This is a genomic window from Limibacillus sp. MBR-115, from assembly GCF_040549425.1.
Lineage (GTDB): Bacteria > Pseudomonadota > Alphaproteobacteria > Kiloniellales > CECT-8803 > Limibacillus > Limibacillus halophilus.
The window spans coordinates 1-775,805 of record NZ_JBEPTJ010000001.1 but is presented as its reverse complement, the minus strand read 5'-3'; the positions used below and the strand labels follow the sequence as shown (position 1 = coordinate 775,805).

The window sequence follows — 775,805 nt, the reverse complement described above, 5'->3', positions numbered from 1 at the left end:
GAACAAACACTTGACGCGGGGTGGAGCAGCCCGGTAGCTCGTCAGGCTCATAACCTGAAGGTCGTAGGTTCAAATCCTACCCCCGCAACCAAATATATCAAGAGCTTAGGCCGGTTCAGAAATGAGCCGGCTTTTCTCTTGTGGGCATGGTGTAGCCATTTGCCGGTGGCCCAGCAGGTCTGCGACCTGGCTCTGTGTTAGTCCAGCCCTATGCGCCAGGCTGCTAACGGTGTGCCGTAGGTCGTGCAATCTAACATCGCTCAGGCCAAGCGGCGTCACGGATCCTCCTCAATATCTTCTGGATCCTTCCAATCGGGCCGCCAGTGGTACCGGGAAATTGAGCTTGCACACGGGGGCGGCACAGGTCCTGTCAACCGAAGTTTTTTTGACAATACCGCTTTGTCCGCTTCAATGCGATTTGCTCTGACACTGCCTTTTTGGCTGTTCCGGTAACTTTGAGTGCGCGGTACTCCGAAGCTGCAGAATTTGCATACCGGCTGCCATTGCTGGTCCAATACCCAAGGCAAAGAAAACCGTGCCCAAGCCAAGCGTGCCACCCAAAGCCCAGCCGATCGCAACGACCGTCAACTCAAGACAGGTGCGCACGAGTGCGATGGGTTGATGTGTGACAGACTGAAGCCCGGTCATAAGGCCGTCTCTGGGGCCTGGACCCAAGTTCGCGATCAGGTAGATGGCCCCGCCGAATCCGGTCACCAGCACCCCCGCCAGAGCCAGCACCGCGTTTGCGGCGTAGGATTCAAATGTTGGCAGAAAGGGCAGCACAAATTCCAACACCAACGCTATGATGATTGCGTTGAGGACCGTTCCAATCCCGGGTGTCTGTTTGAGCGGAATCCATGAAATTAAAACGCATACGCTGGTGACAAAGGTCGCTAATCCCAGGCTCCAACCTGTTACATGGGTCACGCCTTGGGCGAACACGGTCCAGGGGCTCACGCCGACACCCGCGGCGACCAGTAATGCTTCTCCCAGACCAAATACCAACAAGCCAACGATGAGGAACGCGAGCGATATCAATGGCGGCCTCATGGTGAAAGCCTTTGGCGAACTCCATCGGAGAATTGGGACTGATTTGACCGAAAGAAATTTCAAAGCCAGATCCACGAAAAAGCATTAGCGATTGGGGGTTGTGACCGTGTGGATGGTACACAGAAAGCTTGGCACTTACACGGCATTTACAGAGCACGCGCGCGAACGATGACGATCTCCAATTAGCTCCGCTCCCATCGTCGAAAGGGCAGGTGTGAGCTTTCTACTTGGTTGTTCAGCCAGCGGCCGCATTCCTTGTAATCAGCAGCCCTTACTTCCCTGAGTGCGGCGCCATACAATCGGAATCTGTCCGTGACAATGAGTGTGCGCGGGCTAGGCGATGGCACAAGTTCTCTCAACCAAAAATCTTCTGACAATACCGGGTAAACGGTCGGTGGTTTCAGGCCCCCGAAACCAATAATATCAAGGGCTTAGCCAAACAAGGCTAAGCCCTTTTTCTATGCTGGGAAGCAAAGTGGAAGCAGGCGGAGAGGCGGATAATTCACCGAAAAATCGAAGAGTTCAAATTCCGCCCACGAAACTAACGACAGTCCATCTTTGTGAGAGAACCCTTTAGAGTTCTCTGCAGAATGGGCGCACAGAATCGGTGTATATGATGATTCCCACTATCTGTACACTTTTAGAAACTGGCCAGTTTCAGAGCCAGACCTTCCGCTGCCTTGTGGGCGTTTGTGACAGAATCTCTGTGCCGGTCGTCGTTAAACTCTTGATACTCCGCGTTAATCTCGTGGAATGTTTCAACGCCCAAATAGTGGCTCAATGTCTGTATATGAGGGCCTAAGTGGTTCATTTTTTCGCGGATACCACCAATTCCGAAACCAAACTCACCGCTGGAAGTTATCAATACCAGTATTTTACCTGACATAATGGGTTCTAGCGGAAAGTCCCCACGAGCCAAGTCAAAGGAGAATGTCTTGTGGATGCGGATCACTTGATCAAACCAGGCCTTCAAGGTGGCAGGCATGCCGTAATTGTACATGGATGATGACATGACAATGATGTCAGCCTGCTCTACCTCACTGATCAATGTATCTGACAATGAAAGCAAGGCCTTTTGATTGTCAGTTTTGGCGTTATCTGGCGTAAAAACAGCGGCAATCCAGTCTTGACTGATAAAGTCAGGTGGGTTGTCGCCCACATCCCTATAGATGATTTTATCTTCATTATTAAATGTACGCCATGTCTCTATAAATGTGGCCGCAATTGATTTTGATATCGAGTTGTATGCTGGTACTGGATTGTCTGTTTTTCTTGCACTGGCATCTATATGAAGCAGAGTTTTCATCTGGTGTCCTTTCATGGGGCCTATTGACTGTTGAAAGAAATGTGGCCCTTGAAAGGGTATTTGACGAATGACGAATTCTTAGTTATGGATGAAAAAAATTCATCTAGACTGAGGTGTTTAATGTACTCGAAGCTGCCATCCCTTAATGTTCTTAGAACTTTTGATGCTGCTGCAAGACTGAAAAGCTTCAAAAAAGCAGCTGACGAGTTACATGTGACGCCAACGGCGGTCTCTCACCAAATCAAGACATTGGAGGAGGGGCTTGGGACTCGTTTGTTTGAGCGCCAGATCCGCGCTGTCAAGCTAACCAGAGACGGGGAATTACTTTCAGATACTACATTCAACGTCTTTCGGCAGATCAACGAGACCGTCAACGATATCGTCGGCTCAAAAGAGATGCTGACTATTAGTACAACATCTTCATTTGCCTCCATGTGGCTGGTGCCAAACCTAGAAAAATTTTACGAGGCAAATCCTGGTATTGATGTTTCCATTCAAACAGGAGAGCAAAAAATTGATGTCATGCGTGACCGTCGCATTGATCTTGCGATCAGCTATGGGCAGTACGATCCCGCGCAGCCTCACGCATCAAAACTAGTTACTGAAAAATTTGGAATGTACGCTACTCCAGCATACCTTGATAAATTCACTAACCTAAATGACGCTCAACTTCTGGAAACTGAGTGGGTGAACAAATCATTGCCGCCTATTGCCTGGGAAGCGCTTATCAATCAACAAGGACGCGAGGAAAGTCAAACTAACTACACTGTAAGGCGGTTTGACCAGGAACATCACGTCATTCAGGCCGCTTTGGCGGGTCAGGGAATTGCCCTTGTAAGCTCGATACTGGTCCGAAACGCCGTGAAAGAACAATGGCTTGTTCCTTTTTCTAACAATACCTTACAGGGTGAATTTACAGGTTTGACATATTACCTTGTCGTGCCCCCCCATAATCAACGCAACAAAAACGTCGTGGCCTTTACTGAGTGGTTGTTTCCAGAAATCCAGAAGAGCCTCTTCTGACTGATATTGCTTTAGATTGTCGTTGCTTGCGTGCCCCCGCAACCAATCATAAAAGCCCCCGGGAAGAACCCCGGGGGCTTTTATGATTCCAGCAGGATGTCTGTCAGGCGGCTCGAGTAGCACACCTTTTCACCTAGTCATGGTGGGAGTCGCCTGCGGCGCAGAAATCTATGGCCTTGCTCCCGGCCCACAAGAAGGTCTTGCGGACCATCAACAGCGCATCGCCATCCTTGTAGTGAAGCGTCGGGTGTGGAACGAGAGGGCGGCGATCCACGACAGTGAAGCCGCGTCTGGCATAGAATGCGCGTGCCGTGTCGTTCCGCTCGAAGCAGATGAGCGAGATCCTGGGCAGGGCCCTTGTAATAGCGAGCGCCTCCGCGCAGTCCATCAACGCATCGCCAACGCCCTGCTGCCTGTGGCGTGGATAGACGGCAAGCCCCGAGATGTAGAGCGATCCCGGATCTTCGAGTTCCGAGTAGGGGCGCAGCACCGGATCGGGGTCCGCTTCGCCCCCCGCACGATCGGGCATTGGAAAGGCGTGGAGCATGCCGATGACCTCCGGCCCGGAGGTTGCGATCAGGCAGTTCTGATATGAAAAGAGGACACCCTCTCGCGCGTAGCGGGCTGCGCCGGTCTCTTCCATTGACTGGCCGGGAGAGGTATTGCCTCCCCAGATGTAGGCGGCAAGCCCGTCGGAGGCGATCAGGAACAACCGGGCGATTTCAGTTGCGTCCCCGCTATGTGCCCAGCGGATATCAAAACCGGCGCCTGCCATAGGGGCTATGCGCGCCATTTTCCAACCTCGGTGCGTTTGAGTTTGCCATGCACCGCGGGCTCGATCTGGTGGCGCAACAGCCCGATGTCGCGCAGCAAGTGGTCGTTCAAGTCCGTGACATGCGCGATGGTACGCCGGTCGTGATACCTGCGCGATGCATCGCGACACGCTTTGAATAACCAGTTGGCTGCGCGCAGCCTTCTCCCAACGGACTTCCCTACGCCGGGTGCAATGATTTCCGTCATGTCCTTCGTCTCCGTTCAATGTGATCGCCAGACCATGGGCAGTCCGGCCAAGCGGTGGCGATGGCCCGCGCCAGCGAGACTGGCGCGGGCTCTGACCGGCCCTGCCGGTCTGGCTGCCCCGGATGGGCTCGCCACCTGTCTCTACGCGGCCACCTTGCAGGCGAGGCAGACTTGCTCGATGTGCCGGTGATCGGTGCCACAGCATCCGCCCATGACCCGAAGCTGCGGCAACTTCCGGAAGAGCGCGCCGTAAAGATGGCCGAATTCTTCGGGATTGCCGGCATCCAGTTCCTCGGCCTCATTCAGTTCGGCATGACTCATGCGACTGGCGTTGGCACGGATGCCGCCGATGCGCGACACCCAACCACCGGCCAACACACCCGCAAAGTGATCGGGATGCGCGCAGTTGATCATGTAGAAAACCGGCGCGCCGCCGGTCGCGGCATCGGTTTCGGCGATGGCGTCGGCAACAGACTGGCCATTCGGCAGGCGGCCGTCGGTTTCGGTCGTGAAGCTGACCACGACGGGCAGGCCGTTTCCCTGGGCCGAGCGAACGATCCCGATGGCCTCGCCGGGGTGGGTCATTGTAACGGCTGAAACCATCTCGATACCCTCATCGGCCATCCAACCGATCTGGTGCGCATGGACCGCCTCGGCAGCGTCGGGTGTGTAGAGTCGGTCGGGAGCATAGCCGTCACCCGCCGGACCAACCGCACCGTTGATTACCATCGGAACGTCGCTATGCCGCGCGCGGGTCGCATGAGCAAAGCGCACCGCCTCGCGGGTCGCCGCCTCGATACCAGCAAGAGACCGGCCGACGATGTCAGGCCAGTACGCCCCAGAGCGCCAGGTCGCCGTATCCAGGACGAAGCCGGTGCCCGCGCGACGGGCAATGTCGATGTAGCGATCATAGTATCGCGCCAGGGTCGCACGACCTTCCGTGGTGTCGAAGACGTGGAACGAGGCGAAGTGGGGCAGGTCGAGCCCGTAAGAAAAAATCAGGTCGGTTTCGAGTCCGCCGTCCGCCACCCAGGGCTGATCGGATGCGATAAAGGTTCTGAAATTAGCTGCGTAGTTCATTGCTGTCCTCCATTACTACTGGCGCGGCAGTTGTACTGGCGCGGTACTATCCTTGAACAGAGAACGCGTGGTATACTTACATGATAATGCTATTTATTGTTTAATATCATTATGTTGGATAGGAGATGCTTGTACCGCATGCTCCACGATGCGACGGAAACCTGACCAAGGGTTCAGTTTGAAATGCCCAGGCCGAGCCAACGAGAGCAGATCATGGACATCGCGCAGGAGTCGATCCTAGCAAAGGGGTTCGACGCGACGTCCATTGAGGAGATCGTGGCGGCAGCGGATGTGACGCGTAGCGGGTTCTTCTATCATTTTGCCGACAAGAACGCCCTGGCACTGGCGCTGATCGAGCGGCACATCGAAATCGAGGACCAGATATTCGACAATCTCTGGGCCCGCGCGTGGGAGCTGTCGGATGACCCGCTCCAACGCGTGCTGATCGGTTTCAAGCTTTTGGCTGAGCTTCTGGAAGACATGCAGACCGGGCATCCAGGCTGTCTCGTGGCCACGGCGGCATACCAGGATCGCCTGTTCAACCAGGCGGTCCGCGACGCCAATCGGCGTGCTGTCCTGGGTTGGCGCCAACGGTTCCGGGAGATGTTCGAGCAGATCGCGGAAAAGTATCCGCCCCAGGACGAGGTGGGTTTCGACGCGCTCGCCGATTTCGTCAGCACAGTCGTCGAAGGCGGTATCGTCATGGCCAAGGCGCTGGGCGAGCCAAGAATGACCGCAGGGCAGATCCTTTTGCTGCGTCAGTATGTCAAGCTGCTGTTCACGCCAAGGGACTGAAACCTGGTGCGAACAGCTTTAACCGCTGCCGGTGGATTCACGCCCCGCGACCAGCGACAAAAGCCTCCCGGATGCCGAAGCCGCCATCCCTGCCGTACAGGCGCTAGTCCCGCGCTACGTTCCTGAAGGCAGCGGAGAGGGCGGCGAGCGCAGCGCGGGATCGGTCATTCCTATCCCTCGTGTGCAGCAGGATCGGCAGGCGCGGTAGATCCGGAAGGCCCAGTCTCTGCCCGACCTCGACCGCGTTGGGCGGCAGCATGCGCCGCGCCATTGCGGCAATACCGAGCCCGGCCATGACGGCCGCCGACACAGCGGCGACGCCGCCGCCGACAAAGACCTCTGTCCAGGCCACGCCGGCCGTATCGAGGTGCTCGCACGCCATGTTGCGAACCCCGCAAGGCGGCGGCATGGTGGCAAGCGGCAGCGGTTCGTCCGCTCGGGGTTGCCAATTCGGCGCTGCAAACCAGCCGATTTTCTCCTCGGCGACAACCTCCCCGTCGCTCCGCCCAGCGTGCAGGCGTGCGATCACCGCGTCCAGCTCACGCCGGTCGAAAGCCTGCAACAGGTCGCTCGAAGATCCGATCCGGATCTCGATCAGCAGCTGGGAGTCCTGCAGGTTCATGCGTGCGATCAGCTCGGGCAGTTCCGGTCCCGCGACGTGATCGCTGATACCGATGGTCAGGCGTTGCCGGGCGGCGGCGAAGGCGGCGAAGGCGCGGTCGTGAGCCTCCAGGAGCTCTCGGGCGTGCTGGAGGAAGGTAGCGCCCTGCGCCGACAGCTCGACGTGCCGCGGCGTCCGTTCGATGAGCCGGCAGCCGAGCCTCTCTTCCAACCGCTTCAGTTTCAGGCTGACCGCAGCCTGCGTCGTCATCATGGTCTCGGCGGTGCGCGTGAAGCTGCCGAGCTCGGCGATGTGCACGAAGGTCCGGACCGCGTCCAGGTCGAGGGGACGTTCAGTCATAATCAGACATTATCATTGATATCACAAGAAATAGCATTTCAAAATAATGAGTCGAAAGCTATCTAAACGCAAGTGAAACTGGAAAGGATACTTCCCATGCCGTTCTGTCAGATCTCATTGCGCGCCGGAAAGCCGGAGGCCTACCGGCAGGCGATCCTCGACAACCTCTACAAGGCCTTTCGCGAAACGCTTGGCGTGCCGGAAGGCGACCAATTCATGACCATGACGGAGCATGATGCGGCCAACTTCCGCTATGGCAACGCTTTCGGTGTCACCCGCGGCGACGATCTCGTCTACATCGCGATCACCGTCTTCGACACGCGTACCCCGGAGCAGAAGAAAGCGCTTTACAAGCGGATTGCCGAGCTGCTTGGCGAGAACCCCGGCATCCGGCCGGAAGACCTCTTCATCGTGCTGACCGGCTCGGCAAAGGAGAACTGGTCGTTCGGCCACGGTGTCGCGCAATTCGCGTGAGGCGAGGGGATGGATTCCTGAAGGGGCACTGCGTCGATACCGGCACCGGTGGTTCCTGGTCCGGGGTCTCTGGCGGCTTCTGGGCGGAGCCATCCTCCGCTCTCGGAGAAACCCCGCCCTCGTTTAGGCTGACGCGACTTCGTCAAGGGGCTGGTCTAGACTCGGGGCTGGTCCAGACTCTTTGGGTCTGCGACTATGGTGAACTAACCACGAGGGCAAATGTCCGACGGGCGCTCGCACCATCGGCTGCGCGGCCAACTTCCGGGACAATTGGAGCAAAAGGCGGCGGGATGGGATTACTCAACGACAACAGCGTCGCTTTGGTGCGTCTGTCATGACCCAACCCTTTCCGACCACCTTGGAGGAGATTCGCGAGGCCGGTCTCAGGCTCGAAGGTGTGGCCCTTCGCACACCGGTTATCGAAAACCCAGAGGTGAACGAGGCATTGGGCGGCAGGCTTCTGCTGAAGGCGGAAAACTTGCAACGAACCGGGGCTTTCAAGATCAGGGGCGCCTATCACCGGATGGTGCGGATGACCGCGGAGGAGAGGAAGCGGGGTGCGGTCAGCTATTCGTCGGGCAACCATGCCCTGGGATTGGCGCGCGCCGCGCAGATTGTCGGCTCGTCGGCGGTGATCGTCATGCCCTCGGACGTGCCTCCTGCGAAAAGGGATGCAGTGCGGAGAATGGGTGCCCGGATCGTCACCTATGAGCGGGACAGCGAAGCGTCGGCGGATGTCATCGCGAGAATCGAGCGCGAGACGGGACGGATCGAGGTGCCGCCCAGCGCCCATCCCCAGGTGTTGGCTGGGTCCGGGACAGCAGCCCTTGAGCTTCTTGAACAGGCACGGGATCTTGGCATCACGCCCGACGATGTACTCGTGCCCTGCGGCGGCGGCGGTCTGACCGCCTCTACGGCAATCGTTATGGCCGAGGCGGCTCCTGGCACGCGTGTTTTCGCCGTCGAGCCGGAACTGTTCGACGACACCTGCCGCTCCCTTGCTGCAGGCCACCGCATCGCCAATCCGGTTGGACGGCGAACGATCTGCGATGCGATCATGACGCCGATCCCGAACGATGTGACCTTTCCGGTCAATCTCTCACTTCTAGCAGGCGGCCTGATCGTAACCGACGACGAGGTGCGATCTGCGATGCGATTTGCCTTCGATCACTTCAAGCTCGTAGCTGAACCCGGTGCTGTCGTCGGGCTGGCCGCGGTGCTTAGCGGCCGAATCGATATTCGCGGCCGGACCGTCGCAACCTTTATCACCGGCGGCAATGTTGATGCTTCCCGCTTTCAAGCTTTGATCGCATGAATAGAGGAAGGGCCTGCCAGCGCCGGGTGAGGAGCGCGTGATAGCACACAACCTCGCGGACTTCCTTCCTATCGGAAAGCCCGTGTGTTTCGCCCCTCTTGCAGGTCAAGGCCCTCGATCTTCGCTTCGGCGGCGAGCAGGCTGATGTACTGCCCGACCGCCTGGGTCCAAGACGCGATCTGCAAATATTCGGCAATCTGTTCCCGGACCATCTCGAAAGGCATCTGGCGGCCGGGAATCTTGCGCTCCAGCAACACGACGTGGGCGCCGAAGCTCGTTCGGACGGGAACGGGACAGAGCTGACCCTCCTCCAGGTTGAAGAGGAAGGTTTCGAACTCGGGAACGGTTTGTCCCTTCGTGATCTGCCCAAGGCTACCGCCGGTCGCCGCCGAAGGGCAGGCGGAGAACTCGCGGGCCAGATCGGCGAAGCGCTCGGGGCGGGCCTGCAGTTCGGCAATTAAATTCTCGGCCTGTCCGACGGCTGCGTTATAGGCGTCCTGTTCGGCAGGGCGGGCCGGAAGCAGTATATGGCTGGCTTCATAGAGGTCCTCGGAACGGAACTTCGCCTGATTGTTCTCGTAGTAACGCTGCAGATGGCTTTCCTCGATCTCCGGCGTTGATATCTCTTTCTCCAGCAACGCGGTTACCTGGCTGTCCTCCGTTGTTTCTATGCGCCCCTTTTCGTCTCGCTCGGGGCTTGCTTCCACACCCAGGCGCTGCGCTTCTTTAATCAAGAGTTCGCGAACCACCAGCGCTCGAGCGGCGGCCTCCAGGGCCAGCTTGGCGTCCGGTGCGGGATGGTTGGCGGCCTCGCGACGGATCGCCGCCGGGTCGATCACTACGCCGTTGACCGTAATCGCCGGCATGGCTTGCTCTTCCGGCGTCATCGGCTGTGGCGCTTTTATGGATGTCTCACTCATCGCTGGAGCCTTTCCATTAGGTGCTTTGTGTTACCGGATTGGCTTGCGGCATTTCTCCCACGCACAACTTGGTAGCCGGGGCGCCATAGATAGCGGAGCGGAGCGCTGAGCATGTGGACCAGACGGGTAAAGGGAAATACCAAGAAGATCGTCAGGCCCAGGAAGAGATGCAGCTTGAAGATCGGATGCACAGTAAGGATGGCATCGGCTGCCCCCGTGCGGAAGGTAAAAATTCCCTGCGCCCAGGTCATGAAGCGCACCATTTCTCCACCATCCAGATGTTGCATCGAGATGGGGATGGTAAGCAGGCCCAGCAGGAGCTGTAGGTATAGCAGTGCCAGGATCGCGATATCGCCAAAGCTCGACGTTCGGCGAATACGGGGGTCGAACAGCCGGCGGTGCAGAAGGAGCGATGCGCCCGCCAGGGCCATGAGTCCTGCAACGCCGCCTACGACAATCGCCAAGATCTGTTTCGCGCCGTGCGATATGCCCAGCGCATCGAATATCTGAATCGGCGTGAGGAGACCAACCAAGTGCCCAAAGAACACGATCAGGACGCCGACATGAAACAGTACGGAGCCCCAGATCAATTGCTTTCGCCGCAATAACTGGCTGGAGCCGGAACGCCAAGTGTAGGGTTCTCGCTCATATCTCACGATCGAGCCGACGGCCAGAACCGACAGGGCGATGTAGGGGTAGATACCGAAAACCAAGGTATTCAGATACTCATGCATCGACCGACCCTCCGGTTCCTGTGCCGCGCATCGTGGTGACCGCCGCTTCCTCACGCGTCGCCGCCCGAAGGCGATCGCCGATGCGTTCGGCCGGACAAGCCTGTTTGCCGCTGCCGCCGCCAAAGCGCACGGCCTCCTCTTCCCATATCCGATCCAGGGCTTCGAAGTCGTTTGGGTCATCTTCCTCCAGGGTCAACAGGGCCTCGACGACCGTCGGGTCAAGTTTTGCGGCGGCTAGCGCCCGGATCGCGTCGAACAGGTCGGCATAGACGCTGTCGCGCCGTTTCAGCCGCTGGCCAAGCGCGGCGATGATCTGCAGTGGCTGGGCCAGAAAGTCCTGCGCTTCTGTCGCGGGAAGGGTCGACAGAAACTCCAGGAACAAGGGCAGGTGGTCCGGTAGTTCTTTTGTCCCCATCGCCAATCCGCGATCTTCGTAGACCTTGAGGAGATCGACCATCGCCTGACCGCGATCCCGGCTTTCGCCATGGACGTGTTCGAAAAGATGGAGCGAGAGCGAGCGGGTCTGATCGAACAGAAAGACGTAGCGCTCCTGCGAGTCCCAAAGGTCGCGTTCGGCGAGGTCATCCATGAAGCGATGGAGAAGTTGCCGTCCCTTCGCAGGCAGCAGATTTTCCTGCTCTACCACCGAACGCATATCCGCGAGTGCGGACAGAATCTCCGCCGTGGGGTAGGAGAGCAGAAGCGATAGCACCTTATAGGTCCTGGTCATCAGAACACCTCCGTCGGCGTCGAAACGCTCTTTTTGCGTTTCGGGGAAAAGAGATCGGCGTCCGAAGACCCACCCGAGCAGCCGTTGCCAAAGGAGAACCCGCAACCACCGCGCAAGTCGTAAGCGTCTTCACTCACCTCACGATGGCTGGTCGGTATAACGAAGCGGTCCTCATAGTTGGCAATGGCCATGATCTCGTACATTTCATCGATCTGCCCGGGCGTCAGGCCGACCCGGTTGGCAACGGCGGTATCGATCACGCCGTCGATGGTTTTGGCGCGCATGTAGGCCCGCATCGCCAGCATGCGCTCCAGCGCCAGGATGACCGGCTCGTCCTTTCCGGCAGTCAAAAGATTGGAGAGATAGCGGACGGGAATGCGCAGGTTGCGCACGTCCGGCATTTCTCCATCCAGGCCGATCTTGCCGCCTTCCGCCGCCGCCTGGATGGGTGACAGGGGTGGCACGTACCAGACCATCGGCAGCGTTCGGTACTCCGGATGCAGCGGAAAGGCGACCTTCCAGTCCATGGCCATCTTGTAAACGGGTGAGCGTTTGGCCGCTTCGAGCCAGGCATCGGGAACGCCATCGGCGCGGGCCCTGGCTTGTATTTCGGGGTCGTTGGGGTCGAGGAATATGGCAAGCTGAGTCTCGTAAAGGTCCTGGGGGTCCTCCGCCGATGCGGCTTCCTCGATCCGGTCGGCGTCATAGAGCAGGACGCCCAGATAGCGGATGCGTCCAACACAGGTCTCCGAGCAGACCGTGGGTTGCCCGACCTCGATTCGCGGGTAGCAGAAGATGCACTTCTCCGACTTGCCGCTCGACCAATTGTAATAGATTTTCTTATAGGGACAGCCGGAGACGCACATCCGCCAGCCCCGGCATTTTTCCTGATCGATCAGGACAATACCGTCCTCCTCGCGTTTGTAGATTGCGCCCGACGGGCAGGCCGCTACACAGGTTGGATTGAGGCAATGCTCACAAAGCCGGGGCAGGTACATCATGAAGGTGTTTTCAAACTCGCCGTAGATCTCCTTCTCGATCCCTTCGAAGTTCACGTCCTCGGAACGCTTGCTGAACTCGCCGCCCAGAATCTCCTCCCAGTTCGGACCCCACTCAATCTTCTCCATGCGCTCGCCGGATAAGAGGGAGCGTGGACGCGCCGTCGGTGTCGCCTTGCTCTCCGGTGCTTTCTGGAGATGCTCGTAATCGAAAGTGAAAGGTTCGTAGTAGTCGTCGATTTCCGGCAGGTCGGGATTGGCGAAGATTTTGGCGAGGACACGCCATTTGGCGCCCATCTTCGGGCGAATCTTGCCATTGCGGCCACGTTCCCATCCACCATTCCAGCGTTTCTGGTTCTCCCAATCCTTGGGATACCCGATGCCGGGTTTCGTCTCGACGTTGTTGAACCAGGCGTATTCTACGCCTTCGCGGCTGGTCCAAACGTTCTTGCAGGTAACCGAACAGGTATGGCACCCGATGCACTTGTCGAGGTTCAGCACCATGCCGATCTGTGCGCGGATTTTCATTTTTGGACCTCCTGAGCGCCGCCAGCCGGTGAGTCCAGCCAATCGACTTTGTTCATTTTTCTGACGATGACGAACTCATCCCGATTGGAACCGACGGTGCCGTAATAGTTGAAGCCATAGGAAAGCTGGGCATAGCCGCCGATCATGTGTGTCGGCTTGAGCACAGCTCGGGTGACGGAATTGTGGATGCCGCCGCGATTCCCGGTGATCTCGGAGCCCGGCACGTTCACGATCTTCTCCTGTGCGTGATACATGAAGAGCGTGCCCTCCTTGATCCGCTGAGACACCACCGCTCTGGCGACCAAGGCGCCGTTGGCGTTGTAGGCCTCGACCCAGTCGTTATCGACGATGTCGGCGCGTTTTGCGTCGATTTCCGATAGCCAAACGATCGGTCCTCCTCGGGACAGGGTCAGCATCAGCAAGTTGTCCGTGTAGGTGGAATGGATGCCCCATTTCTGGTGCGGCGTTATGAAATTGAGGACTACCTGCGGATTGCCGTTTAGCTTGCTGTCGATGATCGGCTTGACCGACTTTGTGTCGATCGGCGGCCGATAGACGCAAAAACCCTCCCCGAAGGCGCGCATCCAGAGGTGATCCTGGTAGAGTTGCTGGCGTCCGGTTAGGGTCCGCCAAGGGATCAGTTCGTGGACATTGGTGTAGCCAGCGTTGTAGCAGACCTTTTCTGATTCCAAACCAGACCAGGTTGGCGACGAGATGATCTTGCGGGGTTGCGCCACCACGTCGCGGAAGCGAATTTTCTCATCTTCCTTCGGGATCGCCAGGTGAGCGTGTTCCCTACCTGTGGTCTTGGAGAGCGCTTCCCAGGCTTTGACAGCGACTTCACCATTGGTTTCCGGGGCCAGCATCAGAATGACTTCCGCCGCATCGATATCGGTTTCTATCCGCGGCAAGCCCTTGGATACACCTTCCTCGGTCACGGTGCCGTTGAGACTGCGAAGATTGCCGATCTCATGCTTGGTATCCCAAGCGATGCCCTTACCGCCGTTACCAATCTTTTCCATCAAGGGCCCAACAGCGGTGAACTGCTTGTAAAGGTTCGGATAATCGCGTGTCACCGTCGCGATCTGCGGCATCGTTTTGCCTGGAATCGGATCGGTCTCACCGCTTGCCCAGTCTTGAACATCAAACGGTTGGGCCATTTCGGCGGGGGTATCGTGCTGGATCGGCACCAGAACCACATCGTCTTCGACACCCAGGACCTCCGGCGCAACCTCGGAGAAGGCCTTGGCGATGCCTTTATAGATTTCCCAGTCGCTGCGGGCTTCCCAGGCAGGGTCGGCCGCGGCCGTGAGCGGGTGAATGAAGGGATGCATGTCGGAGGTGTTGAGATCGTTCTTTTCGTACCAGGTGGCCGTCGGCAGCACGATGTCGGAGTACATGCATGTCGTGGACATGCGGAAATCCAATGTGACCAGAAGGTCGAGCTTTCCTTCGGGCGCTTCCTCGTGCCACACCGCTTCTTGAGGCTTTTCAACACCGCTCTCGCCAAGATCCTTGCCCTGGACCCCGTGGGTGGTGCCGATAAGGTGTTTCAGGAAATACTCGTGCCCCTTTCCGGAGGATCCCAAAAGGTTTGATCGCCAAACGAATAGATTGCGCGGCCAATTCGCCGGATGATCCGGGTCCTCGCAGGACATCTTGAGGGTGCCGTCCTTGAGGCCCTGGACAACCAGTTCTTTTGCCGGCACACCGCTGCTCTTGGCCGATCGGCCGATGTCCAGCGGATTCGTGCGGAGTTGTGGCGCGGAGGGCAGCCAGCCCATGCGCTCGGCTCGGATGTTGTAGTCGATCAGCGCGCCGTCCCATGGCCCTTCCGGCGCAAGTGGTGAGAGAATCTCCTTCACGCCCAGGGTCTCGTAACGCCACTGGTCGCTATGCGCATAGAAAAAGGATGTCGAGTTCATCTGTCGTGGCGGGCGGCTCCAGTCGAGAGCGAAGGCTAGTGGCAGCCAACCCGTTTGCGGACGCAGTTTTTCCTGTCCGACATAGTGGGACCAACCGCCGCCGGATTGCCCCACGCAACCACACATCACAAGCATGTTGATGATGCCGCGGTAGTTCATGTCCATGTGGTACCAGTGGTTCAAACCGGCACCCAGGATAATCATGGACTTGCCTCGGGTCTTTTCGGCGTTGGTCGCGAACTCTCTCGCCACCGTTATGATTTGATCCGCCGGAACGCCCGTGATTCGTTCCGCCCAAGCCGGCGTATAAGGCTCGTTTTGGGCATAGTTTGTCGCTGTGTTTTCACCACCCAGGCCACGATCCAGTCCGTAGTTGGCGACGAAGAGATCGAAAACGGTTGCCGCAAGCACGCGCCCGTCCTTGGTTTCTACCTTCTTTACAGGCACGTTTCTGTGCAGGACTTCCGGATGGTCGCTGCCTTCGAAGTGATCGTGGTCCCGGCCCCCGAAATAGGGGAACGCGACCGTGGCGATTGTGTCGCGGCTATCGTCCAGGATGAAGGTCGTTTCCAATTCTACATCACGATCCTGGCCGTCTTTTTGCTCCAGATTCCACTTGCCCTCACCGCTCCAGCGATGGCCGACGGCACCGCGCGGCACCACGATTTCACCGGATACCTTATCGAAGGCGACGGTCTTCCACTCCTGGTTCTCCACCTCGCCCAGGTTGTCCGGGAAATCCGAAGCGCGCAGAAAGCGTTCAGGAACGTAAGCGCCGTTCTTTTCGACGAGCCGAACGAGCATCGGCATGTCGGTGTACTGACGGCAGTAGTTCTCGAAATACTCGGCTTGTCGGTCGAGATGGAATTCACGCAGGATGACGTGTCCCATAGCCATGGCCAAGGCGGCATCGGTCCCTGCCGTTGGATGGAGCCATAGGTCCGAGAACTTCGCGGCCTCGCTGTAATCGGGAGAGACAACGACCGACTTTGCGCCCTTGTAGCGCGCTTCGGTGTAGAAGTGCGCGTCGGGTGTACGTGTCTGGGGTACGTTGGAGCCCCAAAGGATGAGGAACCCGGAATTGTACCAATCTGCCGATTCCGGGACGTCGGTCTGTTCGCCCCAAGTTTGCGGCGATGCGGGCGGTAGATCGCAGTACCAGTCGTAAAAAGACATGCACACGCCGCCTAGCAGGGACAGATACCGGGAACCGGCGGCGTAGGAGACCATCGACATCGCGGGTATCGGAGAAAAACCTATCACGCGGTCGGGCCCGTAGGTGTTCACGGTGTAGGCGTTCGAAGCGGCGATGATCTCGTTGACTTCCGGCCAGCGCGCGCGGACGAAGCCGCCAAGACCGCGCTGCTTCACATAGGATTCGCGGGTGATAGGGTCTTCGACCAACGACGCCCAGGCCGCCACCGGCGCCATGGTTTTCCTGGCGGCGCGCCAGGCCTTGAGGAGGCGCGAGCGAATCAGCGGATACTTCACCCTGTTACCGGAGTAAAGATACCAACTGTAGCTGGCGCCGCGCGAGCATCCGCGCGGCTCGTGATTGGGCAGGTCCGGTCTTGTACGGGGATAGTCGGTTTGCTGGGTTTCCCAGGTGACGATCCCGCCCTTGACGTAAATCTTCCACGAGCAGGAACCGGTGCAGTTAACACCATGGGTCGACCGCACGATCTTGTCGTGCTGCCAGCGCTTGCGGTAGCTGTCTTCCCACCCACGGTCTTCCGAGGTCTTGGTGCCGTGTCCGTTCGAGAAGGCTTCGTTGCCGTTGGCTTTGAAGAACTGCAGTCTGTCCAGCAGATGGCTCATCGTGAAATTCCTATCGTGTAGTCGGGGAAGGGGAAGTATCGGCGGTGGCCCCGTTTCGCTCGATGTCGTGCAGCAGCCCGCCACGGCGCGTGTAAACGAACCAGGTGATGACCACGCAAGTGACGTAAAAGGCCATGAAACCCCAAAGCGCGAGGGATGGTCCGCCCGTAAGGGCGATGGAGCTGCCGTAAGCCTTGGGGATGAAGAATGCGCCGTAGGCGGCGATGGCCGAGGTGAAGCCTATGATCGCGGCAGACTCCTTCTCCGCCTGCCGGATGCGCTCCTGGGTCGACAGGCTCGGCATCAGGCGGCCCATCTCGCTCCTCATGATGACAGGGATCATCTGGAAGGTGGAAGCATTGCCGATGCCGGTTGCCAGGAAGAGCACCATGAACATCGCGAAGAACCCCCAGAACGCGCCTGGTTGATCCTTGATGCCCAAGAAGTAGAGCACGCCCGCTACCGCGGCGATCATCAGCAGGAAAACCCAAAGCGTGACCCGCGCACCGCCGAAACGGTCCGCGATCCAGCCGGTTGCAGCCCGTGAAAGTGCGCCGATCAGGGGGCCGAGGAACACGTATTGCAGGGAATCGACTTCCGGAAACTGCGTCCTGGCCAGCAAGGGAAATCCCGCTGAATAACCGATGAATGAACCGAAGGTTCCAGTGTAGAGCCAGCACATGATCCAGTTATGCCTGCGCGAAAAGATCACGGATTGCTCTTTGAAGGACGCCATGGCCGAGGCGATATCGTTCATACCCAACCACGCAGCGACGGTGGCGACGATCAGGAAAGGCACCCAGATGAAGCCGGCGTTTTGCAGCCAAAGCCTTTCGGCATCGCTGGTCATCTGCGGCTCGCCGCCGATAACGCCGAACACGCCGGCCGTGATGACGATGGGCACGAGAAACTGCATGACACTGACACCGGCGTTCCCGAGCCCGGCGTTCAAAGCCAGCGCGTTGCCCTTCTGGCTTTTCGGGAAGAAGAAACTGATGTTCGCCATGGAGGAGGCGAAGTTTCCGCCGCCGAAGCCGCAAAGCAGAGCCAGGATCAGGAAAATCAGATAGGGCGTATCCGGGTTGCGCACGGCGTAGCCGATACCGAATGCCGGGATCAGGAGCGAGGCGGTGGTGAGTGTGGTCCAGAGCCTGCCGCCAAAAATTGGCACCATGAAGGAGTAGAAAATCCGCAGCGTGGCGCCGGAAACACCCGGTAGTGCCGCCAGCCAGAACAGCTGGTCCGTGGTATAGGTGAAACCGACGGCGGGCAGTTTCGCGACGACGACGCTCCAGACCATCCAGATCGCAAACGACAGCAAGAGGCAGGGTATGGAAATCCACAGATTCCGTTGAGCGATGCGCCGTCCGGTGCTTTCCCAGAATGCCGCGTCGTCAGGCCGCCAGTCCTCGATGAGTGCGCTTGGTCCTTTCGCGTGCTCTGGTTTGTGTATGGGTTGCATTTCGGGAAGCTCTGGGAGCGAACCAAGCTCTTGCTCAAGGGCTGCCCGTTCCATGCGGCGAACTGCGAAGTGCATCCACAGCAAGGACACTGCGGCGACCGCGAAGAGCAGCATGAAACAGCTCGTCCAGATGCCCGTGAGGTCATTGACCACGCCGAAGGTTATGGGCAGCACGAAGCCGCCAAGACCGCCGATCATGCCGACGAGTCCCCCCACCGAACCGACGTGTTTGGGATAGTAGACCGGAATGTGCTTGTAGACGGCGGCCTTGCCCAGGGACATAAAGAAACCGAGGACGAAAATCGTGATGACGAAGGGGATCAGTCCCATCTCGGTGGAAAAGCTGATCGGCCCTTCGATGCCGTGGATGGTGTAGTCCGTCTTCGGATAGGACAGCATGAAGGTGCAGAGAATCGATATGCCGAAGGTCCAGTACATGACCTTGCGCGCGCCGTACCTGTCGGAAAGGTGCCCGCCGTAAGCGCGAAAAAGGCTGGCCGGCACCGAGTAGAAGGCTGCCAGGATACCCGCCGTCTTGATATCCAGGTCATAAACACCGACCAAATAACGCGGAAGCCATAACGCCAGCGCTACAAAAGCCCCGAAAACGAAGAAGTAATAAAGCGCGAAGCGCCAGACCTGCAGGTTTTTCAAAGGCTCCAGCGCCAGGAGGGTGCTCGGTGGCCGCTCATGCCTGGCGCGCCGCGCCGCCGTGACGGGGTCCTCCTTGGTGAAGAAGTAGAAAAGCGCGGCGGCAACCAAGAGCGCTACGGAATAGACCTGCGCCGTCGTCTCCCAGCCGAAAGCCACCAACAGAAATGGCGCGCCGAAATTGGTGATCGCCGCGCCCACGTTGCCGACACCGAATATACCCAGCGCGGTCCCTTGCTTTTCTTGAGGGTACCATTTGGTGACGTAGGCAACGCCGACGGCGAAGGCCCCGCCAGCCAATCCCACACCCAACGCCGCCAGCAGGAACATCGGATAGGTTTCGACCGATGACAGCAGCCAGGCCGCGGCGGCCGAACAGACCATGACCAAGACAAAGACAAGCCGCCCGCCATACTGGTCGGTCCAGATGCCAAGGAAAATGCGGCTCAAAGACCCTGTGAGTATCGGGGTGGCAACCAGCAGCCCAAACTCTGTCTCGGAAAGTCCGAGGTCTTGTTTGATACGCACACCGATGATGGAAAAGAGCGTCCAAACTGCAAAGCAGACCGCAAAGGCAAAGGTGCTCATGCCGAGCGCGGTGACCTCCGGTCCAGTAGATCTTTTCGTGTGAACGTCTGACACTGCGCAGCCTCCTGCCGAGCCTCATAAGCGGGATGAGCCTTCGTGGCTCGCTGTGCAGATTGCGTCGATTATTGGAAGGGCGCTTTGACGTATATCAAAAACCAAAAACTTATTTTTGGGGGTGCATGCAAGCAACTTAGCGCCAATTGTGCTGCGGTCCGCTAGGCCAGGAACCGGGCCGGTTCCTGGCCGCTCAAGGACTGGCGGTAGGTCGAGAGTAGATGCAGGGCCGGCAACAAACAAAGCCCACCAGAATGATAATCTGGCGGGCATCTTGCGGTCTGGAGGTCTTGCCTCGAGAGTTCCTGCTTGGCCAGGGAGAATGCGGCCCGGTCTTTGATCTAGGATAAGCCTGCAAGGCTCCGGGCCGCTCTAGTGTCTCTTACCGCTCACACCTAAGATAGCTCCCCGCTTAGTTTGAAAGCGCTTTATGCCGTTGCAGGGTCAGGTTGGACGCCGCTGATACGAACTCAGAACTCGTCGGAAAGCTTTTCCAGACAAGCCGTCGCAACGTATCGGTTGGCTTCACTCGAGCCCGGCATGGTGGCCCAACCTGCCTCCATCAAGATGCCCCGACGCTGATAGCTACTGGCTTCCTTGAGCTTCAAGAAAGTTTGGCTCGCGAGGGGGTCCATCTTGGACAGTTGAACGCAAACCGGCACCAAGGCGGTGACGACTTCTGCTTGTGCCATGTCCGAGGCCATTTTGTTGGCGGAACCTTCAGTCAACCAACCGCCCCAGGAAAATCCAACGATGGCGAGCGCAGTGGCGCCCGCGGCGGCGCCTACTAAACCTGGCTTAAGCCATTCAGGCATGTCCATTTTTCTATTCCTTATGATGTGCAATAATTGAAAAGCATTGAGATCTTGATATGGTAGTAAAAATGTAAAAAACAACCAGTTTCATCATAATATTTGTAATAAAATTATTTGTCGAAATAATGTAATAGAAAAACGTTATGGCGATACAAATATATATAATATGATCCTTTGAAATAATTATAAGATTTTTTATTGGACTAATGTTGGGCAGCTAATCAGACTGTAAAGGAAATTGCTTTGAAACTGCCGCGGTAGCAAAGGCGGGCTTGTCCTTCCAGTTCGTGTTTTTCGCTAGCGAAGCGGTGATGCATTTGGGGTACAGAAGAAAGGCGTGACGCATGAAATTGCGGTGCGGAATACACTATGCTCATCCGGTACGGATACGACATCACGGTTAATTGCCAGCAGGCCACCCCGATGGTCTGCCTGATGGCTGTGCATGATGAGCGCGCCAGCGACATTCGGTCACCTGAAGTGGTCGTCACCAATCCGCACGTTCAGACTCGCACTTACCGAGATCTGTTTGGAAATATTTGTCGCCGATTCCTGGCGCCGGCAGGCGATTTTTCGATCTGGAGCGATGGCACGATAGAAGATGACGGTATCTGTGACCCGATCCGGTCAGAGGCGAAGGAAATACCGGTTGCAGATCTGCCTGACGGATGCCTGCTCTATTTGATGGGCAGTCGCTATTGTGAAACCGATAGATTAAGCCAAATCGCTTGGGATTTGTTTCAAAACGTCAGCCCGGGATGGGCTCGTGTTCAGGCGATTTGTGATTTTGTGCATCAGCATATCGCGTTTGGATACCAGGACGCGCGCGCTACAAGAACCGCCCTCGACGCTTATCAAGAGCGGGTTGGTGTATGCCGAGATTATGCACACCTGGCGATCGCGCTCTGTAGATGCATGAACATTCCTGCGCGATATGTGAATGGATACCTCGGAGATATCGGCGTTCCCATAGTTGACCCGGCGGACTTCAGTGCGTGGATTGAAGTGTTTTTGGACGGCCGCTGGATGGTCTTCGATCCTCGCAACAATGTGCCGCGCATCGGCAGGATCGTTGTCGCGCGTGGGCGCGATGCTGCCGACATCCCCCTGATCAACTCGTTCGGCCCGCATGTCATGAAATCATTCCGTGTTTGGACTTATGACGTCACTGAGCTGACAGTTGAGGCGTGAGCCTTTAACGATAAGAGAAGCATCGAGAGAGTTCCAACTCCTGCTCAGCTTCCCGGGCTGGTGGAAATTGAGAGAATGCCTGCGGCGGCATGCCGCGTTACCCTATCTCCAGCTAAATACTGCAAGTCATTTCACGATTCTGGACGGCGAACGTCGACGCTCTAATAATAAAGACAGACTAAACACAAACTATTTATTTACATTAAGAATCTGCTTATTAATAAACAGCGCTCATTGAAAAAATAAAAATAACCACCATATAAATATTTAGCAAGATATCATGCTTGCGTTTACCAGGAGACTTTTCACATGTCATTCAAGAACTTCTCAATGGCGCAAGATCACACGAAGAAACCGCAGGCAGATGGTCAATCCAAGGCCCCATCAAAGACCGAACAGTCGGCTAAGGCTTCGGACGCGGGCACCTCGACTGAGCCCGCCCCGGCTTCCAAATCATAACGGGCAGCCAGACAACTTTTTGTTTCCGCATTCTTCTAAGACCCCCTGTTTCGTGGGTGAGGTGAATGCGGAAACGGCGGTCTTTCTCGGCGGGCTGTTGACGTTCGATATTGATTGGTGGGGTGCAGGCGGTGGCTTGTAAGTTTACGGGAGCACAAGATGATGAAATCACAGCAGAATCTGGCGTTTGACAAAACGCCTCTTCGCAGCGAGCGGAGAAACCGAAAATGCCTGAGGTGTCGCACAGAATTTAACAGCGAATGGGTTGGCGAAAGAATTTGTACCCGCTGTAAGTCGTCCAATGCTTGGCGTTCGGGCGTTCCGGTAACTTTCCGGCCGTCTGGGAAGTGATGGCTTCGTCGTGAAGGACCAATGCCATTTATTTACCGGCGCCTCTTTGATGTTCAAGATTCTACAAGAGTCCGGGAAAGTGCAATCTCGGCCTGTAGCTCTTCCTGCCCTCTGGTTACCAGTGGGACTGATCGCTCGGTAACAAAGGCTGCAGATTCTAGTGTTCTCCCGATTCTTCGGCTGATACAAAGCGGCTCCGTGGTTAGGCCTCGTAGCCGGCGGTGTGGATAGCGTCGAGGGCGCAAGTATCAGGAAGCGAAGGATGCAGGTATGATTAGCAAGCGCGAGTTCTTCATTGATGGAAGGTGGGTCACTCCCGCCAAGCCCCACGACTTGGAGGTCATCAACCCCTCGAATGAGGAACCCTGCGCGGTGATCTCGTTGGGCGGACAGTCGGATACGGACGCGGCAGTGGCCGCCGCCCGGCGCGCCTTTGCGAGCTGGTCCATGACCGCGAAGGAAGAGCGCTTGGCCTTGGTCGAGCGGATTCTTGAACTCTACAATGCGCGGGCCGAAGAGATGGCACAGGCCATAAGTTTGGAGATGGGGGCGCCGATTGAACTTGCGCGAACCCAACAGGCGCCGGCGGGAAGCTGGCACATAAAGAACTTTCTGCGTGCCGCTAAGACCTTTTCGTTTGAGCGGATGCTGGGCGACCATGCCCCCAATGATCGCATCCTTTATGAGCCGGTTGGCGTGTGTGGCTTGATCACTCCCTGGAACTGGCCAATGAACCAAGTCACGCTAAAGGTCATTCCTGCGCTGTTGACGGGCTGCACGATGGTCTTGAAGCCTTCCGAAATCGCGCCGTTGTCGTCATTGCTTTTTGCCGAGATCGTGGCGCAGGCGGGCACTCCGGCGGGTGTATTCAACCTCGTGAACGGCGACGGTCCGGGCGTTGGCACCCAGCTCTCGACCCACCCGGACGTCGACATGATATCCTTCACCGGGTCGGCGCGCGCCGGCACGGCAATATCCAAGAATGCGGCCGATACGCTCAAGCGTGTACATCTGGAACTAGGTGGCAAGGGCGCGAATATAGTCTTCCCCGATGCCGACGAAAAAGCGGTCAAGCGCGGGGCGCTGCATTGCTTCAATAACAGCGGTCAATCCTGCAATGCGCCGACCCGGATGCTCGTCCAGCGTGATCACTACGACCAAGCAGTGGAGATCGCGCGTGCCGTTGCCGACGCCATGCCTGTCGGCCCGTCCAATGAGCAAGGTCGGCACATGGGCCCTGTGGTCAGCCAGATGCAATTCGACAAGATTCAAGGCCTAATTCAGAAGGGCATCGACGAAGGGGCGCGGCTCGTGGCCGGAGGGCCCGGCCGACCGGAAGGTTTCAACCGCGGTTACTTCGTCCGTCCAACGGTGTTCGCCGACGTGTCCAACGATATGACCATTGCTCGTGAGGAAATCTTTGGCCCGGTGCTGTCGATCCTGCCGTTCGAGACCGAGGAGGAGGCGATCGCCATCGCCAACGACACGACCTATGGCCTGACCAACTACGTGCAGAGCCAGAACAGCGAAACGCGGCAGCGGGTCGCCAGACGTTTGCGCTCGGGCATGGTCGAGATGAACGGTCAGCCACGCGGCGCGGGAAGCCCCTTTGGCGGTATGAAGGCATCGGGCAATGGACGTGAAGGCGGCGTTTGGGGGCTCGAAGACTTCCTTGAGGTAAAGGCTGTTAGCGGCTGGTGAGTTGGTCGCCGACCTGGGTGAGAGCAGCGCTGCCCCGTTCGTCTAGGGGGCGACGAAGCAGTCGACCCCTTGTGCCCGAAGCGTATCGCAGCGTTCGCCCGCCAAGGCCGCACTCATGAAAGGCCCGGCACGAAGTCGATGGAAGACGCCACGACCTTCGATATCCCTGGTGTCGATGATAATCTCCAGATCACCAAACAGGCCCGGAAATGTTTCGGCTAGGCGTTTACCCTCGGCCTGGGCGACATTTTGATCGCGATAGGCACCTAGCTGAAACCAGTAGCCGGAACGCGCCGCCTGCGTGTTGGGGATAGGAGCAGGCGAGGGGTCGCTAGTGCTCGCAGCCTCGTTGTTTGGTGTTTGCTTTGCGGGCGCGGTCGTTGCCACCGGGGGCGCGGCTTTGGGTGCTTTCGCGGACAGTTGGTCAGCGATCTGGTTAGCCGTTGCAGCCCGATCGGGTTGTCCGGCGGCCATGTAAGCCTCGGCCAGCGCGCGCATTGCCTCTGCGGATTGAGGCGCTTTGCGAACAGCTGATTCGCAGAACACTACGGCGAGTTGTGCCTCGTTCCGATCCAAGGCTTGTCTGCATTGTTCCAGCACCAGTTGTTCATAGCTGGTCTGTGCGGCCAGCGGTGGGGCGATGGCAATAAAAAGCAGGCAAATCCAGGATACTTTTATCAGCCGTTGTATCCTGGATTGCATCCTTGCCTCAGCCCTGATTCCAAATACTTACGATTAGTTGCGCCGCCTACCGCGCACCCTTTGGATTCTAACACCGGACCACCGATCTCGGTAGGCCTTGGTTGGCGTCAGAAGCCTAACTCGACCCCGAACGTCAAGCGGGTAGCGTCTTGAAATTGACCGAACAGGCCGGAACGGTCGCCATAAAAGAGGTCCGCGCCTAACTTGAGAATCACATCAGAGCGCCATTCGTAGTTTAGGTCTGCCTGTAAGACGCCGTCGCCATCATTGAGGCTTTGAATAATCAACAAGCTGGCGCGGCCGCGATCGTTCAGAAACTGCTGGTCTAAGCGTATTGTTGCCTGACTTTCAACACGGTCTCGAAGAAATCCCGTATCGTATTCCGTCAGTAAGCTTTGAAAGAACTGAGTACTGATGAGTAAATCGGCATCCACGCTGTAATCGAGGGCAGCGACATATCCCAGTTCCCCGGACCGGGCGATTCCGTCGCTGTCATCCGGATCATTCGACAGGAAGAATCTGTCGGTTGAATAGCCGAGTTCGCCCCGCAATGTGAAATCACCAAAGGCATTGGCGAATGTTCCGCCGACCAGATGGGTTCGTTCGTATCGCGGTGTGATCGTGATACCTCCTGCGTCTCGCGTCTGATAGAGGACCGCTTGGTCGTGATAGTGGTAAAGATAATTGAGGGTCAGGTCCCATCCGCCCAGGAAGGCGGACACCCGACCTCCGATATCCGAATCGGCGACTGTGCGGTTTGGTCGGTTTGGCGGTTCAACAGTTACCGGAACACCCGGTGGTGCTGCTGGAACGACCAGTGGCGAGGTGAAGGCGAATGTCCCGTTTGCTTGGGGCGGTTGGTCGTACGTTTGGTCGGGAATCCAGATAAACTGACTCGCGATAGGACCAACAGGCGCTTCGATACTCAGGGTCCACAACGGTATGCGCCGGTCTTCGAAATCCGGCAGGATGAACTCTCGAAAGTCAAAAGGATTGACGATGTCGAGGACGCGCAAACCATCGGCTTGCCCCCAGACCGTTTGCTGCTTTCCAACCCGGAGCAAGCTGTTTCCGATACTGGTGTCGAGATATAGCTCCCGCAGCTCCAGGTCGTCGTAATCGCTCGTGAAGTAACGGCGCGACAGGGACGAGCGATTGTCGTTGAGCGACGTTGGTCGGCCTGGTTCGAGTTTGTCGATTGGGTCGAACCGCAGGTGACCCAGCGCGGTCAGGCGAAGATTATCGTTGAAGTCGACTGTTAGCTCGGGTTTCAAGATAAAGTCCCACTTCTGCAACTTCCCGTCGCTAAGGTCCACGGCGGCGGCGCTCTCAAAAAGCCCGCGTAGCTCGATCTGTTTCACGCCGGTCTCCTGGGCTAGCAGGGTTGTGGCCGAAACGGTCGTCATAACGCAGACCATCAGCAAGAGAACGTGCCGCGGATACGGAGCGGATGCCTGCAATCCCGGCATGTTGCTAGAACCCTCTCTTGAGCAGGCTTTGCTCAAATCGTTGGTCGGCAACGGGGGAGCTGTAGTCGACGTTGGAGAAGGCGAAGTTCGTGCGATGGCCGGTTTTATGATTCACGGCCTGTATTCTCAAGGCTGTCCAAATGCCATCAATCTGTTCGACCTGCGGCAAGGTGATCGTTTTCAGATGATTGCCGTTGGTATCCCAAAACTCCGTCTTGCGTGACATCCAGATCGTCGGATCCACCCTCCAGAGCACGCGGCTGTAGCCCAGCTCTTTTGCCACGTCTTCATCGACAGGCAAACCTTCGACAACAATGGTCGGGTTGCCTGCGACATCCTCCCAGCCAACGCTGCTGAAGGCGTAGTCGGAGAGTTCCAGCTTGTTTTCCTTCTTGATCTCCTCGTATGTGAAGTCGGTGCCCAGGAAGTAGTCACCGCGATTGGAAGCGGATATGCGCCGAACCTTTCTGAGCGCCGGCAGGTAAAGCCACTGATCGTCGTCCACCTCCGCGTCAGGGTAGTCGTAGGTCAGAAAGGCCGTTCCTTTGATGTTGGTTGGGTTGACGTAGAAAATGACCGTCCGCTTTTCGGCCCCGTAGTACTTTCGGAAGGCTTTGGTCTCCTGCACACGCGTCGTGCCGGAGCGATCCGTGAGTTCCATTCTCAGGTCACGCGTAACCCAAGGGCCTTCGTTTCGAGCGACGACCTGCTCCATGACTTTCGTTCCGTCGGGCAGTTCCTCGGCGGCGGCATGAAGTGCGAGCACGCTGGCGAGGCTGCCGACCAGAAGCAGCAATCCGGTGCGCGCTGTCTTACGGCGTACCCAAGCCGCCTGGTCGCTCAAGGTCGGTTGCCTTCCGAGGAACGACGGCCTGGCAAGCTTTACGATTGCGGGAAGCAGAGTCATCGAGGCCAGGAAGGCTGTCGAAACCGCCACTGCGACGAGAGAGCCAAAGCGCACCAGGGGGGGTACGTCACTTGTGATCAGAATGGCAAACCCGAGGGCGACCGCGGCAAAGTTGTAGAACAGCGCACGGCCCGTTTCCGGGTATAGCTTCAGCAACGTCTGATCGGTCAACCCCTCCGCCTGCACAAGGGTTTTCAAGCGGTCCAGCGAGTGAATGGCGAAGTCGATGCCAAGGCCAATGGCGATAGAGGCGAACATGGATGTGCCTACACCCAACCAGACGCCGCCGAAACCCATCACGGCATAGACGATCAGGACCGCAAGGCCTATCGGCAGTATGCAAATTACCGCGGCTACGGGAGATCGGAACACAATGGCTGCCATGGCGGTCACCGCCAGCAGCGCCAGGAGGACGCTGCTGGCGTGGTTGTCGGCGATGTTCTTGATCCAGTGGTAATTGACGTTGATGCGCCCTGTCACCGTACCGACGATGCCGGGTGAATTGAACGAGTCGGTTAGGTATGCCTCGACCGCGTTTACCAGCAAGCGGTTGCTCGAGTGGACGCCAGTGCTCACATTCGCGCGGACAAGGGCGTTCTGATAGTTGGAATCCACTTCCTCCTCGAAGTCGGTGGGATCGGCGGAGGCGGAATAAAGTAGGAAGAGTTGGGAAATGAGGAGGGGGTCGTCCGGAACCACATAGAATTCTTTGCGGTTTTCGTTCACCGCCCGATTCATCTGCTTGATGTAATCGACAAGCGATGTCGTACCGCCGACCTGTGGCAGGGTTTCCAGGAATCGCTGCAGCTGCTCAATTTTCCTTAGATTTTCGGGACGATGCAGGCCCTCCGGATTGGGTGTTTCAACGACGATATCAAGGTAATAGGTGCCGTCCATCGACCGGTTGATGGCCTTGTCCGCCTGATAGATCGGTTCCGAGGGATGGAAGTTTTCGATCTGCTGGTCTTCAACAATGACCCGTGCTGCCCCCAGGGCGCCAGCGACGGCGACTAAAACGCCGAGTGCGACAACTCTTTTTGGATTAGCCAGGACCAAGCGACCGAAGGCCAACATGAGACGGCTGGCGAAATCGCCCTGCCGTTGGGCTGATCTTGGGCGGAAGGGCCGGCTTATGCGCTGGCTGGGCCAGAGCGTCAGCGCGGCCGGAAGAAACGTCATCGAATAGGCCCAGGCCACCGCGACACCCAAGGCGCCGAATAAACCGAAGGCGCGCATGGGCGGCATGTCCGATGCCGCCGCCAGGGCGAGGAATCCCGCAATGGTCGTCAAGGTCGTCAGGGTCACCGGGCGCCACATTGCCGCCATGGCTCGGGTGACGATCTCGCGTTTGGGCGCTGTCGGCCGCGCCCGCTGTTCCTCGTAGTACTGGCTCAGGATGTGGATCGAATCTGCAACGGCGATGCCAATCAGATTGACGATCAAGGCGTTGGTGATCACATAGAAGCGCACGCCGAAGGCGGCCATCGTGCCGAAGGTAAAGGCCGCCGTCGCCAGTACGATAATGTTTGGCAGCAGCGCGCCTCTCACGCTCAGGAAGGTCACCACGAGGACAAGAGTGATGATTAGGCCGGCGAGTGGATTCAGGCGCTGCGCGTCACGGTCTATGTAGGTCGCCAAGTAGCCCGCGACGGCTCCTTCGCCTGCTACATAGACCTGATCCAAACCGCCGAGAGGAGCGTCATCAAGAAGGTTAAGGATGACATCATAGGTTTCCTGGGCCTGCTCCTCATCGACCAATTCCACGACAATGAGCGTGGCCGTGCCATCTCGGGCGACAAGGTTTCCCCGATACAACGGGAAATCGTCAATGGCCGCACGAATCTCATCGGCGCGCGCTTGTGTTCCAAGGGGAGCGGCGAATCCTTCCGCATCTTCCTCGAAAAAATCCTCGACCAGCATCCCGTCGTCGGTGCCGACGATGTTACTCTCAGTCGCGATGCTAAACACCCTCTCGGGATCGACATTCGCGGTGCCTTCGATTTTCTCGGTGAGCCATGCCACCAGTTCAAGACTGGTGGGGTTGAAAACCCCGGTTTCTCCACGGTTGACCACCGCCAGCACGATAGGATCGCGCAAGCCGAAGGTTTCCTTGACTTTGTTTCGATAGATTAGCGCCGGGTTCTGTGGGTCAATGAAAGCATCGGCCCCGGTATCCTTGATGATCTTGGGAACGAACGCGCCCGCGGCAGCGATCGCCAAGAAGCTGAAAACAAGGATCGGCCACCGGAACCCAGTGAGATGCCAGAATATTCTTTGCAGGGTGTTTATCCGGGTCATTCGATCGTTCCTGATTTGTATCTACACATATTAAAATGTAACTACACATGTAGACTCACAGCAGAACTGGCTTATGCAGTCGAGATAATCTCCGACAACAGCGCCTTTGCCTCGATCCAGCGGCCCTTGCCCAATTTGCGTACAAGTTGATCCTGGGCTTGTCGCCAAACAGGCAGGGCGGCGGCCAGTTTCTCCTCACCCAACGGTGTCAATTGCATGCTACGGGCCCGGCGATAGCCTTCAGGCCCAATGGTCGCCAGCCCCTGCTTCTCCAGCAGTTGCAGATTGCGTGTCAGCGTCGTGCGTTCCATGGCAAGCGATTCGGCGAGTTCGGATATCGAATCAGGGATACCGTGTTTGATCGCGACCAACAGCGTGAACTGCGTGACCTTAAGGCCCAGAGGCCGTAGGGCTTCATCGTAGGTGCGGGTCACCTTGCGGGCGGCCATACGGGTCCGAAACACGGCGCATTCCTGCTCGACCACCGCCACGGTCACTTCTTTCTTGGTCATTCGCTCATCCTCTTTTATAAATAATGTATCTACACATGTTATCTGAATTGTCAAGGAACCGCCACGTTGCTGCTTCCCACTTTGGGAGCTATGCGTCCAACGGATTGGCAGCGTTCTAGAGTTGAAGGTTTGCCTGATCGGTAAGATATGCCAGACGCTTGCGGGCCCTTTCGACGGCATCCCTTTCCAAGTCGGCGAAAATGAGAGCAGGGCTATGTTTCGCGGTTGCGAGCTCCAACCCGTCGGGCCCGACAATCCGGCTGCCTCCAAAGTAGCGAAGTTCTTTCTCTATGCCTGCGAAATTGGCATAGGCCAGATAGATGCCGTTCTCGAAGGCGCGGGCCGGTATGACTTTCTCGGCGACCACCGACCATTCCTCTGCAAGTGCGGTGGGCGCCAGGATAAGCTCTGCGCCGGCCAGCGCTGCGGCGCGCGCGGTTTCGGGAAACTCAACGTCGTAACAGATCAACATAGCCACACGCCAACCCGCGAAAGTGCAAAGCGTCAAGCCGTGGTGGCTGTCGAAATAGAGCTTTTCATAAGCGCTCGGGAGGGCAAGCTTGCGGTGATTGGCAAGCAGATTGCCCTCGGCATCGACCAAGGCGACTGCATTGTAGAGCCTATCTCCGGCGGCTTCGGGATACCCGTAGGCGACCGCGACGCCCCAGCGCCGGGTTAGCTCTTGGACGCCTCGAAAAAAGGGACCGTCGCTGGGCTCCGCGCGGTCGCGTATCGCCGCGCCCGCATTATAGCCGCACAAATAGAGTTCCGGACAAAGCAGGAGTTGCGTTTCCGTTTGAGCAGCCTGCTCGATTGCCGATTCGAGTCGTTCCAACTTTCGGGCCGGCGCATCGTAAGCCGCATCGGGTTGTAATACTGCGATCCGAAGGTTGTGCATGATCATTGGGCCTCAGACAACCAATAGGCGGCGAGGGTAGTCGGTCAGGTAATCGCAGCCCGTTTCCGTCACGACCACGGAATCGCCAATGCGGCCCCCGCAGGAACCATCGACGGAAATGCCGCCATCGACGGCGAAGGTCATGCCCGGTTGAAGGATTGTCTTGTCGCCTTCCTTCAACTCCGGGGCTTCCAGATAAGCCACCCCGATCGATCGCCCTGTGCGGTAACCGGTTTTATAGCCCCGCTCCCGGTAGACCTCGTTGGCTGCGAAAGCGATCTCCTCGGCAAGGACGCCGGGGCGGATTGCGGCGATGGCGGCCTGCTGTGCATCGATTGCGGCCTGTTGGACCCGTGCGGCCTCATCGCCCACCTCGCCAATGTGGAACATGCGGTCGAAGCCCAGCTTGTATTGTTTGAACTGGGCCATGTTGCAAAAACAGAAGTAGACCGGGTCGCCGCGGCGGTAGGTCTTTACGCTGGCGCGACGATGAACCATAGAGGTATCGCTACCGCTCTGCAGTATCTGCAGATTGTGGATCATCGGCGACACAAAGGCCTCCCAGCCCTTGGCAGTCAAAAACCCTGCGGCTGCGCGTGTCCCGGCGTTGATGACCGCCAGCGCGGACTCATACTCGGGCAAGCCTTCCTTCAGGGACCCTTCCGCCGCACGCATCATGTCTCCGGCGATACGGCCCGCCTGTCGCATGACGTCGATTTCCTCCGGTGCCTTGATCATGCGCTGTGCGCCCAGAATCTGAGAGATATCGTGCAAGGGCACACTGGGATAACGTTCGTCAAGGAAGGCGCGCGCGACTGCTGGCAGGCTCATGCTCTCGACCCAGATTTTCTCCGGTGCGCTACCAAGGGTCTCGTTGAGCACCCGGGTCCAGTTGTTTTGGCCAAAATCCTCCCATGGCCGGATGTCGCTCACCCAAGTCATGGCCGAGACCATTTCGCTTTCCATCAGTGGCGTGATCACCGTGGGTTCGCCTTCGGGACGCAGGATCAGGAAAGTCGGACGGCCAAACTCGATACCCAAGTACCCCCAGAACCCCGCCAGATAGGCTATGGAGCTTTCATCGGTGAAAAGGGCGAGATTGATACCTGCTTCCTTCATGCGGCTTTGCAGTTCAACCGTCCGGCGTTTCGCGTGGTCAAGCATCCGCTATCCCTCCTGTTTCGCGCGGGGGCGGGATCGCAGTCACATTACGCGCTGCGTTTCCGCAGGTGATAGGATTTAGGCCGGGTTAGGTTGTGGTAGCCAATCTCCGACAAGGCCCCGCCACGGCCGGTGTTTTTGCAACCTGTCCAGCAGAGCGCAGGGTCCAGATAGTCTGCCCGGTTCATCATCACGGTGCCGGTTTCGATCCTTGCCCCGATGCGCGCGGCGCGAACCGGGTCACTGGTCCAGAGCGACGCCGTAAGACCGAACTCACAGTCGTTCATCAGGGCTATGGCTTCCTCATCGTCTTTGACCCTCATGATCCCAACAACCGGGCCGAAGCTCTCGTCACGCATCACGCGCATGTCATGGGTGACGTTGACCAGGACTTGAGGCATCAGATAGGTGCCGCCATCGTCCTCCGGAAAAAGCGTCGGGTCGACCAATGGCGTTGCTCCGGCCGCTATGGCCTCCGCCGTCTGCGCGCGAACCTCGGATGCGAAGCGCGCGTTGGCCATCGGCCCCAGGGTGGTTTCCTGCACCAGGGGATTGCCGAGTTTCAACTTCCTGGCCCAGGCCGCGGCCTTTTCGACGAAGGCATCATAAAGTGTATCGGTTACGTAGATGCGTTCGATACCACAGCAGCACTGCCCTGCATTGTAGAGCGCGCCATCCATCAAGACGTCGACGGCCCAGTCGAGGTTTGCGTCTTCCATGACATAGCCTGGATCCTTGCCGCCAAGTTCCAACCCCAGACCGGTGAAAGTACCCGCAGCAGCGCGCTCGATCGCGCGGCCGCCGCCGACGGAGCCGGTGAAGTTGATAAAATTGAAGCTCCCCGCGGCAATCAGTGCTTCGGTTCCTTCGTGGTCAAGGAAAAGGTTGATGAAGAGGTCGTCCGGGAACCCGGATTCGGCAAAGGCACAGACGATCCGCTCTCCCACCAGCAACGTCTGGGTCGCATGCTTCAAGACGACGGCGTTTCCAGCGATCAGTGCGGGGACAATAGTATTGATGGCGGTTAGGTAGGGATAATTCCAAGGCGCGATGACCAATACGACCCCTTGCGGCTCCCGCTCAATCCTCCGTTCGAAGGTCTCGGATTCCTCGACGACCATGGGCGCCAGCGCGCGGGCCGCGATCTTCGCCATGTAGTCGGCTCGCTCGTTCACGCCACCGAACTCACCGCCATAACGCACCGGACGCCCCATCATATGGGCCAGTTCCGGGACGACCTCGTCGGACATGCTGTTCAATTGGCGAACCCCTGCCTGCACCAAGGCGATACGTTCCTCAAGCGGCCGTCCGGCCCAAGCTTTCTGGGCGGCGCGCGCGCGGGCAACGGACGCGGCGGCCTCTGCCGGTGAGGCGACGGGACGCTCCGCAAAAACCGAACCGTCGATCGGCGAGATGCATTTCAGGGTCTTGCTCATTGTCTTATGATTCCCGCTGTTGATGCTGTAATCCCGGGCGCTGGACGTGGAAGAAGGTCCGCGCACTTCTCCGCAGCCTATGCCGGATTGCGGGCTGGCGGCAAGGTAGGCTGCGGTGGCGCGCTGCGGTTAATTAGGCCGTCTCCTCATCGTCCAGCAGGAAGGCTTCGAACTGAAAAGGCTTGGTGGCGATAGCGCGCCAGTTCTGCACGACCTCCGGGTCGAAAACGGTCAGGAAGTGCCACCACCACTCAATCTCTTCGGTAACATCATCGAGCCATTGCGCATCGAGGTCTTCGTTATGGTGCCGCATTTCCTTGGTGCAGCGCTTCGCCAGCACCCGTGCCGTGTGCTTGAAGGCAGCGCATTTGTCGAAGAAGACCTTCGTGGTTCGCGCAAATTCCGCCCGCTCTTCCGGCGGCAGAGGGCGCCCTTTCCGGATTGAGGATATCAAGCGGGTGATTTGCTCTTTGGTAAAACGTTCATCCATTCGCTTTTCCAGCTACCAGAGTGGATCGGAAAATAGAGTAACGTTTCAAATGTTTCGCCAATGTAATGATTTGTCGTGCAGTGAGGACATGCCAGCCGTCAGATTTAGATCCTTCATGGTGCCAGGTTGGCGGGTTATCCTCGGGGTCAGATAGTGTGGGAAAGCGCAATTGCAGGGAGTATCGGTGGCAATGGCTCTGAGTGATTCTGAGATGGAGACTTACAACAGGGATGGACTCGTAATTCCGAACTTCCGGTTATCCGAAGAAGCTCTTTTGCGCATCGGCGGGGCCTACGACCGCCTCTTGGAATCCCATAAGGATGATCCGAAATTTTCGCCCGATTTTATTCTGGGTCCTCACTTGCAGTCCGGTGGGTACGGCGTCAAAGGCGACCCCGAGTGGCTGCGCATCGCCACGCGGCCGGAGATACTGGACATGGTCGAACAGGTCATGGGCCCGGATATCATCCTTTGGGGCGTTACGATCTTTGGTAAACCGGCGGGGCAGGGTAAAGCCACGCCCTGGCATCAAGACGGCGACTACTACCCCATCGAGCCGCTGGAGACCTGCACGGTTTGGATATCCTTGGACGGGTCTTATCCGGAAAACGGCTGTATGCGCTTCATTCCCGGATCGCATCGGGAACGGAAGGTCTTCAAGCATCACTGGGAAGAACGACCGGACTACACACTGGCGCAGGTCATTGACGAGGATCAGGTGGACCTAGCTTCTGCCCGCGACATCGTCTTGGAGCCGGGGCAGGTTTCCCTGCACGATGTCTATCTGGTGCACGGCTCCAATGCGAACACCTCCGATCGTCGTCGCATGGGCCTGGTCCTACGTTTCATGCCGGGCAGTTCCTATTACAATCACGCCGGGGGCCAGTCGACCGAGCAGGCGGGATCGGCGCACGGCTACTCCAAGCGCGCTCTCTTTCTGGTGCGCGGCGAGGACCGCACGGGCCGCAACGACTTCACGCTTGGGCATTGAGCTGTCCGGTGCTTGATCCAGTCACCAACCCTCTGTTCGGCGACGGCTTACCCTCCGGCAAGGTAGCGCTGGAGTCAGGCCGAAAGCGCAGCCGGGAAGTTCAAGTGGGCGCCAGTGCCTTCCTCGATCACTACGGCGTCGATTGCGAGATAACCTACAAGCGCCAGGCAATTGCCGAGGGGCGCATCATGCAACATGCGCAGATCGGCTTCCGTGACCCGGCATTGAGCCGAGAGGCTTGGACCGCGATTGCGCGTGCGGTCGAAGCCGAAGGAGGACGGGTTGATCGGTATGGCATTTGTCTCGATTGGTCGATGGGTTACCCGCTTGCCGAGCGCGCGCATCGCGGCAAGGGCACAGGGCTGATACTGGAGGGTGCCGAAGCCTTTCGCGCCTTGACGGCGGCTGGTCCCGTTGCACCCCACTTCGGTGATTTCGTGATTGGGCTTCCCGCTGCGCTGGAGAACACCACGTTCGCGTTGCAGGCCGGGGCGACGGCTATCGGTAACTTGGGTCAGTATTTTACCTTCCGCATGCCAGGTTGGGCTGAGGATGTAGCGACCACCCAGGCGACCGTCGAAGCTTTGGCGCTCTGCGCCGCTCAACCTGTCCCAATCCTGATTCATTCCAATCTGGACGACGGCTTTGCCGCGCTCTTCACGGACCTGGCCTGCGCCTTCGGGGCGGTACTGCTGGAACGCTACATTGTCGAGGACCTGATCGGCGGTGTTATCGGTCACTGTTACGGCCATACTTTTTCCGATCCCCTGGCGCGTCTGGCCTTTCAAAGGGCGCTGGCGTGGGATCGCGACATTCCCGGCACGATGGTCTACGGCAACACGACGCTTTACCGCGAGGCCGTACCCGCTGCGATCAATCAGGCGAAGCTGGGCAGTTACCTGACGATTGATATGGTGGCTCAGGTCTTGCTGCCCAGCGGGCACGCGGTGACGCCCATACCCGTAACCGAAGCCGATCGCATTCCCGACATCGGCGAGGTGATCGACGCGCAACTTCATGCCGTCGGATTGGCGCCGCGCGCTGCCGCCCTCGCCGATCTATTCGATATTGCCGCCGCCGAGGCGCAAACGGCTTTACTGCTGGAGGCGGGCGGTCGATTCAAGCAGCGTGTTCTCGACGGGCTTCAAACCGCCGGTGTTGCCATCGACGATCCTTTGCACCTGTTGTTGGCACTCCGCCGGATTGGTGCGCGTCGCTTGGAGGAACTTTACGGCCCGGGTGAGGCGGATCCGGCGGTGTTGCGCGGCAGGCGGCCGGTGATCGAGGCTTCCCCGGTGCGTGAGTTGCGCGATCAGGCGGAGGCCGTGACGGCCTGTCTCAGCGATACCGAGCGGGACGCGCTTTCAGCGGCGAATCTGTGTGTCTGCATCGCCTCCAGCGATGTGCATGAGTACGGCAAGATGCTGTTGGCTGAGACGCTCCGGCGCAGCGGAATTCGGACCTTGGACGCCGGTGTGCATGCCGAGCCGGAGGCACTGGCCGCGCTTGCGGCGAAGGAAGGCGCGAGTGCGTTGGCCATCAGCACCTACAATGGTGTGGCGCTTGATTATCTGCGCAGCGTGAAGGCGGCATTTGAGGCCGCCGGGCTCTCGATTCCCATCTTTATCGGCGGCAAGCTGAATCAGATTCCCAAGGATAGCAATTCGGCCTTGCCGCAGGATGTGAGCGGCCAGCTCCGGACCCTGGGCGCCGTCCCCTGCCGACGGGTGGAGGACATGCTACGGACGTTGGCCAAGGGACTCTGATAGCGGATTGGGACCGCCTGCTGCCAACCTTGTTGGCGAGCCGGAAATCAGCCAGCGTGGTTCCTGGAGAAGAAAAAAGACAGGCTGCAAGGTTGGGTCGGTGATCTGGAAGGTGAATTGAGCGGCCGCGCCGGAATCGACACCGCCGTCGATAAAGCTGATCCGGTCAAGCGGTTCGTCGAGTTGGTGCCAGATATTGAAGCTGTCGGATTCAAGCTTGCGCTCCGAACCTGCCATTTGCCCAAATGAGAGACCGTCGCCATAGGGGCTGGGTGTGTTCTCCTCCTCACGCAGTTCCATATCGAATGCCGACCATGCGCGCTCCGTCCGGTTGATGACGACCTTGATCACTGACAGGTTCAAAGTTGAAGTCATACCGGATTTGCCCCTGTGCAAATCCAGCGTGTCACTGTCTGCGCGAATCACCAGGAGTACCGGTCCAAAGTCGGTTATCTCCTCGACAATCACCAGGGGATCCAGCTTGTGTCCGCTTCCCGACACGGACAGCAAATTGAAGCCGCCGCGTTCGTCGCTGAAGGTGAAGCCGGCGGCGCGAAAGCTTTCGCCTGCTGCACCCCTACCCGACGAGAGGAGGCCGCAAAACAGGAGCGTCATGACGGCAAGGCTTCTCATGGAATGCCCCCCGGTTTGGTTGCGCCATGCGGGCGCCTTTCTGTCCACCGGTTACTATGCACCGCGATGCCGCCTGCTGCCAGAGGCGTCGGTTCAAGGATCGATCATGTTTCTGTTGAGGAGTGTTTGGACGAAGTGCCATTCGTCGAGGCCGGGAGTGATGGCCGGGTGGTAAAGCAGCTTGAGGGCGGCTAGGGCCTTGGCCTGTTCCTCCGGGGTTACGGGGCCCTCCTTAAAGAAGAATGCCTCGGTCGGGTGCAGCCCCAGCGTCACCATCAGCGCGCGAAAGAGGCAGTGTTCCACCGTCGGCTCCCCCAGGCGATGAAAGATGCCTATGCGGCCCTGATGCACCCGGTATTTTTCGGCGGGCGGCATTTCACCCTCTCCAGTCCAGGCATTCTCCGTGGCATGGAACGCTGGATGGGCGCTGCAGCCCTGCGCAACCATGCGCTCGCCGATCTTGCCCGACAGGAACGGATTCCAGGCGCCGCCGCGATGTTTTGGCTTCCACTCCTTCAAGGCGGAATAGACGCTGATCTCCGCATTGGTTTCGGGGTCCCCAGGCGGCGTATCGTCACCGATTGCCAGATAAGCTTCGGGCAGTGCAGGTACCGCTTCGCGGATATGGCTGTAGAAGTCCAGCACATAGGTGTTGCCAAATTCACCACTACCGGCTCCCCAAATCCCTACCGGTCGCCCATCGAAGCGCCGAGTGACGAGGCCAAACCGCTCCGGGTCGGTGAGGGGAATGTCGTCTTCTGTTCCCTCTTGAAAGAAGAAGCGCTTGAGATCGGCGCGGGTCAGGCGGGGCAGTGTCTGCACCCTGCCTGACCCGCTAGAGGTCTCTGCCCCAGAACCCTCAGGTCCCAAAACCTCAGGTCCCAGTATCGCGGGCCAGGGTGCAACCGGGGCCGGGGCCGGGTCGATCTCATCGGGCGGCAGGTAGCTGCCGTAACCATCGTCGGTGAAGTGCCTCCAGAAAAAGGGGATGTCATCGATGGTCACAAGGAACATGATGAAGAGCGTGCGGTAGATTCCCTTGCGGGTGGGGCGAAATATCTCCCAGAACAGGTGCATTCTAGCATTCCTACAAAAATACTATTTTCTTTGCAACTGGAAAGAGATAAGAACTTACTTCTTATTGATGATGATCTCCACCAGATCAGGAGAGACGCTGAGGATCTGTCCCAAGAGCTCCAGGTCCTCTAGATTACCCACGACGTCGATCGCCTTTTGTGGGTCCTCGCGCAGCAAACGCGGCAGGTCGTCCAGGCTGCCATCCGCCAGCATCTGCTGCAGGCCAGCGACCGTCCCATCGGTCAGCCCGCCGAAAACAGCCCCCTTTGCAAAACCGCCAGCGGCTCTCGTCACCATCCGTGGAACATTGGGAAAGGCCTTCGCACCCTCTAGCGCCCCGGTTGCTACACCGCCGATCAAACTCCCCTCTTTTATCGCCTCGCCGACCTGGAAGACCTGATCCAATACCTCCCGGCCATTGCGGGCCTCCACCAAGGCCGCCAAGCCGTGGCCGACTTCCAGTTGGATCAAGGTCTTGGACTTCTCCGTCAGGGTCTCCTGCGCTGTTGCGGCTTCTTTTGCAGCATCGCTTTGCTGGTCTTTCAGTTCGCGCAGTTCCTGACGTTCGCCCGCAGTCAGGGTCCCGTCAAACTTCTTCTGTTCCAAGGCGGCGATGGGTGCGGCCAGAGTATCTAGCGCCGCATTCTTCTCCTCCAGCGTTTTGGCCAGCTTGGGAAGGTCTGAGGCATCCTCACTTCGCTTGTTATAAAAGCCCTTTGCCGCGTCATTCAATTCTCCCCTGGTTTCGGCCTGCTGGCGTAATTCGCCCAGCCGCCCGGCGGCTTCTCCAGCCTTTGCCGGATCGCCGAAGGACGATTGTTCCAGGGTCCGCGCACCGGCGGCCACAAGCCCCTTGTTGAACTGCTCGTGGATCGGATCCTCTGCACCAAAAGCCGTTCTGGCCTGGGCCTGAGCCTCCTTCACGGAAGTATCACCCGTTTCAAACTGTTTCAGAATGTCGTCCCGAGCCATTACCCGGGCCTTACCCAGGTTGCGTTGAGCCTCCTCAATGTCCTTCGCTACGGCCTGTTGACGTTGGGGTCGCATCGCAGGGTCGTCACGCTCCTCAGCCGACTGTTCCAGGATCGCGCGTTGGCGCTGGCGTTGGCGCTCCAAATCAGCCTGCGCCCGCTCTACGTCTTCGAGGTTACGGCGGGTTGCATCGTTGAAAGGTTGCAGGTTGCTCTCGCGTTCTCGCGCATCGGCCTGGGCTGGTGCCTCGTTGCGTGTGGCATCAAAGTCAGGGGACGATGACCGCGACGGCACGGAGGTTTCACGGATTTGCTTCTCGCGGGCGAAGTCGGTTTCCATCTCGCCCAGGTCTTCCTCCATGATGGCCAGACCCTTGCGCTCCAGTCCGTCGTTGGAGGCCGCCCTGCGGCCGCGCAAGGCCGTCATGCCTTCGTCCAGGAGCTTGCCGGTGGCCGCGAACTCCGCCTCGTCGGTCTGGCTCAGCCCCTGCCGGAAGGCGGTCTTGCGGGCCAGGCGTTCGCGGCTGTTCGGGGTAAAGCGCGCACCGGCGTCCTTGGCCAGGCCCGAGAGGATGCCGGGCTGCGCGCCGCCCTCCCGCAGGCCCCGGCCCGGCGTCAGGTTAAGCGGGTTGCTGGAGCGCTCCTGACCCTCACCCTGAGGAGAGGCCGGATCGAAAAGCAAAGCCCCGCGGGGCCCGAAGGCAAAGCCGTCACGGGCCAGCGCCCGGCGCTGCTCTTCGCCGATGCGGTCCTGGGGCGCGCGGGCCTTGTCCAGCAACTGGCGGTTCATCTTGAGGGACAGATCGGCAGGGCTACCCTGTTCCGCACCCAGAGCGTCGCCGCGCTCGAGCGCCTGCATGACCTCGGGCGTGCGGCCCCGCGTGCCATCCGCCCGCTTGGGCTGCGCCAGCGCCTGGCCCAGGGTCTTCTCAGCCCGCTGCCGGCGCGTCTCCTCCTCCGCCATGAAGGCGGCCAGAAACTCTTTCATAGTCATACGATCCTTGTCGCTTGTCGGGGAAAGGCCGCAGTTTCAGCAGCCCGCATGGTATTACGGCCGACAAACTACAAGAAAAGACGACAACAAAACCACAAGAAAAGTGTATTAACTTGTCACATCAACAACCACCCGCCCGAAATCAGGGCAGAGAGGACGGGTCGACAGTGTTGCTGCTGGAAAGGCTAGAGGCTCTGTAGGTTACCAGCGCAGCCAGTCCTGGGCGTAGGTCGGATACAAGCCTTGCGAGGCACAAAAATCAGACAGCGCAGTGGGGGAGGGCGCCGTATCAGGCGTCAGGTTGAGCGCCTGCGCATGGATGCCCGATAGAATCCAGAGCGAGTCGAGTCCCGCGACCTGGGCTCCGGCGACATCCGTGCGCAGCGTATCACCGATGCAAAGAATGGGGTCGCCAGGTGCAAGGCCGAGCAAGCCCAGCGCGCGTTCATAGATGTCGGGGTGCGGCTTGCCGTGGTAACGAACGTCACCACCCAAGGTTTCGTAGTAGGCGGCCACCGCGCCGGCGCAGATTTCCCGCGTTGAACCGCGCAGGACCTCCAGGTCCGGGTTGGCGCAGATCATCGGCAAATTTAATGCGGCGCATCGCTGGGTGACCGCGGCGAACCGCTCTAGGGAATCCTCTGGCATGTGCGCGCCGGTGTGCAACACAAAGTCCGCTTCCTCAGGCGCTTCGACGAAACTGAGGTCCAGGCCCGCGCGCATTCCCGGATCCTGATCGGGCCCCATGTGAAAGCAGCGATTACCCAGGTTCGCATACCAGGAATCCGGCCTCTCTTTCAGGTGCCGCCAGGTTTCCTCGCCCGAAGACAGGAGTTCATCGTACACACTGCCATCAATGCCCATGGCCGCGCAGCTTTCCCGCACGGCGCAATTGCGGCGCGGGGCGTTGGAGAGGATCAAGAGTTTCCCGCCACCAGCGCGGTAGCGCCGCGCCGCCTCGACGGCTCCTGGAAGCGCCGCAACACCATTGTGCAGCACACCGAACAGATCGACGATCAGGCCCTTGTAACGCTTGGCCAAGGGCTCAAAGCCGCTCATCAGTGGAATGTTGCTGTTCATACAGGGATCCCGATACTCGGATGGCGAGGCAAGGTGGAGAGGAATTAGCCCGGAAGCGCCTAGGCCTCAAGTGCGCAGTTGCCAAAAGCACCTTGGTTGCCGGATTTTTTGCTAGGAACGGCTCCTGGATTTCTTGGAGCGCCGGGCTGCGGCCAAGGCGCTTTCGGCCCAGGCCGTGAAACGGTCAAAATCCTTCATGACCGTCGCTGGCGGACGCCAATAGGACATGGCGACGGCCTTGCCTTTGGCGTTATAGGTGAATTGCTTGGCCTTTGCCTGTCGGAAGGTTGCTTCGTTTTCAGCGTCGGCTTTCAGATAGAGGTCGCCGTCCGCAACCAGAGCGAACATGATACCGTCGAGAAAAATGCCCCAACCGCCGAACATCCGCCGCGGCGCCACGGGACCCAATGGCATCAGCATGGCCTGATAGCTGGCAATGTATGGCGGTTCTTTACGGCGCGTATCGTTCATCATTGGCAGCATAGTGTGGGTGCCGGAATATGAAAGCCTGAATGGCGCCCCTGCGATCGGCAATCTACCTGCAAAGCAGGACCGACCTCAGGACTCTTCGATTTCCTGCCGCAGAATTTCAAGCTCCAGCCAGCGTTCCTCGGCCTGCTCGAGAGCGCCGCGTTTTGCTTCCAGTGCTTTTGCGATTTTCTCGAAAGCTTCCGGGTCGCGCTGAAACAGCTGAGGATCGGCAAGTTTTTTCTCGAGTGCCGCACTTTCAGCCAGCAGGTTTTCAATGTTGCCGGGCAGGGTTTCAAGCGCGTGCTTTTCCTTGAAGGATAATTTCCGCTTTGCGGTCAGGCGCGCTTTGGGTGTCGCTTCCGGCGCTTCCTTTGCGGGTTTGGTCGCTGTTGCCACCAAACCTAGGCGTCCCGGAAGCGCTGTACCGCGCTGGTTCAGCATATCCGAATAGCCACCGGCGTACTCGGTCCATAACCCTTTGCCTTCGGCAGCTATGACGGAGGTGGCGACACGGTCCAGGAAGTCGCGATCATGACTGACCAGGATAACCGTACCCTCGTAGTCGGCCAGAAGCTCTTGCAGTAGATCCAACGTTTCCAAATCCAAGTCGTTGGTCGGCTCGTCAAGCACCAGAAGATTGGCCGGCTGAGCGAAGGCGCGGGCGAGCATCAACCGTCCGCGTTCGCCGCCCGACAGACGCGATATAGGGGTGCGTGCCTGCTCCGGCGAAAAGAGAAAATCTTTCATGTAGCTCATGACATGCCGTGATTGGCCGCCGACCCACACGCTATCGCCGCGACCACCAGTCAACGCCTCGGTCAGGGTCCAGTTCGGGTCCAGGCTTTCCCGCTTTTGGTCAAGCGTCACCATTTGCAGGGTCACGCCCAGTTTCACGCGGCCGGCGTCCGGCACCAGGGAGCCGGTCAAGAGGCGGAGCAGTGTGGTTTTCCCCGCACCGTTCGGCCCGACGATTCCGATCCGGTCGCCGCGCAGAATCCGTGTTGAGAAGTTTTCGATAAGAGGGCGCTTACTATAGGCCTTCGACAGGCCTTCCGCTTCGATCACCAGCTTGCTGGATCCACCCGCCTTCTCCAGGGTAACCCGCATTTTGCCGGGTGCCTTGCGCTGCTCCTTGCGTTGCCGCCGCAGATCTTGCAGGGCGCGCAGGCGGCCTTGGTTGCGCTTACGTCTTGCGGTCACGCCGTAACGCAGCCAATCGGCCTCGGCGACCAGCTTTCGATCCAGCTTGTGCCGCTCCGCCGCTTCTTGCTCAAGCACGTCGTCGCGCCAGGACTCAAAGTCGCCAAAACCCTTATTCAGCAACCGCGCTTGGCCTCTGTCTATCCAAACAGTGCTGCGCGACAACGCTTCGAGGAAACGTCGGTCGTGGCTGATCAGCACGAGCGCCGAGCTGCTGCTCTGCAGCTCGCTTTCCAACCACTCGATGGTTGGCAAATCCAGATGATTAGTCGGCTCGTCGAGCAGCAGAATATCGGGAGCCGGCGCCAGCACCTTTGCAAGGGCCGCACGGCGTGCTTCCCCGCCGGAAAGCGTCGCGGGGTCTTCGTCTCCGGTGAGCCCAAGGTGTTCCAGCAAGTAGCGCGCCCGGTAAGGGTCGGCGACCTCGTCGAGTCCGTCTTCCACGTAGGCCAGGGTCGTCTTGAAGCCTGATAACTCCGGCTCTTGAGGCAGGTACCGGAGTGTCACGCCTTTTTGCAGGACCCGGTCGCCGCGATCCGCTTCGATCATTCCGGCTGCGATCTTCAGCAACGTCGACTTGCCGCTGCCGTTACGGCCAACCAGGCACAGCCGGTCACCCATACCGACGGTCAAGTCGGCGCCCTCCAGCAGTGCCGGACCGCCGAAGCTTAGATGAATATTCTGCAGGGTGAGTAATGGAACCGCCATGACGTGCGAAGGTGTAGAGTGCCGACGCCGCTGCCGCAAGGGGTCAAGTGCCGACCTCCAGCCAGGTTCCCATTCCGGCAGCGTGGTGTTCGAGCATGTGACAGTGGAACAGCCACTTGCCCGGGTTGTCCGCCACAAAGCCGATCTTGAGACGCTCGCCCGGGAACATCAGCACCGTATCCATCCAGTCCTGATGACGCGCTGGTTCGCGATCGATTTCCAGCACTTGGAAGTGGTGGCCATGAAGATGCATCGCATGGGGAAAGCGCGTGTCGTTGAACATGTCGATTGCAACGCTCCGGCCTCGCTCGACACGCAGCAGCGGGTCGTGCATGTCGCTCATGTCGCCTGCAACCCCGTTGAATGTCCAAATCTTACCAAAAGACATTAACTCTCTTGGCGTCATTTCCTGGCCTTGGAACCGTCCGCTTTCCATTCTGCCCATAGCGCCGCCTTCCATCAGCAGACCCTGTTCGACCATGTTGGCATGATCCAAAGGCGGTCGTTGCGGCGCCTCGAGCGCACCTTCGGGACGGCCCGCGATGCGGTCGCGCCCTTCGGTTTGGTCATACTCGAAAACCGCAGCCTCAACGGGATCTCCACCGCTCACGGCGTTCAGCACCAACCTGCTTCCGGGCTCGCCCGTCAGATCGATGATGAGGTCGGCGCGTTGACCCGGCGCCAGCTTGAGCGGCCCGTCCAAACGCCGCGGCGTGACGGGCTGTCCGTCCAGCGCAATCAAGGTCGATTCGGCGGGCGATAAGTCGAGGTCGAAAATGCGCGCATTCGCGGCGTTGAGGAGACGCAGCCGTAAGCGGTCGCCGGCGCTTACGTTGAACTTGGCGAGCGATTTCCCGTTGACGGTGAGCCAATTGCCCATGCGCCCGGCATGCGACAAGTCCATCATCGAGCCGAATGAATCCTCGTGGATTTGCCCGTCGTCGGCTATGCGCCAATCGTCGATTGCCAAGGTCAGATCATGATCGACTGCCGGAGGGTTCTCTTCCTCAACCACCAACGTGCCGTAAAGACCGCGCGCGACCTGTTCCCAGGAGCGGTTGTGGCTGTGATACCAATAGGTGCCGCTGTCCGGCACGACAAACTCATAATCGAAGGTTTCGCCGGGCTCGACCGCGGCCTGTGTCAATCCTGCGACGCCGTCCATGGCATTGGGGACACGCAGGCCGTGCCAGTGAATGCTCGTCGGCTGTTCCAGTCCGTTCTGCAGGCGGATTCTTGCGCGCTCCCCCCGGCGAAACCGCAAAGGGAGACCGGGAACCGTCCCTTCATAAGCCCAAACGGCTGTCATTGGGTCATCAGGCTTGCCGTCCAGCAGCATCGCCGCTGCGGGAGCCGCTCGCAGCCGTGTCCAACCGCCTTCGTCGCTTCGGGCAACGCCGGGCAACAACAGTCCGCCGGTGGTAAGCGCCGCAGTCTGTAAAAATTGCCGCCGGGTGATAGTCATAGTCACTCCCAGATCGCTAGATTGCGTGTTCCATCATATAGCGGTTTTCGGTTTGAGTATCGATAGTTGGCTGCTTGGCTGCGACAAAGCGGCCACTGGTAAGACGGCTTGTTGGCAATTAGATGGGCAGGTGATGCTCAACCGCCGAATGTCTGGTAATCTACACGAACCAAGAGGGAGGTTCCCAGTATGGACGGCTTGATGGACAGCTTGTTCGATCCCGTGATGTTGGCACGGATACAGTTCGCCTTCACGATTTCCTTTCACATCATATTCCCGGCGTTCACGATCGGTTTGGCAAGCTACCTGGCGGTTCTTGAAGGTCTCTGGTTGTGGAAAAAGGACAGCGTCTATCTGGACCTGTTTGATTTTTGGAAAAAGGTCTTCGCGATCGTGTTTGGAATGGGCGTCGTCTCTGGGATCGTGATGAGCTACGAGTTCGGTACCAACTGGAGCGTCTTCTCTGATAAAGCAGGTCCCGTTATTGGCCCGTTGATGGGGTATGAGGTTCTTTCCGCCTTTTTCTTGGAAGCGGGGTTCCTGGGTGTGATGCTCTTCGGGAAGGAACGTGTCGGGCCCGGATTACACTTTTTCGCCACTCTGATGGTTGCAGTCGGCACCTTGTTCTCGGCTTTCTGGATTCTCTCGGTCAATAGTTGGATGCAGACGCCGGCAGGATACGGGATGAACGATGTCGGACAGTTCATTCCAGTTGATTGGTGGGCCGTGGTGTTCAATCCCTCCTTCCCCTATCGGCTGGTGCATATGGTTCTGGCCGCTTATCTGACCACCGCATTTGCCGTGGGGGCCGTGGGGGCGTGGCATCTTCTGCGCGACAGGGATAATCGTCCCGCACTGATCATGTTCTCCATGGCCATGTGGATGGCGGCCTTGGTGGCGCCCTTGCAGATCGTCGCCGGCGACCTCCATGGTCTCAACACGTTGGAGCACCAACCAGCCAAGATCGCGGCGATGGAAGGCCATTACGAAACGCGGCAAGGCGCACCCTTGATCTTGTTCGGCCTGCCGGACGACGAGGCCGAAGTTACGCGCTACGCGGTCGAGATTCCAAAGCTTGGAAGCTACATCCTGACCCATGACTGGGACGGTGAATTGAAGGGCCTCAAGTCCTGGCCCAAGGAGGATCGGCCTCCGGCTGCGCTCATATTCTGGAGCTTCCGGATCATGGTCGGCTTGGGCTTCGCGATGGTGCTGATTGGCTTCTGGAGCCTGATACACCGTCGCTGGGGCGGCGGCTTGGCCAATGCGCGGCTGCTGCTGCGGGCGAGCGTCCTAATGGGGCCGGCCGGTTTCGTGGCCATCCTCGCGGGCTGGATCACGACGGAAGTCGGGCGTCAGCCTTTCACCATTTATGGGTTGCTGCGTACGGCTGAGTCGGTTTCACCGCTGGAAGCGCCAGCGCTGCTGGGATCCTTGCTGCTGTTCTTCGTGGTTTATACGACGGTGTTCGGAGCCGGCATTTACTACGTCCTGAAAGTCATGGCCAAAGGGCCCAGCCGCGAGAGCGAAGACGAGATGCAGGTACCGACACGGGCGGCAGGTATCATGCCAGGGGCGTGGCAGGCCTCTAAATCACACGGTCACCCGGGCCAAGGGTGAGGGAGGAAGCAAGATGGAAGTCGATCTCGCATTCATCTGGGCCGGACTGATTGCTTTTGCCGTTCTGGCCTACGTGATCCTGGATGGGTTTGATCTAGGCGTCGGTATTTTGTTTCCCTTCATCAAGGGCGAGGGCAGCCGAGACCTGATGATGAACAGTGTGGCGCCGGTGTGGGACGGGAATGAAACTTGGCTGGTACTGGGCGGCGGCGGGTTGCTGGCTGTTTTTCCCTTGGCCTACTCCGTGGTTCTTCCTGCGCTCTACGCCCCAATCATTGCAATGCTGGCGGGGTTGATTTTCCGGGGCGTCGCGTTCGAGTTTCGCTGGCGTGCCTCAAAAAGCCGTTGGCTGTGGGATGCGGCCTTCTTCGGGGGCTCACTGTTGGCAACGTTCGCACAAGGCGTTGCCTTGGGCGCTCTGGTGCAGGGAATCGAGATCGAGGGCCGGGCTTATGCAGGGGGTTGGTGGGATTGGCTGACACCCTTCAGTATCTTGACTGGCATAGCGCTTGTGGTCGGTTACATCCTCTTGGGTTCAACTTGGCTGGTCATGAAAACCGAGGGCTTCGTTCGTTCTACAGCGCGGCGCTATGCCTATTGGTCGGCGTATGGAACGCTGGGCTTGATCGGGGCGGTCAGTCTTTGGACGCCATTCCTGAATCCGACTTATCTCGATCGCTGGTTCAGCGGACCCACGACGGCCTTCACGGTTATCGTGCCGTCTCTGGTCCTGGCTTCCGCATTCTTCCTTTTCCGTGGGCTTCGCGAGGGCCAGGACGCCTTACCGTTCCTCTCGGCGCTTGCCTTTTTCATTCTATGCTTTGCGGGCATAGGGATTAGCTTCTATCCCTACATGGTGCCGCCAAGCCTGACGATCTGGCAGGCTGCGGCGCCTGACGACAGCCTGAGTTTCCTGCTGGTGGGATCGGTCGTGCTCTTGCCATTGATTCTGCTCTACAGCGGCTACAGTTACTGGGTCTTCCGCGGCAAAGTCGATCCGTCGGAAGGTTACCATTGAGTGGCACCAAATCCAGCTTGGTGAAGAAGCTGCTGTGGTTTGCCGCCTACTGGATTATCGGGGTGCTTGCGGTTGGTGCACTCGCCTATGGACTGCGCGCCGTCATCAACGCCTGAAATAATATCCTGACATCGTAAACGGTCAGGGTTTTTGCGCCATGAGGGCGCTATAGGCACCATAAGTCGTGACCAGGAAGGGCACGCAAAAGGTCAGGCAAAGCTTGACCCAGTCGATGGGCTGTGAGGTGAACAGACTGTCGCCTTGGTTGATAACATTCAGAAGCGATCCGACAATGAATGTGACGATCAGGGAGCGTCGCAGGATGGCGCCTGTGAGAACCTGTCCGAGAATTGATTTTGGTTTGTCCGGCATAGCGTTTTCTTGCCTAGCTTTCCTAGATCATGCCAAAACAAACGAAAGATCGGCAAGAATCAAGCGCCACAATGGACGCTTGCATGCTGGGGGGCATAACAGTGATGCAATCCGAATCAAGCAAGGTCGTGGCTAATAGCCAGCCCATCTGCGGGTGGAGCGAATATCTCATCGGTCACCACAGAGACGGCCTGTTGGTCGTCATTCTGCTCTGTCTGATCGCCTATGGCTTCGTCATGTTCAACATGACCCTGGCGGGAGATGACTGGTCCGCCGTCTGGAAAGAAGGCAACCAGTACGATGTCGTCGTTTCGCTCGGACGATGGTTGCAACGCTACATCTGGATGGTGTTCGCCGACAAACTCTTCGCGCCGGCCTTCACGTTGAGTTTTATGGTCGCATTGTGGCTGGTGGGCGGGTTGTTGGCGCTGCGTTTTCTGGCGGTGGATGATCGCTTCGCGGGGTTTGCTTTCCTGGGTTTGTTCGTCTTGACGCCTTTTTGGGCCGAGATGGTCAATTTCAAGAACAATCATCCCAACGCGGGCCTTGCAACCTTGCTGGCATTGGCGAGCGGTCTGCTCGCCTGGCGGATGGTGCAAGGTCAACCCCTAGGCCTGCTGAAAGCCCTGTCCATGGGCCTAGCGTCAAGTTTATGCCTGGCGCTTTCGGCCTCCGGGTACCAGGCGATGGCGCCAATGGCGCCAATGATTTTTCTCCTTGGCTGGATGCGTGCGTTGCTGCGCAACGGTTTCGACGAGGTCGCACCCACTATCTTCGTCAAGCGTTTGGCCCTTATGGTCGTGATCTTCGGGTGCGGGATATTCCTCTACGGTCTGTCCGTCTACGTGACGCAGACGGCCTACGGTCTCGGACAAATGGCCAAGGGCTATGCACTATCCGGGTCTTTGGTGAGTTCGACGGGCGAATTGCAAATGACCCTGGCGCGCTTCCTGGCCTATTTCGAGCAGTTTTTGTTCTCGCCACAACACTTAGTCCCCCAGTTCGCCAAGTGGCTCTTTCTCGGCCTGCTGGCGGTCTATCCCTTGGCGCTCATCCATCGCGGTTCGAAACAAAACCCGTTGAATGCGGTCTGGTACATCGGGGTCGGATTATTGTTGGCCTGCGGATTTTTGGTCCTGCCTTGGCTGCTGGGGATCATGCGTACGCCCAACAGCTACCGCTACAACGGGATCGTGTCCTTAGCGCTGGTTTATGCGGGCTTCGCCTTGCTTGCGCTGGAAGGTGCGCCACGGCTGCTGACCGGGAGGTTGGTGAAGGGCCTTGCTCTGACGCTGATACTGATCTTCGTGTTTCAGCACAATGCGGCGAGTTTCGTCACCTACAACCTGAACCGCCGGGACTGGTCGATCGCCACGCGCATGATAGAGCGGATCGAAGCGATGAGCGACCTGGAGGCGGTTACGGAGAACGGCGCCAAGCCCCTGATTGTTTACCCTGTCGGGCGCCTTCCGACTGCTAGTGAACGACCCTACGCAATGCCCGCCCACGCGGGACCCATGGACAGTAGCATCGTTGAATGCGGTGTTTTGAATTGCCACCCCACTCGCCTGTACAATCTGCTGCAACTCAGTGCATCCAACACGATCCGCTATGACCGGCCTACCGGTCGGCTGCGAGACAAGGAAGTGCGCCGATTGTTCCGAGAACCTCTCTCGACCATGCAACCCTGGCCACACCCGACCAGCATCAAGCTGTTACCGGAAGGAATACTGATCGTCCTGCTGGGGGACGATGTCCCTTAGAGCGCTGTGGACTCACGGTCCGTCAAGCGCAGACAGCTTGTGACCCAGTCACGATCCAGGTAACAACCTTCCAGGTGACGGCGGCCGGCATTCGCGTCGTAGGCTTCCCGACCGTGCAGGACGCGGACATTGTCGAAGATCACCATCTCGCCGGGTGCCAGCATCGGGCGCAGTTGATAGCGGCGATCCCGGATCAGGCTCCAGAGCTTTGCATAGGCACGGTACCAGGCCGCCATGCTCTCCACCGGTGCACAAGTTTGATTGCGCAGCCAGTTGTTGAAGCGTAAGCGCCGTATTCGTCCCTGGCGGTCCAGTTCGACGACCGGCGCCAGATGGCGCAGATCACAGGTTTCATCCTGGAAGCGAAACTCGACAGGAACTTCGGAGAGCAATGCGAAGGCGTCCGGGTCCTGGAGCCTCAGGGCCTCGGTTACGGTCATGGCGTTGACGAAAATGGAACGACCGCCGCCCGTGCTATTCTCGATGCAGAAAAGCGCCTGAAAATCCGGCGGGCAGGCCCAGTTAACCAGATCCGCGTGCGGTTCCAGGCCCAAGGACGTGTAAGCGCTTGAATTGGGCTTTGGCTTCGAAAACACCTCGAACAGCGTGCCGAAGTTGGTCTCCTTGGGGTTTTGAACACGGTTGACGATTTCGAAAAGTCGTCCAGGTTCCGCCGGGGCTTCCGTGACGATGGCTATACCGGTTTCCAGCAAACCCTTTAGCCAACGGGCAAGCCCTTCCGAACCCATCATCACCTCGGCGAAAGGAAACCTTGGTATCTCCATGTCGGCAGCCCACTCGACCGGTGGCTGGTCGCGTTCGGCCAAGGCCCAGGCATCGTAAGCCTTGGCTCGGAGCCAGCCCGCATCGAAGCTTGAGGTGTGTCCGTCTGCAAAGGTCGCTTCGAGGTGCCCACCGGGCAGTATCGTCGCGGCTCTCAAGCTTGGCTGTTCAGCGTCCAGAAGCAAAAAGGTCCGCTCCTGGGTCGCGGGGTGGCGGCAGGTAGCGCAGGCGCAGTTATCGCGCAGCCAGACAGCGTGGAACTGGCTTTCCCGGTCGTCATTCCACAGCGCTTTGACGGCATCGTCGGTGGTCTCAAGGCCAACTAGCCTCGAAACCAATGGATAGGGCGCCGGATCGGCCATGTTCGGGCGCGGAGCGTTGCGCGCTTGGAGGCTCGAACCGGCTTGGCTTGCTGTAGCGATCATCGTTTCCGAGGTCCTTGTGGGTTGGGGCGCAAAGCTAGCCATGAAAATGCGGTGATTGGCCTAGCGCAAGCAAATGACTAATCTTTGGCCTAAGAATAAGTTTAACTAAGGCTAGGCTTTGTCATGAGTATTACCTTGCCCCCCTTGATCTGGTTACGGGCCTTCGACGCGGCCGCGCGCAATGGCAGCTTTGTCGGTGCGGCGCAGGAGCTGGGCGTGACACCTTCCGCGGTCAGTCAGCAGGTGCGCTTGCTTGAGGAGCGCTTGGGACGGCCGCTTTTCAAGCGGCTGCCGCGCGGTATCAATCTGACCGAGGCGGGCGAGGCCTATAGGCCGGTCGTCCAGCAGGCCTTCGAGAGCTTGCTACGCGGCACGGATGCGCTCTTCGGTCGGCGGGAAAAAGAGGGCGTGCAGTTGCGCGCTACGGCGTCTTTTCAAGCCCACTGGTTGCTGCCAAGGATTACGAACTTCTTGGATCGGCATCCGGCCGTGCCGCTCCGCATTCTGACCACCTTATGGGCCTCTGACTTTGATCAGGCCGCTATCGATCTTGAGATTCGCTATGGCGATGGCCGATGGCCCGGTAACGAAGTGTTTCGCCTCACCGAGGACTATCTTGAGCCTTTTGCGAACCCGGCTTTGGCAATGGCGGCCAAAGAACGGGACAAAGGCGAATGGCTATCCCAACAACGGCTCATTGAAGTCATCGGATACCGGGAGGGTTGGCAGGAGTGGTCGGCAGCCCAATCCAAGATGGAGCTCTCTTCGGCGAATGCGGCGCCGGCTGTATTGGAAGTCGATACCGTGGCTACCGCTTTCGCATTGTGCGAGGCGGGGCAGGGTGTTGCTCTGCTACGGCGCTGGATGGCCGCGGCGGCCGTCCAGTCCGGCCGCCTGGAAGCTTTGGGCATTGGAAAGGCAATCCTGGCCAGCGATTCCTTTTATCTGCTTGTTCCGCAAGGTCGGCGACTCTCGGCTTCGGCGCGGATACTGCGCGATTGGATCCTGGAGGAGACCGCCGGGCATGCGTAGTCGCATCAGTATGGTGAAAATTCTTGCATCGACAGAAATTTTCATGAAAAAATCTAAAAAAATTTCATGTGGCAGGGAGCCGCGCTTTGGACAAAGCGACCTTCGAGGCGGAAAAGGGTGGCGTCGGCGCGGATTTGCGCGCCTTGCGGCGGGCCCGCGGCCTCACGCTCCAGGATATTGCCTCAAAGCTAGGGCGCTCGGTTGGCTGGGTTAGCCAGGTCGAACGGGGCTTGTCGGAACCTTCGATCGCCGACCTCCGGCACATTGCGGCCCTTTTTGGACTACCGCTCGGTTTCTTTTTCCAGAACGACGCGGCGCCGCAGGAAGAACGCGGTTACATCGTGCGCGCCCAGTCGCGCCGTGTTCTGGGCGACCGCAAGGATGGGTTGCTAGAGGAATTGCTGTCGCCTGACCTGGGGGGCAGCTTCGAGATTTTCCGGAGCGTGTTCGAACCTGGATCCGCATTGCCGGAACCGGCGCTGCGTCCCACCGAGGAAGCCGGCTATTTGGTTGCTGGCCGGCTCGATTTGTGGATCGGCGAACGCTCATTCCACCTCAATCCCGGCGACAGTTTCCGATTCAAGGGGGAAACGCATCGCTGGGCAAATCCCCATGATGAACCGGCGGTGGTGATCTGGGTGATCGCTCCGCCGGTGTACTGATCAAAGAAGAGGAAAAAGCGACCATGGCCCAACTTCCATCCCATGCCCGTGTCGTGATCATCGGTGGCGGTGTCGTTGGCTGCTCCAGCCTATACCACATAGCCAAGATGGGTTGGAGTGACTGCGTGCTGCTGGAGAAGAACGAGTTGACCTCCGGTTCGACCTGGCACGCTGCCGGCAACTGTCCAAGCTTCTCCGGTTCCTGGTCTATCATGAAGATGCAGCGCTATTCGACCGCGCTCTACACCCGTCTCGCCGACGAGGTGGACTATCCGATGAACTACCACAATACAGGTTCGATCCGGCTGGCCCACAGCAAGGACCGCATGGAGGAGTTTCAACACGTGGTCGGCATGGCGCGCCACCAGGGCATCGACTTCGATATGATGACGACCGAAGAGATGCGCGCCGCCCACCCTTTTCTTGAAACCCACGATATTCTCGGTGGCGTCTGGGATCCGACCGATGGCGATATCGACCCGGCCCAGCTTACCCAGGCCTTTGCCAAGGGCGCGCGCGATCTGGGTGCCAAGATTATCCGTTTTGCGCCGGTTACGGATGTGCGCCGCCTCGCTTCGGGCGAATGGGAAGTGATCACGGCGCAGGGCAGCATTCGCTGCGAGAAGGTTGTGAACGCAGCAGGTTACAGGGCCGCAGAGGTCGGTCGTTTCTTTGGGCGCGACGTTCCCAGCGTCGCGATGGCGCATCAGTATCTTGTCACAGAGTCGGTGCCGAAACTGGCTGCGCTCAATGGGAAAGTGCCATTGCTGCGCGATCCCGATATTTCCTATTACCTGCGTCAGGAGCGCGACGGCTTGATCCTGGGTCCCTACGAGTGGCAGGCGACGCCGCATTGGGTCAACAAGAACGATCCGATGCCCGAGGATTTTTCCTTTCAACTCTATCCGGACGACTTGGAGCGATTGGAATTCTACATCGAGGATGCCTGCCGCCGCGTGCCGATCCTGGGCAAGGCAGGCATACAGAAAGTCATCAACGGACCGATACCTTACACACCGGACGGCAATCCGCTGGTCGGACCCATGCCCGGCGTGCCCAACGCCTTCGAAGCTTGCGTCTTCTCCTTTGGCATCACTCAGGGCGGTGGCGCGGGCAAGGTCCTGGCGGAGTGGGTCGTCGAGGGCGAGACCGAATGGGATATGTGGTCGATCGACCCAAGACGGTTCACCGGCTACGTTACCAAAGAATATACCCGCGCCAAGGCCGTAGAGCTTTATCAACGTGAATATGCCATCGGTTATCCCAACGAGGAACGGCCCGCGGGACGCCCCGCCAAGACCTCACCCCTCTATGAAACGCTCCGGGCCAAGGGTGCCGTCTTCGGTGCGCGGGCCGGATGGGAACGCGCCTGCTGGTTCCCGAGAGCCGGTAAGGACGAAGCCGAAAACCAACTCTCCTTTCACCGTACTAATTGGTTCGATGCCGTCGGCGAGGAATGCAAGGCCGTGCAGGAGGCGGTTGGCATCCTCGATCTTCCCGGCTTCGCACGCTTCGAGGTCTCCGGCGACGGTGCCGCGGCCTGGTTGGAAGATCTGATCACCGGCACGTTGCCTAAACCGGGGCGGATCGGGCTGGTCTACTTTGCAACCAAGTCTGGCCGCATCCTGACCGAAATGACGGTAACGCGTTTTGCCGAGGATCACTTCTGGCTGATGACGGCGTCAGGGGCTGAATGGCATGACCGGGACTGGCTGCTGGCGCACTTGCCGGCTGATTCCGGCATCAAGATCGATAACGTGACGGCAGCTTGGGGCACTCTGGTTTTGACGGGTCCCAAGAGCCGCACCGTGCTGGCCCAGGTTTGCGAGAACGACCTTTCCAGCGAGTCCTTCCCTTGGCTAAGCCACCAGCCGATCGTGATCGGGATGGCTCGTGGGCGCGCGATCCGGGTCAGTTACGCCGGCGAGTTGGGCTGGGAAATTCACCTGCCGAACGAGTACATGGTCGGCGTTTACCAGGCACTGTGGACGGCAGGTGAGGCCGAAGGCATCCGTGACTTTGGCATCTATGCTCTGAACGCAATGCGATTGGAGAAGTGTTACCGATCCTGGAAGGAAGACCTTTCCACGGACTTCTCTCCGCTGGCGGGTGCGCTGGACCGTTTCGTCAAGCTCGACAAGGCAGCGTTCGTCGGGCGCGACGCCCTGTTCCAGGAAAAGCAGGAGGGGCCAAGCGAGCGTTTCGTGCCGCTGATCGTCGATGCTGGGACTGCGGATGCGCCCTATCTGGCGACGATCTGGAAGGACGGCGAGCGGGTCGGGCTCGTTACTTCGGGCGGCTACGGGCACCGTATCGGCAAGTCGATTGCGCTTTCCTATGTGCGCCGCGATTTGGCGGTCGAAGGCACCGCCCTGGAAGTCGATATTTTTGGCGAGCGTTTTTCAGCCGTGGTCGGGAGCGAACCGCTCTACGACCCGAGCAATAGTCGATTGAAGAGTTAGGAGAGATTTCGAATGAACGATTTTCCCGGGTCAGCGCGAGCGGTCATTATCGGTGGCGGCGTGATTGGCTGTTCCGTTGCCTATCACCTGGCCAAGCTCGGTTGGCGGGACGTCATACTGTTGGAACGCAAACAACTCACCAGTGGGACCACCTGGCACGCGGCGGGGCTGATCGGGCAGCTTCGCGCATCCTACAACATGACCCAGCTAGCCAAGTATACCGCCGAATTGTATGCCACCTTGGAAGAGGAAACAGAGGTTGCGACCGGGCTTCGCCAGCGCGGCTCGCTAGCCCTGGCTTTGAGCGATGATCGTTTCGAGGAGCTAAAGCGCGGCGCATCAATGGCGGCGACCTTTGGTTTGCGGGCGGACGTCCTGTCACCGGAGCAATGTCTTGAAAAGCACCCATACATAAATCTCGATGGGGTGAAGGGCGGTGTCTTCCTGCCGACCGACGGGCAGGGCGATCCGGCCAACATCGCGCTGGCACTGGCCAAGGGTGCGCGCAACCGGGGGGTCAGGATTTTCGAGAATACCAAAGTGACCGCCATCCACCAGGAGGCCGGGCGCGTTACCGGCGTTTCGACCGACAAGGGCGAGGTCCGTGCTGAGTATGTCGTGAACTGCGCCGGCATGTGGGGCCGCGAAGTTGGCCGCATGGCGGGGGTGAATGTGCCGTTGCAGGCGTGCGAGCACTTCTACATCGTCACCGAACCGGTGCCCGGCCTGCCATCGACATTGCCGGTTCTGCGGGTCCCGGACGAATGCGCCTATTACAAAGAAGACGCGGGCAAGATTTTGCTGGGTGCGTTCGAGCCTGTCTCAAAGCCTTGGGCGCTGGACGGCATCCCCGAAGATTTCTGCTTCGATCAGCTGCCCGAGGATTTCGAACACTTCGAGCCGATTCTCGAAAAGGCGGTGAACCGCTTTCCGGTTCTGGAATCGACCGGTATCCATACGTTCTTCAATGGCCCGGAAAGTTTCACGCCGGATGACCGTTATCTGTTGGGCGAAGCGCCGGAGTTGAACAATTTCTTCGTGGCGGCGGGGTTCAATTCCATCGGGATTCAATCGGCGGGCGGCGCGGGAAAAGCACTGGCCGAGTGGATGAATGCAGGCGAGCCTCCCTTTGACCTCTGGGATGTCGATATCCGCCGAATGCAGCCCTTCCAGGGCAACAGGCGGTATCTCAAGGAGCGGGTCAAGGAGACGCTGGGGTTGCTTTATGCCGATCACTATCCTTACCGCCAGTATGCCTCTGCGCGGGGCGTGCGCACCTCGCCCTTGCATGAGCGTTTAGCTGCGCGCGGCGCCTGTTTCGGCGAAGCAAGCGGCTGGGAGCGGGCCAACTGGTTCCTGCCGCCCGACGAGATCGAGAAGGGCCGCAAAGCCGAATACACTTACAGCTGGAAACGGCAAAACTGGTTTGCTTATGCCGCAGAGGAGCACAAGGCCGTCCGCAGCGCAGTTGGGCTGTTCGATATGTCTTCCTTTGGCAAGATACGGGTCGAAGGCCGCGACGCAGAGGCGGTTTTGCAGCGTCTTTCCGGCAACGACGTAGCGGTTGAGCCCGGCGGCATCGTTTATACGCAGTGGCTCAACCGGCATGGCGGTATTGAGGCGGACGTGACCATTACGCGCCTGGATGAAACCAGCTTCCTAGTGGTCACGCCGGGCGCGACATTGCAGCGCGATATGGCTTGGTTGAAGCGCAATATCCCGGACGAGGCGCATTGCGTGGCGGTCGATGTTACGGCGGGGGAGGCGGTAATCTGCGTTATGGGTCCCAAGGCCAGGGACTTGTTGCAACCCCTGACACCGCAATCCCTTTCCAACGAAGATTTCCCATTTGGGACCATGCAGCAGATCGAGATCGGGCTCGGGATCGCACGCGCTCACCGAATTTCCTATGTCGGTGAGTTGGGGTGGGAGCTTTACGTCTCCAGTGAGATGGCCGGTCATGTGTTCGACAGCATAGCTCAGGCAGGGCCGTCGCAAGGACTTCGGCTCTGCGGTCTCCATGTGCTGGACTCCTGCCGTATCGAAAAGGCTTTCCGTCACTTCGGCCACGACATAACCGACGAGGATCATGTGCTGGAAGCGGGCCTGGGATTCGCGGTCAAAACAGACAAGCCGACGTCCTGCTTCGGCGACTTCCTAGGGCGTGAGGCGGTGCTTGCGAAAAAGCAGACAGGGGTTGGCCGCCGGATGCTGCAGTTCAAGCTAACCGACCCCGAGCCCTTGCTATTCCATAACGAGCCGATCCTGCGTGACGGCAAGATCGTAGGCCGCTTGACCTCCGGCAACTATGGGCACTGGCTGGGTGGGGCCATCGGGCTGGGCTATGTGCCTTGTGTGGAGGGCGAAAGTGCAGCCGATCAACTGGCCTCGCACTACGAGATCGAGGTCGCCGGCGTTCGGTACCCGGCTGAAGCCTCGCTCAAACCACTCTACGATCCCAAGGCGGATCGTACCCGACTATGAACAGGAAGCATTGAAAACCTCAGCAAGAAGGAAATCGGGCCATGACGGAAGAAACAGCAGTCCGCGAAGGCCGAAGGAAAGGTGGTCGAGAGGCCCGGAGGGCGGCACGCGCTGCACCTCTTCCCGACGATTTGAAGCCGATCCGAGCCGGGCTCGAAGGCGGTGTGTATCGCCCGCTGTCCGATGACCAGGTACGGCGCGTCCATGAGGCGGCCCTGGATGCGTTGGAGCAGATCGGTCTAGCCGATGCAATTCCCTCTTGTATCGAGTACTGCACCGCCGCGGGTGCGATTCTGGGTGACGACGGGCGGTTGAGATTTCCCAGAGCCATGGTTGAGGACATGGTTGCGAAGGCATGGCGCAATAGACCGCTGTACGGTCGCGACCCGCTGTACGACCTCCATCCGCAGGGCAAGAAAGTGCATTTCGGAACCGCAGGTGCGGCGACGATGATGGTGGATGTCGAGCAGCGTATCTACCGCAACGCCACGGTTCAGGACCTTTATGATGCCGCGCGGTTGGTCCAGCAGCTGGACAACATCCACTTCTTTCAGCGCCCGCTCACGCCCTGCGACGTGAATACCCTGGAAGAGCTGGACATCAACACGCTTTATGCCTCCATCGCCGGAACCACCAAGCACGTCGGTTGTAGCTTCACGCTCGGCGAGAACATGCCCAAGGTGTTCGACCTTCTGCATGCGGTTGCCGGCGGCGAAGCGGCTTGGAGAGACCGGCCTTTCGTATCCAACTCGAACTGCTTTGTCGTTCCGCCGATGAAGTTTGCCGAGGATGCTTGCCGCGTTCTCGAAGCTTGTGTTCACGGCGGCATGCCCGTTCTGTTGCTGTCGGCAGGCCAAGCGGGTGCGACGGCGCCGCCTGCCCTGGCCGGCGCGGTAATGCAGGCCACCGCGGAAGTCCTGGCTGGCATTTGCTACGTCAATGCGATTCAGCCCGGGGCTCCGGCGATTTTCGGAACCTGGCCTTTCGTATCCGACTTGCGAACTGGCGCGATGTCCGGTGGCTCGGGCGAGCAGGCATTATTGTCAGCCGCCTGTGCGCAGATGGCGCAGTTCTATGATTTGCCGGGCGGGGCGGCGGCGGGCATGGCCGATTCGAAGCTTCCCGACCTTCAGGCGGGTTATGAAAAGGCGATCTCGAACGTGATGGCCGGGCTGGCCGGGCTCAATATGGTTTATGAGTCGGCGGGCATGCACGCATCGCTTCTCGGTTTCTGCCTGGAGAGTTTGTTGTTGGATAATGACATGCTGGGACAGTGCCTGCGTTGCGTGCGTGGAATCGAGGTGACCGAGGATTCCCTGTCGCTTGAAGTGATGCGGCAGGTCTGCACCGAAGGGCCGGGTCATTACCTGGGGCATTCCTCGACGCTGGAGTTGATGCAGCGAGATTACGTCTATCCGGAGCTCGGCGATCGCACCAGCCCCAAGGAATGGGTGGAGAAAGGTCGTCCCGACGTGGTCGAGACCGCGACTGCAGTCAAGAAGGAGCGCCTTGCCAGCTTTTTCCCGCGGCATGTCTCCAGCGAACTGGATAAAGAGTTACGCCAGCGCTTGCCAATCCTATTGGCTCGGCAGGGGATGGGTTTGGACTAGCGGAGTGTTTTCTTCATGTGAACGCAGACGCCCCCCGTGATGGTGTCCTCGCGTCTGACCTATTTCCGCCTTGCCAGCGAGGATCACCATCGTGCTGTTTTGCTATACCAGTGCCGCCGACTTTGGCACTGAGATACCTCAGTGATCGGAGATCGGCGCGTCGCTGAACAGGCGTTCTTTCATCTCTCTGTCGAAGGTCTCGTTGTTCCGCCGAATCCATTCCAGCACCATCATCGCGTGCTCGATTTCTTCGTTAGCATTGTGGATCAGGATGGCCTTGAGCTCCGGATCATCGCAGGCATCGGCACGCTGCTGATACCAATCGACCGCTTCCAACTCCTCCATCAGGGAGACGATGGCACGGTGCATGTTGATGGTTTTCTTGCTGAGCTTCTCAATCGGCTCGTGAAGGCCTTCACTGGACATTTAGTAATCCTCTCCAAATCTTTCTCAAAGGGTGTCACAACAAAAGCTATCAAATAGATTTGCTGGTTCAAGGGGTATGGTGATTACCGAGAATGGAAGGCTGGCAAATTTCTGGGGCCTATAGTTTCGTAAGGACAGTGCGATAGGGTTGAGGGCATGACATCTTCCAACAGCAAAGCGCGGCTTTGGATCAAGATTACGCTGCCGGGCGGTGGTCAGCTTGGCCCCGGCAAGATTGCGCTATTGAAGGCGCTCGATGAGCATTTCTCGATTGCCGCGGCAGCCCGCGCGCTGAATATGTCTTATAGCCGTGCCTGGCGGCTGGTCGACGAGTTGAACAGTTGCTTCGCGTTTTCGGTCGTGGAAACGCATGTGGGCGGAAAGCAGCGCGGCGGCGCGCGCCTGACGACGGAAGGGCATGACCTCGTTCGTCGGTTCGAAAGTCTTGTGGCTGCCGCCCAGGCGGCGACGGCAGAAGAGCTAAACGCCTTTGGCTCCGCCTCGACGCTGGCTGGAAAGAAGGAATAAAAGAAGTGGAAAAGGCCCTTCATTGGACCGAAAGGTTATTCCATGCCGCCGTTGGTGAGGAGGATGGGCGGCTCTGCAAGGATATTAGCGAGGCAGCCTGCCACGACCAGCCGCGTAGTTTCGTTATCCAGACGGCGGCCATGGGCCTCAGCAAAATCGGCGACGGCCTTGCCGATTCCAAGGTGGTGTTACCCTGGTTGCTCGGCGCGCTGGGTGCTCCGGCCTTTTTCGTAGGGCTTCTGGTGCCGATCCGCGAGTCTCTGTCTCTCTTGCCGCAGTTGCTGGTCGGCGGGTTGATTCGCAGCTTTCCACGGCGCAAGCACTTTTGGGCCTTTGCCAGTGCCGTGGAGGGTCTCTGCATCCTCGCCATGGCAATGGCCGGCATGGCGGGGCTTGAGGGTTTTTCCGCCGGTGTCGCGGTCATTGCTTTGCTTGCGGTCTTCAGCCTGGCGCGTGGCGTGGCGTCCGTTGCAGCCAAGGACGTGCTCGGCAAGACGGTGGCTAAGGCGAAACGAGGCCGCTTGTCGGGCTATGCAGAGTCCATCGCCGGTGCGGTCACGGGACTGGTGGGCATCTATTTGACGCTCGTGCCTGAGGATCAACGCAGCGATGGCCTGCTGTTCGCTATTATTGCCGCCGCCGGGGTTTCTTGGCTGTTGGGGGCGGTCACCTTCTTGATGCTGGACGAAGAGGAGGGCGCTACCGAAGGTGGGCGCGACTTGAAGTCGGTGTTGACGGGACAGATCGATCTGTTGTTTGCGGATGCCGAGTTGCGGCGCTTCCTGTGGGCGCGCTCGCTCCTTTTGAGTACTGCGTTTGCAGGCCCAATATATGTCGCTTTCGCGCAGCAGGGTACTGACGGATCGCTCGCCACTCTTGGATTGCTAGTCGTTGCGACTGGCCTTGCGGGAACTCTCAGTTCGGCGGTTTGGGGCGGCTTATCCGATCGATCAAGCCGCCGAACCATGACCTATGCAGCCGTCGGTGCCGGGCTTCTTGGCGCGGTCGTTCTAGCCATCCATATCGCCTTGCCGCAGGTTCTGGGCAGCCTCTGGTTTCATGGCGCGGTACTGTTTGTGCTCGGCGTGTCGCATTCCGGTGTCAGGATCGGTCGCAAGACACAGTTGATCGATATGACGACCGCCGAAACCCGGGCCCAGTATGTTGCTCTCAGCAACAGCCTTATCGGCGTGGTCCTGCTTGGCAGTGGCGTTGTGATCGGGCTGGTAATGTCTTGGAGTCTCTTGATGGCGCTCGCGATTTTAACCCTGGGAGCCTTTGCGGCAGCATTCGCCTGCTGGAGGCTTGAAGAAGCTCAGCAGGACTGAATGCGCCGCATTTGTTGCTGTTTACCACGTGCCGGTGTTGGGCATTGAAGTCCAGGGTTCGCGCAGTTCCAGCGCTTCACCGGCCTGCAACAGTTCAATCGAGATGCCATCAGGTGAGCGGATGAAAGCCATGCGACCGTCGCGGGGCGGGCGATTGATGGTAACGCCGCTATCCATCAGCTTCTGGCAGGTGGCATAGATATCATCGACCTCGTAGGCCAAGTGGCCGAAGTTGCGGCCGCCGTCGTAAGCCTCGGGGTCCCAGTTGTAGGTCAGTTCCACGACCGGGGCGGAACGGGCTTTTGCATTTTCCCTGTCTTGGGAAGCGGCAAGGAACACCAGCGTGAAACGTCCCTTGTCGTTGTCGTAGCGCCGAACTTCGGTCATGCCGAGTTTAGTGCAATAAAAGTCGAGCGACTTTTCGAGGTCGGTCACGCGGACCATGGTGTGCAGATACCTCATTGTTTGGAAAATTCCTTCTCGTCGATGCCGGAATGGCGGTTGCTTCAAGCTAAAGTGGCGAGTGCTATTGAGTTTGGCAACCGGGTATCCGGCAATTGGGTGGAAGGGGGCTGGCATCCGGCGCCGGGAGGCGATAGCCTCCCGATATCATGAAACAAAAACCTGACCCCAACGGATTCTACCAGCTTTGGCCTACCTTGCTTTTGCGTCGGGAAATTCCCCAAGCGGAGATGGCGAATAAGGTGCTCGCTGCGGAAATCCAGAGTCTGGAAAGCGCACGCAAAGATCTGACGACGGATTATTTGGCGGAGAACTTCCTCGATCGCGACCACCCGGCGATTGGCTGGTTGCGCGAGTGCATAAACAAGAGCGCCATCGACTATCTGCGCCAAGCGGGAATCGACTACCGAGTGGACTGGGCGATGCAGGGTTGGGCAAACGTTAACCGCTTCGGGGATTATCACGATCTCCACAATCACCCGCATGCATGGTTGAGCGGCACCTACTATGTTGCGATCCCAGAGAAGTACGAAGATCTGCCGGGGCGCAAGGACCGCCGGCCCGGTGCCATTTCATTCTATGATCCGAGACCGCAAGCGAACATGACGGCAATCCGAAACGATCCGCAGATCGAGGCCGAATTCACGGTCCAGCCAAAAGCCGGAACGATCATGATTTGGCCCGCTTTCCTGCATCATTTCGTACACCCGAACCTGTCTCGTGAGCAGCGAATTTCTGTGTCGTTCAACCTCGTGTTGAAATGGTCGGACAGCTATTTGCCCGCACAAAATTGATCGGCGCGACAGCTTTGGTTGCTTAGAGGGGTCGCTACGTCTTATTCTGTCTGCAATTGCATATTGTGGATTGAGTGGAGCATTCTATGAGGCCACTGAGAAAAATTTGGATCGGCGTTGCCTTGGCGCTGCCGCTTCTCGCGGCTCATCTTGCCTCGGCGCAAGGTCATCCTTGTGATCGGCGTGATGAGGGCTTGACGCTGATCGGATGGGTCGCTGGCAACAGCTATGACAGCTACCTTTGGCCGCAGGTAAGGCAGTATGCCGGTGTAACCGGGCACGATTACTTGAGCCTTGCTTCAGCGGGTTGCAGCGGTGGCGATCAGGAAGCCGAGGCGAAAGCAAGCTACAGACTTTATCAGAAAGCTTTTGCAAGCGGTCGGGCAGATCCATTCGATCAGGCGGAATCGCTCAGCCGTTTGCGCCAGGCGCAGGATATTACCCAGGAGTTGCGGCAGATGAACCGGTAATCACCGGATTCTTGCCGGCATCCCAATCGGGGGCCGATTGCCACGACTTCTCATCGGCTTCAACAAGCGTAAGAACAGGGAGAAAGCGACATGCGTTTATTCTTTGCGGTTCTGGGCCTGGCTGCCCTGTTGCCTTTAGGGGCCGCGGATGCGCAGGTGGGACAAGTCCTCCAGTGCAACGAGGAAACCACCGGCGGTATCGAGTTCAAGGACGGCTCCAGTTCAGTTCTGCCGTTTCAGGGCGATGGCTTTGCGATGGAGTTTATTTCCGAGGTGGAGATGGTCATGACCCATCCCAAGCGTCCCGGCTCTCAAACGCTTGGCAAGCAGGAAAGCTTTGTTTGCGCCAAACCTTACAAGGATCTGCAGCCAATGCTTTATGTCTGCACCTTGGGCGCTGAAATGGTCGCATACGATAGTATGAAAAAGACCTTCACCTGGGGTTACCTCTTTTCAGAGAACATTTCGACATACGGCGCGCCAAATAGCTTTGTCGCCGTCGGCCGTTGCAGCGCTTCCTAAGTTACTCGGCGTTTTAACGAGAGGGCGTGGTCAGCAACAGGCAGTCCTGACCACGCTCGCGGAGTGCCAGGCAGAGCGTTTGTGCACGATCACGACTGTCGAAAGCGCCGACCTTCACACGATAGAGGGTTGGAGCGGCGTCCCGACGAACCACCTCGATAAAGACAGGAGCATCCTGGAACAGATCGCTGTAGCGCGAGATGAGCTGCTCTTTGCGCAACTCCGCATCGTTGCGATCTCCAGTCGCCAGGAGTTGCAGCCTATATAGGCCGGATCGCCGCCCGGGTAACGGAAGCGATACTGTCTGGAAGGCCGCTGTGGAGGCCTGGGGCGCCGCGGGTTTTGCAAGCGGTAGAGATACCGACGACCCCGGCCCTGGTCCTAGTACGGCGGAGGTCTGGGGTGATGGGTCGCCCGAATCGCTTTTGGGGTCGGCGAGGCGCAGTGAGCTTCTCTCTGACAAATGGGGATCGGGGTTTGGGCTGAAGGCTTCCTCCGGCGCGGCATCGTCGGGGGATTGCCGGGTCAAGGGAACGGCATCCGGCAGAAAGTCTGAATTGATCCGTGAAGGCGCCGTGCTGCTGCCCGTCGGTTCGGAGCCAGCCAACCGCGGCGACGTACTTTCCGATTCAACATTTTCGCCAGCGCCCGGAAGCGCTTGCTGTGTGGTTGGTGTCGATTGTTGAGGTTCCGGGGCCTGGTCTTGTGGGGCTTCCAAAGCGGCGGTCTCCGGAACGTCGGCGGGAGCGGAGTTGGTTGTGCCATCGCTGTTCGTTGACGACGAAACCGCTCGGATTGGCGCGGTCGGGGCCGCAGGCGGAACGATCCGCTCGATAATCTGGCGCGAAGCAGGGTCGAAGGGTATCACTAGCGTTTCGGCCGAAAAACGGGAGTTTTTCGTACCTGCAAATCCTTTTTTGCTCGTCGTGTTTCCCGGGAGTTCAACGGTCGGGGACGGTTCCGCTGTCTCTGTTTCCGGAGTTTCTGTCACCGCAGGATGCTGGGCGGACGGCGCTGTGATAAATGGCGTAGTCGCGGTCAGGTTATCATCGCTCTGAGCGTCCTTGCCTGGGAGGCTGGTAGGCGGTTCAGTGGAGGTCTCAGCAACGGGCTCCATGGGAGAGATTTTTTCCGGTGCCAGAATGGCAATTTGCGGACCGTCGCGGTTGAGATTCAGGAGAAACAGGAAGATCAGAACAACCGAAATCGCTGTTACCACTGCGGAAAGGACTAAAAGCCGCAAAGTGCGCCGACTGGTTATCGACTCGCGCCCATCAGGCTGCGTGCGCAAATCAAGAAGGGCATCGGGCAGGGTGTCATCGAAGCGCTTGTTCTTCAGGACCATGCCGTCTGCGGGAAGCGGCCGGACGTCCGCTCCACCGGGTCTGAATCTGCCGGAGCCGATGGTTTCCGCGGCCGTTGGTCTGGGGCTAAAGCGTGCGGTCGGCGCATCGATCGGCGGCAAGCGGTCGCGTTCTTCCAAATCTTCCCGTCGCCGGTCATCAGGTTCGCTCGACGCCAGTTCAAGCCGCTCGTCAAGCGTATCTGTGTGACCGCGTAGCGCTATATCCCATGCGTCCAAATCCGAATCTTCGTCGTCCCAAACTTCGGAATCTGGATCGTCGGAATCCTGGCTGCTTAACATGTCAGAACGCGGGCTATCGGGGTGGCGGCTGCCGGGTCGAAGATCCTCGCCAACGTCGAAAATGGTGTTATGTCGGGCAGAGGCCGATTCATCGGCGTGGGGCATTGGCTCCGGCGCAAAAATATCGCCGGTTTCCGTGATGCCCAAATCGTGTTCAGCCGGTGACGCCTGCTCGGCGGGTGGCTCGTTCCAGGATTCCGGCACCCAGTTTGCCGAAGTCCACTGCTCTTCGGCTGGATCGTCTCGGACCCAATCGACCAAATCCGTTTCATCCAATGAAGAACCGGGTTCCGTCTTGGATGAAATGCTCTCAGATGGTTCAAGCTGTGTGTCCGAGGAGTCCGCTGAGGGGGCGCCTTGCGGGATCGGTGCGCTCAAAAATCTACGGCCAAGGGGGGTCAGCTTACAGATACCCAAAGCCGCAACGCCGGGCGTCCAGGGCTCTACTAATCCATACTCAAGAGAAACCTGAATCAACGCCTTGGGAATGCGCTCCCCGTTTGCGTCGTACAGCGGCAGCTTTCCACCAGGCTGTTTCTCGCCCGCCTGCAACCAATCCAGCAATCGTGCTGAAAGATCATCATGTTGCGCTGGTTCATCGGTCATCAATTAGCCGCCCGGCCTTCCTGGTTCGGAGGTATGTGTAAATTATTCTGCATTTTAATACAAAAGCTGCGAGTCGTTCTGCCTGTGGATGATGGGAATTGGGGGGATAAACGGAAAATAGACCTCCGGATCACGTATTTCACAAGATCGTGTGGCGCGGTGGACGGGTCCGTGGTTACAGTGGTTATCTAACTAGAGCTACAAAAGCGGAGAGGATCAAAAACTCTTGTTTGGGGCAGATGGGGCTGCACTGCAAAACGCAGGTGGCGACGCGATTCTTTCGGTCAACGGCCTGCAGAAAGCCTTTGGCGGCGTGCAAGCACTTTCCGGTATGGATTTAGAGGTGCGACGCGGCACAGTGACAGGTTTGATCGGCCCCAACGGGGCTGGCAAGTCAACGCTGTTCAACTGCATGTCGGGCGTAATCCCGCCGGATTTCGGCGAGGTCCATGCGTTCGGGCGGAACATCACCGGATGGCCATCGCATCGTTTGGCGCCCTTGGGTGTCGTTCGCACCTTCCAGCTTAGCCGGGAACTCGGCCGTTTAACCTGCCTGGAAAATCTGATGCTGGCGCCCCTCGCGCAACTTGGCGAGCGTTTGCTCCCGATTTTTCTGCAACCGGGTGCAGTGGCGCGGGAGGAAAGGGCGCTTTATGCAAAGGCGTGCGAGGTTCTCGAGTTTGCGCGCCTTGCGGACCTCCGCGACGAGTATGCGGAGAACCTCTCGGGTGGCCAGAAGAAGCTCTTGGAACTTGCGCGGGCCTTGATGCTGGATTGCGAGCTGATCCTGCTGGACGAACCCGGAGCGGGAGTAAACCCGGCACTGATGAAAACCCTGGAGGAGATCATCATCACCCTTAACCGGGACCAGGGCCGGACTTTCCTGATCGTCGAACATGACATGGATATCATCGCCCGCCTATGCGACCCGGTCATCGTCATGACCGAAGGGCGCAAGCTGACCGAGGGCCCCTTTGACCTGGTGCGCCGAGATCCAACGGTGATCGAAGCTTATCTTGGGGGAGTGGCATGACCGGGCCTCTGTTGGCGGTAGAGGGGCTCTGCGCCGGCTATGGAAAAGGCGACATCATCAAGGATGTCACTTTCGAGCTATCGGCCGGGGGTATCACAACAATTATCGGGCCGAACGGCGCGGGGAAATCGACACTGATTAAGACACTGGCAGGTGTTGTACGTCCTCGCATGGGAAGTGTACGCGTCGATGGTGATGATCTGACGGGGATGGTTGCGAACAGAATGGCCGCGCACGGCGTCGCTTATGTGCCGCAGGAGGCCAACGTCTTTCGTAGCCTCACAGTGCAAGAAAACCTGGAGATGGGTGCTTGGACCGCGACGGATACGCGTCACGAACGAATGGCGCGCGTCTTTGAGCTATTCCCGGTGTTGCAGGAGCGATCTGCCGTACGTGCGGGCAATCTCTCCGGCGGACAGCGGCAAATGGCGGCCTTCGGCATGGCTATGATGGTCGCGCCAAGACTCTTGCTTCTGGATGAGCCTTCCGCGGGGCTCAGTCCGAAGATGGTTGGCCAGATGTTTGAAACGGTCCGGCGTGTCAACGAGACCGGCGTAGGTGTGCTGATGGTCGAACAAAATGCAATCCAGGGTCTTGGTATTGCTGATCGTGGCATCGTCATGGCCGCCGGCGAAATCAAGCTGAACCTTCCGGCAAGCGAGTTGCTGGACAATGCCGAGGTGGGAGAACTCTACCTCGGTACCCGGCAATAGAGGGGACGGGCCGATGGGGCAGGTTTTGATCAACGCGTTGGTGAATGCCGCATTGATAGGTCCGCCGGCGGTGGCCTTCAGCATGCTTTTTGGCATCTTGCGGTTTCCAAACTTCGCGATCGGCGGATATATCACCGTCGGTGCGTTCGCGGTTTTCGCCTTCAATGTGACACTGGGCTTGCCGCTCGTGCTGGCGACCTTGCTGGGTATGGCGGTGACCGGAGCATTAGTGTGGTTGAGCGATGAGATCGTGTTCAAGCCGATGCGCGAGCATTCGCCGATTACCCTGTTGATCGTCTCCATTGCGCTGACATTGATTCTGGAACAGGGCGTGCGGTTGTTCTGGGGTGCGGATGTGCGCGGTTTCGATCTGCCGCTTACGCGTCCGATGAAATTCGCGGGGATGCGCATCACCGTCGAACAGGTTTGGATCATCGGTCTGGCTTTGGCTGTAGCTAGTCTGACCCACGCAATCCTTCGCTACACGCGTATAGGCAAAGCCATGCGGGCGACATCCGATAACTTCATGCTCGCGCAGGTGCGCGGTATCAACACCGGCCGCGTCATCGCTTTCACCTGGCTGTATTGCGGCGCGCTTTTCGGGTTGACCGGCACTCTGGGGGGACTCGATCTGGTGATCGAGCCTCTATTGGGCTGGAACCTTACAATTCCGATCTTTGCGGCAGCGATCCTCGGCGGCATCGGCTCTGCCTACGGCGCGATGCTGGGAGCGTTGTTGGTAGGAATTGCCGAAGAACTGACCGTTCTGGTTCTGCCCAGTACCTACAAGGTCGGTGTCGGTTTTATCATCATTGCATTGCTCTTGCTGTTGCGGCCTCAGGGGCTGTTCGGCGAGGCGCAGATCAAGAAATGAGGGAGAGGCAGCCGTCATGACCTTCTACTTCGTTTCCATCGCCACCTATGTCGGTTTCTTTATGATCATGGCCCTTGCCCTGAACCTGCAGTGGGGCATGACCGGCATGGTGAATTTCGGTGTCGCCGGATTCTACGCCATCGGCGCTTACACCAGCGGGCTTCTTAGCGTGAAGGCAGGGTGGCCGGTTGAATGGGCCATGCTTGCAGCGCCCGTCATGGGCTTGATCTGGGGCGCGGCCGTCGCGCTGTTGTCGATCCGACTGCGTGAGGATTTCCTGGCGATAGTAACGCTGGGGTTTGGCGAGATCGTCCGCTTGTTCGTTCTCAACGAGGATTGGCTGACGGAGGGACCGCGCGGCCTGCGTATCGATGCCCGCCCGTTGGGCGGAATGCTTAATCGTGACCAATACGCTTATTTCTACCTCGCTCTGGTTGCCGTCACCGTACTGATCATATTCCTGATTAGCGAACGCATCCGCCGCAGCCCTTATGGACGGGTCCTGCGCGCCATTCGCGAGGATGATGTGGTTGCCGGGGTTTTGGGAAAGGTAGTGCTGCGATACCGGATCCAGGTATTCGCCCTGGGTGGCGCCTTTATGGGCCTGGGCGGGGCGCTTTATGCCCATTACGTCCAGAACATCAGCCCGGATGTATTCATGCCCATGGTCGCTATTTTCATATGGATGTCGGTGATCGTTGGTGGGGCCGGTAACAACAAGGGGCTGCTGATCGGCGCGGGCGTGGTCATGGCCTTGCTTGAGGGCACGCGATTTCTCGGCGATTTCATGACCTGGTTGGACGCGGAGAAGCTATCAGCGCTGCGAATCATTCTGATCGGCGTTCTGTTGATTGTCGTACTCCGCTTGCGCCCCCGTGGTCTCATGCCAGAGGAGAAATTTCAATATAACCCTTGAAAAAACCGTAATTAACAAAAAAAGAAACATGGCATAGTGTGAAAATCCTAGCGACACGAGAACGAGGAAACCGGTGGGCTACCCGCCAGGAAATGGGGACAGAGGAGAACGAAAATGAACAAGCTGATCACGCGCCGCAGGGCGCTTCAAGGAACGGCGGCGGCCTTTGCCGCAACGGCAATTGCGCCAAAGTTGGTCCTTGGCGCGGACCCAATAAATGTCGGAAGCCTGACACCCAATACCGGTGGCGGCGGCCCCTTCGGCCCTAATATCGCGGCGGCGCACCGCCGGGTGGTTGAAGAGGTGAATGCAGCGGGCGGGGTCTTGGGGCGCGAGGTGCAGCTGACCCAGGAGAATTCGGAGACGAACCCTGAAACCGCGGTCCGGGCGGCCGACAAGCTGATCAACGTCAACCAGGTTATCGGAATTCTGGGAACCTGGTCGTCTTCGGTGACACTGGGCATCATGCCGAAGTGCCAGGAAGCTGGTGTAATTCAGATGTGCACGTCGTCCTCGGCAGACATTCCGACCAAGGACGAGAAGGGTCTGGTGTTCAATTTCCAGGCGCTTTCGCCGGTCTGGGGCGATGCCATTGCCGACCTGGCGCTGCGGCGCGGCTTCAAGACCTTTTCCCTAATGGCGCTGAACAACGACTTCACCGGGTCGATGATCGATGCCTTCGCCGCCAAGGTAAAGGCGAAGGGCGCCCAGGTAATCAACGAGCCTTTCTTCTACAACGGTGGGCAATCGTCTTACCGTACGGAGGTGGAGCAATTGATCGCCGGCGATCCGGAAGCCGTCTTCATCCCTGCCTACGTCACCGACTTTACGGCGGTCTATAAGGAAATCTTCCGTTCCGGGTACGAGGGTCAGGTGATCTCCGTGTCGATTGCGACGGGCGACAAGTTCAAGGAGGCCGTGGGCGAGGCCGCCAACGGCCTGTTGCATGGCGTGCCGGTTCCCCCGATCGGCAGCAAGGCCTATGCGATGTACCTTCAGGAAGCGGGCCTGGAAGATACCGGCGAAGTGCAACACCCCTTCGGCACCGCCGGGCGCGACCAGATGTCATCGTTGCTGTTGGCCGTCGAAAAGGCCGGTTCCACGGATACGGCAAAGGTCGCCAAGGCAATCTGGGAGGTGACGACCGGGCCCGGCAAGAAGGAAGTCTTCAGCGTTCTGGAAGGCTTGGAGGCCATTCGCGCCGGTGAAGAGATTAACTATTCCGGTGCCAGCTCGTCGGTCGAGTTCGACAACGAGGGCATGGTGCTGGGTAGGGACTTCCAGCTTACCGAGGTTCAGGACGGCAAGGATGTCGTCGTGGAGCGCTTGGAGTTTAAAGGCTGAGATAGCGGCGATCGGGTTGGGGGCGGTGACTTGTTCGCCGCCTCCGCCGTTGCCATAGTAATATGAAGGTTTGAATCAAGGAGAGTTGAGATCATGGCGAGGGTACGCGATATTGAAATTCATGAGGTTCCCGAGGACGTTCGCGGAATCTACAAGCGCTTCTCGGAGGAGTATGGCCCCTTCCTCAATCAAGTGAAGGTGTTTGCGCACCGGGCTCCGGTCCTCAAGCACATTCAGGGTCTTCTGCTCGACCTTAAGGATGAGCAGATCCTCGACAAGCGATACCTGGAGATTGCGCTGGTGGTGGTCTCCAAAATCAACGAGTGCACCTACTGCGTGGCCCACCATGCCCCCCGGCTTGTCGAGCAGGGTCTGGGCGCTGAGACGGTCGCGAACATCTTGGAGCCGGACTGCCCCGGGTTGAATGACGTAGATCGTCTGGTACGTGACTTTGCGGTTCAGGTGACCGAAAAGCCCCAGTACATGCGCGATGCGATCTTCGATGAGATGAAGAAGCATTTCACCGAAGAGCAGATCGTCGAATTGACGGTGCGGACCGCGCTCTGCGGCTTCTTTAACCGGGTGAACGACGCGCTGCAGATCGGCATGGAAGAAGGTGTGATCGAGGATTACCTGTCGCATGGTTCCTCGACGGAAGCCCTGCCGCAGCACGACGCGGCGGAGTAAGCGCCGGAAAACCCGGCCAGGAGGCAGCAATGTACGGTTGGCGTGGACGGATCGGCCTGATGGTGCCGACCGGTAACACGGTCATGGAGCCAGAGTTCGCGAGACTGGCGCCGGAGGGCGTCTCGGTTCATGCCAACCGCGTTTATCTCAAGGAAGTTTCGCCCGAGGCGCTTTTGGGAATGGAGGCCGACGCCGCCCGTTCGGCGGAGCAACTTACACAGTGCCGACTGGACGTGATGTGCTTTGGCTGCACCTCCGGTAGTTTCGTCGGCGGCCTGGGTTATGACGCCCGCTTGATAGACGTCATCGAAAACGCCAGTGGTCTACCATCGACGACCACCTCGACCGCAGTGCTCAGGGCGCTGCGTCTTTTGGGGATTAGCAGAGTTGCCTTGGCTACGCCCTATACGGACGAAGTGACCGAGATCGAGAAACGCTGGCTCGAGGATAACGGGATCGAAGTCACGGCCTGGCAGGGGGGTGGCTTGGTCCAGACGGCCGACATTCAGGAATGCGCACCGGAAGTTTCCTATCGCCGTGCCAGGGCGGTCGACAATGATCGCGCTGAGGCGGTTTTCATCTCTTGTACTGGATTTCGCACGATCGAGAACCTTGCGAAACTGGAGGCGGATCTGGGGAAGCCGGTAATCTCCTCCAATCAGGCGAGTTTCGCCGACTGCCTGCGCCTGATGGGCGTGGGCCAGGTGCAGCCCGGGTTTGGCAGCTTGTTCGAGCGGGTATTCGCCGAAAGGAGTGACCACGGCGGCGAAACCCCGTCAAAACAGGGAATCGCCGCCCAGTAACTTCCGCTTCCCTTAGCTGGCGAATTTCCGCTTTGCTTCGATCCGGCGACGATGAAGCACCGGCTCGGTGTAGCCGTTGGGTTGCGCCGTTCCCTTGAAGACGAGATCACAGGCTGCCTGAAAGGCGACGCTGCCGGCGAAGTCCTTGGCCATCGGCCGGTAGCTCGGGTCGCCCGCGTTCTGACCGTCGACGACGGCAGCCATGCGTCGTAGGGTTTCCATCACCTGATCCTCGCTGCAGATTCCGTGGTGCAGCCAGTTGGCGATGTGCTGGCTGGAAATTCGTAGCGTCGCGCGGTCCTCCATCAGGCCCACATTGTTGATGTCGGGAACCTTCGAACAGCCAACGCCGGCATCAACCCAACGCACGACGTACCCCAGGATTCCCTGGGCGTTGTTGTCCAACTCCTGTTGTATCTCTTCGCTCGACCAGTTTGGGCGGTCGGCCAGGGGGATGGTGAGGATGTCGGCCAGTTTGGCCCGTTGACGTGATTTCAGCTTTTCCTGGCGTTCGGCAACGGAAACCTCGTGGTAATGGAGCGCATGGAGCGTGGCCGCCGTGGGCGACGGGACCCAGGCGGTGTTGGCGCCGGCTTTCGGGTGGCCGATCTTCTGAACCAGCATGTCAGCCATACGATCCGGCATGGCCCACATGCCCTTGCCGATCTGTGCGCGACCCTGCAGGCCGCAGGCCAGACCGATATCCACATTCCAGTCCTCATAGGCCGAAATCCAGGCCGCTGATTTCATGTCGCCCTTTCGGATGACGGGACCGGCTTCCATCGACGTGTGGATTTCGTCGCCCGTCCGGTCGAGGAACCCGGTATTGATGAAGACGACACGGGTTTTCGCGGCGCGGATGCACTCCTTGAGGTTGACGGTTGTGCGCCGTTCCTCGTCCATGATGCCCATCTTTAATGTCGACGGCGCCATGCCGAGCGCCTGTTCGACGCGTCCGAACAGTTCGTTGGCGAAGGCGACTTCCTCGGGGCCGTGCATCTTCGGCTTTACGATGTAAACCGAACCGGCGCGGCTGTTGGCGCGACGCTCCCTGATATCATGCAAGGCGATTAGAGACGTCATCATGCTGTCCAGGATGCCTTCCGGGACCTCATTGCCGTCCTTGTCAAAAATAGCGCCGATGGTCATCAGATGCCCCACGTTGCGAACCAGCATCAGGCTTCGGCCAGGCAGCCGCAGTTCGCCGCCGCTAGCGGACTTGTACAACCGGTCTTCGTTCAGGCGCCGCTCGATGGTCTTGCCGTTCTTCTCCAAGGTTTCCGTCAGGTCGCCCTTCATCAGCCCTAGCCAGTTGCGATAAACCGCGACCTTGTCCGCCGCATCGACGGCTGCGATCGAGTCCTCGCAGTCCATGATCGTGGTGAGGGCCGATTCCATGATCAGGTCCGCAACGCCCGCCGGGTCGGTCTTGCCGATAAAATGCGAGCGGTCGATAACAATTTCCACGTGCAGACCGTGGTTAACCAGCAAGATAGCGGTCGGTGCGTCGGCCTCGCCGCGGAATCCGGCGAACTGGTTCGGGTCCTTGAGGCCGCTGTTGCCGCCGCCGGCAAGACTGACTGTCAGCTTGCCGTCAGTGATGCGGTAAGCAGTGGCGTCTTTGTGCGATCCGTTGGCCAGCGGCATGCGTTGGTCCAAGAAATCACGTGCGAATGCAATAACTTTTTGGCCGCGCTTCGGATTGAACGCGCTGCCGCGCACCGCGCCATCAGTGTCGGGGATAGCGTCCGTGCCGTATAGCGCATCGTAGAGACTGCCCCAGCGGGCGTTGGCCGCGTTGAGTGCGTAGCGGGCGTTCATCACCGGTACGACGAGCTGCGGCCCGGCAATCTTGGCAATCTCGTCATCCACGTTGTCGGTCTCTACCGAGAAGTTATCGCCTTCAGGCAGCAGGTAGCCGATTTCCGAGAGAAAAGCCTTGTAGGCCTCGGCATCGTGGGGCTGGCCTTTGCGCTCCCGGTGCCATTGGTCGATGGCGGCTTGCAGGCTGTCACGCTTGTTCAATAGTTCACGATTGCGAGGCGCGAGATCATGGACAATCCCATCCAGCGCGCTCCAGAAGGCGGCTTGTTCCACGCCTGTGCCCGGAAGAGCTTCCTGGTTGATGAAGTGGTAGAGTTCGTTGTCGACCTGTAAATCGCCGACGGGGAGGCGTTCGACCATAGAAGGGTCACTCCTGCTAACTAGAGAAAAACATCGGGTGTTCGTTTTGTTTGCGGCAGAATTTAGTGTTTTGTGCGCGAATTGAAAGCGGCAATGCTGTTGGTCTTCTCACCAAACCCATTAGGCGTTTGCCTTGAAAGCGCTTCTTTGGCACAAGAATAGAAGGGTTGGGAGCGTCAAGTCGAGCAGTGCAGCAGGTACGGCGCTGACCGGAATAAGGCGGCGAGGGAAGGAAGCTTCGTGCGAGGAACTGCGCTGATTACCGGGATCACGGGCCAGGATGGAGCCTATCTGGCCGCACACCTTCTGGGCTGTGGGTACAAGGTTTTCGGCACGCACCGGCGCACCAGTTCCACGAATTTCTGGCGTTTGAAGGAACTTGGGATTGACTGCCATCCGAATCTCAGCCTTGTCGAGCACGATGTTACCGACCCCGGGTCCAGCATCCGTTTAATCGAGCGCAGCGAACCCGATGAGGTCTACAACCTTGCTGCCCAGAGCTTTGTGGCGGTTTCCTTCGACCAACCCATTACGACGGCGCAGATCAACGCCTTGGGCGCACTTCATTTGCTGGAGGCGATTCGCAGCGTCAATCCGGGTATCCGCTTTTATCAGGCTTCATCCTCGGAACTGTTTGGCAAGGTGCAGGAAGTTCCTCAAAGTGAAACGACGCCATTTCATCCCCGCAGCCCTTATGCGGTATCTAAGCTTTTTGCCCATTGGGCCACGGTCAACTATCGCGAGTCCTACGGCTTGTTTGCGGCAAGCGGTATCCTTTTCAACCACGAGTCGCCATTGCGCGGCGAAGAGTTCGTCACGCGCAAAATCACGCAAGGCTTGGCACGTATTCGGCTGGGCCAGCAGGAATGCCTGGAGTTGGGCAACCTTGATGCGAAACGCGATTGGGGCTTTGCGGGAGAGTTTGTCGAGGGGATGCGCCTGATGCTCACTGCCGCCGAGCCGGACAGCTTTGTGTTGGCGACCGGGCGTTCGGAGACGGTCCGCAATTTCGTACGTCTGGCGAGCGAGGCGTTAGGAATGTCCCTGGAGTTTCGCGGTAGCGGATTGCAGGAAGTCGGTATCGATACCGCCACGGGCAATCGTGTCGTGCGCGTGGCCGAGAAGTTTTACCGCCCGGCGGAGGTCGATCTCTTGATCGGCGATCCTTCAAAGGCCAAGCGGGTTCTTGGGTGGGAGGCCAAGACGCCGTTAGAGGAATTGGCCCGAATGATGGTGACTCGCGATCTGGAGCGCTGCCAGGGACGCACACAGTAATGTCACCGATCTTTCCGGTCATTCTGAGCGGTGGTGCGGGTACGCGCTTGTGGCCGCAGTCGCGTCAGGCCTACCCAAAGCAGTTCCTTTCGCTGACGTCCGGGCAAACCCTGTTGCAGCAAACCGCGGAGCGTTTGTTTGCGGTCGCGTCTACACCACCGCTTGTGATTTGCAATGAGGTGCATCGCTTCATCGTTGCCGAGCAGCTTCGGACGCTGCCGGCGGGGTCTGCAAAGATAATTCTGGAGCCGGTTGGTCGAAACACTGCGCCGGCGATCACCCTGGCTGCCTTGGCGGCTACAAAGGATGGCGCCGACCCGATTGTGGTCATTTCACCGGCCGATCATGTGGTGATGAATTCGCAGGCCTTTGAAGTGGCAACCGGCCAGGCGGTTAGCTTGGCGGAAGACGGCTTTGTTGTTACTTTCGGGGTAACTCCCGATCGCCCTGAAACCGGCTATGGTTACATCAAGCCCGGTGAGCAGATCAATGGGAGCCCAGGTCATCGCATCGCCCATTTTGTGGAAAAGCCGAACGCAGACCGGGCTGCCGTCATGCTGTCCCAAGGCGGGTTTCTGTGGAACAGCGGTCTGTTCGTCTTTAAGGCTTCGGTCTTACTTTCGGAACTCGAGCACCTGGCGCCCGAGATACTGGCCGCCTGCCGGTTTGCTTTGGACGGCGCCGAGCGCGACCTCGATTTTTTGCGGCTGGCGTCCGAGCCTTTCACGGCCTGTCCTGCCGGCTCCTTCGATGTCCTAGTGATGGAACGAACCGACAAGGGAGCGGTGGTCGAACTTGATGCGGGCTGGACTGACATAGGTTCGTGGGATGCACTCTGGCAATTGCTGGACAAGGATGCGGACGGGAACGCCGGGCGGGGCGACGTGATTGCGTTGGAAAGCAAAAATTCCCTGGTTTGGTCGGAGAAAAGCCTGCTGGCGGTCTTCGGCGTCGAGAACCTGATAGTCGTCGAATCAGATGATTCGATTCTGGTCGCCGACCGTGGGCGGGCGCAGGAAATTCGCAAGGTCGTGGCCAGACTGGATGCCGAGGGCAGCACGCGGCATCAGGTTCATCGGCGGGTCTATCGCCCTTGGGGTAGTTTTGATGCTCTGGATTCCGGAGAGCGATTTCAGGTTAAGAGCATTGTCATCAAGCCAGGGCAGGGAACCTCGATGCAGCTGCACCATCACAGGGCCGAGCACTGGATCGTTGTGCGGGGCTGCGCCAAGGTGACCTGTGAGGATCGAGAGATTATCCTGGAGGAAAACCAATCGACCTATATTCCACGCGGCGCGAAACACCGGCTGGAGAATCCGGGAAAGGGAGATCTGGAGTTGATCGAAGTTCAAAGTGGCAGCTATCTGGGTGAAGACGACATCGTTCGATTCGATGATGTCTATGGGCGGGAGTAGGTACCGGCTCCTCGCCAGATGGTACAATGATTGCTTGCACTGTGATCAGGCGGGCAGGACGCGTCAGTGTTCTCCGCCCATCCAGTCTTCGTCCTTGATGACAGCCGTGACACGCAGGCTACCATAAGCAACAAGTCCGATCAGGATGGCGACGGGCGTACCGATCAAGGCATACCAATACCCTTTTAGGAGTAGCAGCAGAATGGTCCCCGCCGTCAAACAAGCTGCCAACAGGCAGGCATAGGGGTGTGACCCGGCAAAGGATTCTTTCTTCTGTAATGCCTGCGGCATTCGCTTGATGCTCCGTATGTTCGCTGTTGCCGCCTTGTTGCGACCTGTTGATCTTTGCCGACTAAAGTAAAAAAAACTTTAATTCTAGGCGATTGCCGCAGATCGGATCGTACTGCGTCATAATTTTACGTGCACCGGCGGGAGAATCCGGTAGAAACCTGCTATAGACTACGACAGGAGGTGCTTTGTCATGCTGCAAAAATTGTTGGAGAACAATAAGGTTTGGGCCGCTCGCAAAATCGAGCGCGATCCGGATTTCTTTCGCCGCCTGTCCCGACAACAAACCCCCAGGTACTTATGGATCGGATGCAGTGACAGCCGCGTACCTGCCAACGAGATTGTGGGCATGGACCCAGGTGAGATTTTCGTTCACCGCAATGTCGCCAACCAAGTGCACCCGGTTGACCTCAACTGCAGCTCCGTCTTGCAGTTCGCCATTCACGGCTTGAAAACCAGCGAGATTATTCTTTGTGGCCACTACGGCTGTTCCGGGGTACGCGCGGCCCTGGAGGGGAATGCGACCGGTTTGTCGGAACATTGGCTGGCGCCGATCCAATCAATCATCGACAGCAACAAAAGCGACCTGGATTCCTGTCAGGAAGAGGAAGAGCGGCGCGACCGTCTTTGTGAATTGAATGTCGCCCAGCAAGTGCTCAATCTGGCCGAATCGCCGGTTATCAGGGCAGCCTGGCGCGCCGGGCAGAAGGTGAACATTCATGGTTGGATCTATGGTCTGAAGGACGGGTTGATTCGCGACCTGGATATCAGCCTCTTCGGACCGAACCGCTAGGCGGCTTGCGATCTTCGCCGCGCAGGACAGAAGGCGCGCTATCGAATCTTGTGCGAAAGGCGCGGGAGAATGCGGAGCGATCCTCGAATCCGCAGGCTGCGGCGACATCCGTCATGGGCAGGTCGGTTTGCAAAAGCAGGCGGCGAGCGGCGTTGAGTCTGATCCACTGGTAGAAGCGGGCAGGCGAGGTCCCCATGACCCGATGAAAATCGCGCTGCAATGTCCGTTCGCTGACGCCGATGCGGGATGCCAGCTTCATCAACGACAATGGTTGTTCCAGATTTTGCTCCATCAGGTCGATGGCGGCTGCCAAATGCGGCTCGGCCCATTTCAGACGGCCCAGCGATAGCATGCGTTGCGCGTCGCGCGGCGACGATTCCTGCTCGTAGATGAAGGTGCTTGCGACTTCCAATGCCAGGGCAAAGCCCTGTTGTTGGCGAAGCAGATGGATTGCGAAATCCAAGGTAGGAATAGCGCCGCTTGTGGAGGCTCTGTTGCGGTCGACCACATAACGGTCACCGACTGTCGCGACCCGTGGAAACTCGGTTGCGAAATGGTCCAGATCCTCCCAGTGAGCCGTTGCGCGATACCCGTCGAGCAGACCGGCGCGCGCCAGAACGAAGACACCGGATTCCATGCCGCCGATAGGCAGGCCGCTGGCCGCGATGCGACGAAGGTCACGCAGGACCGCTGGCTTGCAGAACTTATCCACCTCATAGCTTGAAACCACGAACAATTGATCCAGTTCCAGGCGCTCGCCAAGGCTCGCGTCGACGGCGATCTCAAAGCCACTTGTGCTCCTTACCGGCTTGCCATCCGTGGAGATCAGACAGGTCTCGTATAGCGCTCGGCCTGCCTGCCTGTTGGCTGCGCGCAATGGATCCATGATTCCCGCCAGTGTCATGTGCGAGAATGACGGCACCAGCAATAGGCCCACACGCTGGCGCTGGTCGGCGGCGAGCGGTCGGAAGAAATGCGTATGTGGCGGTTTTTGCATTAATCTTGTCCGAATCTGCAAAACAAGCTTCTTCATCTCAGGTTTTGATTGCGGCCACAAGCGCCTCGTCCAGCAAGCCTGCGGGAAAACGGCAAGGCAGATCTACGAAGGGAGATAGTGATGAACCGGGAAGTTTTCATAACCTGCGCGGTCACCGGCGCCGGAGATACGGTCGGCAAGAGTGACAAGGTGCCTGTGACACCCAAGGAAATCGCCGACAGTGCAATCGAGGCTGCCAAGGCGGGCGCCGCCATAGTGCACATTCATGTGCGCGATCCGGAAACCGGGCGTGGGTCTCGTGACCCGAAGCTCTTCAAGGAAGTCGTGGATCGCATCCGCTCCAGCGATGTCGATGTTGTGTTGAATCTGACGGCTGGCATGGGCGGCGACTTGGTTTTCGGCGAGGGGGAGCAACCTCTGCCGCTGGATGAAAGCGGCACCGATATCGCTGGACCGTTGGAGCGCTTGGCTCATGTGGAACAGCTATTGCCGGAGATCTGTACGCTGGATTGCGGATCCATGAATTTTGCCGCGGGTGGCAATTACATCATGTGCAATCCGCCCGCCGCCTTGAATGCTATGGCGCGCCGGGTCCAAGAGCTGGGCGTGCGGCCGGAACTGGAGGTCTTTGATTTCGGCCACTTGGTCATGGTCCACGATATGATCAAGGACGGCGTACTCGACGACCCCATCATGGTTCAACTCTGCATGGGTATTCCTTACGGCGCGCCGGACGATCCAGGGACGTTGATGGCACTGGTTAATCGCCTGCCGAGGGATGCGGTTTTCTCGGCCTTTTCCATCGGCCGCAATCAACTTCCTTACGTTGCCATGGCGATGTTGGCCGGTGGCAATGTTCGGGTTGGATTGGAGGACAACATTTACCTTGATCGAGGCGTGTTGGCGACCAACGCACAGCTTGTCGAGCGTGCGGTTCATATCCTTGACGGCATGAACGTCAAGCTTCTCGGGCCGGACGCCGTGCGCGAGAAACTCAAGCTCAAGAAACGCGGGTAAGGGAAGGAACCGAGATCATGTCAGTGATTGGCAAGGCAGCCCTCCTTGGCGGCGGCGTTATCGGCGGCGGCTGGGCGGCGCGCCTGCTGTTGAACGGGATCGATGTTGTTCTCTTCGATCCGGACCCACAGGCCGCACGCAAAGTGGGCGAAGTCATGACGAACGCACGACGCGCCTTCGCCGACCTGATTCCGGAAGGGCGGCCCGATGAAGGGCGTCTGACGATCACCGCCGATCTCGCCGAGGCGGTCAGCGGCGCCGCCTTCATTCAGGAGTCCGCACCGGAGCGCCTTGAATTGAAGCAGAACCTCTTTGCCGAGGTGGACGCTCTCGCGCCGGAGGATGCGTTGATCTGTTCATCCACCTCCGGCCTCTTGCCGACGGAACTCCAGGCAAAGATGAAGCACCCCGAACGTCTGCTGGTCGCACATCCATTCAATCCGGTTTACCTCTTGCCGTTGGTTGAGCTTGTCGGCGGTGAAAAGACCGCCCCGGAAGCGATCGAGCGCGCCAAGACCCTCTATGTGTCTTTGGGGATGAAACCGCTGCATGTACGGCGTGAGATCGAGGCCTTTATCGCTGACCGCTTGATGGAGGCGCTGTGGCGTGAGGCCCTGTGGTTGGTCAAGGACGGCATAGCCTCTGCCGAGGAGATCGATGACGCCATCCGGTATGGATGCGGCCTGCGCTGGGCGCAGATGGGTACCTTCCAAGTCTTCAATATCGCGGGCGGCGAGGCTGGCATGCGCCATTTCATGGCGCAGTTCGGACCGGCCCTGAAATGGCCCTGGACAAAGTTGATGGACGTGCCTGAGATGACGGAGGAGCTTATCGAACGCATCGCCGAGCAAACCGACGCACAAGCCGGCGGTCGATCCTTTCGAGAACTCGAGCGCATCCGCGACGAAAATTTGGTGGCGATCATGCAGGCACTGGAGCCCAAGGACTGGGGCGCGGGCGCGGTTCTGAGGCAGTACCGGGCGCAGCTTCGTGGCGACAAGACATAACGATCCGGGGGTTAAGACGATGCGCAAGGTCATCATCACGGCAGGCGCCGGCGGAATCGGGAAGGTTTTGGCTGAAAGCTTCCTGGGCGAAGGTGATTCGGTGGCGGTCTGCGACGCGTCGCCAGAGACCTTGACGCGCTTCAAAGCCGATCACCCGGACGTCCCTGCTTATCGGGCGGACGTTACGGATGAACCTCAGGTCACGGCCTTCATGGCCCAGGCGCAGGAGACGCTGGGTGGGGTCGACATTCTGGTCAACACCGCCGGAATCGCCGGACCGACCGGTCGTCTTGAAGAGCTATCGCTAGCGGATTGGCGTGCCTGTCTTGCGGTGACCTTGGACGGCAGTTTCCTTTGCAGTCGCGCGGTCATTCCGGCGATGAAGGCGCAGGGCAGCGGTTTGATTGTAAACTTTTCCTCAACGGCCGGGCTCTTTGGTTTTGCGCGGCGCAGCCCCTACGCCACGGCTAAATGGGGCGTGATCGGCCTGACCAAGACCATGGCCAGCGAACTGGGCCCGCATGGCATTCGGGTTAATGCCATCTGCCCCGGTTCGGTTGAAGGAGAACGTATGGACCGCGTGATCGCCGCCGAGGCAAAGGCGACCGGCGACAGCGAGGAGACGGTGCGCGCCCGCTACACCAAGGACTCGTCGCTGCGGCGGTTCATTCGCCCGGAGGAGGTGGCTGGTATGGTGTTGTATCTGGCATCTCCCCTGGGTAGCGCTGTGTCGGGACAAGCCCTGGCGGTGGACGGTAACACGGAATCCAAGTAGTCCCCATCGGGACGGGAAGGAGCCAAGCGATGCATTTCGGTTTGACCCAGGAACAGGAGATGGTGGTCGACACCGTTCGCAGCTTCGTCGAGAAAGAGCTTTATCCTCTGGAAGCGGAAGTGGAGCGCAGCGGCATCTGCGCACCGGAGATTGGCCGTGAGATCCAGCGCAAGGTGATGGAGATGGGGTTCTATGCGCCCAACATCCCGGAGGCCTACGGCGGCGGCGGGTTGGATCATCTGACTTTTGCCTTGCTTGAGCGTGAATTGGGCCGCGCCTCCATGGCGCTTTCGGTTTGGTGGGGCCGCCCGTCGAACATCCTGTGCGCCTGCAACGACGAACAACGCGAGCGCTATTTATTACCCAGCGTGCGCGGCGAACGGATCGACGCCCTGGCGATGACCGAGCCGGACGCGGGGTCTGATGTACGCGGCATGAAATGCTTTGCGCGGGCCGACGGCGATGACTTCGTAATCAACGGAACCAAACATTTTATCAGCCACGCGGATATCGCTGATTTTGTGATCGTTTTCGTGGCGACCGGCGAGGAGGAAACCGCACGCGGCCCGAAAAAGAAAATCACCTGCTTCCTGGTCGACCGAGGTACGCCGGGCTTCGAAATCCGCAAGGGATACAACTCGGTCTCGCATCGGGGCTATCATAACAGCATTCTCTCGTTCGATGATTGCCGGCTTCCTGCCAGTCAAATTCTTGGTGAACTGGACGGCGGCTTTGCCGTCATGAATTCGTGGCTCTATGCGACGCGGATCACCGTTGCCGCGATGTCGGTCGGGCGGGCGCGGCGATGTTTCGATATGGCGGTCGATTGGGCTGCCGAGCGCAAGCAGTTCGGCCAGCCAATCGGCAAGTTCCAGGGCGTGTCCTTCAAGTTGGCCGACATGGTTACGTCGATCGATGCGGCGGACTGGTTGACACTGGCTGCCGCCTGGCGGCTGGACCAGGGGTTGGATGCCAATCGCGAGATTGCTCAGGCCAAGGTCTTTGCATCGGAAACCTTGGCGAAAGTGACCGATGAGACGCTACAGATTTTCGGCGGCATGGGCTTGATGGATGAACTGCCCATCGAGCGCTTCTGGCGGGATGCCAGGGTCGAACGTATCTGGGACGGCACCAGCGAGATTCAACGCCATATCATTAGCCGGGAATTGCTGCGGCCCAAGGGGGCTTGAGGAGTCGCCATGGACGAACGGCCCGCCGATACTAAGTTGAGCGGTTTTCAACGCCTTTTGCACCCTCGCTCCATTGCCGTGATCGGCGGGCGTGAAGCCGCCGAAGTCATACGTCAGTGCCGCCGCATGGGCTATAGCGGACTGATTTATCCGGTGCATCCACGCCACGAGAAAGTCGAGGGTGTGCCTTGCTTCAGAACTTTGGCCGATCTGCCCGAAGTTCCCGATGCTGCCTTCGTGGCGGTCAGGCGGGAGCTTTCCATCGACGTGGTGCGTGAACTAGCCGCCATGGGCGCAGGGGGAGCCATCTGCTACGCCTCCGGATTTCGCGAAACCGGCGGGGCGGGCGAAGACCTTCAGGCCGCACTGGTCGAGGCGTCCGGCGACATGCCGATCCTGGGCCCCAACTGCTATGGCCTGATAAACTACCTGGAGGGGGCTTTACTCTGGCCTGATCAGCATGGCGGCCAGCGCCGGGAGCGGGGCGTGGCCATTCTGACTCAAAGCGGCAACATGGCCATCAACTTGACCATGAACCAGCGCGGCCTGCCGATAGCCTTCCTCGTCGCCATGGGCAATCAGGCAAAGGTTGGTTTGGCGGCGATGGCTGATGCCCTGCTGGAGGACCCCCGCGTCAGCGCCATCGGCCTGCATATAGAAGGACTGGGTGATGCCGCCGCTTTCGTGACGCTTGCCGCAAAAGCACGTGCCAGGGGAGTGCCCCTGGTTGCGCTGAAAGTAGGGCGCTCGGAGGCGGCCGCGGCGCTGACCTTCAGCCATACGGCTTCGCTGGCGGGGGCTGATGCCGTCGCTGACGCCTTTCTTCGCCGTTTGGGTATCGGCCGTGTCCACAACGTGCCCGCGTTCCTGGAAACCTTGAAGCTGTTGCATCAGGGCGGTCCCTTGACGGGCCGCGACCTCGCTTCGATGAGTTGTTCAGGCGGCGAGGCTTCGCTCATTGCCGATGCCATTGATAGCCGCAAATTGCGGTTTCGAAGCTTGGACCTGGCGCAGCGCCAACGGGTCAAAGATACCCTGAGCGATCTGGTGCACGTCTCCAATCCGCTGGATTACCACACCTTCATCTGGGCCGATGAGACGCGCATGACCGAAACCTTCGCAGCCATGCTGGGCTGCGGTTTCGATCTCAGTTTCTTGATCCTGGACTTTCCGCGGGCCGATCGTTGCGAGACCCACGATTGGGATATCACGCTAAGAGCACTGGAGGCTGCATCGCGACGGACGGGCGGGCGTTGCGCTGTTGTCGCCTCCCTTCCCGAAAATTTACCGGAAGCCAGGGCCGAGGATATCTTGGCTCGCGGGATGATCCCCTTCGGGGGTATCGAGGAGGCCTTGACCGCCGCCGAGGTCGCCGCTGCCATCGGCGATGCCTGGCGTCGGGATTGGCCTGAACCTGTTACCATCCCGCCTCTGATGAAAGGTGAGGCCGTGTCCATGAGCGAATGGGCGGCCAAGCAGCGCCTGCGAGCAGCCGGGCTCACTCTACCGCGAGGCGGTCTTGCGGCGAACGCCGCCGAAGCCATGGTGATCGCTGAGTCGCTGGGTTTTCCGGTGGTGTTGAAGGCGGTGGGCGAGGGGTTGGCGCACAAGAGCGAACTAGGGGCGGTGCGTTTGGGCCTGGCGGATGCCGATAGCGTGGCCCACGCGGCCGAGGAGTTGCTGCCCATGGGCAGTGGACTGTTGGTAGAGGAAATGATCGGCGACGGCTTGGCCGAAGTCATCGTTGGCTGCCAGCGCGATCCTGTGATTGGTCCTTATTTGCTGTTGGGGTCCGGTGGTGTTCTGGTGGAGTTGATCGCGGATTCGGTGCTGCTGCCCCTGCCTGCCAGCCGGGCCGAGATTGAAGAAGGCCTGTCTCGCTTGAAGGTGGCGCAGCTATTGGCGGGTTATCGCGGCAAGCCTCCGGGGGACCGGGCGGCGCTGATCGCTGCTGTTGAGGCGATCCAGCGGTTTGCCTTGTCCGAGGCGGGACGCTTGATCGAACTGGACGTCAATCCCGTCATCGTCCGGCCGCAGGGCAAGGGCGTGGTCGCGGTGGATGCATTCATGCGGATTGTGAAGGGAGAGAAGAATGGGTAAGGAAGCCATCAAGGTGGACCGCCGGGGCGCGGTGTTCGAGGTTACGTTGGACCGGCCAAAGGCCAACGCCATCGACAACGAGACCAGCCGTGCCATGGGGGATATCTTTGCTGGGTTTCGCGATGACCCGTCACTGCATGTCGCCATCGTAACGGGCGGCACCGGGCGTTTCTTCAGTGCGGGCTGGGATCTGAAGGCGGCGGCCGAGGGCGTGCGGCCCGACAGCGATTATGGGGTTGGAGGCTTTGGCGGGCTGCAGGAGCTGCCAGGCCTCAACAAGCCGGTTATCGCCGCGGTCAACGGCATGGCGGTCGGTGGCGGCTTCGAGCTGGCCTTGTCCTGCGATATTATCCTGGCGTCCGATCAGGCCCGTTTTGCGCTGCCGGAGATTAAGGCTGGAACCTTGGCCGATGCAGCGACCGTTAAACTTCCCAAACGCATGCCCTACCACGTGGCCATGGAATTGCTCTTGGTGGGCCGTTGGATGGAGGTCGAGGAAGCCAAGCACTGGGGCGTGGTGAACGAAATTGTACCGCATGACCAACTGATGCCGCGCGCAAGAGAAGTCGCCGATTTACTGGCCGCGGGGCCGCAGCTTGTTTTTGCGGCCATCAAGGAGGTGGCCCGCACAGCGGAGAATCGCACCTTCCAGGAGACCATGGACTTGATAAACGGCGGTAAGCTTGCCACCGTCCAGAGGCTCTACAACAGTGCTGATCAGTTGGAGGGCGCCAAGGCCTTCGCTGCCAAGCGGGGGCCCGAATGGAAGGGGCAATAGAGCTGGCGTCTTTGTGGGTAGGCCGGTAAGGGAGAGGCAGGAGCATGAAAGCGGCTTTTTACGATAGCCAGGGTTCGGCAGCCAGCGTATTGACGGTCGCTGAACTTGAGACGCCGAAGCCCAGGGATGGCGAGGTTCTGGTGCGCCTTAGGGCCTCCGGCGTCAATCCTTCCGACGTTAAGCTGCGCTCGGGCGCGCGACCCGGTGGTATGCCTTTTCCGCGCATAGTGCCGCATAGCGACGGCGCCGGCGTCATAGAGGCGGTCGGGCGCGGAGTCGATGGCGCCAGGATCGGACAACGGGTGTGGATTTGGAACGGCCAGTGGCAGCGCCCCTTCGGCACGGCGGCCGAATATATCGCGCTGCCTGCGATCCAGGCTGTTCCGCTGCCGGACAATACAGCGTTCGAGGCGGGCGCCTGCTTCGGCATTCCTGCCTTGACCGCCCAACGTACGGTGTTTGCCGATGGGCCGGTCGAAGGTCAAACGGTATTGGTCACGGGTGGCGCGGGCAGCGTGGCGCGCTATGCCATCCAAATGGCCAAGCTGGGTGGTGCCCAGGTCATCACGACGGTCAGCGGACCGGAGAAGGCGGCTCACGCCCGCAGCGCCGGGGCCGACCATATCCTCAACTACCGGGACGAGGACGTCGCCACCGCCGTCATGGATATCACCAATGGTCGCGGCGTGGAGCGCATCGTCGAGTTGGAGTTCGGGGCGAACCTGGAGACGACGGCAAAGGTCATCGCTCCCAACGGTGTGATCGCGGCCTATGGCTCGGCCGCCAATATGAACCCGACCTTCCCCTTCGCCGACTTCCTGTTCAAGGACGTGACCTTGCGGATCGTGCTTGTCTACCGCCTGACACCAGCCGCCCGCCGCCAGGGGATCGAGGACCTGACCCGATGGTTGTTGGACGGTCGCTTGACCCACGCGGTCGCTCGTACCTTCACGTTGGATGATTGCGCTAAAGCCCACGAACTGGTTGAGAGTGCCGGCAAGCTCGGCAGCGTCGTCGTGACGCTATAGATCGTTAGACAGCGCCTTTGAGCTGTAGCACGCGCAGGCGGCTCTCAACGTCTTCCTTGTTGATGTAAGCACCAGCCAGCCGGCGTTTGCCCTGGTAGGCCTTGCGGCCGTGCAGCGTGCGCCAATTGTCGAAAATCAACATGCGGCCGGGGGCCAGGCGCTCGATCATCTGGAAAGCCGGGTCGTTGGCTAGGCGATGGAACAGGCGGAGCCCTTCGTAAAAGGCTTCCAGTCGCTCCCGGTCCGGCAGGAAAGCGGCACGGTCGTGATTGTTATAGCTGACTTGGATTAGCGCGCCGTCCGAATCGTGGCGCAACACCGGTCGTTTGGCCAGCAGATGGACGCCGCGCTCGTGATCCAGGTATTGGCCCGGTACGGCAATTTCGCCGAGGACCCGATAGAGGTCGGGCGCGCGCTCCTGGATTTCCCGGGCGACGCGGAAGCCATCGACCAGCAGGCTTTCGCCGCCGGTTCCCTCAAATGCGAGGCAATGGAACATCTGATAGCCGGGACCGTCGAAGCTGTAGGTTCCGTCCGTGTGCGGCCCGATCTCCAGGGTCGTGTACGCTGTGTCCTTGTGTTCCATATTGGCGGTGAAATCCCAAAAGCCGCCAAAAATCGTTTCCCGAATGTAGGAGATGCGACGGGCCACGGCCTGAGTTGCCTCGGGCGTTGGATCGAGACCTTCCACGAACAGAAAGCCGCGCCGGTCCAGCTTGGTCAGCGCCTCGGCCAACAGGTCATCGTCGGATAAAAAGCCTTCCGCCGGTACTTCACCAAGGCCTTCCTCGGCAAGCGTCGCGGCGTCCCAAAGGGTCTTTGCCACGGGATCGGTCGGTTCTTTGCCATCAGCCAGACGCCGCAACAGGTCCGCCTCGTACCGACTGCTGTGGCGCTCCGGCGACCAAGTTAGGATCAAGGCCCGTCCATTGTCCGCCACCTGCGGATCCTGGGGCATCAGATCGTCCGGTAGCGAGAAGGTATCCACTAACCGCTGATGCGTTTCCGGATGCAGGCAATCTGGGCAGCCACAATGGTCGCGCAACCAGAGGGCCGGGAAGGCGGTCGTATGACCGTCGCTCCAGGTGACATTGCAGAGGGACGCATCTAGTGCTGCTGAACGGATAAGGCTTCCCATGTCGGGCTCCTCACGGGATAGTGACGCGCTGATTGATATCCTTGTTGTACGAGTGTACAATAAATAAAGCAAGAGGAATAGGGGCTCTGGTGCAAAGACAACCGAAATACAGCCGCGATTTGCCGGAAGAGCGTCGCCGCAAGTTGATCGAGGCAACTGCGAGATGCCTTGCGGAGTTGGGCGTGGCGGGCACGTCGGTGCGAGAAATCTCGCTGCGTGCGGAGGTTTCTCCCGGCCTCGTCAATCATCATTTCGCGGGCAAGGAAGACCTGATAGCGCAGACCTACTGGCAGATTGGAGAAACTGTCGACAGGACACTGGACGCCGCGTTGGTCGCCGCAGGCCCGGATCCGGACGCGCGTCTGACGGCATTCGTGAAGGCGAGTTTCGAACCGCCCATTCTGGACAGCGACCTGTTGGCGGTCTGGATCGGTTTTTGGAGCCTCGTCAGGACGGATACGCGGGTTTTCGGTATGCATCGGGAGGTTTATGCAGCCTATCGCGAGCGGTTGGAGGGGCTGCTCGGCGCGGCGGCGGAAAAGCGCGGCGTTACACTCGACACCCGGCTGACGGCGATCAGTCTTTCTGCAATGCTCGACGGCCTTTGGCTGGAATGGTGTCTTGACCCCGAGGTGTTTTCCGCCGACGAAGGCTGCCAGACGGTGCTTAATTGGATCGGGCGGCTGTGGGGGTTCCCCGATACGGGAACCCGTTCAGGCTAACTTTCCAGTATAGCGGGCCAACCGTGCCACGGCATCATCGATGGTATCGGTATCGACCGACAGGCTGACCCGAAGGTGACCTTTGCCCATGTCGCCAAATCCTTCTCCTGGCATCAGGGCCAATCCTTCTGTATCCAAAAGGCCCCAGGCGAAATCTTTCGCTGAAACACCGGTTTGGCGAACGTCCAGCATCACGAACATGCCAGCCGCAGGCCGTTGAAAGGACAGTTGGGGAATCTTCGCCACCTGATCGCAAAACCGGTCCCGGCGCTCCCTATAGAGGTCGCGTATCCACACGGCGGTATCAGCGCTGCTTTCGATGGCCTCTAGCGCGCCGTCTTGGGCAAAGGGCGGTTGGCCGAAGAACATGCAGCTTGAAAGCTGAATCATGTGTTCGATCAGGTCTGCCGGACCCGCCCCCCAGCCAATACGCCAACCGGGCATGGCGTGGGATTTGGAAAGCGAACCCAGAACCAACGTGCGGTCCGACATGCCAGGCAAAGTTGCAATCGACCGGTGCGCACCCTCGTAGACCATCGCCGCGTAAACCTCGTCACTTATGATCCAGAGGTTATGATCACGCGCGAGTTGAGCGATGGCATCAAGGCTTTCCGCGTCGATCAGCGCGCCGGTTGGGTTGTGGGGCGACGTCAGAACGATCCCGCGAACACTGTTGTCGATCGCGTGCGCAACATCTTGCGGATCCAACCGCCACCCGTTCTCAGGGTGTAGCGGGACGCGCCGCACCTCGGCGCCGCTCGCGCGGAGCGTTGCTTCATAAGTGGCGTACATTGGGTCGGGAACGATGATGCTGTCACCCGCTTGGAACAGGCAGCGCGCGCCCGTGTAAAGTGCCGATTGGGCGCCGGGCAGAACAACGACGTTTTCCTGTGACAGGCGTTGGCCATTCAATTTGGACTGCCACTGTGCGACAGCATCACGCAAGGGTAACTCGCCGCCCGCACGGGTATAGTGGTGGCGACCGGACCGAAGCGCAGCCACGGTTGCCTCAATCGCTGCCGTTGGAGCGTCGAAATCGTGATCACCAATCGTCAAACGCAAGATGTCCTGCCCGGCCGCGAAGCGCTGTGAGGCTACAAAATGAATCTCCCAGGCACGCGCGCCCTCGCCGGATATCTGTTCAACGACGGACGAGAATCGGCTTTGGTCCGTACCTTGCCGGGCGCTCTTTGCAAGTGACATGGTCTACCGTTTTCTTGTTGTACGAATGATCAAGAAGTTTAATCTAACGGCTGCTTGGGAAAAAAGCTCGCGCGATCTTCGCGAACTTACTCCATGATTAGGGCAACTGTGGAGCTGAATTTCGCCACAAGCGATTGTGTTCAGTCTTACCATCGAAAAGAGACAACGATAGGGAGATGAAGTAATGAAAGTTACAGGATTCATATCAGCGAGTCTGTTTGCAGCAGGGATTGTTTTGACACCAATTGTGGCTTTTGCCGGCGCTACGCTGGACCGGGTAATGGCCGAAAAGCAACTTGTCATGTCTTCCGATCCGGCCTATCCGCCGCAATCTTTCCTGAACGATAATAACGAAATGGATGGCTTTGACGTCGACGTGGGCCGCGAGATCGCAAAGCGGTTGGGCGTGGAGCTGAAGATCATCACGCCTGCCTGGGAGGTGATCACTGCCGGAAACTGGCAGGGCCGCTGGGACATGTCGGTCGGCTCGATGACGCCAACGACCCAGCGCGCCGAGGTGCTCGACTTCCCTGCGATCTACTACTACGTACCGGCGGCATTCGCCGTGCATAAAGACAGCAGCGCGCAATCGCTGGCCGATCTCAATGGCAAGACGATCGGTGTATGCGGCGGTTGCACCTACGAGGCTTATTTGAACAAGAACCTGGTTATTGATGCCGTCGGCACACCAGAGTTCACCTATGATGTAGATGCTGGAGAAATCCGGTCGTATGAGACCGATACCAATGCCTTCGACGATCTCCGTCTTGGTGACGGCACTCGTTTGGACGCAGTGATGTCGGCTCTGCCGACGATCATGGAAGCCATCAAGAACAACTATCCCCTGCGGGTCGTCGGTGAACCGGGCTTCTACGAGCCGTTGGCCGTCGCGACCGATAAAGGCGACGACGAATTCAACGCCAAGATCGCAGAGGCCGTTCAAGCGATGCATGACGATGGCACGTTGGCGGCTCTTTCCGAGAAGTGGTACGGCGTCGACTACACCACCGTAAAGTGACAGGTGGTGTGATCAAGAACCGAACGCAGGGTGCAGCGTCCTTGCCGGGCTATGGGGCTCGGCAAGGCGTTGCCGCCTGCCCAGCGTTGGCGGCCGTATCATGATGGATTCCGTCTTTACTTTATTCGAGAGGCCGCTGGCGCGCCGTTGGATCGGCTATTGGTTCGGTGTCAGTCTCTTTGCGCTGGTCGATCTCCGCGACACCATGATCGGCGAATTCCTCCGCCCGGCCATTGGCGAGCCGGGCGATAGTGGTTTATGGGGGCGCTTTGCCTGTGGGCTGGTGGTCACGGCCTTAATCTGGCTCGATGCTATCATTGTCGGTTTGCTGCCAAAGCGCGTGCGCTTACCGCTCGTTTGGGGGCAACTGTTTGTCCTCTTCATGGCCTTTTTCTATTCCTTCGACCTTAGCTACAGTTTTATCGGCAAAAAGGTCGGCTTCCTGATCACGCAGGGCGCCTTCACGACGATCTATATCTCGCTTGTCTCAATCGCCATTGCCTGCGTCATTGCGTTGGTTGCGGCGCTGGCCAAGCTGTCGAAAAATCCAATCGCCTACGGCATATCGTCCTTCTACATCTCCTTTTTTCGCGGCCTGCCGTTACTGATGCAGATCTACCTGATCTATATCGGGCTGCCGCAGATGGGTTTTGTCGTGGATCCCGTACCGGCGGGAATCGCGGCGCTCTCGCTTTGCTACGGCGCCTACATGGCGGAGATATTCAGGGCCGGAATCATCGGCGTCGCCCAGGGCCAATACGAGGCTGCCTCGGCACTGGGGCTGAAGCATGTGGTGATCATGCGTAAGATCGTGCTGCCTCAAGCCATGAAGTTGATAGTGCCGCCGACGGGCAATCAGTTCATCGCCATGCTGAAGGATTCCTCCTTGGTTTCGGTTGTCGGCGTTTGGGAGCTGACGTTTCTTGCCAAAACGCAAGGCCGGGCAGAGTTCAAGCACCTGGAAATGCTCATCACCGCATCGCTCGTATACTGGGCCATGTCGATCTGCTTTGAAATGGTTCAAGCACGGATCGAAGCTCATTACGGTAAGGGCGACCGGCGCTGAGAAGGTTCCGATAGTTCGAAACAAAAAAAGGGCCGATACGCGAGCCAGCGCATCGGCCCTTTGCCGTTGGTTAGCTTACCGGTGCTCAGCCATGGCCGCCCAGGACCGTTTCAGTGTCACCGCCCAGATGCCGGTCAGGCAGCAGCGCATGCAGCGCCACGCCCACGATAGCGGCAAGCGCCATCGAAGAGATTGTGAACTGATCGCTGATCTGCAAGGTCGCGCCACCAATTCCGATGACCAGAATGACGGATGCAACGAGCAGGTTGCGGCGCTCTCCGAAATCGACCTTGCCCTCGATCAAGGTACGGATACCCGAGGAGGCGATGACGCCGAACAGGGCAATGGAAACGCCGCCCATGACCGCCGTCGGAATCGATCCGAGGAAGGCCGCCACCGTGCCGAGGAAACCCAGGAGAATGGCCAGGACCGCGGCGCCACCGATAACCCAGACGGAATAGACGCGGGTGATCGCCAAAACGCCGATATTCTCGCCGTAAGTGGTGTTTGGAGGACCGCCGATCACGGCCGCTGCCATGGTTGCCAGGCCGTCGCCCAACAGGGTCCGGTGAAGACCCGGTGTCTTGAGATAGTTACGCCCGACGACACGGCTAAGCACGACCGTGTCTCCGATGTGCTCGGCAATGGTGACGAGCGCGACCGGCACCAGGATGGGCAGGACACCCCAGGGAATCCCGCCTTCGCCGAACCCGCCGAGGAAGCTGACGAAGCCGGGAACGCGGAACAAGGGAGCTTCGGCAACCGGCGTGAAATCCACGAGGCCCGCGATCAAGGCAACGATATAGCCAATGCCGATACCCAGAATAATGGGGATGACGCTGAAAAAGCCCTTCAGCACCAGAGAGAAAAACAGGATCGCGCCCAGGGTGACCAAAGCCACGAGAAAATTGGTCAGGTTGTAAGGTCCCCCGGCGATGGTGCCCTGAGCCATGCCCACAGCGATCGACGCCAGCCCTAAGCCAATGACCATGATGATCGGCCCAACGACGACCGGCGGCAGGAGCCGCATCAACCAGCCCACCCCAAATCCGCGCACCAGGGCGGCAACGAGCAGATAAACGCCACCGGCACAAAACGCGCCAAACAGCGCGCCGCTGGTTCCCGCAAGCGCCGCACCGGCGACGATGGGACCGATAAAGGCGAAGGAGGAGCCCAGATAACCCGGCACCAGCCCACCGGTGCAAAGGAGATAAATCAAGGTTCCAAGACCACTGCTGACAAGAGCCACCTCAGGCGGCAGCCCGGTTAGAATGGGAACCAAAACGGTTGCGCCGAACATCGCAAAGAGATGCTGCAGGCTCAGAATTGCCCAAAGGCCGCCGGTTGGCCGTTGGCCTACATCGATAGACTGGATATCTGACATGACGGATTACTCCCCTGTATCGGCCGCCCATCGTTTTTGACACCGGGTCACGCTTGGTGCTGGGTCGTATTGGGTTCAGGCAAGATGAAAAGCAGTCCCCCGGATTGCTCGTCTGACCCAGACTCCAAAAAGGCAGGCAGCCTTCAATGACAGGTCTTAATAGAACGCCTTATCGATTCTGAGAAGTAAAAGGAGTCTTTGCCGGGCGTTCTCGTTGGAACGGGCAGACGCTACGACTCAGACTTGCCGCAATAAAGGCTGTGGAGGAGGGTCAGAAGCTGCCGTGCTTCCTCGCTGGCGATAGAGTAATAGATGGCCTTGCCATCGCGCCTAGCCCGCACCAGATTGTCGCTGCGCAGGCGAGCCAGCTGCTGCGAGACTGCGGGCTGACGCATGCCGAGCGTCCGTTCAAGCTCCGTCACCGCTTTTTCGCCTTCGGCCAGCAAGCAGAGTATCAACAAGCGGTTTTCGTGGCTGACGGCCTTAAGGAATCGACTCGCCATGCGCGCATTGGACCGCATCTGCTCATGCAGGGTCGCGGGTTGATCCTCGGCGCCAATCTCGCGCTTGCTATTTATTGTGATGCTGTCCATAGCCGATGGTTACTAGGTCCCTGACAAATGAGCAAGGGGGCTGGAGGACATGTCTGGTATACTTGACCACTCTTAAGTCATTGCGTAAGCTGAACTTATGGAATTGATGCCGAAACAACGAAGCGGGCTGCGAATTAGCGACCCGGCGCCCTGCGGGCGACCGGGATTTAGCTGTTTGTCTGCCTGGAACCATGCTTCGGAGTTTCAACGTCATGTTGGGTACAGAACTACATGCGGTCGCCGAGACCGCTAATAAACCCAAGCCGGGATTTCCCCCGGCTCTTCGACCTTCAACCTTTTGCTTCTCGTTGCTTGCTCACGCCGACCCGGGTGTGATGCCGCGTGTTTTGGAACTGTTTGCCAAGCGCAATATCGTACCGGACCGCTGGCACAGCGACCGCGCCGGGCCACGCGGGGAGAAACTGACCATTGACCTGCAGGTCCAAGGACTGGAACCTGACAAAGGAGATTATATCGCGCGGTGCCTGCGCCAGATTTGGGGTGTGGAGACGGTGCTGACTGCGGTTAAATCCTGAAGAAATGACCAAGGCGCAGCGACTTGCGGCGCGTGATCGAGGTTGGTGTTCGCCCGCATGGAAATCGTTTTCAATATCGCTGCGCCGGTTTTCGGCCTCGCTTTACTGGGATATATCGCCGCACATTTCGGCTGGTTGAAGGAAGGTGCCGCTCAGACGCTGGCGACATTCGTGTTCAACTTCGCCGCACCCGCACTTTTGTTTCGCGCCATGGCTCGCTCGCCGCTGCCCGGCGACCTACCCTTCGATTTTCTGGTCGCTTACTACGGGAGCAGTCTGGCGGTGGCGCTGTTGACTTGGTTTGTGGGGAAAGCGGTGTTCCGGCAAGGCGCGATGGAATCCGTCATCGCCGGTATGACCGGCTGCTTCTCAAACTCGGTCATGTTCGGGATTCCGCTGGTGCTGACAGCCTTCGGCGATGCCGCGGCACAGCCTTTCTTCCTGCTTCTGGCGTTCCATGGAATTCTCTATTTCTCGACAGTGACCGTCGCCCTTGAGTTGGTCCGCGCAGGTGGCGGCGGACTTCTGTCCACGCTGATCCAGAGCTTGAAGGGTATTCTTGGAAATCCGCTCATCCTAGCGCTGGTCATCGGTATTTTCTGGGGTGAGACGGGCTGGGGGCTGCCTGCCGCCGCCGACCGTTTCCTGGACTTGCTTGCGCAGGCGGTGATTCCTTGCGCGCTCTTTAGCACCGGGGCGGCGCTCCGGCAGTATCGCTTGGCCGGTAATCTGATGGACTCGATCACGGTCAGCTTCATCAAATTGATCATCCACCCGTTGATCGTCTGGGTAGCGGCGGCTTGGATCTTTGAGCTACCGCCTCTTTGGACCGCTGTTGCGGTCTTGCTGGCAGCCATGCCGACCGGCGTGAACGCCTATATCTTTGCCGAGCGCTACGGCGCATGGCATCGCCGTGCCGGCAGCGTCGTGCTGCTGACCAGCACGGCTGCTATCATAACCGTCACACTGGTTTTGCTGTTACTTGGCAAGCCGACGTGAGGATCCTTTGCCGTAACAGGGACCGACGCATTTCACATGTCTTTCCTCCACCACATTCAGATCTGCAACAGATGGCCCGCCGAGCGGTTTATGCCGCTTTTCATCGCCGGACAGCGGTTTGGCTGGGTGACACAGGCTTTTGCGGCTGTCCTGGAAGGATTCGGACCACCCTTTGCCTTGACGCAGGGCGCTGTTGTTTTTGGTGCGGAGCTACCAACGGCGGTTGAGCGTACGAAGGCTTTCGATGAATCCTTGGACGCCTTGGTTGAAAAAGCGGGTGCGCAGGCCGGGCACAACTTCCGCCGTCGCGGGGAACTCTATCCCGTTGTTCGCCGCTGGGGAGACGCGCCCGTGATGTTAATGGATCGCGGGGCCGTGGCTTCTTTTGGTATTCGCTCGTTCGGCGTCCACTTGAACGGTTTCGTGCGGGACAAATCGCGGCTATCCCTTTGGGTTGGCAAACGCGCTCTGGATAAAGCCGTGGCGCCCGGCAAGCTCGATCACTTGGTCGCCGGAGGTCAGCCCTACGACCTATCGTTGCGGGAAAACCTGATCAAGGAAGCCGGGGAAGAGGCCTCCTTGAGCCCGGAGATTGCGGGTCGGGCCAAACCTGTAGGCGCGCTGAACTACCTTACCTATTGGGAGAACCAGATTCGTGACGACGTGCTTTTTGTCTACGACCTGGAATTGTCGGCGGGCATGGAGCCACACCCGCGCGACGGCGAGATGCAGTACTTTGAGCTCTGGCCATTGGCGAAAGTTATGCGTTGTGTGGAGGAAACCGACGCCTTCAAATTCAACGTCAACTTGGTTCTGATCGACTTCTTCATCCGGCACGGTGCGCTTGATCCGGAGCGGCCTGACTACCTGGACATTCTGAGTGGGCTGCACAGCCCTCTCGACTAGCGCCCAATCTTTGCCTCGCGTTCAATGGCTCGCCAGCCGATGTCGCGGCGGCAGAAGCCTTCGGTCCAATCAATGCGATCGACCGCATCATAAGCGCGCTTTTGCGCCGCGCCGATACTGGAACCCAATGCGGTGACATTCAGCACTCGCCCGCCGTTCGCGAGGACTGCGCCATTGGTCCCGGCTTTGGTGCCCGCATGGAAAACCACTAGATCGGGGTCATCCTGAAGCGCATCGAGCCCGGATATGACGCTGCCTTTCTCATAACCGCCGGGATAGCCTTTTGCGGCCATGACCACAGTCAAGGCTGCGTTGTCGTGCCATCGCAGATCGACGTTTCGCAGTAGGCCGTCGCTACAGGCCATCAAGGCGGGAAGCAAGTCGCTTTTCAGGCGCAGCATCAACACCTGGCATTCCGGATCACCGAATCGAACGTTGTATTCCACCAGCTTCGGTCCTTCGTCCGTCAGCATCAGGCCCGCATAGAGCACACCCTTGTAAGGGCAGCCGCGGGCTTTCATGCCGTCAATCGTGGGGCGAATAATCTCGCGCATCACTTGGTCGGCGAGGGCCGGCGTCAGGGCCGGTGCTGGGGAGTAGGCCCCCATGCCGCCGGTGTTGGGCCCTTCGTCGCCATCGAACGCGCGCTTGTGGTCCTGGGCGGAGGCAAGTGGTAGCGCCGCTTCACCGTCCACAAGGACAAAGAAGCTGACCTCCTCACCTTCCATGAACGCCTCGATCACGACTTCTGCACCCGCTTTACCGAAGGCCTCCTCGCTGAGGATTGCACGGGTCGCGGTTTCGGCTTCTTCGAGTGTTTGGGCAACGACAACGCCCTTACCGGCCGCCAATCCGTCGGCCTTGATCACGATCGGCGCCCCCTGCGCGCGCACGAAGGCCAGAGCTTTCTCAAGATCGCTGAAACGGCCGTACTTTGCCGTGGGTATCCCGAATTCACGGCAGATATCCTTCATGAAGCCCTTGGACCCCTCGAGTTGCGCCGCAGCCGCGCTGGGTCCAAAGGACTTGATGCCTGCGGCTTTCAGGCTATCGGTCAGGCCTTTGCACAAGGCAACCTCCGGGCCAACCACGACGAAATCGACCTTGCGGTCGCGGGCAAGCGCAGTCAGGGCTTCCACGTCTTCGGCGTTGACGGGAACGCATTCGGCATGGCGAGCAATACCTGCATTGCCGGGCGCGCAGATCAATTCTTGCACCAGTGGCGAGTTTTCAAGCGCCCAGCAAAGTGCATGTTCGCGTCCACCGCCGCCGACGACCAGAATTCTCATTGCTTGCTTCCTCGCTCTTACGTTTCGTATCTCATTGTCTCGCGACTGGCATCCGCTGCGCCGCTCTTGTAGCATGGCTGCGAAACCATGAGTGACTTATCCGACCAGGCGTCTCCTTTGTCCAGTAACCTCCCGGAATTTTCCGTATCGGAGTTGTCCCAGGCCGTAAAAAAGGTCGTCGAGGGCACCTTTGAGCATGTCCGCGTCCGTGGCGAGATTTCACGCCCGAGTTTTCCGGCTTCCGGGCATTGCTATTTTCGCCTGAAAGACGAGAACGCGGTGCTGGATGCCGTTTGTTGGCGCGGCGTTCTTGGGCGCTTGTCCGTACGTCCGGAGGATGGTTTGGAGGTCGTGGCGACGGGCCGCATGACCACCTATCCCGGCAAGTCCTCCTATCAGTTGGTCATAGATCAAATTGAGGTTGCCGGTGAAGGCGCGCTTTTAAAGCTGCTGGAAGAGCGCAAGCGCAAACTCGCCGCCGAAGGGCTTTTCGCCGAGGAGCGCAAGCGACGGCTGCCTTATCTGCCCAATGTTATCGGCGTCGTTACCTCGCCCAGCGGTGCCGTCATTCGCGATATTCTCCACCGATTGCATGACCGCTTTCCCAGCCATGTCCTGGTCTGGCCGGTTCCGGTTCAGGGGGAAACGGCGGCGCCTTTGATTGCCGCGGCGATCGAGGGTTTCAACAAACTGCGGCCCGGCGGCGCGCTGCCACGACCCGATTTGCTGATTGTGGCCCGGGGCGGCGGGTCCCTGGAGGACCTCTGGGCCTTCAACGAGGAAATCGTTGTGCGGGCCGCCGCCGAGTCGGCGATCCCGTTGATCTCTGCGGTTGGGCATGAAACCGACACCACGCTGATCGACCATGCGGCCGACCGGCGAGCGCCAACACCGACGGCGGCTGCGGAGATGGCGGTACCGGTGCGCAGCGACCTGATCGAGCAGGTGGCAGCCCTGGAGTCCCGGATGCTGGCGGCCGGGAGCCGCGGGTTGCGCCAAAGGCGGGAATTCCTGGATGGCCTGGGGCGTGGCTTGGTGCACCCGGGCCGGATGTTGGAGGAGCGCAGCCAGCGGCTCGATGATATGGGCGAGCGCCTGGGCCGCGCCCTGCTTGGTTCCCTGGAACGCCGTGCCGGCGTTTTGCGGGAATGGAGCGCACGCCTACCGCATCCCCGCCAGCAATTGAGCCAGGCGGCGCGCGAGGTTGCGGACTGGCACAAGCGCCTGGCCCGCTTGCAGTATAGGCTGACGGAACCGCATGAGCGCGCGCTTGCGCAGCTCGATCCAGGACGGCGGATCAACCGAGCCTGGAGTCTGCGCGTTCAGGATACCAGGCAAAAGCTCGACAGTTTCGGGCGGTTACTTGAAAGCTACTCCTATCGCAACGTACTGCAGCGCGGCTTCGCGGTGCTGCGCGCCGGGGGTAAGGTCGTGACCGATGCGGCAAGTGTTGGCAGCGGCATGGCATTGGACATAGAAATGCGCGACGGGCGTTTGCAAGCCATGACGGTCGGTAGCGGCAGTGGTGGAACGCCGGACAAGACGCCGACCAAAAGTAGCCGGAAGAAGCCGAGGAACGAAGACGATCAGGGAACCTTGCTATGAAGCTCACCAGCTTGCTGATCGGGTTTGGTTTGCTGGCGTCCGCGGCCCTGGCACAGGCCCTGGAGCCGCCGATCCTTCAGGGCGAGGCCACCCAGGGCGGTTTGATACGGGGCCGGACCGCACCGGGCAACGAGGTGTTTCTCGATGACCGCAAACTCAGAGTTTCTTCGGACGGACGGTTTGTTTTCGGTTTTCATCGGGACGCCCCTGGTCAGGCAATTCTAACGCTGCGTGAACCGGGCGGCGCTGGATTGATGGTGCCTATCACGGTTGCTCAGCGCACCTACGACATACAACGCATCGACGGTCTCCCCAACAACATGGTGACACCGCCACAGGACCTGCTGGATCGGTTGGAGCGCGAACGCGCCGAGGTTTATGAGGCGCGTAGCCGGGATCGGGACCTGCCCTTCGCGCTGGGTGATTTCATTTGGCCTGCCACGGGGCCCATCAGCGGCGTCTACGGCTCGCAGCGGATTCTCAACGGCCAACCAAAGCAGCCACACTACGGCGTCGATGTCGCGCGGCCGGAAGGCACGCCGGTGGTGGCGCCCGCCGGAGGTGTCGTGACCTTGGCGGTAACCGATCACTACTATACCGGCGGTACAATCATCATCGATCACGGTTTTGGTCTGACCTCGGCTTTTTTGCACCTGAGCGAGGTCGTGGTCGAAAAGGGGCAGGAAGTCTCTCAAGGTGATCTGATCGGCCGCATCGGGGCAACCGGACGTGTCACCGGTGCGCATCTGGATTGGCGGATGAACTGGTTCGAGGAGCGGGTCGACCCGATGCTCGTCGTCGGGCCCATGCCACAGCAGTAAATGGCCTGAGATTCGACGAGGGTTCTGCGTTAAAGCCCGGCTTGGGCATATACCTCTTCGCTCCAACGTCGATGCAACCAGAACCAGTTTTCGGGCCGGCGTCGGATTTCCGTACCCAGTCGTTGATTGATCTCTCCCACCAATCGGGCGATTTCCTGATGCCGGTCGGCGGTCTGCTCGCTCCAGATCAAATCGGATAGGGTCATTATGAAATGCGCCCCTCGCTTGCGTTCCATGGTGGCAACGACCAGCGGGCAGTCAAACCGCAGTGCCAGTTGTGCGGCGGCTGTCGGCGTTTGCGCGGGGTGCCCCAGGAAATCGGCGGTGATGCCGCGATTCATCCGCTGGTCTACCAGCATGGTGAGGCAGAAATTCCGCTCCAGATAAGCAATCAGGCTGCGCGCGCCTTGGTGTCCTTTCCCGACGCGCTCGCCGCCACCGACCTTGCGGAAATGCTCGAGCGCATCGCGGATCATCGGGTTGTTGGGGTCGCGTACCACAGTGGCGGTTCGGACAAGTTCCCGCGCGCCGCGAACGTGCATGGCTTCGAAGTTGGCGAAATGCCCGGAAACGACAATCGCCGGTCGCCCGCTTTTGACGTGATTCGTAACGGGGCCGCTGTTGCGTAATTCAAGGCGTCCGCTTCGTGGGTCCGTAATCTCTGCAAGATGCGGGTATTCAGCTCCCAGACGACCAAGATTGTCCCACACCGCGCGCGTGATGCGCCGACGCTCGCTGTCCGGCATGTCGGGAAAGACCAGCCGCAGATTGCGGGCGGCGCGCTCACTGGCGCTGCTGTAGGGACCGAGTGTGCGTCCTAGGAACCCTCCTAGGGCAGAAGCGGCATCGAGCGGCAAGAGGCGCATCAACCCCATCGAAAGCCGGAAAGCGGTTACCTCTAAGGCATGCTGCAACAGACGTAAGGCTCCCCGTCGTCCGGACACAGGCGACTTCGAGAGTTTTGACCCCGTCGGATTTACTTTTGTTGGCGTCATTGCCCGTCCAGAATTCTGTCGAGGAGCGCGTCGATCTCAGCCTCTTGCTGCCAGATGAAAGCGGCCGGAACGGCCAGTACCCTCTCGGCTAGTTCCGGGTCGAGGCGTTGCCGGTCTTTTTCGGTGGTAACCGCCAATGCGTCAAGGTCAGCGGCCTTGGACAGGATCAGTGCAAGGTCGGCCGCCCGGTAGGGATGATGATCTGGAAAAGCGACGGCGCTTACCAACTCGGCCCCGATCCGGCGAAGCCCATCGAAGAATTTTTTAGGTCGACCGATTCCGGCGAAAGCGATGACCCTGCGACCCTTGAGATCAAGCGGCTTGTTCAAGGTTCGAATCGCAGCCTTGAAGAGTGGGAGTGAGGTGCCGCTCAGTTCATCCGGCAGACCGCCGCTGTCGCCGACCAGGATAACAGCATCACAGCGGGCAAGGGCGGTGTCAGGTGCCTCGCGTAAAGGTCCAGCGGGGAACAAGCGGCCGTTTCCCAGCCCATAATCGGCGTCGATGACCAGAAGTGACGCAGTTTTCTTGAGACCTGGATTTTGGAAGCCGTCGTCCATGACGATGATATCAGCTTCCTGTTGCCTTGCGAGTAACGCGCCGGCCACCCGGTCGCCCGAGACGATGGTGGGCGCGTGGCTCGCCAGGAGCCGCGCCTCGTCGCCGACTTGCCGCCAATCATGCCGCGCAGGATCGACGAGCAATGGACCGGATCGCTTGCCGCCGTAACCGCGCGTCAATGCAAAAGGCTTCAAGCCGCGTGCTTGCAGCCTGACCAGGAGGTCGATAGCGAGCGGGGTCTTCCCCGCGCCGCCGACCTCCAGATTCCCGATGCAGATAACCGGTAGGCCACAGTCGATGGGTTCTGTCCTTCTCCAGCGAGAGGTGGCGATGGCGCCGTATGCCCAGGCAACGGGCAGCAACGCGCTGGAGATCGCACCCCTGGACTGCCAAAACCGTGGTGCACGCAGGGACATCAGGCCTCCGGCTGTGAAGGGGTTGCCTGCGCCAGCGGTCTGAGCAATGGCTCCAATTCAGTGAGGAGACGACCAAGCACTTTTGCCTCCTCCCTGGCCAGAGCGCTGGCTGCATCGGCCATCTTGGCGCTTTCACTTTCGTCCTGCAGCAGCACTTTCAAGCGCGCGCTTAACTCGCCAGCGTCGCGAACCTCAAGCGCGCCGCCGCAGGCGTCGAGAGCCCTGGCAATCATTGCGAAGTTCCAGCAGTTCGGACCATGGAGCAGGGCGGAGTCCAGTCGGGCGGGCTCAAGCATGTTCTGCCCACCTCTGGGGATCAAGCTGCCGCCGACGAATACAATCCTGCAGAGGCGATAGAATAGGCCCAGTTCGCCAATGGTATCTGCGAGGTAAATGGCAGTTTCGGTTGTCGGAACCTCGCCACGACTGCGTCGTGCTACCGCCAAGTTCTGGCGGTCGAGCGCTTCGGCGATACTGTCGGCGCGCGACGGGTGGCGCGGCACAATGATCGTCATAAGCCTGGGGAGGTCCCGCAGCAGCGTCTGGTGCACTTGAGCCACGATCTCCTCCTCACCCTGGTGGGTCGAGGCGGCAAGCCAGATGGGTCGATCGCCGATGGCGGCTTTCAATCCTGCCAGTTCAGCCGGGTCGAAGGGCAGCGGGTCTGCCGCGTACTTTACATTGCCGACGACCTTGACGCGTGCTGCGCCAAGTGACTTGAGACGGTCGCCTTGGGCCTCGTCTTGGGCCAGACAAAGTTGAAAACCCTCGAGTACTGGTCGCAACGCCCCCGGCAGAAGTCGCCACAACCTCGCAGAGCGCTCCGAAACACGGGCATTCAACATCATCATCGGCATGCCTGCATGGCGACATTCGATGAGGATATTCGGCCAAAGGTCCGATTCGATCCAAAGCGCGGCGTCAGGTCGCCAATGCGCAAGAAAGTTCCGCACCCACGGCAAGCGGTCGATAGGCGCGTACTGATGTATGACTTCCGCAGGCAAACGGTCGGCCATGATGCGGGCCGAACTGACGGTGCCGGTGGTCATGATCATCCCCAGATTGGGATACAACACACGGATAGAACGGATCAGCGTCAGGACGGATTGCGCTTCGCCGATGCTCACGGCATGAAGCCAAAGAAGCGGTCCCGCAGGGCGCGGTAAACTTGGCTTCCCCTTGCGTTCGGAGAATCGCAAGGGATCTTCGCGACCCCTGGCAAGGCGCCGGCGAAGGATGCCGCGGATAATGGGCGCGCCGAGTTCAGTCAGAATGCGGTAAAGCGACGTCCAGTCCATCAGTGCGGGTCAACTCCTTGAGAAGGGGTCGCCGGTTCATGGCCGAGCGCGGCATCCGCTTCTGCGGTCAGCATGTTCAAGTTTGTTTCCAAATCAAGACGATATCTCTCAAGGTCTGCGTCGCTCGCGTTTCGCGGCACCTCGATCGGCGCCCCCCAGGCAATATAGGCTCGTGCAAAGGGCAGCGGTAACAAGAAGCGGTCCCACGAGGTGAAACGATGGCCGAAGCGGGCGCTGGCCGACAGAGGTACGATGGGTGCGCCGGTAAGCTGTGCCAGCTTGATGGCGCCGATCTTGGCTTGCTGGATCGGCCCTCTTGGGCCATCGGGCGTAATTGCGACGATCCGCCCTTCGCCGCCGACTGCCTGCAATAGTGCCCGCAGACCCTTGACGCCGTCCCGGTTGCTCGATCCGTAATGCGGTTTGCACCCGAGGCGCACCAGGGCGCGCGATAGCAGCAGACCATCGCGGTGCGGCGATACCAGAAAATCGACAGCTTCCGGCGGAACTTGTCTCTGTCCAACGAGGGAGAGCAGGCGCCCGTGCCAGAAACACCCGATTACGGGCCCCGGCCTAGTCAGAACTTTACGGGTTTCCTCAGGCACATGCTCTTCGCTTCGCAGGGAGGCTCGCAGCAAGCGCACGAGCATTCCGGCGCACCAGCCTGCCGCGGTTTGCATTTGCCGATTGTCGAGCAAGACCTTCATGAGCGATCACTGTTTCCGCTCGCTTCGGCGAACTGTGCTCGGTAGAGCTGTGCATAGCTTCCGCCTTTCGCGAGCAGCGCTTCGTGATGACCGCGCTCCACGACCCGGCCGGCGTCCAGCACGACGATTTGGTCGGCGCCGATGACGGTTGAAAGACGATGGGCGATCACCAGGGTTGTGCGGCCTTTCATCAAACTCTCAAGCGCTTCCTGCACGGCACGTTCGGTTTCGCTATCCAAAGCCGAGGTCGCTTCGTCCAACAACAGGATCGGTGCGTTCTTCAATAACGCTCGGGCGATGGCAATCCGTTGCCTTTGACCGCCCGACAGCTTGGCCCCGCGTGGGCCGATCAACGTATCGTAACCATCGGGCAAGGCTTCAATGAAATCCGTGGCGCCCGCCGCTGCCGCCGCCGCTGTGATCTGTTCGGGGGTGGCGTCGGGACTGCCATAGGCAATGTTCATGCCGACGGTGTCGTCAAACAGCACGATCTCTTGACTGACCAAGGCGATGTTCTTGCGTAGGGAGGCAAGCTGAACGTCTCGAATGTTCTGTCCGTCGATCAGAACCTGCCCGGAATCGGGATCGTAGAACCTCGGTATTAAGTTGAGGATCGTTGATTTCCCGGCCCCCGAGGATCCGACAAGTGCGACGCGCGAGCCCCCTGGTATCTCAAGAGACAGATCGGCCAGAGCCGATTGGCCGGGGTGGTATCCGAAGCTTACATCCCGGAAGGCGATGGCGCCCTGATCCAACCGCAGCGGCTCGGCCTCATTGCGGTCGCGGATTTCCGGCTGGCGGTCGAGGATATCGAAAATACGTTCCGCCGCGGCGAGCCCCTCCTGCAGCTTGGAGTTCAGGCGGGCAAGGCGCTTGACCGGCTCGTAGGCCAGCAGCAGGGCAAATATGAAGGCAAAGAAGCTACCAGGCGTGCGGTCGCCGTCGATGACCGTATAGCCGCCGTAGAGCAAGACCGCGACGATGGCCAGACCGCCCAGCATCTCCATGATTGGATGCAACAGGTTTCGCGTTTGCTCGGCCTTGAGATTGAGGCGGTAGACCTCGTCGATGGCGGCGCCGGCGCGGGCCTCCTCGTAACGTTCCATGCCGTAAGCCTTGACGTGCCGGATGCCTTGGAAGGTTTCGTCCAACAGACTGGAAAGACGACCCACTTCGGTTTGCGACCGCCTGGAAACCTTCCGCATCCGCCTGCCGATCCGCACGATAGGGAAGATCGCCAAGGGGAAAGCGAAAAAAGCGATACTGGCGAGAAGCCAGTCCTCGTAAAACATGACGGCGACCAAGGCAGCAGCGGTCAGAAGGTCCTTGCCGACGCCGGTGACCGATTGCGTGACGGCCGTGCGCAACAAGGTCACATCATTGATGAATCGCGAGATCAGGCTGCCCGGTGCGGTTTCGTTGTAAAACGCCAGATCCGCGCCGACCAAGCGGCCATAAAGCTGCTTTTGCAGGGCCGCGACGATGCTGAGGCCAACCTTGTTCATCAAGACCGCTTCGCCGTAGCTGGCCAAACCTTTGATGGCGAAGACGGCCAGCGTGAACCCCGCAATTGGAAGCAGCAGATCCGAGTCCTGGTGTAGGAAGATTTCGTCAACAATGGGTTTGATGAGCTGCGTGAAAGCAGCGGTAGTAACGGCGACCAATCCCATGCAAACGAAACCGACAGCCAGGCGCCCGATCTGGTCATGCAGATAGCCGCGCAGCAGCCGTGCAATCAAACGTTTGCTATGTTCCGGTCGCGCCCCCCGCAGTCTACCTTGGGGACACGCCGTACTATCCGATTGTTCTGTCACTCGTAACCCCGCGCCAAGCTCCCCTCAGCAAGGCGGACAATAGCACGGGCTCGGATGATTCCCTAGGCCGTGGCTTGGGGTTTCAGATTACTGATGAATTGTTCGGTGCAGGTCTGCCAGGAGAAGCCCTTGGCGTGGTTGAGGCAGTCTTCTTTCGAAACATCGAGCGCTTTGATGCAGGCAGTGCGCAAGTCCTCATCCAGTATTCCGGCAGGGCTGTCCCCGACGACATCCAATGGGCCGGGGACCGGATAAGCGGCGATCGGCAGACCGCACGCGAGCGCTTCGAGGAGAACCAAGCCGAAAGTATCGGTTCGACTGGGAAAAACAAACACATCGCCGAGCGCATAGTGGCGGGCAAGGTCCTCGCCTTCCTTAGCGCCGAGGAAATGAGCTCCGGGAAAACGTCGCTCAAGAGTCGCCCGGTGAGGGCCGTCGCCGATGACAACCTTGCTGCCGGGGAGGTCAAGGCGGAGGAAGGCCTCCAGATTCTTTTCCACCGAGACACGGCCCACCGAGAGAAAGACGGGCCTTGGAAATTCGATATCGGGTGGCGGAAGCGGCCGGAAAAGCGAGATGTCGGCGCCGCGAGTCCAGGGCTGAACCCGTGTGAAACCGCGCTCGGTCAGTTCCTGTCTCAGGCTCGCGGTAGCGACCATGGTTCCGACGCCGCTGTTGTGAAACTTGCGTACGAAGCCGTAGACCCAGTCGAGCGGTACAGGAAGGCGCTCGGCGAAATATTCGGGAAACCGCGTGTGATATGAGGTGGTGAAAGGTAGCTTGTTTCTCAGACAGTAGCGCCGTGCCGCCAAGCCCAAAGGCCCCTCGGTCGCGATATGAATCGCCTCCGGCGCGAACCGGGCAATATGACGTCCGACCTGGCGGCGAGGGAAGATCGCAAGCCGTATCTCCGGGTAAGTAGGACAAGGCAAGGTTCTGAACTGGCCTGGATGAATTAACTCCACATCGTGCCCCAGTTCCAGCAACTCCTTATGCAGGCGCTGTAATGTTCGGACGACGCCATTGATCTGCGGATACCAGGCATCGCTGATAATGAGGAGGCGCATCAGGCGGCAAGCTCCGTGTCGTCGTCCGGTGTTGACGGATCGACCCGACGTTCAAGCATCGAAAAGTTACGCTGTTCGGCCCAGGCTATGATCTCCAAGCGACCGTCATGGTGTTCCACAAGTGCCGTGCAGCTTTCGACCCAGTCTCCATCGTTGATGTAGAGGATATCACCGATAGTCCGCATCTCGGCCTTGTGGATGTGGCCGCAAACAACGCCATCGACGCCGCGCCTCTGCGCTTCTTGCGCGACGGCACGCTCGAAGCTATCGACGAACTTCACGGCGTTTTTTACCTTGTTCTTCAGATAAGCCGACAGCGACCAATATCCGAGGCCCAGTTTCCGGCGTGCGAAGTTGAACCAGGTGTTGATGGTCAGGGCCAGCGTGTATGCGCTGTCACCCAGTAGCGCCAACCAGCGCGCGTAGCGTACCACACCGTCGAAGGCATCGCCGTGCATTACGAGTAGGCGCTTGCCGTCGGCGGTGGTGTGGATCATGTCCTGCGCCACGACGACTCCGCCAAAATGGACACCGATATACTGTCGCAGCGCCTCGTCGTGATTGCCCGGCACATATACGAGCTTTGCCCCTTTTCGTGCCTTGCGTAGTAACTTCTGCACCACATCGTTATGGCTTTGCGGCCAGTACCAAGAGCGTTTCAGCCGCCAGCCATCGATGATATCGCCGGCTAGATAAATAATTTCCGCATCATTGTACTTCAGGAAGTCGAGCAGATATTCCGCTTGGCAACCACGCGTGCCGAGGTGAATATCAGAAAGGAAAATGGCGCGATATTGACGTGACTTGGTTGGATTGTCAGGTTCGCTGCGGGTTGCAACCATGCCTCTTTCGGACCCTTTCCTCTTGTTCAGTCGAATGGCCATGCCCTTCCTGCCGCTTATCAGGAAAGTATTGTCAGACGTCAATTTTATTGAGCTGAAATCGAGGAAACTTCACCCCGTTGACTTTGAAATGAAACAGAAATGACATGAAGGATTTATTAGTAATCAGCAGGCTTTTTAAAGGAATCTATATTGTCGAAAAGCTTCAAGGCGAGCACTACTCGTGTCCTGCCCGTTATCTACAATCCCTCTGCCGGCCAGCGCCACGGTCGGCGACTTTCGTCGGTCCTCGCCGCACTTGAACAGCTTGGTTGGCGGGTCGAACTGCGAACGACTGCAGGTCCTGGGGATGCAGAACGCCTGGCGCTCGAAGCGCTTGCCAGCGGTGTCGTTCGCCTTGCGGTCGCCGGTGGTGACGGCACCGTGCATGAGGTGGTGAACGGTCTGGCGGCATCAGGCATAACCAACACCGGGCCGCAGATAGGTATCATTCCGCTTGGAACGGCAAACGTTCTGGCGGCTGAAATCGGTCTGCCGCGAACCGCCGCCGGTATCGCCGCTTGTCTTGTGGAAGGTGGCATTCGCGAGGTGCGTTTGGGCGAAGTTCGATTTGGGAGCAGCGGACAGCGTTATTTCATTCTGATGGCGGGCGTAGGGTTCGATGCCGAGGTTGTAGCGCGGGTTTCCAGCGATTTGAAGCGCAGGTTGGGAAAGGGTGCCTATGTGTGGGAATCGCTGCGGCTTGCTTTTCGATATGCTTACCCAGCTTTCTCCGTTGTCCGTGACGGGAAGGTGGAAACGGCACATGCCATCATCGCGGCCCGGTCTTCAAGATACGGCGGTCATTATTTGCTCACCCCCGCAGCGGGTCTCTCGGCACCGAAACTTCAAGCGTGCCTCTTTACCCGCCGTGGCCCCATGGCGGTGCTAAGCTATGGGGCGGCTTTGTTGGCGGGTAAGCTATTCCGGCGTCGCGATCTCAAGGTCATCGCGTTCGATGAATTACGTGTAATCAGCCCGATCGGTCAACCGGTACAGGCTGACGGCGACAGTATCGGCATGACACCGGTCAGCGTCAGCCTTTCAGAGCACAGAGTGCGCCTTACGGTGCCGGCCTGACGGTGACGCCAAGGTCACGCGCCGCCGCCGGCAACCGTTGCTCCGTCGATCCGTAGCGTTGGGGTATTGGCTCCATAGCGAAACACGAGATCGTCGGCGGGAGTCAGCTTCGCAAACATGTCCTTCAGGTTACCGGCAACCGTGGCTTCGCTGACCGGGTAGGCAATCTCACCGTTTTCAATCCAAAAGCCGGCTGCGCCTCGGCTGTAATCGCCGGTCACGCCGTTGACGCCCGTTCCCATCATCTCGGTGACGTAGAAACCCTGCTTTATCTCACCGATCAAACTGTCGCGGGTAATCTTGCCGGGCGCCAAATAGAGGTTTGTGGAGGAGGGGTGTGGCGGCCCTCCGGTCCCGCGCGAAGCGTGGCCGCTGCTTTCAAGGCCCAGTTGCCGTGCGGTGGAAAGGTCGAGCAACCAAGTCGTCAGGCGACCGTTCTCGATGAGGTTATGTTTGCGATTGGCTAGCCCTTCGGCGTCGAAAGGCTTGGACGCAAGGCCGCGCGGGCGGTGCGGGTCATCAATGATGTTGATCCCGTCGGCGAAAACCATCTCGCCAAGCTTGTCCTTGAGAAAGGAGGTGCCGCGGGCGATTGCCGCGCCGTTGATGGCGCCCGCGAAATGGCGCAACAGGCTGTTGCCGACCCGTGGATCGAATACCACCGGGTAGCGACCGGTTTTAGGGCGTCGTGCGCCCAGACGCCGCACTGCCTGCTCGCCGGCCTCGCGCCCAACCTCGGCAGGGTCGCGCAGGTCGCCGCCGTACACGGCCTGACTGAAAGCATAGTCCCGCTCCATCGATACACCTTCGCCTGCCAGGACCGACACGCCGTAGGAATGGGAGGAACGCTCGTAGGCTCCGGAAAAGCCGTTGGAACCGGCGAGGACGACGAAACTTTGTCCCCATCCGGCTTCCGCGCCCTCGGAGTTCGTGACGCCCTTGACCGCGCGGGCCGCTTCCTCCGCGGCGCGTGCCAACTCGATCAGCCGTTCAGGCGCCGGCTCCTGGGGATCGAGGGAATCGATATCAGGGCGCTGGGTGACCAACTGCATCGGTTCAGCTAAACCGCAATAGGGATCGTCGGGCACCACCTTGGCCATCGCAACCGCACGTTCCACAAGTTGATCGAGCGTTGCCGAGTCGAAGTCGTTTGACGAAACGACCGCCTGCTTCTTGCCGATCAGAACGCGCAATCCCAGGTCCTGTTCCTCGGATCGCTCCAGCTTTTCAACCTCACCCAGTCGCTGGGCGTGAGACAGGCTGGTCGATTGCGCGAGCAGGGCATCCACCTGCTCCGCGCCGGCTTTCTTGGCCTTGGCAATAACGCTGTCAAGCAACGCCAGTGCGTCGTCTTTGCTGATCGGCATAATTCATCCCTAAGATTCTGTACCTCAGGGATATAGCGGCCCGGGCCCGTCAGTGAAAGGGGGCTTTCTATTCTCTGCCGGTCAGGGCCGTCGCATCGGCCTCGCCAAGGTCCCACCAGAGGCCCGCCATGATGCCCAACGCCTCACGCAGGACCGGTGCAAGTACGTGCTCGTTTGGCGCGTGCTGGGAGCAGGCTGCATAGGAATGCGGAACCCAGACGGTGGGCAATCCCAAAGCCTCCATGAAACAGTCGTTGGGAATTGAGCCGCCAAGGTTTGGCAATACCGCCGGGGGCCGTCCGGTCGTCGACCTAAGCGAGGATGCCGCCCAACGCATCAGGGGATGATCCGGGTCCATGCGGGTAGCGGGCATCACGGTTTCGGGGGCGGCGTCGACTTTCACACGCTCGAAACCCTCCCGGTTCAGGTGCCGCTCTATCGCGGGCAGTGCACCCCGCCAATCGCAGTCCGCGACAAAACGGAGTTGGCAGGCCGCCGATGCTTTGCCGGGTATTGCATTGACGGGGTGGTGCGGCGTTCCGGTTTCATAAGCCAAGACCTCCAGGGCGTTATAGGCAATGACGCGCTCAATCGGCGTAGTCCCCGGTTCGCCCCAATTGGTATCCGGCTCTAAGCCACCCTCGACTCCGGGAAGCGGCAGGCCCCAGAGGGCTCCACGGATCGCTTCGCCAGGCTCGATACGCAGCTCCGGAACGCGAATCTCACCCTGGGGGCCGATCAAACTGGCGATCGCGTTGGCAAGGATGGTGCCGGGATTGGCCAGCAGACCGCCCCAGTTGCCGCTATGGTGCGCGCCTTCGCGCAGATCGCAGTGCAGGAAGAAGTTAAGGGCGCCGCGCGAGCCGCCGAAGAGGGTCGGCAGGTCCGGGCGCACGCGCGGGCCATCGGACGCTATGAAGATGTCGGAAGCCAACTGATCGGCTTCGGCCTCGCAAAAGGCCCTGAGCCCGGGCGAACCAACCTCCTCGCCGGTTTCCAGCAAGACTTTGACGTTGAAGCCGAGATGGCCGCCGCGCAATTCGAGCACGGCCTTCAGTGCTGCCAGATTGAGGCTGTGCTGTGCCTTGTTGTCCGCCGTGCCACGACCATACAGCCGCTCACCCTCGCAGGTCAGTGTCCAGGGGTCACGCCCGCCCGCCCATCGTCCTTCCATGCCCCGCACGGTATCGCAGTGCCCATAGGTCAGCACCGTCGGCAGCGCCGGATCCTCGACCCGTTCGGCGGTCAGAAAAGGAACCTCAGCCATCGCCGGGTTCTCGTGTATGCGCCAGGTAAATCCCATCGCCTCCAGGTAAGGACCTATCTCCTCGCGCACATAGGCCGCCAAGGCCCAACGCTTGTCTTCCTCCTGGCTGGTCGAGGGAATGGCGATACGCTTGGCGAGCAGGGCTGTGAACTCTCCACTGTCGAAGAGCGGATGGCTTGCGTCGATGGCATCTTTGCGCGTCACTTTGAATGCCCTTTAGCTGACTGAATCGCGGGCTTATTTCCAGATGGGTTTTCCAGACCCGGGTAGACCCAGGTCGTCCCACATGGCCGATACCCGGTCGACCACGTCGTCGTCCATACGGATGACATGACCCCATTCGCGTTTGGTTTCCGGATACCATTTGTCGGTGGCGTCCAGGCCGATCTTCGACCCGAGGCCGCTTTCCGGGCTGGCGAAATCCAGGTAGTCGATGGGTGTGTGCTCCAGCATCGTGATGTCGCGGGCAGGGTCCATCTTCGTGGAGACCGCCCACCAGACGTCCTTCCAGTCGCGTGCGTTCACCGTATCGTCCACCACGATGACCCACTTCGTGTACATGAACTGGCGTAGGTAGGACCAAGCGCCCATCATCACCCGCTTGGCATGGCCGGGATAGGCCTTCTTCATCGAGATGACGGCGATACGGTATGAGCAGCCTTCCGGCGGCAACCAGAAATCCGTGATTTCCGGGAATTGCTGTTGGAGCAGAGGTATGAAGACCTCGTTCAAGGCCTCACCCAGCACGCTGGGTTCATCCGGCGGTCGACCGGTGTAGGTCGAGAGGTAGATGGGTTTCTCACGCCGGGTGAGGGCGGTAATGGTGAAGACCGGGAAGGGTTCGACCGAGTTGTAGTAGCCCGTGTGGTCGCCGTAAGGACCCTCGTCGCCGTAGTCCTCCAGGCTGACGTAACCCTCCAGCACGATCTCCGCAGTCGCCGGAACCTTCAGGGGGACTGTCTTGCAATCGACGAGTTCAACCCGCTTGCCGCGTAGCAGACCGGCAAATTGATACTCCGACAAGGTATCGGGAACCGGCGTGACCGCAGCCAGAATAGTGCCGGGATCGGCGCCCAGGACAACGGCGGCCGGTAGCGGCTCTCGTTTACCACTGGCCTTCCAGCGGGCGTGGTGCTGCGCGCCGCCGCGATGTTTAAGCCAGCGCATCAGGGTTTTGTTCCGGCCCAGCTTCTGCATGCGATAGATTCCGAGGTTGAAATCGTCTTCCCTGCGCTTGCCGGGACCTTTCGTGACGACGAGCGGCCAGGTGATGAGCGGTGCTGGTTCGCCCGGCCAACAGGTCTGGATCGGCAGGTCGTCCAGGTTGACGTCGTCACCTTCAAGCACGACCTCCTGCACGGGACCCTTGGCAACTGTCTTGGGGCGCATGGCCATAATGGTTTTCAAAAGGGGCAGCTTGCTCAAGGCATCGCGCAGGCCGCCGGGCGGTTCCGGCTGGCGAAGAAAAGCCAGGGTTTCGCCCACCTCTCGCAACTGCTGCGGTTCGCGGTCCATGCCCCAGGCGACTCGCTCGACCGTGCCGAACAAATTTACCAGAACCGGCATGTCATAGGTGCCGCCATCGGGTCGTTGCACGTTCTCGAAAAGCACGGCCGGGCCTTGCTCTGCCAGCAGGCGTGTTTGTATCTCGGTCATCTCCAGAATGGGAGACACGGGATGAGAAACCCGGCGCAGCTTGTCGGCAGCTTCCAGGCGGGCGATGAAATCTCTCAAGGACTCGTATGGCATGGCGGACTCAATCTAGCGCAGAAGCGGCGCGGCGCCAGTCCCGTCTGCCGGACCGGGTCAGTTTTTCCCCCCTGCTGCGGGCTCCCCTGCTTCCGCCGACTGTGCTTCGACCCGGAGCGTCGCGCCTTCCGCCGCGATGACCCGAACGACGGTGCCAAGCGGCAGGTCCGGCCCCAGCACCTTCCAGCGGCTATCGTCCAGGCGCACCATGCCCACACCGTTGACGATCGGCTGATCCAATGTCGCAGTGCGCCCAACGTACTGATTTGCGCGGCGATTAAGACTGGGTTGGTCGCTGTCTTCGCCGCTGCCGCGGACGAAGCGCCACCAGATTAAGACCGACACGACCGAGAAGAGTCCGAAAAGCAGCAGCTGCAGCTCCCAGCTCATGTTCGGGGCAAGCAGCAGGACAAGCCCGACAGCACCAGCCGCCAAGCCCAGCCAAATGAAAATGAAGCCAGGGGCGAAAATCTCGATGCCACCCAGGACAAGCGCCAGCACCCACCAGTGCCAGAATTCGATACTACTCAGGAATTCCATTGACCGCTCCCCGCCTCAATCTTTGGATGCCCAGGGGCTTTTGCCTTCTGGGTCGCGGCCCAAAGCCTCCTTGGTGATTTCGGCAATGCCGCCCAGCGCACCGATGATGTTGGAGGCTTCGACAGGCAACATGAAAACCTTCTGGTTGGGCGAATCGGCAAATTTGCCGAAGGCCTCCAGATAGCGCTGGCCGAGGAAGTAGTTGATGGCCTGAGCATTGCCGCCGGCGATGGCTTGCGACACGACCTCGGTCGCCTTGGCTTCGGCTTGGGCTTCGCGCTCCCGTGCCTCGGCGTCGCGATAGGCCGCTTCCCGGCGACCCTCGGCGGCCAGGATCGCCGCTTGTTTCTCACCTTCGGCACGAAGGATCGCCGACTGACGCTTTCCTTCCGCTTCAAGAATCTCCGCACGTTTCTCGCGTTCTGCCTTCATCTGCCTGGCCATGGCCGTAACAAGGTCGACCGGCGGCGAGATGTCCTTGATCTCGATTCGTGTGACCTTGATGCCCCACGGCGCGGTCGCCTCATCGACGATTGCCAGCAATCGAGCGTTGATTTGGTCGCGTTCCGATAGAAGCTCATCCAGATCCATCGAACCCATGACGGTACGAATATTGGTCATGGATAAGTTCAGAATCGCCCGCTCGAGATCGTTCACTTCATAGGCGGCCTTCGGCGCGTCGATGATTTGGAAAAAGACCACGCCATCCACGCCAACAACCGCGTTGTCACGGGAAATGACGTCCTGGGAAGGCACGTCGAGAACGGTCTCGCGCATGCTCATACGTGACCCAATCCGGTCCACGAAGGGGACGATAAGGGCCAAGCCGGGTCTTAGGGTGTTCGTGTACCGACCGAAGCGTTCGACGGTGAACTCCATCCCCTGCGGGACGGCCTTCACGCCCATGAACACGATGATGACGGCGAGCGCCACAAAGGCAATTACGAAAAGTGCAAAACCAGTCAAAGGTATTTCTCCTCTCTCACGCGGATAGAGCGGTCTTGGCGACCGCAGAGTCCGCTTGACGGCGGTTATATGCCGCATTATTCCCTGCCAGGAATTAGGGTATCTAAAGGCCGGATTTGCAAACAAAACCGTCGGATTGGGGGCAACCTCTCCGAGGATAGCTTAGTAGATTGATACGGTGGGGCAGATATCAAAAGGTAAAAAATCCTTTTCGTTGCGGCTCTTACGTGGTCAAATTAAGATACTCATGCAGACCTTTGGCGTAACGAAGCCGAAGAGGCAAAGGCGACGATGCAGAAGTACTGGGTTGTAGGCGGCGAATACAAGGACACGCGCTTCGACTGCGCGATAGCGGGCGGCGAAGACTGGGCGGGACCCTTCGAGACGTACGAAGAAGCAGAAAAAGAATGGGCCCGGCTGGCTTGGATGACGGTCGATGACTGTCACAAACGCTATCGGATCGAGCGCATGGATCCTGAAGTGCCGCCGCGTTGCACGGATTGATCGGGCGGCCGGCGGAACCACACCTGGCGGTTTTATCCCGAAAGATCGCCGGCCGATGGCCGCAACAGGAAGGCCTGCCCGTTCCCCGCTCTTTCGCTCGATCTGTCGCCCGATCTTTCGTATGAGCCGTTGATATCATGCCCTGGAAACTCCCGGAGTTGGATGCAGACCTTTTGGCGTTGGCCAAAGGATACCCCTATGAAGCACCGACGGAATCCTACCTTTACCGCGATGGGCGTACCTTTCCGATAAGCCAGGCCGATTTTGCCGGGCGGACGCCGGTGATCGGTCACGGCTCCAACCGAGCGCCGTCGCAGCTGCGACGGAAGTACGGGAACCTGTCAGGCCGTCAATCCGAAATTCCGGTAACGCTGGCATGGTTGCACGGTTACGACATCGTCTATTCGGCCCACGTGACGCGCTACGGCGCGATTGCCTCAACCCTCTGTCCGGCTCCTGGCTGTCGGGTCGTGGTCGCCATCAATTGGCTCGATTCCGAACAATTGGCTTTCATGCACCGGACCGAGGGCTTCTATAGCTACGGCAGCCTGCGCGGTGTCGATTTACGACAGTTTGACGGGCAGGGGCCGGATTTGTCGGAAGCCTTTGTATACCGTGGAGATCACGGTTGTCTCTTAAAGGACGGAGCTCCTGTGGGATTGGCGGCGTCATGGGGCGAAAACCGGCCACACAGAGAAATGAGCCAGGCCGAGGCGTTGGCTCTGGTTCACGCGCGTCATGGTCTTGTCGATGATCTCGACGGCCACATTCTAGCGACCATTCGTGATGAGCAGGCGAGGCTCAAAATTTTGGAAGCACTGGGGGCAGAGGCGTTGCACCAGGACTGGCCGCACTTCCATCTGACCTCCCTCTAAGCACCGCCGCCGATCAAGGATCGATCATGTTTCTGTTGAGGAGTGTTTGGACGAAGTGCCATTCGTCGAGGCCGGGAGTGATGGCCGGGTGGTAAAGCAGCTTGAGGGCGGCTAGAGCCTTGGCCTGTTCCTCCGGGGGTACGGGGCCCTCTTTAAAGAAGAATGCCTCGGTCGGGTGCAGCCCCAGCGTCACCATCAGCGCGCGAAACAGGCAGTGTTCCACCGTCGGCTCCCCCAGACGATGGAAGATGCCGATGCGGCCTCGATGCACCCGGTATTTCTGAGCGGGCGACATAGCGCCCTTTCCGGTCCAGGCCAGCTCTGTAAAGTAGAAATCCGGATAGGCGCCGCAGCCCTGGGCGATCATGCGTTTGCCGATCTCGCCATCGGGCCTCCAGACGCCAACGCGATGTTTCGGCTTCCACTGCTTCAAGGCGGAATAGACGCTGATCTCCGCATTGGTTTCGGGGTTTCCGGGCGGTGTGGCGTCTCCAAGGGCCAAGTAAGCTTCGGGCAGCGCTGGCACCGCTTCGCGGATGCGGTTGTAGAAATTCAGCACATCGAGGTCCGCATCGCTATCGCTACTCGCGTCCCAAATCCCCACCGGCCGTCGATCGAATCGCCGGGTGACGAGGCCAATGCGCTCCGGGTAGTAGAGGGTGATGTCGTCTTCAAAGCCCTTGGGAAAGAAGAAGCGCTTGAGATCGCTGCGGGTCAGGCGGGGCAGTGTCTGCACCCCGCCTGCCACGGTAGAAGTCTCCGTCACTCCGAAAACCTCGGGCCCCAAGATTGGCGGCCAGGACGCGACCGGGGCCGGATCGATCTCGTCGGGCGGCAGGTAGCTTCCATAACCATCGTCGGTGAGATGGTACCAGATGATGAGGAGTTTCCCGAAGCCATCGGTGGCAAGCATGCCTGCTAGAAGCCCGGCAAGGGATGATCTGATCAGCGCCCGTTTATGTTTCTTCAGGTAGGCCCGCAGCTTCTTCGGGTAGCGTCGCCATTTCATCATGCCGCAAGACTAGCCGTCCGTCAGCGCACCGCATAGGTGGTATTCTGTATCATTTCTTCTCGTATACAAAATGGCGACGCGCCTTATTCCAGGACCTTGCCGACCCCGCGCTCAATGCCCTCCTCGGTGAAGGCTTCAACGGCACCCCGAACCCCCTCCTTCACGCCCCGGGCGATGATCTCCGACTGCTGGAATATTTCCGAACCTTGATTCTAAGGTTCGTCCGAAGGCGACGGCGTCATAAAACTGGCAGCCCTCAGAATCAACCCGGGATTCTGAGGGAGAGTTGGACTAGGACGGGCAGCCGCGACCGGCTCATCTGTCTTCAGCGTTGCGGGAAAGCCGGGAATCCATCCACAGTCGGTAGAGCAAGAGCGCTGCGGGAAGGAAAAAGAAGTAGAATATGGCCGCATGGACCAGGCTGAAGAACGCGAAGGCTACCCATTTCAACTGGCAATAGAATCCCGATATGGGGTTATCGCCCGGGATGGAGAGGTCGTAGGGTTCTCCGTAGTAGACGATTGTACACATGTCCGCCACCAACTCGCCATTCGTGGCGTAGAACAAGAACAAGGTGAAGGCGCAACCGAGAAGGTAGCAAAAAATGAACCCCCCTCCGAAGAGGTAGGCCCGGTCCACCGGCTTTCGCCAGATCATTCGCGCCCGCCCGTCACAAGCATTCGAAAGTCAGGGCCCGAAAATCAGGGGGTTCAATATCAGGGGCTGTCAGGTTCGAGCTCGCTTCGAGCCCAAGGTTTTTCTTCATAAATCCTCCGCACACGCGCACCAAACGCGCTGACCTCTTCTTTCGCCATAGAGTTCCATAAAGTAGCAGCCTTTGCAACCGACGCGTCAGGAATGCGAGCGGCAATACCCTTCAACAGTCGCGCGCCAGCGCGGATATTGGCTTCGGGATCGCTGGCCTTTGAAGGGTCGCTGTCAAAGTATTTTGACCACTTCTTCGGGTTGATGTTCATTGGGAGAATTGTATCGGAGACATTTAACGCTTCCCCAAGATGTCCGTACCAACCACGCGCATTCTCGGTATAGATGATTGCGGTAAGAAGGGTGGGGTCAACTCCCACCTCTTTCGCGATCTTTCCGATGGTCAACCCATGTCGGTTCACAGCATCAATTCCCTGCAGATCGAATTCGTAAATGGCTGGCCCCGATTCGGCGGCGGGATTCTCAGCAACTGGAAATTCAGCGGGCAAGCCGTCCCGCATGGCGCGCTCGCGCGGTCCGCTGTTATAGAGCGCAATCGTGCCATTTCGTTGTCCCGCCGCGGCTTGATCGAGGATGGCGTGCTCCACGAGGGTTCGCTCGTCGTTGTCCGATTCGCTATCGATATTATCGGCACGCAACTTGTCAATATGCTTGGTCAATTCTTGGTGTTGAGTATCGAGCTTGTCTGGCGACAGCGTGGCCAGACTGGCTTGGCGCTCAGCAAATTCACCGGTCGGCGTCGGCGTCTGCGGACCGGCCGCGCCTGTCGCGTTTACCGCTTCCCGGCGTGCTTTATCTGCGATCTCTGGACCAATTCTTTCGAGATCGGCTAGAAGCTTCTGTCTGCCTTCCAAGGCAGTTTCTTGTGAACCAGCACGAGAATCCTTGTCTAGTGAGGCTTGAGCCAGGAGCCTCTCGACTGGGCCCCTTTCCTTTTCGACGCCAAGTTGGATTGCCCCCTCGACCGACGAGGGGGATGCATCTGGCTGAGTACCGGTGTCCGCGCTCGCAATCTGGATGCCGCCCGCAGCCGCGCTGGTGGTACCGTCGCTACTGCTCCCACTGTCGCTGGAGAATGGCGTGGGTGTGTCCTTGGGGCGCTCGCCGGGTTTGTGCCGCGCCTCGGTGGTCTGGATGATTGGGCCACTGCCTTCGTTCTCCTTGAGATGAGGTCGCGTCTTTACATCCAGACCGCCGAGGGCGAAGGAGGGCGACGGCACGGAGGTTTCGCGGATTTGCTTCTCGCGGGCGGAGTCGGTTTCCATCTCGCCCAGGTCTTCCTCCATGATGGCCAGACCCTTGCGCTCCAGTCCGTCGTTGGAGGCCGCCCTGCGGCGGCGCAAGGCCGTCATGCCTTCGTCCAGGAGCTTGCCGGTGGCCGCGAACTCCGCCTCGTCGGTCTGGCTCAGCCCCTGCCGGAAGGCGGTCTTGCGGGCCAGGCGTTCGCGGCTGTTCGGGGTAAAGCGCGCACCGGCGTCCTTGGCCAGGCCCGAGAGGATACCGGGCTGCGCGCCGCCCTCCCGCAGGCCCCGGCCCGGCGTCAGGTTAAGTGGGTTGCTGGAGCGCTCCTGACCCTCACCCTGAGGAGAGGCCGGATCGAAAAGCAAAGCCCCGCGGGGCCCGAAGGCAAAGCCGTCACGGGCCAGCGCCCGGCGCTGCTCTTCGCCGATGCGGTCCTGGGGCGCGCGGGCCTTGTCCAGCAACTGGCGGTTCATCTTGAGGGACAGATCGGCAGGGCTACCCTGTTCCGCACCCAGAGCGTCGCCGCGCTCGAGCGCCTGCATGACCTCGGGCGCGCGGCCCCGCGTGCCATCCGCCCGCTTGGGCTGCGCCAGCGCCTGGCCCAGGGTCTTCTCAGCCCGCTGCCTGCGCGTCTCCTCCTCCGCCATGAAGGCGGCCAGAAACTCTTTCATAGTCATACGATCCTTGTCGCTTGTCGGGGAAAGGCCGCAGTTTCAGCAGCCCGCATGGTATTACGGCCGACAAACTACAAGAAAAGACGACAACAAAACCACAAGAAAAGTGTATTAACTTGTCACATCAACAACCACCCGCCCGAAATCAGGGCAGGGAGATCGGTGAAACAATATCGTCGCTGGGGATTAGAGGTCTGGCCAGCGCGGGTCGTCGCGCAACAGGGCATAGAGCAGGTGGTCGTGCCAGGAGCCGTTGATCCTCAGGTAGGCGCGGGCGCAGCCTTCACGTTGAAAGCCCAGTTTTTCGAGTAGGCCGCTGCTGGCTCGGTTCTCCGGCAGGCAAGCCGCCTCGATGCGATGCAGGCCGCAGTGATCGAAGGCGAAGTCACTGGCGGCACGCAACCCCTCGGTCATGTAGCCCCGGCGGGCATGGCGCGCGCCGATCCAGTAGCCGAGATTGACCGATTGTGCGACGCCGCGCTGAAGGTGGCGCAACGTAACGCCGCCGAGCAAGGCGTCGTCGTCACGTCGAAACAGGAAAAAGGCATAACCCAGGTCATGCTTTGCTTCGGAGTTGCTATGCCGCAAGCGCTGCCGGAAGGCGCTGCGCGATAGGGCATCGCGAGCCCAGGTCGGCTCCCAGGGTGCCAGAAAGTCGCGGCTCTCGGCCCTGAGCGCCGTCCAGGCCTGATAGTCCCGCGCCCTTGGCGCCCTGAGGTAGACACGGCCGTAACCCAGTTTTAGGCCCAGGGCATCTTTGCGGAAGAAACCAAGGCTCATGGGCTTGCGGTCCCTTAGGCGGCGAGGCGCGACCTCAGGCTGTCGAAGCTTTCGAGCTTGGACAGCGGGCCGATGCTGGCGAGGGTGGGCGGTAGACCTGCCAGACGGGCGGCGAGGCGCTTGATCTGTGCCGCATCGACTGCGGCAAGCTTGGCTTCGATCTCCTCGATGGTGAGTACGCGACCGAATGCCAATAGTTGCTTGGCCTGGTTCTCGCAGCGGCTGGCAGAACTCTCCAGCCCCATGAGTATTGAGGCGCGAAGCTGAGCCCTGGCACGATCCACCTCCTCTTCACTCAAGGTGACGGAGACTTCGGAGAGCTGATCGCAGATGACAGGCAGCAGTGCTGCTGTTTCTTCCTCGCCGGTGCCGGCATAGATGCCGAAAAGCCCCTTGTCGCTATAGGCCGAATGGAAGGCAAAGATCGAATAAACAAGGCCGCGCTTTTCACGCACCTCCTGAAACAGTCGTGACGACATCCCGCCACCCAGCAGTGTCGCCAAAAGATTGACGGCGTAATAATCGTCATCCAGCCGCGAGAGGCCCGGAAAACCCAATACCAGGTGGGCTTGCTCCAGGCTCTTGTTTTCCCTGAACTCGCCGCCGTGATAGCTGGCGTTATCCAAGGGCTCCGTGGCGCCAACCTGCGGCAACGAGTCGAAAGCGGCTGCCACGCGCTCTACGAAGTCATCGTGTGTCAGTTGGCCCGCCGCGCTGACGACCATGTTGCCGGCGTGATAGTGCTGTTGCATGTAGCCCCGCAGGTCATCGGCGGTGACGGCGCGAATGACCTCCGGGCGGCCTAGAACCGGGCGGCCCAGCGGCTGATTCGGAAAAGCGGTTTCCTGGAAATGATCGAAGATGATGTCGTCGGGCGTGTCGGCGGCCTGACCCAGCTCCTGCAGGATCACGCCGCGTTCGCGCTCCAGTTCCTCTCCGACGAAAGTGGAGTGCTGCAGGATGTCTGCAAGCATATCGAGTGCCAGCGGCATGTCGGCGGCCAGTACCTGGGCATGATAGGCGGTCGATTCCCGGCTGGTATAGGCGTTGAGGCTGCCGCCCACGTCTTCGATCTCGCGGGCGATATCAAAGGCGCTGCGCCGCTCGGTGCCCTTGAAGGCCATATGCTCGAGCATGTGGGCGATGCCGTTCAACCTTGTGGGTTCCTGCCGCGTGCCGACGTTGACCCAAACACCCATGGCGACGCTGGCAACATCGGGGCGGGCGTCGGAAACCACCGTGAGCCCATTATCCAACCGCGTGACTTCAACCTTTTGCATTTATGCTTTGTACCTAAATTGTGGGCGCGCCTTGCTGCGCGACTTTATCGCCGTCGTCGATGAGTCCCTCCAGGTGGGCCAGATCCGCAGGAACATCAAGAGCATATTCGGGCCGATCCAGAAGATCGGCAAGGCGGGTTGGTAGGGCAGGGCGCAGTCCCGTGGCTTTCTCCACCGCATCCGGGAACTTCGCCGGATGGGCTGTCGCCAGGGCAACGAGTGGGCAAAATGATCCTTCCGCCGTCGAGCGCGCCGCCGCGATTGCGATGGCGCTGTGCGGGTCTGTCAGTTCGCCGTCCCGGGTGTGGCGACGAGCGATTTCCGCGAGCGTTCCCTCGTCGTCGAAGCGGACGCCCTGGAACAACGCGGTCGCCTGCGCCAGAGAGGCCGGGTCCAGCGTAAAACGGCCTTCCTCTCGGAATTGGCGCATTGTTGCGGTAACGGCCGCGCCATCGCGCCCCAGCAAATCAAACAGCAAACGCTCGAAGTTGCTGGACACCTGAATGTCCATCGAGGGTGAATAGCTGGGCGAAACGCCCTCCATGGCCATGGTGCCGCTGTCCAGGAAGCGGGTGAGAATATCGTTGTGGTTCGAGCCCACTACCAGTCGCTCGATCGGCAGCCCCATCTGGCGCGCAGCATAGCCTGCGTAGACGTTGCCGAAGTTGCCGGTTGGAACCGCAAAGGCGACGGGGCGGTGCGGCGCGCCCAAAGCGAGGCCAGCCCAGAAATAGTAAACGATCTGCGCCATCACGCGGGCCCAGTTGATCGAATTGACGGCAGCCAGATTGTGGCGGTCGCGAAAGGCCTGATCATTGAACATGGCCTTCACCAAGTCCTGGCAATCGTCGAAGGTGCCCGCCACCGCCAAGTTATGGATGTTCGCGGCGTCCACCGTCGTCATTTGGCGGCGCTGAACCTCGCTGACGCGACCTTTTGGGTGCAGCATGTAGAGCGTTGCGCGCGCTTTGCCCATAACCGCTTCAATGGCGGCCGACCCGGTGTCGCCGGAGGTTGCACCCACGATGGTCACACGCTGGTCTCGGGCTTCCAGCACCACCTCGAACAACTGGCCCAGAAGCTGCAAGGCCACATCCTTGAAGGCCAGGGTCGGCCCATGGAAAAGCTCTAGGAGCCAGAGATTGCCTTCTAACTGGCGCAAGGGGGTGACGGCCGGATGGCCAAAGCCGGCATAGGCGGCCTCGATTAGCTGCGGCAGCTTGTTCAGTGCCGCGCTGCCGGTCATGAAGGGCGCTATAATCTCGACGGCCAGGTCGCAGTAACTCATGCCGGACATACGGACGAGGTCTTCTTGGCTGAATGTCGGCCAGCTTTCGGGTATGTAAAGGCCACCGTCGCGCGCCAGACCGCTCAACAGTACGTCGTCGAATTCCAAGGTCGGGGCGGTTCCCCGGGTCGAAATATAACGCAAAGGTCGATCCACTCCTTGAGAGTGCGGAAAATTAGGCTCCAGGCCGGCGCATACCTTAAAGGTGCGCCATGAGGCCGACAACAGAGGAATCCGCGGTCATCCCAACTGTGCTCACAGCGATTACCAGGGGTGTCTAGGCTGCTTCAAACATCTTCCAGATAGCGCTGACGCAGGTGGAATTTGAAGGCGTCGGGGTCGAGTGGGCGCCCAGTGGCCTCGGCCAAAAGTTCGTCGGCGCTCAACAACGAGCCGCGGCCGTGTACTTTGCGCCGCAGCCAGTCGAGCAACAGGGTGAAGTCGCCGCGACCCAGCGCCTCCGGAATGTCGGGATGTTCCGCGACGGCAGTCTGGAACAACTGCGCTGCGGTCATCGCGCCAAGCGTATAGGTCGGGAAGTAACCGTATGCGCCATCGTACCAATGGATATCCTGCAGCACGCCAACGCGGTCCTCGGGTGGTCTGACTCCCAGCAACTCTTCCATACCGTCGGTCCAGGCACCGGGCAGGTCATCCAGCGACAAATCGCCGCCGATCAGGGCGCGCTCAAGACGATAGCGAAGAATCACGTGGGCGGGATAGGTCACCTCGTCGGCATCGACCCGTATGAAGCCCCTTTCGACACGGCGGTAATGCTTCACCAGGTTATCGATGTTCCAGGCCGGCCCCTTGCCGCCCAGACACTCCATGGCCAACGGCCGCATGAATGAAACAAAGCTGCGGCTACGGCAGGCTTGCATCTCCATCAAGAGAGATTGGCTTTCGTGAAGCGCCATGCCGCGGGCCTCGCCGACGGGTTGGCGACGCCACTTGGAAGGCAGTCCACGCTCATATAGCGCGTGCCCGGTTTCATGCAGCACGCCCATCATAGCGCTGAGGAAGTTGTCTTCGTCATAGCGGGTCGTAATTCTCACATCCTCCGGGACGCCGCCGCAGAATGGGTGTAGGGAGACATCAAGTCGTCCATGCGCGAAGTCGAAGCCGACCGCTTGCATCAATTTGCGGGCGAGAGCTTGCTGATTGGCGGTGGGGAAGGGGCCTTCCAGGGGCAACGGCGCGTCGGCGGCAGCCTGTTTTTCCAGCACCTCATTGAGGAACGGCGGTAGGAAATCCGCCAGATCGGCAAAAACCGGATCGATGCGATTGGCCCGATTACCCGGATCGAATTGATCCAACAAGGCATCGTAAGGGCTGAGACCCAAGGCCTCCGCTTTGATGGCTGCTACCTCACGGACAATGCTCAGCAGTGTTTGCATGGTGGGTTTGACCAATGAGAAATCCGACTTCGCGCGTGCCTCGCGCCAAATCATCTCACAGCGTCTTGCAGCCTTGGTTTCTTCTTCCACCAAGCGCGACGGTACGGCGTTGGCATGCAGCCAGCGTCGCTTCATCTCTCGCAGGTTGGCCCGTTGCCAAAGGTCCAGATAACCGGATTCTTCCGCCTCTGTCCGCTCAAGACCCTCACCGAGGCCGGGGTCGGTCAGAAGTTCGTGGATCGTGACATTGAGCGCAGACAGTTGTTCGCTGCGCGCCTCGGAGCCACCGTCGGGCATCAAGGTGGCGGCGTCCCAGTGCAACATTCCTGCAGCCTCGCCAAGGGCCGCGATTCTGCCAAAACGGGATTCCAGATCCAGGTAAAGGGGTGTTTGCTCGGTCATGACTTTCCATTGTCCTTGGCGTCGTCGGGTTCCTTGGGCCTTATGCCTCGCAGGAAATAGATCACCACAAGCCCCAAGGCCAGCGTGAACCAGGTGATGGCGTAAACCAGATGGTTGTTGGTTAGCGCGACCTCGACGCCAACCGGTATCGGCAGGTCTCTCTCGCTGCCGCTGGAACGCACCGCGACAAGGTAGAAGCCCTGAACGAGGGGCGCTTCCTTGACGTTTGCCGCCATGGCACGCGTGTCGTAATAGAACCAGTTGTTGCCTGCGGCATCATTATCCGGACGGAATTGGCTGCTGCCGGTCCAGCCGTCGCGCCGCACGATGCCTTCGATGCGGATGGTGTCCGTGGGCAGGCTGAAGGTCCGATCATCGGGCAAAGCCTGACTCTGCGGCACCCACCCGCGATTGACAATAATTGCGCGGCCATCGGGCAAAAGGAATGGCAGGGCGATGTGCAGGCCCTGCACGCCCTGGTGGCTTCGGCCGGGAAATCGAAACTCGGGCTGGGTCGCAAAGCGGCCGGTAACCGAAATTCGGCGAAATTCGAGCGCCGGCGTGAGCGCGGCGGTATCAGGCAATCCGATCAGCGCGTCGGCCGACTGGCGGGCCTGAAGGTCAGCGATCAGCGCCTCCTTCCATGCGAGACGCTGAAGTTGCCAGAAGCCGAGTGCAATGAGAGCTGCAAACAAAAGGACACTGAAAACAGTCAGCCACAGCCCAGGCCGAAACCGTGGCTTGTGATGCGCGTCAGTCATAGCTCTGTGTACCGGAATCGCTTGCCTTGTTTCGAAACTGAATTGCTATCGTGAAGGCCTTCAGCGGGCGCAGTAACAGCAGTGCGCCGCCCAACACCAAGGCAGCGCCAATAATGGCATGCACCCAGATCGCCGGTTGGTAGAGGACTTCCACTGCGATCACGATGGGAACTACCGAAAAGCCGAGAATGAAGATGAGGAAGATTGCCGGGCCATCGCCGGAATCGGCGCCGCGGTAATCCAACCCGCAAAGGCTGCATCGGTCCCGCAAGGATAAAAAGCCCTGGTACAGCGGCCCCTTTCCACAGCGTGGACAACGACAACGCAGGCCCGCCGTGAAGGGCGAGACCTGCGTTGTGTTTCCGTTCGCGTCATCGGTCATAGCGGCGCCCCATGTAACGTTGAGGGGCTGCGTCAGGTTGGATCAAGCCGGTGCGGCCCACCAGTAGACGAAGATGAACAGGAACAGCCAGACCACGTCCACGAAGTGCCAGTACCAAGCTGCGGCCTCGAAGCCAAAGTGATGGTCCGGCTTGAAATGACCGGAAAGGCCGCGGAAGAAACAGACGATCAGGAAGATCGTGCCGATCAACACATGCGCGCCGTGGAACCCGGTCGCCAAATAGAAAGTGGACGCGTAAATGCCATCGCTAAAGCCAAAGGTGGCATGCCCGTATTCATAGGCCTGCAGGCCGCTGAAGGTGATGCCGAGCAGGATGGTAATGCCCAGACCCTGCATGAACTGATCGCGATGACCTTCCCGCATGGCATGGTGCGCCCAGGTGATGCTGCAACCGGAAAGGAGTAGTATCAGCGTGTTGAGGAAAGGAATGTCGAAGGGATCAAACCCTTCGATGCCAACAGGCGGCCAGACGCCGCCGGTTGCTTCGAGCCGCGAATACTGCTGCGCCTCGCCGACAAAGAGGCTGGCGTCGAAGAACGCCCAGAAAAAGGCGGAAAAGAACATAACCTCGGAGGCGATGAACAGAATCATGCCGTAGCGCAGGCCGATTTGAACCACCGGCGTATGGTGACCCTTGTGTTCACCCTCGCTTACAACGTCGCGCCACCATCCGAACATGGTGATTAGCACCAGCACAATGCCAACCGGCAAAAGCCAGCCAAGGATATCGTGCATGAAAAGCACCATACCGGTGGCCAAGACACCTCCGGAAAAGGCGCCAATGATCGGCCACGGGCTAGGATCCACCAGATGGTACGGGTGGTTCTGATGATGACCGGCTTCGCTCATCCGTCGTCCCCCAATAAATTCCGGGTCACTACCTTGTCCCGGGGTTTAGTTGACTTCAAGGGCGATAGCGGCGTCTGAAACGCCGTCGCCCCGGTGTGAAAGCTGCTGTGTCTCTTCCTGCCGTTCCAGATCGTCGGGGTCACGGAAGAAGGTGTAGGACAGCGTAATGGTCTGGACGTCGTCCAGATTCGGATCCTCGGCAATGGCCGGATCGACGAAGAAATTGACGCCCATATCGACCTTCTCGCCTGCCGCCAAGGTCTGCTCGTCGAAACAGAAACAGTGAATCTTGGTGAAATACATACCGGCCTTTAGTGGCGTCACGTTGAAGGTCGCGCGCCCGGTGATCGGGGTCTTGGCCAGATTCTCGGCCTCGTAGTACACCAAACCCTGTTCGCCGACTTGCAGCGATACTTCCTTCGTCTTCGGCTTGAAGCGCCAGGGGAGCGCCGGATCGACGTTGGCGCTGAAGCGCACCGCGATCTTTCTGGCGATCGGCGCATCGGGGAGGGTCTCTGCGACTTGTGTCGTACCGCCGATTCCCGTCACCTGACAGAAAATGCGGTAAAGCGGCACGGATGCAAAGGCCAGGCCGACCATACCCAACACAACGCCGCTGAGCACCATCGCCAAACGAATGTTGCCGCCCTTGCTCTTGTCTTTCAGGCTCATACCCATGTGCTCAGCTTCCTCCCATGCGGACGATCGCGACCACATAGATCAACAGAATGAACGCCAGCAAGGCTGCCAGCATCGCCCGATTTTTTCCGCGCTGGCGGCGATGAACGTCGCTGTCCCCGGGTTTGCGGTTGGCTTCTTGCGCGTTCATCGCACGACTACCAATTCAGCCAATTGCTGTTCGCGCTATCGACGATCAGCAATGCAAAGAGTACGAAGAGATAGAGAATGGAGTAGGCGAACATCTGCTTGGGAGCCCGTTCACCTTCTTCTCGAAGGACACGCAGACAAAGTCCAACGAAGCCAAGTCCCATGACCGCAGCAACGGCACCATAAAGATAACCGGCAGTGCCCAGCAACGTGGGCAGGATCGACAGCGGCAGCAAAAGCACCGTGTAGAGCAGCATCTGGCGCTTTGTCGCCGCGGCGCCGGCGACCACCGGCAACATGGGAATACCAGCCTTCTGGTAATCGCCTGCCCGGTAAAGCGACAGCGCCCAGAAATGCGGTGGCGTCCACATGAAGATCAACGAGAAAAGCACGATGGATTCCAAGCTGACGCTGCCTGTTACCGCTGCCCAGCCAATCATGGGCGGGAAGGCGCCGGCCGCGCCGCCGATCACGATGTTCTGCGGCGTGCGGCGCTTAAGCCAAATCGTATAGACGAAGACGTAAAAGAGATTCGCAATCGCCAGCAGGGTGGCAGCGGCCCAGTTCACCGCCAAACCCATCAGCATGACTGCGAAGATCGATAGTGTGATACCGAAAGCCAATGCGTCGTCGGGCGCGACCAACCCTTGGGGGATGGGGCGCCCTTGCGTACGTTTCATAACGGCGTCTATGTCGCGGTCGTACCACATGTTGATGGCACCGGCGGCTCCTGCGCCAACCGCGATGCAAAGCACCGCCACTGCGGCAAGCACGGGGTGCAGGCTGCCGGGTGCCACCAGAAGCCCGGCAAAGCCCGTAAAGACAACCAACGACATGACACGCGGCTTTAGCAGGGCGATGAAATCGCCAACTGCTGCCTGCCGCTGGCTGACGTCCTCCGAAGGGAGGCCACCAGCCTTAGCCATGTCGATGCTCGTTTCGCTCACGTTAAAGCTCCTCGCTCCACATCACTACTTGATGCGGGGCAGATCTTCAAAAGTGTGGAACGGCGGCGGCGAGGACACGGTCCACTCCAGCGTCGTTGCCCCTTCGCCCCAATAGTTGTCGCCAACCTTGCGGCCGGCCAACAGCGTCTTCGCCGCGATCACCACGAAGAACAACGTTGAAGCAAAAGCGATGTAGGTTCCGTAGGACGCGATTGCGTGCCAGCCGGAGTAGGCGTCCGGATAGTCGACGTAGCGCCGTGGCATACCCTGCATACCCAGGAAGTGCATCGGGAAGAAGGCCAGGTTGACGCCTATGAAGGAGGTCCAGAAATGCAGTTTACCTGCCCACTCCGGATACTGACGGCCGCTCATCTTGCCGACCCAGTAATAGAACCCCGCGAAGATGGCGAAGACGGCACCCAAGCTTAGCACATAGTGGAAGTGCGCAACCACGTAGTAGGTGTCATGCAAAGACGCATCGATGCCGGCGTTCGCCAGAACCACGCCTGTCACACCACCGACGGTGAAGAGGAAAATGAAACCGATGGCCCAGAGCATGGGCGTATCGAACTTAAGTGAACCGCCCCACATGGTCGCGATCCAACTGAAGATCTTAACACCGGTCGGCACCGCGATGATCATTGTCGCCAGAGTGAAGTAAGCCTTGGTGTCCACATCCAGGCCGACGGTGAACATGTGGTGAGCCCAAACGATGAATCCGACCACGCCGATCGAGACCATGGCATACGCCATTCCGAGGTAACCGAAGATTGGCTTGCGGCTGAAGGTCGACACGATATGGCTGATGATGCCAAAGGCCGGCAGGATCATGATGTAGACTTCCGGATGTCCGAAGAACCAGAAAAGGTGTTGGAACAGGATCGGGTCACCGCCGCCCGCCGGGTCGAAGAAATGAGTGCCGAAGTTACGATCGGTCAGCAACATGGTGATGGCACCGCCCAACACCGGCACGGCGAGCAGCAGCAAGAACGCGGTCACCAGCATCGACCAGACGAACAAGGGCATCTTGTGCAGCGTCATGCCCGGCGCACGCATGTTAAAGATGGTCGTGATGAAGTTGATGGCGCCCAGAATGGAACTGGCACCTGCCAAGTGAAGGGCAAAGATTGCCATATCCACGCTGGGTCCTGGGTGCCCCAGAGGGCCGGAAAGCGGTGGATAGATGGTCCAACCCGTGCCGGCGCCCTGGCCGACGAACGCCGAGCCAAGAAGCAGCAGGAAGGCGGGGACCAGCAACCAGAAGGAGATGTTGTTCATGCGCGGGAAGGCCATGTCCGGCGCCCCGATCATCAAGGGCACGAACCAGTTTCCGAACCCGCCAATGAGGGCCGGCATCACCACGAAGAAGATCATGATCAGGCCATGTGCCGTAATCAGGACATTCCAGAAATTGCCCGGATCGTCGGAGAAGACATTCATGATCTGGATGCCCGGCTCCTGAAGCTCCATGCGCATCAGCACCGAGAAGGCTGCGCCGATTAGGCCGGCAACAATCGCGAAAAGCAGATAGAGCGTTCCGATGTCTTTGTGGTTCGTCGAATAGAGCCAACGCGCCACAAAACCGGGCTTGTGGTCGTGATGTTCATGCCCGTGATCGGCTTGCCCGTGGGTTGCAGCTTTGCCTTCAGCCATGATCTTTCTCTACCTCCTGAACGTATTACTGAGCGCGAGCCGAAGCGTCGGCCAGCAGCGTATCGCTATTTCTCTCGACCGGAAGGGCATCGCTGCCGTCGGCAAATTCCACCTTGGCCTGTTCAACCCAAGCTGCGAACTCGGCCTTCGTCACGGCCTTGATCGCGATGGGCATGAAGGAGTGGCCGGTTCCGCAAATCTCGGAGCACTGGCCGTAGAAGGTCGTACCAGCGTATTCAGGCTCGATACGAAGCCAAGTCTCGTTCATGCGGCCCGGAACGGCGTCCTTCTTGATACCGAAGGCGGGGACCGCAAAGCTGTGCAACACGTCGCTTGCGGTGATGAGGACGCGAACGGTCGTATCGACAGGCAGGACGACAACATTATCGGTTTCCAACAGTCGCTTCTGACCGGGCTTAAGGTCTGCGTCCGGAATCATTGTGGCGTCGAAAGTGAAGTCGCCATGATCAGGATAGTCGTAGCTCCAATACCACTGACGGCCGGTGGCCTTGATGGTCATTTCTGCGTTTTCGACTTGTTCGGAATAGTAGAGCAGCCGAAAGGAAGGAACGGCGATGACAACCAGGATCAACACAGGAACGACGGTCCAGATGACTTCGATCAGCGTGTGGTGGGTCGTGCGCGATGGATTTGCATTCCGCTTTTCGGAGAACCGCCACATCACGTAGCCCAGAAGAACCATGACGAATATCGTGATCGCCGTGATCACGACCATCAGCAGATCATGAAAATCCTGGACGCGCTCCATGACGGGCGTCGCAGCGGGCTGGAAATCCATATGCCACTGCTGTGGCTCTGCCGCCAGCGCTTGACCGGAGAGTCCGAAATCTCCAAAACCTAATCCTGCGAGCCCTAATACAGCCGCGACCAAACCAAAGAGAACGCCGAAGCGCGTCCGCATAGTCATACCTTCCAGCCTTTCCTTCTCAAAGCCTGAAGAGCAGCGCCCGACAACAGGCAGGCGACGCCCATAAATTCCGCCGGAAATTGCGCCGGGATGCAACCCCTCAGCCGGTGTCCGTAACCGGAGCCCCGCCCGGTACTCACCCGGCACCCCCGATGCGTGGCGGACCCTACAGCAACTCGCCGCGCCGGACAAGAAGGCGCGCGCAGCTTTTAAGAGGGTCGCTGGCGCGCTATTCCCGGCCGCCAAAGAAGCGACGACGCTGTCTCTGGAATCCAGTTAGAAATATGCATGTTTCGACCGGAATTCCGCTGGCGCGACCTTCTGTCGCAAAATCTGTCGCGGTAAGAATCGACGGTTCAGGAGCCCTTGGCCACCATGCGGCGAATTCGCCTTACGATGACCCAGGTGAGCCCGGCCACCACCGGAACCGCTATGCCTTGAGTAATCTCTACAGGCAAAGGTACGCCGGCCTCTTTCAAACCTTTGGCGACATAGGCGATAAGGCCGACGCCGTAGTAGGTGACGGCTGCGATCGACAGGCCCTCGACGGTCTCCTGCAAGCGTAGCTGCATCTGCGCGCGCCGGTCCATGGAACGCAGGAGATCCCGGTTTTGTGCTTCGAGTTGTATGTCAACACGGGTCCGCAGCATCTGCCCGGCGCGTGCGATACGCTTGGACAGCACGTCCAGGCGCTCCGACACGGACATGCAGGTCCGCATCGCCGGCGCCAGACGCCGATCCATGAACTCCCCAAACTGCTGGTAACCCTCCAAACGGCTTTCGCGTAGCTCTGAAATGCGCCGCTCGACCAGCGCATAGTAAGCCTTGGCTGCCCCGAACCGATAGCTGGTGGCCATGGCCACGCGCTCAAGTTCGGCTGTGAGCCGTGTCAACTCGCGCAGCAGACGACGCTCGTCCTCCAAGTCCTGCAGGTCGGCCATCGATTCCATGATATGCGACAGACCAACCCCGATGCGGTCAAGCTGCTGGCTGGCTTCCTTTGCGATCGGGAAGGCAAGCAGCGCCATGGTGCGATAGGTTTCGATTTCCACAAGACGCTGAAGCAGGCGCCCGGCCCGTCTTGGCTCCAGCCCGCGATCTCGCACAAGCAAATGCCCGAAACCATCGCCATTGATCCAGAAATCCATCCAGGCCATGGCCGCGCCGCTGGCCACGACCGCACCGGCAAAGGATTCCGAACCGAAGTAACGGGCCAGGGCCTCGCCGTTTCTCTCCGGCTCTCCATCAGACTCGAGCGCGGCGTGGATGCCGACCATCAGTTGGCCTGGAATGCCTTCCAGCCAATCGTGTGGCACTGCTTGCAATACGGGATCGCTAAAGGGGTCTTGGCCCACCGGTTCCTGACGGAAGAATGTGTAGGTCGAGAATTCGGTATGACGCTCCCACTTCAGGCGGAAAGGTCCAAAGTCGGCCATGAAATGGTTTTGATCGGACTGCGGCCCGGGGAGCTTGTAGCGCTTGCAAAGGGCGTTGAGGTGCTCGCGGTCCGCATCGGCGCCGTCGCCGCCGGTAAGAAGCGCCAGATGGCTAAGGCGCTCCGGTGCGCTCAATCGCGCATAGGGGCGGGCATGGACCTCAGCGGTCAGATTCTGTCTTTCCGGATGGTCGCTCAGTCCATATCGCTTCGTCGGCATGCGCTTTTCCTGCTTGCTGGCGTCCGTGTGGGGTTTCTTCCTTCCCCTTCCTTTCCATATAAAGGATGTTGAAGTCGCTTACGACCAAAGATCGGAGAGCCGGATACCATGAGTCATATCGCCGCAACGGACGACCTGTTTTTTACCCGCGCCGGATTGGACCGCAGTCGGCTGGAGCGGATTGTGGAAGAGTCCCTCCGGGGCGGTGACGATGGTGAGTTGTTTTTGGAGTATCGGCAGTCGGAGAGCCTTTCCTTCGACGATGGTCGTCTGAAAAACGCCAGTTTCGATACACTCCAGGGATTCGGTTTGCGTTCGATTGTCGGAGAGGCTGCGGGGTTTGCCCATGCCAGTGAGTTGTCCGAGGCCGCGATTCAGCGCGCTGCCGAAACTGTCAAGGCGGTCCAAAGCGGCCACAGCGGTCAATGGGCGGCCGGACCACAAGGTACGAACCGCTTGCTTTACAGCGACGCCAACCCTTTGGAGGCGGTATCCTTCGACACCAAGGTTCGTTTGATGGGCGAGATCGACGCCTATGCCCGTGCCAAGGATAGCCGGGTCAAGCAGGTCAGCGTCTCATTGGCGGGCGAGTGGCAGGCGGTGCAGATTATGCGTGTTGGCGGCGAGCGCATGGCCGATATCCGGCCCCTGGTCAGGCTTAATGTCTCGCTTGTGGTGGGTGACGGCGACCGCATGGAAAGCGGCAGTCATGGGACCGGCGGGCGTATCGCCTACGAAAGCTTGATTGAGGCGGCGAACTGGAAGGCCGGGGTGGACGAGGCGCTGCGCCAGGCGTTGGTTAATCTTGAATCCGTCGATGCACCGGCGGGCGAAATGCCGGTGGTGTTGGGAGCCGGATGGCCTGGAATCCTGCTGCACGAGGCGATCGGTCATGGCCTGGAAGGCGACTTCAATCGAAAGAAAACGTCTGCTTTTGCCGGCTTGATGGGCGAGCGGGTCGCGGCGCCCGGCGTAACCGTGGTCGACGACGGCACGATTCCTGACCGCCGCGGGTCGCTCACCATCGACGATGAGGGAACACCCAGTCAGAAGACGGTTCTGATCGAGGATGGTCGCCTCGTCGGATACATGCAGGACCGTCAAAACGCGCGGTTGATGGGGATGGAGGCGACCGGCAACGGCCGTCGTCAGAGCTATGCGCACATTCCCATGCCGCGTATGACCAACACCTACATGCTGGGCGGTGACCGGGATCCGGCCGAGATCATCGCTTCGGTGGACAAAGGCCTCTATGCGGTTAATTTCGGCGGCGGCCAGGTCGATATCACCTCGGGTAAGTTCGTCTTTTCCTGCACCGAGGCTTACAAGATCGAAGGCGGCAAGATCGGCGCGCCGGTTAAAGGTGCGACTTTGATCGGCAATGGGCCTGACGTGCTCACGCGCGTGGAGATGGTCGGTGACGATATGAAGCTCGATCCAGGGATCGGAACCTGCGGCAAGGACGGGCAGGGCGTGCCGGTCGGTGTCGGGCAGCCAACGATGCTGATCGGAGGCTTGACGGTTGGTGGCACGGCGGCTTGATCTGAAGTATGAATTGCAATGAAAAAGCACAACATGGCGGTTGGATATGGCAGTAAAACGTGTATGGCGTGGCTGGACGACGCCGGAGAATGCACCGCACTACGAGGCACTTCTGAAGAGTGAGGTTTTTCCGGGCATAGAAGCCAAGAAGATACCTGGTTATCTGGCGATCGAACTGTTGCGTCGCCCGGCCGGCGACGAGGTTGAGTTCATGACCGTCATGACCTTCGAAAGTCTGGACAACGTCATCGCTTTTCAGGGGGAAGATTACGAGCGGGCTTATGTGCCCGACGCCGCACAGAAGGTCTTGAAGCGCTGGGATCAATCCTCGGCGCATTTCGAGATTCTGGAAAAACGAAACTATGGCTGATCTGCGGCTAGGTTCGTGGTGATGCGACTGTCCGAGGTGAACACGACGTGCCCTGGCTGATCATGAGTGACGACGATCCCGCTGCCACCCATAAGCGAGCCGACAAGGACTTGATGGCCTTGCATATGGCTTATGAGGAAGCGCACAAGGATATCATACTGGCGGCGGGTAGCCTGCGAAACGACGACGGATCAACACCCGATGGCGGTTTGCTTCTGCTTGATGTCGAGACGCGCGCAGAGGCCGAAGCCTATTATCGCAAGGATCCTCTGACCCAGGCAGGTGTCAGGGGTCGGATCACGATTAGGCGTTGGCACCGCTCAATCCTGGACGGCAAAATTCACTGGTAGCCAACGGCGCTAGGGCCACTTCACCTCGGGTGGGAGCGACATCAAGATGGCTTCAGTGTTTCCGCCGGTCATAAGCCCGAATTTCGTACCTCGATCATAGAGCAGGTTGAACTCGACGTAGCGCCCGCGCCGGATCAGTTGATGTTCGCGTTGCTCCGGGGTCCAGGGTCGGCCGTAATGCCGTTCTACAAGCCTCGGATAGATATCAAGGAATGTGCGTCCGACATCTTGGGTGAAAGCGAATCCGGCGCTCCACTGTTCCTCCGAGTCAGCTTCCAGATAGTCGTAGAAGATGCCACCGATGCCGCGAGGCTCGTCGCGGTGCTTCAAATGGAAATACTCGTCGCACCAAGCCTTGAAGCGGGCGTGGTAATCTTTACCATGCCGGTCGCAAGCGCCCTTGAGCGCGGCATGGAAATCGTCGCTGTCCCTTTGGTCCGGCACCATCGGCGTCAGGTCAGCGCCGCCGCCGAACCAAGCCTTGGTGGTGACGATATGCCGCGTGTTCATATGGACCGCGGGAACCATCGGATTTTGCGGATGGGCAACGAGGCTGATACCGCTGGCCCAGAAACGCGAATCTTCTTCCGCCCCCGGTATTTGCTTGGCGAACTCGGGAGAGAAGGTGCCTTCAACCGTCGAGACGTTGACGCCAACCTTCTCGAAAACCCGGCCGCGCATGACCGCCATCACGCCGCCCCCGCCCTCGGGACGTTTCCAGGTCTGACGCTCGAAACGGCCGGCCGTCTGGCAAGTTGCAAGAGTTGCGGTTTCCGCGGGTATGCTGTCCTCCAATGCTTCGAAAGATGCGCAGATCGAGTCCCTGAGTGATTCGAACCAATGTCGGGCTACCTGTTTACGCCCCCTGATCTCGCCAGTGCTTTCAGTCGCGCCAGTCATTGTGATTCCTCGTTTTTTGTCGTCTGCTCTGTTACAGCAAAGCCGTTCGTCTGACGCAAGGCCTCTCCCAGCACCATGGCGCCGGCGATCGCGACGTTTATTGATCTGCGTCCAGCCTGCATAGGGATGACCAAACGCGCATCGGCCGCTGCGTGGACTTCCTGAGGCACACCGGCGCTCTCGCGTCCCAACATGACATGGTCGTCTGGGTGGAATCGGAAATCGCAGTAGGCAGTGTTCCCGGTGGTGGTCAGCAGTATCAATCGCCCGTTGCGGCTGTTGTTGTAGGTTTCCCAATCCAGGTGTCGCTGTACCGAGGCCAGATCGAGGTAATCCATGCCGGCACGCTTGAGTGAACGGTCGGTCAGCAAGAATCCGCAAGGCTCGATGATGTTCATCGGTACGCCGAGACAGGCGGCCAGGCGCAGCAGGGTTCCCGTGTTCTGGGGTATATCGGGTTGATAGAGTGTCAGTTCGATGCTCATGAGTCTTTTCCTGCCGTTTCGGCCGTTTGTATCCGCGTGCTTTTATCCGGTTCACCAGCGCTGCGCCAATATGCCATGATGCCAAAGCTATTGCTGTCGCCTTAGGTGAGATCATCGTCGAACGCTTGCGATCTGGCTTTGCGTTCAGGCATTTTTTCCTCTATATGCCTGCCTCGACGCGAAGGTTCTCGCCTGGGGTTGGTTCCCGGGCTCGTTCCGGGGTCCGTGACTGTACCGCGAATGCCGGTTCCGAGGTATCTGACTGCAGGTTTTCTCGGGGTATTGTGCGGCGGCGTGTCGCAGTTGGGGCAGCGTCGGGGAATTGGTTGGAAGCACGGGGGCGACCCCCCGTGATTTTTTACTTGGTTTTTCGCCTGCAATGGGCGGAAGGCCGGGGGCTGGATGACCGCGTGGGCGGAGGCAGTCGTTCCAGGGGAGCTTTCGGTAAATCCCAGGGAACTTCCTGGAACTGTCTATGAGGGGCTAGTCCTGGACCTAGTCTCGGGGGTAGTCTTTGGCCTCGCTATAGGCACGCGGGTCGATGGAAGGATGAAGCATGGCTGATACGGCAGACAGCGGACACAAGGAAGGCGGCACGCGCCGCGACTTCCTGTTTCTCGCAACCGGTGCGGTCGGTGCGGTTGGAACGGCTTCGGTCGTTTGGCCGCTGATCGACTCGATGAACCCCTCACGCGATGTGCTCGCATTGGCTTCGACGGATGTCGATCTGTCGCCAATCGAGGTTGGCCAGCGGGTGACCGTCACCTGGCGCGGCAAACCGGTCTTCATCGACCGCCGTCCCGAGGATGCGATCGAGCAGGCGCGCAAGGTCGATGTCGCGGAGCTTCGCGATCCGCAGTCGGATGAAGAGCGTGTGCAAAAGCCTGAATGGCTGATCCTGGTTGGTGTTTGCACCCACTTGGGCTGTGTGCCGCTCGGACAGGGAAGCGGCGACAACCGCGGCGAATGGGGTGGTTGGTTCTGCCCCTGCCATGGCTCTCACTACGACACTTCAGGCCGTATCCGGAAGGGACCGGCGCCCCGTAATCTCGAGGTGCCTACCTACAGTTTCCTGGATGACGCCACTGTGCGGATCGGCTGAGGAGGAAAGACCCAATGTCCGACGGGAATATGAACCGCGTTGTGAAATGGATCGACTATCGCCTGCCGATCTTCAGCTTTATGAACCATGAGCTGCACGAATATCCGACTCCCAGGAACCTGAACTATTGGTGGAACTTCGGTTCGCTGGCGGGTATCGCGCTGGTCATCATGATTGTGACCGGCATCGTCCTGGCGATGCAGTACACCCCGCATGTGGATTACGCGTTCCAATCGGTTGAGCGGATCATGCGCGATGTCAATTACGGCTGGCTCATTCGCTACATCCATATGAACGGCGCCAGCTTCTTCTTCATCGTTGTCTATATCCATATTTTCAGAGGGCTCTACTTCGGTTCCTACAAGGCGCCGCGAGAGATTCTCTGGATGCTGGGCGTGATCATCCTTCTGCTGATGATGGCGACCGCATTCATGGGGTACGTTCTGCCCTGGGGCCAGATGTCCTTCTGGGGCGCCACGGTCATCACCAATCTCTTCTCGGCGATCCCGTTCGTCGGCGAGTCGATCGTGACGTGGTTGTGGGGCGGTTTTTCGGTGGACAATGCGACGTTGAACCGTTTCTTTTCGCTCCACTATCTGCTGCCCTTCGTCATCGTCGGTGTCGTGGTTCTGCACTTGATCGCGCTGCACCGTTTCGGTTCCAACAACCCACTGGGGATCGATACCAAGGGGCCGCAGGACAGCATTCCCTTCCACCCCTATTACACGGTGAAGGACATGTTCGGGTTGGGCGTGTTCCTGATTTTCTTCGCGGGCTTCATCTTTTTCGCCCCGAACTACATGGGGCACCCGGATAACTATATTCCGGCCAATCCACTGGTCACCCCGCCGCACATCGTGCCGGAGTGGTACTTCCTGCCCTTCTATGCGATCTTGCGCGCCGTGCCCGATATCGGTCTGTTCGGCTTCACTCTGATCGAGGCGAAGCTTGCCGGTGTGCTGGCCATGTTCGGCTCGATAGCGTTGCTTTTCGTGCTCCCCTGGCTGGATAACAGCCCGGTGCGCAGCGGAAAGTTCCGGCCTATCTTCCGGCAGTTTTTCTGGATCCTGCTGATTGACTGCATCGCGCTCGGGTTCGCGGGCGCGAATCCGCCGGACGGCATCTGGCTGATTATCGGCCGCGTTGCGACGGCTTACTACTTCCTGCACTTCCTGGTCATTCTGCCGTTGCTGGGCCGCTTCGAACGCCCCCGGCCGCTGCCATCCTCGATCAGTGAGCCGGTGCTAAAAGGAGGCAGCGCTGCTGCCGGTGCGACCGCAAAGCCGATGGAGAAGGCGTAACCATGAAAAAGCTCGTTTCAAAAGCAATCGCCCTTTCGGTTCTGGTTCTCACCGGTTTCGCAACGCCGTCAACAGCAGTACAGGCGGCCGAAGTCGAGACCCCACTGCCGGAAACCAACTTTAGCTTCGATGGTATTTTCGGTACCTGGGACAAGGCTGAACTACAGCGTGGTTTCCAGGTGTACAACGAGGTTTGCGCAGCTTGCCATTCGCTCAAGCTCCTGTCGTTCCGCAACCTTGAGCAGATCGGTTTCTCCGAGGAAGAGGTCAAGGCGATCGCGGAGCAATACACCGTGTTCAATGGCCCCAACGCCTTTGGCGAGGTCGAAGAGGTAACGGCCAAGCCATCGGACCGCATTCGCGGTAAGGGCGTCTATGAAACGGCACCAGACCTGTCCTTGATGTCCAAGGCACGCGCTGGCGGCGCTGAGTACGTTAACGCCCTAATGATCGGCTACCACGAAGCGCCCGCTGACGAGGAGCCTGCTCCCGGTACATACTACAACATCTATTTTCCGGGTAAGCAGATCGCCATGCCGCAGCCGTTGTTCGGCGACGATGTGAGCTATGCCGACGGCACGGAAACCACCGTAGAGCAGCTTTCCAAGGACGTGTCTGCCTTTCTCGCCTGGGCGGCGGAGCCGCACATGGAAACGCGAAAGCGCATGGGCGTGAAGGTGCTGCTGTTCTTGATCGTCTTCACCGGCATGCTTTATGCGGTTAAGCGGAAAATCTGGGCAGACCTGCACTAAGATGAGCCCGACATAACGACCGGAAAAGGGATGCAACTTCTCAGTTGCATCCCTTTTTTTGCGCCTAGTTCATCATCATGCCCATGTTCATGGACCCGATAACCGCCATGAACAGTGCGCCGAGAATGGTCACGATGATCATTGCCGGAATGGAGGCGAGCACACCTTTAACCATCAAGGCGACCATGGAAAGAAAAGGTATCTGAATATCGGTAACGACTACTTGCTGCTTCTCGCTCATTTTTTTCTCCCGTTAAGCGTGAAAAATATTTTGCAAATGTTAGTGTAGCCTTACCGCCGATGTAGTGGATAGGCTAAGGTTCACGTCATATGAGCCAGTGCTGGTTTCAATAGTCGATGGGCTTTGTGCTGGGCGGATAAACCTGCCGAATTCGGCAAGCGAAAAGAGAACGGAAACCTATGCCAAAGGCCCGTGCGCAGAACGATCAAGTCGAACCGGTCATCGGGGTTATCGGCGGTAGCGGCGTATATGAAATCGAGGGGCTGACTCATAAAGCCTGGAAGCGAATCGATAGTCCCTTTGGCGACCCGTCCGACGCGTTGCTCTTTGGTCGACTCAAGGGGAAACGCGTGGTTTTCCTGCCGCGTCACGGTCGCGGGCATAGAATACCGCCCAGCCAGCTTAACTATCGCGCCAACATAGATGCTTTGAAGCGGGCCGGCGTTACTGAAATTCTGTCGCTTTCGGCTGTCGGATCGTTGCGCGAGGAACTGGCGCCTGGTGATTTTGTTCTGGTGGATCAGTTTATCGACCGTACTTTCGCACGCGAGAAATCCTTCTTCGATACAGGGCTCGTGGCTCATGTCTCTATGGCTAATCCGGTTTGTGGGCGCTTGGGTCATTGCCTGCAGCAGGCCGGCGATACGCTCGGTCTGACGATGCACCGTGGTGGAACGTACCTGGCGATGGAGGGGCCACAGTTCTCGACCCGGGCCGAATCGGAGCTTTACCGGAGCTGGAATTGCTCGGTGATCGGCATGACGAACATGCCCGAGGCCAAGTTGGCGCGCGAAGCGGAACTCTGCTATGCGACCATAGCTATGGTCACGGACTATGATTGCTGGCACCCAGAGCATGAGCATGTCACGGTTGACGGTGTGATCGCCACGATGCTGCAGAATGCCAGCAAGGCGCGGCACTTGATCGAAACCGTGATCCCCTTGTTGGCGGAAAAGCGCGCCCTTTGCCCGCAAGGCTGTCAGCGCGCTTTGGACCACGCGGTGGTGACACAGCCGCCGGAGCGGGCGCCGGAAGTGGTATCGCGTCTGGACGCGGTCGCTGGACGGGTGTTGAGGGGCGAAGCCTGATGAAGGTCGCTGGCCGACAGTACCGTACGATCTGGCTGGAAGACGACGGGTGGTCGGTCGGAATCATCGACCAGACCCTGCTGCCTCATTCATTTGAGGTATGTCGCCTGACGACCGTTGAGGACGCTGCCCGGGCGATCGCCACCATGCAGGTGCGCGGTGCGCCTCTTATCGGCGCCACGGCGGCCTATGGCCTTTGCCTAGCACTTCGTGCCGATCCCAGCGGTAGCAGTCTTGAACGCGCGGGGCAGCAGTTGATCGCCACGCGCCCGACAGCGGTCAATCTCCGTTGGGCGGTGGCCTACATGATCGAAGCGCTGCGCGATCCGAAAGTAACGTCATTGGGCGACGGCGAACGTGTCGCGGCTGCCTATGACCTCGCGGCAAAGCTTTGCGATGAAGACGTGGCGATCAACCAGGCGATCGGAACCAACGGAATGCGTTTGATCGAGATGGCCCGGTCAGCGAAAAGCGATAACGCCCAGCCGGTGCAAATTCTCACCCACTGCAATGCCGGATGGTTGGCGACGGTCGATTGCGGGACGGCGTTGGCGCCGATCTATCAGGCCCACGATGCGGGCATCGCGGTGCATGTCTGGGTCGATGAAACCCGGCCCCGCAATCAGGGCTTTAGCCTGACCGCCTGGGAGCTTCAGCAGCATGGCGTTCCCTTTACGGTGATTACGGACAATGCGGGCGGCTTGCTGATGCAGCGCGGCGCGGTCGATCTTTGCATCACCGGCACCGATCGAACCACGGCTGGCGGCGACGTCTGTAACAAGATCGGGACCTACCTCAAGGCACTCGCGGCACATGATAACGGGATACCGTTTTATGTGGCGCTGCCCAGCCCAACGATCGACTGGACGCTGCATGATGGCGGGGCCATTCCCATCGAGGAACGCGATCCCGGCGAGGTCACCCATGTCAGTGGGCGTGACGAAGCCGGGCAACTGCGACGGGTTGCGCTGGTATCTGAGGGCAGCCCGGCAGCCAACCACGCTTTCGACATTACACCAGCGCGCCTGGTAACGGCGCTGGTAACCGAGCGAGGTGTGTGTGCAGCCTCGCGGGAGGGGTTGCTCGGGCTTTTCCCCGAGCGGCGCGATGACGTGTTGGAGGCTTGAGTCGTGGACGAAAAAGCTGGGATGAATGAAGCGCAGGATCAGGTCAGGCTTTCGCTGGTCGAGGCGGCAATCCGACTTGAAGACGCCGGGCTCAACAGAGGCAGCACCGGTAATATCGGAACTCGGTTTGGAGATGAGATTTTAGTCACACCCTCCGGCGTAGCGGTCCGTGATCTTACGCCTGAATCAATGGTGCTCTTGGGGTGGGACGGCGGCAAGATCGACGAGGATCAGCCCGAACAACCGACCAGCGAGTGGCGCTTCCACCGGGATATCCTGGCAACGCGCGCCGAGTTTGGCGCGGTCGTGCATTGCCACGCACCCCACACCACGGCGCTGGCCTGTTTGGGCCGTGATTTGCCCGCATTTCATTACATGGTAGCGGTCGCAGGCGGCATTGATATCCGCTGCACGCCGTATGCGTTGTTCGGCTCTCAGGAGCTTTCCGATCTCGTTCTGGAGGCCCTTGAGGGCCGTAAAGCCTGTCTGATGGCGAACCACGGCATGATCGCCTGTGATACGACCCTTGAGCGTGCAATCGCCCTGGCGATTGAGGTTGAGGCGCTGGCCGGAATTTACCTCGCCGCCCTGCAGGTCGGCACGCCGAACATCTTATCGGCTGACGAAATGGCGGAAGTTCTAGCTAGGTTCCGAGATAGCGGTTACGGACGCCAGGCCCGCTAAGTCGTGGGGTACCACCCGGCCTAGGCCACTAGGGCTCAACAAAACCCAGCGCCGTTCCGAAGAGATCCTGGCTTGCGACCTGCAGCATCCGGCCCTCGCGGCGGTGCGGTAGCCCGCTGGCTTCCAAACAGCGCCCGGCGGTATCGAGTGATTCGACCCCCAGCACATAGGCGGCCAAGTGCGGTTCGTCGGTTTCTTCAGCGCCGACGTCACTCGGAAAACGGGCCGAGAAACCGGCGGGCGTCAGAACAGTGATCTTTCCTCGGCTTGTCTGCACGGTCAGTCGGTCCGCCTGTGCGGCAACCCTGTCGTGCCCTTGCAAACCGGAGAAAAGGTCGACCAGCGCGCGAGGATCAGCCGCGACCATGACGACCTCTTCCACCGTGCGGCTGCTGTTGGCGTGCTTTTGGTAGTCGGGTTTCCAGAAGTACTGCGGGGCGTGCTGCTGACAGGTGAAGAAAACGGCGTCTGGCATGCGCGGGTCCGTCACGAAAGCGAGCGAGAAGCCGACAGTTACCTCTTCGCCGCTCGGCTGTTTGGCTTTGCGTTGAAAATCGAAGGTCGGGTAGGTTCTCAGGCCCGCATTTCCGAACTCTGCCTGATCGCGTCCGGCATCCTTGCTTTCGAAGACCAACATGGAAAAGCCTTCTCGCTTCTCCAGGAAGGCGCGGTTGTAGTCGGCGAAGGAGAAATGACCAGCTGCGGCTGCCGTAATCAGTTCCGGTCGAGTGACCGATAGGATCTCCAAAAACGACCCCTGCAACTGAACCAAGGAATTGCCGGTACCAAAGGGGTGCTCGGCGCGGGGCGTCATGGTGAAGCCCAGGGATTGATAGCGCTCACGCGCCTTCGCTAAGTCGCGCGCGCAAAGCACGAGATGGTCTATACCTCTATCGATCATTCGCCGTTTACCTCTTCGACCAGGGATATTTTGTGTGCGTCGAGTTTGTCGCGGTAGAACGCGACCAGTGATGCGAGCGGCTCCATGCCGGGAATGGGAACCGGGTAATTCCAGGCCGCATCTTTGATGGTTGCGTTTTCGAGCCGCAGATCGAAATAACGGGCATCGCCCTTGTGAGGGCAATGGGTTCTGGTATCGCTGGGCGCCAAAAGCCCGTCGGGAATATCCGTCATTGGCAGGTATAGAACGGGTTGGTAGCCATCTTCGTGCAGTAACACCGCTTTGTCGCTCGAAGCCAATGGGCGCGCAGCGACTTTCAGGGTCACGCGCTTATTCAAGGGATGAAGTGATACTCTCTTCTGGGGCATGTGATCGGCCCTGTTGGCTTAGTGTAGGTGTCGGCGCAAAAACTCGAGACTCCGCTCGAAAGCCAGGTCGGCGCTCGCCTGATGGTAACTTGCGCGCTGGTCGCAGTTGAAGCCGTGACCCGCTGGGTAAAGATGCAACGGCACTTTCGGGACCGCCTCGGCTATTTTGCCGACGCTCTCCAAAGGGATAGCCTGGTCGGTTTCGCCGAAATGCAACATCAGCGGTGCGTGCGGTTTGCGATCCAGCAGATTGACGATCCCGCCGCCGTAGTAGGCGACGGCGGCGGCAATGGGCAACTCGGAGGCCGCCAGCCAAGCCAAATCTCCACCCCAGCAATAGCCGACGACCGCGACCTTATGGGTCTCGCTGATCAAACGCGCGACCGCGGCGCCCGTATCGAGCATCGCTTGCTCGTAGCCGACCTCTGCTTTGAGGGATCGCCCACGCGCAACACCCTCCGGGTCGTAGTCCAGTTCGACGCGGGGTTCGATTCTATCGAAATAGGCCGGTGCCAATGCCGTATAGCCTGCGGCTGCGAAGCGGTCCGTGACGCTGCGTATGTGGCTGTTGACGCCAAAAATTTCCTGCACCACCACGATGGCACCGAGGCTCTCTTGTGGCGGCGTGCTGCGATAGGCCTCGAATCCGTGCCCATCGGCCGCGGTCAAGTGTACCCATTCACCCATCGTTTCGACCTCTCGCTTTATCTTCTACTGCCAGCGGACGCAGTCTTGCACAAAGTGGTCTTACCTGTCTTGCCCGCAGGTACATAAAACGACGTAGGTTACAGAGGTTTAACGGAAAAAAGGGCCGCAGCAAGCCACGACCCTCTTAGTTCCACACCAGATAATAGGTGAAGGCGCCTCAGCAGTGATTACTTCTTGGATTTGCTGGTGCCTTTCGATGCGGGCTGGCCCGCGGACATTTCCTGAAGGGTCGCACCCAACTCGTCGAGGTTCGCGGCGATGCGCTGGTTGATCTTCTCTGCTGCTTCGCTGGTCGACTTGCTGTTGATTTCACTAAGCTCGCGCAGATTGGCGAGCATCTTCTCGTAGCTCTGCTTGACCATTTCAATCTGCAGGGCGGCGCGTTTCTCCGGAGCACCTTGCTCAGCAAGCGCACTGACGGCCTCAACGGCCTCCTCGAGCGACCGACGAATGATCTCGGCCTGGCGCTGCCCGGCGGCCTGCAGGCCTTCGAAACAGATGCGGTTGGCTTCGGCGATCGTCTCGAGATTCTTACGATGAATTTCGGTCCAGGCATTGGCATTGAACCCTGCGCCCTGGAAGGAAGCGGCAATTTTCTGTGGGTCCATGAAGTCGCTGAAGTCGGTGTTGAAGAAGGGGTTGTTGCTGCTGGTCATGACTGTCTCCTGTAACGCTTACTGGAAAAGGTTTCCAATTGGCCCGCGACGCAACATCACCGCTGCGCGGCGTGACGATTATGTTGCACTGCAACAAATCTAACCTCTATATGAGGCAAAAAATCGCAAACGTCAAGTATTTCTGCGGAAAACAGCAATCTCGCAAGTGCGTAATAATACTTATGTGCCGACCGCTTGTGTTTCGCCTTGTCGCTGCGGCCCGCGGCATCGCCGGGCCCAGCCATCCAGTCGCAAAAGCTGGCGGTCCAGCGTTGCCATTGTCGCCGCCAGATCGTTGCTGTCGTCCTTGAGCCAGGTTCTAAGCGTCACCAAGTAGGCGGCCGACAGGCCTTTTATTCGAATGACGCCCCGCAGACCGTGGCTATCCAGACCAGCGGCCTCCAGCATCCACGCCATAGAGCATGCCAGTCTCGGCAGGCTAGTGGCGAGGCTGAGCGGGTCACGCCTGCAGTCATACAGGATTTCACCCAAGGCGACGCGATAGGGTTGCATGGCGTCGAAGCGGCGCATCAATACATCGAACAAGCGATCACGCGCAGATCCTTGATCCTCACTCAGGCGTCCTTCCGCCAGGACCTGCCGATCGATTCGACGAATCAGGAGGTTCAGAATAGCCGACTTGCTTGGTGCGATTGCGTGCAGTTCCGCTAAACCGAGACCTGCGGCCTCACCGATTTCCGCCAGTGAGAGATTGCGCCAGCCACGGTCGACAACAAGTTTCATCGTGGCATCGATCAGGCGGTCTTCCGCCGAGCGGTCGCCGCTTTGTGATTTGGCCCGGCTACTTTTGCCCTTTGCCGCCTTGTTTACAGTGGGTTTTTTCGCGGTAGCCATGGTGCTGATAACCTCCAGTCAGGTGGCTCTCTATGAGTCAGCTAAGTCCGAAGATATCAGGAAACAAGACTTGAGACTGCAATCGTGACCAACAAACTCAGGTTTTCTGCAGGTCGCCGCGCAAACCCTCCGTCATGGCAGCAAGATCGTCGGGCGTCGTTTCAAAGACGCTGTTGGGTGTGCCGGCGGCCGCCCAAATGCGCTCAAAACGCCAAAGTCCCTCATCCAACAGCGTGATGGAGGGGCTGCTATGGCCGACCGGCGGAACCCCGCCGATGGCAAAGCCGGTCGCTTCACGGACAAACTCGGGGTCGGCACGGCCGACTTTCTCGCCGATCAGTGCCGCAAGTTTTTTCTCATCGACACGGCGGTCGCCGCAGGCAATGGCCAAAACAGCCTTTCCGCTTTGCTTGCCGCGAAAGATCAGGGACTTGGCGATTTGACCGACCGTGCAACCGATTGCCGCGGCGGCCTCTTCGGAGGTCCTGGTACTTTCGGAAAAGCTCGTGACGCGGCAGTCGTAGCCAAGCCCGGTCAAGTGATCCTGGACGCGTTGAGCGCTCGGCTTGAGCGGTTGCTCAGTCATTTTCCGCAAGCTCACGGCTGCGCCGCGTGGCCGCGGCGATCGCGCGCGTCATAAGCGGCTGCAGCCCGTCATCGGCCATCAACACATTCAAGGCTTCAAGAGTAGTGCCGCGTGGGCTGGTCACGTTCCGCCGCAAAGTGGCGGCGTCCTCCGCAGACAGGCGTGCCAGTTCGCCGGCGCCGCTGACGGTCACGCTTGCCAACTGCATTGCCAGCGCCTCCGGCAATCCGGCCTCCACCCCCGCTCTGGCCAGGCACTCGATCAGCAGGAAAACGTAGGCTGGACCACCGCCGGAAACGGCGGTTACGGCGTCCAGTAAACCTTCATCCTCCAGTTCGGCGACTTCACCGACGGCCTCGAGCAATTCGCTCGCAATCCGGCGTTGTGCCTCTGTGGCATTGGCGTCGGGTGTGAATACCGTGATACCGCGCCCGACTGCGGCAGGGGTGTTCGGCATGGCTCGGATAACCACGGCGTTCGGCCCCAGCAGTTGCTTCATCGCGGCGATGGTTTTCCCTGCCGCAACAGAGAGGTAACAGCAATCGGGTCGGGCGAATCGCGCGTAGGCTGGCAGAGCCTCGGAGAATTGCTGCGGCTTGGTAGCCAGGAGAATGACGGCAGGCCGAAGGTCTTTGGGCAGACCGCTTTCGTCTGCGCAAACGTTCACGCCTTTGGCCGCCAGCGTCTCACGCATAGCCTGGAAAGGCTCAACGATGAAGACATCTTTCGGCGGCAATCCACGCGCCAACCAACCATCGAGGAGCGCACCCCCCATCTTGCCGCAGCCAACCAACAACAACGACCCCGGCAGATTCAATATTTCAGGCATTCTTAAAGTCAGGCCTCTCCTACGGTCTCCATCATGGCCGTTGCCAGGGCATCGGGGACGGAATGGCCCGCCCAGATGACCATCTGCATGGCCGGATAGAAGCGTTCACATTCTAAAATCGCGGTGTCCATCAGGTCTTCCAACTGTTCGACACTGGGACCAGCGGTGCCGCGATAGGGTATCGTATGGCGAAATACCACCTGACCCTCTTCCGCGCCAAGCTCAAAATGACCCATCCAGAGCTGTTCGTTCATGCCGCCGATGAGGGCGTGAACGGCATTGTATCTGACACGCGGTACTTTCAAATCGAAATGGCAGGAGAAATACATGCCGCCCACCTGCTCGTGCCAGACGAACCAAAGATGATAGGCACACCATCGACCGGAAAGTTCGACCGCCAGTTCGCATTCGCTTGACCTGTCGAAAGGCCAGTCGTTTGCGCTCACCAACTCTTCAAGAAGATCGATGGGATTGACGACCGAACTCGGGTGCGGGGCGAGACTTTCCATGATGATTGGAACCCTCCCGTGATCGTTGATGCCAAAGGCCGGCACCTCCCGAGGGCCGCCTCAGCTCCGCGATATATGGAGAAGATTTCGATGCGACCCACAAGATTTAGCGTGCCACGCTGTATTTAGCGGTGCAAGACTGTATTGGCGAAAACTGTGGAAAAATAACGAAAACGGAGGGTTTTAGGGGCTTTCAGCCGGAGTTTTCCTGCTTCCCGACCCCACTTAATCGGACTATGGGGCCTTGGTCTTGGGCTTCGAAGCCCTGCGGGCGGTGCCCGACTTCGCTTTCGCGGTGCTATTGGCCTTTGCCGTTTTTCCCAGCTCGGCTTCCAGTTTTGCCAGCCGATCTGCAAGCGCCTCTTGCTCCTCTCGGGCTTTGACGGCCATGGCGCGAACGACCTCGAATTCTTCCCGGGTAACCAAATCCATGTTCGCCAGGATTCGCTCAAACTGCTGGCGCAGCCGTCCCTCGGCTTCTTGGCGTAACCCTCCTGCCACACCCAGGGCACCGGTTGCCACGCGGGCAAGGTCATCAAGCAGTCGATTGCGGGTTTGCATCTTTTGCGGTCTCCATGAAGTTGGCCTAGCGGTGAGCGCCTTGTCGATCTTAGGGTTTTCCTCCCTCGGCGACCAGGAAATGTGTGCGTGTCTCGCCAATCGGGCGTTGGCGATTACGGCTCCAGGCGACGACACGAACACTGGCGACGCGACGGCCGAGTTTGGTGACCTCGCCCGCTGCGAAGATATCCTCGCGCCGGGACGAACGCAGGTAATCGACGGTCACGGTGACGGTTTTGGGTAATAGCGGGCTCTTGAGCTTCCAAAGGAGACTCATCATCGCCGTCGTTTCCAAGAAAGCGCCGATGACACCGCCGTGCAGGGCGCTCAAGGTTGGGTTCCCGACCAGATCCTCGCGAAAGGGCATACGCAGGCGCATTTCGTCATGGCTGTCGTCGACAACCAAGCCGAGATAGGCGGCGTAGGGAATTGAATCGACAAGCGCCTGCCAGGCATCCTCCGCATAGGCCTTTTCCAAACGATCCAGAAAGGCGGTCGGCATCATCTCAACCCCCTCCACCAGGCAGGTCACTCAGCATGAAACTGCCCATTGCCGCCGCTATGGGCGAGGCTTCCTCACCCGGATGGAAGGCCTCGGCGCGGGCGAATGCTATGCGGCTGGTGATGCGGTAGCAGAGTGCGCGACAGAGCAAGTCCCGCTCGGCAGCGCCGGGCTTCAGATAGTCGATCCGCAGGTCCAGCGTCGCTACCGGTCTGGGCGGGTCGAGCGCGGCCACTACGCCAAGGCCACAAGCGGTATCGATCAAAGTCGTCACCACGCCGCCGTGCAGCAGGCGCCGATCCGGGTCGGCTAGGAAGATGTCGCGGTAAGGCAGCCGCATCAGCACTTCTTCCCCGGAGAAATGCTCAACGGTGATGCCCAAGGCTTGGACATGCGGCACGGCGCTACCAAATACCTGCTGCATGATGGCCTGAAAGGCCTCTGGACCGAATTTATCGCTGATTGCGGTGCTCATGGCGTTTGCTTACCCCAAGCGTACCCTGGGCACAACTGAAGCCGACATTCGATCGAGCGCTTCCCTTGCCCCCTTCAGGGAGGGGGGACTATAAGGGCGGCGGGTGTCCTGGATGGCGGCCGCCAGGTCGTTGAAGCAAGAGAAAGCCGATTGCTCATGATGTTTGCCTTAGCCTTCCCGCAGATAGATCCCATTGCCATCGAGATCGGACCTATCGCGATCCGCTGGTACGCCTTGGCCTACATCGCCGGGCTTATCCTTGGTTGGCGCGTGTGTTTGCGCATGACCAAGCTTTCCCCCAGCAAGGCGCTAACAACGCAGGTCTTCGACGATTTTGTGTTCTGGGCAACTCTGGGTGTGCTGCTGGGCGGCCGTCTCGGTTACGTATTGTTCTACAATCCCGTTTTCTTTTTTGAGAACCCAGGGAAGATCTTCATGGTCTGGCAGGGGGGGATGTCTTTCCATGGCGGTATGCTCGGCGTGGTTATGGCAATTATCCTGTTTGCCTGGAAACGCGGCCTGCCGCTCTTTGCGCTTTCCGACCTGATCGCTTTCGTAGCGCCTATCGGCCTTTTCTTCGGCCGGATTGCGAACTTCATCAACGGCGAGCTGTACGGACGTCCGACCGATGTTGCCTGGGGGGTCGTTTTTCCCGGCGGCGGACCGCTGCCCCGCCATCCAAGCCAGCTCTACGAAGCCGGTATGGAAGGTTTGATTCTTTTCATCCTTCTGCTGCTATTGGTCCGGAGCGGATCGCTGGCCAAGCCCGGCGTCATTTCAGGCATCTTTCTCGCGGGTTATGGCCTGGGGCGCTTGATTGCCGAGTTCTTCCGTGAGCCCGATGCGCATATCGGTTTCCTGGCCGGGGGGCTGACGATGGGGCAAATCCTATCCTTGCCGATGCTGGTTTGCGGCCTGGGGTTGGCGGTTTGGAGCCTACGTCAACAGAGCGCGTCGGCGCCGACGAGTGCGCATGAGCGGTAAGCGCAATCACAACCTTACCCATCGGCTCAAGCGGCGGATTGCCCTGGAGGGACCGATAAGCCTGGCCGATTACATGGCCGCCGTGCTGACCGATCCCAGTGGCGGCTATTACATGACCGACGATCCCTTCGGCGTATCCGGGGATTTCATTACGGCGCCCGAGGTCAGCCAAATGTTTGGCGAGATGGTTGGGCTCTGGTGCGCCGATCTGTGGCAACGCGTGCTAGACGGGCCCAAGCGTTTCATCCTGGCGGAAGTTGGACCGGGACGCGGCACGCTGATGTCCGATCTGTTGCGGGCGGCGTCGGTGTTGCCGGGGTTTGCCGAAGCCGCTGAAGTTCACCTTGTCGAAGTCAGTCCGGCGCTCCGCAAGGCGCAAAAGAAAACCCTGAAGAACTGGAACGTAACCTGGCATGGCGAGCTTTCCTCGCTCCCGGAAGATGCGCCGCTCGTGATCATCGGAAACGAGTTTCTCGATGCATTGCCGGTGCGGCATTACGAGAAGTGCGAGGATGGCTGGCGTGAACGGTTGATCGGGCTGGATGATAGCGGCGAAAGGTTCGTTTTTCTTCTCGGTCCGTTGAGCCCATCGGCGCCCGCGTTCATTCCTCCGGCGCTTCATGACGCGCCCTTGGGTGTGCTGGCGGAGGTTTCACCGATTGCAGTGTCGCTTGTTCGCAGCTTGGCGCAGCGTCTGGTCCTGCAAGGCGGCGCGGCCCTCTTCATCGATTATGGCCGCCAGCATCCGTCATACGGCGCGACGCTCCAAGCGGTGCGCGGGCATCGCCCGCACGATCCTCTTGTGGAGCCGGGCAGTGCCGATCTCACGGCGCATGTGGATTTCGCCAGCCTCATCGATGCCGCCGAAACCGCGGGTGCTGCTGCCTTTGGCCCAGTAACGCAAGGCGCATTCCTGCAGGCCATGGGCTTGGAGATTCGGGCTGAGGCCCTGCGTCGTCACGCCGATGAGCGGCAACGGCTGGATATCGATTCCGCCTTGACCCGCCTCATGAGTCCTGAGGAGATGGGTGAGCTATTCAAGGTGCTTGCTATAACGCAGGCCGGACACGCAGCACCGGCACCCTTTGCGTCCTAGCTCAGGGAGTAGCGTGTGGTCGACAGCGGGCTGGCGTTTGGTGTAAAGCCGTGAAGGGTATTGCAAGCGCTTGTTGAGAGAGGACGGCGACGATGCTGACGATGGGCAAACTGAACGATCTGCCTGGTGTTCGCCACGCTTTCTTTGGACGCGAAGGCGGTGTCAGCGAAGGCCTTTATGATTCGCTCAACTGCGGCTATGGCTCAGGTGATGCCGCGGACAATGTGTTCGAAAATCGGCGCCGGGCCATGGCGGCGCTGGACCTAAAGCCGGAAAACCTTGTGACGGCCTATCAGACGCATTCCGCCGATGCCATCGCAGTAGATGCGCCTTGGTCACGCGACGCCGCGCCGCGCTGCGATGCGATGGTTACGAAGAAGCGTGGGATCGCCCTGGGAATTCTAACCGCCGACTGTGCACCGGTCGTCATGGTCGATCCCGAGGCGCAGGTGGTGGGTGCCGCACACGCCGGATGGCGCGGTGCCTTTGCCGGTATCTTGGAGGCAACCCTGGAAGCCATGACGCGATTGGGTGCCCGGCGTGAAGCCATTGCGGCCGCTATCGGTCCTTGCATAGCCCAACGATCCTATGAGGTGGGACCGGAGTTCCCGGAGCCTTTCCTGACCCAGGAAAATGCCAATATCGATTTCTTTTGCCCGGCGCGTCGCAGCGGGCATTTTCTGTTCGATCTAAAGGGATACGCGGCGCGACGCCTCTGCAAGGCGGGATTGCGGCGGATCGAAGTTTGCCCCGCCGACACTTTCGCTGAGTCCGACCGATTCTTCAGTTATCGCCGCGCCTGCAAAGCGGGCGAGAAGGATTACGGTCGCGGTCTTTCGGTTATTCTGCTGGAGCCCTGAAAATGCACTTGCACTTTAGTGAAGAAGAGCTTGCGGGACGGCGTGCCCGAACCATCGAAGCCATGTCTGACGAAGGTCTTCACGGCTTGCTGATCTTCCGTCAGGAAACCATGTTCTACCTGACCGGTTACGACACCTTCGGGTATGTCTTTTTCCAATGCCTCTATCTGGGCGCGGACGGCCGCATGGTTCTGCTGACGCGGGCGCCCGATTTGCGGCAGGCCCAGCAAACATCGGTCATAAAGGATGTGCGTGTCTGGGTTGATGTCCCTGACGCGCGTCCGGCTGAGGCGTTGAAGGGAATCCTTCAGGAGCTTGGCCTTTCGGGTAAAACCCTGGGTGTTGAATACGAGGCCTATGGCCTGACCGCGCGTAACGGAAAGCGGCTTGAGGCTGCGCTGGACGGCTTTTGCAAACTGGTCGACGCGTCGGATCTGGTGAACCGGCAGAGGGTCGTGAAAAGCGCCCGCGAGATCGACTATGTACGACGTGCCGGCGAGCTTGCCGATGCGGCCGTGGAAGCGGCGATTCCCCTTATACGGCCCGGTGGTGACGAAAGCGATATCCTGGCAGCCATGCAGGGCGAGGTCTTCCGTGGAGGCGGCGATTACCCGGGCAACGAGTTCATTATCGGATCGGCCGGGCAGGCCTTGCTGTGCCGTTACTATTCCGGCCGGCGCGTGCTTTCTCAGCAGGACCAACTGACCCTCGAATGGGCGGGTGCCTATCGTCACTATCACGCTGCGATGATGCATACGGCGGTTGTTGGGAAGGTGCCGGCGCGCCAGCGTGAAATGCATGCCGTGGCGCGCGATGCCCTGCTGGCCGTCGAGGCGAAGCTGGTGCCGGGCAACACCGTCGGCGAAGCATTCGACGCCCATGCCGCTGTGCTGGACAAGGCAGGTTTCCAAGCGCACCGCATGAACGCTTGCGGATATTCCCTGGGCACCACCTTCAGTCCGAACTGGATGGACTGGCCAATGCTTTATCACGGCAATCCGGTGGTTTTGCGGGCGGGCATGGTGTTTTTTGTTCACATCATCATCTTCGACGACGATGCAGGGCTGGCGATGACGCTGGGCAGAACCTCGTTGATCGGCGATGCTGGATCTCAGTCGTTGTCGCATCGTCCGCTAGACTTGATCGTCGGCGGCTGAACAGACGCCTTGGGAGGCTGCAGGCATGCCTCATCTGATTTTCTTTTGCGGTTTGCTGCTGCTCGGCGGACTGGCGACCTGCGTTCTCCTATGATGCCGAGATTTTTTCCTGTGGTTCTGGTCTTGAGCCTTGCCCTGCTGCAAGCATGCGGTCCGCTACCCAAGCCGTTCCAACCGCAGATAAAGCAAGAGGACCAAGCCTTGATCGGCCCACCGGTCAGCCCGACGATCGTCGTGCGGCCGGTTGCCAACCTGCCACCCGAGGTTGCCATCCAAACGCGTGATGTCCTGGCTGCGATTCTGATCGATCAGGGCCTGACGGTCGACACCGGAGCCGGCAACATCGAAAGCCGTATCGTCGAAGGTCGTTTTCGCGGCAATGCAATCGTTTGGAAGGTTTCCGACGCGCAAACCGGCCCGTTACGGGCAGAACCGCAGATGATGGACGGCAGAGGCGCCGATTTGATCGCGGGCGATCCCGACGTGGTGGATTCTATAGCCCAGCAGGCAGCGCATCTGCTGATGCCGATCATTGCCCCGGTGCAAACGGGTGGCGGATTACCCGGCCGCCCGGGCGGCCGTCTGGTGGTCGCGCCGATAGCGCGGGCTCCCGGCAACGCGGGCGAACTGTTGCCCTTGGCCTTGACCGTTGCGCTCCAGCAGGCGTCTCTTCCGGTGGCGTCGGTCGAGGATATGCGGCCCGACGATCTGAAGGTTGTCGGTACCGTGCGGTTGGGCACGCCATCGGCGGGCCTTCAGCAGGTCGTCGTTACCTGGGACGTACAAGACCCACAAGGGCGGTCTTTGGGCAAGATCGAGCAAGGCGATCAGGTTCGGGCCGGCAGCCTGGATGGGCCCTGGACGCAAGTGGCGCCGCTCATCGCGGAAGCCGCAGTGGCGGGCTTGGTCGACCTACTTTATCAGATTCCGTCGGGACAGTGAGGCACCGTGCGGTGCGGTCGCCCGGCTCGGCAAGGACCGCCTTTCCAGGTAACATATGACAGAACGTTTACAGGGCCGGGGTAGGTTGCTAAAGTCCGCCGCGCTCGACCGGCGTGCCACTCATTGGGTGACCTTATTGGGGCGGGCGGTACAGGCGGGGATTTCAGCAAGAGAGAGGCATTCGGCGGCGGCATGAGCGATGGCAGCAGCGCGGCAACCCGACCCTACAAGATTCTGACGGGTAATTCGAACCGGCCTTTGGCAGAGGCAATTTCGGCCTATTTGAACCTTCCGCTGACCAAGGCCAGTGTGAAGCGCTTTTCCGACCAGGAGGTTTTCGTTGAAATCAACGAGAATGTTCGTGGCGAGGACGTGTTCTTCGTACAGTCGACCTGCCACCCGGCAAACGACAACCTGATGGAATTGCTGGTAGCACTGGACGCGCTCAAGCGCGGATCGGCCCGGCGCATCACGGCGGTGTTGCCTTACTACGGCTACGCCAGGCAGGACCGAAAATCGGGCCCCAGAACGCCGATCTCAGCAAAACTCGTTGCGAACCTGATCACCAGCGCCGGGGCACATCGCGTGCTGACACTCGATCTTCATGCCGGTCAGATTCAGGGTTTTTTCGACATTCCGACTGACAACCTCTACGCCGCTCCGGTCTTTACCAAAGACATCACCGACAATTACGGAACCGACAATCTGATGATCGTTTCACCAGACGTCGGCGGCGTCGTCCGCGCGCGCGATATTGCAAGACGTCTTGACGTAGAGCTTGCAATCATCGATAAGCGCCGCGAACGGGCCGGGGTGTCCGAGGTCATGAACATCATCGGCGACGTAAAAGGACGCCGTTGCCTGCTGGTGGACGATATTGTTGATTCCGCCGGGACACTGTGCAACGCGGCCGTGGCGCTGATGGAGGCCGGTGCAGAATCCGTTTCCGCCTATGTTACCCACGGGGTGCTATCCGGCGGTGCGGTTGCACGTGTTTCCTCCTCTCCGATGAAGGAGTTGGTGACGACCGACAGCATCCAGGCGACCGAGGCCGTGCGCTTGGCGCACAATGTTCGTCAGATCACCATCGCTCCGTTGTTGGGCGATGCGATCGATCGGATCAGCCACGAACGCTCGGTCTCCAGTCTGTTTCGTTGAAAAGAGGCAGCCTCCGGGCGCCTCGTGAAGAAATTTCGCCGCCCATGGTGGGCGGCAACCGCTTGTAGCACCCCTGGAGGCTACTCGCGGCTATGGAGCGGGATTGGTGCTGCGGCGCGTTAGTGTGCCGGCCATCCCGGGTCAGGTGACCGAAAAGGAGTATCGGCTATGTCCGATGAGGTCATTCTGAACGCGGAAGTTAGAGAACGGGTCGGAAAGGGGGCCGCCCGTGCAACCCGCCGCGAAGGTAAGGTACCCGCCGTGATTTACGGTGGTAAGCAGGCTCCCCTGAGCATCTCGCTGGAGGAGAAGGAGATTACCCGGCAGATTCACAAGCCGGGCTTCTTCTCGCATCTGATCACTGTCAAGGTGGGCAAGGACAAGCACACCGTACTGGCGCGTGACTTGCAGTTGCATCCTCTGAAGGACAGCCCGACGCACCTCGATTTCCTGCGCGTCGCGAAGGACGCGAAAATCGAAGTCGCCGTTCCGGTGGTCTTCATCAACGAGGAAAAGAGTCCGGGTCTGACCCGTGGCGGCATGCTCAACATCGTGCGCCATGAAGTCGAATTGCTTTGTACGGCGAATGCGATCCCCGAGGAGCTGGAAGGCGATCTGACCGGTCTCGACATCGGCGATTCCCTGCACATCTCCGCCTTCGCGTTGCCGGAAGGCGTAACGCCGACCATTACCGATCGCGACTTCACGGTTGCCACCATCGCGGCGCCTAGCGCCGTGAAGGCGGAGGCCGCCGAAGCAGCCGAAGCGGCCGAGGCCGAAGCTGAGGATGCCGAGGACGAGGTCGAGGGCGATGAGGACGGCGAGGACGAGAGCGAGGAGTAAGCATCCTTTCGGGGATGACCTCGCGGTCTTGACCGCAAGCGTTGAGCGGGCTCGCCAAGGGATCATTGGACCCCCTGGCGGGCCCGTATTGCGCTTATAGGGAGATTGGGCGTCATGAAGCTTCTCGTGGGCCTCGGCAACCCCGGACCGCGATACGCTGGAAACCGTCATAACATCGGTTTCATGGCGCTGGAGGAGATTGCGCGCAGTGTCGCTGCAGGGCCGTGGCGCAAGCGTTTTCAGGCCCGCACTGCCGACGCGATGGTCGGGGGCGAGAAGGTGCTGCTGATCTGTCCCGAGACCTTCATGAATAACAGCGGCCAGTCGGTCGGCGAGGCGCTGCGCTTCTTCAAACTGGAGCCTGCCGATGTGATCGTCTTTTACGACGAACTCGACCTGCGGCCGGGTAAGGTAAAGGTTAAGCGCGGCGGCGGTGCGGCGGGCCATAACGGTATCCGCTCCTTGATCGCCCATATCGGAGACGACTTCTGGCGCGTCCGGTTGGGCATTGGGCATCCGGGCGTTAAGGAAATGGTGCTGGGTTGGGTTCTGGGGGACTTCTCCAAGGCCGATCACGATTGGCTGCAGCCCTTTCTGGAGGCTGTGGCCGGAGAAGCCGGGTTTCTGGTCAAGGGAGACGAGGGGAGCTATATGAGCCGCGTCGCCCACCTGACCACGCCGCCCAAGAGCAAGGAAGCAGCCCCCACCAAGGGCGGACAAGAAAGCAAGGACGACTGAATCATGGGTTTCAATTGCGGTATCGTGGGTTTGCCGAATGTCGGCAAGTCGACTCTTTTCAATGCGTTGACCCAGACGGCGCAGGCCGAGGCTGCGAATTACCCCTTCTGCACCATCGAGCCCAATACCGGTCGCGTGGGCGTGCCGGACGAGCGGCTGGACATCATCGCCGCTATCGCCAAGCCCCAGAAGGTCATCCCGACCGCGCTGGAGTTCGTGGACATCGCCGGGCTGGTGCGCGGTGCCTCGAAGGGCGAGGGGCTGGGCAACCAGTTCCTGGCCAATATTCGCGAGGTCGACGCCATCGTCCACGTGTTGCGGTGCTTCGAGGGTGAGGTGACCCATGTTGACGGCACGGTTGATCCGGTCCGCGACGCAGAAACGGTCGAAACAGAGCTGATGCTGGCCGATCTGGAAAGCCTGGAGCGCCAGCATGCCGCCGCCGTCAAGAAGGCGCGTGGCGCGGATAAGGAGGCCAAGGAACGCATCGCTGTCATGGAACCGCTGCTCGCGGCGCTTCAAGATGGCCGCCCGGCTTCATCGGTGTCCTTTTCTGCAACGGAGGCGCTGGTCGCCAAGCAACTCAATTTATTGACGGCCAAGCCGATCCTTTATGTTGCCAACGTCGAAGAAGAGAACGCCGCTTCCGGCAATGACCACGCCCGGCGCGTCGCCGAGATGGCCGTCGCCAAGGGGGCTGCTTGTGTGGTGATTTCCGCCGCTATCGAGGCCGAGGTCGCGATGCTGGAGGAAGCCGAGGAGAAGGCCGCTTTCCTGGCCGAGTTGGGTTTGACGGAAACCGGGCTTGCGCGGGTCATCCGGGCGGGATACGGCCTCTTGGGCCTCATCACCTTCTTCACCGTTGGGCCTAAGGAAGTGCGGGCCTGGACGGTGCGCAAGGGCGCGAAGGCCCCCGAAGCTGCCGGGGCCATCCACAGCGATTTCGAACGCGGCTTCATCCGCGCCGAGACCATTGCCTACAGCGACTTTGTCGCCTGCAAGGGCGAGGCCGGCGCCCGCGACGCCGGTAAACTGCGCATGGAAGGCAAGGAGTACGTCGCCCTGGATGGCGACATCTTCCACTTCCGCTTCAACGTGTAACTCCCTAACGCCGCTGTTCAGACCCTCCCCGTATCGGTAGGGATCGCTCACTCCATTTTGGCGATTGCCAGCGCGCGCCGCCAGCGAATGGCGTTCGCTTGCTTGTGGAAACAATAATAATTGACAATATAAATATATTACGCTATTTATATGGTCAATCATACAAGAAGATTGGCGATGAACCACAAAGAGGGTGCCGACCTTCGGGGCGCCATCCGTTGTTAGTCCTCCCCCGGGGCCACAAACGGATAGGCGCTCTTTCCTTTGGGGGGTGATGAGGTAGATCCATGCAGTTTCCCTTCGGGCCGGACAGCGACGACGAGAATGACAAGAAAAACAAGAACGGTGGTGATCGGGAGAGAGGGAAGCGCGTAAACCCCCTGGGCAATCCCTTCCTGGTACGCGCGATGGAACAGCGGGCGGAGGTCAAGGGCGCGGCCCTGGAGGCGGAACCCATGGGGGCGATGGACCTTTCCATGAAGATGGGCCGTCGGTTGCTGGACCAGGCGCGCAGGAAGGAAGGCGCTTTGGGTGCGCGTCTGCGGGCTGAGATGGAGACGGCGGGCTTTTCCTTCGGGTCCCGTGGGGCCATCGGCTTCAAGGATCCCAAGGAGCAAACAAGAGGCGGGGACGGGCGTGAGCCCGGACAGGGAACGCAAACAAGAGGCGGGGACGGGCGTGAGCCCGGACAGGGAACGCAAACAAGAGGCGGGGACGGGCGTGAGCCCGGACAGGGAACGCAAGCAAGAGGCGGGGACAAGTCCACCTCCACCTCCATCGCCTTGACGCCGGGGCGGGGCGCCAAGCGCCAGGAGGGTCAGCCGATGCAAACGACCGAGATGGTCCGCAGCGCCTTGAACCGTCCCTTTGGGGGCGAGGGCGCGCGCAACCAGGGTGATCCCCTGGCGTTCCTGAATGCCCGGCTGCCCGATACCGACGAGGATGACCTGCTGGAGGCCGAAGGCCTGATCTCGGCGGCCGAGACCACGCTGGCCGAGCAGAGCGCCAACGCCGATGACCCCTTGACCGCCAAGCTGATTGCCACCCGCGCCGAGGAGGCCAAGGCCATGATGGCCGCCCTGGCGGGCGAGAAAGCCATTCGCGAGACAAGCGTGCCCTCGCCACCCTTCGAGACGCCCTCTGCGAGGGCTCCTCAGGATGAAGGTGACAGCGGAACACCAAACCCTCACCCTGAGGGGTCTTCGACCCGTCGCAACAATCCTCACCCTGAGGAGGGGTCGAACGACCCCGTCTCGAAGGGTGAGGCGCAGGATACCCCAGCGACCGAAGCCCTGCTGGAAGGGGCCGACCGCGCCCGACAGGCTGGCCCGGCAGACGGTATCCAGATCGCCAGCGCAGATAGCGGCATCCAAAGCGATGCGGCGGCGCCTTTGGGACAGCAGGCGCAGAGCGGGGGCGCTGAACCGGAAAACAGTCCGCAGGTGGCGCAAGCGATTCCACCGGGTGCTGCGCCGTCAAACCAGCCGATGCCAACCTTCCGCACCCGCTTGAGGGACAGCCAGGGCAATGTCGTTGGGGTGGGGGAGCGGCCGCGGGCGGACGACCCTCAGGCCTGGCAGGCCCATCAGGATGCGCTGGACAAGGCCGGGGTCGGCGCAGGCCAGCACCGCGCCTTTCGTGAAGTCTGGGCGGCGGAAGGCGGCCTTAAGAGCGACGGCGACACCGTTGCAGGCATCACGCCGGATACCTTGAAGGAGCTGCATGAGCATGACGACAAGCGCGCCAAGGCCGATTTCCGGGCGCTGGGCATCGATCCCAAGAGCGACCCCGCCTCGCTGACCCCGGAACAGCGGGTGCAGGTTTATCAGGTCTTCTTCGATGGCCATTGGAACCCGGCGGCGGAGGCGATCGGTCAGCGCATCGGCCAGCCGGACATGCGCGGTCGCGACGTCCTTGATTACATCGGCGACCCCGAGGCCGCCGCAGCCCTGGCCGATACCTTCTTCCGCGGCAGCGTCAAGGGCAAAGCCGAGATCGGCAGGGTGGTGCAGATCGCGATCAACGCCACGCGCGCTAAGGTCGGCCAAGCCCCCATCAACGCTGATGGTGTCTTCGGGAGTGGCAGCATCGATGCCTACAAGGACCTGGCGGCTGATCCCAAGAGCCGCAAGCTGCTGCTGGATCACCTAGCCGACGAGCGGCGTAAGCTGCGTCCTAGTTCCTTCGGCGAGGCGGCCCGGGCCGATCACTTCCGGATCGAGCGGTAGAAGTCCTCCAGAAGGGGCCAGGGGTTTCGTTCGCGTACTGTTCGCGTTGTCACCGCCCACCAGCGACCTTCGGTCCAGCGCAGCACCACCGAGGCGGGACCAAAGGGCACGTAACAGTCATCTTCCGGCAGGCGCGCGCGCAAGGTCGTGAAGTCGGGGTCGTCGGCCAAAGCCTCCTCCCAGAAGGTGCCGTAGGACACCGGCCCCCGGCAGATGAAGCCAAGCCGCAGGACGATTAAGTCTCCCCGTCGGATCTGATAGGGGTTCTGCGGCGCGTCGTCATAGCGGATGTCGGGAAAGACAAAGCCATGGGCTCGGTAGATCACCAGGCCAATCCCCGGCTCCAAAAGACGCATGAAGGCGTTGGAGAAGGTCCGGGGTTCGGCAAAGGGGGCATGGTGGGGGGTATAACGCAGTGGCTGACAGAGCGGGTGATAGTAATCCTTCCAGTCCGGGCCGTAGGGGTAGCCGGGCGCGCCCTGTCCGAACTTATGCGGCTGCCAGGCGCTGCAGGCATGCATGGTATCCACCACGCAGTCGAGGCCTGCGGTCATGTCGCCCAGACAAGGGCTGTTGTGCCGCCCGTCACCATGAATGTAGCGCCAGCCCGTCGGCAGACCGAGCGCATGGATTTCCGGCTCCGGCGGCTCCTCGGGCCAAGGCTGCGCCAGGACACCCGACGGCGGCGCGGCCCCGACCACGACAAGGGCGCATAACAGCAGTAAAGGCATCCGGGGCCATAGCATAACGTCAAGCCTCCCTTATAGGCGTATTGCTGCCCCCTATATTCTAGCATTGATATGGCAATAAAAAGGCGTGAAGGCGCGGGGTGGCCGGATGTTGCAACAGGCGATCAACGCCACGCGCGCTAAGGTCGGCCAAGCCCCCATCAACGCTGATGGTGTCTTCGGGAGTGGCAGCATCGAGGCCTACAAGGACCTCGCCGCCGATCCCAAGAGCCGCAAGCTGCTGCTGGATCACCTAGCCGACGAACGGCGTAAGCTGCGCCCTAATTCCTTCGGGGAGGCGGCCCGGGCCGATCACTTCCGGATCGAGCGGTAGAAGTCCTCCAGAAGGGGCCAGGGGTTGAGGTAATCGGCGGTCCAGGTCTTCACCACCCACCAGCGTCCTTCGCTCCAGCGCAGCACCACCGAGGCGGCGCCGAAGGGCACGTAGCAGTCATCTTCCGGCAGGCGCGCACGCAAGGTCGTGAAGTCAGGGTCGTCGGCCAAAGCCTCCTCCCAGAGGGTGCCGTAGGACACCGGCCCCCGGCAGATGAAGCCAAGCCGCAGGACGATTAAGTCTCCCCGCCGGATCTGATAGGGGTTCTGCGGCGCGCCGTCATAGCGGATGTCGGGAAAGACAAAGCCATGGGCGCGGTAGACCACCAGGCCAATTCCCGGCTCCAGAAGGTGCATGAAGGTGTCGGAGAAGGTCCAAGGCTGCGTTTCTCTGTAAGCAGGGTCGTAAATACCATCATCATCATGAGGCACGCTTTTCAGTGACTGGCAGAGCGGGTGATAGTAATCCTTCCAGTCCGGGCCGTAGGGGTAGCCGGGCGCACCCTGTCCGAACTTATGTGGCTGCCAGGCACTGCAGGCATGCATGGTATCCACCACGCAATCGAGCCCTGCGGTCATGTCGCCCAGACAAGGGCTGTTGTGCCGCCCGTCACCATGAATGTAGCGCCAGCCCGTCGGCAGACCGAGCGCATGGATTTCCGGCTCCGGCGGCTCCTCGGGCCAAGGCTGCGCCAGGACACCCGACGGCGGCTCGGCCCCAACCACGACAAGGGCGCATAACAGCAGTAAAGGCATCCGGGGCCATAGCATAACGTCAAGCCTCCCTTATAGGCGTATTGCTGCTCCCCATATTCTAGCATTGATATGGCAATAAAAAGGCGTGAAGGCGCGGGGTGGCCGGATGTTGCAACAGGCGATCAACGAGACTATCCGCAGCCATGGCCTAACACTGGCCAGCCTGCCAGTGGACGGCAAGCCGGGTCTTGGCACCCTGGAGGCCTACAAGGACCTGGCCGCCGATCCCAAGAGCCGCAAGCTGCTGCTGGATCACCTAGCCGACGAAAGGCGCAAGCTGCGCCCTAATTCCTTCGGCGAGGCGGCCCGGGCCGATCACTTCCGGATCGAGCGGTAGAAGTCCTCCAGAAGGGGCCAGGGGTTGAGGTAATCGGCGGTCCAGGTCGTCACCACCCACCAGCGTCCTTCGGTCCAGCGCAACACTGCCGAGGCGGCGCCGAAGGGCACGTAACAGTCTTCCTCCGGCAGGCGCGCACGCAAGGTCGTGAAGTCAGGGTCGTCGGCCAAAGCCTCCTCCCAGAGGGTGCCGTAGGACACCGGCCCCCGGCAGATGAAGCCAAGCCGCAGGACGATTAAGTCTCCCCGTCGGATCTGATAGGGGTTCTGCGGCGCGCCGTCATAGCGGATGTCGGGAAAGACAAAGCCATGGGCGCGGTAGACCACCAAGCCAATCCCCGGCTCCAGAAGGTGCATGAAGGTGTCGGAGAAGGTCCGGGGTTCGGCAAAGGGGGCATGGTGGGGGGTATAACGCAGTGGCTGGCAGAGCGGGTGATAGTAATCCTTCCAGTCCGGGCCGTAGCGGTAGCCGGGCGCGCCCTCGGTCAGATTGGCGTTGTGGGGCTGCCAGGCACTGCAGGCATGCATGGTATCCACCACGCAGTCGAGGCCTGCGGTCATGTCGCCCAGACAAGGGCTGTTGTGCCGCCCGTCACCATGAATGTAGCGCCAGCCCGTCGGCAGACCGAGCGCATGGATTTCCGGCTCCGGCGGCTCCTCGGGCCAAGGCTGCGCCAGGACACCCGACGGCGGCGCGGCCCCAACCACAACAAGGGCGCATAACAGCAGTAAAGACATCCGGGGCCATAGCATAACGTCAAGCCTCCCTTATAGGCGTATTGCTGCCCCCTATATTCTATCAATGATATGGCAAGAAAAAGGCGTGAAGGCGCGGGGTGGCCGGATGTTGCAACATCCTTCGAGACGGTGACTGCGTCACCTCCTCAGGATGAAGGTGAGACGGAGAACAGCAAAGGGTTGAAGACCCCTCACCCTGAGGGGTCTTCAACCCCGCGCCATAACGCTCACCCTGAGGAGGGGTCGAACGACCCCGTCTCGAAGGGTGAGGAAGGCCAACAAGAGGCGCGGAGGGGCGAAGCCCCGACAGGGACAAGACAAAACCCCGTCTCGAAGGGTGGCGACGCTGGCAGCAGCGGCGCCGGTAGCCCCAGCCAAGCCGCAGCCAAACCGCAGGATGATCCAGTAATAGCCGATCCGCCTCAGTCCGATCCACCGGCTGCCTTTAAAGTGCTTAATCGCGTTCCTCGATCGGTGGCGGCGCGAAGGCGGTGATCGGCGGCAGCGGACCCTCGAACTTCTCGACCTCGACCAGGGTGCTATGGGCAGAGGGGCCTTGGCCCAAGCGAGAGGTGCCCTTGTCCCGGGTCAGGACATTTGGGTTGCCGTGCTTGCAAAGGCTGCCGACGACTCCTGGCTCCAGAGGGTCGTACCAGGCGCCGGTCGAAAGCTGTACAACGCCCGGCATCACTGTATCCGAGAGGATGATTCCAGCCAGGCAGGCGCCACGGTTGTTGAACACGCGCACGACATCGCCTTCGGACAGCCCGCGTGCCGCGGCGTCTGCTGGATTCATGGTCATGGGTTCGCGGCCCTGTATTTTGCTCGCCCGGCTGACCGAGCCGGGGTCGAACTGACTGTGCAGCCGGGTCCTCGGCTGGTTGGAGACAAGATGCAGGGGATAGTGTTCTGCATCCGGCCCGCCCAGCCACTCGTATGGCTCCATCCAGGCGGGATGTCCGGGGCAATCGTCATAGTCGAAGCCGGCGATCCGTTCCGAGAATATCTCAATTTTTCCGCTCGGGGTCTCCAAGGGATTGCCCTCGGGGTCGTTGCGGAATGACTCAAGCAATACCGGATGACGATCGGGATCGGGCAGCGTGATCATTTCGCGTGCGCGAAGCTCCTCCAAGCTGGGCAGTTCGAAATTCGCTTCGGCGGCACGTTGGCGCGCCTGGTCCCAAAGGTGACGCAGCCAGTCTTCGGGGCTGCGACCCTCAGTGAAGGTCTCACCCACGCCCAGCTTGTGGGCAAGCCCCGAGAAAATTTCGTAGTCGTGGCGCGCCTCGCCGACCGGCTCCACCGCCTGGCGCATAGCGACGATCAAGGGCTCCCAATGGGTCATGGCGATGTCTTCGCGTTCCAACACCGTCGTAACCGGCAATACGATATCGGCGTGGCGGGCCATCGGCGTCCACCAGATTTCGTTGACGATAATGGTCTCCGGGCGCTGGAAGGCCGCCACCAGCTTGTTGATATCCTGATGATGGTGGAAGGGGTTTCCGCCAACCCAGTAGACCAATCGCAGGTCCGGATAGGTCGTGCGCCGGCCGTTGAAATCGTACGGCTCGCCCGGATGCAAAAGGGCGTCGGAAATGCGGGCAACGGGAATGCCTTCGGCAATCGGGTTTTGACCTTGCGGAACGGCGGGAAACTTGAAGGGGAGAACCGGGTTTCCGATGCCGTTCTCGCTGCCGTAACCGATGCCGAAACCGCCGCCGGGCAGACCTATCTGACCCAACATCGCCGCCAGCACGATGGCCATCCAACCGGGCTGTTCGCCGTGATCGGCACGCTGCATCGACCAGGAAACCGTGATCATGGTGCGCTTGCCCGCCATGCGCCGGGCTAGGCTGCGGATCATCTCAGCCTCCAAGGCACAAATTCCGGCGGCCCAGTCCGCGTCCTTGGGTTGGCCATCGCTCTGGCCTGTCAAATAGGGCAGGAAGCGGTCGAAGCCGGTACAATAGCGATCAAGGAAGGCCTGATCGTGTAATCCCTCGCTGTGAATCGTGTGCGCAAGCGCCAGCATCAATGCGGTGTCGCTATTTGGCCGCGCAGCGACCCAATCGGCGTCCAACAGGTCGATGGCATCGCTGCGCAGCGGCGAAACGGAGACAAATTGCGTGCCGTTTTGCTTGGCTGCCAACAGTGCCTCGCGGGTCGTGTGCCGACCAACGCCGCCCGAGGTTACCTGGGCATTCTTGATGGCCATGCCACCGAACATCACCATCAGCTCGCAATTCTCGACGATATGCGGCCAAGCCGTCGCCTGATTCAAGACGAGGCGGGCAAAGTGGCCGACCACGTGGGGCGAAATGGCACTGACCGCCGCATAACTGTAAGTGTCGATGGAGGGTGTATAGCCACCGATGCAGTTCAGGAAACGGTGTACCTGGCTCTGTGCGTGATGAAAACGGCCGGCACTGCCCCAGCCATAAGATCCGCCGAATATCGCTTGGTTGCCGTGGGCCTTACGGACCCGGTCCAGCTCGCCCGAGGCGATTTCCAGAGCCTCATCCCAGGGAACGGCGACGAAGGGTTCGCGGCCGCGGCCACTGCGGTCGGAATCCTTACCCTTTTCCAAGAAGCCCTTGCGGATCATCGGCCGACCGACCCGCGTCGGATGTTCGACCATATCGACGATACCAGGGCCGATGACCGCAGGATCGGGATCGTCGGCATAGTCCCTGACGCCAACCACCTTGCCGCCGCGAACCTCCGCGTGATAGGTGCCCCAGTGGGTCGCGAAGGGTGTAACGCGAAGCTGACTGTCGTTGTCCATGGCCTTGATCCTGGTGGTTTAATAGATCTCCTATCTACTTAAAGTGCAACGCGCCCGCAATCCAGCGCTAAGCCGTCGCAGCGTGGTTCGGAATTCTTATTCCCCGGTATCAGTCTCACAACAATTTTCGGCTTGCTCCGACGGCAGACTTCCGTTCGTAATAAAAACATCATAAAACGTTAGCCAAGTGAGCTTCTTATAACGCTCCGTAAAACAGACCAGGGAGATACCCGATGAAGTTGCTTTTAATGGCGCTTGCCGCGCTGACCTTTCTTGTGAGCCCCGCGCGTGCCGAGTTCACGTTGGATAGCCGTTTCACGGACAGCGACGGTGACTTGATCGCCGATATTCCGAGCGATGCCTCTCAGCAGATCGATCCGGACACCTTGATCTTCGCTTACACACCGGTCGAGGATCCTGCCGTCTACGCCAAGGCTTGGTCGGACTTCTTGGCCCACATGGAAAGCGTAACCGGCAAGAAGGTGCAGTTCTTCCCGGTGCAGTCCAATGCCGCCCAGATCGAGGCGATGCGCGCCGGTCGCCTGCATATTGCGGGCTTCAACACCGGCTCGAATCCGCTGGCTGTCGCCTGTGCGGGCTTCCGGCCCTTCACCATGATGGCGAGCGCCGACGGCTCCTTCGGTTATGAGATGGAGATCATCACCTATCCCGGCTCCGGCATCACCAAGGTCGAGGACATCAAGGGCAAGAAGATGGCCTTTACGTCTGAGACTTCGAACTCTGGCTTTAAGGCGCCCTCGGCGATCCTGAAAGCCGACTACCAGTTCGTTGCCGGCACGGATTTCGAGCCTGTCTTCTCCGGCAAACACGATAACTCGATCCTGGGCGTCGCTAACAAAGACTATCCAGCGGCTGCCATCGCCAATTCGGTTCTGGCGCGCATGCTGGACCGTGATGTCGTCAAGGCCGAGCAGATCGTTTCGATCTACAAATCCCAAACCTTCCCGACGACCGGTTACGGCATAGCCTACAACCTGAAGCCGGAACTGCAGGAGAAGATCCAAGAGGCTTTCTTCTCCTTCAAGTGGGAGGGATCATCTCTTGAAGAAGAGTTCGGCAAATCCGGCGAAGCCCAGTTCGTGCCGATCACCTTCAAGGACCATTGGGCCGTCATTCGCAAGATCGACGAAGCCAACGGTGTTTCTTACGCTTGTCAGTAAGACGCTTGATTTAGCTTTTTCGTCGTCTTTCCCGTGTTGGGAAAATCGGAACTTTAACGTATAGCGGTTCGCCGGACATTTGGTTATCCAAGTGTCCGGCGGCACGCGACGTTCATCCGGTTCCGTTTTTGGTACTTGCTTATCTGGAGATGCCCGGTGCTTAAGGTCACCAATCTCTCAAAAACCTATAAGACCGGAGATAAAGCGCTCAGCGATGTTTCCTTCGAGGTCCCGTCCGGCGAAGTGGTCGGGTTGATTGGCCCCTCCGGCGCCGGCAAGTCTACCTTGATTCGCTGCGTAAACCGCTTGGTGGAGCCGACCGCAGGCAAGGTCTTCCTGGGCGATTTGGATATCACCTCGTTGCCGCGCAAGGAACTGCGCCGCGCCCGGCGCCGGATCGGTATGATCTTCCAGGAATACGCGTTGGTCGAGCGGCTGACCGTTATGGAGAACGTGCTTTCTGGCCGATTGGGCTATGTTCCTTTCTGGCGGTCGTTCACGCGACGTTTCAATCAATCCGACCTGGATAAGGCCTTCAAGCTCTTGGATCGTGTTGGCCTGTCCGATCAGGCCGAAAAGCGTGCCGATGCGCTGTCAGGCGGCCAGCGTCAGCGTGTTGGTATCGCACGGGCGTTGGAGCAAGACCCCGAACTCCTGCTGGTGGATGAACCCACGGCATCGCTGGACCCCAAGACCTCGCGACAGATCATGCGGCTGATCGGCGAGATCTGCGCAGAGCGGGACTTGCCGGCCATCATCAACATTCACGACGTGATCCTGGCGCAGAACTTCACGCGCAGGATCATCGGCCTGCGGGCCGGGCAAGTGGTCTTCGACGGCCCGCCGGATGCGCTTGACGATAAGGTGCTGACCGAAATCTACGGCGAGGAGGACTGGACGGCGATGCGTAAGGCTGCGCACTCGGATGACCATGATGACGCTGCGCTGGTGAAGGAAGAACGTTTGGCGGGACTGACTTGAGATGACAGACGCCGCCGTCAAACCGCGCCGTTGGAAGCGTCCGCCCGTACTGATCCGGGACGCTCGATGGCGCTTGGGAATATACAGTGGTGCGGTCATCTATCTTATCCTGGCGATCAGGTCCGTCGAGGTGAACTGGGTCCGTGTCTATGACGGACTGGAGCGAGGCTGGCGCTTCGTGCAGGGTTTCTTGGTTCCCGATTTCACGAGTCGTTGGTCGGATATCTCACAAGGGTTGGTCGAAAGCTTGACCATGACCGTAACGGCAACGGTCGTCGGCATTCTGATATCCGTTCCCATCGGCGTCGGGGCTGCGCGCAATCTGGCGCCGCGTCCCGTTTACTACGTTTGCCGCTCGATCATTGCGCTGTCGCGGGCCCTGCAAGAAATCATCATCGCCATTCTTTTTGTTGCAATGTTCGGTTTTGGCCCCTTCGCGGGATTCTTGACCTTGTCGTTTGCCACCATTGGTTTTCTCGCCAAATTGCTGGCGGAGGATATCGAAGACATTGACGAGAGCCAGGCGGAAGCGGTTCGCTCGACCGGTGCAAGCTGGCTTCAGCTCGTGAATTACGCCATTCAACCGCAGGTCATGCCGCGATTGATAGGCTTGTCGCTTTATCGTCTGGATATCAACTTCCGAGAGTCGGCGGTGATTGGAATCGTCGGGGCGGGCGGTATCGGCGCCACCTTGAACACGGCGATTGATCGTTACGAGTATGACTCGGCCGGCGCAATTTTGCTGATGATCATCGCTATCGTCATGGTGGCGGAATATTCCTCCGGCTTCGTTCGCAAGTGGGTGCAGTAATGCCGATTACAAAAACTTCCGATTCGGCTGTCTGGCGCAAGCGCACAACCTTGCAACAGTGGGTGTTGTGGGGCGGTTGGTTCCTTCTCGTGGTCTTCTTTATCTTCTGTTGGCAGGTGATGACGAAGGATACGATCTGGTATTTCGTGGCCGATGCGCCGACCCAGGCCGCCGATTTGGGCGGACGGATGTTTCCGCCTCGCTGGTCTTACATCGAAGTCCTTTGGGCCCCTCTTTGGGACACGCTGAACATCGCAACCCTGGGGACGCTCCTAGGCATCGCCATTGCTATACCGGTGGCCTTTCTGGCCGCCCGAAACACGACACCCAGCGTCCTTTTCGTACGACCGATAGCGCTTTTCATCATTGTGTCGTCGCGTTCGATCAACTCGCTGATATGGGCTCTGTTGCTGGTGGCGATCATAGGTCCGGGGATTCTGGCGGGAATCGTCGCCATCGGCCTTAGGTCGATCGGCTTTGTCGCTAAGCTCCTTTATGAGGCGATTGAGGAGATTGACGAAACTCAGGTCGAGGCGATCTCTGCGACCGGCGCATCTGCCGCACAGGTCGTGGACTACGCTATTGTGCCGCAGGTGTTGCCAGCGTTCTTCGGCATTTCGGTGTTTCGGTGGGATATCAACATCCGAGAGTCGACGATTCTGGGCTTGGTCGGCGCCGGAGGCATTGGCCTCCAACTTCAGGCATCGCTGAATGTACTGGCCTGGCCGCAAGTAACCATGATTTTCATCGTTATCCTTGGAACCGTGGTGTTGAGCGAATGGGTGTCCGCGAAGGTTCGCCACGCGATCATTTAGGCCCCCGGCATCTTTCTTCGTTGTTGATCGCACCATTAGTTCGGCAAGATCGTTCTCTTGTCCGCACTTGGGAGGGTGTACCTCATGTCCGGTAATGCTGTGGCGAGCCATGATGTGTTGGAAAACGTCTGGATAGAGATGGACGACGGCTGCCGGCTCGCGGCGCGCATTTGGCTCCCGCGCGGCGCCGATGTGGTACCCGTTCCGGCAATTCTTGAGTTCCTCCCTTACCGCAAGCGCGATGGCACCGCGCAGCGTGACGAAACCAATTATCCGACCTTTGCCCAAGCCGGATATGCCGGTGTGCGTGTTGATATGCGTGGCAACGGCGAATCGGACGGCCTGATGACCGACGAGTACACGCAGCAGGAATGGGATGATGCTGTCGCGGTCATCCACTGGATTGCGGCGCAACCTTGGTGCAGCGGCAAGGTCGGCATGATGGGAATCTCGTGGGGCGGCTTCAACGCCCTGCAGGTAGCGGCGTTGGCGCCCGAGCCCTTAAAGGCCGTGATAGCGCTCTCCACGACAGTGGATCGTTACAACGATGATATCCATTACAAGAACGGCTGCCTTCTAAACAGCAACCTCAGCTGGGCTGCTTCGATGCTGTCGCGCAGCTCCCGCCCGCCCGATCCTTTGTTGGTTGGGGAGCGTTGGCGCGAGATGTGGCGCGAAAGGTTGGAGAACCTACCGCCGTTGGTCGCGATTTGGTTCGGTCATCCGCACCGTGATGCCTACTGGAAGCACGGCTCCATCTGTGAGGACTATGGTGCCTTGAAAGCCGCAGCCTTGGTGATAGGTGGGTGGGCCGACGGTTACAAGAATGCGCCGCCGGCTGCTGTGGCGGGCCTTGGAGGCGTTGCCAAGGCCATCAACGGCCCATGGATTCACAAGTATCCCCATTTCGCCTATCCCCACCCGCGCATCGATTTCTTCGCTGAGGCGCTGCGTTGGTGGGACCGCTGGCTCAAGGAGGAAGACAACGGCGCGGAAAACCTGCCCGCCTATCGTGCCTATATCACGCAAGCCGTTCGACCGACACGCTGGCGCGAAAGAGACCCTGGACGTTGGGTCGGAGAGCAGACCTGGCCCTCCGATAACATTGAACCATTTAGCCTGTTCCTTATCCGGGATGGCAGCCTGTCGGATGAAGGTGGCACCCAGGTTTCGGTGTCATTGAAGTCACCGCAGGATCTGGGGCTGGAATGCGGGGAGTACTTCTCAGTCGCACCTGATGGTCAGTTGCCCGGCGACCAGCGGATCGATGGCGGCGGGTCTCTTCTGTTCCAGTCTGATGTTTTGGTTGCGCCCTTGGAAATTCTGGGGCGACCGTTTCTCACCTTGAAGGTCGCAATCGACGCCGCAGTCGGTCATCTGATCATTCGACTGATCGATTTGGCGCCGGACGGTGCGGCACACCGCGTTTCATGGGGCGTCCTCAATCTCACGCACCGGCGCGGCAATGAAACGCCGGAGCCAATGGTCCCCGGTCAAGTCGAAGACCTACAGATCGTGCTTGATGAATGCGGGCATCGCTTTTTGGCGGGGCATCGTTTGCAACTGGCAATTTCCACCGCCTACTGGCCTCTCATTCAACCGCCGCCGACGGCGGTAACCGCAACGCTGGAGTTGGGTGCGGCGGCGCGTCTGACCTTGCCCTGCCGTACCGTTTGCGATGATCGCTATGACTTCGAAGAGCCCGAACTTCCGCCTGTTCCAACTTACAAAATTTGTGAGCCCAAGCAGAACCGGCGCTGGATTGAACGCGACCTCAATAGCAACGTGACCCGATACTGTATCCTGGAGGACAGCGGCGTGGAGGAGTTGCCGGACCACGGGTTGCTGCAGCAGGAGGTGCGTCGGGAAACCTGGTCGATTTCTCCGGAGGATCCGACAACGGCTACTGCGGATCTGCATTTCACGAGTTGGCGCAAGCGCGGCGACTGGGAGGTCCGTACCGAGATTCAAGTTGAGGCGACGACCGACGGTGAGCTTTTCGTCTTCGATACAACCTTGGAGGCCTACGAAGGCGATCGCGAAGTCTTGGTGCGGCGTTGGCGCGATACGATACCTCGCTTGCTTCTTTAGGTATCCGAATTGAGTCGGGCCGTCTCGCCCAGAAGAAGATTGTTACGATACGTGACGGCGGTGTAATATTTCTGTAATAATTTTGCCGCGAAACCGATAGAGTTCGGATTCTAAAAAGGCAAATCAACGAAATTCACCACAGGGAAGAGGTCTTCTGACATGAAATTATCTCAACGTAGTTTGCTGGGGGGAGCATTCACCGCCCTGGCCATGTCCATGATGCTCAGCACCGCCGCCAAAGCGGAGGCGTTGACCGTCTATACGGCCATCGAAGCCGAGGACTTGCAGAAATATGCCGAGCGCTTCAATGCGGCCCATCCGGATATCGAAGTTAAGTGGGTGCGCGATTCGACGGGCATCATCACGGCCAAGCTTTTGGCTGAGAAGGACAACGCCCAAGCCGATGTAATCTGGGGCTTGGCCGCTACGTCGCTGCTTCTGATGAAGAGTGAGGGCATGCTTGAGCCTTACGCGCCCAAGGGTGTGGAAAAGCTCGATCCAAAATTCCGGGATAAAGCCGATCCGCCAGCTTGGGTGGGCATGGACGCCTGGGTCGCGGCCATCTGCTTCAACACCGTCGAAGGCGAGAAGAACGGCCTGCCGGTTCCCACATCTTGGGAAGATCTGACCAAGCCGGTCTATCAGGGTCACGTTTCCATGCCGAACCCGAACTCTTCGGGCACGGGCTTCCTGGACGTTTCCAGCTGGCTCCAGATGTTCGGCGAAGATGGTGGCTGGGCCTATATGGACAAGCTCCATGAAAACATCCGCTACTACACGCACTCCGGCTCCAAGCCCTGCAAGGACGCTGCTCGCGGCGAAATCGCCATCGGCGTGTCCTTCGCCTTCCGTGGCGCGAAGTCCAAAGCCGAGGGCGCCCCGCTTGAGGTTGTGATTCCTTCCGAGGGTATCGGTTGGGACATGGAAGCGGCGGCAATCGTTAAGGGTACGGATCACATGGATGCCGCCAAGACGCTCATGGACTGGCTCATTACCGAAGACGCGATGAAGATGTACAACGAAGGCTATGCCGTCGTCGGCATCCCCTCGCTGGCCAAGCCGGTCGAGCATTTCCCGGACGGTATCCTGGAAGCCATGATCGACAACGACTTCGAGTTCGCTGCTCGTAATCGCGAGCGGATTCTGAAGGAATGGCAGACGCGCTACGACAGCAAGTCGGAGCCCAAGAGCTGAGTAAAGCGAAAGGGGACCGTCGGTTCTCAACGTGACAGCCAGGGGGCGCCTGTTCGCAGGCGTCCCCGCCATTCATTTCTTAACGCCGGAACCTCAGGAGCGGAATACATGGCCGTAGCCGAAACCGCAGGTATGGGTAAAGCAAAGCTCTCCACACAAGAACCCTTCCTGCGCATCGAAAATGTCATAAAGCGCTTCGGAGAGTTTGTTGCACTTAAAGAAATCTCGCTGGAGATATACCCTGGCGAATTCGTTTGTTTTCTCGGCCCTTCCGGTTGTGGAAAGACGACCCTTCTGCGGGCGATAGCCGGGCTCGACATTCAAAGCGAAGGGCGCATCTATCAAAATGGCGAGGATATTTCCGCGTTGCCGCCCAGCGAGCGGGATTTCGGCATCGTGTTCCAGTCTTATGCTCTGTTCCCCAACCTGACGGTCTCGAAGAATGTGGCCTATGGGTTGGAGAATCGCCGCATGCCGCGCCAGCAAGTGCAGCGGCGTGTTACCGAACTTTTGGAGTTGGTCGGGCTGCCCGATCAAGGAGACAAATACCCAGCACAGCTCTCCGGCGGCCAGCAACAGCGCGTCGCCTTGGCGCGGGCCCTGGCTCCTTCGCCGAATCTGCTGCTGCTCGACGAGCCGCTTTCGGCACTCGATGCGAAGGTTCGCACGCACCTGCGCCACGAAATCAAGCTATTGCAGCGCGAACTTGGCGTGACCACGGCGATGGTGACACACGATCAGGAAGAAGCTCTGACCATGGCAGACCGCATCGTCGTGATGAACCACGGCGTCATTGAGCAGGTCGGGACGCCTGAGCAGATTTATCGGGAGCCTGAATCCGCTTTTGTAGCCGATTTCATCGGCGCCATGAATTTCCTGACCGGAGAAGTCACCGGCCAAGATAGCATCACGATCGAAGGTCGCCAGTTGCGCTGCGAGACAGGCGAATTAGCGGTTGGTAAGGCCGTAACCTTGGCGCTGCGCCCGGAAGAGGTTGAAGTCCAAACCGACACCGGCGCGCAGGACAACAGCCTTGATCTGAAGATTGTCTACCATGAGTTCCTGGGGCCGGTGGTGCGCCTGCACCTGGGGTGGGAAGTCGGGCAAGCGCCGCTGTTGCGCCTTGAATTGCCTGCAGAACAAACGCGGGCGGATTCCCTGAAGAACGGCGCGCCTTTGACCGTTCGCTTGCCGGCGCGTGGCCTGAGGATATTCGGACGAGGCGAGCGATGACTGCGCCGAACCCAGCAGTAGCCTTGCAGCCTGCGCGCCCGTCGAGCGGTCCGATCAAGGCGAAAGTCAGTCGCGACGACTGGATGATGCGCGGGCTGATAATGGTCATTGGCCTCTATCTTCTGATAACCCTGGCCTTTCCCCTCTATGCGATGATGTCGCGCTCGGTCGAGGTTTACGATTTCCGCTTCGATGCGGTGATGATCGAATTTGAGGAAGATGGTCAGTGGATTGACAAGGGCTCGGCGGCGGACTGGGTGGAACGCCTGAGCCAGCCAATCAATAACGGACTGCTGCCGACCGCACGTACACGCATCGCCGCGTCTGAATTTCTTTTGAAATCGGAGCGCCAGGGCATTGACGCTTTTCGTTTCACCGACACGACCGAAGAGGGAGGGACGCTTCTCTACGACGGCAACCTGACGGAATCCGGACAGACATTGGAAGTCGGGCGCGGCGATCTTTCCCGTGTTTTCTTGCGCCCCATGCCGCAACTCGGCGCGCGGAACTACCAGATCTATTTCCAGACACCGACGTTGCGTCTGTCGATCGTCAACAGCCTTTTCATTGCCAGCCTGACAACCATCATTACGGTGTCGCTGGCATTCTTTTTTGCTTACGCGCTAACGCGAAGCTGCATGCCCTTCAAGGGGCTGTTCCGCGTGATTGCCCTTGTTCCCATTCTGGTTCCTTCGCTGCTTCCCGGCATTGGGCTTGTCTACCTGTTTGGTAATCAGGGGATGATCAAGGAAATGCTGATGGGGGAGTCGATCTACGGCCCCATTGGCATCGTCATAGCATCGGTCTTTTATACCTTTCCGCATGCCTTGATCATCATCCTGGTAGCCTTGTCGATCGCCGATGCCAGGCTCTATGAAGCTGCGATCGCCCTTCGGGCCTCCAAACTGAAGACGTTTTTCACCGTAACTCTGCCCGGTGCGCGCTACGGTTTGGTTTCTGCAGCTTTTGTGGTTTTCAACCTGGTGATCACCGACTTCGGCGTGCCCAAGGTTATCGGTGGCCAGTACAACGTGCTGGCGCTGGACATCTACAAACAGGTTGTCGGCCAGCAGAACTTCGAAATGGGCGCCGTGGTCTCGGTCGTTCTGCTGTTCCCCGCGGTCTTGGCTTTTGCCATTGATCGCTCCATGCAGCGTCGCCAGGTGGCGCTGCTCTCGGCACGCGCCGTTCCCTATTCGCCCAAGAAAAGCAGGCTCTTCGATTTATCCATGTTCGGTTACTGCACGTTGGTCGGACTCTTCATCATGGGTCTTCTGGCGGTCTGTCAGTATGCCGCGTTGGTGAAGTTCTATCCCTATAACCTGGAATTGGGCCTGAAGAATTATCAGTTTGGACGCATGGATGGCGGCGGTTGGGGTTCCTACCTGAACTCAATTCGTCTTGCGCTTTACACCAGTATTTTTGGAACCGCGGTGGTTTTTATCGGTGCTTATGTCGTTGAAAAAGGCCGCGGGTTCCAGTTCGGTCGCTCCAGTTTTCAATTCCTCGCAATGATGCCGATGGCGGTGCCGGGTATGGTTTTGGGACTGGCCTATGTGTTCTTTTTCAATGATCCAGACAATCCGCTAAACGCGCTCTATGGCAGCATGACCATCCTGGTGATCTGTACGATCACCCACTTTTATACCGTGTCGCACCTGACGGCCGTCACCGCGCTCAAACAGATGGATGCCGAGTTCGAGTCCGTTTCGGCTTCATTGAAGCAGCCGTTTTACCGAACGTTTGCGCGTGTGACGGTACCGGTTTGCTTGCCCGCGATTCTCGATATTTCGATCTATCTGTTTGTCAACGCCATGACCACTGTGTCTGCTGTCGTCTTCCTCTATTCGCCCGATACCACGCTGGCATCCATCGCCATGTTGAACATGGATGACGCCGGTGATATCGCACCGGCGGCGGCCATGGGGATGATGATTTTCTACACCAACGCCTGCGTTCGATTGATGCACGCGGGTTTGACGCATGGCTTGATTGGCAAGACGCAAGCTTGGCGGCGCGCCTAGCGTGCCCAAGCCCATGTTTCGTATCGGCGGGTCTTGCTTCCCGACGGTCTCTTTGGCTTGCCGAAAGGAGTGAACGATGACGCTGAGCAGGACAGTTGCGGGGTGCGGCAGGATCACCGACCGTGCGGCGACCTCACCCTCGACGGGCTCCTTTCCGGCGGAATTAGAGGCCGTTCTTTCCTCCACGATGACCGCAGCCGCTCAGCGTGAAATCACGACTTGGCCGGGCTATGAGCCAACACCCTTGCGGTCGCTGAACCACCTGGCGGAAGAGCTGCAGCTGGCCGAGGTGCTCTACAAGGACGAAAGCCCTCGATTTGGATTGGGGAGCTTCAAGGCCTTGGGTGGGTCCTACGCCGTGGTTTGTCTGATGGCCGACTTGCTGGAAGCGCAAAAGGGTGAACGTCCGCCTTTGGCCGCGTTGCGTAGCGGCGCGCTGGCGCGTGCGGTGGAGAATATTACGGTGGTGACGGCCACGGACGGCAACCACGGGCGCTCGGTGGCCTGGGGCGCGCAGATGGTCGGCTGCGCTTGCCGAATTTATATTCATGCCGAAGTTAGCAAAGGGCGGCAGGAAGCCATGGAAGCGCTGGGCGCTGAAGTTGTCCGCATCGATGGCGATTACGATGCCTCTTTGCGGCGTTGCGCGGAGGAAGCGGCGGCTAACGGATGGTATGTGGTCTCCGACACCTCCTACGAAGGTTATATGGACCTGCCCCGCAATGTCATGGCTGGGTACAGCGTCATGGCCGCCGAGGTGCTGGACCAAATCGAGGGTCCACCACCGAGCCATGTTTTCATACAGGCCGGCGTTGGCGGCGTGGCGGCTGCGGTCTGCGCGACCTTCTGGCAGCGCTTGGGGGCCGCCCGCCCGCGCTTTGTGATCGTTGAGCCCGCAACGGCGGCATGCATCCTGGCAAGCGCGCGCGCCGGTCGCCCCGCGACGGTGCCGATCGAAGCGGAGACCATCATGGCCGGGCTTTCTTGCGGCGAAGCTTCGCTGCTGGCCTGGGATATTCTATCCCGCGGCGCTCAAGACTTCCTGGCCATCGAAGAGCAGGGTGTCGAATCGATGATGCGGCTGCTGGCATCGGGTGAAGCCGGAGGCGGTACAATCGAAGCGGGCGAGTCGGCCGTACCAGGATTGGTGGCTCTTGTCGCTGCGTGCCGCGACCGGGATCTCCGCCGTTCTCTCGGACTGGACGACACCTCACGTGTCTTGGTTTTTGGCTGCGAAGGCGCAACCGATCCGGCCATCTATCAGCAGATTCTGGCAGGGAACGATGCCTGACGCCGGGAACGACAAGCAATCGAGCGCACCGCGACGTGGATTTCCAGACCAGGAGTTCGTGAATCGGACCACGCGGGCCCAAGCGCTGATGGAAGCCCAGGGTCTGGATGCCTTGCTGCTGACGACCGAGCCGGAAGTCCGTTACTTTTCCGGCTTCCTGACACAGTTCTGGCAAAGCCCGACGCGACCTTGGTTCCTGATCCTCCCCAAGCAAGGAAAGCCGGTCGCCGTCATTCCCGCCATCGGTAAGGAATGCATGGCGCGTACCTGGGTCGAGGATATCCGCACCTGGTCTTCGCCTGCTCCCGACGACGAAGGCGTATCGTTGCTTGCCGCGACCTTGTTGGAGCTTGTTGGACCAAACGGCGCGGTAGGTTTGCCCGAAGGGCCAGAGACGCACCTGCGGATGCCGCTTGGCGATTACCGGATTTTGCTGGAGTGGCTGCCGGGGATCGCCATCCAGGATGCCTCAGCGATATTGCGAAGCCTTCGTCAGGTTAAATCAGAAGCCGAAATCGAGAAAATCGCCTACATCTGTGACTTGGTTTCAGGAGTCTTCGAAGACCTGCCCGGCTTGCTGCACCAGGGTATGAGCGAAATCGAGATATTTCGCCGATTCAAGATCGAATGCCTGAAGCGCGGCGCCGATGACGTTGCCTACCTCGTGGGAGGTGCCGGTCCCGGCGGATATGGCGATATTATATCCCCACCATCGAACCGGCCCGTCGCCGCCGGTGACATTTTGATCTTGGATACAGGCTCGATTTTCGACGGTTACTTCTGCGACTTCGATCGCAACTATGCGTTTGGTCATGCGTCCGATGCCGTGAAGCGAGCCTACGCCGCGGTTTACGAGGCAACGGAAGCGGGGCTGGCAGCAGCGAAGCCGGGCGCAAGTTGCTCTGAAGTTTTTGCCGCTATGCAGGACGTGATGGACCGGGCAGGGGCAATGGGTAATGACGTGGGGCGCCTTGGGCATGGCCTGGGAATGCAGTTGACCGAATGGCCATCGAACCGACCAGGTGACGAGACACGATTGGAACCCGGCATGATATTGACTCTGGAACCAGGTATGACCTTCGAGCCGGGGCATGTGATGGTACATGAGGAAAACATCGTGATTCGCCCGGACGGCGCGCATCTCCTGACGCGGCGCGCCGCGGCCGAGATTCCGATTATTCGATAGTTCCAGCATGAGGCGGGCCGGTCAGAGAGGGGATCGATAATGCAGTTACCTTACCGACTGAATGAAGGCAGCGATGCGCGCCGGAAACTCGGGCTGATCGTGCTAAAGACCGATGAAACCATTGAGCGGGATTTCCGTGCGCTTAGGTTGCCCGACGATCTTTGGCTTTATCACAGCCGGATTCCCAGCGCTCTGGAAGTCACGGTAGAGACATTGAGTGAAATGGAGCAGGCGCTGCCGACGGCTGCGGGGCTTTTTCCAACTGCCTCAACGTTCGATGTCATTGGCTATGCCTGCACCTCTGGCGCCACGGTCTTGGGCGAGTCACGCGTAGAGGCCATGGTGCAACAGGCACATCCGGAGGCCCGGGTTACCAATCCCATGACCGCCCTCAAGGCAGCATGCCGGGCCTTGGGGATAACGCGCCTGGGAATGGTCAGTCCCTATGTGGAGAAGGTTTCCGATGCCTTACGGCAGCGGTTGGAACAAGCCAATGTCCAAGTCACTTCGTTTGGCGAGTTCGGTGAAAAGGAAGAGTGGAAGGTCGCCCGCATCGACCGCCATTCGATCATTCGGGCGATGGTAGAGGTCGGAAGCAGTGACACATGTGATGCGGTTTTTGCTTCCTGCACCAATCTACGCGCCTTCGAAGCCATCGAGGAGGTCGAGTCGCTGATCGACAAACCCGCGCTTTGCAGCAATCAGGTGCTGGCTTGGCACATGCTGCGCGTGACCGGCGTCGCTGATCCCATCGCGGGGGCGGGTCGTCTTTTTAGTTTGGCTTAGCGGTGCCAAGGGACCGTCAGAGGGCAAAACGGATTGCTGCGCTTATGCCCCAAAGGATCATCCCGATGATGCCGGCACGCAGGGCGTATTTGTAGTAAACGCGCTGCAGTATCAAGCCCAGAACCGCCTGTACGCGCTCTCGCGGTACGCCACCGAAATCTCCACCCAACATGATCCAGGCATGGGTTGATCGACTGTCGCGTCGCGGGGCCGTTAAACCGCGGAGAACCAGGATTGCAGCCAACAAGATGGATAAATTAGCGCCGATCAGAAAGGCCAATGCGGCATCGTAGCTAAGGCCCATCATTAATATGGTAATGCCAAAGCCGATAAATGCCAGGGCTCGCAGCACGGAAAGCTCCGCCGTTCGCTCGATCCGCTCCATAACGCTAGCTCAAAAAGTGGATCTTCACCGTAAAGCATGCCTTAAAAGGCCAACATTTGTGAACCTCCATTCACCCAAATGACTGAAACAGGAAGTTCAAAAAATGATGAGCGCTCACCCAAAAGGCCCTGCACCGGCGCGCCCGTCAGATGTGCTTAAAGCTGTATTGTGAAGGAGGTCTGCTATAATATATAATCATATTCGGATAGGCGAAGGAGTTGTTCTATCCGATATGCCCCGGGTAATTGATGCGTTTGCAGCGGTTATCCGGGTTCATCTGCAGGGGGAATAGGTCGGGGAATGACTTGTATTTTTCCCTCTAGTTGCAATGCTCTGAAATAAGAGCGCCCGATTTGGCCGAGGGTTCTCGGTTGGTAGCCGTCTACAAATAAATAATAAAGAGTCGGGTACAGTAAAACGGTGAACTGTTTAGCGGGAGGCACGCGCAACTTAGTTCCGAACCTACCAAAATGTTTGTGTATTCCTGCTTTGCATTCGACGAAGTCCTAACACCGCGATTTGAACGGGAGGAAACTCGGTGAATACGGATACAACACAACGTCGCGAAGAACACTGGAAGCGAACCAAGTCGCTGATGATCAAGCACTTGATCGTATGGTTTTTCTTCGCTTATTTGGTGCATTTGTTCGCGTCCAGCCTCAACAGCATTAACTTCTTCGGCTGGCCGCTTGGCTTTTACATGGCTGCCCAGGGTTCCCTGATCGCTTTCGTTGTCCAGCTCTTCTTGTTTGCGAAGCAGCAGGACAGGATTGATCAGGACTGTGGCGTCGCTGAAGAAAGCTGAGGGGGGACACGATCATGTCAAACGCAAACGATCCATTCGGTGGCCTCTTCAGGATGAAGGGGAACTTCATCGACAATCTGCCCAAGATCTACGGATTCTACACGGGTGGTTTTCTACTATTCTTCGCTCTAATGGCGGTTCTTGAAACGATGGGAGTGAGTGCTGATGTCATCGGCATCCTGTTCCTGTCCTTCACGATTTTCATCTACGCCCTCATCGGGTGGCTTTCCCGCACCATGCAGGTCGACGCCTACTATGTTGCCGGGCGGCAAGTGCCTGCGGTGTTCAACGGCATGGCAACAGCGGCAGACTGGATGTCTGGTGCATCGTTCGTGGCGATGGCCGGCGGTATCTACTTCGGCGGTCACGGTTACCTTGCCTTCGTGGTTGGCTGGACCGGCGGTTACGTGCTGGTGTCGGTCTTGATGGCACCCTATCTGCGCAAGTTCGGTTGTTATACGGTGCCGGACTTCATCGGTACGCGCTACGGCGGAAACCTGACACGTTTCCTCGCTGTTCTGGTTTTGGTGATCGCTTCCTTCACCTACGTGACGGCGCAGATCAACGCGACGGGTACCATTGCATCGCGTGCCTTGCAGATCCCGTTTGAAGTCGGTGTCTGGTTTGGACTTATCTCCATTCTGCTGTGCTCCATGCTTGGCGGAATGCGGGCCGTTACCTGGACGCAGGTCGCTCAGTATATCGTGCTGATCATTGCCTACCTGTTGCCGGTGTTCTGGATGTCCAACAAGCAGGGCTTCGGCGTCATTCCTCAGTTCGTCTACGGCGATGCCGTCGCACGAATTCAGGAACTCGAGGGTATGTTGCAGGTCGGTATGGCGCCCGTCGAGGGAGCTGCTTCGACCTTCCCGGGTTTGAAAGCCCTGACAACCCTTCACGCGGACACCGGTGGTGGTCTTGCCGCGTGGAAGTTCGTGACTCTTGCAGCGGCTATGATGCTCGGTACGGCATCGCTGCCGCACATTCTGATGCGCTACTTCACCACGCCGTCCGTCAAGGCGGCGCGTAACTCGGTGACGTGGTCATTGGTTTTCATCTTCCTGCTCTACTTCACGGCCCCTGCGCTTGCGACTTTCACCAAGCTGCAGATCATGGATCCCAATCTCGCGACGAGCATCATTGGTAAAGCCATTGCCGATGTGAACGCTATCGAGTGGATTCAACGGTGGAGCGAGGTCGGTATGCTTGCTGTCGCCGATGGTAACGGCGACGGAATCTTGCAGATCAACGAACTGTTCATCCGCGGCGACATCGTCGTGTTGGCCACACCGGAAATCGCCGGTTTGCCTTATGTGATCTCTGGCCTCGTGGCCGCGGGTGGCATGGCAGCTGCGATGTCCACGGCCGACGGACTGTTGCTCGCCATCGCCAACGCCTTGTCGCATGATCTTTACTACAAGATCATCGATCCCAAGGCTGAGACGAGGAAGCGTCTGGTCGTTGCACGCGTCCTGCTGATCGTCATCGGGGCCGCCGGCGCCGCTGTCGCCAGTCTGAAGCTCACGGGTATTCTCGGGGCGGTGGCCTGGGCCTTCTGCTTTGCCATGTCGGGTCTGTTCTTCCCGCTTGTGCTTGGCGTTTGGTGGAAGCGGGCCAACCGACCAGGTGCAATTGCCGGTATGGCGGTCGGACTGGGTGTTGGTTCCTGGTACCTCTACATGGTGAAGTTCGCCGGTATGGCGCCATGGATTGGGCTTGATGATTTGCGCTTCGGCATCGTCGGTGCCGCGGCAAGCCTGATCGCCATGGTGGTGGTCACCTTGATGACCAAGGAACCGGATGCTGAGACTCAAGCAATGGTGGATGAAGTCCGCGTTCCAAGCGGCGATACCATTCTCGGTTCACAGCACTAGTCGCTATGTTGCATTTGAAGCCGGGGCGAGAGTTTCTCGTCCCGGCTTTTTTTCTTCTTTTCTGATCTTTATCACGGCAGCATAGCGCCGGAGGATTTCTATGCTTAGTGCGATTCCCTTATGGGCAATTATAATCGATTACCTTCTCGGCATGATCATGTGGACCTTGATCGGGCGATTTGGGATGGGGCTGTTTCTGCCGGAGAAAAGCCAATTCTTCTTTATGCAGTTTTTCGTGAAGGTTACCGACCCGATCCTTCGCGTTTTCAAGCCAGTGACACCAGGTTTTTTGATTCCACCAATGGTACCGCTGTTTGTGGCTTGGTTCTTTTTTATGACGCGATTTTATCTTATGCCGTGGCTGCTCGGATACTCGGTCATGGGAATGCTTTCCTTTCCGCTGGAAAGCGAGATTGGCCAGGGTGTTGCTTATCTGATCGGTAAGATCGTCAATTAACCTGAGGAGAGCTTGGGCATGCCAGGCAAATTGCCACCTGCTGGTCACACGCCGCTGGTGGCTTTGCCTGTTCTGGTGCTGGACCTGGAGACCACCGGACTCAACGTGAAGGAGGACAGGCTCGTTCAGATCGCCGGTATTGCCATGGCAGGCGCCCGCGTGCTCCCGGAACCACAATTGAACCAACTGGTAAATCCCGGGGTGTCCATCCCACCGGCAGCCACGCGCGTTCACGGCATAGATGACCAACAGGTTGCCGATGCGTCCCGGTTTTCCGATCTGTACGGGTCCATCGCCGATCTGATTTCCGATCGGGTCGTGGTCGGCCACCATATCGCTTTTGATTTGGCGATACTCAAGCATGAGGCTGCGCGAATAGGGGTGGCTTGGCGTGATCCGCAGCAATTGGATGTCGGTCAATTGCTGGGCGCCTTACAACCAGCGCTGCCTGATCTTGCCTTGGAAACAGTGGCGGCGTTTCTGGATGTAACGATCACCAGGCGGCACGACGCAATGGGCGATTGCGAGGCGACAGCGCAAGCATGGTCGCGTCTTTTGGACCTGCTTCGGGAGCGTGATATCAGGACGCTTGCGGAGGCGCAGGCCTTTGCGGCCGGGCGCGACGATATCCAGCGCCGGGAGGTACAAGCAGGCTGGCACACGGCACCCGGAAATCACATGGATCCGGGCGAAACGAGCGGTGAGTTCCGGATCGATAGCCATGCCTTCCAGGCACGGTTGGCCGATCATATGCGGCGTCCGCCGATCATGGTTCCCGGTGCTACGCCCCTCCGCAAGGCGGTGCAGCGGATGGTCGAGTGCAAGGTGGGGGCTTTGCTGATCGGCGAACCTGCTTCGCCGCCAATCGGAATCTTTACCGAACGTGATCTGCTGCGCCTGTTGGCGGAAGGTACGGTCGATATCGATGATGCGCCGGTATCATCTGTGATGTCTGCACCGGTGGAAACCCTGGGTGCCGAAGATATGCTTTACCGGGCGCTTGGCCGAATGGACCGGCTAGGGATCCGGCACATTTGCGTGGCGGGAAACGACGGTTCGGCGCTCGGCATGATTTCCCAGCGGGACCTGCTGGATCATCGTGCGCGCGGCGCTGTGATGCTTGATGACGCTCTGGTGACGGCGAAAGACCTGCAAGGCTTGGCTGCAGCCTTCGCGCGGGTTCCGGAGGTGGCGGGCGGACTGTTAACGGAAGACCTTGACGGGCTGGAGATCGCGCGCTTCGTGTCGCAGGAATTGCAGTCCTTGACCGCGCGGGCGGCCGAGCTAGCGGCACAGGCAGTGGAAGCGCAGGGATTGGGACCGGCGCCGGCGCCTTGGTGCGTCATTGTGCTGGGGTCGGGAGGTCGCGGAGAGAGCCTTCTGGGCGCCGATCAGGACAATGCCCTGATCCACGAGGGTGGTGAGGCGGACGATCCCTGGTTTGCAGCCCTGGGGGAGCGCATGGCCGATCTTCTGGATGCCGCAGGAGTGCCGCGCTGTAAAGGCGGTATCATGGTCAAGAATGCGCTATGGCGCGGCAATGTCGCCGACTGGCGTGGCCGCGTCGACGGCTGGCTGCGCAAGGCAAGCCCCGAGGATCTATTGAATGTCGATATTTTCTTCGATCTCGCCCCGGTCGTGGGGCCCGCCGAAATTGCGCGCGCAATCAAGAACGACGCTATCCAACAGGCATCGGAGTCCATCGGGTTTTTGACCTATCTGGCAGACTCCGTTTCCGCCGTTGCGCCGCGTTTTAGCCTTTTCAATCGCTTGCCGTTGGAGGAGGGAAGGGTAGACCTGAAACGCGATGGGCTGTTGCCTCTCGTTAGTTTGGCCAGAACGCTGGGACTGAGGGCCGCATCAAAGTCCCGGGCAACGCCTGAACGCCTGCGTGACGCAGTGGTCTTCGGCAATCTTGCCGAAGCGGATGCGGAGATTCTGCTCACCCTGCAAAGCCAACTTATGACAGCAATACTGCGCCAGCAGCTCTCGGACCTCGCAGAAGGGATTCGTCCTTCCAGTCGCGTTGCCCTGAAAGATATGCGTCGATCGGACAAGAAGGACCTTTTGTCTGGTCTGGGGCATCTGAGGGAAATCGTCGATGATCTGCGTAACGCGGTGTCCCGATAGAACGAAGCGTACAGGCTTCAAATTGTAGGCGGCAATCTCTGGACTAGGGATTCGGCATCCAAGAGATCACGATACTCGCGGCGGATCTCCTGCCATCGATAGCGCACGGAATTGCGGACGATGGATGCATCCAATTGCTTTAGCTCATCGATGATAGGGGTCCAGGTAACAAGGGAGTCCGGACTTCGCGAAAAAGCATCTTCGCCGTCTTCTATGGTGCTCCAAGTGCAATGCCGAATGCGCGTCAGAACACCTTCGGCGTGTTCCGGGAAGGCCATCCCGGCTTCGTGGGGCCACCCGGCATCGGCAATAATGGATTCAACCAGAGACTCCATGAACAGCGCGAGGCGATCCTCTTCAATGTCGCTGCGCTGAATGACCAATGCTCCGGTGTAGATTGACAGATCGCTCAGACAATCCAGCCAGATCTGCCACTTGGCGATGTTGATGGACACAACGAAATTGTCATCGTCGAAGAGGTCAGGATAGCGTGACCCGGCACGGGTCCGCAGATAACCGTACAGTGAGGTTTGCGCGACCAAGCTGGCGCGTGTTTCCAGAAACGTGCGTAAGCTTTCCGGGTCGTTGAGCGGTTCGCGTTTCCTACTGCCCGACAACCCCACATATTGACGAAGCGTTCCCAGGAACGCTGATATCCGCTGCCCGATACCTTCGGAATTCGGTTGGCCGCCCATCACGCCGGAGTCTCCCCGTCAGTGCTAAACCCGGTTTTGGCTGACTGCATCGATTGATGGCTCCCAAACGGTGTTTCGGCAGAACGAAATGGCTCGATCAATCACTGTCATACAAACCTATAGTTCCTCGCTTATGTCCGGACCGCAAGTGCGGCGTGGTGCTTGGCGATACCTTCCGGCGGCAAGCGTGAGGGGAGCGCTGCGATCACATTGCACGGCTGCCTGGGATAGGGTAAAACCCGCGCCGACTCCTTCATCACGCGGTGCGATATAAGAAGCGACCCGATAGCAATCGGGCGCGTCCTGCCAAAACCCAAGGGATACCCATGGCTTCCTATCAATACATCTACCACATGGACGGCGTGTCCAAGACTTTCCCTGGCGGTCGTCAGATCCTCAAGGATATCAGGCTGTTTTTCCTACCCGGCGCGAAGATCGGCGTTCTCGGTCTGAACGGCTCGGGTAAGTCGACCCTGATGAAGATCATGGCGGGCCTGGACACCGATATCAGCGGCGAAGCCAAGGCGGCCAACGGTGTGCGCGTCGGTTATCTGGAACAGGAGCCGACGCTGAACCCGGAGAAGGACGTCCAGGGTAACATCCTGGAGGGCGTCAAGGAGATCAAACAGTTGATGGACCGGTTCGAGGAGGTGAGCGCAAAGTTTGCCGAGCCGGACGCCGACTTCGACGCTTTGATTGCCGAGCAGGCCGAACTGCAGGAAAAGATCGACGCCGCAGACGGTTGGGACTTGGACCGTAAGGTCGATATCGCCATGGATGCCTTGCGCTGCCCACCGGGCGATGCAGATGTTGCCAAACTTTCAGGTGGTGAGCGTCGCCGTGTTGCGCTGTGCCGCTTGCTGTTGAGCGAGCCGGACATGCTGCTGCTCGACGAACCGACCAACCATCTGGATGCGGAATCCGTGGCTTGGCTGGAGCGCTTCCTGGAGAACTACGCCGGTACCGTCGTGGCCGTCACCCACGATCGCTACTTCCTGGACAATGTTGCCGGCTGGATTCTGGAACTGGACCGCGGCCGCGGCATCCCTTTCGAAGGGAACTATTCCGCTTGGCTGGAGAACAAGCAGAAGCGCTTGGCTCAGGAGGAGAAGGAAGAAAGTTCCCGGCAGACGGCTCTTAAGCATGAACTGGAATGGGTCCGGCAAACGCCGCGTGCTCGCCAAGCCAAATCAAAGGCGCGCTTGCAGGCCTATGAACAACTACTCAACCAGCAGCGCGACAAAGCGCCGGACCCTGGCCGCATCGTCATTCCAGTCGGCCCGCGTTTGGGTGATTTGGTGATTGCGGCCGAGGGTTTGCGGAAAGGCTTTGGTGATCGCCTGTTGATCGAGGACCTGGATTTCAAAGTGCCGCCGGGTGCAATTGTCGGAATTATCGGCCCTAACGGCGCGGGTAAGACCACATTGTTCCGTATGATTGTCGGTCAGGACAAACCTGATGGCGGCAGTCTGCGTGTCGGCGACACGGTTCAGTTGGGCTATGTCGATCAATCCCGCGATGCCCTTTCGCCTGGCAAGACGGTGTGGGAAGAGATTTCCGGCGGCACCGATGTCATTGAGGTCGGCAAGCACACTGTTCCTTCGCGGGCCTATGTCGGTGCGTTTAATTTCAAGGGGCCTGATCAGCAGAAAAAGGTTGGGGCATTGTCCGGCGGTGAGCGCAATCGTGTCCACCTCGCCAAGATGCTCAAATCGGGCGCCAACGTTCTTATGCTTGACGAGCCCACCAACGATCTTGATGTCGACACCTTGCGTTCATTGGAAGAAGCCGTGTTGGAGTTTGCTGGTTGCGTGCTGGTCACGAGCCACGATCGTTGGTTCCTCGACCGAGTCGCGACTCATATCCTGGCATTTGAAGGCGATAGCCGGGTGGTTTGGTTCGAAGGTAATTATGAAGACTACGAAGCCGACCGTAAGCGCCGACTAGGCGCCGAGGCCGACCAGCCGCACCGCATCAAGTACAAGCCATTGAAACGCTGAACGGGATTCGGATCGGCAATAGAGGCGGGGAGCCTTTCGGTTTCCCGCCTATCCGCCTAACGACACTTCCCGAGAAAATTACTGAGCGTTGGTGATAGCCGGATCGCCGACGTCACCGGCGGCAACGCGGCGACGCAGTTCCTTCGCCAGCGCGGCCATGTCGCCGTTGTGACGCTGCAAGAGCGAGGTGTACTCAGAGCGAAGCGTGATCGCCATGCTGAGGTTCTCGACCCGAACATCGACGATTTGGTAGACGCTGTCGGTTTCCAGAATGCGCCAAGCGATGCTGACCGGTTCACCAACCGGGCGCACCAGCGTTGAGAAGACATCGATCACCCGAGGGCTGTCCTTGTCGTTCACTACGCGATTGACTTCCAGTTCCATGCCTTCCTCAAAGTGATCGAAGATAGGCAGGAAACGCAGGGTTATGACATCCTGGAACACATCCAGAAAATCCTGTTGAGCCGCAGCATCTGCGCGCCGCCAATATTTGGCGGTGACAAAGCTGCCAATGGCAGGGATGTCGAAACCTTCGGCCAGTAACTGGCGGAAGCGCTGTTTACGCTGTTCGTGCGGAACGGATTTGTCGGTCAGTTCCTTGACCGCGGAATCACGCAGTTGCCCGATAAAGGCTTCCGGCGTTCCAGATGCTCGCAATTCGACAGGTACCAAAAGCATGAATGCAGCTAGCGCGAAACCAGCCAAGACGGAAACGACAGTCCGGCGCCCGGTCATGATATCGTTCAGTTTATCCATGGCAGCAAAACCCGTTCGCGAAATCGGCTCCAGATTTGTGATGTAGTAACAAGTCACTGGGAATCTAGGCCTGGTGTTGGGAACGAGCCCTGGTCGGCCTCGCCGTTGACGATCTCACTTCGGCGCTTTTGTGTGTATAGCGAGCGGAGGCGAGCGTAGTAGTCAACCGAGTCTTCCCGCAATTCGTCCAGCGCCTCCACGTTTCGCGCTCGCGCGTCCAGGCCGCCTGAAGCGCCTATATATCCAGCAGTAATACTGGACGTAGCCCAAGTGATCGGGTCAATCAGGATGTCCACGACCATGCCGACGGTATCACGCGTATTGGACGGCCCAATGATTGGCAGGACTAAGTAAGGCCCTTCCACAACACCGCCAACCCCCATCGTCTGGCCGAAATCCTCATTGCGGAACGGATAGCCCTCCAGTGCCGCAACGTCCACAAGACCGCCGGTTGAGGCGGTGTTGATGAAGAAGCGCTGTGTGGTCACCAATGCCTGATCCCAGTCACCCTGCAAGATGTTATTCACGAGCTGTACAGGGGTTGTCAGATTTCGAATGAAATCGCGCACGACATCCCTGGCGCCCGGCGCCAGCACATAGCGGTAGCCGTCTGCAACAGGGCGTATCAGGAAATCGTCAAGGAACAGGTTGATATCAAAGATGACGCGGTTCACATCCTCGAAGGGATCTTCCACGGCACCGGGCTGTTGCGCTTCCTGTTCTTCCGCCGGTGTGCCTGCACAGGCAGACACAAAGAGCATCATGGCAACAGCCATTGCCCGGGTCAGGCCCGTCAGCGTTCGATCAAAGGCTCCGACAGTCATGGCGGCCTTTCCATTCTCAAAATCGGTTCGCACGGAACCCGTGCTTATTTCACCATGCACGTTGTTCTGCGCATCTTCACGTCTTACTCGATCCATACTAGATTGCCCCCCGGCGCGTCGCTAGCCGTCATACCCTAGATTAATACCCCATAGTTCTTTCGAAAAGTATAACCCAGGTTTATCTGCAAGCGTCATCTCTTTGAAAAAAACAGCAAAAAATATCCTGTGTTATTAATGCAACAGTGATTAAAACCTAGCATCACGTTCTGGCAATCCGCTGGTACAGGCGTTTTTGCAGTGCCGGCAGAGTGTACATCGGTATCTGAGCGACGGCAAAAAAGAGCGCGACTCCAGGATCGGCGCCCGCGGGTAGCGCCGCCAGCAGCAAGCCCATGTTGCGGTTACCCATCATCAGACCGACGGTCAATCCACGGTTGCGACCCAGGAAACGCGTTCCTGCGTAGCCTAGGACCTGTAACAGAGGATTGGCGGCAAGACCGGCCAGGGTCCAAAGCGCGACACGTTGGGGATCGACCATCGCCGTGTCTGTCACGCCTTCCATGATGGCGACGGCAAATCCGACCATGCAAAGGACCACTAGACCGTCCAGCAGTTCATGATTCTGTGCCAGAACAACGCTGCCCAGCTTGCGCCGCACCGCAACGGCAAGAAGCAGGGACACACCGACCAGTATTCCAAGGCGCCCCATGAAGGAAAGGAGGCTGATGTCGAGGTCGAGGCCAAGCAGTATGAGTGCGACCGGCGGCACCGTTATCGGCGTCAGCAAGGTGCAGCAAAGACAGACAACCAAGGTCACGGCGCCATCAAGACGCAACAAGAATGCGATTGCCGTCGCGCCTAGAATCGGCGGTCCGGCAGCCATCAGCACGATGCCCGTGCGCAGCCCTTCGGGAATTGGCAGGGGCAATAACAGAACCCAGGTTAAGACGGGGGCTGCAATCATCAAACCCACGACCAAACCACTTATCAAGAATGGCCGCCGCAGCACTTGGCCCAGCGCGCTCCAATCCACACGCAACAAAGAGATGAAGAGCAACAGAAAAACGAAAGCGGGCAGCGTCGGTCTTAAAAAGCTGGCTGCCGATGGCAAAAGCAAACCCAGGAAAATCGAACCGAACAGCACTGTCGTACCATGCCGTCCCAAGGCCGCCATCCATCTTACTGCCGCCATGTTGGTTGCCTCTTCCTTGCCCGCGGCTCACGCTCGCCCGTTGACCCTTCCAGCCTTTGCTTTATCGTCGTCGAGACATTGGAGCAAGGCGCATTACGGAGGAGAACTGAATGTCGGCAGCAGGACCGTTGAGATTGTACCGTACGACCGTCTCGCCGGATTGGATCGATTACAACGGTCACATGAATGTTGCGTACTATGTCTTAGTTTTCGATCAAGCCACGGATGTATTCCTGGAGAGGATCGGCCTTGGTCCTGAGGAACGCAAGACCTTGCAGGGTTCCATTTTCAGTGTTGAAGGACATATTACCTATCAGCGAGAGGTCAATCTCGGCGATCCGCTGGTCTGTGATGTGCAACTGCTTGGTTTTGATGAGAAGCGTATTCGTTTTATCACGATCATGCGGCATGAGACCGAAGGATTCGTTGCAGCCACCATGGAGTGGGTCCATCTCTACATGGATATGAATCTGCGCAAGGTCGCGCCTATGCCCAAACAAGTACGCGAGGAACTTCAGTCCATCATGAATAACCATGACCTTCTTGAATTGCCGACTGAAGCTGGTCGCGCCATTGCCAAGCCACCGCTTCCAGGGACAAGACCCTGATGCGAAATCGGTGGTTGTTGAACCTGTGTTTATCTTTGGGGTTTGCAGCGCTTGCCTTGGGTTTGGACGCGCGGGATGCTTCAGCGGCCTGCACGGACCCGCCACAGCCTTTGGTTAATTGGCAGCGCTGCTCGTTGGATGGTTTGGACCTTAGCGGGCTTGACGTCACCGGCGGTAGAGTACGAGAGGCCTCTTTTGTGCGGGCGAATCTCAGCAACAGTGTCTTTGCTGAGGTGGAGGGGTATCGGGCCAAGTTCGTCAACTCGGTGATGATCGGGACGATGCTCGACGGTGCCAAGTTGTCGGATGCTGACCTGACGAAAGCGGATCTGACGGACGCATCGTTGGTTGGGACTGATTTGCGGAATGCAATGTTGTTTCGGGCGAACCTTCGTGGTGCCAACTTGACTGATGCGCGCCTGGAAGGTGCAAACTTGACCTTTGCCGATCTGTCGGGTGCTACCTGGACGGACGGCAAAACGGTTTGTGCGGAAGGCTCCAAAGGTCGCTGTAACTGGCGCTAGGTTCTGTCGGAATCGGCCAGGGTTTTGAGACCGTTCCCTGAAAGGCGATAGGCGCACCACTCGTTCATGTGAGTCATTTCCAATGACTCGTAAAAGGCGCGTGCGGGATTCCAATGCAGCACTGACAGATCCAAGCGGCGGCAGTCACGCTCGATCGCAAGTTTGGCGATACGCGCCAATAACGCTTTACCCGCGCCTAAACCTCGGGCCTCCGGCTTGACGAAAATGTCTTCCAGGTAAATTCCCGGCCGCCCTTCGAACGTCGAGTAATTGTGGAAAAAGAGAGCAAATCCAACAGCTTTTCCCTGCCATTCGGCCAAGAGGCATTCAAAGTACGGATGGCTGGAAAACCCGGTGTCGAGAAAATCCTGCTCGGTGGCCCGCACGTCGTCGAGAAGGTCTTCGAAGGCAGCCAAGTCTCGAACGAGGCCCATAATAACGCCTGTATCGCCGGGCTCCGCTTTGCGGATCGAGAGGGTCATTGGTCACACTCCTCTGCCAGCGTCGCTAACGCCGCGTCCTCGCTTCGCATCACGGATTCACCGGGCGCGAAAAGCCCCAGGCCTTGATAAAACGCAATAGTCTTTGGGTTGTCCCCGCGCACGTTCAGCTCCAAGCGGATGTAGCCTCGACGCCTGCCTTCGGCGGCGGCGGCGGCGAGCAATTTGCGCCCTAACCGCTGGCCGCGGAGCGCCTCGCGAACATAAACATTTTCGATCAGGAGAACCGGGCCGCCTTTGAACAGCGAGAAAGCGCGATAAAAGGCCAAGTAGCCGACCACACCGGAGTCTGTTTCCGCTACCAATAACTCGAAAGCAGGCGCGGAACCAAAAGCCCAGCGTTCGATAAATTCAGGTGTGCAGGCACCGACCTTGCCTTCGAAGCGCGCCAGTTCAGTGACCAAGTCAGCGATGACCGCTGCATCTTCCCTACGTGCGAATCGGATCTTCGGTGATGAGGTCATGGGCTCTTTGCTTTCAGGCTGGATTTGGAAAACGCAGACGCTAGCATTGCATTGGTTTATCCGACAACGGGTGATGCGCCGCGCGTTCCAGGGGGTTTCATACCATCGCCGGAAAGCGTTTAATCCGATGGACGAACCAGAGGACGCGGGGATGATTTCAATAGCCGACTTTGATCTTGGGCGTCGCCTGCGGCGTCAACGCCGTATATTGGCGCTGCGGTGGTATCGGACCCGCCGTGCCCTGCAGTCGCCCCATCTAAAGCTGTTCTTGTTATCGATCCTAGTCGGACTGGCGGGGGGCTTGGCCGGAATCGGCTTTCGTCTTGGAATTGATTTCTTCCAGTGGTTAGCGCTTTCGGTTCGCGGCGAGAACCTCCTGGCCGCTATCGATGCTGTGCCCTGGTGGCGGATACTGCTGTCGCCGATGCTCGGCGGCTTGATCATCGGGCTGTTTGTTTATCATTTCATGCCCGGCCGCCAGCAACCGCAGGCTGTGTCGCAGGTCATCGAAGCCAGCGCTTTTCGCGGCGGCCGCATGTCGTCGATCGTCGGTTTGAAGGCTGCGGTAGTCAATGCCCTGTCCATTGGGTGCGGAGGCTCTGTGGGCCGTGAAGGCCCGGTTGTGCATCTTGGAGCCAGCATCGGTTCGTTCTTCGCCAACCGCCTCCATCTGGGACGCGCCATGAGCCGGACATTGCTCGGCTGCGGTGTCGCCGCTGCGGTCGCGGCGTCCTTCAATGCACCTATCGCCGGCGTGTTCTTCGCGCTGGAGGTTGTTGTTGGCCATTATGCGTTGTCGGCTTTCGCGCCGGTCGTCGTTGCCAGCGTCTTGGGTACGATGGTCAGCCGCATGTACTTCGGCGATTTTCCGGCCTTTGTGCTGCCGGCGACGCGGGAGATCACTTCCTTCTTCGAGTTTCCGGCGTTTGCGTTGCTAGGCATCATCAGCGCCATTGCCGCGATCTTATTCATGCGTTCCATCATGGCGGTCGAGGATACTTGGTTGCGGTTCCCAAAAGTGCCGTCGTGGGCGCGTCCGGCGATCGGCGGCCTGGCCGTGGGCTGTATCGCATTGGTCTTTCCCCAAGTCTTGGGGGTCGGATATGGCGCGACCGATGCCGCGCTGTCGGAAACCCTGCCGTTATGGCTGCTCTTTGCGCTTATTCTGATGAAGACCCTGGCCACCGCGCTTTCGTTGGGTTCTGGCTTCGGCGGGGGAATTTTCTCGCCGTCGCTGTTCTTGGGCGCGATGGTGGGAGGTGCGTTCGGTGTGCTGGCGACCAGCGTCTTTCCCGATCTATCGTCCGGTCATGGGGCCTACACGATAGTTGGAATGGGCGCTGTTTCCGGCGCAGTGCTTGGCGCGCCGATCTCGACGGTCTTGATCATTTTTGAGATGACCAACGACTACGCGTTGACCATCGCCGTGATGATTGCCACGGCGATCGCCTCGATCATCACGCAGCAGCTATTCGGCAAGAGTTTCTTCCAATGGCAGCTGGAGCGGCGCGGCATCAGCCTCGCAGGCGGTCGCGAGGTCGGTTTGCTGCGCGCCCTGGAGGTCTCGGGCTTCACCGACAAAGCGGTCGAGAGCGTGGATCCTGGCACACCGTTGGCCGAGGTGCGGCGCAAGCTGGCGGCGGCCCCCTGGAGTTTGCTGGCCGTTGTCGATGACGATGAACGTCTGGTTGGTCTGATTTCCTTTCCGGATTTGGCGGAGTTAGCCTTCGATTCCTCCAGTGACGAAATCATGGTGGCCCAGGATACGATGCATAAGGCGGGGTACCTCTTGACGGCCCGCGACGATCTGCAAACCGCTGTGCAGGCCTTCGGCGCCAGCGGCGAAGTGCATCTTCCCGTCGTCTTCGATCGCGAGGAACAGCGCTTCCTGGGTTTTGTCCACGAACACGAGGTGATGGTTGCCTACCACCGCACGTTGCAGCAGGCCCGTCGCGAGGAGCGCGGCGAGGTCTGAGAGCCGGTCAGCGATTTTCCAGCAAGACACCGACCCGATCCTCGAGGATTTCCTCACCAACAATCTTCGCAATCGAAAAACCCGGAACGGCCCACTTGTGCTGGCGTTTAGACAAAAGAACGCCGTTTGTCCCGGCGTGTAGCGGCACCCTCGCTCGTCCCAAGGTATCGGCCGCCGGATCGACGATCTCAGCGATCAGATCGCCAGCTTTGATCTGCTGGCCAAGCGCTGCTTTATAGGACACAACCCCCGCCATTGGCGCGCGCAGAATTTCGGTTGCGCGCAAATCGGTGGCGTCGCAGATGGGCTTGGCGGGTGGTGGCGCTTCACCGTCGATAATTCCGCGGCGCTGTAGCGCCTTGAATATTGCCAAGGCGTCTTTTTCGGCGGTGGCGTCGTCCACATCGGGCCTGCCGCGAAGCTCGACGGTTGCCGATAGCGGTGGCGCTGGAATGTTCGCATCCGGGAAGGCACGCGCCAGTTTGGTCCAAGGAGCAGAGAAACATTCGTCAAACGAACCGCCGCCCGAATCTTCTGCCGTCATGACCGCCGCACAGCCAAGATCCGCCGCAAGGTCGGCGGCATCCGGCCAGGATTGTGGAGCGATAAAGAGGTGCATCAAGGCGTCGTCGTCGCAATGAAGGTCGAGTACGATATCGGCATCATAGGCCAGACCGAGCAGCGTCTTGCGCCAAGTCTCCATCTCGCTATTCGGTTTCCAGTCGTTGAGCCATGTGACCACTGCCGTGCGAAAAACCTTCTGGTTAGTGACGGGGTCCTCACCGATCAAGCCGTCGAGCCGCTTTTCCACAACCGCGAAGAGGTCCGGCCAGTTGCGATTGAAATTGCCCTTGCCGCCTACTTCATAGCGTCCTGACAGTTCGTCATTGACGATCTGTGAAAGGCCGATCGGGTTGGCGAAGGGCACCAAGACGACTTGTCCCAGAATCCGGCCTTTGCCCGCGGCTTGATCGAGAAGCCGGCGCAGGTGATGAGCAACCAGCAGCGCAGGTGTTTCGTCTGCGTGGATGGCAGCCTGAATATAGGCCTTTTTTCGCGCGTTCCTCTTCCCGTAGAAAAGGGCGAATAACTCCCGGCTGCTACCTGGTCCAGCAGGTGCAAGAGTGAATTTTTGGACCTCTGCTGCCATCAAATCTATCCCTTTCGGTCTTGGTCTTCGTCTGGTCGGGCCTTCACCATGAAGGCCGACGGCATTCTTGCGTGCACTTGGTCTCGGAGGTCAAGGGGGTGGGAAGTAAACAAGCGGTGTGTTACTTCGCGACCTGGCGGCTCCGCCGCCGATACGCTCCCGGCGCTATCTTGAAACGCGTTTGAAAAGCGCGCGTGAAGTAGCTTCGGCTTTGATAGCCGACTTTCTGCGCGATCCGGTCAATGGGCAGGCTGCTGCCGCTCAGAAGTTGGGCTGCATGCTTCAGACGCAGCTCAATCAGTAGGTCGATCGCGCCGCGGCCGAAAGCGTCCGAGAAGCGCTGGGCAAAACTGGACCGGCTCATACCCGCGAGAGCCGCCAAGCTCTCCAGATCATGCGGCGCGGTGGGATCGTTGGTCATCGCCAGGAGCGATCTCGCCAAACGCTCGTCCTCCAGCGCTGCCAACCAGGGGAGGCGGCAGTCCTCCTCCTTGCAGTGCCCGCGTAGCAGCAGGATCAGACTCTCCTTCAGCAGGACACGGGCACTAGCTAGGCTGCCAGGCCGGGGGGTCGCCAGTTCTTCCAGCAGCCGGTTCAGCGTCCAGCCGAGGGGATCGTTCGGCAGCGCACGTGCGATTATTGGCTCGTCGAGATAATCAAACAGTCCTGTCCCGGCGCAAAAGCTTGCGCGCAGCAGGCTGCAGGCCATGACCGTGCGGGGTTGACCGGTGGCTTCCTGGCCAAGCGGGTCATGCGTTTCGCGAAGCACCAGATGGTGCCGCCAACTTGGGTCGAGGTCACGACAACAGTTGCTGTTTACGCCCGAGGCAATCGGCTCGCCGGTCAACGTTAGCGCTTCGTCGGTCCAGCGCGCGGTCATGTGCTGGTGCCAGTGCGCGGGGATGATAGCGACCGTGCCGGGATGCAGCAGCAAACGACGATCCTGCGTAAAGCTAATCTCGGCCGAACCTTGCAGCAGATAATGGATCGTCGGCACCGCGTGCGCGCCAAGGTCTAGCGCCGCACCCGTCTCGACCTCGCAGATCGCGAAGGGCTCCACGGTTACCTCGGTCGCATCAAGCAGGTTGTTCAGCAGCATCAAAAGGCCTTCAAGGATTCTAAAGCTCCCAAGGATGCATACACCCGCATGGCAGTTGCGCCAACACCAAACTGGACGATAAGGCACAAATGAACGACCTAAGGGCTCGCCGTTACCCCGAAGCTGCGTTGCAGAAGCGTGGTGCAATGACGCATCCGGCCTGTTGATGAATTGGAGGGATTAGAAATGAAATGTTGCGATCATCACAATGAAGGGTCTGCGCCTGATAGCGAGGAGATTCATGAAAGCCGCAGGAAGCTGTTGATGGGAGGTGGCGCCGCTGCCGCGGTCGCAGCCGGTGTCGGCCTTTCCGGCGGCATTGGAATCGCCGAGGCGGCGGGTGAGGGGCCCTATGCCGACCCTGCCGAACCAGCGCTGCCGCAGACCGATGTCGACGTAAATCTGGCAAACACCGCTCTGGTCATCACCGACCCCCAAATCGATTTTTTGAGCCCGGATGGTGTGACCTGGGGCGTAGTGGGCGCCAGTGTTGAATCCAACGGTACGGTCGAGAACATCGGCAAGCTGTTGAAAGCCGCCAAGTCGGTTGGCATGACGGTGGCGATCTCGCCCCATTACTACTACCCCACCGATCATGGCTGGAAGTTCGGCGGTCCGCTTGAGAAATTGATGCATGCGATTGGCATGTTCGATCGCAAGGGTCCGCTGTCGACAGACGGCTTTGAAGGGTCGGGCGCAGACTTCATGCCGGAATACAAACCTTACATCGAAGACGGCAAGACCATCATCGCCTCGCTGCACAAGGTGTATGGTCCGGAAGCCAACGATCTTAGTCTGCAGCTTCGCAAGGCGGGAATCGACAAGGTGATCCTGGCGGGCATGTCGGCGAACCTTTGCGTTCAGGCGCACCTGCATGAACTGCTGGAACAAGGCTACGAGGTCGCGGTGGTACGTGACGCAACAGCCGCAGCCATGTTGCCGGAGGGTGACGGATATATGGCAGCACTCATAAACTTCCGCTACATCGCCAATGCGCTCTGGACGACCGAAGAAGCGACGAAGCGCATAACCGAAGCTGCCTGATATCGAGACGCCGTTCCAAGGGGCGTTCTTCTCAGGCGACTTTCAAGGAAGTGGGCTGCTTTCGGGCGGTCCACTTTTTTTGTAAAACAGGACGGGCGACGGCGTGCAGGCGCGTCCCGGCTGCGCTATATTGCCCGCCATGGCCGATTCGATTTCAGCCGCTGCGGCGGCCACACCACCTTATTTTGCAAAGCTCAACCCCACCCAGCGGGAGGCGGTCGAGGCCCTGGACGGGCCCGTCCTGGTCCTGGCAGGGGCGGGTACCGGTAAGACGCGGGTGTTGACCACCCGTCTTGCGCATCTGCTCTACACCCGCCGTTGCCTGCCCGGGGAGCTTCTGGCCGTGACCTTCACCAACAAGGCGGCGCGGGAGATGAAAGACCGTGTCAGCTCTCTGCTGGGTGTTGATCATGTTGAGAGTTGGTGGTTGGGCACGTTCCACGCCTTGGCTGCGCGCATACTGCGCAAACATGCAGAGCGCCTTGGCCTCGCCTCGAACTTCACTATCATCGATACCGATGATCAGATCCGGCTGGTCAAGCAGCTTCTGAGAGCCGAGCAGATCGACGACAAGAAATGGCCCGCTCGGGCCGTGCTCTCGGCCATCGAGCGCTGGAAGGACAAGGGGCTGACGCCCGACCGCCTGAAGACGACCGACGGCGGCGAGATGGCGGCGGGCCGCGCCGTGGAAATCTTCCGCCAGTATCAGGAACGACTGATTACGTTGAACGCCTGCGATTTTGGCGACCTGTTGCTGCACTGTCTGACGTTGTTTCAGAAGCATCCGGACGTGCTGGAGGAATATCATCGCCGCTTCAAATACATTCTGGTCGATGAGTACCAGGACACCAACGTGGCGCAGTACCTTTGGTTGCGACTGCTTGCTCAGGCCAATCACAACATTTGTTGCGTGGGAGACGACGATCAGTCGATCTATGGCTGGCGTGGTGCGGAAGTCGGCAACATCCTGCGTTTCGAGCAAGATTTCACTGGCGCAAAACTGGTTCGTCTGGAACGTAACTATCGCTCGACCGGAAACATTCTGGGTGCGGCCAGCGGTCTGATAAAGCAGAACGCCGGGCGTCTCGGGAAAACGCTCTGGACTGAAGGCGGCGAAGGCGAGAAAGTGCGGGTTCGCGGTCTTTGGGACGGCGAGGCGGAAGCCCGCTACGTGGGCGACGAAATCGAAACCCTACAGCGCAAGGGGCATTCGCTCGACGAGATCGCGATCCTGGTGCGCACGACCGCGCAAACCCGCGAGTTTGAAGAGCGCTTCATCACCTTGGGACTGCCCTACCGTGTCGTCGGTGGCCCGCGTTTCTATGAGCGCGCGGAAATACGCGACGCGCTGGCTTACCTTCGGCTCTTGCAATCGCCGAGCGATGATCTGGCCTTTGAGCGCATCGTCAACAAACCTAAACGCGGGCTGGGCGACGCAACCATCCGGTCGCTGCATGGCTTGGCACGTCCCGCTGAGATTCCCCTGACCGAGGCTGCCCGGCAAATCGTTGAAACCGATGAACTGCGGCCGCAGGCAAGGCGCTCCCTAGGCGGTCTCCTTGCCGATCTCGACCGCTGGACCGGTATGGTCGGCGATACACCCCACCCGGAGTTGGCCGAGATTGTCCTCGACGAGTCCGGCTACACCGAGATGTGGCAGCTGGACAAATCGGTTGATGCGCCGGGGCGGCTCGAGAACCTCAAGGAATTGGTCAACGCCATGGCCGAGTTCGACAGCTTGATGCAGTTCCTCGAGCACGTCAGTCTGGTAATGGAGAACACCCAGACCCTGGACCAAGAGCAAGTTACGCTTATGACCTTGCATGGCGCAAAAGGGCTGGAGTTCGATAGCGTCTTCCTGCCGGGCTGGGAGGAAGGGCTGTTTCCCAATCAGCGAGCCCTGGACGAAACGGGACTGCGCGGCTTGGAAGAGGAGCGGCGCCTGGCCTACGTGGGCCTGACCAGAGCGCGCAAGCGGGTGGTCATATCCTTCGTTGCGAACCGGCGTCTGCATGGCTCTTGGGCGGCGGCCTTGCCTTCACGGTTCCTGGACGAGTTACCCAAGGACCACGTGGAGGTCGAGAGCGATGCCGGCCTCTATGGCAGCAGAGGCGGCGGCTACGGGGGCTTCTCGGGCTTCGCAGGCTTCTCAGACTGGGGGCAGGGGCGCACGACACCCGGTTATCGCCGGGCCCAGAGCCACGCGAGGGGTGCTGCGCCGAAGCGGTTTATCGACGGCGTGGCCGAAGAAGTCGGGCAGCTTTCCAAGTCCGGATTCAAGATTGGTCAGCGCGTTTTCCACCAGAAATTCGGCTATGGTGTGGTGATCGAGCGGGAAGGCGACCGCCTTTCCATTTCCTTCGATAAGGCGGGCGACAAGAAGGTCATGGCCTCCTTCGTCGTCCCCGAAGATCAGGCGGGCTAATGACAAAATCGGACGATGGCGGCAACGGCTGGCGTGTGGACCTGGAATTTCCGGCCGACGGGCTGGCAGTTCTGGAAGAGGCATTGATGCCGCTAGGCGGCGCATTGGTTACGGGTGGCCCCGACGATAAAGGTGTGGTGCCGGTGGTACTTTATCTAGGGCAAGAGCCGGATCGCGCGGCCTTGACGGCGGCGGTGTCATTGGCGGCGTTGGCCAGCGGTCTCGGCCAGAATGCGCCAGCTTACAAGGCAGAACCCCTGCCCCCGACCGATTGGGTGTCGGAGAGTCAGAAATCTTTGCCGCCGATTACCGCCGGACGGGTCTACATTCATGGTTCGCATGTAACGGAAACACCGCCCGAGGGTAGCATTTCGCTGTTGATCGATGCCAATCAGGCCTTTGGGACCGGTCGGCACGAGACCACGCGCGGCTGTCTGTTGGCCTTGCAGGACCTGCATGAACAGGGGGTCGTCTACGAGCGGGCGCTCGATATGGGCTGCGGTTCCGGCGTGTTGGCCATGGCCATGACGCGGCTTTGGTCCAGGCCGGTGCTGGCAGTAGACAACGATAGGGATTCCGTTCTGGTCGCCCAGGAAAACTTGCGCCTCAACGGCCTATCATCTGCAGTGCGGGCGGAGCTGTCTGATGGCTACAACAGCGACGTCGTGCGCGACTCGGCACCCTACCATTTGATCGTTGCCAATATTCTAGCCGGGCCGCTCTGCGAGATGGCCGATGATCTGGCGGCCAATCTGGCATCGGGCGGCTATGCTGTCTTGTCCGGGCTGCTCGATCACCAGGAACGCGAAGTCGGAGACCGCCACCTTGAGGTAGGGCTGGAGTTGGTGGCGCGCTACCCGCTGGATGAGTGGATGACGCTGGTCCTTCGCCGCCCGTTGTAAAGGTCCGGGGACCGACCAACCCTGAAACGCGAAAAGGACGGCTGCCCCTCAACGGAGCGCCGTCCCTTTCGTTCAGTACAGGTCTGCCGGAAAGCAGGGTATGCTTTACGCAGCTTTCTTCTGGCGGTTGCTGTTGGCAACCCGCTTGGCAGCGAATCCGTCGGCCTGATTCATGGCCTGAGCCGGCGTCAGGAAGGTCGGCTTGGAAACGCCACGCATCTCCTGATCGTAGGCAAAATCGGCAGCACTGATCGCAGCGCGACGGATCATGCCCGGAGCCAAGCCGATATCGGCCAGCGTGCGTTCGTCCAGACGCTCAAGCGCGATCATGGTGCGGCGGCGCTGGTAAGCGCGACGCAGACGCTCAGGAATGCCCTTGAACAACTTGTTGCCCAAGGAAGCGAAAAACGCCCGAAACAACTCGGACTGCTCACGGCGCGCCTGTGCCAGGATCGCGTCGTTGATTAGGGTTTTCTCGTAGTACATCTCAGTCACCTCAACTTGACACTATGCAAGCCTTTATTGCGAGCTTATCTCTAAGCGACGTTAGCTCCATGCCGACGTTGCCTTCATGGACTGGAAGATGGCGCTGGGATGCATGGCTGAGAAGTGGCCGTTTTGCACTGCAGCATTGCAGCCGCAGCATGACTAGAAACGCGGTAGAACGTACCGGAATAAAACGATTTTTAAGTTCCTGGTTTGGATTTGAAGGGTTGTGGAATGACTGCTGGTGAAGGAAGCCCCGCGTCTGATGCAGAGCTTGTCGAGCTGCTGAGACAGAACGGTATCGTGCTCGAACTGGACGATTTGGAGGCCTTGTTGGACGGCGTTCTGGCGGCGCCGGAGGGTGAGGATTCCCTCGCCTGGACCGCGTTGGTGAGCGAAAGTCCATCACCGGAACTGGTTCGCGTCTTCCAGGATCTCAAGGCGCGGCGTCGATCCGCCGGTCCAAAGAAGCGGCCATCGATTGCCGAGCGGCTCGCCGGCGTGCGTGCGGCGATGGCCGAGCGCGAACTGGATGGCTTTTTTGTGCCGCGCGCAGACGAACATCAGGGCGAGTATGTGCCAAAGCGCGCCGACAGGCTGGCATGGTTGACCGGCTTCACCGGCTCCGCGGGCATTGCATTGGTTCTAGAGGAAGCAGCGGCGATCTTTTCTGATGGGCGCTATACCTTGCAGCTTGAGCAGCAAGTTGATGGCGCGCATTTTGAGCGTCTGCACGTCACAGAGCAGCCGCCTGCCGAATGGCTGCTGGAAAAGCTGCCGAATGGCGGCCGCGTGGGCTACGACACTATGCTGCACACACCGACTCAGGTCGAGGCCCTGATTCAGGCTCTGGCGCCGGGCGGTATCGAACTGGTGCCGCTTGACGACAACCTGGTTGATCATGCCTGGGGGGCGCAGCCACCCGCACCCCTATCGCCTGCGATCCCGCATCCCTTGGAGTTCGCGGGGCGCAGCAGCGAGGATAAGCGCGCCGCTTTGGCGGATGATCTCGCCAAGCGGGGAGCCGAGGCGGCGGTCTTGACCTTGCCTGATTCCATCGCCTGGCTTTTGAACCTGCGGGGCGCGGATGTGCCGCGCACACCCTTTTGCCTGTCCTTTGCGGTGCTGCATGCCGATGGGGCGCTCGACTGGTTCGTCGATAAACGCAAGGTGACGCCGGCTCTGGCGCGAACACTTGGGAATTCCGTGCGACTACAAGACCCGGACGCTTTGGGTGCGGCGCTTGATGGCCTGGGTGCGCGCGGCGCCAAGGTTCTCGCCGACCCTGGTTCGGCGGGTATTTGGTTCTTCCGACGGTTGGCGGCGGCTGGCGCCAAGCTGCTTTATGCGCCCGACCCCTGCCAGCTTGCCAAGGCCTGCAAGAATCCGGTCGAGGTTGCCGGAACCAAGCGCACGCACGAACGCGACGCCGTGCCGCTGATCCGGTTCCTGGCCTGGCTGGATCGAGAGGCTTGCGCGCGGGCCGATAGCGGCAATCCGATCACCGAGATGGAGGCGGCGGACAAGCTCCATGGCTTGCGGCGCGAGACCGGGAAGCTGCGGGACCTCTCCTTCGATACCATTTCAAGCGTCGGTCCGAACGGTGCGCTGAACCACTACAGGGTAACAGAAGAGACCAACCGGCCGCTGACGCGCGGTGAATTCTATCTGGTGGATAGCGGCGGACAGTATTCCGACGGCACGACCGACGTCACCCGCACGCTGCCGATCGGCGAGGTCAACGTGGAAATGGCCGAACGCTATACCTTGGTTCTGAAGGGGCATCTGGCGCTGGGTCGCCAGCGCTTCCCGAAGGGCACCACCGGCAGTCAGATCGATGCTCTTGCGCGACAGTATCTTTGGCAGGCGGGCCTCGATTTCGATCACGGCACGGGCCATGGCGTCGGCAGCTTCCTGTCGGTGCACGAGGGGCCGCAGCGTATCTCCAAGGTTCCCAACAGCATCGCCTTGCAGCCGGGCATGATCGTTTCCAACGAGCCGGGGTACTACAAGCCGGGCGCCTACGGCATCCGCATCGAGAACCTGGAGGTGGTGGAGGAGATCGATCTGCCGGGACGCGAGCGTCCTCTGCTGGGGTTCCATACCCTGACGCTCGCACCCTACGACCGGCGTGTCATCCGCCTCGATCTTCTGACTGGAGAGGAGCAGGCGCAGATCGACGCTTATCACGCCCGCGTCTTTGCCACCGTGGGCCAGCACCTGGACGAAGCCGACCGCACTTGGTTGGCGGCAGCTACGCAACCGCTGGCTTGATCCAGACGGTGGCCCAGCGTACATAGAACCCAGCCAGATGGCCGGATGGCTGCCTTTGGCGTTTCGGGTGCAAGCCCGGGGCGCCGGGGGAGGAAAGTCCGGGCTCCACGGAAACACGGTGCCGGGTAACGCCCGGCGGGGGCGACCCTAGGGAAAGTGCCACAGAAAGCAAACCGCCACCCGGAACGTTCCGCAAGGGACGCCGGAGGTAAGGGTGAAAGGGTGCGGTAAGAGCGCACCGCGCGACCGGCAACGGAAGCGGCAGGGCAAACCCCACCGGGAGCAAGACCAAGTAGGGACGGCAGGGCTCCTTGAGAGTTCAGGCGGGTTTTCGCGCCGCCGTCCGGGTCGGTCGCGCGAGGCGTCCGGTAACGGGCGTCCCAGATGAATGGCCATCTCGGGAGGCTTCGGCCTTTCGGACAGAACCCGGCTTACAGGCCATCTGGCTCTTTATTTTTTCTACAAGTCCCACGGGGCGGGAAGGGTGACGCACATGTCCCAAGAACCAAACAGCGAGACGACGCCCCTGATGATCCGTCCGGCCCGCGAAGCCGACCTGCCCAGCGTTGTCGCGCTCCTGGCCGCTGATAGTCTGGGCGCCGGTCGTGAAGTCCCGCCGGGACCAAACGGCAAAGTGCTAGATCCAGCCTATGGAAAAGCCTTCGCCGCGATGTCCATGCAAGGCGGCAATGAGCTTTTGGTGGCCGAGATCGACGGTGCGGTTGTCGGCTGTTTGCAGTTTACGGTCATTCACGGTGTCAGCAGACGCGGCATGTCCCGCGCACAGATCGAAGGCGTGCGCGTCGCCTCTTCCCAACGTGGCCAGCAGGTCGGTCAACGTTTGATGGCCTTCGCCATTGAGCGCGCGCGCTCTTTAGGGTGTGGCCTCGTACAGCTCACCACCGATCAGACGCGCCCGGACGCCCACCGCTTTTATGAACGCCTCGGTTTCAAGGCCAGTCATATCGGCATGAAACTGCCGCTGGACTGAAAGCACTTCAACTGGGGGTATCGCCGACCGCCCGACCTCCGATTTGAAGATCGGGCGATAGCGTCTCGCAGTGTTCGCGGACCGATGGCCCAAACTCCGGTCAGAAGGATTCGACGACCACCTTGCCCTTCGCTTGCCCGGTTTCAATAAGGGCATGAGCGGCCCGAATGTTTTGGGCGTTGATCGGCGTCAGCACCTTGTCGAGGGTCGTGCGAATACGTCCTGCGTCAATTTCCGCAGCAACATAGTTCAACAGATTGTGCTGCTCGATCATATCCGGCGTTTCAAACATAGAGCGGGTGAACATGAACTCCCAATGAAGGCTGGCCGCCTTCAACTTCATGCCTTCCATCGGCATCGGCAGATCGGTATCGTCGATGGTCACGATCCCACCCTGCGGCCGGATAAGCTCGACCGCCGTTTCCCAGTGGCGCATGTCATTGAAAATCGCGATGTGATCGACATGCTGGAATCCCAGAGCGCGAACCTGCTCTACCATGGGTTCACGGTGGTTTACCACGTGATCTGCACCAAGCTCTTTTACCCAGCTTGAAGTTTCCGGACGCGAGGCAGTGGCGATCACCACAAGCCCGGCAGCCTTGGCGAGCTGAATGCCAATCGAACCGACGCCACCGCCGGCACCGATGATAAGGACGGTTTGACCCTTGTCGGCGCCATCGCGATCAATGCCGAGACGGTCGAAGAAGGCCTCGTAGGCGGTGATCGTCGTCAGCGGAAGCGCCGCTGCCTCGGCGAAGCTAAGGGACTGCGGCTTTGAGCCGACGATACGCTCGTCGACGAGCTGGTACTCGGCATTGGTTCCGGATCGGGTGACATCGCCCGCGTAGTAGACCGCGTCGCCCACCTTGAAGAGCGTAGCGTCAGGACCAACAGCCTCGACGATACCGCTGGCATCCCAACCGAGTATGCGGGGCGTATCTTCAACCTTGTCCTTCGGTGCGCGGAGCTTGGTGTCGACCGGGTTGATTGAGACGGCCTTTACGGCCACCAAGATATCCCGGCCCGACGGCGTCGGCTTGGGCAAATTTATGTCGAGAAACGCATTCGGGTCCTCGACGGGCAGATAGTGTGTCAGAGCGACGGCCTTCATTGGATGTTCTCCTGTATCCGGGAAGCGGTTAGTCGTGGGTTGGTGTTTTCGCCAGGAGGCGCTCGATCACGCCGATGATCTCTTCGGTTTTGCCGGGATCGAGCGCGTCGGGGTGAGGGGCTGAAAACTGGCCTTTATCGTTGTCGAAATATTGCCCGGAGGCCTTGGCGAAAGACGCATCCAAGGCAGCGCGTTTGAGAATGTCCGCACCTATGCGAATATCGCCGCCGGCTATGCCGAAAGCTTCTTTCACCATCTTGCTGCCGAGCAGGGATCCGGGATTGACAGCGATGACTGCCGGGCCACCTTCTTTGAGCACCGAGGCCAAATGGAAAGACCACATGGTGACCGCCAGTTTGCTTTGCGCATAGGCGGCGCCGTCGGACAGGCGGACCTGTCCGGCAAGAGCCTTGGGATCGACTGGGGATTGTGCGGCGGAGGATAGATTGATTATCCGCCCCGAAGCGTCCAGCAGAGGTAACAGCCGCTGTGTCAGCAGATAGGGTGCAATGATGTTGACTGCGAAACGCACGTCGCGCCCGTCGGGTGTTATGGGGCTCGCCGACTTGTAGACGCCGGCGTTGTTGATCAGCACGTCTAGCGTCTCATGCTTTGCGGCAACCGCGGTCGCAAGCGCCTCGACGTCGGCAATGCGCGACAGGTCGGCCAAGTAGGTTTCAATACGCCCACCGCCGGCTAGCGCCGCCAGCATTCGGCCTGCGTCGTCCAGCTTTTTCGCATTGCGACCATGCAGCAGCAGGTTATGGCCGTCCGTCGCCATCATCTTGGCAGCTTCCAACCCGATGCCGTCAGTCGACCCGGTAATGAGAATGGTTTTTTGCATGATCCGTTCCTTGTTTCAAAATGAGAACCGGCGATCGCGGCGGCAAAACGCGTGGGCTTGGTTGGCAACCAACCTGGGGCGGTCAGGCGATGACGGTCATCTCATTGAGCGTGAATTCCGCGACGGCGCCGTTCGTGGCTTCCATAAAGGCGGTGAGGTGCGGGGCATTCATATGAGTTTGCCACAGCGCGCGGGTTTCCCAGGTTTCGTAGAACATGAAGTGCGCTGGGTCATCGTCGTCGCGGTGCAGGTCATACTGAATGCACCCCGCTTCCGCGCGCGTGGTTGGCACCAACTTCACAAGCTCGGCTTTGACCAAGTCGATCTGGTCGGGGGTGGCATGAATGTTTGCGACAATGGTCAACTTGGTCATATTCGAGAATCCCCGGCAAATGATCAGAGATATATAGCTGCTTGCCAAAACCGGAAAAACAGGCAGAATACGAAAAGATAATCCGGAAAATCCGTATAATGCTTTTGAACAACATCGCTCTTTTTCTGCAAATCGTTGAGCGTGGCAGCCTGACGGCGGCCGGTCGCGAGGCGGGCCTGTCCTCGACGACCGTATCGGAACGGTTGGCCGCTCTGGAGGCGCATTTCGGCGTTGTCTTGTTGAATCGCACGACGCGGGCGATCAGCCTGACGGAGGAGGGGCGAACTCTGGTGGAGGGCGCCAAGCAGGTGCTGGGTGAGATCGAGGACCTGGAAACCCGCATCCGTTTCGGCGCGCAGACGCTATCCGGCCCTATTCGCATCAGCGCTCCCAGCGATCTTGGGCAGGCCGTCGTTTCAGCGGAGATCAACGCCTTCCTGGCGGAACACCCAGCTATCTCCGTCGAGCTTTTTCTATCGGACGGCTATGTGGATATCGTGGGTGAAGGTTTTGACATCGCCTTGCGGTTTGGCACGGTGACCGACAGTACATTGCGCGTCAGAAGCCTGGGCCGACATCGGCGCATCGTCTGCGCGGCGCCGATCTATCTGGAAAAGCACGGTACGCCGAACAAGCCGGTCGATCTCAAAAACCACAATTGCCTGAACATGCGGTTTGGGATGAACCTGGATAATGTTTGGCGCTTTGGCCCAGGGACGGTGCAGCAGATTGTTACCGTGCGCGGCGACAGGGTGTCCAACGATGGGGCGCAAGTGCGCCGTTGGTGTCTCGAAGGGCATGGGATCGCCCTGAAGTCGGAACTGGATGTTGGCTCGGATATCGAGGCCGGGCGGCTGATCGAAGTGCTTGCCGACTATCCTTCGCCGCTAACGCCCTTGCAGATGTTGTTTCCGCCCGGCAGAGCGCAGCCAAGGCGTGTACGGGCGCTGGCCGAACGACTGACGGCGCGGTTTCAAGATGCCGCGCAATCTGCCCAGCAGTCCGACTAAGCGTCTTCTTTTAAATAGAACAAAAGAAGAACTTAGATTCACGCTGCGTGACAGCGCCTTGTTTTCCCGTGGTTTTGTCGTTGTGGGAACACAACCGGAACAAAAACTCGCCACATTCCACTGCTTGATTGCTTGCTGCAGCAATTAATGACGATTTTAGGCTTATTCGATGCATTGCGAGGGTCGAGTAAAGCCTTGTGAGACTGCGCTTTTTACTGCGCTTTTCATTGACGCCCATGAATTCCCATGATATCCCATTTATTCCCATAAGCGAGTGTGCGGCAGTGCGTTTGTCCATACCGCTCGTGGGACAACAGGGCGCCGGGGGAAAAGCGCCAGGGGAATAACACCCGAATAAATCGCCAGGCAGTCCCTGGCTAAGGCGTTGAACTGGGCAACGAACGGGAGCAACAGGTGGCCACCTTTCTAGGCACCTACGAGAACCGGTTAGATAGCAAGGGTCGGATTTCCGTGCCCGCGCTGTTCCGTGCCCAGCTTCCCGAGCCCCACAATCAAACGGTCGTTCTGTTTCCGTCTTACCGCGCTGCGGCCATCGAGGGCTGCGCGATGGACTTCATCGAACAACTGGGTGAGAGCATCAGCGAGATCGACCTCTTCTCGGATGATCAGGACGATCTGGCGACCTCGCTCTTTTCAGATTCACAGCCGTTGGGCATGGACAAGGAAGGGCGCATCGTGTTGCCCGCCGAGTTGATGGCCCATGCGGGCATCACCGATCGGGGCTGTTTCGTGGGCAAGGGTCCGCTGTTCCAGATCTGGCAGCCCGATGCCCTGGCAGCACACAAGGCAGAGGCTCGTCAGCGCGCCCGCACCAAGGGCCTGACCTTGCCGATCCGGCCGCGTCGGGACGGGGGGGCGTGATGACGAACCTGACCCAAGACCGCCACGCTCCGGTCATGCTTCGAGAAGTCCTTGAGACGTTGGTTCCGCATGACGGCGGACGCTATCTCGACGGCACTTTCGGCGCCGGCGGCTATACCCGGGGTATCCTGGAGGCGGCAAATTGCCGCGTCTGGGCCATCGACCGCGATCCGACCGCCCTGGCGGCGGGGGCTGCCTTGGTAAAGGCTTTCGACGGACGTTTGACCCTCTTGGCCGGTTGCTTTGGCGAAATGGACCGTCTGCTGCACGCCGACGGCGTCGAGGCGGTCGAGGGCGTGGCGCTGGACATCGGCGTCTCCTCCATGCAGATCGACGAAGCCGAGCGCGGCTTCTCCTTCCGCCATGACGGCCCACTGGACATGCGCATGGGCGGCGAGGGGGCGACGGCGGCCGATGTGGTGAACGATCAGGAAGAGGCCGCGCTGGCCGATATCATCTACCGTTACGGAGAGGAGCGGCAGTCGCGCCGCATCGCCCGCGCCATCGTGGCGGCTCGCCAGGAAGCGCCGATCACCCGCACGCTGCAGCTTGCCGAAGTGGTGCGTGGCGCAATTCGCGGTGGCGGCGCGCAGGCCATCGACCCGGCGACCCGCACCTTCCAGGCGCTGCGCATTTATGTGAATGACGAGCTCGGTGAGTTGGAGCGTGGTCTTGCCGCAGCCGAATCCTTACTGGCGCCGAACGGCCGCCTGGTGGTGGTTTCTTTCCATTCGCTGGAAGACCGCATCGTCAAAAGCTTCCTGCGCGCCCGCAGTGGCGGCGAAGGGGGCTCGCGTCATCTTCCACAAGTCCAATCACGTGAGGCCGCGACCCTGGAGTTGCTGTTCAAGGGTGCGCTCAAGCCAAGCGACGAAGAAATCCGGATCAATCCTCGAGCCCGCTCCGCCCGGCTGCGCGCCGCGCGCAAGCGGGATGGCTCGTTCATTGAGGGAGGCCGCGCATGATCCGCTGGTCCGCATTCCTCTGGAGCGTCGTGGGGATCGTCATGGCGATCGTCGTGTTCCAGGTCAAATACAAGGTACAGGAGCTTGAAGGTGAGCTTGCCGCCGCGAACGCTCGAATCCTGCACGAGCAGGAAACGATCCAGGTGTTGCGCGCGGAGTGGAGCTACCTGAACCGTCCGGCCCGTATCTCCGAACTGGCTCAGCGTTACCTTGAAGTTGGGTCCGATGGCCAGCCGGTGACCTTCGCCGCCGCTCAATTGGATGAATTGCCGCTTCGGCTGGAAGGCGTTGTGCTTCGCGCCGCCGATGCCGGGCCGCTTCTCCCGCAACCGAAGCCTTCTTTGTCTGGACCTATCTTCGTAGCTGCGCCCTCTCAAGCTTCTCCTGATGGGACTGCGCCAAGCGGGGTCGGACCTGCGTTCTCCTCTCCAGCGCAGGCCGACCTCCACGTTCATAAAGATCAAGCGACGACTTATGCGGCGACGCACGTACCAACCATAGGGGCGACCCTCGCCAGCTTCGGAGGGACGCAATGATCCCTCGCTTGTTCCGACGGAGCGCCAGCATCACAGTTTCTCCCTGCCCGCCGCTCGGTCTCGACATGCAGACCGGGCGGCAGCCAAATGTGGTGCTCGGTAGTCGGCGCAAGCAAAGCATCGACGTGGGCCGCACGCGTTTAATCGTGGCCGCCTCCATTTTCGCTTTCGCCTTTGTTATCGTCTCCGTCCGTTTGGTCGAACTGGCGGTCTTCAAGCCAGGTCAAGAGCCGCATGTGGCTTCAACCAGTGATGCGGAACGCCTGGAAACCGGGCGCGCCGACATCGTCGATCGGAACGGCATCGTTCTTGCGACTACATTGCCTGCCGCATCGCTTTATGCAAACGCCCGGCAGATCGACAATCCCAAGCGCGTGGCGGCGCAACTCTCCGCCGTGCTGGTGGATGTCAGCGAGCCGCGGTTGGAGCGTTTGCTGTCCAGCGACCGTGCCTTTGTTTATCTGAAACGTGACCTGTCTCCGCGTGAACAGTTCGAAGTCAATGCGCTGGGCGTGCCCGGCTTGTACTTCCAGAAAGAGAACAAGCGGGTTTATCCGCAAGGGGCCCTGACCGCGCAGATCGTCGGCTTTACCGACATCGACAATCGAGGTTTGGCGGGCATGGAACAGGCCTTCGACGAGGTATTGCGCGGCCGTACCGAACCCCTGCCGCTTTCCGTCGATCTCCGGGTCCAGCATGTGCTGGCCGAAGAGCTGGGCATTGCCATGAATGAGTTCAGCGCCATTGGCGCTGCCGGCGTGGTGCTGGATGTCGAAACCGGTGAAGTGGTGGCCATGGCCTCCCTGCCGACCTTCGAGCCCAGCGAGGTCGGAACCGCCAGCAACGATGCGCGTTTCAACCGGGCGACGTTGGGCACCTACGAGATGGGGTCGGTCTTCAAGGTCTTCACCGCCGCCATGGCGTTGGACAGCGGTCGCGTCTCCATCACTGACAGCTTCGATGTTTCCAAGCCGATCCGCATCGCGCGCTTCACCATCAATGACTACAAGCCCAAGGGGCGGGCGCTGAGCGTGCCGGAAATCTTGATTTATTCCAGCAACATCGGCACGGTGCACATGGTCGAGCAGATCGGCTCCGAGATGCAGCAACAGTATCTGGGAGCGCTTGGTCTGCTGGAGCCGATTTCCATTGAGTTGCCCGAGGTCGGGTCACCCCTGGTGCCGCTGCCGTGGCGCGAAATCAACATGATGACCGTGTCGTACGGGCATGGTCTTTCCGTATCGCCGCTGCAACTCGCCGGTGCCATGGCGACGGTGGTCAACGGCGGAATCCAGAAGCCGATGACCTTGCTACGCCGTCCGCCCAACAAGCCTGTCGGTGGCGAGCGGGTTCTGAAGGCCGAGACCTCTGAGAAAGTCCGTTGGCTAATGCGCCAGGTGGTCGTCGAGGGAACCGGCAAGTTTGCCAATGCGAAGGGCTACAGGGTCGGCGGCAAGACAGGCACATCCGACAAGCTGCGCGGAGGGCGCTATTCAGACAACGCACGCATAGCCTCCTTCGTCGGCGCCTTCCCGATGGATAACCCGCGCTATGTCGTTTTCGCCATGGTCGATGAGCCCAAGGGCCTCAAGCGGACCTATGGCTACGCCACCGGCGGCTGGGTCGCAGCACCCGTCGTCGGCAACGTCGTCGAGCGGATCGCGCCGCTGCTGGGGGTCGCGCGTCGTGATCTGGAACTGCCGGCGCCGAGGGAACTCGGACCGCTCCTGGAGGCGAAGGCGGATGCCGGGCAGACAACTCACTGAATTATTGACAGGGCTGGAAGAAGTTAAGGTGCAAACCGCGATGGAGCAGAAAGAGATGATGATCGGAGGATTGACGGCAGATAGCCGGGAAGTCCGTCCGGGCGATCTCTTTGCGGCTCTACCGGGGGCCCGTGTGGACGGACGTGACTTCATCGATCAGGCCGTGGGCCGAGGCGCCGATGCGGTGCTGGCCCCGGTGGGCACCAGCCTGAAAGATTACGGAAGGCCGGTTTCGCTGGTGACGTCCGACGAGCCGCGTCGCACGCTGGCGCAGATGGCCGCTCGCTTCCATGGCCGCCAACCCCGCACCATTGCCGCGGTTACCGGTACCAGCGGCAAGACATCGGTTGCCGATTTCCTGCGCCAAATCTGGACTTTGGCGGACCGCAAGGCGGCCAGCCTTGGCACGCTCGGGTTGATCCCGGCCACGGCCGCCAGCAAGGCTCCGCCATACCTGACGACGCCCGATCCGGTCGCTCTTCATGCCTGCCTGAAGGAGGTCGCAGAAGCCGGATACGAGCACTTGGCCTTGGAGGCCTCCAGTCATGGTCTTGACCAGTATCGGCTGGATGGGCTCACGTTCAGCGCGGCTGCTTTCACCAACCTTTCCCAGGATCACCTGGATTACCACCCGGACATGGAAAGCTACCTCAACGCCAAGGCACGCCTGTTTGGGGATCTGTTGCCGACGGGCGCAACAGCCGTTCTTAATGCCGATGCGCCGGAGTTCGACAGGCTTGCGGCGCTTTGTGAAAAGCGGGGCATAGAGGTTCTGTCTTATGGCTTGGCCGGGGATGACCTGCGCATCGTCGAAGCCCGCGCTTTGCCCGACGGAATCGCGCTTTCGCTGCGGATGAAGGGCCAGGACTGGCAGGGCAAGCTTGATCTGATAGGGACTTTCCAGGGGCACAATGTCCTTGCCGCACTCGGCTTGGCATTGGCGACAGGGCTGGAACCCTCGGTCGCCCTTGAGGCCTTGCCGAAACTAGTTGGCGTTCCCGGACGGCTGCAGCGGGTCGCCCAGACCGTTAGTGGCGCGCAGGTCTTCGTCGACTATGCCCACAAGCCCGGCGCGCTGGAAGCCGCGCTCACAGCCTTGCGCCCCCATGCGGAAGGTCGTCTGATCGTGGTATTCGGCGCAGGTGGTGACCGCGACCGTGGCAAGCGTCCCCTGATGGGAGAGATTGCGACGCGCTTGGCCGATGTCGTGCTGGTGACCGACGACAATCCACGCAGTGAGGACCCCGTTGCCATCCGCGCCGAGATTCTGGCTGCAGCGCCAGGAGCGCGGGAAGTCAGCGACCGCGGCGGCGCCATCGCGGCGGCCTTGGCTGAAGCCGATCCGGGCGATCTGGTTCTGATCGCCGGCAAGGGACATGAAACCGGGCAGATCGTCGGCGACAAGGTGTTGCCGTTCGACGATAGCGAAATAGCGCGGCGTCTTGCGCGGGGAGGGCAGGTATGACCCAGACCCCGCTATGGACACGCGACGAGGTGCTGGACGCTGTAGGCGGATTGGCCAAAGGGGCGGATTGGACCGCAGGCGGTGTTGCGATCGACAGCCGTAACCTGCAACCGGGAGACCTCTTCGTCGCACTCCAGGGGCCCAATCACGATGCGCATGATTTCGTGGCCGCCGCTCTAGCTAACGGAGCGACGGCGGCGCTGGTGCACCGGATGCCGGAAGACGCACCGGAAGGCGCGCCTTTGATCCTGGTCGAGGACACTCTCAAAGCCTTGACGGCTCTGGGTCGGGCTGCGCGCAAACGTTCATCGGCCCGTATCGTGGCGGTGACCGGCAGCGCCGGGAAAACTGGAACGAAGGAGGCTTTGCGCCTGGTGCTCTCGCCATTCGGCAAGGTGAGCGCCAGCGTATCCAGCTTCAATAATCACTGGGGCGTCCCGTTGTCGCTCGCACGCATGCCGCGTGACGCTGAATTCGGTGTGTTCGAATTGGGCATGAACCATCCGGGCGAGATTCGCGATCTGGTGGCTCTGGTGCAGCCGGAAGTGGCGGTTATCACGACCATCGCCCGCGCTCATCTCGCTTTCTTCAAGACAGGCGCCGCAATCGCCGAGGCCAAGGCCGAAATCTTTGAGGGCGTGCAGCCTGGAGGCGCCGCTATTCTGAATGCCTCCAGCGAGTACTACGGTCTATTGCGGGCCCGCGCCGAAGCGTGCGGCGTGACCCGGTTTCAGACCTTCGGCAAGTCGGCCGAAGCCCAGCTTCGTCTTGTAAACGCAGAGCTTTATGCCCGTTGCAGCGCAGTTTCCGCGTTGATCGGCGGCAAGCCCTTTGACTATAGCCTGGCGGTGCCCGGTGAACATTGGGTCATGAACTCGCTTGCGGTCTTGGCGGTGGTGCGGGCGTTGGGTCTGGACCTGACGACGGCAGCCGCACAATTCACGCGCCTGAAGATTCTGAAGGGCCGCGGCTCCAGCGAGTTGGTCTCCATGCCCGAAGGCGCATTCGAGTTGATCGACGACAGCTACAACGCCAATCCGGAATCCATGCGCGCGGCGCTCTCGGTCCTGGGGCGCTCCAAGCCGCGTGAGGGAAGCCGCCGGATCGCGATCCTGGGTGACATGCTGGAGTTGGGGTCGGAAAGCCGCAGCCTGCATGCCGGCCTGGCCAAGCCGCTTTTGGAAGCAGATGTCGATCTGCTCTTTGCCTGCGGTGCGGACATGACGGCGTTGTTCGAGGCGCTGCCCGCTGACCGTCGCGGCGCCCATGCGCGTGATTCAGTAGCCCTGCTCCCCATCGTTCAGGCCGCGGTCAAGCCCGGCGACGTAGTGATGGTCAAGGGCTCTCTCGGCAGCCGCATGGCGGTCATCGTCGAGGGTTTAAGGACCCTCGACCGGAAACACTCCGATAACCAGCCGCTTCGCGCGGCCAACGGACGTTAGGAGGAGACATCATGCTTTACAATCTCCTGACCCCGCTGGCTGAGGACTTCATCTTCTTCAACCTCTTCCGCTATCTGACATTCCGTGGCGGCGGCGCCGTTATCACTGCGCTGATCCTGTCCTTCGTGCTTGGGCCATGGGTAATCAACTGGCTGAAGGCCAAGCAGAAGGAAGGCCAGCCGATTCGTGAGGACGGGCCGGAGACGCACCTGCTGACCAAAAAGGGGACGCCGACCATGGGCGGTGTTCTCATCTTGCTCGCGGTCGCCATCTCCACCTTGTTGTGGGCTGACCTCTCGAACCAGTACGTTTGGATCGTGCTGCTGGTGACAGGCGGCTACGGTGCGATCGGCTTCGTCGACGATTACAAGAAACTGACCAGCCGGTCTCACAAAGGTTTGCCCGGAAAGCTCCGGTTGGTTCTGGAAATCGGTATCGCCGTGGCCGCTGCTTACTGGATCACGGTCATCAGTCCCGAGCATCTGCAGTTCCGTTTCGCCTTGCCGTTCTTCAAGGATGCGCTGCTCAATCTGAGTTGGCTGTTCCTGGCGGTCGCCGCCGTTGTCATGGTGGGTTCGGCCAATGCGGTGAACCTGACGGACGGGCTGGACGGGTTGGCTATCGTTCCCGTGATGATCGCCACCGGCGTCTTCGCCCTGATCGCCTACCTCGTCGGCAATGCAGTCTTTGCGAACTATCTGGGGTTGCACGGTGTGCCGGGGTCGGGTGAACTGGCGGTTTTCTGCGCCGCGCTGGTTGGCGCCAGTCTCGGGTTCCTCTGGTTCAACGCGCCGCCGGCCATGGTCTTCATGGGCGATACCGGCTCGCTATCCTGCGGCGCGGCGCTGGGCACCATAGCGGTGATTACGCGGCACGAACTGGTCCTTGCCATCGTCGGCGGGCTCTTCGTTTTGGAAACGGTATCGGTGATCGTGCAGGTCGCATCCTTCAAGATGACCGGCAAGCGCGTATTCCGTATGGCGCCGCTGCACCATCACTTCGAGAAGAAGGGGTGGGCGGAGCCGACCATCGTTATCCGCTTCTGGATCATCGCGTCCATCCTGGCCCTGATCGGCCTTTCAACCTTGAAGATTAGGTGACGGCCAGATGATCGACCTCTTCTACATGAGTGGGTTCCCGGTGGCGGTGATGGGTCTGGGTAAGTCCGGCATCGCGACTGCCCGCTCGCTCATCGCTTCCGGAGCCGAAGTGCGGGCCTGGGATGACAACGAGGATACCCGCGCCGCGGCTCGCGCCGCCGATATTCCGCTGGTCGACCTCTATAAGATGAACTGGGACGAGGTGCCGACGCTGGTGCTCTCGCCGGGCATCCCCGATCGGTACCCAGAGCCCCATCCCGTTGCCGCAGCCGCGCGTGCGGCCAATGTCGAGATCGTCTGCGATATCGAGTTGCTGGTGCGGGCACAGCGCGAGGCGCGCTACCTTGGTGTCACCGGAACCAATGGTAAATCGACCACCACGGCGTTGATCGGCCATATAATGAGCCTGAGTGGTGCGGCGGTTGAAACGGGCGGTAATCTCGGCACACCTGCTTTGCAACTGGACGCTCTTTATCAGGACGGAACCTATGTCCTGGAGCTATCGAGCTACCAGCTTGAGCGCATTTTCTCGATCACCTTCGATACTGCGGTTCTGCTCAACATTTCGCCCGATCATCTGGATCGCCACGGCGGTTTGGAGGGCTACATCGCGGCAAAGAAGCAGATCTTCCGTCGTCAGACCAAGCCGCGCACCGCCGTTATTGGGATCGACGACGATTATTGCCGTGCAATCCACAAAGCGCTCGTAAAGGCGGACGATCAGCGGGTTGTCCCGATTTCAGCGTCGGGCGAAGCCGTTCCGGGTGGGGTCTATGTGCTGGACCGTGTGCTCTACGACGACATGGATGGCGAGGGCTTCCCGGTTCTCAATCTCGATGAGGTGCCGAATCTGCCCGGCCGGCATAACTGGCAGAATGCCGCCGCCGCCTACGCGGCTTGCAAGGCGCACGGCGTGCCTGCACCGGTTGCGATTGCCTGTATCCGCTCTTTCCCGGGTCTGGCGCATCGTCAGCAACTGGTGAGTGAGATCGACGGCATCCGCTACATCAACGATTCCAAGGCGACGAACGCCGACGCAGCCGCAAAGGCGCTGGCCTGTTACGACGATATCTATTGGATCCTGGGGGGACGGGCCAAAGAGGGCGGCCTTGCCGGTCTCGAAGCCTACTACCCGAAGATTGCCCATGCCTTCCTAATCGGCGAATCCGCCGAAACCTTCGCCAAGGAGTTGGAAGGCAAGGTGGCGACGCATTCCTGCGGCGACCTCGCCTCCGCCGTCGTCAAGGCGCAAGCCCTGGCGGCGGCGGAGCGGCGGTCGGCTCCCGTGGTGCTGCTGTCGCCTGCCTGCGCGTCGTTTGACCAGTTCGCGAACTTCGAAGCCCGCGGCAAGGCTTTTATTGATGCGGTCAGGGAGTTGGAGAAAGCAGCCTCAACTGTCGGCGCAGGCCAGGCGGGAGGTGGTCAATGAGCAGCTTCGCCCGCACCGATACGAGCATCCTGGGTCGTTGGTGGTGGACCGTCGACCGTTGGACTTTGCTCGCGCTGGGCGTGCTGATGATCTTCGGCGTGGTGCTGACGCTGGCCGCATCTCCCGCTGCTGGCGGTCGCATCGGGCTGGATGGATTCCATCTAGCCAAGCGCCAACTCGTACTGGTGCCGCTGGCGGCAGCCATCCTGGTAGGAACCTCGCTCCTCAGCGTGAAGTGGGTGCGGCGCGTTGCCGTCCTTGGGTTCCTGGGGACCATTGCCGTGCTTGTTGTCACCTTGCTCGTTGGGACCGAGATCAAGGGCGCGGTGCGTTGGATTTCAATCGCAGGCTTCTCCTTGCAGCCTTCCGAGTTCATTAAGCCGACCTTCGCGGTTACAGCAGCTTGGATGTTCGCGGCAGCCAAGGATGAGGAAAACTCGATCCCGGGCACTTGGATATCGGCCTTTCTCTACACCGTGGTCGTGGCTTTGCTACTGGCGCAGCCGGATCTCGGCCAGACCGTCGTGGTGACCGCAGTTTGGGCCGGGCAGTTCTTCCTGGCCGGATTGCCCTTGATCCTGGTGGCCGGCCTCATTGTTCTGGGGATAGTCGGTCTGATCGGCGCCTACTTCATGCTGCCGCACGTGACCGCGCGCATCGATGCATTCTTTGATCCGCAGGCGGGTGATCGCTTTCAGATTAACCGGTCCCTCGAAGCCTTCATGAACGGTGGATTGCTGGGGCGCGGGCCGGGCGAGGGAACAATCAAGAATTCGCTCCCGGATTCTCATTCCGACTTCATCTTTGCCGTTGCTGGCGAGGAATTCGGGGCATTGGTTTGCCTGTTCATTGTGGCGCTGTTCGCTGTGGTCGTGCTTCGCGGTATGTCGCGCATCTGGAGTGAAAACAGCCTTTTCGTGATGCTGGCAGCAGCCGGTTTGGTCTTCCAGTTCGGGCTTCAGGCACTGATCAATATGGGGTCGACTTTGCACCTCATGCCCACGAAGGGCATGACCCTGCCCTTTATCTCTTATGGGGGGTCATCGCTCCTCGCACTGGCTTTTGGCATGGGCATGCTGTTGGCGCTGACACGCCGACGCTCCTCTTTGGAGGAGAACCTATGAGCGCCCAACGCCAAAAACTCGCGGTTCTCGCGGCTGGCGGCACGGGCGGCCACATGTTCCCGGCCCGCGCGCTGGCCGAGCAACTACTGGGACACGGCTGGCGGGTCGCCCTGTTGACCGATCAGCGCGGCGGCGGTTTCGGTGCCGGGTTCGAGGATACCGTGGAGACGCGCCATCTGCGTTCCGGCGCGCTTGCAGGGGGCGACTTCCTGGCCAAGGCAAAGGGTGCCTTCAATCTGGCAATTGGCACGCTTCAGGCCTTTCTTTATCTAGTAAGGCGCCGGCCCGATGCGGTCGTGGGCTTCGGCGGCTATGCATCTGTACCTCCTGTGCTGGTGGGCGGATATCTACGCTGCCCGATTGTCCTCCATGAACAGAATGCGGTGGCCGGGCGCGCCAATCGCTTCCTGGCGGCAAAAGCACGCGCCATAGCAACCTGCTTCGAACAAGTTAAGGGCTTCGACGAGCGCGAAAGCGGCAAAACCGTGTTGACCGGCAATCCCGTGCGTCCCGCGATTGCCGCGCTGCGTGCGGCGCCCTATCGCGCACCAGGCGCGGATGGGCCGTTGCATCTGCTGGTCATCGGCGGCAGCCAGGGAGCGACCATCTTGAACGAGGCCGTCCCGGACGCGATCGAACGCCTGCCGGAATCCCAACGGCATCGGCTTCACATCGCCCAGCAGGTTCGCGGCAATGGTCTTGAAGAGATTGCGGCACGCTATGCCGCCTGCGGGGTGACCGCTGATCTGCGCTCCTTCTTTGACGATATGCCCGAGCAGTTGGCCAAGGCACACCTGGTAATCGCGCGGGCCGGCGCGTCGACCATCGCTGAGTTGTCGATTGCCGGTCGACCGGCAATCCTGGTGCCCTATCCTTTTGCCGCCGACGATCACCAAGCGGCAAATGCACGCAGCCTATCGATGGCGGGGGGCGCTTGGTTGCTAGCGCAATCCAATCTCTCCGGCCCGCATTTGGCGGAGCGCCTGGAAACCCTGCTGTCGGCGCCCGAAACATTGACTAACGCCGCGTCGGCGGCGAGGTCCTTCGGTCAGGAACGAGCGGCCGAGCGTCTCGCTGCAGTGGTGTTTAGCGCGACCGGCCTGTTGCCGGATCAGAACGATTCCGCTCCACAGATTCGAGAGGAGGACGCCGCATGAGGGCCATGCCTCTCGATATCGGAACGGTGCACTTCGTCGGGATCGGCGGAATCGGCATGAGTGGAATAGCCGAGATCCTCCATAATCTTGGCTATCAGGTTCGGGGATCCGATATCGCCGAGAACGCAAACGTCGCCCGCCTTCGCAAGCTGGGCATTGAGGTGGTCATCGGCCATCGTGCCGAGAACGTCGAAGACATCCAGGTTCTGGTTGTTTCTTCCGCGATCAAGGCTGACAACCCAGAGCTCAAAGCGGCGCGCGCGCGCTTCGTACCTGTTGTGCGCCGGGCCGAGATGCTTGGTGAATTGATGCGGCTGAAGTGGTCGATTGCGGTTGGCGGAACTCACGGCAAGACGACGACGACCTCGCTGGTCGCAGGATTGTTGGACGGCGCCGAGTTCGATCCGACCGTCATTAACGGGGGCATCATCAACGCCTATGGCACCAACGCGCGCTTGGGACAGGGCGAATGGCTGGTTGCCGAGGCCGATGAGAGCGACGGCAGTTTCGTGAAGCTGCCTGCCACCATCGCCGTGGTCACCAATATCGATCCGGAACACCTGGACTACTACGGCTCGGTGGAGTCGTTGCACGAGGCATTCGAGAGCTTTGTCTCCAACGTGCCCTTCTACGGTTTCGCGGTCGTCTGCATCGACCATCCACAGGTGCAGGCTTTGATCGGTCAGGTCACCGACCGCCGCCTAATTACCTATGGATTTTCGCCGCAAGCGGAAGTTCGTGGTGAGAATCTGCGCAGCGACAGCAACGGCCAGATTTTCGATGTTACCGTCAGCGACCGCGTGACCGGACAGGAAACCAAGATCAGCAGTCTGCATCTGCCGATGTTTGGGAAGCACAATGTTTCAAACGCCTTGGCTGCGATCGCCGTGGCCTTGGAGATGGGCATTGATTCCGAGGTGGTGCGCAAGAGCCTTGCTGTCTTTAGCGGCGTAAAACGGCGCTTCACCAAAACCGGCGAGTCCGGTGGCATCACGGTGATCGACGACTACGGGCATCATCCGGTTGAGATCGCCGCGGTTCTCCAAGCCGCGCGCGCCGCTACCAAGGGGCGCGTCATCGCGGTGGTGCAGCCGCATCGCTACAGCCGCCTTGCCAACCTCTTCGCTGATTTCTGCACCTGCTTTAACGATGCGGATCATGTCGTCGTGGCCGACGTCTATGCCGCTGGCGAAGAACCCATCGAAGGGGCGAGTAAGGATGCGCTCGTCGAAGGACTGCATGACCGCGGGCACCGGCACGTAACGGCGCTTTCAGGTCCCGAGGCATTGCCGGAGACGATCAAAGCCATTGCCCGTCCCGGCGACCTGGTGGTTTGCCTGGGTGCCGGCAACATTACTGCCTGGGCCCAGAGCTTGCCGCAACAACTGGAGGCTTTTCAAAGCCGGGAGGCGGTCCGATGAACGCCGCTCTCCGCAGTCCGCAGCCACCCTTGATCGAGCGCTTGCCTGAAGTGCGCGGCCGTGTCACCGCGGACGCCCCTTTGGACCGCATTACGTGGTTCCGTGTCGGAGGCTGTGCCGAAGTGATGTTCAAGCCCGCCGACATGGAAGATCTGGCGATGTTCTTGAAGGGGCTGCCGATCGATGTGCCGGTGACGGTAATGGGCGTTGGGTCCAACCTTTTGGTTCGTGACGGCGGTGTGCCCGGTGTTCTGATTCGCCTGGGCGCCGCTTTCGCCAAGATGCGGGCCTTGGATGATTACGTCCTGGAGGCGGGGGCTGCCGCGCTCGATCTGACGGTGGCCAAGGCCGCCCACGCCGCATCGATTGCGGGACTGGAATTTTTCTGCGGTGTGCCCGGAACTTTGGGTGGGGCGCTGCGCATGAATGCCGGGGCCTACAACAGCGAGACCAAGGATGTCCTGATTGAAGCCGAGGCGATTGATCGTCGCGGCAGGATTCACCGGGTAACGCCTTGCGACCTGGGCATGTCCTACCGTCACAGCGATGCGCCTGCGGATTGGATTTTTACCCGCGCTTGGTTGCAGGGACGCCCGGGAGATCCCCAGGTTATCGGCGGCATGATGGCGACTATCCAGGCCCAACGCGAAGAGAGTCAGCCGGTCAAAACCAGGACCGGTGGCTCCACCTTCAAGAATCCGGTCGGGCACAAGGCATGGCAGCTTATCGATGCCGCGGGTTGTCGCGGACTTCGCATGGGCGCTGCCCAGGTGTCGGAGATGCACTGCAACTTCCTGATCAACACCGGCGGCGCGACGGCGGCCGAGTTGGAAGGCCTCGGCGAAGAGGTGAGACGGCGGGTAAAGGAATCAAGCGGCGTCGATCTGGAATGGGAAATTCGCCGGATCGGCGTGGCGGCGAAAGGAGGTGCGCGATGAACGTGCATCGCGTCGCCGTCCTGTTGGGAGGCCGCTCCGCAGAGCGTGAGGTTTCCCTTGTCAGCGGTAAGGCCTGTGCCAAGGCACTGCGTGAACGCGGCCATGATGTTCTGGAAATCGATCCGCGTGATGGCGTGGCGGAAATGGTGTCGGCTCTCCAGCCAAAGCCCGATGTCGTCTTCAATGCGCTGCACGGCCATTGGGGTGAGGATGGCTGCGTGCAGGGGCTGCTTGAACTGCTCGACATTCCCTATACCCATTCCGGTGTCCTTGCCTCGGCGTTGGCGATGGATAAGGGCGTCGCGAAGAAGTCTTTCGTCGCAGCGGGATTGCCGGTCGCCGAAAGCATCATCGCCAGCCGCGCGGAGGTTCTGGCGGGCGATGTCATGCCGCGTCCCTATGTGGTCAAGCCGGTCGCAGAAGGGTCGAGCGTGGGTGTGGAGATCATCATGCCCGGCGCCAACAGCCTGGTTCTTGATGAAGAGCGTTGGCCTTATGGCGACAAAGTGATGGTGGAGCGCTTTGTTCCGGGTCGGGAGTTGACCGTTGCCGTGATGGGGGAGCGTCCCTTGTCGGTGACTGAAATTCGGCCCCGTCAGGGTTTCTATGACTACACCGCCAAGTACACCGATGGAAAAGCCGACCATCTTTTGCCGGCGCCTCTCGAGAACGGATTGACGGAAAAGGTCATGGAGATGGCGCTGGCGGCGCATCGCGCATTGGGTTGCCGTGGCGTCAGCCGCGCTGATTTCCGTTTCGACGAAGATCTTGGCGAGGACGGACTCATCATTCTCGAAGTCAATACCCAGCCAGGCATGACCCCGTTGAGTTTGGTGCCGGAGCAGGCGGCTCACGTGGGGATTCCTTTTGGCGAATTGGTCGAGTGGATCGTGGAGGAGGCACTATGTCGAGCATGAACCCCCCGGCCCGTAGCAAGAAACGCGCCTCTGCCAAAACAGGAACGCAGCGGCGCACGGCTGGTTGGCGGTCCCTTTTGACACGCAAGGTTCTGCGGCGCGGCGGAGCCGGGCTCGGTACTGCTTCGTTGCTGCTGGGCGGCGTGCTGCTTTGGGAATCCGGGGTGCCTCAGCGCGGTTGGGACGAGCTTCGTGTCGAGGTGATGGAGCAGACGGCTGAGGCGGGGATGGCTCTGCAGGACTTGCTGGTCGTAGGCCGGAACCGGACTTCGCAAGCAGAACTGCTGGCCGCTCTCGATGTGCGGCAGGGACAACCGATCCTGGCCTACGATCTGGCAGACCTCCGCGACAGGCTGGCGGCCTTGCCCTGGGTTGCGGAGGCCTCAGTCGGTCGCCGCTTGCCCGGCAGCCTGGTCATTGAGCTTCGTGAGCGCGAGCCGCTCGCGTTGTGGCAGAACCGCGGCAAAGTCACGCTGATCGACCGCAACGGCGAAGCCGTTCCTGTGCGGGATCTCCGACAGTTCGCTGCCTTACCTCTGATCGTCGGCCCGGATGCGCCGGGTCACGCGGGTCAACTCGTGCGCCTGCTCGACAGCGAGCCGGACCTGGGGCGTCTCGTCACCGCCGCGGTGCGTGTCGGCGGACGGCGGTGGAACCTCCGCTTACTGGGCGATATCGACGTGCAGCTTCCCGAAAGCGGCGAGAAGGCGGCTTACAGCCAACTCGCGCGTTTGGCGCGTGAACATGGGTTGTTGGAGCGCGACGTCCGCATCATCGACCTCAGATTGCCTGACCGGATGATCTTGCACGGCATTCCGGGTGGCATCGAAGGCGAGCAAGACAGCAAACCCGGTCAAGCGACATGACCGAGATCATACCAAGAGAAAGAAGCAAGCAATGAAGAAGGGCCCAGGCAGCAACCGGAACGGACTTATCGCAGCACTCGATGTCGGTTCGAGCAAGGTTTGTTGTTTCATCGCGCAGACCGGCAGCGGCGGCCAGAGCGCCGCTCCCCGCGTGCTGGGGATTGGCCAGCAGGCCAGTCGTGGCATCAAGAATGGCGCGATTGTCGACATGGAGGCCGCGGAGGTTGCTATCCGCAATGCCGTCCATGCCGCCGAACAGATGGCGGGCGACACTATCGAGCGCGTCGTGCTGGGGCTTTCCAGCGGCAAGCCGCTGTCGCGACAGATCGCCGTCGAAGTGGCCCTGGATGGGTCACATGTGGGAGATCGGGATCTGCGCCGCGCCCTGAGCCTGGGACATGAACCCAGCTATCTGAACGGGCACATTGGCGAAGGGCGCGAATTGGTTCATTCAATCCCTCTGGCTTATTCGGTCGACGGAAGCCGCGGTATCCGCGATCCGCGCGGCATGGTGGGTGAGCGACTGGGGGTAGATCTTCATTTGGTGACCGCCGGGAGCGGCCCGGTACGAAACCTCGTGAACTGCGTGGAGCGCTGCCATCTGGAAGTCGGTGGCTTTGTGGTCGCGCCCTATGCGTCCGGCCTTTCCGTTCTGGTTGAGGACGAGCGGGATCTTGGCGTTACGCTCATCGACATGGGCGGCGGGACAACCTCCATCGCCGTGTTCTTCGAGGGCAAGGTCATCCATACCGATGTGCTGCCGGTCGGCGGCCTGCACGTCACGACCGACATTGCGCGCGGGCTTTCGACTCCGGTGGCGCATGCCGAGAGAATCAAGACACTCTATGGCCACGCGATCGCCGCCAGTGCCGATGATCGCGAACTGATCGACGTGCCCCAGGTTGGCGAGTACGACGAGGGATCGGTGCATCAGGTGCCTCGCTCGCTCCTGAACGGAATCATACAACCGCGTCTGGAAGAAACCTTCGAACTGGTGCGCTCGCGCCTGGAGCAAAGCGGCATGTACCGCTTAGGCGGGCGCCGCGTGGTGTTAACCGGCGGGGCCTGCCAACTGCCGGGGGTCAACGATATGGCCGCCCTGATCCTCGATAGGAAGATTCGCATCGGCCGCCCCAGCGGAATCGTTGGTTTGGCGGAGGCAACGGCGGGTCCGGCCCATGCAGTCACTGCCGGGCTTGTGCTCTACGCCATCGAGGCGGAGCGCATTCTGGAGGTGATGCCCCGCGTGCAGGCGCAGGCGGCAGCAGTACAGGACGGCGGAATGACACAACAAGCCGACTTGCCCTTCTTGGGGCGTGTCGGCGGCTGGTTGCGCGAACATTTTTGAGGGTGCGAGCGCGAAATGGCGATCATTGAGGTCCCGATCAAAGCGCCACGGGACGAACGGCAGCCGGAGGACCCGGCTTCAACGAGGAGGCCCCACTTGACGGGGGATTGGAGGAGAAAATGTCTTTGAACCTCAGCGTACCGAAAGATGAACAGGATCATCTGAAGCCGCGCATCACCGTGGTGGGTGTTGGTGGCGCCGGCGGCAATGCCGTTAACAACATGATATCCAGCAAGCTGGAGGGCGTGGAGTTCGTGATTGCGAACACGGACGCTCAGGCCTTGGAGCAGTCAATCTGCGAGCGCCGCATTCAGCTTGGGCGGCATATCACCTCAGGGCTTGGCGCTGGCTCCCGGCCGGACGTCGGTCGTGCGGCTGCCGAGGAAGCCATGGACGAGATTCTTGAGAACCTCGAGGGCTCGAACATGGTGTTCATCACTGCCGGCATGGGCGGCGGCACAGGAACCGGCGCCGCGCCGGTTATTGCCAGAGCCGCTCGCGAAAATGGCATTTTAACTGTCGGTGTGGTGACCAAGCCTTTCCAATTCGAGGGCATTCACCGTATGCGCATGGCCGAGAGTGGGCTCGAGGAACTACAGCAGTTCGTCGACACCCTCATCATCATTCCCAACCAAAACCTGTTCCGGGTTTGCGATGAACGCACGACGTTCGCCGATGCTTTCAAGATGGCCGACGACGTGCTGCACTCAGGCGTGCGCGGCGTGACCGACCTGATGATCATGCCGGGTCTCATCAACCTCGACTTTGCAGATATCCGCACAGTCATGTCCGAGATGGGCAAGGCCATGATGGGGACGGGTGAGTCCGAAGGCGACGGCCGTGCTATTGCCGCGTCGGAAGCGGCGATCTCCAATCCGCTGTTGGACGATGTTTCGATGCGCGGGGCAAGAGGCGTGTTGATCAACATCACCGGCGGTATGGACATGACGCTGTTCGAAGTCGATGAAGCGGCCAACCGTATCCGCGAGGAGGTTGATCCCGACGCCAACATCATCTTCGGCTCGACATTCGATGAATCGATGAACGGCATCATGCGCGTGTCCATCGTCGCCACCGGCATCGATGCGGACGAGGCTCAACGCCCCGTGCCGATCAGTGCGCCGGTTGCAAAAGCGAAGCCGCGCGTAGCGCCCTTGGTCGCGGAGGAAGAGCGGGCTCGTCCCGCCGCTGCGGCATTTGCCCAAGAGCAGGAAGCTGCCGATGCGAACCTGATCGCTGCTGTTGCCGCAATCGAAGAGCCGCAAGAGCGGTTTGACGAACAGGGCACCGAACTGCCCGAACCGGTGGTTGCAGAAGTTGAATCGCAAGAGCCGGTCGATGAGCGTATCCCGGAGCTTGCTGTGGCTGAGGCGGGTCCGGAGTTGGCCGCTGCCGGGCAGCACCAGGACGCGTTCATACCGCCCAAGCCGATGGAGGCGCCGCGGAGGCCGCGTATTCAAGAGCAAGCGCGGCGCACTGCCGAACCTTTCGCCGAAGCAGCGATGGCCAATGGAAGCAACGAGGCTGCTGCAACAAGCGGCGCGGCTGCGTCCCAGCGTCGCAGTAACATCTTTAACAAGATGACGAAGGCGGCGTTGGCTTTTACTGGTGTAGAGCGCAAGGAAGAAGCGGCAACGCTGCGCGAAGTGCCAACGGCAGGACGGCAGGAAGCGGAGCCAAAACTTGCCTCAAGCAGGCGTGAGCCGCAGGTTCACAGGACCGAAGCCAAACCGGAAGCAGCTGCTGGACAGCAGGCAAATCTGTCTGGGTTGGACAGCCGCGCCCAACCGGCCGAATCGGAGTTCGAGGATGATCTCTTCGAAATTCCAACCTTCCTGCGGCGCCAGGCTAACTGACGTCCTGATCCGTAAAGTTTGAGGGGGCCTAGTGACCCGCCTGCCGTTAGGTTTATAATCCAAGCGGCAGGCGGGTCGTTTTATTCAATGAAGTGAATATCTTGACCTTTTTCAAGCTGTGGTCTTTGAGGCCGCGCAACAACTTGCAACAAAGATTGATTTCCCTTTGAAGTTGAGAACTCTTAGTTATCTCTTAAGCAACAACGGGCAATTATAGGCTCGATGCTATAAAAGTTTGGGGGGTGCGGTTCTGAAAAACCCGCAGAAAAGGAATGCTTGATAGGGTGACAGTTTCTCAATGCACATTAAAGAGTCCCGTTCATTGCTCAGGCGTTGGTGTGCACAGCGGACAATCCGTTGCCATGACTTTGCGCCCTGCGGCGCCCGATTCGGGAATTATCTTTCGACGCACTAAATTGAGCCAAGGAAGCGCTGACGTTCCGGCGCTTTGGAGCAATGCGGTCATCACGCCCCTTTGCACCACCATCGAGGCTTATGGCGTTCGAATTGCAACGATCGAACATCTGATGGCCGCGCTCTATGCGAGCGGTATCGACAATGTCCTGATCGAGCTTGATGCCGACGAAGTGCCGATCATGGATGGAAGCTCCGCGCCATTTCTCTCGCTTATCGCCAGCGCTGGCCGCGTGCGCCAGGCGCTGACCCGTAAAGCAATTCGAATTCTCAAGGAAGTGCGCGTCGAGGACCTTGATCGATGGGCATCCTTGTCGCCATCGGACAAAGGTCTGACGATCAACCTGGAGATCGACTTCGAGAGCCGCGCAATCGGCAATCAGGTCTGGTCCGGTGCGATCACAGAGGAATGTTTCAGGCACGAACTTGCTCAGGCGCGAACCTTCGGCTTCCTTCAGGAGGTCGAAATGCTTCGCCGTATGGGCTTTGCCCGAGGTGGCTCGCTTGAAAACGCCATCGTCATCGATGATGACAGAATCCTGAATGAGGGCGGTTTACGGTACAGCGACGAGTTCGTCCGTCATAAGGTACTCGATTCGATTGGCGATCTTTACCTGATGGGCGCTCCGGTCATCGGGCATTTCACGGGTGTGCGGACGGGACATGCGCTGAATCTGCGTTTACTGGATGAAGTTCTCAGCGACTCCGAAGCGTGGGAGTGGGTAGAACTCGTGACCCCGACCCTGGTTGACGCGCCGATGGGCGCCAGCGGGCAGGTGCTTTCCAGAGCCGTAGCCGGCGCTGCATAAGACTTTTTGCCAATTCAGAGGCAATGAACTGCCATTCATGTCGCGGAGTGGCTTGAGGCACTCCCGGCTTGCTCCTATAGTCTTGCTCCACAGTCTAATCGCCCGAACCTCTGTGGGCTGATGGAGAACCATGACGAAGCGCTACACGACGCCAAAAGCCACTGCCCTGAAGTTGCTGCTCGCAGTTTTGTTGATGGGACCTCTGCTCGCCGCTTGCGGAAGCGATGACGTCGCCGTGCCTTATGTAGAGCGCCCGGTGGAAGAGCTCTACAATGACGCGATAGCCACCTTGGCCGAAGGCGACGATTACACCATCGCCGCCCAGAAGTTTGAAGAAGTCGAGCGCCAACATCCTTATTCGGTCTGGGCGACCAAAGCGCAGCTGATGGCCGCTTACAGTTACTACCTCAACAATAGTTACGACGAGGCGATCGATGCATTGGATCGGTTCATCGCGCTTCACCCCGGCAGCCCGGACATTGCCTATGCGCATTACCTGAAAGCGCTGTCCTATTACGAGCAGATTTCCGACGTGGAGCGCGATCAGAAGATGACGCGTCTGGCTCTTGAGTCGCTGGAGGAAATCGTTCGCCGCTTCCCGGAGACGGAGTATGCGCGCGATGCAGGGTTGAAGATCGATCTGACCCGTGACCATCTGGCTGGAAAGCACATGGCCATCGGTCGTTACTACCTGCGGCGGAACCAGTATCTGGCGGCAATCAATCGGTTCCGTTTGGTGATCAAGGATTACCAGACCACGACGCACGTTCCAGAAGCCTTGCACAGGTTAGTCGAAGCCAATCTTGCATTGGGGCTGGCCTCCGAAGCGCAATCGACCGCAGCAGTGCTGGGTTACAACTTCCCTGGCAATGATTGGTACCTCGATAGTTATGCCCTGTTGACGGGTCAGGATTTGCGACCCGAAGAGGACAAGGGCTCCTGGATATCCCGGACTTGGAAATCCATTTTCTGATCGACGAGGGGGTGTACAACCCGTTCCATGCTGGCAGGGCTCTCCATCCGCGACGTGGTTCTGATCGACAGACTGGATTTGCAGTTTGATTCAGGATTAGTTGTCCTGACCGGCGAGACCGGGGCGGGAAAATCTATTCTCCTCGATTCTTTGGGATTGGCGCTCGGCGAGCGCTCTGATAGCGGGCTCCTCAGACCCGGCGCCGATAAGGCGACGGTGATCGCGTCCTTCGAGGCACCTTTGGACCATCCCTTGTGGCTTTTGTTGGACGAGGGCGGCGTCGAGATCGAACCTGGCGAACCCTTGCTGCTGCGCCGTCAAGTCTCGGCGGATGGGCGCAGCCGTGCGTTCGTCAACGATCAACCGGTGTCGGTCACGCTTTTACGGCAACTGGGCGAATCCCTTGTAGAAGTTCAGGGGCATTTCGAGCAGCGCGGACTTCTGGACCCTAAAACGCATCGCAAGACCCTGGATCTTTTTGGCGGACTGCGGGTCGAGCAAACGGCGGTCGAGCAGGCCTGGGCCCGATGGCAGAACCTCAGAACAACATTCGAAGCCGCGCAAGAGAAACTGGCGACCGCCCGTCGAGACGAGGATTTCCTGCGCCACGCGATTGAGGAACTGGCGCGCATCGATCCACAGGAAGGCGAGGAGGAAGCACTCGCCGAGCGTCGAGCGCTGCTGCTCAATGCAGGGCAGCTTCTAGAGGCCATGCAAGATGCCCTAACCCAACTTGACAGCGCCGAGCGGCCGCTGGCGGCTGCACAGCGTCGTCTTGAGCAAATGTCGGACAAGGCCGCCGGTCGGCTGGACGGCGCGGTCTCGGCTTTGGGGAGAGCTTTGGCGGAGACCGAGGAGGCTCGCGAGACCTTGCAGGCTCTTGCCAGCGATGGCGATTTCGACGGCGAGGGGCTGCAACAGATCGAGGACCGCTATTTTGCTCTAAAGGACCTCGCTCGCAAGCACAGGGTCGAGGTTTCCGGGCTGTCCGATCTGCACCGCGACATGTCGGAGCAACTGGCGGCTATCGACAGTGGAGATGCGGAGTTGCAACGGCTGGAGAAGGAATGCGGTTCGGCCGAGGCGCTCTACTGGCAGGCTGCGGATGCTTTGTCGAAACGGCGCAAGACGTCGGCGGAAGCTCTGGATGTTGCCGTGAACGCCGAGTTGCCCCCGCTCAAACTCGATAAGGCGCGTTTTCGAACAGCGGTGGAAAAACTCGATCCCGACCAAGCCGGACCGTCGGGTTGTGATCGCGTTGTTTTTGAAGTGGCGACCAATCCAGGCAGTCCGCCGGGCGCTTTGGGCCGTATCGCCTCGGCAGGCGAATTATCCCGTTTTCTATTGGCCCTCAAACTGGTGCTGGCCGAGGCCAGTCCGGTGACGACCCTGGTATTTGACGAGGTGGACAGCGGGGTTGGAGGGGCGACGGCGGCGGCGGTTGGAGATCGCTTGAGCCGTTTGGCGGAGAAGCGGCAGATTCTGGTTGTGACCCACAGCCCCCAAGTCGCATCCCGGGGACGGCAGCACTGGCATGTGGAGAAGCAGGCGGATCAGGCGCAAACCGTGACCAATGTTAGGGTGCTGGATTCGAGAGCGCGTCGTGAGGAGATTGCCCGCATGTTATCCGGCGCCAGCATTACCGAGGAAGCTCGTGCCGCTGCCGCGAAGCTGATCGGAGTGCCGGAATGATCCCCGATGAGAGTGTAAAGGCGATCAAGGACCTGACAGAGCAGGAAGCCCAGCAAGAGCTTGCCCGTTTGGCGGCACTAATCGCGCATCACGACCGTCTGTACTATCAGTCCGACGCACCGGAAATCAGTGATGCAGCCTATGACGAACTGCGAAAACGCAGCGACGCCATCGAGGCGCGTTTTCCGGCACTCGTTCACGCCGACAGTCCGTCGCAAAAAGTCGGCGCTGCGCCATCGCGCGAGTTTGGATCGGTCACGCACGCGGTTCCCATGTTGTCTTTGGCAAACGCTTTCAGCGACGAGGACGTCGCCGATTTTTTGGCGCGGATCCGGCGTTTCCTTGGATTGTCGGCAGACCGGCCGGTTGCCATCCTCGCTGAACCGAAGATCGATGGACTGTCCTGCTCACTGCGTTACGAAGATGGGCGTTTGGTGAAGGCCGCAACGCGCGGCGATGGAGCCACCGGAGAAGATATCACGGCTAATGTGCGTACTATCGACACTGTTCCTGAACGCCTGTCTGGTGAGGGTTGGCCGCGGGTGCTGGAAGTCCGGGGCGAGGTTTTCATGCGGCGCCAGGATTTCCAAAGCCTGAATGAGCGGCAGGAGGCCCAGGGCAAGGCAAGCTTTAAGAATCCGCGCAATGCGGCTGCGGGATCGTTGCGTCAACTCGATGCGCAGGTTACCGCGCAGCGGCCTCTGGCTTTCCTGGCCTATGCTTGGGGCGAGGTTTCCGCCCCTCTGGGCGCGACCATGAGTGAGGCGCGGCAGCATATGGCGGATTGGGGTTTTTCCGTTAACGGGCCAGCCGAGCTCTGTAGCGATGCAGAAGCGCTCATCGCCTATCACCGCACAATCTTGGCCGCGCGGCCAGATATGCCGCATGACATCGACGGTGTTGTCTACAAGGTCAATGACCTTTCCCTGCAAGAGCGGTTGGGCTTCGTCAGCCGCGCACCGCGCTGGGCCATCGCGCACAAGTTTCCGGCCGAACGCGCGGAAACTATTTTGCATAAGATTACGATTCAAGTCGGTCGCACCGGCGCCTTGACCCCGGTGGCCAATTTGGAGCCGATAACCGTTGGCGGGGTCGTCGTGTCCCGGGCCACACTTCACAACGAGGACGAGATTGCCCGCAAGGACGTCCGCGAGGGCGATCGGGTCGTTGTTCAGCGCGCCGGTGACGTTATTCCGCAAGTCGTGGAGGTCGTGCAAGACGCGGCCCATGAAGCCCGTCCACCCTATGCATTTCCCGACCACTGCCCCGAATGCGGCAGCCAGGCGATGCGGGAGGAGGACGAGGCGGTCCGGCGCTGTCAGGGCGGGTTGATTTGTCCGGCGCAGGCAAAGGAACGGTTGAAGCATTTCGTCAGCCGCGATGCCTTCGACATAGAAGGGTTGGGCGGCAAGCATATCGAGGCCTTCTGGGAGGAAGGCCTGATCCGCGAGCCTGCGGACATTTTCCGGCTTGCCGAGCATCAGGGTCGCTTACGTGGACGTGAAGGTTGGGGCGAGAGGTCGGTGGTCAATCTTTTGAACGCCATTGAACAACGCAGCCGGATTACCCTGGACCGCTTCATTTTCGCCCTTGGTATTAGACAGGTAGGGCAGGCGACCGCAAAGCTCCTCGCACGCCACTATGGCGACCTCGAGACCTGGCGTCGGGAAATGGCCAAGGCGGCGGAAGGCGATCAGGAGGCCTATGAAGGACTATTGTCGATTGACAGTATCGGTCCGGTCGTTGCCAAGGACCTGATCGGCTTCATTACCGAAGACCATAACAGCAACGCCCTGGACAAGCTGGCCGAGGTTCTGACTATCGATTCTGTCGCCGCGCCATCGCTCGGCGATTCGCCGCTCGCCGGTAAGACGGTGGTCTTTACCGGCACTCTTGAAACGGTGACGCGCAGCGAGGCGAAGGCCCGCGCGGAGGCTCTGGGTGCGAAGGTCGCAGGCTCGGTCTCCAAGAAAACCGATTACGTGGTGGTCGGGCAAGATGCGGGTTCGAAGGCGCGCAAGGCGGTCGAACTGGGGCTGACGGTATTGAGCGAGGAGGAATGGTTGGAACTGACGGGACAGCGGGCATGACCGTAGGTGTTGGGTTGGAGGATATTCAGGCCGCGGCGCGGCGACTAAAGGGCCGTGTGCGCCGCACACCCATTTTGCCGGCAACATTTCAGAAGCAGCTTGTTGGCGTCGGCGATCTGTTTTTGAAGTTGGAGCATCTCCAAGTATCGGGTTCCTTCAAGGCCCGCGGCGCCGTCAACACGCTTCTCAGCCTATCCGATGAGGAAATCAAACGCGGTATTTGCACCGCATCGGGCGGCAATCACGGCCTGGCGGTGGCCTATGCAGGTTGGGTGGCGGGGACTAGAGCCGTTGTCTACCTGCCAAGCTCAACGCCTGGAGCAAAGGCCGACAAAGTGCGCGCCTGGGGCGCTGAAGTGATCATTGAAGGAGCGGTTTGGGACGAAGCCGACGCAGCCGCGCGCCTGCGCGCGGACGAGGAAGGCATGACATACGTTCCCGCCTTTTCCGATCCTCGTGTCATTGCGGGGCAAGGCACGCTGGGCCTGGAAATACTGGAGGACATAGCCGAGTTGGACACGGTGGTGGTCGCGATCGGTGGCGGTGGACTCATCTCCGGTGTGGCGACCGCCATTAAGGCTTTGCGCCCAGAGATCAGGGTGATCGGGGTCGAGCCAACCGGCGCGCCGACCCTTAAGCGCAGCGTCGAGCAGGGTGCGTTGGTCACGTTGGAGCGTATCGAGACGGCTGCTGGAACGCTGGCACCGCGCACTTCGGCACAGATCAATCTCGATATCATCAAGGAACGGGTCGATAGCTTTGTTTTGGTCAGCGATGCGGAGATGCGTGAAGCGGCCCGCTGGCTTTGGTTCGAATATGCGATCGGCAGTGAGTTGGCCGGGGCCGCCTCGATCGCCGCCATCATGAAGGGCGCGGTCGACATGGGTGAAGGCCGACGCGTTGCGGCCATCATTTGCGGTGCGGGCGAGGACGGGATTGTCCGATGAGCGATACTTCGACCGGGCAGGTTGAGAGCGGGACGGTCTTGGCATTGGAGCCCGGCGGCAGTCGGGTCGTGGTGCATCAAGATCAAGGCGGTGAGTACGAACTGATCCATATCCACGAATTTTTCCAGCTAGGCGAGCCCGAGAGGGATGCGTCGGGGCGCGACGTCTTGACCTTCGATTCATCCAGCTTGATGAAGCTAAAAGCCTTAGCCGATGCCTACTCCTTCGATTATGAGGAGGGCTTGATCCTCCTTTGCCTCGACCTGCACCGTTATGCATTGGCAAATCCACGCGAATCCTACAGTTTTCTTGACGACCTCTGAGGTCTCCGAGACAGGTCCAGGCGGTATGCATGCCGGCGGGATATGCCGCAGGCGCGCAGAGGGCATGCGCGATTCTAACTCGACAAAATTGTCGCTTGTCGTCACATTCCCGCCCCATGTCAGCGGTCATTGAAGTTGTCCTTCCGGTCTTCGGTATCATTCTCGCGGGGTTCCTCTGTGGTTGGAGGCGCTTGCTCGGCGAAGACAGCAGTCGCGCCTTGAACGGCTTTGTCTTTTACGTGGCTTTACCGGCGTTGTTTTTCCTCGCCATGGCGCGTCTCGAACTCGACGATCCCTCTCTGGTTCCCTTCACGTTGACATTGACCGGAGCGATGGTCATTCCCTTCGCCTTCATCGTTGTGTTGGCGCGTCAGTTCCTTGGCTATCGCCTGGGCGAGGTCAGTATGCATGGCCTGTCGGGAGTCTTCGCCAATACCGGCTACATGGGAATCCCGCTGCTGCTCACGGCTTACGGTGAGCCTGGGGTGCTGCCGGGTGTCGTGGCGACGGTCTTTAACGGAGCGGTGGTCATCGGTCTTGGAACCGCGGTTATGGAAATCCACCGCAGCGAGAAAAGCGGCTTTTTACCTTTGTTCAAAACCGCCGGCGGCGGTTTGGCCCGCAATCCGCTGGTTCTTTCGGCCGTTGCCGGACTGGTCGTGGGTCAGTTGAAAATTCCCCTACCTGCGGCGCTGGTCACCTTCTGCGAAATTCTGGGGGGTGCGGTTGGTCCTTGCGCTCTTTTCGCCATGGGGCTGTTTTTAGTCGGCCGCTCGGTGACACGTGGTGCATTGGAAGTGGCTTGGCTGACGATCGTGAAGCTGCTGATCTCACCTTTGATTGCGTGGGTTCTGGCATTTCACGTTTTTGATATGGATCCACTGTGGGCGGCGTCCTCGGTGATTCTCTCGGCGCTTCCCTTGGGAGCCCTGGTTTTCATTCTGGCCCAGCAGTACGAAATTTATGTTCAGCGGGCGACCGCCGTCATCCTGGTCTCAACGCTTTGCTCCGTCGTGACCCTTTCCATTGTCATGAATTATCTAGGCGTCGATTAAGACTGATCCGGCGGGTTGGCGAGAAACTCCTGGGTAACCGAAACGGCTTCGGCCAGTCCGACACGCGCCACCGACACGTCCTTGGGGAAGGCGCCCAGTAAGCGTGAGGGCATCATCGGATCGAGCAGCACGAAAACCCCATGATCCCCTGCGCGCCGAATCAAACGTCCAAAGGCTTGCTTGAGCCTTAAACGCGTCAGCATGTCCTCATATCGACGCTTGCCGAAATACTCTCGACGGGCCTTATGCACCAATGAGGGCCGAGGCCAGGGAACGCGGTCGAATACGATGAGGCGAAGAGCACGGCCGGGGACATCGACACCGTCCCGCACGGCATCGGTGCCCAACAAGCAGGAATCCGTTTCGGCGCGGAAGATCTCCACCAATGTCGAGGTATCCAGTCGATCGACGTGCTGTGCATAGAGCGGCAAGCCGCTTTGTTCCAGCGGCCCTGCGATGCGCTCATGGACCGCGCGCAAACGACTGATCGCCGTGAAGAGGCCCAGCGCGCCACCTTGCGAGGCCTGGAACAAAGCCCGGTAAGCGGCGGCGACCTGCGCCATATCATCCTTGCGGACGTCATTGACGATCAGGACCTTGGTTTGCGCGGGATAGTCGAAGGGCGAGGGCATCTGCGCCCGCCACGCCGGCACCTCAAGATGCTGCGTGCCGCTCCTGGCCTCGGCCGCGCGCCAATCATCTTCCACGTCCTCGCTACCGTCCGTCAGCGTGGCCGACGTGATCAGAAGGCCATGCGCCCGGCGATAAACTGCCTCGGCAAGGGGTTTGGTCGGATCTATGAAATGCCGGTGCGCGCCTATATCGAGATCGCGGCCCTCGATTCGCTCGACCAGGAAGCTATCGACGAACTCCTTGGGCGTCACCCCTTCGCGCAGGGCGTCGAGTAGCGCGTTCCAAGCGGCCAGCGGCATGAGGCAGCGGCGCTCCAAACTGCGCACCAGAGCGTCGATGCGCCGTCTCGTTTCGCTTTCGAGGTCTTCGCTATGTTCATCGGAAAGCCGTTTTGCGAGGCTTTTCATAATGCGGCTTAGTGGCTGCGCCAGTTGTGCGAGTGCGGCCTGCAGGCGTTCGGCGGCCGGAATGAGATCGGGATCAAGCGGATGCGGGCTGCACTCGATGCTATAGGGGTCGCTGACCCGCTCGCTGCGTGCCAGAACCTGGCGGCGAAGCTGCGCCAGGAACCCTTCTACCGGCCCCTGAGGCTCGGCCTCGACGATACGCTTGAGCCACCCTACGGCGGGCAAGGCGCGCGCCGCACGCAGGGCGTCATCCAACCATTCGAGCGCTGCTTGATCGTCGACGATCAGGTCCTCGACCCGCCGCTTCAGACCGCGCAGTCGTCCGGCGCTGCGTCCGCTGGCATCGGCGCCCAGCAGCCAACGCCGTAGTTCGCGTGTTTCCTGGCCGGAGAGGTGAGCGGAAAAAGCGTTATCGGCAGCATCGAAAAGATGATGACCCTCGTCAAAGACGTAACGGGTCGGCAGGCGCTCCTCGTCATTCCCGCCGAGTGCCGCCTGGATCATCACCAGGGCATGATTGGCAATGACAATGCGTGCCCGCTTCGCTCGCCGTACCGACTTCTCGATAAAACAGCGGTTGTAGTGCGGGCAGGCGGAATAGATGCATTCGCCGCGCTGGTCCGTCAGGCCGAGCGTTCTTTGTCTGCCGACGATGTCGGGTAGCCAGCCGGGAAAGTCGCCGCCGACCATATCGCCGTCGCGGCTGTGCGCGACCCAACGCGCCATCAATCCGACCGCCACGATCTCCTGGGGGCGGTTGGCCAACTGGTTCACCGCCTCTTCGAAATTCAGCAGGCAGAGGTAGTTCTCGCGCCCTTTGCGGACGACAACCCGGCGCGACTTCGTCGTCAGGTCCGGATAAAGGCGGCCAAGCTCAGAGTCGATCTGCTGCTGCAGGTTTCGTGTGAAGGTCGATACCCAAACAGTGCCGTCGTTCTTCTCCGCCCAGACGCTTGCGGGCGCCAGGTATCCCAGGGTCTTTCCCACACCTGTTCCGGCCTCCGCCAGAAGCACGTTGGGTTGATCGGCTTCGGCACGCGGCTGGAACACCTCGGCGGCGGCGGCGGCGTAGTCGGCCTGCGCGCTGCGTTGTTCTGCGCCGTCGCCCAGGATATCCCGCAGGCGCTCGCGCGCTTCCTGCGGGCTGACGGCCTGCTGGCCGGGCGGTTGCTCCGGAGCATGCTCGGACCAAGGCGCCAGCCGGTGCCAGCTTTCCAGCGCCCGCTGCACGGCCCTGTCGCCTGTCAGATCGCGATCCTGTCCATACCCCAATGCGGCCAGCACGTAAGGGCCCCAGAGCCACCCTCCACGCGCCATGGTCCAGGCAACTGCTGCTGCCTCCCGGCGATCCTTGGTCTCCATGCCGGCCGCCTCGTTAAGCAGCAAGGCGGCGGCGCGTGGCAGCGATAGAGCCTGTTCAGCCAGATTGGTCGGCAAGTCCTGGCCTAGAGCAATCGCGAGGCCGCGCGGTGTCGGTGCACAGCTTCTGGCCGGGCGGACGAAGGCGAAGAGCTCCAACACGTCATAGGCCGCCAAGCTTTCGAGTCCCAATCGACGTGCGGTGGCTGGCGCATGGCATAGAATTGGTGGTGCTTTGTCGCAACGCCTGCGCGCCTTCAGGCGATCCAGTTCTTCGATCTCGCCGTCGGGCGTCAACCAGATCGCACGCCGAAATCCGGCCACCAGCGCCGCCGTGGGGGGTAGTCCCATGGCGCTGGATCCGGTGTTGGGGGAAACTCCGCTGGAGTCGCTGCGAATCATGGGTTAGAGACTAGCTCGGGCCGGGGGCTACGTCATCCAGACAAAGTCCCCCGAGGACGACCGGCTGCAGCATCCCGTCGACAGTTTACGACCTTGCTCCTTATAGTGACCATGGAATGACGCAGTATCCCGATTGGACGGCCAGCGACATAGAGAAGCTCTTCGGCAGCAATAAGGGTGCCTGGGATCGTTTCGTGCGTGACCACGCACCGCTGGTCTTTGCCGCCGTGCGCCGCAAACTCGTCCCTGCGGGTAAGGGTCATGAAGCCGAGGACGTGGCCCAGGATGTCTTTTTGAAGCTGGTGCGCGGCGATTTCAAACTCTTGCGCGGTTTCGATCCGAAGCGGGCAAAATTGTCCACGTGGTTGACGGTCATCGCGACCACGACCGCCATCGACCACTTGCGACGCCATGCGAGGCCTACCCAGGATATCGATGCCTTGCCGGAAGGGCTGCTGTCGGTGGAGGCGAAGGAGTATGTCTGGATCAACATTCCCGATGGGTTGCTTTCACCGCGTCAGGCGCTGGTTCTAGAGCTTTTGTATAAGCAGGAGTTGGAAGTACAGGAGGCGGCGGCCTTTCTGAAAGTCGATCCGCAGACGGTCAGATCGACGCACCACAAAGCGCTGCTGAAGTTGCGGCAGTATTTTGCAACCCAAGAGGAATCTTCTGGGGGATGAGTCTCACGGCAATGCCGTATAATTGATTGGAAGCGAACGAGGTTCTGCCATGACAAGCGATGATAGAAAAGATCTGAAGGAGGGCGCCGCACTTTGGTTGGCGGCCAAAGAGGCTTGGCGGGAACCCAAACAAGACGGTTCACAAGAGCAAGTGGAGAGTTTGGATCCTCTGACGGTAGCGGCTTACCTCGACGGCGCTCTGGAGGGCGACGAGCTGGAGGCGGTGGAAGGGGTCCTGGCGCGCAATCCGGCACTTCTCGAGGAAGTCTTGGCTTTATCCGCACTGGAACCTGAAGAAGCAGCGCCGGTATCCTTGACGCTGCGCGCCCAAGGCTTGGTACGCGCGCCTTCCATCGACGAAGCACCTGTGAAGGGCGGTATGGCCCGACGGTTCATGGGGTGGTTTGATCCGTCACGCTGGACGCAAACGGCTGCTTGGGCCAGTGTGGCCGCAGCCATGCTGTTGGCTTGGGGCTTGGCTTTCGAATTGGGTTTCAGCGGTCTGGAGGCCGTCGCAGCCGTGGATGAGTTGGCCGCGCGGGACTTCCTGATTGCCCCGGCTTCGGACGAGACATTGTTATGAGGGGCTTGATGGCATGAACAAAAGTCGTTTCTTGTGGCTGTTGCTGATCGGGTCCCTAGCGCTCAACGTATTCTTCGTCGGCGGTGCGCTTTACTACCGTTCGATGGCCGGCCATCTGCGCGGAAACCCGGAAGCGCGGATAGAATATTTGAGAGACCGCCTGAATCTCACGGATATGCAAGTCGAAGAACTTGGCAATTTGCGCCGCACCATGCAGGAGCTCCGGGAGGGGCGCGAGGAGAGCCGCGCCGAGCGCCGTCGCGATCTCTGGGCACTGATGGTCAAACCCGAACTGGACCGCGACGCCCTGCGGGCCATTATGCTGAAGGCTCAGGATGAGCGCGTGGAGCGCTGGATGGAGATGGCGGAAATCATGCACCGCTATCTCGCCGATCTGTCACCCGAGCAGCGGGCGGCTTTCGTGGAAATGGCACAGGATCGCGATTTCTTCCGCCGTTTCATGGGACGGGATCACCGCGGACATTGACGCATGTCCTGCAGCCCCCTAATTTCTGCGCCGCACAATTTTTTGGCTAACGGAAAAAAGGAACGGCGTCATGTCCAACGAGCGCGAACTGGCCCAGGAGGCCCGCGCATGGCCCTTCGAGGAAGCGCGTAAGTTAGTCGAGCGCATCGGAGGAAAAACGCCGGAGAAAGGCTACGTTCTCTTCGAGACCGGCTATGGACCGTCTGGATTGCCTCATATCGGCACCTTCGGCGAAGTCGTGCGCACCACCATGGTGCGCCAGGCGTTTCAGCGCCTATCGGATGTTCCCACGCGTCTGTTCTGCTTTTCCGATGATATGGACGGCCTGCGAAAGGTGCCCGACAACGTTCCCAACAAGGAAATGCTGCGCGAGCATCTGAACAAGCCCCTGACCCGGATACCCGATCCCTTCGGCACGCACGAGAGTTTTGGCCATCACAACAATGCCAGACTGCGCGCCTTCCTGGACTCCTTCGGTTTCGAGTATGAGTTCCAATCCTCGACGGATTGGTACTTTGCGGGAAAGTTCGACAAGGCCCTGTTAGACGTGCTGCGTCATTATGACGAGATCATGGAGATCATGCTGCCCAGTCTGCGCGAGGAGCGGCAGCAGACCTACAGTCCTTTCCTGCCGATATGCCCCAAGACCGGGCATGTGCTGCAGGTTCCGATCCTGGAGCGCAACGTCGATGCCGGAACCATCGTTTTCGAGGATGAAAGCGGCCGGAAGGTCGAATTGCCGGTCACCGGCGGCAACTGCAAGCTGCAGTGGAAGCCCGACTGGGGTATGCGCTGGTATGCGCTGGGTGTCGATTACGAGATGTCCGGCAAGGACCTGATCGATTCGGTGAAGTTGGCAGGCCGCATTTGCGATGCTATGGGTGGGCGCAAGCCCGACGGCTTCAACTACGAACTGTTCCTGGATGAAAAGGGCCAGAAGATTTCCAAATCGAAGGGCAACGGTCTTTCGGTGGACGAGTGGCTGACTTATGCACCGCCCGAGAGCCTGGCGCTCTTCATGTATCACAAGCCGCGCGCCGCCAAGAAGCTGTTCTTCGATGTCATCCCGAAGACCGTGGACGAGTATCTGACCTTCCTGGAAAAGTTTCCCGACGAAACCCCGGAGCGCCAGATTGAAAACCCAATCTGGCATATTCACAACGGTGAGGCGCCCGGAACGACCTGTCCCTTGTCGTTCGGCTTGTTGCTGAATCTAGCCAGTGTGGCCAACACCGAGGACCGGACGGTGATCTGGGGCTTTATCGAGCGTTACTTCCCCGGCACAACGCCGGTGAATACGCCATTGTTGGACCGCTTGGTTTCCTACGCGCTGGTTTATTACCGGGATTTCGTATTGCCGCATAAGGCCTACCGCGCAGTCAACGATGTCGACCGGGCGGCCTTAACCGACCTTGTATCGGTCCTGGAAGCCTTGCCCGCCGACGCGAGCGCCGAGGATATCCAGACACAGGTCTATGAAGTCGGCAAACGCCATCCCTTCGAATCCCTGCGGCATTGGTTCAAGGCGCTTTACGAAGTGCTGTTGGGGCAGGAGCAGGGGCCGCGCATGGGTTCCTTCATAGCCCTCTACGGTCGCGAGAATTTCCGCTCGTTGGTCAAACGGGCTCTGGCGGGTGAGGACCTCAGCAAGTAGACTCTCGGCACGTGCAGGCAGGGGTGCGGCTTTTAGGGCCGCCATAACCAAGACGGAGGATTATCCGCGATGCCCACTGCAATAGAGCCGTTGAATTTTCTTGCCGTCGCCGTTGGAACCATCGTTGCGTTCCTGTTTGGTTGGCTGGTCTATAGCCCAAAGGCTTTCGGCAAGGGTTGGGCCGAGGGGTCGGGCGTAGCGCTTGGCCAAGCTTCGGAGATGCCGTACTTCGCCATGGCCAGTCAATTGGTGGCGCTTGCGCTGCTATCGCTGGTGATCGGCCTCCTGGCGGCGCAGGCTGCGTTCTGGACAGCGATCCTGGCAATCCTGGCCGCGATGATGTTCGTCGTCTCCGCAGGCGCATTCCTCAAGAAATCCACTTATGCGATGCTCGTCGACGGCGGCTATATCCTTGGCTCCGGCGTCCTGATGATCCTGATCCAGGCAGCGCTCTGAAAAGCCAAGATAGCGTTTGGCGGAGACTCTTTACTTAAACCTTCCGGGAAATGATGTTCCCTCAGGCGTCGCCGTGGGCGTAGGACCAGTAAAGATCGCGGGCGCGGGCATAGACCGGACCGGGTTGCAGCTCGCGTTTCTCGATGCGGGTGATCGGCATGACTTTGCCGTAGTTACCGGTGGTGAAAAGCTCGTCCGCATCGCAGAGCTCAGGGTAGGCGATGCTGCGCTCATGGACCTTGATTCCGGCTTTGCTGAGCAGGCCAGCGACCCGTTGACGCGTCACGCCGTTCAGGAAGGTGCCGTTGGGAATGGGAGTGTGTGCGGCGCCGTCCTTCACCATCCAGATATTTGCGGTCGCCAGCTCCGCCACATTGCCGATGGCGTCCAGAACCACGGCGTTGTCAAAACCCTTCGCAGAGGCTTCCCTGAGCGCCATGCCGGATGCGGGATAAAGACAGGACGCCTTGGCCAGGGTCGGCGCCATGTTCGGTGACGGGCGGCGGAACGAAGAGAGGGTGACGGACATGCCTTTCGGTTTGGGCAGCGGTGCCTCATAAACCGACAGACAAAAGCGTGTTGATTCCGGGTCGGGGGACACGAAGCCGGACTCGGCAAAGAACATTGGGCGGATGTATAGCTCCGAGCCCTTCTTGAAGCGGCTGACGCCATCCAGGCAGAGCTCCTGAATCTCCGGTGCGGTGAGGATTGCTTTCAGTCCAAAGTTGTTTGCCGAGTTCACAAGCCGTTGGCAGTGCTGATCCAGGTCCGGGACCAGATTGTCAAAGGCCCGGGCGCCGTCAAAGACCGTCGAGGCCATCCACATTACGTGATCCATCGGTCCAATGATCGCCGGATTGCCCGACTTCCAGCCGCCGTTCACAAAATGTATGGGCTTCATGACGCTCCGCTCCGCTTGCCAGAATTGATGGCATTAGCATACCCCAGACACGATCCGCGGCAAGCGCCTGCAATCACTGTTCATGCGGACTGCCTTGGGCTAGTCTGCGCCGCCATGGAGAACAAACGCATCTATCATATCTGTCGCGCTGACGAATGGGCGGCCGCTGAAGCGGAAGGCCGCTATCTCGGCTCATCGCAAGATCGGGCCGATGGCTTCATCCATTTTTCCGGCGCTGAACAGGTTGAGGCGAGTGCGGCGAAGCACCGCGCCGGACAGGATAATCTGGTGTTGATCGCCGTCGATCCGGCGCGGCTTGGTGATGCCTTGAAATGGGAGCCGTCGCGCGGTGGTCATTTGTTCCCGCACCTTTATGGCCCGCTACCCTTGACGGCGGTTATCCGAACCTGGCCATTGCATCTGGATGCCGAAGGGCGACACCTGTTTCCGGAGGCTTACTGAGCGCGCGTGACTAGGCTCTATTCCCTTGCGGCTCCCCTGCTGGCATCGCTCGATCCCGAGCGGGCGCACCGGCTGACGATCCGGGCATTGCAAGCCGGTTTGGCCTCTGCTGGCGGGTACACGGACGATCCGATCCTACAACTGGACGTCTGGGGGCTCACCTTCCGCAATCCGGTCGGTATCGCGGCGGGCTTTGATAAACATGCCGAGGCGGTGCGGCCAATGATCGGCCTGGGTTTGGGACTGGTGGAGATCGGTTCCGTCACCCCCCAGCCTCAACCCGGCAATCCGCGGCCGCGGGTCTTCCGGCTTCGGCAAGACGAGGCGGTCATAAATCGTTACGGATTTAACAGCGAGGGCATGACCCGGGTGGCCGCGCGTCTGGCGCGCCTGCGCAATTCAGGACAACCCGCTCTTACTGCACCGTTGGGTGTCAATCTCGGCAAGAACAAGACCAGCGACGACGCTGCTGCCGACTATTGCATGGGCGTTGAAACATTGGGGCCTTACGCGGACTATCTCGTCATCAATGTATCCTCGCCCAATACGCCAGGCCTGCGTGCATTGCAGAGCCGGGAAAGCCTGCAAAAGTTGATAGAAGCGGTGCAGGCTGCGCGCCGCCGATTGGCAAGCCAACCACCGCTGCTGCTTAAGGTCGCACCGGACCTGACCGAACAGGACAAGGCCGACATCGCCGAGGTTGCGCTTGCGACCGAATTGTCCGGTTTGATCGTTTCCAATACCACCATCGAACGCCCACCCGGCCTGCGGAGTGAAAATAAAGACCAAACCGGCGGTCTATCCGGACGGCCGCTCTTTGCGCCTTCGACAAAGGTTCTGGCCGATTTCTACCATTTGACCGCAGGGAAGTTGCCGCTGGTAGGCGTCGGGGGCATTTTCAGCGCCGCGGACGCCTATGCGAAGATACGCGCCGGGGCCAGCCTGGTTCAGTTATACACCGGCCTTGTTTATCAGGGGCCAAAATTGATCGCGGAGATAAAGGAGGGCTTGGCGGACTTCTTACGCCGGGATGGGTACGCAAGCCTCTCGGAGGCCATCGGCGCGGATCATCGGCGCTAACCGGTAACAGCGGTGCGAATCCCTGACATATGGACGCGGACCGCGGCACGGCCTTATAGTGGCAAAATTATTGCACTGCGACATAGGCGGGCCTGAGCTGAAAAGCTAAGGGTCCTGCCCGAGGGATGATGGCAAGGACGGTGGCATGGCCGGTTTCGACAAGAAGACGCTTTCCGATTGGGAGGCGGTGGCGCAAAAGGAATTGAAGGGAAAGAGCCCTTCAGACCTTACTTGGCAAACACCAGAAGGCATTGCGGTCAAACCGCTTTACACCGAAGCTGATCTGGCCGAATTGGAAACGCTGGGATCGCTACCCGGTTTTGCGCCCTATCTTCGTGGCCCCAAGGCGACCATGTATGCCGGTCGACCCTGGACTATCCGCCAGTATGCCGGCTTCTCAACCGCCGAGGATTCCAATGCCTTTTACCGGGCCAATCTGAAAGCAGGTCAGAAAGGCCTATCGGTCGCCTTCGATCTGGCGACACACCGGGGCTATGACAGCGATCACCCCCGTGTTGTCGGCGATGTTGGCAAGGCCGGCGTCGCTATCGACTCGGTTGAGGACATGAAGATCCTATTCGATGGCATTCCGTTGGATCAGATGACCGTTTCCATGACCATGAACGGCGCTGTGTTGCCGGTTTTGGCGGGTTACATCGTGGCTGGAGAAGAGCAGGGAGTCCCCCATGCACAACTTGCCGGAACGATCCAGAACGACATCCTCAAGGAGTTCATGGTTCGCAACACCTATATCTACCCGCCGCGGCCCTCTATGCGGATCGTTGCCGATATCATCGCCTTTACCGCCGAGCATATGCCACGTTTCAACTCAATCTCGATCTCCGGCTATCACATGCAAGAAGCCGGAGCGACGGCGGTCCAGGAACTTGCTTTTACCTTGGCCGACGGACTGGAGTATGTGCGGGTCGCTCGCTCACGCGGGCTGGACGTCGATCGCTTTGCTCCACGTCTTTCCTTCTTCTTTGCCATTGGCATGAACTTTTTCATGGAAGTCGCCAAGCTGCGGGCGGCGCGCTACCTCTGGTCCAAGATGATGCGGCAGTTCGATCCAAAGGACGAGCGTTCCCTGGCGCTCAGGACACATTGTCAGACATCGGGGGTCAGCCTGACCGAGCAGGACCCGTACAACAACATCATCCGCACCGCCTATGAGGCGATGGCGGCTGCTCTGGGCGGCACGCAGTCGCTGCATACCAATTCCTTCGACGAGGCCATTGGCCTGCCGACCAAGTTCTCCGCGCGAATCGCCCGCAACACACAGCTCATCCTGGCCGAGGAAACCGGCGTTACCAAGGTCGTCGATCCGCTGGCCGGCAGTTACTACGTCGAAAGCCTGACCGCCAGTTTAGTCCAGCACGCCGAGGCGCTGATTGCCGAGGTCGAGGAGATGGGCGGTATGACCAAGGCGGTCGAGAGCGGCATGCCCAAGCTGCGCATCGAGGAGTCGGCGGCCCGCTGGCAAGCGCGCGTCGACCGGGGCGAGGAAACCATCGTCGGCGTCAATCGTTATCAGCCGGAGGAGGATGTCGCGGTTCCGGCCCTGGATATCGATAACACAAAGGTCTTGCAGGGCCAGGTTGAACGCTTGAAGCGCATCCGCGCCGAGCGTGATGAGCAGGCTTGTCAGCAGGCGCTCCAGGCTTTGGCCAAGGCCGCGGAGACCGACGACGGTAACTTGCTTGAACTGGCGGTCGTCGCCACCCGCGCCCGAGCGACGGTCGGTGAGATATCCAGCACCCTGGAAAAGGTCTACGGGCGCTATCAGGCGACGACCCAATCGATCTCAGGCGTATATGGCTCGGCCTATGATCAAGACGAGGATTTCCAGGCCATTCGCCGGGATGTGGAGGCCTTTGCAAACGAAGAGGGTCGTAGGCCGCGCATGCTGGTCGTCAAGCTGGGCCAGGACGGCCATGATCGCGGGGCGAAGATTATCGCCACCGCGTTTGCCGACTTGGGATTCGATGTCGACATCGGCCCGCTGTTCCAAACGCCTGCAGAGGCGGCCCGCCAGGCCTTGGAGAACGATGTCCATATTATCGGCGCCTCCAGCCAGGCAGCCGGGCACAAAACATTGGTGCCGCAACTTATCCAGGCTCTGCGCGATCAGGGCGCGGAGGACATCGTCGTGATTTGCGGCGGCGTGATACCGCAACAGGATTACAGCTTCCTGAAGGATGCCGGAGTAGCCGCCATCTATGGGCCCGGGACCAACATTCCCACTGCTGCCCAGGAAGTCCTGGGGCTGGTTCGCAGGCTGCGCAAAGCAGCTTGATCGAACATCAAGAGGCTGCGGTATCCAGGTCCCCGCTGGTTTGAAACTGCAGCGACGCCAGCCGCTCGTATAGCCCGCTTCTGGCTGTCAGTTCTTCGTGAGTTCCCCGATCGACGATGCTGCCATTGTCAATCACCTCAATACGGTCCGCCTTCTTAACGGTCGCCAAGCGGTGGGCAATGATCAAGGTGGTTCTGCCCTTCATCAGGCGCTCCAAGGCCTGCTGCACCATCCGCTCGCTCTCAGCGTCAAGAGAACTGGTTGCTTCATCCAGCAAAAGAAGGGCCGGGTCACGAAGGATGGCGCGGGCAATGGCGACACGCTGGCGCTGGCCGCCGGACAGACGCACACCGCGCTCGCCGACAAAGGTTTCGAATTTCTCGGGCAGCGTGTCGATGAACTCCGTTGCATAGGCGGCGGTGGCAGCGGCTTCGACTTCCTCGTCGCTGGCGTCGGGACGGCCATAGCGGATGTTCTCGGCGATCGTGGCCGAGAAGATCGTAGGTTCTTGAGGCACCAGCCCAATGCGCGCGCGCAGGTGGCCGGGATCAGCGGCTCGCAGATCGACGCCGTCAAACAGAATCTCGCCCTCTTGTGGGTCGTAGAATCGCAGCAACAATTGGAAAACCGTCGATTTTCCCGCGCCGGAGGGACCCACGAGAGCGACTTTCTCGCCAGAACCCACGGTCAGATCGAACCTATCGAGTGCGGCATCCCTCGGTCTGGAGGGGTAGCGAAAGGTCACATTCCGGAAATGAACCTCGCCCCGCGGTGGCACCGGCAAAGGTACGATCTGCGTGGGAGCGATGATATCCGGCTCCACTTCCAGCAATTCATAGATGCGTTCGGTTGCGCCGGCGGCGCGTTGCAGATCTCCGACAACTTCGGACAACGCGCCCATAGAGCCTGAAACGATGATCGAGTAAAACACAAACGCAGAGAGGTCGCCGGGCGAGAGTCTGCCTTCGATCACATCGTAACCGCCAACCCACAGCACGGAAGCGACCGCCGAGAACGCCAGTAGAATGACAATGGCAGTGAGCCCGGCTCTGGCCCTGGTGCGGCGTACAGCCGACTGGAAGGCTTCCTCCGCCTCACTGGCAAAGCGGTTGCGTTCGCGGGCTTCATGCCCAAAGGCCTGCACGACGCGAATACCGTACAGCGTTTCATTCAGACGGCTTCCCACATCCGCAACCCGGTCCTGGGATTCGCGGCTGAGGCGGCGCACCTTCTTGCCCAGGATGATGATGGGCGGAATGACCAGCGGCAGCACCAGGAAGACCATAAGCGTGAGTTTCGGACTGGTGACGAACAAAGCGATGCTGCCGCCGATGAACAGCAGCACATTGCGTACGGCGATAGGTAGGGAGGTGCCGACGACGACTTGAAGAAGTGTGGTGTCGGTGGTGACCCGCGAGAGTACTTCGCCGGTTCTGGTAATCTCGTAAAACGCCGGCGATAACTTCACCACATGATCAAAAACCGCACGCCGCATGTCCGCCACGACCCGTTCGCCGAGCCACGTGACGCTATAGAAGCGGAAGTAAACCGAGATGGCCAATAGGAGGACGAGGAAGAACAGACCGATCACGGCCTTGTTGAGGAGTGCGATACTGCCCTCGGAAAGACCGGTATCGACCAGAAAGCGGATGCCCCAGCCAACAGTCAGCACGATGGATACGGAGAACAGCACCGCGAGAAGGGCGTAGATGATGTTCTTCTTGTAAGGCAAGAGGAACGGCCAGAGCCGCGCCAGCGGCCGCAAGTCCTTTTTTCGCGGCTTATCTTCGTGTGATGGGTCGTCGGCGGATGAGGGTTCGCGCATCATTGTCCGGCGTGTCCTGCTTTTCCTGGTTTCGTCGTTTTGGGTCCGGGAATCGGCCAACCTGACAATGGCGGCACGGTTTATTGCTATCTCATTGCCTGGCTTGGCTCAAGTTCCAGGGAAAAATTGGATCGCGGGCCTTGCCTTGGCTTCGTACCTCGGCTATAGAAACCGCCACTTCAGGAGCAGAACCGATGAAGACAGACATTCACCCAGACTACCACACGATTAAAGTCATCATGACGGACGGCACCGAGTTCGAGACGCGCTCAACCATGGGCAAAGAGGGCGATACCCTCCGTCTGGACATCGATCCCAAGACGCATCCGGCTTGGACGGGCGTGCACCGCCTCATGGATAGCGGCGGCCAGCTTGCCAAGTTCAACAAGCGTTTCCAGGGTCTCGGCCTTAAGTCCTAAGTTCGACGCCTTACCGTCGGTAAGTCAAAAGCCTTTCGGGGCGCCGTATCAGCGGCGACCCGAGGGCTTTTTTGCGTCGGCTGAGTACGCCGCGCACCCTCTCGAAAAATTCCCTCTTGACGCTGATTTTTTCCGACCCCAAATAGGTTTCGGACGGGACGCCGAATAGTCGGGTTCCGCCCTTTGACGGCCCCAGAGCCGCGGATGACCAATTCGGTATCCGTTGCGCCAGAGGGTCAGTAAGTCGCTTCGACGTTAAGGAGGACTATTGTCATGCGAAGCTATGATCTCACGCCACTATTGCGTTCAACGGTTGGTTTCGACCGGATGGCCCGTCTTTTGGACGGGATGACCCGCCTCGATGAGCAGGCCGTTGGCTACCCACCCTACAACATCGAAAAGCTTGGCGAAGACGACTACCGCATCACCATGGCGGTGGCCGGTTTCGGCGAGGATGAACTAGAGATCACCGTTTCCGACGGGAATCTCGTCGTTCGTGGCGAAACGAAGGAGAAAGCTGAACCGCAAGAGGTGACCTATCTTCATCGCGGCATCGCCAGCCGTACCTTCGAGCGCCGCTTCGACCTGGCGGAGTTTATCAAGGTAACCGGCGCCAAGCTTGAGAACGGACTGCTGCATATCGCGCTGGCGCGTGAAGTGCCGGAGGCGAAGAAGCCCCGCACCGTCCAGATCGAGAGCGCGGCGACCAAAACCAAGGCGATTGAGCAGAAAGCCGCCTGACGGCTGATCGCCTAAACAACACCGCAAGACTGAAGGGCCGACTTCCCCGAACGGGAGGCCGGCCCTTTTTTCGTTTGGATCCGCCATCACGCTCCTCCTTCCGAGGAGGTGACGCAGCCTTTGTTTCGAAGGATGGAACTGCCGCTAACCCTTCAGATTGCGGGCGAGGAACGTCAGCGTTCTGGTCCAAGCCAGCGCCGCATCTTCCTCGTCATAGCGGCTGCCTGTTGGATTGGCGAAGGCGTGGTCGGCGACATACCAGTGGACCTCCAGGGACTTCTTCGCTTCGGCCATCATCTTTTCGAATTCGCCAACCATATCGCTGTTGATGAAACCGTCGCGCGTCGCGAAATGTCCCAGCACTGGTCCCTTCAAGTTGACCAAATCCTCCGACGCACGATTGACGCGGCCGTAATAGATAACCGTAGCATCGACAGGTGTGGCGATGGAGGCATTGAGCGACCAGCCGCCGCCAAAGCACCATCCCACCATTCCAAGCTTGCCTGTGCTGGACTCATGGGTCCGCAGCCATTCGGCCCAGGCGGTCAGGGTTTCTGTCGCCACGCTGCCGTCGACAGAGCTCATCAGCGCCTTGGCTGCGTCGCGGTCATCCGCCATGGCCACTTTGCCACCGTACAGATCGACCGCCAGCGCGACATATCCCTGCTTGGCGAATTCAACGGCCATTGTCTTGATTTGGTCATTGAGACCCCACCATTCATGAATTAGCAGAACGGTGGGCGCCGGCTTGGCCTCCGGCAGTGCAAGAGCCCCGGAAACCTTATGGCCGCTGGGCGTCGTGATAGTGACTGTTTGCGTTTCCTCCGCTGCTGCCCGCGCCAGCCGTGGATCGGCTAGGACTGTGGCGAGCGGCAAACTTGCGATACCGGCGAGCAGTGAACGGCGTTGTAGTGGGACCATGAAACTCTCCATACACTATGCGGCAACAACCCAAAGGGGCGATTATGGCAGCTTATGCGAGAGAAGGCTTCAAAGGTAAGGACTTCACGAATTTGTGAGCAAGGCTACAAACCCGCAAAATAAAAGAGAGCCCGCAACTCAGGTGAGTAGCGGGCCCGTCTGATCGGCTATATAGCAGTCGCGGCCTCAGGCGGCGGCGGTTGCCTCGCGCTTGGCGCTCGCCTTGGCGATGGCCCGCTTCAGCACGAGTGCATCCTGACCAAGCTTGGAATTCGGGGTCGACAGCAGGAATGCGTCGATACCGCCATTATGCTCGATCGTACGAATCGCCCTGGTCGTCAGGCGCACGCGGACAGCCTTGCGGAGGACCTCGCTATAGAGCGCGGCGTCCTGCATGTTCGGCAGGAACCGGCGACGGGTCCTGTTGTTTGCGTGACTGACATTGTTGCCGGTCTGCACACCCTTGCCGGTGAAGGCGCAACGTCGTGCCATGATTCTAAATCCCGTTATCTGGTCGTTTGAAGTCGTCGAATTTCCTAAAACTCTACGAGCGCTTCGCTAGGGAAGCGCCCGATTGAGGCCGCTTTTTACGGTCTTGGCACTTGTGCGTCAAGCTGAAAGCGGTCCCAAGGTCAGGATCTGCGCAAAAATCGAGCAAGCAGATCCTCGGCAGCCAGCGTCGGCGTTGTGGTTCCGTCACGCACCGCACCTTCCAATGCGGGAAGGGCCGCTTTGACGGCAGGATCGTCCTTGAGAGTCTGCAACAATCCTTCTTCGAGTGTTTGCCAGAACCAAGCCTGTGCTTGCGCGGCGCGTCTATCCTTAAGCGCACCGCTCGGCGCCAATGATTCATGAAATGCGGTGACCGTTTCCCAAACTTTGCTGATGCCCGCGCCTGTAAGGGCCGAGCATAGCTGAACCTTCGGCTGCCAATCCTTGTAGCTGGGCTTTAGGAGTCCCAAGGCGTGACGATATTCCGCAGCTGCGCGCTGGGCAGCCTTCTCCAGATCGCCGTCTGCTTTGTTGATGAGGAAGAGATCGGCCAGTTCAACCACGCCCTTCTTGATGCCCTGGAGCTCGTCTCCGCCAGCAGGGGAGAGCAACAGCAGGAACATGTCGACCATTTCAGCCACGGCTGTCTCGGATTGACCGACGCCTACGGTCTCGACGATGACCACGTCGTAACCCACCGACTCCAGCAGCAACATCGTTTCGCGGGTACGGCGTGCAACGCCGCCCAGCGTACCAGCGGTGGGGGAGGGACGGATGAAGGCATCAAGGCTCCGCGACAACTCGGGCATGCGTGTCTTGTCGCCCAGGATCGAGCCGCCGCCCCGCTTGGAGGAGGGGTCGACCGCGACCACAGCAACACGGCGCCCGGCTTCCAGGAGATGAAGGCCGAAGGTCTCGATGAAGGTCGACTTCCCAACGCCGGGCGTGCCGGTGATACCAAGGCGGATCGCCTTGCCACTCTCCGGTAGGGCGGCTTCCAACAAGCGCCGCGCCTGCTCCCGGTGATCGCGCCGTGTAGACTCGACCAGGGTGATGGCGCGGCCCAATGCGCGACGATCACCGTTCCTGGCTTGATTCAATAGGGATTCCGGGGCGTTCATAGGCGTTGCTCCGCGACCGGCTGCGGCAAGAAGATGTCTATCCGATTCGTCTGTGCCATGGCGGGAGCAAGGTTAACCTGTGCTTTCCGGCTTCGCCATCATCTCGGAAGCCTTGCGAATGGAAAGTCCGCGATCCTCTTCCTCGCCACTTTGCTGACGAGCCCACATCTCGGCGTAAACACCGCGCTGCGACAGCAATTCGGCATGGCGGCCCCGCTCTGCGATTTCGCCATCTCGCAGGACGATGATTTCGTCCGCATCTATCACCGTCGACAAACGGTGGGCAATGACCAGCGTCGTGCGGTCGCGTGATACATCGGAGAGTGATCGTTGGATGTCACGTTCGGTTGCGGTATCCAGCGAAGAGGTGGCCTCGTCGAACAGGAAGATCGCCGGACGCTTCAACAGAGCCCGTGCGATGGCGACACGTTGCTTCTCTCCACCGGAGAGCTTTAGCCCGCGCTCGCCCACGGCGGTGTCATAGCCGTCGGGGAGTTGCGAGACGAAATCGTGGATGCGCGCTAACTTGGCTGCCTCCTCGACATCCTCGCTGGGTGCGCTGGGGCGGCCATAGGAAATGTTATAGTATATCGTATCATTAAACAGGACGGTATCCTGGGGTACGATGCCGATAGCGGCGCGCAGGCTGCTTTGGGTGACGGTGCCAATATCCTGGCCGTCGATGAGAATCCGGCCGCTGTCGGGCTCATAAAAGCGGAACAGCAGCCGAGAGATCGTGGACTTTCCTGCGCCGCTCGGCCCCACGATGGCGGTTCGTTTGCCGGCAGGGACGGTAAAGGAGATGCCCTTCAAGACTTTGCGGCGCTGGTCGTAGTTGAAACGCACGTCCTCGAAAATCACGGTGCCGCCCTGAACGACCAGTTCCTCGGCGCCTGGGCGATCCTTGATCTCGGCTTCCTCCGCGCCAAGGCGAAAGAGCATCTCCAGATCGACCAGGGACTGCTTGATTTCGCGATAAACGGTGCCCAAGAAATTGAGCGGCATCGCCAATTGCAAGAGGTATGCGTTGACCATGACGAAGTCGCCCAACGAGAGTGACCCGTCCGCGACGCCCACGGCGGCCAGGATCATCATGAGGGTGATGCCAAGCGAAATGATGAGGCTTTGCCCGACGTTGAGGAGCGACAAACTGGTGCGGCTGCGGATCGCAGCTTTCTCGTAAGCCAGTAGCCCTTTATCGAAGCGCCGGGCTTCGTGCTCCTCATTGCCGAAGTACTTGACCGTCTCATAGTTCAGAAGGCTGTCGACAGCGCGTGTATTGGCAACGTTGTCGGCGTCGTTCATGGCACGGCGCAGGCCAATGCGCCATTCCGTGATCTTGAAGGTTAGAACGACGTATCCAACGATGGTGAGCAACGTCACGGCCGCGAAGCGCCAGTCGAGAAGCCACCATAGCAAGCCCGCTACAAGGCCGACCTCCAACAGTGTCGGCAGAACGTTGAACAGGACGAAGAAGAGCAGGAACTCGATACCTTTGACGCCACGATCAATGGCGCGTGTCAGGCCGCCGGTCTGGCGTTCAAGGTGAAACCGCAGTGACAAGGCATGTAAGTGCCTGAAGGTTTTTAGGGCGACTTGGCGGATTGCGTTCTGTGCTACGCGGGCAAAAAGCGCGTCGCGCAACTCGCCGAACGCCAATGCGCCGACCCGCGCGCCTCCGTAGGCGAGAAGTAAACCGACCGGCGCTACGATTAGGCTGGCGTCCGGTGCAGAGAGGCTGTCGACCGCATTCCTGAGGATCAGCGGCACGTAAATGTTCGTCAGCTTGGCAGCGACAAGCAAGCTAAGCGCCATTACCACGCGCAGCTTTAAACCGCGGGAATCTGCTTGCCAGAGATAAGGCAATAACTGCCGCAGGGTTTTCCAGTGACCGTCGGAGGAGGTCGAGGAGTCTATGGTTGTCGGGCGCATCCGCCCTAGTTAGGCATATCCACAATAAAGGCAAGCTCAATCACGACATGGCAGCTCATCTCGTGCCGCAAAAAGGGCCTTAGCGCTCAGTCAGCTTGAACTCGATCCGCCGGTTCCGGCTGAGTGCGAGTTCGTTATCGCCGGTTGCGAGTGGCTGGTAGGGTCCAAATCCGGTGGCCGCGAGGCGCTCGGGCGCAATGCCCTCGGCAACCAGGAATTTGACGACCGACAGGGCACGCGCCGTTGATAGTTCCCAATTCGAGGGGAACTCCGGTGTGGCAATCGGTCGGCGGTCGGTGTGCCCGTCAACCCGCAGAATCCATTCAAGATCGGCGGGAATCTGAGCTGCGATCTCCTTTAATGTCTCGGCGAGTTGATGCAGTTGCGCGCGACCGTCTTCGCCGATCTCGGCCTCGGCGGTATTGAAGAGCACCTCTGATTGCAACACAAAACGATCGCCGACGATCCTGATATCCGGTCGATCACCCAGCGCTTCACGCAGACGGCCGAAGAACTCCGATCGATAGCGGGCGAGTTCTTGAACCTTGGTAGCAAGCGCTGCATTGAGGCGTTGCCCCAGATCGACGATCTGCACCTCCTGTTCGCGGTTGAGGGCTTCGGAAGCCTCCAAGGCCGCATTCAGGCTGGCAAGTTGACGGCGCAGGGCAGCCAGCTGCTGGTTCATCAGGCGAATTTGCGCCTTGGCTTCCTCGGTCATTTCCACCTGCCGCCCCAAAGCGCTGGTCGTGGAGACAAGCTGGTCACGCAAGGTTTCCAAATCACGGTCGGCATCTTCCTGGGCAGTGCGGGCGGCCTCGATCTTGGCGTCGAGAGCGGCGACCTCGCGTTGAAGCTGGTCACGCAGGTCACGCAGAATGGCAAGTTCTTCGACCTGTAGCGAAACCTTGCGTTCGCTCGCATCGATGGCCGCGTAGGCCTGTTCCAGCTCCTGGCGCAGTTCCTCTGTTGCCGCCTGACGCGATTCCAGCGTTGCTTGCAGTCCGGCAACTTCCTGGCGCAGGGAATCGCGCAATTCCCGGAGCGTCGCCAGCTCGGTGATCTGAACCTCAATCTTTTCCCTGTCGGCCTCAATCGTCTTGTAGGCGTCTTCGAGCTTTTGCGAGAGCTCGGCGGAAATGGCGATTCGGGCGTCGATGTCAGCCTGCAGGTCGCGATTCTGGTCCTGTAGTTTGGCGGTTTCGGCGTCCAGGATCACAATGCGTTGCTCGGACGCTTGGAGCTTGCCGCGCAATTCGTCGCGTTCTCCTGCAAGCGCCGCTAGCTGGTTAGTCAGGCTGTCGCGTGCTTTCAGGGAGCTTTGCAGTTCCGAGGATAGCTGCGCCACATTGACCCGAAGGTCCGCGTTGGCCGAGCGTTCCAGCGACAGCATCTCGGTTAGTTCCAATATCTCCGACTGTAGCCGTTTGAGCGCTTGTTCACGTCCCGACAGGGCCGTCGAGAGATAAAATTGAGCGACCACGAAGACCAACAGCACAAATATGATAACGAGCAGCAGTGTCGCCAGGGCATCCACGAAACCGGGCCAGATGTTGACCGCGCGTCGACCGCCGCCACGTCGAAGATTATACATGGGCCTAGCGCTCTGGATCCTCGGCCAGGGCCGCTATCGTGCGGGCCAAAAGCCGAATCTCGTTGCGCATCTCTTGAACGATCTCGCCGCGTCCCTTGCCGATTTCCCCGGCAATACGTTCCAAGCGGTAATCCATGGAGCGTATGTGGTCGCGTGTGGCGTCATCCATGCCACCGCCCGCCAGATCGGCTTCGGCCAGACGTTGCAAAACCGGGCGCAGTTGATGTTGGGTTTCCAGCAGCGACTTAAGCACCTGTTGCTCGCCGCGCATTTGATCGGTGATCTGTTGCATGCGCTCGGCCAACAACGCCAAGTCCCGATCCAGTGAGACACGGTTTTCTTCACCGCGTGCCATGATGCGTTGCAGATTGTCCAGGGAATCGGCGGTCTGCTCCAGCAAGGCCTGGATGTAAGCGGGAACGGAATGCTCGCCGTCGCCGATCGGGCCGCCGCCGCCAAGTTTGGTCAATCCGGACAGCCATTCTTCCAGGTCATTGACGAAGCGGTTGTGAGCTTGGCTTGCCTGTAGCTCTAGGAAGCCCAGAACCAGGGAACCGGCGAGGCCAAAAAGGGAGGAACTGAACGCCGTACCCATACCTGACAGCGGCGTTGCAAGTCCGCTTTTCAAATCCTGGAACAGGCCAGCTGCATCGCCGCCCTCGACGCTCAAGTTCTGGATTGTTTCTCCGACGGCGCCGACCGTTTCAAGCAAACCCCAGAAAGTCCCCAGCAAGCCCAAAAAGACCAGCAAGCCGATCAGGTAGCGGGAAATTTCGTGGACTTCCTCTATGCGGCTGGCAATGCCATCCAGTAGCGTGCGCAACGTCATGGCCGACAGGGTCAGGCGCCCCTTGCGCTCGCCCATCATTGTAACCATCGGTCCAAGCAAATGCGGTGCGCGTTCGGAGGTTACGCTACCCGGCATCACGAGATTCGGGCCATCGCGGCCTTCCTGCTGAAGCTTTTCAACGAAGCTGATCTCGGGAAAGAGCATCAAAACATTGCGGAAGATAAAGATGATGCCAAGCGCCAACACGAAAAGGATCAGGCCATTGAGCACAACGTTGGCTCCGAATGCGCCTGATAGCCTGGGATAGAGGGCCGCACCGGCGCCACCGACCAAAAGCAAGAAGATAACCATGCGGACGAGAAAACGGGTGGGGCGGTTCATTTCCGACTCTCTTGATGTTTGTTGTTCGCAATGCAGCTCATCGGTTCACGCGTCAGACAATTGCATGTTCGTGTGGCCCGGACAAAAAACCGATCCTAAGAAACGGCTCAGATCATGAGACCGTAGTAGGGCGAAATCGTGGCAACTTGCACTTGTCCCCTTAAGTCCGGCGACTTGTTCAATGCTACACGCCATTCAATTCGTCACCGGAACTATGTCTACACGGTCTACGGGACCCGACTCGAGGTTTGCGCCGAGCGGACGTATCTCCATACGTGTTGAACGTATGCCTTGCGCCACCAGAAACGAACGGACCGTCAATCCACGCGCCAAGGACAAACGCCTTGCGCGGTTGTCGTCTTCGCCGCCCTCGGAGGAAGCATAGGCAAGAACCTGAATTCGAAGCGAAGGGTCGGCGTTCATGCGATCGGCAACCTGGGCCAACAGAGCTTGGCCCGCATCGTCCAACTCGGATGACCCCTCTGCAAAGATCACCGAGGGTTCTGATGCCGGGGACGACTGTGCAATGGGCTCGACAACGGGCTCGGCAACGGGCTCGGCAATTGATTCGGGGACGGGTTCTGGCAGGGGCTCCTCGGCTGCGGCAGTTCCAGGTTCGGTGACAGGCTGGGCTTCAGCTGCGGTCTCGGGTTCAACCACAGGCTCGGGCTCAACCGCTGGCTCGGGTTGAACCGTTGGTTCGGCCTCCGCTGCGGTCTCAATCACAGGCTCGGCAACGGGTTCCACGGCGCTTTCCACGGCGGGCTCAGTTTTCGGCTCGACCGTCGGCTCGGCGATGGTTTGGAACTCTGGCTCTGCGGGCGGCGCGACATTTGGCGCCGGTTCAGCGACAGGTGTGGGCTCAACGGCCGGTACCGTCACTGGCGCCGTCACGGACTCAGCCACTGGGCTCGCGGCAGGCTCATTCGCGGGCGCAGGCTCCGCGACTGGTGCTGGCATAGGTACGGTAAGATGACTGCGCGGCGGTTCGGCAGGTGGCGGCTTCAAGGTTGCCGTCTGCGCCGCGAGGTCCGTTGTCATGAGAACCAGGAATGCAAAAAGCAACGCAAATGCCGGCGTTGCGGCGGCGGGCCTGGAACAGGATGCCGAAACTAGGGTGGTCGCTGTGGTCTTGCTTCTCGCCATGCCGGTCCGTCGTCCCCCAATTCATACTGCCGGGAAAGACTACGGCGACAGATCGCGCCGAACAACCGTTAAGCGCGGCTCTTCTTCCGTCCGATCAGCTTCTGTAGGTCGCGGTGCAGATGCGGGTTTGCCGCGAGGATGCTGGGACCGTCCAAGGCAAAGGTGCGGCCGTCCATCTGCGATACATAGCCGCCCGCTTCCCTGACGATCAGCACACCGGCGGCCCAATCCCAGGCCGCCAGGTCGCGTTCCCAATAGCCGTCATAACGTCCGGCGGCCACATAGGCGAGATCGAGCGATGCCACTCCCCAACGCCTGACGCCCGCGGTTTCGGCCATAACGGCTTCAAGCTCGGCCAGGAAGAGGCCGTGGTCGCGAACGCCCTTGAAGGGGATGCCGGTCGCCACAAGGGATTCGTCGAGACGCTTGCGCCCGGACACGCGTAGGCGGCGGTCATTGAGGTAGGCGCCCTTACCACGCTCGGCGACGAAAAGTTCTTCTTTGATCGGGTCATAAACGACGCCGGCAGTGACCTCGCCGCGCTCGACCAGCGCCAGAGATACTGCGAAATGCGGCAAACCATGCAGGAAGTTGGCCGTACCGTCCAAGGGGTCCACGACCCAGGTTGGCTCGTCGCCGGGCTTGGTGACGCCGCCCGCGGATTCCTCCATCAAAAAAGCGAACTCGGGTCGTGCAACACTGAGTTCCTGGCGGATGATCTCTTCCGCTTTCAGGTCCGACTGCGAAACGAAATCGGCTGGTCCCTTACGCGAGACCTGAAGGTTTTCCACTTCGCCGAAATCACGTCGCAAGCGACGGGCGGCCTTTGTGGCTGCCTTGACCATGACGTTGATGAGAGGAGAGCGCATAGGTAAATTGCTTTCTTGTCGCTATTGCCAGGATACCGCTGCCAATCAGCGCAGTGGTTGGTGCCTACCAGGCGTCTTTCGCCATCAATCCTTGGCGCGTTCCACATAGGCGGCATCGATCGTGTTGACCACGACTCGCGTGCCTACGCCGATATGTGGCGGCACCATGATCCTGACGCCGTTGTCGAGCACTGCGGGCTTGTAGGAGGAAGAGGCAGTCTGACCTTTGACCACCGCGTCCGCTTCTACGATTTCATGCACCACCGTTTCCGGCAGGGTGACACTAATCGGATCGTCCTCATAGCTTTCGATGGCAACCACCATACCCTCGCTGAGGAAAGGCAGAGGGTCGCCCACCAGTTCCGCATTGATCGATATCTGTTCGTAGGTTTCCTGGTCCATGAAGGTCAGGTGATCGCCGTCGGCGAAGAGAAACTGATAATCCTTTTGGTCAAGGCGCACGCGCTCGACCGACTCAGCCGAACGAAATCTCTCGTTGAGCTTGGTTCCGTCGCGCAGATCCTTCAACTCGACCTGTGCATAGGCGCCGCCTTTGCCGGGCTTCACATGCTGCACCTTCACCGCGCGCCAGATGCGTCCGTTATGCTCGATAACATTACCAGGACGGATTTCATTGCCGTCGATTTTCATCCGTGTACCTTCCGGGTTCAAACAGTCTTAGAAATGTAAAAGCGCGCGGAAGCTACCAGAAGGTCCACGCGCCCGCAATCCGCCTTGCGGTCAGGGGCAATGATCAAGCCAGTGGATCAAGCCAGTGTATCGAGTTCGGGAGCATTCTCCGCTATTCGCCGAGTTGTCGCTCAAACCAGGCAACCACGGAAGCCGGGCCATCGGGATCGTCCCAGACCACTTCTCCCAGTAGGATGAAATCCGCACCAGCTTGTGCCAGCCGTTCGGCATCCTGCAGGTTGTGCGCTCCAGCGGCGACACTCGGCAGAAGCATTGTTTCCTGCCACCAGGCAAGGGTTTCTGCCTCGGCGGTCTGACCATCCGCGGAAAGATCGCCGAACACCACATAATCGGCGCCACTTTCGCCAGCAACCATGGCGTCATGGCGAGAGCCGCCACATGCCGCTCCTACGATTGCGCCATCATCCAAAAAATCGCGAGCCTTTTGAACGGCCTTTCCGTCGCCGGAAACCTGCACGCCGTCGCAACCCGCCGCCTGTGCTTCCTCCAGGAAGCCCTCCACCAGGAACGCGCCATCGTGCTTTTGAACCAGAGGGCAAAACAGCGCGATCAGATCGCTGACAAGCGGCTTGGTAGCCTTGGGGCTGTCACAACGCAAAAGCACTGCCGCAATGTCGCCGCCCGCGAGCGCCGCCTCCAGTTGCGGCAGGAAGTCGGCCGCCGACAGGGTCCCCTCGACCAACGCCAGAGGCGTGGCGAGATAAAGGCGGCTACTCACCGGTGCGGTCTCCTATCCTACAGTTTGCCCTGATAGATCTTGATCACCGAATCGAGCAGGGCAAGCGCCTCGCTGCGGGGCCGCTGGAATGTGTTGCGTCCAATGATCGACCCATTCGCCCCACCGTCGCGCAGCGAACGGATTTCGTCCAGAAGACCCGCGGTATCCTTAGCGGCGCCGCCGGAGAAGACCACCACGCGGCGACCGTTAAAGGCAGATTGCATGACATGCTCAATGCGTTTCGATAGGGTCGATACGTCGATCTTCTGCTGCTCGTAAACCTTCTTGGCTTCGGCTTGCTCGATATGGTCCGTTGGCGGCTTGACCTTGATGATGGTGGCGCCAAGTAGGGCGGCCATATGTGCCGCGTATGCGGTCACGTCAACCGCCGTCTCGCCAGCCTTGGAAAGGTCCCCGCCGCGTGGGTAGGACCAAATGACGACGGCAAGGCCGCAGGACTTGGCTTCCTCGCTGAGTTCGCGAATCTCTTCCATCATCTCGAACTGGTAGTCGGACGCAGGATAGATGGTGAAGCCGATGGCCGAGCAGCCGAGGCGCAGGGCATCGCTGACCGAGGCGGTGATGGCCTGGTCTTTGGAAACTGCCCAGGAGTTCGAGCTGTTCATCTTCAGAATGGTCGGGATTGCCCCGGCAAAGCTGTCTGCACCTGCTTCAAGCATACCTAGTGGCGCTGCATAGGCGTTCAGCCCGGCGTCAACCGCCAACTGATAATGATAGGTGGGATCATAGGCCGCCGGATTGGGCGCGAAACTGCGCGCGGGCCCGTGCTCAAAGCCTTGGTCGACCGGCAGAATAACCAAGCGGCCAGTGCCACCGAGCTTGCCGTTCATGAGGATACGCGCGAGATTTCCCTTGGTGCCCGGGTTTTCACCCTCGTAGCTGGCTAGAATACGTTTGACACGCTGTGTAACGCGCATGGTTTCCCTCCTTGGTTATGTGCAGGCGGCGGTCCAGTTTCCGCGCTTTCAATAGCTGAGCCTCAGACCGAATTCAACGGCCAGAGAAATCCGTTTCCAAATCTGATCTTTGCAGGACACGCGCGCCAAGCTGGGCCGCAATCTCCTGCAGTTTGTGCAAAACTTCCTCCGGCCCCGAAAAGCAGATCGCTTTACAGCCCTCGTTCAGCGCCGCAAGAACGTAGCCTGCATCGTCCGCACAATCGAGCCAGGCATCGACTTCAATCTGCGGAAACGCCGTGCGCAACTGCTCCAGGAGCTTGAGCCACACCAAAGGCCCAATCTGACCCGCGGCGCCCGGTAGGGAGCGGACCCTGGCAACCGAGGACCCTTCCGCTTGCAGACTCCTTAGCAGCGCCTCTCCATCCTGGTAGCAGCTAATCTCCCGCATCTTCGTATACTGGTCCGTTGCTACGTACCTTCAAACGCTAATTGCTTGGAGGTGACGGTGGTCCCTTGAGTTCGACTGTGTTGCCTTCGGGGTCCTGGATGTAGATCGAGGGGCCGTAGCCGAGTGCGCCGTATCGTTTGGCAATCTCGCTCGGTTCGACACCCAAGCTGCGAAGGTGGGTCAAGATAGCGTCCGCGTCAAAGGGAACGACCTGCAAGCATACGTGGTCCAGATTGCGCCCCTCATCCCCCGGTGCGGCGCCACCTGGGCGACCCAACTCGCCGTCGACCTCAACCAGATCGATCAAGCATTCTCCGGCGCGCAGCTGATAAAGTCCAATAGCAGTCTGCTGACGCTCAAGGCGGCAACCGAGAACGTCCTGGTAGAACCCAATCATGCGATCCAGGTCGCTAACCCGAAGGACGATGTGATCGATGGCCTTGAGATTAATTGGGTTGGCTTTCCTACCCATCGCTTTCCCGCCGGTCATCGACCCATCTCCCACAAAGCCCGGGCTGCTCTAGAGCAAGCCGCCCATCACCACCGCGGTATCGCTCATGCGGTTGGAGAAGCCCCATTCGTTGTCGTACCAGGACATGACACGCACGAAGGTCTTATCCAAAACCTGTGTTTCATGCAGATCGACGGTCGAACTCGCCTTGTTGTGATTGAAGTCGACGGAAACCAGCGGCAGATTGTTGGTTTCCAACACGCCCTTGAGCGGGCCGGCCGCCGCTGCGGCGATCGCCTCATTGATCTCCTCGACGCTGGTACCCCGATTGGCTTCGAAGGTGAGGTCGATCAGGCTGACATTGGGCGTCGGGACGCGGATTGACGTACCGTCTAGCTTGCCTTTCAGCTCAGGCAGAACCAGGCCGACCGCGCGGGCAGCGCCGGTCGAGGTCGGAATCATGGAGACCGCCGCCGCGCGGGCGCGGGCCGGGTCCTTATGCAAGGTGTCGACGGTCTGCTGATCGCCGGTATAGGAGTGAACGGTCGTCATGAAACCGTGCTTGATGCCCACGGTCTGGTTAAGGACGTGAGCGACCGGCACAAGGCAGTTTGTGGTGCAAGAAGCGTTGGAGACGACAGTATGCCCGCGCTCCAGCTTCTGGTGGTTAACACCGTAAACGACGGTGAGATCTGCTTCGGTGGCCGGAGCGGAAACCAGAACCTTCTTTGCGCCGCCCTTCAGGTGGGCGCTGGCTTTTTCCTTGCTTGCGAAAATGCCCGTGCACTCCAGCACGATATCAACGCCGAGGTCGCCCCACGGCAAGCTGGCGGGATCGCGCTCGGACAGCACTTTGACTTCGTGACCATCGACCGTGATGCTTTGGTCGGTCGAGGAAACGGTTCCGGGATAACGGCCGTGCACGCTGTCGAAGGCCAGTAAGTGGGCGTTGTCCTTGGCGGAACCGAGGTCGTTGATGGCAACGAACTCGATATCGTTGCGCTTGGATTCCATGGCGGCGCGCATCACCAGACGGCCAATGCGCCCGAAACCGTTGATACCTACCCGAAGTGCCATTTTCTGCTTTCTCTCCTTCGCTACGCGCACAGTCTGCTACATCAGAGTGCGGCTTTTACTCGACGCACCACCTCATCAGCGGTGATCCTGAACTCCTTGTAGAGGGCATCGGCAGGTGCCGAAGCGCCAAAACCGGTCATGCCGACGAAACTGCCTTCCAATCCTATCCAGCGGTTCCAACCGAAACCGGAAGCCGCTTCCAGGGCGATGTGAAGTGTTCCCGGCCCCAGTACCTCGTCGCGGTAGTGCGCGGGTTGCTCCAGGAACAGTTCCCAGCAGGGCATGGACACGACGGCTGCGGAAATACCCATTTCCTGAAGTTTCCCCCGCGCCTCGCAGGCGATCGCGACCTCTGAGCCAGACGCGATGAGCGTGACCGCGCGCTGCCCATCTTCCGCCGTTTGAAGAATATAGGCGCCGTGGGCGCAGTAATTCTCGCCGGAATCGACGCGAAGGGTCGGCAGGCCCTGGCGTGTCAGCGCCAGCACCGACGGCCGATCCTGTTGCTCCAGCGCAAGCTGCCAACATTCAGCCGTTTCAATCGCGTCACACGGCCGCATCACCAAGAGATTGGGAATGGCCCGCAGGCTTGCAAGGTGCTCGACCGGCTGATGGGTCGGGCCGTCTTCGCCAAGGCCGATCGAATCGTGGGTCATGACATAGACGACGCGTTGCTTCATCAAGGCCGAGAGACGAATGGACGGTCGGCAATAATCGGTAAAGACCAGGAAAGTGCCGCCATAGGGGATAATGCCGCCATGCAGCGCCAAGCCATTCATTGCGGCCGCCATACCATGTTCGCGCACGCCGTAATGAATATAGCCACCAGAGAAGTCTTCGGCGGTCACGGGTTGCTGGCTTTTGGCGCGGGTGTTGTTCGATCCCGTCAAGTCGGCGGACCCGCCGACGAGACCCGGCAGGGCATCGGCAATGCAGTCGAGCACCTGTTGTGAAGAAACGCGCGTGGCCGCTTTGGGCTTGTTGGCGACGACCTCCTCCTTGAATTTTTCCAGTGCAGCCGTCCAGCCTTCGGGTAGCTTGCCGGCCATCTGGTCGGAGAAGCGCTTGCGTTGCTCCGGATCGCGGGCCGCCAGCCGCGCGTCCCAGGCCGTTGCTTCGGCTGCGCCGCGTGCACCAGCGGCGCGCCAGGCGTCAAGCACATCCGCGGGAATTACAAAGGGCTCGTGCGGCCAGCCCAGTTTTTCCCGCGCACCGGCAATTTCCTCGTCACCGAGCGGCGCACCGTGGGTTTTCTCCGAGCCTGCTTTGGTCGGGGCGCCGAAACCGATGGTGGTGCGGCAGGCAATCATCGTCGGCAGGTCGCTGCCCTTTGCCTGTTCGATGGCCTGAGCAACCGCTTTGGGGTCGTGGCCGTCTACCGAAAGAGTGTTCCAGCCTGCCGCCTCGAACCGCTTCGGTTGGTCCACCGTATCAGTCAGCGTGACCGGGCCGTCGATTGAAATGCCATTGTCGTCGAAGAGGACGATCAGCTTGTTGAGCTTTAGATGCCCGGCCAGTGCGATGGCTTCGTGACTGATGCCCTCCATCAGGCAGCCGTCGCCGACCAAGCAGTAGGTATAATGATCTACCAGGTCCGCGCCGAATCGACTCGCCAATAGGCGCTCGGCCATGGCCATGCCGACAGCGTTCCCCAACCCCTGACCAAGTGGCCCGGTGGTGGTTTCGATACCGGCCGCATGGCCATACTCCGGATGGCCCGCAGTCCGGCTTCCTAGCTGGCGGAAGTTTTTCAAGTCCTCCAGCGTCATATCCTTGTATCCGGTCAGGTGGAGCAGGCTGTAAAGCAACATCGACCCGTGACCAGCCGATAGCACGAAGCGATCTCTATCTGGCCAATCAGGGCGTTGCGAGTCGTACTTAAGAAATTGCCTAAAAAGAACGGTCGCGACATCGGCCATACCCATGGGCATTCCGGGGTGGCCGGAATTGGCGCGTTGGACGGCATCCATGGAGAGAAATCTTATGGCGTTTGCCATGTCCTGGTGGGACACCTTTTGGGAAACCATTTGGCTATAAGTCCGTTGTTCGTGGGGCCGTCAATCGTGTGGGCAAGCCGACAAGCGTGGGCCCAAGCCCGCCAACGCCCAGTGGTCCTACTGCCTTCGCGAATAGGGGGGAAGATGCCGATGCCATGGCCAAGCGTCAACCGGCAACTTGTCCCTATATGTTGCTCCTTGTTGCGATTGGTTGACCAATTGGCTCAACACAAACTATCCTGTGTGCGGCTTTTGGTGTTCAAAGCCTATAGTTAGGGGAAGTTCCTCACGCGCCATGTCACAGTTGAACGACAAGTTAAATCGCCTTGATGGCGTTATCGGTCGGCTTGAAGAGATCATCGGTTCCGCCGGGTCGGCGGGAGGGTCGGTGAGTCGGCTCGTGGCTGAGGCTGGAGCGGTGCCCGCGGCCGTCAGTGCAAGCGATGCCGAATCGGAGGCTTTACGCGAGAGTATGGAGGGGATCGTGGATCGCCTCGACGACACCATTCAGCGCTTGCGCACAATCCTGGAGAACTGAAGGCGATGGCTCAGGTAACCTTGACGGTCAACGGCCGTAATTACGAAGTGGCCTGTGGCGACGGTGAGGAAGAGCGCATCCGCAGCCTGTCCCGTGAGATCGATGCCAGGGTGCGGGCGATGGCCGAAGCGGTCGGGCAGGTGGGCGAGGCGCGATTGCTTTTGATGACAAGCTTGATCCTGGCCGACGAGATGAAGGAATTGAGTGCCGGAGGTGGTGGTAATGGCACTGCGAACGGCACAACGGTGAACGAGGAAAAGTTGAACGAGCGCGAAAACGCCATCGCGGCCGAGGAAAAGAGACTCTCGGAAATGGTTGTTCAGCTCGATTCTTATGCCGAACGACTGGAAACTATTGCCGAAAGGCTCGTACAAGCCTAACTATGCCCATGGAAGCGGCGTGCTGCGTGGTGCGTTAGGCCATTCGATCCCTGGGGCCAATATCGAAACTCTAGGGAGCTGTCCCTGCCGGAGCCGTGGTTCCGGTATATGGCGCCCACCTGCTTAGGCAGGCCACAGAGGATGATGCAAGCCGACGGCCGACGTGGCACCCGCTTTCAATTTCCAGTGTCTATCCGACCAGGACTGCTGCCAGGGCGGATTGGACTTCACGAAGCGAAAAACCTTTCCACCGAATTGTGATCGGGCGACGAGGAAACGGCGATGGGCCACGCATTGGATGACGAAAAGGCGCTCCTTCGCCGTGAACTTTTCCAACGTCGCAAGGAAGCCGCGGCCAATGCGCCAGAGGCTGGACGATATGTCGCGGAGCGCATAGCGCGTGATATCCCTTTGCCAATCGAGGCGCCGATTTCCGGGTTTTGGCCCATGGGGAGCGAGATAGATATTCGGCCCTTACTGGAGCAACTGAACGGAAAGGGTCATCCCGTCGGGCTGCCGGTTGTGGCACACAAGTCGGCACCCCTCATCTTCCGTCGCTGGCAAACGGGAGACAACCTGGTCTCCGGAGGTTTCGGCACCAGCATACCCGATCCCAATCAGCCGGAGATCGAACCTCGGGTGCTTTTTGTTCCACTGCTGGCCTTCGACCGGCAGGGCTACCGCCTGGGATACGGCGGCGGGTTTTATGACCGCACGCTTGAACGCCTCAGGCGCATCGGCCCGCGCCTTGCGGTGGGTGTTGCCTTTGCTGCCCAGGAGGTTGCGGAGGTCCCGCGCGACCGATATGACCAGAAGCTGGACGTCATCGTGACCGAGCAGGAAGTCATCTCTATCGACATGAAGAAAGTCGGACGAACATGAGAATTCTTTTCCTGGGAGATATTGTCGGACGTCCCGGCCGGGACGCCGTTGCCAAACACCTCCCCGATCTTCGCCGTGAACTCAAAACCGATGTCGTGATTGCCAACGGCGAGAACGCGGCGGCTGGATTTGGAATTACCGAAAAGATCTGCAACGAACTTTATGCAGTCGGCGTCGATATCATCACCGGAGGGAACCATTCCTGGGACCAACGCGAGGCGCTGGCCTTTATCCAGGACCAGCCCAAGCTCCTGCGCCCCCATAACTACCCGCAAGGAACGCCTGGGCGTGGCGTGGCGAACTATGAGATAGGACGTGGGCGCAAGTTGCTGGTGATCAATGTCATGGGCCGCCTGTTCATGGACCCTCTCGATGATCCATTTGCCTCGGTGGAGGCGGTGCTTTCCAGCGTGCGCCTGGGCGCGACGACAAACGCTATCCTGCTGGACTTTCACGCCGAAGCGACTTCGGAAAAAATGGCCATGGGTCACTTCGTTGACGGCAAGGTTTCGCTGTGTGTCGGAACCCACACTCACGTACCCACCGCGGACACGATGATCCTCCCCGGCGGTACGGCCTACCAAACCGACGCGGGGATGTGTGGAGATTATGATTCCGTCATCGGCATGGATAAGGGCGTGCCGGTGCAGCGGTTCCGGCGCAAGCTGCCAACAGACCGTTTATCGGTTGCCAGTGGCGAAGGCACGCTATGCGGCCTGTTCGTCGAGACCGACGACAGCAGCGGGCACGCCATCTCCGCCCAGCCGATACGCCGCGGCGGAAAGCTCCAGGCCACACCGCCGCTGGATTGACCGGAAAAGCTACGACAAGGCCAGTTTAGATCTGCAACATAGCCAGTTCATGGTCCCGGTCATGTTGAATGGTAGGTCCGTGACGGGCTTTCGAGCAGAACCAAAAGCTGATAGAAGGCGCGCTGCGCCGGAGGTCATCTGTTCACAACCTGTTCTCAGCGTGATATTCCAGGCGTCGAAATGCACGACAAACTACGAAATATGGTATAAGCGGCGAGCGACAGCCGCATGATATTGATGGAATCCCGATTCTGAACGCTTGGCGTCGGCATCGGCCAGATGGGACGAAGGGGACCATGGCAGGTCATTCACAATTCAAGAACATCATGCATCGCAAGGGTGCGCAGGATAAAAAGCGCGCCAAAATATTTGCGCGGCTGGCGAAGGAAATTCTCGTGGCGGCGAAGTCCGGTTTGCCGGAAGCCGACAAGAACCCCCGGTTGCGCCTAGCGATCCAAAACGCCCGTGCGCAGAACATGCCCAAAGACAACATCGATCGGGCTATTGCCAAGGCAGTCGGCGGTACGGACGATTCAAACTACGAGGAGATTCGTTACGAGGGTTACGGCCCCGGCGGCGTTGCCGTCATCGTGGAAGCGCTGACTGACAACCGTAATCGCACCGCGTCCGAGGTGCGGACGATCTTCGCAAAGAACGGCGGCAGTTTGGGTGAGACTGGCAGCGTCGCCTTCAACTTTGAACGTGTCGGGCAGATCATTTATCCGCTTGCCGCCGGCGATGCGGAGAGTGTCTTCGAGGCTGCCGTGGAAGCGGGCGCGCTCAATGCCGAAAGCAGCGACGGCGGCCATGAGATTACCTGTGCGCCGGAGGACTTCGCCGAAGTGCGTGATGCGTTGGCGGAGTCTTTGGGAGAGCCGGAGGAAGGTGGCTTGGCCTGGAAGCCGACAAACACCATTCCCGTCGAAGAAGAGCAGGCGCAAACCCTGTTCAAGCTCCTAGATGCTCTGGACGACAACGATGATGTGCAGAGCGTCGCCGCCAACTTCGACATTGCAGACGATGTGATACAGCGCCTGACGGCCTGACGGCCAAATCGCGCCTTGAAAGACGGAAGGACAACATGCGCGTCCTCGGATTGGATCCCGGCCTTCGCCGTACCGGCTGGGGCGTCATAGACGCCGAGGGCACGCGCTTGGTTCATGTCGCCAATGGTGTGATCACCTCGGATGATAAGGCCGAACTCGCTGATCGCCTGGTGCAGCTTCACCGGGGAATCGAGGCGGTGATCGCGGCGCAGGAACCCGACGAGGCGGCGGTCGAGGTGTCGCTCGCCAACAAGAACCCGGCCTCGACCTTGAAGCTTGGGATGGCACGGGGGATCGCACTCCTGACGCCGGCTCTTGCGGGCCTGCTTGTGGGTGAGTACCTGCCGATGATCGTCAAGAAGTCGGTCGTGGGGACGGGCCATGCCACCAAGGAGCAGGTGCAGATGATGGTCCAGCGATTGCTGCCGGGTTGCGAGATTAAGAATGCGGATTCAGCGGATGCGCTGGCGTTGGCCATCTGCCATGCGCATAACCGTGAAACCGATCGCAAGTGGACGCGCGGCGGTGAAGATCCCCTGCAGATGGCCCTAGCCGGGAGGCGACGCCGATGATTGGCAAGCTAACGGGCTTGGTTGAGGGTTTCGACGGCGATGCGGTGATCCTTGATGTGAACGGCGTCGGCTATCTGGTCTTTGCTTCTGCGCGCACCTCCGGCGCTTTGCCGCGTGGCGAGTTGCGTAGTTTGTTGATCGAGACCCACGTCAGAGAGGACCATATCCATCTCTACGGTTTCCTTGATGTCGCCGAACGCGACTGGTTCCGCTTGCTGCTGGGCGTGCAGGGTGTCGGCACCCGGCACGCGCTCTCGATCCTCTCGGTGCTGTCTCCCGAACAGTTGACACAAGCAGTGGCGGCACAGGACAAGGCATCTCTCACCCGGGCCAGCGGCGTGGGTCCGAAACTGGCGGGGCGGCTTGTCCTGGAGTTGAAGGACAAAGTCACCAACATGGCGTTGGGTGCGGCAGCGCAAATCGGCGATTCTGCGGCAGCCTTGCCAGCGGGCGGGCTTTCCGGCGCAGCGGAGGACGCGATTTCGGCCTTGGTCAACCTGGGGTATCGCCGGGCGGAGGCTTTCACGGCGGTGGCTAAGGCGATGAAGGCCCAGGGCAAGGATAGCAGCGTCGAATCCCTGATACGTGACGGTCTCAAGGATCTATCGGCATGAGCGAAGATCGGTTGGTTTCACGCGAAGAGCAAGGGGACGACACCCTCGACAATGGGATGCGGCCTCTGCGCATGGCCGATTTCATCGGTCAGAAGCAGTTGCGCGAGAACCTACAGATTTTCATCGAGGCGGCCCGCAAACGTGGTGACGCGCTGGATCACGTGCTGCTGTTCGGCCCTCCGGGACTTGGCAAAACGACGCTTGCTCAGATCGTCGCCCGTGAAATGGGCGTCGGCTTCCGCGCCACCTCGGGGCCGGTCGTCGCGCGGGCGGGTGACCTGGCGGCCATTCTGACGAACCTGCAGCCGCATGATGTGCTTTTTATCGACGAGATTCATCGACTCAATCCGGCGGTGGAAGAAATTCTCTATCCGGCGATGGAGGATTTCGTGCTGGATCTCATCATCGGTGAAGGTCCGGCGGCCCGCTCGGTTCGGATCGACCTGCCACCCTTTACACTGGTGGGGGCGACAACCCGCTCTGGTTTGATCACCACGCCCTTGCGCGAACGGTTTGGCATTCCTCTGCGGCTCAACTTCTACCAACCCGAGGAACTACGGCTGATCGTCGAGCGCGGCACCAGGGTATTGGGTATCGAAATGGATGAGGAGGGCGCGCTTGAAGTTGCGCGGCGATCACGGGGAACACCGCGCGTTGCCGGGCGATTGCTCCGCCGTGTCCGAGATTTTGCGGCGGTGGCCGGTGACGGACGGATAGACCGAAAGATTGCCGATGCGGCCCTGTTGCGGCTGGGCGTCGACCCCCGCGGCTTGGACGCCATGGACCGGCGCTACCTACACTGCATTGCCGATGTTTACAGCGGCGGTCCAGTGGGCGTGGAAACATTGGCCGCAGCCCTTTCCGAGCAGCGCGACGTGCTGGAGGAAGTGATCGAACCCTATTTGATTCAACAGGGTCTGCTACAGCGAACGCCGCGAGGCCGCATGCTGACGCGGGGCGGTTATGAATACCTGGGGTTGACGCCGCCCAAGGCGTTGGAGCGCGATCAATACGATCTGTTGGACGCTGATGAGACGGCCACCAGTGAAGATGGGGAGGGTCTATGACCTCCGAATCCGAAGCTGCTGGATTTAGGCAAGACGATTGGTATTGCCTGCCATTGCGCATCTATTACGAGGATACCGATGCCGGAGGCATCGTCTATTACGCGAACTATCTGCGCTTCGCCGAGCGCGCGCGGACCGAGATGCTGCGCCATGCAGGGATAGAACAACAAGCTTTTAGGGCACAAAACGGCCTCATTTTTGCCGTATCAAGCTGTCAGATTCATTATCGCCAACCTGCGCGCCTCGATGACCGGATCATTGTTAAGGTGCGGGTCGAGGCGATGACGGCGGCGAGGATAAAGATGCAGCAGGAAATCTGGCGCGATGGCGACAGGCTGGCCGATCTTGAGGTGTGGATCGTCTGCTTGCGGGAGGACGGCCGCCCGGCGCGGGTGCCATCCATGGTAAAGGCGAGTTTGGAGCTGTTCACGAGAGAAGGGAAGGCAGACTAGACGTCATGGAACAACAAGTGATTGACAGCGTGACCCTCGGTGGGTCGGTAGTGCCCCACGACTTCTCGGTCTGGGCGCTTTTTTTACAGGCCGATACGATCGTCAAGCTGGTGATTCTCCTGTTGCTGGCCGCATCGGTTTGGTGCTGGGCCATCATCATCGATAAGTCGATGAAGCTGCGGCGCCTGAAGGCACGCGCCAACCAGTTCGAGGAAACCTTCTGGTCCGGCGGCTCCCTGGAAGACCTCTATGACAGGATGAGTGACCGTCCCAGCGATCCCATGTCGGCGGTCTTCGTCTCGGCCATGCGTGAGTGGCGACGCAGTATCGGGCGCTCGCTCGACAGCGAGAGTGCGCGCGCGGGCCTGCGTTTGCGCCTGGAGCGGGTAATGGACATTGCCTTGGGCCGGGAAATGGAGCGCCTGGAACGTCATATGATCTTTTTGGCCTCTACCGGTTCGGCGGCGCCGTTCATCGGGCTTTTCGGCACGGTTTGGGGCATCATGAACGCCTTCACCTCCATCGCCGCCTCGAAGAACACGAGTCTTGCTGTCGTGGCGCCTGGCATCGCCGAGGCGCTTTTTGCCACCGCACTCGGTCTGGTTGCCGCAATTCCAGCGGTTATCGCCTACAACAAGCTGTCGAACGACATGGGACGCTATGCCCAGAGGCTGGAGAACTTTGCCGGCGAATTCAGTTCGATCCTGTCCCGTCAACTTGAAGATGAGGACTGAGTCATGGCCGGAGGCGTCATCCATGGTAGTGGCAGAGGGCGGCGCAGTCAGCGTTATCGCCCGCTATCCGAAATAAACGTCACGCCCTTTGTGGACGTGATGCTGGTGCTGCTGATCGTCTTCATGGTGACGGCACCCTTGCTAACCGTTGGCGTGCCTGTCGATTTGCCTGAAACCGAAGCGCAGATGATCTCTGATCCACAGGAGCCGTTGGTTATTTCCGTGGATCGCGAGGGCAGCGTTTATCTACAGGACACCAACATTGATCTGGAAAAGCTGGTGCCGCGCCTGATTGCCATTACCGGCAGCAATCCAGACGCCAAGATTTTTGTGCGTGGCGACCGAGCTATCGCCTATGGCCGTATTATGGAAGTCATGGGGCTGGTCAACGCCGCCGGATTCAAGAAGGTCGCCTTGATCGCAGAGATGCCGCGCGACAAGGGGTCTTCCAAACAGGGAAGCGGTGGCTGATCCATGCGCCGCGCGGTCATCCTTTCTGCAACCTTCCACGTCAGCGTGATTGCGCTGATGGCAATAGGATTACCGTTGTTCAAGCAGGACCCGCTTGAGATCGCGCCCGCTGTCCCGATCGAGGTCGTGACCATCGACGATGTGACGACAGCAAAGCCGGCCAAGGAAGCGCCACCGGAAAAGCCGACGCCACGCCCCGAGCCGACACAATCGGCAAAGGCGCCGCCACCGCCGCCGCCGCAGAAATCGGAGCCGCCGACACCGCCGCCCTTACCGAAGAATGAGCCGGAGCCGATTCCGGAACCCAAGCAACCTGAACCGGTCAAGGAGCCGACGCCCATTCCTCAGCCTGAGCCACCGCCCCAGGTTGCGGAAGCGCCTCCCAAGCCGGAACCGGAGCCAACTCCGCTGCCCGATCCCGTGCCTGCACCGAAGGAAGAGCGCGTCGATGAAACACCGTCGCCGGCGCCTCCCGTGCCGTTGGAAAAACCGAAGCCGCCTCAGTTGGCCGAAAAGCCGCAGGAAAAGGAACCGGTCAAGAAAGCCGACAGCTCATTGGATTCCATCCTCAACAACGTGCTGAAGGACTTGAAGCCGGCGGCCAAGGAGCAGGATCAGCCGAAGAAAGATCCGCAGCCGCAACCGACGGAGACGGCGCAGCTTTCCAGCAAGCCAATGACGATTAGCGAGATCGACGCCATCCGCCGTAAAATCGAAGGCTGCTGGAACGTGCCTGCCGGCGCCCGCAATGCAGAGAATTTGATCGTTGAAATCAGGCTCTTCATGAATCCGGACGGTACGGTGAGCCAGGCAGAAGTCGTGGATCGGGCGCGCATGGGCGGTGATCCTTTCTATCGCGCCGCTGCCGAAAGCGCGCTGCGTGCGGTTTTCCGCTGCCAACCCTTGCCCGTGCCCTTGAAGAAGTATGACACCTGGCGTCAGATCACGATGCGATTCGACCCCTCGAAAATGCTATAAGGCCCCAAGGAGGAAAAGAGTAACCATGAGACGCACCCTGAGCCTTGTGAGCTTTTTGCTGCTCGTCTTTGTCGCGCTGTCACCGTTGCATGCGCGTGCTGAGTTGCGCATCGACATCACGCGCGGCACCATCGAGCCCCTGCCGATCGCCATTTCCGCCTTTTACTCGGATAATCCCGAGGCGGCGCGCATGGGGCAGGATATCGCCAACGTAGTAAGCGCCGATCTGGAGCGTTCCGGCCTGTTCGTGCCGCTCGACCCGCTGTCGTTCATTCAGGATGCGAAGTCGACCGCGCTAACACCGCGCTTTGGCGAGTGGAGCGTTCTCAAGACTCAAGCCTTGGTGGCCGGCACCGCCGAATTGCAGGGCGACGGTCGCCTCCGGATTGAATTCCGCCTTTGGGACGTTTTCGCCCAGCAGCAGATGCTTGGCCTGGCTTACGCGACGACCCCGGCAAACTGGCGGCGCGTCGCCCACATCATCGCTGATTCGGTCTACAAGCGGCTGACGGGCGAGGAAGGGTACTTCGACACCCGTATTGTCTACATTGCGGAAAGCGGCGCGCAGAACCGCCGTGTTAAGCGGCTGGCCATCATGGATCAGGACGGCGCCAACCACCGCTTCCTGACAGACGGAAGCGACCTGGTTCTGACCCCCCGGTTCTCGCCGACAAACCAGGAAATTACCTACGTTTCTTACGTTAATGGGACTCCCAGGGTCTATCTCTTCAATCTCAATACCGGCCAGCAGGAAGTACTGGGCGATTTTCCGGGCATGTCCTTTGCGCCCCGTTTTTCGCCGAATGGGAACAGCGTTATCATGAGTTTGGCGCGGGACGGAAATTCGGATGTGTTCACGCTTGACCTGCGGACGCGCGAATTACGCCGCCTGACCTCGGACCCTTCCATTGATATTTCGCCATCCTATTCGCCCGATGGCAGCCAGGTGGTCTTCAATTCGGACCGCGGCGGCAGCCAGCAACTCTACGTGATGAATGTCGACGGCTCGAACGTGCGTCGTATCACGTTTGGCGAAGGACGCTATGCAACACCGGTCTGGTCGCCGCGCGGCGACTTGATCGCCTTTACCAGGTTGTTCAAGGGTGAGTTCTACATCGGCGTCATGCGGCCGGACGGCAGCGGTGAGCGAATGTTGGTGCGCGATTTCCGTGTCGAGGCGCCGACATGGGCGCCAAATGGGCGCGTGCTTGCCTACTACCGTCAGGGGCGGGCGAACAGCCGTGGAGAGGTGTCGAGCAAGATTTACACGATCGACCTGACGGGCTTCAATGACCGCCAGTTGCTCACGCCCATCGACGCCTCGGATCCGGCTTGGTCGCCCTTGATTCCGTAATATCCGACCAGTATAGTCTGGCAAACGAGCGGCCCAGGGATCGATGGGGGGAGCCGCAGTTGAAACAGGGGACAGGTTGCCACGCGGCACAAACGCACTTTCCCAAGCGAAACACACAACCTTGGCCATGACCCATAATGGGAAGCAATGCGGTCAAGGGTACTGAAGGGATCGATACTATGCGCTTCAAATTCCTTTCTATTTTCGCGGCCCTCATCCTCCTGACGGCGTGTGAATCAACGCCCAAGGACGGTGGCGACAGCATGAGCAGCGGCCAGCAGGCCGCACCGGTCGCAGGCCCTACGCCGGGCACTCAAGAGGACCTCGTTGTCAATGTTGGCGACCGAGTCTTCTTTGGTCTCGACCAGTATGATCTGCAGAGCGATGCTCGCGCCACTCTCGACCGAGTTGCAGCATGGCTGAATACCAACCCGTCGGTGACCTTGACCATCGAAGGTCACGCCGACGAGCGCGGTACGCGCGAGTACAACTTGGCGCTCGGTGATCGCCGTGCCACCTCTGCTCGCGACTACCTCACGGCGCTCGGTGTGAGCTCCGGCCGCTTGCGGACGGTGTCCTACGGCGAGGAACGGCCTGCTGTGTTAGGGTCCAACGAAGCATCCTGGGCACAGAATCGTCGCGCGGTCTTCTTGGTTAACTAAGCCCGCCAGCGATATTTTGATACCGGAGGGCGCTTGCTGGCGACGGCAAGCGCCCTTTGCTTTGGGCCATCGATCCATGATCGCCATAATTCTGCCAACAAACCGCGTAAAGCTCGGTTAGACTTCGGACATCCTTTGGAGTGCGCTGCGGTTTAGCCATTCCGTGCGACAATGGTTAATGTCTAATGGCCGAAATCCTGTGAGAGTGTCTTACATGCCTGAACTGAATGCCTTTTCTCGAATGTTGCAAAGCAATCGCGCCTACCTTGGCGCCCTGGCTTTGTTAGTGCTTCTGGCCCTACAGCCGCAAGCCCACGCGCAGGACGTACAGGCACTGCAGAATCAGGTGGATCGTCTGCAGCGCGAACTGACCGATCTGCAGCGGACAGTTTATCAGGGTGGGACTGCGACCGGCAGTAGTGCAGCGTCTGAACTGCCTGCCGGTAGTGCCGCGCGCCTGGAGGTACGTATGGGTGAATTGGAGCAAAGCTTGCGTCAGCTTCGTGGCCAAATCGAAGAGATGAGCTTTCGAATCACCCAGAACCAGGAACGCTTGGATAAACTTTCCGCCGACGTGGATTATCGCTTAACGGTGCTTGAAGGTGGTAACCCCGCCGGCGCCGCTGCGCTCGGCAGTGCGAGTTCCGAAGGTACGGATGCAGGTAGCGCAGCTTCCGGCGCCAGCTCGGCAACAACGGACACTGGCACCGGCGGCACCGCTACGGCATTACCGCAGGGAAGCGCCCCGCAGCCTGGCGTGCTTGGGCAAGTCAGTGAGAATGAACTGGCCCGCGTGCAACAAAACAAACCTGCGGATGCCACGGCAGGGACGAGCGCTGCCGCTGGGCAGCAAACCGCTTCCGCACCGGTCAAGGTGACCTTGCCGGAAGGTTCGGTCGAAGCGCAGTATGAGTTCGCTCTGAGCCTTTTACGTCAAACCCGCTTTGACGAGGCAGAAGTGGCGCTGGGTTCGTTCCTTGAGAAGCATCCCGATCATATTCTTTCATCCAACGCCAAGTACTGGCTGGGAGAAACCTATTACGTGCGTGGCGACTACCAGAATGCGGCGGTGACCTTCGCTGAAGGCTTCCAGGAGTTTCCTAACAGCGCAAAGGCACCGGATAACCTTCTGAAGCTGGGTATGGCTTTGGGTCAGCTTGGTGACAATGAAAATGCCTGCGCCACGTTTGCGCAGTTGCAGCAGCGGTTTCCGACCGCCCCGGCCAATATACAGCAGAAGGTTCAGTTGGAACGCCAACGCTTCGGCTGTTCTTAATGCAGGAACGCGCGCTGTCAGGCGGTGCTCAACGTACTGTCGCGGCTTTCAAGTTCGCGATGGAACGCTTTGGCCCCTACGAGAATAGCCCCCATTTCGCGGTAGCCTGTTCAGGTGGCGCTGATTCTCTCGCGCTGACGGTTCTTCTTCACGAGCAAGTTGTCTCTTTGGGCGGGATGGTAACGGCTTTGACCGTGGATCATGGTTTGCGGGAAAACGCGCGAGCCGAAGCCGAGGCGACCGGCAAAGTGCTGGACGGATTGGGTATCAGGCAGGAAATCCTAACCTGGAGCGGCCCCCGCCCGGCCAGCGGGATTCAGGCTGCAGCGCGGGACGCTCGCTACCGGTTGATGTTTGAATGGTGCCGCGAAAATACGGTTTTGCACCTTTTTCTGGGCCATCACGCGTTGGACCAAGCCGAAACGCTGATTCTGCGGCAGCGCAAAGGCAGTGGGGAGAGCGGCCTGAGTGCTATGCCTGCAATCCGTGATCTGCCGGATTTGCGATTGGTCAGGCCCTTGCTGGCGGTCAATCCACAAGATTTGAGGTGCTTCTTGTCTGATCGGGAGCTGGCCTGGATCGAAGATCCCAGTAATAGGGATCGCCGCTTCACCCGCGTGCGCCTGCGCGAGGAATTGCAGACAGACGCTGCCGGCAGGGTCGGTGAGTTGGCGGACAGTGCGCGCGGACATGGCTTTGTGAGAGACCAGACTGAAAGGCGGTTGGCCAACTGGTTCGCGCGCCATGCGCGACTGGACCCCTTTGGCTGCTTGCTGCTTGAGCGCGGCGCATTAAAGCAAGGTTCTGATACCGATGCGAAGGCACTGCTGGCACGGGCCTTGATGACGGTCGGCGGCGCCGTCTACCCGCCGCGTGGGCGCGCCCTTGAGGGATTGCTGTCCGAGATTGCTGCTGGAAAGTCATTTCGTCGCACCTTGGGCGGTTGTTTGATCGAAGGCCGTCTTGACGATTTGTTGATCTTTCGCGAGTTAGCTCTTACGACATCCCAGCCCATGGTTGAGGCTCAATTTCTATGGGACGGCAGATTTCTCCTCTCGGTTTCCGTCGAGGCCGGTTATGGCGAACGGCTGGGAGATCGGGGATTTCGCGCGGCAGCCCTTGGAAACAAAGGCTGGAAGGGGCTTTGCGCTGCTAATGCCGAAAGTAGCCTGCGAGCCAAACCACATCCGGCCCGCCTGGCAATTCCGGCGATTTGGCAGGGTGACAAATTGGTTGCCGTACCGCTCACAGGCTGGTACTGCCCCGATTGGCCGAAAGATTTAGCGGTAAAATGCCGCTTTAGGCCAATTTTTCCACTTTCTGCTGGAGGCTTTACAGTTGTCCAGAACGAAAGGCACATTATCTAGCTTAGGACGGATTAATTGAAAGCGGCGCGCCATGTCCATCCGTGATAGACTTGGCAACGTACCGCAGAGGACGGAAAAGACGTGAACTTCAGCCGCAACGCAGCGCTATGGATTGTCGTTATCTTACTTCTCTTCGCGCTGTTCAGCGTGTTTCAGGGAAGTGGGCCTCGTGGAGTACAGCAACAACTCGCCTACTCCGACTTCGTTGAACGTGTGACATCGAGTGGTGTCCGCGATGTCGTGATCCAAGGCGAAAAGATATCTGGCCATCTTTCTGATGGGACAAGTTTCCAAACTTACTCGCCGCCCAACGACGCGCAGATCATCGATCAGTTGATGCAGGCAGGTGTCCGGGTTCAAGCAGCGCCGGAAGAAGAACCCAATGCACTGCTTTCGATCCTGGTCTCTTGGTTCCCGATGCTGCTTTTGATCGGCGTTTGGATATTCTTCATGCGGCAGATGCAGTCCGGCAGTGGCAAAGCCATGGGTTTTGGCAAGTCACGCGCGCGCCTGCTGACCGAGAAAACCGGCCGTGTCACGTTCGAGGATGTGGCGGGTATCGAGGAGGCCAAGCAGGAGCTGGAGGAGATCGTCGAGTTTTTGCGCGATCCGCACAAGTTCCAGCGGTTGGGCGGGCGCATCCCCAAGGGTGTGCTGCTTGTTGGCCCGCCGGGGACTGGCAAGACGCTTCTGGCCCGCGCCATCGCAGGTGAGGCGAATGTGCCTTTCTTCACCATTTCGGGCTCCGATTTCGTTGAGATGTTTGTGGGTGTTGGCGCAAGCCGCGTCCGCGACATGTTCGAGCAGGGTAAGAAAAATGCACCCTGCATCATCTTCATCGACGAGATCGATGCGGTTGGCCGTCATCGCGGCGCCGGCCTTGGCGGCGGCAATGACGAGCGCGAACAGACCCTCAACCAGCTGCTGGTCGAAATGGACGGTTTTGAGTCCAATGAGGGCGTTATTCTGATCGCTGCGACCAACCGCCCCGATGTTCTCGACCCGGCCTTGCTGCGCCCGGGCCGCTTTGACCGTCAGGTGGTGGTTCCCAACCCCGATGTTTTAGGCCGCGAGCAGATTTTGCGGGTGCACATGCGCAAGGTCCCGCTTGCACCAGATGTCGAGGCCAGGGTTCTGGCCCGGGGTACACCGGGCTTCTCCGGCGCCGACCTCGCTAACCTGGTAAACGAGGCGGCTTTGATCGCCGCCCGTTCCGGTAAGCGCGTGGTGACGCAGTCGGATTTCGAATCCGCTAAAGACAAGGTTCTGATGGGGGCCGAGCGGCGCTCGATGGTGATGACCGAGGACGAAAAGGAACTGACCGCCTACCACGAGGCGGGCCATGCGTTGGTCGGGCTCTTCGTGCCGGGCAACGATCCTCTGCATAAGGTAACCATCATACCGCGCGGACGGGCGCTGGGCGTGACCATGAATCTGCCTGAGCGTGATCGCTACGGCTTCAAGAAGAACGAGATCATGGCCAAGCTCGCGATGATGTTCGGCGGTCGTGTCGCAGAAGAACTGATCTACGGCAATGCAAACATTACCACGGGCGCGGGCAACGATATTCAGCAAGCAACCAATCTCGCGCGGCGCATGGTAACGGAATGGGGTATGAGCGAGAAGCTCGGTCCGTTGCGTTACGAGGACAATCAAGAGGAAGTCTTCCTTGGTCATTCGGTGGCGCGCGCGCAACACATTTCAGAGGCGACAGCCAAGCTGATCGACGAAGAAATACGCCGTATCATCGACACCTCAGAAGTCAAGGCGACGGAAGTCTTGAAGGAGCACATCGACGATCTGCACAAGATCGCCAAGGGATTGCTGGAGTTCGAAACGCTTTCCGGGGCGGATGTCCAGGCTCTCCTGCGGGGCGAGACCATCGATCGGTCGGACCCAGGTGCCGGCGATGCTGCCGCGGGTGGCAGTGCGGGGCGACGCGCCTCGGTTCCCAGCAGCGGCCATCCCAAGGGTAGCGACAAGGGCGCCCCCGGGGGGCTTTCGCCTGAGCCGCAGCCCGGTAGCTGACGTACAAGGCCACCGGTTTCGAGCGTGTTGAAGAGCATTGTTTTGTGAAAGAAGCGACTGATTGTGTGTCAGTCGCTTCTTTGCTTTCGGGGAGGCCTGTTAGGTGGGGGAGATGACTGAACGATCGGGGGGCGCAACGCTTGCGCGAACAGTTCTACTGCTGCCGCTTGGTCTGGCCAGGGGCGACCACCAACGCGCCGGCGCCCTACCGCTGGTCGGTGGTCCGATGGCGTTTACCCATTGCGAGGTCACGGTGCGCCAGGGCAAAGCAGAGATTGCGCGCGCCATCCTGCCAACGGATGAATTGCTTGCTTGGGCCACGCTGCAGTGTCCGTTGGAGAAGGATACCATCGCGGCGTTGCTGCGGAACCTGACCCAACCGCGTGCAGCTTTTGCGGATCTCGACCTCGGTCGCCCGAAGATCATGGGTATCATCAATGTGACGCCGGATAGCTTTTCCGATGGCGGTGATCGCTATGATGGCGGCGTGGCGATCGAGGCTGGCTTGGCGATGCTGGAGGCCGGCGCGGATATACTGGATATCGGCGGTGAGTCGACGCGGCCCGGTGCGGCCCCGGTTTCCGTCGAGGAAGAGTTGCGTCGGGTACTGCCTGTCGTACGCGGCTTAGCTGAACGGGGGGCAGCGGTGTCCATCGACACCCGCCGGGCTATGGTCATGCGCGAGGCGGCTGCGGCTGGGGCAAGTATTATCAACGACGTTACTGCATTGAGCTACGACCCGGACAGTCTTTCTGTTGCGGCGGAGCTGGCTCTGCCGGTCATTCTGATGCACATTCAGGGTAAGCCTGAAACCATGCAGAAAGATCCGCGGTACGACGATGTAACGGCCGAGGTCTTCGATTATCTCTGCCAGCGGGTGGCGGCCTGCGAGGCAGCCGGAATCAGCAAGGATAAAATCGCCGTAGACCCGGGTATCGGTTTTGGCAAGACGGTGGGCCATAACTTGACGTTACTTGACCGGCTGGCGGCTTTTCACGGCACAGGTTGTGCCGTGCTGTTGGGTGCTAGTCGGAAGCGCTTCATCGGCGGTTTGAGTCGTGACGAAGCACCCAAGGACCGCTTGGCCGGGTCGCTGGCCTGTGCTCTTGCTGGGGTGGAGCGCGCCGTGCAGATGGTTCGGGTGCATGATGTGGCTCAAACCCGCCAGGCTTTGACCCTTCAGCAAGCCATTGCATCTGCGCCTAGCTCTTAATCGCGATCCGGGCTTGCCTTGCAGTGGCCTTATTGCTGCTATAGGGCTTCATTCAATCTCTTGTCGATTGAGCTTTTCCGGATGACGGGTCCATAGGGCGGACGATGACCAAGACGCGAAATCTTTTTGGAACCGACGGAGTGCGAGGGCGCGCCAACAGCGAGCCGGTGACCGCCGAGATGGCGCTTTCCCTTGCCATGGCAACAGGCTCGCGGTTTCGGCGTGAAAGACACGCGCTAGCGGTGATCGGCAAGGATACGCGTCTATCCGGCTACATGCTCGAACCAGCGCTGACCGCGGGGTTCATCTCTGTGGGTATGGACGTTGTGCTGTTGGGTCCAGTGCCGACGCCAGCGGTGGGTATGCTGACACGCACGCTGCGCGCGGACCTGGGCGTTGTGATCTCTGCCTCCCACAACCCCTTCGCCGATAACGGGATCAAGTTCTTCGGTCCCGATGGCTTCAAGTTGTCCGATGCCGAGGAGAGCGCCATAGAAAACCGCATCGCGCAGGGCACAGCCGACCTGCGCGTTCCGGCGGAAGACCTAGGGCGTGCCCGTCGGTTGGATGACGCCAGAGGCCGTTACATCGAGTTCGTCAAACAATCCTTTCCGCGTCAGATGACTCTCCAGGGCCTCAAGGTCGTCGTCGATTGCGCTCATGGTGCCGCTTACGCCGTAGCGCCGCGCGTCTTCTACGAATTGGGCGCAGAAGTGGTGGCAATCGGTGTGACACCGGATGGCATCAACATCAATGCCGGATGTGGTGCGACTGCGCCGCAAGCCCTGGCAGAACGGGTGGTTGCCGAAAAGGCCGACCTTGGCGTCGCGTTGGATGGCGATGCGGACCGGGTGATTCTGGTGGACGAACGCGGTCAGGTGATCGATGGCGATCAGGTGATGGGCTTGATCGCAGCCCTATGGCAGCGCCAGCAGCGATTGCGTGGCAGTGCCGTTGTGGCGACGGTAATGTCCAATCTGGGTCTTGAGCGCTTCCTGGCAACGGAAGGTATCGCGCTGGAGCGCACGCCCGTGGGTGATCGCTATGTCGTGGAGCGTATGCGCGGCGGCGGTTTTAATCTGGGCGGCGAGCAGTCGGGCCATATCGTTATGACCGACTACACGACGACCGGCGACGGTCTGATCGCGGCGCTGCAAGTTCTGGCTGCCCTGGTCGAACGGCAACGACCGGCCAGCGAGGTTGTGCATGTTTTCGAGCCTTTGCCTCAACTCCTTCGTTCGGTCAGAGTCGTGGACCGTTCCGTCTTGAATGCCCCGTCAGTGAAGGCTGCGATTGCAGAGGCCGAGGCGAGCTTGGGAAAAACCGGACGTTTGGTGATCCGTCCCTCGGGCACCGAACCGGTGATCCGCGTCATGGCCGAAGGCGATGACATGATTAGTGTGGAAAAGGTTGTGATCGGGCTTTCCGAGATGATTGCCGCTGCAGGCGTTAGCAAGGGATAAAGAGATAACATGCACTGTAATGGACGCGTCCTGATCGTAGCAGGGTCGGACTCGGGCGGTGGCGCGGGCATACAGGCCGATATCAAGACTGTGACGGCGCTGGGTGGATTTGCGGCGACAGCCATAACGGCTTTGACGGCTCAGAATACCCAGGGTGTTTTCGGTGTTGAAGCTATCTCGCCGACCTTCATCCAGCAGCAGATGCAGGTTGTACTGGAAGATATCGGCGCCGATGTCATCAAGACCGGCATGCTGCATGATGTGGCGACCATAGAAGCGGTCGCTGAAGTCCTGGAGACGGCAGGCGCCGGTATTCCGCTCGTTGTCGATCCGGTGATGATTGCCCAAAGCGGTGCCTCATTGCTGGCGGATTCCGCGGTTGCGACCCTGGCAGCACGGATGCTGCCGCTGGCGGCGCTCATCACACCGAACATTCCAGAAGCCGAAGCATTGACCGGGCTTTCCATCGGTGATCCGGATGCAATGGAGCGCGCCGGTCTGCAGTTGCATGCCATGGGCGCGGCGGCGGTACTGGTCAAAGGCGGTCACATGAAAGGCGACGTTCTGACCGACGTACTTGTAACCCGATCAGGTGTGGAACGCTTTACGGACAGCCGGATCGACACGCAGGAGAATCATGGAACCGGCTGTACCTTGGCCTCGGCGATAGCAACGGGTCTGGCGCAGGGTATGACCCTGTCCGACGCGGTGGCCCGCGGACGGCGATATCTGCGTGCAGCCCTGGCCAGTGCGCCTGGGCTGGGACGTGGCAGCGGGCCGGTCAATCATTGTGTCACCGTTAGACCGGATGATCTCTAGGGAGCAGTGTCATGGCGGAAAGGCAGCTTGATCTCTACCAGATAGACGCTTTCGCCGAGCGCAGTTTTTCAGGTAATCCAGCCGCTGTCGTGCCTTTGAAACATTGGTTGAGCGACGAGCAGATGCTGGCGATCGCGGCAGAGAACAACCTCTCCGAAACGGCTTATTTCGTGCGCCAGGAAACCGGCCGGTATGCCCTGCGTTGGTTTACGCCAGCCCACGAGGTGGATCTTTGCGGCCACGCAACCCTTGCCAGCGCCTATGTCATCGGCCGTTTCCTCGATCGTGACGCTAAGCGGATAGCATTCGATACGCTTGCCGGTGAATTGCTTGTCACATTGGAGGGTGACAACCTGACGCTCGACTTTCCAAGTCGGCCACCGTTGCCCGCGAGCGCTGAACGGCGTCAGCAGGTGGAGCAGGCCCTGGGCAGCGCCCCGCTGGCCGTCTTACAGGCGCTGAACGGCACGGGTAAGTTGATGGCTGTTCTTGCCGACCCCGCTGCGGTGGCGGCGGTGGCCCCTGATTTCCGCCAGGTCGCTGGCTTTGCAAGTGACGGCTTGATCGTGACCGCGTCGGGCGTTGATCCGTCGAGCGCGGTGCACTGCGATTTCGTATCGCGATATTTCGCGCCGCATGCGGGCATCGACGAAGATCCGGTTACGGGCTCCGCGCACTGTGTGCTTGTGCCTTACTGGGCGCAAGAGTTGGGTAAATCCCGTTTGGTGGCGCGACAGATATCGAAGCGCGGCGGCACGCTTGCTTGTGTCCTGTCGGGTGACCGTGTGCTGCTGACCGGCAAAGCCGCGCTCTACATGACCGGCAAGATCCATTTGTCGGACTGATGACAGGCTCGGAGGACGTAAAATCGATGACCGCACTCTACTTCGAAGATTTCACGCCGGGGCGCAGTTTCACAGCGCCGCGTTGCAGCCTGAGCGAGGCTCAGATTCTGGATTTTGCCTTCACCTACGACCCGCAACCTTTCCACATCGATACGACGTGCCTGGATAACCCCTATGGCGGCCTGATCGCCAGTGGGTTTCAGACCCTGCTGGTCGCCTTTCGGATGTTTTACCAGGCCAATGTGATCAACCACTGCTCAATGGGTTCACCCGGCATGGACGAACTGCGTTGGCTGAGGCCGGTTCGGCCCGGCGATACACTCGGTCTCACCGCGGAGGTCGTTGAACAGCGTGCGAGCCGGAGCAAACCCGACCGCGGCATCGTGGTCATGAAGTATAGGGTCGATAATCAGCATGGCGAGACGGTGATGACCTATAACATCACGCACATGTTTCGCTGCCGTACGGTCTAAGCCGGGCGCTGGTGCTACAGCGGCCAGACCAGCAGGATCAAGGGCACTGAGACCACCAGAATCAGCAAGTCAAGCAACAGACCCATGCGCCAGTAGTCGCTGAAGCGATAGCCGCCCGGGCCCATGACAAGCAGATTGGATTGGTGCCCGATTGGCGTCAGGTAGGTTGAAGAGGCACCAACGGCCACGGTCATTAGAAGGGGGTCGGCGCTGACCCCTAGGCCGCTCGCCAAAGTGATTGCGATGGGGGCCATCAGAACGGCAGTGGCGGCATTGTTCATGATGTCGGTCATCAACATCGTGACTGCCATCAGCAACATCAGGATCAACCAAATTGGCGCACTATCCTGTAGGGCAAGAATGGGCGCGGTGATGCTGGCTGCGGCACCACTGGTCTCCATGGCTAGCCCAACGGGGATCATTGCTCCCAGCAAGACGACGATCGGCCAGTCGATCGCTTCGTAAACTTCACGCAAAGTGATGTCGCCGAGCAGCACCAAGGCGACGACCGCCAGGACGAAGGCAACTTGTGGCGGCAGCAATCCTGTCAGAAGCAAGACAATCGAGGCCGCGAACACCGCCAGGCTTCGCCAAGCGAGTCCATCCGGCCGCCGTACCGGCAGCTCGCGCTGTGCGAGAGGCAAGACACCCAGCAATGCAAAGGTTGCCGACAGGGCCTCGATCTCGCCTTGGAGCAGGAGCACGTCACCGGCGTGAAAGCGTACTTGTCCCAAACGGTCGGTGATGCGCTCGCCGCGCCTCGAGACGCCGAGCAGGTTGAGCCCGTAGCTGGTATGCAGACGCAAGTTGCGGACGGTACGGCCCTCGAAACGCGATCCTGGCGTGACCACGACTTCCACCAGCCCGACACGGTCGCTGCGGAGCGATTTGGCAGTCGACTCCGGCGCACCCATCAATTCCAGGCCCGCCGATTCCATTGTGCGTTTCAATGTGGCGGGGTCGGTCTCCAGCACCAAAACATCACCGACTTGCAGACGTAGATAGGGCGAGGGGGCAAGCATCCGGTCCTTACGGCGTTCCAGCGCCACCACCGCCAAGTCGGATTGCGCCATCGTTTCCAAGTCCACAAGTCGACGCCCGGCCAGGGTCGAACCTTCGGTAATCCGTACTTCCGTGATGTAGTCTTCTATTTCAAAACGCTCCGCTGCCGGGGCGCTTTCGTTCTCCCGGCCCGGCAGCAATCGCCACCCAAGGAACGCGATGTAAAGCAAGCCCAACCCGGCAATTCCCAAGCCGACCGGTGAAAAGTCAAACAATCCGAAGGCCACGCCGGTTTCGCGCTCCCGGTACGCCGCTATGATGATATTGGGTGGTGTGCCGATCAGCGTTAGCGTGCCACCCAGAAGTGACCCGAAGGATATGGGCATCAGGAGCTGGCTGGGCGGGCGTCCGCTGATATGTGCCGCGTTGATAGCGACCGGCAACATCAAAGCCAGAGCGCCGACATTGTTCATGAAGGCCGAAAGCAGCATCGTTGTCCCGGTCAAGACAAAGACCTGACCGACAGGGTAGCGCCCCGCTGGATTTAGAATGCGGCCGATGCCGGCAACCACGCCTGAGTTCTGGAGGCTGTGGGAGATCACCAAAATGGCGGCTACCGTTATTACCGCCGGGTGGCCAAAGCCGGAAAAGGCGTCTTCTCCTGGCACCAATCCAAGCGTGACACTGGCCATGAGTGCTACGACCGCAACAAGATCATATCGCCAGCGGCCCCAGGCGAAGAGGAGCAGAGTCGCAGCTATGATGCCTAGCAGCAGTATCTGTTGCGTCATGTATGGATTCTTCCCTGTTCCAACCTAGTGTCCCCTAGTCCGATACCTCTTAGGAAGGTAAATTTATTTTGCAACGCAGCAAAATTATGAGATTGCTCCGCTGCTGCCCAAGATAAAATTTGGTTCGGCTGCGTTGACGCGCCGCAACATGGCTCCTAAACTCCGCGCCGAAACTGTCAGATAGCGACCATCTAATGCAAGGGAACGACAGATGAATCCGACGGCACGACCCCTGACATCCGTGCAACCGCCCGCGGTTAAGCCGCAGAACCCGAACTTCTCCTCGGGTCCCTGTGCAAAGCGGCCGGGCTGGTCGACGGAGGTGCTGTCCAATGCCTTTCTGGGACGGTCGCACCGCGCCAGGGAAGGGAAGGCCAGATTGGCCGAGGTAATCGAGCTATCCAAGCGGTTGCTCGGGTTGCCCGAAGGCTGGCGTTTGGCAATCGTTCCAGCCTCCGACACCGGCGCTATCGAGATGGCCTTGTGGAACCTGCTGGGCCCAAGAGGGGTGGATATGCTCGCTTGGGAATCCTTCGGCAGCGCCTGGGTGACGGATGTGGTCAAGCAACTCAAGCTTTCCGATGTTCGCGTATTGAAGGCCGATTACGGGTCCTTGCCGGATCTCTCTGCCGTTGATGGTGAGCGTGATCTTGTCTTCACCTGGAATGGCACGACATCCGGTGTCCGATTGCCCGACGGCGATTGGATTCCCGAAGGACCGGGCCTCAAGATTTGCGATGCGACCTCAGCGGTCTTCGCGATGGATTTGCCGTATGATCGCTTGGATGTCGTGACCTGGTCCTGGCAGAAGGTTATGGGGGGCGAAGCGGCGCACGGCATGCTGGCCTTGAGTCCACGCGCGGTCGAGCGCATGGAGAGCTATCAGCCCGAGTGGCCGATGCCCAAGATTTTTCGGCTCACCAAAGGCGGTAAATTGGATGAGGCGGTGTTCGAGGGCGCCACGATAAACACCCCCTCGATGCTTTGCGTCGAGGATCAGTTGGATAGCCTGCGTTGGGGGGTGGAGATCGGCGGCCTCCCGGCTTTGAAAGCGCGCGCGGAGGCCAACCTGTCTGCGGTCGCCCGTTGGGTATCGACAAGCGACTGGGCCGATTTCCTGGCAACCGAGCCCTCTCAGCGCTCCTGCACGTCGATTTGCATCAAAATCGTATCGCCCTGGTTTACGGCGCTGTCGGAAAAGGAACAGGCATCCGTTCCCAAGAAGATTGCGGCCCTGCTGGAGGCCGAAGGCGTCGCATACGACATCAACGGCTACCGCGACGCACCTCCAGGGCTGCGGCTGTGGGGTGGTGCTACGGTCGATAGCGGCGATATGACACGGCTCCTTCCCTGGTTGGATTGGGCTTATGCCGCCGTTCAGGGTGAGATGTCCGCCTGAACGCACCCACATGTAGGACACAAGGCGCCTGAGTCCCGCTTAATTCATAGCTTGGAGAGGATTGAACAAGCACAATGCCTAAGGTTCTGATCAGCGATAAAATGAGCCCCCTTGCGGCCGAGATTTTTGAAGCGCGCGGCATCGAGACGGTGGTGGCCACCGATCTGACGCCAGCAGCGCTCAAGGAGAAAATCGCGGCGTTTGATGGGCTGGCCGTGCGCTCGGCGACCAAGGCGACCGCCGAGATTATTGCCGCTGGGACGAACCTGAAGGTGATCGGGCGCGCTGGTATTGGTGTCGATAACGTCGATATTGCCGCCGCCACCGGACGCGGCATTGTCGTGATGAACACGCCGGACGGAAACTCCATCACCACCGCCGAGCATGCATTGGCGCTTCTCTTCACGCTGGCGCGCCAGATTGCTGAAGCCAACAGCTCGACGAAGGCGGGAAAGTGGGAAAAATCCCGCTTCATGGGCGTCGAGTTAACCGGCAAAACGATCGGCATCGTGGGGTGCGGAAATATCGGCTCCATCGTTGCCGAGCGGGCACTGGGCCTGCGAATGAAGGTGGTTGCCTATGACCCCTTCTTGAGTAACGAGCGCGCCGACGACCTGGGGGTCAGGAAGGTTGAGCTGGACGAACTTCTAAGGGCGGCGGATTTCATCACCCTTCATGTTCCCTTGACCGAACAGACGCGCGGTATCTTGAACGAGGAATCACTCGCCAAGACCAAACCTGGTGTTCGCATCATTAACTGCGCGCGCGGTGGGTTGATCGACGAAGCCGCGCTCTACAACGCCATCCAGTCGGGACAGGTGGCGGGCGCTGCCCTTGATGTATTCGAGACGGAGCCGGCGCGCGAAAGCCCGTTGTTTAAATTGGAACAGGTGGTGTGCACGCCGCATCTGGGCGCCTCGACCAGCGAAGCACAGGAAAAGGTGGCCTTGCAAATCGCCGAACAGATGGCGGATTTTCTGCTTACCGGCGCGGTACGCAACGCTCTCAATACGCCATCGTTGAGCGCGGAGGATGCCAAACGCCTGAAGCCCTACATGCAGCTCGCCGAACAGATGGGTTCCTTTGCCGGGCAATTGACCAGAACCGGCCTGACTTCAGTCAACATCGAGTACGAAGGCCACGTGGCTGAACTCAATTGCCGCCCCCTGACCCAAACCGTCCTAACGGGCTTGCTACGTCCCATGTTGGACAGTGTCAACATGGTCAACGCACCGGTCCTTGCGCGCGAGCGCGACATCGCTTTGTCGGAAACCAAGCGTGACGGTGATTGCGACTATCAGACGCTAATCCGTGTGACGGTCAAGACTGATCGTGGGCAACGGTCGGTCGCGGGAACCCTGTTCGGTGGAACCAAGCCCCGGGTCGTGGAAATCAAAGGCATTCAGGTCGAGGCCGAGTTGGGCCCGCATATGCTCTACATCACCAACAAGGATAAGCCCGGTCTGATCGGGCGCCTGGGCACCATCCTATCGGACGCGGGTGTCAACATCGCCACGTTCCATCTGGGACGCAGCAGTCCCGGCGGTGACGCCATCGCACTTCTCGAGTTGGATCAAAGTCTAAGCGCTGAGACCTTGAAGAAAGTGCGGGCATTGGATTTGGTGGAACGGGCGGAACCCTTGAGCTTTCAACCCTTGCTTTGAGTCCTGTCCAAACGTTGGGCGAGGGTTTCCATGCGGCGTAGTGCCAGCATCGATAGCAGGATTGCGGCGGTGAAGACGTAGAGTCCGGCGTGCAGTGCGACATCGTCGATCAGCGATATCTGGATGGCGACTACGATCAATGCCACCACGAAGACATCCAGCATCGACCAGCGTCCTAGCATTTCCAGACCGGCGAGCCAGCGGCGCCTGCGAATGGCGTGTCGCGAGCGATACCAAAGGAGCAAGCCTATACCGACCTTCAACGCGGGAAAGACCACAGAGAAGGTTGCAATGATCAGGAAGAGAAATATCTCATCGGCATCCCAAAGCTGGCCGATGGCACGGAGAATTGAGACCTCTTCCGATAGGAAAACGAAGCGGGATACCGTCATCATTGGCAGAGTCCAGCCGAACGCGAGCAGAACCCCGGATAACAGCAGCACCGGGCCTAGAAGTTTGTCCAAACCCGCGGCACAGCTAGCCAGGGAGGGCGGATCATCAGGGGGACTAACCTTGTCGGTCATGATCTCTCCGGTTGGTTTCGCGCCCGAAGCTAGCGGGTTTTCCTGGCTGGCTCCATCGTGGAAAGGCATTTTCCCTTTCAGCCGCCCAACAAAAAGGCTAGTACAACGCGGGTTTGTGGCTACGCCCGCTAGGGGCCTAGTACCGTTTAATTGGATAATGCCGATAGCATGACGGAAAAAGGCGAAAAAGCTCTGTTGCCAGCAGGCATGGTGGATTTGTTGCCGCCGGAAGCCGCGCAGGAGTCGGCGGCCATTTCGCGTATCCTCGATCTCTTTTCAGCCTGTGGCTACCAGCGCGTCAAACCGCCGATGCTTGAGTTCGAGGAAACACTGTTCGACGGTGCGGGCGCGGCTTTATCGCAGCAGACCTTCAGATTGATGGACCCGCTCAGCCAGCGAATGATGGGTCTGCGCGCCGACATGACCACCCAGGTCGTACGCATCGCCGCCACGCGGCTTTCCGGTGAGCCGAGGCCGTTGCGTCTCTGTTACGCCGGTCAGGTACTGCGGGTGAAGGGTAATCAGCTCCGCAACGACCGTCAGATTGCTCAGGTCGGAGCCGAATTAATCGGTAGCGAAAGCAGCGGCGCCGACGCCGAGATAATCGCACTGGCGGCCTCGGCATTGGAAAAGGTCGGCGTCACGCGGCTTAGCGTCGACATAGCGCTGCCGACGCTGGTTCCTGCCATTGCGCGCACGCTAGGATTGTCGCCATCGGAAAGCGCCGACTTGCGTGAAGCGTTGGACCGCAAGGATGCTGCGGCCGTCAAGGCCATTTCGAAAGAGCACGGAAAGCTTCTGAGTGCGCTTTTGCGCGCTGCTGGACCGGTAGAACGGGCGGTTGCGGCGCTGTCGCGCCTGACAGTGCCGGAAGATGCGCAGGAAGAGCTTGAACGGCTGCTGGCGGTTGTCGAGCGGCTGCGGGAATTGAAGCCGGATTTGCGCATCACCGTCGACCCGACCGAACATCGCGGATTCGAGTATCAGACGGGTGTGTCGTTTGCGTTCTTCGCGCGCGGTGTGCGCGGCGAATTGGGACGCGGCGGCCGCTACGCGGCGCGCGCGGCGGGCGGCTGCTTTGAGCCTGCGACGGGTGTCACTCTGTATATGGATAGTCTGCTCAGGGCCTTGCCAGAACCGGATGCGCCATCACGCGTTTACCTGCCGGCGGGTCATGACCCTAAAATTGCGGCTGCGCTGCGTGAAAAAGGCTTTGTGACCCTGGCCGGACACGATCCGGTAGGGGAAGATCGCAAGGAGGCCCGCAGGATGGCCTGCGACTACTGGCTGTCCGGCGAAACGCTCCGAAAAGTGGAGGAAAACTGAAATCATGGCCAATGTCGTCGTCGTCGGCTCCCAATGGGGCGATGAAGGGAAGGGCAAGATTGTCGACTGGTTGTCGGAGCGCGCCGACGTGGTGGTACGTTTCCAGGGAGGCCACAATGCGGGCCATACCCTGGTAATCGGTGGCCAGACCTACAAATTGTCGCTGCTCCCTTCCGGCGTGGTGCGCCCGAACAAGCTGGCGATCATCGGCAATGGTGTCGTGGTCGATCCCTGGGCCCTGATGGATGAGATTGAACGGATCAAGAAGCAGGGTGTCGATATCTCCCCCGACAATCTCAAGATTTCCGATACCTGCGCCTTGATTTTACCGATGCACGGGGCTGTGGACCGGGCTCGCGAAGCTGCGCGCGGCAAAGAGAAGATCGGCACGACCGGCCGGGGTATCGGGCCCGCCTACGAGGACAAGGTCGGACGCCGGGCCATTCGCATCTGCGATATCGCCGACAAAGAGAATCTGCTGCGCCGGATCGAAGGCATGCTGCTGCATCACAATGCCTTGCTGCGGGGCCTGGGCGAACCTGAGGTGGACGGCGACCAACTGGTAAAGGACCTGCTGGAGCTGGCACCGCGTATCCTGCCTTATGCCCAGCCGGTCTGGCGGACGCTTGATACGGCCGTGCGTCAGGGTAAACGCATCCTTTTCGAAGGCGCACAGGGCGCCATGTTGGATGTCGACCATGGGACCTATCCTTATGTGACTTCCTCCAACACCGTTTCCGGCCAGGCAGCCGCCGGTTCGGGCGTCGGACCGAAAGCCATCGGTACCGTGTTGGGAATCACCAAGGCTTACACGACGCGGGTCGGTTCGGGACCTTTCCCGACCGAGCTGAGCGACGAGATCGGTCGCACGCTTGGTGAGCGCGGTCGCGAGTTCGGAACCGTAACCGGGCGCCAGCGCCGCTGCGGCTGGTTCGATGCCGTGATGGTGAAGCAGGCCGTGAAGGTTGGCGGTATCGACGGGATTGCCTTTACAAAGCTGGACGTATTGGACGGCTTGAAGGAATTGAAGGTCTGTGTTGCCTATGAGTTGGACGGCAAGCGGATCGACTATTTACCGGCCATGACCGAGTATCAGGCAAAGGTGACGCCGGTCTACGAAACGATGGAAGGCTGGCAGGAGAGTACCTACGGCGCGCGAAGCTGGGCCGATCTGCCCGCAACCGCAATCAAGTATGTTCGCCGGGTCGAGGAGTTGATCAAGGCGCCGGTTTCCTTGCTTTCCACCAGCCCTGAGCGTGACGATACAATCCTCATGAAGGATCCTTTCGCCGGATAAGAAAGAGGCGGCGCGGCGTGTACAGCAGGCCGCCTCTCGCTCGACTCGGATTTTTGCGTCGCTTACCGGGATCAGGAGTCCGCTTCGGCCAATTGTTGTTCGCTGGCGAGCCGTTCCTCAATCGCAGCATTACGGATCGATTTCTGCAGCTTTTCGAAAGCGCGCACCTCGATCTGGCGCACACGTTCGCGGCTGATACCGTAAACCTGACTCAGGTCTTCCAGCGTCGTGGGTTCGTCCTGTAAGCGTCGCTCCGTCAGGATATGCCTTTCGCGTTCATTCAGCGTGGCCATGGCGTGCTTGAGCAGCGCACGTCGCTTGCCAAGTTCCTCGCTTTCGGCGAGCTGGGATTCCTGGCTCTCGCTTTCGTCCTCCAGCCAATCCATCCACTCTCCGTCGCCGTCCTGGCGCAGCGGCGCGTTCAGCGAATGGTCCGGGGCAGCGAGGCGGCGGTTCATCGAGACCACGTCAGCCTCGGGAACGCCTAGCTCGGTCGCGATATAGGTTACCTGTTCAGGATGCAGGTCGCCCTCGTCAATGGCCTGGATCTTGCCCTTCATCTTGCGCAGATTGAAGAACAGCTTCTTCTGCGCGGCGGTCGTACCCATCTTCACCAAGGACCAGGAATGCAGGATGTATTCCTGGATGGCGGCGCGGATCCACCACATCGCATAGGTTGCCAAGCGGAACCCGCGCTCCGGGTCGAAGCGCTTGACCGCCTGCATCATGCCGACATTTCCCTCCGAGATCAGTTCGGAGACCGGCAAGCCATAGCCGCGATAACCCATGGCGATCTTGGCCACCAACCGAAGGTGGCTGGTCACCAGCTTGTGGGCAGCCTCGACGTCGTCATGCTCACGCCAGCTTTTGGCGAGCATGTACTCCTCGTTCTGCTCCAGCATCGGAAATTTACGGATTTCCTGCAGGTAGCGGGTCAGGTTGCTCTCGGATACCGACGGCATTCTGGGCGCGGCCATGATGTCGCTGCTCCCCTTTCGAACAGAAGTTTCTTGTACTAGGAACCTGAATCCAAGAGCTACCTTGCCATCTTGGCGTCAGTCCCTCCGTATCAAGTTCCTACTATATTAAAGTGCTTCTAAACTATCTTTCAAGACTTGGATATCGGATGGCAATTCTGTGACAAATTCAAGGCATTCGCAGCTTGCCGGATGTCGAAATCCAAGGCTGGCTGCATGCAGGGCCTGACGCGGAAATGCTTTGACGGCGCTCTGAGCCGCCGCGGTGAGCGCCCGCATCCGGGCTTGCGATGTGCGTCCATATAGCGGATCGCCGATCAGGGGGTAACCCGCTTCGGTCATGTGCACGCGAATTTGATGCGTTCTCCCGGTCTCTAGCTTGCACTCCACCAGCGCCGCCGTCCCTTGAGCGAGGCTCTCCAGGACCCGGTAGCGCGTGGCGGCTTCGCGCCCGCCACTGGTCACGACGGCCATTTTCTTGCGATTGCGCGGGCTGCGGCCGATGTTGCCTTCGATGCGCCCGCTGGAGGGGGCAGGCAAGCCCCAGACCAAAGCGAGATAGCGCCGCTCCAGGTCGCGCTTGGCGAAGGCGTCGACCAGCGCCTTGTGGACCGCTTCGGTCTTGGCGACCACCATGACGCCGCTGGTGTCCTTGTCCAGACGATGAACAATCCCGGGCCGTTTGATTCCGCCGATTCCCTTCAGGCTGTCGCCGCAATGAGCGATCAGCGCGTTGACCAGGGTGCCCGTCATGTTGCCGGGCGCAGGGTGGACGACCAGCCCGGCGGGCTTGTTTAGCACCAGCAGGTGTTCGTCCTCGAAAAGGATATCCAGGGGGATGGCCTCGCCCTCGGGCAGAGCCGGTGCGGCCTCGGGAACGTGGAGTTCCAGACGCTGACCCTGTTTGACCCTGGCGGAGGGCTGCATTATCGTCGCGCCGTCCACCTGCAGGTGGCCGTCTTCGATCAGCGCCTTCAGGCGCGAGCGGCTGAGGTCAGGGAGATGGGCGGTCAGAAATCGGTCCAGACGTTGGCCGGCTTCCTCGGCGCTCACTTCCAGTTTCTGCCGTGTGTCGTCTACGGTCATGCTGGCCAGGTTCCAGTTGATTGTCGAGCGTAATGGATAGCATAGCGTGAAGGCTCTGAAAGTCCTTGTTATTGGAATGGCTGTGCTGATCGTGGTCGGCTTTGCCGTAATCGTGTTCACCATCGCAGGCCGTGTAAGCACACCCAAGGACGGTGACGGGACCGCAGTCATCGCCACGCCGGGGCCGGATACCGCTTCATGGCAAACCGATTTGCCACTGCCCAAGGGTTGCCGCCTTGGCGATGTTCAACTCGACGGAGGCCTCTTGCTGGTGCGCCTGGAGGGGCCGTCAAGCCTGGGCTGCGACGACCTGTTGCTGGTCAGTCCGGATAATGGCCGGATAGTCGGCCGCATCAGCCCGCAGTTACAGGAGCCCTGAGCGATGAACCAGAACTTCGCGTCGGACAACACAGCCGGGGCCGCCCCGGAAATCCTGGAGGCTCTGGCCGAGGCCGCGACCGGTCGCGCCATGCCTTATGGCGGCGATGATTGGACGGCTCGTGTCGAGCGGCGACTGGCCGAGGTGTTCGAGGCCGACTGTGCCGTCTTTCCGGTGGCGACCGGGACGGCTGCCAACACCCTGGGGCTGTCGATCATCACGCCGCCCTGGGGGGCGATCTACTGTCACGAGCATGCACATATCATTCTGGACGAAAGCAGTGCGCCCGAACTGTTCACCGGTGGCGCGCGTCAGATCGGCTTGCCCGGGGCTGTCGGCAAGCTTGATCCGGAGACGCTGGCCCGTAAGCTCGCCAATTCAGGTCAGGGCGATGTACACCACGTGCAGCCCGCCGTACTGGCACTGACGCAGCTCACAGAGTGGGGCACGGCCTATAGTCCTTCCGAGATCGCCGCCCTTACCGAGGTGGCCCGGCGTGCCGGAATGCGGGTGCAGATGGACGGTGCTCGCTTCGCCAATGCCTTGGTCGGCCTGGGCTGCAGCCCCGCGGAGATGACCTGGAAGGCGGGAGTCGATGTGCTTTCTTTCGGCGCCACCAAGAATGGCTGTCTTGCCGCCGAGGCTGTGGTGGTTTTTGATCGCGGCCTGGCGGAAAGTCTGCCTTTCCGTCGCAAGCGAGCGGCGCAGCTTTACTCCAAGATGCGTTTCATATCCGCTCAACTCGAAGCCTATCTGGCCGACGATCTGTGGCTCCGTTTGGCTGCCCGCGCCAACGATACCGCCAGTCTGCTGGCTGACGGCTTACAGGCCCTGGAGGGGATCGAACTGGTAGCCCCAGTGCAGGGTAACGAGATATTCCTGCGCCTGTCCGATGCCGTTGCTGCCGGCCTGGCCGAGCGCGGCTTCATTTTCTACCCCTGGACCTTTGGCGGGGCCGGGGTCTATCGTTTGGTGACAGCCTTCGACAGCGAGGTCTCCGAGATCGAGGCCTTCGTCGCGGCGGCGCGGGACCTGACCGGGAAACGGAGCCAGGCATCCTAGCGCCCATGCGTTGGTGAGAGGAGCGGAGCAGCATGCATCTCCAAGAAAGAGCCTTTTCTGTAGGCGCTCTGGCGTCGGCGGTTCTCCTGGCCTTGCTTATTGCGTTGCCGGGGGGCGGGGGCGGCGCACGCGCCGATTTGGGCGGCGACAGCGGGACGAACGATCCCTTCAAGGAAGTTCGGGCCCTGATCGTCAAGGAGCAGTACGAAGCGGCGCTGGTCAAGCTGGATGGCCTGCAGCAGAGTCAGGCCAAGAACGCCGATCTTTATAGTTTGAAGGGTTTTGCCACCCGCAAGCTCGGACGGTACCAGGAGGCGGAGGGTTACTACGATCAGGCTTTGGCGATCGACGACGAGCATATCTACGCCCTGGAGTATCTGGGTGAGCTTTATCTGGAGACCAACCGTCTGGCGGAAGCCGAGAAGGTTCTTGAACGCCTGGACGACGCCTGTGGCTTCTTCGGTTGCGAGGAAGAAGAGGAACTCAAGCAGGCCATTGCCGCCTACAAGGCCAAAAACGGCGGGTAAGAGCGCACGGCGGGGCTCAACAGTCGCGCCGCCGCGTTATGGCCGTCGCGCAATATTCGTCGGCGCGGTGGATTGCCCTTGTCAGGGCCGCGGTCTTTGGTTATATCACCGCCCTGCACCGGCCACGTCCCCTTCGTCTAGTGGCCCAGGACGCCGCCCTCTCACGGCGGAAACAGGGGTTCGACTCCCCTAGGGGACGCCATCCGCCCATAGAAGTGGGCACTCCCTCGCAAAAAGAAGGATAGTCGCCATCGTTGGCGGCCACGGCCTGTGCCAGGATGGCTTTTGAGCCGATGATGCGCACTTCCTTGCCTTGTACCTCAATCCGATCAATGAGGAGCCGCAGATAGCTCTTGCGGAGCGGTGAGTTATCGTTTGCGAACTTGCGCCTGAGAGCGCTTGCAAAGGCTTTGACGCGCTTAGGCGTAATCTTCTGGTCAATGGTTTCCTGAGCGCGGCTCTGGATCGAGAGTTGCCGGATAATCTCCTCACGCTCGCTCTTGAGTGCGCGGATTCGATTAGCCAGGAATTCATCGTTGTCCAGATGGCCGGTTTCGACAGCCTTATAGAGGTTATCCAGCGCTTGGTCGCACCTCCGCAGCTCGCGCTGGAGGTGCGCTACTGCCTCGCGCCTTGTATCGCTCTTATCAGAAGATCGCTGCGTCAATTCCTTGAGGATCACAGTCAAGCGCTCTGGTTCCAAGATGCGCTCCAGGAGGCTATCGACCACTAGCCGGTCCAGGTCCTGCATGGGAATAGGATGGCCTTTGCAGGCGCTGCTGCCGTGGCGAATCTTGTTGGCGCAGTCGTAGTAGCGATAGCGACCGCCCTTGCCGGTACGGATCGTAATCCCTGCACCGCAGCGACCACATTTCAAAAGGCCTGTGAGCAGGGTCGGGCCATTGGTAATGCGCGCCGGGGTCTTACGAGGGCTGCGCGCTTTGAGGTTGCTCTGGACCGTCTCAAAAGCCTCCGGCTCTATGATCACAGGGACGGGAAGGGCGATCCATTCCTCACGTGGTTTTTCCTTTTTGCTGCGACTGTCGAACCTGTTGAAGAGGTGCTCGCCCTTATAGGCGGTGCGCCGTAGGATTTCATGCACGGTCTTTATGCTGAAACGCGCACCCTTGCGTGCCCTGAGACCCCTGGCGCTCAAATGATTGACGATGGCCTTGATACCGAGCGGACCGCTCTTGCCGTCGCCGTTCCTGTAGAGGTCAAAGATCAGCTTAACGGTCTGTGCCTCGTTAGGGTCGATCTCCAGGCGCTTCTTTTCCTTTGCGCCGCGTAGTTCTGCTGTGTAGGTGCGGTAGCCATAGGGTGGCGGTGCGCCGTTCCAAAAGCCCTGCCGCGCGTTCTCCTTCATAGCGCGCAGGGTGTGCTTGGCGTTCTCCGCACTCTGTTGTTCATCGAAGGCTGCGACAACGGTATAGAGAAAATTGCTTGTCGTTTCGTCGCCATAATCCTGGGTGATAGCCACGAGGCGGATATCGTTCTTTTCCAGCATTCTGCGGTAGATGCAGGAATCGGCAACCGAGCGCGCGAAACGTGAAAGGCTATGAACGAGCACCACATCGAAGGGCCGTGGCGTCTGCCGGGCGTCGGCTATCATTTCCTGGAAGGCTGGCCGCCTGTCGTCGGTGCCCGACGCGCCAGGCTCTATATAGACATTGGTGACCTGATAGCCGTTGGCTTTGGCATAGGCCTCGCATTGGCTTTGCTGGTCGGGAAGCGAGAGGTCCTGCTCTGCTTGCCTCGTCGTTGAAACCCTCAGATAGAGAGCCGCCCGCATTCCCGTTCCAGCCATTATGGTCTCCTAATTTTCCAGACTGCTAACCAGCAAACTATCGAAGAAACCGGAAAGCATTTCGATTTCCTCGCCTGTCACCGGCAGGGCTTCGGGTAGATTGTGACTGACCCGGAGCCCGGTTTCGCTATTATACCCGCCGCTATTATACCTGCCCTTGCTCGTGGCTTTTGCGACGGGCCGCCTTGTCTTTTTGGACGAGGCCGCTTTGCTTTGGCCGTCGCTATTAGGCTCGGGCGTATGATGGCTGTCGCTCAACCATGAAAACCTCCTTTCCTGCCTGGATCAATTCCGGCCCTTGCCATGCCATACCCACCCTTTAACGCTCTGCCCGGAAGAGGGCGCGCAAATCGGCTATCAGGCCGCGCTCGCCAAACTCCTCCAAGGTGATCTTTCTGAAAGCCTGGAACTGCTCCGGCGGCAGGGCGGCCTGCGCCAGGTCGATGATCCGGGTCTTGCGATGGTTGATGAGAGAGAGGATTGGTTTAAACATTACCAGAGCCCATAGCTGTGTTTGGTGATCCGTGCGGCCACGTCTTGCTCCCAGGTGAAGGGGTCGTGGTGCAATTTGAGGTGGCTCAGAAGCTCTGCGTGGACCTCCTCAATCGTCAGGGGTGCAGTTGCACCCTTGAGAAGGCCAAGAACTGCTGCGAGGCCTTTTAAGCCGCCGTGGAGGGACTTCGTCTGCTGAAAGAGCCGCCAATTCAGGGGCGCTTGCCGGTCGATCTCCCGGATCAGGCCTGTTTGATCGAGGGCGCTAATATCTTGCAGAAGTCCCTGCCAGAGAGGATGGAGCGGCCAGCGAGAGCGGTTGCTGTCGCCCGAAGGCTTGCGCAGGGTCGTGTGACTGTTCGCCAGCTCACGCAGGATATCGCCTTGATGGATGCCGATCTCGGTCGGATTGGTGATGCCGCCGGGCGCCAGGCGCTCGCGGCGCACCTGAAACTCGACCCGCCAGACATTGTCTTTCTGACCCCAAAGCTGATGGAAGAAAACTTTGCCGCTTTCCTGTTCGATCTCCGCCGATTTGTCATAGAGACGCACCACCACCTCGCCGCGCCCGAAGGTGAGGGTCTGCACCAGGCCATTCTCCCGATGGGTGGCGTCCTTATTGGCGCGTGAGACGATGTGATCGGCCGCAAAATCAGCTAGTGGCAAGTCATAGTCAAAGCTCCAATCAATACGGGATACGGAGCTGGGCCTGTATAGCTTGCCATTGATGGCTTCCAGCCAGGCATTTAGGCGCGCCAGGAGTGCCACATAGCCATGGCTCCAGAGACCCTTGCTAAAGAACTGCACATGGCAACTTGGCTGCATCTTCTCAGTCAGGCGGATTTCAAAGTCCTCATTCACCAGTATGTAACGGTAGGGGTGGCGGCCATAGGGCATGAGGGCGAAGCTCTCGCCACCAATCGTTATCTCGGCGATCTCATCGCGGCGGCTCTCTTTGAGGCGCTGCTGCTGATAGGCCAGATCATCGAAGTCCAGCCAGCTTTCGCCCATGGAGACGAAGTAGGAGACATAGAGACTGTCGATGCCGCTCAGGAGCAGGCGCGGGCGCTCACTGGTCATGGTTGCCGCCATCCGCATGGGCTTTAGCGCCATAGAGCTTATCCATGACCTGGGTGAGATTGATCAGGATCGAGCTGACAGGCGCGCTTTCCAGGACTGTCTCATCGCCATCGAAGGCTTCTATGCCGTGGAAGAAGTGAATGCCGGCCTTAGTGAACCGCCCGCTATCGGGATCGACTTGCCAGGAGACCTGGGCAAAGGCCGGTCCTTCCTGAGTCTCCGAGGCCATCACCAGGTCGTTGTCATCCTCCCAGGCGTCATAGAGAGCCTGGGCGGCAGGCTTCAAGACTTCCAGGGTCGCGCCGTAGCGCGCCAGCTCCAGAAGGATCGCTGCGATCCAGGGTGTCGGCTCGGTCTCATAGAGGCGCGGGATGCCGGTGCCGGTTTCCTTGCCGCCGACCGTCTCTAGAAGATCGTTCTGCGTCCAGTGACGAAGCTGTCGCATGGTCTTGGCGATGTTCGCCGCGCTCAAGGAAGGGGCGATCATCTGCGCCAGCGCCTTGACGGTGAGATAGTGCTTTTCTGTAACCATGTCCTACAAATCCTAAAGTGATAATCCCTTATAAGACAAACAATGTCTTCCGATCAAGCTTAAAAGACAATCGGTGTCTTTCATCATCCATTGGAGCAAACAGGGCAGGGCTCAGTCATAAACGCCAGGAGAACGTGCGGCTGCCGTCTCCCTCAAGGCCAGGCCGTGCTGCGCACGGTCGCTGGCGCGAGCCTTGACCGAGCCGGAGCCTGCACGTTACGGGCTTGGCATGACTAAGCCAGACTCTACCCCCATGGGGTGAGAGTTCTGGACAGAACAGTCCTATCGGTAGCAATGTAATGTGATGTATTTTAAGCCCCCCGTGTTACTGATCACGGGGGCTGAGAAGATAATGGAGTTCTCTCAAATATCTTCTGCTCAGGTGCAAATTGGCGCGACCAACAGAACAGGAACAACAGGAACTCGTACGATTTATCGCGGTGGGTAAGCCACTGCCTGAAAAGCATTGATTCCGCAAAGAAACCGCCTTGGTGCGCGGCTTGCATCGGGTTACGCTGTGGCGGGTAATGGTAATCGGACTCGAGAATGCGTTTTGAGCCAACGTGACGGTGCTGATGCGCATGCAGAATGATTTCGACTTTAAGCGCGCCCGTGGATGCGCCGGCGAAATCAGGGTCGAGCGATAATTTCGATGGTCACGGTCATCCAACAACCGAACTGATTTGAGACGCTATGAATTTGATCAAGTCCAAGAAGCGTGTTGCAGATCACGGGGAGGTGTTTACGCCTTCCTGGCTAGTCGAGAAGATGCTTGATCTTGTCAACGACGAAACCGATCGCATTGATTCTCGCTTTTTGGAGCCAGCCTGCGGCAGCGGAAATTTCCTTGTCCCGGTCCTGCAACGCAAGCTCGCCGCAGTAGAGAAAAAATTCGGCAAATCCGACTTTGAGAAGCGGCACTACGCGCTGCTCGCGCTGATGTGCTGCTACGGAATCGAATTGCTGCCGGACAATATTGCGGAATGCCGAGCGAACATGCTGGAAGTGTTCGCCGACTACCTGATTCTGGATGAGGCGGTTGAGTTGTACCGCGCCGCTTCCAACGTCCTGTCGATGAATCTCGTCCACGGCGATGCCATGACCATGCGCGACACGGATGGAAAGCCGATCAACGTGGTGGAATGGGGATACCTCGGAAAAGGTAAGTTTCAGCGCCGCGATTTCCGGCTCGACGTGCTGACCGGCATGGCGAGCTTCAGCGCCCAAGATTCATTGTTTTCCCAACTCGGCAGGCACGAAATTTTTACGCCCACCAATGTTTATCCACCGATGACTCCTCATGATCTGGCCGGATTTCCCGCCGGTCAGAAGGGAGATGCAGCATGAACGAAATGGCGGTATTCACGCTGCGGGGACGAAACCCGGATGTATTGACCTGCATCGCTAATCTGTCCAACGACGAGGTGTTCACGCCGCCGGAGTTAGCCAACAGGATGTTGGACACGCTGGCGGAATCATGGGCGGCGCGGAACGACGGAGCGAAAATTTGGGCCGATGGCACGGTCAGATTCCTCGACCCGTTCGCCAAATCTGGCGTGTTCCTTCGAGAAATTACCAAGCGGCTCATCGCCGGCCTCGCTACAGAAATTCCCGACCTGCAAACGCGGGTGGATCACGTCTTGACGCGCCAGGTGTTCGGCATCGGCATCACCAGGCTAACCAGTCTGCTGGCACGGCGTAGCCTCTATTGCTCGAAACACGCCAACGGCGAACATTCGGTGGCGAAAAGCTTTGCCACCGATGGCGGCAATATCTGGTTCGAGCGTATCGAGCACAATTGGGATAACGCAAAATGCTCTTTCTGTGGAGCGCCCCGTGCGATTTTCGACCGCGAGCCGGAACTCGAGAACCACGCTTACGCCTTCATCCATACCAACGACATTAAGGCTCGCGTTGGCGAGCTGTTCGGAGCCAACATGCAATTCGATGTGATTATCGGGAACCCGCCCTATCAGATGACTGGTGGCGCGGGGGGGACCAGTGACTCGTCCATTTACCATCTGTTCGTCGAGCAGGCGGTGGCGCTGGAGCCAAATTACATCTCCATGGTGATTCCGTCCCGCTGGATGGCGGGAGGAAGGGGCATGGACGAATTTCGCCAAACATTTCTCGGCGGCGGTCACCTCAAAGAACTCGTAGATTTTCCCGCGTCGGCGGAGGTTTTTCCTGGCGTCGAAATCAAGGCAGGCATCTGCTACTTTATATGGGATAAGCAACATAACGGTCTATGCAATGTCACGACGAGCCGTGGAGGCGAAATTATTGGACCTATCCTACGCAAACTAGACGAGTACGATATTTTTGTGCGCGACAGCCGGGCTATTTCAATTCTGCATAAAGTTCTTAGCCGCGAGGAGGCTTCCGTAAACAGCATATTGAGCCGAGACACGGCATTTGGATTTGCATCGAACTTTGACGGATTCAGAAGTAAACAGCGTGATGGAGACGCCTCTCTGTATTTTATTCGACGGATGAAGAGAGGCGTGGGATTCATCGACAGGAACATCATCAAGAAAAGCGTTCACCTGATCGATAAATGGAAACTTCTTGTCCCTGAGGCTTATAATGGTGGTGACGGGGTACCGCACCAAATATTGGGTAAGCCGATCATTGCGGCTCCGAACTCCGCTTGTACTCAGTCATACCTCGTTTTCCAGTTAGATTCCAAGTCTGAAGCAGAGAGCCTGCAATCGTACTATTTGACGAGGTTTTTTAGGTTCCTTGTTTCTCAACGAAAAATAACTCAACACGCGCTGAACTCGACCTACTCTTGGGTCCCGATGCAAAGTTGGGACAAAATATGGACGGATGAGCTGTTGTACCAAAAATACGACATCACCGCCGAGGAGCAGGCCTACATCGAGTCGCAGGTGCGGGTTATGAACGGGGACGACGGTGAATAAGCCTACCATCGAGGAAATCCTTACACCTAAGCCGGAAGCGCGTCCACGCATCTACGCCTATTCCATTGGCGACAAGGCGCACGAAGGACTTCTCAAAGTTGGGCAAACAACTCGCGATGTGAAGCAGCGTGTGGGCGAACAACTAAAGACAGCCGCGATCACAAACTATGTTATCGAGCTTGACGAATGCGCCGAGCGGGATGATGGCAGCATTATCACCGATCATGCCGTGCGCGACGCACTCCGCCGCAAGGGTTTTGCCAATCCGCAGCTCGAATGGATGCAGTGCACGGTCGCTGACGTGAAAACCGTCCTGGCTGAGCTGCGCACAGGCCAGCAGTTCACCGGCACGCATCACGAGGGCTTCCCACAGCGCGACGAACAGGCGAGGGCCGTAGAACAGACCTATGCCTATTATCATTCACGTTGGCAGGAGGATGCCGCCGCCGTTCCGCGCTTCCTCTGGAACGCGAAGATGCGCTTCGGCAAAACCTTCACCGCCTACCAGCTTGCGAAGAAGTTGGCCGCAAAGCGGGTGTTGGTGCTGACCTTCAAGCCCGCCGTCGAGGATGCTTGGCAGACCGACCTTGAAACCCATGTGGATTTTGATGGATGGCAATATCTGTCGCGCAATTCAGGGCGCGATCCCAGCCAGATCGACCGCGACAAGCCGGTCGTCTATTTTGGCTCTTTCCAAGACCTGCTCGGGCGCGACAAAGCAGGAAACATCAAGGCCAAGAACGAGTGGCTTCACGCGATCCATTGGGATCTGGTTGTGTTCGACGAATACCATTTCGGCGCATGGCGAGACACGGCGAAGGAACTCTTCGAGGGCGAGGACGCGGCGGAGGCCAAGAAGGAAACCAGCCTCGAATATGCTGCTGATCTTGAGGACGTGAACGAAGACTTGAATATGCTTTCGGTGAGCGAGGCCGAATTTCTACCCATCACCACACAGGCCTATCTCTATCTCTCCGGAACACCGTTCAAGGCGCTCGCCACAGGCGAGTTTATTGAGGAACAGATATTCAACTGGACCTATACCGACGAGCAGCGCGCCAAGGCCGAGTTTGCAGCAAAGAATCCGGGCAAACGAAATCCCTATGGCGCGCTACCGCAAATGCGGCTTCTGACGTATCAGATGCCTGATGAGCTGCTGGCGATCGCCAGCGCCGGGGAGTTTGACGAGTTCGACTTGAATGCCTTTTTCGCGGCCACCGGCACAGGGGACACGGCAGAATTCAAGTACAAGACCGATGTGCAGAAGTGGCTGGACATCATTCGGGGCAGCTATGCGCCGCAAGCAGTCGAAAGCTTGAAAACCGGCAGAAGGCCCCCGTTTCCCTATTCGGATGTTCGGCTGCTCCCCTACCTGCAACATTCATTCTGGTTCCTGCCCAATGTAGCCGCTTGTCATGCCATGGCGAAACTGCTGTCGGAGAAGCACAATGTGTTTTGGCACGATTACAAAGTCATAGTGTCGGCAGGCGCATCGGCAGGGATCGGGCTTGATGCCTTGCCACCCGTCAGGCAGGCGGTCGGCAGCGGCTTCGATACCAAGACCATAACGTTATCGTGCGGCAAGCTGACAACCGGGGTAACAGTGGCACAATGGTCCTCGATTCTGATGCTGCGAAACCTCAAATCGCCAGAAACCTATTTCCAGGCTGCATTTCGGGTGCAATCGCCGTGGTCGATCAAGAATCCCAACGGCAATAATCCAAATGAAGAAGAAGTGCTGAAGCCCATCTGCTTCGTGTTTGACTTCGCACCGACGCGGGCGCTGCGGCAGTTGTCGGAGTATGGCATCGGCCTTTCACCGGGCGAAGCAAATCCCGAGAATGCCGTGCGGGACCTTGTCTCCTTCCTGCCTGTGCTCGCCTATGACGGCGCAAACATGACGCAGATTGACGCGGGCGGTATTCTCGACATTGCCATGGCAGGAACATCGGCGACGTTGCTCGCCAGAAAATGGGAATCTGCATTGCTGGTCAATGTGGACAATTTCACCTTGCGCCGTGTCCTCGACAATGCTGAGGCAATGGCTGCCGTCGAGCGGATCGAGGGATGGAGAGCACTGGGCGACAACATCATCGAGACGATCATCAATAAAAGTGACAAGGTAAAAGAACTTAAGAACAAGGCAAAAGACGGCGACCTAACACCGGGCGAGAAGAAGGAATTGAGCGCCGAGGAAAAGGAGTACAAGTCCAAGCGCAAACTCGTTCAGGAAAAGCTTATTAAGTTCGCGACGCGCATTCCGGCCTTCATGTATCTGACGGATTTCCGCGAAAATACGCTTCAGGACGTAATTACCAAGCTTGAACCAGATCTGTTCCTCTCCGTGACTGGATTGCCGGTCGCAGATTTCCATCTTTTGGTGCGTCTCAAGGTTTTCAACACAGAACGTATGAACGAAGCTGTCTTTGCGTTCCGTCGATACGAGGATGCTTCTCTGCGCTACACGGGCATCGATAGCCACGACGACCTGACCCAATACGGCCTATACGACACCGTTGTGGCGAAGGAAGCGGTTTAAAGGTTTTGACTGCTTCTGCTGCTGCGCTGAACCGGTATATTCGCGTCTGCCGCCCACGATCCAAACCTGCTTTAACCTTTCCCATCCTTTTGTCTTAGTGCCTGTCAATCCATGTGCTCCTTCGGGCGGCGCGACGTACAAGCCCTTCTAGGGGCTTGTCGCGTTTCACGCGCTCAAACCAGCAGAAATGTATCCAGCGATACGAATCGTTGTTGCGTCACATGTCACGGCTTGTAGCTCTGTCAAACTCGGCTCGCCTGAGCCACGATGTGCCAGTCGTCGGTGTCATCGATTGGCCATCTTGCCTAAAGGATCTCGATAAGCTCCCAGTGCCCACATTCATCCCCTAGGGGACGCCAATCTTTTCAATAGGTTGGATAAATTCTGAGCCGCGTTTATCCAATATTTCTCCAATATCGAACGCCAGAATCAGATTTTGTGGACACGCAAATCCGCTTGGGGATGCGGTTCCCACCTCAAGGACTATAGAGATTTGGGCCGCCCCCCAGCCGACCGTTTGGCGAACCCCTGGCCCTGGCCGTCTTCCTGCTGTTGCATCGCTTAGCAGGTGCCGCAGAATGGCAAAGGGTTGGGGTACTTCCGATTAAAAATCAACCACGGGGACCTTGTTCGGCCTCATCGCAATCTGGTTAGGTATCTGGCTAGGCTCTTTTGTGGTAGGCAGACTTTTCAATCAGACTCAAACTGTAGACGTAATGCCTATAGTAAGGCGTCATCGCTACTAAGGCGATGCCTGGGAGAGATGCCAAAAGATCGGCTTCAAAAGTCTGGTCGATACGGCATCTGCAGAGTTGGCGCTGATCCAAAAGCACGGACGACGGGCAGTTCTTCGTTGTGGTGGTTGAGGAATATGAGCAGTTGATGCATGCCACTCCAAAGCAAACGGTTAATTCAACACATGCGATAGAAATACATAAGACAGATAGTAAAGACCGCTTGCCGGGTCCCAATCAGATGATCGAGCTTTGAAGCCCTGAACGCACCTCGGAGTGTCCTTGTGATCCGCACCCGACTTTCCTGAATACGGCCCCATAAGGCCGAGTTCGATCGGTCACGATAACCTCGGTCCGCCTGTGTTTACGCATTGTTTGCCGTAGGAACTTCAACGCAGCTATCTTGTTCCGCCTCTTCGTCACGAAGCTTTCGAGAACCTCGCCCTCGTGATCCACGGCGCATAGGCAATGTATCGCCATTGATTTTCACGAACATCTCATCCAGGCACGTGAATCCGCGCTCGTGAAGGAGTCCTTCCACATTCCGTAACGAAAAGGGGAGCCGAATTACATCACAACGGTGAGGCGGGTGTCCTCGGGGCTCGTCTTGGAGGAGCAGAAGGGGCTGTGTTTGATCATGGCCGGACGCTATTTGACCACCTTGACCGCTTCAATACATTTTGCTCTGACAGCCCCGCTCTATTCATTAATGCTCCAGCGCTTCCCTTATCTTATCTGCCAATGTTTTTCTTCTGTATGGCTTCTGAAGAAAATGCACATCGTGACTAAGAAGCCCGTTATGCAACACTGCCGAGCGCGTATAACCGGAAGTGAAGATGATTGGTACTTCAGGGCGGGTTTTTCTGAGCGTGATTGCCAGCGCATGTCCATCGATCTCGCCTGGCATGACCAAGTCTGTCAGAAGCAGGTCGAACTCCAGGCCTGCCTCAATCAAATTCCAAGCTTCCTCTCCATTCGTGCAGGTTGTAACCTGATGGCCGAGCCGTCCGAGTTGGGATTCGACATAGCTCCGGACCGCCGGATCATCTTCGACCACGAGAATTTTGACGGGGCGATCTGGTTGTCGCGCCGCTCGAATTGATGGTTCCATTGAGGGATCGGGCGTAGGTTCACTGAGTGTGTCATTGTCGGCAAGCGGCAGATAGAGCTTGATCGCCGTGCCGTGACCAACCTCAGAGTAGATCTTAATGTGACCTCCCGACTGCTTTATGAAACCGTAAACCATGCTGAGCCCAAGTCCACTGCCCTTACCAACTTCCTTTGTCGTGAAGAAGGGGTCGAACGCGCGCTCAATGATGTCCTGCGGCATGCCTTCGCCGCTATCGGAGATTGCGAGCATGACATAGTCGCCGGGAGTGACTTCCAAATGCGCCTGGGCATAGTCTTCATCGAGGTGCGTCTCTGCCGTTTCTATCGTGAGCTTGCCGCCGTTTGGCATCGCGTCGCGCGCGTTAATGCAGAGGTTAAGGACCGCACTCTCCAGAAGGTGGGGGTCGATGGATGCCTTGCATGGTCCATCTGCCAGCCCCATCTGCACTTTGATCCGCTCACCTAAGGTTCGAGCCAACAACCGGGACATGCTTGAAACGAGCTCATTGATATCCACGTCACTGGGCGACAGCGGTTGTTTGCGGGAAAAGGATAGCAGACGACTGGTCAGTTCAGCCCCATGTTCCGCTGACCGCAGTGTCTCGATCGCTAGTTTGTGGTTCATCGGATCTTTTTTGAGTTCTTCCGAGAGCGTTTCCAGATTGCCAATGACGACTGTCAGGATGTTGTTGAAGTCATGGGCAATTCCGCCGGTGAGCTGACCAACCGCCTCCATCTTCTGGGACTGGCGCAACTGCTCTTCGACGGCCTTCTGCTCACTCAGGTCCTTGATTGCGGCAATAACGAGGGTTTTGTCACCCAGAGTCACGCGGTTATAGCCAACGGAAAGCGGGAAGCTTGTACCGTCCTTGCGATGCCCTGACATTTCCCTTGCCGCATCGGAACAGTCCCCGATCGCGCTCGGGGCATCTGGAACCAGAGCATCGATAGACATGGAGACAATTTCACCTGCCTGGTACCCAAACATCGCTTCAGCGGCCGGATTTGCTGATTCAATCTGACCATCTTCTCCGAAGGTTATGACGCCATCTGAAATTCCTTCGACGATGGCACGGTAGCGTTCCTCTGACGAGCGGACTCGGTGTTCAAGTTGCTGAGCGTATTCTTGAAGCTTCGCTTGCGCCTCAGCGAGTTGGTTCCGGCTCCTCTCGAGATCGTGGTTCAGGTGGAGTGTTTCTTCGAATGAAGAAATCAAGAGATCCAGTATCTGCTGCTTATCGGAGTTAATCGTGATTACCTTGCCGAAAAACGCGATTTCCAGGCCGACTCGCAGCTTGCCCTCCGCTTGGAGCGATCGATTATAGAGAATGTGCTTAATCCGCTGAAGCAGTCGCTCCGTGTCATAAGGTTTCGTGACGAAGTTGTCGGCACCACATTCCAGGCCCATGAAAACGTCCATGGGATTCTTGCGATCGGTCAGCAGGATGACAGGCACGTTGCGCGAGGCCGCGGTGCCCTTGATCTTCTTGCAGAGGTCGTACCCCGAAATCCCTGGCATCACGATGTCGGAAATCACGATATCCGGGACCGATCTTTCCAAGGCTTCCAGCGCTTCCTCTGCCGAAGCAGCCACCTCGACCTCGTATCCGTCCGCCGCCAGGATCATTTCGATCTTTGCGGCCTGCGTGGCGCTGTCCTCCACGATGAGGATATGTGTCATGGTCGTTGCCTTTCCTTCTTCGAATTTTCCTTCATGCGGGACGCTATTTCACCCAAAGGAAGCACCTCGTCGGCCAGTCCGGCCTTGATCGCCACGCCCGGCATTCCGAAAACGACGCTGGTCGCTTCGTCCTGGGCGATCACATAGCCGCCCAGGGCCTTGAGCGTGCGAAGCCCTTCCGTCCCGTCATCGCCCATGCCGGTCAGGACAACTGCCAATGCCTTGTCAGCGAAAACCTCCGCCGCTTTTTGAAATAGATAACTGGCAGCAGGCCTGTGCTGTCGAATCGGTGGTCCATCGTCCAGCTTGATCCTGCGACGATGGCATACGCCCAGATGATGGTCGTCGGGCGCGATGTAGACCCACCCCCCCTGAAGTGGTGCATCATGGCTTGCAACCGTCACGGTAAGCAGGCTTTCGTGGTTCAGCCACGATGCAAGACCGTGGCTGAATCCTTTGGTTATATGCTGGACGACAAGTACTGGTGCCGGAAAGTCGGCGGGCAGGCTGGAGAGAATTTTACATAGCGCCTGAGGACCACCGGTCGAGGCAGCGATGGCAACAATCTCGCACCCTCTGGAGCCTGAGATTCTGGAGCGGTGTTGCATCGCTCGCGGCGAAGGCCGTGCTTCCCTGTGCCTCACCACCTTGACAGCTGACATTGCCTTGACCGTCTTTTGTAGCCTGCGTGCCTCCTCTCCAGTAGCAGCACCCTGCAATAATCTTGGCGTGGGCAGAACACTCAGGGCACCTGCCTGGAGTGCGGCCATGGATTGCTCGAGATCGTCCTTGGATATGCTGCTCGAGATGATGACGACAGGCGTAGGGCATCTCGTCATGATCTCCTTGGTCGCCTGGAATCCGTCCATTAAGGGCATGTTGATATCCATCGTCACGATATCCGGGCGCAATTCCTGTGTAAGCCTTACGGCTTCCTTTCCATTCCGGGCCCTGCCAATCACCCGGATATCCGGGTCCGCTGTGAGGATCTCCTCCAGGAGGCCCAGCACAGTCGGTGAATCTTCGGCAATCAGCACCTTGACCATGACCATTCACAAAAGCCGGTTGATTGTTTCTATCAGTTCGCTCTGGTCGAAAGAGCGCTTCACGAGATAGGCATCCGCGCCGGCTTCGAGCCCGCGCGACCTGTCCTCATCCCGGCTCATCGCCGTGACCAGGATGACCGGGGTGTCTCTGAACTCCCTGGAGGCGCGCATCGTTTCCACGAACGTGAAGCCATCCATCCGCGGCATCTGTATATCGCTGACCACAAGGTCGGCGCCTCTGTGCTTCAGGACCTGCCAGCCCTCGAACCCATCGGATGCGGTCAGTACCTCGTAGCCCGCGGTTTCAAGGATGCTCTGCACCAGGGCCCGTGTCGTCACCGAATCATCCACGACCAGCAATCGAGGACGCACTTCTTCGGGAGCCGTGTCGGAAGCTTGCACGAGTCTCTTGGCTGTTCCGGCGGACCTAGCAGCCTTCAGAAGGCTGGCACTGTTGATTATGAGTGCTGTTTCTCCTGTTGGCAGAGTACTGGTGCCATCGATCTGAATGCGGCTGTTCCATCGCCCCGGAAGGGACCTGACCGACAGGGACTGTGTTGCGACTACATCGTCCACGATGAATCCCGCCCGCTCGGCTTCAGTCTGAATGAGAATTACATGCAACTGGTCGTCGTCGCGGACCGATTCCGCGCCTTTGTGGCCAAGCTGGTCCTCGAGGAGGAACAACGGGATGAGATCGTCTCCCAGACGGAAGACATTCCCGGCGTCCACCAGCTTAACCTCTGCGCGTTCGATGCGGAGAACTTTCTCGATGGTCTCCGCATCGAACGCGTAATAGTGATCGCCCGAGGCAACGATCAGCGACTGGAGCGTACTCTGGTCCTGAGGCAGTTCAATGACAAAAGTGGTACCTTTGCGCTGACTGGACCTGACCTGAATGGAGCCTCGCAGGCGCTTGATGGAGGATTTAACGATATCGAGTCCAACACCCCGTCCTGAAACCTCGCTAACTTCCGAAACGGTCGAGAAACCGGGTTCGAATATGAGGGCTGCGAGTTCAGTGGCAGAGGCAGGGGGGACGGTGCCGTGGCTCGAGGCGCGGAGCCTTATGGCTTCCTCATCGATCCCGCGGCCATCGTCTGCCACAAGAACCTGAAGCGTGCCTGAACTCAGCGTCGCCGAAACCGCGACGGTCCCTACGGGTGACTTGGCGGCTGTCCTGCGTGAATCTGAAGGTTCGATACCATGGTAGAGAGCATTACGAACCAGCTGAATGAGAGGCACGCGCAATGCTTCGGCAAGTGAACGGTCGATGTCGGTATCGCCGCCCTCGATCTTCAATGTTGCTTCCTTGCCCAGCGACCGGGAAAGGTCGCGGACGATGCGGTCGAGTCCAAGGCACGCCCATGAAAAGGGAACCATGCAGCATTCCCGAACCTCGGCTTCCAGCGGAATGATCGTCTGTTCCAAATAGCGCCCAATGGACCGCAGCTTCGTCAGGGCAACACTCAGGTCCTTCCGCAGGGCTGTTTTCCTGTCCGAGGCTTCCAACAGCCCTGCTACATGGTCCGGCGGATTCCGGGGCGCCGGATTGACTCTGGGTTCCGGCTTGCCACGGTCATCGACGATGGCCTGCAATTCACTAAGTTCCAGATCGAGCCGCCTGTGGGCGACCAGCAGTTCGCTGGAAAGTGTGCGTAGGCGATCGAGTCGCGAGACACTGACCCGTATTGAGGAAGAGCCGGAGGTCGCCGCCTCTTCGGCAGGAGGGGCGGCGGACGGTTGCTTCCGAAGTACGTTTGCCAAGTCGCCCGCCATCTTGTCCCCAGCGTGAGGCTGCCTGTTTCGGCGCCCGGCATCTGCCTGCTCTTTGTGGTCTGGTGCGGTTTGCTGGGCCTCAGGCGTAGAGAAAGAGGTCAACTCGCCGATTGCCCTTGGCAGGGATGTCTGCTCGATCATCCTTCCAGCTTCCAGGGCGTCCCTTGCCTCACGGATGGCATCAACCGTCCTGAACAGCACCTGGAAGAGCTCTTTTCCGTCTTCCAGGTCGCCGCGTCTCAGGCCATCGAAAATGGTTTCCATCGCGTGCGCTGCGTTGGCAAGAAGGTCGATGTCGATGGACCGGGCAGAACCCTTCAGACTGTGTGCCACCCGAAAGAGGTCCTGGATCGTGTCCAGCCTGTTCGTGTTCTTGTCGGCCCGTTCGAGGGCCAGCAGGTTCTTTTCGAGCGATTCGATGTACTCCCCGAGTTCGACCAGGAAGGTCTTCATGAGCCGACGGATGATTTCGTCCCGGTCCATGATCGATCCACCTAGGTGCCCAGCAGCGCCTTCAGCCGCTGTCCAAGATCGTTCAGATCTTGGGCCGCCCTCTCGGTTTGGGACGTTGCCGCCGTAGTCTGGTTGGTTGCTTCGTCGATATCACGCATAGCCTGCTGAATTTGTGTGATTCCTGTTGCCTGCTGAGCGGAAGAGGCCGCGATCTGCTGGGCAGCAATCATGGTCTCATCGATGTTCTCCTTGAGAGAGCGGATTGTATCGCCTGCATTTCGGATGGCTTCGATCGTTGCGTCGGCGGATTTGGCCCCTTCTTCAGTCACCATCACGGTGCTGTTCGTGGCTCGCTGGATCTCCATGAGGATGTTCCGCACTTCGCCGGTCGCCTTCTTGGCCTGACCTGCGAGATCCTTGATCTCCCGAGCGACGACCGAGAACCCGCCACCATGCTCGCCCGCACGGGCCGCTTCTATGCCGGCATTGAGGGCCAACAGGTTCGTCTGTTCCGCGATTTCGTTGACGCTGGCAATGATTTCCCCGATCGCCTGGGCCCTCTGAGACAGGTCGAGGATGTTCTCGGCAATGCGGTTCGTCTGTTTCTGCATCTCCTCCATGCGAGCGATCGAGGCGTCGATGGCTGATTGCCCTTCTGCTCCGACTTCGGATGCCCGTTCGGATGCGTCCGAGACCTCCTTTGCCCGACCGGCAGCTTGCTCCGACGTTTGCTGAATCTCCTCGACCGTTGATACGGTTTCGCTGACTGAGGCTGCCTGCTCCTTAACTGTGGAGGCCTGTTGCTGGGTCACCGCCAGAAGTTCGGAGGAGGCCGACGCCAGCGCAGTCGTGGTTGTCTCGACGGTGCGGATGATGCCGGCAATCAGCCAGTAGCCACCGGCAAGCACCACCAGAATCAACGCGAAACCCAGAATCTGGATCAGGCCGGCGGTATCGACTGCGTCGTTGAGGATCTCCTGCTGGGCGTTGACATTCCTCCTGACATTGCTGGCCAAGCGCTCGAGGGATGACAGCAAGGAGTCGGCTCTTGCTTTGGCGCTTTCCCGCGAGCCAAGATTGAGAAACACATCGATGTCGGGCTTGATCTCGTCGTCCCAGAGGTTCTCGCTGTTCTGGAGGCTCGCCAGGGTCTCCTTGTCGGAAATCGGTGTTATCCCAAGAGCCTGATTGCCCCGCAAGAGGGTGTCGAAACGCTCCTCGACCTGCTCCATGCTCCGCCGCAACCGGTGGCGGGTCTGATTCTCAAGGCCGAAATCGACATGAACAAGGTTTGTGATGTCTGCCACCATCTGGGCAACAAGGGTCTCGCCTTCGACCAGCTTGGTCATGCGCGCCGGTGCTTCGCGCGCCGTGGACAGGGTGTGTCCGTTTGTGACCTGCATTACCAGAGCTGCAAGGATGATCAGTATGGCAATTCCGGTAACCTTTCCCCGGAAAGACTTCAGCCATCCGCCAATGTGCTTCATGTGTTCCCCTCCCTTGTTTCCTTGCCTTGATTCAAGGCTGGTTCGCCTGGTCGGGCTGCCTTGAGCAATCTCTCGCCATCCAGAAGCATGACTGCTTCCGGGGTGATGCCGGTGATGAAGGCATATCCGTCTGTCCGTCTGTCACGATCGGCGCGCTGCGAGAGGGCAGCCCGGTCCAGTTCGGTCAGCGCACAGTCGTTGCCGGTGAGGATGGCCAGTTCAGGCTCTTCCCGACCGGCAACGAGCAGGGAGGAAAGGTCCGACAATCCCGGCGCCGGAGCGCCCATCAACGCCCGGAGGTCGATGACTGGCAGGTGGATGCCGCGCAGGTTCGTGAGCCCGAGAAGGAAAGCGGGGCCGCCCGGAACAGGCGTCAGCCGCCGCAATGCCGCGAACTCCCTCACCAGGCGGGTCTCGAGAGCGAAGTGCTCGCCTTGCATCGAGAACTGAATGACATTGACGGGATCGGCAGCGGTTCTGGCCTCCTTCACAGTTTCGGCGAGTTTTCTCGCGCGCTCCTCCATGATCGCCCGCGATCGCTTGGCGTCGGGCTTCAGGACGGTTTCCACCCGGCGCCTCGTTTCCTCGAGGTTCTGCCGGATGGCTTCCCAGTCAGGCCTGCTGCCTGCATGTGGCTCACCATGACTCATTCACCCGCTCCCTTTCCTTCCAGGAGGCCCGTCAACTGGCGTTGGGCCGCTTTGGCAAGTTCGCCTGCAGTCTCTTCACGAATCAGCGCGAGCGGCCGGTCTTCGGCTTCGCGCTCCGTCAGTTCCAGCGCATTCCGGAAGGAGCGCGCAGCTTCCTTGCGTCTGCCCAGACGCAGAAGCGCCGTTCCGCGTGCGAAATGAGCGACAGCGAGGCTCTGGTCCATGTACAACAGCTTTCTAAAGAACCTCTCCGACTGCTCGGTCTGCCCCTTTTCCAGCAGGCTCATGGCATGGTGGAAGAGCGCGTCTAGCGGGGTGATATCCTCTTGCTTTCCATGACCATCATGGACGGAGTGGGCAATGCGGGCCTCGTCCACTTGCCGGCTTCCCTGTGCCCTGCCGGAGGTTCGGGATGCGGATAAAGGCGGCTTTGCCGATGGGGCCGTCTTCCCATTGCGGCGCGGCGTTTCATCCGCTGTCCGCTGAACCACCCTGACCGGTGCAGGCCTGCCTCCGAAGGTTCGGGTCAGAGGCTTGTATGGCCTGCGATAGATTATGCCTGACTTGCTGAGTTCGGTTTCCAGGGGCACAAATTCGCGCAGGGGTGGGTCGGAGGCGCCGGTGATCAGGTAGCCGCCGGGTGCGAGCAAGTCATACAGCAGCCTCGCCGCCCTCGCGATGGCCTCGGGGGTGAAATAGATCAGGACGTTGCGACAGAGGACGACATCCTGGTTTCCGGGAACTCCTCCCGGTTCCGCGATCCCGGGGTTCAGCAGATTGAGGCGGCGGAAACCGACCTTTCCTGTGATGCGGTCTTCAAGCCTGAAGCGGTTGTGTCCCGCGCTGCGGAGGAAGGGGCGCGTCATTTCGGCACCCTCTCCCCTGAACGACCGGGTGCCGTAGACCGCGGTTCTGGCCTGCTCCAGGGCGGCCGTGTTTATGTCCGCGCCGATGATCTCGAAGGGGCCGTTTCTTGTGTCCAGACCGGCGATGATCGCGAGGCTGTAGGCCTCCTCTCCGGTGGAGCAGCCAGCGCTCAGGAGGCGCAGGGGTGTGCCGCTTGTCCGTTCCGCGCGGCGCCGGGGAATCGCCTCATCTCGAATGAAGGCGAACTGTTGGGGGTCCCGAAAGAAATAGGTTTCGGGGATCAGCAGATGCTCAAGCAATTCCTTGTAGAGTGGGGGGTCCTCGGCAAGGCGTTTCCTCACCGCCTCGCCATCCGGGATCTCGACCTTGCCAAACAGCTTCCTAAGAGCGGAAACGAGATGGTGCCTGCGTGATGGCAGAAGCTTCATGCCGCAGTGCTGCATGACGAGGTCTGCGACTGGCGCAAGCGGGTCCGTCCGGTCTTGCTGTGACACGGCCATCTTCATCTGTCCTTCCCTTCGCCGTCCGACAGTGCCCTGTCGAGCGCGTCTTCCTCGGAGCTCTCCAGGAAGTCGGCCAGGTCATGGATGAGGACCATGTTCCCTTCCAGCGCCACGACACCGCGCAGCCGACGAAGGCTGCGGGACAGCTTTTCGGGGGGGGTGATCCCCGACTCGTCGATGCTTTCAATTCCGATCACCTGATCGACCCGCAGGGCCGCTCGCCGGGTGCCGGCCAGAGCCAGAAGAAGGAACTGTGAGGCATGTGGTTTTGCGTTTGGCAAACCACATCGCGCGGCCAGATTGAAGACAGGGACAGCCTCACCTCTAATATTCACGACGCCTTCGATAATATTCGGAGCACCAGGGAGGGGGCTGATCGCAGGGAGCCGGAAACACTCGAGTGTGTCCGAAAGCGGAATTCCGAACACCTGACTCCGGATGGAGAACATGCTGCAGTCTAGCATCCTTGGCCCTGCCTCCATTCATCTCCCGGGGTGAGGTTGCGCCTGGCCCCCTATTTCATTTTTTAAGTCAAAGGTTGTGTAATAAAATGTTTATGCGGTGAGAGTGCCACACATTATCAGCTTACAGCAAATGTAATTGTTCATGCCAACTGACCAAAAATAAAAAGTTAACAAGGAGTACGAAGCCGTTTTTCATTGACTTTCTTGGCTGGCGGAGTCGGTGTGCGGCCAGCCATCTGCGAAAGCAGGAAATGCCTGAAAGATTAAATATCACCCCTAAGGTGAAGTGCGGGCCGTCCCTAAACGGACCCTGGTCTCGGAACCATGGTGGATTATAAAGCGCACGGGGGTCGCCCGGCTGAATCAAATTTGTGACAAATTTGTGCCCGGGCTTGAAGTTTCGGAGTCTGCATACCAAAATTGTGGCATTTAAATAAGTTATTATAAATATTGTCATATATCTCAAGAACCAAGTCAGTCAATTATGATTGGCCGTTTGATTCAAATACGGCCAATATATATCAAATTGTATTTAATACGTTTTATTGCGTTTTATTATCAGTTTGTACGAGGATGTATCTGAATAACGAGGTGTGAGGGAGATTGGAATGACGGAGAGCAGCTACTCCATCGGTGGAGTGGCCGCAAGGCTGACGCCGAGGTCCTTGCGGGGGCGGCTCCGCGGACTTCTGGGAGGTGCTTGTGCGGTCATGTTGCTGCTTCTGGCCCTCGTGACAATCAACGCGGAACGCGTCCAGCGGCAGAATTTTGAGGCAGAGCTTGATCGGCTGACAGAACTGAGCGCGGAGCATCTTGACACGACCTTTGATACGGCCAGGGTGCTCATGGCTTCCCTGTCGGCGAATCAATCCATCACCTCTCTCGATGCAATGGGCTGCAGGCAGGCGTTGAGCGATCTGGAGGCACAGCCGGATTTTGCCGACTACTTCACAAGACTGGCCATCCTGGACTGGAACGGACTGATTCTCTGCTCTAGCAAAATGTCGGAAAACGGTCAGAACGTCCAGATTGACCGCGATATCGCCCGGGCTCTTGAGGAAGAACGCTTCGTAATCGGCGACTACCAGATCGGTCCCATCAGCGGCGAACCTGTCCTGCCGGCCCTTTACCCGCTCACCATGCAGCACGATGTGGTACACAATCTGATCGGCGTCGGAATCAGGCTGTCGGCCTTCGACGTGGTGCTGCGCACGTTGAACCTTCCCCCGCGCTCCGGTGTGTTCCTGGTGGATGACAAAGGTACCGTGGTGACAGCCTTGCACCCTGCCGGTCGCAACTACTGGCAGGGGCGCAGCGTCGCGGGCACGCCTTTCTTCGAGAGTTTGCAGGGCCGGCAGGAAGGAGTGGTCGAAGGCCCGGGCGCGGACGAACAACACCGTGTCTACAAGTTCACCAGACTGGAGGCGCCTGCTGACCACCTGACCCTCGTCCTGACCCTGCACCGGCAGCAGATGCTGGAGGAGTTTGTCTTCCGTTTCCTGCAAACAAGTGGTCCCGCGCTTGCGGTCGTGGCCATCATCCTGTTGCTGATCTTTCACGCCAACCAGCGGCTTGTGGTCGCCCATGTACAGGCACTGGTCGATTATTGCGGCCGCCTGGTGAAGGAAGGTACCAGGGGCGGGAGGCCCGATGTGTCGGATTCCGCGCCTGCGGAAGTGATCCGGATTTCCGAAACGCTCGGCCGCATGGTCATGCACCTTGCCGAACGGAACCGTCAGCTTGGCGACACGCAGCAGATCGCCAGGATCGTGCCCCTGGTCTGGGACCGCCGTTTCGACAGCGTGAAGGTGACACAGGAGTTCTGGGAGCGTCTGGGCGAGGCCCGGACGGACGACAGAATTTCGGTCCGCACCCTGTTCGAGCGCATCCGCGCAGATCATCGCTTCAAGGCCTACGCGGACTTCGCGAGTGCGCTGCGCAACGGCTTCTCGGTGGATCGCGTCGTGCCGATGCGGACGGCGGAGGGCTATTGCCAGTTCCGCTTCCGCGTCGAACCGGTCGAGGACCCGAGCACCGGGCGCGTCGTCAGCCTGCGCGGTTTCCTGCAGGACATTGACGAAATCGAACGGCTTCGCGAACTGGCGGCACAGCACGAACAGGACTATCGCCTCATCTTCAATTCCGTTAGCGACGGCCTCATCGTGCTCGACCATGAAGGACGCATCACGGAAGCGAACCCTGTGGCCGCCGAGATGCACGGACTGTCACCCGGGGACCTTGCGGGCAAGGACAGCCGGAGCCTGGTCCATCGGGAGGCCGAGGCCGAATACAATCGCTTCCTGCAGACTGTTGGCGAAGGTGAAATATTCAATGCCGAGACCAAGGGCAAGCGCAAGGACGGAAGCAGTTTCGTCATGCAGGTCATAGGCGCGCCCGTCAGCCTGGCAGGCAAGCCGCACTACCTTGTCACCCTGCGGGATGTCTCCGAGCGGAAGCAGACAGAGACGCAGTTGATGCGCGCCCAGCGCATGGAGGCTGTGGGGCAGCTGACGGGTGGCGTCGCCCACGACTTCAACAACCTCCTGCAGGCGCTGTTCGGGGCTCTGGACGCTCTTGAGGACGATACACTTCCGGAAGAAGAGCACAAGAAGGCGCTGGAGCAGGCTTTCGGCACCGTCGAGCGTGGTGCGCAGCTCACTCAGCACCTGCTGGCTTTCTCACGCCAGCAGCCACTCGACCCGCAACCGACGGAGCTGGTTTCCTTCGTTGACAGTATGGTGCCGCTCCTTAAACGCACGCTTGGCGAGCAGGTCGCCGTGCATTTCAGCCCGGACGTCGAGAAGGCGCAGGTCCTGGTCGATCCGTCCCAGCTCGACAGCAGCCTGATGAACCTGGCCGTCAACGCCCGCGATGCCATGCCCGAGGGCGGCATCCTGCGCTTTGGCATCCACGTGGCAACGATCGACGAGCAGAAGCTGGCGGGCGAAAGCCTGGTGGAGATCGACGGCCCGCTCCAGCCAGGCGAATACGTGATCCTGGAAGTGTCAGACACCGGTGTGGGAATGGACAGCGAGACGCGTCACCGGGCATTCGAGCCTTTCTTCACGACGAAAGAACAGGGCAAGGGCACCGGGCTTGGACTGTCGATGGTCTTCGGCTTCATGAAACAATCCGGCGGGCACATCACGATCTACAGCGAGAAGGATATCGGAACCACGTTCCGCCTGTATTTCCCGGTTATCGAATTGGCCGCCTGCGAGCCCCTGCTAGTTCATGAGTCGGGCGACATCGAAGGCGGCCACGGCGAGCGGATCCTGCTTGTCGAGGATAACGAAAACGTCCGGCGTTCACTGATACAGCAATTGACAGGGCTCGGGTACAGCGTCACCGATGCCGCAAGCGCGCACGAGGCCCTGGAGAAGCTCGAGGCATCCGGAACCGAACCTTCTTTCGACCTGCTCTTCTCCGATGTCGTGATTCCGGGGGGCAAGAGCGGATATCAACTTGTGAACGAGGTCCGCGAACGCTGGCCGAACATTCATTGTCTGCTGACCTCGGGCTTCCCGCTCGTCGATCACCAGGAGCGCCTGCCGGAAGACGTTGCCCTTCTGTCGAAACCCTACAGGCGGCGCGAACTGGCCCGCGCGATCAGGTCCGCCCTGGATGGCGTTCGCCGACGGGGAGCCGAGGTGACCAAATGACACGGAAGGAAGAACCCTTGCAGGACCGGTTGCTCGTCATCGACGATGATGCTGATATCCGAGAGTCGTTCGCCCGTATTGCCCGCACGGTCGGCTACGAGAGCTGGGCCGCGGCAGACTTCACAGCGTTTAAGGAACTGCTGGAAGCCGTGAAGCCCACGCACATCATGGTCGATCTGCAGATGCCCGACGTTGACGGCGTGCAGGTACTGCGGTTCCTTGCCGAACGCCATTCGAAAGCCCGGATCGTCATTGCCAGCGGCTTCGATCCGCGGGTAGTCGATGTTGCACGCCGGCTGGCCAGGGAGCGCGGCCTGGAGATGGCAGGTACGCTTTCCAAACCTGTACGCGCCAATACGCTGCGCGAACTTCTGAGGGACATAAAGGTCAGCCTGGATCTTCGTAAAGAGGCGCTCGTCTCGGCGCTCGCCGCCGGACAGTTCGAGGCTCTGTTCCAGCCAAAACACTGTGTTGCCAGCGGGCAGCTGCGCGGTTTCGAGGCGCTTGCCCGGTGGAATCATCCCGAACGCGGCATTATCGGTCCGGACACTTTCATTCCGCCCCTGGAGGCCAGTGATCTGATCCACGATTTTACCGTTCATATCACCCGGCAGGCCTGTGAGGGCCTGGTTGCGTTTCAGGGTGGCTACGGCGAATCACCGCTCGAGGTATCGGTCAACCTGTCGGCATCCAATCTTGAGCAGGCTGATCTCGCCGATCGCCTCAACGGAGTCACGCGGGAGGCAGGTCTGGTGCCGGAATGTCTAGTGCTGGAGGTGACGGAGACGGTAGCCATGGAAGACCCCGTGGCTGCGACAGAGAATCTGGTGCGTCTGAGGCTGGCCGGGTTCTCGCTCTCCATGGATGACTTCGGCACCGGCTTCTCTTCGCTCAGTTACCTGCGCCGGATGCCGTTCAACGAGATCAAGATCGACAAGAGTTTCGTCATGGGGGCTGCGACCTCGGAGGAAGACCAAGCCATCATCCGGGCTGCGGTCTTGCTCGGCAAGACATTCGGCATGAAGATCGTTGCGGAAGGCTGCGAGGATGCGGCGACGCTGGAGCTGCTGCGTGCCTGCAAATGTGACCGGGTTCAGGGCTATCACTTTGCGAAGCCCCTGGGGCTTGAGGATGCCCGGGCCTACGCACAGGCCCAGGCGGCACTCAGAGGCGCCTAGTCTCAGGGAAGGGGTATAAGCATGATGCCTTCACACAGCTTGCTAGCTGCAAAGATCACGAAGACGGCGAATCCGGTCACCAAGGCGATTATGCCCAGGTATTCGGTCATAGGGTTCTTGTATCCGCTATCCCACATGGTTCTTCCTCCAAGAAAGCTGCCTTCAATCTGAGGCTAGGGCAGCGGCGGATCAATTTTGTAAAGGTTTGTAAGAATTCGTTTAGGACGTTGAGTTTCGTGGGGAGAAGGGAGTTTGAACGACAATATTGCGGTCTGGCTGGTTGAGGACGACGAGGCAGTGGGCGAACAGGCCCTTGGCGCGCTGAGCCGGCGGGGTTTCGAGGTCACTTGGTTCCGCGACGGCTCCGCAATGCACAAGCAGGGAGGAACCAACTTTCCGGACATCTTCCTGATAGACATAAACCTGCCGGGGCAGAGCGGTATTGACCTGACCCGGTCTCTGCGCCGCATGACCGCCAAGCCGATCATCCTGATCACCGGCCGTGCCGACGTCAGGGACCGCGTTGAAGGGCTGGAATCCGGAGCCGACGACTACATCATCAAGCCGGTCCACTATGACGAGGTTGTCGCCCGCATCCACAGCAACCTCAGGCGAAGCGGCCGTACCGCCGCTGCACTTCCGGGGGGGCGGCTTGAGTTCGGCAATCTTTGTCTGGACAGTGCAGCGGCAACGGTGACCAGCAACGACGGGCACAAGGCAAAACTGTCGCCCGGCGAGGCGCGCCTGCTCGCCTACCTTTTGCGGCACGCAAACACCACTCTCTCGCGTGCCGAGATCTTCGAGTTCGTCCACGGACGCCCTCTGGAGACAGACGACAAGTCGGTCGACGTCTACATTCATAGACTGCGCAAGGTGCTGAGCACCCTGGAGCCAGACTGGCAGCACATCAAGAACGAGCGTGGCAAGGGGTTCCGTATGGAACCGTCACCTAAACGCTGAATCGTAGGAGGGAGTGATTTCGATCAATTGCGGACGGGTCTATGATGTGACAGTCGCGCTGTCCTTTAAGCCGGGCCGCAGACACGACTCGAAAGACGTAGCTTCATCACCATGGAGTCCGCGTGCCTTTTCCAGATGCACCTCAAACCGTGCCCCCTGATCAGGGCTGTAGTCTTCCGGATGGCAAGGCCCGGCAATACCATGTCACCGGCGATCCCAAGCTCTATCCCATACCGTTCCCACGCCCGATTGAGGGCCGCCTCTAGTGCCTGTGTGAAGTCTAAGACCGACTTGCGGTTCGCATTCTCGAAGTCGTCAGCAATGCCAAGGTGCTTGGTTTCGTACTTACCGCTCCCGCTATAGCGGCGGTCGATCCACACGCCACGCCAAGGGTTCCGCCGGCCGGCGATTTCAGATTGTCCATGACGACCGAGCCGCCCCTTGGGTGGCTTTTTGGTCTCCGCCCTGTCGTGCGGTACGCGGACCGTGCACCACTATTACGAGAGGGGGCGTCCATAGCTTCTGAAAGATGCCCGCAAAAATAGTAAAAAATATAGGTGACTATCGTTTTTCTTGACCCCCACGGAAAAAATTTGTCCCATGCGCAATGATAAGTGGCAGGACGCCGCGCTCAATGTAGGGAAAAGGTACGGTACAGATTTCTAACGGCTGTCTCCTTCTGTACGACCGAGGCGGCACTAGGGCTGGAACTTTTCATCTGCATAGAGGCCTTGCGTAGGCCTGCGAGTTAGTAATGGAACGGCACTAAAAGGCGTGTGATGAGACTTGTACAGGCACTGTTGATCCTTCTATCTGTTGCACTGATTTCAGAGAGCGCGGGCGCAGAGCAGATTCGCATATCCGCCGACTGCTATGCCTTTTTCAAGCAGTACAAAAATGACCCCCAGGCCACTTACTTTGCCCTGTCGGAAGACGGCCGATCCTGTGGTTATTCCTATTGCCCAAAAACACCTTGTGCATCGAGCGGCATGAGCGCTGTGGCAATCAAAGCCTGTCAGAAGGAGTCCAATGGTTCAACGTGTCACGCGATCAGTAATGGCGTCACCGAGACCGACTTTGCCGTGGTCCCAAACTAGATACGTTTAACTAGCTTGGGCTCGGCGAGTTCCACACTTAATAGGCAAATAGTTTAGGTCGGCGACTAAGAGGTGCGCGTTGGAGATAGAAACCGACCGATCCTTGGCATTATGTACCCGCGGGCATCAGGGTTTCTCATCTTCCAGATGCGCGCATCTGGCGGATGAAAAACCCGGAGTCGCGGACCTACGTGATGTCGCGGTTGGGAAAGTTCCTCAAACCATCTTGATTCAGAGGTTTTTTCATTGCCGGAATCGGCAGGAATTCGGATCTTTCTGACCGGGATACATCTAATTTTATTTAATCAACATGCAGTGTGGTGGAAGCCTCTATTCGCAATATGCATATCAGTCAGCGAATATTTTATGAGAGGGTCGCCCTACCGCAGAATCAATAATAAAAGGTCGACAGGGTGCATCTGGAAGCGCTTTCAATTTTTTCTATTTCCGCCGCAACTGCTTTGAATATTTACGTTGCCGTCAGCAAGAAACGATCCTCCGCCGATCATCCTACCTGCCGGGAGGCGTTGGAAGCGCTCAAGGAAGAAACCACCGCGAGCGTCTATCTCAATGTAACCGCCTCCGTCTTTGCGGGAGGCGCCGCCGTGCTACTGCTGATGGATGCCTTCCTCGGCGCCAGTCACTGAGCCCCATTGAGCCGGACACAGGCATGACAGGTCAGGCCGGGATACCGGCCTCCGCCAGTGCCTTGAGGTGTTCGTCGCGTTCCTCTTGGCTGGCGTAATGAAGCTGGGCGGCGCAAGTTTCCAGGGTCATTTTAGGGTCACATTTCAGCGCCTCCGCGGCGTGCGCCCTGGCGGCCACGGTTTCGCCCATGCGCGCGTAGGCGGCGGCATAGAGGGCATGGGCCGGGGCATCGCAGCCGGTGATGTGCTTCAAGGAAGCGATGGCGTCGCCGTAGCGCTCTGCGGCGAACTGTGCCCGTGCCAGATGACCCCAGAATCGCTCGGGGTGATAGGGGCTGATGCGCATGGCCTTGAGAATCCACTCGATGCCGTCCTCGGGTTTTCCCGCCCAGGTCAGCAACTCGCCCTGTTGAACGACGACGAGATCGTAGTTGGGGTTGAGGCTGAGCGCCCTGTCCTGGTGAAACCGGGCTTTTTCCAGGTCGTCGGAAGCAACGGCGACCGCCGCCAGGATCCGATGAACGTCGCCGTCGTTGTCGTCCAGTGACAAGGCGGTCCTTAGCTCGTCCTGAACGGCATTCCAGGTCGCATCACGGTCCTCGCACCAATCATGGACCCAGGACTGTCCCAGAATGCAGGCACGCCAGGAATGCGCGTGGGCGTAGCGGGGGTCCAGTCCGATGGCGCGGTTTATCATTTCCTGCGCCGCCAGGTTATCCGCTCGCGTCGAACGGTGGTGCAGCACCTTTGCGCTCAGGACGCACTCGTAGGCTTGCATATTTTCCGTTGGTTTGACCTTCGCGCGCCGCTGGGTGGCGTCTTCGACCCGCCGGAAAAGCGTGGAGACGATGGCGGTGGTAATTTCGTCCTGGATCGCGAACACGTCCTCCAGCTTGCGGTCGTAGCGCTCCGCCCAAATATGCCGGTCCTCGTCTGCTTCGATCAGCTGCACGGTCACGCGGATCCGGTCGCCTGCCTTGCGCACGCTCCCTTCCAGGATGTAGTCGACGTTCAGTTCCTTAGCCACGGTCTTCAAGTTTGAAGCCTTGCCTTTATAGGTGAAGGTCGAGTTGCGCGAGATCACCAGAAGCTCGTGGAACCGGGCCAGTTCAGTGATGATGTCTTCGGTCAGGCCATCGGTGAAGAATTCCTGCTCCGGGTCGCCGCTCATGTTCTCCAGCGGCAGCACGGCGATGGAGGGCTTGCTGACGGAGGTGTCTTCACCCCGAGGTTTCTCAGGCTTGCCGGGGCTGCTGCTGGCGGGGGCATCCAGCACCACACGATACATGCGGAGCGGCCGGGAGATATTCTTGACGGTGCGCTCGCCCATGTCCTCGAAAGCAACTTCGATCCGCCCTTGCACCTGGTCGTAGACAACCTGGCTGACGCAGATGCCGCCCGGATCGGCGCACTGCTCCAGGCGGGCGGCGAGGTTCACGCCGTCGCCGAAGATGTCGTCCTCGTCAACGATCACATCACCGAGGTTAATGCCTATTCGGAACTCAATTCGCGAGGGCTCCGGCAGGTCGCTGTTGCGCCGTGCCATGCGGGTCTGGATCTCCACGGTACAGGCCAGAGCGTCGACGACGCTGGGGAACTCAATCAGCATCCCGTCGCCGGTGGTCTTGATGATAGTGCCGCCGGTTCTTTCGATGACGGGGTTGATCAGCTCTATGCGATGCGCCTTCAGGCGCGCATGCGTTCCCGCCTCATCGTGCTCCATGAGTTTGCTGTAGCCCACCATGTCAGCGGCGACGATAGCGGCCAACCTTCGCTTTTGCATAGGTGACTTCATTTTCGAGAGTCCTGGTTGAGCGCTTGGAACTCTCTCCTGCGGCCTCGGCATTGGCCGGGCCTATCGCGCTGGCCGATAGCATGCCTCGGGCGAGGCGGAGCGCCAAGCACTTCCGTATCGTGCCAGAATACTTCCATGGGGGACTTGACTGCAAATTGAAAAGCGTGCATATACACTCGTATGCAGAAGCGAGACGGCAAATCGACGGGAAGCAAGGGCGAAACACCCGCGGAAATCATGGCTTGCACCTGTGCCAATTTTCGCCGTGTGGCCCGGGTGGTTACCCAGTCCTATGATGCGGCGCTGCGGCCGGTGAAGCTGAAAGCGACACAGTTCACGCTGTTGGGGACCCTGAGCCTCGCGGGAGAGGTGCCGATCACGCGTTTGGCCGCCTTGATGGTCATGGATCGCACGACCTTGACCCGCAATCTGCAGCCATTGGTGCGGCGCGGTTTGGTTGAAGTCGAACAAGGCCAGGGTAGCGATCAGCGCGTGCACAAGGTGCGCCTAACCGATGACGGAAGGGCGCTGTTCGAAGAAGCAAAGCCGCTGTGGCGGACGGTGCAGAATCGCTTCTCGGAGGGATTCGGGCCAGAACGTTGGAACGGACTGCTTGGTGATCTCAAAGACGTAATCTCGATGGCGAAACAACCCTGAATCTGAACACCGACAGGAAATTGACGGGCGCGTTAGGCTAACAAAAAGCGTGTAGATACACTGTAAAAGGCAAGTTGATGACCGACGGAAGCGACAACACGGCCGATTCATACAAAGTGACCGGAGGCGACGGCCGTTGGTGCGCCAAAAGAGCGGCATTGGGGCTGGCTGTCGTGGCGTTCTTCTTTCTTCTGGCCTACTTGGTCGGTTCCGAGGGCTGGTTGGCCAGCGCAGAGCCAAGCTTGATGTCACCGATTGCGCTGACAGTCGTCGGACCGATTCTATTGTTTCTGCTCGCATTTGCGTTCTTGGCCCGGTTCCGCCGCTTCATGCTTGCTCAGGATCTTCGGATGCTGACGGCGCTGCAGCTTTGGCGGGTCATAGGATTTGCGTTTCTGCTGGTGCTCGCCCTGGATGGGTTGCCGCCAATCTTTGCGTGGCCGGCGGGGTTGGGCGATTTGGCGATCGGCTTTGCAGCTGCGGTCGTGTTGAGCAGGCTTTTGGCAAACCCAAGGTTTGCGGGGCATGGTGGATTTCTCGCGTTTCATCTCCTCGGGTTGATGGATTTCGTCGTAGCCATCGTCGCCGCCAACTTGACCAGTGGCGTGCTGCCTGGGCTGGTTTCAGGCGGGATCACCAGTGCGCCGCTGGAGGTTTGGCCCTTGAACGTTTTCCCGAGCTTTCTGGTGCCGTTCTTCGTCATCGCGCATCTGATCGCTCTGTTTCAGTTCATAGAAATTAGACGTTCTACGATCCGGCATCAGGCAACGGCGTAGAAGTTTCGAAGGGGGCCGGGGCTACTGTCCGGGTACGGTTTGCCCCATAAATAAAAAGAAGGACGACAGGGGGTGTGATACCCGGATTAGGCGCCCCCTGATCGTCCCGAAAGAAATAGATGTCCTTTTTGCGACTTATGGAAAACTCAAGAAATAATTGAAAATAAACATTTTTCAGACAGACCCTTGATGTAGAAGGTCGCGATTGTTACATTCTGCTCGTTCACCCGCCCTGGGAACAACGCAGAAGAAGGAGACAATGACCCTCCAACGTGACAAGAAGGCACCCGAGCTTTCGGATGCCCGCCCATCCCTAGACTCCTCAAACCAGACTGCCCTCCATAGATCGCTTCAAAGCCAGATAGTCTTGAGATCGCCAACGGCCGGCGATGGCGCTGCTGTCAACGACTTGATCGAGCGCTGCGCGCCATTGGACGAGAACTCCGTCTACTGCAATCTTCTGCAGTGCTCTCACTTCAATGAAACCTGCGTGCTTGCCGAAGCGGAGGACAAGGTGCTGGGCTTCGTGTCCGGCTATCTCCTGCCTCGCGATGACGAAACCTTGTTTATCTGGCAGGTGGCGGTGGATAAGCGCGCACGTGGCCGCAAACTGGCACAGTCCATGATTCTGGAGCTATTGCACCGTCCGGCCTGTTTGAACGTTTCCGGTTTGCAGACCACCATCACGCCCACGAACAAAGCGTCGCAGGCGCTATTCTCCACGCTCGCCGAGCAGCTTGATGCTCCAGTTGAGCAACGGATTCTTTTTGATCGCGAGCGGCATTTCGGTGGCGATCAGCCGAGTGAGGTCTTGTGGGATATCGGACCTTTCGATCCAGAGGCTGTCGTGTTGCCATCTGACACCTTGGGCGCTCAGTCAGTCGGGCGTGCTGCCTGAACGCAGGCCTTCGCCGCTTCAATCCATTGAACTCATTCATAGCGACCTGCCCGGGTTTACCGGGTGGCAGGTTGCCGTCCTTTATTCTCGAAGGGAGACATTCCATGTCCACACTCGAAGAAACCTCGATCCAGAACTCGAAATCGATCTTCAAGCGACGCGAGTCGGAGGTCCAATCCTATGCACGGTCCTTTCCGACGGTGTTTGATAAAGCACAAGGCGCTTGGCTGACAGATACCGACGGCAAACGTTACCTGGATTTCCTCTGCGGTGCCGGCAGCTTGAACTATGGCCACAATGACCCTGATATGACCGAGGCGCTGGTCCACTATATCCAGGCTAATGGCATCACGCAGGGGCTGGATATGCATACCCGCGCCAAGCGTCGGTTTCTGGAAAGCTTTGAGCAGCTGATCCTCCAGCCGCGTGGTTTGGATTACGTGGTGCAGTTCACCGGCCCGACCGGTGCGAACGCCGTGGAGGCGGCCTTGAAACTGGCGCGCCGGATCAAGGGGCGCGAAGGCGTCATTAGTTTTACGAACGGTTTCCACGGCGTAACGCTCGGCGCGCTCGCAGTGACCGGGAACGAGCATCATCGGGCAGCCGCGGGCGTGCCGCTTGGAAATTCCCCAACCGTGCCGTTTGACGGGTACTTAGGGGAGGGCGTCGATACGACCGAATACCTCGACCAGGTTCTGAGCGATGGCTCCAGCGGCGTGACATTGCCTGCCGCCGTGATCGTCGAGTGCCTGCAAGGCGAAGGCGGGTTGAATGTTGCTGGTAGCGAATGGTTGCGCAACCTGGAACGGGTTTGCCGCAAGCACGACATGCTGCTGATCGTCGATGACATCCAGGCCGGATGTGGCAGGACGGGCAATTTCTTCAGCTTCGAGGAAGCTCGGATCGAGCCGGACATTATAACGCTATCCAAATCGTTGTCGGGCATGGGTTTGCCGATGGCGGTCACGCTGATCCGTCGCGCGCTCGATGTATGGGAGCCTGGCGAGCACAATGGCACTTTCCGGGGCAACAACCATGCCTTCGTAACCGGCGCGGCGGCTTTGGAAAAATTCTGGGGCGGCAATAGCTTCGCACCGGAGGTGCGCCGCAAGGGCGCGCTCGTCCGGGATCGCTTCACCGCCATAGCGGATGCTTGGCCGCAAGCCTGTGTGGAAGTGCGCGGTCGGGGCATGATGCAGGGCGTCGCGATGACGTCCGGCAGCCAGGCAGCCGACATTTGCTCGGCTGCATTCCGCAATGGCTTGGTGATCGAAACCAGCGGTGCAGACGGCGAAGTGGTCAAGTGTCTGGCGGCTCTGACGACATCGGAGGACGAGCTGAATCAGGGCTTCGACATTCTGGAAGCGGCCTTCACCGAGGTGCTGGGCCAAAGAGAATGTCACCGGGAAACGACGGCGGCGGCTTGACCGCCTACCAACCGCGCGCCTGGAAATCACACAATTAGGAAGGAACAGAAAAATGATCGTACGTACCCTCAAGGAAGCCGAAGCCAGCGATCGCCGGGTCACCACCGAGACTTGGGAATCCACTCGGTTGCTTTTGGCCAACGATAAGATGGGGTTCTCATTTCATGTGACGACGATCTTCGCGGGCACCGAGACGCCTATCTGGTACAAGAACCACCTGGAAGCCGTTTACTGCATCGAAGGCGAAGGGGAGATCGAAACGACTTCCGATGGTCAAATCTATCCGATCCAACCGGGCACCATCTACGCGCTCGACAAAAACGACAAGCACCTCCTGAGGGCGACCAGCGAGTTGAAGCTGGCTTGTGTGTTTAACCCGCCCATCAACGGCCGGGAAGTGCACGACGCCGATGGCGCTTACGCACTAGGTGCCGAACCGCTTGCCGAGAATGCCTGAGGTTTGGTCAATGCACCGGCGCCTGTAACCCCAAAACAAATTGAAGGACAGACGATGCACTCCGATAACGCGTCACCCGGACGCGGGTACCACAGTGTTCACAAAATTGGCGGCACCTCGATGGCCGATACGAAAGCGGTGCTTGAGAACATCTTTCTCGGGAAGCGCTCTCGGCAGCAGATTTATGGGCGAATCTTCGTGGTTTCAGCTTACAGCGGCTTCACCGACTTGCTGCTTGAAAACAAAAAGACCGGCGAGGCGGGTGTCTTTCACCTCTACGCCGGATCCGACTCGGATTGGGCGTGGGGTGATGCGCTCACAGCCGTTGCCGATCAGATGTATCGCCGTAACCGAGAAATTTTTGGGCCGAGCCCGGAACAGAAAATTGCGGACGCTTTTATCCGGGAGCGCATCGAGGGTACGCGTTCCTGTTTGATGGACCTTCACCGGCTTTGTGCTTTTGGTCACTTCAAGTTGCAGGAGCACTTGGACACCGTGCGGGAAATGTTGAGTGCTCTGGGCGAGCTTCATAGCGCACACAATACGGTGCTGCTGCTGAAGAAGGAGGGCGTCAATGCCGTGCTGGTCGATCTCTCGGGATGGCGTGACCCCGACTCCTTGAACCTGGATGAACGAATTACACAGGCACTGGCGGGGCGCGATCTTGCACGCGAACTTCCTATCGTGACCGGGTACGCGCAGGCCCAAGATGGGATGATGCGCCGCTATGGCCGGGGCTACAGCGAGGTGACGTTCTCGCGGATTGCTTATGTCACCAAGGCACGAGAAGCGGTCATTCACAAAGAATATCACCTAAGTAGCGGCGACCCGAAAATCATTGGCGCCGACCGTGTCCGACCCATCGGGCGCACCAACTACGACGTAGCCGACCAACTCTCCAACATGGGAATGGAAGCGATTCATCCGCGTGCCGCCAAGGCCTTGCGCCAACGTGGTATCCCGTTGCGTGTGGTCAACACCTTCGAGCCGGATCACCCCGGCACCGCTATCGAGGACGGCTGGTTACCCGATACCACCGGCCCGGAGATCATCACCGGAATATCTTCCGCAATGGAAATTGAGGTCTTCGACCAGGATCATGTCGGACAACCGGGGTCAGAAGAACCGATCGTGATGGCGCTCAGTCGATTCAAAATTCCTACCGTTACCAAGTCCATCAACGCAAACTGCGTCACTCACTACGTAACAGCACCGTTGAAGCAGGTGCGTCGCGCGATTGCTGTCATTGAGGCCGCACGGCCGGAGGCGAAGATAAGAACCCAGAAGGTTGCAATCGTCTCGGTCATAGGCGCCAGACTCGATGCGGCTCCGTTGTTCAGTGAAGCCGTCGCCGCCCTTCAGAAAGGCGGCGTGCTGCCACTAGCCAGCATCTGTCCCAGCCGAGCCGTCGATCTACAGTTCGTGTTGTCGGAAGAAGACTATGAAAAAGCCATACGCCTTTTGCACCATGCGCTCATGGAAGAGCGGGCCGTGCGAAGCGCGTCCACGCTCGCAGCCTGAACAAGAGTGGTTCAAGGGGTGCCTACGTGAAACAGGCAATCGCCGCGCAGGCATCTGGCGGGCACACGTTTGGCCAGAACGATTCCCGCCTCTTCGAAGGCCAGTTCAATCGGATCGCGCCCGGGTGTCTCGGTTTGGTGGAGACGGGCAGCGGGTTGTCCCGCCGTCACCTTATCACCCGGTTCGACCAGCAGTTCGACCAGTCCCGCTTCGTTCGCAAAGACATAGGAATCACTCTGGAAGATCTGCGGCGTTTCTCGAAAATCCCGGTCGGGTTGGGGGCCGTGGTACAGGCCCATCTCCTCTAGGACGCGCAATAGGCCCGCACGTCCCAAACGAAGTGCTTCCTGCCCAACGAAACCGCCGCCGCCGAGTTCGGTCGTGAGCGAGAGCGTGTCCTGGCGTAGCGCCGCAGAGGAGGAATACCAACCTTCAGAATTGCGGCGGAGCAACAAAGTCTGAGGCAAGCCGAAGGCTTCAATGAGTGCTTTCTTCCTGTTGTTGATCTCGTCGCCCTCGTTCCAGGGAAGGAGCAACGACGGGCGATAGAGCAGGGAGCTACCGCCCGAATGCAGGTCGACCATGAAATCGGCGCGTGCAATCAGTTCGGATTCGATGAAGTGGGCAATGATCTCTGTAACCGTACCGCGTGGGTTACCGGGAAAACTACGGTTTAGGTTTCCGTCATCGATCGGCGAGGTGCGTAGTCCGGCGGCCGCCGCGGGGAAGTTTGCCATGGGCAGGAGCAGCAACTGACCGGTGATGTCCTCCAGGTCGAGGGTGCGGATCAACTCCGAAATCAGAACCTGACCTTCGTATTCATCACCATGGTTGCCAGCCATCAAAAGCACGGTCGGGCCCGGTCCGTTCTTCAGCGAGGCGATGGGGATCGGAATATAACCGTAAGCCGAGCGGTGGACCGAATGTGTCAAAGCCAGATAGCCCGACTGCCGCCCGTTACCGTCAAGGTCAATTTCGCTGAAGATGGGGTTCTTTGGCATGCGACGGAAACCTTGGAATCTAGGAGTACAACAACACCGACGTTGCCCCTTTCAGGGCCGGTCCGCGAAGAAGCCGTCAGTGTTGTCCCGGCACTATCGACCGTGCAAGCGGATTCACTTTCCCCGCCCGTGATGAAACACCAAATTTACGATCACAGTTTTATCACAATCTTGATGCCCCCATGACATCTGGCTCGATCCATATTGTGCTGGACAAGCCGACCTGACCCATGGCGGCCAGACAGGAACAGGAGAAAAAGAAGATGAAACGCATCGCGACGGTAGGATTGATGGTTGCGGCCCTCGGCCTTAGCGCCTGTTCTGGGCTAAACACCAAGGAGCAGCGGATGCTAAGCGGTGGTGCTATCGGTGCCGGCACAGGTGCTGCGGCTACAGTAATTACCGGCGGCTGTGTGGCTTGCGGCGCGGTTGTTGGTGGCGCCATCGGTACGGCGGCGGGCTACCTCTACCACGAAGGAAAATCCAACTAGGGAATGCCAGACAGCATTGCCTTTTACCTTCAACACATGAGGAGCAGAAAAGAATGTCTGAGGCTGGAATGCATAGTAAACGCACCGCGACGCGCCGGGTTTGCGCAGCGGTGGCGGTGCTTGTCATCGGCTTCACAACTGTCCCGCCGACGCTGGCCGACCCGCCCCCCTGGGCGCCGGCACACGGTTGGCGTGCCAAACACGACAAGCACCATCACGATGTGGCCTATATCGACCGGGTCGACGGCAAATTTTTCCGCTGCAACAGCGATGCCGTTGGCGCTGCCATAGGCGCGGTCGCAGGCGGTGCGATTGGCTCGACGGTCAAGGGTTCCGGGCGAACGGCTGCGATCATCGGCGGTGCCGTGCTAGGCGCCATAATCGGTGGGCATCTCGGTCGCGAAGTGGATAAGGTTGACCGTGCCTGCACGGCACAGGGTCTGACCCGCCTCAAGGACGGCGAGATGATCCGCTGGGAGAATACGCAAACGCGACGCAGTTACGCGCTTCGGCCAATTTCAACCTACTCGGCCGACGATGGGCGAGTCTGCCGACGTTACGTCATCCAGGCGGGTGGCGACGACGAGCGATACGAGCGCCTGGCTTGCCGGGGTGATGACGACGTTTGGCATGTCCCGGGGTGATAAACGGCGCTCGCTGAAGCACTCGGGGTGAAAGAGTTGACCTAAAAGCCTTTCTCGGCGCCACAGGACTGAAGTAGCATTGCAGCTTCTGATCCTTGTGGTGCCGAGGTATGACCGTAGCCAGATCTGGTATTGTGAAACTTTTGCCGTGCCTAGGCCTGATAGCGGTCCTGGCAGGGTGTGACAAAAGCCGTATCGATGATCTGGTGTCGCGTCTGCCGTCGGGCAGCAGCAAGGCACAGTCAACGGCCGGTACGGGGTCCGCGGGTGCCAAGGTAACGACGCCGCCACCTGAAAAGCCAACCAAGAGTGAGCAGGCCACGGGTCAGACACAAACTGTCAATGAGGCAAGCCTTATCGGTCTTTCCGAGGCGCAGACCGAAAAGCTCTTCGGCAAGCCGGCGTCAGTATCCCAAGACCCGCCAGCAGTCATCTGGCGTTATGCGGGTCGCGACTGTGGGTTGGCTCTGTTCTTTTATATGGACGTCAACGCGAACGCCTATCGGGTGTTGACCTACGAGGCCGAGCCGAAAGAGCGTGATGTTTCAAGTTGTGCGGGAGCGCTCCATGAAGAGAAAATCGCCAGATCTGGATGACAACGACCAAAGTCGCAGGTCATGCATAGCGATCGTTGACGATGATCCTCTGTTCAGAGAGTCCATCGCTCAAAACCTGATCGAATCCGGTTATGAAGTAACGGACTATGATGCCGGGAAGGCTTTTCTTTCTGCTCTTTCGGACGGCGCCTCGGCCGATTTGGTTCTCCTGGATTGGAAGATGCCGGAGATGAATGGCATCGAGGTGCTGCGTCAACTGCGGACGCAGCGACCTGAACTGCCGGTCATTTTTCTGACAGTGCTGAGTGACCAAATCTATGAGGAAGCGGCTCTGTTGGGAGGGGCGGTCGATTTCGTCGAAAAATCACGAAGTTTCTCCATAATTCTAAGACGGGTTGAAAATATACTGGATCGGCGTGAAGCCGCAGCCGGTGCCGACGCGCCTAAAAAGACCAACGTCGCTAGCGAGTTTAATCTCGGTGCCTTGCGGCTCGACAGCGCCTCGCGCCGGGGGTATTGGCGTGATCAGGAACTGGAACTGACGCTGACCGAGTTTGCCATCATCGAAGTCCTCGCCGGCCGTCGCGGCAAGGATGTTTCATACCGTGAGATCTATGATGTGGTGCGTGGCCGAGGCTTTCAAGCTGGCTTCGGCGGCGAAGGATACCGTGCCAACGTGCGGTCGGCGATCAAGCGCGTGCGCCAGAAATTCCGCGACCTGGATCCGGATTTTGACTGTATCGAGAATTACCCCGGATTTGGCTACCGTTGGAACACCGTGGACAATACCTAATGCAGACAGTCAGGCAGCTAGGCGGCGGTTGGTGGTCTCATGTCAGACGCTCTTTTGCCAGCAAGATGATTGTCACGCTTGTCATCTTCGCCACGGTCCCCTTGCTGATTTTCAGCCTGTTGCGGTCGGTGGATGACGAGCGCAACGCACTGTTGCTGCAGTCCGTGCAAGATAAAGGCCGTTTGATCGCCGAGGCCCTGTTTCCGCTTCTCACGGACTTCTCCCCAAAGAAAGCAGAGCAGATCAATGCGCTGTTACCGCGTTTGGCTGCCGAAGGGGCCAAGATCAAATTGTTGTTTCGCCCAGCGCCCAAGGAGGATGCGCCAGACGCTGGCTTTTTCTTGGTGGCGATGCATCCGCCTGTTGCCGGTGCGGCCTTCGAGGAGGAGCGCGCGGAGATTGTCGGTACTGGCTTGCTGGCTGAGTTTGCACGCTCTTGCGGTGGCGAACAGTCCTTGGCGGTACGGTACGTAAATGCAGCCGGCGGCAATGAAGTGCTGACTTTCGTTCGTTCGAGGCTGGTTGAAAACGGTTGTTGGGTTGTCCTGACTTCGCAGGCGCCAAACCAGGTTTTGGATGCGTCGATCGAGGAAAGCTACTGGGGCCGTACCGAGATCAAGCTGGCCTTGGCGATCTACCTGTTGATGGCCGTGATCGTGCTGGTCACGTTGGCCGATGTCTGGCGCAATCTGCATCGTTTCCGGCGAACCGCACGCGCCATTCGGGCCGGTAGGGGGCAGAACCTGTCCTTTGCCGAACGTAACCAAATCCCAGAACTGCAGAGCGTGGTACAGGAGTTCGATGACCTGGTTGCCACTTTGCGACGATCCGAAGATCTGATCCGGCAGGCAGCGGAGGAAAATGCACATGCGTTCAAAGGCCCGCTGGCCGTGATCTCGCAGGCCAATGAGCGCGTCAGGCGCGCAGTGGCCGAAGATAATGAAAGCGGCCAAAGGGCGGTGCGCTTGATCGAGCAGTCTGTCGACCGGCTCGATTCTCTCATCAGCGCGGCACGAAAGATTGAGGAGGCGACCGCCGAGATCATGGATCGCTCGCTGCAGCCCATTGACGTAGCGCCCTTGCTGGTCAATCTGGCTGACGATTTCCGCGAGGTGCTGGGAGCACGCGGCATCAAGCTGGAAACCAAGATTGCGAACTCACTTCGCATCAAGGCCAACAGCGATCTGCTGGAAGTCTGCATGGAAAATTTATTAGAGAATGCTGGCGATTTCACAGCCGAAGGAGGTGGGGTTCTTCTCTCGGCGAAAACAGTCGGCGGTGAAGCCGTTGTAGCCGTGATTGACGAAGGTCCAGGCGTGCCTCCAGAAGACTTGGACCGTATTTTCGAGCGATACTACAGCAGCCGGGAGGAGCGAACCTCCACGCATGGAAACTTCGGTATCGGGCTGTGGGTGGTGCGGCGGAACGTCGAGGTTATGGGCGGGCGGGTTGTCGCGCGCAACCGCCCGGAAGGGGGCTTTGCCGTCGAGCTGCGTTTTCCTTTGGTCCGCCGGGGCTAACCGGTCGGACTACAGCGCGGGTGCCGGATTACTGTTCAACAGCTTTAGAGGTTTTAGCGGTTTCCGACGTGGCGCTGGTTTCGGCATCCCAGTTTTTCTCGAACGACGACCAAGCATCATCCATCTTTTTTTGCGCTTCCTGCCAGTTCTCTTCGGTAGCCTCAATAAGATTGCCCCAGTCCCGCTGGACGGCCCCCCAGGCATTCGCGAGGTCCGACGAGAAACTGCGGCCACTTGATGCAGCGCGATACTGCTCAAGCTGGCGGCTCATGCGTTGTTCGTACGCGTCGCGCGACACTTTATCTGCTTCATGATCGCTGGCGGACGCGCTTTGCGACGTTAAAGCGGTAAGCATGACCGAGAGCGCGAGAGCCTTCAGGTGTCTGCGGTACATTCTTTAGACTCCGGGTAAATGCGGCGAGCTTTTGGTTCCCTTAATTGTTCCAGGTGACGAGGCGTGTGAAGGTTTTGCGCCGCCACTTCACATTTGCTGCGACGTCAGCCAGGGTTAGGCCGTCAATGGCTCTGGCGTTTCGCGCCGTCGGCAACACGGCAACAGATGTGCTGGTTTCCTGTGCCGCGTCCTCGTCTGCTTGCGCTGCTTTGATCGGCAAGGATGAATCAGTGTGGCTTGCCTCGGCTAAGCCCACCCCCGCCAGGGTTATGAATGCCGTGAGCGCCAGGGTTCTGTACATTGTGCTTCTCCATCGTTTCTTCTCGGCGCCTAGTGGGCGCCTCCGTAGCTTCAATGTGGCAGTTCCGCCGTGACAGCGGGGAAGGATCGCTGTGACCATTCTGTGGCCCGACACATGAATTGACGGGTTGTTAGAAACCGGATTTCGCCAGCGACGGGCTTTGCGTCCAAGCAGCGTTGGTGTGGGTGACGTGGACATCCCGTTGTGCCACAGGCCAGGGAACCTGATGGCTGTTGAAGGCGCAGATGATGCGCTTGCGAATATCGCTCTCGACCATCGTTTTGCGGGTTACTTCAGCCGTATCGATGTAAGCCCATAGCTCGAACTCCAACGCGTTCTCACCGAAGTTGAACAGCACGGCACGCGGGGGAGGCTCGCTTAAGGTGTCGGGGTGACTGCCCGCACAATCGAGCAGGAGGCGCTCGACCAGTTCCACATCGCAGTCAAAGGAAACACCGATGCGGATTTCGATTCGAGTCGTGCGGTCCTTCAAGGTCCAGTTGGTGACAGTGCCGGATACAAGATCCGAATTGGGAACCAGAACGGAGGCTTTTTGGAATGTTTGGATCTCCGTGGCACGCACACTAATACGGCGGACCATGCCTTCCTGGCCGTTGACGACGACCCAATCACCGACATTGACCGGGCGCTCGATCAGCATGATGAGGCCGGAAATGAAATTGTTCGCTACGTGCTGTAAGCCAAAGCCGATACCCACCGACAGGGCCCCGGCAACAACCACGATCTTGCTGAAATCGATCTGTAAGGTAGCCAAACCGGCAACGAGCGCCAGCCCAACGCCCAGATATCCCGTCATGCTGACCATAGCGCTGCTCGGCCCTTCCGACACATCCAGTGAAGGTAGAATCCGCTGCTCCAGGACTTTCTGCACAACTTTGGTGATCAGCAGGAGAATAACGGCTAACGCCAATGCCCAGGCAACGTCTTGCAACGTCAGTACCATGCTGCCGATGCGGATCTCCTCGCCCAAGGCCTGCAGCCACTCGACGGGCCTATACAGATCAAAACCCCAGATCATCGCTAGCAACGCGATCGCCGCGGGTAGCATCAGGAGGTCAAGCATGGTGATCGTCCAGAACCGCAAGAGGCGGCTTCGCTTAAAGCCGAGACGACGCCCCATGTGCGTCAGCATGAAAGGGCGTAGGACGCGCATGACGAAGCGATCACAAGCGAGGCGGTAGGCAAGAGCGAGGTACAGGCAGGTAATGACGGCAAGCAAGGTTCCGCTGGTGCCGAACAACAGCCAGTCGGACAGATTCCTGTAGCCGAGCGCGAACAAAACGGGGTAGGCGATCCAGACCGTTAAGACAACCCAGGTGGCAAGGCGTAGCAGGGTGAGCCAAGGCCGCGCCCGGCTATGCCTGGCGGCAGCCAGCAGGCTGGTGCCGCTGCGGGAACTTTGCTGTCCGGATTCCAAAAGGCGGCGCTGTGCCACTGCCAGCGCCAACAGCGATATCAGACACCCAAGCAGAAACTGCCCTGCGGGGAACAGACCTGGCGCGTGGAGAACCGCCCCATTCATTCGGCTGAGGAAAAAGATCAGGCCGATGGTCGAGGCGATGGCGACGAACAGGCGCCAGCTCCGGCGAGACGGATTTAATGTAAAGGATTCGGCAGCACCTTGCGCCAGGGCGGTCGCGAACATTACAAGGCCGAGACTGGTCGCGCCAATCACCAGAATATCGCCAAGCGTAACCGAGATCACGGCGGCTTGGCGCAAACCATCAATTACGATAGCCAGCAGAACGGCCGGCAGCGCCGCGGCAATTGCCCGCAGGAATCTCCTGGCTTCGCTACTTGAATCGCTCGCGAATCCCGAGCGTGATACAGCCCTTGCAATGGCGCAGGCCAACAATAAACCGACCAGAATCAAAGCAAAAACCCTGGGAGAGAACTCCGGGAGACTGCGACTGGGTCGTTCGTCGGTCGCCGCGTGATCGGACAGTTTGCGCAGCGATTCCCCCGTATCGAGCCAGAAACTAGGCTCGAGTATGTTTCGCTCGCGATCCAGCAAGCTGCGGGCTCGGGCTTGGGCGATCATATCATCTATGGTGTCACGAAGTTCGCCAGCGCGAGCCTTAAGCAGGCGCCCGCGTTTAGTATCCGCCTCATGCAGCGACAGCTTTTCTTCGATCATGGAACGCCGGTTGACGATATCCTCGGCTTCCTTTGCTCCTTCCTCCGGCTTTGGACCCAAAGCCTCAAGGAGTTGCTTTTGAGTTACGGCCAGTTCTTGCGCTGCCAGTTGCAAGCGATCAGCCTCTGTGATGATTGCGGTGACCTCTTTGCGGACATTAGGAAGAGCGCCACGCCATGCCCAGGGGCGCTCGATACGGGTCTGCGCCTCTTGGAGAGATTGCTCAAGCTGATCTAGTTGGGGAGCTAACGCATCGGGAGTTTGTGCCAGTGTGATGCTCGCCAAAAGGGGCAGTTGAATGGCCAACACCAGAACCGCCAGCAATGAAGTCGCTTTCGTTTTGAACATTCCAACCTCTGATCAAGGGCCGTGGGGATTTGGGAGAAACTAACGGCGTGATCCGAGGCTGTGTGCGTCAAGATTGTAGTTTTGCGGTGTCCATCCTGTGTCTGAGTATTCGACGGAAGGCTGTAAATTGAAGAGCAGGTGGAATATTGAATGAACGAGAGTGCATCAAGAAAACAAGATGCGGATATTGCCCAATTATACTCACAAAAAGTCTAAATTTCCTTCAGTGCGTTTGGTTCCCTTGTTACCTACATTACATTCAGTCTTTCTATAAACTAGCTTATGCGGTTTTCGTAATTCATTAAAAGTATCGGTGGTTTTGATGTCCAATCTCTCGCTCCACGGCCATTCGAAAGAGTCGCTTCGCAAAAGCGGGCGTTGCCTGCCTACACCCCCGGACTATACGCCCTAGGCCGCGCAGTAGAAGCTTTTGGAAGCGGTCGATACCAGTTCAAGCAAATGATGGAGGGTTTAAGATGCTGACCATTTCGGTGCTAAAGAGAACACTTTCTGGCGCGTTGGCGTCGGGTGTGACCATTGCTGTCTCGCCAAAGACGTTGTTGATCGAATAGCCTTCTGACTTTGCAGCAGGGAAATCGGATGGTTGGAGATCACATGGTCATCGACGGCACCCGTCTCGAATACCACTGGGTCGGTGAGGCGGAGGCCGAGGGACCGGTGCTGGTGTTTTTGCACGAGGGTTTGGGTTGCGTTGCGCTGTGGCGGGGCTTTCCCGAGGCACTGTGCCAGGCGCTTGGGGTGCGTGGCATCGTCTACAGTCGGGCGGGTTATGGCCGCTCCGACGCCTGCGCTTTACCGCGACCTCCGACTTATCTACACGCCGAGGCGCTGGAGGTGCTGCCCAGGGTATTGGACAGAGCGGGTGTCCAAGAGGCCGTTCTTATCGGGCATAGCGACGGCGGTTCCATTGCACTCATTCATGCGAGCGCCGATGCCGCCGGGCGCGTCAAAGCGATCGTTACCTTGGCGGCGCATGTTTTCAACGAAGAGCTGAGCATCCAAGGCATTCGGGAAGCCCGCGAAGCCTTTGAAACCGGCGATTTGCGCGATCGTCTGGAAAAGTATCATGGCGCTAATGTGGACTGTGCCTTTTACGGCTGGAACGATACTTGGCTCAGTGCGGGCTTCCGCGACTGGAACCTGGAGGCCTTCTTGCCGGATATCGAGGTTCCCGCGCTTATCCTTCAGGGTGCGGAAGACCAGTATGGGACGCCGTTTCAGGTCGCCGCCATCGTTGCGGGTATCGGTTGTTCCGCCAATAGCGCCTTGATACCTGATTGCGGCCACGCTCCCCATCTCGAACAACCAGAGGTCACCGTCGCATTGATCCGGGAGTTCCTGCAGCCGCTCATCTGAAACAAGGCTAGACCGACGGCGGAAAGCTCACCGTTTATTGATGCCTTTACATTTTACCGTGATCCTACATTGGAACCGTGAAACCCTCATAGATACACCTGAGCTCCTGAAGCGCGCGTGTTCCAAGTCGATTGTCGGGATATCATCGCCATGGCTGAGTTTTTGGAAGGTTCCTTGTTGCACATTGGCTTTGCCGTTGCCGGGCTTGCCTATCTGTTTCGCGACATTCTCTGGCTGCGGCTTGTCGCTGTCGGCTCCTATCTTATCTTCAGCGTCGTAGCAATCAGTCGTGGGCCCGAAGTGATGTGGGAGTTCCTGCCCTGGTACCTGGGCTTTACCGTCATCAACCTGGGACACGCGCTTTTATTGATCTATCAGCGGCGGTTGTGGAAGTTCACGCCGGAAGAAGCGGCACTCCATGCCTGCGCCTTTCCGGCCCTGTCGCGCCAGCCCGCAAAGCGGCTCATGCGTCAGGGGCGATGGAAAACACTCGAACCGGGCTTTCGGCTGACCCGTGAGGATCATTTCGCTGGGTGCGTTTATGTCGTGGCGGACGGATGTGTCCAGGTCACGTTGAAGAACCAACCGATTGCCCAACTGGGGTGCGGCCAGTTCGTGGGAGAGATTGGATTCATCGCTGGTCGTCCCGCCAGCGCCACCACGATTGCCCTTTCAAACGAGGACAGCGCCGGACCCCGCGTGCTGTGTTGGAGCGTCAAGAAATTGCGGAAGCTTTTCGAGAAGGATTCCGATTTCCGATTGGCCATGGAAAGTGCCCTCGGTTCCGATCTGGCGCGAAAGATCGGCGACAACAACATTGCAATTCAGCGCAGGTCCGAGTTTGCAACCCCCCTGTGAGACAGTGACGTTTCCCATCATCTCTTGAAAAAAAGAACGATCGTCACAAAATGGCACGGACAGTTGGGCGCCGGGAGTGGCGCTTGTAGGAAACTTAATAGATTGGAGAGAGATATGGTTGATTTCACGCTACACACAAAAGAGACGGCGCCAGCCGAAGCAAAGCGTTTGTTGGAAGCATCGGAGAAGAGCTTCGGACGAATTCCAAACCTTCATGCCGTGATGGCGGAATCGCCGGAGCATCTGGAGGCCTACCAGCAGCTGCATGGGCTGTTTCAGAAAACCAGCCTGAGCACGGCCGAGCGCAACGTCGTGTGGCTTGCAATCAATGTAGAGCATGAATGCACCTACTGTGTCCCTGCGCACAGCGCGATCGCCAAGATGCAGGGTGTTGACGACGAGACCGTGAAAGCCTTGCGTGACAACACGCCGCTGGCCGATCCAAAGCTTGAAGCCCTGCGGACCTTCACTCTCCAAGTCGTTCGTGAACGCGGCCATGTCGGTCAACAGGATGTACAGGCCTTCCTGGACGCGGGATACACCCAGCGTCATGTGCTGGATGTAGTCCTCGGTCTGGCTCAGAAGGTCATGTCGAACTACGTCAACCATATTGCCAACACGCCGACCGACGCAGCATTCGCCGCTTTCGGCTGGACTCCGCCCAGCCGCGCCGCAGCGGAATAAAAGCCTGCAATAGCCAACCAGGAGCCGCAGCCCCGGATCCCGCAACAAACCCCTCCGGGTGTTGCAGTCCGGGCTGGCGGCTCCGATGGGGGTGTTGACGAAAAAACATCCGGCAGGCGCTCGGCCAAAATGCTTTGGCTGCATCGAATTGAATACCGAAAGCGCACTGAAGAACGGGGAGTAAATTTACCCTTCTGGAATTGGTGCCTGAGTCGCTTGGAGTCTTCCAAACAGGTACGCCAAGCAAGCGCGAGACGAGCGCGTCCTAGCTGCGCGGCTCTAGGTAGGCAAGATTTCAAGGAATGAATAAAGGCCTAGAGTCTGCAAGTCCGTGCAATTTTCTCGCTCGAAAAATCCATAGACCTCGCTTTCAAAACGCACTTCTCCGCTGACCAAAGACTGTCATCTGGTAACCATAACTCAGAGTACTTACCTGATATCTGAAAATTAAGGGCCACGCCGTAAAGAGTGAATAAGCAACAGAGCGCCAAGACGATTCTGCGGCGCTTTTCTTTCTGTGCGCTTAACCATTCAATGATCCCTGGCAGTCGTATGGCAGCGAGAACAAAGAAAACCGGCCAGAGGTCGACCCTGTAGCGAAAGGATACCGCGGGGAAGCTGAGTAACAGCACTGCCCCGATGCCAGCTGCCAGCAACGCGAAGAATTGTTGTTTAGTTCCACTCAAATGCGAACGTCTGCTATAGGTCGGGCAAAGAATCACTGCGGACCAGGTTATCCAGAGACCGATAATTCCGAAGGAAGGGCTTTCCTTCATGATGTATCCAGATTTGAACAGTTCCCCCAGAATCTCGGTAACCGAGATAAACGCCTCGCCGCCAAAGTATTCGACAAAGTTTGGTAAAGCTCTTCGCAGATTGAATGTCCCCATTTCCTCGAAAGGCGCCATACTGAATTCTGCTATATCTTCCACGTGCCAATAAATAACTCCATAGATGGAATCGCCGGTCGATCCGCCCTGGGATGCGAAAGCGTTGCCGAATCTTGCAGCGTTCAGGAACAACAAAAGAAACCCAAAACAGCTCAAAACCAGCAATGCCGGGCCAATGGTTCGAGCCACTTGCGAGCGGTTATCCGCTGCCACTGCCTTTTTCAGGCCCCCAGCGAGGACGTAGTGCTGATACAGGTGGTTGATGACGACAAGAACCAGCGTCGCATACATCCCAATAGCTAAGTGTGGTCGCGCGTGGAGTGTAACTCCGGCTATCAGCGACAATACGATCAACGTGTGGGGACGAAGGCCCTTCAAAGATAAATCCGCACGAAAGATGACGGCGATGAAGAGCGCCATCATTGCATAGGCAATCGAGATCGGTTCTTGGTAAATCGAACTGTTGGTTGCAACGATCAATCCGCCACCTACGAACCATACCGAAAGGGAAAGCATGGCTGTAAGTGTCAGGCGCAAGCTCGACGAAAGGTTTGAAACGGATTCCAGCAACCGTATCGTGATGTAGCTGTAGGTGGCCGAGCCGAGAATTGCCATCGATCCCACCGTGTAGGAACCCAACGGCGTACTCTTCAAATCCACAAACGGATAGGCAAGCAGCCTGACCACCAGCGGCGCGATGCCGTGATACATAAAGGCGCGGCCTTCCGCGTCATAGTGCCCTTCATGCCCAATCGTTCGAACAGGAACATAAAGGTGACCATCCAAAAGCGAAAGAAAGAGGTAGTTGTAGGCAAAATCACCCATGTGGCTTATGGGGCCAGGAAATCCCCAGCCATCCATTAACCAGAGGTAGTAGAAAGCCGCAAAGACACCAATTGTCACTGCAATAATGCGATCAAGGAGGCGCGCTCCTGACTTGATGCCAGGAGAAGCAATATAAACCATTGAAAAGAACCTTGTGTCACATTGAAATATATAAATAATTCAATTAGTTATAGAAAAGTCTGCAGCAATCTTCTGTTGACTCAAGCACCACTATTAATTTAAAAATAATTTTTAATAAGAATCAAATAATATATTATAATTTTGTAATCAATCTTTTGATGTTTTTCATGTGTTTATTCTTCTTTTACGGGTATAAAAAACCGACGAATCACAGACCATGAGGATCGTTTTTTATGAAGAAAGCTTGGATAAAGTTGATTTTTTTGGCCCACCATCGCCATCAAATTGGAGTTTGAGGTTGGCGTGGTTGCGGGATAGCCGCATGGACGCAGGGTTGTGAAATCCGCCACCGACAAGAACTTCAGCATGTTGAAAAGTAATCGCCCGAGCATGTCAGACGATAAAAATGCGGAAATCTTTGATGGGTTTCGTTTCCTTGGAGCGCTGATCCTTTTTACAGCAACATCAGCAATGTTTTTCGCGCTTAGTCCGGCAATGCTCAATCATCATGACGAGGGCATTATTCTTACCAGAGCCTTGCGCGTGGCAGCAGGAGAGGTTCCCTCCAGGGATTTTTATACAAGCTATGGTCCCGCTCAATTTTACATTCTCCATTGGGTTACAGCGCTTTTCGGCCAGAACGCAAACGTCGCGCGCGCCTATGACGCGATCGTGGCGTCCGGGATTATCTTTGCTGGTTTGGCGCTCCTACGGGACCACCCCTATCGGTCGACCAAGGTAATCCTGTACTTCACATTTGCCACCCTCCTTATCACCTATCGCTTCGCGCTTTACCCACTCAATCTTTCGACGCTTTTTCTCGTCCTCATTTGCCACCAGCAAAACCTCTTTATGCGGCAGACCGGTGATTTACGCAGGGGCATCGAAGTAGGTCTTCTTGTCGTCCTGGGCTTCTTGACTCGCTATGATGTTGGCATAGCTTCCTTCGTCTTGGTTCTAGGAAGCCACTGCCTACTGTTCCTCAACAACCGGCTTTCTTGGGGTAGTTTCATATCTGTGCCTGGGGAGGAGCTGCTAAAGGCGCTGTCGATTCAGGTGAGTTTCCTGCTTCTGTCCTGTTTGGGACTTTATCAGGTCGGAATCCTGGCACCTGCGTTGCAGGACATCCTGGTTTATAATGCGACGATTTACACGGAAATGCGCGCACTTCCCTTTCCGCGTTTCTTTGGGCCAGAGGCTCAGCCGCTCGCAGCCATCTTGGTGGTGTTGCCGCCACTCACTCTTCTCTTCTCTTCGACCTACCTGCTATCGGCATTCTTCCGAGGACGGTTGGGTGAGCATCGAGATGCCTTTCTCATCGTTTTGTTAACGGCATCCGTGTTGCTGTTTTTCGGCAAGGCCTGGGTTCGGACTTCCGAGGTCCACGCTTTGCCAGCAATTTTACTGTCGGTCGTGCTGCTTCTTTTAATAATCGTTCCGTCTCAACGGTCTAGTGCACTTGGATGGCTCCGGTGGCGCTGGTACAGCCTGACGGCCAGCTCAATTATGGCATTACTGCTGCTGGCCTTGTCGACCTGGAAGCTGCCAATGCGCCCGCCGATAGCAATCTACCTCGGCGCGCCGGATACTGCGGTGAGGATAAGCTCAATAGGGCTTTTCAAAAGGCCTTTGCAAGACCTTGAAGCAGCCGCTTACGTCGCCAGACATACACGCGATAGCGATCGCATTTTTTCCGCCGTTGGGCGTCACGATAAGATTTTTGTCAACAATGTAGCTTTCTATTACTTGGCTCAGCGCTTGCCCGCCACGCGCTGGTATTATTTCGACCCTGGCGTCCTGACCAGCGCAGAGGTTCAAACACAGATAATCGCCGAATTGCTTAAGGAGAGGCCGCCGATCGTGGTGCGCGACAGCCGTTGGGATGACGCGCAGGAACCTAACCCCAGCGCGGTGAGTAGCGGTGTAGTTCTGTTGGATGAATTCATAGATCAAAATTACCGGGAGGTTAAAAGGTTCGGTACAATCACCGTTCTCAAACCCATCGATCATTGATTGCCCCAAGCAACTTGCAATTCTCTGACGGGATTTAGAGTATTTTCAGGATGCAGAAAGTGAAATTGGTTATTCACCCAGAAGGTAGAATTCCTGTGCCGCGGAGGATTTTAGAACGGACACAGCGGAAAACGCCTCGTGTCAACGAAGCGCTGTATTAGTAAACTATTGTATTTGCTGATTTAATTGGTGGGCGCACAAGGACTCGAACCTTGGACCCGCTGATTAAGAGTCAGCTGCTCTACCAACTGAGCTATGCGCCCACCGAGGTGTCGTCCGCGACGGTGTCGGGAACAACGGGCGCTTAGATAGCAATTCGCGGGCGCTTTGCAAAGGGTTTCTGTACGCGGCGCCGATAAAAGCCCGGAAGCGTCTTTCCGCTACGTCAGAATGCCATTGCTTCGGCCCAGGGATGATAGGGGTCGGCGGCGGCCTTGGCGCCTTGGTCGCTGCTCTCGGCGCAGCCTAGGATCGCGAAATTGTTGGGCGCTGGCCCCCAGCGGAGTACCTGCGTGGAAATGCCAGCGTTGTTCAGTGCCTCAATTGTATCCTGACCGATACGAGGGTCGAGCCCGACGCTCTCCGGGCTGCTTACATCCAGGCGTGGCTGTGCCATGGCCGTGTCGAGCTCCAAGCCGTAGCCCAATCGCCAGGCGGCTAGCTGCGCGACGGCCGGGATAATTTTCCGCCCTCCCGAACCGCCGACCGCGAAGCGCCCATCAACATCCTCGCCGATCAATGGCACATAGTTGCAAAGTGGCCGTTTGCCGGGCGCCAGCGCGTTGGGGCGCGGGCCGTTGCCTTCGCTGGGACGTGGATCGAACCAGTTGATGGCGTTGTTCATGAGCAGGCCGCTGCCGGGAAGCAAGACCCTGGAGCCGAACACCGATAGCAGTGTTTGCGTCATCGCGACCATGTTGCCCTCGCCATCGACGGTCGAGAGGTGTGTGGTGCAACTCTCGACGCCCCTGCGGCCCTCCTGGTCGCCAAGCTCACCCAGACGGTAGCGAAAGGACTCCTGCATTGCCTTGGCAAAGGCTACGAAGAACGCCGGGTCAGGCGCCGCGCCCTTGAAGGGGTCCTCCTTTGATTGCAGTGACTGCAGGGCGCGCAGGATCGTCGGGCCGCCGTTCAACTCCGGAAGCACCCAGACCCGGCCGCGGCCAAGGGGCGCTTGCGCCGGTTGATAAGTATGCGGTTTCGTATCCGCCAGGTCCTGCAGAGTCATGCGGCTGCCCAATGCCTGAAGGTCGGCGATGACGGACTGGGCAAGCGGACCCTCGTGCAGAGCGGCGGCCCCTTGATCCGCCAACGTCCGCAGGGTTGCCGCCAGCGCCTCGTTACGGCAGCGCGGACGCTCGGCGACCGGGGCGGGGGGCAGACCTTCCGGTGTCAGGAAGATGGCTCGGCATCCCGGGTCGCGAACCAGGCCGCTCGCATTGTTCGCGATGTGGTGCTGTGCAAACCAATCGACCAGCAATCCTTCGTCGGCAAGCGCGATAGCGCTCTCGAACAGGCTGGCCCAGGAGCGGCTGCCAAAGCGTTCGTGCAGCAGTCCCAAGCCCGCTGTCATGCCCGGCACGGCAACTGCTGTTGCGCCATGCAAGTTGCGGTCCTCAACCACCTTTGGCCAACCGAAGAGATCACCAGCCATGCCGCCGTCGGGGTCCAGTGGGTAATCGGCAGGGTCGAGGGCCCGCGGCGCGCGCATGCCGAAGTCAAAGCCGAATATCTTCTGATCGCGTGCGCGGTAGATCAGGCAGAGGCCGCCGCCGCCCAGACCGCTCATCCAAGGCTCTGCGACGCCCACGGCCAAACTGGTAGCAATCGCCGCGTCCACGGCATTGCCTCCTGCGCGCAAGACCTTGAGTCCAGCTTCTGTCGCCACCCGGCTTTGCGACACAACGGCACCGTTGCGGCCTTGGACGCTGGATTTCCGGACGGCTTGGTTGTTGGAGAAGCGGTCGTTGTAATGGGCGGTTGTTTGGGTCAGTTCAGGCACGTCGTTCAATCCATACTACCGGGGCCCTGGCGCGGTATACGGATGTCCCTGTGAACAAATACCGAAAGCATCAGACCAAAGCCTGCCATTACGGTAATCATTGCCGTGCCACCATAGGAAATGAGTGGCAGGGGGACACCGACCACAGGGATCAATCCCATGACCATGGCCGTGTTGATAAAGACATAGAGGAACAAATTCAGGGTCAGGCCCATCGCGAGGATGCGTCCGAAGTGGTTATGGGACCGAAGGGCGATGGCGAAGCCGTAAATGATCAAAGCCAGATAGACGCTCAACAACAACAGGCTTCCAACCATGCCGAATTCTTCGGCGAGCATGGTGAAGATGAAGTCAGTTTGCTTCTCGGGGAGGAAATTGAGGTGGCTCTGCGTGCCTTGGAGAAAGCCTTTGCCGACCACGCCCCCCGATCCGAGGGCGATCTTGGACTGGGTAATATGATACCCGGCACCTAAGGGATCGGTCTCCGGGTTCAAGAAGGTGAGGACGCGGTTCTTTTGATAAGTGTGCAGGAACTGCCACGCCACGGGGATAGCCGCCAGCGCGCCCGCTACAACCAGTGCGAACTTCCAAAGACGCACTCCGACAATGAAGAAAACCCCGCCGCCGATCGCCAGCAAGGTCAGGGCGGTTCCCAGGTCGGGTTGCTTGAGTACGAGAGCGACCGGCGCCAGAACCATTACCAAGGGAACAAGCAGGCGCGTTGGGCGGCCGATATCCTCCAGGTTGAGGCCATGAAAGTACCGCGCCAGCGCCATGACCAGGGCGACCTTCATCATTTCAGAGGGCTGAAGTTGGATAACCTTCAAGTCGATCCAACGCTGCGCGCCCATGCCGATCTCGCCGAATAGTTCCACCGAGATCAGCAGTGCCACCACGCCGAAGTATCCCAGGTAACTGATCGCGTACCACTTGCGCACATCGATCAAGGCAATGACGATCATCAGCAGGAAGGCGCCACCGAAGCGCAATGCCTGGCGCGAGGCCCAGGGATCAAAGCTCCCATTGGCTGCGGAATAGAGCATTCCGCCACCGATCACCGCCAGCAAAAGGATCAGGAGCACCAAGCCCCAGCTTATGTTCCAGACCTTTTGAACCAGTGTCAGGCGCGGGTTCGGGCGCAGGGAGGTAAAACTGAGCGACATGGCTTCAACCTTCCTCCTTCGAGGCGCGGGCCAGTTGTTCGGCAGTGCTCTTACCGAGTGGGTCGCGGCGTTGCGCCTCAATCAGGATGTCACGGGCGATGGGCGCCGCCGTCGTCGAACCGCCGCCGCCGTGCTCCACCACCACCGAGCAGCAATAGCGGGGCTTCTCGACTGGGGCGTAAGCGACGAAAAGTGCGTGATCGCGCCGGCGCCAGGGCAGGTCCTCATTCTTGACCACACCGGCCTCGCGTTCGGCCATGGAAATTCGTCGAACCTGGCTGGTGCCGGTCTTTCCGGCCATTTCCTGTCCTTCAATGGCAATGCGGGCGCGGTAAGCAGTACCGCGCTGGTCGTTGGTCACGGCGTCCATCGCTTGACGCACGATCTCCAGATGGCGTTCCGGGATGTTTAGGCTGGCTGATGCCGGTGGCGCGTCGCCCTCAAAATCCTGGTTGGCTGGCTCTTGCAGCAGCTTTGGCTTGATCTCCAGCCCGCTGGCGAGCCGCGCGGTCATGACGGCAAGCTGCAAGGGTGTCGCCGTCACGAAACCCTGTCCGATTGCGGTGATCAGCGTTTCGCCCATCTGCCAGGGTTCGCCGATCGTGCTGACTTTCCATCCGCGCGTGGGAATCAGGCCGCTTTTCTCGCCGGGCAGATCAATGCCTGTTTCGAGGCCGAGCCCAAGACGCTTGGCCATTTCGGAAATGCGATCAATGCCGACTTTCTTCGAGAGCTCGTAAAAATAAACGTCACAGGAATGGCGGATGGCGCGATGCATGTCCATCTTGCCGTGGCCCCAACGCTTCCAGCAGTGAAATCGCGCATTTCCAAGCGTAACATAGCCGGGGCAAAAGGCTTCCTGCTTGGCGTCGATTCCCATTTCCAAGGCGGCAAGCGCGACGATCATCTTGAAGGTTGAGCCGGGGGCGTAGGCGCCGCGGGTCGCCTTGTTCGAAAGTGGATTGCTGGGGTCCTTGACGAGGTTGTCCCACTCTAGCTGGGTCAAGCCGCGGGTGAAGGGCGTGGGATCGAAGGAAGGATAGTTCGCGAGGGCTAGAACGTCGCCGGTTTCGACGTCGAGCACCACGGAAGACGCGCTGCGCTCACCGCTGAGGCGGCCATAGGCATAGGCCTGTAATCCGGCGTCGATCGTCAGCCGGGTCGCTTTTCCGGCAACGCCCTCTTGGCGAGAGAGCTCCCGAATGACCCGACCGACGGCATTGACCTCGACCTGCCGATTGCCTGGACTGCCACGGAGCACGGTGTCGTAGCTTTTCTCGATACCGCTTTTGCCGATCCGAAAGCCGGGGAGTTCCAGTAGGGGGTCGCCGGTCAGTTCTTCCTCGGAAACCGCCGAGACATAACCGACGATATGCGACATGGGAACACCGTAAGGATAGCTTCGCGTTTCCCCGGCCTCGATGGTGACACCGGGTAGATCGGGTGCGTTGACCTCGATGCGGCTGACTTCTTCCCAGGTCAGGTTCTCTTTCACCGTAATCGGGAGGAATGATCTCTTTCGGTGGGCTTCGCGCAACACCCGATCACGTTCCGCCTCGGATATCTCCAAATAGCGGCTCATCTCGTCCAACAAAGCGTTCAGATCGTTGGTTTGCTCTGGAACGACAATGGCCCGGTAGGTAGGTTCGTTACTGGCAAGTTCGCGACCGAAGCGATCTAGGATAAGGCCGCGTGGCGGGGCGAGCAGGCGTACGTTGATCCGGTTGTCTTCGGCCAACATCACATAGCGGTCGGATTCGACGACCTGCAGGTAATAGAGACGCCCTGCGAGTAACGAGAACAACCCGAGCTGCCCCATCCCCAACATCGCCGCCCGGCGGGTGAAGCTACGGTATCTGTCCTGGTCGTTGCTGTTTCTGGCCATGGCAAACAGTCTATCGGATCAAGCTCTGTTGTGTACGCGCTAAGATCCAGGCGAACAAGGGGTAGACGGCGACCGACATGGAAAACTGAAAGATCTGTTGGCTGGGGCTTAAAAGGCGCCACATCAATATGATTGAAGCGAGCCAGGCTATCGTCATCACGATGAAGGCGGTAACCGCGAAGGACAGCCATAGAAGCGGCACGCCGAAGCTGACGAGGAAACGGCGCTGGGAAACGATGATCCCGTAACCGAACAGCAGGGTAAAACTACCCACGCCCAGAGGGCCGCCGGTCAAGAGGTCCTGGAAAAGGCCCAGCAAGAACACCCCCCAAGCAGGCATCAGGTCGGGCCGGTGAACCGCCCAGTAGAAAACACAAATCAACGCCAGATGCGGTGCCAGCACGGCACCGCCGCTCATGCCGAAGGGGACCTGCCCGACCAGCACGAGAAAGAAGCTGAATCCCAAAGGGACGGCACTACGAAGCGCTAGGTCGACTCGTTGGAGAAAAGGTCCCTTCACCTCTCGCCCCGCGGGGATCACGGGTGCGAGAGTACGGCCCCGCCCGCTGAAGCTTTTTCAAACCCCCGGGTGCCGTCGTCAGGCCCATTGACGATGGCCTGCATGCTGGCCGCAAAACCAAGCGGTAGCAGGCTGTCGTCCGGGCGGTAGCTGATCAGCTTGAGGTACTCGAGGTGTCCCCAATCAACGAAAGGCTCGACGGCGATCTGCTCGCCTTCGATCTTTGCGACCCGACCGATGGGGATGCCCGGTGGAAAAATCCCGCCGTTGCCCGAGGTCACGATCCTCTCGCCGATAAGCAGAGGTTTGCTGGGATCGAGATAAAGCAACTTCAGGCGGTCGCCGTTGGTGCCCGAAAGCACGGCTCGGTCGCCGCCGCTCTGGCGCATTACCGGAATGCGGCTGTTGATGTCCGTGATCAGCAATAGGCGCGCGGAGCGACGTCCGACTTCCACGACCCGTCCGACGAGACCGGCCTCGGTGACTGCTGCTTGGTTCTTCTCCACACCCTGCTGATATCCGGCATCTACCAGCAAGGTGCGTGCGAAGGCGCCGCGGTTGTCGGCGATGATTCGGGCGGTCATGCTGTTCATGAACGGCCGCGGCGCGACATTCAACAACGTGCGGAGCTTTTCGTTCTCGCTCGTCAGATGCCGCGCGACACCCTGCCATTCCATGAGTTGCCGGTTCTGCGCGATGAGGCGCGCATTTTCCTGCTGTAAGCTGCGATAGGAATCAATCTGGGAGATCGTGTCGCGCACCGTGGAGATAGGTTCGGCGATCAAGCTGAGAACGGGTGCCGACAGATCGGCAACAGTGCTTCGCAAGCGCTCGACCGCAACTGTGTCGGCTTTGCCGAGTAGCATCAGTGAAAAAGATAATGCGATGAATGCGCCGAAGGCGAAGCGGTTCGTCCAACCCTTGAAGGGAGAACTAGCTTTGGAAATAGGGCTTTCTCGCCGTTTCACGGACATCCCCTCGGTTAGGCGCTTAACCCTGCAATCTTCCCACTACACCACCATCATCTGGTAGTATCAGTGTCATAAAAGCAGCCTATATAGTATTTTATAAACCAAATGCCTTAACAAAGGCAAAAGATTATCGCGATTTCTTAGTACATTTGGATAAGAACGTTCTTCAGAGTCTTCATCTCTTCCAAACAACGTCCCGTGCCCAGCGCCACGCAAGAGAGCGGATCATCGGCGATAGAGACCGGTAGACCGGTCGAGGCGCGGAGTACGAAATCGAGATTATGAAGCATTGCGCCGCCGCCGGTCAGCACAATGCCCTTGTCGACGATATCGGCCGCCAGTTCCGGGGCGGTGTGTTCAAGTGCCACTTTAACGGCCTCGATGATCGCGCTGATCGGCTCAGCGAGACTCTCGGCGATTTGGCGTTCGGAAATGATGAGTTCCTTGGGAACACCATTCATCAAATCGCGTCCCTTGATCTCCATCGTCTGGCCTTCGCCATCCTCGGGCGGGCAGGCGGAGCCGATAACCTTCTTGATCCGCTCGGCTGAGCTTTCGCCGACCAGCAAATTATTGTTGCGACGGATATAGGCAATGATGGCCTCGTCCATCTTGTCACCACCGACACGCACCGAACGGGCGTAGACGATGCCGCCCAGCGACAGGACGGCGACTTCGGTGGTGCCACCGCCGATGTCTACGACCATGGAACCGGTAGGCTCCGTCACGGGAAGTCCCGCGCCGATGGCCGCCGCCATAGGCTCCTCGATCAAGAAGACCCGGCGCGCGCCTGCCGCCTCGGCCGATTCCTGAATGGCCCGCCGTTCCACGGCAGTGGAGCCGGACGGCACGCACACGATAATCTGCGGGCTGGCGAAACTGCGGCGATTGTGCACCTTGCGAATGAAATGCTTGATCATTTCTTCGGCGACTTCGAAGTCGGCGATGACGCCGTCGCGCAAGGGACGAATGGCCTGAATGTTGCCGGGCGTACGACCCAGCATCAGCTTGGCTTCGTCGCCGACGGCAAGCACGTGTTTCTTACCTTTGACCTCAGCGATTGCTACGACTGAGGGTTCATTGAGTACGATCCCGCGACCCTTCACGTAAACGAGGGTGTTAGCCGTACCAAGGTCTATGGCCATGTCGGCCGACAGCATGCCAAGGATTCGAGAAAGCATTTAGACTAAATACCCTATGAAAGGTTGCGTCACGGCGGTGCGTTGACGCTTAACGCTCCGCCGTGACGATTTCAAGGCAGTCTTTCGTTTTTTTGTCTTTTACCAATCGTAACGAAATCCTCCACAGCGACTATTTCACGCTGTCATGGCTTCCGGCAGTCCCTTTTCGCGCTTAACCAACAGCTTGTTCAATGCATTGACATAGGCACGCGCAGAGGCGACCAGCGTGTCATGGTCGGCCCCTTGGCCGATGACGGTTTTGCCGTCTTCTTCCAACCGAACCGTAACCTGAGCTTGCGCGTCGGTGCCGCCGGTCACGGCATGCACTTGATAGAGTTGCAACTTGGCCTCATGCGGGACAATGCTGCGAATTGCAGCGAAAGTCGCGTCGACGGGGCCGTTTCCTTCCGCCTTGTTGACCTTGCTCTCACCTTCTACGGTCAAAGCCAACTCGGCGGTTTGCGGACCGGTCGAACCGCAGACGACCTGAAGGGAGACAAACCGGATGTGATCGTTGGTGCGCACCACCGCATCATCGACCAAGGCAACGATATCCTCGTCGTAGATGTCTTTCTTGTGGTCCGCCAAATCCTTGAAGCGGACGAAAGCATCCTGGAACTCGTTCTCCGCCAACTCGAAACCCAACTCCTCTAGCTTCGCCTTGAAGGCATGGCGTCCCGAATGCTTGCCCATCACCAAGTTCGAGCGGGTCAACCCGACCGACTCCGGAGTCATGATCTCGTATGTTTGGGCGTTCTTGAGCATGCCGTCCTGATGGATGCCGCTTTCATGGGCGAAGGCATTGGCGCCGACGATGGCCTTGTTGGGCTGGACGGAAAAGCCAGTGACCGTCGATACCAGGCGGGACGCACGCATAATCTGGGTTGTGTCGACGCCGCTCTCGTAGGGCATCGCATCGCTACGGGTGCGCAAGGCCATGACAACTTCTTCCATGGCGCAGTTACCGGCCCGTTCGCCAATACCGTTGATCGTGCATTCGATCTGCCGGGCACCAGCTTTCAAGGCTGCCAGGGAGTTGGCGACCGCCAGGCCCAGATCGTTGTGGCAGTGTACCGATATGATCGCCTTGTCGATGTTGGGTACCCGATTCATCAGCATCTCGATCAGGGCATGGAATTCCTCAGGCACCGTGTATCCGACCGTGTCTGGAATGTTGATCGTGCTGGCGCCGGCCTTGATGGCGGTCTCGACACATCGACACAGGAAATCATGCTCGGTTCGGGTGCCGTCTTCGGGTGACCACTCGACGTTGTCGCAGAGGTTGCGGGCGTAGGAAATGCTGTCGGCCACCGCTTGATGTACGGCTTCCGGCTCCATTTGCAGCTTGTACTTCATGTGCAGAGGCGACGTGGACAGAAAGCTGTGAATGCGTGGGTTAACAGCAGGCTGCAAAGCTTCCCACGCACGGTCTATATCCTTGCGCGTGGCGCGGGCCAAACCGGCCACTTGAGCATTCTTGACCCGCTTCGAGACTTCCTGAACCGACTGGAAATCGCCGTTGGAGGCGATGGGGAAGCCAGCTTCGATTACGTCCACACCCATTTCGTCGAGCACCTGGGCGACCTGAATTTTTTCTTCCAGGTTCATCGAACAGCCCGGTGCCTGCTCGCCGTCGCGCAAGGTGGTGTCGAAAATGATGACGCGATTGGATTTGTCTGTCTTGGTACTCATGATCTCGTTCCTCGTGATAAGCGGTCGGTAAGACCCTACGTTGCTCGCCGTTTCAATCCCCTGACCACTTGCAGCCGCTAACGGGCCGCTCGGGCGATCAGGGGCGAATAAGGAGCAGGGCCTCTAGGCCGAGGCCGAGGTCGCAAGCTGAAAGGAGGGTCGAGCGGGCAGCAGTACGCGCGGCCGCCTGGGCCGAGATCGTCGTGCTGTCGTGGTGACGCGTCGTTTGCATCATTCGCTCGCTCTTCGAGAGTGCGGGTATGTCCCGCACGATCCTGTCTTATTTACCCTTACCGGCGCCTGCGCACAACCCACAATTACAAAGAGCTGAGTTGAGGCCACCAATCCTTTCCCCCGGCGTTTGCTTGCATTAGCGTCTTCGCCATGTTCAGTGGACGCGAGCCGGATAATCAGTTTCACCAGATCGGATACAATGTCCGACGAACCCTGACGCTTTCGATTCCAGTGACTTTATCGCGTGCGGGAACGGTGGCCTTCATCACCGTCGATACGGTCATGGTCGGCCAGACCGGTTCGGAGGAGTTGGCATTTTACGGCCTGGCTTTCGCTCCGCACATGCCGCTCTTCGTTATCAGCCTGGGATTGCTAAGCGGGGTCCCTGTGCTGATAGCCCAAGCGGACGGCGCAGGGCGTTTTGCGCGCTGCGGGCCGATTTGGCGCACGGGTCTGATCTTGGCGACGATTCTGGGATTGATCACCGGAATCATGACTCTGTTCGGCCAAAGCTTCTTCACGGCAATCGGACAGTCCGCGCATTTGTCTGCCGGCGGTGCGCGCGTGTTGGAGATGTTTGGTTACGGCATGCCGGGGTTGCTTATCTTCATAACCACAAGCTTCATGTTAGAGACCATCGGTCGAGAGCGCTTCGTGACCTTGGTCACTTTTCTAGCCAATTTCCTCAATTTTGGCCTCAACTGGCTCCTGATCGAGGGCAATCTCGGCGCGCCGGCGATGGGAGCGGCTGGCGCCGCGCTGGGAACCTCGATTACCCGTTGGGCAATGGCGGCGGCCTTATTGCTGTTCGCCTTCAATCTTCCCGAGGTCGGTAAGTATGCTCTTCGACCGGGGCGCGGCGACCCTGGCGGTGCGCGCTTTGCCGATCTCCTTAGGATTGGCGTCCCCTATAGCTTGGCGATCGGCTCAGAGACTCTGGCTTTTTCGACCGTTGCAATGTTCGCGGGCCTCATGGGCGAGACGAGCCTGGCCGGTTATCAAGCGGCGATGAACGTGAATGCACTGATCTTCATGGTCGGCTTGGGCCTGATGGTCGCCGCCTCCGTGCGGGTCGGAAACGCGGTCGGCAGAGGGGATCGCATCGGCTTAGCCCTGGCCGGCTGGACAGGCATGGGGCTGGTGCTGTTCTGTATGTTAGTGATCTCGATCTTGCTCAATCTCGACCTCGAATGGGTCGCGGGACTCTACACGGATGATGCCGCCGTTATGGCGGTCGCTGCTTCAGCCTTGAGTATCATCGCTCTCTACATCCTGATCGATGGCGCACAGGCCGTGATGTTGGGGGCCTTGCGGGGGGCGGGAGATGTGCTCTTTCCGACGTTGTTCCATTTCACGTCCTTCTGGATCGTGGCGGTGCCGCTGGCTTGGTTCCTGGGCTTGCATCAGGAAATGGGTGTGAAGGGCCTGTTCCTGGGTATGTCCGCCGGACTCATGACTGCGGCCATCTTGCTTTCACTCCGCTTCCATTTAGTCTCCCGTCGGGAGATAAGAGCCTTTGTGGACCGTTGAACGAAGCCTCAGCGAGGTAGAATCATGACGAAGCGTGCGCGGGAGTGGGGTTTGCCGCTCCCCGGAACTCCCGGTTCCTTTAACGCCATCACCGACGTGCCCGGCGTGGCGGTCGGCTATAGCACGTTGATCCAGGGCGACGGGCCGCTGGTGATTGGACAGGGGCCGGTGCGCAGCGGCGTCACCGCCATCCTGCCGCGCGGTCTGAAGGCTGTTGGGACGCCCGTCTTCGCAGCCTACCATTCGCTGAACGGCAACGGTGAGTTAAGCGGCTGCCACTGGATTGCTGAAGGCGGGCTGTTGGAAGGGCCGATCGCCATCACCAATACGCATTCCGTGGGTGCCGTCCACGAAGGGGTGCTGCGCTGGGGATTGCAGCAGGGACACAAACGCCTGACCGCTTGGGGTCTACCGGTAGTGGGCGAGACTTATGATGGCGAGTTGAATGATATCAACGGTTTTCATGTCCGCCCGGAGCATGCGATGGCGGCTCTGGACGCAGCTTCCTCAGGCGTCTTGCCGATGGGCAGCCTAGGGGGCGGCACAGGCATGATTTGTTACGGCTATAAGGGCGGTAGCGGCAGTGCATCGCGCCGGGTGCGGGTTTGTGGCGCCGACTACAACCTGGGCGTCTTCGTGCAAGCGAACTTCGGTCGTCGTCGTGAGCTTGTGGTTTGTGGGGTGCCGATCGGTTTGGAACTGGATTGCAGCGACGAGCTCCGAGGAAAGCCCGCGGGTTCTATCATCGGCGTCGTCGCGACGGACGCGCCTTTGTTACCCCATCAGTTGCGCCGTCTGGCTCAGCGCGTCGGGCTTGGTATGGCGCGCTCGGGCAGTATTTCGCACAACGGTTCTGGTGATATTTTCCTGGCGTTTTCGACCGCCAATGCCCAAGCGGCCGCGGTTAGAGACGGCTTTGCGACGGCAACCTATTTGGCAAACGACAGCCTTGACCCGTTGTTTGAAGCAGTAGTCGAGGCTAGCGACGAGGCGATCCTCGACAGTATCTTCGTCAACGAGGACATGACTGGACGAGACAGCAACTTCGTCCCTGCATTGCCGGATTCCGTCGTGCAAAGGATTCTGGCTCGTGTGGCCCGCTAGACACTGCTGGTGCGGCCGTGTTTAGGATTGAAGAAAGAGTTGTGATGCAAGATCCCCTGGGCGCCTTTATGCCGGACGGCTTGTTCAGTCTGCAGGAAACCGAAGTCGGGCCGCTTGCCGGTTTGACTTTTGCCGTCAAGGACCTGTTTGACGTCGCCGGGCAGGCGACCAGTGCAGGAAATCCGGCTTTTCGTCGTGATCATCCGGAGGCATCCGCACACGCCGCGTCTGTTGCACGTCTCCTGTCGGCCGGCGCGCGATTAATCGGCAAAACCATCACCGATGAATTCGCTTATGGCATGAATGGGATCAATGGCCATTACGGTGCGCCTACTAATTCGGAAGCGCCGGGCCGAGTGACTGGCGGTTCCTCCAGCGGATCGGCAGCGGCTGTCGCCGGTGGCCTCTGCGATTTTGCCTTGGGCAGCGATACAGGCGGCTCAGTCAGAGTGCCGGCCAGCTATTGCGGTCTTTTTGGTCTGCGCCCGACGCATGGCCGCGTGCCTCTAGTAGGCGTTGTACCGCTGGCTCCCAGTTTCGATACGGTAGGCTGGTTCGCCCGTGATGCCGCCCTGCTGGCGCGTGTCGCCGCTTTGCTCTTGATTCGCGAGGCAGTCGCGTCCTTTGAACCACGCCGCCTGCTGTTGGCCGAAGATGCCTTTGCCTTGTTGGACCCGGCGGTACGGACCGCGCTCGACCCGCAGGTAAAACGCCTGAAGGATCGCTTCGGGAGTGTGACGGCGATAAATCTCGCGGGACCAATGGGCAACCTGGAGAACCTTCGGGAGGTCTTCCGCCTTGTTCAGGCGCGCGAGGCCTGGACGGCGCAGGGAGGTTGGGTCACCCGGCACTGGGAGGATATCAGCCCCGACGTCGCCGAACGTTTCCGCCAAGCCGCCGCGGTAACCGATGTGCAAGTCCAGGCGGCTGAAAAGCAACGTGTCGTTTATACCGAATGGTTGAGCGAGTTGCTTCACGAGGGTGCGTTGCTTTGCCTACCCAGCGCCCTGGGTCCGGCTCCGCGCTTGAATCAACCGATAGACTCACTGGGCGAATGGCGATTGAACACCTTGCGCATCTCTTGCGCGTCTCCCTTGGCCCGTACACCGCAGATCAGCCTGCCGGTGGCGCAAGTTGGCGGTTTGCCGATGGGGCTCTCGCTGATGGCACAACAGGGAGGCGACGAGACACTGCTGGCATTTGCCGGGCGCTTCACCCAAACGCCCGAGCCAGGCAGCCAGCTTGACGTTTTCTGATCGGGGCCTCTGTTAATCCCGAATATCCGACGCCTTGTAGCCTTGATAATAGAGAAGCCCGGTCAAATCGAAATGGTCGAGTTTGAATCTTGCGGCTTCGCGCAAAATCGCCTTGCCGCGGTAGGCAACGCCCATGCCCGCTGAGGTTACCATCGCCAGATCGTTCGCGCCGTCACCGACCGCAACCGCCTCGGAAAGTTGCAGATGATGTTCGCTACAGGCTTCACGCATTGCGGTTAACTTCGCGTTGCGATCCAAAACGGGGTCGCGCACGCTGCCGGTCAGAAGCGCGCCGCTGTGCAGCAAATCGTTGGCGCGCGATTCGTGAAAACCCAAAGCCTCGTGGACTCGATCGGTGAATACTTTGAACCCGCCGGAGACCAACATTGTGTAAGCACCGTGCTGACGCATGGTTTGCACGAGTCGACGGCCACCCGGATTAACCGTCATCAGCTCTGCCGCCTCTTCCAACAGCGATAGCGGCAAACCTTCCAGCAGCGCAACACGCTGCTTCAATGATTGCTCGAAATCCAACTCTCCGCTCATGGACCGCGCCGTGATTTCGGCGATGGCATCGCCAAGCCCCGCCATCTCCGCGAGTTCGTCGAGCATTTCCTCTTCGATGATGGTCGATTCCATATCGGCAACCAGCAGCCGCTTCCGGCGTCCCGGCACCGGTTGGGCAGCCATATCAACCTCGGAATCCTCCAGTATTCTTCGGGCGTCGGCCTCCGCCTCTTCGGGCTCGATGTGCTCGAAGAACAGATCGGCCGCTTGCCCTTCGGCCAGCCAGACGATTTGATCGTCGTTGATTTCAAGCGCCTCGGCCACGGCGGAGACTTGCCATTCGGCCAGTGGCGTTCCAAGAAGGGTCAGTACATTGTCCATGGCCGCGCTAGATAGCCGCTGCCGGGTTCTGGAGCAAGTGAGAGATGACGGCTAAGCAGCCGAAAAAGCCAACGCAGGATCGCCGCCCGCCCGCGGTCATTGTGGCCGGCCCGACCGCAAGCGGTAAGTCGGCGCTCGCGCTTGATCTGGCGGAAGCCCTCGACGGGACGGTCATCAACGCGGATGCCTTGCAGCTTTACCGTGACCTGCGCGTGCTATCAGCGCGACCGGATGCCGCCGATGAATCGCGCGCGCCGCATCGGCTTTATGGTGTGCTGGAAGCGCGACAAGCCGCTTCGGCGGGCCTGTGGCGCGGTTTGGCGCTTGAGCAGATGGCGGAGGCCAGGGCGCAGGGCCGCCTGCCGATCCTCTGCGGCGGCAGCGGCCTTTACATCAAGGCTCTAGTGGAAGGGCTCGCCCCTGTTCCGACGGTGCCTATCGCGGTTCGGGAGGCGGCGGCCGAGGAACTGACGCGGCTCGGCAACGCGGCCTTTCACGCAGCCCTGACTGAGAGGGATCCGGAAATGGGCGCGCGCCTTCGTGCTAGCGACCCGCAACGTATGCTGCGTGCCTGGTCCGTGCTGGAGGCTACAGGGCGCTCCCTGGCAGCGTGGCAAGCTCTGCCATCTGGCGATCCGGCACCCTACCGATTCATGATCGTGGTGCTCATGCCGCCGCGCGAAGCCCTTCGGACGCGCTGCGATGAGCGCTTTGAGATGATGCTCGCCCACGGCGCACTTGAAGAGGTCGATGCACTATTGGCGCGGAACTTGCCGGCCAATCTGCCGGTCATGAAAGCCATCGGGGTCCGCGAACTCGGTGCGTACCTGGGCGGGGCATTGTCGCTAAGTGATGCGACGACGCAAGCACAGGCGGCAACAAGGCGCTACGCAAAGCGTCAGGCGACCTGGTTGCGGACCCAGGTGGGCCTGGAGGGTGAGGGGCGCCTTTTGCTAACTGAGCAATATTCAGAAAGCCACACGCAAAAAATCTTTACGAAAATTCGCGAGTCCCTATTGACCGAATAAACATCTTGGGACTAGTTTGGCGGCTCCCCGCAGGATCGGGGTCGATGACTCAATCTTTGCTTGAGGTTAGCGCCCGGCCACGTGGCCGGGTTCACTTTGTCACATAGGGAACGGAACGATGGCGCAGGAACGAATGACGGGAGCAGCAATGGTGCTGAAAGCCTTGGCGGATCAAGGCGTTGAGCACGTATTTGGCTACCCTGGCGGCGCTGTCCTGCCGATCTATGACGAGTTCTTCAAGCAAAATGCCGTGCGCCATATCCTCTGCCGTCACGAGCAAGGCTGCGTCCATGCGGCCGAAGGGTATGCACGCTCGAGCGACAAAGTCGGTGTTGTCTTGGTGACCTCAGGCCCCGGTGCAACCAATGCAGTGACCGGCTTGACCGATGCATTGATGGATTCCGTGCCGCTGGTTTGTTTGACGGGGCAGGTGCCGACGCACCTGATTGGCAATGACGCGTTCCAGGAGGCCGATACCACCGGCATCACGCGCCCCTGCACCAAACACAATTACTTGGTGAAAACGATCGAGGATCTGCCGCGCGTTCTGCACGAGGCCTTTTATGTGGCACAAGCCGGTCGTCCCGGCCCGGTGGTCGTCGATCTGCCGAAAGATATCCTTCAGACTCTCGGCAATTACATCGGCCCGGAGAATGTTGAGCGCCGTAGTTATCGCCCGCAGATGGAACCCGATGCCGCACGAGTGGCAGCGGCCATTGAGGCCATTTCAAAGGCAAAACGCCCGATCGTCTATGCAGGCGGCGGCGTCATTAATTCCGGGCCGCGCGCCTGTGAACTGCTGGCTCGCTTCGTCAAGATGACCGGCATGCCGATTACCAATACCTTAATGGGCCTTGGTTCTTTCCCGGGCAACGACGAGCAGTTCCTGGGCATGCTGGGCATGCACGGCACATATGAAGCCAATCTGGCAATGCATTCCTGTGACGTCATGATCGCCGTCGGTGCGCGTTTCGATGACCGGGTGACGGGACGACTGGACGAGTTCTCGCCCAACTCCATCAAGATTCACATTGATATCGATCCAAGCTCCATCAACAAGAACGTGATGGTGGATATTCCGGTGGTGGGTGATGTGGGCCGCACCCTGGAAGCAATGCTGACCGCTTGGAATGCCGGCAATCACAAACTCGATGCGAAGGCGTCTAAGGTTTGGTGGAAACAGATTGCGGAGTGGCGCGCCCGGGACTGCCTGCGCTATGAGCAGAAGGGGCCGATTATCAAGCCGCAGTACGCCATCCAGCGTCTGCATGAGCTGACGAAAGACCGTGACGTCTACATCACCACCGAGGTCGGACAACACCAGATGTGGGCGGCGCAGTTCTTCCGTTTCGACGAGCCGAACCGTTGGATGACATCCGGCGGTTTGGGTACGATGGGTTACGGCTTCCCCGCCGCCATTGGCGTGCAGGTGGCCCATCCGGAATCCCTGGTGATCGATGTGGCTGGCGAGGCGTCGTTCCTGATGAATATTCAGGAGCTGTCCACCGTCATGCAGTACGGTCTGCCCGTGAAGGTCTTTGTCGTCAACAACCAGTACATGGGCATGGTGCGCCAGTGGCAGGAATTGCTGCACGGCGAGCGCTATTCGGAAAGCTATATGGAATCGCTGCCCGATTTCGTGAAGTTGGCTGAAGCCTTTGGAGCCGTCGGCATCCGTTGCGAGAAACCGGAGGAACTGGACGGTAAAATCTTGGAAATGCTCGCCTGTGATAAGCCGGTCATTTTCGATTGCTTGGTGGCGCGCGACGAGAACTGCTTCCCGATGATCCCCTCCGGCGCCGCGCATTACGAGATGCTGCTGGGGCCGGACGATAAGGCGAGCAAGCCTATTTCCGAGGAAGGTATGGTTCTGGTCTAAGCCTCGTTCGGGCCTACAGATTTTCGGAACGGCGTAATAAGCGAGTACAAGAAGGAACCTACAGGCGATGGCGCCGAAGGAAACGACGATTGAATATCGCATAATGGCTGTCCTGGTGGATAACGAGCCAGGCGTTCTTGCGCGGGTGATCGGCCTGTTCTCAGGTCGCGGCTATAATATTGAAAGTCTGACGGTGACCGTCGTCGATCGTGACAAGGGCTTGTCACGCATCAACGTCGTCACGTCGGGAACGCCCATGGTGTTGGCGCAAATCAAAGCGCAGCTTGATCGGTTGGTTCCGGTCCACGAGGTTCGCGACCTTACCAAGGAAGGCCCCTACATTGAGCGGGAATTGGCGCTGGTCAAGGTTCGCTCTACAGGCGAAAAGCGTGTCGAATGCCTGCGGATCGCGGATATTTTCAAAGCCGAGGTCGTGGACGCTGGTTTGGATCACTTCGTCTTTCAGGTGCATCACAGGAGCGATAAGATCGACCGCTTTATCGACCTGATGACCTCGTTGGGTAGCATTGAGATCGCCCGGACCGGTGTGGTCGCCATGGCGCGGGGCCCTGAAATCCTGCACGGCAGGCAAGGGCCGCAGAGCTAGTTCCAGGTCTTGCTGTCGATATCTGGTTCAGGCACTTTGGAAATGCCCCCAGAGCGTCCAGGCGCCGATCACCATGAAGCCGACACCAGCGATCAGCTTGAGGGGTAGTGCGCTTAAATGCCGCTCCGCCATGCTACCGAGAAGGACCGCCAATCCGGTGGATGCGACCAGCGCCAGGGCGGCGGCGGCGAACACCAACCAGGGCGATCGGTTTTCTTCTGTTGCAAACAGGAGGGTCGCAAGCTGGGTCTTGTCGCCAAGTTCGGCCAGGAATACCGTTAGAAAAATCGTGAGAAAAGCGGGCAGCATGGGACAGATTTCTCCTTGGTGTTTTGCTAATTCGTGAGGGACTTGAATACAATCTTAAAGCCGCTGGCAAGGCACCTTTCTTTCGCGAATGGCAGCTATCGCATAACTTCTGTTGCCTTAGGGGCCCGCATTCCTTAGAACAACAGCGCTTTTCGTGAAGGCATCGGGCCTCACGTTCATATTCCGGGAGGGAAAGGAAAGGGTCATGCGCGTTTTCTACGACCGCGACGCCGATGTGAATTTGATCAAAGACAAGAAGGTCGCCGTTGTAGGTTACGGCAGCCAGGGGCACGCTCATGCCATGAACCTGCGCGATAGCGGCGTTAAGGATGTCCGGGTTTCCTTGCGCGCCGGCTCGGCGACTGCCAAGAAGGCTGAAGCCGCTGGTTTCAAGGTCATGCCGCCCGCTGAGGCTGCAGCCTGGGCCGACGTCATGATGATTCTGACGCCGGATGAGATGCAGGCCGATCTCTACCGCGACGACCTGGAAGCCAATATGAAGAAGGGTGCCGCGCTGCTTTTCGCGCACGGCCTCAACATTCATTTCAAGCTGATTGAGGCGCGCAGCGACCTTGATGTGCTTATGATCGCACCCAAGGGCCCCGGCCACACGGTTCGTTCCGAGTATCTGCGCGGCGGCGGCGTACCTTGCCTGATCGCAGTCGATCAGGACTCCAGCGGCAATGCCCATGATCTGGGTCTGTCCTACGCCTCTGCTATCGGCGGTGGCCGCGCAGGCATCATCGAAACGAGCTTCCGCGAAGAATGCGAAACCGACCTGTTCGGCGAGCAGGTTGTGCTCTGCGGTGGCCTTTCGGCGCTGATCACGGCTGGTTATGAGACGCTTGTGGACGCCGGTTACGCGCCCGAGATGGCTTATTTCGAGTGTCTCCACGAAGTGAAGCTGATCGTCGACCTGATGTATGAGGGCGGCCTCGCCAACATGCGTTATTCGATCTCCAATACGGCCGAGTACGGTGACTACAAGACCGGGCCTCGCATCATCACTGACGAGACCAAGGCTGAAATGAAGCGCGTTCTGAATGATATTCAGGAAGGCCGCTTCACCCGTGACTGGGTGCAGGAATGCAAAGCCGGTCAGCCTTCCTTCAAGGCGATTCGCCGTCGCAATGCCGAGCATTCGGTAGAGCAGGTGGGTGCCAAGCTGCGTGCGATGATGCCTTGGATTGCGGCCAACAAGCTGGTGGACAAGGAAAAGAACTAAAAGCGAGCCAAGTGCGTGCGGGCCGGTTGACAAGGCCGGGCCGCACGCCTATTTTCCCGGCTCGCTACAGAGGCCTTGGATTCAAGCGTAGGTCCCCGACAGTGGGGCCTTGCATATTTGATTGAGGATCGGACGATGAAGATTCGTAACTCGCTCCGGACCGCGAAGCTGCGGGAAAAGGGCTGCCGTACCGTTCGGCGCCGTGGACGCATCTACGTGATCAACAAGAAGCACCCGCGCTTCAAAGCCCGCCAGGGCTGAGGCGAGAGTTACCGCGCCTCCGGGTTCGCCCCGGATGTGTGGGAGAGTTTTGAAAACCGCGCTGCCCCTAAACGGGCGGCGCGGTTTTCGTTTGTCTGGCCCAACTTGCCCGATTCTTGCCGGTTTCCCGGTGGCTCAAGGATTGACCTAAGCCTTTCCTTCGCACATAGTTATATCAAGTGGTAATACCAATTTGTCGGCCATCAAGAGTCCGCAGGTTGTGACTAGCGAGGAGACGCGCGATGCAGATGCCAGAGGCAGATCAGGCCGTTATTGCCCGTCGGCGGGAGATCATTTCTGCCTTGCAGAAAATTTTGCCGAGCGAGTGCGTCATCACGGCGGAAGAAGAGTTGCGCGCTTACGAGTGCGACGGCTTAACGGCTTATCGGCAACTACCCTTGATCGTCGCGTTGCCGGAGACCACGGAGCAGGTCAGCAAAGTGATGGCCTATTGCCACCGGGAGGGCATCAAGATTGTGCCGCGCGGTGCCGGCACGGGGTTGTCCGGCGGCGCTTTGCCGTTGGCTGACGCCATCACCCTGGGTCTGGGTAAGTTCAATCGGATACTGGAGATCGATACCGACAATCGAGCGGTGCGGGCGCAACCGGGAGTCACTAACCTCGGCATCACCAAAGCGGTCGAACATGCGGGCTTCTACTATGCGCCAGACCCGTCGAGCCAGATCGCCTGCACGATTGGCGGCAACGTCGCGGAAAACTCCGGCGGTGTTCACTGCCTCAAGTACGGGGTCACGACGAACAACCTGCTGGGCCTTGAAGTGGTGTTGATCGATGGCACCGTGCTTCGCCTCGGTGGCAAGCATCTGGATTCTGACGGTTATGATCTTTTGGGCTTGCTAACCGGGTCAGAGGGCCTGCTCTGCGTCATCACCGAAGTGACCGTGCGAATCCTGAAGAAGCCGGAGACGGCGCGCGCCGTGCTGCTCGGGTTCCAGAGTAACGATGCCGCCGGTGACTGCGTCGGTCGGGTCATCGCCGACGGTATCATACCCGGCGGCATGGAGATGATGGATAAGCCCGCTATTCATGCGGTCGAAGCTTTCGTCAAGGCTGGCTACCCCCTGGATGTCGAAGCTTTAGTGTTGATCGAACTCGACGGCCCTGAAACCGAGGTCGATGAGTTGATCGGCCGGGTGTCCGCCATTGCCCAAGCCGCGGGATCGGTCACTATGCGGGTCTCCGAGAGTGAGGCGGAACGCTTGCTGCTTTGGGCCGGGCGCAAGAATGCTTTTCCCGCCGTGGGGCGTATCTCGCCGGACTATTATTGTATGGATGGCACCATTCCCCGGCACCGCTTGCCGGTCGTATTGAACCGCATGGGTGAACTCAGCAAGGAGTACGGCCTGGCCGTGGCTAATGTTTTCCACGCCGGGGATGGCAACCTCCATCCGCTTATTCTCTATGATGCCAACAAGCCGGGAGAGCTCGAACGCTGCGAGGAGATGGGCGCTGAGATTCTGAAGCTCTGCGTCGAGGTTGGCGGCGTGCTGACGGGCGAGCACGGAGTTGGCGTCGAGAAGCGTGACTTGATGGGCACGATGTTCAGCGAAGAGGATCTCAAACAGCAGCAGCGGGTCAAATGCGCCTTTGATCCGGATTCGTTGCTCAATCCCGGAAAGGTATTTCCCCAGTTGCACCGCTGTGCGGAGCTTGGCCGTGTACACATTAGCAGAGGTCAGGTTCGATTCCCCGACCTGCCGCGTTTCTAGGAGAACGGCGGTATGACCGAAACCTTTCGTCCCGAAAGCGATACACAGGTCGCGGAGCTTTTGTCCTGGGCCTTGGCCGAGGAACAGCCGGTTGAGGTTATCGGGCGGGGTAGCAAGCGCAAGCTCGGTCGCGTCACGCAGGCCGCCCACAGCCTTGATCTTTCCGCGTTGTCGGGCATCACGCTGTACGAGCCAGAGGAGTTGGTCTTACAAGCGAGGGCCGGGACTTCACTGGCGGAAATCCAAGCTGCGATTGCTGAGAAGAAGCAGGAGCTGGCTTTCGAGCCTTGTGATCTTGGGCCTCTTTTGGGTGGTGAAGAGGGACAGGCCAGCATAGGTGGCGTTCTAGCCTGCAACCTGTCTGGCCCCCGTCGCATTAAGGCTGGAGCCGCTCGTGATCACTTCCTGGGCGCCAGCGCCTATTCCGGGCGGGGAACTCTCTTTAAGACTGGCGGACGCGTGGTCAAGAACGTCACCGGTTACGATCTCTGTAAGGTTTTGGCAGGGTCTTACGGGACCCTCGCCGTCATGACCGATGTCACGGTGAAGGTCCTCCCAGTCCCCGAGAAGACAAGAACAGTGCTGGTCCGGGGCCTTGACGATGCCGCGGGGTTGCTGGCGATGACACGGGCCTTGACCTCGTCGCATGAGGTCTCCGCCGCTGCCCATCTGCCGCAGGTTATCGCGGCTTGCTCCGGCGTGGGCTATGTTCGTGACAGCGACGGCGGCGTGGCGGCGATTCGCGTGGAAGGGCCTGCGGGTTCGGTCGCGCACCGCTGCCAGGCGCTGCGAGACCTCTTGGCCGACCTTGGTTCGACCGAAGAGCTGCACAGTCATAACAGCAATAGCTTTTGGCGCGAGGTAAGAGATATCAAGCCCTTCGTCGGTGACGAGCGGGCAGTTTGGCGCATTTCCGTCGCGCCGCAAGCCGGTCCGGCAGTAGCCGCGGCAATAACTGCGCAAGTCGCTGCCGAGCATTTCTTCGATTGGGGTGGCGGCTTGCTGTTGCTGGCAACGCCTGCCGAAGGCGACTGTGCGGCCGCGGTGATTCGTTCGGCGATTGCGGCAGCCGGAGGCGGTCACGCAACGTTGTTGCGCGCACCCGATAACTTGCGTGCCGGGATAGAGGTCTTCCAGCCTCAGGATCCGGCGATGGCGGCGCTGTCCCACCGGGTCAAGGAAGCCTTTGATCCAGTGGGTATTCTCAATCCTGGCCGTATGCGCGCCGGAAGCTGAACGACAGGCGTCCAAGGAGAAGCCGCCATGCAAACGAACTTTACTCTGGCACAGCTAGCCGACCCGGATATCGCCGAGGCGAACAGCATTCTGCGATCCTGCGTACATTGCGGTTTCTGCACGGCAACCTGTCCGACCTACGTGCTGCTGGGGGATGAACTGGACAGTCCGCGCGGCCGCATTTACCTGATCAAGGACATGCTGGAAAAGGACCGGCCCGCCGACGAAAAGACCGTCAAACACATCGATCGCTGCCTCTCCTGTTTGTCCTGCATGACCACCTGTCCCTCGGGTGTGCATTACATGCACCTTGTCGATCAAGCCCGCGGTCATATTCAGGAAACCTATCGGCGGCCTCTGATGGATCGTTTGTTGCGTGACCTGTTGGCCAAGCTTCTGCCTTACCCCAGTCGTTTTCGGTTGGCGCTGAAAGCGGCGTCGCTAGCCCGGCCGCTTGCGCGTCCCTTGGCAAAGCTCCTACCTCAGCGTCTCGGCGCGATGCTGGCGCTTGCGCCGGCCCGTGTTCCTGCGGCTTCTCCGGTTGACCGGCCTCAGGTCTTCCTGGCCGAGGGGACGCGCCGGGCGCGTGTGGCGATGCTGAGCGGATGCGCCCAGCAGGTGTTGGCCCCGGGGATCAATGAGGCGACGGTTCGTCTTTTGCGCCGTCATGGAGTCGAGGTGGTGATCGCCAACGGCGCCGGTTGCTGCGGCGCGCTGACCCATCATATGGGCAAGGAAGAGCAAGCTTTCGCTTCGGTGAAAGCGAACGTCGCCGCCTGGTCTCGGGAAATGGCGGGCGACGGGCTGGATGCGATTATCATCAATGCGTCAGGTTGTGGCACCACCGTCAAAGACTACGGCTTCATGTTGCGCTCCGATCCCGCGTGGGCAGAGCGGGGGGCAAAAGTCTCGGCGATCACGAAGGATATCACCGAGTTTCTTCATGAGTTCGGCTTGATGGCGCCGGTGATCGATACCGGGTCTTTGACACTGGCCTATCACTCAGCTTGTTCCATGCAACACGGCCAGCAACTAAGCGAACCGCCACGAGCGTTGCTCAGGTCGGCCGGCTTTGCCGTCAAGGAAGTACCGGAAAGCCATCTGTGCTGTGGGTCCGCGGGAACCTACAACATATTGCAGCCCGAACTTGCCGGGAAGCTCAAGGAGCGCAAGATCGCGAATATCGAAAGTACCGGCGCCCACTTAGTGGCTGCCGGAAACATCGGATGCATGACTCAGATCGCCAGCGGATCGGTCCTGCCCATCGTTCATACCGCTGTTCTTCTTGATTGGGCGACCGGCGGACCGCTCCCGGAGGAATTGCGAAACAACCTTTCTGGCAAGATTGAACCTGCTGCCCCTTTACACGCTGCGGAGTAAGGGTTCTAAGATGAGCGCAGGAAGCCGGACCCGTCGGTCCGCCGTGCTCAAAGGTGGCTGGTTTGGAGCCTACGGTTAGACCTCTCGGTGTATTGAGCCGAGCGTGGAATTTCGCACCGCTTCTGTTCTCTGCCGGCATACTTTTGGGCGGCAACGGGCTCTTTGGCACCCTTGTGGCCGTGCGCGCGAACCTGGAGGGTTTCGGCCCCTCTTTTGTTGGCTATGTGGGCACCGCCTATTTCATCGGCTTTGGCGCCGGCTGCCTCTTTGTTCCCTGGCTGATACGCCGTGCAGGGCATATCAGAGTTTTCGCGGCCTTCTGCGCCCTTTGCGCCATCGGCGCATTGCTGATGGTATTGGTCATTCACCCCGTTGTCTGGCTCGTGGTTCGCATGATCATGGGCATCTGTTTTTCCGGCCTGCTATCGATCGTGGAGTCCTGGTTGAACGCACAATCCGAAAGAGGTGATCGGGGTCGGATCCTGAGCATATACCGGATTGTCGATTTGCTGTTCGTGACCAGCGGGCAGTTTGTTTTGCCGTGGGTTGGCGCCGTTGGATTCGATATCTTCGCCGTGGTGGCAATGATCTACTGCCTCTCGCTTTTGCCGCTTACGTTGTCGCGGCAGAAAACGCCACCGGTACCAACCTCTGCGACGCTCAATATCCGCCGCAGCTATATGATTTCGCCGCTCGCCTCGATCGGCTGCGTGACGATTGGCCTGACCAATTCGGCCTTTCGCATGGTGGGCCCGCTTTATGCCCAGGAGATGGGGCTAGCCGTAGCCCAGGTCGCGACTTTCATGAGTCTTGGGATCGTCGGGGGCGCTGTTACTCAGTATCCTTTGGGTTGGCTGTCAGACCGCATGAACCGACGCGGCGTGCTGATGCTGACCACGGGCTTGGCAGCGTTGTCCGGGCTTTACATGACGGTCTTTGCGGATAGCAGCGAAATGGCGCTGATGGTCGGCGCATTCATGTTCGGTGCTTTTTCCAGTCCGCTCTATTCCTTGTCCGTAGCCCATGCCAACGATTTCGCGGAGCCCGAAGACTTTATCGATCTCTCGGCGACCTTAATGCTGTTCTATTCAGCCGGGGCAATTGTCGGGCCAACCCTGGCGGCCTGGGTGCTGGAGGTGGCGGCACCTTCCTATTTCTTCCTGTACATGACGGTCCTGCATGGCTCGCTCATTCTGTTCATCATCTACCGCATGGGCCGCCGTGCGACGGTACCGATGTCTGCAAAGAAACGTTTTGTCGGTTTGCTGCGTACCTCGCCCATGCTGATGCGCTGGGCGACCGGGCACACCGCGTCAGGTGCCGCTCAAACAGAAAGCGTCAGCTCTTCGCAGGCGAGCGGGCGGTAGAAGCGTGAATGTCGGCTAAGCAGCACAAAAAAACCGTCAAGACCAAAGGCCTTTGAGGGCCATGCGTTGTGTTTCCACCCCACGTTCCCAGATCATGGTTTTCCAGTCATCGGCGTCTTGATAGAAGGCCGCTCGGATGTCTTCCTTGATGGCCTGGCCCTTCTTGCTATCGATCTCTCCATGGAGATGCAGCCAGTTGTCGGCGCGCAGGGCATGCTTGACCTCAAGAGTCGGTCGCGTGCCGTACTCCAAGGCGACCGCGGTTAACTCAGCGTGCGGAAGGGCCGCTTCGATCCCCAGCAAGTTAACGCCATGCAAGGGAACCGACGATGAACTGCCCAGGTAGGGTGAGGTGATATCGCTGTCATAGAAGGCTTCGGCGCGCTGAATTCCGGGCGACCCGGGCTTATGAACGCAGATGCGTTCGCCGTAGCCGCGCGGCCCCAGACCGGTATGGTAATCGATCAAGGCCACGCGTTTGGCTTTGCCGAGATAGCGATCCAGAATTCTGTTCAGGGTGACCTTCGACCAGGTGTCATGCCGCCCGCCGTAAAAAATGCCGTCCGCATGATTATACTGACCGCCGGAGATCGCGCTTTGCAGGGCGGTTGCGCCATGCTCTTCGGCATAGGCCAGCAACACGGCATTGGCGCTGGCAATAGTGGCGTCGTCCCATTCCTTTGGGCAGATGACTTCTGCCAGTTCATTGTACCCTGGGTTTTCCGGCCAGTTTCCGGCGGCATGATCCAAAAAGTTTCGATTGAGATCGACGTTGTCTTCCGTCACCCGGCGAATCCATGAAAAGCCGTAAGGGTTGATGGCATGAATCTGCAGCAATGCCGTATCCGCCGGCATCTCTTCAATCAGCCCGCTTTCAAGCCAGCCAATCTGAACACCGGACCCGCAGAAGCCCTCCGCGCCATGCGTTCCCGAGATAGTCACAAGCACCGCTTCGGCATCTTTAGGTCCATGCCAAGCAACATCGGTCGAAAGCTCTTCGCCCTTCAGACCCCGCTCGGCCTCGTTCAAAAAGCGCTCCAGCGTGCCGCCCGCCGCCTTGGTTGCATCCTTGAACTTGGCTCGGGCCTCATCGTAATCCTGCGAGAAATAGGGAGTGGCCTTCGGCATATGCTGTCCTCTTGTCACGGAGTTATGATCTCTTGAAGGTAGCGATGGCGCGCTCGAACTTGAAGCGGCCTTTTACCTTTTTTCAAAGCTGCGCCATACTTGACGCCATGCGAAAGGTGCTTTTGCTGCTTGCATTCGTGATGCTTTGGACGACCGGGCCGCTTCATGCGGACCAGACAGACTCGCGTCTTGTCGGCTTGTTCGAGGAACTGCAGGCGAAGCTGGACGCGAATCAAGCCAAACAGATCGAGTTTGAAATCTGGCGTATCTGGTCCGACAGCAATAATGGTGCCGTCTCTATCCTCATGCGAACCGGGAGCCAAGCCATTGCACGTGAAGACTATGCGGGCGCGCTTATAGCGTTCCAGAAGATCGTAGAACTTGAGCCCGGTTTCGCGGAGGGATGGAACAAGCGTGCAACCGTGCTTTACCTGTTGGGCGATTACGAAGGCTCATTGTCGGATATCCGGCGAACCCTGGCGCTGGAGCCCCGGCATTTCGGAGCTTTGTCCGGCCAGGGGCTAGTTTACCTGCAGCTCGACAGGCCCGACCTGGCGCTTGAGGCTTTCAAGGCGGCACTGGCGGTGAACCCGCACATGGAAGGCGTGAAGTACAATATTGAAACGCTCGCCAAGCAGCTCGACAAGAACCGTATCTAGCGAGGCATAAGCTTGCTTAGCCCTGTTCTTCCTGCAGCCCCCCTATGCTGATGAAACAGGTGGCGCGCATGCATTTGCATTCTAGAATGCGGCGATGAGCACAGTAGATAGCAGCAAGTCTTCCTGGCGGACACCACTTGTCGTGATTCTTTGCGCAGGCGTTGTCCTGAGCCTCAACATGGGTATCCGCCAGACATTCGGTTTGTTCATCGCACCGATGAACGAGTCGATTGGTATTTCCGTTGGCAGTTTCTCCCTGGCGGTGGCGATCCAGAATCTTCTTTGGGGCCTGGCAACACCGGTCATGGCGGCAATGTCGGATCGCTTCGGCACCGCGCGCATGCTGGTTGGCGGCGGTCTGCTATATGCTGTCGGTTTGGCGACGATGGCCTTCATGGGTAACGAAGCCGGCGTACATTTCGGTGGCGGCGTCCTCGTCGGAATGGCTGTCGCCGCCTGCGGGTTCCCAATGGTGCTGGGTGCCGTGGCACGTTTGACGCCGCCGGAAACGCGCGCGAGAGCACTGGGATTTGCCTCTGCCGGCGGATCGGCCGGTCAGTTTGTGCTGCTGCCATTTACCCAGCAGTTGATCGGCAGCCTGGAATGGTTCGGGGCGCTTCTGGTGCTTGCTGCATTGGCGCTATTGATCGTGCCGATGGCTGCGGCTTTGAAGGGGCGCGCGGGAAGCCACCAGGCTGAGCACGGCCCATCCTCATTGAAGGCTGCGATCAGCGAGGCCGGACGGCATAGAGGCTATCAGCTTCTCACCATTGGCTTCTTTGTGTGCGGTTTTCACGTTGCCTTCGTCGCCACTCATCTACCGGGATATCTGTTGACTTGTAATCTGACCGGCATGATCGGTGCGACTGCGTTGGGGTTGATTGGCTTCTTTAATATCATCGGCGGGCTGCTGGCGGGTGTCCTGGGGGGTAAGTATCGGAAAAAGAACCTTTTATCGGGTATCTATCTCGCTCGGGCCGTCGTGATAGCCCTCTTCATACTGGGACCCAAGACCGAGATCGCAGTTTGGCTGTTCTCCGCCAGTTTCGGTCTGCTGTGGTTGTCCACCGTGCCGCTGACAGGGGGAGTAGTAAGTGACATTTTTGGGTCGCGCTACATGAGCACGTTGTTCGGGCTAGTGATGTTGAGTCACCAGATCGGCGCTTTCCTTGGTGCGTGGCTGGGCGGCATCTCTTTTGATTTTTACGGCAGTTACGAACCGGTCTGGTGGATTTCAGTCGGCTTGGGTGTTTTTGCGGCCCTGATTCACTTCCCGATTTCCGACAAGGCACTGCAACGACAGCCTGCACCTGCAATCGGAATCTAAGTGATGGAAAGCGAAGGTAAGACCGGCGTGGCGTTCGCCCTTTGCGCCTTCCTGTTTTGGGGGCTGGTGACACCGCTTTACTTCAAATGGGCATCGGCAATACCGCCGTTGGAGATATTGGCGCACCGGATCGTATGGTCGCTGGCGCTGGTCGGCATTCTGCTTTACTTCTGGCGGCGATACGCGGGTTTGCGGCGATCTCTCGGGCAGCGCCGTACGCTCCTTGTACTGCTTGCAGCAGCGATCTTTGTATCGTTGAACTGGATCACGTACATCTGGGCGATTTCCAGCGGGCAGGCAGTTGAGGCCGCGCTCGGATACTATATCAATCCTTTGGTCAACGTGGTGCTGGGGTTTGTCGTCCTAAGGGAGCGCCTGAACCGTGCCCAAATGGTCGCGGTCGCCATCGCGGCAACAGGGGTGATCAACTTGACCCTTCAGCTTGGCAGCGTACCCTGGTTGGCGCTCACACTCGCTTGCACTTTTGGCATCTACGGATTGATTAGAAAGACTGCGCCCTTGGCGTCGATGGAGGGGCTGTTTATGGAAACCGTCCTGCTTACGCCCTTTGCGTTGGGGTATATTTTCTTTCTCGAAATCGGCGGCCAGGGCACGGTCGGCGAGACCGGCTGGTCCGGTTTGTTCCTGTTGATTCTATCGGGCCCGGTAACCGCCTTGCCGCTGATTTGGTACGCATCGGGCGCCCGGCGGTTGCGGTTCAGCACGATTGGACTGTTTCAGTATCTGGCACCGACCTGCATCGTACTTGTCGCGGTTTTCCTGTTTGGCGAGCCATTCACCACCGCACATCTGATCACCTTTGCATGCATCTGGACCGCCCTGGCGATCTACAGTTTCGACAGTCTGCGGGCGTCGCGCACAAGGCGTGCCGCCGCGATTGCCGCAGCGGCCAATCAGGCCGGGTGACACTTTAGCCTTCGACCCAGGCGATGCGTAGGATGTTTGTGGCGCCTGGAGTTCCAAAGGGGACACCCGCAGTGATAACCAACTTGTCGCCCTTTCGGGCAAAGCCTTCGGAAACCGCAAGCCGTGTAGCTTTTTGCACCATCTCCGAGAAGCTGCGTGCGTCGGCTGTGTGAACGCAATGCAGGCCCCAGGCAACCGCCAGGCGTCTGGCGGTTTCCAGGCTGGCTGTGACGGTCAGGATAGGGACCCGCGGGCGTTCGCGACCGGCACGCAGCGATGTCGAGCCGGATGTCGTGTAGCAGACGATAGCCGATGCTCCCAATGTCGCAGCAACCTGGGCAGCCGCATGAGAGATCGCGTCGGGTGCCGTTGGTTCCGGTTGAGGGTGCAACGCATCGATGATCTTGCGGTAATAGCTGGAATGCTCGGTGCGCTTGATGATGCGATCCATCATCTCCACAGCCAGCTTCGGATAGTTGCCTGCTGCAGACTCCGCCGACAGCATCACGGCGTCGGCGCCGTCATAGACCGCGGTCGCCACGTCAGAGGCTTCGGCGCGTGTGGGGGCGGGCGATTCCACCATCGAATCGAGCATCTGTGTCGCGACCACCACCGGTTTTCCTGCTAGGCGGCAGGCCTCGATGATCTCCTTCTGACGATCAGGCACGTCTTCGGGCGGCAACTCGACGCCAAGATCGCCGCGCGCCACCATGACGGCGTCTGCGACCTCAACCAGTTCTTCAAGGCGTTCGACAGCCTGCGGCTTTTCGATCTTGATCATGATGGCGGCGCGCCCGGCAATCAGGCGCCGCGCTTCCGCAACATCTTCGGGGCGCTGGACAAACGAGAGCGCAATCCAATCGACACCGATTTGCAGCGCGAACCGCAAATCCTTGCGGTCTTTCGTCGTGATAGGGCTGATCGGCATAACGACACCGGGGACATTGACACCCTTGTGGTTCGACAGGGGGCCACCCGTTATCACCTTTGCCATCGCATGGGTGTTGTCGCAGGAAATGACCTCCAGCCGTAGGTTGCCGTCGTCCATCAAGACCGGTGCCTTAGGTGCTAGGGCTGCGAAAATTTCCTTGTGGGGGAGGGGAATTACACCGTCCTCGCCAAGCTTTGCCTTCAGGTCGAGACGAACCTTGTCGCCGCGCTTCAAGGTCATGGAACCATCCTTGATCTTGCCGACGCGGAGTTTCGGGCCCTGTAGGTCAGCCAGGATCGCAATGGGCCGACCGGTCTCCTTCTCAAGGCTTCGAATGATGTCAAAGCGTGCCTTGTGTTCTTCGTGACTGCCATGGCTGAAGTTCAGCCGAAAGACATCGACGCCAGCCATGAAGAGTTTCCGGATCATGGCCTCATCGGACGAGGCTGGTCCAAGGGTCGCGACAATTTTGGCTTTGCGGTTTCGACGCATGGTCTGTGCAGCCTCTTTCTCAGTTTCGCGACACCAGGACGTCAATCGCGGTGGTGATTCGACATCCCTGCGAACGCTTGCGGTGAATAACCCTACTTTAGCCTATTATTCTGGCAGAATAAGGACAGCGCGAAAATCGTTCACATTCGTAAGAGTTGGCCCGGTCACTATCAGGTCGCCGAGCGTCTCGAAAAAACCGTAACCATCGTTGTTGGCCAATAGGGCTTTGGCGCTAAGCCCCATTGCGTCGGCACGGGACAAACTGTCGGGGCCAAAGACCGCACCTGCGTTGTCCTCGGTCCCATCAATGCCGTCCGTATCGCCCGCGAAGCCATAGATGCCAGGCGTTGATTGGGTTGCAACCGCCAAGGCCAGCAGGAATTCCGCATTGCGGCCGCCACGACCGCTGCCGCGCAGGGTCACAGTCGTTTCTCCCCCTGAAAGCAGGACGCTGGGGGCTGCGGCTGGCTGACCGTGTTTGCGTACCTGCATCGCAATGCCTGCCATGACCTTTGCAACCTCGCGCGCCTCCCCTTCGATAGAGTCACCGAGGATGACGGGGGTTACGCCCATTTTGCGCGCAAAGGCAGCCGCCGCTTCGAGGGAAGCCTGCGGCGCCGCGATCATGCGAACTTCAGAGCCGGCAAGCCGCGGGTCGCCCGGCTTTGGCGTCTCGTCTTGTCCTGATGCCATGTGTTCGGCCACGGCGGTTGGCGGCGTGATGCCGTATTTTTCCAGAACTATGCGGGCGTCGGAAAAACTCGTCGGATCCGCGACGGTTGGGCCGCTGGCGATGGTTGCGGGGTCGTCACCGGGCACATCCGAGATGATCAGGGAGACGACTTTTGCCGGATGCGCGGCAGCGGCCAGACGCCCGCCCTTGATCGCGGAGAGGTGCTTGCGCAGACAGTTCATTTCGGAAATATCCGCGCCGCAGCGAAGGAGCGCCTTGTTGACCGCCTGTTTATCTTCCAGCGTCAAACCCTCGGCAGGCAGTGAGAGTAGGGCGGAGCCACCGCCGGATATGAGACAGAGCAAAAGGTCATCGGCGCCCAGGCCTTGCGCAAGATCTAGAATGCGCCGTGCGGCCTCGCGCCCAGCGGCATCGGGTACGGGGTGCGAGGCTTCGACGACCTCAATGTGGCGACAGGGGACGGCATGACCATAGCGCGTTACAACAAGACCCTCGAGCGGGCCTGGCCAAGCATCCTCAACCGCTTTCCCCATTGCCGCGGCGGCCTTGCCCGCGCCCACGACGACGGTGCGTCCCTTGGGTTTAGACGGCAGGTGTGCGGGGACGACCTTCCCCGGATCGGCCGCCGCCAATGCTTCGGCGAACAGCTGTCGCAGAAACGTCCTGGGTTCGGATAGGTCAGGATTCATCGATCCGATCCTCCTTGATCCACAGGGTAGCAAGCAATCCCATGAGCAAGAAGGCAGGTAACACCGAAAACCCGAGCGTGTAGCCCGTGGCATCATAAATCCGAACGCCTTCGTGCATCACCCCATCCCAGCTGAGATCAAGCAACCAGCCAATCAACGGCAGGAATAACGCACCGGTCGCGGTGACCGCCATGTTTACAAAGGCGTAAGCTGCGCCGGTCACCGAGACAGGATTGCTGTACCGCGCCATCGCAAAGCCCGTAACCATGCCACCCAGGGTAAAGCCGGAGATTGCCAGCAGAACCAGTATGGCCGCCGTCGGTATCGGCAGATAGAGCATGGCCGAAAGACTGACGAGCGCTATCCCGATGAAGCACTGCATGATGATCTTGGGCCGCCCAAAGCGGTCGGAAAGCCAGCCAGCGGTCGGTGAACCAAAGCCCCAACCGATAAACATCATGGAACTGACGGCGGAGGCTTCCGCCCGTGTGAGGTCGTGTATCTGCATCAACCAAGCAACACCCCAGAATCCAGCCAGCGCCAGCAATGGCGCCGTCATGGCAGCCGACGTCAGAGCGAGCAGCCAGTTCTGGCGTTTGGATAGAATAATTCCGAGACCTTTGAGAGGGCTGGGGCCCGGTTCGGTTGAAGCGCTGTACTCGCGTATCGGGTTGTCGCGTACCACTAACCAGAAGATCACGGCGAGTATTGCAGCGATGATGCCCAGGATAAGCATGCTTTGCCGCCAACTCGTGAACTCGACCAAAGCGGCCACCGGGCTTTGTCCGAGAATGCCGCCAAGCATGCCAAAGGCCATTGTGAGACCGGATAACAAAGCAAACCGCCTGGGCGGAAACCAGTTCGTCGCGAGCTTGAGCGACCCGACGTAGCCAAAAGCAACACCGATGCCGACCAAGAGTCGGCCCAGGTATGCAGCCTCCACGGTCGTCGCTTGACTGAAGATCACGCTGCCGCCCGCAGCCAGCAACAAGGCTGCGGCGATCATGCGCCTTGGCCCAAAACGGTCGAGCATCATGCCGACGGGCACCTGCAATCCCGCATAGGCATAGAAGTAGAATGCCGTGAGGTTGCCCAGGACGGCGCCGCTTACCATCAGGTCGGCCATCAATTGGTCGATCATCACGCTAGGGCTGACCCTCTGCACGAAGGCGTAGGTGAAGGTGAGGGCGCCCATCCCCCAGACGATCCAAGCTCGCGTGCTACCCAACGCGCCGCGCTGCGGCGGCCTCGAAGTTTCGATGTTCATGTTCTATCAGCCTGCCAGGCGCCGGGAGGAGGGTTTGCCGTCTTTCTGCTCTTCCTGTGCGTAGCAACTAATGATGTGATCCAAGTGTTCGGCCATCGCGGCGGCGGCGGCCTGCGGATCGCCTTGCTCTATCGAGGTGCAGATTTTGCGGTGCTGCTCCAAGAGAAGGTTATCCTCTTCGTCAGTACCCAAGAGAGTGAAGCGGTGAAACTCCAGCATCGATTCCATTACGTCGCCCAAGACTGTCATCAGATGCAGATAGACCGCGCTTCCTGCTGCCTTGGCGATGGACAAGTGAAACTGATAGTCGTCTTCCGCCTTGTGATGAGGTTCCCGGGTAGGGTCACACATGATTTCCAGCGCATCGTGCATGCGTGCCAGATCCTCGGGATCGGCACGCTCTGCCGCTTTGGCGGCGGCCCAGACCTCCAGATGACTGCGGATTTCCATCAGATCTCGCAGATTGGATAGATCGGCCTGGACAAGGTGGGTGAGAGCACTATCCAACTCTTCGGCGGAGGCGATGATCCGTGTGCCACCGCCTTGCACGGCAAAGACAAGGCCCTGTGTTTTTAATTGCTGCAAGGCCGCGCGGACAGAGACCCGAGACACGCCCATCATATCAGCTAGCTGACGTTCTCCAGGCAGGCGCTCACCCGGGGCAAGCTTGCCTCCTGTGATCAGGCGTTTGAGCTCCTCGGCAACGCGATCGGCGACGCGCTCGCGCTCGATCGTGGTGAAGCGTGGGTCTGGTCTTATCGTCATGGTCTTTGTCGTTCCTGCCGTTGTCTTGGATAGGTTGCCGAGCCCGCAGGTCCAGTGAGGCGCTAGGCTCCGCTTATCCTGCTGTCTCAGCAGGGGTTTTTCAATTGGTATGACCAGCTTAGCAAGAAGCCCCACTGCTTTCATAGAGCTTGCATCACGTGATGAATGACAGGCTCGCCGGAAAAATTCGGGATTGGCGGAAAACCATCATCTTCCGGGAGGATGTTTCATGAGCGGTATCGATGGGGAGGGGGTGCGCCAAATATCAATGCGCTAGGTGGTTTGCTGGAGGTAAGTACAAAAAAGTACAAATAACCCGTTCTTGATCATCCACCGATTATAATAAAATAATAAAATATAGATAAAAAAAGTAATAACGGGGGGCCATGATGAGACGTTTGTTGGCACTAATTGCAATTCCCGTGATTTCTCTGTTCGCAGGGCAAGCAACGGCTTTTCACACTGGGGCACCAGATGACGATTACAGCGTCCAAGTCGACGCAGGTGCCGGGTTCGGTTGGGTCTGGCGCCCGAGTTCCCAATTTTTGCGCTTGGAGCTGGGCGGTACGGTCACGGATCGCAGTTTTGGCGTACCCGACATCGACGATGAGTACAGCAAGTTCCACTTTGGGCTGGCTGCATGGCTGAATCTTTGGGGTATTCACACCCTGGGGCATTTCGGAATCATAACGAGCGATCATAAGTATAATTTCGAGGCGCAGAGTATCTCGGCAATGGGATACCAGCTTGGGATCATTAGCCCCATCGGGAATGGATTTATCACGGCGCCGGGCTTCGGTGATCTTTACAACGTAAATTACATGTCCGAAATGGATTATTACGATTTTACGTTGGGATTATCGACTTACTTGGGGTTCGACTTCATGCCGTCGGCCCATGGATCGCCAGATGGACTCGTCAAGCCTTCGATAAATCTGAGCTATGGAAACATCAAAGTGCAGGAGATGTTTTCCGCCTATACGAACGGTATGACCTTCCCGTTCCAATACGATAGCAAGCTGGACACTATGAGTTGGGGCGTTGATTTGGGCGTGCAGGTCTTGAGTCCCGACATCGTTCCCGGGTTGAAGGTATTCGCCGACGCCAATACCCAGTTTAATTATGACGAGACAGACGGCTTCGCCCGTCTTACCCCCGGTACGATGGGCCCTTACGATCAAGTTAAGTTCGATGACAGCAAATTAAATGTTGGCTTCACATTGGGCGCCGGGATCCATTACGAGGTTGGATCCTTCACAACCGAATTTGGCTACTCGTACAGCAACTTCGGAATGCCGGACATTAAGCTGTCGGGAACAGGGCCTGCCGAGCTTGACACGCAGCGAGCGCAATCTCATGCCATAATGGTGGAAGGGCGGGTGCGCTTCTAAAGCTATCAGGTGCATCTTGTCGCTTAAGGTCGCAGCGCTTAGCCGCACACCGATGAAGGCCTCGTTGCAACTGCGGAGTAGCGGGGTGTTACAAATCTATACAAAGATTCCGAGTATCTTGGCAGCTACCCGCGTTACAATAACCGCTGGTCGTTGATGCCGTGATCTGAAGGTATTCCCCCGGAAACGGATTCCATCGAAAAGCATCTGGCTCAATGACCAGCATTGGGATTCTCACGTTCACCAAAAACTAAGGGCCGGCTCCTATCAGGGGTCGGCCCTTTTTGCTTTCTCTGGTCAATAAGAAACCACGAAGCGATCAGGCGAAAGCCTCTTCCCAGCTCCCTTGCGTTGCGGCCTTGGAGTATTCGGTGGCGCGATTCTCGAAGAAGTTGGTGTGTTCAACGCCGTTGAGAATTGCGTCCAGCCAGGGGAGGGGATTTTTCTCTGCATGAAAAAGCGGCTGCAGGCCGAGCTGACCTAGGCGCCGGTCGGCAATATGGCGAATGTAGCGTTTAACTTCTTCGCCGGTCAGCCCTTCGATGGCGCCCTGTTCGAAGGCGAGATCGATAAAGGCGTCCTCGTGGGTCACGATGGTCTCGCAGCATTTGTAAAGATCGCTTTCGAGGGTTTCGCTCCAGACCTCCGGATTCTCGCTCATGAAGGTGCGGAAAAGTCGGATGATGGAGTGGGTGTGCAGTGTCTCGTCACGCACCGACCAGGAGATGATTTGACCCATGCCCTTCATTTTGTTGAAGCGTGGGAAGTTCATCAGGATGGCAAAGGAAGCGAAGAGCTGAAGCCCCTCGGTGAAAGCACCGAACACAGCCAATGTCTTGGCGATGTCTTCCTTGGTTTCTACACCGAACTGCTGGAAGTAGTCGTACTTATCCTTCATTTCTTTGTATTTCAGGAAGGAAGAGTACTCCGTTTCCGGCATCCCGATGGTGTCGAGAAGGTGGGAGTAGGCCGCGATGTGAACCGTTTCCATGTTGGAGAAAGCCGCTAGCATCATTTGCACTTCGGTGGGTTTGAAGACCCGCGCGTAATGCTTCATGTAGCAGTTGTTCACCTCGACATCGGACTGGGTGAAGAAACGAAAAATCTGGCTGAGCAGATTGCGTTCCGCATCATTCAGCGTGTATTGCCAGTCCTTTACGTCGTCGGCCAGCGGCACTTCCTCGGGCAGCCAGTGAATGCGCTGTTGCTGGAGCCAGGCCTCGTAGGCCCAGGGATAGTTGAAAGGCTTATAAATCGGATCGGCGTCAAGCAGCGACATTGTCGGTCTTCTCTTCAAATTGGTGATCTAAGGTCCGCGCCGTGGCGCGCGCGATCTTCACTGACAGCTCAGGCATTCCTCGTAATCGGTACTGGCGGCGACGGTCTCAACAACCGGCCGGTCGGCGCTGTTGACCTTGCCCAAGAAAGGCAGCGCGGTCTTGTCGCCCGCCTTGTCGCCCATAGAGCTTTCCGCCCGCTGCAACGACTTGGAGCGGCAGTAGTAGAGCGACTTCACACCCTTCTTCCAGGCCTGGAAGTGGATCTGGTGCAGATCGCGCTTATGCACGTCGGCAGGAAGGAACACGTTCAGGGACTGCGCCTGGCATACGAAGGGTGCCCGGTCCGCAGCCAATTCAATGAGCCAGCGCTGATCCAACTCGAAGGCGGTCTTGAAGCAGTCCTTCTCGTCTTGCGTCAAGAAATCGAGGTGCTGCACGGACCCTTCGTTGATGGTGATCGAGCTCCAGGTCTGGTCGTCGTTAAGACCTTTTTCCTCCAGCAACTCTTCGAGGTGCTTGTTCCGCACGGCGAATGACCCGGACAGGGTTTTGTGTGTAAAGGCATTGGCGGCAAAAGGCTCTATACCTGGAGACGCCCCTCCGCAAATGATCGAGATCGAAGCGGTGGGTGCAATCGCCATTTTGTTGGAGAAGCGTTCCTTGATGCCAAACTCCGCAGCGTCGGGGCAAGCGCCGCGCTCATCTGCGAGCTTTATGCTGGCGGCATCGGCTTCCTTGCGAACTTTCTCGAAAACCTTCTTGTTCCAGACCTTTGCCATCACGCCTTCCAGAGGAATCCTACGTGCCTGCAGGAAGGAGTGGAAGCCCATCACGCCTAGCCCGACGGAGCGTTCGCGCATCGCTGAATAGCGGGCGCGGGCCATCGATTCGGGCGCGCGGGCGATGAAGTCCGAAAGCACATTGTCGAGGAACCGCATGACATCCTCGATCAAGCCTTCTTCGTTTTCCCACTCATCATAAGTCTCCAGATTGAGCGACGACAGGCAGCAAACCGCCGTGCGCTGCTCACCCCTGTGGTCGAGGCCGGTGGGTAGCGTGATCTCGCTACAGAGGTTCGACATTTTGACGGACAGGCCAGCCAGCTTCTGATGTTCGGGAATGGCCCGATTCACGTGGTCGCCGTAAAGAATGTAGGGCTCGCCGGTTTCAATACGGGCTGTCAGCAACCGAACCCATAAAGCGCGGGCCTTGACCTTGCGAACAACGTGGCTGTCGGCGGGGCTGGTTAGCGCCCATTCCTCGTCGTTCTCGACCGCGCGCATGAAGGCGTCGGAAATGACAATTCCATGGTGCAGGTTCAACGCCTTACGATTGGGGTCACCGCCGGTCGGACGGCGCATCTCGATGAACTCCTCAATCTCAGGATGCGAGATGGGGATGTAACAAGCCGCGGAGCCGCGCCGTAGCGATCCCTGAGAAATGGCCAGTGTCAACGAATCCATGACCCGGATGAAAGGAATCACGCCGGAGGTTTTCCCGTTGCGTCCGACCTTTTCGCCGATGGAGCGCAGATTGCCCCAATAGCTGCCGATGCCGCCGCCGCGCGCTGCTAACCAAACGTTCTCGTTCCAAAGACCGACGATACCTTCCAACGAATCGTTCGCCTCATTGAGGAAACAGGAGATCGGCAGGCCCCGGTTCGTGCCGCCGTTAGACAGCACCGGCGTTGCAGGCATGAACCAAAGATTCGACATGTAGTCGTAGACACGTTGCGCATGCGCGCTGTCGTCTGCGAAGTGAGCGGAGACTCGTGCAAAAAGATCCTGATAGGATTCGCCGGGCATAAGATAACGGTCGGTCAGCGTCGCCTTTCCAAAGGCCGTCAACTTGGCATCACGGCTTCGGTCCATGCGCACGACGATGCCGCGCTCGTTCTGGAATACGTCCCGGATTCGGGTTTCATGGAATAGGTCGCCTTCCGGCGCAACAAATCCGTTTTGCAACTCCTCAGAAGCATCGACCGGGGATTCGGCACGGGATTCGACAGGCGCTTTGGAGGGGGATTCGGTTCCAGGCAGACCGCCGGATTTGTGGTTTTCCACAGGCGCATCTGCGCCTTCAAAGCCGTCGTTTTGCCGGTAAACTGCCGAATTCTCCATCGCTCGTCTCCCCTCGTCCACAGCTGTGGAATGGATGGATTGTGCACAATATATTGCGATCACAAAACCGTATGACCCTAAATGTAGCGGATATGACCGTTTTTTGTCGATGCGAACATATCATGAACATTGAACTTTGATTGGCAGCCGGCGTCAAGGGCTTGCGGATTACCGCAGTTTCTCTAGCCTTCAGACTTATGTGCGGTCGTTTTCTTCTTACTTCGCCGGTCGAAAGCCTGGGTCGTCTGTTCGGGTTTCCCGAGCGCCCTAATCTTGCACCTCGATACAACATCGCGCCAACCCAGTCAGTTGCGGTCGTCCGATCCGATCCGGAGCTTGCGGGACATCACCTGGCTTTGTTGCGTTGGGGGTTGGTACCGTTTTGGGCGAAGAGCCGTGATATAGGCGCGCGCATGATCAATGCCCGCGCTGAAACCTTGGCAGAGAAGCCTGCATTCCGTGCGGCTTTTCGGTATCGCCGTTGCCTCATTCTTGCAGATGGCTTTTATGAATGGCAGAAGCGCGAAGACGGCACGAAACAACCCTACGTCATCCAGCGCCGCGATCTAGCACCCTTCGCCTTCGCTGGACTTTGGGAAAGCTGGGAAGAAAAAGAGCAAGCGGCTACTTTGGAAACCTGCAGCATCGTGACCACCGGGGCTAACGACGTCCTGCGTCCGGTCCATCATCGGATGCCGGTGATTTTGGAAGGGCAGGAAGCTTGTGATCAGTGGTTGCGGCCGACCAGCGGTTCTGCTGATCTGCAACAACTCCTTCGTCCGGCGGCCGAGGAGGCTTGGGTCGCACGCCCTGTTTCCAGCCGCGTGAACAAAGTGACGAACGACGGGGCAGGGCTGTTGGATGCACCCGAAGATGCCACTGCCGAAATGAGCGATGAGGACCCGGATGGAGGCGAGGGGTCGCCGCACAAAGCAATAGGCAGATCAACCGACGATCCCGACCAAGGGTCTCTTTTCTGATATTCGTGCCCTGTGATTTGCAGTTTGCCGAGCCACGCCATTGAAGGGCTCGACCATGCGATTTGGCTTTTTACGGTAATTAATTGCAAAATTAGGATTCTTACGCTGTTGCTGGCTTGTCGGTACATCGCGACCTGCTATAGTACCGCTATTGTTAAATGATATTAAAATGGGGAAAACATGCGAGATAACGGAGAGTCCGAGAATACCGAGGTTTCAGATGATGTAATATATAGAAGCCCCGATGACGCCCAGCGACTCTTGCTTTCTCGACTTTGGCTGCGGACCCGCGCGCTCTTCGAAGAACAGTTCGGCGATCTTGAGACCACCTATGTTTTGATGGCTGTCGGGCTCGGCCGCATGAACAATGCGCCGGTAGATATTTCAACCATCGCGGCTATCACCGGAATCTCCCGCCCTACCGTGCGCCGCAAGGTTTTGGCATTGCAAGAGCAAGGTACTGTAGTCGTGGAGCGGGTCGGCAATCGCACGTCGGTCTGCTCTTCGGCGACAGGCGTGCGTGATACCGTTGCTATGACAGATCGCTGGGCGCGCATGGTCATGCAGACGGCCAGGGAGTTGGCCGAAGTCCGCAACAGCAGTTGCGATTGACTCGTTGAGATTTCTTACCTTTCCAAACAGTTTTCCCTGGATTTTGCCATAGGAAAAGTGGTTTATTTTTCAGGCCAGTTTGCTTTCCTATCCTCCCGATTGAGAAAGCAAGTAGTCGATCTTGGGTCGTGCGTTACCTGGCACGCGATTCCAGTACTCTGGGTCCGTTTTGACGGAAAGAGGGCTGATCGTGAGAAGAGCATCGGAACTTCAGCGGCTGCCTTAAACGGCAGCCGCTTTTTTTGCCCTTCTCCGAACAGGGTACATTTGCTCTATTGTGCATTCCTGTTTCAGCCCGTTAAGAGGCCCCATTGACTATGACTCGCAGCAATAGAAAAACCGCACCCGGGACCAAGCTTGAGCCTGGAGACTTGATGCCGCGCTGGCGTCTACAGCGTGGCGACGGCAGCTCTTTCGACCCGCATGGCGATGCGGATGCGGGCAGATTTTACCTGTTGGTTTTAAGCGGCGACCCTTCCCGGCCAAAGGTACAGCCGGTCCTCGCCGAGTTGGCAGCGTTGCGAGATCGGCTTCTCGCTTTGTCGGTGCTGTCCTTCAACGTTGTTCCCGGCTCAAAGGCACACGCGGATTTGCCGTTCGAACGTCTGCACGATCCGGAGAGTAAGGTTTTTCAGGCGGCGGGCTTCGACTTAGCAGGGGACAAGATCAAGGGAGACAGTGTCTTGGTGCTGGTGATAGGTCCCAACCAACGGATACTTGCATCCTGGTGGGCCGGGCATGCGACCGACACGCTGTCTGATGTCATGGCGGAAATCGAAGGCCGCGTGGAGCTGCGGCGCTCAAGCGTGGCATTGCCGATCCACCCCCCCGCGTTGATTGTTCCAGATGTTCTCAGCAGGGCTGACTGTCGGAAACTGATTGGCATCTACGAGAACGATGGGCATGAGTATGTGGAGCCAGGGCACAACCGGCTGCAGGGCAGAACAACCGACTGTAAGATGAAAGTACCCGATTATGGGCGTTCGGATCGGACGGATCACTGGATCTGTTCACCCAAGAGCAATGCTTTCATCGACGAGCGTATCGCTCGCCGATTGCTGCCGGAAATCAAAAAGGCCTACCACTACAAAGTTACCGGGCACGAGCGCTATCGCATCGCTTGTTATGAAGGGCCAGGTCAGGCGTCGCGTCATGGACACCGGGACAATACATTGCCCATGGTGGCCCATAGGCGCTTTGCCGTAACGATCAATCTGAACGCGGAAGATTATGAAGGGGCGGAGCTTCGTTTCGCCGAGTTTGGGGAGGCGACCTACAAGACACCTACAGGGGCGGCGATCGTGTTCTCCTGCTCGCTACTGCATGAAGTGATGGCCATGCGCAAAGGTCGCCGCTTTGCTCTCTTGGCCTTTCTCTTTGGGGAAGCTTAGCCCCGCAAAGGCGCAAGTTCCGTGACCGGAGGGCCTTCCTCCTGCTAAACTCATCGGATGATGAACCTTGGACCGACAACGTTGCTCAGGACATTGGGCGCCGGTTGCGCATTGATGGTTTTGGCGTTTTCCGCCGGGTTGGCAAGCGAACGGATCGAAATCGAGAGCTTGGAAGCGGATCGCCTGTCGGTGAGTGCGGAAGCGGCAACGCCGCTAGAGGTTCTCCGCGCTTTATCGGAACAGGTCGGATTCGACGTAAGCTTACCGGAGTCACCGCCAGTCGAAGAGCCGGTCAATCTGCGCATGACGGGTCGTATCGGCGACCTACTGCCGAGACTTTTGCCAAGCTACAATCTGATGCTGAGAAGCCGCCGGGACGACAGTGGGCAATCCCGGCTCTATAAGGTTATCGTGTTGAATGGCGGCGTTGGCGCCGGTCAGGACCCCTTGCCCGCGGTCAACGATTCGGCGCCAGTGACAGCCAGTGTTCGTGAGGCTGGGGCAAGATCGCAGATCATTGGCGGCCCGACGGACAGCCGCGGCGGTCCGACGAATGTACGGGGTGGTCCAGCAACGCCGTTGACGCCCGAAATGCTTCAGCGCGCCGAGCAGCAGCGTGAAGACATTCTTCGCCGTTTGGGACGAAGCAATAACTGACCTCGTATCTCATTTTTCCGGCACTTTGTCGCAGCGCCCCGATGCGACACATACCTGGTGCATCCGATCGGCAATCCGGTTGACTTGCTCTCGCGCTTGTTGGACGAGAGCTTGTGCCTGTTCTTCTTCCGAGGCGTAAGAGTTTGTGCGGTTGGGATCGCCTGCGTTCTCCGGACTTAATCCCATTTCGAAAGCGTGCTGCAGGTCGCCGCTTGGGGCCGAGGGGCGATCCTTGCTTGCCGTTTCCGCTCCGCTAGTGGCTGTCGCCGTTTGTGCTGGTACCAGATGGTTGAGACTTCGCACTGCGTCACCGGGTCGTTGTGCTTGCGACGTTCGAGAAATCAATCCGGCATTGTTACCCTTTGCCGACTTCAACAGCACGATGCGCTCTATGCCATCTGACCCGGGTAAACCCTGCTGACCGCGCACGAGCAGGTAATCATGGCCGCGCAGGATACGAGGCAACAACTCGGACAAGCGGCCATTGAAGGCGCCGTTCAAATTGCCCGCCGAGAGCGCGCTCCTAATTTGAACATCGATCCCGAATCGCTCGGTTAGGCTGGTTAGGAACTCATCCAGCTTGACGTCCTTGAGTTTGATTGCGATGGCTGTGTTACGCGCCTCCGGGACGGCGAACCGAACTTCGCCGCGCACCTCGGCAACCTGGGCTAGCGTGAAGAACACTGCGCCACAGGCAAGGAGTCGCCAACAGCCCACTGATCGTGTGAAGTCACCCATTCCGGCCCCCAAAAAGCGACAAGGTTGCAAGGTCCTGGGACGGTTGCCCTTGTTCGTTGTTTTGTTTGTGTCTCGCGTATGTAAACAGAGCCTAACCCAGAATCGGCAAAATCTCCAGGTTTAGGCCTGTGCGACGCTGGTATCAGCCTGACTCGTCCTCCTGAAACAGGACGATGACCTCCTGCAAGCCGCCCTTGCTCAGGTGCACTCTGTCGCTTTCCAGGGAATCCAGTGACCAGCCGTCGAAGATATCGCCTTCACGCAATCGCAATAGCTCGCCGGTTGCTTTGTGGCGCAGCAGCGCCAGTCGCTCGCTATCGCCTTTGACAACGCCCATCAAAACGAACTGACCGGCTTTGGCCGCTTCCTCCGGGTCCGGCGTTTGCTTGGTTTCAGGGCCGGCAGGCTGGGTTGACGATGACGCCGAATTGTTGGCATTGGCGTTCGTGGCGGGACGAGGGGCCCGGCGGGAAGGCGTAAAAAGAGGTCTATTTCGGGTGGCTTGCAAATCCGACAGCTTGAGCCCGGCCAAGGGGTTTCCCGTGAGCGGTGGCAATAGGGCATCGTCGACCGCTAGGCCAGGCAAGGTTTTGGTTGTCGGGGCGCTGTCCTCCGTTATCGAGATGGTATCCGACGATAGTCGGTCGGAGTGAACGGCGCGGATTATCTCGTCGTCACGGGTTTGGATGTCCCAGTAGTAGAGAAGGGCCAAAACGGAAGCCACGGCGCCAAGAAGCAACAGACGGCGATTACCCATCACTAGCCTCCACCGTGCTGATAAAAGCGTGAACCGTCAGCGAGACCTGTAGATTGGGGCGCTGGTTGCGGGCTTGTTGATCACGCCGGGTCTTCGTCGGCTGGATTGCCATTTCCTCGACAAAGAGCAGCGGTTCGCCGCTTTCGATCTCCCATAAAACGCCTTGTAGTTGGGCGACATCCAAGGCTGCGTTGACGCGCACGGTAATTCGCTGGAACCGACCGTCATCGTTCTGGGCAAGGACGAGCGAAGTATCGACGCGTCCGCCCCTGTTCTCGATGATCGTGTTGAGACGCTGCTGCAGTTCGGCGCCAGCGAGGTTCGGGCTGCGTGCCAACAGTAGACTGGCCTTATCGCTACCGTCCGTTTCCAGTGTCTGGCGCAGGTCCTCCAGCGCTTGGCGCGAGTCGATAAATAGCTCGACCTTGGGGATCGATCGGCCTGTGGCATCCGCCTTGGCTCGCAAGTCCCTTGTGGTATCGCGCAGTTCAAGAAAGGCCGCGGCAAAACCGGCAAGCAACATACCAAGTAACAGCAGCGCTAACAGGTCTTGCTGCCAACCGGGCAAGCGGCCGAGGCTGCTCATGGCTTGCTCCCCATGCGCTCGTCGAATCCCGCTTCGATCTGGAAACGCTCCTTGCCGCTTTTTGCATCTCTACGAGTTGAGGCGGTGAATCCCGCGCGTGTGAATGAGGGTGAGCTTTCGATCAGTGCGATCAGGTCCGAGGCCCGGTCGGCATTGCCGACCAGATATACCTTTTCACCTTCAACCCGCATCTGTTCGAGCCAAACATCCTTGGGCAACAACGCGCTCAGGCGTTCAAGCAACAAGGTCGAGGAGGGCGCTTGGAGCTTTCGATTGTAGAGAAACGATCGCTGTTCACGCAGCTTGATGACTTGATCCGCAACATCGCGGGTTGCGATGCGCTGTGGTTCAAGCGCTTCCAACCGAGCCTGTATTGTGTCGAGGTGCTCTTGTTGTTCGTAGAGCAGATAAGCTTGGAACCCCAGCAAACCCACGCCGGTTAGCAGCGCAAGCAGGCCAAGGGTGTTCAGAAGTCGTCGGGGATGCTGAAAGGCTTCCAGATCATGGGGCAGGAGATTGATCTGGTGACCGCCGTTGGAAACGAGCCCTTCAGCGTCTATTGCGTTCGGGCGCAATCCCCATGATGTCAGCTTTTGATGGAGCGTTGTCACCGCTGGTTTAGAGGCTGCGGTAAGGCGTAGGCGGAGGCTTCGGCCGTCCTCGCTGTAGCCGAGCGATTCGACATCAAAGCTACAGTGATTGGCAGGCCAGGGCGTCAGGCGGTCGATCTGGTGGAGCAAAACCGCGCGGGGATTCGCCTCAGCGGCGCGCGGCAATTCCACGATCCGCTGTATCGCGTGGTCAGCACTGAGCCGCCCGACGATAACCGACTGCGAAGCACGTAGCGCCTTTAGATGCTGGCGCAACTCGGAAGCAATGGCCTGCGGCTGTTGGCGAAGTGATATCTGTTTCGGATCGCCGGTCTTGCCGCCTTCGGCAACGATCACCAGTTGGTCGTCTGCTTCCTGCAGGATCACGCGCTGTTGGCGGCGGCCCGGCAGAGCCCTTTGCAGCAGGCCCGCAAGCCTGTCCCACCACCAGGCAGCCAACCCGGAAGATGAACCATCCCGTCGACTTGCATTACGTTCCATGTGGCTGCTTGCGGTCATGTTCATCCGCTTTCCTTGGTGCCCCCAGTGGATTCTGCGGTCGGGCTTAAATCCCGCGCCCGTTCTTCGCGGAGTGTCGCCCAGTCCTCCAGCAGCGAGGCTGGAATCTGCGGCTCCCTCCATTCCACTATACGATAGGCGGCCTTGTCGTCAGGTTGAAGCCAAATCACGGCTTCACGGCTGAAGTTAAGTCCACTCTCCAACTCGCCCATGATCGTCACGGTGAAGATCGGTCCGCTGTTGAAATCCAGCAGGGCGGTATCACCTGCGAGCGTGGCGCGTACCGCCGCAACGTCAACCGGCACCTCTGCGCGGAGGGCAAAGAGCGTTTCCAGAACTCCCGCATCGACTCCAGGCAGAAGGTTCAGGGTGTCGCGTGTGGCGGTAATGGGGTTCAATCGACCGCTTCGACTGTTGATCGTGATTACCGGCAGCATTGCGTCATAAACATCTTCAGTCACACCCAGGACGTTGCGGAGCTGGCTAACATGGACGAAAGGAGCGTCACCGGCGCCGTGTGGCGCGCCCTCGCGTTTGTAATCGCGGTCTTCCGCGCCAAGCACCAGCTTCGCATCATCGCTGTCCCGCCAATCAAGGATAGCGGCCAGAAGGGCGTCGCGTTCCTCCTGTTCGATGTCAACTCGGGCAATCAAGCTTTGCAGCAGCGGTTCGTTGGCCTTGTTAAGGTCGATGCGTCCGTTTTCGTCGAGGATGGATATAGTTACTTCGAGACCGTCGACCGTGAAGTCGTATTGGCGACCATCGGCAACCCAGCGATCCTCCTCCAGGTTCTCCAGCAGACCCAGGGACGCGCGGGCCACGCCCGCTTCGGCCAACGCCTGAACGCGAACAAGATCGGCGCGATTGGCGACTTCTCTGGCGTCTCCCAGGACCGCGGAGGTGAAGCCCGCTACCAGCAATGCCAGCAAGGTCGTGATCCAGAGGACGGCGATCAGAATGACACCCGACTGCGCATTGTTTGTGGAACTTCGGGTCATCTTTCGCCCCCCTCGACGATGCCACCGCCATCGGGGGCACGGTCCGGGTCGCTGGCAGGACTGGTTTCCGTGACTTCAGGTCCTTTGCAAACGCCCGCCGCTGCTTCCGCTAATTCACAACCACCGGCGATTTCGGCGGCGGGGCGCAGCCAAAGCGGTGGCCAGAAAAGGTCGTCCCCAGCGCTGGCACCGGGTGCCAGAGAAACAAGCCTGGGAAGCCTTTCGCCGTCAGACCACTGGCCGCGCCAAGTCGTGCCGTTGTTTTCCGGAGCGAAGGCGAATTGCAGACCGAGCGCATCTTCCAGAAGAACCACGTCGTCCGTGAACTCCAGGTCGTCGAAGTCACGTTCTTCGGGATGGAAGCGCGCCCGTCTGCGAAGCAGACGCTCGCCGCCGCCCGGCGCCCTTACCAAAGCCAACTCAATGGCATACAGACCCGGCAGGTCGGGATAGGGCGGCTCGGCAACGATGTAACGCAAACGTCGTCGCTCACCTTCGAAGGCCAAGCGTCGCTCATCACCGGCGCCCCAGTATAGCCACTGCAAACGGCTGAATTCGCGACGCAGAAAATCCTGCGTCATACCGATAGTTTCGTGCCGCTCCGTGAGGGCTGCGCCGCGATCCCAGGAGCTGCTAACAATACGCAAGCCCGCCCCCAAACCAGCCAAAATCAAACCGGAAAGCGTCAAGGCGATTAGCAGCTCAAGCAGTGTAAAACCGGCGCTTCTGTCATTGCTCTGCGCCAATTGCCGTACCGAATTTTGCTTCCTCCTGTCGTTCATCGCGCCACTCCCAGACGCAATGTCTCCAGGCGCACAGGCGGCCGGTCATCCTTCGTAACGGTAATGATCACGCTGAAAGGCTGCCAATCGGTTTCTGCTCTGGAAAACCATCCTTCCGGGGTTACCTCCGCGACCTCGCGCTCCCAGGCATAACCCATGATTTTTCCGCTTTCTTGCCCGGGCTTCAGTTCGATGGTCGCGGATTCGTCCAGCAGGGAAGCCGCTATCAATGCAGCGGTTTGACGGTAGTCGGCTCCGCTCAGCGTTCTGAGGCCGGAGGCATAGGCCTGCATCAGGCTGGCGAGAACCAATCCCGTCACGGCCAATGCTACCAGCACCTCGACGAGCGTGAAGCCGCCCTCGTGTCGTTTTGCCGGTTTGTGCAGGGGCATTGGCTTACTCGGGGCCATGGATAGCCACCCTGCCAGTCAGCCAATCGACAGTAACGGAAAGACTTCTATCGGCCTGCTTGACGAGAATGCTGCCGCCGGTCGAAGCCCCAGTGGGAAAAAACCGAATACCCATTAAGGATTCTTCCAACTGCTCGCTGCCTGCGGCCTCCACCGTTATATCGCTATTTGCGGGAAAGTCCCGTTGCAGACTACCGGAATCCGTCCGATAGGTGCCGCTTGATAGGTCCATTAACAGTACGCGTTCGGAAACGGTGGTAACGGCCTCACGCCGCGTTTGCCGTAGGGCCGACGCCAGCTCCAGCCCGCCGCGCTCCAAACCCAGGCCCCGGCTGCCAGCACCCAACATCGGGCTGAGCACGGCCAATGAAAGGCCCAAAATCGTCAGAACCAAAAGCAGTTCGAGCAGCGTGAAGCCGCGTTGTCCGTCCCTGTGACGCCGGGGTTTACTGCTGCAGCGTGATATCCGCGTTCTCGCCATCGCCGCCTTCCTGATTGTCGGCGCCCAGCGAATAGAGGTCGAAAGGTGCATTCTCCCCCGGTTGGTTGTACTGGAATGGGTTCTTCCAGGGATCCAAGGGAACCTCAGCCTTACTCAGGTAAGGGCCGTTCCAGCCGTCCACGCCGCCGGGCGCGCGAACCAATGCCTCCAGGCCTTGGTCCGTCGTGGGGTAGCTGCCGATATCCAAACGATAGAGGTCGAGGGCCGTTGCAAAATTCTCGATCTGGACCTTCGCGGTTTTTGATTTCGCGCCGCCGAGCTGTGCCAGGATACGGGGGCCGACAAGACCGGCGAGCAAACCGAGAATGACCAGCACCACGAGCAGTTCGATCAGGGTAAAACCTGCTTGGAGGCCGAGTTTGCGGCGGTGTGCCGTGTGGTCGTTTTGGTTTCTTCTTCTTCTAAACACCTTCATGGCCCCTCTGCCAGTTCGAATCAGAATGCGAGGTCGTTGACGCTTACGACGGCTAGCAAGATTGAAACGATAATGCCAGCAATGAGCAATCCAACACCAATGATCAGTGCCGGTTCCAGGATGGTGAACAAGCGCCGGAGAGATTGCTCCACTTTTCGTTCGTAGACGTCGGCAACGTGCAATGCAGTGGGTGCGAGGTTACCGGTCTCCTCGCCTACGCGAAGCATCTGTACAGCCATCCCCGGTAATATGTCCGCTTCATGCATCGGTTGCGCCAAGCCCTGGCCCTGGCGCACCGCGAGAATTACCTCGTCGATGACCTCCACTGCATGGCGGTTGCTGGCAACGTCGCGTGACAACTCCAAGGCCAGCGGCAGATCGACGCCGTTCGCCAGCAACGTGCCGAAGGTTCTGCAAAAGCGCGCCGCCAGCAACTGGCGTAAGAGCGCGCCCAGAAGCGGCAGACGTAGCAGGTTCTGATCCCACCACAGGTGAAAACCGGGAAGCCGCAGTGCTTGATTCAACGCCAGCAAGGCGCCGAGCAACACGAGCAGCATCACCAAGCCTTGGGATTCCAGTGTGCGGGCAATACCGATGACGACGCGCGTCGCCAGCGGGAGTGCCGCGCCTGCATTCTCGAAGATCTGCTCGAATTGAGGCACCACCAGAACCAACAACAAAATCAAGGACACTATCGAGGCGGTAATCAAAATTGCCGGGTAAAGCATCGCGCCGATCACGGTCTCACGGAGCCGTTCGGCCCGTTCCCGGTAGTCCGCCAGACGGTCCAGCACCAGTTCCAGGGTCCCGGAAGCCTCGGCCGCAGTCACCATGTTCACGAAGATCGGTGGGAAGCTCCGCGGATTGTTGGCAAGCGCTTCGCTAAAGGAATCGCCTTCGGTAATGTCTCTACGCAAACCTTGTACGAGGCGTCCCAAGCTTGCGCCGCCAACGTCTTGGGAAAGGATCGCCAGGGCACGTTCCAGCGCAACGCCGGCTTTGAGAAGCATGGCCAACTCGCGAGTGAACAGGGTCACATCTTGACGCTTCACCCGGCCGCGCCGGAAGGGAAGGGACAGCCCAAGGCCGCCGGAGCGCGGGCTGTCCGGCTGAAGCACCTGTTCCGCCTCGACCGGCATGTGGCCCTGGTCTTGGAGCCGCTGGATCACCGTGCCGCCGTCACGTGCCTCCATCTCACCCTTTATGAGGGCGCCCGTGGGGTCGATGGCTTGATAACGGAACAGCGGCACGTCTCGGTTTCTCCCAAAATTCTGTACTTGCTTATCCGGCCTTTCCGGCGGCTACATGTCTTCCGTGACGCGCCGGACTTCTTCAATCGTCGTGACACCCTGGCGGCATTTTTCCAGGCCGTCCTGCAGCATCGTCGTCATGCCATTGTCGCGGGCGGCACGCTGCAAAGCGTTGGTGGTGACGCCCGGCGTGATCAGGCGCTGAATGGTTTCATCAACCTCCAGAAGTTCAAAAATGGCTTTGCGCCCGATGAAGCCGTTACCTTGACAGCTATCGCAACCGACCGGCTCGAAAATGGCAAAGCCGTCCGGAGCGACCGTCAGCCCGGCACGACGAAACTCTTCCAATATTTGCGGCCCCGCTTTGACGGATCTGCTGCACTCCGGGCATAGGACTCGCACCAACCGCTGACCGATCAACAGGCGGAGCGTCGAGGCAATGAGGAAGGAATCGACACCCATGTCCACCAGTCGGGTGATCGCGCCCGCTGCGTTGTTGGTATGAAGCGTGGTCAGCAGAAGGTGACCGGTCAGTGCCGCGTGAACGGCCATCTCCGCCGTTTCGCCGTCGCGCATCTCACCGACCATGATCACGTCGGGGTCCTGGCGTACGAAGGCTCGAAGGGCATTTGCGAAGGTCATTCCGATCGCCGGTTTTACCTGAACCTGATTGATGCCGGGTATCTGATACTCGATGGGGTCTTCGGCGGTCAGAATCTTGCGGTGTGGCTCGTTGAGCAGCCGCAATGCCGCACCGAGCGTCGTGGTTTTGCCGCTTCCCGTCGGGCCGGTCACGATGATCATGCCATAAGGCGCTTTCAGGTTCCGGCGGAAGATGCCTTCATCGTGAGGCAAGAGGCCAAGGCTGGGGAGCTCCTGGGTCGCACTGCTGTCGTCCAACAGGCGGATGACGACGCTTTCGCCATGAGTCGTCGGCAGGCTGGATACGCGTAGATCGAGCTGGCGGCCGGACACCCGTAGCCTGACACGACCATCCTGCGGTAAGCGCCGCTCCGCGATGTTCAACCCCGCAAGGATCTTGATTCTGGAGATGATAACCCGCGCCAGACGCAGGGGCGGCGGTGAAATTTCCTGCAACAAGCCATCGATGCGGTAACGCACCTTCAAGCTGTCGCGGAAAGGCTCGATATGAATATCCGATGCGCGTTGTTGTACCGCGTCACTGATAATCTGGTTGACCAGACGGATGACGGGCGCTTCGAGCGCGGCATCCTTGAGATGTTCGATGTCGTCTTCGGCGGCGCTTCCGTTGTCTGGTTCAGCGCCCCCGATATCCTCAACGATGCGTTCGAGCGCCGACTTTCCCGGGCCGTACAGGCGTTCCAGTCCGGTTTCAATATCCTCCAGGGCTGAAACGGCGAGGGCTACAGGGAGGCCGCTGGCAATGCGCACGGCCTCAACCACGAACCTGTCACCCGGGTCCGCAACGGCCAATCGCAGCCCGTCCTTACCTTCAGACAACGGCAGTACGCTGTTTTCCTTAAGGAAGTTAGCGGAAAGCCGGTCCGGCAAGACCGGTAGATTAGGTTGGTCGTCAAGACTGGCTAGCGGCAGGTCGAAAGCACGCGATACGGCGGCGGCAATCCTAGAACCTCCAACGCCCGCACGGCGCAGTGCTAAGATTAGAGACGTTCCAGAACGCCTTGTTTTATTGCCATTTTCACAGGCCTTTTCGAGCACCTCTAGAGGCACGACCTTGTCGTCGGCAAGAATCTGTTCAAGTGGTTTCATAGCCGCAAGCCCCCTGCACGCAATCGGCCGCCCGATACCGGGTAACCCTAGCGTATCCGACCCCTCCTTTATAACCAAACGCTTATGAATTCTTGATATTGTAGGCGTCGGAAGGCACTCATATTGCCCAATTCTTTTCGGATAAGAAATCAAAAAGGCTGGTTAAGCCTTAGTGAAGAATGTAGTTTCTTTCTAATGGGACCTGGTATGAAGCCCGAAACAACGGGCGGTCTGGGGTAAGTAATTGGGGGGTAGGGCTCACGCAATGAAAAGTGACTGTCATATGCAGGGGACGTCGCTTGCGATGGAGGCTCTGATAGGTCGGCGTTGGATCGCCGCGCTGTTCGCGGCCTTGTTTTTGGTATCGGCCTGTGCGGATGGTTCTTCTGGAGGCACCCAGCAGAGCGATATACTGGACCCGTTACGCACGGCTGATTTTTCGCCGCCGCCCCAGGAGCAAGCCTCACTGAAACCGGAATCTGTTAGTGAAGATCCTGCAACGGTCAGCGGCCCGCAGCGGCAAGTTTTCCTCGGGAATGACAATTACTTACAAGACGCTTCTATGACGATGGGTCAAGGGGCGCAACGAACCGAGGCCGGCGTCCAGGTAAATTTCGATAAGGCTGATCTGCGCGAAGTTGTACGTGCCATCATGGGCGACATTTTGGGGTTGGATTTTGTGTTGGACCCCAGAGTGCAGGGCAGTGTCACCATCACGACAGGTGGTCCCATTGCCGAGGACGATCTGCTTGCCACGCTTGAGATGCTGCTGCGCATGAACAATGCCGCGTTGCTTCTCGATCAGGGTCTATATCGCGTCATTCCTGCCGCGGAAGCGGTGGCCGAGCCCTCGGTGCGGCAGTTGGGTGATAGGGACGAACCGCCGCTCGCCGGATATGGCTTGACCATAGTGCCTTTGCGTTTCGTATCCGCCGGTACCATGGTCCAGTTGCTCGACAACGTTGTGGCGCGCCAGGGCGCGTTGCGCGCTGATCTGCTGCGAAACATCATGATTATTTCCGGCACAGGGCGTGAGCGGCAATCAATTCTGAGTGCGGTACGGTCATTCGATGTGGATTGGCTTGCTGGACAATCGGCAGGGATTTTCCCCCTGACCAACAGCACGCCGGACGTGGTGATACCGGAACTCGAACAGGTTTTCCAAGCATCCGGCGATGGGCTGGGTGCGGGGCTCATAGCCTTCCAGCCGGTCGAGCGGCTGAACGCCGTGCTGGTTGTTTCAAAGCGGTCGGCGATGCTCCGTGACGCCGAGAAGTGGATCGACCGTTTGGACCAGGCCAACGCGCTGGGCACCAATCTGTTCGTCTATTATGTGGAGAACGGTAAAGCCGAAGACCTTGCGAACATTCTCAACGATGCCTTTTCCGACATCAGCGCCGATAGCGAGCAGCAGCGCCGCGTGGCACCCAGCCTCGATCCGGTGGTTGCGTCGGCTTCGCAGAGTGCATCGGTCGCCGGAAGCGACGCACAGGCGGCGCCTCTGGCGCCCGCGCGCAATGTGACCGTGACCACGACGCAGGCAACGGTTCGCCGCGGTGCGCGTAGTGAGTCACGTTACGACGGCCGGGTCGGCGGCGGTTCGTTGTCGGGCGTCGGACCTATTCGGGTCATCGCCGACCCAGTCAACAACGCACTGCTGATCTTGGCGACGCGAGGCGGTTATGATCTGGTACGCGCCGCCCTGCGGCAAATCGATGTGCGGCCGTTGCAGGTGCTGATCGACGCCACCATCGCAGAGGTAACCCTGAACGACCAGTTGCGGTTTGGGGTGCAATGGTTCCTTGAGAGTGGGAATTTCAGCGGTGGATTCTCGAGTGGATCGGCGTTGAGTCCGGCGGCGACTCTGCCGGGGTTCAACTTCATTTTTGATAACAGCAACGCGCGTGTCGTCATCGACGCACTGTCCAGCGTCAGCGACGTCAAGGTGCTATCGGCGCCCTCCGTCGTCGTTTTGGATAATCAATCGGCAACCCTTGAAGTCGGTGACGAAGTGCCAGTCACGACCCGGCAACAGCAAGGAACCGATTCCGATTCCAATATCATCAACAGCATCGAGTTTCGAAACACGGGCGTCATCCTGAATGTCATGCCGCGCATCAATTCCAGCGGTTTGGTAACCATGGAAATCGAACAGGAGGTCTCCAGCGTTGCCAATCAAGTCGAGGAAGGAACCCTCACACCGACAATTTCTCAGCGCCGGGTGCAGAGTTCTATAGCGGTGCGCAGCGGCCAGACGGTTGTCCTTGGCGGCCTGATCAACGAGCGCCAATCGAAGTCCGATAGCGGCATACCGGTGCTTCGCGAGATACCGCTGGTCGGTAATCTCTTCGGTACCAAGGATGATGAGATTTCCCGTACCGAGCTGATTATTTTTATCACGCCGCGGGTAATCCGGGACGAAGACGATGCACAGGCTATTGCCGAAGAGCTACGCCGCCGCATGCGATCCTTGTCGCCGGTCGACGGCAGCGACGATCCGGCGGTGCCTGACGAGGTGCTTCCGCAAAAGACATCGGAGCTTTCCGGAACCAGTCCCAAGCTTGTGGCGCAGTAGGCCAATGACCGGCAAACGGGCGTAAGCGACGAGGTCGAAGCGTGGCGCCGGGAATCAATATCATAGCGATACTTCTGGTTGGAGCGGTTATCGGCTCCTTCATATCCGCATTGGTCGAACGCTTGCCGGACTGTAAGGGCTTGGTAGCGGGGCGGTCGCGTTGTCCCGATTGCGGAGAAACCTTGAAGGTGCGCGATTTGATTCCGCTGGTGTCCTATCTATTGCTGGGAGGTGCCTGCCGGGCCTGTGGTAAAGCCATTGCTTGGGTTTATCCCGTCGCCGAGTTGGGCGCTCTCTTCCTCGCATTAACCGTGATCGTGGTATTTCGTGATCCGGCGACAGCGCCTGGAACGCTCTGGCTTGCAGCTGGTTTGGGTTGGTGTCTGCTGGCGTTGATCCTGGCTGACGTTCGCCGATTCCTGCTCCCCGACATGCTCGTGCTGCCGCTCATGGCTGCGGGGATCGCCAGCGTGTTTCTCGAGCCACAGGCGCAATGGCAGTCGATTGGCATGGCGAGAATATTTGGTGCCGCTCTTGGCTTTGTTTTGATGGAAGCCGTGCGCCGCCTTTATTTTTGGATACGCGGTCGCGATGGTCTGGGCTTTGGCGATGTGAAGCTGATGGCAGCGGGCGGCGCTTGGCTCGGTTGGCCGTTGTTACCTCACAGTTTGGCTTTGGCGGGCATTTTGGGACTCGTCACGGTGTTCATTCTCAGGCTTACCGGGCGCGTACTGGGGCCGAGCGACGCCCTGCCATTCGGTGCATTTCTCGCGCCTGCCATCTGGATTCTCTGGATTCTGGGGAAAACCGCCCCGGATTTCATCGGCATTCTGGTTGGTTTCTAACTTCCCCACCGTCAATTGCAGATGAGGCCTTCTGAGAAAGCTTGGGTTACCGCATGGGCGGCAGGAAGAGGATCGACTTCGGGGTGATTGTCGAGATAGTCGAGGACAACCTCTTGCAGGGTGCTGGAGGTAAATCCGTCCACCGGACACCAGGGAGGTTCCTGGTCATTACGCCAATAAACCATTTCCGCCGAATCATGTACGCCGGCGATGTAAAAACGGCAGACCGCCTGTTCTTCGTCATTGCCGACGCAAAGGTCATAGAGTGAGGCAGCGGTAACGAAGCGCCGCACGGAGGTCAAAGTGCTAGGCGCGATCAAACCCTGCAGTTCATCTTGCTGACAGGTGTCCAGCAGTTCGCATGGAACCACCGGTTCCTGCGCATTGACCGGGTCATGCCATGCTAGGAATCCACCCAGCAAGGCTATCGTCAGAACAGTCTTTTGGGCCATATGGCCGTTTCCCCCAGGTTTTAACACACAAATTTTTATGTAGCGGTTGAGCCATCATACTGCAAATCTAGGGAGCAGATAAGAAAAGATGGACAGAGATGGCATCTCGGCGCTGCGGTGATCGGGTTTGTCATGAAACTGGGGGGGCCCATCCAGTTCCTGTTTCGGGGGAGCGGGAGTGGGTTGAAACGGTGACGCAGCAGCAACAGAACAACCCGCCGCCGCCGGATTGGAATGCGGAGGTTCGCTGGACACTCGGCGAGGATCGTAGCTTTGCCTGTCCGGTTTGCAGGACGACTGCAAAGCAAGCTTTCCATCTCAGCTTAGAGGTGTGGCCCGGTCGCTATTGGGATCTCTTCCGTTGCCGAAGCTGCGCATCGCTTTCCTTCCCCGACGGGTGCGCTGGCGACTATGAAGCCGAGTGGGTCAGCCCGTCGTTCCAGGCCTTTCGCGAGCGGCGGTACATCGAAGTCGGTGCCGCACTGGATGTGATCCTCCAGCCGCTCTACCGGGTAGCACACACGGCGGTCGGACGCTATCTGGAGGTGGGGGCGGGCTACGGGTTCTCGGTAGATTTTGCACGGGCACAATTGGGATGGGATGCCTACGGTATCGATCCGGCGCCGGAAGCTAAACGAGGGGCCGAAGCATTGGGTTGGCGCTTGCTTCCGGCGTACTTGGGTCCCGATCTTGAGTTGCCGGGAGGCTGTTTCGATCTGGTGTTGGCTTCGGAGGTGATCGAACACCTCGCTGATCCCCATCGTTTTTTGGAAGATATCAAACCGGCCGTGGCATCAAATGGCGTGCTGATTATCACGACGCCCGATGCCGGTGCTGTTACGCCGGATGCGGCGCATCCCGACTTGACGGGACTGTTGGCGCCCGGTTGGCACCTCGTTCTTTTCAACCAGGACAGCCTTACCGATCTGCTAGCCGAGCATGGTTTCGAACACAGGGAAGTTCACCGCGATGGCCAAAGCTTAATAGCCGTTGCATCCATGACCAAACAGGATCAGCCACCAGCAGGTGGTTTGGATCGCCACGCCTATCAAGCTTACCTTGATCGTCGGCGGGTCGATCTTAAGGATCATGCATCCTTGAGCGTCAGCTTGAACTACCGACTCTACAAGGACCTGGTGAACCAAGGGCGTTTCGACGAGGCCGGGACAATTCTTGTTGACCTGAACGATGCTTTTAGAAGGCATTTTTCTATCGATTTCGATATTCCCGATAGCGTCGAACCGGCTTACCCATCGCCCACCGACAACGCAGCGTTGTCGCGTTTAAGTCCCATGAATCTTCCTGGCGCGGCTTATTTCCGCGGTATTCATGCATTCTTGGGTGAACGCGATAATGCCGCGGCGCTGGCTTACTATCGCCTGGCGGTTCGCGGCTTCGTGCAGCTTCACCGCCTGTTCGACTCAGCGGCCTTGCCGGACGCAGAAGCAGGCCAGTTGCTGGAGCGTCTCGGTCACAATATCGCAATGGTATGCAGTCCGGGGGATGCTTCGGAGGTATTCAATGCCTTGACGGCCGTTGAGCAATGCCACCGAAATTTGGAGGCAGCGCAGCGTCAGGCTCTCGAAGTTTTATTGAATCGAGGAATGCTGGACGCTGCCGATCTATTGCTGAGCCGTTTTCATAGCGGCTTGGGTACTGGCCTCTATGCGGATTTGAAGCGCTATCATCGCAAGGTCGAAACTTTTGTGGCGGCCGTTAATGGCGGCGATATGAAAGCTGCAAGCGGCGCCGTTGATCAGCTTCGAGCCGACGCCGCAACCCTTGATCTCGCCAAGGGTTTTGCTGGGGTTTTGCTGCAATATCACACCGCCATCCTTGCAAGCCTTGAGGGTAGGCCAAATCCGGCATTGTTCCGTCAAAGCGCCGCCGCCGCCGCCGAGCTTGCAGGTCGTTTACGAGATCGAGGTGTCGCCGCCGATTGGGCGGAAGATTACTATGTCGCCGCGGTCTTTCAGGAGCTGAAGGCGGGTGGTCAAGACGCTGAACAGCACGTGACCGGTACTCTGGCGAATCGCATCCAGGAAGCCAAGGCCCGCATGGGAGAGCAAGTAGCAACGAAACTGCAGCAGAAAATGAAAGTAAGCAAAATGTGACTGGCCATGTAAGGCCGTGGCGAAGATAACATGTACAAACTAGGACGAAAGAAAGCGCCGACAAAGGCGCCTTGTCCGGTGAACCAAGGGGGGCAGATCACATGGGTATTTACAATGCTTATCGCTACGTGGCGCATAGATTGTACAAGGTCTATAAACGCGCCAACATATTCCTTTCGATCCTCAGAGGTTATCTGAGGTTCAAGCAGAGCTTCATCCGCCGCGACATTGAGGGGACCGGCGCTCTCGCACAGCAACATTCCGTTGCTGTCTTCATACACTGGGAAGCGAAAGGTTTCGTGCATCCCTACGTCGTGCATTATCTGGAAGCGTTGCGCGAGGCAGGATTCTCCATCCTTTTCGTAACCAACGCGCCAAAGCTTCCGGAGCGATCTATTGAAATTCTCAAGCCGCTTTGCATGCGAATCCTCTGGCGTAAGAATGTCGGATATGATTTCGGCGCATACAAGGAAGCGGTGCTCTATCTAGAGGACCGGCTGCCGCACTTGGATCGCTTGATGCTTGTCAACGATAGCGTCTATGGGCCGCTGATACCTTTGAACCGCTCGTTGCAACGCGCGGATCCGGCCTTGGCTGACGTCTGGTCGATGACCGACAGCTGGGAACGCCGCTATCATCTGCAATCCTATTTTCTGCTGCTTTATCCCAGGGCTTTGAAGTCACGAGAATTTCTGAGTTTTTGGAAGCAGATTCGCTATGTGAACAACAAGGCTTTCGTTATCTCCAAGTATGAATTGGGTTTCACGCGGGCGATGCTAAGAGGCGGCCTGAATGTGCATGCGCTTTATCCTTATGAGGAGATCGTTGCAAAGGTGGTGGAGGCTTGGGGAAGCGGCGCTCGGAACACGCGGGAACTCCGCAGACTTCATGAGCGCACGCGTGCTTTCATCGACCAAATTCTGGACTTCATCATTACCGGAATGCCGGTCAATCCCACGCACTTCCTTTGGGACCAACTCGTTTTGAGGATGGGCTTTCCCTTCGTGAAGCGAGAACTGCTCACGCAGAACCCCGGCAATGTGCCCTGGTTGACGTTATGGGAAGGTATTATACGGCAAGCGAGCGAGTACGACACGCGGATGATACGCGACCACCTCAAGGCTCACTCGCAACAGCGATAAGTCGTGTAAAGCCGCGTATCACAGCGCCCCGATGATTGTTGCCAACCGGTCCGCGGCAAGGCTGCGATCATAGGTCGCTCGGGCTTTGGTTCTGGCGGCGCGGCCCATGGCTAGGCGCCACTCAGCCGATTGCGCAAGCGCTGCAAGGGCGGTTTTCCATTCAGCGGGGCTGGAAGCGAGAATACCAAGCGACGGGTCGGCAAGAATCGAGCGATTCTCCCCGACCGGCGAGGCTATCGCCGCGCGGCCCGCAGCCATGTACTGTACCAGTTTAAAGCCAGATTTGCCGCGCTCCCAGGGGCTGTCGGGGAGTGGCATGATGCCGATATCGAAGCGCCCGATAGAGGCGATTTCGGTAGTCTCGTTCCAGGGTTCGAAATCGAAATCCAACCCTCCCAGGTCTGGCTTGCTCGCGCTCACCACACGCAAACGCAGGCCCTCTTTGGCCTGGAGCGTTTTTAGTGCCGGTACGAGGGGTGTCAGATAGGCGCAATTCTGAGGCGCACCGATCCAACCGACGGTTGCCGGTGTGCGGTCTGGCGGCGGTAGATTGTCATAGGCTCCGACATCCAGCGTCGTGGGCAAGATTTCAACGGAAGCCGCACCGCTGGCTCTGGCGCGCTCGGCAACGTAGTGATTGCCGGCGAGAACACAGGCGGAGCCTGCCATGAGACGATCGATCTTGCGTCCCAGCAGTCCGCGTACCAGTGGGTTGTGATGTTGGTCGTAGCGGTGAAACCAAGCATCGTCGCAGTCCAGTAGATAAGGGCGACCGTCAAGCAGCCGCCGCTCAACCGTATAGGGTAAAAATGGTAATGCCTCGACCTGTAACAACACGGGGGCCTTCGCAGGCAATTGCCGGAGCGCTTGCCAACGGTCGGCGTAATGGCCCGTCACCTTTGCTGCACCATAACGCCGTCCTTGATAGAGCGCCTCCACGTAAGAATCAGGGAACAAAACCTGCGTCCGGCACGCTACACCCCTGCTTTCTAGCAGCGGAACGAGATCATGGCAGCGTAGACGGCTGCTGGCGCCCAGGCGGCCATAGCGGGCAAGGAGCGTGATCTTCATGACGTTCCGATCTTATCCGGCGCGGGAACGTCACGCCCACGGTTGCTGGCGAAGAAAATCCAGTAACCTTCGAACACTGAAATCAGCCGATCGGCAGAGCCTTTGCGAAGAGCCCAAACCAACCGCGCCGGGGGCTCGGCCAGAAATAAGGCCGCCCAGGTTACGGCGCGCCCTGCAAGGTTAAAGTGTTTGCGAGCGTAAGTCAGGCGTGCGTCGAGCCAGAATGCGAGCCGGTGGCCTTGCGACAAGCGTCGGGTCGTTCCGCCGCCTATGTGTTGCGCGCTGGTGGTGGCGATGAAACGACTTGCGAGACCGGCGGCCCGGGCGCGATAGCTGAAATCCACATCCTCCAAGTACATAAAGAAGGTCTCGTCGAAACCGCCCAACCTTTCGAAGTCGGCGCGCCGCATGAGCCAGAAAGCGCCCATCACATGGTCTACTTCACGGTTTTCAGAATGTTCCCACTCCGTCATGAAAAGCGACTTGAACCGGCTTGGCCATAGCTTTGGCAAACCCAAGGCTTCTGCGAGCAAGCCACCTGGCGTGGGAAAGCGTGCGCAACTGCGGGTAATGTCCCCCTTACCATCTTTGAGCGCGATACCGACGATACCACAACGATGATCGCTATCCTGTCGGAGGACATCCAGGGCGGCAGTCAGATTTTGCGCGGTCAAGTAAACATCGGGATTGAGGAAAAGAAGATAGTCGGCCGATCCGGCACGCGCGCCTTTATTGGCGCCTGCGCCATAGCCGGGATTACTGTGATCCGTCAGCACCGTCAGCGGAAGCTGTAGCGCGGCCTCGGCATTGACTGCCCGGTCGAGCGGGCCGTCTTCAGAGCCGTGATCGACGATGATCACCCGACTTAAGGAAACGCCGCCGCTACTCGCACGCTTCAAGGAAGTCAGGCACTGCGTCAGCAGCGGTCCTGCGAACCAGTTGACGACAATGACATCCAGCTCTTGGGTCAAACTTTCCCCCGCGGTTCAATCCGACCGGCTGACCGGCCGCTTCCCGCACTTAACAGACGTAAAGATGGAAAGCCACCAGAGTTCCAGGTTGGTTCGGCCAGGCCCTATCAGCTTATAGCCTTTGCGGTCGTGGGGCGGAACCTTCTATAAGGGGGGCGGCTATCGGCAAAAGCGAAGGAAAACATTTCGCATGAAAACAATAAAAACGGAACTGGAGGGCGTGGTTATCGTCGAACCACAACGGTTCGGCGACCACCGGGGTTTTTTCTCTGAAACCTACAACAAGGCGCGGTTCGAAGCGGCTGGGCTTACCCTGGATTTCGTTCAGGACAATCACTCCTTGTCGCAGGAAGTTCATACGGTCAGGGGGTTGCATTATCAGTCGCCACCCTTTGCTCAGGACAAATTGGTTCGGGTAATCCGTGGCAGCATACTCGATGTCGCGGTGGATATTCGTCGTGGCTCTCCCACTTACGGGCGGCATGTAGCGGTTGAACTGAGCGCCGATAACTGGCGCCAGCTTCTCGTACCCGTTGGTTTTGCTCACGGATTTTGCACGCTGGAGCAAGATTGTGAGGTGATATACAAGGTAACGAATTATTATGCGCCTGAATGCGATGCTGGCATTCATTGGTGCGATCCGGACATTGGCATTGCTTGGCCGGTGACCACGGGGCAGGCAATCGTCTCACAGAAAGATGCCGGACTGCCTCTGTTTGGAGATATCGTCAGTCCATTCGACTACGACGAATAAAATGCCGGAAGGGGGGCAGTATGCGATTTTTGGTTACAGGTGGGGCTGGGTTTATTGGCTCGGCGTTGGTGCGTGATCTGATTGCTAACGGTGAAGAGGTCGTCACGCTCGACAGCCTCACTTATGCCGGTCATGTAGAATCGCTGGTCGATGCGCTGCAGTCATCAAAGCATTGTTTCGAACGCGCTGATATCCGCGACCGAGCGACGGTAGAAGAGGTGTTCCAGCGGCACCAGCCTGATATCGTCTTGCATCTGGCCGCCGAATCTCATGTCGACCGTTCCATTGACAGTCCAATGGACTTCGTCACAACGAATGTGGTGGGAACGGTCAACATGCTGGACGCCGCGACGCACCATTGGCGCGGATTATCCGGCGCCAAGAAAGCCGCGTTTCGGTTTCTTCACGTTTCCACCGACGAGGTCTATGGCTCACTTGGTCCTACGGGCGTCTTTACGGAAGACACTCCCTACCAGCCGAATTCGCCCTATTCGGCAAGCAAAGCGTCTTCGGATCACTTTGCGCGTGCCTGGAATCGGACGTTTGGTCTGCCGGTTCTTATTAGCCATTGCTCGAATAACTATGGGCCGTTTCAGATGCCCGAGAAGCTGATTCCCGTGATTGTCCTGGCGGCAATGGAAGGGCGGCCGATCCCGATCTACGGCACCGGCACGAACGTTCGTGACTGGCTGTTCGTGGATGATCATGTCAGCGCGCTGATCGCCATTGCGACGAAAGGGCAGCCGGGGGGAGTCTATAATGTGGGTGCGGACCAGGAGATAACGAACATCGATATGGCGCGTCGCATCTGTGCCTGGATGGACCGCTTGTTGCCGGATTCGCCGCATGCCCCCCATGCCAATCTCATTGAGTTCGTGGCTGACCGGCCCGGACATGACCTGCGCTATGCGATTGATTCAACGCGGGTGCGCAACGAGCTGGGGTGGGCGCCACGGCAAGGCTTGGAGGAGGGTCTGGGCCGAACCGTGCGTTGGTATGTCGAGAACGATTGGTGGTGGCGAGGAATTCGTGACGGGGGTTTTGAGGATTCCGCGCGTCAAGGGTTGTCCGGCGGTGTCTGAGCGCCCGAAAATTCTTGTCCTTGGGGTGCAGGGACAACTGGCCAGTGCTTTGCGGCCGCTTTTGGCCGGTCAATCTGACAGGCGGGCTATCTTCCTGGGGCGCCCTGAACTGGATGTCGCAGATAGCGTTCGTCTGCGGGCGGAGATACTGGCGCATTCTCCGGCGGTTATCGTCAACGCGACGGCCTATACGGCGGTCGACCGGGCGGAAAGCGAACCTGCGGCCGCATACGCTGTTAACCGCGACGCCGTGGCGGTCATGGGTGAAACGGCAGGGCGTCTTGGCGCAGCCGTTGTTCATGTCTCGACGGACTATGTTTTCGACGGTCGAGCGACACGGCCCTACCGCGAGTCCGATATCACCAATCCGCAAGGCGTTTATGGCGCCAGCAAGCTGGCGGGCGAGGAAGCGCTAGCGGCGAGCTGCGCGCGCCATGTCATCCTCCGCACAGCTTGGCTCTATGGCTCCAGCGGGTCTAATTTTTTGCGCACGATGCTGCGATTGGCAAATGAACGCGATAGCCTAGCGGTCGTGGACGACCAGCAGGGCTGTCCGACCGCGGTTCGGGAACTGGCGGCGGCCATCGGCATCATAATTGAACGTATTTTCGGCCAGGACGCCGCGTTCGGACTCTATCACTTCTGCGGGGCAGGGGGCCCTGTGACTTGGTTTGACTTTGCGTCTGAGATTTTCTGTCAGGCGGCAGGCTATGGTTTGCCGATACCTAGATTGGAACGCACAACGACGGCGGCCTTTGGCGCGCCTGCACCCAGACCTGCTTACTCATTGCTGGATTGCAGGCGGATAGAGAGTGTGTTCGGTGTCACTCGAAACGATTGGCGCGAAGCGCTGGCCACCGTGCTGGCCGAGCTTGCCGCTGCGCAGGCTGGGCCTGCGGCGGGTTTGGATATATCCAAGGAGACATTGGGATGAAGGGCATCATTCTGGCAGGCGGCGCAGGGACGCGGCTACATCCGTTAACTCAGGTTGTCAGCAAACAGCTCCTACCGGTTTACGACAAGCCGATGATCTATTATCCGCTGTCGACACTAATGCTGGCTGGGGTGCGCGATATTCTGATTATTACGACACCGCACGAACAGCACGCCTTTCAACATCTCCTGGGGGACGGTAGCCAGTTTGGCATTGCGCTTAGCTATGCGGTTCAGCCGGAGCCCAAAGGTCTTGCACAGGCTTATCATATCGGCGCCGACTTTGTTGGGAGCGATAGCAGCATCCTTATTCTGGGCGACAACATCTTTTTCGGGCATGGGCTATCGGCAATGCTGGAGAACGCCGCCCAGGGGCGACGGGGCGCAACGGTATTCGCCTACCGGGTCAGTGATCCAGAGCGATACGGTGTCGTTGCTTTCGACAAGGAGGGATGTGCGACCTCGATTGAGGAGAAACCGGCGCGTCCTAAATCCCATTGGGCCGTTACTGGGCTCTACCTTTATGATGAGCAGGTGATTGATTTCGCACGTGATGTCCGCCCATCGGCGCGCGGGGAATTAGAGATCACCGATATCAATAGGCGCTATCTTGAAAGGGGAGAGTTGCAGGTTGAACGCATGGGACGGGGCTTTGCCTGGCTGGATGCCGGCACCCACGATTCTCTGCTGGATGCCGGGAGTTTCATACGGTCGCTGGAAGAACGTCAGGGTTTGAAGATTGCCTGTCTTGAGGAGATCGCTCTCGACCGAAAATACATTACCGAAGAGGATGTCGAGCGCATTGCGGAAAGCTACGGTAAAAGCTCCTATGGGCGTTATCTCATCGAGATTCTGGAGGAGCGCAGGGGAGACTGGGCACTAGGGTCCGGTACCGGGCGCTGACGGACCCATGCCAGGAACGTCCAAGCAGCCTGATTTTTCGGTCGTTATTTCACTCTACAATGAGATCGATAACCTTGCTCCGGTTGTGGAAGAGATTCACGCAGTCCTGGCTGGCAATCCTGGTTTCAAGGGAATCCTTCTCGTAGATGACGGTTCCACCGATGGCAGTTCGGCGAGGCTTCAGGCCTTGATGCAGCGTTTCGACGGGTTGACCTGTTTGCGGCACGAGCGATGCTGCGGAAAGAGTCGAGGTGTTTTGACAGGTGCGAAGGCGGCCGACACGCCTTGGCTGCTCCTCATGGATGGTGATGGCCAGAATGACCCCCGGGACGCGGCCTTGCTGTTCCAGGCATTAGAAGAGGGCGGGTCCGAAAAGGCTATTGGGATGGTGGCCGGGCTTCGCCGCAATCGCCGGGATAATCTTTGGAAGCGTTTCGGTTCACGTATCGGAAACGGCGTTCGGCGGCTGTTGCTGAAAGACGGTTGCCCCGATACCGGTTGCGGTTTGAAACTTGTGCGCAGGGACGCATTCCTCGCGCTGCCCTTCTTCGACGGTCAACATCGGTACATGGGCGCCCTTATGAATGCTCAAGGGTGGTCGACGCTCTATCGCTGGGTTGGCGACCGCCCTCGCTTGCACGGGGCATCAAAAGTTACCAACCTTGGCCGCGCCTTTCGCGGAATGCGAGATCTGTTGGGTGTTCTCTGGTTGCTGCAGCGTTCTCGAAATCCGAAGATAGAGCGACTGTCGGACGGCAAAGACGCCTGATAGAAACATCAAGGGAGCCTAATCGTTGCTTTCCGGCTTCGCAGAATGGTGGAACGACTTGACGGCGGTAGAGCTTGGCTGGGTCCTCATTGGCTTTGCCGGGCAGGCGCTTTTCATGATGCGTTTCGTCTTTCAGTGGCTGCATTCTGAACGGGCGCGCCGCTCGATCGTACCGGAAATATTCTGGTACTTTTCGCTGGGCGGAGGCCTGACGTTGCTGGCATACGCGATACATCGCGCCGATCCGGTGTTCATTGCCGGACAGGCCACCGGATTGTTCATCTACAGCCGGAACATCTACTTCATCTGGCGTGAAAAGCGGCAGTCGAAACCCCGCCAGGATCGGGAGCCTTAAGCGTTCGTGGAGCAAGTTCAGACGAACTCGGAACTTCGTGACCATCGACTGAATGCCAGGTCGTACCTGCTGCTGGCCATGTTGGCATTGGCTGTTTTCCTGCCCGGGCTTTTCGATCTGCCGCCCATCGATCGCGATGAGGCCCGTTTCGTGCAGGCATCGCGTCAGATGATGGAAAGCGGTGATTACGTCGATATCCGCTTTCAAGAAGAGTCCCGCTACAAAAAGCCGGTTGGTATCTACTGGTTACAAGTCGCCGTTGCTCAGGTTCACGGCGGTGGCGCGGATGCGCCTATTTGGGTGTTCCGATTGGTGTCCCTTACAGGTGCTGTCGCGGCAGTATTGCTGACAGCCTGGGCGGCAGCCGGTCTGTTCGGTGCTCGTGCCGGGTTTTTGGCCGCGCTCCTGCTGCTTGGTTGCCTGTTGCTGGGGGTTGAGGCGCGGCTGGCTAAAACGGATGCGGTCCTATTGGCTTGTGTCGTTCTGGCCCAGGGATCGCTTGCACGGCTTTACCTGGCTGCCAGAAGTGGAGCCGGCATTGGCTATGGAAATGCACTGCTGTTCTGGCTGGCCATGGGTGTCGCTCTTCTTGTAAAGGGACCGATAGCGCCGCTGATTTGTGGATTGACCCTCGTCACCCTGGGGTTGTGGGAGCGTCGCTGGCGATGGATGCTGGCTTTGCGTCCGTTGATTGGAGGGCTGCTCGCATCGGTTATCGTGCTCCCTTGGATGTTGGTGATCTCCCTACAAAGCAGCGGTGCCTTTCTGGAAGAATCGTTGGGCGGCGACCTGCTGGCAAAGCTGTTTCAAGGACAAGAATCCCACGGTGCGCCGCCCGGGTATTACCTGCTCACCTTTTGGATTGCAGCTTGGCCTTTCGGATTTCTGGCACTTGTCGGCCTTCTTGCCGCTTGGCAAAGGCGCAGCGATCCCGCCGTTCGATTTTGCCTCTCATGGCTTTTACCTAGTTGGGTCGTGTTCGAACTGGTGATGACAAAGCTGCCGCATTACACCCTGCCCCTGTACCCAGCGATATTCTTGTTGTTAGCCGGCTATCTCAGAGGAACCATAGCCGCACCGGAAAAAACACGATGGCAGCCGGCCGTGAAGGTTGGGTGGATTCTCCAAGCGGTTTTAAGTTTGTTGCTAATAGCGGCGGTCATTGTCGTGCCGCCGATCGCCGGCGGTGGCTTCAACGGTTGGTCCTTAATGGCCGCAGCTGCCGTAGCGGTGGCCGGGATTCTGAGTTGCGGGCCATTCACGGACCAAGCAAAACTACGTACCCGACCGGAGCGCCGCGTGGGTATTTTATTGGCGGCGGGGTTTCTTTTCTATCTTGGCGCCTATCAGGGAATGCTGCCCAGGATGTCCGCGCTCTGGCTATCTCCGCAGATTGCGCGGGCTGTCGAGTCCTTGCGACCCTGCCCGGACTCTCGCCTCGCGGCGGCGGGCTACACGGAACCGAGCCTGGCAATACTCGTTGGGACGAACACGCTGCTGGGCAGCGCCGAGGCCGCGGCGGCCTATCTGATCGAATCACCGAAATGCGGTATCGCTGTGGTGGAGAGCCGCGCCGAGGCATCCTTCATGGCGGCGCTGGCAAAGAATGGCGCTAACGTCGACGCGCTCACGAGCTTATCGGGCATTAACTATTCCCGTGGGCAGCAAGTTACGCTCACGTTCTACAGGATTCGGCAATGAATTGGCTCGCAATGCAAAAAGGCTTCCGGGTGGCGGGCGGGCGGCAGATGCCTTGGCTGTGGCTTTTAGTCGCGGCTTTTATGATTCTTGTATCTATGGCCTTCCTGGACGCTCCACTAGCCAAATGGCTTTATAATAGGCCGGAGTGGCTGCGCGCAGCGTTTAGCATAGTCAACGGCCTTGGGAAGGCGGATTGGTACCTGTGGCCGGGCGCCTTGGTCGCATTGGCGGCAGGGGCCGCTTGTCTTCGGCAAAGGAAGACGTCTTCACGCCGCTTACTTCGTTGGTTATCAACTGCAGGCGCTTATCTGTTCTTGGCGGTTGCCATCCCAGGTTTGCTGGTCAATTTGATCAAAATCACAGCCGGACGGGCACGGCCAAAACTCTTGACGACGGAAGGGCTTTACGGGTTTGAGCCGTTCAACATTCTGCCCGATTTTCATTCTTTTCCCTCGGGGCACAGCCAGACGGCTTTTTGCGCTGCCCTAGCGTTGGCGGCTTTTTGGCCCAGCGGGCGTCGTGCGTTGCTAATCCTCGCGGGATTCGTGGCGGCTGCGAGGATGGTGTTGGGTGCGCATTTCTTGTCGGATGTCGTAACATCTGCGTTACTCTCCTTCATCATCATTGGCTGGTTGGAAAGACTTTGCCGGGATCAAAAGCTTATCTTCACCACGGGTCGAGAGGGCGAATTGCGCTTGAGAGCTGAGGGTCGTTGGTGGCGCCGCCGGATCAGGAAGGCACTTTGCAAGCAACGATGAGGGGCTTACATCTAGTTCGTAAGAAAAAGCGATCCGCAAAAAGATGGATTCATAGCTAGGGTAGGGACACGGTCGGGAATGAAGCAGAATGACGAACGCCTTCCACTGGGTATAGTTGTCGAGAAACGTAAGGTTGATAACCCCTGGATCGACCACGCCTGGAAACCCGTGGCCGTGGTGGCAGGCGCCGCCGAACAGGATCCGCGCGGACACTGGAAGGAAATGGGTCACGGCGATGGTTGGACTCAATACTTGGCCGGTACGTTGCAAATGGGACTGTTCCGCAAAGAGACTGAGGCCTACAAAGTCAATCTCTCGCAACATCCGCCGAGCGTATTTGTTGTTTTACGGCGGCGTGACGACCCAGCCATGGCGCATGAGTTCTTTCCTTTCTTCGTTACGGCAAGTCCATACGAGGCACAGGATTTCCTTGATGCCGGAGAGGATATTGTCGAACGTGTGCCGATGCCCGATTCCGTCATCGCGTTTGTGGAGACCTTCATTTCCGAATTCCATGTCGAGGAAGAGTTTCATAAGCGCAAGCGAAAGCGTTATGAAGTCGACAAACTGGGTTTCGGCAAGAAGGGGCCAGAAACAATCAATTGATAATAGGGGAACCAGGGTCGCCATATGAGCAAGGATAGCGAAAACGGTTTTCTGCAACGCTGGTCCCGGCGCAAACAGTCCGAGGGGCAATCTGGTTCCGCTGATCAGGAGGCCACGCCTGCGCCGGAAACGCCGTTGCTAACCCCGGAAGAGGAAGAAGCGCGGCGGTTGGAACTGGAAGAGTATGTGAACAATCTTCCCGACCCGGATACCCTGGATTACGAAGCGGACTACACACCTTTTCTGAAGGATGGCGTACCTGAGGAACTGAAAGGCCGTGCTTTGCAGCGCCTGTGGCGCAGTCACCCGACCCTGGCGAACCTTGATGGTTTGATCGAGTACGGTGAGGACTACACGGATGCCGCTATGGTCGGTAAGGCAATTCGGACGATCTACAAAGTAGGCATCGGGATGATATCCGACGAGGATCTGGCGCTAGAAAACCTAGCTAAGCAGCGGAAGGCCGAGGCAGAGATGGCCGCTGCAGGTCCCGCCAGCGAAGATGAGGGGCAGGGGGAAACCGAGCAGCAACCCATGGACTCCGGCGACGAAGATTCCACCACCGCGGAAGATTTGACGGGGGCCGAGGTTGACGGCGATGTTCATGACGACTCCGGCCCTGCGACAAAAGAACCCAAGACCGAGGAGACGAGATCACAAGTTGGCGAGCCAATGAGTGTTCCGGATCAATCGCCTAAAGCCGAAGTAAAGGCGGAAAACAAGCCAGGAACGGCACACTCCCGGCGATGGGGCTTGGGTTAAAGGGGCGATGCTAAAAGCCTAAAATTCCTAAGGACTTTCGCGGGTGCAGCAACGCTTTCGTTTGACATCGTTCGCACCATGACCGTCTAATTAAATCTGCCATTGACCGGACTTAACCCACAGATTTCTTCAGGCGTTAAATCGGTTGAAAGGCCAAAGCGACGAAAGATCGCAAATCACGATGCTTATAGGGGAGGTGCTTCATTTGACGGAGCCATCGTCGACTATCGACATAGCGGAAGAGGATGAGTTGCGAGCTAACCTCTATGTGTTGCTCGGACGAATGCTTGCCTGTGCGCCAGGTTCCGAAACGCTGGAGATGGTCGCTGGGTTGAAGGGCGACGATAGCGAGTTGGGCCAGGCGATTTCGGTCCTGGCGTCGACTGCACGGAACTGCAATCCCAAAATGCTGGAACGAGAGCATTTCGACCTTTTCATAGGGATCGGACACGGCGAACTGACTCCCTACGGTTCCTATTACCTCACGGGCTTCTTGAATGAGAAGCCGCTCGCCAATCTGCGTGAAGACATGGGACGGTTGGGTATTGCGCGCGTCAAGGGCGTGCATGAGCCAGAGGATCATATTGCCGCGCTTTGCGAGATGATGGCCGGTTTGATCAGTGGCGCTTTTGGGGAGCCCCTTCCGCTCGACGAGCAGAGGGCGTTTTTTGATCGGCATATCGGCTGTTGGGCGCCGCGGTTCTTCCAGGACCTGCAGGCAGCCCGTGCGGCTTCCTTCTATATGCCGGTGGGCAAGATTGGACAGATATTCATGGAGATCGAGAGCGAGGCGTTTGCCATGGCGGCTTGAAGCCGGACCCATGGCGGCCTTGGATTGAGGAATTGCGAAGAACCTTTCGGGATATGGGCGTGCCCGAGCGTTGAGACTGAACCACAACTCGCCCTTGGTTCACCAATTTAGAAAGGTGAGCGTATGACCAAGAAAGACGAAAAGGCGATGGATCGCCGCGATTTCTTTCGCAAGGCGGGGCTTGGTGCCGGCGTAGCCGGTGTTGCAGCAGCTAGCCTTACGAAGGGCGCGACGGCCGCCGTTCCGGAGACGCGAAGTGCATCTTCGGTCGGTTATCGTGAAACGGACCACGTAAAGAAGTTTTACGAATTGGCCCGCTTTTAAGAATTAGAACAACCAGACTCTTTAGGAGAGGACGATGCTCACAAGAAAGACGAATGGGGTTGCGACTGGCCCCCGTTTGTCAAAGGCGTTGGCGGCGACCGTCGGCAGTGCCATTGACCGTCGTACCTTCCTGAAGCGATCGGGGCTGACCGTCGGTGGTATCGCCGCGGCCTCGTCCATGTCGTTCGGGATGGTAAAGAAAGCCGAGGCTGCGGAAGCAGGCTCCGGTGAAATCAAGCTGGTGAAATCGGTTTGCACCCACTGCTCTGTGGGCTGCTCTGTGATCGCTGAAGTCAAAGGCGGTGTCTGGATCGGGCAGGAACCCGGTTGGGACAGCCCCTTTAACCTGGGTGCCCATTGCGCAAAAGGCGCTTCAGTGCGCGAGCACGCTCACGGCGAGCGGCGCCTGAAATATCCGGTCAAACTTGTCGATGGCAAGTGGGAACGGCAGTCTTGGGATCAGGCGATCGACGAGATCGGCGGCAAGATTCTGGATATTTGGGGCTCCAGCGGGCCGGACTCGGTCTATTGGCTCGGATCGGCGAAGCACAGCAACGAACAGGCCTACCTGTTCCGTAAGCTCGCCGCCTTTGCTGGAACGAACAACGTCGATCACCAGGCGCGTATCTGCCACTCGACGACGGTGGCCGGTGTCGCGAACACCTGGGGCTACGGCGCCATGTCGAACAGTGTTAACGACATGCACAATTCGCGTGCGATCTTCTTCATCGGCAGCAATCCTGCCGAGGCGCACCCGGTCGCGTTGCAGCACATTTTGAAGACCAAGGAGCAAAATAACGCCCCCTTGATCGTCTGCGATCCACGCTTCACGCGTACCGCAGCGCACGCAGATGAGTTCGTCCGTTTCCGTCCAGGTACGGACGTGGCTTTGATTTGGGGTATTCTCTGGCACGTCTTCCAGAATGGTTGGGAAGACAAGGAGTTCATCCGCCAGCGTGTTTACGGTATGGATGAAATCCGTGCCGAAGTCGCGAAGTGGACCCCAGAGGAAACCGAAAGAGTGACCGGCGTTCCCGGTTCGCAGTTGAAGCGCGTCGCACGGACGCTGGCGAACAACCGGCCGTTCCCGATCGTCTGGTGCATGGGTGGTACCCAGCACTCCAATGGCAACAACAACACACGCGCTTACTGCGTGTTGGGTCTAGCCATGGGAACGATCGGCACCAGTGGTGGTGGCGCCAACATCTTCCGCGGCCACGACAACGTGCAGGGAGCCACCGACCTTGGTGTTCTTTGCAACACCCTGCCGGGATACTACGGCCTAGCAGCCGGGTCCTGGAAGCACTGGGCACGGGTGTGGGAGGTCGATTTCGACTGGTTGTCGGCCAAGTTTGCCTCCAAGGATCTTATGGAAGCCTCCGGCGTTCCAGTGTCACGTTGGTTCGATTTGGCACTCGAAGCCAAGGAGAACATCGAGCAGCCTGATACGCTGAAGGCCATGATCTTCTGGGGCCACGCGCCGAACTCGCAGACTCGTATGCCGGACATGCGCCGGGCGATGAGCAAGCTCGACATGTTGGTGGTGGTCGATCCTTATCCGACCATGACGGCGGTCATGCATGAACGTACGGATGGCGTCTATTTGCTTCCGGCGGCCACGCAGTTCGAGACTTACGGTTCGGTCACGGCCACCAATCGTGCTCTACAGTGGCGTGACAAAATCGTGGAGCCTCTGTTCGAATCGCTTCCCGACCAGACGATCATGTACAAGCTGGCTAAGAAGCTCGGCCTCGCTGACGAGATGTTCAAGAACATCCAAGTCAACGATGACGAGCCGTTGGTCGAAGACCTCACCCGTGAGTTCAACCGCGGTATGTGGACTGTCGGCTACACTGGCCAGTCGCCTGAGCGGCTGAAAATGCACATGGCCAACCAACACACCTTCGATAAGACCAGCCTGCAAGCCAGGGGTGGACCTGCCGATGGTGACTTCTATGGCTTGCCATGGCCGTGCTGGGGTACGCCAGAAATGGGGCATCCGGGCACACCGGTGCTTTACGACACCTCCAAGCCGGTTGCTGAAGGCGGCCTTTGCTTCCGTGCCCGTTTCGGCGTGGAACGCGATGGCGTCAATCTGCTGGCCGAGGGTTCGTATCCCGTGGGATCGGAAATCAAGGACGGCTATCCCGAATTCACCATGGCCATGCTGAAGAAGCTTGGCTGGGATGGCGACTTGACCGCTGATGAAGTCTCGGCGATCGAGGCGGTGGCCGGTGACGACACGAACTGGAAGACCGACCTTTCCGGCGGTATCCAGCGCGTGGCGATCAAGCATGGCTGCGCGCCATACGGTAATGCCAAAGCGCGAACGATCGTGTGGAACTTCCCGGATCCGGTACCGACACACCGCGAACCGCTCTACACGTCGCGTCGTGATCTTGTGGCTGACTATCCGACCTATGAGGACCGCAGGATGTATCGCCTGCCGATCCTTTACAAATCGATCCAGGATCAGGATTTCTCCAAAGATTTCCCGATGATCCTGACATCGGGTCGATTGGTCGAATACGAGGGTGGTGGTGAGGAAACTCGCTCCAATCCGTGGTTGGCAGAACTCCAGCAGGACATGTTCGTGGAGATCAACCCCGTCGACGCCAATAACCTGGGTATCCGGGACGGTGCGATGGTTTGGCTCCATGGTCCTGAAGGCGGCAAGCTGCTGATCAAGGCCCTCGTCACGGATCGTGTCGGTCTCAATACAGCCTTCATGCCCTTCCACTTCGGTGGGCATTGGCAGGGTGAATCCCTCAGGGACAAGTATCCCGCAGGGGCGGATCCCTATGTGTTGGGTGAGGCCAGCAACGCCGCACAGACTTACGGGTATGACTCGGTCACCAATATGCAGGAGACCAAGGCCACCCTCTGTCGGATCGAGCCAGCTTAAGGAGACCTAATCGATGGCACGTATGAAGTTCCTTTGCGACGCTGAGCGCTGTATCGAGTGCAACGCCTGCGTCACCGCGTGCAAGAACGAGCACGAGGTCCCTTGGGGCGTTAACCGTCGGCGGGTGGTCACCATCAATGATGGTAAGCCCGGCGAGCGCTCCATATCGGTCGCCTGCATGCACTGCTCAGACGCACCCTGCATGGCAGTTTGTCCGGTGGACTGCTTCTATCAGTCCGATGAGGGTGTCGTTCTGCACTCCAAAGACCTTTGCATCGGCTGTGGTTACTGCTTCTACGCCTGTCCTTTTGGCGCGCCGCAGTATCCCCAGGCGGGCAACTTCGGAAGCCGAGGCAAGATGGATAAGTGTACCTTCTGCTCCGGCGGTCCTGAGGAGGATAACTCCCAGGCCGAATTCCAGAAGTACGGTCGTAACCGTCTTGCCGAAGGCAAGCTGCCGCTTTGCGCGGAAATGTGCTCCACAAAAGCACTCCTCGCGGGCGACGGCGACCTGGTATCCGACATCTACCGCGAGCGTGTTGTCGCGCGCGGTTTTGGATCGGGTGCTTGGGGCTGGGGCACGGCCTATCAACAGAAGGCCGGCTCCTAGGCGCTTTCCTACTTGGTTTCGCGGCCTCAGCAATGGGGCCGTGGAGCCGGGATAGGGCTAGAGCTAGCGGGGGGTGGCGTGCATTCGCCACCCCCTGTTTGGCCTCGCACTTGCGGGTCTTTGGGAGACGAAATCGCATGTTTAAAGCAAACAGAATACTGCTTGCCCTCAGTTTGATGCTTGTGGGCGGCCTGTTAGGGGCCTGCCGAGAAGAAGAGCAGGACCGCGTGCTCCTCCTTAAACCTGGCGAGTACCAGGGCAAGATGGACGCGCCTCTGACGGCGGAGCAGATGGAAGAGTTGAGAATTCGCCAACGCCAGCAGGGCGCGCTCTGACTGAAGCGAAACTTTAATGGCGGAGCTGCGCTCCGAATTCAATGATCGATGAAGCTGGCTGTAACGGGTGCTTCGAGTGAAGGACTACCCGGAACGCCAAGGATCGAGGGATAACAAAGCCATGACCTTCGTTGCCCAATACAAGCAATTCGCGTCGATGCGCATTTTTGCGCTCGGCCTGTTTTTTCTATTGTCGATGATTTTGCTGCTGGCTGCGGGACCGACACGCGCGCAATCGGATGTGAATCCACCTACCAGCGGCATAGCCAGTAGCCCTGAATTGGTTGAAAAGCCGGTCGGGGGCAATGTGCCTGGCGATGTCTTGGGATCGTCGAGTGACGCGGAGCTTTGGCGTGCCGTTCGCCGGGGCGTGCAGGGAAACGTCTCTATCCCCAACGAACAAGCGGGCGTCCTGATCCAGGCAAACGGCGAGAACTGGCGCAACTTCAGAAACGGCCCTCTTTCGACCTATGGCATATGGGGCCTCATAGGAATCATCGGATTCCTGGCATTGTTCTTTCTGTTGCGCGGTCGCGTCAAAATTCAATCGGGTGAGTCGGGTCAGCTTATCGAGCGCTTCAACGGAATAGAGCGCTTCACGCACTGGATGACAGCGGTTTCATTCATCATCCTAGCCATCACCGGACTAAACGTCCTCTATGGGCGTTATGTGATTCTGCCGGCGCTTGGACCCGATGTGTTTTCGGCGCTGACGATTGCCGGCAAGTACGCCCATAACTTCCTCGCGTTCCCCTTTATGTTGGGCGTGGCAATGATGTTCCTGCTCTGGATCGGGCATAATATCCCGAATCGGCATGATCTGGTCTGGTTGGCCAAGGGCGGCGGTTTCTTCTCGAAGCACAGCCACCCGCCGGCTCGCAAGTTCAACGCAGGGCAGAAGATCATATTCTGGCTTGTGGTGCTGACCGGTTTGACCCTGAGCGTGTCAGGCGTCGCCTTGATGTTCCCGTTCGAGATTTCGCCATGGGGCAAGACTTTTGCGGTTATCAACATGGTTGGTTTTGATTTGCCGACCAATTTGACCGCCATGCAGGAGATGCAGCTTTCGCAGCTTTGGCACTCGGTTGTGGCGCTGTTCATCATCGCTGTAATTTTGGCCCACATTTATATCGGCACGATCGGTATGCAGGGCGCCTTCGATGCGATGGGCAGCGGTAAGGTCGATATCAACTGGGCGAGGGAGCACCATAACCTGTGGGTAGAAGAGCAGCAGCAGAAAGCCAGCTCAGATGCTCATGCACAACCGGCCGAGTGAATAGAACGGCCACTTTGTAGAAGAGGAACGCCGAAGATGCGTCATGTCTTACTTGCCGGTGTGGCGGCTGTTGCTTTCGTGGCAGCCGTAACGCCGGTCCGGGCACAGGTATCTGCGGATCAGGTCCGCCAACAGGTCGCGCAAAATTATGAAGTCGATGTTCTGCGCATCAACGAGGGCGAGCTCGATGGAAAGGCCGTTTGGTTGGTGACCGTCATGAATAGCGGTGGCAACTTCAATGACGCTTTCCAAGTCAATACGCTGGCTATCGATAAAGCCAGCGGCGAATTGGTGCCGTCATATCGAAATTCCGGCAATGAGCAGCGTCTACCGCCAGTCATTGCCGGTGCGGCCAACAGCACCGAAAGTGGCGCACCGCTCAACAAGCCTGCCCGTAGGTAAGCTTGTTCGATAGGGGCATAAGGAGAATCCGGGGGGCAACGAGGGACAATCGCAACCAAGCAGGTGGTTAACCATGGCACAGGCAGTGGATCGACAAATCTACCGTGACTTTGGCACGTGGCTGATTGCGCCTCCTGTTCCTTGTACAGAAGCAGAACTGCATTATGAGGGCACGAAAGCCCGGGGAACGTCAGCCCGGTAGCTAAGAAGCAAGAGCAGTCAAACCAATGATCCACACCTTGAGACCCAGCCTGTTTCTTGCGTCTGTCCTTGCGGTTTTCCTCCTGACAACACCTGAACTGGCCGTTCAAGAATCAAAAGCCGCTTATCTTGAGCATGCTGGCTACGTTCGGTCCGTGGCAGTGTCCGCGGACGGCAAGCGGGTGTTGACCGGCGGTTTCGACTACAGCGCTATTCTTTGGGATCGTAAAACCCAAAAGCCGATCAAGCGGTTTGATGATCACGACGGCGCGGTCAACGCGGTGGCTTTCCTTCCCGACAATCGGACGGCATTGACGGCAGGTGATGACGGTATCATCAGACTCTGGGACTTGGTGAGCGGCGAGGAACTGCGCCGTTATGAGGGGCACGAAGGCAAGATTGCCGATCTGGCCGTTTCTCCGGATGGTGAGCGTTTTGCCTCCGCCGGGTGGGATCGCAGTTTGCGGGTGTGGGCGGTATCGGGCACCGCCGATCCGTTGGTGATCGAAGGCAATAAAAACAACGTCAACAGTGTCGTCTTCTCCGACGATGGCCGTCATATCCTTTCCGGTAGCTACGATGCCAGAGTAAGGTTATGGGATAGCGAGACAGGCGCACTGATCGAAACGTTCGAAGGGCATGAGGTTGGTGTGAACGTCGTGGCCTTCCTGCCGGATGGTCTGCGCGGCATATCGGCTAGCGGAGACGAAACGCTGCGCATCTGGAATTTGGAAACCGGCGCGGAATTGGAAAACTACCATGCTCACGAAGGGCCGGTTTTCGCGCTGGCTGTTTCCCCTTCCGGCCGTCAGGCAGCAACCGCCAGCGTCGATGGGTTGATCCGCATCTGGGATTTAGCGAAAGGCGGAGAAACGCTCTTGCTGGCCGGGCATGATGGTCCGATCTGGGATCTCGCATTCGGCCCGGATGGCGCCTACCTGTTCTCAGTCGGATCTGACGGCAGCTTGCGCGAGTGGGACCTCTATAGCGGCGGCGAAGTGGGGGAAGAGCCAACACGTGAGGCTGACGCCGACCGCTTGCCGCTTCCGGAGCACCCCGGCGCAAAGCAGTTCGGTAAATGTGCTATATGCCACACCCTTGGACCGGACGGGGGCAAACGCGCAGGCCCGACGCTGTACAAAGTCTTTGGCCGTAAAGCAGGTACGGTCGAGGGTTACAACTACTCGCCCGCGCTCGAAAACAGCAGCATTGTCTGGAATGAAGAGACCATCACACAGCTTTTCGCGGATGGCCCTCAGGTTGTAACACCTGGCAGCAAGATGCCGTTGCAAAGACTTAACAGCCCCGAGGAGCTCAATCTTCTCGTGCAGTACCTAAAAGAGGTCACGCAGCCGCAATAGCGGTGGCCCTTTGAGTGATGTTGAGCAAAATCTGATCGCTGTTGCCGACTTGCTCCAAGGCTTCCACGACCTGCTGCCCCCAAAGGGAGGCTAGGTTCATGTAGTCCCGGGCTGCTTTTTGATCGCTATTCGTCGCTTGCAATAACCGACTCTGTGCAAACAGCAGAAGGGGTAGGGGCAGCGGCACGTTTGTCAGGTAGCGGTCGCCCTCTGTTCTTGCCAAGCGGGCCCTGATCGCGGGTCGATCCTCCAGATCAATCCCCCAATGTGCTTTGAGCATCTGATCTGCTCCAGCCAGCGTCTTCCGCAAGTCCGGCCAGTCGCCGCCCGCCAAATGGGCAACGGTCAATTTTGTCAGGAACCCGGCCGAGAAATGCGCATCGTGCGCCATCTCCACGCTTCGCTCCCGGCAATAGGTCAGCAGGCTGTCTTCTGGTGGCTGCAACGATGGCGGTTCTGACGCATCGCGCAGCGATAAGGCAAAGAAATGGCCACGCTTGTCCTGCAATAGGCACGTGGCCGGGAAGCCTGCTCGGGTCAAGAGCGCGGATAGCCCACGCGGACTGAAGACGATCCGGTGCTCGCCGGGTGACAGCGCGCTGAGAAGGACCGACGGAGCAGTATCTCGATTGATCGTGTCTGCGTTGGGCGTGCTTAGGGCCAGTAGGCCTCCTTCTATCAGGCTCTCTCTGGCAGCCTCCAGGAAATCCATGGGCGCGTCGATGTGCTCGATTACCTCCCAGCCCTCGATGCAATCGAAGGGCGCGCCGAGACCTGCGTCCACGTGCGGGAAATAGCCGCGGATCAATGGAAACCCCAAAGCCTCGGCGCTGCGCAGGGCCAACAAACCAGGATCAATTCCTGCGACTTCGCAGGAGAAGGCATGGCTTGCATAGTCCAGGCCAATTCCAAGGCCGCAGCCGATATCGAGCAAACGTTTTGGCGGGGGTCTGCAAACTTGGGTGGAGGCAAAGGTTTGCACAGTAAAGTTTGTGCCGAGTTCGATCATGTGTCGTTGCCCCAGCAATGCGCTTGGGCTCAAAGTCTCGGCCGTTACAGTCCCGGTGGCAGCGCTGTTTTGTTGCGGGGATTTACTGCCTGGAATGTCAGAAATCACCGCTATGGAGCTACAGGTCGTGCAATGGTGGTAATCACGGATCGTGCCATATTGCGGGCTGATCAATCGGACAAAGAAGGGCATCGAACTTCGCTCGCCGCAGGCGAGACAGCGCAAAAAAGTGTTTGGTCGATGGTCCCAATCAATCGTGAACATTGGACGTCACACTTCGCCAGAATGCGCTATCTGGCACAGTGGCAATCCGGTTCCGGGCAATCCTGTGGTGTTCATCCCGAGCCCCCCGTAATCCTTGTGGATTTTTTCTTTTCGCGGCATATCTATAACATAATGCGCAACCCGAGGGGGAATTGACGTGAAAGCATTTATTGCAGGTACGACCGTAGCGATACTGCTGGCTATCGGCTCAGCCTTCGTATTGGACTCGCTGCAGCTTAGCAGCGGCAATGTTTACACGACCGAGAACGTCCGCAGATAGTTTCAAACCCTCGACGCGTTGTTGAGCACTAGCGGGATTCCTCCAACAAGGCGACGATATCGTCTGCCCCAATCATCTCGGCGGCCTCGATAGCCGTCCAGCCGTCCTTGGCTTCGGTGTCAATTTTTGCGCCGCTGGCAAGCAAACGTTGAACAATATCTATCGCGCCAACATTCGCGGCTAGCATGAGCGCCGTGTTGCCGGTGCTACCATCCGCTAGGTTGGGGTCAGCATTTGCCTGCAGCAGCAGTTCCAGGGCCTCCAGCTGCCTTGCACGCGCCGCCTCCAATAAAGCCGGGCGCCCCTCACGGGCCAGAAGGTTGGGGTCAGCGCCCAGGATCAAAAGAGTCGCCACAGCCGATGTTGCGCCCCAATAGGCTGCTTCGCCCAAAGGCGAAGCTCCATCGACCGCCGTGGCATCCAGATCTAAACCCTTCGCCGCCATCCGCTCGAGCAAGGCCGTACTGTTGGCCAGGGCGGCCAGATGCACGGCGCTGTAACCATCCTTGCGTCGCACGGATAGGTTCGCTCCAGCCTCAACCAGAATATCGAATGCCGGAACATTTCCACGAGAAGCTGCGGCCAGGATTGCCGTCGTGCCGTCGCTTGCCTTCGCCTCCAGATCAGCGCCGCGGGCCAAGAGTTCTGGAATGATGGCCAGCGAAAGCGGATCAAAAGCAGCATCGATGAGGGGTGTGTTGTCGTTCCGCCGGTCTCGAATATGCAGGTTGGCGCCGGCATTCAAAAGCGCAACGACCGCGCGTTTGTTTCCTCTCTGCGACGCCAGATGCAGAGGGGCCCTCCCGAAATCGCGGTCCAGCGCCTCAAGATCGGCGCCCGCCGCTGCCAGTACGCGAATCACATCGGCGGCACCTTGTGTTGCAGCGATATGGATCGGCCTCCGTCCGCTCGCGTCCTCGGCTTCTATCTCAGCACCATTCTCGATGGCAAAGTCCGCAAGCTCGGCGTTGTTTTCCACGGCTGCGACAAAAAGCCCCTCGGTCGCCGGCGAAAGTGTCTGGCCCTGCACAGGCCAAGGTAACAACAAAATAAAAGCAAAAAGGGGCCCCGTCAGATGACGAAGCCCCCTGTGGTGAACATCCCGGGTCGAAACTCTATTGTGCAGCAACACTTTGCCTCGCGGGTTCAACTCTGGCGGCGCAGAACTTGAACTCGGGGATTTTACCGTACGGATCAAGCTGCGGGTTTGTCAGAATGTTAGCCGCCGCTTCGGTGAAGCAGAAGGGGATAAATACCATCCCGTCTGGCACATCCCGATCAGTACGCAGGATCAACTCGATCTCGCCACGCCGCGTGGCCACCTTCACACGGTCGCCCGGCTGAAGGCCGATGCGGGCGATTTCCCTGGGGTTGACGGCAGCAATCGCCTCCGGCTCCAGGTTATTGAGTTTGCTCGCCCGGCGGGTCATGGCGCCGGTATGCCAATGCTCCAACAATCGCCCTGTCGTAAGGACCCAAGGATAGGTCTCGTCGGGTAACTCGTCCGGCGGCAAGACCTGTGCGGCGACCAGCTTGCCGCGCCCGTTGGCGGTCGGGAAGCCGTCGCCGAAGATAATCTCGTTGCCCGGCTTATCCTCGGCGTCGCAGGGGTAGGTTACGCAGTCCTCGCGCTCCAACCGTTCCCAGGTGATGTTGTCGAGAGAACGCATAATCTTCTTCATCTCGGCGAAGATATCGGCCGGGCCGCCGTAAGACCAATCCAGTCCTATGCGTTTGCCGATCTCGGCGGTGATCCACCAATCCTGTCGTGTCTCTCCCGGCAAAGGGACAGCAGGGCGTGCCATTTGAATCTGCCGATTGGTGTTCGTGAAGGTTCCCTGCTTCTCCGCATGAGCGGAGGCGGGCAGGACGACATCCGCGTACCAGGCGGTTTCGGTAAGGAAGATGTCCTGGACCACAAGATGCTCAAGTTTCGCAAGAGCTTGTCTTGCGTGCTGTTGGTCCGGGTCGGACATGGCGGGGTTTTCGCCCATGATGTACATGGCCGCGATTTCATTATCATGAATGGCATCGATGATCTCGACGACGGTCAGACCTTTGTTCGGGTCCAGTTCGCGCCCCCAGAATTCCTCATAGAGTTTGCGGACCTCGGCGTCTGCAACGGACTTGTAGTCCGGGTAGACCAAGGGAATAAGCCCCGCATCGGAAGCGCCTTGAACGTTGTTCTGTCCGCGCAGCGGATGCAGGCCAGTCCCTGGACGACCGATCTGGCCGGTCGTCAGAGCCAAGGCGATCAGGCAACGCGCATTGTCGGTGCCGTGGGTGTGTTGGGATACGCCCATGCCCCAGAAAATAAGCGAGCTCTCTGACCGTGCATAAGTTCGCGCGACCTCGCGGATCATATTGGCGGGGATACCGCAAACCTCTTCCATCTTGTCCGGGTCAAACTGCAGCACGCTCCGCTTAAGCTCTTCGAAGCCCTCGGTATGGGCTTGAACGTACTGCTGGTCATAGAGCTCTTCCGTAACAATGACGTGCAGCATTGCATTGAGCAGGGCCACGTCGGTTCCCGGCTTGAACTGGAGCATGTGCGTTGCGTAGCGCGACAGGTTCTGCTTGCGGGGATCCATGACGATCAGCTTCGCGCCGCGCTTGGCCGCTTGCTTCAGATAAGTGGCTGCAACCGGATGATTCTGCGCTGGGCGCGCGCCAATCACGATGATGCATTCAGCATCGGCGGCGGCGGCGAAAGGCGCTGTGACCGCGCCGGAACCGATGCCTTCCATCAAGGCAGCAACCGACGAGGCATGGCAGAGCCGCGTGCAGTGATCGACGTTGTTCGTTCCAAAACCCTGGCGGATCAGTTTTTGGAAGAGGTAGGCCTCTTCGTTCGATCCCTTTGCCGAGCCGAAACCGGCGATGCCCTTGGGTCCGCGCGCATCATGAACCTTTTTCAATCCCGCCGCGGCATGGTCCAATGCTTCCTCCCATGTGGCTTCCCGGAAGTGAGTCCAGGGGTTGGCGGGATCAAGCGGTGCATCCCAAATCTTGGGCGCGTCATCGCGGCGAATCATCGGTTTGGTAAGCCGGTGCGGATGGTAAATATAATCGAACCCGAAGCGGCCCTTTACGCAAAGACGCTGCTCGTTCGCGGGGCCATCGCGGCCGTCGATTTGGACGATCTTGTCATCCTTCACATGGACCGTGGTCTGGCAGCCGACACCACAATAAGGGCAAAGGGTATCGACGGTGCGGTCGGCGAAGACGTCGCGAACGCCTGCGTCGTTCAGCAAGCTGGATTCCATCAGGGCGCCGGTCGGACAGGCCTGTACGCACTCGCCGCAGGCAACACAGGTCGAATCGCCCATGGGGTCGTCGAAATCAAAGACGATCTTCGCCTCAGCGCCGCGATAAGCCATTCCGATCACGTCGTTAACCTGTACTTCCCGGCAGGCACGTACACAAAGATTGCAGTGGATACAGGCATCCAGATTAACCGTCATCGCCGTATGGCTGCGATCCGTCGCCAGCTTTTCCCGGGAGGGATAACGGCTGGTGTCGAGGTCTATCTTGTCGACCCAATTCCAGAACTTGCTGTCAGGGTCGTGGGCTTCTTCACGGACGGGTTGGTCAGCCAGCAACAACTCGAAAACGGCCTTGCGGGCCGACTTTGCGCGTTCACTGGCGGTCATAACCTTCATGCCGGGCGCAGGCTTGCGGATACAGGAGGCCGCCAAAACGCGCTCGCCGTCGATTTCAACCATGCAGGCTCGGCAGTTGCCATCGGCGCGATATCCGGGCTCGGGCGCGTAGCAGAGATGAGGAATTTCCTCACCCTGGCGTTGGGCAACCTGCCAGATGGTTTCGTCGGGCGAAGCCGTGACCTCGGCGCCGTTCATTTCGAACGTGATTGATTGGTCGGCCATGATCTCAGACCTCCTCGGGGAAATATTTCAGGGCGCAGGCGAGTGGGTTCGGCGCTGCCTGTCCCAGCCCACAGATCGATGCGTCGCGCATCGCTCGGTTCAGATCTTCAAGCAGCGGCTTGTCCCAGACCGTTTCCTCCATCAAGGCGACAGCCTTTTCCGTTCCAACACGGCAGGGCGTGCATTGGCCGCAGGATTCCTCCTTGAAGAACCGCATGAGGTTGAGCACGGCTTCGCGAATGGAATCCTTGTCAGAAAGGACAACGACGGCCGCGGAGCCGATGAAGCAACCGTGCTCCTCCAAGGTTCCGAAATCGAGTGGGATATCGGACATACTGGCCGGAAGAATACCGCCGGATGCACCACCCGGCAGATAAGCCTTAAAGCTATGTCCGTCGGCCATGCCGCCGCAGTACTCGTCGATCAACTCTTTGATGGTGATCCCGGCGGGGGCTAGCTTGACCCCGGGTTCTGCGACTCGGCCCGATACCGAGAACGAGCGCAATCCCTTCCTGCCATGGCGGCCTTGGCCGGAGAACCAATCGGCTCCCTTTTCGACGATCTCGCGCACCCAGTACACCGTTTCCACATTGTGGTTGAGGGTCGGGCGGTCGAAAAGGCCAACCTGGGCGATATAAGGGGGGCGGTGGCGGGGTAGTCCGCGCTTTCCTTCTATAGACTCAATCATCGCGGATTCTTCGCCGCAGATGTAGGCACCTGCGCCGCGCCGAATTTCCAGAGGGCAATGGACGCTCAGGCCCTCGGCTTCCAGCTTGGCGATCTCGCGCTTGAGGATGGCAATGGCGCCTGGATACTCATCGCGCATGTAAATGTAAGCCTTCTCGCACCCTACCGCCCAGGCGGCTATCAAGGTGCCTTCCAGGAAACGGTGCGGATCCTGCTCCAGATAAACGCGGTCCTTAAAAGTGCCTGGCTCACCTTCATCACCATTGATGGTCATCAAACGCGGGCCGGGTTGATCGCGTACGATCGACCACTTGCGACCCGCCGGGAAGCCGGCGCCCCCCAAGCCGCGCAAATTGGAATCGCTCAGAATCGTAATAATCTCGTCGGCACTGCGCTCGCCTTTAAGGCAGGCGCGCAGCAGATCGTAGCCGCCCTCAGCTTGGTAGGCGGCTAGCTCCTTGTAGTCTGCGATCACCGGGTGGGTGTCCTTGGTCGCGACCGCCGCGGCGATGGTCTCTGTTGTCGCTGCGTCGATATGGCGGTGCCCGACTTCCGCTGTCGGCGCACAGGCGCAACGCCCCATGCAAGGGGCCGGCAGCACACGCACCCCAGGTCCAAGAATCTCAGGCAGTTCCTGAAGGAGCGCCTTTGCGCCCATCATCTCGCAGGTAATGCTGTCGCATACACGAACCGTGATAGGGGGTGGCGCTTCTTCGCCGTCCAGGACGATATCGAAGTGGGCGTAGAACGATGCGACTTCGTACACCTCCGCCATCGGTATTCCCATGGCCTGGCCGAGCGCCTGCAGATGACCGGCTGAAAGGCTGCCATAGGAATCCTGAATCAGATGCAGATACTCAATCAGTCGGTCCCGGCGCAAGGCTTCCCCATCAAGCAGGGCCTGCACGTCCTGCAAGGCTTTATCATCAAGCTGGCGTCCCTTCGTGAACGCCGGCGAGCGCCTGCGTCCCGAGGCCGGGGGAATGCTGCGGTCGATACCGCCTCCAAGTGTCGCGTCATCCATGGGTTTTCTTCTCTTCTTTAACTCGTGCGTAGGGTAGCAGCCCCGTTGTCGGATTAGAAATCTTCCGGGTCCACAAGGATCAATGCCACTTGCTGGCAATCTATCAACAATTTACCCGCATTCTCGAAATTCACCGTTACCCGGCTGCCTATGACTGATTGCACTTGCCCAATACCCCAATCCGGTTGCTCCGGGTGTGTGACAAGGCTGCCGGGTGTCAAATCCATCTCAAAATATCCTGGGCATGGCGTCAGCTCCTGTTAGTCTATAATTAGGAGACGGCGCGATAACATGCCCTCATGCGACAGCAGCGGCTTGCGAAGCGACAAGCGGTTGCCGGGCGGTATGTTTACGTCTGAGTTTGGAGAGGGGGAAAGCTAAGAAATGATTGCATCCTTACGGGTTGCCGAATTGCTTTGTGCGCGGTTATGCCATGAATTGGTCAATCCGATAGGGGCATGCAACAACGGATTGGAAATGCTTGGTGGCGCTTCGCCGGACCTTATGGAAGAGGCGGCGCAACTGGCCATCGACAGTGCCGATTCGGCAGCCCGGATTTTGCAATTTTTTCGTCTGGCCTATGGGACCGCTGTTGAGCGTGCGGGCCCGGGTGGCACAGACCTGAAAAGCCATGTGGAGAACTACTTCAAGGGGCACCGCATCAGTTTGAACTGGTCCGACGAGACCTACAACGACCCGATGTCCTCCAATTCAACCAAGCTCCTGCTCAACTTGTTGGTCGTAGCTGAGGAAAGTTTGCCGCGTGGCGGTTCACTGACCGTGGAGGTTCTGGCCGCCGAGAGTCGCCATCAGGTCGCGATCCTGGCAATTGGTGAAGGCGCCAGGGTCCGACCGGAAGCGCGTGACGGTTTGAATCGGGACCTGCCGGATTCGGAGCTTACGACTCGCAATATCCAAAGCGTGTTTTGTCGTCTTCTTGCCGCGGAATGCGGCGCCGATGTTTCGGTGGATGATCAGGAAGAGGGCTGTGTCGTCTTTTCGCTCGATGTCGGCAAGGACGTGTTTTCGCAGCCCTGATCGGACCCTGTCGGCGTTTCTCCAATCACCTATCACATTCGCGCGAATCGATCGCAGCATAACGGGCCTCTCATTCCTGATTGGCTTGACGAATGATAATCATTCGCATAAAACATCAACGGCGGATGATAATCATTCGCAATAATTTGCCTGACCGCGGCAAAAGACCGTCGTCGACATCAAGGAAGGACAGCATGACCTATTCTCGCTTTTATAGTCTCGGATCGAACGATAGATTTTTGAGGAATCTCCACCGATCCAAGGTGCGGCGCGCAACCACCGGCGCCGTGGCCGCTTTGGCAGTTGCCGCCGGTTCGATCCTCGCGGGTTGGACCTTGGGTGCGAGCGAGGCCAGGGCTTCCGAGGAGCAGGTCGTAAACCTTTATAGTTCCCGCCACTACCAGACCGATGAGGCGCTCTATGCGGAATTCACGGCGGCAACGGGTATCAAGGTCAATCGGATTGAGGCCGATGGCGATGCGCTGATCGAGCGGATGAAAAGCGAAGGCGTCAATAGCCCGGCTGATGTTGTCATGACCGTGGACGCTGGGCGCCTATGGCGCGCGGAGGAAGCGGGGCTGTTCCAGTCGGCCGAAAGCACGTTGTTGGACCAGAAGATCCCGGCCAACCTACGCCATCCTGACGGTCTGTGGTTCGGGTTTTCCTCGCGCGCGCGCCTCATTGTCTACAACAAGGATCTCGTAGACCCCACGGGTTTGGATAGCTACGAGGACCTAGCTGATCCCAAATGGAAGGGTCTGGTCTGCATTCGTTCCAGTTCGAACATCTACAATCTCTCACTGCTTGGTTCGATCATTGCGGCTGACGGTGAAGAAAAGGCTGAAGCCTGGGCCAAAGGCGTCGTCGCTAATTTTGCCCGCGATCCACAGGGCGGCGACACAGACCAGCTCCGTGCTGCGGCCTCGGGCGAGTGTGGAATCGCGGTCGCCAATAGCTATTACCTCGTACGCTTGTTGCGTTCTGATAAAAGCGAGGATCAGGAGGTCGGTGCGGCACTCGGTGTGATTTTCCCCAATCAGGACGGTCGTGGCACCCACGTCAACGTATCCGGGGCGGGGGTTGCAAAGCATGCGCCGCATAAGGAAGCTGCGATCAAATTCCTGGAGTATCTGGCAAGCGACAGCGCTCAGCAGTACTTCGCTGACGGAAACAACGAGTATCCGGTTGTCGATGGCGTCGCCGCCAATGCGGCGGTAGCCGCACTAGGGTCGTTCAAGATCGATACCGTCAACGTGTCGGTCCTCGGCAAGAATCAGCCGCTTGCGCAGATGATCTTCGACCGCGCAGGGTGGAAATAGGTATTGCCTGTCGGATCCGTGTTGAAAGTCTGATCTTCCGGATCCCATGACTAACCCCGCTTCTGATGCCAGGAGCGGGGTTTTTTCGTTCAACAAGAACCGATAGCCCGGTTAGGCGCCATTGTGTCCGGGGCGAGAGCGCGCTATGGCGCGGGTCAACAAGATAACCGGCAGCGTTCCAACGGCGACAATGGTCAAGGCCGACGTCGATGCTTCGGTAAGACGCTCGTCGGATGCGAGATTATAGGCCTGGACCGCAAGCGTGTCGAAATTGAAAGGCCGCATGACCAGAGTGGCCGGCAACTCCTTCATGACATCGACAAATACGACCAAGGCCGCGCTGAGCAGCCCCCCTCGTATGATAGGAGCATGGATACGGCGCAGCGTGCCTAGCGGTCCTTCACCTAGGCTGCGGGCCGCATCGTCCATGCTGGGCCGGACTTTTAGCAAACTGGCCTCTACGCTGTTCATGGATACCGCCATGAAGCGCACAAGATAGGCAAATACCAGCGCAGCGAGGGTTCCGGTCAACAGGAGACCACTACCGAACCCGAAATAGCGGGTCAAGAGAGCGTCCAGCCAGTTGTCAAAGCGTGCAAAGGGGATGAGGACGCCGACGGCGATGATGGTTCCGGGAATGGCATAGCCCAGGCTGGCAAGTCGAGCCGCAGCGCGGGTAACAGCTGTCGGCGCCAAGCGCACGGCATAAGCCATGAGCAGCGCCAATCCGACGGCAAGCAGCGCGGTCAGACCGGCCAGAGTGAAGGAATTGCCGACGAGCTCGAAGAACCGTGGACCAAACTGTTGGTCGCCCGCTTCGACGCTCATTTTTATGAGTATGACGGCAGGGAGCAGGAAGCCCAAAAACAGCGGCAGGAAGCAGGCGGTAAAGGCAGCGACGCGGCGCCAGCCCTTCAGACGATATCCCGGAAGTTCTTGATAGCGCGTCGTGGCTTGGTGGTATCGCCGCTTGCCGCGGCTGGTCTGCTCCAGCAGCAGGACCATGAACACCAACCCCAGAAGCACCGCCGACAGCTGTGCCGCTGCAGTTCTGTCGCCCAAAGAAAACCAAGCGCGCACGACGCCCGTCGTAAAGGTCTGGACGCCAAAAAAGGCGACGGTGCCGAAGTCGGCTAAGGTCTCCATCAGTGCCAGGGCAAGGCCGCCGACAATCGCCGGGCGCGCCAATGGTAGCGCCACGCGCCTGAAGCTGCTCCAGGGACCGCACCCCAAAGTGCGGCTGACCTCCAGAGCGCAAACCGACTGCTCCATGAATGCGCTTCTCGCCATGATGTAAACGTATGGATATAGGACCAATGACAACATCGCGATGGCACCCCCCAGGGAGCGGACCTGCGGAAACCAATAGTCCCTGGCGGTCCAGCCCGTGAATTCCCTCAGGATTTCCTGGACCGGGCCGGAGTATTGCAGGAAGTCCGTATAGGTGTAGGCCATGACATATGCCGGGACGGCCATCGGCAGAACCAGTGCCCATTCGAAAATCTTTCGGCCGGGAAATCGGCAGAGTGTGACGAGCCAAGCCGTGGAAACGCCCATCAACAGGGTTCCGCATCCCACGCCAAGCACGAGCCACAGGCTGTTGAGAAGGTAGGTAGTCAACACCGTGGAAGCGAGGTGATGCCAAACATCGCCGGCAGGCTCTAAAACCGACCGAAGGATGCTGAATGTCGGGATCAAAAACAGCAGCGCAATGAGCCCGGCAGTAAGAATCAGCCAACGTCCGCCCCTGCCGTGGACGGTCAGGTGCAGCCAGCCACGCGGGGGACGAGAGCTTGATTGCTGTGCATCGATTGAAGCCAAAGCGCTATCGGTGTCCTTGCCGGGGTGCGGGATGTCCGCAGGAACGATGCCTGCGTAAACCGTTTCCTTAACTAGCCACGATTGCGAAGCTTTCGCAACTCCCGCTTTTAGGTGTGCCTGCGACAAAAAAAAGCGCTCCCCGAAGAGAGCGCGATTTCCTGCTACATCGTCCTATTGGCGCCAGCTCGGTCCAGGTCTCGAGCAAGCGGCCAAAATCGACGATAAATCAGGCGTTGACAGCCTTTTTCGTCTGCTGGGCTGCCGCGTCCGGTTCAGGATCTCGCAACCGGTAGCCGCGCCCCCAGACCGTCTCAATGTAGTTGTCGCCGCCGGTCGCTTCGCTGAGCTTCTTGCGTAGCTTGCAGACAAAGACGTCAATAATCTTGAGATCCGGCTCGTCCATGCCGCCGTAGAGATGATTAAGGAAATTCTCCTTGGTCAGCGTCGTTCCCTTGCGGAGGGAGAGCAATTCAAGGATTGCGTACTCCTTTCCAGTCAGGCGTAACGAACGACCGCTCACTTCGGCTACCTTCTGTTCCAGATGGACATCCAGCTTACCGGTCTTGATTACCGAATCAGGGTGTCCCCGGGTGCGGCGTACAATGGCCTGCAAGCGTGCAATCAACTCAAGCTTGTGGAACGGCTTGGTTAAATAATCATCGGCACCGAATCCCAAGCACTTGACCTTGTCATCCAAGCCCGAAAGACCCGATAGGACCAAAATAGGCGTACCGATCTTCGAATCACGCAACCGGCGCAGAACGTCGTAGCCGTCCATGTCCGGAAGCATGAGATCCAGAATGATGACATCGTAATCATAGAGTTTGGCGATTTCGAAGCCGTCTTCGCCTAGGTCGGTTGAATCGCAAACATAGCCCTCTGAGCGCAACATCATCTCGATGCTACGGGCTGTCGCCGAATCATCCTCTACCAATAGAACACGCATAGCTTCCCAGCCCCTGTTGTTCAGACTAGTTAATATATTAAATGCGACGCATTCAATTGAAAAGTCTTTTCTCGTCAAATGTATATTGAGCTTTTTTCGATTCAAACGCGAAGCATTCGGCTGCAATTGAGGCGTTTTTGCGGTTGTATCAGTGACGCAGCGCCTCTATCGGCAGGCTATAACTTCGCTAACATTTATTACGAAATCGTTAACAACTGCTTAACGATGAATCTGAGGGCTTGTTCGGCGAACGGATTTTTATATACTCCGCGCGATCTTATAGACCTCAGGAGTTAGGCGCCGGATGTCATCTATTACTGCTTCACCCGACTACCGACCTTCCGATGACGAGGACTTCATGAATCCAGTCATGCGGGAGTATTTTCGCCGTAAACTGTTGGCTTGGCGCGGCGAACTATTACGAGAATCTGAAGAAACGCTTCAACATCTTCAATCCGAAAGCCTGCAGGAAGCGGACATAGCTGATCGCGCGTCGCTTGAAACCGATCGATCGCTAGAACTTCGGACTCGCGACCGCGAGCGTAAGTTAATAGCAAAGATAGACATGGCTTTGCAGCGGATCGAGGACGGCACTTACGGTTATTGCGAAGAAACCGATGAGCCGATCAGCCTACGCCGATTGGAAGCCAGGCCAATTGCTACGCTTTCGATAGAAGCGCAGGAACGGCACGAGCGTATGGAACGCACGCAGCGAGACGACTGATACGGACAAACGGCTGAATCAGAAATTGAAATCCGAAAGGGCCGGTCTTGAGATCGGCCTTTTTCTTGTCCGCATTTGCAATCATTTACCTCTTTTCAATGTTTGACCGGCATCTTTGGAGGCACAAGCAGGCCGCCAAGGAGATATGCGCCATGTCAGGTTTCAAGGAAACAGACCAAGCCCCCCATGTAGTGGCCGAACCTCAATGGGAGCATCGAGCCGCCTTTACAAAGCTCGCCGATGAACTCGCGCATGACTTCAACAATGTACTTACGTCCATCATGGGCTCGACAGAGATTCTGCGTGGCAGAATGCAGTGTGACATGGATGACGAGCAGGAATTGGATACGATTCGCAAGGAGGCCGAGCGGGCGGCTCACATTCTCAGGCGCCTAACGGCCAGCAGCGATCGTGCCCTGCTGACCGAAGCGGTTCAGCAAAACGGAGCCCTGGACGAAGAGCAAGAAAAGGAAATGAATGATGCGGCGCAGAGCGGGGCCATCCGTGTTCTCCTTGCCGAGGACGACGATTCGGTTCGCAGTTGTGCATCTTTGGCGCTGCGCCGGGCGGGCTATCACGTGACGGCCTGCGCATCCGGCGTCGATGCCTGGGACGTGTTTCAGATGCGCCCGGCATCGTTTCACCTGCTTGTAACGGATTTATCCATGCCGGTCCTAGACGGCGCCAGCCTTATCCAACGGGCACGACTCTTGCGCCCTCGTCTGCGGGTCCTGCTCATCTCGGGTTATTGTGATGACAGGATCGCCTTTGACCTGATAAGCCGAGGCGAGGCGGGTTTCCTGCCAAAGCCTTTTGCGTTGAAACAACTGCTGGATCATGTGCGCGGGCAGCTTAGCATCGCCGCTTGATCACTCGGTTTGCTCCCGGTCGCAGATTTCAAGTTGCTGGCAGGCATAGCGATGGCCAATCTCTACAGCGCGGTGAAATGCACCCCATTGCAGCACGCCGATCTCTTCCAACGGCGGCGCGAGCCAAAGATCTACTTTTTCCAGCACCTCCTTACGCTGGCGGCTGCTGTTTATGGTTCCCGCGCGTAGGAGAATATCGAAGATTCCCGGAAGCCGGCCGCGACGCACGCGTGGCCACAGACGCCAGAATGGCGCTTCCAGTTCCTCCGCTAGAAAATCGCATCTAAGGGCGGCATCCTGCGCGACATCGACTGCAATGATGTGGCCTTGCGGCGGATCGAGTAGGAACCCGACTGGTAAATTATCGACGACACCGCCGTCGGCCAGCAAGTGCTGTTCCGTGGGGACCGGCGGTAGCAGGCCGGGAATAGCCACGCTGGCACGCAAGTTCCGCCATAACGACCCTTTGGTTTGCATGATCGGTTCACCGCTGCGTAGGTCGGTTGCCACGCTATAGCAAGGGCGCCAAAGGTCTTGCATCTCCAAGTCCGCAAAATGCGATTTCAGATAGTGCGAAACCCGCCGGCCTCGCAGAAGGGCGACGATGGGAAAGGTCAAATCGCTGGTCGGGCGCCCTTCGACGAAGACCTTGGCAAGGCGCGACTCAAGATCGTTGCTGTCCCACTCCAGGGCAATACCCGCGGCCACGATTGCACCCATGCTGGAACCACCCAGAAGATCGAGCGAGCGACCTGCTTCTTGCAACGCGCGCTGCACGCCGACATGGGCAAACCCGCGTGCGCCGCCTCCGGAGAGGACGAGGCACTGGCCTTGATTCTTCATTAACCGAACCAGACGGCTATAGTCCTGGTCATTGTTCTCTCTAAGGCGATGAACCCATCGTGCAGCGGCCAGGGCGACAGGCCAATTACGGGATGGTGTCGGAAGCTCTAAATCGGCTGCCTCGCAAATAGCCATGTCCACGGGTCTGCGATCGCCGATTAAGCGGTTGTCAGGCGGGCGGGCGCTTCGACCCTTGTCCGTGCCGCTGGCAAGCAGCAACAGGCGGTCGGCTTGGCGTTTGCAGAGTCTGCGCCAGGTATCGTCGGCCTTGGTTGCCAGATAAAGGCAAAGATCGAAGTTTTCTTCCATTTCGGCGAACTGATTGCTGTCGCGAGACCCATCAGCCTCGGTAAAGATGTGGCACTTCAAACCGATAGTCTGAGCGCTCCTTTGCAGACGCATGGCGATGTCGGGCCAGGAACTTGCGTCATCCAGGGGTAGCAGCGCCAGGTTGCGAACCATACGCTGCACCGGCTTGCCCCGGGTCAGGCGGAGTAGGCGCTGGGCAAGCGTTTGTAAGAGCCCGTCAAAGGCGGCCGGATCGCTTGCAATCAGCGGTTTCAGTACATCGCCGGGAATACGAAGCAACTCACTGTCCCGTAGCGCGAGGACACTTGCTGAACGACGGGTCGAGGCAATTACTCCCAACTCGCCCACGCTATCGCCGGCGCTGATTTCCGTTACCAAGCGTTCCTCGGAGGTTCCAAACCCGGTGATCACGGCAAGGCGACCGGAAAGCAACACGAAAACGGCCTCAGCTTGCTCGCCTTGTTCTATCAGCAACCGACCGCCGGGAACCGAAAGCCATTGAGATCGCTCTGCAATGCCCTGAAGCGTGGCTTCATCGCAGTTAGCAAAGATACCAAGGAGACGCAGTTTTTTTGCCAGACGGTCTCGCACGGATGACATCGACTCACTCCAGATCTGCAGCACGAATCGACTCTAGCAGGGACTGTATAAAAGGCCGCAGTCGACATGGCGAAATGTTATCGACTAACGCCAAATTGAACGTTTGTTCTCATAATGGTCCTATATTTAGATTGAAAAATGAGAACAAAACGAGCACAATACTTCGCATTGCGCCTTTGGAGGCGCTTGTGGGATAAGGGAGGCCGTTCGTCATGCAGAATAATTTGCGCGTCGTTGAAGGAGGAACCGTGGATAAAAACAAAGCCCTGGATGCCGCGCTGAGCCAGATTGAGCGCGCCTTCGGTAAGGGATCGATTATGCGTCTCGGTCAACAGGAGGCCGTTGAGATAGAGGCGATCTCGACCGGTTCGCTGGGTCTGGATATAGCATTGGGCATCGGCGGTCTGCCTCGGGGCAGGGTCGTTGAAATCTTTGGGCCGGAAAGCTCCGGTAAAACAACCCTCGCATTGCAGGCGATCGCAGAGGCCCAGAAGAAGGGGGGCACTTGCGCATTTGTCGATGCGGAGCATGCGCTGGACCCGGCCTATGCGGCAAAACTCGGAGTCAATATCGAAGAACTGCTGATCTCGCAGCCCGATGCCGGCGAACAGGCATTGGAGATTACCGATACGCTTGTGCGCTCGGGCGCTGTTGACGTGTTGGTGGTCGATTCGGTTGCGGCCCTCGTGCCCCGGGTGGAACTGGAAGGCGATATGGGTGATCAGCAACCCGGCCTTCAGGCACGGCTCATGAGCCAGGCGCTGCGTAAATTGACAGCGTCTATAGCGCGGTCCAACACGCTGGTGATCTTCATCAACCAACTGCGTATGAAGATCGGTGTCATGTTTGGTAGCCCCGAGACGACGTCCGGCGGCAATGCCTTGAAATTCTACGCCTCGGTTCGCCTTGATATCCGCCGTATTGGTGCCGTGAAGGACAAGGGTGATATTGTCGGCAACCAAACCCGGGTTAAGGTGGTGAAGAACAAAGTGGCGCCGCCCTTCCGGGTGGTGGAATTCGACATCATGTACGGTCAGGGCATCTCAAAGACGGGTGAGTTGATTGATTTGGGCGTACAGGCCAACATCATCGAGAAGTCGGGCTCTTGGTTCTCTTACGACGGCCAACGCATCGGTCAGGGCCGGGAGAACGCCAAACAGTTCATGCAAGACAATCCCGAAATAGCGAGAACGATCGAACAGCGCATCCGGGAGAATGCCGGGATCGTTGCGATTGCCATGCTGGAAGGCCCCGGCGGTGGTGAGGGAGATGCGGACGACAGTAGTTCGGATGTTGCTGGCTGACGGACTGCCGCCCGGGATCGACAAACGGTAAAAGATGGGTCGCCCGGTTGGGCGGCCCTTTTTACTTTTTACTGATTGCGTTTGTTGCGTCGGTAAAGCCGAGGAGCGAAAGCGGTATCGCCAGCTCCTTTCCGTTGCCGTGCGTGATCGTTACCTGGCCCTTGGTGCCGGAACGCCATGCTTTGAACTGTTCAGGCGTGAAGATGAACTGTCCCAGGCAACCTTTGGCTCCGCAACGTTGATAGGGAAGTTTGCCAAGGGGCTTTTCGTCGATTGAGACCGCGATCCCGGCCGGCAGTAGGACGCCAAGCGGAACAATGATCGCGCCGACGGCATTCTCCTGGCTGGGCGGGAAGGCGATGACGACTTCGAGAACCGGCTGTTGCTGATCTTCACGCAACACAACTTGGTAAGCTTCACAGATTACCGGTTGATCCTGCCCTTCGGCGTTCTGTGCAGGGCTGCAGCGAATGCGCCAGTCCTTAAAAATGGCTCCGTCGGCGTCCGCGCCTTGGGCCGCCGCGGTGCGTGGTAGCGAAAGGATCGCCGTCAGCACCAAGCAAGCGGTTAGGAATCGCGTCACGCCGTTCGGGCGGGAGGGAGTAATCTTGTGCATCATAGATCGTCTCAATCAATTTTTGGCTCTTCTGAGGGGCCGAGTTGTAGCGCGTCGTCCCCCCGCTTGGCCAGGATAATTCGGAACCACCGGGCGAGGCGAGATGCCTTTGCGATGCGTGATCGCTGGACAGGTGACCGCCTGAAGGCTAAAACCGCGCGGGTCCCGGATTACCGACGCGGCTCCATCGTTGAAAGGCTCCAGCTTGTTTGAGAACCGACATCTGTTTCGCAAAAATTTGATGCTTAAGTGAAAGCCATGACTTCAGCCAACGAAATCAGAAACCAATTCCTTGGTTACTTTGAAAAGCACGGTCACGAGCCTGTCGCTTCCTCGGCGCTGGTGCCGCGCAACGATCCGACATTGCTTTTCACCAACGCCGGAATGGTTCAGTTCAAGAATGTTTTCACCGGCGCGGAACAACGGCCCTACAAGCGCGCCGCAACGTCGCAGAAATGTGTGCGTGCGGGGGGCAAGCACAACGATCTCGAGAATGTTGGCTATACCGCACGCCACCACACTTTCTTTGAGATGCTGGGGAATTTTTCCTTCGGCGATTACTTCAAGGATACGGCGATCGAGTTGGCCTGGAATCTGGTCACAAAGGAGTATGGCTTACCGGCCGATCGCCTGCTTGTGACGGTTTACTCCGAAGATGACGAAGCCTTCGATTTGTGGCGTAAGATTGCCGGTCTGCCGGAATCAAAGATCATTCGGATACCCACTTCTGACAATTTTTGGCAGATGGGCGACACCGGCCCTTGCGGCCCCTGTTCGGAGATCTTCTTCGATCACGGCGATCATATTCCGGGCGGCCCTCCGGGCAGTCCGGATGAAGATGGTGACCGCTTCATCGAAATCTGGAACCTCGTGTTCATGCAGTACGAGCAGATTGCGCCGGGCAACCGTATCGATCTGCCAAAGCCGTCGATCGATACGGGCATGGGCCTCGAGCGCATTTCCGCGGTCATGCAGGGCAAGCACGACAACTACGATATCGACTTGATGAGGGGCTTGATAGAAGCCTCGGCGGAGGCGTCCGGCACACCGCCGGATGGTCCGGGTGCGGTGTCGCACCGGGTGATCGCGGATCACTTGCGCGCGTCGTCTTTTTTGATCGCAGACGGTGTTCTGCCATCCAAGGACGGGCGCGGTTATGTTCTGCGACGCATCATGCGCCGTGCCATGCGCCACGCGCACATCCTGGGGTGCCAGGAACCTTTGATGCATCGGCTGGTGCCAGCCTTGATCACGGAAATGGGGCAGCACTACCCGGAGCTGCAACGCGCAAAATCGTTGATCACGGAAACGCTCAAGTTAGAGGAGACGCGCTTTAAGGATACGCTTGGACGCGGTCTGAAGTTGCTGGAGGACGAGGTTTCCCGGTTAGGCGACCAGGAGCCGCTATCGGGCGATGTAGCCTTCAAACTGTACGATACCTTCGGCTTCCCGCTTGACCTGACGCAAGATATCTTGCGCGGCCAAGGGCGGGGCGTGGATACGCAAGGCTTCGAGGCGTCGATGGACCAACAGCGTGCGACGGCCCGCAAGGCCTGGTCTGGTTCAGGCGAAGCCGCCACGGAAGCGCTCTGGTTTACACTGGAAGATGAGTTGGGCAGCACGGAGTTCCTCGGCTACGAGGCGGAAGAAGCCGAGGGCCAGGTTGTGGCGCTTGTGGTGGACGGCAAGCCCGTGGAACGGATCGAGGCCGGCCAGGAGGCAGCCGTTCTTACTAACCAAACCCCTTTCTACGGTGAGTCTGGCGGTCAGATGGGCGATAGCGGTGCGCTCTTCTCGGCGGAAGGGGCGAGCTTCAGTGTTGCCGATACGCAAAAGAAGCTGGGGTCGCTGCACGTACACCTAGGGAAGCTGGAACGCGGCAGCCTGGAAGTCGGAGAGGCGGTGGAACTGCGGGTGGACGCCGTGCGCCGCGCGCGTCTGCGGGCCAACCATTCGGCGACGCACCTGCTGCACGAGGCCCTACGCCGACGCTTGGGCGACCATGTCACGCAGAAAGGCTCGTTGGTCGCGCCGGATCGCCTGCGCTTCGATATCAGCCATCCCAAGCCATTGACGCGCGAGGATATCGTCGCCGTCGAGAAACTGGTCAACGAAACCATCGTCAAGAACGCCGAGGTCACGACCCGTTACATGACGCCGGAGGAAGCCATCGAAGAGGGTGCGTTGGCGCTTTTCGGCGAGAAGTACGGAGACGAGGTGCGGGTTGTCTCAATGGGCGGCGCAGACCGCGCCAGGGACGACAAGGCCTACTCGACCGAACTTTGCGGTGGTACGCATGTTCGGCGTGTCGGTGACATCGGTTTTTTCAAGATTATCCGCGAGGAAGCGCTGGCGTCGGGCGTCCGGAGACTGGAAGCCGTGACCGGTGTCGATGCCCTAGCTTATGTTGAGGCGCAAGAAGAGGTTTTGGCCGATACGGCGGCAACGTTGCGTAGCGCCGCCTCGGACCTTCCTCAGCGCGTCGCGGCCCTGATGGAGGAACGCAAGCGCCTGGAGCGTGAGGTTGGCGACTTGCGGCGCAAGTTAGCGACCGGCGGTGGCAGCGGTCAATCAGGCCCCAAGGTCAAGGATATCGGTGGCATAAAGTTCATTGGGCAGGTGCTTGAAGGAGTATCGGCAAGGGATCTGAAGCCCATGGCGGACACGCTCAAGCAGCAGGTGGGCTCCGGCGTCGTGGCTCTGATCGCTGTCAGTGACGGCAAGGCCTCGCTGGTTGCCGGCGTCACAGACGATCTGACGGCAACACTCTCGGCCGTCGATCTGGTGCGTGCCGGTTCACAAGCCATAGGCGGCAAGGGCGGCGGTGGCCGTCCAGACATGGCCCAGGCTGGCGGCCCCGACAGCGGCAATGCCGCCGCCGCGATCCAGGCGATCGAGGCGGCCTTGGCGGGATAGATCGGGCTGCGCGGAAGAATTAAAAAAAGGGCCGACGCTTGTCGGCCCTTTTTCGTTGGATAAGCGCAGCGTTCTTACTGAACGTCCGCCAAAACCTTCATGGAAACGATTTTATCGGGATCGTCCACGGCGCCGGACTGGCGGCCGGCGGGTGCTTTCTTGATGTTGTCCACGTATTCCATTCCGTCGACCACACGGCCCCAAACGGTGTATTGACCGTTCAGGAAGGAGGCGTCGGCGAAGGTGATGAAAAACTGGCTGTCGGCGCTGTCGGGATGTTGCGCACGCGCCATGCCAGCGGTGCCGCGGCTAAATGGCTCATTGGAGAACTCGGCCCCAATGTTGACACCGGAACCGCCGGTGCCGGTGCCCGTCGGATCACCGCTCTGTGCCATGAAGCCTTCCATGACGCGGTGAAACACGATGCCGTCATAGAATCCCTCACGGGTCAGTTCCTTGATGCGGGCAACGTGGTTGGGAGCTACCTCCGGCAGCATTTCGATAAGCACCTTGCCGTCCTTCAGTTCCAGGACGAGGGTGTTCTCGGGATCAGTCTGGGCATTGGCGCCCTCCAGGCTCGCGGCCATCAGTCCTCCAATCATCAAAAAGAGTGTCAGTAGTCGTCTCATTGTTAGCGTCCCCTTCCTTGCCGACTTAACCCGTCACTTCCAATTGGCCATGGCCTTCTGCAAGTTCTGGTCGACCTTATCGAAGAACTTCTGCGAGGTCAGCCAGGGTTGATTCGGGGAAACCAGCAAAGCGAGGTCCTTGGTCATGTCGCCGGCTTCAACTGTGTCGATGCAGACTTTCTCCAGCGTTTCGGCAAAACGGACTACGTCCGGGGTGCCGTCGAAGGCGCCACGGTAGGATAGTCCACGCGTCCAGGCAAAGATTGAGGCGATCGGGTTGGTCGAGGTCTCCTTGCCCTGCTGGTGCATGCGGTAGTGCCGCGTGACCGTGCCGTGCGCGGCCTCCGCTTCGACGGTCTTGCCGTCCGGCGTCATCAGGACGGAAGTCATCAGGCCCAATGAGCCAAAGCCCTGGGCAACAGTATCGGACTGTACATCGCCGTCGTAGTTCTTGCAGGCCCAGACGAACCCCCCGGACCACTTGAGGGCGGAAGCAACCATGTCGTCGATCAGACGATGCTCGTAGGTGATACCCTTCGCCGAGAATTTGTCGGCGAATTCGGCTTCGTAAACCTCTTGGAAAAGATCCTTGAATCGTCCGTCATAGGCTTTGAGGATCGTATTCTTGGTGGAGAGGTAGACCGGCCAGCCCAGGGTCAAACCGTAGTTCATGCAGGCCCTGGCAAAACCGCGGATCGATTCGTCGTGGTTGTACATTCCCATAGCAACACCGGCATCGGGGAAATCATGCACGTCATAGGTGACCGCCTCGCCGCCGTCGGCAGGTGTGAAGGTCATGGTCAGCTTTCCGGGGCCAGGAACCAAGAAGTCGGTGGCGCGGTATTGATCGCCGAAGGCGTGACGACCGATCACGATCGGTTGGGTCCAGCCGGGCACCAGGCGCGGCACGTTCTCACAGATGATCGGTTGACGGAATACCGTGCCGCCCAGAATGTTTCGGATCGTGCCGTTTGGCGAGCGCCACATCTTTTTCAGGTTGAATTCCGTGACCCGATCCTCGTCGGGCGTGATGGTCGCGCATTTAACGCCGACGCCGTGCTGTTTGATGGCGTTGGCTGCGTCCACCGTGATCTGGTCGTTGGTCTCGTCGCGCTTCTCGACACCCAGATCGAAGTACTTGAGGTCAACATCGAGATAGGGCTGGATCAGACGTTCGCGGATCATCTTCCAGATGATGCGGGTCATCTCATCGCCGTCGAGCTCGACGACAGGGTTCTTAACCTGAATCTTGGGCATACTGCGCCTCCGTTAATGGCCGACGATATCCGGCGGGAGGGGCCAATTACAAAAGAGGCCGGGTCCGCCGGTGTTGAAAGTCGCGGGCAAGATAGTCGGCCTTACGCCGCAGCGCAACATGGGGTAGCCCCGACCGCCTAAAAGCGCTCACTTTCTCCTTCGATCCGGGAACGGGGTTCGGCCTCCAGCGTCTCGAACAGCGTCTCCAGATCGCTGACGTATGTCAGCATCTCGGCATGCTCGGGCTTCACGAAACCGACCTTGACCTGATGCTCGATCAAAGCTTTGAGAGGTTGCCAGTAGTTCAGGGTGTCCAGCACAACCACCGGCTTGTCATGAAGTCCAAGTTGCCGCCAAGTCAGTATCTCGAAGGTTTCGTCCAGGGTGCCAAGTCCGCCGGGCAGGATGCAGAAGGCATCGGAAAGTTCGAACATGCGCATCTTGCGGACATGCATTGAAGGAACCACTTCCAAACGCGTTACGCCTTGATGGCCGACCTCCACGCTTTCCAGGTGCTCAGGGATGATGCCCACAACACTCCCGCCTTCCGCGATCGCGCCGTCGGCGACCGCACCCATCATGCCAACGCGTCCACCACCAAAGATCAGTTCGATTCCGCGCAAGGCGGCTTCGCGGCCCAAAGCTTTGGCGGTATCCAGGTAAAGGGGATCAACGCGTTGAGATGCTCCGCAATAGGCACAAAGACTTCGAATTTTAGGCATGACGTTGGTGGCTTCCTTCTTTTGCTTTTCTTTCAGATCACTGTAACCTGTGCCGAGTGTGGATGTCATGGCGGCTTCGTGACAATGCAAGGGCGCACGCCCAAAGAGCATGCACCCGGCAAACGCGGAACGGAGCTGGATAGGAGTCGTAAAGTGGGGGGCGTTGTACGGTGAAACAATACGGCGTGCTGATCGTTGTTGCCCTGGCGTTGGGTGTGGCGGCGCTGTTCTTCTATTTTAATGATCCCGAAGCGCCGCCCAAACCGGCCGTGACGTCTGAAGCACCCCTGCAAAGTGGCGCTGAGAACACCGCAGAATCAACGGCGGAGCAACCCACGAGCGGCGCGCAGTCGACGGCATCGGTTTCTTCCGACGCCACAACTGCAGGCAACACCTCGGCCGGTGCATCCGATATGGCCTCCGCTTCCCAAGGCACAAGTGAGGCAGCGACCAGCGGATCCCCCGCCATTGCCTTGCCACCGGTCAAACCCTCTTTCGATATCGTCAGGGTAGAGCGTGACGGTGCCACGGTGATCGCCGGACGCGGCGACCTGGGCGCCGATATTGAAGTGGTGGACGAAGAGGGAAACATTGTCGCCCGCGCCACCACGAATGAACGCGGCGAATTTGTGGCGTTGCCCGAGCAGCCGTTGGGGCCGGGAGAACATCGTTTGACGCTTCGCTCACGCGCTTCCGAGGCGTCACCCTGGACGGAATCCGAGCAATCGGTCGTTATTGTCGTGCCTGGGTCGAACCAGGTGGCAGGCGCCGACGGCAACACGTTACCCGCAGGCGGCGGCGATCAGACCGCGACGTTGGCGCAGCCATTGGCGGTCCTGGTGCCCGGCACCGAAGGCTCGGTTCCCCGCGTGCTACAAGGCAATGTCGGAGAGGGGATTTCAGCGGGTGATCTGGCGTTGGAGATTATCGATTACGACGCCGACGGAAATCTGGTGGTTGGTGGGCAGGCGCCGGCGGACGCCCGGCTTCTGATCTATCTGGACAACAAAGCTGTCGGCGACACCCGGGCGGGGCAGGATCGCCGGTGGCAATTCTCGCCGGCGGAGCGTGTTGCTACCGGCACGCATCAGCTTCGGGTCGATCAAATCGACGGCGCTGGCAAAGTGGTGGCAAGGGTGGAAACGCCTTTCTATCGTGCCGGCGGCCAGGGGCCGCTAACCGGAGACGGTATTGCGGTCGTCCAACCTGGAAACAGCCTCTGGCGCTTGGCGCGCCGCGCCTATGGGGAGGGCATGCGCTACACCCTTATCCTGGAGGCGAACAAAGATCAGATACGCAACCCCGATCTGATCTATCCAGGGCAGGTTTTCATGATCCCAGAGGGGCAGGGCGTTCAGTAGTTCCGGACCCGCGGAGCCATTGCGATCAAAACGATCATTCGGCAGGCGAGGGGTTGGCCGCACCGCGTTTGGTTTGGCGTCTTTCTTTGCGAGCGGACCGCCATGCCTTGAACTTCGCACGGGCCATCAAGGCCGACGGCGTGACGAAAAGCGTTAGCAGTGTCGCAAAAGCCAGGCCAAAGGCAATGGCGGTTGATAGTTGCCGCCACCATTGAGTGGAGGGCGCGCCGATCTGCAGGTCGCGCGCCACAAAATCAATGTTCAGAGCGAGCACCATCGGCATGAGGCCGAGAATTGTCGTGACACTGGTCAGCAGAACAGGGCGAAGTCGCTGCGCGCCGGTGCGCAGTATGGCATCGAAGTCGCTGCGCGCCGTTTCCTTCAGACGATCATAGGTATCGATCAGCACAATGTTGTTGTTAACGACGATGCCTGCCAAGGCTATGACCCCTATCCCGGACATGACGATCCCAAAAGGTTGTCCGGTCAACAACAGCCCCAACATGACGCCGACCGTCGACATCACCACGGCGGTCAGGATCAGGAATGCACTGTAAAAGGAGTTGAACTGGGTCACTAGGATGATGGCCATCAAGAACAACGCCACCACGAATGCCTTACCAAGGAAAGCCTGGGCCTTCTGCTGTTCTTCATCTTCGCCCTTGAAGCGAATATTGACCAATGGGTCAGGTTCTTGTTCCAGCATCCAATTTTGAATCTCCGCCACCTTTTCGGAAGCCAAGACGCCGGGCGCGACATCGGCGCGCAGCGTCACTACGCGCTGGCCATCGACGCGCCTTAGCTGATTGATCTTGGGTTGCGCCGATCGGGTGACGAAGTTGCTGATGGGGATCGAACCCTGCTTGGTTTGAATGCGCAGATCGTCGAGGTAGGAAACTGTTCGTTCTCGCTCGGTCAGTCGCACCACGATATCGATCTCATCGTCACTGTCGTCGGGGCGATAACCGCCAATGATCATGCCGTTGGTGACCATGCGGACGTAACTTCCGATGAGGCTGATGTCCGCGCCGAACTTCGCGGCTTGCGCCCGATCTACCGTCAAATTCCATTCGATGCCGGGCAGGCTGCCGCCGTCTTCGATGTTGAGCAATCCGTCCATCGATTCCAGCTTTGCTGCAATGCGCTCGGCGGTCGCTGCAATGCGTTCAGGTGAATCCGAGCCGACCTCGATCTGGATTGGCTTCCCAACTGGCGGGCCGGCCTCTTCCTTGCGGGTTTCCAGATGAATACCTGCCAGATCGGCAGTACGGTCCCGAATATCGGCCAGGATTACATCTGCTTTGCGCCGGGCGAACCAATCGGTGAATTCAAGCTGGACGACCCCGATGATGTCTTCCGGTTCGTCACGCTGTTGGCCGGAGCGCGCCATGGAAAAGGCGTAAATGCTGTGGAACTCGCCGCGTTCTTCTTGGAGATCGAGAATTCGGTTTTCCACCTGTTGCAACAAGGTGTCGCGTTCTTGAATCGAGAAGTTGCCCTGCGCTCTGATTTGCAGCGCCGCGTTATCCGGCTCGATCTTGGGAAAGAACTCGATACCCTTGCCAAAGGCGCCATAAGCGAACTGGGCGGCGATCAGCACAGCCAGCGCAGTCACGAGCACCGTTCCTGGCCGTTTGAGTGCGCTCCGCAAAAGACGAACGTAGTAACCGGTAATTCCCGATAGATTGGCCAAATCCTCGTCGTCCGTCGCATCCGGTGACAGCGGTGCGGGACCGCTGTGGCTCGCGCGGCCGATGAGAGCACCAAGCGTTGGCACGAAGATGAGCGCCATGGCAAGGGACGCCGACAAGGTCGCAACCAGCGTAATCGGCAGGTACTTCATGAACTCGCCGACGATCCCTGGCCAGAAAACCAGCGGCAGGAAAGCCGCCAGCGTGGTCGCGGTCGCTGCGATGATTGGCCAGGACATGCGCTGTGCGGCTAGGCCATAAGCGCGGCCGCGCGGCTCGCCTTCATTCATCTTTCGGTCGGCGTATTCGGTTACGACGATAGCACCATCGACCAACATACCGACGGAGAGAATCAGACTGAACAGCACCACCACGTTGACCGTCAGGCCCATCGACCAAATAACCAGGATGCCGGTCAGGAAGGATCCAGGTATTGCCACGCCCACCAGACCGGCCGACCGCAGTCCCAGGGCTGCCACGACGACGACCATGACGAGTAGGATAGCGCTCAATACGTTGTTCTGCAGGTCGGACAGCATTGTGCGAATGTTGGTTGAGGCATCCTGGCTGTAGTTTACCTGGACCGATTCCGGCCAGTACTTCCGGGTCTGCTCCACCTTCTCGCGGACGAGTTCGATGGTCTCGATTATGTTCTCACCCGTGCGCTTTTGAATTTCCAGTGCCAGGGCAGGTTGGCCATTCACACGCACGAATCCTTCGGAATCCTTGAAGGTGCGCCGCAGCTCGGCCAGATCGCCAAACCGCACGACCTGATCGCCGTCGGTCAAGACCGGTAAATCCAGTACGTCTTTGTAATCTTCGAATAGACCGGGAACCTTGACCGGGAAACGTCCGGTGCCGTTGTCCAGTTCACCTGCAGCGACCAGCAGGTTGGAGCGGTTCACATAGGTAACCAGCTCTTCGGTATCGATTCCGTAGCTTTCAAGCATCAGTGGGTCGACGACGATCTCCAACCTCTCCTCGCGGTCACCATTGAGGTTTGCGCTCAACACCTGGGGGATGGTTTCCAGGCGATCCTGCAAGTCGCGCGCCAGACGTAGCAGCGTGCGTTCGGGAACCTGACCGGAAAGTGTCACGGTCAGAACTGGGAAGAGGCTGAGATTGACTTCGCTAACGACAGGCTCATCGGCTTCGTCGGGCAGGTCGGGCTTGGCAAGGTCGACCTTCTCGCGAACATCGATCAAGGCGCGATTGGAATCGAAGCCGGCGTCGAACTCCAGCAACACATTGGCGCCGCCAAGGAAGGCGGTCGAGCGCATTTCCTTGACGCCTTCTATGCCCCGCATTTCCGTTTCCAAAGGCTTGATGAGAAGGCGTTCGGCATCCTCCGGCGAGATGCCGTCGTGCGAGACGTTGACATAGAGGATCGGTATGTTGACGTCCGGCGAATCTTCCTTCGGGATCACGGCGTAGGCATAGGCGCCTGCGATCAACAGCAAAACCAGTGTGCTGATGACACTACGTTTATGGGATAAGCAGGCGGCTATCAGTGCCTTCATTGTGCGGTTCCCAAGGCCAGCGGCTCCAGGGTTTCGGCATCGATAGCCTTCACGTTCTCGCCTTCTTGGACGAACTCTTGCCCCACCACGATGACGGTGGCGTGTTCAGGCAGACCGGTGACCCACATGACATCCCGCGATTCATCGATGATCGATATCTCCCGAAAGGCCACCACGCCCTGGTCGTCGACAATGCGAACCCCCACCTTTCCATTGTCAGCCAGCGTCAGGATCGCCGGGCTGATACGGTGAGCAACGACTGAAACGCGAGGCAGAATCATCTCGGCGGTGATACCGGCAGGAACCGCGGCGTCAGGATTCGGCATGGTCATTTCCACCCGAAAGGTGCGGGTGCTGGATTCGGCAGAAGCGGCGATGAAAGAGACGACCGCCTCTCCACGGCCGCCGCCGACGAATCGCACTTGACCCTTCGTTCCAAGTTCGATTTGACGGATATCCTGCTCATTCGCGAAACCCACGATCAGGAGTGGGTCGAGGTCGACGATCCGGGCCACCATCTGGCCAATCTCCAGGTAACTTCCCAGCTCTGTCGGACGGCTTTCCAGGCGTCCTGCAAAAGGCGCCGATATGACCAGGTTCTCAAGCTCTATCTCGGCTTTCTTGACGGCGGCGTCGGCCGCCTCCAGTCCGGCTTTCGCACCTGCAAGCTGTGTCTGCGCGCGAAAGCCCTTGTCCGCCAGCTTTACATTGGCCTCATGTTCAATGCGGCGTTGTTCGCGGAGTGCCTTGGCTTCGGCGAGTTGCGCCAGACGATCCTCGGGAGAAAGGCGTGCAATGACGTCACCAGCAGCGACATCGTTTCCTTTCTCCACGAGCAGCTCAATGATGATCCCTTTGGTTTCGGCCTTCAGATCGACGGCGCGTTCCGGTTCCGTTGAGCCGCGCAATACAAGCTGTCGCTCGTGTGCCTCGGCCACGATCTGGCGGACGCGCACAGATTGGCGCTCGCTTAACGCAGAGAGATTGGCCGGTTCCTTTTGCGGTTGCGGCCCGGAGCCGTTGCCCAGGCTGCCTGAAGCGATCCAGGCAACGGCGGCGACAGCGATAAGAGAGGCAATGATTATCGATCGGTTCATCTCAATTTCCTAATTGTCCCGATTCTTTATACGGACTAGCAGCCGGTTTCATGCCGCTTGCAGGTCTGATTGATTGAGTTTTTTTGTGGGCAAGGTCGCTTAGCGCCGCCAAGAGTTCGGCGCGTTGCTGCCTGAGATAGGTCAAGGCGCCCTGATAAACCGCATGCCCAAAACCATGCACGAAACGCCCTCCTGGTGTGGCGCTTGTCAGATCGCACCCTTCCATTTCCTGGATCCTGGTTTCGTAAAACGCGATGCGATCATCGATTAACCGTCGGACCAGCGAGGGCTCCAGAAAGTGCGCAAAGCTCAAGGTGAAGAGGAAATCGGAGCGAAACCGATCAGGCGCTGGTTCCTGCTCCAGACGTTCTATCAACCTGGTCATCCCAAGGTCCGTCAACGCGTAGACTTTCTTGTCCGGGCGCTTTGTTTGGGTCTCCTGGCGACAGACTACGCTTTCTTCTTCAGTCAGCTTGTTGAGTGCAGGATAGATCGACCCGAAAGAAACCTCTTGCAAGGCACTGATGGGAATACTCTCAAGTGACTTCTTGATTTCATATCCACTGGCCTCGCCGCGACTGAGCACGGCCAAGCATAGGGCTTTGGTGTCCATTGCTTTTACAACTCGCTTGTTCTGTCGATAATATGGCGGTTTGATATATATCGAAATGATATAGATCAAGCTGTAAGAGAGACTTCGAATCAATTTCGTACATTTTTCACCATTCGCGGCACGACAAAGTCGTAGGCGATCGTCGGTGATTGACCTAATCAAGGATGGCCTATGATCATCCCGGTCCGGTCGCTAATAAGGGGATCGGAACGGCGGGGCGGCAAGAACGGCCATTTCGTTTTGCGGCTGAGAATGTTACAGTTTTATTACGGCGCGGCGGTGATTCGTAAGTTTCTCCGTGCTGCCCTTCGATTTTTCTGGATCGTGCCCGGGTTCCTGGTTGGGAACTGTCCGGGCATGGTGGTTCTTTAACCCTTGTCCGATCGGAAGTCGCGATGGACCTCAGTGGCACTGAAGTGATCATCAACCTTGTCGGCGGCGTGGCGCTCCTGCTGTGGGGCGTTCGCATGGTGCGGACCGGCATCACGCGCGCGTTCGGCGCATGGTTGCGGCGCGTGGTTGCCGCTGGCACTTCAAGCCGATTGCGCGCTTTCTTCTTCGGGATTTTGGTTACAGGGCTGTTGCAGAGTTCAACGGCGACGGCATTGGTCGTCGCGGGTTTCGCAAGCCGCGCCATGATGACCACGGCTGCCGCCTTGGCGATCATGCTAGGCGCCGATGTTGGCTCGACGCTTGTCGCCCAGGTTTTTTCGTTCGATTTGAAGAGCCTTTCGCCGTTGTTGATCGTGGCGGGTGTTACGGCGTTCCTCAGCAGTGAGCGGGCGCTCATTCGCCAGCTCGGGAGGGCCGGGGTCGGGCTCGGACTTATGCTTCTATCGTTGAAGCTGATTGTGGGATCGTCGGCCGCGCTTCGAGGGTCGGAGATTCTTCCTCTGCTCATGGAACGCCTGGGCGACGAGCCCTTGATCGCTTTCCTGGTAGCTGCGGTATTGACTTGGCTCGCGCACTCCAGCCTGGCCATGGTGCTGTTGTTTATGTCGTTGGCGACGGCGGGAATTATCGAACCGCTGCTGGGTCTGGCGCTGGTCTTGGGTGCCAATGTTGGCGGCGCCATCGCTCCGGTCGCAATGACCGCCGGGTCAGGCGCGCTGGCCAGGCGTCCTCCGGTCGGCAATTTGATGATGCGGTTTATAGGTGCGGCGCTGCTGCTGGGCTTCCTGCCGGAGTGCCTTGCGTTGTTGGAGCGTCTAGAAGGGGACTCGCCGCGTCTTATCGTCAATGCCCATACCGGATTCAACTTGGCTGTTGCGTTGGTATTCCTGCCGCTAACCGGCATTGTGGCCAAGCTGTTGGAGCGCCTGTTGCCGGATGTCGAGCAGGAGGAGGACGACAGCCGCCCGCGCTATCTCGACCCTGATGCCGTCGACACGCCGTCCGTGGCACTTGCCAGTGCCGCGCGCGAAACGTTGCGTCTCGGCGACATGGTGGAGCAGATGTTGCGGCAGTCGATGGAGGTCTTCTGCAAGGACGATCAGAAGTTGCTTCGTGAAATATCCACACGCGATGACGACGTGGATAAGCTCTATGAGGCCATAAAGATCTATCTGACACGCCTGTCCCGAGAGGAAATGGATCGCGAGGAAAGTCAGCGGCATACGGCCATCCTAACCTTCACGACCAATCTGGAGCACATCGGCGATATCATCGACAAGAACTTGATGGAGTTAGCCGCCAAGAAGATTAAGAACCGTCTGCTGTTTTCCTCCAGTGGGCTGAAGGAAATCGAGAAACTCCACGCCGTCGTCATGGATAACCTTGGCTTGGCGCTGAACGTGTTTGTTTCCGAAGACGCCGGGCTTGCGCGTCAGTTGCTCGACCAGAAAGTCACCATTCGCGCGCTTGAGCAGAAACTGGCCGAATTGCACTTCGAGCGGGTAAGCGCCGGGCGCCAGGAATCCATTGAAACCTCGGCGCTCCATCTTGACGTAATTCGTGATCTGAAGCGCATCAATGGCCACCTGACGTCAGTTGCCTATCCGATATTGGAGAGCCGCGGAGAACTTGCGCAGAGTCGCCTGCGTAAACGTGATGCGGCCAGCGGATCCGACAAACCGGCCAAAAAGCGCCAGAATCTGCCGGAAGAAGCGAGTAATCTGGAAGCAAGCGGGAATTGCCGCCCAGCCAAAACCTGAAGGGCGGCCGGTTGGGCAAAACGATTCCGCCGGCGGGAATCTTTCTGTCATCGTGGCTGGACGGAGGATGGCAAATCGGGCCATTCTCGCGTGGCTTCTTTGGGCCAACGCGAGCAGGTAGGTTAACCGTGTGATTGACGACAGGAACAAAACCGTCCTGGTGACAGGCGGCGCAGGCTACATTGGAAGCCACTGCTGCAAGGCTCTTGCCCGAGCCGGGTTTGAACCCGTTGTTTACGACAACTTGTCCGGCGGCCATCGAGAGTTTGTGAAATGGGGCCCTTTGATAGAGGGGGATGTGCGCGACGGCGCAGGTCTGCAGGCGGCGATTGAACAGACGCAACCGATCGCGGTTCTCCATTTTGCCGGATTGATCGTCGTATCGGAGTCCGTGCGAGACCCGGGCGCTTGCTGGGATATCAATCTGAACGGTACCCTGCGGCTGCTCGAAGCGATGCAGCGCGGGGGTGTCGGGCATTTGGTCTTTTCCTCGACCGCGGCGGTTTATGGTGAACCCAACGTGGACCTGATTGACGAGCGGCAACCAAAAGAGCCTGTCAATCCCTACGGAGCCAGCAAGTTGGCGGCAGAGAAAATCATGGAAGCTTACGACGTAGCTCATGATTTGCGGTCGGTACGTTTGCGCTACTTCAACGCTGCCGGTGCCGATCCCGACGTTGAGATCGGTGAAGCTCACCAGCCCGAAACACACTTGATCCCTTTGGTATTGGATGCCGCGCTCGGCCGTCGCGAGCGTATCTCGGTTTATGGCGACGACTATCCGACAGAAGACGGTACCGCCATACGGGACTACATCCACGTATGCGATTTGGCTGCTGCGCACGTTGCAGCGCTGGAGCACCTTTTGGGCGGCGGCGCATCGGCGGCGATCAATCTGGGAACCGGGTCCGGGGCCTCGGTCGCCGAGGTCATAGCCCGGTGCCGCGCCGTCACGGGAAAAGTGATATCAGCCGAGCCGTTCCCGAGACGTGCAGGCGATCCGCCGCGCCTGGTCGCGGATCCAAGGCTGGCGCAGAGCCTTTTGAGATGGACGCCCGAACGTTCCGATTTGGATACCATCATCGGAGATGCCTGGGCTTGGCATAAGCGGAGGTTTTTCACGCCCACGGCAATGCCCGGTGCGCAAAACGGGTTGGCGTCATGACCTACCTCGTCACCGGCGCCGCCGGGTTCATCGGTTATCACACGGCACGAGCGCTGCTCGATCGTGGGGAATCCGTGGTGGGGATCGACAATCTCAACACTTACTATTCACCGCAACTAAAGGCGGACCGCCTGGCCAGGCTACTGGCGATGCCTGGGTTCGGTTTTCATCAGGTTGATATAGCCGATGCCGACGCCTTGAAGGCGGCGCTGGCGGGACAGCGTTTGCGCCGTGTGGTGCATCTGGCCGCACAGGCCGGTGTTCGGCATTCGATCGAGAACCCGCATGCCTATGTCCAGGCCAATCTCGTCGGACACCTAAACATGCTCGAGCTCTGTCGGCAAATGGATGGGTTCGAGCATATGGTTTATGCATCGTCCAGCTCGGTTTACGGCGGCAACACCAAGGTGCCTTTCTCGGAAGCCGACAGGGTAGATGCGCCGGTATCGCTTTATGCGGCGACCAAGAAGGCCGACGAACTGATGAGCCATTGCTATGCTCATCTTTATCGCATGCCTTTGACCGGTCTGCGCTTCTTTACCGTCTATGGTCCTTGGGGGCGGCCGGACATGGCCATGTGGTTGTTCACCGAGGCTATCTTGGCGGGGCGGGCGATCAAGGTCTTCAACCACGGCCGGATGAAGCGCGATTTCACATTCATCGATGATATTGTTCAAGGCGTCTTGGCGACGCTCGATGCACCGCCTCGCGACGACGGGCAGTCTGCGCCGCAACGCCTGTACAACATCGGCAACAACCATCCGGAATCCCTGCTGGATATGATTGCCGTCCTGGAAGACGCCTTGGGGCAGACTGCAAGCAAGGAGTTCTTGCCCCTGCAACCGGGCGATGTTCCGCAAACCAGTGCCGACATTACCGCTATTCAGCGAGACCACGGCTTTCAACCCCGAACCACGATTGCCGAAGGGATACCCAGGTTCGTGGATTGGTACAAATCGTACCGAGGTCTTTGAGAAGATTCCTGTCTTGTGCCTGAACCGCTTTGTCTGATTGGCGGCGACCGATGGTAAGCGGTTTGCAGTAATTTCCAATTTTAGATTGTTTTTTCTATGGATTTTGCCGTGACCGGGTATGATTTTTCCTTTAGGCAAACCTATACGGCGGAGAGGGGGCGGGTTTGTGATTGATTTGCAGTCGGGTGGCCTGCCAAGACGGGCGCTGTTTATTCTTATAGTTGTAAGCCTTCTGCTCCTGTGTTGGTGGGTTGTTTTCCTGTCTGGCGGATCGGCTCTGCCGCATGTCCATCTGGTCTATGTGCCGATCATAATCAGCGCATTTGTGTTTGGTCCTCCTGGCGGCGTTGCTGCAGGCGTCGCAGGTGCTATCTTGATGGGCCCCCTAATGCCATTAGATGTTGCGACCGGCCAAGAGCAGTCATTCGTCAATTGGAGCTTACGGGGAGCATACTTTACCGGGTTCGGCATTCTTGTGGGGGGCTTTCGCTCGGCCCTGAACGCGCGCAACGAAAAGATTGTCGAGGCGTTGAACTATGACAGTGAAACCAAACTCTACCGAACCTCCGCATTCCTCCATAATATATCGGATTGCTTTGTAAATCGCCCTGAAAACCAGCGCGACGCGATGATCCAGTTTGCGGTTAAGAATTATGACGAACTGATCGTGGCGTTTGGTCTGGAAGCCTATGAAGCGGCAATTCAAAGTGCCTCGGCCCGGCTTAGCAGCGCGGTCCCTGAGGCGTCGGTTTTGGGCCGCTCAGGCCGTGATCGCCTCAATGTTTTCCTCCCGGATTGCAACCGTTCTGATGCTATGCAAATTACGGCGCAGATTTTGGAGATTCTCGAGAATAGTGAAGACGCCACTGGTGTCGCATTGGTGCTATCGCTCGAAGCGGGCGTTGCCATATCGCCCGACGATGCGAGTGAATCCGAGGAACTGCTTCGCGCCGCCGCTGCGGCCATTGCCGACGGCGCGCTGACCAGTGCTCAAGTTCACTCCTTCGACAGGCGCACGAACGACCTCCGGAAGGAGAACCTCGAACTGCTTGCCGAACTCCGGCGGGCTTTGATGAATGAAGGCTTGGCCTTTTACGCCCAGCCCAAGGCGCGCTGCCGGGATCTCTCCTTTTGTGGCGCAGAACTTCTGGTCCGCTGGAACCATCCGGAACGGGGATTCATCCCCCCAGACCAGTTCATTCCCTTGGCCGAACGCTCACATCTGCGCGGTGCCATTACGACTCACGCGCTCAGAAGCGCATTTGCCTACATCGGTAGTCTGAATATCGAAGATCAATCGGCGGACAGCAGAATTTCAGTCAACCTGTCGGGGGAAGACGTCACGGACGAGCGCTTTCCAGAACGTCTATCCGGCCTCTTTCGTAGCAATCCCAACTTTCTCAGGCGGCTGGAGCTTGAGGTAACGGAAACCGCTTTGGTGCGCGATTGGGCGGTCGCTGTCCCCGTGCTCGAAGCCCTTCGAGAAATGGGCATCACGATAGCCATCGATGATTTCGGAACAGGCTATTCGTCGCTCGCTTACTTGCGGGATATTCCAGCCGACACGATCAAGCTGGATCGGGCTTTTATCAAGGACGTCGTGGTCTCGTCGCAGAATCAGTGCATCGTGCGCCATGCGATCGATATGGCAATGGAGTTTGGGCTTACAAGTGTTGCTGAAGGTGTTGAAGACGAAGCGACCATGCATTGGCTTTGCGATAACGACTGCGACATGTTCCAGGGCTATTGGTTTGCACGACCGATGCCCCAGGCGGATATGCTTAGCTGGTTGGATACCAAGTCAAGCCGATGAATGAACTGTCAGTCCCGGTCTGAATCTCGATTGGTTCCCGCGATCCATTTTTCGACCGTGGTAGCGGCTTTCGATCCAAAAAATACAGGCTCCAGGCAGTCGCCGTTATAGGGGACCCACCAATCGCCCTGCAATATCATTCATTTGAATCAATCCACTAGTACTGCTGTAAATCGCAATTCGGCCACGCGAAGGGCAGGTTTTGCACTATGAGGCGGCAATTCGCTTCACGGTCGATGATCAAGCTATCGCCAAAGCCGAACAAGGGTGCAACACCGATATCATCGGGCCCAACAGTTTGTTGACCACGTCCACGGTTGTCCCTTAGCTGCCCGCCTCTGCGTGAGTCCACATTTTGTACTGTCACGCCAAAAACATCCAATGGGTAGAGGATTAGAAGGTCGGTGGCGAATTGATCCAAATTACTTTCGCCGTGACGTTTCCAGGGTTTCGATAGCTGTGCGGCAGGTCAGAGCGGAAGAAGAAAGAATCGCCTTGATTAAGAAGGTATTTTTCGGCGCCCACTTGCAGTTCAAAGGTCCCTTCCAGCACGAAGCCGACTTCCTGGCCCAGATGATTGATCTCGCCACCATTGTAGGCACCAGGGCCAATGATGTGCACATTGCCATCGATAATCTGGTCGTCAATCCGAGGAACCAATCGCTCCAGGCGAATTAAATTCTGGGCGTTCTCATCGTCGATGATCACCACAGGCCGTTGGCCACTGCGATAGATATGGGCGTCGCCGCCGCTTTCTTCTGAAAACAAGACACTGATGCTCGTATCCAACACCGATACTATCCGGTGCAGCATCCGCAAAGACGGCACCGTCTTTTCGCATTCGATCTTCGACAGCATGCTTTCGGAGCAGCCTACACGTTCGGCCACTATCTTCAGAGTGAGGCGCTTTGTACGACGCGCTTGCCTGAGTTTTGTTCCTAGATTCTTGAACTCTGTGCCGTGAGGCATCCGTAATCCTGTTTTCAACCTTCAAAAATATCTGAGGCGGTTCCTTACACTCAGCCAAAGCTTTGCGCAATCACACACACTCTCTAAATCTATTGATCCAGATGATTGATTGAAATTCAAGTGACGTGACCATAGATAAAATCAATGGAAACATGACTAGCGAAGATCATTAACGTAAGGGAGGCATTCAAAGAATGGCTGACAAGAAGGGTCGCCGCGAGGCCATTGTGAAGATCGCGTGCATCCAGATGGAACCCATCGTAGGCGACAAGAAAAGGAATATCCGACGCAGCGTCGAACTAATTGAGGAAGCTGCTGCGAATGGAGCAGAACTCGTGGTTTTGCCCGAACTCTGCAACTCTGGATACGTCTTCAATGATCGCGATGAAGCCTTTGCGCTTTCAGAGGAAGTGCCAGGTGGCGAAACCTGCGACGCCTGGTGTGCAGTCGCAAACAAACACGGTTTGCATATTGTCGCAGGGATCAACGAGCGTGAAGGAGATAGCCTTTACAATAGCGCCGTCGTCATAGGCCCGGAAGGTTACGTTGGCACCTTCCGCAAGGTGCACCTCTGGAACGAAGAGAACCTGTTTTTCGAACCGGGTGATCTTGGTTTTCCGGTCTTCAGAACGCCACTCGGTCGGATCGGCTGCAATATTTGCTACGATAGCTGGTTCCCCGAAAGCTTCCGCCTTGCCGCCCTGCAGGGCGCGGATATTGTCTGCGTGCCTACTAACTGGGTCCCCATCCCAGGGCAGGCCAAAGGCGAACGCGCTATGGCCAATACGCTGGTCATGGCCGCCTCTCACTGCAACTCAGTATTCATTGCCGCCGCTGATCGGATTGGCACAGAGCGTGGCCAGCCCTTCGAAGGGCAGAGTTTGATCACCAGTCATACTGGCTGGCCGATCGCTGGACCTGCGAGTGCCGACAAGGAGGAGATCCTCTATGCAGAGGCAAACCTTGCCGACGCGCGCCGTAAACGTAACTGGAACGAATACAACCAGCCCCTCCGGGATCGGCGTACCGATCTCTACGAGGAAATGCTCGGAAGCCCGCACGAACCTGGCTGGTATTAGAAACCACAAACGGGCTCACCCCAACCAGAAGCCATTTCAGATTGGATAGGAGAGGTCAATCATGAGAGACACGATTTTAACCAAGAAGCCGGTTTCACGCCGACGCGCATTACAGACGTTGGGCGTAACGGCCGCAGCGTTCGCCGCACCAGCCATTATCCGCTCGGCCCGTGCCGCCGAAGCGATCAAAGTTGGTATCATCTCGCCGCTCACAGGTGCATGGACCGTGTACGGAAAGGCGCACATCGCAGGTTTCGAACTCGCAGCGGAAGAAATCAACGCTGCTGGTGGCGTTCTTGGTCGGCCGCTGGAGCTGGTTGTCGGCGATTCAAAAACTGAACCGCGCATCGTGGTGGAGCAGGCAAACCGTCTGATTCGGCAGGAGCGTGTGGATTTCCTGGCGGGGACCTTTTCCAGTGCCGAGCGAAATGCTGCGGGACCGGTCGTTAAAGGCGCCGACAAAGTGCTGCTTTACCCGACCTTCTACGAGGGTCAGGAGAAGGAATACTATCCCGGTGTGTGCAATCCCAACATCTTCATGTTCGGGCCGGAGCCAACGCAGCAAGTCTGGCCGCACATGGAATACATGATGAACAAGTTTGGTAAAAAGTTCTTCATGATTGGCTCGGATTACGCCTGGCCGCGCGTAACCAACCAGGTAACCAAGCAGAAGCTTGCAGATCTGGGCGGTGAGGTTGTCGGCGAGGTCTATATCCCCTTCAACACACCGCAATATGAATCCGTGCTTCGCGATATTCGCAGTTCCGGCGCAGACATCATCTTCCACAGCCTGACCGGCAGCGATACCGTCAACTTCCGCCAGCAATTTGCGGCAGCCGGAATGAAGGAAGATTTTGCTCTGTGGACAGTGGACGACGAAGAAGTCGTTACTTCCGGTCTTGGGCCGGAGGTATCAGCCAACGATTATGTGAGCTTCGACTATTTCATGTCGATCAAACACCCGAACAATGCAGGTTTTCTCAAGCGTTTCAAAGCCAAGTATGGCGAGAACGCGCTGATGAACACCGTCGGCGTCTCCATGTACAATGCCGCCCATATGGCTGCACGGGCCATTGAAAAGGCCGGCGAGGTCAGCACAGAATCACTGCGCGCCAACCTGAAGGGCATCGAGTTTGACGGTGCGCCCCAGGGACCGGTACGTATGCGCGAAATCGACAATCAAATTGTGTTGCCATCTTATCTGATGCAGGTTCGACCGAACTGGACCGATGTGAACGATATGTTCACCGAAGTGCAGTCGTTTGAAGGTGTTGAACCCTTGGATGCCCGCTGCGACCTGCCGCTCTAGCCGGGAGCGTGCACGGGTGCCCCCGCCGGAGTTTTCTCCGACTACGGGGGCACCCGTTACTTTCTAATCAGGTGTCGGTGTTTCATTGGAGGGAGAAATTGTATGAACTTGGCGTTGAGCATCGCCGTTGACGCCACTCTCATTACGCTGGTCTTGGCCCTGGCCGCCTTTGGACTGGCAATTATTTACGGGTTGGTTGGCGTTATCAATATGGGGCACGGCGCGATGTTGACCCTAGGCGCCTATTTTGCCTGGGCGACGACAACCGCTGGCATTCCCTTTGGATTAGCAGTCTTGCTTTCCGCTCTCGGCGTATGTGTCGTAGGGCTGCTTTTCGAACACCTTGTGATCCGATTTTTCTACGACCGGCCATTTGAAACCTTACTTCTTACCTGGGCATTCTTCCTGATTGCCACCGAGGTCATAAAAATCGTTTTTGGCACGGACTTCAGGAATGTCGAAAGTCCTTTGCCCGGCGCTTACGAGTTGGCTGGCTTAAAGATACCGGCCTACCGCAGCGCCGTTGCTGGCTTCACCCTGTTACTGATCGGTGCATCAGCTTTCGTGTTTTTCCGCACGTCGATCGGAATCAAGATCCGGGCGTTGATCCAGAATCGCGAAGTCGCCAGTCTGCTTGGCCTGAACATCGCGCTTACTTACAAACTGGTCTTCGGCTTCGGCGCCTTCATGGCCGGTCTCGCCGGGGCGCTGATCGCGCCGATGCTAAGCATCGATCCCTACATCGGGAATGTCTTTCTGGTTCGCTCATTCTTCGTGGTGATCGTCGGTGGCGTCGGGCAACTGCTAAGCGGCACATTGCTGGGTAGCTTCTTCATCGGCGGCTCCGAAACCCTTTTTGCGCTCTTCACCAATCAGGTGGTGGCGCAGGCGGCCGTCTTCTTTATCGCCATCATGATTCTGCGCTTCCGACCGCAGGGTCTGATCAAAGGACGTTGATCCAAGCCATGCCCGAGACTCTTTCCAAGCAAGAAAAGTCAGTCCGGCGAAGCCGTTGGGGCGGTGAGACCGGCGTCGCGATGGTGGTTTTTGCGCTTCTGGCGCTGTTGCCAACCGTCTTCTCCGGCTATGTGATCTACATCCTGCCGCAGTACATGCTGTTCGGCCTTCTGGCCATGTCACTCGGCCTGCTTTGGGGTTTTGGCGGCATTCTCAGCTTTGGCCAAGCCGCGTTCTTCGCTGTTGGCGGCTATGCGATGGGCCTGATGATGCAGCAGGCATTACCAGTCAATGCGGCTTATCTAGGCATAATCGTCGCCGTCCTGGCTGGCGGTGGCCTGGCAGCGATTGCCGGCTACTTTCTCTTTAGCGCTGGAGTGCGGGCGACATACTTCGTACTGATCACTTTAGCGCTCTCAATCATCGCCGAGCAGATCGCTGTCAGCCAGTCGCAAATCACCGGTGGGTGGAATGGACTTTTTGTCGACCGGATGTCGCTGACCTTTGGACCGCTTGGCGAGGTATCGCTCTATGGAGACGTGGCGTTCTACTATTTCGTCCTACCGCTGATCGTTCTCTGCTATCTGGGCTTTCGTTGGCTGACCCTCTCGAAAGTCGGCAAGGTGCTGGTAGGGATACGCGAGAACGAGGACCGGGTGATCGCCCTTGGTTTTAATGTTTCCGCATACAAAACACTGGTTTTCGCTTTGTCCGGGGGCCTTGCCGGCTTTGCGGGTGCCCTCTATGCGAGTCAGGCAAACTTCGTCTCGCCGTCATTGGCGGGCGTTCTCTTTTCGACCGAGGTTGTTGTCTGGGTAGCCATCGGCGGGCGGGCATCGCTTCTTGGTGCTCTGCTTGGCGGTATCCTGGTTTCATCGCTCTCGAACTATCTGAGCGCAATCACGCCTGAGTACTGGCAGCTTTTGTTGGGGATCATTTTCATCCTGGTAATCGCCTTCTTCAAATCCGGACTTTCCGGTGCCGTCGTGCAGCTTTTTCAGTTTCTGCAAAGGAGGCGTGGCTAACATGGCAGTACTTTTGAGAACCACTGGATTGTCGAAGAACTTTCGCGGCCTGATCGCCAACAAGGATATTGATTTTCAGTTGGAGGCTGGGCAGGTCCGTAGTGTCATTGGGCCGAATGGTGCAGGAAAAACAACCTTCATCAGCATGATCTCCGGGCATCTGGCTCCGTCCTCTGGAAAAATCTACTACAAAGAACAAGACATCACTGGCTTACCGGTGCCAAAGCGCGCCAGGGTCGGCATAGCGCGCAAGTTCCAAACGCCTTCGGTCTTCGACAATCTTACCGCTTACGAAAACATAGAACTCGCTGTGCTGGGAACTTCAACCCCGCGCGAGCGCCGTGAAAACCGCGTGCTCGAGGTCCTGGATATCGTTCGGTTGCGGGAACAGCGGCACACTCCGGTACAGTTTCTCTCCCACGGTCAACGCCAGTGGCTTGAGATCGGCATGCTTTTGGGAATCGAAGCGGAATTGCTGCTTTTGGATGAGCCAACTGCTGGCATGACGGCTGCAGAAACTGCGGCCACCGGGGACTTGGTCAAAAGCTTGGCGCGGGACCGTAATCTGTCGATTGTCATTATCGAGCACGACATCAACTTTATTCGCGACCTCCAGGCACCGATCACGGTGCTGCATCTTGGGCAGGTCCTCAAGGAAGGTTCATTCGAGGAGTTGTCCAACGATCCGCAGGTGCGCGAAGTCTACTTGGGAGCTTGATGATGTCTTTGGAAGTTGAAGCGCTCGATTCTGGATATGGCGCGATCAAAGTGCTCCGGGGGGTGTCCTTTTCCATCGCGGAGGGCGAGGTCCTTGGTGTGCTCGGCCGCAATGGCATGGGCAAGACGACTTTGATACGGGCGCTCTCCGGCCTCATTAAAACGACCAGTGGCGCGATCAGGCTCGACGGAGAGGACATCAGTGGGCTGCAAGCCTACGAGCGCGCGCGCCGTGGCATAACAACTGTTGTCCAGGGGCGAGGAATTTTCCCTCAACTGACGGTGCGCGAGAATTTGGAGATTGGGCGGATCGCCGCCGGCAAGCGGCCACGTGATCGTAGTGAGGAAGTCCTCAGCTATTTTCCCAGGCTTGGCGAACGCATGTCCCAGCAGGCCGGCACCATGAGCGGCGGCGAGCAGCAAATGTTAGCCATCGGCCGCGGGCTCATGACCGACCCGAAGGTGATGCTACTGGACGAGCCTTCGGACGGCATCATGCCGACACTCGTTCACCAGATTGGCGTGACCCTGAAGGAAATTAACAAGAACGAAGGAATGACCATCGTCATTGTTGAACAGAACGTGCCGATGATCTTCAACATGGCCGATCACTGCATCATTCTCGAAAAAGGCGCTCTGGTTGCGAAGGGAACCACTCAGGAGGTCTCCCAATCTGACGTCGTTCAGCAGTATCTCGCAATCTGATGCCGGGTCGGCCATCAGGGAGGAACCTGCTTATGACCATACCCGATGCCGTCAGCCTGACTCAGGCTCTAATTCGCTTTGACACTGTCAATCCACCGGGGTTCGAGAGGGACTGCGCCCACCATCTTGGCGTAATGCTTGAAGAAGCGGGTTTTGCGAACAGCTACTACGAGTTTGCGGACGGCCGCACGACCCTGGTGTCATGTCTGCCCGGCCGTGATGAAAGTTTGTTGCCATTGGCGATGACTGGGCATCTGGATACCGTGCCCTTTGGGCATCAGCCCTGGACAAGGGCGCCGCTAGCCGGGGAGATTGCTGACGGAAAGCTTTATGGACGGGGCGCCAGTGACATGAAAAGCGGCGTTGCGGTCGCTGTTGCCAGCGCAGTTGCAGCCGCCCAGCAACCGGAGAGTTTGCGCCGTGGCCTCATGTTGATTCTGACGGCAGGAGAGGAGACCGGATGCGAGGGATCGAGGTACGTAGCCGAAATCGAGGGCGCTCTCGGCAAGGCAAGTGCGCTTCTGGTTGCAGAGCCCACTTCGAATTTGCCTGCCATCGGTCACCGCGGGGCCCTATGGTTGCGTGGTGAGACTGCTGGCGTCACTGCCCATGGGTCCATGCCTGAAAAGGGTGTCAACGCCGTCTATAAGGCGTCACGCGCGATTGCAAAACTCGAGCAATTCGGATTCAACGAGAAGCGCGATGAGCTTTTGGGGTCGCCAAGCCTCAATGTTGGAACGGTTCGGGGCGGCCTCAATATCAATTCGGTGCCAGATTATGCGGAGTTCACAATCGACATTCGCTCGATCGAGCGTAAGTCTCACGAAAAGATTTTGAGCCAGCTTAAATCTTACCTCAATGACGAAGGAGTAGGGCTGAACGCGGAGGTGGACCTTGATCCTGTCAAAACGGATTTCAATCACCCCTTCGTTCAATGTGTAAACGCAGTCGTCGCGCAGGAAATTCAGATTGTTCCGCGTCCCATGACCTTACCGTTTTTCACCGATGCTTCGATTTTAGCCGCTGCGCTATGCGCACCTACAGTAATTTTGGGACCGGGCGAGACCGCGCTTGCGCATCAAACGGACGAATACTGCTTTGTCGACAAGATTCCCGAAGCCGTCATGCTCTACGAAAAAATTATAGATTCTTGGTGCCGTTGACGGGTTGTGCGCTGTGAAATGATTCAAACCTTCGGGCCCAAGTTCAGCAATTTTCAGCTATTGCTCAGCCGAAAGAATCTGCGTGGGGGATGAAAATCCTGATTGTTCAGACTCCCGCAGGAAAACCAATATCAAGCTTGTGCCGACGCGAAGATTGCGCTTTGGCGCCGTGTTCGTGTGTGGCGTAACCTATATGAAAATCCAGTTTGAGGTCGAGGTCGCGAAACGGCAGCGGGAAGTCTTTGCTTAGTTTCCCACCAAATCTCTGGCCGGCTCCAAGAAGCGCTCCGCAGAGGTTCAAAAATTTCTCTGTAGACCGCTGTTGTGGACTCAAGGCCACAAACCGGGATCACGGCCGGATGGACTGGCTGAGAATACAAGGAATTACTGGAGAGACTGGCTGGGGGACCTGGATTCGAACCAGGGCTGTCCGGGTCAGAGCCGGAAGTTCTACCGCTAAACTATCCCCCAGCAGGGTTTGCTGGTTAGTCAACGCGCAGGTATTCCGCGTTGGGCGCATCATATAGTCCGGTAGATGATAGCATTTCAACCCCCTTCGTGTGCTCTTCGTTGCCTGGCGGCAATCAAAAAGGACGCCGCCGGGGGAAAGTAAGTCGCGTGTCGACCCTTGGACTGGGCGCTGCTTTGTCTATGATAGGCGCATTATGTAGGAACACAGCGCCCTGGTTCGGATCATCGAGAAGTCGGCGAGCAAGGTCTTACCTTGCGGCGCTTCCGATCAAGGTCCCACTGGGCGCGCCAGGAGGAACGAGTGAAAGGCCAGAATGCCTGGGACGACCGCGGCAAGCCGTGTCGTCAGCGGGCGCCGGGTGCCTTGGCGGATACTTTTGCCGCCATCGACCTCGGCACGAACAACTGTAGATTGCTGGTCGCACGCCCGACTCGTGATGGTTTTCGCGTGGTCGATGCCTTTTCGCGGATCGTGCGATTGGGGGAAGGGCTTTCGCGGAGCGGAACGCTATCGGAAGCCGCGATGGACCGCACGCTTGATGCGCTTAAAATCTGTGCTGAGAAGATCGCCCGCCGCGACGTATCTTTCAGCCGCTGCGTGGCGACGGAGGCGTGCCGCAGGGCTGGCAACCACGAAGCTTTCATAGACAAGGTGAGGGTGGAAACAGGCATCCGCCTGGAGATTATTTCCTGTGATGAGGAAGCGCGCTTGGCGGTACAAGGCTGTAAGCCGCTTTTTGATCGCAACCGTCGCTATGCCCTGCTGTTCGATATCGGCGGCGGGAGCACTGAAATCAGCTGGGTCGATGTAACGGGTGGCGGTGACGGCACGGGCCGACATGCCCCGAAAATCCTAACCTGGCATTCACTCCCATTCGGTGTGGTCAATCTTGCCGAGCGTTATTGTGATGGTGCGGTAAACCGCAGCGACCACAACGCAATGGCCGCAGAGGTCGCGGAGGCATTGGTAGCATTTGAGGCGCGAGATGAGATTGCGCACCGCGTCCGCGAGGGCGAAGTTCAAATGGTCGGCACTTCGGGAACCGTAACGACGCTGGCCGGGGTTCATAAAGAACTTCCGCGATATCAGCGGGCGCTGATTGACGGCGCGTACATGGATTTCAATTGCCTGGAAAGTGCGATTGATCGAATAGCGGAGATGAACGTCAGTGAACGGGCCGCCCATCCGTGCATCGGACCGGAACGTGCGGACCTCATGCTGGCCGGTTGCGCAATCCTGCAAGGTATCTGTCGTACCTGGCCGGTTGGCCGACTGCGGGTGGCCGATCGTGGTCTGCGCGAAGGAATCCTTCTCGGCTTGATGGATGAAGCGCAGACGCGAAGGGGATCCAGAAAATCCCGCCGCCGGTCTGGCGATGGTGAGCGGGCTTCCGCTCAAAGCAAGGTGCCGTCATGAGCAGTCGGGGACGTTCAGGTGGCGGAAAATCCAGTGGCCGCACGACGGGCCGCCAGACGACGGTGCGCGTGCGCACGGCAAAAAGTCGATCCAATTCTTCGGCCCGCTGGCTGCAACGCCAGTTGAACGATCCCTATGTGGCCGAGGCGCAAAAGCGTGGTTATCGCTCGCGCGCGGCGTTCAAGCTTTTGCAGTTGGATGAGAAGTTTCATTTTTTCAAGAAAGGCATGCGCGTCGTAGATCTTGGCGCGGCACCCGGCGGGTGGATCCAAGTGGCGTTGGAGCGAATCGGCAAGGAGGGGCGGGTTGTTGGGATCGACCTTCTGCCTGTCGACCCGGTGCCGGGTTCACAGATCATCGTCGGTGATTTCCTGGACACCGATGCTCCGCAACGTTTGGTCGATCTCCTAGGCGGCCCAGCCAACGCGGTACTTTCGGATATGGCGGCGTCCTCGACTGGCCATGCCAATACGGATCACCTCCGCATCATGACCTTAGCCGAAGTGGCTTTGGATTTTGCGGAGGATGTGCTGGCACCCGACGGCTTTTTCCTTTGCAAGGTATTGCAGGGAGGAAGCGAAAAAGAGTTGCTGGACCGTCTTCGCAAGTCTTTTGCCAAGGTGCGGCACGTGAAGCCGCCGGCAAGCCGATCGGATTCGGCGGAGCTTTACGTCCTGGCGACGGGGTTTCGCGGAAAGCCGACGACATCTGGGTCGGAAGGTTAGTTCTACCGCGGCCAAAAGCGGTATTTTTCCGCCTATGCAGTGCGCTTGTGGCTGCACTGCGCCCTTTGGGCTTGCGTTTGGTGCGGATTCGGATCAAAAGAACGCGCCAACTCACATGGTGTCGAGACGCCGGAGTTCGAAGCGTCGGAGTCGTCTCCGCCGCGTCCGTCCAGAGATTGGAGAAGTTGGCCCTCATGGAAATCCGAGAAGCTCTTACTTTCGATGATGTCTTGCTGCAGCCGGCCGCCTCTGCGGTGCTGCCTGCAGACGTCGATACCTCCACGCGCCTGACGCGCAGCATAACGCTCGGTATCCCGCTAATTTCCGCGGCAATGGACACCGTGACGGAATATCAGTTGGCCATAGCCATGGCGCAGGCCGGAGGTCTGGGTGTCATCCACAAAAACATGCAGCCCAACGAGCAGGCCGACGAAGTCCGCAAGGTCAAGAAGTTCGAAAGCGGTATGGTGGTCAATCCGGTAACCATCCATCCGGACGAGCCGCTGGCCAATGCGCTGGCGCTGATGGAGCTGCACTCAATTTCCGGCATTCCGGTGGTCGAGCGCGGCTCGAAGAAGCTGGTCGGCATTCTGACAAACCGTGACGTGCGTTTTGCAGAGAACCCAAAACAGCCTATTGCCGAGCTTATGACCTGGGAGAATCTGATCACGGTTCGCGAAGGCGTTGGCAGAAACGACGCCCGCAAGTTGCTGCACCAGCACCGCATCGAAAAACTGCTGGTGGTGGATGAGGTTTACAGCTGCGTTGGGCTCATCACAGTCAAAGACATCGAGAAAGCGCAAGCCTTTCCCCACGCCTGCAAGGATGAGAAGGGGCGGCTGAGAGTCGCCGCCGCCACCGGTGTCGGCGCACAGGGCGTCGCCCGTGCCGAAGCGCTGTTGGACGCTGAAGTCGATCTTGTGGTCGTTGATACGGCCCACGGACACTCGCAAGGCGTGATCGACACGGTTTCACAAGTAAAACGCTTGTCGAATTCGGCCCAAGTTATCGCCGGAAATATTGCGACGGTCGAAGGCGCCAAGGCATTGATCGGCGCGGGCGCGGATGCGGTGAAGGTCGGTATCGGTCCAGGCTCCATCTGCACAACCCGGATCGTTGCTGGTGTCGGCGTACCGCAATTGACGGCAATCCTGGACGTCGTCAGCGCCTGCAAGGATGCCGATGTGCCGGCAATAGCAGACGGCGGCATCAAGTTCTCGGGTGATTTGGCCAAGGCGATCGCCGCAGGTGCCAGCTGCGCCATGATCGGTTCGCTGTTGGCTGGGACCGAGGAGAGCCCGGGCGAGGTCTTCCTTTACCAAGGCCGGTCCTACAAATCCTATCGTGGTATGGGGTCGGTCGGTGCCATGGCACGCGGTTCCGCGGACCGTTATTTTCAGCAGGAAGTTGCCGATAAACTGAAACTGGTACCCGAAGGCGTCGAGGGCCGCGTTGCCTACAAGGGAGCGGTGGCCGGTGTTATCCACCAGCTCGTCGGTGGCCTTAGAGCCGCAATGGGCTATACCGGCAACAGCACGATCGAGGAGATGCGCAACGGTTGCCGGTTCGTGAAGATCACCGGCGCGGGTCTCAGGGAGAGCCACGTCCATGATGTGGCCATCACACGCGAATCGCCGAACTATCGGACGGAAAATTGATCAAGCCACAGGTGGTAGCAACTTCATGACCCCAGCCGCACGCATCCAGGCCGCCGTCGACCTGACGGAGGCGCTTTTGCCGTTGGAACGTCCGGCGGACCAGATCGTGGCGGCGTTCCTGCGTCAGCGCCGTTACATCGGCGGTGGTGACCGCCGGCGCATACTGGAGTTGTCTTACGGCGTTCTACGCGCCCGCGCCAAACTCACTTGGTGGCTGAACTCTGTTGGGGTTGATGCATCTGCACGGGCCATGGTGACGGCTTATCTGGTACTAGCCGAGGGTTGGTCGGCGGATCAGGTGGCCGGGAGCTTTGACGGTCAGGGGTTCAATCCGACTCGGCTCGAGGCGGGGAAGAGGCAAATGTTGCAGGCGCTTTCAGGTAAGAGTCTGATCGATCCTGCGCAGTCCGACGCCGTGCGGCTGGAAGTGCCTGACTGGCTGTGGACACACTTTGCGGCACTCTATGGGGACAGCGCCGAAACCGAGCTTTCCGCGCTGCTGGCCGAGGCTCCGACGGACCTCCGTGTCAATTTGATGAAGGGTGATAGGGCGGCGGCCTTGGCGGCGTTGGCCAAGGAGGAAATTCTCTGCGACGAAGGCAGCCTGTCGCCCTTGGCACTCAAGATTCGCGACGGTAGAGCACCGATAGCGGCGACCAAGGCTTTCCGAAACGGCTTGGTCGAGGTTCAGGACGAGGGATCGCAGCTCATCGCTTTGCTGGTCGATGCCAAACCTGGCTTGCGGGTCTGTGACTTTTGCGCCGGAGCGGGCGGCAAGACTTTGGCGTTGGGAGCGGTTATGCAGAACAAGGGCCAGTTGCTGGCCCTGGATGTTATGAAGGGCCGTTTGGACCGGGCGCAAGTGCGCATTCGCCGTGCCGATCTCCACAATATCGAGCGCCATCTGCTCCGCGACCACCGGGATCCCTGGCTCAAGCGCCGGAAAGCCAAGTTCGATCGTGTGCTAGTCGACGCGCCTTGCAGCGGCAGTGGTGCGTGGCGGCGCAATCCCGATGCGCGCTGGCGTCTGGGAGAAGAGGAACTTCGTCGGCTGGTTGGACTGCAGGCGGAAATTCTTGAAAGCGCCCAACGGCTCGTGAAGCCCGGCGGAAGGCTTATCTATGCGACTTGTTCGCTTTTGGCCGAAGAGAATGGCCGGCAGGTCGAAGCCTTCCTGGCAAACCATCCGGAGTTTGCCCCACTGCCGGCCGTGAACCTCTGGAGCGATATCTCAGGTGCGCCTTATCCGGGCGATCCGGCGGAGGCGGCGTTGACGCTGACCCCGGCGCGCCATGGGACGGATGGTTTCTTCATGGCTGTTCTCGAACGCGCTGGCGAAAGCGACGCCCGCGACGACGCCGAGGATTCCGATAAGCAGGACAGGAGGGGAAAAGAGGTATGACCGACCGCGTGCTGATCTTGGATTTCGGCTCCCAGGTAACACAGCTTATAGCCCGCCGTGTCCGTGAAGCCGGAGTCTACTGCGAAATACTGCCATACAATTGTGGTCCCGAACGGGTAGGGGCTTTCGAACCCAATGCGATCATTCTGTCTGGCAGTCCCCACTCGGTCACGGTAGACGACGGTCCGCGTGCACCGCAGATCGTATTCGATCTTGGCGTGCCGGTTCTGGGCATCTGTTACGGTGAGCAGACGATTTGCGCGCAACTAGGCGGTAAAGTCGAGGGCTCGGACCATCAGGAGTTCGGCCGCGCGCTCCTGTCGATAGAGGACGACTGTGCGCTCTTCGATGGCGTTTGGCGTAAAGGCGAGCAGCACCAGGTCTGGATGAGCCACGGCGACCGTGTGGTTGATCTGCCCGACGGCTTTCGCGCGGTGGGTACCTCCGATGGCGCTCCTTTTGCCGCCATCGCCGATGACACGCGCAAGATTTACGCCGTCCAGTTCCACCCTGAGGTGGTCCATACCCCGGACGGGGCCAAGCTACTGGCGAATTTCGTGCATCGGGTGGCGGGTCTCAAGGGCGATTGGACGATGGCCGCGTTTCGCGACCAGGCAATCGCTCAGATACGTGCCCAGGTCGGTGAAAAGGGCCGGGTTATCTGCGGTCTGTCCGGCGGCGTCGATTCAAGTGTGGCGGCCGTTTTGATCCATGAGGCGATCGGCGAGCGCTTGACCTGCATCTTTGTTGACCATGGTTTGTTACGGCAGGGCGAGGCGGATCAGGTCGAGGAAATCTTCCGCAATCACTACAACATTCCACTGGTGGCACGTGACGCCAGCGATCTGTTCCTGGGCAAGCTGGCAGGAGTCAGCGACCCGGAGCAGAAGCGCAAGATCATTGGCGCGACCTTCATCGACGTCTTCGAGGAGGAGGCCGAGAAGGTCGGTGGCGCAGACTTCCTGGCGCAAGGCACGCTTTATCCGGACGTAATCGAGTCCGTCTCCTTCACCGGGGGGCCGAGCGTCACCATCAAGAGCCACCACAACGTCGGCGGCTTACCCGAACGCATGAAGATGAAATTGGTCGAGCCCTTGCGCGAACTTTTCAAGGACGAGGTTAGGGTGCTGGGCCGCGAGTTGGGGCTGCCCGCCAGCATGGTGGGCCGTCACCCCTTCCCGGGGCCAGGTCTTGCCATTCGTATTCCTGGCGAAGTGACCCGCGAATCTTGCGATATCCTGCGCAAGGCCGATGCGGTCTATCTCGACGAGATTCGAAAAGCCGGTCTCTACGACGAAATCTGGCAGGCCTTTGCCGTATTGCTGCCGGTGCGTACCGTTGGTGTTATGGGCGATGCCCGTTCCTATGACCGGGTCTGCGGCCTGCGCGCGGTCACCTCGACCGACGGCATGACCGCGGACTCCTATCCCTTCGAGCATGCTTTTCTGAGCCGCGTGGCGACCCGCATCATTAACGAGGTGCGCGGCATCAATCGCGTCGTTTATGATGTGACCTCCAAGCCTCCCGGGACCATTGAGTGGGAATAAGATCGCGGTCGAGAAATGGTCGAAATACTAAAATCGACGTGTCATTGCGGCGCCGTGGAACTAGCTTTAACGGTGCCGGACGGGCTCAAGAATCCACGGCGTTGCAATTGCTCGATTTGCAGCAGAAAAGGCGCGGTAGTCGCTTCGGTCAAGCTTGAGAACCTGGAGGTAGTGAAAGGCCGCGAGTTCTTGACCGAGTACAGCTTCAACACACACACGGCCAAGCACTACTTCTGCAAGGTCTGCGGGATCTATACCCATCATAGACGCCGTTCCGATCCCTCGGCGTATGGGGTGAATATCGCCTGTATAGATGGCGTGTTGATCGAAGACTACTTGGATGTCGAATGTTCAGATGGCAGGAACGCGCACCCAAGCGATATCTAGAGGGGCGGGTGTTATTCCAGCACGAATAAAGCCCATTCAATTGCTGGGCCGAATATCCTCCAGAATCTTGTACATATAAGTCGTCGCTTCCCAGCGGTCCTCCATCGGGTGGCGGGCAAAGGCGGGGATACTGCCAGCGACCGTGAATCCCAAAGCGCGGTATATACGCTCGGCAGTCGCATCGGCGGTATCCAAGGTCAACAACCAACGTTCAGCCCCGATTGCCTGGCGTTCCACTTCGCGCATCAGGGCCTGTCCGATGCCCCGGCGGCGGAAGCGTGGATGAACCAACAACTTCGAGACCTCACCTCGATGCGCCTGGTTTGGCGTCATTTCCAGGTTCAGTTGCACTGTCCCGGCCATCACACCATCGACTTCCGCGACCAGCAAGCGGCGTTTGCCATCCGCCACCGACGGGGCGACCTTCTCGCGCCAGAAAGCCTGAGCTTCGAAATCGCCGAACGGCAAGACAAAACTGACATTGGCGCCATCATGGACACAGGCCTTTAAGATTTCGGCTAGCGGTTCCAGGTACGATGCAATTTCGGTGGCCTCTAGGACGTTGATTCGATAATCCGCTGCTGCCAATTCAACCTCGCCTACCTAGCCAATTGCTTGGCCGTTCTCGATCTTCACAGACGATGATGATATAGCGGGGCATTGGTGACGCAAGACTGCTTGCCTGCCTTTGGGGATTCCTATTGGACTGCTATGTCAGCTTGCCATGCCGGGTGACCTGACCGAGGCCCCGCCAGGCAGGGCGTGCCTCGACGTCTTGGCTGCCGCAGGCCTCACAGCGCAGTTTGCTAGAAAGGTGAGGGACCGGATGGTGAGGTCCGAAGCGGGGAATTAGCCCCGCTGTCTCCAGAATCGCGTTGTGGAAGCAGCGGTTGCACCAGCAAAAGACGTCCAAGTCCATCGCACGCAGGTCGCCAAGTGATGTCGGCGTCGGCGACGCATCTTCCGGCATGCCCAAGTTCCTTTCACGCAATGAGACTGGATTGCAGTCTAATACAAAAAAGAACAAATAAGGAACATAGGGGAATGACGGAACGGCAAAGGCCTGGGAGAACCGGAGGATCGGCATGCGGAAGAGGTGGGACCGGAACCCGTTGCCTGGCAGGCAGGCGAAGGAGTTTCAGCCTATGACGACCAGCTCTTTATCGAAGATACGCAGTGCGTCCGACAGGTTGCTTGAGCGGCTCAACCGACGTTTCCCCGCGAAGACTGCGTACTCCTGCTTCTTACCGCCTTGGCTTACTGCTTTGACGATGGAAAAGCGCGGCGACTCCATGGTGTGGCGGAAAACCGAGAAAATGGCTTGGCCTTGCTGGTGGTCCAGGGCGTAATCGCGCCATTCTCCGCGCGCCACCCGCGTGGAGTAGAGCGAAAGCAACTGACTTAGTTCATGACGGTTGAAGAAGGTCGCACGTTGGGATTTCGGCCTCCCGGCCGAGGGGCTCGGATCGAAGGTCACCACGATTGCCATCGTTGCCCTTGAATCTCCCTCATTTCCCAAAACTGCAATAATAGTGTTCCTCAAAATCACCGTGACGTCTAGGAAGGAATCAAGAATCGGCACGAAGCCGACCACGACGCGCAATGCGCCTCTTTGCCCGGCATGTCATAATGGCTATAGTCGCGGCGCAATGTGACTGACGCTCAGCCACGGGAGAAGCAGCTTGAGCGATATTTTTGAAGAAGTCGAAGAAGCCGTAAGGCACGAACAGTACATGAAGCTCTGGAAGCGTTACCGCTTTGTCGTCATCGGCGCGGCGGTTGCGCTGGTGCTGGGGGTGGCTGGATACCAGGGCTGGACCTATTGGAAACAGCAACAGAGCATCAAGAATTCCGAACGCTTCGCTGCGGCGCTTGCCATCGTCGATGAGCAGGGGACGGCGGAAGCTGTCGCGGCTCTAGAAGAGGTGGCCAAGGAGAACCCCTCGGGCTATGGGGTCCTTGCGCGCTTCAGGATTGCCGGAGAGCATCAGAAGGCCGGCGACAAGGCTGCGGCGGTCGGTGCACTGGATGCGCTGTCGAACGACACTGCGGTGCCGAAGGCTCTGCGCGATCTTGCGCGCTTGCAGTCGGTGATGCTGGAGTTGGATGACGCCGCTCCGGATGCCTTGGAAGGCCGCCTCGCGCCCTTGTTGAATGAGGCCAATCCCTTCTATGCCAGCGCGACGGAATTGATGGGGTATATCGCCATGAAAAAGGGCGATGACGAAAAAGCGCGTACGCTGTTTCAGACTTTGGTCGATGGCACCGAGGCGCCTGGCGGCGTTCGTAGCCGCGCGCAGCGTATGCTGACAGTCCTGGGGGCCGAGTAATGCTGGGTTTCTTAGGGGAAAAAATCTGATGAAGTTTCGATCGGCCGTTCATTCCCTGAAGCTATCTTGCTTGGTGCTTGTGGGGTTGCTCTTCCTTGGTGGCTGTAGTCTTTATGACGACTATATCGGTGATGCGGAGTCCGACCCGCCGCTGCCCGGCACCCGCGAACCGGTCTACAACCTTGATCAGGCCCTGCGCGCCGACCCCAGTGTCGCTGACCTGCCCGTGACATTGCCTGCTCCACAGGCCAACGCGGAGTGGGCGCAGGCGGGCGGTAGGCCCGACCATGCCATGTACCATCTGGATCTGGGTACGGGATTGCGCTTGGCTTGGACCGCCGACGTCGGCGAGGGTTCCGGCTCGAACGTGCGTATTCTGGCGCAGCCTGTCGTAGCGGAAGGGCGGATTTTTACACTGGACGCCACCTCCAAGGTTTCCGCGTTTGATGCGAATAGCGGCCGCCGTTTCTGGCAGCGCGATATTGCGCCCGAAGACGAGGATGACGGCTTCTTTGGCGGCGGTCTCGCCTATCAGTCGGGCCGGCTTTACGTCACGACGGGTTTCGCCCAGGTTCTGGCGCTCGACAGCTCCAGCGGCGAGGTTATCTGGCGTCAACAATTTGCGACGCCTTTGCGCGCAGCGCCGACCGTTGTAGGCAATCAAGTTTATGTCGTGACCATCGATAACCAGACCTACGCTCTTTCCGCTGGTGACGGGTCGCAGGTTTGGGTTCACCGCGGCATCCAGGAGGCCGCCGGTCTTTTGGGCGCAGCAAGCCCGGCCGTGACGAATGATTTGGTCGTAACGCCTTACTCCTCGGGTGAGCTCTATGCACTGCGGCCCGACAACGGCCACGTCCTTTGGAGCGATTCCCTTTCCGGCTTCAAGCGTAGCGACCCCATCCTCGATCTCGCCGATATCAGAGGGCATCCCGTTATCGATCGAGACTTTGTGCTGGTGATGGGCAACAGCAATCGCTCCGTGGCTATTGCAGCCCTTCAGGGGCAACGCGCCTGGGATATCGAGGCCGGCGGGATCAGCACGCCTTGGACAGTGGGCGATTTCGTCTTTCTTGTGACCAACGAGCAGACGGTAATGGCGGTTGTGCGCAGCAGCGGTCGCGTTCGCTGGGTCACGCAGTTGCCGAGGTTCGAGGATCCGGAAGACCGTGATGGCCCTATTGCTTGGTACGGACCGATTGTCGCAGGTAACCAGGTGATCGTTGCGGGTTCCAATGGAGAGGTCCGAATTTTGGCCCCCTCCGATGGCACGGAAACCGGCGTAATAGAGCTTCGCGGCAAGGTGACGATCGCACCTTTGGTGGCGAACCGGACGCTGTATCTATTGACCGAGGACGGCGACTTGCTCGCCTACCGCTAGGCGGTAGGAGCGGAACCGCAGATGAGTTTTACCCTCGCCATCATCGGAAGGCCGAACGTCGGCAAGTCGACGCTGTTCAACCGTCTGGTCGGCAAGCGCTTGGCGTTGGTTGACGATCAACCGGGCGTGACGCGTGATCGCCGCGAAGGGGAGGGGCGTCTTTACGATCTAACCTTCAAGGTGATTGATACCGCCGGTCTTGAAGAGGCCGACGGCGGAACCCTAGAGGGCAGGATGCGGCAGCAGACCGAACGGGCGCTCGCCGAGGCGGACCTGGCTGTCTTCATTGTCGATGCAAGAGCGGGGGTGACACCCCTGGATGCGCATTTCGCAGAGGTGCTGCGGCGCAGTCCGACGCCTGTGATCCTGATTGCGAACAAGTGCGAAGGACGGGCGGCTGAAGCCGGCTTGGCCGAAGCTTGGCGGTTGGGAATGGGCGAACCGGTACCGTTTTCTGCCGAGCACGGCCTTGGAATTTCCGACCTGCACGACGCCATTCTGGAGCGATTGACCGTTTTGCGAGAAGACCAGGCGGTTTCGCAAGCGCCACGAGTGAGCAAGGGGAAGAAGGCTAAGAAGGAGCCGTCGACGCCCGAGCACGCCGAGGACGGCACGGAAGGCGAGGAGCCGCCCAGCGGGCCACTACAGCTTGCGATCGTAGGACGGCCCAACGTCGGTAAATCGACTCTCGTCAATCGCATGATTGGTGAAGACCGGTTATTGACAGGGCCGGAAGCGGGCATAACGCGTGACGCCATTTCCCTCGATTGGGAGTTTCGCGGCGTGCACTTCCGGCTTGTGGATACCGCAGGATTGCGCCGTCGCGCCAAGGTGACGGATCGGGTCGAGCGGTTGTCTGCCTATGATACCAAGCGCGCCATCGACTATGCCCAGGTCGTTGTCTTGTTGTTGGACGGCCAGGAGGGGCTCCACAAGCAGGACCTTTGGATCGCGCGCACGGTTATCGAGGAAGGCCGCGCGCTGGTCATTGGCCTCAATAAGTGGGACGCCCTCAAGGATTCCAAGGCTGCCATCAGCGAGGTGCAGGACCGCATGATCCGCTCGCTGCCCCAGGTCAAGGGTATCCCCTTGGTGCCGATTTCCGGCCTGACCGGGCGAGGTCTTGATCGACTGATGGATGCAGTGCTGGAGGTTTACGAAACCTGGCAGAGCCGCATCTCCACAGCGCGCTTGAACCGCTGGCTGAGCGCGATGCTGGAGGCTCATCCGCCGCCAATGGTGTCAGGCCGTCGCCTCAAGATTCGCTATGTGACGCAGGTCAAATCACGCCCGCCTACGTTTGCGCTCTGGGTATCACGGCCCAAAGAGTTGCCGGACAGCTATGTTCGCTATCTGGAAAATGGCATGCGCGAGGATTTCGACATGCCAGCCGTACCTATACGCTTTCTTCTTCGCAAGGGCGACAACCCCTACGCCTGATCCTAGGTTACTTCAGCGATATTGTTTCGCCATGCCGCGAGCAATCCGCCATGGCCAACGGCACGAAATGCTCGGCAATGTCCTCAGGTGTCTTCAGGAGCGCCGGGTCTTCTGTCGGGTAGGCCAGGGCCCGCATAGCCGTTCTCGTGCCACCAGGATCGACCATATTGATCTTGAGGTTCGTTTTAGTGACCTCACCGGCCCAGTTACGGACCAGGGCCTCCAGACCTGCTTTGCTGACCGCATAGGGCCCCCAATAGGGCCGGACGCCCTGCGCGGCGCCAGATGTCACGAAAACCGCCCGTCCGGCCTCTGATTGCCGCAACAAGGGTTCCAAGCTGCGTATCAGCCGATAGTTGGCAGTCAGATTGATATCTATTACGCGCTGCCAGACCTTCGGGTCGATATGACCCGTCGGAGAAAGGGCGCCCAAAATCCCGGCGTTGGCGATCAGCACGTCCAGTTTGCCAAAGCGCTCGAACAGGGAGGCGCCAAGTTGATCGATTGCTTCGAAGCTCTGCAGATCAAGGGGAACAAGTGTCGCCGGCGGCGCGCCGAGTGCCTGTACTTCATCGTCGATTTCCTCCAGACCGCCCACGGTGCGGGAGACGAGGACCAGTTGCGCGCCCTCTCGGGCGAAGGCCTTGGCAACGGCTGCGCCGATGCCACGCGAGGCCCCTGTGATCAGGGCAATACGGCCGCGGAGACGGCCGTTGCGGCTACCGTTGCTGGTTTCGGCTTCGGTCATGCAGGGTTCCTTACTTTCGTCGATCTCAATTGGGCTACGGCCTTCTTCGAGCCATACAAAACTCCGAGCCCTAATAGCAGTCCAAGCCCTGTATAGGCAAAGCCTTCCAGTGTGATCGGAAAAGCCGGTTGAAACCGTTCGGCGGTGCCCTGGCCGATGGCGAGCTCGAAATTACGGGCAAAAACCAAAGGGCGCTCCCAAAACGCCGCTTCGGAAAGCTGGCGGAAAGCTTGGGTCAGACGCGCTTCATCTTTCAGGATCTCAGCGTGGAGCCGACCGGAAAACTGGATGGCGGCGTCACTGTTTGTCAGTAGGCGCTGGAGGTAGAGCTCCAGTGGCAGATCAAGGGAAGCTGCCACATCTCGTAGTCTTTCCGCCTGTAAGCGTGCCTGATCGAGACGCCCGCCGAGGCTTTGTAGGTACTGTCCGTAGAATGCCGGAAACTGTGACGTTAGCAAGGCCCCCGCGGCACCGGTTAGAAAATCTGCCAACCGGGTCCCGAGACGCTGCATATCACGCTTATCCCTATCTGCCGTCGTCGAGCAGTGAGAGTTGAGATGTGCGATCAGAACTGTCCTGATCGGTCAGACGCGTTGGATAATCGCCGGTGAAACAGGCATCGCAGAACTGCGGCTTCTTCATGTCGCGCGCATCATAACCCATGGCACGATAAAGGCCGTCTATGGAAATGAAGGCAAGGCTATCCACGCCGATAAAATCAGCCATGCCTTTTTCATCGAAGCGTCCGGCGAGCAGTTCATCGCGCTCGGGCGTGTCAACTCCGTAGAAGCATGAATGACGGGTTGGAGGAGCGGCGACGCGCATATGCACTTCCGTGGCGCCGGCTGAACGGACCATCTCGACGATCTTGGTTGAGGTTGTGCCGCGAACGATGGAATCGTCGACCAAGATCACCCGGCGGCCTTCCAGATGGGCGCGGTTGGCGTTGTGCTTCAGCTTCACACCCAAATGTCGAATCTGGTCGGTCGGCTCAATGAAAGTCCGGCCCACGTAGTGATTGCGAATGATACCGAACTGGAAAGGAATTTCGGATTGCTCGGCGTAGCCAAGTGCTGCGGGAACACCGGAGTCCGGCACCGGTACCACGACGTCGGCGGGGACGTGGCTCTCTCGCGCCAACTCCGCGCCGATACGTTTCCGCGCATCGTAAACCGAGCGGTTTTCCATGATGGAATCGGGGCGAGCGAAATAGATGTACTCGAAGATACAGAAGCGGCGCTCCTTGACCGCGAAGGGCTTCAGGGTTTTTACCCCTTCGCTCGACAGCACGACCATCTCGCCAGCGTCCAACTCGCGTACCAGATCGGCGCCGATGATATCCAGAGCACAGGTTTCCGACGCCAGGATGTGGGCGTCGCCCAACTTGCCGAGCACCAACGGACGCACACCCAATGGATCGCGGACGCCAATCACGGCATCCTTGAAGACTGCGACCAGGGAATAAGCGCCTTCGACTTGATGGAGGGCGGCTATCAGCCGCTCGATCACCGAATCTCCAGTTGTGGTCGCCATCAGATGGATGATGGTCTCGGTATCCGATGTCGATTGGAAAAGCGAGCCGCGTTGCACCAGTGCGCGCCGTAGATTGATGGCGTTTGTCAGGTTCCCGTTGTGCGCCAAGGCGAATCCGCCTGAGGCGAAATCGGCGAACAACGGTTGGACATTGCGCAGAATCGTATCGCCGGTCGTTGCGTAGCGGGTGTGACCGATAGCGGCTTGGCCGGCGATCTTCTCCATGATCGTCGGCTTGCCGAAGATGTCGCCGACGTGTCCCATATCCTTATGGCTGTGGAACTGCTTGCCGTCGTAGCTGACGATACCCGCAGCTTCCTGGCCCCTGTGCTGCAAGGCGTGCAGCCCCAGCGCGGTCAGGCTTGCCGCATCCTTGTGCCCGAAGACTCCGAAAACGCCACACTCCTCGTGCAGTTTGTCGTCATCGGTTCTATCGAAGGGATTGGTCGTCAGCATAAATTTCGCTCCATTGGGAAAGCTCTATTGTTGGTTCTCTATCAAACCATTCAACGAGTCGCGTTGGTCTTGTGAATAGCCCTGATCGCCACTCGAGGGTTGCTCCCCCTGAGGTTCGCTCCGCGGTGCCATGACCTCGTCCATCTGCCGGTCGACTTCCTTGCGCACCTGGTCGCGAAGCGTTTCTTGCGCCTTATCCTGAGCGCTGGTTATTGCATCTGCGCCGTCCTCTTTGGCGCTTTCCGGAACAAGGTCGACCAAAAGCTCGGCGCCGAGCTTTACAACGGGGACGACCTTGGCCTGGGTAATCCATTCAGGCCTTTCATCTGGTTGCACCATCCAGGCAAACACCAACCATGTGAGGCAAACGAGGAAAGCGCCACGCAGCAATCCGAAAATGAACCCGAGCGAGCGGTCGAGGGCGCCTAACGCCGATTCCCTCACCCGGCGCGACAGGCCGTGGGATATCAAGGATATCACAATCAAGACGGCAATGAAGACTCCCACGCCTGCAATGACCTGCGCGATCAGCTCGCTCGCTATGAACTCCATCACATAGGGTGTGAGGTAGGGGTAGCCGTAAAGTGTGGCAAATCCTGCGCCAATCCAGGCAGAAACGGAAAGAACCTCGTGCACCAGACCGCGCATGAAAGCGATCAGGCCCGAGATTATCAGGACGCCTGCAACGGCTAGGTCGACAGTGTTGATCGGCAGTGAGTCCATCTTGACTCTTTTCGCACCCTCATCGTGGGGTCAGGCAGTCTGCGTGGGTCTTTTAGGCGTTTATGACCCGCTTTGTCACGCCCCGGTTTCACTCATGTTACAATTCGCTGTCACTATCAGCCAAATCTCTAGGCCCGCCCGCAACGATCGCCACCAGGTCGCGCAGGTGCTCGCAAGGCTTTCTTTGCAGTCCGGGCGCGACGTTCCGGCCGCCGCGCCGCTGCCGTTGGTCCGGTAAAATGGCTGATGCGAAACCAAGTTTCTCGGCTTCCTTGAGGCGGGCCTCGCTCTGCCCCACCACGCGAATCTCGCCGGAAAGCCCAATCTCGCCGAAAACAACACAATCCATTGGCACGGGTCTGTCGCTTAGAGCTGAAACCAAAGCCGCTGCAACGGCCAGATCCGCGGCCGGTTCATTAACCTTTAAACCACCTGCGACGTTCAGATAAACATCCTTGCCCGCGAAGGAAAGCCCACAACGCGTCTCCAGCACCGCCAGGACCATGGAGAGGCGGTTTCCGTCCCACCCCACCACGGCACGCCGAGGCGTTCCCAGCGGTGAGTTAGAAACCAATGCCTGAAGTTCAACCAGGAGCGGCCGCGTTCCCTCCATGCCGGCAAAAACCGCGGCACCGGAAACCGCGTGCTGTCTATCCGCGAGGAACAGGGCGCTTGGGTTGGCGACCTCTTCGAGGCCCCTATCCGTCATCTCGAAGACGCCGATCTCGTCGGTGGCGCCAAAGCGGTTCTTGGTGGCGCGCAGGATTCGGAACTGATGCCCGCGCTCGCCTTCGAATGTCAAAACCGCATCGACCATGTGCTCCAGTACCTTGGGTCCCGCGATCACGCCTTCCTTGGTGACGTGGCCAACCAGCAACAGGGTGAACCCGCGTTCTTTGGCCAAGCGGATCAAAGCCTGGGCGCTCGCCCTGACCTGGGAGACCGTGCCCGGAGCGGAGTCCAGGTTCTCGACGAACATCGTCTGGATGGAATCGATCACGACGATGACCGGGGCATCGGCGCTGTCGAGGCTGTCGGCGATATCGCCGACTGACGTCGCCGAGGCAAGATCAACAGGGCTGTCAGCCAGGCCAAGGCGGCTCGCCCGCAGGCGTATCTGATCAATGGCTTCTTCGCCGGATACGTAGGCCGCCGACGTTCCCGAGCGCGCCAGGGCCGCCACCACCTGCAATAACAGCGTCGATTTTCCGATGCCGGGGTCGCCGCCGATCAACACTGCCGAGCCAGGGACGAGACCGCCGCCACAGACACGGTCGAACTCGGCGATGCCGCTAGTGCGACGGGGCAGGGGCTCGCTGCTGCCTTGCAACGGTTGGAACTGGACGCGGCGGGCGCGGTTGCCGCTGCTACGTTTCAGACCACCGGGGACGGAATCGCGCGGCGCTTCCTCCACAACGCTGTTCCACTCCTCGCAGGCATCACAGCGTCCGGTCCACTTTGAGTAGCTGGCGCCACAGGACTGACAGACGTAGCGGGTCTGGAGCTTAGCCATTCTGGCGCTCTCCTCCTGTCTTCCGCTAAGGGGCACGCACCTGCATGCGGATCGGTCCTTCGGCACGGCCGTTGATGAACTGATCCACATGATCGTTTCCGGAGTGATCTATTTCTTCTACCGGGCCGGTCCAGATAATGCGGCCTTCAAAGAGCATGGCGACACGGTGGCCGATTTTCCGGGCGCTGGCCATGTCGTGGGTGATCGAGAGCGCCGTTGCGCCCAGCTTGGTGACCGTTTCGACGATCAGCTCGTTGATGACGTCTGCCATGATCGGGTCCAGGCCGGTTGTCGGCTCATCAAAAAAGATGATCGCCGGTTCCGTGGCGATCGCGCGCGCCAGGCCGACGCGTTTTTTCATGCCGCCGGACAGTTCCGCCGGCGATAGCTCACCAACCTCGGCACTGAGGCCGACCGCCGCGAGCTTGTCGTAGGCGATATCTTTGGCTTGCTTGCTGCCCATACCTTCGCCCTGGATGAGGCCAAAGGCGACGTTCTGCCAAACGTTGAGGGAATCAAAGAGCGCTGCGTTCTGGAACAGCATGCCAATCTTGCGATTGACCGTGTCACGCGCCTGGCCACTGAGCCCGGTCACTTCCGTTCCTTCAACCTCGATCACTCCCGCATCGGGTTCCACAAGGCCCAGGATGCACTTCAACATAACGGATTTGCCGCTGCCCGACCCGCCAATGATGACCAGCGACCCGCCGCGGGCAAGGTCCAGGTCCACACCACGCAGAACCTTCTTGGGGCCGAAGGACTTAGCAACCCCTTGCATGCGGATCATGGGAACAGTGCTGTTATCCGTCATCGTGAGAAAAAGAGCTCCGTTATGACGTAGTTGAAGGACAGGATCAGGATAGAAGCGGAGACCACGGCATTGGTCGTTGCGGTCCCTACACCCTGCGCACCTCCGCGCGAATGGTAGCCGTGATAGCAGCCCATCAAACTGACCAGGAACCCGAAGACCGCAGCCTTCACCAGACCGGAAATCACATCGGTTGGCTGAAGGAAATCTACGGTATTCTTCAGGTAGTTGCTCGGATTGAAGCCAAGTTTGTAGACGGACACGAGATAACCGCCGAACACGCCAATGATGTCTGCCACCAAGACCAGCAAGGGCAACATCGCGATTCCGGCTATGATGCGTGGCGCAATCAGGTACTTGAAGGGATTGGTGGCAAGCGTCGTCAACGCATCGATTTGCTCTGTCACGCGCATCGTGCCGATTTCCGCTGCAAGCGCTGCGCCGACACGGCCCGCGACCATCAGGCCCGCCAGAACCGGCCCCAATTCGCGCGTAATAGAAACGACCACGACGTTGGGAATGGCGCTCTCGGCGGAAAATCGCGCAAAGCCGGTGTAGCTTTGCAAAGCGAGCACCATGCCCGTGAAAATCGCGGTCAATCCTACGACCGGCAGCGAGTAGAATCCGATATCGAGCATCTGGCGCAGAATGAGGCGCGGATAAAACGGCGGGCGCAGGCAATGAGACACTGCCAGGCCTGCAAAGAGTACGAGCCGTCCGATCTTTTCCAGGAGGCGGAGGACTAGCTGACCGATAGGCTGCAAAATCGGCATGTGGGCGGCTCTTATCCCCTAAAAATTCAGGCGTCTTCGTAGACGCGGTGATAGCGACGACCCAGGTCCGTCAGTATCTCGTATCCTATCGTTCCGGCGGTATGGCCAACCTCATCGAGGGTAACGTTCTCGCCAATTAGTTCCACCCAGTCGCCGGGCTTGAGGCTGCCTTCTGCAAGCGCGCTGATGTCAAAGGTGGTCAAATCCATTGACACCCGCCCTACCAGTGGCAAGGCGACACCTTGCGCGAATGCTCTGCCCTTATTGGAAAGGCTACGAAGATATCCGTCCGCATAGCCCACTCCTACCGTGGCGATGCGCCCCGGACCCGTAACTCGGTAGGTCGCACCATAGCCAACGCTCTGAGGAGCGTCAATTCCGCGAACCTGAAGGATTTTTCCTTCAAGCGTAACCACTTGATGCATTGGGTTGGGTTTGCCGGGCGTTGGGTTGCAGCCATAAAGTGCGATCCCCGGGCGCGCCAGGTCGAAATGAAAGCGTTGGCCCAGAAAAATGCCGGACGAATTGGCCAAACTCGCCGCTGATTTAGGCAGGCGGGAAAGCGCCCTGGAGAACAGTGTGTGTTGCTCGTCATTCAGTGAGTTGTCGGGCTCATCGGCGCTACAAAGGTGGCTCATGATCACCCGAAGATCCAAGGCCGCGAGCAACTGCGGCTGTGACAGCAGACGCTCAAGCTCCTCCGAATCGAGTCCCAACCGGTTCATGCCGCTGTCGATATGCAGTGCACAGGGCAGGGGCGTCCCGTTTCGCTCCGTCGAGAGTCTGGCCCAGTTTTCCACCTGAGCGAGATCGTTCAGGACGGGAATGACACCCTCATCCAAATAGAGCGCCGCTGTGCCGGGTACCAGGCCGGCAAGAACATAGACATCGGCGCTCGCACCCATGGCATCGAGAAGGCGGCGAACTTTTCGCCCTTCTTCGGGAAGTGCGGCGAAGAACAGGCGTGCACCGGCTTGAACTAGAACCGGAACCACTTTCTCGATTCCCAAGCCATAGGCATCGGCCTTCACAACCGCCGCACAGGCCGCGGGCGCAACCTTGGCGGCTAGAAGCCGGTAGTTTTCCGCCAGCGCCGAAAGATTGATCGTCAGACGCCCGCAGGCAATGGAAGAGACGTCCACCTTGGAACCCGGCACGTGGTCGGCCATAGCTCAGTAACGCTCCGGCAAATGATCATCGGCTGTATAGTCGGAGAAGCGCGTTGCCGAGCCCTCGAAATGAAGCGTGACCTTGCCGGTTGGACCGTGGCGTTGCTTACCTATGATCACCTCGGCCAGGCCGTATGCTTTTTCGCAGCGCTCCTTCCAGAGGTCGTGCCGTTCGTTGAAGCGGTCCTCCGCCTCGTCAGCCTTGCGCACGGGCTCTGCTTTCTCGAGATAGTACTGCTCGCGGAAGACGAACATGACCACGTCCGCATCCTGCTCGATGGAGCCGGACTCACGCAGATCGGATAGCTGCGGGCGCTTGTCCTCGCGCTGTTCGACGGCGCGCGAAAGCTGGGATAAAGCCAGGACCGGGACATTGAGTTCCTTGGCGATGGCTTTCAGGCCACGCGAAATATCCGAGATTTCCTGAACCCGGTTCTCGCTGCGCGCACCTTGCGTGGGGCGCATCAGTTGCAGGTAGTCAACGACAATCAGGCCGAGATCGTTGCGCCGCTTGAGGCGTCGGGCACGTGTGCGCAGTTGACTGACTGAAATAGCGGGTGTGTCATCGATGTAAACCGGTAGGCGCTCAAGGTCAGCCTGCACCTTCACCAGCTTGTTGAAGTCCTGTTCGGAAAGGTCGCCGCGGCGAATCTTTTCAGAGGAGATATCGCTCTGCTCGGCCATGATGCGGGTGGCTAACTGCTCCGCCGACATCTCTAAAGAGAAGAAACCGACGACAGCCCCGTCGATGACCTTTTTGTTTCCTTGGGAATCGGTCTCGTACTTCAGGCGTTTCGCCGCGTTGAAGGCGATATTGGTGGCCAACGCCGTCTTGCCCATCGCGGGCCGTCCGGCCAGGATCAGCAAGTCCGAACTGTGCAGGCCGCCCAAGAGTTGATCGAGGTCGCGCAGGCCTGTCGCCACGCCGGCAAGCTGACCGTCTCTTTTAAATGCAAGCTCTGCTTGGATGACGGCTTCTTCCACGGCCTTGGAAAAATGCCTGAGATCGGCTTCGCTTTGGCCTTCCTCGGCGAGCCGGTAGAGTTTTTCCTCTGCCAGTTCAATCTGGGTGACGGCCGGCATCTCCAGATCATAGTTGAAGGCTTCGTTGACGACATCCTCACCCAACCCAATGAGCTGGCGCCGCAAATGCAGATCATAAATCGTTTGCGCATAGTCCGATGCGTTAATGATCGAAACCACCGAGCCCGCGAGTTTGGCCAGATACTGCGCGCCGCCGACCTCGCTCAGTTCTTCGGCCTGTTCGAAGTAATTCTTCAGGGTAACCGGCGTTGCCAGTTGGCCGCGTTCGATCAACCGCTTGCAGGCCGCGAATATACGATTGTGTCCTGGGTCCGCGAAATGCTCGGCCGCCAGATAGTCGGATATTCGTTCCATGACGTCATTGTTGGACAGCAAAGCCCCCAGCAAGGCTTGCTCGGCCTCGAAGTTGACCGGGATCTCGCGGCTGGGGGACTCTCGATCTGTGTCGCGCAGCGAATGAATGTTGGCGGTTCCTGTTTCCATGGCTCGACAATAGCAAGACCTACGCAATCCGCGGCCTGTGGATTGCTCATTAATTACGAGGAAGATGGGGATAGAATCACCCAGCCGCAGTTATTGAGCCTAAACCCTACAGACGAGTCGATCCTAATGAGACTCTATTCCGCTGCGGCTTGGTCTTTGCTTTGAGGCTTTTGCGCGTCGCCAGCGGCACGTTCCCATTCAAACATGTAATCGCGGGTGAGGGGGACGGTGTCGATCTGTTTGGCGAGTTGTATTTGGTAAACCACCAGGTGCTGATGTCTAAAGCCCATTTCACAGCCGACGAGGTACATTTCCCACATGCGGCAGAAGCGCTCGTCATAAAGCGCTTTGACCTTCTCGCGGTTGGCCTGGAAAGCCTCGAACCAAAGCCTGAGCGTTTCGGCATAATGCAGGCGAAGAATCTCGATATCGGTTATCAAAAGTCCTGACTCTTCGATGATCGGCGTCAATTCCGATAGTGTCGGGACGTCGGCGCCTGGGAAGATGTACTTACGGATAAAGGGGTTGATGGGGCCGGGCTCGTTCAGACGCCCGATGGTATGCAGCAGAAACACGCCATCATCCGCCAGCAGGTCATGGGTCTTGCGGAAGAATTCACGATAATTGGCCTTGCCGACGTGCTCGAACATGCCGACCGACACAATGCGGTCATACCGGTCCTGTTCCTCGCGATAGTCCTGGAGATCGAAACGGATTTTCGATTCAAGGCCTTCTCTTCGGATTCTCTCGTTGGAGAGCTTGTGTTGCTCAATCGATAGCGTGACGCCCTTAACCGTACAGTCGGCTGCCTTTGTCAGGCTGATGCCGAGCCCACCCCAGCCCGAGCCGATATCCATGATCTTCAGCCCCGGCCTGTCGAGCAGAAGCTTTGCGGCTATGTGGCGTTTTTTCTGCGTCTGCGCGGTTTCGATGTCATCGCGCGGGTCCAAGAAGTAAGCGCAGGAATACTGGCGGTCACTGTCAAGGAACAGGTCATAGAGCTCGCTGGAAAGGTCGTAATGGTGGGCCACGTTCTTGCGGGCTCTAGGTTTGGGATTGAACTGCTTCAAACGGCGACCTCTGCGAAGCAGTGCGTCGGCCAGTTTGGTTAGGGGGTGGGTCTCCAAATAGTGATAGTTCCGCGCCGCTAGATCGAGAAAGGTGCGCACATCGCCATCCTCAATCATCCAGTCGCCGTCCATGTAACCTTCGGTGATCCCAAGGACCGGGCTCTTAAGCAGTCTTGCCATGCGCTGCGGCCGAACGAGTCTAAGCGTGCAACAAGGTGGAGTGCCGTCGCCGATTACCTCGACCTGTCCGTTGTGGTCTATGAGGCGAAGTGCTCCTTCGCGGATAGTATAGTGGAGCAGTTTTTTAAACAGCATGGCTCGCTCTCCCTTGCCCCCAGTTGTCCTGAGTTGCATGTGGTAAGCAGGTGACCCACTGATATCCAAAGCTTTTGGATTGTGCCTCTCCGGATTTGACGATTCAACCCCCCCTGGTCACCCCCCCTGGTCAACCCCCTCTCGGTCAACCCCCGCCAGCCATGTTCGTCAGGATGGAACCTCTTTCTCCCAGATACGAAGAACGCACCTCCCAGGAAAAGGAGGCGCGTTGCAACGCAGAGACGGTTTGTCTGCTTGAATGGTCAGCCGGGTGACATGCCCCGCAGGCGCTCCGACCGTCGACGTAGGAGTTCCAGCGTCGTCAAAAGCATGATCGACAAGAGAACCAGCAACGTGGCGACGGCAAGGATCGTCGGGCTGATCTGTTCGCGGATTCCGGAGAACATCGCCCAGGGGATCGTACGCTGTTCGACCGAACCGACGAACAGGACCACCACGACCTCGTCGAATGACGTGATGAATGCGAAGAGCCCACCAGAAATGACGCCAGGCAGAATCAGCGGAACAATCACCTTGAAGAAAGTCCTGGTCGGGGTCGCGCCGAGATTGTTCGCGGCGCGTATCAGCGATCGGTCAAAGCCGACAAGCGTGGCGGTAACGGTGATTACCACAAAAGGCGTTCCCAATGCTGCGTGGGCGAGGATGACGCCAATATGAGTGGAGGCTAGGCCGATGCGTGAATAGAAGAAGTACATCCCCGCAGCGGAGATGATCAGCGGCACGATCATTGGCGATATCAGCAGCGCCATGAAGGCCGACTTGTAGGGCATCGTCGACTGGCTGAGTCCCAACGCTGCCAGCGTTCCTAGGGACGTCGAAATTAGCGTCGCGAAAATACCAATTATGACGCTGTTTCTAATAGCAAGTTGCCAGTTGATGTCGGTCCAGAAATCCTCGTACCAGCGCAGACTGTATCCCGCCGGATCGAAGGACAGCATCTCCGGCGTGAAGGTAAAGTAAGGCGCCGCATTGAAGCTTAGCGGCACGATGATGAAGATCGGGCCGATCAAGAACACGAAGATTGCCGCGCAAATGATACGATAGGTGTAGTACCAGATGCGCTCTCCGGTGCCGGCGTGGGCTGGAAGTGCCATGTGTCGCTTCTCCTTAACCGAGCTTCATGTTGTCGATGCCGACGATCCGGTCGTAGATCACGTACAGCAGCATCACCAATCCTAGCAGAATGACCCCCAAGGCGGCCGCAAGACCCCAGTTCAGCGTCACGCTGATGTGGTTGGCGATGAAGTTAGAAATCAGGGTTCCCGACTGGCCGCCAACCAAGGCTGGCGTGATGTAGTAACCAATCGCCAGAATGAAGCAAAGAATGCTTCCCGCGCCGACTCCGGCCACGGTGTTGGGCATGTAGACCCGCACAAAGGCCGTAAAGGGATTGGCGCCCATGGAGCGGGCAGCGCGCATGTAGGACGGCGGTATTGTCTTCATCACCGAATAGAGCGGCAGGATCATGAAGGGCAACAGAATATGGGTCATTGCTACGATCGTGCCTGTCTGGTTGTAGATCATGCGGATGCGGCCATCGTCACTGATCACGCCAACTGCTACCAAAAGGTCGTTGAGCACGCCCTGGGTTTGCAGCAGCGCGATCCATGCGGTCGTGCGGACCAGCAACGAGGTCCAGAACGGCAGCAACACCAAGATCATCAACAGATTGCTGGAGCGCAGGGGCAGGGTGGCCATCAAATAAGCAACCGGATAGCCAAGCAGGATACATAGCCCAGTGATGACGGCGCTTATGACCAAGGTGCGCCAGAACAGCTTCAAGTAAATCTGTTGATAGTCTGGCTGCATGGCGATGTCGCCCTGCTCATCGTACCGCATGTCAACGGCGGACAGAAAATAGGAGGCCGTCAAGGAATCGCTTTCGCGCTTAATAAGGTTCCAAATCGCGGGATCGCCCCAATCCTCGTCGACTTCGATCAGTTGTTCTTTGTAGGGGGCCCCTTCGATTTTCGACGCGCGCCGCCCTGATTTGCGGAACAGGCTTGCCGAGCCGGTCAAGTCATAGTTTAGGCGGCGGGCAAGCGAACCCAGGGTTTTTTCCTCGAAGCCGATCTGAATGTCCTTGACCATGGCCTCGTAGACGGCTTCGCTCGGCAGTTCCGAGGCTTTGGGATCCCAGTCTTCAATCGCTTTCACGACACTCGGAAGATTCTGCGGGACAATGGTGTTGTCGACCGAACGGAACAGCATGTCGAAAATGGGTAAGACGAAGCTGATTGTCAGGAACGCCAGCAATGGAAGAACCAAAAAGAAGGCGCGACGTCGGCTGCGACGCAGGGCCCGCTGAAGGCTTACCTTGAGCGGTATGCCATCGGATGTGGTCATTACAGCCGCTGAGCTTCCTGTATCAGCCATCGCTTGTTCCCCGTTCTTCGGTCAAGGGCTTGAAAATTGACTAACTAAATGTGCGGGAGGCGCGGTGCGGTCAAAAAATTGACCGCACCGCATGTCCCTATGCCCTTACTGGGCGAGCCAAGCGTTGAAGCGCTCGTCCATGTCGGCGCGGTTATCCGCCCACCAGACATAGTCGAACTGCAACACGTTCTTGGCGTTTGCCGGGTCGGTCGGCATGTGCGGCTTCATGTCGATGCCGAGATCAGCATGTTTGCCCACCAACGGCGCCGAAGATTTGCGGGCCGGTCCATAGGATATGAACTTGGCCTGGTCAGCCAGACGCTGCGTGTCAGTGGCGTAGTACAGGTAATCCGTCACCGCGTTGAGGTTCTTGGCACCGGCCGGAATAACCCAGCCGTCGAGGTCGAACGCCTGCCAATCCCACATCATGGCGATGGGCTGACTCTCAACCGCAATCGCGTTGAAGAGACGGCCGTTGTAAGCTGAAGCGATCACGACCTCACCGTCGGCTAGAAGCTGCGGCGGGACGGCGCCTTTGCTCCACCAGATGACCTGGTCCTTGATGGTGTCGAGCTTGGCGAAGGCGCGTTCCACACCCTCGGGCGTGTCGAGCACTTCATAGACCTTGTCGCCTGGTACGCCGTCGGCGATCAGAGCCCACTCGAGATTATTGATGGGCTTCTTTTCCAGGGCGCGCTTGCCCGGGAACTTCTCCAGGTCGAACACGTCGGCGATCGTCGTCGGGACTTTGTCGCCCACCTTGTCGGTACGATAACCGAATGTGGTGGAGTACACGATCTGCGGAATGAAGCAGTTGGTGCCGCCGACCGTCAAGGTGCCGTCAAAGAAGTCCTGGGATGCCGGCGTACCATCCGGAGCCGGAGCCAGAACCTTATCGGGATCAATCTCCATGGCCAGGCCTTCATCGCACGCTGTGATGGCGTCGGAGGCAACCATGTCCACCAGATCCCAGGTAACATTGCCTGCTTCAACCTGAGCGCGAAGCTTGGCAAGGCCTTCGGCGGCGGAATCATCATTGATGATGGTAACGCCCGGGTTTGCTGCCATATAGGGCTCGTGATAGGCCTTCTGTTGGCTGGCGGTGTAAGCACCGCCCCATGAAACGATGGTCAGGTCGACGGCGTTAGCCGCGCCGGTGGTCAGAAGGGCTGCACCAGCCGCTAATGACACACTATGAAAAAGTCTTCTCATACTTGAATCTCCTAGTTCTCATTTGTTAGTTGCGCAGAAACCCTGCCTCGCGTGGGCAGCGGTTTCATTCTCACGCTGGATCACCGCCTCCAGCGGGGGCGTCGAGTGCGCGGCAGTCTTCAGCCGCCCATCCCAGTTTCACGGTATCGCCGACATGCAATATGGGATGACCGTGAGCGTTCGGAATTTTGACAATAAATTGGTCGTTGCCCGCGACCGTCATGCGGGTCCTGACGTGATCGCCGAGGTAAATCAGCTCCTCGACCTTGCCTTGCATCACGTTGTCGGCTGAATCACTTTCAGAAAGAATCTTCACACGTTCAGGCCGCAAGGAAAGCGTGGTGCGGCTACCGGTTCCATCGATGTTGACCGCCAAGGCCTTGATATCGCCGCCCGCGTTGTCCAGTTCGACACGGCACATCTTGGAGTCTTCATCCTTCACGGTGCCGTAGAGTCGATTGTTCTCACCAATGAAGTAGGCGACGAACGCATTGACCGGCTCTTCGTAGAGGACATCGGGCGCCGCAAGTTGCTGGATGACGCCGTCATCAAACACGGCAACGCGATTTGACATGGTTAAGGCTTCGGACTGGTCGTGTGTTACGTAGACCACACTCACGCCGAGTTGGTCGTGGATGTGCTTGATCTCGTACTGCATTTCTTCGCGCAGATTCTTATCGAGTGCGCCGAGCGGTTCATCCATCAACACCAGATCAGGCTCGAAAACCAGCGCGCGGGCAACAGCAACACGTTGTTGCTGGCCACCGGACAACTGCGCCGGACGCCGACCGCCGAACTGGTCCAGGCGGACCATTTCCAAGGCACGGGTTACCTTCTGCTCGATCGTCGCCTTGTCTAACTTGCGAACTTCGAGAGGGAAGGCGAGGTTCTCCGCAACCGTCATATGCGGAAAGAGTGCATAATTCTGGAAAACCATCCCGATACCGCGTTTGTGTGGCGGTACATTGTTGATGGGCTGCTCGTTCAGATAGATCTCGCCGTGCGTGGCGGGTTCGAAACCGGCCAGCATCATAAGACAGGTGGTCTTACCCGAGCCGGAAGGCCCAAGCATTGTGAGGAATTCACCTCGTTCGATGTCAAGATTGAGGTCCTTCACCACGAGGATTTCTCCGTCGTAGCTCTTTTGAACCCCGTCGAATTTCACGATGATGTCTTTGTTTTCCCCCATGTCTCCCCTGCCGTATCCAACAGACCTCCAATCACAGGACGCGGTATGCGCACGTGACCGAGATCAGGGTTTTTTGGAAAACCCCACCCACTCCGGCAAAGCAAACTCAATTGCCTTGCCTCAAGGTGCCTGTTACGCCCTATCCCTGTTCAACGTTTTTTATCTTTTTAACAGGGGAAGCATAGAGGTTCATTGACCGGCGGGTCAAGGAAAGCAAAGAAAAGTTATGTTAACTGTCTGAAATATCTAAATAATTAAGCGAGAATTTTGGGCTTAAGCAACCAACTCCAAGCCAACGCGGTGCCATGATTCCTGCAATGCTTCCACCAGAGCGGCCATGGCGGCGTCATCATGAAGCGGTGAAGGCGTGAGCCTCAAACGCTCGGTTCCGCGAGGAACAGTCGGGTAGTTGATGGGCTGCACATAAAGCCTGTAGTCCTGAAGCAGAATGTCCGACAACGCCTTGCAAAGCTTGGCTTCTCCGACCAGCACCGGAACGATGTGGCTTTCCGAAGGCAGCACAGGCAAACCTGCGTCGTTTAACAGTGTCTTCAAGGTCGCCGCACGCTCTTGATGACGGGCGCGGATCTCGGGGTGTGTCCTGAGAAATCGCACACTGGCCGTCGCACCCGCTGCTATCGCCGGCGGCAGGGCCGTGGTGAAAATAAAGCCGGAACCGTAGGAGCGCACAAAATCAACAAGTGCCGACGAGCCGGCGATGTACCCGCCAATGCATCCAACAGCTTTGCCCAGCGTGCCCTGGATCAAATCCACCTTTGAAATCACGCCTTGCTCTTCCGCGACACCGCTCCCGGCAATTCCGTAGAGTCCGACGGCGTGCACCTCGTCGAGATAGGTCAAGGCACCATAGGCGTGTGCGATATCGCACAGCGGTCCGATAGGGGCTTTATCGCCATCCATCGAATAAACGGACTCGAAGGCGACGATCTTAGCTGAATCGGCAGGGGCCGCTGCTAGCGCGCGTTTCAGATCTTCCGGATCGTTGTGCTTGAAAATACGCTTCTCCGCCCGCGAATGACGAATGCCTTCGATCATCGAGGCATGATTGAGCGAATCGGAAAAGACAATACAATTGGGTAGGCGCGCGGCAAGTGTGGACAGGGCCGTCCAATTGGCGACGTATCCCGAAGTAAAGAGTAGAGCCGCTTCTTTCTCATGCCAGGATGAAAGCTCTCGCTCCAGAACCACGTGATAGTGATTGGTGCCGGAGATGTTTCGGGTCCCACCGGCCCCCGCGCCGCAACGTTCTAGCGCTTGATGCATGGCAGCAAGTACCTCTGGGTGCTGACCCATGCCGAGATAGTCATTCGAACACCAAACGACTACGTCACGTTCTCCGGATGCATCGTGTTGAACCGCTGTCGGGAATTGACCTGCACGCCGCTCCAGATCGGCGAAGGTTCGATATCGCCCTTCAGCCTTCAAAGAATTAATATGTTGTTTGAAAAAACCGTTGTAATCCATTTATTTTCTTCTTCAAACACAGAATTCATAACTAGGACACCATCGGGTGAACTAATTATGACGAGCAACGACAGTGGCATTCTAGGGGAAAGCGGCTAAGTCTCGTCAAGTGCGGCGGACTGTCTCGCATAGAAGTGATCGACCTGCGTCGGCGACGTCACGTGCCGTGGGCGCAGGTCGATCATCATAAATTCAGGAATCCGGCGTCACGACCTCAAACAGCGAGGCCTTCTGCCTTGATCCATGCTTCCGTTTCGTCAAGCGCTTTGCCAAAGCGATCAAAGAGTTCCTTGATCTGCTTATCCGTGATGATGAGCGGAGGGCAAAAGGCAAGGGAGTCGACGATATTACGCAGGATAACGCCGTTGGCTATCGCGCGCTTATCCAATTGGACACCGACCGGTCCGGCCGGGTCGAAGCTAGCCTTCGTGGACTTGTCGGCCACCAGTTCGATTGCGCCGACCAAGCCGACGCCGCGCACTTCACCGACGTGGGGGTGATCCGCAAACTTTCGAAGCCCTTCCTGGAACAGCGGTGCAACGGCCTTCACATGGGAAAGAATGTCCCGCTCTTCGTATATCTTCAGCGTTTCGACAGCGACCGCGGCAGCCACCGGATGACCGCTATAGGTGTATCCATGTCCGAATGTGCCGATCTTCGCGCTGTTGTCCGCCAACGCATCATAGACCTTGTCGCTGATGATCACGGCGGAAATAGGCAGGTAGGCAGACGAGAGTTGCTTGGCCACAACCATGATATCGGGTTGGATTTCGAAAGTTTGGCTGCCGAACATCTCGCCGGTTCGGCCAAAGCCGCAAATGACTTCGTCGGCAATGACGAGAATGTCGTACTTGCGGCAAACCGCCTGTATTTTTTTCCAGTAGGTTCTAGGCGGCACGATGACGCCGCCTGCGCCCATGACCGGCTCGCCAATGAAGGCCGCGACCGTTTCCGGGCCCTCTTCAAGAATCTTGGCTTCCAACGCGTCGGCCATGCGCGTCGCGAAAGCGTCCTCGGTCTCGCCTGCCTGGCCGAATCGATAGTAGTGCGGGCATTCGGTGTGCAGAATGTTGGCAATCGGCAGGTCGAAGTCGCGGTGATTGTTCGGCAATCCGGTCATGCTGGCCGAAGCGACCGTAACCCCGTGATAGCCCTTGATCCGGCTGATGATCTTCTTCTTTTCCGGGCGACCGAGGGCGTTATTGAAATACCAGACGAACTTCACCACCGTGTCGTTTGCCTCGGAGCCCGAGTTTGCGAAAAACACATGATTCAGGTCTCCGGGCGTCATATCCGCTAGGCGCTCGGCAAGATCAATGCCGGGATTGTGGCTCTTGTGCGCGAACGCATGATAGTAGGGCAGCTTGCGCATCTGCTCGGCGGCGGCCTGGACCAGTCGCTCTTCGCCAAACCCGAGCGAGGTACACCAGAGGCCGGCCATGCCTTCGATGTACTCCTTGCCCTGATCGTCCTGAACATAAATACCCTTACCGCTGTTTATGATCAGCGGACCATCGGCTTCGTGCTTACGCCAATTGGTGTAGGGGTGAAGATGATGGGCGATATCGCGCGCCGCTGGAGAGTTAGGCCTGACGTTCATGGGGTGATTCCTCCGCACCGCCTGAGGTTTGAAAGCGCACAGAAAACTGGCGCATTGCTGCAAATCCGTCGCCCACATCTGGGCTATCGTCTCTATACTCTTGCTGCCAGATTGGGGAAAGCCCTCTTGAGCGCGTGGCGCCAGTTGCCGACCCCCGACGGGAAAGCAACTGCGCAAGGGGCTTCTAACGACAATGAAAGCGTTGACAGCAGCATTATCGAGCTTAGGCTCGGCAACTCGGTTGGATCTGTTGAGCATTGTTGATCCAGCCGTTGGAATAAATAGAAATGGCTTTGTAATGAACAGGGAGCCTCGACAATGCGAATCAAACAAGTAGCAATGGCCGCTGCGATAGCCTTAACGATAGGGGTGGCTGGCGCCGGGACGCCGACCAAGGCGGAAACCCTCAAATGGGCGTTCCAGGGGGACGCGCAATCGCTCGATCCCTATTCTTTGAATGAGACCTTCACCTTGGGCTTCCTTGGTAATGTGTACGAGGGACTGATTCAACGTGGCCCGAATCTCGAAATTTCACCGGGCTTGGCTGAAAGCTGGGAATTGCTTTCACCGACGCACTGGCGGTTTCACTTGCGTAAGGGCGTAAAGTTCCACAACGGCAACGACTTCAACGCGGATGACGTGGTCTTCAGCGCCGAACGTGTTCGCAAGGATGGGTCTGACATGAAGACCCGCCTGACGCCAGATACCAAAGTCGTCAAAGTGGATGACTACACGGTTGATTTCGTGACGGAGCAGCCGAACCCCATCATCTATTACGAATGGTCGACGTGGTACATCATGGACAAGGAGTGGTCCGAGGCGAACAACGCGACGGAGCCCACCTCGGTGACCGAAGGCAAGGAAAATTATGCCGCCTTCAACACGAACGGCACCGGTGCGTTCAAAATCACGAGCCGCGAAACCGATGTGAAGACCATTTTCGTGCCGAACGAGGATTGGTGGGACGAGCGTCGGCATAATCTGACGGAGGTTATCTTCACGCCGATCTCCTCTGATGCGACACGCGTTGCGGCGCTTTTGTCGGGCGAAGTCGACATGATGTATCCGGTTCCGGTTCAGGATATGGACCGTATCAACAGCAATGCCGGAACTTCGGTGCTGGCAGGCCCCGAGCTGCGCACAATCTTCCTGGGCATGGACCAGTTTCGCGACGAACTGCTCTACTCGAACGTGAAGGGCAAGAACCCCTTCAAGGACGTGCGTGTGCGTGAGGCGTTCTTCCGCGCCATCGATATCGAGGCCATCAAGCAGAAGGTGATGCGCAACCTTGCCACACCGTCCGCGATCATGGTCTCGCCGTTCCTTTTCTCACGGTCGGATGAGTTCGAGCGCCCGGCCCATGATCCGGCACGCGCCAAGGCACTGCTGGCAGAGGCAGGATATCCGGATGGCTTCGAGGTCACGATGGACTGCCCGAACAACCGCTACGTCAACGACGAGCGTATCTGTCAGGCGGTCGTTTCGATGCTCGCCAAGGTCGGTGTGAAGGTGGATTTGCTGGCGCAACCGAAGGCGCAGTATTTCGCCAAGACGCTGGGTCCGAAGTACGATACCTCGTTCTATCTCTTGGGATGGACGCCGGGCAGCTTCGACAGCTGGAACGTGCTCTACAACCTGATCATCTGCCGCGACGAGACCGGCAGTGACGGTCGGGGTAAGTTCAACAACGGCGGTTACTGTAACGCGCGGGTCGATGAGCTAACGGACATGATCCTGAGCGAGACCGATCCGACCAAACGCGATGCCATGATCCATGAGGCCTACAAGATCGTGCAGGACGAGTGGGGCATGATCCCGCTGCATCAGCAGGGTCTGGCTTGGGGTAAGGCGGACAACATCGATCTTGCCCAGCGTGCGGACAATCAGTTCATGCTCTATTACGTGACGAAGAACTGATCTCGGCTTGGAAAGGCCGTATCTGCAAGAGTACGGGCTGCGCGCAGCGGAAAGCTGCGCGTAGTCCGGAACTCTGCCTCTCCAGCGTTTCGTCCGTTCCCACAATCCAGGCCATGTGAGCTAGATGTTCGCTTTTATCGTCCGAAGGTTGCTCCAGTCCCTCATCGTCATGATGGCGGTAGCCCTGCTGTCCTTCACAATGTTCCGCTATGTCGGCGATCCGGTGAACCAGATGGTCGGCATCGAAACGACATTGGCCGAACGCGCCGCCTTGCGCGAGCGCCTAGGGCTCGATGATCCTGCCTATCTTCAGTTTGGCCGCTTCCTCTTCAATGCCGTGCAGTTCGAGTTCGGTATCAGCTATCAGCATAAAAAGGATGTTTCCAAGCTGATCCTCGAACGCGCGCCGGCCACTCTGGAGTTGTCCTTCATTTCCGCGCTTTTTGCGCTGCTGGTCGGGATTCCGATGGGGGTCTACACCGGCTTGCACCGGGAATCGCCGATCTCGAAATTCCTGCTGACGATCTCGTTGATTGGCATTTCCTTGCCAACCTTCCTGATAGGCATCCTGCTGATCTTCATCTTCTCGGTTAACCTTCATCTGTTGCCGTCCTTCGGGCGGGGGGAGGTGATCCGACTGGGCTTCTGGACGACCGGACTTTTGACCCCCAGCGGACTGGCGGCCATCATCATGCCGGGAATCACCCTGGGTCTTTTTCAGATGACCCTGATCATGCGCCTCGTTCGCGCGGAGATGCTGGAAGTGATGCGCACCGACTATATCAAGTTCGCTCGCGCCAGAGGTCTTACGGACCGGGCGATCAACTACGGTCATGCCTTGAAAAACACATTGGTGCCGGTCATCACCATTACAGGACTGCAGGTGGGCTCCATCATTGCTTTTGCCATCATCACGGAAACGGTTTTCCAGTGGCCCGGCATGGGACTGATGTTCCTGCAGGCGGTGCAGAACGTCGATATTCCCATCATGGCGGCCTACCTGATGCTGATCGCGTTCCTTTTCGTCACGATTAACCTGATTGTTGACATGCTCTACTACGTGGTTGATCCGCGGTTGCGGGTTGATCGTGCGACGACGGGGGGGCACTAGGTCATGACGGCTGATCGCACCACAGACTACGCACTTGTCAGGCGTGGGTTGATGGCCCGTTTCGCCGATAGCGCCAGGCGGGCCGCCAAAAGCGATATCGCGCACTCATTCTTCCGTTCCAAGGTAACGGTCCTGGCGGCGTTGGTCACCGCAGTCATAATGCTTTCCGCGTTGTTTGCGCCTTGGATCGCGCCGCACAATCCCTTCGACCCAGCCACCCTTGATCTTTTGAACTCGGAGCTTCCCGGTTTCTGGTCGACCGAGGGAGATCCGCAGTTCCTGCTCGGCACGGACGACCAGGGCCGCGATGTTCTCTCGACGATCCTTTATGGGTCACGCATATCGCTGAGCGTCGGTTTTGCCAGCGTGATCTTCGCGGCGGTCCTGGGAATTTCCCTGGGGCTATTGAGCGGATACCTGGGCGGCACGGTTGATGCGGTCATCATGCGCATTGCGGAAGTGCAATTGACCTTCCCTGCGATCCTGATTGCCCTGTTGATCGATGGTGTGTTTCGCGGCCTTCTGGGCGGCGCCAAGCACGACGAGTTGGCGTTTTACGTCCTTGTGCTGTCCATCGGTCTTTCGTTTTGGGTTCAGTACGCCCGTACGGTGCGCGGATCGACCCTGGTAGAGAAGAACAAGGAGTATGTTCAGGCGGCCCGCGTCATCGGCATTCCACCGCTTCTGATCATGATCCGCCATGTTCTGCCGAATGTGATGGGGCCGGTTCTCGTGATCGCGACGATCAATCTCGCGCTGGCGGTGATCTTGGAGGCGACCCTATCGTTCCTGGGTGTAGGCGTGCCGACAACCCAGCCGTCGTTGGGTACCCTGATCCGGATCGGTAACGATTTCCTTTTCTCCGGGCTCTGGTGGATCACCATCTTCCCGGGCGCGATGCTCGCGATTCTCGTGCTTGCGGTGAACTTACTCGGGGATTGGCTGCGCGATGCGCTCAATCCCAAGCTGAGGTGACGTGATGAGCGATACGTCAGCAGTGATGGAAGCCGCCCGCGAAGACCGCGTTGGAAGCGACGCCTTATTGGAGGTGCGCAATCTACGGATCGAATTTCCGACCCGCAACGGCACGCTTGTCGCCGTTGACGATGTCTCTTTCGACATCAAGCCGGGAGAGGTTCTGGGCGTCGTCGGCGAGTCTGGAGCCGGTAAGTCGCTAACCGGCTCTGCAATAATCGGTTTGTTGGAGCCGCCCGGGCGTATTGCCGACGGACAGGTACTGTTCCAGGGCAAGCGCATCGATAACCTGCCCTACGAGAAGTTGCGCCGCCTGCGCGGCGCGGAAATCGGGATGGTTTTTCAGGATCCGCTCACCAGCCTCAATCCGCTCTACAGAGTCGGCGAGCAGTTGATTGAGACAATCCGCACCCATACGGACATGAGCGAGCGGGCGGCCCGCAAGCGTGCCATTGAACTTTTGGCTGAGGTCGGCATCCCGTCGCCGGAGCGGCGCGTCGATCAATATCCTCATCAGTTTTCCGGCGGCATGCGCCAACGGGTGGTGATAGCGTTGGCGCTTTGCGTCAATCCCAAGCTGGTTATTGCCGACGAGCCGACGACTGCGCTGGACGTGTCAATTCAGGCGCAGATCATCTCGCTTCTCAAGCGTCTCTGCCGCGACCATGGGGCCGCCGTGATGCTGGTGACACACGACATGGGAGTTATCGCCGAAACCGCTGACCGGGTGGCCGTGATGTATGCCGGAAGAATTGCGGAGATCGGCCCTGTGCAGGAAGTCATCAAGCGCCCCAGCCATCCCTATACGGTCGGTTTGATGGGGTCTATTCCCCTCGTCGGCCAAGACCGCGAAGAGTTGATGCAGATCGAAGGTTCCATGCCGCGCCTGAACAAAATTCCTCGCGGCTGCGCATTTAACCCGCGTTGCCCACAGGCTTTTGACCGCTGCCGGCAGGACCGTCCCAGTCTGATGCCCGCAGGTAAGACACTGGCGTCTTGCTGGTTGATCGAAGAGGAGGGCGGCGCATGAGCGATACTTTGGCGCCGAAGCCGGATACGAGTGCCACCGCCGGCCCGACCTTGCGGATCAAGGGGTTGCGCAAGACCTTCGATGTCTCGCCGCCGTTCCTTAACCGGGTCCTGCAGGGTCAGCCGAAAGTTCACCTGACCGCAGTCGACGACCTATCGCTGGAAATTCCCAAGGGAAAGACGTTCTCATTGGTCGGCGAGTCGGGTTGCGGTAAGTCGACCGTAGCGCGTTTGGTGGTTGGATTGTATCGACCCTCGGCGGGTTCGGTGGAGATCGAAGGCCTGGATCTGGCAACCCTCAATTCGCGCAAGGCAATGGCGCCGGTACGCCGCCGCCTGCAGATGATTTTCCAGGACCCTTTCGCCAGCCTCAATCCACGTTGGCGGGTCGGCAACATCATCGCCGAACCTATTCGCTTCCACAGGCTCGTCAGCGGCGAAAAGGCTATCTTGGAGCGCGTCGCCGACCTTCTGACACTGGTCGGCCTGTCGCCGGAAGATAGCATCAAGTTCCCGCATGAATTCTCGGGCGGCCAGCGCCAACGCATCTCGATCGCCCGCGCATTGGCCAGCGAACCGGAGTTCCTGATCTGCGATGAGCCAACCTCGGCCTTGGATGTATCGGTGCAGGCGCAGATTTTGAATCTGATGAAGAAACTGCAGCGAGAGTTCAATCTCACGTATCTCTTCATCAGCCACGATCTGGCGGTGGTCTATCATATCTCCGACGATATCGGGGTGATGTATCTCGGCCGTCTTGTCGAATGGGGCCCCGCCCGCGAAGTCTTTGCCCAGCCGCGCCATCCCTATACGCGGATGTTGCTTGATGCGATCCCGGACTTGGAGATGTCCGGGCGGGCCAGGACCCCGATCGCAGGCGAAGTGCCGTCACCAATCACACCGCCGGGCGGCTGCCATTTCCATCCCCGTTGCCCCTTTGCCAATGATCGCTGCCGCAGTGAAGCCCCCAAACCCTTGCGTGTCGGTACCGGGGAGGTGCGTTGCCACGGCGTCGAGGAGGGACGTTTGCCCGCGTCGCTGCGACCCGAGGGCGGCCGCTAGAAACAATCGGCGTCATCGATTGATTCAGGTCAATGAGGCTTTATTCAAAGACTGCTCTGCTTATCTGTAAGAGGTGGTTCACCTCTTCATAAGGAGAGAGAGTCATGGCCTTTAGAAATCTTTTGGTACAGGTCGATGGCGGCAAGGCCGCCAAGAATCGCGTGCAAGCGGCCGTCGATCTGGCGAATAGCTCGGGCGCGCACCTAACGGGACTGGTCGCGCTGGGCGAGCCGGCTATGCCAACCTATTTGCGCAGCCAAATACCGAAATCCGCACTGCAGGCACAAGCCGCCTATCTAACCGAGGTCGAAGGACGGGCGGTCGAGCTGTTTAAAGCTGCGGCCGACGCGGGCGGTGTTAGCTACGAAATTCGGCGTCTGCGCAAGGCCGAAGCAGAGTTGGCGTCGGGAATTTCGTTGCACGCCCGCTACAGTGATCTTGTCATACTGGGGCAGCAGGACGATGACGACGCGGCGTCGCTCGACAACAGTGTAGCAGAGGAGGTGCTTGTCACCTGCGGCAGGCCCGTGCTGATGATTCCCTACATTGGCGCGCCCAAGGGTTTCGGGAAGCGTGTAATGATCGCCTGGAACGGCGGGCGCGAGGCCACGCGCGCCGTCAACGACGCCCTGCCAATGCTGAAGATGGCCGAGCAGGTTGTCGTTGTGGCGGTCAACCCTGGCCGCGGTGTGCATGGTGATGAACCGGGCGCGGATATCGGGCTCCACCTTGCACGCCATGGCGTGAAGGTCGAGGTCCAGCATTTGGAGGCCGCGGAGCTTGGGGTTTCTTCGGCCATCCTCTCGCGCTTGAGCGATCGCGGCAGCGATCTGCTGGTCATGGGCGGCTATGGCCATTCGCGGTTGCGCGAACTGGTGCTGGGCGGCGTCACTCGCGAAGTTCTGAAGCACATGACGGTGCCGGTGCTGATGTCGCACTGAGCGTTGCATCAAGGCTTGCGCGCAGGTTGCGGATCCGGTTGCGGTGGGGCTAGGCTTTGGTCCACTCTTTATCAGCCGAACCGGAAAGAGACAGCACCATGCCCATCAAGCCAGAGATTGCCGCGCTAAAAGACGATATGAAGACCTGGCGGCGCGACCTGCACCGCCACCCGGAGACCGCATTCGAGGAATTCCGCACTGCGGATATCGTCGCGGAGAAGCTGGAATCTTGGGGCATTGAAGTGGATCGGGGTATGGCGACGACCGGCGTTGTCGGAACCCTGAGGGGCAAGGGCGGCGGCAATCGGGCCATCGGCTTGCGCGCCGATATGGATGCGTTGGACATGACCGAGAAGAACGACTTCGATCATCGCTCCACCATTCCCGGCAAGATGCACGGCTGCGGTCACGACGGTCATACGGCGATGTTGCTGGGCGCTGCCAGTTATCTATCTAAATCCCGTGAATTCGATGGCCTCGTTCATTTCATCTTCCAGCCAGCCGAAGAGAACGAGGGTGGCGGTCGCGTCATGGTGGAGGAGGGACTGTTCCATAAATTCCCGGTCGAGGGGGTCTATGGGCTGCACAACACGCCGGGCATTCCCGTCGGGCAGGTGGGATTGCGCAGCGGCCCGGCCATGGCCGCATTCGATGTATTCGAGATCACCATCAACGCCAAGGGCGCACACGGCGCCATGCCGCACACGGGCAACGACGCCATCGTGATCGCCAGTCAGATTGTGACGGCTTTGCAAAGCATCGTCAGCCGCCGCACCAACCCGCTCGATTCCGCCGTGGTCAGCGTGACTCAGATCCATGCGGGCGATACCTGGAACGTGCTGCCGGAGAACGCGGTCATCCGGGGCACGGCGCGCTCCTTCAGGCCAGAGGTCCACGACATGCTGGAACGCGAGATCGAGACCATCGGGCGCGGCATCTGCACGGCATTCGGCGCGACGCTGGATTTCCGCTATGAACGCCGTTACCCGGCGCTCGTCAACAGCGAGCAGGAAAGCCTGCTGGCCGCAGCCGTGGCCGCCAAGGTGGTGGGCAAGGAAAACGTCAATGCGAATGCCGCACCCAAGATGGGCTCCGAGGATTTTGCCTACATGCTTCAGGAAAGCCCGGGCTGTTACATCTGGCTCGGTAACGGCGCGGAAGGCGAGCTTGGCGGCTGCGCCATCCACAACCCCTATTACGATTTCAACGACGAGATCGCCGTCCTTGGCGCCAGCTATTGGGCCGAACTGGTCGAAACCGCCCTACCGATGAAGGGGTGAGGCTCGACTATTTCTTGAGCGCTCGCGGGTCCAGGGCGTCTTGGAGACCGTCGCCTAGGAAGTTGAAGGCAATCACGGTGACGAAGATCAGGAGTCCGGGCCAGATCGCCAGCCAGGGCGCGCTGTAGATCAGGTCCTGTGCATTGGTCAGCATGTTGCCCCACGAGGGAGTTGGCGGCTGGATGCCAAGCCCCAGGAAGCTGAGGACACTTTCGAGCAGAATGATATTTCCGACCGACAAGGTAGTTGCGACCAGGATCGGCGAAAAACTGTTCGGCAGAATGTGACGCAGCATGATGCGCGGACCGCTCGCTCCCAGGGCGCTGGCGGCCAGGACGAACTCGCGGGTGCGCAGCGACAGCGTGGCGCCGCGCACCAATCGCGCAACCGTGGTCCAGCCTACCAGCACGATCAGGATTACGATGCGGTAGAAGCTGGCCGACTCGCTGTTCAACCAAGCGTCGGGCAGCCCTAGTTTCGAGGGGTCGAGAGCGGCCAGGACGATCAGTAGCGGCAGGATCGGCAGGGCAATCACGCCGTCGGTGAAGCGCATCAGAACGCCGTCGACCCAGCCGCCGTAAAAGCCTGCCAGGAGGCCGATGAGGCTTCCCAGGATCATCGCACCCAGGGCTGCGGCCACGCCGACGCCGAGCGATACCCGGCCGCCATAGAGCAAGCGCAGCAGCAGGTCGCGACCCAGTTCATCCGTGCCCAGCGGATGGGCGGCGGAAGGTCCGGCGCTGCGGTTGAAGAGGTCGACATCCTCCGCGGTGATACCCATCCAGGTTTCCACGAGTGGTGCGGCAAGGGCAGCCGACGCCAGACCGATCAAAAGGAAAAGGCTGACCACCGCCATTCGGTGCGCCAGGAAGCGCCGCAACAAGAGGTTGCCTTGGGACAGCCCTTGCGCTGCGCCGCGTGCTTCTGCTGCAAGGAGCGGGGCGCTCATCGGTAGGTGATCCTTGGGTCGAGCCAGGCATAGGCGAGATCGGCCAGCAGGTTCGCCAACAAGGTCACGGCGGTCGCGAAAAGAAGGCCGACCAGCGCCAGGTTGTAATCGTTGCCCATGATCGAATCGAAGATCGTTTTCCCCATGCCGAGCCAGCCGAAGATGGTCTCGGTTATTAACGCTCCTGAGAAGAGAGAGCCAAAGGAGAGTGCCACGACCGTGGCGACCGGGATCATGGCATTACGCAACGCGTGCCCCGCCAGCAGTTGCCATTCGGATAGCCCCTTGGCGCGGGCGGTGCGGATATAGTCCTGGCGCAGCGCCTCGATCATGGCTGCTCGCGTGAAGCGCAGGAATGTACCGACACTGGCCAGGGTGAGTGCCAGTGTCGGTAGGATCAAATAGCGGGCGCGCTGCCACCAGGGGTCCCCGGTCTCGCCCATGCCGCTGGCGGGCAGCCAGTCCAGGGTCACCGCAAAGAGCAGCATCAGAAGGATGGCAAGCCAGAAGGGTGGTACCGAAATGCCGGCAAAGGCCAAAAGGTTGACTCCCTGATCGAAAAGGCTGCGCGGGCGCGCCGCCGCCAGCATGCCGAGGGGAATGGCGATGGCCAGTGTCAGTACGAAGGAAAGCCCCATCAGCAGGACCGTGTTGCCAAGGCGCGGCAGGAGGACCTCAAGCGCCGGCGCGGCGAAGAGGCGTGAGAAGCCGAAATCGCCCTGGACCGCATCCCCCAGCCAAGCCAGATAGCGGCTGGCAAGGGGCTGATCGAGGCCATAGAGATTGCGCAGACGGGCCGCGTCCGCTGAGGTCAGGTTGGGATCGGCGCTGATCATCAGATCGATGGGGTCGCCAGGCATCAGGCCGATCAGGCTGTAGATGACGAAGGACATGATCAGCAGCACGACCAGGATCTCGCCCATACGTCTGATCAGAAAGGTGGTCATGCCCAGGCGTTTCCTGTCGGTTTGTCGTAACTTCGGGCCTTGTGAATTCAGCAGGCGATTTCCATCAGCCTAGCGGATTAACCCGACCTCTTGCCAGCCTGTGGCGCGTCGTTGCGGTTTTGATCTCTTGACCTCCTGCCGGTCCGGTGCACCATGACGGCCATGCTGACCGTGATGCTTGCCGCCCTGCCAGTTTTCCTGCTGATCTTTTTTGGTCTGTTCCTGCGTCGGAGCGGGCTGTTCAGCGCTGATTTCTGGGCAACGGCGGAAAAGCTGATCTATTACGTTTTCTTCCCCTGCTTACTGGTGGCAACCCTGGCCAGGGCCGATTTGGAGCTTGGCAAGGTTCTGCCGCTGATCCTCTCAATCGATGGCGCTATTCTAACGATGGTGCTGCTGTGCTTTGGTCTGCGGACAGCGTTAGCCTTGCCTGGCCCTCGTTTCGCGGCATTCGTTCAGGCAGCGGTGCGATACAATACCTATCTCGCGTTAGCCTTGGCTTTCGGGCTTTATGGCGAGGAGGGGCTGGAACTGGCGGCCGTGGGTGTGATCGCCATCGTTCCGCTGGCAAACCTCATCTCCGTCGCCGTCTTGGTCCGCTTTGGTGAGCGCGATACAGGGATTGAGCCGTCCTTTATCAAGACGCTGGCCAGCAATCCGCTGATCGTTGCCTGTGTCCTTGGGCTTCTGCTCAATGTCAGCGGTATTGGGTTGCCGCCGGTGATTGGTCCGATGTTGGACATTCTGGGCCGCGCAGCTTTGGCGTTGGGTTTGCTTTCGGTCGGCGCGACGCTGGACTTCTCCACCCTGAGGGTGAGCGGTCCGCAGATTGCGCTGACGTCCGGTTTAAAGCTGTTGCTGCTGCCGGGGTTTACGGCGGCAGGGTGCTGGTTCCTGGGCGTCGAAGGGACGGCCTTGGCGGTGGCGGTCCTATTCAACGCACAGCCGACGGCGATCTCCTCCTATATCATGACCCGGCATTTGGGCGGCGATCATAACTTTATGGCGACGAGTATCACGGCGCAGACCGCCCTTTCGATAGCTACCATACCCCTGGTCCTGGCGGTTTTATTGTGAAGGAATAGAAAATCGGACCTTAGACCTCAATAGGGGTGACATCTTGAAGGCAGATCGGAAAGCGACGGAGAGACAACGATGACGGCACCCCTCGACGGGCTAAAAATCCTCGACTTGACCCGTATTCTTGCCGGGCCCACGGCAACCCAGCTGCTGGGCGATCTGGGCGGCGAGGTAATCAAGATCGAACGCCCGGGTGAAGGCGACGATACAAGACGGTGGGGGCCGCCCTTCGTGGAAACCAAGGACGGTGTGAAGACTGCCGCTTACTTTCATTCGGCCAATCGCAACAAGCGTTCTGTGACGGTGGACATCAGCACCGCCGAAGGGCAGCAGCTGCTCCGCGACCTGGCTTCGCATTGCGATATTCTGGTCGAGAACTTCAAGGTCGGAGGACTGGCTAAGTACGGGCTCGATTATCCGTCGCTGCGCGCGCTGAACGAGGGATTGATCTACTGCTCCATCACGGGATTTGGGCAGACCGGGCCCTATGCGCCCAGAGCGGGATATGATTATCTGGCGCAGGGGATGGGCGGGATCATGAGCCTGACGGGCGAACCCGACGGCGATCCGATGAAGGTTGGGATCGGCATCGCCGATATCATGTGCGGAATGTATGCTGTCAGCGCGGTTCTGGCGGCGCTCTTTCACCGTACCCGCACGGGTCGGGGTCAATACATCGATCTGGCGCTTCTGGACACGCAAGTTGCCTGGCTGACCTATGAAGGTCTGAACTACCTGACCTCGGGCAAGGAGCCGGTGCGGCAAGGTAGCGAACATCCCAACATCGTACCCTACCGGGTTATGCCCAGCAGTGACGGGCACTTTATCCTGGCGGTCGGAAATGACGGTCAGTTCCGCAAATTCTGCGAGTACGCAGGCTGCCCTGAACTGCCTGACGATCCTCGCTATCTCACCAATAGCGATCGTGTGCTCAATCGCCGGAGCCTCTACGACCGCCTTTTCGAGATTACCGTCACCAAGCCCCTGGATCACTGGGTCCAGGGTCTGGCGGCACTCGGCGTGCCTTGCGGTCCGGTCAACACCCTGGACCGTGTGTTCGCCGATCCTCAGGTGCTTGAGCGCGGCATGCGCCTTTCGATGCCCTATGAAGCAGTCGCGAAGGGAAGCATTGAGATGATCGGCAACCCAATCAAGTTCTCGGAAACCGAAGTTACTTACCGGAATGCCGCACCGTCCGTGGGCGCGGATACGGATAAAGTCCTGACCGATATCCTCGGCCTTGACGAAACGGCGATCGCTGCGTTGCGGGAAAAGGGTGCGATCTAAAGGCGCTATCCAGAGTGTGATTGGCCTTATGCTGGAAATCGGGTCACCATACCGCCAAGTCATTCTGTGGGAGCTTTTGCAACTGGGAGGTAATGATGATCAGGAGGCGATCGTTACTGGCCGTTCTGGCGGCCTTGGGCGTGGGTTTAACCATTGGCATTGCAAAGCCGGTGGCGGCTGCGGGAAGCGCCGCTCATGCGCACATGGGGCATGTTATGGAAGCCTGGAAGGATACACCTGAGGGTAAAGGACTATTGCCAACTGCCTTTGGCGAGGCGGACGTGGCGCAAAAGCATGTCGGCCTTGCATTGAAAACACCGGACGATCTGGCGTCATTGCAAGTGCATCTGCGCCATGTCCTCCATGCCTTGGATCCAGCGATGGAGAAGTCCGGTCCAGGACTGGGCTATGGCCTCATCAATGCGGCCGAGGGCGCCAGTAAACATGCGGGCTTTGCCGGGGGAAGCGGAGATGCTTCCGATAACGTGAAGGTCCATTCGGAACATGTAACCACGGCTCTGAATAACGCCGTTGCGGCAGCCAAGGCCGCCGAGGCTGAAGTGGAGAAGGGTCTTGCAGCTAGCAGCGCTGCGGATGCGAAGGCCGCAGCGGAGGCCGTGCAGGCGCTTCTGGTTCAAGTTGTTGACGGCAAGGATGCCAACGGCGATGGGTCAGTCAGTTGGCAGGAGGGTGGTCTGCAGCAGGCGCGCCAGCACATGGGCTTCATGTACAAGGGCGAAGGGATGGAAATGCCCGCCGAGTAGCCGAGGTTAAGGTTTTGTGCGGCGGCGTGTTTTGGAGAACCCAATCGCGCCGCCGTTGACGCGGCTCTGTGTAATCCATTGCAAGCGGTGCACACACGAACCGGGCGAAATTGTTGCTTGAGTCGCTTGCACGACTCGCCCGGGGGTGAGATAACCACCCCTCAGTATGAGCGAAGAAGCCAACTCTCTCGATTTCTCGCGCTATCCGCAGCGTCACCTCCTCGGTATTGCCGAGCGGACCTCGGATGAAATCTCGTTTCTTTTGGATCTGGCGGACCGTTACGTCGTGCAGAATCGCCTGCCGGGCAAGAAGCTCGACTTGCTATCCGGCCGCACCGTGATCAACCTTTTTTTCGAATCTTCCACCAGAACCCGAACGTCCTTCGAACTGGCGGCAAAACGCTTGGGCGCGGATGTCATCAACATGTCGGTCTCAACCTCTTCGATCAAGAAGGGGGAAACGCTGATCGACACGGCCATGACGCTCAATGCCATGCGCCCTGACGTGCTGGTGGTGCGCCATCCCGATTCGGGGGCGGTTCAACTGCTCTCGGAGAAAGTGAACTGTGCGGTCATAAACGGCGGTGATGGCTCCCATGAGCATCCAACCCAGGCCTTGCTTGACGCTCTGACGATCCGTCGCCGGGTGGGGCGCTTGGAAGGTCTCACAGTCGCGATTTGCGGCGACATTCTGCACAGCAGGGTGGCGCGCTCGAACATACATCTCCTGACCGTGATGGGAGCCCACGTGCGCCTTATCGCGCCGCCGACACTGATGCCGTCCTCGGTTGAACGTCTGGGGGTCGAGGCCTTCACGGACATGCGGGCGGGCCTGCAAGGTGTGGATATCGTCATGATGCTGCGGCTGCAGACAGAACGCATGCAGGGCAACTATGTCCCGTCGATCCGTGAGTATTTCCGCTTCTACGGACTGGACCAGGAGAAACTAAGCCTCGCTAAACCCGACGCTCTGGTGATGCACCCGGGACCCATGAACCGCGGTGTGGAGATCGATAGCGAGTTGGCCGACGATCTCGACCGCTCATTGATCCGGGATCAGGTTGAGATGGGTGTCGCCGTTCGCATGGCCTGTCTGGATGTTTTGACCCGCGTGCTGCGCCGCGATGCGGAGACGGAAGCGGGGGTTGGAACATGACCGGCGCGCGGGATAATGGCCGCAAGGCCTTGATCAATGCGCGCTTGCTCGACCCCGCCAGCGGTCTTGATCAAACGGGTGCGATCTTGATTGATCAGGGTGTCATTCAGGATTTTGGACCACAGTTGTTCAATGACGGGCTGCCCGAGGGAATTGAGGTTTTCGACTGCAAGGGACATTGCTTGGCGCCGGGTCTGGTCGACATGCGTGTGCAGTTGGGCGAACCGGGAGAGGAACACAAGGAAACAATCCATACGGCCGGTTTGGCGGCGGCGGCGGGCGGCGTGACGTCGTTGGTCGTGCTACCGAACACCGAGCCAGTAATGGACGATGTATCGGGGATTGAGTTCGTTGCACGGCGCGCCCGCGAGGAAAAGCTGGTCAAGGTCTTTACTTATGCGGCGCTGACGCGCCGCCTGGAGGGCCGGGAGATCACCGAGATCGGTCTTTTGGACGAGTATGGCGCCAGGGGTTTTACCGATGGCACGAAGGCCGTGGCCGATGCCCAGGTGATGCGGCGCGCCTTGGCCTATGCGAAAGCGTTTGATCAGTTGATCATCCAGCACCCGGCCGAGCCGTCACTGTCAGCCAGCGGTCAAATGAACAGCGGAGAACTGGCGACGCGTTTGGGCCTTTCCGGGCAGCATCCACTGGCCGAAGTCATGATGATCGAGCGTGATCTGCGTTTGGTTGAGATGACCGGTAGCCGCTATCACGTGGCGCATGTTTCGACTGCGGAATCCGTTGCGGTTATCCGTCGGGCCAAAGCGCGCGGTCTGCCGGTGACCTGTGATACGGCCCCGCATTACTTTACACTCAACGAGCATGGGGTGGGTGACTACAGGACCTTTGCGAAGGTCTCTCCACCCTTGCGCGCCGAGAGTGATCGGGCCGCCATCGCCGAGGCCGTAGCCGACGGCACGATCGATGCTATCGCCAGCGACCATTGTCCACAGGATCAGGATTCCAAACGGCTGCCCTTTGCCGCCGCGGAGGCGGGAATTGTGGGGCTGGAGACCTTGTTGGCTTTGTCGTTGGCACCAGTCCATCGCGGCGATGCCACACTGTTGGGTGTCCTGGCGCAGTTGACTCATCGTCCGGCCGACATACTGCGTTTGCCGGTGGGGCGTCTGAAAGCGGGGCTGCCGGCTGATTTGTTGCTCTTCGATCTGGAAGAGGCCTGGCGGATCGACTCGAGCCGCTTCCGCAGCAAGTCAAAGAACACACCCTTCGACAACCACCCGGTCCAGGGGCGCGTGCTGCGCACCATCGTCGACGGCCGGGTCATTTTTCGGGCCGAATAGATGCCCGATCCAATTTCATGGGAGTTCGCCTGGCCGTACCTCTTTTCCGCGGCCCTGGGCGGTTATCTGCTGGGATCCATTCCCTTCGGCGTGTTGCTTACAAGGCTGTTTGGGGCGGGTGATCTGCGTAAGATCGGTTCAGGAAACATCGGGGCTACCAATGTCTTGCGGACGGGCCGAAAGGATTTAGCCTTTCTGACGCTGTTGCTGGATGGCGGTAAGGGGGGGGTGGCTGCTTTGATTGCCGCCGTTTGGGGTCCCGATACAATGCTGGTGGCCGGATTCTTTGCCGTTCTGGGGCACAACTTTCCCGTTTGGTTGCGGTTCAAGGGGGGCAAAGGGGTTGCCACGACCCTGGGAACGCTGTTTGTCGTTTCCTGGCCAGTAGGTCTGATTTTTGCAGCCGTGTGGTTGGCCACCGCAGCGCTTTTCCGGATTTCCTCGCTGTCCGCACTGCTTGGAATGGCAGCCAGCCCTATCGCGATGTGGTTTGTAACTGGCGATTTGCAGCGTGTGGAGTTTGCCGCCGCGCTGGCGGTTCTCGCATTTTTGCGTCATCACGAGAACATTCGAAGGCTGTTGCGTGGTGAAGAGCCGCGTATCGGCTCAAAGAAGTAAAGAAGCCTTATCAATACTCTTAAAGGTTGACTGTATTTTCTTGCCGGGCAAAGCTTCTGGTCATGACAGGACGCCGCAGCCTGAGCCAGCAAGAACGCCTCGAATGGTTGCGTTTGATTCGCAGCGAGAATGTCGGACCGGTCACCTTTAAGCAACTCTTGCAGAAATTCGGTAGTGCAAACCGTGCGTTGGAGCGGTTGCCTGAACTGGCGCGCAGGGGCGGTCGTCGCAAGCCGATTCGGGTGCCGACCGGCGGTGAGATCGCGAAAGAGGCCGACAGGCTGGTTAAACTCGGAGGGTGCCTCTTGTGTAGCTGCGAGCCGGACTACCCGGCGCCCTTGGTTGCCATAGATGATGCGCCGCCTGTTCTATCCCTTCTTGGGCATCCACATTTGCTTGCCCGTCCAGCGGTTGCTGTCGTCGGCGCCCGCAACGCCTCCATCAATGGCCGCAGGCTTGCCCGCGACGTGAGCGCGGGCTTGGCGGAAGCCGGCTACCTGGTTGTTTCGGGAATGGCGCGTGGAATAGATACCGCGGCCCATGAAGCGGCTTTGCCCATTGGGACCGCTGCCGTCGTTGCTGGCGGGGTCGATATCGTCTACCCGGAGGAGAACAGACCACTTTATGAAAATATTTGTCAGAACGGCGTTGTCCTGGCCGAGCAGCCTTTCGGCACCGAACCTCAGGCGCGGCACTTTCCGCGTCGAAACCGTATAGTTTCCGGACTTTCTCTTGGCGTTCTAATCGTCGAGGCGGCGCCCCGTTCGGGTTCACTGATTACCGCCCGTTTTGCTCTTGAGCAAGGGCGCGAGGTTTTCGCAGTGCCAGGGTCTCCGCTGGATCCGAGGGCCAGAGGGGCGAACGCTCTACTGAAGCAAGGAGCCGTTGTCACCGAGAACGCCGAGGATATTCTGGTGGTGCTTTCGAAAATTTCCGACGTACCCTTGGCCGAGCCGACCGGCAGCGATTTCCAGCCGGGAATACCGTCAGAACCCGACGAGCCTTTGCTCGAAAATGCCCGCTCCGAGCTTCTTCTCCTGCTTTCACCTACTCCGGTGGCGGTTGACGAACTGCTCCGCGAATGCCAATTCTCTCCGTCGGTTGTTGCCACGGTGCTACTGGAGTTGGAATTGGCGGGACGTCTGGAACGACATCCCGGCAATCGCATCAGTCTGATTGCCTAGCGCCGGATAACACCGAATGGCGGCTTTTTTGTCGCTGTCGAAATTCGGGGATCCCAGGACGTAAGAAATTTAATGACTGCTTCCAAACACGTCGTTGTTGTCGAATCGCCGGCCAAAGCCAAAACCATCAACCGCTATCTCGGTAGCGATTTCGATGTGGTGGCCAGCTATGGGCATGTGCGCGATCTTCCGGCCAAGGATGGATCGGTCGATCCCGCCCAGGATTTTTCGATGGTTTGGCAGGTCGATGGGCGTGGCGAGAAGCGTCTCAAAGACATTGCGGCCCGTGTTCGTGGCGCCGATACGCTGTATCTGGCAACTGACCCGGACAGGGAAGGGGAGGCTATTTCCTGGCACATCGCCGAGGAGTTAAAACGTCGACGGGTGCTCAAGGACGTGAAGATTCAGCGCGTCGTGTTCAACGAGATCACGAAAAAAGCAGTGCAGGCTGCCTTTGAGAATCCTCGTGATCTCGATCACCACCTCGTCGATGCCTATCTTGCCCGGCGCGCGCTGGATTACCTCGTTGGTTTCACGCTTTCGCCGGTCCTGTGGCGCAAGTTGCCCGGCAGTCGATCGGCAGGCCGGGTGCAATCCGTCGCTCTGCGGCTCATCTCTGAGCGAGAGGCGGAGATTGAGGTTTTCCGAGCCCAGGAATACTGGAGCCTAGCTGCATCGTTGAAGAGCGCCGAGGGCGAAACCTTCAAGGCGCGCTTGACTCACCTCGACGGACAAAAGCTCGATCGCTTGGACATTGCCAACAAGGTTGCAGCAGATGCCGCGCTGGCGGTTCTGCGTGCCGCACCTACGGTCGAGGTCACCACTCTCGAGCAAAAGCAGGTGCGCCGTCACCCACAGCCGCCCTTCACGACATCGACGCTTCAGCAGGAAGCGTCCCGTAAACTGGGTCTTAGCGCATCCAATACCATGCGCATTGCTCAGAAGCTCTACGAAGGCATAACGCTGGACGGTGAGACCGTGGGTTTGATTACCTACATGAGAACCGACGGTGTGCAGCTTTCCGGAGACGCTATCGCCGCAGCGCGCTCGGTGGTCGCTGCGGATTTTGGCGATGCCTACCTGCCTTCCAGCCCGAGGGTCTACAAGACAAAAGCGAAGAACGCCCAGGAAGCGCACGAAGCGATCCGTCCGACCGATCTGCGCCGTAATTCCAAGTTCCTGTCCCGCTACCTGGATCGCGATGAATTACGCCTGTATGACCTAATCTGGAAGCGCACCCTAGCAAGTCAGATGGAGAGCGCCCGATTGAATCAGACGGCTGTCGATCTGGCTGTACCCGGTGGGCGCGCACTCTTGCGCGCCAACGGCACCGTGGTTCAGTTCGATGGATTCTTGAAGCTGTACGAAGAGGGCCGGGACGACGCGCAGGATGACGAGGGATCGGCGCGCTTGCCCGCATTGGCGCAAGGCGAAACCTGCCAAATGGTCGAAGCCGAGGCCGAGCAGCATTTCACACAGCCGCCGCCACGCTATTCGGAAGCCAGTTTGATCAAGAAGCTTGAGGAGTTGGGGATCGGTCGTCCTTCCACCTACACTTCGATCCTGCAGGTGCTTCAGGACCGCAACTATGTCCGCCTGGAGAAACGACGTTTCCTGCCGGAAGACCGGGGCCGCTTGGTAACCGCCTTTTTAAGTAGCTTCTTCAAACGCTATGTCGAGTACGACTTTACCGCGAACCTTGAAAACCAGCTTGATGATATTTCTGGCGGACGGATCGACTGGAAAGCGGTTTTGCGGGAGTTTTGGGAGGCTTTCGATACCGCAATCGGCGGAACGAAGGATCTAAAAATTTCCGACGTGATCGATGCTTTGGACGAAGATCTAGGGCCGCACTTCTTTCCAATTGATGCGGAAAGTCCGGACCGCGATCCGCGCCTCTGCCCGTCGTGCAACGAGGGCCGATTGGGGCTCAGGCTCGGCAAGACCGGCGGCTTCATAGGTTGTTCAAAGTACCCGGATTGCCGTTACACCCGCCCCCTGGCCGTACCGGGGAGCGAATCCGAGAATGGCAACGGCGATGCGACAGGTCAGCCGCGCACATTGGGCGAGGACCCGAATAGTGGGTTGCCCGTAAGCCTGCGCCAGGGGCCGTTTGGGCTCTACGTCCAGCTTGGCGAAGGCGGGAAGGCCGAGAAGCCCAAGCGCTCGTCTCTACCAAAGGGCATGGACGTCAACGCGCTTGATCTCGAAAAAGCGCTAGCGCTTTTGTCGCTGCCCAGGGAGATCGGCAAACACCCTGAGGATGGCGAGATGGTGACGGCAGGACTCGGACGCTTCGGACCTTACATCAAGCACGGTCCCCGCTTCGTGTCGCTGCCGGTCGGCGATGATATTCTGAGTGTCGGTTTGAATCGCGCCGTTACGATCCTGGCGGAGGCTCCGCAGAAGGGAAAATCGGCTGCCGGTCCCTTGAAGACTTTGGGCACGCACCCCGATGGCGGCGAAGTAACCTTGCATAGCGGGCGTTACGGGCCTTATGTCAAGCACGGCAAGGTGAACGCCACTTTGCCGCGTGGTGAAGACAAGGATACCGTAACACTCGACCGCGCAATTGAACTCGTAGCGAAGCAAGCCGCGAAAAAGCCGTCGAAAAGCGCTCCCGCGAAGTCCAAGGCCGCTAAGGCCAAGACCACCAAGGCAAAATCCACCAAAGCCAGGCCCAAAAAGGGCTGATTGTACGGGACTTGGTCGGTCGGCTAGGGTGTGAGGGAAACCGGAGTTGCGCCCGGCCGGAGTTGCGCCCGGAATGTGCGTTTGTTCAAGTGCCGGCGGTTGGAAAGACGATCTTTTGACGAAAAAACAGAAAGTGCAGCCCCCTTTTCCGACGAAGGACGAGTTGCGGCGCTACATCGTTGAGAGCCCGCGACCCATTGGGAAGCGGGAGATCGCACGCGCTTTCCATATCAAGGGCGAGGATCGGCCCCGTCTCAAGGCATTGCTGCGCGAGTTGGAGGCCGACGGCGTCGTTGAAAAGGGCGACGGGCGACGCCTCACCCGTCCGGAAGGGCTTCCAGAGATTACCGTCATTGAGATTATCGGAACCGACAGCGATGGAGAGCTGTTGGCTGAGCCGCACCGCTGGCGTGGTGACGGCCCGGTGCCGAAAATTTTTGTGGTGCCGGAAAAGCGCAGCCGTGCTGCGCTGGGTCGAGGGGATCGGGCGCTCGCCCGCCTCAAGCTTGTTGAGCCGAATACCTACGAAGCCCGAATCATGCGGGTCGTTGGGAGCGGCAAGCAGGATCAGATACTGGGCATCTACGACCCCACCGGTCGCGAAGGAAAGCTCAATCCAACCAGCAAACGCGCCAAAGGCGATTACCGGTTGAAGCCGGAAGATGCGGCTGGTGCAGTGGCGGGTGAGCTTGTCTTGGCTGAAATCAAGCCAAGGCGCCGACCGATGGGCGCGCAGGAAGTGCGCGTGATCGAACGGCTGGGCGATGTGACCGGACCGCAGGCGGTCAGCCTGATCTCGATTCACGAGCATGAGATTCCCGTCGCGTTTCCCGATGAGGCCATCGCAGATGCCGAAGCCGCTGGGCCTGTGACCGTGAAAGGCCGCACGGATTTGCGATCTGTACCCCTGGTTACCATCGACGGTGCCGATGCACGTGATTTCGACGACGCAGTCTGGGCGGAAGCTGACGCGGACCCGAAAAATCCCGGCGGTTGGCATATCCTCGTCGCTATCGCCGACGTCGCCCACTACGTCCGTGCCGGAAAGGCGTTGGACCGTACTGCTGAGGAGCGGGGGAACTCGGTTTATTTTCCCGACCGTGTGGTGCCGATGCTGCCGGAGGCGCTCTCCAATGGCTGGTGTTCGTTGCGCCCGGATGAGGAACGGGGCTGCTTGGTCTGCGAGATGTGGCTCGACAAGGACGGCAGGCGACTTCGCCATCGCTTCTTGCGGGGCATCATGCGTTCGGCCGCACGCCTAACCTATGAGCAGGTGCAAGCGGCGGTTGATGGTGCGCCTGACGAGGTCACGGCCCCTTTGCTGGAGCCGGTCATAAAGCCGCTATACGGCGCCTTTTCCTCTTTGCTGGCTGAACGTGAAAGCAGAGGAACCCTTGACCTCGACCTTCCAGAGCGCCGCGTCCTGCTGGACGAGGCCGGCAAGGTTAAAGCCATTGAGCCGCGCGCTCGATTGGACAGTCATCGTTTGATCGAAGAGTTCATGATTTCGGCCAATGTTGCCGCCGCGATTACGCTCGAAGAGAAGCGGCAACCCTGTATGTACCGGGTTCACGAAGGGCCCGACCCCGCCAAGGTAGAGGCCTTGCGGGAGTTTCTCGACAGTATTGGCTTGCGCCTTGCCAAGGGGCAGGTGATACGTCCGGCCACTTTCAACCGCCTGCTCGGTGACGTTCAAGGAACGGCCTATGACCAGATGGTCAACGAGTTGGTACTGCGTTGCCAAAGCCAAGCTTACTACGGGGCGACGAATTTGGGCCACTTTGGGCTTTCACTGACCCGCTACGCCCATTTCACCTCGCCGATCCGACGCTATTCCGATCTATTGGTTCACCGCGCCCTGATACGCGGATTGAAGCTTGGGGAGGATGGATTGGATCAGGATCAAGAGGCGCGCTTCGATGACATCGCCGATCATATTTCCCGTACCGAACGCCGCGCCGCAGCAGCAGAGCGCGAAGCGATCGATCGGTTTACGGCGGCCTTCCTGTCGGAACGGGTCGGCGAAATTTTCGAGGGTCGTATCAATGGCGTGACGCGGTTTGGACTGTTTGTGACACTGCGGGACAGTGGTGCGGACGGCCTGGTTCCGATTTCCAGTTTACCGCAGGACTATTATGACCATGTCGAGACGGCGCATGCGTTGATCGGCCGGCGCTGGGGCAGGGAGTTCCGGCTCGGCGAAACGGTGTCCGTCAGGCTGGTCGAGGTCAATCCTATCACCGGCGGGATCGTCATGCAGATGATCGAGGGCGAGGAGCCAAAGGAATCGGATTTTCGCCCACTGCCGGACCGAAATGTACGCCAGCAGCGCCCCACGCGCCCTTCCTCCAAAGGTGGGCGCTCTGCATCTGAAAAGAAACGCAGTGGGACAAGGAAAAAGAGCCGCGATGCCAAAAAGACGGGCAAAAGGCGAACTTGAAGGTCGCGTTTCAAGTTGTAATAGTAGAATTGGGCTGGAAGCCCTTGGCTGGAGCCACTAAAGTTGACGATCTCCAGTAAGGACCGGATCATCCTGTCCGGAAGGGGTCAGAATCGAATGATAGGTGCAGGGATCGTGAGGCAGGTAACGGCCACGCCGCGTAAATCGGGGCTCCGGTCTTTCCTGTTGATGCCTGCGGCAATCTTCCTCATGGCCTGCGCCGGTGCGGTACCCAGCGCCTATGACACCTATGAAGAATCCTCCGCCACACAGTTGTTTCGAACGGGTCTCCAAGACATTCACGACATTTATATCGAACCCAAGGACGCCCAGGGCCTGACGATGGCGGGCCTTGAGAATCTCGAAAAGATTGATGCAGCTGTGCGCGTGGAACTGCGCGAACACCAGGTCGCATTGCTATTGGGCAGCAGTGATGCCGCTCTTTTCGATAGACCGCCCCAGGATGATGTCGACGGTTGGGCGGCTTTGACGGCTTTGGCGCTGGCCGATGGGCGCAGGCGTTCTCCCAAACTTCAAGAAGCGACCGCAGAGCAGCTTTACGAAGCGGTGTTCGATGGCATGGCCGGACAACTCGATCGATTCTCGCGTTATTCCAGTCGCGATGAGGCCCGCGACAATCAAGCCTCGCGCGACGGTTTCGGCGGTATTGGCGTTCGTATCCGCATGATCGAAACGGGCGTTGAGATCTTGCAGGTTATGGAACAAACACCTGCAGAGCGCGCGGGGTTGCTGGATAACGATATCATTACGCATATCGGCAGCGTGCCGGCCAGCACTCTGGATCAGCAAGAGGTCGTCGAGCGCCTGCGCGGGCCAATTGGCAGCGAAGTGGTTGTCACTATCGACCGCAAGGGTTTCCGGCCGTTTCCAATAAAGGTAATCCGCGCCCATGTCGTGCCGCAGACCGTTACAGCCCATACCGAGGACGGTATCGCGATTGTGCGTGTGACCGGCTTCAATCAGAGCACGACCCGTAGCCTGGAGACCAAAGTGGAGGATACCTTGGCGCGGGCTGAGGGATCGGTTCGGGGGTTGGTCCTCGATCTGCGCGGAAATCCCGGGGGTCTGTTGGATCAGGCAGTCAACGTTAGCGACCTGTTCGTTGGCGAGGGACGCATTGTTTCGACACACGGCCGGCATCCCGACAGCCACCAACTCTTCCAGGGTTATGAAGACGACGTGGCGGAAGGCTTGCCGATCGTTGTTTTGATTAATGGCGGCTCGGCTTCGGCCTCGGAGATCGTTGCCGCTGCTCTGCAGGACAGTGGCCGTGCCGTTGTCGTCGGCAGCAGCTCTTACGGAAAGGGGTCTGTGCAGACCGTCTTGCGCCTGCCAAACGGCGGGGAAATCACCCTGACTTGGGCGCGGTTCCATGCACCCTCTGGATACGCCCTGCACCTACGTGGCGTCCAGCCGGACGTCTGTACCAGTTTGCCGGAAGTGTCGCTTGATGAGCTACGCAAAAGCCAAGCGGTTACCTTGCCCAGGGTCATTCCTTCGATCGCCGAGGTGATTGACCAACCGCCGGTTACCGAAGCCGAAGCGGAACGCTTGCAAAGCCGTTGCCCAAAATCTGAAGCCGAACTGGACCGGGATGTCGAACTGGCCCAAGAACTGTTACGCAATCCCGACCTCTATACCCGTGCGTTGGGCCGCAATGTGAACACGCTGGCAAGGTTTGAGGAATCTCGGACCCTCTCGGCTCATACTCAGACACAGTGATTACCGAAATGGCGCCTACCCCATCCATCCCGCAACACGCAGCCGGGTTGATCCTGCTGCGCGAGACTATCGAAGGGCCGGAGGTGCTTCTTGGCAGGCGGCATCGTCGGATGGTCTTCATGCCCGGGGTCTATGTCTTTCCCGGAGGGCGTCTGGAGGAAGAGGACCACTTGGACGACAGTCTAGCGTCCGTTGTCCAAGCGCCTGCCGAAGTGGACGCCGCCACGAGTGCGATTCTACCCGCATTGGCACGTGCAGCCCTGCGCGAGTTGTCCGAGGAGACCGGGTTGGTCATGCAAAGGGCCAAGGCGAGATCGCTGCGGCTTATTGCACGGGCGATTACGCCGCCCGGAAATCCGCGTCGGTACGACACACGATTTTTTCTGGGCGATGGCGCGCACTTTTCCGGCAAACTTGCGGGTGATGGCGAACTCGAAGATTTGCGCTGGCACTCCTTGACGGCGTTGCGGCACCTTCCCTTACCGCGAGTCACCGAAGTGGTCATGAAACAGGCGCTGGCCGTTTGGCACGATCCCGATACCGCATACTATGAGATCACCCGTAAAGAAGAACTCGGCTGATACGACGCTCGGGCGTTGACTTTGCCGCGCCAAACGTTATCTTCCGGGCCTTCGGGATATCAGGACACCGCTTTCAGGCGAAGGACGTTAATTATGGCGAAGTCGAATATTCAGCTGATCAAGATGGTCAGCACCGCCGATACTGGGTACTTCTACGTCAAGAAGAAGAACCCCCGGAACTCGACCGAGAAGTTCGAGATGCGCAAGTACGATCCGCGTGTGCGCAAGCATGTCGTCTTCAAGGAATCAAAGATGAAGTGATTTGGCGCGGCCTCGCTTCCGTTTGGGAGCCGTGGCCGCAGACGAACCAGCCGCCGAAACCTCTCGGGTCCGGCGGCTTTTTCGTGCCTATTTTCCGTTAAAGACCGGTCGCCGTTTTTCGATGAAGGCGGCGACGCCTTCCCGGTAATCGTCGCTGTCACAGGCCGAAAAAGCTTCATCGATATCGGCTTGCGTGATGGGTGTTGGGGAAAGCACACGTGCCGCCATCTTCTTGTGGAGTCGGGCGGCAATGGGTGCGCCCGCGGCAATACGATCGATCATTTTTGACGCCTCATCCTCGATAGCGTCGTCCGGCACGACCCGGTTCACGAGGCCCATGGCTTTGGCCTCCTCGGCCCCGAACACACGCCCCTCCAAAAGAATCTCCAAAGTGTTCGAACGGCCGATCAACTCGACCAAGGCGGCTGTCGCGGGGTAGGGAAGAACATGGCCAATGCGATTGATGGGGATGCCGAAACGGGCGCTCTCATTACAGATTCTCAGATCGCAAAGCGCAGCAAGCTCCAGGCCGCCGCCAACGCAAACACCTTCGATCACCGACAGCGTCGGTAGGGGACAATGGTGGAGATGATCCAGCGCGGGCTTCATGTTCTCTGCGTAGGACTTGGCCTGATCGGCGTTGGCCCGAACATTTGGAAACTCCGAGATGTCCGCGCCGGATGCGAAGGCCTTGCCGCCTGTCCCCCGTAGTACGATGCATCGAAGGTCCGGGTCGGTGGACAAAGCGCCAAGCTGGCTTCCCAACTGCCGCCACATTTCAAGCGACAGGGCATTCATCCGCCCGGGATTGTTGAAATAGATAGTGGCGCTATGGAGATTTCGCCGAACTAAAATGCCGTTCTCGCTGTCGTGTGCCATGTTCCAAGGATATTCCCTTATTTTAACGATTACTGCTGCAACGCAGCAAAAGGCTTGCTCTTGGCGCTTATCTTAGGAAAATGCCGAGCCGACGACCAACACAAAGGAATCAGGATGACTGGTAATACTGCTGCTGCCTGCTCACTGGGCCGCCAAGACGTTTGGCCCCAGGGTCCGCAGGTCAAGACCGTCAACCTGGCGCTCCAGGGCGGCGGCGCCCATGGCGCCTTTACCTGGGGCGTGTTGGACCGCCTGCTGGAAGATGACCGAATTGCCATCGATGCCGTTACCGGGACCAGCGCAGGCGCCGTCAATGGCGCCGCCATGGCTTACGGTCTTGCGGTGGGCGGCCGCGAGAAAGCCCGGGAGGTATTGTCCAGTGTTTGGCGGCAGGCCTCCGTTCTTTCTGCCCTGTCACCGCTGCAGCCGACGATGCTCGATCGCATGATGGGATTGGGACGGATGGACTATTCGCCCGGTTACCGGGCTCTTGAGTACATGAGCCGCCTTTTTTCTCCTTATGAATTCAATAGCTTGGATATCAATCCCTTGCGTGCCGTCCTTTCGTCGGAAATCGACTTCGACGTGCTGAAGGAATGCGCGGCGGTCAAGCTCTTCGTGAGCGCCACCAATGTGCGCCGTGGACGGATTAAGATCTTCGACCTGGCGGAGATGTCGGTGGATGCGATCCTGGCTTCTGCCTGCCTACCCTATATACACCGCGCCGTTGAAATCGATGGCGAAGCCTATTGGGATGGCGGGTACATGGGTAACCCGGCTATCTATCCGCTAATCTATGGCAGCGACTGCCGTGACGTTTTATTGGTGCAGATCAATCCCATAAACATCGAGGAGACGCCGACCACGGCCCAGGCGATCATCGACCGTTTGAACACAATTACATTCAATGCGGGGTTGATGCGTGAGATGCGCGCCGTTCAGTTCGTCAGCGAACTGGTGGACAAGGGTTTCGATGATGGCGGTAAACTCAAGCGGATGCTGATGCATGTCATCGACGCCGAGGACTTCATGCGTGAATTGGGGACCTCCTCAAAGCTGAACGCAGACTGGGGTTTCCTGCACCGTCTGTTTGAACTTGGTAGGGCACGGACCGATGATTGGTTGGCGCAAAATTTCGAAGCCCTGGGTATGCGCGATACCGTGGACCTGGAAACTTCCTACCTTTGAGTGCTAGAGGCTGAGCGCGATGGCCTTGCGTAGGTCTCGCGCCGCCTGTTTGGGGTCATGGGCGCTGGCGATGGCCGACACGACAGCAACGCCACTTGCCCCGCAACCGTGTAGCTGTGCCAGGCGATCAACCGTAATGCCGCCGATCCCAACGACCGGCAGCGTCACCTTGCCAGCAACGCTTGCCAAGCCCATTGGTCCGATTGCAGATCCGGCATCGTCCTTTGTCGTCGTTCCGTAAACCGGCCCGCAACCGACATAATCGACACCGGTCAGGTCAGTCCGTGCAAGTTCTTCCAGGTTTCCAATAGAGACTCCCAATATGGCCTCCGGTCCCATGTGAGCGCGCACTTGGGCGGGTGAAAGGTCCGACTGTCCGACATGCAAGCCGTCGGCGTCGACGGCCAAGGCGACTTTTAACGAATCGTTGATGATCAAGGGAACGCCACGCGGCCGCAATAGCGCCTTAACTTCACGCGCCCGCTGGATGAACGCCTCTTCATCAAGCCCCTTTTCGCGGAGCTGAACCAGGGTTACACCGCCTTCGACCGCGGCTGAAAGAACCGTTCCAAGCGGACGGCCACCACAATCCGCAAGCCCGATGACAAGATAAAGACGGGGGTCGAATAGCTTCATCCGATGCGCACTGCCTTGACCAGTGTTGCTTCGTCGAGCAGGTAGATGGCGTCCACCAACGCGCTTCGGAAACTGCCTGGAGCCACCGCCCGTTCGGCGGCAAACTCACCTGCTACTCCCATAATGACAAGCGCATGTACCGTGGCCCGCATGGGATCTTCTTGAACAGCGAGGCAAGCTGCGGTCAGGGCGGAGAGCGCGCAGCCGACGGCGGTGACGCGCCCCATCATTTCGCTGCCATTGGCGATCGCGGTCATATCGTGACCATTGGTCACGTAATCGATCGACCCGGTGACGGCGACGACGGTTCCGCATTTGCGTGCAAGATCCTGGGCGGCATCCAAAGCATCCCAGGATTCGATGGTTGCATCGACACCGTGGCCGCCGCCGGATTCCTGGCTGAGGGCGGTGATCTCCGAGGCATTGCCGCGAATGACGCTAGGTTGCAGATGAGATAAGCGCTCTGCAATCTCCCGCCGAAAGGATGTGGCGCCCACACCAACCGGATCTAATAGCCATGGAACACCGGATTCGACGGCCGCCTTGGCGGCTAGATACATGGCTTCGGCACTCGGCCCGTCCAGCGTGCCAATATTAATGCACAGGGCAGCGGCGGCGCTGGCAACTTCTTCCACTTCTTCCTTGGCGTGCGCCATGACTGGGGAGGCGCCGGCCGCGAGCAGTAAATTCGCCGTCAGGTCCATTGCGACCGCATTCGTCACGCAGTGCACGAGCGGTCGCGTGCTGCGCAAGCGGCTAAGCGTTTGCCAAACCGCCAGAGCTTCGGTTTCCTGGTTATCATCAATCATCGAATCGTCAGCCATACCCAAGAGAGTGGCGGCGGTGCTGTGCCCTGTAAAGGCTCCCCGGTTGTTGCTCTCACGGCTATCTCTCATTAATCATGTTCGATGACAGTAATAGTGGCCGATAATACTATTTCCGAAGGACGCAACAGTAAGCTCATGAGCCAGATCGATTCAGCAGCCCGCACCACCGCCCGAATATTGATGGAGATTGAAGCCGTTCTGTTTCGGCCTGACGATCCTTTCACCTTCACCTCAGGCCGCAAAAGCCCGGTATATGTCGATTGCCGGAAGATCATCGCTTTCCCAAGAGCCCGGGCGCGGTTGATGGACCTGCTGCTTGAAAAGGTGCAGGACAGAGCCGGGCATGAGCGCTTCGACGTGGTGGCAGGCGGCGAGACCGCGGGCATTCCCTTTGCCGCCTGGATCGCAGAGCGGGCGGGGTTGCCCATGATCTATGTGCGTAAGAAACCCAAGGGATTTGGCCGCAACGCCCAGATTGAGGGCTCTTTCAAGGATGGCGATCGCGTATTGCTGATCGAGGACCTTGCGACCGACGGCGGTTCCAAGATGATTTTCGTTGATGCCTTGCGGGCTGCTGGGGCTGAATGCGCCCATACCGCGGTCATTTTTCACTATGGCATCTTTCCTGAAGGCCTGCAGAAGCTGACGGATGCGGGAGTGGCGTTACACGCCCTTTGCACTTGGTGGGATGCTTTGGCCGTGGCCGAGGAAGCGGGTTACTTGACGTCTGAGGGCATCAAATCTGTACGAGCCTTTCTGGAAGACCCGGATGGCTGGTCGAAAAAGAATAGCGGCGAGGGGGCGTGAGTTTGCACAACCGCCAGCGCCTTGGATGGCTTGGACTTTTACCGCTATTGGCGGTTATGGGGATCGTTCTCCTGGCCGCGAGCCCGGCGGCCCAGGCGCGCACCCTGCGTATTGGCATCTCGCAGTTTCCTTCGACGTTGCATCCTTTGATCGATTCCATGTTGGCCAAGAGCTACGTGTTGGGTTTGGCACGCCGGCCTTTGACCAGCTACGACGAGAATTGGGAATTAGCCTGCCTGGTCTGTACCGAGGTGCCGACGCTGGAGAATGGATTGGCAGTCCGCGAAACCACGGCATCCGGTGAAGAGGGAATTGCCGTTACCTATGAGATTGTCGAGGGAGCGGCGTGGGGGGACGGTACGCCGGTAACCAGCGAGGACGTTGTTTTCACCTGGCAGGTTGGCAGGAATCCGCAAAGCGGTGTGGCAAGCCTGGAGGGGTTTCGTCGAATTCTGGATGTTGAGGTGTTGAGCGCCCGCCGTTTCGTGCTGCACGTTGACCGCGTGACGTTTGACTACAACGCGGCGAACGGGCTTGAACTTCTCCCGGCTCACATCGAGCGGCCGCTGTTTGAAGCGAATCCGGCGGAGTATCGGAACCGAACTGCCTATGACAGCGATTCGACCAATCCGGGACTCTATTTCGGGCCTTACCGTATTTCCGAGGTGGTCAAGGGCTCCCACGTTGTTCTGGTGCTTAACGAAACCTGGTGGGGTGAAAAGCCGGCATTCGAGCGGATCATCGTGCGGACCATCGAGAACACCGCCGCTCTGGAAGCCAATCTCCTGTCCGGCGAGATCGATATGATCGCGGGCGAGCTTGGCTTGACGATTGATCAAGGGCTTGCCTTCGCAGAGCGCCATGGCGACACGTTTCAGGTCTTCTTTAAGCCCGGTTTAATCTATGAGCACATCGATCTGATGCTGGAGAACCCGATCCTGGCAGACCGCAAGGTCCGTAAAGCGCTCATCCTCTCAGCCGACCGGCAGGCGATCAGCGAGCAGTTATTCCAGGGTCGTCAACCGGTCGCCCTCACTAACGTTTCGCCGCTGGACTGGGTCTTCAGCGACCAAGTAGCGCGCTACCCCTATGATCCGAAAGCGGCGGCGGCACTGCTCGACGAAGCCGGTTGGGACCGGATGCAAGGCGGTGTAAGGCACAATGCCAAAGGCGAGCCTCTTCGGTTGGAACTGATGACCACCGCAGGCGACCGGACACGCGAACTCGTGGAGCAGGTGCTGCAAGCCGGTTGGCGGCAAGTAGGAATTGACCTGCGCATTCGTAACGAACCGGCACGAGTGTTCTTCGGCGAGACGGTTTCAAAGCGTAAGTTCACCGGACTGGCACTCTTTGCTTGGTTATCGGCACCTGAAAGCGTGCCGCGCACGACGTTGCATAGCGAGGAAGTGCCCAGCGAAACCAATAACTGGTCGGGGCAGAATTACACCGGCTACAACAATCCTGAAGTCGATCAGTTGCTCGATGCGATTGAGCGGGAGCTGGACAGGGAGCGGCGCGCGGATTTATGGCTCAAGCTACAGCAAATTTACGCCGAGGATCTGCCGGTTTTACCGCTTTACTGGCGGGCGGCAACCTATGTTCTGCCCAAGGAGATGCAAGGTGTCGTCCCAACAGGGCATCTCTCGCCCACGACCTACTGGGTCGAAAACTGGCAGTGGAACGATTAGCATCGGGAGGAAATTATGAGCTGGCAACCGGCGGATAAAGCAGACTGCGATAGCTGCGAGGGCTGCGTAGGATTGGAGATCAAGCCCAGGTCACGTGATCTGGGTGGATTCTCGGTTCGGCGGATTCTGCCGGTCGCGGAATGTCGCGCCGTTGGCCCTTTCGTGTTTTTCGATGAGATGGGCCCTGCGGATTTCGCACCAGGGACGGGGATCGACGTGCGGCCACACCCGCATATCGGTCTGTCCACCATTACCTATTTGTTCCAGGGCGAAATTCTGCACCGCGACAGTTTGGGGTATGTTCAGCCCATTCGGCCCGGCGCCGTCAACTGGATGACAGCGGGCCGAGGGATCGTGCATTCCGAGCGCACCGCCCCGGAGGTTCGTGCGGCCGATGCCACACTGCACGGCATCCAGGCTTGGATCGCTTTGCCGACGGATAAAGAGGAAGTCGAGCCCTCGTTTCAGCATTGCAGCGAGGCTGAACTGCCGACTATAGAGCTGGACGGCGTCCGTTTGCGACTGTTGGCCGGTAGGGCCTATGGTCAGACCGCACCAGTCGCCGTTCAATCGTCGCTTTTTTATCTCGATGCCAACCTGGATGCCGGTGCGCGCCTTGCGCTTCCAAGCGCATACGAGGCACGGGCGATTTATCCAATTTCGGGTGAGGGGAATCTTGACGGCCGGCCGCTGGCGCCGGGAGTCATGTCCGTCCTGCGTCCCGGCGGCGCGCCGGTGCTTCAGGCTGAGAGCCCGATGCGCGTCATGCTTCTGGGCGGCGAGCCTTTTCCGGAGGAACGTTTCATCTGGTGGAATTTTGTTTCCTCCCGAAAGGACCGGATTGAGCGGGCGAAGGCTGATTGGAAGGAGGGGCGTTTCGACGCGGTGCCCGATGACGATGAATTTATTCCTCTGCCAGAATAAGTAAAATTTCGAAAATACCCTCTCCGCAACCGGGTTTTTCCAGACTAGTATGCACGCGCCGGGCCGGCTGAGCCGAAGGCGGCCGGTCGCGCACGCGTGTTTCGGCTAAGCGTATGTTTCTCGAGGATCAAAGAGATGTGGCGTTTGGTAATTGCGCGGGCGTTCCCCGCATTCATTCTCAGTTTCATTTCATTGGCTACGGTTGTTCAAGCACAAACCCCTTTTGAGCGAGGGCGCTATCTTGTCGAAGGAGTGGTGGCCTGCGGGAACTGCCACACGCAGCAAGGCCCTGCCGGACCTGTTGAAGGGATGGCTTTGGCTGGGGGGTTGGACGTTTCGGGACCTTGGGGAAAGGTGATCAGCCCGAACATTACGCCGGACCCGGAGACCGGCATTGGCACCTGGAGCGCGGACGAAATCAAACGAGCGATTCGTGATGGCCTGAGGCCCGATGGGTCGCTGATCGGCCCGCCGATGCCCTTTCATTTTTACCGTAGCATTGCCGATGAAGATCTGGACGCAATCGTGACCTACCTTCAGAGCGTTCCGGCGATCCGCAACGAAACGCCGGCGCCGGAGTTCGCCATGCCACTGCCGGCCAACTATGGCCCACCGGTCGTCTCGGTCGCGAAAGTCAGCCGGGATGATCTGGTTGCTTACGGCGAGTATCTTGCCGGACCTTTGGGACACTGCATGGAATGCCATTCTTCATTGGATGCGAACGGCATGCCGGATCCGGAAAATGGCCTTGGTGGAGGCGGCATACCTTTCGAGGGGCCTTGGGGCATCAGTTATGCCGCCAACCTGACGCCAACAGGTTTGTCGGGCTATAGCGATACGGAGATCAAGACAATCATAAGGACAGGCGTGCGTCCTGATGGATCCCGCTTGTTGCCGCCGATGGGCGTCTACTACTACAACAGCGTCTCGGAGGAAGATATGAACGCCATTGTCGCTTACCTCAGGAGCCTGCCGCCCAAATAAACGGTCAGACGGGATTAGATAAGCGGTCCAGCGCGCCCTGGAGAATGTATGCGGCGGCCATCTTGTCCACCACCTCGCCACGGCGCTGGCGCGTCATGTCGGCCTCGTCGATCAGGAAGCGCTGGACCGCCGAGGTCGACAACCGCTCGTCCCAAAAGGCTGCGGGCAGCAAGACATTTGCGATGGAGGCAAGGTTCTCCGCAAAGGTGCGGACAGACTGACAGCGCGGGCCCTCGCTGCCGTCCATGTTGACGGGCAGGCCGATAACGAGGGCGCCGACATTACGTTCTTGAATGAGCGCGCCAAGCGCCGCAGCATCCTTGGTGAACTTGCTGCGGCGGATGGTTTCCAGCGGCGAGGCAAGCGATAAGCCGGAGTCGGAAATTGCCAGCCCGATGGTTTTTTCACCCAGGTCCAATCCCAGGACTCTCTGGCGCGGTTTCAGGCGCTTAGGCAGTTCGTGCAGGTCAAGAATGTCGGCTTTCATGCCCCATCTATGCGCCGTGGGGCGGTTTGGTTGCAACCCTTATCCGACACGTTGATCCATCGACTTGCAGGGGCCGTTACAGGGGTGTTAGTTTCCGCCGCGACTTTCCTTTTGGCGCACCTTTGGAGCGCGCCTCGATTGATAGTGGGAGAAGAGGCCATGACGGTCGACAAAGACACCGTCACGCAGATCGCGAGATTGGCTCGTATCCGCGTGGATGAGACGGGAAGAGAAGCTTTGGCAAGCGAACTCAACCAGATTTTGGATTGGGTGGAGCAGCTGGGTGCTTTGAACACCGAGGGGGTTGCTCCCATGACCTCCGTTGTCGAGACCCGGCCGCCGCTCCGCGATGACGTTATCAGCGATGGCGGACTGGGTGACAAAGTCATAGCCAACGCCCCTGAGGCTACCGGCAACTTCTTTGCCGTTCCCAAGGTCGTGGAGTAAGCAGCGATGACTGAACTGACGCATCTGACGCTGGCCGAAGCCCGCGATCTTCTGGCCAAGGGCGAAACGAGCGCGCGCGAACTGACCGCGGCTCACGTAAAGGCAATCGAGGGGGCAGGAGAGCTCAACGCCTTAATCACCCAGACGCCCGAGAAAGCGCTGACGATGGCTGACGCTTCCGACGAACGCCGCCGCAAGGGTGAAGTGGGCGCAATGGAAGGCCTGCCCATCGCTATCAAGGACCTTTTCTGCACGGAAGGCGTCCTGACGACGGCGGGGTCCCATATCCTCGACGGCTTCAAACCGAACTATGAATCCAGCGTCACCGCCAACCTTTGGGACGCCGGGGCCGTGATGCTGGGCAAGCTGAACATGGACGAGTTCGCCATGGGTTCGGCCAATATCACCAGCTATTACGGCAATGTCCGCAATCCTTGGACGCCAGAAGGGGCTGACAAGCCCCTGGTGCCGGGCGGTTCCTCCGGTGGCTCCGCCGCCGTCGTGGCGGCCCGTGTCGCCATGGCAGCGACGGGAACAGACACCGGCGGGTCGATCCGTCAGCCCGCGTCTTTCTGCGGTATCGTCGGCTTGAAACCCACCTATGGGCGTTGCTCGCGCTGGGGCATTGTGGCCTTTGCCTCCTCGCTGGATCAGGCTGGCCCCATGACCCGCAGTGTTCGCGACGCGGCCATCATGCTGGGGGCCATGGCAGGGCATGATCCCAAGGATTCAACTTCGGTCAATGTGCCCGTTCCGGACTATGAGGCGGCCTTGACCGGTGATATCCGGGGCTTGCGAATTGGTGTCCCCGCCGAGTATCGCATGGAGGGAATGCCGGAAGAAATCGAGCGGCTCTGGCAGGAAGGCATTACTTGGTTGAAGGCTGCCGGTGCCGAGATCGTCGATATCAGCCTGCCACACACAAAGTATGCATTACCGACCTATTACATTGTTGCGCCCGCTGAGGCTTCTTCAAATCTGGCGCGTTATGACGGTGTGCGATACGGCTTGAGGGTCGAAGGCGAAAGCCTGGATGAGATGTACGAGAACACGCGCGGCGAAGGCTTTGGTGCCGAGGTCAAGCGGCGGGTGCTTATCGGCACCTACGTACTGTCGGCGGGCTACTACGATGCCTATTACAACAAAGCGCGGCAGGTGCGCACGCTGATCCTTCAGGATTTCCAGGACGCCTATCAGAAAGTCGATGCAATTCTTACACCGACCGCGCCCAGCGCTGCCTTCGCCGTCGGTGAGAATATGGATGATCCCGTGCAAATGTACTTGAACGACATTTTCACGGTTCCGGTGAACCTGGCGGGGTTGCCGGGAATCTCGGTCCCCGCGGGCTTGTCGGCGGGCGGCTTGCCGCTTGGCCTGCAGATAATCGGCCGGGCATTCGATGAAGAGACACTGCTGCGCGTAGCAGGCGTGTTGGAAGAGGCGGCGGGCTTCGATGCGCTGCCACCGTTCTGCGGGAAGGGAGCGTAAGTCATGGCGACGATCGAAGGCCGCACCGGCCCCTGGGAGATGGTGATCGGGCTGGAAGTTCATGCTCAGGTCATCTCCAACTCGAAGCTTTTCTCCGGCGCGCCAACCAGCTTCGGTGCTGATCCCAACAGCCAGGTATCCATGGTCGATGCGGCTATGCCCGGTATGCTGCCCGTGCTGAACCGCATGTGCGTCGAGCAAGCGGTACGCACCGGTTTGGGACTAAAGGCGCAGATCAATTTAGTCAGCATTTTCGAACGTAAGAATTACTTCTACGCCGACCTGCCGCAGGGCTATCAGATTTCCCAGTACCTGCAGCCCATTGTGGGCGAGGGTACGATCCTTCTCGACCTTGCCGATGGCTCCACGAAGGAAGTCGGCATTGAGCGTTTGCATCTGGAACAGGACGCGGGCAAGTCGCTCCATGATCAGCATCCCCGCAAGACCTATGTGGATTTGAACCGCTCAGGTGTGGCGCTAATGGAGATTGTCTCCAAACCCGACATGCGCTCGCCGGAGGAAGTTGGCGCATATCTGCACAAACTGCGGTCAATACTGCGGTATCTGGGGACCTGTGACGGCAATATGGACGAAGGTTCTATGCGCTGCGATGTCAACGTATCGATGCGGCGTCCAGGAGAGCCCTACGGGACGCGCTGCGAGATCAAAAACGTCAACTCGATCCGCTATGTCCAGCAGGCCATCGACTACGAGGCTCGCCGCCAGGTCGAAATTCTCGAAGACGGCGGTGAGATTAGGCAGGAAACCCGCCTGTTTGATGCTCGAAAGGGCGAAACGCGTTCCATGCGCTCCAAAGAGGAAGCGCATGATTATCGCTATTTCCCAGATCCCGATCTTCTGCCCCTGGTGCTGGAAGAAGACTGGATCGCTGAGATCAAAGCGACCCTGCCCGAATTGCCGGACGAGAAGAAGGCACGCTTCATGGCGGATTATGGCCTATCGTCCTATGACGCGGGCGTTCTCGTCGTCGAGCGGGCGACCGCTGATTTCTTTGAGGCTGTGGCCAAAGGCCGTGATGCCAAGCTGGCGGCAAACTGGGTCATGGGCGAGTTCTTCGGGGCGTTGAACCGCACCAGCGGCGCAACGCTAGCCAGTGCTCCGGTCGGCGCAGAGGGACTTGGCAATCTGCTCGACCTGATCGCCGATGGTACGGTTTCCGGCCGTATCGCCAAGGAGGTCTTCGAGGAGATGTGGGACAGCGGCAAGAGTGCGGCGGACATTGTCGAGGAAAAGGGCCTCAAGCAGATTTCCGACACCGGTGCATTGGAAGCCATCGTCGAAGGATTAATCGCTGAGAACCCGGAACAGGTTCAGCAAATCAGGGACGGTAATCCCAAGGTGGTCGGTTGGTTCGTCGGCCAGGTCATGAAAGCAACGCAAGGCAAAGCTAATCCCGGTCTCGTAAATCAGATTCTGCGCCAGAAACTGGAATTATAGGCCATGGCCGCGGAGGTCGCGCCGACAGGGGCGGTCGAGCCAGGACCGCAGGTGGGGCGTGAAAACCCCTGGTCCGCCGTCCTTTGGATGGTGGGTGCGTTGCTGTCTTTTTCGGCTATGGCCATTGCTGGTCGGGAGATATCCAAGGAGCTGACCACGAGCCAGCTCATGTTTTATCGCTCGATCATCGGCTTTGCGATGATTCTGATTGTCGCTCTGGGCACCCGGCGCGGGCTTGCGCAGTTCAGGACGCGTCATCTAAAGACTCACCTTCTGCGCAACCTACTGCACTTTGTCGGGCAGTACGGCTGGTTTTTCGCGATTGTTTATATTCCGCTCGCGGAAGTCTTCGCCATCGAGTTCACATCTCCACTGTGGGTCGCAATTTTGGCGCCCTTTGTGTTGGGGGAGCGGTTTTCGGCGCTCCGCGGGGTTGGAATTGTTGTGGGATTCGCGGGCATCCTGGTTATCACTCGACCAGGGTTGGAATCCGTCAATCAGGGAACAATTGCCATGGTGATCGGCGCCATAGGCTTTGCCGCCTCGACCCTCGCCACCAAGAAGCTCTCTGGGTCCGAGACAGCACTGACGATCCTGTTCTATATGGCTTTGATCCAGGCGCCCATTGGCCTGGTGTTGTCGCTGGATGGTTTTGCGTTCCCGAGCACGCTGGTTTGGGCTTGGTTGGTCGTCGTGACTTTCTTTGGCCTTTCAGCCCATTTTTGCCTCACCCGCGCCTATCGACTTGCGGAAGTCACCTTCGTGGCGCCCATGGATTATCTGCGCCTGCCGTTAATCGCTCTGGTGGGAATGCTGCTGTACGGTGAGCCGGTCGAAATCTGGCTGCTGATCGGCGGCGTATTGATCCTGGCGGGCAATTATCTCAACCTCCGGGCACGGCGGAACGGGCGATAGGATAGTTTGGTGATGTCGGACCATACCAAGGGATACTTGCTGGGTGTTCTGGCGGTGATTGCCTTTAGCATCACGTTGCCGGTCACGCGCCACGCCGTGCAGTGGATGGATCCTTTTTTCATCGGCCCTGGCCGGGCGACCCTGGCGGCACTTCCGGCAGGCTTGCTTTTGCTGTTGACCCGGCAACGGTGGCCACGCGGGCGGCAGTGGCCCTTGCTTGTCGTGACGTCGCTCGGCGTCGTCGTTGGGTTTCCTTACCTAAGCGCTTGGGCCATGGAGCGCGTACCCTCCGCTCATGGTGGAGTGGTGCTGGGCATCCTACCGCTGGCGACAGCGGTATTCGGCGCGCTTTTCGCGCGTGAGCGACCGTCTTTTGGCTTCTGGTTCTTCGCGTTGCTGGGCAGCATCCTGGTGGTGTTCTTTTCGCTCAAAGAGGGCGGTTGGAATTTCCAGTGGGCAGACCTAGCTCTGTTGGGTTGTGTGGTTTCCGCCAGCGTCGGCTATACGCTTGGTGCCCAGTTGTCCCGTACCATGGGCGGATGGCAGGTCATTTCCTGGTCGCTGGTCATTGCTCTGCCGGTGATGGCGCCCCTGGTCGGCATTCAGAGTGGCTGGCGCTTACCGCAAGCGCCTTTGAGTGCCTGGGCCAGCTTCTTCTACGTGACATTTATCAGCCAGTTCCTGACGTTCTTCATTTGGTATCGGGCGCTGGCCTTGGGTGGGATTGGCCGCGTCGGCCAGATTCAACTGTTGCAGGCGTTCTTCACGTTATTCTTTGCCTGGCTGTTCCTGGGCGAGCGAATTGGCCTCGATGTCATTGGTTTTGCCCTTGCCGTTGTCGTCTGTGTTTATGCCGGCAAGAAAATGCCGGTGCGCGAAGAAAAGGCCGTCTCGCACGATCTTTTAGAAGTTTCAGGTGGGCACGACGCAAAAGAGAAGGCGTGAGAGTCCTGAGACCCCCACACCCTCTGTCTTGAAACAGCGGACTACTGCGGTGGTCGCGCCTTTACCATCAGCAGGCTGCCCAGCAAATGAACGCTGCCGATCTGCTTGGAGAAGGGATTTTTGATCGTCAGCGTCTCCAATCCCGGAACCGCATCCTCCAAGCGCTCGAAGTTAAGCGCCAGAACATTCATGGCACGGGTTTGCTGATTGCTTTCCAATCCAACGCCTTCGGCGATACCGCCGCTGGGAACCAGGACGATACCTGCTTTAGCGCCGGCGCCGTCCGATTGGGCGTTAAGCCAGGGCTTTAATTTCAACCGATCGCCATTGCTCTTGGCGCCTCTTGGCTCGCTGTCCCTGATATCAAGAATGATGGTTTCATCGTTCAGATAGGCGGTACCCACCTCGTTTTCCGCCGTAGCCGCGGACATATCGACAGGCCATGCGATCAGGCCCGCGTCCTGGAACAAAACTCCATAGAGCACATCCTGGCCGATTATGACGATACCGGCTGCGCCAAGAAATGCGTCTTGCTCAGCCGCTGCGGAGGCATCGGATCCGCTGCTGCTGCCGTCGGTGCCGTTCGATCCGCTGCTACCCGAACCCTTCCCGGAGCCTCCGCCATCAGGCGGTGGTGGTGGCGGCGGCGGTGGTGGCGGCGGCGGATTCCCTGGTGGCGCCGGTGGCGTACCCGGTGGTTGACTAGGCGGCGTACCCGGTGGTTGACCGGGCGCTTCGGGCGGTGTCGAGGTGGTCGGCGTACCGCCATTGGACTCCGGCGTGCTCTCGCCATCCTCGGTTTTGCGCAGAGATTCAAAAGGGTTCGTTGTATCTCCACCACCGCCGCCGCCATCGCCCCATGCCAAGGGCGGCAAGCTCAGTGATAAAGCAAGCAAAAGAAATGGCACAAGTAGCCACGTTCGTTTCATAGGAATGACCCCCCAATACAGGTTAGAAATGACCGCTTTTTGCGGCTCTTCACCTTTTGGTAGGGGCAGTATAGCCCAATTTTCCGCTTGCACAGAATCCGTGCCCCCTCACAAGCGGTGAGCCAATCACGCTCATGTCAGACAAAGAGGTTCTTTGATCTCTCGGATAGTGACCCTATATGCCACCGTGACGTTGGAAACAAAATGATCCGGAAGGGACGAAGAATGATCGATCTCTACACTTGGCCGACTCCCAACGGCCATAAAGTGCACATAATGCTCGAGGAAACGGGGCTGCCCTATAAGGTCCACCCGATCGACATCGGCGCGGGCGCCCAGTTCGATCCCGAGTTCTTAAAAATTAGCCCGAACAACAAGATGCCGGCGATGGTGGATCCGCAAGGGCCCGATGGCCTTCCGATCAGCCTGTTTGAATCGGGAGCCATGCTCATTTATCTAGCCGATAAGTCTGGGCAGTTTCTCTCCCATGAGCCCCGTAAGCGCTATGAAGCACTTAGCTGGTTGATGTTCCAAATGGGTGGTGTTGGTCCGATGTTGGGCCAAGCGCACCACTTCCTCCAATATGCCCCGGAAGACTTGCCGTACGCCAAGCAGCGCTATGCCAACGAGGCCAATCGTCTCTACGGCGTGATGGATCGTCGTTTGGCTGAAACCCCCTACATAGCGGGTGCCGAATACAGCATAGCCGATATCGCGATTTGGCCCTGGACGCGGTTCCCTGAGCGCCAGAACGTCGATCGCAATGATTACCCGAATTTCCGTCGTTGGTTCGACGAGATTGCCGAACGGCCCGCCGTACAGCGCGGCGTGCAAGTGCTGTCCGAAAGCCGTCGGGAAGGGTTTGACGACAAGGCACGTCAAAACCTGTTTGGGGCTGCACAGTACCAACGCCGTTAGGTGTCTTGAAGGGGCGTCACGACAAGGCGTGTCGATTGCCCGGCGCGATCAGGCCTGAAATCGCTTGGCGTTGTGCCATGCTTATGGGGCGCCCCAAAAAGACCTGCAGGTCGTCGATAAAAATTTCGCGGTTGCGCGTCGCCTTCTCGTAGCTCACCCAGTATTGCGGATGAGGCACGTCAACCAGAAGGTTGATCATACGCTGCTGATAGGCGAGCACCTTGCCCAGCACGGTGTCCATTGACGGCATGTCGCGCCTGGAGCCGCCACCCAGTCCGGTTCTTGATAGTTTGTAACGGCTTACCGTCGTTGCCACTACGTCGCGAAAGAGGGCAATAATCAGCGGGTTCCCAATTTCTGGCAAAACCGCATCAAGGTAAAAGGCGGACATGGGATCTTTCCATCCCCAGTGTTCGTGCTCGCGGTCACGTCGCCGAACAAGCTGGCGTATCGTCTCCAGCCTTTGGGCCCGCTCGGGATGGGCCTTCTTACGTAAAGCGGATATGGGTCGCGAAGCCTCCAGGAAATCCTGGTCCTCGTGGTTCGCCGGATCGAGGCGGCGGCCCATATTGTAACCGAGTTGACCGAGGATCGCGGACATCATCGACGTGCCGCTGCGTCCAGGACCTAGCACGATCACGCACTGCTGTGTCGTTTGCCGGTCCGGCTGGTTGTGCCGGATGCCGACGTCTGAAATGCAGGCTTCCCCAGTCGCGCCCATGGCGCCCCCCACGGATTACTTGACGGGATTGTTGCTTCTTTATGTCGCTGAAAAGCCTAGCGGTCCTGTCTTGGCTTCGTCAATGTGCGGAGGCAAACTGCAAGCTGCGCCGATCCTCCAAGAAAAGGCTTCTAGTAAAAGAGCACCGGTCGTGACGCGGCCTTGTGGTCATCCTCGCCCTATCAGAAAATAGGCCGCCGATTTTGAATGAAAGCGAGTCCCATGCCCGGATCCAAGTCCTATGACACTGAAACCCTCATCGTCCACGCCTTGAACAGTGTTGATCCGGCAACCCGGTCGGTCGTGCCAGCCTGGCAACCGAGCACGACTTTCGCCAGGGACGAGGCCTACGAACCGCTGAATAATCGCGTTTACGGACGTGATCAGGGCGTAACGCTGCAACAGGCCGAAGCCGTCCTAGCTCGTTTGGAAGAGGGGGCGGACGCTATGCTCTTCGCTTCAGGAATGGGCGCTGCGACGGCGGTGCTGCAGACCTTGCAACGCGGGGACCGGCTTTTGGTGCAACGAGTCATGTACTGGACACTGCGTGACTGGCTATTGGACCTGGGCGAGCAGTGGGGTTTCGAAGTCGATTTCTTTGACGCAGCGGGTGGACTAAACGCTTTGGAAGCCGCGCTGCGTCCCGGCGAGACCAAGCTCGTATGGCTTGAGGTGCCCGCCAACCCGACCTGGGATATTGTCGATATCGCCGGAGCGGCAAGGCTCGCACACGAAGCTGGAGCGAGGCTGGCGGTTGATTCAACCATTGCGACACCGGTTCTGACACGTCCGCTCGGCCTCGGCGCGGATATCGTCATGCACTCGGCGACAAAGTACCTGGGAGGGCACAGCGATATCCTGGCGGGTTTGTTGGTAACGGCGAAGAAGGATGACCAGTGGAGCCGCATGTGCAGATTGCGTCTGCTCGGTGGCTCGCAACTGGGAAGTTTTGATTCCTGGCTGCTGATCCGCAGCCTGCGCACCCTTTTCGTGCGCGTGCGCCAAAGTAGTGCAAACGCTTTGGCCGTGGCGCGGCACTTCGATGGCGACCCGCGTTTGGAGGATGTGCTCTATCCAGGCCTGCAAAGGCACCCGCAGCACGAAATTGCCAAGCGCCAGATGGATGGCGGGTTTGGTGGAATGCTGTCACTGCGCGTCCGCGGCGGGTTCGAAGGCGCACAGCGCGTCGCGGCGAACTGCAAGTTGATATTACGTGCAACCTCGCTTGGTGGCGTTGAAAGCCTGATCGAGCACCGGGCCGCGGTCGAAGGACCTGATAGCCCGATCCCGCAGGACCTGTTGCGCATCTCTATCGGTATCGAGCGGGTCGAGGATCTTATTTCGGACCTGGATCAAGCATTGTAGGACTTGAACCGTAATTGCTTGATCGTCTTTGTAGTCACTCGATAGGGTGCTTTGGGAACTTTGCAGTCTTGAGGGCCTTATGGCGTTGTTGTCCGTTTCGGACCTGGCTTTCTTGGGTCATGGCCTCCAGCGGCCCGAGTGCGTATTGGCGCATAGTTCAGGCCTTTTGGTCGCGCCCGACTGGACGGACGGCGGGGGTGTCACGCTGTTGACTCCCGATGGGCGCCAAGCCCGCCTTTTGGCGAGGGACCGCGCGGACAACCCTTTGCGGCCCAATGGCATCGCTTTGGAGGCTGGCGGCGACATCCTGATTGCTCATTTGGGGCAGGAAGAGGGAGGTGTGTACCGCTTGCGGCCCGATGGTTGCAGCGAGCCAGTTCTAGTGGAACTAGACGGAAAGGTGCTGCCGCCGACCAACTTCGTGACCCGCGATCGCCTAGGAAGGCTTTGGGTCACCGTCAGCACACGTGTAACACCGCGCGCCGCCGACTACCGCGCGACGGCGGCAACGGGCTTCATTGTGCTGCTGGATGACAGGGGGGCCAGGATCGTCGCAGATGGTTTGGGGTACGCCAACGAATGCTTGTTGTCGCCGGATGGAACGCGGCTATATGTGAACGAGACCTTCGGTCGCCGCTTGACAGCTTTCGATGTCACCGAGGACGGCGTCTTAACCAATCGTCGTTGCCTAGTTGAGTTTGGAGATGGCACCTTCCCCGACGGTCTGGCCTTGGACGAGGCAGGCGGCATCTGGATTGTGAGTATCGTATCCAACCGGGTGATGCGCCTGACGCCCGACGGAAAGCTGGAGACCATCCTGGAGGATAGCGACCCAGATCATTTGAACTGGGTAGAGGCGGCCTATCGATCGGCAAGCATGGATCGACCGCATCTGGATGGCGTTGTCAGCAAGCGGCTGCGCAACATTTCCAACCTCGCATTTGGTGGCAGGGATCGCCGGCATGCCTACCTCGGTTGCCTGCTGGGTCAGTCGATAGCCTGTTTTCGCTCGCCTTTTGCCGGCATCGCGCCGCCGCACTGGGACCTGCCGCTAGGGCAGCTTGCGAGTTTGCTGCCGGCCACGGGAGCCGCCGATGGGTAGTCCGACTAAAGTTGCTGTCATCGGCGCGGGCTATTTTGCCCGGTTTCACTACGAGGCTTGGAGCCGCATGGCGGATGTCGAGCTCGTCGGTCTTTGCGAGAAGGACGCCCAAAAGGGCGCGGAAGTTGCGGCGGCCTATGGCGTTTCAGGCAGCTACGGCGACCTGGACGTTCTCCTGTCGCAAACGCGACCGGATCTCGTCGATATCGTCGTGCCGCCGTCGGCTCATCTCGAGCTGATAGCGAGGTTGGTCGAGGAAGACTTGGCCATCTCGTGCCAGAAACCCTTTTGCGGTGGCCTTGAAGGAGGACGGAAGGCCGTGGCGCTGGCCCGGAACAGGGGGAGAGTGCTTGCGGTGCACGAAAACTTCCGCTTTCAGCCCTGGTACCGGGAGATCAAGCGTCTCTTGGATGACGGGTTGCTTGGTGACGTCTATCAGGTGAGCTTTCGTCTGCGTCCAGGGGACGGGCAGGGACCGGAAGCCTACTTGGACAGGCAACCTTATTTCCAGCGGATGAAGCGCTTTTTAATCCATGAGACAGCCATCCATCTGATTGATTGCTTTCGCTTCTTGCTGGGTGAGCCAAGCGGCCTCTTTGCGCGTTTGGCACAGCTCAATCCCGCTATTGCTGGGGAAGATGCCGGGTTCATCGTCTTTGAATTCGGGGACCGCGTTCGGGGCTTGTTCGATGGCAATCGACTGGCCGACCACATTGCCGAAAATCGCCGCCGGACAATGGGGGACCTTTCGATCGAAGGCGCAAAGGCCAGTCTGCGTCTGGACGGCGACGGCCGTATATGGCTCCGCAGCTTCGGAAGCAATCGAGAACAAGAGCACGGTTACGCTTGGGATGATCGCGGCTTCGCTGGAGATTGCGTTTATGCCTACCACCGTCACTTGCTAAACCACATACGCGAGGGCGCACCCTTGGAAACGGCGGCCGAGCATTACCTTATCAACCAGGCGATCGAGGAAGCCGTCTACCGCTCCCACGAGGAAGGGCGCTGGATCAAGGCGCGGGAGTGGCAGAGCATCAGATAGCGGTAGTCAGGATTAAGGGGTCGATGCAGAATTGCCAACCTCCCCGGTGCTCCCCGGAAATCGCTATCGCTGGTATCTGTTTCTCCGCAGATACACGAGGCTGCAATCGCCGGATGAAATGCAAGACGACCGGTTCGGTGAACCGCAAATGTGGCTGATGGATCTGATTAGGTTTACGGATTAAACCGTGAAGGCTAGGATTCGGCTGATATGGGCAAAGGGGCGCTGGCTCTGGGCGCGCCAAGTGTTGAAGGCCTCCTGCGCTGCGTGCCGCTCCCGTTTGGACGTGCCTTTTCCGGTAATCACCCGCTCCCTTTGGAGGGCGGTCAGGACGTCCTTGGACAGAATGAAGCCATCCTTGCCGATATCGCGCAGGAATATCTGCAGCGTGACGCCGCCGAGCCGCGAACCGTTCTTCTCGAAGTAATCGAGCAGTGCGATGTACTCCTCGTCCGGCGTGGCCGCTATGAAGCGAGCGGCACTGCCGTGCTCCCTGGCAAGGGCGACCAGCAGATTCGCATTGTCGCGAACCGACTGTATCTTTTTGAAATGACGGACGACACGTGGGTCTCGGGTCAGTGCGTCCAGGTCCTCATCGGATAGAAATGCGCAGTGATTGATGTTGAAATCGTTGAAAGCTGCTTCGTGGTCGGGCCATTTCTTATCGACCACGGCCCAGTTGAAGCCGGCCTGGAATACGCGGCGGCTCATGGCGGACAGCAACCGTGAATCCGGTGTTTCCTCCAATGCGTCACGTGGCGTTGGCGGCGGTAATAGCGCCTCTAGCGCTTCGGCGCCGCCCTTGCGGTTGGCAGCGGTGTCCCAAAGGTCGTTAAATGACTGCATGGTCTCGTTCCCCTGGCCCCGATTCACAGTCGGTTGATGCATTTGCTGCATACTTTAAGTGCCGCCTGTCTCGCGGCAATATAATAAGGGGCGTATCAGGGGGAAGGAACTATGTTCGTCAAACTTGCTTTAACTTGGCGGGCAAGAACTCGTTCGCGGTACCAGACATAAACACCGCTGGAAACCACGACGCCGGCGCCTACGAAAACCCAAATGTCGGGTCGATCATTGAAGAACAGGTAGCCCGCCAGCGTCATGGGAATGAGCTGAAGGTAAGTGAGCGGCGCGATAGTTGAAGCGGGCGCCAGTCGGTAGGCGATCGTCAGCAACTGATGGCCAAGCCAGCCCCAAAATCCGATGGAAATGAATAGCGCCCAGTCGAGGTTGGTCTGCGGCCATTCCCACTGCAGCAGGGCGAAGGGGGCTATCATGACCGTTGCCAGCATGGCGGCATAAAACTGCTGCGTTGCTGTTGCGTCGACCCCCGCCAAGCGCCGCGTCTCGATCATATAGAGCCCCGCGCACACAGCCGTGCCGAGTGATAGGAAAGCGGCCCAGTGAAAGCTCTCAAAACCCGGGCGAACGACGATTAAAACGCCGCCAAACCCAACGATTATGGCTACCCATCGACGCAGGCCGACCTTCTCGCCGAGTAGGGGAATGGAAAGCGCGCAAACCCAAAGCGGTAATGTGAATGCGATGGATGCTGTGGTTGCCAGCGGAAGGTACTGAACAGCGGTAAAGTTAAAAAGCGTACTGCCAAGCAGCATGGCTGCTCGCCAAAATTCACGCTTAGGCGCTTTGCTTTTCCAGAGTGCCGAGCCGTAGACAGGCAAAAACAAAACGACCACGATGACGAAGTGCCCGAGGTAGCGCACGAAGGCGACCTCGATAGGTGGCAATGTTTGCACCAGCCATTTGGCCGAGGAATCGATCCCTGTGAAGCAGGTGATGGCGGCAACGAGAAGAAGCATTCCGAGGAAGCGTTTCTCTTCGCGTGGTGCAATGGTGAGCGCGCGCATCCGTTAGCTCGGAAAGACGCGATTTAACTCGCCGATCTGCGCGGCGGTCAACAGGCGGGTTGGCCGGCCTTCCAGCAGGAAATGCAATTTGGCCGTTTCCTCAAGTTCCTCCAGGGCCCAGATGGCGTCCTCAAGTGAGCGTCCTGCGACAACCGGACCATGGTTTGCAAGTAAGACGGCACTGTGATCAGTAGCGGTTTCCTGGACGGCTGCAGCCAGTGCCGGATCACCGGGACGGTAGTAGGGAACCAGCGGTAGCTTGCCAATTTTCATCACGCCGTAGGCCGTGATGGGCGGCAAAAGGTCGGTTGGATCGGCTGCCTGGAGGCATGACAGGGCAACCGAATGCGTCGAGTGACTATGCACGACTGCTTGGGAGTTGGACCGGGCCTGGTAAACGCTGACGTGCAGGAACGCCTCCTTGGAGGGCTTGTCCCCGGACAAATGCCGACCACTCAGGTCGAGCTTTGCTATGGCGCCGGGGTCCAGGAAGCCCAGGCAGGAGTTGGTCGGTGTGACGAGGAAACCATCCTCCAGGCGCACGGAAAGGTTCCCTGAGCTGCCATGCAGATACCCGCGGTCGTAAAGCGACTTTCCGAAGATCGCCATTCTTTCGCGCAGCAAGGACTCAGTCATGGCATGACCTCAAAGGCTTTCTCGAAGAAATTCGGTCCGCCAAAATTGCCGGACTTGAGCGCAACAGCCAAAGGTGGGTCCGTCAAGCTGACCGTGGCAGGTACGCCAGGCGCTATCTCCGGTCCGATACGCAGGGCTTTCAATCCCAGTGCGCTGACGACCGCGCCGGAGGTCTCGCCGCCAGCCACGACAAGCCTGCGTAGTCCGCGTTCGACGAGACCTTGCGCAATCTTACCCAGAGCTTTCTCTACTAACTCTCCCGCCTCCATACGCCCAAGCTTTTCCTGTGCCGCCTTGACGGTCGCCGGTTCGGCGCTCGCAGCAAAGACGATGGGGACATCTCCCAGCTTGTCTTCTGCCCAGGTCAGCGCCCGCCCGACCAGACCTTGGCCTCTGGCCAAAGCGAGAGGGTCGATGCGGAAAACCGGATAGCGCCCGCTAACATACTGCAGTTGGCCCAAGGTTGCCTCGGAACAGCTTCCCGAAAGGATTGCCTGAGGTCCAGAAACGGCCGGGAGAGACGAAGTGGAGTCCGGAAGGTTCAATCCCGCTGCCCGGAAGTTGTCGGCCAAGCCCATAGCAATCCCCGATCCGCCCGTCAGCAACCGACAGCCCGCTTGAGCGTGACCCAAGGTTATCAGGTCCTCATCGGTGAGGGCGTCGCAAATGATAAACTCGATGCCTTGCTGTCTGAGCTCTCGGAGTGTATCCCTAACGGCCTTGCTGCCCGCGCGGACAGTCTGGTGCGCTAATAGCCCAACCTTGCGCTTGGTCTGCAGCTGCAAGAATCGCACGAGATTTGCGTCGGTCATCGGTGTCAGCGGGTGGTTCCGCATTGAGGATTCCGACAACAGGGTATCCCAGATGAAGAGGTGTCCTTGGTAGAGGGTGCGTCCGGCGCCGGGGAAGACCGGGCAAAATGTCGTGAAGTCGGCATCCAACCGATCCATCAGAGCTTCGGCGACCGGGCCGATGTTGCCGAGCGGCGTGGAATCAAAAGTGGAGCAATACTTGAAAAGGATCTGGCGCGCGCCGCCGGTCGTCAACCAAGTCTGTGCGGCGAGGCTGTCAGCCACAGCTTGTTCCGCCGGCTGAGTGCGCGACTTTAGCGCTACCACGATTGCTTCCGCATCAGCGGGGGCCGCACTGTCAGGGCCGGGCAGGCCGTTGATCTGGACGGTTCTCATGCCGCTTTTGACGAGCGTATTGGCCAGATCCGTCGCGCCGGTGAAATCATCCGCGATGCAGCCTAGTAGGAGCGGCATAACTATTGAGCTCCAACTTGTTGCAGCCAGCTTAATCCGGTCAGCGTATCGGTTCTGGGTTTATACTCGCAGCCGATCCAACCGTCGTATCCAAGGCGATCGATCAAGGCGAAAAGGTAACCATAGTTGATTTCGCCAACGGTCGGCTCATGACGTTCCGGCACCCCGGCAATCTGTATATGCCGGATTAGATCAAGGTTGGCTTCAAAACTCCTGGAGAGATCTCCGCCCATGATCTGGACGTGGTAAAAATCGAACTGCAAGCCTAAGTTCCCGGCTCCTGCCGCATTGATTACCTGTCTGGCGTCGGCCGGGCGTGGAATTAGATAGTTCGGTACATCCCGGCTGTTCAGGGACTCCACCACGACGGTTATGCCCTCCTTGCCCAACATCTCGGCGGCAAAACGCAGATTGCCGGCATAGGTCTCCAAGTAATGCGCCCGGTCGGCGTCCGGTGGGCAAATCCCCGACATGACATGCAGCGTCTTGCAATTAAGCGCTTTTGCGTAATCCAGAGCCAGGCCGACGCTATCTTGAAATTCCTGTTCGCGGCCCGGAAGCCCCGCAATCCCGCGCTCACCGGCAGCCCAATCGCCCGGTGGCAGATTGAAGAGCGCCTGGGTCAGCCCGCATCCATGAAGCATATCTGCGACCTGCTGGGGCGAGTGGTCGTAGGGAAAGAGAAATTCCACTGCTTCAAAACCCGCATCCGCTGCCGCAGTGAAGCGGTCGAGAAAAGGACGCTCATTGAACAGCATTGTTAGGTTTGCGGCGAAGCGGGGCATGGCCTCTCCTCAGTATTTAAACGATTTAAATGCAGCTTTGGAGGATAACCTGTAAGCCCTCCAAAGCAGAGTTTCTTTTTCAGGAACCTGCCTTGTGCAGTTTGCGTATCAACGTATCCAACGCGCCAAGAAATCGCGAGCGGTCGGCCTTGGTGAAACTACGCCCGCTCCCCATGGCCGCGAGTGGGTTTGCGGCGCGGAGGTCGGCCATCAGGTCGCGCATTGCCATCGCATTGCCGATGTTGTTCTGGGTAAAAGGCTCACCGTTGGCACGCAGCGCGCTACCGCCTTTGCCTATGCAGACCGCCGCAAGCGGTGTGTCCTGCGTGACGCAAATATCTCCCGGTTCAATCCGCTCGGCGATCCAACGATCTGCTGCATCCGGATCTGCTGGAACGATGATCGTCTCGACCAGCGGCGAGGGGTCGGGCCGGATACCGCCATTGGATACCATGAACACCTGCAGTCCATGGCGTTCGGCGATACGCAGCGCTTCGCGTTTTACCGGACAGGCGTCGGCGTCGATGAAGAGTCTGGTCATCAGTCAGTTGGATCCTTTCGGCGTGTTGCAGGCTTCCTGTAGTGCTTTGTTTTCTATGTTCTCGCAGAGCGCCTTGTCCATGCCTTGTTCGAGTACCAGAAACGAATAGCAGGTGTCCTTGACCAAGGGCTGTTCCACCGTCGCACAGAGCGCCGGGCTTCTGTTGGCTATTGCCACACCCGACACACAGGCTGCGCGCAGATGGGGCCGCTGCGCTTCTTCAGCCTCGATCAGGCTGCAGGCTGCCGGTGCCCCATTGTGCTCGGCGTACAGACTGATGCAGTTGAATCGGATTGAAGGCTCAGGACTTTCCAGGCAGACCGCGGGGTTGCCTGCCGCTTCCGCTGCCTGAATATAACAGGAAAGCTGTTGCGTCAGCATGGCGCCGCTTTCGCACTGGGTCTTGCCTCTGCCGGACATCGGGAGAAGCAGACTGGCAAGGGCAAAGATAACGACCCATGTCCTCAAGATACGCATGCCGTCAATACTAGCAGGGCATCTCAATGCCTCAACTTCGGATCATGCCTTTGTGATCTTACGACGCCTTTTGAATTCCCGACTTTATTGCATAGGATGGATGATGATTTGCGACGATGATTTTATCCGCGGCCTACCGAAAGCCGAGTTGCATCTGCACCTGGAAGGCAGCCTTGAACCAGACCTCTTGTTTCAACTCGCTGCGCGCAATGGCGTGGAGATCGGCTATGACACTGTTGAGTCCCTGCGGGCTGCATATAGTTTTGAAAGCCTGCAGGACTTCCTGGACCTCTATTATCAGGGTATGTCGGTTCTGCTGACACAAGAGGACTTTCACGATCTGACCCTTGCCTACATGACGCGTGCCGCTGAGGACGGCGTCCGGCATGTTGAAGTTTTTTTTGACCCGCAGGCACACCTTGACCGAGGTGTAGCGTTGAAAACAGTCCTTGATGGGATCGAGTCCGGTTTGGCTGAGGGGAAGCGTGCTTTTGGAATTTCCAGCGGCTTGATCCTCTGTTTTTTGCGGCACTTGGACGAGGCAAGCGCTCTGGCGGTTCTGGAGCAGGCCGCGCCCTATAGCCATCGTCTGTTAGGGGTCGGGCTTGATTCTTCGGAGAACGGGCATCCGCCGAGCAAGTTCAGCCGTGTTTTCGCGCGCGCAGGGGCTATGGGACTTAAGCGAGTTGCCCATGCCGGAGAGGAGGGGCCTCCGGACTATGTTTGGCAAGCTCTGGATCAGCTGGGGATCGACCGGGTCGACCACGGCAATCGGGCGCTTGAGGATCCTCTGTTGGTGGAGCGTCTGCGCCGAGACCAGATGGCACTGACGGTTTGCCCGCTGTCCAACCTGAAGCTCAAGGTGGTGCGCGATATGGCGGAGCACCCCTTGCGGCGGATGCTCGATCTTGGCCTTCAGGCAACCGTAAATTCCGACGATCCGGCTTATTTTGGCGGGTATGTCGCCGACAACTACCGAGCGGTCCAGCAGGCGCTCGATCTAAGCCGGGAGCATCTGGCCCAGTTGGCCAGGAACTCCTTTACCGCGTCATTCTTGGACAGAGCGGAAAAAGCCTCGGCAATCGCGTCGTTGGAAGCCTATTGCCAGGCACATGGTGTCCGGTAGTGCCCTAGACCAACGCTTGCAGCGCATCATCGTCACCAAAAGAAGCGTCCATCCGGGACAAAGAAGCCGGGGGGGTGTAACTCGCCAGGGCAATGCTGTTACTGCCTTGATAGTCCGAAGCGGCCACGGTCGTATCGTTGAACTGCAGGAGCTCGACCCATACCAACGTGTCGGTACCGTCACTGCCATCCAATACATCGGTGACCGTGAGCGTATTTCCGCTACCGGCGATTGAGTACTCCGCGATGTTGCCTTCGAAGATGGCTGTATCGATGCCGGAGCCACCGTCAATAAAGTCGTTTCCACCGCCGCCCATGATCAGATCATCGCCGGAGTAGGCATAGAGGTTATCATTGCCGTCGCCGCCGGACAGCAGATCGTTGCCGGAGTCCGAATGAATGGTATCGAGCCCAATGCCGCCATAGAGATCGTCGTTGCCCGTCAAGCCGAAGAGCATGTCATTGCCGTTGTTGCCGACAAGCAGATTGTCTGCGCCGTTGCCTACGAGGCTGTCCGCACCGGAGCCGCCTTCGGCGCCCTCTATCAAAACGTTTGCAGCGATTGTGAAGCCGCCGACGATTCCTTGCGCCGCGGAAACGTAACCGCCTGCGTTTTCTCCGCTCAAGGGTGCCGGGCGCAAATCAATCACGACATTGAGGTTTGTGCCGTTGGCGGTAATCGTATCAAAGCCGCCGGTATCCCAGATTGCAGCCCAGAAGGTGCCGGACGCATTGACGGTTGGCAGCGTGTAGATATCGGAGCCGGAGGCGTAGGTGGTGTTGGCACCATAGATCGCCTGAACAGCGGCGATGTCGAGCGCCATGGGCGTGCCCTCGTAGCCGTAGTTCAGGTTTGAATGGAACGGGAAGCGCGTCTCGAAGCCGGTGTTATAGGACATCGTCGTGAAGATGCCCTGGTTCAGGTCGTAGAGCCCATAATCCCCAAAGGGTGACGAAACGCCCGGGAACACCGTGCCGTCAGCCGCGGGGCCGCCGTCATGAGGGTGTGCCAGGCCTAGCCCGTGGCCAATCTCATGGATGTAGGTCACAAAACCATAGCCGCCCTGTGCGAGGCCTAATTCGGTCCAACCGGTGCCCTGATAATTGAAAACACCATAAAGCGGTTCGCCCACATCAAATCCGGGAAGCTCATGCCAGCCCAGGGTTCCGCTCGCTCCTTGGTTGTCTGTGACCCAGTACCAGATATCGGAATTGGCCGAACCTCCATTTTCAACAAAATCGATATTTGCGACGGCTTCCCAAAGCGAGAAGGCAAGTTCGATGCCGGCGATCTCGTAACTTTCCCAGACCTTGCCGGTGCTTGGGAACACGTTAAACGGATCGTTACCGCTTTGCAGGTAGTAGGTGATGCTCACAGTGCCGCCATCGCCGTCGCTCCAGGCGCCACCAGCGATCAAACTATCCAGCCAGGGGTTCCCCGTGGGCGCGCCGTCGATGTTGCCGGTAAAAGCCATTCTGATCCAACTCCATCAATATCTATTCCGAATTGTGCATTTATCGGCATCTATTTTTGGGTATTTTGCCACGTATTCAGCGGCGCGTGGCAGAAAGAAAATTTAAAATCGGAATTTTCCTTATTGTTCAATGCTTAGAGAGCGATTAACTGGCAGTTGCCATGAAACTCGGGCTGTCAGTATCCCAAGGTTTGGGTAGGGACAAAAATCTCATGTTCGCCTGGAAGGCGACGCAGTGGGAAAGATCCGGCTGAACAGGCGTTAGGGCTGTTCCGAGCCTGGGGCCTTGGTTGCCCAAATCGCACCGATGAAGAGTGCCTTTGCGCGCGGTAGGACCAACAGTGCGAGGACAAGCGCAAAAGCGGGCCAAAGTGCCATCGAGACCCAGTCGGGCCACGTTCTGTCGCTTTCAAATGCTAGAATGACCGGCCCAGCGATATGGCCCACGATCAGAATCGTCAGCCATGGTGCTGCATCGTCCGACCTGATATGCCCGAAGGCCTCGTGACATACCGAACAGGATTCCACGGGTTTCAAGTAGGTCGCGAGCAGCCTTCCCTGCCCGCAGTTGGGGCAACGGCCGATTAGGGAACGCCAAAGTGCGGGAAACAATCTTGGCCGATGGCGATCATGGGTCTGTCGTAACAAGGCGACGGTCTTTCAACAGAAGTAAGTGAGAGCGGCATTATAGGCTCCAGGCGCGCTGGCGCTATCGCTATTGCCGTGATTTGCTCGTTGCTTCTAGGTGCATGGTCTTTCCAGGCATTGCTGGTTATTCTCCTGCTGGGAGGAGATCCATGGGGCGTCGGCTTGCAGCCATCTTTGCTGGTGATGTGGTGGGATTTTCGCGCCTGATGGGCCTGGACGAAACCGGGACGCTTGCGCGTCTCAAGCAGGTACGCAAGACAGTCGTGCAGCCAAAAATCGATCAACATCACGGGCGGGTTGTCAAGTTGATGGGCGATGGATTGCTGGTCGAGTTTGGCAGCGTTGTTGATGCGGTTACCTGCGCAATCGAAATCCAGCAGACTCTTACAACCCAGGAGCAATCGCAGCCGGATGAACGGCAGATTCGCCTGCGTATCGGCGTTAACCTGGGGGATATCATCCTGGAAGGGTCCGATATCTATGGCGACGGCGTGAACATCGCCGCACGCCTCGAAACGCTCTCCAACCCCGGTGGCGTTTGCATTTCAGGTGCGGTTTACGAGCAGGTCCAGCGTCAACTGCCCTTTGGCTTTGAGGACGGTGGTGAACAGGCACTGAAGAATATTGACCGGCCTATCCGGATTTGGCGGTGGCTTCCCGATGCAGCTTCGATTGCAGCTGCGCTTCCCCTATCGGCTGGGCTTGCAAAGCGGCCAGATAAACCTTCGATAGCCGTCTTGCCTTTCGACAATATGTCCGGCGACCCAGAGCAGGAGTTTTTTGCCGATGGCATGACGGAAGATATCATCACGGCCCTATCGCGGATGCCTTGGTTCTTTGTCATCGCGCGCAATTCCAGCTTTACCTACAAGGGTCGCTCGATGGACGTGAAGCAGGTATCCGCCGAGCTTGGCGTCAAATATCTGCTGGAGGGTAGCGTCCGCAAGGCGGGTGAACGTCTCCGGATCACCGCCCAGCTTATCGACGCGACGACGGGTAATCATGTCTGGGCCGAGCGATTCGACCGGATGCTTGCCGATATCTTCGATGTGCAAGACGAGGTGACGGCATCTATCGTCGGCGCGATTGCGCCAGAGTTCCTTTTGGTCGAAGCACAGCAAGCCAAGCGCAAGGACGCCTCCCAGCTTGATGCCTGGGAATGCGTGATGCGCGGGCGTGCGCACCTCTGGAAACTGGGGCGTCGAGATGCTAACGAGGCGCGATTGTTGTTTGAGCGGGCGATATCCCATGTTCCAAGTGGCGAGTTTGGCATGAGCGATCTAGCTCTCGTCCATTTTCTCGAATCCTATTACCGCTGGAGCGATGATCCCGCGACATCGTTGCAGGCTATGGCATCGACAGCCAAAGATGCCGTTGCTATCGATGATACGGATCCCTGGGCGCTGACAATCCTATCCTGGTCAAATGTGGTGACGCACCAATGGGACGAGGTGTTGCCGCCGGTCGAGCGGGCCATAGACTTGAGTCCCAACTTTGCCTCGGCAATTGGGATCAGAGGTGCGGCGCTTGCCCTGCTTGGAGAGGCCGAGAAGGGAATTGATTCTATTTCCCAGGCTATCCGCCTCAGTCCCCGCGACGGGATGGTGGTATTCTGGCTCATGGGGCTTTTTTGGGCCTACATGAGCCTTGAGCGTCACGGGGAAGCAGCGAGTACCGTCAGGCAAGCAATTCGGCTAGCACCTCGAAACCCAACCTTTCGCCGGCAGTTGGCTTCGGCACTGGCTTGGCAGGATCGCATGGAGGAAGCACGACAAGCGGTTGAGGATTATCGCACCCTCGAACCCACTCATACGACCGCTGATGCCGCGATGGTGCCTAGCAAGATTCCCGCTGATATCGAGCGTTTCGTGGAAGGGTTGCGACGGGCGGGTTTACCAGATTCCTTATCTTGAGCATCTTAGATTTGAATCAAAGCGCTTCGGTTTAATTCCCTGCACGATCGTCAGACCTAAATTTTGCGCCAGGTTCTAGGCGCGAAGCATTTGATGGGTTTCACCCTAATTGATCAGGCCCTCCTCAGCGGCTGGAAATAGCCGCTAGGTCCGGGCGCTTTCGTTGGATGGACGCCAAAATCAAAGGTATGCAAGCCGCGGTGACCGCCACCCAGACTGCGGAAAGCAACATGACCCGATCCATTGAAATCCCCTGGTCTAAAAGGAGCCCCATCATAGCGGGCCCCAATGCAGTCGAGAAAACCATGAACGATGAGGTGAGCGCCCTGATCGATCCCAGATGGGCGAGGCCGTAGAGTTCAGCCCAAAGGGCCGTTCCAATTGTGTGATTGAAGCCGACAGTAATACCGACGAGGAGCATCAATGCGTGGACGATCCACGGGTTGCCCGATAGCGAAACCAACAAAAAGCCAAGCGCCATCGGCCAAAGAGAAAAGTTCAGTAACCAGCGCGCGTTACGTCCGTCGATCAATCTTCCACCGATCAGACCGAAAGTCGTGGTCGCAATGGCGAAGGTCGTGAAGCCGGAGGCAAAAGCGCTTAGCTCCCAGCCCTTCTCATTCACGAGGACGACTTGGTGGAAAAATAGCCCGGTCCCCAAGCAGGGGGCTGCGAACACCACAGGCAGAAGTAGGTAGAAGCCGGAATCTCGAATGACCTGCTTGCGAGTCCAGCCTTGGCTTTCTGCCAAGCGTTCCGCATCGCTTGGTTGCGGCTCTGCGCCACTGCGGGGCTGCCGCGGTTTTGTTGCAAGCCATAATGAGAGCGGTAAGACGACGAAGAGGCAGACAAGGGCATAGGCAAGCCAGGACTCACGCCATCCGATCCAGGCCATCAAGCCGACGGCGATCAATGGGAAGAAGGCTTCCCCAGGGGCGTGCCCCATAGCCGCGATGGAAAGCGCCTTTCCTCTGTTGCGATTGAAGTCGCGCGCCATTGCCGTCATCGAGGCATGGCTCATTAGACCCTGGCCGAACAACCTTAGAAGGAGCAGCGTCAGGTATAGAAACAACATTGACTGGATATAGGCTTGGGCATACATCGCCAGACAGGCAACGGCCATTCCGACCAGTACGGCACCTGTAAAAAGTACCCGAGGCAAATCGTCGACCAGCTTTCCGGCCTGTATCATGAGGGCGGCACTGGAAAGCGTGGCAAGCATGTAAAGCAGGCCGTACTCACCCGGCGTCATGTTGTACAGAACCAAGATCTGACCGCCGTAGACAGCGATAAAAGCGGTCTGTCCGAAGGTGGAAAACAGCGACAACATGAAGCCGTAGGAAAGGCTGCGATAGTTGCCGATGATGAATTGCAGATAAGCCAAAGTGATTCGGTCCGAAAAAGATCAATTAGGCAATGTCGCCAATAAATTCTGCCCCAAAGTCGCATAGGGGCGCGACAGATTGGCGCTATAGGAGGGCGCTGGCAAGCCGGAAGCGCAGCCCTTCACTAAAGGGCGATTACCGATTGCGGGCCGCAAGGATTCTTTTGATCAGGTATCCAGCCACAACCATGGCCACAACGATAACCAACGTAATTGCAACGCCCGCGCCATCGATCTCCCGTACCGACATTCCCAGATGCGCAAGCAGGAAACTCATTGGCACGATGCCGACCAGTGTCGCTATGAAAAAGCGGTTGAACTCCAAAACCGAGAGCCCAGCCGCATAGCTGATAAGATCAAATGACAGGAACGGCAGTATCCGCGATACGAGAACCGTAGCCATCAAGGTGTTTTGGTTCCCCAAAAGTGGCAGAGTTTCCGCCTTGCTGACAAAGGGGTGGAGAACACCGTTTCGGAAATGGCGCGCGACCAGAAAAGCGATGGTTGCTCCTAGTTGCGCCCCGAGCACGATATAAAATGTACCCCAGTACATTCCATAGAGCGCTCCTGCAGCGAGGGCAACGGGCGCGCTGGGAAGAGGGGTTATGACCACGGCGACGGCGATTCCGAAGACAATCAGCGCCGGTCCCCCCGCGCCCAGTTCCTTCACGGCGCTCTCGACGCCTTCGCTACGCACGAAGAAATCTACAATTCCGCTATGGTCCAGGATATACCAGCCGAGCAGGAGAAGTCCCAACACAAGGGCATGCTTGAGCCAAAGCAGCCCTTTAGGCGATTGGCGACTTTCATTGCTCGGCGTCGGGTCGGACGTGCTCATGAGATGAGCCTGTCTTTTGTGCAATCGGTCACTTGCGACGAAGCGAGATGTCGGTTGGTAAAGAGAGTGACCTGACAGCGGGCCTAAACCTTCCGCTTACCGGAAGATAGGGAAGCAACAATTATACATGAAAACCCCTTGACCTTCCAGTTAGTGGAAGGTCCATGTTCAAGCGTAACAGACGTCTGAGCAACCCTTTTGGTCACGCTATCACGGCGATCACACTAGAGGCGGAACATGCAAGAGCACAACCAACACCACGCCCATCACACCCATCAGGGCGACTGCTGTCACAGCAAGACCGAGGGTGAGGCGCCAAGCGTTATCGATCCCGTCTGCGGTATGAAAGTTGCATTGGGAAAGGGCAAACCGAGCTTTACCCATGAAGCGCAGGACTATCATTTCTGCTCGCAGCGTTGCCATGACAAGTTCTCGGCTGATCCAGAGCACTTCCTTTCAGGTGCTCATAAAAAGGCCGCGGCAGAGGCCCCTAAGGGCACGCAATTTACCTGCCCGATGCACCCGGAGATCGTTCAGGATAAGCCGGGAGATTGCCCGATCTGTGGCATGGCGCTTGAACCCATGGGTATTCCCACCGGCGAGGAGGGTCCCAATCCGGAGTTGGTCGACTTCAAGCGGCGCTTCATTGTCGGCGTGGTTCTGACGCTGCCGATCCTTTTGCTGACCATGGGTCCGATGCTCGGACTGGGGTTCCTACGAGACATGCTCGGCGAACGCCCGGCTCTGTGGGTGGAACTCGTGCTGGCCACACCGGTGGTGCTCTGGTCTGGATGGCCATTCTTCGTGCGGGCCGTCAAATCCCTCATTAGCCGTAATCTCAACATGTTCACGCTTATCGGGATGGGCGTGGCCGCGGCCTATGGCTTCAGTATCGTGGCGGTGTTGGCACCGGGAATCTTTCCGGCTGGCTTTCAGGACGCCCATGGAAACGTCGGGGTCTACTTCGAGGCCGGAGCGGTCATCGTCGTGCTTGTCCTGTTAGGGCAGTTGCTGGAACTGGGCGCGCGCGAACGGACCGGCACGGCCATTCGCGCCTTACTGGATCTGGCCGCCAAGACCGCGCGCATCATCCGGGAGGACGGCCGTGAAGAGGAGGTGCCGCTCGAAGCGGTCAAGGTTGGTGATCGGCTGCGCGTTCGTCCGGGTGACAAGGTGCCAGTCGATGGTGTCGTTATTGAGGGGCACTCTTCCATCGATGAGTCGATGATATCCGGTGAACCCTTGCCCGTCGAAAAGGCGGAAGGGGATCTCGTAACCGGTGCCACAGTTAATGGAACTGGGAGCTTTATTATTGAAGCAAAAAGAGTTGGTTCCGATACTGTATTAAGCCAAATTGTTAATATGGTCGCAGAGGCCCAGAGAAGCCGGGCGCCCATTCAGAAGCTAGCGGATTCCGTTGCTGGTTACTTCGTTCCGGCGGTGGTCGCCGTTGCTGCCATCGCGTTCGTCGCTTGGGCGGTTTGGGGCCCTTCACCAGCCTTTGCTTATGCCTTGGTCTCAGCAATCGCGGTGCTGATCATCGCCTGCCCATGCGCCCTGGGACTTGCGACGCCGATGTCGATCATGACGGCCACTGGGCGTGGTGCTCAGGTCGGCGTATTGATTAAGAATGCCGAGGCGTTGGAGCGATTCGCAAAGGTCGATATCCTGATCGTCGATAAGACCGGTACGCTGACGCGCGGCAAGCCCATGCTGACGGCAGTGGTGCCGGAGGCAGGGTTTGAGGAAGGCGAAGTTCTCCGTATCGCAGCGAGCTTGGAGCGTGGATCCGAACATCCGCTGGCCGAGAGCATTGTTGCTGGTGCCGAGGAACGCGGATTGCCGCTTGCCAAGGCAGAGGACTTCCAGGCTGTGGTCGGCAAAGGCGTTCGCGGCGTTGTCGACGGCAAGGCTGTTGCGCTTGGCAATGCGAAGCTTGTCGCCGAAATGGGATTGGACAGCGCACCGTTTGCAGATGCGGCCAACGCCCGGCGCGATGAAGGTGAGACCGTCATGTTCGTTATCATCGATAACGTCATCGCAGGGCTTGTGTCGGTTGCTGACCCGGTCAAGGAGACCACGCCGGAGGCCTTGAAGGCGCTTCACGCGGAGGGATTGCGGATCGTTATGGCTACCGGTGATAACGAGCGCACGGCGCGTGCCGTCGCCGCCAGGCTTGGAATCGACGATATTCGGGCCGACGTCATGCCAGAGGATAAGGCGCGCATCGTCAAGGAACTCCAGGCCCAGGGGCACAAGGTCGCCATGGCGGGCGACGGCGTCAACGATGCTCCGGCTTTGGCCCAGGCCGACGTTGGCATCGCCATGGGCACGGGGGCCGATGTGGCCATCGAAAGCGCTGGCTTCACACTGGTCAAAGGCGACCTCAACGGCATCGTCAGAGCCCGGCGTCTGGCCTTGGCGACGATGCGCAATATCAAGCAGAACCTCTTCTTTGCCTTTATCTACAACGCTGCGGGCGTACCGATTGCCGCAGGGATTCTCTATCCCTTCCTGGGGCTGTTGATATCGCCGATGTTCGCCGCCGCCGCCATGAGCTTCTCGTCGGTTTCAGTCGTGGGCAATGCACTTCGTTTGCGGGGGGTTAGGTTGTAACAGGGCAGGGTGTCCGCTCACCGCCTTTCGTTGACAAGGCTTTGAGAAGCAAATTACCGTGAATTTTCGTCGCAGCACCCGCTGCGGGGCATGGCCGCAACGCGTTATTCGCTGCGGCTTTTGTCTTGGACCTATCGTAACGGGCATAAGTTGCCTTTACGATGTCTTGTCGGAGGCTATAAACGTGAACTTTCTATCCTCGTACTCATCGCAGCTCCTCAGCGTTCTGCGCATTATGTCCGGGCTTTTGTTCTTGCAGCACGGCACGACAAAGTATCTGAGCATCCCTGTGAGCCCTATGAACGATGTGCCTATGGCGTCTATGGGCGGCGCAGCGGGTCTGTTCGAACTGATTGGCGGCGCTCTGTTGGTCGTTGGTCTGTTCACCCGTCCCGTCGCGTTCGTTCTGTCCGGCCTCATGGCAGTTGCCTATTTTTACGCCCATGCACCACGTGGCTTTTACCCGCTTCTCAACGGTGGCGAGCTAGCGGCGCTTTACAGCTTCACGTTCCTCTACATCGCGGCCGCTGGCGGTGGCGCATGGAGTATCGATTCCATGCGGAGCTCGAAGTAGTCAGTCAACCAAACGGCTACAAACGTTCCAGGAATGCGAGCGGTGGTTGCCAGCCTGCCGCTCGCTTTCTGAATTAAAGTTTGGTCGATAATCCTTCCCGATACCGAGCATCTGCAAAAGTGCCAACTCAAAGACAATAGTTACATTCGAGTGGGTGAATGGCTTATTCTTGGGGCTTGGGGAGTATCCTTAGCCTGAGGGAGGCCGGGATGGCAGCTACCGTTTTTGACAGATACGGCGGCTTCGGCTTTGTTAGCAAGGTCGTTCTGGATTTCTACGATCGGGTCGGGGATTCAGAGATTCTGGCCCCCTATTTTGCTAGTTCAGACATGAAGGTCTTGATCGATCATCAGACCAAGTTCATTGCTTCGCTGATGGGCGGTCCGGCCTCCTACACGGATGAAGTCTTGAGGCGTGTGCATCTCAACCTGTCAATCAGTGACGAGGCTTTCGACGAGATGGCTACAATCCTTGAGGAGACTTTGGAGGATTTCGAGTTCGATCCGGCCGATGTCCACAACGTGATTCATGAAATCAAGAAACGCCGGCACGTGATTGTGACCAACTGACGAGGAGCGGTGCGGCGTCATGGACTTGGATCGTTTCAACAAGTTGCTGCTGCAGTCCGTGGGGGTTGGCCTCGCCGTCTTTGACCGCAAAAGCCTTGATTTAGTCTTCCTCAATGATCGTATGGATCACTGGTTTTCCGAGCAGACGGGCGGCGCACGAACGCTGGAAGGCTTCTTTCCGCAGCTTGATCGCGAGAAGATGGAAAAGCGGTTGGAGGCGGGCAGGGCGTTCACCTTTGCAAGTGAGGTCCAGCGCGGAACTCGAAAGATATCATTAGCCGTCGAGATAACGCTGCGCGAGACCGACTCCCTATCGGTCTTGATGTTGGAATGTCAGAACATCACTAAAATTCGCGAGCTGGAATACATGATCCAGTCCTACTCCTCGATGATCGAGAAGCAGAACCGCGACTTGCGCAAGGAGAAGGAGCGGGTCGAGAAGGTGCTGCTCAACATTATGCCGAAGACGGTTTACGAAGAATGGCGTCAGTTCGGTGTGACCACACCGCAGCGCTTCGAGGATTGCTCGCTGTTGATGCTGGACTTCGTAGGCTTCACGGAAATGGCCATTACGGAAGACCCGCCGGCTTTGATTTCCGAATTGAATGATATCTTCACGGCCTTTGATCGCATCGTCGAGCAGTTCGGATGCGAGCGCCTGAAAACGATAGGGGACGCTTATATAGCGGTCTCGGGGATACCCGAAGCGACACCCGACCATGCAAACAATATTGCCGGTGTCGCTTTGCGCATCGTCCATTTCCTGCGTCGCCGCAACGAAACCCACAGCCAAAAGTGGGCTTGCCGTATCGGGATCAATAGCGGCCCGGTAATTGGGTCGATCGTCGGCATCCAGAAGTACGTCTATGATGTTTTTGGCCCGGGAATAAATTTGGCTGCGCGGTTGGAAACACAGGCCGACAGTATGGAGATCATTCTCGCTGAGGAAATGCGTCAGAAGTTGACCGATGGTTTCATCTTCGAGGAGATAGGTGAACGAGAGTTACGCGGGTTTGGTAAGAAGCGTCTCTATCGCCTCTTGGGGAGTGACGAAATCCGTGTTCATGAATCTGACAGAAAACATTGGTAAACAGATACATACCTTAAAAAATTAATGTTATATATTAATCATTTCCTCCTTGAATAGGTTTTGCCGGGTAGGCGCAATCGGCGATGCTTGTCTTGTCCAGTTCTCTCAGGAAGGCTGCCTGTGCAGCAGCAAAGCGGGCCTTCAAACCGCACAAGGGAGTCAGCCGGCAAGCACCACCATCGCTGCGGAAGCACTCTACCAGCGCTTGCTGTTGTTCCAGGCTGCGGACGACTTCGCCAAGAGTGATCGATTGCGGTGTTCTAGCCAGGCACAGGCCGCCGCCAGCGCCGCGTCTGGTTTCAAGATACCCAGCTTTTGCAAGGCAACGGACAACCTTGGTCAGATGATTCCCTGAGATGGCAAATTCTCTGGCGATCTCGTCGGTGGTGAGGGATTGCTTTGGCGCGCTGGCAAGGCGCATAAGGACGCGCAGCCCATAATCGGTGAAAGCGGTGAGGCGCATTGTCGCTCCCCTTAATTGATATTTGAAATGCCTATTTAGATGATCGGATAATCCGAGATCAAGGGCGCCAATAGATGGATGGATCAATGACCGAACTAACGGAAGCCGAGGCGCGAAGGGCGCGCGCGACCGCAGAGATCGTTGCGCGAACCGGTATCGACGAGACGATGATTGATCGTTTGGTCCGGCGCTTCTATGCGAAGGTTCGGGACGATTCCCTCCTAGGACCGATCTTCGATGCGCGGGTTGAGGATTGGGAAGTGCATTTGCAGCGGATGTGCGCTTTCTGGTCGTCGGTGGCTCTTTTATCGGGGCGCTATCATGGCAATCCAATGGTCAAGCATATGCCATTGCCAGTTGATTCGCTTCATTTCGACCGTTGGCTCGATTTGTTCCGGCGGACTGTGCGCGAGGTTTGTCCACCGGCTGCAGAAGCGCATTTCATTGATCGGGCGGAACGCATTGCGGAAAGTCTGGAATTGGGGATTGCCGGGGGACAGGGCGTGCTGCTGAGCCGGGGTCAAAGGTATTGCCGCGAATCTCTTTAAGGCGGGAATGAAGGAGGCCGGAACCTATGAGCGACACAGTTATGCCAAAGCCGACGCGAGCCATGGCAGAGCAGCGACGGAACCTTGCACCTGAAGCGGAGGCTGCCTTTCAGGCTTTCAGTCAGGCGGTGTTCAAGGAAGGCGCGCTTTCCCGGAAGACCAAGCAACTGATCGCCGTCGCGGTGGCGCATGTGACCCAATGCCCCTATTGCATCCAAGGGCACGTCAAAGGCGCCACCAACGAAAGAGCATCCCCCGAGGAGATCATGGAAGCCATCTGGGTCGCTGCGGAGATGCGGGCCGGGGGAGCCTACGCGCACTCCTGCGTCGCGCTGGGGACGCTCAATGATTTAAAAGCCTCCAAATAGACGCTTGCAGTGTCTGCTGCCCAGTTGATGGGACTCCATGGGCGCTTATGCATTTTTCTAATCTGATATCGCAAATTTCCTGAATGCGAATTGCTAACTGTTGCACCAATAATCCCCCCACTTTCGTTATCAATTGGAGGGAGGCGCGTTCATTGCGCGCGGGTCACATGGACGTAGGTTCAAACTTTCACATCAATCAACAACCTGGTCATCAGTTTACCTTGAGGCCCGGCCAACCAAATGACGCGGCGGCTTGCGGGAAGATTTGCTATCACGCTTTCAAGGCGATCGCGGAACGCCACGATTTTCCGCCTGATTTCCCTTCAATAGATGTTGCGCAGGGACTTCTCGCCTACACGTTAAGCAGTCCGGCGATCCGTTCGGTCGTCGCTGAAATGGCGGGCGAGGTTGTCGGCAGCAATTTCCTTTGGATAAGCGGGACGGTTGCCGGCGTGGGACCGATCACGATCGATCCGGCTTGCCAGAACGTAACGGTTGGCAGGCAGTTAATGGACTGGGCGCTGGACACGGCCCGCGACGCCGGCGTCAACAGCGTTCGTCTTGTCCAGGCGGCCTACCACAATCGCTCGCTAGCGCTTTATACGAAGATGGGCTTCGTCGCGCGCGAACCGCTCTCGACGATGCAGGGGTCCGTGCCAAGAGTGGCGATTCCAGGTTACAAGGCACGCGCCGCGTCAGAAGCCGATGTTGCGGCCTGCACGAGGCTCCATCAGAGCCTAAACGGCTACAGCCGTGAAGGCGATCTGCGTAATGCCATCGCTCAAGGCACCGCTATGGTGGTCGAGCACGATGGTCGTATCTCGGGGTATGCCACCCAGATTGCTTTTTTTGGCCATGCGGTTGGCGAGAGCAATGAGGATATTAAAGCCTTGATCTGCGCTGCGCCCGAGTTTGCGGGGCCGGGCTTTTTGCTGCCAACGCGGAACACGGCGCTTCTTCTATGGTGTCTGGAGCAGGGCTTGAAAATCGTTCAGCCTATGACCCTGATGAGCCAGGGCTTTTACAATGAGCCATCAGGGGCCTTCATGCCTTCGATTCTTTACTGATCCCTGTCGGGTGGGGCCATCTTCTTCTGCCGAAGCTCGGCAATTGCGTTATCGGTTTTTTGGAGGTGGCCCAGGCCCATGCCCCGGAGGACGTGGTCGGCCTTGGAGAACTGAATGTTGGCGTAGGTAGTGATTTCCACCCGGTTGCCCCAGGGGTCGAGAAAATCAAGAAAGCGCCCGCCCAGTAGCGGAACGCCCATCTTTTCGAGAGTCCGTCGCACCTGATCCTTGTCATCCACGGCGATGCCGAAATGCCGGTTCGCGTCAGGTCCTTGGGTTCGGCCCAACGCAAAATTGATAAACTGATCGCCGAAATAGATGAAAGCCGCTTTCTCGCTCTTGCTTTCGATCTCGAAGTCTAGAAAGGCACCATAGAACGCGAGCGCCTGATCAATGTCGCCGACTTCAAGGGCGACATGGTTGATGCCTACGGCTTTGGCCTTGCGATCTTTGGTCTCAGTCACCTTTAGGTTCTCCTCGTCGATGAAGCATAGTGCGTGAACCGCGCTAAGTCCTGCCAATCATAGAATTTGTAGGTGGTGATGAGGAGCGGAGTCTGCCACCAGGACATCGGCGACGATCCAGGCCTGAAATTCAGACATTGGATTGGGCCTTCTTTCTGGTGCCAAATTACGCATCTTCCGAGGCTTTCCCGCGATCCTCAGGGAGCGAAGGTAGGTCGCTTAAATGCGGCTGCTACCTTGGAACTTGGACTTGATAGGACCGAGGCGTTCTTGCAGGCTGGTTGTTCAGGGCCTCTCGCGTGAATCGTAACGGACCGAAATCCCCGGCACAGCGATGTTGGCCACGCGAGGCGACCTATCCTTAGGAGGGGCAATGTCTTTCATAAGCGTAATTCCAGAAGAGCAAGCAACCGCCGCCACATCCCAGATGTATAACCGAGTGCGTGACAGCTTCGGCTACCTGCCAAACATGGTTAAAGCCTTTTCACATCGACCGGAGGTGATGGCCGGCTGGAACGAATTGCTTAACAGTATCAAGCGCAACATGGATGAACGGCGCTATGAACTGGTCACCGTTGCAGCCGCTCTAGAGCTTCGAAGCTCCTACTGTATGCTGGTACATGGATCCGTGCTTGCCGAACGCTATTACGATGCGCAGCAGCTTCGAGAGATTCTGGAAACGTCCGAAGCCTCCGTCCTAAGTGCGGCCGACGAAGCGATAATGGAGTTTGCGCGCGCCGTTGTGCGTGATGCGTCAGCCATCACGGAGGAGGATGTCGCAGGATTGCGCAAGCATGGGCTCTCGGACCCGGAAATTTTCGACATCGCATCGGCAGCTGCCGTCAGATGTTTTTTCAGCAAAACCCTGGATGCGTTGGGGACCTTGCCGGACAAGGCCTACAACGACTTGGACCCGACGCTTCGGGAGGCGTTGGTTGTTGGCCGCGGCATCGAGACATAGCTTCAAGTGCGGTGATCGGCTCCCGGCACTGTTCGATCCAATCTCAATCGGTGGCTTAATTTGCACCGACCTATAATTCCCGGCGCCACGCAGATGCCCGAGCGCGCGTGAGCAGTGTTTCCGGCAATCAAGCCCCGGGGAATTTGTTGCGGGTGCGGTTGGCGAAACTCACCAATGACAGCATGACCGGCACCTCGACAAGGACGCCGACGACGGTGGCGAGGGCCGCGCCCGAGTTAAGCCCGAAAAGGCTGATTGCAACAGCAACCGCCAGTTCGAAGAAGTTGGACGTACCGATCATCGCACAAGGGGCGGCGATGCGGTGGGGCACCTTGAGGGCGTAGGCGGCGCCGTAAGCGAGCGCGAAAATGCCATAGCTCTGGATCACGATCGGCACGGCGATCAAACCGATGACCAGCGGCCTGTCCAGAATGACATTGCCCTGCAGCCCAAACAGGATCACCACGGTCGTGATCAACCCGACCATGGACCAGGGTTTAATGCGGGCGGTAAAGCCGGCAATACGTTCGGGCGTACGGAGCCTTCTACGGGTGAGCAGCCCGGCGAGCAATGGCATAACCACGTAGAGCAGCGTCGCCAAGACCAATGTCTCCCAGGGGACTGAAATTTCGGTAACGCCGAGCAGAAAAGCGACGATGGGCGCGAAGGCGACGATCATGATCAGATCGTTCACCGAAACCTGCACCAGCGTGTAGGTTTCATCGCCGCGCGTGAGCTGGGACCAGACAAAGACCATGGCCGTGCAGGGGGCCGCTCCAAGCAGAATCAGGCCCGCTGTGTACTGCGCGGCATCCGCAGGCTCGATCAAGGGCGCGAAAATATGGTCGAAGAACAAGACCGCCAACAACGCCAAGGTGAAGGGTTTGACCAGCCAGTTCACCGTCAGCGTGATGAGTAGTCCCTTCGGTTGCCGGGCAACCCCGGCAGCTGCCGCAAAGTCCACGCCAACCATCATCGGGTAGACCATTGCCCATATCAGGACAGCCATCACGAGATTGATCGACGCGAATTCCGCCGCCGCGATGGCTTCGACCAGCCCGGGCGCGATGCTGCCAAGCAGTAATCCGCCCAATATTGCCAGACCCACCCAGAGGGTTAGCCAACGTTCGAAGATACTCATGGCCGGCGTCGCGGGCGCGGTCGTGTCTGTCATGAAAAGTATTCCGCAGTTACTGTTGGTTCAGGAAGTTGGGGCGCTACTTGCTGTTTCGGCAAGGTCAATATCCTGGAGCTTCTGCTTGAGCGAAAGCCTGTCCAAAGAAGCGAAAGGCAAGCTCAGAAACAAGGATATCCGGGTTGAAAGCATTTTGTAGGCCGTTGAAAAGGCAAGGCGCCGTTCCGCTTCACTGCCGGTCGCGGCGGCCGGGTCTGGTATGTCCCAATGCGCGGTCATCGGCTGGCCTGGCCAGACCGGACAGGTCTCGGCGGCGGCTTGATCGCAAACCGTGAACACGAAGTCCATCTGCGGCATATCGGGTAGGGCGAACTCGTTCCAGTTCTTCGAGCGCAGTCGCGCCGTGTCATGGCCGAGACTTTTGAGAAGGTTGATCGTGTAGGGATGGGGCTCGCTCTTGGGGTTTGAGCCCGCGGAAAAAGCACGAAAATGGCCCTTGCCTTCGGCGTTCATGATTGCTTCTGCGATCAGGGAACGGGCTGAATTCCCGGTGCAGAGAAAGAGTACGTTGTAAACCCTGTCGGACATGGTCGGCGGTTCCCTCAGCAGGCGCAGGCAATTTCATCGATCAGCGGTTGGCACATCTCCGCGCGGCCGCCGCAGCAATCGCTCAGCAGGAATCCAAGCAGGCCTCGTAATCCATCCATATCGGCGTAATAGCGGATGGAGCGTCCTTGCCGCTCGTTGCGCACCAGACCGGCATTCAGCAGAACCGAAAGATTGGCCGAAAGCGTGTTTTGCCGCACGCCAAGGGACTCCCCGATCTCACCCGCCGCCATGCCGGTCGGGCCGACCCGGATCAACAGGCGGAAGACCTCAAGACGTGTAGTTTGGCTAAGAGCGGCAAAGGCCGCGAGTGCTCGTGTATCTTCCATATATCATGAAATATTGAAATATTGGAGTGCTGTCAACAACCAAAAATACGGCCCGCACACGAGGCCAGCGAGCGTAGCCAGATGCAAGGACAACGCCTTCCTAATTGACGATATCGCCAAACTCCAGCAGATCGATCGGCGGCAGGACGATTCAACCTGAATGAAATAAAATGCCTCCCTGGGACGTTATTAAAGATAACAAGGGAGGTGGAAATGCCATTCGACAATGAAAAACACCAAGGAATCAGTGAATTTTTTGCCCGCAATCCTGAAGAGGTCGATCGCGAGTTCTTCGGTCGTATTGCTCACTCAGATCGGCGCGGGTTTCTAGGCGGTGCTGGCTTGGCTACCGTGGGAGCGATGCTCGGCCTGAGCATTCCGTTCCATCGCAATATGCCGCAAGGATTGATACCTGCAGCCTTCGCTGCAGAAGACGTGCTGGTTGGCAAGGACGGATTAACCTTGCTCAATGACCGGCCAATTAACGCCGAAACGCCGCCTCACTTCCTGGATGATGATATCACGCCGACAAACCGGCATTTCATTCGCAACAATGGTATACCTCCAGAAAACGTCGACCCCGCATCCTGGACGCTCACAGTTGACGGTTTAGTCGACCAGGAGATGACCCTTTCCATCGACGACCTCAGGAATCAGTTCGAAGTCGTCACGATGGCTCTCGTCATAGAATGCGGCGGAAATGGCAGGGCATTTTTCAATCCTCCGGCGAAAGGCAATCAATGGACGCTGGGTGCGGTCGGCTGCTCCAACTGGACAGGCGTGCGGTTGAAGGATGTCCTGGAGAAGGCCGGCGTCAAATCAAACGTCGTTTATACCGCCCACTATGGCGCCGACGGGCATCTTTCGGGAGATACCAGCAAGCTGCCGATTTCGCGGGGAGTCCCGATTGCCAAGGCGCTGACCGACGACGTCCTTATCGCATTTGAGATGAATGGCGGGGCACTGCACCCACAAAACGGCGCGCCCTTGCGCCTCGTTGTACCAGGATGGCCCGGATCCTGCTCGCAGAAATGGCTGACCCGCATACAGCTTCGCGATCAGGTCCACGACGGGCCCAAGATGACCGGAACCTCCTATCGCGTCCCCAATCGTTCGGTTGCACCTGGAGAGGAGGTTGCAAAGGAAGATTTTGTAATTATCGAACGTATGCCGGTCAAATCGCTCATCACATCTCAGGAGAATAACAGTGAGATAGGCCAGGAGATCGAGGTCCGCGGTCACGCCTGGTCCGGGGACCGGACGGTCGACCGGGTTGACCTTTCCATCGACTTCGGAGCGACCTGGCTGACAGCGGAGCTGGACGCTCCTGTTAACTCCGGGGCCTGGCAGAACTGGCGCCAAACCGTGACCTTCCCGAAGGCCGGTTATTACGAGGTTTGGGCCAGGGCAATGGACAGCGCCGGAGTCATGCAGCCTTTCGCAATCGATTGGAACCCGAAAGGTTACCTGAACAACACGATGCACAGGGTCGCCTTGCGGGTTGGATGAACGCTCGCTTGCACCTTTGACGTGTGGAATAGAGAGGCCTTGCAGGAGTGGAGAATGGAATGATCTGTCGTCTTCTGATGACGGGATTACTACTTGGCGTCCTTCAATTGATCGCAGGTGCGTCAAGCGCCCAGAATGATCTGGATGCCAGGCTAGCCGCAGCCGATCCGGCTGCAGGAGAGAAGGTATTTAGAGCCTGCAAGGCCTGCCACACCATAGATGAAGGAGGCAAAAATCGTGTCGGCCCAAATCTTTGGGGCATTATTGGGGCCGACGTCGCCGCTTCCAAGGATTACGCAAATTATTCAAAAGCACTGCGGGATCTCGGCGGATCATGGACTATGGAACGACTGGACGAATTTTTAGCCGACCCCCGCAAGTTCGTAAAAGGTACGCGTATGACATTCACTGGTGTTAGTGAGGCTGCTGCGCGCGCGGATCTCATTGCCTATTTGAATGCAAGCGGGCCAACACCGACTTCCTTCGGTTCAGGACAGTTTGCTCCGAACGAACAAGATTCCACTACAGCGCCACCAGAGCTGTTTGGCGTTCTAGTCCCGGGAGCGGGGGCAGAGGAGACCTATTACAACTGCACCGCCTGTCACTCTGAGAGGATTGTGGCTCAACAGGGTCTTTCCCGGGATAACTGGGCCGAGCTGCTGGATTGGATGGTTGAGGAACAGGGTATGAGCGAACTGGACCAGCAGACGAAGGCAGTGATCCTAGACTATCTCTCAAAGAACTATGGGGAAGATCGACCTAATTTTACCAACTAAGAAATCTTGTTGCGCATCTCAAGCGCAAGATGCTGTCGATTCAGCCATTGCAACCTGGAGGTCCCTGTTGCTCCGGCCCGTCTGGGTGGCCGACTCTAGGTATGCAGCGATCATATTGAAGCGCCCACGGTCCATCGTATCTGAAATCAGACTGAAGCGTGCTTCTTCGGTAGTCCACTGACGCCACAGCAAATTCTCTGCTCGGTCCGAAATATCCTCATCAATTTCCAGCTTCTCGACCAGCAATGTCAGCCGGCAACCATTCTGGCCACGATAATGCATGGCTATGAACGCCGGGTCTTCGGATGCGTCGACCTTCAATTCCATTAACTCAAGTCTCGCGATTGAGAGGTCGGGCGGCGCTATAAAGCCCGCCCAAGCGCCAAAAGCCGCATTTGATACCTGCGGTTGGTCCTGACTATAAGAATTAGCGCTGAATTTTGCGTGCCAGTCTGCGGCGGTATTGCTTGCCAAATCTACCTGAAACGTCCTCAATCCGAATATCGAAATCCCAACGACAACAACAACCCCTGCTGCAATTGCGCCGACGCGGGACAAGGATCGCAGGCGCGAATAGGTTGGCGCCGCCGCCAGTGGCTGCTTACGGCCCAGTGCCAATTTCACTGTCTGAATACGCTCCAAGGCGGCCGCTAGATCGGGCTCTTGCTGAATTCTAGCTTCCAAAACCATCCTCTGCTCTGCCTTGAGTTCATCATCGGCATAGCTGTTAAGAAGGTTCCAGTCTTTGTCAGTCGTCATTCGCTCTTGTTCTTTCGAGAATCGTTATGACCGGGAATATGAGCGCCGTCTATCAGGGCTATCAGAGTGCGCCTTGCCCGGCTGACCCGGCTCATGACGGTACCCGACGGCACGTCTAGTACAGTCGCGGCCTCCTCGTACTTCATACCCAGCACGTCCACCAAAAACAGAATCTCGCGCTCGGGCTGTTTCAACTTTCCGAAAGCGAGACGGGTCAAGGTATCGTTGAGCGTGTCGCTCTGTTGATTGCTTATCTCAATCAAGTAACGGCCCAACCCTTCGGAAAATTCCCGCCGCACCTTTCTTTTCCGGACTTCATCTAGAAAAAGATTGCGAATGATTCGAAACATCCATGGCCGAAGCGCATTGAGACTATCTGGGTGTCGCCGAGCTGAGAGCGCCCGTTCGACTGAATCTCCCACCAGATCCTCAGCGTCGTTGCGATCACGTGCGATCGATTGAGCATATGCCATCAAATCGGGAAGTAGCCGCTTTATGCCGTAGCGTAAATCCATCAACTATTGGGTCCAGCTGATCAAGGGAACCATCATCAATTAGGTTTTCCATCCTGCTTTATCGTCAGCTTAGTTGCAGTGGTATATGGCCCTATCGGAGAATAACAGAGAAACTAACGCTGCTGTCAGACGAATTCGAACTCGGTTCAATATACTCCAGCCGAGTTGAGCGTCAGGCAGTGATGAGGCTTCGCCATTCTGCAAGTGCAGCCCCATATGATCGAAGCTGATCGGTCACGATAACCTCGAGCGGACCGTGCTTGCGCAGTGCTTTCCTTAGGAATATCAACGCAGCTTTCTTATCGCGTACCTTCGTCACGAAACTTTCCAGAACCTCGCCTTCGTGATCGACGGCGCGCCAGAGATAGTGCGTCACACCGTTGATCTTCGCGAACACCTCATCCAGATGCCACTGCCAGACGGATGATTTCGGGTGACGTCTTGAAACAGCGAAAGGGGCTGCATTTGATCATGGCCGGACGCTAGAAGAACGCCCGACCTTGCTCAAGGCGATTTGCTCTGACAATTCCCTTCCGCGCATTTTGCTCTGGTAGTGCCGTTCGAATTGCCCTGACACCTCCATCTGGGGTGTTTAGACGCTGGAGCTCAGACATGACAGACGAGTTAACCTGTCAGTGCCCTAGACCCCCTTTTGTGAAACGATCAAGCGCGGTTCGCCGGGATCTTGCGTCATTTCGACTTCGCTGATGAGCGGATCGACCCGAATCAGTACGGCCGAGATAGCATTACGGGTCAGAAATCCCACGGCCTTTGTATCCTGCCGTTTCATAACATCTAGTCGGGCGTCGATATCTTGGCGGAATATTGTCACCTCATTAAGCCAATCCAGCTTCGGCAGAAAGTAGAACCACACCCGGGCAGTTCTAAAGTAAAGGTCGTCATAGACCTGCCGTAACTGGCGGTTGCCGATGAGGCTGCAGATTGCCTCATGCACCTTCATGTCAATTCGCGCGAAGCTTTCCAGGTCGGGGTGGGCAATCAGCTCTCCACACTCCTCGATTGCCTGGGCGAGATAGTCGATCGCACCCTTGCTGGGCACGAGCGGCGACAGCACGCCTATCAACTCTGCCAGATGGCTGCGTAAGGCGAAGTCTTCGCGCAGTCTTTCAAAGTCGATCGGTGCTACGCTGGTTCGCACACCGTGCTTACTTAGAACCAGGCCGCAATATATCAACTGCTGCAGGACGCTGCGGATGGGGGTGCGGCTGACCTTGAATTCAGCCGCCAGAGCATCGATGTCCAGGAGTGTTTCCGGCGGGTATCTGAGCAGCGTTATGCGCTTGCGAATGATGTGAAGAATCGCCAAGAAGCGTCGTTGGGAAGGCGTCCTGGAGTTTTGTTCGCGGAGCGTCAGCGGCACCACATCTTCTCTCCAGAACATTTCTGTCAGACTTTGCTCTATCTTTCTTGTCACGCTTCGGTCTTCCAGTCCAGCGAGACCCCGTAGATGGCGCTCCTGTTCTCCAAGTATAGCAGGCGCTCCAGGCAATCTGCAAAAGCGCTTTATAGCGGGTTTTTTGGCGAGAACCCTGGTCAAGCCACCAACACCGGGCAATCGGCGAGGCTGGTCACCTTATGAGAGACACTGCCAAGCAAAAAGGCTTCCATCTCCCCGTGTCCGCGGCTGCCGAGCACGATAAGCGACGCCTTCTTCTCCTTGGCGAACTTGACGATGGTTCGCGACGGCGGGCCGCCCTTGATGAAGGCACGAGGTTTGGCCGCACCAAGCTCAGTTGCCCGTTTCTTGGCATGCTCGACGACGCCGGTGGCGAATTCGCGCATCGAGTCCTCGACGTTGTCCGGATCCTGCGGTCGCACCATGGACAAGGTAGCCTCTCGCTGGCTGTGATGTCGGTAAACGCAAAGCAGCAAGAGTTCCGAATCGAACTTGTTCTGAAGCGTCACTGCCAACTCTAGGGCTTTGAGGGCGTGCTCTGAGCCATCCACGGCAACGACTATACGATTAAACATCGGTCGCTCTCCCAGGGATCATTTAAAGGCCAGATCGCGCAGGAAGAGGGCGATCTGCGGAAAGATAATCAACAAGGCCGCCGATAGGAGCAGCATGAATATGAAAGGCGGCGTTCCCCTGATGACATCGAGGTAGGGTCTTTTGAAGATCGCGATGGCCGTAAAGATGTCACATCCGAACGGCGGAGTCGCCGAACCTATCGCCACTTGCAGCGTGATGATAATCCCGACCAAGACCGGGTCTAGGCCAACCGAGTCCACGACCGGCGCGAAGATGGGCACCAGCACTAGGATTACGACAATGGGATCCACGAACATGCAGCCAATGAAGAAAGCGATCGATATCACAACGAGTATGCCGATCGACCCCATCTCCGTAATACCAACCGCACCCAACATGGCCTGGGGTATTTGGGCGAAAGAAATGATCCAGGAAAACGCGGCGCCTGCGCCGACGAGGATGAAGACCACAGCCGTGATAAGCCCGGTCGACTTGGCGATCGAATAGATGTCCGGTGCGGACAGCGATCTAAATACCACAAACTCCAGGATCATTGCGTAGAGAACGCAAACTGCAGCGGCCTCTGTCGGGCTGAAAACACCGCCGTAGATACCACCGATTATGATGGCTGGAAAACCGAGTGGCCAGACCGCCTGTCGAACGGCGTCCAGGCGTTCTTTCCAACTCGCCTTTGGCTCCGTCGGGACGTCATTGATCTTGGCGTAGATTACGCTATAGGTCGCGAAGAACACCAAGATCATCAGGCCTGGGCCGATACCGGCTATGAAGAGTTCGGCAATGGAGGTGTTGGACACGACGCCATAGATGATCATGCCGATGCTGGGAGGAATAAGGAATGCGATATCGCTCGAGTTGACGATCAGCGCGAGAATGAAGGAGTCTTTGTACCCGGCTTTCAGCATCCTTGGGCGCAACGGTGAACCGACCGCCACGACGGTCGCCTGGGTCGAGCCCGAAACGGCGCCGAATAGTGTGCAAGCCGTAGCTGTGCTGACCGCCAAGCCGCCTCTCACATGGCCGATGAACTTCATGACCATGTTGATCAAGCGATTCGCCGACTGTCCCCGTGTCATTATGTCCGCAGCAAGTATGAACATCGGCACGGCAATCAGCGAAGCTGGGCGGATGCCGGCCATGAACTGCTGGACCATGAAATCCATCTTGTCGATACCGCCAAACATCGAAAAAAAACCGATGAAGGCCGCCACAATCAGCGGGATCATCATGGGGAATCCCAATAGCAGCAGAACGATCATCGTAATCATCATGACCGCAGTCATGGCGCCCTCCTCCTCAGGCTAGATTTCGGCCTCGGGATCGTCGTAGCCCTCCAGCACGTTGGTCGAAAGGTAAACGTCCTTTTCGATAATGTTCTTGATCGCAGTGAGCAGATACTGGGTGCCGGTCACGAAAAACCCAATGGGGGCCCAAACAAAGATCCACCAGATCGGAATCTGCAGGGCGGGTAGCACCCTACCGCTGGAATGCACCTTGCTGATGTAGCCGATAGAAAAGTAACAGAGTGCGAACATCGTGATCGCTGTAATGACCGCAATCACGATCATCAGGCCCTTACGTGTCTTCGTGGGCAGAGCGTCAAAGATTGCCGACATCCTGATATGCCGCCCGTGACGAGCGGCATAGCCGACACCTGCGAAGGTGATCAAGATAATGATCATACGATTGAGTTCGCCAGTGAAGAAGATACTGCTCTGAAACACATAGCGTCCAACGACATTGGCTATTGTGTTCGCAGCCATCAGTAGGACGCCTGCTGCAAGCGCAAAGGATTCGACCCGGCTGATCAGGGAGTCGATAATTCCAAGAATACCAGGTAACCCGGATGCATGTGCATTCTGCGGAGGTTCTTCGACCATCTATCCCCCTCTCGCGAACATCCGATCACAAGTCGGGAGACGGGCACCAACCCGTCTCCCGACTTCATCGCGTTCACTCATGATCTACTGGGCCATTGGCTACATTGTGGCCTTCAAGTCGGCCTTCATCTGTTCGAGGATCGCCTTGCCACTTTCACCGGTCATTTCGATGAACTTGGCTTCCACTGCCTTGGCAGCTTCCTTGAAACAGGCCCGTTGCTCTTCGTTGAGCACCGTAACGGTCATCTCGGGCTTGGCTTCCTTGATCTTCTGCAATTCCGATTCCGCCAGACCCTTCTGGTAGCCGACGATATACTGGTAGGCAACATCTGCAGCATTCTCGATCACCTTCTGGTCTTCCTGGCTCAACCCATCATAGAACTCCTTGTTTGCCATGACGGCCGTGGTGAAGTTGTTGTGACCGGCATAAGTGATGTAATCGGTGACCTCATAGATCTTCGTCGAATAGAGGAAGAACGTGGGGTTTTCCTGACCCTGAATGATGTTGGTCTGCAGGCCGCCGTAAACCTCGCCCCAGGGGAGCGGTGTTGGTGTGGCACCGAAGGCTTGGTAGGATTCCACCAACAGTGGATTGGTCATGACGCGGAACTTGACCTCGTTCAAGTCCTTGCAGGCCGTGACCGGTTCCTTAGTGGTCATTGCAACTTCGCCTTCGGGGAACATGGTCAGAAGCTCCAGTCCCTGTTCGGCGTACAGCTTTTTGAAATCCTCGTTTATGGCCTTACTTTCGCGGAAAAACCGGGCGAGATGCTCTTGATCTGTTGGTAGTAGGTAGGGCACGAAGAAGACCTGTGCTTCTGGAATCAGTGACCCGGTAAAGCCTGGAGACTGGTCGACGAACTCCAGAATGCCAGCCTGCGCCTGTTCCATTATGTCCGCAGACTCACCCAAGGTGCCGTAGGGGAAAAGCTGCAGGGTGTTGTCGGAATTCTTCTCTATCTCCTCTTTAAACTTTTGGGCGTACTTGCCCTGGACCTCATCCATTGCCTCCTCGAAGGCGTACTTCCAGGTCGCGGCTTCAGAATCGCTCGCGGTTAATCCAACTCCAGCAGCCACGCCGACTGCCGCGGCGGTTAAGACTGAGCAGCGTATCATTTTCCAGGAACGGTACATGGTTCTCCTCCTCGCTTATGTATCGAGCGGCGGCACCGCAGGATTCGTGGATTCGGCTAAAAACCCTTTGTCGCGCGTGAAAATGCCCCGCGCTATTCAGCACCAGCGAGATGAAAAGCTGGGCCGAGACATCAAAGACGTTACGATAAGGAGGGTCACAAAATCAACAACGAGATATATTTCTAAGGGTCTTGAAACAGCCCAAGATATTGATTTAATTCGAACGATAAACATCACCTGTTTGATATTATAGAAAAATATCTAACAAGATTTCTGGCAAAGAGACCAACTCCTGTCTGAGGCCTCTAACAGCTTTCTGTTGATATACATATCTATGCAAGCGTTGACCGACCATAGGTTGGTAGAAGCATTTGGCATTTGCCAGCGGGGTGCTGTCAGACGAATTCGAACTCGGTTCAGTATACTCCAGCCGAGTTGAGCGTCAGGCAGTGATGAGGCTTCGCCATTCTGCAAGTGCAGCCCCATAGGATCGAAGCTGATCGGTCACGATAACCTCGGGCCGACCGTGCTTGCGCAGTGCTTTCCTTAGGAATATCAACGCAGCTTTCTTATCGCGTCTCTTCGTCACGAAACTTTCCAGAACCTCGCCTTCGTGATCGACAGCGCGCCAGAGATAGTGCGTCACAGCGTTGATCTTCGCGAACACCTCATCCAGATGCCACCGCCAGACGGATGATTTCGGGTGACGTCTTGAAACAGCGAAAGGGGCTGCATTTGATCATGGCCGGACGCTAGAAGAACGCCCGACCTTGCTCAAGGCGATTTGCTCTGACAGTGCCCCCTCAGCCTACAAACCTATAAGACAATTTGGATCGGAGCATTCGCAGAGTGGGCGGCTGCGTGCCTGCGGCTTAGAAACCGACTGCGAGGGGAAATTGCCCTCGTGTCGGGGAGCTAATTTGTCAATGCAGCCAGGAGTGTAATAGACTTATAGCATCATCATGGTGTGAGCGGATGAGGTGATCTCATTGACCGCTTCTTCCGCCGGTAAAGGCAAAGATGACCGTTTCTCGATTTCTAACTGTATTTGTGGCCTGCGCACTGCTGGTTGGGTTGGGCGGCTTTGCCGTATCTCAAATCAGTGCCCCGCCATCGAAGGACGCGGACAGAGAGTCGCTGGCTTCGTTTCAAGGCGAGGGTGCATTGGATGGGAAAGTCTTCCTTAGCAAGATGGGGCCTACCGGACAGCCAGCGGATGTCGAGGACAATCTTGTTTTCGGCAAGGGGCTGTTTGTATCAAGCGAATGTCAGACGCGTTGCGACTACCCCGCGCGACCGTACTTCACACGATCAAAGGACGGAGCGGTGCACTTCGTCAGTGAGACCAAGTGTCCCTACAAGGATGCAAAGATCCTATGGCGAGGCGTTGTGCGGGGTGACCGCGTCAGTGGCGAAGCGACTTGGACCCTCAAACGCTGGTATTGGACCATTGAGCGAACCTTTTGGTTTGAAGGCGAGTTGATCGACAACAAAGCGATCTTGGCTCAGAACATCCCCGTGGCAATTGAGTGATCAAGCCCCCAATGAAGTTTCTTTCCTTCAAAGTGTCGAGGGGAGGACTTTGGCGCTTTTTGCTGCTGGTTCTCATTATCCTGGCCATGAATCTTATGGCTACTCTTATCGTTGAGAGGCTGGAGTTCGAAGTCAGACCCAACAACGAGGACATGGTTCACCAGATGATCATGTTCTCGGCTGCCGTCTATGCAGGACTCATAGCAATCCCTTTCGTTCCTGGCGTAGAAGTGGGCTTGGTGCTGATCACCATGCTCGGGTCCGGCATAGTGCTACTGGTCTATAGTTGCACGTTGGCCGGGCTTATGCTCAGCTTCTTGGTGGGGCGGCTGATTCCGCTTTCTGCGATTGTCAAAGTGGTGCAATGGCTCCGGTTCTCACGCTTGGAGCGCCTGCTGAAGCGCATAGAACCGCTTGCGGGCGAAGAGCGTTTAAACTTCTTGCTGGAAAAAGCGCCCGGCGGCGCACTTCCCTTCCTCCTACGGCACCGCTACCTAGCCTTGGCGGTCGCGATCAATCTTCCTGGCAATTTCCTGGTCGGCGGGGGTGGCGGGATTGCACTGATTGCCGGTGTCAGCCGCCTTTTCACGCCGCAAGGGTTCCTTCTGACTATAGCGCTTGCGGTAGCGCCCGTGCCATTGGCGATCGCTCTGTTCGGCAAAGACCTGCTCGGATGAGAGGTTGAGCTTGGTGCATCGTCGCAGCCAATGGAGGTGTGAGACGAAATCGAACTCGTCTCAGTATGCCCCAGTCGAGCCAAACGTCAGGCAGCAAGAAGATCGCGCCATTCGGCGAGGGCAGCGGCGCGGTTTAGTTTGAAGATGGCTCGTGACGCCGAATTGAATCTGAGGCTGGATCCGAACGATGTCGGATTCGAGGCAGAGTGAAGGAAGGATTGAAACCCTGGGCGGTTTCTTCTGCTCTATTCGGTTAATCGCTCGAAAATGTGGTAAAAATTGTGGGGTGCAATTCATGCCCCGTTTCTATCTATATGATATAAAAAGATAAAATAGGAAAGAATGGCGGTGGAGGCAGTCTGCTGCGAACTGATCTCTGCAAGGATTTCCCTGATAACAGGGAAAATACAGGGAAAATTCGATATTTAACTGGTTTTAGCACGATTCTCTTCGCTCTAACCCATTGCAGTCATGTTGTTTTTTCGCAAGATTCCCTAAACTGCGGAACAGGGAATATTTTTCAGTGAACAGGGAAAGTTATTTCAGGAACAGGGAAAGTTTTTCCGGGAACAGGGAAGTGGGGGCTCGCATGAGAAAGCGCCTCTTTGCCTGTCTTCCTCTGGATGAACGTTTTGGCACGCCGTCCATCCGATTGATCTTCTGCGATAGAGTTGGGGCGCAGCGACAGAGGGAACCGCACGTACAACATGACCGCCAGTTGGATAATCTCAGGCGACGTATTGAAATGGCGAAAGGGGCTGCATTTGGTCATGACTGGGCGCTAGAGGACCGCCTAGCCCGCTTCAACGCATTTTGCTCTGACAGTGCCGCCGCCTCAAGTCGAAAGGTGAGTTAGCGTGTCAATGCCCTTTCAACTTTGCGAGAATCGCAGCCTGAACGGCCTCATCCTGCGCGGCCACCGCAGCGGTCAGTGACAGCAAGCGCTGACGGGTCAGATATAGTTCATCCACCAAGGAAATCACCGTCGGCAAAATTTCCGAGTCGATCTCAAGCTCATAACGCAAGGTGCAGATTAGGCGGATCCGTGCGCACTCCTTTTCCGAGAACAAGAGCTCCCCGGCCTCCTCTTGTGGCACAACCAACTCTTCACGGATCCAAAGCTCGAGTTCGTGGCGCTGAAGCACCTCAATCTGCCCCAAGAGGTCCTCAAGGCGCATCATTTCAGCATCTCCTTTCGCAGGTCATCTTGAGTTCTCGGCTCCCAAGTCTCCAGAAAACCCGTCAACTCCGGTTCTTCGCCGCCCGGAAGCATGACTTTCAGAGTGATAAATTGGTGGCCACGCTGGCCAGATTTACGATTTCGGATGCCCTTATCCCGCAACCGCAGCGTCGTGCCACTGTTTGCACTCTTGGGAACTGTCAATTTCACCGGGCCCATTATGGTCGGAACCTCAATCCGCGCGCCCAGGATCGCTTCCTTGAGCGTAACAGGAACTTCGACATGAATATTGTCATCTTTGCGGTTGTAGAAGGCATGTGACTGAACATGCAGTTCAACGTAAGCGTCTCCCGCCGCCGCCCCGCCAAATCCAGGCATTCCCTGACCCTTCAATCGTAGCATCTGGCCGTTCTCAGCGCCTTCTGGAATTGTCACTTGGAGGGTCTTGCCATCAGGTAGCGTGACGTTGCGTTTGCTGCCATTCACCGCATCCAAGAATCCTACGCGCAGCTCATATCTGACATCTTGCCCACGGGCCTTGAAGGCCCCTCTTGAGCCACTCGTCCCGTCTTGAAAAGCGCGCGCCAGAAACTCTTCCAGTTCTTCATTGCTGGCAAAGCCGCTCTGCTCAGCATGGGCGCTGTAGATCGGTCCATCAGCGAAATCGCGGTAGTACCGCTCTTGTGGCCGCTCCGCCCCGCTGGCATCAATCTCACCGGCATCAAACCTACGCCGCTTTTCCTTGTCCTTCAGTAGATCATTAGCGGCTGAAATCTCCTTAAATTTTCCTTCAGCTTCCTTGTCGCCCGGATGTAGGTCTGGATGGAATTTTCGCGCCAGCTTCTTGAAGGCGTCTTTTATTTCCTTGTCGGTCGCGGATCGCGCTACACCGAGGGCCTCATAGGGGTCTTTCATGCACTTATTTCTCCTCACTCGTGCGAGCTAGTTTGAAGCTTCGAGCCTTGATAATCACCTCATGCGGGCGGGGTAGGGCGGTGCCGATGCCGGTTCAGTGCAAGCTTCTTTGAGTTTACCTAGTGGTCTACTTTGCAGAGGCCAGGGTCATTCTAAAACGAATCAGTGCGAAAACAAAAAAGACCACGCCTATCCCGGCCGTGGGTGCTGTCATGTGTGGCTCCGTTTGTGCAAGGGTTGATTTGAGCTTCTGACGATCGTTGCGGGGTGCGGTCATGTGTCCGGCCTTTTGGCGCGGTGCATGTGACCGCTGGCCCTGATGAAGTCCGCTTGCCGGGTCCCAATCAGACGATCGAGCTTAGAAGCCCTGACAGCACCTCGGGGTGTCCTGGCAGCGGTCCCGTTTGATCATCATCACTCACTTTTGCCCTCGCATCTCTTCATCGCAGCCCTCGCCACGATAGGTTGTTTCTTTGATCAGATGGCCGGTGCGGCCCTGTAACTTTCTCCCTTCGCGAGCAGCGCCCACGCTGTTCGGGCCGTCTTGTTGACGATAGCGACGGTGACGACCCGAGTGGGTTTGCGCGCTAGGAGAGATCTGACCCAGGCCCCGGTTTAGGTGTCGGTGGTTGGCGCCCGTTGTGTGACGGAGGTGGCGCTGACGACCAGCAGTCGGCGCAGGTAGCCGTTGCCCATCTTCGATATATGCCCGAGACGGCCCTTGCCTCCCGATGAGTTTTGTCTGGGCACGAGGCCAAGGTAGGCTGCGAACTCACGGCCGGATTTGAAGACGGTTGGGTCAGGCACGTTGGCGGCAAGCGCCGTGGCCGTGATTACCCCGACACCCGGGATCGTCTCGAGCCGTTGGCTTGCTTGGCTTTGCTGGTGCCAGATCAACAACTGCCGTTCAATCCCTCGGACTCCTGTTGCAGGCTGTCAAGCTGATCGCCCGCTCCCAGACGTCACAGGCGCTTGTGGACGCTATTACGGAATCTGATGGCTGCGCACAGATTGGCAGGCACAATCATGAAGTTTGTGGTCGGTACAACTGTTACAGAAAGCATTCAGGGATTTGCGTAAGGCTTGGCGCGCTCGATGTAAGCGAACTCTTGCATTGACCGGTGTGATGCCAAGATCGTCGGCTACTCGCTGACGGGGCTCGTCCGACAAATCCAGCCGCCGCAAAATCTCAGCATAGTCGGAGCGTAATTCAGGCATAACCTTATGAAGACAGTCGCAGGCACTTTCCTCGAGATTGATCTCTACATGGGTTTTGCCCATTACCATCTGGTCTGACGCGTAGCTGTCTTCCCGCCGCCGCCGCACAGCCGCACTGCGATAGTGATCTGTAAGCACTGACCGCAGTACCGTGTACAGCCAAGCAACCACGCTTTCGCTGTTCCGCAGCTCCGCCCCGCTTTTGATGACGCGCACACAGAAGTTTTGAAGCACGTCCTCCGCGGTGGCAGAGTTTCCAACACGGCGGAGGAGATAGCGGCGAAAATCGTGATAGTGCTCGGTGAGTGCTGCTTCTATCACCGGCGTCATTGGTCGTAACATGTCGCCCGGCGCTTCTAAAACCGACTCCTGCTCCACAACTTCATAAGCCATTTGGTTCATTACTATGAGTTCCTATGTCGGAGTTTGAAATACAGGGTGATTTGGAAACGAAAACTGCTTGATCTACCCAGACCAGAAAGCAGGAATTCTATGAATTCACCCTTTTTCCGAAACCCATCCTGAGTTCCCAGATTTAGGCCTATAATGCGGAAATTCGGTGGGCGGGCATTGATCTGGATCAAGTTTGTCCAAAGCAATGATGCGCTTGTTCTGCGAAGATCACCGCCGTGCTCAAAGCTTGATTGAGAGAAATCCGCCGCTGGTCCCGGCAGTGACCCTATCTGCTGTATCGACTGGCCTCGGGGGATTCTCATAATCTTGCTACATTTGATAAAACCGCGGTGGGAAAGTGCCTCAAAAATGTTTGGCATTGCCCAAGAAAAGGGAGAGCACAGAATGAAATCCGCCTATGAAGCGAACAGCATCACCCTGATCGGCGGCGTCTCGATGGGCACCGGTGTCATGATAGGCGCGGGGATCTTTGCGCTTACCGGCCAGATTGCAGAACTTGCGGGCCCATGGTTCCCATTTTCCTTCATTGCCGGCGGAATTGTTACGGGATGTAGCGCTTACACCTATGTGAAGATGTCGAACGCTTTTCCGTCTGCTGGCGGGATCGCAATGATCTTACAAAAGGCTTACGGGCCGGGAGCGATCGCGGCGGCGGCCTCGTTGCTGATGGCGCTGTCCATGGTGATAAGCGAAAGCCTCGTGGCCCGGACCTTCGGCACATATATTCTCAGACCGTTCGATCTGGAGGCAGTCAACGTCTTGGTGCCCGTGCTTGGTGTCGGATTGATCATCTTTGCCTATCTTGTCAACATCTCGGGCAACCGTTCCGTCGGCCTTTTTTCTTTTATCATGGCACTCCTCAAAATCGGCGGCATTGCCGTTTTTGGCGTCGCCGCGTTGATGGCCAGTGGATTTGCCTTCAGGCCCGTGTCGGACGCGCCGGAAATGATCCCGGTTGTTGGATTCACTGCGTCAATCGCACTGTCAATCTTAGCGTTCAAAGGCTTCACAACGATCACCAATAGCGGCGCGGAAATTGTCAATCCGCACCGCAATGTTGGCCGCGCGATCATCTTCTCGATCGCAATCTGTGTGGTGGTCTATCTGCTGGTCGGGTTTGCAGTTGGCTCCAGTCTTTCGCTTGATGAGATCGTCGCCGCCAAGGACTATTCGCTGGCGGAAGCTGCAGCGCCAGCCCTGGGCACCTACGGATTCTATTTCACTATCGCGCTGGCTGTCGTCGCCACTGCTTCGGGTTTGATTGCGAGCGTATTTGCCGTCTCCCGCATGCTTGCGATGCTGACCGACATGGAGATGATCCCGCACAGCCATTTCGGCATGTCCGGGCCGATCCGTGAGCACACGCTGGTCTACACTGTGGTGATCGCGGGAATTCTGACAGTCTTCTTTGATCTAAGCCGCATTGCGTCGCTTGGCGCCTTCTTTTACCTGGTGATGGATATCCTGGTCCATTGGGGTGTGTTTCGTCGCCTGCGCAGCGAAATCTCCGCGAATGGCGCGGTACTGATAATTGCCATTGCCCTTGATGTCGTTGTGCTTGGTGTTTTCGGCGCTATGAAGCTGCAGTCCGATCCGCTGATCGTGGTGATAGCGTTCGTCATGATCGCCGCAGTCTTCGCATATGAGCGCTTTTTTTTGTCGCGCTGGACCGACAGCGGAGGACATGGCGGCCACTAGGGTCAGGACCCATTAATTTCAAAGGTGCCGAACGACGACTCAGAACCCATTGCGGACTTGTTCTGCGACGCAACTAACGCCCACTTTTGTCAGCTTGCCGCGCCACGTTCTTCATGCGCCGCCGCCCATACTTCGCGAGCGGCATCAATGTTCATGGTGGCAATACCAAGACCCACGATCACGTCGGGCCAGATTGATATGGTAAAGGCCGTTGTAAAACCGGCCAGAATGATGGCGACATTCGCATAAGCATCGTTGCGGGCTGACAGAAATGCGGCCTTCGTCAGACTTCCACTATGGTGGCGGTAACGCACCAGTATGAAGGCACACACCAGGTTGACTAGTAACGCCCCGCCACCGGTGAGGGACAGCGCGAACGGTTCCGGCGGCACAGGGTTGCCTATCTTGCCCCACAACGCCCAGACAAGCCCAAGCGCCGGGATGAGTAATATTCCCGCCAGCGCCATACCGACACGCGCACGAGCTATGACAGACCAACCCAGTGCAAGCGCGATCAATAAACTGACCGAGGCGTCCTCCAAAAAATCCACACTGTCGGCAAATAGCGAGACTGATCCGATGGAAAGTGCCACCGCAAACTCTACCCCGAAATAGGCAAGATTGAGCAGGGCCACAATCACGACGGCGCGGCGCAAGTCCAAGTCTTTAGGCACAGATGTCATTATTGCTCGCTGCATCAATACCGGCAAAGATATCTGGAAAAACTAACTGGCTCTATAGCGTTTTCACGAAAGGCAACTTTGTCCGCAATTCGGTCATTTGCAACTTCAAGGATTTAAATCTTGTGTAAGGTGTGATTCAAGTCGGCAGGAGGAACTGCCTATGTCTGATCATTATTGGCTGACCGAAATTCAACTTGAGCGTATCCAACCTTACTTCCCGCGCTCCCACGGCAGACCGCGTGTCGATGACCGCCGTGTCATCAGCGGGATTATCCACGTCATACGAAACGGTCTGAGATGGCGGGATGCGCCTGAAATTTATGGGCCACACAAGACCCTCTACAATCGCTTTGCTCGTTGGTCACGAATGATCGTGTTTGATCGCATTCTTAGCGGCTTGGCTTCTTGCGAAGAAGAACCGGAAATCGTCATGATCGACGCCACCCACCTGAAAGCTCACCGGACCGCTTGCAGTCTAGCAAAAAAGGGGCTGTTCCGCGACGTATTGGTCGAACGAAAGGCGGCTTGAACTCCAAGCTTCATGCACTTTGCGACAACAAAGGAAGACCGCTGGTTTTGTGTTTAACCGAAGGTCAGCTATCGGATCATGTTGGAGCAAAGCTGATCTATCCGGTGATGCCGAATGCCAAAGTCCTGATAGGCGACAAAGGCTATGACAGCGACGAGCTCCGCGATGCATTGGAAGCCCGCAAAATCAAAGCCTGCATTCCGCCCAGATCCAACCGGACCGCACCAAGGAACTACTCCAAAACCTTGTACAAACAACGTCACAAGATTGAGAACATGTTCGCAAAGCTAAAAGACTGGCGGCGCATCGCAACCAGATACGACCGATGTGCCCATACATTCATGTCAGCAATCTGTATCGCGGCAACTGTCATCTTCTGGATCAATCAATGAGTCCTGACCCTAGAGAACGGACCTTTGTCCTAAGGCCCTTCGTAGGACGCCGATGCCGGGCGGGACGCTTACACTAATCGTAGTTTAAGCCAAAAAACCACAATGGGCGGAGCAATTGATCGGCTCCAAGTGATCGAAACACCCTCCAACTCAACTCGCTTTGCAGAATCTTCCTCGTTGATTTTGCGCACTGTAACGCTGAGCACTCCGTGCCGTCTTTATGGGATAGGTCACCACAAGTGCTTGCGAACAACCACGCGAAAGCCATGACCCATGATGACCCATACGCCGAGGCCGGAACAGCATCGGATGCGTTGATTTTCAACATTAAAGCATGAACCACGAAGGGACGATAAAATGCTACGACGAGTCCTAAACACCTTGATGGCGTTGCCTGCTATCTTGATGGCGGTACCGGCTTTGGCCCAAACATCGGCAGAGCAGTCCGATTACTGGCATTACGGTCGGGATTGGGGCTGGGGCCACATGGTTTCCGGCGGTCTCATGATGATTTTGTTCTGGGGCGGGGTAATCCTGGTTATCCTGTTTGTGGTGCGAGCCCTTGGAGGAGGATCGCCGCAGGGCGCAGCGCAAGGCTCATCCCGCAGCAAAGCACTTGATATCCTTCACGAGCGTTTCGCCCGGGGGGAAATCGAAAAGGAGGAGTTCGAGCAGCGAAAGCGCCTGCTTTCCGATTGATTTCTGCTATTTTGGAGTTGGCGGCGCTTATCAAAATTTCAGCAGTCGAATGCCGTCAAATGCGATGATTAACCAAACCGCAATATAGGGTAGCCATGACCAAGCACGATCATCACGATCACAGTTCTCACCAACACAGCCATGCAGCTGTTAAAGCCGATGCCATGACAGCCAAAGACCCAGTTTGCGGAATGGCGGTGCGACTGGGGCAGGATAACCCCAGCTGGGCGCATAAGGGCCAGTCCTATCATTTCTGTTCGCAGAAGTGCCTCGACAAATTTGTGGCCGATCCTGAGCACTATTTGCTCGGCGAGCATAAGCGTGAAACCCAACCGGAAGGAACTAAGTATACATGCCCGATGCATCCCGAGATCGTGCGAGATGCGCCCGGAGATTGTCCGATCTGCGGCATGGCGCTGGAGCCGATGGGTGTTCCGGCAGCCGATGAGGGACCGAATCCCGAACTGGTTGACTTCAAGCGCCGGTTTTTGATTGGGGCGGCATTAACGGTTCCGCTCCTGGTACTGACAATGGGTCCTTTCGTCGGGCTCGGATTCGTCCGTGACATTTTTGGCGAGCGCGTGACGCTTTGGATTGAGCTCATTTTGGGTACGCCGGTCATTCTGTGGGCTGGTTGGCCGTTCTTCGTGCGCGGCGTCAAATCCGTGATAAATCGCAGTTTGAACATGTTCACGCTCATCGGCATGGGCGTTGGAGCAGCCTATCTCTTCAGCGTCGTTGCCGTGCTTGTGCCAGAGATATTCCCAGATGGATTCCGTGATTCGGAGGGTCACGTCGGGGTCTATTTTGAAGCCGGTGCGGTGATTGTCGTGCTGGTGCTGCTTGGCCAGGTGATGGAACTTGGCGCACGTGAGCGTACCGGCTCGGCAATCCGGGCGCTCCTGGATCTTGCCGCAAAGACCGCTCGGGTAATCCGCGAAGACGGACGAGAGGAGGAGATCCCGCTCGAGAGTGTCAAGGTTGGCGACCGGCTGCGCGTGCGTCCGGGCGATAAAGTCCCGGTTGATGGACTGGTGGTTGAAGGTCGCTCTTCGGTCGATGAATCGATGGTATCGGGTGAACCCATTCCGGTCGAGAAGGTCGAGGGCGATAAGGTAATCGGCGCCACGATTAACGGTACGGGTAGCCTTGTAATGGAGGCCAAGCGGGTTGGCGCCGACACCATGCTCAGTCAAATCGTCGAGATGGTTGCAAACGCGCAACGCAGCCGTGCGCCAATCCAAAAACTCGCAGACTCCGTTGCGGGGTCATTCGTACCGGCGGTGATCGCTATCGCGGTGCTTGCCTTTATCGCCTGGGCGATCTGGGGACCGGCACCAGCGCTCTCTTATGGGTTGGTGGCGGCTGTGGCGGTACTGATCATCGCTTGCCCCTGTGCGCTGGGTCTTGCAACACCCATGTCGATCATGACGGCGACGGGCCGAGGCGCCCAGGCGGGAGTTCTTATCAAGAACGCCGAGGCTTTGGAGCGTTTCGCCAAGGTGGACACTCTGATTGTGGACAAGACAGGCACCTTGACCGTCGGCAAGCCGAAGCTCGTTGCCGTTATGCCCGAGGCTGGCCATGACGAGGATGAAGTGCTGCGCCTCGCCGCGAGCCTGGAGCGGGGCTCCGAGCACCCCTTGGCTGAAGCAATTGTCACCGGGGCCGAGGAGCGCGGTATCACTATCGCAAAAGCTGAGGAGTTCGAAGCCGTCACCGGTAAGGGCGTGAAGGGTTCTGTCGACGGCAAGCGAGTGGCGCTTGGTAACATGAAACTGGTTGCCGATCTTGGCCTTGATGGTGACAAATTTTCCGATATCGCCAATGCAAGGCGCGACGAGGGCGAGACGGTCATGTTCGTCATCGTTGGCTCGGAGATTGCCGGCCTCGTATCGGTTGCCGATCCGGTCAAGTCTACGACGTTGGGCGCGTTGAAGGCGCTGCACGAGGAAGGCTTCCGAATCGTCATGGCGACCGGTGACAACGAACGCACGGCAAAGGCAGTCGCTGCAAAACTTGGGATTGACGAGATTCGCGCCGACGTATTGCCAGAAGACAAGGCACGCATCATCAAAGAGTTGCAGTCCGAAGGCCGAAAGGTTGCCATGGCGGGTGATGGCGTCAATGACGCGCCGGCGCTCGCCCAGGCTGATGTCGGCATCGCCATGGGGACCGGCGCGGACGTGGCGATTGAGAGCGCAGGCTTCACGCTGGTGAAGGGTGATCTCAATGGCATTGTCCGAGCCCGCCGTCTGTCGCGGGCAACCATGCGCAACATCAAGGAGAACCTGTTCTTTGCTCTGGTCTACAACGCGGCGGGGGTGCCTGTTGCAGCGGGCGTTCTCTACCCCTTCTTGGGTATCCTGATTTCACCGATCTTCGCGGCAGCCGCCATGAGTCTGTCGTCGCTCTCGGTAGTGGGCAACGCTCTTCGTCTGCGTTCGGTTAAGATCTAGAACTGGCATACTTTTGACGAGGCAATCGAATCTCCGCCCTCAGGCCGCCCTCTTGGCGATTGCTAAGCGTTATGTCGCCACCATGGGCACGAATGATCGTCCGGGCGACGGTGAGACCGAGGCCAGTTCCGCCCGTTTCCTTGCTCCTTGAAGTCTCCAGTCTCCGGAAGGGCTGGAACACCTCGTCCCGCACCGATTCGGGAATTCCAGGTCCAAGATCGTCGATCCGGATCAGGATGTATTTATTGTCTCGCGTCAGCGATACTTCGGCCTCGCCACCGAACTTGACGGCGTTGTCGATCAAATTTCCCACCGCGCGACGAAGTGCCGAGGGTTTGCAATCATAGGGCTCAACCTTTTCGTCTGTTTGAAACGTGACGCTGTGTCCTGCATCGGCCGCGTCATCTGAAACTCTCTGTAGCAACGATTTCAGGTCAACTTTGACACGGGGTTCGGAGGTAGCTTCCCCTCTAGCGAACGAAAGAAAGGATGAGACCATTTTCCCCATGTCGTCGAGGTCCGCCAGCATCTTCATTTGCTGTTCCTGATCCTCCACGAACTCAGCGCGAAGCCGCATTCGTGTGATTGGGGTCCCTAAATCGTGGGCTATCGCCGCAAGCATCTGAGTACGGTCATCGACGAAGCGTCGAATACGTCGCTGCATTTCGTTGAAAGCTCGAATGGCCTGACGGACCTCGCGGGGCCCTTGTTCGGGAAGCGGTGACGCCCTGACATCAGTACCAAGCTGCTGGGCTGCCTCAGCGAAGGTCCGGAGGGGGCGAGTCAGATGGTGAACTACCAAGCCTGTGAGGGTCACGACAGCCAACAGCATGATTGCTGTCGACAGCGCCAGCCGAAAGGACCAGAAGTTCTCTGATGCTTCGATCGAAGTGGCGATGTTCAGCCATCGCCCGTTTTTCAAGGGTAGTGAAATTGCCAGCGTTTCGCCTGCCAGCGGGGGCCCGGCAGTTTCACTTCCCTCTGCATTCTGTGGGGCCGCAACAGCGCTCTCAACGTGGCGAATCCTGAGGTCTTGTGCACCGAGGCCGCCAAGGTGGACTAGTATCGCATCATGGAGCAGGCGCTCATGCCAATCAGGGTTTTGCTGATCATCGATGAAAGGACCAATTTCACTTCGCGTGATGCGAAATATTGGATCATTCGCAAGTTGGATAATCCGGGTCTGCTCGGCCTGTGTGGCGTCATCAAGAATATTCTTGATAGTGGCGATCCGCTCGGCGACGTGCTGGCCTCCGGTAAAGCGGAGCGCGCTGCTGCGGTCGGTAAAGTAAAATGCCATGCTGAGACCATGGGATACCGTCAAGCCGATAAGCAGAACCAAAAGCGTCCGGGCGAAGATGGTGTCAGGAATCAGCCGGTTCATGTTCTGTTGCTACCTCCGTGAAGACGTAGCCCCCTCCACGCACCGTTTTGATTATTTGGGGGGCCTTTGGATCGTTCTCGATTTTTTGGCGCAAGCGACTGACTTGCATGTCAATACTGCGATCGAAAGGCATCTCACTGCGACCGCGGGTGAGATCGAGCAGCTGATTTCGGGTAAGCACGCGTCGCGGGTGCTGGACAAAGGCAACAAGAAGCTCGAACTCTCCAGCACTTAGATCGACGAAAAGGCCGGCCGGCGATATGAGATGTCGGAGCCCTAAATCAAGCGTCCAGTTGGCAAATGAAAGCCTGTTTATGTTTCCCGGGGACACGCGGGCCGGAGCACAGGAGGTGCGTCTGAGCACCGCCTTGATTCGTGCAATCAGTTCACGAGGATTGAAGGGCTTGGCCAGGTAATCGTCGGCGCCCATCTCAAGGCCAATGATGCGATCAGTTTCTTCCCCCATATTGGTCAGCATGATCACGGGAAGGTGGGAGGTTGCGCGAAGGTCCCGGCAGAGGGTCAAGCCATCATCGCCCGGTAGCATCAGATCGAGAATGATCAAGTCGATTTGCCAATCTTCAAGCGCGCGCTTCATCTCCCTGCCGTCGCGAGCCGAGGTGACGCGAAACCCATGCTTGGTCAGGAATCGCTCCAGCAATCCACAAATTTCACCATCATCGTCAACGACAAGCAGGTGAGGCGAGGTGTCCACGCTCAATGCATTCATAGTGCACCCTAACCCTCAGCTCTGCCTCGATCTTCAAAAACTGTGTAACACAATATAACCGGCCCAGGTCTCGTGACACCGCGTTACAAATTGGCGGGTTTCTTGTGATCAATCGGTTACAGAGGATCATTACATAGGTGATGTCTGAACACTGCAAGCAAGAGGGATCACCATGAGGCAATTTCACAAATCAACAGTTCTAGCACTTCTTGGCCTTGGGGCCTTGGTTCTGACGGCCGAGCCAAGTTTTGCCGCCGGCGAACACAGCAGTGTCAAGGTGGCGCCGGAGACGCAGATAGCTCATATGGGCGGAGACCGGGGCGGCCAAAGGACGAATCAGCCGTGTTCGACGAACATGATGATGCCGGGCCAGATGGGTCAGGGCCAGATGGGCCAAGGCATGATGGCGCCAGGCCAAATGGGCCAGGGCATGATGGGCCAGGGCATGATGGGCCAGGGCATGATGGGCCAGGGCAAGATGGGTCAGGGCCAAATGGGCCAAGGCATGATGGCGCCAGGATATGGCGAGAAATCCAATCTGGATAACAGGGTCGTGCCAAGCCGGGATCTTGGGGTCGAAGATGTCCGCCATTTCCTCGAACACCGCCTCGAAATGCAGGGCAACAAGCGGCTCAAACTTGGAGAGGTGAGGGAGGTGGATGGTGACAAAATCGTTGCTGACATCGTCACCCTCGACGGGTCACTCGTGCATCGTATTGAGGTCGACCGGCACGACGGTCAAATGCGGCCTGCGGAGTGAAGCAGGCAAGGCGCGCGGTTTATCGGGGTCGTCTGCAAGGGATGCCGCGCGCCCTTAACCAACGAACCCCAAATGGTACGGGAGGATAAGACGATGTCACCGCAAACAAAAATAGATGGCGAAGTTACTCTTCAGGAAATTTTTGCCGACCCGATCGTCCAGCTCCTGATGGCTCGTGACGGCATTACGGCCCGGGATTGTGAGGCCGTCCTTACAGCTTCCATCGAGCGATCTCCTGGCAAGGGCGTGGTTGACCCAAACGAGACGACCCTTCGCTGGGCAGGGCCCGCAAACCATTAGAGGCAGGTGAAGATCATGGAAGCATTACTTTATTTTGCCGTTTGGGCCGGGTTCATCTTTCTAATGATGCGCTTTGGTTGTGGTCAACACATTACGGGTCATGGTGCGGGTCAGACGGGAAGTAAATCGGCAGTTTCAGAAGCCCAAGAGTTCCGCTGGGTACCCCCCAAGACCGACAGGGATCCTGTTTGCGGCAAGACGGTAGAGACAGACAAGGCCAGGCCCAGCGTTCATGCCGGTAGGGTCTACTATTTTTGCTCGCGAGAATGTCGCGAGGTCTTTGAGGCCGCTCCTGATCTCTATTTAGACGGCGGCGATTCAAATCATCCAAAACTGGAGCACTCCCATGCGTGAAGCAACATATGGTGGCCATCACAGTCGTTCAGGTACCCCACTTTCATTGCCGGCTGTTTCGCGTATTCCTGTCATCGGCTTGGGGTTAAGTCTGGGGTCCTTCCTTAGCTTGACCTTCGTCTTGTGCGTGCTGTTCGACCTCTGGTTTCCGGCACTTGCCATGAACCAACTCTGGGCGCCCTTGCTGCCAGGCTTTACCTGGATTTCCTGGCCCAGCTTCCTGCTTGGCCTGGTCGAAGCCTTTGCCTACGGCTGGTACGTCGCGTTGGTCTTCGGGCCTCTTTATAATTTCTTCGCCCGGCGGTGGGTCTAGCACCTTGCAAGACGGCAACCGGCGCCTGGATCACCAGGTTGCAGTTCGAGGCAGAGAAGTCGAATGGAGAAAATTATGACCGAGGTCCACAGCCTGCATGGCACTACGGTGGCTGAGATCTTCTCGTCGGGCCTGGAAAACCTAAGACAGATTGAAGCCGTCGCGATCGCTGTCCAGTGGAAGGACGGAACGGTGTCCGCTGGATGCTCAAGCACAACGAAAGCCACCTTGGCTCTGCTGACGTTGGCGATCGACGAATACCAGAGACGCGGATTTATCGAAACTGAGTAACACCGGTCGATGGCGCGCTCTGCGACGGCTTGTTCTGTGTAACGGAAATGCACCGTTCCCGTCTTATTGGATAGAGATACAGGAGATGAAGATGTCATTGGCACGCCAGACGAAAAAAACGACACCCCCCGTAGTAACCCGGACGTCGAAGGAATCCAAGGCGAAGCCGCCAGTCCTGCCGAAACGCGGTGCGCGTCGTCATCGGGCAACTCAAGCCGCCCCCCAGGCGGCAACACTGCCGGAAACCCAGGCGGCGGCGGTTGAACAACCTTCCGAAGCCTGGGCTTATGGGCTGGATTTCTACCAGCGTACCGTTCTTTTCTACGAGGCGCTGCGACGGCGCGCCAACAACATGCTGGAGCACGAACGTGCCGGCTTGCCCCCACTGCTTGATTTCAAGTACGAGACGGTGCTCGATGCGCGCAGCTTCGAACAACCAGCAAATTATGCCTTGTTGAGAATTATCGAAGTGGGCGAGGACTGCTGGGAGGACTGTGTTGATCCGGACAAGCCGCCAGTGATCGTGATTGATCCGCGTGCCGGGCATGGGCCGGGGATCGGTGGATTCAAGCATGACTCGGAAGTCGGTATGGCGCTTCACGAGGGCCATCCGGTCTACTTCGTGATTTTCTTTCCAGAACCCGAGCCCAACCAGACGTTGGCGGATGTGCACAATGCGCTCCGCCGGTTCGTCAAAGAGGTCGCTCGCCGTCACCAAAACAAAGCGCCCGTGCTTTACGGCAATTGTCAGGCGGGATGGGCGGCGACCCTGTTGGCCTCCGATTGCGAGGGATTGGCCGGACCTGTCGTCCTGAACGGCTCACCCTTGTCCTACTGGGCAGGCGAGGCCGGGGTCAATCCGATGCGGGTAGCCGGCGGCCTTCTGGGCGGCGCCTGGCTTTCTCACTTCACTGCAGATCTTGGTGGTGGTCGCTTCGATGGGGCTTGGTTGGCGCAGAATTTCGAGAATCTCAAACCCGAGAAGGCTATTTGGGAAAAGTACGCCAACCTATTTCACGCGGTCGATTCGGAAGAAGAGCGCTTCCTCGAGTTCGAACGCTGGTGGAACGGCTTTTACTTTCTCAGTCGTGAGGAGATCGTTGCGATTGTTGAAAATCTCTTCATCGGCAACAAGCTGGAGCGGGGCGAACTGCGCATCGATGATGACTGTGTCGTGGACCTGCGACGGATCCGCAATCCACTAATCATTTTTGCCTCCTACGGCGACAACATCACGCCGCCGCATCAGGCCCTGGGATGGATCCCGGCTGTCTACAAGGACACAGAGGATCTCAAAGCGGCCGGACAGCGCATCGTCTATCTAACAAATCCACACGTCGGGCATCTTGGTATTTTCGTCTCAGCCAAGGTCGCTCGACTGGAACACAGAGCAATTCTGGAGAGCCTGGAAGAGATCGAAGCGCTGGCACCGGGGTTGTACGAGATGCAGATCAACAACCCCAGCGGTGACCCGGACTGTCACAAGCCCCAATTCTCCGTCGCGTTCGAAGAGCGACGGATCGAAGACCTGAATATTCCGCAACAGAGCGAAGCCTTTGAACGGGTGCGGGCGGTCTCCGAAACGGGCGAGGCTTTCTATCGCACCTTCGTCAGTCCCTGGGTTCAAGCGGCTACGAATCCCTGGATTGCCGAATCGCTCAAATGGCTGCATCCAATGCGAAGCAGCCGGTATCTCTTCTCAGAAGCTTTCAATCCCTGGATGCGTGGGGTCGCCGTTATGGCAGACGTAGTCGCGAAGAATCGCACTGCGCTAGCCAAAGACCACCCACTCCTCGAAAAGGAAGAGCAATTTATCGAAGAGGTATCCAAGGCGTTGGAAAGTACCCGTATGGCTCGTGACGAGGGCTACGAGCAGATCTTCGGCCTCCTCTATGGGCTTTCAGGCAAGCCTTCAGTAACGGAGTGATCGCTGATGGCTGGTCAAGCGAACAGGGAAACGCCGGTGGCGGATGTGGATAGTATCCTTGTCATCAATTGCGGATCGTCGAGCGTGAAGTTCGCTCTCTTTGCCGATGATCGCGATCTGCCACGGCGTTTGTGGTCCGGTGCCGTGGAGCGCATCGGTCTGGCCCAGGGGCGGTTCATGGCTCATGATCCAGATGGCACCCTCCTGTTCGAGGAAACACACAGCATCGCCAATCATGTCGAGGCTCTGGACCTTCTGATCTCCAAGGTCGAGCAATTCCAGCCGGAAATCAGACTTCAGGCCGTGGGCCACCGCGTGGTTCATGGTGGCGACGACTGTGATTGCCCACTCCTCGTCACCGCTGCGCTGGAGGCACGGCTGCAGAAGCTGATCCCACTTGCCCCCCTTCACCAACCGCACAATCTGGCGGGCATTCTGGCGATCCGGTTACGCCGGCCGGACCTCCCCCAGGTGGCGGTTTTCGATACGGCGTTTCACCAAGGTCTGCCTCGCCTTGCCCGCATGACCGGATTGCCCCGGAGCTTCGAGGAAGAGGGCATTCGCCGTTACGGCTTTCATGGGTTGTCCTATGAGTATGTTCTGGAGAATCTGCGCCAACATCACGACGATCAGACAGCCGAAGGCCGGATCATCATCGCCCACCTTGGTAACGGTGCATCGATGGCGGCGCTCCGCGGTGGACGAAGCCTTGAGACAACCATGGGTTTCAGCACGCTGGGCGGGCTAACGATGGGTACGCGTACGGGCGATCTGGATCCTGGAATCCTCCTCTACCTACTTCTGGAAAAAGGACGGACGGCCGAAGAGTTGCAGGAGGTTTTCTATTCCCAATCCGGACTGCTCGGCATTTCCGGCCTCAGTCGCAACATGCAGGATTTGCTGGCTTGCGCGGATAGTGAGCAAGCCGCGGAGGAAGCGGTCGACTTCTTTTGTTATCAGGCACGCAAATATCTGGCGGGACTCACTGCAAGCCTAGGCGGGCTCGATCACCTTGTCTTCACCGGTGGGATCGGTGCAAACGCGCCTGAAATTCGAACCAGGATCTGTGACGGTCTTGGCTACCTCGGAATCATGCTCGACGAATCCCGTAACCTTCAGGGGGATCGAAGAATTTCATTAGAAGGTCGCTCGGTCGTGGTCGAAGCCATCCCTACAGATGAGGAACTTATGATTGCACACCATGTAACGTCCGTCCTCGACCAGCAGCTCTCCGCAAGGCGGGCATGATCAATGGCAGACAACCTCCATAACTTGAATGAGCTTATCGAACAGGCGCGGGCCTTTGAGCCGATCCGCGTGGCCGTCGTAGATGCCGCGCAGGGATTGGTTATTGAGACGCTTCGCGATGCGCAGAGCATGGGTATCGTCGAGCCCTTGATGATTGGCGACCCCGAGGCGATTCAGGGTCTCTGCAAGGATGCAAATTGGGATGTAGCCAACTTGGAGATCATCCCGTCACAGACCGACGCTGCTTCTGCCTTGCTGGCCATCGAGCTTGTCCATGACGGCAAGGCCGATGCCGTCATGAAGGGAAACATTCACACCGATACCCTCATGCATGCGCTCCTCGATGCAGAAAGAGGCCTTCGGGTGCCCGGACAAAGGGTCAGCCACGTCTTCGTTGTCAAGGTCAAGGGTTATGCCAAGCTGCTCGGTATCAGCGATGCGGCAGTCAACATCTCGCCCGACCTGAACGCCAAGGCGCAAATTCTTCAGAACGCCATTGACCTTTTCCACCTGTTGGGTGTGGAGCGACCGAAGGTCGCGGTGCTCTCGGCGGTGGAGACGATCAATACCTCCATTCCCTCGACCCTTGATGCGGCCTGTCTGACATTGATGGCGCGACGCGGGCAAATAAGCGGCGCCTTGATCGATGGTCCCTTAGCGTTCGATAACGCCATCTCGGTCGAGGCTGCGCGGGAGAAGGGGATCGTTTCGCAGGTTGCGGGCGAGGTCGACATCCTGCTGGTTCCCGACCTCGTTTCCGGCAATATCTTGGCGAAGAATCTCGAGTATCTTGCGGACGCCGTCGCGGCCGGCATCCTGGTCGGCCTTGAAAAACCTGTGGTGTTGACGTCGCGCGCCGATCCGCCAGCCGCCCGATTGGCATCCTTGGCTATTGCGAGCCTGATGCATCATCGGAGGGCAGGAGAGTTGCCCAAGAAGGACGCTCCCGCGGAGGCCACCTTCAATAGCGTGCCTCAACCAGAGCATGCCTGCTGTCCGCTTCCGGGATAAAACAATGCTGAAGAAATCGCCTTCAATCGTTACGGACCCCGCGGATCGGAAGGGTCACGGAGTTCATTCCCTTGGCCGCCCCTCGCTGGACGTTCATTTGCACGCAGTGATCGCGCGGTTGACGGGTGGCGTTTCGCCAGCAGCTCTATTGCTGGCCTATGGCGATTGGGGCCAACACCTGCTTATGTCGCCGGATAAACAGCTTGAACTGGTCGAGAAGGCGGCACGAAAGTGGTCCCGCTTTCTGAACTATTACCCGCAGGCTTGTGCCGATCCGCATTGCGCAATCTGCATCGAGCCGCTGCCGCAGGACAAGCGCTTTGCCGGCGAGGCATGGGAGGCATGGCCATACAACGCGATTTCTCAGGGTTTTCTTCTGACCCAACAGTGGTGGCACAACGCAACGACCGCGGTGAATGGCGTCTCGAAGCATCACGAGGATATCGTTGCCTTCGCTACGCGTCAGCTTCTGGACATGGTCTCTCCGGCTAACTTTCCAATGACCAATCCGGAAGTGGTCGACGCAACCATCAAGCAGTGCGGGATGAACTTCGTTCGTGGTACGGCCAATTTCTGGGAGGATTGGCGCCGTTTGGAGAGTGGCGAAGGCCCGGTCGGCTCGGAAGAATTCCAGGTCGGTCGAGATATCGCCATCACGCCCGGCAAGGTTGTCTTTCGCAACCGGCTGATCGAGTTGATCCAGTATGCTCCGGCAAGCGGCAAGGCCTATGCCGCGCCAATCATGATCGTCCCCGCCTGGATCATGAAATACTACATCCTCGACCTCTCGCCTGAAAACTCGATGGTGAAATACCTGGTCGAGAAAGGCCATACGGTCTTCGTCCTGTCTTGGAAGAACCCTACCGGTGAAGACCGGGACCTTGGAATCGACGACTACCGTCGGCTTGGCGTCATGGCCGCACTCGACGCCATCGACGCCATCGTTCCCAAGCAACCGGTCCATGCCGTGGGCTATTGCCTCGGCGGGACTCTGCTTGCCATTTGTGCCGCGGCCATGGCCAGGGATGGCGATGATCGCCTTAAGAGTCTGACGCTCCTCGCCGCCCAGACCGACTTCACGGAGGCTGGCGAGTTGATGCTGTTTATCGATGAAGCCCAGATCACATTTCTCGAACATATGATGGACCAGCAAGGTTATCTCGACAGCAAACGGATGGCTGGCGCCTTCCAGCTTCTGCGATCAAGCGACCTCATCTGGTCGAGGATGGTCCGGCACTACCTGTTGGGCGATCAGTCGCCGATGATCGATCTCATGGCCTGGAACGCCGATGCGACGCGCATGCCCTACCGCATGCATTCGGAATATCTGCGTAAGCTGTTCCTCAACAACGATCTGGCGGCCAACCGCTATGAGGTCGACGGTCGTCCGGTATCCTTGCGCGACATCCGCGTCCCGGTCTTCGCGGTCAGCACGATCTCCGATCACGTCGCCCCCTGGAGATCGGTTTACAAGATCCAAATGCTGGTCGAAGCCGATGTGACGTTTGTTCTGTCCAATGGTGGTCACAACGCGGGCATTGTAAGTCCAGAGGGTCGACCGAATCGTTATCACCAGATCGCAACGCATGAGGAGGACGAGAACTACCTGGATCCGGATGCGTGGCAGAGTACCGCTGCCCACCATGATGGCTCTTGGTGGCCGTGCTGGCAAAACTGGCTGGCGTGCAGGTCTGGCGAGCCTTCCCAACCGCCGCCGATGGGTGCGCCGAAGAAGGGCTACAAGGCTCTGTGCGATGCGCCTGGCACCTATGTGCTTGAGCCCTGAGGGAGACCAGTGACATGGCCAGGGCACAAGGTAATGAAAAGCAACTGTGGGACGACGCCAAACAGGTCACGATCGTTGGTGCTGGGCCGGCAGGCTTGGCCTGTGCCATCGTCCTTGCCCGTGCCGGTCGCAAGGTTATCGTGCGCGAGTGGCACAAAACGGTTGGAAATCGCTTTCACGGGGATTTCCAGGGACTCGAGAATTGGAGCGACGGTCGTGACGTTCTCGACGAATTGCGCGCAGCAGGGGTCGATAGCAATTTCGACTGCCATCCGGTGCGGGAAAGCACGGCTTTTGATTCCTGGGGGAAGGCTTATCCGATCCGCTCTGAACGACCGCTTTATTATCTCGTTCAACGCGGGAATGACGCCGCCAGTCTGGATAGTGGCCTTCTTACGCAAGCGCTCAAACTGGGTGCGGAGGTGCGTTTCGGCGATCGAGTAACAAAAACGAGTGGCTCAACCATTCTCGCCATCGGTCCTCGAATCGCCGATGCTATCGCCGCCGGCTATGTCTTCGAGACTGATCGCCCGGATGGTAGCTGGATCGTTTTCAATAACGCACTTGCCCCGCAGGGCTACTCCTACCTGCTCACGCACGGCGGTCATGGAACGGTGGCGAGTTGCCTCTTCACCGATTTTAAGCGCCAGGCTGAGTATGTGGAGCGGACCGTGGCTTTTTTCCGCGAGCGTGCCGATCTCGAGATGCTTAACCCCAAGCCTTTCGGTGGGTTTGCAAACTTCCGACTGGCACGCACCGCCGTTCAGGGCGGACATCCGGTCATTGGGGAGCAAGCTGGTTTCCAAGATGCGCTCGCCGGATTCGGCATGCGTTATGCCCTGCGCTCGGGTATCCTCGCGGCACGCAGCGTGATCGAGAGTGTCGATTACCACGCGCTATGGCGTCGTGAATTTTTGCCTCTGCTTAGGACAGGCATCAGTAACCGATTCCTGTTTAAAGCAGCCGGTGATCGCGGCTGGCGCTGGGCGCTCCGTGGACTCACCCGATCCGACACCGTCGGGAAGCTCCAGCGGCTATATCGGCCCTCCATACTGACGCGTCTCGTTTTTCCGATCGCTTATCTGCAGAACCGCCGCTCCTTGCAGGACCCGAGCTGCGATCACATCGATTGTGGGTGCGTGTGGTGCCAGCACGGAATGCGGGCAATGGCGGAAGTAAATCTCTCAAACCAAGAGGAATGCTACTGATGGAAATCCTTGATCTCAGCGGGCGCAAGGGCCTCGTCGTCGGGATCGCGAATGAAGATAGCCTGGCATGGTCTGCCGCGCAGCATTTCCGCAACGCGGGGGCGGACCTAGCGATTACGTATCTGAATGACAAGGCCAAACCCTACGTCGCGCCGCTCGCGCGTCAGGTCGAGGCGCCGATTTTCCTGCCTGGCGATGTGACCCTTCCCGGCCAGATGGAAGCGGTCTTCGAGGCGATCGAACGGGAGTGGGGACGCCTGGATTTTCTCTTCCATTCTATTGCCTGGGCTCGCAAGGAAGACTTGCACGGTCGGCTGACCGACTGTTCGGCTGAGGGATTTGCCAAATCGATGCAGATTTCCTGCCACTCATTCATTCGGATGGCAAAGCTTGCCGAGCCGCTTATGGATAAGGGCGGAAGCCTCATGACGCTCAGCTACTACGGCGCCGAGAAGGTGGTTGACCACTACAACGTCATGGGGCCGGTCAAGGCAGCGCTCGAGGCTTCCGTCCGCTATCTGGCTCACGAACTTGGGCAAAAGAGTATTCGGGTGAACGCCATTTCGGCGGGCGCCATCAAGACACGAGCGGCCACTGGAATTGAGCATTTCGACGAGCTGCTCGACGAAACGAGGCAAAAAGCACCCCAACGCCGCACGGTCGATGCCTGCGAGGTTGGGCGTGCCGCTCTGCTCCTCGCCAGCGACTACACGACCGCCATTACCGGGGAAGTGCTCCATGTCGATGCCGGTTTTCACATCGAAGGTATGGTTTTCCACTAGAACAATCGAGCAAAAGGATGAACGAGCGATGACTGTCAGGGACCCTGTCTGCGGAATGCAGATCGATATAGAAAAGGCGGTGGCTCAGGAGGATCATGGCGGGTGGATCTACTTCTTCTGTTCAGGCCAATGCCACCGCCTCTTCAAAGCCAGCCCAGAGCGCTATGCATCGAATCGGCAATCGACGGGCGCTGCTCCCGCAGAGAGCGAAGGAGGTGAACGTGGGAGGGTCTGAAATTATGGCGAAACGGGCTGGAGCCCTTGGTTTCCAACGCTTGAAGTCAGGGCGGATTAATATGCCAATCAAAGAAGGATATCTTGCCATGAAAACAGCTCTTGCCGTTGTTATCCTCGCCGCCGCCGCCGGTATCGGTAGTGTCGCCGCGGCTGCAGAGACGCTCTACATCCCGCTTGGGAGTGCAGGCGAGGCCTTGATCATCGACACCCGTTCCGACGAAATCGTCGGACGGATACAGGATATTCCGGATGTCCATGGCTTGGCCGCCACGGCTGATGGCAAGCTCCTGATCGCTGCGAGTCTGTCGGAACAGGAGGGTGGCGCGGGTAGTATACCGGACAAACCCGAGGGGGTGGCGGAAGACGAGCATGCCGGCCATCACGGCGCGAACCCGGCAATGCCCGAGAGCGATACGGTCAGCATCCTTTCCCTGATCAATGCCCGGACATCCCAGATCATGCGGCGGATCGAGGTGCCGGGGGCGGTTCATCACGTTGCGACCACACCGGATTCCCGCTTTGCAATCGCCACTCATCCGAGTAGCGGTCAGGTGAGTATCGTCGATTTGGAGCGTTACGCCCTTGTCGCCACTCTGGCTACTGGACCCGCACCCAATTATGCGGTGGTCAGTCCGGATGGCGCCCGGATCTTCGTCAGTAACGCCGGGAACGATACCATTAGCGAAATCGATCCCCAGCGCTGGATCGTACGCCGCAACTTTGTGGCCGGTAAAAGCCCCGAGCACATGGTGCTGTCACAGAACGGTCAGCGACTTTATGTCGCAAACGTGGACGATGGCACGGTCTCCGAGATCGACGCTGCGGAGGGAGTGGTAATGCGGACTTTCGAAGTCGGCGGCCGTTTGCACGGGATCGACCTTTCCGAGGATGGACGACGGCTGTTCGTTTCCGCTCGCGAACGCAATGAACTGGTTGTGATGAATCTGCACACGCTGGAGATTTTCCGCGCGACCCTTGGGCCTGCGCCCTATCACGTAGCGACAGCAGGCGGGGCCGGTAAACTCTATGTCTCCAGTGCCGAGGAGCCGAAGATTTGGGTTCTCGATCTGCAAACGCTGCAACGGCTTGCCGAAATTCCGATTCGCGGTGAGGGCCACCAGATGGCGGTGACGGCACGGTAATTGGCCAAAGGAAATCCGGCATGCGAAAATTCCTTCTGTCTCCCACCGGCTTTGTGTTGACCGGTTTCCTGGTTATTGGCGGCTACTTTCTTTGGGCCGAACATCAGGTTCATGTCGTTACGGCGCTGCCGTGGCTTCTGATAGGTGGGTGTCTGGTGATGCACCTATTTATGCATGGAAGCCACGGGGGGCATGGCGGTGGACATACCGATGGGCGAGCCAATTCGCGAGACAGTGGCGGTAGTGATGACGCCAAGGCTGTAGATCATGAAGGAGAGGAGCGTTGAACGAACCGCTTCCCGCATACGGCCTTTGGTCACTGGTTTTCATTAACTCGGTCGTATTTATCCTGTTTGCGTTCAGCTTCTTCAAACCAAAGAGCAAGCGTGATTGGCGGACGATTGGTGCATTTAGCGCTTTCATCGTTGCCTTATTCACTGAGATGTATGGGTTTCCGCTAACGATCTATTTTTTCTCTGGGTGGTTGCAAGATTATTATCCTGAGATCGATTGGCTTAGCCATGATGCTGGCCATCTCCCTGAAATGATCTTTGGTTGGAAGGCGAACCCGCATTTTGGCCCGTTTCATCTCTTGAGCTTCGTGTTGATTGGTGGCGGCTTCATCTTGTTAGCTGCAGCGTGGCGCGTTCTGTACGAGGCGCAGCGCCTGAACCATTTGGCGATCACGGGTCCCTACGCTTATGTGCGCCACCCCCAGTATGTTGGATTTATCCTCATTATGCTGGGCTTTTTAGTCCAATGGCCGACGATACTCACTATTGGAATGTTTCCGGTGCTTGTCTGGATGTACCTGCGACTAGCGCGCCAGGAAGAACGTGAAGCACTTGCGACACATGGTGACGACTATGCGCGTTACATGACGCTTGTGCCTGGATTTATCCCGCGATTGGGGCAATTTCTACGGATCGAATCGTAACCACCCTCCGGATAGGAATCTTGCGAATGGTCACTTCGGCAGTGTCAGAGCAAAATTGTTTGAGCGACCATTGCATGCCTCGTAGCGTCCTGGGATGAAGAATCCATTCCGATACTTTAAGACTGCACCAGAGGTCACTCGCTTGGCGGTTATGATGTACGTCCGTTTCCCAATATCGTTACGCCAAGTCGAAGGCCAGTTCCATGAGCGTGGCATCGATATTTGCCATGAAACGGTGCGCGCATGGTGGATCCGGTTCGGACCGATGTTTGCAGCGGAGATTAGAAATAAACGGTCAAGATCAATGCGAACCATTGTCCAATGGCCTTGGCATCTAGATGAAGTTTTCGTCCGGATCAATGGAGATGCTATGTATCTCTGGAGGGCCGTCGATCACGAAGGCGAAGTCCTTGAGGTTATCGTTACCAAACGGCGAGACTGCAAAGCTGCATTGAGGTTCATCCGCAAAACGATGAAGCGCTACGGGCGTCCAAAAGTCATTGTAACAGACAAACTTCGGTCTTACCGAGCCGCGATGAAAGTGATCGGAAATGAAGCCATTCAAGAGACAGGAAGATGGCTAAACAATCGAGCCGAGAACTCACATCAACCGGTCCGACGACGAGAGCATGCAATGGCAAAATTCAGGGACGCGAAGTCGCTTCAGTTATTCGCCTCAATTCACTCGTCAATCTATAACCACTTCAACCAGGATCGCCACTTAATCCCTCGAAATGTCTTCAAGGTGAACCGTTCCACCGCCTTGGCAGAGTGGTGTCAGCTTGCCGCCTGAAATCTATTGATCAGGGAGTTTAGTTTACCGAGTGGAATTCCCCGGACATGCCCTTTGATACCATCGGTACGAAGTGCCGCCTTGAGGAGTTGGATTGTCAATGCCGCCCAATCCCATGAAAACAAGTTTGCGGGATGGAACGTCAGTTCTGATTCGCCCGGTAGGCCCCGATGACAGGCATTTACTGGAGGTTGCTTTTGCACATCTCTCCAAGCAATCGCGCTATTTTCGTTTTCTCTATCCCGTAAACCAGCTTTCAAAGCAACAACTCGATCAATTTACTGAGGGCTTGCACCGGGATCATGTCGCCTTGGGCGCCCTCGATGTTTCTCAACCCGAGCCTGTGCCCGTCGGTCTCGCTCGCTATGAGCGCTTGCAAGCGCAACCCGAAATGGCCGAATTCGCGGTGACCGTTGTCGACAGCCATCAAAAGCGTGGTTTGGGGAGCCTCTTGATTGGCGCCCTTGCTGCTTTGGCAGTCACGAATGACATCAAAGAATTCGTGGGCTTTGTTCACGGGGATAACGGAACCATGATCAGGCTGCTAAAAGCGCTTGGGGCCACACAGCGGAACACAGATGCCGGCGTCGTGGAGCTTCTGATTCCCCTTTATGTTGATGCGGAGTTGTATCCTGTGACACCGGCCGGCCTCTCCATCCGCCAGGCATACAAACTCACCCATGCCTCGGCAGATGCATTGCCGCCTGGGGGCGACACCTACATTTGATATTAGGAATGAATAATGAAGCCTGTGCGGATCTTGATTATGACCTTTGTTGTTGCACTTGGTGGTATCGGCGCCGGGCTCTACTGGTGGCAGCAGCAGAGCGATCTGCCGGAGGGATTTTCCCGCGCGAATGGGCGGATCGAGGCAGAGCGGGTCGATGTCGCTCTCAAATTCGGTGGGCGGATTGCCGAGGTGCTGGCTGATGAAGGGCAGATGGTCGCGGCGGGAGACATCATCGCCCAAATCGAGTCCACCGAACTAGAAGCACAAATTCGCGCTGCGGAGGCCTCGACCCGCCAGGCGGAGCAGGAACTTGCGCAGGCCAAGGCATTAGTGGCTCAGCGCGAAGGCGAAGTGACGCTCGCCAAAGCTGAGCTGAAACGCACAGAGACTCTCTTCACGCGCGGATATGCAGCGGGAGAGAAACTCGATCAGCGCCGCTCACAGGAGATCACAGCAGTTGCAGCGCTCAACACCGCTCGTGCACAAGTTGCCGCCGCCGAGGCGGCGATTGAGGCGTCGGAGGCGAGAGTTGCGGCCTTGAAGGCGAATCTTGCTGATTATACGCTAATTGCGCCAAGAAGTGGGCGTGTACAGTATCGCTTGGCGCAACCGGGTGAAGTTCTAGCGGCGGGTGGTAAAGTTATTTCGCTGCTTGATCTGACGGACGTCTATATGGATGTCTATTTGCCTACGGATGATGCGGGCCGGCTTCGTTTTGGCGCTGAAGCGCGGTTGATTCTTGATGCGGCACCTCAGTACGTTATTCCAGCGTACGTCACCTTTGTAGCCTCAGAGGCGCAGTTTACTCCAAAATATGTGGAGACTGAGAGTGAGCGTGAGAAGTTGATGTTCCGAGTCAAGTTGCAGATACCGGTAGAGATTCTCAGCAGATATCAGGATGTTGTAAAAACTGGCGTTCCGGGAGTAGCCATTATCCGCGTCTCGCCGGAGGCCGTATGGCCGGACACGCTGGCGGTGAAATTGCCTTGATGAGGCCGCCCGCTGATCCTGTTGCCACTCTGGGCGGCGTCACCCACCGATACGGGGCCGTCGCGTCGCTCGATGACGTGTCGGTTGCGATCCCCGCGGGAAAGATGGTCGGTTTGATCGGGCCGGACGGGGTGGGTAAGTCCACATTTTTGGGTCTGATCGCGGGCGTGCGGCGCCTTCAAACCGGCGCGGTCGAAGCGCTCGGTGGCTCGATGGGCGACCGGCGACACCGCGACGTGGTCTGTGCGCGCATCGCCTACATGCCGCAGGGACTGGGGCGTAACCTCTATCCGACGCTTTCGGTCTTTGAGAACATCGATTTCTTTGGCCGTCTTTACGGCCAGTCGGCGAGTGAGCGTGCCACGCGGATAGGCGACCTGTTGAGGAGCACGGGACTCGACCCATTCACCGACCGTGCTGCAGGGAAGCTTTCCGGTGGGATGAAGCAGAAACTATCCCTCTGCTGTGCGCTAATCCACGACCCTGATTTGCTCATCCTCGACGAACCGACAACCGGCGTCGATCCATTGTCGCGCCAACAGTTCTGGCAATTGATCGACCGCATCCGCGCACGCCGCCCCAGCATGAGCGTGATCACGGCCACGGCTTATATGTCTGAGGCCGTGCGGTTCGAGCATCTGATCGCGATGAGTGCGGGCCGCATCCTCGCGGTCGGAACGCCCGACGAACTCAAGTCGCAAGCTGGTACCGATACCCTCGAAGCCGCGTTCATCGCGCTATTACCTGAGGAAGATAAGCACAGCCATCAAACCATCACGCTGCCGCCACGCAATGCCCGAGAAGGCCCGCTTGCTATCGAGGCGGAGAGGCTCACGATGCGCTTCGGCGATTTCACCGCCGTCGATCACGTAAGCTTCCGCATTGAGCCAGGTGAGATTTTCGGTTTTCTCGGATCAAACGGCTGCGGCAAGACCACGACCATGAAGATGCTGACGGGCCTGCTAACCGCCAGCGATGGCGAGGCTCTGCTTTTCGGCAAGCCCATCGGCGCCGGTGGCATGGCGGCACGTCGGCGCGTCGGCTACATGTCGCAATCATTTTCGCTCTATTCCGAACTTTCGGTGCGCCAAAATCTTGCGCTGCATGCCGTTTTGTTCCACTTGCCTGGAACGCGCCGCAGTGCCCGTGTCAATGAACTGATCGAGCACTTCGATTTGGGCGGCGTGGCGGATGCAACACCCGAAAGCCTGCCCCTGGGCGTGCGCCAGCGCCTCCAATTGGCCGTGGCGGTGCTGCATGAACCCGAGATGCTGATCCTCGACGAGCCGACCTCCGGCGTCGATCCGATCGCGCGCGATGCTTTCTGGGCGCTTTTGATCGATCTGTCGCGCAATGATGGGGTAACGATCTTCATCTCGACACATTTCATGAATGAAGCCGAGCGATGCGACCGCATCTCTCTGATGCACGCAGGCAAGGTGTTGGCACAGGGCACGCCCGACGCGTTGCGCCAGCAGCGAGGCGCGGCGACCCTCGAAGAGGCTTTTATCGCTTATCTGGAAGAGGCTGGCGCAGAAGACAATACACCCCAGGGGACAGTCGCCCTCCCGACCACGACCGGCCCGCGTGGACCAGAAATCGGATGGATATCGCCCTCTCGTGTCTGGGCCTTTGCCCGACGTGAGGCAATGGAAATTTTGCGCGATCCTATTCGGCTAGCATTTGCGCTGCTTGGCCCGATCATCTTGATGCTGGCGATGGGATACGGCATCACCTTCGATGTAGAGAACCTATCCTATGCGACCTTGGATCAGGACCAGTCGCGCGAAAGCCGGATGTTCCTCGATGCGATGTCGAGTTCGCGCTATTTCGACGAGCGACGCCCGATAGCCGATTTTGCCGAACTGGATCGTCGCATGAAAGCAGGTGATATCGCACTCGCTGTCGTCATTCCCCCTGAGTATGGCCGTGACCTCTTGGCGGGCCGAACCCCCCAAATTGGCGCGTGGCTCGACGGGTCGAATACGACGCGTGCAGAAACCGGTCGGGGCTATGTGCAAGGCGTGCTGTTTGCGCACTTAGGTGATCTGTCGATGCGGGAGACCGGGGAGGTCCCCAGCTTCTACCCTGCGACCGTGGAACCGCGGCTCCGCTACAATCAGGCCTTTCGTTCGCAATACGCGATCCCACCTGGCGTGCTGATGATGTTGCTGATCATGATCCCGGCCATGTTGACGGCGCTCGGCGTGGTTCGTGAAAAGGAGATGGGCTCGATTCTCAATCTTTACGCCGCACCCACCCGCAAGATCGAATTCCTGTTGGGCAAGCAACTGCCCTATATCGGCGTCGCGATGATCAGCTTCGCCAGCCTCGTTGTACTGATGTTGACGGTGTTTGGCATTGGGTTGCCGGGCAGCTTCTTGGCATTAGTGTTGGGGGCGCTGTTCTTCACCACTGCAGCAACGGCATTCGGTCTCGTTGTCTCAACATTTGTCCGGTCGCAGATTGCAGCGATCTTTGCGACGGCGATCGTCGTCATAATTCCGACAGTAAATTTTTCGGGGATGATGTATCCGGTCTCCACCCTGGAAGGCGGGGCGGCATTTATCGGACAGGCTTTTCCTGCGCTCTATTTCCAGCAGATAAGCGCCGGCGTCTTTAACAAAGGTCTCGGCTTCGCAGCGCTCTATGCCAACCACCTGATCCTCGCTGGGTTCTGTGTATTTTTCTGGGCGGTTGCTGCCGCACTGCTGCGGAAGCAGGAGGCCTGAACCATGCGCTGGATTGCCAATATTTACCGGCTGGGCGTCAAGGAGATCTTCAGTCTACTGCGCGACCCGGTGCTGATGGGCTTGATTATTTATACGTTCACCGTTGCCATCTACACCGTCGCCCACGGGGTACAGACCGAGCTGAATAATGCGTCCATCGCCATCGTCGACGAGGATAGGTCAAGTCTGTCGGCACAGATTACAGGCGCATTTCTGCCGCCTTACTTCAAAACGCCGAAGGTGATCGATCTACGCACGGTCGATTCGGGCATGGACGCGGGCCGATACACCTTCGTGCTGGATATTCCCTCCGGTTTCCAGGCGGATGTGTTGGCCAGGCGGCGGCCAGTCGTCCAGCTTAACGTCGACGCCACCGCGATGACGATTGCCGGAAATGGGGCCACCTACATCTCCAGTATCATCAACGCCGAGCTGCTGAAATTCGTCAGTCGATCCAGCGGCGGCGCTGACCTGCCAGTCGACCTGCGGGTGCGGGCAAAGTACAACCCCAATCTTGACTCCACTTGGTTCTTAGCGGTAATGCAGATTATCAACAACGTGACTATCCTCGCGATCATCCTGAGCGGCGCTGCCGTGATCCGCGAGCGCGAGCACGGAACTCTCGAGCACCTGCTAGTTATGCCGGTTAGCTCCAGCGAAATCATTTTGGCCAAAATCTGGGCGAACGGGCTGGTGATCGTTTTGGCGGCGGTGCTTTCGCTGCAAGTCATTGTGCACGAGTTGCTGGGCATACCTATCGCGGGCTCGATCATGCTCTTTGCCTTTGGTTCGGCAGTGTATTTATTCGCCGTAACTGCGATGGGGATCACACTCTCGACCCTGGCGACGACGATGCCACAATTCGGATTACTGGCCATCCCAGTCTTCGTTGTGATGAACCTGTTGTCGGGCGGGGTCACACCACTGGAGAGCATGCCACCCGCCCTTCAGAATGCGGTACAGGTTCTGCCATCGACCCATTTCATAAAGTTCGCGCAGGCGGTTTTGTATCGTGGGGCAGGGGTCGAAATTGTATGGCCCGAATTACTGGCTACAGCCGGGATTGGAGCTGTCTTTTTTTGTTTTGCACTGTTTCGTTTCAAAACATCCCTGGCATCGGTCAAATGAAAACCGAACCGGAGACAGGCCGCGACTTACTGTGGGGCGGGTTATATGTCGAAAGATCATGCTGCAGTCCCGTGTAGAATCTCGAACGGCTTGGATAGGGGATTTAATTCTAAAGTACAGGTGCGAGGAGGCGTGCTGTCTGCACTGCCACCTTGAAGTAGAATGGGCGCTGTTCTAGCTCGGCCATATCTATTTGATAAGAGCGAGCGAAGTCCGTCTCCAACATCCTTTCCACTTCTTTGGTGAAGAGACGGTCAAGGATTATAATTGTGATTTCGAAATTAAGTCGAAACGACCGATTGTCCATGTTCGCTGTGCCGACTGTTGCAACGTCTTCGTCAATGAGTAGTACCTTCTGATGCAGGAACCCTGCTTGGTAACGATAGATTTTGATACCAACGCGATCGAGCGACTTGAAATAGGAGTAGGTTGCGAGGTCAACCAGTAAATTGTCTGAGTTTTTTGGCAACATAATTCGGACATCGACGCCACGCAGCGCCGCCAGTTTGAGGGCGGCCATGACACTGGTGTCTGGAACGAAATATGGACTCACGATCCAAAGCCTTTGTGAGGCAGCCAGGATCGCCTGGACCACGAATAGGTTATAGGTTTCGAAATCATCCGCAGGTCCTGACGGTAGGACCAGTACCTTCTTATCACCGCCCGGGGCTGGTTCTGGTAAATATTGGAGGTCTGGAACAGTGTGGGTAGCCCAATACCAGTCTTCAAGATAAGAAAGCTGAACGCCTTGTACCGCAGGCCCTTCGATTCTGACATGTGTATCCCGCCAGGGCCCAAACTTGGTGTGGCACCCAAGATATTCATCGCCGACATTATGACCGCCCACATAGGCGACGCGGCCGTCCACGACCACAATCTTGCGGTGGTTGCGGAAGTTCAATTGGGATCGACTCCGACGGCTTTTAGTGGTTTTGAAGCTGGACACCGCGATTCCCGCGTCGCGTAGCGCCGCTACGTACGATCCTGAAATCTGACGACTTCCGATCTCGTCATAAAGAAAGAAGACTCGAACACCTGCTTTGGCTTTGCGAATTAACCGCTCCTGCAGTGCACGACCTATGCTGTCCGAACGAACGATGTAGAATTGAATGAGGATGTAATCTTGAGCGTCTTCAATTCCGTCGAAAATTTTGTTAAAAGTAGCTCGTCCATCGATTAGAAGTTCGACCTTATTCTGTCCGGTGAAGGGATACTTTGCCAACCTTTCGACTGCTTCTATTGCAGCCCGATCACCTGGTAGCACGCCTTCCAGGTTAAGCACGTACTGGGTCAAATTATCGGCCAAACTACGAACTTCACGGTCGCCAGACCTTCGCGCAAGGGTGTATCCGTGGAATTTTCTTTGTCCGAAGAACCAGTATAGCGGTAGCGCCAAATACGGCAGGGTTATCAAAACGACTGCCCAAGCAATGGCACCCTGGGATGTCCGCGCTTTCATAATTGCGTCAAATGCGCTTGCGATGCCCAGGAAGTAAACAAAAATGGCGATCAATCCGAATAAGATAGGCTGATCTAGAATCGTCATGAGTTAGCTCGTGCTTTGGTGAAAGGCCGCTCAAGTAGAGCATTGTGTCAATGTACTTGCACTGACCGTCCATTCCTGTCGACAGGATAGTTGTTTGAATGGAGCCTCAGTGGTGAATGTCGACTGAGTGATTTATCACTGCCTCCAGGCACACCTTTCCCCTTGCACCACCGGGCGCGACAATACGTGTCAAAACCTGTCAAAGTCGGTATTTGGCGCCGCCAAACAAACCTGACCAGAAGGGAGGCGGTTTATTAAGAAAAGTCGGAAGATTGAGGCTTGCCGCCCAGTAAAACGATCACTTAAAGTGCTTGTCTTGGAGTGCAAGAATTTTCCTAATTCAAGCTGGGCTCTGCCCATTCGTCCACGATTAGGAAATCCGTCGGGAAATTGGCCAAATCGACATTCACGTTCTGGCCACCCCGCAACGATGGCGTGCTTGGCACCCGCATTGCTCAGGTAAGAGAAACCTATGTGTCTTTCTGCTCCTGTCAGTTTTGCCGCTAGCGGCTTCCTAGTTGTCGGCGGCGCCTTCGCCAGCTGGAAGGCCTGGAACATCAACAGACGGTATCTGCCGATTGCGTTGATGCCGCTCTTTGCGGGCGCCCAACAGTTCTTGGAAGGCAATGTCTGGGTGGGCATGAACAGCGCCGATCCCTTTACCGTCTTGTGGGGCGCACTGGGTTTCATTTTTTTCACATGGTTCATGTGGCCGATATGGATTCCCTTTTCAGTCTATGTGCTGGAGCCACCGGACAGCCCACGAAAGTCCCTGTTTCTGGCCTTCGCACTAGTCGGGACCGCATTCGGAATTGCACTCTATGTTCCGCATGTGCTCAACCCCGACTGGGTTAATGTGACGATCAATCGGGACTCGCTGGCCTATGAAGGCACCATGTTGCTCGACTACCTGATGCCGCGCGAGATGACCTACGTGATATACCTGTTCCTGATTATCGTGCCGCCGCTGATGTCAAGATACCTGCATGTCAAATACTTCGGACTTACGCTGATCGCCGTGGTTACCCTCGACATTCTGCTGTTGCGCTATGCCTATATCTCGTTCTTCTGCCTACTCGCCGGGCTTGGAACTCTACACTTGATATACATAATCCTGCGCAACAAATGCGCCCGGGAATGTCCGATGCTGTTCGCCTAGAGATAACCAATAATGTTTCTACGCATGCCGTCTCTAACGCGAGACCAAATGGCTGGCACATCACGGTCCACTGGTCACGGCTTAGGGGAATTAGGCCTCAGAAGCCAAATGCTGACGGCCAGTCGCTTGAACAATCGGACCGATAGCTTCAATCAACAATTCGTCCCACAACTGGAGTGATCATGGCGCGCATTTGAGCCCCGGCTTCACTTCATCGCTTCTGCGTTATTCGTGCCGCCCGCCGTCGGCAATTCCTTCTACATCCAACGCTACTTGATCTCGTCGAACACTCAGGACTTCTAGCGTCTTTGCGTTCGTTCCATGGGTATCTGGATTTTCCCCGCGACATTGGCGATCAAACCAGATGGGAACCGTAGCGGTTACGGCCGAACTGTAACAAAAATCATCGTCATCCGTCTTCTCAGTATCACAACTAAAGGCTTGCCGAATGCTATGGCCCACGAGCCTGCCCATCGCGACAGAAACCGTCTGCTAGGGAGCAATCAGATGTCGGGATCAGAATTTAGAGAAATAGAGGGTCTTCTATCATGACCTTGGCATACCGCATAATCCGCAGCGAGCACTACGAGATTGGCCTCGTCACGCATTGCCTGGAAAACCTTTCGGGGGCACTGCATGGGAAAGCGTGGATGCCGGACTTCGATCTCCTTTTCTTGCTGCTCGACTACGTCGAGAGCTTCCCTGCAACGTTCCACCATCCGAAAGAGGAAGATTACCTCTTCAAGGCGATCCGCTTCCGTGATCCTGGATCCAGCGGCCTTATCGATAGGCTTTGTGCTGACCACGCGGATGGATTGGACCTCATCAACGAGTTGAGGCAATCGCTGGAAATGTACTCCAGCCACCCTGACGCTCGTAGGTGGTTTTGCCATGCGGCAAAATCATTCGCTGATCACGAACTGTGCCACATGCAACGAGAAGAGCGGACGGTTTTACCCTTGGCGCTCCAAGTCTTGACCAAGGACGATTGGGTCGAGATCAATGCCGCATTCGAGGAGAATAGTAATCCCCTCTTCAATGACAAGCGGCGGGAAAAATTTGATCAGCTGTTCGCACTGATTCTCCAGCGAATACCATCCGCGGCAGTTATCAATGACCGCAAAGAGGAGGCGGTCTGAGCATGTCTAGAAAGCCTGCTAATCGACGAATTTCAATGTACGTGAGGTCAAGGAAGCAATTTGCCTTGCAGGGTGTTGAATCTTCCGTTCAACAAAGTATGCCGGAATCTTCGTGGCCAACCGAGACCTTTGATGCCCTCCTTTGTAGCCTTAAGACTATTGCAAGATTGGCCGGTCAGATCTTCCCTAGCGGCTTACTAATACGCAGGAAAAATTTAATTTCCATTTGATTTCGATCAATGGCAGGGGGCGCTTGGTTGCGTAGGTTTAACATGAACCAGTACAGCGAGTACTGATCGAACCACGTCAATTTCAGGTAAGTGTTTGTTTTCACCGTACGGCCCAGAAAATGCGGCCTGATAGGAGATGGAGACTAAAAATGTCTGCCGAAACTGATACAACAACAAATCCCGATCAGGAATTGGCGTCGCGATTCCCAACCGCTTATACAATCCTTTTCCTCCTGATAATTTTGGTTGCCGCGCTAACCTGGATCATTCCGGCGGGAACCTATGACCGTGTCATGAGCGAGAGTGCCGGTCGCGAGATTGCCGTGGCTGGAACCTACAAGACGGTCGATCCAAATCCGCAGGGAATTGCAGAGGTCTTTCTGGCCCCTATTGCAGGCTTCTACGACCCTGACAGCTACGCGGCCAATGCGATCGACGTTGCTTTGTTTGTGCTCTTTTTAGGTGGGTTTCTAGGCGTCGTGAATGCGACAGGCGCCATCAACACCGGTATCCAGAGCGCTATGCAGCGATTCGAAGGACGCGAAATCTGGATGATTCCGATCATGATGGCGCTGTTTGCCATCGGCGGTACCACCTATGGCATGGCTGAGGAAACACTGGCTTTCTACGCCATTCTGATTCCGGTGATGATCGCCGCAGGCTATGACGCAGTGACCGGCGTTGCGATCATCCTGATAGGTGCGGGCATCGGAGTTCTGGGGTCCACCATAAATCCCTTTGCAACCGTCATCGCTTCGAACTCGGCAGGTATCCCCTTTACTGACGGTATCGTGTTGCGGGTACTGCTTCTCCTGGGCGGTTTTGCCATCTGTGCCGCTTATGTCATGCGCTATGCCCGGCGGGTGAAGGCCGACCCGTCCCGCTCCATCGTGGCGCGACAAGCCGCGGCGCATCGCAAACTGTTCCTGCAAGACAGGGCCGAAAAGGGCGACGACGTTACGCTCAATGTCACCCAGAAAATCGTTCTGGTGATTTTTGGGCTGACCTTCGCGGTGATGATTTGGGGTGTGTCCTCGCAGGGCTGGTGGATGGCGCGCATGGGCGCTCTATTCTTTGGTTCTGCACTGCTTATCGGGATCATCTCCCGTATGGGCGAGAAGAAACTGACCGGGAGCTTTGTGGACGGCGCGCGCGATCTATTGGGCGTGGCGCTGGTCGTCGGACTGGCTCGTGGCATCGTCGTGATCATGGAACAAGGTCTGATCGCGGATACGATCCTAAACAGCGCCGAGCAATCGCTGGGGGGGCTGAGTGAGCTTGCGTTCATCAACTTGATGTTCTGGATCGAAGTTGGGATGAGCTTTTTCGTGCCATCTTCATCGGGGCTTGCTGTTCTGTCGATGCCGATCCTTGCGCCGCTTGCTGACTTTGCCGGTGTGGGCCGCGATCTAGTGGTGACTGCCTATCAGTCTGCCAATGGGTTGGTAAACCTGATCAATCCTACCTTTGCGGTTGTGATCGGTGGGCTGGCGATCGGGCGCATCTCCTATGATCGCTGGATCGCGTTCATCTGGCCGCTGTTGTTGATTTTAACCGTGTTTATCTCCGTCGCGATCAGTATCGCGGCCGTACTCTAATCTGCTGGAAAAGGAACAAGGACTTGGCTGAACTATCATTAGGCGTGCATTCGGAAACCGGGAAACTGCGGCAGGTTGTCATCTGTCGACCAGGCCTAGCTCACCGTCGCCTGACGCCGAGAAATTGTGAGGAACTGCTGTTCGATGACGTGTTCTGGGTGAAACAGGCACAGAAGGACCACGACGTTTTTGCCGAAACGATGCGAAACGAAGGGGTCGAAGTGCTGGAAGTTGGCGCCCTTTTAGGCGAAACCCTGGACATCCCCGAGGCGCGGTCTTGGGTGCTGAACCAGCGCGTGAAGTCGCAGGACATTGGCGTGGGCATGCTGGATGAACTGCGGGCCTGGCTGGAGGAGTTGCCGGGTGAAGAACTTGCTCGGTTCCTGATTGGAGGGCTGGCAGTCGATGATCTGCCTTTCATTCCGAAGGGCATGTTCGGCAGCTACTTGGGGCCACAAGGCTTCGTGTTGCCGCCCCTGCCGAATTTTCTGTTCACCCGCGACAACAGCGCCTGGATCTATGGTGGTGTCACACTGAACCCGATGTATTGGCAGGCCCGTCGGCCGGAGACGCTGCTTACCGCCGCGATCTATCACCACCATCCCAAGTTCGCGGGGAAAGTCGAGGTGATCTGGGGCGACCCGGAGGCCGACCACCGCTTGGCCACACTTGAGGGCGGTGACATCATGCCGGTGGGAGACGGGCTCGTGCTGGTCGGTATGGGCGAACGATCCTCACCCCAGGCAGTCGGGTTGCTGGCCAAGGCCCTCTTCAATCAGGGGCGGGCTGAGCGAATTATTGCCTGTCAGATACCGAAAACGCGTTCTGCCATGCATCTGGATACGGTCTTCACCTTCTGTGGCGGAGATGTAGTGACCAGCTTCAAAGAGGTTGCGGACGAGATAACCTGTTATGATCTTCGCCCGGGCGAAGGCGCCAAACCACTGGAAATACGTGCCGACCCGCGCCCGATGTTTGAGGTGGTGGCCGAGGCGATGGGGCTGAAGTCGCTTCGAATTGTGCCCACCGGCGGCGACAATCCTTCCGAACAAGAGCGTGAGCAATGGAACGACGGCAACAATGTGCTGGCGCTGCGTCCAGGCTTGGTCGTCGGTTATGACCGCAACGATGACACCAATGCTGATTTGCGGGCTGCTGGGATCGAGGTTTTGGAGGTGCCGGGGGCAGAGCTGGGCCGTGGGCGTGGCGGCAGCCGCTGCATGAGTTGCCCGACCATTCGTGATGCTGCTTGAACTCTGAAAGGACGATATCTGTGGCTTTCAATCTTAAAAATAGGCACTTCCTGTCGCTACGCGATTTCACACCGGGAGAAATTGCGTTCTTGCTCAAATTGTCGGCTGACCTGAAGGCTGCAAAATACGCTGGCAACGAGGTTGAGCGGCTGAAAGGCAAGGAAATTGCGTTAATTTTTGAAAAAGACAGCACACGCACCCGTGTCGGTTTCGAAGTGGCCGCACATGACCAAGGTGCAACAGTCACCTACCTTGGGCCGACGGGGACCCATCTGGGCCACAAGGAGACGGTTAAGGATACCGCACGTGTACTGGGCCGAGCTTATGATGCGATTGAGTATCGCGGTTTTGGCCAGAAGATCGTGCAGGAGCTTGCCGATTATGCTGGCGTTCCTGTCTACAATGGTCTGACGGACGAATTCCACCCTACACAGATTCTGGCTGATTTTCTGACTATGCAGGAACACGCAGAGAAGCCGCTGCGCGAGGTTTCGTACGCCTTTCTGGGGGATGCGAGCAACAACATGGGCGTAAGCTTGCTGATTGGTGGCGCCAAGATGGGGATGGACGTACGGATTTGCGCGCCTGATAGCTTATGGCCCGACCGTGCAATCCATGATGAAGCGCTGGCGATTGCCAAAGAAACCGGCGCGCGGTTGACCCTGACCGCAGATATAGAAGAAGCAGTGAAAGGTGTCGATTTCGTCTACACCGACGTTTGGGTCTCGATGGGCGAGCCGAAAGAGAAATGGGGCGAACGGATCAAACTGCTCATGCCCTATCAGGTCAATACCGAAGTGATGAACAAATCCGGCAATCCTCGGACGCGGTTTATGCACTGCCTGCCGGCCTTTCACAATACTGATACATCGGTCGGGGCCGAGATCGCGCGCGAGTTTGGAATCAAAGCCATGGAGGTGACTGAGGAGGTTTTCGAGAGCCCGGCCTCCATCGTTTTTGATCAAGCCGAGAATAGAATTCACACGATAAAGGCGGTTTTGGTCGCAACACTGGGAGGTTGAGATGTTGATAGTTGCAGCATTGGGTGGCAACGCACTTCTCAAACGGGGGGAACCGCTGACTGCCAAAGTGCAGAGAGCTAACGTACGGGTGGCTGTCGCGTCATTGGCGAAGATAGTGTGCGCGGGCCACCGTTTGGTTATTACTCATGGTAATGGCCCGCAGGTCGGCTTACTAGCGTTGCAGGGTGCAGCTTACAAACCTGAATCGGTTTTTCCACTCGATGTACTTGGTGCCGAAACCGGGGGAATGATCGGCTATATCATTGAGCAAGAACTCGAGAACGCACTTGGTCACAGTCGTCTCGTCGCAACACTGCTGACGCAGGTTCTGGTTGACGGTCACGACCCGGCGTTTGGCAACCCGACAAAATTTGTTGGGCCCGTTTATGAGAAGGACGAAGCCGAAGCGCTGGCAAGGGCGGCAGGATGGAAGATAGCGCGGGATGGGGCAAAATGGCGTCGTGTGGTTCCTTCTCCCAGGCCCGTTGAAATTCCGGACATGCGAGTTCTACAATTATTACTGGATCAGAACGTAATAGTGATTTGTACCGGCGGTGGTGGAATTCCGGTCCTACGCCTCGAAGACGGTAGCATGATCGGCATCGAGGCGGTGATTGACAAGGATGCTGCAAGCGCACTTCTGGCGCGTCAGCTCAAAGCCGATGCATTACTGCTCTTGACGGATGTAGAGGCAGTCTATCGCGACTTCGGCACAAAAAACGCCGCGCGGATTTCCAACCTGACTCCGACCGAAGCCTGCGCGCTGGGCCTTCCGGCCGGATCCATGGGCCCGAAGGTGACGGCCGCCTGCGACTTTGCGTCGACCGGCGGTTTCGCGGGGATCGGCCGACTGGACGAGGCCGTCGCCATTCTGGAAGGACGGGCGGGCACTAGAGTCTCGAAAGTAAGGTAGGATAAAGCTTTGCGACCGAACTCATCCACCGAACTGACCTCAACATCCAACGGCACTATCGTGGCCATTCGCGGCGGGACTGTGGACGCAGCCTTTCCGGATCCGGTGCCGCATATCTATGACTTGCTTTACGTCGGTGATATTGCGCTCGAAGTGGCGTCTCTGGTGGGTGGCGGTGTGGTGCGCTGCATGGCACTCGACCCAGTGCGCGGCCTCGGGCTGGGCGCGCCGGTGCGCGCCACTGGCGCCGCGATAAAGGTACCAGTCGGCGACCAGGTGCTCGGCCGAATGATAAATATGTTTGGCGCTCCAATCGACGGCTTGCCGGCTCCGGCCGCGACAGCCCGTCACTCGATCCACCGTGCCCCACCCGCTTTGGAGGATCGTATAATGAGGGCCGAAGTTCTCGAAACCGGGATCAAGGCCATCGATCTTTTGTCGCCGATTGAGCGTGGCGGTAAGACCGGTCTGTTTGGCGGGGCGGGCGTTGGCAAGACGGTCCTGCTTACCGAATTGATCAACAACACCGTGCAGCACCATCATGGTGTTAGTCTGTTCTGCGGTATCGGCGAGCGGTCGCGCGAGGCCGAAGAACTTTACCGCGAAATGGGCGAGGCGGGTGTGCGCGACAAGACCGTGATGCTCTTCGGTCAGATGAACGAGGCTCCCGGCGTACGGTTCTTGGTGGGCAATTCCGCCCTGACCATAGCTGAGTATTTTAGAGACGAAAAACGCCAAGACGTACTTTTGCTGATCGACAATATCTTTCGCTTTGTTCAAGCGGGCTCGGAGGTGTCAGGGCTATTGGGTCGGATGCCTTCGAGCGTAGGTTATCAGCCCACGCTTGCCACTGAACTGGCCGCTCTGCAGGAGCGTATCGCTTCGACCCGCAATGGGGCGATCACGTCGATTCAAGCGGTTTACGTGCCAGCGGACGATTTCACCGACCCGGCGGCGGCCCATATCTTTTCGCATCTTTCAGCCTCCGTGGTCCTGTCGCGCAAACGGGCAAGCGAGGGACTCTATCCGGCCATCGATCCATTGGAATCGGCGTCCGTCATGCTGACACCCTCGGTGGTCGGGCAGCGTCACTACGACATTGCCCGTGCCGTGCGCCGCACGCTTGCCGAGTATGAAGAGCTGCGCGACATAATCGCTATGTTGGGGATCGAAGAGCTTTCTGCGAATGATCGCACCACTGTTGCACGGGCAAGACGACTAGAGCGGTTTTTGACCCAGCCATTTTCCACTGTGGCGGCTTCTGTGGGCACGGCGGGCAAGCTTGTGCCAATTGAAACGACACTAGCGGGGTGCGAAACGATCCTCGACCAGAGCAAGTTCGACCTGCCCGAAAGCGCCTATTACATGATTGGCGGTTTGGCGGATCTGGAGACGGTGAGATGAGCATGGCAAACGACATGCATGTTACGTTGCGTCTTCCCACGCGGGCACTTTTTGAGGGTCGTGCAATAGGGTTGACCGCGGTTGCCGAGAACGGCCGGTTCGGGATCTTTCCCAATCATATAGATTTCGTCACTGCGTTGGTGCCCTCAGTGCTGACGTTGATGACACCGGAAGGGCGCGAGCGGGTCTTTGGTATAGACGAAGGGGTGCTGGTTAAGAGGGGCCATGCGATTGAAGTTGCGGTCCGGCGCGGCGTCGAAGGTGAAAACCTCGGCACGCTCCGCGACACGGTGCGTGAGACGTTCATTGAGGTGCAAGATGATGAACGCGTAGCGCGCTCCGCCTTGTCGCGGTTGGAGGCCCACATGGTGCGTCGCTTCGCCAGTTTGCGGAAGCCACAGCTATGACAGAAAATGGGGATAGATCGGCTGATGAAATCGGACGCCGCGCCGAGCGAATGAAAAGCGCACGCGACAATCCAGGTCCCAGCCCGCTGCGGGGCGTTGGCACCTTCGGTATGATTGGCTGGTCAATTGCTGTACCCACCGTTGGAGGTGCTTTTCTAGGACACTGGCTCGACGGGCTCGCGCCACAGAATTTCTCGTGGACCATCGCGTTGATCCTCGGCGGTGTGGTGCTGGGCGGTCTAATTGCCTGGGCGTGGGTCGGCAAGGAAGGGAGCGGCCAGTGACAGGAATTGATTGGCACGCGCTCATGTTGGGTCTGGCGGTCGGCACGGGAGTCAGCGCGCTGTTTTTCGTGGGCCTCGCATTCGGAATGCGGATGGCATTATGCGCGCCGCGACCAACGGCGATTCTGCTGCTCAGCGCAAGTTTGCGGATCGCCCTGTTGCTGGCTGTCGGCTGGTTCGTCATTCAATTGGGGGGCTGGGCCTTTCTGGGTTATGCCGCATCGTTTCTGATCGTACGTTTTATTGCCATCACCATTGCTCAGCCCCAACTCGCTCGGGGAGACATCTGATGGATCTGACACCGGACAGCACTATTGTGTTCGAAGCCTGGGGCATTCCCATCAATGCTACCATCATCAGTACCTGGATTGTTATGGCGCTGCTGACGGGTATGTCCATGGTGATCACCCGCAAGTTGCGCCCGGAGGTGCCACCCAACCGCTGGCGTACGATGCTCGAGGTGATCGTGCAGGGCATCGAAGGCCAAATTGCGGAAATCGGGCACCGGCCGGGGCATGGGCTGCTTTACTTTGTGGGAACCCTTTTTCTGTTCATCGTCATATCGAACCTCATGATGGTGGTGCCGGGATTTCGCCCGCCCACTGCCTCTCTTTCGACTACCGCTGGGTTGGCGCTGTCTGTTTTGATAGCAGTGCCGATCTTCGGGATAACCAGCCGGGGGTTGGGGGGGTATCTGAAAACTTATCTTGAACCATCGGTGATTATGCTGCCCTTCAACATCATCAGCGAATTTTCGCGCGGCCTATCACTCGCCATCCGGCTATACGGCAACATTATGAGTGGGGCGGTGATCGCCGCAATTCTTCTGGGCGTGGCACCATTCTTCTTCCCTGTCGTTATGGACATGCTGGGGCTCCTGACTGGGCTGATACAGGCCTACATCTTCGCCATTCTGGCGACGGTCTATATCTCCTCTGCCACAGCCGAGCCGAACTCACCGGAGAACGCAAAGGAAACCCAATGACAGATATCGCTCTCATAGCCGCCATTTCAATTTTTACCGCCGGTCTGACCGTGTCTTTTGGTGCGATTGGTCCAGCGTTGGGCGAGGGGCGCGCAGCGGCGACGGCTTTAAGCGCCATCGCCCAGCAGCCCGATGCGTCTGCGACCTTGTCGCGGACGCTGTTTGTCAGTCTAGCAATGATCGAATCCACGGCGATCTACTGTTTCGTCGTCGCAATGATCCTGCTCTTCGCCAATCCGTTCTGGAACGCGGTTCTGGATGCGGCCCAGGGGGCGGCCAGTTGAGCAATGTCGATTGACTGGATCACGGTCGCAGCCCAAATCGTCAACTTTCTGATTCTGGTTTGGTTGCTGAAGCGCTTTCTCTACCGTCCAATTCTTGACGGTATTGACGCTCGCGAAGTGGAGATAGCCGACAGGATGTCTGAGGCGTTGCGCGTCCGAAAAAGGGCCGAAGCGGCAGAGACCGACTATCAGGATAAGCTTTCGGCGTTTAGCTCCGGCCAATCCGCGATGATAGATAGCATCCGTCAGAAGGCTGAGGAAGAACGCGACGAATTGTTGACGAGGGCCCGCGAAAGATTGGAGCGTGAACGGAAGGAACGGAATGAGCAGCGTGATGAGGAAGCCCAAAAATTTGCCGCCGAGTTGCGTCGGTTGGGGGCGGCGGCATTATTGTCTCTGACCCGCAAGGCACTCGGGGACTTGGCCGATGAGACATTGGAGGAGCGTTTAGTTATCCATGCCGCAAAGCGACTTGCCCCGATTTCCGAGGATCTACGCATGTCAGCCGTCGACAGCAACGAGGCTGTTGCGACCACCCACGCATCGCTGCCCCAAGGCGCACGTGATCGGTTGAAGGCGGATCTGCAGAATCTGCTCCCGGAGGTCACACTGCGCTTTGAGACCGACGCAGATCAGGCCCCAGGCTTGATCTTACGTTTGGGCGGCGCGCAGGTGGCTTGGACCGTAGACACCTACATTGATGGGCTCCATGCGCTGCTGGAAGAGGGGATTGCCAACAGCCGGATTACGAAAAGTACGAGTTGATGAACACAGAGGATGAGACAAGCTGCACCACCACGAACGAGATGATCCAGGCGCTGCTCGACATGCCTGCCCCCGTGCCCAAGCTGAGCGAACTCGGCATGGTCACAGAGGTCGGTGACGGGATCGCGATTGTAACTGGGTTAGCACGGGCGCTTTCGGAAGAGTTACTGGAATTTGCCTCCGGGGTTCGCGGCATCGTTTTCGATCTGGAGCCTGGACGCCTGGGTGTCGTTCTTCTTGGTCCGTCCGAGCGTGTGATGGTAGGCGAGGACGTGCGGCGCACCAACAAGGTGGCCAGCGTGCCGGTCGGACCAGCGCTCTTGGGCAGGGTCGTCGATGCCCTGGGCCGTCCTTGCGACGGCAAGGGGGTCATTGACGCGGCGACAGAACGTCCGATAGAGGTCGAGGCTCCCGCGATCCTGCATCGCTCTGCTGTTTCGCGGCCCTTGGCGACGGGCATCAAAGCAATTGATGCGGCGGTTCCAGTCGGACTTGGTCAGCGCGAACTGATCATTGGTGACAGGCAGACCGGCAAGACCTCTATCGCCGTCGATACGATCCTGAACCAGACCGGAACCGGTGTGCTCTGCATCTATTGTGCCATCGGTCAGCGCGGTGATGCTGTGGCTAGGGTCATTGGTGCCATCAGGGAAGGTGGGATGATGGAGAACACCGTCGTGATCTCCGTGGGAGACGAGGAGGCACCAGGCCTTTCCTACATCGCGCCCTTTGCGGCCATGTCGATTGCTGAAAGCTTTGCCGCGAAAGCACGCGATGTGCTCATCGTGATGGATGACCTGACCCACCACGCGCGATCTTACCGGGAGTTGTCGCTCCTATTGCGCCGCCCGCCAGGCCGGGAGGCCTTTCCGGGTGATATTTTCTATGTCCATGCCCGGCTGTTGGAACGGGCGGGGCAGTTCACCGCGCAGGCCGGTGGCGGGTCAATCACAGCGTTGCCGGTGGTCGAGACCCAGGCCGAAAATCTGTCGGCCTATATCCCCACGAACCTGATCTCGATTACGGACGGGCAGATCTATCTCTCGCCGCGCCTCGTGCGCAAGAATCAGTTTCCTGCCGTCGATCTGGGGATGTCGGTATCGCGCGTGGGCGGTAAGGCGCAAAGCCGCGTTTTCCGCGATGTCGCCGGAAACCTGCGCGTGACGCTGTCGCAATTCGAGGAGTTGGAGGAGTTCGCCCGCTTTGGCACGCGACTTGACGAGACCACCAAGGCGCGGCTTACCCGGGGTGCTTCAGTGCGCGCCGCACTTCGCCAGCCTGAACGTGATCCAATGTCTGCTGGCGAGCAACTTGCGATCCAGCTATCCGCAATGGAGGGGCTCTTCGATAATCTAGGGGAGGCGGATATAAATGCTGCCATGACGGCGGTCCGACGCGCGGTGCGTAGCGGTGCACGAGAGATTGAGGTGCACATCGCGGCAAACGAACCGCTGAGCGATGAGGATCGCGCGTGGATACTCGATGCTGCAAGAGATGCGATCACCCAGAAGACGGACAGTCATGGCCCAGACGCTTAAAACCCTGACCCGCAGTGTCGATACACTTAAAAGCATTCGGGGTATCGTGCACACGATGAAAACGCTCTCGGCCATCAATGCGTTTCCATACGAACAGGCTGCACGTTCCATAGGCGCCTATCTTGACACCGTCCTGGACGGTTTTCAGGCCTTCCTGCATCATAACGGACCGCTTGTTTTGACATCGCAGGAGAAGGCGGCGCAGGTCGTCATTACCTTCGGCTCGGACCACGGACTTTGCGGCAACTACAACGAGATCTTGGCCGACGAGGTGTCGAGGCAACTGCAACGACGTGCTCCGACGGACAGCGTCGTCCGCGTACTGTGTGTAGGCGCCCAGATGGAGGATGCGTTGACGGATTTGGGGGTGCAAGTCGAAAGCACGTTACTGCCTCCCGCCACGGCCGACGGACTCGGGCGGCTTGCGGGTGACCTAGTCACTCGTCTCGACGGCATCCGCCGCGACAGCCCGTTCGGTGACGTTGTGGTCACACTCGTCTTCACCGAGCGCTCCGCACACGGCCAGCAAATTCCGGTTGCGCGGCGCCTATTACCCCTCGAAGCCGAATTGATCGAAGACCTTGCCCATCGCGCCTGGAAATCTCGCAGTTTACCGGTTTTCAACTTACCGCCGGACAACCTGCTTGCTGGGCTGATCCGCGGCTATCTGTTTGCCAGTATGTTCCGCGCCGCAGCTGAAGCCTTGGTCACAGAAAACGCGGCCCGCCTTGCCCGGATGCAGCAAGCCGAACAATCCATCGATGAACGGCTGGAAATTCTGAATTCCGAAACCCGATCTGCTCGGCAAAGCGAAATTACTACCGAATTGCTGGACGTCATCATTGGGTACGAGGCTATTAAGGATCGAGATTGAAGACGCAATAAAAAGGCCACCCGGCTTTGATATGTATGGACGCGCCCGTCAGTGCCCGGACATCCAAGATCATGCGCCGGATCGAGGTGCCGGGGACGGTTCATCACGTTGCGACCACTCCGGATTCCCGCTTTGCAATGGCGAAGACAGCGACCGTTGATGTGGATCAATGCGCATGCGCAAAGAATAAAGGAGGGATGATTGACATTCGTTGGGCAATATTTAGTGCGAAAAGTTGTTGGTAAGATCTGGGAGCGTAGAAACCGACCCAGTGACCGATAGTAACTTACAAGGAGGATGAATTGATGAGACAGATTACTCTCGCGGTTTGTGTTGTTGCTGCAAGCGCCGCCGTTATATTGACAGGACCTGCCTTGGCCACGCAACATTCCGCCGGCAATCAATCCGGGACAAGCGGCATGATGGGCTCTGGCATGATGGGCTCTGGCATGATGGCGCCGGGGCTGATGATGCCAAGCATGGATGCGGACCGCGGCGGTCAGCTCTTTGCGAGCAAGGGATGCGTGGTGTGCCATGCGGTCAATGGGGTGGGTGGCGAAGATGCGCCGCCTCTGGACGCTGCGGGCATGCCAACACCCATGAATCCCTTCGATTTCGCCGCGAAGATGTGGCGCGGCGCTGAGGCAATGGTATATCTGCAGCGCGAGGAGCTCGGTGAGCAGATTGAGCTTGATGGAGACGAACTCGCGGATATCATTGCCTTTGTCCACGATGTTAAGGCGCAGAGCAAATTTTCTGAGGACGATATTCCTCCGCGGATAAAGGACCTTATCGGCCATGGTGGAGACGAGGATGAAGAGGGCGCCCACGACAAGGACTGACCGGACAAGAGGGGATGGAGGGTTGAAAAGACTCTTAGGAGGGGAAGTGGCAGATAAACGCGAACCAGTCTCGGTAGAGCGCAGCTAAGCCAATTTTCAATGCTGCTTTCTTATCGCGCCTCTTCGTCACGAAGCTTTCCAGGGCCTCGCCCTCATGGTCGACGGCTCGCTACACATAGTGCTGCTCACCGTTGATCTTCACAAACACCTCGTCCAGACGCCATCGCCAGAGGCTTGATTGCATGCCCTCGATCCGTCGCTTTCGGATCTCCGCCGCGAACATTGGTCCGAACCGCTGCCACCAAAAGCGGACTGTTTCGTGGCTGACATCGATGCCACGCTAGTGAAGGAGATCCTCCACGTTCCGTCGTGAGAGTGGGAAGCGAATGTACATCATGACCGCCAGGCGTATGATCTCGGGCGACGTATTGAAATAGCGAAAGGGGCTGCGTTTGGTCATGGCTAGGCGCTAGATGACCGCCTTGCCCGCTTCAACGCATTTTGCTCTGACAGGACACCCCTGAGCGCTTTTGGCGATAGGAGAAACTTATAAGGCCGCCCGCCCGCGGCATGATCCGAACACCGACATCACCCGCATGCCAGCGCCGTGCGGGGTCCATAAATGTCCACACATGACAGATCACACTGGCTTTGTTCAAGATATCCGCCTAATCGCTATCAGAGCAAAGCCAGTGTTCGGGCGCCTTAATGTTGTCCGGGAGCTTTGTCGCCGAATCTCCACAAGCAACCGCAATTTGTGAGTTGCTCATACCTCGTGTCTTTGAAAGATCAGTGCCTTTCACAGTCGAGCGGTACAAGTTAGCATTCTCAATGATCGCGCCCTCTAAATCTGCAAGGGTCAGGTCAGCGCGTGCAAGATTGCTTCGTCGTAGATCAGCTTGCCGAAGGTTCGCCTCACGGAACGAGGTTTCTTGAAAGTTTGCTTCGGCTAAATCCGTTTCTTGGAGATTCGCTCCACCAAAATCCGCTTGATGAAAATCAGCTTCAATAAGAGATGACTGCGTCATAATGGCATTGCGAAAACGCGCACGATAAGCGTGCGCGCGTGAAAAATCAGCTTTTATGAGATTTGCATTGTCGAACCGAGCACGGGAGAGATTTGCGCCTGCCAAGGAGGCATTGTCCAAATTTGCTCCAAGATAGTCGCTTCGGCTCAAATCTGCTCCCGTAAAAATTGCGCCGCCGAGATCTCTATTCTTCAAATGCAGGTGTCTTTTGTCACAACCAGTCCAGTCCACTCCTGCGCGCGGTGAGTCGGCACAGGCCGCCTTTGCCGTCGAGACATCGTAAAAGGTCACACCTATTAATATGACGAATAGAAACAAAGCGTGGGTCACATGCTTTTTCGGTTGTGCCCAGGCGCACAATCTGCGGCGTGTCAAATAATTTTTCTTTGCAATCGCCATGCAAAAACTCAAACGCTGGAAGTTATTGGGTGATAGATCTTCAGCCTATTGGTGCTGGCCGACAGCACAACTCCAATTTGCCACTCTAACATCGCAGCATCTGAATCAAAGAGCCAATAATCAAGTGTAAAATACCGGCCAGCCAACACCACGAAGAGGAATTTCAAGCCATATTGTCCAGACTGCCGTTTCCAAAACATTCCATTGGGGCTGTCAGTTAAACACAAACAGGGTGACCTTTAGGTTACCTGAGCCGAGTGTAAGCAAGTCACGGGCGCGTCCATACATGTCAATGCCTCTTGAAGTACTTAAATGGTAAACATTTTCTTATGTGCGGAGGGTGGCGGCCAGTACAAGCCCTCTCTACCTAAGTCCATCTGGCAGGACCCAAACACGTCATCGACGCCCTGTGCGGGCGTGACAGGAAAAGGTGCGTCCCCATGAAACTAGTGCAGTTCGATTTTGCCTATGACGGCCCCTTCGGCCCGGAGATGACCGAGGCCATGGACGGGCTCGCCCGGTCCATCCCGGACGAACCGGGCTTCATCTGGAAGATATGGACCGAGAACCAGGCCGAACGTGAGGCGGGCGGCATCTACCTGTTCGCCGACGAGGAATCCGCGCGGGACTACATCGCCAAGCATACAGCCCGGCTCAAGGAGTTCGGCATCGGGAACGTAAACGCCAAGGTCTTCGACGTGAACGGCCCCTTGACCGCAATCACCAAAGGGCCAGTGTGAGCGCACCACCGGATACACGACCCCATCCGCCCTGGCCCCGCATTTGACAGGGCCTGCAGTTCCCTTGGCCGTGCGACAGTGGTACGATTTCCCTGAATTTGGGGATTATCTGGTAAATGTTGACTAGATCAATGCCCTATCGGCGCCGCCCGACCAGACATACCGCGGACTAAAATCAAGGAGTGTCGCAGCGATGAATCTAAGGATGATATGCGCCGTGCGGGCGCTGGGTGTTGCCGTCCTCGGGGTGGTGGTCATGATAACTTCGGCAGCTCTGGCCGTCGAGCAGACCGAGTTGGGCGCCAAGGTATTCCGTAAGTGTCAAGCCTGCCACAGCCTGAAGCCGGAGGTCAATAAGATCGGACCTAGTTTGCATGGTGTCTTTGGTCGGCCGGCAGGGTCGCTCGATGGCTTCGCGTATTCCACCGCGATGAAGCAAGATGGCGCCATGTGGGATGCGGCGACGCTCGATACCTTCTTGGCCGATCCGGCCAAAGCGATACCTGGCAACAAGATGACATTCGGCGGTCTGCGCAGCGAGAAGGATCGCGCGACAGTGATCGCCTATTTGCAATCGATTTTGGGCACCGGCGCCGCGAGTGCCGAACCAACACAGATGGCCGAAACGCCGGCGGCCACGGCACCACAGGTGGCGGTTTCCGATCCATCCATTCCCGCCGGATATCTTGCCGACGTCAAGTACACGATGCGTACCGGAATCGCCGATGGCCGCATGGTTTATATCGGCTTTGGCGGCACTATTGATGGCGTCGTTAATCCCGAGTTGGTCGCCAGCGAAGGCGACATCGTGCAGTTGACGCTGATCAATGGCGAAGGTGCCGAGCACGACATCGTCTTCCCTGATCAAGGCGTGCAGTCGCAGCACGTCGTCAACAAAGGATCCAGTACGACGATCGCCTTCCGCGCCAAGGCGGCCGGCAGTTCGACTTATCTCTGCTCTCTACCGGGGCATCGTCTGGCGGGCATGGAGGGCAAGTTCACCGTCCAGCCCAAGGTCACCGAGCCGGTTGCCTCGGTCCCCGCGATCGGCCTGAGCGCGATGGCGCTACCACCGCCGATAGGCGAGCGCGGGCCAATGACTGTGCGTGTCGATCTCGAGGCGGTCGAGCTAGAAGGTCTGCTCGACGAGGGCACGACCTATCAGTACTGGACCTTCAATGGCACAGTGCCCGGGCCGTTCCTGCGCGTTCGCGTGGGCGATACCGTGCAGGTGCGTCTGAAGAACGACGAAAACTCGGCGATGATCCATTCCGTTGACTTCCATGCCACAACCGGCCCCGGTGGCGGCGCCGCTTACCTGCAGGTTGAACCAGGCTCCGAGAAGCAACTCGATTTCAAGGCTCTGGTGCCGGGCCTCTACGTCTATCACTGCGCCACGCCGATGGTGGCGCATCATATCACCAACGGCATGTACGGGTTGATTCTGGTGGAACCGGAAGGCGGTTTGCCGCCGGTCGACCGCGAGTTCTATGTCATGCAGGGTGAGATTTACACAGAGGCCGTCTTTGGCCAGCGCGGCAACCAGGAGTTCAGCGTCGAGAAGCTTCTCGCCGAGCGCCCGGAGTATTTCGTTTTCAATGGCGCGGTTGGGACGCTCACCAAACAGCAACCGCTGCAAGCCAAGCTTGGCGAGACCGTGCGTATCTTTATGGGTGTGGGCGGGCCGAACTTCACATCGTCCTTCCATGTGATCGGCGAGATTTTTGATCGTGTCTACACGATGGGCGATTTGATCAATCCGCCGCTGCAGGGGATTCAGACGGTGTCCGTGGCGCCTGGTGGGGCGGTGGCTGTCGAATTCAAGCTGGAGGTGCCCGGCCGCTACCTGCTGGTCGACCACGCACTCTCCCGTCTCGAACGCGGCCTCTTGGCCTTTCTCTTGGTCGAAGGTCCGGATCAACCGGAAATCTACAAGCCATACGACAAGAATCCCGAATAAAAGGCAGAAAGTCCGAACCCGCACCCGCGCTTTGGTCCCGGCCTACGTCACCTATTTGTTGACTGGGCGGCAGCCTTGCTCGGGCAATAGATCGTAGCCGACGCAGGCGCTTGCCAGGCGACTGACATCGGAGTTTGGATCGCCCAAATCGCCGAAACTACGGACCTCCGTCGGCCATGCCGACGCCACTGTGTAGCCTGCAAGACCTCACCTATTACTTGTCCTGCACACCTGATTGATGACTCAGATCGGCGGCGGCATTTTCTTCAAGTCCTCCAGAAACGCCTGCAGTGAGCCTAGGCAGTTGGCAGAAACCTTGCGGAGGCACAGCAAGCGCGCTGTTGAACTTGCTCGACATATTCTGAAACGCGATGAGTGCGGTTAATTCGATGATGGCGTCGTCATTGAAATATTTTTTCAATCGGCCGAAAACACCATCATCGACCCGCCGATCCGAGTGTGTCATCGCCTCCGCGTAATCAAGAACGACGCGTTCGCGCTCGTCGAACAATTCGCTATCGCGCCAGTGGTCCAGTGCTTCGACTTTGGCCACGCTCGCGCCACGCTTCATCAGCGTTGCCGAATTTAGGTCCACGCAGAACGCACACCAATTGATCTGCGATACCCGTACGGTGATGAGCGAGCGCAGAGCCGGCTCAATCGGAGATCGCCGACGATCGATCAGCCCATAGAGAATGGCCACGCCCAAGAACAGCCTGGGCGATCGCGTCCAGAGTAATGCGGCGTCCAGCACGCGGCCATATTTGCGTCGCTGGTTCCAAAAAAACGGACGCAAGTACCAAGGGTAACTAGAGATCGGCTTCGGCTCTATGCGCATCGGCAATTTCTCCAAATCACGGCTCAGTACGCCACTCCGGACAGTCCGTATTCCATCCCAGCTTCACCATTCATGAAGCGAGCGCCTCCAGGACCGCACATTCAGGGACGTCGTCGCCGGAACAGGACACCGCGGTCGTCGCGAGCACTTGCTCGATCCGCCGGAGATTTGCGATCTTTGCCCGCACGTCGGCAAGATGGCTTTCGGTTCGCGCTTTGACCTCGGCACAGGCCTGATTCCCGCTGTCGACCAGTTGAAGCAGGCCGCGGATTTTCTCGATCGCAAAGCCGAGTTCGCGGGCCCAAAGGATGAAGCGAAGAGGGCGGACGTGGCTTTTATCGTAGATACGGTAGCGGTGCTATTAGACAAATGCAAACCAGTCTCTGATGCGACAGTAGCGCTATCCTTTATGCCGAGCAGAGGCCGCGCCTCTCGGCGAGAGCAGCGGCACGGTTCAGCTTGAAGATGGCTCGCGAGGAAAGGCTGCGTTCTGTGTTGCAGATGTTATAGACGGAGGCATGGACGGCGGTGAACTTCTGCAGACTTCGCATTCGGCGAAATCTCAGCATCGCCCACTCCCGTCGTCGGAACGGCAGGTGTGAATTTTCCGCCCCGTTGTTTGCTCAACGGCCAGTTTTATGACGGTCTGCTACTCCGATCTCCCTGAGTGCAGCGCCGTACGAACGCAGCCGATCTGTCACGATTACCTCGGGGCGACCGTGCTTCCGCATCGCCTTTCTTAGGAATTTCAACGCGGCCTTTTTGTCCTGCGCCTTGGTAACGAAACTTTCGAGAACCTCACCCTTGTGGCCCACCGCCGCCAGAGGTAGTGCCGCTCTCCACAACCATAACTGGCGCACAACGCCAGAAATGACTGGAACTCTGCGGGCCAGAGAGCGTGGATGGACCTCCTGAGAGAGGAGGGACATGGGATGCGCTATCCGGGGATTGATAATCTAGCCGATCTGGAGAGAGCGGAACTGCAGGCTCTCTGGCAGCGTCTCTTCAAGCGCGAGGCGCCGGCCAAGATGCACCGGGAGACACTGCTGGCCTTCCTGGCCTATCGGCTGCAGGAACGGCAGGAGGGTGCACTCTCCAAAGCAGCGCAGATCCAACTCCGCCGTGCCGCCGAGACCTTAGGGCAGGGTAAGAGCTATCACCCCGAGGGCGCCCAGCCATACAAGCCGGGAACCCGCATCCTCCGGCGCTGGGGTGGAGAGCTGCGGGAGGTCACGGTCCTGGAGCGGGGCTATGCCTACCGCGGGGAGGTTTATCGTAGCCTCTCCCAAATTGCCCGGGAGATCACCGGCGTCCGCTGGAACGGGCCCGCCTTCTTCGGCTTGCGGAAGGGCAGGGGCTGATGAGCGGGCAACAGGTGACCTGCGCGGTCTACAGCCGCAAGTCCTCGGAGGAGGGCCTGGAGCAGGACTTCAATTCGCTGGACGCACAGCACGAGGCATGCCTTGCCTACATCGCCAGCCAGAAGCAGGAAGGCTGGGTCGCCAGTGAGCGGCGCTACGCTGACGGCGGTTTCTCCGGCGGCACGCTGGAGCGCCCCGGCATCAAGGCCCTGCTCGCCGATGTCTCGGCTGGTCTGGTGAAGGTGATCGTCGTCTACAAGGTCGATCGCCTGACCCGCGCACTCTCTGACTTTGCCCGCCTGGTCGAGCTTTTCGATGAGAAGGGTGTGTCCTTTGTCTCTGTCACCCAGCAGTTCAACACCACGACCTCCATGGGCAGGCTCACCCTTAATGTACTGCTGTCCTTTGCCCAGTTCGAGCGGGAGGTGACGGGCGAGCGCATCCGCGACAAGATCGCCGCCTCCAAGAAGCGGGGCCTGTGGATGGGTGGTAGGGTCCCGCTGGGCTATGACCCTAAGGGGCGCACGCTGGAGATCAATGAGGCTGAGGCAAAGACAGTCCAGCAGATCTATGAACGCTACCTGGCGTTGGGCTCTGTAAGGGCCCTGAAGGAGGAACTCGAGAGTGACGGCCTCAGGGGCAAGAACTGGGTCAATCGGAAGGGTGAGAGTGTAGGGGGTAAGGCCTTCAGCAGGGGGGCTCTCTACCATATCCTTAGAAACCCCCTCTACAGAGGGCGCATCCGCCACAAGGGTCTCCTGCACGATGGACTCCATGCCCCTATCATCGACCAGGCCCTCTGGAAGGCAGTGCAGCAGTTCCTGGAGGCCAACCGCCAAGGGGGCCGCCATCGACTGCGCGGGAGTGAACCCTATCCGCTGAGAGGCCTGCTGGTTGATCCCGGCGGCAGAGCCTTTACTACCTCTCATGCCGCCAAGGCCGGGCGGCGCTACCGCTACTACCTGGCGGCAGACAATTCCGCCCTCAACCAGGGCGGCAAGCGGCTACGGCTGCCGGCCGGTGAGATCGAAGGTGCGGTGCTGCGCGCAACCAAGCGTCATCTGAGCGACAGCATTCTATTGAATGAGAGCCTTGAGCTTGGTCTGGATCCGCATGCCTGCGAAAGGCTGCGCCCTGACATTGAAGCCTTCGGCGCGAAGCTCGACGAGGGATCCCAGACGCCCCGGTGGCAACAGCTAGTCCACCGGGTCGTATTAGAGGAAGAGCGCTTGTGCATTGAGTTGCGGGCGGACGCTGTTAGAGACGCTCTCAGCGCAGCGCTCAGCAAGGAGGCCGATACTTTCCAAGAAGAAACGTCTCCCAACGCCCGCATCTCGCTGGAAGAGCCGATCCGCCTGCAGCGCCGGGGTGCGGAGGTCTTTGTTATCACGCCGCAAGAGCCGCTGCGGCGAGGGGCGCCCGACCCTGCGCTGATCTCGGCGATTGCCAGAGCCCAGCGCTGGCGCGAGCAGTTGATCGCGGGCGAACGGCTAAGCCTGGAAGCCATTGCCGAGGCCGTAGGGCTCAGTCGCCGCTATGTCGGTCGCATCCTGCATCTGGCTTGTCTCGCCCCTGATATCGTCGAGGCCATTCTCTCCGGCCAACAGCGGCCGGAGCTTCTCCAGGAAGACCTGCTCAAGCGCCTGCCGATTGCCTGGGACGCGCAGCGCAGGCTGCTGGGATACGAACCTCTCTAAAGCCTCTCCAGCCTAACCCCGCGCAACCTCCCGAAAAGCAAACCGGACCTGGATTTGTCCGCGTAGAGATATCGCGCGAAGGAGGCCCCGGTTGCGGCCAGGATCCAGGCATCCCAAACCGCCGCAATGGCGGCGAATATCCGCTAAGCCTCGGAGATGTCGGGCTCTTTTGAGACAAGAACCGGGCGGGTGATTTCGGCTAGAAAGAATGGCGGAGGGGATGGGATTCGAACCCACGATACGAGTTTCCCCGTATAACGGTTTAGCAAACCGCCGCCTTCAGCCTCTCGGCCACCCCTCCGCAAAGCGAGGTGCATTCGACACGGCGTTTGCGGTTTGGGTTCTAGACACCGACCAGGGGCTTGTCAATCGCTCTCATGGGTGAACTAGGAGGCCAGAGCACCCTGTGAGTCCCTATTCTCCAAGAACCTCGATAATTGGCTACCCCGACGGGCAATAAAGGCTTCCAGGCGCGCAGGGTAATCGGCAGTCACAGCACCCTTGATCGAAGGTCTTTCAGCCAAGGCCTGCCGATAGGCAGTAACTTTTGGTAGCCCATCGAAAATGCCGAACTCAGCGATCTTATCGAAGCTGTCAAAATAACGGAAGATTGGCCCGAAAACCGCATCCACGAGGCTGAATTTCGCGCCGGCGAAGTAGGGGCCGTTGCCCAATTCCGCCTCCAGACGGGCGAACTTGTCGGCAAGCTTCTGCCGCATCTCCTTCAATCGCTCCGTATCGGGGGCATTATAGAATCCGCCGATGTCGTTGAGAATTGCCGATCCGTACTCGATAAAGCTGCGGGCCCTCGCTTTCTCCAGCGGGTCAGCCGGATGCAGAGACCCCTCCGTTACCTCGTCCAGGTACTCGCAGATGACTGCTGATTCAAAGAGGACCGAGTCGCCGACGATAAGCAGCGGCACGCGCCCCAACGGCGAAACCTTAGTGAACCAGTCTGGCTTGTTCGTCAGGTCGATCTGGACGCGTTCATAGTCGAAGTTCTTTTCGTCCAGCAGGATCGCCGCTCGCTGCACAAAAGGACAAAGGTGGTGGCTGACCAGCGTAAGACGGTCTGTCTTGAAAGATTGCATGATTCACTCCGCCAATAAAGATGCATTTGCATGTATATTGACGGAGTGCTCTATTTTGTCAAGTTCCATGCGTTTGCATATTTTGCTAAGGTACAAGGATGACCAAGCTGCCGAACCAAGAAACCATAGACGCCTGGGCGTTGTTGTTGCGCAGCCAACAGTCCGTCCTGGCCGCGGTAGAACATGACCTGAAGGCCGCCGGGTTTCCGCCGCTGTCGTGGTACGACATTCTGCTGGAGTTGAAGCGTGCCAGTCCCCGTTTGTTGACTGCGCGGGAGTTGGAGAAGGAGGTCCTGCTGCCGCAGTACAACATCTCGCGGCTGCTTGATCGGCTGGAGAAGGCCGGTTACCTGCTGCGCGAAGCGTCGCCCGACGACGGTAGAGCGAACCTTTTGCGCATGACGGAAGACGGGCGGGCGTTACTCAAACGAATGTGGCCCGCTTATGGAGTGGCCATTCAACGACGTATGGGAGATCGGTTGAGTTCAACGGAAATCACCAGCCTCGCAGCGGTGCTACGAAGGCTGGTGGACCGCAAGGCGAGCACTTGAAGCGAATACTCGGTCAGGCGGGAACCGCCATGCCTCGTTGCACTGCCGGACGGCTGCCGATGGCATTGTACCAGCGCAAGACGTTCGGAAAATCGCTTAAGTCGATCCCTTGCCACTCATGACGCGCCGCCCAGGGATAGGTCGCGATATCGGCGATGGAGTAAGCGCCCGCCAAGAACTCAGCCTCACCGAGGCGTTTATCCAGAACGCCATAAAGCCGCCGGGATTCGTTAGTATAGCGATCAATGGCGTAGGGAATTTTCTCCTTGGCGAAGCGCCGGAAATGGTGCGCCTGCCCAAGCATCGGGCCGAAACCGCCCATCTGCCACATCAACCACTGCAGGCATAGACTGCGTCCCGCGGGGTCGGTTGGCAACAGCTGCCCGTGCTTTTCGGCCAGATAAATCAGGATGGCGCCGGTTTCGAAAACCGAAATCGGTTTGCCGTCGGGGCCATCGCTGTCGACGAGCGCCGGAATCTTATTGTTCGGGCTGATCTTCAGAAAATCAGGTGCGAACTGTTCGTCTTTAGTGATGTTGATGGGCACGGTGTCATAGGAGAGGCCGAGCTCCTCAAGCATGATCGAGGCCTTACGGCCATTGGGCGTGCCCCAGGTGTATAGTGTAATGGACATGAGCTCCTTTCAGGCCGCCGAATCTGTGCGGCTAATGCATGGAATTTTCATCAATCGATAGGGTGGCTGACTGTCAGATATGGCAGCCCGCTAAGCCACGTTTTGCCAGGTACTGCTGATGATACTCCTCGGCTGCGTAGAATGTGGCCGCGGGAACGATCTGAGTGGCAATGGGTCTACGGAAAACTTTGTCGTTCTCAAGCTTCTGCTTGAAGGCCCGTGCCGCAGCTTCCTGTTCCGGTGAATGATAGAAGATCGCGGAACGATACTGCGTCCCCACGTCGGGGCCTTGACGATCGACCTGTGTCGGGTCGTGTAGGGCAAAAAAATCGTGCAGCAGATCCTCGTAACTGACCAAGGCTGCGTCGAAGGTGATTTCTATCGCCTCGGCGTGGCCCGTCCGGCCGCTGCACACTAGCTTGTAGTCAGGGTTTTCGGTTTGTCCACCAGTGTAGCCGACGCGCGTGGACTTCACGCCCTTGACGGCGCGGAAGAACTCCTCCACGCCCCAAAAACAGCCAGCCGCAAAGGTTGCCTTTTCCATATTGTAATCCTCCAACTGAGATTATGCCTGTCAATGTAGGTGTGCATAGGCGGTTGGTCCAGAAGCTGCACGAAAATGTGCTTTACCCTTGCTTTGGCCTCGGAAAAGCATCACATCTGGGGGATAAGGCTGGGGTGCCGACGGATCGGCCCATGTTGAGATCCGAGCGGCTGAGATCAAACCCACCGAACCTGCTCTGGGTCATGCCAGCGAAGGGAGCCATCTGCCGTCGATGTCTATAAATGAAAAATCTTCGAATATCGCGCAACGCGCTCCGCTTTCGGTTGGGGTCGTCGGTGCGGGCGTGAGCGGCCTTTCGCTGGCCTGGGGACTGGCGAACAAGGGCTGCAAGGTCACGGTGTTCGATAGCGGAGAAGCGGGTCGAGGCGCCACCTGGGCGGCGGCCGGAATGTTGGCTGCCGGCGTTGAGGTAGAGCCAGGTGAGGAATCGCTATGGGCCCTCAATCGTCGTGCCCAGGAGCTATGGCCTGCGTTCCGTAGAGAGCTCGAACAAGCCAGCGGCCATGATATCGGCTACCGGGATCAGGGCACGCTGGTGGTGGCGACCAACCGCGACGATCTTGAGCAGCTCCGCTTTTCCTACGAGTTTCAACGCCGCTTGGGTGTGCAGTTGACCTGGTTGAATGGTCTGGATGCGCGGCGGATGGAGCCCTATCTGCGTCCGGGAATCGCAGGTGCGGTCTTCAGCCCGAACGATCATCAGGTGGATAACAGGAAACTTGCGGCAGCCTTGAAGCAGGCGGCGTTGAAGGCGGGCGTGCGATTGCACGAGAACTGCCGGGTGGAGCGCTTGGTGATCGAAGCGGGCAAGGCTTGCGGCCTGATGGTGGACAGTACGGTGCAGAGCTTTGACCGGATCGTCATTGCGACCGGCGCTTGGGTGCGTCACCTGCCGGGCTTGCCGGAGACCGCCCGTCCACCGGTGCGGCCGGTGAAGGGGCAGATGTTGGCGCTGCAAATGGATCCTGAGCAGCCGCTCCTTCGTCATGTGATCTGGGCACCCAAGTTGTACCTGGTGCCGCGCAACGACGGACGGCTGATTATCGGCGCCACGGTGGAGGAGAAGGGTTTTGATGACACCCTGACGGCAGGTGGGATGTTGGCTCTGCTGGAGGGGGCTTGGCGCGCGGTTCCGGGTATCGAGGAGTTACCGATAGCGGAAACCTGGGTAGGGCATCGTCCGACCAGTAGAGACGATGCGCCAATCTTTGGGCCGGTCCGGGAGGTTGCCGGGTTGCACATGGCGACAGGGCACCACAGGAACGGCATCTTGCTAACACCTGTCACGGCAGAGGCAATGACACACAGCGTAATAGAAGGAAGCCTACCTGACTGGGCTGCCGAATTCAGCCTTGATAGATTCGCTAAATCACCACACGAGCGAGACAAGACTACAGGGTCGATACAGGGCACGCTGGCGCCGATCGGATCGAGGAGTGGGATATGAGCTGTAGCCTGACCATAAACGGTGAAACGCGCTCAGTGGATGCCGACAGCATTTGGAAACTGCTACAGGGTGAGGGGCTAAATCCCGAAACTCGCGGTCTAGCGGTTGCGCTCAACGGTGCGGTATTGCCGCGTGGGCGTTGGCAGGAAACCAAACCCAGCGCGGGCGACGCCATCGAGATAGTCAAACCCGCCGCCGGCGGCTAAGGACCAGGAGACCAATGACGCAGTCGACGAAGCCATTGATCATTGCCGGAGAAACCCTGGAATCACGCCTGTTCGTAGGTACCGCGGGCTATCCGAATCAGGACATTCTGCTGCGTTCGCTGAAGGCCAGCGCTTGCGAGATGGTCACCTTGTCGATCCGCCGCGTGAGCCTTGAGGGCTATGCGGAGAGCCTCGTTGATCTGCTTGGCGGCCGCTATCGTTTGTTGCCCAATACGGCAGGCTGCACCACGGTCAAGGACGCGGTCTTGACGGCTGAACTTGCGCGCGAAGCGTTGGAGACAAACTGGGTCAAGCTTGAACTTATCGGCGACCGTGAAACCTTGTACCCGGACGTTGATCAGCTCGTCGTTGCTGCGGCTGAGTTGGTGGAGAAGGGATTTGTGGTGCTACCCTATTGCAACGATGATCCCGTGATATGCCAGAAGCTCGCGGACGTCGGCTGCGCCGCTGTAATGCCATTGGGCTCCCTTATTGGTTCCGGGCAGGGCATTGCCAATCCCGGCATGATCGAGATGATTTGCAAACGCAGCAGTGTTCCGGTGGTGCTGGACGCGGGTCTGGGGACGGCATCTGAAGCGGCGTTGGCGATGGAACTGGGATGCGATGCGGTCCTTGTCAATTCCGCCATAGCTAAATCGCAAAATCCGCTGGCCATGGCACAGGCTTTCAGGTTTGGCGTGGAGGCAGGGTTCCAAGCCAGGGAAGCCGGGCGGATTCCCAAGCGCCGCTTTGCCGAGGCTTCGAGCCCGCAACTGGGTCTGATCGGCGGATAAGTGCATGCCAAGCGAGGCTTTCGGTCCAACTGAAACCGGCACGGTTGCCGGCGTGCGCCGCAATTTGCCTTTGCCGCCTATTCTTGTCATCAGCGACCGAAAACAGGCGGCAGTATCACTGGCTGAAGTTGCTTCCGCCCTTTTTTCCGCCGGTTGTCGCTGGTTCTCGATCAGAGAAAAGGATTTGCCGACAGAGGCGCTGGAACGTGAGGTTCAGGCGTTGAAGCCGATGGCTGTCGCGGCGCGCGCGCGACTGTCCCTTCATGGCTCAGCGCAGCTTGCGCGATCGTTGGAAATGGATGCGCTGCATTTGCCGAGCGGTTCCGATGTCTTGGAAGCGCGAAGGTTGATGGGGCAGGGTGCATTGATTGGCTTATCTCTTCATATCGGAGACCGCCTTCTACCTGCGCAGCAGGCAGCTCTTGATTATGCGACGCTTAGCCCGATTTTCCCGAGCGCCAGTAAGCCCGGTTACGGTCTGGAAGCAAGGCTTTCGGAATTCCAGGATGTTGCGGAGCACATGGACCTGCCCTTGTTGGCGCTTGGGGGTGTTGAAACGGCGGCCAGGGCCGGGCAATGCCGGGACTATGGCGCAAGCGGGATTGCCGTGATGGGGGCGATCATGCGCAGTTCCGACCCAGGGCCGGTTTTCCGGGAGTTTCTGGAAGCTTGGGAGGCGCAGCGCTAGCACTGCGCCTCCGACTAGGCAGTTCAACAGCACGGTCGCTTAGATTCCGACCTTGCTCCACCACCCCTTTTTACGGGGTTTGTCTTCAACCTTATCGACGTCGATGACGACACCGGGGAAAGCAGGCTCATCAGGTGCCGCTTTCGGTTCCGGAGCCGGTGTAGGGGCTGGTTCCGGAGTAGGTTGGGGCTCGGCGGCCACAGGCTTGCTCGTTTCAGCCGGTGCCTCTCCATTGGTTACCGGCTCAACTGCCGTTTGGGGCTTCTTGCGGGCACGGCTTCGGCGTTTCGGTTTCTCGGTCGCCGCTTTCTCCGACTCAGCGGCAGGTTCGGCTTCCACGACGTTCGTTTCGTCGGACGCTGCGGTCTCTACTTCCTGCTGTCCGCTCTCGGCTTCAGCGACCGGTGTCTCAGCAGCATCCGTAGGTTGCGCCTTTCGGCGGCTACGGCTGCGGCGGGGGCGCTTTGCCTTGGTCGTTTCTTTTCCGTCCTCCGACTGGGCTTCTGCTTCCGAAGGTTCAGAAGCCGTGACAGTCTCCGAGGCCACCTGTTCGATCACTGCAGCGCGATCATCCGTCTCGCCGGCGTCGGGAGCACGCTCCGCTGGCTGCGCGTCGGCGGATTCCATCCGGATGTCCTGATCGTCCTGACGCTTGTTGCGGCGCCGACCACCACGCTTGCCGCGACGACGCTTCTTCCGGGTGCGCTCCCTATCTTCCGACTCCTCGTCGTGCGCCGGGCCTTCCCGATGGGCTTCCTGGACGGCGTTATCGGACTCGCTGATGTCGTCGGGGGCTGGTGCGGCGATGGTCTCCGTCTCGCGCTCCTCCGAACGACCACGGCCGCCGCGACGACCGCGCCGGCGGCGGCCTTGGCGTTCACCGTCCGAATCGTCTCGACGGGCGTCCCGGGCTCCATCTCTGGGCGTATCGGCGCTTGAAGTCCCTTGAGTGTCAGGCCCGGCGTCACGCTCAGCTTCCGAAGTGGCGTCCTGGGTCGAACGACCGCGACGGCTCTGGCCGCTTTCCTGGGCTTCCTGTGTGCCGTCGCGACGCAAGCGGTAATCGGGCGCGGTAAGGCGGTCGTCCGCCTCGATAATGGCGCGAAACTGATAGCGGCTTTCGATCATGCCGAGGTGGTCGCGCTTTTGATTTAGAATAAAGAGGGCGACAGCGGTCGGTACGGCCAAACTTATTTCACCTTGCCCGCGTTTGATGCCTTCTTCCTCAAGCATACGGAGCATCATCAGCGCTGTTGATTCGACCGAGCGTAGACGCCCGGTTCCACCGCAATGTGAGCAAGCCTCCGTCGAGGTTTCCACCAGGGACGGTCGTAACCGCTGCCGGGAAAGCTCTAACAGTCCGAATGGTGAGATGCGACCGAGCTGGATACGAGCCCTATCGGATTTCATTGCCTCCTTCAGGCGGCGCTCGACTTCCCGGTTGTGCCGTGACTCGTCCATATCGATGTAATCGACAACGACCAGTCCTGCGAGGTCGCGCAGGCGCAACTGGCGCGCAACCTCGTCGGAAGCCTCCAGATTGGTTTTGAGGGCAGTTTCCTCGATATGCCGTTCCTTGGTTGAGCGACCGGAGTTCACATCGATGGCCACCAGAGCCTCTGTCTGGTTGATCACCAGATAGCCGCCGGACTTCAACTGCACGACCGGCGTGTGAATCGCGTCGAGTTGGTATTCCACCTGGAAGCGGTGCAGCAGCGGAATCCGCTCGTCCTTGTACTGCTTGATCTTGCGAGCATGGCTCGGCGCAAGCTGCTTCATGAAATTCTTGGCCGCTTTGTAGGCATCATCGCCCTCGACCAAGATCTCTTCAGTATCGCGGCTATAGAGATCACGCAGCGAGCGCTTGATGAGATCGCCTTCTTCATGGATCAGTGCCGGGGCATTCGACTGGAGCGTTTGCTCGCGAATTTCGCTCCACAAGCGAATCAGGTACTCGTAGTCGCGCCGGATTTCTGCCTTGGTGCGTTCGCTACCGGCGGTGCGGACGATGACCGCCATGCCCTCAGGTATCTCAAGCTCGTTGACAACCGTTTTTAGACGCTTTCTGTCAGGAGCATTTGAAATCTTGCGGCTGATGCCGCCGCCGCGCGGCGTATTCGGCATCAAGACGCAGTAGCGTCCCGCCAGCGAAAGGTAGGTCGTCAATGCCGCGCCCTTGTTGCCGCGCTCTTCCTTGGTTACCTGGATGAGCAGCACCTGACCGCGCTTGATGACTTCCTGAATTTTATACTTGCGCAGGAAATGGGCGCGACGGCGCGCGGCGTCATCGGCTTCGTCGCCTTCCAGCGTATCGACACTTGATTCCGTTTCAACTTCTTCGACCCGGCCTGAATTGCCGTTTTCATCGCTGTCGGCTTTGCTGCGCCGACGGCCTGATTTGGGCTTTTCAGTCTTTGTCGGTTGCTCTGCTGCGGCTTCCGCAATTTCGCTATCGCCATTGCCGGAGTTGCGTGTTCTGGCTTCTTCGGCGATCAGCGCTTCGCGATCAGCAACAGGAATCCGGTAGTAGTCAGGGTGTATCTCGCTAAAGGGAAGGAAACCGTGGCGGTTTCCGCCGTAATCTACAAATGCCGCTTGTAGCGAGGGTTCGACCCGCGTCACCTTGGCCAGGTAAATATTTCCTTTTAGCGGCTTCTTACCTGCCGCTTCGACATCAAACTCGTCTAGACGATTTCCGTCCAGCACCACCACCCGTGTTTCCTCCGGGTGGGTGGCATCGATCAACATACGCTTGACCATTAAAATGCATCTCCTCAACGCGCCGAGCGTCGACCCCTCGCGAGAGGGGACGCGGCGCGCGCCATTCCATAAGGGAAAGGACTGAGGCGCGCGACCACTGTGCCTGGAAGAAATGAGCCATCTTTTCCGCTCCTCGCGCTCTACCTCGGTCCAACATGACCGACCTGGCAATATGCCACAATCGTCCTTCGTTCCGCGACGCCTGCGCTGCCGCAGAACGTCAAACCCGCTTGTTGGCTTACCGAACCCAGAGGGCGTTCTTGCATTGCAGCAATAGCACTGCAGACTGCCGCACCTGGAACTGTGACGGTCTCTAGCGCGCCGCCCGTGACCTTTTCGCTTTTCGGCTGAAAGTCCGGCGGCGGTCCTGACGACACACTTCGGAAGACGGGCGTACCTTACGCTGATACGGGGTTCAGGCTCAATGGAAAAACGTGCTCGCCCCTTTCCAAGCATTTTCAAGCTTTGTGTTGTCGAATCATAATGATACGCGGTATAGTTCGCCGAAACATGTAAGAACGGCTTCTATGCGCGGGGAAAAAAGTGGGCGCCGTGGTTCGAATTCTACTGCTTCTTTTGGTCTTTTTGTTCGCCGTACCGCTGGCGAACGCGAAGCCGTCGGTAAGTGACATTCGAATCGGCGTCCATCCTGACAAGACCCGTTTTGTCCTGGAACTGAGCGAAGAACCGGCCTACCGGGTGTTCACACTGCCCAGACCTTACCGGGTTGTCGTGGATTTGCCTGAGCTTGAATGGAGCCTGCCTCAGGAGATGGCGCAACAGCAGGGGGGCCTGATAAAGACCCTGCGTTATGGCCTGTTCGCACCTGGAACATCACGTGTGGTTCTGGACTCACAGGGGCCGCTTGAAATCATCAGCGTGTTCTTGTTATCGCCAAACGAAACCAGCAAACACCGGTTGGTAATCGATATGAAGCCCGTTGCGGCGAATGCGTTTGCCGCCACGCAACAGCCTTACACCTCAAGCAAGCCGCTGCCAAAACCCAAAGCCGTGGTCGTGCGTTCCAACGATGGCGTCAAGGACAGTCGTGTCACGATCGTCCTCGATCCGGGCCATGGCGGCGTTGATCCTGGAACGATAGGTGTCTCTGGCATTTACGAGAAGGAAGTGGTCCTGACCTTTACCAGGGACTTAAAGGACGCATTGGATGCGACGGGCCGCTACAATGTCTTGCTGACGCGCGACCGGGACATCTTTGTCAAACTATCCGACCGTCGAGAAACTGCGCGCCAGGCGGGTGCCGATCTCTTCATATCCATCCATGCGGACGCTCACAATGACCGCAGTCTTCGGGGAACTTCGGTTTATACCCTATCAGAGACTTCTTCTGACGAGGTCGCCGCTCAATTGGCAGCGAAGGAAAACAAAGCCGATTTGATCGCAGGCGTCGAACTGGAAGGGCAACCCGACGAGGTATCGAACATCCTGTTGGACCTGACGCAGCGGGAAACCATGAACCTCTCCGCCCGGTTTGCGACCATGCTGGTCGAGGAGCTGAAAGGTAAGACCCGGTTGCTGGGTAACACACACCGTTTTGCCGGATTTGTCGTTCTTAAGGCACACGATGTGCCGTCACTCCTTATTGAGCTTGGTTTTCTGTCAAATCGCGATGATGAGCAACGACTGCGTTCCCAGGCCGAGCGCAAGAAGCTGGTTACCAGTATTGCAAGTGCCGTGGACCGGTACTTTTTCTGGCAGCAATCCATGCGCTGAGGCGCCTGGTTTTCTTCAGGCTTTGCCTCTCTGCCCCATTCCTGTCATCTTGCCGCGCCAAAATGCATGAGAGACAATCTTTTTGCCGTTTCCTCCGGACCATCTGGCGGGGGTTGCGAGCGAGCAAAGACGTGGCTTTGGAATGATTAGAAAATTCTTTCTTTGGTTGGTTGGTCTGGGATTCACCGGTTTAGTGCTGGCCGTGGCCGCGGTGTTGGGGGCTTTCTGGTATTTCGGCCAAAGCGTTCCCGACCATAGCCAGCTTGCCGGATATCAGCCGGCCACGGTAACGCGGGTTCACGCCGGCGACGGACGCCTGCTGGCGCAGTTTGCCGTGGAGGAACGCTTTGCCGTCCCTATTTCAGCAATTCCCAAGCGTGTTGTGGCCGCATTCCTGTCGGCCGAAGATAAGTCGTTCTACCAGCATCCAGGAATCGATCTTCCCTCGATCGGTGCTGCCGTTATCAAGAATGTTCTTCTGGTCGTTCAAGGCCGTAGACCGGTCGGTGCTTCGACCATCACACAACAGGTAGCAAAAAACTTCCTGCTCACCAACGAGGTGTCCATTGAGCGGAAAATCAAGGAAGCGATCATCGCGCTCCGCCTGGAGCAGGCCTACAGCAAGGACCGAATTCTCGAACTTTATCTAAATGAAATCTACCTTGGGCGCAGCGCGTACGGCGTGGCGGTCGCAGCGCTCAACTATTTCGATAAGTCGCTTGATGAGTTAACGGTTGCCGAGGCGGCCTATCTGGCGGCCCTTCCCAAGGCCCCAAACAACTACAATCCAATTACCAAGAAGCCCGCGGCGTTGGCGCGTCGGAATTGGGTTCTCGATCAAATGCGGGATAATGGCTACATCGACGCAGAGCAGGCAGCGGCGGCCAAGGCCGAGGATCTTGTCGTGCGTGAGCGCGGCGGCGCGGCCCGTGCACAAGCCGATTACTTTGTAGAAGAAGTTCGGCGCGAGTTAGCGGGTCTTTACGGCGACGATGTCCTCTATAAGGGTGGATTATCGGTGCGCACCACCCTCGACCCGCAGCTTCAGGGTTCTGCTGACAAGGCATTGCAGGATGGCTTGATAGACTACGACCGGCGGCATGGCTGGCGCGGTCCACTTGCCCAGTTGGACTCCGTGCCTGAGGCGTGGCATGCAGCCGTGGAGGCCTTTGAGCGACCGGTCGCGGCCCTGCCCGAATGGGAAACCGCACTCGTGCTCGCGGTGCAGGATACAGGTGCGGTTCTGGGTTTCGCGGATGGCCGTCAGGGGCATTTGCCGTTTTCGGAATTAACCTGGGCGCGGCCGTGGCTAGAGGAACAGAAAGTGGGTGCGCGGCCGAAACGCACTGCAGATGTTTTGACTGCAGGCGATTTTATCTTAGTCGAGGCAGTTGTCGAGGATGCCGAGGGAGAGGCCTATCCGGAAAACAGCTATGGGCTACGCCAAATCCCTGCGGTCAATGGCGGTATTGTCGCAATGGATCCGCACACCGGCCGCGTGCTGGCTATGTCAGGCGGTTTTTCCTTTGGGGCCAGCGAGTTTAATCGCGCGACGCAGGCGACCCGGCAACCCGGATCGGCCTTCAAGCCTTTCGTCTATCTGGGAGCTTTCGAGGAAGGCTTCACGCCCGCGACCATCGTTTTGGACGCTCCCATCACGATTGATCAGGGTGAGGAGCTGGGGAAATGGAAACCGGCGAACTACAGCGAGGAGTTCTACGGGCCGTCACCATTGCGCCTCGGGGTCGAGAAATCGCGTAACCTCATGACCGTGCGGTTGGCTCAACAGGTAGGGATGCGCAAGGTCAAAGAGGTCGCCGAACGCTTCGGGATTGTGGACAATCTGGAACCGGTTCTGGCTATGGCGCTAGGATCCGGAGAAACCACTGTACTGCGTTTAACGAGAGCCTATTCCGAATTGGTGAATGGCGGTAAGGCGATTGAGCCGACCTTCATTGATCGTGTGCAGGATCGTCAAGGGCAGACGATATTCCGACATGACCAGAGGCGTTGTGAAGGCTGTTTGGCGGATGTGTGGCAAGGGCAGGACGTGCCGGTGCCGCCGGATACACGCGCACAGCTTGCCGATCCCGCCGTCGTCTATCAGATCGTCTCTCTGCTAGAAGGGGCGGTGCAGCGCGGCACGGGTGTTCGTCTTCGGGAGTTGGGTATTCCGCTCGCGGGCAAGACCGGCACCACTAACGACAGCCGCGACACCTGGTTCATGGGATTGACTCCCGATCTGGCCGTCGGTGTTTTCGTCGGCTTCGACACCCCCGTTCCGATGGGGGCGAAGGAGACCGGTTCCAGTGTCGCCCTTCCTGTCTTCAAGGGTTTCATGGCGCAAGCGATGCAACAACGACCGGTTGTCCCTTTCCGTATTCCGCCGGGTATACGATTGGTGTGGGTCGATCGCTTCACGGGTGAGCGCAGCAACCCAGGTGCCGAGGACGCAATTTTGGAAGCCTTCCAGCCAGGCACTGAACCGGCCTTCGGGGAGGCGCCGCGGGTCTTGCCAGACGTTGGATCGGCGGTTGCCCCAAGCGCCGCGGGAACGGCGCCCGCTGCCGGCGACAAGCCTTTGCCGCCAAGTCCCAGCACTACCGGTACCATTGGCAGCGGTATCTATTGAGATGATGACATTTTATGCAAGGCCGAGGGGTTGCACCTCTTGCCCAATGCAATGCCTGCACCTAGATTGTCGGCATTAAAAAGGAGCGTTTACGCATGACGGTCAAAACGGCCAAATTCATGATCGGCGACGTGGTGCGGCATCGCCACTACGATTTTCGCGGCGTGATTTTCGACGTTGATGCCATCTTCTCGAACACCGATGAGTGGTGGGATGCCATTCCCGAAGAAGTGAGGCCCAGCAAGGATCAGCCGTTCTATCATCTCCTCGCGGAAAACGAGGAGACGACTTACATAGCCTATGTTTCGGAGCAGAATCTGCTTCCAGACGATAGCGGCTTGCCGGTGTCGCATCCGGATGTCGGCGATTTCTTTGAAGATCTGGAAAACGGGCGCTACGTGCCCAGAGTTCAGCAGGTCAACTAACGGTTTGAATCGTTTTGTGCCCGGCGCTGTTGCGACTTGCGGAAGCCGACGCCGAAGAAGAGGGATTTATCCATGCGCGCAGAAACCCAAGCGGTGGTCGACGAGCTTAAGCAGTCGTTGGCTCTGCTGAGGAGGCATCTTTGACTGGGATGTCTCGCTGGCCAGGCTTGATGAACTAAACGCTGCCGCTGAGGATCCCAGCCTTTGGAACGACGCTGCCCGCGCTCAAGCAATGATGCGCGAACGCACCCGTTTGGAACAGTCCATTGGCGGATACCGCGAACTCGAGCAGGGCTTGGAGGACTCGGTCACGCTGATTGAGCTAGGCGAGCTGGAAGAAGACAAGGGCGTCATAGAAGAGGCGGAAAAGGAACTTTCGCGCCTTCTGTCGGTGGCTCAGAAGCGCCAACTTGAAAGCCTGTTATCGGGCGAAGCGGACGCCAATGATTGCTATTTGGAAGTCCATGCAGGCGCAGGAGGAACCGAAGCTCAAGATTGGGCGGAAATCCTGGTGCGCATGTACAGCCGTTGGGCCGACGCGCATGGCTACAAAAGCGAATGGCTCGAAGAAAGCCCCGGTGAAGAGGCGGGGCTGAAATCGGCAACGCTGTTAATCAAGGGACACAATGCCTACGGATGGCTGAAAACCGAAACCGGCGTGCATCGGCTGGTTCGCATCTCACCGTTTGATTCGCAGGCCCGCCGGCACACCTCATTTGCCAGTGTATGGGTCTATCCGGTCGTCGACGACAATATCGAGGTCGAGATAAACGACAAGGACGTCCGCGTTGATACCTATCGGGCTTCAGGAGCTGGCGGTCAGCACGTGAACAAGACGGATAGTGCGGTTCGCATGACCCATATGCCCACCGGCATCGTCGTGCAGTGCCAAAACGACCGATCGCAGCACAAGAACCGGGCACAGGCTCTGGCGATGCTCAAGGCGCGTCTCTATGAGCACGAACTGCAGAAGCGAGAGGAAGTCGCCAACGCCGAAGCAGAACAGAAGACCGACATTGGTTGGGGCCACCAGATTCGGTCCTACGTTCTGCAGCCGTATCAGATGGTCAAGGATCTGCGGACCGGCGTGGAGAAAGGCAACGCCCAAGGCGTTTTGGATGGCGACATTGACGACTATCTGGAAGCAGCCCTTGCCCAACGGCTTGACCGGGGAGCCTCGCGCACGGACAAGGAACAGGCGTGATCTAGCGTCAGTGAGTACGTCCGTAGAATGTCAGTCTGGCGGCCTCCGACAAAGCGACGCCCGGCTTTGAGTTGTAAGCAAGAACCACGAGGATTCGCGTACGCTCGCCTTCGTTCGGCGTCACTCTGTGGATTGCGTTTCTCCCACGAAAGAGAACCAGCGCGCCAGGCTCCATGGCCAGGCGTTTGGCGGCAACCCTGCCGTCCAGAACCGCTTCCACGCCCTTGAAGTTCATATCACCGGCGTCCGCGTTGCGAACGGCACCGATGTATTCGAACTGGCCACCGCGTTCGGCCGGTTGGATCATCAGGGTGATGGCGAAGGACGAGTTGTCGAAGTGCCACCCCAGTTCCTGACCGGTCTTGGCGTAGTGTATGTTAATCGACGAAAGCGGGTCGGCGTAGGGGTATAGACCCGCTTCGCCAAGGACCGCGCAGAGAAAATCCTGAAATTCTGCACTATCATAAAGAGTCCGCAGGACGGAGCCCTGAGGAATCTGATCGTCGGTGATGCAGCCTTTCGAGGACTTGATGGGCCGGTTGCGAGGATGATCCGCCGGAAGGTCAGGGTCCGGCGGGCTGAGATAAACCGTATGAGTTTGTTGACAAAAATAGGCTTGATGCAGCCCCGTATCACTCTCTCGCTTTACAGAGTCGATGGCTTCTTGCGTCAGAAAACCCGGCATGACGAGGACGCCGTTGCTGTTCAGATCGCTGTGGCAAGTGAATCTGAAATCTCGGTCCAGAATTGGAAATTTCTCGAGATCAACGATCCGCCGAAGGTCCATGATCGTCTCCTAAGCCGCTATCAGAAATAATGCCAACCACGCTCGTATGATTGTCGATCTTGCAAAAAGCAGCGTACCAACTCAAACCGGAAAGCTCTCCGTCGTTCCTGTTCAAAACCCTTGGCGCCCAGTGAAGGGTTTGCCGGTTAAAAGCGTGACAAGGTGTCCCAGCATCAAAATGAAGCCAAGCAATCCGATGAACTGTAATCCGGTGTAGGGAATCAGGCGCGGCTGGCCGGGCGGCGTCTCGCGGCGGGACATGAGGTTGCAGAACACCATGAAAACGCCAAATGCTGCCAGTGCCACAACGGTTGCGGTCAAACCCATTACAGGCCTTTCTCCTCTATCAGCCGTTGAGGCATCGCTCACTCAAGGGCTCGTAGTAATCGGGTGGTAATCCCGCCTCGGTGCGCGCAGATTCATTAAACGGCGGCTTCACCAGGCCGCGGAAATGAAGGCGTACAAGGCTTTGCCATGCGGCCTTCGGATCGGCCACGCCGCGCGTTTCACAAAGCCAGAGGAACCATCGTTTGCCAATCGCTACATGCCCGATTTCCTCATGGGCGATGATTTCCAATACAGTGGCGCTGTCGTGGTCGCCTGCGTTGGTGAGCTTGGCGATCATGGCAGGCGTTACATCCAATCCACGCGCTTCCAGGACCATCGGCACGATGGCAAGGCGTGCGAGCAGGTCATGGGCGGTTTCCTCGGCGGCTTGCCATAGCCCGTCGTGGGCCGCGAGGTCGCCATAGCCGCCCCCCAGATCGCCTAAGCGGCTTTGGAGCATTTGGAAGTGCTTGGCCTCGTCATTTGCCACGGCGACCCAATCGTCAAAGAAAGCGCGCGGCAGAGTTGTCGCCTCGGCAAAACGGGCAACCATGTCCCAGGCAAGATCGATTGCGTTCAACTCGATATGGGCGAGGGCATGCAATAGCGCGAAGCGACCGACGGGCGCGGCAGTGATTTTTCGTCTGGGCACCTCGCGCGGCGGGCGTAGCGCGGGTGTGACCGGACGCGCAGGGCGGTCGGGTGCCCCCGCGGCACCGACTTCGCCGATACTCCCGGCACGCCACGCAGTCGCTAGGTCGCGGCTCGCCGCAGCCTTTGCGTCGGCATCTGCGGTGCGTAACACCGCACGAGCGCCCTCGGTTAACTGTTGCAAGCCCTTTAAACCTCTCGGGCGGCGGCCAGAACTTCCTCGACGTGCCCCGGCACCTTTACCTTACGCCAGATTGAGGCGATCTTGCCCTCGGCATCGATCAGGAAGGTGGCGCGGTCAATACCCATGTACTTTCGGCCGTACATGGATTTCTCGACCCAGGTGCCGTAAGCCTCGCATACAGAGCCGTCCTCGTCGCTAACCAGCGGAAAAGGCAGTTCGTACTTGGCCTTGAATTTATCGTGCTTGGCGACGGAATCCTTGGAGACACCGATCACCATCGCATCGATCCCAGTGAAGTCGGGCAGGCTGTCGCGAAACCCGCAGGCCTCTTTCGTGCAGCCCGGCGTATCGTCTTTAGGATAAAAATAGAGGACAACCGTCTTGCCCTTAAGTCCGGATAAACTGATGCTGCCGCCGCCATCGCTTGGCAAGGTGAAATCCGGTGCCTTATCTCCAACATTCAAGGACATTCGCTGACTTTCCTTCTTCCGTTTTCAGGTTTGAGTTTCCGGCGCCAAGGCCTTTGCTGGGTCGCCGATGAATGACATGTAACTGGAAAGAACGAGATCGTTTGCTGCTTTCAACTTGTCTCTCAGGGCGTCAAAATCAAGCGCTCCGCCAGCCCGGGCAAGCACATCTTTCAGTCCCTGTGGTGCGGTCTCTTCGTCCAATTCCCCCTTCAAGGTCAGGCGCAGCAAGCTTTGAAGGGTTAATAGCAGGCCCCCGGCTTCACAAAGGTTTTCGGCGTCGGTCGGATCGAGAAAGCCAGCCTCCGCCAGTTTTCTCAAAGCCTCGGGGGTGTTGCCGGTCAGGATATCGGGCCGCTCGGCACAGTGGCGCAGCAGCAGGTATTGGGTGAGAAACTCCAAGTCAACGATCCCGCCGCGCCAATGCTTGATGCTCCAGGGAGTCTTGGCGGTATGTTCCTTGGCCATGCGCTCGCGCATCGAAGCGACGTCCGCCAGCAACCTGTCGTTGTCACGGGGAGCGGTCAATATTTCCCGGATCGTCTGTGATATGCGCTCGCCAAGTTCGGCATCTGCCGAAACCACGCGGGCACGGGTCAGAGCCATATGCTCCCATGTCCAGGCTTCGCTGGTCTGATAGCGCCGGAAGCCGTCAAGTGTTAGAGCCAGCGGTCCTTTGTTGCCCGATGGCCGCAAGCGCATATCGATCTCGTAGAGACGACCCTCGCCGGTCATGGCGGAAACGGCGGTAATCAGGCGTTGGCCAAGACGCGCATAGTACTGGCTGGCTGCCAGCGGTTTTGCGCCGTCGGAGGGATGGTTGCTGTCAGCGTCGTAAAGGAAAACCAGGTCGAGGTCAGAGGTGGGTGTCATCTCTCTTGCGCCCAGTTTGCCCAATGCTACAACGGCCATACCCGCCTGACTGGCGGTACCGTGTTGTGTGGAAATCTGCCGGGCGACGGCATGGTGCAGGGCACCAATCGTTACCTCAGCGATGTCGCTCAGCGCTCGGGCCGCTTCTTCGTTGCCGCAGGCTTGTCGCAACAGTTGGACGCCCACCTGGAACTTGCGGTCATTTGCCCATTGCCGTGAAAGCTCCAGCACGTCTTCAAAATCTCGCGCCTGTTCCAAATTGCCGGAAAGTTCCGTTCTTAAGGCCTCCGTATCGGGCACGGCATCAAAGAAATCTCCCGATAGAACGGCGTCGAGCAATCCTGGCCGCCGACTGAGATGCTCGGCTAGCAGGGGGGCGCTACCCATAACCTCCGCCAGCAAATCAAGGAGCGAGGGATTGGCGTGGATCATTGAAAACAGCTGTACGCCTGCGGGCAAGCCCTGCATGAAGGCGTCAAATCGCAGTATCGACTCATCCGGGTCAGGCGTGTCCGCAAGCTCTTGTAGCAGTGTCGGCATGATTTCGGTGAGAATCTGCCGGGCGCGGGTCGCGCGCAGTGCCCGGTAGCGGCCATGGTGCCAACCTTTTACCAAATTGTAGACGCGCTCGCCGTCGGAAAAGCCCATGTCGGTCAAGGTCGTCATGGTGTCGGGGTCCGGCTCGCCGCCGGTAAAGACCAGATTCCCACGCTCCGCCAAATCGGCTGATTCTTCAAACAGCGCCGCGTAGTAGCGCTCAACGGTTTCCAAGATGGCAATCAGATGCCGACGAAATGCGGCGACTTCGTCAAAACCCAAGAAGGCCGCCACCTCCGCGAGTGCCTCCGGTTGAGTCGGAATGCTGTGAGTCTGCTGGTCCTCAATCATCTGAAGGCGATGCTCGATGCATCTTAGCTCTCTGTACGCCTGGGTCATATCTTCAGCGGTCTTGGGTTCTATGCGCCGGTTTGCTGCCAGCAATTGCAGCCCCTCAAGCGTTTGCGATGTGCGTAACGTTGGATCGCGACCGCCGTAGATTAGCTGCTGGGTCTGGACGAAAAATTCGATCTCGCGTATCCCGCCGCGACCGAGCTTGATGTTGTGGCCCTCGACCGCGATTTCCTTGCCGCCCTTGGCCGCATGTATCTGGCGTTTGATCGAATGAATGTCCTGGATGGCCCAAAAGTCCAAGTTTCGACGCCAGACGAAGGGCCGAAGCGAACGCAAAAACTCGGCTCCCAGCTTGCGGTCGCCGGCGACGGTGCGCGCCTTGATCATGGCTGCCCGCTCCCAATTCTGACCCAAGCTCTCATAGTAGGTTTCAGCAGCTAAGTAGGTCAGGGCAAGCGGCATGGCCGCCGGGTCGGGGCGCAGGCGAAAGTCGGTTCGGAAGACATACCCATCCGCCGTTCGCTCATCCATTATGCGTGCCACATCCCGCGTCAGCCGAACGAACAAATCCTGATGGTCGCGTTTTCCGGTCAGCGGCGCCCTATGGGGGTCATAGATGGCAATCAAGTCTATATCGGAGGAATAGTTGAGCTCTTTCGCGCCTAACTTGCCCATTCCCAGGAGAAAGTAACCGACGCTGGACAGTGGGTCTTCGCCTTCTTGAAACTCCAGTTCTCCACGCTGCGCAGCTTGACGCAGCAAGAAGGTGAGGGCGATATCCAGGGCCAGTTCAGCAAAATCGGACAGGGCTGCGGTTATGAGTTCCAACGGTTGCGCCGCCGTGATGTCAATCACCCCCACGGCCAGTGCCATCCGCCGCTTGGCCTGCCGAAGCGCACGCATCACGGCAACTTGATTTTCTGCCTGTTCCACCTCGTCAACCAGACGCACATTCGACGCATCGAGCGCGGGCGGCCCCTTTTCGAAGAGCAACGCGGTGAAACCCGGGTCCGCGAGCGCGCAAGCGGAAAGGTGCGGAGAATTGCCGAAAATCACCTCCAACAACAACCGGCTATCGGCTGACTCTACCAGGGTTTGCGCGGCGGTATGCCAGGGCTCGCCCTCGCTCCGTTGCAGGTTGTCCAGCCACTGTTCCAGGCAACGCTCCGCACGAGGACGGTTGCCCACAAGTAATTTGGTATTATCCTGCAAAAAAGCGCTGTGCATTGCGGCTCCCGTATATGGCATGGCAAGAGTGTGAAGGAAGCCCCTCAGGGTCAAGCCCGACGGTTGCTGTAATTCAAACCCGCGCAGGGATTCATACCGCAGATGATTCGCCATTCAACCAAGATCGTTGCGGAAATCATAATCGGCGCTTTGGTCATGGTGTTTTTCCTGGGCTTGGCATTGGTCTGGCGCTTGTCCGAAGGCCCCATCACGCTTTCCTTCATCACGCCTTATCTCGAGGATTCGCTTTCCGATCCGGGTCGTGGGATCGATGCAAGAATCTCGGACATGTCTTTGGCCTGGGATGAAGACTTGCGGCGTCCCGAGTTCCGTGCGTTCGGCATAAGCTTGCGGGATTCGGAAGGGGTTGCGATCCTCGAATTACCACGCGCCGACGTGCGTATAAGCCTGCCACTGCTTCTGGAGGGGCGGATCGCTGTGGAGCAGGTTGATGTGATTGGCATCAGCTTAAGCCTGGCGCGCACCGCAGAGGGGCGTGTCCGGCTCACATCTGCGGGTGTGAAAGGTGATGACCCTGCCTTGCCACAAACGGATTCCGGCGGACTCAACGAGTTGACGCTTGACGACTGGCTTGAAGAGGGCACCTCGTCCGACGACCAGGAACCGAGTGAGCCGTCGATTTTCTCAGCCCTGCGGCGTGTAAGAATTATCGGCGCAAGCTTGGTCATGAGCGACGAAAATTCGGGCCTGACGTGGCGCGCTCCGCAGGCCTACATCGATATGCGTCGGAACGATACAGGTATCGTGGCGGCGTTACGCCTGTCATTGGAAGTCGGACAGGACCTGGCGGAACTGACGGCCGATGCAAACTACGAACAGGAAACCGGTCGGATAGATGCGACGACTCGCTTCTCGGGTATTCATCCGGGTCGTCTTGCCGCTCTTCTGCCCTTTCGCGAACTCAAGGAATTGCAAGGCCTGGACCTGGAGCTGCGTGGCACGATGGTTGTCTCCCTGAACGCGGCTGGCACTATAACTCAGGCGGGGTTGGAGATAGACGGAGGCCCAGGCTTTATCACGGTGCCCGGCGTTGATATGACGGTGTTTCCGGTCCGCGGTGTGCGGCTGGAAGCAGGGGTCGATCTTTTGCGTGCGACCGTCAATTTGCGCCGCTTCGATATTTCCCTGGGACAAGGTGATAGCGGGCCCGAGCTCGCACTCTCCGGCGAGTTGCAAGGTCTGTCGGGTGACCTGTTCGGTCGTCAGGCGCGAGATCTCAGAACCAGACTGAAATTCACACTGGCAGGCATGGATGTTGAAGCACTGCCTTTGTACTGGCCGGAGGGCGTATCGCAAAACGGGCGTGATTGGGTGCTTGAAAATATTACCGCCGGAGATGTCGATAACTTAGTGGGGGAGGTCGCGCTCTTCGCGCCGTTAGGCAATTGGGACGAGTTGGTCCTGGAAAACCTCGATGGCACTTTCACGTTTGCCGGTGTCGATGCCCATTACCTGCGCCCCATGCCACCGGTGGTGGGTGTAGATGGTACGGCCACATTCTCGCCCCAGGGACTGGTGCTCGAGATGCAGGGGGGGACCTCAGGTGACATTGTGCTGGGCAGCGGCACTTTGGATATAACCGGCCTGAATGCCAAGGAACAATTTCTTGCGGTGGAGTTTACTGCAATTGGCCCGCTGCCAAGTGTGTTCTCTTTGTTGAATCACCCCCGCGTGGCCTTGATTGATAAACTCGGTCTGAACACGGAAGGTGCGGTCGGCAGTGTCTCGGCGCGAGCCCGGTTTGCGTTTCCGTTGTTGGCCGATCTGACCTTTGATGAAATGGATGTCTCGGCCCAGGGAGATCTGACCGACACGGGGTTGATCAAAGTGCTCCTTGGGCAGGACGTGACGGGTGCCAATGTAAAGCTCGATTTATCGAAGGACAGTATGTCGATTGCCGGAGAAGCCAGCCTTGCTGATGTCCCGCTTACATTCAAATGGCGTGAGAATTTCACGCCAGTAAAGGGAATTCGACGCCGTCTCGAAGGGACTGTGGCGACCGTGGGCCACGAAAAACTGCAGATTTTTGGGATTGCCAGCGCGCCTTACTTGACGGGGCCGTTCTCCGCGGACTTCCTCTATACAGAACAAGCTAAAGGCGAAGCCCAAGTAGATGTGAAGGCCTCGCTTACCTCCGCGACGATGGAGATCAGAGATCTCGGGAACTGGCGAAAAGCAGCGGGTGAGGAAGGGCAGGCAAGCTTTTCCTTGTCTCTTTTGAAGGGTACACCGCGAAGCCTTCAGAATATTCAGGTGACGGCGGGAACACTAAAATTATCCGGCGACGCTCAGTTCAACGCAGAGGGCCGCGATATCGCTCAAGCGCGATTGAGTGCGCTAGCGTTTGGCGAGCAAGCCTTGCGGGATGTGGAAATTACACGTGGTCCTAAGCGCTTGACGGTATCCGTAGCGGGGGGAAGCCTGGACGCTCGACCGTTTCTGAAAAGTGATGAGGATGAGGATACCGCCGCTACCGAACCGGATGACACACACCTGACTCTGACGCTGCGTAACATCGAGCGATTGCGCTTTGGCGATGAAAGCTATCTGGAAAACGGACATCTTGAATTGGAGCGCGTGAAGGAAGGCTGGCGCCGTTTCCTCCTGCGTGGCCGGATTCCCAAGCAGCTTCGCAGTTCTGTCGTGGACGGGCAGGAGCGCTCCCCCGAGGTGGAGGTTTCCTATGCGCCTGCAACGGACGGGCGGCAGGTGCTCGAGATGGCCGCCGCCGACGCTGGCGGATTGTTTCGGAGCCTGGATTTTTTCGACACAATGGATGGGGGGCTGTTGCGGATCAATGGCTCACGGGAAGGGATTGCACGCACCAATCCGCTACGGGGCAATATTGAGATCAAGGATTTCAAGCTAATCGATGCGCCGGTGTTGGCAAAATTGCTGACGGTCGCTTCGCTGACGGGGATCGTCAATGTCCTTAGCGGCGAGGGGATTGAGTTCAAGAGGGCTAAGGGCGATTTCGAGGCCGTCGAAGGGCGTATATCCAGTGATCTGCTGCGTATTTACGGTTCGGCGTTGGGGCTGACGGCGCAGGGCAGTGTCGATATCGATCAAAACCTCGCCGACCTGCGCGGCACCGTTGTGCCCGCATACGCGGTCAATCAGGTGCTGGGCGCAATTCCCTTGTTGGGAGATATCCTGACTGGCGGAGAAGGCGAGGGCGTTTTTGCCGTTACCTACACGATGACCGGTCCGCTGGATGACCCAGTGGTTGCCGTCAATCCGCTGGCGGCCTTGGCGCCCGGCTTTCTGCGTGGTCTTTTCGATGTGGGAAACGGCAACAGCGACACGGATCGTCCCAGGGCAATTCCCGAAGAGGTGGATCGGTAAGGCTAAGGGCGGGTGATGTACTTGAAGACACCCTCGCCTTGACCGATCAGACGACCCAGCGCGTCGGTGACCTCGCAGCTTGCGTAGAAGATTGATCGGCCTCCTCCCTTGCGAACGGCGCGGGCCGTCAACTTGGCGCCCGCTTCTGCGGTGCTGATGAACTGGCAGGTGAGCGAGAGGGTAAATGCGCGCAACGACTGTTCCGGTTCATCACGGTAGCATCCGCTGTACCCGCAGGCCGTGTCGATCAGGGTGGTCAGCATGCCGCCGTGCATGACGCCACTGCGGTTCAGATGCTGGTGTCTGACCAAGAGCGAGACTTCCGCTTCATCCTGCCGCCAGGCGGTCAGGTGATAATCGGTCAAATCGGCGAAGCCACCGCGCACCCGGTTCGGGTCTGCTATGGCTGAGGGTGTTTGCTGTGCATTGCTCATGATCTCCCAGAGACTGCCCAATTGGATTGGCCCTGTCCATAAGCCGCAGGCCTTCTTGACCGCCGCAGCGTTCTACCCTAAAAAGAACATAACAAGAACATTGGTGTGGAAATGATAAGAGCTTCAAAGGAAAATAAGAAAATACAAGAGCTTAGAATGAAAATTCTTCACCTTGAAGGGGGAGGATGCTCTTCCAGCAAGCGCCTGAAGTTTGGTCTGAAAGCTTTGGATCGACTGCTACCGGAAAGGGGGTTGCCGCTTGCGGCCCTGCATCTCTTCGAGCCTTGCAGGCGGGAATGGGATGACGGTGTCGCGAGCGCTTTTGCAACCTCTTTGGTGCGATTGTTCCTGCAAGAAAGCAATCGGCAAGGACCGCTCTTTTGGGTCACGCGACATGACGACCTCTATGGCGCCGGTTTGCTGCCCTTCGGTGTGAAGCCAACCGACCTTCTGGTTGTTCGCGCTGCTGGAGATGCCGAGGTCTTCTGGTGCCTTGAGGAAGCTTTGACGGATAGCAGCCCGGCCTTGGTGTTAGGCGAGATTGGCAAGTTGGGGCGCATTGCCGCCCGTCGCTTGCAGTTGGCGGCGGAAGCAAGCGGTATCCCTTGTTTTTTGCTGCTGCGGTCTTTCACGCCGCCGCCCGAGCAAAAGGGCAGCGGTGCTTTCAGCCATTGGCGCTTGGCGCCTGCGCCCAGCACCGCTGGTGCTGCGGGGCAATCCAGCCGCACCGATAATCGTTTGTTGGGACGGCCGCGCTGGCAGGTCGAGTTGCTGCATTGCCGGGGTGGGCGCCGGGGGGACTGCCTCATGGAGTGGAACGATGAAACGTGTGCTTTCTCTATGGCTGCCCCGCTTCGCGACGGAGCGCTACCACCTGTCTCCGGCGCGGAACTGGGAAGGGCAACACAGGCTTCCTGAGGCCCCCTTTGCCCTAACCGAGAACGAGCGCGGGCTACTGCGCCTATCGGCAGTGGATAGACGAGCCGAGGCTCAGGGTCTGACGCCGGGCCTGCCTTTGACCCAAGCGCGGGCGCTGCTACCTGGTCTTGTTACGCTCGCGCATGATCGGGGTGCCGAGAAACGTCGCCTGGAGAAGCTGGCGGATTGGTTGGAGCGCTACAGTCCCTGGGTCGCTCTGGATGAAAGTAATGAGGGGGCCGCGGGCTCGGCGGCTTGTTGGCTCGACATCAGCGGTTGCGCGCATCTGTTCGGTGGTGAAGCCATGATGGGCCGGGACCTCTTGCATCGCCTGGAGGGTTGGGGTCTGACGGTCCGATTGGGGCTTGCCGATACGCCGGGAGCAGCCTGGGCCGTGGCACGCTTTGCGACTGCCGCAGGAGAGCCGTTGCGGATTGTCCCGGCGGACGGGCAGCGCGCCGCCTTGGCGTCTCTGCCGATTGCAGCCTTACGACTGCAGGAGGCGGAGGTGGAATTGTTGGGGCGGTTCGGCCTGTTGCAGATCGGTCAGCTTTACGAGCTGCCGCCCGCCGGGCTGGCGCCGCGTCTGGGGGGAGCCGTGCAGCGACGCCTGCGGCAAGCTTTGGGGGCGATGGCTGAGCCTTTGTCGCCACGCCGCGCGCCGCTGCGCTTCGAGGCCCGGCTCGGGTTTTCGGAGCCGGTCGCCGCCGTGGACGATCTCGCCGCAGCGGTGGAGAAGCTGCTCCAGGAACTCTGCAGAACCTTGCAGCAAGCGGACCAGGGCGCGCGCCGTTTGCTTCTAGTTCTGCACAGGGTCGATGCCAGTCGGCAGGAGATCCAAATCGGCGTTAGCAAGGCGAACCGTGATCCAGAGCATCTCGGCCGTTTGCTGGCGGACCGGCAAGAGTCTTTCGATCCGGGTTATGGGGTCGAGGTCATGACCCTCGCAGCGGGGGTGACGGAGCCCCTGAGCGCCGAGCAGATGACCCTGGCGGACAGAAGGAAAGCGGACCGGGGTGAGACTGGCGGGCTGCTTGACCGCCTTCTGAACCGCCTTGGCACAGGGCGCGTCTACAGTCTGGAGCAACGACCGTCTCATTGGCCTGAAGCGGCCCAGGTTAAGAGAGAGCCCACGGAGAAAGGAGACCTTCCCAACGCTTGGAGAAGCACGTTTGATGGGCAGAATCCTGCGGGTTTACGCCCGTTACGCTTGCTACCGCGTCCCGAGCCGATCGAGACGCTTGCTTTGCTGCCGGATCATCCACCCGTGCGCTTTGTGTGGCGGCGGGTCACGCACCTGGTGGCGCGGGCTGAAGGCCCCGAGCGTCTGTTGGGCGCCTGGTGGGAACGACCGCTAACGAACGAAAATGCGGCCAGGGATGCGGCCAGGGGTGCAGGCGAACCCGCAAGGCTGCCGCAGCGCGATTATTACCGTGTCGAAGATCAGGAAGGTCGGCGCTTCTGGCTGTTTCGCGATGGCGGCGATTGGTTCTTGCATGGGCTTTTCGGTTGAACGGAGGCGGAATGGGATGACAGCCTTTGCCGAGCTACAGGTGACGACCAATTATTCCTTCCTGCGGGGCGCGTCCCATGCTGAGGAATTGGCAACGGCGGCCGCAGCCATGGGCTTGCGGGCAATCGGTGTGGCGGATCGCAATTCGCTGGCCGGAGTGGTGCGCGCCCATGTTGCCGCCCGGCAGGCCGGAATAGGTTTGTTGGTGGGCGCGCGGTTAGTTCTGCGCGATGGCTTGGAGATCATCTGCTATCCCAGAGATCGAGCGGCTTATGGGCGCTTGTGCGACTTGTTGACCAGAGGCAAGCGGCGTGCCGGAAAGGGAGACTGTGAACTTCATCGGAGCGACTTGGAGGCATTGGGAGGGGGGCAGTTCCTGATCGTTCAGCCGCCGCGCCGACCAGGGGGGGATTTTCAGCCTTGGCTAGCGGGTTTGGCGGCCAGCCATCCGGGGGAGGTTTTTTTGGCCGCCTTCCGCCACTACCACGCCGGGGAGCTGCGGCGGCTGGCGGAGCTGGCGAGACTGGCCGAGAATAGTGATTGCCCGCTGCTGGCAAGTAACGATGTGGCTTACCATGAGCCCGCCCGCAAATTGCTGCTGGACGTTCTGACCTGTATCCGCGAGGGCTGCCGGATCGAGGCTGCGGGCTTTCGCCTGGAAGCTAATGCGGAACGCCATCTGAAATCTCCGGAGGAGATGGCGCGCCTCTTCGTCGACTATCCCGAAGCCCTGACCCACAGTCTGGATATTGTCGCGGGCGTAGATTTCTCCCTCGATGATCTACGCTACGAATACCCCGAGGAGATCGCGCCCGATGGAACTTCACCCGGCACGCGACTGGCGCAGCTTGCCTGGAACGGTGCGGCGCGGCGGTACCCAGGCGGTGTGCCAGACAAGGTTCGCGCGCAGATCGTGCATGAGCTGGAACTGATCGCCGGGCTTGGTTACGAGCCTTATTTTCTGACCGTTTATGAGTTGGTTCGTTTCGCGCGGGAGCGCGGCATCCTCTGTCAGGGACGGGGCTCGGCGGCTAATTCGGCGGTCTGCTATTGCTTGGGGATCACCGCAGTCGACCCGTCGCGGTTAGATCTTCTGTTCGAGCGTTTCATGAGCAGTGAGCGCGGCGAGCCGCCCGACATCGATGTGGACTTCGAGCACGAGCGTCGCGAAGAGGTTATCCAGCATATCTATGAAACCTACGGACGGGATCGCGCGGGTCTCACGGCGACGGTGATCCGCTACCGCAGCAGAGGGGCGCTGCGCGACGTCGGCAAGGTCATGGGGCTTTCCAGCGACACCCTGAGCGCCTTGGCGGGTAATATCTGGGGTTGGAGCCGTGAGGAAGTGCCGACGGCGGGCTTGCGCGCGGCCGGATTGGACCCGGATGCACCCCGCCTGCGGCAAACCTTGGAGATCGTGCGGGCCTTGATCGGCTTTCCCCGCCATCTGTCGCAGCACGTCGGTGGCTTCGTGATGACGCGGGGGCCCTTGCGGGAACTGGTGCCGATCGAGAACGCGGCAATGGCCGATCGGACGGTCATCGAATGGGACAAGGACGATCTTGATGCGCTCGGTATCCTGAAGGTGGATGTGTTGGCGCTTGGCATGTTGACTTGTCTGCGAAAGGGTTTTGACCTGCTGGCCTGTCACAAGGGATTGCACCACAATCTGGCCAGCGTCCCGGTTGAGGACAGCAAGGTTTACGACATGCTCTGCCGGGCGGATAGCATTGGTGTCTTCCAGGTGGAGAGTCGGGCTCAGATGAGCATGCTGCCCCGGCTCAAACCGCGCGACTTCTATGACCTGGTGGTGGAGGTGGCCATTGTGCGGCCAGGGCCGATTCAAGGGGATATGGTGCATCCTTATCTGCGCCGGCGAAGCGGCGCGGAGAAGGTCTGCTATCCCTCGGATGCGCTGCGTGCGGTGCTGGAGAAGACCCTGGGTGTGCCGCTGTTCCAAGAGCAAGCCATGAAGATTGCCATTGTCGCCGCTGGGTTCACGCCCGCCGAGGCGGACCAACTGCGTCGGGCCATGGCCACTTTCAAGAACACCGGCACCATCCATAAGTTCCGCGAAAAGATGGTGCATGGCATGGTAGAGCGCGGGTATGACGAGGATTTCGCCGAGCGTTGTTTTCGGCAGATTGAAGGCTTCGGAACTTACGGGTTTCCGGAAAGCCATGCGGCTTCTTTCGCGCTGCTGGTGTACGTCTCCGCCTGGATGAAGTGTCACCATCCCGAGGTTTTCGCCGCGGCCCTGTTGAACAGTCAACCGATGGGTTTCTATGCGCCGGCGCAGATTGTGCGCGACGCCCGTGAGCATGGCGTCGAGGTGCTGCCCGTGGACGTTAATCACAGCGATTGGGATTACGGTTTGGAGCCGGGATCGCGCGGGACGCTGGCACTGCGCATCGGACTGCGTCAGATCAAGGGCTTGGCCGAAGCGGAGGCTAAGCGCCTGGTTTCGGTGCGGGGCAATGGTTACCCGGATATCGTAACGCTGTGGCGCCGCGCCCGCTTGTCCAACCGTACGCTGGAGGTGTTGGCCCGCGCCGATGCTTTCGCTTCGCTTGAGCGCGACCGGCGTCAGGCTTTGTGGGAGATAAAGGGTCTGCCCGACGCCAATCCCTTACCGCTTTTTGCCGCCGCGCAAGAGGAGGAGAGGGGGCCTGAGCCAGTTGTGACGTTGCCCGACCTGGCACCCGGTCAGCAGGTGGTGGAGGACTACCTCAGCCTGCGCCTTAGCCTGCGTGCCCATCCGCTATCGTTTCTGAGGGCTCGGCTTGAACGCGAGGGATGGCGAGACAGCCGTGCGCTCAAGGATTCGCCGGACGGATGCCGACTCGGGTTGGCGGGATTGGTCCTGGTGCGCCAGCGTCCCGGAACGGCCAGAGGCGTTATTTTCGCGACCCTGGAGGATGAGTGGGGCGTGGCCAATATCGTGATCTGGCCAGACCTTTTTGAAAAGCAACGCGCCGTGGTGATGAAGTCGAGCCTGTTGGCGGTGCAAGGGCGGCTCCAGAAGGAAGGGCTCGTTATCCATCTTATCGCCGATCAACTCTATGACCTGAGCCCCCGTCTGGCTGAATTGGAGATGCCCGCGACGGCCTTTGCCGGGGCATCTGGTCGGGCAGATGAAGCCCGGCATCCGACACAGGATCGGAGGCAAGCGCGCCATCCAGCGCTCCACCGGTCCCGGGATTTTCATTGAGAGCCTCTAAAAACCCTGGGAAACTGCGGTATTGATTCAACCCCCTTGCTCATCTCGCCGTTAACCTTTAGCTTTTTCCGCGCTTGGAAGAGCGGCATCTCAGAAGCTAGCCAAACGAGCAAAACGAGAAGCTAAACGGAGCGCCTGATAAGCAGGCATGCTCTGAGGTAACAACGGGGGATACCCCTTTAACAAGGGAAACGCTGCAACGGTCCGCCTTCCTTAGCGTTGCCGCGTTTATTGGTTCGAATGCAGGAAATTCTCAGACACGTTCGTGCCTGGGTCGATCGCCAGTTTCCCGAAAGGGAAATTTATTTGCGTGCCGAAGGCAGAGTCCGATTTCTTCGGGTTTCGCCGCGGCAGCAGAAACTGGCGACGGGCTTGGCGATTTGCTTAGCAGGTTGGGGACTCGCAGCGACGGTAACGGCTGTTGTTTCTCCCGTCATCATAAGCGAGCAGCAAACGGAAATTAACAAGCGCGACCAGGCTTACGTATCGCTCTTGAACGAGATTGACCAGTACTACGATCAATACACCAACATCCTGGGCGGTCTGGAAGACAACCAGTCGATGCTGCAGGATATTCTTTCCGGTCAGGCCGAAGGCGTAAATCTGGCTGACATTCAGGCCCGGCTTAATCGCAGTGAGGGCGATCACGCAAAGGTTGTCGTGGCGCGCGACGCGCTCGAAAACAAGCTGGCTTCATTCGAATCCAGCCTGCGCCAGATCGCTGAGCAGAACGTGACCCTGGAAACCCAGGTCACCTCCATGAAAAGCGTGCTGGATTCAACAAAGGCCGAGCGCGAAGAAGTTGTGAAAGCCCGGGAAACTTTGCTTGGTCAGCTCACCGAGACTCAGGAACGCCTGACTCGTGAGAAGCTGACGAAGCAAAAGCTTCAGGCAAATCTGGAAGACATATCCGAGGATGTCGTGATCGGCGATGCCGAACGTCAGGCCTTGATTGAAAAGCGCTTCAGTCTCGAAGCGGAAATCGCCGCGCTCGAAACGCGTCAGCGAGGCGCGGAAGCCCGCCAGACCCAGCTAGAGCAGATCATTATCAACCTGCAGGAATCTCTTGATGATTCCCGTGATATGCGGGCTCAGTTGTCCAGGGAGCGCGATGAACTGAAACTACAGGTCGTGAGCCTGGAAGAGACTCTGTCGGCCTATGAGCAACGCCAACTTGATCTGGTAGCGAAGCTTACCGAACGCACGCTCAGCAGCATCGGTGACATCGAAAAAGCCGTTGCGATGACGGGTGTGGAAGTCGACAAGCTTTTGAACCGCGTGAACGATGCGCCAGAGGGTGAGCTTGGCATGGGTGGTCCGTTCGTACCGTTGGTAGGGCCGGAACTGGATCAGGACAACTCTTTCCAAACGGCGCTGGCGCTACTGGACCTGCACCTGCGGCGCTGGGAGGGGCTGCGAACCATCGCAACCGCTTTGCCTCTGACACCGCCGATGGATAGCTACGAGTTGAACAGTAACTATGGTCCGCGTAAGGACCCGAAGAACGGCAAGCGGGCGCAGCATTACGGTATCGACCTTGGTGCGCCGACGGGAACGCCGGTATTCGCACCTGCACCAGGCAAGGTGGTAAAAGCCGGATGGTTTGGAAATTATGGCCGTTATATAGAAATTGATCATGGTTTCGGTGTTACAACACGTTATGCGCACCTCAAACGGATAGAGGTGAAACGCGGTGAAACCATTGATTTCCGGCAACCGATTGGTGCCGTAGGGACGTCTGGACGAAGCACTGGACCGCACCTGCACTACGAGATCCGCATCGATGGCAACCCGCTCAACCCGGATAACTTCCTGGAGGCAGGTAGGCATGTTTTCAAAGGCTAAGAACGGAGGACCTTCCGATATGACCCCCTCCCCGGAGCCCAAGGACAATGGCCTTGGCAGTCGCCCTCGTGCATCGATCGGGGGCGTGCCGTCGATCATCAGCAACGATCTGACGATTCGCGGAAACCTTGAATCCGATGGCGATATTCAGATTGACGGACAGGTTGATGGCGATGTTTTGAGCCGAAGCGTCACGATCGGACATGGTGCGCGAGTCAAAGGCGTCATACGGGCCGAAGAGGTCAAGGTATCGGGCCAGGTCGATGGCGAGATACACGCAACCAATGTCGCTCTCCTCGCCAGCGCGAAGGTGACCGGCGATATTATGCATAAATCCTTGTCCATTGACGCGGGCGCCTTCATCGAAGGCATGCTCAAACGTATCGAGGATGCCCGTCCGGCTTCCATGCAGCCCAAGACCACAGCAGCCTCGTCCGGCACTTCGGCGGCCAGCGCAAATTCATCCGGCAGTAATACGTCGTCGTCGCCCGTTTGATGGGGTCAGGCTCTTTCAAGAGCCTCTTGGAGCCGCGGCCAGTCGACATTCCCGCCTGAAAGGACGATGGCCAAGGTTCGGCCTTGCGTCGCGACCTTGCCTGAGAGAACGGCGGCTAGCGTGACGGCGCCACCTGGTTCAACAACCAACTTCAACCAACGAAACGCGAATGCCATGGCGTCCATTACTTCGTCGTCGCTAACAGCCACGCCTTGAGTGACCAGGCTCTTATTGATCTGAAAAGTTAAGTTCCCCGGCATTGGTGAAAGCAATGCGTCGCAGATCGACCTTGCCGCGGGGTCGTTTGCCTCTCTTGATCCGCTCCCAAGCGAGCGTCCCGTATCATCGAATCCGGCAGGTTCAACGAGCGTTAGTGCGGTATCTGGAAGCCTGTTCTGGAGGGCGAGGGCGATACCTGCCGTCAATCCGCCGCCGCCGCAGCACGTAAGGACCTCTTCTGGAAGCGCGCCAAGCGCCTCGGCCTGTTCGGCAATCTCCAGGCCGCAAGTGCCCTGGCCGGCAATGATCCGGCGATCATCATAGGGTGCGATCAAATAACTTCCGTATTCGGCGCAGATACGAGCAGCGATTTCTTCGCGGTTCTCGCCAAACCGGTCGTAGGGGATGACCTCCGCGCCATAGCCTTTGGTATTCTGAACCTTGATGGCAGGGGCGTCCGACGGCATGACGATACGCGCCGGAATGCTGCAAATCTGGGCGGCGGCGGCCACGCCCTGCGCGTGGTTTCCTGAGGAGTAGGCAATAACACCGCGCTTTTTTGCGTCAGCGGGAAGGCTGGAAATTGCATTGTAAGCGCCGCGGAACTTGAAAGACCCTGTGCGTTGCAGGACCTCCGGTTTGATCAGAATTCGGCCGCCGGTACGCTCGTTTAGCGCCATATTCTCGAGCAACGGCGTACGGATGGCATGGCCTTTCAGCCTCTCGGCGGCGGCCAGAACATCGGCAAAGACCGGTGTCGTTAGGTCGGACGCAGAGGTCTTAGGAATCGATACGGGCGAGGAACTCATCGATCGCTAGCTCCACTTCGGGTTCATCCAATGTCGGGGCGTGTGGCGTGCCTCTAACGCACACCTCGGTCATGTCCGGATGCAGTTCGGCCATGCGTGCGGCCGTTTCCGCGCTCAGGAGATCGGATGTCTCCCCCCGGACCAGTAAAAGCGGCTTTTGCTTCAAGCTCAAAAACGGTGGCCAGAGGTCGCCCGGTGGCGGTCCCTCAACGAGCGCCTGGGCAATCGCCGTATCCCAACTGAAATGCAATTTTCCGTCGTCGCCGGCCTTGAACGCGGTCTCGGCTAGTTTGCGGTAGGTGTTCTCATCCGCGCGTGGGTAACTGCCGGGCGGGAAGTTGCTGGCAATATGAGCCATAGCATCGGGCCAATCCGCCTGCGGTTTATCTTCGCCAATTGCTGCAAGTATCCGCTCGACACCGCCTGGAGTGAAATCGGGACCGATATCGTTGATGACCGCGGCTTTGAAAACGGCGGGCATCAAAAGGCCCATACCCATGGTTAGTAAACCGCCCAGGGAGGTTCCCACCACAACGAAGTGGTGGAGGTTTGTCGCGGCGATCACCTGGAAAACGTCATCCAGATAAACTTCTGGGCGGTAGTTGCGCCAGTTGCTATCCCGATCGGATCGACCCCGGCCTCGGTAATCGAAAGTGACAACACGGCGATGCGGAGCATGCCGTTCAGCCAGCTCCCGAAAGTCGCGTGTGTTCCGGGTCAAACCGCTGAGACAAAGCAACGGAGCCGTGTCGTCTAGCGGATCGCCCCAGTCCTCGACGTGGAGACGCAGGCCGTCCTTCGTTCGGACTTTCAGGTCACGGCGAGGAGTCATCCGGTTCTACACCCTCCCAACTGTCTCAAGCGCGGACCGGTACCGGAAGGTCGTCCAGCGTGCTGATAACTGCCTTCGGTGTTCCCGGTAACTTATCCCAGAGGCGGTTGAAGCGATTCAGCCAGGCCACCTGAAAACCAAAGTGCGCGGCTGCGGTTGCATCCCACGTATTGCTTGAGATGAAACAAATCTCCTGTCGCGTCACGCCCAAACGGTCGACGGCCATCTGGTAGACACGCGAGTCTGGCTTGTACACACCCACTTCCTCAACTGAAAGGGCATAGTCGAGCGATTGGCCAAGGCCTGCGAATTCGATAGCGGCGGCCATCATCTTGGGCTCGCCGTTCGAAAGAACCGCTGTTGCGATGCCTGCGGCTTGCAAGCGCTGCAGGCAGGCCGGCACCTCCGGATAGGCCTCAAGTTTCAGATAGAGCTCCATGAGCTGAGCTCGCAATTGCGGGTTCTGAACGCCGTGGCTTTCCAAGGCGAAATCCAGGGCGTCACCTGTGATTTTCCAGAAATCCACATGCTCTTTCATCAAGCTGCGTAACCAGGTGTATTCCAGCTGTTTTTGGCGCCAGAGATTAGAGATGGAGTCTTTGTTCGGCCCCAGTTCTTCGGCAAGTCGTGCAGCGGCCGAATGGACGTCGAACAGGGTGCCATAAGCATCAAAGACGCAAGCTTTGATCTGGCCCCAGGAAGTGCTGTTAACTTCAGTGTTCATTTTGCTGCTGATCCTCACTCACTGATCGTTGACCCTCACCTCGCTGCGCAGCACAGCAGATGAGGAACTGGCTGTCTAGCGACCGGCGGCTCGGTCAAGGTCTTGTGAAAGCTGAAGCTCCAGTGCGTTTGGGCCGCCGATCCGTTGGCGGTAGACAACCATCGCTTCGAGGACGCGTTGCACGTAATTACGGGTCTCGTAAAACGGTATCCGCTCAATCCAGTCGACGGGGTCGACGCCCGGTGTGGTCGGATTACCAAACCGACCTAACCACTCATCCACGCGGCCTGGCCCCGCATTGTAGGCGGCAATCGCTAGGATGTGAGATCCGCCAAACCGCTCAAGCATTTCCTTCAGGTATGCGCTGCCAAGGGTCATGTTGTAGCCCCCATCATCGAGCAGCCGATCACTGCTGTAAGGCAAGCCAAGGTCTTTGGCCACTTTCTTTGCAGTGCCCGGCATAAGCTGCATCAGGCCGCGTGCGCCGACGCGGCTTATGGCATCGCGGCGGAATAGGCTTTCCTGCCGGATCAGGGCCAGAACGAGCGCCGCTTCCGGATTGCGCTGTTGCAATTGCTGTGCCGGGAAGGGCGCCACCGGAGGCAGCGGATAGAGGTAGTCCTCCAGATAAACATCGGCTAACTGAGCCGATTTGGCGACGATAACAGCCAGATCCGTGCGCTTGCTCTCTGCGGCAAGATCAGCCAGCAGGCGATAATCGCTTGCGGATTCGGCATTGCTCCGAAGGGCGATCACAAAGCTGCTCAAACGCTCGGTTTCATCAAAACGGTTAAGCAAACGGACAACCTGTACCAATTCCTTGGCCTCAAAAGCCTCTTTCTCTTTTGTGTCAGCCGGCGGGACCGCCTGCGCAGGCGATAGGGCATTGCGCTGGTGCAAGCCTGCGCGCACGGCCGCCAACTGACCATAGAAACTGGTGGACTCAGCGGCCGCCAATTCATACCAGCGACGGGTCTCGGAACTCATGCCCGCAGTTGCCTCCACGGCGCGGCCGGCCCAATAAGCAGCACGTCCCTTGCTGATCGGCGTGCCGACGCCGTCATAGAGTCGTTGAAAGTGGGCGAGCGCATCGCCGGGGCGGTCGAGGAACCGCAGGGCGAGCCAACCCGCCAGCCACTCCGCCTGTGCAAACTCGATGCCACTCTCCAAGCCGTTTCCTGCAGCAATTCTGTAGGCGGCCTTGAAGTCTTTTCGATCCATCGCTTCCCGAGCGGCCCAATGGCGCAGCCTCCACCAGCGATCCGCATCCCTGTATTCGGGATGTGGCGGGTCGAGTATCTCCATCACGCCTTCATAACGGTTACGCCGCAAACGCCAGTGCGCGCGCTCGTAAAGCAAGCCTTCATCGTCCTGCAGATTGGCAGGCACCGCACGAACCGCGCCGTCTACGCCCGGCTCGTCTCCGGCGAGCTTCAGGCGCGCCCTTGCCAGCGCTGCAATCCCTGTCCCCAATCTGGCCGCTTGACGCAACGCGCCCTTCGAATCCTGCCGTGACAACAAAGCCTCAAAACGTTCGCGATCATCGTCGTTGGTCAAAAAACGGCTGTATGCGGCAAGGAACCGCTTCTCCACATCCTCTGACATTGATTGTTCGCGCCAAGCCTTGCGTGCGAGCTTGCTGACCTCGGCTTCTTGGCCGATCCGGGAGTAATGCGCCAACGCGCGCTCAATACCCGGCATGCTGCGGGGCCGATAGGACTCAAACCAGATCGATAGAGTTGCCGGGTCAATCTCCTCGGGGAAACGTTTCTCGGCCGCGACGACCACATTAGATTCCTGCGGCCAGCCCGGATGGCGGTCCAAAAAGACGGCAATTTCCCAAAATCCAACCTCCGGGCTATCGGCGAGTGCGGCTCGCCAGATCAGGAGGCCGTCGAGAAGTGGCGATTTGAAAGGGGCAACGAGCGCTTGCGCCGCTTTTAAGGACCCCTTGTCCGCTAGTTCGAGCGCCTTCGAGACAACGGGGGCCGCCAGAGTTCCCGAAGACTGTGCGGATTGATTCGCAACCTGAGCAAGGCCAGGCGTGGCAAGGGAAACGAAAAGCGATAAGGTAAAAACGAGCCAAGTTGGCCGCATGAATGGACTCCCGATCCGGTTTGTTCCCCCGTGCGGGACTCTACTCGTTTGCAGCCCGACCAGCAATCAAGGCCTCGGGATAATCGCACTTACAATGCGGGTTTTATCAATACTTGCCGCAGCGGCAGGCTGAGACTAAGGTGCGCCCGATTTCCGACTGTTTAGACTAGTCGGGTCTTCTTACTTTGAGAGGAAAGAATAGACGCTATGTCTGGTCCGATGTTTCGTGGCTCACTCACTGCATTGATCACGCCGTTTACGAATGACGGCGTGGACGAAGATGCCTTTCAGGCCTTCGTGGATTGGCAGATCACCGAAGGCACGCAGGGGTTGATCCCCTGCGGTACGACGGGTGAATCGCCCACCTTGACGCATGCTGAGCACAAACGCGTCGTCGACCTTTGCGTGGAAGCGGCGGCCGGGCGCGCACCTGTGGTCGCAGGCACGGGTTCCAACAGCACAGCCGAGGCGATCGAGTTGACCAAGGCGGCCAAGCAGTCTGGTGCGAACGCCGCACTCGTGGTCACGCCCTACTACAACAAGCCAACTCAGGAGGGGCTCTTCCAGCACTTCAAGGCGATCCATGACGCCGCTGATTTGCCGATCCTGATCTACAACATTCCGGGGCGTTCGGTGGTTGATATGTCGGTCGAGACCATGACCCGCCTATCCAAGCTGCCAAACATCGTCGGCGTGAAGGACGCGAGCAACGACCTGACTCGTCCGATCGAGACGCGTCTGGCCTGCGGTCCCGACTTTTGCCAGTTGTCCGGCGAGGACGCGACAATCCTGCCGTTCCTGGGTGGCGGTGGGCATGGGTGCATTTCGGTGACCTCCAATATCGCGCCTCGGCTTTGCCGTGAAATGCATGATTCTTGGGCAGCAGGCAATTTTGCCGCCGCGCAAGCTTTAAGCGATCGCTTGATGCCGTTGCACCGGACCATGTTCTGCGAGACCAGTCCCGGGCCGGTGAAGTACGCCGCTAAACTACTGGGTCGTAGTTCGGACCGCCTGCGGTTACCCTTGGCGCCCATCGCCGAGGCTACCTGCCGCCGGGTCGAGCAATCGATGTTGGACTGCGGGCTGATCAACGGGTAAGGCCTGCGTATCGTTAGCGTTGATAGGATAGAATAGAGGAGCGGACCCGCTATGGCTGGCACGGGGACCCGCGTTGTCGCCGTCAATCGGCGGGCGCGGCACGAGTACTTTATCGAAGATACCCTGGAAGTCGGGCTCGTTCTCATGGGTTCCGAGGTCAAAGCCTTGCGCGCCGGTCATGGGTCGATCAAAGAGGCTTACGCGCGCGAACAGGGTGGTGAGCTATATCTGTTCGGCTGTCACATTTCCGAGTTTGCACCCGCGGCAAGAGAGAATCACAGTCCTTTGAGACCGCGCAAACTACTGTTGCATCGCCGCGAGTTGGGCAAACTTCTGGGCAAACTTCGGGAGCGAGGTGCGACGCTGGTCCCGCTCTCTCTCTACTTCAACGAGCGTGGCGTGGCCAAGCTTGAGCTGGGTTTGGCGCGCGGCAAGAAGAAGGCCGACAAACGCGAAACCGAGAAGCAACGCGATTGGGATCGCCAAAAGTCGCGCCTCGTCCGCGAGTACGGTTGATAGCTGGGTGCTACGCCAACTCTTCCTGTAGCTGGGTAAATACTGCTTCGAACATCTGCGTGGTCAATCGACCGGTATTGGTGTTGTAACGCGAGCAGTGATAGCTGTTGGCAAGAAGCAAGCCGTCGGGCAATCGGTGCTGGGCCGCATGGGCGAAGCGAAAATGACTCTTGCGCAAACCCAAAGCCGTCAGCACCGCGCCATGTGATACCAGACCCAAGCTTAGAATTGCCGCCAGGCCAGGGCGCAGACTTGCGATTTCCGCACGCAAATAGCCGTTGCAGTTCCGTATTTCGGATGTTTCGGGCTTGTTTGCCGGCGGTACGCAACGCACCGCATTTGTGATGCGGCAGCCGCTCAAGGTCAGGCCATCGTCGGGCGCTGCCCGATAATCACCAAGGGCCCAGCCAAACTTGGTCAAGGTCGGATAGAGAAGATCGCCGGCATAGTCACCGGTAAAGGGCCGCCCGGTCCGATTTGCACCCTTCAAACCAGGGGCTAACCCCACGATCAACAGGCGCACCGGTGCCTGCCCGAATGCCGGGACAGGACTGTTGAAGAAAGTAGGGAACTTATCCCGGTTACTGGCGCGAAATTCCGCTAACCGCGGGCAAAGCCCGCAGTTGCGGTTGGGTTCAAGATTGCTCATGCGCCAGCGGTATCGTCGCCGTCTTCGTCGAAATAGTCATCGTCATCGTCATCGTCCAGATAGTCGTCCCCATTCTCGCCGTGGCCTTCACCATGATCTTCACTGGGCCGGCGCGGCGCACTGTCGTCACCGTACTGGCGAGCGATCTCGCGTTGCAAATCCACCAAGTCGACAAAGTGATCGGCCTGGCGCCGTAGTTCGTCGGCTATCATCGGCGGTTGGGTCTTGATTGTCGAGATGACGGTAACTCTGACGGCCTTGCGCTGCACGGCTTCAACCAGACGGCGGAAATCCCCGTCACCGGAAAAGAGTACGATATGATCCAGATGCTCGGCCATCTCAAGCATGTCGATGGCAAGCTCGATATCCATGTTGCCCTTTAGCTTCCGGCGCCCCGAAGCGTCGGTGAACTCCTTGGTCGGCTTGGTGACCATGTTGTAACCGTTGTAGTCCAGCCAATCGACCAGAGGGCGTATGGGAGAGTATTCTTGATCTTCGACCAAGGCAGTATAGTAAAAAGCTCGAATCAGATGGCAATGATCGCCGAAGAACGTCAGAAGGCGCTTGTAATCGATGTCAAAATCCAAGGACCGCGCTGTCCCGTAAAGGTTTGCGCCATCAATAAACAGCGCCACGCGTTCATCAGGGTAAAATCGCAATTTCATTAGGTCGACTTTCTCTAAAAATAGAAGTTTGCTAAATACGCTCCGGAAATGCTGCCGCGCCCGTAAACCACCTCCTGCTAATTTTCCGACGCGGGAAGTGACCGGAGCCCTTTCAATAGGATTCGATAATTGCCGGTAAATTCATAACTTGGAATGTGGCGCAAGAGCAGCCCGGATTCAATGGCATAGTGTGATCAAATGATCTTGATAGCTTTAGGCGCAAACTTACCTGCCGCGGGATATACCTCACCGCGGGCTACGCTTGAAGCCGCTTTGTCTCGGCTACAGGACAAAGGTCCGAAAATCACGGCAAAATCGCGATGGTATCGCAGCGCACCTGTGCCGCCGTCCGATCAACCGGATTTCGTCAACGGTGCGGCCTGCGTGGAAACAGAGCTTGGTTCCCGGGAAATGCTGGAGGCCTTGCATGCGATAGAGGCCGAATTCGGTCGCACGCGCAGTGTCCCCAATGCGGCACGAACACTAGACTTGGATCTACTGGCTTACGACGCCGAGGTCGTAGACCAGCCAGGGGGATTGCAGATTCCGCATCCCCGTTTGCAAGACCGCAGTTTCGTGCTCCTTCCTTTACGCGATATAGCAGCGGAATGGCGTCATCCGATCTCCGGACTGAGCGTAGGGGAGATGTTGTCTCGCCTTCCGACCCTTGAGGGAGTAAGCCCTCTGGATGACGACTAGGGCCAATATCAAGGTGGCAGGCCGGACTTGCTTTTACCTGAACCGCTGCCTATATTCCGCCCTTCGTTTTATTGGCTAATCTTCAAGCTAGAGAAGGGAGCGATAGGCCGATGGCCCGCGTTACCGTCGAAGACTGCGTTACTAAAGTTCCCAATCGATTCGATCTTGTCATGCTCGCTTCGCAGCGCGCGCGGGAAATTTCCGCTGGTGCGCCGTTGATCGTCGAGCGGGACAACGACAAGAATCCCGTCGTTGCCCTGCGTGAAATCGCTGAAGATGCCGTGAGCCAGGACGAACTGCGCGAATCGGTTATTTCCGGCATGCAAAAGCACAACGAGCGTGACGAGCCGGAAGAAGAGGCAGCCGAACTCGACGCCCTTTCCGGCGAGACCTCGGAAGCCGAGGCAGGGGCCGCTGAGGTCGAATCCGAGATGGATGGCGAAGGTTTGGAAGCCGCGCTCGGGAAAATATTTGAGGACATTACTGCCGACGACGTCACGAATTACGACGATTGATCAGGCAGTCCTCTCAAAGTGATCGAAAAACGGCGCGGTTTCCTTCCGCGCCGTTTTTTTTCGCCGCCATTGGGGCTGGCGATAAGCCCGTTCTGTTCTTAGATTTATGTGATGTCATGTAGTTCGGGTACATTGAGTTGCCTGGCAACTGTTTCTGGCGTTGAGGAATGACCCGGCAGCAAGTTTTAAGACAGGTCGAACTGGTTGAACGTGTGAAGTCCTACGATCCGGACGTGGACGAGGACGCGCTCAACCGCGCCTATGTGTTCGTCACGCATGTTCACGGCGCTCAGCAGCGTGCGTCGGGCGATCCTTACTATTCTCACCCAATCCAGGTTGCCGGCATCCTGACCGAGTTGAAGCTCGACCAAGCCACCATCCTCACGGCCTTGCTGCATGATGTTATCGAAGACACCGACACGCCGATATCGGAAATCGAGCGTCTGTTCGGCGAGAAGGTCGCGCATTTGGTGGACGGCGTCACGAAGCTGTCCCAGTTGGAATTGAAGTCCGAGCGCAGCAAACAAGCGGAAAATTTTCGCAAACTGTTCATGGCGATGTCTCAGGACATTCGCGTGCTGTTGGTGAAGCTGGCCGACAGGCTGCACAACATGCGCACGTTGCATTTTTTCAAGGATGAGGCCAAACGCCGGCGCATTGCCGGTGAAACGATGGATATTTACGTCCCGCTTGCCGAGCGGATCGGCTTGCATCGTTTCAAGGAGGAATTGGAGGATCTAGCCTTTCGGGAGATCAACCCGGATGCCCGCGATTCAATCCTGACTCGCCTTGGGTTCCTGAAGGAACGCGGCGAGGACTTGACCGGAAAGGTCATCGACCGGTTGAAACGTGATCTCGCGGAAGAGGGGATTGACGCTTGGATATCCGGACGCATCAAATCCGCTTACTCGATTTGGCGAAAAATGCAGAAGCGCAACGTTGCGTTCGAGCAACTCTCCGACATCATGGCCTTTCGGGTGATGGTCAAGGATATCGCCGAGTGTTACCAGGTGCTGGGTGTGCTGCACAGCCGTTACCCGGTCGTTCCTGGGCGCTTCAAGGATTACATCTCGACTCCCAAACCGAATGGCTACAAATCCTTGCATACGGGGCTGATGGGGCCTGAGCAGCAGCGCATCGAGGTGCAGATTCGCACGCAGCAGATGCAGGAGTACGCTGACCTTGGTGTCGCGGCGCACTGGTCCTACAAACAGGGCGTGCCGAATGTTGATGGCCGACAGTACCGTTGGGTGCGCGAACTTCTCGACATCCTAGATCATGCCTCCGACCCGGAGGAATTCCTGGAACACACGAAGCTTGAGATGTTCCAGGACCAGGTGTTCTGCTTTACGCCGCGCGGCGAGATTGTCGCCCTGCCAAGGGGATCCTGTCCCGTCGACTTCGCCTATTCAGTGCACTCTGAGCTAGGCGACACTTGCGTCGGGGCAAAGGTGAACGGCCGCGTCGTACCGCTGCGCTACGCTTTGCAGAACGGCGACCAGGTGCAGGTCATGACCTCGCGTGGCCAAACGCCGTCCCCGGACTGGGAAAATTTCTGCGTCACCGGGAAGGCGCGAGCCCGTATTCGCCGCTTCATTCGACAGAAGAAACGCGGCGAATATATGGAACTGGGACGTGAGGTCATCAATCGGCGTTTCAAGGAAGAAGGACTGGAGGCCACGGAAAAGGGCTTGGCCGGCGTCCTCGCAAAGTTCCGATTGGATCAGGTAGACGATCTCTACGCGGAGGTGGGCGCAGGCAATCTGACCGGCCGCGAAGTCATGTTGGCAGTGTTTCCGGGATTGAAGGAGAAGCAGCGTCAATCCCGTCAGGCCACGGCGATTGAGCGGGTATTCAAGAAAACCGTCGATCGCACCAAGCACCGCAACGGTATTCCCATTGATGGTCTGATACCCGGCATGGCGGTGCACTATGCCCATTGCTGCCATCCGCTCAAGGGTGACCGCATCGTGGGGATCGTCAATACCGGCAAGGGTGTCACGGTCCATACGATCGATTGTGAAACGCTGGAAGCGTTCCAGGACATGCCCGAGCGTTGGATTGATTTGTCATGGAACCACGACCGCGATGCGGACGAGGACCTGCAGGTAGGCCGCTTGCACTTGGTGGTATCAAACGAGCCCGGCGGCCTGGGAAACCTATCGACGGTCATCGGCAAACACGGCGGCAACATCTCGAATTTGAAGTTCACCAACAGGAAACCGGATTTCTTCGAGATGCTTGTTGATGTAGAAGTTAAAGACGCCAAACATCTTGTGGACATTATCGCTGCGCTCAGGGCATCGCCCTCGGTCAGCTCCGTCGACAGACAGAGAGGGTAGCCGTCAATGTTCAGTATGTTTCCAGCATTCGTCGAAGCCTGAAGATGCTGTTTAGTCGGCGCGTTCCCTCGACCCTGTTTGCAAAGTTCCGGCAGTTTATCTGGCCGAGAGCGGGCTGGCGCCGGGCGGCTACTTACGTGGCCCATCGGGTTCGCCGCCTTCCCGGGACGCCCTATCATATTGCTGCGGGCTTTGCTTGCGGGGCGGCGGTCTCCTTCACGCCTTTGCTGGGATTGCACTTCGTATCAGCGGCATTGTTGGCGTGGTTGATGCGGGCCAGCCTGATGGCGTCCGCCATCGGCACCGTCGTGGGGAACCCCTGGACCTTTCCCTTCATCTGGGTGTGGATCTATACCTTGGGCCGTTTCGTACTCGGATACGAGCACCCTGCAAGCCTGCCGGGGAATCCCACATTTGGTGAGTTGGACGCGACAATTTTTACCGTGGAATACCTGCGAGACAATTTCATGGATGTGGCCGTGCCTATGATTGTCGGTGGTCTACCAACAGCTATTATCGCCTGGTTTGCCTTTTACTGGCCGTTAAAGATGCTGGTAGAAAGCTACCAAAAGGCGCGACAACATCGGCTTGCAAATCCTCGTAGGAAAAGCCGAAAGGCAAAGCTTCATAATAATTTGAATGCGGGTAATGTGAACGAACCCATCAACAGTGGAAAACGGCAATGACTGGATACCTTCGGCTGGGTGTCAACATCGACCATGTTGCGACAATCCGGAACGCCCGCGGCGGGCTCCATCCTGACCCGCTGCGCGCGGCCCACCAGGCGGCCGCCGCCGGCGCGGATGGCATTACAGCGCATCTGCGGGAGGATCGCCGTCATATCTCGGATCATGACATCGAGCGTCTGACACAGGAAATCGATCTGCCTTTAAACTTGGAGATGGCAGCAACACCGGAGATGCTGGAGATCGCACTGCGTCATTGCCCGCATGCTGCCTGTATTGTGCCGGAAAAACGCGAAGAGGTGACGACTGAAGGCGGGCTCGATGCCGTAGGCAACATGGCGATTTTACGGCCCTTTGTTGCAAAGCTGAGGGACGCCGGAATTCGGGTTTCTCTGTTTATTGATCCTGACGTAGACCAGATCGAGGCGGCAAAACAGCTTGGCGCGCCCGTCGTTGAGTTGCATACCGGTGCTTATTGTGAAGCCGTCATTGAGAATGCAGACGGCGCTTCGGCAAAAAGCGAACTGCATCGCATCCGTCAGGCCGCCGCTGTCGCGAGCGACCTGGGTTTGGAATGTCACGCCGGACACGGGTTGACGTTTGAAAGCGTTGCCCCGGTTGCGGCCATAAGTGAAATTGCCGAGCTTAATATTGGTCATTTTCTGATCGGTGAGGCGATATTCACCGGATTGGAATCGGCTATACGCCGGATGCGCCAACTGATGAATGAGGCGAGGGCAGCAGGGCAGGACCAGACGTCAACATCCGCAGAGGTGATTGGGCAATGATCCTCGGTATCGGCAACGATTTGATCGATATCCGCCGGGTAGAGCGCACCCTTGAACGCTTTGGCAATCGTTTCACGCAGCGTGTCTTTACGGAAGTCGAGCGAAATAAGTCCGACCGGAGGCAAGCCAGGGCGGCAAGCTATGCAAAACGGTTTGCTGCCAAAGAAGCCTGTGCGAAGGCTCTCGGGACCGGCGTGCCGAGACGGGGTGTCCATTGGCAGCATATGGGTGTGGTGAACCTTCCGAGCGGCAAACCGACAGTCGCTCTGACCGGCGGCGCGTTGACGCGGTTGCAGGAGATCACGCCGACCGGCATGGTCGCGCAGATCGACATAACGATTACCGACGATTACCCGCTTGCGCAGGCTTTCGTCATCATCTCGGCGCTACCTGAAGCGCTGGGGCAGGATAGTTCCCTGGACGCTGGCATTGTTGGTCGTTAGAAAGGCGCAGCCAATCGGAGCCGCGGGCTCAAGGGCTGTGCATCATGCCATCGAGGGCGAATATGACTGAAAGCCAGGATAAAACCATGTCGCGTGAGAAAACTGGGGGATGGGGAGAGACGTTCCGTACGGTAATTTATGCTGTGCTGATTGCGGTTGTGGTGCGAACTTTCGCATATGAGCCCTTCTCAATCCCTTCAGGGTCCATGCTGCCGACGTTGCTGGTAGGCGATTATCTCTTCGTCTCCAAAATGTCCTACGGCTATAGCCGCCATTCGATGCCGTTCTCACCAAATTTCTTCGATGGTCGGATCCTGGCCGACGAACCCGAGCGGGGAGATGTTGCGGTCTTCAAACTGCCGAGCGACGGCGAGACCGATTACATCAAGCGCTTGGTCGGGATGCCGGGGGATCGCATTCAGGTGAAAGCGGGAATCCTCTACATCAACGACGAGCCGGTCAAACGCGAGAAGGTGCGCGACGTCATAATCCAACATTCAGGCGGTTACTCCAGCAAGGTCACGCAGTATGTCGAAACCTTGCCCGGTGGGCGCCAGCATCTGATCTGGGAACGGTCGGACAATGAGTTCCTGGACAACACACCGCTCTATGTGGTGCCCGCGGGTCACTACTTCGCCATGGGTGACAATCGCGATTCGTCGCAGGATAGCCGGGTGATGAGTGTAGTCGGATTCGTGCCTTTCGAGAATCTGGTCGGTCGCGCGGACGTTCTGTTCTTCTCGCTGGAGGAAGGCGCTTCGATACTGGCGTTTTGGAACTGGCCCACGTCGGTGCGCTGGGGGCGCATCTTCGATGGTATCGAGTAAGAAAAACGCGCCGTTGAGCCAGCCCGGACGGCTTGCCGACAGGCTGGGCTACAGCTTTACTAAGCCGGAGCGATTGCTGACGGCTCTGACCCATTCGAGCACACTCGGCCAAGACCGCGGTGGTTCCGATAGTTATGAGCGTTTGGAATTTCTAGGCGACCGGGTTCTGGGACTGGTGGTCGCCGATCTGCTGCTGGCGCGCTTCGCGCAGGAGTCGGAAGGAGCAATCGCCAAACGTTTTGCCCTGCTGGTCAGTCAACAGGTGCTGGCGGAAGTAGCCAGAGATATCGGCTTGGGTGAGTTCATCAGGCTTTCGCCGGGTGAGGATGACTCCGGCGGGCGCGATAACCCGGCTATCCTGTCGGACGTGATGGAAGCGGTTATTGCCGCGCTTTACCGGGATGGTGGCCTCGAAGTGGCGCGTGCCTTTATCGAGCCGCGGTGGATATCGTTGATCGAAGCCGACCTTAGTCCACCACGTGAGCCCAAGACGGCTCTTCAGGAGTGGGCACAAGGCCGCGGACTGCCGCTTCCAAGTTACAGGCTGGTTAGCCGGAAAGGGCCGGATCACGAGCCGGCCTTCACCGTCGAAGTTACGGTCAGCGGCGAAGGGTCCGGTGAGGGTACTGGGCGCTCCAAGAGGCTGGCCGAGCAGGCGGCTGCGGAGCGACTTCTGGCCAGGCTGGACCGGCAGCAAACAAATATGGATCAATCTCAAAGAAAGGGAAGGACATGAATCAGCGTTGCGGATTCGCGGCCATTATCGGGGCGCCCAACGCTGGCAAATCCACGCTGGTGAATGCGCTTGTCGGCGCCAAGATCACGATTGTGTCCCCCAAGGTCCAGACGACGCGAACCCAAGTGAGAGGACTGTTGATTGAGCAGGAATCGCAGATCGTTCTGGTTGATACACCGGGTATTTTCCTGCACCCGAAGCGGCGTTTGGAAAGAGCGATGGTGCGCGCCGCTTGGGCCGGTGCTGACGAGGCTGATGTGATCCTGGTGATCTACGATGCGTCGCGCAGCAAACGCGATGCGGACACCACCCGCATCATCGAGCAGTTGAAGAAGAATGATCGCAAGGCAGTCCTGGTGTTGAACAAGATCGACCTGATCGCGCGCGAGAAGCTGCTAAAGCTAGCGGCGGCGTTCGATGCGGAAGGCTGCTTCGATGAGATCTTTATGATTTCAGCGGAGAAGGGCGACGGGCTCGAACGGCTGAGAGGCTTTCTGGCGAAGCGCATGCCGATGGGGCCTTGGCTTTTCCCGGAAGATCAACTCTCCGACATGCCAATGCGTTTGCTGGCCGCTGAGGTAACCCGCGAGAAGCTGTTCCTCCAACTTCATGATGAGATCCCTTATGCCCTGACCGTCGAGACGGATTCCTGGGAAGAGTTCAAGGACGGCAGCGCCAAAATTCAACAGACTATCTACCTGCAGCGCGAGAGCCTGAAGCCTATCGTTATCGGCAAAGGCGGTAATCGTATTAAGAAGGTACGCGAGGACACCCAGGCCGAGTTGTCGGAGATGATGGAGCGGCCGGTCCATCTCTTTATTTTCGTCAAGGTACGCGAAAAATGGGTGGACGATCCCGAACGCTACCGGGATTGGGGCCTGGACTACCAGTCCTGACGGTATCAGCCGTGGCAGCATGCCCCTTACATGATCTATTCTCGCACGCATGATCGAGTGGCGTGACGAGGGATATCTATTGGCGATAAGGCCTCACGGTGAGGACGCCGCCGTTGTTCAGTTGTTAACATTGGAACGTGGGCGCCACGCGGGCTTGGTACGCGGGGGACAGGGGCGGCGGTTAGCCGGTGTTCTCCAGATCGGCAATCGCCTCCGTGTGGATTGGCGCGCCCGGCTCGCGGATCACCTGGGCATGATGCAGGTGGAGCTGGTAGAGGCGAATGCAGCACGCTTTCTCCACGACCCGGCTCGACTGGGGGCCCTAACCAGCGCGGCCGCAATCTGTGAGCGAGCCTTACCAGAACGTGAAGCCCATCCGGCTTGTTTCCACGGGTTTGCCGCCTTGTTGGAGGCGTTGGATGGGGATCACTGGGCGGAAATCTATGTGCGTTGGGAATTGGCTGTCCTAGCCGACTTGGGGTTTGGACTCGACCTTGGTTCCTGCGCGGCCACCGGCTCGGAGGAAGGCTTGGTATACGTGAGTCCGAGAAGCGGACGGGCCGTGTCGGAAGGGGCTGGTGCAGTTTATAAGGATAAGTTGTTGAGACTCCCCGGCTTCCTGACGGGACAGGGAAGCGGTGGCGTCGCCGAAGTGGCGGCTGGGCTGGCGCTGTCAGGATATTTCCTGGAAAAGCGGGTTTTCCACCCGCAAGACCGCCCGCTTCCCTCGGCGCGCCAACGTCTGGCATCGCGCTTTCCTATCGATTCGCAAGAAGACGGAAACTAGCATAAGACTTCTCTTTCGGTCAGGACGGTCTGTCGCTAGAGTGCCGGCCTAATCCAGACCACTTTAGCGCCTGCCCACCAGGAGGAAAGCCGCCGATGCTCATCGACCCGAAGCTTGCGCATTCCAGCGATCTTCGCCGCAAATTGCGTGATACGACATTCGCCGACGAAAGTGAGACAGTCGCAGCATTGCTCGATGAAGCGACACTTGGTTCCGTTCAGGTCGAAAGGGTTCAGGAGAAAGCCCGGCAGCTTGTGCAGGAGGTCCGGCGTTCCAGTGTCGGGCATGGCGGTATTGATGCGTTTCTCTATGAGTATGAGTTGTCGAGCAAGGAAGGCATCGTACTGATGTGCTTGGCCGAGGCATTGCTTCGGGTGCCGGACGCGGATACACGCGACCGCCTGATCAAGGACAAGATTTCCGCCGCCGATTGGCAATCGCACCTCGGGCGCAGCGATTCTCTCTTCGTGAATGCCTCCACCTGGGCATTGATGCTGACGGGACGCGTCGTACGCCTCGACGAGGCGCAGAAGGATTTCAGCGGTGTGCTTGGGCGTCTCGTGCACCGCAGTGGCGAGCCGGTGATCCGTACTGCCGTCACCCAGGCCATGCGTATCCTCGGGCGTCAGTTTGTCATGGGCCGAAACATCAAGGAGGCGATCGAGCGCGCTCGGAGCGACGAGGCCAAGGGTTATCGCTATTCATACGACATGCTTGGCGAGGCCGCGCGCACCATGGCGGACGCCGAGCGCTATTTCGAGTCCTACCGCAAAGCTATCGCGGCTATTGGAAAGGCCGGCAAGGGCAAGAGTGTGGCTGACAGCCCGGGAATCTCCGTGAAGCTTTCGGCCCTCCACCCCCGTTACGAGTTCTCCCAACGTGACCGGGTGATGAAAGAGTTGATGCCGCGCCTTTTGCAGCTCGCTGTGGAGGCAAAGGAGCTGGATATTGGCCTGACAGTCGATGCCGAGGAGGTGGATCGTCTGGACTTGTCGCTCGATGTCATCGAGGCCGTTTCCAGTTCAAGCGAGATCAAGGGGTGGCATGGCTATGGTTTGGCGGTACAAGGCTATCAAAAACGCGCGCGCCCTTTGATTGACTGGCTGGCCGACATGGCCAAGAGGCACAAACGTCAACTTATGGTGCGCCTCGTCAAGGGAGCCTATTGGGACACCGAGATCAAACGCTCTCAAGAACGCGGCTTGCCGGGCTATCCGGTTTTTACGCGCAAAGTGAATACCGATGTTTCCTATTTGGCCTGTGCCCGCGCTTTGTTGGCCGACCCCAAGGCTTTCTATCCTCAGTTCGCCACGCACAATGCTCACTCGGTTGCCTCGGTTCTAGAAATGGCCGGCAACCATGCCGGCTTTGAATTCCAACGGCTGCATGGCATGGGAGAAGCGCTCTATGCGCAGGTTGTCGGCAAGGACAAGCTCGATATCCCAACCCGCATTTATGCGCCGGTCGGGAGTCACGAGGATTTGCTGGCTTATCTGGTCCGCAGACTCCTGGAAAACGGCGCCAACAGCTCATTCGTCAATCGTATCCAAGATGAGAAACTGCCTGTCGACGAGATCGTAGCGGACCCTCTGGTCAAGGTGCGTAACCTCTCGCGCATACCCCATCCGAAGATTCCATTGCCGGTCGATCTTTACGGTGAGGAGCGCCCCAATTCTGCGGGTATGGACGTTTCCAACCCCGTCGTTGTCTCGGATTTCGCGGAGCGCATGGCGACTGTAAGCCAGACTCTCTGGCAGGCGGCTCCGCTGGTTGGTGGCAAAGCCCTGGCAGGAAAGCTGCGCAAAGTGCATAACCCGGCCGACCGGCGCGAAGTCGTGGGCGAGGTTGTCGAGGCCGACGCCACGATGGTCGAACAAGCCCTTAGCCGTGCCGAACGGGCGCAGTGGGATTGGAACGCAACGTCGGCTCACACGCGTGCCGATTGCCTTATGCGCCTCGCGGATCTGATGGAAGAGGAAAGCAGCCGTCTCATCGCTATTTGCATACGGGAGGCCGGTAAAACCTTTGCCGATGGGATCGCAGAGGTTCGAGAAGCGGTTGATTTCTGCCGCTACTATGCGGCACGGGCGCGCGAGCATTTCGCGGAACCGAAAATCATGCCCGGGCCGACCGGAGAAAGGAACGAGCTCCGGTTGGGAGGACGCGGCGTATTTGTCTGCATCAGCCCCTGGAACTTCCCGCTGGCTATCTTCACCGGACAGATCACGGCAGCCTTGGCTGCCGGCAACAGCGTGATTGCCAAACCGGCAGAGCAAACACCTTTGATTGCCACGGCGGCGGTACAGTTGATGCACCGCGCGGGCATACCGGAGGATGTTATCCAGCTTCTACCCGGCGACGGCGCGACGGTTGGCGGGCCGCTGGTTGCTGATTCACGGATCGCCGGGGTGGCGTTCACCGGTTCGACGGAAACCGCACGAATCATTAACCGTGTGTTGGCGGAGCGCGACGGGCCAATCATCCCCTTTATCGCCGAGACCGGCGGTCAGAATGCGATGATCGTCGATTCGACGGCCTTGCCGGAGCAGGTCGTGAACGACGTCGTGATCTCATCCTTCCAAAGCGCTGGTCAGCGGTGCTCGGCACTCAGGGTGCTCTTTGTCCAGGATAGCGTTGCCGATCGCATGTTGAAAATGCTCAAAGGCGCGATGGCGGAACTTCGCGTGGGTAACCCGTCGTTGTTACAAACCGATGTGGGCCCCGTGATCGATGAGGAAGCGCGCGATATGCTGGAAGCGCATGTCACACGCATGAGCAGCGAAGCCAAGGTACTGGCGCGCAGCGATCTAGGTAAGGATTGCAAGCATGGAACCTTCGTTGCTCCCACAGCCGTGGAAATCGATTCCATCAGCCGTTTGCAGCGCGAGGTCTTCGGCCCGATCCTGCATGTGGTCCGTTACAAGGCCGACCGCCTGGATCAGGTCGTCGAGGCGATCAACGGGACCGGCTATGGTCTGACCTTCGGTATCCACAGCCGCATCGATAGCACGGTGAATGCGCTCTATCACAAGGTTCGCGCAGGCAATGCCTACGTCAATCGGAACATGATCGGCGCCATCGTCGGCGTGCAGCCTTTCGGTGGTGAACGGTTGTCAGGCACGGGACCCAAGGCCGGCGGTCCGCATTACCTGTTCCGCTTCGCCTCGGAGCACTCGCTGTCGATCGACACCACGGCGGCGGGCGGCAATGCCTCCTTGATGTCGCTGGAGGAAGATCTGCCGATCTGATCGGAGCCGAGGACCTAAGTTAGGTTGCAAGAAAGGCCAGAACGCCGTCTGCCATGAACTGAACGGCGAGGGCGGCCAGAATGATGCCTGCGACGCGGCTGATCACATTGACGCCGGTTAGACCCAAAAGGCGCATGACCTCGCCGGCAACCAGGAGACAGATCAGGACCAAGGTCAGTACGCAGAGCATCACCAGCACGATCAATGCCTGCATCTGCAAGTCACCGCTGGCGCCACCGACTAGCAGCACGACCGAGGTAAGGGCGCCAGGACCGGCTATCAAGGGAATCGCAAGCGGGAAGACCGAAACATCCTGGCGATGGCCGCTTTCCTCGATCTCGCCTGGCGTCGTGGAACGCAGACCCGACTGACGAGCCATCACCATATCAATGGCAAGCAATAGCAGCAGGATGCCGCCAGCAATGCGAAAGGCGGGCAGACCGATGCCCAAGGCGCTCAGCAAAGTTTCGCCACCAACCGCGAAGGCCAAGAGAATGCCGGTGCCGATCGCTACGCCTTTGATAGCCATGCGGCGGCGTTCGCTGCCGGTCGCTGTTGGCGTCAACCCGGCAAAAATCGGCGCGTTCCCAAGGGGGTCCAACACGACGAGGAAGGTGATGAATGTCGCCAACAGGGTTTCGAGCATGTACTTGCTTACCCCCAGCGACGCTCCGGGATCAAGCTGCCTTTCTGTGGCCGGCGCGCTTGAAACGCTGTTCGGCGAGCCTGTCGGCCGCCTGCGCTGTTGAAATTCCCTTACGTTCGGCGATCTCGAAGATTTCCGTCAGGGTTTTGCCGATACGGGCGACATGCGCGAACGCCGTGGCTTTCACATAGGGTTTGTCGCCGGTCGAGCGCTTCTCGTGGCTGATGTTGATCACACCACCAGCGTTGATCACGTAATCGGGGGCATAGAGGATGCCGCGGTCGCGCAGCAGAGCGCCATGGCGCTCCTCGGCGAGCTGATTGTTGGCGGAGCCTGCGACGATGGCGCAGCGGAGCTCGCCGATACTAGCATCGTTGATGGTGGCGCCCAGCGCGCAGGGGGCGTAGACCGAGACCGCTTCACGGATGATGGCGTCGGGTGCGCTAACCTGGGCGTCGAACCATTCAACCGCGCGTTGGGTTTGCTGCCTGTTCAAGTCGGCCACGATCAACTGAGCACCAGCTTCATGGAGAAGACGGCAAAGTTCCCAACCAACATGCCCCAGCCCCTGAACGGCGACCCGAATCCCTTTCAGGTCAGGGGCCCCAAGCTTAAACGCCACGGCAGCCTTTATGCCCTCAAAGACACCGAAAGCGGTAGCGGGTGAAGGATCTCCGGAGCCACCTGTAGGTATGCCCGCGACGTGCCGTGTCTCCTTTGACATGGTCTCGACGTCGGGTACCGAGATACCGACGTCCTCCGCCACCACATAGCGTCCGGAGAGACTTTCAACGAAGCGGCCCATGGCGTGGAACAATGCCGGGGTCTTGTCAGTTTGTGGATTGCCGATGATGACGGACTTACCACCGCCAAACGGCAGGTTGGCCAATGCCGATTTGTAAGTCATACCACGGGATAGGCGCAGCACATCCGTCAACGCCTCCTCCTCGTTGGCATAGGGCCACATTCGGCATCCGCCGAGCGACGTACCCCGTGAAGTATTGTGGATGGCAATAATGGCTTTCAGGCCGCTCTCGGCGTCCCGGCAGAACACAACCTGTTCGTGGCCATCAAATGCATCATGTGAAAAGACCGACATGAAGTCCTCCATAGCAACTGATAGCGCCGTTTAGTGGCGGTTCAGGACGGTTCTTCTTACCTTCATGTCGATGCTTTTTTTACAAATCTGCAATCACAAAATCGCTATTCAAAAAAGAAAGCAAGAATGTAAAGAATTAGAAAAATGGACTTTCTGGTTACTACAAAAAAGAGCCCGACTAAGAACGAATTTAACGGCTGACCTGTCGTCGATGGCTCGAGGAATTACGGAACAAACGACGTTCATGCGTCTAGTTGCTCTTTCGACGAGAAGATTTCATCTTGAGCGAAAGCGCGCTGATTGAGGATGGAACAAGGCCTGATGACACCGACGGATTTTCTAAACATCGCAGCAATTGTGAGTGTTTTTGCGATTGGGGCGGCCAGCCCGGGTCCGGCCACGCTCATGATCGCCAGCACGGCTATGAATCGCGGTCGGCCCGCGGCCGTCAGATTTTCATTGGGTGTAATGACGGGCTCAATGATTTGGGCCATTTTGGCGGCAAGTGGTTTGGCCGTTGTTCTGCAGACCAGTGCGACAGCTTTTGCCTTGTTGCGCACGCTGGGCGGCCTCTATCTGCTGTGGCTGGCGATCAAAGCCTTGCGTAAAGCCTTTCTGGCCGAACCGGCGCAGGGAACCCCTCTGCCGCCCCAGCGGACGCCACTCGCCGATTATTGCACCGGAGTGCTCCTCCACCTTACAAACCCAAAAGCGCCGCTCGTCTGGCTTGCAACGCTGTCTGTCGGCACGGGTTTGCAGGCGACGGCTGATTTCCTCGTCGTGACAATTCTGGTTTGTAATTTGGCAAGCATCATTATCTTCGTCGGATACGCATTGCTGTTTTCCACGCCCGCCGCAATGGGGTGGTATCAGCGCAGCAGCCGCATGATTGACGGCGTATCCGGCGCATTCTTTGGTGTCGCAGGCCTCAAGATTCTGACGCTTCGGTCGACAGCCTGAAGTTCCTGTCAGACAGTGCCTTCCAGGGCCATTACCAGCATCTTGCGCGCCCCTGCTTCATCCAGGGGCAGGGGATTGCCCGGCGCAGTGGGGTCGACCACGGCCATGCCCGCGATTTCGTCAATCCGTCCGTCATCGACACCGATTTCCGATAGGCGGTGTGGAATGCCTAGCTCCGCTCGCAGGGCTAACACCCAGTCGAGAAAGCCCTGATAGCCGCCGCTCAATCCAAGCCAAGAGGCAAGCCTTTCCATGCGATCTTCGATCGCAGGTCTGTTGAACTGTAAAACATAGGGCATGAAGACGGCGTTGGTCAGGCCATGATGAGTGTCATACAACGCGCCCACCGGGTGACTGAGGGAGTGGATTGCGCCCAGGCCTTTTTGGAACGCGGTCGCGCCCATTGAAGCAGCCACCAGCATATTTGAGCGCGCTTCCAGGTCGCGTCCATCCGTCGTCGCCCGCGGCAGCCACTCCTTCACCAACCGCATGCCTTCCACCGCGATACCTTCCGCCATGGGATGAAATCCCGGTGCACAGTAGGCCTCCAGGCAGTGCGCGAGAGCGTCCATTCCGGTTGCCGCAGTTATCTTTGGCGGCAACCCCACTGTCAGGACCGGGTCCGAGATCACGATAGTGGGCAGCATCTTCGGATGGAAAATGATCTTCTTGGTGTGGTCACGCTCATCCAGGATGACCGATGCACGACCGACCTCGGAACCTGTGCCGGCTGTCGTGGGGACTGCGATGATCGGTGCCACGCCCGCGGGGTCTACGGCTTTCCAATTGCTGCCGCGGTCTTCGAAGTCCCAGAGGGATTTCGTTTGGCCGGACATCAAGGCCACGGCTTTAGCGGCATCCAGCGCCGAACCACCACCAAAGGCGATGACGCCGTCGCAGGAATTGCCATGATATGTGGCGAGGCCCGCCTCGACGTTGCTGCCGGTCGGGTTCGGCTTAACCCCATCGAACAACGTCGTGGGAAGTCCGGCATCCTCGCAGAGAGCGAGGCTATCGCGAACGATCTGCAAGCCGGACAAACCCGGATCCGTGACGAGGAGCGGCCGCGACATTCCAAGACTGCTACAGGCTCTCGGCAATTCGCTGATACGGCCCGGACCAAAACGCATCTGGGTCGGATAGTTCCAGTTGGAAGTGTAAGCGCTGGGATCGAAGGTCATCTTATCCTCGCGGATGACGTGGAATACGAAGGCTGTTTCATGACATTGCCGGGGTGCTCGTGGCAAGACCCGAAGACAAAAGAGCCCCCACCTTCAAATGTGTTCAAGGGCGCGCCATCAAACCACCGTCCACTATGAGGTCGGTTCCGGTAATGAAAGCGGCCTTTTCCGAAAGCAAAAACAAAACGGCATTGGCCATATCCTGCGGCGTCCCCACACGACCAAGAGGCACGGCTGCCGCAGTGCGTTGCTTGGCTTCGGGATTGCTTTTCCAACGATCCTGCATCGGACTCTCCGTCGGCCCGGGGACGAGGCAGTTCGAGCGAATTCCATCGGCCGCGAATTGAATTGCCAGGGATTTGGAAAGCGACAGGATCGCCGCTTTGGCCGCTTGATAGGAATCTTGAGGTTGGTCGTCACCCCGCAGTGCCTGGGTGGAGGCGACATGCACCATCGCTCCGCCACCACTCCGCTTCATCAGGGGTACGGCATGCCGGCAGGTCAAAACCAGCGACGTGAGGTTGATGGAAAGCGCCTGGTTCCAAGTATCCAAGTCGATATCGACCAGGGAACGGTCACGCCCGAACCAAAGCACCGCTGCAGCGTTGACCAGGTAATCGAGACGCCCGGTTTCACTATGGGCAGCGGTGATGGCGGCTGCTACCTGGTCGTCCTGGCTGACATCGCATTTTTGAACCATTGCTTTTCCAGGAAGCCCGGCGAAATCGGCTTGCGGTGCCTTCATGTCCAGCAAGGCGACATTACAGCCTTCGGTCAGCAGCGCTTCGCTGATTGCCATTCCCATGCCCCCGGCGGCGCCGGTCACCACAGCGGTTTTGCCGGAAAAGCTCATGATCGTCAGACCCGATCAAACAAGCGTTTCAATTCCCAATCGGTGATCCGTCGGTCGTACTCCGACTGCTCCCATCGGGCGGTATGAATATAGTGTTCCAGCACGTCTTCTCCGAAGGCTTCGCGCAACATCTTTGAGCGGTTGAGCAGATCGATAGCCTCGCGAAGGGTTTTGGGAATCTCGCGTAATCGCTTGCCGTGGTAAGCGTCGCCGAAGTAGGCGGGCTCCAGTTCCAGGCCCTGCTCGATCCCGGCCATGCCCGCTGCCAGCAGCGCAGCGTAAGCAAGGTAGGGGTTGAGGTCCGCGCCGCCAACCCGGCATTCGATGCGGATGCCCTTGGTTTTCTCACCCACAAGCCGGAACCCTGCAGTGCGGTTATCCAGTGACCAGATCGCGCGCGTGGGAGCAAAAGTACCGATCTGGAAACGCTTGTAGCTGTTTATATAGGGCGCCAGGAACCACGTCATTTCCCGGGCATAGGTCAACTGACCCGCCACGAAAGACTTCATGGTGTCCGACATACCGTATTCGGCCTGCTTGTCGAGGAACAGCGGCGTCTTGCCCTTGGCGTCCCAAAGCGACTGATGGATGTGGCAGGATGACCCGGCCAAATCGTAGTCCCACTTGGCCATGAAGGTGACAGCATGTCCGTGGTTGTGGGCAATCTCCTTCATGCCGTTCTTCATGATGGTGTGGCGGTCGGCCATGGTCAGCGCGTCGGCATACTTGACGTTAAGCTCTTCCTGACCGGGGCCCCATTCGCCCTTGGAGTTCTCGATCGGAATACCGGCGGCTTGCAGATTGGTGCGCATAGCGCGCAGGACTGTTTCCTCGCGGGTCGTCTGCAAGATGTGATAGTCGGCGATGTAGTTGCCGGCGGTTTTGGGGTCTCTGTAACCCTTTTCATGAATGGCCTCGAAGGGTTCGGCGAACAGATAAAACTCCAACTCGGAAGCCATCATCGCGGACATGTTCTTGGCTGCAAGGCGATCGATCTGCTTCTTGAGGATGGCGCGCGGGCTGTGCGGCACCGGTTCATGAGAGTGGTGGTCGATCAGATCACAGAGCACGAGCGCCGTGCCGGGAAGCCAAGGCGTGACGCAAAGCGTTGAAAGGTCCGGCTTCATAACAAAATCGCCGTAGCCCTTTTTCCAGTTCGCGGCCTTGTATCCCGGGACCGGCTCGTTCTCGATATCGCAGGCCAGCAGATAGTCGCAGCCGTGGGTTTCCTCGTAAGCGCCTTCGACAAAGAACTCGGCCTGAAAGCGTTTGCCTGCCAAGCGACCCTGGAGATCGGGAAAGCAGACGAGAATGGTATCGATCTGGCCATCAGCCACGAGTTTCTTGAGTTGGTCGAGCGTCACTTTGCCGGTCATGATTTTCCTCGTTTGAAGCAATCCCTGGTGGGCGGGTTTCCCTTATTTTGGCCTGCAAACGCTAATGGTGGCCGCAAAGAAAGAAAAGGCACTTGTCATCAAGCTGTGCTGCGAACCACGGTCCGCGTGGCTTTTCACGCACGCGATTCGTGGGAACTCTCGGTTCAACTGAGAAATTGCAACAAACCGAGCCGTTATCGCCCCGTTAGACAACTCAGCCGGAAATTTTCGCCGCTAGAAGATCCAACCGATCCTGTCCCCAAAAGACCTCGCCATCGACAACATAGCTCGGTGAACCGAAAACACCGGCGGCCAGCGCTTCCTCGGTATTCGCATCATACTGTGCGGCGCTTTCCGGGCTTTGACCGGCCTGCAGCAGCCCCTGGCCATCAAAACCATTCACGCCTGCGATTTCGACAACGGTGGTCTCGTCGGCAAGATCACGCTCCTCGGCCCAGCAGGCGCGCAGAAAAGCCTGCGCCAACTTGCCGGCGTCCTGACCCTTTGCGGCAGCGGCGATGACCATCAGGGCGGCCTTGCTTTCGTCGGTGGGGAAGTATTTGGGATGCAACGTCAAGGGCATGCCGAGGTGCGCCGACCAACGCTTCAACTCAACAAGCCGATAGGCTTGGCGCTCCGGCGGCCGTTTAGCCAGAGGCAAGCCACCTGTTTTTGGGAAGATGACGGATAGCTTGACGGGTTTGACCCGGATTTCAGCGCCATGCTCTCGGGCTATTTCCATTAATCTGTCACCACCTAAGTAGGTCCAGGGAGAAATGAGGGAGAAGTAGTAATCGATGGCGCGGGCCATATTGCCTCCGGGTCTGGTTGGACAGAGCAAGCGAGTTATCGCAGGATCGTCCTAGTTTGGCGAATCGATAGAGAATTGGAGCAGCTATGGTAATTCCGAAAAAGATCGGTGTCATCGGCGTGGGGCACATGTCCGGTACGATGATTGAGGGATGGGCGCGATTGGGCGACGACATGCCCCGGTTTTACCTGTCGCCGCGCGGTGCGGAGGCGGCCGCAGCGCTTGCCGAGCGCTATGGATGCGAGGTTCTGAAGAGCAATGCAGAGGTTGTCGAAGCCAGTGAAGCGGTGATCCTTGCGGTGCGACCCTGGCAGGCGGAAGAAGCCCTCAAGGGCTTACCATGGCGAAGGGATCAGTTGGCGCTTTCCGTGATGGCCAGCGTCAAGACGGAAGTTCTAAAACCTCTTGTTGCGCCCGCGACAGTTGCGCGCTGTATCCCGGTTACGGCTTGTGTCTATGGAGAGAGCGCAACGACGCTCTATCCCGACGAACCCCGAGCGAAGGCTTTGCTGGCAGCATTGGGGCCGCCGACGGTGCTGGAGGATGAATCCGCTTTTGACCGCCTTTCGGTTCATGGCTGCACATACGGATGGGCGCTGGCATTGATCGATGAGGTGCGACGCTGGACGGAAGAATCGGGTATACCGCCGGAAACGGCGCGACAGCACGTGGCACAGGTGTTCCGGGCCGCTGCGACTATGGCGCGCGAGAGTAGTGCGCCGGTCGCTCATTTGGTGGATGAACTGGCGAGCCCACGTTCCTTCACCCGCATGGGTCTGGAGGTACTGCGCCGCGAAAACGCCTTTGCACCCTGGCAGAATGCCCTGGACACCATAAGAAAGCAGTACGACGGCTAATCGGCCTCAGCCACCGCCGCGCAGTTCACGGCGCATGATCTTGCCGGTGGCGGTCATTGGCAGATTGTCGCGAAACTCAACTTCACGAGGATACTCGTAGGCGGCCAGCCTGCCTTTGACCCACTCCTGGATTTCCTGGGCAAGGGTCTCACTGGGCGTGTAGCCCTGCTTGAGAACCAGGAAGGCTTTCACCCGCTCGGTGCGCAATTCGTCGGGAACGCCGACCGCGGCGGCCATCTGGACGGCAGGATGGCGCAGCAGGCAATCCTCGATTTCCCCGGGGCCGATACGGTATCCGGCGGAGGTGATGACATCGTCCTCGCGGCCAACGAAATGGAAATACCCGTCCGAATCTCGGACACCTCTGTCGCCGGTAAGCAACCACTCGCCTGCGAATTTTGCGGCAGTCGCCTCGGGATTGTTCCAGTACCGCAGGAACATGACGGGGTCGGGGGCACCCACAGCGATATTGCCTTCCGTTCCGTCAGATTGCGGGTTTCCCCGATCATCGACGATGGCAACCCGGTGCCCTGGTACCGCACGTCCCATGGACCCCGGACGGACGGGCATGATCCCGGCATTGTTGGACAGCACGAGATTGCACTCGGTCTGGCCATAGAACTCATTGATGGTCAGGCCGAAGGTATCACGACCCCAGTCCAGCAAACCCTGGCCGAGCGTCTCGCCGCCGCTGCCTATGGACCGCAGGTCGTGTCCGAAGCGTTCACGCGCCCTATCGACCTGCCGAAGCATCTTCAGGGCCGTGGGCGGCAGGAAGGCGTTGCGAACCTTTGCTTCGGCCATCAAGGCGAAAGCCGCTTCCGGATCGAACTTCTGGAAGCGGTGTGCCAGGACGGGAACGCCATGATGCAGGCTGGGAAGGAGTACGTCATAAAGCCCGCCGATCCAGGCCCAGTCGGCCGGCGTCCAGAATAGGTCTCCAGGCTTGGGGAAAAGCTCTTGAGGCATCTCGACTCCGGGTAGATGACCTAAAAGGACCCGATGACCGTGCAGGGCACCTTTTGGCGAACCGGTGGTTCCGGAGGTATAGATGATAACCGCCGGATCATCGGGGCCGGTCTGGACGGGAGTGAAGGAAGCGCTGCCCTTTTCAATCAAAGCGCCGTAATCGAGAACGCCATTCTCTTCGGGGCCGGAGACACTGATGATATTCCTGAGGCTGGGCAGCTTGTCGCGGAGCGCATTCACTTTAGCCGCACCGTCCGCATCGGTAATCAAGACCGTGGCGCCGCTGTCGGCCAGGCGGTATTCCAGCGCCTCCGGCCCGAAAAGCACGAAAAGCGGTACGGCGATGGCGCCTAGCTTGTAGATCGCGAGGTGGGCAATTGCGGTTTCCGGGCGCTGCGGCAACAGAACAGCGGCACGGTCACCGGGCGCGACTCCAGCGGCCTTTAGGGCATTTGCCAGACGATTTGACCGGTCTTTCAGCAAGTCAAAGCTATAAGGCTCGAGCTTGCCATCGCTGGTTTTGTGCAGGATCGCCAGGCGACCGGAGCCATCGGCCCACTTGTCGCAGCAATCCTGACCGATGTTATAGGCCTTGGGAATCCGCCAGTTGAAGGTTCCGTATAGGTCTTCGTAGTTGTCCGCTGCTGGAAGCATTGCCGGTCCTCTTTTCTCAACCCATTCTGCCATGGTGGAGCGGCAAAACCAGGGGGAAGCCGCTTGCTTGATTGTCGCACTGAGATAAAGTTCGGATTGAACAGCGGTATTTTGTCGATGGGCCTGTGAGACCGGCGACTCGTTGCTACATGATAAGATCGCCGAATCGCGATAGTGTCTTGTTGGGAATCGCGTTGTCCGGATCGTTTCGTCTTGCCGCCGGCGGGGTGGCCGGCGGGGTGGCCGGCGGGGCCGTGGTCGAAGCGTTCTTGGCTTGATAGGGGGGAACTTAATGGATCAAGAGGCGCAGGTGCAGCCAGGCGCTCAAGCGAGAAGTGGCGCGAAATCGCTGATTGTCGTGCTGGGCAACGAGAAAGGCGGGTCGGGTAAATCCACGACCGCGATGCATCTGGCTGTCGCATTATTGCGTCAGGGGAAGCGCGTTGGGACCATCGACCTCGACGCACGGCAGGGAACGTTCTCGCGGCTGATCGAAAACCGGGAGTCCTTTTCGGCTGAATCGGGCTTGAAGCTGCCGATGCCAAAGCACTTACGAATCTTTCGATCTCAGGCGTCCGCGCGCGCGGAAACAGAGGCCGAGGAGCGGCAGTTGTTTGACGAAGCCCTGGCCACACTGGCGGATTGTGATGTGGTCGTGATCGATACGCCCGGGAGCGATAGTTACCTTTCTCGCCTTGGCCACGTTAGAGCTGACATTCTGATCACACCGTTGAATGACTCCTTTCTTGATCTTGATCTGTTGGCACGCATTGATCCCAAGGGACGCCGAATTCTGGGGCCCAGCGTTTATAGTCAGATGGTTTGGGAACAGCGTCAGGAACGCGCAAAACAAGGGCGCCGTCCCTTGGATTGGGTGGTGATGCGTAACCGTCTAGCCCACCTGGATGCACACAACAAACGCGCCGTGGGGAATCTTTTAGGCGAGCTATCCAGGCGGATCGGCTTCCGGTTGGCGCCGGGGTTCGGCGAACGAGTTATTTTCCGTGAGCTTTTTCCCAAGGGTTTGACGCTTCTCGACCTGCGAGAAAAGGGGGCAGGCGTCAACTTAACGATGAGTCACGTTGCGGCGCGTCAGGAAGTCCGTGCGCTGCTTGAGGCCGTTGGCTTCGAAGAGGCCACCCAAGACGAGGAAAATGGGTCTGAAGAGACCCAGGGCGCGTTGCCGCAGGGCGGTCCCGGCCGAGAGCAGGGGACTGGAACCTACTGACAGACTACACTACCTCTTAAAGAAACCCCTGGGGCTTGTCCCGGTGGGGTCTATCCAAGTGTAAGGCGGGGCCCTTTGAGCCAGGATCGAAAACTTCCCAGTGAGACCGCCAGCAAAACGGAAGTGGCGGATTTTCTAAGTAAGGTCTCAAGTTTGGCTGTATCACAGCCGGATCAGGGAAATCGCGGGCGCTTGATCTTCGCATTGGACGCGACCGCCAGCCGTCAGCCGACCTGGGATCGGGCAATGGACCTGCAGGCAGAGATGTTCAACCAGACAGCATCGCTCGGTGGTCTGGAGGTGCAGCTGGCCTACTATCGGGGGTTCGGCGAGTTCCGTGTCAGTAAATGGCACCCGGACGGGCACGGTTTGCTACGGGCAATGACCGGTGTTTCCTGCTTTGCCGGACGAACGCAAATACGGAAGGTTCTCAAGCATGCTCTCAAGGAGACTCGGAAGCAGAAAGTCGGAGCGCTGGTCTTCGTCGGCGATAGCATGGAAGAGGACTTGGATACCCTCGGCGAATTAGCGGGCAAACTCGGCTTGGTGGGCATACCTTGCTTTATTTTCCATGAGGGCGGCGACGTGAGCGTACGGCAGGCATTTGAACAGATCGCTAGACTGTCAGGCGGTGCTTGCTGCAGCTTCGATGCCTCAAGCGCCAGGCAATTGCGTGATCTGCTTTCAGCAGTCGCCGTGTATGCCGCCGGTGGGCGCAGGGCCCTGCAGGATTTTTCCAAGCGGCAGGGCGGCGTTGTGCGGCTCCTGACCCATCAAATGCGATGACCGGACGAGGCGTATAATGGTTCCCTATTTGCTTCTGGCCCTTTGTCTTGTCGTTGGCTTCTATCTGGTGGGCCGTTGGTTTGTGCAGGCTGACCCCAAGGCAGTTCTAAAGGCCCTGGGCTGGACATTCGGCACTATCGGTGTTCTTGCCGTGCTGGTGATTGTCGCCTTCAAGAAATTCAATCTGCTGATCTATACCTTACCCTTCCTGCTGCCCTTGATGGTGCGTCTTCCCCGATTGATCCGTCGTTTGAAGACGTTGCGCGGCGCGGCGCCAGGCGGCTCTTCCAGCGTCTCGACCCGGTTCTTACGGATGGAACTGGACCATAGTACCGGGCGGCTCGATGGCGAGGTTCGAGAAGGCCCATTCGAGGGGCAGAAGTTATCAGGCTTGACCGAGGAGCAGTTATTGGAACTTTGGCGCCTGTGCCATGTGCACGACGAAGAATCCGCGGCCGTTTTGGAAGCTTATCTGGATCGTACGCGCGGCGATGCGTGGCGAGATGCGCTGGACGAAGCCGAGGCCGACGAAAGCGCTAGGCGCAGGGAACGGGCTGGGGCCAGCGGCTCTCAGGCCGGGAGCGCGCAGACCGGTGCCATGACCCGCGAGGAGGCGCTTGCGGTGCTGGGGTTAGAGCCGGACGCGAAAGACGAAGATATCCGAAAGGCCCACCGTCGTTTGATGCAGCAACTCCATCCGGATCACGGTGGTTCAAACTATTTGGCGGCCAAGGTCAATGCCGCTAAGCAACAGCTTTTAGGGTCATAATCCAGTAATCACGTGTCTGCTTAACGCTTGTTTGTAGGGCTCGGCTGTGGCAGAAAACGCTGTAAGTGTTTGGATTTTAATGGATTCTGGACATAAAAATGCAACATAAGGTGCGTAAAGCTATTTTTCCGGTCGGGGGCCTGGGCACGCGTTTTCTGCCTGCAACCAAGGCAATGCCCAAGGAAATGTTGCCGATTGTCGACAAGCCCTTGATCCAGTATGCGGTCGAGGAGGCCAGAGCGGCTGGGATAGAAGAATTCATTTTCGTCACGGGTCGGGGTAAGGCGGCCATCGAAGATCACTTCGATTTTTCCTACGAACTGGAGAAAACCCTGGCGGAGCGCGGCAAACAGGAAGTGTTGGCTGCCGTGAGTGAAATCCCTCTGGATCCGGGCCAGATTGCCTATGTTCGTCAGCAGGTGCCTAAAGGGTTGGGGCATGCGGTCTGGTGTGCGCGTAATTTGGTCGGCGATGAGCCCTTCGCGGTGTTGCTGGCCGACGATTTGGTTAAGGCGGCAACGCCGTGTCTGGCGCAGATGATGGACGTTTGGGAAGGGCTTGGGGGTAATCTGGTTGCCGCTATGGAAATACCCGCCGCGGATACTTCCCGCTACGGCATACTCGATGTGGCTTGGGACGATGGAAAGATTGTCCGTGCCAAGGGTCTTGTGGAAAAACCCTCGCCGGAACAAGCGCCGTCGCGGCTATCGATTATTGGCCGCTACATTCTCGATCCTTCGGTGATGGTCGAACTTGGGCGTCAGGACCTTGGCGCTGGGGGGGAGATACAACTAACCGATGCCATGGCCAGAACGCTTGATCGGATTCCTTTTCATGGATTGCGTTTTGAGGGCCGACGGTTCGATTGTGGCAGTAAAGTCGGATTCGTTGAGGCAACCGTTGCCTTTGCGATGGAACACCCTGAAACGGCTGAAGCTATGCCCGATCTGTTGAGCGCGTTGTTGCATCGGTCACGCTGAGTCGATGATGAGATTGGAATAGGGGGCAGGGGCCATGCAGATCGCGATGATCGGAACCGGCTACGTAGGCCTGGTATCAGGCGCCTGCTTTTCGGAGTTTGGAACGACCGTGGTTTGCGCCGATAAGGACGCATCCAAGATTGAACGCCTTCAGGCGGGTGAAGTTCCGATTTACGAACCCGGTCTGGAAGACCTTGTTACCAAGAACGCGGCGGCTGGCCGTTTGCGCTTTACGACCGATGTTGCCAGCGCGGTGGCTGAGGCCGATGTTGTCTTTATCTCTGTCGGCACGCCCAGCCGGCGCGGCGATGGTCACGCAGACCTGAGCTTTGTGTTCGCGGCGGCCCGGGAGGTGGCCGCAGCCATGCAGGGCTTTACCGTCGTCGTCACTAAATCCACGGTGCCGGTGGGTACCGGTAGGGAGCTTGAAGCGGTCTTGCGCGAAAGCGCCCCGCAAGCGGATTTTGCAGTTGTTTCGAACCCCGAGTTTCTGCGTGAAGGGTCGGCTATCAATGACTTCATGCGGCCGGATCGGGTCGTAATCGGCACCAGCGATCCGCGCGCGCAGGACATCATGCGGCGCTTGTATCGGCCACTCTACCTGATCGAGAAGCCGATTCTATTCACCACCCGGGAAACGGCTGAATTGACGAAGTACGCCGCAAATGCCTTCCTGGCCATGAAGATATCCTTCATCAACGAGATGGCCGATCTTTGCGAGCAGGTGGGAGCAAATGTGCAGGACGTGGCACAAGGCATTGGCTTGGACGGGCGCATCGGCCGCAAGTTTCTCCATGCCGGCCCCGGATACGGCGGGTCTTGTTTTCCCAAGGATACGATAGCGCTGGTGAAAACCGCCCAGGATGCTGGGTCGCCGCTGCGTCTCATTGAAACCGTGGTCGCCGTCAATGATGATCGTAAGAAGGGTCTGTCCGGGCGCATCGTTGGACACTGCGGTGGTTCGGTCGAAGGCAAGACCATTGCCGTTCTGGGGTTAACCTTCAAACCGAACACGGACGATATGCGTGAGGCCCCCAGTTTGAACATCATCTCGGACCTGACGGCTGCTGGTGCGACGGTCAGAGCCTACGACCCCGAGGGCATGCCTGAGGCAAGGAAACTGCTGCCCCAAGCGGTGTTTTGCAACGATGCTTATGATGCCGTTACCGGTTGCGATGCCGTGGTGATCGTGACCGAGTGGAACGAGTTTCGGAACCTCGACTTGAAACGCCTAAAGTCACGCATGGCTTCGGCGATCATGATCGACTTCCGGAACATATACGATGGCGTGACCGCCAGTGCCGCCGGATTTACATACAGCTCAATCGGTCGTCCTAGGCCCTAAAGACGAGGAGAAAATCCCAAATGGCCGCTGGGTATCATTTCGACCCAAGTATTCTTAGGGAATACGACATTCGTGGCAAGGTGGGGGAAACCTTGAGCGACGCGGACGCCTACGCGCTTGGCCGCGCCTATGGTAGCTACGCTGTCCGTCAGGGTGCTAAAAGCATAGCCGTCGGCTTCGATGGCCGTTTGTCATCGCCAGACTTGGCTGATGCCTTGAGCCGCGGGCTACAGGACTGCGGACTTGAGGCCCTGCGCATCGAGATGGGGCCGACGCCCATGCTCTATTTTGCCGCCTACACGCTGGTGGTGGATGGCGGCATCATGGTCACTGGCTCTCACAATCCGCCGGCGTACAATGGCTTCAAGATGGTGCTGCGGAAGAAGTCGGTGTTTGGTGCGGAGATTCAGCGCCTGGGTGAAATCGCAGCCAGGGGAGATTTCGTCGACGGTATAGGTAGCGAATCCCATCATTCGGTGATGGATGCCTATATTGAGCGTCTGAGTGCTGATTTCGCCGGTCCAGACGACCTAACCGTCGTCTGGGATGCCGGTAACGGCGCTGCGGGCGAGGTGATGCGGCGCCTGACGGAGCGGCTGCCGGGTCGCCACGTTCTATTGTTTGCTGAGATCGACGGGACCTTTCCAAACCACCACCCCGATCCGACGGTGCCCGGCAATTTGGTTCAGCTCCAAGAAGCGGTGAAACGCGAAGGCGCTGATCTAGGTGTTGCTTTTGACGGCGATGGTGACCGTCTAGGTGCTGTCGACGCCTCCGGTGGGATTCTCTTCGGCGATCAAATTATGTTGCTGCTGGCGCGTGAGGTGCTTCGAGACAACCCCGGCGCGCACATTATCGCAGATGTGAAATCCAGCAATGTTTTGTTTGACGGCATTGCCGCTGCTGGCGGCAAGCCGGTTATGTGGAAAACCGGTCATTCGCTGATCAAATCGAAGATGTTGGAGTTGGGCTCGCCGTTTGCGGGCGAGATGAGCGCGCATCTCTTCTTCAATGATCGCTACTACGGTTTCGACGACGGGCTTTACGCAGCCGTGCGATTGCTCACCGCGCTGAAGCGCTTGGACACGACTTTGAAGGCATTCCGGGATTCTCTGCCACATCTTCACAATACGCCGGAAGTGCGACTGCCCTGCAGCGAAGCCCGCAAGTTCGAGGTCGTCAATGAGGTTGCAGATCGCCTTTCGGCAAGAAATGCCGATGTGGTTGCCATTGACGGGGTGCGTGTCAATCGTGAGGAAGGTTGGTGGCTCTTACGCGCATCCAACACCCAGGATGTATTGGTTGCGCGCTGCGAGTCGGACAGTGCCGAAGGCTTGGCGCGATTGAAAGCCGAGGTGTTATCCGAACTGCGCCTGAGCGGCCTGCACCCAGATCCCTTTTGATATCTGGGCGTTCGAAAACCTGCTGAGGAAATGATTACTGCTGAACTGCGGCCAGGTCGAGCGGGTCGGCCTTCACCACGATGCAGACCCGGCTGGTTAGCTTCAATGCGGAACAAGCAGCCTCGGCTTCTTCGACCTGCATGCCCAGCAACCGGGCGCGGTACAATACGCTCTTGCCGGATTCAACCCGCGTGATACGCAGTTCGCGGCCAAGCAAGTGCGCGGGGGCGCTGTCGGTGGCCGTACGAGCGGCCTCTTGCGCTTTGATAGGGTCAGTAAATGCGCCGACCTGAATGCCAAAACTGTTGATCGGACCCTCGTCGTAATCGCCTTCACCGTGAATATCGTCTTGCGCCAGACTTGGCCGAAGGGCCGGGAGCACTACCATGCCGTTGACCTCAACAGCAGGAGCGGCAGCAGCGGCTTGTATATCCGGGCTTGGCGATTGTGCCGAAGCAAGAAGCGGCTTTTCGGGCGGCGGCGCACTTGGCAGATCGTTTCGGGCGACCTGGACACGGCTGAATCCGCGATCCAGCAGCGTGATCATGTGTGCATTTCGGGACCGAGATGTCTTGCCGCCGAAAACCACCGCGACGATTCTTTGTCCGCCACGAACCGCCGAAGCAGCCAAATTGAATCCGCTGGCACGAATGTAGCCGGTTTTCAGTCCATCCACGCCGGGATAGTCGTCCAGAAGCTTGTTGTGGTTTTTGTAGGTCCGGCCGTTGTAGGTGAAGGACTTGATCCGAAAATAGTCATAGTAGGTCGGGTACTGCCGAATAAGGACCGTCGACAAAGTCGCCATATCCCGGGCCGTACTGAGCTGACGCGTGTCCGGCAATCCCGAAGCGTTTCGGAACGTCGTGCGGGACATACCCAGATCGCGCGCCTTCTTAGTCATGGCGACGGCGAAACTGGATTCACTTCCGCTTATGGCCTCGGCTACGACCACGGCCACATCGTTGGCCGATTTCGTGACTAGGGCGCGAATTGCATCGTCGACCGCAATGGTGCTGCCAGGCTTCAAGCCAAGCTTGGAGGGCGGCATTCCTGCCGCGCGTCGAGAAACCTTCAAGCGGCTGTCCTTAGTGAACTTGCCGCCTTCGATAGCATCGAACAACATCAGCAAGGTCATCATCTTGGTCATGGAGGCGGGATAGGCTTGGCGGTCGGCTCCCGATTCATGCAGTACCCGACCGGTCGCCGTTTCAACCACTATGGAGGCGTAGCGCCTGGCTTCGGCGGTTTGGGGGAAAACGAACGTTCCGACAACGAGAAAGCAGAGAGCACAAAACAAGAGGCGCAAAGCCGCCTTTTGTTTTTCTCTCGGCGCCACCGAGTTATGACTTAATGGCCAAAGCAAAGGTTTCCCCCAAAGACTCGGCTCTAACTATCTTGATTCGTCTACGATTCTAATGATCGACAGAATCGCTGTCCAGTTTTTTCTACCAGAAGGCCCATTTAGCGACCTTCTAATGGTATTTTGAAACTTAACCCTTAAGGAAAGCTGAATATATCAAGGTTTTTCAAGCCTTTCGGCATTTATGGTGCACTGCACAAAAACTGCTTGACTTTCATCCTATACATTCATATTTTCTCGTCATGCTGCACCGCACAAAAGTGTGCTGCAAAAGCGAACAGACAACAGAACTGATTTCTTCTCGGAAAGGAGAAACCAAATGACTTCCACTTCTAAGAAGACCACTGCGGCCCAGGCCGACGTGATGAAGCCGGTCGAAGACGCGGTCGCCGCCGGCAAGGAGACCATCGAGCAGTTCGTAAAGGTTGGCACCGAGACCGCCACCAAGAATTACGAGCAGGCTATTGCCATGACCAAGGAACAGGTCGAGAAGGCCTCGGCCAATCTGTTCCGTAACTATGGCGAGCTGAACGAACTGAACAAGGACAACGTTGAAGCTGTCGTCGCTTTCAACACCAAGCTCGTGAAGGCCTACGAGGAGATCGGCAAGGAAATCGCTTCCTTCACGCAGACCTCCTTCGAGTCTCAGGTTGAGGCCACCAAGGCGATCTTCTCCGTGAAGAGCCTGCGTGACTTCGTTGACCTGCAGAGCAATCTGGCGCGTGTCCAGTTCGACCAGGTCATGGCCGAAGGCGCCAAGATCACCGAAATGTCGGTGAAGGTTGCCAACGAAGCTTACGAGCCCCTTCAGGCCCGTATGAATGTGACCGTCGAGAAGATGCTGAAGCCTGTCGCCGCCTAAGGCTGACAGCGGGCAATCCGGCGGCCCTCCCGGCAATAATCGCCGACCGGATTTCCCACAGGATCATCTCCGGAACAGGCCCGGCTCTTTCGAGAGCCGGGCTTTTTCTTTGCCCATGCCTTTGAAATGCCATGATTGGGGTCTTCACCGACCCGGCATTCATCCAATATCATTGGGGAACGGAATGAACGTGCAAAGTTACAGGTTGGGTGCCGAAGCGACTATGAGTGAGAAGGACGCAAACAAGAACGACGACGACAAAGGTCGCGGTGGGACCGGTGTCGTATTGCAGACTCGCAGTAAGACGAAGAAGCCGTCGCTCTACAAAGTTTTGATGCTGAATGACGACTACACGCCGATGGAGTTTGTCGTTCACGTCCTGGAACACTACTTTGGTAAGAGCCGGGACGAGGCGACGCAGATCATGCTCCACGTTCATCAACGCGGCGTGGGTCTATGTGGCGTCTATACATTTGAAGTTGCTGAGACCAAGGTGACACAGGTGATCGACTACGCGCGCCGAAATCAGCATCCTCTCCAGTGTACGCTGGAGAAGGAGTGACAGGATAAGGAGTTTATAAAGCGTCATGCTTTCAGCCAATCTCGAACGAACGCTGCACCGCGCCATGGCCTATGCCAGTGAGCGGCAGCACGAGTACGCGACGCTTGAACACTTGCTGTTGGCCATGACCGACGACAGTGACTCCATTGCGGTACTCCGTGCCTGCGGTGTCGACCTGCAACGTCTCCACGATGAACTGACCCGTTACATCGATGAGGAGCACGGTAAGCTTATCGCTCCGGAATCGACCGACCCCAAGCCGACGGCGGGGTTTCACAGGGTGCTTCAGCGTGCGGCCATTCATGTCCAATCGTCGGGCCGCGAAGAAGTGACTGGCGCCAATGTCTTGGTGGCCATGTTCTCCGAGCGGGAAAGCCACGCGGTTTTCTTTCTGCAAGAACAGGACATGACGCGGCTGGATGCAGTGAACTATATCAGCCACGGCATCGCCAAGGTTCCGCAGCAGGATCAGCCGCGCACGCCGACCGGTGCGGACGAGGAGGCCGAGACCGAACAGACCGTGCGGCAGGGCCGTGAGTCCTTGGATGCCTATTGCGTGAATCTGAACGAAAAAGCGCAGGCCGGTAAAATCGATCCGCTGATTGGTCGAGAAGCCGAGATTGAACGCACGATTCAGGTTTTGTGCCGCCGCACGAAGAACAACCCCCTCTATGTCGGCGAGCCTGGCGTTGGCAAGACGGCTATCGCCGAGGGCTTGGCCAAGCGCATTGTCGAGGGCGAGGTTCCCGAGGTTCTGGCTGATGCGACGATTTTTTCGCTGGATATGGGCGCCCTGTTGGCCGGAACCCGCTATCGGGGCGATTTCGAAGAACGCTTGAAAGCGGTCCTTTCGGAACTGGAGGCAATCGAAGGCGCAGTGCTTTTCATTGACGAGATTCACACGGTCATTGGCGCCGGCGCAACGTCCGGCGGCGCCATGGATGCATCGAACCTGCTAAAGCCCGCTTTGCAGAGCGGCCTGCTGCGTTGCATCGGATCGACCACCTACAAGGAATACCGCAATCATTTCGAGAAAGACCGGGCGCTCGTTCGCCGTTTCCAAAAAATCGATGTGATCGAGCCTAGTGTCGAGGACGCGGTGAAAATCATGCAGGGTCTCAAGCCCTATTATGAGGCCCATCATGGTGTCCGTTACACCGCCGACGCCATTCGCACCGCCGTTGAGTTGTCGGCGCGATACATCGGTGATCGAAAGCTTCCCGACAAGGCCATTGACGTGATCGACGAGGTGGGGGCATCACAGCGTCTGCTGCCGCCCTCGAAGCGGCGCAAGGTCATCGGCGTCAAGGAAGTGGAGGCGGTGGTAGCAAAGATTGCCCGCATCCCACCCAAAAGCGTCAGCAAGGACGATAAGACAGCCCTGAAGAACCTGGAGCGCGATCTGCGCACGATGGTCTTTGGCCAGGATACGGCGATCACGGCGTTGTCTTCGGCCATCAAGTTAGCCAGGGCAGGGCTGCGCGATGCGGAAAAGCCCATCGGTTCCTACCTTTTCTCGGGTCCCACCGGCGTCGGCAAGACCGAAGCGGCGCGTCAACTCGCACTGTCGCTGGGTATCGAGCTCACGCGCTTCGATATGTCGGAATATATGGAGCGGCATTCGATCTCGCGACTGATCGGTGCGCCGCCGGGATATGTCGGATTCGATCAAGGCGGTCTACTGACCGATGCGGTCGATCAACACCCGCATTGTGTCTTGTTGCTGGATGAGATCGAGAAGGCGCACCCGGATCTCTTCAACATCCTGCTTCAGGTGATGGACTACGGAAAGCTGACGGACCATAACGGCAAGAATGTCGACTTCCGGAACGTGATCCTGATCATGACAACCAATGCCGGTGCATCGGACATGACCCGCAAGGCCATCGGCTTCAACCGCGATACCCGAGAGGGCGAGGATGAGGAAGCAATCAAACGTCTCTTCACGCCTGAGTTCCGTAATCGCCTGGATGCGGTGATTGCCTTCGCGGCGCTTTCAGAAGAGGTCGTCGAGCAAGTGGTCGACAAGTTCGTGCTGCAGCTGGAAGCCCAGCTCGAAGATCGACAGGTAATGATCACGCTCAGTGATGCGGCGCGTAAGTGGCTCGCCAAGCGGGGATATGACCCGTTGAATGGCGCACGACCCCTGGCGCGCATCATCCAGGAGTACATTAAAAAGCCGCTGGCCGAGGAACTGCTCTTTGGCAAGTTGGTGAAGGGCGGCGTCGTCGAGGTTGATATCAAGGACGACAAACCGGCCTTCAAGCTGGAAGAAGAAGGCCCCGGGGGTAAGGGTAGCAAGAAGAAGCGCGAGCCTGCGCAGGTCCCCTGAAAAACCTGCGGGTTGGGAAATCTACGGCCTGATCGTTCCGGTTAGCGCTTTACTGACGCGCGTTCTCGGCTTTCGATAAATGGCCGATCGACAGCTGGACGACATAATCAGCCAAGGTTGCTATCCCCAGCTTGTTCAGATGGCAACAGGCGTCCCGGTAAACCGTTCTTTTCTCGGATTGAAACAACGTGGTTGCGTCGCCGAAAGGCACGCCTGCCGCGGTGATATCCGTTTGCCTTTTGATTAAGGCCGGATACCCGACCGTGGCATAGGGGGCATAGATCGCTGCGGCGGACCGGAAACGCTCCCGCTCCTTCCGGCTCCAGGGTTTGCTGCCTTCGACATACTGATTGGGTTGCAGGATATGCACATAATCGATGTCAAAACTGCGTGCAAGACGGTGCATGGTTATCGAAGACCTGGCCCAAAGATCTGCCGAATAATCGTATAGCTGGGTATCCGTTTCGAAAGCGATGGGTGGCCCCTTGGCCTCCAAAGAGTACCCGGATGCGATCTTGAAAGACGTCTCGAACAGCTCTTGAATGCGCTCTTCGTCTTCCAGAATCTGGTTGCGCAGGAAGTAGCCAGCTATAGCGGACCATCCGATGACAGGCTCTTTTGCTATTGTGATCCACTTCGCCTGTTCTTGCCGCAGGTAGGTGATCTCTCCGTCGAGCAGCCGGCGGTCAAGACTGACCTCGCCGACAACATTGGACCATTGCCGGGGAAAGGCCGGATGCTGACCGCTGCGCTGGTAGTTAAGGGCGGGCAACACGATCTCATTGAAGCCGTCTAGATTGATGACGAGGTCAAACCGTCCACCTAATGCCAAAAAATAACTGAGGACCTGCAGTTGTTGGGGTTGCTTGTACCCGCCGGTCGCGGCGTTGAAGACCTTCACCTTTCGGTTGGTGTGCCCGGCGGTCTTCAAAGCCGCTCGGAACCGCGTTTCGAGATTTCCGAAACGACCGATTTGTTGCGCCACAGACCCCCCCGTCAAAAGGATGGAGAAGACTGCCGGCTCTGCTACAAGAGGGTCCGACTTACTAGTAAATCCATGTGATTGTTCATTGTTTTCAATTTTTGGCGCGACGTAACCGAAGTAGGGATGAAGTAGATAGTTCTTCATCCACTTCGGGCGTTCATTCTGGTTTAGCAGCATCGTCGCACTTGGAATGTCCGCAAGATCCTCGGCAGCATATGATTTGCCGACGGTCAGATAGAAATAACCTCGAAACGCAGCTTCCAACGCGACAAGGTCGAGAAGAATCAAGAGACTCCAGAAAATCAATTTCTTCATAATATGTTTTTCTGAAAATTCTCAGCTTCAGGGACGCTAGCCCTTTGCGGCGCTAGGGTAAAGTGCCGCCCAGCGGACGAGGCGGGTGGGTCGATTTATCTAAGCTGGGTATCAGATATGAAAAGTTGGATTTTATAACGTTATCAAGGGCGCAGTGGCGAGCACGGCGAAGAAGACAGATCGGTGGGAGTGTAAAACCGGCTTTTGATGATGCTTTTGTGAATAAGCGAGATGGTTCGCCTATTTTGGTCAGGTGCTGATTTCCCAACATTCTGCGACAAAAATATTTTTGCAACTTAAAAGAGCAATTACTTTAATAAAAACACCTTGGAATGATTGTTTGAAACGGCCGACTTGTCAGCGTTGTTTTTGCCGTGGAGCAGACAAGACTGCAGAAAGTGACCAGCGTGAAGAAAGCATCATTGTTTTTGAAGTGTGCATTTGTTGTGTTCTTTGTTTCTTTGGCCCCAGGCGAATTATTGGGTGGAACTTACGATGGGGACGCCCGAATTTCCCCGGGAGAGCTGTCACTCTTGTGTCAATATGATAAAAGAATGCAGGCTATTTCTAACGAAGCAGACGCAAGATTTGGTAGCTGGCCTTCCGAAACACTCAAGAGAGGGCAGAAAATTCCGATTGAGGGAGAAGTAATTTTACTTCCTAGGATACTGGGAGCGAATAACTCGTATATAAATGAATATTATAATGATAATTATATAATTGATAGTAGTATAAAGAGAATTCAAGATGGATACATACGCATTATTGATATAATTATTTATAATGATCATCTAAATTATTATTTCGTTTTTCACGAAAGTATGGGCGTCCATGGTTTCGTTCGATCTGATGCACTTGTTTGGTACAATAGCAATAGAGAGCGGATGTCAGACCATGTTGCGCAGCGATCAAAATGGGCGGACATTAGGATTCTAAGCTTAAGGAAGGAGATGTTTGAAGACGGCGGAATGGATTACTTCGAACTGCTTGAGAAGGCGCTAGTACAAGGCGTGTATCATGAGTGTGAAAGGTGGCAATGAAGAGGTTTTATCGTCGTGCTGGCCCTTCTTTTCCACTGTCATCCCGATAGGGACTGTGTTCCAACAGGTATTGCCGGTCCTGGTCCAGGCTGGCCCGTTCCTGCGTCAGAAACCGTGAAACGGGCTGTGCCAGCGCCGGGTCGGCGATCCAATGCAGGCTGTAGGTATCGACCGGAAGATAGCCACGTTGAATTTTGTGCTCTCCCTGGGCCCCAGCTTCGACGACCTCGAGCCCCTGTTCGATCGCAAAATCAATGGCCTGATAGTAGCAGGCCTCGAAGTGGAGGAAGCGAAACTCTTCGAGACAGCCCCAGTTGCGTCCGTAGAGCCGCTTCTTGCCGATCAGATTGAACGCGCCTGCCACCGGCTCGCCGTCCTTTTCCGCCAGAACCAACAGGACGCGGTCTCCCAGCGCCGAGGATAGCCCTTCGAAGAATTCCTGAGTCAGATAAGCGTGAGCCCATTTCTTGTCCACCGTTGCCAGGTAGAAGCCGTAGAAGTCGCGCCAATGCCGGGCTTTAATTTCGCCGCCGACAAGGTGCCGCAGCGTCACGCCACTGCGGGCGACGGCCTCGCGTTCCTTGCGGAGATTCTTGCGCTTTCGCGAGGTGAGCTTTGCGAGAAAATCGTCGAAACAGCGGTAGCCACGGTTTTCCCAATGGTATTGCATCCCGCGGCGTTTCAAGAGGCCCATCTCTCCGCCTAGCTGCCATTCTTCCGCCGTGCAGAAGGTAAGGTGCAGCGAGGAAAGGCCGTGCTCCCCGGTCAGTCGAACCATGGCGCTGAGCAATGCCTGACGGAGTTGATCGCCCGTTGGCTCACCGGGGGAAAGATCAGGTCTTACCAGCAGTCGGGCGCCGGGTACGGGGGTGAAGGGTACTGCGGATTGAAGCTTCGGATAGTAGCGCCCGCCGGCGCGTTCATAGGCGTCAGCCCAACCCCAATCGAAGACATATTCGCCGTAGGAGTGGCTTTTGACGTAGAGCGGCGCACAGGCCAACAGTCTGCTGGCGTCCAAGGGACTGCGAATGGCAAGATGGCGGGCCATCCAACCGCTATCACGGGTCGCTGCGCCGCTGTCTTCCAGCAGCTTCAAGAAACCATGGCTAAGGGTCGGGTTGGCCGCACCGGCACAAGCATCCCACTGTTGCGCCGCGACATCGGACAAGCTGCCAATCAGGACGACTTCCAAAGGTTGCTCGTTATCGGTTCCGTCCGGCATATTGACCTCTTGGTGCATGATCTATCAGGACAATAAGACCAGCGTCAGCGTCGGGCAAAGGTCGATGCTTGCCCGCGCCTTCATTCTGCGGCTAGGCTCTGTGCTTCCTGAACGATCGTCCAGCGAGATACCAGAGGAGGGCACCGCCATTGGCTGCTGATGCGCAATATGACGTCGTGGTGATTGGAGCCGGGCATAATGGTCTGACTTGTGCCGGATATCTGGCACGCGGTGGGTTGCGGGTGAAGGTCGTGGAGCGACAATCCGTGGTTGGTGGCGCAGCGCTCACCGAGGAGTTTCACCCTGGTTTTCGCAACTCGGTTTACTCTTACGTCGTCAGCCTCCTTTCACCGAAGGTCATCAAGGACTTGGAGTTGGCAAAGCACGGCTTGACGATCCTGGATCGTCCTTCCGGCTCCTTCTCGGCTTTGCCGGACAGTCAGCACTTGCTGCTCAGCCGCAACATGGAGATCGCAAAGCGGGAGATCGCGAAGTTCTCGACTGAAGATGCCGGGGCCTACGAGGCTTTTGACCGCCTGCTTGGCGAATTGGCCGAAGCCTTGCGCGATGTGGTGAACGAGGGGCCGCCAAACTTGGGCGGCGGTCTTGCCGACCTCTGGATTGGTTTGAAGACAGGCAACCGATTGCGCAAGCTCTCAACCAGCAAACAAGGCGCTTTGGCCGAATTGTTCACAATGTCGATCGGTGACTATTTGAACCGCTGGTTCGAAAGTGACCCCATCAAGGGCGACTTAGGGTTTGAGGGCATCATTGGGAATATGGTCAGCCCTTATGCGCAAGGCTCCGCCTACGTGTTGCTGCATCACGCCTTCGGGGAGGTGAATGGCCGCACCGGTGCTTGGGGCCATGCCAAGGGGGGGATGGGGTCCATTACCCAGGCAATGGCAAAAGCTTGCCGAGCACACAATGTCGATATCGAGACCGATGCGGGCGTCCGTGAGGTGCTGACCGAGCAAGGCCAGGCCAAAGGCGTGGTGCTGGAGGACGGACGTGTGATTCGTGCGCGGGCCGTGGCGGCGAACGTCAATCCGAAACTGCTGTTCGGCAAGATGGTTGATGGCGCCTTGTTGCCCGATGATTTCCGCCGGCGGATGGACGGGTGGCGCTGCCGTTCGGGTACTTTCCGCATGAATGTTGCGCTCTCTGAGCTACCGCGTTTTGCCTCGCTGAACGGCGAGGACGACGAGAAGTATCTGACCGGCACCATCAACGTCGCACCATCGCTCCCCTACCTCGAGCAGGCCTACGATGATGCGCGATTGAAGGGCTGGGCGGCGAAGCCCGTTATCTCAATGTGCATTCCGTCGCTTCTGGACGATAGCCTGGCTCCGGAGGGCTGCCATGTCGCCAGCCTTTTCTGCCAGCATTTCAATCCGGAACTCCCCGGCGGCCAGTCATGGGATGCGGTGAAGGAAGGGGTCGCCGATACGATCATCGAGACGCTGGATGCCGTCGCGCCCAATTTCAAGAACGCGGTCGTCGGCCGCCAGGTAAAGTCGCCATTGGATTTGGAGCGCGATCTAGGGTTGATCGGTGGCGATATTTTTCATGGTGCATTGCATCTAGATCAGATTTACAGCTTGCGTCCGGCGGCCGGTTATGCGGATTACCGTATGCCGTTGCCGGGCCTTTATCTCTGCGGATCAGGGGCTCATCCCGGTGGCGGCGTTTCAGGATTGCCGGGACATCACGCCGCCCACGCAATTCTGAAGGACGCAAGGCGTCGCAAGTTATCGGCCTGAGCGACTTGTCGCTGCGGAGTGTAGAGGGAGAGGCCCGTCATGGCGGGAGAGAAGAAGAAAGTCGTTGTCATAGGCGCGGGCGCTATTGGGGTTTGTACGGCGCTTTATCTGCTGCGTGATGGACATGATGTGACTCTGGTCGAAAAAGACGGACCCGCCGAGGGAGCCTCGTTCGGCAACGGTAGCGTCATCGGCGAGGAATCCGTGGCTCCCGTCGCCATGCCGGGAATTTTCTGGCGCGTGCCGAAGATGTTGCTCAACCCGCTTGGACCTTTGGCTGTGCGCTGGTCCTACCTTCCGCAGCTTGCACCCTGGCTGGTGGAGTTCCTAAAGGCCAGCAGCCCGGCGCGCGTCGAGGAGATATCCAAGGCTCTGGCAGCGCTGATGGCCGGCACTTTCGAAGCCTATGATCCTTTGCTGGAAATGGCCGGCGAGCCCGACATGATCCGGCGCACCGGTTGGATGGGGGTTTACGAGACGGAAAAGGGTTTTGCCAACGACAGCCGATATCTGGATATCCAGAAACGGCGCGGCGTCGAGCACGAAATCCTGCAGGCCGAGGAGATCCGGCAGCTTGAACCTAGTCTTGCGCCAATTTTCAAGCGGGCGGTCTACTATCCGAAGGTCGGCTATTCCATCAACAACTACCGCATGGTGCGGGCTTTTGCCGAGGCCTTCCAGCGCGGCGGCGGCCGCTACCTGCAAGCCGAGGTGTCCGGCTTTGACATAGGTGAGGCGGGACCTCGCGCGGTGCGGACAGACAAAGAGACAGTCGCTTGTGATGCGGTGGTCGTAGCCGCTGGCGCCTGGTCCAAACCGCTGGCAGAGGCTCTTGGCGCGCCGGTCCTATTGGATACCGAGCGTGGCTACCATATGACCTATCCAACGCCCGGCGTCGCACCGCGTCTGCCGGTTTACTCAACCGAGCGCGCATTCGTGGCAACGCCGCTGGAGAACGGCTTGCGCGTGGCGGGTACGGTCGAACTCGGGGGCCTGAAAGCAGCGCCTAACTGGAACCGGGCCAAGGTTCTGGAAAGCCATGTATCGCGCTGGTATCCGGATCTCAACACAGAGGGCGGCAAACCCTGGATGGGCTTTCGTCCGTCGATGCCGGATTCCCTGCCGGTGATCGGACGCAGCCCCCGCCATGCCAACGCCTTCCTGGCTTTCGGCCATGGTCACTGCGGTTTGATGCTTGCGGCCAGGACCGGCGCACTGGTCGCGGAAATGGTTTCTGATAAGCCGATGTCGCTCGATATGACACCCTACAGGCCAGATCGCTTCTAATTGCCGTCAGAACCGCCGAAGACCTCTTCGAAGCTGAGCTTCAACGCCGCGTCCAGGTCTTGCAGTGTTACCGGAAGCCCCAGATCGACGAGCGAGGTGACACCATGCTCGCGGATGCCGCAGGGCACGATTCCCTCGAAGTGAGTAAGATCGGGCTCCAGGTTGACGGAAATACCGTGGTAGGTGACCCAGCGGCGCACACGCACACCGATGGCGGCGATCTTATCTTCCCGTCGCTGGCCTTGAGCGTCTGACCCGCGATCGATCCAGATTCCGACGCGCCCGGCGCGCCGTTCACCGTCGACATTGAACTTCGCGAGCGTGCGGATGATCCATTCTTCCAGATTATGGACGTAGCGGCGGACATCCGGGCCGCGCCGCTTTAGGTCCAGCATCACGTAGGCAACGCGCTGGCCGGGACCGTGGTAGGTATACTGGCCGCCGCGACCGGCTTCATAGACCGGAAAACGCGAATCTAGCAGATCCTCGGCATTGGCGCTGGTGCCCGCTGTGTAGAGGGGAGGGTGTTCCAGCAACCAGATGCATTCCGGGGCGATTCCCTGGCGGATTTCCGCCACCCGTTGCTCCATGAAGGCCAGCGCGTCGGGATAGGGAACCAGCGTATCGGTATGCAGCCACTCCGGTGTGTCGGCGAAAACTTTTACTTGTTGTTCGATCATTCGGTAATAACCGGTGGTATCAGCTTGAATTCCTGGGGGGCATTTGCTATCTCCCTCGTCACCATACGGTAAGCCAAGCGTTTGGCAAGCCGGAGGTTGCGTCAGGGTATGCGGTCGTGGCGGAATTGGTAGACGCGCAGCGTTGAGGTCGCTGTGGGCGAGAGCCCGTGGAAGTTCGAGTCTTCTCGACCGCACCATCTGACTGGAACAAAATTCGGCACGAACAGGGCCCGCTTGAGTTTTTTCGGCGGGCTTTCGTTTGAGGTGCCATGCGATTCCGGCAATGATAGACGTCCAATCGAATCGCTCGCTGTTCTGATCGCCTTTCGTAGGCTGCAGCAGCGGACCGTTAGCAGGGGGTTTCATGGCAAAGGATTTTCGCGAAGCAGCACTCGCCTATCACCGGCAGTATCCGCCCGGAAAGCTGGAGATTAAGGCGACCAAACCGCTGGCCAACCAAGCGGACTTGGCGCTTGCTTACTCGCCTGGCGTCGCGGAAGCCTGCCGACTGATCGTCGATGACCCGGATCAGGTGGCCAGCGTCACCGCCCGGGGAAACCTGATCGGTGTGGTTACGAACGGCACCGCGGTTCTGGGATTGGGCGCGATCGGGCCGCTTGCCGCCAAGCCGGTGATGGAAGGCAAGGCCGTTCTCTTCAAGAAGTTCGCCGGGATAGATGTTTTCGATATTGAGGTGGATGAGCGCGACCCGGATCGCTTCGTTGATATCGTCGCAGCCCTGGAGCCGACGTTCGGCGGCATCAATCTGGAAGACATAAAGGCGCCGGAGTGCTTCGAGATCGAACAGCGCTTGCGTGAGCGCATGAACATCCCGGTTTTCCATGACGATCAGCACGGTACGGCCATCATAGTCGCAGCAGCGATCTACAATGGATTGCGGCTGGTCGGGAAGAAGCCGGAAGAGGTGAAGCTGGTGACGTCCGGCGCCGGCGCGGCGGCGATAGCGTGCCTCAACCTGCTGGTGGCTATTGGTGTCAAGCGCGAGAACATCTGGGTCAACGACATCGTAGGGTTGGTCTACGAGGGCCGTACGGAGCAGATGGACCCCTGGAAGGGTGCTTACGCGCAGTCCAGCAATATGCGCAGCCTGGGTGAGGTTATCGAAGGCGCCGATATTTTCCTCGGTCTGTCGGCGCCGGGCGTACTTACCCAGCCCATGGTTCGCAAGATGGCCGACAAACCGATCATCATGGCGTTGGCCAATCCGACGCCTGAGATCATGCCGGAGGAGGCTAAAGAAGCCTCGCCGGGGGCCATCATCTGCAGCGGACGCAGCGACTACCCCAATCAGGTCAATAACGTTCTTTGCTTTCCTTTCATCTTCAAAGGCGCGCTTGACGTAGGCGCCACGACGATCAACGAGGAAATGAAGCTGGCCTGCGTCAAGGCGCTGGCCGATTTGGCCATGGCCGAGCCGTCCGAGGTCGTCGTGCGCGCCTATGGTGAAACGCGGTCTTTCGGGCCGGAATATCTGATTCCAAGGCCTTTCGACCCCAGGCTGTTGGTTGAAATCGCACCGGCGGTCGCAAAGGCGGCGATGGACAGCGGCGTTGCACGGCGACCGATCGCCGACCTCGAAGCCTACAAGGAAAGCCTCAGTCAGTTTGTCTTCCGCTCTGGGCTGGTGATGAAGCCGGTCTTTGATCAGGCGCGCAAGGATCCCAAGCGGGTCATCTATGCCGAAGGCGAGGACGAACGCGTTTTGCGGGCGGTGCAATCCGCAGTGGATGAAGGTATAGCGCGTCCAATCCTTGTCGGCCGCCCCGATGTTATCCATACACGGATTGAGCGGTTGGGCCTGCGTTTGCAGCTCGACAAGGACTTGGAAGTTATCAACCCCGAAAGCGACAGCCGCTACAAGGATTACTGGACCAGCTATCACACCTTGATGGAACGCAAGGGTGTGACCCCCGATGTGGCACGCACGATCGTACGCACGCGCAACTCTGTCATCGCCGCCCTGGCTGTCCATAAAGGCGATGCGGACGCCATGATCTGCGGCGTGGAAGGGCGTTTCAAGAAGCAGGTAGAGCACATTCGCGATGTGATCGGATTGGCAGACGATGCCCATTGCTTCGCGGCCATGAGCCTTCTGATCCTGCCGCGCGGCATCTATTTCATCTGCGATACTTACGTGGCAGGCGACCATAACGTCCAGGAGTTCGTCGAGATCACGCTGATGGCCGCCGCCGCTGTTCGCCGATTCGGCATCGAGCCCAAGGTGGCGATGATCTCCCACTCCAACTTTGGCGCGGAGCCCAGCGAGACGGCGACCAAGATGCGCAGTGCCGTGGCGCTGCTTCACGAGACCCACCCTGAATTGGAGGTGGAAGGGGAAATGCATGCCGATGCGGCCCTTTCCGAGAGTTTGCGCGAAAGGATGTTTCCGAATTCGCGTTTGTCGGGAGAGGCAAACTTATTGATGATGCCGACCTTGGATGCGGCGAATATTTCCTTCAATCTGATGAAAGCGTTGGGAGACGGCTTGCCGGTCGGGCCGATTTTGCTGGGACCGCGCAAGCCCGCGCACATTTTAACCCCCTCCGTGACCGCAAGGGGTATCCTGAACATGACGGCGGTTGCTTCCGTCGATGCGCAGGCGCAGCTTGAGAGGCGGAGTAGCAAATGAAGGGAGGAGGTGGCTGTAGATGGTTGATCGTCCTCCCGAACAGGAGCGACCCGAGGAGAACCCGCCGCAAGAGCAGGTTGGCGTAGGGATAGACACCTCCGCCGAAGGTAGCCTCGTGCTGCCCGAGGAACTTATCAGTTCAATTCACGGGGCCTTGGCGGCCGGTGACGTGCAGCAGGCAGAAGTGCTGGTGCATGCGCTGCACCCGGCCGATGCTGCCGATATTCTCGAAATACTCTCCGCCGACGAGCGCACGTTGCTGGTCGAGATACTGGGTGCGACCATCGATCCGGAGGTTCTCAGCCATCTGGAGCCCACGATCCGCGAAGAGGTGCTTGAACAACTGGGCGCGGAGAACCTTGCCCGGGTGCTGATGCATCTGGACAGCGACGACGCCGTTGAGATTTTCGAGGATCTGGAGGAGGACGCGCAGCAGCACATCCTTTCGGCTCTGCCGCTGGCCTACCGGCACATCCTGCAGGAAGGCTTGAGCTATCCCGAGGACTCCGCCGGTCGCTTGATGGCCCGCGAGTTCGTCGCGATTCCGCAGAGCTGGACCATCGGTCAGACAATCGACTATTTGCGGGCCGCTGAGGATCTGCCGGATATCTTTTACGATCTCTATGTGGTCAACCCAAAGCACAAGCCGGTTGGCATCATTCCGCTGAGCCGCGCCATCGGCGCCCGTCGACCGGAAAAACTGGGCGACCTGATGGATCAGGAGTTGCGCACGATTCCGCTGACGATGGATCAGGAAGATGTCGCCTACATCTTCCGTCAGTACGGCCTGGCATCGGCCCCGGTCGTCGATGCGGCCGGTCGCCTTGTCGGTACGATTACCGTTGATGACGTGGTGTTGGTTATCGAGGAAGAGGCGGAAGAGGACATCATGAAGCTGGCCGGTGTCGCCGAGACCGACCTCTATGACGCAGCGATCGATACGGCAAAGGCTCGTTTTACCTGGCTGTTGCTCAACCTCGGCACAGCCGTGCTGGCGTCACTGGTCATCGGCTTGTTCTCCGGCACCATTGAAAAGGTTGTGGCGCTGGCGGTTCTCATGCCGATTGTCGCCTCCATGGGTGGAAATGCCGGAACCCAAACGCTGACCGTTGCCGTACGTGCGATAGCGATGCGCGATCTGGGCCCTTGGAACGCGCTGAGGTTCGTGGGTAAGGAAGTGATCGTCGGGGCAGCCAACGGTGTTATTTTTGCGTTGGTCATGGGGTTGGTCGCCTGGCTCTGGTTCGACAGCGCCATGATTGGGTTGATTATCGGCGTGGCCATGGTTCTCAACCTTGTGGTCGCCGCTCTTTTTGGTACCTTGATTCCGCTCGGCCTCGAACGCCTGAAGATTGATCCGGCCGTGGCCTCGAGTGTGTTCTTGACTACGGTTACCGACGTTGTCGGATTCCTGGCTTTCCTGGGACTGGCGGCGTTGATGTTGACGTAACGATTTGAATGCTCCGAGGCGTGAAATCCTCGGAATTGGGGAGAGATTACGTTGCTGTATTTGACAGATGAAAAACTGAATCACCTTTTGACATACGAAACCCTCGTTCCAGCACTTAGAGACATGCATAAAGTGCCGCCCGAGGTCTTGGAGGACATGTTGCTGGAGCAGCCGGCCGTTGCCGGTGGCGTGGATAGGATCCTGAACCGGGCGGCTTGGCAGCAGGGTAAAGCCTTGGGCGTAAAGTTGGCGACAATCTTCCCGAACAATGGGAAGGACGGCTCTGATTTACCGTCCATTCAGGCCCTTTACGTTCTTTTTGATGGTACAAACGGTTCGCCACAGGCGGTCATGGACGGCACCGTCCTGACATGGCGCAAGACCGCTGCGGATAGCGCGCTGGGCGCTTCCTTTCTTGCACGCGACGATGTGGAGCACATGGTCATGGTTGGCGCCGGTTCGATGGCGCCGGAGCTGATCAAGGCTCACCTGTCGGTCAGGCCGTCGCTGAGGCGCGTATCGATCTTCAACCGCTCGGCGGGCCGGGCCGACGATCTCGTCGCCCGCCTGTCGACCGAAGTCTCGGGTGTATCTTTCAGCCGGGTCGACGATCTGGAAGCGGCGGTCGGCGAGGCGGACCTGGTTTGCTGCGCGACCATGAGCCAGACACCGGTTGTTTCGGGTGCTTGGCTGAGGCCGGGCACGCACCTCGATCTGATAGGTGCTTACACGGCCGAGATGAGGGAAGCGGATGACGAAGCGTTGCGGCGGGGACGCTTGTTCGTCGATTCGAGAGACACCACGATCAAGCATATCGGTGAACTGATGATTCCACTGCGGACGGGTGTCATCGCGGAATCCGATGTTCTTGCCGATCTGGTCGATCTTTGCCGCGGCGAGGCGCCGGGGCGACAAACCGCCGAGGAAATTACAATCTTCAAGAATGGTGGCGGAGGGCATTTGGATTTGATGACCGCGCGCCATGCGATTACGCGCGCTTCCGAAGAGGGTGTCGCATGAAGACTCATAAACCCATAGATCCGGATTTCCGGCAAAGAGTAACAAACTCATTCCGACAACAAACGGTTATGTCGCTGATCGGCGCCGAACTGACACGGGTCGATGCGGGCTTGGCGGAAATCAGCCTGCCCTACCGATCCGACCTCTGTCAGCAGAACGGATATTTTCACGCCGGGATAACCAGCACGATCGCGGATTCAGCAGGCGGTTACGCTGCTTACACCCTATTTCCGCCGGGCTCGGGCGTTCTGACGGTGGAGTTCAAAATCAATCTTCTGGCGCCTGCATTCGGCGATAAATTGGTGGCGATCGGCTATGTCGTGAAGCCGGGCCGAACCCTAACCGTCTGTGATGTTGAAATTCATGCGGTGCAGAAAGAAGAAGTCACGCTTTGTGCAAAGATGCAACAAACCTTGATCAGGCTCGATCGACGTAAAGAGCCGAGGCCAAGCTAGCAAAAACCTTGATTCCCGGAGGGCAAGAGTGAAGCTGTATTACGCACCCGGGATGGGGTCATTCGTGGTCGAAGCCGTTCTGGCGGAGTTGGACCTTGTTTGCGAGCGGGAAATTGTTGAGGTAGCCAAACATGAGCAGAGCGCTCCGAGCTACTTGGCGGTCAACCCGCGTGGGCAGATACCGGCCTTGGTTCTGGATGATGGAACGGTAGTGACCGAGAGTGCGGCAATCGCGCTATATCTGGCGGAGACCTACGGAAAGGGCCTGCTTCTGCCGCCGGCAGGGTCGCCGGAAAAGGCGTCCTTGTTGCGCTGGTTGTTTTTTGCTTCGGCAAACTTGTACGAAGCGGATCTACACTATTTCTACCCGCATCGTTACACCTGCGATAAAGACGGCGTAGAAGGTGTCAAAGCAGCTGCTGCCGAGGCTTTCCACCGGGCATGCGATATCTTGGAAGCGGCACTTGGTGACGGCCCCTTTCTGTTGGGACAAAGCTTTTCCATCGGCGATCCTTACATCGCCATGCTGACGGAATGGCACTGGGATAAGCCGCAGCTCTTTGCCACGCGCCCGAAGTTGGCGCGGCTGCATGCCGCCGTCGCGTCCCGCCCGCGCTTGGCGGCCTTGTGGGCGCAGAATTTCTGAGCTTGGGGCAGCATTATCCAAGCCTTTGGTTTTTTCCTCATCGGTCCTATCCTGAAGAACGAATGTAATCGAGCCGCACAACGGAGACTTGAATGCTACCGAATCAATTGCCGGGACTGGATTTTGAGCTAGGCGATACCGCAGAAATGTTACGCGACAGCGTCATGAGCTTCGCCGCGGATGAAATCGCACCTCTGGCCGCGGAGATCGACCGGACGGATGAATTCCCTCGCCACTTGTGGCCTAAGATGGGGGCAGTGGGCCTGCATGGCGTCACCGTGGAGGAGACCTACGGCGGAAGCGGTCTGGGTTATCTTGAACATTGCATTGCCGTTGAGGAGGTAAGCCGTGCGTCCGCCTCGATCGGGTTGAGCTACGGCGCGCACTCCAACCTCTGCATCAACCAGATACGGCGAAATGGCAACGACGAGCAAAAACTGCGCTACCTGCCAAAGCTGGTGTCCGGCGAGCACGTGGGTGCTTTGGCGATGAGCGAGCCGGGCTCCGGCTCGGATGTCGTTTCCATGCGCACCCGCGCTGAGAGGAAGGGTGATCGTTGGATTTTGAATGGCACCAAGATGTGGATCACCAACTCCAGCGAGGCCGAAGTGCTGGTAATCTATGCGAAGACAGATCCCGCAGCAGGGTCGCGGGGAATAACCGCTTTCATTGTCGAGAAGGGGTTCAAGGGGTTCCGAGTGGCGCAGAAACTCGACAAGCTTGGCATGCGCGGATCGCCGACCTGCGAACTCGTTTTCGAGGACTGCGAGGTGCCGGCGGAGAATGTGCTGGGCACCGTGGGTGGCGGTGTGAAAGTGCTGATGAGCGGTTTGGATTACGAGCGAGTTGTGCTCGCGGCGGGGCCATTGGGAATCATGCAAGCCTGCATGGATGTGGTGATCCCATACCTGCACGAGCGCAAGCAGTTTGGCCAAGCTATTGGCGAGTTCCAGTTGATGCAGGGAAAACTCGCCGACATGTACACGACCATGAACGCCTGCAAGGCTTACGTCTATTCGGTTGCGAAAGCCTGCGACCGCGGTGAGACGACACGCATGGATGCGGCAGGAGCCATTCTCTACGCTGCGGAGAAGGCAACGTGGATGTCACTTGAGGCGATCCAGTGCCTGGGTGGCAACGGCTACATAAATGACTATCCCACGGGGCGTTTGCTGCGTGATGCTAAGCTCTATGAGATCGGCGCCGGAACCTCGGAGATTCGCCGTTGGTTGATTGGTCGGGAGTTGTTCGAACAAACCGCCTGAGAATAGGGGAGATGCGTTATGAGTAATTCCTTGGATGACAAGACCCCCGAAGAGATCGAAGAGCTCGAGCACGAAGCCGAGGAGGAAGAAGAGGAGGCTAGGCGTGAATTCTTCAGTCTACGGCTGGTAGGCATGCTGGCATTGCTGACACTGCTGATCTTGCTGGCGGTTTTCGGATTCTAGCGCCGAAGGAATAACGCTATGGCGCTACAGATGAAACCCGCTTGCGAGCGTTGCGAAAAGGCCCTGGGGCACGGTGACGATGCGCTTATCTGCTCGTTCGAATGCACCTTCTGCCCGGCCTGCAGTGTCGAGATGGAGATGCGTTGCCCGAACTGCGGCGGCGAACTCGTGACCCGGCCCAGGCGACAGGCGAAATCGCTTACAGCTTGATTTTCACTGTTTCTATTGCTTCAGGGAATATCAGCAACCACATGATAGTCCATGAACCTTACTGGGCTGCGTAGAAACACCCTTTTGCTTGTTCTTTCGCTGGCTGTTCTCAGCAGTCTCTCAGCTTGCGAGAGCCTACGTGCCCGCGCCGAGGGTGGGTCCGGGGGACTTCATTCCTGGGGCGTTGGCATTCGCTTCTGAACCCTGGTCTCAGCTAATCGGCACACCGGATATTTCCTGCTGTAGCTTGCGCCGAATGGCGATAGCGAAAGCCTCGTAGTCGTTCGCGATCTCCAGAAAAGATCCAGGTCCACCAACCACGCCAACCGCGTAGTACCGGTCCAGGTTTTTTTCCTCGTTCAAGATCGCCAGTCCATTGATGACGATACCGTTTTTCGTGGCGCGTGCCCGTGCGAAAGGCGGCGCCTCGCCTTCGTTATGGCGACCATCGCCCGATACGTCGATGACTTGACGTTTCCCCGCCCAGGCGTTTGTAAGCAGCAAGCGTGCGGAAAAATCAATGACATCGCCGACAGCTGTCGGACCGCTGATCTGGCGCGGGGTGGCGGCTAAGAGGCGCGATAACGCAAGGGCATCTTTGCGACTTCGTAGGCGCTGCCAGTCAATGACCTGGCGTTGCGCGTCCGCTCCAGCCCACTGCACCAGTGTCACCACGATGCCGCGCGCGGCATGGGCCTCGATGGCCTTTAGTACCGATGGATGGCTAAAGGCCTGGGACAGGCCTTCCATTTGAAGCTGATACTCGAGAGCGTCCACACTGCTGGAACAATCAACCGCCAATACCAACTCGAGGTCGGCTTCGCCGGTCGAGGCTGGCGTCTGCCCACGCCCAATGAAAGACCCGGGGAGAGAAACGAGTAGAAAAATCAGCAGAACTAACTTCAACGGACTTGCCATGAGGCATGATAGCACAACAAAGTTCTTGAGAGCCGTTACAAGCCGTAACCCAGAATAGGCCGCCTATGAATCAAAGATCCAACGGTATGACCGTTGCCGTCGCCCAGATTGAGTGTCACCCAGGGGCGTTGGCGGAGAACCTGGAGAAACATCTGGAGATGATCTCGAAAGCGCGCGCGGCTGGCGCTGAGCTTTTGTTGTTTCCCGAGTTGTCACTTTGCGGTTACGAGGTTGCCGGCCGTGTGCTGGATGTCGCTATGCCGCGTGATGATCCCCGGTTGGTCAGGTTGGCCGAAGCAGCGGGTGATATGCGTGTTGTCGTCGGGTTGGTGGAGGAGGGCATCGCCGCGCAGTTTCACAACAGTGCATTCCTGTTGGAGCGTGGCCGCGTGGCTTTCATCCACCGAAAGCTCAATTTGCCGACTTACGGTAACCTGGAAGAAGGGAAGCACTTCGCGGCCGGGCGTTATCTCGAATCCTTCGAGTTGGAGGACCGGCGCTGGCGTTGCGGTGTCCTGATTTGTGCGGACTGTTGGAACCCGGCCCTGGTCCATCTGGCGGCTGTCCAGGGAATTACCTTATTGCTTCTGCCGGTCGCATCGGCAATGGAGGCATTAGGCGGCGATTTCTCAAATCCGACCGGTTGGCGCAAAGCTCTGGAATTCTATGGGATGATCTATGGCCTGCCGCTGCTCTTTGCCAATCACTGCGGCGGCAAGCCGGGGATGGCGTTCTGGGGCGGCAGTCGTATTCTCGATGCCTACGGCGAGGCGGTGGCGGAAGCAGGCGATGGAGAAGAATTGCTGGTGGCTGATCTGGATTACGAACAGGTAAAGCGCGCGCGATATCTGCTGCCGACGCTGAGGGACAGTAACCTTGATCTGATCCGACGGGAACTGGAACGGCAGAAAGATATCGTTGGCGTGCCGCCGGAAAGCCGGGAGGTTTGAAGAGCCAAGATCAGCCGGAAATCAGGTGAGAGTTTCTGATTTCCTTGGCATTTGCCCTGGCTTGGCGTAGCTTGAAGCAGTGTGCAGCGGTTGATCTTCGGCGAAACAGGACATTTGCTGTCGGGGATCCTCCAGCGGGCAAGCTACCAGTGATTGCAAACGGTCGGGAGCAACGGACCCATGGGTTTCGGTAGACTTTTACGATTCTTTTGTGTCCTTAGCCTTGGTCTTGGATTGACTTCTGTGGCCTGGACTCCAACCGCTCAGAGTCAGCAAACCGCCGCCGTATCAGCAACACAAACACTGCATGTCAGCGCCGTTCCGGTGCGCGGTGCCGCGCCCTTGAAGGAGTCCATCGCCTACGCGGTGATTGCCCTCGACGGCAAGAAGCGGGGCCAGCTAGTCGCCGAACACATAGGGCCTTCCTTGAAGGTCGATCTTCCTAAGGGGCGGTATCGGATTAGTGCAATTTATGGTAGCGCAGAATCCAAGGCGGATGTCGTGCTGGATAAGGAGCCGCTGTTTCATCAGGCGATCTTCAATTCCGGCGGCATCAGCATGGAATTGATTCCCTATTTCGGCGCCAAGCCGATCCAGGATGATCTGGAATGGATTGTTTGGACTTTCGGCAAGGATTCGAGCGGCAACCGGTGGGAGGTTGCCCGATCTGTAGGGCCGACATCGCAATTCACGCTTCCACAAGGTTATTACGTCGTGACAGCCAAGCATCATGATGCTGTGGCCAAACACACGATCGAGGTGACGGCCGGGATCGATTACAACTACACGATCAACCTCAATGCAGGCACGATGCGTATTTACAGCACGGTGGCCGAAGGGGCGCAGCCGGATAGCACCATTATCTGGAAAGTTTATCCCTATGGGTCCGATGGCTCCGGAGAGCCCTTGGTAACCAAGGCGCCAGGTGAGGACACGTTGCTTTTGCCCGAAGGGCGCTACCTTTTGGTAGGTCATAATGGCGGCAAGCAGATTCAAAAAGAGATCGAAGTGGTTTCGGGCAAAAAAAGCTCGGTCAAAATGAAGTTCTAAGCGGTTCATTCAGCAGGACATCAGGCGCCGGATTCTGCCCATAGGCGAGGCGGCGCCTCAATTTTTGGAATATATTTCGATTATTCTAGAAATACCGTTGAATAAGTTTGAAGGACTGACTATACTCCTGGCATGTCGATTGAGATTACAGCAAAACGCCTAGAGGCGCTCGGTAACAGCAGTCGGTTGGAAATCTTCCGGCTGTTGGTCAAGGCAGGGCGCGACGGTGTGCCGGTCGGGACTGTGCAGGAACGGACCGGAATCGCGCGCTCGACTCTGTCCCACCATCTGCACCGCTTGATCGCTGTTGGTCTGGTAACGCAAGAGAGGCAAGGGACAGTCCTGATCTGTCGGGCGGATTATGACGTCATGGACGAGACAGTCGGCTTCTTGGTGTCTGAATGCTGTATCGGGACAGGTGGCAGGTAAAAATTTTGTCTTCTTATTTCGAATATCTTAGGAGGATCGAATGAGTGAAGTAGTCATGATGAGGTTGAAAGCCGGGTTCCGTAAGCCCGATCTCGTCATCCTCGCGATTGTTGGCGTGCTGCTTCTTTTGTGGGTAGTAGATTCGCCCCAGGCTTTGGAAAGTGCGGCCTTCACATTGGAAAACCTGTGGTGGATATCGCCCTTTCTCCTGGCCTCGGTCGTGATTGCGGGTTACGCCCAGGCGAGTGGGGCAGACAGCTTGATCGCAGGGGTTTTCAAGGGCCGCGTCGTAAGCATGATTTTTCTGGCTGCATTCTTTGGCGGCCTTTCTCCCTTCTGTTCTTGCGGTGTCATTCCTTTGATCGCAGCTCTGCTGGCAATGGGCGTGCCGCTGGCGCCCGTAATGGCCTTTTGGTTATCGTCGCCGGTCATTGACCCTGCCATGTTCGTGTTGACGGCGGGAACCTTGGGAACAGGCTTTGCCGTTGCCAAGACATTGGCCGCGATCGGGGCCGGGCTTTTGGGCGGATTTTTCGTTCATGCAGTGGTGCAAGGCGGATTTTTGCGCGATCAGGTCAAGCAAGGTGCCGGTTGTAACACCGGATGTGGCAGCCCGCTTGCGCGGGCGGGAAAGCCGAACTGGGCTTTCTGGCAGGAAAAGGAACGTCGCGGCCGCTTTGCGACGAGCGCTCTTGATAACACGCTGTTCCTCGGGAAGTGGCTGACCTTAGCCTTTTTGCTGGAGAGCTTGATGCTCGTTTATCTACCCGGCGATCTGATTTCCCAGGTTCTGGGCGGCAGCGGAGTCCAACCCGTCGTGCTGGCAACATTGGTGGGCGTCCCTGCCTACCTGAACGGCTATGCGGCTTTGCCGCTGGTGGCTGGATTGATTGGTCAGGGCATGCAACCGGGCGCGGGGCTGGCGTTTTTGGTTGCGGGCGGTATCACCAGCATCCCGGCTGCCATGGCGGTCTTCGCTCTGGTCAGGGTGCGTTTGTTCCTACTCTACCTTGTGCTGGCTCTCACTGCGTCGCTAGCCAGTGGCCTGATATACAATCTGGTGGTCTAAGGCGTGAGTGAATGATCGTCATGGGGATGGCTGGGCAAACCATCGGCGATCTCGTAGTAATCACCTTTCGAAGCGGTATGGATATGGCCGATCAGAGTGAGGTTGGTCGGCCTATCCAGAGTTCCCGACATTATCGAGACCGATGGACGGGCTTGGTTATCCCAAAAGAGGTTAGAGCCGCAAAACCGGCAGAAACCGCGCCTTATGCCGGGTGAGGAGGTAAACCAAGTGATAGCATCCTCACCCGTAATCCGCAGGTCGCCACGGTTCGCACTGGTAGCCGCAACGTGGTGTCCGCTGGTTCGGCGACACTGGTTGCAGTGACAGGCGACGACCGGGCGCAATGGCCCGAGGACCTGATAGGAAACCGCGCCGCACAGGCAGGCCCCCCGGTTAGTTTCTGTTTTAGCCACTATGTGCCTCCAAAAGTAAAAAAGCCCCTTGGATCATCGCTTTCCAAGGGGCCTTTTTTTACCGTCGTCTTTCCACTACCGCTGTTAGGCCCGCAAACAGGCGTTTTGCGGATCGTAAGGACTTTCCTCCAACACGGTGCAGCGATGCTTGGTGCCCAGGATATCGACTTCCAGTTCTGTTCCGGGCTCCGCCAGGTCCGGGCGAAGCATGGCCAGCATCAAGGTTTTCTGGATGCGGAAGCCATAGCCGCCTGACGTGGCGCGCCCGATCATTTTCCCATCCTTGAAAATCGGGTTGTTGCCGACCGGATCGGCGTCCGTGATATCGTGTACTTCCAGTGTGGCAAAGGCGTTGTCGAACCCCTTCTGCTGCCAGGCGACCAGAGCGTCGCGTCCGATGAAATCGCCCTTGTTCGGATGAACGAAGCGGTGCAGTCCCGACTCAAAAGCGGCGTATTCGATGGATAGTTCGCGGCCCGGTAGACGGTAGGACTTCTCAAGACGCAGCGAATCCATGGCACGGATACCGAAGGGCTTGATGCCAAGATCGGCACCGGCCTTCATCAAGGTGTCGAAGATATGGATTTGGTACTCGATCGGGTGATGTAACTCCCAACCCAATTCACCGACGAAGTTGACGCGAATGGCCCGGCAAGGGGCCCAACCAACCTCGATATCCTGACCGCTCAACCATGGAAAAGCCGCATTCGAGAAATCGGTGCGGGGCGAAACGCGCTCCATCAATTGTCTGGCCTTTGGCCCGGTCAACACCAGTACGCCAATTGAGTTTGTCAGATGGTCGAACCGCACCGAGCCGTCGTCCGGCATGTGCTTCTTCACCCAGTCGTGGTCCAGCCGCTGAAAGCCACCGGCGGAGATCGCATAGAAGCTGTCCTCGCTCTCGCGCATGATGGTGAACTCGGAATGCACGCCGCCGCGGGTGTTGAGTGCGTGGGCCAAAGCGATACGGCCGATTTTCTTCGGCAGCTTGTTGGCCACGAGATTGTCCAGGAATGCCTCCGCACCAGGGCCGGAAATTCGCGCCTTGGCAAAGCCTGAGAGATCAAGCAGGCCGACGTTTTCCATCACATTGGTGCATTCTGCGCCGACATGTTTGAAATAGGCCGAGCGGCGGAACGACCAATCGTCTTGTGGCTCGACGCCCTCCGGCGCAAACCAGTTGGCGCGTTCCCAACCAAAAGACTGGCCGAAAACGGCACCCAAGTCCTTCAGGCGGTCATAAACCGGCGTGCGGCGCAGCGGTCTGGCTGCCTCGCGCTCCTCATCGGGAAAGTGGGTCGTGAAGACACTGGCGTAGGCTTCCTCATTCTTCGTGATGAGGTATGACTTGGTGGCGTAGTCGCCGAAGCGCCGTGGGTCCACACCCAGCATGTCGATAGTCGGTTCGCCTTCGACGATCCATTCCGCAAGCTGCCAGCCAGCCCCGCCCGCGGCGGTGATCCCGAAGCTATGGCCCTCGTTCAGCCAGAAGTTCTTGAGATCCCAAGCCGGACCAATGATGGGGCTGCCATCGGGCGTATAGCAGATGGCGCCATTGTAAACCTGTTTGACACCGACCTCTCCGAAGGCGGGAACGCGGTGAATTGCCGACTCGATATGCGGCTCAAGGCGCTCCAGATCCTCTTGGAAAAGCTCATACTCGCAATCCTCACCCGGCCCGTCGACATAACAGGCCGGAGCGCCGACCTCGTAGGGACCCAGAATGAGGCCGCCACGCTCCTCGCGCATGTACCAGGAGCCATCGGATTCGCGCAGCACGCCCATTTCCGGCAACCCCTGTTCGCGGCGCTTCAGGATCGCTTCGTGAGGCTCGGTCACGATGTACTGATGCTCAACGGGGATGACGGGAACATCCAAACCTACCATCCGGCCGGTCTGGCGGGCGAAGCTGCCCGATGCGGTGACGACGTGCTCGCAGACAATGTTGCCTTTGTCAGTCTGGACTTCGAACTCGCCCGACGGGAGCTTTTTGATGCCGGTCACGGTCGTGTGGCGGTTGATCTCGGCACCCAGCGTCCGCGCGCCTTTGGCCAGGGCTTGAGTCAGATCCGCAGGCTGGATGTAACCGTCATCGGGGTGCTGAATCGCGCCAATCAAGCCGTCGGTGTCGCACAGCGGCCAGATTTCCTTGACCTGCTCAGGCGTCAAAACATTCACTTTGACACCGATGGTGGCCGCCACGCCCGCATACTGGAGGTATTCATCCATGCGGTCTCGGTTGGTGGCCAGCCGGATGTTACTGACTTTTTTGAAGCCGACGTTCTGGCCGGTTTCTTCCTCTAACTCCTGATAGAAGCGAACCGAGTATTTGTGAATCTGGCCCACCGAATAGCTCATGTTGAAAAGCGGTAGCAAGCCGGCGGCGTGCCATGTGGAACCCGACGTTAGCTCTCGCCGCTCCAAAAGCACCACGTCGCTCCAACCCTTTTTAGCAAGGTGATAGAGAGTCGAGACGCCGACGACGCCGCCACCAATTACAACTACACGCGCGTGAGACTTCATGGGTGCTTCCCCCGATTGACTTAATCAGAATATTCTTTCAGGCAGACAATCGGCAAATGCTGCTCGGCCGTCCAGGCAATTTGCGACGCGCCGCTAGCAATTTCCGACATACAGGAGAAAGGGGCCTTTGAAAGAAGGGTACGTTGCCCCCGGTCGCCGCTTCGTTATGCGTAAGCAACGCCGCTTTTCCTCCTAGTCGGGTCGCAGCCTCGCAAGTGTTATAGTGGGTTGGGCATGGATAATCCGCGCGAAACATTCTCCCAATAGAGGACAGGCGTTATGAGTGATCCCACTGAACTATCCGGCGAATCGGCAAGCGGCGGCGCAAGGCGCGGTCGAGGTGGCGGCGGTGGCGGTAGAGAAGCGCGGCGTGCCCTTCGCACCGGTGGCGGCATCAAGCAGCGCAGGTTCATTGAGCGCAAGCTGTCGCCCTTCGAGATTCTGAGCGAGGAGGGGCTCGCCATTATCGAGCAAAATGCCGACATCATCCTGGAAGAGGTCGGTATCGAGTTTCGCGATGACGCCGAGGCCCTTCAGATTTTGAAAGAGGCTGGTTGCGATGTGCAGGGAGAGAGAGTGCGGTTCCCGCGCGGCTTTTGTCGCAAGATCATTCGCGAGAATGCACCGGCTACCTTTACCCAACATGCCAGGAACCCGGAGCGCAGCGTGACGATTGGTGGTAACGCCACCGTCTTCGCACCAGTCTATGGTCCTCCCTTCGTTCGCGATCTGAACGGCGAGCGCCGCTATGCGACGATTGAGGACTTCCAGAACCTGGTCAAGCTCGCCTACATGAGCCCGGCGCTGCACCACTCCGGCGGTACGGTCTGTGAACCGGTCGACGTGCCGGTCAACAAGCGGCATCTGGATATGGTCTACAGCCATATCAGATACTCCGACAAACCCTTCATGGGATCCGTCACGGCGCCCGAGCGAGCGGAAGATTCGGTCGCATTGGCAAAGATCGTTTTCGGTGATGACTTCGTTGAAAACAACACGGTGATGATCAACTTGATCAACGCCAACTCGCCCATGACCTTCGATGGCACCATGCTTGGCGCCTTGAAGGTTTACGCCCGTCACAATCAGGCCGTCATTGTCACGCCCTTTATCCTGTCGGGCGCCATGGCGCCTTGCACGCCAGCCGGCGTGATGGCACAGACCTTGGCCGAGGCGATGGCAGGCATAGCGTTAGCGCAGCTTGTGCGCCCCGGCGCGCCTTGCGTTTTTGGCAGCTTTGCTTCCTCCATGTCGATGCAGTCCGGCGCGCCCACTTTCGGAACACCGGAACCCGCCATGGTGCTTTATGGCTGTGCTGCCCTTGCCCGCCGTCTTGGCATTCCTTTCCGCTCGGGCGGATCGCTCTGCGGTTCCAAACTGCCGGACGCGCAGGCCGCCTATGAAAGTGCAGCGACCCTGCAGCCCACGGTTTTGGGAGGCGTCAACTTTGTCCTCCATGCGGCAGGATGGCTGGAGGGCGGCCTGGTTTCCTCTTTCGAGAAGTTGGTCATGGACGCTGACCAGCTCGGCATGATGCAAACCTTCGCGGAAGGCCCCGATCTTTCCGAGAACGGGCAGGCGATGGATGCAATCCGTGAGGTTGGGCCCGGCCAGCATTTCCTGGGCTGTGCTCATACGCAGGCTAATTTCGAGACGGCCTTCTACCGTTCCAACGTTGCCGACAACAACTCCTACGAGCAGTGGTTGGCCGAAGGCAGCCTGGACGCGGCACAGCGCACGAACAATCTCGTCCGTAAGATGCTGGAGGAGTACGAAGCACCAGTGCTTGATCCGGCGGTCGACGAAGCCTTGAACAGCTTCATCGCGAAAGCGAAGGAGTCCATGCCGGACGCCTTTGCCTGAGCTTCTCCGCGACGCTTTTTTGCCCCAGGGGCCGGACTTGCTTCTAAAAGCGAGCCCGGTCAGGCATGCTTAGCTGTGAGAAAGCCTACAGGCAGACAAGGGGCAAGCACGGTTGGGTGAAGGTTATCTGTTCCTCAAGGCCGTGATCGTCGGCATGGGCATCGCGGCTCCCGTTGGCCCTGTCGGTGTGCTTTGCGTGCGTCGGACCCTTAGCGGTGGACCCTGGTTGGGCTTGTCATCCGGCTTGGGGGCAGCAATAGCCGACGCGCTATATGGCGCGATCGCTGCTTTTGGGCTGACGGCGCTGGGTGATTGGCTTTTGGAACAACAGGATTGGGTTCGCTTAGGCGGCGGCCTCTTTCTGCTCGCCCTCGGTGTTGCGAGTTGGTTACGTGGCCCGCGGGAACGTCGGGGCTATGAGGGAAACCGGAGTTTGACCTGGGCCTTTTCCTCGGCGCTGCTCCTCACTCTCGCCAACCCGATCACACTGCTGTCGTTCGCCGCCATCTTTGCCGCGGTGGGGCTTTCGTCCGCCGATGCTGGACTCCAAGCCGGTGTAATCATAGTCACAGGCGTTTTTCTGGGGTCTGCTGCGTGGTGGCTGGGCTTGGGGGGACTGGTATTGCTGTTGCGTGAGAAGGTGACATCCGGCTGGATGCGGCGGATTCACTATGGTGCCGCTCTGCTTATCATCAGCTTTGGCCTCTATGCGCTGGGTAGCTTCCTGTGGGGCGACCCCTTCGCAGCTTCTACCAAGTGACTTGCTGCCCCGAAACCACCTTGGCGTCGTAGCGGGTTTTCCCATCCGGTGTTACCCATGCAATGGCATTGCCTTCGGCAAAAACGTCGTAGCAACTCCAACCCCCGCGCTCCCACCAGGAACAGTACTGGTTGCTGGCCGGATCGCTTCGCCATTTACCAAGGTCGGCGGGCTCGCCGTCCGGCACATACCAAGTGCGACCGTCCGCATCGAAGAACTGTCGGTAGGGTTTGCCGCCGATCACGCCGACTGCGGTATTGCCCGTCAAAACCTCAGTGATCTGACCGGCCGTCAGCTTTTGCTCCTGGGCGAAAGCAGAGTTGGCAAGGAGGAATCCCGCTACCAAGATCATGAAAGGCTTCGTTTCCACTTGATGATCTCCTTTCGAGAATCAGGGATCGATGAGGTTATGTTGGAGGAGGGTTTGTGTGAAGTCTTGCTCATTCATGCCGGGGGTTATGGCGGGGTGGTAGAGGAGGGCGAGGGCGGCCAGCGCGCGGGCCTGTTCGGGCGGTGTCACCGGGCCGCTTTTAAAGAAGAAGCCTTCGGTGGGGTGCAACCCCAAGCTGACCAGCAGCGCCTTGAAGAGACAGTGATCCACCGTTGGTTCACCCGGTAGATGGCGGGTGCCGATGCCGCCGAAGTGCAGCCGGTAGGCTTGGGTCGGCGGCAGGGCCCTTTTTTCTGCTAGCGTCAGACTTCTGCCATCCTTCTTTGCATAAAAGCCCCAGTATCTTAGTGTCACGGCACAGCCAAGCTTTGTCATGCGCTTGCCGGTTGGAGAAGAGCTTGGTTCGTCCATGATCCGATAATCCCGTTTTTTGGTTTTCCAGCCAAGCACCGCAAAGATTTCCGGGTGTGGATTGTCTCGGTCGTTCCGGTTATCGACCTCGAGCGGTAGCAGTGGCGGTAGCCTCGGCACCTGCGCGCGCAGACTTTCATAGAGCGCGCGCAGGGTCTCTTCCGCGTCGTCTTGAACATGATCGGCTCTGTAAGCCTTGATAAAAAGCGGTTCTTGCCCGAACTTCTGGATCACGCCGCCGTACTCTTCGTCATCGTCGAAGCGCGGTTCGTAGGGGCTCTTTGGAAAGAAGTAGGTTTCGAGCTCGGCGGCGGAAAGCCTAGGCAGGGCCTCTGGGAGCGCCTCTGGCGCCAGGATGGGTGGCCAGGGGGCCTTGGAGCCGGGGCGGCGCTTCGATGTCGTCGGGGGCCGTGTAGATCCCATAGCCGTCGCTGGTGAAGTGTTTCCAGAAGAACGGCAGATCGTTCAGCAGGATAACCGTGGCAATCAGCGCGTAAGTCCGGACATGCCAGCGGCCACGCTTGCCGATTTTTCTCCAAAGCCCCATATCGCATAGGTAGAATAAAGGCGTTATTTTTACAAGCCCCCTCCAGCTACTGGCAGAGGGGGCGTTGCTGTCAGAGTTTGGGCTCCCTGCGCAGACGCGCTTTGGGGTCAAGCAAGTCTGGCAGGAGGAATCCCGCTACCAAGATCATGAAAGGCTTCGTTTCCACTTGATGATCTCCTTTCGAGAATCAGGGATCGATGAGGTTATGTTGGAGGAGGGTTTGGGTGAAGTCTTGCTCATTCATGTCGGGGGTTATGGCGGGGTGGTAGAGGAGGGCGAGGGCGGCCTATTTTAGGGGATCGAGAAGGCCTTCGACCGTCAATACCTGCAACACTTCATCCCTGGTCATGCCATGCTTCAAGGAGGGGTGATAGAGGAGGTCGAGGGCGGAAAGAGCCTCGTTTAACTCCTCCTTGCTCAGGGGATGCCGTATGTCGGCGAAGAGTATTTCAGGCGAAAGGCCTAGTGCAACAAGTAGGCCCCGGGCGTAGCAATCTTCCTCCGTGATAGAGGCGCGAGGCCCGTAATAAAAAACTAATCCTTTTCCGATAAACCCAGGGGGGATTAGATATTTTGTGGTCTCGTCGGAAACCCTGATTACCGCTTCGCATCCATCCTGATGAACTGGTCTCGTCGCCCTTTTCACAGACTTGTTGGCTTCCAGATATTCATCAAGCCAAATCATGTCATTCTCGGACAAGCGGGCCACTTTTATCTCTGAACTTACAATCATTGAATAACTTCTGATCACGTCGTCTTCCACCAAGGCCCCCCAGTCGTTGTAGATACGCTCAACGGTGAGCGAAAGACTGCCAAGATTGGGGAGCGAAGCGACTTGACTGATAATTTCATCAACTTTATTTCGGCCCACGGCTGCCAGATTCACTTCTAGATGGTGTTCGATCCAATCCGGATCCCATTTACTAATGTAGTCACCGTAGGGGGCATGTGCGGCAAAGAAATGGCGTTCGACTGTTTCCCATTTTTTGGAAGGGTTGGCCGCGACAGTCGCAATCGGGAAGAAGCAGATCAGAATCAGGACTGCTGCGGCGCTTAAGGTCGGATTCCTCATTTTTACCTACATCCTCGATTCGCAAAGGGTAGCAACGATGCCTCGCCAACTTCTATGAGCCGGCGATCATTTGCCCTTGCCTGCTGGATTGACCGTAAAGTTGTCCATGACGCGATTTATCACCTCGGGTGTGTTGGTAATCTCTATGAACCTACGCTTCCAAAAGGCGTTACTCCCAGGCTCGGGCCAGGCGCGTGTCATGCCGCCAATCCAGGTCATGGTTTGGCTGCGGCATTCGATGAATCGCAGGTCCTCCATGGTGGCTTTTGGGCTTGCTGCGCCCTCAGGGCCTAACCGTTCCAGTAATTGCGTGTACTTGTGGTCAAGTTGTTGCATCGTTTCCAAGGCTTTTTCGCGAAACGTTATCTCAAGTTCCAAACCGCCGTTGTCGTCGATGGCCTCGATTTCACTGTCTCTGATGTCCTTTTTGCGCTCGGCTTTCTCTTTCTTAAGTTGTACAATAGAACTTCTATACACGCCTGTGTCCAGGGCATTTTGTGCATTCAGCGCATCTGCAAATTGCACGTCGCTGAGCGCCATCGAGCCAAAGCCGCCACCGAAACGTCGTTCACGGGCAAGGTCTGCGTCGTTGGCCTGCTCTGGTGACGTTCCATCCACAGGTCCTTGGATCACGCGCCGCTTGGTTTTCCTCAAGAGACCAATGCGTTGCAATAGCTCAAGAAAGGCGTCGCTTCCCGGATCAGTCTCCGCCAAGCGGCGGCTAAGCACTGTGAGCTCATCATCGATATCGACAAGCTGCTTCTCCTCAACGCTGTTGGCTTGTTGGTTACGGTTGCGCGCTGTCGACTGGAAGTCATCGCGCAGTGCAACCTTATCCTCACGACCTTGCGTCCGCGCAGCGACAAGATCGGTTTGGGTTTGCTTCAGGCGGTCTTTTTCCGATGCTGCGGGTGCGGGTTCTTCGTCCCGGCCATCCAAGGCTTCGCTGGGGTGGCTATCGGCGGCCTGCTTGTCGCTGGGTCGGTCATCTGAGACGGCCGCTTTTGGTTTGGGGAGGGTGGGCTTGGCGTCGGCCTGTGGGCCAGCCTGCTTTTTTGCCGCCTCCCGTTCGCGGCGCTGGGCCTGGAGGGCGCGAGGATCGCCGCCGCGCAACAAGGCGTTAAACACATCAGCGCCATCTTCCTTGTCGTCTACGGCCTTACGCAACAGGGCCTCGGCGGCGTCACCCGGCATGATCTTGCGGCTAGGCGGCAGGCCTGCCGCCTCCTTCATGGCGCCAAAGGATTGAAACAACAAGTCGTCGGGCTCGTCCGCCTTGCGCTCAGGATGGCCCATCACCATCGGCACGCGCCCTGCCGCAGCCATTGCGGCGCGAAAGGTCTTCATATCTTCAGGGTCGTTCTCAATCCCCAGACCCAGAGGACGGCGAAATCCGATACCAGATACAGCGTCGCCGCGCGATTGGACGATCTTGTCTGGGTTTTTCTTACGGTTGTCATCGTCAAGCATGAAGGGAAACTCCTTTGAAGCATTTCCCTTATTGATATGCAAGAAAGATAGTTTATACAACCTATATAAGGTATTAAAACGTAACTAATATTGTCTAGATAAATTGAATGCGAATCAGGAATCCGTACGAGCATCTTGCGGCGATGCTGAGAGCCTCGCGCGTAGAGTTGTAGCGTAGAAAAGCGGCCCGAATACCGGGCGGCTTTTCTACGGTCATCCGTTTGGGGAAGTGCCCGATAGCCGAGCGGGTTTGTTAGATTGGTTTATGTTAGGGCCGCACTTGGAAGCCATACTCTTGTGCTGCATCCTCCAGCCATCGCCAGAGATAATCCGCGAAGGACCGCAGCACGAAGATGTCGTAAGTCGGTTCGCCGGACTTGCTGTCTCCCAAGTAGTGCAACACCACGATCGCCTTTGCTATATGTGTGCCAGCACAACGCCCAGCGGGCAATTGGGTCGGATGCAGATCCAGGGGGGTGCCCTTTGCTAACTGATCGCGGGCATGACGACCGGTGACGCGGATCGTAGTCCGGCTCTCGCCAACATCGACCAGGGAGATATGCTGTCCAGACAATGCGGCTTCTAGCTTGCTTGCCAGTTTTCCTGTTTGGCTATCGGTGATGATCCACCATTCATCCGGTGCCAGCCAAAGGGCGGTGATCTGATTCTTGGAAGCGCTTTGGTTTGGCTGCAGCGGCAGGTCGAAGCCGAGCGTCTTGCTCGTCGCGGCAAGGAACGCCGTGTCCTTCGGGTTGCCACGCAGGTTGATGATGCTCTTGAAGGGAAGTTCCTTCATGGCAACACCCGGGGCCATACCCTGACTGCCGCCGGTATCAACCGCACGACCATCAAGGGCTAGATGCGCAAGAGCGCTCTGTCGCAGGAAGCTGTCAGGCACGGAGACGTTCTCCTTCCGGGTCGAAGAATACGGTATCGGTGATGGTGGCGCTGACGACACGGCCGTCGAGTAGGGGTACGTAAATTTTCTTCCCCTTCTTAGCCAGGCCGCCCTTGACCATTGCCAGGGCGATCGAATGCCCAAGATTCGGGCTCCAATAGCTGGAAGTCACGTGCCCGACCATGGTCATCGGTGGTTTGTCCAAGAGCTCTTCAACAATTTGGGAGCCTTCAGGCAGCACGGTTTTTGGGTCATCAGTCAGAATGCCGACCAGCTGCTTGCGGTTGGGTTTGGACATGTCTGCGCGGGTGAGGGAACGCTTGCCCACGAATTCCTTGTTCTTGGCCACCACCCAATCCATGCCCAGGTCGTGCGGGTTTACTGACCCATCAGTTTCCTGGCCAACGATGATGTAGCCTTTCTCGGCACGCAAGACATGCATGGCCTCGGTGCCGTAGGGTGTGATGTCGTATTTCTCCCCGGCGGTCATTACCGCCTGCCATACGGCTAGGCCGTAGGATGCCGGTACGTTGATCTCGAACGATAATTCGCCGGTGAATGAGATCCGGAACACACGGGCCGGAACGCCTGCCACGGTACCCTCCGTATAACCCATGAAGGGCAGGGCGTTGGGAGATAGCCCGATGTCGCTCGTCAACTCGGCCATTAGCTTGCGGGCATTGGGGCCTGCTACAGAGATGGTAGCCCATTGCTCCGTCACCGATGTCAGGTAGACCTTGAGGTCCGTCCATTCGGTTTGCAGGTAATCCTCCAGATGGGCCATCACCTGCGGTGCATTGCCCGAGGTTGTCGTCATCAGGAAACGGTTTTCGCCGATACGGGTGGTGACGCCATCGTCCATCACCATGCCGTCTTCCTTCAGCATCAGCCCGTAGCGGGCCTTGCCAATATCGAGCTTCTTCCAAGCGTTGGTATAAATGCGGTTCAGGAATTCGGCGGCGTCAGGTCCCTGGATATCGATCTTGCCGAGTGTCGATGCGTCCAGGACACCGAGCGAGCGTCGCACCGCAGCAACCTCCCGGTTAACGGCAGCATGCAGATCTTCACCGTCCTTCGGATAGTACCAGGCCCGTTTCCACTGTCCGACGTCCTCGAACTGAGCGCCTGCGCGCTGATGCCAGCTATGCATAGGAGTGGTACGGGCCGGATCGAGCAGGTCGTCCGCATCGCGACCCATGAAAATACCAAAGGTGGTTGGTGTGTAAGGCGGGCGGAAGGTAGTCACTCCGACCTCGGGGATCGTCTTGCCTTGCACGTCGGCGACGATGCCCAATGCGTTCACGTTGCCGATCTTGCCCTGGTCGGTGGCCATACCAGTCGTCGTGTAACGTTTGACGTGTTCCACGGAACGATATCCCTCCCGCAGCGCCAGCTTAAGATCTGCAGCGGTCACATCATTCTGGAAATCGGTGAAGTGCTTGCCCTTGCGCCCCAACGGTTCGGTCGAGGGAACCAGCCACAACGGTTGCAGCGGCAAATGGTTGCCGTTGGGTGCATCGGGTGCTTTGGTAGGTTTTGCGGCTTTCCCAAGGCCGCTGGCGGCGGCTAGCTTGGCGCCTGCTGCAAAACCCTCGGCGAGTGCATCCTTCAAGCCAAACGCGCCGTTGGCTGCACCGACCGAGGCTTGTGCTTTTTGCATCGGTTCGCCGGGTACGAAGGATGCGATGTCGTCGCGCCATTCGAGCTTTCCCTTGGATTGGCAGAAAAGATGGACGGTGGGATTCCAACCGCCGGAGGAGGCTATGAAGTCAACGTCAAGCTCTTCGACCTGACCAAGCGCCCTGTCGCCACCACTTCCCAAATCCGCGATCAACGCTTTCTCGACACGCTTGCTGCCCTTCGTGCCGACGATGACCTTGCCGGCACGGATATCCAGCCCGGCTGTCTTTGCGGCGTGATAGTTGGCACCTTCCGGCATGTCACGGGAGTCGAGAACGGTGATGGCGACACCTGCATCCGCGAGATCTATGGCAGCCTCGTAGCCGCCGTCATTGTTGGTGAAGACGATACCGCGATTGCCTGGCTTCACCGCATAGCGGTTCAGGTAGGTTTGTGCGGCGCCCGCCAGCATGATGCCGGGGCGGTCGTTGTCTTGGAAAACCAGAGGGCGCTCAAGTGCCCCAGTTGCCAGAACAACCTGCTTGGCGCGAACTTTCCACAAGCGTTGCCGAGGCAGGTGTTTGGGCTTGTCCGCCAGGTGATCAGTAACTTTTTCACAGAGACTGATAAAGTTGTGGTCCCAGTAGGCAAATGCGGTTGTACGCGGCAGCAGGCGCAAGTTCGGATACTGTGCCAGCGCTTTCAGGGAATCGGCGACCCAGTCGGCACCCGTTTTGCCACCGATCTCGGCGTGGCGATTTAGCAGGCTGCCGCCCATCTCGGCCTGCTCGTCGCAAAGGATAACCCGCGCGCCAGTTTTCGCAGCAGCCAGCGCCGCGGCAAGGCCCGAGGGCCCCGCACCGACGATCAAGACATCGCAATGGGCGTTGGTCTTGTCATAGGTGTCCGGATCGCGCTCGGTTGGCGATTTGCCAAGACCGGCGGCGTGGCGGATGACGTACTCGTACTTCATCCACAAGGCAGCGGGCCACATGAAGGTCTTGTAGTAGAACCCCGCGGGGAAAAACTTCGAAAGTGCGTTGTTGAGGGCGCCGACGTCAAAGCTAAGGCTGGGCCAGCGGTTCTGCGATTCGGCCCGGAGACCGTCGAACAGTTCGATCTGAGTGGCCCGCAGGTTTGGCTCTGTGCGTGCGCCATGTCCGAGCTGGATCAGAGCATTTGGCTCCTCGGCACCGGCGGCCACGATACCCCTGGGGCGATGATACTTGAAGCTCCGCCCGACAAAGTGGACACCATTGGCCAACAGAGCCGATGCCAGCGTATCACCTGCATATCCGGCATAGCGCTGGCCGTCGAACGTGAAGGACAGCGACTTCGAGCGGTCGATGCGCCCGCCTTGGCGAAGGCGATAATCGGTCATCTTCGGTCCTTCCTTCTCAGACGTACTTCGTGAGCGCTAGCTTCTTGGGTGGCTTCGACCCCATGGGATAGACAGCCAAGACTTGGTAGCTAACCGTGTCGCGGGCAACGTTGAACCAGCGACGACAGCCGTGCGCATGGTTCCAGCGCTCCAGGAAAACGCCCTTGGTGTTCTTGCGCCAGTAGACGAACCCGGCCCATTCTTCGTCGGTCATCGATGCCGGGTCTTTCGGGCGCGCCAGATGGGCCTCACCGCCGTAAGTGAATTCCGTTTCTTCGCGCGGACCGCAGTGTGGGCAATCTAACAACAACATGAGATCGTTCCTTCGGGTCAGTGCGCCACGGCCGCTGCGCCGTGTTCGTCGATGAGGAAGCCGGTTACGAAACGGTCGAGCCGGAAAGGCGCCGCCAAGGGGTGCGGTTCGTTCTTGGCGATCGTATGGGCAAAGACATGGCCTGAGCCGGGTGTGGCCTTGAAGCCGCCCGTTCCCCAACCACAGTTGAAGAACAGCCCCTCAACGGGCGTTTTCGAGATGATTGGACTGGCGTCTGGGCAAGTATCCACGATGCCGCCCCAGGTACGCAGCATGCGCATCCGGCGGAACATGGGGAAAAGCTCACAGATTGCCCCGAGGGTTTCTTCGGTAACCGGCAGGCTGCCGCGTTGACCGTAGCCATTGTAGCGGTCCACGCCGGCGCCGATTACCAGTTCTCCCTTGTCCGACTGACTGACATAAGCATGAACGGCATTGGACATGACGACGCAATCGATGATGGGCTTCACCGGTTCGCTGACCAGCGCCTGCAGGGGGCGCGATTCAACAGGCAATCGGAACCCGGCCATATCGGCCATGACGCTGCAGTGACCCGCAACGACAACGCCGACCTTCTTTGCCTTGATGGTGCCCTTTGCGGTCTCGACGCCGGTAATGCGGCCCTTGTCGATCACGAAGCCGTTCACGGGGCATTCCTGAATGATATCGACGCCCAGCGCATCCGCGCCGCGCGCATAGCCCCAGGCGACGGCGTCATGGCGTGCTGTACCGCCACGTCGCTGCAGGCTTGCGCCCAGGACGGGGTAACGTCCGTTGCCGCGAAGGTCGATGATTGGGCAAAATTCCTTAACCTGTTCCGGCGTCAGGAATTCAGAATCGACGCCATTCAGATAGTTGGCGTAGATGCGTCGTTGCAATTCACGCAGATCGTGCTGGCTGTGCGCCAGATTCATCACGCCGCGCTGACTGAACATGACGTTGTAGTTGAGATCCTGGCTCAATCCTTCCCAGAGCTTGAGCGCATGCTCATAAAGTCCGGCGCTCTCGTCCCACAGATAGTTGGAGCGCACGATTGTGGTATTACGCCCCGTATTGCCTCCGCCGATCCAGCCGCGCTCGATCACCGCGACGTTGGTGATGCCATGTTCCTTGGCTAGATAATAGGCCGTCGCCAAGCCATGCCCGCCGCCGCCGACGATAATGACATCGTACTCCGCCTTGGGTTCCGGACTGCGCCAGGCTTCCGGCCATCCCTCATGATAATTGAGAGCGTTGCGTATCAGGCTTACGATCGAATAGCGGGCTTTCATGGGGCCTGACCTTTCCTGGGGACGGCAACGATAGCGAAACCGGTGGGGCTGCGACGATTTATCGATAATGGAAAGGCTCAGTCTGTTTGACAACGCCCTTCGCATCTCTCTATCTCGAACTCACGTGCAATCTGCGGTTATTCACAACAATAGCTTTCGGGCTTGCGTCGGATATTTTTCAGATCGCGACATGGCTATAATTGTGTAACGTATCCGTTGGAAAGCGACCAGAAGGAGTCGTTTAAAGGAATGTTTGGTGCGACCCCCAGGGAGACTCCTCAACGCATCGCGTTTGTGATGCTGCCGCGTTTTTCAATGATTGCCTTTACCTCGGCTATCGAGCCGTTACGCGTTGCCAATCGCTTGAGCGGTCAAGCGCTGTACAGTTGGCATCTCTTCTCGCCGGATGGCAAGCCGGTTGCGGCTTCTAACGGCATTGCCCTCACGCCGGAAGGCGACTTGGAGGCGGCAACCGGCTTTGGCACGGTCATTGTCTGCAGTGGAATCGACGTGCAGAAGGTCATCGTCAAACCCTTGTTTGCCTGGTTGCGCAAGATCGACCGCAAGGGTGTCGACATCGGTTCGCTCTGCACCGGGGCGCACGTATTGGCCAGTGCCGGACTCCTGGACGGCCATCGTTGCACGATACACTGGGAGAACCTCCCGGCTTTTGCCGAGGACTTCCCGGAGATCGATGTCACTGCCGAGTTATTCGAGATCGATCGTAGCCGTTTTACCTGCGCTGGGGGTACTGCGGCCATCGATCTCATGCTGAACGTGATCGCCATGCAGCACGGCCACGAACTAGCGGCCAAGGTGGCCGACCAGTTCATGCACGAACGCATCCGCGACCGCCACGATCACCAGCGCATGGGCTTGCCGGCGCGCCTGGGTGTGCGCCATCCCAAGCTGTTGAAGGTAATCCAATTCATGGAGGAAAACCTGGAAGAGCCTCTGTCGCGGGCAGAACTGGCGCGCGAGGCGGGACTTTCCACACGGCAGTTGGAACGACTGTTTCGCAAATACCTGACCCGCTCGCCGGCGCGTTACTACCTGGAACTACGCCTTAACAAGGCGCGCCTCTTGTTGTTGCAGACCAATATGTCCGTGATCGACGTGGCCCTGGCCTGCGGGTTCGTTTCTGCTTCACATTTCTCCAAGTGTTACCGCGACTACTTTGGTCATACGCCGCGCAAGGAGCGTGGGGTTCCCCTGCACGAGGGTGGTGTGTCTGACGACGAGGACTACGACGAAATCCCTGCGTCATCGCAGCGGCCCGGGGCTTAACACGGAACCCTGCCGCAGGAGCAGATCAGATTATGTATTAGGCGTGCGAGGGCGGCCTCGCCGTCATACGAAAGCTGTGGGCTTCTTCGCAAAGAGGCGGCGGACCATCGGCTCGAATGTCGATAGCGGTTCGGTGGGATAATCGGGGTCGAATGACGTTTGATCCCAGGCCTCGCAGAAATGCGCGCAAGCATCAAAATATACATGACCGCGAAAGGCGTCTCTGGCATTCCGGTCCTGGCCGATTTTATCGAAGTAGTAATAACCCTGGAATACACCGTGGTGCAGGATGATCCAGTGGTTTTTTTCGCTGACATAAGGTCGCAGAATTGCTGCGGCCAATGCGGAATGATTCTCGGGCGCTATGCTGTCGCCAACGTCGTGAAGCAGCGCGCAGACAACGGTTTCCTCGTCAGCACCTTCCTTCATGGCGCGGGTGGCTGTTTGCAGTGAATGCTCGAAGCGATCAATCCGGTACCCCAGCGTGGGACCTTGCAGTAACTTTAGAGACCCCAAGATGTTGTCTGCGAGCGTCGCGCGGACGTGTGTTTCCGCATTTCGGACCAGAAAAGCGTAATCCTCAACAGTGCCATCGGCCATCCGGGTAAAGGTCACGGTCTCGGTCATGGTTTCCTCATTGCTCTTTGCTACAGAAACCTCAGATCTTTTCTTAGTTAACGCGTCTTTCCGATCTTCTGAAGATCGAAGGGGGCGTGCTGGTAAAGATCGTTGATCCAGTTGCCATAAAGTAGATTCCGATGAGCACGCCAAGCAACACGGGGCGGCTGACTGGGATCGTCGCCTTGGAAATAGTTGCGTGGCAAGGCCGTATCCAGGCCAGCGGCGTGATCACGCTGAAACTCGCGTTTCAAGGTATCGCCGTCATACTCCAGATGATTGAAAATGAAGACCCGGCGCTTTGCGCGTTCTTCAAGCAGGCATAAACCGGAATCCGCCGAATCCGCGAGAATCTCCAATCCCTGTATCGGCTCTACGTCTTTCCGTCGCACCTCGGTGTAGCGTGATACGGGGCAGTGGAAGATGTCGTCGAAACCTGCAACCAATGGCGAGGCATGTTGGTCCACGGCGTGGGGAAAGACGCCGAACATCTTGCCGTCCAAGTCGTACTTCGGCACGCCGTGATAATGGTAGAGAGCCGCCTGAGCACCCCAGCAGATGAAAAAGCTCGAAAAGACGTTGGTGTCCGCCCAGTCGAAGATCTGCTGGAGCTCATTCCAATAGACCACATCCTCGAAGGGCATCTGTTCGACCGGCGCGCCGGTGATGATGAGAGCGTCGAACTTTTGCTCCTTTACGTCTTCCCAAGTCTGATAAAACGTCAGCAGATGCTCCATCGGCGTGTTGCGACCGGTGTAGCTGCCGGTGCGCAGAAGCGTCATCTCGATCTGTAGAGGGGTGGAGCCGAGGACCCGGGCGAGTTGCGTTTCCGTACGAATCTTCTCCGGCATCAGATTAAGCAGGGCCACGCGCAGCGGACGGATATCCTGCCGCATGGCATCGCTCTCCTGAATGACGGGGACGCCCTCGCTTTCCAGAATCGCGCGGGCGGGTAATTCGTTTGGAATCTTGATCGGCATAAGGCTTCCCGATGACTTGCGGCCAAACATTCCGGCACCCGACGTTCCTTGGTACGACCGCATTGTGAGCAAATCTACCTAATGGGCGCGCGTGTTTGATTCAATAACTAGTTTCGACAAGCGGCATTGCGCCACGAACAATGCAGGCGGAGGTTATAACCGGAATGGGCAAATGAACGTGCGCTGTTATCCTTCGCTGCGTCGCCGACGGCGGCGTGCCGCCCGATCTTCCGAGGCGCTGTCGCCCGCTGGTCCTGCCTTCTTCGGAGCGGGAAGGGCGACCGCCGCGGCAAGCATCGGATAGGGGGCCGTTGTATGCGGCAGCCCCATCGCTTCGATGAAGTGCGCTTGGAACTTGGGTTCGACCGCGGTCTCGATTTTCTCGACTCGGCGAACGACATCCTCGATCTCGTCGCGCGCCTTCTGATTCAGAAGCGCGATCCGCGCGCCTGTGCCCGCTGCGTTGCCCGCGGAGGCAACCTTTGACAGATCGCAGTCAGGAATCATGCCCAGGATCATGGCATACTTGACATCGATGTGGCTGCCGAAAGCACCAGCAAGAACGATACGGTCCACAGTGTCGATTTCCAGGTGATCCATCAGCAATCTGGCACCGGCGTAGAGCGCAGCCTTGGCAAGCTGAATGGCCCGCACATCATTCTGGGTGATGCGAATTTCCGGTTCGCCCTCTCGAATCAGGTAGGAGAAGGTGCGCCCGTCGGCCTGAATGCGCGGGCTTTTCGCAGCCATTGCACCGTCGATTGTGCCGTCGGTCACCAGAATGCCCGCAAGGAACATTTCGCCCAGCGCCTCGATGACGCCGGATCCACAGATTCCGGTCACGCCGATCCTCCGGATCGCCTGATCAAAGCCGTCTTCATTGGACCAAAGGTCGCAGCCGATCACCTTGTACCGGGGCTCCAGGGTATCTGGGTCGATGCGCAGGCGCTCGATCGCACCGGGTGCGGCGCGCTGGCCGCAAGATATCTGCGCGCCTTCGAAAGCCGGGCCGGTGGGCGAGGATGCCGCCAGCAAGCGGTCTTTGTTACCGAGCACCAATTCCGCGTTGGTACCGACATCCACAACCAGCACGATGTCGTCGGACAGATAGGGGGTTTCCGAAAGGATCACACCCGCCGTATCGGCGCCTACGTGTCCGGCGATGCAGGGAAGGACATAGATACGCGCATCTTCGTTGATCTCCAGGCCCATCTCGGTCGCCCAGATGGTGAGGCCGGAGTTCAGGGTCAGAGCGAAGGGCGCGCCGCCCAGCTCCGTCGGGTCGATACCAAGCAGCAGGTGATGCATGATGGGGTTGCCGACGAAGGCGGCATTGAGAATCTCCGATGGCAGGATATCCGCCTCTTTACAGACTTCGGCTACCAGCACGTTCAGACCATCGCGAACCGCCTGTGTCATCTCCTTGTCGCCGCCTGGGTTCATCATCGCGTAGGAGACACGGCTCATCAGGTCTTCGCCAAAGCGAATCTGCGGGTTCATGATGCCGGAGGAAGCGACAACCTCACCGGTGCGCAGGCTGCAAAGGTGTGCTGCGATCGTGGTTGAACCGACATCAACGGCAAGTCCGAAGACCCGGTCGTGGAACCCGGGCCAAATCGCGGTAATAACCTGGGCGCGGTGGACCGCCACCGTCACTTTCCATTTCCCGTCGCGCAGCGATTTCTGGAGCGATTGCAGGATACGCAGATCGCATTCCAGTTCCTTCAGGCCCCATTGGTCCTCCAGCGCCCGGCGCAGGCGCTCAAGATCGCCGGTGGGTTTGTGCATGTCCGGCTCTTCGACCTCGACGTAATGAAGCCGAATCGCCGGGTCTAGTTTGATGTCACGCACTTCTGCGCGTTTACGCACGACCTGTCGATGAACTTGGCTGTCGGCGGGCACATCGATGACCACGTCGCCTTCGAGCAAGGCCTGACAAGAGAGGCGGCGCTCGTCGCGCATGCTTTTCTTGGACTTGTAACGTGCCTCAACTTCGTTGAATGCGGTCAGATTCTCTGCGCTGCTAACGATGCCGTGCTTCGAGAAGGAGCCTTCGGAAACCTGAATCTGACAACGCCCGCAAATGCCGCGTCCGCCACAGACCGAGTCGATATCCACGCCCAGTGCGCGGGCTGCCTTCAGAACCGGGGTGCCGACAGGAAAATGACCTCGACGCCCCGAAGGGGTAAAGACGACCAGCGCGTCTTCGGACATAGCAGCACCACTCCTCCTCTTTGTTCACCCGACCGTCGGTCGAGTTTAGTTCATGCCCGGCGACGGCGTCGCTCACGGCGTCCCTCGCCATTCTCGGAGCCGGCTGTCTGCTCCGGAGCAGGTTCACGGTATTTGCGGATCCATCGGGCGCAGTTCGCGTCCTTTGCCAGAAGTACGTCGGAGGCCATGATAGCGCCCATTTCTTCCTCGTGAAGAGGATTCATGATCGCCGAGGTGAGGCCAAAGCCCGCAGCCATTGCCAGGAAGACGCCATTCATTGAGTGACGGTTCGGCAATCCGAACGAAATGTTGGATGCCCCACAGGTGGTGTTACAGCCAAGTTCTTCTTGAATGCGCTGGCAGATGCGGAAAACCTGACGCCCGGCGCCGCCCAGCGCGCCGATCGGCATAACCAGCGGATCAATCACCACGTCGGCCGGCTTGATACCATAATCCTGAGCATGGTTGACGATCTTCTTGGCAACCTGGAAGCGGACTTCCGGGTCCTCGGAGATGCCGGTTTCATCGTTGGATATAGCGACAACCGCGGCATCGTATTTCTTGATCAGGGGCAGAACCTGTTCCAGGCGCTCTTCCTCGCCGGTGACCGAGTTCACGAGGGCACGGCCCTCATAGACCTCCAGACCGGCGGCCAGTGCTTCCACGATGGAGGAATCAATCGAGAGGGGTACGTCAACCAGCGACTGTACCAACTTGATGGTCGAAGCCAGGATGGCAGGCTCGTCGGCCAGGGGGATACCAGCGTTTACGTCCAGCATGTGGGCCCCGGCCGCAACCTGAGCCAGCGCATCCCTTTCGACCGTGGAGAAATCGCCTGCCGCCATCTCGGCAGCCAGTTTCTTGCGGCCGGTCGGGTTTATGCGCTCGCCAATGATGCAAAACGGGCGATCATTTGCGATAATGAGAGTCTTCTTGGCCGAACTGACGACGGTATCAACCATGGTGCGGAACTCCTTTAAATGACCGCTTGGGTCGTTGTGTCTACCCTGACCAACCCACCATCGGCCTCGTAAGGTCGCCGTCTGGCCACGCTGGGGAGCATGTTGGAGCGCATTCCATGCTTTTTACCCTCCGAGGGCTGATGCTTTTGCGACCTCCATTAGTCAAAACGCGAAAAGCCGCAGGACAAATTGTATCAATCAGTCAATGTCGCGATTGACCTTGAACCCTTTGTTGCCGGACTTGAGAGTGATATCGCCTTCCACGACGGCATAGCTCCAAGCCGCAGATTTCCGGAGGCCGCCCAACGGGTACATGTGGACCTTGTTGATCAGGCATTCCGGGTTGCTGGCAACGTGCTGCGCTAAATCCAGCGTAAGCTTGTCAGGCGCATTCACGGTCATCAGCTTGGCAACGTTGCGCGCTTGCCGAACCAGGAAATTCATCGACGGCCCGATGCCGCAGGCGCGTGCGTGATTGACGAGCGTCTTGATGGTCGCCAAGCCGGGCAAACCGATGTGGATCGGCAATGCGTTGCCAGCGTTTCGGATGCGCTTCTCCCATGCCAGGATGGGTTCGGCTTCAAAGCAGAATTGGGTAACGATGTAGAGCTTGGCGCTACTGCTTCTGGCGTAGTCGTTTTTCCAGGCCAAGGCGCTGGCCAGATCGCTGTCGCTGATATCAGGGCTTCCCTCGGGATGCCCGGCGATACCGATGGTCTGGATGCCGTGTTCCTCGAAAAGGCCGGTCTCAAGGAGAGCCATTGAGCTTTCGTATGGGCCCAAAGGTTTTTCAACGGCGCCGGCGAGGGCAACAACATGTGCGATGCCAACGTCATCCTGTAGCTGCTTCAGATAGTCTGCAAAAGCATCTTTGCTCGGAATGGAACGTGCCGCGAAGTGCGGCATCGGCACCATGCCTTCGTCCTTCAGCTTCTTGGACGTTTTCACTGTGTCGGCAAAGTCCGAGCCTGGAAGGAACGTGACGGCGACCTTCGTGCCTTCGCGCAGGTGCTCACGATAATCGGGAATCTTCACAGCCGACCCCGGCGTGGTCTCGATGGTGAAATCCGTTAGGAAATCAGCGATTGTTTTCTCTAGCGACATTACTCTTCAATCCTTTGACCTTGGCGGGGCGGGTAAGGGTTTACCTCAAACTTCTGGGGTCTCGAGGCCGCCCTGGTTCACCAGCATCTTCAGGCGTTCATCGGGATAATCTGCTTCCAGGCGCGCCGCACAAGCTTCGGCCTCGGCTTCTAAATCGTCGCCGCAGGGTATCGCCGCTCCGCGCCGCCATTCTGCCAGGTAAGAATCTGAGTCGCGGAGCTTCGCGCGCATGGCCGCCCGGTCGATCGCTTTTTCGAAGCGTTCATCCAGTTGCCGCTTCGCGTTGTTGCGACCGGCCTTGACGATGACTTGTGCCGGGATATCCCGCCAGTAAACGATGGTTAGCTGTGCCATTTCCTGTTCTTTCTCACCCTTGCTTTGGATGGTGGACTGCGCGGTTCACAAAGCCAGCAAGTTCTCCCATACCCGTCGATATGCGCTCATAGCTCAAGCCTAGCCGTGCTGCCGCTTCCTGGGCGCCAGCATCCAACGCCGGGTCATCGATCTGGGCTAGATAAACCAGCTTGGTGTAGTGGCCAAAATAAGCGTCCCGAAGGTCGGGATGCCGGTCCAGCCCTAGGCCCTGCCACATCAAACGATCAAAATGCCGTACCAGATAGTCTGTCAGATAAAAGGTGCCAATCTCAGCGTCGGCGAGTGCCTCGAAGCGCGCTTGCCCAGCAAAAAAAGCGTAACAATGTGGCCCGTCAATCCGCTCGACACCTTCCTCTTCGAGAACGCGGTCCAACAAACCGCCTGTGCCACAGTCGGCATAGGCGACTAGAATCCGCTCGATCCCCTCCGCTCGCGCCTGCCTAATCTTGCCCCGCACGCCGTCGGGAATACGCTCTGGGCGGTTATGCCAAATGGCAGGCAGGCAGGTGAGCGACAGATGCGTAAGCCCTGGCTGCTTCATGATTGCCAGCAGCTCACGCGCCAGGGCGCCACAGGCAATGATTCGGGTGCGCGGTGGGGCCGGCGGCTCAGGCGCTTTGTCTCGTGCCGTCGCTTCCATGCGGTCAGGTCTCCCGAGGTCCTGGGCCAGCAGGCTACAGTCTGACTTTCCTGTCCTCGACCGTCAGGCGGCCTGGTTGTGCTTGCGCTTGACCAGCTCCTTGGCGGTCTCGACGGCAACAGCCGCGTCACGACAATAAGCATCTGCACCGACAGCCTCGGCGAAGGCCTCATTCAGCGGCGCGCCGCCAACCAGCACGATGTAGTCGTCGCGGATGCCGTTTTCCTTCATGGCGTCCACGACGACCTTCATATATGGCATGGTCGTGGTGAGTAGCGCCGACATGCCGAGAATTTCAGGCTTATGAGTGTCGAGGGCTTCCAGGTACTTTTCGACCGGGTTGTTGATGCCAAGATCAATGACCTCGAAACCAGCGCCTTCCATCATCATCGAGACGAGGTTCTTGCCGATGTCGTGGATGTCGCCCTTGACGGTGCCGATGACCATCTTGCCGACCTGCTTGGCTCCGGTTTCAGCGAGAAGCGGGCGCAGAATGTGCATCCCGCCTTTCATCGAATTGGCTGCCAGCAGCACTTCAGGCACGAAAAGAATTCCGTCGCGGAAATCGATGCCGACGATCCGCATGCCTTCGACCAGCGCGATCGTTAGAACGTTGTAAGGCGTCCAGCCACGCTCCAAAAGGATGTTGACGCCTTCCATGACCTCTTCCTTGAGGCCGTCGTAAAGGTCGTCTTGCATCTGCTGGACAAGTTCGTCGTCCGGCAAGGAGCGCAGGTCAAGATCGTCTTCGTCAGCCATTCCAAATGCCCTCATGCTTATAGCGGGGCCGAGATGACCCCTGATCATCATTTATTGCTACGCGCCGAGACCCGGTAACGGCTGCGCCGCGCGCGACAAGTCATATCGGAAATGCGACTACGCTGCGCGCTAGACCATAAGCGCCCGAGAAACATGCTTGTCATCAAGCAGACTCTCAAGATCGCCGGTTGCCAGTATACGCCCTTTTTCCAGAATATAAGCCCGGTCGCACAATCGGCGGGCAAATTGCAGATTCTGTTCAGACAGAAGGATCGCAATTCCTTCGCGTTTCAATTCCGCGATGGCGTCGCTCATTTGTCGCACGATCAAGGGGGCTAGACCTTCCGAAGGTTCGTCCAGCAGCAGGAGCGTCGGGTTCCCCATCAGCGTGCGGGCGACGGTGAGCATCTGCTGTTCGCCCCCGCTCAAGAGGCCTGCGCGGCGGTCCAGGAGGTTTGACAAAGCCGGAAACAGCTCAAGGACGCTATCGAAGGTCCAGCGCTGCGATCCGGATTGTGACGTGCGGGCCCCCGCTAAGAGGTTCTCAGCGACGGTAAGCTCGGCGAAAACTCGTCTTTCTTCAGGAACGTAGCCGACGCCTAAGGACGCGATCTTGTGTGTCGGCATGCCTAACAATTCAGTGCCGTCGTAGCGAATACTGCCGCATGCGCGCGCACCCAGACCTACGACCGCTTTCAAGATCGTCGATTTACCTGCGCCGTTCCGCCCCACCAGTGCGACCAATTCTCCCGGTGCAAGAGTTAGATCGACACCAAAGAGTATTTGCGCGGCGCCATAGAAGGCTTCCAAACCCTCGATCGAGAACCCTGTTGACGCGCGTTCTATGTCGTCAGTCATCAGAAATCCTCTCCGAGATAGACTTGACGCACACGGGGGTCGGCGCGAACCTGGGACGGCGTTCCTTCCGCGATAACATGGCCATGGTCGAGCACGAGGATGCGTTCTGCGTGGTCAAAAACGATATCCATGTCGTGCTCGGTGAAAAGCAGGCTGATCTGTCGCTCTGCGGCAATTGCGACGACCAAGGTCATCAGGTCGTGCCTTTCTCCAGGCGCCATGCCGGCCGTCGGCTCATCCATCAGCAGGACGCTCGGGTTCCCCGCTAGAGCCATCGCCAATTCGAGCCTTTTGACATCACCGTAGGCAAGTTCAGCGCTTTGGCGCTGGCGAAGGTCGGAAAGCCCCACAGCGGCCAGCAGCGATTGTGCCTGGGACTGATGCTTTCGGGCCACGCTTTGGGTAAAGCTCGGCCCAAGGCCTTCTGCGGCTGCAATGACCGTCAGCAGGTTTTCCTCAAGCGTCATGGAGCTGAATACGGAGCCAATCTGAAAGGTTCGGCCCAAGCCCTGAAGGTAGCGCTGGTCCGGGCGAAGCGAGCCTAAGGAGCGGCCTTTCAAAACGACGTTTCCGCCGTCAGGCATAAGCTGCCCGCCAATGAGATTGAAGCAGGTGGACTTTCCGGCCCCGTTGGGTCCGATCAAGGCGAGGCGCTCACCGGCATGAAGGTCAAAGGAAACATTGCGGACCGCCTGTACCCCGCCGAAATTCTTGTTCAAACCGGTAACGGACAACTGAGCTGTCATGTCCCGGTTCCTTTTCGCCGCCAGAGCTGGCTTGCACCACCGGCCAGTCCTTGGGGGAAAATTAGAACCAGCAGCAAAATGATGCCGCCGATCGCGCTGCGCCAGAAGCTGGTATAGCTCAACAGTTCGGTTTTCAGGCCTAGATAGGCCGCGGCGCCCAGCAAGGGCCCCTCAAGAAAGGCGACGCCGCCCAGCAACACCATGACAAGCGCCTCCACCGACATGGGGATTGCCAGAACGTCGGGGAACACGCTGCCTTTCAAAAGAGCATAAAGACCACCCGCGAGGCCCGCGCAAGCGCCGCTGGCGGCAAAGGCTTGCCAGCGCAGGCGTAGCGGGTTGAGCCCGCTGGCAGCGGCCCGCAGCGCATTGTCCCGTTGCGCCCGCAAGGCGAAGCCGTAACCCGAGAAAGCCAAATGCCGCATGAGTAATAGCGCTGTGGCGACCAGCGCCAGGACCAGCCAGTAAAAGCTGCGAGGTTCGGCGAACCATGGGCTGGGCCAGACGCCCAGTATTCCGTTGTCGCCGCCGGTGAAGCCGTACCATTGAAAAGCAACGGACCAGAGAATCTGGGCAAATGCCAAGGTCAACATGGCGAGATAGACGCCGGACAGCCGCGCGCAGAACCAGCCGAACGCGAGCGCCACCAGCCCGGCGACAACGGGGGCAACCAGGAGCGCCGCTTCCATCGGCCAACCGAGGTCCGCGCCCAACAGTGCGACGCTGTAGGCGCCCAGCCCCAGAAAGGCGGCATGTCCAAAGGATATGATGCCGCCTAGTCCCAACAGGAACTGAAGCGAAGCGGCAAAAAGCGCGAATATCAGTATCTCCGCCCCGATGATCACCACGTAGCGCCCGCTGAAAAGAGGCAAGACCGCCAAAAAGAACAGCAGCGCCAAGGCCCCCAGCTTCATGGCGGTACCGGCCGCCAGTAAGGGCGTATGGGGATCGGCGACACGGGCGGCAAAGGCGCTTTCCCGTTTGCCGAACAAGCCCTGCGGACGCAGGGCCAGAATAACGGCCATCACGAGAAACACGATGACCAGGGTGATTTCTGGAAAGAGCAGGATACCGAAGGCTTGGATCACGGCAATAAGCAGGGCCGCCAGGTAGGAACCGAAAATAGATCCCATGCCACCCACAACGACAACGACGAACGCCTCGGCAATGATGTTCAGGTCCATACCAAGCGAAGCGGCCTCACGAGGAAGCTGCAACGCACCCCCTAGACCGGCGAGCGCGGTTCCCAGGGCCACGACGCTGGCGAACAGACGCTGCTGATCGACGGCCAGGGCAGCGACCATTTCACGGTCCTCTGTCGCGGCGCGTACGAGAATGCCCCAACGGGTGCGTTTGAACAGCAACCACAGGGCTAAAAGACCGGTCGGCCCGGCAGCGATCAGAAACAGATCATACTCCGGGATTCGGTTACCAAAGAGGGTAATCGCGCTATCCAGCCAGGGGGCCCGAGGCCCGACAATGTCCTCCGGACCCCAGACGTGCAGGGTTACATCCTGCAGCACCAGCAGCAGCCCAAAGGTGGCCAGCAATGGGAAGAGCTCATTCGAGCGATAAAGGCGGCGCAGCAAGAACCGCTCCATGCCGAGACCGACGAGTCCCGCGCCGGCGGCGGCCACTGGCAGGGCGAGCCAGAACCCCAGACCGCCGAGGAGAGGCATCAAGAGCCCGCTGATGGTCACCCCCAGATAGGCGCCAAGCATGTAGAAGGAGCCATGCGCAAAGTTGACGATCCGCGTCACGCCAAAAATGATCGACAGGCCGACCGCCACGAAGAACAAGGCGGAGGCATTGGCGAAGGCCGTTAGGAACTGGGCGATGGTAAAGGACATCGCAGGCTGTCGGTCCTTCCGATTTCTGGCTAGTCGCGACGCCCGGCGTGCGCCTCGGCGACCAGGCAAAGAATCTCAAACATGATCTGTGAACCGGCCAGCGCCGTCACGTATCCCGGGTCAAAACAGGGTGCCACCTCAACGACATCGCCACCCACGTAATTTAGTCCACGCAATCCCCGCAGCATGGCTAAAGCCTCAGCCGTCGAGAAGCCGCCAATCTCGGGCGTACCCGTGCCGGGAGCAAAGACCGGATCCAGACCATCGACATCGAATGAGAGATATGTTGGGCCGTCTCCGACGACGCGACGTGCTTCAGCAATCGCACCTTTGACGCCGATCTCCAGGAACTCCTCCATGTAGATCACCCGCATGCCGCTATCGTGGCTGAACTGCCATATCTTGGCATCGTTGACGCCGCCGCGAATACCGATCTGGATGGTGCGTTTAGGATCGAGCAGGCCTTCCTCCACCGCCCGGCGGAAAGGCGCCCCATGGTGGAACTTGGAGCCCAGATAATCGTCGCCGGTATCGCAATGGGCGTCGAAGTGAATCATCCCCACGGGGCGATGCTTGGCGATGGCTCGAAAGATCGGCAGGGTTACTGAATGGTCGCCACCCGCGGATACCGGCAACACTCCCGCGGCGTGAACTTTGGCGAAAAAGTTTGCGATCTCCGCCAGGGACTCCTCCAGATGGAAAGGACGTTGCGGCCAGGCATCGCCGATATCGGCAATACGGCAGAGACTGAAGGGGCTGATTCCGGTTTCTTGGCTCGTGCGCCGCATTAGACTGGATTGATTGCGGATTTCCCTTGGCCCATGACGCGCACCCGGGCGATTGGTGACCCCACCGTCGAACGGGACGCCGACCAAGGCAATATCCAACTCATCCAAGGCTTCGGAATAGGGCGCCCGCATAAAGGTCGGAATGCCGGTATAGCGCGGCCAGGTTTGCTGGTCCTTGTATTCGGTGTAGTCCCAATCGTCCCGGATCTTCGTCATATGTTATTCCGCGGCCCGAAGCTTGGCGGCCTCCTCTTCGCTGGGCAGGAAATCGTTGCCGTTGGCATAGTACCAGTCCGTCATGGTTCCGGCCCCGTTCTCCACGGCGGTTAAGCCAACGAAGGTACCGAGGGTCGACTGATGGTCTGCTGCACGGAAGTGGATCGCCCCGAATGGCGTGTCCAACGCCAGACCCCGCAAGGATTCGGCCAACGCTTCAACGTCCGTGGTTTGCGCTTGATTAATGGCTTTGGCTAGAGCCTTGAGCGTTACATATCCCACGACCGACCCCATTCTCGGCTCCTCCGCGAACTTGTCGATATAAGCCTCGCGGAAGGTATTGTGCTCCGGGCTATCCACCTTGTTGGGCGGGTAGCCGGTCACGATCCAACCGGTGGGAAGTTCGTCCTTTAGGGGGGCGTTCCATTCCGGCTCACCGGTTAACAGGCTGACCACGGTGCGATTTTCAAACAACCCGCGCAGGCTGCCTTCACGGACGAATTTCACGAGATCGCCGCCGAAGGTCACATTGAAGATTGCATCGGGTTCGGCCAGAGCGAGGGCCTGGGTGGTCGCACCGGCATCAATCTTGAACAGGGCAGGCCACTGCTCGGCCACGAATTCGACGTCCGGGCGCAACTTCAGCAGGTTCTCCTTGAAAGCTGCGACAGCGGACTGGCCATACTCGTAGTTCGGTGCAATCGTCGCCCAGCGCTTGGCGGGAAGTTTTGCCGCTTCGCGCGCCAGCATCAGCGATTGAGAGTAGGTTCCGGGGCGCAGCCGGAAAGTATTGGGCGCGCCTTTTTCCCAAACCAGGGCATCGGTCAGGGGTTCGGCCGCCATGAAAAGGACATTTCGCTGTTGAGCAAAATCGGAAACCGCCAGTCCGACATTTGAAAGGAGCGTCCCCATCAAGACCGTTGCGCCTTCACGTGCGGTCAATTCGCTGGCCGCCGTAACCGCTTCGCCGGGCGCACCACCGTCATCACGGCTGACTACCACCAAAGGGGCGCCCAACACACCGCCATCGGCGTTGATTTCGTCCAGCGCCAGCTCCCATCCCTGTTTATAGGGCACGCTGAATGCCGGTAGCTTCGTGTAGCTGTTCAAGTCACCGATAATCACGGATTCGGCTGCCCGGGCAGGGTCGGTCAGGCCCGGGGCCACAGCCAACGGTGCAGTAAGCAGGGAGAGGGCTGCCAGAAGGCCCTTGATCTTGTTCATAATGGAGAAAAACCTTTCGTATCTGAGCGTAGCAGAAAAACGAGATGCCTTTGTCGCGGTCCCGATGGCTCCCGTCAAGAAAGCATTGCGGGCTTGTCAAGCGGGCCCATCGCCTTACACCATAGCCACATCGGAAATGAGGGATTGTCGGAATGCGTCTTTCCGTTGCGATTGTGGGCTCGGGACCGAGCGGATTTTATGCCGCAGAGTCGCTGCTGTCAGCTTTTCCCGATTGCGAGATCGATATCCTAGAGCGTTTGCCGACGCCCTTCGGTCTTGTGCGATTTGGTGTGGCGCCGGATCATCAATCGGTAAAACGCGTGACTGAGGGATATGAGAAGACCGTCAGCAGCGGTCGGGTCCATTATTACGGCAATGTCGAAGTAGGGTGTGACGTGACCATGGCGGAATTGCGGGACTGCTACGATGCCGTGGTGCTGGCCGTAGGGGCGCCAAGAGATCGCCCAATCGGTATTCCGGGAGAGGATAAGCGCGGCATACTGGGTTCGGCGGCCTTTGTCGGTTGGTACAACGGTCATCCGGACTTCGCCAATCTTCATCCCAATATCGATGTGGAGCGCGCGATTGTGGTGGGGAACGGCAACGTGGCCCTCGATATTGCCCGTATACTGGTCCTTTCGCCCAATGAACTCGCCGCGACCGATATCGCCGAGGAGGCGGCGGACGCAATCACTCGATCGAAACTCCGCGAAGTCATAGTCCTCGGTCGACGCGGAGCGGCGCAGGCTCGCTTTACCAATCCGGAACTTCGGGCGTTTGCCCGCCTCGATAGAGGAATACCTTGCGTTGAAGGTGACAATCTCTCGGAACATACCCTGGAAGGATTAAGCGAGAAGCCGCGCCGGCAAGCCGAAAGGAACCTGGAGACCTTGCGAAGCTTTGCTGAACTTAAAGAGAAAACAGCGACGCGACGCATCACATTTCGATTCTTTGCGAGACCACTGGAAGTCTTGGGCGGAGAAAGCGTTACGGGACTGCGTGTAGCGCAGACGCGGCTGGAGGGAAGCCGGGTGGTGGAGACAGGTACTCAGGAAGACCTATCCTGCGGCTTGGTCATCAAGGCCATCGGATACCGGTCACCCAGAATTCCGGGAATACCTTTTGATGCGGCGCGCGGGCGACTGCGCAACCGAGATGGACGTATAGCGCCCGGGCTATATGCGGTGGGATGGGCAAAACGCGGACCCAGCGGCGTCATCGGTACGAATAAGGCGGATGGCAAGGCGCTGGCCGAGCAGTTGCGCGACGATATGAAAACACAAGGCAAGCCAGGGCGAAAGGCGCTGGAGGCGCGGCTGACCGCTCGGCAGGTTCGTTGGGTTACCTACCGGGATTGGCGCCTGATTGACGAGGCTGAAATTGCCGCAGGTCAAGGCGATCACCCGCGCCGGAAATTCGTGTCTGTGGCCGATATGCTGGCGCTTCTTGATCGCGCGCAGGAAAATACTACCTGAAGACCAGAGAAAAAGAGGGGCTGATTGCGCCCGGGCTTTCTGCTAATCGGTGGACCAGCAATCACGATGACGTCCGGATAGCGCAGGAGTGGGCGACGCGAATGGAAGGCTCTAAGGCCCTAAAATCTGCAGAACGGCGACACCAGGAGATGGAGTCGGCGACAGTTCGCTTTGCCGGAGATTCCGGAGACGGTATGCAGATAACCGGCGGTCAGTTCACGCTGACGACCGCCCTTGCCGGGAACGATCTGGCGACTTTCCCCGACTTTCCGGCGGAGATTCGCGCGCCTGCCGGAACCACGTATGGGGTCTCGGCGTTCCAGATAAACTTTGGGGCGCGGCGCATCAAGACGGCCGGCGATCATCTCGACGTCCTGGTGGCGACGAACCCGGCCGCGCTGAAGGTGAATCTGGCCGATGTCAAAGCCGCTGGTCTGGTCATCGTTGATACGGGTCAGTTCAACGACAAGAACCTGCGCAAGGCGCATTATGATAGCAATCCGCTGGAAGACGATACTTTGGCGCCTTATCGGGTGCTCAAGATCGACATCACACAGCTCACCCAGGACGCAGTTGAGACCGTCGGCGTCACGAAGAAAGAGGCTGTGCGCTCGAAAAACATGTGGGCGCTTGGTTTGGTTTACTGGCTTTTTGGCCGGGAACGTGCCCCCACGATTGCTTGGTTGAAGCGGAAGTTCGCCAGCAAGCCTGAGGTTTTGGAGGCCAATATAGCGGCGCTCAATGCGGGCCATGCCTTTGGTGAAACATCTGAACTTCAGCATGAGGTGGCACAGATAGATGTTGGCCCGGCTGCAATTCCGCCGGGGCTCTACCGTGCCATCACCGGCGCCGAGGCATTGGCCTGGGGATTGGTCGCCGGCTGTGAGAAAGCTGCCTTGCGGATGGTTTTCTGCTCCTACCCAATCACGCCAGCTTCCAGCCTGTTGCATAGTCTTGCCGCTCTCAAGTCCCTGAACATCCTGACCTTTCAGGCGGAAGACGAGATTGCCGCAGCCTGTGCGGCGATCGGGGCGTCCTACGCAGGCGATATGGGAATCACATCCTCGTCCGGACCCGGTGTCGCCCTGAAAACCGAGGCGCTGGGTCTTGCCATCGCCACCGAGTTGCCATTGATCGTCGTGAACTCCCAGCGTGCGGGCCCCTCGACGGGAATGCCGACGAAAACAGAGCAATCTGACCTCTATCAAGCCGTGTACGGACGCAACGCCGATTCGCCTTTGGTCGTGCTGGCGGCGCGTGCTCCTGGTGATTGTTTTGATGTTGCGGTGGAGGCTGTTCGCCTGGCGACAAAGTATATGACGCCGGTCATGTTGCTGACCGACGGGTACATTGCGAATGCATCGGAGCCCTGGCTCATCCCCGACTTGGACGCTATAGCGAGTTTTCCGGTCAAGCGCCGCCAAGATCCAGAGGGGTACCAGCCCTTTGCCCGTAACCCGCAAACCCTGGCCCGCGATTGGGCAGTCCCCGGGACACCTGGGCTGATGCATCGAATTGGCGGAATTGAGAGGGACTCGACATCCGGCAACATCTCCTACGACCCCGATAATCATCAGCGCATGACGGACCTTCGTGCGGCAAAGATCGAAGGCATTGCAAACGATATTCCGTTGCAGGAAGTTGATCAGGGAGATCTTGGCGCCGATCTCGTGCTGGTTGGTTGGGGCTCTACCTATGGCCCCATAAGCCGTGCAGTCACAACCATGCTCGCAGAGGGCTACAATGTGGCGCATGTCCATTTGAGACATATCTGGCCTTTACCTACAAATCTCGGCGATATATTAAATACTTATAAGAAAATACTAATACCAGAGATGAACCACGGACAGTTGGTTACGTTGCTACGGGACCGCTATCTGGTGGACGCCGAAAGTTTGGCTCAAGTCAACGGCAAGCCTTTCCGTGTTTCGGATCTGGAAGCGGCGGTTCGCGCGAGGATTTCGCGCAAACCCGGATTGGAGAAGAAGCTATGAGCGGGCCCGATGGAATCGCGGCTTTGCAGCCGAAGGATTACGCAACGGATCAGGAAGTCCGTTGGTGCCCAGGGTGCGGTGACTACGCCATCTTGAAGGCCGTGCAGCGGACACTGGCGGATTTGGCTGCGGACCCGGCCAAGACGGTCTTCGTGTCGGGCATAGGCTGTGCGGCACGCTTTCCTTATTACATCGCGACCTATGGTTTCCATACTATCCACGGGCGCGCGCCGGCCGTGGCGACGGGGGTGAAACTGGCCAATCCGGAGCTGGATGTCTGGGTCGTCATGGGCGACGGGGATGCGCTTTCCATCGGCGGTAACCACCTGATGCACTGCCTGCGGCGTAATCTCGATCTCAACATGCTCCTGTTCAACAACGAGATTTACGGTTTGACGAAGGGGCAGTACTCGCCGACGTCACGGGCTGGACTGCGCACACCTTCGACCCCGATGGGGTCGATCGACCAGCCTTTGTCCGCTGGGCTTTTTGCTCTAGGGGTGGGGGCGAGGTTTTTCGCCCGCGGTGTCGACACGCAGCAAAAGCGGCTGCCGGAGATCTTCAAGCGGGCGCATACACACCGTGGCGCCTCACTGGTTGAGATACTCCAGAACTGCATCGTCTACAATGATGGCGTCTTTGCGGGCATCACTGAGCGCGATGTGGCGGAAGACCGGCAGGTCCATGTTCAGCACGGCGAGCCCTTGATCTTCGGTAAAGATCAGGATCGCGGGTTGCGCCTGAATCCCTCGACGCTGTCCCTTGAAGTCGTGAATCTGGGAGATGCCGGTATCACTGAAGCCGATGTTCTACGGCACGACGAAAAGAATCGCGTGCTGGCGACGTTGCTGGCGGCAATGGAGCCGCCCACGCTACCGGTCGCCTTGGGCGTACTCTATTGTGATCCGACGTCCAGTTACGATCAGAGCGTTCATGCGCAACTGGACGCCGCCAAAGGGCAGGCACCCGCAGGTGGATTGCAAGAGGTAATGAGAGCCGGACATACCTGGACGGTAGAAGCTTGAAGAAACTTCCCTAATTTTCTGATAAACAACGAAAAATCAGATAAACAAAGGATATACTTTAGGCAATCTGTTGGCGCTCGTCGCGAGGCTTTCGGTTGAACTGTTCGCGATAGCATTTCGAGAAATGAGACGCTGATACGAAGCCGCTTGCCATGGCGATGTCCAGAATCGAGAGCGATGTCTGATTGAGGAGCGAGCGTGCCTTGGCGAGACGAAGCTCCAGGTAATAGCGGGTCGGAGTCCGATTCAGATACTTGCGGAACAGCCGTTCGAGTTGCCGCGTCGAAAGTCCGCTCATGGCGGCCAGCTTCGATCTGGGCAGCGGGTCCTCAAGGTTCTGCTGCATCATCTCGATGACGTTCAGCAGCTTGGGATGAGAGATGTTCAGTCGCGTGCGCAAATTCATGCGCTGGTGGTCGTGTTGATCGCGGATTCGTTCATGGATGTAGTTTTCCGCGATCTTGGTCGCGAGTTCGCGACCGTGATCCTTGGCGATTATCGACATCATCATGTCCAATGCGGCGGTGCCACCCGAACAGGTAAAGCGATTTGCGTCGATCTCGAACAACTCCTCGGTCACGTTGAGTTGCGGATAGTCCTCCTGGAATCCCGCAAGGTTTTCCCAGTGGATCGTGCAGCGTACACCGTTGAGCAGCCCGGCGCGTGCGAGGATGTAGCTGCCAAGGGACACTGCACCCATCTTTGCCCCCTGACGGGCTAGCAGCCTGAGCCAGGCCAATGTTTGCCTGTTGTCAAACACATGCGCGTCCACGCCGCCGCACACAATGACGGCGTCCAATTTGTCGCAAGCACGTACCGGCATGTCCGACCGGCAGGCCACGCCGCTGGACGCTGTGACAAGACCACCTTCGGGAGAAAGAAGTGTCCAACTGTAGAGGTTCTCGCCTGAATGGCGGTTGGCCGAACGAAGGGCTTCAATAGCTGATGCAAAGGGAAGTATGGAAAAGCCTTCAATCAACAAAAAGCCAAAATGTTGAGTGTCAATGATACTGCTCTGCTTCATGACTACCTGATAGGCGAGGTACAAAGTTGGCGTGGGGCCGAATCTGCCGTATGTGCAAGTCCCTGCCCCCAGCGCGAGAGATCGTGACACCCTCCGATCATGAATGACAAGAACTAAGGAACGATAATGTCCACACTGTCGCTGTAGAAAGCGGTCCAGGATGATACGCGAGGAATTGTCTTTATGGGGCCTTCGCCCTGCGGTAGACCATTGATCCCATGAAGGACGATCTGACAACGGCGCTCGCGGAACAGGGATTGTTGTTGAGGGGCGGTTTCCGACCTGGACCGGAGACCCCGTTGCCGTCCTTACCGGATGGCCGCGCCGTGGATTTTGTTGCGATGATCGGCAACGCAGGGCCTGAAATGTGGCGCCATTTCGTGCGCAGTCCGGAGTATCGGGACAGCAAACCCGATCCAATGAACCGCTGGACCAAGCGTGTTGTTGATGCGATCGCCTTGCGGTTTGGTTCCGCTGCGCTTTATCCATCGGACGGACCGCCATACTATCCTTTTCAGCGTTGGGCCCAGCAAGCCGAGGCAGTCTTTCCTTCACCGCTGGGCATTCTGGTTCACCCACGGTTTGGGTTGTGGCACGCCTATCGTGCGGCTTTACTTTTTACATCTGCGGACGGCTTGGCGTTGAAACTCGATGACCAAGGACAAAACAGGGCGGGTGATCATCCCTGCGAGAGTTGCGCGGATAAACCCTGCTTGAGTGCCTGCCCGGTTGGCGCTTTCACTGGGGCCGGCTATCGGGTTGACGATTGTGCGGCTCATGTCGGGAGCGCCGCCGGTCACGATTGTCGGACGGCCTATTGTCGGGCGAGGCGTGCATGTCCGGTTGGACTGGATTATATCTATGACCAGGAACAGGCGGCCTTTCACATGGCCGCTTTTCTGTCAGCGCGTCCAAATATGACGAAACCTTTGGTTGTTGGAGATGAAGAATGAGCCGTAAAGCCTTGCTTTTAAACCATATGGAAGGGGAAAGAATTGATAGAGCCCATCCAATGTTGGTTCGGCGAGGCTTTGAGATCGAGTGGTGTGCGCCCGCCCTGGGCGACGTTTTACCCGATCCCCTAAGCGACGCGTTCGATGCTGTCGTCGTTTACGGCGGCGCTCAGAGTGCCAATGACGGTGGGTATATCCAGGATGAGGTTGAATGGATTCGAACGTGGGTAGAGGCGGACAAACCTTTCATGGGATTTTGTCTCGGCGCGCAGCTCCTGTCATTGGCTTTCGGCGGTGAGGTGCGACCCCATCCCACCGGACTTTATGAAATCGGTTTCTTTCCGATAGAGACGGTGGCGCCCGGGTTCAAAGGCCCGCATTCACTAGTCTACCACTGGCATAAGGAGGGGTTCACGGTGCCTCGGACCGGCGAATTGTTAGCCCGGGGTGATACCTTTCCGAACCAAGCATTTCGCATAGGAAGAAAGGCCTACGGGCTTCAGTTCCATCCAGAAGTGACACAGAACCAGATGCAGACGTGGATGGACAGCGCGGGCCATATGCTCGCGCATCCTGGAGCGCAGGATCGGGAACGCCAGCTTGCAGACGCAAGGCATCACATTGCTCCGCTCGGTGATTGGCTGGAGGCTTTCCTTGATCGTTGGCTAAGCGACAGCGGTCTGACTTATCCAGCACGTTCATCGACAGCCGCCAGCGAACTCTTGCCGAGCGAGCGGGTGCCGTCGTCCTGACGCACCTTTGAGTTGCGATTATCGAAAGGAACGTCATGCCCACTCTTCTCATAACAGGCGCCAACCGTGGCATAGGATTGGAGTTCGTTCGCAGCTATGCGGAGAGCGGTTGGTGCGTGCATGCCTGTTGCCGCCATCCAGATAAAGCGAAAGAATTAAAAGAGATACCAGGTGATGTTAATGTCCACCGCGTAGATGTGACTGACGAGTTGCAGGTTGCCAATGTTGCCCGTTCCTTGCGGGACCAGCCGATTGACCTTTTGATCAACAACGCCGGCATCTATGGACCGCGAACCGGATTTGGCGAACAGGATTATCAGGCTTGGTCCGAAGTTTTGCAGGTCAATGTCATTGGACTGATGCGAACTGTCGAGCGGTTTGTCGAACATGTCTCTCAAAGCGAGTTGAAGCGCATCGTTAATATCTCTAGCCAGTTGGGGTCGATTGCGCGAAATCGGTCTGGCGCGGCTTATCCCTATCGGACCAGCAAAGCTGCGGTGAATATGATCACCAAGGGCTTATCCGAAGACCTTGAGGAAAAAGGTATCGTTGTAATCTCGGTGCATCCTGGATGGGTGCAAACCGATATGGGCGGCGTAAAAGCTGAGATTACGGCCGAAGAGAGCGTCGCGGGATTGCGCGCCATCATCGACAATCTGACGCCTGAACAAAGCGGGCATTTCTATTCATACGATGGGACGGAGATGCCCTGGTAGCCTGCCTTAGCGGAGGAATGACCCGTGCTGCTTAATGACGAACAGGCAATGATTCGTGAAACGGCCCGGCAGTTCGCTGAGGCGCGGTTGAAGCCTAACGCGGCGTCTTGGGACCGCGATAGGCATTTTCCAAAAGAAGCACTGGCAGAGATGGCAACCCTCGGTTTTCTGGGTATGACGGTGCCTGAGGTTTGGGGGGGCGCTGAAACCGACAACGTTTCATACGCCCTGGCGTTGATGGAGGTAGCCGCCGGCGATGGTGCGACCTCGACCATTATGAGTGTGCACAATTCCGTCGGATGCCAACCAATTCTCAAGTATGGCAGTGAAGAGCAGAAGGAACGCTTCCTGAGGCCGATGGCGCTGGGTGAAAAACTAGGGGCGTTCATGTTGACCGAACCGCACGCCGGGTCCGACGCGGGCGCCATACGGACCCGGGCGGATAAGCGCGGAAACGGCTTTGTATTGAACGGCACTAAACAGTTCATCACTTCTGGCGCCAATGCCGATGTCGCCATTGTCTTCGCGGTTACCGATCAATCCGCTGGAAAGAAAGGTATTTCCGCTTTTATCGTGCCGACGGACACGGCCGGATACAATGTAGCCAGCGTCGAGCGCAAGCTGGGCCAGCATGCCAGCGATACCTGCCAGATCGTGTTCGACAACATGGAACTGACACCGGATCTATTGCTGGGCGAGGAAGGGCAGGGCTATCGCATAGCCCTATCGAACCTGGAAGGCGGCCGCATCGGGATTGCAGCCCAGTCCGTGGGGATGGCGCGCGCGGCCTATGATGCGGCACTTGCCTACGCCAAAGACCGGCAATCGATGGGCAAGGCGATTTTCGAGCACCAGGCCGTCAATTTTCGCCTGGCGGATATGGCAACCGAACTCCACGCAGCAGAACTGATGACACTCCACGCCGCGGCCCTGCGTGATGCGGGTGTCCCCTGTTTAAAAGAAGCTGCGATGGCGAAGCTGTTCGCCAGCGAGATGGCCGAGCGGGTATGTTCTGCCGCATTGCAGATACACGGCGGATACGGATATCTGGAAGACTTTCCTGTCGAGCGTATCTATCGCGATGTCCGCGTTTGCCAGATTTACGAGGGCACAAGTGATATTCAACGCTTGATCATTGGCCGCCAGATAGCCGGATAAGCAGGCAGCAAGTAAGCATTCAAGCAGGAGGAACTACTGCACCATGACATCAGCAGCATCGAGTCCGATCGAGTTCTACTTTGATTTCTCCAGTCCATACGGATACCTCGCCGCGCGGATTATCGACGCTGAGGCCGCCGAGCATGGACGCAAGGTGACGTGGCGCCCCTTCCTGCTGGGGGCAGTCATGAAGCAAACCAAGGCGGAGCCTTTGCTAACAATCCCGATCAAAGGCGACTATGCACGGCACGACCTGGCCCGGGCTGCGCGATACTATGATATTCCCTTTGTCGTTCCCCCGCAGTTTCCCTTTGCGTCGATCGCCGCTTGCCGAGCGTTTTATTGGCTGAATGGGACCGATCCGGCAAAGGCACGTGATTTCGCGCTTTTCCTCTATGAGCGCGCATTTCTGGCGGGCAAGGATATTTCCAAGCCCGATAGTGTCCTGGAGGCGGCTTCGGACGCCGGGTTGGATGCCGCGGCCATGGCGTCGGCTCTGCAGGATCCGGCGATCAAGGAGCTTTTGAAGGCGGAAGTCGACAAGGCGATCAAAAAGGGCGTGTTCGGGTCACCATTCTTTCTGGTCGATGGTGAGCCTTTCTGGGGGCACGATAGGATAGCTGAAGTCAGAGAATGGTTGCGCAAGGGTGGCTGGTAGGCAGCATCGGTGTGCCTGACCGCTAATTCCTCTTGAGAATTTTTTGGTTGGCCTTCGCCTCAGCGCAATTGAGAATGATTACCCAATCACAGGGAGGCAGGGCCCTTTAATGAGCGTGCTAAAAAGCTCGATCTCCACGCGATCCGAAGAGTTTAAGGCCAATGTCCGTGCTATGGAGGCGCTGGTTGGGGACCTTCGCGAGAAGGTTGCCGCGATCAAGTTGGGCGGCGGGCAGGGGCCGCGAGAAAAGCATTTGGCGCGGGGCAAACTTCTACCGCGTGATCGAATTCGCAACCTTCTCGACGTGGGCGCGCCATTCCTCGAACTATCGCAATTGGCCGCCTGGGATCTCTACAAGAATGAAGTGCCAAGCGGCGGCATCATCACCGGCATCGGTCGCGTATCTGGACGGGAATGTCTGATTGTCGCCAACGATGCCACCGTCAAGGGCGGCACATATTTTCCGCTGACGGTGAAAAAGCACCTTCGCGCTCAAGAGATTGCGGAACAAAACCATCTGCCCTGTATCTATCTGGTGGATTCTGGAGGCGCTAACCTTCCAAATCAGGATGAGGTCTTTCCCGACCGTGACCATTTCGGGCGCATCTTTTTTAACCAAGCCAATATGTCGGCTAAGGGAATCGCTCAAATCGCCGTGGTGATGGGATCGTGTACCGCCGGCGGGGCCTATGTGCCGGCCATGTCGGACGAAGCCATCATCGTGCGCGGGCAGGGGACCATTTTCTTGGGCGGCCCGCCGCTCGTGAAAGCGGCAACAGGTGAAGAGGTCAGTGCCGAAGACCTGGGCGGTGCGGAACTGCACAGTAAAGTCAGTGGTGTCGCCGATCATCTGGCGGCCGACGATCACCACGCCTTGGCTTTGGCGCGCCGCATTGTCGGTAACCTGAATCGCTCGAAGCAGCACACTCTTGAGTTGGCGACACCCCGCGACCCGCTTTATGACCCGAGCGAACTTTACGGCGTCGTGCCTTCAGACCTACGCAAACCTTACGATGTGAAGGAAGTGATTGCGCGCTTGGTCGATGGCTCCGATTTCGACGAGTTCAAGGCGCTTTATGGTGCCAGTCTGGTGACGGGATTTGCGCGTATTCACGGCTATCCGGTTGGTATCCTGGCGAACAATGGCATCCTCTTTTCCGAGTCCGCCCTGAAGGGAGCGCATTTTATAGAGCTCTGCGCGCAGCGCGGTATTCCGCTGGTGTTCCTGCAGAATATCTCGGGCTTTATGGTCGGCCGTAAGTATGAGGCCGGGGGTATCGCCAAAGATGGTGCCAAGCTGGTGACGGCGGTGGCGACAGCACGTGTGCCTAAGTTCACGGTGCTGATTGGTGGGAGCTTTGGTGCCGGCAACTATGGCATGTGCGGCCGTGCTTACTCTCCCCGGTTTCTTTGGGGATGGCCCAATTCACGTATTTCCGTCATGGGCGGCGAACAAGCCGCCAACGTACTGGCGACAATCCGCAAGGACGCGATGGCTGCCAAAGGGCAAGAATGGCCTGTAAGCGATGAGGAAGCATTCAAAACGCCGATCCGAGAACAGTATGAGAGGCAGGGTCATCCCTACTATGCAACGGCCCGTCTGTGGGACGACGGCATCATCGACCCGTTGGATACACGGATGTCCTTAGCGCTCGGTATATCTGCTGCCCTCAATGCGCCCGCCCAGGCAACCCGCTTCGGCGTGTTCCGGATGTAACGCCATGGACAGCCCCATGTTCCTGCAAGAGATCGCCGAAAGCGGCATTGCCACATTGACGCTCGCACGTCCGGATAAGCACAACGCCTTTAATGCCAAGCTGATCGCCGACTTGACCGATGCTCTTTGCGACTTGGATCAGAATGAAAGGGTCAGGGCAGTCGTGCTGGCAGCGGAGGGCCGGAGCTTTTCCGCTGGCGCCGACCTTAACTGGATGCGCGCGATGGCCGACTACAGTGAGGAAGAGAACTTGGCGGACGCGCGCCGACTGGCCGAGTTGATGCGTCGGCTCGACGGTTTTTCAAAGCCGACCGTCGTACTCGTGCAAGGAGCAGCTTTTGGCGGCGGTGTCGGCCTGGTCGCCTGTTGTGATATCGCCTTGGCGTCAGAGACGGCGATATTCTGCTTGTCGGAAGTTCGTCTCGGTTTGATTCCGGCTGTGATCAGCCCCTATGTGGTTGGGGCCATGGGACCGCGTATGGCGCGGCGCTACTTCATGACGGCTGAACGATTTGGAGCGCAGGAAGCGCTAGCCTGCGGCTTGGTCCACGAGGTGGTGCCGGAGAGGCTTCTTGTACAGCGGGGAAATGAGATACTGAAAGCATTGTTGGCTGGCGGACCAAACGCTTTGAAGGAGGCCAAAGCTTTGATCGCGCGTGTCGCATTGCAACTGCCGGACGACGCGTTGATCGAAGATACCGCGCGCCGCATAGCGCGCATTCGGGGTAGCGACGAAGCCCGCAAAGGGATGGGGGCGTTTTTCGACAAGCGTAAGCCCGACTGGGTCGACGAGTGATAAGCACTGAAAGACGGGAGCTGATCGAATGAGTATGGGCGATCGGAGTTGGGTCCGCGCCTCAGCCTTTACCGCGGTTCTTTTTCTGCTCATTACGCTGGCAACCAGCCGAGGCCAGGTTGGCGGCCTGTTCGCGCTGGTTGTCCTGTTGGCGACATTGGTCGCCGTGACGGCGTTTTACCGGTTGTTTCCCGATCGCCATTTTTTCACGATTGTCCTGACGAACTTCCTGGCTGTCTACACCTGCATCTTCTCATTCTTCATCGAGGTCAATTTCGCTCCGGTAACACCCTGGTTGGTGCTGGCAACCTTTCCTCTGCCGGTTTTCACGTTTCTGGCGGGCGCCTGGCGCAACAGGACAACAATTCATAAGCTTCTGCTGCAAGACCAGCACAGGGAGATTCACCATTGGGGCAAGGTTTTCAGATGGCTGCTTCCAGCTTTCCTGATTGGCGGTTTGACCTTTGCCTTGCCGGGGCACGACTTTACACCTTTTGAGTACGATCTTCTTTTCCTGGCCTCCATGTCGGCAATCGCCGCCATCGTGTTTTTCGTCAGCGACGAGGTCTGTAGCTTTCTCCTGGAGACGAGTCTGCTGTTCGAACTGTTCTTCGCGGGCATGAAAAGGCTGGTGATACCGGCCTTTGCCTTCTTCTCCTTTTACTCGCTCATTGTGATCGTCTATGCCTGCATCTATCGCATCATCGATACACTTGGCGGCGGCGGTTTCATCATCGGTGGTGAACTGCGGGAAATCACTTTTACCGAGAGTCTCTACTTTTCGATCGTGACTCTCAGCACTGTCGGTTATGGCGACATCGTGCCGGTTTCCAACCTGATCAGGGTTATTATATCGTCCCAGATCGTGGTCGGCGCGCTCTTGATACTGTTTGGTTTCGCCGAGTTTGTCTCCTATGGCCGCACCAAGCCGCAGCGGCGCAGTAAGGATTGAAATTTCATGGCCCAGCGCGAATCCGCCCGAGCTCTGTTTGATAGCCTGCTGATCGCCAACCGTGGCGAGATTGCCTGTCGTATCCTGCGCACGGCCAGAGCCATGGGGATTCGCACGGTCGCGGTATATTCGGAAGCGGACACCGAGGCCCAGCACGTCAAGCTGGCGGACAGTGCTTTTTGCATCGGTCCGGCTGCGGCAGCCGAGAGTTATCTGCGTGTCGACAGAATACTCGAAGCGGCGAGGCAATCAGACGCCCAAGCCATCCACCCTGGTTATGGATTCTTGGCCGAGAATGCGGATTTTGCCGAAGCCTGTGCTGCCGCAGGAGTGATCTTCGTTGGCCCGCCGCCATCGGCCATCAGGGCCATGGGTTCCAAGAGCGAGGCCAAGGCCTTGATGGAACGCGCGGCGGTTCCTCTTGTCCCGGGCTATCACGGCGCCGAGCAGGATGAAGCCTTGTTGGCGGAGCAGGCGCGCAAGATAGGATTCCCTGTTTTGATCAAGGCATCCGCAGGCGGTGGCGGCAAGGGGATGCGCGTTGTCGAGAAACCAGGCGACTTCAAAGCTGCACTTGCGGGCGCACGACGCGAGGCCATGGCATCCTTCGGCGACGATCGAGTTCTGATCGAAAAGTATCTCACCAAGCCGCGCCATATCGAGATCCAGATATTCAGGGATAGCCACGGTAACGGGGTGCATCTCAACGAGCGCGATTGTTCCGTGCAGCGCCGCCATCAGAAGGTGCTGGAGGAAGCGCCTGCACCCGGCATGACGTCGGCGCGGCGGGCCGAAATGGGACAAGCCGCGGTCGCGGCTGCGGAAGCTATCGATTATCTAGGAGCGGGCACCGTCGAGTTCATTGTCGAGGACGAGCAGTTCTACTTCATGGAAATGAACACGCGGTTGCAGGTTGAGCATCCGGTTACCGAGGCTATTACCGGGTTAGACCTTGTGGCTTGGCAGCTCTGTGTGGCAGCAGGTGAGGCGTTGCCGATCACCCAAGAGCAAGTTGCGCTTCGGGGGCATGCGATCGAGGCGCGGCTTTATGCGGAGGATGCGGAGCGCGACTTTTTGCCCGCGACCGGAGACCTCAGGAGACTGCGGTTTCCAGAAGCCGTCGAGGGGTTGCGTATCGACAGCGGTGTATTAGAGGGGGACCGCGTTTCGCCCTTCTACGATCCCATGATCGCGAAGGTTATTGCCTGGGGTGAAACGCGTGATGAGGCTTTGCGGCGGTTGCGGCAGGGACTCGATAGTATCCGCGTGGCCGGTTGCCGAACCAATCTGGCGTTTCTGGGGCGCGCGCTTCGCCACGAGGCGTTCGCCGCGGGCGGTGTCGATACCGGGTTTATCGCCCGCGAGGCCGGCAAGCTATTAAAGCCGGGCCTATCCGAGCCGGGGCAGGTGTTGACGGCTGCAGCGCTTCACCAATTACAGCTTCGCCGGCGTGAGACGGCTGCGCAGGCGGCGTCGAGCAGCGATCCGAACTCGCCCTGGTTTACCTGCGATGGTTGGCGCCTTAACGCCGAAACCGCTCAACCCATGCGCTTTTCCTGGGGCGAAGATATCTGTGATGTGACGCTTGGCTTCGGCCCGGGATCCGCAGGTGTTGACGAAGGTATGCGGATTACCCTGGCCGGTAAGACGCTGCCAGTATCGTTCCAGCAGCGGCCGGACGGCGATCTGGCGATTGCGCTCGGAGATCGTCGCTATGTAGCCGGGGTTTTGGATGAAGGCGACGACCGGCTTGTGTTTCTACAGGGCGAGATTTTCCGCCTTGGCTTTCTCGACCCCCAGGCGCATGCGGGCGAGGGGGCGGATGCCGGCGGAAGTCTCACGGCGCCGATGCCGGGCAAGGTAACAGCGGTGCTTGTCAAACAAGGTGAGAGGGTGACACAGGGGCAGGCCTTGATCGTGCTGGAGGCCATGAAGATGGAGCATACGCTATTGGCACCGGCGGATTCGCAGGTTGTCGCTCTCCACTTTGCCGTCGGCGATTTGGTGGAAGACGGCGTAGAGCTTCTGACTCTCGAGCCGGTAGAGGCGTGACCATGCACCTGCCGGGGAAAGTCAGAGTTGTCGAGGTCGGGCCGCGCGACGGTTTGCAGAACGAGAAACACGCCGTGTCGCTGGAGACCAAGGTAGCCTTGATCGACCTCTTGGCGGACGCCGGCTTAAAGACGATCGAGGCCGGAGCTTTCGTCAGTCCAAAATGGGTTCCACAGATGGCGGATAGCGCCGCGGTTTTCCAGGCTATCGGCAAGAGAAGGGGCGTTACCTATCCTGTCCTAGTACCGAACATGAAAGGATTTGCCGCAGCGCAGGGTGTGGGCGTAACCGAGATCGCCATTTTCGGCGCTGCTTCGGAGACCTTCTCCCAACGCAACATCAACTGTTCGATTGCCGAGAGTCTGGAACGATTCTCGCCAGTCTGCGAGGCCGCGCTCGGTTCTGGTATTGCGGTGCGGGGCTATGTTTCTTGTGTGCTCGGCTGTCCTTACGAGGGTGCGATAGCGGTGGAGGCAGTCGCCGATGTCGCGGAGAAGCTGCTGAAGCTTGGCTGTTATCAAATTTCTTTAGGCGATACGATCGGAATCGGCACGCCCGGACAGGCGCAACAGATGCTGGATACGGTAGCGGCACGAGTTCCGCTGGATCGTCTGGCTGTCCACTTCCACGATACCTATGGGCAGGCTCTGGCGAACGTTCTGGCCTGCCTGGAACGTGGCGTGACTGTTGTTGATAGTGCGGTGGCCGGGCTTGGCGGCTGCCCTTATGCAAAAGGCGCAAGCGGGAATGTCTCGAGCGAAGACTTGGTTTATATGCTCCAAGGCCTGGGCATCGAGACTGAGATAGACCTAGCTGCGCTCTGCGCCGCCGGTCGTTTCATATCGGACGCCCTTGGGCGGGCTCCGAACTCGAGGGTTAACCAGGCGCTTTCCGGTAAGGAAAACTGATGCTCCACCTCATCAAGCTTTCGGTTGGTAGCGAGAGCCTGGAAAGCCTCGCCGACTGGCAGCGGCAGCGGTTGGAGGCCGATGGTCGGCTTTGGCATCGCACCCGCATGCTGCCGCGACGGCACGAGGAGATCGTCGCCGGCGGCGGATCGATCTACTGGGTCATCCGTGGGCAAGTGCTCGGCCGACAGCGAATTACAGAGTTTGATCGGATCGTGGATGCCGAAGGGCGCCCCGATACGCTTATCCTGCTGGACTATACGCTGGTGCCCGTGTTGCCGCGCCCGCACCGGCCGTTTCAGGGCTGGCGATACCTGAAGGCGGAAGACGCTCCCCGCGATCTAGCCGACGCGGAGGGCGGTGAATCCGAGATGCCCGCAGAATTGCTGACGGAACTGCGCACTCTGGGGCTTCTGTAGGCCCTGCGTACATTTTCAGATTAGGCAAAGCGGCGCTTGAGGGGGCTTGTGGGCCAGGGAAGAGGCTTTTTTGTGGTTTTGGAATTTTTTCCCTTTGACAGTCCAGGCAGCCCTCTTTATACACCACATCACTGCGGCGGCGCACTGTCCTGCGCCACACAGTAAGCGGAAAACGAGAAGATTAGGTTTTAACGTCGATTCAGACGTTGAAGCGTAATTTTTTCGCCGCTATACTCCTCGACCCGTTCAGTCGAATCGAGGGGGTGGCTCAAACCGAAAGGAGCGGGTCATCCGGGTTTTCACGGCGCTCGTTACAGAGGGCCGCGGCGGTTCGGTTTTGTTCATTGACATTGTGGATATGAGATAAGGAAGGGATACGCGGGCGGCGGCTTTGCGGTTGCTGTTTTGTGCTGTTTTTCTTTGG

The 775,805-nt window shown here is 58.6% G+C and carries 716 protein-coding genes, 6 tRNA genes, 2 other RNA genes, 4 pseudogenes and 1 riboswitch; of the genes and pseudogenes, 418 read left to right on the top strand and 310 right to left on the bottom strand.

All coding sequences use genetic code 11. The annotated features are described in order from the left end of the window. Positions 1-14 precede the first annotated feature (14 nt). Positions 15-91: transfer RNA gene (locus ABIE63_RS03640), tRNA-Met, on the top strand. A 317-nt stretch (positions 92-408) separates the two neighbouring features. Here the strand turns inward: ABIE63_RS03640 and ABIE63_RS03635 are convergent. After that, positions 409-1,050 (bottom strand): YitT family protein, encoded by a 642-nt coding sequence (locus tag ABIE63_RS03635; protein ID WP_221205928.1) that lies wholly within the window; start codon positions 1,048-1,050, stop codon positions 409-411. Between the two features lie 640 nt (positions 1,051-1,690). Further along, entirely contained in the window at positions 1,691-2,356 is a 666-nt protein-coding gene (locus ABIE63_RS03630) for an NAD(P)H-dependent oxidoreductase (RefSeq protein WP_354502865.1), read from the bottom strand. Positions 2,357-2,476: 120 nt separating this feature from the next. Here ABIE63_RS03630 and ABIE63_RS03625 point away from each other — a divergent pair, with 120 nt between their 5' ends. Beyond that, complete coding sequence (locus ABIE63_RS03625; RefSeq protein ID WP_354502863.1) at positions 2,477-3,379, top strand: LysR substrate-binding domain-containing protein; 903 nt, start codon at positions 2,477-2,479, stop codon at positions 3,377-3,379. A gap of 133 nt (positions 3,380-3,512) precedes the next feature. Here the strand turns inward: ABIE63_RS03625 and ABIE63_RS03620 are convergent, their stop codons facing one another. The 3 genes from ABIE63_RS03620 to ABIE63_RS03610 all read right to left on the bottom strand — a co-directional run bounded on the left by ABIE63_RS03620 (position 3,513) and on the right by ABIE63_RS03610 (position 5,479). Next, positions 3,513-4,172, bottom strand: a complete 660-nt coding sequence (locus tag ABIE63_RS03620; protein WP_246377918.1) for a GNAT family N-acetyltransferase — start codon at positions 4,170-4,172, stop codon at positions 3,513-3,515. Next, positions 4,160-4,399 carry a DUF1127 domain-containing protein gene (locus tag ABIE63_RS03615; RefSeq protein ID WP_354502861.1) on the bottom strand — a complete coding sequence of 80 codons (240 nt, stop codon included), beginning with the start codon at positions 4,397-4,399 and terminating at the stop codon, positions 4,160-4,162. Before ABIE63_RS03615 ends, ABIE63_RS03620 begins: the two co-directional genes overlap by 13 nt. 141 nt (positions 4,400-4,540) lie before the next feature. Further along, entirely contained in the window at positions 4,541-5,479 is a 939-nt protein-coding gene (locus tag ABIE63_RS03610; RefSeq protein WP_354502859.1) for a homocysteine S-methyltransferase family protein, read from the bottom strand. Between the two features lie 183 nt (positions 5,480-5,662). On the opposite strand from ABIE63_RS03610, the gene ABIE63_RS03605 reads away from it, so the two are divergent. Beyond that, a complete protein-coding gene (locus tag ABIE63_RS03605) occupies positions 5,663-6,274 on the top strand; it encodes a TetR/AcrR family transcriptional regulator (protein WP_354502857.1) in 612 nt (203 codons plus the stop codon). 103 nt (positions 6,275-6,377) lie between these two features. On the opposite strand, the gene ABIE63_RS03600 is transcribed toward ABIE63_RS03605, so the two are convergent. Then, on the bottom strand, positions 6,378-7,235 hold the full coding sequence (locus ABIE63_RS03600) for a LysR substrate-binding domain-containing protein (RefSeq protein WP_354502855.1): 858 nt from the start codon (positions 7,233-7,235) through the stop codon (positions 6,378-6,380). 96 nt (positions 7,236-7,331) lie between these two features. Between ABIE63_RS03600 and ABIE63_RS03595 the strand changes: the two genes are divergently transcribed. Beyond that, positions 7,332-7,709 carry a tautomerase family protein gene (locus ABIE63_RS03595; RefSeq protein WP_354502854.1) on the top strand — a complete coding sequence of 126 codons (378 nt, stop codon included), beginning with the start codon at positions 7,332-7,334 and terminating at the stop codon, positions 7,707-7,709. A gap of 334 nt (positions 7,710-8,043) precedes the next feature. Beyond that, on the top strand, positions 8,044-9,024 hold the full coding sequence (locus tag ABIE63_RS03590) for a threonine/serine dehydratase (RefSeq protein ID WP_354502852.1): 981 nt from the start codon (positions 8,044-8,046) through the stop codon (positions 9,022-9,024). 68 nt (positions 9,025-9,092) lie between these two features. Here ABIE63_RS03590 and ABIE63_RS03585 read toward each other — a convergent pair whose 3' ends face one another. The 7 genes from ABIE63_RS03585 to ABIE63_RS03555 all read right to left on the bottom strand — a co-directional run bounded on the left by ABIE63_RS03585 (position 9,093) and on the right by ABIE63_RS03555 (position 20,247). Next, positions 9,093-9,944: a peptidylprolyl isomerase gene (locus ABIE63_RS03585; RefSeq protein ID WP_354502850.1), complete on the bottom strand. Its 852-nt coding sequence runs from the start codon at positions 9,942-9,944 to the stop codon at positions 9,093-9,095. Further along, positions 9,941-10,678 (bottom strand): respiratory nitrate reductase subunit gamma, encoded by a 738-nt coding sequence (narI, locus tag ABIE63_RS03580; protein ID WP_354502848.1) that lies wholly within the window; start codon positions 10,676-10,678, stop codon positions 9,941-9,943. The genes ABIE63_RS03585 and narI overlap by 4 nt, the downstream gene beginning before the upstream one ends. Continuing rightward, a complete protein-coding gene (gene narJ / locus ABIE63_RS03575; protein WP_183417624.1) occupies positions 10,671-11,408 on the bottom strand; it encodes a nitrate reductase molybdenum cofactor assembly chaperone in 738 nt (245 codons plus the stop codon). The genes narI and narJ overlap by 8 nt, the downstream gene beginning before the upstream one ends. Further along, positions 11,408-12,934 carry a nitrate reductase subunit beta gene (gene narH, locus ABIE63_RS03570; protein WP_354502846.1) on the bottom strand — a complete coding sequence of 509 codons (1,527 nt, stop codon included), beginning with the start codon at positions 12,932-12,934 and terminating at the stop codon, positions 11,408-11,410. Before narH ends, narJ begins: the two co-directional genes overlap by 1 nt. Then, a complete protein-coding gene (locus ABIE63_RS03565) occupies positions 12,931-16,677 on the bottom strand; it encodes a nitrate reductase subunit alpha (RefSeq protein WP_354502844.1) in 3,747 nt (1,248 codons plus the stop codon). Before ABIE63_RS03565 ends, narH begins: the two co-directional genes overlap by 4 nt. Before the next feature lie 10 nt (positions 16,678-16,687). Then, entirely contained in the window at positions 16,688-19,432 is a 2,745-nt protein-coding gene (locus ABIE63_RS03560) for an MFS transporter (RefSeq protein ID WP_354502842.1), read from the bottom strand. Between the two features lie 470 nt (positions 19,433-19,902). Continuing rightward, positions 19,903-20,247 (bottom strand): hypothetical protein, encoded by a 345-nt coding sequence (locus ABIE63_RS03555; protein ID WP_354502840.1) that lies wholly within the window; start codon positions 20,245-20,247, stop codon positions 19,903-19,905. Between the two features lie 369 nt (positions 20,248-20,616). Here ABIE63_RS03555 and ABIE63_RS03550 point away from each other — a divergent pair, with 369 nt between their 5' ends. After that, entirely contained in the window at positions 20,617-21,438 is an 822-nt protein-coding gene (locus tag ABIE63_RS03550; protein WP_354502838.1) for a transglutaminase family protein, read from the top strand. Positions 21,439-22,518: 1,080 nt separating this feature from the next. Further along, on the top strand, positions 22,519-23,949 hold the full coding sequence (locus ABIE63_RS03545; protein WP_354502836.1) for an aldehyde dehydrogenase family protein: 1,431 nt from the start codon (positions 22,519-22,521) through the stop codon (positions 23,947-23,949). A 42-nt stretch (positions 23,950-23,991) separates the two neighbouring features. Here ABIE63_RS03545 and ABIE63_RS03540 read toward each other — a convergent pair whose 3' ends face one another. The 8 genes from ABIE63_RS03540 to ABIE63_RS03505 all read right to left on the bottom strand — a co-directional run bounded on the left by ABIE63_RS03540 (position 23,992) and on the right by ABIE63_RS03505 (position 33,822). After that, entirely contained in the window at positions 23,992-24,651 is a 660-nt protein-coding gene (locus ABIE63_RS03540) for an SPOR domain-containing protein (protein ID WP_354502834.1), read from the bottom strand. Between the two features lie 107 nt (positions 24,652-24,758). Next, entirely contained in the window at positions 24,759-26,012 is a 1,254-nt protein-coding gene (locus tag ABIE63_RS03535) for a DUF1302 family protein (protein WP_354502832.1), read from the bottom strand. 112 nt (positions 26,013-26,124) lie between these two features. After that, a complete protein-coding gene (locus ABIE63_RS03530; protein WP_354502830.1) occupies positions 26,125-29,325 on the bottom strand; it encodes an outer membrane lipoprotein-sorting protein in 3,201 nt (1,066 codons plus the stop codon). 71 nt (positions 29,326-29,396) lie between these two features. After that, the gene (locus ABIE63_RS03525) at positions 29,397-29,837 is read right to left on the bottom strand and encodes a MarR family winged helix-turn-helix transcriptional regulator (protein WP_354502828.1); all 441 of its coding nucleotides are present in this window, start codon (positions 29,835-29,837) and stop codon (positions 29,397-29,399) included. 115 nt (positions 29,838-29,952) lie between these two features. Continuing rightward, the gene (locus tag ABIE63_RS03520; RefSeq protein WP_354502826.1) at positions 29,953-30,741 is read right to left on the bottom strand and encodes a carbon-nitrogen hydrolase family protein; all 789 of its coding nucleotides are present in this window, start codon (positions 30,739-30,741) and stop codon (positions 29,953-29,955) included. A 6-nt stretch (positions 30,742-30,747) separates the two neighbouring features. After that, the gene (locus ABIE63_RS03515) at positions 30,748-31,899 is read right to left on the bottom strand and encodes a Xaa-Pro peptidase family protein (protein WP_354502824.1); all 1,152 of its coding nucleotides are present in this window, start codon (positions 31,897-31,899) and stop codon (positions 30,748-30,750) included. A gap of 44 nt (positions 31,900-31,943) precedes the next feature. After that, complete coding sequence (locus ABIE63_RS03510) at positions 31,944-33,332, bottom strand: aldehyde dehydrogenase family protein (RefSeq protein WP_354502822.1); 1,389 nt, start codon at positions 33,330-33,332, stop codon at positions 31,944-31,946. 133 nt (positions 33,333-33,465) lie between these two features. After that, a complete protein-coding gene (locus ABIE63_RS03505) occupies positions 33,466-33,822 on the bottom strand; it encodes a hypothetical protein (protein ID WP_354502820.1) in 357 nt (118 codons plus the stop codon). Positions 33,823-34,012: 190 nt separating this feature from the next. On the opposite strand from ABIE63_RS03505, the gene ABIE63_RS03500 reads away from it, so the two are divergent. Further along, positions 34,013-34,813, top strand: a complete 801-nt coding sequence (locus ABIE63_RS03500; RefSeq protein ID WP_183417608.1) for a phytanoyl-CoA dioxygenase family protein — start codon at positions 34,013-34,015, stop codon at positions 34,811-34,813. A gap of 8 nt (positions 34,814-34,821) precedes the next feature. Continuing rightward, the gene (locus ABIE63_RS03495) at positions 34,822-36,579 is read left to right on the top strand and encodes a cobalamin-dependent protein (protein WP_354502818.1); all 1,758 of its coding nucleotides are present in this window, start codon (positions 34,822-34,824) and stop codon (positions 36,577-36,579) included. Here the strand turns inward: ABIE63_RS03495 and ABIE63_RS03490 are convergent. The 7 genes from ABIE63_RS03490 to ABIE63_RS03460 form a co-directional block, all read right to left on the bottom strand. After that, the gene (locus ABIE63_RS03490) at positions 36,553-37,212 is read right to left on the bottom strand and encodes a hypothetical protein (protein ID WP_354502816.1); all 660 of its coding nucleotides are present in this window, start codon (positions 37,210-37,212) and stop codon (positions 36,553-36,555) included. The genes ABIE63_RS03495 and ABIE63_RS03490 overlap by 27 nt on opposite strands. A 93-nt stretch (positions 37,213-37,305) precedes the next feature. Continuing rightward, the gene (locus tag ABIE63_RS03485; protein ID WP_354502814.1) at positions 37,306-38,289 is read right to left on the bottom strand and encodes a hypothetical protein; all 984 of its coding nucleotides are present in this window, start codon (positions 38,287-38,289) and stop codon (positions 37,306-37,308) included. A 54-nt stretch (positions 38,290-38,343) separates the two neighbouring features. After that, complete coding sequence (locus ABIE63_RS03480) at positions 38,344-40,248, bottom strand: hypothetical protein (protein WP_354502812.1); 1,905 nt, start codon at positions 40,246-40,248, stop codon at positions 38,344-38,346. Positions 40,249-40,455: 207 nt separating this feature from the next. Next, positions 40,456-41,334 (bottom strand): TIGR01459 family HAD-type hydrolase, encoded by an 879-nt coding sequence (locus tag ABIE63_RS03475; protein WP_354502810.1) that lies wholly within the window; start codon positions 41,332-41,334, stop codon positions 40,456-40,458. Positions 41,335-41,445: 111 nt separating this feature from the next. Next, positions 41,446-41,808: a TfoX/Sxy family protein gene (locus ABIE63_RS03470; RefSeq protein ID WP_354502808.1), complete on the bottom strand. Its 363-nt coding sequence runs from the start codon at positions 41,806-41,808 to the stop codon at positions 41,446-41,448. Between the two features lie 84 nt (positions 41,809-41,892). Continuing rightward, a complete protein-coding gene (locus ABIE63_RS03465) occupies positions 41,893-43,713 on the bottom strand; it encodes an ATP-binding cassette domain-containing protein (RefSeq protein ID WP_354502806.1) in 1,821 nt (606 codons plus the stop codon). A 43-nt stretch (positions 43,714-43,756) separates the two neighbouring features. Then, on the bottom strand, positions 43,757-45,178 hold the full coding sequence (locus tag ABIE63_RS03460) for a multicopper oxidase family protein (RefSeq protein ID WP_354502804.1): 1,422 nt from the start codon (positions 45,176-45,178) through the stop codon (positions 43,757-43,759). A 189-nt stretch (positions 45,179-45,367) separates the two neighbouring features. Between ABIE63_RS03460 and ABIE63_RS03455 the strand changes: the two genes are divergently transcribed. Then, positions 45,368-46,798: a cytochrome ubiquinol oxidase subunit I gene (locus ABIE63_RS03455; protein ID WP_354502802.1), complete on the top strand. Its 1,431-nt coding sequence runs from the start codon at positions 45,368-45,370 to the stop codon at positions 46,796-46,798. A gap of 13 nt (positions 46,799-46,811) precedes the next feature. Then, on the top strand, positions 46,812-47,816 hold the full coding sequence (cydB, locus tag ABIE63_RS03450; RefSeq protein ID WP_354502800.1) for a cytochrome d ubiquinol oxidase subunit II: 1,005 nt from the start codon (positions 46,812-46,814) through the stop codon (positions 47,814-47,816). A gap of 141 nt (positions 47,817-47,957) precedes the next feature. Here the strand turns inward: cydB and nrtS are convergent, their stop codons facing one another. Continuing rightward, complete coding sequence (gene nrtS / locus ABIE63_RS03445; RefSeq protein WP_354502798.1) at positions 47,958-48,188, bottom strand: nitrate/nitrite transporter NrtS; 231 nt, start codon at positions 48,186-48,188, stop codon at positions 47,958-47,960. A gap of 104 nt (positions 48,189-48,292) precedes the next feature. Between nrtS and ABIE63_RS03440 the strand changes: the two genes are divergently transcribed. After that, entirely contained in the window at positions 48,293-49,951 is a 1,659-nt protein-coding gene (locus ABIE63_RS03440) for a glucosyltransferase domain-containing protein (protein ID WP_354502796.1), read from the top strand. Here the strand turns inward: ABIE63_RS03440 and ABIE63_RS03435 are convergent. Continuing rightward, positions 49,948-51,159 (bottom strand): TauD/TfdA family dioxygenase, encoded by a 1,212-nt coding sequence (locus ABIE63_RS03435; RefSeq protein WP_354502794.1) that lies wholly within the window; start codon positions 51,157-51,159, stop codon positions 49,948-49,950. The two genes, ABIE63_RS03440 and ABIE63_RS03435, sit on opposite strands and share 4 nt — an antisense overlap. A gap of 123 nt (positions 51,160-51,282) precedes the next feature. On the opposite strand from ABIE63_RS03435, the gene ABIE63_RS03430 reads away from it, so the two are divergent. The 5 genes from ABIE63_RS03430 to ABIE63_RS03410 all read left to right on the top strand — a co-directional run bounded on the left by ABIE63_RS03430 (position 51,283) and on the right by ABIE63_RS03410 (position 59,409). Further along, positions 51,283-52,191, top strand: a complete 909-nt coding sequence (locus ABIE63_RS03430) for a LysR substrate-binding domain-containing protein (RefSeq protein ID WP_354502792.1) — start codon at positions 51,283-51,285, stop codon at positions 52,189-52,191. A gap of 86 nt (positions 52,192-52,277) precedes the next feature. Beyond that, positions 52,278-52,853, top strand: a complete 576-nt coding sequence (locus tag ABIE63_RS03425) for a helix-turn-helix domain-containing protein (RefSeq protein WP_183417595.1) — start codon at positions 52,278-52,280, stop codon at positions 52,851-52,853. Between the two features lie 23 nt (positions 52,854-52,876). Beyond that, positions 52,877-55,315: an FAD-dependent oxidoreductase gene (locus tag ABIE63_RS03420; protein WP_354502790.1), complete on the top strand. Its 2,439-nt coding sequence runs from the start codon at positions 52,877-52,879 to the stop codon at positions 55,313-55,315. Positions 55,316-55,327: 12 nt separating this feature from the next. After that, on the top strand, positions 55,328-57,799 hold the full coding sequence (locus tag ABIE63_RS03415) for an FAD-dependent oxidoreductase (RefSeq protein WP_354502788.1): 2,472 nt from the start codon (positions 55,328-55,330) through the stop codon (positions 57,797-57,799). A gap of 41 nt (positions 57,800-57,840) precedes the next feature. Next, positions 57,841-59,409 (top strand): trimethylamine methyltransferase family protein, encoded by a 1,569-nt coding sequence (locus ABIE63_RS03410; RefSeq protein WP_183417592.1) that lies wholly within the window; start codon positions 57,841-57,843, stop codon positions 59,407-59,409. A 138-nt stretch (positions 59,410-59,547) separates the two neighbouring features. Here ABIE63_RS03410 and ABIE63_RS03405 read toward each other — a convergent pair whose 3' ends face one another. Then, complete coding sequence (locus ABIE63_RS03405; protein ID WP_354502786.1) at positions 59,548-59,835, bottom strand: encapsulin-associated ferritin-like protein; 288 nt, start codon at positions 59,833-59,835, stop codon at positions 59,548-59,550. 156 nt (positions 59,836-59,991) lie between these two features. Between ABIE63_RS03405 and ABIE63_RS03400 the strand changes: the two genes are divergently transcribed. Both ABIE63_RS03400 and ABIE63_RS03395 read left to right on the top strand, forming a co-directional pair. Further along, complete coding sequence (locus ABIE63_RS03400; protein WP_354502784.1) at positions 59,992-60,363, top strand: LysR family transcriptional regulator; 372 nt, start codon at positions 59,992-59,994, stop codon at positions 60,361-60,363. A gap of 5 nt (positions 60,364-60,368) precedes the next feature. Next, complete coding sequence (locus ABIE63_RS03395; protein ID WP_354502782.1) at positions 60,369-61,691, top strand: MFS transporter; 1,323 nt, start codon at positions 60,369-60,371, stop codon at positions 61,689-61,691. A 21-nt stretch (positions 61,692-61,712) separates the two neighbouring features. Here ABIE63_RS03395 and gloA read toward each other — a convergent pair whose 3' ends face one another. After that, a complete protein-coding gene (gloA, locus tag ABIE63_RS03390) occupies positions 61,713-62,153 on the bottom strand; it encodes a lactoylglutathione lyase (RefSeq protein ID WP_354502781.1) in 441 nt (146 codons plus the stop codon). Positions 62,154-62,302: 149 nt separating this feature from the next. Between gloA and ABIE63_RS03385 the strand changes: the two genes are divergently transcribed. The 3 genes from ABIE63_RS03385 to ABIE63_RS03375 all read left to right on the top strand — a co-directional run bounded on the left by ABIE63_RS03385 (position 62,303) and on the right by ABIE63_RS03375 (position 63,939). Beyond that, positions 62,303-62,947, top strand: a complete 645-nt coding sequence (locus ABIE63_RS03385; RefSeq protein WP_354502780.1) for a 2OG-Fe(II) oxygenase family protein — start codon at positions 62,303-62,305, stop codon at positions 62,945-62,947. Positions 62,948-63,033: 86 nt separating this feature from the next. Further along, entirely contained in the window at positions 63,034-63,417 is a 384-nt protein-coding gene (locus tag ABIE63_RS03380) for a hypothetical protein (protein WP_354502779.1), read from the top strand. 90 nt (positions 63,418-63,507) lie between these two features. Further along, entirely contained in the window at positions 63,508-63,939 is a 432-nt protein-coding gene (locus ABIE63_RS03375) for a hypothetical protein (RefSeq protein ID WP_183417585.1), read from the top strand. A gap of 13 nt (positions 63,940-63,952) precedes the next feature. Here ABIE63_RS03375 and ABIE63_RS03370 read toward each other — a convergent pair whose 3' ends face one another. Further along, complete coding sequence (locus tag ABIE63_RS03370; RefSeq protein ID WP_354502777.1) at positions 63,953-66,190, bottom strand: SPOR domain-containing protein; 2,238 nt, start codon at positions 66,188-66,190, stop codon at positions 63,953-63,955. 226 nt (positions 66,191-66,416) lie between these two features. On the opposite strand from ABIE63_RS03370, the gene ABIE63_RS03365 reads away from it, so the two are divergent. The 7 genes from ABIE63_RS03365 (at position 66,417) to ABIE63_RS03335 (ending at position 72,560) form a co-directional block, all read left to right on the top strand. Next, complete coding sequence (locus tag ABIE63_RS03365) at positions 66,417-67,223, top strand: ABC transporter ATP-binding protein (RefSeq protein WP_354502775.1); 807 nt, start codon at positions 66,417-66,419, stop codon at positions 67,221-67,223. Further along, on the top strand, positions 67,220-67,936 hold the full coding sequence (locus tag ABIE63_RS03360; protein ID WP_354502773.1) for an ABC transporter ATP-binding protein: 717 nt from the start codon (positions 67,220-67,222) through the stop codon (positions 67,934-67,936). Before ABIE63_RS03365 ends, ABIE63_RS03360 begins: the two co-directional genes overlap by 4 nt. Positions 67,937-67,949: 13 nt before the next feature. Then, positions 67,950-68,810: a branched-chain amino acid ABC transporter permease gene (locus ABIE63_RS03355; protein WP_183417582.1), complete on the top strand. Its 861-nt coding sequence runs from the start codon at positions 67,950-67,952 to the stop codon at positions 68,808-68,810. A 16-nt stretch (positions 68,811-68,826) separates the two neighbouring features. Beyond that, positions 68,827-69,726: a branched-chain amino acid ABC transporter permease gene (locus ABIE63_RS03350; RefSeq protein WP_354502771.1), complete on the top strand. Its 900-nt coding sequence runs from the start codon at positions 68,827-68,829 to the stop codon at positions 69,724-69,726. Positions 69,727-69,840: 114 nt separating this feature from the next. After that, on the top strand, positions 69,841-71,070 hold the full coding sequence (locus ABIE63_RS03345; protein ID WP_354502769.1) for an ABC transporter substrate-binding protein: 1,230 nt from the start codon (positions 69,841-69,843) through the stop codon (positions 71,068-71,070). 93 nt (positions 71,071-71,163) lie between these two features. Then, on the top strand, positions 71,164-71,757 hold the full coding sequence (locus tag ABIE63_RS03340; protein WP_354502767.1) for a carboxymuconolactone decarboxylase family protein: 594 nt from the start codon (positions 71,164-71,166) through the stop codon (positions 71,755-71,757). A gap of 29 nt (positions 71,758-71,786) precedes the next feature. After that, positions 71,787-72,560 (top strand): aspartate/glutamate racemase family protein, encoded by a 774-nt coding sequence (locus ABIE63_RS03335; protein ID WP_354502765.1) that lies wholly within the window; start codon positions 71,787-71,789, stop codon positions 72,558-72,560. A 12-nt stretch (positions 72,561-72,572) separates the two neighbouring features. Here the strand turns inward: ABIE63_RS03335 and ABIE63_RS03330 are convergent, their stop codons facing one another. After that, on the bottom strand, positions 72,573-74,744 hold the full coding sequence (locus ABIE63_RS03330; RefSeq protein ID WP_354502763.1) for a malate synthase G: 2,172 nt from the start codon (positions 74,742-74,744) through the stop codon (positions 72,573-72,575). A 240-nt stretch (positions 74,745-74,984) separates the two neighbouring features. Here ABIE63_RS03330 and gmd point away from each other — a divergent pair, with 240 nt between their 5' ends. Both gmd and ABIE63_RS03320 read left to right on the top strand, forming a co-directional pair. Continuing rightward, entirely contained in the window at positions 74,985-76,019 is a 1,035-nt protein-coding gene (gene gmd / locus ABIE63_RS03325; protein WP_183417576.1) for a GDP-mannose 4,6-dehydratase, read from the top strand. After that, positions 76,019-77,434 carry a mannose-1-phosphate guanylyltransferase/mannose-6-phosphate isomerase gene (locus ABIE63_RS03320; protein WP_354502761.1) on the top strand — a complete coding sequence of 472 codons (1,416 nt, stop codon included), beginning with the start codon at positions 76,019-76,021 and terminating at the stop codon, positions 77,432-77,434. The genes gmd and ABIE63_RS03320 overlap by 1 nt, the downstream gene beginning before the upstream one ends. 63 nt (positions 77,435-77,497) lie before the next feature. On the opposite strand, the gene ABIE63_RS03315 is transcribed toward ABIE63_RS03320, so the two are convergent. Further along, complete coding sequence (locus ABIE63_RS03315) at positions 77,498-77,725, bottom strand: hypothetical protein (RefSeq protein WP_183417574.1); 228 nt, start codon at positions 77,723-77,725, stop codon at positions 77,498-77,500. Between the two features lie 190 nt (positions 77,726-77,915). Between ABIE63_RS03315 and ABIE63_RS03310 the strand changes: the two genes are divergently transcribed. Further along, entirely contained in the window at positions 77,916-78,515 is a 600-nt protein-coding gene (locus ABIE63_RS03310) for a carbonic anhydrase (protein WP_354502760.1), read from the top strand. Here the strand turns inward: ABIE63_RS03310 and ABIE63_RS03305 are convergent. After that, entirely contained in the window at positions 78,490-79,512 is a 1,023-nt protein-coding gene (locus ABIE63_RS03305) for a GlxA family transcriptional regulator (protein ID WP_354502758.1), read from the bottom strand. The genes ABIE63_RS03310 and ABIE63_RS03305 overlap by 26 nt on opposite strands. A gap of 120 nt (positions 79,513-79,632) precedes the next feature. On the opposite strand from ABIE63_RS03305, the gene ABIE63_RS03300 reads away from it, so the two are divergent. The 7 genes from ABIE63_RS03300 to ABIE63_RS03270 are packed head-to-tail and all read left to right on the top strand — an operon-like array spanning position 79,633 to position 87,407. Beyond that, positions 79,633-80,529: a 3-keto-5-aminohexanoate cleavage protein gene (locus ABIE63_RS03300; RefSeq protein WP_183417571.1), complete on the top strand. Its 897-nt coding sequence runs from the start codon at positions 79,633-79,635 to the stop codon at positions 80,527-80,529. Positions 80,530-80,546: 17 nt separating this feature from the next. Beyond that, the gene (locus ABIE63_RS03295) at positions 80,547-81,536 is read left to right on the top strand and encodes a 3-hydroxyacyl-CoA dehydrogenase NAD-binding domain-containing protein (protein ID WP_354502756.1); all 990 of its coding nucleotides are present in this window, start codon (positions 80,547-80,549) and stop codon (positions 81,534-81,536) included. Between the two features lie 19 nt (positions 81,537-81,555). Beyond that, on the top strand, positions 81,556-82,311 hold the full coding sequence (locus ABIE63_RS03290; RefSeq protein ID WP_354502754.1) for an SDR family oxidoreductase: 756 nt from the start codon (positions 81,556-81,558) through the stop codon (positions 82,309-82,311). 29 nt (positions 82,312-82,340) lie between these two features. Continuing rightward, positions 82,341-83,501, top strand: a complete 1,161-nt coding sequence (locus ABIE63_RS03285) for an acyl-CoA dehydrogenase family protein (RefSeq protein WP_354502752.1) — start codon at positions 82,341-82,343, stop codon at positions 83,499-83,501. Between the two features lie 9 nt (positions 83,502-83,510). Further along, the gene (locus ABIE63_RS03280) at positions 83,511-85,601 is read left to right on the top strand and encodes an acetate--CoA ligase family protein (protein WP_354502750.1); all 2,091 of its coding nucleotides are present in this window, start codon (positions 83,511-83,513) and stop codon (positions 85,599-85,601) included. Continuing rightward, on the top strand, positions 85,594-86,379 hold the full coding sequence (locus tag ABIE63_RS03275) for a carnitinyl-CoA dehydratase (protein WP_354502748.1): 786 nt from the start codon (positions 85,594-85,596) through the stop codon (positions 86,377-86,379). The genes ABIE63_RS03280 and ABIE63_RS03275 overlap by 8 nt, the downstream gene beginning before the upstream one ends. A gap of 44 nt (positions 86,380-86,423) precedes the next feature. Further along, the gene (locus ABIE63_RS03270) at positions 86,424-87,407 is read left to right on the top strand and encodes an NADPH:quinone reductase (protein WP_183417566.1); all 984 of its coding nucleotides are present in this window, start codon (positions 86,424-86,426) and stop codon (positions 87,405-87,407) included. Between the two features lie 4 nt (positions 87,408-87,411). On the opposite strand, the gene ABIE63_RS03265 is transcribed toward ABIE63_RS03270, so the two are convergent. Continuing rightward, entirely contained in the window at positions 87,412-88,545 is a 1,134-nt protein-coding gene (locus ABIE63_RS03265) for a trimethyllysine dioxygenase (protein WP_354502746.1), read from the bottom strand. A gap of 89 nt (positions 88,546-88,634) precedes the next feature. Between ABIE63_RS03265 and ABIE63_RS03260 the strand changes: the two genes are divergently transcribed. After that, positions 88,635-89,267: a TetR family transcriptional regulator C-terminal domain-containing protein gene (locus ABIE63_RS03260; RefSeq protein ID WP_354502745.1), complete on the top strand. Its 633-nt coding sequence runs from the start codon at positions 88,635-88,637 to the stop codon at positions 89,265-89,267. Here the strand turns inward: ABIE63_RS03260 and ABIE63_RS03255 are convergent. Further along, entirely contained in the window at positions 89,259-90,470 is a 1,212-nt protein-coding gene (locus tag ABIE63_RS03255; protein WP_354502743.1) for a pyridoxal phosphate-dependent aminotransferase, read from the bottom strand. The genes ABIE63_RS03260 and ABIE63_RS03255 overlap by 9 nt on opposite strands. Before the next feature lie 184 nt (positions 90,471-90,654). On the opposite strand from ABIE63_RS03255, the gene ABIE63_RS03250 reads away from it, so the two are divergent. Next, positions 90,655-91,488: an ABC transporter substrate-binding protein gene (locus tag ABIE63_RS03250; protein WP_354502741.1), complete on the top strand. Its 834-nt coding sequence runs from the start codon at positions 90,655-90,657 to the stop codon at positions 91,486-91,488. 100 nt (positions 91,489-91,588) lie between these two features. Beyond that, positions 91,589-92,554, top strand: coding sequence for an amino acid ABC transporter permease (locus ABIE63_RS03245; protein ID WP_354502739.1), 966 nt, complete (start codon positions 91,589-91,591; stop codon positions 92,552-92,554). Positions 92,555-92,639: 85 nt separating this feature from the next. Here ABIE63_RS03245 and ABIE63_RS03240 read toward each other — a convergent pair whose 3' ends face one another. Both ABIE63_RS03240 and ABIE63_RS03235 read right to left on the bottom strand, forming a co-directional pair. Then, positions 92,640-93,938: a solute carrier family 23 protein gene (locus tag ABIE63_RS03240; RefSeq protein ID WP_354502737.1), complete on the bottom strand. Its 1,299-nt coding sequence runs from the start codon at positions 93,936-93,938 to the stop codon at positions 92,640-92,642. A gap of 230 nt (positions 93,939-94,168) precedes the next feature. Further along, positions 94,169-94,531 carry a metalloregulator ArsR/SmtB family transcription factor gene (locus ABIE63_RS03235; protein WP_354502736.1) on the bottom strand — a complete coding sequence of 121 codons (363 nt, stop codon included), beginning with the start codon at positions 94,529-94,531 and terminating at the stop codon, positions 94,169-94,171. Positions 94,532-94,743: 212 nt separating this feature from the next. On the opposite strand from ABIE63_RS03235, the gene ABIE63_RS03230 reads away from it, so the two are divergent. The 3 genes from ABIE63_RS03230 to ABIE63_RS03220 are packed head-to-tail and all read left to right on the top strand — an operon-like array spanning position 94,744 to position 96,972. Beyond that, entirely contained in the window at positions 94,744-95,067 is a 324-nt protein-coding gene (locus ABIE63_RS03230) for a hypothetical protein (RefSeq protein WP_354502734.1), read from the top strand. 57 nt (positions 95,068-95,124) lie between these two features. After that, positions 95,125-96,066, top strand: a complete 942-nt coding sequence (locus ABIE63_RS03225; protein ID WP_354502733.1) for an AEC family transporter — start codon at positions 95,125-95,127, stop codon at positions 96,064-96,066. A 36-nt stretch (positions 96,067-96,102) separates the two neighbouring features. Further along, complete coding sequence (locus ABIE63_RS03220) at positions 96,103-96,972, top strand: DUF4743 domain-containing protein (protein WP_354502731.1); 870 nt, start codon at positions 96,103-96,105, stop codon at positions 96,970-96,972. On the opposite strand, the gene purD is transcribed toward ABIE63_RS03220, so the two are convergent. Further along, positions 96,969-98,261: a phosphoribosylamine--glycine ligase gene (purD, locus tag ABIE63_RS03215; protein ID WP_354502729.1), complete on the bottom strand. Its 1,293-nt coding sequence runs from the start codon at positions 98,259-98,261 to the stop codon at positions 96,969-96,971. The two genes, ABIE63_RS03220 and purD, sit on opposite strands and share 4 nt — an antisense overlap. An 87-nt stretch (positions 98,262-98,348) precedes the next feature. On the opposite strand from purD, the gene xseA reads away from it, so the two are divergent. Both xseA and ABIE63_RS03205 read left to right on the top strand, forming a co-directional pair. Further along, on the top strand, positions 98,349-99,866 hold the full coding sequence (gene xseA, locus ABIE63_RS03210; RefSeq protein ID WP_354502728.1) for an exodeoxyribonuclease VII large subunit: 1,518 nt from the start codon (positions 98,349-98,351) through the stop codon (positions 99,864-99,866). Then, a complete protein-coding gene (locus ABIE63_RS03205) occupies positions 99,863-100,687 on the top strand; it encodes a M23 family metallopeptidase (protein WP_354502727.1) in 825 nt (274 codons plus the stop codon). The genes xseA and ABIE63_RS03205 overlap by 4 nt, the downstream gene beginning before the upstream one ends. A gap of 29 nt (positions 100,688-100,716) precedes the next feature. Here the strand turns inward: ABIE63_RS03205 and ABIE63_RS03200 are convergent, their stop codons facing one another. From ABIE63_RS03200 to ABIE63_RS03170, 7 genes are all read right to left on the bottom strand, one after another. Further along, positions 100,717-101,601: a lauroyl acyltransferase gene (locus tag ABIE63_RS03200; RefSeq protein ID WP_354502725.1), complete on the bottom strand. Its 885-nt coding sequence runs from the start codon at positions 101,599-101,601 to the stop codon at positions 100,717-100,719. Positions 101,602-101,678: 77 nt separating this feature from the next. Then, positions 101,679-102,659: a tetraacyldisaccharide 4'-kinase gene (gene lpxK / locus ABIE63_RS03195; protein ID WP_354502723.1), complete on the bottom strand. Its 981-nt coding sequence runs from the start codon at positions 102,657-102,659 to the stop codon at positions 101,679-101,681. Then, positions 102,659-103,957: a 3-deoxy-D-manno-octulosonic acid transferase gene (locus ABIE63_RS03190; RefSeq protein ID WP_354502722.1), complete on the bottom strand. Its 1,299-nt coding sequence runs from the start codon at positions 103,955-103,957 to the stop codon at positions 102,659-102,661. The genes lpxK and ABIE63_RS03190 overlap by 1 nt, the downstream gene beginning before the upstream one ends. Continuing rightward, positions 103,957-104,664: a lysophospholipid acyltransferase family protein gene (locus tag ABIE63_RS03185; RefSeq protein ID WP_354502720.1), complete on the bottom strand. Its 708-nt coding sequence runs from the start codon at positions 104,662-104,664 to the stop codon at positions 103,957-103,959. Before ABIE63_RS03185 ends, ABIE63_RS03190 begins: the two co-directional genes overlap by 1 nt. Continuing rightward, the gene (locus ABIE63_RS03180; RefSeq protein WP_354502719.1) at positions 104,661-106,403 is read right to left on the bottom strand and encodes an ABC transporter ATP-binding protein; all 1,743 of its coding nucleotides are present in this window, start codon (positions 106,401-106,403) and stop codon (positions 104,661-104,663) included. Before ABIE63_RS03180 ends, ABIE63_RS03185 begins: the two co-directional genes overlap by 4 nt. Positions 106,404-106,540: 137 nt before the next feature. Beyond that, positions 106,541-107,545 carry a glycosyltransferase family 1 protein gene (locus ABIE63_RS03175; RefSeq protein ID WP_354502717.1) on the bottom strand — a complete coding sequence of 335 codons (1,005 nt, stop codon included), beginning with the start codon at positions 107,543-107,545 and terminating at the stop codon, positions 106,541-106,543. Beyond that, positions 107,545-108,387, bottom strand: coding sequence for a UDP-2,3-diacylglucosamine diphosphatase (locus tag ABIE63_RS03170; RefSeq protein ID WP_354502890.1), 843 nt, complete (start codon positions 108,385-108,387; stop codon positions 107,545-107,547). The genes ABIE63_RS03175 and ABIE63_RS03170 overlap by 1 nt, the downstream gene beginning before the upstream one ends. 192 nt (positions 108,388-108,579) lie before the next feature. Here ABIE63_RS03170 and ABIE63_RS03165 point away from each other — a divergent pair, with 192 nt between their 5' ends. Continuing rightward, the gene (locus ABIE63_RS03165) at positions 108,580-109,506 is read left to right on the top strand and encodes a diacylglycerol kinase family protein (RefSeq protein ID WP_354502716.1); all 927 of its coding nucleotides are present in this window, start codon (positions 108,580-108,582) and stop codon (positions 109,504-109,506) included. Between the two features lie 14 nt (positions 109,507-109,520). On the opposite strand, the gene ABIE63_RS03160 is transcribed toward ABIE63_RS03165, so the two are convergent. From ABIE63_RS03160 to ABIE63_RS03140, 5 genes are all read right to left on the bottom strand, one after another. Next, on the bottom strand, positions 109,521-110,873 hold the full coding sequence (locus tag ABIE63_RS03160) for a TldD/PmbA family protein (protein WP_354502715.1): 1,353 nt from the start codon (positions 110,871-110,873) through the stop codon (positions 109,521-109,523). Positions 110,874-110,940: 67 nt separating this feature from the next. Then, positions 110,941-112,344: a M20 family metallopeptidase gene (locus ABIE63_RS03155; protein WP_354502713.1), complete on the bottom strand. Its 1,404-nt coding sequence runs from the start codon at positions 112,342-112,344 to the stop codon at positions 110,941-110,943. Between the two features lie 33 nt (positions 112,345-112,377). Next, positions 112,378-113,889 (bottom strand): UbiD family decarboxylase, encoded by a 1,512-nt coding sequence (locus tag ABIE63_RS03150; protein ID WP_354502712.1) that lies wholly within the window; start codon positions 113,887-113,889, stop codon positions 112,378-112,380. A gap of 57 nt (positions 113,890-113,946) precedes the next feature. Beyond that, positions 113,947-114,429 (bottom strand): NfeD family protein, encoded by a 483-nt coding sequence (locus tag ABIE63_RS03145; RefSeq protein WP_354502710.1) that lies wholly within the window; start codon positions 114,427-114,429, stop codon positions 113,947-113,949. Positions 114,430-114,444: 15 nt separating this feature from the next. Beyond that, positions 114,445-115,395, bottom strand: coding sequence for an SPFH domain-containing protein (locus ABIE63_RS03140; RefSeq protein WP_246377909.1), 951 nt, complete (start codon positions 115,393-115,395; stop codon positions 114,445-114,447). Between the two features lie 291 nt (positions 115,396-115,686). Between ABIE63_RS03140 and ABIE63_RS03135 the strand changes: the two genes are divergently transcribed. Together ABIE63_RS03135 and ABIE63_RS03130 are read left to right on the top strand one after the other, a co-directional pair. Continuing rightward, positions 115,687-115,899, top strand: coding sequence for a DUF4170 domain-containing protein (locus ABIE63_RS03135; protein WP_183417543.1), 213 nt, complete (start codon positions 115,687-115,689; stop codon positions 115,897-115,899). 137 nt (positions 115,900-116,036) lie between these two features. Then, complete coding sequence (locus ABIE63_RS03130; protein WP_354502708.1) at positions 116,037-116,774, top strand: hypothetical protein; 738 nt, start codon at positions 116,037-116,039, stop codon at positions 116,772-116,774. A gap of 13 nt (positions 116,775-116,787) precedes the next feature. Here ABIE63_RS03130 and ABIE63_RS03125 read toward each other — a convergent pair whose 3' ends face one another. The 16 genes from ABIE63_RS03125 to ABIE63_RS03050 form a co-directional block, all read right to left on the bottom strand. Beyond that, on the bottom strand, positions 116,788-117,786 hold the full coding sequence (locus ABIE63_RS03125; RefSeq protein WP_354502706.1) for a hypothetical protein: 999 nt from the start codon (positions 117,784-117,786) through the stop codon (positions 116,788-116,790). Positions 117,787-118,101: 315 nt separating this feature from the next. Continuing rightward, a complete protein-coding gene (locus ABIE63_RS03120; protein ID WP_354502704.1) occupies positions 118,102-118,443 on the bottom strand; it encodes a hypothetical protein in 342 nt (113 codons plus the stop codon). A 59-nt stretch (positions 118,444-118,502) separates the two neighbouring features. Then, on the bottom strand, positions 118,503-120,425 hold the full coding sequence (locus ABIE63_RS03115; RefSeq protein WP_354502702.1) for a hypothetical protein: 1,923 nt from the start codon (positions 120,423-120,425) through the stop codon (positions 118,503-118,505). 189 nt (positions 120,426-120,614) lie between these two features. Next, entirely contained in the window at positions 120,615-121,208 is a 594-nt protein-coding gene (locus ABIE63_RS03110; RefSeq protein ID WP_183417538.1) for a GNAT family N-acetyltransferase, read from the bottom strand. A gap of 14 nt (positions 121,209-121,222) precedes the next feature. Then, positions 121,223-122,488 (bottom strand): pitrilysin family protein, encoded by a 1,266-nt coding sequence (locus ABIE63_RS03105; RefSeq protein ID WP_354502700.1) that lies wholly within the window; start codon positions 122,486-122,488, stop codon positions 121,223-121,225. Positions 122,489-122,501: 13 nt separating this feature from the next. Then, on the bottom strand, positions 122,502-123,920 hold the full coding sequence (thrC, locus tag ABIE63_RS03100; RefSeq protein WP_354502698.1) for a threonine synthase: 1,419 nt from the start codon (positions 123,918-123,920) through the stop codon (positions 122,502-122,504). A gap of 143 nt (positions 123,921-124,063) precedes the next feature. Beyond that, positions 124,064-125,575 carry a carboxypeptidase M32 gene (locus ABIE63_RS03095; protein ID WP_354502696.1) on the bottom strand — a complete coding sequence of 504 codons (1,512 nt, stop codon included), beginning with the start codon at positions 125,573-125,575 and terminating at the stop codon, positions 124,064-124,066. Continuing rightward, on the bottom strand, positions 125,572-126,336 hold the full coding sequence (locus ABIE63_RS03090) for an SURF1 family protein (RefSeq protein WP_354502694.1): 765 nt from the start codon (positions 126,334-126,336) through the stop codon (positions 125,572-125,574). The genes ABIE63_RS03095 and ABIE63_RS03090 overlap by 4 nt, the downstream gene beginning before the upstream one ends. Continuing rightward, positions 126,329-126,718, bottom strand: coding sequence for a DUF983 domain-containing protein (locus ABIE63_RS03085; RefSeq protein ID WP_183417533.1), 390 nt, complete (start codon positions 126,716-126,718; stop codon positions 126,329-126,331). Before ABIE63_RS03085 ends, ABIE63_RS03090 begins: the two co-directional genes overlap by 8 nt. 42 nt (positions 126,719-126,760) lie before the next feature. Then, positions 126,761-127,588 carry a cytochrome c oxidase subunit 3 gene (locus tag ABIE63_RS03080; protein WP_183417532.1) on the bottom strand — a complete coding sequence of 276 codons (828 nt, stop codon included), beginning with the start codon at positions 127,586-127,588 and terminating at the stop codon, positions 126,761-126,763. A gap of 45 nt (positions 127,589-127,633) precedes the next feature. After that, positions 127,634-128,260 carry a cytochrome c oxidase assembly protein gene (locus ABIE63_RS03075; protein ID WP_354502691.1) on the bottom strand — a complete coding sequence of 209 codons (627 nt, stop codon included), beginning with the start codon at positions 128,258-128,260 and terminating at the stop codon, positions 127,634-127,636. A 10-nt stretch (positions 128,261-128,270) separates the two neighbouring features. Then, the gene (locus tag ABIE63_RS03070; RefSeq protein WP_183417530.1) at positions 128,271-128,417 is read right to left on the bottom strand and encodes a hypothetical protein; all 147 of its coding nucleotides are present in this window, start codon (positions 128,415-128,417) and stop codon (positions 128,271-128,273) included. A gap of 7 nt (positions 128,418-128,424) precedes the next feature. Next, a complete protein-coding gene (locus ABIE63_RS03065; RefSeq protein WP_354502888.1) occupies positions 128,425-129,342 on the bottom strand; it encodes a heme o synthase in 918 nt (305 codons plus the stop codon). Between the two features lie 45 nt (positions 129,343-129,387). Continuing rightward, positions 129,388-131,016, bottom strand: coding sequence for a cytochrome c oxidase subunit I (gene ctaD / locus ABIE63_RS03060; RefSeq protein WP_354502689.1), 1,629 nt, complete (start codon positions 131,014-131,016; stop codon positions 129,388-129,390). A 25-nt stretch (positions 131,017-131,041) separates the two neighbouring features. Beyond that, a complete protein-coding gene (gene coxB / locus ABIE63_RS03055; protein ID WP_354502687.1) occupies positions 131,042-131,944 on the bottom strand; it encodes a cytochrome c oxidase subunit II in 903 nt (300 codons plus the stop codon). Positions 131,945-132,300: 356 nt separating this feature from the next. Then, complete coding sequence (locus tag ABIE63_RS03050; protein WP_354502685.1) at positions 132,301-133,599, bottom strand: DUF3422 domain-containing protein; 1,299 nt, start codon at positions 133,597-133,599, stop codon at positions 132,301-132,303. Between the two features lie 108 nt (positions 133,600-133,707). On the opposite strand from ABIE63_RS03050, the gene tldD reads away from it, so the two are divergent. From tldD to ABIE63_RS03035, 3 genes are read left to right on the top strand one after another with little or no spacing between them, the layout of a single operon-like run. Next, a complete protein-coding gene (gene tldD / locus ABIE63_RS03045; RefSeq protein WP_354502683.1) occupies positions 133,708-135,141 on the top strand; it encodes a metalloprotease TldD in 1,434 nt (477 codons plus the stop codon). A gap of 46 nt (positions 135,142-135,187) precedes the next feature. Beyond that, entirely contained in the window at positions 135,188-135,511 is a 324-nt protein-coding gene (locus tag ABIE63_RS03040) for a hypothetical protein (RefSeq protein ID WP_354502681.1), read from the top strand. Between the two features lie 47 nt (positions 135,512-135,558). Continuing rightward, positions 135,559-135,861, top strand: coding sequence for a YciI family protein (locus ABIE63_RS03035; protein ID WP_183417524.1), 303 nt, complete (start codon positions 135,559-135,561; stop codon positions 135,859-135,861). A 9-nt stretch (positions 135,862-135,870) separates the two neighbouring features. Here ABIE63_RS03035 and hemF read toward each other — a convergent pair whose 3' ends face one another. Beyond that, positions 135,871-136,761 carry an oxygen-dependent coproporphyrinogen oxidase gene (gene hemF, locus ABIE63_RS03030; protein WP_354502679.1) on the bottom strand — a complete coding sequence of 297 codons (891 nt, stop codon included), beginning with the start codon at positions 136,759-136,761 and terminating at the stop codon, positions 135,871-135,873. Then, on the bottom strand, positions 136,758-137,240 hold the full coding sequence (locus tag ABIE63_RS03025; protein WP_354502886.1) for a tRNA (cytidine(34)-2'-O)-methyltransferase: 483 nt from the start codon (positions 137,238-137,240) through the stop codon (positions 136,758-136,760). The genes hemF and ABIE63_RS03025 overlap by 4 nt, the downstream gene beginning before the upstream one ends. Before the next feature lie 562 nt (positions 137,241-137,802). On the opposite strand from ABIE63_RS03025, the gene petA reads away from it, so the two are divergent. The 3 genes from petA to ABIE63_RS03010 are packed head-to-tail and all read left to right on the top strand — an operon-like array spanning position 137,803 to position 140,401. Then, positions 137,803-138,348, top strand: a complete 546-nt coding sequence (petA, locus tag ABIE63_RS03020; protein ID WP_183417522.1) for a ubiquinol-cytochrome c reductase iron-sulfur subunit — start codon at positions 137,803-137,805, stop codon at positions 138,346-138,348. Positions 138,349-138,362: 14 nt separating this feature from the next. Continuing rightward, positions 138,363-139,649 carry a cytochrome b/b6 gene (locus ABIE63_RS03015; RefSeq protein WP_354502677.1) on the top strand — a complete coding sequence of 429 codons (1,287 nt, stop codon included), beginning with the start codon at positions 138,363-138,365 and terminating at the stop codon, positions 139,647-139,649. 2 nt (positions 139,650-139,651) lie between these two features. After that, positions 139,652-140,401, top strand: a complete 750-nt coding sequence (locus ABIE63_RS03010) for a cytochrome c1 (protein WP_354502675.1) — start codon at positions 139,652-139,654, stop codon at positions 140,399-140,401. 64 nt (positions 140,402-140,465) lie between these two features. On the opposite strand, the gene ABIE63_RS03005 is transcribed toward ABIE63_RS03010, so the two are convergent. Continuing rightward, positions 140,466-140,642, bottom strand: coding sequence for a hypothetical protein (locus ABIE63_RS03005; protein ID WP_183417519.1), 177 nt, complete (start codon positions 140,640-140,642; stop codon positions 140,466-140,468). Positions 140,643-140,821: 179 nt separating this feature from the next. Here ABIE63_RS03005 and ABIE63_RS03000 point away from each other — a divergent pair, with 179 nt between their 5' ends. Genes ABIE63_RS03000 through ABIE63_RS02990 form a run of 3 tightly spaced genes read left to right on the top strand, consistent with a single transcriptional unit; the run spans position 140,822 to position 143,541 of the window. Next, positions 140,822-141,730: an S-methyl-5'-thioadenosine phosphorylase gene (locus ABIE63_RS03000; protein ID WP_354502673.1), complete on the top strand. Its 909-nt coding sequence runs from the start codon at positions 140,822-140,824 to the stop codon at positions 141,728-141,730. Further along, positions 141,730-142,857 carry an S-methyl-5-thioribose-1-phosphate isomerase gene (mtnA, locus tag ABIE63_RS02995; RefSeq protein ID WP_354502671.1) on the top strand — a complete coding sequence of 376 codons (1,128 nt, stop codon included), beginning with the start codon at positions 141,730-141,732 and terminating at the stop codon, positions 142,855-142,857. Before ABIE63_RS03000 ends, mtnA begins: the two co-directional genes overlap by 1 nt. A 3-nt stretch (positions 142,858-142,860) precedes the next feature. Further along, positions 142,861-143,541 (top strand): class II aldolase/adducin family protein, encoded by a 681-nt coding sequence (locus ABIE63_RS02990; RefSeq protein ID WP_354502669.1) that lies wholly within the window; start codon positions 142,861-142,863, stop codon positions 143,539-143,541. Positions 143,542-143,569: 28 nt separating this feature from the next. Here ABIE63_RS02990 and ABIE63_RS02985 read toward each other — a convergent pair whose 3' ends face one another. From ABIE63_RS02985 to ABIE63_RS02935, 11 genes are all read right to left on the bottom strand, one after another. Next, on the bottom strand, positions 143,570-144,442 hold the full coding sequence (locus tag ABIE63_RS02985) for a VOC family protein (protein WP_354502667.1): 873 nt from the start codon (positions 144,440-144,442) through the stop codon (positions 143,570-143,572). Beyond that, entirely contained in the window at positions 144,439-144,810 is a 372-nt protein-coding gene (locus tag ABIE63_RS02980; protein WP_354502665.1) for a DUF427 domain-containing protein, read from the bottom strand. The genes ABIE63_RS02985 and ABIE63_RS02980 overlap by 4 nt, the downstream gene beginning before the upstream one ends. 18 nt (positions 144,811-144,828) lie before the next feature. Further along, complete coding sequence (locus ABIE63_RS02975) at positions 144,829-145,497, bottom strand: dienelactone hydrolase family protein (RefSeq protein ID WP_354502663.1); 669 nt, start codon at positions 145,495-145,497, stop codon at positions 144,829-144,831. Between the two features lie 188 nt (positions 145,498-145,685). Beyond that, positions 145,686-146,174 carry a phasin family protein gene (locus ABIE63_RS02970; RefSeq protein ID WP_183417513.1) on the bottom strand — a complete coding sequence of 163 codons (489 nt, stop codon included), beginning with the start codon at positions 146,172-146,174 and terminating at the stop codon, positions 145,686-145,688. Positions 146,175-146,354: 180 nt separating this feature from the next. Next, complete coding sequence (locus tag ABIE63_RS02965; RefSeq protein ID WP_354502661.1) at positions 146,355-147,029, bottom strand: TetR family transcriptional regulator; 675 nt, start codon at positions 147,027-147,029, stop codon at positions 146,355-146,357. A gap of 97 nt (positions 147,030-147,126) precedes the next feature. Continuing rightward, positions 147,127-147,615, bottom strand: coding sequence for a YbaK/EbsC family protein (locus tag ABIE63_RS02960; RefSeq protein WP_354502659.1), 489 nt, complete (start codon positions 147,613-147,615; stop codon positions 147,127-147,129). Then, the gene (gene proC, locus ABIE63_RS02955) at positions 147,608-148,444 is read right to left on the bottom strand and encodes a pyrroline-5-carboxylate reductase (RefSeq protein WP_354502657.1); all 837 of its coding nucleotides are present in this window, start codon (positions 148,442-148,444) and stop codon (positions 147,608-147,610) included. The genes ABIE63_RS02960 and proC overlap by 8 nt, the downstream gene beginning before the upstream one ends. Positions 148,445-148,452: 8 nt before the next feature. After that, a complete protein-coding gene (locus tag ABIE63_RS02950; protein ID WP_183417509.1) occupies positions 148,453-148,953 on the bottom strand; it encodes a YbjN domain-containing protein in 501 nt (166 codons plus the stop codon). A 234-nt stretch (positions 148,954-149,187) separates the two neighbouring features. Beyond that, positions 149,188-149,514 (bottom strand): accessory factor UbiK family protein, encoded by a 327-nt coding sequence (locus ABIE63_RS02945; RefSeq protein ID WP_183417508.1) that lies wholly within the window; start codon positions 149,512-149,514, stop codon positions 149,188-149,190. A 49-nt stretch (positions 149,515-149,563) separates the two neighbouring features. Continuing rightward, positions 149,564-150,019 (bottom strand): PaaI family thioesterase, encoded by a 456-nt coding sequence (locus ABIE63_RS02940; RefSeq protein ID WP_354502654.1) that lies wholly within the window; start codon positions 150,017-150,019, stop codon positions 149,564-149,566. 1 nt (position 150,020) lies between these two features. After that, entirely contained in the window at positions 150,021-150,491 is a 471-nt protein-coding gene (locus ABIE63_RS02935; RefSeq protein ID WP_183417507.1) for a PaaI family thioesterase, read from the bottom strand. Between the two features lie 156 nt (positions 150,492-150,647). On the opposite strand from ABIE63_RS02935, the gene lgt reads away from it, so the two are divergent. The 10 genes from lgt to ABIE63_RS02885 all read left to right on the top strand — a co-directional run bounded on the left by lgt (position 150,648) and on the right by ABIE63_RS02885 (position 161,598). After that, positions 150,648-151,475, top strand: coding sequence for a prolipoprotein diacylglyceryl transferase (lgt, locus tag ABIE63_RS02930; protein ID WP_354502652.1), 828 nt, complete (start codon positions 150,648-150,650; stop codon positions 151,473-151,475). Then, positions 151,465-152,571, top strand: a complete 1,107-nt coding sequence (locus tag ABIE63_RS02925) for an SAM-dependent methyltransferase (protein ID WP_354502650.1) — start codon at positions 151,465-151,467, stop codon at positions 152,569-152,571. Before lgt ends, ABIE63_RS02925 begins: the two co-directional genes overlap by 11 nt. Before the next feature lie 92 nt (positions 152,572-152,663). Then, positions 152,664-153,431 carry a peptidoglycan editing factor PgeF gene (gene pgeF, locus ABIE63_RS02920; RefSeq protein WP_183417504.1) on the top strand — a complete coding sequence of 256 codons (768 nt, stop codon included), beginning with the start codon at positions 152,664-152,666 and terminating at the stop codon, positions 153,429-153,431. Positions 153,432-153,433: 2 nt separating this feature from the next. Continuing rightward, on the top strand, positions 153,434-154,588 hold the full coding sequence (locus ABIE63_RS02915; protein ID WP_354502648.1) for a Xaa-Pro peptidase family protein: 1,155 nt from the start codon (positions 153,434-153,436) through the stop codon (positions 154,586-154,588). Positions 154,589-154,678: 90 nt separating this feature from the next. Next, positions 154,679-155,530: a hypothetical protein gene (locus ABIE63_RS02910; RefSeq protein WP_354502646.1), complete on the top strand. Its 852-nt coding sequence runs from the start codon at positions 154,679-154,681 to the stop codon at positions 155,528-155,530. 192 nt (positions 155,531-155,722) lie between these two features. Then, positions 155,723-156,688, top strand: a complete 966-nt coding sequence (locus ABIE63_RS02905; protein WP_183417636.1) for a ribose-phosphate pyrophosphokinase — start codon at positions 155,723-155,725, stop codon at positions 156,686-156,688. A 168-nt stretch (positions 156,689-156,856) separates the two neighbouring features. Beyond that, positions 156,857-157,531 (top strand): 50S ribosomal protein L25/general stress protein Ctc, encoded by a 675-nt coding sequence (locus tag ABIE63_RS02900; RefSeq protein WP_183417501.1) that lies wholly within the window; start codon positions 156,857-156,859, stop codon positions 157,529-157,531. A 114-nt stretch (positions 157,532-157,645) separates the two neighbouring features. After that, positions 157,646-158,269: an aminoacyl-tRNA hydrolase gene (pth, locus tag ABIE63_RS02895; protein ID WP_183417500.1), complete on the top strand. Its 624-nt coding sequence runs from the start codon at positions 157,646-157,648 to the stop codon at positions 158,267-158,269. Between the two features lie 3 nt (positions 158,270-158,272). After that, the gene (gene ychF, locus ABIE63_RS02890) at positions 158,273-159,370 is read left to right on the top strand and encodes a redox-regulated ATPase YchF (protein ID WP_354502642.1); all 1,098 of its coding nucleotides are present in this window, start codon (positions 158,273-158,275) and stop codon (positions 159,368-159,370) included. Positions 159,371-159,657: 287 nt separating this feature from the next. Beyond that, positions 159,658-161,598: a hypothetical protein gene (locus tag ABIE63_RS02885; RefSeq protein WP_354502640.1), complete on the top strand. Its 1,941-nt coding sequence runs from the start codon at positions 159,658-159,660 to the stop codon at positions 161,596-161,598. On the opposite strand, the gene ABIE63_RS02880 is transcribed toward ABIE63_RS02885, so the two are convergent. Continuing rightward, positions 161,577-162,344 (bottom strand): hypothetical protein, encoded by a 768-nt coding sequence (locus tag ABIE63_RS02880; protein ID WP_354502638.1) that lies wholly within the window; start codon positions 162,342-162,344, stop codon positions 161,577-161,579. The genes ABIE63_RS02885 and ABIE63_RS02880 overlap by 22 nt on opposite strands. Positions 162,345-162,435: 91 nt before the next feature. Between ABIE63_RS02880 and ABIE63_RS02875 the strand changes: the two genes are divergently transcribed. Further along, positions 162,436-162,660: a hypothetical protein gene (locus tag ABIE63_RS02875; RefSeq protein ID WP_354502636.1), complete on the top strand. Its 225-nt coding sequence runs from the start codon at positions 162,436-162,438 to the stop codon at positions 162,658-162,660. Here ABIE63_RS02875 and ABIE63_RS02870 read toward each other — a convergent pair. Further along, the gene (locus ABIE63_RS02870; protein WP_354502634.1) at positions 162,639-163,430 is read right to left on the bottom strand and encodes a hypothetical protein; all 792 of its coding nucleotides are present in this window, start codon (positions 163,428-163,430) and stop codon (positions 162,639-162,641) included. The genes ABIE63_RS02875 and ABIE63_RS02870 overlap by 22 nt on opposite strands. 91 nt (positions 163,431-163,521) lie before the next feature. Between ABIE63_RS02870 and ABIE63_RS02865 the strand changes: the two genes are divergently transcribed. Next, positions 163,522-163,752, top strand: coding sequence for a hypothetical protein (locus ABIE63_RS02865; RefSeq protein ID WP_354502632.1), 231 nt, complete (start codon positions 163,522-163,524; stop codon positions 163,750-163,752). On the opposite strand, the gene ABIE63_RS02860 is transcribed toward ABIE63_RS02865, so the two are convergent. Together ABIE63_RS02860 and ABIE63_RS02855 are read right to left on the bottom strand one after the other, a co-directional pair. Next, the gene (locus ABIE63_RS02860) at positions 163,731-164,504 is read right to left on the bottom strand and encodes a hypothetical protein (protein WP_354502630.1); all 774 of its coding nucleotides are present in this window, start codon (positions 164,502-164,504) and stop codon (positions 163,731-163,733) included. The two genes, ABIE63_RS02865 and ABIE63_RS02860, sit on opposite strands and share 22 nt — an antisense overlap. A gap of 439 nt (positions 164,505-164,943) precedes the next feature. Continuing rightward, positions 164,944-167,274, bottom strand: a complete 2,331-nt coding sequence (locus ABIE63_RS02855; RefSeq protein WP_354502628.1) for a molybdopterin guanine dinucleotide-containing S/N-oxide reductase — start codon at positions 167,272-167,274, stop codon at positions 164,944-164,946. Positions 167,275-167,507: 233 nt separating this feature from the next. On the opposite strand from ABIE63_RS02855, the gene phnD reads away from it, so the two are divergent. The 11 genes from phnD (at position 167,508) to ABIE63_RS02800 (ending at position 180,867) form a co-directional block, all read left to right on the top strand. Then, on the top strand, positions 167,508-168,455 hold the full coding sequence (gene phnD, locus ABIE63_RS02850; RefSeq protein ID WP_183415680.1) for a phosphate/phosphite/phosphonate ABC transporter substrate-binding protein: 948 nt from the start codon (positions 167,508-167,510) through the stop codon (positions 168,453-168,455). A 156-nt stretch (positions 168,456-168,611) separates the two neighbouring features. Beyond that, positions 168,612-169,436: a phosphonate ABC transporter ATP-binding protein gene (gene phnC, locus ABIE63_RS02845; RefSeq protein ID WP_354502626.1), complete on the top strand. Its 825-nt coding sequence runs from the start codon at positions 168,612-168,614 to the stop codon at positions 169,434-169,436. 1 nt (position 169,437) lies between these two features. After that, complete coding sequence (phnE, locus tag ABIE63_RS02840; protein WP_354502624.1) at positions 169,438-170,247, top strand: phosphonate ABC transporter, permease protein PhnE; 810 nt, start codon at positions 169,438-169,440, stop codon at positions 170,245-170,247. Then, on the top strand, positions 170,247-171,062 hold the full coding sequence (gene phnE, locus ABIE63_RS02835) for a phosphonate ABC transporter, permease protein PhnE (RefSeq protein ID WP_354502622.1): 816 nt from the start codon (positions 170,247-170,249) through the stop codon (positions 171,060-171,062). Before phnE (ABIE63_RS02840) ends, phnE (ABIE63_RS02835) begins: the two co-directional genes overlap by 1 nt. A gap of 84 nt (positions 171,063-171,146) precedes the next feature. Beyond that, on the top strand, positions 171,147-173,153 hold the full coding sequence (locus ABIE63_RS02830; RefSeq protein WP_354502620.1) for a CocE/NonD family hydrolase: 2,007 nt from the start codon (positions 171,147-171,149) through the stop codon (positions 173,151-173,153). A gap of 159 nt (positions 173,154-173,312) precedes the next feature. Then, the gene (locus ABIE63_RS02825; protein WP_354502618.1) at positions 173,313-174,347 is read left to right on the top strand and encodes a putative 2-aminoethylphosphonate ABC transporter substrate-binding protein; all 1,035 of its coding nucleotides are present in this window, start codon (positions 173,313-173,315) and stop codon (positions 174,345-174,347) included. Positions 174,348-174,455: 108 nt separating this feature from the next. Beyond that, a complete protein-coding gene (locus tag ABIE63_RS02820; RefSeq protein ID WP_354502616.1) occupies positions 174,456-175,580 on the top strand; it encodes a putative 2-aminoethylphosphonate ABC transporter ATP-binding protein in 1,125 nt (374 codons plus the stop codon). Continuing rightward, the gene (locus ABIE63_RS02815; RefSeq protein ID WP_354502614.1) at positions 175,577-177,604 is read left to right on the top strand and encodes a putative 2-aminoethylphosphonate ABC transporter permease subunit; all 2,028 of its coding nucleotides are present in this window, start codon (positions 175,577-175,579) and stop codon (positions 177,602-177,604) included. The genes ABIE63_RS02820 and ABIE63_RS02815 overlap by 4 nt, the downstream gene beginning before the upstream one ends. A 76-nt stretch (positions 177,605-177,680) precedes the next feature. Continuing rightward, positions 177,681-178,895 carry a diaminopropionate ammonia-lyase gene (locus ABIE63_RS02810; RefSeq protein WP_354502612.1) on the top strand — a complete coding sequence of 405 codons (1,215 nt, stop codon included), beginning with the start codon at positions 177,681-177,683 and terminating at the stop codon, positions 178,893-178,895. Then, positions 178,888-180,081 carry a Xaa-Pro peptidase family protein gene (locus tag ABIE63_RS02805; RefSeq protein ID WP_183415672.1) on the top strand — a complete coding sequence of 398 codons (1,194 nt, stop codon included), beginning with the start codon at positions 178,888-178,890 and terminating at the stop codon, positions 180,079-180,081. Before ABIE63_RS02810 ends, ABIE63_RS02805 begins: the two co-directional genes overlap by 8 nt. Positions 180,082-180,120: 39 nt before the next feature. Further along, a complete protein-coding gene (locus tag ABIE63_RS02800) occupies positions 180,121-180,867 on the top strand; it encodes an Asp/Glu racemase (protein WP_354502609.1) in 747 nt (248 codons plus the stop codon). 16 nt (positions 180,868-180,883) lie between these two features. Here the strand turns inward: ABIE63_RS02800 and ABIE63_RS02795 are convergent, their stop codons facing one another. Beyond that, entirely contained in the window at positions 180,884-181,252 is a 369-nt protein-coding gene (locus ABIE63_RS02795) for a hypothetical protein (RefSeq protein ID WP_183415670.1), read from the bottom strand. A 538-nt stretch (positions 181,253-181,790) separates the two neighbouring features. Between ABIE63_RS02795 and ABIE63_RS02790 the strand changes: the two genes are divergently transcribed. From ABIE63_RS02790 to ABIE63_RS02775, 4 genes are all read left to right on the top strand, one after another. After that, positions 181,791-182,057 carry a DUF4212 domain-containing protein gene (locus tag ABIE63_RS02790; RefSeq protein ID WP_354502607.1) on the top strand — a complete coding sequence of 89 codons (267 nt, stop codon included), beginning with the start codon at positions 181,791-181,793 and terminating at the stop codon, positions 182,055-182,057. A 14-nt stretch (positions 182,058-182,071) separates the two neighbouring features. Then, on the top strand, positions 182,072-183,931 hold the full coding sequence (locus ABIE63_RS02785; RefSeq protein ID WP_354502605.1) for a sodium:solute symporter family protein: 1,860 nt from the start codon (positions 182,072-182,074) through the stop codon (positions 183,929-183,931). Positions 183,932-184,031: 100 nt separating this feature from the next. Further along, entirely contained in the window at positions 184,032-184,388 is a 357-nt protein-coding gene (locus ABIE63_RS02780) for a YggT family protein (RefSeq protein WP_183415668.1), read from the top strand. A gap of 18 nt (positions 184,389-184,406) precedes the next feature. Continuing rightward, positions 184,407-186,518, top strand: a complete 2,112-nt coding sequence (locus ABIE63_RS02775) for a DUF294 nucleotidyltransferase-like domain-containing protein (RefSeq protein WP_354502603.1) — start codon at positions 184,407-184,409, stop codon at positions 186,516-186,518. A 17-nt stretch (positions 186,519-186,535) separates the two neighbouring features. Here the strand turns inward: ABIE63_RS02775 and ABIE63_RS02770 are convergent, their stop codons facing one another. Further along, positions 186,536-187,213: an esterase gene (locus ABIE63_RS02770; RefSeq protein WP_183415666.1), complete on the bottom strand. Its 678-nt coding sequence runs from the start codon at positions 187,211-187,213 to the stop codon at positions 186,536-186,538. A 326-nt stretch (positions 187,214-187,539) separates the two neighbouring features. Between ABIE63_RS02770 and ettA the strand changes: the two genes are divergently transcribed. Then, positions 187,540-189,213, top strand: coding sequence for an energy-dependent translational throttle protein EttA (gene ettA, locus ABIE63_RS02765; protein WP_183415665.1), 1,674 nt, complete (start codon positions 187,540-187,542; stop codon positions 189,211-189,213). Positions 189,214-189,291: 78 nt separating this feature from the next. On the opposite strand, the gene ABIE63_RS02760 is transcribed toward ettA, so the two are convergent. From ABIE63_RS02760 to ABIE63_RS02750, 3 genes are all read right to left on the bottom strand, one after another. Then, positions 189,292-189,969: an ABC transporter substrate-binding protein gene (locus ABIE63_RS02760; protein WP_354502600.1), complete on the bottom strand. Its 678-nt coding sequence runs from the start codon at positions 189,967-189,969 to the stop codon at positions 189,292-189,294. Positions 189,970-190,022: 53 nt separating this feature from the next. Then, entirely contained in the window at positions 190,023-190,889 is an 867-nt protein-coding gene (locus ABIE63_RS02755; RefSeq protein ID WP_354502598.1) for a VacJ family lipoprotein, read from the bottom strand. A 163-nt stretch (positions 190,890-191,052) separates the two neighbouring features. Beyond that, positions 191,053-191,985: a hypothetical protein gene (locus ABIE63_RS02750; RefSeq protein WP_354502596.1), complete on the bottom strand. Its 933-nt coding sequence runs from the start codon at positions 191,983-191,985 to the stop codon at positions 191,053-191,055. Positions 191,986-192,095: 110 nt separating this feature from the next. Between ABIE63_RS02750 and ABIE63_RS02745 the strand changes: the two genes are divergently transcribed. Together ABIE63_RS02745 and ABIE63_RS02740 are read left to right on the top strand one after the other, a co-directional pair. Continuing rightward, a complete protein-coding gene (locus ABIE63_RS02745) occupies positions 192,096-192,593 on the top strand; it encodes a thioesterase family protein (protein ID WP_354502594.1) in 498 nt (165 codons plus the stop codon). Beyond that, positions 192,593-193,117 carry a pentapeptide repeat-containing protein gene (locus ABIE63_RS02740; protein ID WP_183415660.1) on the top strand — a complete coding sequence of 175 codons (525 nt, stop codon included), beginning with the start codon at positions 192,593-192,595 and terminating at the stop codon, positions 193,115-193,117. Before ABIE63_RS02745 ends, ABIE63_RS02740 begins: the two co-directional genes overlap by 1 nt. Here ABIE63_RS02740 and ABIE63_RS02735 read toward each other — a convergent pair. Together ABIE63_RS02735 and ABIE63_RS02730 are read right to left on the bottom strand one after the other, a co-directional pair. Then, on the bottom strand, positions 193,114-193,599 hold the full coding sequence (locus ABIE63_RS02735) for a GNAT family N-acetyltransferase (protein WP_183415659.1): 486 nt from the start codon (positions 193,597-193,599) through the stop codon (positions 193,114-193,116). The two genes, ABIE63_RS02740 and ABIE63_RS02735, sit on opposite strands and share 4 nt — an antisense overlap. Continuing rightward, positions 193,596-194,081, bottom strand: coding sequence for a GNAT family N-acetyltransferase (locus tag ABIE63_RS02730; RefSeq protein ID WP_354502591.1), 486 nt, complete (start codon positions 194,079-194,081; stop codon positions 193,596-193,598). Before ABIE63_RS02730 ends, ABIE63_RS02735 begins: the two co-directional genes overlap by 4 nt. A 127-nt stretch (positions 194,082-194,208) precedes the next feature. On the opposite strand from ABIE63_RS02730, the gene ABIE63_RS02725 reads away from it, so the two are divergent. Then, positions 194,209-196,056 carry a chloride channel protein gene (locus ABIE63_RS02725; protein ID WP_354502589.1) on the top strand — a complete coding sequence of 616 codons (1,848 nt, stop codon included), beginning with the start codon at positions 194,209-194,211 and terminating at the stop codon, positions 196,054-196,056. Positions 196,057-196,063: 7 nt separating this feature from the next. Here the strand turns inward: ABIE63_RS02725 and ABIE63_RS02720 are convergent, their stop codons facing one another. Next, the gene (locus ABIE63_RS02720) at positions 196,064-197,206 is read right to left on the bottom strand and encodes a succinylglutamate desuccinylase/aspartoacylase family protein (RefSeq protein WP_354502587.1); all 1,143 of its coding nucleotides are present in this window, start codon (positions 197,204-197,206) and stop codon (positions 196,064-196,066) included. Between the two features lie 121 nt (positions 197,207-197,327). Next, positions 197,328-198,305, bottom strand: a complete 978-nt coding sequence (locus tag ABIE63_RS02715; RefSeq protein WP_354502585.1) for an AraC family transcriptional regulator — start codon at positions 198,303-198,305, stop codon at positions 197,328-197,330. A 186-nt stretch (positions 198,306-198,491) separates the two neighbouring features. On the opposite strand from ABIE63_RS02715, the gene ABIE63_RS02710 reads away from it, so the two are divergent. The 3 genes from ABIE63_RS02710 to ABIE63_RS02700 all read left to right on the top strand — a co-directional run bounded on the left by ABIE63_RS02710 (position 198,492) and on the right by ABIE63_RS02700 (position 202,676). Further along, entirely contained in the window at positions 198,492-199,349 is an 858-nt protein-coding gene (locus tag ABIE63_RS02710; protein ID WP_354502583.1) for a cysteine hydrolase, read from the top strand. A 139-nt stretch (positions 199,350-199,488) separates the two neighbouring features. Next, positions 199,489-201,774 carry a UvrD-helicase domain-containing protein gene (locus ABIE63_RS02705; protein WP_354502884.1) on the top strand — a complete coding sequence of 762 codons (2,286 nt, stop codon included), beginning with the start codon at positions 199,489-199,491 and terminating at the stop codon, positions 201,772-201,774. Then, positions 201,774-202,676, top strand: a complete 903-nt coding sequence (locus tag ABIE63_RS02700) for a 50S ribosomal protein L11 methyltransferase (protein WP_354502581.1) — start codon at positions 201,774-201,776, stop codon at positions 202,674-202,676. Before ABIE63_RS02705 ends, ABIE63_RS02700 begins: the two co-directional genes overlap by 1 nt. Positions 202,677-202,781: 105 nt before the next feature. Here ABIE63_RS02700 and ABIE63_RS02695 read toward each other — a convergent pair whose 3' ends face one another. Further along, on the bottom strand, positions 202,782-203,162 hold the full coding sequence (locus ABIE63_RS02695; protein WP_354502579.1) for a DUF1127 domain-containing protein: 381 nt from the start codon (positions 203,160-203,162) through the stop codon (positions 202,782-202,784). 234 nt (positions 203,163-203,396) lie between these two features. On the opposite strand from ABIE63_RS02695, the gene ABIE63_RS02690 reads away from it, so the two are divergent. The 3 genes from ABIE63_RS02690 to ABIE63_RS02680 all read left to right on the top strand — a co-directional run bounded on the left by ABIE63_RS02690 (position 203,397) and on the right by ABIE63_RS02680 (position 206,427). Continuing rightward, the gene (locus ABIE63_RS02690) at positions 203,397-205,436 is read left to right on the top strand and encodes an aminopeptidase P family protein (RefSeq protein WP_354502577.1); all 2,040 of its coding nucleotides are present in this window, start codon (positions 203,397-203,399) and stop codon (positions 205,434-205,436) included. Between the two features lie 33 nt (positions 205,437-205,469). After that, an RNA gene (gene rnpB, locus ABIE63_RS02685) (RNase P RNA component class A) lies at positions 205,470-205,886 on the top strand. A gap of 43 nt (positions 205,887-205,929) precedes the next feature. Further along, positions 205,930-206,427, top strand: coding sequence for a GNAT family N-acetyltransferase (locus ABIE63_RS02680; RefSeq protein ID WP_354502575.1), 498 nt, complete (start codon positions 205,930-205,932; stop codon positions 206,425-206,427). Positions 206,428-206,527: 100 nt separating this feature from the next. Here the strand turns inward: ABIE63_RS02680 and ABIE63_RS02675 are convergent, their stop codons facing one another. The 3 genes from ABIE63_RS02675 to ABIE63_RS02665 form a co-directional block, all read right to left on the bottom strand. Then, positions 206,528-207,538 carry a zinc-binding alcohol dehydrogenase family protein gene (locus tag ABIE63_RS02675; protein ID WP_354502573.1) on the bottom strand — a complete coding sequence of 337 codons (1,011 nt, stop codon included), beginning with the start codon at positions 207,536-207,538 and terminating at the stop codon, positions 206,528-206,530. Positions 207,539-207,566: 28 nt separating this feature from the next. Beyond that, a complete protein-coding gene (locus ABIE63_RS02670) occupies positions 207,567-208,382 on the bottom strand; it encodes an SDR family NAD(P)-dependent oxidoreductase (RefSeq protein ID WP_354502571.1) in 816 nt (271 codons plus the stop codon). 82 nt (positions 208,383-208,464) lie between these two features. Further along, entirely contained in the window at positions 208,465-208,755 is a 291-nt protein-coding gene (locus tag ABIE63_RS02665; RefSeq protein WP_354502569.1) for a putative quinol monooxygenase, read from the bottom strand. Between the two features lie 98 nt (positions 208,756-208,853). On the opposite strand from ABIE63_RS02665, the gene ABIE63_RS02660 reads away from it, so the two are divergent. From ABIE63_RS02660 to ABIE63_RS02545, 24 genes are all read left to right on the top strand, one after another. Further along, a complete protein-coding gene (locus ABIE63_RS02660; protein WP_354502567.1) occupies positions 208,854-209,765 on the top strand; it encodes a LysR family transcriptional regulator in 912 nt (303 codons plus the stop codon). Positions 209,766-210,179: 414 nt separating this feature from the next. Continuing rightward, positions 210,180-210,647, top strand: a complete 468-nt coding sequence (mraZ, locus tag ABIE63_RS02655; RefSeq protein WP_354502565.1) for a division/cell wall cluster transcriptional repressor MraZ — start codon at positions 210,180-210,182, stop codon at positions 210,645-210,647. Continuing rightward, positions 210,647-211,612, top strand: a complete 966-nt coding sequence (rsmH, locus tag ABIE63_RS02650) for a 16S rRNA (cytosine(1402)-N(4))-methyltransferase RsmH (RefSeq protein ID WP_354502563.1) — start codon at positions 210,647-210,649, stop codon at positions 211,610-211,612. Before mraZ ends, rsmH begins: the two co-directional genes overlap by 1 nt. Then, complete coding sequence (locus ABIE63_RS02645) at positions 211,609-212,148, top strand: hypothetical protein (protein WP_354502561.1); 540 nt, start codon at positions 211,609-211,611, stop codon at positions 212,146-212,148. The genes rsmH and ABIE63_RS02645 overlap by 4 nt, the downstream gene beginning before the upstream one ends. Further along, complete coding sequence (locus tag ABIE63_RS02640) at positions 212,145-213,914, top strand: penicillin-binding protein 2 (protein WP_221205734.1); 1,770 nt, start codon at positions 212,145-212,147, stop codon at positions 213,912-213,914. Before ABIE63_RS02645 ends, ABIE63_RS02640 begins: the two co-directional genes overlap by 4 nt. Beyond that, positions 213,892-215,379 (top strand): UDP-N-acetylmuramoyl-L-alanyl-D-glutamate--2,6-diaminopimelate ligase, encoded by a 1,488-nt coding sequence (locus tag ABIE63_RS02635; protein WP_354502559.1) that lies wholly within the window; start codon positions 213,892-213,894, stop codon positions 215,377-215,379. The genes ABIE63_RS02640 and ABIE63_RS02635 overlap by 23 nt, the downstream gene beginning before the upstream one ends. Next, positions 215,376-216,821, top strand: coding sequence for a UDP-N-acetylmuramoylalanyl-D-glutamyl-2,6-diaminopimelate--D-alanyl-D-alanine ligase (locus tag ABIE63_RS02630; RefSeq protein ID WP_354502557.1), 1,446 nt, complete (start codon positions 215,376-215,378; stop codon positions 216,819-216,821). The genes ABIE63_RS02635 and ABIE63_RS02630 overlap by 4 nt, the downstream gene beginning before the upstream one ends. 11 nt (positions 216,822-216,832) lie before the next feature. Further along, positions 216,833-217,921 (top strand): phospho-N-acetylmuramoyl-pentapeptide-transferase, encoded by a 1,089-nt coding sequence (gene mraY / locus ABIE63_RS02625; protein ID WP_183415644.1) that lies wholly within the window; start codon positions 216,833-216,835, stop codon positions 217,919-217,921. A gap of 7 nt (positions 217,922-217,928) precedes the next feature. After that, positions 217,929-219,350 carry a UDP-N-acetylmuramoyl-L-alanine--D-glutamate ligase gene (murD, locus tag ABIE63_RS02620; RefSeq protein ID WP_354502555.1) on the top strand — a complete coding sequence of 474 codons (1,422 nt, stop codon included), beginning with the start codon at positions 217,929-217,931 and terminating at the stop codon, positions 219,348-219,350. Then, positions 219,347-220,474 (top strand): putative peptidoglycan glycosyltransferase FtsW, encoded by a 1,128-nt coding sequence (locus ABIE63_RS02615; protein WP_354502553.1) that lies wholly within the window; start codon positions 219,347-219,349, stop codon positions 220,472-220,474. The genes murD and ABIE63_RS02615 overlap by 4 nt, the downstream gene beginning before the upstream one ends. Beyond that, the gene (murG, locus tag ABIE63_RS02610; protein ID WP_354502551.1) at positions 220,471-221,631 is read left to right on the top strand and encodes an undecaprenyldiphospho-muramoylpentapeptide beta-N-acetylglucosaminyltransferase; all 1,161 of its coding nucleotides are present in this window, start codon (positions 220,471-220,473) and stop codon (positions 221,629-221,631) included. The genes ABIE63_RS02615 and murG overlap by 4 nt, the downstream gene beginning before the upstream one ends. Beyond that, complete coding sequence (gene murC, locus ABIE63_RS02605; protein ID WP_183415640.1) at positions 221,628-223,052, top strand: UDP-N-acetylmuramate--L-alanine ligase; 1,425 nt, start codon at positions 221,628-221,630, stop codon at positions 223,050-223,052. Before murG ends, murC begins: the two co-directional genes overlap by 4 nt. After that, complete coding sequence (gene murB / locus ABIE63_RS02600; protein WP_354502549.1) at positions 223,049-223,990, top strand: UDP-N-acetylmuramate dehydrogenase; 942 nt, start codon at positions 223,049-223,051, stop codon at positions 223,988-223,990. The genes murC and murB overlap by 4 nt, the downstream gene beginning before the upstream one ends. Beyond that, a complete protein-coding gene (locus ABIE63_RS02595; RefSeq protein ID WP_354502547.1) occupies positions 223,987-224,907 on the top strand; it encodes a D-alanine--D-alanine ligase in 921 nt (306 codons plus the stop codon). Before murB ends, ABIE63_RS02595 begins: the two co-directional genes overlap by 4 nt. Further along, positions 224,895-225,773: an FtsQ-type POTRA domain-containing protein gene (locus ABIE63_RS02590; RefSeq protein WP_354502545.1), complete on the top strand. Its 879-nt coding sequence runs from the start codon at positions 224,895-224,897 to the stop codon at positions 225,771-225,773. The genes ABIE63_RS02595 and ABIE63_RS02590 overlap by 13 nt, the downstream gene beginning before the upstream one ends. Positions 225,774-225,804: 31 nt before the next feature. After that, positions 225,805-227,121 (top strand): cell division protein FtsA, encoded by a 1,317-nt coding sequence (gene ftsA, locus ABIE63_RS02585; protein ID WP_354502543.1) that lies wholly within the window; start codon positions 225,805-225,807, stop codon positions 227,119-227,121. 119 nt (positions 227,122-227,240) lie between these two features. Then, complete coding sequence (ftsZ, locus tag ABIE63_RS02580; RefSeq protein WP_354502541.1) at positions 227,241-228,977, top strand: cell division protein FtsZ; 1,737 nt, start codon at positions 227,241-227,243, stop codon at positions 228,975-228,977. 272 nt (positions 228,978-229,249) lie between these two features. After that, positions 229,250-230,200, top strand: a complete 951-nt coding sequence (gene lpxC / locus ABIE63_RS02575; protein ID WP_354502539.1) for a UDP-3-O-acyl-N-acetylglucosamine deacetylase — start codon at positions 229,250-229,252, stop codon at positions 230,198-230,200. Positions 230,201-230,330: 130 nt separating this feature from the next. After that, entirely contained in the window at positions 230,331-231,173 is an 843-nt protein-coding gene (locus ABIE63_RS02570) for an outer membrane protein assembly factor BamD (protein ID WP_183415633.1), read from the top strand. A gap of 27 nt (positions 231,174-231,200) precedes the next feature. Beyond that, on the top strand, positions 231,201-232,865 hold the full coding sequence (recN, locus tag ABIE63_RS02565; protein WP_354502537.1) for a DNA repair protein RecN: 1,665 nt from the start codon (positions 231,201-231,203) through the stop codon (positions 232,863-232,865). After that, positions 232,862-234,955: an NAD-dependent DNA ligase LigA gene (gene ligA / locus ABIE63_RS02560; protein WP_354502536.1), complete on the top strand. Its 2,094-nt coding sequence runs from the start codon at positions 232,862-232,864 to the stop codon at positions 234,953-234,955. Before recN ends, ligA begins: the two co-directional genes overlap by 4 nt. Then, positions 234,952-235,902 carry a threonine/serine dehydratase gene (locus ABIE63_RS02555; RefSeq protein ID WP_354502534.1) on the top strand — a complete coding sequence of 317 codons (951 nt, stop codon included), beginning with the start codon at positions 234,952-234,954 and terminating at the stop codon, positions 235,900-235,902. The genes ligA and ABIE63_RS02555 overlap by 4 nt, the downstream gene beginning before the upstream one ends. After that, the gene (locus tag ABIE63_RS02550; protein WP_354502532.1) at positions 235,899-236,225 is read left to right on the top strand and encodes a hypothetical protein; all 327 of its coding nucleotides are present in this window, start codon (positions 235,899-235,901) and stop codon (positions 236,223-236,225) included. The genes ABIE63_RS02555 and ABIE63_RS02550 overlap by 4 nt, the downstream gene beginning before the upstream one ends. A 116-nt stretch (positions 236,226-236,341) precedes the next feature. After that, positions 236,342-237,280, top strand: a complete 939-nt coding sequence (locus ABIE63_RS02545; protein WP_183415628.1) for an AEC family transporter — start codon at positions 236,342-236,344, stop codon at positions 237,278-237,280. Here the strand turns inward: ABIE63_RS02545 and ABIE63_RS02540 are convergent. Beyond that, complete coding sequence (locus tag ABIE63_RS02540; protein WP_354502530.1) at positions 237,277-240,030, bottom strand: ATP-dependent DNA helicase; 2,754 nt, start codon at positions 240,028-240,030, stop codon at positions 237,277-237,279. The two genes, ABIE63_RS02545 and ABIE63_RS02540, sit on opposite strands and share 4 nt — an antisense overlap. Positions 240,031-240,197: 167 nt before the next feature. On the opposite strand from ABIE63_RS02540, the gene ABIE63_RS02535 reads away from it, so the two are divergent. The 5 genes from ABIE63_RS02535 to ABIE63_RS02515 all read left to right on the top strand — a co-directional run bounded on the left by ABIE63_RS02535 (position 240,198) and on the right by ABIE63_RS02515 (position 243,941). Beyond that, entirely contained in the window at positions 240,198-240,761 is a 564-nt protein-coding gene (locus ABIE63_RS02535; RefSeq protein ID WP_354502528.1) for a sigma-70 family RNA polymerase sigma factor, read from the top strand. A gap of 49 nt (positions 240,762-240,810) precedes the next feature. Next, positions 240,811-241,344: a hypothetical protein gene (locus tag ABIE63_RS02530; protein WP_354502526.1), complete on the top strand. Its 534-nt coding sequence runs from the start codon at positions 240,811-240,813 to the stop codon at positions 241,342-241,344. 13 nt (positions 241,345-241,357) lie between these two features. Beyond that, on the top strand, positions 241,358-241,831 hold the full coding sequence (locus ABIE63_RS02525) for a Spy/CpxP family protein refolding chaperone (protein ID WP_183415624.1): 474 nt from the start codon (positions 241,358-241,360) through the stop codon (positions 241,829-241,831). Positions 241,832-241,901: 70 nt separating this feature from the next. Continuing rightward, entirely contained in the window at positions 241,902-243,485 is a 1,584-nt protein-coding gene (locus tag ABIE63_RS02520) for a lysine--tRNA ligase (protein ID WP_354502524.1), read from the top strand. A 69-nt stretch (positions 243,486-243,554) separates the two neighbouring features. Beyond that, a complete protein-coding gene (locus tag ABIE63_RS02515; RefSeq protein ID WP_354502522.1) occupies positions 243,555-243,941 on the top strand; it encodes a DUF1761 family protein in 387 nt (128 codons plus the stop codon). A 61-nt stretch (positions 243,942-244,002) separates the two neighbouring features. Here ABIE63_RS02515 and ABIE63_RS02510 read toward each other — a convergent pair whose 3' ends face one another. Next, the gene (locus ABIE63_RS02510; protein ID WP_354502520.1) at positions 244,003-244,842 is read right to left on the bottom strand and encodes a branched-chain amino acid aminotransferase; all 840 of its coding nucleotides are present in this window, start codon (positions 244,840-244,842) and stop codon (positions 244,003-244,005) included. A gap of 114 nt (positions 244,843-244,956) precedes the next feature. On the opposite strand from ABIE63_RS02510, the gene ABIE63_RS02505 reads away from it, so the two are divergent. The 3 genes from ABIE63_RS02505 (at position 244,957) to scpA (ending at position 248,680) form a co-directional block, all read left to right on the top strand. Then, positions 244,957-245,304 (top strand): DUF952 domain-containing protein, encoded by a 348-nt coding sequence (locus ABIE63_RS02505; RefSeq protein ID WP_354502518.1) that lies wholly within the window; start codon positions 244,957-244,959, stop codon positions 245,302-245,304. 6 nt (positions 245,305-245,310) lie between these two features. Continuing rightward, positions 245,311-246,384, top strand: a complete 1,074-nt coding sequence (locus ABIE63_RS02500) for a quinone-dependent dihydroorotate dehydrogenase (protein WP_354502516.1) — start codon at positions 245,311-245,313, stop codon at positions 246,382-246,384. A 145-nt stretch (positions 246,385-246,529) separates the two neighbouring features. Continuing rightward, the gene (gene scpA / locus ABIE63_RS02495; RefSeq protein WP_354502514.1) at positions 246,530-248,680 is read left to right on the top strand and encodes a methylmalonyl-CoA mutase; all 2,151 of its coding nucleotides are present in this window, start codon (positions 246,530-246,532) and stop codon (positions 248,678-248,680) included. A gap of 7 nt (positions 248,681-248,687) precedes the next feature. Here the strand turns inward: scpA and ABIE63_RS02490 are convergent, their stop codons facing one another. Next, the gene (locus ABIE63_RS02490; RefSeq protein WP_183415617.1) at positions 248,688-250,508 is read right to left on the bottom strand and encodes an ABC transporter transmembrane domain-containing protein; all 1,821 of its coding nucleotides are present in this window, start codon (positions 250,506-250,508) and stop codon (positions 248,688-248,690) included. A 191-nt stretch (positions 250,509-250,699) separates the two neighbouring features. Between ABIE63_RS02490 and rpmE the strand changes: the two genes are divergently transcribed. Beyond that, on the top strand, positions 250,700-250,924 hold the full coding sequence (rpmE, locus tag ABIE63_RS02485) for a 50S ribosomal protein L31 (protein ID WP_183415616.1): 225 nt from the start codon (positions 250,700-250,702) through the stop codon (positions 250,922-250,924). 273 nt (positions 250,925-251,197) lie between these two features. Beyond that, complete coding sequence (locus ABIE63_RS02480; RefSeq protein WP_354502511.1) at positions 251,198-251,665, top strand: Hsp20 family protein; 468 nt, start codon at positions 251,198-251,200, stop codon at positions 251,663-251,665. 144 nt (positions 251,666-251,809) lie between these two features. Here ABIE63_RS02480 and ABIE63_RS02475 read toward each other — a convergent pair whose 3' ends face one another. From ABIE63_RS02475 to tkt, 15 genes are all read right to left on the bottom strand, one after another. Then, positions 251,810-252,586, bottom strand: coding sequence for a dienelactone hydrolase family protein (locus ABIE63_RS02475; RefSeq protein WP_354502509.1), 777 nt, complete (start codon positions 252,584-252,586; stop codon positions 251,810-251,812). Between the two features lie 186 nt (positions 252,587-252,772). Beyond that, on the bottom strand, positions 252,773-253,078 hold the full coding sequence (rpmB, locus tag ABIE63_RS02470; RefSeq protein WP_183415613.1) for a 50S ribosomal protein L28: 306 nt from the start codon (positions 253,076-253,078) through the stop codon (positions 252,773-252,775). Between the two features lie 140 nt (positions 253,079-253,218). Continuing rightward, the gene (gene meaB / locus ABIE63_RS02465; protein WP_354502507.1) at positions 253,219-254,199 is read right to left on the bottom strand and encodes a methylmalonyl Co-A mutase-associated GTPase MeaB; all 981 of its coding nucleotides are present in this window, start codon (positions 254,197-254,199) and stop codon (positions 253,219-253,221) included. A gap of 72 nt (positions 254,200-254,271) precedes the next feature. Continuing rightward, entirely contained in the window at positions 254,272-256,131 is a 1,860-nt protein-coding gene (locus tag ABIE63_RS02460) for an ABC transporter ATP-binding protein/permease (protein ID WP_354502505.1), read from the bottom strand. Positions 256,132-256,210: 79 nt separating this feature from the next. Further along, a complete protein-coding gene (locus ABIE63_RS02455; RefSeq protein ID WP_354502503.1) occupies positions 256,211-257,722 on the bottom strand; it encodes a peptidoglycan -binding protein in 1,512 nt (503 codons plus the stop codon). A gap of 4 nt (positions 257,723-257,726) precedes the next feature. Beyond that, entirely contained in the window at positions 257,727-258,893 is a 1,167-nt protein-coding gene (locus tag ABIE63_RS02450) for a flagellar motor protein MotA (RefSeq protein ID WP_183415609.1), read from the bottom strand. A 195-nt stretch (positions 258,894-259,088) separates the two neighbouring features. Then, the gene (locus tag ABIE63_RS02445) at positions 259,089-260,039 is read right to left on the bottom strand and encodes an OmpA family protein (RefSeq protein ID WP_354502501.1); all 951 of its coding nucleotides are present in this window, start codon (positions 260,037-260,039) and stop codon (positions 259,089-259,091) included. A gap of 68 nt (positions 260,040-260,107) precedes the next feature. Further along, positions 260,108-260,908, bottom strand: a complete 801-nt coding sequence (locus tag ABIE63_RS02440) for an inositol monophosphatase family protein (RefSeq protein ID WP_183415607.1) — start codon at positions 260,906-260,908, stop codon at positions 260,108-260,110. Positions 260,909-260,992: 84 nt separating this feature from the next. Further along, entirely contained in the window at positions 260,993-261,559 is a 567-nt protein-coding gene (gene efp, locus ABIE63_RS02435) for an elongation factor P (RefSeq protein ID WP_183415606.1), read from the bottom strand. Positions 261,560-261,710: 151 nt separating this feature from the next. Then, positions 261,711-262,337 carry a thiamine phosphate synthase gene (locus ABIE63_RS02430; protein ID WP_354502498.1) on the bottom strand — a complete coding sequence of 209 codons (627 nt, stop codon included), beginning with the start codon at positions 262,335-262,337 and terminating at the stop codon, positions 261,711-261,713. A 17-nt stretch (positions 262,338-262,354) separates the two neighbouring features. After that, positions 262,355-263,275: a class I fructose-bisphosphate aldolase gene (locus ABIE63_RS02425; protein WP_354502496.1), complete on the bottom strand. Its 921-nt coding sequence runs from the start codon at positions 263,273-263,275 to the stop codon at positions 262,355-262,357. A gap of 73 nt (positions 263,276-263,348) precedes the next feature. Then, a complete protein-coding gene (locus ABIE63_RS02420; protein ID WP_354502494.1) occupies positions 263,349-263,705 on the bottom strand; it encodes a hypothetical protein in 357 nt (118 codons plus the stop codon). Positions 263,706-263,742: 37 nt separating this feature from the next. Beyond that, entirely contained in the window at positions 263,743-264,195 is a 453-nt protein-coding gene (locus tag ABIE63_RS02415) for a VOC family protein (RefSeq protein WP_354502492.1), read from the bottom strand. Positions 264,196-264,225: 30 nt separating this feature from the next. Continuing rightward, positions 264,226-265,233 carry a type I glyceraldehyde-3-phosphate dehydrogenase gene (gene gap, locus ABIE63_RS02410; RefSeq protein WP_183415602.1) on the bottom strand — a complete coding sequence of 336 codons (1,008 nt, stop codon included), beginning with the start codon at positions 265,231-265,233 and terminating at the stop codon, positions 264,226-264,228. Between the two features lie 41 nt (positions 265,234-265,274). Then, the gene (gene tkt / locus ABIE63_RS02405) at positions 265,275-267,230 is read right to left on the bottom strand and encodes a transketolase (protein ID WP_354502489.1); all 1,956 of its coding nucleotides are present in this window, start codon (positions 267,228-267,230) and stop codon (positions 265,275-265,277) included. 295 nt (positions 267,231-267,525) lie between these two features. On the opposite strand from tkt, the gene ABIE63_RS02400 reads away from it, so the two are divergent. The 5 genes from ABIE63_RS02400 to ABIE63_RS02380 all read left to right on the top strand — a co-directional run bounded on the left by ABIE63_RS02400 (position 267,526) and on the right by ABIE63_RS02380 (position 269,842). Further along, positions 267,526-267,768 carry a hypothetical protein gene (locus ABIE63_RS02400; protein WP_183415600.1) on the top strand — a complete coding sequence of 81 codons (243 nt, stop codon included), beginning with the start codon at positions 267,526-267,528 and terminating at the stop codon, positions 267,766-267,768. Positions 267,769-267,773: 5 nt separating this feature from the next. Beyond that, positions 267,774-268,148, top strand: coding sequence for a cell division protein ZapA (locus ABIE63_RS02395; protein WP_354502487.1), 375 nt, complete (start codon positions 267,774-267,776; stop codon positions 268,146-268,148). Between the two features lie 16 nt (positions 268,149-268,164). Then, a non-coding RNA gene (gene ssrS / locus ABIE63_RS02390) (6S RNA) lies at positions 268,165-268,322 on the top strand. A 108-nt stretch (positions 268,323-268,430) separates the two neighbouring features. Continuing rightward, the gene (locus ABIE63_RS02385) at positions 268,431-269,030 is read left to right on the top strand and encodes a 5-formyltetrahydrofolate cyclo-ligase (protein WP_354502485.1); all 600 of its coding nucleotides are present in this window, start codon (positions 268,431-268,433) and stop codon (positions 269,028-269,030) included. Continuing rightward, positions 269,027-269,842, top strand: a complete 816-nt coding sequence (locus ABIE63_RS02380; RefSeq protein ID WP_354502483.1) for a TIGR00282 family metallophosphoesterase — start codon at positions 269,027-269,029, stop codon at positions 269,840-269,842. Before ABIE63_RS02385 ends, ABIE63_RS02380 begins: the two co-directional genes overlap by 4 nt. 155 nt (positions 269,843-269,997) lie before the next feature. On the opposite strand, the gene ABIE63_RS02375 is transcribed toward ABIE63_RS02380, so the two are convergent. Next, positions 269,998-270,150 carry an EspF repeat-containing protein gene (locus tag ABIE63_RS02375; RefSeq protein ID WP_183415596.1) on the bottom strand — a complete coding sequence of 51 codons (153 nt, stop codon included), beginning with the start codon at positions 270,148-270,150 and terminating at the stop codon, positions 269,998-270,000. Between ABIE63_RS02375 and ABIE63_RS02370 the strand changes: the two genes are divergently transcribed. The 18 genes from ABIE63_RS02370 to ABIE63_RS02285 all read left to right on the top strand — a co-directional run bounded on the left by ABIE63_RS02370 (position 270,139) and on the right by ABIE63_RS02285 (position 287,276). Further along, positions 270,139-270,888, top strand: coding sequence for a YebC/PmpR family DNA-binding transcriptional regulator (locus tag ABIE63_RS02370; protein ID WP_183415595.1), 750 nt, complete (start codon positions 270,139-270,141; stop codon positions 270,886-270,888). The two genes, ABIE63_RS02375 and ABIE63_RS02370, sit on opposite strands and share 12 nt — an antisense overlap. A 35-nt stretch (positions 270,889-270,923) precedes the next feature. Beyond that, positions 270,924-271,460: a crossover junction endodeoxyribonuclease RuvC gene (gene ruvC / locus ABIE63_RS02365; RefSeq protein ID WP_354502480.1), complete on the top strand. Its 537-nt coding sequence runs from the start codon at positions 270,924-270,926 to the stop codon at positions 271,458-271,460. Then, on the top strand, positions 271,457-272,074 hold the full coding sequence (gene ruvA, locus ABIE63_RS02360) for a Holliday junction branch migration protein RuvA (RefSeq protein WP_183415593.1): 618 nt from the start codon (positions 271,457-271,459) through the stop codon (positions 272,072-272,074). The genes ruvC and ruvA overlap by 4 nt, the downstream gene beginning before the upstream one ends. Next, entirely contained in the window at positions 272,071-273,141 is a 1,071-nt protein-coding gene (gene ruvB / locus ABIE63_RS02355; RefSeq protein WP_354502478.1) for a Holliday junction branch migration DNA helicase RuvB, read from the top strand. Before ruvA ends, ruvB begins: the two co-directional genes overlap by 4 nt. Further along, complete coding sequence (gene ybgC, locus ABIE63_RS02350; protein WP_354502476.1) at positions 273,138-273,593, top strand: tol-pal system-associated acyl-CoA thioesterase; 456 nt, start codon at positions 273,138-273,140, stop codon at positions 273,591-273,593. Before ruvB ends, ybgC begins: the two co-directional genes overlap by 4 nt. A gap of 5 nt (positions 273,594-273,598) precedes the next feature. Continuing rightward, on the top strand, positions 273,599-274,327 hold the full coding sequence (gene tolQ / locus ABIE63_RS02345) for a protein TolQ (protein ID WP_354502474.1): 729 nt from the start codon (positions 273,599-273,601) through the stop codon (positions 274,325-274,327). 3 nt (positions 274,328-274,330) lie between these two features. After that, on the top strand, positions 274,331-274,798 hold the full coding sequence (gene tolR / locus ABIE63_RS02340; RefSeq protein ID WP_354502472.1) for a protein TolR: 468 nt from the start codon (positions 274,331-274,333) through the stop codon (positions 274,796-274,798). Between the two features lie 3 nt (positions 274,799-274,801). Beyond that, positions 274,802-275,776 carry a cell envelope integrity protein TolA gene (locus ABIE63_RS02335; protein WP_354502470.1) on the top strand — a complete coding sequence of 325 codons (975 nt, stop codon included), beginning with the start codon at positions 274,802-274,804 and terminating at the stop codon, positions 275,774-275,776. A gap of 25 nt (positions 275,777-275,801) precedes the next feature. After that, complete coding sequence (gene tolB / locus ABIE63_RS02330) at positions 275,802-277,130, top strand: Tol-Pal system beta propeller repeat protein TolB (RefSeq protein WP_183415587.1); 1,329 nt, start codon at positions 275,802-275,804, stop codon at positions 277,128-277,130. Positions 277,131-277,309: 179 nt separating this feature from the next. Next, positions 277,310-277,792: a peptidoglycan-associated lipoprotein Pal gene (gene pal, locus ABIE63_RS02325; RefSeq protein WP_183415586.1), complete on the top strand. Its 483-nt coding sequence runs from the start codon at positions 277,310-277,312 to the stop codon at positions 277,790-277,792. Positions 277,793-278,006: 214 nt separating this feature from the next. Then, on the top strand, positions 278,007-279,068 hold the full coding sequence (gene ybgF, locus ABIE63_RS02320; RefSeq protein WP_354502468.1) for a tol-pal system protein YbgF: 1,062 nt from the start codon (positions 278,007-278,009) through the stop codon (positions 279,066-279,068). Then, positions 279,068-280,435, top strand: coding sequence for a tRNA lysidine(34) synthetase TilS (gene tilS / locus ABIE63_RS02315; protein ID WP_354502466.1), 1,368 nt, complete (start codon positions 279,068-279,070; stop codon positions 280,433-280,435). Before ybgF ends, tilS begins: the two co-directional genes overlap by 1 nt. Positions 280,436-280,516: 81 nt before the next feature. Beyond that, positions 280,517-282,463 (top strand): ATP-dependent zinc metalloprotease FtsH, encoded by a 1,947-nt coding sequence (gene ftsH, locus ABIE63_RS02310; protein WP_183415583.1) that lies wholly within the window; start codon positions 280,517-280,519, stop codon positions 282,461-282,463. A gap of 112 nt (positions 282,464-282,575) precedes the next feature. Beyond that, positions 282,576-283,676, top strand: coding sequence for a dihydropteroate synthase (gene folP, locus ABIE63_RS02305; RefSeq protein WP_183415582.1), 1,101 nt, complete (start codon positions 282,576-282,578; stop codon positions 283,674-283,676). A 104-nt stretch (positions 283,677-283,780) separates the two neighbouring features. After that, positions 283,781-285,139: a phosphoglucosamine mutase gene (glmM, locus tag ABIE63_RS02300; protein WP_183415581.1), complete on the top strand. Its 1,359-nt coding sequence runs from the start codon at positions 283,781-283,783 to the stop codon at positions 285,137-285,139. Between the two features lie 9 nt (positions 285,140-285,148). After that, complete coding sequence (gene thiD / locus ABIE63_RS02295) at positions 285,149-285,958, top strand: bifunctional hydroxymethylpyrimidine kinase/phosphomethylpyrimidine kinase (protein ID WP_183415580.1); 810 nt, start codon at positions 285,149-285,151, stop codon at positions 285,956-285,958. A gap of 11 nt (positions 285,959-285,969) precedes the next feature. After that, the gene (locus ABIE63_RS02290; RefSeq protein ID WP_183415579.1) at positions 285,970-286,803 is read left to right on the top strand and encodes a PhzF family phenazine biosynthesis protein; all 834 of its coding nucleotides are present in this window, start codon (positions 285,970-285,972) and stop codon (positions 286,801-286,803) included. Positions 286,804-286,829: 26 nt separating this feature from the next. Next, positions 286,830-287,276, top strand: coding sequence for a MaoC family dehydratase (locus ABIE63_RS02285; protein ID WP_183415578.1), 447 nt, complete (start codon positions 286,830-286,832; stop codon positions 287,274-287,276). Between the two features lie 14 nt (positions 287,277-287,290). On the opposite strand, the gene ABIE63_RS02280 is transcribed toward ABIE63_RS02285, so the two are convergent. Continuing rightward, positions 287,291-289,069: an SLC13 family permease gene (locus tag ABIE63_RS02280; protein WP_183415577.1), complete on the bottom strand. Its 1,779-nt coding sequence runs from the start codon at positions 289,067-289,069 to the stop codon at positions 287,291-287,293. A gap of 211 nt (positions 289,070-289,280) precedes the next feature. Here ABIE63_RS02280 and ABIE63_RS02275 point away from each other — a divergent pair, with 211 nt between their 5' ends. Both ABIE63_RS02275 and serA read left to right on the top strand, forming a co-directional pair. Next, positions 289,281-290,468, top strand: coding sequence for a phosphoserine transaminase (locus ABIE63_RS02275; RefSeq protein WP_354502462.1), 1,188 nt, complete (start codon positions 289,281-289,283; stop codon positions 290,466-290,468). Between the two features lie 74 nt (positions 290,469-290,542). Then, a complete protein-coding gene (serA, locus tag ABIE63_RS02270) occupies positions 290,543-292,132 on the top strand; it encodes a phosphoglycerate dehydrogenase (RefSeq protein WP_354502460.1) in 1,590 nt (529 codons plus the stop codon). On the opposite strand, the gene ABIE63_RS02265 is transcribed toward serA, so the two are convergent. Continuing rightward, complete coding sequence (locus ABIE63_RS02265; protein WP_354502458.1) at positions 292,117-292,656, bottom strand: paraquat-inducible protein A; 540 nt, start codon at positions 292,654-292,656, stop codon at positions 292,117-292,119. The two genes, serA and ABIE63_RS02265, sit on opposite strands and share 16 nt — an antisense overlap. Before the next feature lie 168 nt (positions 292,657-292,824). Here ABIE63_RS02265 and ABIE63_RS02260 point away from each other — a divergent pair, with 168 nt between their 5' ends. Beyond that, the gene (locus tag ABIE63_RS02260) at positions 292,825-293,982 is read left to right on the top strand and encodes an ATP phosphoribosyltransferase regulatory subunit (protein ID WP_354502456.1); all 1,158 of its coding nucleotides are present in this window, start codon (positions 292,825-292,827) and stop codon (positions 293,980-293,982) included. Between the two features lie 4 nt (positions 293,983-293,986). Further along, a complete protein-coding gene (locus ABIE63_RS02255; protein ID WP_183415572.1) occupies positions 293,987-295,279 on the top strand; it encodes an adenylosuccinate synthase in 1,293 nt (430 codons plus the stop codon). A gap of 71 nt (positions 295,280-295,350) precedes the next feature. Here ABIE63_RS02255 and rpoH read toward each other — a convergent pair whose 3' ends face one another. Together rpoH and ABIE63_RS02245 are read right to left on the bottom strand one after the other, a co-directional pair. Continuing rightward, positions 295,351-296,256, bottom strand: a complete 906-nt coding sequence (rpoH, locus tag ABIE63_RS02250; RefSeq protein WP_183415571.1) for an RNA polymerase sigma factor RpoH — start codon at positions 296,254-296,256, stop codon at positions 295,351-295,353. Between the two features lie 108 nt (positions 296,257-296,364). Then, positions 296,365-297,342, bottom strand: coding sequence for an RluA family pseudouridine synthase (locus ABIE63_RS02245; protein ID WP_354502454.1), 978 nt, complete (start codon positions 297,340-297,342; stop codon positions 296,365-296,367). Positions 297,343-297,388: 46 nt separating this feature from the next. On the opposite strand from ABIE63_RS02245, the gene ABIE63_RS02240 reads away from it, so the two are divergent. From ABIE63_RS02240 to ABIE63_RS02220, 5 genes are all read left to right on the top strand, one after another. After that, positions 297,389-297,721 (top strand): hypothetical protein, encoded by a 333-nt coding sequence (locus ABIE63_RS02240; protein ID WP_354502452.1) that lies wholly within the window; start codon positions 297,389-297,391, stop codon positions 297,719-297,721. Between the two features lie 3 nt (positions 297,722-297,724). After that, on the top strand, positions 297,725-298,783 hold the full coding sequence (locus ABIE63_RS02235; RefSeq protein WP_354502450.1) for a low specificity L-threonine aldolase: 1,059 nt from the start codon (positions 297,725-297,727) through the stop codon (positions 298,781-298,783). Between the two features lie 32 nt (positions 298,784-298,815). Then, the gene (locus ABIE63_RS02230) at positions 298,816-299,310 is read left to right on the top strand and encodes a tetratricopeptide repeat protein (protein WP_354502448.1); all 495 of its coding nucleotides are present in this window, start codon (positions 298,816-298,818) and stop codon (positions 299,308-299,310) included. A gap of 126 nt (positions 299,311-299,436) precedes the next feature. Then, a tRNA-Glu gene (locus tag ABIE63_RS02225) sits at positions 299,437-299,512 on the top strand. 270 nt (positions 299,513-299,782) lie between these two features. Continuing rightward, positions 299,783-300,043, top strand: a complete 261-nt coding sequence (locus tag ABIE63_RS02220) for a hypothetical protein (protein WP_354502446.1) — start codon at positions 299,783-299,785, stop codon at positions 300,041-300,043. 42 nt (positions 300,044-300,085) lie between these two features. On the opposite strand, the pseudogene ABIE63_RS02215 reads toward ABIE63_RS02220, so the two are convergent. From ABIE63_RS02215 to ABIE63_RS02195, 5 genes and pseudogenes are all read right to left on the bottom strand, one after another. Then, positions 300,086-301,102 (bottom strand): annotated as a pseudogene (locus ABIE63_RS02215) (recombinase family protein); the annotation flags it as partial. 24 nt (positions 301,103-301,126) lie between these two features. Next, the gene (locus ABIE63_RS02210) at positions 301,127-301,375 is read right to left on the bottom strand and encodes a hypothetical protein (RefSeq protein WP_354502445.1); all 249 of its coding nucleotides are present in this window, start codon (positions 301,373-301,375) and stop codon (positions 301,127-301,129) included. 61 nt (positions 301,376-301,436) lie between these two features. Next, a complete protein-coding gene (locus ABIE63_RS02205; RefSeq protein ID WP_354502443.1) occupies positions 301,437-301,610 on the bottom strand; it encodes a hypothetical protein in 174 nt (57 codons plus the stop codon). Continuing rightward, on the bottom strand, positions 301,610-302,722 hold the full coding sequence (locus ABIE63_RS02200) for a hypothetical protein (RefSeq protein ID WP_354502441.1): 1,113 nt from the start codon (positions 302,720-302,722) through the stop codon (positions 301,610-301,612). The genes ABIE63_RS02205 and ABIE63_RS02200 overlap by 1 nt, the downstream gene beginning before the upstream one ends. Then, a complete protein-coding gene (locus ABIE63_RS02195; protein ID WP_354502439.1) occupies positions 302,679-303,221 on the bottom strand; it encodes a hypothetical protein in 543 nt (180 codons plus the stop codon). The genes ABIE63_RS02200 and ABIE63_RS02195 overlap by 44 nt, the downstream gene beginning before the upstream one ends. 693 nt (positions 303,222-303,914) lie before the next feature. Here ABIE63_RS02195 and ABIE63_RS02190 point away from each other — a divergent pair. Genes ABIE63_RS02190 through ABIE63_RS02180 form a run of 3 tightly spaced genes read left to right on the top strand, consistent with a single transcriptional unit; the run spans position 303,915 to position 308,684 of the window. Then, a complete protein-coding gene (locus ABIE63_RS02190) occupies positions 303,915-304,568 on the top strand; it encodes a DNA methyltransferase (protein WP_354502438.1) in 654 nt (217 codons plus the stop codon). Next, positions 304,565-306,145 carry an Eco57I restriction-modification methylase domain-containing protein gene (locus ABIE63_RS02185; protein WP_354502436.1) on the top strand — a complete coding sequence of 527 codons (1,581 nt, stop codon included), beginning with the start codon at positions 304,565-304,567 and terminating at the stop codon, positions 306,143-306,145. Before ABIE63_RS02190 ends, ABIE63_RS02185 begins: the two co-directional genes overlap by 4 nt. Beyond that, positions 306,138-308,684, top strand: coding sequence for a GIY-YIG nuclease family protein (locus tag ABIE63_RS02180; RefSeq protein ID WP_354502435.1), 2,547 nt, complete (start codon positions 306,138-306,140; stop codon positions 308,682-308,684). The genes ABIE63_RS02185 and ABIE63_RS02180 overlap by 8 nt, the downstream gene beginning before the upstream one ends. A gap of 971 nt (positions 308,685-309,655) precedes the next feature. Here the strand turns inward: ABIE63_RS02180 and ABIE63_RS02175 are convergent. The 8 genes from ABIE63_RS02175 to ABIE63_RS02140 form a co-directional block, all read right to left on the bottom strand. Next, entirely contained in the window at positions 309,656-309,898 is a 243-nt protein-coding gene (locus ABIE63_RS02175; protein WP_354502434.1) for a DDE-type integrase/transposase/recombinase, read from the bottom strand. 226 nt (positions 309,899-310,124) lie between these two features. Next, positions 310,125-312,209, bottom strand: a complete 2,085-nt coding sequence (locus ABIE63_RS02170) for a response regulator (protein ID WP_354502432.1) — start codon at positions 312,207-312,209, stop codon at positions 310,125-310,127. Continuing rightward, on the bottom strand, positions 312,206-313,261 hold the full coding sequence (gene cheB / locus ABIE63_RS02165) for a chemotaxis-specific protein-glutamate methyltransferase CheB (protein WP_354502430.1): 1,056 nt from the start codon (positions 313,259-313,261) through the stop codon (positions 312,206-312,208). The genes ABIE63_RS02170 and cheB overlap by 4 nt, the downstream gene beginning before the upstream one ends. Then, on the bottom strand, positions 313,262-315,517 hold the full coding sequence (locus tag ABIE63_RS02160) for a response regulator (protein WP_354502428.1): 2,256 nt from the start codon (positions 315,515-315,517) through the stop codon (positions 313,262-313,264). An 11-nt stretch (positions 315,518-315,528) separates the two neighbouring features. Next, a complete protein-coding gene (locus tag ABIE63_RS02155; RefSeq protein WP_354502426.1) occupies positions 315,529-316,974 on the bottom strand; it encodes a methyl-accepting chemotaxis protein in 1,446 nt (481 codons plus the stop codon). Continuing rightward, positions 316,971-317,624, bottom strand: coding sequence for a chemotaxis protein CheW (locus ABIE63_RS02150; RefSeq protein WP_354502424.1), 654 nt, complete (start codon positions 317,622-317,624; stop codon positions 316,971-316,973). The genes ABIE63_RS02155 and ABIE63_RS02150 overlap by 4 nt, the downstream gene beginning before the upstream one ends. Continuing rightward, entirely contained in the window at positions 317,621-318,997 is a 1,377-nt protein-coding gene (locus ABIE63_RS02145; RefSeq protein ID WP_354502422.1) for a CheR family methyltransferase, read from the bottom strand. Before ABIE63_RS02145 ends, ABIE63_RS02150 begins: the two co-directional genes overlap by 4 nt. After that, complete coding sequence (locus tag ABIE63_RS02140) at positions 318,994-319,458, bottom strand: chemotaxis protein CheW (RefSeq protein WP_354502420.1); 465 nt, start codon at positions 319,456-319,458, stop codon at positions 318,994-318,996. Before ABIE63_RS02140 ends, ABIE63_RS02145 begins: the two co-directional genes overlap by 4 nt. Before the next feature lie 710 nt (positions 319,459-320,168). Between ABIE63_RS02140 and ABIE63_RS02135 the strand changes: the two genes are divergently transcribed. Then, entirely contained in the window at positions 320,169-323,120 is a 2,952-nt protein-coding gene (locus tag ABIE63_RS02135; protein ID WP_354502419.1) for a PAS domain S-box protein, read from the top strand. Then, positions 323,117-324,298: an EAL domain-containing response regulator gene (locus tag ABIE63_RS02130; RefSeq protein ID WP_354502417.1), complete on the top strand. Its 1,182-nt coding sequence runs from the start codon at positions 323,117-323,119 to the stop codon at positions 324,296-324,298. The genes ABIE63_RS02135 and ABIE63_RS02130 overlap by 4 nt, the downstream gene beginning before the upstream one ends. Before the next feature lie 2 nt (positions 324,299-324,300). Here the strand turns inward: ABIE63_RS02130 and ABIE63_RS02125 are convergent, their stop codons facing one another. Continuing rightward, the gene (locus ABIE63_RS02125) at positions 324,301-324,435 is read right to left on the bottom strand and encodes a hypothetical protein (RefSeq protein WP_354502415.1); all 135 of its coding nucleotides are present in this window, start codon (positions 324,433-324,435) and stop codon (positions 324,301-324,303) included. Between the two features lie 115 nt (positions 324,436-324,550). Here ABIE63_RS02125 and ABIE63_RS02120 point away from each other — a divergent pair, with 115 nt between their 5' ends. Continuing rightward, positions 324,551-325,258: a response regulator transcription factor gene (locus tag ABIE63_RS02120; RefSeq protein ID WP_354502413.1), complete on the top strand. Its 708-nt coding sequence runs from the start codon at positions 324,551-324,553 to the stop codon at positions 325,256-325,258. Between the two features lie 65 nt (positions 325,259-325,323). Here ABIE63_RS02120 and ABIE63_RS02115 read toward each other — a convergent pair whose 3' ends face one another. Then, positions 325,324-325,638 (bottom strand): hypothetical protein, encoded by a 315-nt coding sequence (locus ABIE63_RS02115; RefSeq protein WP_354502411.1) that lies wholly within the window; start codon positions 325,636-325,638, stop codon positions 325,324-325,326. A 399-nt stretch (positions 325,639-326,037) separates the two neighbouring features. Here ABIE63_RS02115 and ABIE63_RS02110 point away from each other — a divergent pair, with 399 nt between their 5' ends. Both ABIE63_RS02110 and ABIE63_RS02105 read left to right on the top strand, forming a co-directional pair. Next, entirely contained in the window at positions 326,038-326,355 is a 318-nt protein-coding gene (locus tag ABIE63_RS02110; RefSeq protein ID WP_183415566.1) for a hypothetical protein, read from the top strand. Between the two features lie 413 nt (positions 326,356-326,768). Then, entirely contained in the window at positions 326,769-327,002 is a 234-nt protein-coding gene (locus ABIE63_RS02105) for a hypothetical protein (RefSeq protein WP_354502409.1), read from the top strand. Between the two features lie 31 nt (positions 327,003-327,033). On the opposite strand, the gene ABIE63_RS02100 is transcribed toward ABIE63_RS02105, so the two are convergent. Beyond that, entirely contained in the window at positions 327,034-328,770 is a 1,737-nt protein-coding gene (locus ABIE63_RS02100; protein WP_354502407.1) for an adenylate/guanylate cyclase domain-containing protein, read from the bottom strand. 207 nt (positions 328,771-328,977) lie between these two features. Here ABIE63_RS02100 and ABIE63_RS02095 point away from each other — a divergent pair, with 207 nt between their 5' ends. The 6 genes from ABIE63_RS02095 to ABIE63_RS02070 all read left to right on the top strand — a co-directional run bounded on the left by ABIE63_RS02095 (position 328,978) and on the right by ABIE63_RS02070 (position 334,533). Continuing rightward, positions 328,978-329,454: a MarR family winged helix-turn-helix transcriptional regulator gene (locus ABIE63_RS02095; RefSeq protein WP_354502405.1), complete on the top strand. Its 477-nt coding sequence runs from the start codon at positions 328,978-328,980 to the stop codon at positions 329,452-329,454. A 77-nt stretch (positions 329,455-329,531) separates the two neighbouring features. Beyond that, complete coding sequence (locus ABIE63_RS02090) at positions 329,532-330,230, top strand: hypothetical protein (RefSeq protein ID WP_354502404.1); 699 nt, start codon at positions 329,532-329,534, stop codon at positions 330,228-330,230. Positions 330,231-330,489: 259 nt separating this feature from the next. After that, positions 330,490-331,128, top strand: coding sequence for a diaminobutyrate acetyltransferase (gene ectA, locus ABIE63_RS02085; RefSeq protein ID WP_354502402.1), 639 nt, complete (start codon positions 330,490-330,492; stop codon positions 331,126-331,128). 104 nt (positions 331,129-331,232) lie between these two features. Then, positions 331,233-332,555, top strand: coding sequence for a diaminobutyrate--2-oxoglutarate transaminase (ectB, locus tag ABIE63_RS02080; RefSeq protein ID WP_354502400.1), 1,323 nt, complete (start codon positions 331,233-331,235; stop codon positions 332,553-332,555). Positions 332,556-332,607: 52 nt separating this feature from the next. Continuing rightward, positions 332,608-333,012: an ectoine synthase gene (locus tag ABIE63_RS02075; protein ID WP_354502398.1), complete on the top strand. Its 405-nt coding sequence runs from the start codon at positions 332,608-332,610 to the stop codon at positions 333,010-333,012. Between the two features lie 54 nt (positions 333,013-333,066). Then, a complete protein-coding gene (locus tag ABIE63_RS02070; RefSeq protein WP_354502396.1) occupies positions 333,067-334,533 on the top strand; it encodes an aspartate kinase in 1,467 nt (488 codons plus the stop codon). Positions 334,534-334,544: 11 nt separating this feature from the next. Here the strand turns inward: ABIE63_RS02070 and ABIE63_RS02065 are convergent, their stop codons facing one another. Beyond that, entirely contained in the window at positions 334,545-335,534 is a 990-nt protein-coding gene (locus ABIE63_RS02065) for a succinylglutamate desuccinylase/aspartoacylase family protein (protein WP_354502394.1), read from the bottom strand. Positions 335,535-335,797: 263 nt separating this feature from the next. Here ABIE63_RS02065 and ABIE63_RS02060 point away from each other — a divergent pair, with 263 nt between their 5' ends. From ABIE63_RS02060 to ABIE63_RS02040, 5 genes are all read left to right on the top strand, one after another. Next, the gene (locus ABIE63_RS02060) at positions 335,798-336,025 is read left to right on the top strand and encodes a hypothetical protein (protein ID WP_183415556.1); all 228 of its coding nucleotides are present in this window, start codon (positions 335,798-335,800) and stop codon (positions 336,023-336,025) included. A 53-nt stretch (positions 336,026-336,078) separates the two neighbouring features. After that, positions 336,079-336,669 carry a glycine zipper domain-containing protein gene (locus ABIE63_RS02055; protein WP_354502392.1) on the top strand — a complete coding sequence of 197 codons (591 nt, stop codon included), beginning with the start codon at positions 336,079-336,081 and terminating at the stop codon, positions 336,667-336,669. A 110-nt stretch (positions 336,670-336,779) separates the two neighbouring features. Further along, positions 336,780-337,265 (top strand): hypothetical protein, encoded by a 486-nt coding sequence (locus ABIE63_RS02050; protein WP_354502390.1) that lies wholly within the window; start codon positions 336,780-336,782, stop codon positions 337,263-337,265. Continuing rightward, positions 337,237-338,019, top strand: coding sequence for a response regulator transcription factor (locus ABIE63_RS02045; protein WP_354502388.1), 783 nt, complete (start codon positions 337,237-337,239; stop codon positions 338,017-338,019). Before ABIE63_RS02050 ends, ABIE63_RS02045 begins: the two co-directional genes overlap by 29 nt. Then, positions 338,019-339,539 (top strand): HAMP domain-containing sensor histidine kinase, encoded by a 1,521-nt coding sequence (locus tag ABIE63_RS02040; protein ID WP_354502386.1) that lies wholly within the window; start codon positions 338,019-338,021, stop codon positions 339,537-339,539. Before ABIE63_RS02045 ends, ABIE63_RS02040 begins: the two co-directional genes overlap by 1 nt. Positions 339,540-339,567: 28 nt before the next feature. Here ABIE63_RS02040 and ABIE63_RS02035 read toward each other — a convergent pair whose 3' ends face one another. The 3 genes from ABIE63_RS02035 to ABIE63_RS02025 all read right to left on the bottom strand — a co-directional run bounded on the left by ABIE63_RS02035 (position 339,568) and on the right by ABIE63_RS02025 (position 342,740). After that, complete coding sequence (locus ABIE63_RS02035; protein WP_354502385.1) at positions 339,568-339,933, bottom strand: hypothetical protein; 366 nt, start codon at positions 339,931-339,933, stop codon at positions 339,568-339,570. 40 nt (positions 339,934-339,973) lie between these two features. After that, positions 339,974-340,234, bottom strand: coding sequence for a hypothetical protein (locus ABIE63_RS02030; protein ID WP_183415550.1), 261 nt, complete (start codon positions 340,232-340,234; stop codon positions 339,974-339,976). 130 nt (positions 340,235-340,364) lie between these two features. Further along, positions 340,365-342,740, bottom strand: a complete 2,376-nt coding sequence (locus tag ABIE63_RS02025; protein ID WP_354502383.1) for a mechanosensitive ion channel domain-containing protein — start codon at positions 342,738-342,740, stop codon at positions 340,365-340,367. Positions 342,741-343,340: 600 nt separating this feature from the next. Between ABIE63_RS02025 and ABIE63_RS02020 the strand changes: the two genes are divergently transcribed. The 3 genes from ABIE63_RS02020 (at position 343,341) to ABIE63_RS02010 (ending at position 345,659) form a co-directional block, all read left to right on the top strand. Further along, entirely contained in the window at positions 343,341-344,117 is a 777-nt protein-coding gene (locus ABIE63_RS02020; RefSeq protein ID WP_354502381.1) for an alpha/beta hydrolase, read from the top strand. Between the two features lie 150 nt (positions 344,118-344,267). Beyond that, positions 344,268-344,975, top strand: coding sequence for a cyclic nucleotide-binding domain-containing protein (locus ABIE63_RS02015; RefSeq protein ID WP_354502379.1), 708 nt, complete (start codon positions 344,268-344,270; stop codon positions 344,973-344,975). 114 nt (positions 344,976-345,089) lie between these two features. Then, entirely contained in the window at positions 345,090-345,659 is a 570-nt protein-coding gene (locus ABIE63_RS02010; RefSeq protein ID WP_354502377.1) for a carboxymuconolactone decarboxylase family protein, read from the top strand. A gap of 314 nt (positions 345,660-345,973) precedes the next feature. Here ABIE63_RS02010 and ABIE63_RS02005 read toward each other — a convergent pair whose 3' ends face one another. Then, positions 345,974-347,515 (bottom strand): hypothetical protein, encoded by a 1,542-nt coding sequence (locus tag ABIE63_RS02005; protein ID WP_354502375.1) that lies wholly within the window; start codon positions 347,513-347,515, stop codon positions 345,974-345,976. Positions 347,516-347,905: 390 nt separating this feature from the next. Between ABIE63_RS02005 and ABIE63_RS02000 the strand changes: the two genes are divergently transcribed. Further along, a complete protein-coding gene (locus ABIE63_RS02000) occupies positions 347,906-349,528 on the top strand; it encodes a hypothetical protein (RefSeq protein WP_354502373.1) in 1,623 nt (540 codons plus the stop codon). Positions 349,529-349,715: 187 nt separating this feature from the next. Here the strand turns inward: ABIE63_RS02000 and ABIE63_RS01995 are convergent. From ABIE63_RS01995 to ABIE63_RS01960, 8 genes are all read right to left on the bottom strand, one after another. Next, positions 349,716-349,791: transfer RNA gene (locus tag ABIE63_RS01995), tRNA-Lys, on the bottom strand. A gap of 122 nt (positions 349,792-349,913) precedes the next feature. After that, on the bottom strand, positions 349,914-351,530 hold the full coding sequence (locus ABIE63_RS01990) for a gamma-glutamyltransferase (RefSeq protein ID WP_354502371.1): 1,617 nt from the start codon (positions 351,528-351,530) through the stop codon (positions 349,914-349,916). A gap of 5 nt (positions 351,531-351,535) precedes the next feature. Beyond that, complete coding sequence (gene rodA, locus ABIE63_RS01985; RefSeq protein WP_354502369.1) at positions 351,536-352,693, bottom strand: rod shape-determining protein RodA; 1,158 nt, start codon at positions 352,691-352,693, stop codon at positions 351,536-351,538. A gap of 4 nt (positions 352,694-352,697) precedes the next feature. Then, complete coding sequence (mrdA, locus tag ABIE63_RS01980; RefSeq protein ID WP_354502367.1) at positions 352,698-354,578, bottom strand: penicillin-binding protein 2; 1,881 nt, start codon at positions 354,576-354,578, stop codon at positions 352,698-352,700. Between the two features lie 10 nt (positions 354,579-354,588). Continuing rightward, positions 354,589-355,098, bottom strand: coding sequence for a rod shape-determining protein MreD (gene mreD / locus ABIE63_RS01975; protein ID WP_354502366.1), 510 nt, complete (start codon positions 355,096-355,098; stop codon positions 354,589-354,591). A 17-nt stretch (positions 355,099-355,115) separates the two neighbouring features. Further along, entirely contained in the window at positions 355,116-356,066 is a 951-nt protein-coding gene (gene mreC / locus ABIE63_RS01970) for a rod shape-determining protein MreC (protein WP_354502365.1), read from the bottom strand. Between the two features lie 143 nt (positions 356,067-356,209). After that, positions 356,210-357,250 (bottom strand): rod shape-determining protein, encoded by a 1,041-nt coding sequence (locus ABIE63_RS01965; RefSeq protein ID WP_183415540.1) that lies wholly within the window; start codon positions 357,248-357,250, stop codon positions 356,210-356,212. A 135-nt stretch (positions 357,251-357,385) separates the two neighbouring features. Beyond that, positions 357,386-358,942: a 2-isopropylmalate synthase gene (locus tag ABIE63_RS01960; protein ID WP_354502363.1), complete on the bottom strand. Its 1,557-nt coding sequence runs from the start codon at positions 358,940-358,942 to the stop codon at positions 357,386-357,388. Positions 358,943-359,326: 384 nt separating this feature from the next. Between ABIE63_RS01960 and ABIE63_RS01955 the strand changes: the two genes are divergently transcribed. Genes ABIE63_RS01955 through ABIE63_RS01945 form a run of 3 tightly spaced genes read left to right on the top strand, consistent with a single transcriptional unit; the run spans position 359,327 to position 363,066 of the window. After that, positions 359,327-360,706: an MATE family efflux transporter gene (locus ABIE63_RS01955; RefSeq protein ID WP_354502361.1), complete on the top strand. Its 1,380-nt coding sequence runs from the start codon at positions 359,327-359,329 to the stop codon at positions 360,704-360,706. Positions 360,707-360,730: 24 nt separating this feature from the next. Beyond that, positions 360,731-361,810, top strand: coding sequence for a P1 family peptidase (locus ABIE63_RS01950; RefSeq protein WP_354502359.1), 1,080 nt, complete (start codon positions 360,731-360,733; stop codon positions 361,808-361,810). A gap of 44 nt (positions 361,811-361,854) precedes the next feature. Beyond that, entirely contained in the window at positions 361,855-363,066 is a 1,212-nt protein-coding gene (locus ABIE63_RS01945) for an amidase (protein WP_354502357.1), read from the top strand. Between the two features lie 12 nt (positions 363,067-363,078). Here the strand turns inward: ABIE63_RS01945 and serB are convergent, their stop codons facing one another. Next, complete coding sequence (gene serB, locus ABIE63_RS01940; protein WP_354502355.1) at positions 363,079-363,954, bottom strand: phosphoserine phosphatase SerB; 876 nt, start codon at positions 363,952-363,954, stop codon at positions 363,079-363,081. A 44-nt stretch (positions 363,955-363,998) separates the two neighbouring features. Here serB and miaA point away from each other — a divergent pair, with 44 nt between their 5' ends. The 3 genes from miaA (at position 363,999) to ilvN (ending at position 367,468) form a co-directional block, all read left to right on the top strand. Beyond that, positions 363,999-364,982, top strand: a complete 984-nt coding sequence (gene miaA / locus ABIE63_RS01935; protein ID WP_354502353.1) for a tRNA (adenosine(37)-N6)-dimethylallyltransferase MiaA — start codon at positions 363,999-364,001, stop codon at positions 364,980-364,982. 118 nt (positions 364,983-365,100) lie between these two features. Next, a complete protein-coding gene (locus tag ABIE63_RS01930) occupies positions 365,101-366,861 on the top strand; it encodes an acetolactate synthase 3 large subunit (RefSeq protein WP_183415532.1) in 1,761 nt (586 codons plus the stop codon). Between the two features lie 67 nt (positions 366,862-366,928). After that, complete coding sequence (ilvN, locus tag ABIE63_RS01925; protein WP_183415531.1) at positions 366,929-367,468, top strand: acetolactate synthase small subunit; 540 nt, start codon at positions 366,929-366,931, stop codon at positions 367,466-367,468. A 27-nt stretch (positions 367,469-367,495) separates the two neighbouring features. Here ilvN and ABIE63_RS01920 read toward each other — a convergent pair whose 3' ends face one another. After that, complete coding sequence (locus ABIE63_RS01920) at positions 367,496-367,777, bottom strand: TMEM165/GDT1 family protein (protein ID WP_183415530.1); 282 nt, start codon at positions 367,775-367,777, stop codon at positions 367,496-367,498. Between the two features lie 205 nt (positions 367,778-367,982). Between ABIE63_RS01920 and ilvC the strand changes: the two genes are divergently transcribed. The 6 genes from ilvC (at position 367,983) to ABIE63_RS01890 (ending at position 374,976) form a co-directional block, all read left to right on the top strand. Beyond that, positions 367,983-369,002 (top strand): ketol-acid reductoisomerase, encoded by a 1,020-nt coding sequence (ilvC, locus tag ABIE63_RS01915; RefSeq protein WP_183415529.1) that lies wholly within the window; start codon positions 367,983-367,985, stop codon positions 369,000-369,002. Between the two features lie 135 nt (positions 369,003-369,137). Beyond that, positions 369,138-369,263 (top strand): type B 50S ribosomal protein L36, encoded by a 126-nt coding sequence (gene ykgO, locus ABIE63_RS01910; protein WP_183415528.1) that lies wholly within the window; start codon positions 369,138-369,140, stop codon positions 369,261-369,263. Positions 369,264-369,505: 242 nt separating this feature from the next. Further along, the gene (locus ABIE63_RS01905; RefSeq protein ID WP_354502350.1) at positions 369,506-370,993 is read left to right on the top strand and encodes an FAD-linked oxidase C-terminal domain-containing protein; all 1,488 of its coding nucleotides are present in this window, start codon (positions 369,506-369,508) and stop codon (positions 370,991-370,993) included. 12 nt (positions 370,994-371,005) lie between these two features. After that, positions 371,006-372,229, top strand: coding sequence for an FAD-binding protein (locus ABIE63_RS01900; RefSeq protein WP_354502348.1), 1,224 nt, complete (start codon positions 371,006-371,008; stop codon positions 372,227-372,229). 27 nt (positions 372,230-372,256) lie between these two features. Beyond that, positions 372,257-373,609, top strand: a complete 1,353-nt coding sequence (glcF, locus tag ABIE63_RS01895; RefSeq protein WP_354502346.1) for a glycolate oxidase subunit GlcF — start codon at positions 372,257-372,259, stop codon at positions 373,607-373,609. 62 nt (positions 373,610-373,671) lie between these two features. Beyond that, complete coding sequence (locus ABIE63_RS01890) at positions 373,672-374,976, top strand: MFS transporter (protein ID WP_354502344.1); 1,305 nt, start codon at positions 373,672-373,674, stop codon at positions 374,974-374,976. A gap of 36 nt (positions 374,977-375,012) precedes the next feature. Here the strand turns inward: ABIE63_RS01890 and ABIE63_RS01885 are convergent, their stop codons facing one another. Beyond that, positions 375,013-376,104 carry a M14 family metallopeptidase gene (locus ABIE63_RS01885; protein WP_354502342.1) on the bottom strand — a complete coding sequence of 364 codons (1,092 nt, stop codon included), beginning with the start codon at positions 376,102-376,104 and terminating at the stop codon, positions 375,013-375,015. A 44-nt stretch (positions 376,105-376,148) separates the two neighbouring features. Between ABIE63_RS01885 and ABIE63_RS01880 the strand changes: the two genes are divergently transcribed. From ABIE63_RS01880 to rarD, 3 genes are all read left to right on the top strand, one after another. Continuing rightward, positions 376,149-376,763: a tetratricopeptide repeat protein gene (locus tag ABIE63_RS01880; protein ID WP_354502340.1), complete on the top strand. Its 615-nt coding sequence runs from the start codon at positions 376,149-376,151 to the stop codon at positions 376,761-376,763. A gap of 94 nt (positions 376,764-376,857) precedes the next feature. Then, positions 376,858-378,090: an MFS transporter gene (locus ABIE63_RS01875; protein WP_354502338.1), complete on the top strand. Its 1,233-nt coding sequence runs from the start codon at positions 376,858-376,860 to the stop codon at positions 378,088-378,090. Between the two features lie 3 nt (positions 378,091-378,093). Beyond that, a complete protein-coding gene (gene rarD / locus ABIE63_RS01870) occupies positions 378,094-379,017 on the top strand; it encodes an EamA family transporter RarD (RefSeq protein WP_354502336.1) in 924 nt (307 codons plus the stop codon). Between the two features lie 4 nt (positions 379,018-379,021). Here rarD and pyk read toward each other — a convergent pair whose 3' ends face one another. From pyk to ABIE63_RS01850, 4 genes are all read right to left on the bottom strand, one after another. Then, on the bottom strand, positions 379,022-380,440 hold the full coding sequence (pyk, locus tag ABIE63_RS01865) for a pyruvate kinase (RefSeq protein WP_183415521.1): 1,419 nt from the start codon (positions 380,438-380,440) through the stop codon (positions 379,022-379,024). 105 nt (positions 380,441-380,545) lie between these two features. Continuing rightward, positions 380,546-381,823, bottom strand: coding sequence for a glycerate kinase (locus tag ABIE63_RS01860; protein ID WP_354502334.1), 1,278 nt, complete (start codon positions 381,821-381,823; stop codon positions 380,546-380,548). Further along, positions 381,813-383,090: an MFS transporter gene (locus ABIE63_RS01855; protein WP_183415519.1), complete on the bottom strand. Its 1,278-nt coding sequence runs from the start codon at positions 383,088-383,090 to the stop codon at positions 381,813-381,815. The genes ABIE63_RS01860 and ABIE63_RS01855 overlap by 11 nt, the downstream gene beginning before the upstream one ends. 6 nt (positions 383,091-383,096) lie before the next feature. Next, the gene (locus ABIE63_RS01850; protein WP_354502331.1) at positions 383,097-383,855 is read right to left on the bottom strand and encodes a FadR/GntR family transcriptional regulator; all 759 of its coding nucleotides are present in this window, start codon (positions 383,853-383,855) and stop codon (positions 383,097-383,099) included. Between the two features lie 386 nt (positions 383,856-384,241). On the opposite strand from ABIE63_RS01850, the gene ABIE63_RS01845 reads away from it, so the two are divergent. Beyond that, positions 384,242-385,246 (top strand): hypothetical protein, encoded by a 1,005-nt coding sequence (locus tag ABIE63_RS01845; RefSeq protein WP_354502329.1) that lies wholly within the window; start codon positions 384,242-384,244, stop codon positions 385,244-385,246. Between the two features lie 319 nt (positions 385,247-385,565). On the opposite strand, the gene ABIE63_RS01840 is transcribed toward ABIE63_RS01845, so the two are convergent. Both ABIE63_RS01840 and ABIE63_RS01835 read right to left on the bottom strand, forming a co-directional pair. Next, on the bottom strand, positions 385,566-386,525 hold the full coding sequence (locus ABIE63_RS01840; protein WP_354502327.1) for a ribonucleotide-diphosphate reductase subunit beta: 960 nt from the start codon (positions 386,523-386,525) through the stop codon (positions 385,566-385,568). A 57-nt stretch (positions 386,526-386,582) separates the two neighbouring features. Next, the gene (locus ABIE63_RS01835) at positions 386,583-388,646 is read right to left on the bottom strand and encodes a ribonucleoside-diphosphate reductase subunit alpha (RefSeq protein WP_354502325.1); all 2,064 of its coding nucleotides are present in this window, start codon (positions 388,644-388,646) and stop codon (positions 386,583-386,585) included. Between the two features lie 140 nt (positions 388,647-388,786). Between ABIE63_RS01835 and ABIE63_RS01830 the strand changes: the two genes are divergently transcribed. The 4 genes from ABIE63_RS01830 (at position 388,787) to ABIE63_RS01815 (ending at position 392,286) form a co-directional block, all read left to right on the top strand. After that, entirely contained in the window at positions 388,787-389,626 is an 840-nt protein-coding gene (locus ABIE63_RS01830) for an SOS response-associated peptidase (protein WP_354502323.1), read from the top strand. A 180-nt stretch (positions 389,627-389,806) separates the two neighbouring features. Next, positions 389,807-390,238, top strand: a complete 432-nt coding sequence (locus tag ABIE63_RS01825) for a hypothetical protein (RefSeq protein ID WP_183415515.1) — start codon at positions 389,807-389,809, stop codon at positions 390,236-390,238. A 317-nt stretch (positions 390,239-390,555) separates the two neighbouring features. Continuing rightward, positions 390,556-391,629 carry a 2OG-Fe(II) oxygenase gene (locus ABIE63_RS01820; protein WP_354502321.1) on the top strand — a complete coding sequence of 358 codons (1,074 nt, stop codon included), beginning with the start codon at positions 390,556-390,558 and terminating at the stop codon, positions 391,627-391,629. Between the two features lie 57 nt (positions 391,630-391,686). Continuing rightward, positions 391,687-392,286: a hypothetical protein gene (locus tag ABIE63_RS01815; RefSeq protein WP_354502320.1), complete on the top strand. Its 600-nt coding sequence runs from the start codon at positions 391,687-391,689 to the stop codon at positions 392,284-392,286. Positions 392,287-392,295: 9 nt separating this feature from the next. On the opposite strand, the gene ABIE63_RS01810 is transcribed toward ABIE63_RS01815, so the two are convergent. The 11 genes from ABIE63_RS01810 to ABIE63_RS01760 form a co-directional block, all read right to left on the bottom strand. After that, the gene (locus tag ABIE63_RS01810) at positions 392,296-393,024 is read right to left on the bottom strand and encodes a hypothetical protein (protein WP_354502318.1); all 729 of its coding nucleotides are present in this window, start codon (positions 393,022-393,024) and stop codon (positions 392,296-392,298) included. Positions 393,025-393,166: 142 nt separating this feature from the next. Beyond that, complete coding sequence (locus ABIE63_RS01805) at positions 393,167-393,781, bottom strand: hypothetical protein (protein WP_354502316.1); 615 nt, start codon at positions 393,779-393,781, stop codon at positions 393,167-393,169. After that, the gene (gspM, locus tag ABIE63_RS01800) at positions 393,774-394,367 is read right to left on the bottom strand and encodes a type II secretion system protein GspM (RefSeq protein ID WP_354502314.1); all 594 of its coding nucleotides are present in this window, start codon (positions 394,365-394,367) and stop codon (positions 393,774-393,776) included. Before gspM ends, ABIE63_RS01805 begins: the two co-directional genes overlap by 8 nt. After that, positions 394,364-395,476, bottom strand: a complete 1,113-nt coding sequence (locus tag ABIE63_RS01795; RefSeq protein ID WP_354502312.1) for a PilN domain-containing protein — start codon at positions 395,474-395,476, stop codon at positions 394,364-394,366. Before ABIE63_RS01795 ends, gspM begins: the two co-directional genes overlap by 4 nt. A gap of 2 nt (positions 395,477-395,478) precedes the next feature. After that, the gene (locus ABIE63_RS01790) at positions 395,479-396,474 is read right to left on the bottom strand and encodes a hypothetical protein (RefSeq protein WP_354502310.1); all 996 of its coding nucleotides are present in this window, start codon (positions 396,472-396,474) and stop codon (positions 395,479-395,481) included. Continuing rightward, a complete protein-coding gene (locus tag ABIE63_RS01785) occupies positions 396,471-397,256 on the bottom strand; it encodes a prepilin-type N-terminal cleavage/methylation domain-containing protein (protein WP_354502308.1) in 786 nt (261 codons plus the stop codon). The genes ABIE63_RS01790 and ABIE63_RS01785 overlap by 4 nt, the downstream gene beginning before the upstream one ends. Further along, positions 397,253-397,666: a prepilin-type N-terminal cleavage/methylation domain-containing protein gene (locus tag ABIE63_RS01780; RefSeq protein WP_183415506.1), complete on the bottom strand. Its 414-nt coding sequence runs from the start codon at positions 397,664-397,666 to the stop codon at positions 397,253-397,255. Before ABIE63_RS01780 ends, ABIE63_RS01785 begins: the two co-directional genes overlap by 4 nt. Continuing rightward, entirely contained in the window at positions 397,653-398,147 is a 495-nt protein-coding gene (locus ABIE63_RS01775; protein ID WP_183415505.1) for a GspH/FimT family pseudopilin, read from the bottom strand. Before ABIE63_RS01775 ends, ABIE63_RS01780 begins: the two co-directional genes overlap by 14 nt. Further along, positions 398,113-398,583 (bottom strand): type II secretion system major pseudopilin GspG, encoded by a 471-nt coding sequence (gene gspG / locus ABIE63_RS01770; RefSeq protein ID WP_183415504.1) that lies wholly within the window; start codon positions 398,581-398,583, stop codon positions 398,113-398,115. The genes ABIE63_RS01775 and gspG overlap by 35 nt, the downstream gene beginning before the upstream one ends. Before the next feature lie 20 nt (positions 398,584-398,603). Further along, positions 398,604-399,833: a type II secretion system F family protein gene (locus ABIE63_RS01765; RefSeq protein WP_183415503.1), complete on the bottom strand. Its 1,230-nt coding sequence runs from the start codon at positions 399,831-399,833 to the stop codon at positions 398,604-398,606. A 51-nt stretch (positions 399,834-399,884) separates the two neighbouring features. Beyond that, positions 399,885-401,585, bottom strand: a complete 1,701-nt coding sequence (locus tag ABIE63_RS01760) for a GspE/PulE family protein (protein WP_183415502.1) — start codon at positions 401,583-401,585, stop codon at positions 399,885-399,887. Positions 401,586-401,850: 265 nt separating this feature from the next. Here ABIE63_RS01760 and gspD point away from each other — a divergent pair, with 265 nt between their 5' ends. Both gspD and ABIE63_RS01750 read left to right on the top strand, forming a co-directional pair. Next, positions 401,851-404,160: a type II secretion system secretin GspD gene (gene gspD / locus ABIE63_RS01755; protein WP_354502305.1), complete on the top strand. Its 2,310-nt coding sequence runs from the start codon at positions 401,851-401,853 to the stop codon at positions 404,158-404,160. A gap of 41 nt (positions 404,161-404,201) precedes the next feature. After that, positions 404,202-405,005 (top strand): prepilin peptidase, encoded by an 804-nt coding sequence (locus ABIE63_RS01750; RefSeq protein WP_354502303.1) that lies wholly within the window; start codon positions 404,202-404,204, stop codon positions 405,003-405,005. Positions 405,006-405,016: 11 nt separating this feature from the next. Here the strand turns inward: ABIE63_RS01750 and ABIE63_RS01745 are convergent, their stop codons facing one another. Further along, positions 405,017-405,457 carry a Rap1a/Tai family immunity protein gene (locus ABIE63_RS01745; protein ID WP_354502301.1) on the bottom strand — a complete coding sequence of 147 codons (441 nt, stop codon included), beginning with the start codon at positions 405,455-405,457 and terminating at the stop codon, positions 405,017-405,019. Positions 405,458-405,648: 191 nt separating this feature from the next. Here ABIE63_RS01745 and ABIE63_RS01740 point away from each other — a divergent pair, with 191 nt between their 5' ends. Next, positions 405,649-407,571 carry a class I SAM-dependent methyltransferase gene (locus tag ABIE63_RS01740; protein ID WP_354502299.1) on the top strand — a complete coding sequence of 641 codons (1,923 nt, stop codon included), beginning with the start codon at positions 405,649-405,651 and terminating at the stop codon, positions 407,569-407,571. 101 nt (positions 407,572-407,672) lie between these two features. Then, a complete protein-coding gene (locus tag ABIE63_RS01735; RefSeq protein WP_354502297.1) occupies positions 407,673-408,713 on the top strand; it encodes a rhamnan synthesis F family protein in 1,041 nt (346 codons plus the stop codon). Between the two features lie 18 nt (positions 408,714-408,731). Here the strand turns inward: ABIE63_RS01735 and ABIE63_RS01730 are convergent, their stop codons facing one another. Both ABIE63_RS01730 and ABIE63_RS01725 read right to left on the bottom strand, forming a co-directional pair. Further along, positions 408,732-409,784, bottom strand: coding sequence for a glycosyltransferase (locus ABIE63_RS01730; RefSeq protein WP_183415496.1), 1,053 nt, complete (start codon positions 409,782-409,784; stop codon positions 408,732-408,734). Then, positions 409,781-410,755 (bottom strand): glycosyltransferase family 2 protein, encoded by a 975-nt coding sequence (locus ABIE63_RS01725; protein ID WP_354502295.1) that lies wholly within the window; start codon positions 410,753-410,755, stop codon positions 409,781-409,783. Before ABIE63_RS01725 ends, ABIE63_RS01730 begins: the two co-directional genes overlap by 4 nt. 190 nt (positions 410,756-410,945) lie before the next feature. Between ABIE63_RS01725 and rfbC the strand changes: the two genes are divergently transcribed. The 18 genes from rfbC (at position 410,946) to ABIE63_RS01635 (ending at position 427,603) form a co-directional block, all read left to right on the top strand. After that, positions 410,946-411,509 carry a dTDP-4-dehydrorhamnose 3,5-epimerase gene (rfbC, locus tag ABIE63_RS01720; RefSeq protein ID WP_183415494.1) on the top strand — a complete coding sequence of 188 codons (564 nt, stop codon included), beginning with the start codon at positions 410,946-410,948 and terminating at the stop codon, positions 411,507-411,509. A 20-nt stretch (positions 411,510-411,529) separates the two neighbouring features. Further along, positions 411,530-412,591 (top strand): dTDP-glucose 4,6-dehydratase, encoded by a 1,062-nt coding sequence (gene rfbB, locus ABIE63_RS01715; protein ID WP_354502294.1) that lies wholly within the window; start codon positions 411,530-411,532, stop codon positions 412,589-412,591. Further along, complete coding sequence (rfbD, locus tag ABIE63_RS01710; protein WP_354502292.1) at positions 412,584-413,525, top strand: dTDP-4-dehydrorhamnose reductase; 942 nt, start codon at positions 412,584-412,586, stop codon at positions 413,523-413,525. Before rfbB ends, rfbD begins: the two co-directional genes overlap by 8 nt. Continuing rightward, positions 413,522-414,427, top strand: a complete 906-nt coding sequence (gene rfbA / locus ABIE63_RS01705; protein ID WP_354502290.1) for a glucose-1-phosphate thymidylyltransferase RfbA — start codon at positions 413,522-413,524, stop codon at positions 414,425-414,427. The genes rfbD and rfbA overlap by 4 nt, the downstream gene beginning before the upstream one ends. A 7-nt stretch (positions 414,428-414,434) precedes the next feature. Continuing rightward, positions 414,435-415,196 (top strand): glycosyltransferase family 2 protein, encoded by a 762-nt coding sequence (locus ABIE63_RS01700; RefSeq protein WP_354502288.1) that lies wholly within the window; start codon positions 414,435-414,437, stop codon positions 415,194-415,196. 25 nt (positions 415,197-415,221) lie between these two features. Further along, entirely contained in the window at positions 415,222-415,551 is a 330-nt protein-coding gene (locus ABIE63_RS01695; protein WP_354502285.1) for a lipid-A-disaccharide synthase N-terminal domain-containing protein, read from the top strand. Positions 415,552-415,557: 6 nt separating this feature from the next. Then, positions 415,558-417,252: a glycosyltransferase family 39 protein gene (locus tag ABIE63_RS01690; protein WP_354502282.1), complete on the top strand. Its 1,695-nt coding sequence runs from the start codon at positions 415,558-415,560 to the stop codon at positions 417,250-417,252. Beyond that, positions 417,249-418,010: a phosphatase PAP2 family protein gene (locus tag ABIE63_RS01685; RefSeq protein WP_354502279.1), complete on the top strand. Its 762-nt coding sequence runs from the start codon at positions 417,249-417,251 to the stop codon at positions 418,008-418,010. The genes ABIE63_RS01690 and ABIE63_RS01685 overlap by 4 nt, the downstream gene beginning before the upstream one ends. 78 nt (positions 418,011-418,088) lie before the next feature. Next, positions 418,089-418,616, top strand: a complete 528-nt coding sequence (locus tag ABIE63_RS01680) for a DUF3305 domain-containing protein (protein WP_354502276.1) — start codon at positions 418,089-418,091, stop codon at positions 418,614-418,616. A 24-nt stretch (positions 418,617-418,640) separates the two neighbouring features. Next, positions 418,641-419,378: a DUF3306 domain-containing protein gene (locus ABIE63_RS01675; protein ID WP_354502273.1), complete on the top strand. Its 738-nt coding sequence runs from the start codon at positions 418,641-418,643 to the stop codon at positions 419,376-419,378. Between the two features lie 205 nt (positions 419,379-419,583). Beyond that, the gene (locus tag ABIE63_RS01670; RefSeq protein ID WP_354502270.1) at positions 419,584-420,189 is read left to right on the top strand and encodes a molecular chaperone TorD family protein; all 606 of its coding nucleotides are present in this window, start codon (positions 419,584-419,586) and stop codon (positions 420,187-420,189) included. A gap of 123 nt (positions 420,190-420,312) precedes the next feature. Continuing rightward, on the top strand, positions 420,313-420,513 hold the full coding sequence (locus ABIE63_RS01665; protein WP_183415484.1) for a formate dehydrogenase: 201 nt from the start codon (positions 420,313-420,315) through the stop codon (positions 420,511-420,513). Positions 420,514-420,547: 34 nt separating this feature from the next. Then, positions 420,548-423,418 (top strand): formate dehydrogenase subunit alpha, encoded by a 2,871-nt coding sequence (locus ABIE63_RS01660; protein ID WP_183415483.1) that lies wholly within the window; start codon positions 420,548-420,550, stop codon positions 423,416-423,418. Positions 423,419-423,431: 13 nt separating this feature from the next. Continuing rightward, the gene (fdh3B, locus tag ABIE63_RS01655) at positions 423,432-424,028 is read left to right on the top strand and encodes a formate dehydrogenase FDH3 subunit beta (RefSeq protein ID WP_183415482.1); all 597 of its coding nucleotides are present in this window, start codon (positions 423,432-423,434) and stop codon (positions 424,026-424,028) included. A gap of 137 nt (positions 424,029-424,165) precedes the next feature. After that, a complete protein-coding gene (locus tag ABIE63_RS01650) occupies positions 424,166-424,363 on the top strand; it encodes a hypothetical protein (protein WP_183415481.1) in 198 nt (65 codons plus the stop codon). A 121-nt stretch (positions 424,364-424,484) separates the two neighbouring features. Then, a complete protein-coding gene (locus ABIE63_RS01645) occupies positions 424,485-425,639 on the top strand; it encodes a formate dehydrogenase subunit gamma (protein WP_354502266.1) in 1,155 nt (384 codons plus the stop codon). 36 nt (positions 425,640-425,675) lie between these two features. Next, entirely contained in the window at positions 425,676-426,041 is a 366-nt protein-coding gene (locus tag ABIE63_RS01640) for a PepSY domain-containing protein (RefSeq protein WP_183415480.1), read from the top strand. A gap of 227 nt (positions 426,042-426,268) precedes the next feature. Next, positions 426,269-427,603 carry a c-type cytochrome gene (locus tag ABIE63_RS01635; RefSeq protein ID WP_354502262.1) on the top strand — a complete coding sequence of 445 codons (1,335 nt, stop codon included), beginning with the start codon at positions 426,269-426,271 and terminating at the stop codon, positions 427,601-427,603. Here ABIE63_RS01635 and ABIE63_RS01630 read toward each other — a convergent pair. Next, the gene (locus ABIE63_RS01630) at positions 427,587-428,804 is read right to left on the bottom strand and encodes a class I SAM-dependent methyltransferase (RefSeq protein WP_354502259.1); all 1,218 of its coding nucleotides are present in this window, start codon (positions 428,802-428,804) and stop codon (positions 427,587-427,589) included. The two genes, ABIE63_RS01635 and ABIE63_RS01630, sit on opposite strands and share 17 nt — an antisense overlap. A 229-nt stretch (positions 428,805-429,033) precedes the next feature. Here ABIE63_RS01630 and ABIE63_RS01625 point away from each other — a divergent pair, with 229 nt between their 5' ends. Continuing rightward, the gene (locus tag ABIE63_RS01625; protein WP_281369915.1) at positions 429,034-429,156 is read left to right on the top strand and encodes a hypothetical protein; all 123 of its coding nucleotides are present in this window, start codon (positions 429,034-429,036) and stop codon (positions 429,154-429,156) included. 28 nt (positions 429,157-429,184) lie between these two features. Here the strand turns inward: ABIE63_RS01625 and ABIE63_RS01620 are convergent, their stop codons facing one another. The 4 genes from ABIE63_RS01620 to ABIE63_RS01605 all read right to left on the bottom strand — a co-directional run bounded on the left by ABIE63_RS01620 (position 429,185) and on the right by ABIE63_RS01605 (position 434,981). Next, entirely contained in the window at positions 429,185-430,186 is a 1,002-nt protein-coding gene (locus tag ABIE63_RS01620) for an ankyrin repeat domain-containing protein (protein ID WP_354502256.1), read from the bottom strand. An 85-nt stretch (positions 430,187-430,271) separates the two neighbouring features. After that, the gene (gene fdhF, locus ABIE63_RS01615) at positions 430,272-433,043 is read right to left on the bottom strand and encodes a formate dehydrogenase subunit alpha (RefSeq protein WP_354502253.1); all 2,772 of its coding nucleotides are present in this window, start codon (positions 433,041-433,043) and stop codon (positions 430,272-430,274) included. A gap of 4 nt (positions 433,044-433,047) precedes the next feature. Further along, complete coding sequence (locus tag ABIE63_RS01610) at positions 433,048-434,754, bottom strand: NADH-ubiquinone oxidoreductase-F iron-sulfur binding region domain-containing protein (protein ID WP_354502250.1); 1,707 nt, start codon at positions 434,752-434,754, stop codon at positions 433,048-433,050. A 53-nt stretch (positions 434,755-434,807) separates the two neighbouring features. Next, positions 434,808-434,981 (bottom strand): DUF3553 domain-containing protein, encoded by a 174-nt coding sequence (locus ABIE63_RS01605; RefSeq protein ID WP_354502247.1) that lies wholly within the window; start codon positions 434,979-434,981, stop codon positions 434,808-434,810. A 157-nt stretch (positions 434,982-435,138) separates the two neighbouring features. Here ABIE63_RS01605 and ABIE63_RS01600 point away from each other — a divergent pair, with 157 nt between their 5' ends. After that, a complete protein-coding gene (locus tag ABIE63_RS01600; protein ID WP_354502244.1) occupies positions 435,139-435,792 on the top strand; it encodes a histidine phosphotransferase family protein in 654 nt (217 codons plus the stop codon). A 194-nt stretch (positions 435,793-435,986) separates the two neighbouring features. Then, entirely contained in the window at positions 435,987-437,111 is a 1,125-nt protein-coding gene (locus tag ABIE63_RS01595; protein ID WP_354502241.1) for a Fe(3+) ABC transporter substrate-binding protein, read from the top strand. 111 nt (positions 437,112-437,222) lie between these two features. On the opposite strand, the gene ABIE63_RS01590 is transcribed toward ABIE63_RS01595, so the two are convergent. Then, the gene (locus ABIE63_RS01590) at positions 437,223-439,058 is read right to left on the bottom strand and encodes an iron ABC transporter permease (protein ID WP_354502238.1); all 1,836 of its coding nucleotides are present in this window, start codon (positions 439,056-439,058) and stop codon (positions 437,223-437,225) included. A gap of 100 nt (positions 439,059-439,158) precedes the next feature. Beyond that, positions 439,159-439,878: a response regulator transcription factor CtrA gene (gene ctrA / locus ABIE63_RS01585; protein WP_183415471.1), complete on the bottom strand. Its 720-nt coding sequence runs from the start codon at positions 439,876-439,878 to the stop codon at positions 439,159-439,161. Positions 439,879-440,182: 304 nt separating this feature from the next. On the opposite strand from ctrA, the gene dksA reads away from it, so the two are divergent. Together dksA and ABIE63_RS01575 are read left to right on the top strand one after the other, a co-directional pair. Continuing rightward, positions 440,183-440,602 (top strand): RNA polymerase-binding protein DksA, encoded by a 420-nt coding sequence (dksA, locus tag ABIE63_RS01580; protein ID WP_183415470.1) that lies wholly within the window; start codon positions 440,183-440,185, stop codon positions 440,600-440,602. 152 nt (positions 440,603-440,754) lie between these two features. Then, the gene (locus ABIE63_RS01575) at positions 440,755-441,471 is read left to right on the top strand and encodes a response regulator (RefSeq protein WP_183415469.1); all 717 of its coding nucleotides are present in this window, start codon (positions 440,755-440,757) and stop codon (positions 441,469-441,471) included. Here ABIE63_RS01575 and ABIE63_RS01570 read toward each other — a convergent pair whose 3' ends face one another. Further along, on the bottom strand, positions 441,472-443,223 hold the full coding sequence (locus tag ABIE63_RS01570; RefSeq protein WP_354502234.1) for a patatin-like phospholipase family protein: 1,752 nt from the start codon (positions 443,221-443,223) through the stop codon (positions 441,472-441,474). A 212-nt stretch (positions 443,224-443,435) separates the two neighbouring features. Here ABIE63_RS01570 and recA point away from each other — a divergent pair, with 212 nt between their 5' ends. Beyond that, the gene (recA, locus tag ABIE63_RS01565; protein ID WP_354502232.1) at positions 443,436-444,527 is read left to right on the top strand and encodes a recombinase RecA; all 1,092 of its coding nucleotides are present in this window, start codon (positions 443,436-443,438) and stop codon (positions 444,525-444,527) included. Positions 444,528-444,588: 61 nt separating this feature from the next. Here recA and ABIE63_RS01560 read toward each other — a convergent pair whose 3' ends face one another. Then, the gene (locus tag ABIE63_RS01560; protein ID WP_354502229.1) at positions 444,589-445,146 is read right to left on the bottom strand and encodes an invasion associated locus B family protein; all 558 of its coding nucleotides are present in this window, start codon (positions 445,144-445,146) and stop codon (positions 444,589-444,591) included. A 255-nt stretch (positions 445,147-445,401) separates the two neighbouring features. Between ABIE63_RS01560 and alaS the strand changes: the two genes are divergently transcribed. Beyond that, positions 445,402-448,059, top strand: coding sequence for an alanine--tRNA ligase (gene alaS, locus ABIE63_RS01555; protein WP_354502226.1), 2,658 nt, complete (start codon positions 445,402-445,404; stop codon positions 448,057-448,059). Between the two features lie 74 nt (positions 448,060-448,133). Here the strand turns inward: alaS and ABIE63_RS01550 are convergent, their stop codons facing one another. The 3 genes from ABIE63_RS01550 to ABIE63_RS01540 form a co-directional block, all read right to left on the bottom strand. Beyond that, positions 448,134-448,661 carry a peptidylprolyl isomerase gene (locus ABIE63_RS01550; protein ID WP_354502882.1) on the bottom strand — a complete coding sequence of 176 codons (528 nt, stop codon included), beginning with the start codon at positions 448,659-448,661 and terminating at the stop codon, positions 448,134-448,136. A gap of 60 nt (positions 448,662-448,721) precedes the next feature. Further along, positions 448,722-449,945: an NADP-dependent isocitrate dehydrogenase gene (locus tag ABIE63_RS01545; RefSeq protein WP_183415463.1), complete on the bottom strand. Its 1,224-nt coding sequence runs from the start codon at positions 449,943-449,945 to the stop codon at positions 448,722-448,724. 137 nt (positions 449,946-450,082) lie between these two features. Next, complete coding sequence (locus ABIE63_RS01540) at positions 450,083-450,736, bottom strand: TIGR00730 family Rossman fold protein (RefSeq protein WP_354502223.1); 654 nt, start codon at positions 450,734-450,736, stop codon at positions 450,083-450,085. Positions 450,737-450,837: 101 nt separating this feature from the next. Here ABIE63_RS01540 and ABIE63_RS01535 point away from each other — a divergent pair, with 101 nt between their 5' ends. Next, a complete protein-coding gene (locus ABIE63_RS01535) occupies positions 450,838-452,028 on the top strand; it encodes an Ig-like domain-containing protein (protein WP_354502220.1) in 1,191 nt (396 codons plus the stop codon). 34 nt (positions 452,029-452,062) lie between these two features. On the opposite strand, the gene ABIE63_RS01530 is transcribed toward ABIE63_RS01535, so the two are convergent. The 3 genes from ABIE63_RS01530 to ABIE63_RS01520 are packed head-to-tail and all read right to left on the bottom strand — an operon-like array spanning position 452,063 to position 456,949. Continuing rightward, complete coding sequence (locus ABIE63_RS01530; protein WP_354502217.1) at positions 452,063-455,239, bottom strand: efflux RND transporter permease subunit; 3,177 nt, start codon at positions 455,237-455,239, stop codon at positions 452,063-452,065. After that, positions 455,236-456,336 (bottom strand): efflux RND transporter periplasmic adaptor subunit, encoded by a 1,101-nt coding sequence (locus ABIE63_RS01525; protein WP_354502214.1) that lies wholly within the window; start codon positions 456,334-456,336, stop codon positions 455,236-455,238. Before ABIE63_RS01525 ends, ABIE63_RS01530 begins: the two co-directional genes overlap by 4 nt. 1 nt (position 456,337) lies before the next feature. After that, the gene (locus ABIE63_RS01520) at positions 456,338-456,949 is read right to left on the bottom strand and encodes a PadR family transcriptional regulator (protein ID WP_354502211.1); all 612 of its coding nucleotides are present in this window, start codon (positions 456,947-456,949) and stop codon (positions 456,338-456,340) included. Between the two features lie 395 nt (positions 456,950-457,344). On the opposite strand from ABIE63_RS01520, the gene ABIE63_RS01515 reads away from it, so the two are divergent. The 4 genes from ABIE63_RS01515 to ABIE63_RS01500 all read left to right on the top strand — a co-directional run bounded on the left by ABIE63_RS01515 (position 457,345) and on the right by ABIE63_RS01500 (position 463,054). Next, complete coding sequence (locus tag ABIE63_RS01515) at positions 457,345-459,102, top strand: Na/Pi cotransporter family protein (RefSeq protein WP_354502209.1); 1,758 nt, start codon at positions 457,345-457,347, stop codon at positions 459,100-459,102. 130 nt (positions 459,103-459,232) lie between these two features. After that, positions 459,233-460,267 carry a UDP-glucose 4-epimerase GalE gene (gene galE / locus ABIE63_RS01510; protein ID WP_354502207.1) on the top strand — a complete coding sequence of 345 codons (1,035 nt, stop codon included), beginning with the start codon at positions 459,233-459,235 and terminating at the stop codon, positions 460,265-460,267. Continuing rightward, a complete protein-coding gene (locus tag ABIE63_RS01505; protein ID WP_354502204.1) occupies positions 460,264-461,241 on the top strand; it encodes an NAD-dependent epimerase/dehydratase family protein in 978 nt (325 codons plus the stop codon). The genes galE and ABIE63_RS01505 overlap by 4 nt, the downstream gene beginning before the upstream one ends. 166 nt (positions 461,242-461,407) lie before the next feature. After that, complete coding sequence (locus ABIE63_RS01500) at positions 461,408-463,054, top strand: GGDEF domain-containing phosphodiesterase (protein ID WP_354502201.1); 1,647 nt, start codon at positions 461,408-461,410, stop codon at positions 463,052-463,054. Between the two features lie 393 nt (positions 463,055-463,447). On the opposite strand, the gene ABIE63_RS01495 is transcribed toward ABIE63_RS01500, so the two are convergent. Then, the gene (locus ABIE63_RS01495; RefSeq protein WP_354502198.1) at positions 463,448-464,041 is read right to left on the bottom strand and encodes a cupin domain-containing protein; all 594 of its coding nucleotides are present in this window, start codon (positions 464,039-464,041) and stop codon (positions 463,448-463,450) included. A gap of 176 nt (positions 464,042-464,217) precedes the next feature. Here ABIE63_RS01495 and ABIE63_RS01490 point away from each other — a divergent pair, with 176 nt between their 5' ends. The 7 genes from ABIE63_RS01490 (at position 464,218) to ABIE63_RS01460 (ending at position 470,978) form a co-directional block, all read left to right on the top strand. Further along, positions 464,218-465,102, top strand: a complete 885-nt coding sequence (locus ABIE63_RS01490) for a nitrilase family protein (protein WP_183415453.1) — start codon at positions 464,218-464,220, stop codon at positions 465,100-465,102. Between the two features lie 118 nt (positions 465,103-465,220). Further along, positions 465,221-466,411, top strand: a complete 1,191-nt coding sequence (locus ABIE63_RS01485) for a substrate-binding protein (RefSeq protein ID WP_354502194.1) — start codon at positions 465,221-465,223, stop codon at positions 466,409-466,411. A gap of 102 nt (positions 466,412-466,513) precedes the next feature. Then, positions 466,514-467,368: a branched-chain amino acid ABC transporter permease gene (locus tag ABIE63_RS01480; protein WP_183415451.1), complete on the top strand. Its 855-nt coding sequence runs from the start codon at positions 466,514-466,516 to the stop codon at positions 467,366-467,368. Between the two features lie 8 nt (positions 467,369-467,376). Beyond that, positions 467,377-468,393 (top strand): branched-chain amino acid ABC transporter permease, encoded by a 1,017-nt coding sequence (locus tag ABIE63_RS01475; protein WP_354502191.1) that lies wholly within the window; start codon positions 467,377-467,379, stop codon positions 468,391-468,393. A gap of 1 nt (position 468,394) precedes the next feature. Next, positions 468,395-469,111, top strand: coding sequence for an ATP-binding cassette domain-containing protein (locus ABIE63_RS01470; protein WP_354502188.1), 717 nt, complete (start codon positions 468,395-468,397; stop codon positions 469,109-469,111). 2 nt (positions 469,112-469,113) lie between these two features. After that, positions 469,114-469,815 (top strand): ABC transporter ATP-binding protein, encoded by a 702-nt coding sequence (locus ABIE63_RS01465; RefSeq protein WP_354502185.1) that lies wholly within the window; start codon positions 469,114-469,116, stop codon positions 469,813-469,815. A gap of 32 nt (positions 469,816-469,847) precedes the next feature. Next, the gene (locus ABIE63_RS01460) at positions 469,848-470,978 is read left to right on the top strand and encodes a M20 family metallopeptidase (RefSeq protein ID WP_354502182.1); all 1,131 of its coding nucleotides are present in this window, start codon (positions 469,848-469,850) and stop codon (positions 470,976-470,978) included. 397 nt (positions 470,979-471,375) lie between these two features. Here ABIE63_RS01460 and ABIE63_RS01455 read toward each other — a convergent pair. Then, positions 471,376-471,449 (bottom strand) — tRNA-Gln (locus ABIE63_RS01455). Between the two features lie 301 nt (positions 471,450-471,750). Between ABIE63_RS01455 and ABIE63_RS01450 the strand changes: the two genes are divergently transcribed. The 6 genes from ABIE63_RS01450 (at position 471,751) to ABIE63_RS01425 (ending at position 478,585) form a co-directional block, all read left to right on the top strand. Next, entirely contained in the window at positions 471,751-472,866 is a 1,116-nt protein-coding gene (locus ABIE63_RS01450) for a Ppx/GppA phosphatase family protein (RefSeq protein WP_354502180.1), read from the top strand. Next, complete coding sequence (locus tag ABIE63_RS01445; RefSeq protein ID WP_354502177.1) at positions 472,863-473,591, top strand: RlmE family RNA methyltransferase; 729 nt, start codon at positions 472,863-472,865, stop codon at positions 473,589-473,591. Before ABIE63_RS01450 ends, ABIE63_RS01445 begins: the two co-directional genes overlap by 4 nt. 194 nt (positions 473,592-473,785) lie before the next feature. Then, on the top strand, positions 473,786-475,249 hold the full coding sequence (guaB, locus tag ABIE63_RS01440) for an IMP dehydrogenase (RefSeq protein WP_183415445.1): 1,464 nt from the start codon (positions 473,786-473,788) through the stop codon (positions 475,247-475,249). Between the two features lie 25 nt (positions 475,250-475,274). Continuing rightward, positions 475,275-476,651 (top strand): RsmB/NOP family class I SAM-dependent RNA methyltransferase, encoded by a 1,377-nt coding sequence (locus ABIE63_RS01435; RefSeq protein WP_354502174.1) that lies wholly within the window; start codon positions 475,275-475,277, stop codon positions 476,649-476,651. Next, complete coding sequence (gene guaA, locus ABIE63_RS01430; protein ID WP_354502171.1) at positions 476,648-478,198, top strand: glutamine-hydrolyzing GMP synthase; 1,551 nt, start codon at positions 476,648-476,650, stop codon at positions 478,196-478,198. The genes ABIE63_RS01435 and guaA overlap by 4 nt, the downstream gene beginning before the upstream one ends. A 15-nt stretch (positions 478,199-478,213) precedes the next feature. After that, the gene (locus ABIE63_RS01425) at positions 478,214-478,585 is read left to right on the top strand and encodes a GFA family protein (protein ID WP_354502168.1); all 372 of its coding nucleotides are present in this window, start codon (positions 478,214-478,216) and stop codon (positions 478,583-478,585) included. Positions 478,586-478,621: 36 nt separating this feature from the next. Here the strand turns inward: ABIE63_RS01425 and ABIE63_RS01420 are convergent, their stop codons facing one another. The 3 genes from ABIE63_RS01420 to ABIE63_RS01410 form a co-directional block, all read right to left on the bottom strand. Next, entirely contained in the window at positions 478,622-479,173 is a 552-nt protein-coding gene (locus tag ABIE63_RS01420; protein ID WP_354502166.1) for a GNAT family N-acetyltransferase, read from the bottom strand. 121 nt (positions 479,174-479,294) lie between these two features. Next, on the bottom strand, positions 479,295-479,555 hold the full coding sequence (locus ABIE63_RS01415; RefSeq protein WP_354502163.1) for a hypothetical protein: 261 nt from the start codon (positions 479,553-479,555) through the stop codon (positions 479,295-479,297). A 168-nt stretch (positions 479,556-479,723) separates the two neighbouring features. Next, complete coding sequence (locus tag ABIE63_RS01410; RefSeq protein WP_183415439.1) at positions 479,724-480,074, bottom strand: DUF2794 domain-containing protein; 351 nt, start codon at positions 480,072-480,074, stop codon at positions 479,724-479,726. Positions 480,075-480,267: 193 nt separating this feature from the next. Between ABIE63_RS01410 and ABIE63_RS01405 the strand changes: the two genes are divergently transcribed. The 3 genes from ABIE63_RS01405 to der are packed head-to-tail and all read left to right on the top strand — an operon-like array spanning position 480,268 to position 483,736. Next, positions 480,268-480,915: a tetratricopeptide repeat protein gene (locus ABIE63_RS01405; protein WP_354502160.1), complete on the top strand. Its 648-nt coding sequence runs from the start codon at positions 480,268-480,270 to the stop codon at positions 480,913-480,915. A 28-nt stretch (positions 480,916-480,943) separates the two neighbouring features. Further along, positions 480,944-482,296, top strand: coding sequence for a PQQ-binding-like beta-propeller repeat protein (locus ABIE63_RS01400; protein WP_354502157.1), 1,353 nt, complete (start codon positions 480,944-480,946; stop codon positions 482,294-482,296). Positions 482,297-482,317: 21 nt separating this feature from the next. Beyond that, positions 482,318-483,736, top strand: a complete 1,419-nt coding sequence (gene der, locus ABIE63_RS01395) for a ribosome biogenesis GTPase Der (RefSeq protein WP_183415436.1) — start codon at positions 482,318-482,320, stop codon at positions 483,734-483,736. 7 nt (positions 483,737-483,743) lie between these two features. Here the strand turns inward: der and ABIE63_RS01390 are convergent, their stop codons facing one another. The 16 genes from ABIE63_RS01390 to ABIE63_RS01315 all read right to left on the bottom strand — a co-directional run bounded on the left by ABIE63_RS01390 (position 483,744) and on the right by ABIE63_RS01315 (position 502,254). Further along, the gene (locus ABIE63_RS01390) at positions 483,744-484,484 is read right to left on the bottom strand and encodes an SDR family NAD(P)-dependent oxidoreductase (protein ID WP_354502154.1); all 741 of its coding nucleotides are present in this window, start codon (positions 484,482-484,484) and stop codon (positions 483,744-483,746) included. Further along, entirely contained in the window at positions 484,481-484,996 is a 516-nt protein-coding gene (locus ABIE63_RS01385; RefSeq protein WP_354502151.1) for a DUF2937 family protein, read from the bottom strand. The genes ABIE63_RS01390 and ABIE63_RS01385 overlap by 4 nt, the downstream gene beginning before the upstream one ends. Before the next feature lie 13 nt (positions 484,997-485,009). Next, positions 485,010-486,473, bottom strand: coding sequence for an amidophosphoribosyltransferase (purF, locus tag ABIE63_RS01380; RefSeq protein ID WP_354502149.1), 1,464 nt, complete (start codon positions 486,471-486,473; stop codon positions 485,010-485,012). A gap of 24 nt (positions 486,474-486,497) precedes the next feature. Beyond that, positions 486,498-487,196: a CvpA family protein gene (locus tag ABIE63_RS01375; RefSeq protein ID WP_183415432.1), complete on the bottom strand. Its 699-nt coding sequence runs from the start codon at positions 487,194-487,196 to the stop codon at positions 486,498-486,500. A gap of 97 nt (positions 487,197-487,293) precedes the next feature. Next, entirely contained in the window at positions 487,294-488,709 is a 1,416-nt protein-coding gene (gene radA / locus ABIE63_RS01370) for a DNA repair protein RadA (protein WP_354502146.1), read from the bottom strand. Between the two features lie 25 nt (positions 488,710-488,734). Continuing rightward, entirely contained in the window at positions 488,735-489,520 is a 786-nt protein-coding gene (locus ABIE63_RS01365; protein ID WP_354502144.1) for an ATP-binding cassette domain-containing protein, read from the bottom strand. Continuing rightward, a complete protein-coding gene (locus ABIE63_RS01360; RefSeq protein ID WP_183415429.1) occupies positions 489,517-490,290 on the bottom strand; it encodes an ABC transporter permease in 774 nt (257 codons plus the stop codon). The genes ABIE63_RS01365 and ABIE63_RS01360 overlap by 4 nt, the downstream gene beginning before the upstream one ends. 26 nt (positions 490,291-490,316) lie before the next feature. Beyond that, a complete protein-coding gene (gene alr / locus ABIE63_RS01355; protein WP_183415428.1) occupies positions 490,317-491,459 on the bottom strand; it encodes an alanine racemase in 1,143 nt (380 codons plus the stop codon). A 3-nt stretch (positions 491,460-491,462) separates the two neighbouring features. Continuing rightward, on the bottom strand, positions 491,463-492,986 hold the full coding sequence (locus tag ABIE63_RS01350) for a replicative DNA helicase (RefSeq protein WP_354502141.1): 1,524 nt from the start codon (positions 492,984-492,986) through the stop codon (positions 491,463-491,465). Between the two features lie 134 nt (positions 492,987-493,120). Continuing rightward, the gene (locus ABIE63_RS01345) at positions 493,121-494,371 is read right to left on the bottom strand and encodes a cyclopropane-fatty-acyl-phospholipid synthase family protein (RefSeq protein WP_354502139.1); all 1,251 of its coding nucleotides are present in this window, start codon (positions 494,369-494,371) and stop codon (positions 493,121-493,123) included. 263 nt (positions 494,372-494,634) lie between these two features. Beyond that, positions 494,635-495,486 (bottom strand): ABC transporter permease, encoded by an 852-nt coding sequence (locus ABIE63_RS01340; protein ID WP_354502136.1) that lies wholly within the window; start codon positions 495,484-495,486, stop codon positions 494,635-494,637. A gap of 13 nt (positions 495,487-495,499) precedes the next feature. Continuing rightward, on the bottom strand, positions 495,500-496,738 hold the full coding sequence (locus ABIE63_RS01335) for an ABC transporter permease (RefSeq protein WP_354502133.1): 1,239 nt from the start codon (positions 496,736-496,738) through the stop codon (positions 495,500-495,502). Positions 496,739-496,873: 135 nt separating this feature from the next. Further along, positions 496,874-497,980, bottom strand: coding sequence for an ABC transporter substrate-binding protein (locus tag ABIE63_RS01330; RefSeq protein WP_354502130.1), 1,107 nt, complete (start codon positions 497,978-497,980; stop codon positions 496,874-496,876). Positions 497,981-498,050: 70 nt separating this feature from the next. Continuing rightward, positions 498,051-499,169, bottom strand: a complete 1,119-nt coding sequence (locus ABIE63_RS01325; RefSeq protein ID WP_183415422.1) for an ABC transporter ATP-binding protein — start codon at positions 499,167-499,169, stop codon at positions 498,051-498,053. A 273-nt stretch (positions 499,170-499,442) separates the two neighbouring features. Continuing rightward, on the bottom strand, positions 499,443-500,654 hold the full coding sequence (gene hemA, locus ABIE63_RS01320) for a 5-aminolevulinate synthase (protein ID WP_354502127.1): 1,212 nt from the start codon (positions 500,652-500,654) through the stop codon (positions 499,443-499,445). Positions 500,655-500,868: 214 nt separating this feature from the next. Beyond that, positions 500,869-502,254: an aspartate aminotransferase family protein gene (locus ABIE63_RS01315; protein ID WP_354502124.1), complete on the bottom strand. Its 1,386-nt coding sequence runs from the start codon at positions 502,252-502,254 to the stop codon at positions 500,869-500,871. Positions 502,255-502,572: 318 nt separating this feature from the next. Here ABIE63_RS01315 and ABIE63_RS01310 point away from each other — a divergent pair, with 318 nt between their 5' ends. From ABIE63_RS01310 to ABIE63_RS01280, 7 genes are all read left to right on the top strand, one after another. Beyond that, positions 502,573-504,171, top strand: coding sequence for an ABC transporter substrate-binding protein (locus tag ABIE63_RS01310; protein WP_183415419.1), 1,599 nt, complete (start codon positions 502,573-502,575; stop codon positions 504,169-504,171). Positions 504,172-504,295: 124 nt separating this feature from the next. Then, positions 504,296-505,282: an ABC transporter permease gene (locus ABIE63_RS01305; protein ID WP_354502120.1), complete on the top strand. Its 987-nt coding sequence runs from the start codon at positions 504,296-504,298 to the stop codon at positions 505,280-505,282. Positions 505,283-505,285: 3 nt separating this feature from the next. Then, positions 505,286-506,257 (top strand): ABC transporter permease, encoded by a 972-nt coding sequence (locus tag ABIE63_RS01300; RefSeq protein WP_322091210.1) that lies wholly within the window; start codon positions 505,286-505,288, stop codon positions 506,255-506,257. A 4-nt stretch (positions 506,258-506,261) separates the two neighbouring features. After that, entirely contained in the window at positions 506,262-507,287 is a 1,026-nt protein-coding gene (locus tag ABIE63_RS01295; protein WP_246377445.1) for an ABC transporter ATP-binding protein, read from the top strand. After that, positions 507,284-508,348 (top strand): ABC transporter ATP-binding protein, encoded by a 1,065-nt coding sequence (locus ABIE63_RS01290; protein ID WP_183415417.1) that lies wholly within the window; start codon positions 507,284-507,286, stop codon positions 508,346-508,348. The genes ABIE63_RS01295 and ABIE63_RS01290 overlap by 4 nt, the downstream gene beginning before the upstream one ends. 104 nt (positions 508,349-508,452) lie before the next feature. Further along, on the top strand, positions 508,453-509,289 hold the full coding sequence (locus ABIE63_RS01285) for a universal stress protein (RefSeq protein ID WP_354502115.1): 837 nt from the start codon (positions 508,453-508,455) through the stop codon (positions 509,287-509,289). A gap of 98 nt (positions 509,290-509,387) precedes the next feature. Beyond that, positions 509,388-510,569, top strand: coding sequence for a M20 aminoacylase family protein (locus tag ABIE63_RS01280; RefSeq protein ID WP_354502112.1), 1,182 nt, complete (start codon positions 509,388-509,390; stop codon positions 510,567-510,569). 7 nt (positions 510,570-510,576) lie between these two features. On the opposite strand, the gene ABIE63_RS01275 is transcribed toward ABIE63_RS01280, so the two are convergent. After that, entirely contained in the window at positions 510,577-511,518 is a 942-nt protein-coding gene (locus ABIE63_RS01275; RefSeq protein WP_183415414.1) for an ABC transporter permease, read from the bottom strand. Continuing rightward, on the bottom strand, positions 511,515-512,465 hold the full coding sequence (locus ABIE63_RS01270; RefSeq protein ID WP_354502108.1) for an ABC transporter permease: 951 nt from the start codon (positions 512,463-512,465) through the stop codon (positions 511,515-511,517). Before ABIE63_RS01270 ends, ABIE63_RS01275 begins: the two co-directional genes overlap by 4 nt. Before the next feature lie 153 nt (positions 512,466-512,618). On the opposite strand from ABIE63_RS01270, the gene ABIE63_RS01265 reads away from it, so the two are divergent. The 12 genes from ABIE63_RS01265 to rpmG all read left to right on the top strand — a co-directional run bounded on the left by ABIE63_RS01265 (position 512,619) and on the right by rpmG (position 527,577). Then, positions 512,619-513,542 carry an AEC family transporter gene (locus tag ABIE63_RS01265; protein WP_183415412.1) on the top strand — a complete coding sequence of 308 codons (924 nt, stop codon included), beginning with the start codon at positions 512,619-512,621 and terminating at the stop codon, positions 513,540-513,542. A 78-nt stretch (positions 513,543-513,620) separates the two neighbouring features. Next, a complete protein-coding gene (locus tag ABIE63_RS01260; RefSeq protein ID WP_354502105.1) occupies positions 513,621-514,832 on the top strand; it encodes a CaiB/BaiF CoA-transferase family protein in 1,212 nt (403 codons plus the stop codon). Positions 514,833-514,927: 95 nt separating this feature from the next. Beyond that, the gene (locus ABIE63_RS01255; protein ID WP_354502102.1) at positions 514,928-515,596 is read left to right on the top strand and encodes a hypothetical protein; all 669 of its coding nucleotides are present in this window, start codon (positions 514,928-514,930) and stop codon (positions 515,594-515,596) included. 166 nt (positions 515,597-515,762) lie between these two features. Continuing rightward, positions 515,763-516,752, top strand: coding sequence for an aspartate carbamoyltransferase catalytic subunit (locus ABIE63_RS01250; RefSeq protein WP_183415409.1), 990 nt, complete (start codon positions 515,763-515,765; stop codon positions 516,750-516,752). Beyond that, on the top strand, positions 516,749-518,056 hold the full coding sequence (pyrC, locus tag ABIE63_RS01245) for a dihydroorotase (protein ID WP_354502099.1): 1,308 nt from the start codon (positions 516,749-516,751) through the stop codon (positions 518,054-518,056). Before ABIE63_RS01250 ends, pyrC begins: the two co-directional genes overlap by 4 nt. Then, positions 518,057-518,674 carry a glycerol-3-phosphate 1-O-acyltransferase PlsY gene (plsY, locus tag ABIE63_RS01240; protein WP_354502096.1) on the top strand — a complete coding sequence of 206 codons (618 nt, stop codon included), beginning with the start codon at positions 518,057-518,059 and terminating at the stop codon, positions 518,672-518,674. Between the two features lie 62 nt (positions 518,675-518,736). Continuing rightward, complete coding sequence (gene dprA, locus ABIE63_RS01235; RefSeq protein ID WP_354502093.1) at positions 518,737-519,858, top strand: DNA-processing protein DprA; 1,122 nt, start codon at positions 518,737-518,739, stop codon at positions 519,856-519,858. A gap of 72 nt (positions 519,859-519,930) precedes the next feature. Beyond that, a complete protein-coding gene (topA, locus tag ABIE63_RS01230; RefSeq protein ID WP_354502090.1) occupies positions 519,931-522,552 on the top strand; it encodes a type I DNA topoisomerase in 2,622 nt (873 codons plus the stop codon). 115 nt (positions 522,553-522,667) lie between these two features. Continuing rightward, positions 522,668-524,992, top strand: coding sequence for a ribonuclease R (rnr, locus tag ABIE63_RS01225; RefSeq protein ID WP_354502087.1), 2,325 nt, complete (start codon positions 522,668-522,670; stop codon positions 524,990-524,992). Between the two features lie 63 nt (positions 524,993-525,055). After that, complete coding sequence (locus tag ABIE63_RS01220) at positions 525,056-526,735, top strand: S41 family peptidase (protein WP_354502084.1); 1,680 nt, start codon at positions 525,056-525,058, stop codon at positions 526,733-526,735. An 8-nt stretch (positions 526,736-526,743) separates the two neighbouring features. Then, positions 526,744-527,316 carry an NUDIX hydrolase gene (locus tag ABIE63_RS01215; RefSeq protein ID WP_354502081.1) on the top strand — a complete coding sequence of 191 codons (573 nt, stop codon included), beginning with the start codon at positions 526,744-526,746 and terminating at the stop codon, positions 527,314-527,316. Between the two features lie 93 nt (positions 527,317-527,409). Further along, positions 527,410-527,577: a 50S ribosomal protein L33 gene (rpmG, locus tag ABIE63_RS01210; protein WP_354502078.1), complete on the top strand. Its 168-nt coding sequence runs from the start codon at positions 527,410-527,412 to the stop codon at positions 527,575-527,577. An 87-nt stretch (positions 527,578-527,664) separates the two neighbouring features. Here the strand turns inward: rpmG and ABIE63_RS01205 are convergent, their stop codons facing one another. Beyond that, a complete protein-coding gene (locus ABIE63_RS01205) occupies positions 527,665-528,456 on the bottom strand; it encodes an enoyl-CoA hydratase-related protein (protein WP_354502075.1) in 792 nt (263 codons plus the stop codon). Between the two features lie 114 nt (positions 528,457-528,570). Here ABIE63_RS01205 and ABIE63_RS01200 point away from each other — a divergent pair, with 114 nt between their 5' ends. After that, positions 528,571-529,644, top strand: a complete 1,074-nt coding sequence (locus tag ABIE63_RS01200) for a patatin-like phospholipase family protein (protein WP_354502072.1) — start codon at positions 528,571-528,573, stop codon at positions 529,642-529,644. Positions 529,645-529,647: 3 nt separating this feature from the next. On the opposite strand, the gene thiE is transcribed toward ABIE63_RS01200, so the two are convergent. Continuing rightward, on the bottom strand, positions 529,648-530,280 hold the full coding sequence (gene thiE / locus ABIE63_RS01195) for a thiamine phosphate synthase (RefSeq protein ID WP_354502069.1): 633 nt from the start codon (positions 530,278-530,280) through the stop codon (positions 529,648-529,650). Continuing rightward, complete coding sequence (thiM, locus tag ABIE63_RS01190) at positions 530,277-531,176, bottom strand: hydroxyethylthiazole kinase (RefSeq protein ID WP_354502066.1); 900 nt, start codon at positions 531,174-531,176, stop codon at positions 530,277-530,279. The genes thiE and thiM overlap by 4 nt, the downstream gene beginning before the upstream one ends. Before the next feature lie 66 nt (positions 531,177-531,242). Here thiM and ABIE63_RS01185 point away from each other — a divergent pair, with 66 nt between their 5' ends. From ABIE63_RS01185 to ABIE63_RS01170, 4 genes are all read left to right on the top strand, one after another. Next, complete coding sequence (locus ABIE63_RS01185; protein ID WP_354502064.1) at positions 531,243-531,914, top strand: orotate phosphoribosyltransferase; 672 nt, start codon at positions 531,243-531,245, stop codon at positions 531,912-531,914. After that, positions 531,911-533,602 (top strand): peptide ABC transporter substrate-binding protein, encoded by a 1,692-nt coding sequence (locus ABIE63_RS01180; protein WP_354502061.1) that lies wholly within the window; start codon positions 531,911-531,913, stop codon positions 533,600-533,602. Before ABIE63_RS01185 ends, ABIE63_RS01180 begins: the two co-directional genes overlap by 4 nt. Before the next feature lie 15 nt (positions 533,603-533,617). Beyond that, entirely contained in the window at positions 533,618-534,526 is a 909-nt protein-coding gene (locus ABIE63_RS01175; protein WP_354502058.1) for a pirin family protein, read from the top strand. A gap of 135 nt (positions 534,527-534,661) precedes the next feature. Next, a complete protein-coding gene (locus ABIE63_RS01170; RefSeq protein ID WP_354502055.1) occupies positions 534,662-535,510 on the top strand; it encodes a cytochrome C in 849 nt (282 codons plus the stop codon). Positions 535,511-535,514: 4 nt separating this feature from the next. Here ABIE63_RS01170 and ruvX read toward each other — a convergent pair whose 3' ends face one another. Then, the gene (gene ruvX, locus ABIE63_RS01165; protein WP_354502053.1) at positions 535,515-535,997 is read right to left on the bottom strand and encodes a Holliday junction resolvase RuvX; all 483 of its coding nucleotides are present in this window, start codon (positions 535,995-535,997) and stop codon (positions 535,515-535,517) included. A 159-nt stretch (positions 535,998-536,156) separates the two neighbouring features. On the opposite strand from ruvX, the gene gatC reads away from it, so the two are divergent. Genes gatC through ABIE63_RS01140 form a run of 5 tightly spaced genes read left to right on the top strand, consistent with a single transcriptional unit; the run spans position 536,157 to position 541,250 of the window. After that, on the top strand, positions 536,157-536,444 hold the full coding sequence (gene gatC / locus ABIE63_RS01160) for an Asp-tRNA(Asn)/Glu-tRNA(Gln) amidotransferase subunit GatC (protein ID WP_183415394.1): 288 nt from the start codon (positions 536,157-536,159) through the stop codon (positions 536,442-536,444). A gap of 6 nt (positions 536,445-536,450) precedes the next feature. Continuing rightward, complete coding sequence (gene gatA / locus ABIE63_RS01155) at positions 536,451-537,932, top strand: Asp-tRNA(Asn)/Glu-tRNA(Gln) amidotransferase subunit GatA (RefSeq protein WP_354502050.1); 1,482 nt, start codon at positions 536,451-536,453, stop codon at positions 537,930-537,932. Positions 537,933-537,935: 3 nt separating this feature from the next. After that, positions 537,936-539,390: an Asp-tRNA(Asn)/Glu-tRNA(Gln) amidotransferase subunit GatB gene (gatB, locus tag ABIE63_RS01150; protein WP_354502048.1), complete on the top strand. Its 1,455-nt coding sequence runs from the start codon at positions 537,936-537,938 to the stop codon at positions 539,388-539,390. 3 nt (positions 539,391-539,393) lie between these two features. Next, complete coding sequence (locus ABIE63_RS01145; protein WP_183415391.1) at positions 539,394-540,305, top strand: DMT family transporter; 912 nt, start codon at positions 539,394-539,396, stop codon at positions 540,303-540,305. Between the two features lie 12 nt (positions 540,306-540,317). Then, positions 540,318-541,250 (top strand): DMT family transporter, encoded by a 933-nt coding sequence (locus tag ABIE63_RS01140; RefSeq protein WP_183415390.1) that lies wholly within the window; start codon positions 540,318-540,320, stop codon positions 541,248-541,250. A 41-nt stretch (positions 541,251-541,291) separates the two neighbouring features. Here ABIE63_RS01140 and ABIE63_RS01135 read toward each other — a convergent pair whose 3' ends face one another. After that, positions 541,292-542,179, bottom strand: a complete 888-nt coding sequence (locus ABIE63_RS01135) for a hypothetical protein (protein WP_354502046.1) — start codon at positions 542,177-542,179, stop codon at positions 541,292-541,294. A 225-nt stretch (positions 542,180-542,404) separates the two neighbouring features. On the opposite strand from ABIE63_RS01135, the gene ABIE63_RS01130 reads away from it, so the two are divergent. Next, positions 542,405-543,097, top strand: coding sequence for a glutathione S-transferase N-terminal domain-containing protein (locus ABIE63_RS01130; RefSeq protein ID WP_354502043.1), 693 nt, complete (start codon positions 542,405-542,407; stop codon positions 543,095-543,097). 16 nt (positions 543,098-543,113) lie between these two features. On the opposite strand, the gene ABIE63_RS01125 is transcribed toward ABIE63_RS01130, so the two are convergent. Further along, a complete protein-coding gene (locus ABIE63_RS01125) occupies positions 543,114-543,818 on the bottom strand; it encodes a sulfotransferase (protein ID WP_354502041.1) in 705 nt (234 codons plus the stop codon). 222 nt (positions 543,819-544,040) lie between these two features. On the opposite strand from ABIE63_RS01125, the gene ABIE63_RS01120 reads away from it, so the two are divergent. The 3 genes from ABIE63_RS01120 to ABIE63_RS01110 all read left to right on the top strand — a co-directional run bounded on the left by ABIE63_RS01120 (position 544,041) and on the right by ABIE63_RS01110 (position 547,327). Continuing rightward, positions 544,041-545,183, top strand: a complete 1,143-nt coding sequence (locus ABIE63_RS01120; RefSeq protein ID WP_354502038.1) for a PLP-dependent aspartate aminotransferase family protein — start codon at positions 544,041-544,043, stop codon at positions 545,181-545,183. A 79-nt stretch (positions 545,184-545,262) separates the two neighbouring features. Next, positions 545,263-546,285 (top strand): SMP-30/gluconolactonase/LRE family protein, encoded by a 1,023-nt coding sequence (locus ABIE63_RS01115; RefSeq protein ID WP_354502035.1) that lies wholly within the window; start codon positions 545,263-545,265, stop codon positions 546,283-546,285. After that, on the top strand, positions 546,278-547,327 hold the full coding sequence (locus ABIE63_RS01110) for a Gfo/Idh/MocA family oxidoreductase (RefSeq protein WP_354502032.1): 1,050 nt from the start codon (positions 546,278-546,280) through the stop codon (positions 547,325-547,327). Before ABIE63_RS01115 ends, ABIE63_RS01110 begins: the two co-directional genes overlap by 8 nt. 180 nt (positions 547,328-547,507) lie before the next feature. Here ABIE63_RS01110 and ABIE63_RS01105 read toward each other — a convergent pair whose 3' ends face one another. The 7 genes from ABIE63_RS01105 to ABIE63_RS01075 all read right to left on the bottom strand — a co-directional run bounded on the left by ABIE63_RS01105 (position 547,508) and on the right by ABIE63_RS01075 (position 552,899). Further along, on the bottom strand, positions 547,508-548,173 hold the full coding sequence (locus tag ABIE63_RS01105) for a DNA-3-methyladenine glycosylase I (protein WP_354502029.1): 666 nt from the start codon (positions 548,171-548,173) through the stop codon (positions 547,508-547,510). 95 nt (positions 548,174-548,268) lie between these two features. Further along, a complete protein-coding gene (locus tag ABIE63_RS01100; RefSeq protein ID WP_183415382.1) occupies positions 548,269-549,147 on the bottom strand; it encodes a DMT family transporter in 879 nt (292 codons plus the stop codon). A 51-nt stretch (positions 549,148-549,198) separates the two neighbouring features. Then, positions 549,199-549,831 (bottom strand): 3-oxo-tetronate 4-phosphate decarboxylase, encoded by a 633-nt coding sequence (otnC, locus tag ABIE63_RS01095; RefSeq protein ID WP_354502026.1) that lies wholly within the window; start codon positions 549,829-549,831, stop codon positions 549,199-549,201. Next, entirely contained in the window at positions 549,828-551,096 is a 1,269-nt protein-coding gene (gene otnK, locus ABIE63_RS01090) for a 3-oxo-tetronate kinase (protein ID WP_354502024.1), read from the bottom strand. Before otnK ends, otnC begins: the two co-directional genes overlap by 4 nt. A gap of 2 nt (positions 551,097-551,098) precedes the next feature. Continuing rightward, entirely contained in the window at positions 551,099-551,881 is a 783-nt protein-coding gene (otnI, locus tag ABIE63_RS01085) for a 2-oxo-tetronate isomerase (protein WP_354502022.1), read from the bottom strand. Between the two features lie 79 nt (positions 551,882-551,960). Then, positions 551,961-552,422, bottom strand: a complete 462-nt coding sequence (locus tag ABIE63_RS01080) for a YaiI/YqxD family protein (protein WP_354502019.1) — start codon at positions 552,420-552,422, stop codon at positions 551,961-551,963. A gap of 3 nt (positions 552,423-552,425) precedes the next feature. Beyond that, entirely contained in the window at positions 552,426-552,899 is a 474-nt protein-coding gene (locus ABIE63_RS01075) for a hypothetical protein (protein ID WP_354502016.1), read from the bottom strand. A gap of 103 nt (positions 552,900-553,002) precedes the next feature. Between ABIE63_RS01075 and ABIE63_RS01070 the strand changes: the two genes are divergently transcribed. Continuing rightward, entirely contained in the window at positions 553,003-554,025 is a 1,023-nt protein-coding gene (locus ABIE63_RS01070; RefSeq protein WP_354502880.1) for an adenosine deaminase, read from the top strand. 4 nt (positions 554,026-554,029) lie between these two features. On the opposite strand, the gene ABIE63_RS01065 is transcribed toward ABIE63_RS01070, so the two are convergent. Together ABIE63_RS01065 and ABIE63_RS01060 are read right to left on the bottom strand one after the other, a co-directional pair. Next, positions 554,030-555,499 (bottom strand): M10 family metallopeptidase C-terminal domain-containing protein, encoded by a 1,470-nt coding sequence (locus tag ABIE63_RS01065; RefSeq protein ID WP_354502013.1) that lies wholly within the window; start codon positions 555,497-555,499, stop codon positions 554,030-554,032. A 261-nt stretch (positions 555,500-555,760) separates the two neighbouring features. Continuing rightward, positions 555,761-556,036, bottom strand: coding sequence for a DUF983 domain-containing protein (locus tag ABIE63_RS01060; protein WP_221205721.1), 276 nt, complete (start codon positions 556,034-556,036; stop codon positions 555,761-555,763). 260 nt (positions 556,037-556,296) lie between these two features. Between ABIE63_RS01060 and ABIE63_RS01055 the strand changes: the two genes are divergently transcribed. Beyond that, on the top strand, positions 556,297-558,060 hold the full coding sequence (locus ABIE63_RS01055; protein WP_354502011.1) for an adenylate/guanylate cyclase domain-containing protein: 1,764 nt from the start codon (positions 556,297-556,299) through the stop codon (positions 558,058-558,060). A 124-nt stretch (positions 558,061-558,184) separates the two neighbouring features. Here the strand turns inward: ABIE63_RS01055 and ABIE63_RS01050 are convergent, their stop codons facing one another. Together ABIE63_RS01050 and ABIE63_RS01045 are read right to left on the bottom strand one after the other, a co-directional pair. Beyond that, positions 558,185-559,444: an MFS transporter gene (locus ABIE63_RS01050; RefSeq protein ID WP_354502008.1), complete on the bottom strand. Its 1,260-nt coding sequence runs from the start codon at positions 559,442-559,444 to the stop codon at positions 558,185-558,187. Between the two features lie 136 nt (positions 559,445-559,580). Next, on the bottom strand, positions 559,581-560,282 hold the full coding sequence (locus ABIE63_RS01045) for a VTT domain-containing protein (RefSeq protein WP_354502006.1): 702 nt from the start codon (positions 560,280-560,282) through the stop codon (positions 559,581-559,583). A 237-nt stretch (positions 560,283-560,519) separates the two neighbouring features. Between ABIE63_RS01045 and ABIE63_RS01040 the strand changes: the two genes are divergently transcribed. The 4 genes from ABIE63_RS01040 (at position 560,520) to ABIE63_RS01025 (ending at position 565,131) form a co-directional block, all read left to right on the top strand. Further along, positions 560,520-562,898, top strand: a complete 2,379-nt coding sequence (locus ABIE63_RS01040) for a heavy metal translocating P-type ATPase (RefSeq protein WP_354502003.1) — start codon at positions 560,520-560,522, stop codon at positions 562,896-562,898. A gap of 184 nt (positions 562,899-563,082) precedes the next feature. After that, on the top strand, positions 563,083-563,472 hold the full coding sequence (locus ABIE63_RS01035; protein ID WP_354502000.1) for a DoxX family protein: 390 nt from the start codon (positions 563,083-563,085) through the stop codon (positions 563,470-563,472). Positions 563,473-563,681: 209 nt separating this feature from the next. Beyond that, positions 563,682-564,041 carry a group 1 truncated hemoglobin gene (locus ABIE63_RS01030; RefSeq protein ID WP_354501997.1) on the top strand — a complete coding sequence of 120 codons (360 nt, stop codon included), beginning with the start codon at positions 563,682-563,684 and terminating at the stop codon, positions 564,039-564,041. A 19-nt stretch (positions 564,042-564,060) separates the two neighbouring features. Continuing rightward, on the top strand, positions 564,061-565,131 hold the full coding sequence (locus tag ABIE63_RS01025; RefSeq protein ID WP_183415365.1) for an adenylate/guanylate cyclase domain-containing protein: 1,071 nt from the start codon (positions 564,061-564,063) through the stop codon (positions 565,129-565,131). Between the two features lie 34 nt (positions 565,132-565,165). On the opposite strand, the gene ABIE63_RS01020 is transcribed toward ABIE63_RS01025, so the two are convergent. Next, positions 565,166-565,594, bottom strand: a complete 429-nt coding sequence (locus tag ABIE63_RS01020) for an Rrf2 family transcriptional regulator (RefSeq protein WP_354501994.1) — start codon at positions 565,592-565,594, stop codon at positions 565,166-565,168. A gap of 86 nt (positions 565,595-565,680) precedes the next feature. On the opposite strand from ABIE63_RS01020, the gene ABIE63_RS01015 reads away from it, so the two are divergent. The 3 genes from ABIE63_RS01015 to ABIE63_RS01005 all read left to right on the top strand — a co-directional run bounded on the left by ABIE63_RS01015 (position 565,681) and on the right by ABIE63_RS01005 (position 567,577). Next, entirely contained in the window at positions 565,681-566,142 is a 462-nt protein-coding gene (locus ABIE63_RS01015) for a group III truncated hemoglobin (RefSeq protein ID WP_354501991.1), read from the top strand. Between the two features lie 26 nt (positions 566,143-566,168). Next, positions 566,169-566,510, top strand: coding sequence for a carboxymuconolactone decarboxylase family protein (locus ABIE63_RS01010; protein WP_354501989.1), 342 nt, complete (start codon positions 566,169-566,171; stop codon positions 566,508-566,510). Positions 566,511-566,677: 167 nt separating this feature from the next. Further along, positions 566,678-567,577, top strand: coding sequence for a GNAT family N-acetyltransferase (locus ABIE63_RS01005; RefSeq protein ID WP_354501986.1), 900 nt, complete (start codon positions 566,678-566,680; stop codon positions 567,575-567,577). Here the strand turns inward: ABIE63_RS01005 and ABIE63_RS01000 are convergent. Further along, positions 567,571-568,041 carry a VOC family protein gene (locus ABIE63_RS01000; RefSeq protein ID WP_354501984.1) on the bottom strand — a complete coding sequence of 157 codons (471 nt, stop codon included), beginning with the start codon at positions 568,039-568,041 and terminating at the stop codon, positions 567,571-567,573. The genes ABIE63_RS01005 and ABIE63_RS01000 overlap by 7 nt on opposite strands. A gap of 373 nt (positions 568,042-568,414) precedes the next feature. Here ABIE63_RS01000 and ABIE63_RS00995 point away from each other — a divergent pair, with 373 nt between their 5' ends. After that, positions 568,415-569,002 carry a peroxidase-related enzyme gene (locus ABIE63_RS00995; protein ID WP_354501982.1) on the top strand — a complete coding sequence of 196 codons (588 nt, stop codon included), beginning with the start codon at positions 568,415-568,417 and terminating at the stop codon, positions 569,000-569,002. Positions 569,003-569,129: 127 nt separating this feature from the next. Here ABIE63_RS00995 and arsB read toward each other — a convergent pair whose 3' ends face one another. From arsB to ABIE63_RS00980, 3 genes are read right to left on the bottom strand one after another with little or no spacing between them, the layout of a single operon-like run. Beyond that, a complete protein-coding gene (gene arsB / locus ABIE63_RS00990) occupies positions 569,130-570,176 on the bottom strand; it encodes an ACR3 family arsenite efflux transporter (protein ID WP_246377433.1) in 1,047 nt (348 codons plus the stop codon). A gap of 27 nt (positions 570,177-570,203) precedes the next feature. Next, the gene (locus ABIE63_RS00985; RefSeq protein ID WP_354501979.1) at positions 570,204-570,725 is read right to left on the bottom strand and encodes an arsenate reductase ArsC; all 522 of its coding nucleotides are present in this window, start codon (positions 570,723-570,725) and stop codon (positions 570,204-570,206) included. A gap of 14 nt (positions 570,726-570,739) precedes the next feature. Further along, positions 570,740-571,072, bottom strand: coding sequence for a metalloregulator ArsR/SmtB family transcription factor (locus tag ABIE63_RS00980; protein WP_354501976.1), 333 nt, complete (start codon positions 571,070-571,072; stop codon positions 570,740-570,742). A 213-nt stretch (positions 571,073-571,285) separates the two neighbouring features. On the opposite strand from ABIE63_RS00980, the gene ABIE63_RS00975 reads away from it, so the two are divergent. Both ABIE63_RS00975 and ABIE63_RS00970 read left to right on the top strand, forming a co-directional pair. Beyond that, entirely contained in the window at positions 571,286-572,581 is a 1,296-nt protein-coding gene (locus ABIE63_RS00975; protein ID WP_354501974.1) for a sulfite oxidase, read from the top strand. A 59-nt stretch (positions 572,582-572,640) separates the two neighbouring features. Continuing rightward, complete coding sequence (locus ABIE63_RS00970) at positions 572,641-573,357, top strand: cytochrome c family protein (protein ID WP_354501971.1); 717 nt, start codon at positions 572,641-572,643, stop codon at positions 573,355-573,357. An 18-nt stretch (positions 573,358-573,375) separates the two neighbouring features. Here ABIE63_RS00970 and ABIE63_RS00965 read toward each other — a convergent pair whose 3' ends face one another. The 9 genes and pseudogenes from ABIE63_RS00965 to ABIE63_RS00925 all read right to left on the bottom strand — a co-directional run. Next, positions 573,376-574,116, bottom strand: a complete 741-nt coding sequence (locus ABIE63_RS00965) for a hypothetical protein (protein ID WP_354501968.1) — start codon at positions 574,114-574,116, stop codon at positions 573,376-573,378. Then, positions 574,113-574,631, bottom strand: a complete 519-nt coding sequence (locus tag ABIE63_RS00960; RefSeq protein WP_354501965.1) for an RNA polymerase sigma factor — start codon at positions 574,629-574,631, stop codon at positions 574,113-574,115. The genes ABIE63_RS00965 and ABIE63_RS00960 overlap by 4 nt, the downstream gene beginning before the upstream one ends. A 196-nt stretch (positions 574,632-574,827) precedes the next feature. After that, positions 574,828-575,043: pseudogene (locus ABIE63_RS00955) on the bottom strand (DDE-type integrase/transposase/recombinase); the annotation flags it as partial. Between the two features lie 228 nt (positions 575,044-575,271). Continuing rightward, a complete protein-coding gene (locus ABIE63_RS00950) occupies positions 575,272-576,066 on the bottom strand; it encodes a GntR family transcriptional regulator (protein WP_354501962.1) in 795 nt (264 codons plus the stop codon). A 119-nt stretch (positions 576,067-576,185) separates the two neighbouring features. Continuing rightward, positions 576,186-576,623, bottom strand: a complete 438-nt coding sequence (locus ABIE63_RS00945; RefSeq protein WP_354501960.1) for a universal stress protein — start codon at positions 576,621-576,623, stop codon at positions 576,186-576,188. 18 nt (positions 576,624-576,641) lie between these two features. After that, positions 576,642-577,925: a TRAP transporter large permease gene (locus ABIE63_RS00940; protein WP_354501957.1), complete on the bottom strand. Its 1,284-nt coding sequence runs from the start codon at positions 577,923-577,925 to the stop codon at positions 576,642-576,644. Positions 577,926-577,943: 18 nt separating this feature from the next. Next, a complete protein-coding gene (locus ABIE63_RS00935; RefSeq protein ID WP_354501954.1) occupies positions 577,944-578,522 on the bottom strand; it encodes a TRAP transporter small permease in 579 nt (192 codons plus the stop codon). A 99-nt stretch (positions 578,523-578,621) separates the two neighbouring features. After that, entirely contained in the window at positions 578,622-579,656 is a 1,035-nt protein-coding gene (gene dctP, locus ABIE63_RS00930; RefSeq protein WP_354501951.1) for a TRAP transporter substrate-binding protein DctP, read from the bottom strand. A gap of 472 nt (positions 579,657-580,128) precedes the next feature. Beyond that, positions 580,129-580,338: pseudogene (locus ABIE63_RS00925) on the bottom strand (DDE-type integrase/transposase/recombinase); the annotation flags it as partial. A 338-nt stretch (positions 580,339-580,676) separates the two neighbouring features. Here ABIE63_RS00925 and ABIE63_RS00920 point away from each other — a divergent pair. Further along, a complete protein-coding gene (locus tag ABIE63_RS00920) occupies positions 580,677-581,189 on the top strand; it encodes a hypothetical protein (protein ID WP_354501948.1) in 513 nt (170 codons plus the stop codon). Between the two features lie 11 nt (positions 581,190-581,200). Continuing rightward, the gene (locus ABIE63_RS00915; protein ID WP_354501945.1) at positions 581,201-581,866 is read left to right on the top strand and encodes a hypothetical protein; all 666 of its coding nucleotides are present in this window, start codon (positions 581,201-581,203) and stop codon (positions 581,864-581,866) included. Between the two features lie 860 nt (positions 581,867-582,726). On the opposite strand, the gene ABIE63_RS00910 is transcribed toward ABIE63_RS00915, so the two are convergent. The 4 genes and pseudogenes from ABIE63_RS00910 to ABIE63_RS00895 all read right to left on the bottom strand — a co-directional run bounded on the left by ABIE63_RS00910 (position 582,727) and on the right by ABIE63_RS00895 (position 585,581). Beyond that, positions 582,727-583,047, bottom strand: coding sequence for a MerR family transcriptional regulator (locus ABIE63_RS00910; protein WP_354501942.1), 321 nt, complete (start codon positions 583,045-583,047; stop codon positions 582,727-582,729). Then, on the bottom strand, positions 583,044-583,961 hold the full coding sequence (locus ABIE63_RS00905) for a DnaJ C-terminal domain-containing protein (RefSeq protein WP_354501939.1): 918 nt from the start codon (positions 583,959-583,961) through the stop codon (positions 583,044-583,046). The genes ABIE63_RS00910 and ABIE63_RS00905 overlap by 4 nt, the downstream gene beginning before the upstream one ends. A gap of 477 nt (positions 583,962-584,438) precedes the next feature. Continuing rightward, a pseudogene (locus ABIE63_RS00900) lies at positions 584,439-584,882 on the bottom strand (IS110 family transposase); the annotation flags it as partial. Positions 584,883-584,945: 63 nt separating this feature from the next. After that, the gene (locus ABIE63_RS00895) at positions 584,946-585,581 is read right to left on the bottom strand and encodes an RNA polymerase sigma factor (protein WP_354501936.1); all 636 of its coding nucleotides are present in this window, start codon (positions 585,579-585,581) and stop codon (positions 584,946-584,948) included. A gap of 396 nt (positions 585,582-585,977) precedes the next feature. Here ABIE63_RS00895 and ABIE63_RS00890 point away from each other — a divergent pair, with 396 nt between their 5' ends. Next, positions 585,978-587,291 (top strand): APC family permease, encoded by a 1,314-nt coding sequence (locus tag ABIE63_RS00890; RefSeq protein WP_354501932.1) that lies wholly within the window; start codon positions 585,978-585,980, stop codon positions 587,289-587,291. Positions 587,292-587,380: 89 nt separating this feature from the next. Here ABIE63_RS00890 and ABIE63_RS00885 read toward each other — a convergent pair whose 3' ends face one another. Beyond that, positions 587,381-587,974: a cation transporter gene (locus tag ABIE63_RS00885; protein WP_354501929.1), complete on the bottom strand. Its 594-nt coding sequence runs from the start codon at positions 587,972-587,974 to the stop codon at positions 587,381-587,383. A 160-nt stretch (positions 587,975-588,134) separates the two neighbouring features. Here ABIE63_RS00885 and ABIE63_RS00880 point away from each other — a divergent pair. The 3 genes from ABIE63_RS00880 (at position 588,135) to ABIE63_RS00870 (ending at position 592,053) form a co-directional block, all read left to right on the top strand. Beyond that, positions 588,135-588,895 (top strand): IS5 family transposase gene (locus tag ABIE63_RS00880; RefSeq protein WP_354501926.1). Its coding sequence is split into 2 segments (ribosomal slippage): positions 588,135-588,468 and positions 588,468-588,895, totalling 762 coding nucleotides; the frame shifts between segments, so codons are not numbered across the junction. A gap of 357 nt (positions 588,896-589,252) precedes the next feature. Next, on the top strand, positions 589,253-589,594 hold the full coding sequence (locus ABIE63_RS00875) for an SHOCT domain-containing protein (RefSeq protein WP_354501923.1): 342 nt from the start codon (positions 589,253-589,255) through the stop codon (positions 589,592-589,594). Between the two features lie 164 nt (positions 589,595-589,758). Beyond that, positions 589,759-592,053, top strand: coding sequence for a heavy metal translocating P-type ATPase (locus ABIE63_RS00870; protein ID WP_354502878.1), 2,295 nt, complete (start codon positions 589,759-589,761; stop codon positions 592,051-592,053). On the opposite strand, the gene ABIE63_RS00865 is transcribed toward ABIE63_RS00870, so the two are convergent. Both ABIE63_RS00865 and ABIE63_RS00860 read right to left on the bottom strand, forming a co-directional pair. After that, positions 592,043-593,437 (bottom strand): ATP-binding protein, encoded by a 1,395-nt coding sequence (locus ABIE63_RS00865; RefSeq protein ID WP_354501920.1) that lies wholly within the window; start codon positions 593,435-593,437, stop codon positions 592,043-592,045. The genes ABIE63_RS00870 and ABIE63_RS00865 overlap by 11 nt on opposite strands. Next, positions 593,418-594,152, bottom strand: a complete 735-nt coding sequence (locus tag ABIE63_RS00860) for a response regulator (protein WP_354502876.1) — start codon at positions 594,150-594,152, stop codon at positions 593,418-593,420. Before ABIE63_RS00860 ends, ABIE63_RS00865 begins: the two co-directional genes overlap by 20 nt. Positions 594,153-594,339: 187 nt before the next feature. On the opposite strand from ABIE63_RS00860, the gene ABIE63_RS00855 reads away from it, so the two are divergent. The 20 genes from ABIE63_RS00855 (at position 594,340) to ABIE63_RS00760 (ending at position 612,836) form a co-directional block, all read left to right on the top strand. After that, the gene (locus ABIE63_RS00855) at positions 594,340-594,927 is read left to right on the top strand and encodes a hypothetical protein (RefSeq protein ID WP_354501917.1); all 588 of its coding nucleotides are present in this window, start codon (positions 594,340-594,342) and stop codon (positions 594,925-594,927) included. 93 nt (positions 594,928-595,020) lie between these two features. Continuing rightward, positions 595,021-595,227: a hypothetical protein gene (locus ABIE63_RS00850; protein WP_354501914.1), complete on the top strand. Its 207-nt coding sequence runs from the start codon at positions 595,021-595,023 to the stop codon at positions 595,225-595,227. Between the two features lie 15 nt (positions 595,228-595,242). Further along, positions 595,243-595,581 carry a YHS domain-containing protein gene (locus ABIE63_RS00845; protein WP_354501911.1) on the top strand — a complete coding sequence of 113 codons (339 nt, stop codon included), beginning with the start codon at positions 595,243-595,245 and terminating at the stop codon, positions 595,579-595,581. Further along, a complete protein-coding gene (locus ABIE63_RS00840; protein ID WP_354501908.1) occupies positions 595,574-595,894 on the top strand; it encodes a DUF5676 family membrane protein in 321 nt (106 codons plus the stop codon). Before ABIE63_RS00845 ends, ABIE63_RS00840 begins: the two co-directional genes overlap by 8 nt. A gap of 75 nt (positions 595,895-595,969) precedes the next feature. Continuing rightward, positions 595,970-596,185: a hypothetical protein gene (locus tag ABIE63_RS00835; protein WP_354501905.1), complete on the top strand. Its 216-nt coding sequence runs from the start codon at positions 595,970-595,972 to the stop codon at positions 596,183-596,185. Positions 596,186-596,276: 91 nt separating this feature from the next. After that, positions 596,277-598,112 (top strand): DUF3141 domain-containing protein, encoded by a 1,836-nt coding sequence (locus tag ABIE63_RS00830; RefSeq protein ID WP_354501902.1) that lies wholly within the window; start codon positions 596,277-596,279, stop codon positions 598,110-598,112. A gap of 6 nt (positions 598,113-598,118) precedes the next feature. Then, positions 598,119-599,360: an acetate/propionate family kinase gene (locus ABIE63_RS00825; RefSeq protein ID WP_354501899.1), complete on the top strand. Its 1,242-nt coding sequence runs from the start codon at positions 598,119-598,121 to the stop codon at positions 599,358-599,360. 3 nt (positions 599,361-599,363) lie between these two features. Continuing rightward, on the top strand, positions 599,364-600,371 hold the full coding sequence (locus ABIE63_RS00820) for a bifunctional enoyl-CoA hydratase/phosphate acetyltransferase (RefSeq protein ID WP_354501896.1): 1,008 nt from the start codon (positions 599,364-599,366) through the stop codon (positions 600,369-600,371). A 4-nt stretch (positions 600,372-600,375) separates the two neighbouring features. Beyond that, positions 600,376-602,157 carry an alpha/beta fold hydrolase gene (locus ABIE63_RS00815; RefSeq protein ID WP_354501893.1) on the top strand — a complete coding sequence of 594 codons (1,782 nt, stop codon included), beginning with the start codon at positions 600,376-600,378 and terminating at the stop codon, positions 602,155-602,157. A gap of 14 nt (positions 602,158-602,171) precedes the next feature. Further along, the gene (locus ABIE63_RS00810; RefSeq protein ID WP_354501890.1) at positions 602,172-603,365 is read left to right on the top strand and encodes an NAD(P)/FAD-dependent oxidoreductase; all 1,194 of its coding nucleotides are present in this window, start codon (positions 602,172-602,174) and stop codon (positions 603,363-603,365) included. Next, positions 603,365-604,147, top strand: a complete 783-nt coding sequence (fabI, locus tag ABIE63_RS00805) for an enoyl-ACP reductase FabI (RefSeq protein WP_354501887.1) — start codon at positions 603,365-603,367, stop codon at positions 604,145-604,147. The genes ABIE63_RS00810 and fabI overlap by 1 nt, the downstream gene beginning before the upstream one ends. Next, positions 604,029-604,382, top strand: a complete 354-nt coding sequence (locus ABIE63_RS00800; RefSeq protein WP_354501884.1) for a YHS domain-containing protein — start codon at positions 604,029-604,031, stop codon at positions 604,380-604,382. Before fabI ends, ABIE63_RS00800 begins: the two co-directional genes overlap by 119 nt. A gap of 88 nt (positions 604,383-604,470) precedes the next feature. Next, entirely contained in the window at positions 604,471-605,526 is a 1,056-nt protein-coding gene (locus tag ABIE63_RS00795) for a beta-propeller fold lactonase family protein (protein WP_354501881.1), read from the top strand. Positions 605,527-605,546: 20 nt separating this feature from the next. After that, the gene (locus ABIE63_RS00790; RefSeq protein WP_354501878.1) at positions 605,547-605,813 is read left to right on the top strand and encodes a DUF2933 domain-containing protein; all 267 of its coding nucleotides are present in this window, start codon (positions 605,547-605,549) and stop codon (positions 605,811-605,813) included. After that, on the top strand, positions 605,810-606,463 hold the full coding sequence (locus ABIE63_RS00785; protein WP_354501875.1) for an isoprenylcysteine carboxylmethyltransferase family protein: 654 nt from the start codon (positions 605,810-605,812) through the stop codon (positions 606,461-606,463). The genes ABIE63_RS00790 and ABIE63_RS00785 overlap by 4 nt, the downstream gene beginning before the upstream one ends. A gap of 94 nt (positions 606,464-606,557) precedes the next feature. Then, entirely contained in the window at positions 606,558-607,256 is a 699-nt protein-coding gene (locus ABIE63_RS00780) for an IS6 family transposase (RefSeq protein WP_354501872.1), read from the top strand. Positions 607,257-607,356: 100 nt separating this feature from the next. Beyond that, positions 607,357-607,983: a GNAT family N-acetyltransferase gene (locus ABIE63_RS00775; RefSeq protein ID WP_354501869.1), complete on the top strand. Its 627-nt coding sequence runs from the start codon at positions 607,357-607,359 to the stop codon at positions 607,981-607,983. Between the two features lie 15 nt (positions 607,984-607,998). Beyond that, a complete protein-coding gene (locus ABIE63_RS00770) occupies positions 607,999-608,976 on the top strand; it encodes an HlyD family efflux transporter periplasmic adaptor subunit (protein ID WP_354501866.1) in 978 nt (325 codons plus the stop codon). Next, positions 608,943-611,708, top strand: a complete 2,766-nt coding sequence (gene rbbA, locus ABIE63_RS00765; protein WP_354501863.1) for a ribosome-associated ATPase/putative transporter RbbA — start codon at positions 608,943-608,945, stop codon at positions 611,706-611,708. Before ABIE63_RS00770 ends, rbbA begins: the two co-directional genes overlap by 34 nt. Before the next feature lie 3 nt (positions 611,709-611,711). Beyond that, positions 611,712-612,836, top strand: coding sequence for an ABC transporter permease (locus ABIE63_RS00760; RefSeq protein WP_354501860.1), 1,125 nt, complete (start codon positions 611,712-611,714; stop codon positions 612,834-612,836). Between the two features lie 109 nt (positions 612,837-612,945). Here ABIE63_RS00760 and cls read toward each other — a convergent pair whose 3' ends face one another. After that, complete coding sequence (gene cls, locus ABIE63_RS00755; RefSeq protein WP_354501857.1) at positions 612,946-614,382, bottom strand: cardiolipin synthase; 1,437 nt, start codon at positions 614,380-614,382, stop codon at positions 612,946-612,948. A 472-nt stretch (positions 614,383-614,854) separates the two neighbouring features. Between cls and ABIE63_RS00750 the strand changes: the two genes are divergently transcribed. From ABIE63_RS00750 to ABIE63_RS00675, 16 genes are all read left to right on the top strand, one after another. Further along, entirely contained in the window at positions 614,855-615,541 is a 687-nt protein-coding gene (locus ABIE63_RS00750; RefSeq protein WP_354501854.1) for a DUF6629 family protein, read from the top strand. 548 nt (positions 615,542-616,089) lie between these two features. Next, entirely contained in the window at positions 616,090-616,680 is a 591-nt protein-coding gene (locus ABIE63_RS00745; protein WP_354501851.1) for a hemerythrin domain-containing protein, read from the top strand. A 379-nt stretch (positions 616,681-617,059) separates the two neighbouring features. Next, complete coding sequence (locus ABIE63_RS00740) at positions 617,060-618,508, top strand: YfcC family protein (protein ID WP_354501848.1); 1,449 nt, start codon at positions 617,060-617,062, stop codon at positions 618,506-618,508. 23 nt (positions 618,509-618,531) lie between these two features. After that, positions 618,532-619,761, top strand: a complete 1,230-nt coding sequence (locus ABIE63_RS00735) for an arginine deiminase (protein ID WP_354501845.1) — start codon at positions 618,532-618,534, stop codon at positions 619,759-619,761. 20 nt (positions 619,762-619,781) lie between these two features. Next, positions 619,782-620,783 carry an ornithine carbamoyltransferase gene (gene argF / locus ABIE63_RS00730; RefSeq protein ID WP_354501842.1) on the top strand — a complete coding sequence of 334 codons (1,002 nt, stop codon included), beginning with the start codon at positions 619,782-619,784 and terminating at the stop codon, positions 620,781-620,783. 1 nt (position 620,784) lies between these two features. Beyond that, the gene (gene arcC, locus ABIE63_RS00725; RefSeq protein WP_354501839.1) at positions 620,785-621,696 is read left to right on the top strand and encodes a carbamate kinase; all 912 of its coding nucleotides are present in this window, start codon (positions 620,785-620,787) and stop codon (positions 621,694-621,696) included. A gap of 9 nt (positions 621,697-621,705) precedes the next feature. After that, on the top strand, positions 621,706-623,100 hold the full coding sequence (gene atpD, locus ABIE63_RS00720) for a F0F1 ATP synthase subunit beta (RefSeq protein WP_354501836.1): 1,395 nt from the start codon (positions 621,706-621,708) through the stop codon (positions 623,098-623,100). Next, positions 623,097-623,507 (top strand): hypothetical protein, encoded by a 411-nt coding sequence (locus tag ABIE63_RS00715; protein ID WP_354501833.1) that lies wholly within the window; start codon positions 623,097-623,099, stop codon positions 623,505-623,507. Before atpD ends, ABIE63_RS00715 begins: the two co-directional genes overlap by 4 nt. Beyond that, positions 623,504-623,791, top strand: a complete 288-nt coding sequence (locus ABIE63_RS00710; protein WP_354501830.1) for an AtpZ/AtpI family protein — start codon at positions 623,504-623,506, stop codon at positions 623,789-623,791. Before ABIE63_RS00715 ends, ABIE63_RS00710 begins: the two co-directional genes overlap by 4 nt. Beyond that, positions 623,788-624,081, top strand: coding sequence for an ATP synthase subunit I (locus tag ABIE63_RS00705; protein WP_354501827.1), 294 nt, complete (start codon positions 623,788-623,790; stop codon positions 624,079-624,081). Before ABIE63_RS00710 ends, ABIE63_RS00705 begins: the two co-directional genes overlap by 4 nt. Then, positions 624,081-624,776 (top strand): F0F1 ATP synthase subunit A, encoded by a 696-nt coding sequence (locus ABIE63_RS00700; RefSeq protein ID WP_354501824.1) that lies wholly within the window; start codon positions 624,081-624,083, stop codon positions 624,774-624,776. The genes ABIE63_RS00705 and ABIE63_RS00700 overlap by 1 nt, the downstream gene beginning before the upstream one ends. Continuing rightward, positions 624,773-625,060, top strand: a complete 288-nt coding sequence (locus ABIE63_RS00695; RefSeq protein WP_354501821.1) for a F0F1 ATP synthase subunit C — start codon at positions 624,773-624,775, stop codon at positions 625,058-625,060. Before ABIE63_RS00700 ends, ABIE63_RS00695 begins: the two co-directional genes overlap by 4 nt. 3 nt (positions 625,061-625,063) lie before the next feature. Next, positions 625,064-625,825: a hypothetical protein gene (locus ABIE63_RS00690; protein WP_354501818.1), complete on the top strand. Its 762-nt coding sequence runs from the start codon at positions 625,064-625,066 to the stop codon at positions 625,823-625,825. After that, positions 625,825-627,363, top strand: a complete 1,539-nt coding sequence (locus ABIE63_RS00685; protein WP_354501816.1) for a F0F1 ATP synthase subunit alpha — start codon at positions 625,825-625,827, stop codon at positions 627,361-627,363. The genes ABIE63_RS00690 and ABIE63_RS00685 overlap by 1 nt, the downstream gene beginning before the upstream one ends. Beyond that, positions 627,347-628,237, top strand: a complete 891-nt coding sequence (locus ABIE63_RS00680) for a FoF1 ATP synthase subunit gamma (protein WP_354501813.1) — start codon at positions 627,347-627,349, stop codon at positions 628,235-628,237. The genes ABIE63_RS00685 and ABIE63_RS00680 overlap by 17 nt, the downstream gene beginning before the upstream one ends. Positions 628,238-628,542: 305 nt before the next feature. After that, complete coding sequence (locus tag ABIE63_RS00675) at positions 628,543-629,079, top strand: c-type cytochrome (protein ID WP_354501810.1); 537 nt, start codon at positions 628,543-628,545, stop codon at positions 629,077-629,079. 668 nt (positions 629,080-629,747) lie between these two features. On the opposite strand, the gene ABIE63_RS00670 is transcribed toward ABIE63_RS00675, so the two are convergent. Next, positions 629,748-630,506: a pentapeptide repeat-containing protein gene (locus ABIE63_RS00670; protein ID WP_354501807.1), complete on the bottom strand. Its 759-nt coding sequence runs from the start codon at positions 630,504-630,506 to the stop codon at positions 629,748-629,750. 440 nt (positions 630,507-630,946) lie between these two features. On the opposite strand from ABIE63_RS00670, the gene ABIE63_RS00665 reads away from it, so the two are divergent. Further along, positions 630,947-631,246 (top strand): monooxygenase, encoded by a 300-nt coding sequence (locus ABIE63_RS00665; RefSeq protein WP_354501805.1) that lies wholly within the window; start codon positions 630,947-630,949, stop codon positions 631,244-631,246. Between the two features lie 193 nt (positions 631,247-631,439). Continuing rightward, entirely contained in the window at positions 631,440-633,206 is a 1,767-nt protein-coding gene (gene nirK, locus ABIE63_RS00660) for a copper-containing nitrite reductase (RefSeq protein ID WP_354501802.1), read from the top strand. Between the two features lie 214 nt (positions 633,207-633,420). Here nirK and ABIE63_RS00655 read toward each other — a convergent pair whose 3' ends face one another. From ABIE63_RS00655 to ABIE63_RS00640, 4 genes are all read right to left on the bottom strand, one after another. Beyond that, positions 633,421-634,044: a carboxymuconolactone decarboxylase family protein gene (locus ABIE63_RS00655; protein ID WP_354501799.1), complete on the bottom strand. Its 624-nt coding sequence runs from the start codon at positions 634,042-634,044 to the stop codon at positions 633,421-633,423. Positions 634,045-634,114: 70 nt separating this feature from the next. Beyond that, on the bottom strand, positions 634,115-634,390 hold the full coding sequence (locus ABIE63_RS00650) for a MerR family DNA-binding protein (RefSeq protein WP_354502874.1): 276 nt from the start codon (positions 634,388-634,390) through the stop codon (positions 634,115-634,117). A gap of 61 nt (positions 634,391-634,451) precedes the next feature. Beyond that, positions 634,452-634,613 (bottom strand): hypothetical protein, encoded by a 162-nt coding sequence (locus ABIE63_RS00645; protein WP_354501796.1) that lies wholly within the window; start codon positions 634,611-634,613, stop codon positions 634,452-634,454. Between the two features lie 54 nt (positions 634,614-634,667). Next, the gene (locus tag ABIE63_RS00640) at positions 634,668-634,973 is read right to left on the bottom strand and encodes a DDE-type integrase/transposase/recombinase (protein WP_354501793.1); all 306 of its coding nucleotides are present in this window, start codon (positions 634,971-634,973) and stop codon (positions 634,668-634,670) included. On the opposite strand from ABIE63_RS00640, the gene ABIE63_RS00635 reads away from it, so the two are divergent. Further along, entirely contained in the window at positions 634,947-635,405 is a 459-nt protein-coding gene (locus ABIE63_RS00635; protein WP_354501790.1) for a DUF2924 domain-containing protein, read from the top strand. The genes ABIE63_RS00640 and ABIE63_RS00635 overlap by 27 nt on opposite strands. Continuing rightward, a complete protein-coding gene (locus ABIE63_RS00630) occupies positions 635,405-637,102 on the top strand; it encodes a recombinase family protein (RefSeq protein ID WP_354501787.1) in 1,698 nt (565 codons plus the stop codon). The genes ABIE63_RS00635 and ABIE63_RS00630 overlap by 1 nt, the downstream gene beginning before the upstream one ends. 209 nt (positions 637,103-637,311) lie before the next feature. Here ABIE63_RS00630 and ABIE63_RS00625 read toward each other — a convergent pair. Both ABIE63_RS00625 and ABIE63_RS00620 read right to left on the bottom strand, forming a co-directional pair. Beyond that, positions 637,312-637,403: transfer RNA gene (locus tag ABIE63_RS00625), tRNA-Ser, on the bottom strand. An 85-nt stretch (positions 637,404-637,488) separates the two neighbouring features. Then, positions 637,489-638,193: a glutathione S-transferase family protein gene (locus ABIE63_RS00620; RefSeq protein ID WP_354501784.1), complete on the bottom strand. Its 705-nt coding sequence runs from the start codon at positions 638,191-638,193 to the stop codon at positions 637,489-637,491. A gap of 98 nt (positions 638,194-638,291) precedes the next feature. Between ABIE63_RS00620 and ABIE63_RS00615 the strand changes: the two genes are divergently transcribed. Further along, positions 638,292-638,744: a MarR family transcriptional regulator gene (locus tag ABIE63_RS00615; protein ID WP_354501781.1), complete on the top strand. Its 453-nt coding sequence runs from the start codon at positions 638,292-638,294 to the stop codon at positions 638,742-638,744. 13 nt (positions 638,745-638,757) lie between these two features. On the opposite strand, the gene ABIE63_RS00610 is transcribed toward ABIE63_RS00615, so the two are convergent. Beyond that, positions 638,758-639,378, bottom strand: a complete 621-nt coding sequence (locus ABIE63_RS00610) for a glutathione S-transferase N-terminal domain-containing protein (RefSeq protein WP_354501779.1) — start codon at positions 639,376-639,378, stop codon at positions 638,758-638,760. A gap of 73 nt (positions 639,379-639,451) precedes the next feature. Then, on the bottom strand, positions 639,452-639,922 hold the full coding sequence (gene msrA, locus ABIE63_RS00605) for a peptide-methionine (S)-S-oxide reductase MsrA (protein ID WP_183415310.1): 471 nt from the start codon (positions 639,920-639,922) through the stop codon (positions 639,452-639,454). Between the two features lie 120 nt (positions 639,923-640,042). Next, a riboswitch (TPP riboswitch) is annotated at positions 640,043-640,157 on the top strand. Between msrA and thiO the strand changes: the two genes are divergently transcribed. The 4 genes from thiO (at position 640,155) to ABIE63_RS00585 (ending at position 643,078) form a co-directional block, all read left to right on the top strand. Then, on the top strand, positions 640,155-641,390 hold the full coding sequence (thiO, locus tag ABIE63_RS00600) for a glycine oxidase ThiO (protein WP_354501776.1): 1,236 nt from the start codon (positions 640,155-640,157) through the stop codon (positions 641,388-641,390). (Overlaps the previous riboswitch by 3 nt.) Next, positions 641,387-641,596: a sulfur carrier protein ThiS gene (gene thiS / locus ABIE63_RS00595; RefSeq protein WP_354501774.1), complete on the top strand. Its 210-nt coding sequence runs from the start codon at positions 641,387-641,389 to the stop codon at positions 641,594-641,596. The genes thiO and thiS overlap by 4 nt, the downstream gene beginning before the upstream one ends. 14 nt (positions 641,597-641,610) lie before the next feature. Further along, the gene (locus ABIE63_RS00590) at positions 641,611-642,390 is read left to right on the top strand and encodes a thiazole synthase (protein WP_354501771.1); all 780 of its coding nucleotides are present in this window, start codon (positions 641,611-641,613) and stop codon (positions 642,388-642,390) included. A 4-nt stretch (positions 642,391-642,394) separates the two neighbouring features. Then, a complete protein-coding gene (locus ABIE63_RS00585; RefSeq protein WP_354501768.1) occupies positions 642,395-643,078 on the top strand; it encodes a thiamine phosphate synthase in 684 nt (227 codons plus the stop codon). 39 nt (positions 643,079-643,117) lie between these two features. On the opposite strand, the gene ABIE63_RS00580 is transcribed toward ABIE63_RS00585, so the two are convergent. After that, the gene (locus tag ABIE63_RS00580) at positions 643,118-645,838 is read right to left on the bottom strand and encodes an Rne/Rng family ribonuclease (RefSeq protein WP_354501767.1); all 2,721 of its coding nucleotides are present in this window, start codon (positions 645,836-645,838) and stop codon (positions 643,118-643,120) included. A gap of 552 nt (positions 645,839-646,390) precedes the next feature. Between ABIE63_RS00580 and ABIE63_RS00575 the strand changes: the two genes are divergently transcribed. The 4 genes from ABIE63_RS00575 to prfB all read left to right on the top strand — a co-directional run bounded on the left by ABIE63_RS00575 (position 646,391) and on the right by prfB (position 651,833). Continuing rightward, complete coding sequence (locus ABIE63_RS00575) at positions 646,391-647,572, top strand: N-acetylmuramoyl-L-alanine amidase (protein WP_354501765.1); 1,182 nt, start codon at positions 646,391-646,393, stop codon at positions 647,570-647,572. Positions 647,573-647,714: 142 nt separating this feature from the next. Then, positions 647,715-650,204, top strand: a complete 2,490-nt coding sequence (locus ABIE63_RS00570; protein ID WP_354501762.1) for a penicillin-binding protein 1A — start codon at positions 647,715-647,717, stop codon at positions 650,202-650,204. Between the two features lie 95 nt (positions 650,205-650,299). Then, positions 650,300-650,629, top strand: a complete 330-nt coding sequence (gene hspQ, locus ABIE63_RS00565) for a heat shock protein HspQ (protein ID WP_183415303.1) — start codon at positions 650,300-650,302, stop codon at positions 650,627-650,629. Between the two features lie 72 nt (positions 650,630-650,701). Beyond that, positions 650,702-651,833 (top strand): peptide chain release factor 2 gene (gene prfB / locus ABIE63_RS00560; RefSeq protein ID WP_183415302.1). Its coding sequence is split into 2 segments (ribosomal slippage): positions 650,702-650,770 and positions 650,772-651,833, totalling 1,131 coding nucleotides; the frame shifts between segments, so codons are not numbered across the junction. A gap of 7 nt (positions 651,834-651,840) precedes the next feature. Here the strand turns inward: prfB and ABIE63_RS00555 are convergent. The 5 genes from ABIE63_RS00555 to ABIE63_RS00535 all read right to left on the bottom strand — a co-directional run bounded on the left by ABIE63_RS00555 (position 651,841) and on the right by ABIE63_RS00535 (position 657,240). Continuing rightward, positions 651,841-652,620, bottom strand: a complete 780-nt coding sequence (locus ABIE63_RS00555) for a 2OG-Fe(II) oxygenase (RefSeq protein ID WP_354501758.1) — start codon at positions 652,618-652,620, stop codon at positions 651,841-651,843. A 111-nt stretch (positions 652,621-652,731) separates the two neighbouring features. Next, the gene (locus tag ABIE63_RS00550; RefSeq protein WP_183415299.1) at positions 652,732-652,947 is read right to left on the bottom strand and encodes a hypothetical protein; all 216 of its coding nucleotides are present in this window, start codon (positions 652,945-652,947) and stop codon (positions 652,732-652,734) included. A gap of 19 nt (positions 652,948-652,966) precedes the next feature. Next, positions 652,967-653,782: a ferritin-like domain-containing protein gene (locus ABIE63_RS00545; RefSeq protein WP_354501755.1), complete on the bottom strand. Its 816-nt coding sequence runs from the start codon at positions 653,780-653,782 to the stop codon at positions 652,967-652,969. A 5-nt stretch (positions 653,783-653,787) separates the two neighbouring features. Then, complete coding sequence (bcp, locus tag ABIE63_RS00540; RefSeq protein WP_354501752.1) at positions 653,788-654,252, bottom strand: thioredoxin-dependent thiol peroxidase; 465 nt, start codon at positions 654,250-654,252, stop codon at positions 653,788-653,790. Positions 654,253-654,276: 24 nt separating this feature from the next. Then, positions 654,277-657,240 (bottom strand): bifunctional [glutamine synthetase] adenylyltransferase/[glutamine synthetase]-adenylyl-L-tyrosine phosphorylase, encoded by a 2,964-nt coding sequence (locus tag ABIE63_RS00535; RefSeq protein ID WP_354501749.1) that lies wholly within the window; start codon positions 657,238-657,240, stop codon positions 654,277-654,279. Between the two features lie 102 nt (positions 657,241-657,342). On the opposite strand from ABIE63_RS00535, the gene ABIE63_RS00530 reads away from it, so the two are divergent. Next, positions 657,343-660,606 (top strand): AsmA-like C-terminal domain-containing protein, encoded by a 3,264-nt coding sequence (locus tag ABIE63_RS00530; RefSeq protein WP_183415295.1) that lies wholly within the window; start codon positions 657,343-657,345, stop codon positions 660,604-660,606. A 2-nt stretch (positions 660,607-660,608) separates the two neighbouring features. On the opposite strand, the gene ABIE63_RS00525 is transcribed toward ABIE63_RS00530, so the two are convergent. Next, positions 660,609-661,040 (bottom strand): PaaI family thioesterase, encoded by a 432-nt coding sequence (locus ABIE63_RS00525; RefSeq protein ID WP_183415294.1) that lies wholly within the window; start codon positions 661,038-661,040, stop codon positions 660,609-660,611. Between the two features lie 156 nt (positions 661,041-661,196). Between ABIE63_RS00525 and ABIE63_RS00520 the strand changes: the two genes are divergently transcribed. The 5 genes from ABIE63_RS00520 (at position 661,197) to ABIE63_RS00500 (ending at position 669,032) form a co-directional block, all read left to right on the top strand. Next, entirely contained in the window at positions 661,197-661,958 is a 762-nt protein-coding gene (locus tag ABIE63_RS00520) for an ImuA family protein (protein WP_183415293.1), read from the top strand. After that, positions 661,861-663,471, top strand: coding sequence for a DNA polymerase Y family protein (locus ABIE63_RS00515; RefSeq protein WP_354501744.1), 1,611 nt, complete (start codon positions 661,861-661,863; stop codon positions 663,469-663,471). Before ABIE63_RS00520 ends, ABIE63_RS00515 begins: the two co-directional genes overlap by 98 nt. A gap of 16 nt (positions 663,472-663,487) precedes the next feature. After that, entirely contained in the window at positions 663,488-666,682 is a 3,195-nt protein-coding gene (locus tag ABIE63_RS00510; protein WP_354501741.1) for an error-prone DNA polymerase, read from the top strand. Between the two features lie 249 nt (positions 666,683-666,931). Continuing rightward, positions 666,932-668,536 (top strand): peptidoglycan DD-metalloendopeptidase family protein, encoded by a 1,605-nt coding sequence (locus tag ABIE63_RS00505; protein ID WP_354501738.1) that lies wholly within the window; start codon positions 666,932-666,934, stop codon positions 668,534-668,536. 19 nt (positions 668,537-668,555) lie between these two features. Next, positions 668,556-669,032: a polymer-forming cytoskeletal protein gene (locus ABIE63_RS00500; RefSeq protein ID WP_354501735.1), complete on the top strand. Its 477-nt coding sequence runs from the start codon at positions 668,556-668,558 to the stop codon at positions 669,030-669,032. 5 nt (positions 669,033-669,037) lie between these two features. On the opposite strand, the gene ABIE63_RS00495 is transcribed toward ABIE63_RS00500, so the two are convergent. From ABIE63_RS00495 to ABIE63_RS00480, 4 genes are all read right to left on the bottom strand, one after another. After that, positions 669,038-670,060, bottom strand: a complete 1,023-nt coding sequence (locus ABIE63_RS00495; protein WP_354501732.1) for a threonine/serine dehydratase — start codon at positions 670,058-670,060, stop codon at positions 669,038-669,040. Continuing rightward, a complete protein-coding gene (locus ABIE63_RS00490; protein ID WP_354501730.1) occupies positions 670,032-670,892 on the bottom strand; it encodes an alpha/beta hydrolase in 861 nt (286 codons plus the stop codon). Before ABIE63_RS00490 ends, ABIE63_RS00495 begins: the two co-directional genes overlap by 29 nt. Positions 670,893-670,917: 25 nt before the next feature. Beyond that, the gene (locus ABIE63_RS00485) at positions 670,918-671,616 is read right to left on the bottom strand and encodes a haloacid dehalogenase type II (protein WP_354501727.1); all 699 of its coding nucleotides are present in this window, start codon (positions 671,614-671,616) and stop codon (positions 670,918-670,920) included. A gap of 75 nt (positions 671,617-671,691) precedes the next feature. Beyond that, entirely contained in the window at positions 671,692-673,713 is a 2,022-nt protein-coding gene (locus ABIE63_RS00480; RefSeq protein WP_354501724.1) for a lytic transglycosylase domain-containing protein, read from the bottom strand. A gap of 219 nt (positions 673,714-673,932) precedes the next feature. Between ABIE63_RS00480 and dapA the strand changes: the two genes are divergently transcribed. Continuing rightward, the gene (gene dapA / locus ABIE63_RS00475; RefSeq protein WP_354502872.1) at positions 673,933-674,811 is read left to right on the top strand and encodes a 4-hydroxy-tetrahydrodipicolinate synthase; all 879 of its coding nucleotides are present in this window, start codon (positions 673,933-673,935) and stop codon (positions 674,809-674,811) included. A 51-nt stretch (positions 674,812-674,862) separates the two neighbouring features. Next, a complete protein-coding gene (gene smpB, locus ABIE63_RS00470) occupies positions 674,863-675,327 on the top strand; it encodes an SsrA-binding protein SmpB (RefSeq protein WP_183415284.1) in 465 nt (154 codons plus the stop codon). Positions 675,328-675,337: 10 nt separating this feature from the next. On the opposite strand, the gene ABIE63_RS00465 is transcribed toward smpB, so the two are convergent. Then, positions 675,338-675,976, bottom strand: a complete 639-nt coding sequence (locus ABIE63_RS00465; RefSeq protein ID WP_183415283.1) for a uracil-DNA glycosylase — start codon at positions 675,974-675,976, stop codon at positions 675,338-675,340. After that, on the bottom strand, positions 675,973-676,635 hold the full coding sequence (locus tag ABIE63_RS00460; protein WP_354502870.1) for an NYN domain-containing protein: 663 nt from the start codon (positions 676,633-676,635) through the stop codon (positions 675,973-675,975). Before ABIE63_RS00460 ends, ABIE63_RS00465 begins: the two co-directional genes overlap by 4 nt. Before the next feature lie 204 nt (positions 676,636-676,839). Here ABIE63_RS00460 and folK point away from each other — a divergent pair, with 204 nt between their 5' ends. From folK to putA, 11 genes are all read left to right on the top strand, one after another. After that, on the top strand, positions 676,840-677,340 hold the full coding sequence (folK, locus tag ABIE63_RS00455; RefSeq protein ID WP_354501720.1) for a 2-amino-4-hydroxy-6-hydroxymethyldihydropteridine diphosphokinase: 501 nt from the start codon (positions 676,840-676,842) through the stop codon (positions 677,338-677,340). A gap of 110 nt (positions 677,341-677,450) precedes the next feature. After that, a complete protein-coding gene (gene rpoZ / locus ABIE63_RS00450; RefSeq protein WP_183415281.1) occupies positions 677,451-677,855 on the top strand; it encodes a DNA-directed RNA polymerase subunit omega in 405 nt (134 codons plus the stop codon). Between the two features lie 167 nt (positions 677,856-678,022). Further along, positions 678,023-680,197, top strand: coding sequence for a bifunctional (p)ppGpp synthetase/guanosine-3',5'-bis(diphosphate) 3'-pyrophosphohydrolase (locus tag ABIE63_RS00445; RefSeq protein WP_183415280.1), 2,175 nt, complete (start codon positions 678,023-678,025; stop codon positions 680,195-680,197). Between the two features lie 44 nt (positions 680,198-680,241). After that, a complete protein-coding gene (locus tag ABIE63_RS00440; protein WP_354501716.1) occupies positions 680,242-680,883 on the top strand; it encodes a DUF2062 domain-containing protein in 642 nt (213 codons plus the stop codon). Then, the gene (locus ABIE63_RS00435) at positions 680,880-681,671 is read left to right on the top strand and encodes a pyridoxine 5'-phosphate synthase (protein ID WP_354501713.1); all 792 of its coding nucleotides are present in this window, start codon (positions 680,880-680,882) and stop codon (positions 681,669-681,671) included. The genes ABIE63_RS00440 and ABIE63_RS00435 overlap by 4 nt, the downstream gene beginning before the upstream one ends. Then, positions 681,668-682,114 carry a holo-ACP synthase gene (gene acpS, locus ABIE63_RS00430; protein WP_354501710.1) on the top strand — a complete coding sequence of 149 codons (447 nt, stop codon included), beginning with the start codon at positions 681,668-681,670 and terminating at the stop codon, positions 682,112-682,114. Before ABIE63_RS00435 ends, acpS begins: the two co-directional genes overlap by 4 nt. Before the next feature lie 86 nt (positions 682,115-682,200). Continuing rightward, positions 682,201-682,941, top strand: coding sequence for a signal peptidase I (lepB, locus tag ABIE63_RS00425; RefSeq protein ID WP_354501707.1), 741 nt, complete (start codon positions 682,201-682,203; stop codon positions 682,939-682,941). Next, the gene (rnc, locus tag ABIE63_RS00420) at positions 682,928-683,677 is read left to right on the top strand and encodes a ribonuclease III (protein ID WP_354501704.1); all 750 of its coding nucleotides are present in this window, start codon (positions 682,928-682,930) and stop codon (positions 683,675-683,677) included. Before lepB ends, rnc begins: the two co-directional genes overlap by 14 nt. Beyond that, a complete protein-coding gene (era, locus tag ABIE63_RS00415; RefSeq protein ID WP_183415272.1) occupies positions 683,674-684,573 on the top strand; it encodes a GTPase Era in 900 nt (299 codons plus the stop codon). Before rnc ends, era begins: the two co-directional genes overlap by 4 nt. Before the next feature lie 49 nt (positions 684,574-684,622). Further along, on the top strand, positions 684,623-685,360 hold the full coding sequence (recO, locus tag ABIE63_RS00410) for a DNA repair protein RecO (protein ID WP_354501700.1): 738 nt from the start codon (positions 684,623-684,625) through the stop codon (positions 685,358-685,360). Positions 685,361-685,455: 95 nt separating this feature from the next. Further along, positions 685,456-688,608 (top strand): bifunctional proline dehydrogenase/L-glutamate gamma-semialdehyde dehydrogenase PutA, encoded by a 3,153-nt coding sequence (gene putA, locus ABIE63_RS00405; protein ID WP_354501697.1) that lies wholly within the window; start codon positions 685,456-685,458, stop codon positions 688,606-688,608. A gap of 19 nt (positions 688,609-688,627) precedes the next feature. Here the strand turns inward: putA and ABIE63_RS00400 are convergent, their stop codons facing one another. Next, on the bottom strand, positions 688,628-689,254 hold the full coding sequence (locus tag ABIE63_RS00400; RefSeq protein ID WP_354501694.1) for a MarC family protein: 627 nt from the start codon (positions 689,252-689,254) through the stop codon (positions 688,628-688,630). A gap of 31 nt (positions 689,255-689,285) precedes the next feature. After that, positions 689,286-690,353 carry a Glu/Leu/Phe/Val dehydrogenase dimerization domain-containing protein gene (locus ABIE63_RS00395; RefSeq protein WP_354501691.1) on the bottom strand — a complete coding sequence of 356 codons (1,068 nt, stop codon included), beginning with the start codon at positions 690,351-690,353 and terminating at the stop codon, positions 689,286-689,288. Between the two features lie 321 nt (positions 690,354-690,674). Here ABIE63_RS00395 and ABIE63_RS00390 point away from each other — a divergent pair, with 321 nt between their 5' ends. After that, positions 690,675-691,313 (top strand): LysE family transporter, encoded by a 639-nt coding sequence (locus tag ABIE63_RS00390; RefSeq protein ID WP_354501688.1) that lies wholly within the window; start codon positions 690,675-690,677, stop codon positions 691,311-691,313. 8 nt (positions 691,314-691,321) lie between these two features. Here the strand turns inward: ABIE63_RS00390 and ABIE63_RS00385 are convergent, their stop codons facing one another. From ABIE63_RS00385 to ABIE63_RS00370, 4 genes are all read right to left on the bottom strand, one after another. Next, the gene (locus tag ABIE63_RS00385; protein WP_354501685.1) at positions 691,322-692,494 is read right to left on the bottom strand and encodes an iron-containing alcohol dehydrogenase; all 1,173 of its coding nucleotides are present in this window, start codon (positions 692,492-692,494) and stop codon (positions 691,322-691,324) included. A 103-nt stretch (positions 692,495-692,597) separates the two neighbouring features. Further along, the gene (locus tag ABIE63_RS00380) at positions 692,598-693,347 is read right to left on the bottom strand and encodes an SDR family oxidoreductase (RefSeq protein ID WP_354501682.1); all 750 of its coding nucleotides are present in this window, start codon (positions 693,345-693,347) and stop codon (positions 692,598-692,600) included. A 5-nt stretch (positions 693,348-693,352) separates the two neighbouring features. Then, positions 693,353-694,723 (bottom strand): glutamine synthetase family protein, encoded by a 1,371-nt coding sequence (locus ABIE63_RS00375; protein ID WP_354501679.1) that lies wholly within the window; start codon positions 694,721-694,723, stop codon positions 693,353-693,355. 214 nt (positions 694,724-694,937) lie between these two features. Continuing rightward, positions 694,938-695,534: a 2-hydroxychromene-2-carboxylate isomerase gene (locus ABIE63_RS00370; RefSeq protein WP_183415264.1), complete on the bottom strand. Its 597-nt coding sequence runs from the start codon at positions 695,532-695,534 to the stop codon at positions 694,938-694,940. A gap of 86 nt (positions 695,535-695,620) precedes the next feature. Here ABIE63_RS00370 and ABIE63_RS00365 point away from each other — a divergent pair, with 86 nt between their 5' ends. Then, on the top strand, positions 695,621-696,391 hold the full coding sequence (locus ABIE63_RS00365) for an NAD(P)-binding domain-containing protein (protein WP_354501676.1): 771 nt from the start codon (positions 695,621-695,623) through the stop codon (positions 696,389-696,391). A 6-nt stretch (positions 696,392-696,397) separates the two neighbouring features. On the opposite strand, the gene ABIE63_RS00360 is transcribed toward ABIE63_RS00365, so the two are convergent. Next, entirely contained in the window at positions 696,398-698,014 is a 1,617-nt protein-coding gene (locus tag ABIE63_RS00360; protein WP_354501673.1) for an acyl-CoA synthetase, read from the bottom strand. A 292-nt stretch (positions 698,015-698,306) separates the two neighbouring features. On the opposite strand from ABIE63_RS00360, the gene ABIE63_RS00355 reads away from it, so the two are divergent. From ABIE63_RS00355 to pgmG, 6 genes are all read left to right on the top strand, one after another. After that, positions 698,307-699,242 (top strand): division plane positioning ATPase MipZ, encoded by a 936-nt coding sequence (locus ABIE63_RS00355; RefSeq protein WP_354501670.1) that lies wholly within the window; start codon positions 698,307-698,309, stop codon positions 699,240-699,242. A gap of 75 nt (positions 699,243-699,317) precedes the next feature. Then, positions 699,318-700,028: a VWA domain-containing protein gene (locus tag ABIE63_RS00350; protein WP_354501667.1), complete on the top strand. Its 711-nt coding sequence runs from the start codon at positions 699,318-699,320 to the stop codon at positions 700,026-700,028. 16 nt (positions 700,029-700,044) lie between these two features. After that, positions 700,045-700,797 carry a DnaJ domain-containing protein gene (locus ABIE63_RS00345; RefSeq protein WP_354501665.1) on the top strand — a complete coding sequence of 251 codons (753 nt, stop codon included), beginning with the start codon at positions 700,045-700,047 and terminating at the stop codon, positions 700,795-700,797. A 98-nt stretch (positions 700,798-700,895) separates the two neighbouring features. Further along, entirely contained in the window at positions 700,896-701,777 is an 882-nt protein-coding gene (gene galU / locus ABIE63_RS00340) for a UTP--glucose-1-phosphate uridylyltransferase GalU (protein WP_354501662.1), read from the top strand. Positions 701,778-701,811: 34 nt separating this feature from the next. Then, positions 701,812-703,122: a UDP-glucose/GDP-mannose dehydrogenase family protein gene (locus tag ABIE63_RS00335; protein WP_183415257.1), complete on the top strand. Its 1,311-nt coding sequence runs from the start codon at positions 701,812-701,814 to the stop codon at positions 703,120-703,122. Positions 703,123-703,142: 20 nt separating this feature from the next. Beyond that, positions 703,143-704,525, top strand: coding sequence for a phosphoglucomutase/phosphomannomutase PgmG (gene pgmG / locus ABIE63_RS00330; protein ID WP_354501659.1), 1,383 nt, complete (start codon positions 703,143-703,145; stop codon positions 704,523-704,525). A gap of 34 nt (positions 704,526-704,559) precedes the next feature. Here pgmG and ABIE63_RS00325 read toward each other — a convergent pair whose 3' ends face one another. Beyond that, entirely contained in the window at positions 704,560-705,822 is a 1,263-nt protein-coding gene (locus ABIE63_RS00325) for a D-alanyl-D-alanine carboxypeptidase family protein (protein WP_354502868.1), read from the bottom strand. Positions 705,823-706,204: 382 nt separating this feature from the next. Here ABIE63_RS00325 and ABIE63_RS00320 point away from each other — a divergent pair, with 382 nt between their 5' ends. From ABIE63_RS00320 to clpA, 3 genes are all read left to right on the top strand, one after another. Beyond that, on the top strand, positions 706,205-706,747 hold the full coding sequence (locus ABIE63_RS00320) for a phasin family protein (protein WP_183415255.1): 543 nt from the start codon (positions 706,205-706,207) through the stop codon (positions 706,745-706,747). A 223-nt stretch (positions 706,748-706,970) separates the two neighbouring features. Beyond that, entirely contained in the window at positions 706,971-707,309 is a 339-nt protein-coding gene (gene clpS / locus ABIE63_RS00315; RefSeq protein WP_183415686.1) for an ATP-dependent Clp protease adapter ClpS, read from the top strand. Positions 707,310-707,334: 25 nt separating this feature from the next. Further along, positions 707,335-709,641: an ATP-dependent Clp protease ATP-binding subunit ClpA gene (gene clpA, locus ABIE63_RS00310; RefSeq protein ID WP_183415254.1), complete on the top strand. Its 2,307-nt coding sequence runs from the start codon at positions 707,335-707,337 to the stop codon at positions 709,639-709,641. A gap of 49 nt (positions 709,642-709,690) precedes the next feature. On the opposite strand, the gene ABIE63_RS00305 is transcribed toward clpA, so the two are convergent. Next, positions 709,691-710,941, bottom strand: a complete 1,251-nt coding sequence (locus ABIE63_RS00305) for a hypothetical protein (RefSeq protein WP_354501655.1) — start codon at positions 710,939-710,941, stop codon at positions 709,691-709,693. Positions 710,942-711,339: 398 nt separating this feature from the next. Here ABIE63_RS00305 and ABIE63_RS00300 point away from each other — a divergent pair, with 398 nt between their 5' ends. Further along, on the top strand, positions 711,340-711,981 hold the full coding sequence (locus ABIE63_RS00300; protein ID WP_354501652.1) for a hypothetical protein: 642 nt from the start codon (positions 711,340-711,342) through the stop codon (positions 711,979-711,981). A gap of 7 nt (positions 711,982-711,988) precedes the next feature. Here ABIE63_RS00300 and ABIE63_RS00295 read toward each other — a convergent pair whose 3' ends face one another. After that, on the bottom strand, positions 711,989-713,203 hold the full coding sequence (locus ABIE63_RS00295) for a GNAT family N-acetyltransferase (RefSeq protein WP_354501649.1): 1,215 nt from the start codon (positions 713,201-713,203) through the stop codon (positions 711,989-711,991). A 149-nt stretch (positions 713,204-713,352) separates the two neighbouring features. On the opposite strand from ABIE63_RS00295, the gene ABIE63_RS00290 reads away from it, so the two are divergent. After that, on the top strand, positions 713,353-714,966 hold the full coding sequence (locus tag ABIE63_RS00290; RefSeq protein ID WP_354501646.1) for an NAD(P)/FAD-dependent oxidoreductase: 1,614 nt from the start codon (positions 713,353-713,355) through the stop codon (positions 714,964-714,966). A 39-nt stretch (positions 714,967-715,005) separates the two neighbouring features. Beyond that, positions 715,006-716,253 carry an FAD-dependent oxidoreductase gene (locus ABIE63_RS00285; RefSeq protein ID WP_354501644.1) on the top strand — a complete coding sequence of 416 codons (1,248 nt, stop codon included), beginning with the start codon at positions 715,006-715,008 and terminating at the stop codon, positions 716,251-716,253. On the opposite strand, the gene lipB is transcribed toward ABIE63_RS00285, so the two are convergent. Further along, on the bottom strand, positions 716,250-716,933 hold the full coding sequence (gene lipB / locus ABIE63_RS00280; protein WP_354501642.1) for a lipoyl(octanoyl) transferase LipB: 684 nt from the start codon (positions 716,931-716,933) through the stop codon (positions 716,250-716,252). The two genes, ABIE63_RS00285 and lipB, sit on opposite strands and share 4 nt — an antisense overlap. 110 nt (positions 716,934-717,043) lie before the next feature. Here lipB and ABIE63_RS00275 point away from each other — a divergent pair. The 9 genes from ABIE63_RS00275 (at position 717,044) to ABIE63_RS00235 (ending at position 724,812) form a co-directional block, all read left to right on the top strand. Beyond that, positions 717,044-717,130, top strand: a tRNA-Leu gene (locus ABIE63_RS00275). A 167-nt stretch (positions 717,131-717,297) separates the two neighbouring features. After that, on the top strand, positions 717,298-719,583 hold the full coding sequence (locus tag ABIE63_RS00270) for an NADP-dependent malic enzyme (protein WP_354501639.1): 2,286 nt from the start codon (positions 717,298-717,300) through the stop codon (positions 719,581-719,583). A gap of 19 nt (positions 719,584-719,602) precedes the next feature. Further along, the gene (mgtE, locus tag ABIE63_RS00265; RefSeq protein ID WP_354501636.1) at positions 719,603-721,033 is read left to right on the top strand and encodes a magnesium transporter; all 1,431 of its coding nucleotides are present in this window, start codon (positions 719,603-719,605) and stop codon (positions 721,031-721,033) included. Between the two features lie 51 nt (positions 721,034-721,084). Continuing rightward, positions 721,085-722,053: an ornithine cyclodeaminase family protein gene (locus ABIE63_RS00260; protein WP_354501633.1), complete on the top strand. Its 969-nt coding sequence runs from the start codon at positions 721,085-721,087 to the stop codon at positions 722,051-722,053. Further along, positions 722,050-722,508 carry a PaaI family thioesterase gene (locus ABIE63_RS00255; RefSeq protein WP_183415246.1) on the top strand — a complete coding sequence of 153 codons (459 nt, stop codon included), beginning with the start codon at positions 722,050-722,052 and terminating at the stop codon, positions 722,506-722,508. Before ABIE63_RS00260 ends, ABIE63_RS00255 begins: the two co-directional genes overlap by 4 nt. A 28-nt stretch (positions 722,509-722,536) precedes the next feature. Continuing rightward, complete coding sequence (locus tag ABIE63_RS00250) at positions 722,537-723,154, top strand: glutathione S-transferase family protein (RefSeq protein WP_354501629.1); 618 nt, start codon at positions 722,537-722,539, stop codon at positions 723,152-723,154. 92 nt (positions 723,155-723,246) lie between these two features. Further along, positions 723,247-724,419, top strand: a complete 1,173-nt coding sequence (locus ABIE63_RS00245) for an isovaleryl-CoA dehydrogenase (RefSeq protein ID WP_354501626.1) — start codon at positions 723,247-723,249, stop codon at positions 724,417-724,419. Between the two features lie 18 nt (positions 724,420-724,437). After that, positions 724,438-724,602, top strand: a complete 165-nt coding sequence (locus tag ABIE63_RS00240; RefSeq protein ID WP_183415243.1) for a hypothetical protein — start codon at positions 724,438-724,440, stop codon at positions 724,600-724,602. Between the two features lie 18 nt (positions 724,603-724,620). After that, a complete protein-coding gene (locus ABIE63_RS00235; protein ID WP_354501623.1) occupies positions 724,621-724,812 on the top strand; it encodes a DUF1272 domain-containing protein in 192 nt (63 codons plus the stop codon). A 210-nt stretch (positions 724,813-725,022) separates the two neighbouring features. Here ABIE63_RS00235 and ABIE63_RS00230 read toward each other — a convergent pair whose 3' ends face one another. Beyond that, positions 725,023-725,718 (bottom strand): DUF1194 domain-containing protein, encoded by a 696-nt coding sequence (locus ABIE63_RS00230; RefSeq protein ID WP_354501621.1) that lies wholly within the window; start codon positions 725,716-725,718, stop codon positions 725,023-725,025. Between the two features lie 77 nt (positions 725,719-725,795). Between ABIE63_RS00230 and ABIE63_RS00225 the strand changes: the two genes are divergently transcribed. The 4 genes from ABIE63_RS00225 (at position 725,796) to ABIE63_RS00210 (ending at position 729,228) form a co-directional block, all read left to right on the top strand. Continuing rightward, the gene (locus ABIE63_RS00225) at positions 725,796-726,680 is read left to right on the top strand and encodes a nitrilase-related carbon-nitrogen hydrolase (protein WP_354501618.1); all 885 of its coding nucleotides are present in this window, start codon (positions 725,796-725,798) and stop codon (positions 726,678-726,680) included. 243 nt (positions 726,681-726,923) lie between these two features. Then, the gene (locus tag ABIE63_RS00220; protein ID WP_354501616.1) at positions 726,924-727,730 is read left to right on the top strand and encodes a hypothetical protein; all 807 of its coding nucleotides are present in this window, start codon (positions 726,924-726,926) and stop codon (positions 727,728-727,730) included. 132 nt (positions 727,731-727,862) lie between these two features. Next, complete coding sequence (locus ABIE63_RS00215) at positions 727,863-728,159, top strand: metalloregulator ArsR/SmtB family transcription factor (RefSeq protein ID WP_354501613.1); 297 nt, start codon at positions 727,863-727,865, stop codon at positions 728,157-728,159. A 40-nt stretch (positions 728,160-728,199) separates the two neighbouring features. After that, on the top strand, positions 728,200-729,228 hold the full coding sequence (locus ABIE63_RS00210; RefSeq protein ID WP_354501610.1) for a permease: 1,029 nt from the start codon (positions 728,200-728,202) through the stop codon (positions 729,226-729,228). Here the strand turns inward: ABIE63_RS00210 and ABIE63_RS00205 are convergent. Together ABIE63_RS00205 and ABIE63_RS00200 are read right to left on the bottom strand one after the other, a co-directional pair. Next, a complete protein-coding gene (locus ABIE63_RS00205; protein WP_354501607.1) occupies positions 729,225-729,641 on the bottom strand; it encodes a GFA family protein in 417 nt (138 codons plus the stop codon). The genes ABIE63_RS00210 and ABIE63_RS00205 overlap by 4 nt on opposite strands. 84 nt (positions 729,642-729,725) lie before the next feature. Continuing rightward, positions 729,726-732,164: an FAD-dependent oxidoreductase gene (locus ABIE63_RS00200; protein WP_354501604.1), complete on the bottom strand. Its 2,439-nt coding sequence runs from the start codon at positions 732,162-732,164 to the stop codon at positions 729,726-729,728. 279 nt (positions 732,165-732,443) lie between these two features. On the opposite strand from ABIE63_RS00200, the gene ABIE63_RS00195 reads away from it, so the two are divergent. Next, positions 732,444-734,027 (top strand): trimethylamine methyltransferase family protein, encoded by a 1,584-nt coding sequence (locus tag ABIE63_RS00195; RefSeq protein WP_354501602.1) that lies wholly within the window; start codon positions 732,444-732,446, stop codon positions 734,025-734,027. Positions 734,028-734,139: 112 nt separating this feature from the next. Further along, the gene (locus ABIE63_RS00190) at positions 734,140-734,787 is read left to right on the top strand and encodes a LysE family transporter (protein ID WP_354501599.1); all 648 of its coding nucleotides are present in this window, start codon (positions 734,140-734,142) and stop codon (positions 734,785-734,787) included. Here the strand turns inward: ABIE63_RS00190 and ABIE63_RS00185 are convergent. From ABIE63_RS00185 to ABIE63_RS00150, 8 genes are all read right to left on the bottom strand, one after another. Next, a complete protein-coding gene (locus ABIE63_RS00185) occupies positions 734,777-735,157 on the bottom strand; it encodes a hypothetical protein (protein WP_354501596.1) in 381 nt (126 codons plus the stop codon). The genes ABIE63_RS00190 and ABIE63_RS00185 overlap by 11 nt on opposite strands. A gap of 21 nt (positions 735,158-735,178) precedes the next feature. Beyond that, positions 735,179-736,012, bottom strand: a complete 834-nt coding sequence (locus tag ABIE63_RS00180; RefSeq protein WP_354501594.1) for a hypothetical protein — start codon at positions 736,010-736,012, stop codon at positions 735,179-735,181. A gap of 410 nt (positions 736,013-736,422) precedes the next feature. Continuing rightward, positions 736,423-737,208 (bottom strand): hypothetical protein, encoded by a 786-nt coding sequence (locus tag ABIE63_RS00175; RefSeq protein WP_354501591.1) that lies wholly within the window; start codon positions 737,206-737,208, stop codon positions 736,423-736,425. A 66-nt stretch (positions 737,209-737,274) separates the two neighbouring features. Continuing rightward, the gene (locus ABIE63_RS00170) at positions 737,275-738,678 is read right to left on the bottom strand and encodes a hypothetical protein (RefSeq protein ID WP_354501588.1); all 1,404 of its coding nucleotides are present in this window, start codon (positions 738,676-738,678) and stop codon (positions 737,275-737,277) included. A gap of 268 nt (positions 738,679-738,946) precedes the next feature. Continuing rightward, the gene (locus ABIE63_RS00165) at positions 738,947-739,576 is read right to left on the bottom strand and encodes a sarcosine oxidase subunit gamma family protein (RefSeq protein ID WP_354501585.1); all 630 of its coding nucleotides are present in this window, start codon (positions 739,574-739,576) and stop codon (positions 738,947-738,949) included. Then, entirely contained in the window at positions 739,569-742,577 is a 3,009-nt protein-coding gene (locus ABIE63_RS00160; protein WP_354501582.1) for a sarcosine oxidase subunit alpha, read from the bottom strand. The genes ABIE63_RS00165 and ABIE63_RS00160 overlap by 8 nt, the downstream gene beginning before the upstream one ends. A gap of 16 nt (positions 742,578-742,593) precedes the next feature. Further along, entirely contained in the window at positions 742,594-742,890 is a 297-nt protein-coding gene (locus ABIE63_RS00155) for a sarcosine oxidase subunit delta (protein ID WP_183415228.1), read from the bottom strand. A 17-nt stretch (positions 742,891-742,907) separates the two neighbouring features. Continuing rightward, the gene (locus ABIE63_RS00150) at positions 742,908-744,161 is read right to left on the bottom strand and encodes a sarcosine oxidase subunit beta family protein (protein ID WP_183415227.1); all 1,254 of its coding nucleotides are present in this window, start codon (positions 744,159-744,161) and stop codon (positions 742,908-742,910) included. A 249-nt stretch (positions 744,162-744,410) separates the two neighbouring features. Here ABIE63_RS00150 and ABIE63_RS00145 point away from each other — a divergent pair, with 249 nt between their 5' ends. Further along, on the top strand, positions 744,411-745,448 hold the full coding sequence (locus tag ABIE63_RS00145; RefSeq protein ID WP_354501578.1) for a GlxA family transcriptional regulator: 1,038 nt from the start codon (positions 744,411-744,413) through the stop codon (positions 745,446-745,448). Between the two features lie 63 nt (positions 745,449-745,511). On the opposite strand, the gene ABIE63_RS00140 is transcribed toward ABIE63_RS00145, so the two are convergent. The 13 genes from ABIE63_RS00140 to ABIE63_RS00080 all read right to left on the bottom strand — a co-directional run bounded on the left by ABIE63_RS00140 (position 745,512) and on the right by ABIE63_RS00080 (position 758,782). Further along, positions 745,512-746,075 (bottom strand): HD domain-containing protein, encoded by a 564-nt coding sequence (locus tag ABIE63_RS00140; RefSeq protein WP_354501575.1) that lies wholly within the window; start codon positions 746,073-746,075, stop codon positions 745,512-745,514. 47 nt (positions 746,076-746,122) lie between these two features. Continuing rightward, complete coding sequence (metA, locus tag ABIE63_RS00135; protein ID WP_183415224.1) at positions 746,123-747,046, bottom strand: homoserine O-succinyltransferase; 924 nt, start codon at positions 747,044-747,046, stop codon at positions 746,123-746,125. Between the two features lie 186 nt (positions 747,047-747,232). After that, positions 747,233-749,260, bottom strand: a complete 2,028-nt coding sequence (locus ABIE63_RS00130) for an ASKHA domain-containing protein (RefSeq protein ID WP_354501572.1) — start codon at positions 749,258-749,260, stop codon at positions 747,233-747,235. 50 nt (positions 749,261-749,310) lie between these two features. Next, entirely contained in the window at positions 749,311-750,222 is a 912-nt protein-coding gene (locus ABIE63_RS00125) for a methyltetrahydrofolate cobalamin methyltransferase (protein ID WP_183415222.1), read from the bottom strand. Positions 750,223-750,420: 198 nt separating this feature from the next. Then, the gene (locus ABIE63_RS00120; protein ID WP_354501568.1) at positions 750,421-751,326 is read right to left on the bottom strand and encodes a methylenetetrahydrofolate reductase; all 906 of its coding nucleotides are present in this window, start codon (positions 751,324-751,326) and stop codon (positions 750,421-750,423) included. A gap of 45 nt (positions 751,327-751,371) precedes the next feature. Next, positions 751,372-751,680: a virulence factor gene (locus ABIE63_RS00115; RefSeq protein ID WP_354501565.1), complete on the bottom strand. Its 309-nt coding sequence runs from the start codon at positions 751,678-751,680 to the stop codon at positions 751,372-751,374. A 13-nt stretch (positions 751,681-751,693) separates the two neighbouring features. Beyond that, complete coding sequence (locus ABIE63_RS00110) at positions 751,694-752,341, bottom strand: DUF1638 domain-containing protein (protein WP_183415219.1); 648 nt, start codon at positions 752,339-752,341, stop codon at positions 751,694-751,696. A gap of 63 nt (positions 752,342-752,404) precedes the next feature. Then, positions 752,405-753,100, bottom strand: coding sequence for a B12-binding domain-containing protein (locus tag ABIE63_RS00105; protein WP_183415218.1), 696 nt, complete (start codon positions 753,098-753,100; stop codon positions 752,405-752,407). Between the two features lie 129 nt (positions 753,101-753,229). Beyond that, positions 753,230-753,958: an ABC transporter ATP-binding protein gene (locus ABIE63_RS00100; RefSeq protein WP_354501561.1), complete on the bottom strand. Its 729-nt coding sequence runs from the start codon at positions 753,956-753,958 to the stop codon at positions 753,230-753,232. Continuing rightward, positions 753,958-754,704, bottom strand: coding sequence for an ABC transporter ATP-binding protein (locus ABIE63_RS00095; RefSeq protein WP_354501558.1), 747 nt, complete (start codon positions 754,702-754,704; stop codon positions 753,958-753,960). The genes ABIE63_RS00100 and ABIE63_RS00095 overlap by 1 nt, the downstream gene beginning before the upstream one ends. After that, positions 754,701-756,554, bottom strand: coding sequence for an ABC transporter permease (locus ABIE63_RS00090; RefSeq protein ID WP_354501555.1), 1,854 nt, complete (start codon positions 756,552-756,554; stop codon positions 754,701-754,703). The genes ABIE63_RS00095 and ABIE63_RS00090 overlap by 4 nt, the downstream gene beginning before the upstream one ends. A 29-nt stretch (positions 756,555-756,583) precedes the next feature. Then, entirely contained in the window at positions 756,584-757,558 is a 975-nt protein-coding gene (gene speB, locus ABIE63_RS00085) for an agmatinase (protein WP_354501552.1), read from the bottom strand. Between the two features lie 3 nt (positions 757,559-757,561). Next, positions 757,562-758,782: an ABC transporter substrate-binding protein gene (locus tag ABIE63_RS00080; RefSeq protein ID WP_354501549.1), complete on the bottom strand. Its 1,221-nt coding sequence runs from the start codon at positions 758,780-758,782 to the stop codon at positions 757,562-757,564. Positions 758,783-758,934: 152 nt separating this feature from the next. On the opposite strand from ABIE63_RS00080, the gene ABIE63_RS00075 reads away from it, so the two are divergent. The 3 genes from ABIE63_RS00075 to ABIE63_RS00065 all read left to right on the top strand — a co-directional run bounded on the left by ABIE63_RS00075 (position 758,935) and on the right by ABIE63_RS00065 (position 763,276). Further along, positions 758,935-760,257 carry an FAD-dependent oxidoreductase gene (locus tag ABIE63_RS00075; RefSeq protein WP_354501546.1) on the top strand — a complete coding sequence of 441 codons (1,323 nt, stop codon included), beginning with the start codon at positions 758,935-758,937 and terminating at the stop codon, positions 760,255-760,257. 101 nt (positions 760,258-760,358) lie between these two features. Next, positions 760,359-762,251, top strand: a complete 1,893-nt coding sequence (locus ABIE63_RS00070; RefSeq protein ID WP_354501543.1) for a 2-oxoacid:acceptor oxidoreductase subunit alpha — start codon at positions 760,359-760,361, stop codon at positions 762,249-762,251. Beyond that, the gene (locus ABIE63_RS00065) at positions 762,248-763,276 is read left to right on the top strand and encodes a 2-oxoacid:ferredoxin oxidoreductase subunit beta (protein ID WP_354501540.1); all 1,029 of its coding nucleotides are present in this window, start codon (positions 762,248-762,250) and stop codon (positions 763,274-763,276) included. Before ABIE63_RS00070 ends, ABIE63_RS00065 begins: the two co-directional genes overlap by 4 nt. A 58-nt stretch (positions 763,277-763,334) precedes the next feature. Here ABIE63_RS00065 and ABIE63_RS00060 read toward each other — a convergent pair whose 3' ends face one another. Then, positions 763,335-764,300, bottom strand: coding sequence for a GlxA family transcriptional regulator (locus ABIE63_RS00060; RefSeq protein WP_354501537.1), 966 nt, complete (start codon positions 764,298-764,300; stop codon positions 763,335-763,337). 218 nt (positions 764,301-764,518) lie between these two features. On the opposite strand from ABIE63_RS00060, the gene ABIE63_RS00055 reads away from it, so the two are divergent. The 11 genes from ABIE63_RS00055 (at position 764,519) to ABIE63_RS00005 (ending at position 775,381) form a co-directional block, all read left to right on the top strand. Next, positions 764,519-765,253, top strand: a complete 735-nt coding sequence (locus ABIE63_RS00055; protein ID WP_354501534.1) for a ferredoxin — start codon at positions 764,519-764,521, stop codon at positions 765,251-765,253. Next, the gene (locus ABIE63_RS00050) at positions 765,250-766,005 is read left to right on the top strand and encodes a hypothetical protein (RefSeq protein ID WP_354501531.1); all 756 of its coding nucleotides are present in this window, start codon (positions 765,250-765,252) and stop codon (positions 766,003-766,005) included. The genes ABIE63_RS00055 and ABIE63_RS00050 overlap by 4 nt, the downstream gene beginning before the upstream one ends. A gap of 35 nt (positions 766,006-766,040) precedes the next feature. Further along, complete coding sequence (locus ABIE63_RS00045; RefSeq protein ID WP_183415206.1) at positions 766,041-766,721, top strand: SDR family oxidoreductase; 681 nt, start codon at positions 766,041-766,043, stop codon at positions 766,719-766,721. Positions 766,722-766,745: 24 nt separating this feature from the next. Continuing rightward, positions 766,746-767,879 (top strand): acyl-CoA dehydrogenase family protein, encoded by a 1,134-nt coding sequence (locus ABIE63_RS00040; protein ID WP_354501528.1) that lies wholly within the window; start codon positions 766,746-766,748, stop codon positions 767,877-767,879. A 43-nt stretch (positions 767,880-767,922) separates the two neighbouring features. Further along, entirely contained in the window at positions 767,923-768,537 is a 615-nt protein-coding gene (locus ABIE63_RS00035) for a 2-hydroxychromene-2-carboxylate isomerase (RefSeq protein ID WP_354501525.1), read from the top strand. A 109-nt stretch (positions 768,538-768,646) separates the two neighbouring features. Further along, entirely contained in the window at positions 768,647-770,254 is a 1,608-nt protein-coding gene (locus ABIE63_RS00030; RefSeq protein WP_354501522.1) for a carboxyl transferase domain-containing protein, read from the top strand. Positions 770,255-770,258: 4 nt separating this feature from the next. After that, positions 770,259-771,050: an enoyl-CoA hydratase/isomerase family protein gene (locus ABIE63_RS00025; RefSeq protein WP_354501519.1), complete on the top strand. Its 792-nt coding sequence runs from the start codon at positions 770,259-770,261 to the stop codon at positions 771,048-771,050. A 28-nt stretch (positions 771,051-771,078) separates the two neighbouring features. Then, positions 771,079-772,002, top strand: a complete 924-nt coding sequence (locus ABIE63_RS00020; RefSeq protein WP_354501516.1) for a potassium channel family protein — start codon at positions 771,079-771,081, stop codon at positions 772,000-772,002. Between the two features lie 6 nt (positions 772,003-772,008). After that, positions 772,009-774,054, top strand: a complete 2,046-nt coding sequence (locus ABIE63_RS00015) for an acetyl/propionyl/methylcrotonyl-CoA carboxylase subunit alpha (RefSeq protein ID WP_354501513.1) — start codon at positions 772,009-772,011, stop codon at positions 774,052-774,054. A 2-nt stretch (positions 774,055-774,056) separates the two neighbouring features. Further along, the gene (locus ABIE63_RS00010) at positions 774,057-774,962 is read left to right on the top strand and encodes a hydroxymethylglutaryl-CoA lyase (protein WP_354501510.1); all 906 of its coding nucleotides are present in this window, start codon (positions 774,057-774,059) and stop codon (positions 774,960-774,962) included. Next, positions 774,962-775,381 carry a DUF1489 domain-containing protein gene (locus ABIE63_RS00005; protein WP_354501507.1) on the top strand — a complete coding sequence of 140 codons (420 nt, stop codon included), beginning with the start codon at positions 774,962-774,964 and terminating at the stop codon, positions 775,379-775,381. The genes ABIE63_RS00010 and ABIE63_RS00005 overlap by 1 nt, the downstream gene beginning before the upstream one ends. Positions 775,382-775,805 lie beyond the last annotated feature (424 nt).

Excerpts from the sequence above, each read along its gene's own strand:
- ABIE63_RS03635 (WP_221205928.1), bottom strand. The coding sequence starts at position 1,050 with ATGAGGCCGCCATTGATATCGCTCGCGTTCCTCATCGTTGGCTTGTTG.
- ABIE63_RS03630 (WP_354502865.1), bottom strand. The coding sequence starts at position 2,356 with ATGAAAACTCTGCTTCATATAGATGCCAGTGCAAGAAAAACAGACAAT.
- ABIE63_RS03625 (WP_354502863.1), top strand. The coding sequence starts at position 2,477 with ATGTACTCGAAGCTGCCATCCCTTAATGTTCTTAGAACTTTTGATGCT.
- ABIE63_RS03620 (WP_246377918.1), bottom strand. The coding sequence starts at position 4,172 with ATGGCGCGCATAGCCCCTATGGCAGGCGCCGGTTTTGATATCCGCTGG.
- ABIE63_RS03615 (WP_354502861.1), bottom strand. The coding sequence starts at position 4,399 with ATGACGGAAATCATTGCACCCGGCGTAGGGAAGTCCGTTGGGAGAAGG.
- ABIE63_RS03610 (WP_354502859.1), bottom strand. The coding sequence starts at position 5,479 with ATGAACTACGCAGCTAATTTCAGAACCTTTATCGCATCCGATCAGCCC.
- ABIE63_RS03605 (WP_354502857.1), top strand. The coding sequence starts at position 5,663 with ATGCCCAGGCCGAGCCAACGAGAGCAGATCATGGACATCGCGCAGGAG.
- ABIE63_RS03600 (WP_354502855.1), bottom strand. The coding sequence starts at position 7,235 with ATGACTGAACGTCCCCTCGACCTGGACGCGGTCCGGACCTTCGTGCAC.
- ABIE63_RS03595 (WP_354502854.1), top strand. The coding sequence starts at position 7,332 with ATGCCGTTCTGTCAGATCTCATTGCGCGCCGGAAAGCCGGAGGCCTAC.
- ABIE63_RS03590 (WP_354502852.1), top strand. The coding sequence starts at position 8,044 with ATGACCCAACCCTTTCCGACCACCTTGGAGGAGATTCGCGAGGCCGGT.
- ABIE63_RS03585 (WP_354502850.1), bottom strand. The coding sequence starts at position 9,944 with ATGAGTGAGACATCCATAAAAGCGCCACAGCCGATGACGCCGGAAGAG.
- narI (WP_354502848.1), bottom strand. The coding sequence starts at position 10,678 with ATGCATGAGTATCTGAATACCTTGGTTTTCGGTATCTACCCCTACATC.
- narJ (WP_183417624.1), bottom strand. The coding sequence starts at position 11,408 with ATGACCAGGACCTATAAGGTGCTATCGCTTCTGCTCTCCTACCCCACG.
- narH (WP_354502846.1), bottom strand. The coding sequence starts at position 12,934 with ATGAAAATCCGCGCACAGATCGGCATGGTGCTGAACCTCGACAAGTGC.
- ABIE63_RS03565 (WP_354502844.1), bottom strand. The coding sequence starts at position 16,677 with ATGAGCCATCTGCTGGACAGACTGCAGTTCTTCAAAGCCAACGGCAAC.
- ABIE63_RS03555 (WP_354502840.1), bottom strand. The coding sequence starts at position 20,247 with ATGCCTGAATGGCTTAAGCCAGGTTTAGTAGGCGCCGCCGCGGGCGCC.
- ABIE63_RS03550 (WP_354502838.1), top strand. The coding sequence starts at position 20,617 with ATGCTCATCCGGTACGGATACGACATCACGGTTAATTGCCAGCAGGCC.
- ABIE63_RS03545 (WP_354502836.1), top strand. The coding sequence starts at position 22,519 with ATGATTAGCAAGCGCGAGTTCTTCATTGATGGAAGGTGGGTCACTCCC.
- ABIE63_RS03540 (WP_354502834.1), bottom strand. The coding sequence starts at position 24,651 with ATGCAATCCAGGATACAACGGCTGATAAAAGTATCCTGGATTTGCCTG.
- ABIE63_RS03530 (WP_354502830.1), bottom strand. The coding sequence starts at position 29,325 with ATGACCCGGATAAACACCCTGCAAAGAATATTCTGGCATCTCACTGGG.
- ABIE63_RS03525 (WP_354502828.1), bottom strand. The coding sequence starts at position 29,837 with ATGACCAAGAAAGAAGTGACCGTGGCGGTGGTCGAGCAGGAATGCGCC.
- ABIE63_RS03520 (WP_354502826.1), bottom strand. The coding sequence starts at position 30,741 with ATGATCATGCACAACCTTCGGATCGCAGTATTACAACCCGATGCGGCT.
- ABIE63_RS03515 (WP_354502824.1), bottom strand. The coding sequence starts at position 31,899 with ATGCTTGACCACGCGAAACGCCGGACGGTTGAACTGCAAAGCCGCATG.
- ABIE63_RS03510 (WP_354502822.1), bottom strand. The coding sequence starts at position 33,332 with ATGAGCAAGACCCTGAAATGCATCTCGCCGATCGACGGTTCGGTTTTT.
- ABIE63_RS03505 (WP_354502820.1), bottom strand. The coding sequence starts at position 33,822 with ATGGATGAACGTTTTACCAAAGAGCAAATCACCCGCTTGATATCCTCA.
- ABIE63_RS03500 (WP_183417608.1), top strand. The coding sequence starts at position 34,013 with ATGGCTCTGAGTGATTCTGAGATGGAGACTTACAACAGGGATGGACTC.
- ABIE63_RS03490 (WP_354502816.1), bottom strand. The coding sequence starts at position 37,212 with ATGAGAAGCCTTGCCGTCATGACGCTCCTGTTTTGCGGCCTCCTCTCG.
- ABIE63_RS03485 (WP_354502814.1), bottom strand. The coding sequence starts at position 38,289 with ATGCACCTGTTCTGGGAGATATTTCGCCCCACCCGCAAGGGAATCTAC.
- ABIE63_RS03480 (WP_354502812.1), bottom strand. The coding sequence starts at position 40,248 with ATGAAAGAGTTTCTGGCCGCCTTCATGGCGGAGGAGGAGACGCGCCGG.
- ABIE63_RS03475 (WP_354502810.1), bottom strand. The coding sequence starts at position 41,334 with ATGAACAGCAACATTCCACTGATGAGCGGCTTTGAGCCCTTGGCCAAG.
- ABIE63_RS03470 (WP_354502808.1), bottom strand. The coding sequence starts at position 41,808 with ATGATGAACGATACGCGCCGTAAAGAACCGCCATACATTGCCAGCTAT.
- ABIE63_RS03465 (WP_354502806.1), bottom strand. The coding sequence starts at position 43,713 with ATGGCGGTTCCATTACTCACCCTGCAGAATATTCATCTAAGCTTCGGC.
- ABIE63_RS03460 (WP_354502804.1), bottom strand. The coding sequence starts at position 45,178 with ATGACTATCACCCGGCGGCAATTTTTACAGACTGCGGCGCTTACCACC.
- ABIE63_RS03455 (WP_354502802.1), top strand. The coding sequence starts at position 45,368 with ATGGACGGCTTGATGGACAGCTTGTTCGATCCCGTGATGTTGGCACGG.
- cydB (WP_354502800.1), top strand. The coding sequence starts at position 46,812 with ATGGAAGTCGATCTCGCATTCATCTGGGCCGGACTGATTGCTTTTGCC.
- nrtS (WP_354502798.1), bottom strand. The coding sequence starts at position 48,188 with ATGCCGGACAAACCAAAATCAATTCTCGGACAGGTTCTCACAGGCGCC.
- ABIE63_RS03440 (WP_354502796.1), top strand. The coding sequence starts at position 48,293 with ATGCAATCCGAATCAAGCAAGGTCGTGGCTAATAGCCAGCCCATCTGC.
- ABIE63_RS03435 (WP_354502794.1), bottom strand. The coding sequence starts at position 51,159 with ATGATCGCTACAGCAAGCCAAGCCGGTTCGAGCCTCCAAGCGCGCAAC.
- ABIE63_RS03430 (WP_354502792.1), top strand. The coding sequence starts at position 51,283 with ATGAGTATTACCTTGCCCCCCTTGATCTGGTTACGGGCCTTCGACGCG.
- ABIE63_RS03420 (WP_354502790.1), top strand. The coding sequence starts at position 52,877 with ATGGCCCAACTTCCATCCCATGCCCGTGTCGTGATCATCGGTGGCGGT.
- ABIE63_RS03415 (WP_354502788.1), top strand. The coding sequence starts at position 55,328 with ATGAACGATTTTCCCGGGTCAGCGCGAGCGGTCATTATCGGTGGCGGC.
- ABIE63_RS03410 (WP_183417592.1), top strand. The coding sequence starts at position 57,841 with ATGACGGAAGAAACAGCAGTCCGCGAAGGCCGAAGGAAAGGTGGTCGA.
- ABIE63_RS03405 (WP_354502786.1), bottom strand. The coding sequence starts at position 59,835 with ATGTCCAGTGAAGGCCTTCACGAGCCGATTGAGAAGCTCAGCAAGAAA.
- ABIE63_RS03400 (WP_354502784.1), top strand. The coding sequence starts at position 59,992 with ATGACATCTTCCAACAGCAAAGCGCGGCTTTGGATCAAGATTACGCTG.
- gloA (WP_354502781.1), bottom strand. The coding sequence starts at position 62,153 with ATGAGGTATCTGCACACCATGGTCCGCGTGACCGACCTCGAAAAGTCG.
- ABIE63_RS03385 (WP_354502780.1), top strand. The coding sequence starts at position 62,303 with ATGAAACAAAAACCTGACCCCAACGGATTCTACCAGCTTTGGCCTACC.
- ABIE63_RS03380 (WP_354502779.1), top strand. The coding sequence starts at position 63,034 with ATGAGGCCACTGAGAAAAATTTGGATCGGCGTTGCCTTGGCGCTGCCG.
- ABIE63_RS03375 (WP_183417585.1), top strand. The coding sequence starts at position 63,508 with ATGCGTTTATTCTTTGCGGTTCTGGGCCTGGCTGCCCTGTTGCCTTTA.
- ABIE63_RS03370 (WP_354502777.1), bottom strand. The coding sequence starts at position 66,190 with ATGACCGATGAACCAGCGCAACATGATGATCTTTCAGCACGATTGCTG.
- ABIE63_RS03360 (WP_354502773.1), top strand. The coding sequence starts at position 67,220 with ATGACCGGGCCTCTGTTGGCGGTAGAGGGGCTCTGCGCCGGCTATGGA.
- ABIE63_RS03355 (WP_183417582.1), top strand. The coding sequence starts at position 67,950 with ATGGGGCAGGTTTTGATCAACGCGTTGGTGAATGCCGCATTGATAGGT.
- ABIE63_RS03350 (WP_354502771.1), top strand. The coding sequence starts at position 68,827 with ATGACCTTCTACTTCGTTTCCATCGCCACCTATGTCGGTTTCTTTATG.
- ABIE63_RS03345 (WP_354502769.1), top strand. The coding sequence starts at position 69,841 with ATGAACAAGCTGATCACGCGCCGCAGGGCGCTTCAAGGAACGGCGGCG.
- ABIE63_RS03340 (WP_354502767.1), top strand. The coding sequence starts at position 71,164 with ATGGCGAGGGTACGCGATATTGAAATTCATGAGGTTCCCGAGGACGTT.
- ABIE63_RS03335 (WP_354502765.1), top strand. The coding sequence starts at position 71,787 with ATGTACGGTTGGCGTGGACGGATCGGCCTGATGGTGCCGACCGGTAAC.
- ABIE63_RS03330 (WP_354502763.1), bottom strand. The coding sequence starts at position 74,744 with ATGGTCGAACGCCTCCCCGTCGGCGATTTACAGGTCGACAACGAACTC.
- ABIE63_RS03320 (WP_354502761.1), top strand. The coding sequence starts at position 76,019 with ATGTCACCGATCTTTCCGGTCATTCTGAGCGGTGGTGCGGGTACGCGC.
- ABIE63_RS03315 (WP_183417574.1), bottom strand. The coding sequence starts at position 77,725 with ATGCCGCAGGCATTACAGAAGAAAGAATCCTTTGCCGGGTCACACCCC.
- ABIE63_RS03310 (WP_354502760.1), top strand. The coding sequence starts at position 77,916 with ATGCTGCAAAAATTGTTGGAGAACAATAAGGTTTGGGCCGCTCGCAAA.
- ABIE63_RS03305 (WP_354502758.1), bottom strand. The coding sequence starts at position 79,512 with ATGCAAAAACCGCCACATACGCATTTCTTCCGACCGCTCGCCGCCGAC.
- ABIE63_RS03300 (WP_183417571.1), top strand. The coding sequence starts at position 79,633 with ATGAACCGGGAAGTTTTCATAACCTGCGCGGTCACCGGCGCCGGAGAT.
- ABIE63_RS03295 (WP_354502756.1), top strand. The coding sequence starts at position 80,547 with ATGTCAGTGATTGGCAAGGCAGCCCTCCTTGGCGGCGGCGTTATCGGC.
- ABIE63_RS03290 (WP_354502754.1), top strand. The coding sequence starts at position 81,556 with ATGCGCAAGGTCATCATCACGGCAGGCGCCGGCGGAATCGGGAAGGTT.
- ABIE63_RS03285 (WP_354502752.1), top strand. The coding sequence starts at position 82,341 with ATGCATTTCGGTTTGACCCAGGAACAGGAGATGGTGGTCGACACCGTT.
- ABIE63_RS03280 (WP_354502750.1), top strand. The coding sequence starts at position 83,511 with ATGGACGAACGGCCCGCCGATACTAAGTTGAGCGGTTTTCAACGCCTT.
- ABIE63_RS03275 (WP_354502748.1), top strand. The coding sequence starts at position 85,594 with ATGGGTAAGGAAGCCATCAAGGTGGACCGCCGGGGCGCGGTGTTCGAG.
- ABIE63_RS03270 (WP_183417566.1), top strand. The coding sequence starts at position 86,424 with ATGAAAGCGGCTTTTTACGATAGCCAGGGTTCGGCAGCCAGCGTATTG.
- ABIE63_RS03265 (WP_354502746.1), bottom strand. The coding sequence starts at position 88,545 with ATGGGAAGCCTTATCCGTTCAGCAGCACTAGATGCGTCCCTCTGCAAT.
- ABIE63_RS03255 (WP_354502743.1), bottom strand. The coding sequence starts at position 90,470 with ATGTCACTTGCAAAGAGCGCCCGGCAAGGTACGGACCAAAGCCGATTC.
- ABIE63_RS03250 (WP_354502741.1), top strand. The coding sequence starts at position 90,655 with ATGAAAGTTACAGGATTCATATCAGCGAGTCTGTTTGCAGCAGGGATT.
- ABIE63_RS03245 (WP_354502739.1), top strand. The coding sequence starts at position 91,589 with ATGATGGATTCCGTCTTTACTTTATTCGAGAGGCCGCTGGCGCGCCGT.
- ABIE63_RS03240 (WP_354502737.1), bottom strand. The coding sequence starts at position 93,938 with ATGTCAGATATCCAGTCTATCGATGTAGGCCAACGGCCAACCGGCGGC.
- ABIE63_RS03235 (WP_354502736.1), bottom strand. The coding sequence starts at position 94,531 with ATGGACAGCATCACAATAAATAGCAAGCGCGAGATTGGCGCCGAGGAT.
- ABIE63_RS03230 (WP_354502734.1), top strand. The coding sequence starts at position 94,744 with ATGTTGGGTACAGAACTACATGCGGTCGCCGAGACCGCTAATAAACCC.
- ABIE63_RS03225 (WP_354502733.1), top strand. The coding sequence starts at position 95,125 with ATGGAAATCGTTTTCAATATCGCTGCGCCGGTTTTCGGCCTCGCTTTA.
- ABIE63_RS03220 (WP_354502731.1), top strand. The coding sequence starts at position 96,103 with ATGTCTTTCCTCCACCACATTCAGATCTGCAACAGATGGCCCGCCGAG.
- purD (WP_354502729.1), bottom strand. The coding sequence starts at position 98,261 with ATGAGAATTCTGGTCGTCGGCGGCGGTGGACGCGAACATGCACTTTGC.
- xseA (WP_354502728.1), top strand. The coding sequence starts at position 98,349 with ATGAGTGACTTATCCGACCAGGCGTCTCCTTTGTCCAGTAACCTCCCG.
- ABIE63_RS03205 (WP_354502727.1), top strand. The coding sequence starts at position 99,863 with ATGAAGCTCACCAGCTTGCTGATCGGGTTTGGTTTGCTGGCGTCCGCG.
- lpxK (WP_354502723.1), bottom strand. The coding sequence starts at position 102,659 with ATGTCCCTGCGTGCACCACGGTTTTGGCAGTCCAGGGGTGCGATCTCC.
- ABIE63_RS03190 (WP_354502722.1), bottom strand. The coding sequence starts at position 103,957 with ATGGACTGGACGTCGCTTTACCGCATTCTGACTGAACTCGGCGCGCCC.
- ABIE63_RS03185 (WP_354502720.1), bottom strand. The coding sequence starts at position 104,664 with ATGAAGGTCTTGCTCGACAATCGGCAAATGCAAACCGCGGCAGGCTGG.
- ABIE63_RS03175 (WP_354502717.1), bottom strand. The coding sequence starts at position 107,545 with ATGCGCCTCCTCATTATCAGCGATGCCTGGTATCCGCAGATCAATGGC.
- ABIE63_RS03170 (WP_354502890.1), bottom strand. The coding sequence starts at position 108,387 with ATGGTTGCAACCCGCAGCGAACCTGACAATCCAACCAAGTCACGTCAA.
- ABIE63_RS03160 (WP_354502715.1), bottom strand. The coding sequence starts at position 110,873 with ATGCCGATCAGCAAAGACGACGCACTGGCGTTGCTTGACAGCGTTATT.
- ABIE63_RS03150 (WP_354502712.1), bottom strand. The coding sequence starts at position 113,889 with ATGCCATACGAGTCCTTGAGAGATTTCATCGCCCGCCTGGAAGCTGCC.
- ABIE63_RS03145 (WP_354502710.1), bottom strand. The coding sequence starts at position 114,429 with ATGGAATTCCTGAGTAGTATCGAATTCTGGCACTGGTGGGTGCTGGCG.
- ABIE63_RS03135 (WP_183417543.1), top strand. The coding sequence starts at position 115,687 with ATGCAGAAGTACTGGGTTGTAGGCGGCGAATACAAGGACACGCGCTTC.
- ABIE63_RS03130 (WP_354502708.1), top strand. The coding sequence starts at position 116,037 with ATGCCCTGGAAACTCCCGGAGTTGGATGCAGACCTTTTGGCGTTGGCC.
- ABIE63_RS03125 (WP_354502706.1), bottom strand. The coding sequence starts at position 117,786 with ATGATGAAATGGCGACGCTACCCGAAGAAGCTGCGGGCCTACCTGAAG.
- ABIE63_RS03120 (WP_354502704.1), bottom strand. The coding sequence starts at position 118,443 with ATGATCTGGCGAAAGCCGGTGGACCGGGCCTACCTCTTCGGAGGGGGG.
- ABIE63_RS03115 (WP_354502702.1), bottom strand. The coding sequence starts at position 120,425 with ATGAAAGAGTTTCTGGCCGCCTTCATGGCGGAGGAGGAGACGCGCAGG.
- ABIE63_RS03110 (WP_183417538.1), bottom strand. The coding sequence starts at position 121,208 with ATGAGCCTTGGTTTCTTCCGCAAAGATGCCCTGGGCCTAAAACTGGGT.
- ABIE63_RS03105 (WP_354502700.1), bottom strand. The coding sequence starts at position 122,488 with ATGCAAAAGGTTGAAGTCACGCGGTTGGATAATGGGCTCACGGTGGTT.
- ABIE63_RS03095 (WP_354502696.1), bottom strand. The coding sequence starts at position 125,575 with ATGACCGAGCAAACACCCCTTTACCTGGATCTGGAATCCCGTTTTGGC.
- ABIE63_RS03090 (WP_354502694.1), bottom strand. The coding sequence starts at position 126,336 with ATGACTGACGCGCATCACAAGCCACGGTTTCGGCCTGGGCTGTGGCTG.
- ABIE63_RS03085 (WP_183417533.1), bottom strand. The coding sequence starts at position 126,718 with ATGACCGATGACGCGAACGGAAACACAACGCAGGTCTCGCCCTTCACG.
- ABIE63_RS03080 (WP_183417532.1), bottom strand. The coding sequence starts at position 127,588 with ATGAGCGAAGCCGGTCATCATCAGAACCACCCGTACCATCTGGTGGAT.
- ABIE63_RS03075 (WP_354502691.1), bottom strand. The coding sequence starts at position 128,260 with ATGAGCCTGAAAGACAAGAGCAAGGGCGGCAACATTCGTTTGGCGATG.
- ABIE63_RS03070 (WP_183417530.1), bottom strand. The coding sequence starts at position 128,417 with ATGAACGCGCAAGAAGCCAACCGCAAACCCGGGGACAGCGACGTTCAT.
- ABIE63_RS03065 (WP_354502888.1), bottom strand. The coding sequence starts at position 129,342 with ATGGCTAAGGCTGGTGGCCTCCCTTCGGAGGACGTCAGCCAGCGGCAG.
- ctaD (WP_354502689.1), bottom strand. The coding sequence starts at position 131,016 with ATGGCTGAAGGCAAAGCTGCAACCCACGGGCAAGCCGATCACGGGCAT.
- coxB (WP_354502687.1), bottom strand. The coding sequence starts at position 131,944 with ATGACTATGCGGACGCGCTTCGGCGTTCTCTTTGGTTTGGTCGCGGCT.
- ABIE63_RS03050 (WP_354502685.1), bottom strand. The coding sequence starts at position 133,599 with ATGCCGACGAAGCGATATGGACTGAGCGACCATCCGGAAAGACAGAAT.
- tldD (WP_354502683.1), top strand. The coding sequence starts at position 133,708 with ATGAGTCATATCGCCGCAACGGACGACCTGTTTTTTACCCGCGCCGGA.
- ABIE63_RS03040 (WP_354502681.1), top strand. The coding sequence starts at position 135,188 with ATGGCAGTAAAACGTGTATGGCGTGGCTGGACGACGCCGGAGAATGCA.
- hemF (WP_354502679.1), bottom strand. The coding sequence starts at position 136,761 with ATGACTGGCGCGACTGAAAGCACTGGCGAGATCAGGGGGCGTAAACAG.
- petA (WP_183417522.1), top strand. The coding sequence starts at position 137,803 with ATGGCTGATACGGCAGACAGCGGACACAAGGAAGGCGGCACGCGCCGC.
- ABIE63_RS03015 (WP_354502677.1), top strand. The coding sequence starts at position 138,363 with ATGTCCGACGGGAATATGAACCGCGTTGTGAAATGGATCGACTATCGC.
- ABIE63_RS03010 (WP_354502675.1), top strand. The coding sequence starts at position 139,652 with ATGAAAAAGCTCGTTTCAAAAGCAATCGCCCTTTCGGTTCTGGTTCTC.
- ABIE63_RS03005 (WP_183417519.1), bottom strand. The coding sequence starts at position 140,642 with ATGAGCGAGAAGCAGCAAGTAGTCGTTACCGATATTCAGATACCTTTT.
- ABIE63_RS03000 (WP_354502673.1), top strand. The coding sequence starts at position 140,822 with ATGCCAAAGGCCCGTGCGCAGAACGATCAAGTCGAACCGGTCATCGGG.
- mtnA (WP_354502671.1), top strand. The coding sequence starts at position 141,730 with ATGAAGGTCGCTGGCCGACAGTACCGTACGATCTGGCTGGAAGACGAC.
- ABIE63_RS02985 (WP_354502667.1), bottom strand. The coding sequence starts at position 144,442 with ATGATCGATAGAGGTATAGACCATCTCGTGCTTTGCGCGCGCGACTTA.
- ABIE63_RS02980 (WP_354502665.1), bottom strand. The coding sequence starts at position 144,810 with ATGCCCCAGAAGAGAGTATCACTTCATCCCTTGAATAAGCGCGTGACC.
- ABIE63_RS02975 (WP_354502663.1), bottom strand. The coding sequence starts at position 145,497 with ATGGGTGAATGGGTACACTTGACCGCGGCCGATGGGCACGGATTCGAG.
- ABIE63_RS02970 (WP_183417513.1), bottom strand. The coding sequence starts at position 146,174 with ATGACCAGCAGCAACAACCCCTTCTTCAACACCGACTTCAGCGACTTC.
- ABIE63_RS02965 (WP_354502661.1), bottom strand. The coding sequence starts at position 147,029 with ATGGCTACCGCGAAAAAACCCACTGTAAACAAGGCGGCAAAGGGCAAA.
- ABIE63_RS02960 (WP_354502659.1), bottom strand. The coding sequence starts at position 147,615 with ATGACTGAGCAACCGCTCAAGCCGAGCGCTCAACGCGTCCAGGATCAC.
- proC (WP_354502657.1), bottom strand. The coding sequence starts at position 148,444 with ATGCCTGAAATATTGAATCTGCCGGGGTCGTTGTTGTTGGTTGGCTGC.
- ABIE63_RS02950 (WP_183417509.1), bottom strand. The coding sequence starts at position 148,953 with ATGGAAAGTCTCGCCCCGCACCCGAGTTCGGTCGTCAATCCCATCGAT.
- ABIE63_RS02945 (WP_183417508.1), bottom strand. The coding sequence starts at position 149,514 with ATGCAAACCCGCAATCGACTGCTTGATGACCTTGCCCGCGTGGCAACC.
- ABIE63_RS02940 (WP_354502654.1), bottom strand. The coding sequence starts at position 150,019 with ATGATGCCGACCGCCTTTCTGGATCGTTTGGAAAAGGCCTATGCGGAG.
- ABIE63_RS02935 (WP_183417507.1), bottom strand. The coding sequence starts at position 150,491 with ATGAGCACCGCAATCAGCGATAAATTCGGTCCAGAGGCCTTTCAGGCC.
- lgt (WP_354502652.1), top strand. The coding sequence starts at position 150,648 with ATGATGTTTGCCTTAGCCTTCCCGCAGATAGATCCCATTGCCATCGAG.
- ABIE63_RS02925 (WP_354502650.1), top strand. The coding sequence starts at position 151,465 with ATGAGCGGTAAGCGCAATCACAACCTTACCCATCGGCTCAAGCGGCGG.
- pgeF (WP_183417504.1), top strand. The coding sequence starts at position 152,664 with ATGCTGACGATGGGCAAACTGAACGATCTGCCTGGTGTTCGCCACGCT.
- ABIE63_RS02915 (WP_354502648.1), top strand. The coding sequence starts at position 153,434 with ATGCACTTGCACTTTAGTGAAGAAGAGCTTGCGGGACGGCGTGCCCGA.
- ABIE63_RS02910 (WP_354502646.1), top strand. The coding sequence starts at position 154,679 with ATGATGCCGAGATTTTTTCCTGTGGTTCTGGTCTTGAGCCTTGCCCTG.
- ABIE63_RS02905 (WP_183417636.1), top strand. The coding sequence starts at position 155,723 with ATGAGCGATGGCAGCAGCGCGGCAACCCGACCCTACAAGATTCTGACG.
- ABIE63_RS02900 (WP_183417501.1), top strand. The coding sequence starts at position 156,857 with ATGTCCGATGAGGTCATTCTGAACGCGGAAGTTAGAGAACGGGTCGGA.
- pth (WP_183417500.1), top strand. The coding sequence starts at position 157,646 with ATGAAGCTTCTCGTGGGCCTCGGCAACCCCGGACCGCGATACGCTGGA.
- ychF (WP_354502642.1), top strand. The coding sequence starts at position 158,273 with ATGGGTTTCAATTGCGGTATCGTGGGTTTGCCGAATGTCGGCAAGTCG.
- ABIE63_RS02885 (WP_354502640.1), top strand. The coding sequence starts at position 159,658 with ATGCAGTTTCCCTTCGGGCCGGACAGCGACGACGAGAATGACAAGAAA.
- ABIE63_RS02880 (WP_354502638.1), bottom strand. The coding sequence starts at position 162,344 with ATGCTATGGCCCCGGATGCCTTTACTGCTGTTATGCGCCCTTGTCGTG.
- ABIE63_RS02875 (WP_354502636.1), top strand. The coding sequence starts at position 162,436 with ATGTTGCAACAGGCGATCAACGCCACGCGCGCTAAGGTCGGCCAAGCC.
- ABIE63_RS02870 (WP_354502634.1), bottom strand. The coding sequence starts at position 163,430 with ATGCTATGGCCCCGGATGCCTTTACTGCTGTTATGCGCCCTTGTCGTG.
- ABIE63_RS02865 (WP_354502632.1), top strand. The coding sequence starts at position 163,522 with ATGTTGCAACAGGCGATCAACGAGACTATCCGCAGCCATGGCCTAACA.
- ABIE63_RS02860 (WP_354502630.1), bottom strand. The coding sequence starts at position 164,504 with ATGCTATGGCCCCGGATGTCTTTACTGCTGTTATGCGCCCTTGTTGTG.
- ABIE63_RS02855 (WP_354502628.1), bottom strand. The coding sequence starts at position 167,274 with ATGGACAACGACAGTCAGCTTCGCGTTACACCCTTCGCGACCCACTGG.
- phnD (WP_183415680.1), top strand. The coding sequence starts at position 167,508 with ATGAAGTTGCTTTTAATGGCGCTTGCCGCGCTGACCTTTCTTGTGAGC.
- phnE (WP_354502624.1), top strand. The coding sequence starts at position 169,438 with ATGACAGACGCCGCCGTCAAACCGCGCCGTTGGAAGCGTCCGCCCGTA.
- phnE (WP_354502622.1), top strand. The coding sequence starts at position 170,247 with ATGCCGATTACAAAAACTTCCGATTCGGCTGTCTGGCGCAAGCGCACA.
- ABIE63_RS02830 (WP_354502620.1), top strand. The coding sequence starts at position 171,147 with ATGTCCGGTAATGCTGTGGCGAGCCATGATGTGTTGGAAAACGTCTGG.
- ABIE63_RS02825 (WP_354502618.1), top strand. The coding sequence starts at position 173,313 with ATGAAATTATCTCAACGTAGTTTGCTGGGGGGAGCATTCACCGCCCTG.
- ABIE63_RS02820 (WP_354502616.1), top strand. The coding sequence starts at position 174,456 with ATGGCCGTAGCCGAAACCGCAGGTATGGGTAAAGCAAAGCTCTCCACA.
- ABIE63_RS02815 (WP_354502614.1), top strand. The coding sequence starts at position 175,577 with ATGACTGCGCCGAACCCAGCAGTAGCCTTGCAGCCTGCGCGCCCGTCG.
- ABIE63_RS02810 (WP_354502612.1), top strand. The coding sequence starts at position 177,681 with ATGACGCTGAGCAGGACAGTTGCGGGGTGCGGCAGGATCACCGACCGT.
- ABIE63_RS02805 (WP_183415672.1), top strand. The coding sequence starts at position 178,888 with ATGCCTGACGCCGGGAACGACAAGCAATCGAGCGCACCGCGACGTGGA.
- ABIE63_RS02800 (WP_354502609.1), top strand. The coding sequence starts at position 180,121 with ATGCAGTTACCTTACCGACTGAATGAAGGCAGCGATGCGCGCCGGAAA.
- ABIE63_RS02795 (WP_183415670.1), bottom strand. The coding sequence starts at position 181,252 with ATGGAGCGGATCGAGCGAACGGCGGAGCTTTCCGTGCTGCGAGCCCTG.
- ABIE63_RS02785 (WP_354502605.1), top strand. The coding sequence starts at position 182,072 with ATGTCAAACGCAAACGATCCATTCGGTGGCCTCTTCAGGATGAAGGGG.
- ABIE63_RS02780 (WP_183415668.1), top strand. The coding sequence starts at position 184,032 with ATGCTTAGTGCGATTCCCTTATGGGCAATTATAATCGATTACCTTCTC.
- ABIE63_RS02775 (WP_354502603.1), top strand. The coding sequence starts at position 184,407 with ATGCCAGGCAAATTGCCACCTGCTGGTCACACGCCGCTGGTGGCTTTG.
- ABIE63_RS02770 (WP_183415666.1), bottom strand. The coding sequence starts at position 187,213 with ATGGGCGGCCAACCGAATTCCGAAGGTATCGGGCAGCGGATATCAGCG.
- ettA (WP_183415665.1), top strand. The coding sequence starts at position 187,540 with ATGGCTTCCTATCAATACATCTACCACATGGACGGCGTGTCCAAGACT.
- ABIE63_RS02760 (WP_354502600.1), bottom strand. The coding sequence starts at position 189,969 with ATGGATAAACTGAACGATATCATGACCGGGCGCCGGACTGTCGTTTCC.
- ABIE63_RS02755 (WP_354502598.1), bottom strand. The coding sequence starts at position 190,889 with ATGGATCGAGTAAGACGTGAAGATGCGCAGAACAACGTGCATGGTGAA.
- ABIE63_RS02750 (WP_354502596.1), bottom strand. The coding sequence starts at position 191,985 with ATGGCGGCAGTAAGATGGATGGCGGCCTTGGGACGGCATGGTACGACA.
- ABIE63_RS02745 (WP_354502594.1), top strand. The coding sequence starts at position 192,096 with ATGTCGGCAGCAGGACCGTTGAGATTGTACCGTACGACCGTCTCGCCG.
- ABIE63_RS02740 (WP_183415660.1), top strand. The coding sequence starts at position 192,593 with ATGCGAAATCGGTGGTTGTTGAACCTGTGTTTATCTTTGGGGTTTGCA.
- ABIE63_RS02735 (WP_183415659.1), bottom strand. The coding sequence starts at position 193,599 with ATGACCCTCTCGATCCGCAAAGCGGAGCCCGGCGATACAGGCGTTATT.
- ABIE63_RS02730 (WP_354502591.1), bottom strand. The coding sequence starts at position 194,081 with ATGACCTCATCACCGAAGATCCGATTCGCACGTAGGGAAGATGCAGCG.
- ABIE63_RS02725 (WP_354502589.1), top strand. The coding sequence starts at position 194,209 with ATGGACGAACCAGAGGACGCGGGGATGATTTCAATAGCCGACTTTGAT.
- ABIE63_RS02720 (WP_354502587.1), bottom strand. The coding sequence starts at position 197,206 with ATGGCAGCAGAGGTCCAAAAATTCACTCTTGCACCTGCTGGACCAGGT.
- ABIE63_RS02715 (WP_354502585.1), bottom strand. The coding sequence starts at position 198,305 with ATGCTGCTGAACAACCTGCTTGATGCGACCGAGGTAACCGTGGAGCCC.
- ABIE63_RS02710 (WP_354502583.1), top strand. The coding sequence starts at position 198,492 with ATGAAATGTTGCGATCATCACAATGAAGGGTCTGCGCCTGATAGCGAG.
- ABIE63_RS02705 (WP_354502884.1), top strand. The coding sequence starts at position 199,489 with ATGGCCGATTCGATTTCAGCCGCTGCGGCGGCCACACCACCTTATTTT.
- ABIE63_RS02700 (WP_354502581.1), top strand. The coding sequence starts at position 201,774 with ATGACAAAATCGGACGATGGCGGCAACGGCTGGCGTGTGGACCTGGAA.
- ABIE63_RS02695 (WP_354502579.1), bottom strand. The coding sequence starts at position 203,162 with ATGTACTACGAGAAAACCCTAATCAACGACGCGATCCTGGCACAGGCG.
- ABIE63_RS02690 (WP_354502577.1), top strand. The coding sequence starts at position 203,397 with ATGACTGCTGGTGAAGGAAGCCCCGCGTCTGATGCAGAGCTTGTCGAG.
- ABIE63_RS02680 (WP_354502575.1), top strand. The coding sequence starts at position 205,930 with ATGTCCCAAGAACCAAACAGCGAGACGACGCCCCTGATGATCCGTCCG.
- ABIE63_RS02675 (WP_354502573.1), bottom strand. The coding sequence starts at position 207,538 with ATGAAGGCCGTCGCTCTGACACACTATCTGCCCGTCGAGGACCCGAAT.
- ABIE63_RS02670 (WP_354502571.1), bottom strand. The coding sequence starts at position 208,382 with ATGCAAAAAACCATTCTCATTACCGGGTCGACTGACGGCATCGGGTTG.
- ABIE63_RS02665 (WP_354502569.1), bottom strand. The coding sequence starts at position 208,755 with ATGACCAAGTTGACCATTGTCGCAAACATTCATGCCACCCCCGACCAG.
- ABIE63_RS02660 (WP_354502567.1), top strand. The coding sequence starts at position 208,854 with ATGCTTTTGAACAACATCGCTCTTTTTCTGCAAATCGTTGAGCGTGGC.
- rsmH (WP_354502563.1), top strand. The coding sequence starts at position 210,647 with ATGACGAACCTGACCCAAGACCGCCACGCTCCGGTCATGCTTCGAGAA.
- ABIE63_RS02645 (WP_354502561.1), top strand. The coding sequence starts at position 211,609 with ATGATCCGCTGGTCCGCATTCCTCTGGAGCGTCGTGGGGATCGTCATG.
- ABIE63_RS02640 (WP_221205734.1), top strand. The coding sequence starts at position 212,145 with ATGATCCCTCGCTTGTTCCGACGGAGCGCCAGCATCACAGTTTCTCCC.
- ABIE63_RS02635 (WP_354502559.1), top strand. The coding sequence starts at position 213,892 with ATGCCGGGCAGACAACTCACTGAATTATTGACAGGGCTGGAAGAAGTT.
- ABIE63_RS02630 (WP_354502557.1), top strand. The coding sequence starts at position 215,376 with ATGACCCAGACCCCGCTATGGACACGCGACGAGGTGCTGGACGCTGTA.
- mraY (WP_183415644.1), top strand. The coding sequence starts at position 216,833 with ATGCTTTACAATCTCCTGACCCCGCTGGCTGAGGACTTCATCTTCTTC.
- murD (WP_354502555.1), top strand. The coding sequence starts at position 217,929 with ATGATCGACCTCTTCTACATGAGTGGGTTCCCGGTGGCGGTGATGGGT.
- ABIE63_RS02615 (WP_354502553.1), top strand. The coding sequence starts at position 219,347 with ATGAGCAGCTTCGCCCGCACCGATACGAGCATCCTGGGTCGTTGGTGG.
- murG (WP_354502551.1), top strand. The coding sequence starts at position 220,471 with ATGAGCGCCCAACGCCAAAAACTCGCGGTTCTCGCGGCTGGCGGCACG.
- murC (WP_183415640.1), top strand. The coding sequence starts at position 221,628 with ATGAGGGCCATGCCTCTCGATATCGGAACGGTGCACTTCGTCGGGATC.
- murB (WP_354502549.1), top strand. The coding sequence starts at position 223,049 with ATGAACGCCGCTCTCCGCAGTCCGCAGCCACCCTTGATCGAGCGCTTG.
- ABIE63_RS02595 (WP_354502547.1), top strand. The coding sequence starts at position 223,987 with ATGAACGTGCATCGCGTCGCCGTCCTGTTGGGAGGCCGCTCCGCAGAG.
- ABIE63_RS02590 (WP_354502545.1), top strand. The coding sequence starts at position 224,895 with ATGTCGAGCATGAACCCCCCGGCCCGTAGCAAGAAACGCGCCTCTGCC.
- ftsA (WP_354502543.1), top strand. The coding sequence starts at position 225,805 with ATGAAGAAGGGCCCAGGCAGCAACCGGAACGGACTTATCGCAGCACTC.
- ftsZ (WP_354502541.1), top strand. The coding sequence starts at position 227,241 with ATGTCTTTGAACCTCAGCGTACCGAAAGATGAACAGGATCATCTGAAG.
- lpxC (WP_354502539.1), top strand. The coding sequence starts at position 229,250 with ATGCTTGATAGGGTGACAGTTTCTCAATGCACATTAAAGAGTCCCGTT.
- ABIE63_RS02570 (WP_183415633.1), top strand. The coding sequence starts at position 230,331 with ATGACGAAGCGCTACACGACGCCAAAAGCCACTGCCCTGAAGTTGCTG.
- recN (WP_354502537.1), top strand. The coding sequence starts at position 231,201 with ATGCTGGCAGGGCTCTCCATCCGCGACGTGGTTCTGATCGACAGACTG.
- ligA (WP_354502536.1), top strand. The coding sequence starts at position 232,862 with ATGATCCCCGATGAGAGTGTAAAGGCGATCAAGGACCTGACAGAGCAG.
- ABIE63_RS02555 (WP_354502534.1), top strand. The coding sequence starts at position 234,952 with ATGACCGTAGGTGTTGGGTTGGAGGATATTCAGGCCGCGGCGCGGCGA.
- ABIE63_RS02550 (WP_354502532.1), top strand. The coding sequence starts at position 235,899 with ATGAGCGATACTTCGACCGGGCAGGTTGAGAGCGGGACGGTCTTGGCA.
- ABIE63_RS02545 (WP_183415628.1), top strand. The coding sequence starts at position 236,342 with ATGTCAGCGGTCATTGAAGTTGTCCTTCCGGTCTTCGGTATCATTCTC.
- ABIE63_RS02540 (WP_354502530.1), bottom strand. The coding sequence starts at position 240,030 with ATGGGACTACCCCCCACGGCGGCGCTGGTGGCCGGATTTCGGCGTGCG.
- ABIE63_RS02535 (WP_354502528.1), top strand. The coding sequence starts at position 240,198 with ATGACGCAGTATCCCGATTGGACGGCCAGCGACATAGAGAAGCTCTTC.
- ABIE63_RS02530 (WP_354502526.1), top strand. The coding sequence starts at position 240,811 with ATGACAAGCGATGATAGAAAAGATCTGAAGGAGGGCGCCGCACTTTGG.
- ABIE63_RS02525 (WP_183415624.1), top strand. The coding sequence starts at position 241,358 with ATGAACAAAAGTCGTTTCTTGTGGCTGTTGCTGATCGGGTCCCTAGCG.
- ABIE63_RS02520 (WP_354502524.1), top strand. The coding sequence starts at position 241,902 with ATGTCCAACGAGCGCGAACTGGCCCAGGAGGCCCGCGCATGGCCCTTC.
- ABIE63_RS02515 (WP_354502522.1), top strand. The coding sequence starts at position 243,555 with ATGCCCACTGCAATAGAGCCGTTGAATTTTCTTGCCGTCGCCGTTGGA.
- ABIE63_RS02510 (WP_354502520.1), bottom strand. The coding sequence starts at position 244,842 with ATGAAGCCCATACATTTTGTGAACGGCGGCTGGAAGTCGGGCAATCCG.
- ABIE63_RS02505 (WP_354502518.1), top strand. The coding sequence starts at position 244,957 with ATGGAGAACAAACGCATCTATCATATCTGTCGCGCTGACGAATGGGCG.
- scpA (WP_354502514.1), top strand. The coding sequence starts at position 246,530 with ATGGCCGGTTTCGACAAGAAGACGCTTTCCGATTGGGAGGCGGTGGCG.
- ABIE63_RS02490 (WP_183415617.1), bottom strand. The coding sequence starts at position 250,508 with ATGATGCGCGAACCCTCATCCGCCGACGACCCATCACACGAAGATAAG.
- rpmE (WP_183415616.1), top strand. The coding sequence starts at position 250,700 with ATGAAGACAGACATTCACCCAGACTACCACACGATTAAAGTCATCATG.
- ABIE63_RS02480 (WP_354502511.1), top strand. The coding sequence starts at position 251,198 with ATGCGAAGCTATGATCTCACGCCACTATTGCGTTCAACGGTTGGTTTC.
- ABIE63_RS02475 (WP_354502509.1), bottom strand. The coding sequence starts at position 252,586 with ATGGTCCCACTACAACGCCGTTCACTGCTCGCCGGTATCGCAAGTTTG.
- rpmB (WP_183415613.1), bottom strand. The coding sequence starts at position 253,078 with ATGGCACGACGTTGCGCCTTCACCGGCAAGGGTGTGCAGACCGGCAAC.
- meaB (WP_354502507.1), bottom strand. The coding sequence starts at position 254,199 with ATGAACGCCCCGGAATCCCTATTGAATCAAGCCAGGAACGGTGATCGT.
- ABIE63_RS02460 (WP_354502505.1), bottom strand. The coding sequence starts at position 256,131 with ATGCGCCCGACAACCATAGACTCCTCGACCTCCTCCGACGGTCACTGG.
- ABIE63_RS02455 (WP_354502503.1), bottom strand. The coding sequence starts at position 257,722 with ATGTATAATCTTCGACGTGGCGGCGGTCGACGCGCGGTCAACATCTGG.
- ABIE63_RS02450 (WP_183415609.1), bottom strand. The coding sequence starts at position 258,893 with ATGAACCGCCCCACCCGTTTTCTCGTCCGCATGGTTATCTTCTTGCTT.
- ABIE63_RS02445 (WP_354502501.1), bottom strand. The coding sequence starts at position 260,039 with ATGGCGAGAAGCAAGACCACAGCGACCACCCTAGTTTCGGCATCCTGT.
- ABIE63_RS02440 (WP_183415607.1), bottom strand. The coding sequence starts at position 260,908 with ATGCGCTCTCCTCTCATCAACGTCATGGTCAAGGCAGCCACAAAGGCC.
- efp (WP_183415606.1), bottom strand. The coding sequence starts at position 261,559 with ATGAAAATCGACGGCAATGAAATCCGTCCTGGTAATGTTATCGAGCAT.
- ABIE63_RS02425 (WP_354502496.1), bottom strand. The coding sequence starts at position 263,275 with ATGCGCGTTACACAGCGTGTCAAACGTATTCTAGCCAGCTACGAGGGT.
- ABIE63_RS02420 (WP_354502494.1), bottom strand. The coding sequence starts at position 263,705 with ATGCGGGAGATTAGCTGCTACCAGGATGGAGAGGCGCTGCTAAGGAGT.
- ABIE63_RS02415 (WP_354502492.1), bottom strand. The coding sequence starts at position 264,195 with ATGACCGGCGGGAAAGCGATGGGTAGGAAAGCCAACCCAATTAATCTC.
- gap (WP_183415602.1), bottom strand. The coding sequence starts at position 265,233 with ATGGCACTTCGGGTAGGTATCAACGGTTTCGGGCGCATTGGCCGTCTG.
- tkt (WP_354502489.1), bottom strand. The coding sequence starts at position 267,230 with ATGGCAAACGCCATAAGATTTCTCTCCATGGATGCCGTCCAACGCGCC.
- ABIE63_RS02400 (WP_183415600.1), top strand. The coding sequence starts at position 267,526 with ATGTCACAGTTGAACGACAAGTTAAATCGCCTTGATGGCGTTATCGGT.
- ABIE63_RS02395 (WP_354502487.1), top strand. The coding sequence starts at position 267,774 with ATGGCTCAGGTAACCTTGACGGTCAACGGCCGTAATTACGAAGTGGCC.
- ABIE63_RS02385 (WP_354502485.1), top strand. The coding sequence starts at position 268,431 with ATGGGCCACGCATTGGATGACGAAAAGGCGCTCCTTCGCCGTGAACTT.
- ABIE63_RS02380 (WP_354502483.1), top strand. The coding sequence starts at position 269,027 with ATGAGAATTCTTTTCCTGGGAGATATTGTCGGACGTCCCGGCCGGGAC.
- ABIE63_RS02370 (WP_183415595.1), top strand. The coding sequence starts at position 270,139 with ATGGCAGGTCATTCACAATTCAAGAACATCATGCATCGCAAGGGTGCG.
- ABIE63_RS02375 (WP_183415596.1), bottom strand. The coding sequence starts at position 270,150 with ATGACCTGCCATGGTCCCCTTCGTCCCATCTGGCCGATGCCGACGCCA.
- ruvC (WP_354502480.1), top strand. The coding sequence starts at position 270,924 with ATGCGCGTCCTCGGATTGGATCCCGGCCTTCGCCGTACCGGCTGGGGC.
- ruvA (WP_183415593.1), top strand. The coding sequence starts at position 271,457 with ATGATTGGCAAGCTAACGGGCTTGGTTGAGGGTTTCGACGGCGATGCG.
- ruvB (WP_354502478.1), top strand. The coding sequence starts at position 272,071 with ATGAGCGAAGATCGGTTGGTTTCACGCGAAGAGCAAGGGGACGACACC.
- ybgC (WP_354502476.1), top strand. The coding sequence starts at position 273,138 with ATGACCTCCGAATCCGAAGCTGCTGGATTTAGGCAAGACGATTGGTAT.
- tolQ (WP_354502474.1), top strand. The coding sequence starts at position 273,599 with ATGGAACAACAAGTGATTGACAGCGTGACCCTCGGTGGGTCGGTAGTG.
- tolR (WP_354502472.1), top strand. The coding sequence starts at position 274,331 with ATGGCCGGAGGCGTCATCCATGGTAGTGGCAGAGGGCGGCGCAGTCAG.
- ABIE63_RS02335 (WP_354502470.1), top strand. The coding sequence starts at position 274,802 with ATGCGCCGCGCGGTCATCCTTTCTGCAACCTTCCACGTCAGCGTGATT.
- tolB (WP_183415587.1), top strand. The coding sequence starts at position 275,802 with ATGAGACGCACCCTGAGCCTTGTGAGCTTTTTGCTGCTCGTCTTTGTC.
- pal (WP_183415586.1), top strand. The coding sequence starts at position 277,310 with ATGCGCTTCAAATTCCTTTCTATTTTCGCGGCCCTCATCCTCCTGACG.
- ybgF (WP_354502468.1), top strand. The coding sequence starts at position 278,007 with ATGCCTGAACTGAATGCCTTTTCTCGAATGTTGCAAAGCAATCGCGCC.
- tilS (WP_354502466.1), top strand. The coding sequence starts at position 279,068 with ATGCAGGAACGCGCGCTGTCAGGCGGTGCTCAACGTACTGTCGCGGCT.
- folP (WP_183415582.1), top strand. The coding sequence starts at position 282,576 with ATGACTGAACGATCGGGGGGCGCAACGCTTGCGCGAACAGTTCTACTG.
- glmM (WP_183415581.1), top strand. The coding sequence starts at position 283,781 with ATGACCAAGACGCGAAATCTTTTTGGAACCGACGGAGTGCGAGGGCGC.
- thiD (WP_183415580.1), top strand. The coding sequence starts at position 285,149 with ATGCACTGTAATGGACGCGTCCTGATCGTAGCAGGGTCGGACTCGGGC.
- ABIE63_RS02290 (WP_183415579.1), top strand. The coding sequence starts at position 285,970 with ATGGCGGAAAGGCAGCTTGATCTCTACCAGATAGACGCTTTCGCCGAG.
- ABIE63_RS02285 (WP_183415578.1), top strand. The coding sequence starts at position 286,830 with ATGACCGCACTCTACTTCGAAGATTTCACGCCGGGGCGCAGTTTCACA.
- ABIE63_RS02280 (WP_183415577.1), bottom strand. The coding sequence starts at position 289,069 with ATGACGCAACAGATACTGCTGCTAGGCATCATAGCTGCGACTCTGCTC.
- ABIE63_RS02275 (WP_354502462.1), top strand. The coding sequence starts at position 289,281 with ATGAATCCGACGGCACGACCCCTGACATCCGTGCAACCGCCCGCGGTT.
- serA (WP_354502460.1), top strand. The coding sequence starts at position 290,543 with ATGCCTAAGGTTCTGATCAGCGATAAAATGAGCCCCCTTGCGGCCGAG.
- ABIE63_RS02265 (WP_354502458.1), bottom strand. The coding sequence starts at position 292,656 with ATGACCGACAAGGTTAGTCCCCCTGATGATCCGCCCTCCCTGGCTAGC.
- ABIE63_RS02260 (WP_354502456.1), top strand. The coding sequence starts at position 292,825 with ATGACGGAAAAAGGCGAAAAAGCTCTGTTGCCAGCAGGCATGGTGGAT.
- ABIE63_RS02255 (WP_183415572.1), top strand. The coding sequence starts at position 293,987 with ATGGCCAATGTCGTCGTCGTCGGCTCCCAATGGGGCGATGAAGGGAAG.
- rpoH (WP_183415571.1), bottom strand. The coding sequence starts at position 296,256 with ATGGCCGCGCCCAGAATGCCGTCGGTATCCGAGAGCAACCTGACCCGC.
- ABIE63_RS02245 (WP_354502454.1), bottom strand. The coding sequence starts at position 297,342 with ATGACCGTAGACGACACACGGCAGAAACTGGAAGTGAGCGCCGAGGAA.
- ABIE63_RS02235 (WP_354502450.1), top strand. The coding sequence starts at position 297,725 with ATGAACCAGAACTTCGCGTCGGACAACACAGCCGGGGCCGCCCCGGAA.
- ABIE63_RS02230 (WP_354502448.1), top strand. The coding sequence starts at position 298,816 with ATGCATCTCCAAGAAAGAGCCTTTTCTGTAGGCGCTCTGGCGTCGGCG.
- ABIE63_RS02205 (WP_354502443.1), bottom strand. The coding sequence starts at position 301,610 with ATGTTTAAACCAATCCTCTCTCTCATCAACCATCGCAAGACCCGGATC.
- ABIE63_RS02200 (WP_354502441.1), bottom strand. The coding sequence starts at position 302,722 with ATGGCGCTAAAGCCCATGCGGATGGCGGCAACCATGACCAGTGAGCGC.
- ABIE63_RS02195 (WP_354502439.1), bottom strand. The coding sequence starts at position 303,221 with ATGGTTACAGAAAAGCACTATCTCACCGTCAAGGCGCTGGCGCAGATG.
- ABIE63_RS02190 (WP_354502438.1), top strand. The coding sequence starts at position 303,915 with ATGAATTTGATCAAGTCCAAGAAGCGTGTTGCAGATCACGGGGAGGTG.
- ABIE63_RS02185 (WP_354502436.1), top strand. The coding sequence starts at position 304,565 with ATGAACGAAATGGCGGTATTCACGCTGCGGGGACGAAACCCGGATGTA.
- ABIE63_RS02175 (WP_354502434.1), bottom strand. The coding sequence starts at position 309,898 with ATGGCGATACATTGCCTATGCGCCGTGGATCACGAGGGCGAGGTTCTC.
- ABIE63_RS02170 (WP_354502432.1), bottom strand. The coding sequence starts at position 312,209 with ATGACACATATCCTCATCGTGGAGGACAGCGCCACGCAGGCCGCAAAG.
- cheB (WP_354502430.1), bottom strand. The coding sequence starts at position 313,261 with ATGGTCATGGTCAAGGTGCTGATTGCCGAAGATTCACCGACTGTGCTG.
- ABIE63_RS02160 (WP_354502428.1), bottom strand. The coding sequence starts at position 315,517 with ATGGACCGGGACGAAATCATCCGTCGGCTCATGAAGACCTTCCTGGTC.
- ABIE63_RS02155 (WP_354502426.1), bottom strand. The coding sequence starts at position 316,974 with ATGAAGCACATTGGCGGATGGCTGAAGTCTTTCCGGGGAAAGGTTACC.
- ABIE63_RS02150 (WP_354502424.1), bottom strand. The coding sequence starts at position 317,624 with ATGAGTCATGGTGAGCCACATGCAGGCAGCAGGCCTGACTGGGAAGCC.
- ABIE63_RS02145 (WP_354502422.1), bottom strand. The coding sequence starts at position 318,997 with ATGAAGATGGCCGTGTCACAGCAAGACCGGACGGACCCGCTTGCGCCA.
- ABIE63_RS02140 (WP_354502420.1), bottom strand. The coding sequence starts at position 319,458 with ATGCTAGACTGCAGCATGTTCTCCATCCGGAGTCAGGTGTTCGGAATT.
- ABIE63_RS02135 (WP_354502419.1), top strand. The coding sequence starts at position 320,169 with ATGTTGCTGCTTCTGGCCCTCGTGACAATCAACGCGGAACGCGTCCAG.
- ABIE63_RS02130 (WP_354502417.1), top strand. The coding sequence starts at position 323,117 with ATGACACGGAAGGAAGAACCCTTGCAGGACCGGTTGCTCGTCATCGAC.
- ABIE63_RS02125 (WP_354502415.1), bottom strand. The coding sequence starts at position 324,435 with ATGTGGGATAGCGGATACAAGAACCCTATGACCGAATACCTGGGCATA.
- ABIE63_RS02110 (WP_183415566.1), top strand. The coding sequence starts at position 326,038 with ATGAGACTTGTACAGGCACTGTTGATCCTTCTATCTGTTGCACTGATT.
- ABIE63_RS02095 (WP_354502405.1), top strand. The coding sequence starts at position 328,978 with ATGCAGAAGCGAGACGGCAAATCGACGGGAAGCAAGGGCGAAACACCC.
- ABIE63_RS02090 (WP_354502404.1), top strand. The coding sequence starts at position 329,532 with ATGACCGACGGAAGCGACAACACGGCCGATTCATACAAAGTGACCGGA.
- ectA (WP_354502402.1), top strand. The coding sequence starts at position 330,490 with ATGACCCTCCAACGTGACAAGAAGGCACCCGAGCTTTCGGATGCCCGC.
- ectB (WP_354502400.1), top strand. The coding sequence starts at position 331,233 with ATGTCCACACTCGAAGAAACCTCGATCCAGAACTCGAAATCGATCTTC.
- ABIE63_RS02075 (WP_354502398.1), top strand. The coding sequence starts at position 332,608 with ATGATCGTACGTACCCTCAAGGAAGCCGAAGCCAGCGATCGCCGGGTC.
- ABIE63_RS02070 (WP_354502396.1), top strand. The coding sequence starts at position 333,067 with ATGCACTCCGATAACGCGTCACCCGGACGCGGGTACCACAGTGTTCAC.
- ABIE63_RS02065 (WP_354502394.1), bottom strand. The coding sequence starts at position 335,534 with ATGCCAAAGAACCCCATCTTCAGCGAAATTGACCTTGACGGTAACGGG.
- ABIE63_RS02060 (WP_183415556.1), top strand. The coding sequence starts at position 335,798 with ATGAAACGCATCGCGACGGTAGGATTGATGGTTGCGGCCCTCGGCCTT.
- ABIE63_RS02055 (WP_354502392.1), top strand. The coding sequence starts at position 336,079 with ATGTCTGAGGCTGGAATGCATAGTAAACGCACCGCGACGCGCCGGGTT.
- ABIE63_RS02050 (WP_354502390.1), top strand. The coding sequence starts at position 336,780 with ATGACCGTAGCCAGATCTGGTATTGTGAAACTTTTGCCGTGCCTAGGC.
- ABIE63_RS02045 (WP_354502388.1), top strand. The coding sequence starts at position 337,237 with ATGAAGAGAAAATCGCCAGATCTGGATGACAACGACCAAAGTCGCAGG.
- ABIE63_RS02040 (WP_354502386.1), top strand. The coding sequence starts at position 338,019 with ATGCAGACAGTCAGGCAGCTAGGCGGCGGTTGGTGGTCTCATGTCAGA.
- ABIE63_RS02035 (WP_354502385.1), bottom strand. The coding sequence starts at position 339,933 with ATGTACCGCAGACACCTGAAGGCTCTCGCGCTCTCGGTCATGCTTACC.
- ABIE63_RS02030 (WP_183415550.1), bottom strand. The coding sequence starts at position 340,234 with ATGTACAGAACCCTGGCGCTCACGGCATTCATAACCCTGGCGGGGGTG.
- ABIE63_RS02025 (WP_354502383.1), bottom strand. The coding sequence starts at position 342,740 with ATGTTCAAAACGAAAGCGACTTCATTGCTGGCGGTTCTGGTGTTGGCC.
- ABIE63_RS02020 (WP_354502381.1), top strand. The coding sequence starts at position 343,341 with ATGGTTGGAGATCACATGGTCATCGACGGCACCCGTCTCGAATACCAC.
- ABIE63_RS02015 (WP_354502379.1), top strand. The coding sequence starts at position 344,268 with ATGGCTGAGTTTTTGGAAGGTTCCTTGTTGCACATTGGCTTTGCCGTT.
- ABIE63_RS02010 (WP_354502377.1), top strand. The coding sequence starts at position 345,090 with ATGGTTGATTTCACGCTACACACAAAAGAGACGGCGCCAGCCGAAGCA.
- ABIE63_RS02005 (WP_354502375.1), bottom strand. The coding sequence starts at position 347,515 with ATGGTTTATATTGCTTCTCCTGGCATCAAGTCAGGAGCGCGCCTCCTT.
- ABIE63_RS02000 (WP_354502373.1), top strand. The coding sequence starts at position 347,906 with ATGTCAGACGATAAAAATGCGGAAATCTTTGATGGGTTTCGTTTCCTT.
- rodA (WP_354502369.1), bottom strand. The coding sequence starts at position 352,693 with ATGTCGCTCAGTTTTACCTCCCTGCGCCCGAACCCGCGCCTGACACTG.
- mrdA (WP_354502367.1), bottom strand. The coding sequence starts at position 354,578 with ATGGCCAGAAACAGCAACGACCAGGACAGATACCGTAGCTTCACCCGC.
- ABIE63_RS01965 (WP_183415540.1), bottom strand. The coding sequence starts at position 357,250 with ATGCTTTCTCGAATCCTTGGCATGCTGTCGGCCGACATGGCCATAGAC.
- ABIE63_RS01960 (WP_354502363.1), bottom strand. The coding sequence starts at position 358,942 with ATGAGTACCAAGACAGACAAATCCAATCGCGTCATCATTTTCGACACC.
- ABIE63_RS01955 (WP_354502361.1), top strand. The coding sequence starts at position 359,327 with ATGTTCAGTGGACGCGAGCCGGATAATCAGTTTCACCAGATCGGATAC.
- ABIE63_RS01950 (WP_354502359.1), top strand. The coding sequence starts at position 360,731 with ATGACGAAGCGTGCGCGGGAGTGGGGTTTGCCGCTCCCCGGAACTCCC.
- ABIE63_RS01945 (WP_354502357.1), top strand. The coding sequence starts at position 361,855 with ATGCAAGATCCCCTGGGCGCCTTTATGCCGGACGGCTTGTTCAGTCTG.
- serB (WP_354502355.1), bottom strand. The coding sequence starts at position 363,954 with ATGGACAATGTACTGACCCTTCTTGGAACGCCACTGGCCGAATGGCAA.
- miaA (WP_354502353.1), top strand. The coding sequence starts at position 363,999 with ATGACGGCTAAGCAGCCGAAAAAGCCAACGCAGGATCGCCGCCCGCCC.
- ABIE63_RS01930 (WP_183415532.1), top strand. The coding sequence starts at position 365,101 with ATGGCGCAGGAACGAATGACGGGAGCAGCAATGGTGCTGAAAGCCTTG.
- ilvN (WP_183415531.1), top strand. The coding sequence starts at position 366,929 with ATGGCGCCGAAGGAAACGACGATTGAATATCGCATAATGGCTGTCCTG.
- ABIE63_RS01920 (WP_183415530.1), bottom strand. The coding sequence starts at position 367,777 with ATGCTGCCCGCTTTTCTCACGATTTTTCTAACGGTATTCCTGGCCGAA.
- ilvC (WP_183415529.1), top strand. The coding sequence starts at position 367,983 with ATGCGCGTTTTCTACGACCGCGACGCCGATGTGAATTTGATCAAAGAC.
- ykgO (WP_183415528.1), top strand. The coding sequence starts at position 369,138 with ATGAAGATTCGTAACTCGCTCCGGACCGCGAAGCTGCGGGAAAAGGGC.
- ABIE63_RS01905 (WP_354502350.1), top strand. The coding sequence starts at position 369,506 with ATGCAGATGCCAGAGGCAGATCAGGCCGTTATTGCCCGTCGGCGGGAG.
- ABIE63_RS01900 (WP_354502348.1), top strand. The coding sequence starts at position 371,006 with ATGACCGAAACCTTTCGTCCCGAAAGCGATACACAGGTCGCGGAGCTT.
- glcF (WP_354502346.1), top strand. The coding sequence starts at position 372,257 with ATGCAAACGAACTTTACTCTGGCACAGCTAGCCGACCCGGATATCGCC.
- ABIE63_RS01885 (WP_354502342.1), bottom strand. The coding sequence starts at position 376,104 with ATGCCGAAGGCCACTCCCTATTTCTCGCAGGATTACGATGAGGCCCGA.
- ABIE63_RS01880 (WP_354502340.1), top strand. The coding sequence starts at position 376,149 with ATGGCGCGCTCGAACTTGAAGCGGCCTTTTACCTTTTTTCAAAGCTGC.
- ABIE63_RS01875 (WP_354502338.1), top strand. The coding sequence starts at position 376,858 with ATGAGCACAGTAGATAGCAGCAAGTCTTCCTGGCGGACACCACTTGTC.
- rarD (WP_354502336.1), top strand. The coding sequence starts at position 378,094 with ATGGAAAGCGAAGGTAAGACCGGCGTGGCGTTCGCCCTTTGCGCCTTC.
- pyk (WP_183415521.1), bottom strand. The coding sequence starts at position 380,440 with ATGCGTCGAAACCGCAAAGCCAAAATTGTCGCGACCCTTGGACCAGCC.
- ABIE63_RS01860 (WP_354502334.1), bottom strand. The coding sequence starts at position 381,823 with ATGAATCCTGACCTATCCGAACCCAGGACGTTTCTGCGACAGCTGTTC.
- ABIE63_RS01855 (WP_183415519.1), bottom strand. The coding sequence starts at position 383,090 with ATGAACATCGAAACTTCGAGGCCGCCGCAGCGCGGCGCGTTGGGTAGC.
- ABIE63_RS01850 (WP_354502331.1), bottom strand. The coding sequence starts at position 383,855 with ATGACGATAAGACCAGACCCACGCTTCACCACGATCGAGCGCGAGCGC.
- ABIE63_RS01845 (WP_354502329.1), top strand. The coding sequence starts at position 384,242 with ATGATGAGACGTTTGTTGGCACTAATTGCAATTCCCGTGATTTCTCTG.
- ABIE63_RS01840 (WP_354502327.1), bottom strand. The coding sequence starts at position 386,525 with ATGTCGCTGCTTGACGCCGATCCGATTTATAAGCCTTTCAACTATCCC.
- ABIE63_RS01835 (WP_354502325.1), bottom strand. The coding sequence starts at position 388,646 with ATGGAGAATTCGGCAGTTTACCGGCAAAACGACGGCTTTGAAGGCGCA.
- ABIE63_RS01825 (WP_183415515.1), top strand. The coding sequence starts at position 389,807 with ATGCGAGATAACGGAGAGTCCGAGAATACCGAGGTTTCAGATGATGTA.
- ABIE63_RS01820 (WP_354502321.1), top strand. The coding sequence starts at position 390,556 with ATGACTCGCAGCAATAGAAAAACCGCACCCGGGACCAAGCTTGAGCCT.
- ABIE63_RS01815 (WP_354502320.1), top strand. The coding sequence starts at position 391,687 with ATGATGAACCTTGGACCGACAACGTTGCTCAGGACATTGGGCGCCGGT.
- ABIE63_RS01810 (WP_354502318.1), bottom strand. The coding sequence starts at position 393,024 with ATGGGTGACTTCACACGATCAGTGGGCTGTTGGCGACTCCTTGCCTGT.
- ABIE63_RS01805 (WP_354502316.1), bottom strand. The coding sequence starts at position 393,781 with ATGGGTAATCGCCGTCTGTTGCTTCTTGGCGCCGTGGCTTCCGTTTTG.
- gspM (WP_354502314.1), bottom strand. The coding sequence starts at position 394,367 with ATGAGCAGCCTCGGCCGCTTGCCCGGTTGGCAGCAAGACCTGTTAGCG.
- ABIE63_RS01795 (WP_354502312.1), bottom strand. The coding sequence starts at position 395,476 with ATGACCGCAAGCAGCCACATGGAACGTAATGCAAGTCGACGGGATGGT.
- ABIE63_RS01790 (WP_354502310.1), bottom strand. The coding sequence starts at position 396,474 with ATGACCCGAAGTTCCACAAACAATGCGCAGTCGGGTGTCATTCTGATC.
- ABIE63_RS01785 (WP_354502308.1), bottom strand. The coding sequence starts at position 397,256 with ATGAACGACAGGAGGAAGCAAAATTCGGTACGGCAATTGGCGCAGAGC.
- ABIE63_RS01780 (WP_183415506.1), bottom strand. The coding sequence starts at position 397,666 with ATGGCCCCGAGTAAGCCAATGCCCCTGCACAAACCGGCAAAACGACAC.
- ABIE63_RS01775 (WP_183415505.1), bottom strand. The coding sequence starts at position 398,147 with ATGGCGAGAACGCGGATATCACGCTGCAGCAGTAAACCCCGGCGTCAC.
- gspG (WP_183415504.1), bottom strand. The coding sequence starts at position 398,583 with ATGAAGGTGTTTAGAAGAAGAAGAAACCAAAACGACCACACGGCACAC.
- ABIE63_RS01760 (WP_183415502.1), bottom strand. The coding sequence starts at position 401,585 with ATGAAACCACTTGAACAGATTCTTGCCGACGACAAGGTCGTGCCTCTA.
- gspD (WP_354502305.1), top strand. The coding sequence starts at position 401,851 with ATGAAAAGTGACTGTCATATGCAGGGGACGTCGCTTGCGATGGAGGCT.
- ABIE63_RS01745 (WP_354502301.1), bottom strand. The coding sequence starts at position 405,457 with ATGGCCCAAAAGACTGTTCTGACGATAGCCTTGCTGGGTGGATTCCTA.
- ABIE63_RS01735 (WP_354502297.1), top strand. The coding sequence starts at position 407,673 with ATGGGTATTTACAATGCTTATCGCTACGTGGCGCATAGATTGTACAAG.
- ABIE63_RS01730 (WP_183415496.1), bottom strand. The coding sequence starts at position 409,784 with ATGAAGATCACGCTCCTTGCCCGCTATGGCCGCCTGGGCGCCAGCAGC.
- rfbC (WP_183415494.1), top strand. The coding sequence starts at position 410,946 with ATGAAAACAATAAAAACGGAACTGGAGGGCGTGGTTATCGTCGAACCA.
- rfbB (WP_354502294.1), top strand. The coding sequence starts at position 411,530 with ATGCGATTTTTGGTTACAGGTGGGGCTGGGTTTATTGGCTCGGCGTTG.
- rfbA (WP_354502290.1), top strand. The coding sequence starts at position 413,522 with ATGAAGGGCATCATTCTGGCAGGCGGCGCAGGGACGCGGCTACATCCG.
- ABIE63_RS01700 (WP_354502288.1), top strand. The coding sequence starts at position 414,435 with ATGCCAGGAACGTCCAAGCAGCCTGATTTTTCGGTCGTTATTTCACTC.
- ABIE63_RS01685 (WP_354502279.1), top strand. The coding sequence starts at position 417,249 with ATGAATTGGCTCGCAATGCAAAAAGGCTTCCGGGTGGCGGGCGGGCGG.
- ABIE63_RS01680 (WP_354502276.1), top strand. The coding sequence starts at position 418,089 with ATGAAGCAGAATGACGAACGCCTTCCACTGGGTATAGTTGTCGAGAAA.
- ABIE63_RS01675 (WP_354502273.1), top strand. The coding sequence starts at position 418,641 with ATGAGCAAGGATAGCGAAAACGGTTTTCTGCAACGCTGGTCCCGGCGC.
- ABIE63_RS01665 (WP_183415484.1), top strand. The coding sequence starts at position 420,313 with ATGACCAAGAAAGACGAAAAGGCGATGGATCGCCGCGATTTCTTTCGC.
- ABIE63_RS01660 (WP_183415483.1), top strand. The coding sequence starts at position 420,548 with ATGCTCACAAGAAAGACGAATGGGGTTGCGACTGGCCCCCGTTTGTCA.
- fdh3B (WP_183415482.1), top strand. The coding sequence starts at position 423,432 with ATGGCACGTATGAAGTTCCTTTGCGACGCTGAGCGCTGTATCGAGTGC.
- ABIE63_RS01650 (WP_183415481.1), top strand. The coding sequence starts at position 424,166 with ATGTTTAAAGCAAACAGAATACTGCTTGCCCTCAGTTTGATGCTTGTG.
- ABIE63_RS01645 (WP_354502266.1), top strand. The coding sequence starts at position 424,485 with ATGACCTTCGTTGCCCAATACAAGCAATTCGCGTCGATGCGCATTTTT.
- ABIE63_RS01640 (WP_183415480.1), top strand. The coding sequence starts at position 425,676 with ATGCGTCATGTCTTACTTGCCGGTGTGGCGGCTGTTGCTTTCGTGGCA.
- ABIE63_RS01635 (WP_354502262.1), top strand. The coding sequence starts at position 426,269 with ATGATCCACACCTTGAGACCCAGCCTGTTTCTTGCGTCTGTCCTTGCG.
- ABIE63_RS01630 (WP_354502259.1), bottom strand. The coding sequence starts at position 428,804 with ATGCCCTTCTTTGTCCGATTGATCAGCCCGCAATATGGCACGATCCGT.
- fdhF (WP_354502253.1), bottom strand. The coding sequence starts at position 433,043 with ATGGCCGACCAATCAATCACGTTCGAAATGAACGGCGCCGAGGTCACG.
- ABIE63_RS01610 (WP_354502250.1), bottom strand. The coding sequence starts at position 434,754 with ATGGATGACGCGACACTTGGAGGCGGTATCGACCGCAGCATTCCCCCG.
- ABIE63_RS01605 (WP_354502247.1), bottom strand. The coding sequence starts at position 434,981 with ATGGATTTGACACCCGGCAGCCTTGTCACACACCCGGAGCAACCGGAT.
- ABIE63_RS01600 (WP_354502244.1), top strand. The coding sequence starts at position 435,139 with ATGATTGCATCCTTACGGGTTGCCGAATTGCTTTGTGCGCGGTTATGC.
- ABIE63_RS01595 (WP_354502241.1), top strand. The coding sequence starts at position 435,987 with ATGACCTATTCTCGCTTTTATAGTCTCGGATCGAACGATAGATTTTTG.
- ctrA (WP_183415471.1), bottom strand. The coding sequence starts at position 439,878 with ATGCGTGTTCTATTGGTAGAGGATGATTCGGCGACAGCCCGTAGCATC.
- dksA (WP_183415470.1), top strand. The coding sequence starts at position 440,183 with ATGTCATCTATTACTGCTTCACCCGACTACCGACCTTCCGATGACGAG.
- ABIE63_RS01575 (WP_183415469.1), top strand. The coding sequence starts at position 440,755 with ATGTCAGGTTTCAAGGAAACAGACCAAGCCCCCCATGTAGTGGCCGAA.
- ABIE63_RS01570 (WP_354502234.1), bottom strand. The coding sequence starts at position 443,223 with ATGTCATCCGTGCGAGACCGTCTGGCAAAAAAACTGCGTCTCCTTGGT.
- recA (WP_354502232.1), top strand. The coding sequence starts at position 443,436 with ATGCAGAATAATTTGCGCGTCGTTGAAGGAGGAACCGTGGATAAAAAC.
- ABIE63_RS01560 (WP_354502229.1), bottom strand. The coding sequence starts at position 445,146 with ATGATGCACAAGATTACTCCCTCCCGCCCGAACGGCGTGACGCGATTC.
- alaS (WP_354502226.1), top strand. The coding sequence starts at position 445,402 with ATGACTTCAGCCAACGAAATCAGAAACCAATTCCTTGGTTACTTTGAA.
- ABIE63_RS01550 (WP_354502882.1), bottom strand. The coding sequence starts at position 448,661 with ATGATTGGAGGACTGATGGCCGCGAGCCTGGAGGGCGCCAATGCCCAG.
- ABIE63_RS01545 (WP_183415463.1), bottom strand. The coding sequence starts at position 449,945 with ATGCCCAAGATTCAGGTTAAGAACCCTGTCGTCGAGCTCGACGGCGAT.
- ABIE63_RS01540 (WP_354502223.1), bottom strand. The coding sequence starts at position 450,736 with ATGACATCCACACTCGGCACAGGTTACAGTGATCTGAAAGAAAAGCAA.
- ABIE63_RS01530 (WP_354502217.1), bottom strand. The coding sequence starts at position 455,239 with ATGAAGGCACTGATAGCCGCCTGCTTATCCCATAAACGTAGTGTCATC.
- ABIE63_RS01525 (WP_354502214.1), bottom strand. The coding sequence starts at position 456,336 with ATGAACCGATCGATAATCATTGCCTCTCTTATCGCTGTCGCCGCCGTT.
- ABIE63_RS01520 (WP_354502211.1), bottom strand. The coding sequence starts at position 456,949 with ATGGACACCAAAGCCCTATGCTTGGCCGTGCTCAGTCGCGGCGAGGCC.
- ABIE63_RS01515 (WP_354502209.1), top strand. The coding sequence starts at position 457,345 with ATGGACCTCAGTGGCACTGAAGTGATCATCAACCTTGTCGGCGGCGTG.
- ABIE63_RS01505 (WP_354502204.1), top strand. The coding sequence starts at position 460,264 with ATGACCTACCTCGTCACCGGCGCCGCCGGGTTCATCGGTTATCACACG.
- ABIE63_RS01490 (WP_183415453.1), top strand. The coding sequence starts at position 464,218 with ATGGCTGACAAGAAGGGTCGCCGCGAGGCCATTGTGAAGATCGCGTGC.
- ABIE63_RS01480 (WP_183415451.1), top strand. The coding sequence starts at position 466,514 with ATGAACTTGGCGTTGAGCATCGCCGTTGACGCCACTCTCATTACGCTG.
- ABIE63_RS01475 (WP_354502191.1), top strand. The coding sequence starts at position 467,377 with ATGCCCGAGACTCTTTCCAAGCAAGAAAAGTCAGTCCGGCGAAGCCGT.
- ABIE63_RS01470 (WP_354502188.1), top strand. The coding sequence starts at position 468,395 with ATGGCAGTACTTTTGAGAACCACTGGATTGTCGAAGAACTTTCGCGGC.
- ABIE63_RS01465 (WP_354502185.1), top strand. The coding sequence starts at position 469,114 with ATGTCTTTGGAAGTTGAAGCGCTCGATTCTGGATATGGCGCGATCAAA.
- ABIE63_RS01460 (WP_354502182.1), top strand. The coding sequence starts at position 469,848 with ATGACCATACCCGATGCCGTCAGCCTGACTCAGGCTCTAATTCGCTTT.
- ABIE63_RS01445 (WP_354502177.1), top strand. The coding sequence starts at position 472,863 with ATGAGCAGTCGGGGACGTTCAGGTGGCGGAAAATCCAGTGGCCGCACG.
- guaB (WP_183415445.1), top strand. The coding sequence starts at position 473,786 with ATGGAAATCCGAGAAGCTCTTACTTTCGATGATGTCTTGCTGCAGCCG.
- ABIE63_RS01435 (WP_354502174.1), top strand. The coding sequence starts at position 475,275 with ATGACCCCAGCCGCACGCATCCAGGCCGCCGTCGACCTGACGGAGGCG.
- guaA (WP_354502171.1), top strand. The coding sequence starts at position 476,648 with ATGACCGACCGCGTGCTGATCTTGGATTTCGGCTCCCAGGTAACACAG.
- ABIE63_RS01425 (WP_354502168.1), top strand. The coding sequence starts at position 478,214 with ATGGTCGAAATACTAAAATCGACGTGTCATTGCGGCGCCGTGGAACTA.
- ABIE63_RS01415 (WP_354502163.1), bottom strand. The coding sequence starts at position 479,555 with ATGCCGGAAGATGCGTCGCCGACGCCGACATCACTTGGCGACCTGCGT.
- ABIE63_RS01410 (WP_183415439.1), bottom strand. The coding sequence starts at position 480,074 with ATGGCAATCGTGGTGACCTTCGATCCGAGCCCCTCGGCCGGGAGGCCG.
- ABIE63_RS01400 (WP_354502157.1), top strand. The coding sequence starts at position 480,944 with ATGAAGTTTCGATCGGCCGTTCATTCCCTGAAGCTATCTTGCTTGGTG.
- der (WP_183415436.1), top strand. The coding sequence starts at position 482,318 with ATGAGTTTTACCCTCGCCATCATCGGAAGGCCGAACGTCGGCAAGTCG.
- ABIE63_RS01390 (WP_354502154.1), bottom strand. The coding sequence starts at position 484,484 with ATGACCGAAGCCGAAACCAGCAACGGTAGCCGCAACGGCCGTCTCCGC.
- ABIE63_RS01385 (WP_354502151.1), bottom strand. The coding sequence starts at position 484,996 with ATGCAGCGTCTCGGGACCCGGTTGGCAGATTTTCTAACCGGTGCCGCG.
- purF (WP_354502149.1), bottom strand. The coding sequence starts at position 486,473 with ATGCTGACGACCAATCCCTTCGATAGAACCGATGACGACAAACTGCAC.
- ABIE63_RS01375 (WP_183415432.1), bottom strand. The coding sequence starts at position 487,196 with ATGGACTCACTGCCGATCAACACTGTCGACCTAGCCGTTGCAGGCGTC.
- radA (WP_354502146.1), bottom strand. The coding sequence starts at position 488,709 with ATGGCTAAGCTCCAGACCCGCTACGTCTGTCAGTCCTGTGGCGCCAGC.
- ABIE63_RS01365 (WP_354502144.1), bottom strand. The coding sequence starts at position 489,520 with ATGACGGATAACAGCACTGTTCCCATGATCCGCATGCAAGGGGTTGCT.
- ABIE63_RS01360 (WP_183415429.1), bottom strand. The coding sequence starts at position 490,290 with ATGCCGATTTTGCAGCCTATCGGTCAGCTAGTCCTCCGCCTCCTGGAA.
- alr (WP_183415428.1), bottom strand. The coding sequence starts at position 491,459 with ATGGCCGACCACGTGCCGGGTTCCAAGGTGGACGTCTCTTCCATTGCC.
- ABIE63_RS01350 (WP_354502141.1), bottom strand. The coding sequence starts at position 492,986 with ATGGAAACAGGAACCGCCAACATTCATTCGCTGCGCGACACAGATCGA.
- ABIE63_RS01345 (WP_354502139.1), bottom strand. The coding sequence starts at position 494,371 with ATGCTGTTTAAAAAACTGCTCCACTATACTATCCGCGAAGGAGCACTT.
- ABIE63_RS01340 (WP_354502136.1), bottom strand. The coding sequence starts at position 495,486 with ATGGCACTTCCAGCCCACGCCGGCACCGGAGAGCGCATCTGGTACTAC.
- ABIE63_RS01335 (WP_354502133.1), bottom strand. The coding sequence starts at position 496,738 with ATGACCACATCCGATGGCATACCGCTCAAGGTAAGCCTTCAGCGGGCC.
- ABIE63_RS01330 (WP_354502130.1), bottom strand. The coding sequence starts at position 497,980 with ATGAGAAGACTTTTTCATAGTGTGTCATTAGCGGCTGGTGCAGCCCTT.
- ABIE63_RS01325 (WP_183415422.1), bottom strand. The coding sequence starts at position 499,169 with ATGGGGGAAAACAAAGACATCATCGTGAAATTCGACGGGGTTCAAAAG.
- hemA (WP_354502127.1), bottom strand. The coding sequence starts at position 500,654 with ATGGATTACAACGGTTTTTTCAAACAACATATTAATTCTTTGAAGGCT.
- ABIE63_RS01315 (WP_354502124.1), bottom strand. The coding sequence starts at position 502,254 with ATGAACGTCAGGCCTAACTCTCCAGCGGCGCGCGATATCGCCCATCAT.
- ABIE63_RS01310 (WP_183415419.1), top strand. The coding sequence starts at position 502,573 with ATGCGAATCAAACAAGTAGCAATGGCCGCTGCGATAGCCTTAACGATA.
- ABIE63_RS01305 (WP_354502120.1), top strand. The coding sequence starts at position 504,296 with ATGTTCGCTTTTATCGTCCGAAGGTTGCTCCAGTCCCTCATCGTCATG.
- ABIE63_RS01300 (WP_322091210.1), top strand. The coding sequence starts at position 505,286 with ATGACGGCTGATCGCACCACAGACTACGCACTTGTCAGGCGTGGGTTG.
- ABIE63_RS01295 (WP_246377445.1), top strand. The coding sequence starts at position 506,262 with ATGAGCGATACGTCAGCAGTGATGGAAGCCGCCCGCGAAGACCGCGTT.
- ABIE63_RS01290 (WP_183415417.1), top strand. The coding sequence starts at position 507,284 with ATGAGCGATACTTTGGCGCCGAAGCCGGATACGAGTGCCACCGCCGGC.
- ABIE63_RS01285 (WP_354502115.1), top strand. The coding sequence starts at position 508,453 with ATGGCCTTTAGAAATCTTTTGGTACAGGTCGATGGCGGCAAGGCCGCC.
- ABIE63_RS01280 (WP_354502112.1), top strand. The coding sequence starts at position 509,388 with ATGCCCATCAAGCCAGAGATTGCCGCGCTAAAAGACGATATGAAGACC.
- ABIE63_RS01275 (WP_183415414.1), bottom strand. The coding sequence starts at position 511,518 with ATGAGCGCCCCGCTCCTTGCAGCAGAAGCACGCGGCGCAGCGCAAGGG.
- ABIE63_RS01270 (WP_354502108.1), bottom strand. The coding sequence starts at position 512,465 with ATGACCACCTTTCTGATCAGACGTATGGGCGAGATCCTGGTCGTGCTG.
- ABIE63_RS01265 (WP_183415412.1), top strand. The coding sequence starts at position 512,619 with ATGACGGCCATGCTGACCGTGATGCTTGCCGCCCTGCCAGTTTTCCTG.
- ABIE63_RS01260 (WP_354502105.1), top strand. The coding sequence starts at position 513,621 with ATGACGGCACCCCTCGACGGGCTAAAAATCCTCGACTTGACCCGTATT.
- ABIE63_RS01255 (WP_354502102.1), top strand. The coding sequence starts at position 514,928 with ATGATCAGGAGGCGATCGTTACTGGCCGTTCTGGCGGCCTTGGGCGTG.
- ABIE63_RS01250 (WP_183415409.1), top strand. The coding sequence starts at position 515,763 with ATGAGCGAAGAAGCCAACTCTCTCGATTTCTCGCGCTATCCGCAGCGT.
- pyrC (WP_354502099.1), top strand. The coding sequence starts at position 516,749 with ATGACCGGCGCGCGGGATAATGGCCGCAAGGCCTTGATCAATGCGCGC.
- plsY (WP_354502096.1), top strand. The coding sequence starts at position 518,057 with ATGCCCGATCCAATTTCATGGGAGTTCGCCTGGCCGTACCTCTTTTCC.
- dprA (WP_354502093.1), top strand. The coding sequence starts at position 518,737 with ATGACAGGACGCCGCAGCCTGAGCCAGCAAGAACGCCTCGAATGGTTG.
- topA (WP_354502090.1), top strand. The coding sequence starts at position 519,931 with ATGACTGCTTCCAAACACGTCGTTGTTGTCGAATCGCCGGCCAAAGCC.
- ABIE63_RS01215 (WP_354502081.1), top strand. The coding sequence starts at position 526,744 with ATGGCGCCTACCCCATCCATCCCGCAACACGCAGCCGGGTTGATCCTG.
- rpmG (WP_354502078.1), top strand. The coding sequence starts at position 527,410 with ATGGCGAAGTCGAATATTCAGCTGATCAAGATGGTCAGCACCGCCGAT.
- ABIE63_RS01205 (WP_354502075.1), bottom strand. The coding sequence starts at position 528,456 with ATGGCACACGACAGCGAGAACGGCATTTTAGTTCGGCGAAATCTCCAT.
- ABIE63_RS01200 (WP_354502072.1), top strand. The coding sequence starts at position 528,571 with ATGACTGGTAATACTGCTGCTGCCTGCTCACTGGGCCGCCAAGACGTT.
- thiE (WP_354502069.1), bottom strand. The coding sequence starts at position 530,280 with ATGAAGCTATTCGACCCCCGTCTTTATCTTGTCATCGGGCTTGCGGAT.
- thiM (WP_354502066.1), bottom strand. The coding sequence starts at position 531,176 with ATGAGAGATAGCCGTGAGAGCAACAACCGGGGAGCCTTTACAGGGCAC.
- ABIE63_RS01185 (WP_354502064.1), top strand. The coding sequence starts at position 531,243 with ATGAGCCAGATCGATTCAGCAGCCCGCACCACCGCCCGAATATTGATG.
- ABIE63_RS01175 (WP_354502058.1), top strand. The coding sequence starts at position 533,618 with ATGAGCTGGCAACCGGCGGATAAAGCAGACTGCGATAGCTGCGAGGGC.
- ABIE63_RS01170 (WP_354502055.1), top strand. The coding sequence starts at position 534,662 with ATGTGGCGTTTGGTAATTGCGCGGGCGTTCCCCGCATTCATTCTCAGT.
- ruvX (WP_354502053.1), bottom strand. The coding sequence starts at position 535,997 with ATGAAAGCCGACATTCTTGACCTGCACGAACTGCCTAAGCGCCTGAAA.
- gatC (WP_183415394.1), top strand. The coding sequence starts at position 536,157 with ATGACGGTCGACAAAGACACCGTCACGCAGATCGCGAGATTGGCTCGT.
- gatA (WP_354502050.1), top strand. The coding sequence starts at position 536,451 with ATGACTGAACTGACGCATCTGACGCTGGCCGAAGCCCGCGATCTTCTG.
- gatB (WP_354502048.1), top strand. The coding sequence starts at position 537,936 with ATGGCGACGATCGAAGGCCGCACCGGCCCCTGGGAGATGGTGATCGGG.
- ABIE63_RS01145 (WP_183415391.1), top strand. The coding sequence starts at position 539,394 with ATGGCCGCGGAGGTCGCGCCGACAGGGGCGGTCGAGCCAGGACCGCAG.
- ABIE63_RS01140 (WP_183415390.1), top strand. The coding sequence starts at position 540,318 with ATGTCGGACCATACCAAGGGATACTTGCTGGGTGTTCTGGCGGTGATT.
- ABIE63_RS01135 (WP_354502046.1), bottom strand. The coding sequence starts at position 542,179 with ATGAAACGAACGTGGCTACTTGTGCCATTTCTTTTGCTTGCTTTATCA.
- ABIE63_RS01130 (WP_354502043.1), top strand. The coding sequence starts at position 542,405 with ATGATCGATCTCTACACTTGGCCGACTCCCAACGGCCATAAAGTGCAC.
- ABIE63_RS01125 (WP_354502041.1), bottom strand. The coding sequence starts at position 543,818 with ATGGGCGCGACTGGGGAAGCCTGCATTTCAGACGTCGGCATCCGGCAC.
- ABIE63_RS01120 (WP_354502038.1), top strand. The coding sequence starts at position 544,041 with ATGCCCGGATCCAAGTCCTATGACACTGAAACCCTCATCGTCCACGCC.
- ABIE63_RS01115 (WP_354502035.1), top strand. The coding sequence starts at position 545,263 with ATGGCGTTGTTGTCCGTTTCGGACCTGGCTTTCTTGGGTCATGGCCTC.
- ABIE63_RS01110 (WP_354502032.1), top strand. The coding sequence starts at position 546,278 with ATGGGTAGTCCGACTAAAGTTGCTGTCATCGGCGCGGGCTATTTTGCC.
- ABIE63_RS01105 (WP_354502029.1), bottom strand. The coding sequence starts at position 548,173 with ATGCAGTCATTTAACGACCTTTGGGACACCGCTGCCAACCGCAAGGGC.
- ABIE63_RS01100 (WP_183415382.1), bottom strand. The coding sequence starts at position 549,147 with ATGCTTCTTCTCGTTGCCGCCATCACCTGCTTCACAGGGATCGATTCC.
- otnC (WP_354502026.1), bottom strand. The coding sequence starts at position 549,831 with ATGACTGAGTCCTTGCTGCGCGAAAGAATGGCGATCTTCGGAAAGTCG.
- otnK (WP_354502024.1), bottom strand. The coding sequence starts at position 551,096 with ATGCCGCTCCTACTAGGCTGCATCGCGGATGATTTCACCGGCGCGACG.
- otnI (WP_354502022.1), bottom strand. The coding sequence starts at position 551,881 with ATGCCCCGCTTCGCCGCAAACCTAACAATGCTGTTCAATGAGCGTCCT.
- ABIE63_RS01080 (WP_354502019.1), bottom strand. The coding sequence starts at position 552,422 with ATGACCAGACTCTTCATCGACGCCGACGCCTGTCCGGTAAAACGCGAA.
- ABIE63_RS01075 (WP_354502016.1), bottom strand. The coding sequence starts at position 552,899 with ATGCGTATCTTGAGGACATGGGTCGTTATCTTTGCCCTTGCCAGTCTG.
- ABIE63_RS01070 (WP_354502880.1), top strand. The coding sequence starts at position 553,003 with ATGATTTGCGACGATGATTTTATCCGCGGCCTACCGAAAGCCGAGTTG.
- ABIE63_RS01065 (WP_354502013.1), bottom strand. The coding sequence starts at position 555,499 with ATGGCTTTTACCGGCAACATCGACGGCGCGCCCACGGGGAACCCCTGG.
- ABIE63_RS01055 (WP_354502011.1), top strand. The coding sequence starts at position 556,297 with ATGGGGCGTCGGCTTGCAGCCATCTTTGCTGGTGATGTGGTGGGATTT.
- ABIE63_RS01045 (WP_354502006.1), bottom strand. The coding sequence starts at position 560,282 with ATGAGCACGTCCGACCCGACGCCGAGCAATGAAAGTCGCCAATCGCCT.
- ABIE63_RS01040 (WP_354502003.1), top strand. The coding sequence starts at position 560,520 with ATGCAAGAGCACAACCAACACCACGCCCATCACACCCATCAGGGCGAC.
- ABIE63_RS01030 (WP_354501997.1), top strand. The coding sequence starts at position 563,682 with ATGGCAGCTACCGTTTTTGACAGATACGGCGGCTTCGGCTTTGTTAGC.
- ABIE63_RS01025 (WP_183415365.1), top strand. The coding sequence starts at position 564,061 with ATGGACTTGGATCGTTTCAACAAGTTGCTGCTGCAGTCCGTGGGGGTT.
- ABIE63_RS01020 (WP_354501994.1), bottom strand. The coding sequence starts at position 565,594 with ATGCGCCTCACCGCTTTCACCGATTATGGGCTGCGCGTCCTTATGCGC.
- ABIE63_RS01015 (WP_354501991.1), top strand. The coding sequence starts at position 565,681 with ATGACCGAACTAACGGAAGCCGAGGCGCGAAGGGCGCGCGCGACCGCA.
- ABIE63_RS01010 (WP_354501989.1), top strand. The coding sequence starts at position 566,169 with ATGAGCGACACAGTTATGCCAAAGCCGACGCGAGCCATGGCAGAGCAG.
- ABIE63_RS01005 (WP_354501986.1), top strand. The coding sequence starts at position 566,678 with ATGGACGTAGGTTCAAACTTTCACATCAATCAACAACCTGGTCATCAG.
- ABIE63_RS00995 (WP_354501982.1), top strand. The coding sequence starts at position 568,415 with ATGTCTTTCATAAGCGTAATTCCAGAAGAGCAAGCAACCGCCGCCACA.
- arsB (WP_246377433.1), bottom strand. The coding sequence starts at position 570,176 with ATGACAGACACGACCGCGCCCGCGACGCCGGCCATGAGTATCTTCGAA.
- ABIE63_RS00985 (WP_354501979.1), bottom strand. The coding sequence starts at position 570,725 with ATGTCCGACAGGGTTTACAACGTACTCTTTCTCTGCACCGGGAATTCA.
- ABIE63_RS00980 (WP_354501976.1), bottom strand. The coding sequence starts at position 571,072 with ATGGAAGATACACGAGCACTCGCGGCCTTTGCCGCTCTTAGCCAAACT.
- ABIE63_RS00975 (WP_354501974.1), top strand. The coding sequence starts at position 571,286 with ATGCCATTCGACAATGAAAAACACCAAGGAATCAGTGAATTTTTTGCC.
- ABIE63_RS00970 (WP_354501971.1), top strand. The coding sequence starts at position 572,641 with ATGATCTGTCGTCTTCTGATGACGGGATTACTACTTGGCGTCCTTCAA.
- ABIE63_RS00965 (WP_354501968.1), bottom strand. The coding sequence starts at position 574,116 with ATGACGACTGACAAAGACTGGAACCTTCTTAACAGCTATGCCGATGAT.
- ABIE63_RS00960 (WP_354501965.1), bottom strand. The coding sequence starts at position 574,631 with ATGGATTTACGCTACGGCATAAAGCGGCTACTTCCCGATTTGATGGCA.
- ABIE63_RS00945 (WP_354501960.1), bottom strand. The coding sequence starts at position 576,623 with ATGTTTAATCGTATAGTCGTTGCCGTGGATGGCTCAGAGCACGCCCTC.
- ABIE63_RS00940 (WP_354501957.1), bottom strand. The coding sequence starts at position 577,925 with ATGACTGCGGTCATGATGATTACGATGATCGTTCTGCTGCTATTGGGA.
- ABIE63_RS00935 (WP_354501954.1), bottom strand. The coding sequence starts at position 578,522 with ATGGTCGAAGAACCTCCGCAGAATGCACATGCATCCGGGTTACCTGGT.
- dctP (WP_354501951.1), bottom strand. The coding sequence starts at position 579,656 with ATGTACCGTTCCTGGAAAATGATACGCTGCTCAGTCTTAACCGCCGCG.
- ABIE63_RS00920 (WP_354501948.1), top strand. The coding sequence starts at position 580,677 with ATGACCGTTTCTCGATTTCTAACTGTATTTGTGGCCTGCGCACTGCTG.
- ABIE63_RS00915 (WP_354501945.1), top strand. The coding sequence starts at position 581,201 with ATGAAGTTTCTTTCCTTCAAAGTGTCGAGGGGAGGACTTTGGCGCTTT.
- ABIE63_RS00910 (WP_354501942.1), bottom strand. The coding sequence starts at position 583,047 with ATGATGCGCCTTGAGGACCTCTTGGGGCAGATTGAGGTGCTTCAGCGC.
- ABIE63_RS00905 (WP_354501939.1), bottom strand. The coding sequence starts at position 583,961 with ATGAAAGACCCCTATGAGGCCCTCGGTGTAGCGCGATCCGCGACCGAC.
- ABIE63_RS00895 (WP_354501936.1), bottom strand. The coding sequence starts at position 585,581 with ATGAACCAAATGGCTTATGAAGTTGTGGAGCAGGAGTCGGTTTTAGAA.
- ABIE63_RS00890 (WP_354501932.1), top strand. The coding sequence starts at position 585,978 with ATGAAATCCGCCTATGAAGCGAACAGCATCACCCTGATCGGCGGCGTC.
- ABIE63_RS00885 (WP_354501929.1), bottom strand. The coding sequence starts at position 587,974 with ATGACATCTGTGCCTAAAGACTTGGACTTGCGCCGCGCCGTCGTGATT.
- ABIE63_RS00875 (WP_354501923.1), top strand. The coding sequence starts at position 589,253 with ATGCTACGACGAGTCCTAAACACCTTGATGGCGTTGCCTGCTATCTTG.
- ABIE63_RS00870 (WP_354502878.1), top strand. The coding sequence starts at position 589,759 with ATGACAGCCAAAGACCCAGTTTGCGGAATGGCGGTGCGACTGGGGCAG.
- ABIE63_RS00865 (WP_354501920.1), bottom strand. The coding sequence starts at position 593,437 with ATGAACCGGCTGATTCCTGACACCATCTTCGCCCGGACGCTTTTGGTT.
- ABIE63_RS00855 (WP_354501917.1), top strand. The coding sequence starts at position 594,340 with ATGAGGCAATTTCACAAATCAACAGTTCTAGCACTTCTTGGCCTTGGG.
- ABIE63_RS00850 (WP_354501914.1), top strand. The coding sequence starts at position 595,021 with ATGTCACCGCAAACAAAAATAGATGGCGAAGTTACTCTTCAGGAAATT.
- ABIE63_RS00845 (WP_354501911.1), top strand. The coding sequence starts at position 595,243 with ATGGAAGCATTACTTTATTTTGCCGTTTGGGCCGGGTTCATCTTTCTA.
- ABIE63_RS00840 (WP_354501908.1), top strand. The coding sequence starts at position 595,574 with ATGCGTGAAGCAACATATGGTGGCCATCACAGTCGTTCAGGTACCCCA.
- ABIE63_RS00835 (WP_354501905.1), top strand. The coding sequence starts at position 595,970 with ATGACCGAGGTCCACAGCCTGCATGGCACTACGGTGGCTGAGATCTTC.
- ABIE63_RS00830 (WP_354501902.1), top strand. The coding sequence starts at position 596,277 with ATGTCATTGGCACGCCAGACGAAAAAAACGACACCCCCCGTAGTAACC.
- ABIE63_RS00825 (WP_354501899.1), top strand. The coding sequence starts at position 598,119 with ATGGCTGGTCAAGCGAACAGGGAAACGCCGGTGGCGGATGTGGATAGT.
- ABIE63_RS00820 (WP_354501896.1), top strand. The coding sequence starts at position 599,364 with ATGGCAGACAACCTCCATAACTTGAATGAGCTTATCGAACAGGCGCGG.
- ABIE63_RS00815 (WP_354501893.1), top strand. The coding sequence starts at position 600,376 with ATGCTGAAGAAATCGCCTTCAATCGTTACGGACCCCGCGGATCGGAAG.
- ABIE63_RS00810 (WP_354501890.1), top strand. The coding sequence starts at position 602,172 with ATGGCCAGGGCACAAGGTAATGAAAAGCAACTGTGGGACGACGCCAAA.
- fabI (WP_354501887.1), top strand. The coding sequence starts at position 603,365 with ATGGAAATCCTTGATCTCAGCGGGCGCAAGGGCCTCGTCGTCGGGATC.
- ABIE63_RS00800 (WP_354501884.1), top strand. The coding sequence starts at position 604,029 with ATGCCTGCGAGGTTGGGCGTGCCGCTCTGCTCCTCGCCAGCGACTACA.
- ABIE63_RS00795 (WP_354501881.1), top strand. The coding sequence starts at position 604,471 with ATGAAAACAGCTCTTGCCGTTGTTATCCTCGCCGCCGCCGCCGGTATC.
- ABIE63_RS00790 (WP_354501878.1), top strand. The coding sequence starts at position 605,547 with ATGCGAAAATTCCTTCTGTCTCCCACCGGCTTTGTGTTGACCGGTTTC.
- ABIE63_RS00780 (WP_354501872.1), top strand. The coding sequence starts at position 606,558 with ATGAAGAATCCATTCCGATACTTTAAGACTGCACCAGAGGTCACTCGC.
- ABIE63_RS00775 (WP_354501869.1), top strand. The coding sequence starts at position 607,357 with ATGCCGCCCAATCCCATGAAAACAAGTTTGCGGGATGGAACGTCAGTT.
- ABIE63_RS00770 (WP_354501866.1), top strand. The coding sequence starts at position 607,999 with ATGAAGCCTGTGCGGATCTTGATTATGACCTTTGTTGTTGCACTTGGT.
- rbbA (WP_354501863.1), top strand. The coding sequence starts at position 608,943 with ATGGCCGGACACGCTGGCGGTGAAATTGCCTTGATGAGGCCGCCCGCT.
- ABIE63_RS00760 (WP_354501860.1), top strand. The coding sequence starts at position 611,712 with ATGCGCTGGATTGCCAATATTTACCGGCTGGGCGTCAAGGAGATCTTC.
- cls (WP_354501857.1), bottom strand. The coding sequence starts at position 614,382 with ATGACGATTCTAGATCAGCCTATCTTATTCGGATTGATCGCCATTTTT.
- ABIE63_RS00750 (WP_354501854.1), top strand. The coding sequence starts at position 614,855 with ATGTGTCTTTCTGCTCCTGTCAGTTTTGCCGCTAGCGGCTTCCTAGTT.
- ABIE63_RS00745 (WP_354501851.1), top strand. The coding sequence starts at position 616,090 with ATGACCTTGGCATACCGCATAATCCGCAGCGAGCACTACGAGATTGGC.
- ABIE63_RS00740 (WP_354501848.1), top strand. The coding sequence starts at position 617,060 with ATGTCTGCCGAAACTGATACAACAACAAATCCCGATCAGGAATTGGCG.
- arcC (WP_354501839.1), top strand. The coding sequence starts at position 620,785 with ATGTTGATAGTTGCAGCATTGGGTGGCAACGCACTTCTCAAACGGGGG.
- ABIE63_RS00715 (WP_354501833.1), top strand. The coding sequence starts at position 623,097 with ATGAGCATGGCAAACGACATGCATGTTACGTTGCGTCTTCCCACGCGG.
- ABIE63_RS00710 (WP_354501830.1), top strand. The coding sequence starts at position 623,504 with ATGACAGAAAATGGGGATAGATCGGCTGATGAAATCGGACGCCGCGCC.
- ABIE63_RS00700 (WP_354501824.1), top strand. The coding sequence starts at position 624,081 with ATGGATCTGACACCGGACAGCACTATTGTGTTCGAAGCCTGGGGCATT.
- ABIE63_RS00695 (WP_354501821.1), top strand. The coding sequence starts at position 624,773 with ATGACAGATATCGCTCTCATAGCCGCCATTTCAATTTTTACCGCCGGT.
- ABIE63_RS00690 (WP_354501818.1), top strand. The coding sequence starts at position 625,064 with ATGTCGATTGACTGGATCACGGTCGCAGCCCAAATCGTCAACTTTCTG.
- ABIE63_RS00685 (WP_354501816.1), top strand. The coding sequence starts at position 625,825 with ATGAACACAGAGGATGAGACAAGCTGCACCACCACGAACGAGATGATC.
- ABIE63_RS00680 (WP_354501813.1), top strand. The coding sequence starts at position 627,347 with ATGGCCCAGACGCTTAAAACCCTGACCCGCAGTGTCGATACACTTAAA.
- ABIE63_RS00675 (WP_354501810.1), top strand. The coding sequence starts at position 628,543 with ATGAGACAGATTACTCTCGCGGTTTGTGTTGTTGCTGCAAGCGCCGCC.
- ABIE63_RS00670 (WP_354501807.1), bottom strand. The coding sequence starts at position 630,506 with ATGGCGATTGCAAAGAAAAATTATTTGACACGCCGCAGATTGTGCGCC.
- ABIE63_RS00665 (WP_354501805.1), top strand. The coding sequence starts at position 630,947 with ATGAAACTAGTGCAGTTCGATTTTGCCTATGACGGCCCCTTCGGCCCG.
- nirK (WP_354501802.1), top strand. The coding sequence starts at position 631,440 with ATGAATCTAAGGATGATATGCGCCGTGCGGGCGCTGGGTGTTGCCGTC.
- ABIE63_RS00655 (WP_354501799.1), bottom strand. The coding sequence starts at position 634,044 with ATGCGCATAGAGCCGAAGCCGATCTCTAGTTACCCTTGGTACTTGCGT.
- ABIE63_RS00645 (WP_354501796.1), bottom strand. The coding sequence starts at position 634,613 with ATGCTGAGATTTCGCCGAATGCGAAGTCTGCAGAAGTTCACCGCCGTC.
- ABIE63_RS00635 (WP_354501790.1), top strand. The coding sequence starts at position 634,947 with ATGGACCTCCTGAGAGAGGAGGGACATGGGATGCGCTATCCGGGGATT.
- ABIE63_RS00640 (WP_354501793.1), bottom strand. The coding sequence starts at position 634,973 with ATGTCCCTCCTCTCTCAGGAGGTCCATCCACGCTCTCTGGCCCGCAGA.
- ABIE63_RS00630 (WP_354501787.1), top strand. The coding sequence starts at position 635,405 with ATGAGCGGGCAACAGGTGACCTGCGCGGTCTACAGCCGCAAGTCCTCG.
- ABIE63_RS00620 (WP_354501784.1), bottom strand. The coding sequence starts at position 638,193 with ATGCAATCTTTCAAGACAGACCGTCTTACGCTGGTCAGCCACCACCTT.
- ABIE63_RS00615 (WP_354501781.1), top strand. The coding sequence starts at position 638,292 with ATGACCAAGCTGCCGAACCAAGAAACCATAGACGCCTGGGCGTTGTTG.
- ABIE63_RS00610 (WP_354501779.1), bottom strand. The coding sequence starts at position 639,378 with ATGTCCATTACACTATACACCTGGGGCACGCCCAATGGCCGTAAGGCC.
- msrA (WP_183415310.1), bottom strand. The coding sequence starts at position 639,922 with ATGGAAAAGGCAACCTTTGCGGCTGGCTGTTTTTGGGGCGTGGAGGAG.
- thiO (WP_354501776.1), top strand. The coding sequence starts at position 640,155 with ATGTCTATAAATGAAAAATCTTCGAATATCGCGCAACGCGCTCCGCTT.
- thiS (WP_354501774.1), top strand. The coding sequence starts at position 641,387 with ATGAGCTGTAGCCTGACCATAAACGGTGAAACGCGCTCAGTGGATGCC.
- ABIE63_RS00590 (WP_354501771.1), top strand. The coding sequence starts at position 641,611 with ATGACGCAGTCGACGAAGCCATTGATCATTGCCGGAGAAACCCTGGAA.
- ABIE63_RS00585 (WP_354501768.1), top strand. The coding sequence starts at position 642,395 with ATGCCAAGCGAGGCTTTCGGTCCAACTGAAACCGGCACGGTTGCCGGC.
- ABIE63_RS00580 (WP_354501767.1), bottom strand. The coding sequence starts at position 645,838 with ATGGTCAAGCGTATGTTGATCGATGCCACCCACCCGGAGGAAACACGG.
- ABIE63_RS00570 (WP_354501762.1), top strand. The coding sequence starts at position 647,715 with ATGATTAGAAAATTCTTTCTTTGGTTGGTTGGTCTGGGATTCACCGGT.
- hspQ (WP_183415303.1), top strand. The coding sequence starts at position 650,300 with ATGACGGTCAAAACGGCCAAATTCATGATCGGCGACGTGGTGCGGCAT.
- ABIE63_RS00555 (WP_354501758.1), bottom strand. The coding sequence starts at position 652,620 with ATGGACCTTCGGCGGATCGTTGATCTCGAGAAATTTCCAATTCTGGAC.
- ABIE63_RS00550 (WP_183415299.1), bottom strand. The coding sequence starts at position 652,947 with ATGGGTTTGACCGCAACCGTTGTGGCACTGGCAGCATTTGGCGTTTTC.
- bcp (WP_354501752.1), bottom strand. The coding sequence starts at position 654,252 with ATGTCCTTGAATGTTGGAGATAAGGCACCGGATTTCACCTTGCCAAGC.
- ABIE63_RS00535 (WP_354501749.1), bottom strand. The coding sequence starts at position 657,240 with ATGCACAGCGCTTTTTTGCAGGATAATACCAAATTACTTGTGGGCAAC.
- ABIE63_RS00530 (WP_183415295.1), top strand. The coding sequence starts at position 657,343 with ATGATTCGCCATTCAACCAAGATCGTTGCGGAAATCATAATCGGCGCT.
- ABIE63_RS00525 (WP_183415294.1), bottom strand. The coding sequence starts at position 661,040 with ATGAGCAATGCACAGCAAACACCCTCAGCCATAGCAGACCCGAACCGG.
- ABIE63_RS00520 (WP_183415293.1), top strand. The coding sequence starts at position 661,197 with ATGAAAATTCTTCACCTTGAAGGGGGAGGATGCTCTTCCAGCAAGCGC.
- ABIE63_RS00515 (WP_354501744.1), top strand. The coding sequence starts at position 661,861 with ATGAAACGTGTGCTTTCTCTATGGCTGCCCCGCTTCGCGACGGAGCGC.
- ABIE63_RS00510 (WP_354501741.1), top strand. The coding sequence starts at position 663,488 with ATGACAGCCTTTGCCGAGCTACAGGTGACGACCAATTATTCCTTCCTG.
- ABIE63_RS00505 (WP_354501738.1), top strand. The coding sequence starts at position 666,932 with ATGCAGGAAATTCTCAGACACGTTCGTGCCTGGGTCGATCGCCAGTTT.
- ABIE63_RS00500 (WP_354501735.1), top strand. The coding sequence starts at position 668,556 with ATGACCCCCTCCCCGGAGCCCAAGGACAATGGCCTTGGCAGTCGCCCT.
- ABIE63_RS00495 (WP_354501732.1), bottom strand. The coding sequence starts at position 670,060 with ATGAGTTCCTCGCCCGTATCGATTCCTAAGACCTCTGCGTCCGACCTA.
- ABIE63_RS00490 (WP_354501730.1), bottom strand. The coding sequence starts at position 670,892 with ATGACTCCTCGCCGTGACCTGAAAGTCCGAACGAAGGACGGCCTGCGT.
- ABIE63_RS00485 (WP_354501727.1), bottom strand. The coding sequence starts at position 671,616 with ATGAACACTGAAGTTAACAGCACTTCCTGGGGCCAGATCAAAGCTTGC.
- ABIE63_RS00480 (WP_354501724.1), bottom strand. The coding sequence starts at position 673,713 with ATGCGGCCAACTTGGCTCGTTTTTACCTTATCGCTTTTCGTTTCCCTT.
- dapA (WP_354502872.1), top strand. The coding sequence starts at position 673,933 with ATGTTTCGTGGCTCACTCACTGCATTGATCACGCCGTTTACGAATGAC.
- smpB (WP_183415284.1), top strand. The coding sequence starts at position 674,863 with ATGGCTGGCACGGGGACCCGCGTTGTCGCCGTCAATCGGCGGGCGCGG.
- ABIE63_RS00465 (WP_183415283.1), bottom strand. The coding sequence starts at position 675,976 with ATGAGCAATCTTGAACCCAACCGCAACTGCGGGCTTTGCCCGCGGTTA.
- folK (WP_354501720.1), top strand. The coding sequence starts at position 676,840 with ATGATCTTGATAGCTTTAGGCGCAAACTTACCTGCCGCGGGATATACC.
- rpoZ (WP_183415281.1), top strand. The coding sequence starts at position 677,451 with ATGGCCCGCGTTACCGTCGAAGACTGCGTTACTAAAGTTCCCAATCGA.
- ABIE63_RS00445 (WP_183415280.1), top strand. The coding sequence starts at position 678,023 with ATGACCCGGCAGCAAGTTTTAAGACAGGTCGAACTGGTTGAACGTGTG.
- ABIE63_RS00440 (WP_354501716.1), top strand. The coding sequence starts at position 680,242 with ATGCTGTTTAGTCGGCGCGTTCCCTCGACCCTGTTTGCAAAGTTCCGG.
- ABIE63_RS00435 (WP_354501713.1), top strand. The coding sequence starts at position 680,880 with ATGACTGGATACCTTCGGCTGGGTGTCAACATCGACCATGTTGCGACA.
- acpS (WP_354501710.1), top strand. The coding sequence starts at position 681,668 with ATGATCCTCGGTATCGGCAACGATTTGATCGATATCCGCCGGGTAGAG.
- lepB (WP_354501707.1), top strand. The coding sequence starts at position 682,201 with ATGTCGCGTGAGAAAACTGGGGGATGGGGAGAGACGTTCCGTACGGTA.
- rnc (WP_354501704.1), top strand. The coding sequence starts at position 682,928 with ATGGTATCGAGTAAGAAAAACGCGCCGTTGAGCCAGCCCGGACGGCTT.
- era (WP_183415272.1), top strand. The coding sequence starts at position 683,674 with ATGAATCAGCGTTGCGGATTCGCGGCCATTATCGGGGCGCCCAACGCT.
- recO (WP_354501700.1), top strand. The coding sequence starts at position 684,623 with ATGATCGAGTGGCGTGACGAGGGATATCTATTGGCGATAAGGCCTCAC.
- putA (WP_354501697.1), top strand. The coding sequence starts at position 685,456 with ATGCTCATCGACCCGAAGCTTGCGCATTCCAGCGATCTTCGCCGCAAA.
- ABIE63_RS00400 (WP_354501694.1), bottom strand. The coding sequence starts at position 689,254 with ATGCTCGAAACCCTGTTGGCGACATTCATCACCTTCCTCGTCGTGTTG.
- ABIE63_RS00395 (WP_354501691.1), bottom strand. The coding sequence starts at position 690,353 with ATGTCGGTCTTTTCACATGATGCATTTGATGGCCACGAACAGGTTGTG.
- ABIE63_RS00390 (WP_354501688.1), top strand. The coding sequence starts at position 690,675 with ATGACACCGACGGATTTTCTAAACATCGCAGCAATTGTGAGTGTTTTT.
- ABIE63_RS00385 (WP_354501685.1), bottom strand. The coding sequence starts at position 692,494 with ATGACCTTCGATCCCAGCGCTTACACTTCCAACTGGAACTATCCGACC.
- ABIE63_RS00380 (WP_354501682.1), bottom strand. The coding sequence starts at position 693,347 with ATGAGCTTTTCCGGCAAAACCGCTGTGGTGACCGGCGCCGCCGGGGGC.
- ABIE63_RS00375 (WP_354501679.1), bottom strand. The coding sequence starts at position 694,723 with ATGACCGGCAAAGTGACGCTCGACCAACTCAAGAAACTCGTGGCTGAT.
- ABIE63_RS00370 (WP_183415264.1), bottom strand. The coding sequence starts at position 695,534 with ATGGCCCGCGCCATCGATTACTACTTCTCCCTCATTTCTCCCTGGACC.
- ABIE63_RS00365 (WP_354501676.1), top strand. The coding sequence starts at position 695,621 with ATGGTAATTCCGAAAAAGATCGGTGTCATCGGCGTGGGGCACATGTCC.
- ABIE63_RS00360 (WP_354501673.1), bottom strand. The coding sequence starts at position 698,014 with ATGCTTCCAGCAGCGGACAACTACGAAGACCTATACGGAACCTTCAAC.
- ABIE63_RS00355 (WP_354501670.1), top strand. The coding sequence starts at position 698,307 with ATGGATCAAGAGGCGCAGGTGCAGCCAGGCGCTCAAGCGAGAAGTGGC.
- ABIE63_RS00345 (WP_354501665.1), top strand. The coding sequence starts at position 700,045 with ATGGTTCCCTATTTGCTTCTGGCCCTTTGTCTTGTCGTTGGCTTCTAT.
- galU (WP_354501662.1), top strand. The coding sequence starts at position 700,896 with ATGCAACATAAGGTGCGTAAAGCTATTTTTCCGGTCGGGGGCCTGGGC.
- ABIE63_RS00335 (WP_183415257.1), top strand. The coding sequence starts at position 701,812 with ATGCAGATCGCGATGATCGGAACCGGCTACGTAGGCCTGGTATCAGGC.
- pgmG (WP_354501659.1), top strand. The coding sequence starts at position 703,143 with ATGGCCGCTGGGTATCATTTCGACCCAAGTATTCTTAGGGAATACGAC.
- ABIE63_RS00320 (WP_183415255.1), top strand. The coding sequence starts at position 706,205 with ATGACTTCCACTTCTAAGAAGACCACTGCGGCCCAGGCCGACGTGATG.
- clpS (WP_183415686.1), top strand. The coding sequence starts at position 706,971 with ATGAGTGAGAAGGACGCAAACAAGAACGACGACGACAAAGGTCGCGGT.
- clpA (WP_183415254.1), top strand. The coding sequence starts at position 707,335 with ATGCTTTCAGCCAATCTCGAACGAACGCTGCACCGCGCCATGGCCTAT.
- ABIE63_RS00305 (WP_354501655.1), bottom strand. The coding sequence starts at position 710,941 with ATGAAGAAATTGATTTTCTGGAGTCTCTTGATTCTTCTCGACCTTGTC.
- ABIE63_RS00295 (WP_354501649.1), bottom strand. The coding sequence starts at position 713,203 with ATGCCGGACGGAACCGATAACGAGCAACCTTTGGAAGTCGTCCTGATT.
- ABIE63_RS00285 (WP_354501644.1), top strand. The coding sequence starts at position 715,006 with ATGGCGGGAGAGAAGAAGAAAGTCGTTGTCATAGGCGCGGGCGCTATT.
- lipB (WP_354501642.1), bottom strand. The coding sequence starts at position 716,933 with ATGATCGAACAACAAGTAAAAGTTTTCGCCGACACACCGGAGTGGCTG.
- ABIE63_RS00270 (WP_354501639.1), top strand. The coding sequence starts at position 717,298 with ATGGCAAAGGATTTTCGCGAAGCAGCACTCGCCTATCACCGGCAGTAT.
- mgtE (WP_354501636.1), top strand. The coding sequence starts at position 719,603 with ATGGTTGATCGTCCTCCCGAACAGGAGCGACCCGAGGAGAACCCGCCG.
- ABIE63_RS00255 (WP_183415246.1), top strand. The coding sequence starts at position 722,050 with ATGAAGACTCATAAACCCATAGATCCGGATTTCCGGCAAAGAGTAACA.
- ABIE63_RS00245 (WP_354501626.1), top strand. The coding sequence starts at position 723,247 with ATGCTACCGAATCAATTGCCGGGACTGGATTTTGAGCTAGGCGATACC.
- ABIE63_RS00240 (WP_183415243.1), top strand. The coding sequence starts at position 724,438 with ATGAGTAATTCCTTGGATGACAAGACCCCCGAAGAGATCGAAGAGCTC.
- ABIE63_RS00235 (WP_354501623.1), top strand. The coding sequence starts at position 724,621 with ATGGCGCTACAGATGAAACCCGCTTGCGAGCGTTGCGAAAAGGCCCTG.
- ABIE63_RS00225 (WP_354501618.1), top strand. The coding sequence starts at position 725,796 with ATGAATCAAAGATCCAACGGTATGACCGTTGCCGTCGCCCAGATTGAG.
- ABIE63_RS00215 (WP_354501613.1), top strand. The coding sequence starts at position 727,863 with ATGTCGATTGAGATTACAGCAAAACGCCTAGAGGCGCTCGGTAACAGC.
- ABIE63_RS00210 (WP_354501610.1), top strand. The coding sequence starts at position 728,200 with ATGAGTGAAGTAGTCATGATGAGGTTGAAAGCCGGGTTCCGTAAGCCC.
- ABIE63_RS00200 (WP_354501604.1), bottom strand. The coding sequence starts at position 732,164 with ATGAAGTCTCACGCGCGTGTAGTTGTAATTGGTGGCGGCGTCGTCGGC.
- ABIE63_RS00195 (WP_354501602.1), top strand. The coding sequence starts at position 732,444 with ATGAGTGATCCCACTGAACTATCCGGCGAATCGGCAAGCGGCGGCGCA.
- ABIE63_RS00180 (WP_354501594.1), bottom strand. The coding sequence starts at position 736,012 with ATGGGATCTACACGGCCCCCGACGACATCGAAGCGCCGCCCCGGCTCC.
- ABIE63_RS00175 (WP_354501591.1), bottom strand. The coding sequence starts at position 737,208 with ATGAGGAATCCGACCTTAAGCGCCGCAGCAGTCCTGATTCTGATCTGC.
- ABIE63_RS00170 (WP_354501588.1), bottom strand. The coding sequence starts at position 738,678 with ATGCTTGACGATGACAACCGTAAGAAAAACCCAGACAAGATCGTCCAA.
- ABIE63_RS00160 (WP_354501582.1), bottom strand. The coding sequence starts at position 742,577 with ATGACCGATTATCGCCTTCGCCAAGGCGGGCGCATCGACCGCTCGAAG.
- ABIE63_RS00155 (WP_183415228.1), bottom strand. The coding sequence starts at position 742,890 with ATGTTGTTGTTAGATTGCCCACACTGCGGTCCGCGCGAAGAAACGGAA.
- ABIE63_RS00150 (WP_183415227.1), bottom strand. The coding sequence starts at position 744,161 with ATGAAAGCCCGCTATTCGATCGTAAGCCTGATACGCAACGCTCTCAAT.
- ABIE63_RS00145 (WP_354501578.1), top strand. The coding sequence starts at position 744,411 with ATGTTTGGTGCGACCCCCAGGGAGACTCCTCAACGCATCGCGTTTGTG.
- ABIE63_RS00140 (WP_354501575.1), bottom strand. The coding sequence starts at position 746,075 with ATGACCGAGACCGTGACCTTTACCCGGATGGCCGATGGCACTGTTGAG.
- metA (WP_183415224.1), bottom strand. The coding sequence starts at position 747,046 with ATGCCGATCAAGATTCCAAACGAATTACCCGCCCGCGCGATTCTGGAA.
- ABIE63_RS00130 (WP_354501572.1), bottom strand. The coding sequence starts at position 749,260 with ATGTCCGAAGACGCGCTGGTCGTCTTTACCCCTTCGGGGCGTCGAGGT.
- ABIE63_RS00125 (WP_183415222.1), bottom strand. The coding sequence starts at position 750,222 with ATGGTTGATACCGTCGTCAGTTCGGCCAAGAAGACTCTCATTATCGCA.
- ABIE63_RS00120 (WP_354501568.1), bottom strand. The coding sequence starts at position 751,326 with ATGTCGCTAGAGAAAACAATCGCTGATTTCCTAACGGATTTCACCATC.
- ABIE63_RS00115 (WP_354501565.1), bottom strand. The coding sequence starts at position 751,680 with ATGGCACAGCTAACCATCGTTTACTGGCGGGATATCCCGGCACAAGTC.
- ABIE63_RS00110 (WP_183415219.1), bottom strand. The coding sequence starts at position 752,341 with ATGGAAGCGACGGCACGAGACAAAGCGCCTGAGCCGCCGGCCCCACCG.
- ABIE63_RS00105 (WP_183415218.1), bottom strand. The coding sequence starts at position 753,100 with ATGGCTGACGAAGACGATCTTGACCTGCGCTCCTTGCCGGACGACGAA.
- ABIE63_RS00100 (WP_354501561.1), bottom strand. The coding sequence starts at position 753,958 with ATGACTGACGACATAGAACGCGCGTCAACAGGGTTCTCGATCGAGGGT.
- ABIE63_RS00095 (WP_354501558.1), bottom strand. The coding sequence starts at position 754,704 with ATGACAGCTCAGTTGTCCGTTACCGGTTTGAACAAGAATTTCGGCGGG.
- ABIE63_RS00090 (WP_354501555.1), bottom strand. The coding sequence starts at position 756,554 with ATGTCCTTTACCATCGCCCAGTTCCTAACGGCCTTCGCCAATGCCTCC.
- speB (WP_354501552.1), bottom strand. The coding sequence starts at position 757,558 with ATGACGAAGATCCGGGACGATTGGGACTACACCGAATACAAGGACCAG.
- ABIE63_RS00080 (WP_354501549.1), bottom strand. The coding sequence starts at position 758,782 with ATGAACAAGATCAAGGGCCTTCTGGCAGCCCTCTCCCTGCTTACTGCA.
- ABIE63_RS00075 (WP_354501546.1), top strand. The coding sequence starts at position 758,935 with ATGCGTCTTTCCGTTGCGATTGTGGGCTCGGGACCGAGCGGATTTTAT.
- ABIE63_RS00070 (WP_354501543.1), top strand. The coding sequence starts at position 760,359 with ATGGAAGGCTCTAAGGCCCTAAAATCTGCAGAACGGCGACACCAGGAG.
- ABIE63_RS00065 (WP_354501540.1), top strand. The coding sequence starts at position 762,248 with ATGAGCGGGCCCGATGGAATCGCGGCTTTGCAGCCGAAGGATTACGCA.
- ABIE63_RS00060 (WP_354501537.1), bottom strand. The coding sequence starts at position 764,300 with ATGAAGCAGAGCAGTATCATTGACACTCAACATTTTGGCTTTTTGTTG.
- ABIE63_RS00055 (WP_354501534.1), top strand. The coding sequence starts at position 764,519 with ATGAAGGACGATCTGACAACGGCGCTCGCGGAACAGGGATTGTTGTTG.
- ABIE63_RS00050 (WP_354501531.1), top strand. The coding sequence starts at position 765,250 with ATGAGCCGTAAAGCCTTGCTTTTAAACCATATGGAAGGGGAAAGAATT.
- ABIE63_RS00045 (WP_183415206.1), top strand. The coding sequence starts at position 766,041 with ATGCCCACTCTTCTCATAACAGGCGCCAACCGTGGCATAGGATTGGAG.
- ABIE63_RS00035 (WP_354501525.1), top strand. The coding sequence starts at position 767,923 with ATGACATCAGCAGCATCGAGTCCGATCGAGTTCTACTTTGATTTCTCC.
- ABIE63_RS00030 (WP_354501522.1), top strand. The coding sequence starts at position 768,647 with ATGAGCGTGCTAAAAAGCTCGATCTCCACGCGATCCGAAGAGTTTAAG.
- ABIE63_RS00025 (WP_354501519.1), top strand. The coding sequence starts at position 770,259 with ATGGACAGCCCCATGTTCCTGCAAGAGATCGCCGAAAGCGGCATTGCC.
- ABIE63_RS00020 (WP_354501516.1), top strand. The coding sequence starts at position 771,079 with ATGAGTATGGGCGATCGGAGTTGGGTCCGCGCCTCAGCCTTTACCGCG.
- ABIE63_RS00015 (WP_354501513.1), top strand. The coding sequence starts at position 772,009 with ATGGCCCAGCGCGAATCCGCCCGAGCTCTGTTTGATAGCCTGCTGATC.
- ABIE63_RS00010 (WP_354501510.1), top strand. The coding sequence starts at position 774,057 with ATGCACCTGCCGGGGAAAGTCAGAGTTGTCGAGGTCGGGCCGCGCGAC.
- ABIE63_RS00005 (WP_354501507.1), top strand. The coding sequence starts at position 774,962 with ATGCTCCACCTCATCAAGCTTTCGGTTGGTAGCGAGAGCCTGGAAAGC.